Below are 658,351 nucleotides of genomic sequence, written 5' to 3'. Positions count from 1 at the left end.
ACTGATTTCTATCCTCACCAAGAATATATGGCATACAATCATCTCCTTATACTATAAATTCGACAATAGTATGTGTTTTCCTATCGGACAAGTTGGGAAAAGTGACAATTGTTAGACAGACTCACGTGCGGGTCATCGCATACGGCTCCTCCACTTTATCCCCGTTGGGGATGTAGTTCATTATAAATGTCCAAAAGAAACACAAGTTTTATTTCGCAAAATCTTTCATTAGGAATTGCAAAATGTGCATGTAGGGTCATTGAATTTTTCCATCTAGTCATTACTAGTTGCGGAAGTTCTCCCTCCCAATTCCTTCTTCTGAGTTCCCTATGGAGTTTTCTTATTTTTCTCCAACTTCTCAGCTGAATCATCCGTAATCTTCTTCGAATCCATGAGTCCAAGTTTTGAAATAGTTTCTTTGAATAGCCAATGCCGAAGTACCTTCCCCATCCTCTAATGATAGGATTTAAGCGACGTTTAACAAACTCCTCTAAATTGACCGTTTGGTTTCTTTTGGTTACTTCCTTGATTCTTTTCTTGAACTTCCCCACGGCTTTATCAGATGGGGAGTGAAAGTATCCATGTTTGAAGACATACCCTAAAAAGACAAACGGTTCCTCAAGGTTGTCCACGATTTTCGTCTTTTCTGGATGTATTTTCAACCCTAGTTCATTTTCAAGGAGTTTCGATATTGTTTTCAAAACCCTTTCTGCTCCCTTTCGGGACTTACAACAGATGACGAAGTCATCTGCATACCTAGTTAAGCGATGACCTCGCTCCATCATCATTTCGTCTAGTGGATGAAGGAAGATGTTCGCTAACAACGGACTGATTACACCGCCCTGTGGACTCCCCTTATCATTTTGATAGTATATACCGTCCTCGAGGATTCCTGATTTTAAGAACTGTAAGATTAGTGCTAGTACGCTACTATCCACGACTTCTTCCTTGATTAACTCAAGAAGCTTATCATGTGGGATTGAATCAAAGTACGTCTTTATATCGGCATCAATTACATACGTGTAGCCATCTTTCAAATCCTGACGGATTTGTTCAATTGCCATATGAGCACTTCGATTCGGACGGAATCCATAACTACATTCTAGAAACTTCTGTTCAAAAATGGGTTCGAGAATTCTTTTGGTTGCAGCTTGGATAGTTCTGTCTCCTACTGTGGGAATACCTAATGGACGTTTTGAGCCATCAGCCTTTGGAATATAGACTCTTCTGACTGGTTTTGCACGATATGTTTTTGCACGTAAAGATTCTTGGAGCACTCTTAAGTTGTGTTCCAATTCTTTCTCAAACTCTTTTATCGTTATTTTATCCACACCGTGTGCACCACGATTCTTCTTTACATCATAAAAAGCCTGTTCCAGGTTTTGATAGTCCCAAATTTTATCAATTAGGCTGTACCACTTGCGTTTCTTTTTAGAATTCTCAACTACACGTAAGCTTCGTTTTCCTATCGATTCATTCATGTATTCGTTTCCTTTCCTAATTAGATATCAGCAGTATAGTTAATTCAATTACAGATACCTAAATTAGTACTACGCCCTAAACAACCTACTTCCTTTCGGTCTCAACTCTTGGGCTATCTGCCTCGTTGACTTCTGTTTAGTACATGACGAGTAATAAGTTCGTATTGCTTTACTTCCATGGGCAGACGGGCTTCGCATCAGTACACTGCCTTTTGGGTCAGCGTCTGTCTTACCAACTTGTGGTAAGTCACTTATCTTTGCGGCATTTCCGACAAGTTTATTCACTACTATCCCCTGCTCTGACTTCTCACCCTCCGTGGTCAATTTCTTGTCCATCGCGGCTTTGAAAAAGATTTACCACCTACGGTGGAAAGGATGAGATCTCCTTGGGTCACTTTCTTCGCCTTTCACTCGAAGCCAGTCCTCATAACTAGTAAGATACAGAGTGGTATTGGACATCCCCATCTTTTGTAAGGTTATCCCATCTTATCAGCCAACATGGTTTCAGCCACCTGTTCCGAGTTTTGCCTTCAAGTCCTCCGCACGAAATCTCACGATACTCGCACTACCTGTCAGCTATACATTTCCGCCACAACGGCATGTTAGGGACTTTCACCCATTAGAGCGAAGCGCTGCCAAGCGCACAAAAGATGAAATCATTACGATTTCATCCTTGTTTCTCCCTTTTTTATCCATTGTACGAATGATGGAATCCTTAGAAAACCAGCCTTTGTTAGGTTCCTATACTTTACATGACAATTAATAGGCTCAATAAAGATGAATTTATCATCCTCTGAAACAACTTCCTGCTGCCTAAATAAATGTTTTTTTCTCCCGGTGGCATAAACTCCATAAGCCCAGCTGGTTTACCATCCAGAAAGCTCAGTAGCACCCCAAATTCTCCTTTTCTAAGCCCTGTGATATGAACGTCCACATAATGGTAATTAATGACCTTGAGCCAAGACTGGCTACGTTTCCCTACCTTATATCGTGAATCCTTTTTTTCAACACAATTCCTTCTAAACCTTGCTGCTGGCTCAAATTAAGGTAGGCAGAAACATATATAAAATTTGATACTATACTGTATCTTGGTTATTTATAAATTCGTTATTTACCATGTAAGAACATAAGAATAGATATCTGCATCTCATTGAATAACTCGAACTTGTGTTTCAACACCTAATTTTTGGTTAATGTAATTTACCAATAGTGGCATATTTTCAAGATCTGCATCATTCACATAGTCCATAGATACTTCGTTAAATCCCACTATCGAACTATCCGCAACCCATACATTAACTGTTAGACCAAGGCTGACAGCATATTGTAGGAAGTCTTCTTGTAAAGTTGCTGCAGACTGATAATGCGGGTTGTGTGGATTGTTCCAGCCGTAATGATTCCCTTTATTCTCTTTTGCTGCTACACTTCCTGTAAATAATCCAAATGCCATAATTCCTGTTGTTACAATGGATAATATTTTTTTCATCTTTATTTCCTCCGATTAGTAGTTTGAGAATATGAATATTAGCCCCCAATAAGCTAGGACTTTAAGAATTTAACTTTAAGCGAGGTGCTTCGTTTTGATTGGAAGTGGCTATTATAGCTCCAAAGATCGGATTTCGCCAATTCCAGGAAATTAGCCCGTAAAGACCTTATTAGCATGGGTGAAACAAACACATGAACCACCTCATGATAATTGTACAATACCAGTATGCTAGTATCATTGGTAACTAATTGTCATTTATGGAAGTTCCCACAACGGAACCTTTAGCAAAAAAAAACAGACCATCGTTATGATTGTCGTTCATCTTGAACTATTTGGATTTTATAAAAAAATAAGCAACTCAATTAGCATAATTCTTCAATCATTTAAGAAGACCTCTCTTTTTCTGCCATTCTACCCATTCTAATTCTAATCTTACTTTTGTCTCTTTAGAGAGTTCCACATTATTAAAGTTGTTAGGTGTATTTTTTACCACATGCTGCTTCTCAATAGGTTGACCAGTGCTGCTAATAGACTCATCACTAGAATAAGCTAACCTTTCGACTAGCACAAAAAGCAAAAGATGCAGTAAAAAGCCTATAAATAATAAAGTAAGTAGTCCTCCTAGAAAACCAAATGCATCTAAGATGAATTCCTCGATTAATCCAAATGTAAAAACAAAGCTAAGAAATCCAGTTCCAAAAAAGATGAAGGAAAAACCTATATCAATTTTTCCACCCTCATAGCCATATCCATGACTTCTCTTTCTTCTATTTCTTTTATACCCCTTAGAGGTTATGGATTTAAATTTTGGCAAAGTCATATAACTATGCTCTTTTACACGCTTACCGTTCTTTAGGATAGTTCTGTAATTATCAATTTTCATAATCAATTCCTCCTTATGCTACCTAGTCCAACTGTACCACTATTGGAATGTATTACTAATAATAGGACGGAACCATTGTTAACCCATCCTTAACATTTTACTTCTATTCGACAAATGACGGTATCCGGAGGAACCCCGCTTTCGTTATGTTCCTGTACTTAACCCGGCATTTAACTGGCTCAATAAAGATAAAATTATCATCCTCTGAAATTACTTTCTGCTGTCGATAAAGGTTCTTCCGTTCTGATGGTGGCATAAATTCCATTACACCAGCTGGTTTCCCATCTAGAAAGCTCAGTAGCACCCCATATTCGCCTTTTCTAAGCCCGGTAATAAGAACCATCCTCGTATTGGTAATTAATCACCTTGAGCCACGACTGACTGCGTTTACCGACCTCATAACGGGAGTCCTTACGTTTTTGGACTATTCCCTCTAGAAACCGTGCCTGTCATACCCCGAAAATTCTTGTTTCACAAAAGGTTTCACGATGGACCTACACTTTTAATCCGGGAAGTGTAGGCACGAGAACGTCACCCTTTCAAAATCATAAACATTTCTTCTTGATGTTTGCTTGCCTTTGATTCAGTCCACCCTTCGTCATCGAGAGTGACTAATTCTTTCATGATCTTAAGTTTCAAGCTTTGCTCGATAATGCTTGGGTAGGAGCTAATTTTTCCCACTGGTGGCAAATTAGAAAACTTCGAGTTTCCTGATACTGTAATTAATGCAAGGTTTCCAAAACCATTAAGGTCATCCGGGTCCCAATTTTCAACTTCAGCTGGATTTTGTGGTTGGAAGTGTTCAATGGAACTTCTAAATTGAAATTGCCAGTCATCACGCACCGGCGGGATAATTACTTTTTCCATGTAAGAATATCCATCTTTGTATAAAAGATAATCCAGATATGTAAATACGATTCGTTCAAAACCAAATCCACTCGCATCCTCAAAGTTTGAATGGATAACTTTTGTTTTGCAGTATTCTTCAAGGATTTCAATGATGTCACATGATTCATTCTCCAATAACTTGGCTAAGACCAGTGAAATCCAATGCATAGTCTTAGGGGATGTGTATGTGATGCGTAGGCAGGATTGTAGTGTTCTTATTAGTTTATTATTCTGACTACCGTCATCGCCAAAAGTGCCAATATATTTTGGCTTATTTCCTTTCGCATCAGTATATTTCTCTAAACGTTGTAACGACCATTTTCCAGTTTCTTTATAATCTCTAGCGTATTCACGTTTCAAAATATATTTATCAAACAACACACGGCATTTAAACATTTGATATAAAAAGTTCTTTGATCTGTCAGCGTCCCTCCAAGCCCATGATAAATTATTCAAGAAGTATTTATCATCAAGCGTTGAATCTACCTCTCCTAACTTTGCAATGATTGCATTTACCTGCAGTAAAAAGTTAGGGAATGAAATTGTCGATTCAAAACGTTCATTCTCAACTTCATCCTTACTTACTCCAACATTCAGAAGTTTGTTCTCTTTTAGAATTTCAATCAAAGGAACTGAATTTCTGTCATCTTCATCATTACGAACATATTCCTTAATTGAATCAAAATCGCCGATATGATCATGGATGCTAGTCCAATTATATGTAAAAAGAGCCTTTCTAACCTTGGGATCAAAATTCATTTGAATGTATGAGTCCATATTAGAGCATTTTTCCCAAATCAATGCAGCCGTTTTTTTATCGTGTTCGGTTTCCAATACTTCTAAAAACTTAGCTTTTGCTATTTCATGAAGTTCAAGTTGTTCCCCACGAGTATTCATGATTTCAAAGTAGTGATTTAAATCTATACCTTGCGGAACTTGTACACGAACAAGAAAAACTTTTTCAAGTTTTCTCCTTAACTTATTCTTGTCTATTTCATTCGAGTTAAAATAGTTTTCTATGATTTGATATCCCTCTGAAATTTCAACAGAAACTAATTCCTCAAGTAATTCACCCTTGTTTCCATTGTTAATCTTATGAAGTGTACGGTTTGATTTTTCACGCGCCTCAAATTTCAGTGCATCTTTTGCAAGGTTCATTCCAAGATAGTTTTCTAATAGAAATAATGTTGTCAATCTTTGTTGTCCATCTATTACTTCATAAACATTATGATCAGTTTGATTAACGATAAGATTCCCAAGAAAATAGTTTTTATTAAAATCGTAAATTGAACTATCAATATCTTCTATTAGTTGTTCAATTTGCAATTCCCTCCAAGCATAGTTACGTTGGTAGATCGGAACAACATAACTGATATCAGTAAAAATGCTTGATACTGGTATGATTCTTAAATTTTTATCCATCTCCTACCACCTATTCCATTCACAAAGTAACTCATACACTGCTTTGTACTTCTCTTTATTTTTATCCTCAATATTGGGTTTCTCCAAAACAATAAGTTTTAATTCGTCTGCATGGTTCATTTCACTAATTTCTGAAAACAGATCCAAACCCTCGTTCAAACGTTCATGTCTTCCTCGTGCATACTTATTAATTGTCTGAGGATACACAGCATTCATAGTTAGTCTCAAAGAATAGCTCCAGGAATATAGTTGTTGTTTTACACCTTTTGATAGACTGTCCATGCCAAAGCGATCGGCAAAAAACAATAGCGCACATTCATATAACTGTTTTATGTAAAGATCTCCTGAACGTTTACTTGGGATTTGTTCATCATTGTGATCCTTATTTATTAGATTTTTTATTTGTTCAAGCTGCTTTCCATAGTGAAGGGCATAATTAAAAAATCGTTTTCCCGCCATCAATGGCTGTGTTAATTGAAATTGATTTAATGCTCTAGATGCAAGTATTTCACTGTTTCCATTTACATTAAACTGTTCTACGAAAAGATTACTTGCTTTATGATAGATAGCATAATTATAAACATTTGTGGTTTTAATTCCTTTGAATACATTGATTTTACTAGAAGAATAGCCTAAACCATTCTTTCCTTTATACCATTGAGTCAAAGGAAATAGATAACTTTTAAATAAATCACCCAGATCATCCTGATTCCTTTCTTCCCATTGGTTGATAATTCTCACTTTAAGATATTCGTCTGCATCATCCATCTCACGTAAATGATATGACTTCAATAAATCATGTGGTGCTAACTCTTTGCCACGAGAGTTTTGTGAATCAAAAAATTGAAAAGCCTCTTGCTCGCTGTCTGTGACAATTTGAACTGCACTACAATGCTCGAGTAAATACTCTTTGTATTTGCTTTGCTCATCATTCGAAAGTTCACTAATCCGATTAGATAAAATTTCAAAGTTAGTCACAATTGCATCATTAGAGAGTTGATTATATTTTTCTCGTAGCAGCCCTTGTTCCTGATCACCTAAACAGTATAGTAGAATGGAAAGGGTTGTCAGCCGCTGTTGGCCATCCACAACGTTATATCTGTCATTTTCCTTATGTAAAATGACAGAACCAATTCTGTACTCTTGTACACCTTCTTTAAATGCATTAAAAGTATCAAGAAAAAGCGTATTCGTAGACTTCACACTCCAAGTATACGGACGCTGATATGACGGTAAGACTAATTTCATTCCAAGTAAATCATGAAGTATTGTGATTTTTAATTCATCTTGAAGTAGAGCCATCCTTAAATCCCCCCTGACAAAACTTTACATTTATTTCTATAATAACACTCGAAACTATTTTGCCCTAGAGTGTACTTGGGTGAATTTATGTTAACTTGACTATCTCGACGGGGGCAAGTGTTGATTACAGACACATATACTTTCTGTAAAAATGTTTAAACCGAATTCAAAATCTACCTTTTTGATTCATTTTCCACCTTATGGTGTTAAATCCTAGTTATTTCAATCTAAATCTCCAATACTTTCAAACTCCTTGCTCCAAGGCGAGAATTCCTTTGTATAAATGGACTGACACACTTCTATATCATTTTGATATTCTTTCAAAACGCTTAGTTGGTTGATAATGGAGGAACCTTGAAATACGGAAAGAGTGATCTTATGGGAACTTATTATGTGCTTTGCTTCTTTATAAAGCTTTTGCAAGTTTTCAGTTTTCACATCTTGATAAAGTTCAATAAAATCTTTGTTTGGATCTAGAAAATACTGATTGAACATGTTGAGCAAACCGTTGTCTTTTACCATGTAAAGTCCAATCATGAGGAGTGCATCCTCTAACATATGTTCTAGTGTTGGAATCCAGATTATTCTTTTTGATTGAATTACCTCTTTTTCGTTGAATACATCGACTGGTGTTAGAACCCAAGCTGGTCTATCATTTTCAGAGAGATACAGCATGTGTGAAATGTTCAAAATACCACCTTCATAAGGATGTTTTTGACCAACCAAGATTTGAGCAGTGAATGTACCCATTATTTCTTACCTCCTTCAATTTGATTTTTTAAAGAATTCATATGAGATTTAAGGTTCACCATATAGTCATCTGATAAATAGCCATGTGCTCCACGAAGAATTTCCTCTTCATACTCTACTGGTGGAGCAGTTTCTTCACTTTTATTTTTCACAGTAAAGGTAATGGCTTGCGTTTCCACACCATGTAGATTTATCGTAACAAAAGTTGCTCGGTAGGCATGAGGTGCACCTTCCCGATGGTACAAGTATTCTGTTAAGGCTTCTATCGGAATCTCGTATACCTTTCCTTCGACTCTACCGCCTTCTTCAACAATATCTGCTCTACCCAATCCATCCACAGTCGATTTGCGTGTAAAACGGAGCGAATAATTTTCGAGGACACCTACCCCGAGCATGTTCTGAAAGTAGTGTCCCTTTCTATGCTCGATAAATCGCTTGTGGTCCATGCAGCTTCCGTAAGCAAAATATGGAACCTTACCGTGTTTACTATTTAAAAGTCTATACTCTTTCCAATCACCATCAGGTATACTTTTGTTTAGTAAATGGGATTGACCAGCAATATACACATATGCAATGATTGGACCGTTGTCTGTGTAGATGGTTTGTTCAACTCTTTCATATAGATTATTGGATTCCCCTTCATTAAAGCCTTCTAATTGGTCCATTTGCTTCAATTCGCTATCAGTTATCGCATAGAGTTCTCCATAAACCCGAGATGAATGAGACTGTTTTAATGCAGGATAGCCATAACCTGTATCATATAATTTCCCATAAGTCCAACACTGTTCCGCTAAACAAGTTGTATTTTTTAAGTAGTGTGCATTTCCTTCTCCTTTGCGTAATGTTCCATATACGAATAGGTTCATCATTACCACTCCTCTGTTAGTTATTTTGTTATTTATAGTATATAAATAAAAGGTTGGCATTCTGCCAACCTTCAGTAGTGGTTCAGTTATAGAACCTTTATGATTTTAGTTTCGATGGAATTCCACTTATACCCGTGCCCTCGTTTACTCGTAATCGGATTCTGTGTTTGATCCGTTAAGCACGTTTTTAGCTTTCGATTTATTTTAGAAATAATCGGTTTAATAGAGTTAGGCTCAGGAGCTTCATCCTCGAGCCAAAGATATTGGATGAGCTCCTCTTTCGTAACAAACCACCTTTTTTCAATCAAATATCGCAAAACCTCCGCTTCTTTTCTTTGTAGCCGAGCCACATCTATCGGTCCCGTGAATGAAGGGTGAAAGTGTGTCATATCTAACGTAGCCTCGAGATCATCCTCCAGTTTTACAATTTCCACATTGTCGACAGTTTCAAGTATGGTAGCCCCATCTGGATAATGAATGACTCTTGTTACATGACCTTTTTGTGTGATTAATGCTTTCAGTTTTTTTATTTCACTACTGAAATTATTTTCTATATCCAATTCTCTCGCTTTTTCAAAACAACGGATTGCTTCCCCATCATCTCCTAGTTTATAAAAAGCCTTGGACATCGTTGCATAAGTTCGGAACCGTCTGATATTGGACAATGAAGTATGTATGGCTTTTGAAAAATATTCAATACTTTTCTCATAATCTTGAATTTCATAATAAAGATGTCCCAACCTGTATAATGCATCCGTATCATTTGGATAAAGCTCTAACACTTCATTGAACAAGTCTATTGCATTCATCTGGTTCATGTATACAAGTTTTTCATCCGTTCCGCTTTTGGCTAACAATTTCGCAAGCTCAGCCTTGTAATTTGTCGAGTCTGGATTTTTATGTAACAAGTCACGGTATAGCTTAATCCCTTCATCTAGCCACACTGACTCCTTCAAGAATCCTTCTTTTCGTTTCCAAATCCTTATTTGATCATCCAATGGAAACACCTCATTAATTGTGAATTTGTTTTTCCATTTTAAATAAAGGTGGCACTCTCTGCGATAATACTTTAACGTATTGGGGGTCTGGCACTAGAATGAGCCCCCTGTAGATTAGCCCCTATTCTCTAATTCTTCGTTTCTTTGTCTTAATTCATCATTAGCTGATTTTATTTCTGCATTTAGGTAGTTTATTTGCGCCGTCAATTCTGATAACTCATTCAAATAATCCTCAAGTTTATTATGAATTAGTTTATTAGCTAGAAAAAAATCACTGCCAATGATTCCGTCAAAGCCATGCATTTCTCTGACATCACCGAGCTGTATAGTGAATTTATTAAGTTGGAACCAGTCTATTATCAAGCCGCTCACTTTTTGTTCAATGCAAATTTCCGTACCGCCAATTCCGTACATTTTACGTGTAATGGCATTTTCTAAATCAAGCATTATCCCGACTTCTTCGCATAAGTCCGTATCTAAAATGGTTGAAGAGCAGCCTGTATCAAGCAGCACGTTACTAAAAGCCTTTTTCATTCCATTGTATTCAATCTGAACAGCTACGAGAGGTAGATTATCTTCCATTTCAAATTTCATACTCGTCTTCGCACTCCTATATACGGCTGCTCGATCACTTTTATTTCTTCGTTATTGGTGTGGAAGATATATAATTCGCGATTTTGATTTTCCAGATGCAGTTTTCTATACACTTTCCATGCTGCATTCCCGTTCTCAAAGTCATCTATTACTGACATTTCTTCAATGATTCTTTCTTTTCCTCTTGTTTTTGATTTTATCGCTTCTACTAAGACACACCGTTCAGGAAAATGTTGACGTACTTCAGACCATTTCATTAATATACGCCTCCGATTCATGCCAGATTAATTTTTATTATAGCATTCTTAACTGAATCAAGTTCATTCTAAAATTGCGTCAATGCGTCAGTTTAAAATCCGGGTTATACGAATATGACATTTATAAAATTCCTTACTACTGAGCGTATCAAGAGGTCAGAATTTTTGCTTTCGGATCAAAAAGCAAATGTAATTGATATTGCATATGACTCAGGATTTTCAAGCAAATCTTGGTTTTATACCTTTTATTACCAGAAAGATTGCAGTGGCAAACAGTATGTCATTCTTTGATACACTTCAATCAACTAAACTTATATAAAAAAAGACTCAATTTAGAAATTATCATCTCTAATTTGAGTCAACTATTAATAGGTTTAGGCAGAATTCTTCTTCAGGTATTCTAGCTTTTCTTTATTCTATCTAGTGTATTGAATGCTGACAACTACAAATCCTGAGTATTACCAAATAGGTACGAACCCATCTATTTCTGCTAAAACAGAATCAATTTCATTGAGAATAGGTTCAGGAATCATAAAGCCAGATGTTATGACATTTTCCTCCACTTGTTCAGGGCGGCTAGCTCCAATAATGGCGGAACTTACTCCAGGCTGCCTTAGGACCCAAGCAAGTGCTAATTGTGATAATTTCAAACCTAGTCCCTGTGCAATGTTTTCGAGTTTTTGCACGCTGGTTAAAACAGCATCATTTAAGTAACTGGTAATCCATCTGTTTGTGTTATGATTAGCAGCACGGCTAGTGGATGGAATCTCTTGTCCCGGTTTATATTTTCCCGTCAAAATCCCTTGTGCCAATGGAGAAAATACGACCTGTCCCATTCCGTGTTTCTCACTGACAGGCAAAACCTCTTTTTCAATATAGCGGACAATCATATTATAAATGGGCTGATTGGAAATTAACGGCCTGAAATTCTTTTCTTTTGCGATATGAGCGGCATCTGTTATTTGTTCCGCTGACCATTCGCTGACACCTGCATATAGGATCTTTCCTTGTGAGATTAAATCATCTAATGCTCTAAGCGTCTCCTCGACTGGTGTTTCCGGATCGTAACGATGGCATTGATATAGGTCGATATAATCAACGCCGAGACGTTTCAAACTGGCATCACATTGTTCGATAATATGTTTTCTTGAAAGCCCCCTGTCATTTGGGCCTTCTCCCATTGGAAAATAGACTTTTGTTGCTACCACATAACTAGAGCGAGCGTATTCCTTTAACGCTTTACCTAAAACAACCTCTGCTGCTCCCTGGTTATACGCATTGGCTGTATCAAAGAAGTTAATTCCTAAGTCATAGGCTTTATGTATACAAGCGATAGACCTCTCTTGTTCTATTGCTGTTCCATATGTCAGCCAGCTGCCTAAGCCGATTTCGCTGATCTTTAAACCTGAGTTTCCCAGTTTACGATATTTCATCCCTCACCCTCCTGTTTTTTCTTAAATAGAATTTAGTAACAATACGATTTTATTCTCTTCCTCTTTTTCGTTGATCTATAGCATCCTGATTATACGGGTAGCTCACATATAGTTCACTTGCTTTGTTTAATCGGTCAATCTGCTCCTTCGTTAAGGACCAGCCCGCTGAACCAAGGTTTGCTTCTAGTTGTTCTATTGTACGGGCACCAATAATAGGAGCGGTTACACCTGGTTGATTTAAAAGCCAATTAATGGAAGCTTGTGCTGGCGTTTTTTCCGCTTCTTTCGCAACAGCATATAACGTATCTAATACCTGCCAGGTAAAGTCATTATTATAATTGCTCCAGGATTCGCCCCAGCCTTCTTTTTCCGCCAAAGCAATACGGGTATTCTCAGGAGGGTTCACCATATCTTTCGTATATTTCCCGCTGAGCCAGCCGCCGCGTAATGGGCTCCATGGCATGACGCCCAATCCTTCATTCAAACAAACGTCGATTAATTCCCATTCTGTTGCCCGGCAAAGCAGATTATATTGCGGCTGCAGGCTGACAAATGCTTCCCAGCCATTTCGGCGGCTGATGTCAATCGCCTTTTGCAATTGCCACCCTTTAAAGTTACTTGCTCCTATATAGTGGACTAGTCCTTCACGAACTAAATCATTTAATGTGCTTAATGATTCTTCCAAAGGTGTACGCGGGTCCCAGGCGTGAACCTGATAAAGGTCAATATAATCGGTACCAAGGCGGCGTAAGCTTTCTTTTACCCCAGAAATGATATGTTTTCGACTTAGACCGATATCATTCGGACCCTCTCCCATAGCAAATCGAACTTTTGTGGCAATCACAAAGTCATCTCTTTTTTGACCTTGCAGCCATCTTCCTACGATTTCTTCCGATACGCCCCTCGTATAGACATCCGCTGTATCGATAAAATTTCCACCTTCATCAACGAAACGATCTAATATTTTGAAGCTGTCTTCCTCACTCGTTTCACGTCCAAACGTCATCGCACCCAAACAAAGCTCACTTACCCTTAAACCAGTCTTACCTAAATAACGAAATTCCATTGGTATACACCCCTAGTAAAATAGTTTGTTTGTCGAATAGATTAAGTATCTATAGTGATTTCAACGATTAGTATAGAAAATTCCTTTTACAATGGTTTAATCTTTTTTAACTTCGATTCCTGCTAATTCTTCATAACATTTTATTACTGCGCTCATATCTTCGGCCCCATATCCTTTAGCTCTTGCCATTTGGAACATTTCTTTTACTAAGGATAATACAGGGGTAGGCAGTTTAAGTTCTTTTGCAACATCAGCTGCTAATTCTAGATCTTTATAAATAAGATCAGTCATAAAATGAGGAGAGAAATCTCTATTTAATACTTTCGGACCTTTATTATCCATCATCCCGCTTCTAGCACCACCGCCGCTGACGACTTTTATAAATAGCTCAGGATTAACCCCAGATTTTGCTGCCATTGTGATGGCTTCTGAGAAGGATAATAGATTAATAGCACCCATCACATTATTAGCTAGTTTCGTATATGAACCTAATCCATTTTCCCCCATATAATAAGCTTGTTTCCCAATCACATAAAATAGAGGCTCACATTTTTCATAAATTTCTTTCTTTCCACCAACCATAAAAGTTAAAATACCTTCAATGGCTTGAGGTTCACTACCAGTAACAGGTGCATCTAACATTTCAATGCCCTTCTTTAAAAGGTTATCTGCTACTTTTCTACTTGTATTCGGTGAAATTGTACTGCTATCGACAACAATTAAGCCGGCATGTGCTCCTTTAATAATGCCTTTTTCGCCTAAAATAACTTCTTCAACAGCCTGATCCGCAGTTAGCATAGTGAAAACAATTTCACTTTTTTTAGCAACTTCTTCAGGTGAGGATGCAATGATTGCTCCTTGTTTTTCAAGGGAGTCGGCTTTATTTCTAGTGCGATTATACGCAATAACTTCATAGTCGTTGTTTAATAAATGTCCTGCCATTGGAAGGCCCATTGTACCTAATCCGATAAAACCAATTTTTTTCATCTCATTATCCTCCTATTCATTCTATTTTTTTAAGTAAATTAAAAACTTTGTATTTTCAGTATAAACAGTAAAACTATTAATTTAAAGTACTAAAATATTTTTGATATAGTTATAAATAAGTTATATAAAATAAAATTTATAGTAACTATCATCAGGGTGAGGGAGGAATGATTGTTCGGACAAATATAATAGTCATCATGTTCAATATATTCCCAGTTGCTCGCATGAAATACACCTTTTGATACAACCGAGGTTGATCTTTTCTCTTCATATAATATGGAATCAATGCCTCAAATTCTTTTTTGTGTGCATATAAATAATTGGTCACTCCACCATAGACTGATCGCGTATTTGATAAATTCTTACTAATTTTTCCGAAAATTGTTAGTCTACAATGACATTATCCAACAAGGTTTACAAATCACTCATTTCTAAAACAGATCCAAACCCTCGTTCAAACGCTCATGTCTACCTCGTGCATACTTATTAATTGTCTGAGGATACACAGCATTCATAGTTAGTCGCAAAGAATAGCTCCATGAATATAGTTGTTGCCTTACACCTGTTGATAGACTATCCATGCCAAATCGATCAGCAAAAAACAATAGCGCACATTCATATAACTGCTTAATATAAAGATCTCCAGAACGTCTACTAGGGATTTGTTCATCATTTTGATCTTTATTTATTAGTTTTTGTATTTGTTCAAGCTTCTTTCCATAGTGAAGAGCATAATTGAAAAATCGTTTTCCAGCCACCAATGGCTGTGTTAATTGAAATTGATTTAGTGCTCGAGATGAAAGTATTTCACTGTTTCCATTTGTATTAAACTGTTCTACGAAAAGATTACTAGCTTTATGATAGATAGCATAATTATATACATTTGTAGCTTTAATTCCTTTGAATACATCAATTTTACTTGAAGAATACCCCAGCCCATTCTTTCCTTTATACCACTGTGTCAAAGGATATAGGTAACTTTTAAATAAGTCATTCAGATTATCCTGGTTCCTATCTTCCCATTGGGAGATAATTTTCACTTTGAGATGTTCGTCTGCATCATCCATCTCACGTAAATGATATGATTTCAATAAATCATGGGGTGCTAACTCTTTGCCACGAGAGTTTTGTGAATCAAAAAATTGAAAAGCCTCTTGCTCGCTGTCTGTGACAATTTGAACTGCACTACATTGTTCAAGTAAATATTCTTTGTATTTGCTTTGCTCATCTTTCGAAAGTTCACTAATCCGCTTAGATAAAATTTCAAAGTTAGTCACAATTGCATCATTAGATAGTTGATTATATTTTTCTCGTAGCAGCCCTTGTTCCTTATCACCTATACAGTATAGTAGGATGGAAAGTGTTGTCAGCCGCTGTTGGCCATCCACAACGTTATATCTCTCATTTTCCTTATGGAAAATGACAGAACCAATTCTGTACTCTTGTACACCTTCTTTATATGCATTGAAAGTATCAAGAAAAAGCGTATTCGTAGACTTCACACTCCAAGTATACGGACGCTGATATGACGGTAAGGCTAATTTCATTCCAAGTAATCATGAAGCTTGGTGATTTTTAATTCATCTTGAAGTAGTGTCATCCTTAAATCCCTCCCTGACAAAACTTTACATTTATTTCTATAATAACACTCGAAGCTATTTTGCCCTAGAGTGTACTTGGGTGAATTTATGTTAACTTGACTATCTCGACGGGGGCATGTGTTGATCACAGACACAAATACTTTCTGTAAAAATGTCTAAAACGAATTCAAAATCTACCTTTTTGCCCTATTTTCGCACAAAACAAAAAACACCCAAAAAAATTGATAAATCAACATTTTTGAGTGTTCTATCGTTTCTTAATTTAGCTCGTTTTACCTAAAGATACCGGTGGTCGGGGTCGAACTGCTACAGGTCATATTGATGGGCGGAAGAATTAGAATTCAATAACTGTACTTGGCCCTGTTTTATAGCAACTTCATTTTCAAGAATGAAGTAACAGCCTTAATCATGATCATATATTTGATAATTATAATTAAAGGATATTTTTTCTTGCTGCTTGGAATTTAGTATGCTCAGTTCTTCTTTTATGATATTCAATTCCTTCAGTTTATCCTTTAGCGTTTCAAACACATTTTCGAGAGTTGATTTTACGAAGAGACGTTTGACATCATGTCTTTGTTCAAAGTCTTTTCGTTCCATTTCATTGTCATACTTACTCATGAAGAAGGTTTTGACTATGGACTTAACGGTAAAACCTCTTGTGTTGCTCTTATTAAAAATAATTCTTAGTAAATTCATATATTCTTTTTTATTTTTGTTTCCATTCGCAATATAACTTGCCAATTGGTCCAGGCTTTTTTCATTTATGTTCAGTGTAGGATCGCCTTCAAAAATATCAGATTTAGTTAAGAATCGAATAGATTGAATTGAATTTGGATGTTGATATAGAAAGGCTGAGAGACCCATTTCCGGCTCTGCCTCATTCATACTTTCATCTTCCATTGGCTTTCGCTCTGTTTTCTCTTCGTAAAAGAGACCGTCCATATCTTTATGGAATTCTTTCGTAAAAAGAATCATTGACCTTATTTCATCAACCGTATCAAGGAACTTCCCTTCATCCTGTAGGAGTTCTTCCTCAAACCATAGGTTTTTTATCGAATGGATATATTTGTTCAGTGACTGGTTTAAATAAACCTGAATCGTTTTGATAAGATTGTTAAGTTCTGTGGTTCCTATATCCATAGCGGATGATAATTGATCCGCATCTATTTCGGTCGAATAACTTAACCTTTCTTCCCATTTATTAATAAATTGATTATACTGTTCACTCTTTGATTGTGTGCTCTTTTCGTAAAGCTGTGAAATGACACTTAGTTCACCCTTCCAAAAATGTTCGAGCACCAGCTCTTTCAGTTGATCGGCGGACTCATTCAGGAAAGACGCTTTGCTTACATATGCCCTTATGATTAATAGAATATATTTCATTAAGTGTTGTAAGTTGGGCGAGGATTCCATAGACAGTTTCATTGCTTTTCCTATTTGTGAGGTTTCAACATTTCCCAAATTCATTAGTTTCCAGGAAAGAGTCTTTTCCATCACAAACTCGATTTCGATAGGCAAAGAAAGAAAGTGTGCAAGATTCCATTTGTAGCCTGAAAGCTTCATGTAATAGTTTGATTTATTTAACCCAATTACGATTACTTCTTCACCGTCTTTTTTATAGAAGATATGATTAAACGGGCTTCCGAAGGATTCCCTTATTTCATCAAAAAGGTTACATTCTGTAAATAATCTTTCTAGTACCTCAACACTGTGACTAATGTTATGATTTGGATTAATCATTTTCTTTATTTGTGAGGATTGATAACTAGATCCAGAGAGCACACTCATGAAGCAACACCTTCATCCAAGATTCTTTCTACGTCATCGATTAATTGCGAAATCTTGTCCTGTTCCTCTATTAGTACCAACATTCGATCTTTTCGTTCGGATATTTTCGTATTGGTAACTAATTGGTGCAGTTCATTTTCACAGTCCCTTTGTTTCGTTTTCAATGCCTCTAAATAACTTTTTAATGTTAATCTATACCCACTAACAGCATGATTCCAATGGTTAACTAGATTAGAGGATGATTCTTGGTTCATTCTTCATTCTTCCTCTCTCGTTCATTTTCAAGCTTCCTTACTCTCTCAAAGAACTTTATGTTTGATTCAACGGACTTGTATAATTCTTCAATGGCAGAAATGTTCCCGTGGATAAAATTCTCCTGAACTACCTCTGAAATCGACTCTTTAAATGTTAATTCATCCTCCGCAATTTTACTAAATAAACTCTCTATTTGTTGAATTAATGTTTGTGTGTCTAGTTGTTGCAGTTCGTTTAATTCAACGCTGGATACCGCTGTTTCTGTCTCATCATTTATAAATGAATCTGGTAATTCTTCCTCTATTGGAACCCCAATTGGGCTTTCATCTTCTTCTTTATCAACTTCAAGAGAATCGATTTCTGATTCAGCAGGTTCTATCATTTCTTGATTTTCTTCATTGATGTAATATCTCGATAGCTTACTTATATTTAGTTTCCAATATCCCTTTTTTCCTTCCACTTGTTCGAAGCATTCATTTCTGCTGAGGAGATTGGTTACCGTATTTTTTGTGGTTGAACGCTTTTCGGAAATTTTGTCCTGCAGCGTCGTCCAATGCATTCCGGAAGGATGAACCGCCAACGTCTCACACATTAAACTAAAAATGGATTTATTTACAGATTTGCTTTCTTCCACCAGCCGGCCAATATCTAAGTATCTCTGCTGTTCAGAAGCATAACGCTCATCAAAGCCAACTTTATGCACACGAATTAAATACATCACCTGCTTATCAATTTCAAAGCTCAATTTATGCCCTGGCTCAATCAAATAATCAGCAAAAAAGTCCATGACACCATCACCAAAGAAATAATGCTTATTGGCGTTTTTCTCCCAGTTCCATTCATATCGGTATTCTTCATGCTGAATCGTAACTTTTCCGTGGTTACTCTGCCTGAACAAAACAGACATTTCAATTAGTGCTTTTGGGATAATAAAATAACCTTTTACCCTGTCGTAATAGGATACGGTATGATAAGCATTCAATTTATCCTCTGTTGTCTTAGTATCATACCTGCTAAAATGAATGGCATTCTTATAGGATTGGGTATCTGCTTGATTTTTGTTATCCAACAATTCTTTAACATTTTCAATTATGGGTAATGAGTTTTTTACAGCGTAATAGACTTTTTTATCATTCTCTATTTGTAATAGAGGAGCCTCATTCCTATATATCCACTTATGTTCTTCTACCTGATTAATTTCTAATACAGCTTCTAATAGGTCTTTAACCGCCTCACTATAAATGGAGAAGGAAGGATGATTTTCTATGACATTAAACACATGATTAACAATTTGATTCGTCGTCACTTCTGTTTTGCTTTCTTTTATGAAGTTGATAATTTTATAGCTTAATCGTCCAACCTCTTCACTGATTTCAACAGGGACTTCAAATTCTTGCGTCTCATTTTGAATCTGATTCATTCCCAACGTTCTTTTTATTTCGATTCTGGTACCAAAAACAGAGAAACGATCATCGAATTGAGGAAGGAAAATGACCTTTTCTTTGTCTAGTTTATGAAATTGGACAACCTTCTCTATTGCCTTCTCACGATCAATTCCTAACAGTTCACTTTTGAAGATGTAATCATAGACATAATTATTGATAATCACCCATTCAGATAATACCCAGTAAGCAGTATTTTCAATTTGGGAAAACCGAATATCACTTAGCAGCATTTGTCTTAGAACATCGTCTGATTCATAAACCTTTAGTCTATATTTCATATCAGATATTTTAAGTGGAATCTTTCGAGGGTTCATATATAGATAGATATGATTAAGTCTAGCATCGATTTTATCTTTGATACCCCATAACCCTTCTTCCACCTCATAAAAATAGGACTTTGGTGCATAAAGTGCTAAATCGACAATTCTTTTGATGTCCTCATTTGTCGAATTCAGATTCGTCCAATTCTTTTTTAAATATAGCATTATTTCAGGATAAGGAAGGATATTATCTGAATTCTGCAATAACGCTTTTTTTATTAAACTGATATTACTGTAACAAATTCCAGGTGTACTTTTATTCACCGTTTGCATAGGTCTCACTCCTTTATCCATTGATATCGAATTTTCCGTTATCCCTTCATCGAGAAGGTCCACATATTGCAGCCAAGAAACAGTATTTCTCGAAAGCTTGTCCCCAACAGACTCTTTCATCAAATTGCCACCAATCGGATTTCTGACGACAAGCAAACCAAGCTCTTTTACGGCTTTGATTTTTTCACTCATGTTTAAGTTGTTAGCAGCCGAAAGCAACGTATTCACCATGAAAAAATAGGGAAGCTTTAGGATTTGATTTTTGAGAATTTCCTTTTTTTCATTGGAATTTCGGTATTGGTCCACGAATTCACTGTTCACATTAAACCTTCCATCAATAAATCCAAGAAGACGCAGTCCTTGTCGATAGCTTGATTTAATCCGCTGTAGGTTTTTATCATGAATTTGTTGCGATAAGGTTTGTGGATGGATTTTTCCTGCCGCTACCTCATCAAGGAAATCTAGAACAAACGTTATGTTGGATTCGGGCAATTCAGATACGTAGTATTCGATTAACTCAAGGGCTGTCCTTCCATTCTTCAGGGTCTGTCGAACAAAGGGCAGCTTCGAAAACAACGCCAATAAAAAGGAAGAGCGCCCCTTTGATTTCTGAAGGTCACCCGCATGTATCGTCCTCTGTTCACAAAGCGTTTTCCAAACCTCTAAAATATATGATTCAGGAATACTATCATAGGGCTGCTGTTTCTCACCGGCGAGATATTTTGCTTTTGAGGACTCTGTTTCAACGTAAAATTCATTCAATTCTACCGAAATAATTTTATTTACTTTTCCGGTACCTAACGTATGTATTTCTTTCAACGTACTTAAATACCCCAAGACCAATTGCTGCAACAAAATTCCCACTACCTTTAGTTTTCGTAATAATCTTATTTTACCAAAATATTGTAAAGTTATATATCATTGATTCACTCATGCGAAGAAAAAAGGCCGCGGTTTACCGCATTTTTCAATAAAATATCTCGTACTTTCTATAAGGTAATTGATAAATATAAAAAGCCCCTTCACAAATGAGTGAAGGGGCTAGAATACTTATAATATTTTTTATAAGGTTTTCGCATTTATTTGATTTTTTATTTCAAGGTTACTTCACTCTCTTGTTGTTCTTTCATTTATTCCTTATTCACTCAAGGCACCTTACACGATATTTATATCATCCTATTTTTCCAGTATAATGAAAGGAATATAGCATAAAAAGAAGGGATTTCATTGATGATGTCTAGTATTGGTCATATCATTTCATATCTTGAAAATGAATTGCAGCAGCTACTGGTTCCATATAAAGAGCAAATTGAGAAATTAGAAATAGAGAATCAAAAACTGATTTCGGAAATCAAACTTTTGAATGAGGAAAAAGGTGTCTTATTTGAAGAATTGAATGTATTAAGGAAAAAAGATCTGGAAGCATCAGCGTCATTAAAGCCTGCTGAACAAAAGGATGATTCGCATACTGAAATCCCGGAGGAGGACCAATCTCTTTTATTACTCTCTCAATTTAATGATTCGATTGAAGAAAATGACATGGAAAAGGTATATCATATTCTTGAACTTTTTTGCCAAAAACCGAACCTGTTAAATGAAGCCAATCTTGGAATAAAGGGGCTCATCTATAATATCCTTCATTATGTGATTATGGCTGATAATACGGAAAATGAATTTAGCGATAAAATTGTGGCTAACTTTTTCAGACTACTATCGCTTCTCCGCAAGCATCACACTGCCTATATTACCCTTTTTTTAAAGGAGAATTATCCAGATTTATTGGATTGTGCCCTTTATATTAATGAACCGAAGACCATTATTCGCTTCCTGAAGCTATTACATGAATACCAGTTTGAGTCTGAATTGTCGGAAGCACTTGCCCATATTATTAAGGTTGAATGGGGATTCCTCGATTCTAATGTATCAAAGGCAGAGTTTTGCTTCTTTTTATGGTACTCGTTCTTGTTTGACCTAGATCAGGATCTGCTTGATCGAACCGAGGAAAGTAGAAAATGGTTAGGAGAAAAGAATAGTGTTTTTCAATTATATACGTTTATGTACGACTGCTTAAATGCTAATAAGGTTGTGAATAAACAAAAACAACATGATTTAATTCTAGGGTTTAATCAAAATAAAATATTTGATAGCAAAGAAACACAGCAAATATTGGATAAAGTCCATGAAAAATTAGATATCTTAATCGTCACAACTCCTGCTGCCGTCATACCTACTTATACAAAAGCTTTGCAAATGGTAGATTCGATGAAACTCAACCAATTAATAAAGGAATTAAAGTTACAGAAAAAAAACGTTCTAGTTCCCCTATATTCGAATGGACCGGTTTCCTTGCCAAGTGGCGGCTATGCAAGTGTAACCATCTATGAAGACAAAAAAAAGAAAAAAAAGAAGAAGAAGGCTTTCATCGCTAAAGAGATTGTAGATGAAATCAATCAAAGAAACTCTCCAGAAAGAATCAAAACAGAAAAGTACGTCGAGCATGTTCAGCCTTCTCCTTCAATATTAAAAAATCAAAAGGAGATTACTTTTCAGTGGCCAAGTACAGAACTAAAAGAAAACACTGAGACAAGTTCACAAGATAAACCGGCATTAAACGAATACAGTGAGTTGAAAAAACAAGGCTATCAAATTACAGGTCTAACAAGAGCCAAACGCTGGGCGATTCTTCAAAAAGCCGTACCCGCATTAGGGTTAAAAAAGGTTGCATACACCATTGCTTATAACGTACGTTTAAGAAAAGGCCATAAAAACGGTCTAACCAAATTTAGTTACTCCATTGGTGAATGGGAACACGATTTAGAAAGGTTGAAGAATACCTATTATAAAAAAGATTTTACATGGCCGAGTTTCTAAATAAACATAGCTAATACTTGTTTTTGCATAAATTGAAGGTTAATAAATGCAAAGGAATTATTTAGAGATTAAATTCCCCCTTACTTTATAAAGACTATTGTTCCGGTGATTATTTGGGATGATTGAGCAATTTGATTGAAAGCCTATTCATATGAAAGATATCCTGCATAAAACGGAAAACAAGTAGAACGCAGAAAATAAATATAGCCATCCCTATGGATGGCTAACCCCTAAGTACAGGAAAATAATCCTTGACACGATATAGAAGATAAGACGAAAACCCATCTGTCAATTAATAGCTGCTGTAGCCCTCCTTGTTTCTGGATGTAACTAGCTGCCATTAAAGATTTTTCCTTGAAACCAGTTTACTTTGCTTCTTCCATCTTCTAAACTACTGACGATGGTGGGACAATTTATAGTTTTCTTCCCAGCTTCGGCCAGTTTGAAAAAAACCTAAAATCCTAAATTACCTCTAATTGATCACGCTCTTCGATGTTTTTGTAAAAAGATACATTGGCATATGCTTCAAATTCCTCTTCCATTTTCTTGAATTCCTTTTTTATGGTTGTAAGGGTTCCTTTTGGAACAATCTTTAGGTCACGGTAACCTGTATTACTGTACCTATAAGCAAGAAATTTAGCTCCTGTTTTCCAAACTTCCATTCTCATCGTTCCTGATCCGTTATAGTACATCATTTGCATACCTAAAACCAATTCTTTATTCTCTACTTCATGGAATTGAACCTCTGCTTCTTCATCAGTTAAATGTGTTCCAAACGAGGAAGAAAGTAGGTCCCGGTTTAGATATAGATTCATTGCTCCTTCTGTGATATTTTGATCTGGTTTTTGTTTAGATAAATAAAATGCCGGCATTGTCTGGGGTTTACCCGATTCATCATAGGTAATTTTCTTCGTTTTACTCCAGTCCACATAAATATCCGACTTCTCAAAAGACACCGCTCTAGCAGCAATAATTTCCACATTCGGTAATCGTTCCATTGAAAGAATGGCACCATGTTCCATTAGAAGAGATTCTAGTTTTGTAATCGTGTCAACCTTTTTAAAGCTTTCCTCAGCTAGTTGTACTCCTTCCTTGAAACTCCAGGATCTAGGCAGCAGTATAGGCTGAGCAATCTCGTGAAGCGAACAAAGGGACACAATGAGGTCAAACGAGTCAGGAGAAAACTGATTCTCTATGTTTGCAAAATCTAACTTTTTAAACTCAATATTTTGTAAATCCAGCTGTAAAGCCAGTTCCTTTGCGCATTCCAAAGCCTTTTCATTTACATCAATACCAATAACTTGAGAAGTTGGAAATAACGAAGCATAAAAACAGGAAGCAAACCCATTATCACATCCTATATCCAATATCTTAGTTGGATTTATATCTGGTAGCGACATCAGCCATTCAAAAAAGTGTTTATACTGATTCGAAGAAAAACTTGAGATATCTAAGCTCAATCTAAGGTATTCATTTTTCCTACGATAGATATTGGTGTAAATATTTCCCCCTTCATCCATCCGGTTCCCCATCATCTTTAGGATTCGATCAATCGTTCTTTTCGGATGTTGGTTATACAAATAGTCTTCAAAGTCCTCTATTCCCTTATGAAAAGGCATACTCACCTTTTCAAAATATGATGTGATAAAATCATTCGTTTCTGACGTTGGTTGTGACATCATTTTATCATCCTTTGAAAAGTTTACTTATTTAATTATTTTGTCCGTTTATGAAATAAAAAACCTATATAACGTGATGTAACACTAAAGTGCCATACATAATTCCTATAAAAGGCCGTGCCCGGCACTTTTCTAAAGTTATATATCATTGATTTACTGGTACAAAGAAAAAGGCAACGGCTCACCGCATCTTTACATGACTCTTACTATTAAATATTGAGGTTTATTTGTTACTTCATTTAATACCTAGGTATTTCGTCAACGTCCAATCCTGCGACTTTTATATTTATTGCTTTTGCAGCATTAATTAATTGAAGCAATAAATCACTCACCCTATCTTTTGTTTATCCAAAAATGATATTAAGTGTTTTTTCCACAATCTTGGGTGCCTGGCACAAATTCCAATCCAGCCCCAACTTTTTAAAGTAGATAACATAGTTTTATGTCATAATATGGTTAATATAGAATCATTTTTTTAGGGAGAGTGATGGGAATTTGACGCATTTACCAAAGACAAAGCATCCGCAAATTAATTATTTGATTGATTTGTTCGATCAAGAAAAACAACCTTTTAGAAAGATTCATAGAATGATTGATTTATTTGAATGTATTATTAAGACTCACACAGCCTTGTTGATGGGCAACTATTTTAAACAGCATCAACTTTCCAAAAATGTAAAAGCTCATCTTGCAGAAGGACTTCGCACCCCCTCCTTAGGGACATGGCAATTCTTTAGCCGTTTACTTTTTGATGAATTGTACTTTAATACATTTACAAATCAACAGTACAACAGCCTATTTCAATCGATAAAAAATGTGGACCTAAAAGTAAAGCTTCAAGAGATTTATGAAAAAGAAGGAGATTATTACTATATTAGACGTGATATCGTAAGAAAGAAATTAACAGGGTTCTTACAACAACAAATTGCTAATTTAATAGACTTAGAAGAACCTCCTATTCCAGATCGCTTATTTGTAAAGCGTTTTGGAAAATATTTTTTTCAATGGGATACGTCTGTAGGCGATGTAATCGGTGTCAGGAATTACTTTGCTCATGGGGCAACTCCAAGTGATAAGTATTGTACAAAAAAAGTCGAGGCATTACAAAAGGTATTAACTAACTGGTTACAGGCTAATTGGCTTCAGGAAACAACAATTATTGTCATACAGTCATCAAATCCCTATGTGTTTACTAAGTTGGATGGTCAGGAAGTGGAACATGAGATAACCCTTCTAATTGACAAGACTTCTCAAGAAGAAATGGAAACAGGGATACCTTATCTAATCAATGGAAAAGGTGAAGTGTTAAATCTGTTTCCTATCATTTCTTGTAAAGGAGATAAACTTGTATTCTTTAACGATTTAAAAAAGATTGATAAACAAAAAATATCATTTTTGCATTATCCGAATGCTGAACACATTCATGATGAATCTGTTTATCAAAAATTTATGTCCGTTATAAATATTACACAATGGAAGGCAGAAACTTCGGATGAATTCCGTGAAAAAATTGCCCTTCTAACAGAAACCTTTAAGGGGCGAAAAAAGGAACTTTCATTTATCAATCAATATATATCAAAACATGACATGGGTTATTTAGTGTTGAAAGGACAACCAGGGATTGGGAAATCATCAATCATAGCAAATCTCTATCAAAATCAAAATGATTTGGATTCCAACCATGTTATTAAATATTTTATAAAACGTGGCACTGAATATGCTGAGGCATCTGAATTCCTAGATTATCTAAACCGCAAGCTTGAACGTTTATTTTCAACAAAGATTCCTTTTGGAAAGACACTTGATGAAAAGAAGAGCTATTTACATTCACGTTTACAATATATTTCTCAAAACCTCTTAACGAAAAAGCTTATTATCTGCATAGATGGAATTGACGAAGCACGTTTTATGGAGGAATCACTTGTTAAATATTTTATACATGACATTTATCCTAATGTATTCATTATTTATTCTGGTCGCTCAACAAAAAAGACGCTTCAATTTTATCATACTTTACCATTTCAATTAACTAACGAGTATGTTATTCAAGGATTATCCAAAAAAGATATCAGATCAATTCTTTACGATTATACTAATAAATATTCTATCCCGAGAAAAAGTAGTGAGATTGATTTTATTTTTGAAAAATCAAAAGGAAATCCACTTTATTTACAACTATTATGTAACACACTTGAAAATGGGGATCGGACCATTCAGGATTTAAAACAGTTACCTGATAAGTTTGAAGAGTTTTATGATGAATTCATTCATCGCTTCTCCAATAAAGAAAATGGGAATATTATACTTCAAGGATTATACTCTTTCGGTGCATCAAAGGATTATTTAACCAGTGCACATCTAATGAAAATAATCCCTCATATTGGTCCTGCTGATGCCGAAAATATCATCAGTGAATTATTAGAATTGTTGTATGAAAGTGAAGAGCATCCAAAACATTACCAGTTATTTCATGAAAGTATTAGAGACTACCTTTATACATACAAAGAAAATGAAATTCGGGATGTTGAGCAATGGTTCGTTACGTTTTGCAGTCAATGGAGCAAATGGTTATCCTATCACGGATCCATTAGGGAATATAGTTTAAAGCATTTTGGTGACCATCTGCTTTCGGTAAAAGATATAAGTTCATTGAAGGCTCTTGCAAAAAACCAAGATTTTTTAGATGCTCAAATAAAGGTTACAGGAGACTATCATCAGAGTTTTCTATTAATCCAGAACAGTGTTAGGACTTTGTATCCTATACGTGATGATCAAGAACTCATCAGTTTGTCAAAAAAAGCAGTACAACTGCACCTGCAATTGCAGAGTAATCTCTTAGAGATTTTTCAAAGTGCTCTTCATTCTGATATTGAAAATACTATCAAGTCCCTTTCACTTATTAAGCATTATCCAATTCAAATAAAAAGTAATATGTATATTTGCCTTTTATACTCCTGGTTAACTGAAAGGAATTATTCACAGGAACATTACCAAAAAATCAAGATCCAATTATCTATAATAGAAGAACAACTACCAAAAGACCCTGCCCTCTTTAACATGATGTCAAGTGATGAACATGTTCTTTTGTTTTATGTATTGACTGCACTTAAGAAAAAGAATTTCTCCATATCGCCAATTCTAATGAGAATTCAAGCTGAGTATTCTCAGGTAAATGAACTGTTGCGGTTTGTGAACTGGAAATGTCATGACGATGTATTTGTGATTAATAACTTAATGAAGAACATGTTTGTTCAAAATAAGAACGAACGATCCTTATCGCTCATTTATTTGTCCATCAAGTTATTTGAATTTGGACAGGAATTGGCTGGATATAAGATTTTCGATGAGATTGGTGAAGATAGGAAACACCCAGATGAAATTTTGTCATTGTTTGACCTTTATTTACTAAAACTCGAACAGGTCTATCCAAGAACTCCGCGTTATGTACAAAATCTTATCATTGAGGAAATTTTCTACTGGATTAAAAAGGTGCCCCATGGGGTGATAATAAACGAAGGAGATAGGACTACCATTAGAGGTTTAAGAGCTTCTATCCTCAAACAAATTGGTGATACTCTTATAAGGATTAAAAATGAAGCTGGACTGAAGAAGTTAATTGATTCATTAAATCAATCTGTTCAAACAATTCCCTACAGTGGAGGGATTAGTAAAATAAAAACCAGTATCATGAGAGATATTAACTATTTTACAGAAGCATTAAATAATCTATTGGTTCAAAATCTGAATTTCAATTATACTAGTACTCAAATAAAAGAAAAAGATATGTCAACTGATTATCAGGAACATTTCAACCATCTATTACAAAAAATATATAAGGGAATTGAAATGAATGGTTCCCCCATAGGTAAAGAGGAAATTGAAAACTTGCGGAATGCAGAGGAATTGGAAAGCGAGTTTTACCAACTTCCGATTCCCGCTTATGTATTGTCCAATCATGAAGAACTAATTGATAAAGAAGAATTAAAAGACCTATTACCGTATGACGAAATCATTCGAAAAATACATGAGACATTGACCGAAAGGAACTCATACTCAAAAGTAAAAGATTTATGTAAGTATGGTATCCAATTATGTGAACTAGGTGATGTGTTCAAAGCAGTAAAGGTAATTAGATCTACTTCATCTATTACGAAAGAGCTTAAGTATCTCGATCATTCTGACCCAAGTATGGAAGAGTTCTATTATAATCAAGCATTACATGTGCGGGCTAAAGCGTTGTATCATATAGTCAAAAAAATGTGTGAGTTGGAACGTGTAGAATATGCTTATGCCTTAGCAAAAAAGATTTCCATAACCTTTGTTAGAGCAGCTGCCCTACAAAAAGTTGCCACCACCTACAGTAAAGTGGGATGTTTCGAAAAGGCAATTGAGGTTGCACAGAAAATAACTGAAAAGTGTGATAGATTGGCATTTGCACAAACGTTTACGAATTTATTATATCGCTATGCTATTGAAGAAATATCAATTGATATACTGAATAAAAATTCTTATTATTATATCAATTCCTTAGCTGCGATTGCGGAAGTTCCTGACTCTATCCTGTACTATACTGCTGTTCAACAAGTTATGAGCCAGGAACTGGATTTAGCAGTAACTACAACTGCACTAATACGTGACGAAGATACGGTTCTGGATTTTTATCAAGAGCTCGGGATTTATCTATCTACAGAAGGAAATAAACAGTATATCAAACATTTATTATTATTTGAAACAAGAGGAGAAATATTATTAACATTTTTAGATGGTATCATTGGTGAGTCTACTGGAGATGTAAAAAAACTACATTTTGTAATGAATTTGGTTCAAAATAACATAACCAATAAAACTATTCAATCGTATGTTTATAGAAAAATAATTGAAGCAGCTATTCCCCTTAGGAAAGATGAGGCACTTACTATATTTTACAAGGCGTTACCTAATCTAATTCAACACCACCATGGTCTAACTAATTTGCTCTTTACAATTGTCTGGTTCCATAAAGACAACCAGAACTTAATTACAGAATTAAGCAACGTAATGAATCTTGATGAATTTTCTCTAGATTCTCCAACTCGTTACACCTATGACAATATCAATTCATGGATAGCTACCATCGAAAATGAGTTTATTAAAATGCAGATACACAGTTGGATACAAGGGGTAGAACAAGGCAAGATGACTAAAGAATTGTTTAACTCTTTCGTTTCAAGTATTATTTTCTCAAAAAATACTTAACAACAAGTGAACAATAGGAGTGTTTTCCTAAGGAAATAAAAATAAAATTCCGATATCGACCTTCCTAAGAAGCGTTTCATCCAAATGGATGAAACGCTTCTTAACATATCAGCTCTTTACACTTTGTCTTTGTCTATAATCTTTTTTAGAATATTAATGGATATAAATAAAAGGGCGAAGAAGGAAAATAGTCCATCAAAACTGATTTCTTGCTTTGTAAAAATATCTTCCCATGTACCTGCAAATATAGATGCAAGGACTGCAAATGGAAATCCGTAAATGGTAATCCCACTGATAACCTTATTTGTTCTTGTTTCCACCATGCTTTTAATTGTGATTTCTATTTCAGAAACCGTATCATAAAGCTCATTAAGTTGTGTGTTCAATCCCCATCGCTTTTCAATCGTTTTCCGGAATTCTTCTAAATGATAATCTTCCACTGATGGCATAGTTTGGAAGATATCCTTCCTTAACTGAATTTTTATCTTGGCTAAACTATCACTAAGGGAAACTAATTCTCCTCTAATCTTTTTTAAATCTTGGAGTTTATTAAGGACGAGTTCGATTTCTTTTTCTATCGTCATTTGAAATTTCTTTATGGCATCATAACGTTTTAACAAATTAACAAATTCAGTATGATAGGAAACGATATCCGTTTGGTCTCTTGACCAATCGTCAAAAACGACTACTCCATTTTGATGAATCAAACAGAATCCACCTGGAAAATCCACAAAGTCAAAACTTTCTTTACTAGGTAAATGAACAATCTCGTTTTGATTATTTCCCGATAGTAAAGCAACTAAATGTCTTTCAAGAGTCGGTGTCAGAAGTACGGAATTTTTTTTATTTAGAGCCCATTTAACGCCCATAAATTGTTTACTTCTATCCTTGTATAAGGTACCGCAGTTTTGAAGTGTACATTCCGGCCCCCAAGTACCATCGCTATGTAAAGAATGTACCGATAATTCAGAAGATGGATGATAGAGTCTCCATAATTGGTCAAGAGTCTCCTCCCATGAAAGCTTGGACCCCTTCTCGTATTGCCCTGATTCCATTTCAACTAAATAGGGTGCTGCCACAAGGGTTTTGTCATCACTAACATGCCATGGCTGATTAAAATCAGAACCTGAACGCGGCTTATTATTTGGTCGCATACCTGCCCATTTTCTATCTTCCTCCTGCTCAAGGGCTGTCCATAAATCCTCTAGGTGTACACCTATACTTGGATCAACCGAAAAAGTGATTTCTCCACCCCTACTTGCTAATGTGGGGCTATAAACCGCCATTAATCCAAAGCCCGACTTTAACCATGAGTGATCCTGGTCGTTACGTGCAAAGTTTTTAAGTGTCCCTACATTTGACAATTCGGTTACAATAATGGCATCCACTAAGATTTTACGATCGGACCCTTTAACTGGGAGACGCAGTTGTATTTTCTCGGAATTATCGAGGACTTCCTTATACTCTTGGTAGTCAATATTTAACTTTGTGATTGCAGTACTATAGACTACCGATCCTTCCAAGATAGGAACATCCGCGGGATTTGCATTTCTCATCAAAAGTTCTATGGTAAAAAGTAAGCATTCATTTAACCCAGTTCTGATTTTTTCCTCATCAAACATGTCAGATTTCAGAAAAAAATATTTATGTGAAAGTGTATTCAAGAGTGTGCCCCAGGACTTTCTAGGCTCTCCAGTAGATTTGACATCACCTTTTTCCCAACGATTCACATAGGAGATCCAATCAGAAGGTATCTCTTGAGTCGATACAGCGCTCCATCTTGCGAATAGAACAATAATGGAAAGGCATGTATCAGCAGACATATCTTCTATATAGAGAATTGGTTCACCTACTAAACGTTGTTCCCAAGCCTTGATTTCCTCTTCAGTTGTGTCCATTATCAGTTGTGACACAGAAACACTGTCGGTTTCTACCCGTTTATTATTTAGGATGAGGCCACCATTGTCTATTTCCCCTCTTCCGAAAAGTATTTCATTTTGATTTGCCGTAAGTTTATTAGATTCATAAAAAACTTTAAAGCTGCCATTCGTAAGTTTCCTTTTGAATTGATTTAAAAATGTTTGAAAGTCCATTCTCACTTCTCCAGATAATTAATTTTTCTTCACACTGCTAATCATTGACTCTCTTACTAACATATATCTATTTTTACTATAAAACACCGTCACCATAAACTAAATATTTCCATTTAATTAATAGTAAAGTAGATATTCATTGTTAAAAATTCATATTAATTTAATAGCCATTCGGGTTTTTCATCAACCCTCGTAAGTCTGTGCAATTTGGGACGTAAAGCGGATATTTCATTTGCATCGAGTAACTGAACAAATGAATGTTCACGATGACCATTATGTTTTAATTCTTTTGTAATGCGGTAAATATATTTGAGAATATCCTCATAAAGATAGTCTTCCATTCCGCTTCCTTCCTTAACAGCTTGCTTAAATGCCGTAAAACCTTGTTGGAACAAATCCAATACTTTCCTTTCGGTGTTGTGCACAAGGAAGGGCTCGCACGAACCTTTATATACATCGTAATATGTCATTCGAGCATACTCAAATAAAAATCTGCCTCTTATTATCGTAGGAAGTAATGTTTTATCTAATACTGCATAAAGAAAATGAACCTCTTTTACAAGTTCTTCCGGTATCGCCTCTAGTCTCTCTTGGAGCATGGTGTTATGAATGGTTAGCAATTCCGTACCGACGATAAACTTTTCCTCTGATACAGGAAGCTCGAATAATAACTGATAGAATTCCGTCATAGATTGGCGATGTAAAGGAATGGGAAGCGCTTCTACTATTTTATTTAATGCATATTTTTTAGTGATAAAACGTCTTTCCTCGATTTCCTCAATTCGAGCTTGTAAAATAGCAAGTTGATCACTGTCATATGACGAACGAAACATTCTTTTAAAAAATCGCTCAGCCTCAATTCTGTGATACATAGTTAATTTCAAAATCTCCTCATAATCAAACAAATGCAAGTGAAATTCAGGCATAATAATAAATGCCTGTTCATTTAAGAGAGGAAATTCCTTTTTTAACTTTTCAATACCTCTTACTACTTTTTGCAAGCTTTCGAAATATTGATAATAATTAAGAATAAATGGCTCATTAAATATATAAATTTTTTGAACGTACCAGCTAACAGGATAATCAAATGAAATCGTTTGTAGAGTTTTTGTTTTCTCTGCTAATTGCAATGTATGGCCACAAAGTAGTAAGCCATCCAAATAACAAAGAATGATATGATCATATAATCGTAGACATTGTTTATTTCTAATGGCATTGGATAGTACCTCTGTCCATGAAACTATTTCATTCGTTTTATCGTGTTTTGCAAAAGTACGAATTTGCTGCAATGCATATTCATAATAAAAAACAAGTTGAGGATGGTTGCTCTCTATTGCTGTACGTATATGTTCAAGAGATAATGCCTTTTTGTAGTTAAGTGCGTGACGCAGCAAGGATAAAGCATTTTTTTTATTTGTTTTTATTCGGTCATACATTTTCATATTTAATGTTAATAACTCATTATTATTGCCTGTCTTTATAAGAAGCAGCCATTGAAGCTGAATCGATTTAAAATAAAGTGCTGATTTCTCTTGACCAAGAAGCATTGGGAACAAGATGTCCATTTCCAATAAGGCTTGATCATCTTCCAACATCTTCATATATCCCTCAGAAACTAAATATGCTGCCTCAGTGCTAGAAAGGAAGTCACGCTCTATTTTTAGTAACTTTATTGCCTGCTCCATTTCTGGATATGTTTCTGCCAATTCGTAACATTGTCTTGCAATTAGCGGTAGCTTGTCTTTATACGTTCCAGTAAGTTTTATTGAGGGAACAAGTTTCACATATTCATATAAAAGACCGATATGTGATGGTAGAGGGTCTAAGTTCGAATAGTCACCTCCTGCTAAAATTAGCCATCTAGAACTAATAGCCTCTAAATCCTCCCGGTAAAAGTTTAACTTTTTTATTGCATCTCGAACAGAAGTTTTCACTAATGCGTAGGTATTAGTCGAATTTTCTTTTCGTACAGTTAACCAATACTTCATATCTTGCAATAGCCCGAGGTTTTCATAGTCCGTAGCACGACCAGTTAATAGGAAGCTAATTTCATCTAGAGTTAATGCTTTTTGTGAAAATGACAATAATGTAGCCAATTGGGTTAATTGAGCATAATATTTTTCACCATAGAGTTTTCGCATATACTCCATATAACTTTTCATTACATCAAAAACAGAGTTAAGACTGGCATCGGGCACTTTTTTCCGTAATATCGCATATGGCTGAATTAACAACATACGCTTATCCTCAAGATTATTAATAAATCGTTTCCCCTCTTCGCCTTTAAGCTTTAGCTTGTCCTTCACAAAGTTCATTAACAATTTCATATTTTCATCATCATTTTGATGTACAACCCTTGTTTTTACGTTCATTTCATTTGGAAGTTTAATAGTTTGCTTTCCCTGATATTTTGCTGTTAATAACACAAACATGCCTTCTGGAAGCGGGGGAATCTCAGAAAGTACTTCTATTAAATGATCTGCATTCGTACCTAATAATTCATCAAGGCCATCTAAGACGAAAAGAAGTTTTTCTTTTCCTATTTCAGATTTTAATCTTGAGAAACAATCCGTTAAAACTCCATAAAACTCTTGTGGATCAAGTGTATGATTTGCATTAAATGAAAAATAACTATTCATTGTCTTTGTCGTACCATTTATAACAACTTTACTAAGACATGTAATGATATCTTCTTTAAGTGTCTGTATTTGATTAATGAAATACTTATTGCAATAAACAGCACGGCACATGATATTCGGATGCTTCCATTTATTGAGCTTCAACTCATCCATTGCCTGAACAAGAGTAGTCTTGCCCATTCCTTCCTCCATTACCAAGTAGAGAAAACCGCTTGGCTGTTCTTTTGTAACCTTTGTAATCCATGAAGTTAAATAGGATGGTTCAATATAATCTAAAAAAGTCAGTTGATTTTCAAATGCACGGACATCCTCTTTGTACGCAAAGTCAAGATCTTGCATGGGCATCAGGTGCTGCTGACTTTGGACCAGGTCATTAAATATGGCTTTCATTGATTCTTGATGAATCGTATTTTTCTTACCACGTTTATAGTTTAAATATTCTACAAATGCACTTGCTTCATCATATCCTTCAAAGAGCAGTACATCCTCGTTCTCTATGTACATGAATGGGTTCAGGAAAAATATGTAATCATGTATGGATATCTTCCAGTTTCCCTCTTTACAATAAATATTTAACAAAGGGTATAACGTCTGTATAACTGGATCACTTAGATGCTTTTTGATGTGAGTAAGTTGTTTTTTTAAAGTTTGTTGAAACGACTCATCCTCAAAATTCCCAAGTGCGCCGTGACCTATATATTGATTCCGCCACTTGACTATATTTTGTTCCTCGTATAAATCATATACTGCCTGTAAGATTGTATTTAATTTAATTTCGTGCTCATCAAGTGTGTACATCTTTTGAATTTCTAAGATATCTCTTGCAATTCCAAGCCATTTACCAAGTGTTAGCTTTTCACTAAGTATCTTAAAAATGGTCTCTTTATATGGTTTAGTAAGTTTATCATATGAACCGCGTGATAACCAAAAACTAACAGTGGCTAAAATTGGAAACTTTAATAAGATTTCATAAAAATCCTTTATTTGTAATAATGCACCATATGGTTGTTTCGTCGCCAATAGTTCATGAATCCGTCGATATTCATGAGAGTAGAATTCAGGTACAAAACTCGAGTTAAATGCGAGAGAATACCATAGGCTTGAATCTTGTGCCATCTGGAGACTAACTTCATCCACGCCATGTAGTGCATCTTTTGCTGCAGCTAAAAATTGCTGCTCCCATAAATCAAATTCTGCTTCTGAAATATTGAATTCTAAACAAATTTGCTCTTTCGTCCTCTGCTGTAAAAGCACCTGAAGTACAGCTTGGAATTTATTAATTTGACCGTTCATTTTTTGCCTCCTCTTTAATTTCAAATGGCATCCACTTTAACTATAAGATCCACTACATACGGTAAAATAATACTAGAATTCCAGTTTACTTTTAACGATTCTTTGTATTGTTGTGACTAGCTTACTAGTTTTAGAATGGATAAACGATTCTTTATCACGAGTTAACTGCTTTGGCCAAAATTCACTCTCAATCTGATTTTCGATATATTTTTTAAGGTAAGCTTGATATCTTTTTGAAATTTTACTTTTTACTATTCTAACTTCCTAGGTAATTCGGCAATGGATGGAGGAATCGATTTAGATCCCATTTCATTATCGTTATCCTGAAAGGGTTCATTTAACTGCCATTTTCTTCCTTGAAGGAGATTTATCATAGTAATAAAAGAAACGGCCAAATTTGTCTTCCTGCTCTCTTAATTCTTTAAAAGAATTTAGTATTTCTCTTTTTTCACTTAATGACAACATGTCATTTACCCCCATACTATATCTAGTTATTTCGTCCTATCAATTAATTCTGCATGATGTGAAATTTTTCCTTTATTATTAATTAGTGATTCATTACATTCATAGTTGATAACTAAGAAAAAATGATAAGAGAAAAAATTACCTGTTCGCACTTTATAAACATTATTCCAAATATTGTGCCTGGCCCCCATCAAGTTAATGAATGCCTTTTTATATAAATTTCCTTTACCATCAAAAAATTCTTTATCGTTTTTCTCATATATCCGGCATGAACACAAAAAGAGAACCGAAAAATCCGGTCCCCCAAAATGTTATTTATAAGCTTTATTATCCCCTTTCAAGTATTCAACCATTTCCTCCGGTGTTTTTTCCGCTAACCCTAAGTCAGATAATGTAAGGGCATTTGTTCGTAAGTCTTCCTTCCTAACGAGTTGAGCAAGGTTGATCAGCAAGGTGGCGGCTGGTGTTGGCACCCCTAATTTTTCACCCAGTTTCTCAATCGGATGTAAGCCATAAGGAATATCCTCGTAAATATAGCGATAATTTAATGTGGTTGGTGCCTTACCTGTCTTATACGCAGGGTTGTTCTGAATCGCATCATATAGATTTGTCTCATCCACATCGTAAAATCGTTTAAGCAAGTCTAAACAAGTTGATAGATTAATATTTAATTTTTTGCCAATTTCTAACCGCTCCTGCTCTAATTGTTCCATCACATTGACAACAGATGGAGTGGCTCCATCAGGGTAAAAGAAGAAATCACCTTCTGCTTCAATTCTTCCTGCATTTAACAATAAAATTGGAACATGGAAAACTGGATTCACGTTATTCAGTGTCGTGGTAAGGACACTCTCCGTTTCCACTAGCTGTGGGTACACCTCTTTTAATCTTTCCTTCACAATCCTAGCATCACTTGCTGGAAGCGTAGCAAACTCTAATCTTTCTTTTATTTTTCTAATCCGTACATGGCCAGGCTCAATATAGCGGCATGTATAAATGAGGGACTCTGTTTCCGCAACATAGACATCTTTGGTCATACCGACCTCATTAAAGATATTTCGGAATTCGAGTGCCCCCCAATATCCTGGAAACATCATGATGATATGTCCATCCTTAAGATACGGTGCAATCGCCCGGGCGACGTGCTTATGAGCTGTACCGGTTGTAGTGACCATAATCACCTCTGTATCAGACATCGCATACTCCAAATCTGTTGTTGCCTGAACGGAAGCAAATCCTTCCAATACTCCCTCTGCTCTAATGCCGCCATTTTCCTTGATTTTTTGAATTAATTCCGCCTGAATATCATATAAAATGACTTCATGATTCAACAGGGTAAGATGCGCAGCCATACTTTGACCGCCGTTTCCCGCACCGATAATTGTAAATTTCATGATAATTCCTCCATTTACTTTATATTTTGTGGTATTTGGTTTTGCAATGAATCCTCTACTTTTTTAGGACCAACAAAGTGGTGGAAAAGTCCCGCTGCTAAAATAAGTCCAAGACCGATTAAATCCGTTACTAGACCTGGATCAATGAGTGTAATCGAAGCGACACCAAGTAGAACTCGAGTGATGATAGTCGCCCGTTTCCCAATAAACCAACCTTCCACCGCACAAGCCAACACAAACGCCCCGATTAATGCTGTGATTGTCGCCATGATAATTTCACCGGCGGTCCCCTGCATCAAGATGGCTGGTCCGTATACAAACACAAATGGAATAATAAACGCGACGATTCCAATCTTACAGGCTGTTAATCCAACCTGCATTGGCTTCGCATTGGCGATTCCGGCTGCTGCATAAGCGGCAAGCGCAACAGGCGGTGTAAACGCAGATAGACATGCAAAATAGAATACAAACATATGGGCAGATAAAGGAGTGACCCCCATCTGGACGAGTGCTGGTGCAACAACTGCCGCAGTGATTAAGTAAGCTGCAGTTGTAGGTAATCCCATTCCTAGGATGATGGTTGCAACCATCGTAAGAATTAAAGCTAAAACTAGATTATCTCCCGCTAGTGATACGATGATAGAAGCGAATTTTAACCCTGCACCTGTAAGGTTTAACACTCCAATGATTAGACCGGCAGTGGCACAGGCCGCAATCATACTTAAAGCAGATTCTGCTCCGCCAGCTAAACATTTAATAATTTTCGAAATGGTCACTCTCGAATGTTTTTTCAAAAAGGAAACGATAATCGTTGAGGCGATTGCCCAGATTGCTGCTTTAATTGGGCTTGTTTTTAAAATCGTCATCGTAAAAATTAACACAATCAACGGAATAAATAAGTGGCCATCATTTATTAATACTTTCTTGATATTCGGCAGTTGATGCTTTGGCAACCCCTTTAATCCCAATTTTGCCGCTTGAAAATCGATCATAATCATAACGGTAAAAAAGTACAGCAATGCAGGGATAATCGAAGCAACCACTATATTCAAATAGGATACGCCAAGTAACTGGGCCATGATAAAGGCAGCCGAACCTAAGATTGGGGGCATAATTTGTCCGCCTGTAGAGGCAACGGCTTCAACCGCCCCTGCATACCGAGGGGAATAGCCAATTTTCTTCATTAATGGGATCGTAAACACACCCGTAGAAACGACATTCGCTACTGAGTTCCCAGACACTGTACCAAAAAGCGCACTTGAGAGTACCGCTGCTTTTGCTGGTCCACCCCTTCTTCCTCCAGCTACTCCAATGGCAAAGTCAATAAAAAACTTACTGCCTCCCGTTTCAGCTAAAAACGAGCCAAATAAGATAAAAAGAAAAACAAAGGTGGCGGAAGCCCCAATAGGAACACTGAAAATCGCATCCATACTGTTTAAATAACTTAAAATTCGATCCCAACTGTAGCCTCGGTGGCCGAGGTCACCAGGGATAAATTGTCCATAGTGAGCATAGGCAATAAATAGTACAGCCAGGATTGGCAAAATCAAGCCTGTTGTCCTTCTAGTAATTTCGAGTACGGTTATAATTAATATAATGCTGACAAATAAATCCATGGGTGTAGGTGCAACACCGATTCTGAATACCAACTCTTCCATTTCAACAATCAGGTAGGCGCCCGCAAAGAAATTAAGTCCGATTAAAATATAATCGATTATTGAAGTAACCATTATGCCATTATTGGATAGTGATTTTTTCATCGGATAGAGCATTAGAACCAAGATAGCTCCCAACCCTAAGTGGACCGTATATAGTATCCATGGGGTGATTGGGTAAAACCCTAACACGTAAATATGAAATAAAGACATAAAAACAGCGATTACCGTAAAGATTTTTAAATTGAAGCCTTGTAAGTTTCTCTTTGAACTCGATTCCTCTTGTATTCCCAATTCAGTTGTTTGGTTTTGAGACACAGAGCACCCCCGAAAATCGAGCTCTTCTTGGCATCAGGTTTTGCCTGCCAAGCTCACCAAGAAGGCTCATTTTTTATCATTCTAATTTAGAAATCCTGTCTTATTTTGCTTTTGGCGGAAGAAGGTGATCAGGTATTTCAATTCCAACTTCTTGATAATATTTTACGGCACCTGGGTGATACGGAATGGTACTATATTTTAAATTTTCTACCAATGTTTCTTTCGCACTTGGGTCGACAGCTAATAATTCTTCATGTTTTTCGAACGTCGTTTTGACAAGGTTATAGACTAGATCGTCTGGTAAGTCTTTAGATGCAATCGCAATGTTCCAAAACCCTGGGAGTAACAGATCTTCTGTCTGATGCTTGTAGGTTCCTTTTGGGACAATAGCTTCTGACCAATATGGATACTTTTCTAATGCTTTTTTCATTTCCTCTTCTGTTAAGCCGATATGTTCAACTTCATGTGTGGTCTCAAGGTCTAACATGAATGGACCCGGAACACCCGTTACCGCGAATCCGGCATCAATCGTTCCATCGCGTAAACCATCAATTGATGTATTGGTAGGTACTCCACTTACACGATTTGGTTTAATTCCTAAAACCTCCAATAGGCCATTTCCTGCCTCAGCACTCGTACTGCCCGGAGCACCCGTACTTACATTTTTACCTGCAAAATCACTAATCGTTTTAATTCCACTATCTTTCAGACTATACATATGCATGACACTTGCGTACATTGGGAAAATGGACCGAATCTTCTCATACTTTTTATCTGCCCAGCCTTCGCCATTATAAGCTTCACCGCCAAGCCAAGCGGTAACAAACCCTAAATCCATATCTCCACTTTCGATTAGTTGAATATTTGAGTTTGGACCACCGGTAACCTCGACGGCAACGTCCGTACCTGGTACGTTCTTTCCAATAATGTCGGCCCAACCGCCTCCCCATACATAGTAAGTACCGCCTTGACTGGATGTACCTAAAAGGAGTTTATACTCTTTTTGTTTTGAATCATTTCCACCGGTTTCACCGGATGTACTACTGTCAGAGCAGCCTGCTAATGCAAACATCAGTGCAATACATAAGATAAATAGCTTTGAAAGGCCTTTTTTCAATGAAATTTCCCCCTTGTTTTTAATAGACTATGATTTTTATGAATATAAAAAATATTCCGTCTTTTTAAAACAAACGTCCTCCCTTCATCCTAGAAGTTCCCCTAAGACTACAACCACAACATACTCTATTAATTTTTTACATGAGCCTCTGACAATTGTTTGATTTTTTCTGTTATCCGCTTCTGCTGGTGCTCCAACCAGTTTTTATCCAGTTCAATTTGTTCCTTTAATGAAGTTAATTGCTTTTTCACTTCTGACGGGGCAGGTCCTCCAAAGGTATTCTTCGATTCTACATTTTCGATTGGATCTAAAGCTTTTCTAATTCCTTCTACTGATATCGAGATTTCCTTTCCAATGACCTTTTTAGCAATATCATCGATTAGTTTTGCATCGATTTGCGTCACTGGAATTTTTCGCTCGATCATTTCAATCACTAAATTCCCTACCACCTGATGCGCTTCTCTAAAGGAGATATTCGCTTCCCGCACAATGGTATTGGCTAATTCCGTTAGGGTTGAGAAGTTTTCCAAGGAACGGTGGAATATTTTTTCCTCGTTAAATTTCAATGTCTTGACGGTCGCAATCAATAAATGAAGGCTGGCTTCTACTTCGGAAAATGAATCCCAAAGATATTTAAGACTTTCTGCCGTATCCCTGGAGTGACCATAGGAAGTATTTTTCAAGCAAGATGTTGCGGAAACGAGCGCCCCAATGATATGACCTGACTTTGCTTTAATATGTTCTAGTGTGATTGGATTTTTCTTCTGAGGCATGATACTACTGGAAGCAGCAACGCCATCTCCTACCTCTACTACTCCAAATTCATCTGTGCTCCAAATGTATAAGTCATGACAAAAACGGCTTAAATTATTCATTAGTATATTCATAGAGGAAATCGTTTCCAAAACATAATCTCTGGAAGCAACCCCATCCAGGGAGTTGGCCATGGCACGGTCGAATCCTAGCAGTTCTGAAGTTTCTTGGCGGTTTATGGGAAAAGATGTTGAGGCCATTGCACCCGCACCTAGCGGGGAAATGTTGATCTGGTTGAAGGTCTGTTGAAATCTTGTCTGGTCCCTCTCAAGTGAGTGAAGTATGGCTGATAGGTAATGGGCAAGGGTGATAGGTTCAGCAGGCTGCATATGGGTATACCCAGACATCACCATATAAAGCGAATTTTCAGCAATCGTCAGTATTTCATCCCTTAGCTGAAGAAGTAGCTCACTTATGGTTAAAAGAGAATCACGGCTATTCATTCTGGCAACCGTTGCATAGATATCATTCCTGCTTCTTCCCGTGTGCAACTGGCCCCCTACCTCCACTCCTACTAGTTTAATCAGGGCAGCTTCAATATTAAAATATAATTCTTCCAGTTTCGGATTTAACTCTAAACGATCTGCACCCTGTTGACTAATTTCATCAAGGGCATCCATTATTTTTTTTCCTACCTCAGAAGTAACGATTCCTTGTGCGATGAGCATGAATAAATGCCCTTTATTAATGCTCATCATGTTGTTGAATGAACGGTTTTTGTCAGCTAGTAGAGCTGGCATTAGAAGATAATCAATGACCTCATCTGAAAGGTCAGCTTTTAGTCGTTCTCTCATTGGATCGTTTCATCCCTTTTTTTTATATTTTTAATACAAAAGTATAACGTTTGAATTACTCTGAACTGAACAGCAATTTACATCGATCCCCCCTGAAAATACTAGTACTAAGCACCACGGGTGTTCCTTGTGGCGTCATCCATAGCTTGGTAATTTTCAAAGCTGGTTGATTGGGCTCAACTTCTAACACCCTTGCTTCATTGGAATCTAGTAAGATTGGTTCGATATAATTCTTATACCTTGTAATCGAGATTTGATATTTTTCCGTGATTAGTTCAAACAGTGTGCCCTCTAATTTTTCCTCTAATAAATTCGGAACCAAATTGACAGGGACATATGATTTTTCAATCGCTGCCACTTCATCGTAAAAATAACGCAAACGAATGATTTCATAGACTTTTTCATTTTCTGTTAAATTGAGTTGTTTTACTTTTGCCATCGAACTATCAATCATTTTCATACTTAACGGGATATGCTTGGTCCCAAGCTCATTCGGATAGGCAAAATGAATAAAGTTCCCTTCATATTTCGGTTTGGCAACAAAGGTGCCTACCCCTTTTTTTCTGGTTAAGATTCCTTCATTGACTAAATCCAAAATGGCCTGACGGATGGTTGAACGGCTAACTTGTAAATTTTCCGTCATTTCCATTTCATTTGGAATTTTATCTCCACCTTTCCATTCCCCACTATCGATTTTCTTCTTTATTAGTTCCTTGATTTGATAATAAAGTGGAATCCCACTTTCTTCATTAATTAGGTGTTTCATGCTAATCCCTCATATCATTCATTTTTTGCCACTGCTCCGTTTAATTTGATAATCTGCTGCTTTTGACATTTATGTTCGAATGTTCGTATGTCTGTACATACTCATTATAAATTAGAGCCCACTAAAAAATCAATATAAAAATTAAATTTTCTGAATAATTTGAAGTTAGTCTAGATGGCCATTTTTGTTTAATATGCTCCTAGTTGAATGATTCTTGTCTCATCTCGAATTTAAGCACAAAACCCGAATAGCCGTTCCCTATTGGAAACGGCTTTTTGCTATTGTTACAGAAAGGATCAAACATATCCCGCTTGTGTTTCGTAAGGTGTTAGGTTTAACGTCTAGCTACAAAGGCAAATTTAAAAGATATGCTTATTTATGCATGTCTTTTTCCAGTGGAAGAAACCTATGATAGCCTAAGAACATCAAAATTAATTGGTTAACCGATTAATATAATTTTACCTAATGCAGGATTAACCTATTTGTATAGAGAAATAGAATGGTAATACGATAGTTATTCATTAATTCCTAACAGCATACGATAAAAGGTAGATTAAAAGATAATTACTACGGGGTGAATCCATAATGTATATTCCAAAATACTTTAAAATCGACGATGAAGAAGTTAATTATGACTTTATCGAAACGTACAGCTTTGCAACTTTATTTTCTCAGCATAATGGTGAACCTTACGCCACTCATCTTCCGCTTATATTGAAAAAATCTGAAGATGCTTTATATGGTCACTTTGCTCGTCCGAACGAACAATGGAAGGATGCTGAAAACCAGCAAGTTCTTGTGGTTTTCCAAGGTCCACACTGTTATGTTTCGCCATCTTGGTATGAAACATCTAAGGCGGCGGCACCTACATGGAATTATGTATCTATCCATTTATTAGGCAAGTTGGAGATAGTCGAAGATCAAAAAGTAATATTGGACACTTTAAATGATATGGTATACAAATATGAAGAACCAGATAGCTCATACAATTTAAACGATGTAGATCCCAATTATATCCAAGGGATGGCAAAAGGAATTGTAGCGTTCAAAATAAAAATCACAAAAATTGAAGCAAAAGCTAAATTAAGCCAAAATCATCCTGTAGAACGACAAGAGTTAATTATTAAACATCTAGAAAGCACTGCTAAACATGATAACATAAAAGTGGCATCTCTTATGAGGAAAAATTTGTAGAATTAGAAATATTGTATATAGTGCCTCCAATTCATTTTTCGTAATAATGATTGAAAAATAGAGTGCTAAAACCTTAGATGTTTTAGCACTCTATTTATAATGTTATGTTTATTTTCTCCTCAAAAATTGAACTACTTCCTTTTCAAGTGTCTGCTCAAAGATTATTTCTATGCCAAAATTCCCTCAATTTTTTCAATAACCTCACTCGTAAGTTCAATTTCAACGGCTTTGACATTTTCTTCTACTTGGCTTGGTCTACTTGCACCAATTAATGCGCTTGCAACATTTGGCTTACGTAAGATCCAAGCTAACGCAAGGCTAGGTAGAGTGATTTCTAATTCCTTGGCGATTTTCTCTAACTGTTCTACCTTCGTAAAGGTAGTCTCCGTCAACATCCCCTTCATGAAGTTGTTGATTTCTGCATTTGATGCGCGGCTATCCTCTGGAATAGTATTTACTTTATATTTTCCTGTTAAAATACCCTGTGCTAGAGGAGAAAAGACCACCTGTCCAATCCCATGCTTCGTACTCACCGGAATGACTTCCTTTTCAATATAGCGGTTTAACATGTTATATACAGGCTGGTTCACGACAATTCGATCTAAGAGGAATTTATCAGCCACACGGACTGCCTCTTCAATCTGGGCTGCACTCCATTCACTTACTCCAGCATAAAGAATCTTCCCTTGACGAATTAAATCATCGATAGCTCTCAACGTTTCTTCAACTGGCGTTTCTTGATCATAGCGGTGACAGTAAAAAATATCAACATAATCTAAGTTCATTCGCTTCAAGCTCGCATTGGCTTGTTCAATCACATGCTTCCTCGATAGTCCGCGATCATTCGGACCTTCACCCATTGGCCAGAACGCTTTTGTCGTAATGACATAGGATTCACGTGGATATTCCTTTAATGCACCTGCCATAACTCGTTCACCTTCACCACGCTCGTAAACATTGGCAGAATCAAAGAAGTTAATTCCTAGTTCATATGCTTTATGTATGGTTTTCTCAGCTGTGTTATCTTCAACCGTTTTTCCATAAGTTAACCAGCTTCCTAAACTAATTTCACTTACCTTTAACCCACTATTCCCTAAACGTCTGTATTTCATTGAAATCATACCTCCCTTGGATAATTGAAAAGGACTTTCAGATAAACTATATAAAATTTTTACAATTTTTACAATTATCAAATACTGCAGGATTGGATTTGGACGTTTTCCTTATAAATCAAGGAAATAGTTATCTGGTAGTTATCTGGGGACGGTTCTAGTGGTCCTTTTTGTCTAACGTGTCCATGAGAACCGTCCCTCTGGACACCCAAACAGCCATTAAATCCCCAGCTCTTCACAAAATCCTGCCTGCTCCAGATGTTGGTTTTATCCCTTTTTGCTGAATTTTCATCTTTCCTAAAGGGTTCAAGGTATTTATATGGAGGATTCATGATATAAGCTACTCGTGCGTACCCCTCTTTCAGCAGCGTTCCTTGTACCGATTTTCCATCTACAAATACATAGGCTAGCATTCGTCCGTAGGAATCTCTAGTGTTTCCGGGTTCAAACTCCAATGTGAGCTTTCCGCTTTTTACGAGCTCGCTATTCCTTAAGAATGCCTCTTTTGCATAGAGTTGGACACATGTTTTTCGATTTTTTGACTCCGGTGTATCAATCAATAAATAGCGCACCGTTTCTATTTTTCTGTTAACTTGGACTTTAATGGTATCCCCGTCAATGATATCGATTAACATAATGGGAATCTTACTACCTTGATTTTCAGTCACCTGCATGGTTTTCTTTTGTGCAATTTCTTCTTTCTGTAATGGCAATGAATAGAATGCTATACATGTAGATGCTGCAATCATGGCCATTCCACTTGTTCGTTTTCTCATGAATATTCCCCTGCCCTTCAACTGCAAGATTGCTTTTTGAAATACCCCGCAATAGCAGGAAAACGCTCAAATTCCTTCCTCATGTCCCGAAACGAAATCACTTCATATCCTCTCGCAAGTTGGAAATCTAGCGAATATTCGTGACAGTTTAATGGGGCTTGATGAAATGTTTTTGTGTAGAACTGGATTGCCTCTCTCTGGCTGATTGCAAAGATAAACACATAATCCTTCTGGTTCATCTTTAGTGAGTAGATGCGTTTTTTATGTATTCCTAAAACATTGTTTTGAATCATTTCCCTTACGTTCTGGTGATTGGCTTGTTCTAAGTCTATTTTGGACATATCGTCTTCTAGTGAAATCTTCTTTTCTGCTAGTAAATGGTGGATGTAATGGGCCAACGCTGTATCTTCAAATCGTAAACTATCAAGGTAAACTTCTTTTACAAACATGTTGAACACCTCGGTAATAGATTTTAAGTATTCTAAAGGGCTAATGACAGTACTTCGAAGAAATGACTCTATCTCTTGTGGTCCTCAATTCTTCCTGTATTCTCGTTGTAGTTCACAGCTACGGATCCCACCTGGCCATTACGGTTTTTCGAGACAATGATTTCTAGGTCTAGATTCTGAGTTTTCGTATTATAATACGATTCGCGATACAAGAACAAAATGACATCGGCATCCTGTTCCACACTACCTGATTCCCGGATATCAGACATCATCGGCCGTTTATCTGCTCTTGATTCCACTGAACGATTGAGCTGCGCCAAACAAATAACGGGACAATCAAAATCCTTCGCCATCACCTTAAGAGATTTAGATATTTCCGTTACTTGTTGATGAGAATTCCCGCCGTAAAATTGTCCAGAATGGATGAGTGTTAAGTAATCAATAAAAATGATGGGTTTCCTGTGTGGAAATTGATTCATCATTTTTCTTGTTTTTGCTCTTATTTCAGCTACCGTTTGTCCCGACCCATCAAAAATTTGCATATGTGTGTCATTGAGATTCCCCATTACATCCGACCATGTATTTTTTTGATTTTCATTCAGCAATCTCTTTGGATCCCGCATTTTTATACGGTTAAAGCCCCCTGTCGAAGCTATCAAACGAGAAGTTAGCATCTTTTCAGGCATTTCTAAAGAAAAGACGAGTGGCAAATAACCAGCCCAACCTGAAACTTTTGCAAAATGAAGCATCACGTCGGTTTTCCCCATTGATGGTCTTGCAGCGAGGATTGTTACTTCCCCGCCCTGAAAGCCTCCTGTCATTACATCGAGCTTTTTAATGCCCGTTGTTGCGGTTTTCAGTATCATTTTATCTTCCCAAGGTGCCTCATAGATATCTGACAACGCTTGTTGTAACGATGTGTGATCATCCATCTTTGCTTGGTTAATTTTATCCAGTTCACCAATGACCTTAGCAATCTCCCAATCATTCGTGGCAGCTAAGGTTAAGATATTACTCTTTTCCCGTTCCTTCCACAGATTAAGAATGCTTTCCTCTATTCCTTCAAATTTCTCCAAATCGGCATGCGATAACAGTTCCGAAAGGTAGGACATACCGCCAAATGAATGAAGATCCGGTAAGGTTGTCAACGAAATTAAATCAATATTCCTACCGGCTTGGGTTAATCCCAGCATTCTTTGCATGATTTCCCGATGACGTATACTTTCAAGCTGTTCAGGTTGAATCACGGTATCCTTGAGTAAGTAATCCGCCTTCATCAGGCATCCTAAAAACGCTTTTTCTACAACGCTCATCATTCTTCACCAGCCGTTATGTCAAGTTCAAATCCAATTGGAATGTCTCTTCCTGCGGGAAAGGATCGTTTGGATTGCCTATGTATTGGTATGGTCTTTTGCTTCTCATGCAAGGTATCTATTTCCTCAACGGTCAGTAGCGATTCTTTTTCCCAGTTTTTAAGAATCCCAACCACATAGTTCAGCTTTCGTTTGTTATTCGCACATGCAATATTCATCGCTTTTATAATTATCTCTTTAGGCTGCAGAAAGCTAGAGTCATCTAACCACGATAAAAGCTGCTGTTTTGCATTCATATTTGAAAAACCAAATCCATTGTTGTCCCAAAACTCAACAATTTCTTTCACATCGGTTTTGTTTTTCTGTAAGGAATTTTCATAGTCCGGATTACTCACTACATTCGGATAAAGATCTTGTTGTTGTTTTTCTTTTTCATTTTCTTTTTCTTTTTCTTTTTGCCCACGTATCGTATAACGGTGCGTGAACGATTCGTCATCTTGCTCACCATCTGTTTCTTTATATGTATCATTTTCATCTAGATCATTATCTTCTTGTTCGTAATCCATCCTTCCTCGGTCACAAAAAGAATTATAAAGGCTGCGAATATCATTCTTAAGAATATGTTCCGAAACATATTGAATCAGTGTGGTATCCTGTACTTCTTTTAATTCAGAATAGATACAATCCATAACGGGTTTTCCGCCCTTATGCAGATTGTCTTTTCCCCAGTTTTGAATTGCGAGTTCTCTTGTTTCAGGGTTGTAGCGAATCAACTTGAAGAGATTGATGAACCTATCCATTAACGAATGTATTTTCTCAATCGTAAAGCCCGAAGTAAATGCCATCTGTCTACTCGTAATGGTATAGATTCCAATTTGAGTTGTTTTGGGATTTGTAAGCAGGTAAAGATAAAAATATCTCTCCTCTATAGACATTTCCTCTTCAACTATCGGAGTATCCCAAAAATCTACACGCACCATACGATACTTTGCCATCATCATCACTGACCCTTCTTCTTATAAAATATCTTTCATAAGTTATATATGGATTTAGGAGGCAAAAGGACAGGGTGGTATTAATAAAATTGTGACGGATTTGTGACCGCGTGCGTGACCGTGGGGACGGTTCTCGCGGTCCTTTTTGTCTAACTTGTACCATGAGAACCGTCTAAATTTTTATAGAAGATTTAGATGTGGATATATTATCCATTCAACTGATATAATAATTGAGAAAACTTACTTGTGAGGTGTAAAAGATGTCTGCGCTAAAAAAAGAAGATATTTTTAACGAACTCGATGAATTACAAAAATTTATTAAATCCTTATCATCAGATGATAAGGAAGCTTTTGCAAACAAAATCAACAAAATAAAGGAGAAGGTTCAACAATTATTAAATGATGAGGAAGATCGACTGTATAATGGTATTGTGAATAAATCCCTTGAAGAAGTCTGGGATAACGAAAAGGATGACGCATACAATGAGCTTTAAAAAACAAGATATTGTACTGGTTCCGTTCCCGTTTAATGATAGACCTGGCTTTAAAAAAAGGCCATCTGTTATTATCAGCAATAATAAACATTATAATCAATATTCAAAATATGTTTGCTTAGCAATAACTAGCCAAGAAAAAAAAGAAAGCAAGGACCGATATGAACATAAATTAAATAAAACTAACATTCCAGATGTAGGGTTACTTTTTGAAGATCAATGGGTACTTCCTAATAAAGTGTTTTCTGTTGAAGATAGTATGATTATTAAAAGACTAGGAGTTATGGATTTAGATGATTTTGATACCACATATTCTATGTTCAATGCTGTCTTTAAGTAACCTATGAAAATATGATTTAGTATTGGTAAAATCTGCTTTTTATTTTTTTACTGAGATATAAATAACAATCTTTCTACCATCCTTTATCCCCCCATAGTGCCACTTTTGTTCCCTTTTCAAAGACCTTTTCAAAATCCTGATTTTTGGTACCGTGGGGACGCTTCTTTTGTCCAACCTTAGAATGGTCGTTTTGACGGCCTCATGAAAACCATCCAAAAAAGTTTATGGTTTTTTGCTGTTTCTGCCTCCTAGGAGGTTTAATAGCCAAATATTAAGAAGCTGAAGGTACTCCTTGTGACAGTGGGGACGCTTCTAGCGGACTTTTTTGTCTAATTTGTACCATGAGAACCGTCCCTCTGGACACCACTGGACATTTGAACATTCTGGTTATTTCTATATTTCTATTATCCTAAAATCATGTAATAATATGGGTGGAATAGAAATTATTGTGATATTGAGGATGATGGTATGTTTATTAAAAAGCTTGAGCTTACCAACTTTAAATGCCACACGACTAGCCTTTATGAATTGGGCATGGTCAATCATTTTTTTGGAGATAATTATTCAGGAAAATCCTCTATCGGGGAAGCTATCGTTTTTTGTTTATATGGGGTAACAAAACATGGGTACAAAGGTTTTGTCAAAGACTATTTACAAGAAAATAAGGGCTACATGAAGGTAGATGTCGTTTTTGAAAAAGATGATCAGGAATACCTTGTAGTGAGAACGATGAATCTGAAAGGTACTACTGTTTACTTGAATCATAAGCAGATAAAAGATAAGGAACTCTCCGAATTAGTGGGTGATTACCATTCATTTATTTACTGCTTTTTTCCTGAAGTTTTTCCAGAGGAAGACAAAAGCGCAGCAAGAACTTATTTGATTGAGAATTTATTAGCAACCAAAGATGAATTCGAACTACTCGAAAAAGAGAAGAGCAGTATTTTGAGTCAACAAAAAAAGGTAGATTCTTCTAAAACCTTCTATGAAGGACAAAAATCAGTTTTAAAGAGACAGATTGACTCGATATTAGATAAACAGAAAAACTATACTCCCGTTCCCCACGAAATCATGGATAAAAAAGAAAAATTGCAGGAAGGAATCACAGCAATCTGCGAAAATCTCGACAAACATCAAGTTGTAGAAAATCAGCTACAAACAAGAATGAAAGTTTACCAAGACAAATTAAAAGAACTCGGGCCACTTCCTTATTTACAGGATGAAACTTGCCCCACCTGCAAACAATCTCTGCCAAAAAGTCAGGCAGAAACTCTTCACTTTGTACATAAAGCAAAATTAGATGAAGTGAAGAAGGAAATGGAACTTCTAGAAGCAGAATTACGTGCGCACCGCTATCAGCACAGAAAATTTATGGAGAAGAAATCGATACTGGAGTCAACTCTTGCGCAATTAGATAATAGTTTTCCGTTAGTGCCGATGGTAGAACTCCCGACTTCACAGATTCACGAACTAAAAAATGTTGAATCTACATTAAGTGAGTTGATCCAAAAGAAAGCCAGCCTTGGAGAGGACCTAAAAAAGCTTAAACATCAACTTGGCCAATTAGCTAATACCTATCAAAACCAAATCAATAAGAACTTAACCCACACCAAAGTCGAACTTTTCAAACAGCTAAAGAATGGCGAATTACGACCAGACTTTCAGATTACCTACTATAATCGGCCGTACAGAGTTTTGTCCAACAGCGAAAAAATTCGTTGCATGTTAGAAATAATAGCAGTCATTAACCAAGAAAAAAATAGCTCCTACCCTATATTCTTAGATAACCTAGAAAGTGTTACACATCTAACACAACCTACTACACAAGTGCTAACCGCCACAGTAAAAAAGGGGCTCCCATTAACATTGAAAGTAAAAGGGTGACCGTGGGGTGACCGTGGGGTGACCGTGGGGACGGTTCTCGCGGTCCTTTTTGTCTAATTTGTACCATGAGAACCGTCGCTTTGGACACTATCCAAGTTTTCGACTTCACCAAAGGTTTGAAAGATTTCTTCAAGGGCAACAAATCGCTCCTGACGAATCTCAAATGTATCAAAATTCATCTATTCCATTTTCTTTGGGTCATCATCCATTACAATTTAGAGATTCTTTTTACCCACTCTTTCCACAACGAATTTATGTAAATGAGCGTCATGCCAATCAAAAACGGTGTGAATAATATTATGGAGATGTTTAAACGAATAAGTCGAAGGCACTAAAACACGTCGCCAAACTTCATGACCCTCTTGATTGATTTTTATGTTCAGTTGATACAGGTCAATTTCAAGAAAATAAAGTCAGATTTTTCCTCATATTTTAGAACGGAGCATTCACTCTATCGAAAACTTGGTTTTCCATTGGCTGCACCCAATCCCAGTCTGGATCTATGCCATCTATAAAAGAAAGGGATATAGGCGTTGTAGTCCCCAATGCAGATACCTTTTCCAAATAGAATGTCATGAATTTGTTGTTTAAAATTCCATAAAAGTAGGCAATTGGAACTTTTACAAGATGGGTCCTTTTTATTTTACCTATCAGTTGTTTAAAGGCCTGGATAGAGATGTCTAGTATATCTTCTGTGTCATTCGTACACTCAAAGCGAAAAGCAATAATTTGCACCATTTGCCAATATTCTTCAATGGTTTTAGCATCGGAGAAAGAGTATTTTACCAGCTGGACAAAGGGCTGTGGGACTATGCTGCTAACATAGGAGTAATCTAATGTTGACGGTTCCTCGTAACGTTTATTTATCTTTTGATTATTAGTTTTTAAAAGATTACTAGTTTTATATTGGTGGTTCATTTTTTCCTCTTTGGGTAGTTCATTCGATGGAAAACGATTAAACTGGTATAAATTACTAGACTGCGAACCGTTTTTTCTTTCTGTTTCAAAGACTGTAATGATCCCGAATTCCTTTGCTTTCAAAATCATGCGTTTAAAGGTAGACCTTGATATGCCATTATCATCATATTGTGCGTGAATGGCTTTTAGGATGGTTCCGATTTTGGCATTGCATACGCCGGGAACTTTGGCGGCAAATCGCACGAGCCTTTTTAATCCGACCAGCTCTCCCTTAGTAAAATCATGCTTGTGTTCTAATAACCACATTTCTGTATGCTGATTAAATTCCTGAAGGGAACTAAATTGCGAGAACTGTTTAAACTCTTCCGTATTACCCGATTTTATACTCATGCTAAATAACTCCCTCTCATCACCGTGTTTCGTTTTCCTTCGTGAGATCTTTACGTGAAAGTCACGACCAACACTTCTACAGTAACGAGATTGGCTAAGTAAATCGAACTGCCCTATTCTACTTTTGAAGGCATTATTAGGGCGAAACGTCAAAAAACGCCTTCAAAAAAGACTTTTGAAGACGTTTTATGCATTTTGGGTGGATTTTGAATTGAATTCGTTTAAATCGCTCCTGTCTAATCTCATATCCATCGTCTCGGGGTAGTCATCCATAGTTTAATAAATCCCTTTTTAGTAGTATCTTCTCCTATATGTTTCATAACTAAATTTTTTCATAGTCATACAATCCTGGATCACATAGTAAGGTCAAATAATCCTTCTCAAAATCTTCCCTTTCTCCTTTGACTTGGGCATCAATCCTAAATGCAAGTAAATACCCAAAAGTATATGGGAAATTATAAAAAGACGATTGAGCAATATTGTACCACCGCTAAAATCACATTCCTAAATTAATAAAAGCAGTGATAGTATAAACATATCACTGCCCCTTTAGCTATATTTATTCACGATTATAAGCATTCATTTGCTATAGTCAATACCATTCGTTTCACAAAATCCCTTAGCTATTTCCTTATATTTCATATCTCGGTAATCATACCATTTCTCAGTGATTCCTAAACGATTGATATGATCCTTAAATCGTCTGAATGCTCCCTTTCCACGAATTGATTTGAGTAATGCATTCTGCATATTAATATCTGTTACTCTATAACAAAAACTTTCCATCATATCATACTCATTAATATCATATTGAGATGGAAACGCAGCAAACTTTCCAAAATTGTCTACTATATCCAAGGCTAGCTTCACTTCATCTCGTTCCCATTCAGATAAGTGTTCATAGTCCTCTCCATCTTCAGCAATTGTTAGCGCCATTTGTGAGACACAAACGATTTCCCCAGTATCTATATTAAGGTACGATTGGTTTTCATCCGATTGCATTTCTATTCCTTCAATTATATTTTCAAGCTTCACCTTCATATACTCTTTTTTCCCTTCAAGTAAATTTAATAAATTAAATCTTAAATGTAAGGTTCTCGTTTCAACCTCCATATTCTTCCTCCGGTTTTTCTTCAATTACTTAAAATGTTGAATAGATGATATTACTTCCAGGTGCTGTCTGCGTTTTTTTGATATTTCTACAAATTCATCGTATTTCAATTCTTCATAATCAAAACTATGGCCGTTATCCATTGTATCGTAGTATTTTTTGCATAAAACTTCCATTACGACTTCACTCTTTTGTAATTTTTCTGAGACAAGGAACTTTTGCTCTTTATCTCCCTGATACACATAGATGTCGGAGCTAAGATCATCCCCAATAATATATCGTGAATTTTGATATTCAAATAGAAAAAAACTTTCATACTCCATATAAACGATCATACAGTTTCTAATAGCTTTGGAGAGAAGGTGGAAATTTCGATTATAATCCGAATTTGACTCAGTACTTACTAATTTACCTGCTTTTTTACACTCTTTACACAAATGTTCACGGTGACCTCTTCCGCTAAATTTTTCATTAGGCAGAAAACCCCCACATCCTTTGCAGAAATGACCTCGTTTCTTACTTCTCACTCATAAAACTCCTCATTTGAAAAACTTTGAATCTATTTAATAAATATTTTATCATCTTCATTAACCCAACACTTTAAGGCATTTACTTATTCCTTTAACTCGTTTTTACCTAAAAAATACCGGTGGTCGGTGTCGAACTAGACGAAAATGTATTCACAGATGTTGAATTAATCTTATCCACCCGTCTAATCAGGCAAAAAATCCTCCACCCGACATAGAACACAAGCCGAATACTTATCTGCCAGCTTAATCGCTGCTATTGTCCTACGTGTTTCAGGATGTACGATAGAGGTTGTTTCTACAATTTGTCCCCAGTAAGGAAGGTCTCTTGATAATCTGCGGATAATCTGACGAAGATAATCATCACTTACCTCTTGTCCGCATCCATTCGAAGCTATTTCCTGTAACTCTCTATAAGTCCTACTACTTCTTGCTGTTACGATTCCATAAGTGGTATAAAAAGCTTTTGGATTTAGCGAGATTGGTTCGAAATCTTGAAAATGAATTTCCATTCCGTGATCGGATTTTTTTAACAGCACTTGGTTTTTTTCAGGTTTGAAGTTTATAAATACATATTCTCCAATCTTTTCTTCTTTTCCATTTTCAATTTTTCGGTAGAACATTTTATTAAAGATTTCTTCATCCAGCACGAGGATTTCATTTTTATACTGCTCGATTCTTTCCATTTCGAGTTCCGTATAAACATTACCCTCTATATCGTTAATCTCCTGAATGGCTTCTTTTGCTATTTTGATACCGCAATTGACGAGAAACATGTTTGCAAGCATTCTTTGGGTATCATTTAATTCCTCATCCAAGGAACCGTCCAATGCTCTTTCAAAAAAGGAAACGGCTTTCGTAAATTCCCTGTTTCGATAATAAAGATAGCCCAAGCGATAATTTGCAACTGGGTGGTATTTTTGCATTTGTTGTGCTTTTTCTAAATATCTTCTTGCTATTTTTGTGTCGGGCTTATCCCCCATTTTAAAATACTCCCCCTGATAAACATATAACGTAACCAGTTTCCTAGTTATTTCCTTCTCAAGGGTTTTATCTCTTTGCTTTCTCGCCGCAACCAGTAATTCTTGTAATCGTTTTTCTTCCATCATTGGATGGATCTCATCACTACGTTCCCTCATCTAACCTTCCACCTTTCATGAAAAATTCCCTTTACCTTTGTCAAGTTCCTTTTTTTCATACTGTGACAGTCAGTCACAACTGCCTTGCTATAATCCGATTATAAACAAAGAGGAGATGATTGGTATGAAAAACAAAGAAATTTTATTGGCGAGACACGGATTGCAAAAAGAGGATTTGAAGCGTTCCATTCATGGTGAAGGTTGCAATGCTGGCAAACTACTAATGGATACAGAACAATGGTTTCATGAAGTTGGTGATGGGATTACCGATGAGGATTTTATTTCCCTCCTGCAGGAATCTGCTAAAACCATCGATTCCCCTGGGCGAGGTATGCTGATTGATCCCGTCCTTGGCGATTTGCCTATTACGGATTTTGATCCCTATATCCGTGGAGTAATCCGCTGGCTGAACGAACTTGGTATTTATACATTCGGCAGCTGTGACGGACATGGTCGATGTGAGGCAAGAATTTTTCTAAAGAAATACCCGAATGGAAAACAACTTGAACTATTGAAGGCAGCCATACCACCAAGTCTACGAATCAGAATTGAAGGTAAAAATATCCGAGTAGCCTATCCTAAGAAAGGTCAGTTACTGTTACTTGATTTCGCTGAAAATCTTTATCAAGTCTGGAAGAATCCTAGTTCCCTAAAGGATCTTCAGGCCAATCATTTTAAAAGATTGCTGATAGAGTGCTTAAATGTACCAGGTGCTAGCACCGATGAAAGTAAATTTCGTTCAAGGGTGCGAAATAAATTGACCTCGCTTCTCAATCACACCTTTATCGACCGGAAAGGCAATCTTCTCGGGTTCGTGGAACTTGGAGATGGTCCCACTGTTCTTCTCTCCGCTCATTTGGATACCGTGGAAGAAATCGTGGAAGGAAGAGAAATTATCGAAGAAAATTCCGTTCTTAGGAGCTCTGAAGGAATTCTTGGCGCAGATGACCGTGCGGGAGTTGCGGCGATTCTCGAAATTCTATCAAGAGTAAAAAAGACGAATTTTAGAGGAACGTTGAAAGTGGCTTTTACCGTGGAAGAAGAAATTGGCTGCCTTGGATCTCGCGCCATTGACCAGGATTTTATTGAAGATGTTGACGCTGCGATTGTGATTGACCGCCGTGGAAATCGTGATATTGTAACGTCGTGGAGCAACTATGTACACTTTTGTCCAGAAGAGTATGGCAGATTATTTGAAAAGGCAGGCACATTAGTTGAAATGGATGATTGGAAAGTCACTGCAGGCGGTATTAGTGATGCGATGGTTTTTGCAGAGTACGGCATCCCTTCAGTCAATCTATCGGCGGGTTACAAAAATGAACATAAGGAAACGGAAGCAGTAGATTACCAGTCGACCTTTGAAACGGTATTGCTTGTGGAGTCGGTTTTGCATCATCAATTGATCAAAGTAAATAGTCCTTCTTATTTGTAACAGATTCTATAGTCTTTATACTGTAATCTATATAAAAGAAGCATGTCACACAATCTAACATGTTCAGATATAGGGGAGAAAACTCAAATAAACAATGTAATTAGTAACTAATCAGAACATCATTTAACTGTAAAAAAAGCATATAAAAGAGCATCTGAATTTGCTCAGTTGCTCCTTTTCCAACTACACTCTTTATTCTTTAACCGCTAAAACAACATCAGCATAAAATTCACCATCTACTACCACTTCATAACGCCACAAGCCGCTTTTTGGAACTGCAAAGGTAGCAGTGAAGCGATCTAAAGTGGAATAGCTAGTCGACGGCTCATTTATAATTTCTGGGGCCAATCCTGTAATTTTTTCTCCAGTTTCTATGTGGTAAGCATAAATAGCTAATTCTTTCCCTTTAAAAGTCCCAATAGGTGCCATGAAACTAAATAGGTATCCATAAGGTTTTCCTGCTGAAAGAGATGGGTCTGGGGCAACCATCAATAACACTTTCCCATCTCTTACATATATATCTCTAATTTCTTTCATTTCCTTACTCATTGAACTCCAAAAATCTTTCGTACGAATTACCATTCCTTCTATTTTGTGCTCTTCCGTTAAATTCGCTTGCCCAGTTACGAGCCCAGTTTCTAATTTTTCGCTGCCTTCTTTTTGGAACTGCAACTCTACTGAGAAATTATAAACGCTATCGTTTGAGTCTACTTCTTCATATTCAATGTTCTTTATCTTAAAATTGTAATAATCACTATTTGGTTGAATCATTACCCGCGAACCGTAGTTATTAACGAAATCTCTGTAGGACATTTCATTTGCAAAATAAGCTTTAAATATCTTTTCTTCATATTGATTTAACGCTTCAAACTTTTCTTCACTTTCATTATCCAATATTCGTTTCAATTCATCACTTGGACCTGTAAGGCTATTCTGTAATACAGCTTCAATGGTCTTTATATTCTCATCTTTAGTTATCGTTTCCTTTTTTTCGGTACATCCAACTAATATTAATAGAAGTATAGTGAATAAAGCGGTTGCGATAAATTTGATCATGCTTCCTTTCAAATTAAATTCCCCCTTTTTAAAAAGGATATCATAATTCTTCCAATTAACTCCAAAAAAAATAGTTCACTTGTTTACAAGCGAACTACCTGGATTGGCCGCAATTTTTTATCAAACAATGTGCGCTAATTACGAAATGGTCTACTGACTGATTCCGATATGTAAATCCTCAATCAAATCACAAAAAATGCGAATAATGATAGCCTTTGATTACTTGTTTAAGTCTATGATTAATCTTTTCCTGGCTTATGTTTCTTTCCTTCAGATTTTCAGCCCATTCTTTCATATCCTCATGTTCTGGATCGTTTACATCTGCCATAATTCGCAGGTAATCCTCATATCCCCCCTCTCCTCCTACATCTTCAGGGGGTCTCTCTCCGATTCCTTCTACAAATGTTGGACGAAACTCATTTGATTTTAGGACGTTTTCCAATGTGATCGTATGTTCCCAGGAATCTCCAAAGTCGTATTCATATACGACTTCACCATAGGTTGGAAAAATTTCTTCAAGGCCAACAAATTGCTCCTGACGAATCTCAAATGCATCAAAATTCATATATTCCATTTTCTCTGGGTCCTCATCCATTACAATTTTGAGGTCCTTTTTTCCCGCTCTTTCCACAACGAATTCATGTAAATGAGCGTCATGCCAATCAAAAACGGTTTGAATAATATTATGTAGATGTCTAAAGGAATATGTAGAAGGCACTAAAACCCGTCGCCAAATTCCATGACCCACTAGATTGATTTTTATGTTCAGTTGATACAGGTCGATTTCAAGAACATCTTCCACACCTTCATGATCCTCCTTACCATAAATAAGGCTGAGGCATTTGAGCATTTTTTCTATCGGATAGAACCCTGGATCGTTTCCTGACAATTGAATAAATCTACCGGTTACAATGCTAATATATCGTTGAATTCTGATCTTTTCATCTAAATATTCTTGAGTAAATTCAATTTCACGCACTGCATTATTCAGCTTTCCTAGCATACTTCTACTTGCCGTTTTCGAAAATTTCATTTCACCCGCTTTTTCCAGATATGCTTCAATGACTTCTTTACGGACACCTTCCATTCGGAAAGCCGTAATGATTGCCTCCCGAATACATTCATTTATTTTTGAAAAATCCTTTTTACTTGGTCTGTAGATAACAATCGAATACCTTGTTTCATTATTCATCAGAACAATCGCTTTTTTTCTATCAATACTGACAAGATTAGCATGCCATGCCATGAAGCTATTTGGGAACTGCTCATGTCCTTCTGGAGAATACAACTCACTATTCTTTATTCCAAGCTGATCAAGCAAGGATTTCGTACATTGGATTAACATTTATCTCACCTTTTCACGTTATTATATAAGTGACTTTCCTCATAAATACCGGCAGGAAAATAAGCTTTCTTTCTTTAAATCACCTTTCATTTAATTTACAGCCTCGCTTTTATTTATGGGATAATGAGCAGTTTCTAAACCTATACCTCTGCTTATCCCCTGTGATTAATGCAACTTTTTCTCATCCAACAATTTAAGAAGAAGTTAGTTTAAGGAATTCCTCTGCATCTCTTACGCATAATTCGATTCCTTTTTTCCAGAATTCCTCTGAAGTAATATCTTCTCCTAAATGTTTCATAACCAAATTTTCCACAGTCATACTTCCTGAATCACGAAGTAAGGCTAAATAATCTTTCTCAAAGTCTTTTCCTTTCTCCTTTGCCTTTGCGTAAATACCCAATGCAAATAAATACCCAAAAGTATATGGGAAATTATAAAAAGGCGATTGTGTAATATAGTAGTGTGGCGTCCAAACCCACGAATATATTGATGGTTGTTCAAGGGAACCAGCATATGCTTCATTTATTGATTCTTCAATTAACTGATTTAGTCGATGAGCTGAAACAATACCTCTTTTACGTTCCTTGTAAAATCTCTGCTCGAATAAGAACCTCGAATGAATATTCATAAAGTTCATTACACTGCGTTTTAATTTTTCATCCAGAATAAATATTTTTTCTTCTATTGAATTTGCCTTTTTCATAGCTGCATCAAAAAGAATCATTTCAGAGAAAGTGGAAGCCGTTTCAGCAATACTTAAGGGATAACGCTTATTCAACCCATTTACAGACTTCATAGCATGATTATGAAAAGCGTGTCCCAGCTCATGAACAAGCGTTAATACATTTGTAAAAGTACCATTGAATGTCATAAAAACTCTTGATTCTCCTGTGAGTGGAAAACTAGCACAAAACGGAATAGCGGACTTATTTGGACGATCTTCTGCTTCAATCCATCCTTCATAAAAAGCTTTCTTAACGAAGCATTCTAATTGTGTTCCAAACTGACTAAAATGTTCTGTAATAAATGTAGCAGCTTCCTCGAATTTTATCTCTTGCTTACTTGTTGTAACGGGAGCCCAAAAATTATAAGCCTTCATACTAGATCCGCCAATCATTTCGGCTTTTCGCTTCAAGTAATTTGAGAATGGTTGTTTATATTTACTGATTACTTTCCACATCGTATGCAGCGTTTCTTCCTGCATTCTGTTCTTTTTCAAAGGATCTTCTAGTACACTTTTTATCCCGCGTTGGTTATTTACCTGTATACGAAAGCCAGCAATATGATTGATTATTTTACTAAATACTTCTTCTTTCTCTTTCCATATAGATTCTAATACATAATGAGCTTCCCTACGGACTTCTTCATTAGGGTGCGACCGCAAGTTAATGGCTTGACCAACTGATAAATTTTCTTCTTTTCCATTAATAAGAATTTTTACGTTAATCCTACTTACTAGATCATGATAGAGTTGCCCCCAAGCATGGTATCCATCAACCATTAAATCAGAGATTAAACTGAGTTCCTCTTCAGATAAATTCTTATCTGCATTTTCACGCCACTCGTTTAGAATAAATCTATATTCTTCTAGTTCTTCGGTCTCTAGTAAACTTTTCCAAACATCTTCCTTTGTATATGTAAATATCATATTTACTTTCGATAATTCTTTTTCAAAACGAGATTCTATTTGAGCAATCTTGCCTCGTAAAATAGCAGCATCTTGATCCTTTGGATTTTGTGCAAGCAGACAAGTGATAAACGAAGTAGCTTGCGATACGTACAAGCGAATGTTACCGATGTTTTCTATTAAATGGACCACTTTGATTACTTCATTTGTTGTAAGTGGGGTAATAAATGAAGTAACACTACCTTCTAGTTCAAGCACAAGAACTTCTAATCGATTAATATGATCTAAAAATTCACTTGATTTGCCTCCACCCATAAAAATCTTATCCAAATTCCATACTTTCGGATAGCTTATTTTCTCCATTAGTTACCTCCATTAATATGTATAATCCACATATTACGAACATATATTCCTATCATAACATATTTTAGAGGTAAAAAATTCCTACAATATAAAGAGACATTGATTTTTTTAATCATTGTCTCTTGAAGGTGCCAGGCACTTTTTATCCTTTTATCCGGTAATATGGTGTAAAGGGTTTGGTGATTGCATGTCATCCGACCTGGTATATCAAACCATTCCTCGACTCCTTGCATATAGGTACATCTACGTAAATTGACTCCAATTAACAAGATGCCCACTTTCTGATCGAGTATTTTCCCCCAACTCGATTTGCATGTATAGGGTGTAAAATGCGAATTCAGACCCATTTCCATTAAGAAGATGTATAATGGATTACGAGATTACCTGAATGACGGAGGATATGATGAAGTTTTTTTTAAAGTTAAATACTATTAGTGCCTTATACGCATTGGCGTTGTTTATTGCTATCCAACTCATTATTAATGTTTCTCATATTAGTCAAGTATATGGCTTTCAATGGGACCATGTTTACATTGTCATTGCTGTTATTAATGTGATTGGACTTCTTCTTTCAACCCTTATCTTTTTTAGCTTAACAAAAAAGTGGATGTCCGGTAGAAAACACCATCTTTGGACTCTTATTCTGTGGGTCCCTTATTTCATTGTGTTATTCTACTTTTTCACTGTCTTCGTTCCTCTTAATACAGGAGTGACTCTTTTTCCTAGATTTAATCTCTTAATTTTTGGGTCTTCCTTGCTGTTTCCGGTCTACATATTATTTATAAATGTCTATGCTTTACCTATACGGGCGGACGAGCGGACTTCTACGATTCGCAGGCAAAATATTAAGTGAATTCTCAAGAAAAAATGCTTGGAGCCTATCATGACTCCGAGCATTTTTATATACGATCCTTCTCACATTCAGCAATGGTTGAATAGTGATATGAAAGAAACCCCTCATGAAATGGCTCGTATTTTATCGACCATAACATTTAATGGTCCCCTCTTTGCTGCTGGGTTAAAGAAATAATAAAAAGGGATTGTACCTAAAAATGCAGGTACTGTCCCTTTATCATGGACCTTCCTATTCAAGGAAATGTACATTCAGAAATATCGAGTTTTGAAAAAATAAAAATCCTAGCGGTGTTATTTATATCGCTAGGATGAAGGACTAACTAATTATAAGTTTTCAATTTTTTCTATATCCTCTGCAGATAATACGAAATCGAAAAGATCTATATTAGATGCTTGATTTTCACGGTTGTGAGATTTAGGAATAACGATTACACCGCGCCCGATTTGGTATTTTAATAAGACTTGTGCACCAGATTTTTTATAGGTTTTACCGATTTCATCCAAAACTTCTGCTTGATGGGCTTCGGCTTTCATAGGTCCCCATGCAACAGGTGTAATGCCCTCGTCTTTTAACACGGCAAGGAGATCTTTGTTAGGTTCTTTTAGGTTAACTTGTATTTGATTTACAGCTGGCTTCACTTTAGCGAATTCTTTCAATTCATCTAGATGATTTTTTCCAAAGTTTGAAACGCCGATTGCTTTTAGTTTGCCCGCTTCGTAATATTCTTCAAAGACTTCCCAAGTGTTTTTAAGTTGTCCTTTGTCTTCGATTGGGAAGTGAATAAGAAGCAGGTCGAGATAGTCTGTTTGGAAGTTTTTTAGACTGTTATCGATAGCTGCTCGAGTAGCTTTCTTTGAAGAGATATATTCTTCGTTGCCTGGAACTTTTGTCGTAATGAATAACTCTTCTCGAGGCACTGTGCTTTCTGCTAAACCTCTTCCGACAAGTTCTTCGTTTCGATACATGATGGCTGCGTCGATTGAACGGTAACCCAACTCAAGTGCTGTTACGAGTTCAGGAATTTCATTTGTTAACGCCCCGTTATACTCGTTATTTTCTTTTCCATAAGTATTTGTACCTGTACCTACAATTGGCATTTTTAACCCATTATTAAGCGATATGTATTCCATATTTTTAAGCACTCCTCTGTATACTTTAATTACTTTACTTACAAAGTACATCATAACAAATTATAGAATTTTCAAAAAGTAATATTTGACCAATGCCACCTTTTAGTTTAAGTATTATATTTCACATAGAAAAAAGAGCTTCCGTTTAAATGAAAGCCATTTTTTGTGCATAGAGTAAAGGCTTGAGTATATTTACGATGCGCTTAGTTTTTCAGACATTTGTAAGGATCAATTCTTATGTGTTTCCATTTTCCTTCAGAACCCTTTTTATATTGAGAAATTAATACATCTGTATCATTTGTTAACTGATAAAAGATAAACCGATAATCCGCTCCATCATTACCAATATAATCAATGGTTTTGACGTATCCTTCTTGTTTAACTGGCATCTGTTTTTTTATCAATTTGCACCATTCTCCATACATAATTCCAACGACTGCTTCCGCATCATGCTGCCATAAGTGATAGGGCGCACATAGGAAGTCCTCTCCGTACAATTTCATCTGGTCAATTTTATACTGGTTTTGAACTTTTTTTAATTGGATATATCCGTAGTAATAAGCAAAATAGGTGACACCTTTTGATGAACCTTCGATGCTTTCTAGCTCAATGAAATAAGGAACAATGTCTTTTTCATCAGGAAGTCTGTTCATCTTAATTAAATTTAGATGCCCAATGCCAGCAAAAGATTGAAGATATTCATTATAGGAAACCCTTTTGTGATATTCTTTAGTAAAAAAGTTATACGCAATTGGATAGGGCAGCTTTGCCATTCCCACAGTTCCGCACCCACCCAACTGGATTTGACTGAGGTTTTCTGCCTCTCTTAAAATACTAAAGTAGTTTAAAACCGTTTCATCAGGAGTCCGGGTAAGTGTTGCAGGGAGTTTAATTTCTTTGTAGCTTTTTTCATAATAGGGATCAAAAAATTTGCTGCTCTTGACAAGGGTATTTTTATAGGGAGGCAGGAGGGACGAAAGTATTTTTCTGCATTTATAGTACTTGTAATGAAGTTTGGTTTCGTTCAACTGGTTGTCCAAATGTTTGCGGTTCGTATTGAGCTCCCATAACGAGAGTCAATTTTTTTCGGGGAAAATGATTGAGCGTCTGATTTATCCATTTTCTAAAGTATTTCAATTAGACTCCCCCTTCAAGCATATACTGTTTTACCTTATTCGCTTTTTTGAAGATTATTAATATTTATAATATTTAAAAGTAACCATGACTGTATGATCGTTATATCATTTACAATCGCACCTGTTAGTTGAAGAAAGAATTAGGATATTAGAATGATTGAGGTAACATTTTAATAAAGTATTTTGGGGATTCCGTAAACCCTTGCCGCATATAAAACCTATGTGCTTCTCTTCTCCTTGAATGGCAATGCACTTCGATTCTATCGCAATTTCTTTTTATGGCTAAATCCGTACAATATTCTTCAATCTTACTTCCTATCCCCCTACTACTATTGTCTTTACCAACTACAAAATAGCTTATTCTTGCGAAATCTCCTTTTACAGCTAATTGAGGTATAAAATGAACCGAAATTAAAGCAATAACACTTTTATCTTCTTCAAACACTAATAACACCTCATTTGGGTCCTTAAGAAGGATTTGAACTTTTTCTCTAATAAAAGGTTCCACATCTGGATAGTCCAACTGGTTTAATAACAAAGAAATTTGCTTCCAATCGTCAACTTTCGCTTTTCTTATCCCCAATCATTCCACTCCCCTATTTTTTCAACTCCTTTATACTTATTCAAGGGATTGATGTGTGATGTTTATAATGATTTAATAAGAAAAGCGATCCTTTATTTATGAAGAATCGCCCCCGTTTATATTAGAAAGGTTTTATTTTAATGAAACCCCGATAGTACATAATATATTTAATATTAATGCTACCTTACTCTTCTAGCTGCTTGCTGAATTGGATCCCATACTCCATTATATGGAGGTGCGTACGCAAGATCTAAATCAAGCAGCTCATCAGTTGTCATCGAATGGAATATTGCAGTTGCTAGAACATCGATTCGTTTGTCGATCCCATTTTCCCCAATAATTTGCCCGCCAAGAACTTTATACGTTTCTTTATGATAAACAAGTTTCAATTTCATTTTTTTATGATTAGGATAATATCCAGCGATATCTGTTGATTTAATTGTTACAGAACCACATGGGATGTTCAGCATTTTTGCCTCTGTTTCTGTTATTCCTGTTCTCCCTAAAGTTAAATCAAAAAATTTTATAATTGATGTCCCTACCACACCTTTGAATGTTTTATGTATATTCACCATGTTTAATCCAGCAATTTGACCTTGCTTATTGGCATGTGTTCCCAATGGGATATGATCATCCATTTCTTTTACTCGATGATATTGGGTTGCACAATCTCCTGCAGCATAGATATCTTTAATGCTTGTTTGCATATACGCATTTACTTGAATAGCACCATGAACACTTGTTTTAATTCCAGTCCCTTCTAAAAATGAAATATTTGGCTTTACACCGATAGCGACTAATACTAAATCTGTCTCATACTCCCCTTTATCAGTTTTCACATATTCAACATGCTCACTACCACGAAATGCTTCAACAGATTCACCCATTTTTAACACAATGTTTTGCTTAACTGCTTCTTCATGGATAAGTTCTGCCATTTCTTTATCAAATATTTTTGCTAATTGCTCATTTCTTTCAATAATCGTTACCTTCTTGCCGAGCTCCGCAAAACTTTCAGCCATTTCGAGTCCAATGTATCCGCCACCAATAACTGTCACATTTTTAATATCTTTCTCAAGATACTCCATGATTATCTTTGCATCAGGAATTGTTTTTAATGTGAAAACACCTGGAATTTTATCACCCTCCCAGTTTGGAATGATCGGGCCAACTCCAGTTGCAATAAGAAGGCGGTCATACGGAAAGCTAAACGTTTCACCATTACTATGGTTTATTCCACTTACCAGTTTATTTTCCGTGTCTACCTTTTGGACTTCATGATATACTCGTGCATCAATCCCATATTTCTCTTTAAAAGTAGATTGTGTACGTGCTATTAACTTATCTGTTGACTCAATCCTCCCACTGATCACATAAGGCAGTCCGCATTGTCCGTACGAATACACTCCACCTTTTTCTAAAACAGTGATTTCATGCCCAGAACTGTTTCGTACAATTTGCATTGCAGCACTCATCCCTGCTGCATCTCCACCAATAATAAGAACTTTCATACTCATCCCTCCATTCTTTATTTTCCATTAATTACTGATTTTTAAACATGAAGAAAGATTTATCCCCATATAGGGGGGAAGCGTTAGGAAAATGCGGATTTACAACGCTTAGTAAATTCAATATATAAAATTAGAACTCCTGTAAAGGAACCGACTTTTAGTACTTTCTTTGTTAAACTAATGCTACCCGTTAGTTTAAGTGCAATTCTTCACAATCTAAGAGAAAGGGGTTTTCATTTATTTCAATTTACTACTGACTAAATTCTCCCAGTCTTCAAATGACAGCTTTTCCGCAATATGTTTTAATTCACTAGGAACTTCAACATAACACATCAATTCTAAACTATTTCCATCTGGATCATCAAAGTATACAGAAGCATTTCCTTGATTGGGTCTTATAAAAGGTTCAATCGATGTTCTTCTTCCAAATGGAACAGCTTCAACTTGGTTGGATTCAAGCCATTTTAAAGACTCTTTTAAATCCTGATATGTAACTCGAAAAGCAATATGCCGTAAAGAAGGGTGGGAAGGTGTTTGGTACTCCTCCCCTTCCCACAAACCTAACCAACTTTTACCTTCCTCTAACCAAAAGAACGCTGTTTCTTCATCACGCAAAGCAAACTTCAAACCTAATTTTCGGTAAAATTCAATAGACACTTCTAAATTTTTTACAGGTAAATGTGCTTCATATAATCCCTTTATCATTTCTCCCACTCCTTTGTTGTAGAATATATTACCACCCTAATAATTCTTCTGAATAAAAATTTCATCCTCAACTATCCTGCCCGTTACTTGAAGAATCAATGTTTTGCTAGTAAAGTTAACATTTTTTATGTAAGGGCATTTCTAAATTAGAGAAATGCTTTTTATTTTTGTTTAAAATTAAAAGGATATTTCAATAAAAATATCAAACGCAAAAAAAACAATAATAATTTATTGAAAAACGATAAACTATATGTTAAATTCGTATTATCATTAAATAAGTGAGGGGTCTTAAATGAATGTAAAACGAGGTTCTACCACTTTCTTGAAAATCATTATTATTCTGGTTGGAATTGCAGTACTTGCCTTGTGCATATATTTCTTGCCTGAATCAGCCAGAAGAGATGCAATAGAACGCCCAGGTGATTATTCTTTATATCCACTTTTGGTATGTGCATATGGAATATGTATTACGTTTTCTGTGGCGTTATATCAAATATTTAAACTTTTAACCTATATCGAAAAGAATAATGCTCTTTCTGAGTTATCTCTTCAATCTTTAAAGGTTATTAAAAAATGCACTTTTACTGTCATTTTCTTCATTTTTTTACCAATAGTATATTTAAGGGTGCTTGTTGAATTCACAGGTGATGATGCAGCCGGCCCTATATCTCTAGGTCTAATGGGCATCTTGGCAACAAGTATCATCGCAGCCATTGTGGACGTACTTCAAAAACCTATAAAAAATTTCTTGGACTCACAGCCAAAAAACTATTAATATTTTGAAAAATAAGAGGGGTATTTTTTATGAAGATAGTAGTTATTCCTGTTGGTTCATTTTCCATACATTTTCCCCCTAGTCTTTAACCTTTAAAACTAATGCAGTAACAGCAGAAGTATAATAAGTATTTAAAATGTATTTAATATAGGAACTATTATTATTGATAAAACTGAACTTATTAAGAATGTTATAAGCCAATCTCTCTTTTTAGTCGTTTTAAGGAGTATATTCAGTCCCGAACCAATACACATACAAAGTAAAAATACAAAAATAATCATAATAAATGAGACCATTTTACTACCTCCTTACATCAATTATATTTTTTCCATTATAACCCATATGGATCTAACCTGCTCCTTAATACAACAAGAAAAACTTTGAACTTGGAAAGGACGAACCCTGTGGTCACAGTTCTTTTTTGCACACTTGGGAATAGTATTCTTATTAGGGGTGTAACTTATGAAGTTATTAATAATGATTATATTGTTCTTATTAATATTAGTTATCTTTTTATTCACTCGAAAGGACAAGGATCAAGTGCTAGAGAGTTTTTCCTTAGGAGACTTTTTACATCAAAGCTATCTTGAACACAAGGAAACAACTATTATATACAAAATAAATGATTATTTCGATTCTGATAGTGATGCTGGCAGTGTAGACGGGATTGATGATGGCGGTGGTAGTGAGTAGAATATACTAGCGATTTCGATTCGCATGGAGAAAAATTAAATTTTACACTAGAATAGAATCTTATTAATCGTTTTGGCGAATAGATCTTATAATTTCAAAATATTGTGTATCTCCTAACCCATAATGTTTAAATTCTTTAAGTAATGCTAACATAAGTTCTTCTTCTGGAACATCTCTATACTTGAGAATATACATCATAAGATCACTGTCATTATTAAGGTAATTCAAATATAGCTCAACCCCCTTCTTTAAGGGATCTGGATGGATATTTTCTGGCATCTTTTTATCAATCAACACATGTTTGTAATTAGCATAATAACCCTTCGCTCTTAATGTAAGATGACTTATAGGTACAAATTGATCACCGACTATATTAAGATCAATAGTCCCTGTATAATCTGCTTGGTCTAACCAAGCTAATAGTGTTAGTATATTGATTTGACAAAACATATCAGCATCAAACCATAAGGCTATATGAGGGAATTTTTCACTAAAGAGTGGCACCAATGGTTTTAGTACAGTTTCACTATATTGCATTGGCGTTACGTGGTGGACCATAGCACGTATTTCAATAAACTCATTTGAAAATAGATCCTTATACGTTTCTCCATAACACATAGCCTCGTTAAATGGGACCATCAATTCTTGTTCAAGAAAATTTGTCCTTTTAAAAAAATTATACATAGCTTGCCCATTTAGAATATGTAAAGTTCTTTTTCGAATCATCATTTACACCCCCTCCTTCATTTAATCTAGTTTACTAAATCCTATTATATTTCAAATCTTATTGGTTACTTAATCCTTTCATTCAATAAAAAAAAAGCCAGCCGTACTCGCAGGCAGCTCTTAAAGAAAAGCACCCTTTCGTTTAAGTGCATTATTTCATCATTTGCGAATTGCTAATATAATGGCCAGTTTTTTTACAACTCATTAAACGTAATCCATAGAGAATGAAAAGGGCTTCATACCCTCAATACTGCTTCTACGCTTTAGGACCAATCAACGCCACTCCAAGAGGATTGCAATTTCCGCAACAGAACAATTTGGCCGAGATGATACGTATCGTGCATCATGATATTGCTGAGTAAACGCTCTATAGAATATCTGTTCGTTGCATAAGGAGCTTTTAACTTTTCATCGTCAAGGTCCGCAATGACCGTTTTTAATTTATTCATAACTTCATTTAGGCGCTCTACTGTCTGGGCCCACCCAATTTCGTCTTCTGGATCGCCCTGATTTCCAAAGGTTTCTTCATTGTTTTCTGCATTGTGCGGATTATCTGTGCCCTTTATTCGATGAATTACGTCTTCATTCCAGAATATCAAGTGGTTGACAATCTGCCAAATCGAATTGCTGGTTCCCGAACTTGTCCATGCTGCCTCAGCTGCGAGGACTCCCTGAAGTGCCTGATCCATAGATGCAAACCAATCATTCTCATGGAAATGCATATCGAGTTGTTCTAAATACATTTTGGTTACAACTTGCATACAACCATTCTCCTCACTGTTTAATGTAATAATCTTTTATTTTGAGAATACAACAAAACCATGATCAATATGACTTATTCGGCTTATCCAGCTTTTATCCCTTCATATGAACAAATAAAGTCCCTTATCAATATGTATGTGATTGATTCCTTAGAAAAAAAGAAGGCCCGTAGGCCCATGAAAATACGATTAATTCATCTGTTCATTAGAATCTCCGTCGTCGTCTTCTTTCTCTTTTAAATACAAAGGGGAAAAATAAGAATTCAAAGGGGAAAAACCGTCTTCTTCTAAAATCGTTACGAAAAAATCCCATGTGTATTGATTCTCCTTTCATTTCAGAAGTCCTGCCTTTTGCTCTTACAATTTAGCAAAATGAAGCCCCTACAATGATTAGAAGAATGAACAACACAACGATTAATACAAAGCTGCTGCCGCCATAGCCACCGCCGTATCCATAACCGCCGAACCAACCCATTTTTTTCACCACCAATCGGACAAAAGCTATTTCTCCTTATGTATATTTTTAAAGACAAGGATTGATTGGACATCTATCATCGTGGTAAGGACAAAACAATTTCTATAAATAAAAAAAGGCGTCTGCAATTACAATGCAAACGCCTCTTGTGAGGTGGTTATTTTGGCTTGGCGGCTTACTAATAAATTATGCGCTCAGAATAAAGCTGAATGGGACAAGTGTTGATTAATAATAAATTAAGCATAGTAGAGAAAAAGTAGTTGTTGCATGAGTAGTATCCATTTACTATTCAATAAATAGATCTGTATTTTAAAAAAGTATATTACAACTAGAATAAAAATTATAAAGCTGAAGACACTCATATCTTCTGCTTTATAATCATTAAATAGTTAAACTACTTCCATATATCCATATATTTTTTTTTGTATTTTTTGTCGTCAACCGTATCAATTAAATCCAGAGCCGTTTGTTTAATAACCTCATCATTGAAATTGTCATATAAATTTTTCATGTTTTGAATAATGTCATTACGAATTAAAGTAAAATTCTTTTCATCTGCACATTTTTTAAAGCGTTCAACCATAAACTCCATAACCATTTCTTTTTGGGCTGTACCAGCAATTCCGACTTTCCATATAGATTGAAGACTATGTCTAGCCGTAACAAACTTTTCATCTTTTGTTACCTCCCACAATTTTGGGAAATCTTTCATAATTCTCATCTCTGGGTCGCTTTTAGCTAGATTGGCTAAATATTGTGCTGCACGAGAGCGTTGATGGTTATCTTTATGAGTTAAGTCCTCTATTAGTTGATTCCATACCTCGTAAGCCCAATCAACTTGTTGATCAGTTGCATTTAAAATATTTTGATAGGCTTCATAACGCTCATCTTTATCACCCGATTTTGATTTTTCAAATGCCAATTTTATTTGATTATCCATTTTTCCGCCACCTTATTTCATGTAAAAACGCTGAAATGTAGTAATTTAATTATTTTTCTTACCAAAATAATAACATACACTATTTGCACAACTCCAAAAATAACCATTACTGTAATAAGGCTTTTATCACTAAATTAACTAACCTGCCCCGTTCGTTCAACAAAAAAAAACCGCCACAGCGATCATCATCATTAACTATTGCACCCCTTTAATCCTTGAAGAAGCGACAGCCTTGTTCAGCTATCGCTATATTCATCAAGAAAATAAATCAGGTTTTTCTTTTAGTATGTGTTTTAGCAAGTCTGTCATTTTTACTGTGTCACATACTCTCACTGTTGCATCGCCAAATTGTCCTTTGTACATAACTTGATTATTTAGAAAAGTAGCTTCAACTCGTTCGTATTTTTCAGAGGTATGACCAATATGTCTTCTTTGCGGAATGGAAATCTCCGTTTTATCCGGTAATATGGTGTATAGCATTTCGTGCTCATGTGTCAATCGACCTGGTATATCAAGCCATTCCTCGACTCCATGAATATAGGTACATCTGCGTAAATCGACTCCGATTAACAAGATGGCTGTCTTTTGATCAAGTAATTTCCCCCAACTCGATTCGCGTGCACAAGGTGTGTCAAATTGTTCATTTCCCGCAATAAATTCATGTGCTCCTCTTCCCAGGGCAGCTACCGAATGCGTTGGATGCCATGAGCGAACAACACCTGGACGTTTGCGAAACAGTTCTGTTAATAATCCAACACAAGATGGTGAGTCATGGACATAAAAACGAGGATTCTCCGCATTAATATACGACCATGTATGGGTAGGAAAAACCAAAAGACCATTTTTCATATATTCTGAAAGTGCATCGAGGACAGTATCCGCCCCACCCTCTACATGCCCAATACTCTTCATTGATGAATGAACAAGTAATGTTCCATTTTCGTCGATTCCCAATTCTTTAAGATGCTTTACTAAATCTTGTTTCTTGTACATCACATTCAACCTCTCAATCTTTAAATACACCAAAAGAATACCATATTAGGATTATTTGTCTATGTTTCCTGGAGATTTGCTGGATAGGAGATAAATTATCGAGAATGGTAAGTTGAATGAACAAAATCTAACGAGGTTACGCCTAACCGTTGACCAATTAGAGGAGAGAATTCGAAATCAGGGAATATCGAAAATTGAGGATACAAAGACAGCAGTAGTGGCTACGTTCCTGTTTTGCGGGGGCTTACGCCATATGATTTTTTTAATACATAAACATAAATAATTAAAAAGTTGGAGGAAACAATATAACTGCTCATTGTTTGTAGCTTACTGGTGAAACAAGTTATTAGGAGGTCATGATGAAAAGTAAAAAAATTGCAATTGGGATTTTAATGCTATTATTTGTGTTTATGTTATCAGCATGGACGAGCATTAATAATCAAAATAGTAACTATAAAAATATAAATACGAACTATAAGAAGATAAAAATCAGTGAGATGCCTTCTGGTTCTGCCGAAGTTCCTAAAGGTTTAAAAGAAGCTAAAAATCCAACTTATAAAGTTGGTAATCAAGTAGTTGTTAAAGCCCACCACCTAAAGGGGATGTATGGTGCTAAAGCAATCATTGTAGGTGCTTATGATACGACAGCCTATGTGGTGACCTACACTCCGACTACTGGAGGACCAGTAGTAAAAAATCATAAATGGGTTATTCAAGAAGAAATTAAAAATGCTGGTACTAAACACCTTAAACCTGAAACGGAAGTTACGTTAGAAGCAAACCATATGGAAGGTATGATGGGAGCAAAAGCGATTATTGTTTCAGCAGTACGCACAACAGTTTATATGATTGATTACATTCCGACGACTGGAGGACCAATAGTAAAAAATCATAAGTGGGTTATAGAGAGTGAACTTTCAGCTCAGTAATAAACAAAGTGAGAAAGTTAGTGAAGAAATGTACTTAAGCTAACGGGTTGATTAAACTTATTAAATTTCCCCCTAGCTAAATCTAGGGGGATAAAAATAGAGAATCAAACTGGAAAAGGTTTTTACATAAGGTAATCTGGATGGTCTTGGGGTTTTCTTTCTTTAATTTCTTCAAAAATATTTCCCTTCTCTTGAGATTTGTTTTGTGTTGCATCCTTTGCCCCTTGGATTAATGGAAAATACAAATCAAGAAGTTGTTTGAACTCTCCTACCGTTAAAGGTTTCGCATTATCATTTAGTTCGTAACCAAGAAGTCCATTCGGTTCAATCGTTGCGATTTTGACATCTGCAATTTTTGATATACCATGATTCCGCAGCCTCATTTCCAATTGGTCTACGGTTAATCGTAATCTTTTTAGATTCTTTGTATTCAAAGTACCATTTTCAATAACTATTTTAGATTTACCCGTAATAAATTTTTCAAAAGAATTAAACTTTACTTCAAAGAATTCAATAATAACGATAGTGGCAACAAAAATGGCTGCACCGATAACAGCCTTTATTACACTTTTTTCTACAATGGGTTGCACGATTATGGTTCCCATGGAAATCATAACGATGGTTTGAGCAAGAGTCATTTGGGATATTGATTTTCTTCCAGCCAGTCTTAAAAGCAATATTCCAGCAACAATTAATAAAAGTGACTGCCAGATAAAGGACATATCCATATCTTTACCCTCCAAATAAGAAACTCTATTTTAGAGTTTCCCATTTGAATATTTCTATGTTCGATTAAGCAATATTCTCATCATTGTAAGGGTTAACTAAACAGAAATAATTTGCTATTTTGAAAATAGATCTTCTTTGGAAAAAGTATGGTACTTTAGAAAGGTATCTTGTAATCCATATTTACCATATTTGACCGACATAAAGGAGAAGATATGCTGGATAAATTTTTTGAGAAAATAGGGAATTATATATCCTTTCGCTATGGCTTTTTTATACTTTTATCATTAACTTTAGTTCTCAGCATTGTTTTTCCTCGTAGTGATAATTTCGTATTGTTTATGGTTGCCGTGTGTTTTTTAGGAATAGGCTTTTATAATAAACCCGTATTTTTGGTTGGTTTCACTGTTTTAGTGGTTTATCTTAGGTACCATCTCGTATCAAAGGCAGACGATAGTGCCTTTTTAACTTATTTGGTATCTTATTTTTTAGTTTCATTAACTTCAGCGGGTATGACGCTATATGTCCAAAAAGTGAAAAAGGACAGTTTAGATTTAACAAAATCTCTTATTAATGCATTGGATTCCAGGGATACTTATACCTCTGACCATTCAGCCAATGTATCTAAATACGCTGTGCAAATAGCCGAAAAGATGAATGTTTCTATAGACCAGTGCAATATCATTCGTACAGGGGGATTATTGCACGATATTGGAAAGATTGGTATTCCTGAACACATTTTGACAAAGCAAGATAGATTAACTTCAAAAGAATATAATACAATAATGATGCATCCAGAAATTGGATATGAAATACTTAAACATGTTGATGGTTTTAAGAAAAACGGTGTTCTGGATATTGTTTTATATCACCACGAAAGATATGACGGTAAAGGCTACCCAAAAGGATTAAAAGGCAGCGAAATTCCATTTGCTGCTCGAATCGTCAGCGTTGCTGATGCGTTTGATGCGATGATGTCCAACCGTGTTTATAGAAATGAATTGGATTTGAATTTTGCTCTTAATGAGATTCGACGGAATAAGGGGACACAGTTTGATCCTGAAGTTGCGGATGCTTTCCTTAGCATGTTTAAAGAAAAGGACATAAAGGTTGAGCGGACGGCTATAAACTTAGTTGAATCATACAAAAAACAAAAACGATATAAAAACCTCTATTCGGCGTTGCTAACAAAATGGGAAAAGAATTAATAACTCTTTTCCCATTTATTTTTTAAATAGTCCCCTAAACCAGGCTATACATGGACAGCGTGGTAAATTCTTTGTCTTTATCATCTTTCATAAATAGCCCAACCATTCATGCCTGTTTATTCTTATTGTATAACAAAATAGACTTAGCGCTTCACAGCAAAAAGGAGGGATGCTATGCGATCCCTCCTTTTACCTATCTATTCAAATTAATTCCAAAAAGGAACAGATCGTTAAGATTCCTTTATCAAAGTTTTCTAAGTTAAAATGTTCATTCGGAGCATGGAGATTTTCATCTGGCAGCCCGAATCCCATTAAGACAACAGGAGTATTTAGGGTATGGTTGAAATCCGATACAATCGGAATGGAACCCCCTTCTCTTTTATAAACAGGTGCTTTTCCATAAACCCGTTCATAGGCTTCAGCCGCTTTTTGAATCATTGGATCATCGATTGGTGTTAAGAATGGATTACCGGTGTCTTGAAGGGTCACTTTTACACTGCATCCTTTTGGTGCTTTTTCTTCAAGATGCTTTTTGATTAAGCCCTGGATTTTTTCAGGGTTTTGATTATTGACCAGACGACAGGTGATTTTGGCATGTGCCTCGTTCGGAATGACGGTTTTTGTACCTTCCCCTTGAAATCCACCCCATATCCCGTTTAATTCTAATGTTGGCCGAGAACTGATTTTCTCTGGATAAGGATAATTTGTTTCCCCTCCCGTTAATTCCGTTACCCCTAACTGCTTTTTTAGCTTTTCTTCATCAAAGCCCAGTGCTTTAATTTGTTCCTTCTCAAATTCTGTCAATTCTAGGACATCCTCATAGAACTGATCAACATTTACTTTTCCGTTTGCATCATGAAGAGTAGAAAGCAGCTTCACTAGCAAATGGTTAGCGTTCTGAACTCCCCCGCCGAACATGCCTGAATGCAAATCTGTATTCGCTGTTTTAAGAGAAACTTCGAGTGCACAAAGACCTCTTAATGAATACGTAATCGCTGGAACTCCTCTATCCCACATGTCAGAATCGGATATGACCACGACATCACAGGCTAATTTTTCTTTATTCTCGGATAAAAACTGAGGAAGATTAGGACTCCCGATTTCTTCTTCACCTTCGATACAAAATTTTACATTAACCGGTAATTTACCTTCTAAATTCAGTAATGCTTCCACTGCTTTAATATGTAAGAACGTTTGCCCTTTGTCGTCTGTCGCCCCTCTGGCAAAGATCTTTTCATCACGGATCGTTGGTTCAAACGGAGGGGTTTCCCATAAATGAAGTGGATCAACAGGCTGTACATCATAATGACCGTATACTAATACAGTCGGTGCATTTTCCTGATGAAGCCAGTCTGCATAAACAATTGGATGACCTTTTGTTTGGACGATTTCAACGTTCTCCATTCCGATGCTTTCTAACTTATTGGAAATCCAGGAAGCTGCTTTTTGGATATCCTCTTTATGCTCAGATAAGGAACTTATGCTTGGAATTCGAAGTAATTCCTTTAATTCCTCCACATTTTGCTGATGCTGCTTCGATACAAAATCGGATAATTGACTCATGTTCTCACCTATTCTTTTTTTTATTTTTCACTTCTTCTATTTTACACAAAAAATAGAAGAAAATAGCAAAATCAGCTCTAAAAAAGGTAGAGAGTTTATTTGAATAGGTATCTTGAATGAAATGAATATTAAATTCTTAAAAAAACTAACCGTAACCGACTAATCGAAAGTGAATAGGCTGCTTTTTGGCAGCCATATATAGAAAATGAACTTTTTATTTATGGGCTGTTATAGGGGTATTTGCCTCTGTACTCGATGAATTGGGTGTAGCATTACCAAGATTTGTTAAGTCTGTAATCAAAGTTTTACAAAGGCCTTCTTTTGGATGCCTAATATACACCTATTTAAACTTTCACAGCCTGTGGATGCTTATCTGATACTAATTCTAAGTCTGCAACGAGTGCATTTAATTCAACTTGTTCTACATTTTTACATCCTGGGATTACACTCGTAACGGCTGGATGCTTTAGGCACCATGCAAGTGCCCATTGAGCCATGTTAACTCCTTTTGGGACTTCATTTTGTTGAATTTCTTCAACTAGTTTAAGCTGCTTTAACACTTCACTTTGTAAATGGTTATTCCGAACATCGTTTTGATCAAATACTGCACCTGGCTTATATTTGCCGCTTAAATAACCGCTTGCTAATGGAACCCGGGCCAGGACCCCAAGATTTTGCACTTCACAGGAAGGAAAAACTTGTTCCTCTGGTTTACGGTCTAACCGGTTATACACAACCTGAATCACACTGGCATTTACTTCCGTTGCTAGGTCCGTTTGATAGATATTTTCGTTAGAACCGATTGATATTCCTAGATGGCGGATTTTACCTGCCTTCATCTGCTTGTCCAATACAGTCCATAATTCTTCATTTTGAAACACGTCATCACTGCCAGAATGAAATTGATATATGTCTACATAGTCTGTTCCAAGAGCTCTTAAAGAATCGTCCAACTGCTTAACGACTTCCCCAGCGGACCAATGATTTGTTCGGGTAAAGGATTCATGAAAATGATGGCCGAATTTTGTTGCGACTATCCAATCCTCCCTGTTTTGATTTTTTAAGTAGTTGCCGATAAATCTTTCAGAAAGGTGGTCACCGTAACATTCGGCTGTATCAATCAAATTAATTCCCATTTCCTTGGCTTTGTCTAGGATTTCATCTACTTCTTTTTGTTTGAAATCTTTTCCCCATTCGCCGCCATATTGCCAAGTACCGATTCCGACAACAGACACATTTAAATCTGATTTTCCAAGCTTGCGGTATTTCATTTGTTTGATCTCCCTTTCTATATCTTGATAAATAACCTTACACAAAAAAGTATACGTTTTCATCATTTAAACAACAACCACTGAAATATTTTTGATATACTAACCTATATATTATTTACTATAAAATTTATAGTTTCTATAAATTAGAAAGAGGTAGTCTATGAGCGAAATAAAAGAAACGAAACCCTTAGAGATTAAATGTTCGATTGAAAAAGCACTTAGTGTAATTGGAGGAAAGTGGTCTTTTCTCGTATTAAGAGAGTTATTCGAAGGAACAAAACGGTTTGGAGAATTACAAAAGGCTATTTCAAACGTAAGTCCAAAGGCCTTAACCGATACGCTAAGACATTTAGAATCCAATGGTGTTTTAATTCGGACTGTTTACGCTACAGTACCCGTAACAGTTGAATATTCACTTACTGAAAAGGGACAATCCTTACATACCATCATAAAAGAAATGAAATACTGGGGTTCTTACTGGGCGTAGCATTACTCTATTAAGATTTTGAATGTTTTCCTTACGTAAACCTTCTTAAGCAGAAATCGCTCTTGACACTACTGTTGCAAACCCGGAATGAAAGGGTTAAATGCGTATGCAACTGCATACACTAGTTTTATTTCTACAATACAGAAGAAGACATTAACTTACATATTTATGGAATTACGGAAGCAAAAGTATACCCGCTCCTCCCTCAGAAAAAAGTGCCTGGCACCAACCAAAAATCTGGAAGGTGTCAGACACTTTTCTTTTTTTAAGGTATCAGTGTAGAATGCAATAAATGTATTGAACGCAGAACTATTTTTCTTAAAAAAAGACCTACCTTAAGCAGAACCCTAAATTCCATCTTTTTGAAAGGCTATACGAGTTTTTACTCATCACCAATCAATGGAATGCTTTTGATCCAATATCTGTTCGGTAATATGCTCCCATAAATGATACCTTTTCTACTGACTGATAAGCTAATTCACGTGCTTCTTTAAGCGTTTTTGCAATCGCTGTAATTCCTAAAACCCGACCGCCATTTGTAATAATTTCTCCATCCTTCGTGTCGGTACCAGCATGGAAAATAATGGTTGGTTCAACGACTTGGTCTAAACCATATATGACTTGTCCCTTTTCGTATGGACCTGGATAACCAGCTGAAGACATAATTACGCAAACTGCAGACTTGTCTTTCCATTTCACCTCTACATTTTCCAGCTTACCGGTGAGACTAGCATTTAAAATTTCAAGTAAATCAGTTTCTAATAAAGGAACAACAACCTGGGTTTCCGGATCGCCAAACCGCGCATTATATTCAATGACTTTTGGTCCTTCTTTTGTCAGCATCAAACCGGTATAGAGAATTCCCTCATAAGGTACTCCTTCTGCAACCATCGCTTCGGCGGTTGGTTGGACGATTGTCATAATAATCCGCTCAGTCATGGAGGGATCAATATGCGGCAAAGGAGCATACGTTCCCATACCACCTGTATTAGGTCCCTTGTCACCATCATACACTGGCTTATGATCCTGTGATGGTACCATTGGCTTCACTGTAGACCCATTCACAAAAGAGAGCAAGGTCATCTCTTCCCCCTCGAGAAATTCCTCAATAACCACCCGTACCATACGTAACATCTTTCATCATACTTTTAAGTGCGTCCTCAGCTTCTACTAAGCTTTTTGCCACAACCACACCTTTTCCTGCAGCTAGGCCATCCGCTTTTATCACAATCGGTACCCCTTCGCGGCGAACATTGTCTAGTGCCTCCTCGTAGTTTGTAAACGCTGCATATTTAGCAGTCGGAATCTGATACTTAATCATTAATTCCTTAGCGAACGCCTTACTTCCCTCAATCAGTGCACCTTCTTATGATTCACTTCAACCCCACGGTTTTGCAATTCTAGTTGAATACGACGATAACCATAATTTCCGTTATGTTTTTGGAAAATGGATTGAATAAGTTTCTCTAGATCAAGGTCCGGATTCTCCTTATTCATTATTTTTATATGATAATGATAGGAGGATTCGGGAATGCCGACTATTTGTAAAACATCTTTTAGTTTGAAGGTTTCTTTGAGTTCGAATGATAACGCTGCTTGTGCTTTTCGAGATAGCCCTTCGGATCCATCTGAAAAGCTCGCAACTTTTTTAAGTATTCTACCTCTAAACGCAGAAGCTCGTTCTCTCGTTCCAATTTTTGTTCGTATGCCATTTCGCTCTGTTTTACTTGTTTTCCTTTTATACTCTTAGCTTTATCAGTCATGGGCGGTCGTCCTTTCGGTCTTTCCAGGCCTTCGCTCCCATCCTCTGAAAATGCTTTTTTCCATAAGGATATAATTGTAGGGTTTGTTAGCCCAAAGTGAAGGGCTGCATCAGTTTCTGAAGAACCTGTTCTTTTTATAAAGCTTAATACATCGAGCTTTAATTGAACAGGATAAGTTTCAGGATGCTTCTTACTCGTTATCCCTTTCTGACCGAACTTCTCATAAACTTTCACCCATCGGTCAATGGATGATTTAGCCTTAATCCCATGTTTCTTGGCGAGTGCTCTATATCCTAGTTTTCCTTCCAAATATTCTCTTACCACCAAAAGTTTAAATTCATCACTATATTTGCCCATAAAAAACACCCCAAAAGTCAGAATTTCACTCTAACTTTTGGGGGTCAGTACATTCTGACGGTCCTTTCTACTATGATATTTAGGCTATTTTCTTCAAAATTATGATTCAGGATGCCGACACAGTCGACACCCCCTGTCCCATCTCCAACACTTTCGGTTAGTAAGTCGCCGATTGACTCCATTAAATCAAATGCTTACATATAAATTTACAATAAATTCCACACAGTCAATTAACCCTTCCTATGTTATTATATAATAGTTGATTTTTTTCAGGAGGAAACCTTTCATGCTTGATGTGAATACATCCTTTATTAAAGAAAAAGGTGAGATGATGAAGTCTCCCACAAGTAACATTGATCTTCAATATGATGAATTATCTTCTTTTTTACAGGAAAATGGAGGAAATCATGCTTCTCATTTGATTTTCTTAAAAGATAAAGAGATTTTCTGGACGAAAGAGCGAGATGTTCTAATTGTATATAAACGCATTGCAAATAAATTTATGGTTTTAGGTGATCCAATCGGAGATGAAGCAAAGTTTAAGGAAGCCATCAAAGAATTCTGTGAATATAGCAAAATCAGAGGCTTTAAACCTGTTTTCTATCAAATAAGCCCACAGTATATGCACTATTATCATGATTCAGGTTTTCGCTTCCTTAAGGTGGGCGAAGTGGGGTTAGTGAATCTCCAACAATTTTCTTTAGAAGGAAAACAAGGAGCAAAATTACGAACAAAATTGAATAAATTTACGCGAAATTCTTATACATTTAGCGTGGTCCACCCCCCTTATTCTAATCACCTGCTTTCCGAGTTAAAACATATTTCCGATTCCTGGTTAGGCAGTCAGAAGGAAAAAGGGTTTTCAGTCGTCTCTTTTAGCAAAGAATATGTTTCACGTTTCCCTATTGCACTTTTACACAACCCTGCAGGTGAAGCCATTGCCTTTGCTACGTTAGCAACTGATTATAAAAATACGGTTACCATTGACCTGATGAGAAAATATTCAGATAGCCCTCATGGAACAATGGATGTATTATTTATTCATATATTTCAGTGGGCAAAAAAGAATGGATATCAAAGCTGCAGTTTAGGTATGTCTCCATTATCAAATGTGGGAAACTGCAAACATTCATTTACAAGTGAAAAAATAATTCGCCTAGCCTATCTTTACGGGAATTCCTTATATAATTTTAAAGGTCTAAAAGAATTTAAAAGTAAATTTACCACCGATTGGGAACCAAAATATATAGCTTACAAAAAAAACTTTCTGACGGTAATTTTTATACAACTGCTTTTTCTGATCAACTATAAACGTAGTTTAATAGATCATAAGGAAAGAAAAAATAATTCTATTAAAAATGCTATCACAAAATGGCGTTTTGAATGACCCTAATGAGAGGCTTTAATGATGCTCGTAAGTAAAGAACTATTTCTTAAATTTATTAAATACAGTATTGTGGGATGCATAAGCGTACTCATTTATTTTCTGTCTGTTTTCGTCTTGGTTGAACATTTTGACAAAGATCCTATTTTCGCATCAACACTTTCCTTTATCATCATGACTTACATCTCATTTCTATTAAACAAAAAATATACCTTTGGCAGCCACTTCTCCTACAATCAAATGTTGCGTTTTCTCGTTGTTTCTGCCATTGGCTTCACCTTAAATTTTGGTCTCATGTATCTAGTAGTAAATATCCTTTCACTTCACTATGTAATCGGTGAGCTAATCACAACATTGATAATTCCCATCATCAACTTCATATTGAATAACTATTGGACATTTAAATAGTAGGAAAAAGTGTCAGGCACGTGGTGCCTGGCACTTTTATTTTTGTTACTTATACAAAAAATCAAAAAAACGCCAGGCATCTTCTAATCGATTTGCCTGGCACTTAGTATTGCAATATATTAGATTACTATATAATTGATGTGAAGGGAATTCCTTTTAATTGTGGCACCTTACTTTTTTTCCTATGAGTATAGGATTCCTTGTAAGGATAAACTCAAAAGTTTGATAGGAAATTCTCAGATTGAAGTAAGTATATATTATTGAGGAGTCTCTTTGGAGGTGTTTAATGATTTTTCAACTTATAAATTTCCCTAGAATGCTCTGAAATCATTTGATCATAGTATTCGAGGTCGTGTTTTGTTGCCATTCTTGCCTTTATTTCTTTAACCTCCTCGAGGACGGAATCTAGTTTTTTCTCAATAGTAGAAAATTTGCCATCCATTTCGATAATTTTTTCGTCTATCTTGTTAATTCTTCCATCCATTTTATTAATTCTTCCATCCATTTTATTAATTCTTTCATCCATTTTATTAATGGTTCCATCCATTATGACAATTTTCTCGTTCATTTCGGCAACCTTTACATTTGTTGCGGCAACAGTATTAATTAATTGATAGATTAACTCACCCTGTCTTTTTTGTTCAGCCAAAATCAGATTAAGTGTTTTTTCCACTTTTGCAAACCCTCCTTCAATTATTAATTTTTATTATAGCAGATTTATGTTGAGAATTGTCGATGGTGTAGATAAATGTGAATTTTCCTTTAACGCTCTTTTGGTCCAGTATTTTTTACATCAAAGAGTGTTTCAATCTTTTTTTCTTTACTGAAATCAAAGAAATTGGACCTCCAAAGGAAGCCCAAACCATTTCATTCTTGAATTGTTTGCCTGAAAAATGGAGATAGTTCGTTACACTACTCCACCACGCTTACTCTTAAAACATCTTCGAAAGCTATCCGCTGAAACTCACCAGATTCCAGCTCCATGCGAAGCTGCAACGTTATTGGATCAACATAATGAATACGGCCCGTAATCGTCTCTGTAAACCCATCGCTCCAAACGTTAATCTTCACTGAAAGATTGAATTCCATTGCATAGGCAATACTCCGATCAAACTCCTCCTTCTCATATTCATCAAGTAATGGTTTCATGGTCCGTTCTTGGTCCTTAAACATGGCACGAGTCATCTCAAAACCTAACGGCATAAATGACGCTGGCCGCCATTTAATTTTCCCTCTATCCCTAATTGCCATCACATCACTCCTCCCCTTCTATTATACACAAACATACGTTCTGTATATGTAAAAAAAAACGTGGGGACGGATCTCTTGGTCTATCCATAATAATCGTCGTCGTGCCCTTGCCATGAGAACCCTTCCTATAAAAAAGTTAAACTTTTTCTCTAAATCGTCTATCTAGTAATTTTTGAACCAAACTTTGAAGGAGTTGAAGGAGTTCCGATATTAGTGCTTAAAAAAGTGTCAGGCACCATCCAATTACCTGGAAAGTGCCTGACAATCATTATTTATGTTGTGTTGCCCTTTTTCACGAACCCAGCTACTTTACTACGCACTTCACACCTTTTTTATCAAAAGTATGCTTAAAATCAAAGGCAAAAGAAGTGGGACCTTGCTGTACATACTCGTTATATCTTTTGAATGCCACCTGCCATTGTTTTTATCCTCGTACCAATGTTTCATTATCTTTACTTCCCGCAGCATTTTTTATATTTTTTGCCGCTTCCACAAATGCATGAATCATTTCTGCCGACTTTATTATTATTTCGGACCGGAGAAAGTGGGAGGTCATTCCCCTGTAGTCTAAAGTCCAGTTCTCTCTCCATTGCTACTTGTCGCCAGACAGCTAGTTCACGATGTTTTAATCCCAGAATAGAAAAGTAGCCATAGACGGTCTGTTCAATATCAACTAGGCCAGAAGAATAATCGAGCTTCATATGTTCGTTAATTTCAGGAAGAGCTTCTTCGGAAAGCTGGTGACAAAGTGCTTCAATTAGAATATCTCGATGATCCAGTTCTTTTGCAGAACGGTAGGCTTCTCTTAGAACTTTGACACCGAAGTCTGATTTTATGTTTTCAACGATGGATGCGGCATAAATAATGGAATTATCTTTCCTAAGATAGGGTGCTACTTCCTTTACCACCTCGTCCGATTGGAAACTGGTTAACGTTACGGAAACTTCTTCTAACAAACTGTCATCATCGCGATCCAGCAGGCTAACCAATAAAGGTATATATCTTTGTGTTTTTAACAATCCAATCATATAGACCGTCAAGGTTCCATTAAATGAAAACCATTTTTCCTTAAACTCGTCTTCTAGTACTAAGTCTATTTCATCTTCTGTAACCCAGCCCTTTTTTACTAAACAGGCTGCCAGTTTTTTTGCTTTTATGTAGAAATCATGCTGCTTTGAACCGGCCCGCTCAAGGTCATTTAAGATTTGACCATATTCTGAGTAAACTTCTTCTTCCGAACCATGTAACAATAACTCATATAAGTTCCAAGTATGCTTGGGAATATATCCTTGAAGCTGTTCCTTATATTTAAGAGCAAGTTCCGGTTCGATACGCTGGACCAATTTCACCGCTAATTGGCGTTTTGATGGGTCCATTAATGGAATATTTTCAATTAATATCTTAACAGCCTCTTCATTGAAGGTTTGATTATCTACATAGATTAAGATCGAAGATAGTTTCTCATTATTTCTAAATGCTTCTTTCAGTAATTCATTGGTCCATTCTTCTGGGATATTCGGATAATCATGGAGTGCATGCATTACTACCTCTTGGATTAAAATATCCTCGCTAATCAAGTGTGGTTTAATTTTTTCTAAAAAAGTCATTATGTATCCTTTCATTCTTCCATTAATCAGTATGATTATTGTACTTTATTGTCCAGACAATGTAAAAAACGACTAGAAACGCCCATTTTTGTTTGAAAACAATAATTGGGCTTATTTATTCGAATCAAAACAAAAAATACCCCGTCAAATTAAATGAGGTGATAAGGTGGACAAGGGGACGGTTCGAACCGTCCCCTTGGTCACAAAAATTGAACCACTACATCAAACTGTTCACCGTCTCTTGAACTTTATCCGCCTCAATCTGTTGAACCTTTGGAACTTCCTTAATAAAAGATTCTAAATAATAAGCAGCAAAAAAGATCATCCCTATCGGAACTACTAAGAATACATACCCCATTGGAAGCCTTAATGATGAATTAGAAGTAATTCCGGTATCGAATAGATGCTGCACATAGTTAAATCCTACATAGACCAAAAAACAAGCATAAAGAAAACCAATAATAGCGTTTAAGATAGAAGTGGTTTTCTTTAATCGTTTTCCAAGTCTCATAACGATTAAATCAACATATATATGATTTCCTTCCTTTCCGCTTTTCCCTAAGGTTAAAAAGATCGCCCATATTAACGAAAACAACACTACTTCTTCCGACATAGAAAATGACTTAGAAAAAACTTGTCTGCTAATTGCTTCAATCAACATCCAGCCACATGAAAAAATGAATAAACAAACAGCAATAGTGGTAACAATTTTGTCCTCAATAAAGTTTATTAATTTCAAATGGTAATCCTCCTTTTTGTTAAGGATGTTCTAGGCAGCGTATTCATCCCCCTAATTAATGGGGGATGAATTTACTAGATTACTATTATTTCTTTGTTAATTCATTAAATGCTTTTAACGCATCTGGGTGGCGTTGTTCAAATTTTTTATAGACATCTTCTGTTGCTTTTTTCCAATCGTTCACATCACTTTCAGGGACATAATTCACTTTACCCCAGTCACTTGTTACCTTTTCAATATATTCTTTATCTAACTCCATCGATTCCTTCCATTGAGTAACAGTAATATCATTAATGGTATCTGAAATTAACATTTGAAGATCTTTAGGGAGTCCGTCAAACCATGCTTTATCCGCAGCAATGGAATAGGTAAATAATTGCATTCCCGGTACAACAAGCCCGTATTTTGCTGAAGATCCAACAACGTCCTTCCATCCATCAGGTGAAGTGTTTACTCCATCGATAACGCCTTGGGAAAGGGAAGTGGCAATTTCAGTTGCTGGCATGGAAACACCACTTCCTTTAAATGATTCAATCATGTCAGTGGCTACCTGTCCTGAAACAGTCCGAACCTTCAAACCCGATAAATCCTTTAAATTCTTTAACTCTTTATCTTTTGTTAGAATAATCCCCTCCGCTGTTCTCATAAGTCCTAAAACTTTTATCCCTTTATCTTCAACAAAAGAGTTAAGCAACCCCGTTAATTCTGTACGATATTCTTGGTTTTCTAAAATGGTTTTATCATTAAGACCAAAAGGCAAACTAACAATACCATATTTCTGGTTTAAGGCTTCTAGGTGTGCGCTTACTGGCCAAACCATATGAACGGAACCAGTTCCTAAAGCTTGAATCGCTTCACCGTCTTTAAATAATTGACCTCCGGAATGAATCGTTACCTCTAGTTGTCCATTACTTTTTTCTTCGACAATTTCTTTAAATTTTTCCATATATTTGTGCTTAAAGAACGTTTCGGGTAACTCGTGAGTCATGATGATTTTATAAGTTTTTTTATCCCCTTCTCCTCCTGATGCTTTGTCTTTGCCGCAGCCTGCCAATCCCATGAATAGAGCTAAAACCATGATTACCATCATCGACCATACCTTTTTTCTTTGTTTCATCCAAAACCATCCCTTCTTAAACAAAATTTGTATTAGGTTTCTATCTTTAAACCTTGTAACTCTACTTCTACAAATTAAACAATAATAAACTAATCTGTGGCAGGTAGGTAACTAGCAGTAAAGAAATAAATAAAATAACATAATAAGGTCCTACCCCTTTTGCTACTTCCTGGATTGGAATTTTCGCTAACCCGCTCATGACAAATAGATTTAGACCAACAGGTGGAGTTAAAGTTGCAATCTCGATATTCATGGTAATAATAACGGCAAAATGAATCGGATTTATTCCTAAAGCGATGGCTGCTGGGAAAAGAATCGGCGCTACTAAAACGATAACAGTAATGCCATCCAAGAACATACCAAGAATAAATAAGAGTACATTTACAAGGAGTAGAAACTGCCAAGGCTCAAGTCCAAGATCCGTTATCATCGTGATCAATCCTGCGGTTAACCCTAAACTTTTTAACATAAAAGCTGTTAAGGATCCACCAATTAATATTAAATAAATCATCCCAGATTGAAACAAGGATTCTCGGCTGACATTCCAAAGATCTTTTACTTTGATGGCTCGATAAATGAAAACTGCAAGAACAGCGGCATATAGAACAGCAACAGCTGATACTTCGGTAGGAGTAAAGAAACCAAGGTAAATTCCGCCCAAAATTAAAACCGGCAGCAATAATACACCTGAAGATGATTTTAATTGCTTTAGAGGAACTACCTTTTTTAAAGTAGAAAGATTTGAAGCAGTCTCCCAGCCATTTTTCTTACAAAGATAATAGGTGAGTGCCATTAACATGGCTGCCTGCATAAGCCCTGGAACTATCCCTGCAGTGAATAAATCGACGATTGGAATCCCAACCATACTGCCAATTAAGATAAAACTAAGACTTGGAGGGATTAGCAGTCCAAGAGTACCTCCAGTGGCTACTAAACCGGCAATAAAGCGTTTTGGATACCCTCTTTCTCCCATAACTTCAACCAAGTTTTTCCCAATTGCCGCAGCTGAAGCAACACTCGAACCAGAAACAGCAGCAAAAAAAACGCTTACCAACATGGCTGCCATTGCGGTCCCGCCATGAATTTTTCGTGTAATGAGATCTGTAAAATCTAAGATCCTTTGGGCCAAGCTTCCCTTCATAATGATGTCCCCGGATAGAATAAAGAATGGAATCGCCGCTAACGCATAGCTATTGGCAGATTGAAAGGTTTGCTGCGCAATAATGTCCAAACTTGTTTCTTGAAACATTAGCAAAACAACTAAAGCGCTTACACCTAACGCCACACCAATGTGGGTTCCAATAATTAGCAAGAGGAAAAGGATGACTAAGAAAATGATAATCTCCATAAAATTCTCCTTTCAAAATTAACCATCTAATTTATTAATCATTCAAATTGGTATCGAGCTTTAAACATATTGTTAAGCCACCTATTATAAAAATAGCAACTCCACAAATCATCCACATGGCCTCAAAATTACCGGAAAAATCAATAATCCAACCTGATAATGGAGTACCGAAGATGGCACCTGCATATACGGTTGCTAGTCCAACTCCACTGGCTAAACCAATTTGTTCCCTCTTTACCACCTCTGAAATCATTAAGACAAACATTCCGTTCCATCCCTGTGTGGTAATGCCTAGGCATAATGATAGGAATGCAATGATCACTTCCGGGATTTCACCTGACAACATTCCAAGGATTAAGACTAATACACCTGAAATTAATCCAATCAGTGCAATAATCACTCCTCGATTCCGATTAAAAAACCGATCACTTATGACTCCCCAGCATGCCCTCCCTAGAGCCCCACCAATTTGTAATAAAGCTAAACAAAATAAAGAAAAGGAAAGGGAATAGTGAACCGATTCATGTAAATAGAGAACTAAGTAAGTCATCACACTAAGCTGCACCCAGATAAAAAAGGTAATAATGGCGATAATCTTCATTAATTTTTTGTTTTTGGTAATGTCTTTAATATTTTTTAACACATTTGTTTGTTTGTGATAATCCTCTCTTTCGTCTAACACCTTAAAATGAAACAAACACACAAGTACCAACAAAACAGCAATGCTTAGAATGCCGATTCGCCAGCCCCATTGATTGGCTATGAGCGGAAGCAACAAACTGCCCAAGGTACTGCCTAAGGAAACCCCCATTTGCTTTAAACCCATTGCTGTTCCCCTGTTATGTACATCAAAGTTTTCCATTATACTTTTGTTCGTCCCCGGAGTAATACCTCCATAACCCGTCCCCAACAAAAATAGCAGCACTAAAATGACAAAGTAACTATTTGAGATGGAAAAAGAAAAGATGACAAAAACGAGTAATAAACAGAAAGCAAATAAAGACTTCCTTGCCCCAAATCGATCGGTAATCATACCAGAAGGAATAGCAATAATAGAAGAACCAAGGAATACAGCCGAGGTCATCCAGCCAATTTGGGTATTGTTTAATGAAAACTCTTTTACCATTTGAGGTATCAGAGGAACATACCCATAATACGCCAGTGCTGTCATCATTTGAATGACTAAAAGCCAAAGAAGGTATTTATTTAAAATGACAAACGAGGGGGTACTTTTCACATGTTCCAATTTCATTTCTACTATTTCACCTGCCTTTACCTTATATAATTGCAATTACCATGCCATTTATTTTTGAATATTTTGATAATATAGAAAACTTTTAAATTTTTTTGTTGTTACTCTCCTATTTACTTTCTACTAAACTTCAGGGAACTCTATTCTAAAAAAGCTGTTCACACTTTTTTATCATTCCATTGCTTAGATTCGAATAAAAATATATGTTGATTAATATGCTTTTTGTTTCATACGTTGTTTCAACGTAACAACAAACGAAACGTTATGGACTTAATTGATTAGGGATTATAGTCTTACGATAAAAAATAAAAACCCCCGCATCTCTAAAAGTAGGCGTGGGGGTAAATCCATTCATTCAGTTCATTAACAAAAAATCACCCTTAAAAACTTGTTTCAATATCGTATTCCTTTATCTTCCTCCATAGTGTCGTTCTAGACATGCCAAGTTTAACCGCAGTTTGATTCTTATTCCCATTTGTTTCAAGGAGGACATTTATTATTTTTAACTTTTCAAGTTCAGGCTTCGGCATGTGTTCTTGAAGATCACCTTCTTCGCTCCTAACGAAACTACCTACTATTTGATTCTTTTGTTCAAAAAATTCACTCAAAATATCTGTAAATAATTTCATTAAGTCCAAAGTAGTATTAGAAATAGATTGAAGTGCACAAAATCGCTGAGCAAAATTTTCCATCTCCCTGACATTTCCTGGCCAGTTATACGTAGATAAACTATTTTTGGCCATATTGATTAAATAACTAGCTTGGTGTGTATCCATTCCGTATTTCACAAGTAAGTGATTAAGAAGCAGCGGAATATCTTCTTTTCTATCTCTAACTGGCGGTACATTAATTTGAAGTACATTAATCCTATAATATAAATCTTCTCTAAAGGTCTTTTTCCTAATTAAATCGACTAGCGGTTTATTCGTCGCTGTGATCACTCTAACATCTAGTGGTATGATATTTCTGCCGCCTAACCGGATTACTTCTTTTTCCTGCAGAACCCTTAGAAGCTTTGTTTGAATATCCAAAGGAATTTCCCCAATTTCATCAAGAAAGATGGTTCCATTTTGAGCCATTTCAAAATATCCTGGTTTCCCTCCTTTTCTTGCACCGGTAAAAGCTCCTTCTTCGTAGCCAAATAATTCACTTTCGAGAATATTTTGCGGAATCGCCGAACAATTCACTGGAAGGAATGGCTGTGCCTTTCGATTACTATAGTGGTGCACGCTATGGGCTATTAATTCTTTACCTGTTCCTGATTCACCAAATATCAATAACGGTGCATCCGTTTGGGCGTACTGTTTGGTTTTAATGATGACCTTATTCATAATTTGAGAAGTGTGGATAATATTTGTAAATTGATATTTCGGGTTTAAGGTATCTTCCTTTTTATTTTCACTTGGTCCACGAGTACGAGAACCCTCTACAGCAACAATATACATTTTACTGTTTGCACTATTCATAATCGGTTCAATGACTATTTGTTCTGATTTATATGTAAAACTAACCGATTCGGTTCCTATACCTTTAAAATCAATGTTAATCAACGTGTTAAACTGCTCTCCTATGATCTCGTACTTGCTGCTTTTTTTTACATACTTAAACCCATGCGCGTTGGTATCAATAATTCTTAGATGTTGGTCTAATAGAAAAATAGGGTTACCTGCATATTGAAGGATGACATCTTTGATTTTACCGTAGTTTACCATTTTGCTCTTTGTCGCAGCTAACTGGTAAGCTTTAATAATTTCTAGTTTTAAAGAATCTATCGAATATATGAGAACATTTTTTATCCCTTTTTTATCCGCTATTTCACAGACTGAACTGGTCCCAATAACGACGTTAAACCCTTTTTGATAACAATCATTCATGATTTCCTCTGCTTCCTTTAAATTAGAGAATGAAACCCTTTTCAATTCTATGTCTAATAAATCCTCATATTGTTCGAGCTGATAATCCTCTTCCGGAAAATACATTAACAAAATTTTCCTTCCAAATTTTTTAGCTTGAGCCAGTCCCTTAACCAAATCGGCCTCTGTAAAATGTAAAGGATAAAAGGGTACAAGATAGGTTAACTCATAATAATCCTTATTAATCATTTCTAGATGAGCACCACTCGTAATGACTAAATCAAAGCGTGAAAACATTTCATGGTCAATTTTATGTAACTCTCCAAAATTCACCTCTAATACTTCTAAACTTAAAGGTAAATTTAACAGTTCTATTACTTCGTAGTATAAATGTGAAAAATTCTTATGTGTGATGGCAAGTATTTTGGTTGGCAATTCTACTCATCTCCTATTTTGCATCAACTTTTCCTTAACAATTAATTCTATTAACTTAATAATAACACAATATTAAAAATAGTCAGAATAGTATTGTTTCAAATTTTGTTCCTTTTGTTTCATGTTGTGTTAAAAAATTTAACAATCATCTCCGGATTTTGACCCTGTTCATTTTCTAATCCTTGTAAACAACCATCCTATATTCTTTTTTCTATTAATTAGAAGATGGCACAATTCTTGCAATTATACGATTGTGGACTTTAAAAAGGGAGGTGAAATTGTTGCATAAAATTAAAGTTGCTGGATTGCAAATTGGTTCATATCCCGGAAGCTATGAAAAAAACTGGGCCATCCTTGCCAAAAAAACGGAGGAACTCATTTTAAGAGATAAGCCCTATCTCATATCCTATTCAGAGCTTATGACAGCACCCTATTTTGGTGTGCTCCAAGATGAAAAATTTTTCTCGTACGCAGAAACCATCAACGGCTCTACTGTAAAAAAAGTTACCGAAATGGCCGTAACGTATGACGTTCATATTTTAGGTACATTATTTGAAAAAGCGGAGGAAAATGGACAAACAAACTATTATAATACCGCCTTTATTTGTTCTCCAACAAAAGGATTGATTGGCAGATATCGAAAGGTCCATTTGCCAAAAGTGGACAGTCCTAGTCTTTCTACTGATGAGAAATACTACTTTGAACAATTTGGCGGCGGCGGTAAAGAGTTTCCTGTTTTTACTCTTGATAATGGAATGAAAGTGGGAATCTTAATTTGCTTTGACCGATCGTTTCCTGAAGCATGGAAAACCCTTACGGTGCAGGGTGCAAATTTAGTCATTGTTCCAACCGCTACCTTTGGTTTTAGAAAGGATATGTACGTAAAAGAATTGCAAATACGAGCAATGGAGAACAATGTATTTGTTATGGGCGTAAATAAAGCGGGGAACGAACAAATACATGGTGAACCTTCTGAGAGACACCATTTTGGAAATAGCTGCTTAATTGACCCTTTTGGAACGGTCATTACACAAATGAATGACCAAGAATGGTCCTATCTTGTTGGAGACATCGACCTTTCTCTAGTAACGAGCAGCAAAGCACGAATTGATTGGAATAATGAAAGAAAGCCAGAAATTTATAAAAAATATCTAAATAACTATCAAAGGGTATAAGGAGGGTTACGATGATTAGAGTTGGAGTAGATGTTGGCGGCACAAATACCGACTTAATTCTCACAGGTGTGGGTCAAAAACATGTTTACCATAAGGTTCCATCGACAAAAGCCGATCAATCTATCGGTATTATTCAAGGTGTAAAAGAGATTTGTGATAAAGCTGGCATTCAGCCGAGCGATATTGATATGTTTTTACACGGCACTACAGTAGCTACGAATGCACTGATTGAGCATGAAGGTTCTAAAACTGGACTCATTACAACCATGGGTTTTAGAGATATTTTGCATATTGGCAGACACAGACGCCCTCACAATTTTTCAATCATGCAAGATATCCCCTTCCAAGTAAAACCACTAATTGAGAGAAAACATCGAAAAGTAGTCAGAGAAAGGATTATTCCACCAGGAGACATTTTTGTCCCCTTAAATGAAAGCGATGTCATTGAAGCCATCAAGGAGCTCAAAGCTGATGGTGTAAAATCCATTGCGGTAGCATTCTTATTTTCCTTTTTGAATCCAATTCATGAAAAACGTGTTGGCGAGCTGATCACTGAATATTATCCAGAAGCTGAAATATCCTTGTCACACGAAGTGATTTCTCAATACCGGGAGTTTGAAAGGTTTACTACCACAGCCATTAATGCTTTTACAAAACCAAAAATGAGATCCTATATGAAATCACTTGAAAAAGGCTTAAAGGAAATCGGCTGTGGCGCTGAAATTTTAATCATGCAGTCAAACGGCGGGATCAGTGGTATCGACGGTGTTTCTGAAAAACCAGTTTCCACTCTTATGTCCGGACCGGCTGCAGGTGTTATTGGGACACAATTTATTGGGAATCTCCATAATCACACGAAATTAATCGGTCTTGATATCGGTGGTACATCTGCTGATATTACAGTCATACCGGAGCAGTTATTAGAAATCAATTTCCAAAACTGCCAAATCGCCGGTTATCCAGTCTTATTTCCACAACTGGATGTTATCTCCATTGGTGCTGGCGGAGGAAGTATTGCCTGGGCAGACAGTGGCGGCGGTTTTAACGTTGGACCAAGAAGTGCAGGTGCCGAACCGGGTCCTGCCTGTTATAAACGCGGCGGAACAGAAGCTACCGTTACAGACGCCAATGTGATTTTGGGCAGAATTGATCCAAATAATTTCCTTGGCGGCAGAATCAAGCTTCAAAAGCAATTATCTGAGGAAGCGATGAGTTGCTCAATTTGCGAACCATTTAATATGGATTTAAAAGAGGCTTCCCTTTCCACCCTTGAAATTATGAATGCCAACATGGTTAAGGCCATTCGGATCCACTCCATCCAAAGAGGCTATGACCCTCGGGAATTCGCACTGGTTGCCTTTGGCGGGGCCGGCCCTCTTCACGGCTGTGATGTGGCAGATGCCCTGGATATCCCAACGATTCTCGTCCCTCCTGCACCTGGTATTACTTCGGCGATGGGGCTATTATCCACCGATTTAAAATTTGATTATATTCGTACGATTGGCGTGCTGCTTGATTCGGCAGAGGAATCACGCATTAACCAATATTACCGTGAAATGCAGATCGAAGCGGAGCTGCAAATCTCAAAGGATAGCCAGCAGGGCAAGGAAAAACGTGACACCGTTACCCTTTTGCAAATGGATTGCCGTTATGCCGGCCAAGGATATGAATTATCGATTGAATTTCATGGATTCAACGAATATTGGCGTGAAGAAATTCAACAAAAATTTGATACAACTCACCATGAAACCTATGGATTTGCATTCGAAGGAAACCCAATTGAAATTATTAATCTGCGTGTTCGTACTGTGGGCGTGATGCCTGATTTGGAGGTTCCCCATGCGGACGATACTCAACATGCTGTTGTTCCAACAAAAGTAACAAATGCGGTCTTTGGGACACCAAAAAATTATCAGGATTACGAGGTGTCTCAATATGAAAGAGTCGATTTACCGAAGGGTTATATTTTAGAAGGACCAGCGATTATCAATGGATTAGATAGTACGGTTGTCATCAATCCAAATTGGCAGGGTGAAGTTTTATATGATTCTACTATTAAATTAACGAGAAAAGGAGTGATTTCATAATGAGCAAAACCCTTGATCCGGTGCTATTGCAAATCATTGGCGGTGAACTTGATAGTATTGCGAAAGAGATGGCCTATCAGCTGGTACGCAGTTCCTATTCCGTCATCATACGTGAATCTGAGGATATGGGCTGTGCAATCCTTAATATTGACGGGGAAGAAATTGCTGAATCAGATAACACTCCTTTCCATGTTGGTTCTTTAGTCGCATATACGCGCGGAGCGTTAAAAACGTTAAAGGAACGCGGCGTACAACTGCAGCCTGGTGATGTATTAATTCATAATCATCCTTATTTAGGAGCCAGCCACTCCCTGGATTTAGGTGTCATAGCCCCTATTTTTTATCAAGGTGAACTAGTAGGTTTCGCAGGAAATACGGCTCATGCTCTTGATATTGGCGGGGCTCAGCCTGGCGGTTCTATGAATCTCTTTGATATGTTTGCGGAGGGTAGAATTTTCAATGCTAATTTCCTCTATAAAGCAGGTGTCAAATGTGATGACATGTGGCATTTTATCGAAGGAAACACTCGTGCCCCTAGAGAAGTCATTGGCGATTTAAAATGCCAGGTTGCTGCTGCTCAATATGGCGTGAAGCGATATACACAATTGATCGATAAGTATGGACTTGATACGATTAAGTTGTATTCTGGAGAGCTTATTAATTATTCAGAAAGAATGCTCCGGGCTGAAATTGAAAAGATCCCAGATGGGGAATATTACGCTGCAGGCTATCTGGATGATGATGGCATTCATCGTGATCAGCCTGAAAAAATTGGTGTAAAAGTTATTGTGGAAGGCAGTAACATTACGGTGGATTTATCTGAAGCACCACCGCAAAGACCAAATGCACTAAACACCCCATTTGAAGGAAGTACGTGCGTAGCGGTATACAGCTTATTTAGATCGCTGCTTTTGGACACTTATTTGACAGATAAATATATTCCTGCAAACTCTGGGGGATTTCGCCCTATTACAGTGGTAGCGCCAGAAGGAACGATTTTTAATCCTAAGTTCCCTGTGGCTACCCAAATCCGCTTCTGTCCTGCCAATCGTGTGGCTGACCTAATCCTTCAGGCATTAGCCCCTGTCATGCCGGACCGTGCTACTGCCGGAAATAGCGCCCAATTGAACGGGATGTATATGAGCGGAACGTATGAAAATGGTGACTACTGGATTACGATTGAAGTAGATGAGGGCTCCTATGGGGGCAGACCTGGCAAGGATGGAATGGATGCGGTTGACTGTTTATCCGCAAACATTAAGAATCAGCCAATCGAAGAGCTTGAGCTGCACCTTCCGTTTCGTTTTTATCGGTATGAGTTAATCGAAGAGAAATTTGGTGCTGGCAAATACCGCGGTGGTACCAGCGCTGTCCGTGAGTATGAATTTTTGACTCCATCTGTTATTACAACGGAATCGGAACGCCATAGCGAAATTGATCCGCCGCCTGGGGTACATGGCGGCAAGCCAGGTACACCTGGAGCCTTTTATAAAATCCATTTAAATGGTGAAAAGGAAAAATTATACTCTAAGAATAATGCGGCAACTTTTGAGAAAGGTGAACGTCTTGTCATCTATGGCGTAACCAGCGGTGGATATGGGGATCCAATGGAACGGGATATCGATAAAGTCTTGAATGACTACTTAGATGGGTTAATCAGCTTAACGCAGGCACGAGAGGATTATGGAGTGGTGATTAAAGGTAAAGAGGTTGATTTAAAGGAAACGAAAAAACTCCGCCCCATTTCTGCTAGTATAGAAGTATCCAATTAAATAGAAAAGCGTCTATACCATTGCTCTTAAACGAGCTGGGATATAGGCGCTTTTTTTGTTAACTGGATTTGATTAATCTCTTGGCTAGCAAATAGACAGGACGATCAATTAACTTTCCTTCTAAATCAATGGCACCGGAATGAGCTGATGATTCAAAGACATCAATGACTTTCCTGCTCCATTCGAGCTGCTTTTTCGAAGGTGTATACACTTCTTTCACCCAATCAATTTGTTTAGGGTGTATGACCATTTTTCCATTAAATCCGGTTTGCTTACCCTTTTGGGTATCTTTTATAAAACTCTCCCTATCATCAATGATAGGAAACACCGCATCAATAGGCGGATTCACTCCTGCCGCTCTCGATGCCAGCACCAATTTTGACATGGCGTATGCACGTTCTGTTCCCTCCACAGACCAATCTACGCCAATATCCAAAGCAAAATCAACGGAACCAAACGCCACTCTATCGACTGCTTGATCGCTGCTTAAAATCGTTCTTATATTCATTACTCCTGCAGCTGATTCGATTAACGGAATGATTTCTACATTCTTATTTAGGAGTTCTGCTGCTAATGAAATGGATGTTTTATCCTCACTCTTTGGAATCATGATTCCGTCAACTCTTTTTAATTCATTCACCATGTTCAAATCCTCAAAAAACCACTGTGTTTTAATTGAATTAATTCTAACGTATATTTTAGAACGAAACGTTACATCTGTTTTGAGGAGTGAGTAAACCAAATTTCTAGCCATCTCTTTTTCATTCGATGTAACGGAATCCTCCAGATCAATAATGACAGCATCCGTATGAAGATTTAAGGCCTTGTGTATCTTTTTTTCACTGTTACCAGGAGCAAATAAATAAACCTCTCCCAAAATGTTCATCTCCTTAAAAAAGAGGAGTAGAAAATTAAGTATCTACCCCTCTAAAAATTTAAATAATTTCTTTACTCTTTAACAGTTCGATATATTCAGAACTATACCCCAGTAAACCTCTATAAATATCTTCATTCTGCTGGCCTAAGCTTGGACCGGCCACATAGTCCGGCTGATCATTCGATAGTTTAATAGGAGTGCCCACCATTTTCACATTCCCAAAGGTCGGGGTATCTACTTCCACAATCATATTTCTTTCCTCGACGAGTGGCTGCCTTAATGCTTCTTGTACCGTGTTCACTGGTGCGATTGGAACCTTTCCCTTTAGTTTTTCCAGCCAATAATGTGTTGTCTGCTTCTTAAATAAAGACACTAGCTTGTCTAATAGTTCTTCCTTATTGTTAAAGCGGGATTGGAAGTTTTTATAGCGTTCATCATCTGCCAGCTCTGGTGCTTCTAAACCATCGCACAAGATTGGGAAAAACTTTTCTTTATTACACATCACTACCACATACCCATCCTTAGTTGGAAACTGTTGTGACGGAACAAGAGTAGGATGGGCAGAGTTTGCTGTTCTTACCGGTTCGTAACCTTTATTTAAATGCCAAATGGCAAGATAGTTTAATACGGATAAAGAGGTATCAAATAAACTAACATCTACATCTGAGCCTACCCCATGGTTTTGCGCCTGGTAAATCCCTACCATTAATCCTAAAGCTGCCATCATTCCCGTGGAAAAGTCTATGATAGAAAGCCCATATTTAGATGGCGGACCGCCTGGTTCTCCCGTTAGACTCATATGCCCATTCATCGCCTGCAGCAAGTAATCGTAGGCAGGTTCCTTCTTCATTGATCCCCATGTACCGAATCCTGATAATGAACAGGTGACAATTTTAGGATTTAAGTGTTTAAGGTGCTCATAGTTTATCTTTAGCTTTTCAGGAACATCGCCTCTAAGATTATTGAAAACAGCATCTGATTTCTTTACGAGATCCTCAAAGATTTTCCTGCCTTCTTCTGATTTCAAATTCAAGGAAATACTCTTTTTATTACGATTCAATGATTGGAAAAATAAACTGTCGTTATTTTCCGCATAAGGAATTACTGTTCTAGAAACCTCACCTTTCGTACTAGGATCTTCAATCTTGATGATTTCAGCTCCTAAATCAGCCAGATGAAGCGTGGCATAAGGTCCTGCCCCGTATTGTTCGACAGCAATGATTCTCATCCCTTCTAATGGTCTCATCTTTTCCCCTCCCGTTTACAGGACTCTTATGAATGATTGCGGTGTGTATTTGGACGCGGCGCAAACTCACGCTTTGGCACTAATAGTTTCCGTTTATAGCTCATCACATCTTCTTCCCTTTGGTTGCTAATGATGGTTTCAACATAGACAATACCGCGATCATTTTTACTCGTTTCCCACTTGTCTAGAATCCTTGTTCTTCCATAAAGGGTATCTCCTCGAAATGTAGGCTTTAAATGTTTGATATTTTCATATTCAAGCATCGCAATGGCAGCACCGCTAATATCATTTACGGTCATACCGACCGCTACAGAAAAGACAAGTGTTCCATTTACTAGATTCTGTTTAAATTGAGTTTTGGATGCATAATGTGCGTCGATGTGGAGGGGATGCTGATTAAGAGCAAGCAGACTGAACATCATATCATCCGCTTCCGTAATGGTTCTTCCTGGCCAGTGCATGATTACATCATCTACATTAAAATCCTCGTATACTCTTCCAAATGGTGTATGAATTTCCGCCATAATAAATACCTCCTACTTAATTTGTTTATGAATGTTAGATTTTATATTTTTGAACTAAACCTTTGCTGATGATAATTTTCTGCATTTCATTTGTCCCTTCACCAATCAGCATGAGCGGCGAATCACGATAATATCTTTCAACATTAAACTCTTTTGTATAGCCATAACCCCCATGAATTCTCATCGCTTCACCGGCTAGTTCAAAGCCAACTTCTGTGGCAAATAATTTGGCCATCCCCGCTTCGAGATCGCAGCGTTCACCATTTTGAAGCTTAGTCGCAGCATTTAACGTTAATAAACGTGCTGCCTCCAATTTTGTTCCCATTTCACCCAGTTTTAATTGGATGGCCTGATGTTCACAAATCGGTACCCCAAATGTTTTCCGTTCTTGTGCATATTTGATTGAATCTTCGAACGACGCACGTGCTAAACCAACACCACGTGCCGCTACATTTACGCGTCCTAACTCCAGGCCGCCAAGCACCTGCTTAAATCCTTTTCCTTCCTCTCCACCAATTAATTGGTCAGCAGGAACACGGAAATTTTCAAACGTGATTTCACACGTCTTCACTCCTTTATAGCCCAACTTATCAATATCACGTTGAACCTCAAAACCTTCTCCGCCCTTTTGAATTAAAAATAAACTGATCCCTTTATATCGCGGCTGGGTCTTTGAATCTGTCTTAGCAGCCAAAATAAAGGTATTTCCGTAGCGAGCATTCGTAATCCACATTTTACTTCCATTCACCACATAAGAGTCCCCAATTTTTTCTGCTTTTGTTGACATATTCTGTACATCTGTCCCTGCATCGGCTTCAGAAAGTGCCAGACCTCCGCGCCATTCACCTGTAGCAAACCGTGGCAGGAATTTGCGCTTTTGTTCCTCTGTTGCATATTTTTCAACAATATAGGCCATGATCAGATGGCTATTTAAGATCCCTGCCACACTCATCCAATGCCTGGTAATTTCCTCTATTACAAGCGCATAGGTGACAAAGTCAACCCCAAATCCGCCATACTCTTCAGATATGGTAAATCCAAAGAAACCGAGCTCTTTCATTTTTTCAACGATCTCATGTGGATACTCATCAGCGTGTTCCAATTTACTGGCAACCGGTGCAATTTCTTTTCTACAGAAATCTTTCACTAAATTAAGGACTTGTTGTTTATCTGGTGCGAGTGTAAATAAACTCATGCAAAAACTCCTCCTTTTAATAGAACAGATAGCTCACTTACTGTTTCAAACTCCTCTAATGTCCTTACTCCCTTAACTAATTGTTGCTGCTGTTTCTGATCAAATACAGTGGAAGTCACATAATTAAATTTCGTGATCATTTCATCCCATGATAATGGATTTTCTGGATCACCCTTTGGATAATCAATTCGATTGGAGAATGTCCCCTTCGTTGTTTGTATCTCGACTCTTGCTGGCCATTTTTTCGGGAAATCCTTTTCCAAATCTTCACCTCTAAAACAGTAAACTTTATTCATCATTTCTTTGACTTCTGGAAGGGTAACCACGGAGTCATCATATTGCTCTAGTAACGTATTTCGATAAATAACAGCAGCCGCAGCACCGAAATGCATGCTAAACTGAGCATCTACAGAAGATTGTGGATTCCGCTTTTCTTCTTCTGGCAATGCCACAATCGGAAGTCCTGTTTGAACGATATAAACATTGATTTTATTAATATCACTTGGTTTTAAATCATGTGTCTTAACGATTTCGAGAACAAGATCTAAAGGTCCCTGCTTATATCGGCAGCAGGCATGAGGCTTAATGCTTGTTTTTAAAATGAAGTTATCCTCATTGGAAAAAGCACCATTCAATGTTTCTTCATTCAGCTCACCTGAATAGGCTTTGGCAAAACCTTTATCGCCTTCAATAATGGAATTTGGACCTGTAAATCCTGTTTTTGCAAGTTCAGCCGCAATCATACCATTATGTGCTGCCCAACCCGGATGAAGGCGCTTTGTCCAAGATCCTGTATTTAAAAATTCCATGGATGCTGCTGCCTGGCTTCCTACGATTCCTAATGCATTAACCGTCTGTTCATAGGTTAATCCCAACAATTTGCTCGCTGTTGCTGCTGCCGCAATGGCACCCACTACTCCGGTAGGATGAAAGCCTCTGGCATAAACACTTGAAGGATTCAACGCTCTGCCAAGCTGGCCCATTACCTCATAACCGATTACAGCTGCAACAATAAGATCTTCCCCTGACTTATCATAAGCGTCCGCAAGCGCGAAAGCTGTTGGGAAAACCGCGACTGCAGGATGCAGTGAAGCTTCATTGATGACATCATCTAGCTCCAAGCTATGAGAGGCGGATCCATTTGCCAGTGCAGCATATTGCGGCATCGGGCTTAAATCCTTAGCTCCAATCACCACTCCATTCCCCTGTCCCCCATAATTTCTGATGAAATCATGGATGGGTTTACTTGAATCAAACTGGCTGCCCCTGGCAGCTAAACCAATAAAGTCAAGCGCCAAGTATTTGGTTCTGTCAATTACCTCTTCACTTAAATCTTGGTACTGTAAGGTGTGTACCATTTGTGCAAACGTTTCTGCAATCTTCATTTTCTTCCTCCTTGAATCATTTTGTTTAATTTTTGCTCTCACCTTATATAAAGCAAGTTCTGTGCCAACTTTTTAAAAAATGGGGGAAAATTAAGGAAAACCAGTAATGACAAGTGTTATTGATATGTTTTTTTGTTAAATTACGACTCTTCTAAATACAACCAGACTCTTTATTCGTTTGTTTCATCATAAAACGTTCCAATTAGTTTCATTTCTTTTAAAAAGATGAAACACTTTGTTAAACAAACGCCATAAAAACTAGCTGTTTCATAAATGTGATCTAAATATATGTTTCAAATTGAGTGATAAAAATACGAAAGACGCCAATTAAAATTGGCGCCTTTATGTTTAGCGTAGTACTTTTGTAAAGTGGCTGATAATCTGGTTGTTACTAAGAATATCACCATATCTATTTTGAATATCAAATAAATTTGCCAGGTGAGGTTCTATTCCTTGGTCACCTACACACTCTTTTGCAATGATCGTACGGAAGCCATAAGAAAACGAATCAATAGCAGTCCCTCTGATACAGCCGCTTGTTGTACACCCTGCAATAATAACGGTATCAATTTGATTGCTTATTAAAATATTGGTTAAGTCCGTATTAAAAAAAGCAGAAGGCATTTTCTTAACGATGATGATGTCTTCCTCTTTCACTTCCAGTTCATCATCAATTTCAACCCACTTTGATCCCAGTGTTACTTCAGAAAGTGTAGGAACCTTTAATGGCCAAAGTCCCATATCTTTTTTATCTTTTCGGTAACCCACCACAGTATGGATAATAGGCAGGTTTTCTTGTCTTGCGAGAGAGATTAACTCCTTTGTTTTTTGAACGGCTGAAGTAATTAATTCACTTCCTCCTAAAGGTGATTCATTGCTAGTAAAAGCCTTTTGAAAGTCTACAATAAGGATTGCCGGTTTTTTGCCGATGCCCACGTTTCCTTGACCATACCCTGCCTTTTGATAGGGATTTAATGACATATACGAGCTCCCCTTTTTATAATTAATTCAATACCTTTTCTTTTTCCAAATTGGTTCGTAACTTAAGCGTTGCTGGCAAGTCAAGTTTGCCTTCTGAATCTATGACAACACCATATACATTTCGAGCTGTGTTCCTACTGATAAACTCATCAAGCACATCTTCTACTACTTCTTGCGGGTTCCGCTCTAATGGATTCCCATATCCACCTGCACTTGGGGTCTTGATTAAGAGCCTGTCACCTGCATTTATCTTAAAATTGGTGACCTTTGCATGCAGGTTTTGCTCCTTTTCATTAGTTCGAGTCAAACCGAGTGAACCCGTTTCACCATCATGCCCTCCTCGAACACCTTTTGGCGGGTCATAATGCCGATCGCCTTCACCTGTAAAGAGAGTATTGGTAAAGAATTCCCATTCCCTGGCAATTCCAATACCACCTCTCCATTTTCCAGAAGCTGGTTCTTCCTCTCTTAACTCATAACGATGGCAGCGCATCGGTGTTCTCATTTCTAATTCTTCAATAGGGTTATTACGCGTATTCGCCACTAATGTATCAACTGCGTCTAATCCGTCCTTGCCATATCTTCCACCATATGACCCCTCATTAATCTCGATGCTAATCCAGTAGGAACCTGAATCAGGATCTACTCCCGCGTAGGAATTGGCATGAATATGTGCCGAGTTCCCTGCCGTCGTTTTGGTAGGCAAGATTTGCGAGAATGCCAGATTTACTTGATCCGCTAATCGGTTTATTTGATTAAACCTGGCAAAGCAAGAAGCTGGGAATCTTGGATTGAAAATGGTCCCAAGAGGGGCAATGACTTTAATTGGACGGAAAATCCCACTATTCTGTGGAACAAAAACCTCCGAGTTTGCCTCATCTAAGAGAATGGAACGAACAATGGTATAAATGGCAGGCAAGGTTGATCCAGAAAAAGGAACATTATAGCCTGTTTCAACCTGAGGAGAGCTGCCTGTTAAATCAACAATAATTTCACTGCCTCTGATTTCAACGCTTGTTTCAATCCTTAACGGAACACCGTAATTTCGGCCATCATCATCCAACCAGCCGGTAGGCGCTTTGTAAATACCATCAGGAAGCTTCTCAATCTCTTTTCTTAACATTTGTTCCGAATAATCCAGCCAACGTTTTTCCGCTGTTTTTACCGTTTCCAAATCATAACGTTCAATTAACTCTAAATATCTTTTTCTACCTAAGCGTGCTGAAGCAATCATAGCCTCAATATCACCTTTGTTTTCTTTAGGTGTCCGTACGTTCTCTAGAACATGCTTCCAGATGTCTTCATTTTTCACACCCTTACTGTAAAGTTTAAGGGCATTGTAATGTTTGCCTTCCGCAAACACATCGACAACATCCACCATTAAGCCAGGGGACATTCCTCCAACATCCAAGACATGCCCTGTATTGGCTGCATAGCCAACAAGCTCTCCCTTGTAGAAAATAGGAACAATGATCGCTAAATCTGGTGTATGAGATGCGCCATAATATGGGTTGTTATGAAGAATCACATCTCCATCGTGGATATCATCTTTCAGAAAATGTTTAACTCCTGAGATATAACCAGGAAGTGACCCGATATGCATTGGAGAGGAATCACTTTCACAAAGTTCATTTCCATTTTCATCAAATAACCCCGCACCTAAGTCCTCAGATTCCCGAATAATACTCGAGTAAGCCATTCGATAAAGGACTAGTGCCATCTCCTTCGCAATCGCATTTAGTGAACCGGCAATAACGCCTAATGTTACAGGATCGATATTTTTTTCATGTAATTTCCCCATTAAATGTAACCCCTTTCACCAAAATCTATTGTTTCAGTACTCACGTTTTCTCTTATTTCGAAACCATGGCAACAAGTTTTTGATTTTTACTAGCATTCTTTTCTTTCATATCTATAACGATATTGCCATACTCATCAAAAATAGCTTTACATAGTGGAGGAATGACTGTCGTACTATCTTTTTGCTGGATAATGGCTGGGCCTATTAATTGAGTGCCATAAGGAATGTCTGAGCGATGGTAAAAGGAGGTTTCTACTTCTTCTAATCTATCATTCACCCAAAAGTAGACAAATCCCTTCTTCCCATTAGCTGGATTAAATTTCAAAGCCTCCGGCTGTGGCGCTAAGCCGCTTTCATCTGTCACCACACCCACACCAATCAGACGGATATTAATGGCAATGACTTCTTGGTCTTCAAATTTGCTGGCATATTCTCTCTCATGTACGGCGTGGAAGGCATTTTTCACTTCTTCTGCCCAAGCTTCATTAATTTCACCTGCAGGCGCATCCACACGCAATTCGTATCCTTGGCCTTCATAACGGCAATCACAAACTCTTTTTAAAATAATCTTATCATTACTCATTCCATCTGCTTTTAAAGAGGCAATTGCTTGTTCTTCAAGTCTAGCAAACTCATGACGAAGCTTTTGGATGCTTCCGGTTTTTAATGAACTCCATACTGTAGATACACTTTCATAGGTAATGTCAGTACCAAGCAGACCAATTGCTGCCGTAATCCCAGGGAATGGTGGAACAACAACATAAGGAATATTTAACTCTTCAGCAATATCACATGCAAACAAAGGACCTGCACCACCTGCTGCTACCAGCGTAAACTCACGAGGGTCATAGCCCTTTCTTACACTATTCATTTCAATGGCATTTACCATGTTATGTGTCATAATTTTTAAAGCACCGGCAGCAGCCTCCCGGACATCCATGTTTAATTTTTCTGCTATATGTTCTTGGTAGGCTTTTTCCGATAGCTCCGGTTTTAGTTGCATACTTCCAGCTAACCTGTTTTCCCCTTGAATTCTGCCTAATAAAACATTTGCATCTGTTGAAGTTGGCAGAATTCCCCCGCGATTATAACAAGCTGGTCCTGGATCGGCGCCTGCGCTTTGCGGTCCAACGCGGAAAATTCCACCCTCATCCACATAGGCAATGGAACCGCCGCCAGCCCCAATCGTATCGATATCTACCATTGGAATCATTGCATTATATTGGCCAATTCTTGTATCCAATAAATGACGCATCCTCATTTCTCCACCTGGTGCGACACCAATATCTGCGGATGTACCGCCAATATCCAAGGTAATGACATTTTTAAAACCAGCGTTTTGTGCTGCTTTAATTCCGCCAATCAAACCAGCAACCGGCCCCGATAACAGTAAATTGATTGGTTTTTCTGCAGCCATTTCTGAGGTTGCAATCCCGCCATTTGATTGCATGAGATGCAGTTCTGACTTTACTCCCATATCCTCCAGGTTCTTTTTAAGTTTTTTAATATATTTGCTTGTTTTAGGTCCGATAAACGCATTTAATGCCACTGTACTAAACCGTTCATACTCCCTGTATTGAGGTAACACTTCATTGCTAATTGAGAGGAATACATCAGGATATTCTTCTAAGATGATTTCCTTCACACGATTTTCATGCTGAGGATTTTTAAAAGAGAACAAGAAACACACGGCAATTGCATCGACTTTTGCCTCTTTTAATTTTCGGATGTGTTCTCTTGTTTTTTCTTCATCAAGAGGAATCAATACATCACCGTCTGCTGTGATCCGTTCAGAAACGACCAAACGATTCCGTCTTTTTACCAGAGGGTATTTTTGCCAAGGGAGATCTTGATATAGCGAAAAATTGTAGGGACGTTTGTGCCTTGCGATATGTAACACATCACGGAACCCCTCCGTTGTCACCATTCCCACACTAGCGCCATTATGCTCTAAAACGATATTAGTAGCTACGGTTGTCCCGTGGAAAAATTGCTCGATTTGTCCAGGATGGATATTTGCCATTTCGCAAATTTCAAAGACACCTTGAATTACCGCTTCAGATGGGTCTTTTGGAGTCGAAGGCACTTTATGTACAATCGATTTTCCACCTTGTGGATCAACCAAAATTAAATCTGTAAAGGTACCTCCTACATCAACACCAATTTTCATATCATTCTCCTCCTTATTAAAATCTAGCAACTTACCAGATGGGTAAACATCCTACTTTTATGATTAAAGGAGATAGGTTTGCCATTTCATCCATTTTTTCATAGCCACACTTTCGAAAGTAGTAGACTATTCTTCAACTTTGATAAAAAAACAGTTGTTTTTAGGATTCGGCAATATTTCCTGTTCTCCTTCTTCTCCCCAATAAAATGTTTCCACACCATATCTATTGCAAATTTTATGCCAACCATTAAAAATAAGTAATCTTCTGGGAAAATCTATCATAAAATTATAAATTTCTTTAAATTCACTAGACTCCTCTCAACCATTCTTAATCCATTTATTTATACATATATTGATTTTTGTTTCATTTTCGTTTCATAATTCCACCAGATGAAACACTAGTTTTAACACTAGTGAACACCTTGCTCTCTTCCTGGGTCGGAACATTTAGGGAGTAAGCATTAATACCAAGACAAAGTAAAAAACGAGTAGAATCCGCCCATTTTTGTTTGAAAACAATAATTGGGCTTATTTATTCGAATCAAAACAAAAAATACCCCGTCAAATTAAATGAGGTGATAAGATAACATGAAAAAATTTAAACGTTTCATGCAAGTAGTTCTCTGTACAGTGTTGATGGGGTCGATCTTTTATTTCGGTATTGGGAAGGCTTTTGCCGAGGATCAATCTATTACGATAAAGAAAGGTGATACATTATATAGCATTTCCAAGAAATACAATATCCCTATTGATATTTTAAAGGAATACAACCAATTAACAAGCAACAAGATTATTGCCGGCAAAACATTACTCATTCCAGATCTTGAACAAATCAAACCCTTGTATGTGGCCGTCGCTGGCTCATTTAGCAAAAAAAGTAATGCAGATAAGCGAGTTGCTTTTTTGAAAAAGAAAGACATTGAAGTGATCGTCGTGAAAAAAGTTATAAATGGGAAGAATTATTATCGTGTTCAGGCTGGTGCCTTTGCAAGTAAATCGAAAGCGGAGAAAATGATTACGAAGTTAAAGAAAAACGGGATAAAGGATGCTTTCTTTTTAACGGAGAAGCCTCTTCATATTAACGGAATTACAGTAGGTTCTTCTTACAATCAGCTTGTTCAAAAATTGGGGAAGCCAACGAAAACAGAAAATGAAAAAAATATCAGGTCGCTTTATTTTACGATTGAAGGTGTCGGTGTCTCTGTAACAGTCAATGCCAATGACTCGATTGTTCAGCTGCAAGTTTACCCAGAGTTTTTAAAGACCACTTCGATTCCTACTGAGAAAAGTAAAATCCTCGATACCTACGGACACCCAAATGAGGTAAAGATTGTTTCCTGCTATGAAAGCGCAGAATGTGAACAAATTATTTATGTGTTTAATAAAAGTCAATTGATCGTTCAAATTGATCGAGATGGAAAGACCGTTCAGTATTTGGATTTACGAAAAATGAAATAGCAATAGTAAACCGAATAGCATCGTCGTTCCCCCACCTTGATTCTAAAGCTTTACCTTCCTTTAATAATTATTTTGTTTTGAATAGACATGTCACCCATTCGTTACTCTGTTTCTTTTCTTTCAACTTAAACCCTGCTTCTATAAAAATAGATTCTACCAGTTGGAAATTCCATTCAAGCATACCGGACAGAATAAATGTAGTGTTTTTGCACGTTAACAGTCTTTGGGCGTTAAGGATATCCCTATTTTCCTGTGTTCCAATATTAAGGAAGACCCAATCATATTCCTTATTAATCACGTTATTATTCTTGATTAAATCACTATGAAACACATTCACCGGCTTTACACCATTTAATTCGCACTGATAATGAATTTCCCTCTCAACCGGCTGAATGTCATAAGTATCGATAGTGCGGGCTCCTTTAAGTGCAGCAGCTATACTTAATACCCCTGAACCGGCGCCAATGTCAGCTACACTTAATCCTCTGAAATCTTGATTTAATATAAAGTGCAAACAATCTCTTGTGGTTTCATGATAGCCTGTTCCAAAATTCCCTTGTGAGTCCAGGACAATCCGCCTGGTTATGTCGTAATGATTCATGCTGTTAGGTGTCGTGATTACCCAGCCATTTTCAAGAAAAATATCATCAAATGTTTGCTGGTAATTCTGCTCATTTACCTCCTTAACGACTAAACTGGATTCATTAATGTCTAATAATTCTACTAACTTTCGCCGTTCCTTCGCTTCCACAAAATCGTTGATATAAATATTCAAGTCTGTGGTTTCATTCTTCTTCTCAACAAAGGCATAACCATTGGCGTCTGTCACCACATCTAAAGGAACCTCGTAAAAGGTATGATAGTACCCCTTTTGATATAGATGTGGAATAATTCTTTCAATCTTTTTGGTTGGCAGTCTGACGGTTATTTCATACATCGTTTCTTCTCCTAGCTATTGGTCTCCTACGATTGCGTGTGAGACAACATCCACTTTTTAACATTATCACCAGGAAAACGAAAATGAAAACGCCTAATGGATTACTTATGAATAACTAGGTAATGCATAACATTTTTAGTCCTTATTGCAAAGTGCTACGGAAAAGTTACAATTGAGGGGGTGACCGTGGGGACGGTTCCCTTGGTCCGTTCTTTGACTCGGCGTTGTGAAGTTACCATAGGTAAAGTTCCCACCATCCATGTCGCATTCATCTAGCTATTTTAAGTACAGCGGGACCACGGATATATTAAAAAATGACCATCAGAATTGTCACCATGGTCACCTTTTTTTCTCTGTCCCTATCCAAACTAATCCAAAAATAATAACGACTCCACCTATGATTTGTGCTGCCCAAATCGGTTCTTTAAAGAATAAGGCACCTGCCACGGCTGCTGCTGCTGGGACGAAGTATCGGTAGAAATTCGCTTTCGCTGCACCAACGCGTTTCATCGATATGTTCCAAACAACAATTGCCACGACGGTACACATTATGACATTGTAAGCAACGGCTCCCCATGTAACGATTGATAGATTTTCCCACTGGATCGTACTCCATTTATTGAGGGTAATCGGAAATAAAAAGAGTGAACCAAAAAAGATGAACCATGTGGTTACGCGAAGAGGAGAGTATTTTTCCATCAGCGGCATGGTGGCCAAATTAAATAAGGCACCGATTAAACTAATGGATAGAGCAATATAATTGCCGATCATATACTCAGAACTTAGATCAAAACCGTCCTTTCCACCAAGGATAATCATCGTTACTCCCATTAACGCAATTAATCCTCCGGTTATGACTCTAGCTGTTATCTTTTCACGAATAAATAACGGTGCAAAAAGCGCAGCAAAAATGGGCCATGGCGCAACATTTAATAAAGAGGCATTTGCAAGTGTTGTATACTTGATTGAATACATAACCATAATTTCTAACGCCGTGATGCCGATTAATCCAATGAAGGCTAATTTTACCAAATCCCGTTTCTCCACTTTTACACTGCCTTCTGTCCACTTTAATAGTAAAAATAAGACAGGCAACGCTAGTCCAAATCTTAGAAATACAAACACCTCGGCAGGAAACACTTCCATGGCCCACCGTGATACCCCAAAATTGATTCCCCATACAATCGATACAAAAATCAAGCCTACATAATAATACAGATTTGACACCATATCCTCTCCTTCTAGGCTAAGGGAATCTTAGTCTTCTACCCATGTAGATGAAACATCCCTGTGGAAACCTGTTATTCTCTAACAGAAAAAATTACTGTTGATGTGTATGAATAATAACCGGAAAAATTCCGACTAAATTGGAAAATACCCATATTTCCTTAAGAATAAGGGAAGTTTTTCCGTTTATCTGTTTCAAATCATTGATTTTTAACTTATTTAGAGCAGTTAACCGGAATATCTCCGCCTATATAGGCTTCTACGCTTCCCTCCCTATTCATTAGGCGGAAATTCTCCGCCTATGAATTCTCATACCGATACCAAGATCCACTATTTATTCTGCTATGTTAAGTTTGTTCCTCTTGCTGAAACTTCCTTTTTAACTTGAAAATTCTTTTCCTTCGCTTCAGATACCCATTTATCAAGAGATAAATATATAATACCTGCTACAATACACCCTATTCCCAGACCGGTAAATAATACCTGACCAAGATGATCATCAAGCAAAAATCCTGCCAGTATGGGTCCGACTGCACTACCAACAATCCACTGAAGACTCGCTGCCCCCATATAGGTACCACGTAAATGTTCCGGTGCAATATTCGCTACAAATGTCATTTGTACCGGGGATAAAAGCATTTCTCCTAAGGTGTATATTCCATAAATCACAAGAAGGATTAAAAGGATACTCCAATAGGAAAACTGGAGCTTGGTAAAAATGATTGGCAGCCATCCTACTGCAAGCAGCCCAAAACCAAATAAAACCGAACCATATAGCATGACCTTTCCAAGTTTACGCTTGCTTGCCCATCTCGATATCGCAAATTGGAAGAAAACGACCAGTGCACCGTTAAAAGCCATTAAATAAGGATATGGATTTTGGGCATCGGAAAGTGCAGGCAATTGTTGATTAAAGTGAAGTGGCAACATCCCTTCTGTTTGTGAGAATCCCATTGAAATAACAATTCCTGTCATTATATAGAAAAATAAAATTTTATCTTTGAAGAGCACGGTAAATATAGAAGGTAGTTTTTCTTTTTCCTCAAGAACTTTCGTATCCTTTTTTTGTTCATTTTTTGGTAATGTTTCTGAAAGCAAGAGTGCTAAAAAAATAGAATAAATAAAAACGGATGAAGCCGCAATGATGAAAATAACTGATTTTGATAAAAACACAACGGATGCTCCAAGCAATGGACCAATTGCGGCTCCAATATTGTGTCCCATTCGCAGCAACCCATAGGCCTCCGTCCTTCCCGCCTCATCCGTTACATCCGCAACCATGGCTGATGCCGCAGGATGAAAAAGAGAATTAAACAATCCGAAAAAACTCGAAATTATTAAGTATGGATAGAAACCATCGAAAAAAATAAACCCAAGCATAACCAATCCATTACCAACCATAGAGACAATCATTATGGGCTTTCTTCCATATTGATCGGCAAGCTTTCCACCTAATAATGAACCAAGCACACCGGCAAGTGGCCCCATCGCCATCACCACACCCACTTGCCAAAAATGATCTACCTTATCACTCATATATAAGGCAAAAAAAGGCATTAACATCATCATTGCTATACCATTAATCGATTCACCGATAAAACGTATCCAAATATTACGATCCATCTTTCGATAAGCCTGTAATGTCATTTTCAATTTTTTTCCTCATTTCTCTCTGACATCCATTTTGTCAGTCTTATTTTTTCAAAGCATTAGAAAAGCACAAAAAGCCGTGAGCAAGTTAAACCTGCCCACGGCTTTTAAATTAAAAGAAGAATGGGTAAGGAAAACTTATGGATGATCCATCGTTTTATAGTTAAAACAGGGCACACTACTCCCGTTAAACATATGTACAAATGTGATGGAATGAACTTCTACTATCCAATTAACCATAAAACGTAAACCATTAAGCATTTCCTTATACCTCCTATTCCTGAAATTTTTAAAATTATCTTAATTATCCATTCAAATTATAATTTATGATTAATAGGCATGTAAAGAAATTCCTTTTAAAATATAGGTTTTTTTAATGTTGATTTCAGCGTGTTTGAAAAATAAGCGGAGACCCTCCAATTTGGAAATTACCCTTATGGTTAATCGCATACAGCAGGCAAATTTAGTTGCTTTATTTTCAGACCCTGAATATAAAAGAGTAAAGTGTACTTCCTAAATTGAAGTGAGTAAAACTACTTCAACTGGGTAGAATATGTTCAGGATGATGTACGTTCATATTTTAGAATCCTACTAATTATTGAGGAAGTGATTTGATGATTGATCGTAACGAACCCAATAACTTTGGTGAAAGTGCAGAAGAAAGCGTCAACAAACAAGCTGAAAGTAATACTAATCTAGCTCCCACTGACTCAGGGGAAACAGCTGGAACTATAAATGATGCGATTGCAGGTGCTATGATAGGTGCTCCATTTGGACTTTTTGGTGCTGTAATTGGCGGAGTTACTGGTGGTGTTATTGGTAATCAGATTGTAGATACAGATGAAACAGATAACGATATTGATTCCAATAATAAAGGTAAATATATCTAACGGAGGAACTCACATAATGAGTTCTTTTTCTTTGACAAAAAAGCTTATCATAAATTCTTAGAATGATCTAATGCCGTTAGTTAAATACAGAAAGCCGCCTTATAAGGCAGCTTAAAATAATAAAACGAATAAAACCAAATATAAAAGCGAATGTTTTTATTTTTAATCACCACCGTTAAATATCATTATTTTAAGTCAGATAATTTCTCTTCCGTAATAAGTTCGTAAAGGACTGCCGATGTTTCTTTGTCTAATTGAGTATATTTACTTTCAGCGTCAATAACTAGTTCTACCCTATCCTTATTTGGGCTTATCCAAAGCTCATACAACACTGCTTTTGCTTCAATATTAGGATTTTTATATTGAAACCCAAATCTGTAATCAGGAGGTCGTACCATAGAAACTTTGGCATTTTCCCAATCAATATCCTTTACAATTTCTTTCACTTGTTTAACTCGCTCATTTTGATTAATTTCTTTAAAATCCTCATAATTATTTTCATTCCCTAGATTCTTTTGGACTTTGATACTTTGTTCCTCATTTTCTATAGCATTAGAACAACCTACGATACACATAAAAAGAATTCCAATAATAGCCATTAACGATTTTTTCAATTGGCTTCACCCCTTTTATAATAGGACGAATTGGATGAAGGAAGGTTTCAAGCTATTTTAAAATGGTTCTTAGACAGCCCTTCTATTAACTAAATTGAACGCTTTGTTCCATTAGAAAAGGAGTTGCTCAGCAACTCCCTTTTCACTGAAACAATTAGGTTCTTGTCGTATGTCTTTAATAAATTTATTAGAATTAAGCTAAGCACCCACTATTTGACGACAAAGCTAACCTGCCCTTATTCTGTAGTTTCCCAGGCTGGATTCCAGACTACTTCCCACAGGTGTCCGTCTGGATCTTGAAAGTATCCAGAGTATCCTCCCCAAAAGGTATCGTGTGCGTGAACTGTAATAATGGCCCCAGCCTTCCTTGCCTCTTCCATTACACTATCGACATCTTCTTTACTCCCAACATTATGACCAATCGTAAATTCAGTTGGACTTTTGGGTGTCTGATTTAAGCTTGTGTCATGAGCTATATCCTTACGCTGCCAAATTGCGAGTTTTAATCCAGATTGTAAATCGAAAAATGCTACAGCTCCACTCTCAAATTCTCGGCCAATTATTCCTTTTGTGGGTAATCCAAGTCCATCCTTATAAAAATTCAAGGACCTTTCCAAGTCATCTACACCCAATGTTAAAACAGAAATTTGTGGTTTCATAATCTACTCCTACCAATTTATTCTATACAATTCTTAGTTAACTTTTGATATTTATTATGCCCATCTGTTAAACCAACAAGTTCAAACCCATTATTCTTATAAAAGTTATTTAGCTTTCTATTTTCGGCAACACAATCTAATTTTAGATACTCTGTTCCACCTACGTTGTTCTGGACCCAGTCCAGGATACTTTTCCCCATCCCTCTCTTCATATATGTAGAGGAAACAGCAAGTCTATGTAAATATACCGATTTAGAGGAAGGATCGTCACCCCAAAGATGCCTATCCCATTCACTTTGTTCTGATAAAAGCGTAAATGTAGCCAACACTTCGTTACCTTTCAAAACAATATACGTTTTTTCATTAAGTATGTCCTGTTTAATCTCTTCATCTTGGTTACCTTCTAATAGAAACCTCCACTGGTTTATCTTATTTTCCTTGATCCACTGTGCTGTCTGTTTTAACAGGTTAATAATTTCGCTGCTTTCTTCATTCGCTGCCCTTCTTATTGTAAAACCATCGCCATATTCCCAGTTCATTTTTTTCCTCCTCATAATACATTTTGATGTTTATGCATGAATGGGTAAATAAATCTGTACCTCTTCAATACCATTACCGATAGGATGATAGGTCTCGATAATATAAGAATCATGATCTCTTTGATAACCTTGTTCTTTTGCCCAATTCAATAAATTTAAATGAAGTTCTCCCACTTTTGAAAGATGCCCTCTAGTAGTTACGTAACTTTTATTTGCCTCAATATACTCCATTCCTGATGGTACTTTATTTATTTTATCATTCACAATCAACCCTACATAAAAATGGCCAATCAAATGTTCCTCATCCTTTTTAGGCTCAAATAATGCTATTTCCGTCTCAGTTGAATTTACGATTTCCTTTTCTCGACTTAAAAGTTGCTTTGCAAGCATGGGTACTACATAACCAAAGTTAACAAACTCTCCCTTACCTTTTAATCCAACAAGCTTAAACTCTTTTTTCACCATCATATAGGACATATTAACCTCTCCAATTTAAAAAATAATCTATCATTTCATTTTTTATTATATATATATTCAATAAATATGCCTTACTTCCTGCATTGGAGTAAGGGCTCGTGGCTATAGTCGCATTCTCGTGTTTTTTCACTCGTCATAATATAATATCCTTTCATTTTAATTTTAGGCTATGGCAGGTTAATTCAATAATCGGAAGGAAAAAGGTATCTAGAAAGGGAACTATTTGATATACCAGATTAAATAAAGGAGAGAAGTCTATGAGTAAATCATTTATTGAACAAGTACATTATATTAGAATTCCTGTAAAAGATTTAGAACTGTCTGCACAATGGTATAGAGATGTATTAGGGCTCCAGTTACTAAACATTACTGAGAAACTTGCAATTTTAAAAGTAAATGAAGGACCTTTCTTACTTATCTTAGTTCCTACCGAAGATGAAACATTTGCACATTTTACAATTGATAATGAACAAGAATTTAGCATTGGCTTTACAAGTCCAGAATTATCTAAATTTCATCAACACTTAATTGATAATCAAGTTAAGGTGGAGGATATAAAAGAAGATAATGGTCATGCCTTTTTCCACTTTTATGACCCAAATGGTAATAAACTTCAAGTACACTGGTAAGATTATAATAAATAAATTACCTAATTTCCGATACAGATTTGGCTTTTACTTGCCTTTTGGATTGGTAAATTTTTTTTATGGTCTATTTCGTAAATAATATAAAGTGATAAAGAACATTTGGGGGTATGCTTTTTGCATACCCCCTATCCCTTGCTCTTGAATTGAAGTACCATATTTCACAATCTGGCTTACTAAAAAAGAGCCGTGTGAACGACTCAATTGGTTAAATAAGCAAACCATTATCGTAATTTCTTTATCGATTAATAACCGTACACCTCATTGCTCCATTACGGATTAACTCCTCTGCTCTAGTTAATGAAATTCGTACAAGGACAGCTTCGTCTTGATTGTTTTCCACGTCGAAAACCAAAAATGCTTGACCATCTTCTATTAAAACACAATTGAATTCTGCATTGTTACGTGGAATACGATCTGCGATTGTACAACGTTGGACACCCGCTCTTATTAATGTTCTAAACTCCCGCTCAGAAATTCGGATAAAAATAAATTCTTCTAAATCTATATCTTCCACTTCAATTTCTACCAGTAGAAAGAACCGAGTTCGAATTCTTACTACACAATTTGCACCAATCGAAACAACATCATTATTCATTACATTCCGCCTCCCTTTTGATTACATTAAATTCAAAAGGAAGCGAAATGCTTGGACAAACATACATTAATTTTGAAATTTATTGCATAAAAAAAGATGTTGCCGTACCAACTCCTTGCCCCACAACAGCTACACGTTTGTTATTGTAGACGGTGTTATCGTTTCAATTGGAGATACTGCAACGGGCTAAATATGCGATTTAGAAAATTATTTTCAGTGTCCCTATTGCCCATTACAATAGAAATTCTATTTCAACTGTTAATTTTGATTAGTTATTAGTACAAGGTCAACATATGGTTTCTCATCATAGTGTTGACGTAATTGTTGATTATTGTTATCGTTTTCGTATTTTTCAATCTGCCTTTTCTCTTACTTCTCGTTTTTCTTTAATACCTCAACAATCGTTGCCTTACATCCATTACTCCTGAAGTTTTACTTGTACATTTCTTTGCCTTTTTCCATCTCCCATCCCCTCTGCCTGGCGGTTATGTTTAATGAAAAAGGAGAGAATCAGTCCTATTAGGGAAAGAATGGAAACGACCATAAAGGCGATATTCGCTCCGTGTATATCCGGATAGGCAATATCCGGTTGCTGTTTTGCTGTTTCCGCTGTGGTTGTCATAACGGTAACAAGGATGGCGGTTCCAACGGAAGCGGCAATCATTTTCATCGTATTATCCATAGCCGCCCCATGGGGAATTAATCGTTTTGGTAACTGATTCAAGGCAGCTGTTGAGACCGGCATCATTACCATGGAAAGACCAAACATTCGAATCCCATAGAGGATAGTAATATATGGCAGTGTGGTCGACGGACTTAAAGTCATAAACGCAAATGAAGCAGTTGTCATGATGGTTAATCCAACCGTCACGAGCCATCTTGCACCGACTTTATCAAATATTCTTCCAACAATTGGTGAGATAATCCCGCTAATCAGTGCACCGGGTAATAAAGCAAGCCCGGCCTCAAAGGCAGAAAATCCCCTCATATTCTGCATAAAGAGCGGAATGATTGTTTCTGCTCCAATTAAGCCCATAAAGCTAATCATTCCAATTGCTACGGCAAAAGGGAATATTGAAAACGTAAAAACACGAAATTCCAGCATTGCATGTTTCAGTCTTAATTGGCGGAAAATAAATACAATCAGTGATACACCGCCAATTGTGAGTGATAGTAGGGTTGCAGCATGAGACCAACCGTAATTTCCAGCACTCGTAAATCCATAAAGCAGCCCGCCAAAACCGAATGACGATAAAAGGATTGAAATAACATCCACTTTTGGCTTGGAAACCTCTGTGACATTTTTCAAAAAAAGGAATGCGACAACAATATCGATAAGAGCAATAGGCAAAATAATAAAAAATAACACTCTCCATGAAAATTGCGATGTCACCCATCCAGACAATGCTGGTCCGATGGCTGGTGCAAAGGATATCACAAGGCCAACAAGACCCATTGCTGCTCCGCGCTTATTGACTGGGAAGATGAGTAAAAATACGGTTGTCATTAATGGCAGCATGACTCCCGCTCCTACAGATTGAATAACTCTTCCTATTAGAAGAATTTCAAAATTAGGAGCAATCCCACTGACAACCGTTCCTGCTGCAAAAACACTCATGGCAGAGATAAATAACTGTCTTGTAGTAAACTTTTCTAATAAAAAGGCACTAATTGGAATCATGATTCCATTCACCAACATAAAGACGGTGGTCAGCCATTGTGCACTATTTGCGGTAACGTTCATTTCATCCATAATTGGAGGAATTGCTGTTATCATTAGCGTTTGATTCAGAATCGCGATAAAAGCCCCTGCTAGTAAAAGGCCCACAATCATCGTTTGCTTGTTTCCTGAACTCTCCATTCATCCAACTCCCTAATTAAAAATATACTGTTACAGATTACATTGTTTTCCTTCTAAATTCCACTGAATTGTCCTGTGACCGTGGGGAGGGTTCTTATGGTCATCCTGAAGAAACGTCGTTGTGGGATGACCATGTGAACCTACCTAACACACATTTCCATCAATGTTTTTCTGATAACAAAAAAACACTCGCAAACACTGATAATTCAGCATTTGACAGCGTTTCGTATGGTTAATATACTTTTCAAATTGTTTGTAAAAAAGACGACCGTCCCCATGGTCACCTTCGGCCACACCCATCCAATCAAATAATTAATGTTATAATTAATTATCTTTAACTTATTTTGTTTCTTTTTTAAATTATTTAATTTTATTGTTTATTTTTTTAATCAGCTGTTGTATGATTATTTTATAAATTATGAAGGAGGGAATTATGGCATATCCTCTTATTTCAGAGTGCCCTGTTTGTAGTAAGCAATTAAAGATTACAAAGCTACAATGCACTCATTGTCATACCACGATTGAAAATGAATTTGAACTCTCTAATTTTGCAGCGCTTGGCAAGGAACAGCTTGGTTTTATTGAAACTTTTCTAAGGTGCCGTGGAAATATCAAAGAAGTTGAAAAAGAACTAGGAATATCCTATCCTACCGTGCGTGGGAAATTAGATGACATTATCTCTTCTCTTGGATATTCCACCACTAAAAAAGTTGAAAAAATGGATCGAAAGAAAGTAATTTCAATGCTGGAAAATGGAGAAATACCAGCTGATGAAGCGATTAAGTTATTAAATGGGGAGGAATCCTAATGAATGAAGAAATTTCTAGAGTATTAACCATGGTTGAGGAAGGAAAGCTGACCAAGGAGAAGGCTGCTGAATTAATTGACGCATTGCAAGGTAAGGGAAATCAAGTAGATCTAAATAAACGGGCTTCAACCTCCTATTTAAATAAAATGTTAAAAATCCGTGTTACTTCTGAAGATGGTGACAATGTAAATGTTAATCTGCCAATTAAACTCATAAAAGCTGTTTTAAAAGTAGGAACGAATGTTGCTAAAATGATTCCCGAATCCGAAAAATATGTAAAGGATATCGATGTTGAACTTTTGATTGAGGCAATTGAAAATGAATTGGACGGACAAATTGTAGATGTTACCTCAGCAAATGGTGACAAAGTACTGGTTATCATTGAGTAAAATGATAAAGATAAAAATTAAAGTAAAAGACAGGCGTATTATTATTCCAATCCCGTATGCTTTTTTACATCTATCTACTAGGGTTCTCACTTCAAAGACAATCCTGGTGCATATAAATCGTGCCATTGAAAAAAATGGACAGAACCATTTTCAATTTCCTTATATAAGCTGGAATGATTTGAAACCTTTGCTAAAGGAACTTTCAGAGCAAAGAGGTCTACTGCTGCTTGAAACAAACCTTAAAGACGGAACAGAAGTTTCAATTAGGTTATGACCATGGGGACAGTTATCTGGTAACAGGGGCGATCCTTACCTTTGAAAGTTTCGCCCCTGTTACTTAAGAATGGTCATTCTCTTCACCCATTAATTTGTATTCAAAAGAGGCACGATTATTATTGATACACCTAACCTAATAAAAAGTATTATAATCCAATCCCTTTTTTTCGTCGTCTTTAGTAGCAAATTTAATACAGAACCAATAATAATACATACAAAAAATACGAACATAACCATAATAAGTGATTCCATCTAGTACCTCCCTAAATTATAGTTTCATAATAAACCAAAAGCCACTTACTTTTGTTTATGATAAACGCCTCCGTCAGTTGAACAACAAAGAGTATTAAATTTCTTTTTCCATTAAAACATTTGTTGTCTGATAACCTAATTTATCATATAATCCTCTCGCTACTTTGTTATGACCAAATACGTGCAGACCTATTTTTTTCATTCCAAGTTTCTGTCCAATCTTCTCTATTTGAATCATTGCTTCCTTGGCATATCCCATTCCTTGATATTTTTCTACTATATAAATATCATAAATATATCCTTTTATTTCAGATAACTGTGCAAGCCATATAACACCAATGGCACTGTCATCCTTTTGAATCGTATATAAGAAATTACTCTCCGTCTTCTCCCCATTTGGCAAAAGTCTTGTGTATTCCTCTTCCGCTTTACTCATTGATTCTTCCTGATTCCAATTTCCAGATAAAACTTTTTCTTCCGCATATGATTTAATTGCTGAAGAAATATATTCTTGATATTCATCGGAACTCATTAATACTAATTTAATCATTGGTTTTTCTCCCCCTTATACTTTAACTTCTATCTTTATAAGCATTCTACCTATATTATAAACTGCTATAAATTTATTTGGAATTATTCGGAAGAAGTTACCTATAAAAAAGTCTAAGCAATACAACCATTGAAAAATGTTGTTTGTGGAATCTGGCATTGATTAGAGCTTAAGCATCAAAATTTTCAATTACTTTAAAAAACTTATTTTAGGATAAGTTTTTTAAAAAATACTATAAAATGAAAAAGACCATCGTCACCGATGATCTTTATATTCGCTTTACTCCAATATATTTAGGATGCCAATACGGGTTGCTTGTGTTGGTGGTAATGACCCCTTTTGAGGAGGATGCCATAATCATTTTCCCGTATCCAATATAGATGGCAACATGCGTTGGGGCACTTGCTTTATTTGGTGCATAGAACAGTAAGTCACCTATCTGCAAATTAGATGGTCGATATCCGTTTCCATAGTACATTTGGGCAGCGGTTCGATTTAGTGTTATTCCAGCTTTTCCGTAGGAATACTTCACCAGACCTGAACAGTCAAACCCGCTCGGCGAAATACCGCCCCATCTATATGGAACCCCGAGATTTGCTTTTGCTACTGAGATTGCTTTTGTATGATAATATGCCGCTTCCGCTTTATCACCCTTGGCGGCAAACAAAGAGCCACAAGAAGCTAAAATGGTAAAGGCTACGATGAATTTCTTAAGCATGGTTGTTTCCTCCTAGCGTGATTTGATACTATCACTATACTAGAAAGGTATAACAGACTCATCACATCAATATGATAATTTCATTACAAAAGTAATTCTAATATAATTTTTAAAAACTAGATAATTATTCTTTAGCATGTTGAACTCGATTTCCTTCTTTTATTAACCTGCTATTTAGTTGAACAAGAAATAAGCCTCACTCCTTATTGAAGTAAAGCCCCCTATAGTTTAAGTACACTTCTTCACAAACTTTCCTCATAAAAAAGAGCTACCGTCAGTAGCTCCTATGCACATCGCTAAAGAAGGAAGTAAATGTTAGTCCATTGTTATTTCCAATTTCCTCTTTTTATGTTGCATACTCCATTCGTGCATTGAATCTAAAATTGGCTTCAATGTCATTCCATATTCAGTTATAGAATATTCCACTTTAGGTGGGACTTCAGGATATAATTTTCGATTTATGAGCCCCTCCTCCTCTAATTCCCGTAATTGATTTGTTAGCATTTTAGGGGTAATACCTACCAGTGCTTTTTTTAATTCTCCATATCTCATTGTGCCTTCCGACATTAGGTACAATAAAATAATGGGCTTCCATTTCCCAACCAAGATGGAAAGTGCATCGTGTACTTTACAATATTCAGGTTTTATTTTCATCTTAACCTCCAATAGTATCTTTTTGGATACTATATCTCCTCAAAGTGCGTACTTTCTAAATTAATTATAATAGTTTATTATGGCTATGAAAAGGAGGCAAATAATATGAATACCGAAAATATTAAACGACGTGAAATAAAAAAAGTATGGACAGTAACCGAACAAAAAATAAGCAATATTCATACCGCAAGTCCTATCCTTGCACCTGGCAACTGGGTAGATTATGACCCGTTCTTATTACTAATGGAAGATAAATTTCAAAAAGGAGCATTTAGTGAGCATCCTCATCGTGGTATAGAGACCTTAACATTTATCATTGACGGAAGGCTTAATCATTATGACAATGCTACGGGAGCGGGTGGAATCCTAGAAAAAGGGGACCTTCAATTTATGAGTGCTGGGAGAGGAGTAATCCATAATGAATCACCACTTGACGGTGAAACAGTTCATCTTCTTCAGCTTTGGGTTAATCTACCTCGTCAATATAAAATGGTAAAACCCCGTTATCAAAATATGCACGCAAAAGACATGCCTGTTCGTAAGGAGAATGGTGCTTTAATTAGGGTATATTCAGGTTCGTCAGGAGATATTGTATCTAATACACTGAATTACGCATCTGTCACATTTGTAGAAATGATTTTGGAAAAAGGTGCATCCGTTATTCAAGACCTTCCTGGTACCTATAATGGTTATATTTATGTATTAGAAGGAAGTGGCACATTCGGAGAAAATCAAGTCGAAGCGAAAAAAGGGCAAGCGATGTGGTTAGGTTCCGCAGATGCTGAGAATATGAGTAGTATTCATGTTTCTGCAAACGAAAACTTAAGACTTGTTCTGTTTGCAGGTGAACCTATCAAAGAGCCTGTAGTAGCATATGGACCTTTTGTAATGAATACAGAAGAAGAAATACGACAGGCTTATCGAGATTATCAAGAGGGGAAATTTGAAACTCCAGCAGATTAAGGGATTTAAGACATAGTTATAGGTATTGGCGTAACTCAACAACGAACAAATTAAATAAAGATAATTAAGGGCGAGGAACAAAAGGTGTTATTAGGATTAGGTTTATTGTTAATATGTTTAGTAATTGGATTATCCTTTATGGCTCATGGAGCCCAAAAGTTATTCGGTTCATTTGATGGTGGAGGAATAAAAGTATTTGGAGAGCATTTTGAGAAATTAGGAATAAAACCAGGTGTTACAATGGCTTTTCTCGCTGGGTTATCCGAATTTATAGGTGGTGCTTTGTTTACTTTTGGATTATTAACACCACTTGCAGGCATTGTAATTGCTGGAAGCATGGTTGTAGCAATTTTAAAAGTTCATGGACCAAATGGATACTGGCTTACAAAAGGTGGATATGAATACTGCCTTGCTATTTTAGTCGTTGCAATTGGTGTAGCACTAACAGGTGCAGGACAATATTCACTGGATGTTATATTATTTTAAATTACATCAATTTTTAATAGCAAATTATTTAGGATAACAAATCAGACGCTCAGAAGCTAATTCTGGGCGTTTTTTGTAAACCGTATTAGTGTGTCTTGGAAAGGCAGTGACATTCCTTCTGCAACTAAACTGCCCCGGTAGTACAACAAGAGGATGGTTATTCTAAATACTCACTGGCTAGATTAGGGTTTAAGTACCTTGCCATTCCTGTTTTAATTCTCTTTAATCCAAGTTTCTAATAAAAGTCCTCATTTCCAGAGGTAGAAATTAAATGAACGCACGATATATTACTTAGTTTATCGAGCAAATACTCCATAATCTGTCTCGCTATGCCTTGCTTTTGAAATTTTGGATGTACGAATATCAAGTCGGGCAGGAATCAATAAAGAAATTCATCCTCATCAACTACGCCACAGCTATGCCACGCACCTTTTGAATAACGGTGCTCCTATTGATGTTATTCAAAGTTTACTTGGGCACGAAAAGAGCGAGACGACAAGAATTTATGCTCAGTTAAGCGGAAGTCTTATAAGGGAATTTTACAGAAAATACTTTTAGATATGGATGGTAAAAGGCAACAGATAATCCGCTGCCTTTTACTAGTGCCCCCGTTAATTGAACAACTCTATGGCTTATAAACTGATCATAATTTCCTTTGGTTTAGAGATAACGTTCTCAATAAAAATAGTTGCCCAATCCATTCATATAAGCTGCTTCATTCTTATTTGAAGTTAGGCGGGCTACTAGGCATTCATCCAATCCAGCTTTGACCCTGATCATAAACTGGTTATTAGTCTAATATCAATAAGGAGTGAACTTTGAGATATGGAAAATATACGACAAATGCCACTCTATGCACAGAATACCTGGGGTCTTCAAAATTGTATTTATCGTTTCACGTATCTGTGGCTTAGAAACGGAGACAATTTCTGGTTTTTTTTAACGACTGTAGGGGAATCAAGGGTTTATGGCTATAGGTTTTTTGGCGGAAGATGGAATCAATATTCGGTTGCTGTAAGAGATATTGTTAACTTCCATTGTTCTCCTCCGACACCAACTCTATATTAAAACACTGGACCGACCTGCCTGCGTTTTCCCTTCCATCACGTAAAGAACGTTAATTATTTCGGTTAGCGTTCTTTATACTGAAATTAGATTAAATTTCAAAACGAACACAAGTTTATTCCTGAGGCTGCCTTAAACTGCTCCTTTACTAAAGCAAAGAAAAAGATCGCCGAAGCGATCATTATTGAGCATAAGCACCCGTTACTTTAAGTACAATTCTTCACAATCTACCACATATTCAAACAATAAAAGGCGATACTTTTTTAAGTATCGAACCCAATAGTTAAAATATTCTTTTACAATCCTTCCTATTTCTTGCCAATTGAATGAGCATTTTAAGGAATTAAATAATGATAGAAAAAATTACATTTAACTTGAGAAAACTGCCTGTCCAATTCATTTCATTAACCATATAATATATAGATTTATCAACTTAAAATGAAAGAGGTGAGAACATTTGTCTTTTCCAAATATCCCTAATATAACTCCATTTATTTCAGTTACTACCGAGCAGACGGTTCCATTGCTTTTGTCTTCCATTGCTCTTGAGGAGTTGGCTCTTGCTCATATTATGAACGCTGAGGCAGAGAAGCTACAATTTGTTCTTGGAACACTAGGTGATACAGGTGTTACGCTATCTCCCGCTGAGGTATCATTAGGTGATCTTCTTGATGTCAATGCCAGTGTTCAAAGAACCCTTCGTGACGTGATCAAAAAAGAAATGCTACTGGAGTTCAAGTTTGAAAACGTTCTGGATTTAATCGCAACTCTTCCTCCACCTCCTGTTGTGATAGCTAGATTTCTTTATGTATCTAATCAAGACGATGACACGGTAGAAATTTATAACATTATAAATCCTACAGATCCTGTACGTGTCGGAGAATTTAATGGAGGAAATTTAAGAAACCCTACCGGATTAGCTATTACAGGTACCACTCTTTATGTAGCAAATTTTGCCGATGACACAGTAGAAATTTATGATATTTCCAATCCTACAGATCCTGTACGTGTCGGAGAATTTAATGGAGATTTCGCTGTTCCTATTGCATTGGCGATTACAGGTACCACCCTTTATGTAGCATATTTTGCAGGCTTGGCAGAAATTTTTGATATTTCCAATCCTACAGATCCTGTACGTGTGGGTGAGTTTGGCGTAGGAGAATTAAGTGTTACTGCTTCATTAGCAATTACAGGTACCACTCTTTATGCAGGAGATCTTGCAGATGACGCGATAGAAATTTATGATATTTCCAATCCTACAGTTCCTTTACATGTCGGACAGTTTGGTGCGGGAGATTTAAGTAGACCTGAAGGATTAGCAATTACAGGTACTACTCTTTATGTAGCGAATCAAGACGATAACACGGTAGAAATTTATGATATTTCCATGCCTATCACTCCTGTACGTATAGGACAATTTAATGGAGGAAATTTAGATGGTCCTTTCGGATTGGCTACTACAGATACCACTTTGTATGTAGTAAATGTTGGCGATAACACGGTAGAAATTTATGATATTTCCAATCCTACAGATCCTGAACATGTGGGTGAGTTTGGTGCAGGAGATTTAATTACTCCTTTCGGATTGGCGATTTTTACGGTATTAGGCTAGAGGGTTCTATTTTGCGCCCTCTCTTTTTTCATGATGTTTATGTTATACATGTGAAGTTAACATAACCATTCCTATCGAAAACCAACTACAATTAACCCCTTGGCTCACAAGGGGTTTTGTGTCGTCCATCAATAAATGCTTACTTAAGGAATTATTTCAAATGTTCCTACTCAAAAAATTGAACACCTTAGTAAAAATTTTTTTCGACTTTTAATAGTTTGAAACATTAATAAAAGAAGAGAGTTTTGCACCATCTTCTTGGACTAACCTGCTTCGTTACTTCAATAAGGAAAAAGCGAACCTCATTATGGAAGAATCGCACCCTTTAGTTTAAGTAAAATACTTCACGATCTACTTCTATTACTAAACATATACCTATTATTCATTAGGTATTTTCTCTTGTTTCCTTTTTAACAAAGTCTCACTCTACCTCTATTCTAATTTCCGCATTTATCGTCCAAAAGAGCGACTGAAAGATTGTCCAGATTGCACAATCTGACGTGCATTTTTTAAACGGAGAGACTCATATTCCAAAAGAGCTTCAGCTGCTGCGGATCTTTTAATTCCCTTTGCAACGCAGTCGGCAAAGGTAGCAGCATCTTGTAATGAAGCATTAAATCCCGATGCAGTTAGTGGTGTGGGTACATGTGCAGCATCTCCAACGATTGCTATACGTCCTTTCACAAGATTATCAGGAACGTATTCGGCAATCGGTGTTCCTATAAGGTTACGTGTTTGAATGCTATTAAGAGTCGCGTCTAACCATGGTTGAGGCCATCTAACAGAAGCTTGTTCAGCTAGCTCAATCAGTGTCTGTTCTGGAATGTCAGGAGCATTAAGCGAATGTCGCACAACGTTTCCTTCCACACATCCAAGACGACGTAACAAATCATTTCGAGTGTTATCGTACCAAGCCCATCCTAGTCTTCTATGTCCTAGAGCGCGAGAACCGTCTGTTCCAGCAACAATAGAACCGAGTAAAAAGTCACCAATACCTTCTGGCATAGTAGTCATCGGGGCATTACGGCTAGGTCGATGTTCTTCAGGGATATCATTCTCATCTACAATAGCTACCCATATCAAGTATCCCGCGAAAGTTGCGTCCGGTTTATGTGGTGCAACATGACTTCGCACCGTGCTGCGGTGACCATCAGCACCAATCAAAATATCTCCGCGGAATGTCTCTCCCTTATCCGTCACAATCCAAGCAGAGTCGTCGTCCTGATTAACAGTTTGAACGCGAGTATCATAACGTAAATCTATTCTAGGATCAGCTTCGGCTTCTGCGCGCAATCGAGACTGTACAGATGACCAAGCCTCAACAGACTTAATTCCACCAGAAGCAAGTTTTCTTAAGACTTTCGCTGTTATAGTTCGATCAATATCTCCACTGTCAACTTGAAGAACAGCGCCACTACGTGGTTTAGCTCCAGCTCTCTCTAAAACTGTTACATTTAATCCAGCTCGCGCAAGAGCAATCCCTGCCATTAGTCCTGAAAGCGACGCACCGACAACTACAGCAGATTCGTTTGCTTCTTGAATAGATTCGGTAATAGAGTCATTGATTGATTCAATCAGAGTATTATCCTTTCCTACATTTTTTTCAGTCATTGCAGTTTCTCCTTATCCTACTTGCTACCATTCATACCTTGTAAAAATTTGTCATTGTATTTATATCGATTGTTCGCTTACTTTTAAAGTAAACAATCACTTGTGAAATGGTTTTCCATACTTCATTTCATTGTGTTGTATTAGAGCATTAAATATCATAAATACGGTTACCGATCATTCTAACGCTTTCAGGATCGTTATGATCAAAGATAAGGTTCTTTTTCGTATCTAAAGTAGCAATCGTCTCCATATCCTCTTGGCTTAATTCAAAGTCAAAGTTTTTGAAGTTTTCGATGATTCTTTCTTTACGAACAGTCTTTGGAATCACAACGACTTCTCTTTGTGTTAACCAACGTAAAACCACCTGACTAACGGATTTATTATATTTTTCTGCTACTGATACTAAAACTTCATTCTGGAAAATGTTGTTTTTTCCTTGAGCAAAAGGACCCCAAGACTCTATCTGAACATTGTTCTCTTTCATAAATTTAGCACTTTCAATTTGCTGGGTGAAAGGATGCGTTTCAATCTGGTTCACGGCAGGAACCACTTCATTATGATCCATTAAATCTACCAGACGGTCCATCTTGAAGTTGCTCACTCCGATCGCCCTGATCTTTCCCTCACGATACAATTCTTCCATAGCACGCCAAGAACCATATATATCGCCAAAAGGCTGATGAATTAAATACAAATCCAAATAATCCACTTGCAATTTTTCAAGTGATTTTACAAATGCTTTTTTTGTATTCTCATAACCGGCATCCTGAATCCAAAGTTTCGTTGTAATGAATATTTCCTCTCTTGGCACGCCACTCCGTTTGATTGCTCTGCCAACCGCTTCTTCATTTAGATATGCAGCAGCGGTATCAATCAGACGATAGCCTGCCATAAGAGCATCATAAACACTTTGTTCACATTCATTTGCATCTTCAATCAGATAAACACCAAATCCTAGAATAGGCATCTCCACACCATTGTTCAAAATTACTTTTTGCATATTGTAATCCTCCTATCTTTTGTTATTAAACTTTAAAACTACCAAATTTGGACCTAAGATGGTTCTAACGAACCACACTTATACATTAAATCAATTTATTCATACTTTTATGTTACCAACCAATTGGTTTTCCATCTCTGAAGAACCCCCCATCAGGTCCTTCAGGTCCAATAGTCGCTAACCAGAGGATAGACTCTGCGGCTTTCTTTGGAGTTCTTGGAGCAGATGGTCCACCCATATCTGAACTTACCCATCCCGGACAGACTGCGTTTATTTTGATGTCTCCTTTGATTTCTGCAGCTACCAATTGTGTCAATCCATTCAAGGCAAGCTTAGACAACTTATAGGCACCTGTTCCTTGAACGGACATTTCTCTCATCGCCCCAAGTTCTGAAGAAACATTAATAATTCTCCCATAGCCTTGCTTTTTCATGAGCGGAATAAAGGAATGGATGACATGGTAAACGCCGAAGAAATTAGTTCTCATCGTTTTCTCAAGTATGGAAGTGTCCATAGTCAATAACTTTTCATACTCATCCAGATACACGCCAGCATTATTAATCAATACGTCTAATCTTCCATACCTTTCATTTACTATAATCGCAGCTTGACGGATGCTTTCTTGATTTTCGACATCCATCACCACAAACGAAACATCCAGATCTGACTCCTTAAGTTTTTGGGCAGATTCATGACCCCTCTTTGGGTCACGACTTGCCAAAATAACCCTAAACCCTTTCGTAGCCAATTGTTTAACCAGCTCATATCCAATTCCTCGATTCCCGCCGGTGACAAAAGCAACTTTTTTATTATCCTGTGACATTTAAAATCCTCCATTTCTCTTCTCCTAACAACCTTGGCTAGGGTATTTACATTTTCAACTGCCAATCCTCTCAAGGAAAAAGGACAAGGATATAAATTAAGAATTATTGGCAACTTTCATAGAATGTTGAGAAAGTTGTTTTTTGGAACTATACATGGTGTTTCTCAGTAAAATAAATACTATACTTAATATCAAGAATAGGGTCCCTGCTAATAATACGCTTTGGATTCCCATGCCCGATAGAAACATTCCGCCTACTGCCGAACCAATGGTTATTCCTAAGCTACCAAATGCTAGAAACAAGCCATTTGCAAATTCAGGAGCTTCTGGAACTGCAGACGCAATCCAATATTGACTAATATTATTACCAACAGCAAATAAGATTCCCCATAGCAAAATAATGATAAACATAGGTGCAGTAAGCGTCCCCATTAGGAATACTAAGATATAAACAGCTCCTAATGCGAATGGATAAGACACTACAGATTTGATGGCATTTTTAGTAAGGATCGTTCCTCCCACGAGGTTTCCTATTAAACTAGCCACTCCAAATATAACTAACATTAAACTGATAGTTTCCCCTGATATTTTAGTTATGATTTTAAGATACTCAGCTAGGTAAGTGTAAACACCAAATATTGCCGCATTTATAAAGATCACAGCAAAAATGGATAGCCATAAAATTGGTTTTTTTAATACGCTTAATTGTGCTCCGTAAGAATTTCTCTCCTTAACAGGCATAGATGGTACAAATAGTAATATACCAATGAATGCTATAGCATTCATGACAGCAAAGAATATCAACGCATTTTCAACTGAAGTTGCATTAGCAATAAAGGTAGTGATTGGTACACCTATTACCATACCTGCAGATACCCCCATATCGGTGATGCATACTTACAAATGGTGTTTACCGATCCAACGCCACTCAATGCATCATTCGAGAATGTAACCTTTGCTCCAGGAGCTCACAATAACTGGCACTCTCATAAAATTGGGCAAGTTTTGTTAGTTACAGGTGGTGAGAGTTGGTATCAAGAAGAAGGAAAACCAGCCCAATTACTCAAAACGGGGATGTGGTGAATATTCCACCGCTTGTAAAACATTGGCATGGTGCGACAAAAGACAATTGGTTTGTACACTTAGCAATTACACCGGGAGAAACGGATTGGTTAGAACCTGTCGATGATGAATGGTATAAGAAATTATAATATGAAATTAATATATAGAAAAAAGTCGATTTTTCATATGTGGAAATCTTGTGAAGGATTGCACTTAAACTAACCTGCTTCGTTAGTTCAATAAAGGAGGAACGCCGTAGCAACCCTCTTATTGATCTAGGAAAATTTCAATTACTGTCTTATGTATGAATTACTTCTATTCTAATCGGAGTCTGTCTAGCCTATAATCCTCAATTAATTCGATATTCCTTTGGTTCTGAATATATTCTTTTATTTGCTTATTAATATTCGGTATCAGCAATATAGAGTCTAGTTCTTTTAGAGGGACCCATTTAACGCCCGATTGATGAGGGTCTGGATTTTGAGGTAATTGTGGTATTGAATTATTCTTTACTGTACATTCAAAAATGAGGTGCAATCCATGCTTCTCATTGACGTTATAATCTCCAGACTGTTTATGCGGGGTCAACTCATAAATTAATGCTAACGGACCAACATCAACTTGTGCTGTAGTTTCTTCCAACACCTCTCTAGCAACACCCTCTAAAATAGTTTCACCTGGCTCAAGTCCGCCTCCAGGTAAATTATAATGAATCCCATTATCATCATACTCAACTAAAAGTACAGAATTATTTTCGACTATTAGTCCTGTACATCGTATTCTTACGTGTGACAATCCTTCACCTCATTTGATTTTTTGGATGCTGATTAATTCCTATCAAGGTAACATATTTGTGTTGATATCTCTTTAAATAGAGCTCTACATATATAATTCGTCCTATTTATGAGTATTACCTTCTTGAGCAACACTGCAACGTTATCACAAAAAGGAAAATTCTATTTCATTTTTAAAAACATTCGGTTTTTAGGAGACACGGGATTTGAACCCAACAAACCTTTAGGCAATTTCATTGGTGAAGCGAGAAAATTTTATAATAAAGCAAACCTCAATCTAAAAAAGTCGATTTCCTCAACAAAGGAAAACGACTTTTTTGCGTAATCTTATACAATTAAAAGGCCCGGTAAGTATTTTTTCACAAACATTTGTTCAAATGAAATTCAACGATTTTTTAAAAATTAATTAATGAATAAGATGATAAATAATTTCGGAACTACTAGGAGTTAAAAGGAATAACGAGGTAGCAATCAATACTATTCCAAAAACAAACAGATATAAAACCTTTTTTACAGACCGAGAAACAACCCATTTAATGGTTCCTCCACCCAGCAGAACAACACCTAAAAAGAGGATGAACAAATAATAAAATCCCATTAAGCGCACTCCATTCAACTTTTAATTATAAATCCATTTTTCAAAAACATTAATCTTATAATACATAGTAATTTTATATATATAGATTATCTAGGTATATATAAAGAATAATACATAAAATCAATTTAGTAAATAAATTTGTATTATTCTTCCTAATCCTTAGCAATGTCTTTCTTAAATTTTCTTACGAATTTAGAGGATTACTTCATCACTTTTTAACCTTAATTTTCTCAGGTATAGTCTTCCAGTACATAGGATCTTCTAAGCCTAGCCGCCAAATCCCGATTCCTCCTAAGTTAAATTTTTCTACAAGATCTAGCTTAAACCGCAGACTATGGCTATTCTCAAACCATGCCTGGTGGCTATGTTGTTCATTATCTATGTAATTGAAATGAGGCGTTTGCGAACTGGAGTCCCATATATCCTTCGCTTTATAGTTCGTTTTCTGATCCATTAACTGTGCATAGGAGCTATACGAGGCTTTGTTTGTTGTTGTATCCCAGTCCCATCCGTAACCAGCGATACCGAGTAAAATTTTTGATGATGGTACTCCCTGTTTCAAAGCATAACGAATCGTTGCTTCTGTCCAATTGACTGATGCTGTTGACCCAGGTGCTGTTCTTGGGTTGTGTTCATCATATGTCATAATCACTAACCGATCTGAATATTGACCAAGCTTCTCATAATCAAACCATGGTGACCAGGGATTAGCACGGGAATCACCTGTGTTTGCCGGGACTGAAACCGTAACTATTTTGCCATCACAATTTAGTACATCAGACAAATTTTTTATCAGCAGACTAAAGGAATCTCGGTCAGTCAAATACAAATTTTCCATGTCAATATTTATACCGTCATATTCAAACTGATTTATTTCATTGCGTAAGTTCTGAATGAAAACATTGCGGTTTGCATCGTTAGTGAGGACATTACTCGCTACTTGCTTGCCCTTCTCCACAGTTTCATAAAATAGATTATGTACAAGCATATATACCTTTAAGTGTTTTTCATGAGCACTCTGAATCACTTTCCTTTTATGGTCTGCTGTAACGGAAGAAATAAGACTGCCTGGTTGCTTATCATCAAGCTTATACCAAAAGGGTGCAATACTGCTCAAATTGTCGAATTGCGAGTCCACTGTAGGTTGCGACCCTGGATACGTTCCCTCCTGCTCTGTGTAAAAACCTAAAACTTCACGAGGAGTTTTAGCCTTAATGGATTCCTCTTTTTTTTGTAATTGACTACAGGATGAGATTAATAATAATGCTATGCTTACAGAAATGATGGTGAATGTCAGATAACCATTTTTCGCCATAATACACCTTCTTCTACTTTTATTCTTTCTTAAGTTGATAAGAAATGTTGTATCCTATTCACTAAATGCCTTCTCCAAAAAAGAGTTTCAGGAAAAGACCCGAACTCCCAAAGTTTTAAACAAAGAAAAGCCGAGATCCTTGGTTAGGAAGCTCGGCTTTTCTTTGTGAAACATTGTACTAAAACATCCTGCACTTTTGTGGAAGAAGATATTTAATATGTATTAACGGTTTATAGTAAAACTTCCTCAATAATTGAATTTCCTTCAGTTCTCTCAACATCAAGCCATTGCCACTTTTCATATAGCCTAATTCGACCATCGCTTAATATTTCAGGAGAAGAAGAACATTTTCCGCCTCGAATTTCATTTTTTCTATTTACATGATTATACCTAAATTCTAAACTCCCATTTTCTTTAACAATTCCAATTAGTGTTCCTTTTACGATTTCGCCTCCACTATATGTTGCTGAAAGTATATTTCCTTCTTGTTTATATTTAAAGTAGGTTTTATCAGAAACTTCACCGTTTGAACTATTTTCAGTTGAAACAAAAGTCTTCTCATTATAATTAATCACAAAAAACACTCCCTTTCTATTTTAAACTATTAAATTAATAATACCTCACTTGCAATTAAAGCACTCAAATGCGAAATAATGAAAAATGAAATAAAGCTCCAAAAATGCCCCTAAATTTTTTATTAAAGTACCCGTTATTTGAACAAGGACCATTCTCCGTTCACTTGCACAAAATTTTTCGACCTGCCTAAATTTTTATACAAAGAACAAAAGTATATTTTTTCCTGTTATAAGCAATATAAAGGAAAACAGCTAAGGAGTATTAAAATGTTTGTGGCTATAATTAGAATTGGTCTTTTATTAATACCGTGGTTAACTGTTTTCTTTATTCCAAAAACTGTGTTTAAAAAGTATACACCTGTTGCAATCTTTGCGTCCTTGCTTGTCTCTATTAATTGTATGTTATCTGTTCCTTTTAAATGGTGGACAGTGAAAGGAGGATTACTAAATAAAGTTTTTAATGATTTATGCTTCATATTAGGACCATTCTTTATTGGCACCATTTGGATTTTTCGTTTAACTTTCGGGAAATTCTGGATATATCTTTTGACAAATACGCTTATGGATTTATTTCTTGCTTATCCGATTAACTGGTTAATGCAAAAATTAAAGATCTATAAATTAGTTAATTTTAAATCGAAACACGTTTTTTTCGTTTCGATTTGTTTTGCTCTTGTTATTTATCCATACCATTTATTCATATCTAGAACAAAATCCAGTGAATGAAACTGGATTTCTTTATTTTCTCTATAACTTTAAGTAGTAATAAAAGTGCTAATAGAAACTCTAATAGCTAAATATTACTGAAATGCAACAGTTTACTTGTTTAACTAAATCACCGTTTAAGCTTAAGTGCAATTCTTCACAATAGATGAATTGTTCATTAATCGTATGAATATATTTTTGATATATCCAAAATATATTAGTGAAATCTAATTAGAGTGAGTGATGTTATTGGATCCTCAAAAAGTAACTGCTGAAATGTTAAAAGCATACATAAAATATCAAGAAGCCAATGATTTACTTAAAGAAAAATGGTATGATTTCGTTTTTCTTTCACCTAGATGGTGGGTAGGAATTTTTCTGGGGCTAATTCCTTGGTATATGTGGTGGAAATTCCATAATAAAAACTATACTGGTGACATATTTCGTGCAGGTTTATTTATGGCATTAATAGCTTTATTAATGGACTCCATTGGAGTGCAACTAGGACTTTGGATATATCCCTACGACGTATTTCCATTTATACCCGGCGACACCCCTTGGGATCTTACCCTATTACCCGTTTCTGCAATGTTTTTAATTGAGATGAAGCCTAAATGGTCACCAATTAAAAAGGCAATCATTTATGCATTATTGGTTACATTAATAGGAGAACCATTAGCACTGTTTTTTAAAGTATATGAGCCTTTACATTGGAACTCAATATATTCATTCCCTGTATACGTATTCTTGTTTTACCTGTGCAACAAATTAGCACGAAGTAAAAAATACAATTCTAAGATGAATTAATATTTTTTTGAGCTAGGATAAAATTATTTCTAGCTTTTATTTATGTCACAGTAATCGTCAAATGCGACAACAAGTATGAAAATTATTCAACCTAGTTCTTAAACTAAACTCCCTCTATATAGAAAGGAGCTGCGCAGCAACTCCTTTTGTAACTCCCGCCCCATTGTAAAAGACAAGATTATTTTAATAACAATTTAAAAAATGTAATAACCTCAACCCTTATACAACTGCATAATATGGTAGTTCAAGAATTTTACCACTCGATCAATCAGGGTAAAAAAGATCCAGTTATTTCATTTGTACTCTTATTGTTCAAAGAAGCATTTTCGCTTAATTGTTGATTCGTGGATTTGATGTGTCCTGAATCTTTAAACTTCACTTTGTTTGGAAACAGTTTATCAATTACTACACCCAACAGTACAATTGCTACTAAAGTTCCCCAAAATAAGTAAGCGATGCTTGACATAAAATCCCTCCTCCATAAAGTTATTCTAAAATTCAATTAATGGTAATTTTATTATACCATACAAAAGACAATAATTGGTAAGTGGATTAAAAAATCCGCTCCTTTTGTTCTAAGAAGATATTACAAAAACAATCTAAAAAATCCTAAAAGGATCTTTTATTAATCTCCACCCCCACCACAGCTTGAGCAGGAACTACTACAGGACGAGGAAGAACTACAGGAGGTTGATCCGCAACTTGTACAACTTGATGAACCAGCACTGTAAAAGAGCCCTTACAATGGGCTCTTTGCAAAATCTTAAAATCCATGATTCTCTTTTCCTTTTGAAATTTAGAAATTTAATGTACTAACACTTCTCTAAATCAACTATCATCCAATTTTATTGCTAACCTTTTTCTTTACTGGCAACCAAATTTCACTATATTTATTTTCCGATGGACTATTGTGCTGTGTGAAGGAAATTCCCGGTATATCAATCACTTCGTAATCTGAGGAAGGCAGCCATTCAGAATAAATTTTTGCAGTCGTTTCCTGAAATGTTGCTGGAAATGGACCTTGATTCGGGAAAATGGCCCATAAACTTTCTTCAATCGTAATTTGCTCTAAATCATCGAAGGGATTTTCCTTTGTTGTTGCAAAACCAATCATATGTGTTAAGAAGCCTTTTTCTTCTAAGAAACCTTCATCAAAATCATAAGATACATTCAAGACTTGATGCGGATACAAATCAGCTAGTTGATGCATCTCATCTCTTTGTTGTTGTGTAATGGACTGGGCTAGTTCTAAGATGGCATTATTTACACCTTCGAATTGAATTGGTACTCTTTTCGATACACCTACGATAGTAAACTTCGCTTTCTTTTCAATTTTGAATTCCATTGATGTTCCTCCTCTTATATCTATATAGAATGTGAATTTGGGAAATGACTTCTGAATCTTGTTTTTCGTTACTTCTGAAGGGAGAAAACCACTCCATTCACGAAATGCCCTTGAAAATCCTTCAATTGATTGATAACCATATTTATAGGCAAGATCTGTCACTTTGGCTCCATTTATTAATTCAACGTTTGCTACAGATAGTCTTCTATTTTTGATATACTCATTCAATGACATACCCGCCATATATGAAAACATTCTTCTAAAATGGTAATCGGATAGTCCTACAATTGTTGATATATCTTTCCCAGAGATTTCTTCCGTCAAATGTGTTTCGATGTAATCCATTAATTGATTGAATTCCTGTAACATTCATTTCCCTCCTTACACATAAATTTTATCGTTAAAATTTATTATTCACTCGATCTTTTCTATACGGAATATATCGGAATACATCATATCAAGAATTGTTAATTTAATGGAGATTCAATCCTTTCATTTAATGCCTCTGCTTGATCCATAAAGGAATCCATGTTAACACTTATAGTAATATTTACTCCTAATCCAACTTCACGAAGTGTTTTCCGTAGATCCTCCAAATTCTTTTTATCCGATTCGGTTAAATCGGCAAAGCTATATAATTCATCATTAGGATATTGATCTTGATCTAATTTGGAATACAAATTTTCTAGAATTTCCTTGTCTCTTTTAGATAGAGTTCCTAGCTGCTTTCCAGTGGTCATACCAAGCCAAATTCCGTTTAACACATCTCCTAATTCTGTTGTAACCAAGTTAAGTTCAGTCCAATTGTTATCACTCTGGTAAGCAATTAAACCCTCCAATTCTACTAAATTATTTTGTGCCTCTGTAACAGAACTTGCTGGTTTACGAAATTCATCTTTATTACTCCCCAAGCAACAATTGCGACGAGTAATAGATTCAAACCAATTGAAAATCTGAATAGTAACTTCCCTTTTTTACTCAATTTTATTTCCCCCTTGCTAAGATAGTTATATGAAAACCCTATATTCTTTTCAAAGTATCCTGACCTATAATTCATTAAAATTCTACAAAAAAAAGCGTTAATCCTTCTTGGATAAACGCCCCCCGTTTCTAACCGTCAACTTCAACTGTGTTTACATTTATCTTTTTTTACACTAATTAGAAGTCGGTCATTTCCTTTTGAACAGCCACTAATTAAGAATTCAACTTCGCAAGTTGCGTTAGAATCTAAAATTGAATAAATGTCCATATTAATAGGGACAATGACAATAAAGGATGATTACTATGATTTATATTTATAATGATTATGCAGGGACACATTCCACGGCCTTGGCTGCTGCCTATCATTTAAAACAACTTCCTCAATCAGAACGAAAACTAACCACGGAAGAAATATTAAATGTAAATTATTTTAATAAATTAACGAAATCGGATTTTGGTAAAATACTTTTTCACGGAACCGATGAAGAAGGAAACTCAGTTTATTCCATCGGACGGAAAAGAAACAAATTTGTAGTACCTGCCTTAAAAGAATTAACTTTACTTCTAGAAGGAAAATATCATTTTGAAGAAAAAATCGTTTTCTCCAATACATCCCCTACTGTCCCAATAGCTATGTCATTTGGTGGTTTTTTCTCAAGAGGATTGGGATTGGACTTTATAGGTGTACCCTTATTAGTGATTGGTGCTAAACAATGCTGTGGTAATATATTTCGGTTAGTTGAAAATACCAAACAAGTTGGTCGTACCACTTTTAATGAAAATGTAGTTATTTTAGAAAATGAGATGTACAAATAGTAGACGAATTAACCTTACTTTATATTAAAGGTGTTGAAAAAATGGATTTCCCTACAATACATACTAATTTTTGGGACGCTGTAATCGCCGTTCCCGTCGTAATGGTCCTTACCCAACTACTAAAATGGTTTCTGAAATTACAAAAAAAATTCATTCCAACTGTTGCCTTACTCATAGGAGTAAGTATCTCCGTTTTTATAAGTCATCGGCATAACCTCATAGCTGGTTTGTTTATGGGTTGGTTTTATGGAAATGCTGCTATTGGTTCCTATGCTTCATTAAAAATAGCCATTCTCTCATTCAGAAGTAAAAAGAACGATTCTTAATCTTTGAAGGCATTTGTCTAGGAAAAAGTTTGACTTCTTACGTTAGAGGTGAAAAGGAGGCCGACAACCTGGAGTAAAGATTCTACAAGAAAGAGCGTTAATCCACTTTGGATCAACGCCTTGGTTTCAAACTATTAATCCTCAGGAACCACTTTAAAATCATTCATTTCCACTTTAATAAATTCCTTTTATTTCACATTTGATGCAACATACCAACTACCTTAGGAATGAACAATTAACAATTTGATTAATTCTATGATTTTTTCATTGTTACCTTCTTGTACGGACACGAGCTCAGTATTTTCGATAATCTCTGTGTAGAAGTCTTCACCAGCAGGATAATTGCCATCCCAGCGTAAAGGAACATTGTATACATTTATAGTGCCATCCCCATTACTACTATACGTTACAGATCCATCTACCAAGCGGGAACCTGCTAACTGAATGACATTCTCTGGATACCGGGCGCTGGTTTCATCATCGGGATTGATCGGTGTGCCTGCTGGAATATGTAGCACATTTAATTCGTCAATCTCTTGATTGGGTCCTCGCTGCAGCCAAATTCGAGCGTATTCAATTTGTTCATTAGAATACGGGGCTAGTAGCTCTTTTCCCTCCTTATCAACCAGCTTTATTGAATCATTTTTCGAAGGGGTATCGCTTGTTTGTTTCGCTGGGGATTCTTTTGATGCATCAGAAGTTACCTCCTCTATATTGGTGTTCGGCGAACTAGTAGCTGTCTGTGGAGAATTAGAACATCCTGGAGAAATCATCAAAAATACTGTGATTAAAACCACAAAAAGCACTTTCTTCAATTACTACACTTCCTTCATTTGTCAATGTTGAGCCAAAATAAAAGGTAAATAGGAGCAATACAACAAATTATCATACGGTTATTAATCAGAAAAAGATTCAAGAAAATTAAAAAATGATTTTTCTCAAACAATCTTGGTCATGAGTTTTTTCTATGACACTTCTATTTGTAATAGCTCAGAAATCGACTAACATCTAATTACTTTTTCCAATCTTGATTTTCCTGTACATCCCATTAAGCATAATCGGGATATCTTCCTCTACCTTTATCTTTTCAGAAGTGTGACGAACAATTTCTTCAAAACTCCTGCCAATATCCGTCCCTAACACAGAAATAATGGGTCTTAAAAACTTTTTCGCTAATGATTGTTTACTATGGTCAGGGACAAATTTATCAAAAATGATGATTTTTCCATCTCTATGTAGAACTCGTACCATCTCTTTAAAACATTCATTTTCATCAGGCACTACCGAAAGGATCAGGCTTGCCACTACGTAGTCGAACGACTCATCTTCAAATGCCAGCTTTTGAGCGTCCATTTCTAAAAATGTAATAGTGGAACTTCGAAACTTCGCCCTTGCTTTCCTGAGCATATCCTTTGAATAATCAATCGCCGTAATATTTAGGCCAGTATGGTCAATCAATTCCAAATCAGCGCCCGTTCCTACACCAACAAATAAAATTTTGTGTTTCTTATTAAATGGAATATCTCGGAAAATATGTTTTCTTGCAGTTAAGAACATACCCGAGTTAAAAAAATAATCATACAGCGGTGAACCAACTTTATAGATAAATTTATTCCACGTATTATTCAAATTCCTCACCTCTAATCATCTACATCATATACATTATATTCCATATTAAGGGTATTCGAACAATGATATGAATATAGACAGCATGATTTGCAATTGCCACTTCTTCCATTGTCACCTTGTTATTTTTCAGGAACCACTTTTAGCGAAAATTACTAATAATAAAAACCTCTCATTTATTTCTAATGTTTCTATCTCTTTATTCTCATTTTCGGTGGATATAGTGAAAGTGTAGAAAAAAATTATGAAATGGAGGAAATAAAAATGAAAAAGAAAATCATAATTGGTGGGTTATCAGCATTATTAATTTTTGGTGGTGCAGCTGCTGTGGGGGCTTCAAAAAGTGGAACTCAGCCAGAGGATTCGGTTCATCTTGAGGACAAAAATACCGCTATTCGCGTTGGTGCACCAACCCTGCCTGAAATTACCCCTGGGCAAGAGATAGAATTGGAGACGGAGCATGGCAAAACATTTTATAAGGTAGAGACAGATGATTCCAATCCTCCTTCTACCAGTCAGTCAGCTGCAAGGTTAACGGTCAATGAGGCTGCTAAGATAGCTCTGTCTAAAGTAAATGGAACCATTACAGAAGTCGAAAGGGAAATGGAACATGGACGACTTGAATACAAATTTGAGATCGAGTCAAATCGCGGAGAAGTAAATGTTCGAGTTGATGCTGAATCAGGTGAAATAACAAGAGTAGAATTTGATTGACCTCTGAACTATGGTGAACCTTGGGCAAGGTTCTCGTGGTCCTGTTCCACAAATATGACCATGAGAACCGTCCATCTGGACACCCAAAATTTAAGGAAATCTTAAGGAAGTATATACCAAAATCCTAATATTCACCTCTTATAATCGAATATAGCAATATAATAAAGAGGTGAACTTAAATGGAGATTTTATTACACGAAAATCAGCTTGTCGTTGCTTTTATTTACTTTACAATCTGTTTTCTACAACCTATATTATTACCCTTTCCAGAGGCAGCAACAGTCGGAGCTGGCAGTGCTGTTCTCGGTTCTTTTCCTGCAGCATGTATTGGTTTTGTTGGTACACTTTCAGGAATAATTTTTGCCTATTTCATCGCAAAATTTGGTGGACAAACGATCATTAGAAAATGGGTAAAGGACCATCATTTGAAGCAGTATGAACGATATGTTTCGAGAAACGAGATTAGTATTTTATTCATTTTATTCATGATACCTATTTTACCTGATGAAATCATTTGTATTGGGGCAGGATTAAGCGGAGTCAGCTTTAGGAGATTTCTAATAATAGCTTGTATTGCTAAACTAATCACTTCATTTTCTTTAGCCTATTCAGTAAATTTTGCACAGTCATTGGCGTTAACCGAAACTCAGTTTAGTTTTCTAGTTATTGGAATCCTAGGTATTGTTCTGTTGACCACTGTAATAAGTAAAAAAATGTTATTAAAACGAAATAACACTTAATGTACAAAAGTGATAGGAAGTTTAAGTCAAGTTCTTGAGAAGCTTGCGGACTTTAATAAACAAAAGTAAATGGCTCAGTATTTGGACTAAGCCATTTTCTTTCGCACTTAAATTAGTACTTACTACTCACTTTATGAAAGTTTGATCCCTTTTTATTGCTTTATTATAATTCCTGAAGTTCATCCACGGTCACAAATTTATACCCTTCCTTTGTAAGTTCTCGTAAAATATCTTCAATTACTTGGATTTCCTTACCGGTTTGATCGTACATTGGGTGCAATAAAATGATCGATCCTGGTTTAATGTTTTCTACAACATCATTTACTTTTTCATCAGCACTTGTGTAATATGTATCCGGCTCTAGTGACCACATAATCGTTTCTCGCTTGTTCTTATATAAATAATAAGGCAGTCCCACAAGTTTTTTTCCATAGGGAGGTCGAAAGTCAATTTCACTTTTATATCCATATTTTCTAATTAACCTATCTGTTTTCTCAATTTCCTCTTTAATAAAAGAAGGTGATTTTAATACCATTCTTTCATGTGAATAGGTGTGATTTCCAATTTGATGCCCTGCTTCTACCAATTTCTTTGCTTCTTCAGGGTATTTTTCAATATCATTTCCGATAAGGAAAAAAGTAGCTTTTGCCTTGTATTTATTCAATAAAGGCAGAATTTGATCAACATTCTTAGTGGGACCGTCATCAAATGTTAATGCAATGACCTTGTCATCCGTATTAACTTGGTATGTTAGCCCTCCAAATAATTGAAAGGTTCTTAATTTCGATACTTTAAACATTCCAACAAATAAAAGAGCCATTAATAAAAAAACAATTCCCATTAGTAGTAATTTCTTTTTCATGTGTTTGTTTCCATTCCTTAAAAAGTATTCTATTTCCTCTGAATTATAGCATAATGCAAATGCTTTTATTGAACCTACTTCGTTCTTTCAACAAGACCAAAAATGAAACTTATTACTCACAAAAATTATTAATATAATAATAATGAAAGGGAAATAGTATAAATGAATGTTCCGGAATGAACAGTAAAAGTGCTCGAGGAAATATATTTGTACAAGGATTATATTTATAGAGCCTATCAAGGCTCTTTTTTTAATGGAATCAACAAATGTTTATTTGACAAAGCCTTTATATAACAAAATAACTTAAGCGAGGGAACATATGAATACAAGTGAAAAACATAAGCGATTAACGTTTAAATATGTATTACAGGGTTTAATGGTAATTATTGGAGGTGTTATTGCCGCATATGGTTTAGAAACAGTATTAATACCAAACCGTGTATCTGATGGAGGAGTGACGGGCATTAGCATTGTTGGTTCACAACTTTTTGGTTTACCATTAGGAGTTCTTATTGCAGCTCTTAACATCCCATTTATCTGGTTAGGATATAAGCAAATTGGTAAGAGCTTTGCTGTACTTTCTATTATCGGAATAGCTTCACTTGCCATTGGTACCGTTAATATGCACCACATCCCAGCTATTATAGAGGGAGATACTTTGTTGGTTACTGTGGTTGGAGGAATTATTCTTGGCCTTGGAATGGGATTAGCACTGCGTAATGGTGGTGCTTTGGATGGAATTGATATGCTTGCGGTACTGCTTTCTCGAAGTTTACCATTTGGAACGAGCGATCTCATTCTATTTTTAAATATTTTTGTGTTTATTTTTGTTTCAACGGTGTTTGGTTTACAAGGTGCTTTCCTTTCCGCAATTGCTTACTATATTGCATCTAAAGTTATTCATATTGTGGAGGAAGGCTTAAGTGGTTCTAAAACCTTTCAAATTATTACAACCCATCCTGAATTAATGGTCGAGACAATACGCGAACGGTTAGGTCGCAGTGCAACGTATAAAGAAGCTTACGGGGGATTTTCTCACGAGAAATTTAAAGAAATTACTTGTGTAATTAATCGTTTAGAAGAAACCAAGCTAAAGGAAATAATTAATGAAATTGATTCAAAAGCCTTTGTTACCGTTTATGACGTAGCGGAAGTTAAAGGTGGAAATTTTATTAAACATAATATTAATTAAGGATAAACTATTTAATAGCACCCTAGGGACTGTTCACACGGTTTTTTTATTTATTGTTTGGCTCTGTTATTATATATTGTTGATTTTCGTGTAGGGTTGAGAATTCATAGGCGGAGAATTTCCGGCTATTGTATATAAAGGAATTTAAGAAGCAGATATAAGCGGAGATATTCCGGTTAACTGCTTTAAATAAGACAAAATCCAAAGATTTGGATACAATAAGCAGAAAAACTCCGCCTAGTTTTGAGGAAATATGGGTATTTCCCAATATAAATGGAAATTCTCCGCTTATTTCCAAACCCAATGAACCGTCCCTCTGGACACCTAGCGTACTGTTCCAATAAGATAAAAGAAAATGGTATGTTAGGATGAACGAAAAATGAAAATTTTAGTGGTGGAAGATGATCGAACGATTGCTTCGGGGTTGGAGTATTCCTTGAAGCAAGAAAACTATGATATTGTGCTTTGTCATACTGCAGCCTCAGCTTTAGAAGTGATGAATGAAAAAATAGAAGAAATCGACTTATGCTTATTTGACTTGTCCTTACCGGATGGAAGCGGTTATGACTTGTGTAAGCATGTGAAACAACGTCGTGATATCCCGGTCATTTTCTTAACTGCTTTTGACGATGAAGTGAATGTCGTAATGGGGCTTGATATGGGGGCGGATGATTATATTACAAAGCCCTTTCGAATTCGTGAGCTGGTTTCAAGAATAAAAACGGTCAATCGGCGCTACAACCTCAATTCCCAACCGAAAAACACCATTGATTTCGAAAATATTCAAATTAACACATTAGAAGGAAAAGTTTTCAAAAATGGCCATGAAATCCTGTTAACAGCATTAGAATATCGACTCTTCCTCCTATTCGCCACTCACGTAGGACAAGTTCTAACCAGAGCACAACTGCTCGACCGCATTTGGGATGTCGCTGGTGATTTTGTCAATGATAACACCTTAACCGTCTATATTAAACGTTTACGGGAAAAGCTTGAGGATGACCCGCAAAAACCAACGATATTGAAGACGGTTCGCAGCATGGGCTATAAGGTGGGTGATTGAGTTGCTTCGCAATCGAGAAGTTCAAATCCTCCTCACCCTTCTCCTTTCGATAAGTATCATCGGCTTTCTAACGGCTGCACTTTTCATATCGATGCCTGCGGCCAGTTTATTACTGGCAGTATCCATTTTACTGATTAGCTGCATGTTGATTTTCACGAAATGGCGTTACCGTGAAATTGAAAAACTATCAAGCTATTTAAAACAAATTAGCAGTGGCAACTTCCACTTGGACGTTCGGGATAATTCCGAAGGAGAGTTGAGCCTCTTAAAAAGTGATATTTTTAAAGTTACAAGAATGCTTTCTGAACAGGGAACTGTTTTACACGAAGATAAAGCAAAATTGACCAATGCGATTTCTGACATCTCTCATCAATTAAAAACCCCCCTTACCTCGATGATTGTCATGACTGACCTGTTACGTGACAAAGGTTTGGAAAATGAGAAACGTACTGAATTCACTCGAAATCTTCAAGTGCAGCTCGAACGTATGGAATGGCTGGTTTCTTCTCTATTAAAACTTTCAAAAATCGATGCCGGTACGATTACGTTTAAAAAGGAAATGGTCCATGTCGCTCCCCTTATTCAGGCAGCAACAGATCCATTACTGATTCCTATGGATATAAAAATGCAACAGCTAAAAATCCATGGGGATAGTCAAGCAACCTTTTTAGGAGACTTTAAATGGACTGCAGAAGCTCTCATTAATATCATCAAAAACGCAATAGAGCACACGACCGAAGGCGGCGAAATCTCCATTCACTTTTCCGAGAATGCTTTATTCACAGAAATCTGTATTTCTGATAACGGGAAAGGCATCGCTAAAGAGGACCTTCCTTACATATTTAGACGATTTTACAAAGGGAAGAATGCAAGCGATGAAAGTGTCGGTATCGGTCTTGCGATGGCGTATAGTATCATCACGAGTCAGCATGGCGATATCGAAGTGAAGAGTCAACCTGGTGCTGGCACCACTTTTCAGATAAAGTTTTACAAGCAGGTAATCTAGATTGCCTGCTTTTTTTGTCGAGCCCAATGTGAATAAATAGTCACTTTAGAGTCACTTTAAAGTCATACTCGCTCGATATACTAACCTCAAGACTTGAAATAATGGAGGTTTTCTTATGAATATTGTAGAGGTAAAGAATCTATCAAAGGTATATGGCAAAGGTGAAACAGCGGTTACGGCACTTGATGATGTGTCCTTTTCCGTGAAAAAAGGAGAATTTGTTTGTATTATCGGTCCGTCTGGGTCCGGAAAGTCCACGCTCCTTCATTTACTAGGCGGTGTTGACCGTCCAACGAGCGGTATGGTCCTGATAAATCAAACAAATATTTATGATTTAAATGAAACGCAGCTAGCAATTTTTAGACGCAGGCAAATCGGCTTGATTTATCAATTTTATAATTTGATTCCTATTTTAACCGTGGAGGAAAATATCACGCTGCCGATGCTTTTGGATGAGCAAAAGGTAGATCCCAGTCATTTTAACAAAGTGGTTGAGATCTTGGGGTTAAACCAACGGCTTTCCCACCTGCCCAACCAGCTTTCAGGCGGCCAGCAGCAACGCGTCTCAATTGGACGAGCGTTAATCAGCAATCCTGCCATCATGCTTGCCGATGAGCCAACAGGTAATCTCGATAGCAAAAATAGTAAGGAAATTATGGAACTGCTCAAGATGTTTAACAAAACCTACAATCAGACACTAATTGTCATTACCCATGATGAGCGTATCGCCCTTCAGGCGGACCGTATTATTTCCATTGAGGATGGAAAGGTAGCAAAGGATGAGGTGATTCGTCCATGAACATTGTCCAAAAAGTCACAATAAGACATTTGAAAGAAAACAAACGCCGCTCCCTTGTAACGATGATTGGAGTGATTATTTCGGTAGCGATGATCACTGCGGTGACCACCCTTGGGTATTCCTTTTTGGACTTAATGATCCGCCAGCATATCGCCAAAAATGGAGAATGGCATGTTGTGTATAAAGATGTCAACAAAGACCAAATCAATGCCATTGAACAGGACAGCGAAACGAAAAACATGATTCTTTCAAGCAATGGCTATTCGGAATTAAAAGAATCTGAAAATGAAGATAAACCTTATTTATTTTTTCAAAATTATAATAATGCTGGTTTGAAGAACTTTCCTATAGAAGTGGTCGAGGGCAGACTTCCTCGCACTGAAAATGAGATCGCAATTTCCGAAGCAATGATTACAAACGGAAAAGTCGATTTCAAAATTGGCAATCAACTCACAGTGGATATCGGTGAGCGGTGGAGTCCAGTCACTGAAAAAGTGCTAACACAGACAGATTTTCTTCAACGAGATGAGGACGGTGTCATCGAGGAGCTGAGAACCAACGAGACCAAAACTTTCACCATTGTGGGAAAGATTGCACGCCCTGCCTGGGAACCGACATGGTCACCTGGTTACACCGCGATTGGCTTTATTGATGAAACTGCAGTCAGCAATACCAATACTGTCGATGCTTTTGTGATGGTAACGAGGCTCGACCGCTCCCTTTATAAACATGCAAAAGGTCTTGCTGCCGAGGAAGGGATTGAAAGAGTAAGTTTTAATGGGGAATTGCTTCGTTACTATGGCCTGACGAATAATGCTCAGTTACACAAGACTCTCTACTCCTTAGCTGCCATCGTTATGAGCGTCATTATCATCGGCTCCGTGGCTTTGATTTATAACGCCTTCTCTATTAGTGTATCTGAGCGGACCAGACATTTAGGGATGCTTTCAAGCGTTGGCGCAACCAAAAAGCAAAAGCGGAATTCTGTCTTTTTCGAAGGAGCCGTGATAGGTGCCATCAGTATTCCGATTGGGATTCTTGCAGGTATAGCTGGGATTGGAATTACTTTTTTGTTTATAAACGGTCTTTTAGAAGATGCCCTCGGAATTTCCGAGAAGCTCGAATTGGTCGTCACACCATCATCGATTCTCATTGCCTGCGGAATATCAATTCTAACAATCTTTATATCTACCTTTGTTCCGTCACAAAGAGCATCAAAGGTTTCTGCCATTGATGCAATCCGACAAACCCATGATATTAAGTTGACGGGGAAAACGGTGAAAACTTCAAAGCTTGTACGAAAAGTCTTTGGTTTAGAAGCAGAAATTGGGTTGAAGAACGTCAAGAGGAATCGAAAAAAATACTTGGCAACCGTATTCTCACTCGTGATTAGCATTGTCCTGTTCCTATCGGTAACCTTTTTCACCGAAAATCTAAAAAAATCACTAAGCATGTCGCAAAATGAACTAACATATGATATTCAAATTAGCAGCAGCCAAATGAAGAAGGAAGATTTGACAGAGTACACAAAGCTTGATTATGTGACCAAATCTACCATGATTGAGGAAGCGAATTTGGAGGCGCTCATTCCTTGGGAAGAAGTTTCAGAACAGCTGAAAACGCAATTAGAGAATGAACCTGTCCCCGATGATGATACGTATCCATATTATGTAGTTCTAAGTGGCTTGGATCAAAAAAGTTTTGAAGAGTATGCCAGCAAAGTCGGTGTGGATGCGAAGGAGTTTTCAAACCCAGACACACCAAAAGCGATTGTCATTGAGCAAATTTCCTATGAGGAAGCTGGCACGGGAAGGGTTATTGAAACAAAATCCATACAGTCAGAGGTTGGAAAGAAAATCAATTTATTTATGATGCCTTCAGGAGATATGGAGAATGAGCAGCGTGACCGAGAAGTAGTCGGCAGCTTTGAAATTGGCGCACTGACACACCATGTGCCCATGGGTGTGACTACCCCTTCCCTAGGGAGTGTTAACCTTATTGTCCCTCAAGATACTATGTATTCCTTATTAGCGAAGACGGACATTGAGGCGTTCCCTTATGTGTATCTCAATAGTTCAGATCCGATGGCAACCCAAACCGCGATTGAAGACCGGAAAGATTCAAACGTCCAAGTGTTCAATGTCTACCAGCAGCGACAGCAAGAGGAACAGATGATTATGCTGATGTCGGTCTTTACGTATGGCTTCATCACACTGATTTCGCTTATCTCGATTGCTAATATTTTTAATACCATTTCCACTAGCATTTCGCTTAGAAAACGGGAATTTGCGATGCTGCGTTCTGTTGGTATGACCCCAAAAGGGTTTAACAAAATGATCCAATATGAAAGTATTTTTTATGGAGTGAAGGCCCTTACCTATGGACTGCCTATCAGCTTACTCGTCATGTTAGCTATTCACCGCTCTACAAACTTTACCTTTGAATACGGATTTCAGCTGCCCTGGATGAGCATACTTTTCGTCATCGTTGTGTTATTCCTGATTGTCGGTTCTGCAATGCTCTATTCGATTTCAAAAATAAAAAATGACAATATCATTGAGAGCTTAAAGCAGGAAAATATATAAAAGAATACGCGGTTAGCTGGGCTAATCGCGTTTCTTTATGTACCTATTCATTTTCTCCACATTATTCAAAGTCTAAATATGATTACTAATTCGATAATAAACTCTTACTATTGTAAGAACTAAACCAATGATGAATACGATTGCCAATAAAATCATCGCAGATGGAAAAAGACCGAAGGCATCCATCATCGTCGAACTGTTATTCTTTAGCGTTGGTACAATAAAGAATAACCACCCTATCCCCATGACTGGTATCAATTGTGGAATTAAACGCAGATAGAATCTCCAAGCTGGATGTTGTTTGCGTTTAAAACTCCATTTTTCACTTCTCCGTATTCCTCTTATGCCTAAAGTTATGTAGATCAATGTGATAACTCCAAGTGATAAATCAATCAGCCTAGGGGTTGCAGCTTTCAATTCAGGTTCTTTGCCCTCTGTTAATTGGATTATGCCTGAACTGATTTCATATGAATGTTCAAATGTAGTGGTGAAACTATTAAGTAAAACAGCAACACCATAGCCGCTGCTTGGAACAATATCCTGTTGAGATTGGAAAGTAGAGATTGATCCACTGTGAGAAATACGTGCTGGTTTCCTATCAGGTGAGCTAATTGACCAGCCAAGCCCATACTTTTCAGTTCCAGGTTGTGGTGAATACGACTCTTTTAGTAGCTCTAGGGACAATAATTGTTCTCCCTTTTCATTTTCCCCACTGCTTGTATGCATAGATAGCCATTTTCCCATGTCACTAGCTGTTGTAAAGATACTCCCAGCACCACTGAACATTTTTTCAAGCTCTGTCCAGGGCATTGCCGTGCCATATAACGTAACATATCCTAGAGGTATACCGAACTTTTTTACAATATCCCCCGAGTTAACTGCCGAGATAGTGTCGTTCATTCCAAGCCGTGAGAAGACATTCTGCTTTAAATAGTCATTAAACTCCATCCCACTCATTTGTTCTACCAAATAGGCAAGGGTCCAGTAGTTTGCATTACTATAAAGATATTTTTCTCCGGGATTCGATTGGAGATTCCAATCATGCAGTCGTTCTACCCCTTCTTTTAACGTATTGGCTGGGGCGACAATGGTCGGATTTGGCACCCCAGATGTGTGACTCAGCAAATGACGTACCGTAACCTGTTTCCACCTCTCGTCATCAAGTGTGAGTTCCGGAAGATAATGAATAACAGGGTCGTCCAGTTTTACCTTACCTTCATCAACTAACTGCAAAACAGCAAATGCTGTAAATGGCTTCGACCCAGATGCAATACCAATTTTAGAATTCGCTGTCAGTGGTTTTCCGGTAGAGTCATGGCCATACCCTTTTTCATATAGGGTCTTCCCATTCTTTACGATTACAATCGCTGCACCAGGCAGTCCGTTTTTTTCGATATACTTCGTAACATATTCATCAACATCTGCAGTATCAAAGGCTTTAACTGCCTGGGCTGATAAAGGTTCATACCATACTTGTACAAGTATAAATGTCAATAGTATAAAAAAAATTTTACACATACCAATCTCCATTTCTTCTCCTTTTTATTCCACTGCTGTCCCTTCGCAAACGATGTACTGGTTCTGGGAAGGCATTACTTTTTTTTATTATCCTGCATAGTAATTGTTTACTATCATTATCATCTTCAACTACTAAAATGTATATTAGCTGTGCCACTTATTTCCTATCTTCATATCTATAGTCCGTTTGATCGAGTTATTAAAACAAAGCCTTAGGTCTTACTTTTTATTTAGGCTTTGGCCGGTTTTATACATACTCTTAATTTTGTATGATTGTTGTACTGTGTCGGATACAGCAACATAATACCCACACTTAATTGGAATCAAGAATTTGTAAACCAACTTTCAATTTATTCGAAAAAAAACAAAATGGAGGAAAAATTTAAATGAAAACAATAATAGAAGCAAAACAAGCCAAGAAAACATATGGTACAAAGGAAAATGTATTAAAAGTAACAATACAGTTTTGAGTTATAAATAGAATCAGAGAGTGTAAATAACATAAAAAACGCTTGGATTTCAAGCGTTTTCCTTTAACTATTAAACTGGCATTTCTTACTAGAAAACGCTAGTACCACCTTTTAAAATGTTCTATTTAAAAAGGATTAGGATGGAATCCAATATTGCTTTAAGTATAATATTTCACTTAATTTAGTCATATTCTTCCTGGTCTACTTATTATCCTCTAAATTTGAAAAAAAGAGACACATTCCTTATTAGGAAATGCGCCTGATTACTAAAAGACCGTGGAAAAGACCGTGACGGTTCTTTTGGTCTAACCTTGAGAACCGTAGTTGTGGCAAGTGCATGAGTGACCGCTCTTTCTTCTTTTAGCTATTCTCCGGCTCTCATCTAGCCTATGATTCCCCCTTTATTCTTTAGCTGTTTCCATCGGACTGTCTTGTTGGAATAAATGAAACTGGCTTACATTTAATTTTCCCTCTTTCATGTATTTCCATTATTAGCCATATAGCGTCTTATCATAGCTAAAACCTGAAAGTTTAGGTTGATAAAGATAAAAAACAGTCAATCGCACCGTGTTAAAGCGTATATTCTACAATATTACTCCTGTAATATTCGGAGTATCTTGGACGAATACTAAGATAGAAGCAGTATTTGGGTGATTATGTTACGCTAGAGGTGTTATATCACAGATTATGTCGAATAATCATGTTTGAGTACAGACTGTAATTATTGTTATGATTAGTCCATTAGTTCACTATTTATGAATTTATTTATTGCAAGGAGCATCCTTGTGAAATCCATCACAAAAAGGAGTTGATAATGTTGAGATCTGATACTACTACCGTTCAGAATCGCAACACAGAGTTGAGTGATGATTACTCATTGGATCGAGTACCTCTTAACAAAAGAAACATGGGCTGGTTAAGCATTACCAATATTACTTTTGGAATTGCTACGGCTATCTTTTATTTTCAAATGGGAAGTGTGATGGCCCTTCAATTTGGCGCCATCAATGCGATTATTTCCGCTGTATATGCGATCATTGTTGCCGGTATTCTTGGAACCTTAATTGCCTATTTATCTGCAAAATCAGGAATGAACGTTAATCTATTATCAAGGGGTGGCGGATTTGGCTATATTGGCGCCTCCTTGACCTCCGTTATTTATGCCACAAATTTTATTATGTACTGTGCGCTTGAAGGCTTAATCTTAGTTGCGGCTGTACACGAATTCTTTCCTCTTATTCCAAAATGGGGTTTAATTCTTTTCTTTGGGATCATCGTCATTCCATTAAATTGGTTTGGAATCAAGCAATTAGATAAACTACAAAAATGGTCCTTGCCCCTGTTTGGTATATTTCTAATTGCAGCCATCGTTGTTGCTGCCATCGAACCGTCCTTTTATGAAGGAAGCTTTTGGTCTTATATGCCAGAAAATGTTCAGGTTGGAGGAACTGCCCTTTTACTTTGTATTGGCATGCAGCACGGAATCATGGGATTAACTCCACTACTCGCTTCTGATTATGCACGTTTCCTCAAACCGAAGGATATGAAAATTGGAATATTTGCTATCGGTTTTATCCCGCAAATCTTTTGTTTTGGAGTGATGGGGGGTCTTGGAATTTGGTTCGGCGTTCGTCTCGGAGAACCGAATCCTGGAATCTATATCGTCCTGCTCCTTGGTGGTTGGGGAGCTTTATTTACGATGATCACTCAAATAAGAATAAATGTGACCAATATCTATAGTGGTTCACTGTCACTATCCAATTTTTTTGAAAATGTGTTTAAATTTAAACCAGGCAGGCGTTTTTGGGTAGTGGTTACGGGGGTATCGGCCATTGTCTTAATGCTTGGGGACATTGTGAATCACCTTGAAACCGTTTTGACTTTCCAAGGAGTTTTCCTATTATCCTGGGCAGCTATTCTTGTGACAGATGCTGTTTTCGTTAAAAAACTATTAAAGATTGGTCCTGGGTATTATGAAGCGAGACAACAGAATTTGCATAAATGGAATCCTGTTGGTGTTGGCTCACTTCTGATTTCATGCAGCCTTGGTACTGTTGCTGCACTTGGATTTATGGGAACATTCCTACAAAGTACGGCAGCATTTTTTGCAGCCATCCTCGCATCTATTTTAACGATTATTTTGGCCATTTTTACAAATGGAAGATATTATATAAAAGAAGAAGCAAATGATATTGCAAGAGAAGAATATATTGCTTAATTCTTTTTATCCCTCTACTAAGTGAATAGCGCCAACTTTTCTTTGGTGATTAATTACTTTATTTAAACGATTAATTTCTTTTACTAATGGTAAATTTGTTATCATTTGTGATGAGAATAATAAAAATAAAAACTAAAAATATTGGAGGAATCACAATGCCTACTCAAATCAAAATCACTCATACTTTCAATGCCCCACGAGAACTTGTGTTTAAGGCATTCACTGAATCAGATCACCTAAAGAACTGGTGGGGTCCAAAAGGATGGACATTTGAGGTTTTTAAATCAGAATTTCGTCCGGGCGGAGTCTTTCATTACAGCCAGAAACCTGATGACGGTAACAAAATGTGGGTTAAATTTGTTTACAGTGATATGATTACACCTGAGAAAATCGTTTACACTAGTTTCTTTTCTGATGAAGAAGGTACCGAAGTACGTGCACCCTTTAACGTAAATTGGCCAATGGAAATTCTGAATACTATTACGTTCAACGAGAATGAAGGAAAAACAACCCTTACTATGATTCTGGTTCCCGTATCCCCTACTCAGGAAGAAATCAACACCTTCGAAGATTCAAAAGAAATGGTTCAAGAAGGACATAGCGGTACCCTTGAACAATTAGATGAATACCTACTTAAGATAAAAACTGTATAAAACAGCCGCAGCAAAAAACACCGATCACCGGTGTTTTTTGTTATTTATAACTTGCGGCAACAATACATTACTTCACTAGAGTTAGCATAACAAAATCATGTAGAGATACATTCAGTTTGAAACAGCGCTATCCATATTATTTTTCATGAAGATGAATACAAGCCCGCAAATGAATAAAGTAGCCCCAAAGATAGTAATGAAAATGGTTGGGGAGATTATTTTTACAAAGGAAAGTGCAACCATAATTATACCAACCAGGAGATAGTGATTGATGGCGTGTAAACGAAAGGTATTCTGCTCTATATGCCAGGCGTGATGGTAACCTTGTAAGAATCCCAAAATAACCTGAAATAGGAGAGCAAGAAAAGGAAGCACTTCAAACGAAGTACTTATATTGCCAACGAATAAATAAACACCCCCCATCCCCATGTAGAGAAAAGGGATATACGAATTGGCAGGTTTTTTTCCTGCTTGGTGCATACGATAACCCAGGGCAGCACTAAAAGAAAAAGCAGCAAAAAGCCAGGTAAATAAAGTAAATGTCAGTGAGGCTTCTTTTAACCAAAGGATATAATACGGAAAAATGACAACCTGACCGACGGATACAACCAAAGGGACATAGAGTTCACTCAAAATCTTCATCCGATGCTCCTTCATTAAAAGTAATAGTCATAAAATATGTTTTGAAAAACACCGTTTGGATCTCGTTTTAATTTTTCTTCATGAAACATCTCCCACGATGGATAAGTCTTTCTAAATTGTTCTTTTGTTTGATAAGGATAATATGGGAGGTAATATCCCCCTCCGTGCTTGAGTGTCAAATCCGTCCATCCTTGAATAATCGCTTTCGCATTCTGAATCTCTTTTTCCTTTAAGCCATGTTGGATTAAAATGACGAGTCCAAACATATCTTCTTTGGCATAATTCAAATAAGTATAGTCATCCTTTGCAGCATAACGAACAGTAATGTTATGAATTTTAAAATCATCATTTTTATCATTCGCTGAGAGAAATCTTTTTAATTCACGAATATATTCTTCAAACTGCTCCACTGGAACGAAGAACTCTTGTAGTACTTCTACCCGACCAGGTTTTGTAAATTCCATAAATGCGGAATTCCCGCGCATTGCGTTATTTCGAGTTATCTCGTCTCCATCGAGTGACTTAATCAGTAGCTTTTGATTTTTCCAGAAAAGGTCCTCTAACCCACCGCCTTGCCGGCCAATATCTAGTGCCAGCTTACCAATACGGGCACCGTGTTCTTTTTTTAGCTTCGTTTGATGATCCTTTTTTCCAGTATTCTTGTAATCTATTACATACATTTCGTTCAAAAAAGAATGAGGCGCAACACTTACCCTTGCATAATGCATAGAGGTTTTATTATTACTCAATAAATTTGAAAAGTAGGCTTCATACTCATTTGTTTTAAGTTCTTCTGTATGGATGCTGTAAACATCATTTTCCGTTAATTCTAACGTAACATCTAAAATGACACCGAATAATCCATAGCCGCCAAATACAAACTTCATCCATTCCTCCGAGTCATTTCGAGTTACGGTTTTTATCTCCCCTGTTGGAGTCAGAATGGTCATTTCTCTGACGGTTCCCGCCATTGGGCCAAAGCGGATATCCCGTCCATGCGCATTAACGGAGAGCGATCCACCTATGGTAAAAATCGACTGTGATTGTGTAACCTTTAAAGCAAGCCCATAAGGTTGAATCGCTTCCTGAACATCTTCCCAGGTCGCTCCAGCTTCTACCTTTATTCTTTTGTGCTGTTTATCTATTTCCAGGATTTTATTGAATGTTTTCATATCCAATACAATGCTTTCCTTGTAATACGTATGTCCGCCTTGTGAATGTTGCATTCCAGCGATGGAAATATGTTGGCGCTTTTCATTTGCTTCTTTTACTATTTTTTGTAATTCTGTTCGTCCTCCTACTTTGACGATTCTTTCAATCCGTTCAGGAAGCAGACCTGTATAATCTGTTGTCAAATTGCTTTGAGAAAGGCCGTATTTTCTTTTTTCAATCGGAATGTTTACTAAAACGGAGACAACAAAAATACATACTACCGTTCCAAGAAACCATGGATTTTTATGTATTGAATGCTTTTTATTCCTTTTAGGAGAAGTCTCCACCCAACCAACCCCAATTAGTGTAATTTTACACTAATTTTAACAGGTTATGTAAATTTATTGCAATATTAAATTTTTATTCACCTCCACTTTTTCAAATGAAGATTGCAACATATACTTCATTATATTAAACTATCGTAATAACTATATTTTGGTAGGTGAACTGATTATGATTTTAGAGGATGCAGTAGCGGCAATATCAAATAGCCTTAAACAGGACAAAAGGGTCCAGTCGATTTTTTTAAAAGGTTCGATAGGCCGCGGTGAACAGGATGAGTATTCGGATATCGATATGTATTGCCTGGTGAATGAAGAAGATGTAGAAGCATTCAATCGAAGCAGAATCCAACATTTAGAGTCCTATAACAAACTACTGTTTCACGATGACATATTTATTGTGGCTCCGCAAATCCTAGCAGTCTATGAAAATTTAGTGCATGTTGACTTGTTTACCGTAACAGAACATACCTATACCGAAAAGGATTTTATTAAAGTCCTATACGATCCATACAATAAATTAGATAAATTCAAACAAAACCAGAACCTAAAACTTTCAAGTGTTGATTTTCAAGACGCTGTGGACGATATTGGGTGGTTTCTTTTCCAATATAAAAATTCATCTGCACGTGGTAATGATATATGGTCTGTTACTATCCTCCACCAAGTCATGACGCATCTTTCAAGAGTGTTATTACACAAATACAATCCAAACAGGGCACAATTGGGAATGAAAACAATCGAGACTTCTCTTCCCGCTGAAACAGTCCATTTAATGAAACTAGTCTATGAGAATATTACACCCCAGAAGCACAAACAGGCAGTTAAACTTATATGTAAACTATTATCCAATGAAACGGAGTGGATCTTCACAGAGGTAGCAAACCCAGGAAAGATTAAGCCGTTGTGGGAACGAATGATTACCTCATTTCATTAAAAAAGACCACAAAAAAATAACTTTATCAATTCATAAAGGGATCCTTTTCCTATCGCGAATCCTGAAAATGCAGCCAAAATTATAACCCAATTTGTACCGTGTATTGTATTTGTTTTTGTAATAAAAGAAAGGGCTAAGTTTTACAAAACTGAGCCCTTTCTTTTGTTGGTTTCAATTAGCTTGTTCAACTACAATCAAATGTATTATTGAAAAGTTGACTCCAAGGTACCTTGTGAGAAAATGCTACCTCCACGAGTTCTTGTTTTTTATCCATTGGAACCAAAATTACTTTAAATCATTATTAATTTTTTTTACAGCTTTAGCTGGCACTCCTGCAACAACAGTATTTTCTGGGACATCCTTAGTGACAACTGCTCCTGCCGCTACAACAGAATTATCTTCGATAGTCACACCAGGTAGGATTGTTGCGTTTGATCCAATCCATACATTATTACCAATAATAACTGGTAAGGGATATGTTGTGTTTCTTGTTTCTAAAGGTAACCCATGATTAAGTGTAGCGATCGTGACATTCATACCGAGCATTGAACCGTCTCCTATACTAATTCCACCTCTATCTTGGAAGGAACATCCTGTGTTGAAAAACACATTTTTTCCAATCGTTATATTTTTGCCGAAGTCCGTATAAAATGGTGGGAAACACATAAAGGACGAATCAACTTTATTCCCTGTTAGCTCACTAAAAATCTCTACTATTTCTTCCTTTGAATGATAGGACGTATTCAATGCCATTGTGATCTTTTGGGCTTCATAACTACATTCAGTTAGCAGCCCATGTAATTCTTTATCCTCACCTGATATTGGATTGCCTTTCCTACAAAAATCTATAAACTCTCTCATATCCATTTTTAAAAATCACCTACCCTTTTTGCTATTCATTTGATTTTACTTCTTGTTTTGTTCGGCGAATAACCATATCACAAAATACAATTAAATCATAATATGAGTTGTTCCATAAAATCGCCCGATTGGTAAACACAAGTTAACAACATTCTTCAACTCCCAATCTGCCAAGTTCCTTCAATAAGAAAAAATGACTCTCCTCTTATTGTAGAAACGCAACCCATTAGTTGAAGAACTCCTTATCTTTATTAGCGATTATTCTTTTTAAATTTATAAATGAGAATAACAGTTATAAGACCTATCATTAAAAAAATAAAAATTTTAATAATCCCTTGTTGCCCATCAAAATATCCATCAAAAGCACTTCTTACTTCATATTTCCCTTCTCTATTCGCCCTTATATATCGACCATTTGATTCTTCAATTGCTATTGCTTCATCTGTACTAATACCTTTGATGGAATAATACTTTGTCCCTTTTTTAAAGGTGTTTGAGAAGTTACCAGAATAAGATTTCATATCTGAATACTTAGTAACTTGACCAATCTTTCTATTTATTTCGGTTACATCCTCATCACTTACTACATAAATATAATCTTGCCAAACTACAAATGGATAAGCCCAAGAAGTTGCTAATGGCTTACTTGGAAATAAAAAAGATGTTAATAAAATAATTAACATTACAAAAAAAAGTAAATGCTGATTTATCTTCATAAAATTCCCCGTTAGCTTTACAAGCCATAATTACTTTTTCTTGACCAACCATAGACCTTAAATGTTTTATGTAATCCACTTTTATCTCCTTCTTATTCTATTTCAAAACTAGAAAGCAACTCAATGGCTAAGACCGTCTATACTGTTTTAATGCTGGCGAAGAAGGTCTTTGAACTATGGTGCCTTAGAGCCCATCCGTTAGTCTGACTCCAACGATCACGGTGTACCACCGACTGTTGCGCCCTTTAGGGGTAGCACTCATGGGAGATTAATCCTTTTTCTGGTTGTTGCGCCAGCTTTAACTGATTTCATTTTAAGTATAACGGTTTCACAAGTCGATGTACCAGCCAATCTTATATACAATCTTTCAAGAGGCTCAGCTTTTTTTAAAAACTGGTTTTTCTGGGTCTATTTTTTCATGCCCTTTTTCAGTTTTTATTTTCATGGGAGTTTAAGTACAGTTTTTCACAAACATAAAAAAACAGCCAATTTCAACATATTGGCTGTCCAGTAAAAGTTAATTATTAATTCTTTACCATTTATCATCAAAAGTTGTTTTAAATAATTAAAGCAAATTTCTTTGAAAGAATTCTGTAATTTCCTCAAATGGTATAAAATCAGTCTTGTCATACAAATCGGTATGACTAGCGTTCGGAATCACCGTCAGTTTTTTGTTATCACCTGTTAAATTTTTAAATGCGTCTTGACTAAAGTATAAAGAATGAGCTTTCTCACCGTGTATCATGAGTACAGCACTGCGGATTTCATTGCTATATTGTAAAAGTGGCATATTCATGAATGCTAATGAGGTAGTGATGTTCCATCCATCATTAGAGTTTAATGAACGCTCATGATACCCACGATTTGTTTTATAATAATCGAAATAATCTTTGACGAACGATGGTGCATCTTCTGGAAGTGGGTCTACTACTCCACCGGCTTTTTCATACTCTCCATTTTTGAAATCTATTATTCTTTGTGCATTTAACCTTTTTCTTGTTTCATATCGTGCATGTTCATCCACTGTGTCATGGTATCCTTTGGACATCACACGAGACATATCATACATGGTAGAGGACACCGTTGCTTTGATTCTTGTATCAATAGCAGCAGCATTTAAAGCCATTCCTCCCCAACCACAGATGCCAATAATGCCTATCTTGTCAGGATTAACATTGTCTTGAACGGATAAGAAATCTACAGCCGCTTGAAAATCCTCTGTATTAATGTCTGGCGATGCAACATAGCGAGGGGTTCCTCCACTTTCACCTGTAAAAGATGGGTCAAAGGCAATGGTTAAAAATCCTTTCTCAGCCATTGTTTGAGCATATAAACCCGATGATTGTTCCTTAACCGCTCCAAATGGACCACAGATAGCGATGGCTGGAAGCTTTCCTTCATATTGTTTCGGTTCATATAAGTCAGCTACCAATGTAATTCCATACCGATTATGGAAAGTAACCTTACGATGAGTAACTTTTTCACTTTTTGAAAAAACTTTATCCCATTCTTGTGTAATAGCTAAATTTTCTTTCATCTTTTCTCCACTCCTATATCTATTTGACTTGAATATTGTGTATGCATTATTAGGATAAACCCTAAACCTAACTTTAGGTCAAGTGTGATTTTAAGAAAATTTAGGGATGAAGGTTATGTAAGAAATTTTGACCAATTTTACGCTGATTACATAAAAAACCGCCGCCTACCCGACTCGTTACGAATCAGATAGGCGACGGTTTTACTATTTTATTGCAGGTTTAGGAGTCTTGGGTTAGACATTGTTTCTTTAACCATTTTTTCGGTTCCATCTGTTACGGCTTTCGTATAATATTCAACCTTGTATTCAATATAATTCAATGTGCTTTCTAATTCTTTAATTTGAGATTGGAGTGCCTCTCTACGAGCCAAAAACATTTCTAGACGTTCTTTCAATGTCTCATCTCCTTCTTGGCACCAATCAATAAAAGTCTTAATGTCTTTTATAGACATTCCTGATTTTTTTAGGCACTCAATGGCAATTAATGCTGAAACTGCTTCTTCGTCGAAGATTCGAATTCCACTTTCATTCTTTTCAAGATTTGGAATTAAACCCTCCTTATCGTAATATCTAAGAGTTGATATATTCAAATTGAATTTCTTAGCTACTTCACCTATTGTATTCCGCATCCTCTACTCACCCTTATCCAATCTAAATCCTACCTAAACCTAAAGTTAGGTCTATGTCTATGATAGCATAAGTTTACCTTTTAATATAAATCAATGATTTAAATGAGTTAATTCTGCTTTGGCTGCTGTTCTTGAACTATCCTGCACCTATAGCTGAAGAACAATTCGATGTGAAATTTGGCTAAAACGATACCTGGACAGCCGCGTTTCTATACGGATAAAGGATTAGTTCCAAGTGTACAGCGAGACAAAAACAATAATCGACTTTTTGATGACGAATCAATCAGTTGGCTTATAGGTGTTAAATATCTAAAACAATGTGGTATGTCAGTAGAAGACATTAAATCCTATGTAGACTTGTGTTTGGAAGGACGATCTACCATTCAAGAACGTTATGAAATCATTATGAAACAAAAAGCCATTGCTATGGAACAGTTGGAGGAAGCAAAACAAAGAGCTAAATATATGGAAGAAAAAGCAAATCACTACCTTGATATTATCAATGGAGTAGCCTCAGATGACACGAATCCTAAAGAATGGGAGTTAATAAATGTTAATACCTCTCCAAAAAAAAGAACAAGCTGATTTTCTTTTGGAAATCGGCTTGTTCTAAAGCATAGGAAACTTATTACCGCCTAATAATTAGTTCGATTTCTTTCCACTATTACAATGACTGCTACTCCGAAATTACACTGAATTTTTGAGGGAATGTACTTAAACAAATCTCCTTTCGTATAATGACCATCTCCTTTCCCCGCATTTTTTTAAGCAAGTTCAATTTTCAGGTCATAACCTGTTCATAAAACACTTAAAAAAATCAATGATAATTCATTAATCAACACCTGTTTATTATAATAAAGAGACACTGAATTCATTCAATGGTTAAATTAACGCAATTTGTTTATTACTCAACAAATCAACCAAAATTCTTGTATGACCGTCATAATTAACGCATCGAATCAAATGATTCGATGCGTTAATTATTTACAATTTGTTATAGGTTTCATCATCGACAGGTTCCAACCATTCCGGCTTACCTGCAGTGATGGCAATGTGTACAAACCAGCTATCTTGTGTAGCGCCATGCCAGTGTTTGACGCCATCGTGAGTGACTATAACATCACCAGCTTTTAAGAATTTGGCAGGTTTTCCTTCTTCTTGGTACCAGCCCTCTCCGCCAGTAACGAGTAAAATTTGAAATCCATCACGATGTATATGCCAGTTATTTCGGCATCCCGGTTCAAAAGTCACATTTCCAACACCAACGTTAATATTAGGGTCAGACACTAATCCTTTAAGATAACTTTGACCCACAAAAAATTGTGAAAAAGGATTTTTTTCCCCCGCTGGAAAAATAACGCCATTTTTTACTTCTTCATGTTTTGCCAATTTTAATTCCTCCACCTGTTTATTTTAACTTACCACCAAATACCGGGAAGAAGCTATGCTCACCATAATTCTGGATTTGCTCTACATTCTTTAAAGTCTCCATATCTGCATCGCTGATAGAAAAATCAAGCTCTGCATTGTTTCTCATATGATCCGGATTTGCCGTCTTAGGAATTACTACAAGACCAAGCTGAATATCATAACGTAGGCAAAGCTGGGCAACAGATACCCCGTACTTATCAGCTATTACCTTAACCTCTGCATTATCGAGAACTGCACCGTGCGCAATTGGAGAATATGCCTCTACCAGGATGTCATTCTTCTGACAGAATTCGATTAATTCCAAAGGAGTATTGCTCACATGTGCCAATATTTGATTGACCATAGGCTTAATTTCACAGTTTGAAAGAATATTCTCTGCATCATCCTGAAGGAAGTTAGAAAGACCGATTGCCTTTACCTTTCCTGCTTTATAAGCATCTTCCATTGCTTTCCACGCCTCTTTGTTTTCCTCGAAGTAACACTTCTCCTCACGGAACTCCGTCCAAGGCTGTGGGCTGTGGATAATCAGAAGATCAATGTAATCCAGTCCCAACTTTGCTAAAGACTCATCAATAGACTTCGTAACAGCATCATAGGTTTTTAATTCTGCCGCAACCTTTGTTGTGATGAAAAGTTCTTCTCTTGCGACACCGCAGGAACGGATTCCTTCGCCTACACCCGTTTCATTCATATAAGCCTGAGCGGTATCAATATGACGATAGCCGATAGATACTGCATCACGCACTGCCTGTGCTGCCTGCGCATCGTCAAGAAGCCAGGTACCAAGACCTAATTTTGGAATTTCTACACCATTTGATAGTTTGTAAGTTTCATTAAACATCTTTTTGTCTCCTTTGTATTGTTATATTTTTTGTAGTATCTTATTGACTTTACATCTTATAAATAAAGTTTGGACATGTGGATCCCACTAACTCTTAGCTGTTTATTTTTGTGTGAATTAGCGTACAGCAAGTGCTTCTATTTCAGGTTTCAATGCATAAGCCACGTAATACTTTGCACGCTGATCAAGCTGCTCGTTGGACATTTGCCACACTTCCTTTTAGAATTATTTCATTAATAAACTGAGGTTTATATGCACATCTTAACGTTATTCACTTACTGAAAATGTAACCTTCACACTACCTGATCCTATGGCTTCAGTAAGACCTGTAGTGTTGTCTATGTGTCCGAGCTTTACATAGCTGTAAGAAGTGTTGAATGTCTTGTAAAAAAGAACAAGACAGTTGTTACCATAGAGCATTAAATCACCTGCATTGATCTTACCTGGACTGGTAGACGAATCTGCCCGAAAATTTACTGACAAATTATTATATTTTTCATTTCCATTAAGATCAGACATATCCACTGTTAACGGCAGCTGTCTAACAAGCGCTTTAGCTGTATCGTTATCCTCAATAGTCGCCGTGAATGTCTTATTTCCAACTATGATATCTATCGTATTTTTCATTGTTGTTGTCTCCTTCGAGCTGCCTGTTTGGCTTTTATTATCTTCCCCTGTTGAATTGTTTTTAGAAACAGCAGATATTTCAGATGGTGCAGAATTACTGCACCCTGCAAAAGTAAAAATAACAGCTACTGTAAAAAATACTAGAAGGATTTTCTTCATTCTATCTGCTCCTCTTAGCTAAGCCTTATATCAATTCGCCCATTTCTCACCTATTTATCTAGAAAGTTGTTTGGTAGGACTGTGCATATAGTTTCTTAGTAAAATAAATACCAGCCCAAATACCAACGATAATAATCCCACTAATACCACGTATTGTGTACCTATTTCTGAAATAAATAATCCACCTACAGCTGTACCTATTGTTGTTCCTAAGTTAACAGATGATAAAAATAATCCATTAGCGAAATCAGGGGCATTTGGAGCTGAAGACGTAATCCAATATTGATTAATATTGGTTCCTATACCAGCCAATATTCCCCAACATAAAGTAATGATAGCCATAGGTAAAGTAAATTGTCCTAATAAGAATAATAGAATGTAAACGGCTCCCAATGCAAAAGGAAAAGATACTACAGTTTTGATGGCATCTTTAGTAAGTAATTTCCCTGCCAAAATGTTTCCAATAATATTTGCCGCCCCGAATATGACTAACATTAAACTAATTGTTTTCCCAGAGGTATGTGTTACGGTTTTAAGATACTCAGCAAGATAACTATACACCCCAAATACTGCTGAATTAAGTAAAAGGACAGCAACAATGGAAAGCCAAGTAATTGGTTTTTTTAATACCGATAATTGAGCTCCGTAAGAAAGTCTTTCTTTTACAGGCATAGAAGGGAAAGATACTAATGTAGCAATAAATACTATAGCGTTAACGATGGCGAAAAATGTCATTGATATTTGAAATGATATTGCGCTGGCAAGAAAACTTGCGATTGGTACACCAAGTACCATTCCCGCAGATACCCCAATAAAAACTTTTGAAACAGCTTTTGGAGCATCTTCTTTTCGAACTGAGTTAGCCGCCATTGTAAAAGCCGCTGAAAAATAGATCGGATGAAATATGGCTGGAATCACACGGGCAATTATTGCGATGGCAAAGTTAGACGTAAATATAGAGACAATGTTACCTAGAACGAAAATACCAAGTACAAGTAACATTGCTTTCTTTCGATTTACCCCCGAAAATAATAACGGCATTGTGGGACCAGATCCAGCAACAACAAGGGCAAAAAGACTCACAAGCAATCCTGCTTTTGATACACTGACATGAAAGTGATCAGCAATGTAAGGTAATATCCCTATAACTCCCATTTCAGTATTTATGATGCCGAAAGCCCCAAGGGTCAATGTAAATATAAGTAAATTATTTTGTTTTTGCAAAGAGGGTCATCTTCCTTTAATCGATTTTTTCAATATGAACTGTGAAATCCCCCTGAATATTTTCAAAGTTTTCTTTTCCAGATTCAATCTCACCTAGTATAATAAGATCATTTGTGGGTTCAGCTACAATTACTTCCTCGTTAATAAATGTCAATTTGACTTTAACATCTTCCATATTAACTAAACCTCCATTATCAATCATTGAATCCTTACCATTTTGTTTATCCTGCTCAGCGAATTTGTCTATTTGTTCACCATTTGAATTTTTATTTGGAGTAACATTAGCATTGTTTTCCTTCCCATCACTACTACTTCCGCAACCTGTAATAAACGTTGAAATACCCAATAAAAACAAAAGTGTGAATATAACCCCTTTTCTCACTATTTCTCCTCCCCATTGAACCTATGCCGGAAAAACCAGTCTAAAAGTTTAATTGATATCCTTCACTTTTAAGGCTAATTTAGATTGTCTGTTCTGCTCTTTTGTCCTGCTTTTGAATAAATTTCAAAGCATAATGTGTCCCAAAAATATAGATTCCCATAATAGATAGGTTGTCAATTAAAAACCTTATAGTGGTAACATCATAGGACCAACCAAAAGGGTTGTAAATGAATAGCTTAGAACCCATTTCTCCCTCGAAGGAAGCATGCACCCCGTAGACAACAATTAATACTGACAGAATACGCAACGCAATGGTGCGAATACGGCTAGTACCGGTAATTCCCGTCATCCTCCGCACTGAATTAAGAATCATCCCCCAAGAAAACCCTATATGGACTGCCATGATGATAAATCCCCAATAAGCTGTCTGAACATGTATTTGTCGTAGCACCATGTCGTTATTTATGGGAATAAAGGGAAATAAGTCGCTCGAAATCAACATAGCACTTATCATCATCAAAACCATAGTTACAAGAAAAAGTAGATTGATAGCTATTTGTAGAATGCGCCGCATATTATATTTTCCTTTAAATATCGATTTATACCAACGTCGATTTAAAAAGTTATGGACGATAAACAATAAAAGTACCACAACTCCAATAACTTCGTGGACCATATTCCCAGTAATATAGTAAGCCATTGCAATCAACATAAGAACTGTCATTACAAGGTCATTAACAAGCCTGAATAACACCTTTGGATTCAAAGTATTTTCCTCTTTCTATTTGATTTATCATTGGATTGTGTTTCCATAGTGGACATGCAAATATCTTATAATGGTAACACACCCATTAGCTTTCAAATTGCTGTAAATACATCTTTAAAAGAACGTCCTGAATAATTTTAGCTTTATCCTTACCATCAATTGCATTGCTTTCTTCTTTATTTATATCCTTAGAGGAATCATTCATTTGAGCAGATATCTCACTTACCTGCCAGTGGTCAGTGATAGCTGCGATTGAGGTTTCTGTATTGCTGTTCTTTGATTGTGAAATCTCTTCCAAATCAAACTCTTTCATTTGATCTAACGAATTCATATATTGATCCCTTTCCTGATTTGCGTGGCAGGTATAGCATCGCCCAATGGCTGGTCCACCAATACCATCTACCATCACTTCTTTTTCAGGAGTAAATGCCTGGAACTCCCATTCCCCAGTACGCTCATCGGGCGAGTACCGGGAACCCCAGCCGGTACGCTTTTCCATCACTAAATAATGCTCGATCTCTCCATCTCGAAATCCTTCGAGAGTGATAACGGTGCCGCTCGGAAGCTCCTCTCCGTTCTGCACTGCTTCAATTGCTTCCCTACTATTTACATAGATGTTTTCATGAATATCTCCTCGATCGTAAGTGGCAAACACAATCCCCTTCTCAAGGTCTTTAGGAAATTTTACAAGTTTAGCCCCAGATCCAATCTCAGCGTATTGCGCAGATTTAGTCCCAGAGGAATTCTCTTCTTTTTGAGAAATGACCTTTATTTCAGTATCATTGTTGTTACAAGCGGTAAGGGTGAAGGCTAGCAGCAACAATGCAACTGAATGAATTATTGATTTTTTCATACTTTTTATCTCCTCCAGGTTTCATATAATTTTCTTCTAAAATTCATTGTGACTGGGCTTCTTTCGACTAATACTCCAAGTTGAATACTTTTCTCCTTAAGGAATATAATTTTTTACTGACTTCTTCTATAATCGTTACATTTGTTAATATTGAGCTAAGATAACACCATCTTACTGTTGTTTTCACTCTCTGTTATTTATTCTAGCTGTGCCTTTTGTACATAACAAATACCCATATCTTATAACATGTTATGCTTGATGAGCATTTCTACTGCGTATATACTAAAGCATTATGAAGGAGGAGTGTATATGGAATTAAGAGTTTTGCGCTATTTTCTTACTGTCGCAAGAGAAGGAAGCATTACAGGGGCTGCTGTTTTTTTGCATGTGACACAGCCAACCCTGTCAAGACAATTAAAAGATCTTGAAGAAGAGTTAGGGAAAAAACTATTTATTCGCAGTAGTCACAGCATCATTCTTACAGATGATGGAATGCTCCTGAGAAAAAGGGCAGAAGAAATCGTTGATATGGTTGATAAATTAGAGGCAGAATTTAATTCTATGGAAGACACAATAGGTGGTGATGTTTACATAGGTGGCGGGGAAACAGACGCCATAAGACAGATTGCACAGGTAGTAAAAGAATTACAGTTGCGTTATCCAAATATACGGTATCACTTGTATAGCGGAAACTCAGACGATGTAACTGAACGGCTTGACAAGGGATTGCTTGACTTTGGTATTTTAATTCAACCAGCAGACTTATCAAAATACAATTACATCGATATCCCAGGCAAAGATGTTTGGGGCGTTGTTATGAGGAAAGACAGTCCTCTTGCTTTCAAAGATTCAATTGAAGCAGAGGATTTATTAAATGTTCCGGTGATCTGTTCACGACAGGCTATAAAACAGACATTTTCAAAAAATGAATTTGCTGATTGGTTTGGTGAAGATTTTGATAAATTAAACATCGTGGCTACATACAATCTTGCATATAATGCTTCCATTATGGTAGAAGAGGGCATTGGTTATGCAGTAGTCCTTGATAAAATAGTGAATACATCTAGTGATAGCAACCTTTGTTTTAAACCGCTAAAGCCAAATCTTGAATCCGGCTTAAATATTGTTTGGAAAAAGCATCAGACTTTTTCCGCTGCTGCTGAAACGTTTTTAAAAGAAATTCAGGCAAAATTATCAAATTCTTTGAATTGACGGCAGCCTTGGCATCTGTTGGGTCAGTAATTTCCATTTTCACGTTCAACAGATTTTCGTCATCGCCAAGGATTTTGGCTATCTTGTAGATATTCCGACCAGTGGCGACGACAACCTGCTGCAAGGGCAGATTTTACGAACTCTACGCGATTCTAAGTCCAGAACTAGTGATAGAACAAACTTTCTTATTGTTAGTCTTATTAGTTCTTCCTTGATTTCTAAAGTGGATAGAAGAATTGGATAATTAACGTAATTTGTTGTTTAATAAACAAATTAATTGGAATAGTTCAATACACACAACTAAACCGCCCCTTTAGTTCAATTACAAATCGCTGCATTTTTAGCAGCTTGATTTTTAAGGAAAGCACCCTTTAGTGCAACAATAGTTATTTCTATAAACCCAGCAATCCACTATTTACCTTATGCCGCATTAGCTTAATAAGTTTAACTACTTGCTAGTTTTAAGTAAGGAGTAAACGTATGTATCGTGTGCTACACCATTTTGATACATATAGTCTCTCAAAACCCCCTCTTTCTGAAAACCAATTTTAAGTAATAAATTGTTAGATGCCTCATTATCAATAAATACAACAGCACCTATACGAGTTAAACTCATATTATCAAAACCATATGAAAGAACTTTAGATAATGCTTCCAAAGTATATCCTTTCCTCCAGTGCTCCGGATGGATTTCGTAACCTACTTCTGCTCGCTTATGTTTAGGCAACCAAGTATTAAAGCCAATTGTTCCAATTATACCTTTGTCCCCTTTTCTTTCAATCCCCCAGCGTATGCCTCTTTTTTCATTGTAATTTTTTGAAAAGAAATCAACAAATTTCTCTGCTTGTTCTATATTCTCTAATGTTTCTTGTCCATAAAAACGTGTTACATCGTCGTTAGAAAAACAAGCGAAAATACCTTCTGCATCTTCTTTTGTTATTTCTCTTAAAACTAGCCTGTCTGTCTCTAATATAGGAAACATTTAATCACCCTTTTTTTTATTTCAACAACTAACATTCAATTTAAATGGTAAAAAACCCTTCATAAACTGAATTATCGCACTAAACAACCACTTTAGATCATCATCAAGAATTATGAAAATAATAATCTGTGAATTTGAGAAAAAATCTTTTCATTCTCAACTTTAAATGATATTATTCCTATTAGTATAGTAGGGATTGTGGGTGTTTTTAATAATGTCTTTGTATGATAAGTTACCTAGTGATTTTTTGATTCAATTCTATAATGAAGTGAAGAAAATGAATTCAAACGGATTAGTTTCTAAAAGTATGTACTATGAAATAGGATTAATAATTGCAGCCGCATCAAAAAGAGGGATACAATTGGACAAGCCCAAGGATTTTGAACAAAACGTTGACCATGAATTATTACTTGAATTAAAATGTCGTAATTGGATTAACAAGATACCAAATAATAAAGCCACTGAAAATAATTAGTGGCTTTTTCAATTATCATTTAAACAGTATCGTTGAGAAACTCCTATCTAAATATTATTTCGATGAGCTTGTGAAATTTAAAAAGCCAAATTTCTCAATGACGAAATTAAGGAATTTGGCTTTTTTGTTGCTCTGGAAAGGAGTGGATGCTAGTTGTTTAATTCACTCTACAGCAATCCCAAATCCGGTTTAAAACACCCAGTTTCCATTTCTAAATAATTGAACCTCAGTACCATCTTTTTCAAAGGCTGAAATATCTAGTTCAGGACCGCCAACCATAAAATCTACATGTATCAAACTGGAGTTGGCACCTTTTTCACCTAACTCAGATTGAGTCATATTCGAACCATTCTTCATGGCATAATTATAGGCATTACCAAATGCAAGGTGCACGGAGGCATTTTCATCAAATAGGGTATTGTTAAATAAAATTCCAGTGTTAGATATGGGGGAGTCATGTGGAACTAATGCAATCTCTCCTAAATACCTTGCACCCTCATCATTAGCAAAAAGTTTATCTAACACCTCATAGCCCTTCTTAGCCTTGAAGTCTACTACCTTCCCATCCTTAAATACAAACTCAAAATCTTCAACCAACTTGCCGTTTAAACTAAGTGGCTTTGTGGCTTTTAAAGTACCATTGACTTTCAATCTATGAGGCGTTGTAAATACCTCTTCGGTAGGAATATTGGCAACATAGGAGTCTCCAGATTGACTAATTTTGGAGCCTCCCATCCAGAAATGGTCCTCCGCTAAATAAACCTCTAGATCTGTACCAGGACCTTTTAAGACTAATTTATCAAATTGTTTTTCATTTAATAGATCTCTATATCGTTTAAGATTTTTATCGTGCATTGTCCATGATGTAATTGGGTCGTCTTGATCTACTCTCGTTGCTTCAAAAATGTATTTCCAAAGCATATTCTCAGCTGAAGCTTCGTCTAAATCTGGAAATACTGATTTTGCCCACTCTTTTGATGGAACAGCACTGATATTCCATTTCGTTTTACCTGTCATTTGATAGTGTCGGACTTGGTTCATAGCTAAGGAAGTGGACTTTTGACTCTTCGCCACGATTTCACTATCTACATCTTTTAATAACTCAGGGTTAGGAGCTAATATAAAAATATGATGATAATTGTCCTTATACATGGCTTCAAGGGAGTCTACCTTCCATTGAGGAAAGCTTTCAAAAACGAAGTCCTTACCATTTTCATATCGGATTAAACTCATTTCATCATCAACTAATAAAAACTCTACATGCTTTGCTCCTATACTGTAGGCTACCTTCATAATCTTTCTTGCTAAAGGTAATGTGTCGGTATTTCCAGTAATAATCAAGCCTTCGTTTTCCTTCAAATTAATACCAACCTTAACTGCTAATTCAGCATATTTCTCTAAATTTTTCTCTAAATTTAACATAGGATCTCCTTCACAAATATCTTTTTTATAAATATAGTACCATATTCTAACAGTCTATAAAATTTCAATTGTTAGGTAAGGTCTCACATCCTACACCCCCTTTTATTTTCCATTAATTATAGAACAAGCATTTTCTCTTTTACATTCCGTTTTCCGCCCTGCTTAGAATTTCTTTTTGCATTTTGATATCATTTGTAAATCAATTTGGTTCCGTATATAAGTAGTCATTAACCGGAAAAATAATTTAACGAAGCTTTTTTAATAATAGATACTTCTAAAAAACAAATAGAGCTAATTTAATTCAAAATTCAATCCATTAATATGATTGGAGAAACAATTGAAAATTTTTATAAGTGTTCTATCAGAGTTTGTGTTTTGGTATCCATTAGTTATGTCTTTGCTTTGGATAGCCGGTTCTAGTTTATTCTTTAAATATCGTGAAAAAGAAGGCCCACTTTCATTCGATCAAATTGAGTGGCCATTAATTAGCATTTTAGTTCCATGCTTCAATGAAGAAGACACAATTGAAGAAACGATTAAGTATTTGAGTAGTCTTAATTATCCTAGAAAAGAAATCATTGCTGTAAACGATGGGAGTACCGATAACACCTCTAGTACGCTTCGGAGACTTGTGAATCAATATAATGAACTTAAAGTCATTGATTGTAAAGAAAACAGAGGAAAAGCAAATGCTTTACACATTGCTTGTCATGCATCCAATGCAGAGTTCTTGGTTTGTGTTGATTCTGATGCTATCTTAGATTCTTATGCAGCACATTATCTTATTTACCACTTTCTTCATAAAGGAGAGCGGTTAGGGGCCGTAACGGGAAATCCAAGAATTCGGAATCGGGATACATTGATTAGTCGATTACAAATTGTTGAATACGCATCGATTATTGGAGCAATAAAAAGAACACAAAGGATACTCGGTAAAGTTATGACCGTTTCGGGAGTGGTTGTTGCATTTCGAAAAAAGGCACTAGTCGATGTTGGGCTATGGGATCGCGATATGATTACAGAAGATATATCCGTTTCTTGGCAATTACAGCAACGATTTTGGGACATTCGATATGAACCACGTGCATTGTGTTGGATGCTTGTCCCTGAAACAATAAGTGGTATTTGGAAACAAAGAATTCGCTGGGCACAAGGTGGACAAGAGGTTATGCTTAGGCATTGGGGAATTTTATTGGATTGGAGGCAAAGAAGAATTTGGCCGGTTTATCTAGAACAATGGATTAGTTTGATATGGTCCTTTTCATGGGTATTTGTAACCTTTTATTATTTAGTTACTGCTTCTACCATTCAACAGCTTTTTATATGGATAACTTTTTCATCTTTCGCCCTCGTTTTTATGAGTCTAATTCAACTCTGGATCTCTCTAAAATTAGATTCACCGTATGACAATATTACAAAATACTATTTGTGGGCAGCCTGGTACCCTGTCATTTACTGGATTCTAAATGCATTTATAGTTATCTTTGCTTTTCCAAAAGCTATAAAATCCAGATTGAAGGGTGGATATGCTACATGGTCAAGTCCAGATCGAGGAAACCGAAAAATGGGATAATTGTCCAAACCAAGACGAATTGGCTTAGGGAAATAATCCTATCCATTTTTTCTATTTTTGTCTGGTTTTACTGTATAGTCGTTGTTCTTTTTTTTATTAGTGCCTTGTTTAACTATAATGACTCGTATTTAATTTTATTAAAGACGGCTTTTAAGATGACCAATACTGATATTCGTTCGTTCATGTTATTCGTTTTTTTTATTTGGGTTATCTTTTACATTGGACTCTGGAGCTGGAAAAATTACAATATAAAAAGGTTCGGTTCTTTAAATAGAAGATTACCACCTGATTATACGACAACCCAAGATCTTTTGAAACTCGAACTTATGTCAATAGAAGATTTCCACTTACTCCATCAATCTAGGGTTGTGGTATTTGAGAAAAACCCAATAAAAGAAATAAGAAAATAGGTGGGTAAGGACCATGGGGACGGTTCTATCGGTCCACTTTTTGCCTAATGTGACCACGAGAACCGTCCCTATGGTTCCTATGGTTCTTATTTCACTATTTTCTCATAAAAGTTTAATCTATGCTGGGCATTCTCTTTTATGATAATATCTACACCACTGTCCACGAAGGGTTCCACATTTTCTCCTTGAATTACCTTCATGGCGGTTTCAACGCTTAAATATCCCATATCATAAGGGTTTTGGGCCATGGTACCAGGAATGGTTTCATTAGCAATGAACTTAAGCATTTCTGTAAGGCCATCCGGCCCAATGACAGGCATCAAGAGTCCTTGTTCCTCTAACTCTTTAATTACTGGTAACGCAATCGTGTCATGTGTGGTCACGAACCCCTTAATATCAGGCTGGTCACGTAAAAGCTTTGTTATCACACTTTTTATCGTTTTGGAATTATCCTGTATCCCTGTTTTTACATAGGCGATTTGGATTCCAGCATTTCGTAAAGATATAGTTGCACCATCGATTCGCTCGTTAAAAACGGATAAAGACAAATCTCCTGCGATAATAGCAATCTTATCCCCTGGTTGCAGCTGCGAGGCTAAAAAGGCTCCGGCCTTTTTACCTAAATCCAGATTATCGGTTCCAATATACGCTGTTTTGTTCTTAATTGGAAGATCGGTATCCACTAGCAAAATAGGAACATCCGTAACCGATTCTAATGTTGGGCTTACAGATGAACCGTTAGGTGCAGCAATGATTACATCTGGCTTTTCTTTGTATGCCCTCATGATTAATTCTGCCTGAACTTGCGCTTTTGATTCACTAGGAACCATCACTTTTCCATCGATGTCAAAGTCTTTAAACCCTTTTTCAATTCCAGCTTTCATAATTCTCCAATATTCTGTGTTTCCTTCTTTTAACACAACGACCACAGTCGGCTTTTTATCCGCAAAAGATACGGTTATAAAACTTAGAACCATGACAGAAATAACAGCACCCATAATCAAATAAATTTTCCCTTTCTTTAACACGGCATCCTTCCCCCTCTCCTGTTAAAGAATGAACCTACGCATTAGTTAAGCTGGGAATGAGCTGAAATCGAGCTGAGAAAGTGGTCCCTTCATCACCCGTTTCAATTTCAATTTGAGCATCATGCCGTTTTGCTACACTGTAACAAATGGCTAACCCCAATCCTGTTCCGGTTTCCTTTGTGGTAAAAAAAGGTGTCCCTAATTTTGATAATACCTCTGGGCTGATTCCCTGGCCTTCGTCTTTTATTTGCAGAACCACGGTCTCTTTGTCTTTATAGGTTTTAATGGTTAAATTCCCATTAGACGTCATGGCATCCAATCCGTTTAAGGCAATATTCAAGATGAGCTGGCGAATTTCTTTTTCGTCCAGGGAGATGTCAGGACATTCTCCTAATTCAAGCTTAAGTTGTTTATTCGAACGTAATGCTTCTGCTTGAATCAGAGGAGATAAAGCTTCAATAATCGTATTCAAGTTTTGATTCCTTTTGACACTGATTTTATTTTTAGCTAGATTTAAAAATTCTGTGATAATCGAATTTGCCCTGTTCAATTCTTCTAACATTAAATCGATGATATCAGTAGATAATTTGTCGACTTTATTCCTTGTTAATTGTAAAAATCCTTGTACGGTTGTCATTGGGTTTCTGATTTCATGGGCAATACCTGCTGCCATCTCGCCGATTAAATTTAAACGATCCAGTCGATACATCTCATTCTCGAGATGTACTCTTTCTGTAATATCATTTAATACGACAAGCGAACATGGTTCGGAATCGATATCAATCATCTCCGTGGACAATAACCCTGAGCGAACTTCCCCGTTTTTCGTCTCATACCTAATCTTTTTGTTTAGAATCTTTTTATTGAAATCAATCGACTTCCCTGTGGCTTCATCGATAAAATTTCTACTATTAATTTTTTGATGCGTCAACTCATCACAGCTATAACCGGTGAATTTGCTCCAGCTGGGATTGATGTCGATAAATGTCAGATCCTTCTGTGATAGAATCGCTTTTAATAATGGACTGGATTCAAATATTTTTCGAAACCTTTCTTGGGAACGGAACAGATGGTCGGCCATTCTTTTTCGTTCTTCAATTTCTTTTTGCAGTTTCTCATTTGATTTGGTCAGTTCAAGCGTCCGCTCCTCAACAATATGTTCCAAATTATGAAACCTCTGTTTTTTAACTTCTTCTATTTGCTTTCTTTCTGTTACATCGCGTATCGTACAAACATAAATCTGTTCATCCTCAATGCTGGTTGATGCAATTAACAAATCCGCATAAAAGCAGCTTTTATCCTGTCGACCAGCCACTACTTCAATAATTTTTCCTACCGATTTTCTAATCATAGGAAGGAATGAGAGTGATGAATCAGATAACACTTCATCCTCCCATTTAGGAAAAAGCTTCAGAACGTGATTTTCTACCAAATCCTTTTCGTGGTAGCCAAACATACCAGTGACCGCAGGATTTACGGAAAGGATCAAACCCTGATTATCAAACGTGACGATGGTGTCAGTTATCGTTTCACTTATGGCTTTTGATAATGCCTCTGTCCGACGCAAATTTAGGGTGGTTCTATCCAGTCTTTTGTTGACTTTATTCAGTTCAAGCAAATGTCCTAAATCCGTCTGAATGATCGTTTCTTGATGGTTTTGATGGATTTTGACAAACTGTTCTATTTTCCTTTTCAACGTTTCCGGCTGAAAGGGTTTAAAAATATAATCGATCGCACCTACTGAGTATCCTTGATGTACATGTTCTACTTCTTGACTAATAGCTGTAATAAAAATGATCGGGATATTTTTTGTTTTTTCTCTCGCCTTGATAAGCTTAGCCGTATCAAAGCCATTAAGTCCTGGCATTTGAACGTCTAGCAAAATCACCGCAAATTCATGTTGAAGCATGCATTTCAATGCTTCTTTTCCTGATTGTGCGCTAATAAGATTGTAGTTTGGTGAAGTAAGTACTGCTTCTAAAGCCAAAAGGTTTTCTGGATGATCATCCACCATTAAAATATTCACCTTTTGAGCATACGTATTATTTAACTTTTCGATAGAGTCTTTCGGGTTCATCAAATTCTCCATAACAGTCTTCATAACGTGTAAATTTAACCCCCTCTCTTTTTCCTAAGCCAAGGAAACCTGACGTACTTAAGCTTTCGTATATTAATTGATGAACGTCATTTTGAAGATTCTTATTAAAATAGATGAGAACATTTCGGCATAAAATTATATCAAACTCGTTAAAAGAATGATCTGTTACTACATTATGCTGAGCAAAAATCATATTTTTCTGAAGAAATGAGTGGAAACAAACCTTATCGTCAATCGCTTTATAATATTCAGAAAAGGCCTGTTTCCCTCCTGCTTCAATATAGTTTTTGGTATAAGTCTTCATCCCTTCTAAAGGAAAGGTACCCTGTTTTGCTTTTTCGAGAATATTCTTATTTATATCTGTTGCATAGATTCTTGTTTTATCGTAAATCCCTTCTTCATGTAAGAGAATTGCCATTGAATACACTTCCTCACCTGAAGAACATCCAACATGCCAAATTTTAATTAATGGATAATCCTTTATTAAAGGGACCACCTTGGTTCGGATACTCTTAAAAAAGGATGGATCTCGAAACATCTCAGTAACATTGATTGAAAAGTCGGAAAGTACCCTTGCCATCATTCCAGGTTCACGAAGGATTTTTTCCTGCAGAGCCGAAATACTTGATAGTCTCTCAATCTGAACGCGATGGTTTATTCTCCTTTGGATGAAAGGAAAGGCATAGTTTCTAAAATCATATCCATAATATCGAAACACAGCCTCTAGTAATAAATCGATTTCAATCCTCTCGATTTCTTCAGACTGAACTAGATTATATGATTCATGCAATTTGCCCTGTTCGATTTTCTAGCCCTCCTTCGTAAATAACCAAACCTGCATTAACGAGAAAAGCTGTTCCAAGTTAATCGGCTTACTAATATAATCCGTAGCACCTGCCTCTAGGCATTCTTCTTTACTGTGTTTCATTGCTTTTGCAGTAAGTGCGATGATGGGTAACGTTTCAAATATACTTATTTTACGAATGTGTTGGATGGCCTCAAACCCATCCATTTCCGGCATCATAATATCCATTAAAATCAAGTCGGTAGTAGGATGATCATTTAGTACTTCCAACGCTTCCCTGCCGTTTTCGGCAACCAGGATCTCCATATCAAAATTCTCAAGAGCAATTGTTAAGGCATACACATTACGAATATCATCATCGACAATTAGAACTTTCTTGTTCTTCAGAATCGATTTCCCATGTTTGATCATTGGCTCTTCCTGTAAAACTTGATCATTGGTGTTCACTAAATAGTTCGCTTCCAAACTGACAGCTGCTTCCGTTCGAGCCGTAGATAGATTAACTATTTTGTTATTCATTTGACGATATGGCAAATATAAGGTAAATGTACTTCCCTGCCCAATTTCACTTGAAACTTCTATAAATCCGCCTAATAAATGAGCAAATTCGCGGCTAATGGATAAGCCTAGGCCCGTACCACCATATTGACGGCTTGTCGTACCATCAGCTTGTTTGAAAGCGTCAAAAATCGTTTCTTGTTTTTCTTTTTCGATGCCTATACCTGTATCAATGACGGAAAAAGCAAGCATTCGTTGCGCTTGTCGTTCTTCCCCCATATTCTTTGTACTATTTTTCATGACTTCGCGGATATGTAATGTGACACTGCCGCTTTCTGTAAATTTAAACGCATTAGAAAGTAGATTTTTTAAGATTTGCTGTAACCGTTGTTCATCGGTTAGGAATGTCTTTGGCCATTCGCTTTCGCTTACGATTGTAAAATAAACCTTCTTTTGATTTGCAATCGGTAAGAATTGATTATAAAGAAAATCTCTTACCTCACTTATTGCTACTTCTTCTGATATCACATCTAGTTTTCCAGACTCTACTTTTGCCAAATCTAAAATATCATTGATTAAGTTCAATAAATCATTTCCAGAAGCGTATATGGTTTTAATATATTCCTGTTGCTTAGGTGTGAGATTCCCTTCCCCATTTTCAGAGAGAATTTGTGCTAGAATGAGCAAGCTATTTAAAGGAGTTCTAAGTTCATGGGACATATTTGCTAGAAACTCAGATTTATATTTAGAACTAAGGAGTAGCTGCTGTGCTTTTTCTTCCAGCGCCGCACTGACCTCCTGTATTTCAAAGTTCCTCTGTTTCGATGCTTCATACTGTTCCTCTAGTTTCTCATTTGTCGACCTTAACTCCTCTTGCTGTACCTGGAGCTCCTCTGATTGGGCTTGTAGTTCTTCTGTTAGGGCTTGTGATTCTTGCAATAACTGTTCTACCTTCATGTGGTTCATAATACTATTGATTTTGATACCTAAATTGTTATTCACTTCTTCAAGCAGCCTTAGGTGTAATGGGGTTAATGACTCAAAAGAGGCAATTTCAATTACAGCAAGTACTTGGTCTTCAAATAATACTGGTAAAATCATAATCGTTTTAGGAGAAGCTTCTCCTAGACCTGAACCGATCTTAAGATAATCGTCGGGAACTTGGTTTAAATGGATGGGGCGCTTTAAAAGTGCACATTGCCCAATTAATCCCTCCCCTAAACGAAATTGCTTTCGTTCCTGATCCCCAGCTAAAGAGGCAAAGGAGGACATTCTTGTTAAATACTGGTCACTTTTGTTAACTTCCCTTAAATAGAAGGCACCGTAGGTTGCTCCTGCCATAGGTACCAGCTTTGTAATTAGCATATTGGCTAGCATCTGTACATTTTCAACTTCTGGATACAGTGTTGCAATTTCAGCAATTTTTGTATTCAGCCAGCTCGTTTCTTTTGCCTCTTCTATTAATTTCTTCTCGATTCTACTATGTTTCTCAAGTGCTTTGGCCATTTTATTAAAAGCAACAGCAATTTCACTCAGTTCTCCTTTTGAGGCAATATCAATACGTGGTAATATATCAAAATCACTGGCCGCTGCCTGTTTCATCACGTCTGTTACTTTGTTAAGGTTGTTGCTGGTGCTTTTGATGATCCAAACGGCAAAACTTATACCGATGATTAAACCAATGACAAGGTAGATATAAATATTTTCAACTGCCCAATTATAGGTATCTTTGGAACGTACAAGTTCATTCTTTATCCCTTGTTCTTGTAAGCCATGAAGCAATTCTGCCAATTGAGCCATCCTCTGACTGTATTGTTCAATATCTGTCTTAGAAGCAGGAATAAGTTCTGATTTAGGAGTGAGTTCTCTTTGCTTCAACGCTTGCTGACCCAAATTTCGATAAGTTTCATGTAAGATTTTAAGTTTCCCAAGGAGTTCCTGAGATTTCTCTTGGGTGTCCTTCCTCTCAAGCTCGTTAATTGCCATTTGTAATCTTGAATTTGAATTTTCCCATGCATTCAACAAGTCTGAATTGATTGTCTCCCCAGGATCATTCAATATGGTATTTAACACATATGATGTTATTGAGGTCTCATCTTTAATCGTTGAAGCAATTTCGATTCTCTTATTTAAATCACTAATCACAACATTCATTTTAACAGTCGATTCTTCAAGCATGTTCATTAAAATTATTACAATAACCGTAATAAACAAAAGTAATGATCCTATGCTCGTATAGAGCTTCGTTCGAAATCTCATAAACCCTCCTAATTTCCTATATTCAATGGATCAAATTGATAGATTCCTAAATAAATAACTAGTAAAAATTTTCCCACTATTAATCATACTTAAATTCCTTATTATCGTCCATATGATATTTTTGGGACCATGGGGACGGTTCCTTTGATCTCACCTTGGAAAACTTTTGAGAAGGTCTACTAGTTCTTTACTAAGGTTAAACATAATTGAACCAATACAAGATTCCCTCGGGTGAATAAAACAAAAAAATACTCACAATAAGTAATTGTGAGTATTTAGTAATACAAGTTCTATTCATTAGTAGTTTCTCAATCTTCTACCTCGGGCAATTCGTTAAAAAACGCTACATCCTCAATTGGGAGACGTGTAGTAGGATGTCCTGGTTTCGTTGCTTTCCCGATAGCAATTAGCATAACCGGCACAAACTGTTCAGAAATTCCAAAAGCTTCAACGAACTTCACTTTATCGTATCCTCCCATCGGTACCGTGTCGTAACCTTTGGATCGTGCCACAAGCATAAGCTGCATCGAGATTAGACCACCATCCGTATATACGATTTGGCGAGCCACTTCAGGAGGCAAGTTTGAGTACATGCCGACTGTTCGTTCAATGAATGATTTAGCCGTATCAGCCGGCATAAAGCCCGCTTCAACAGCCTGTCCATAAATTTTTTCGGCTTTCTTATAGCTTTTTACATCGCCAAGAACCGCAATAACGGCAGAAGCTTCGACTACTTGTTGTTGGTTAAATGCGATGGGCAAAAGCTTTTCCTTCAATTCCAGATTATCGATAACTAGAAATCGCCATGGTTGCAGATTTGATGATGAAGGAGCCAATGTTGCTAACTCTAGTATTTCAGTCATTTCTTCACGTGAAATCTGCACGGTTGGATCGTATACACGTACAGATCGACGTTCCCGAATAACATCTATGAACATTTGCTGTTCGAGCTTTTCTATAGTTTGAGAGTTTGACATAATAATTCCTCCTAGATGACATGATCGTTTGGTTCAACTCTACTATAAATAGTTTAAGAAAATTTCTTATTGTCTTAATTATGAGATTTTAACCTCTATTGTTGTGTCTTACTAAGTAACCTTACTCACACTGAATCGTATTGTCAAAAGTAATGCATTAGTAAATTTTAACCATTAACCTTGCTAATAACCTTCATTGAGGAGGAAAAAAGCCGATTTCCTGGACTGGGGTTTTACGTCAGGAAAGAATGGATTTACGACTTATTTGAATAACTACTATTAAAGCCCAATTTCTCAGCATTAAAATTGAGAAATTAGGCCATTTCGTAATTCCAAACTCTAGCAATTACACAATAATCTATAACTCCCTATCTTCTTGATAAGAATATGATTCCTCAAGAAACTGTTCCCACTGTTCATACAAGGTATTAGCTGTCGCATAGTCTTCGTAATCTAATGACAGACCTTCCTGTAAATTCTCTTTTAAACGAGAGCACATACTTTCCCATCCCTCTAAGCTTTCGTTATCGACATGGTTTGATAACCTCGGTTTCGTTCTATTCCAATTTGAATAAAGGATATTACACCAGTTCAATAAATCCTCTCGGTATTGGTTAAGTTCCTCCGTATCAATATATTGGTCCGTTTCAATTTCCAACCCGTCTTGAAAAGCATGTGTTACCAAATAATCTTCCTCGATTTGGATTTGTTCTTCCATTTCCAAACGATTTAATGAATCGACTTCAATCTCTTCTTGAAAGCCATTTGATTCTCTATATAGCAGTTCCAATTGTTCAGATAAACTTTTAGCTGTTTCATGACACCATACCAACAAATCTTCCCGATATTGCTTTTGTCCATTCATTTTATACATTCCCCCACCCAGGTTGTTTAATTTCATCATCCTCATTTACAAATGAAAAGGTTATTTAGATTAGATAAATTAACCACAATCTCATACTATGTTCCACGATTGTCCCAAGATTAGACGATTACCCATTAAAATATCACAGAAAAACTTAAGATGATTTCCATACAAGTCGTTATGCGAAAATGAAGTATGATTACCCGGCTTATTAATAAAAGATTTACAGAACCTTAACATCCACAAAGCAGCCTCTTAACAATGATTCATTATTCTATTATTAGTGGGGATAGCATGTGTGGCTGTCATGGTATTTGGCGTAGGTGGAGCCGTTACTAGTAGATTCATAGTACATAACCAATAAAGTTAAGTAAAAGGAGTGTTCTACTTGAAAAAACAATTCGTTAAGTACAAGGGTAAGAAATATATTCTTCTTCACCGATACTCCTCAGATTATTGTGAAATTCAAGATTCATATTCTCATTTCAATATTCTCCTCGTTCACTATTCCGAACTTTTATTAACTAAAAATTATTAGCCCCTGAAAAAATTTGAAGCGTTATTGTAACGCTTCTTTTTACTATATTCGGGTTTAATACACACCCACTCAGCTTATGTAGCAATAAGTAAGACTTAAGTCGTAGAAAAAATTCGGTCTCCTCAAAGTAAGGAAAATATGGGATATTTAGGTAGCAGGAGCAAGATTGATACTATCGTTAAAAGCTACTATAAGATTCTCATTCAAAAAGGAGGTGTTAAGAAAGTTTTCTTAAAAGATTGTAAATTTCTAGAAAACTTATGGTAAATAATGGCTAAAAATTACAGAATTATGTTACTATTTTACTCGGGACTTTATATCTATATAAAAGGGGAGATTTATTGTGTCAGTTTTTACAAAATGGGCTTTTCGGAACAAAGCCGCTGTCTCATTGATGACAATTTTGGTATTAATTATTGGGGTCGTTAGTTATTTTAGATTACCCATGGAGTTCTTGCCCTCAGCAGACAATCCGCAAGTAACCATTATTACAATGGGCCAAGGAACCGATTCAAAAACAATGGAAAGTGATGTCACTTCACCAATTGAACGGGCTGTTACTGGTATAAAAGGAAAAAATTCGATCTATTCTACAACGGGAGACGGCTTTTCAAAAGTAGATTTATTTTTTGAAGCAGGTTCAGACATGAAACAGGCAAAATTAGATGTCCAAGAGGCTTTATCAAATGTGCCATTACCAGCATACATATCAAAGCCGATCATTTCGCAGCTAAATACCTCCATGATTCCTATCTCCAATATCGCTGTTACCTTTAAAGATGGCCTCACGACCGAAAACCTAGAATTGGTAAAAGAAAAAATTGAACCATTATACAAAGAAATTGACGGTGTTGCCCAAGTTCAAACATATGGTTTAGTAGCTTCGGTTATCTCATTAAAAATTGATAATCAAAAGCTAGCACAAAACCAGATTTCCCTTCAAAGTGTGCTTGGGATTCTTCAAGGTCAAAACACCGCACTTGCCATTGGCGAAAAGAATATTGACGGAAAAACTAGCAATATTAAGGTGATTGGCGACTTATCAAGTCTTAATAAACTAAAAAGCCTGCCAGTTGCAGCTAATGTAACGCTTGAGGATATCTCATCCATAGAGGAAACAAAACAATCCAATTTTCTTAATCGTTTCGACGGGAACGAAGCACTAAGCATCAGTATTACAAAGGACAGTAATTCAAATGCTGTAACCATTAGTAAAGAAATTGAAAAAGTAACAAAGGAAATTAACAAAAAATACAATCAACAAGAATCTACTATTTATGTAGCTTCAGCGGACATGGTTGAAACATCGGTTCAAACGATGATGAAAGAAGTCCTTCTTGGCGCTTTATTTGCTACGATTGTGATTATGATTTTTTTACGTAATATCCGAACCACGTTTATTACGATTGTTTCCATCCCGCTGTCACTCTGTTTTACCTTGTTCTTACTGTCACGTTCCGGGGTAACGTTAAATATTTTAACACTCGGAGGGGTTGCCGTTGCCGTTGGGCGGCTTGTGGATGACAGTATCGTAGTCATTGAAAATATTTACCGCAAAATGCAAACAGAGAAATTTTCAGTTCAAATGGTGATTGATGCAACGAAACAAGTAGGTGTTGCGATTACAGCCTCCACGTTAACAACGGTCGCGGTTTTCCTGCCAATGAGTTTATTAAACGGTGGACTTCGGGAATTCCTTTTACCTTTTGCCTTAACGGTTACCTATTCATTGCTTACTTCCCTTCTTGTGGCATTGACAGTGGTTCCGTTGATGAGTGCGGGGTTATTGAAAAATACAAAGCTTCCTGAACATAAACCTGCCTTTCGCTTTCCAAAAGCAGTCAAATGGTCTTTAAATCATAAATGGATTGTATTTACGATATCCATCCTTTTGTTTGCCGGATCGATAGGGGCTTACTTTGCCGTACCAAAGGGTGCTGTAGACAATTCTTCTGCCGACTTTATTACTGCAACTCTGAAATATCCAAATGAAACACCTTTTGAAAGAGTGAAAGATAAGGCAATACAGCTGGAAGATTCAATAACTGCAATGGATGAAGTTGATTATGTTTTTAACCAAGTCGGTTCTTCAGCTGATTCCGCTCAATTTGGCCAAATTGGTTCAGCTACCGAAGCCGTCATCAGTATCATGTTAAAAGATAAAGATGATACAGATAAGGTTTTAAAAGAAATTGAAAAGAAAAAAGACGACTATGAGGATGCTGTGTTAGAAGTTGCAACAGCTTCGTTTATGATGGGTGGAGCTGGCACCTCGATTACGATCGATGTAATTGGTGAGGATATCAATCAGCTGGAACAAACAGCAAACAATATTAAAGATGTAGTATCTGATATTGACGGCGTTGAAGAAGTAACAACGAATCAAGATGAAAAGAAAACCGTCTACTCTTTAGTAGTAAATCCTGCAAAAGGTAATACACAACAAATTGCCCAGCAGCTTGGTGTTATGCTTAATCAAACGCCACTGGGTTCGATTATGGTAAATGAAAAACAAACAACCGTTGTGCTGGAGCCTTTACTTAACACAGGAACACAAGAAGACCTGAAAAACATTCCGATTATGACGGAAAGTGGGATGGTGCCGGTTTCTGAAATAGCAAAACTAGAAAAGACTGAGAGTTCAACAAACCAATTCCATAAGGATGGGGAAACGTATCTGCAGGTCACAGCAACCGTTGATCCTGCTAAGCTCTCTGAAATCTCGACAAAGATTAACACAGAATTATTTGGAAATCAAAAAGACAATAAAGGAATGGATATCCCAGACGATGTGGAAGTACTCGTTGGCGGAGCAAGTGCCCAGCAAATGGAGGATTTCACTGACCTTTTCTTAACGATGCTCGTTTCAATCGGAATTGTGTTCTTGATTATGGTCATCACGTTTAAGTCGATTAAAGCGCCAATTGCGATTTTAACCTCCCTGCCGCTTGCTGCCATCGGTGCGATTTTAGGAATCTTAATCAGCCGGATTTCAGTAGATATAACCGCCCTACTTGGAGCGCTAATGCTGATTGGTATTGTCGTAACAAATGCAATTGTTCTGATTGACCGTGTTAGACAAAATGAAGAAAATATGAGTATTCGCGAAGCAATTATTGAAGCAACGGCTACTAGAATGAGGCCGATTATGATGACCGCAGTCGCAACGATTTGTGCGATGATTCCTCTCCTGTTTAAAGAATCTCAGACAGGAAGCCTTGTCTCTCAAAGCTTGGCTGTAGTCGTTATTGGCGGGCTGGCTCTCGCTACCCTCTTGACATTAATCGTCATCCCATGTGTGTATGAGTTGTTGTACTTTAAAAAGTCTAAGAAACAAAGAATAGAAGAATCAACAGAACAACCTATGCAAATGTAGTCTTCAATAAAAAGCAGAAAACCTGTATAAGATTGAATAATCCTGCAGGGTTTCTGCTTTTGTTAATTCGCTCTTAATGCTCTTATTACAAAAAAACCGACAAATAACTGTCACTTGTCGATTCTGCTTAAAATATGGTTTCAGCTTCTCACTATCAATGGCCCTTTGATAACCTGCATGATATCAGAAGCTGGAAGGTTATGTTCGAGTAATTGGACAATGACTTTCATGTAGCGGTGGATATGTGAGAAATATTTTTTATAACCCACACATAAATAATTTAAACCGGGCTCGCCATCATCAGATAGAAGGAAGCGGTGTTTCGGGCATTCACCATGACAAGCAAAGCGTACTTCACAGCTTTGACATTGCTTTGGCAAAGTATCTCTTTTCACGTTTCCAAAGTCCTTCTGCTCTGTAGAACTCATCATTTTCTTTAAAGAATCTTCGGAGATATTTCCGAGTTTATATTCTGGGTACATAAAATGATCACATGAGTAAACGTCCCCTGTGTGTTCGATGATCCCTGCATTTCCGCACGTTTCTGAAAATAAACAGATCGGCGAAGGAAGACCCAGCCAAGAAGCAAGTGCCCATTCAAAATTCATCACATGAACTTTCCCGACATCATTGCGAACCCATTCATCAAATACCTCAATCAGAAAATCACCGTATTGCTCGGAGCCAATCGTCCAAGGAGAAACGGCTTTCTGTACCTCCGATTGAGTCAATGACGGCGGTGTTGCATGGCGAAGCCCTAATTTCAAGGCTTTAGCATCTGGCAATCGTTCCACAATCGGGATAAATTGAAGATATTGAACCCCTTTATCTTTAAAATATCGATAGATTTCGAGTGCCCGCGGCGCAGATTCCTTCGTCACACAGGTGAGGACATTATAGCTAACATTGTATTTTTGCAAGAGTGATAGACCACGAAGCACTTGGCCTGAAGTCGGTTTCCCCCCACGGTTCACCCGATAATAATCATGGATCTCAGGAGGTCCATCAATGCTCAAGCCGACAAGGAAATCATGATCTGCGAGAAATTCACACCATTCATCATCTAGTAATGTTCCATTTGTCTGTAAAGAGTTGGATATTTTTTTGTCACCAGCATACTTTTTTTGGAATTGGACGACCTTTTGATAAAAGTTGAGACCCATTAAGGTAGGTTCTCCCCCTTGCCAAACAAAAGGGATTTCCGGTGCTTTTTGAGATTTTATATAATTTCGGACAAAGTTTTCTAATGTTGCATCAGACATTTTATAGCTTGGTTGTCCTGGAAACAAGGCTTCCTTTTCTGTATAAAAACAATAATGGCAATCCAAATTACATAGTGGACCGCTTGGTTTTGCGATTATATGAAAATTATCTTCTCGTTGTTTTAGCAGATTCATAATGTTCCCCCGTTTCTTCTTTTCCTAATGGACAAGGTACAAAGACATTCGCCTTTGTACCCCTTAATTCCTTCTTAATTTATGGAATCGTAACCACGGCTGCTTCTTCAAATGAATAAACGGCTTTCTCAATGCTTCCTGTATAAGGGAATCTCCCTTGGTTTTTGTATTCAGGGCTCACTGGGTACAGCGAATCTTCCCCAATATCTAAGCCTTCAAAGGATACTTTGAAAGGCAGCAATTTGATCTGAATCTTCCCAACATTTTCGTCATTGACATAGAGGGTGCCCGTACCTTCATTATTAATTGTTTTATCAAATTGGAAACGCAATGTCATCTTTCCATCCGTAAGGTCTTTATCAGAAACAATTTTATATCGAGCAAAACCAGAATTATGTTCATAGATTAAATGATTGTTTTTAACATAGAATGTATATCCACTCTTATCATTTCCAAGCGCTAATAATACCCCTTGATCACCTTGTTTATATTCGAACGGTATCGTAATCTCGTATGAACGATTGATTGTGAAAGGTGCTGCCGATTCACTTAAATGTGTCATTTCTGGATAAAAAGTGAACGTTTTTCTTGCTCTCGGTGAATCTTCCGGCAGATTCGCTAATGAATTGAGAAAATGTTCAGTAAGTGGAAGGACATTATTTTCCTTAGCTTCCTTCTCCCATATTTTAATTAGCTTTTCCAATCGCTTTGGTTCTTCGTCTGCAAGATTATTCAGTTCCGAAAAATCTTCATCCACATGGTATAGCTCCCAATCATCGTCTTCAAACGGCTGACCTTTTTTATGGAAGGCAATCGCTTTCCAGCCCTCATGATAGATGGTGCGATTTCCAGTAATTTCAAAATATTGTGTTTTCTTTTTAGACTTGGCATTGCCATCTTTGAAAGTATATGCAAAGCTTGTCCCAGTGACCGGCATTTGGTTGACTCCTTTTAGGGTCTTAGGCGAGTTGATTCCAAGCACATCATAAACCGTAGCCGTAATATCACTCACATGCGTAAACTGAGATCTTACTTTTCCTTCCTCTTCATCTTCGATTCCTGCAGGCCAATGTACAATCATTGGTGTCCTAATTCCACCTGCATATGTTGTACTTTTCACACTTTTAAATGGCGTATTGCTCACTTGTGCCCAGCCAGCAGGATAATCCGCATTTGTAGAATCCCCACCGATTTCATCAAGCTTTGCTTGCACCGTTTCAAAATCTTCTTGCATCGCATTGTACGCAATTGCTTGGTTTGTAGCACCATTCGAACCGCCAATTGAACTGGCACCGTTATCCGATATTAGCACAATCATTGTATCGTCTAGTTCCCCGGTTTTCTCTAAAACATCCACCATTTTTCCAACTTGTTCATCCGTATGCGTTAAGAATCCAGCATACGTTTCCATGAAACGCGTATACACTTCCTTCTGATCCTTCGACAGTTCATCCCAAGGTTGAACGCCTGGGTTTGGCGGAGCTAATTCAGCATCCTTAGGAATAAGACCGATTTCCTTTTGTCTTTCAAAACGCTCTTCACGTACCTTCTCCCAGCCTTGATCATAAACCCCATCGTACTGGTCTATGTATTCTTGTGGTACCTGGTGTGGCATATGTTGTGCCCCAAATCCCAGGTACATAAAAAATGGTTTCTCTGGTTGAGTAGAAACGTGGTCAATAATATACTGATTGCCCTTTTCTACAATTGCTTTAGAATAATGAAAGTCTTCATTGATAGGCGTTTCAATATGCGAATTGTCTTCTACAAGCTCTGGACGATATTGATCTGAGGAATCTTCTAGATTTCCAAAATAACGATGGAATCCCTTTCCCAATGGCCAGTTATGATAGGGCCCAGCAGGCGAAACTTCTGCTGTTGGAAGGATATGCCACTTCCCAAGTGCGTAGTTCGTAAAATTGTTTTCAGAGAGTACTTCGGCTACGGTTCCCGCTTCAGGGACAAGTTCTCCTCTTCGATTTGGAAAGCTTGGACCAAAGTCAAAGTTGGAAACATGTCCCATTCCTACAGCATGACTGTTTCTTCCTGTTAACAACGAGGCCCTTGTTGGCGAACAAACTGGCGTCACATGAAAGTTATTGTACCGAATTCCATTTTCAGCTAATCGATCAATGTTCGGGGTCTTAATTTCTGAACCGTAGGCACCTAAATCTGAATAACCCGAGTCATCCAAAACAATGTAGATTACATTTGTTTTTTCCCCTTGTGCCTCTTCCTTTACGGGCTTCTTATTATTGGCTGATTTATCTGAATTCGAATCCGCCTTTACTACTCTTTCACCGGAAAAGTTCGCCGAGCAGCCAGCCATCATCGATAAAGCAGATCCAAAAACGGTTGCTTTAAAGAGATTTGGAAATTTAGACTTAAAATCACTCATCATAAAATCAAACTCCCTCCCCTTTTATCAATCTATTCCTTTTTATTAAAAATGTAGGAAAGGCTCATAGTTTAAAATGCATCTATGCCCCTTTCCCTCTATACTTTTCATATCTTTATAAAATCCCCGAATTTATTTTAATGCGATACAAATATTTTTCGCTTCAGTGAAAAATTCCAAGCTGTGATGGCCGCCTTCACGTCCGACACCGCTCTTCTTGAAGCCGCCGAATGGAGCACGAAGATCACGAACGAACCAGCAGTTCACCCATATTGTACCGGCACGTACAGAATGTGAAATACGGTGAGCACGCTGGAGATTTTCTGTCCATACAACTCCGTTCAATCCGTAGTCGGTATCATTGGCAATTCGCAGAGCTTCTTCTTCCGTATCAAACGGAATGATGGTCACAATAGGTCCAAAGATTTCTTCCTGGCAAATTCTAGACTTCGAATCTTCAGTTAAATAGACTGTAGGCTCCAAATAATAACCATTTTGTAGATATTCAGGCAGATTCGGGCGCTTTCCACCACATATTAATGTCGCATTTTCTTCTTTAGCAATCTCAAGATAGCTTGTTACCTTTTTATAATGCTCTTCACTCACAACTGGTCCCATTTTGATTTCCACATTTTGTGGATCACCGACTTTTAGTTCCATTGCTGCTTTCTTAAATCTTGTAAGGAACTCATCTAAAATCGTCCGTTGCACCAAGATTCTTGACCCTGCAAGACAGATTTGACCGGAATTCATGAATGCTGCATGAATCGATACAGGAATCGCTTTATCAAGATTGGCATCTTCGAACACGATATTTGCTGCTTTACCACCTAACTCAAACGAAACCTTTTTTAACGTGTCGGCGCCGCTTTTCATAATTCGCTTTCCAGTCGCCGTCGAGCCCGTGAAGGAAACAAGATCTACTTCCGGATGGGTCGAGAGAGCCGTTCCAACAACACCGCCTAGACCATGAACCACATTGACTACGCCATCTGGAATTCCTGCTTCCTTCGCTATTTCTCCAAGAAGTGAAACAGAAAGCGGAGTCATTTCAGCTGGTTTAATAACTGCTGTGTTGCCTGCAGCAAGACATGGACCAAGTTTCCAAGTAGTCAGCATAAATGGAACATTCCAAGGCGTAATGAGTGCAGCTACTCCAACTGGTTCGTAGCGAGTATAGTTTAAATACTCTTCGCCCATGGGGTACACTTCACCGCCTTGCTGCTCCATGAAGTCAGCAAAGAATTTGATGTTGTTGGCTGAACGTGGAACTTCATGCTGGACCGCAGAATGAAATGGTTTTCCTACATCGGTCGCATCTAAGCGTGCGATTTCCTCTTTTCGTTCAAGGATGATTTCAGCCATACGACGAAGCTTTGCACAACGCTCTGCTACTGTCATGGTTCTCCACGGGCCATTTTCAAAAGCATCCCGCGCAATACGGCAAGCACGATCCACATCTTCTTGTGTGGCTTCACTGACTCTTGCAATAACCTCCTGTGTAGCAGGATTTTTCACTTCAAAAGTAGCACCATTGCTAGCTTTTATATATTCCCCGTTTATATAAAGACCAACTTCTCTAACTCCGGTTTGAACGTTTGTCATTTTGAAACCTCATTTCGCTTCTTAACTGATTCGCCCGCAATGCCCCAATGTTCAGGTTCTAGTTCATTGATCATCACACGTACACTTTGAACGGGAGCCTCTAACACATCTGATACCAAGTCAGAAACTTCTCTGATTAATCGTTCCTTTTTTTCAGGCGATCTTCCTTTAAGTATATTAATCTGAATAAATGGCATAATAGCACTCTCCCTTCGCCACGATGTTTATTCCATGAATATAGCCTCAACTGAGCCAAGTCCGTCAAAGCTTGCCGAGAAATGGTCACCGGCTTCGATTTTAATTGCCGCGGATAAGGAGCCGCTTAACACGACTTCTCCTGGTTTAATACTCTGACCAACTTTATACAACCGATTGGCTAACCAGGCAATTGCTCGCGCAGGATGTCCCATTACCGCTGCACCTGCACCTGTCGCAACGACTTCTCCGTTTTGTTTAAACACCATTCCCATCAATTTCAAATCGAAATTTTCCGGTGAATAGAATCTTTCACCAATAATAAAGCGGGAAGATGATGAATTATCTGCCACCGCATCTGCTAAGGTAAAGCTGAACCCATGGAAGCGGCTATCAATGATTTCAACAGCAGGCGCAATATATTCAGTTGCATGAAGAACATCCGCTACTGTTACATGCGGCCCTTTCAACTCTTTGTTAAAAATAAAAGCAATTTCTGGCTCCAACTTTGGATGGATGAAAGGTGAAAGCGAAATCTTTTCCCCTTCAAACAGCTGCATGCTTTCAAGCAAAACCCCGTAAGATGGTTCGTGAACACCCATCATCTCTTGTTTTGCTTTGCTCGTTAATCCAAGTTTCAGGCCTATCCTTTTTGTGTGTTCTTCTTTGCACTTCATTTCGAGTAAGCGTTCTTGTACTTTATAAGCTAACGCTTCGTCCAGTTCAGGATAGGCGTCAACAAACTTATTCACTGCTTTTTTCTGTTTTTCCGCCTCGAAAAGTTCAAAAGCTATTTGATCGATTATATCCGTCTTAATCATGTTATCACCTAGTTTCTTTTGATAATCGCACCGATTAGCGAGGGGGAAAACCCCCGCCTCTCGTGATTTCATTTTATTTTTTAAAAGAAGCCGTGACTGAACCAATATGGGCAAATTCAGCCGTAAATGTATCATTTTCCTTCACTTCAATTGCACTTGTTAATGCACCTGAAAGGATAATTTCCCCTGCCTTTAGGGTGACATCGTACTTACCTAATGAATTCGCCAGCCATGCAACCGAACGCAGTGGATTACCAAGGACGGCTGCCCCTGCTCCTGAATCAATCATTTCTCCATTTCGGTAAGCGACCATACCGATCAGGGTAAGATCTAAGCCATCAAGCTTTGTTGGTTTCCCGCCAATAATTGCACTTGCAGAAGATCCATTGTCTGCGACTGTGTCTTCAAACTTGATTTTCCAATCTTCAATCCGGCTATCAATCACTTCAATTGCCGGTACAATATAATCTGTAGCTTCAATGACATCAAGGATGGAAACATTTGGACCTTTTAAATCCTTTTTTAAAATAAAGGCAATTTCAAATTCTACTTTTGGTTGAATATATTGTTCTAGTGAAATCTCTTCGCCTTCGACAAACATCATATCTGCTAATAAGTGACCGTAATCCGGCTGGTTGACACCAAACATATTTTGAATCGCTTTGCTTGTCGCTCCAATTTTTTTCCCAACGATGATTCCACCATTTGTCACTTTTCTGCGGATAACCTCTAACTGTGTATGATACGCTTCATCGACGGTTATCCCTGGATAGGAAACCGTTAACGGCTCGATAACCTTCTTCGTTTCCTCTGCTTCCAAAAGATGAGTGGCGGCTTCTTGAATGATTGACACACCTGTTTCCTCCTTATCTAGCACTATACTTTTATCCCTTTTTTCTCCGCTAGTTCTACCGCAACGTCTAAAATCCAGTCCTCCTGGCCAGCAACCGCTTGCCTTTTACCAAGCTCTTGCATAATTTCGGATACCCCAACACCAAACTTTTCTGCTGCATGTTTAACGTGTAATAAAAAGCTGTTATAAACTCCGGCATAGCCACTTGATAAGTTGCCTCTATCAATCACGATGGGAGACTGCATGAGAGGGGCTATCTTTTCCTCTGCAGCATCCATTAAAATCGCTAAGTTGATACCGGTTTCTATGTTCATTTTATTAAGCACTGCAACTAGTACCTCCGTTGGAGCATTTCCAGCTCCCGCTCCTAGTCCTCTCAGTGTTCCGTCAATTTGATCCGCACCCGCTTCAAGCGCCGTTATCGTATTGCCAATGGCCAAGCCAAGGTTATTATGAGCGTGGAAACCGACTTGAATCGACAACGCTTCTTTTAAGGCAGACACTCTTTCACGAACGCCGCTTTGGACAAGAGCACCAGCAGAATCAACAACATAAACGCAATCGGCACCATACGATTCCATCAGCTTCGCCTGCTCAGCAAGCACGCTTGCAGGCTGCGTATGAGACATCATGAGGAAACCAACCGTTTCAAGTCCTAATTCTTTCGCTAAGCGGAAGTACTGCTCCGTAACATCTGCCTCTGTACAATGAACGGCGATTCGGAGCACAGAAATGCCAAGTTCAGCCGCTTCTCTTAACTCCTTACTTGTCCCAATCCCCGGAACGAATAAAGAAGCAATTTTAGCTTGTTTCGCGGTTTCAACCGCCACTTTAATCAAGTCATATTCAGAATGAATGGAGAACCCTTGCTGAATCGTCGAACCGTTTAAACCAGAACCATGGCTCACTTCAATAACAGGCACACCGGCTTCATCTAAATCTTTTACAATCGCCCGCACCTGTTCAGGCGTATAACTATGGCTAACCGCATGATCGCCATCTCTTAGTGTTGTATCTGTCAGTCTAGGTATCTTCATCGTGTTACCTCCTTAGCAGAAAGATAATGTCCGGCATATACATCTCCTACTCGGTAGGCGGATGCAGTCATGATATCCAAGTTTCCGGCATAGGTAGGGAAGAAATCTCCCGCTCCGATCACTTCATTCATGATGACCACTGTTGGTAAGCGCCCCCATGGAGTTTCACGATAATCAACAAATGGCGCACCTTTTAAACGATAGCCTGGAACATAGCTCGAAATCTCAGCTGCAATCGATTGAACCGATTCAATGACCGCTGCTTCATCAAACTCTTCTTTAATCACCGCATAGACAGAATTCGTCATATTAATCGGAGGCTCTGCTGGATTGAAAACAGGAATGGCTCTTGCTATACTCGCTCCGCCAATTTGCTGAACCGCATTTGCCGTTGTGCGAACAAACTCATCGACATTTTGTCTTGTTCCTGGTCCAATCGATAGACTTGCCGCTGTCGCAATGACTTCTGCATAATGAACTTGCACTATGCGATTGACAGCATGAACAAGTGGTGTCGTCGCCTGGCCGCCGCAAGAAATCAAGTTGACGTTCATCGCTTCAAGATGATCATGTAAATTAACGGTTGGCACGACAAACGGTCCAATGGCTGCAGGAGTCATATCAACGGCTACTTTCCCTTGTTCTCTTAGTACTGGAGCATTCAGCTTATGGGCTTTTGCACTTGTCGCATCAAACACAATCTTAATCTCTGAATCTTCCAATATCGCTTCTATCCCATGATGGCTAGTTGCAATTCCCTTTTCCCTTGCTCTTGCTAGTCCTTCGGAATTTGAATCAATCCCTGTCACTAAGGCTAACTCCATGTTGCCGTCATTTTTTAAAATTTTGTACATCAGGTCTGTTCCTATATTTCCCGATCCTAAAATTGCTACTTTTACTTTCGTCAAGACCTCACACCCCGCTTTTCTAGTATTCTTAGAATTAAGGTTTTACAACTTCTTTTTCAACAACTTCACTTGATGTAAGTGGTGTTCCTTGCGTCCACCAAGATACTGGGAAATCGGTTCCAATCCAAGTATCTCCATTGCCAGGAACATCTTTCATTTCCCAGATTACTGGTTTCCAAGCTGGATCCGTAATGATATAACCTGCATCTCCAAACAATTCGATGCGGTTGCCGCCTGGTTCAATCACATACATACAAAATGCTTGGGAAATTCCATGCTTATTAGGAGGAACTTCAATCTTGATACCATGATCTTTCATTAAATCAGCCACATCATAAAGGTTTTGAGGAATGCCATACCAGTAGCAAAGATGATGAAGCTTTCCTTTCACGCTATTAGGCTCTTGCATATAAGCAATTTCATGAACAAGATTAGAAACGCTTATCCAGCTTCCAAGGACATGACCGTTATCTTGAATTTGCTCTCTTAAACGGAAGCCAAGATTGTCGATTAAAAAGTTCGTATCAACTGCGGGATTGGAAGTCATAAGATTGATATGATCCAAGCGACGAACCGGTACCCCACGATCTGGGCGTTTGGATGGACGGTTTAATAGTTTTGAGCGCTGCTGTTCTGGAACATTGTAATATTCAACGTTCCAAAGGATTTCCATTAAATGGCCATCAGGAGTAGAAAATTGATAAGCTTTTCCATGTCCAATATCGCCGTCTATCCAGCCTTTTCCTAATCCTGTCTTTTCAATTTCTTCTACACGGCGCTCTAGGGCTTGCGGGGACGTTGCCCGCCATGCCACATGGCCGACTCCCGCTTCTTTTGATTCGGTGATTTTTAATGTATTATGGTAAAAATCTTCATAAGCACGAAGATAAACGGAACCACCTGAACGAGCCGTTACCTCCATTCCTAGAAATCTTGTAAAAAATTCAACAGATTGTTCTAGTTTTGGAGAAAGAATCTCCACGTGTGCAAGTTGTGCAACATCAAAAATTGGTTCTTTAAAAATAGTCATGTCCGTTCCTCCTAAATTACCTTTTTAATTTTTTGTTTTGGTAAACCATGAACACACTTTATTGACGAAATATAATGAATAATGATACCGTTTTCATTATATTCGGTATCAAATTCTTCTTCTTTTGTCGAAAACTTGATGTATGCTTTAATCTTAAAGGGATGGTAAGCTACTCACAACGACAGCGTCCCTTTATGCGGGACACTTTCTAAATTTTTATATAATTTTTACTATTCGGAGGAAAATATGATACAAGAACAAGAAAAGCTTCTCTCTTCTGTAAAAAATGCCATTAGAATCCTGCGTGCTTTTAAAATGGATCAACCACAAAAAGGGGTACGTGAGCTTGCGAAAGAGCTTGGATTGGGAAAAAGCAGTGTCCAAAGGATTCTTACAACCCTTGCTTCCGAAGGCTTAGTAAAAAAAAATAAAGAGACCAATAAATTTGAGTTAGGTCTCTCCGTTGTTGAATTGAGCTCCATTGTCCTAGGTAACATCGATCTACATACGGAATCACGTCCGATTTTAACCGACCTTGCTAATAAATGTGGGGAAACCGCTCACCTGGCAATTTTAGATGGAAATCATGTGGTCTATTTAGACAAAGTCGAAAGTAAAACTTCGAATAAAGTACCCTCACACTTAGGATTACATAATTATGCTCACTGTACGAGTTCAGGAAAGCTTCTTCTTGCTCATAGCGGAAACCACTTGGTTGATTTGGTGATTCAAAACGGACTTGATCCTATTACACCGAAAACCATCACAGACCCAGAGAGGTTCCTAGAAGAGTTGAAAACAATCTTAAAGCACGGCTATTCCGTTAGTGTCGATGAATATACCATTGGACGGACATCCGTATCGGCACCTGTGAGAGACCATACAGGAAAAGTCATAGCTGCTATTAATCTAGTTGGACCTAGTTCACGAATCTCCAAACAAAGAATTGAGTATTTTGCGAGTGAATTAATCCATTCCGGAGAATTAATTTCAGAGAGACTTGGTTACTGGAAAAGGTAGATTTCCTCATAGACTCCTATAGAGGAGCTTAAGACCTGTTTTGAATTCACTTGTTGAACAAATCCCTTAGGCAAAACTTTCTTCCAAGAAAGTCGAACACTTTCCCATTCATAAAAAGGAAACACCCCCCCTTGGGGTGAAAGTAAAGTAAGCCTTCCTTCATGAACGACCGCGATTTGTGTGGTCGCCTCTTGGTGAAGGTTTACGGTGACTTCATACCAACCTGAAGCAGGCATCAAATAATACGGATGCAGTACTACCTCCACATGTTTTTTACGGAAAATAATTCTGCCCTCACTTTGATATTCATTCCCTAAATAGGAAGGAATCCTTTCCAGTTCACCAGCAAAAACCAGTTGACGAATGAGTGTAGAACTGATTTTTTCGCCTTCCCACTCAATTCTATCCACCTTGACTCCCTCAATTTTTCCATCTGAATCCCTTTTCATGGTATCCATATTGCCTTCGCCCCGGTGTCCATATGTAAAATCAAACCCCGCTACCACCTGTTTTGCTCCAAAGTCCAAAAGATAGGTATGAACAAATTCCCTTGGAGATAACCTCGCAAATTTTTTGGTAAACTGAATCAAGTAAAAACTATCTACCCCTAACTCTTCAAAAATTCTACGCTTATCCTTCATTGGCATGAGATAAGGGATTATCTTTTTCCCATTTGAAAGGACCTCTTTCGGATGAGGGAAAAAACTCATAATGACCAAAGGGAGTTCTTGTTCTTCCGAAACTCTTTTTGCCTCTTTAATCACCTTCTGATGACCTAAATGCACACCATCAAAAAAACCTAGAGCCATTACACAGGGCTTTGTTCGTAAAAGAGTTTGTTCACGGTTGTTGCTTGTCACATGAATGAATTCCAAGATAGCTCCCCCCATTGTTCACCATTTACGGATCTCTTAATGCATTTCTTCTAACAAACTATTAAGACTTCACGACTTCCTCTGTTTTCACTGGTGTGAGCGGTGTTCCCTGCGTCCACCATGATTGTGGGAATTCAGTTCCGATCCAAGTGTCGCCATTGCCAGGAACATCCTTCATATCCCATACCACCGGCTTCCATGCTGGGTCCGTAATGATATAACCTGCATCTCCGAATAATTCAATGCGGTTTCCGCCTGGTTCAATCACATACATACAGAAAGCTTGGCTGACTCCATGCTTATTCGGTGGAACTTCAATTTTAATACCATGGTCCTTAAGCAAATCTGCCACATCATAAAGATTTTGAGGAATTCCATACCAGTAGCAAAGATGATGCAGCTTTCCTTGTACTCCGTTAGGCTCTTGCATATAGGCAATTTCATGAACCAGGTTGGAAACACTAATCCAGCTCCCTAGCACATGGCCATTATCTTGGATTTGCTCTCTTAATCGAAATCCGAGTGTGTCGAGCATAAAGTCCGTATCGGCCCCTGGATCCGAAGTCATGAGATTAATATGATCTAAGCGGCGAACCGGCACACCTCGATCTGGGCGTTTGGATGGTCGATTTAATAGTTTCGATCTTTGGCCTTCTTCCACATGGAAATACTCAACGTCCCAAAGAATTTCCATTAAATGACCATCTGGATTTGTAAATTGGTAGGCCCTTCCATGTCCGATATCACCATCAATCCAGCCTTTGCCTAAGCCCGTTTTTTCAATTTCCACTACACGACGTTCAAGCGCTTGCGGTGAAGTGGCACGCCAAGCAACATGGCCGACTCCCGCTTGCTCGGATTCGGTAATGATTAATGTATTGTGATAGAAATCCTCATAAGCACGGAGATAAACGGATTTTTCAGAACGAGCGGTTACTTCCATTCCAAGAAATCTTGTAAAAAATTCAACAGATTTTTCAAGCTTCGGAGAAAGAATCTCTACGTGAGCAAGCTGTGCTACATCAAAAATTGGTTCCTGGTATGAAGTCATAGTAATTCCCCTTTTATTTATATTGATTGAAATAGACTATTTATTAGCGAGACTAACTTCAGGCAAAAAAGAGCGATATTGGCCATTAAAGAACATAAGCGGCTCTCCTTCTTCAAGCTTAATATCGATTACTCTGCCGATAAACAATGTATGATCTCCTTCGATGTGTTCATTTACCACTTCACATGCTACCTGAGCGATGGCTCCTGTTAAGACAGGGAGTCCAGCCAGCTGATCGAAATCGATTTCTCTTTTTTCCTTTATCTGACCAGCAAAGATCATTGAATATTCTTGCTGCTCTCCCGATAAAATATTGACGGCAAATTTTTTACAAATCTTGATTCTTTCGAGCATTTGCGCCCTTTCTCCGATGGATATCACTACTAACTTTGGATCAAGAGAGACCGACATGAAGGCATTAGCCGTCATGCCGTGCACCTCTCCTTCTACTTCCGTTGTTATTACGGTGACACCCGTAGCGAATTTCCCCATAGCTTGGCGAAATTGACGGTCATCCATTCTGTTCCCTCCTATAAAGCTTTATGATTTAACAGCTTCTTTATCAGCAGCCTCTGCCCACGTTTTGTTTGTCCAACCCTTAAGGTCATAATCGTTTAATGCAGAATCAACGAATGCCTTTTGTTGATTCGCAGCACCTGTTGCCTCAAAATGGAATAACGCTTCCATATTGATGTTTTCATGGTTTCCAGCATAGTTGACTTCATATAATTCATGACAGCCGCCAAACTCTGTACCGATTGTATCCCAAACCATTTTCAATAATTTCACACGTTCTTCCGCACAAATTCCTGTTCCGCGGTAATACGTGTCCAAGTAAGGTTTTAAATCTTCATTGAGGAAATCTTTTGAACTAGAAGGCAATTGTATTAATCCGCCAGCCACGACTTGCTCAAAGATATTTTTCACTTTCACCCAAGCCAATGGAGCTAACGCGCGGTACGCAGCACTTGAGAAAGAGTTTGGAATCACTAAGCCGTTTGGCCCTTTTTCAGGATCCGTTGCCATTGCGGTAGAAAGACCCCAGAACATATTTCGTAAAGCGACGACTTCGCCAATCTTTGCCTGAACCCCACGGAAATCTTTCGTTCCAGCTCCTTCCGTTGCTTTCAATAACAGCCCGGTCATAAAATCCAACTTAACGGCGAGTCGTGTACAACCATGGAAAGTAAAGCGCGGGATGAAACCGCTTACTTTTGCGAAGTTATTCGATACTTCAATATTTCGGTAAGCCAACACATTTTCCCAAGGGATGAACACGTTATCGAGCACAATCACCGCATCATTTTCATCAAAGCGGCTGGATAACGGATAATCAAATGGCGTTCCGGTTTTGTATGCATTTAATTCATAGGATTGGCGGCTAATCATGCTTAGGCCTTCAGCATTCATTGGCACAAAGAAGATCAGTGCATGACTATCATCGCCACCGCCTAAATCTTTCGGTCCATAGTTCGCAACAAAGTTATAATGTGTTAAAGCAGAAGCTGTCCCAACCATTTTGGCACCGCTTACAATTATGCCGTCATCGCGCTCCGCAACCGCTCGAACAAAGGCGTCTTTATTCTCGTGTAAAGGTTTTGAACGATCTACCTGTGGATTAATGATGGTATGATTAATGAATGGTACTTCTTTTGTCGCTTTTTTGTACCATGCTTTTGCGTTGTCTTCGAACCCTTCATAAAAATGACCAAATGCATTTAGGTGCCCAGTAAAAGATGCTTTGTAATCAGGAGTTCTTCCCATAAAACCATAGCTTAGCTTTGCCCACTGAGCAATGGCATCTCTTGACTCTAGCAAATCCTGAGAACTAGTAGAAGTTTTGAAAAATTTATGTGTTCTGTCGCCAAATTCGCTTGTTGTTGTTAAGATATCACGTGTAGCTGGATCATGAAGAGCATCGTACATTCTCGCATACGAACGAGCAGAATTTCGATAAGCGGGATGCGTTGTAACATCTTTAATTTTTTCTCCGTTTAAATACACTACCCTGCCGTCATTTAGACTTTCCAAATATTCTTTACCTGTGTACATTTCTTCAACTCCATTCTTAGATTCCTGCAATTATAAGTGTGATTGATCTGTCCATCACTAGTACTATCATAATTTATCTGAAAATTCGTAACAATAACACAGGATGATAGAAAACGTAGTAAATACTACTACTTTGTGTCAGTTCTGTAAAAAAAAGCCGAACATCCCTACAGGCTGCACTCCTGTGGGTAGTCCGGCTAATTCATAAATGAATAGGCTTCAAGTTTTTTAAACTCCTAGATTTCTTGTTTAAGAATATCCATTTACTCTGCTTGTATTTTTTTGATTCTTTCATGCTCAACAATTTTCAATGCCTTTAACGCCATCATTAGCTGAAATTGTCTTTGAGGATCACGCAAGTCACAATCAAGAAGATCGGTAATTTTGTTAAGACGATAACGAAGTCCGCTTTTAGAGAGTGCGAGGGTTTCCGCTGTTTGATCTAAATTTCCACCTTGGTCAAGAAAATGGTAGAGCGTTTCAATCAACTCTAGTTTATTCTTATCAAGATTTTCGTAAAGAACTCCAAGATGATCGCGAATCATTTTCTTGATTGCTTGTTCATTTTGGTCATTAATCAAGATTCCAAGCATGCCTAAATCACTAAAAAGCGTGATCGGTTCATCCCTAGAGGATTGCCGAACGGCTGAACATGCTTCTTCCATTGCAACCCCAGCTTCAAGGATGTTGCTATTTTGCGAACTTATTCCTGCTAAGAATAGCGCATTTTTTAAATGCTTCTTTAAAAATGAGACTAAAGCCTGAGTCGTTTTCTCCAAGTTATGCTGACGGACTTGTTTCTCGGTTATCAGAAGAATTAAGGTGTCAGGTCGCTGGCCGATTAACACATTGAGGCTTTCTTCTTCTCGAAGGTAAGTAGACACCATTTCAAATGTTTTTTTATGAAGCGTGAATGCCTTTTCATCACATGTATTTAAAAACTTGTAGGTCAATGCCACAATATGATAATGATCAGATAGATCTAGCTGAATAAAATCCGCTTTCCTCATGATTTCTTGCTGCGAATATTTCCCACTAATAATTTCTTCAAGAAAATGTCCTTTCACTTGTTCCATCGATTCCACTTCTGTTTTTTCCTTTAAAAACAGAAGCGAGCAAATCGAGGCTAAGCGATCAAGAATCATCGAGTCAATCTCATAATTAGGGGTTCTTTCTCGTTCGTATATAAAAGAACAATAACCTACAATCTTGCCTAAAAGGTAGATTGGAGTCTTCAGACTAATCCCTTTTTCAAACGAGAAAATACCCACTTTCGAATGACATTGCTTTTTATCTGGAATCTCAGAAAATGTATCTCTTAAAGATTCCAAGTCTTCTAGGTTAATGCCTTTACAGGCTAAGACATGTTGACGACTATCCTCCACGACAATTGGAAATTGATTTTGTTTATGTAAAATATCGAGAATTGAATCTATGTTATTGCCTTTAATCAGCTCATTGGTCATCTCATTATATGTTTTCGACACAAGTGCAAGATTATTTTTTTCCAGCATCAGCTTTTCGTTTGTTTGCTCCAGTTCCGTCAAAATCGGCAATTCTTTACTATAAGAAAAGAATTCCTCCGCCTCATCCTTCCATTCCGAAACAAGACGCCCTTCCCAAACACAACACGGTGCCCCTTGTCCCTGACATTGCAATTCTTTGAAAAAGACGTCCACTCCAACCACACCAGTAACATATCCCGTGGCATAACCGGTTAACGTATAACAAACAGGCCCTTGGCTAATCCCAAAGTTTTTAAGATGTTGTTCCGCTTCATATGAATTTTCCCAAACCCCTTTAAATCGAAACGATTTAAATTCGTTTCCTTCCACTTCAAACTCTTTTTCGGTGATGTGGGATTTCGCATGTCCTTTTAAGGCATGGATAATCGGACCATATTCGATCTTTTCCAGTAAACTTAAGGAATCTTTTTTAGCCACCTTTTGTGCATCTTCAACTCCCAATTGATAGCCATATTTAAAGAAAAAGGTTTTCATCCGATTAATCCCAATATTTTCAATTAAATCACGCTGCATTGCTCCGAAAGCTTTGGTTGAAACAAAAACAGATCTTTCATTGTTTGCAAACCATAATTCATTTTCTTGGCGAATATGTAATAAGTCATTTAGTTTTAGAGTCTTCATTTCATTCTTCCCCTATTTTTTATTTAGTTAACATAATACTATTATGTGTATCACCACTAAACAAAAGAATGAATCTATTAGTGAGCCCCAAATTGTTCCTTTACTAATGCCTGTTCTTCACTTGGACTTAGGATCCCGTATGCTTTTCCAACTGTTCCTTTATTCATTTTCCAAATTGTGTTATGTTCAGCTACGATATTACTAAAATCATTATTTAACCACTCCGTTACAATCCCAAGATAATCAATATTTTGATTGAACTCTGGATTCTTCTTAAGAGCTTCCTTTACTGCTAAAAGGTTAACCTCGGTCATTTGAACAAATCCCCATTTTTCTTCTGAGCGCACTTTTTGATGTGTCATATTATGAAGAATCTCGCTTATATCATTTTCGGATGGTGATTTATCTAAACCTAAAGCAATTTTTGCTTGATCAATGTCGTTTCTCAATTCTGCCAAACGTGCCTCTTCCTTGGCCATTCTATTATTGATAAATTCTTCTTTTACAAGTGCTACTCGTTCCTTGAGATTTAGCTTTTCTTCACTATCTGGCAATAAATAGACCGCTTCTTCCGCCGCTTCTATGTTCTCTTCTGTCGGATTCATTTCCGCACTAATCACCTTTGTTTCAGCAAATCCACTCTCCTCTTGTATAGCTTCTCTCTCTGCCTTTAGTTGAGATTCAATCACAGCTTCTTTCTTTTCTTTTTGGTAAAACTGGTAACCTATCATTCCTCCACTAACTAACACTATAGCTGTAAGGAAAATGATGACAAACTTCTTCTTTTGAAAATCCATGATGCTTCCTCCGATGTAATGTAAAAAATCCATTCTTCTATAAGTATACCTGATACATTAAATATTTTCAGAGTAGAATTGCCCCTGATTCATACTTCTAAACCAAATCCTGTTAAGCATAAATGCATAGAAAAAAGAAATCCCATCGTATGAACGAATGGGAGATTCATTTTACCAGCATTTCGGATTTATCGATAGAAACACATCTACTCTTCCAAGTTCTTAACCAATTCCTAATTATATCTTTTAGTTCAGCGTCAATGGGTTGTTTCAGAGACTTTTTATTATGATTCAAGATTTTGCTTATGCTGTATTCAACATCTGTTTTACGAAGCATATGCGTCATATCTTGAATAATATGTGTCTCACATTCACCTTGAACAAATGAGTTGATTTTTTCTAAGTCGCTGACTTTTACGTTTACATCCTTCGTACCTGTAATTGCCAGCACAGGACAAGTGACCTTTTGTAATGGTTGTGATACGTCAAATTGTATATGCTCTCGATTCCATTTCGCGTTTATCTTTTTCCCTTTATACTTTATAACCGGCTCATCCGATGCAAGAAGTGCCTCGATTAAATCATCATTCATTTTTGTGATTTTTTTATCTACTTTTAATAGTCGAAGCAACCAGCCTTGAAACCCTTTTACAGATCTAACATCATTTATGATTGCCTCACGCTGCCATGTCATGGTATCAGCTAGTGGTTCAGCCGTTCCTGCAAGAAGAATAATTCCTTCAACTGGAACTTTTTCATTCACATAAGGCGCTAAAATACTACCTTCACTATGACCTAGTAAAATCACACTCTCTGCATCTATGTTTGGATGACTTTTTGCAAACTCTAACACAGCCTGTGCGTCGTCGATTAAATCCTGCACACCTGTTTCATAAAAGTCCCCTTTACTCGCCCCTACTCCTCGTTTATCATAACGAATACTCGCAAAACCCTCTTCTGCCACTACTTCACTTAATTCCTTAAATATATTCATCGGCATTCCTTTCGCATTGGAATCCCGATCGGTTGGACCACTTCCGTGTACCATCACAACTAAAGGACATTTTTCGTTACTGCCTTCTGGGATGGTTAATGTTGCGGCTAACGGAAATTGCCCTGGTATCGTTACTTCGTACTCTTTACTCATCATTTCATCGCCTTTATTCGTTATTTATCATACTTATATTGGATAATTTTATTAACTACAGATAGAACGTCTACGTTAGCCATATCGTTCAATTTATTTTTGCTTTATTTTACAATATATTACAAAAGGGTGCCTGTCACCGTTAAGACAGGCACTCATTGAATATTCTACCTAGTTAATTGTTTCATTTTTGCTGGCTTGGTTTCTTTGGTTAATTTGATGATTTCTCCCATTATACTAATGGCAATCTCCTCCGTTGTTTCCGCACCTATCTCTAGTCCAATTGGAGAATGTACCTGCTCAAGCTGTTCTTCTGTGACACCTTCACTTTTTAATTTTTCAAAAATGGTGATGGTTTTTCGCTTGCTGGCAACCATTCCTACATAGGCAATCGGAAATTGTAGTGCTGTTTTTAAGACAATATCATCGCGATCCTTTGTCACAATGATTACATACGACTTTTCGTTTAGGTTGGCAGCGAGCATTGCCTCCCCAATATCCTCGTTGATAAAAAGGTTCGTCGCATTAGGGAAGCGTTCCTTAGTGGCATAACCAATGCGATCATCGACAATGCAATACGGATATTCAAGAGAATCAGCAAGCTTTGATAACGCACCTGCCAGATGACCGGCTCCAGCGAGAACGAGTTCAGGACGGCTGGTATAGACTTCAATGAAAACCCTCAGCGTACCGCCACAATTCATTTGAATTCCGTCTTTTGCATGTTTATTCAATTTGTATTCAACAATTTTCGATTTACACAGTTGAATTGCTTTTACACTTTCTTGAATGATATAGTGTTCAGCCAAGCCCCCGCCAACCGTACCTTCAATTGAACCATCAGTGTAGACAATCATTTTTCCCACATGCCTGGGAGTTGAGCCCTTTGATTCGATTATCATGGCTAGAGCAAAGGTTTCATTTTGACGATTCAGCAAGGCGACTTTTTCCATTAATAGCATATCTAGCTCCCCCCTTTTGTAAAAATTAAGTAGGTTGATATTGTTTCATACTAAGGAAATAACGTAGGAGATTTAAGGCGACGGTTTTTCTGTATAAAGCTGTCGAGCGCTGATCATCAATGGGTTTAATGATTTTGTCAAAGGCAGCCACCACCTGGGCGATGTCTGAATCTGTTAAAGGTACGGTCCTACCCAGCAGCATTTTTTCAATAGCTACGGAACGAATCATTGTCGGTCCGACTGCTCCAAAGGCAAAGCGAACATCCTCAATTCCATCTCCATTTAACCTGATATAGCCTGCAAACCCCACTTTGGCAATGGCATCTGCATTGCGGTTGCCTACTTTTTCAAAAATAACATGTGCGCCATCATCTAGTACGGACGGCAAGATTATTTCAACTAGAATTTCATTGGACTCCCGTTGAATCCTTCGCACCCCTTGAATAAAATCGCTAATTGGTACGATGCGATCTCCTTTTACAGAGCGAAGCAAGAGTTTTGCGTTGTAAACGTATAATAAAGGTAGTGTGTCACCTGCCGGGGAAGCGTTGCAAACATTTCCTCCCAATGTCCCTCTGTTACGAATTGCAGGTGCCGCAATCGTTTTGATTGCTTTCTTTAAGACGATAGGAATGAGCGGGTTTCCAAGTAATTCGCTATAAGTACAGCAGGCTCCGATGTGAAGATCCTTTTGGTTTTGATATACCTTTTTCAGTTCAGAGAGATGATCTATAAAAACAATCGGTTTCGGGATTTTCGGAGGTACTCCCCTTCGACTTTTATACATGACCATGACATCGGTACCACCGGCAATAATTGCACAGTTTTCTTTATTCAATTGGCTTAAGGTTTGGTCTAAACAATCGAACCGATACGCTATTATTTTTTCTGCCATAAGCCGTCCCCTTTTTTCGCTGCGAGGTTTATTGCATCCACAATCATGTTGTAGCCCGTACATCGGCACAGATTTCCGGAAATCCCTTCACGAATTTCAGCCTCTGACGGATGTGGGTTTTGCGATAATAACGCTGCACTTGCCATAACCATCCCTGGAATGCAGTAGCCGCATTGTACTCCTCCAGCATGGCTATAGCTCTCATCTAGATTCTTAAATTGTTCACTTTCCATAATTCCTTCTATGGTAACAACATCGGCTCCCTCAATGGATCCAATTGGAATCAGACAGCTGTTTTGCAGGAGGTTATTTACAAACACACTGCAGGCACCGCATTCTCCTTCCCCACAGCCTTCCTTCGTTCCAATTAACAGTTGTTCCTCTCTTATAAAATCTAGCAATCTCACTGTGGCGGGGGCGTCTGTTTCGATTGTTTTTCCATTCAGGGTAAATTTAATCAACCCTGTTCACCTTCTCTCACATAAAGACTTTCTATTATGACTTCTGGTGTAATCGGTATTTGCTGAAAAGGAATTTGCAATGCATCCTCAATCGCCGCTTGGACTGCTGGGGCGCCGCCAATTAGTGTTAATTCACCTGCTCCCTTCGCCCCGTACGGACCATCGGCATAGGGATTATCAAACACCTTGCTTTGGATTGAAACAACATCTAATGAAGTGGGAGGGCCATAATCGGTTATACTTTTTTGTTGGATTTTCCCTTCTTTTGACGTCATCTTTTCTAGATAACCATATGCTAATCCTTGTGCTAAACCACCGTCAATTTGGCCTTTCATAACCCGGTCATCAATGACCTTCCCTACTTCATAATTGGCGAATACCTTTTCGAGCTTTATATTTCCTGTTAACGTATCCACTTCCACTTCAACGATATTCACGCCCCATGAATATGCAGGGTAGGCATCTCCCGTAAAGGTTTTTTCGTTCCAGGGAATCATTTCCCGATGAACGTAGTCCTCTGTTACTTCTTGTTCCACCCCAGTCTGCCACTGAGCTTTCAGTTTTTTTGCAGCCCGTTCAAGTAATTTTCCAACTATCATTGTCGTTCTGGAGGCAACAGTCGGACCGGAGTCTGGAACCTCTTTTGTATCGGGATATGGATACAGAACATTCTCTAATGGGAGGTCTAGTTCTTTGGCGACAATTTTACTCAGCGTTGTCAAAATGCCTTGTCCCATATCAGAATTTGATATTTTAAGTGACACCTGGTCGTCTTTTGATTTAGCCAGCTTCACCTTTGCTTTAATATGATCTCTTTCCCCGCTGCCTGTAAATCCACAGCCATGGAGGAACAATGATGTACCGATGCCTTTTTTATAACGCTGATTTTGTTGATTGAGCTGGTGGTATTTCTGTTTTTTCTTTTTGTAATTGGAGCTTTTTAGCAAAACTTCAATCATATCTTCCATTAAGATGGGATCACGGAAATTCCCTTTTGTAATCGTGGGGTCTCCTTGTTTAACAAGGTATTTTCTTTTATATTCCAGCGGGTCATTGTTTGCTAGTTTGCTAAGATGACCAATATGACTTTCAATTCCAGCGAAGCTTTGAGGTGCTCCGAAGCCTCTGAAGGCACCATTCGGAACAGTATTGGTTTTTAAAACATAGCCTTTTGCATGAAAATGTGGAATTTTATACACACCAGCACTGTTTAATAAGGCACGCTGCAGCACGACTGAGCTCAAACCTACATTCGCTCCGCCATCTAGAAAAATCTCTATACACATGCTCAAAATGTTACCTTCTCTATCTATGGCCGTTCGATACTTGAGTTTGGCTGGATGCCTTTTTGTGGTCACCACCATATCCTCAGAACGGTCAAACACGAGCATTACTGACTTTTTTACTGCTTTTGCGGCTACAGCTACGTGACACGCCATCATCGAAGGAAATTCTTCTTTGCCGCCAAATCCTCCGCCGGTAGGGCTTTGAACCACTCTGACATCATCATCACCACAGTCTAAAGCGTTTACCAATGCATTTTTTATATAATATAGACATTGCATCGACCCCTGGACGACGATTTCATCCTCCTTGTAAATGGCGAGCATCCCTTGTGGCTCAAGGTAGACATGTTCCTGATAACCTGTATCATATTCTTCTTCAATGATTTGATGGGCTTTTAGCTCAATCGAAGTAATGGTGTCCAAGCTTTCTCCAAATTCATAGTTTGCCATATTAACCCCAGGTGCTGATTTTTGCTTAATGGCTTCCTCTAAGGTATAGATAGCCTGATGTTCTTCAAATTCAATCTTCACTTCATCTAACAAACGGTACAGGACATCTAGATTTTCCCCAACAAGCATGAGAATCGGTTCTCCAATATAATTGACCCACTCATTGGCAAAAATGGGCTGATCTTCTTTTATAATTTTGACATAGTTCGGACCGGGGATATGCTCAGCCCCAACCGCTTCATATCCTTCCGGGAGGTCAGGTAATTGAATGGATTTGATTTTCCCATATGCAATCGGCGAACGAAACAAAACACCATACACCATATTTTCTACCTTCACATCACTAATATAGGGCAACTGGCCCGATACCTTACCCTTATGGTCCTTTCTGGGCACTGAGGTGCTAATGTCCTTAAGATTCATGCCAACAACACCCTTCGACTCATTTTTATATAAACCTCTTCCTACAATCTTATAAATCAAAATGATGATTTATGATCATGGAGACGGTTCTCGCGGTCTCTTTTTATTGACTAAAGTGGACCATGAGAATCGTCCCTACGGTCCTACGGTCGCAATGGCTTTTTGATAATCCTCCTCCGTATCAACATCCATGAGTACTCCTGGGTCATCCACATTGATGTATTCCTTTTCGTAACCATTGAGGACCATGCGCAAATTACTTTCTGGATTGGTTTCGAGAATTTTTTGTTTTAATTCGCAGGATAATTTAATGGGATGACCACCATTATATTTAAAACTTGGAATCACTATATTCCCATTGTGTTCCGCCAGTAGCTGCAGAGTCTCTTTTTTAACAAGCGGACAATCTCCGGGTGTTATAAAGAAGGCTTTGGCATCTACTTCTGTACATCCTTTTTGGATGGAACTAAACATTCCCAGGTTAAAATTTTCATTATAAACAAACTTTATCTCAAAGGAATAGGCTTTTTTATTGTTAATTACCCTAATTTCCTCTTGGATGAGTTCCTGTTGATACCCCGCAACGACAATGACTCTGTTGCATATCCCTTCGAATTTAGAAATCGTTTGCTCCAGCACAGACATTTTCCCCAATGGCAAAGTCATTTTAAATGCATTTGCTCGCCTTGAATATCCAGCAGCCAAGACGATTGCTTCCATTTTTATCACCTCAGTCCATTAGGTCTAGTGGGACGTTTTTTTGGTCTTTATTTGTTTAACTAATGTCCACGAGAACCGTCCCTGTGGTCACAATTAATGTTTATTCCGACACTATCATGATTATCAATTAACAATGGTAATTTATATTTTGTTTTCCTCTTCCACACATGAAAAAGGAGCCAGTCACTTAACAAGTCACTGGCTCCCTTTTCCTCATCTTTATTAGCAAGGAGTATTATTTACTATCCTTTTTTTTCTTCTTTGGTGGTTTTGGATATATTTGAGGTGGTTTTGGATATATTTGAGGTCTTTCAGGACCCATATCTTCAATCCAACTATCTATTATTTCATTGAGTTTTTTGACGATTTTTGAGTTGCTGTGATGGTGTTGTGGGTTATTACAGCTGCATTGATTACCTGACTCGAAATTGTCAATTGATTCATTATCCTCCATGGAATTGAACTGATTTTGTGTTGCAAATCCGCTGCCGGTACCTATTAATGCAGTACCTTGGTTAACACCTGTAAATTGTGCATTTTCCAAAATAATTCTATTTTGACGAGCTACAGTACATTGTCCACCATTGATGTAGGGATTCATTGCAGGAACAAAAGGGAACATGATATTTTGAGGATCATTGTTATGATCATCACCAGGGTTTGAAGGGTCATTAATTGTAGAGACGATAGGGTTTAGACTCAGAATACGATAGAATAATATATGACCGACTTCATGAGCAAGCAAATATGTTTCGAATGCACCATCACTTAATGAGCAACGTCCATAGATACTATAAAGATTTGTGTTCGTTACGTTGTCGACCACTGGACCTGCATTTCCTACATGTCCTCCGTTAAAGGTTTCACCACTTAAATAAACGACATAAATCGCTGTAGCGAAATTTGTTGCGGCTCTTGCCTCATCGATTACCTGCATAATTCTTGGGTCTGCTGAACTCGTAACGGTAGACGCATTAATTGTTACCTCCGGGCGATAAATGAGACTGTGTGAAACAAACGTTATACCACAAGCCACACCGGGTGGGTTCCCTGTCCCCCAAACTTCATTTGCTCTTTGAATATCGCCTTGCACCCTAGCGTTTCGTAGTTCAGGAGTTTCACTTGATCTAGCACCTCTAGTAAAAATACTAACAATAGAAACTACTGGCATTTATATAACACCTACTTTCATATAAATTTCTCTTACATAATAGTAGATGCGAGACTACCAAAAGTAGCTTGTACGTTTGAATTAGGTGATTTTCATCATTTTTAATAGAAATGAATTTTACTAGTGACAACATCTAATAAGATAGTAAACCTCATTCTAGGTTATAGAGTGAGGAAAAATGATATTGATCCTTCACGTAATCCTTGCTCATACTTATTTGGGTTACCTTGAGCATTTTGCTATCATATAAATAGGATTGTATTAAGGAGGTTCGGTGAATGAGTGACTTTAACTTACTTTTTCGTAATAGAATAGGGATCCCGCAAAATGAAATGATTACGTTTCAAAACTTAGATATGGTTCTTGAAAAGACGGCCAAGTCCATTCCGTTTGAGAATTTATGTATTATTGAAAAAAGAACGAAGGAAATTACAAAAGAGAATATAACTGATAAAATACTAGAAAAAAACGAAGGAGGACTTTGTTACGAACTAAATTCAATTCTCTATATTTTCTTAAGTGAAAATGGTTTTAACCCAACCTTAATCCGAGGAGTAACTTATAATCAAATGAATCAACAATGGAGTGCGACTGGAAATACCCATGTGATTAATCTTATTACCCATAACGGGCAGGCCTATCTTGTTGATACGGGTTTTGGAGGGTTCTTACCATTAAAGCCTGTTCCGTTAAGCGGAGAGACGGTTGTTTCTAGTAATGGCGAATTCAGAGTGGATTGTGTAGGAAGTGAACATGGGGATTATATTTTGTACATGAAATTGAATCATAAAGACGAAAACTGGAAGATAGGATATGCTTTTAATTCTAAAAAGGAAATTCAAGATATAACTGAATTAAACGAGGTCCAAAGAATTATCATTGAACATCCTGAATCTATATTTAATAAGAAGCCATTGATCACTAAAGTAACAGACAAAGGGAACATTACATTAACAGACACTACATTTACAGAATGGGTTGATGGAGCATTGAGCAAGGAAAGTATTAATGAAAAACGATTCAAAGAAATAAGAAAAAAATATTTTAATCTTTGAGGAAATGGGGAGGACATGGGGACAGTTCTTCCGGTCTTTTGTCTATAAGACCTTCCAATATCCCATCAGATACATACAAAAAATGCAAAGGACTACTGATTATGATGTTACAAAAGAATATATACATAGATGAAATACTTGCTCAATTCTTTCCCGCAGGCAGTTGGGAGACACGGGTTGGGCAAAGTGGTGCAAACAATACCACACGATTTGTTACTGTTGATGATGAGCAATATGTACTCCGCATCTATGAAACCCATCAAGATGAAGATAAGGTAAAATATGAGCATGTACTTCTTGACGCGCTAGCGGATATGCCTCTAACTTTTTCAATACCCCAGCCTGTTCGTTCATGTGATGGAAAAACAATTGTAAAAACCAGGGATGGAAAGATTGCTGGTTTATTTCGGTACTTGGATGGTGTAAATCCTACACTTAATAAATTGACAGAAATTCATTCTTTTGGGAGAACTGCTGGTCAATTGTCAGCTTCGCTCGCACATGTTCAAATCGATCAGCTTCCTGCCTACAGACCGTATTATGAGATTGAAAACACTCATCCTAGTTGTTCTCTACAGGATATATTGATTTTTTGCAAAAATCCTCCAGGAGAATTTTCTGAACAGACTACTGATTTACTCGTTATTTTTGAACAGCTCTCTTCTTTTATGGAGCAAGCGTCTAAATTAAGGCAATTGCCGCATCAGCTGGTCCATGGCGATTTAAACGCATCCAACATTCTGGTCAATGAAGATGGAGTGGTGTCAGCTGTTCTCGATTTTGAATTTGTTACGAACGATTTACGGGTAATGGAACTGGCTGTTTGCTTATCAGACTTCATCCAACCCAGCGAAGATTCAACCATTACTTGGGCAAAAATTAATGCATTTCTTACAGGTTATGGTCAATCTCTAATGTTGACAGAATCCGAAATTGAAGCAGTTCCTGTCCTCATCCAACTTAGAAGTCTTGACGTTTTCATTCATTTTCTAGGGCGATATATGGATCAGGTTAGCACCATTGATATCGTTAAAGAATATATTCAAAAATCAGCGGTACGCTGCAAATGGATTTTGGATAATAAGAATAGATTGATTACGCTATGTACTACTAATTTGATAGATAAAAATGGTAAAAAAACACCCCGTAAATGTTAGTAGAGTGTCTAACATTTACGGGGTATATCAAACCTCCGGTGCTTTTTTAGGACTTATGTCCAAGAGAACCGTCCTCACGGTCACCACGGTCACATTCCCAAGTATTCTAATACTCGCTGTGCCATTAGTTTGTAGCCACTTGTGTTTGGGTGGAATTCATCTTTTGCCAATAAGTCTTCGTTTGAGTTACTGAATAGGTCTTTTGTTGGGATATAGCTTACATTATCATATTCCTCTGCAAGGGATTTTCCATCATTATTCCAATTATCTATAATCATACCAAGTTCTTTTATTTCACCAAAGTACCGTTCAAACGGATTATAAAATCCAATTAAATAAATTTGGGTATCAGGATTCAAGTCATTGATTTTATTGATAATGGCTGTTAAACGCTCGATATATTTTAACCTTTCCTCTTGGAAGGGTTCCATCGTAACGTTCATAAAATTTGATTTTAGTACTTTCATAATGTCATTCGCACCAATTGTGATTAGTACCTTATCTGCCTCTTTAATGGCTGAGGCAATTTCTTCTTTGTCCAGCCGTTTCAGTAGTTGATCTGACCGATTTCCTTTTTTACCGAAATTTTCAACATTGATATTTAGGTTATTATCTTCGAAAGTATGGTTAAGGATGCCAACATAACCGCCATTCTCTGTTTCATCACCAACTCCTTCGGTTAGAGAGTCGCCGATTGCCACAATCTTTTCATCTTTTTTGAAAAGATCTAATGCAATTTCCACTACTTCCCTGACTTTAGCCTTAATATCATCGGTAATTGGTTTATCGTTATCCTTCTCCTGTACAGTTTGTACTTCTTCTACTTCTGGAGTATTTTCAACTGGTAATTCTATCGTACTTTCTGTTTGTTCTTGTTTAACAGAAGCGATTGCCTTTACAGTTTCCACATTTGATTGGTCACGATCTGGCATAAATATATATATAACGCTTCCAAATAACAAAATACCCATAATAATGAATGTCATCGATGCTCGTTTTTTTCTCTGCAAATTCACCACACCTATTAATATTGAAAGTTTATATTCTAATAATATAGTTTATTCATTTTATCATGACAGGCAACATTTCGAAAGACAACAAATATTAGAAATTAAAAGGGACGGTCTTCAGGCTGCCTTCGTCTACTAACGAATCCCCTGTAAACCGTCCCAGCAATTATTATCTTATGAATATGGAGGTAGCCAGCTTCCGTGTTCTTTAAAGAGGTCATCACACAATGAGATTATATCATCGATGGACAACTCTGCACTTGTATGTGGATCCAGCATCGCCGCTTGATAAACGGCTTCCCTTTTTCCAGTGATGGCCGCTTCAATGGTTAGAAGCTGTGTATTGATATTGGTTCTATTGAGTGCAGCAAGCTGTTCTGGCAAATTTCCAATATAACAAGGCATGATTCCGCTTCTATCGACTACACAAGGCACTTCTACACAGGCGTTCTCTGGAAGATTACTGATTAACCGTCCAGTGTTAAGTACATTTCCGCCAAATTTAAATGGTACATTTGTTTCCATGGCTTCTATAATTCTAGAACCATATTCTCGAGACCGAGAGTGTGTGAGTTTACTATTATTCACCATTTCTTGCCGCATCGTTTTCCAGCCTTCGATTTGGTTCACACAACGACGGGGATATTCATCGAGAGGAATATTAAATTTGTCTATAAGCTCTGGGTAACTATTCTTGATAAAATAAGGATGATACTCCGCATTATGTTCAGAAGATTCCGTCACATAATATCCGAATTTGTCCATTAACTCATAGCGTACCATATCTTTATGCTTTGTCTTTTGTTTTTCCTTTGCACGTCTCTTAATTTCTGGGTATAAATCCTGGCCATCGCATTTGACTTCTAAGAGCCATGCCATATGGTTAATCCCTGCGATTCTTTCTTCAATCCCTACATGGTCAATTCCCAAATCTCTAAAAAGGTGCTCCGTACAAACTTGAACACTATGACACAGCCCCACGGTTTTCACATTGGTATAACGAAGCATCACTCCCGTCAGCACTGCCATCGGATTGGTATAATTCAAAAACAGCGCATCTGGACAAACCTCCTCGATATCCCTGGCGAAATCGAGCATGACAGGAATCGTTCTAAGAGAACGAAATATCCCGCCAATCCCAATAGTGTCTGCAATCGTCTGACGAAGACCATATTTCTTCGGAATTTCAAAATCAATAAGTGTACTAGGCTCGTAACCGCCGACTTGAATCGCATTAATGACATATTTCGCCCCTCTTAAAGCTTCCTTTCTATTAACATACGATTTAATCGTAATATTTTTTTGATAATGACTTTTTAAATTCGTCAACATATTCTCTGAATCTTTTAACCGCTGCGCGTCGATATCATAAAGAGCAAATTCAAATCCCTCTAGGGCTGGGACGAACATACAGTCACCCAATACATTTTTCGCGAACACCGTACTTCCCGCACCCATAAACGTAATTTTTGACATACCGTAACATCCTTCCCGTGTAAAAGGTATCTTTTATTGTTCGTCCTCTACCAGTCTATTTTCTTGAATCGCTTGAACATGAAAGGGCTTTCCCCCTTCTTCCAAACCAAAATATACCATATTTTACCCATAAATTAAATGACAGGCACAAATATTTCGCCCATACATACTTTAAATAAAAATGTCGGGAGGTCTTTCCATGGAAGATAAACAAGCATCGCTTACTAAGTCAGCAAGATCGAAATGGCAGACTTTTGAAGTAATTGGTATATTGTTAGTCTTTGGGTTTTTGATTCTACTATTATTTGCGCCTAATTCCCTGTCCAGCCTTTTTGATACAATCATTAAAGAAGTAAAACCGATTGTCGTAGATATTTTTCTGACAAGTGAAGTCGGAATTGCAATAATTGTAAGCGTTATCGTAGGTCGACTTTTGGAGCGATTGGGTTTTACAGATGGGTTAATCCGAATATTCGTTCCGATTATGAAGTGGTTCAAAATCAATCCGGCGGTCATCATCCCAAGCGTATACAACATCCTTGGCGATATTAATGCTGCTGGAAAAATCTCTGGTCCAATCCTTGTCAAAGCAAATGCAACCAAAGCCGAGCAAAAAATAGCGGTTGCGACGATGATTCAATCTCCGCAATCCTTTGCTACCTTTGTTCTAGGACTCATCGCACTATCTGCATTTAGCATTAACGCCTTCCCACTCGTAATCTTATCCATTTTTGCCCCAATCATTGTCGTACCCTTTCTTCTATCTAGAACCATTTATCGTGATACCAAAAAAGTGGAGCTCGAGGAATTGCCACGTTTTACACCAACCACTAAATTTTTGCAAACGATTTTCTCATCTGCTAAAGAAGGTGTTGAACTGCTATTCTTAATAATCATTCCAGCCGTTGCAGCCGTCTTTTTCTTTATCGGAGCCTTAAAATTTATAGGTGTTTGGAGTTTCATAGAATCAAGTTTATCCTCCGTTCTCACGTTCATAAGTATTGAACCCGCTACCGGTATTGTGTCCATCCTTGCTGCTCCAACACTTGCGGTTGCTCAGCTTGCGGAATTTGCCAGCACCATTGACCCGCGTTTAATTGTCGGTTCATTTGTATTAGCCAATTCTGGACTGCCATTATCCGTTATCTTTGGCCAGGTGCCTGTCACCTGGGCAGAAACATCGAGTCTAAATGAGAGGGAAACGTTAGAGGCAGCGATTATTGGCATGGTTTTAAGATTTATGACGGCTTGTGTATTGGGATATTTTTTAACTCCATTTTTGGTGTGATGAATGATGATCTACTTGATTCGAAGTAAAAAGTTAGTAACTGTCAGTCATTTAGGGACGTTGGTAGACGGGGCGATGGTGATTGAGAATGGAAAAATAGCGGAGATTGGCAGCTTTGATTGTTTGAAGGGAAAATTTCCAAACCTCGATGTAATGGATTCTTCAGACTATGTGATAACACCATCATTAGTAGATTGTCATACCCATTTACTAGAATTTGCTCCAACCTCTCTTTATCCGGTGACGCCTGAAACTCATTTTTCAGCTGGAAAAGCAATCCTCCTTCAAGCATTGTCAGCCGGTATCACCGCACTTGGCGAACAAATCTGCGGCAACCCGCTTTGTGATTTTTCAAAGGAAGATTATCAAAAAGCCGTACTCGATCTTCCACTGGATATTTCCTTTGCAACCACTAGTATTTCCATTGGTTTCGAGAACTTGGCTCATTTTACTGCCATTACACAATCACGGGGCGTTACTCAATACGATTTATCCGACCCAGTCTTAGTTCAAATGATTGCTCATGAGAGTGACTATCCAGGAGAAAATATCTTTATCAATGCGACACCAGCGAATTTTACGGAAAAGGATGTCCCGCGAGCAGGAGAAATTATTTACACACTTAAGGAATTAAAAAAGGTTGTAGAAATCTATCATCAATTAGGTAAACGAATAGGTGCTCATGTTGCAGGTGAAGAAGGGATCAAACTTGCCTTAGAGGCTGGAATTGACGTCCTGCACCATGCGCATGGAATGACTGATGAACAAATTAAATTTGCTGCTAGACAAGGAGTTGAAATCGTTGCCACCCCAATGGGCGGAACACATTTACCGCCGAACTCACCAGAAGAAATTCTCAAATTCTTTCAAAAAGACATTCCAGTATCGATTTCAACGGACTCCTATCTCCCGCCGTACCTTGGAACTTCATGGCTGCCTTTTCAAGACCAAGCATTAAAAGGACCTGACGTCTTAATGTTAATCGCTCAACCAGCGATGCAGCTATTAAAAAAACAACATTACGATGAAAATGAAATTCTAGCACTATTAACAGACAATCCTGCTAAGCTATTAGGAAAAGGTGATACCTTTGGCCGGCTAGGAGTAGGATTAGATGCAAACTTCTTAGTAGCTGAAGGTATACCTGGACTAGAAATTACAGAAATTGATCAGATAAAAACCGTTTTTTATAAAGGTGTTAAAGTAATCAATCGAAAATAATAAAACGTGCCAGGCACCAACCAAAAATTGGTGGTACCTGGCACTTTTTTTCAAGCAAAAACTTGGCTCATTTTTATTACTCTCACTCTTGCAGCAATATATTCTTGGTGTAGTTTATCGATGTACTCCGCTGTACTGGTGACTTCGTTTATTACTCCAATCCCCTGGCCGCTTCCCCAAATATCCTTCCATGCTTTTGCCTGACCCGTTCCGCCAAAATTCATTTTCGATGGATCACTTTCTGGAAGTGCATAGGGATCTAAGCCTGCAGACCGGATGGACGGCGCAAGATAATTGCCATGTATACCTGTGAAAAGACTGCTGTTAACAATATCATCTGAGTTGCATTCCACAATCGCTTGTTTATAATCTTCAGCAGCCCTTGCTTCGTGGGTTGCAATGAACGGCGAACCAATATAGGCAAAGTCAGCCCCCATTGCCTGAGCTGCAAGAATTGCATTTCCGTTTGCAATGGAGCCCGCTAATGCTAACGGTCCACTAAACCACTGGCGGATTTCCTGAATCAATGCGAACGGACTCTTATCCCCCGCATGACCGCCAGCACCTGCTGCAACAGCAATCAACCCATCTGCGCCTTTATCAATTGCCTTGTGTGCGAACTTGTTATTAATAACATCGTGGAACACGAGACCTCCATAGCTATGTGCAGCGACATTGATTTCTTCACGGGCTCCAAGTGAGGTAATGATAATAGGAACTTTATATTTCATGCATAGCTCCATATCATGTTCTAGCCGGTCATTCGTTTTGTGAACAATTTGATTAATCGCAAATGGTGCAGCGGGACGCTCTGGATTTTGTGTATTATATGTAGCTAGTCCTTCTGTAATTTCTGCCAGCCACTCATCAAGCTGTGAGGCTGGCCTCGCATTTAAAGCTGGCATTGATCCAACGATTCCTGCCTTACATTGCTCAATCACGAGCTTCGGATTACTAATAATAAAAAGTGGTGAACCAATGACAGGAATCCTCAAATTTTTCAGGATTGACGGAATGCTTGACATAGACTCTATTCCTCCATTCAAAATAAGTTTTTTAAGATTATCACTTACTAGTAGAATTACTTCTATTATACAGAAAAACTGTAATAATATGGTTAGATTATTTAAAAAATAGATTGTCTATGATCTCTGTTTCTCAAAAAAATTAGAGTGACTCCGTCCTCTGTCCATGAACCCAGCTGACCGTCATCTATCGGCTTTCAATTTTTCTTCAAAATAAGGTTTTACCACATCTGGAAGGTATGACCAATGATAATGGACTCCTTCTTTGCGAATAGCTGTCGCTGAGATATTCACATTTGACCGGCTAGGATCAATCAGATAATGTTTTGCACTTGGATAATTTTCTACAAAAATCTCCGTATAATTAGTCTCCGAACTAAATACATAATCTATCGGTTTTCCAATTGCTTCCTTAATTAATCGAGCTCCTTCCTTCCAGTCGTAGTCATCATTCCCTTGGTCATCTTCAACCGATACCACTTGAACATGGGGCATATCCTTCGTTAATTGTGACAGCCAGTCTAAGCGTATTGGTGCGGAAACGTATTCCATTTTGGTATCTAGGCACAACTCTTTATCACGCTTTTCACTATGTGACAAAATCACATAAAGTTCATCCACAATGGATGCAGCCTGAACAATGGCATGCACATGACCAAGATGGAGTGGCAGAAACTTGCCGCCAATAAATCCAACACTCATTTAAAACACCTCTTATTAAGAATAATTATGTATGATTCCAGTTCATTCTCCCATTTTAAACATAGCTTGTTACGGGTTATTTAAAATATATTCCAGTATTCGTTTTTACTCAAGAAAATTCTGAAAAAAGTCTAAATAACTCCGTTATTCAAAACTTTTGTAACATACGATAGGCGTTTGTCATAGAATATATCCTTCCCAGAAAAAAGGAGGTCTCACACATGAGTTCAGAATATGGTGTAGGTTTAAGTTTTCCTTTAATCATTATCTTGTTTATCCTGTTGGTCATTATTGGTGCAGCATTTTGGTATAGTAACGACGAGTGTTACTACAATGGCACTTATAACGGTTGAAGCCCATGGGTCAATGACTAAATAGCCATATAAAAATTCATAATAAATAGCCTAGAGGCAATTTCCTCTAGGCTATGGATATTCATTTTCTAAGTATTTTGCTTCCCCTATAATTTCAAAGAGACATCACCAGATTCTATCAATTTCTGAAACTCAATAAAATAGTGCAACGATTGTGGATTTAGTAATGAATCTGAGTTAACAGCCTGATTGACGGGGATTCCCATTAATATTTTCTTTATAGGAACCTCAATTTTTTTCCCGTTTAATGTTTTAGGCAGTTCTTTTACACTAAAAATTTCATTCGGTACATGCCTAGGGGAACAATTTTGTCTTATCGTTTTATTAATATGGGATTTCAATTCCTCTGAAAATCGAATGCCCTCTTTTACAACGATAAATAATGGCATGTAGGATTGCTCACTGTTAATTGGTATGTCGACAATTAAACTATCGAGTATTTCTGAAATACTTTCTAAAGCACTGTATATTTCACTTGTCCCCATTCGAATTCCGCCCCGATTGATGGTTGCATCTGACCGACCATACATAATTCCAGATCCTCTAGAGGTTATCTTAATAAAATCACCATGTCTCCAAATATCAGGGTAAACATCAAAATAACTACTTTTGTACCGTTCCCCATTTTCATCATTCCAAAAATAAATCGGCATAGATGGCATCGGTTCTGTAACCACTAGTTCCCCAATTTCATCCACTACCTCTTCTCCTGCATCATTATAAGAAGTAACGGCTACTCCTAAGGACCGAGCTTGTAGTTCTCCAGAGTATACGGGCAATAACAGGCTTCCCCCCAGAAAACCAGAACAAATATCCGTTCCTCCGGTAGTAGAATAAAGCCAAATATCCTTCTTCACTTCTTTATAAACCCATTCAAACCCGCTTTCAGGCAAAGGTGAACCTGTTGAGCCAATGCTTCTTAAGTGTGAGAGATCAAATTCTCTTGGTTTCACATTTGATTTCATATTGGCCACTATAAAGCTTGCACTTGTACCCATCATGGTCATTTTGGTTGATTCCGCAAACTTCCACAGTGTTTCATCATTCGGATAGCTTGGATTTCCATCATATAGTAGGACCGTTGCACCAGTTAACAAACTACTAACAACTATGTTCCACATCATCCAGCCTGTTGTCGTATACCAAAAAAATCGATCTTCTCTTGTTAACTCCATTTGAAGTCCGTGAAATTTTAAGTGTTCAAGCAGGATTCCACCTTGACTTTGAACAATGCCCTTTGGTTTTCCTGTGGTTCCGGATGAATATAAAATCCAAAGCGGATGATTAAACGGAACGGATTCAAAGGTTAATGGGACATGATTATGTTCACTTATCACCTGATTCCAAAGCACGGAATTCTTCAAACCTGATAATTCAGGTTGATCTTGTAGGTTAGGGATAATGATTGTTTCTTCCAAAGTAGGTAATTCCGCTTGAATTCTTCCAACTAATTCAAGTCTGTCGTATTTCTTTCCTCCGTATTGATAGCCATCTGATGCGAACATTACTTTTGGTTGTATTTGTTTAAATCGATCAATAACACTCTGAATACCGAACTCTGGTGCACAGCTTGACCACACTGCCCCAATACTCGCACAAGCCAAAAATGCAGTTACCGTTTCATGAATATTAGGTGCATATGAAACAACGCGGTCACCTGGCTTAACCCCTTTTGCCTTTAAATAACCAGCAATTGCAGCTGTATTCTTTTTAAGTTCTGCCCATGAAAGTTCCTGCTGTGAACGTGTTTCCGACTTATAAATGATAGCCGCTTTTTCTTTTGTTTCATTCCTAAATATATGTTCTGCATAGTTTATTGTTGCACCAGGAAACCAATCGATATTTGGCATTTTGCCTTCAGATAGAACGACATCATAATCTGTTTTGGAAATAATCCTATAATAATCCCAAATAGCAGACCAAAATCCTTTCACGTCGGTAACGGACCATTCCCATAACTGATTATACTCTTCAAACTTTAACCCACGTGTTTCATCCAGCCATTTCATAAACTTCTTTATGTTTGATTTTTCTTGAACTTCACGTGAGGGTTCCCAGAGTAAGTTTCCACTAACATTTGCGGTCTTCAATCCTATCCCTCCTATCAAAATCATTCCAAGTTTCTGGTAACCATCCATCACCAAACTATTCAAAAATCATATTCACCGCTGTTACCTTGAACCTACAATTTTGATGTAATGGTCTCTTTTATAAAATTAGCTTCACGTTTTTCTAGAAAAGCGGATATCCCTTCTCTTCCCTCCAGGCTGCTTGCTCTCTCAGCAAGGACTAACGACTCCTTATTCATTTGGGATTCAAGTGTTTCTTGCAACGAGTGATAAAAGAGCTTTTTTGTTTCTCCATATGCATTCATGGGCCCATTTGCAAGGTTCTCAGCTAACTCTAGGACAACCTCTATTAATTTCTCATCGGCAACAACATGGTTGATAATCCCCCATTCACATGCCTCATTTGCATCCAATGGCCGATTGGTATACATTAACTCAAGCGCCCGTTTCATCCCGATAAGACGCGGTAGGAAATAGCTTCCAGAACCATCCGGGGTTAATCCAATCTTGTTATAAGCCATGACAAATTTAGAATGGTCAGAAGCATAAGCCAAATCACAGGCACATACGAGACTCATCCCGGCACCCGCTGCGACTCCATTCACTGCTCCAATAAAAGGTTTGTTCATTCTAGTAAAATAGGAAATTGCTTGATGCAGATAGGCGGTTACACTTTTTAGATGAGAACTGATTTGTTCCCCATTCTCAGCAAAACTTCTTAAATCGCCGCCGACTGAAAACTTATTTCCAGCACCTGTAATAACCACCGCTCTAATGTCTTCACTCTCTGAACAAAATATCGCAACATCCATCAGTTCCTTTGCCATTTCTAAATGAATGGCATTTCCAGCTTCAGGACGGTTTAATTTGACAATTCCTACACGATTCTGGATTGTTAACTGAACAAATTTATTTTCCACTAGTAAACCTTCTTTCTTTTTTGTATGCTGTGTTAAATAAGGCTGTTGATTTGCGCTCCACTAAGGAAAGCTTCTTTGAATAATCACCGCAGGGACAGGTGGTCTTTACCTGTCACGAGGCGCTACGCTTTCCGCGGGCTCGCCCGTGAGCCTCCTCGCAGCTTCGCTCCTGTGGGGTCTCACTCAGCTCGTTCATCCCGCTGGAGTCGAGCGCCTTCCGCTCCAATCAACAGGTTCTAAAATCAACAGTATCCATTAACACAGCCTTTTAATAAAAGCGTTAAACCCTTTCTAAAATCATCGCAATACCTTGACCTCCGCCAATACATAGGGAGGCTAGTCCATACTTTACATTTCGTTTTTTCATTTCAAGGGCTAATGAATAGGTAATTCTTGTCCCGCTTGCACCAAGTGGATGTCCCAAAGCAATCGCTCCGCCATTGACATTCACTTTTTCCCTATCTACCCCTAATTCTTTTAGAACGGCTAGAGATTGTGCAGCAAATGCCTCATTAAACTCAAATAAGTCAATATCACCTAAGGTTAATCCAGCATTCTTTAGTGCTTTAATACTGGCTGGTACAGGACCGATTCCCATAATTTTCGGATCAACCCCTGCTACTGCCCAAGAAACAATTTTTGCTAGTGGTTTTAATCCATGTTCAAAGACATACTCTTTTGAAGCTAATAAAACGGCTGCTGCTCCATCGTTTATACCACTTGCATTTCCAGGTGTGACAGTTCCATCCTTCTTAAAAGCTGGCTTTAGCTTGGATAAACCTTCAAGTGTTACGCCGTTTCGAATATATTCATCCACCTCAATAATTAACTCTTTCCCTTTTCTATCTTTCCTCACAATAGGTACAATCTCTTCCGCGAAACGTCCGTTATCTCTTGCTTTAATTGCCTTCTCCTGCGAATAAACCGAAAATTCATCTTGTTCTTTTCGAGATAAATCATATTTTACCGCTAGATTCTCTGCCGTCATTCCCATTCCGCAGCCAACATATTGATCAATGAGTGATTCCCACAGCATATCAACGACCACAGGTGCTTTATTTGGTGAACCAAAGCGGGTACCCTTTAACAGTTGTGGTGCTAAACTCATATTTTCGGTTCCACCAGCAGCAATGACTCTTGCCTCTCCTAATGCAATGGACTGTGCACCTGATACGATGGACTGGAGTCCTGAACCGCATAAACGATTTAAGGTTAGGGCAGCTGATGACTCAAGCATTCCACTTTTCAAACCAATATGTCTTGCCAAGTATGCAGAAGCCTCTCCCGTTTGAATCACATTGCCGAACACAATTTCATCAATATCTGATGCTGGAATACCACTTCTTTTAATCGCTTCCTTTGTTGCCGCGACACCTAATTCAATATCGCTGATATCCTTTAATGAACCGCCATACGAACCAAAAGCTGTTCGTGCCCCATCTACTATGTACGTTTCCATCCTTAATTCCCCCTTATTCAAATTAGATTTACTATTTTTCCATTTTACTATTCTTACTAACCTATAAAAAAAGGGGATTGAAAAGGCAGCATTATACACCCTTTTTTCCCCTTTCTCAAAAATTTATTTAAAATCTATACTTTAGCCAGATCTAATACAAACTCTGTTCCCCAAGCACTTAGTGATTCCCAAACTTTTGGTTTTAGCGGCAGCTCCTCATGCCAAGGACGAGGTTCAAAAATGCCGAGTTCTGGAATGAAAATATCCATGTCTGTATACAATTCCACTACATTTTGTTCAGGGTCATAATGGTAGGTTGCAATATTGTGACCAGCTGTATGACGTGATGGTCCCCAAAGAATTGGATAACCTTGTTTTGCCAATATATCCGAACTTGCATATTGATGACTAGCATCTTTTAATTGGAAAGCAATATGGTGTAGACGTGTCTCATCTGATGCCACAATATTTAATACATGGTGCTCGGTATTACAAGTTAAGAAATTTGCAAAGCTTTCACCGATTTTATCTGTAAAATCAAAACCTAATGCATCTCGGTAAAATTCTATGGTATTCTGGAAATTCTTCGCATAAAACGCAACATGTCCTAATTTATGTGGAACAACCCCTGAAATGCCAAAGCCAACATTTGTTTGATCCATCTCCGTAAATAACTCTAGAGTATTCCCTGCAGGATCCTGTAATTCTATCAACCGTGAAATAGCAGGTTTAACATCAACTTTAATAATTGAGTTAATCCCAAGTACGTGAAGCTGTTCCTGTACTTCTTCTAATGTAAGTTTTCCATCTAATTGGTATCCATAGCGGCGAATTCCTTTTTTATCAGAAGGAGTAATAACGATATTATGATGGTCAAGAGCATTGCTTAAATATGTAATGCCATCCACTTCTTCTGAAATACGATAACCCATTGCATTTGTATAATATTCCACCATGATATCTGCATTTTTTGAATAAAAATCAACATACGCTAATCTAAAAACTTTTACTTTTGACATATCCCATTCCTCCATGTGATTAAATAATAGATACATAAATCCTTTTTTAAACGTTATTTAAGAGAATATGATATAATTCAAATTTAGACTTTCAGAGTCTGATAAAGTCTTACCTGTTTTTCATTTGCCCCCAAGCAAATAAAAACGAACCATAATGGATGCCAGTCCATTGTGCCCTAGTCAGCAGCTGTATAAAAACTAGCTTTGCTTATTTTTATGCAGTTGCTGGAATTAGGAATCTCCTGAATTGTTTTGATAAATTTTCAACAAGTAATGGGAGTTCAGCTAAACTCTCTGTAGCACCAAATAGATAGAAATCTGGACGGACCACAACAGCTTCAAGACTCGTTTCTTTAAAATATTGTTTGTATTTTCCATCGATATCGACAGCTATATCACATAATTCCTCTTTGCCTTCTGACGATTCGGAGATTTCAATAAATTTAACACCGAAGTTCTCTAAAAATGCAATCTGTTCTTCACTCAATACCTTCTTAGGATTATTCACTGGACTCATAATTGTCCATCCACTTCCTACTACATCATCAAATAATCCTGTTTTCCCGCTATACTCTACCTGACCTTGAAATGAAAGTTTACCACTGTATTTAGTATTTTTCCCATCGGCTGATTGGTAGAGTATTCCTTCTGTTAAGAATGGGAATTCCGGAAATTCAGGGACACCGCCAGTGAAAAATGCCTCATCTCTTTTTGCAGCTTCTATCGGATCTGTTACGCAAATGACATTTCCCAAAAACAAGGCTGCTTCTACGACCTCACGGTTATGAGGTTTACGCTCAGCTGTATACGTCTCTAAAATAGACTCTGCAGCTTTTCCACTTAGAATAAGGTCTAGCTTCCATGCTAAATTAATGGAATCACGAAGACCAGAACACATACCTTGACCCATGAATGGCGGTGTTAAGTGAGCTGCATCTCCTGCTAAAATAAGCCGGCCCTTTTGCCATTCATCCGCCCATAATGCCTTAAATGTATAAACGGCATGCCGTTCTAATACTGCATTAGCAGGAGTTATATTCCAAGGATCAAGCAAGCGCCACGCTACTTCTTCACAGTTAAGTTCTTCTTTTGTCTCCCCAGGAAGAGCCATAAATTCCCAGCGCCTTTTCCCAGGGCCACCTGAAACAACGGTTGTAGGACGGGCTGGATCACATAGCTGCAAATTCATTGGGTTCCATTCTCTTTCTTCATTCGTCACAATATCAACAACAAGCCAATCTGCCGCAAATCCAAGGTCTGTAATTGTAGTTTCCATGTTTTTACGAACAAAACTGTTCGCACCGTCACAACCAACAATATACTTTGCATGAATGGTACGAACTTCTCCCTCTTGGTCCTTTACCATAAGCTCTACATGATTTTCAAATTCCTTTAACTCAATTGCCTCATTTCCCATTTGCACATTTACACTAGACTGTTTACGGCAAGCAACATCCATCACTCTTTCAAGCTCTGGCTGATTGAAAAATAAATGTCCTGGCCATCCTGAAATACCATCTTGTGAAAAATCGAGGGCCAATAGTAATTCTTTTTCAGCATTTCGCCATTCATATAAATCAGGGACTGGTTGCAAAATTCTTTCAAGCTCACTTTTTGGAAGGATTGATTGCAGCATGCGAGCAACCTCATCATCCAAATGAACAGCTCGAGGAAGTGGATAGGCTTCAGAGAATCTTTCATAAACCCCAACCTTCCATCCTTTTTGACCAAGTAATGCAGCTAACAGCTTTGATACAGGACCATAACCAACAATTGCAACGTCAACCATTTCTTGTTTCATTCTCCACACCCCTATACAAAATTAATCAAACCCCATTTTGTAAACGCATACATTCCTATCAATTATTAAACTATTTTTTTCATTTGCATCGATATTAAATTTATTTATGTAAGAACTAGAGGCTGCTGGGATCGTTAATCCCAGCATTTTTGAAAAAATACACTATTAAGAAATGGCTACTTTACTAGAAACTACTTTATTTACTTGTTCACCTAGGTCAATTTTCCCATCTTTGCTCTTAATTTGACAGCGAATAACGTCTCCATCATTCAAATATTTACCTGTCTTGGTTTGACTTTCAACAAGCAAATCTACTTTCTCCGCATAAGGTACCAGATGACTTGATAGTTTTCCTAATATCTCTGGAGTAAGAGTGAGTGCTACTCCGCCAGTTGTACCAGTAATAACCAAATCACCTTTTGAAAGATCCATGATTTCAGAAAGCTCTGTCAGAGTTTCAGCAGGTTTGTATAATAATTGATTCGTGTTTGCTGATTGGCGTAATTCATCATTTACCCATAAATTTAATTCTAGATCATGAATGAGTGGAACCTCTTCTTTATCAAGTAAGTAAAAATAAGGTCCTGTAGGTCCAAAAGTACGGTAGCTCTTCCCTTTTAACCATTGCCCCTCAGAAAGTTGTACATCACGAGCAGAAACATCATCCATAATGACAAGCCCTGCAATATATTGGTGAAGGTTTTCATCTGTGACCTCAACGGCTGATGAAATCTCTGTTCCAATGACCAGTCCCAACTCAATTTCATAGTCTAATAGCTTAACATGTGACGGGCGAATAATCTCTGTATTCGGACCACAAAGTGTGCTATCTGCTTTACTAAAGAACATATTATATGGCGGCCGGGCTGCCTCCATTCCAGATTCTGCACGATGAGAGGAGTAATTGGCACCCTGACAGACAATTCTTGCTGGTTTGGTAATTGGGCTTAAAATGGTCACTTCATTTAATGAAAAAGATTCAGCTTGCCCTTGATTTTTTAAGTTTCTAGCTTCTTCAACACCCTCTTCTAAAAAATGAGCTAAAGTAGAATAGCTTTCCCTTAATACCAAAATACGATTATCTGAAATAACTCCCCACTGTTCTTTCTTTTCCTTTTCAAATCTTACTACTTGAATTCCCAACTTAACCCCTCCTAAATTTTTAAGTTATATGTAACTAAGAGTATATTTTTTCAAGTATCCTTTTAACCCGTAGGATTAACTCCATCATTTTATCATGGGCCAATTTTTCATCACGTGCGATGACGGCTTCATAGATAGATCGATGTCTTTCTAATACTTCATTCGTCGGTGTATCAAAAGGCGATTCTGGAGAAGCATTCGCTGCTTTTAATGTTTTTTCTCGACTAATAACTAGCGCTTTCCGTAATGTTCTAACAGTGTTAATGATTAGATCGTTGTAAGAAGCCCTTAATATACTCTCATGGAAATCATAATCAGCATTTGCCCATGCCTTTTCATCTCCGATTGATTGTTCGAGTCGATTGAAAGCATCTTTAATGCTAATCAAATCCTGTTCGGTTGCTCTTTGTGCTGCTAGTGCTGCTGCCATGGGTTCAAGGCCCATTCTAACTTCTGTTAAATGCAGCAGAAAATCTCGATTATTCTCATCTTCAAGGACCCAGTTTATGACTTCAATATTCCACCATTGCCATTCTGATCGTGGAAGGACAATTGTACCAGCCCTTTGATTGGACCTAACAAGACCCATGGTAGATAAGCTTTTAAAGGCTTCACGGACTACCGTTCGACTTACTTTATAAATTTCACCTAAATCCTCTACTTTTGGGAGGATTTCCCCTTGTTTTAACTCACCCGTTACAATTTTTTGTCCAAGCTCACTAACTAATTGTTCACTTCTATTCTTCATAATGCGTTAACACTCCTATCCTTACTATGTTTTAACCTTACCACAACAATAATGGTATTCCGACTTTTTGGGATAGAAGGTTAAGACAGGATTCCACTCCCTATTGAAAGCGTATCCATTTTATATTAAAGGCTATAACACCCCCTTGCGATTAAGATAGTTTGCACGTTACTTATGTTGGAATAAATATTACTTATCTGATTATTATAATAAATAATATTTATTATCTCGTCAACCCGTTTTTGAAATTTTCTATTAACTATTTAAAATAATTATAATGCCATAAAACATTCATTTTATGGCGAAGGACTATTACTATTTTTGTAGAATAGCTTTAACGATAACAAATTTATCCCGCCTGGAGGCAGTAAAATGAAAACTACGAAGAGTAATTTTATGGATGATTTAAAAGGTGAGCATGTACTAGCAAATTTCCTAGATAAATATCTCTATGAAAAATTAGAAATTCAGACCTTTTTTAGAAATACCCCTGATAAAAACAACTATCTCAGCAATCAATTTAAGGGCATTGATGTTTCTTTTACCTCAAATAGATTTGACTATATTGTTGATGAGAAAGCCACTCTATATTATCCAAATGGATTGCCTACATTTGCCTTTGAACTTAGCTATAAAAAAGATAATATGTGGCATCCTGGCTGGTTTTATGATGAAACAAAAGAAACAGGATATTATCTTTTAGCGTGGCCACAGAGGCAGGATGTAAAGTTGTCTGAATTAAAGATGGAACATATTCAAAAAGTAGAAGTCATGCTGCTTTGCAGAAAAGATCTTCAAGAATACCTAGATAAGAATTATGGTTTCAATAAAACCAACATACAAATTGCCGTTGACGAAATTATAAAAGCAAAAAAGTATGGAAGGCTACATACAATCTCTGATTCCTCTCCCCATTACTATTTTTATACTGCAAATTTATCCGAAACCCCCATTAATTTAGTGATTCATAAAAAAACATTACAAAAATTAGCTCTATTCCACTTTGTAATTTATCGAAATAAACCTTACGCACAAAATAGTAACTCCAACAAATGGTTAATACCCCCTTTTAAAAGTATTTAGAACCTTCTCTCCCTCATTTACGTTTTGGATTGAAATAATAAAACAAAGTGCATGACCCCTGCCAGAACGGGAGGGTCCCTCGCACTTTTTACTATTGTTCTAGATAAAGTAGAACAGATTTGTTATAATATATATAGAACAGATTGGAGGGAAACGATAATGATAATTAGAATTGAACCTGACTCCGACATTCCCATTTATGAGCAAATATCTAATCAAATTGTTGAAGGAATCGCTAGAGGTTTGATTCAGCCAGGAGATTCGCTGCCTTCTGTGAGGGCTTTTGCAGCTGACCTCGGCATTAACATGCATACCGTTAATAAAAGCTACCACCTCTTAGAAAAGAAAGGAATTATCACAATTGTTCCGAAGTCAGGAGCGATTATCTCTTCTCCCCTAGATTTCAATGAAATCTCTTTCGGACGATTAAAAGCTGTCTATAAACCACTTATTGCTGAATCTCTTGTGGTTGGTATGTCTAAGGAGCAAATTCACGAACTTATCTCTTCTATTATTCAAGACATAAAGAAAAGAAATTAACTCTAGGAGGAATCCATATGACTTTAGCCATTTTTCTATTCATCTCGATTATCCTGCTCGGTATCCAAACAGCTATTCCCTTTTTAGTAAAACGAACCATCATCTTTGGAATCACCGTCCCTGAAAAGCACATTAAAAACGAACAACTTCTATCCTATAAAAAAAGATATACCTTATTGGTTTCCCTTCTTTCTCTGGTGGTATTAGCGGGTTATGTAATTTGGGTTCTCGGTACGAACCCTGGAGAAGAACCAACTGTCCTAGTTGGAACGCTCATCCAATTTGGCATTATTCTTTTCAGCCTCTCCCTCTATTTTTTCTTTCATGGAAAAACGGTACAACTTAAAAGGAAAAATAATTGGATGGAGAATCTAAAACAAGTTAAAGTATCAGACTTGTCTGTACGTTCTCAGGATGAAATGATTCCTTGGTATCTGTTTTTACTTCCAATGATTGTTACCGTCGGAGTCATCGGATATACGGTTTTCCAATATGACCTTCTGCCTGAACAGATTCCTACTCACTGGGGAATAAATGGTGAAGCCGATGCCTTTACGGAGAAAACGCCAATGTCAGCGATTTTAATGCCTCTAACGCTTTTAGCAATGCAGGTGATGTTTTTAGGGATCCATATTGGAAAAAACAAATCTGGGATTAAATTAAGTGCAACTGGTACAAATGCTTCAAGGATACGACAGTTAACATTACGGAAATATTCAAGCTGGCTGATGTTTGGTGTTAGTTTCTTGCTGACGGTATTGTTTAGTTACTTTCAATTCACAACGATTCACCCAGATTTGTTTGCGGGAACTGCCATGGTTGCAGCACCCATGATTTTCCTTGCTGTTACCTTAGCCTCCACCATTGCTTTTGCTGTAAAAGTGGGACGTTCTGATAAACACCCCGTCGATGAAACAGAGGAAGCAATCAACCGATTACGACGAAGATTCATACTGGAAAGGCGGTCTCTTTTATTTCAACCGAAATGATCCCTCCATTTTTGTAGAAAAACGCTTCGGTGTGGGCTGGACCCTCAATTTCGCCAACCCACTAGGATACTTCATTTTCATATTGCCGCTTGTGATTGTCCTTGTATTATCATTATTATAGAATTAATAAAAAAACGAGAGCGAATCCCTGAATTAGGATACGCTCTCGTTTTTTTGTGGTCGTCTTTCTGGCCCCACTACATGGCCTGGCATGTTCTACTGTCTATTCAAGACTTTTCATTGTTACGAAATGATTTCCCATTTTTTATTATTCGCAATTTCTAATAGACGAGGTTCTGGGTTCACAGCTACGGGATTTCCAACTAATTCAAGCACATTTAAATCACTGTAACTATCCCCATATGCAAAGCTATTTTGCCAATCCACTTTCATGTTCGATAAATGGCTATTAATAAATTTTGTTTTCCGTTCACCGTATATATAGTTGATTGAAGCATTCTTTTTCAGTTTTTCATCATCATATGGAATACTGCTTCCAATGATACAATCGAAGGTGACATCCTCTGTGACAGAGTTTAGGAGCGGCTCATACGCTCCTGAGACAAGCATTGTATAATACCCATCTTTTTTATGTTGTTCTAGTCTATGTAACATATGATCACTCAGGTTTTGACTCATAATTCCGCCAATTTGCGAAAAAAACTGCTCGATTTCTGCTTTCGAAGTTGAACCAAAAGCAGATATATAGGACCACATGGAGTACTCTTTCATTTTTTGTTCGGGGTAAAGTTTACATTTGTAGGCCAAGTAGACCGGTAAGATCCTAAGGAAGAATTTCCGATATTTTTGAAAATGTATAGGATGTCTCTTTAAATGACTCATCAATAGGGGGAAAGTCTCCTCAGGAAATAATGTGCCATCAAAATCAAATATTGCAACCTTCATAAAATCAGCCTTTCGTTATGGTCTTTTTCAAAAATTCTTCTAACTAAAGGTAAAGTTCCTAAACCTCTATACCAGCAATTCCCACGCCACCCGGTCCTGCATGCGTCGAGATCATTGCACCTGCTTGAATCCATTTAACGTTTTGGAAACCAAATTCTCTTGCAATAGCTTCCAATCCTTGCTTGATCTCTTCATCAAGTCCGATAGAATAGAGTAAGTAAAGTTGTTCTCTATCAATGTTGTATTGAGTTAGATAATCTCGCATCAGTTTTTCTGAAACGACATCCATTTTCCCACGATACTTTTTAGTTGAAACAAGATTTCCATCTACCAATTCAATACGCGGCTTTATTTTTAACAATGCCCCTCCAAGATATGCAAGATTGCTTACTCGCCCTCCTGCTCTTAAGAATTCCAAGCTGCCGGGAACGAACGCAAGTCTTGATTTTGGAACCATTGATTTTATCTTCTCCACTAACAGTCCAGGGTCAATCGAAGGTTCATTTTCTAACAAGTTAACGGCATACATCACAATTGCCGTTAATCCCCCTGTAACATTCAAAGCATCAATGAGGAAAATATCTTTTAAATCTTCTGTTGCAATGATCGCATTTTGGAAGGATGAAGATGCCTTCGAAGTATAACCAATATGAACAATGATACAATCAGGAAAATCATTTTTAATTCTTGTGAAAAATTCAAGATATTCATGCGAATTTGTGGATGTTGTGGAGGGTATTTTTTTTGTACGCTCGTAAAAATCATAAATATCTGTTACAGGTAAGGAACCATCTAAATAATCCTGCCCATCCATAATCACATGCATCGGGACCACTTGAACATAATGTTTTTGAGCTAAATCTACTGGTAAATCTGCACCACTCTCTGTTGTCAAAATAATTCTTCTCATCAATATCCTCCACCTTCTAATTAAAAGCCCATACGATTGGTACTAAATTCTTCTACTCTACTATACATGAAAAAGGTGGATAGACTACATATTTCCAGAAAGATATACATAATCCCCAGAAAAATTATAAGAGCACTTTTTTGTAAATGAATGATTAAAAGCCAACTTACCTTCCAGTAATTCGGAAGGTAAGTCGGCTTTATTTTAAATCCTAATGTTTCATCGAAAACGTAATACTTATAATGCCGTAATCGCATCCAAGGCTATTTTCATTTCTGCTTCCACCGCGTTGGAAACCAAGTCATTGTGTGGATTATATTCGTCTCGAAGCTCTGCATCCGCATATCCATCGATGGCCATAATCGCCCCAGCTTTTATTCCTTTCAAAGCGGCAATAACAAATAAAGCGGAATTTTCCATGTCGACTGCTAGAACTCCAGCTTTTTTATAAAGCTGATGTGGAAATTCAAGAACTCCTGAATAAAAGGCATCAAGTGTAAGGGTAATTCCCTCATTAACAGGAACGCCTCCATCAACTAAATCTGCCGCATTCATTAATGCCTCAACAATATGTCGGTCTGCCACTGCTGGAAATCCAGTAGGGACAATTTGTTTCGTTAATCCATCACAACTTACAGCAGCTGTACTGATCACAAGGCTTCCAGGTGTAACATCTTTTTGATAAGAACCAGCTGTTCCTACTCGAATGATGGACTGTACACCACCCATTACAAGTTCCTCAAAACATACAGCTGCGCCAGGTGCTCCAACACCATGGCTGACTACCGCTACCTGACTCCCCTTCCAGCTTCCACTGTAAGTGTGATACTCGCGATTTTGAGCGATTAGAACAGGATTATCCAATAAATCGGCAATAATCTTGGCACGGCTTGGATCCCCACATACAAGAACACGTTCTGGCAGGATATCTGATGTTAATTTTAAATTTGGCAATTGTTTAGTCAAAGTCTTTTCGCTCCCATTCATCCTCTGGTATTGGCAGGTCTTCCCCTGAGAATCTTTCTTCTTTAAACGGATCACCATTGATATGGAAGCCGTTTTGCTCCCAGAACCCTGGCTGGATTTCATCAATAAACTCAATTCCTCGGATCCATTTTACACTTTTCCAAAAATAAAGGTGCGGTACAACGAGCCTAAGCGGCCAGCCATGCTTACCCGTTAGCGGCTCACCTTCAAAAGTGTGAGCCAAGATTACATCCTCTTTAAGCAGATCCTCCAAAGCAATATTGGCTGTATAATCATGATCTGCATGCAACATAACAAACTTACTTTTAGGATTCACACCAATCTCCTTTAGGAAATCGCTGAATTTGACACCGGTAAAGCTATTATCAAAACGAGACCAGCGCGTGACACAGTGGATATCTACATTGATGGTCGTCTGAGGCATTTTTTTGATTTGATCATAAGTTAGTACGACCTCGTTGTCGACTTCACCGAACACCTTTAAATTCCATTTTTCCAAATCATACGCAGGCACGTCTCCTTCATGAAGAATCGGGAAACGCTCTGTTAATGCCTGGCCAGGCGGAAGTCGCTTAGCCAGCTTGGGATCAACTGCCGGAACTCTAGTCTTTTTAATTCTTTCTGCTTTATTCATGATTTCGTTCCTCCTTCTTACCTAGAGCTTTGCTGCCCAGATAGCTGTGAATCTGCCCCGCGGTCCTTTAGGAAGAACATTGCGATGATCGTAATAATATAAGGCAGCATTGCTGTAAATTGAGTTGGCATTGAAAAGCCCTGAAGTCTGATACTTAACGCATCCATCAGCCCGAATAACAAGCTTGACCCTACGATTCCGATTGGGTGGGACTGACCTAACATCATCGCCACAAGAGCAATAAAGCCCCTTCCAGCCGTCATTCCCTCTGTAAACATCGTAACTTGTCCCAGAGAGAGCTGGGCACCTGCCAAACCGCAAAGTATTCCACACACCACAATGGCGCCATATTGCAGAAGTGTAACCTTTAAGCCAAGGCTTCTCGCAGCTGCTTCATTTTTCCCAACCGCAAGAACGCGAAAGCCTGTAACCGTACGGTAAAAGAAAATGTACAATACTATTGCTGCTAGAAAGGCGATATATACGAGTGGTGAATGTCCCGAAAGAAGGTTCCCAACAACCGGAATGCCTTCAATCACCGGGATGTCCAGCTTCGGAAGTCCTTCCATGTTTTTATCATAAAAGGCACCTTTTACATTAAAGATGGCTCGCAGTCCAAACGTGGTCAAACCGAGAACTAAAAAGTTGATAGCAATACCTGCTACGATTGGGTTTGCCTTAAATCGAATGGCTGCCATACCGAATAGCAGTGAAACAAGGACAGAACCGAGTGCACCTACTAAAACAGCGACAAGCACATTACCGCTAAAGTAATTTCCAACGATGGCAGAAAAAGCACCTGCTAGTATTAATCCCTCAAGACCTACATTAAAAATTCCAACACGAGCACAAAGGGCTCCTCCTAAAGCTGCCAAAAGAATAGGAGTGATCATTCGAATCGCTGAGGTAAAAAAGGAGAGATCAAGCAGCTCCATGGATGTCACCCGCTTTCTTCTTTACTTTCCACCAATTCATGGTGATTTTTGCTGTAACAAAAAGAATAAGAACTCCCTGAATCACACTGGCGATTTCCAACGGAACCTCTGTATTACGCTCCATTCCCATTGCGCCGGTTTGAAGTGCTGCAAGCAGAATCGCCGCTACAGCAGTACCAAGAGGATTAGAGTTTGCCAAAAGGGCTGCCATTAACCCTGTCCAGGCATATCCTGGAACGGTCAGGGAACCTTCTACATAACGATATTGTGATCCGAGAACTTCAACCGTCCCAGCTAGTCCTGCGATCCCGCCGCTAAAAAACATACTGAAAAGGAGTACCTTTATTTTATTAATCCCTCCATACTCAGCAAAGAATGGGTTATAGCCCAGCATTCTTACCTCATACCCCGCTGATGTGAAGCGCAAAATAATATATAGAGTAATCGCCAAAACCATCGCAATAACAAATCCCATATGAACACTCATACCTTGGAATAACTTAGGCAGCCATGCCACCTGATCAATCATGTGAGTCTGTGCTAATGCAGCCGATCCACTTTTGTCTTGAAACGGCCTCGAAACTAAATAACCTGCAAATAATACTGCCACATAGTTTAAGAGTAACGTAGAAATCAATAACTGTACTTTGAATCTAGTTTCCATCCACCCCGCCAGGAGCGACCATAAGCCCCCTGCTAAAAATCCAGCCAACAATGCCGCCAGGATTTTGATAATTCCTGATCCTGGAACATATAAAGCAGCAAGTGCTGCACTTACCGCACCTAACACCATCTGCCCTTCTGCTCCCATATTGAAGACACCAGCTCGAAAAGCAATTGCCAACCCTAAACCAATCAATATTATAGGAGTAGCCCGCGCAAGTGTTGCAGTTACAAAGTAAAAGTTTCCGAATGCCCCGTCCCACATGACTTTATAGGTTTCCAGTACAGATGCACCTACTAGACTAATAGCAACTGCCCCTGTCAAAAGCCCAATCAACACGGCCGTAAGAGGCTGTATCAAGGATTTAAGCAGTTGTTGTAGTTTTCGTTGAAGCTTCATTCTCGTTTCCTCCTGCCATAAGTACACTTAATCTCTCTTCCGTCGCTTCATTTCGATTGAGGATATCGACTATTTTCCCTTCATACATCACAGCAATTCGGTCAGACAAAGTCAGGATTTCCGATAACTCTGACGAAACCAGGAGAATACCGTCTCCATTATTTCGTTTCTCGATAATGGCTTCATGGATATATTCCATGGCGCCGATATCGACACCACGTGTTGGTTCAGCAGCAATGAGAAAATCTGTTTCAAATCCAAGTTCGCGGGCAACAATTAATTTCTGCAAGTTTCCACCTGATAGGTTTCCTGATTTTTCATCTAATGAAGGTGTTTTAATTTCGAATCGGTCAATCCATCCTCTAACAAGCTTGCGAAACGAGTTAAGTTTAATAAAGGAAGATTGATTGAAATTTCTCTTTCGATAATATCCCATCAACCCTGTCTCTTCTACAGCTGCTTCTTTCGCCGCTCCCCATAAGTAACGGTCTTCAGGTATATGAGCGAGACCAGCATTTCTTCTATAAGCCACTGTTTTACCTGAAAAGATTGTATCTCCTAAGTGAACACTGCCACTATCAATTTTTCTCAAGCCTGTAATCGCCTGGATTAGTTCTGACTGCCCATTCCCCGATACTCCGGCAATCCCGACAATCTCTCCACGGTGTATCGTTAAGGAGAGTTGATCCAAGATTGGTTTCGCATTTTTCCCGCCGATTGTAAGATTTTCTACCACAAGAAGCGGATCACCGTCTAATTGGATTCGGTCGGTAAGTTTCTGGAGTTCACGACCAACCATCATGGTGGCTAACTGTTCGACATCGGTATTTTGTGTTAAAACATTTCCTGTAACCTTTCCATTTCTTAACACGGTTATTTGATCTGCTACCTTCATCACTTCAGGCAGCTTATGGGTTATGAGGATAATACTTTTCCCTTGTTCCGCTAAAAATTGAATTGTTTTTAAAAGTTCCTCTATCTCAAGAGGTGTCAAGACTGCTGTTGGTTCATCGAGAATAATAATATCTGCACCCTGATATAACACTTTTAATATTTCAATTCGTTGCTGTTCACCTATCGAGCAATCCCCTGCTGTTTTCAATGGATTGACGTTGATTTTATAATGTTCGCTGAGTTCCTTCACTTTTTCTGCCGCGGCTTTTCTATTAAAGAAACCATTTTGTTTCGGTTCATGACCAATCACAATGTTTTCTGTTACGGAAAAATCAGAAAATAACATAAAGTGCTGATGCACCATACCGATTCCATTTTCAATCGCATCGTGCGGTCCCGAAAATTTCACGGTTTTACCATTGAGTACTATTTCCCCGCTAGTCGGCTGTTCAAGACCGTAAAGCATCCGCATGAGGGTTGTTTTGCCGGCACCATTTTCTCCGACAATGGCCAAAACCTCTCCTTTTTTCAGATGTATTGAAATCGTGTCATTCGCAAGAAAATCACCGTACTTTTTGCTCATATCCTTCATTTCTAACACATAGGTCATAGTTTTCCACCCCTTTAAAAATCGAAACCGACTACAATGTGCAGTCGGTTTACCTTTTTCAGATTAATTGCTTAATGGATTTTTGATTTCTCTTTTTCCAGTAACAATTTCTTCGTGAAGTGCTTTTACTTGGTCAATAACTTCTTGTCCAACAAAGCTGTTAAGAGGAGTTTTGCTTTCATGTGTTACATATGTTAAGCCAACACCCTTTTCCTTCAAGCCATACTCGACAATGCCTGATTTAAAATTGCCATTTGCAAATGCTTTTACTGTTTCATATGCCGCCGCGTCTGTCCCTTTAAGCTGTGACAGAACGACATGCTCTGGATCAACCTCTGTACGGTCAACGTCCTGACCAGAAGTAAAGAATCCTTGTTCTTTTGCTGCCTCAAAAACACCTAGGTCGCCGACTGCAGCAGCGCCTGCCACGAAATCTGCTCCTTTAGATGCTTGTAACAACGCTAATTCTTTTGCTTTCGCAGGATCCGTAAAGCCTCCAACATAGTTTACTAGAAACTCTACATCTGGATTGGTTTCCTTTAATCCCTGTTCAAACGCAACTGACCATTTTTTCATTAATGGAATATCCATCGCAACTACCATTCCAACTTTATCGGTTTTCGTAGAAAGACCTGCTGCAGCTCCTAGTAAGAACGCTGCTTCGTGCTCTCGGAAATTTACACTTTGTACATTTGGAAGGTCTACAACGGTATCAATAATTGCAAATTGACGATCCGGATTTTCTGTTGCTACCTTTTTCAATGCATCCTCTGATTCAAAGGAAGATGTAATGATTAAATCATATCCTTCTGCTACGGCTACGCGAATATTTTCTTCGATTGCAGAATGATCCGTAGATTCAATTGTCTTTAATTCAACTCCAAATTCTTCTGCTGCTTGTTTCGCACCCTCATCCATTTGCTGGAAGAATGGGTTTACACCGATTTTCTCAGGCAGAACGAGAGCAATTTTCTTCTTACCCTCTTTTGATGATGTTTCATCTTTACCTGTTGATTCTTCTGCTCCACATCCAGCGACGAGCAGGACTAAAGCCACTACGAAAAGTGAAAGTAGTTTTCTCATGATGTTCCCCCTGTAATATATTCGTTTTTATTACTATATGTCTATTAATTTACTAAAAACATTTAAATATAGCAATACAAAATCGAACATTTTTAAAATATTTTATTTAAATGTTCGTGTTTTGCTTTTGTCACCTAATAAAAATACCCTCTCCCTAAAATAGGAAGAGGGTTTATGTATATACTCTTCCTTATCTTTCAGAACTCACTCGTTCTGTAGGATTTGGCACCATACTATTCAAAAATAGCGGTTGCCGGGCGTCAACGGGCCAGTCCCTCTGCCTCTCATGATAAGGTAAACAATATGTAATATCAGGTATTTTTAGATAAACAATATAAACATCTAAGTAAGATTAAAAACTTAATTTATTATATTTTAAAAATTTTATAATTACAATACATTTTAAATATTCATTTAATATTAATTTTAAAACTTCTTTAAGTTTTCATCAAAAAAAAGCCGACTCCACCTTCCAATATTCGGAAAGTGAGTAGGCTTTTATAATAATTATTATTTGAACACAGATCAAACCTTAATTTATTTACCAAGTCCAATTTGTGATGGAGAGTAACATTAAAGTAGCTGCGGCTAATGCAATATTCTTTAGAAATTGATTCATCTCGCCTACTTTTGCATTCGAATCTGTTTCCTTCCAGAAATTGTGCATGATGAAAGCCGAAAGAACAAGGAAGATTACGATTAAATATAGTCCCCATTCAATCCAATATGCCGTAAGGATGCTCAAGCCTCCTGCAAGGAGCATTAATCCGGTTACGACAACAGAGAGTCCTGGTGCTGGGACCTTCTTATAAGATGCATACTGCTTCAAACCTTGAAATTGGATGAAATGATTTAACCCAGAATAAGCAAAATAAAGACCAAATACCGCCCGACCAATCAGCCATAGCCAATCCATTCAGACATCATCCCTTCATTAGGTTAGTAACTTTCTCTATACATATATACGAATATTTATTAGAATATTCCGTCTTATTTAATAATTATTTTGACCATGGGGACGGATCTCCCGGTCATATTTCATTGGAAGCCAAAAAAGTACCAGGCACAAACCTTATTACGGGAGGTGCCTGGCACTTTTCTTTTTCTTTTTCTTTTTCTTTTTCTTTAAGTATCAAGATGGTCAGAGGAAGCTTTATTTAATAATAAATCTGATCGCTCATTCGCATATAAATACAACCTATGCATCGGTCTGGTCATCGCCACATACAACAATTTAATATCTATTTCCTCTTCCGAGTATGCTTCCTCTAGGCTTAGAATCAGGACGGCATCAAATTCTAATCCTTTTGAAAGGTACGAAGGTAAGATTACAACGCTTCCCTTTTTCATATCTTGCTTTTCTTCTAATAGCTGTATAGGAAGATTACTATTTTCTAGCATGTTATGTATGCGCATGCATTCGCTGTCGGTTCTTCCAATGATGGCAATCGAGTTGAGTTCGTCCTCTTTGAGTAAATGGATATCATGTTCAAGTGTTTCTCTTACCTGCTGCAGATTGCTAGGGTCAATTTTTGTAAAATGAGGTTTGTCCCCATGCCGAATAACGGGTTGAACGATGGGCAAGTCTTTATTCATAATTGATAGAATGTCATTTGCCAGGTGCATAATCTCGACCGTTGTACGATAACTTTTTTGGAGAGCATGATAGTTCGCACTTGGAAAGATATCGGTAACTAACGGCTCCCAGCTGTTTATTCCTCGATAGGAATGAATTCCTTGTGCTAAATCGCCAACGATGGTAAATAAATCCGTTTCAAAGCCTTCTTTCATTGCCGCAAACTGAAAATAGCTATAGTCTTGAGCCTCATCTATAAAAACACTTTTCATTTTATATTTCTCATCGATTCCTTCAAGCTTTGCCTTCATGTAAAATAACGGAGCCAAGTCCTCCAGCTCTAGTGCCTTTTTATCAAAAATTCTTTGACAATATTGACTTAATTTCTTACATTCTATCTCAGAAAGAGTGCGTGAATACTTTTTTAACAGTTCTGGAGACGTCATCAGTTCCTTATATAGTGCAAAAATATCTTTCTTTACAAATGGCTCCATATAATTTTTTACTGCTACCTTCGATTCCTGCTCCACTGTACTTAACCTTTTTGCTTTTAAATCCATGATGGAGACGACTCTTTCTCTTCTTTTATCTGAATCCAGCCTTGTGGTATACAATGCCTTTTCCAAAGCCTCATCATATTTACTATTAATTTTCGATAAAATAATCGATTTTTTTATTCTTAAATCATTCGCCAAAAGATTTTTAATTTTATCGAGTCTGCTGTAGATGGGTAAATACTGAAATTCTGTCAAAAATAAACGATTAATCTTTTGCCCTCTCATGAGAAGTGATTTTTCAATAATAAAATCCTTCGATGGTGCTAGATTATATTCAATCTCTTTCAAGTAGGCATCGATACAGTCTTTAAAATCAAGTGAACCTTTATAACCCGACATCCATTGTAACCATTTTGCTTTTGTTTCCCCTTTAAGAAGCGTCATTAGCTTTGAGTTAGGAGCTATTAATTTTATTTTCTTCCCCAAACAACTTCTCATAAAATCAACATAAGTAGTTTGTTTAATTTTGTTTACCCCTAAATCAGGAAGAACTGCGGAAATATAATCAATAAACAATCGATTCGGTGCAAGAATCATTAATTTTTCTGGAGGAAATCGATATCCAGAAGAGTACAGAAAGTAGGATATTCGATGGAGTGCGATTGTAGTTTTTCCACTTCCAGCAGCTCCTTGAACGATGATGGGGTGTTTAAGAGAAGCTCGAATTACATCATTTTGCTCATTTTGGATGGTCGCAACAATTTCGGTTAAGCGATTGTCTGCTTTACCCGATAAGGATTTCTGCAAGAGCTCATCATGTGTGGTTAAATCGATATCTCGAATTTCTTTTAATAATCCGTCCTCAATTTCATACTGTCTTTTCAGAGATAAATAACCACTCTGCGTTTCCCCATAGGCATCATAGGTAACATCCCCTAGACGGCCATCATAGTAAACATTTGCAATCGGTGACCGCCAATCAACGATAATCGGAATCTGGTTCACACGGTCAAATAGTGACGCTTTCCCGATATATAAAATCTCTTCATTGGTGTCACCGCTGCTCGTAAAATTAATCCGAGAAAAGTACGGCTTGCCTAGGACGCTCGCTAATCTTTCTAGTTCACTCTCTGCCAATTCTAAATACTGAGCATTCGTCAAAAGGGTCATATAGCTTAAACTACTATCAGAAGTGTCAAGGTCCGCAAAGGCTTCTTTCAAATTCTCAACAAATTGTTCTTTATTTCCCTTTGATTGTTCCAAAACACTCTTTATGTATTCCTTAGTAAACTCTAAGCGTTCAATTTCTGATTGATAATCTTTATGCTCACGAACAGATCTTTGTTTTTTTGAACTCATTCTCTAAAACCGTCACCTCTTCCTATAGACTCCGTACATTCAATCAGGCACAAAAAGAAACATCTACAACCTTTTTGTAGATGCTTTCATACACAATGGAGCTATATTTTACCATTCGGAAATTAATAAGACAATCTATTTTTTCATAATAATTAAAAAATAAAGCCGAATTCTATCACCCTTTGGTATAAAGAAGGACAATGAGGAAAATAATCAACCCTATTAATAGGATTGGACCAACACCTGTGGTATACACAATGTGTATTTTAATATGAAGTATGGCATGGATAATCAGAATAATGAGCAGACAAATAAGCAATAAAATAGCTAACTGGACATTTGTATTTCGATTCCGATTCAAAAAATTTGCTCCCTTCTAGAAGCTTTGCTACGAACACTACATGTACCACTTTTACTATAAATATTTTCCTTACGCACAAAATATGCCATTCTTACTGTTTATCTCATCCGGTTGCACTCTTTACAATTGTACATAGTAATAGTGAAACTTGTTCGTGTGTTTTCCGTATATACTTACATACCTAATTTAACTGATGAAGATGGAGTGAAATGATTAATGGCAGTAGAATCTACTGATTATTTAAGGGACGAATTGAAAAAGATTGAAGTATGGGAAAATGAACAGAAGGATTTATGGTTTTGGGAAAAGCTTGGCCGTTTACCCTTCATGCTGCTTGATAAGCTAACACCAAAATTTATTCAAGATAAAATCGGCTTGGCGATTGATGAATTAGGGAACTACATCCAGACTGGCGGCCAATATTTAGTCAAGGAAGAAAGTATTCTTAAAAAGTTTGCACCTCAGGATACATTACCAGATGAGATTCGCCTTGACTTCATTGAACAGGTCCCAATCAGTAAAATGGATGAAATTGCTGAGGAATTAAAGATTTCCAGAACAAAAATAGCGACAGTTCAAGGGGCAACAACGGGTATCGGAGGGCTGTTTACACTGGCCGTTGATATACCTGTTCTATTAGGATTATCCCTTAAAGTTTTACAAGAGATTGCGATATGCTATGGGTACGACCCTAAAGAAAAGTCTGAAAGAATTTTTATTGTAAAATGTCTGCAATTTTCCTCATCTGACATTGTTGGGAAAAAGGCAATACTAGAGGACCTTACTTCCTTCAATCAAGGCAATCAGAACAATCAAATGATTTCACAGCTGCAAGGATGGCGGGAAGTGGTTACCACCTATCGAGATTCTTTTGGCTGGAAAAAGCTGTTTCAAATGATTCCGATTGCTGGAATGATTTTTGGAGCATTTATAAATCGTTCCTCTATCGGGGATGTGGCAGAAGCAGGAAAAATGTTATACCGGAAACGGAGAATCCTGGAGCGCCTTAATCAAATGGAAACAAACATGTGAAAACAAATAAGTGCCAGGCACCTTCCTTTCCTTGGATGGTGCCTGGCACTTTTTTTTATTTTTCACTAATCATAGCAGAGAAAGCATTCTTGTCATCGACACTAAAGAAAATTCTCGTGATATCCTTGGTTTTTCCAAACAACGCTTTATCTTGTATTGGATGGTTTAAAACTAATTCAAAGGTTGGATCATCCAAGCTAAATAATGATAGATCTAGCACTTCTTTATTCTTTCTAACTTCCTGGTAAAGACTTCCGCTCTTCAATTCCTTAATATTCTCTGTTGCTATTATTACTCTTGGTCGTATGCCAATTTTTAAAGAAAGTTCGTTATTTTTTATCTGGATGGGATTCCTAGTGACTGCTCTTAAATCAACGAGTAAAAAGACAATGACCGAGATGGATAGAACCAAATGAATCCAGTGCAGGATAGGACTCCAGTTATATAAGAGGTACGATACCCCAGCTGTTTCTATAACCATGACAACCACCATCGCCCAGATGAATCCTATATACCCTGTCTGTTTGTGATACGTGAAAAGGATTCCCTCATTCCCTTGATACCGTTCCAATTCGGCTGCTCTTGCCATCACCAACAACCCCTTCCTTTTTCTATCAAATAAAAATAAAAGCTGATAAAACATTTTATTTTTATAAATATTTAACTTAACTTAATTATAATGAAAATACTGTTTATTATCAACAAAAAAGCCAAAAAATTACATCCCATTGTTAATAAATAAAATGCTGTTGAGCCTTTCAGACTTGAATTGTCTGAAAATGGTTGATTTGTGATAAGCTAGTAGGTGAAAAGGGGGAATTGAATGCAGAAACGTTACCTTTTTGCTCTATTTAGCTTCATCATTATTTTTTTATTAAGTGGTTGTGGACAAGAACCACTTGAATCCAAAGACATAGCACAACGAAAAGAAAGTATAACGCAAAAGTCAATACCAGGGGGAAATGAAGAAACTCAAAGTATGAAAGAAAAAAAAGCTGCACCTGCTGATTTATCAAATCTTAAGGTCCACTTCATTGATGTCGGTCAGGGTGATTCCACCTTACTTCAATTTTCTGATGATGGAGAGGATTTTACGATACTTATTGACGCTGGGAATTGGACTGGGGATGAAGTCATCCAGTACCTTAAGCTGCAGCATGTTTCGCAAATCGATATTGCGGTGGGGACTCATCCAGATGCCGATCATATTGGCCAGTTAGACCAAGTCATAAACACCTTTAACGTAGGTGAAATCTGGTTATCAGGGAACACAAACCCCTCGCAAACCTTTCAAAGACTTTTAAAAGCAATCGATTCAAAAGCGGTTGATTACTATGAACCACGGATGGGTGATCAGTTTGAAGTGGGTCCACTCAAGATTGATGTATTATATCCAAAAACGATAAGCGAGCATGATAACGAAGAATCGATTTCGTTAAAACTTACCTATGGTGATGTTTCTTTTATTTTAACAGGAGATGCCACAACGGATGACGAGTTGAAAATGCTTCAAAGTGGAATTGATATGAAAGCTGACATTCTGAAACTTGGTCATCATGGCTCCTCCACATCAACGCACCCTACTTTCTTGCGGGAAGTGAATCCAAGTGTTGCGATTTACAGTGCCGGCTTGAATAATACCTATGGTCATCCGCATGAAGAAGTTGTCAATCTTGTCCAAAATTCAAAGATTCAACTCTATGGGACCGATGTACATGGGACCGTAATGGTGGAAACAGATGGGAAAGATTATAAGATACTGACGAAAAAAGATGGGACCATTACACCCTCTAGCAGTGGAAACACACCAAAAGATGAGGCAAAAGTTGAGCATGCACCCATTGTTGGTCATTGTATTGACGTAAATTCTGCTAGCATTGAACAAATACAAGAAATTATTCACATTGGTGCTGCTCGTGCACAGGATTTAATTAAATTAAGACCTTTCACCTCAGTAGATGATTTAGTAAGAATTAAAGGAATTGGACCAGCTAGAATTGCTGATATTAAATCGCAAGGACTTGCTTGCTTAGGAGGCTAGGATCATTAAAGGATATCTAGACAGAATCGAAGATAATCAATTTGCTGTAATCTTAGTTGAAGAACTGAAAAAAGAATTCATCATTCCAAAAGAGGAGCTTCCACAAGGCAGTAAGGAAAATTCCTATTTCGAGATTACCATCGAAAGTGAAAAAATCACCTCCATGAAATTAGATGAACAAACCACCCTTTCCGAACAGGAAAAAGTGGATAACATGATTCATAAGCTTCGTTCTAAGAGTAAAGGCAGTAAGTTCAAAAAGAACGTATGACAAACTCCGATACAATCTCTACAGTAACAATGTAATATTATATTAATGTTTTACCTTCAGAAATGTTGTTATAATGTTGGTATGGACAACTTAGGAGGAATTCAAAATGACAACATTTGAAAAATTAAAACCTATTATTGCAGACCAGCTTGGGGTCAAAATGGAGATGATTACACCTCGAAGCTCATTCAAGGATGACTTTGATGCTGATTCGCTTGATATGGTTGACCTGACGATGGAAATTGAAGATGAATTCGCAATTGAAATTAGTGACAAAATTGCTGCTACACTTCAAACGGTCGGCGATGTCGTAAACTATATTGAAAAGCATCGTTAATTGAATTACGGTGTGTTCAACAAATGATAGTAAGAAGCCCTTCTCTTTTAAGAGAGGGGCTGATCTAATTTATTTATCTAATGCTTTTACTAAGTCAGTAATATCTTCACCATCCACAATTACTTGTTGCATATCTGCTCCAAAAGGCATTTCCCTTTGTATTTTCTTCCACCAATCAAAAGCCACTTTTTCTTTTGAATTACCGTTCAATTGGAAGGAACCACGCCGCATCACATTATTATCCCTTGAAATATAGCTAATTTGTATAAGTACATTCATCATCGTCTACCTATTCCTTCTATGGGATATTTCCATTATAACTTCTACCTTACACTCTAGTTTACTACATATGTATCAAAAAATATGAAAACTTCATCTTTGCTGTTAAGTAATGCAATTATTCAAAAACTAATCCTAGAAAAAAATCCTTTTCTGCTTTAAAATAGTAAATGAATTTTAATGAATTGAGGTGAGACATCATTTTTGAATTATCCTACATCGAATGGGTTATCGTTATTTTAAGTACAGTTTTTATTGGTTTTACAAAAACAGGAGTATCCAGTATGGGTATTTTGGTTGCTACAATCTTGATGTATGTCTTTCCAGCAAAAGAATCGATAGGAATTCTATTGCCCATGTTGATAATAGGTGATATCTTCGCCGTTATTTTTTATCGTAGAAGTGTTGTCTAGAAATACCTTATTTCACTGATTCCATGGGTATTAATCGGTATTATATTCGGTTATTTTGTCCTCAATCAAATAAGCAGCGAACAATTGAAACCTCTAATTGGCATCATTGTATTATCCCTGATTATCTTGCATATTAGTCGTGAGAGATTCGGAGAAAAGTTTACAAAGGCGCTACCTAAATCCTTATGGTTCACCATTTCTATGGGAATCTTAGCAGGATTTGCTACAATGATTGGAAATGCTGCAGGCGGCGTAATGGCCATTTATTTGTTAATGAAAGGTTTGCCAAAGAATGAGTTTGTTGGTACAGGGGCATGGTTTTTCATGTGCGTGAATTTAATAAAAATACCTTTCTATATCAGTTTAGGTTTAATTACAGTTGATTCTATCACATTTAATGCTTGGCTGATTCCTACTATTTTAATAGGCGCTGTTATTGGAATTAAAGTGGTTCCTCTAATTCCGCAAAAAGTCTTTCAAACACTTATTCTTGGCTTTGCCCTCATTGGAGCATTGAGACTAATATTAGTTTAATAGGTTTAAAAAAAGTAACCATTTAGTGTTTAGAATGGTTACTTTTTTTTTGGTACACATATCTTTATTGATAATAATTCTTTACCAGTTCACCCATAACCCAATTCGTTCTAGCACCTGTCAATCCAGTACTAGGACACAACCTGCTATTAGTGGTTAGGTCTGACACAATTATTTCCACTAGGGATTGATGAACATGCTCTGGCCGTTCGAAATTCCACTCTTCCATTCCCTGCTTGGTCATCAATTTCACTGATTCATTTCCAAACGTAGAAAAAGTTATCTTCCCCTTGCTTCCTACAATTTCATTGATATCCACGTCTTCAAATGCAGTAAAGCACCAGTTCCCTATACCATGAACGCCAGATTCAAACAAATATGTACCTGAAACTTTATCCTCTGCCGAATAATAGCCACCTTGATTCGATGCAAATCCTTCTACAGCCGTGATAGGTCCAAGTAAAAAATCCAATAAATCGAGTGTATGACTGGCTAAATCAAAAAACAAACCTCCACCCGCAATTTCAGGTTTAACGCGCCAAGAGAGTTTATCCGCATTCTGCTTTTCCTCTGTATCTTTTTGATACTGTGTGGTCGATACGAATCGAATCTCGCCGATTGCCCCGTTCTCCAACAGTTCTTTTATTTTTAAGAATCGTGGCTGTGCCCTGCGGTAGTATGCCACATATAAAGGGACTCCTACTTTTTCACAAGCAGCAATCATTTCTTGGCATTCCGAGTAATTGCGTGCCATTGGCTTTTCTACATATACCGGTTTCCCAGCCATAGCTGCCTTAAGGGTATATTCCATATGTGATCCAGGCGGTGTGGCAATATAAATTGCATTTACATCGGGATCATTAATGAGCATATCTGCGTCATCGTACCATTTGGGAACATGGTGACGTTTGGCATAATCTTTTGCTAGCTCCCCTGTTCTACGCATGACCGCAACTAGCTCGGAGTTGTTAATTTTTTGGAATGCGGGACCGCTTTTTACTTCGGTCACATCACCGCAGCCGATGATGCCCCATCGGACTTTGTCCAACTTCATGAAACTCCCCCCTACTCAACCACTATTCTACCTTTATGAATTATTCTACTTCTCTATAAATGTTAATTTCGGTACTTTCTCTAAGTTCCCTAAGCCCTGGAACAATTCTTCTTACATGTTCCGTTTGGTTGTGTTGATTCAATGCCTCTTCATCGACCCATTCCTCTAGCATCGTGACAATTGATGGATCATTGATATCTTGATGAAGAGCGTATGTAATACATCCTTCTTCTTTTCTGGTTTCTACAACCAATTGTCTAGCCTGAACCAAATATTCATCCACCTTAACACCTGGTTTTAATTTGCATTTTGCAACAACTTTTATCATTTCCTTTACCCCTCTCATTTTCAAAAAACATACACATCCTATTTTGAACAATCTTCTCCTAATAAACAACTTCTTTCATTAATAAAAAAATAAAGCAGTGGATTTGTGTTGATTTCCACGGCTTTATTTTCCTTAGATTCTATTTAACCTAATTTTTTTTGGAGACTCATGTATTGATATTTTGTTGCTTTGTAGGTCTGATGTGTATAATATACTTTTGCAGATGCGGTGTTATCACATAGCGTACACTTAATTTTAAATGGAGCTTTCCGTATATGGGGAATTTCTAATACTGATAATGCTTCTTTCATATGCGTGTGACAAACCCACATTGTTCTCACCTCAAATGATAGATTTATTTAAATGGTCTTTTGTATACCGTTATTATTTAGTAGCAGATACTTCCTTCTTTAGTTTATCAGGTTTTCTCATTTTTACTTGGTTGGTAATTTCCTCATCCCACGAGATTTCAATATCTCCATTTGTAACAAAGGTCTGGCAGCCTAAGCGATACCCTTTCTCAAGCCATTCCTCACCTAATTTCCTTCGTTCCTGAATTTTTACATTGTCAAGGAATTCAGATCCTTCTTCTGCCTTAAAAACGCAAGTGCCGCAAATTCCTCCGCCACATCGATTTGGAAGCTCTCCATCATAGCGAAGTGACATTCTTAAAATATTTGAATCCTCTGGAACTTCTAACTGTTTATTACTATTAATAAATCGAATGGTTGGCATCTATGATTCCTCCTCGAAACGTTCTTCTTGGTATACAATATACCATGTATTTAATATTCAGACAATACTTAAATTTAAAATTTTCTAATAATTTTAGTTTTATTTTTAAGTTTCTATTAATATAGGATAAAAATAAAACAGGCTGCTTGGAATTTAGCTGCCTGCCTCAACTATTACTTCTAAGAAGCTTCTCTTGTAGACTTTCCATATAGGTAATGTATGCTTTTTTGGAGTTCTCAATATGAATTCTCATTAAGTATTCAGCCATTTCCGTTTCCTGATTCCTTAATGCCTTCATAATATCTATATGTTCCTTTAAAGATACTTTCCTTCTGCCTGGTGTCTCATAGCCCATATTTGCTGCCATATGAATATAGTCGATTAAACCGGATAAAATCTCTAATAATTTCGGACTTTTCGATGCTTTGTTTATTAAATGATTCATTTTAATATGTTCAAAATTAAAGTTTTCTTCTTCATTCTCTTGAATCTCCATCAATTCTTTTATTTTTTGATCCAATTCATTTTTTGTCTCTTGATCCATTCTTTGCGAAGCTAATTTCACAGCAAGAACTTCTAATGAAGCAAGAATCGTAAAAACCTCTATAACCTCATTTACTGATATATTGGAAAGTACGACCCCTTTTCTCGGAACAGTTTTAACAAATCCTTGTGATTCAAGCCGAAACAATGCCTCCCTAATTGGCGTCCGGCTTATCTTTAATTTAGCTGCTAGCTCTCTTTCAATTAGACGGTCACCTGCCTTAAACTCACCCTCGAGAATCATCTTTTTTAAATATAGGTAGGCATGTTCTCTTATTGATAATAAATTATTTTCCTCCCATTTTACTTCCATCCCTTCACCTCCCATTTATTTTTTTATATTCCTAGTTTAAGATAGAAAGATTCCGCCATAAACAAGTGCTCCAATAATGACAAAAGATGGATGAACCTTAAATTTGCTTAAGGTGAAAAAGCTTAGTACAGCAAGTAGAACCAAATGAAATATTCCACTATTTTCAAAAGCTGTTAAAAAGAATTGATACGCCATAACGGCAAGTAAGATAGCGATAATTGGCTGAACAGACTTTGTCATTAGCTTTACTTTTGGGGAATCCTTAAATAAATTCACAAATTTAAACAGCAAGATAACGGCAATGGCTGATGGAAGAATCGTAGCAGCAAGTGCAACAATCGAACCAAGGACACCACCTACTTCATATCCAATGAAACCTGCCATCTTCGTTGCGATTGGACCAGGTAAAGCATTTGCGATGGCTAACAAATCACCGAATTCGGATAGAGTCATCCAGTCTTGTTCGTTGACAACCTCAATTTGTATTAAAGGGATGGTAGCGGGTCCGCCTCCATATCCCAAAAGATTCGCAATAAGAAACGACCAAAATATTTCAAAATAGATCATGAGCTTTTCTCCTTTAGTTCAACCACATCTTTTGGAGGAGTGTTTGCAGCCTTTTCTTTGCGGCTAGCAATGAAAAATGCAGAAATTAAAAATGTAGCAATTAGGATTCCTGGGTGAAGTCCGACCAATTGGATAAGGATGAATGAAATTGCTGAGAGCAATACCATCTTCGATAAACCTAAACCTTTTTTGCCATTTTGGAAAAAACGATAAGCCATTTCCGCTAGCATATACCCTATTACAGGCGTAACCCCTTGAACCATGCCACCTACTATAGGAGAATTACTAAATGAATAAAGGACCCCTAACAAACCAAGCATGGCAATGACGGAAGGTAGAACATGGGTAAGAATGGCTACAGTAGCCCCTATGTTTCCTTTCACTTTATATCCGATATAGGCGGCCATTTTTGTAGCAATGGGACCAGGAAGCGTATTTGCAAGCGCCAAAACCTCGCCAAATTCTTCCTCTGACATCCATTTATATTTTTTCACTGCCTCAAATTCAATTAACGGGATGGTAGAAGGTCCTCCTCCATAGCCAGTAACTCCGGTGCGCGCAAATCCAATGGCTAATTCCAAATATTTATTCAAATGATTCTCCATCCTTCCTTTGTAGCTAGCCTCCTGAGGTGCTATGACTATTTAGGGACCTCATTTTGTTCCTTATTGGACAAACATGAGGTCCCCATTTACTTAAATTGTAGACAATTTATCGTTGCCTGGTGATTTGCGCTCCAGGTGCTTCGCTTTCCGCAGGAGGTCCGGGGAGCCTCCTCGGCGCCATGCGCCTGTGTGGTCTCCCCTGCCCCTTACTCCTGCAGGAGTCTCGCACCTTCCGCTCCAATCACATGAAGTTAGAAACTCAACAAAGACCTTTTTACACAGCTTAAATTTTAATATCGGCTTGTGTTAATACTGTCAGGCCATTGCTTTCTACATGCTTTTGCAAGGCTTCTAGTGCTGCGGTTCCTACGGCGATATCCTGCTCTCCGTTTCCTCCGCTTACGCCTACTCCTCCGACCACTTCACCATTCACTACAATTGGGAATCCGCCAACAAAAATGGCGAACTTTCCTGGGAGCATCTGTTGAATCCCAAATGCCTCGTTACCAGGTAGAGCTGGACCATTTGGCTCTTTATTAAATAAATGAGTAGAACGTTTATGACCTGAAGCGGTATAGGCTTTTGCAATCGCAATTTCAGGTCCTGTAATTCTTGCTCCATTCATTCTTTCAAGTGCAAGTAAATTCCCGCCGTCATCGACAATGGCAATCGTTTCTAGTACGTTGATGTCCTCTGATTTCTTCTTTGCTGCTTCAATCATTAATTTTGCTTCTTCTAGTTCTAATTTTAATATGGTTTTCATTTATTTATTCTCCTCTAACTTTCTACTTTAATATCCGATATAAACGGTCTTTACTTGTGTAAAAAATTCCAAACCAACCCGGCCTGACTCACGGAATGTTGATGTACTAGATTTTTTCAACCCTCCAAATGGAGCATTCATTAAATTACCAGTGGTGGTTCGATTAACCTTAACCGTCCCTGCTTGAATGTCTTTTGTAAATTTAGAAGCGATTTTCAGACTATCTGTAACAATAGCAGCTGACAAACCATACTCAACATCATTTGCAACCTGAATGGCCTCTTCATATGTATCGACTTCAATGACCGCCACAACAGGACCAAAGATTTCTTCCTTTGCAATTCGATGATCTGGTTTAACATTGATAAAGACCGTAGGCTGAACATAATACCCCTGCTTATATTGGCCTTCTGTTAGTTGTTCACCGCCAAACACCAAGGATGCTCCATCTTCTTTCCCATACTCAATGTACTTCAGAACGTTTTTCAATTGCTTTTCATTTGCCAGAGGTCCGATTTTCACGCCCTCTTCAAAGCCATTTCCGATTTTTAATGCGCTCGTTTTTTCGATTAATTTTTCCACAAATTGCTCTCTTACATTTTTCATAACGATTACCCTGCTTGTTCCCGTACACGCCTGCCCAGTTAAGGAGAAACCACCGTTAATCGTTAAAGTTGCGGCTAATTCAATATCTGCATCATCCATGACGATTAAAGGATTTTTTCCGCCAAGCTCCATTTGTGTTCGGGTGGTAAAAGAAGATTTTTTATGGATATCTTCTCCCGCAGCAGTGGAACCTGTAAAAGTAATCGCTTTAATGGCAGGATGGTTAACCAGAGCATCGCCTACTTCTGAAGCCTTCCCTGTCACAAAATTTATGACCCCTTTTGGTATACCGGCCTGATGTAGTGCTTCAACTAGACGTAAAGCGATTAATGGTGTATCTGAAGAAGGTTTAAATACCACCGTATTACCAGTAATTAATGCAGGTGCAATCTTTCTAGCAGGAATAGATAGCGGAAAATTCCATGGCGTAATGACACTGATCACCCCAAGTGGTTCTTTTTCCGATATAACCTTCATATCTGGGTCATCATTTGGAAAGGTTTCACCTGTTATCGTCTGTCCTTCAACGGCATAAAAACGGAGAGTTTGTGCAGACCGAATGACTTCATTCTTAGCATCGGTAACATGCTTTCCTTCTTCTCTTGTCAACTCTTCTGCGTATTGATCAGCATTTTCCTCCAAAATACTTGCTGCTTTGTTTAGGATCGCTGCCCGTTTTGATGGAGATGTCTTTGCCCAAGTTGGAAAAGCAGCTTGAGCTGCATCTATCGCTGCTAGAACATCTTGTTCATTGGAAGCTTGGAAGGAGCCGACAATATCCTCTGTATTTGCTGGATTCACACTGACAAATTGTTTTTGGCTGACCGATTCCTGCCATTCACCATTTATATAGTTATTGAACGTTTTCACTTGTGTTGTTAACAAAATATCACCTTTTTCTTTTTTAATAGAAAATGGCCGTCATTTTGAACCTCGAAATTACAAGATTAGTATGACGGCCAGGAAAGATAGATTCTATCAATGGGTATTATCCCAAGGAATTCCATCTATTTGTATGAAACTAAGTATTTTAGTTGGTTTGAACTAAAGACCCTAAGTCCTGCTCAAGATACTCTCTCCATAAACCATCCATGTACATACGGCGCATTTTAGCACCCACTCTAACGATTTCAAGACAACGCTGCTGTAATTCTGGAGTATCTGCGTGGTCAAGAACAATCTTATATCCTCGTTCACCATGAATTTCATCTGAAACTATGTGTAAGTCGAAGAATTCAATTTCTTCATCTGTAAATCCATATTGAGCGCGTAATGCTGGCGTTTGCTTACGATAGATATCAGGTACTTGGGATTCTAAACCAACTACAAGGGCAGCTGTAGCAACAACAAAGTGTTCACGAGCAGCTACTGCGAAGCACCAGCTTTGAAGACCTAGAGTTGTCGGTGCCATATTATCTGGGTTAATGACTCGTTCAGCTGTTGTGCCGCAAGCTTCTGCAAAGCGAATCAATAAATCTGTATGACGATCTGCTGCAATTTCCTCTTCATACATGTTCTGTAATGTGAAGTCTTTAGCAGCTGCAAATTTTGGATCAGATGGAGTATTGTGATAGATATACGCAAGGTAATCTGCGAAAGGTCCTACATAGTGGTAGTGATTTTCTGCCCATCTCGCAAAGTGCTTTCTTTCTAATTTTCCTTCAGCCCAAGCGACTGTAAATGGAGCCTTCTGGCTATGATTACCTTTAATAGCTTCTTCTAGTTCTTTACGGAATTCGTCTTTTGATAATAATTCTGTCATTTTAACTCCTCCTGTTTCCTGGGCATTCTCGCCATTTTTGTATTTGATATTTTGTATACCATAATGCTTGTAAAAATTAGAGAGTGTAAGTGCTTTCTCTCTGCTGTTTTTAAATTATTGTATTTGGTATACCTTAATTAAAATATTAACCTATTATTTTTTATTTGTAAATATAATTTTTAGAATTTTTTAAAATATCAATTAAATAATTACCAAAAACCGGGTATTATATAAAAACATCCTTATTTATTTTTAATAGACTATAGAGGTCTTTCGTGAGATTATCCAATGCCTCTTCTACAATCTGTTGCCCCAATTCATAGCTTGCTTGAGTAGCATCGCCTATACAGCCATTTTGGGTCATTTCTTCATAGAAATAAAAACCTTGAATCGCTTTTCCCGGTCGAAGCTGCTTCCATCTTCCCTGTTCTTGTATATCGCCTTTTTCAAGCCAATCAAGCCGTACTAGCTCTGGAGCTAAATACAAAGCTTCAGATACCTCTCTTTCACAGCTGTGTCCAAACAATGGGGATGTGATAGAGTTACCGATTGCTTGTTTAGCCGAGGCTGTCGTTTTTGCATAATAAATATCTACATTCAACTCTTTTGTCAACGTCATTGAGGCAACACTCAAGGTTGATTGGTTGCCTCCATGTGAATTTAACAATAAAAATTGTTTTATTCCATGGTGACTTAGGGATGAAATCATATCCCTTAGAATTGAAATCAGTGTGTCCGGCTGCAATGAAATCGTTCCAGGAAAGTTCATATGGTGTGGTGAGACTCCCATATTAACAGTTGGAGTCACCCATGCATGAGGAAACATTTTTTGACCAAGTCTTTCCGCCATCTTCTCAGCCAATACAGCATCGCAGCTTTCAGCCATATGTGGTCCATGTTGTTCATGTGCTCCAATTGGAATGATGGCAAACGTAACGGTCTTTAATGATTCTTTTACTTCCTGCCACGTCATTTTTGTTAGATTATAACAATCCAATAAAATCCCCTCACAATATCCTTATTCATTTAGGTTTTTTGTATACCAATAATACTTTAAAAAATAATCTACTATCTTAGGGTAGCAGATTGCTTCTTTGGCGGTTGAATGGAGATGTTTTCTTGAGAAATTTCGATATCCTGTTCGATTGTTAATTGGCATGTTAAGCGGTATCCTTCCTCCACCTTGTCACCTAACATTTTTATTTCTTTCCAATTTGGAGGTGCGATTGCATCTCCTCCGCTAATCACACGACATGTACACTTGGTACACCTGCCCATTCCACAACCATACTTTAATTGAGGAAATTGTCGGATACCTGCTAAAACTACTAGATTCGCATTATCCTTTACTTGTTGTTCGACTACCGTTCCATCCACATGAAGAATTACTTTTGGCATAAAATATCCCCTTTCTGATTGTAGACCAAAGAATTTGATGCTTTTTAAGAATTATACAATCAATTTACCTAAGAAGAAAAGAAGTTTTTATAATTTTTTAAAAAATTAGAATATACCATTGAACATTTTGATAACTTAAGATAAACTACTTGTAAGGTATTTGGTATACAAAATATCAAATTGAGAGGTGGTTCTTACATACTTACATTTTCAAGGAAAACCTATATCAAAAAGAAAAAATAGAAGGAGTGTGTATAATGGGGAACTATATTGTACTTACAAATAAAGATACTTTTCAAACCATTCTTGATAATGCAGGGCTAGAGACCGTTGAGACCTATAACTTTTATTTCTTTGATAAATTGAAAGCAAAATACACGATTGCTAAAGTACTCGATGAAAGTATTAAGATTCAATTATTTGAAGAATTTGAAGGTAAGGATTATGTAAACCACATTGCTGTGAAGTTTTTCGAAAGATTTGAAACGATTGAAGCGGCACGTGAAGAATTAAATGAAATTGTCAGAGCATCAGGGAATAGTGAAGATTCCATTCATTCCAAGCTAGTGAAAGCAACTGAAGTAGCTTCATAAGATAAGAAATCTAAGCTATTCAATTATTACGTAACCGGAGCTGACCCACTCATCTCCGGTTTTTTTAGTCATTTGAGAACGAAAAAAACCACCACTCCGGGGCTGTTAACCAGCCCCCCCCGTGATGGCTTTTTCTATTATATTGGAAGGAAGTTTAAAAATTTAATGTTTTTCTTAAACGCGCTAACTTCTTTTCAGCTTTTTCCATAGCCTTTTTTGATCCAAAAAGAAAATTAAACATCCCGATTCCCCCTATTATTATCATGTATTGCTTACCCTTATTGTATAATGGTATTGAAGAAATTACAAGTAAATTGTATACCATATACCAAATAAACAGTGTATAATGTGTATAAATGGTGAACAAATCTCATGTTTGGTATACCAAAGAAATATAGTTTACTGTTTTAGGATATGGACCAAATACAAAAAAGCAGGGTGTTGCTATGTTAAGATTCTTATTTTTATTCGTTATTTTTATGTTTTTATTATCTACTTTACTGCCTCAACTCGACTTTAGCGTCCTGCTATCGATTCTATGTTTTATTATTGTCTGTTGCACATTTTTTCTTGCTAAACGCTCCGTTCAACTATTAGGGGGGGCATTCCTGCTTTTGGGGTTCGCACTGTTATGGAAATCCGAAGCACAATGGTATGAGTACATATTATCTTTTGGACCCATGCTTGATTTGATTACTTTATTTACCCTAGTTCCTATTCTAGGAATCCCAATTAAATTAGGAGGATATAGCGGCGGCATCCAAACGATTATTCAAAAAAAGGTAAAAAATTCTGGTCAGTTATATATCATAACCTCAGGTATTTCGTATTTTTTTAGTATTTTTATGAATCTCGCAACTTTGCCGATGACCTATTATTCGATACGCCCATCATTGAACATGTTTTCAGTTGAAAATAAAGAACGATTTATGAGTAGAGCGATTACTAGAGGGTTTGCCATGCCCCTCTTGTGGGCTCCGGTTACCCCCATCGTAGGTATTGTTATCTCTGTAACCGACGTACGCTGGATCTCCATTTTACCCTATGTGATTCCACTAAGCATTTTAGGTTTGGGGATGGATTGGTTCATTGGAGCACGTAGAGCGAAGAAGATGCTTACTTCTTCTGTTCAAGACGTTTCTGCTCATGAAACAGCAGCAAGTATTGAACAGTGTCAAGTGAATTCTCCAATCAGGATATTGCAAATTTTCTTAGCGATTCTTATTTTTGTTATTGCCATATCAATAGCTGAGTCACTGTTTCATTATTCGTTTTTAATTCTAGTCTCATTTCTTGTCATTCCATTTGCACTTGCTTGGTCCCTATTCCTAAAAAAAGGAGCAGAATTTGGCAGTCAATTATTAAAACATTTTCACTCCTTTTCAATCAGTATGAAAGACCAATTTTTTATTTTTCTATCGGCCGGTTTTTTTATCTCGACCATCACAATCTCCCATACTAATGAATGGTTGAATGATTGGATTTTGACATTTATTGACGTGGCTGGTGTGGAAATCTTTATGATTCTACTTCCCTTGGTCCCTTTAGCTTTAGCCTTCTTAGGACTTCATCCAGCGGTTTCACTGGCACTGATGACAGGAGGCTTGGACATTTCTGCCCTTGGTCTTAATCCACACATACTAACAGTGGCCATGTTGGCTGGGGCAGTCGCTTCTTTCTTAGTAGGTCCTTATAATGCGACATTAGGACTTATGTCGAATCTTGTAAAAGATACTTCTTATAAAGTATCAAATTGGAATATTGCCTTTGCCTCATCGTATATCATCATCGTTATGCTTTACTTGATTCTCTTGCAAGTATTTACTGGCTGATGAGGAAATTAAAACAAAGAAAAAACCAGGAGCTGGTACAATTCAACTTCTGGTTTTTTCATTCCTTTATTCTTTTTCTGACTCAATTTCTTTTAGAATTTCTTTTGCAAAGTGACCAAGAGTTCCGTTACTATAGGAACGGATCACTTCAGGTGCTAGGGATGTTAATGCCCTTTTCGAATACTCAGGTGAGTATTGATATTTTGTCATAACCTTCTCAATCGCAATAGCTGTTTTTAATGCATGGTACGTTGCCAACCTATTTACTTTAATCAAATTATTCTCCAGGTCTATTTTCACTTGACCTAAGGGTAGAAACAAATCCTCAATTTGCTTTGGTAAAGCTGCCTCTGTAATAAATAAACCATTGCCATTCTCCAATAAATCTCTCCATTGCCCCATATATTTGACACCAAAAACATTTAAGGATGGGAAACTATTTTTAAGATCATTTGTATTTATCGCCGTTGCCATATTAACAATATTAATAGAAGAAATTGGTTGCACTTTTATCATTTCATTTGAAATAAAAGGGATTACCTCCTTCGCTGGAAGTGCCAATATGAATACATCGATTTCGTTAAATTTACCAGGGGTCAAAAGGTAACTATTTTGATAGTGTTGAACAAAATCTTCGGTTTTCGTTATTGAAGGATGATAAACTCCTATTGACAGATTCGCACTGTTCCAGTGTTCCATTAAAGCTTTCCCCAATTTACCAATACCAACTAAACACACTTTTACTTTCTTCAAAATTTTCACCTCTCCATATTATATTAAACATAAAAAACAGGGCTATTAGCTTGGTCTGATTTGACTTTGCCGATAGCCCCTCAATTTTTCATCTAAGTATAATTTATTTTTGTTACCAAATTAATAAAGCTATTAATGTTGCAATGAATAAACCAGTCAAAACAGGAATGAAGTTCTTTCTGGCAAGTTCAATCGGCGATAATTGTAAGAAGCCAGCCACTGCAACAAGAGAAGACCAAGCTACAATGGTTCCTCCACCCCAAATCGCACCCATTTGACCAATTGCTGCCATGGTCGAAGGATCAATACTACTTCCGTTCGCTAATGCTCCAGACAGAGCACCTGTCAACGGAAGCCCTGAGAACCCGGAGCCGTCTAACCCGGTTATTAATCCAACAATCAAAATACCAAAACCAGCAATAAAGGAGTTTTGAGGAATAAAAGTCTGTCCTGCCTGAATCATATCAAATAGGAATGCCGGCTTCGCAGCTTCTGCGTCAAGTGAAAGTATACTTGGTGTAAAATCCCCACTCCCCATGAAGAAGAAACCTGCAATCGGAATAACTGGGGCCATGGCTCTGAATGCAAATACAAAACCTTCAGTAATATGATCACTAATTTTATCAAGCGCATGGATTCGGTTAAAAGCAATGGTTGCAAGGATTAATAGAACTGCCGCCACACCACCAACAAAAGCTGCACCATCTGTTCCTTCAAAACCCGCACCACCAGAGAATTTGGATTGGAACATATAAATCATCACAGCCAGCATGGATAATGGGACTAAGACTGCGAATCTCTTACTCCATTTATTCTTTCTATTTTCTAGCACAGCACTTTCTTCAGTAGTAGCAGCAAGTTCATCCGCAACATTAAAAAATGCATTATCCCCTGTAAAATTCATATTAGAATCTACATTGGAACTTTTCACGATTGATTTCCGGTGTGCAAAATAGACCATACCTAATGCACTAAAACCTGTTATCAGTGAAAGAATTAAGCCTCTATCTGTAACTAAAGTTTTCTCAATTCCTGCTGCCTTTGCACTAAGCATAGGAGCAACTTGCATAATATAGTCGGATGAGAGTGCCATCCCTTGACCAGCAATAACAACCACCATAGCAGCTGTCATGACAGGCAATCCTGCACGGACTGCAGCCGGTACTAATAAAGCACAAATAAGAGGGACAGCTGGTGTTGGCCAGAAAAACAAGGATATGACATAGGTCACGACCATTAGTACCAAGTATGATACATGTCCGTTAACCATTATTTTTTGAATGGGAATAATTAGTTTTTTGTCAGCACCTAAATCTCTTAATGAATTAAGTAGTGCAATCATTAGGGAGATAATTAAGAAAATGCTGAATAGCTCCTTAGCAGCAACGAGGTTTGCATTGAAGACTGCCTGAAATCCTGAGATTAAGTTTCCTTTATATACTACCGCTACTAAAAAAGTACCTATGATGACAGGTAATACAACACCTTTTCTAAATAGCATCGTAGTAATGACAGAAACAGTTACAAGAGCATAAATCCAATGAGCTAATGTTAATTCCATATATTCCCCTCCGACTCTCCGCATTTTTTTGGTTCAGGATCCATTTATGGATGGCGAGAAATTTCAAGTTTGCAAAGTTTGATGAGGTAATGATTCTGCTAGCTGCCAAATTTATGTATTCCCTCATTTTTAAAAATAGGTACATAGATGTTTGCCAATATACAAGATTTGTATATTGTGCATTGTAGATTGTATACCATAGTAATATAAAAAATTTCTTTCATTTTAAAAAAAATATGAGTCCTTGCTTAATCACGTTGCTAACAAATGATTTTCAACCAATCAAAGATAACGCTTTCAAATTTTATTTGTACCCTAACCACCCCCCCAAAAATTATCACTATAAACACCTTATAAAACATAATAACATCAATGAGTTAATCGTGCAAATAATTTTAAATATTTTGATATTTTTGTATTTTAAAATTACTCTATTGCTAAATTTGATAGATTTAGGTAAAATAGAGTGAAAAATCGGTATATCGTATACCAAATAGTTTATGCAATATTTACCATTTCTCCTTTCTATCCTGGGATATTACTCCTAATTAAACTTTTATTACGTTTACGATATCATGGTTTAATGGTTTATAGTAGAAAGTTGTAAGGAAATCTAACAGAGTTTTTACTAATTTAACGTTACTAATCTTTCAAAAATAATATGAGGTGGTTGTATTATGCTAAAAGCTGGAATCATTGGTTATGGAACTATAGGAAAAGGTATTGCAAAATTAATTCAATCCCAGCAAGCTGGTGATATTAAGCTACAAAGCGTTCTTGTCAGAAACCCAAATCAAACGGAGGAGCTTTTACAGCTTCCTTTTTCCATCACGAACGATGAAGAGTTTTTTTTCAATCAAGATTTAGATATTGTAATAGAAGCTGCAGGTCATCATGCTTTACAATTATACGGAAAAAAAGCCTTGGAAAGTGGGAGTCATTTAGTTGTCATTTCGGTGGGTGCGTTAGCTGACAATGAGTTTCTGGATACACTCCATAAAGCAGCACAAGAAAACAACAAACAAATTTTAATTCCGTCTGCTGCTATAGGTGGTTTAGATAGAATTGCTGCTGGGGTTTTAGGTGAAATTGAAGAGATTACCCTTATTACGAGGAAACCAGTAAAAAGTTGGTACGGAACGATTGCGGAGGAAAAAGTTAACCTAGAAACGATTTCTGAGCCCCATTGTATTTTTGAAGGGAATGCAAGAAATGCTGCAAAATTATTCCCTGAAAATGTCAACGTCTCCGCTACATTAAGTCTAGCAGGAATTGGCTTTGAAAAAACGAATGTTCAAGTTTATGTCGATCCCACCATACAACGTAATCTTCATACCATTAAGGCGAAAGGATTTTTTGGCGAGATTGAGATATCTGTCCAAAATCAACCATACCAACAAAATCCTAAATCAAGTCCTATTGTAGCGATGAGTGTCGCCAAGGTGTTAAAAAACCTAACCTCTTCCATTGTAATCGGTGTATAAACAAAAGAAAGAAAGAGCTATAGATTAGCTCTTTCTTTCTTTTGTTTTTTGCCCTATCCTTTTTTAACAGATTCAATGTAGGCCTTTCTCGCATTTTCAATATGAATTTTTGTAAGAAATTCTGCCATTTCTGTTTCTTGATTCACAATGGCTTCCATAATTCTTATATGCTCTTCCATTGCCTGTTCTGCTCTTCCGGTTTTTTTATGGCCAAGCTTTGCAAATGCTTTGATATAATCCGATAATCCACTAAGAATCTCATATAATTTAGTATTGTTAGCAGCACTGTATAAAAGATGATTGATTTCAAAGTGGATATCTGCATAATCCGATTCTCTTTTATCTTGCAAAGCTGCTTCCACTTTTTTAATACATTCGATGAATTTATTTTTTGTACTATCGTCTAACTTTTGGACAGCTAATTTGGCAGCCAATACTTCAAGAGATGAGAGGATTGTAAATACCTCAATGATTTCTTTTTCCGAGATATCTGCAACAATGACACCTTTTCTAGGTACGGTTTTCACAAATCCTTGTGATTCTAAACGAAATAATGCTTCACGTATAGGCGTACGACTAATATTCAATCTTTCTGCCAATTCCCTCTCCACTAAACGATCGCCTGCTTTGAACTCTCCTTCTAAAATCAAATCTTTAATGTGGATATAAACCCTCTCACGAATCGAGATTAAATTATCCTCCGTCCAATTACTTACCATTTTTCCTCCTTCTTCAAACTCCGTATACTTTATACCAATTATAACATTTTTTAGGCATTTTTCCCTAGCAAGAAGATTATTGCGGTACATTTTTTACTAAGTGAAACATTACGTTACTTGATTATTATTAACGTTCCCATCATCAAATGCAGCCCTAGTGATAATTTCCGTTACTATTTCTGCAAGAACTTTAACGGTATACAAACGAGTGCTATTTAGAGACTGTACCGGTGAGAGTGGATCCAGATAATTCACAATGGCCTTCAAGTGGTAATTACCCACACTGGGTAATATGTTATTCACCGCATTTCCTGGAATAAAGGCTCCCTCTTTTATAAAAACCGATCCTATTTTCCCTTCATCCCCCAAACAAGCGTCAATTCCAAAAATATAAGGTTCTTTATATGTTTTATGGATTTCCTTGATAACTTTTTTTATATTTAGTGCATGAACGGGTTGTTCTAAAGTCCCATAAACCGGAAATGGAATATTCTTTTCCTTCAGCATGGTCCCCACCATTGGACCGAGTGAGTCACCTGTGGACCGATCTGATCCAACACATAAAAAGACGATTTCATTTGAAGTTTGGCAAAGTACTTCCTTAAGAGTATTAGAAATTTTTTCAATTTCGTCCACTTTCGTACTTTTTTGTATGGACATCACATTCAGACTTTCTAATTTGTCTTTCTTTTTCCTTTTGGAAATAAAAGACCACATCTTCATCCAACTCCTAATTTTTATTGGATAGAGGTCAATAAAATACAATTCTAAATTAATTTTAGCTGAAGATTAATAAAATTTCATACGAAAAATGTTTATTTACAAATAATTATTTGTTTTCTTAATAATTAATACAATTGCCTAAAGTAATCCTTCAGTTCTTTTTCAGTTAGGATGATTTTTCCATCCAATTTCACGGTTTGTAACACGAACTCTTTTACACCGATAAACTCTGATTCTGCGATAAGAAAGAACATCGTCCCTTTCTTATGAATACCTCTGTAATTCTTTATTAATGTATATCTCTTCATTATATGGTCCCTCAATCTGTGTGATTGATAGTTATTTTACAGCCCATTCAAAATTCGCACAAGAAAAAAGAGCAGCTGCACACTGCTCTTACTCCTCTGTTTTCCATATGAAATTCTATAAATTAGCCTTTACCTACTAAATCTGTGCCAATACATCATCGGTAGTAACAATCGTTGCAAACTCCTTATGTAAGGCTGCAATTTCATACTTATGCACATCCTCTGGTGAAAGGGTATTCCCTTTATGGTCGGTAATTTCGTATGCAGCAGTTGCATCTTCTACAAGAAACGTTTCAAATCCTAAGTTACCACTCATCCTTGTGGTGGTAGAAACACAGTGTTGTGTTGATAACCCTGTAATTATAACGGAAGTCATCTGCTTATCTCTTAGGTACGATTCTAGTTCTGTCCCAATGAACGCACTGTTAACATTTTTTTGAAAAATAACCTCTTGCGGTAAGGGTTGGATGATTTCCTTGAATTCAACACCTGCTTTATTTTGATAATTGAGAGGTGATTTAGGCAATAACGATAAATGCTTTGAATAAATGACTTCCCAGCCCCGTTTTCTCCAAACTGTTAAGAGTGTTAAAATATTCTCCTCTGCCTGCGGATTGTTACGCTTCCCCCAATAGGAATCATCAAAGCCTTTTTGAACGTCTAAAACCAATAAAGCAGGTGGTTTTACGAATGTCTTCATTTTGTTCTCCTAAGCAAAATAAAATATTCCTTCATAATCTTTAGGTTCCCCAAATGAAAGTAAGATATTTAACATACGTGATAGGTATTCATGATATTTTGGTAAATATATGTTAAGATAAAACTAATATCTTCCATTCAGTAAAGGGGCTATAGTCCTCTTTATTACAGAAACAGCTGCGCCAATATTACTGTTGGTCTATCTGCTTTCTTGTATGGAAGGTTTCATTTTTTTATTTAGGAGGAATTTTTTATGAGAAATTTAATGAAGTTTTGCCAAAAGTTAAATCCTAGCTTGGGGGTTATCTACTATGAACCGTAGTGCGAATCAAAGTAGAGACTACTTCGTTCAACAACTAATTTATATTGATGAAAACATCAAGGAGTTAACTCAAGCTTATCTCTCATCGACCCCAATACAGGACCGATTAAAACACTTTTTTAATTTATATGTATTAGAAGTTGAGGACTTATTAAAAGTGAATCAAAAAAATAATCATATTTCATTCTTTCCAAAGGTGTTAATCGGGACAAAGGTAACCGTATTGTATGACGAAGATAACGAAACAGAGGATTACGTCATTTGTTATCCAGAGCAATCGAATCCGGATCTTGGCTATATTTCCTTCTTATCTCCAGTGGGCAGACAGCTTCTTTTTAAAAATATCGGTGAGAAGATTTCGTTAAAAATTCCAACCGGGGAACTTTCGGTTACGATAAAAGAAATTTCGTTTGTTGGACACCTTTTAAATCAAGAAACAAGAACGAAAGAGGCCTAATTTAGTTATATCGAAAACGTTTCCAAATAATATACAAACAACCTTCCACCATTACTAGGTGGAAGGTTTGTTTGTATCATGTATTAATCTCTTAAACTCTTAATCTAGTCTCTGCTCAGGCTAGCCTCAAACATATCAATAATTTCTAGGAATCTAGAGGCTTCTCTAAATGTATGGTCAGCTAGGAGTGGATGAATGTTGCTCTTTATTCGACATTCTTCTATTAAGTCTCTTGCCGTTTTCTTGAAATCCCTTAATGAAGCTACGGATACCTTATTTTGGTCTAAAAATTGATCGAGTAATGGTTTGGTTTCAGATTGCGGCCGCATATAGTCTAAATCAACGGCCTGGAACAACAATTTATCAAAATCATTACTAAATTCTCTCGCCTGCTCCACTAACTTTCTTTCCGAAGGATCTAAAAGGTGCCCGATAAATTTTGCATGGTCAGCCATAATCTTTAAGAAAAAGACATTCTCTTCAATTATTGAATCAGGTGTCGGGGCTAATATCCCTTCATTTAATTCTTTTAAACGATTAGCAAAATATGCGGCTTCCCTGCTAATATGGTCAATTAATAAAGGGAAATTGTTATGCCTGATTTGACAGCGAAGTGTTAAATCTAATACTTTCCTTTTATAGGCATAAATCGCTGCTGCTGCTTGATAAACCTCGGTATTAAAAGCTTGAACTTGACGTAAATCCGAATTGACCGTAAACCTGGATAGCTTCTCCTCAATTCTCTCGAATAAAGCCATAAACTGCTGGGCTTCCTCAATTAATTGTTTCTGTTCATAGGTGAATCCCAGACTTAAAAATAAAGAATGTTCTTTCATAATCCTAGACCAGAATTTAATTTCGTCTAATGATCTAGCAACAATCGGATTTGCTGCCATGTTGTCCCTCCTTAGCTATACACTTCCTTCCCATATATATGAATAGACTGTTAGTCCATATTACCTATCCATCTAATAGTTTGTTACACCCAGTTTTGTATACAAAAAAAGCTAAGGCAAATCACCTTAACTTTAAGTGTTAATCCATTTTTTTAATATTTTAGTCCATGACCAAGTTTATAAACATTACCATCGCTGTCTTTATATGCATATGAAGTTCCTTCTGGCATATACTTGTCCTTGTCATAACCTGGAACATCATTTCTTGAGAAACAGTCTCCATTTTCATCAACCGCAATCACTGCTTCACTTGCTGGCAATGTCAGCGGCAGGACGCCTACTGGTTGGAAATTGCCTGTAATTACTTCAAATTGTGGCTTAAAGAAGGTATCGTAACCAGCCACCAATGCATCTGCTAAAGGCTCCGCATTTTCAAGTATCCACGGCAATGTGATATTGACACTGATGATGACTTTTCCATCACGATTATGGATGCTGTCGCAAACTTCCCTTAGATGATTCATTCCACTTAATGTCGTATCTTGATACTCAGAACCATCTAACGCTTTTAACGTTTTATTTTCAACTAATTCAAGTTCTAACAGTCCAGGCGTCGCATGAAAATAGTTTCCAGATTTTGGTTGTAAAATCAATACCGCTACATCTGCTTCGGCATGATTTTCAGTCAAAGTAATGGCTCCAAGTTCTTTCCAATCTTTCCTTGCTTGTTCCGTGTACATATCTGCTAGTTTTTGATCCTTATGGAAAACCTCAACATACACTTTCTTACCGTTAAGTTTTTCAGCTGTTAAAGGTAATGTTTGATTTGAATTCTTAAGAACGGTTATAGATTTTTTATGAGCTTCATATGCCGCTTCCCAGTGAGCTGGTGTGCTAACTACTTCTGCAGCCTGTTCAGGAGAAACATACGTACGATCATCGAATAATCCTAACGTAAACATTTCTTCTAGTAAGCGTGTATTCGCTTCATTAATACGCTTTTCACTAATCCAGCCACTTTCGATTGCTTTTTTAAGATTCTCAATATCATTTGTATCCGCAACAAGGTCTGTACCGGCATTGACTGCTTTTGCAAAACGTTCTGCCTCGGTTTTCGTTTCTTGGCCCCAAGCCATTTTATTCACTATTCCGCTGTCACTATTTACATAGCCTTTGAATCCTAGTTTGTCTCTAAGGATGGTTTGTAAGAAATAATGATTAAACGTAAATCCAACTTCTTCAAATGGAATATCTTCACCCTCGAATTCTTGCACCGTACTCTTATTGATACGAGGGATTGAATAATATGGCATAATCGAAGAAGTTCCATGTTCGACCGCTGTTCTAAATGGTGGTAAGTGATACTTTTCTAAGCTTCCAGGAGTTGGATATAGATTCCACTTTCCTTCTTCATAGTGAGGATCGAAGCCATTTTCCCTTGCACCGCCGCCAGGAAAATGCTTGGTTGTCATAGCAATACTATGCTTTCCTAACTCTTTTCCCTGGAATTCGTCAATTATGCGGCCAATTGCATCTGAAATAAACTCTGGATCTTCTCCAAATGTGCCATATGTACGCTGCCATCTAGGATCTGTAGCAGTATCCGCCATATACATATAGCCTTTTCTAATTCCAACAGCATCCCACTCGTCATGTGCAATTTTAGCAAATTGGCTAATAAGTGATGCATCACCGCCATTATTGATATCTCCCATAGCTGCTGCAGCAAGCCCTAATGTTCCTGGCCAAGTGGAGAATATGCCAACTGCATCGTTCATGCCAAAGATGGATTCACCATTTTCATTTCGAGAATTGGATGCAATTAAGACTGGAATACCAAGACGTGTTCCCTCAGCAACTTCATTCATTTTATTAATCCACTCTGCCATTTCGGCCGGACTATGATTGTCTCGATGAATGAAGTGACGTAAATGCATGTTTTCAATTGTATGTGTTGTTCCGTACATTTTTGCAGAAGCAGTAAAAATATTTTCACCTTTTTCAACAATTGCTTCATCTAGCACACCATCATGACTGGTCTTATTCTTATCTTTTTGAGTAAGCCCCATAAAACGTGTATTAATTAGCATCATACCGACTTTTTCATCGATATTCATTAATGAAACTAGGTTCTCCGCACGTTCCTTTGGACTTAGACGCCAATCTTTATATGGCTCTAATTTCCCACTATTATTTAAGTCTTTAAATTTCAACCCATCTACTTCAATAATGTTTTTAACCCTGACTTCTAATTCTGGTTGTTTATGATTTTTTTCCACTTTAACCCCTCCTACTCATAATCCTTGATTCTAGATCCAACAAAAATTTCTCTTTTATTAAAGTGCTCAATTTTCGGATTTATCATTATATCAAATTCTTTTACAGTGTTATAATAACAACAAAATGTAATAAAAAAATATCATTTATTGCTAGAAATATTGTAAATGTTGCTTTTTTGAGAGGACGACCTGCATGAAACAGTCGATACATATCCCAGTAGTCAATCAATCTTTTGAAATTCATGATTTTAGCCATAAAAATCAATCCTATAATTTGCTCAAAAAATATAACGAATCCGCAGAACGATTTTATCAATTAGATCCTTTATTTCGCTTACATACTCACGATTGTTTGGAGATTTTGGTATTTTTAGGCGGAGATTGTAATTTTTTCTGTGAAGGAAAGACCTACACCCTTAGGAGAGGGGATATTGTAGTGGTGCCTGCTACTGCGGTTCATCAAGCAATCGTTAAGAATATCGATGACTATGAACGAATCATCATCAACATTAGTAATCGTTTAATGGCTAACTTTGTAACAGTCTCACCATCTATAAATGAGAATATTGTTTATCAAAAAACACAAGGGTCTTATGTGTTACATCTGAATGCAGCGAATTTTCAAGAAATCATCTCTTTACTGCATGAAATGACTCATAGAATAAAAAATGGTGAAGAAAATTTTTCCTTCACCTTACAATATCTCTTATTCCAAGTGCTTCAAATCATATTTGATCCTGCTAGCAGTTTGCCAAACCTAAATAACAAGCAAGAACACGACGAAAGGATCGTGTCAATACTGGAATACATTGAATCCCACTTAGCGGAACCAGATTTAAGCTTAGACAAAGTTTCAAGCTATTTTCATTTAAATAGGTACTATTTTTCACATTATTTTAAAAAACACATGAACCTTCCTTTTTACCGGTATGTATCACTAAAACGGTTATCCTTTGCGGTTACGATGATTAAACAAAATCAGATTCCGATAGAGAAAATTGCCTTAAAATGCGGTTTTCCTGATTATTCAAGTTTTTATAGACTATTCAAAAAGGAATACAATCTTTCTCCTAAAAATTTGCAAAAGGAATATAAACAGTAAGAAAATAGGGTCAATCCCCTATTGCGTTAAAGCAAAAGGGACTGACCCACTACATTAGTGTATTTCTGATTCTAGCCTGAATCCTTCAACGATAACATCATCATCGATTTCCAACAATAAACACCGTTTACCTTGAAACATAATATATTTTACATGTTTCAAATCCATCGGACTGAGAGATAAGTTTGCAACCTTTGTTTCAATTTTTACCGATTTAGGGACTAAATTGCTTGCTTTTAACTCATGTTTTTCATCATCTACAATCGCTTTGAATGCATGTTCCACTTTAGCAGTGTCTATATTTTCAACGCCGCTGACGGTTAAAATCCGTTCGATATCTCGAGAATCCAACTTAGGTGCTTCACTTTCCTCATTTTCCTTATTCTCTTGAACCACCCTGTCAATTTCCTCATAGACATTAGAAATTACCTGGGCATCTACTGTATCTCCAATTACTTTATTCAGAATTAGTTCAAAGCTATCCTTTTCCTCCATAGCCGTAATGATTTCTTCGCAATTGAGTACCTGTTCGATAAATGTTTCATCTGGTTGATTTGCTTTACCAGCACAATATAGGATATGGTTCACATCTGCCGCGTTATCATTGAAAGCAGGGAACAAAAATCCTGACAATGGCTGCGCTAAATTAATAATTGGATCAAAGGCGTTATTTGATCTAAATTCTCTTTCAACATAATCAAATACCAAAGCTTTTTTCGGCTGGTCGGTTTTATTAAGACTGCAGAGAATAAACTCGTTGGAATAAACCGCGTCATCTCCGCCTTCTCCGGATTCTGGATCTCGTTTTTTGGTCGCTTTGCGATATTCTCCTCGGATAAACGTTACCACTGTATCAAATTCATAAACCGTATGAGCAAACATTTTTCCTACGATTTGGTGCATATATTCTATCCAATCATCGGTTGTATCACTTTGCAATCCATCAAAGAGAATCATTTGGGTACTATCTTCTGCATCTCGATGAAACTTCAGCTCAAATAATTTGGCATCGAGAGCCCCTGTTAAAATCTTCTTAAAGTTCATCAAAAATAATTCTTGCGACTCCTGTTCTAGCATTTCAAATGGTGAAATGACGGAGTGGTAAATCTCACCTGATTCTTTCTGAACATAAACATTTAAGATTTCGCGAATTTTCATAAGATCATTGTTCAATTTAAACTGTTTCCGGATATTAGCTATGTCTTTTGCATTCATTTTCTCAACTCCCATCCATGATTATACTGTTCAAAAAGAAAAATAGTAATACTTGACAATTTATCTGCAGTACTACCTTAGGACTTAAAATCGACATATTCTTTATAAAACAATATTTCCTATTAAGACAAGGCTCTTTTCGTATAGAATGTTGTATGTATACAAATGGAACGTTCCTTTCCATATTGATTAAAGCACCAATCTGTTAGAAAAGAGCCTAAGACAAAGATAAAGCCAATAATAGTAAGCGAAGTGTCTTGTCGCAAACCATTTTATAAAAAGTGATGAAATCGGTTATTTACTTTGGAGTTGAGGATTCAATTTTTAAAGAGATATTTGTACTAAGTGCTTTCCACCAGGAACTAGGTTCTGGGAATCTTCCATTTAAATCAACCGTTTCCCCTACATTTGGTGCGATTAAATTAACTTTGTTTAGCTCAGCTGCATGTATGGCTCTTTCTACTGGATCTGTCCAGCTATGATACGCCAATGTAAAAGCTCCCCAGTGTATCAGCATCATGTTTTTGCCTCTTACATCAAGATGAGCTTGAACAGATTCTTCTGGCTGCATATGGATTGCTGACCACCGTTTATCATATTGGCCGCCTTCTATTAAAGTGAGATCAAAAGGACCATATTTTTCACCAATTTGCTTAAAATGCGGTCCATATCCCCCATCCCCACTTGTATAAATTCTCTGATTTACTCCAAGGATCACCCAGCCGTTCCATAAGGTACTATTTCGATTGAACAATCCCCTCCCGGAAAAATGCTGGGATGGAACGGACGCAATCGTTAAACCTTCCCATTTGACTTCATCCCACCAATTACATTCCGTTATTTGATCTTCTTTTACTCCCCACCTCATTAAATGTGCAGCTACTCCAAGCGGGACAATGAAATGATCCACTCTATTTTTTAACCTGATAATGGATGGATAGTCTAAATGATCATAATGGTCATGTGTAATTAACACAACATCGATTTGTGGTAACTTCTCGATCACATATAATAGATTTTCACTGTAACGCTTGCTGCCAACAAATGATACGGGTGATGGAGACGGTCCAAACATGGGGTCAATCAGGATTTTCCTTTTGTCTAATGTGAGGAGTATCGTTGAATGACCAAACCATGTCAAGTTGTCTTCAACACTGTGGATCTTGTCCCAATCTATAGAAATAGGAATAGGGTTCATGGGACTCCGATCTTTTTTCCCCGTTAAGGAGTCTTTCATTAAAGAAAGGATGGTAGGTACGTCCATCTTCATGTCGGTAGGTCTTTGATTGACAAATTCCTTATTTTTATAATGGTCAAAATAACGATAACGCTCACGGTCCTGCTTACTAGGACTGCCACCAAACGTCGGGTGTATAGTAATAAAGAGTATGATTCCAATTGCTAGAACGCTTATTATGATTAGTAGATATAACATTATGATTGTTGGTCTCCCTTCACGATTATCCTTAAGAACTAAGGAAACTTAACATGATTCCTTCTATTATCATATCTAACAAGGTTGTAGCCATCAAATTTATAGACAGTTTGTGTTTTGATAAATAAATAAACACCGCCCATGTTTTGCGGACGGTATTTGGATTAGTCAGGGTTATATTTTTGTTGTCCTCTATTGATCACCGAGAAATTTATTTAACCATTCCTCTAGCGTCGACTTTCCAAACATCGATAACCTGTCCATTTTCATGAACCACATACTCTTCAAACTGATTAACGACAGGACAGGCATGGTTTGGAATGATTTGTACTTTATCATTTAACTTTAAATTGGTTTCTTGAGCTATAACTCCTACCCCATGCTCTTCGGATAAGCGTTCGATAATTACTTCAGGGTGTCCGATGATATGACCGAACCCGCTAACACTCTGATTACCATGTGCACCCTTGTCTAAACATAAAGACTTACTGCCTGTATCAAAAATAACCCTATCATTATAGATACCCACCACAGATGCTAGTAGAGTTAGTGCACAATTCTCAATGTTTGTTACACCTAGACCTACTTGAATGGCGTCAAAAAACACCGCATTACCTGGCCTGATTTCTGTGATTCCTTGTACCTTTCCTGCAATTTTGAATGTAGGTGTAGAACCAACACTTCGAACTGGAATTGGAATGCCAGCTTGTTCACATTCCCTTGCACTTTCAACGACTGCCAGCCCTTCCTGTTTGCCTATGTTTTCAATTCCTTCATAGGTATTTGCTGCATACGAGTGTCCAGCATGTGTAAAAATCCCCCCGAGTCTAAGCTTTGAATGAGTCATAATTGATTTTGCTAAAAGAACAGCTTCCTCCCCGGGTTCTACTCCACAACGATTGAGACCTGAATTTACTTTTATCCATACTTCTAAAGTATAAGGTGTATGTTCTAGTCCTCTTTGTAAATTACTTAAGGATACAGGATTGTCTACGGATACTTTCAGACGAACGCCCTTTTGTAATAGTTTTATTAATCTATTAATTTTGTCTGGATTTGAAATGGGATACGCGATTAATATATCCTTAATTCCTCCAGTCGCCATTACTTCTGCTTCACTAATTTTAGCCGTTGTTATTCCCACTGCTCCTGCTTCCACCTGGAGCTGGGCTATTTTCATGGATTTATGTGTTTTGATATGTGGTCGATAAGAGACACCCTGTTCATTTGCAAAGCTAGCGATATCACTTATGTTCTTTAACAGCTTTTGACGGTCTAACAGCAAGGTTGGGGTGTCTAACGTTTTAATGTTGGTCATAGTTCCTCCATCCTTTATTTTTTTATTTATTTCGGGTTCTTCTATATATTTAATAAATACTTCTCCATTCGGATATCAAACCACATTTTATCCGCCCAATAAGTGAAATTTTCGATACGTCCAATTTCCTTATATCCTAGTTTCTGATAAAGTTTCTGTGCTTGTGTATTAAATTCAAATACACCCAACTCAATCCGGTTCAGACCCTGTTTCTTAATTTCTTCCTCTAAGTATTGAATTGCCTGAAAGCCAATCCCTTTGCCTCTACCTTCGAGCTCTCCTATTGTAATCCCAATCCATGCAGTTCCTTTTTCTTTTTTGAAAAGGTAGTTCGGGTCAACCGTATAATTCATTTCGCCGATTAATTGGTCATCCAGGTAAATTAAATAAATGTGATGGTGTTCTAATCTTTGTTTTAGGTCATCCAAGGTCATGGTATCCCTACGTTCCAACGCAGCCTTGTTTTTATTCGGGCGTGTCAATGGGATTAATACCTCATCATTATCCCAACGATTAAAAACGTCTACAAGAGTCTCGCTAGGTTCTATTATTTTGATAAATTTTAAGTTCATGATGGTCTCCTCTTAAATGTTATAATTTGAATCTATCTTTATTCCTGACCCACCGTCATCTTTCCAACAGCCTGCGGACCAAATATCAAAATAAACTTCATCCAAAAACCTCCTACAAAATCTTCCACTTCAAAGATAGTAAATTCTCTATTTATTACAAAAATCCCTTCTTTTACTCCATAAAGTAAAAAAAGGCGCACCCTCATGGATATGCGCCTTAATGGAAGCAGCTAAAACGAATACTAACCCCTAATGACCGTCCCGCAATCAAAAATCGCTTGGTTTTTGCCGTTATGCTTCGCCTTATATAATAGTTTATCTGCGCGCCTGACAATTTCTACTTGATTTGAGATACCTTGTTGATTCGAAAATAAACCGAAGCTCATCGTCACGGAAAAACTTCCATTTTCACTTACAAACTGGACTTCTCGTAATTCTTTATAGACCTTCTCCAGACACGGAATAATTTTCTCATTATCTGCTGTATTAAAAAGAATCGCAAATTCCTCCCCTCCATAACGAAACGAGTTTCCTAGTGTGGAAGGAATGGTATTTTGCAGTATCTCGCCGATTTTCATTAATACTTTGTCCCCTACTACATGGCCATGAGTATCGTTTACTTTTTTAAAATTATCAATATCAGCCAGCACTACAGCCATCCCTGACTTACTATTACTAGAAAAAGAGTTTTTGAGCGTTTCTTGAAAATGTCGATGATTATACAAACCTGTTAAATAATCACGAACAATCAAATCCTTATACACATATTGAAGCTTTTGATGATGTCGTTCTCTATTCACAATCAATGCTCCAAAAAAACCAATTACGATTAAAAAGGTAAGATTTAATAGGAAAATGACAATGGATAGTTTAGGTAAAGGCAGGCTGGTCCAAAACAATATAAAATAGCTAATCACCACTACTGTACAAGATAGAACAGCTCCATGGATTTTCCAATAAATCGTCGAATGCATGACCAACAGGTAAGATATTGGAAACAGCGTGCTCGTTACTCCTCCCGTTAAGAACAAAAGCCAAATAAGTGCTATATAATCAAAAAGAATTCCCGTTTTCATAAGCAATTTAAAAATCGTATGGTTCCCAGGTGCTAACCATAAAGCAATCTGTGCAACTGTCATATAGGTAATACCAAAAATGAGTAAATAATTAAAGGTATGTAATTCGAAGTTTACGATGGAGGCAATGGGCGGATAATAAAAAACAATAACTGCTACAACTAGAAATATCCACCTAACGATAGAAAATATTTGTTCAGTCACAGTATCCGTCAGTAAGAATTTATCTTTCATTATTACCAGAATCCTTCTTTTTTCAGTTTTTTTTTTGCTAAGTTAAAGTCCACTATCGTATCATTGAACTTTATTTGGATATAGTAAACGTGCCTATTCTCCTATCATACTAGTTTTAGGAAACAAAATAAATAAAAGTTTTTGTAAAAAATTGTATTTTTATGGTAGATTAAAATTATTATTAATGCCCAAATAAAAAAAAGCACCACCTTAAGGCAGTGCAATATGATTCAGTTTTGACACGACTTTTAAAATATTATTGCTACCCAATGAAATATGATTTCTCACTAGGAAAACTCCCACTGATTCCCTTCATTCCTTCCATCGGCTCTGTTTTCATCGCCATTCTAGAAGGCAACCATCCTCCGAGAATTCCAACAATGATCGGACTTAAGCAGGTGATGAGCGGCAGCCATAACTCGGAAACTGGAAGTGGTCCGTACATAAAAGAAATAATCAGTAGTGAAAGAATTCCTCCAATCACACCACCGATTAACCCAATTACAGCACCTTCCAGCAACACCATTGAACGGACATGTTTATTTTTCCACCCTAATGCTTTCAATAAAGAAATTTCATTTCTTCGCTCATTTATATTCTGATACAGGATTTCCGAGGTGGTTAATATGGAAATGAGTAAGGATACAGCGACAGCGATATAATGCTGTGTCCCCACTTCCATTGATACGTATTGACCCAGCCACGAAGTGTACAACACACCCTTTAATCGAAACGTCACGTAAATGAACAAGATGAGTAATGAAGTTGGTAACGCAATGGCTAAAATGGATGCAGCATTTCTTGGCAACCTTCCTAGGACGGAGTTAAGAACAATGGACCATAATCCATGGGTTCCAAAAACCCTTTTGGCTGTGACACTTATTTCTCCTGCTCTCATTACTTGTGAAGGATGAATTTTATTGATTAAACGCATCGGAAAGAGAGGACCAATTAGATAGATCATCATGACAAATACCGTGAGCAAAAGTGAATCAATAATAGAAAAATTTCCACTAAAACTAAATCCTAATTGAGCCAATAGTGTAATAACCGTTATTATGGCACCGATTAATAAAGACTCCACTAGTAAAAGTTTCTTTAATTGTTTTGGTTTCCAGCCTATTGCTAAAAGAACAGCAAATTCCTGTTTCCTCGATAAGAATGAAACTAAACTTGTTGAAAAGACATAGATGATGGCAACAAGAATATTACAAAGAATGATTCCTGTATACCCTACCTTTGTTTCATTGAAAATATTGATTGAAGCCCCAATTTTTATCCAAGGCTGTTCAATCCAGCCAAGTGATTCATCACTATTTACTTTCGGGATATTTATTAGTAATGGCTGCGGTGAAGATCCTAATGTAATATCTGTTTTAAGACCTGTTATTCTCTCAATCTCACTTGCAACGGATTCTAGTTTATCTTGGCTTTCATCTCCCAGTCCCTCTACACCCTTGACTTTGATTCGAATGGCAGAAATGGGACTTTCACCTAAAATTTGCTGTGCCGCTTCAATGGTTGTTAGCATCGATGGGGATTGCAACATGAAACCATACATATTGGATGTTGGATTAATACTTCTGGGTGGATTCAAAGGTTCCCCCTTTTCATTTAAAACAAGATTAGCGATTGGGGCTTTATAGGTTTCCATCGGCAATTCATTTTCGGGATCCTGTAAGATGTTTAATTTACCCGGATCAAAGAATCCAATAAAGATTGGATTCAATCTTGGATTTTTCAGCAAGCTTTTTTCTGTAATCTGTGGTTTACGATAAGTCGACACTTCTTTCACAATGGATTCACCTTTATAAGGAATGACTTCAAAAGCGTTCGTCCATCTGTCTGGAAACGGACTTGTTATAGTTTTGTAAGTAAGTGGTCCTGTTTTCTCACCTAGAATACTTCGATAGTCGACTACCAGCTCCTCATCCATTGGTTTCTTTTTACCTGTTTTTGTATCAATTCCTAAGAAATTCTCAATCATAACTCTATGAGCTTCATCGGAATTGTAGGTAAAGCTTTCTGTATTAGTGGCTGGAAATGTCTTTAAATACTTTGCTCCCCCATTTTTTTCAATTTCCTCTAAGGCTTTTTGTTTCTCACTGACCTCTTTATATGGAATATCTAATTTTTCAATTTTAAAATTGATTGTTTGATTAATAAAGGAACGATTACTTAGAATAACGGGAAAGGTTGTTTCCATTGCATTTATTTTTATAGGTCCTGGTGATTTGCTTAAATCAATCGAACTTACAATATCACTTTCTGAAAAGTAGTTTTTCTCACCTTCAAGAGGGACCATTGCTTGATCTAAACCGACCAGTCTAGCTTCTTCAACAGGATCAATTGCTGCCAACAAAACTCTTGTGTAATCGGAGAGTGCACTAAACCCAACAAATCCATATTTATCAACTACCTCTTGATCTGGTTCCTCATGGATTCCTCTAGAAAAATAAAACTCTTCTATTTCTTTTCCCTCTTCAAGTCCATTATGATCAGTACTAGTATTGGTAACACGATAAATACCAGGTTCTTTAATGTCTAGACTTTTAAAGATTACTCCATACCCGGTAAATCCAATCATACTGATTGGTGCAGCAATATCAACATCTTGAATGTTTTTGATTTTCTCATAATCCTCAACCGAAATTCCCCCCGAGATTCCGCTTAAATAATTCGGATCAAAGAGATTATTTTCTTCGGTTATACTTTTTGTTTCCTTAGGTCTTACGACTATATCATAAGAAGCTGCCCACTTCTTTTGAAGGGAATTAATCACGGTACCTTTATTGGTTTCTGACAGACCGATTAGTGTACTTAGACCCCCGCTGATTAATAATGCACCTATAATCATCAGAATAAAACGTTGTTTTTGCCGCCTCCAACTTTTCATAATAAATGACATCATATGACAGTCCCTACCCGTTCACTGATGACATATCCATCTTTCATTTCAATCACTTTATTTGCTTTTTCAGCAAGATTTTTATCATGTGTGACTAAAATAATTCCGCACTTTTTTTCTTTATTCAACTTTACTAGCAATTCAAAAATGGTATTTCCCGTTTCTGTATCTAAATTTCCGGTTGGCTCGTCAGCTAAAATCCAATCTGGATTCGCGACTAACGCACGAGCAATGGCTACTCGCTGCTGTTGACCACCTGATAATTGTGATGGGAATGAATTTATTTTGTCGTCTAAACCTACAAGGTTTAATAGTTCTTTAGCCCGATCTTGTTTATGAAAAGATATTTTTCTATTAAACAAAGGAATCATCACATTTTCCAAAGCCGTTAACATAGGCAGTAAATGAAATTGCTGAAAGACGAAGCCAAAATTATTAAATCGTATATCTGCTAAGTCATCACCTTTAAAATTGGTGATCAAACTACTATCAAAGGAAATCTGTCCGCTAGTTGGTTTATCTAAAGTGCCAATTAAACTAAGCAATGTAGATTTTCCTGAACCGGATTGGCCCATGATTGATACAAATTCACCTTTGAAAAACTCAAGCGAAATGTCGCAGAGTGCCCTCGTTTTCACTCCGTCTCCTTTGTAATCCTTTGAAACATTTTTTAATTTAATACTTTCCAACATAACCCTACCCCCTTTAAAAATTCCCCCTCTTCGGGTATTACCTCCCCTAAAGGTAATCATTAGACGAGAATTTGCTGGAAAAGTTTCTTAAAAATCAAATAATAAATTTCTATACAATAGGCAATAAAAACCGTTGAAAATAGTAGAGTGACATTTGCTCGCAATCAAAATGTAAATATTCTGTTACTGTAATAGAGTTGATGTTCGTAGTTTGTAAGTATAAACTTTATCTACTATTTAAGGAGTGATAAAGTTGAACACTGTTACTGTTGATAAGCTAGCCTTCAAGAAAAAACTATCGATGATTGAGCAATTTACAATCAAAGACTTCCTGTTTAAATGGGTCGGTAGCCCCCCAGAGGGAATCGATGATATCCTGCCGCTTGCATACAGTGAATATGTATTTGCGAAGATGGAGGCTAATCAGGAATATGCCTTTATGATAAATGAGAATGAACATTTCAGATATGCGACCATAACTGAGAATGAACAAATTGTGATCGGTTTTTTGGATTATAACAATGAGTTGAAACATAGAGTTATAACTATAGATGAAGTATTAAATGAAAAAGGTTACAATAGAAGGTATTAGACCTAATTTAAAGGATGTATCAAATGGATTGGAAACCAGATCGGGAGTCAAAAACACCTATTTATATACAACTAGCTTTATATATTGAATCCGGAATTGCTGATGGCACTTTTCCACCTGATAATCCTTTACCTTCTGAAAGAGGATTGGCCAAAGAACTCGGAATAAACAGAAGCACGGTGATTGCTGCTTATGCCGAATTGGAATCTAATGGGCTAATCGATCGGAATAGAGGCAGCGGAACAACAATCAGTAAAGATATTTGGGGCATTTCCAAGAAACGGATTCCAAGCTGGAACCGGTACATAGAGGCTGGTTCGTTTCTGCCTAACTTGCCTGTAACGCAAAGAATCCACAAGGAAATGGCAGAGCAAAACCTAATTAATTTAGCCAGCGGGGAATTATCACAGGATCTTTTTCCGATGAAGTCATTACGAGAGATTACTTCCAATAGATCCTTTATTGGATCATTGGGATATGACCATCCCCAAGGCAATGTGATTCTTCGGGAAACCCTAAACAATCATGTGAAAAAATATCGGAATATAGATGCAAACCCATCTTCTATATTAGTTACATCTGGAGCACAGCAGGCTTTACACCTCGTTGTTCAATGCTTATTAAAACCAGGAGATGCAGTAGCAATTGAAAATCCTTCCTATCATTACAATCTGCCGGTGTTTCAATCAGCAGGAATCAAAACCTATTATTTAAAAGGTGATCAGGATGGAATAAACCCCAATGATATATCTGAACTGTATAAAAAACATAGAATCCGGATGATTTTTTTGAATCCTATTTTTCAAAATCCTACAGGTACCTTAATGGCTGAAAATAGAAGAAAGAAAATCCTTGAAATATCTTCTGAGTATGGAATTCCGATTGTGGAAGATGATCCGTATAGTTTAACAGCTTTTACAGGAGAAAAGGTCGAAACGCTAAAATCATTTGATACGACTGGAAATGTATTATATATCAGTTCACTTACAAAAATAGTAGCATCTGGTTTGCGTATAGGCTGGATTATAGGACCAAAAGCTGTTATCGAAAGGTTATCGGATGCCAAGCAGCAAGTTGATTTTGGACATGCCAGTTACACCCAATGGATTGCAAATGACTTTCTAGATTCAACGAATTTCGAGTCACATATTAAGAATTTAGTTATTCAGTTAAAAAGTAGAAGAAATCAAATTGTCAATAGCCTTCAAACTTATCTAAACGACAAGGTAGATTTTTATATTCCTACAGGCGGAATCCATATCTGGTGTAGGATAGTACAAGAATTTAATGAAATTCAATTACTAGAAGAGTCCATTAAACGGGGAATCATTTATGTACCTGGATCAACAATGGGTTCTGAAAAGGGATTTGTCCGATTTACTTTCTCACGGGAAAAAGAAGAATATATTAATGAAGGTATTAGAAGGTTTGCGGATGCACTAAAGGCAGTTTCCAATAAATGATAAGGATCAGGATTTATTCTGATCCTCTTAACCATACTCTAAGTCATCCAAATGTAGATTCCTAGAGCAACCAACGCTATAAAAATAATCACCACATATATTAATGTTAAATTGGTTGTATTTCTTTTTGTGGAATCGCTATAATTTTCATCAGGCTTCCCCGTTATTACTAGGGTTGAAACCACTGCAATAATTAAGATTAAAACGACTAAAACAGGTAATATGTCCATGCTGCACCTCGTCTTTTTTATTAGTGCTATTTACTAATTAATGATAGCGCAACTTGAGGTATTCTTAACCATCCAATTCATCTAAAAATAGACCATCCACTTGAAAGATTTTTTAAAAAATTTTATGTACCAACTATTATTTCTGATTAATCCTCCCCATTAAAACTGTATTATAGTATTTTCCATCGGATAAAAATTTGTCATTTTTTAGAATTCCTTCTATATCAAAACCATATTCTTTATATAGTTTTATAGCTTTTTCATTGGTCTCTAGAACATTTAAATTCATTTTCTTGATTCCAACGGCGTCAGCCCAAAGGATAGATTCTTTTAAAAAATTTTTTCCAATCCCATACCCCCAATATTCTTTTAATACACAAACACCAAACTCAACTGTATGGGAGGTACGTTTCAGTTGGTTCCCTTCACATCTAGAAAAACCTACAATTCTATCATTCACTTCTGCTACCAAAAATAAGTGATTGACCCGTGCAGAATCTTCTTTTATCAATTTTTTAAAACCCGTTTCATCTATGTAAGCCTCGCCTGGTTCTCTATCTAAATTCTCCGTTTCTCCATCTATCTGTACTCGTACTTCAGATAAGGTCCTCGCATCCTTCTCCATTGCAGACCTGATAATATAACGTAGACCATTGATAGTAAATTCTTTTGGTTTAATAATCATAGCAGAACCCTCCCAAACTAATAAAAAACTCATTCATTTATTTTATAATTCTATGTTTTGTCTGTAAATGAAAAAGCGCAATGGAATCGTAACGAATCCATTGCGCTAGAGTTATTTTTAGATACTGACTGATTCAGGTTGAGGCTGTAACGCCTTTTTCAACGCTTGAACATATTCATTTCTTGCTTGTTTCCCTATTACTGAAGTTGGATTTAATAATTCAAAGCCATGGTAAGCACCAGGATAAAGGTGGAATTCCACAGCAACTCCTGCTTGTGCCAATTTTGCTACATATTCAATCGTTTCATCACGGAACGGATCTAATTGACCAACACACGTAAAGGTTGGCGGAAGGTTAGAAAGGTTTTTTGCACGTGCTGGTGCTGCATACGGTGAGATTTCTCCGTTTGCATGCTCTCCCAAATACATCCTCCAGCCTGCTAAATTATTTCCACGATTCCAGATGGCACGTTCGTCTGTAATTTCGTAACTAGAAGGTGTTACATTACGGTCATCAATCATTGGATACAATGGCATTTGGAAAGAGATGGCGGGACCTTTACGATCACGGGCTAACAAACTTAATGCAGCAGTCAATCCACCACCAGCACTTTGACCTGCGACAGCTACCCGTGAAACGTCAATCTTAAGTTCATCCGCAGCATTGGTCATCCATACCAAAGCAGCATAACAGTCCTCTAATGGAGCAGGATATGGATGCTCAGGAGCTAGGCGGTAATCCACGGATACAACAACACACTGTGCTTCTTCAGCAAAGAGTTGGCAGTCGCCATCAGAGCCATCCGCATCTCCTAATACGTAACCACCTCCATGTATGAACAACAGTGCTGGAAGTTTTTGCGTATTTCTGGATACAGGTTCATAAATTTTAACCTTCATATCCTGGCCATCACCGCCCGGTATCGTGCGCGATGAAATGTTAACGCTTTCAGATTTTTCAATTGGAATAGCGGGAGCTTGTCTTGCTGCCTCTAATCCTTCGGGAAGATTAAGCGGCGGGAAAACCGTTAGTATTTCCTTCAATTCTGGTGCAACTCTGTTCATAAAATCCATTCAACAACCTCCAGTTCATTTATAAAACGATTACTATGAATAATCATAGCATGTACAGTAATCATATGCTGTCACATAGAAAGATATAACTTTCTGGTAGACTTATAGTCCTATTCATTTTTTATTTTTTTCAACTCTATAAAATCCAGATTTTCCACCGAATGATCCTTTTCCTTCCAAATAATGAATAAAAGCAGTTTGGACTCTTTATCATAGTAGGAACAATCATTATTACATTCATAAATATAATAACCATTTTCATCTAATGTCGGAAGCCCACTTTCATAATGAGGATGAATATTAAAATTGAGATTTTCAACATCTGCGTTACCTTTATATTTAACTACAACTCGATAACTACTATTAAGTCCTTCTATCTCTGCATGAATGGAAATCCGCCAATTCACATCCTCACCCATATAGGTAACCGTTTTTCCTTTTACCATCACCTCATAGAATGAAACTAAAAGGATTAATAAAATAATAGAAAAAATAAGCTTCCTTTTCATAAAAAAACACCTCTATACAAGAGATGTAAAATAAATCCATTTATGACTGATAGTAAGGAAAAAATATCTAGTAAATTATTTAGTAACAATAATGGCTGGATATCCTCTAGCCTTCAACTCTTCTCCAAGTCCCCTTGCATGATTGATATCTGAAAATGCCCCCACTTGTACACGATAAAGCACATCGGGAGTTGATGAAACTGATGGTTTCTTTTTCAGTCCATACTGTGCAACAAGTCCATCAACAACCGCTTTTGCTCCTTTTTTCTGATATTCCTTTGTCCTCATTTTCATAGCTTCATTTTGGTTGGTCATAAATGCAAATTCTATTATAATTGCCGTCCTATTCGTTTCTCTTACCATTTGGAAATCAGCTGCTTTTACTCCACGATTACGGAATCCTAATTCTTTCACTAGATTCGTTTGTATTTTTTCAGCAAGGGCATTGGCCTCTTTTGGCTTTGTTATATACATGTAAGTTTCGGTTCCGCCGGCATCGTTCCAACCAGCCCCATAAGCATTCAGATGATAGTCGATATGGACATTTGCACCCCATCCGTTTACAAGTTCACAGCGTTTATTTAGCGGAATTTCACTTTTCCCAGTTGGATCATCAATCCGTTTTTGAATAACACCTTCATAATTTTCTAGTTCTAGCATCACAAGCTTTACAATCTCACTCGTAACCTGCCATTCCTTATAGCCATCGGGTGACTGCTTTCCTGGAGTGACAAGTGCATGTCCTGCAGCATGGGTTATTTTTAACATAAAGATATCCTCCTTTTTTTCGAAAAAGGAACCTTAAATGGCTGTCAAGATAATGACAACACTTCGATTGGTCCCCTAATTCATTTCACCCTTTATATATAGATAATTAACAAAAAAGGACATGGTCAAAAAAATAATAAAATAAATTGCTGCTTCCTTTGGTCACTGTTATTTTTATCACATCTTCTTCAATCCTACGGAGTTAAAATAATAATGAATCATCATAAACAGGCAGGAGGATGTTTTTTTGTTAAAATTATTTATTTTCGTTCTAATTCTAATTACGTTGGTCTTGATGAGTATGTTCATTGATGGTGTGCTGGAGTTACATAAGCAAGAAAAGGAAGAGAAAAAAAATATCGTAAGAGACGGAATGGAAGGTTATTTAGATAAAACCTTTGGATTTGGCAATGTTACAATCTTTAAAACCGTCCTTGATGCTGAAGGCAATACCAGGTACCTTGTGTATTTTCCAAAATACGAATGGTTTAAAGCACCAAAATATGAATGGTATGAAGTCTATGCGACCCAAAGCGGATTTAAGCATGATGCAATAAAAGGATGATATAAAAAGCCCAATGCTCGATAATATCTCGAGTCATTGGGCTTTTTAAATAATTTGTTCCGCATAAATATTACTATACTTTATAACCATTCATCCGCAATCGTGCTATTGTCAGCGAGAGAGAAGGCTGCATTCGTGATGGCTTCTGGTAACGAATCTCCTGTTTCACAAACCTCATTAAAGCAAACTTCATATTTTCCTCTTTCCATATATGTATAGCCAAAGCTTTTTAACCTTTCAACAACTAAAAGTGCGTGCTCAAGGTTTTCGTGTGGATTAAAATCATATATAAATACACCTTTTTCCGGATCATACCAACGATCCCATCGATTTAATTTCCATCCTAGTATTCTTCGTGAAATGACCTCTACTTTGTTCATATCCAATGACCTCTTTTGCTCTAGATGATACTATATTACCATTTCCGTGCACGAGTGGCATATATTCTTTTTTACCGAAAACCAACAATAAAAAGGAACAGATAAGGTCCTTCCGTAAAATTCCACTACTATTCCACAAAAATATATCGTAAACCTGCAATAATGAAATTAACTCAATCGGCTGCACTGAGCCATTTCAATTTTTGTGAAAATAGATCCTTTGTAAAAGAAGGACAAATTTTCTCAGGATTTTCTTCATTCCGATAACCCTTAAGCTTTCCTTCATATAGGAATTGGATCTTTGAAACAGTTTGTAAATCATATGGTGCTATGAGAGAAATAGGTTTATGAAAATCAATAATGTTTGATTTCTTAAGTAAAAAAGCAACAAATTGAGAACAGAAGAAAGCATTGTTTCTTTTTATCGGTTTATTAAACATCACACCGAATAATCCTAAAAAATTATAACGATACTGTTTCTTTTTATCCTCAATTTCTTGTAAATAATACTTCATCTTTTGGATTTGACTCTCCGTTACGGTAATAGAATAAATAGCACAGTCTGCTTGTTTAAATAAACCCGTCCGAACATCTTCCTTTACAAACCCTCCAATAAATGGATTTCGGGCTGTTTTTCTCCCAAAGCTATATACCTCAGATAAATGAGAATCAAATGCGATTGAAGCATGGTTGTAAGGTTTTTTCGTATATAACTTTATTAATTTTGTTAATATTGAACCTGTATTCGTTAAAAGAATATAAACCTCTTTTTCTTTCATCATCCTCATCCTCTTTAAAAGGTTTTCAAGAAAACTTCTCTGTTTATACTATACATACGAAAACTTAAGAAAAGTTTCATAGAATCCTTAAGATATTCTTAAGCTTTGAAGAGGAAGTATTGAATGTAGAAACAAAAAAGCCGATTGATTTATTACGTAAACCAATCGACAATCTTGATTTCAAAGTTTAACTTCTTTCCATTTTCTTACGCTATTAATAAACCAAATCCTGGTAGCCTTTTTTAAATCTGAGTGCGTAAGTGTTTTTTCGTAAATTTCTCCTGATTTTAGTAAATAATTACGAAACGTACCAGCCAATAATCCACACTCTACTGGTGGAGTCCATAATGTATCGTCTATTTCCAAAACTACATTTCCATTTGTAAATTCGGTTAGCTCACCTTCATGGTTCCAAAGCAATATATCAAATGCATGTGATGGCTTCTGTTCTTGAAATTTTGTATAAATCTCTCGTCTGGTTGTTTTATGATACAAAAAGATATTTGACTTATTAACTGGACTGTCGGCTACTGTTACCTTCAATAATGTATCCTGCTGGGTTATCGGTTGTCCTTCAATGGTTATTTCTCCATTCTTCGCCAAAAGCAAACGGACCTTTACCAGACCATTCAGATTTGAAACTCTATAATCGTGTAGAATTTTATTGATTTCCTGTTCTTTGAAAGGAAAGTCAAAATATCGAGCTGAATTCTCTAGTCGCTTTACATGCTCTTCCAGCAAAAAATAATCTCCATTGTCTAGTAATAAACTTTCTAGCAATTGAAAATCAGAGGGATTCTCTTTTAATAGCTTTGCTTTTGCAAGAATTTCATCGTATTCACCTTCAGGTGTCGAATCCCAAGTTACTCCTCCACCCACTCCATAGACGGCACTTTCCGTTTGATGGTCAATGAGCACGGTTCTAATCGGTACATTAAAAATAGCTTCTTTGTTTGGTGTAATATAGCCAATCGCTCCGCAATAGACTTCACGTGGTTCATTTTCTAAGTCTGCAATGATGTTCATTGTACTTATCTTTGGTGCCCCTGTAATCGATCCGCATGGAAAAAGAGCCTTAAAAATATCAACGATGGTTGCAGTTTCCGAAACCTGTGCTGATACGGTAGATGTCATTTGGTGGACCGTTGGGTATTTCTCAATTTCAAATATTTTTTCAACTTTAACCGTACCAGATTGAGCAATCATTCCGAGGTCATTTCGAAGCAAATCGACAATCATTAGATTTTCAGCACGGTTTTTCTCAGAATGGAGCAGCCAGTCAGCATTTGCAGCATCTTCTTCAACCGTTGTTCCTCTTTGAATGGTTCCTTTCATAGGACGGGTTGTAACCTTTCCATTATCAAGGTGGAAAAACAATTCTGGTGAGGCAGACAAAATACTCTGTTCTCCTGTATGTATATAGGCACAATAATTAGAGTTTTGTGCTTTTTTTAACCGATTGTAAAATGCGTAACTATCCCCATTAAATTGTGAATGGAGACGGATGGTATAATTTGTCTGGTATGTATCACCAAGCTGAATCGATTTTTTTATCGAGGTAATTCCTTGATTGTACTCTTCCATCGATATTAATGGTTTCCACTCCGTTACGCTAAATTTTCCTGAACTGCCTAGTTGAGCAGGTTCTGGTTCTGGTTCTGAAAAAATACCAAACCAGAGCAAAGGAAATGCCACTCCATTATTGACCATAAATGCAGGATCAAAGGCTGGAGCACTTTCATATGATAGAAATCCGGCAGCGTAAAAACCTTTATCAACAGCATCTTGTACAAGCTGGAAACAATGTAAAACATCCTCCACTTTGCTTGCGGTAATCACGCTGACTGGGTTTTTAAACATTAATGGATTTATCTGTCCGTTTGAGTCTGCAAATTCAAATACAAGTAGAGGTTCTTTTTGTGCCATACTTTTTGCCTTCACCCTTAAGTTTTCTAAATTTTAAAAGAAAAAAATCCTCTTTTAAGTTTATTTTTCCTTGGTACTTTCGTCAACTATTTCAGTTAAATCTGGTATATTGAATAATTGACAAAGTATTTACATTTCAATAACTTAATCTTAACAAATTTCTCTTATACTGAGCTTAACACAGGATGCCTTTGGAAGGAGGATCTGGAATGCGCGAGTTTATGATTAGAATCGTAATCTTAATTCCAATTTTTATCATTATGTAAGAAACTCTTACTATGAAATCCCCTGCGTTAATGACTAAAGATTCTTCTTGAATTAGAATGCTTCCACCAAAACATTCTCTTGGATTTTGTTAATAACAAGAGATTCAAGCACATAAGACTTTTCAAATCCATCCTTTATTGCATTTGTGATAGAACCTGGATTAATTGCATCCCCAATAACAAAAATGTTATCAAAATGTTGACTATACAACTCTTCTAAAGGATTGACAGACTCTGTTCCCATCGAGAACACAACGTGATCTACTTTAATTTCACGTTGTTCTTCGCTGTTTTCAATCATGATGGAATTTGAAAGAATTCTTACTATTTTATGATCTTCAATAATGTCGACGTTTGCCTTTTTCAGACGATTGATTAGCATTAGTCTTGTGTGTGGTGTAACTTTGCTGCCTGTCTCTGTCGGTACTTCCACTAAGACTACATCGCTGCCTCTTGCAGCTAGCTGGCCAACCACACTATAACAAACCATCCCGCTTCCTACTACAACAATTTTTTTATAGGAAAAGTCTTTTCTTTGCAAGAATACATCTTCATAGTCACAAACAAGTGTGTTTTTTACCCCATCCACTTTGGGAATAATAGGTTTGGCACCTGTTGCTAGGTAGACAGCATTTGGTTTCAAGGCTTTTATACTTTCGATAGAAGCTTCGGTATTTAAACGAACATCCACGTTTAAACGTTCCATCTCGTTTGTATGATATTGAATCATCCAGTTCATTTTCTCTTGTGCTTTTGGTGATGTTACTAGATTTAATTGACCTCCAAGTTTATGGGCTTTTTCAAAAATTGTTGCCTTGTATCCTTTTAAGGTGAGCACTCTTGCTGCTTCCATCCCGCCAGGACCACCGCCAACAATCGCTACATTGCGCTCTTCTTCAATTTGTTTGAGCTCTCTAAACTCCAGTTCTCTTCCCGTTCTCACATTTATTGCACAGGTTACATGAGAACCACCTCTCGTACATTGTAGGCAGCAAATACATTTGCGAATTTCTTTTTCCCGGCCTTCTATCGCTTTTTTGGCCCATTCTGGATCCGCAAGATGTGAACGCCCCATCGCAATAAAGTCGGCTTTGCCCTCTGCCAAAATATCTTCAGCAAATTCTGGTTCACGAATGACTCCGACCGTAATGACCGGGATATCTACCACTTCTTTTATAGCTTCTGCCAAGTACACTCTCCAGCCTTGTTCGAACATCATCGATTCAATCATCTTGTCCATCGAATTATAGTTTCCGCAGCTTGCGTGGATTGCATCTACCCCGATTTTTTCTAAGTGACGTGCGATTTCTTTGCTTAATTCTATTGTTGTTCCGCCTTCTTCAAATTCATCCACACTTAAACGAATGCTTACTGGGAATTCTCGACCACATTTTTCCTTAATCCCAACAACAATTTCCTCGACAAATCTCATTCTGTTTTCAAAGCTGCCGCCATACTCATCAGTCCGTAAATTGGTATGTGGGCTTAAGAATTGATTGATTAAATAGCCGTGAGCTCCATGCAGCTCGACTCCATCTGCACCGGCACGCTTACATCTTAAAGCACCCATTACAAATTTGTCGATTAATCCTTTCACTTCCAAATTGGTTAACTCCCTAGGTTCTTCACCAATTGCTGCACAGGTAACTGGACTAGGTGCGACAATTTGCCTCGCCCCGCCTAAAACCATTGAAGTGGTTTCCCTCCCAGAATGCTGCAGCTGGACAAATAGTTTTGCTCCATATTTTTGTACGACTGTTGCTAACCTGTGAATTCCGGGAATAAAACGATCTTCATCGATCCTCAATTGATTAAACGTTGATCTGCCATACTCATAATCAATGGATGTGTATTCCACGATAATTAATCCAGTCCCGCCTTTCGCTCTTTCTTCATAATAGGCAATTTGATGGTCGGTGACCTCACCATTAGGACCACCAAGATTGGTTCCCATTGCTGGCATAATAACACGATTTTTCAAGACAAGATTTCCAATTTTCCCTTTTGAAAATAAATGATTGTACTTCATCCAACTCCTCCTTTTCATTGTGCAACATTTCACATACTTATGTAAAAAAAATATTCCCACTATTTATTATAAGGTATCCATTTTCATATATCTGTGAAATAGAAGTGACAATTGATGTGGGTCTGTACAGCCAAACTATAAGCAAAAAAACGCCTCCATTGTCAGGAGGCGTTCTGGGTCCAATTAAAGCAGTCTTTTCAATTCCTCAATAAGGCCAGTGACCTCGTCTTCTTTTGTTGCCCATGAAGTGACGAAGCGAACAGCAGAGAAATTAGAATCTATCTTTTCCCATATATGAAAATCATAGTTGTTTTGAAGGTCAGATATGACCGAATTCCGCAGAATCGGGAAAAGTTGATTAGATGGTGAGTGCGTCAGGAACGTGATATTTGCTTTATTGAGTTCCTCTCTAATCATGCCAGCCATCTTATTCGCATGGCTTGCCAACTCAAAGAATAAATCGTCACTGAAAAGCTCAAGAAACTGTATGCCCATCAATCTTCCCTTTGCTAGAAGTGCACCTTTTTGCTTTATATGATAACGAAAATCCTCTTTTAAGGAATCACGGCAAATCACCAAGGCTTCACCAATTAAAGCGCCATTCTTCGTACCGCCAATATAAAATGCATCCACCAATTTAGGGAGATCGCTTAACTGAAGATCATTTTCCTCCGCACACAACGCAGAACCAAGTCTCGCACCATCCATATACAATATTAGGTGGTTGCGTTGACAGAACTCATGTAAATCCTGAAGTTCGCTTTTTGAATAAATGGACCCAATTTCAGTAGAATTTGATATGTATACTAGCTTTGGCTTCACCATGTGCTCATCCGGATGTCCGTCGAGAACTCCTTGCAAATCGGCTGGTGAAAGTTTTCCATCTTTACCCTCAACAGATAATATTTTATGACCAGTAGCCTCAATGGCGCCAGTTTCATGTCCAAGGATATGTCCGCTGCTAACGGCAATTGCTGCTTCATGTGGTCGTAGGAAAGCTGAAATGGCGATTAGATTGGTTTGGGTTCCACCTGATATGAAATGAATATCTACGTTTTTGCTTTCGATTTTCTCCTTTATTAGTTCAATTGCTTTCTTCGAATATCGATCCCCACCGTACCCTTCGTCCTGCTCCAGGTTGGTTTCAAGTAATGCATGTAGGATTCTAGGATGTGCTCCTTCGCTGTAATCGTTCTTAAAGCTGTACATTGTATTGCCCCCGTCTTTTTTAAAGAGTTGTACCTGCATATTTATTCTATAATACCAAGAATCTAGAGAATTTACACAATTACAAACTTCTTTAATACCAATTAAATAAAGTCCAAAACAACGTCCATTGATGGAAGGAGTTTCGGACTTTAGAGATTATTTTTCAAGGATCCATTATTTTTCAAGGATCCTCTTAATTGTTTTCAAATCTTTCATGTTCGCCTTCTTCATCATGGAAGACATAAACGAAGAAAATATTTTTGAAAAACCTGTGGGATTCCCTGCATTTCTTAAAGTCATTTTGGTACGATTTGGACCCATGTCTTGCCAGGTATAGATGGTTTCCATTGGAAATGGCCCTTGCGCTGTTTTCATCACTAGTTTCTTTCCCGGTATTAGATCTACAATCTCATAAATATAGGCTAGTTCTCTTCCTAGAAATTTCGCTTTAAATGCAATTTGTGAACCAATTGCTAGTGGTTTTGGTGTTCTCCACTCTGCAGAATTGATATTTACATACCACTCTGGGGCATTTTCAGGGTTCGAGGCATACTCCGATACTTGTGAAATAGGACAATTAATGATTATTTCTGTAACTACATCTACCATAATAATTACCCTCTTATTGCTTTTCTACATAATCTTTTAGTAAGGTTCCAAGAAGGTATTCCCAGCCCTTTTTGTGCTCTTGTTCCCATTGTTCCTGTATAACACCAGAGGCTGTATGTGAAAGCTGCAGCAACGTTCCCCCATCTTTTTCAAGAAGACGATAGGTATAGGCACTGTTAACTGCTCCCTGCATCCCCAGATGACCAAAGAGTCGAATTTCTGCAGGAGCATTCACATAATAAACATTGCCCCATATCGCACCTTCTTTATCACCCCATTTTTCAATAAATTGTCCTCCTGGGACGGGATCAAATGTAAAGTGCGAGGTTACTCCTTTAGGAGCGATACGAAATTCCCACCAATACTCCACCTTTTCCGTTAACGCTTTGAAAACCTCTTCACGTGGTGCGTCTATAAATAACTCCTGCTCAATACGAAATTCACTCATTTTTCCATTTCCTCCTTTTTGTTCTACTACCGACCGGATGTTTAATAGATTGCTGGCGTTTGATTGCATGTATTTCCCTGCCCAGCGTCTATGCATTTCCTGCAGAGGTACCGCATTAAGAAAGTTTCGTTTAAACTTCCCTTCACGCCTGACCACCACCAAATTGCCTTCCTCTAGTATCTTTAAGTGCTTCATGATGGCATACCTAGTGACATCCGGAAAGTATTCGTCTAGTTCGCCGGTAGTTCTGGGTGACTGTTTTAGGATATCCAGAATCTGCCTTCGGATTGGGTGCCCTAATGCTTTAAATACTGTTGAAAGTTCTTCTTCCATAATTAAATCCCTTTCTTCAAGGATTCAAAAAACATGTGAATAAAAAGTCACATATTTTTCATGTGAATAAAAAGTCACATATCTTTCATGTGACCTTATAGTAACATGTCGTTACACAAGGGTCAAGCCAACTAAATATTCTTATCTTTAGTAAAAATCATTAACAAGAAAAAAAAGACGTTATCTCTCAAAAAAGACAACGTCTTGCTTAAAAATTTATTTACAATATATGAATATTCCATGGATGGCACCTAATAGTGTGAAAATAATGAGGTGGTCACCGATTGCGACCAAAAATGATTACTTTGACATCAGACCAAAAAACGAATTTTTCAGATAATCCATTTTTATGATTAATCCGATGAAGAAGCCTACTCCCGCTCCGCTAATTAAATGATCAGCTATTCTTCTTAAGCAATAAATCCTTTATTGATTAAGTTAATATGAGCTTTTTGTTTTAGTAATCTTATCTTTTGTTTTTTGGTTAATCTTCTCCAAAAACTTACTTTGAAATACATAAAAAGCCCTCCTATTCATTTCTACAATTGGAGCTCTGCAATAGATACTTCTACACAATTCTACGGATTTTTATCTATAAATTTCTTATCTTCTATATTTTTTGTGAGTATATTGTTCATTTTACCAAACAAATTATTTATTGAAAAATCAAAAAGGTCGACTGATTCTACCTAAATCCTACAAAATTCACTGTAAATTTCTTTATAATCCTGAAACTGAATAGAATATCACTAGAAAACATTCAGTTAATGTCGAAATGTATTTTGAAAATTACGAAAATATATGACAATATTGTGAACTGTAAATGACAAAAAAAGCCCTTCATAACGGAAATGCAATGAACCTACTCGAATTACTTTCACTGGTTTGAAGGTTGCTTACATTTACCTAGCAAGCTAAACCGCACGAACATTTATTTTTCCCAAAATACAAGGAATAGGCTGCTGGGAATTCTGAATTTACCCGCTGGACCGCGATAGCAAACTCCTCTTCTGTTTCAGGAACAATGCCTAATACATTTGCTTTTTCCTGCGAATCGATATTTGCACCAGGTGGTACAAAGCTTCTTGGTTTAAGTTCTACTCCATTGGTAACAACAGCACCAGAAGAAATAAAGCTTCCTTCCCCAATGATTGCATTATAAACGATTGCTTTAAATCCTATAAAAACGGCGTCTTCCACCCGGCATGGCCCATGTACTAGGGCACCATGAGCACAAGAAACTCGGTTCCCAATATATATGGAGTACTTTTTGCTGTTCTTTTCAAAATACTTATCTTTTAAACCATGAAGTATGACACCATCCTGTAGGTTACTATTACTTCCAATATAAAACGGAGTCCCTTCATCGGCTCGGATGCTTACAAACGGCCCAACATAAGTATTTTTCTGAATGGTAACATCCCCTACCACATAGGTAAAGGGACTTAAGAATGCTTGACTATGAATACTCGGAAACCTTGGATACGGGTTCACCGAAGTCGGGGGATTGTAGCCTACATAGTAACTATATAGATTAAACTGCCCATTCTGATACCCTTGATTATTCCACAACAGTTACCATCTCCTTTTATTTTCAGAAATCGTTAATATGTATGTTTTCAAATAAAACATATACGTAGAAGATTATTTTCATATACAAAAAAAGCTGCATAAATAGCTAAAAATGTATAAATGGTGCCTGTCACCGTAAAGTAAAAGAAGCCAGAATCCATTTTTTATTGGACTCTGGCTTCTTTTTCATTTTTTTCTTCGGTGTTTATGGTTTCCTGTTTATTGGTTTTGAATATGTCTTTGGATAGTGCGTTTAATTTGTTTACGAAGCGATTAAATCCAAAGCCTACGAAGAAGGCGAAGCTTATTTGTGCATATGGAGTGTCCTCAAAGTCGACGAAATCGATTAGTAGGATTCCGCTTTGAATTAAGGTGACTGCTACTACCGCTGTTCCGGTGGCGAATATAGGATAGAAGATGTACATAATCCATAGTCGATAGTCATTCAATTCGTCTTTCATATAGTGGGAACAAAACATATATAAATGCCGCAGTGAACCTCCGACGGAACCAGCGAAGAAGTAATACAAGAAAATTTTGATATCCTCAATAAAGGGTAACTTTTCGTCTAATGCTCCTGTCCAAACTACACCAATAGCTAGGAAACTCCCGAAAAACAGTAGTGAAAGATATAGTAAAATACCGGCTTTCACCCATTTATTCACCCAAATCACCCCGCATTCGTTACTGTATCCTATGAGACAATGGGTGGTGACGTGAATGAATGGTTGGTAAGTAAAGTAACTTACTTCCCCTCTACAACTTCTTTAAATAGTTCATACGAACGTTTTTGTTTTTCCGAATCATAAATGTAAGAAACTGCCATAATTTCATCCACAGCATAGCGATCTTGGAAGCTTGTTAGCTGCTGACGAATGGTATCTTTATTACCTAACAAAGTCACGCTGGACATGGACTTCGCCATTTCTTCCTCCATCGGGTTCCAAATACCGTCCATACTTTCAACAGGGGGCTGTAAAGGATTACGTGTACCCCGAACCACATTTAGGAAAAACTGCTGCATCGTGGTTTGTTGGTATTTCGCTTCTTCATCACTCTCTGCTGCAATGACATTTAGACAAACCATCATATAAGGCTTATCTAGATACTCAGAAGGCTGGAACCTCTCTCTATAAATTGAAATCGCTTCACCCATGAATTTAGGTGCAAAATGTGAAGCAAATACATATGGCAATCCTAAGCTTGCTGCTAAATAAGCCGAATCTGTGGAAGAACCTAGAATATAAAGTGGAACATTGGTTTCTACTCCTGGATAGGCTCTTACATATCCTTGGTTCTCCTCCGGCCCAAAATAAGTAAGTAATGCCTGAACATCCTCTGGAAAGGTATAAACGGAATCATTTTTTGAACGTCTTAATGCACTGGCTGTCATCATATCGGTTCCAGGAGCACGTCCAAGTCCAAGCTCTACTCGATTTGGATAAATTGTTGCCAGCGTACCAAATTGTTCCGCTACGACAAGCGGCGAATGGTTTGGCAGCATGATTCCGCCAGAACCCACCTTAATGGTTTGGGTATGCTCCAGTGTATGTTTGATTAATATTGCCGTTGCTGAACTAACAAGCGTCGGAGAATTATGGTGCTCAGCAATCCAGTAGCGTTTATATCCCATTGCCTCCGTTGCTTGAGCTAGACTCACCATTTCCTCTATCGCTTGCTGTGAATTTTGACCTTCACGGATTGGTGCGAGATTTAATACTGATACAGGTATGTTAATAGTTCCCATTATTTATAAAGTCCTTTCTTTGTTAAAGGGTATATTTCTATAGTAACAATAGAAATAAAGGAAACAAACTTATTTGCTCCGAGTGAGTGTCTATGCTTACCTAATTTATCCTTTCTAGCTTCCAAATAAACGATTCATATGGGTATGTAAGTTTCATGAGAAACACTTTCCCATTTCTCTCCAAACAATCTATTAAATTCTATTTCAAACTCTACTAAAATGGTATTAAATCCCAATCGGTAGACTTCTAATTGACTTATCCATGTAACTTAACTGTAATACTATTCTATTTTTTCACTTCATAGTAATAGATTTAAATACTTTAAACCAACTTGGAGGACTAGAATTATGAAAAAACTTATTACGTTCCTTACTTTGACTGCCACCCTACTATTTGCTACCCCTGCTTTTGCATATGACGTAAAGTCTGGGGACACGATGTCAAGTATAGCAAGAGATCATCATGTCACCTTACAAGAACTAGCAGATATGAATCCACAAATTTCAAATTTAAATCTCATTTACATAGGTCAAAACATTAATACTCCTGCTAAATCTACTATAACCAATGAATCAATCCAAAAAGAGTCTGTTAACAACACCAGTCTCTCAGATTCTGAAGTCGATTTACTGGCGAGATTGGTAAGAGCTGAGGCACAAACCGAACCTTTAGAAGGGAAAATTGCAGTAGCTTGTGTAGTACTGAACAGAGTCGAAAGTGCTCAATTTCCCGACAGCATTAAAGATGTCATTTATGCTCCTGGTCAATTTCAACCAGTAAAAAATGGTCAAATTGATAAACCTGCTGATGAGGAGTCGATTCAAGCTGTAAAGGCAGCTCTTACGGATAAAAGGCAATTTGCCCCTGGGGCCCTATTTTTCTACAATCCTGCTATTGCTACCAGCAGATGGCTAGATTCAAGAGCAACTACTTTAGAAATTGGACAACACGTCTTTAAAAAATAAACAAAAGGACCAGCTTTGGTCCTTTTCATTAACTATTTTTAATTAATTTCCTTCTTATCCTTACCAAGAATCGTCAGCTCATACGGGTCATTACGTACTTCAGCTGCCTTCTCATTTATTATTATCGATGATTTACGCCAAAATCTCGAATAAAAAAGCCTATCACCGTGTCAAAATAGAATGAAAGGATGTGTGAAAATGTCAAATGAAGTTATTGTTGAGGAATTAAATACTTTATTAAGAGGCACATATATGGGGATTCGTTCTTTTGAACACTATATCCATAAGGTTAAAAAGGAAGAATTAAAGCAAGTCTTTCAATCCATGCAGCAGGATGTAAAGTCGAATGCACAAAAACTTGCACAGCGGATTCAAGATTTAGGAGGCGTTCCTGCAGACGGTGAGGGATTCTCAGGATCGATGCATAGTTTTATGCACAATGTGATGCTCCCGGATGATACACATGAAATAATTGAGGATGCTTTGAAGGGCTTAGATCAATACGGAGTACAATATTCTGAGGAACTTGTGCGTGGCGACCTAGATCCCAAAAGCAGGCAGCTTGCGGAAGAAGTCATTGATACGAGTCGAAGACAGATTGAGCAGTTAAAGCATTACCTTCATTAAGCAAAGATTCCGGGCATGATTTTCATTTCACTTTTTTTAACGAAAAAATAAGCTGTCATTTTGACAGCTCTGTTATCACTATTATTAAATCATTTTCAGCTGAATTGGCTGTAGTTTGCTCTAAAACCAAATTCTTTTATTATAATCATACTCATATAAATCCATATTATCTTCACTATCTTTATCTGGGGCACACTCTTCACAAGGTTCTTCTGACTGGTTATGTTCACATTGTTTTAATAAAAGTTCCATGATTTAGTTCCCCTCTCCTAGTTCTTACTATTATTATAATGTAAACGTTTACAATTGTCTCTACTTTTTTTTAAAAAAAGAGAGGAAAAGTGATCCAGAAGGGGAAATTCCCCCCTTCTGTTAGTGAATTAATTTATAGTAATCCTGTGAATGAAAGCTTCTAAATCCACATGATTCATAGAGTTTTAGTGCATGATCATTTTTTGCCTCAACCTCTAGAAAGATAGACAACCCTTTTTCATCCTCCATTTTCACTACTTTGGAAAGGGCTTTTCTGCCAATCCCCTTCCCTTGGAACTCTGGAAAAATGGAGAAACCATATATCCAAGACTCACCATTCATTTCGGAAAGTCTTATTTTCCCAACAATTCTTCCTTCTGCTTCAATTATTAATCTGAGATCCGTATTCAGGTCTTTCGTTTCCTCCTTATACTGACGTGCTTCCTTTTCATTTACCCCAAAGCACTGAACATCAAGTTGTATTTCCGCCTCAAAGTCTTCCTCGGAAATAGAGGGTCTTACCGTAACAGAATGATTATCAGCTATCTCTGATTTTTGCCATTTCATTTGGTACTCAACCATCGACAAGTCGCAAGGGATGCTCTTTAAAAACTCCTTCGCAGATTGAGATTCGGTCGGAGCATTTAACAAAATGGTTCTTGCTTCTCGTTTCTTCGCTTCTTCTAGTGCTTCATCTAATAGCTTTGAAAATATCCCTCTTCTTCGATTATCCGGGTGTACCATCCCGCAAATCTCAACCTTACTTCCAAAATAATAGCTTCCAAGAAAACCAACAAGTTGGCCATTTTCATAATGGAAAAAGTCTTCTTTACGATTCTCAGACCTGCTTTCCAGCATGTCATCATTTAGCTTTAACTGAAGCCTGCCTTCTTTCTCACAAATCTCTTGAAGCATTTTTATTTCATTTAATTTTTCTTTCGTTAGCATTCATGAACACCTCAGTTTATTAATTGTGACTTTTCACACTCTAATATTCTACCTTCATGAGTTATTTACCTTTTTTTTAAAAAAATATCTCAGGGGATAGATTAGGTATCTATCCCCTGAGATATTTCAGCTTTTTTATTTATCATGATGATTACTTTCAATACCTTCCTTATTTCCTTTGGATAGGGCCCTACGGTCACTTGCTTTTGGCGGCTCTTCCATCCAACCATTTTCTATCATTAGATTAGCACCATCTTCAGCATATCTGACAAGTTCACTTATCATGACGATATATTTTTCTGCAATGTCAGCTCTAGAGGTCACACTCAAAGCCGTTCCATAGAAGGCAATAGCAATTTGGGAAGATAGTTGAACCTGATACATCAACCATTTATCTGAAAAGGGCGATGTGGTGGAACTTGTTACATGAGATTGCCATGACATCGGTGAATTTAACATTTCTTCACGAAAGATTTTTCCAAAGGCAGCGATATGTTTATTAGAGATTTCCATTCCCCTATTTATAAATTGCCTTACTTTTTTCGATGCAGCCACTTGGCTAAACCCGACCTTTAATGCGACATGCATATTCATTTTGTTCATATTAAAGGTAATATCCCCTATTTCAATCCCCGTTAATGGACGTTTCTCACCAAACCAACCTGTTAAGAAGCTTTGGTGTTTAATAAAGTCGATATTTTCAGCAGGGGTAAGGACGGCTGGCCTTGAATATAGTCCTTTCGTTAGCATCGTATCAATCGTTTTCTCAAAGAGCATCATGGTTTCAGTATTACAAGAAATAAAGTATTTACGAAGGTCTGCTCGAATAGAAGTCCCAACGGATAGGGAGTAGCCGGTTAGTCCTTGAAGGGTCATTATGTATATATAGTACAAATAAAAAGGATCCTGAAATAGTCGAGGGGCATGAATGTTTACATCCTCATTTGTAAATCCTTGTGGGATGGGAATGCCCTCACTGTTAAAAAACTCTTTCACCTTTCCTACATGTCTTTCTGAAAGCTCCAGTGAATCTTTATATATTTCTATGATGTCTCCGTCTTCTAAGTGTTCCAGTGCGTACCTAATAAAACCAATGGACATGGAATCAAACATGTATTGTGTCCATAAACTAGAAACTTCTGGGGCTGTCAAAGAAATTCTTGTTTGTTCCATATCAGTCTTCCTTTCCGATTAAAGGATCTTCAGAATAAAAACTCATAACTATTTTGAAGACAAATTCACACGATCTAAAGCTTTAGGTGGTTGTTCCATCCAACCATGATCAATCATAATATTTGCCCCGTCTTCTACATATAATGCAACCTCAGAAAGTGATTTCATATACATTAATCCAATATCGCGTCTTCCATTGACCGCCATTGAATTTGCAAACGAACGAATCTTCATTGAAAACATATCTACTTTATGGAAAACCATGATCCGATCAGAAAAAGGTGAAAAAGTTGAATCCGTAACTAAATGATCAATTTGAGAAGGAAACGGTAAGTTTCCTTTATGCATTTTATCCTGAAAACGCTGTATTTCCTTATCTGTGATATCTTTCCCTTTTACAAAGTAAGTTCTTACTTTTTCCTTTTTTGCAACCTGACTGAAAGCAATCAATAGTGCTTTGCTCGTAATATTATTTTCAATATTATCGTACAAATGTGTAATTTCTAATGCATGTAGTTCTCGAACATCGCCGAAAAATCCATTCAAATAGTTATCCTTTTGGATAAAATCAACTTTTGTCGGCACAGGTATTGTAGGAGCCTTTATAATATATCCTTTTTCGAGTAATACGTTATTAATCTGCCCTAATAAAATTGTGGTCGTGGTGTTACAATGGATAAAAAATTCACGTATATCCTCTCTCAACGTTAATGGTATGGCAATCGAATATAAACTAAGTCCAGCCTTTGCAGCATATTTTAAATAATGAACGTAAAATTGGTCTTCAAATAACCTAGGAGCCCCGAGATTAACGTCTTCCTCAGTAAATCCTATGGGAATTACGACTTTATCATTCGTGAAAAACTTTTCAATGGTCTTCATAAAATCCACTGTGAGGTTGTATCCATTTTCCAATAAAATTTTTACATGTTCATCTTCTACATTTTTAAGAAAGTAGCTCAAAATTTTGTTAGACATACTATTTCCTAAATAGGCAGCCCAAAGCTTTCCCAATTCGATGGCAGTAAATGGCTGATCAGGGCTTAATTTATCTGAGCTTATGTTGATTGGTTTCATTAAATCCATGTTAAATCCCCTTAACCTCAATTTTCATTTAGTTTTTACAACCCTCGGAAATATATTCGATTGCTCATTAATTAATGGGAATCTTAAAAAAGATGACAAAGAATAGTATGATTGGTATGGAGAGGAGCAACGCTGCAACTTGGTGTTTATAATGCAGTAGCAGCATGGAAAATATGATTAAATTGAATAATACAGACCATCCCATAGACCAGCCGTTATGATGAGAAACTAAGTTAAGGTAACGTAAATTTATGTATTCTACCAACGAGTATAGTGTCACCCAGAAAATAAGCCATAAAACTATTCTACTTGTATCCTTAGGGATATTTCCTAGATAAATGATAACAGTAGCAGGGTACGCAACAAACATGATTAATAATGAAACAGCTAGATGATTAGGCAGAAGATTTTGTCCAAATATTGTCTCCTTGTACTCCCACATCAAATAATCTTTACATAATAAATTATACAACAAATCACCAAACCAAAAGAATAAAATAGTGGAATGATATTTACTCCAGTTCCTCCAGTCCCCCCATTTCACACCAGCAATGAGAAACAGGCTATTCAACAACAAGTGCACATCATCATCTCCGTTTTTCACTATCAATAAAAGATCATATCGTATTTATTATTAACTGGAAATAAAATGGTTATTCTACTTAGGTAATTACTGTGAAGTCAAACTCTCGATAAAAAAACGCCTCTGCTGATACAGAAACGCTTTCACTAATTATGAATTATTATCTATTTATTAAGAAACTTTTCTTTAAATATTGGACTAAGTTCACTCCACACATCGAATTTATTTCCATCAGGATCATAGAAAACAAAGTTTCTCCCACTATGTCCTCTGTCCTCGATATCTCCGACTCTAATTTCAATTTCTTTAAACTCTCGATGAAAGGATTCAAGGGCATGAAGTCCATTCACTTCAAATGTGATAGAGAAACACTCGTCACCATACATATTATAGAAATTTGCGCTTTGATTTTCCTTTGCCTTTACCAGAAAAAAACTTTGATTGGCAAAATTCAGTATGGCTTTTTCTTTATCTTTATAGTTTAAAATAGCTCCTAATTTGTTTACATACCATTCTGATGAAATGTCTACATTGCTAACTGGTAAATATGTAGTACCAATCCTAAGTAATTTATCTTCCAATCCTTATTCTCCTTTCAATAAGATATAAATGGTGAGGGTCACCATTTTCACATTCTAGCCATCTAGGATGTGAATTGCTTACATATCACCTTTTTACACCACTCTATATTTTATTCGCTATAAAACAATATTTTCCTTTTTAAACCAATTAACATTAGACAAAGGGTATTTAATCTTGGTAAGATGACTAATAACATAATTATATATTTATTATTGATAAAGGAGCTACACATAATGTTTTTGACAAAGCTTCAACCAGAGGAGAAAGAAGCGTTTCTAGAGTTAGCCTATTTAATGGCTACCATTGATGGCAAATTCTCGGTTTTTGAAAATCCGATTATCGTAAAGTATCAAAAGGAAATGGATCTTGAGGATTATACCATCAAAGGCTTAGCGATAGATGATATTCTTAAGGTTTTTAAAGATGAACACTCCAAACATATTGCTCTAATTGAAATCCTCCGCCTTGTCTATTCAGATGGAATCGTTCATGAAAACGAACAAAAGTCAATCACCTTAATTAAAGAATACTTTGGCTTTGATGCCAATAAGTATGCCACTTTCAAGGACTGGATAGTTGGAATAAAAGAATTTGCTAATTATCCAAAGCATGAATAGATTAAATCAGAAAAAGCAACGCTCAATGCGTTGCTCTTCCTCGTTATCGACCTTTTCCTTTTCGCAAGAGATAAATTTCTTTTTTAATTTCTTTTTCAAGACTTAGAAAAAATTTCTCTATCCCCTTGTTTGAACCTCCTTTTAACACCCGCTCTGCGGCCCCAGACAATGCTCCTGTGATTTTCACTTCAGACTGGATAGTGAGTTGCGTGCTGCCTTGTTGATCTTTGAAGAATAAATGCGCATTTCCACTAATTTCCCCTAAATTACCTTTTCCCTGCAAAAGTAGATGATAATATGACAAAACCTGTTCTTTTTCCAGCTTAACCTCGAGTGTAAAAACATCTTTTAGTGGTCCTATGTTAATGTCGATTTCAGCTTGATATAATCCAGGTGAGCTTTGCACAAATGACCTGCAGCTAGGAATTGCATTTTCAAGTACCTTTTCATCCTTGATGTACTTCCAGACAATTTTCCTTGGCAAACTAAAAATATGTTGGTATTCAATTTTCAGGAGCCATCCCCTCCATCTTTGAAGGTCTTCAAGAAAAATACCTATTTTAACTAATATTCATTTCACTTATAAATATTCGAAAAGACAGCCCTGTAATTTAACGATATTCAATTTCTTCGTCCTTCAATCTCTTCTAATTCTTCAATGGTTTTATCGCCTTATACGTCACTCCCCCCTCAATAATAGATTAAATCCACTCAAGAATTTCAATACGATTACCAAACGGGTCGGTTGTATAAAAACGTTTTGCCCCCGGAAGGTTATGATCTTCAATCACGTCTACTCCGTTTGCCAATAGGTGTTTTTTCAAAGCTTCAATATTTTCCACCTCAAATGCAGGATGTGCTTTTTTTGCAGGAGCAAAGGGCTCCTCTACGCCAATATGTACTTGTGTGTGTCCATTTCGAAACCAAACACCGCCACGCTTCTTCAATTCTTCTGGTTTTTCCATTTCTTCAAATCCTAAAATATCTATAAAAAACTTCCTTGCAGAATCCTCACAACCCGTTGGAGCCGCTAGTTGAATGTGATCTATGGCTTTAAAACGATACATAATTAACACCATCCTTTAAAATGTTTTATTATATACAAATTTCGCCACCAATTGATATATTCCTTCTATTTTGTCATTCATCGCCATTCCTCATTAAAACGCAAAAACGGCCGAACTCAAGAAAAGCTCGGCCATCCTATATTAATGATATCCTTCATTCTTCGTCTTCCTCTTCTTCATCCCTTTCTTTATCCTTTTTCCCCTTTTTCTCCTTATTCTTTTCCTTACCCTTCCCTCTGCCTTTATTTTTCTCTTTCTCTTCTTTTTCTTTTTCTTTCCTAACCTTTTCCTCTTTTTCTTTTATTTTTTTGATTTCAATTTTATATTTTTTCTCAACGGTTGTTAAGGCAAATTTTTCATCAGAAAGCACTGATTTCGATTTCTCCAGTATCTCTTTAAAAATTACTGGAGTGGTTCCACTGCTTGATGTGCCTAAGTAATGATTTTCGTCCGTTTGATCGTAGCCTAACCACACCGCTCCGACAATATCGGGTGTATAGCCGACAAACCAATGATCCTTTGTTCCACCCTCATTCGCAAATGGCAGCTGGGTAGATCCTGTTTTTCCTGCAATATCAAGACCTTCCATGAAGGCTTTCTTCCCAGTACCTTCCTTAACAACACCGCTTAGCATGTAGGTGATTTTTTGCGCCACTTCTGGTTTGGTCACTGCAGTTGATTTACTTTTCCATTTTGCAATAACTTTTCCATCTATATCTTCAATTTTTTGAATGGCGTGTGCCTCCACCATCGTTCCATTATTTGCAAATGTGGAATAGGCTTGTGCCATCGCTAGAGGAGAGGTTCCTTCGTGCATACCACCTAAGGCAATCCCCAGTGCATAATCTTTTTCTTGTAAAGGAATTCCAAATTCCTCGACTGCCTTCGTGCCCTGCTGTAACCCAATTTCATTTAACAACCAAACAGGGGGAATATTGTACGAATTCACAACGGCCTCATACATCGTTACCTCGCCTCGATATTGCCAATCGAAATTCTTTGGCTGATATCCTCCAAAGTCTAGCGGTCTATCCTGTAATAAATCAAAGACTTCATATCCCTCTTCTAATGCTGGAGTATAAACAGCCAATGGTTTCATAGTAGAACCTGGCTGTCTGACTAATTGGGTCGCCCGATTAAATCCTAAAAACGTATGTTGGCCACGCCCGCCGACAAGTGCTTGAATTCCTCCACTTTTAGGATCAATGAAAATTGCTCCACTTTGGAGTAATTGATCGTTTTGACTCGCCGGAAAAAAGTTATCATTCTGATATACTTCTTCTGTTCCCTTTTGAATAGTAGGATTTAATTCTGTAAAAATATGAAGTCCGCCTGACAGAACTTCGTTTTTAGTAAGCTTATATTTGGTCATGGCTTCCTGAATAATATGGTCCACATAATAAGGATATTTGCCATCATACTCATCTTCGACTTTTTCTTCATTTAACACTACTGGCTGTTCTTTGGCTTTCTTAACATCTGCTTGTGTAATATATCCTTCTTTTTCCATTAATGATAAAACAAGGTCTCGTCTTTGTACTGACTTTTCCATATTCTTAAATGGTGAAAGAATCGAAGGAGCCTTAATTAATCCAGCAAGCATCGCCGACTCACTTAACGTTAATTCACTTGCTTCTTTTCCAAAGTACGTCTTAGCAGCCCGCTGAATTCCCCATGCACCCTCTCCAAAATAAATCTGATTCAAATACCTCTCCATGATTTCATCTTTAGAGTAAGTACGTTCAATCTTTTTCGTAATGATTAACTCCTTGACCTTACGTGTATATGTCCGTTCATGTGTGAGAAATACGTTTTTTGCGAGTTGCTGTGTAACGGTACTACCGCCTGCAACAATGTCACCGCTCAACATATTTTTGAAGAAAGCCTTCATAATTGCAAAGTAATTGATACCATTATGCTTATAAAAACGCTGGTCCTCCGTTGCAATTACTGCGTGTATGACTTCCTTTGGTATTTGCTTAATCCCTACGCCTTCGATACTTGAGTTGGAAATCTTACTCGCTATCTCCCCATTTTGATCATAGATGATCGTTGGCTGAGGTGCTGGCTTATTTAATTTATTTACATCGCTCGTCCAAATAAAAATATTTACAATAAGGAGACCACATAGGGCAGCAACAATCCCTGCCACCATTAACTTCTTCGCCATTCCTTTTGTAAAAAACTGCTTCCAATCCCATTTTGACGCATTTCTTTGCTGTCTTCGTTCCATTCGTCCCACGTCTTATTACCACCTTCAACTCTTCTAACTCCATTATCATTTTACATATCGCTTCATTTTAAAACGAAAACCATTAAAGTTAATGAGAAATAAGTCTTACATTTTCTAGTTCATAACGCCCAATAATCAAAAAAGACACACCATTGATACATATAATCATTAACTATGGAAATGATGGTAATAGGGATTCTACTTATGGAGGAAATTTAATGGAGAATGAAAGAAAAGTAAAAATTACGTCTGCCGAACTTGCTCAAATTTGGGCACAATATATGAATGATAGCGGCAGTATTTGTGTACTGACATTTTTTTTAGAAAAGGCTGAAGATTCGGAAATTAAACAGATTGTTGAATTTGCTTTACAATTATCAAAGACACATATAGAGAAATTAACAGCCTTTTTTAATGAAGAAAAGTTTGCTGTCCCATATGGTTTTAAGCTAGAAGAGGATGTGGATGTATCGGCACCAAAACTTTATTCAGACAGCTTCGTACTTCAATTTATTCATCAAATGGCGAAGATTGGTCTAACCAATTATTCGGCAAGTGTCGCTTCATCCGTAAGAGCAGACATTACCGATTATTATATGGAATGCGTGTCAGAAACCATGCAGTTATACAAACTATCAAAGAATCTATTATTGGCAAAAGGTCTTTATGTAAGGTCACCTGCTATACCGAGTGAAAAAGTCGAATTTGTTAATAAACAAGCCTTTCTTTTTGATGTTATTGGTGAAAAAAGACCATTAATTGTTGCTGAAGTAGGCAATCTATATGCAAACATCCAGCGAAACATCCTAGGTGTGGCTACCTTACTTGGATTTAGTCAAGTTGCAAAAGACAAGGAAGTTACCCAGTTTCTTCTTAGAGGAATCGATATTGGAAAGAAACATATAAAGGCATTTGGCGCAAAATTAGAGGAATGTAACCTCCCTGTTCCGGCTGTTCTTTCTGCAGAAGTTTCATCTAGTACATCCTACACATTTTCCGATAAACTGATGATGTTCTTTACGACTGGGTTAATCACATTAAGTATAGGTTATTACGGTACGGGTGTAGCTCAAAGTCCTCGAATGGATTTGGGTGTCATGTATAACAGACTTTCACTAGAAGTCCAATTGTATTCAGAGGATGGCTCCAATATCCTGATTCGTAATAAATGGATGGAACAGCCCCCGATGGCGACAGACCGTGGAGAATTAGGATCACCAAATACATAAACCATAAGGCAAAAAGCCGGACTTTCCAGCCGGCTTTTTCCTGATCTAAGTATTAAAGCTGATTATTGCAGCTGTTGGTTTTCTTGTTCCATCTTACCCTTAACTTGATTTGTTTCCATATACTCGTATTCCCTTTCCAGGTCACTTAAAGTCCATTCATAAAGATGTCGATCTTCTTTTTTAAACACACCAATTTTAAGCAGTTTATCTATAAGGTATTGCCTTCTTTGCTGGACAGCGGTTCGAAGAATATTCTTCATACCTTGTCACCTCCAGATTTTTTACTACTCCTTAGCTACCTATACGATTTTAACGTCTTGCTAATTTGGTGTGTGTCGAATCTTTGCATATTTACCTACTCTTAAAGCAAACTTCATCTTAATTTAATAAATGAAAATAAACTGTATTTTTATTAATGGTCTACAAGATAAAAAAAGCCCACCTATTTTTATAGGTGAGCCTTGTCATTTAAACTCCACGTTTATTACCCCAAAGCAGGGTATGTAATTGAGGAAGCACTCTAACATTGTTTAATTGGTTGTCTACTACTACTTGATTAACTAGCCACTCGTATTTAAGGAGAAGCTTTTGAATCAGGTCTTGATTATTTGAATTCGTGATATCATCATTACCAACCGAAAGGTAAAATGGAATGCCTTGGTATCTTTTATGAATCATTTTAGCATATTCCAAATCAGCTTCATCGAAAATAACGACTTTTAAACTAACATTATTTTCAAACTGGTTTTCATCTAGATTAATAAAAATCGAATCTAATACTTCAAAGTTTGTTTCCATCGTTGAACTTGGCGGTTTAGGAGAAATGGTAAGTTCATCAATTTTTAAGAACCAATCCTGCCATCTGCTTCCTTGTGTTTCAATTCCAATCGAAATCTGATTTTCTTTTAACAAATCAATCAGTGAATCTAGATTTTTGAGTAATGCGGGATTTCCCCCAGAGATGGTTACAAAGGAAAAATTGTCCCCGCCAAGGGCTTTTAATTCTGTCCATATTTCTTCGGCAGTCATTAACATAATGTCGTCTTTAGCGGTGCCGTCCCACGTAAAGGCAGAATCACACCAGCTGCAGGAATAATCGCAGCCGGCTGTTCGAACAAACATCGTAACTTGGCCAACGACCATCCCCTCGCCTTGGATGGTGGGGCCAAAAATTTCTAGAACGGGAATTCTGCTCATACCTCCATCCACTCCCTTCTAGCCTCTGCATAACTAGTAGGCGTTTCAAAAAGGCGGACAAATTCTACTCTAGCTCCGTGAAATTGATCCTTAATCTCTTCCTTAGCTAATGCTTCCTGCATTTTTTCATAAATCCAAACCACGATATTTTCAGCGGTTGTATTCATCGGAGGCAGTGTTTCATTTAGGTATCGATGATCCAAGTGAATCTCAATTTCATTTTTCCAAATTTCCTTGATATCCCCAAAATCCATCATTAATCCTCTTTCATCCACATAGCCGCTAATCCCGAAGACTACTTTATAGGTGTGGCCATGGAGGTTCTTGCATTTGCCTTCATAGCAATGTAAGTGATGTGCGGCATCAAAGGTAAATTCCTTACTTACCAATACACGCTTCGTATGATACTTTAACTCCCTACGCTGAATGTCTTCATCTATTTTCTGCAGTTTATCGACGATTCTAAATCCGTACATTTTGAGTCCTCCCACTTAGAAAGTCATCGAGTCCGCGTTTTCTTAACACACATGCAGGACATTCTCCACAGCCGTCAGAAATAACGCCATTGTAACAGGTTAACGTATTCTCCCGTACGTATTCAAAAGCATTTAATTGATCTGCTAATTCCCATGTCTCTTCCTTATTCAACCACATTAACGGTGTGTGAATCACAAAGTTATCATCCATGGAAAGATTTAAGGTAACATTGAGTGATTTTATAAAAATATCACGGCAATCTGGGTAGCCGCTGAAATCTGTTTCACAAACACCCGTCACTATATGCTTGGCACCAACCTGACGAGCTAACACTCCGGCAAAGGTAAGGAACAAAAGATTTCTTCCCGGGACAAACGTTGAAGGAAGTTCACCATCTTCTCCTTCTTTGACTTCAATATCAGAGCGTGTTAACGCATTGGGTGCGAGCTGATTCAATAAAGACATATCTAATATATGGTGTCTAACACCTAGTTCATTGGCTATATTTTTGGCACATTCAATTTCTAAACTATGCCGTTGATTGTAGTCGAAGGTGACTGCCTCCACCTCTTTAAATTGTTGTAACGCCCAAAATAAACAAGTAGTGCTGTCCTGCCCGCCGCTAAATACGACAATGGCTTTTTCATTTTTTAACATATTTAAGGAAACTCCTTCCAAAATAGAAAAAGCCGTACCCCAAGATAGAAGTACAGCTTCATCTTAGTTTTTTTAACGAGGGGTGCTAGAACCTCTATCGAATTACGCTGTAAGTATAATAACATAAAAAAAATGAAAATAGGAACCATAATTTTTTATTTGACGTTTTTGTTGATGTCCTTTATCATATGGAAGAAGATAATACCCGTACTTACACGGGAGAGGTTCATAGCTGATACCCTCTATAAAAAACTATGGATACATGACTCTACGCCATGTCCATACCGGACGTGGCTTTTTGTTTTTTTATCCTTGTGGTTTGCTGTAGTAAGATGGCTGGGACTCTCTTGTAAAGAAAGTGTTGGGATACATTTTGACTTGGAGGTTTTTTTATGTCTGGACGCAAGGCTGAAGAAGGATTAAAGGATTTAACACTATTAGGTAATCAAAATACACAATACTCATTTGAATATGCACCAGAGGTTTTGGAAGCAGTTGATAATCTTCATCCCGAGCGTGATTATTTCGTAAAATTTAATTGTCCTGAATTTACTAGTCTTTGTCCGCTTACACATCAGCCCGATTTTGCAACGATGTATATTTCATACATCCCGAATCAAAAAATTGTTGAGAGTAAATCTCTTAAACTCTATTTATTTAGCTTCAGAAATCATGGTGATTTCCATGAGGATTGCGTCAATATTATCATGAACGATTTAATTAAGCTTCTAGATCCAAGATATATTGAAGTATGGGGAAAATTCACTCCACGCGGTGGTATTTCTATTGATCCATGGTGTAACTACGGGAAACCAGGTACCAAGTTCGAAGAAATGGCTACATTCCGTTTGATGAACCACGACCTGTATCCGGAAAAAGTGGATAATCGATAATTGAAAACTATTTTTAATAAAAATTAAATAGTCCTGTAAACCTGTAACGTTTTTCATATGATACATTGAGTTTAGTAATTACTAGACAAATGAAGAATGAGTTGATCCTATGTTGAATGTTAAAGAGGTTACTGAACAGCTTAGGGCTGAGGGGATTACGGACAATGAAGAGGTTGTCATTCGTTGGATTCTTGATGGGAAAATCAAGGCGAGAAGAACCAAGCATCTGAATCTAGAATACTCAATAAATCCTGTTGATTTAGCGTCATTTATTTTAGAAAAGAAGATTGAGTTCAAGACAAAGAAATTTGGAATTGATTTTCACGAGTGGGAAAAAACGTTCCACGAAAATCAAAAATTCAAAGAAGAAATTGAACAGTTACAAACCTCGATTCGGATAGAACAAGCAAAAAATAGGTCTTTAAAAAGAATGCTAAAAGCAGAGTATGCGCTATCCGACTCTCCACCTTTGACCCTTACCTCCTTATTGGGTTTAGAACCTGGGGCAAATATTGACACAATCAGGAAGGAATACAAGAAAATATTAAAGGCCCTCCATCCTGATAGAGGCGGCGACGAACGACTATTTAAAGTGTTTTATGACCACTATGAAAAGGTAAAGGATCCAGCTAAGAGCTGAATCCTTTTTGCCATTGGCTGTGTTAAACTAGGCTGTTGATTGGAGCTCCAGGCGCTATGCTTTCCGCGGGCTCGCCCGTGAGCCTCCTCGCAGCTTCGCTCCTGCGGTGTCTCACTCAGCTCGTGCATCCCGCAGGACATTGATTTACATCCTCGAATCCGCCCACGCACGAAGAAAATGCGATAGCATTTTCGAGGAGTCAAGCGCCTTCCGCTCCAATCAACAGGTTCTAAAATCAACAGTATCCATCAACACAGCCTAGTTTTATAAGACTTGATTACCTTTTGTTCCGTTAATAGAATAGCTTGCTACTATGTTTGCACTTAAAGAATGGGAAACCGAGCAGTATTTGTCTTTGGATAATTGAATCGCACGGACTACTTTATCTTCTGGCAAATTCCCTTCTACTAAGTAATGAATATGAAAATCGGTGAATTTCTTTGGTTCTGCATCGGCCCTCGTACCCTCTACTTCCATCGAAAAACCAGTCAGCTCTAATCGCATTTTTTTCAAAATCATCACGATATCGATTCCTGTACAGCCTGCAAGTGAGTATAAGAGCAATTCTGTTGGTCTAGGACCGCTATTTTGGCCGCCAACTTCTGGTGCGGCATCCATCCGTAAATCATGCCCTGAAGGCGTCGTTCCGGTAAAGGCCATATCTCCTGTCCATGTAATCTTTGATTTCATTTCTATCGTCCCTTCCTCTATGTAATTTCATCCTTATTTTACCTTAAAAAAAGGTTTTGAACTCCTAATTGAGTCCAAAACCTTCTATTATTATTTAAGTAAGGACAAGTCGATTAGTCCTTTAATATCACTGCTTGGAATATACCCAGCTTCTTTACTGATATCTGCCATTTCCTGAATTACTTTTTCATTTACATCTGTTGTCACCGCTAAACGGGAGAACGCTGCGTCTACTTCGTCTTTATTTAACTCTTTACCAGTAAGATTTTTTAAATGCTTCATGACAACTTCTTTGCTCTCTTCAGGGTTCTCCTGAATGAACTTTACCGCTTTTTTATGAGCATCTAAATACTGCTTTGATAATTCTTTGTTTTTCAAAAAGTCTGCTCTTGCAGCAACTACTGTATTGGTGGATTCTTTCCCCCAAGCAAATTCATCCCAGTCTAGTAGCAGTTTTCCATTTGCTTGATTTTCAAGTACATATCCCCATGGCTCTTGCGTCGCTGCTGCGTCCACTTGTTTTTGAATGAAAAGTGAAGCTGTATCCGCTGGAGCTGCAGCAAATAAATCTACTGTACCACCACTCGTTTTCGCTTTTAAATTAGCCTCTTTTAGAGATTTACGTAACATTACATCCTGCGTGCTTCCAATAACCGGAATTGCTACTTTTTTTCCATCTAAATCTGCTACCTTTTCAACGCCGCTTCCTTCAGCCGCAACAAGGACTGCTCCACCATTTACTGCTCCAGAAATTAGGTGGTATTCCTTATTCTTCACATAAAAGTTGAGTAATGGACCTGGTCCAACTGTACCAACATCAATAGCCTTTGTTGCCATTGCTTCCATAAATAGTCCACCATTTGCTACAGTTTTCGTTTCAATCTTTACATCTTTACCAAATGCTTCTTCAAAATAGCCTTTTTCAAGTGCCACAATGGTTCCGATATGTGTTAAGTTTGGAAAATATCCGATTTTAACTGTTTTCGCCTCTTCTCCACCTTCATTCGAAGATTGAGCACATCCGCTAAGTAATCCAATAAACAAAAGTGTGATAAATAGGTAAAGCGTCGATTTTTTCAACATGATTTTTCTCTCCTGGCTCTATAATATTTATATTAAGCTCTTCCTCGAATACCCCATTTTACTTCTACATTGCGTTCTAATCTTGAAAAAACAACATTATCGACTATGGTCCCGATAATGGCAATGATAATCATGACAGAAATAACTAAATCCATTTGACCAAGTGAACGACCCATTTCTAGCAGCTGTCCAAGGCCGCCTCCGCCCCCAAGAAGTTCACCGGCCATTAAGGCACGCCATGAGAATGCCCAAGCAATTCGCAATCCTGAAATGATTTGCGGTACAGATGCTGGAAGGATAACAGTACGAAGGAAGTGCAATCCACTTGAACCATACACCTTTGCGACACGCTGATAAAGCTGAGGTACGTTTTTAAAGCCGCTTGTTGCATTAACCGTCATCGTCCATGTCGCACCAATTGTCACAATAAACAAGATGGAAAAATCGTTTAAACCAAACCAAATGATTGCTAGTGGAAACCAGACAATACTAGGAATTGATTGGAGCGCAGTTACGACAAATCCAAGGGTATCCTCGACAAGTTTATAACGCCAGATGAAGTATCCTAATATCAATCCGACAATAATGGCAATCGTAAATCCTAGGAGGATACGTCCCATACTTTTACCAATCGCCAGAATAATTTGACCACTCATTAAGCCGTTAAAAAGTGTTTCGAGTACTTGGGTCAGGCTTGGAAACATAAAATCAGGAAGGCTGGAAAATCTAGATGTGACTTCCCATATCGCCGCTATCACCGCGATGAAGATGATCCGTCTTAAAGCTGTAGTCATCACCCATTTCCTCCTTCAATACTTTTTCAATTTCATCTTGTAATATTGATAAAATTCTTTGCTCGGTATTTAATGTCACACTGTCAGGTGTTACACCATCCTTCATGGTAGGTACGGGAATAATTTCTTTAATCCTGCCAGGACGAGTGGCAAATACAACCACTTCCTCTGAGAGGAGTACCGCTTCTCTAATATTGTGTGTGATAAAAAAGATTGTTACTTTGGTCTTTCTCCAAATTTCAAGCAGTTCTTTATGCAGCACCATTCTAGTTTGTTCATCCAAGGCCGAGAAGGGCTCATCCATTAACAAGATGTCAGGCTCCATTACTAACGCTCTAGCGATTGAAACTCTCTGCTTCATTCCGCCTGATAATTCGTGAGGATATGAATTTACATAGCGGCTGAGGTGAACCATCTTTAAGACATCAAGTGCCTTTCTTTTCGCTTCTTCTTTTGGCATTTTTTTAAGATTCAAACCATAGGTTACATTTTCTAATACGGTCAGCCACGGAAACAAACCTGCTTCCTGGAAAACTACTACTCTTTCTGGACCAGGTTTTGATACTAAGTTCCCATCGACGCGGATTTCTCCGCTATCAGCTTTGTCGAGTCCAGCAACCAGGTAAAGCAGCGTAGACTTCCCACAACCTGATGGCCCCACAATCGAAACAAAACTACCTTTTTTGACATTTAAATTTATTCCATCAAGAACCTTCACGTTTTCTTTTCTATCATTTATAAAGCTTTTTTCGATTGAATCTATCGTTAAATACATTTAATGTCACCTCTTTTTTAATCCCAAGTAAAACTATTGGTTTTATTATATTACAAACGATGGGTAAGTCAACTACTATTCTATAAATCTGCAAAATTTTATGTATTTTACTCTTTTTTATTTACTGAATATTTAACTATTTTTCTACAAACGACTATCGATGAAAATGGATTACCGTCGTTATTTGCAAGAACTTTCCTATTTCTAAAAGAATCTGGTGATTCATGTAGATAAGTTTTTTACAGTTCAGGCAGGAGAAACTCACCCGTATCTAAAATTAGTAGAGTAGACGAAAAGCTAGTCTAATCAATAAGTTGAAAGGTGGTCATTGCCATGAGCCAAGATATTACCCTCCAACAAATTGCAGAAGGTGTACCAAAGACACTATTAAACGCATCTGATAGAGACATTGAAGGATTCCAAAAAATCATCGAAGAAACGATAAAATTAAGAGAAGCCCACAGAAACCTGCAGAAAATGGTAAAAAGCTTTTCTACTTCTACGATTCAGCGAACGTAAGTATTTTATAAAAAGAAAAAGACCCATCCTTGGCCAAGGGGCTGGGTCTAAATATGTCTTATTGGGAACTTCAATCATTAATAGAATTTATTACCTTTATATGGAGACATAAATTTGTAGGGTCTCGATGCTAATTTGTAAAAATGCTGTATTAACTCCACAAAATCATCTAGTAAGGTAGACTTGGACCTTATCTGGTTTACTTTTAACCTTCTATATTCATTTAGAAGATTATCTAGTTCTTGACTGCAAACTATCGTTTCTCTATTAGAAAGTCCCTTTGTCATACCTATTTTTATCATTTCGTTTCTCTTCTCATTTATTGCCTCTTCTAAATCAACTATATTCATAACAAAAACACACCTCTAACTCTATTAATTACCCAGATGCTTTAAATATATTAGTCATGAAATGAATTATAGCATGTATTTAAATCTATTAAATCGTTTCGATAAAACAAGTTAAAATATGACAAAACTAGACGATTTCCAAAATTTCTGACTATTCAATAAAATAATTTTCGCAAGATTATTCCGCAGGATTATAGGATAATGCAGTATGCTGAAAGTAAATCAAGCCAATACTTACCATATGGTTATGTTTGGTTTGGTGAAAATTTACTATATAGTTTTCGGAAAAATCAGGAGGTAAAATGATGCTTTTTGAAGAATATGATGAATTGCTAAAAAAAACGGTTGCTGTTGCACCTGATTGGGTAAAAAGCGACATTCAAGACATTTTGAAAAAAGAAGAAGGGAAACATATTGGAGTAAGTTATGTCATATCACAATTAAATGATCGTTATTCTTTTAGTCTCAGACATATTTTATCAGCAATGGATTTTTCGAGTGAATGGACGAAGGTTTCAAGAGAACGGCTAAGTTTTATTGATAATAATATTGATGTTGTTGTGGCATTGTATTATGACCTCAAAGACAAACTATGAGAAATTCAGGTAGCAATACAAAAAGCAATACCAATTCAGATGAATTAGTATTGCTTTTGTCATTTATTCGTATATTTCCGATAAATGTTTAAGCATGAAAGTTTGTGCCGTCGGTTGTAGCTTGGACTATGCCAGCACGAATGACGAAGTCTCCGAAGTGCTCTTCTTGCTCTCTTTCTTTTGCGTAACGGGAAAGAATGACACGAAGTTCGCTCAAGATTTCTTCTTCACCGATATTTTCTCGGTACATTTTGTTGAGTCTGCTGCCGTCAAAAGCCGCTCCGAGGTACATATTATATTTCCCTACCGCTTTACCCATGAAAGCTATTTCTCCCAATCCAGGGCGTGCACAGCCGTTTGGACAACCTGTCATACGGATCGTAATTTCTTTATCCCTAAGTCCAGTTTCATCTAAAATATCGTCTATCTTATCAATAAGCTTCGGTAAGTATCTTTCTGCTTCTGCCATGGCTAACCCACATGTCGGAAGTGCAACACATGCCATTGAACTACGGCGAAGTGCAGAATAGTGACTGCCATCCGTCAAACCAAATTGTTCAATAAGTTCATTAATTTTTTTCTTCTTCTGGCTTGAAACATCGGCAATAATTACGTTCTGATTTGCTGTTAGACGGAATTCACCTTTATGAACTTTTGCAATTTCTCTAAGAGCTGTTTTCAGCTTATAATCATCCGAATCCGCAATACGGCCGTTTTGGATAAAAAGGGTATAATGCCATTTTCCTTGAACGCCTTTTACCCAGCCGTAACGATCACCGTTATCATCAAAATGGTAAGGTTTTGCTTCAGCAAGACTCCAGCCAAGACGATTTTCTAATTCTTCCTTGACGGTTTCTAATCCTAGGCGGTCAACGGTGTACTTGAAGCGGGCATTTTTTCGCTCGGAACGGTTTCCGTAATCTCGCTGAATGGTAATGACTTTTTCTGCTACATCTTGAATTTGATCTGGTGTACAGAAGCCAATTATCTTGGCAAGTTGCGGGTAAGTTTCTTTATCCCCATGTGAACTTCCCATACCACCGCCGATTGCCACGTTAAAACCAATCAGTTTTCCATCTTCTACAATTGCAATTAAACCAAGGTCTTGTGAAAAGACATCGATATCATTCGAAGGCGGTACCGCAATAGCAATTTTGAATTTACGTGGTAAATAAAGCGGTCCATACATTGGCTCAACATCGTCGACTTCCGGTGAACCAGCTACTTTTTCTTCATCAAGCCAAACTTCATGATACGCCCTTGTTCTCGGCAATAAATAATTACTTAAATGTTTTGCCCATTCGTATACTTCCATATGAATCTCAGATTGATAGGGATTTGATGTACACAATACATTACGATTAACATCGCCGCAGGCAGCAATCGTGTCCAATAACGTAGCATGGATTTCCTGTATCGTATTTTTCATATTCCATTTTAAGATCCCGTGCATTTGAAATGTTTGACGTGTAGTCAGCTTTAATGTACCGTTACCGTTTTTATCAGCTAGCTCATCCATAACCAGCCATTGGGACGGTGTCGCAACACCGCCAGGCAACCGGACACGCAGCATAAACTGATAGGCAGGCTCAAGTTTTTGTTTTTGGCGCTCATTGCGGAGATCTCGGTCATCCTGCAAATAGCTGCCATGATGTTTCATTAGACGGTTATCATCGTCTGGGATTCCTGCACTGATTCTGTCGAGCATGACTTCTCTCAGTGTTCCGCGTAGAAAATTACTCTCTCTTTTAATACGCTCAACATCGCTTGGTGCGCCATCCGGTGCTTTTAATTTTTGCTTAACCATTTATGAAAAATCTCCTTCCATTACCTTATCAATATACATCGCGTTGGTACCGTTTTTGCTGCTGCATATCTGCTAGATAGGCTTCTGCCGCTTCTCGGCTCAAGCCTCCCTCTTTTTCGATGATCCCAATAAGCGTTTGATGGACATCATGTGCCATATGTTTCTCATCACCGCAAATGTAAACATGAGCACCTTCTTGAAGCCACTGGAACAATTCCTTACTTTGTTCTAGCATGCGGTGCTGGACATAAACTTTTTCAGCTGTGTCACGTGAAAAAGCAACATCCATTCTCGTTAATACACCGTCTTTCAACCACTTTTGCCATTCTGTTTGATATAGGAAATCAGTGACAAAATGCTGGTCTCCAAAGAACATCCAAGACTTACCTTCTGCCCCAGTTTCCTCACGCTCTTGAATAAAGGAGCGGAAAGGCGCTACACCTGTTCCTGGTCCTACCATAATAATTGGAGTTTCAGGATTCGCAGGAAGCTTAAAGTTTTCGTTTTGTTGAATATAGATTGGTACACTGTCTCCAGGCTGTAATCGTTCTGCGGTAAAAATGGAGCAGACACCTTTACGGTCACGACCGTTGGCATTGTAACGGACAGCACCTATCGTTAAATGAACTTCATCAGGATTCGCAGTTAAGCTGCTGGCAATCGAATATAATCGTGCCGGCATTTTTCTAAGAATCGAAACAAACTCTTGAGGTGAGCTAGAGAGCGGTCCAAAGTCACGGACCACATCAAGCAAATCATGTCCTTCAAGATAGGATTTTACCTTTTCACTATCATTTAGAATCTCCTGTAAGTCGCTGTTTGCAGTAAGTTTTGCTGCTTTTTCAAGAAGCGGCTTTGTTAATGTAGTAATCTCGTAAAAGGTTGAAAGTGCGTCTTTTAAGGAAAGTACTTCACCTTGCTTATTAATGGTCACACTTTCTTCTGGGTTCCATTTTAATTCTTCTAGAAGCAGGCTTACCAGTTCTGGATCATTTTCTGGATAGATTCCAAGACTATCACCCGGTTGGAAGCTAAGCCCGGATCCTTCAAGTGATAACTCCAAATGTCGTGTTTCTTTATTGGAGCCTCGACCATTTAAGTTTAGATTATCAAGCACTTCTGCTCTAAATGGATTGGTTCTAGAGTAGGTTGATTCAACTGTTTGAGTGGAAGCTACCTGAGTTAGGACAGGAATTCCACCCTTTGTTTCACCTAGACTATTAACTACTCCTTCAAGCCATTCTGCTGCGGGTTCATCATAATCGAGATCACAGTCGAAACGTGGATAAAGTCTTGTGCCCCCTAACTCCTCCAAACGAGCATCAAATTGTTTTCCTGTTTGACAGAAGAATTCATATGAACTATCTCCCAGAGATAAGACCGAGAAGTTTAAGTCGTCAAGCTTTGGTGCCCGCTTGCCATGAAGAAACTCATGGAATGTTAGAGCATTATCCGGTGGATCGCCTTCTCCATGCGTACTTACTAAAATAAGTAGATTTTTAACTTTTTTAATATTGTTTGGTTTAAAATCGCTCATAGCAGAAATCGTTACTGTGAACCCTTTCGCCTCTAGCGTAGAGCCTGCCTTTTTTGCTAAGCCGCGAGCATTTCCTGTTTGTGATCCGTATAGAATGGTCACTTCTTTTGATGCTGAGCCATCAACTGCTTGTTGGCTTGGCACACCTAGTACAGAAGCAATTGGCGCTGCAGCAGCACCGGCGAGATACCCACTCAACCATACTTTTTGTGATTCAGAAAAAGTAGGTAAAAGACGATTTAGGAGTTCCGCCTGCTCCTGATTAAACGGACTATTCATTACCTGAAGTTGCAACGTTATCCACCTCACTATGGAATATAAACTTATCATACAGTATTTTTTAGAGGCTGTTCGATTTAAATTGGTCTATTTGTTGACCCAGTTCTCTATTTACAAAGTTTTTCAGTTTTTTTTAGACTTACTTACCAACCGCGCGTTCAATTACGATATCTTCAATCACGCTATGGTTGCTTAAAGCTGCGGTACAAAGGATCCTCTGACCACCTTTTTGGCGCAAGCGAACGGTTTTGTTTAATTCTGCAAGCAGGAGTCCGGTAAATAACATATAAGGAACAACAATAACCCGACCTTTTGCACCTGCCGAAATATTCTCCAAACCCTCACTTAGCCTAGGCTGTGTTGCCGCGAAATAGCAAACAGATACCCTTTCCGGCCCAAGCCGTTCTTTGATTCCATCTGCAATTTCCCCAAAATTCACATGGACATCCGGGTCACTGCTGCCGACACCGACAATTAATATCCTGTCTGTAGTGGTCACGTCACCGGCAGACTCCCTAATTAACTCAGCCACACCATCTAGAATAACATCCTGTACCCCAAAAGGGTTCTTTATTTTTACCGGAATAGTAGGATATTTGGCAATAAAGGGTGACAAGGCTTCAGGAATATCCCGTTTTATGTGTCCCGCTGCCAAAAGAAACAGTGGAACAACGTCAATTTCCGTTGCACCTCGCTCGACACATGTTTCAAAGCCTTCTTCAATCAGCGGCTCTGTGAGCTCTAAGAAACTCAGCTCCTGAATCGGTACGTTAATTCGTGCCTTTACTCTTTCCATAAAAGCCCGTATCTCGACCGCACCTTTTTTCGAACGAGTACCATGGCCGATATAAAGAATTGCTTTCATAAAATGTGCTCCCTTCTGCTGTTACCGGTTGGCGGCTGGAATATTGGCTACTATTTCTTCTTGGAACCAATTCAATTTTTTGTGCAAGGTTACTACCTCCCCAATCACGATCATACTTGGATTGGTAATTCCCTCTCTTTCTACCACTTCTTCAATCGTCTCAAGCGTCCCTACGACTGTCCTTTGGTCGCTTAATGTACCCCAATGGATCAAGGCGATAGGAGTCTGCGAAGATTTCCCATTGGAAACTAAATGTTTGATTATAGTTGGTAGATGAGATACGCCCATGTAAACACATATCGTATCTACTGCCATCGCCAAGTGGGCCCATTGGTGTTCCGCCGTCGCACTATCACCAGCCTGATGTCCGGTAATAAAGGCAAAGCTTTTACTCAAGGTACGGTGTGTCACAGGAATCCCAGCATAAGCAGAAGCCGCTATTCCAGCTGTAATACCTGGAACAATCTCAAATGGCACATTATGCTTCGCACATTCCTCTGCTTCCTCACCGCCGCGGCCGAAAACAAAAGGATCTCCACCTTTTAATCGCACCACGTTATATCCCTTTTTGGCGTATTTCACCAAGAAATGATTAATTGTCTCCTGCTTCATTGTATGATAATGAGGAAGCTTGCCGCAATAGACAAGTTGTGCCCCCTCTTTCGCATTCTCCAAAAGTTCAGGATTTACCAGCCGATCATAGAGGATGACATCAGCTTGCTTGAGGCAGCGTAACCCTTTTACTGTAATTAAATCTGGATCGCCAGGACCCGCACCTACTAAATAAACCTTGCCAACCATTGATCAACCATCCTTTCTTACCGACTCATATTAGAGAATGTTCTTTTCTTGGAGGTAATTAAAAATCTGATTTACTGCTTCTTCCACGGTTAATAAATCAGAGCGGACCGTGATTTCTGGACGCTCCGGTGCTTCATAAGGAGAATCAATCCCCGTAAAATCCTTTATTTCACCACGTCGAGCTTTTACATAAAGCTGTTTCGGATCACGTTTTTCACATTCCTCTAAAGGGCAATCTACAAAAACTTCCATGAACTCGCCTTCTTCAAAAATGGCTCGAACCTGGTCACGATCGGATTGGAAAGGAGAGATAAATGCTGTCGTTACAACTGCACCGCTATCTACAAACAATTTGGCCACTTCGCCAATTCTTCTGATATTCTCTGTCCGGTCATTGTCTGAAAAACCAAGATCTTTATTTAATCCATGGCGAATATTATCACCATCTAAAACATATTCATTAATCCCCTGACGGTACAAAGCGCTCGATACGGCGTTTGCAATTGTCGATTTACCAGAACCAGATAGTCCTGTAAACCAAAGTACGCAGCTTCCATGACCATTCTGTGCATGACGGTCAGATTTGGTAACTGAACTTGCGTGCCATGTAATATTGGTAGCTTTTGTCATCATGTTCTCCTCCTAAACGTGCGTTTCTTCTTTCATGCCTTCGATTAACACTTCAACAACCTCTTTACGGCTGAAAGTGGATGGAGGAAGCTGTCCTGCACGAAGCAATTCTCTTACTTTCGTTCCAGAAAGAATCACCCGATCCTCATTGCTATGCGGGCAAGTTTTATCAGAAGCCATTCCTTCACATTTTTTGCAATAGAAGCTATGTTCAAAGAATAATGGTTTAATGCCAAGCTCCCCTTCAGGGAATTCATTAAAAATTAATTGAGCATCGTACGTACCATAATAATTACCTACACCTGCATGGTCACGGCCAACAATAAAATGCGTGCAGCCAAAGTTCTTACGGGCAATTGCATGGAAAATCGCTTCTCTTGGACCAGCATAACGCATTGCTGCTGGGTAGACACCAAGCTGGACACGTTCACGTGGGTAGTAATTTTCAAGAAGAACACGATAGCTTTTTAGGCGAACATCTGCTGGGATGTCGTCAGACTTCGTTTCCCCAACAAGCGGGTTCACGAACAATCCATCAACTGTTTCAAGTGCTGCTTTTTGAATGTACTCATGGGCACGGTGAATGGGATTTCTTGTTTGGAAACCGACAACACTCTTCCAGCCTTTTTCTTCAAATAAGGCACGTGTTTCCTTTGGCTCAAACCAAACATCGCCAAAGATTCCTTTTTCCGGCTTTTTAACTAGAACTACATCGCCAGCCACATAGACAGGTCCTCTTTCATAAAGACGCTTAACTCCTGGATGAGCAGTTTCTAGGGTTTTATAAACCTCAACTGCTTCCTTGTCTAAATTTGGTTCATACCATTCCGAAACGGTAATAACGCCGTAAACCTCTTTATTAAATACAAGCTTGATTTTCTCCCCAACTTCAAGTGTTGCTGCTGTTTCATAGGAAACAGGAAGTGTAACCGGAATAGACCAAATTGTATTGTCACTAAGACGCATGTTCTCCACGACGTTTTCATAATCAGCTTTCCCAAGGAAGCCGGTTAATGGACTAAATAACCCAACACCGATTAGCTCAAGGTCACTTAAGGCAATGGCGTCAATTTCAAGTTCTTTTTGGATAGACGTAAAATCATAGTTTGGATCAAATGCTTGGATTAGTTTACCTCCATGAGGCGCTGGTAAAAATGACAACAGAATCAAACCTTTCTTCATTAAATTTAAGTTTTATTATTAAACCCTTCAAAAAAAGAGATTTAAATCAGTGAAACTATCAAGCTACTTTTCTACAGCTTCTGTTACAGGCTGGTTCGATTTTTTCATTAGTGACATTACACCGAATACAGAAATTAATACGCCTGCCATCGCTACAATCGGATAGAAGTTATGTTCAATTAGCAGCTGGATCAGCGTATAGGAAAGCACCATCGATAAGACTGGTGAAACAATCCAAACCGTAAGCAGCTGAACAACGATACCTTTTTTTAATACTGACTTGCCATGCTTTGCAAAACCGATTCCAATAATCGAGGATGTCGTGATTTGAGTCAGCGGGACCGGAATCCCGAATACAGAAGCTAAGGTGACAATGGCTGCTCCGGTACCAGAAATCACACATCCCTCTTCCAAACGGAGAGTGGTAATTTTCTTCCCATTTGTTTCAAGAACACGGTGTCCTAACAAGATGGCACCTAATGCGACACACAGCCCGCCCCAGAAAATACCGTCAGTTGTCGACATAATTTCTGCGCCGACTAGCGGTCCAACTGCATTTGCCACATTATTCATTCCCGCTGAAAAAGCTTCAAATAATCCCATACAAACGACAAGAACTGAAAGATAAGGAACGGCTTTTGGTGCTTCCATCCAGCGTTTTAGCGTTTTGTTTTTTAATAGCTTAGCAGAAAGGATGGCGATGATGAACGCTGCGACAGGAGTTAGCAGCCAAAAGACCATAATCCATGCCAAACTTCCGACAAATACTGATTGGTAGACAATTCCAGCCCCTACTACCGATCCTACTGCTACTTCACTTGTCGAAAGTGGAATCCCGAAAATATTGGCTAAAAATAACGCAAGCGCAGCAGAAGCTAAAACAATAAGTGCAATCGGTACGCTAAAGGTACTACTCGGGACAATTCCGCTTCCTATGGTTTTGACCACTTCACCACCACCAAGCCACGCCCCAAAGAATACAGTAATACCACATAAGAACAATGCCAGCCTTTTCTTAACTACCCCTGCACCGTAAGATATCCCCATTGAAGCAGCGGCACCACTCGCACCAATATTGATGGCAAAAAACAACCCAATTATAACCGCGATAATCGTGAGCAAACTATAAGCCCCCTTTTAGGATGTGTGTAAGCCACACTCCGTCTTGCCGCTACCCACCCAGCGTCCTGCTCGTGAATCACCATCTGCCGAAACTGGCTGTGTACAAGGAAAACAGCCGATGCTTGGATAATTTTGATCATGCAAGGCATTGTAAGGGAGGTCTTTTTCCTTTATATAGGCCCAAACTTCGTCCCATGTCCAGTGAATAAGCGGACAGATTTTAATGTTTTGAAATTTATCATCTTTATTTAGAAATTCTGTGTTTGCTCTTGTTGGCGATTGTTCCCGACGAAGCCCTGAGATCCATGCCTGTTTCGCCGTTAGTGTCTCCCTTAATGGTATGACTTTGCGGATATTACAGCATTGGTTGGGCTCTCTCTTCCATAATGCTGATCCATATTGTTCGCGTTGTTCATCTAAAGTTAGCTTTGGAAGTTTTCGCTCAATCCTTAATGAAGGAAAACGCTCTTCGATTTTGTTAATCACCTCATAGGTTTCCGGAAAGTGTAAGCCAGTATCTAAGAAAACGATATGAGCATCTGGCTTCACCTGTTGAATGAGGTCAATTAATACGATTGCTTCAGCACCAAAACTGGATGCATAGACAATTTGTTCTTCTGGATAAGAGCTGTATGCCCATTCCAATACCGACTTTGCTCCTTTTGTTTTATCCTCGATAGGAAACGTATCCGATATCTGATTCCAGTTTTCATATGTTACCGGTGTAGTCATTACTAATCCTCCTTTTCACCAATAAAACAGCCTTCCCCAAAAAAGGAAGGCATCTCACGTTTGTTTAACGCCTTATCTCCCAAAATGAAGATCATTTTGCTGGAATTAGCACCTTGCACAGCAGGTTGCCGGGCTTCATAGGACCAGTCCCTCAGCCTCTCTTGATAAGTATTTGGTATTTGTTGAAATTAATCCTACCATACCAATAGGATTTATGTAAATAAAAAAATATAAAATTTAGAAAAATTAGTTTGTCACCATATTTAAAAAAGCGTCATAGAAGGTGATACCTTCCATGACGCTTTTCATTTGGTTATAGCGTATTAACATTAGTAGGCTGTGTTGATTTCCATTTTTCCAATTGACGCAGGCCTTTTCGTTCTCTAATCTGTTCTTTTGCGATTTCTATCCCTTCTCCAATACTAGCAGCAGCACCGAACAGGTGATACCGTATTCCTGTATTAAATACGACTTGATTATAATAGTATTGAAGCATTTTTGAATTCTCTCCACTGAGTATCGCCATCGTAATATCTGATTGTTCTTTTGCTGAAAGTTTAGTTTCTTTACTTATTTCAGGTGCCAATAATCCATATACCTCTGGGCTAACAATGGATGATTCCATCTCATTGTCTGTTATTTTAAAAATAAAGCTATTGCGGTGAACAGGTAAATCTTCAGAACCTTCCATCCCTTGGACCACATACACATTTTTATAGGACAGTCCTTTGAATATAGGAACAATTTTATTAATCGCTGTTCGATGATAAGCCCCCATCATTAGTGTATCTGCATTTGCTAGGTTTAATAACTTCTCTACTGTATTAAAGAGAGTTCTTACCCCTAGCTCTTCACGAATTTGGCGCAATTTTCCTAAACTAGAACAAAATTTCTCGGATGATGCAAAAGCAATTTTTGCATCATCCATTGTTATTGATAGTTCTGCCTTTGATTGGGCAACATCCACTCCTAAATGTAAAAGTATTTCTTTTATCGCTGTTCCATATTTCGGCGGCAGCGAATCACTTCCATGTAAAAAAACTGGCAGCCCATATTCTGCCATCAAAATAGCCGTAGGAATACTCCCCGTAAAAGAATTTCTTCCATTATAAGGACTGGCTAGATCAATCATTGGCTGCTGGGTCGATTCTATCTTTTCACTGTTTTCACTAAAGGCATGAACAAACGCAAGCAGTTCTTCAGGCGACTCCGTTTTCAAACGTAGTGCTATTAGATAGGCAGCTATTTGAGCATTTGTCGCGTCCCCATTTATAATGGATTGGGCGACTTCTTTTGTTTGGTGATAATCTAAGTCTTTAGACCCTCTTTTTCCTCTTGCGACCTCTTTAAGCCATTGTTGCATAACTTTCCGCCTTCTCTCCTTCTTCTAGTAATCTTATTTTATCACGGAAGGATACGACTTCTCCAACAACGATCATGGCAGGATTTTGTATTTCTTCTTTTAGTACTTTGTCTACAATAGAACTCAACGTTCCTGTTACCGTACGCTGGGCGCTTGTTGTCCCTTGCTGTATGACGGCAACAGGGGTATCTGCTTTTTTACCATGCTTCATTAATTCCTCGCAAATATATGATAGATTTGTCATTCCCATGTAGATGGCCAATGTATCAACAGCTGTTGCTAGACTCTTCCAATTGATGTCAGCAGGTTTACCCTTTGGCTTGTGTCCCGTAACGATTGCAAAAGAGCTTCCTAATTCACGATGAGTAATCGGAATGCCAGCATAAGCAGGAGCGGCTACTCCTGCTGTTATCCCAGGAACTACTTCGACTGGCAGACCGTGTTCAACTAAAGCTTCTACTTCTTCGGCCCCGCGTCCAAATACGAAAGGATCTCCACCTTTTAATCGAACAACATTTTTCCCCAGTTTCGTGTATTTGACTAAAAGGTGATTAATGGTTTCTTGCTGAAGTGTATGGAAATTCGGTTTTTTACCACAATAAATAAGGTGGCAATCCCGTTTTGCTTCCTTTAAGAGCTCTGGATTAACCAGCCGGTCATAAAGAATCACGTCTGCTTTCTGAATACATCTCAACGCTTTAATTGTTATCAGCTCAGGGTCACCAGGACCTGCTCCAACGATATATGCCTTGCCCATAATCAGCCCTCCTTCTTAACGCTGTGTACTCGGTATCGCCGCCTTTGTTTGTGGCAGTTCTAGAATATTTTTGGATTCTGTCTTTTTATGAGTGTAATAGAGCGCCATTCCTGTAAAAAGAACACCGCTTACTAAATTTCCAATTAATACTGGGATTTGGTTCCATACCCACCAATCTGTGATCGTAACATCCGCACCAAGTATCATGCCAGCTGGAATCACAAACATGTTTACCACTGCGTGTTCAAAGCCCTGAGCAAAAAAGATTAAAATTGGAAGCCACATTGCCGCGATTTTTCCAAATACAGACTTCGTGGTCATCGCCATTACCACACCAAGAGTAACCATCCAATTACAGAGTATCGCTTTTACAAAAACGACCAGGATCCCTTCTGCACCTAGACTTTTATATCCTAATGTTTTGGCTTCGGCCACTGCGAGGATTTTTGTGGCTACAGCATGATTGTTGACCTGACCAAGCTGAGTGACAGCAACGATATATAGAATGGCATAAATACCAGCTCCTAGCACATGACCAATAATGACCCAAAACCAATTCTTTATCATTTGTACAACTGTAGCTTTTTTCGCCATCACCGCAACAGGAATTAGAGCGAAACTACCAGTAACTAATTCCAACCCAAGTAGAATGATAATGACAAATGCAGCTGGAAAAAATAATGCCCCGACAATCCCTAGTCCTGTTTGGACCTCAGCAGTGAAAGCTAATGTTGTTCCAAACCCGAGCAACGCCCCTCCTAGTGCCCCTCTGATGAGCAAATCTCTAATCGGAAGTTTCGCCTTCATTTCACCCACTTGGATCATACTTTCCACTACTTCATTTGGACTCACAATCGTCATCGTATCACTCCCCATATTACTTCGGATATGGTCACTATGAACCTCTTATCTATTCTCAGATTAGGATATAGACTTGCTCCCCTTTAACCTCAACGGGATAAGACTGGACACAGCCAACATCAGGTGCTTGAACCTTGCCATCTTTTACGCTGATTTTCCAATCATGCATCGGGCAAAATACATATTCGCCGCTCAGTATCCCTTCCGCAAGGACACCCCCTTTATGAGGACATCGGTTCTCAATGGCAGTGATATCGCCATTTTCCAATTTAAAAACAGCAATTTCCTTACTTCCGATGGTGACTGTTTTTCCTAACTTTTGTGGTAAGTCTGCTACTTCCCCGATGAACACGCTGCGTAATGTTTTTTCCATTATCCCCAACTCCCCCATTCGTCATATTTTTACAGTTTGATATAGGTCTCTTAAGAGATTTTTATTGTGAATCGCTTCTTTCCATGGGTCCTGAACCACAGATAAAGTTTCATCGATTCGATTATTGTATTCCTTCACCATTAACTCATCGGAAAGGACTTCTCTAATATGTTCTAAACCTAAGCGATCCACCCAAGCGGAGGTTCTCTCTAAATATTTAGCACTTTCACGATAATATTGGAGGAAGGCTCCAATCATTTCGACCAACTCATCACCTGTTTTGAACTTGAACAACAAATCTGCTTCACGTAGATGGGTCCCTCCATTGCCGCCAACATACATTTCCCATGCACCTTCTACACCGACAACCCCTACATCTTTAATTCCACTTTCTGCACAGTTACGCGGACAGGCTGACACAGCCATTTTCACTTTATGTGGAGTGTTTAAGCCTTCAAATTTCTTTTCTAAGCGAATTCCCATTCCAATTGAATCCTGAGTACCAAATCGACAATAGTTCTCCCCTACACATGTTTTTACCGTGCGAAGTCCTTTCGAGTAAGCAGACCCCGATGGCATATCGAGTTCTTCCCAAATCTTTGGCAGGTCTTCCTTATATACACCAAGTAAATCGATCCGCTGACCGCCGGTGACCTTAATCAAGCCAACCTTATATTTATCTGCGACATCGGCAATTTTCCGTAAGTCCTTGGAGGTTGTGACGCCGCCATACATTCTTGGAACAACGGAATAGGTACCGTCTTTTTGGATATTGGCATGCATTCTTTCGTTGACATACCTGGCTTCTCGCTCGTCTTGATAATTCAGCGGGTCAATCATTCCTAAATAATAATTTAGAGCTGGTTTACATTTCGAGCAGCCATCTGTTTTCCACTGCAGAACGTTCATTACCTCGCGAATATGGGTAAGTCCCTTTTCACGAATTTCCGCCAAGACCTCATCTCTTGATAAAGTTGTACAGGCACAAATCGCTTCCTTTTGTTCCGCCTGATATTGGTCACCAAGTGTACAAGCCAGTAAATCAGAAACAAGAGATTTACAACCTCCGCACGAACGAGATGCATTCGTACAGCCTTTTACCTGGTCTACTGTCGTTAATCCATTTGCTTTAATTGCCTCTACAATGTTACCTTTTGTAACACCGTTACATCCGCAAATAAGCTCTTCATCGGACATACTTGCCACCAGATTTACTTCAGACTCAACACTTTGTGCAGATTCTAAATATTCCTCAATGTCTGCTCCATTTTTGATAAAATTAAATAACTTGTTTCCATCCTTCGTATCACCGAACAATACAGCTCCTGCAATTTTCCCATCTTCAATTAAGACCTTTTTATAAACACCATGCCAATCATCGTAGGTTTTATATACTTTTGTTCTCTCATCCTCATTGATTTTTCCTGCAGAGAAAACATCTACACCAGAAACCTTTAATTGAGTAGAAAGGACTGACCCTTTGTAGCCTTCATCCTGTATCCCACAGAGTCTTTTTGCTAACACTTGTCCTTGCTGATATAACGGTGCCACTAATCCATAGGCAATCCCGCGGTGCTCGGCACATTCCCCAACAGCAAACACATCCGGGATATCTGTTTCTAAATAATCATTCACTATGATTCCACGGTTTACCGGTATTCCAGCTTCTTGAGCCAAAGCGACATTCGGCTTAATTCCAACTGCCATTACTACTAAATCGGTTTTAATTTTGGTGCCATCCGAAAACTTTAGTCCTGTTACCTGTTTTTTTCCGGTAATTTCTGCAGTATTTTTTTGTAAAATAAAGTTCATGCCCTGTTTCTCTAATTCTGCTTGCAGTAACTTTCCTGCTGTTCGATCTAATTGACGTTCCATTAAGTAATCATAAATATGAATGACATCTACCTCCATCCCGAGGTTAAGGAGTCCTCTTGCTGCTTCCAAGCCTAGTAATCCTCCGCCAATCACAGCTGCCTTTTTATATACTTTTGAATATTCAATCATTTCTTTGCAGTCTTTTATATTCCTAAACGCCTTAACTCCGTCCTTATCTGCTCCAGGTAATGGAAGCATGAATGGGTTAGATCCTGTTGCAATAATTAATTGATCATAGGACTCTTTTGTCCCTTTATCGGTACTTACGCATTTGGTTTTAGTGTTAATTGAAGTAACTGTTTCCCCGGGATAAAAGCAGATTTTGTTATCTTTGTACCATTCCCAATCATTTAAAGTGATATCACTCACCGAAGTATCACCCTGAAGCACCTTAGATAACTGAATTCGATTATAATTTGGATAGGGCTCTGTGCCAAATATCGTAATTTCAAAACGATCTGGGTTGATTTTTAACACTTCTTCAATGGCTCTAACACCTGCCATTCCATTCCCTATGAGAACGAGCTTTTGTTTTTTCATATGAACACCCTCCTTGTTTTCATTTGAATTATCTGAATTATTTATAACATTATGACAACTTTATTAACACGAGTTTGGAAGGTTATCTAACATATTATTTCAACACTTTAACCCGATAAAGCACGTTATAAACCCTTATATCACGATGGTGATAACGGATACATTTTTATAAAAAATCCATAAAGAAATGGACCTCAAAATTGAAGTCCAATACCAGTATCACCACATGAATCGTGTATAAATAAAATCTGCTGCAATTAAGCCAAAACCAATTGAAATATTAACCCATCCTAAAAATTTTGACACTTTCTGTTCTTTTTTCAGTGAAGCATTTTGATAAGCCTTTACATCTGTCAGCAGAATCAGTAGGCCTGTCACCCAGCATATGGCGATTACGAAATTTAAATAGCCGATATACAAGAAGCATTCTCCTTTGATCCTTATTTAGATTTCATTCCAACCCGGTGGATATGGGAATCTACTTTTACATCAAACGTTATAGTTTTATAAATTTCACTCCACTTTTCTTTTGTTTTTACATTTTTGTTCCAATATTGCGGTAATTTCGCTCGAAAGTGTTCACCAAACCCAAAAATATCAGAATTCAATTTTTGCGTCTTAGCAATTAATTTTTCAATCGATTTTTTAGTGTTTTTTGAGGATTCCTTTTCAATTTTTTTCAGCATATCTGAATCAGAGAGCAGTATTTTTGCACTTTCCTTTTCATCTATTTCACTTTCATACTGTATTCTAATTGAAACATGCGGTATGCCATTTTTAAGTTTTACTTTCGTTCTTGTTTTTCGGCTAACAGCCCTTACTAAAACCGATTCATCCTCCCCAGGCACTTCGACAAAGGCACCATACCCGCCTCTACCAATTCCTCTTACAGCCATAAAGACACCTATTTCCAAGGGACTTGTTTTACCAACCATTTTATCACCATGAAAGTACGCAAGACCGTTTAATTGAATGGTCTTTTTTCCTTTTAAAGCTAAATAAGGGAGATAAGTGTCCTGACCTTTACTCGAGTAAATGGTCCAGAAAAGACCGATGAAGCTGGGTGGAAATTTCCCGATTGCCGTTAAATTATCTACTATGTCTGCTAGATAAAGTGATGGAATCCGTTCCAACTCTGGGGTTAAATCCATATATTTCGAAGCAGTCTCTTTAGACACCACTAGAGAAGCAGTTCTGCGTATTTCAGGATTGCGTCTCAGTAAGTCATTAAACCGGCTTGTTCCTTTCCTTGCTATTTCCTCACTTATGACTATAATCCGTAAATGTCCTAGAAATACTTCATCGGCTAACTCCTGCTGCAAATTCAGCATAGCGTCTTGAAAGGTATGCCCAATAACCTTTACAACCAATACAGGTTTTACAGCACCTCCAGGTTGCTGAGGGCCAAGAGGTATTCTTCCAGGAACGGCAATTTGTGCAGTAACCTTTATCATTTCTTCATCCGGAATCGGAAACTTTTTTCCTAGATGAGAAACATCTTCTTCCATCTTTCGTTCTTCCTCGCTAGCTTTATCAATTCCAATTGCCAAAACATTCGCTCTCTTTTCGATTTCTTTACTGTCCCAGCATCCTGATAATATAGGGATTAGGATAAAGAAAAGGATAACAACTTTTATCTCACGATGATTTTGCCACATTTTTTTTCTTCCTCCAACTCCTGAGGAAATCTATAATTAGAAGGAATGCTGGATACATAATTGTAATCAACAAGCCTGCCCTTCCGATATACTGGATAATCTCATACATATGTAATATGTTTTGCGGCAGCATTGCCAAAAAAAACACAAAAGGCAAAATAAAATAGGAAAGCATTTTATGATCCTTTAGTCCTAAAAGCTCTTTAATAGAATGGATGGAAAAGTAGTAGCTTGAAAATAACGTGGTAAAGACTGCCAGTACCCATACAGCTAAAAAGATAATATCAAGCCTTTGGAGGATATTCCCTGGTATTGCTGTAGTCCTAGCCAGCTCTAAGGTTGGCCAAAAGATTTGTTTAATTTCTTCCGGACCAAAAATTGCCACAGTTGCTATGACAATTAATAGGTATAAACCTCCTGATACCAAAATACCCCAAAAACTTGCTTTAAGAGCTTTCTTTGGCGATTTCATTGAGGGAATGATCATAGTGATGATAAAAGACCCCTGAAATAATGCTGAAATGGTAAGCATTCCAGCAGCCATATCTCGAATATCATTTCCTGAAAAAATCGGACGCAAATATAAGGAGTTGGCATTTTTCAATGAAAATGCCACGACAATTAATACTGGTGCCAAAATCATTGGCACATAAAAATTGTGTATATAGGAAAAGACATTGATATTATTCCTGCAGCTTATAGAAGCCAATAAAAGCATGACAATTACCGTGACCTCTAGTGGTGTTTCTCTTAAAACAGCTGTCACGACAACCGCACCAAATTCACGAGCCGCCAGGCTGGTTAAGATTACAAAGAAGAAGATTACAAAGATACTGAAGAGCTTTCCCAGCCATTTACCTATTATATCTTGACTATACGTAATGATTGTTTTTTTGGGGTGACGCATCCCAAGGTATGTTAGAATCATTAAACCAATAGCAGCCAGTAAAATACCTGTTAGAGTTACAAACGGGGCACTTGTTTCACCTGCCCTGACTGCGAATAACGGTAAAGGAAGAACGCCAACCCCAATAATGGTACTAATTAAGATTGTCGTTGCTTGAAGTGTTGTGATCTCCTTTGGATCCCCCATTTGTAGTATCCTCCCGCTGATCATTTCCGACTTTGTTGTGCTCTAGTATCTTATTTGCATTTTTACTCAATCTATTTTGATTGGAAGGTTGAAGAAATCCAGGTCTTTTCGGCATCCACCATAAGGGACTGCGAATAATGACATCCTTCATCCCTTGATAATTCTCCGGAGAAACGGGTGCCATATAAGGAACACCAAACGATTTCAATGAAAGCATATGATTAAAAATAAAGATGACCCCTACCATGATACCGTAAAGTCCAAATATCCCAGATAAAATCATTATGGGAAATCGTAGCATTCTGAGGGCAAACGCTGCTGTATAGGTAGGTGTTGCAAACGAGCCAATCGTGGTTAAAGCAATGACGACGACTGTTATCGGGCTAGCTAATCCCGCTTCAACAGCTGCCTGTCCAATGACTAACACACCTACAATTGATAAGGCTCCCCCTACTTGTTTTGGTAAACGAACTGTAGCTTCTCTTAAAATTTCCATTGATACTTCAATAATCAAAACTTCAATCACTGCAGGATAAGGAACTCCAGCTCGTCCTCCTGCCACCGCCACTGCAAATTCTGTTGGCAGCAACTCAGGATTAAAGGAAATTAGCGAAACATATAGAGAAGGAAATATTAAAGAAAATACTAATGCCAGCATACGTGCCAGCCTCACAAAACTCCCCATTAAGAACCTTGAAGAGTAGTCCTCTGTTGTTTGATAAAATTGATTAAACACAACGGGAACTACCAAAGAAAATGGAGAACCGTCGACAAGAATAGCCACTCTTCCCTCTATTAAATTGGCCACTGTTTTATCTGGCCTTTCTGTTGATTGTGTCTGAGGAAATGGAGAAAAAGGATTATCTTCAATAAATTGTTCAAGATATCCAACATCTAGGATGGCATCAATATCAATCTCTGAAAGCCTTTTTTCCACCTCTTTGATAACCGTCTCATTTGCTATCCCTTTTAGATAGCAAATCGCCACCGTAGATTTAGTCAGTCGTCCGATTTTCAATGTTTTCACCTGGAAGTCTGGTGTAGGGAGTCGATATCTAAGCAGAGATATATTTGTAGAGATATTTTCAATAAAACCCTCCCTTGGTCCTAAAATAACCTGTTCTGTTTCTGGTTGGGCAATCGCCCGCTTTTCTACTTTCCGTGTGTCAATGTGAATGGCTTCCTTAACTCCATCAATAATAATAACGGTTTCCCCGAGCAGCAGCCCCCCAATTAACTCATCTATATTTGCATCAGTCTTCGCCTGACTATGGTAAAGAGTCTCAGTTATAATGAGATTGATTAAATTGTTAAGGGTTTTTTCCCTGCCCATTAAATGCTCAGGTTCATACATTAATGGCTTTAAAATATCCTGATTAATGACATCCTGATTAACTAAACTTGAAAGGTATACGCTCGCTGCTGAAAATTGACCGAAAACTTTAAAATGTTTTATTTGCAAATCTCCATTAACACCAAGAATTTCCTTTACTGCCTTCTCTGTCTCTATTAATGAGCTAGAAGTTGGTGTGCTGCCCTTTTCCTCCCCCAGCTTACTCGGAGTTAACAATTGTGGTTTTTTGATGCTGCGTTTTTTTGTTCGAAATAAGGACACACTTCCACCTCCTAATTTATAATTTTTACCATTTCGCCAATTTTATTCCTACTTTCCCATTCGTAAACAAAAAATGAGTATTTTCCCTCAACTCTATTAACTTATAAGACTTGAGACTTAGTAAAAGTTACTACTGTGGCTCATTATTAAGTTTTAAATTAAATGCTAACCTGTTAATAGAAAATACTTTTGAATGGGGAAATTGTTGTGAGCAAAGTGGAGGGGGGTGTCTAGAATGAGAATAATCCTAATTTTTATTACTGGTTTTGTAATCGGGGTGCTTCTAACTGAAATGATTAATGTTTTTGGTTATTTGTTGTATGACCAGACCATCGGACTAAAGTTTTTTCCTATTTTAATGGGCGTCGTATTAGCCTTCAGTGATTTTCTACTTCGTCGTAAATCAAAGCTACCCAATTTTAAAAGCAGCTTCCGGTAAGGAGGCTGCTCTCTTTTTATTATTTTTTCTCAAGGCTGAAGTTATTTTCCTTTTGTTTTTTACTAATATAATAGCCCGTCTTTGGTTCCACATAGAAAAATATCGGACATTTAAGATTTTTGGATATGGTTTCTTGAAGCTCCATTGCCTTATGTCGTCTAGTGCGAAAGGCTCTTTCTGTCATATCGACTAAGATTGTGTGACCATAGCTTGTTACTACTTCTGTCTGATTGATTCCAACACGCTTTGTTGTTTTCACATGGATAAGTGAAAACCATATGCAGTTAGGGCACTTTATATTCTTTGTTGGAAACAATAAGATGCCCATTTGAGGATTAACACTAATAGGGTGCATTCTCATCGGCGGAAGCAGGTATTTAGAACTACGTCTTGCTCCTAGGAAATCCGAACCCACATGCAATAATGTTTCCTCGATTATGGCCGTTGGTGTCTTTTTGACGAGAAAGGTTTCCTCTCCTTCCATAACCCTTGACCATAACTCACCTCTTTCGCTGAACTCTCCAGTTACTAGAACACTCTTTTCATTAAGTAAATGCGTATCTTTAACATCCATAAATTCGTTACCCTCTTCTCTTATAGTAGTTATTGATTTTTTTAAGAATAAGAGTATACTAACGATAAAGTTGTATACTCAACTTGCTTTGCCCTTGGGTATCGTTCCTGCAAGATCATTACCCGGGGGTGATACTTTTTTACACCGCTTACATGAGATACTTCCACAATATTCCTCCTTCAAAATAAGTATATTTTACTAGTAAATTTATGTAAATCTATTAGCAAACAAATAATTTTTTCTCTGCGATATAAGCACTTTCATGATTGTTAACACATATTGACGGACGTTTGTTTTAAACGTATAATAAATGGCTTACTATGAACAATTTCTCAATTTCTCTATACGACGTGGTTCGACATTTACTTTAATCACGAATTTTTTACCTTTTCTTCCATTTTACATCTCCATGAACACCTTTCAAAATGGCTTTATCGCATGTTAACTGAAAATTCATTTATACACAGAAAATACTTATTTACTATTTTACTAAAATAATTTCACCCCCTATTGATAGGGTAAGATTATTTTTTCGACACTTTAGTTTACATAACATTATTATGTGTTTTTTGTGGTGCCTGTCACCGCTCGTGGACACTGTCCACCTAGGGTGGACACCTCCATCCCTCAGGCGGACAATTGGAACAGAAAAGACCTCATCGCCACTAAGTGGCGATGAGGTCTTTTCTGAAGGTTACGGTTGTATTGCATGTTGAATGATTAAACTACTTCTAATTTAGGTGTGTCGATGAATTTTCGTTTTTGAATGTAGATGAGTCTCCATGATAGGGCGATTCCTGCGGCTAATAAACCTACAGTAAGTCCCAGCCAATAACCGGTTGCTCCTAAATTTGTAAAATTCGCCAATCCATATCCAACTGGAAGGCAAATTAGCCAGTATGCAATTAAGGTCATGATAAAAGCAAGATTCACATCTTTATAGCCCCGTAATGCTGCCTGTGCCGTAGCTTGAATGGCATCACAAATTTGGAAGAACAACGCAAAAATCAAAAAATGTGCTGTTAAATTGATAACTTCCGCTTCATTCGAATAAAGTCCTGCCACTTGGTACCTGAACAGTACTACTAACACACCGGTAATAAGAGCAATTAAGATAGCCAAATAGATTCCCAGCCAGCTGTAGCTTTTTGCATCCTTGTATCTTCCTGACCCTACTTCATATCCCACTAGCACCGTTTGGGCCATCGAAATACTAATCGGAATCATATAAAGGAAGGAAACTATATTTAATGCGGATTGATAGGCTGCTATTGTCGTAACATTAAATTTACTTAAAAGAATCGTTACCACTGCAAACATACTTGTTTCAAAGAACGTTGAAAGGCCCATCGGAACCCCAATCTTTAAAATTTCTTTACACTCCGCCCATGAGAATTCTTTCAGATTCTCGAAAACAAAAAAACTCGCGAAAGGATCTTGTTTTTTTACAATGAACACCGTCATTCCCGTGATCACCCAATAGGTGATTGAGGTGGCGTAACCAGCACCTGCTCCGCCAAGTTCCGGAAATCCCCAATATCCAAAAATTAAAACATAGTTTAAAAAGAAATTAATAGGTAAGGACAGAAGGAGAATATACATCACTACCCGTGTTTTTCCTAAAGCGTATATAAAGGACCTTAACACGTTAAAGATAAATAAAGGAAGAATTCCGTAGGAAAGCCCCACCAAATAGTCAAAGGCTGTCTCATGGACATCACTGGGAAGATTCATTTTATCCAATAGCGGATCTAAAAAGAAAAATCCGAGTCCGATTACCACTAACACAATCATAAAAGAAAGATAGAGTCCATGGCGTACAACAGAAGCAACTTCCCCGCTCCTCTTTTCCCCAAAGCGCTGAGCTGCTATTGGAGAAACGGCTAGAAGAATTCCACTTATTCCTGTAAAGACCGGGCTCCAGATGGAAGAACCAATGGCAACAGCAGCAAGGTCGGAAGAACTATACCTTCCTGACATAATCGTATTAAAAAACACCATCGAAAACATTCCAAGCTGTGTAATTAAGATAGGTATTAACATGACAAATATCTGTTTTGTCTTTTCCTTCAATGTAAAAGTCTGATTCATTTTGAAAACTCCTAGAGTAGCTGAATTGTAAAACCAAAGATTCATTATACTGGATTTTAGCTAGATTTTCACAGAAATTTTTATTTTCTCAAAAAACGATTTTTTTCCTGAAACTTATAAAAAGTTTTATATAGAATTTTAGAACGGAGTTGTATAATAGTATCGTTATTGAATAATAGAGAAACGGGTGAAGATTCATGCGCACTCATAATGAAAAGATTAGTATTTATCACGGCATGGTTTCAACCATTGCTATCAACCTTGCAGGGAACTTTTATCCCATCTTTGCTATTTCCATTCTCGGAGCAACCAATTACCAGGTGGGGTTGATTAGTTCACTTCCCCCTTTAATTGCACTTCTGATGACAATTCCTGCTGCTATTCTATTAAATCGATTGGAGACACAGAAAAAAACAGTAGCCATAGCAGTGATGTGGGCTCGCCTATTATTTTTGCTGCTCATCGGAGTTGTTTATGTCTCCTCACCTTACCAAGCATGGGCATTCTTAATTATTATCGCACTCATGAATGTGCCCGCTACTATATCCAACATAGGCTGGCAAACATTAATTAGCTGTATGATTAACGACGAACGAAGAGGTGCTTTTTTTAGTGATCGTAACCGGCTATTAACGATTGCCGGTATGATTTCAACATTAGTCATTGGGATTATCATGAAAAACCAAACAAGTAATGCCGCCGCATACCAGTGGTTATTTTTCGCAGCCTTAATCTTTGGATTACTTGAAGTGTTTTTCTTAATGAAACATAAAGAGACCGTCCAATCCGTTGTGACTACGAAAAAATCATCAATGGATTGGTCTATTTTTAGAGATCATGGTTACAAATGGTTCCTGATTGCGGCACTTTGCTTTAATTTCACCTGGCAGATGTCATGGGGAATATTCAATATTTATCATGTCAGAATCGCAGAAGCAACCATCCTTTGGATTAGTATCTTTTCGGTCGCATGTCAATTGGTTCAAATCTTTACTTTCCCATTGTGGAAGAAATGGGCAGAGGAAAAATCTAATACCCTCATGCTGGTATGGGCAGCACTAGGGATGGCACTTGTTCCCTTTTTAACGATTCTATCTACCAATCTATTCTATTTAACTTGTGTCCAAGCACTATCCGGCTTTTTTATTTCCGGCGTTGTGTTGTTATTGTTCAATCTTTTGTTGGAGCAATCACCTGCCGTGACGAGAACATATTGTATTACAACCTATAATGTACTCCTATCATTTGTTGCCTTTATAGCCCCTCAGATTGGTATTTTGCTTTTAGAAGGTTTAGGCTTACAAACATCAATGGAGTTAAATTCCATTATGAGAATAGGAAGTGCCTTGGTATTTCTACTCATGTATTCTCGTACAAGGAAATATACGAAAGTATTATTATTAAAAAGACAGTAATTTTTTCTAGAAAATTGGCATTTTTTGTATGACCAACTTGATATACTAGTCCTATGGAGGTGGTTCTTTTGCCAAAAGAAAACCCGGAAACAAAGTCTAAACCAAGTACCAACAACAATAAAAACACAGTACTAGTCAACAACAACTTCAACTTAACCATCAACCTTGGAGATTCATTAAATGTACTAGCACTCATCGGTGGTATCTACCTGATTAGAAAAATATCCAAAAACCGAAAACAAAAATGCAAACAAGAAAAAATGTAATGGAATCTTCGCCATTACATTTTTTGGTGCCCTTTTTTTGGTGCCTGTCACCATTTATGCACTTATTCATATTTTGACTGAATATCTCTTTTTCGCTTTAAAGTAAACCCATTCTTTGAAGCCTATTTCTTTGAGTTGTGCTCGGACTTGTTCGAATTCGTCCCCTACTCGGTGTGGGTCATGGGCGTCGGAGCCGAAGGTGACTTTTACTCCGTGATGGAGTGCCATCTCTAATATGTTATCGGCTGGATACCAGCCGCCAACGTATTTTGTTTTTCCTGAGGTATTGATTTCTATGGCGATATCACATTCTGCAATGACCTTTAAGGTGTGCTCAACGGCTGCAGTTTGAATGTTTGAAAAGTCAGGGTAGTAGCCCTTCATTGCGTCAATATGACCTAGTATCTGGAACATTCCGCTGCGAGCAGATTGCTCGATTAAAGAATAATAGTTTTCTTTCGTCCGTATTTGTTCTTTTGAGCTCAACCCTTCCCAGCGGTTCTTATTAAAAATGCTTATCCCATCAACATGATGAACAGATCCAATTATATAATCAAATGGATATCGGTCAAAATAAGGTCGATAATTTTCTACCTGCTCTGGAAAGAAATCTGCCTCAATTCCTAAAAGTACATCAATTTTACCAGAGTACTCTAGCTTTAACTTTAAGACTTCTTCTACATATTCAGGAAATTGACTGACTGCCATGGTTATATGTGGAAAAGGATGATCTTCTTTACTTGAAAAATAAGGTGTATGATCGGATATCCCGATGATATTCAATCCACTTTCTATACCGGCTTCAATATAATCACGAATGCCACCCCTGGCATGCCCGCACCTATCATGATGTGTATGTAAGTCAAATCTCACCCTTGTGTTGCTCATTTACTCTTCACCTCTATCTCATATTTTCAAATTTGAAGTTACTTTCAAATTTCCACTATCTTCTTATATTAATTGACTTCTCCTTAAACATTCAACACTCGCAGATAAAATTCCTTTTTACTCACCCCTTGTCCAATCCAACAGACAAGCTTTTTCATATATATAATTATTAAATATTAATGTGAGGTGTTTTATGGAAAGTTGTGATTGTCGTGCAACATTATCCGCAACTGCCGTACCAGTTGAAACCTTAATTAATCGTTTTCCCTCCAGCGGCATGATTACGGTATCTGCACGAATTTGTGATGTTAATTGTTCAGTCAAAAACAGTTATATCTCCATTCTTTACGGTGACCAACAAGATCAAAACAATAGCTTTGTTTTTAAATCCATGTTATCTAGTATACCAACATATGAACAAGTATCGGGTGGAGGTATCGGATTAATTCTGACGGCCGAAGGTGAAGCCACTGGAGTAAATTTTCATGACAACGCCATTCTAACAAACATACATTTCCTCCATGGAACCATTATTGGTAATGCCATCTGCTCCATCACTTTATCCGCTAATGGACGCACCTTTGAAGTGCCGGGATGCATCTTCTGTATTCTTGAAAATAACCTAAATTGAGCAGCTCCCATATGGAAGCTGCTGTTTTAATTATTTTTTAAGATGAAAAGGAACGGTTGTAATAATGACGTTTCTTTTATATAACAGGTATGCTTTTATTAATAAGCTTGATTGATTGTGCAGGATATTGTGCCAGCCTTTTTTGGTGATGAATTGTGGAATGACGACTGTGACTCGGTAGTTCGCTTCACTGGCTTTATGCTGAACGGTATCCACAAATTTTGTAAGCGGCTGAATAATGCTCCTGTACTGGGAGTTTAGTGTAACCAATCTTACATTTGGCTGCCACTTTTTCCACTTTTCTTCAAGACTTAAAAGGTCTGCCAATTAGGAACCTTTTAACTGAAGAAACCAATATTTCCACCACCAAGCTTTGTGAGTTTTATAGTTTTTATTTTAAAAAAAACACAAAAAAAATGCCTACAGGTCAAAGTTAAATAGACCTGTAGACATTATATACTTGTCTCACAAGCTCCACCTTCCTTCTCATTAACGCTTACGAGGTTAGCTGTCGGATTCGGGCCATTGAGTAGCCCTACCTTTTTAAAGGATTCACCCCTTGGATATACTATCCATATGAATGGGTCCCCCGCACCATTTGGTCTCAGCGATTTAGAAATATGAAACTGTGATTATCAAACTCCTGTGTTTATCAATTGTAAATTAAAATTTTATAAAAAAATAAGATTGGAGAAATATATGACTAAAAAGAAAAAGCCCCTATTGTCAGATGCCTTTCTAGATGAACTGGCAAACGAAATCAATCAAATATATGGTGCACCTAAAGAACAAGAAGAAGATAAAAGGAGTGATGAATAAGAGAAATAATCGTATCCCTCCATATACCGATATAACAATGGTACACTTGTCCAAATTGTTAGAATCGCTCACATTTTAAAGACAAACTGATGATTGGTACATATAATAACGTATCCAGTATTTATGGTTGGGAGGAATAAAAATGGATAATGTTATTCTGATATCAAGAAACACCACTAACAGTGGGATACTAACTCTTCATCCCAATTTAGCAGAATCAATGGGAATTACTCAAATTACAGCTAGAAAGATTAGATTCGGAGCAAAAACCTATCAATCTATTGTAGAAATTTCTGATGAGCTACCCTTGAATGGGGCAAGCCTATCTGAAGATATTTTGGACATGCTGAACATCCCTCAGCATTGCAGTCTTGAAATCAAGCAGAATGGAAATGAAATACAAATTGGACCCTTTATTGGTTTACTTGCAGGTTATTATCAAAGCTCTATCAAGAAATACCTTGAACATCTACGAGATTATGTCTTCCTTTATCATGAGATTAAAGGTGCAATTCTTGTCTTTTCTCTTGACCATGTTGATAAGATTAATCATACAGTGATAGGATATTTATACAATCCTCGAACAAAACAATGGGAAGAAGGTACCTACCCCTATCCTTCCGCTATTTTTGTAATGACATCTTCTGTAAGCTCTGCATGGATTCAACATTTCAAATCTGTCATTGGCGATGTCGTTTTTAATGATTTCTTCCTCACTAGATTGAGTATTCACAAGAAATTAGCAAGTTCAATAGGTGTAAAATGTTACCTGCCCGATACCATTCTTTATGGTTCTCCTCAAGATTTGTACTACTTTTTAAAGAAATTCCCTAATTTAACCGTTAAACCACTAAACAACGCTAATCGTTCGGCAATAAGAGTGTATTTGAAAAACTCCAACACTCTCGTTCTATCTAATCTGAGAACCAGGGAAACGAAGAGTTTCAAATTTACTAATCGGGATCAAGCCTATTCCATATTCAAACAATATTTTAAAGATGGAGAATATTTGATTCAGGAATCGATTGATGTAACAGGTTACCGAACGATGTCGATACGTATCATTACTGTTAAAGATCAATCGGGTCAGTGGAAGGCCATGGGGTTATTTACCCGAGGTGACCAATCAGGAGAGAATGAAGGTAAATTAATGCCTTTGGTGAAATTTCAAAAAGAGATGGTATCAGATTTCTTGCAGCAAACTGATTTGTATGCCTCCCTGACCCATCAGGAATTAACCCATATTGCGATTGACACAGTCAAAGAAATTGAGAGCATGGGGGTACATTTTGCGAATGCAGCTGTAGATATAATAATCGGAGAATTAGGCGATATCTGGATTTCTGAAATTGATTACTTCAATCCCTCTCATGAAATAGCATTAGTCGCTGGCTATCCGAACCTATACTACGAAATCTTAAAAACCATTATGCTTTATGCAAAAAAACTAGCAGGTTTTTAATAACCTTTAAGAGCTAACTAAAATTAGCTCTTTTTTGCTATTTCCATTATTACCTTTAATTCATTAGTAAAACCTTTTACTGCTTTATTTCCTAACACCGTAACCGGAACACCTAAAAACCCGTACTTCTCAACTTCTGTTCGATAATCCTCGTTTGTTGAAATATCCCTTACCTCAAAAGCTATGCCTTCCTCAGTAAGGACTTTTTTGACCATTGTGCACTCTATACAGTCATTTGTGGTATAGACGATGACTCCTTCAGCCATTGTTTATCCTCTCCTTCCATCCGTTGTTACTCTTCATCAAAATAAATAAGTTCTGCTGCTATTTTATCACTTATGGAGAACATCCCGAAAGAATACTGCTTCTGTCTTCTTTTGACTGTAGGTGAACCTGGATTAAATATTAATATTTCCCCTTCATATCGGTTCACCGGGATATGAGAATGCCCAAAGATAATACAATCTACTTTTTCACCTTTAAAGGCTTCGATTGCACGTTTTTCCGTTGTTTTCCCTTTACCATGTCCATGTGTAATACCAATATTGAAGCCACATACTTCTACCATTTTTTTAAAAGGTAATAATTCTATTATTTCTTGGTCATCTACATTTCCATATACACCTTCAACCCTTGCATATGACTGCAGTTCTTTATAAACATCAATGGTTTGCCAGTCTCCTGCATGCAAAATCATATGTGAATCCTGCAATTCCTCTAAAAATCTAGCTGGCAAGCCTTTTTTCCTTTTTGGTAAATGAGTATCTGAAAGTACGACAATTTTCACACTTATTCCTCTCTATTTTCGAAAAAATTCTCTATTCCGTCTGGCAGCTTGCAGAAAATCGATATTTCCCACCATATTCCGACAACAACATTTGACATCAGTGCTAAGGTAATGTCTGTTCTTGCGCTTTCCCAAGAAATATAAAAAATTTCCCGAATTTTCAAATTAATCATTATTCCATTCTTTAAAGTTTATTAATACTTATTACAAAGAAACCGCTTACATATTTAATTATTTTAAGGAAAAAATATTGTCAGCACGTTATATGGAGGTATATTCATGGACGACAAAGTATTTAGATTAATAAATCAATTCACAGGCCGATATCGTTTTCTTGATACATTTATGATAATTATTTCTAAAAAACTCCGCTATCTTTTTGCGTTAATTTTGTTAATCATGTGGTTTCGAAATAACATACATAAAAGACTTACTACCTTTGCAGGAATTTCTGCACTTATTACATTACTGCTCACTAGTGTAATTAAATTGGTTTATTTTAAGCATCGACCATTTTCAAAGAAAAGGGTTAATCTTTTAGCTCCGGTCCCTTCAAAAAAGGATTCTTCATTTCCAAGTAAACACACGACCTTAGCATTTTCCATAGCAATTTCAGTACTTTTTTACAAGCGCACATTAGGTTGTATCCTGTCCGTATTCGCTTTCCTAGCAGGTTTATCTCGTATCTGGATGGGACAGCATTATCCCTCTGATATTATCGGCAGTGCTTTGATAGGAAGTATAGTTGCTTTATTTGTAAACTTTTCATCAAACTTTTGGGATCCCTTTTTTACACGAGTTGTCCATACTTACAATCGTTTCTTTTCATTAAAATAACTTCAGTTTCTTTACCTAATTTTCTCGTTATGTACTCGGACAAAATCGATTATCAAATGGTTTAATTCTCCCGATGCTTTTGTAGGTATTTGATGTTTTTCCTTATCAATGAACTTTAAATCACTGCATGGCAATTTTTCTTTTAAGAGATTCGCATACCGATAAAATGATTTGTCTTTCTTCCCATAGACCATTAATATGGGAAGATCGATATTTTCTAATTGATTTGTACAATTATATTTTAAACTATATTGGTAATATTGATTAATGTTTCTGGCATCACCTTTAACTGCTTCATTGTACAATTTTCTAAACGTCTCTTTTGTATCGGAATTGCCCCATGTAATCGCCTGCGCCAAAAAAGAAAATGTCCTAGGATTTGCAAGTTTAACCGCTAAAGAAATCCTTTTCCTCAAATAAAAATCGCTAACTTCCGACATTCCACTTACCAAAATACTTCCTAAGGATCTGTCGGAATAAGTCTGCATAAATTCTAAGGCAATAGAAGCTCCTGTCGAATATCCGCACAGGAATGCTTTTTTTATACCTAAATGATCCAGTAAACGTTTAATGTCATCCACTATTAATGGATAAGTTATCGATTGATACGAGTACTGACTTCTGCCATGGCCCCTTATATCAAAAGTAATCACTTTATAATCCTGAGAAAGTCCATCCATTTGATATCTGAAATTTTCACTAGTAAGTAAAGGCGGATGGATAAAAACGATAGGAGTTCCATTTCCTTTAACATGATAATATAGGCTGACACCTTTTCCATCCATCATTGGCATTGATTAGGACACCTCAACAACAATTATTAAATCACTTAACTTGCATCTAAATAATTTCCTTTTATTATTATGTATCTTTTCGTAAAAAAAAAACTGTTCCTCCATAAAAAGGAACAGGCCAAACTCTATTAAAGAATTAAGAATGCTATTGGTGCAGTAAGGAGAATGGTGAATACTACCCTTTCGAACCAAATGACGACGAGTTTTCCAATCGTAAGAGGAATTTCTGTCGATAAAATACATGGTACTACTGCTGAGAAAAAAATTATCGATGATACCGAAACAACAGCGATAACAAATTTAGTAACAATGGCTGCTTTGGTTACCAATAAAGCAGGCAAGAACATTTCTGCGATTGAGACCGCACTTGCTTTTGCGGCCAGCATTGGTTCTGGTAATTGAACGAGTGCTGTGAATGGATAAAAAAGATAACCCAGCCAATCAAATACAGGTGTATATTCTGCCAATATAAGTCCAAGTAACCCAACTGACATGATTGATGGCAATATACCCATGGTCATGATAAAGCCATCTTTAAGGTTGTCCCAGATATTTTTACCCAAGCTTGAAGATTGATTAGCGGTAATCATCGCTTCTTTCCATGCTGTTTTAACACGGTCCTTCTTGATAATGACCTCTTTCTCTCCCTCCATATCTTGGTAATAAGAGTCGCTCATTTTATTTAGCGGCCAGATTCTAACCGTAATAGCAGTTACGATGAAAGTCACCACAAAGGTAACCCAAAAATAGGCGTTCCATACCTCCATTAGATTCAATGTCTTCGCGACAACGATCATAAAGGTTGCAGATACAGTAGAAAAACCGGTTGCAATAATTGCTGCTTCTTTTATTGAATATTTACCTTCTTTAAACACACGGTTGGTAATTAAAAGTCCAATGGAATAGCTTCCTACAAAAGAGGCTACCGCATCAATGGCTGATCTTCCCGGTGTTTTCCAAATCGGTCTCATCACCGGCTGCATGAATATTCCGATAAATTCAAGTAAACCATAGCCTACTAAGAGAGCAAGAAAAACTGAGCCAATTGGAACTAACAGTCCAACAGAAATCACGAGTTTGTTAAATAGGAATGGTGCCATATTTGGATCAAAAAACCATTTCGGACCAAAATTAAACACAAGCATGATAGCAGCAACTAGTCCAAATATTTTCAGAAATGAAAACACTATGGTGACAACATCCTTATTCCAGGTCCTCGTCACAAAAGGATATACTGCACCTAACAATATGACCAGTAATGCATAATAAGGTAAAACACTCGGGACCGCAAGTTGAATATATGAGACAAAATGATCCAGCATAATGGAAGACTTTCCATTTAAAGTAACTGGTACAAAAAACACAAAAATACCAATCGCACTAAAAACAAAGAACTTCATTACATTCAACATATTACTATTCTGTAATTCTGGCTGCTGCACTTGCTGTAACGGTTGATTTTCCATACCCAATCCCCCTTGTTCAAATAAATTCCCTTAGTTCAGTATTCGTACCCGGCAACTGTCCACCCAGAATGGACAGTTGTGTTTTAGTGGTGCCTGTCACCACAGCTATCCATATGATATCAACCACTAGCTACTTGCTAGCACTTTGTCGAAGCATGACTCCCGTAAGGAAAGTTAGGAATACGTGTGTTCCGAGTTTGACCGTTGGCTGGACTTGTGTGTCTCTTTGTGGATCTAGACAGACGATGTCCATTGCTTTTACTTTTGGATGTCGACCTGCTGCTAATACCCCTTCTAGCAGTTCTTCAGTTGTCATGCCCCCCGGCGTCGATGCCGGTACCCCTGGAGCATAAGCTATGTCTAACACATCCATATCAACAGTTAAATAAATGGTATCAACCTTTGAAGATAGCTCATCTAAGCATTGCAGAACGGTTTCTTCGATTCCCTTTTTCCTAGCTGTACGAAGTGTAAAATAGTTGACTCCTTTTTCATCTGCATACTGTTTTAAATCCTTTGTATTAAAAAATCCATGGAGACCAATGTTGTACATATTGTTTCCTTCTACCACACCGCTCTCAATTAAATTTCGCATGGGTGTTCCGTTAGAAGGTCCATTATCCGACATATCCCGCAAATCAAAATGGGTATCAAATTGCAGAATCCCAATTTTTTCTGAAGGTTTTGCCTGATTCATTCCCTTCACCATCATCGCTGTGATGGAGTGGTCACCGCCAATGGCACAAACCTTCGAATTAAAGAAATGAGTATGAATCGTTGCTGATGCTTCAACAATATTTTCATGACACCTTGCTATGTCCGTAACATGCATGGGAACGTCCCCGGCATCAAGTGCAGTCATTTCAGACAAATCGACATCATCATCTAGATTATAAGTAGCAAAGCTGCGCCAAGAGCGTCTGAAGGCTTCCGGAAATTCTGAAGCACCTGAAGCACTAATCGAAGAACGGGACAAAGGAACACCGAGGATGACAACCTCGGCGTCCTTGCTCTTTTCAGGGTCAGTTAAAGCTGTAATGTGTTGAATCCATTCATGAACCTTACCCCCTGCCCCATTTTCAGGCACTACCCACATAAAACTAGAAGGATTAATTTTTGGATAGAGAAAGCTCTTCAAGTAATTGACCTCCCCTAACAACGACCTTTCCAGACTTCACGACTGTATGTGTATGATTTACCCCATATGAGTATTGCAGTTTCATATAATTATCCACATTAAAAATCGTAATGTCGGCTTTTTTACCAACCTCTATACTGCCTATTTCCTGACCGCGATTAATCGCATGTGCAGCATTGATAGTTGCGGCAGTTATCACTTCTGCAGGCGTCATCCCCATTTTCAAACAGCCAAGATTCATAATAAAAGGCAATGACACTGTTGGTGAGGAACCAGGGTTACAATCGGTCGACAATGCAACAGGTACCCCAATGTCAATCATTTTTCGACCATTTGCTGATTCTGCCATTAAAAAGTAGGCTGTCCCCGGTAGTAGCACTCCAACCACACCTTTTTCAGCCATCGCTTTCATCCCTTTTTCAGACGCTCTTAATAAATGGTCTGCAGAAATCGCTCCAACTTCTGCAGCTAGTTCTGCTCCTTCATATGGTTCGATTTCATCGGCATGAATTTTAGCGATCAATCCGTGACGCTTTCCTGCCTCAAGAATCCGCCTCGACTGCTCAGGGGTAAATACACCATGTTCACAAAAAACATCATTGAATTCTGCTAACCCGAGCTCCGCTACCTTTGGAATCAATTCATTAATGAGCAACTCTACAAATTGATCAGGATTTTCTTTGTACTCTTTTGGAATGGCGTGAGCACCCATAAAGGTAGGAACCACATCAATAACATGCTTTTCATTGAGCAATTTCGCAACCTCAAGCTGTTTAAGCTCCGTTTCCCACTCCATTCCATAGCCGCTTTTCGCTTCAACCGTTGTCACGCCGTGACGGAGGAATTGATTTAAGCGTTCAAAGCTCTCTTTAAAAAGCTCTTCATGAGAGGCTGACTTTGTCCTTCTCGTCGTGGCATGAATTCCACCGCCACTATTCATGATTTCCATGTAAGTGGCTCCTTGAAGCCTCATATTAAACTCATTTTCCCTGCTTCCGGCAAAAACAAGATGAGTATGAGGGTCTACTAGTCCTGGTGTTACAAGCTTTCCACCTGCATCCACAATCTCCACTTCACCTAAACGTTCTCCATATTTTTCAAAAAGCGCCTCATCTGTACCTACAGCACAAATGACTCCATTCTCAATCCAAACACTGCCATTTTCAATAACACCCAGCTCAGACATCGCTTCCTTTACGAGGGGAGCCTGTGAACTCCCCTGTAATGTCACGAGCTGAGAAGCATTTCTTATAAAAATTGGATGACCCAACCCTATCACCTCTTAGTCTTGATTCAGCATTGGCATTTTGATGCCTTTTTCCTTTGCTGTCTTAATCGCCAGTTCATAGCCTGCATCCGCATGACGAACAACGCCCATCCCAGGATCAGTTGTTAATACCCGCTGTAATCGTACTTCTGCATCCTTGGTTCCATCTGCAACAATAACCATCCCTGAATGCTGAGAATAACCCATTCCTACACCACCGCCATGGTGGAGCGAAACCCAGCTAGCACCACCGACAGCGTTGATCATCGCATTGAGGATTGGCCAGTCAGAAACTGCATCACTCCCGTCCCTCATTGCTTCCGTCTCACGGTTAGGAGATGCAACAGAACCAGCGTCTAAATGATCGCGGCCAATCACAATTGGTGCTGAAACCTCACCAGAAGCTACCATGTCATTAATTATCCTGCCAAAGTGGGCACGATCCCCGTAACCCAGCCAGCAAATACGAGCAGGCAGCCCCTGGAAGCTGATTTTTTCCTGTGCCATTCTTACCCACTTACATAGGTGCTCATCTTCCTTGAACTCACGAAGCAGCGCCGCATCGATTTTTCGAATATCCTCAGGGTCACCAGATAATGCCGCCCAGCGGAAAGGTCCTTTTCCTTCGCAAAATAACGGACGGATATAAGCAGGAACGAAGCCTGGGAAATCAAACGCATTTTCTACACCCTCATCCTTTGCCACCTGACGAATGTTATTGCCATAGTCAAAAGTGATAGCGCCTTTTTCCTGCATCTTCAGCATTGCCTTTACATGGATGGCCATGCTTTGCTTTGATAGTTTTACATATTTAGAAGGGTCTTCTTTTCTAAGCTCAGCTGCTTCTTCTAAGCTATAACCCACTGGAACATACCCATTTAATGGGTCATGAGCAGAGGTTTGATCTGTTAACACATCCGGGTTAAACCCTTTTTCAATCATAATCGGCAGCAGCTGGGCAGCATTTCCAATCAAGCCAATTGATAATGCCTTTCCAGCTTTCTTTGCCTCGATTGCGAGATGAATAGCCTCTTCTAAATCGCTCGTTTTTACGTCAAGGTAAGCGGTTTCAATTCTACGATCTACTCTTGTTTCATCGACATCAATCGCCAGGCATACCCCATCATTCATGGTTACCGCTAATGGCTGTGCGCCACCCATACCGCCAAGTCCTGCTGTTAATGTAATCGTATGCTTTAATGATCCGCTGAATTCTTGCCGTGCAAGCTCCGCGAACGTTTCGTAGGTTCCTTGGACAATCCCTTGCGTCCCAATATAAATCCAGCTTCCTGCTGTCATTTGCCCGTACATCATTAGCCCTTTTTTATCTAGCTCATGGAAATGCTCCCAATTTGCCCAGGCAGGTACTAAATTGGAGTTTGCCAGTAGTACACGTGGTGCATCTTTATGTGATTTGAAAACAGCTACAGGTTTACCTGATTGAATCATTAAGGTTTCATCACTTTCTAATTCAAGCAGCGATTTTACGATTTTCTCATAGGATTCCCAATTACGTGCTGCCTTTCCAATTCCACCGTAAACGACTAAATCCTCTGGACGTTCTGCTACTTCTTGGTCAAGGTTGTTCATTAACATTCTTAGGGCAGCCTCTTGAATCCAGCCTTTTGCATGTAATTCTGTCCCTTTATAATTCTTAATTACTCTTGATTTCGATGTACCAGCTTCCATACTATTCACTCCTCTATTTCTTATATCTCTCCTTTATTATAAAAATAAAATCTTCTGAAAAATACAAATCAATCATTAGAAAATTAGCACTTTTTATCTATATAACTCGTTTATTTTTAGCCTATAACTATATTATTTTTAGAAAAATGTAATTTTTTTATAAAAAATAGGCTGTGTTAAACTAGGCTGTTGATTTGCGCTCCAGGCGCTATGCTTTCCGCGGGCTCGCCCGTGAGCCTCCTCGCAGCTTCGCTCCTGTGGGGTCTCACTCAGCTCGTGCATCCCGCAGGAGTCAAGCGCCTTCCGCTCCAATCAACAGGTTCTAAAATCAACAGTATCCTTTAACACAGCCTAAAAATAAGACTCAATATATTCTGAGTCTTATCACTTTTTATTCATCCGATATTCTCTCGGCGAGACTCCGACTACTTCTTTGAATATTCTGCTAAAGTAATTGGGATTATGGAAACCTACCAGCATTGCTACTTCCTTTACTGGCTTATTGGTTTCAAGTAAGTACCTTTTCGCTTCCTTTAGTCTTATTCCTGAAAGGATGTCCGTAAAGCCTCTGCCTGTCTTTGAGATGAGCAAGTGACTGAAATAAGATGAATTTCGGTCGACATACTTTGCTACATCCTCTAGTTTTAGGTCCTTGTTAGTGAAATTGGACTCTATAAAAGCAATCCCGCGCTCAATGAGGTCTTGTTTGAACATCTGAGGATTCGTTCCTGCTGCTAAAAATAATTTTTGAACAAATAGGATTAAATTTTGAACTGACCGATAGAGCACACTATCATACAAAATGGAATGGAAGATATGGCGATATTCATTTTCGTAATTTTGCTGTTCATCTAACTCGTAGGTCTTCATAAATCGTCTTATTTGCGCTAAGATGCTCGTCAGCCTAATTCTTACCAGCCCCGGATCTGGATAAGGATCTTCCATTTGGAGAAATTCATTGTAAAGCCATCTTTTTATACCTTCGATATCATGATTTGTCAGCATGTCCACCCAACCCCTTTGTTCAGGGGGTGCCAAAAAAGGATCGATATGTATCCATTTAGGAGTGTATGAAAACTCCACAATTTGTCGATAGCCGCGATAATAAGTAAATTCCAGCATTTTTACTGTTTCATGAAATTTTTCTTTAAGGTTTTCTTGTGGTGACTTATTGGTACGAACCACAATAGCAAGCGTGTCAGAGAATTCTTCATCCCATTTCCTCATGGCCTTTTGGCATTGTTCTTTACTACTCTGGCAAGTTTCTTTAAATAAAAGAACCACCATATCGTTTAAAGGGAATATCCCATGAATCTCCCTAAATGGATAATCTGTTAAGAAGGAATACAGTACATCAAGGTTCTTTGTATTTTCAATTTTAAAAGCAGTTATGATATAGTCCTCTGAAACTGGGCGCTCAGAAATAAAAAGAGCTTCATACGATAAGTCCTTATTGAATGGTAGATGAGGAGATGCTTTTGTATCCTTTTTTTTATCCAGTGCTTTTGTTGCCTTTTGATAAGCAGACTTCACCTTTGTCGCAGAAAAGGGTTTAATCATTAGTTCGATGGCTTGAAGGTCAATCGCTAAACGAGCTTTTTCAAAGGTAGCCTCTGCACTCGTAATTAGCAATATAGGTTGATAGATTTGCACTAATTCTCTGAAACTAGACCAATTATCACTTGTAACCATATCTAGTTCTAATAAGATAATATCCGGTGAATCTTTCTCAAAAGAAACAATAAAGTCTTGATAATTGGAGGCCAATAGGATTGTAGACACAGGTATGGAGGATGATTTTAACAGCCATTTTAATCCCTCTCGCTCATTTAAATCACGGTCTGCAATCAGCCATTTGCCTTCCATTGAAATTCCTCCCATCTAAAAATAGTGCTACTAATATAATAAAAGTATACATCCTATATGATATTCTACAACTGTTTTCGGTTTAAAGATCTTATACATAAAATGAAAATATTTTAATCGAATTCATAGGTTCATTATGCGCATAATAATTTTTGTGACTATTGAAGAGAGGGGAAAAACTAGGGATGAAATGGCACAAGAATTTACTAAAAATTGTACAGGACCGACAAGGTAAAAGACTGGCTTTAGTCGTGGACACCTCCACAAATGAAACAAAAATTGATCTCATCGCAAATGTTGTAACATTTTTCAAAGAGCTGACTCCTGAAACTACACTCATTCAAGCCGATTTTAAAATACGGACAACAGAGCCCATTACGGAAGGTTCAGAAATAAAGTACCACACGCACGGCAAAGCTTCCTATACTTTAGCACTTGAGTGGGCAGAAGAAGAGAAAATTGAAACGGTTTTTTATATCACTGATTTAACAGGTTTTTTACCAGAGGACATGCAAGTTCCATTTGAGGTGTATTGGCTGGTACCGACAGAATTTGTTCCAAAAGCACCGTTTGGTAAGGTAATGAAGATTGTTTAGGAAAAGTCCGAGCAAAAAGAGGAGCATAACTCCTCTTTCAAAAATTTTTTACTGAATTATGATGAACTTTCATCCATATGAACGGGAGATGAATTCTGAAAAGTTGAAGATGAGCTTTCTTCATTCAAGATGGGAATGGGTTTCTCCCTCACTGGAAGTGGTATTGTATTTTTCTCAACCAGCTGCTCTAACCGATGAATTCTTTCCTGTAATTGAGCACGTTCCTTTTCTGCCATTATGCCTTTTGAGGAATAATATGGATCTTTTTCCCACCAATCCATGCCTATTTCTCTCGCTTTGTCTACAGAGGCAACCAGAAGCCTAATTTTTATTGTTAACAAATCAACATCTGCCAAAGATATTTTTATATCCCCAGCGATGACGACTCCTTTATCAAGAATCTTTTCAAGAACATCAAGTAAATTCGATGATTGCGGCGGGTGATGTATGGGCATATGACCCCTCCTAATCTGCGATTAAAGCAGTTTTCCTAATGGGCCCAATTCAATATTGAGATCCTCATTTTCTAAACCAAAAACTAGCTTTAATTCTTCCATTTTTTCTTCCAGTCTCATTAATGTTAAACCTAATTCTTCCATTTGTTCATCAGTTAATGAATCATTTTCCACTCTCCGCATCGCCTGCCTTTCCATAAGCTGACGGAGTAGTTCAATGATTGTAAGGACTAATTTTGCTAACCCTTGCTCGACTTGATTAGAATCAATTGGTAATCTCTCCATCCTCTCTTACCTCCTCGACAATTTTTCGTTCATAAGGTCCAAAGGCGCTTTCAATCGATGAAATAAGCAGTTTAAGGTCCACAACAATTAAATCGATATTCGCAACCGATATGAGTATTTCTCCACTAACAACTACGCCCGTATCAATAATTCCATCCAAGAGGTCCAACAGTGTCATTTCTTTATTTTGAAATAGATGATACTGTTCCATCTTTATTTCTCCTTTGAAAAATGATATGGCGGCCAGGGTCCGCTTACTTCAAAGGTACATCCTAATTCTGCGTATTCATGTTCCAATTCGAGAATCTTATTTAAAAATGACTCTGTTTTCTTTTTATCTAGTAAAAAATCACAGTTTACAATCATATCGTCACTTCGTTCGGTTATCTCTCTTCCCCAATTTTTTCGAAGCTTTGACTCCACGAATAATAACTGTAACTCCTGCTCAATCCGATGCCACCACCCAGATTGTTCTTCTTCTAATTGAGAAGCTATCAATTGATTCAGCTTCTTTTTCATAATAAATTGTTTTCCCTTTGGCATCGTTACGATGTTTTCTCTTAACTCCAATACTGCTCGATTTTGATTTACCACATAGGAAAATGCCTGTTCTGGGTTGCAATAAATTTTCACATTCATTTCCTGCATATTTTTCAGGGCATTTAACTTTTGAAGAATCACGTCGTATTGCTCGTGTAGTAAGCTTTTTAAATTCTCTTCTTTTTGAAAAATTGTACAAAATGACATTGGGAGGACGGTAAACTGGCTATACAAAACCGAAATACATTCATGATGATGAAATGCTTTTTCCTTAAGCCATTCAGTATTTTTTAGCTGTTGATCAATATACTGCTGGGAAAAATTCAGGGGATTAACTGGGGTAATTACTGCAGCTAGTTCTTTATAGGGAATGACTGAGGCTCTCTTTTGATCGATTCCAATAATGGCAGGGATTTCAGCATCCTTTAGTTCCTTTGCAAGGATGATACCATACAAATAGAGAAAATCAGTTTCAGCCGTAATATGTGTCATACAGACCTCCTCCTTTAAACAAGGAATTAATATTCATTTTTTTCTCGTTCTTTGGCAATTTTGTACCGATTAAGTAATTCTTGTTCTTTTTCTATATAGGCGATTTCATCAATTTCCTCCATATCGTACATCATATGCAGTTCAATCAACTGTTGTTGAATATAAGTGAGGTCGTAAAGTTCTTGATCTACCTCTTTGTTGATTTTTTCACCAAGTTTAATGAGTGAACGAATGGGCAAAGTAAATATTTTGAATATCATAATTCCCCTTCAATCCTTAAACGGATATTCACAAAGTTGTATGCTGGCCATGGGCCAGAATACTTAAACTCCGCTTTATCCTTCCATATTTCATAGAGATCATTTATCTTCTTATCAAAAGATTCTTCATTACTAGAATCAATTAGAAAGGCAGCATTTAACAGTGTTTTTCCTGGGATGGTTTTATTCTGCTTTCCTGCTTCCGCAAGCTCAAGCAATGATTCAAAAATTTCTGCAGCCGCTTTCTCCTCTAAATGAAGAATGAAATTTTGGGCTTGCTCACCTAGTTGTATCTGCTCATAAAATGAAGCAGGATCAGCGTGGTCTTTCTTCTTGGTTTTCCACTCATTTAATATCGGATTATTCTTCATCTCCTGTTCAAGCCATTCTTTCTTCGGAATTACTTTTAAGCCTACTTCCATTTTGTTTTCTAAATGCGAAAACAATTTTTCGAACTCCTCATTTAAGTGTTTCATAATTAAAAGAACATCGTTTTTGGAGTGAAATACATTTCCAAAACTGAATGGAATGACGCTATATTGTTTCATTACTTCCGTGATTGTTTGTTGATGGGCCATTAAATTGTTCCGTGTGGGTAAAACCTCTCCTGAAACTTTGGATACCACCATTGCTACATTTTCGAAATGGATGGTATAAACACCGCTTTTTCTTTCATTTACATGAACGGTTCCAAATTTCTTAGGCGTCTTTTCTCGTATCGCACAAAAAATGTACACACCATCTTGTGTACTCATTTTTTTTCTTCCCTTCTCAGAATTTCCTTTAGTATTAGTTCCCTTATTTTCACAGGTGGCTGTTTCGGAAGAATTTGAGTCATTGGTCTTATTAATACATCCATACAAAGTGCCTGATATTGGATATCCGTTGGAGTTATTTCAATGTTTGATTTTTTTGCAACAGCCGCAATCATGATTGTGGCTCGTAAACTAGGACAAAATCCATTACCATAAGACCTTAGATTGGTAACCAGCCTAACTACTTCCTCTGCTTCATGTTTTTTTAGTCCTGTTTTTTGGTTTAGAATTTCTATCTCTGTTTCCCTGTCGCAAGAATCTAAATGGATGGTAATAAGTCGATCTAAAAGTGCGTCCTGTGTATGAAAGGTTCCAGCATACTCATCGGGATTACTGGTAAAAATGATTAAAAAGTCGGGATGACATTTAATAAATGAATTCTTTCCATTTCCATAAAGAGGCAAAACCTTTTCCTCTAATAGGGATAAAAATATATTATTCGCTTCAGGAAGGGAACGTGAAAACTCATCATAAATTACGACATGTCCATTTTTTACTGCTTCTATGAGTTGACCATCAATCCAAACAGGTTTGATTTCCTGCTCTTTCTTAAAAACAGTGTGAATATAGTTATCAATGATTTCTTTCTTTCTTACTCCAGAATACTGACCCAATAGGTCTTTGTTGGATAATTCATGATGACCACGAATTACGGTAACCTTTCTCTTTAGTTGTTTAGCAATATATAATGCTAAACTTGATTTTCCAACTCCTGTTGGTCCAACAAAATGGACAGGAAAACCTGCCCTCAAATAGTGCAAGGTTCTTGAAATGATGTTCTCGAAAAAAGGAGTGGATACAAACTCACCGGTTCCGTTTTGTTTATCTGACGGATTCAACATTTTTCCTCCTTAAGATTAAAGTTTCGTAAAAAAGGAGCCAAGGCACAGTCAAGCCTAGGCTCCTTCGATTGAAATTCAAAACACGACTACGACTCCTCTACAAAAGGATGATGATGATGATGATCCTTAAGAAGACCAACCGCTTTCGCATATCTTAACCATGTATCTACACTGGCAATAACGATACGGGCATCAATTGTCAAAAGCTCGATTCCAACTAAAGAAACACGAGCCCATAAATCAATAACCACACCCTTATCCAAAATACGGTCAATTACCTCTGCTAAGCTTGAAGAGTCAACACTTTTTTGAATAGCAGCCATCTAATCCCCTCCTTCCATTGACTGTGAGCTAAAGAGGGAGTGTTATAAATTATTCTTATTCTATTCCACGTGACACTCACATCTCTTTACCCATCAGCCGCCTTCGTTAATAAAAACGATTACTATACTATATGAATATCCCATTATTTTGAGTGGACAAGTGCTTTAATAAAAGACAGTTTTAATAAAAGAAATGAGTCTTCCATTGTTTCGAAGACTCATTTCTTTATAAGGGAAATTATTGATTTTTCACGATTTTTGATGGATTGTTGACTTTATATAAGACCGGTGTATCGACGACAAACTCTTCTTCTACGTCTTTGCCTTTTGCTAATTTCTTCTTTGCCACTTTTCCGTCAAATTCCAGTTGATCTCCTGGTGCTAATTCAAACTTCTTTAGTGTTTTGCTGTGACTGCACCAGGCAAGTCCAATTTCAATCGGTGGATCCTGGACTACTTTGACATTTTCTAGAACAACCACTTCATCGTTTTCTTCATTAAATGGGTTGTACGTAAGCGCAAACTGTTTGACGCTTGCAGTAAAGTGAACTTTATCTACTGGAAGCTCGATTTTAGGCTCTTGCTCTTTTTTTGGTTTTGTTGCCTTTGGTTTTTTGGGTTCAGATTTTGCCACCTTCTTTGGTTCAGGTGTTTCTTCGTTTACCTGAGTCTCGTTAACTTGTTCCGGTGTACTAAAATCCTTCTCCTCAACCTGCAGCATGCTCTCCCTGCCAAAGCTGGATGACTGCATTTCCTTCAAAAAAGCAGGGTTTATACAAGTTAAATTCCCATCCCGGAACTCAATCACAAGCGTGTTAAACTCCTCAGACTTCCCGTACGTTTCATACCCCTTAATCATCACCACACGCTGGTAATTCCGTTCCTTAAACAGAAACTCCCGCTTCGCCTCCTTCGCAGAGGAAAGCCCCCACTCCTTCAACTTCTCACGGTAATGCTCATCATCACGAAACCCCTCAAAATCCCCTTTTGGCGGAACATAACGAGTCAAACCACTCCGTTCTAACTGTTCATGCTCAATAACCATCTTTTCACACCTTTCTATGGGCAACACTTTTGGTGACAACCACCACTTGTCACCTTGGTGACAGGCACCACTAATGAACAAATGTCCGTCTCCAGTGGACACTTCGTTTTCTTTATGTATTTTCATTTGATACTTTTTTTATTGTATCAAAGTTTGCAATTAATGAAAAAAGCTTAGGCATGATTTTGTAGTATTTTTGTTTCTACAAAGATCATGCCTATTTTTTAGATGATGATTGGCGGTTTGCCTATCGGATAGTATTCTACTGAAACACAGTTTCGGATTTTTTCTTCCGGCAGACAGTTTCTGCCATCGAAGATGATGGGTTCTTTCATTTTCCCTGCCATCTCTGCTACGTCTATATTTTTAATCTCATTCCACTCTGTCACAATCAATACGGCGTCTGCTTCAAACACAGCTTCATCGATGGAACCAGCATATTTTATGGTTTCCCCAATAATTCGACGAGCATTCTGAGTAGCAACAGGATCGTATGCGATGACATTTGCTCCTAATTTTGTTAAGCCGTGTGCAATTGGTATAGATGGTGCCTCTCTCATATCATCTGTTTCTGGTTTAAAGGCAAGGCCAAGCATTGCAATTTTTTTGCCTTTTAATCCCCCAAACCTCTTCAATGCCTTTGTCACCAGCAATTCTCGCTGATACTCATTAATTGCAATGGTTTCTTGTAACAGCGGAAAATTAACTCCATTTACCCCAGCAGTATGCAGCAAGGCTTTGACATCTTTTGGAAAACAAGAGCCACCGTAGCCGATACCTGCATTCAAAAATGCTTCACCTATCCTTTTGTCCTTTCCCATTCCTCTCGCAACGTCTGTTACGTCTGCTCCGACTGCTTCACACAAATTGGCAATTTCATTGATATAACTAATCTTCGTTGCTAAAAACGCATTCGAGGCATATTTAATCATTTCTGCACTTTTGGTGCTTGTTAGAAGCACTGGCACATTTAAAGGCCGATACATTTCATGAATTTTTCCTGCTGCCTCTACATCTTCAGAACCGATAATAATTCGGTCAGCTTTCATCGTATCTTCTATCGCAGACCCCTGACGAAGAAATTCAGGATTAGAAACCATTTTCACTTTAAATCCACAATGGTCTTCAATCAGCTTTCCAATAAAATCATTCGTTCCGACTGGCACAGTACTCTTAATGACGATGATGGTTTGCGGAGATAAATATGGGGAAATATCTTTTGCAGCTTGTACTAAATAAGAAAGGTCCGCTGCACCGTCATCGCCTTGTGGAGTCCCCACTGCAATAACGATGATTTCCGTTTCCGCTGCTAACGCCTTAGAAAGAGAAGTGGTAAAATGAAGTCTGCCTGCTGCCATATTAGTAGCTAATAATTGTTCAAGACCTGGTTCATAAATGGGGGAAATCCCTTTCCTTAATTGCTCAATCTTTTGTTCCATTATATCCATACAAGTGACATGGTGACCGATTTGTGATAAACAAACACCCGTTGACAATCCTACATAGCCTGTTCCTAAAACAGTAATCTTCATATCAATCAATCTCTCTTTTACTATTTTGAAGGTTCTGTATGGTAATGACTTCTTGCAAATAAGCTAATACCGATTCATTGATATCGTCCCGACTTAATGCGAAATCGATCGTGGCTTTAATAAATCCAATTTTATCGCCGATATCATATCGCTTTCCCTGAAAATTATAAGCAAATACCGCCTGATGTTTATTTAGTTCATTGATCGCATCCGTCAGCTGTAATTCATCGCCTCTCCCCACTGGGATTTGCTCCAATATTTCAAATATCTTTGGGCTCAAAACATAACGTCCCATAATGGCATATCTTGAAGGTGCCTCTTCTAGGCTTGGCTTCTCAATTAACGAATCAATATTAAATAGGTCTGACTCAATCATCGTCCCTTTTGGCTTAATAATTCCGTATTTACTTACATCTTTTTCTGGAACCTTTTGAACGGCAACAACCGAACTATTATAATATTCGAATACATCAATGACCTGCTTTAGGCAGGGAATTTCCGACATGACGATATCATCACCAAGTAAAACCGCAAATGGTTCGTCGCCAATTACACTTTTCGCACAAAGAATAGCATGTCCAAGCCCTTTCGGCTCTTTCTGGCGGACATAAACGATATTTACTAAGTTTGATATTTTTTGAACTTCTGCTAACATATCAAGTTTGTTCTTTCTATAAAGTGTGTCCTCAAGCTCATACGATTTATCGAAATGATCCTCAATGGACCTTTTACCTCTGCCGATGATGATGATAATCTCTTCAATACCAGAAGCGACAGCTTCTTCCACAATATATTGAATGGTAGGTTTATCAACTATCGGCAACATTTCCTTTGGCTGCGCTTTCGTCGCTGGCAAAAATCGAGTTCCGAGGCCAGCTGCTGGAATAATGGCCTTTCGGATTTTCATATGCTGCCTCCTTTCCTTTTCTCCTCTATTCTTTATATGCAGATGGACAACCACCTGTCACGTTAGGAACCTATTAAAATCGTTTTCAACAGACCTTTTCTATAAAATAAAACTCCCTTTACATGAGTGCCAAGGGAGTCATTTATCTTGTTCATGTATTGGCCGATAAACCCTTTTAATAAACCTTTCCATCAGTTTTTTTAGTATTCTTTTCCGACGTACGACCAAGGCGGTAACAATCGCTTTTCTTTCTTCACTCGTAACCTGCCAATCTTCCGGAATGAGTGCTACAATTTCCTCTATTAAGTGAATAGGCAGTGTTTGAATGATTTCAAGCTGTTCACTAAACTTCTGCTCATCCTCAATAAAATAGGCCATTATTTGATGTGTTGCACTTTTTAAAATCGTAATCGGCAGTGTTTCCAAATCTTGCAGTGTCCAGTTAAAGGAGGCGAATACTTCCGCATGATCGATAATCCATAAGCGGTAGGATTTCGGAGTGTCATCACACAAGATGATATTTTTCCTTGTTCGATCACGATTACACATCCAGTAATCAAATAATATAACACCTGCTAGGTTTTCATTGTTAGAAATGGCAGGAACCTCTGTCACTTGATGTCCATCAAAGCAATCTGGCACGTAAAGACTTGCAAACTGAAACTGCGTTTGAGTCATTTGAGAGAGTTCAGGGTATTGTGCGGAAAATTCAGGAGGGATTTCTACTAATTGTGCAAAAGGTATTGGCAGTCCAAGGTAACGGGCTAAGCAATAAGCGACCCATTCATTGGCCAATGTTTTTTCAAATCCTGGCTGGAAATATTTCACGACATAATCACGGCCATCATTAAATGTTAACAAGTGAGCATTTGATTTTCCTTCTAGTGTTTTCTTATAGGCGACTGGTTTAATCATTCCCCGCTCTCTCCCCTCCTATTTTTTTCAATAAATCAACATATTGTTCTGCCACAATCTCTATTGCGAATTTTTCATGGACACGGGCTATCGCAGCCTCTGACATTTGTTGATGAAGGATTGGATTATCCACTATACTAGAAAGCTGGTTCACTGCATCCTCTACATTTTGACCGCGAAATAGCAGCCCATGTTCACCATGTACCACCAACTCTGTGACTGGCATCATTTTCGAGGCAACTACCGGTACACCACAAACCATCGATTCAATGAAGGTATTTCCAAAGGATTCGGTCTTTGTAGTTGCCAGTGTACAGCCGCCTGATTGGCGAATTTTCGCATACACCTGCGGCATTTGTTGATAAGGTATCACTGGAAACCATTTGACTATATCCGTGAGGTTTTCCTCCTGCCATTTGGCTGCAAATTCCTCCCTCTGGACACTTTGTGCCCCGCCAATCACCCAAAATTCAATATCATCACGCTGACCTTTTATTTGCTTAGCCACTTCTACTAACATTTGCCAGTTTTTGCGTTTGTCCAAACGGCCAATCCATCCGATTATTTTTTTACCATTTGGAAGTTTAGGCTCGCTGTTAACATCTATCTCATCAGCTGATAAAGCGTGATAGAACGACGTATCGATGCCATTGTAGATAATATGAATCGGAATATTGTCTGTTAATATGGAAACCAATCTTTTTTGATACTGTGAAGGAACAATGATGGCTTTCGGCTCGATTCCTCTGAATGATTTTAAATGAGGCTTGAGCTTTATCAGTTCTGGGGTGCGTGCCTCAACCAATACTGGGCCTTGATAATTTGCTTTATGAAGCCATTTAAATGCAGCACCTGTGTCAACAACAATAATGGCGTCATACTGATTGTTTTTAATAATCTTGATAATCTCCTGCTCATCCTTTGTCAAATATACGGGAGCGACATCTTCCATAATATGAAGCCCGCCATGATCGGTAGTGTATAGAAACTCTGTATCAATTCCATGTTTCTTAAAATAAATCGAGCGATTACGCCAGCCGGCATTCACCCCTCCAACTGTCAGCAGACGCCAGATTACTAATACTTTCATAATGGTTTCTCCTTGTTTTCATTAGGCTCCTCCCCATCATGTTAGGTCTCTTATTTCAACCCTTATCACTGTTTAATGACGTTTTTTATTTTTGTTTTTGCCTTTCTTATCGTCCCGACGGTCACGGTCATCGTATCGATCACCAGAGTAGTGTTTTCCACCTTTACCACCCTTAGCGCCTTTGCTGTATCGGTCTCGATCACCTTCAAAGTGTTTCCCACCTCTGCGGCCACGATCACCTCTAGAGGATCGATCACCTTCAAAGCGTACCTCGCCCTTATACTCTCTCTCGCCTACTGGGTGTCTTTGTTCAAAACTTTGTTCGAGTTTGTCCCAATGTTCATCAATTTCTGCCATTACTGCTTCTGGATCTACTCCTCGTGCAAGCATCGTTTTAATCCATTCTTCCTTAAAAACCTTATGAACGAGACCATGGAGCAGGTTTACATAGTTTTTCTCATCCGCTGTTGTCAATAAACTATTACTAAGATTTTTTATTTTATTTTTATCCGGCTCTTGTGGGAGAAGTAATGCTGTGATTTCTCGTGAGATTTCCTCCATCCGAATGTAATGGAGCCATTCCGCATATAATTCTGGGGCCATTTCTTGGACATGCGCCATAAAGATGGCTTTATTTTCTTCCCCTAAGGATGTCAATAACTTTCTTGGATATGGGTAGACGCGATCGCGCCAAATGGTTCTAGCAACGTCAATTACCTTTAAACTTCCATCAGACTGCAGGTAAATTTGACGCTTATGGTGGTCAATTCTCTCATAGCCAATTTTCTTAAACGTGATTAACATTTCAATTAATTTTGCAGAAAGTGCCTGTGTTAATGGCTGGGATTGTAAATACTCACGTAAATCTACGCCCCTGATGATTTCCATCACAATATAGAGAGGACCTTTCCCATAAAGCTTTGGAAATAAAGCAGTTTGCTGACCAAGGGATAGCGCATAATATTCGCGGTCACAATCCTCGGTATTACCAAATACCTTCACACAAATGTCATTATTAATTTGGAAAACAGCACCTTGTCGCCCTTTCCCCATCATGACTAACGGTGAGTTATTCACTACTTCCACGTCAGCATTGATTAGATTGGTTACTTTAATGTTGTTCATCCATTGTTGTAAATTCTTAATATCCATATATTCCCTCCTTTCTTTTCAAGTTGGAAGCTTGATTCATTTCATTTAATTTGGCAGTATCCATTTGCATTCGGCTTGTCTATTTCGAAACCCTAAAAATTTACTGCCTATTATAATAGATTCAATTGATGTATAAAGTGTTAAGGCAGTTGACTATAAAATAAAAAAATGTATCCCTTTCTTATCATTACCAATACCAAATTCAAATGAAAATTATTCTCAATGTCCATATATTGTTAAAGAAGTCATTAAATTTTTCTTAACAATTTATAGAATGAAATTTTCTGACGATAACATAGGTTACTATTACTATATCAGTTAGTTTGAAAGGAGAATTTATGTCTACAATTGAGAGCAGCCAATGGAATGAAGCTTCCCTTTTACAAAATCGACTTTATATTAATCAATTCATTCGTTTTATTTTTGACGCACCATCAAATAGGCAGCAATTAATTACATTCATCAATCATCCACAATGGAAGCCCCTTTGCGAAATCAGCGAAGGCTTTCGTCACATAGATGATTCCATTCAAGAACTTCGTGTAGATAACGGTGAGAAAATTAAACGATTGCAGGAAGAGTATAATCGCTTGTTTGTAGGACCTAATGCCTTGCCCGCTCCCTTATGGGAATCTGTCTATTTAGGCAGTGAGCATTTACTGTTTGAAGAAGTGACTTTAGAGGTTAGGAAGTGCTATCGTCAGTATGGTTTAACTTTTATCCGTGAGAGTAAAGAGCCTGATGATCACATTGTGATTGAATTAGAGTTTCTAAGCTATCTTATTCAAAAAACAATAGATTGCGAAGATGTTGAAACGAAAAAAAGATTATTAGATGATCAATATTCCTTTTTAAACAATCATCTTTTAAAATGGTGCCCCACTTTTTGTGAACTATTGAGCAAAGCAACTCAGTTTGAATTGTACCAAGGTGCTGCCCTGCTCTTAGAAGAGTATCTCAATCTAGAAAAAGAACTAATCCCTGCCTTGAAGGAGGCCCTCTAAACATGAGTGATAAAAATATTTTAACTAAAATTGGCGAGAGTAAACTTTCACGTAGATCATTATTGAAATGGACGGGTATTGCCACTGTCCCGGTTATTGCCGGCGGAGTCTGGTCCACTAAATATCTATCTGAAAACAAAAACATTGTGGAAGCAAGTGAAACTATAGTTCCAACGTGTAGCACCTTGGACTGCGGCGGTAAATGTATGATTAAGGCACATGTAAGGGACGGGGTAATTACTAGAATAAGTGCCCGGAGTGATAAAGAATTAGATGAAGCTAATCCATATATGAAGGCCTGTGTTAGAGGACGCTCCTATCGAAAAAATCAATACCATCCAGATCGTTTAAAGTATCCAATGAAGCGAGTAGGTAAACGCGGCGAAGGAAAATTTGAGCGAATAAGTTGGGAAGAAGCAGTTGCTACTATTATTAAAGAAACCAAACGGATTACTGAACAATATGGTCCAGCCTCTCGGTACGTTCATCAGGGTACTGCTGTTACTGGCGGTACAATAGGCGGAGCCCAACTGGCAAGAAGATTAATGGCATTAAGTGGTGGATTTTTAAACTATTACCATTCCGTAAGTATGGGAAATACGGCTGCGGCAACACCTTATACATATGGTACACACCAAACCGGAAACAGCCTTGATTCCCTCAAAGATTCAAAACTGATTCTCTTATGGGGGCACAACCCTTCTGAAACCATTTTTGGAAACACCCTTCATTATTATAAAAAATTAAAAGAAGCCGGAATCAAGATTATTTCAATTGACCCTCGGTATTCCAATACGGCTGTAGCTTTTGCGGACGAATGGATTCCCTTATTACCAGGAACAGACAATGCCTTAATGGATGCTATGGCATATGTAATTGTCAAAGAAAACCTGCACAACAAGGAATTTCTCGATAAATTTGTAGTTGGTTTTGATGAAGAACATATGCCTGAGGGTGTCCCTGCGAATGAATCACTCGTTTCCTATTTATTTGGAAAAAAAGATGGCATCGAAAAAACACCTGAATGGGCAGAGAGAATCTGTAAGGTGCCTGCTAAGAAAATCACAGAGCTTGCCCGTGAATATGCAACAGCTAAACCAGCAGCTTTGATTCAAGGCTGGGGCCCGCAGCGTCATGCAAGCGGTGAGAGGATTGCCCGTGGTGGAACCATGTTAGCTTCGATTACAGGAAATGTCGGTGTGTCAGGCGGCTGGGCATCTGGTTATGGAGGAATTCCGAGAAAATTCCCTATGGGAATCCCAGTTCCTGATAATCCAGTTAAAGAGAGTATTTCTATTATGAACTGGACAGATGCCATCACAGATCCTAGTAATGTCACTCCCGAAAATGGACTTAAGGATGGCGACAAGCTTACTTCTAACATTAAATTAATTTATAATTTAGCTGGAAATTACTTAATTAACCAACAGCCTGATATCAATAAAACAAAAAAAATCTTAGAAGATGAAAGTTTAGTAGAATTTATCGTTGCCAGCGACCATTTCCTCACACCAAGTGCGAAATATGCTGATATTCTTTTACCAGAGACCACCTTCTTTGAGCGATGGAATATTGGCGAATCCTGGGCATCTGGAGATTATATCATTCTATCGGAAAAAGTTGTGGAGAATTACTATGAATCACGCTCAGACTATGACTGGTTATCAGAGGTGGCCCAAGGTATTGGTGTAGGTCAAGCCTTTACCGAAGGACGTGATGAAATTGGCTGGATAAACTATATCTTAGATGAAACGAGAAAAGTAGAGCCGGATACTCCAACCTTCGAGGAATTCAAAAAGAAACGGATTCATTATTGGCGTTATGATGGACCAAGGATTGCCTTCAAGGATCAGATTGAGGACCCTGTTAACCATCCATTTGAAACACCATCTGGGAAAATCGAAATTTTCTCCAAACGCTTATATGATATGAACCATAGTGAAATTCCAGCGATTCCAACCTATATTCCTGAATGGGAAGGAGCTGAGGATCCACTAAAAGCCACCTACCCTCTTCAATGTATTACATGGAAAGGAAGAAACCGTGCAAATTCTACATTTGCTAACCACCCATGGTTAAAAGAGGTGGCTGAACAGGTACTTTGGATTAACCCTGCTGATGCCGAGAAGCGAGGCATAAAAAAAGGCGATAAAGTCAAAATTTATAATGGCCGAGGAACCATCATGATTGCTGCGGAAGTCACCACCCGTATTATGCCTGGAGTCGTGGCCATGCAGGCAGGAGCATGGTACGATCCAGATAAAAACGGAGTCGATACAGGAGGATGTGCCAACGTCCTCACTAGCCAACGGATTACCCCTCTAGCCAAAGGCAATGCCCATCAAACCATGCTAGTAGAAGTACAAAAGACATAACAATAAGCAGTAGAAAGCCAGATCCTCAATTAGGAACTGGCTTTTTTCAATTGCAATAGTATCATAAGTGTTAAAATTATTGAAAAATTAACAATTATGCCCTTTATTTATTGTACAATTATGATAGACATACCTTACATACAAAAAGGCCAGATAGGCTATATCATCAACAAAGCACATTTCCAACAATGCTACGAAAACGATAAATAATTGGATGGCCTATTGTAAAAGTTGTGATGGGTCCGCATATATTTAGGTAAAAGAGGTGTAAATTTAGGTAATACACAGCAGTAAAGATTATCGAGGTGCTTTTACCATTGTAGTTGACAACTAAATAGGAGGAACATTCTATGAGTCGATTGACGAAGCAAGAAAAAAGCTGGGTTTTTTATGATTGGGCAAATTCTGCTTACTCTATTTTAATTACAACCGCTATCTTCCCTTTATATTTTAAAGCAGCAGCAAATGGTGCAGGTCTTGCTGGATCTACCTCTACTGCCTACTTGGGTTATGCGAATTCCTTTGGGACACTGCTCGTTTCCATATGTGCACCGATTCTAGGAACGATTGGTGATTTTAGGGGCTTAAAAAAGAGATTATTTACCTTTTTTGTCATTCTAGGTATTGCCTTTACGGCCATGCTGGCAGTTGTCCCAAGTAACCAGTGGCTTATCCTCTTAATCTGTTATATTATTACCGTCATTGGCTTTGGAGGAGCCAATATCTTTTATGATGCCTTCCTTGTAGACGTTACGAGTGAGGAACGGATGAATAAGATATCGGCACGGGGGTTTGCGATGGGCTATATCGGAAGTACTATTCCTTTCATTATCGGTATTGCTCTGATTCTATTATCTCAGCAAGGGGTTCTGCCATTATCTGTCACGGTAGCCACGCAAATCGCCTTTGCCATAACTGCAATTTGGTGGGGCACCTTTACCATCCCAATGTTAAAAAATGTGGAACAGGTCTATTACGTCGACCGGGTAGCTAAACCGATTTCTACCAGCTTTAAAAAAGTATTTCAAACGCTTAAAAGGATAAAAGCTTACCGTCCTTTATTTCTATTCCTTATTGCTTATTTCTTTTATATCGATGGTGTTCACACAATTATTACCATGTCCACTGCCTATGGAACCGATCTTGGTATATCCTCCACAAATCTGTTAATCATTCTTTTTGCCACACAAGTGATTGCTGCTCCGTTCGCGCTTCTTTATGGAAGGCTGGCAGATAAATTCACAGGAAAGAGAATGTTATTAGTTGGCATATTTATTTATATTATTATTTGTATCTATGCCTATTTCATGAAAACAACCTTAGATTTCTGGATATTAGCGATGCTTGTCGGTTCTTCTCAAGGAGGGATTCAGGCACTCAGCCGTTCTTATTTTGCGAAGCTGGTACCGAAGGAAAATGCAAACGAGTTCTTTGGATTCTATAATATTTTTTATAAATTCGCCTCTATCCTTGGACCAGCCTTAGTCGGTGTTACCGCTCAAATAACGGGTAATACAAACGCTGGAGTTTTTAGCTTAGTTATATTATTTATTCTTGGCGGCGCCGTTTTGCTGCGTGTCCCAGAAACCAATGAGAAAATCCAGGTCAATCAATCATAACGACTAAAACAAACAACGCCTTGGGCAATCCTAAGGCGTTGTTTGTTTTTAGGCAAAAAGATTTTTATCAAGAATCATTTCTTTCTCGAGATGGCTAGCCCGAATTCCAAATTTTGGCTTCAATTGACCGATTTCCTCGCCTAGCAATAATTTTATGGCTAGGTAAGGAAGGTTCAGGCCAGTTAGACAACTAAAATGCATGCCTCCGCTCATTCGGGGATTGATTTCGAGTAACTTTGGGACACCCTGATTATACTTAACCTGAATATTAAAGATATATGGTATAGGAAAGTGTTGATGAAACTGGTGAGCAAGTTGAATAAGCTCATGGTGGTCTAAGATTTCTCTTATCCTTCCATCCCCTTTCATTCTAGGTATTGCTGCGTACAGCTTTTCATTCGATGCTACACAGTCAATACTGAATTCCGTCCCCTCTAAGTACTCTAGCACCATTAGATCCGGGAAAACCTCTTGCTGGCCTAAGATTTCACAGGCGTAATGATATGGGAGGCGGCGGCTGCTTGCCCTTCTAAACAGCTGGTCAATACTTTCAATCTGGTCTTCAATAACACGAAAACCAGTGGCACCTTCACCTACTACAGGTTTAAAACATACTGTATGTCCTTTATCCCGCAAACATTGATAGGCAGTTTTGAAATCGTCGATATTATTAACAACATAAAAATCTGGTATTGAAACAAGGTTCACTCCACTCTCTTCCTTTTGCAAGATGGAATGGTAGGCTGCAGCCTTATTATCAAGTGTCTCCATCAATTCGGAGTCTGGACAAACCAACACCTTCACACCAATTGCTTCAAAATCAGCCAGCCTCTTTGCGATTACAGTATTTTCTTTTCTTGGGATGAAAATATCAATCTTATGCTTCTGACAAAATTCCAAACAAAACTCAATATATTCTTCACCTGACACGGTGGGTTCTGTAAAGGCATAATCACAATACTGTAAATAGAGAGCATCCTTATTCGAATGAGTGCCAAAAATTTCGAATCGTCGCCCCTCCTCATTTCCACGAATCAACTCCATAAAATGGGTAACCGTCGTAAACCACCTATTAAACCAAATTCTCATACGTAACCTCTTTCTCGATGAATTCTTCAAACTAAAAACCTTAAACATTATCCGCCTATAATTTCCATTTTATACATCCAACTATATAACTCGTTGTATAATTCGATGTATAATTGGTGTTAAAATGAATAAATGGTGACAACTACGTTGTCACTTCGGTGACAGGCACCAAGGAGGTATTATAGATGTGTGGACGTTTTACTTTGACTGCAACGGTTGATCAGTTGATTGATCGGTTTGATGTGGAGTTTTTTCTTCAGGAGGAGGAGTATTCCCCGAATTATAATGTAGCTCCTTCGCAATCGGTGTTAGCAGTGATTAATGATGGAACTCATAATAAGATGGGGTTTTTACGCTGGGGGTTAATTCCTCCCTGGGCGAAGGATATGTCAATTGGTTATAAAATGATTAATGCGCGTGCTGAGACTTTATCTGAAAAACCAAGTTTTCGAAATGCTTATAAGAAAAAACGCTGTTTAATTGTGGCCGATAGTTTTTATGAATGGAAAAGAATGGATAGTAAAACCAAAGTTCCGATGAGGATTAAGCTGAAGTCAGATGAATTATTTGCTATGGCTGGTCTCTGGGAGAATTGGAAATCCCCTGATGGAAAATCAATTTATTCCTGTTCGGTGATTACCACAAGTCCTAACGAGCTGGTTCAAGACATACATGACCGGATGCCTGTAATCTTAAAACCGGAAGATGAAAAGGTTTGGCTTGACCCTGCCATAACAGAGTCTGATAAGCTTCATCACTTACTGAAACCACTTGAACATAGTGTAATGGAAGCCTATGAAGTAAGTCCACTTGTTAATTCACCCAAAAATAATTCTATCCAGCTGATTCAAAAAATCTGTTAAGCCTATAAAAAATACCTGACCCCTTGGTGGGTCAGGTATTTTTTATACATGAGCAAAGGTTGCATTAATTTTCATAACAAAGGTCATGATGGCCGTTGTATCTAAATTCGAGCTATCTTCAGTAACACCACTCACTTTTTTAACGATTTGCCTTTCAATAAAGTTCATTTTACTTACAAGGAACTCTCCTCCAAAAATACCGTTTGCGATTGATACTTTCCTTAATTCCTCTGGAAAAGCAAGATTGAATTGCTCAATAGCTGTTTCTCCATCATGCCAACAGCAGAGAAAAAGGCCCAGTTTTTTTGTCAACAACTCGTCATGATGCTTGCCGATAAAATGTTTTATTTTCCCTTGGATACTGCCAGCATGGATTGATCCGCCAATCATCACGAAGTCATAATCTTTTACATTAAAAGTAATTCTATCCCTTTTTAAATCGACAGCTAAGACTTCTCCCTCCATCCACTCACTCAGTAATTGGACAGCTTTTTCTGTTGTGCCATGTGATGAGCAATACACAATCAATGTCTTCATATAACATCCTACCCTCCATGGAAAAATTTTCACCTTCAAATGAACAATATCCATCAGACCTTTTGATGTCTTATTTTAATTATAATGCAGTAATAATAAATATCTGAGAAAAATATTGGCAATATTTCTACAATTCACCCTACAATAGAAATCTTTAAAAATAGTGCAGCCCGTTTGGGAGCACTATTTTTCAATGATATCCCCTTTTTCTGTAATAAAAATGACCTTTGCGTGTTCATCCAGTTCAGTTTCATAATATCTAACCTCGATTAATACAGGGAAACGAGCCTCTTGTAAAAATCGGCTAAGTTTCTTCATTTTCTGTAACTCGTTATGTTGGTTTATTTTTGACCAATTTGCTTTTATATCAATAGGAATAGATGTAGAAAGGAGCGATACATTTATATCTTCATAGGTAGGAATAGTGCGACCAAGGATTTCTCCTTTGTCCTTAATTTGCAGTGCTTTAAACATTCCTTCATCCAAATTCGGAAAAAGTTCTTTGATTTGAGCTTTTAGGTTACTTGATAACTCACTATCCCACATAACTTTCGGATAATTATCGGAGTAACCACTTGGAGAATCCGCATCCTGCTCAATGATAAATAAGAGGTTTGAATGATCCTTAGGATAGGCATATCCTTGGTAGGTTTCGCTTAAAAAATTGTAATTAATTTTTGTAAGGACAAATTCAGTTTGATATTTCTCCGATATATAAGTCTGCATATTTTCTTCATGCTTTTCTTTTCCCCATGGTGTCCCATAAAATACTGTATAAGCATAAAAACTAAAAGCCAGAATGAGTCCAGCAAATACCAGTAGGATGATTTTTGTCGCCTTTATATTCCTCACCTCTTTAATTATCAGAATATTATAACTATAATATTCTTCACAGGTTTTTCTTATTCCTTCTAACAAAAACTATAAATGGCATAAAAAAAAGACGTACAATAAGTACGACCTAAAGAGGAGAAGCATTATTTCTTCATTAATTTGTGAATTGTTACCAGGACCTCATCTAATACCTCATTGTCCCCTTCTTGAATTCTTTCCAGCACACATGATTTTAGATGGCCTTCTAAAAGTATTTTCGCAACGCTATTAAGTGCCGATTGCGTGGCTGAAATTTGCGTAATTACATCGTCACAATACGTATCTTTTTCAATTAAACCTTTAATTCCACGAATTTGTCCTTCGATTCGATTAAGTCTCGTTACAAGATTACTCTTCACCTTATCAGAATGATGACTTTTTCGGTGGCTGCCCTCCATACTGCAGCAGGATTCATTATTCATTTCTTCATCCATTTCATGTTCAAAAGACATTCCATCACCTCATTTTCTGTATTATATCATACCCCCCTAACGTAAGGCGAAGCCTAACTTTAATCCTGAAGAAGAAAAAAACTGACACCTGAATGTCAGTTTTCTCGTATGACCATGAAGCATCAACCAGTTTTTTCAACTGTTTCTTTTTCAGGGTACTTATACTCATGTTCCCAGAAATCTGCATCCTTGATACCTAATTTTACCGGATCAAAAACAGGATCTTTTCCATCCTTTAACTGAGCTTCATAATCCTTAAGGACTTTTAGGGCAGGTTTCGTTAATAAAAGAATGGCAATAAGGTTAAGCCATGCCATTGCTCCAACACCGACATCTCCTAGTGCCCAAGCGAGACCAGCTTCTTTAACGCAGCCATAGTAAACCATTCCTAGGATAACAAATTTAAGGACATATTCAGTCCAACGGTTCTTATTTTTAAATATATAGGCAAGATTTGTTTCCGCCATATAATAATAAGCCATGATAGTTGTAAACGCGAAGAACAATAATGCAATCGCTACAAAAGGTGCACCAAATCCTGGTAAAACGGATTCAACTGCTGCTTGTGTATAGCCAGGACCTGCTTCTACTTCGGTAAGGTTTGTAACAATCGGTTCTTTTCCTTCTGGTGTGACATTGTACATTCCAGTCATCAAAATCATAAAGGCTGTAGCCGTACAAACAAACCATGTGTCGATATAAACAGAAAAGGCTTGCACAATTCCTTGCTTAGCGGGATGTGATACTTCTGCAGCTGCAGCGGCATGTGGTCCCGTACCTTGACCTGCTTCATTGGAATAAATGCCTCGTTTTACTCCCCAAGAGATGGCAGCACCTAAAATTCCTCCGTAAGCGGCATTTCCGCCAAATGCGCTCGAAAAAATTAAAGAAAGGACTTCAGGTATTTGAGAGAAATTTGCAAATGTAATGATAAAAGACACAATAATATAACCGACAGCCATAAATGGCACAACAAATTCAGCAGTACGTGCAATACGTTTTACCCCGCCAAAAATAATTGCCGCTAACACTAAAATTAACACAATACCTGTAATACTTGTGTTGATTCCAAAGGCATTATCGATACTGACCGCAATACTATTTGCCTGTACCCCTGGTAAAAGCGCGCCAGTAGCAATAACTGTAACGATGGCAAATAATACAGCGTACCATTTCAGCTTTAGGCCTTTTTCTATGTAGTAAGCTGGACCACCACGAAACTGGCCGGCTTGTTTGGACTTATACACCTGGCCGAGGGTGGATTCGATGAAGGCTGAACCTGCTCCTAAAAAAGCAATTAACCACATCCAGAAAACTGCACCTGGACCCCCGAAAGCAATCGCAGTCGCAACACCAGCAATATTACCAGTTCCAACTCTTCCGGATAAAGCAAGATTTAGCGCCTGAAAGGACGAAATTCCAGCTTCTGATTTTTGACCTTTAAACGTTAACCTAAAAATATCCTTCATATGCCTGATTTGAAGAAACCTAGTTGATAACGTGTAAAACAATCCTACCGCTAAACATAAATAAATAAGTGCCTGACTCCAGATAATTCCATTTAGCCAATTCACAATTTGTTCCAAGTAAATCCCCCTTTACTCATTGATATTTTCTATTATATAACAGCTTATCTTACTAATAAAAGAATTTTTTGAATTTTTAGTCATGTTTCTGAAAAAAATAAGTAAAAAAGCCTATTACAGTAAAAATGTAATAGGCAGGTTCAATATTATTTGATTCCGAGTTTATCTTCCATAAATGTCTCTAATAATTTCAATTTGTTGTTTCCAATGCCAATAGGCGGAAAGCTGTCCTCAGCCTCGTCAGCAAGTTTCATTTTCTTCATTTCCATATGAAGACTTTCCATTTTATTATCCAACAGTGTAGCCATCTCTGCTGTTGTTTTTAATTCATCAAGCATTTTTTGAGGAACTGCTTTGTTATATTTATAGTAAATTTTATGTTCTAAGCTAGCCCAAAAGTCCATGGCAATGGTACGGATTTGAACCTCGACACAGGTTAATTCCTCACGATCGGACATGAAAATCGGAATTTCTACAATCATATGCAAGCTTTGATAACCATTAGGCTTAGGATTTTTTATATAATCCTTATATTCTACTATTCGAATGTCCTTTTGATTGGCAATCATCCTACTTATTTCATAAATATCGGAAATAAACGAACAGGTTATTCTCATACCTGCTATATCTTTTATATTGTTTTTTATACTGTCTAGGTTGAAATCCAACCCTTTGCGCTGAACTTTTCCAAAGATGCTCTCAGGTGATTTTAATCGTGTTTTAACATGTTCTATTGGATTATAGTCATGAATATAATTAAATTCATCTCTCAGTATATTAATTTTCGTTGTCATTTCGTCCAAAGCAAATTTATAAGCCATCATAAAACGAGTCAATTCAATTTTAATTGCTTTTAAATCCTTCATATCAAGGGTATTTATCATACTATCACTTACATCCTTTCGGAAATCGTTACTCTTCTTCTGTTACCTTTTCATTTGCGTTTATTTTTTTCATGACATCCGGTGGGAAAATTAAACGGCATATCACCTTAGCTACTTCACGATAATCTGTCTGGTTCCCACATTGTTTCATTTTCTCTGGAGCATGCTCGGCTAGGGTCATTACCGACCAAGTTACGGTATTCAAGTCTAAATCGTTCCAAGTTAAATCATTATCGTAAGCTCTTTTTAATCCAGAAAGAATCCTAGTAAAAATCTTTTGTTTTGCAGCTGCTAAAACTTGCGCAAACTCTTTATCTTTAGCAAGTAATTCAGGAAGTAATCGCTGCATGCCCATCTTCTTGAGACGCTCATCATGCAGTTCTAATAAGGAAGCTAACATACTTTCTGGATTTGAAACGCCCCATTTTGGTTCAGGTGGCATTAACATCTCAATTTGATCCTCTAACAAAGACATTAATAGCTGTCGTTTATCCGAAAAGTAGCGATAAAAAGTACCGGTTGCTACCCCTGCATGTGCAGCGATTTCCTTGGCTGTTGTATGCTCAAATCCTTTAGAAATAAATAATTCATGTCCACTTTTTACTAACAAATCCCGTTTTATTTGGGCACGTTCCTGCTTAGGCATTAGGGGAAACTCACCAACCAACTGGTCTTCTCGGTCTGACATTTTTCTCACCTCAAAACTAGTATACCACAAAAATTAAATATTGAACCACAGTTCATGTTTCTATTGACAGACTCACTTTAACATGTAATACTTGAACTATAGTTCATGTTATTTCAATCTCTGTTGACACCCCTTGGCAGTCGATTGTAAATAACATGAAAACAAATTATTTATTTTTTGATATTTCGAGACTTTTTATTCGCATTTTTTGTTTTTATTCATATATAATATTTATAATTAACTTTGGAAGGTGTTGATTAATATGGCAAACCAATCTGATAAAAAAGATATCTCAATCAACTCAAGTGTTTCGCTAAAGGGAATTGTAAAGGCCATTTTCAACGATACCGTACACGTGCAAATTGGCGGCAAGATTATTACTCTGCCAAAAGCTGATTTCATGCTAGATAAATCTATGAATTAAAAAGATTTTTATTTGCGACCTATAACAAGAAAGCCCATTGCTGCAAATGCAATGGGCTTTCTTTTGTAAGGAAAAGACATTACAAGCTCCTATTGGGAGGATATGGCATCAATTTTAAGGACGTAAGAGTTATATTCACGAGTATCCATGTCAGTAAAGCTGAACGCCGTATATGCCGTTTTTTCGACTTTGTTTGGAAATATTTGCAGTGCTATCATTGTAATTGTGTTACCAATAAAGCCGTTAAAGCGGTATAAACCGGAGGGATTCATTATCCATTATTTGAAACTAAAGTATACAAGTGAAATGGAAAAAGCGATGTTGAGTGCACACGGAGTATGTTATGAAGAATATAAACGAAAATTAAATGTGAGAATGGAAGTTGAAAAACGGCGTGAGCTGGATTATTTAATCAGCAAACGTCTTAGCGCCGATTTTGACGGAAGATTACACTGTTAATATATAAATAAGTGAGGAGCCTCCATTTTGGAAGCTCCTCTAATCATTATCGTAATAAAAATATTGTTTTATAATTTGGTCTTGTTATCATACGCATAAGATAGGCAGATTCATCGGGGTTATCTTTCCTTTTTCCATTTAAAAAGTTAATGATTGTCTTCGAGTCACGTATCCCTACTCCATGGCCATAGAACTTGTCATCTCCAAGAAAAACAACATTTTCGGCCCGCCACCAAGGCTCCTTAGGACTAAAATCTGGGTTCTTAAAATGCAGAACATCACCAATGATAAAATCTTCCCCAAATGAATGATAAACGGGGAGATCCTCGTCAAATTGCCAATCCATTAAAAAAAGGCGCCTGAAGTAGGTATTAAATGCCCTTGGTCCAATGGTATATAGGACTGCAATGTACAACACAATGGCAATCCCTGTAGAACATTCAGTGGCATATAGCTTCCCATTTTTCAGTATATCTTCCATCCCTTCTGAAGGATTCACCCCTTCTCGTAAAAGAAACCCTCCGTTCGCTAATCGATTCCAATAGTTTTTGTTAGCAAAGGAATAAGTAAAAGTAGTAAACTTTATCCCGCTCTTTTCTAATGCTTTTGCTGCTTTTATCGTATTTTCTCTGAATAATAATTCAAATTTTAATTGTTGAAGGGACTGGTAATAATAAATCACAGGGTACGCTGACATTTGCTTCAACATTGCTCTTTGCTCATTATTTATTATTTCTTTATGGAGTTCTTCAGGCTTAACATTCCGGCCATTTATATTTATCATTTAATACCTCCTCTCTACACCATATGAGCCTATACCTAGTTACATGCAAAAAGGCATTAAGAAAAGAGCCAGATTCCTATGTAAAAGGACCTGGCTCCCGAATTCTTTTTTATCTGTTACGGATAGTAACCGGTACATTCGTTAGTTTTCCACCAGAAGTGGATACAGCATTGATGGTATCACCTGTGATGAAAGAAATTCCCCTTCTGCTGAAGGTCCATTTTCCATCAGGACCGACAAGTGCCTTTCCGAGCTCTTGATTTCCTTTAAATACTGTGACACTTACTCCCGGCCCAAATACATCACTTGTTCCAACTATGTTTAATGTAGTTATACTTGATGAAAAAATAACCGATTGCGTTGCAAGCTTATTTGGAGCTGGTGTAATTGTAACAATTGATTCATTTGTTGAGGTCTGACCATTTGAGGTTGTAACTGTTAATTTAAAGCTTACTGGAATAAACTGTTTAGGGAACGTGAATGTTGGTTTTGCAGGGTTTACTAAATCTAGTTGAACTTCTGGACCACTTACCTGCTCCCATTTATATGTTGCTGCATTAATAGAAGTACTTCCATCCAAGGTCACCAATGAGCCTTGTTTAACGGTTTGGGCTTCGCCCGCATTTGCAATTGCCGGGTCTGCTGTAACATTTACTGGCAGAGATTCACTTCCCTTAGCTTGAGAAGTTACAGTAATGGTTGGCGGAATATACGCCGGTTTATTTATGACTAGTGTTCCAGAAGCTGGGATATCACCGAACCCTTTGGCTGTAAGAGTTGGTGGATTCAATTTATCACTGGACGATGCCGAAATAAAAAGAGTATCAGAATTTGTATCATATTTTACAGTTCCTGTTATGTGATCCACAGGTTTTAGCTTTTTGGTACTAACTGGAATATCAGATTTATTCGTGACGATGATTTCCTCGGGGACATCTCCAGTAAATGTTAAACGACCAAAGTACTGGCCATCTGTTCCCCTCATTGTTGTTGCACTCATTCCGTCTCCTGTAACATCAATCGTGTATTCTTTATCTTCTTCTGTAGAAGCAAATACGTCTATCGTACCACCACCTTCAATATCCTCGCTGTATGTAGCTCTCATGACATCAACACCAGCAGTTGTTGCTTCTTTACCCATTAGGCTGAATAAATCTGTGGAGACACAGTTTGAACCACATGTACCATCGCTGCCAATCTCTGGTCCTTGGATTTTAAAAATGTTTTGACCATTATATCCATTTATTACCTTATGGGGGATATCCGGGTCACCTACAAACCCTGGTGGTCTATCATCTACAGTATCCCATTCTAGGAATGTCCCAATGCGGCTTGTTTTTGCTCCTTCAAATCCTCCATTTATACCAATATCTTCAACAAATCTAATTTCTCCGGGGTCATTTACTCCAGTTTCATCCTTATCCTCAGGAGTAGCAATAATTTTATCCACACCATATGGATGAGTGATGGTGTATTCACCCCCGATTTTTAAATCGTCTATTCGAAACCGGACCCTTCCGAATACGATTTGATCCCCATCTTGGACAAGCTCATTTGCCCATGCCGCTTCAAGAGCGAATACAGCATCTGCATCTCCTCCAGAAGGCAATGTGATAGAGGCACTTGCCAACTGATAAAATGCCTCGCCCGGGAAGTTACCCGTTTTAACATTTAGGACCGGGTCACTCGGAAATTCCCCTTGTGGAAAACCACAAAGTGGATTATCTCCTTCTAAACACAGCTCTAATCGTTTATCATTTGAATCCTTGTACCAGACAGGATAACCATAATCCCCGATAGGACCAACTTTTTTAAGCTTTGGGATATCCTCTATTGGCACTCCGTATTCCGCATTAGCTCCATTACCACCCCAAATACCACTGCTAATGATTAATACGGCTGTTATGGCCAAAAGAAAAACACTTTTTAAAGTTGACGCTTTCTTTCTCTTCCTTCTCCTACCTTTTGGCAACATTCACATCCCACCTTTTTTAAGTTATCAACCTATTAAAAAACTAGGTTTACTGATCATTTCATCCTATTACCCCTTTCCTTTTTTCAATTTTATTCCATATAATAAATAGATAGACCTATTTATTATCAGTGATATAGTGTTATTTTCCTATGAATTAATACTCAAAAAAATGGAGGAGCAAGACTGTTTCTTCCCCCTCCTACTTAAATGAATACCTACCAACTATTACCGTCTCAATGCCGGTCTTTTTAAATTTGTATCTACTAAAATAGGTTTTGCATATAACGACTCATTCCCGAATTTATCCACAGTCGTAACCGTGTAATAAAATGTAGGATTGGTTTGACTTACTGGCAGACTGTAGGATAAAGTGCGAATTAAACTACTATTAATCCGCTGATACCCCATCGCCGTTGATGTCGTCCTATATAGGTTAAAGCCGGCAATATCTTTGTTACTATTTGTTTTCCATTGGAAGTTAATAAACTGTCTATTAGACGATAATACCCCACTAATGTCATAGGGAACTTCTGGACGGCGGTCAGGAAGTGTCTGCAGTTGATATTTGGGCTGATTATGGATTCGAAGCATCCCCCATAACCCCCCCTCCAAATATCTCCTAAGCTTCATTTCCCGAAAAACATAATCACCTACTTGGTTTATTAATCCATCAATTTGTACAGGGATTATATCCAAGGTTTCTCCAGGCGTAAGTGAGCCCTGACTGGACACAAGCTTAGAGTTTGGATCTGTCCACTGATATCGCCAGCGATGACTATGAAGTGTAAATACGCTACCTCTCGATCGATCAGCAGTATGCATGACCCTTAATCGAATTGGATCTCCAACATATGCTTCTGGAACTGGAGTTGAAGGATCACCATGAATAATCGAACTAAAAATGAGCGATTTATCCGGATTAGCTGCCAATCGATGTTTAAACGGCTCAGAGCTATAATTGATTCCTTTTTCACCCCGATCTTCCATGTCAAGATCGGCAGTCCCCGGTGTTGGGATACTTCCGTCCTTGCCTATGGTATAAAGCCCATCTGAAAACATTAATACCTGTTCTCTAAAATCAGGTGAATTCGGAACAATAATGTCTGCCCTTGCCCCCGACATGATTTCTTTACCGGTTTTAGGGTCTTGATATTTCGAGCCTTTTGGTTCAATAATTAGCGAACCATATGCACCATGTAGTCGATGACTGCGGATATCTCCATAGTCATAAAGTATAGTTCCTCCATATTCTTTATCTGCATACCATTGGTAGGTAATTTTTTCACCTGGTCCGATAGTTTGATCATAATTATAGCCAATGGTTGCACCGTCAGATCCCTGCATATCATACTTCACCATTTGCGGGTGTAAGGAAACTCGGTTTGAATTCTTCCAATTTACCTGATTAGCCATTAACAAAGCAGGATCTGCTTGATTTTCAGGTGGGTCCAATGGTAGTTGATTAGAAAGAGTAACCTGAATACATTCACCTTCATTTGCTCGGATGACGAGTGGTTCGGCAGCTTTCTTACCATTTTTAATATCCAAATAATCTTTAGTAAGGGAAAACATCATTCCGAAAGGATCATGATCACCAAACTTGTTGTAGACAATGTCCTTCATAAATGCAGTGATATCAAACTTTCGTACTAATGCACCAGGAGGACAAGGATTACCAGGTGTTAGCGCCTTTGGTGGTTTTGATCCATTTTTCTTCATTTGACTTACTCTCCATGGAACAACAGACGATTTCAAAGACGGACGATCTGGTAGTTTTTGTAGAATTGGCGTTTTTTCTCCCCAAACCCTGACAAAGCCCCATAATCCACTCCATAAGTCTTCAATAGGCTGAGATGACCATAGATAATCCCGCTGATTTACACCTACAGGGTTTGGTTGGATATCCATAGTGAACTGCTCAGATATACCAATTGTCTGAGTAGAAGTTAATTCTGAATCCTCTACTCCTGCCTCGCGCTTCCATGCTAACCCGTGCAAATTAAAATTATGCTGTGTTTCATGTGCCCCTTGAATTAAGCGTATTTTTATCGGATCTCCTGTATAGCTTTGAATTATTGGGGTCTCGGGATCACCATGAACCCATGAACTAAACGCATAAGCAGGGTCTGCATTGTTTCGGCGAAAAAAAGGTGCATTCGAATAATTCACACCTGCATACCCATGTGCATGTTTGAAATTTGCTGGATTTGTCTCTAAAGGGAGCGGGTTTCCGTTTTTATCCCAAAGTCTTGCGAAATCATGGTAAATAAGAACTTGTTCACGGAAATCTTCTTTTTCAGGGTGAACAATCATCGCTTCTGTACCAGATTTTATTTCCCTTCCTGTCTGTGGATCCAGCCATTTTGAGCCTTTAGGTTCGACAATTAAAGTACCAAATGTCCCGTGAAAGCCTTTTTCACCAGCTGACATATGATCATGGAAAAAGATTGAGCCCTCTTCATCTGCATACCAGCGATAACGGATTTTCTCTCCCGGCTCTGTACCTTGATTGTAGTTCCAGCCAACAGTGGTTCCATCAGAACCTAACGGGTCGTAGGCCACAAAATGAATGTGTATTGACAATGCATTCGGCTCTTTTGCATTAAATAGGTGGTTTTCTAATGTAACTTCCACACAGTCTCCCTGATTTGCCCGTATAGCAAGAGGACGAGGTCTTATTTCTCCATTAAGGACCTTCTGCTCATCTTCTGCCAGGACATACATCCGTCCTTCCTTATCACGATCACCTGCATTGTTGTATACAATTTCTGTTTGTATCCCGACAATGTCATATTTTCGAACTGGTGCATCCTTTGGACAGCGATCAAAATTAGGTGCTCCTGGTACGAGTGCACCAAGTGCTGCTTTTTCTGATTCCGTCGCTGGACGTAATTCAGGGTCCGGTGGTTTTGGGGCACGCTTGCCTATTTCACCAGGTATATAATGTGGAAAGCCAGGTTTTTGTTGTGTTGCACTTGTTGGAGATTCCCTATCTGCCAATGGCAGCAAGTCATCCTGTGCTTTATCGAATACCCTCATTAACCCCCACATGCCTTCTAAATAATGTGGGAACAAATGACAATGCCATAAATAATCACCAGGTGCACCGGTTTTATCTTTGTCATATCCAGCACCAAAGGCTAATTCAGCTGTTTGAGTATCTCCTATATTCAAGGTATCAGAGTCAACCGTGTTCGTTTTCTTCGTATCACTTTTCCACCTGTGCCCATGTAAATGAAATACATGGTTTTCATCGCTATTAGCTCCAATGACTCGGTATCTAACCGGATCACCGACATAGGCTCTTGTAATAGGTGTTGCCGGATCTCCAAAAACCCAGGATGAATAAAACATAGTTGCATCTTTACCATCCTCACCCATTGCATTTTTCAAGCGTTCATCCATTGGTTCTGCACGATAGTTTACAGCATAAAGTTCTTTTTCATTTAGATCTTCAACATGGGGTTCTTCTCCATGAGGTTCCACGCCTTCTTCTTCCTCATGCTCTTCCTCTTCAGGAGTTCCAGGAGGTGGAGGGGTACCAAATTGAGCACTAATCCCATCATGGAAAAACAGAGTAAACTCCCGGAAATCAGGTTTATCAGGTAAATGGATATCTGCGTATAACCCGCTAGTTAACTCTTCCCCTGTTACAGGGTCAGTCCATGTCGCACCTTTTGGTTCAACGATTAACGCCCCGAATAAACCATCACCCATTGTCCCCCTGCCGCCAGTTGGATCAGTAAAATAAGTGAGATCTGCACCATTGTAAAAAAAGAAGGTTCCTTCATCCGAAGCATTCCACGTGTACTTAATTTCTGTGTTTGGTACAGCAGTGGAGTCAGGATTATATCCTGCAGATGTTCCATCAGATCCCCTTACATCATATCCAACTCCTTCAATATGAATGGATGCTTTCTCACTCAATTGATTATGAAAGGTAACTTGAATACAATCGCCTTTATTTGCACGGAGTGCCAGCGGCTGGATTTCCTTGACCGGCTTTCCTGGATTTTCAGTAATCGCCTGTCGAATTTTCTCAACATCTTCTTGTAGGGCATATATTTTCGCCTTTGGATCATGGTCGCCAAATTTGTTGTAGACCATATCTACCTGTATCGCTGCAATAGTAAAATTACGAATAGGTGCGCCTTTAAGACATTTCTCGTTTGGCATATCTAAACTAGTTAATGAAAGGGGAACCGTATTGGTTTGTGCTGCTTTCGTTTGGATAATTGCTTCGCTTGGTTGACTGTTTGCAGTGGAGGTTTCATTTGATGGAGACTTATTTGCAGTTTTTAGGATGTGTTGATTACTGGAATTTTGTTTAATAGTAGTTTTAGATACAGTGACAGATTTTACTTTTTCAATAGTTAGGGCATGTTTTAATTCTGAAGAATGAACAATAAAAACAATTGAGAGAGATACAATCGAAAATAGGAAAAGGAAACTGAATAATAGTAAGAGAGACTTCTTTTGTTTCAATCTTTGTACCCCTTTCATGGTCCCGCTAGTACGATAGTCATAGTTTCGCACTGCTATAAAATGTTATGTCCATGTCAAATGTAATATTCCTTATTTCATACTCACCCACTTTTCCCCTAAATGTATAGTAAAAATGAACAGCGCCCATCTCTGCTTAAATGATTGGATAAAGAATACAAGAAAACATTAAGCCTAAGTATAAAGTGAGAATGAAACAACCCCCAAATACAGTAGCAAAAACCGGGCTCATACTTTTATAACTCACAAATATTAACAACAAAAATAGAAGTGCAGTTATAACCAAAATGATAGATAGGAAGGTTGGAGCGAATTCAATTTGTATCGGCACAAGAAGATTCTTTGCTAACAGCCAATCTACCCAAGTTGGTGCTGTTGGTGCCAACTGGGTATAGACCTTTTCATAAGGTGGTGATAATGTGCCCATAACGGCAGTAAAGAAAAAAACAAGTAGAAGAATGACGCTTTCTGCTTTCAACCAATTTCGAGGGTCATATTTCGTGACTGTTGCAGCTCTTCTAGCTAATATCCCATTAATAAAGGCAAACATAATTATAGGAATGATGCTTATATGCTTGAACAATAACATACGCCCGTATGGTGTTGCCCAGCCATTTACATACTCTGCGGGCTTCTCAATGGTAAACATTATGACAAATCCTGATGCAAAAATATTTATCATACATACAACTGCCAACGGTGAAAACCATTGTAAGAACTCAGACCAATGTTCTTTATCTTTAGAAAACCAAGATACCTGAAGGACGACACCGACCCAAATCGCGACCATAAGAAAGTGTGTGGTATGCGAAAATAGACCAACAACAAACGATTGAGTTGAGACATGACTGCTATAACCAATGGTAATCACCATTAATACAATCCAGAATGCCTGCAAATATTTCGAGCGATTAAGATACAGTGTTAACCATAAGAAAATAGTAAACACTGTGTTAAATAGCCATCCCTGCCCAATTTGGAAACGCATCAAAACAGAGGCAGCCGCAGCGGCAAACCCAACGGATTCCTCAAACAACAATATTAAAGTGAACACTGGCACAAAAGTAAACAATATAATCCCAAGCGTACAGATGAGCAAAAAGGGCCTTGGAAGTTGAATGGTGGGTTTTTTCGAATCTGGAACAAATTGCAGGACAATATGACCAACCAACAACGAAAACAATAGATAGTTTCCTAAGTCTGCAATTGAACTAAATAGATTCATATTATTAACCACCCGCCATTTTCCATAGATTGAAATAAACAAACGTACATACACATTATAAGCAGGCTGATTCTTTTCAAGATGAGCCTCCTTTTGTTTTATATCATTACTATTCAGCTGAAAATATTAATATCACAATTTACACTGAATAATAGTACTTTTGATGTAAATCTCTTTCCCTATATACTAAGTAAAAACTACCAAACACAGTTATAGATTGTTCGACAAATACCAACTTGAATGATGATAAAGGGAGTAGCTTGTAAAAGCCTCGGACACTAACCACCCTTTAATCGTCAAAAAAAAGACCACAGGAACACCTGGGTCTTTTTACTGTTAGTTTATGCTATAGATTCATGTTTCATTAATTTCACAATTTCTAATAATTTTATATGATAACCATCGATTTCAAGAACTTTAAATTCGTAATCACCGTATTTAACTTTATCACCTTCGACAACATCCATTTTCTCAGATAGAATCCAACCGCCAATGGTATCCATCTCATCTTCCTGGATGTCTAAGCCGAATAAATCATTTACTTCATCAATTAAAACCTTACCGTCCACCACGGTTTTATGTTCACTAATTTTGTTGATTTCTGGAACTTCGTCTTGGTCAAATTCATCACGAATTTCACCAACAATCTCTTCCAGAATATCTTCAACCGTCACTAAACCTGCCGTACCGCCATATTCATCCATTAGGATGGCCATGTGTACACGTTCTTTTTGCATTTTAACTAATAAATCATGAATGGCAATCGATTCAATTACCTGAATCACAGGTCGAGTATATTCATCGATTGGTGTATCAAGGTGCTTACCACTGATATAATCTGTCATTACTTCCTTCATGTTCAGCATACCGACGATATGATCTTTTTCACCATCAATAACTGGGTACCTTGTATAATTTTCCACCTTCACAATTTCAAGACATTCTGCTAAAGTCTGTGATCGATCGAATACGACGATTTCAGTACGAGGAACCATAATCTCTTTTGCAATGCGATCGTCAAATTCAAATATATTGTTTACATACTTGTATTCAGACTGATTGATTTCACCGCTCTTGTAGCTTTCAGAGATAATTAATTGCAGTTCTTCCTCTGAGTGTGCTTCTTCATGTTCAGAGGCAGGCTTTAAGCCAAAGACACCGACAATCAGACGAGCCGAACCATTTAACACTTTAATAAACGGATACATAATTTTATAAAAGAGAATCATTGGTTTTGCAAAAATCAACGTAACTGCCTCAGCTTTATTAATCGCAATTGTTTTCGGTGCAAGTTCACCAACCACAACGTGAATAAAGGTTACTGAAGCAAAAGCAATGATAAAGGACAAGATACTAGCTGCTGATTCAGCTACGTTTAATTTAGTAAACAATGGGTGAAGCATGTGTTCAACAGTCGGCTCACCCAACCAACCTAATCCTAAAGCTGTAACGGTAATACCTAATTGACAAGCTGATAAATATTCATCTAAATTTGATACAATTTTCTTAGCTGCAATTGCTTTTTTATTGCCTTCTGCTACAAGCTGGTCGATTCGTGTACTGCGGATTTTTACAATGGCAAATTCGAAAGACACGAAGAATGCCGTAAAAGCAATTAAAATTGCAATTACAATCAAGTTAATAATGGTCAATGGTCTCCTTACCTTAATGAAAAAGTAAGGAATACACCTCCTGGTTTTTGTAAAAGTATGTTTAACTCAGTAATAATAATAATGTTTGTGCTAATGGAACACCTTGAGAAGAAAGTTTATTCACAACCATTTCTTTTTGATTGCCGTTTAATTTATCAAGAATCGGTTCGATTGCTTCCATTTCTTCTTTCAGATGACGCATTAAAATTCCAATTTGTTCAAAGTGCTTTTCTATCTTTTGTTTGTCAAAACAATCCTTCGTCTTAATTAATTCAATTGATGACTTAATCTCCTCAAGTGGCATATTAAGATTTTTATAGTGTTCAATTGAATGCATAATTTGAATGCTGTCTTCTCCATACAATCGATAATTAGAATCCGTCCGAATAGGGTTGAGTAAGCCTATTTGGGTGTAATAATCGATTGTTCTCTTAGAGAGATTCATTAGCTTGGCTAGTTCGCCGATACGATACAACTTCCCAACTCACTCACCCCTTTCTACAATATTATTAATATATCATGTAGAAAGTGTACAGTCAACGTAATAGTTACTCTAAAAAACAAACCGTCCCTATTTCATAAGAACGGTTTTTCTTTATTAAATACCCTGATTGAAAATATCAGTTAATACAGGTACGATTTGTTTCTTACGAGATACAACACCCTTTAATACTGCAGTGTTATTCTCCAAGGTAACATTATATGCCTTTTCAACAGCGTTCGTTTTACTTCCTAACGCTAAACCGACAGAGTCGTTCGTTAAGATATCTGTTACAACAAACAAGAATAAATCTAAGTTCTTTTCTTCGATATTTTTTGAAATAGCAGCTTCTAATTCTTCTTGGCGTGCAAGTACTTCAGCCGTATCAACTGCATTTACTTGTGCAATTTCAACCTTGCTTGACCCCATGTCGAATTCTTTTGCATCAAGTGAAATTAATTGTTCAATTGTTTTATCACTTAAATCTGCACCAGCTTTTAGCATTTCTAAGCCATACTCCTGCGCATCGACACCTGCAATTTCAGCTAATTCTCTTGCAGCTGCTACGTCTTCTTCTGTGCAAGTTGGCGATTTAAATAATAATGAGTCAGAAATAATTGCGGACAGCATAAGTCCAGCAATTTCTTTTTTAATTTCTTTGCCGTTTTCTTTATACATTTTATTCAAAATTGTTGCTGTACAGCCTACTGGCTCACAACGGTAATACAATGGATCGCTTGTTTCAAAATTCGCAATACGATGATGATCGATTACTTCTAAAACACGAACTTCATTAATATCATTCGCACTTTGCTGGCGCTCATTGTGGTCGACCAAAATAACTGAATTTACTTCAGCAGCAACATTTTCAACTAAGCGTGGAACCTCCGTATTAAACTGGTCCAGTGCATATTGCGTTTCACCATTCACACTACCTAGGCGTACTGGTTCAACATCCATTCCAAGCTGCTTCTTCAAATCTGCGTAAGCAATCGCAGAGCAAATCGTATCTGTGTCAGGATTTTTGTGACCAAAAATAAGTACTTTTTCCATTATTTTGACTCCTAATCGTATTAAAATATGTAGACAAGCTCTATTACTGAGTTTGACCCTAACGAAAATTATATATGAAACTTTACGAGTATTCAAAAAAAAAATAAAATGTTGTATTAAAATAAGAACAGGACACCACATCCATTATGGCATCCTGTTCCTAGAATAAGACTATTTGATTTATTTTACACCAAGTGGTACAACTCTTTGTCCGATCGCTGCAATCAATTCTTTAGGCATTGGGAAACTTAGTGCTGCTGGATCTTTCATAACAGCAGGAATTGTCTGTGCGAGGTTTTCTTCCGTAATATTGTACTGTTTGAAATCTTCAGGGAGACCGACTTTATGCTGCAGTAGACGAATCTTTTCTATTACTTTTGCTAAAGTCGTTTCAGCAGTATCACCTTTCACCTCTACATCCAAGGCGGCTGCAAGCTCATAAACTTTTGGCAGGTATAATGAAGGAACCATCTCCATAACCACTGGAAGGAAGACAGCATTGGCCAAGCCATGTGGGATACGAAACAATGCACCATAGGCGTGGGCCAAATTGTGTACGGGAATAGCATTTAATGCAAAGCTAAATGCGGTAATTCCCATTAAGCTTGCTTGAAGTAAATCCATTCGGGCAGCGAGATTCGTACCGTCTGAGACTGCTACTGGAAGATTTTTTTCAATTAAGCGTATTGCATGCAGTGCATAAGCATCAGTCAGTGCCGTCGCCGTCGGCGATGCAAGTGCTTCAATGGCATGTGTTAAGGCATCAAACCCAGTAAAGGCCGTGATAAAAGGCGGTAGCCCAAGTGTTAAATCAGGATCCAGAATCGCCATATCCGCATTTATGAATGGGTTTATGATATTTGTCTTCATTTGAATATCTTCATTGAAAATGACTGCAATTGGGGAAACTTCAGAACCTGTTCCCGCTGTAGTTGGAATTGCGATATGTGGAATCGGGATAAAGTTTGCCTTAGGAAACTGTTCATATAAAAGTCCTCCTGGAATTGCTTCCTTAATATCAGACAATCCCTTATGGAGTGCATATTTTACCCCTTTAACAGTATCAAGGACACTGCCCCCTCCTACAGCCAGTAAGGCATCCCCGCTGACTTCTTTAAAATACCGAACGGCATCGTTAATACATCTGCTTTCGGCATCCTGACTAATATCAAGGTATTGACCAACAAGCTGTGGTCCGCTGCCATGACCGGTTAAATTAAATATTTCTGCAACCTTCTCAACGACACCAGCTTTTTCTAATCCTCTGTCACTTAAAAGAACGACTCTTTTTGCACCTAGGCCAGCAAACAAGCTTGGTACCATTGCCCGTGAGTTCGATCCGCTGTAAATTCCTGTGCGAAGCATAAACTGTGATAAGGAAGTTTTCATTATTTCTTCACCTCTTCATTAGTTTTGGCCAAACAGAATTCCATACCAGTTGCGTCTCTCAAGCTCTGGGGACATGGATGTGTGCACATGCTTTATTTGTGTATAAGCGTCTAGTGATTGCTGACCCATTTCTCTGCCAATGCCGCTTTGCTTGTATCCGCCAAATGGCGCATCGCTTCTAAGCATGTGCCAGTCATTGATCCAGACAACTCCAGCCTGTAATTTTCTTGCAACCCCATAGGCTTTATTAACATCGCGTGTCCAAACACCTGCAGCCAAACCATAAATACTATCATTTGCCATTTTGATAGCTTCGTTTAGTTCAGAATAGCGAATCACACATAACACAGGTCCAAATATTTCTTCCTGAGCAATTTTCATATCATTGGTCACATTGGTGAAAATAGTTGGCTCCACAAAATAGCCATCGTCGCAGCCTGCCACTTTCACTTCTTTCCCACCGCAGACAAGCGTGGCTCCTTGTTGTTTACCAGCCTCGATGTAGGAAAGAATGGTTTCTTTTTGTTTTTTAGAAATAACCGGACCTACATCCGTTTCAGGATCTAATGGGTTTCCGAGCTTCAACTTACTTGTTAATGAGACAAGTCCGGCAACAACTTGATCATATAAAGAATCTGGCACAAATAATCGAGTTCCGCTTTCACACAGCTGTCCCGAATGTAAGAATACTCCAAAAAGACTTCCTGGTAGGGCAATACTGAGATCTGCATCCTCTAAGAGTATATTTGGTGATTTTCCTCCAAGCTCTAATGTTGTATTTTTAATACTTTCAGAAGCCAAACTCATGATTCTCCTGCCCACCTCTGTTGATCCTGTAAAAGCAACCTTGTCAACCATCGAATGGCGAACTAATCCTTCGCCAACTTCAGCCCCAGGGCCTGTTACAACATTAATAACTCCAGGTGGAACTACCTTTGAAATCAATTCGGCCAGCTTTAAGGTTGATAATGGCGTATAGCTTGCAGGTTTAATGACCACTGTATTTCCCATTGCCAGCGCAGGTGCGATTTTCCAAGTAGCGATGACCATTGGCAGATTCCACGGTGTGATTGCCGCACAGACACCAATTGGCTCACGCCAGATAAAATTATGTGCCGGTCCTGGAAATGGCGGTACTGGTAAGGTTTCAGAGAACGGATATTCTAATGTAAAGTTCGCCAATGTTTGGAAAAGGTCTACCATTTGTAAAATATCACTGTTGCCAATCCGACGTACGGTACCGCCGGAACTAATTGCTTCTAAATACACTAACTCTTCTGCATGCTCTGCAATTTGATAAGAAATTGCATATAAAACTTTAGCCCGGTCTTTCGGGTTCATGTTTTTCCATTCGGTGTTGTCAAACGCCTCCCTTGCCGCCATTACTGCACGATCAACATCTGCTACAGTGCCTTTTGCAACTTTAGCAACGAGCTCACCAGTGGCTGGGTTAAAAACATCAAAGGTTTCTTGATTGCTTGCAGGTTCCCACTTTCCATTAATAAACAGCGGGAAACTTTGAACATCCGTTTTTACTGCCATTTTTCGTTCCTCCTTTTTATAAAACACCAAATTTACTTTCTGAAAATCTATAAATCTCTTTGCCGACAACAAAATCAAAGAGAAAAGGATGTTCTCTGGTAATGGGTTACTCTAAATGGATCAAATTTTCTTCTACTGCATTTGCAATTTAATCATCCGCTTGTAAACGCTATCATTTATAAAAATCACGAAGGATTATGATTCTCTCTACATTGCGTGGGCACCGCCGTCAACAACAATAATGTCCCCCGTAATAAAATCAGAAGCGGGTGATGCTAGGAATAATGCAACTCCTTTTAAATCATGATTGGAACCAAACTTTCTCAATGGAGTTCCTTCTAAAATAGCCTCACTGCCTATTTCTAGCAAACCTTCTGACATTTTCGTAGGGAAAAAACCTGGTGCTATCGCATTTACATAGATACCGTGCGGCCCCCATTTAACCGCTAAATCCTTTGTAAAGGTTATTACCGCTCCTTTAGAGGTGTTGTAGCCAATGGTATTCATGTATTTAGGATTACTGCCTTTAAGGCCTGCAACTGAGGCAATGTTAATTATTTTTCCGGATTTCTGCTCGAGCATGACTCTTCCCACAGTTTGAGACATTAGAAAGGTACCCGTTACGTTTACGTCGATTACTTTTTTCCAGGCCTCAAGGGGCATATCTTCTGTAAGTGCTCCCCAGGTTGCACCGCTATTATTAACGAGGATGTCTATCCTCCCAAACCTTTCCAAAGTATGCTTGACCACATTTTTTACATCCTCTGGATTGGTTACATCACATTTTAATGCAAGGCTATCTACACCCATTTTTATTAACCCTTCACTTACTTCCTGACAAGCCTCGAACTTTCTTGAACAAACCACTACACTAGCACCAGCTTCAGCAAACCCCTCTGCGATTTGCTGACCTAATCCCCTGCCGCCGCCTGTTACAATTGCTACTTTTCCTGTTAAATCGAATAACTCCTTCACATGCATGGATGTTTCCTCCCATAGCCAAATTTACTCTATCTATTTCGAACTTACATACTAACTAGTCAGTATGGCACTAAAGTCATAATATATAAAATATTTATACTATTCAATATTTATTTTTCACCAATTTCAGAAAAAAAAAGGCAACAAATCGAATCGGTGTCGATTCATCACCTGGGCATTAATCAGTAACTATTAAAATTTGGTAAACAAAACTTCACCTTTTAAAACTTCGTTCCCATTTTGGTTTAAAGCCAGAACTTGAAAGCGAAGATTTGGTTCTTCTACTTCTTTCAAGGTAGCTTTCAGTGTAATCACATCATTTAAAAAAACCATTCCTTTAAAGCGGATGGAATAATCCTTGACGAAGCCTTCTTCAAAATACGGTGTAAAAAGCTTTGCGAGATTACCCATTGTCCACATACCATGTGCAATTATACCTGGTAATCCAGCCTTTTTGGCTTCCTCATCAATGGTATGAATTGGATTAAAATCTCCAGACGCACCTGCATATTTAATTAAATCGATTCTTGAGACAGCCTCTAACTGAATTTCTTTTACGGATTCACCAACCTGTAACTGTGTAAGAGTACTCATTTTGTCAGCACCTTCCTCACTGCTTCAGAAATAACAATGGTCGAGGTGGAACTAAAAATCGTGTTACCTGCTAAATCCTCACCAAAGCTTTCTAGGACAAGAAAACCCATTTCGCCAAAATTACCTTTTTTCTCAAAGTATTTTTTCACTTCGGAATAACAAAGAATCTCTTCTCCAACCACTAACGGCCGTTCGTAATGAAAGGTCTGTTCCCCGTGGATTAATCCTTTGGTGGGAAGATTTAATCTGTCAATCACTCCATAGTCAAACGTCCTTGGAAATGTTGGAGGTGCAATATTGTTTTTAAATCTTGAATTTCTCCCTACTTCTACATCAAAATAAATGGGATGAAGGTCTCCGATTGCTTCCGCAAATTTCTTCACAGCTCCTCGTTCCACATCGTTTTTCACTTTATTGGAACGTTTACCAACTTGATTACTGAACAAATTATCTTCGCCTCACTTTAGTTATTAATTTTTTGGACCACCAGCAACATAAATAACTTGACCATTAACAAAGGAAGATTTTTCATCAGCAAAGAATGCCACAGCATTGGCAATATCTTCAGGCTTTCCACTTCTTCCAACAGGGATATTAGCTACACTCGCTTGGATTAATTGCTCAAATGGAACCCCGATTCTAGCCGCCGTTTCCATCGTCATTTCCGTTTCAATAAACCCTGGTGCAACAGAGTTTGCCGTAATACCATATCTCCCTAGCTCAATTGCAAGTGTTTTCGTGAAACCCTGTAACCCTGCTTTGGCTGCTGCATAATTGGCCTGCCCGCGATTGCCAAGAGCAGAAGTCGAAGAAATATTAATAATGCGTCCATATTTATTCTCAACCATATACTTTTGTGCCGCACGAGCTGCGTTAAAAGAGCCTTTTAAGTGAACATCCATAACCATTTGCCAGTCAGAGTCTGTCATTTTGAATAAAAGATTATCACGGATAACGCCTGCATTATTGACTAGAATATCAATTGAGCCAAGTGCTTCATACGCCTCTTTAAAGGCACTTTCCACTTGCTCGGCTTCGACTACGTTTGCGACCTTTGAAAAAACTTCATACCCCTTTTCTCTTAGTTCATTCGTTGTTTCTACCAATGATTCTTCATTTAAATCAATAAACGCTACCTTCGCGCCTTCTTCGGCAAATCGTTCTACAATCCCCTTACCAATCCCCCTGCTTCCTCCTGTTACAAACGCCACTCTTCCCGTAAATCTTCCTGTCATTTCTAGTTCCTCCAAACTTATCATTTTCATAATCTTGAATTCTCGCAATAGATAACGCTTACAAAAAATATCATACGTACTGACCAATCTTTACATGTCCCTTAATCAAATTCCGAGCAATAATCATTCGTTGAATTTCATCGGTACCATCATAAATTCTCCAAAGTCTTGCTTCACGGTACCAGCGCTCGATTGGCAGTTCTCTTGTATACCCCATTCCTCCGTGGATTTGAAGCACACGGTCTACCACTCTATTTCCCATATTTGAACCATAAAGCTTTGCCATTGAAGCTAAGTGACGATTGTCTTCACCATTATCAAGAGTGAAGGCAGCATTTAAAACCAACCATTTAGCTGCTTCGATTTCAACTGCTGAATCAGCAATTTGCCACTGAATCGCTTGTCTTTCTGCAATCGGTTTTCCAAAGGTCATTCTTTCTTTTGAATAGTCAATCGCCATTTGCAATAGTCGCTCTGCAGCTCCTACCGCTCTTGCACCTACCACCCATCTAGCAAAACCAATCCATTCTAACCCAAGATTATAACCCTTGTGCAGTTCACCAAGAATATTCTCTTCAGGAACACGAACATTTTCGAAAACTAGGCTGGCTGGACCCCATTCTCCCATCGTATGTATATACTCTGACTTCCAGCCCATATCCCGGTCAACAATAAAGCAGGTAACTCCTTCACGTCCTTGAGTAGATTGGTGCAATTCTTTATCTGTAATTGCAATCGCCATAACAAAATCCGCTTCATTCCCACCGGTAATAAACGTCTTCTCTCCATTTAACACCCAGTCACTGCCCTCTTTTACAGCACTCATCTTGATGTTTCTCGTATCAGAACCTGCACCAGGCTCTGTCATCGCAAAACATGATTTTTTCTCACCATTAATGGTTGGCACCAAGTATTTATTCTTTTGTTCTTCGTTCCCATAATAAAGGATATTATCTGCAGAACCACCAAAGCTAAATGGTACAAACGTTTTAGAAACCTCCATCAATACAATAGCCATCATCATTTGCCCTAATTCAGCTCCACCATACACTTCAGGTGTATTAATACCCCAGAAACCTACTTCCTTTGCTTTTAATTGAAGCTCCTTTAGTATTTCTTTAGAAAGGCTGGGTTTTCCTTCCCTTTCATTTCTTAATACCTCATTTTCTAGTGGAATCAATTCTTTTTCTACAAATCTTCTAATTGTCTTTTGGACCATTTTTTGTTCATCTGTCAGACGTAAATGCATACCTTTCACTCCATCCTTATATAGAATATAGTTTAAAAGCTCGTATTAATAGTATGCAGGCAATAGCGTATACATACCTACTGGTTAGTATGTTACCCTAATTTTATTCTGAACTTTCAGATAAAACAAGTTTTTTATTCATATCTTCTATCTCTTTTTTCATGATTTTGCAGAACCATGGAAAAAAGCAGCAAGTTAGGATAGTAGCCTTGCTGCTTACATTTAAAATGTCCCCGGTTCCGAGAATATCCTCCATCCATTTTCAGCCTTTTGGAAACTAATATGCACAAATTCAAAGGAATTTGTATCGCCAACAGGGACTTTAAGGTCAATTTCCATTTCATTTCCCTTATCCTTCTTCTGGACAACTTCCGCTCGTTCATAATTGAAAAGTGATCCTCCGTCTGAGTTAGGCTGGATCAGTCTACCAAAAAACTCAAAGATTATTTTCTTTTGCATAAATGAATCTATGGCACTTGATGTAAAGGAACTAGAAAGATAGTTCACTAATTCGGCATGGGTATCTAAATCCTTACCAAGATACCGATATTCATTATTATTAACGGTTACCTTTTCGATTGTTCCCTCCGGATATTTTCCTCCACTCATTACATACCAATATTTACTTGCTGCTTCCTTTACCTTTTGAATAACCAGTACTTCCTCTATGCTCCAATATTTACGAGTATCCTTCCTGGTAATTACCCTTGGAAATCTTTCCTTTGGAAGCATTTTTTCCGCTTGGATTCTTAATTGTTGGAAATAGCCTTTCGTCGGTACTACGGACTTCAAGCTCAATCCCTTATCAATAGCATGAATAGCCTGTTCTGGAAGACCTGCTTTCAAATGGGCATCTGCTAAATAATACCAATAATAGGCTGCATCCGGAACCTCTGAAATTCTTCGTTGATAATAGGCAATAACTTCTTGAAAATAGGAAGGATAATAGTTTATATCCGCTACAACAGAGTCACCTTTCCACGTTAACAAATCGACTTTATAAGCATCTGCCATGTCCCGTTTCCAAATCGCTAACCTCGTCTTTTCCTCATCATCAATTTCAATCGCTTCTATTTCGTTGTACGTTAGTTCCTTTAATTTTGCCAGTTTATCATTCTTCCAAAAATAAATTTCAAGAACATTTTCTGCAGACCCCTCAGTCTGCCAGCCAAGTAATATTTCCTTTCGCTCATCACCCATAATATCTGCAGCATATGCCCAATCAATCTCAGTCCCTGCACCCTTGGTTATAAATATTTTACTCCAGCCATTACTACCTTTTTCTAATGCAAATGCTCCCACTTGATTTTCATTTCCAATGGACCTGTACAATACGAGTGCTTCTTCGTTTTCATCTCCATCAAGATCAACATGGATAACAGAATCAACGCCAACAGGACCATTGGGTACAGAAAGCTTTGAGCCCTTTGGTAAATTTCTTTTAGCGATGGATACTAAGTCTTGTGCTGGATTCACTGCTTTCACCTGCTTTGGTGCTTTTATTAAACTCTCCGGAGCAGGAAATAAATTGCAGCCAGTAAACAACAGAATACTTATTCCAAAAATTACAGCGAATTTTATTTGCTTCCCACTCATCCCATCACCCACAATAACAATTTCATCATAAGGGCAAGCGAATTTCCGCTTCTGTTCCGCTGCCTTCCTTACTCGTTAATGAAAAACGACCATAATGCGCCTGTATGATTTCATCAACAATGGCCAGTCCCAATCCACTTCCACTTGCTTGTGATTTCCCTTTAAAAAATTTATCCCTTACATGTTTAAGATCTGATTCAGAAATACCAATACCGGTGTCGTTAATGGTGATTACTACCTCTTGTTCCTCTTTCGAAAGTTGAACAGTAATCAAACCTCCGCTTGGAGTAAACTTTAACGCATTATCAAGCAGATTAATCAAAACCTGTTTTAAGCGATTATAGTCAGCAGAAATATCTTCAACCGTATTATCAATTTGTGTAATGATCTCCAATCCCTGTCTTGAACCTCTTGGCTCCAATTGCTGAACAACCTGCTGAATTAAGGATGGCAGGGAGACTTTGTTGAAAACCAATGGCAGTCTTCCTGAAGATAGACTAGAGAAATCCAATAATTCATTTAACAAGCCGTTTAGACGGTCACTTTCCGTTGAAATAATCTCTAAACCATCTCGAAAAAAGTCTTCTTCTGATAAGGATTGTAGTGTGACAGCCCATCCTTTAATAGAAGTTAACGGCGTTCGAAGTTCATGTGACACGGATGCAATAAACTCATTTTTTAGTTGTTCATTTTTTTCAATTTTCTTGGCCATATAATTTAACGTATCTGCTAATTTACCAATCTCATCGTCTTTTTCTTTCGGAATTCGCGTTGAGAGATTACCAGACGCCAGCTGCTCAGCTGCTGTCGTAATGACGCTTACAGGCTTGGTAATCGTATTGGCTAAGAAGAAACTCATAATGGCTGCAGCCAAAATAACAATTCCACCAAAGAATAAAAGTAATAATGTATTTTGAAAATAGATGTCGTTCACCTTTTCGAGCGACGTTGTAAATCGTATCGCCCCAATCACAGTACTGCCTCGTTTTATAGGCTGTGTTACAATTAATACCCTTTCCCTTTCAAGGATAGTGTCTAAATATCCTGTTGACCCCATTAATGCATTTTCTACATCTTCAAATTCACTTACATTTCTTTCATTCCCTTGATGTGTATCCGCCAAAACAAGTCCCTTTTCATCTATTAATTGTACCTGGGCATCTACTAGAAAATTATATTGATTTAGCAGGTTTCCAGCATCAATCTTTAAACGATCATCAATTATTTCCTGCTCATAAAAAGAAGAAAACATCGTCCCTTGATCACGTAATGCCTGTTTCATCCCATCCATATAGTAAAGTCTCAGTGCAAAAAGAATCATAGCTTCAAACAAGGCCACACTAAAAATGATTAACAGCAAATAACTCCACACTACTCTTCTTTTAATACCCTTTTTCATTCTTGTTTCTCACTCTCTTGAAAACAATAACCGAAGCCCCAGATTGTTTTTAAATGGACAGGATGCGAGGGATTATCTTCAATTTTCTCCCTTAACCGCCTAATATGAACATCTACGGTTTTAGGATCACCGAAATAGTTGATTCCCCAAACCTCATCTAAAAGTTCATCTCTTGTGATAGGCTCATTAAAACGTTCAAAAAACAACTTCACTAATTGGTATTCTCTCGCCGTCAATTTAATTACCTGACCTGATTTATATAGACGCTGCGTTTTCGTTTCTAAAACAAATGGACCTGTACTTAATTCATTTGCAGGTGGTTTGGGATTGTTTTGATTTGTTCTTCTAAGAACTGATCGAATACGGGCTACTAATTCTAAAGGGTTAAACGGTTTCACAATATAATCATCCGCACCTAGCTCCAACCCCATAATCTTTTCCATATCCTGCCCTCGTGCCGATACAATGACAATGGGCAATTCAGGATGACTTTCTCTAAGCTTGGTACAAATCTCAAATCCATCCATATCAGGAAGCATCAAGTCTAACAACACTAAAGAGGGGGACTGGTCAGAAACTAGCTTAATTGCTTCTTTCCCGTCCCCCGCTTCTAGTACCTCAAAATTGGACCTTTGCAGATTAAATACGATTAACTTACGAATAGGTATTTCATCCTCAACCACTAGAATCTTAGCTTCTGTCATCCTATTATCCTCACAATTTACTAAAATACACTCCTTCTATTATTTTACAACTCCGTAAAAACTTAGAAAAGTTTTTTCTAGAATATTTAGTAAATTGTTAGTATTAAAAATTAACTCGCTTTATCCTGACGCAATTTCTCATTCATATAGACCTTTAATTGCTTAATGGCCCGGTGCTGCGTTGTCTTCACTTTACTTTCCTTCCAGCCTAGTACCTGGGCTGTCTCAAGTATTGACAATTCTTGAATATAGCGAAGTATTATGACACTTTTTTGATCAAGTGTACATTTCTCTAAACAGTGATACATGAGTTTCTTATCTTCTGATTGAAAAACCATCTCTTCCGGTAATGGTGATTCATCCCTTATTGGCAGGTCTATCATCTCTACTTTGTTTATCATTCGCTGATTCAATCCTTTTTGTTTACGAAAGAAATCAATCGCAACATTTCGTGCAATTGCTATCAGCCACGTTTTCTCACTGCTTTCTCCCTTAAAATGCTGATACGATTTTAAAACACGAATATACACTTCTTGGACAAGGTCCTCTGCCTGCTCCTTGCTCTGGACCATATAAAAAAGAAAATTAAAAAGTTCATAATGATATTTTTTATATAGATCATTAAAAATGGCTTCCACTTTTCATCTCTCCCGTCCCTTGTTACTAAAGGTTTAACCTTCTAACAGTACGTACGATGTTTATCTACGTGTAAATCATACTTTTTTTACCATAAAAAAGGGTTACACATCGGTTACCACTTTTAAAAGAAGTTGTTACCAATTTGTAACCTTTTTATTGTATTTATGTAGATTTCCTGTTTTCAGATATTCCAAAACTCCTTAAACTTTAGTAATATAATATATGTGAGTCTTAACATTTGTAAAAATCTAGGAAAACTTTCCTTCCAAGAGAGGATAGGAGAAATAAATGAATAAAACGCAATTAGTAATCCTGTACTTAATTACCAGCTTGATTTGGATTTACGCAAGTAATTATATACTGATTCATTATATCCCTTCACCCCTAATAAATTATTTTGAGCGAGGGAAAGAAATTTTCTATATTCTTGTAACTGGCGGAATTTTTTATTTTTTCATCCTAAAAAAAGAAGAGCTTGATTCTACGAAGGAACAAGAGAAACGTCTATCTACCCTTATTAACTCAATGGTAGATTTTGTAAACTTTAAAGATGGTGAAGGTCGATGGATTAAGGCCAATAACTTTGGACTGAAATTATTTCAGCTTGAAAATGTCGATTATCTTGGTAAAAAAGACTCCGAATTAGCAGAATACACTGAGTTCTATGCAGATGCGCTCAGGTACTGTGAGGTCTCAGATGAGGAAACTTGGAATAAGGGTGTTATCTCACGCTGTGAGGAGGTCGTACCACGTCCAGATGGAACAGCGAAAATTTTTGATACGATTAAAGTTCCACTATTTCATGAAGATGGAACTAGAGAAGGCTTAGTCATTATCGGACGTGATATTACGACTCTAAGGCAAACAGAAGAACGGTTAAATAGGACAGAAAAATTATCTGTAGTCGGTGAACTATCGGCAAGTGTCGCTCATGAGATTAGGAATCCACTCACTTCCTTAAAGGGTTTTGTACAGTTATTGCAAATGGAAGATGATAAACACCAGGATTATTACCAAATCATGTTAGATGAGTTAAATCGAATCAACCACATTGTTGGTGAACTTTTGTTATTAGCAAAACCACAGCATTTAAAATATACAAAACTAGCTATACAAAGGATATTAAATGATGTTATTTCGTTATTAGCGGTTGAAGCATCTCTTTATAATGTACAAATAGAGTCTAATTTCCCAAAAGAGGATATTATTCTTGAGTGTGAGCCCAATCAGTTAAAACAATTATTTATTAATTTAATCAAAAATTCGATTGAAGCCTCCAATCATGACAGTAAAATTGCGATTAGTCTTAATCAAATTGAGCAGGATAAAATAGTGATTACTGTGAAAGATAATGGATGCGGAATTTCCAAGGAACGACTTGAAAAAATCGGAGAACCCTTCTATTCCTCAAAGGAAAAAGGGACAGGCTTAGGCTTAACGGTCAGCTATAAAATTGTCCAATCCCATAATGGTCATATCAATTTCGATAGTGAGATTGGCTGCGGGACCACGGTTCATATTACCTTGCCAATCGTACAAGATCCCTCAGTTACAAAAAACCTCTTAGTAGGAACAGCATAAAAAATTGCCTTTCCAGTTGGAAAGGCAATTTTTTATTATTTTTATTTTCAACTAATGGGAACTTGCTTTACGTGAAGGTTTTTGTCGTATTTCCTTTACCTGTAACCGGATGAAAAAGGCAATTCCCAATATGATTCTATTATTCCATAGCCGTGCTTTTCTTACTTTTGGACCGTAAACATACCGATTCCAAAATAGATATATTGACTCTTCAAGGATAATAAATAGGATGTAAATAAATGCTGCCATACCAATCCAATACCACATAGCAAGAACCCCCTTTTTAGATTAATACTTTCTTAATTGTCTAATAACCTCATCTTCATTATACCGTCTATCATTCGGACAATTCGGAAATTTCAATCCCCTTTTATTTACAATATTCAACAATAAAACAGCATAGCTTCCCTAAATAAGGGAAGCTATGCTGTTTTTGTTTCAATATTAGTTTGGTTCTTTGTAGGTTTTTGCTCGTGCGCTGTCGCTCATACCTTTTGTTGTTGGATCTTGAACAAGCCCCATCATTGAAAGTAAAATAAATAATGCATTAACAAACGTTAAAATGGATTGCTGAATGGCATCTGAAAGTTGAAAATCTGTAATTCCTAATGCATTTAACCCTCCCAAAAGCATTTGTGCAACAATCATTAACTGTGCAACAAAAGCCATAACCCAGCTTTTATTTTTAAAACGGACCTTCCAGTTAATCATTTCCCCATCCCTTTCCTTTTGTTTAGATGTCTTTCTACTAACATATGCTTGGACCGAAAATGGTTGTCCGCTACTATCACAAAATCTTATTTATATTTCTCTATTCACCCACTATGGCCATTTAAAAATTTTTGTCATTCTCCAAAAAATGCAATGATTGGTGTTTTTCTGATAATAAATTTATAATGAATTAAGCAAATTCCCTTTTGAAGGAAAGGAGACCAAATGGAGAAATTACGTCCCTATTGGGAAATGATAGTCCGTTTCTGGAAAAAGAAGCATATAACACAGCTATTATTATTAGTTATTTTGATTGTCATCCTCACAACCATTGTTTATTTCGGCTGGCTTGCAACAAGAGCCAATGTTCAGACATTAAAGGAAGGTTTAAGTCAACCGACTGTCATTTATGATCGTAATGAAAGTGTGGCAACAAATGTAGCGACCAATCGGACTGGAGGGATAGAGATTGAAGTGCTCCCGAAATATGTTCCTGGTGCAGTGGTTGCCATTGAAGATGAGCGCTTTTATGAGCATAAAGGATTTGATATTAAAGGCATTATGAGGGCTTTATTCAACAATTTATTTGCGGGAGAGATTACTGGCGGCGGCAGTACGCTTACACAGCAATTAGCGAAAAATGCTTTACTCTCACCTGAACAAACCTATAAACGAAAAGCTGAGGAGTTATTTTTAGCAGTTAAGATTGAAAAGGTATATAAAAAAGAAGAAATTCTACAAATGTACTTAAATCAAGTTTACTTTGGCAGTGGTGCATGGGGAATCAGTAATGCATCAAAAAGATATTTTAATAAACCAATTACCGATGTGACCATTAGTGAGGCTGCCTTACTTGCAGGGCTATTACAATCACCCAATTACCTTGACCCAACAAAAAACTATGATGTTGCAATGAAACGCAGAAATGTCGTTCTTAGCAAGATGAATGAGCTTGGGATGATTACGAAGGCACAATACACAGATGCTAAGGATGAAAAAATCCAGATTAATAGCGGCAGCGGAAGTTTTGTTGAGCGTAAATATCCTTATTATGTGGATGCGGTCCTAAACGAAGCAATCAATAAGTACGGATTAACACAGGAAGAAATTTTAACCAGAGGTTACCGAATATATACCGAATTAGACCAAAACCTGCAGGCCGAACTCGAAAAGGTAAATAATAATAAATTCCTTTTTCCGAAAAGTTCTGGAGATCGCATGATTGAAACCGGTTCTGTTCTTATGGAACCCTCTTCTGGAGGTGTTCTCGCTCTTGTTGGCGGCCGGGGTGAACATGTGTTTAGAGGCTTTAACCGAGCTACCCAATTAAAGGCTCAGCCTGGTTCAACGATTAAGCCGCTCGCAGTCTATACACCAGCTCTTGAAGACGGCTATACATTCAACTCCGAGCTTGTTGATGAACCTACCTCCTTTGGGGAATACAATCCTGCAAATTTCTCAAAAACTTATCAGGGAAAGGTTCAGATGTATAAAGCTTTGGAGGATTCGTTAAATGTCCCAGCCGTATGGCTCTTAAATGAGATTGGTCTCGAGAAAGGATTAGACAAGCTCAAATCCTTTGGATTGCCCGTCGAAAAAGAGGACAAACACCTTGCGATTGCATTAGGCGGAATGAGCAAAGGAATATCTCCTCTTCAATTAGCAAATGCATTCTCTGCATTTCCAAATGGCGGGAAGCGACAAGACAGCCATCTTATTACAAAAATTGTAGGTCCTACCGGAAATATCATTGCGGAGCGGGAACCGGAAACCACAAAGGTAACTTCAAAGGAAAATGCCGATAAGATGACAGCCATGCTTCTTAATGTTGTAGAATCTGGTACTGGCAAAAACGCACGGATTCCCGATGTTCAGATAGCTGGGAAGACAGGTTCCACCCAGCTTCCCTTTAATGATATAACCGGAACGAAGGATCAATGGATGGTCGGTTACACTCCTAATTTAGTCGCAGCGATATGGATAGGATATGACCAAACCGATCGACAGCATTATCTCCCAAGCAGCGGTTCTGGGAATGTTGTCCCGATTTTCAAAGAAATCATGAAATCATCCATCCCTCACATACAAAGAGAAACGTTTGATGTCGTTTCGATTAATGACCAATTAGCTGGTAAAACACAGACAAGAGAAGAGATAAAAGAACAGGCAGAGAAAATCAAAGAAGAATTAAATCAAAATGCCCAAAAGCTTGGTGAAAAAATTCAAGAACAGGCTCCAGTATGGAAAAAGGGTTTTGAAGATACGATGATTTCAATTGGAAAAGGCATTGATTCGATAATCCAAAAAATTCAAGGATTAAAAGAATAGCACGCCGTAATGGCGTGCTTATCTATTTAATAGTTATTGAATGGTAAAACGCAGCTGCTATTTTTTTTATTACCTCTTCTTGATTTGGTTCAAAGGCAATAATAAAGCAGGTTGCCGGTCCTGATGATTTTAAGACATCAAAACTCGTACGCAGCATTTCTTTCGTAAATTCTTTATTTGTAAACATCTGATTCAACTCATATAAGATTCCTTTTGAACCGACGGGCCAAATCATACTATCTTGTAGGTTAGAGACTTTCTTGAAAGTCGATAAAGGTACAACCTCGTGCGCATATTCAATTACTTCATTCCCAACTAAAGGCTTACCGATTACGGCAAATGTAAGGTCATTTGAAAAAATCTTCTCTGTTATTTTATCTAAAGACTTTTTGCCTATTACTACTGTGCCAATCGCAGATTGTTTTAGTTGAAAATTACTCTCTGTACTGCCAGTGATAGGTATATCCCCTAGGTTCAATTCTGCCAATCCTTTTTGAACTCCATTTACAAGCTCACTCCATGAGTCATCTCCACAAAAATTATGTAGAATAACTGAAACTGGCTCTCCTCCTGCAGCGATGCATTCCATTGCTGCTACTCTAAATGAGTAATAGGCAACAGTTTCATAGGAAACCTGTACATAATCCTCTTCCTTCATTCCAATGCCGCCGCTATTATCACTTGCAATAATAAGCGATTCGTGACTAGTTAACGGGATGGTGATGATATCCCTCATATTTTTACATCTTTTTCAATCAAATCTTGTTTGACCAAAGCTTTGAGTCGTGGAATCACCACTAAAGCGATGACTGTATTAATGATTGATCCTAGTAAAAGTGATGGAACTAATGCAACATAAAAAGCTTTATTCATAATAAAAATAAACGGCAATGGGGCAGCAATTGCATTCATAAGAATAAATAATATACTAGCAGTGCCTTTTTTATTCTTCTTATAAAGAATACCAAAAATAAAGACAAGCAGGGCCATTTCGATTGCTATTAATACATGCATGGGTCCTAATGGAAAACCTGAGTTTAAAGCAGATAACAAATGCCCAAACGCACCTACAATGGCTCCTGCACCACTCCCTAACAAGGCCGCTGCAAGTAAAGCAGGAAAAACATCAAAAGCTACACTGCCTACGATTGCTGGAATTTTTATCGCAGCTCCAACTGCAGATAGTGCGGAAAACAATGCCAGTAAAATGAGCATTCTACTTTTCATCTTTACGTTTCCCATCCCTGAATACTTTTGCACTTCGAACATATTCCACGTCTTTTACATTGAGTCGGTAATTTACCACCCTTGCTAAAGCAAAGAAATAATCGGAAAGACGATTTAAATATTTCAATGCTAATTCAGAAGTTTTTTCATCATTCTTCATTAAAGTTACAACTAATCGCTCTGCTCTTCTTGTCACCGTTCTGGCAATATGAATCGAGGCAGAAGGCTTGGTTCCCCCAGGCAAAATAAACCTCTCGAGCTCAGGAGCTTCTTGAATGTATTCATCAATTCTCTTTTCTAGGTAATCAATCGTTTCTTTCTCCAGCTTATACTCAACTTTATCGGAAATATTGGCAAGATCCCCGCCACAATCAAATAATTCATGCTGGATTTTCTCAAGATCCGCTAAAACATCCTTAAAGACTACCTCATCTAGCTCCGTCATAACCTGACCGACAAAACAGTTTACTTCATCCACTGTTCCATAAGCTTCCACTCGAATATCATCCTTGTCGACCCTGCCGCCGATAATGCTTGTTTTTCCCTTGTCTCCAGTTCTCGTATAAAGCTTCATTGCTTCTCATCCCCCGTTTGTTTGATTGTTTGATTTAATCCATACCAAATGACATCTACTTTATCTGCTTTAGCAGCAAGATCTTGGTACGCCCATCCTGTTACATCCCGCCATAATCTATTTTCTTTCTCAATCGGCACAATTCCTTTAGTAATGTCTGTCCCAATTACTACTAGTTGGCGCTGTGGCTTTTCTTTTTCCCAAATAAGCCAATTGTTAACGGTGTGATTCCAGATTTCACGACATCTGGTAGAGTCGTAGTTTTCCGCTAACTCTTTCAACCAAATTTCAATACCTTCTAATACTAGAAGATTGCTATTTAAATGGGTAAAGCCTTCTGTCAGAGGTGTTTCTTGATATGCTGAAAGCCATCTGCCAGTTAAACCGTACGTCTTCTTTACCCATGCTCTTTTGCCGTTAAAGGCACCTCCCGTAATAAAGTGCAACGATCACCCCTCCTTAAGGCTTCTCTATTAAAAACAAGTTCAAATCCTTGGTGATGTGGTACCTGCCACGACCAAAAATCACGAGGTTGAGGTGCAAATTCGGTTAATAAATATCTAATCACCCCGCCATGTGTAATGATGGCACATGTTCCGACACCACGTGAAAGAATCTCTTGCGTCATCTTTTCCCATCCATTTTGAACCCTATGCGTGAATTCCGAATATGACTCTCCCCCTGGCGGACAATAAGATACTGGATCCGAAAGCCATCGTTGATACTGAGGGAGTTCTTTTAAGTCTTGATAGGTTTTTCCTTCCCATAGACCAAAATTCATTTCTCTTAAATGAGGTAACAGATTCAAATCATTATTTGGAAAAAGGATATTTGCTGTCGTTATACATCTTGGCAAATCACTTGAAAAATAGAAATCGTACATGCTGCCTGTGCTCAGATTCACAGACACTTCACATAAAGGAGAATCGTTCCATCCTAAATAGGCTTTCCGTTTATTCTCCTCTGTTAGGCCATGGCGAAATAATGCAATAACCACAGTGTCATCCATAGAAATAATTCAGTCCCTTCAACGGCAGCACCTAAAACATCCCCGGTAATTCCACCGAACCACTTTATTGCTCCTCGGCGACATACTAACAAACTAATAAAGGCACTCATGATTAAAATCGAAAGCAGCATGAACCCGTTACCAACAAACGTCATGAGCGCAAGAATAACAGCAAGATAAATGGGATATATCCATAATACCTTTTTGGTAGCGGCACTTTGGAATAAAGCACCTAATCCTTCATTTTTAGCAGACTTCACGGTTAACAGCAGTATACCCATGACACTTTTACTCAAAAATGGGATAGCTGCAATCATCCAATATGAAACTACTTGTACATTTTCGGTAATCTCATAAATAAAGAGAAACCGGCTGCTTAACAATACAATAACCGAGATTACACCAAAAGCTCCCGTTCTTGGATCCTTCATAATTTCAAGCCTTTTCGACTGATTGTCGTATGAAAAATAAGCATCGCTTGCATCCATCCAGCCATCCAAGTGGATTCCGCCAGTTAATAGAATCGTCATTAACCAAAGTAGGAATGCTACGGCAAGTGTGGAAAAAGGCGTATATTGTGTAAAAACATAAAAAAGCGAGAAGTATATCCCCCCTTGAAGAAGTCCTACTAAAGGGAAGGCTTGAACAGCACTTTTTAGATGAGGTTTATCCATTGGTAATTCAAAACGTATGGGAATGGCAGTAAAAAACTGCAGGTCCAGTAAGAATCCTTTTAGAAATTTCATTTTGAGCACCACTTATGGATGATGTCATTTAGCTGTTCTAAATTTAGATGTGCTTTCATTTTTCCCGCAATTTCATCATATCTTTTATCTTTGTACTCACTTATATAAATGGTTTTTTTACTTTGCAAGCCTTTGCTTTTTCGAATCATGTTTAACCAATGATTTCTCCATTCATCATTATGAAAAAGATGATGTAGATACGTTCCAATAATTTGACCATTTTTGCCGTAATACCCTTCTTCTTTTCCATTCTCAAGCACTAGAAATGAACAGCCTTGCTGATGTAGTAATGTCTTCCCTAAATGAATTTCATACCCTTCAAGCTTTCCATTTGTGATCAAACCTGTATTTTCGTGGTAGACTCCTGCAGCTCTCACAGTTTCTTTTTCATCATAAAAAATGGTTCTGCCTGGAATCCATCCCAGTCCTGCCACGCTTTTGTTGGGTATCCCAGTATCCGAACCCATTTCATCGATAATTTCTTCACCGAGAATTTGATATCCTCCACATATACCTACAACATAGCCGCCATGTTCTATATGTTTTTGAATCAAAAAATCTAATTGTCTTTCTCTTAAAGTATTCAAATCATTGATTGTACTCTTTGTCCCTGGAATAATTACTGCGTCGGGATTTCCAAATTCGGAAGCATGGTTGACCCAGCGAATCGAAACATCCTCTTCATATAAAAAAGGTTCCAGATCACTATAGTTCGAAACAAACGGAAGATGGATGACAGCAATATCCAGATTCCCCTTTTTCCTGCTGAAAAATTGATTATTTAATGACAAGGAATCTTCTCCATCGATCATATGATTCTCTACGTATGGCAGAACACCTAAAACGGGAATACCTGTTTTCTTTTCCAACCAATGTATGCCATCTTCAAATAAGCTGACATCTCCGCGGAATTTATTAATAATAACGCCCGCAACTCTCTGCCTTTCCTTTGGTTCCAGAAGCTCAAGAGTGCCAACAATACTGGCAAAAACTCCGCCCCTGTCAATATCCGCTACTAGTATCACAGGAACATCCGCCAGCTCTGCCACCTTCATATTCACAAGCTCTCTATCCTTAAGATTGATTTCAACCGGGCTTCCTGCTCCTTCTATTACCAATAGTTCAGATTCACTTGATAGGTGTTGAAGAGACTTCTTAATTACATCAAGACCCTTTTCGTAAAAATCATCCCGATACCCTCTTCCAGAAAGAGTTTTCAACGACTTACCTAAATAAACAATCTCAGAATCCTGATTCGAGCGGGGCTTTAATAATATCGGATTCATCCATACTGTTGCCTCAATTTTTGCGGCTTCCGCCTGGATTCCTTGTGCCCTGCCAATTTCTTTTCCGTCTTTTGTCACAAACGAGTTATTGGACATATTTTGAGATTTGAAGGGAACTACTTTTACTCCATCATTGGCAAACATCCGGCAGAGTGCTGTCACAATGAGGCTTTTCCCAACATCGGATGCGGTTCCTTGGATCATAACTCCTTTCATATCCTAACTCCCTTCATGTTGATTGCAATTCCCGCTTCCACTAAAAATGCTTGATTAGCAGCCATCACCAATTGCTGATGAATCTTCCCAAGAATTCGTCCATATGAAAATACCAGTTCATTTTCGGCCATGGACTCATAGAAAACTTCATTACTAACCACAATTAAAACCTTTGCTCTGTCACGTATGTCATTTATCCCTGTTATAATCGTTTCCATTATTTGTGTAAAAAAAGACTCATCCCATTTTTGGTTTGCAGAAAACAGTTCATTATTTAAGAGAGTCGTAACACAATCGAGTAAAATAATATCTTCGTCGTAAAAAAAATCAGCAATCTCGCTAATATTTTGAGACTGTTCGACCGTTCTCCATTGGAATTCCCCTATCTCTCGGTCACTCTGGTGCTTTGCAATTCGTTCCTTCATTTCTGGATCGGAAGCCACTCCTGTTGCCAAATAGTTTAATTTACCACCATTTTCCTTTGCGAGCTCTAGTGCTGTTTTTTCAGCAAAGCTGCTTTTCCCGCTCCTAACCCCGCCAGAAATAAAGATTAATGAAGCTGCCGCCATTCCAGCAACACCTCCATTAATTTACTATTTTCTTCCTTACTTTTTATTGCAAAGCGAAGCCAATTCCCTTCCAGCCCAGGAAAATTAAACGTATGACGAGGAATGATTCCTTTATGTAAAAGAAATTCAAAAAAGCTATACTGATCCTTCCGAAAGGGATCTCGTAACAAATAAAAATTAACTTGAGAAGGAGTAATCTCAAAATTATTCTTATAAAAAAATGTAGATAACCGCTCCCGTTCTTCCCATATATAACTTCGAGTCTCTTTAATAAAATCTTTATTCTGCAGACAAAGTTCTCCCGCCATTAAGGCAATGGTATTGATACTCCAATGTGGCTGCAAATTACTAAGTAAAGCAATTATTTCAGAAGTTGCAGCCAAATATCCTAAACGGAGTCCAGGGATTGCATACATCTTTGTCATCGAACGGATGATGATTAAATTCGAAAACCTATTTATGTAAGGGATAAAAGAGTGATAATCTATTAAAAAATCATAGAAAGCTTCATCTAAAATCACGAAGCAATTTTGTTTTTCACATTCCTCAATCATTGAAAGTATAGTTGATACAGAATATTGAATACCCGTGGGATTATTTGGATTACATAAGAATAAAGCATCTGCATTTGGTAAGCTTGGGAGTAACTCTTCCATATTTAGCGCAAAATCCGGCTCTTTCATTTGATAATACTGAATCTCACAAAGATTAGCCCGACAAGCCTTTTCATATTCAGAAAAAGTTGGTTCCGCCACGATGACCTTTTTACCTTGAAGGAACCTAGCCACAAGGGTAATGAGTTCCGCTCCTCCATTCCCAATTAAGATGGAATCATCAGAAATTTCTTCACTTTCAGCAATCCTATTCTTAAGTTTTTCAGCAAATGGGTCTGGATACACGGTAATTTCCTGAAAGAAATCATTCCATTTCTCTTTTAAAACAGGGGGCGGACCTATTGGATTAATATTTGCACTAAAATCTATATACTTTTCTGGGAGCGAAAGTCCCATCGACTTAAAAAGGTGCTGCGGATTTGAACCATGTGAAGGCCATTTCAAGAATCATCCCTCCTATCCATAAAAACAGCAAAAATAAAAAGACTGTTTTATCCAAGATTTTATTAGCCAATAAAATATGACCTGCTTGAATGGGGTAAAGAGGCTCCCCCATCTTTGCCCGATTTGAAAGTATTCCTTTGTAATAATTGATGCCGCCAAGCTGAATCCCTAAAATGGCAGCCACCGCTGCTTCACCCCAGCCGCTGTTTGGACTCGGATGCTTCTTGGCATCTCGGAACAATATCACCCACGCCCGTCGATACTCCATTTTGATAGGCTTTGTCCCGATCAGCATAAGGATTCCCGTAACCCTGCTTGGAATCCAATTCATTACATCATCCCATTTAGCAGAAGCCCAGCCGAAATCTTTATATCTATCATTCACATATCCTACCATTGAATCACAGGTATTCGTTGCCCGATAAACCATTGCCAGCGGTGCACCCCCAATTAGCGCCCAAAACAAGGGTGCTGTCACCCCGTCGCTAGTATTTTCAGCCACCGTCTCGATAGCTCCTCGTGCAATTTCACCTTCATTTAATGTTTCTGTATCTCTGCCAACAATGTATGATAGTTTTATTCTAGCTCCTGCCAAGTCGCCTAATTCTAAGGGGCGATAGACATCAAGCGAAGCTTCCTTTAAACTTTTTTGGGCGATAGTTGTTGCTATAATAATACTTTCAACCCCAATCCCTGCAATAGGATGAATTCGATAACTAATTATTACTAGTAAAGTTACTATGGAAAATACGATCAATAACACAAAAAGGAGCATGAAAACCCCTTTTATCATTTTATTTTTTCCATGGTTTAACTCTTTTTCAAAGAATGAAATCAACGATCCTATCCATCTAACAGGATGTGGCCAATGAGGGGGATCTCCTACTAGCTTATCAATGAAATATGCTATGGTTATGGCAAGTAAATGATAGACAATCATACGAATTTCCTTTTTTGAGATTTCCGGATTCCCTCAGCCGTGCACTCGTATACGGCTTTTCCAATGAGTTTTCCTAAAGGAGTAATCGTTCCCGCATACTCTAGAATTTCTCCAGCCTGTGTAGCGGCAATTAAAATACTATCCGTTGAAGTACCCGAAGCAATGGTGCCTGTCACCGCGTCCATCACTTTTAAATCATGGAGCGCTTTCGCTTTTGCTTCGGTAGCAGTCATAATAGATTGAATAAATGCTTCCTCTGTTAACTCTCCATTAACGAATATCCAGGTATTGATGGTGCCAGGCACCTGTTCATAGGAATGCTGTTCACCCTTAGAAGAGTCAATGGCGTTACCAACACCAGCAGTTACAACAACAAAAACTGAAAATCCCTCCCCTTCGATGTGCTTATAGGAAACATCTTCGAGGACGACTGCCGTCATCATACCAACTGTCTCAGAAGGCTCAAAACCCTTTTCTTTTAAAAAGTCTGCCATTTCCTTACGATGATCGCTGCAGTTATAATTCTTATCAACATGGCGATTAACAAACGTATGATGCCAGCCAGTTCCCGATCCAATAACTCCAGAAGACATCGTCCTTAAATGTGAAGGTGCTTTTAACTCGATAAATTCATTGGTCCTTCGCATCACCTTTTCATCGATTTGTACTTTTTTCTTTTCCTGCTTCTCTTCGGGTAGTAACACCATTTGAGGGGCAGCTACCCTTGGATGAGGATGCTTCTTAATATCAGTATGATAGACGTCTCGTATTCTTTCTTCCCTAAGCACTTCATTCGGAATATGGTTGATATTAATACTTCCGTTTTCAAGGAGTAGCAAGCGATCACAATATAAGCCTGCAAGATTTAAATCATGAAAAATAGATAAGACCGTCAAACCTGTTTCTGTTGTCCAATTTTTTAATAAGTCCAGCAATTCTTTTTGATAAGATAAATCTAAATGGTTTGTTGGTTCATCTAAAAGGAGAATTTCAGGTTCTTGAGCAAGTGCTTGCGCTAGAAATACCCTTTGTTTTTCACCACCAGATAACTCTTGAATACTTTTATTTTGGAAGGAAGCGATACCCGTCTGCTTCATTACACGCTGTACGATACTTTCATCCATTTCTCCCCAGGTCTGAAACCAGCCTGATTGATGGGCATAACGACCAAGTGAAACGGTTTCTTTAACGGTATAGGAAAAGGATTGCTGTGAATGCTGTGATAAAACCGCTACGATTTGTGCAAGTTGTTTAGAATTATATTCCTGAAGCCTTTTCTCTTTAATATAAATATCACCTCTAGCAATCGGCAGGATTCCACTAATCATTTTTAACAAGGTTGTTTTGCCGCTTCCATTCGGTCCCAATATCCCGAATAACTCACCTGTTTCAACTTCAAAGGAGATATCCTTCAGTACAGATTCATCTGAATATCCGCCTGAAACATCTTGAACCCTAAGCATCCTTTATCCCCTCCTTTCAGTTCTTTTTCTCTGTAACAGAATTAATGCAAATACTGGGGCACCAAATAAAGCCGTAATGACTCCAATTGGCAGCTCAGTTGGGGAAATAATTGTTCTTGAGATTAAATCTGCTAAAATTAAAAATCCACTTCCCGTAATGATTGATAGTGGAAGCAGGTGCCTATGATCGGGACCCCATAATAATCGAGAAAGATGTGGAATCACCAGCCCCACAAAACCAATCGTTCCTGAAACCGCAACCGCGGCTCCGGTTAATATCGATCCTGCAGTTAAAATCATCAGTTTTCTTTTTTGAACATTTACACCTAAATGTTGGGCACGTTCTTCACCAAAGGACATTGCATTTAATTCTTTTGCATTAAATATAAGGATGATTGATCCTATTACAAAAAAAGGAAAAATAATTTTTATGTATTCCCAGCCTCTCATCGATACACTTCCTAAGAGCCAGCCAATAATCTGTCTAAGCTCATCACCCGTTAAAGCAATCATGAGTGAAATAATCGCACCGAGAAAGGAACTAAAGATGATTCCCGTCAAGATAATCGTTTCCACCCTCATTGAGCGTTCTATTTTCTGGGCGAAAGCCAGTACTAAAAAGATTGTGACCCATGAAAATAAAATGCTGAGTAATGGCAGCGTGAAACTTCCGATAATAGGGATTGATAGGTTAAAAAACAAAGTGAGTACCGCTCCAACGGACGCACCTGATGATACGCCTAACGTATAGGGATCCGCTAATGGGTTCCTTAATAGACCTTGAAAAGCTGCTCCTGCAATGGCGAGAGATGCTCCTACTAAACCAGCCAATATTACTCGTGGTAAACGAATGTTTAAAACGATACTCGAAAACATAGGGTCAATTTGATCTAGTGAAATAAAGCCAAATAGCTTCGATATGATGATTTGGATAATGGTAAAGATAGGAACCGAAACGGTTCCTATCGATATTCCTAATAAAATTGAAAGGAGCAAGAAGCTTCCCGCTATCAAATAGGCTAATGCTTTATTATTTAAAAACTTCCGGATAGACAGCCTTGGCAAGTTCCTCTACTCCTTCTACAATCCTTGGACCTGATCGTGTTACAGTGTCAGAATCTACATCGATAACTTGCTTATTCTTAATGGCATTGACATTTTCCCAGCCTTGTCTACCTAACACTAAATCTGTCGCATTTTCCGTATAAAAACCATATGTAGTAATGATGACATCCGGGTTTCGATCAATGATTGATTCTTGATCCATTTTAACCCAGCCTTCTTGATCGTTTGCAATATTTTCAGCATTAATCAAACTAATCATTTCATCCATAAATGTGTTTTTTCCCGTTGTAAACACTTCCGGAGCAGGAGATACCTCTACAAACACCTTTTTCTTTTCCTTTATTTCGCCCGCCTTGGCTTTAATTTCAGCTAATTTATCCTGCATCCCTTTAATTAAATCCTCCGCTGCCTTTGTTTCACCTGTAGCTTTTCCAATCACGTTGATTGTGTCATACACCTCTTCAAAATTAAGAGCGTCATTAATAATTAATACGGCAATTCCAGCATCTCTAAGCTGTTGAAGTCCCTCTTTCCCATTATCAGCAGTTGATTCATGTGCCAATACTAGATTGGGTTGTAACGAAATAATTTTTTCGATATTTAGTTCCATATCACCAATTTTTTCTTTTGATGCTGCTTCATCAGGATAGTTGTCAAAATTAGATACGCCTACAATTTCTTCATTAAGTCCTAAGGAAAAAGCAATCTCTGTGTTACTCGGTATAACAGAAACGATTTTTTCTGGCTTTGCCTCAATGGTAACCTCATTATCTAATGCATCTTTAATGGTTACTGGAAAGGCAGTTTCTTCTTCTTTTTGCTCAGTGCTGCTGTTAGCTTCATCCTTTATAGTTTCTTTCTGTTCACCGCATGCTGCTAAAGCACCTATTGTTAACAAAAGAATAAGTAATAATGATGATAATTTTTTCAATTTTCTTCCCCCTAAATGACTTTAAGTCAAAATACATCATAAAAAAGCCTGCACCCAAAAAACAAAAAAACATCTCTACAATAACGTAGAGATGTTGGTTTGATTAGATTCCATTATAAAAAATGACTCTAGTCGTCCACACCTCCCTATCCTCGTAGGTTTTTTGGGGCACAAGAATTAGGCAGGTTTCCTGGCTCATGGTCATAGCTTCCTACGTCTTCCCATCAAATTGACAGTGACATATTGTAGGTTGCTCCCATTTACAGTGGCGGGACCGCGTTGGCTTTTAACCAAACTTCCCTTTTAAGCTAAAAATCTTTAAGAAAAAGATTTTAAGCACCTATTCTTCAAATATTTTTATGATAGACCTATTATATCGAATAAAAATTCAAAATGTATCATTTTCCACAAAATTCTTCAAAAATAATCTTATTATTCCATATTTCGGATTAAATTTGCCATTTCTATAGCTCCCGCAGCTACGTCCCATCCCTTATTACCAGCCTTAGTTCCTGCACGCTCAATTGCTTGTTCAATCGAATCGGTTGTTAATACTCCAAAAATAACCGGGATGCCGCTATCGAGATTAATTTTTGAAACACCCTTGGCTACTTCATTGCATACATAGTCAAAATGTGGAGTGGAGCCGCGAATTACGGTACCTAATGTAATAACAGCATCATACTTTTTACTAGTAGCCATTTTTTGAGCAATCAACGGAATTTCAAATGCACCAGGCACCCATGCAATGTCCACATCTTCTTCACTTACCCCATGTCTTTTTAAAGCATCCTGTGCACCGCTTAGCAATTTGCTCGTAATAAACTCGTTAAAACGTCCGACAACCACACCGATTTTTAAACCTGAGCCTACTAAATTACCTTCATAAAAATTACTCATCTTAAGCCCTCCAATATGTTTTATTTAACCTTTTCATCTAGTATTTCCATTTGCAATGGAACGGTTTCTACGATTTCAAGATCGTATCCTTTAATACCTTTGATTTTTCGTGTGTTATTGGTTAACAATTTCATTTTTCTTATCCCTAAATCTTTTAATATTTGGGCACCTATTCCAAATTCCCTTAGTTCTTCTCCAATCGTATTCTTTTCATTTCCGCCAAAGGTGTTATGACTATCATCCCGCAATTTATTTAATAAACCGCTGCCACCCTGACGAATATATAAAAGTACACCATTACCTTCTTGTTCAATTTGTGTTAAGGCAGCATGTAATTGTGGTCTACACTGACATTGGTACGAACCAAACACATCGCCAGTTAAACACTCAGAGTGCACTCGAACAAGGATCGGTTCTTCAGGATTTATTTCACCTTTTATTAACGCTAAATGTTCTTTTCCATCGATAACGTTCGAATACCCTGCTGCCTTAAACTGTCCAAATTCCGTTGGTAAATTTATTTCCACTTCTCGTTTAACCAGCTTGTCTTTTTTATTGCGGTATTCAATCAAATCTTTAATGGTAATCATTTTCACATTAAGCTCATCGGCAATTTTCCGCAGCTGGGGCACACGTGCCATTGTTCCATCCTCATTCATGATTTCACAAATGACGCCAGCAGGCTTAGCACCGCAAAGTCTCGCTAAATCCACTGCTGCTTCGGTGTGTCCTGTCCTTCTCAAAACCCCGCCTTTTTTGGCCACTAAAGGGAAAATATGACCTGGTCGCTTGAAATCAGACGGCTTTGATTCCGGGTCAAGCATGCTTAATACGGTGGCGGAACGCTCAAAGGCAGAAATTCCTGTGGTTGAATATTTATGGTCAACACTGACTGTAAACGCCGTACCATGTACATCTGTATTAACTGTAACCATTGGAAAAAGTTCTAACCTCTGCGCTAATTCCTCATCAATAGGAACGCAAATTAATCCTCTTCCATGCGTAGCCATTAGATTGATTACCTCAGGTGTAGCTTTTTCAGCTAAAGAGATAAAATCACCTTCATTTTCTCGATCCTCGTCATCACAAACAATGATGACTTTACCTTCTTTTAAATCATTCAATGCTTCTTCAATTTTATCAAACAATGCTAATCTCCCCTTTCTAAAACGGTTTTTATATACCTAAAGAAAACCATTCTCTTCTAAAAAACTCGCACTAATACCTGCTGGACTCTTCTTGTTACTATAACTGCTCGTAATAAAATGTCCAACATACTTTCCAATCATGTCGCATTCTAAATTGACAATATCACCGGATTCCTTAAGACCAATAATACTTTCAGATAATGTATGGGGGATAAGTGATAAAGTAAATGTTTCATCTGTAACTCCAAATACAGTCAGGCTTGTCCCGTCTACGGCAATTGAACCTCTTTCGATTACATACCTTAATATGTCTGGTGAGGCTTCAATTTCATAGTAAATTGCATTTTCAACCTGCTTTTTACTTTTAATGACGCCTGTTCCATCAATATGACCTGAAACGAAATGGCCACCAAACCTGCCTCCTGCAGCCATCGCTCTTTCGAGATTCACCTTTGCACCACGTTTGAGCGAACGTAAGCTGGAGGCTTTTACGGTTTCAGGCATAACATCTACCGTAAAATGCTTACCTGAGAAGCTAGTAACTGTTAGACAGACTCCATTTACAGCAATACTATCACCAAGGTGGACATCATCTAGAATTTTTTGGGCTGAAATGGAAAGTACAAAAGATTCACCACTTCGCTGAATATTTTCTACCACTCCTAATTCTTCAATAATACCGGTAAACATAGTTTTTCCCTCCTTCCCTTTTTTTTGCAAAAACTCATAAATGAATAAAAAAAGACCCTGAAGAGATGACGCACTTCAGGGTCCTTGGAAAAGGCAATAAGAAAATAGGGCTTAAAAAAGGGTAGACTTCTCCCTTGGCTAAACCAGAACTTTTTTCCTTCTCCCATCCAGACTTTACTGTCGGCTCTGGATTTGCACCAGATCCACCGCTTAACTTTTACGTTAACCGGGTCACGGACTAAGAAGCTTTTGCTTCATCACCGCCGGTTGGGAATTTCACCCGACCCCGAAGGAATATTCAATATGATTACCTTTAGTATACATAATATTAGTAAGAAATGCTAAAAAAAGAAAGAGAAGATAAAATCTTCTCCCAAATACAAGTCTTTAGTAAGTATCCTTATAGCTTTTCACAGGCAGATAAAGTTCGAAATGCATGCTACCTTTGCTATCAAATTCATTTTCTTTAAAAACCTTTAAGCTCAAGGCATGATTGTCTAACTCATACCCATACTCTTTCATCCATACTAACATTTGCCGGTATTTACTTTCTATTTCTTCAAGACTTCCTTTATAGGAGGAATACACATAATTTTTGCGGGGAATGGTAAATCCGACCATTCCATCGGGGACATTTTCTACCTTTTCGACTGGTGTCGTTACATAGTAGGTGAATTCTGTTTCTCTGCTATGAAAGGGTGCAATTACGATTGCATCATTGGTTTGATTGGGTACCTCTTCTAATCGTACTTTCATTTCATTAAATAATTCTGGTATATTGTCCATTTGAGAATAAGTGCCACTTCCAGAAATTCCAATTACCTTTATTTCTTCTTTTTCTAATACTTGAATCTCCAAACCTATCACTCCTCTTTTGTTGCTTATATATCTTTTATTCTCACTTTCCCCCTGAAATTCCTTCCATTAAACAACAACAATTTTTATACTTTCAAGCAAAGCTGCTCTATTTTACAAATAATTTACTTAGGATTATTTTTTCCCACAATCTCCCTGGTAATAGATTTTTCAAAAAGATAGTAGCTTTTACACCACGGCCAATTGGGTACCTAATTTCCGGGTTTTCCATTGTTGCAATCTCAGCTATTTTCTTTGCCACATCCTCTGGGTCGCCAAAGCTGTTTTCCCCATCTGCAATATATTTTTCAATACTTTGCATATAATCCTGATAGGGTGAGTGGGACTGCAATGATTCTTCTGCAACCTGTTTACCGGTTGACCAGATATTGGTTTTGTAGGATCCAGGTTCAATCAATACCACCTTCACACCAAATGGCAGCATTTCTAAGCGGAGACTCTCACTCCAGCCCTCGATGGCGTGCTTAGAGGCAACGTAGGGTGAAAGACCAGGAAAAGCTACTTTACCACTAATAGAGCTAATATTGATTATACAACCCTGTTTTTGCATCCTCATTAACGGCAAAAAGGCCTTGGTAACGGCGAAAACTCCAAATACATTTGTTTCAAATTGTTTTCGATATTCCTCCATCGATACTTCTTCCACAAACCCCGCACCAGCATATCCAGCATTATTAATCAATACGTCAACTCTTCCAAACTCCTCGTTTATCCATGTTTGAAAGGCTTTGATTGACTCTCCATTTGTAACATCTAATTCATGAATGATAATATTCGATTCAATTCGATGCTTCCTTGCCTGCAGCAGAAGCTCACTGCTTTTATTGCAGTTTCTCATAGCAGCAATCACAGTAAATCCCATTCGTGCCAACTCTACTGAAGTACTTAATCCAAATCCGCTTGATGTACCGGTTACAATAGCTGTTTTGTTATCCATTTATGTCTATCTCCCTTTTCTCCTATGCACTAGTTTAATATGAGGATGTTAAAAAAGGTGTCGAAATTTACGACATTTTAATAATTTATCAGAAAATAACAAAAAGACTGTCAAAATGAACAGCCTTAAAGATATTTTCGCTATTGTCATTAAAAAGCAAATCAATTTAAGAAAGTGAATATTCCGTGACTTTATCCTTTTTAATAAATTTGTTAATTTCATTAAAAATAGATTATACTGTTAGTATCTTAGTACATATTTTTCAGGAGGATTTCCTTATGTCAGAAAACAATCAAACAAATCAAAATGAAGAACCAAAAAAGAAAATGAGTTTGCAGGAAGCAATGAAGCAGCAGCTAGCCAATAAAAAAAACAAAGCTGCAGCAGCGAATAACGCCCAAGGCGGTCTTCAAAATAGCCAAAAGATGAAAAGTCAGCAAACAAAAAAAGTAAGTAATACTCGTAGAAAAATGGGTGTTTAATGAACGGACAAAGTAGAAAAGACATCAATGCTGGTACCGAGGTTACTATTGTACTTAAGGCCGATCAAAGAACCGGAAAACTAACGAGGGGTTTCGTGAAGGATATTTTAACAAATTCCAGCTCTCATCCCCATGGGATTAAAGTGAGGTTAACGGATGGACAGGTTGGCAGAGTGCAGGAAATATTGAATTCAAAGTCACCTAAAGGGTTATAGGGACTGCCCTTAGGTATGAATTTTCTATATTAACCCCATACTATAAATAACCATTTTACTTATCACATATTAACCTCTACCTTTTTGTAGAGGTTTTTTTATTTTATTGGGATTCTCTTTTAGGATGAGTGAGCCCTTTTCGCCGTACTCGAGCACTCATCGCCTTTCAACAATAAAAAAACAGACTCATAATTAGAGTCTGTTTTTGATTTAGAAGGTTAATTATGCTTTACGAACGTTAACCGCTTGTGGACCACGTTGCCCATTTTCGATTTCAAACGTTACTTCTTGACCTTCATCTAACGTTTTGTAGCCTTCGCCTTGAATTGCAGAGAAATGAACGAATACGTCGTCTCCTCCGTCACGCTCAATAAATCCAAAGCCTTTTTCACCGTTAAACCATTTTACTTTACCATGTTCCATCTTTGTAGCTCCTCCTAGCATGTAACAATTACATGAAATTGCAATATAGTCTTGCCCGATTATTATAACCAAGAGAAATTGTTTTTAAACAATATTCTCTTGGTTATAAGTATTTCTCAAAAGAGTCTATTTTAATTCATTAAAAATAAAAATTTCTACCTGAGTATAATGTTTATTTGTCCGCAAATGATAGTACTAAAGTACCCATTTACGGATTGCCACCGCGACACCATCTTCATTATTGGTAGTAGTGACCCAAGATGCTGCTTGTTTAACTATATCCTGAGCATTGCCCATTGCAATACCTAGCCCAGCCTCTTCAATCATTGCTAAATCATTCAGACTATCACCCACGGCCATAACGTTTTTCATATGTATTCCAAGGCGCTCACAGACTAAAGCCAGCCCTTTTGCCTTATTAATCCCAACTGGGTTTACTTCTATATTTGTTGGAGTCGAATTACTTAATTCAAATTCTCCTCTTGTTTGCAGCTCTTTAAGAATTTTATCCCTTGTAGGTTCATCTTTTATGTTAAACCCAAATTTCAACCATTCCTCTGCATGAATATCTTCCGGCATTTCATCAAACCAGTTTCGGTTGGTATTAATCGCCCAAAATCTTATCTTATGCTTTTGAGTAAGCTCTAACATCCATTGAATGGACTCTGTCCTCAAAAGATTTCTCTCCACTAAACCTCGTTTATCATCCCAAATTTCACTGCCGTTTACTGTTACTAGATAGGAGGACAACGCAAGTGAATCCGCATGTTTTTCGCATTTCCTTAGAGATCGGCCAGTACTAAGGACTACATGAATACCTTTTTCCTGTGCATCTGAAATCGCCTGTCGGTTTGCCTCTGAAATTTCGTGTTCATCATTTAGCAGTGTTCCATCCATATCAAGTGCAATTAGTTTAATCTCGTTATCACTTTTGAAATTCTGCATTAGTAAATCCACTCCTTTTGACCCTACCTTTATAGGGTAACCAAATTATTCAATCCTCAAAATAGGAAAAATCCCCACGGACTTCGTAGAGATTTTTCCGAAAAAGTTATTGCTGGTATTGGACATGATGAAGATTTGCAAAAATACCGCCTTGTTCAATTAACTCGTCATGACCGCCTTCTTCGGCAATTCCCTCTTCCGTCACGACAATAATACGATCAGCATTCCGAATAGTTGCAAGTCTATGAGCAATAATCAGAGTTGTTCGGTTTTTTGCAAGTTCGTTTAAGGCTTCTTGGATGACCATTTCAGTTTCAGTATCGAGTGCAGAAGTTGCTTCATCCAAAATTAATATAGGTGGATTTTTCAAAAACATTCTTGCGATTGCTAACCTTTGCTTTTGTCCTCCGGATAGCTTTAATCCTCTTTCACCAATTTCCGTTTCATAACCATCAGGCAGTGATAGAATAAATTTCTCAAGATGAGCTCGTTTTGCAGCCTCAAATATTTCCTCATCTGTAGCATTCCTCTTTCCATAGGCGATATTTTCTCGAATCGTTCCCGTAAACAAAAAGACATCTTGTTGAACAATTCCGATTTGAGAACGCAGTGATTTTTTTGTCAGATTACGAATATCGAATCCATCAATCATAATACTGCCTTTGCTCACGTCATAAAACCTAGGGATCAATGAACAAATTGTTGTTTTACCTGCTCCCGATGGTCCAACAAACGCAATGGTCTCACCAGCATGAATGTTTAGTTCTATGCCTTCAAGTACTGATTTTTGCTGGTCATAACTAAAGGAAACATCTTTAAAGACAATATCACCGTTAAGTGAAGCCATTTCGATGGCATCATCCGTATCCTTTACTTCTGGCTCAGAGTCAATTATTTCCATAAAACGTTTAAATCCAGCCATTCCTTTCGGATACAATTCCATAATTGCACTAATTTTATCAATTGGTTTAAAAAGAACATTTACGTAAAGGACAAATCCGACGAGCTCCCCATATGAAAGCTGCCCTGTAAAGCTAAGCCATGCTCCATAAACAAGTACAATAATGGTGATTAACCTGGTCATCATATAAATACCAGATAAACTGAAGGACATCACGCGATATCCTACTAGTTTTGCATTTCGATATTTATGATTATTTTTTCGAAATCTTGCAATCTCAAAATCTTCATTTGTAAATGATTGAACCACTCGACTTCCTGATACACTATCTTCCACTCTCGCATTCACATCCGCAATGCTCGTGTACATATGACTCCAAGCTTTATTCATCTTTAAATTACAAACTACCACTAATAATGCTAACAATGGGAGAATCAAAACTGCAACAAGTGCTAGTTTCACATTTATAGTCAACATAATCCAGAATGCACCAATAAAAGTCATCACTGCAATGAAAACATCTTCTGGTCCATGGTGTGCAAGTTCACCGAGATCAAAAAGGTCATTGGTAATCCTGCTCATAATATGTCCTGTCTTTGTATTGTCAAAAAAGCGGAAAGACTGTTTCTGAACATGCTCAAAGAGTTCTTGCCTCATATCTGTTTCAATATTAATCCCAAGTTTATGACCCCAATAATTCACAACAAACTGCAAGAAGGTACTCAGTACATAAACAGTTAATAGCGCGATACTAACTGTCACAATGGTTTGCCAATCTCCTCCCGGCAGCAATTCATCAATAAACCAAGATACTGCCAATGGAAAGGCTAGTTCTAACACCGCAACAACAACTGCGCTGCTAAAATCAAGAATAAAAAGCTTCTTATGCGGTTTGTAATAAGAAAAGAAACGTCGAATCATCGCAGATCTCCTTTGTAGTTAAGTAATTGGATTATATGAAAATATTTTGAAAATTACAATCAAAAAAACCACCTGAGATAATCTCAGGTGGAAATCATCTATATTCGCTTTAATTAATGATGGTGATGATGACCGCCTTTTGATGGATTGGTAATCAGCCATTCCTCTTTCGGAACATGGAATAGCTGGATCCATACTCCATCTAGATATTCGTCTCGAGGATCCAGGATTAGATCAATGTCCTTATCTGTTTTAACCACTTCATCATGCTCTGTTGGTGTATCTAGCATTAAATCATAATGGGCATGGTCACCGTGCATATTCGTTACATACACACGGAACATCTTCCCTTCCGCTTCTGGTCCTTCCAACATTTTCTTCAATGCTTTCGCTGCATGGCGATTGATTTTGACTTTCATAATGTGTCTCTCCTATTCCTATGTATTCATTTACATTATCCCATTAATATCTAAGATTAGACAATTATTCTCCCTTAGTCTGAAGAGATTCCCACTAGAAATCTAATTAAGGAAATTAAAACCTTAACAAATTTGTCACAAATTATTTGAAAAACGTATATAAACATCACACCAATGTTGTTAATATTGTGGTACGGGAGAATCACACTAATTACGTAATTATTATTAGGTAGTAATTATTTTAGATAAATCTCATCTTAGTTTGTGAATGAATTCACGAGCAACCACAATGATAATCAATGAGAGGAGTTAAAAAACATGCACAAAAAGGGTATTAAAGTGGCTTTATTTTCAGTGTTTTTGACAATCATCACCGTATTATCTGGATGTGAGCCATTACTAGTCCTGGATCCTAAAGGACCTCAAGCAGAAAGACAGGCAAGTGACATCCTATTATCGATAGGATTAATGGCTATTATTGTCATAGTCGTATTTGCATTGCTCGTCTACATGTTAGTAAAATATCGAGCTTCTAAACAAAAACCAGATTATGAACCGCCTCATATAGAAGGAAACCTTTGGGTTGAGGTCATTATGGTAGGTATTCCGGTATTAATCGTTGCTTTTCTATCTTTCGTATCCGTTCAAAGTAACTATATTGTTGAGGCAAAACCGAAGGGATATGAAGATACAAAGCCATTAGTGGTTTATGCCTCGTCCTCAAACTGGAAATGGCACTTTAGTTATCCAGAAGAAGGAATTGAAACAGTTAACTACTTATATATCCCAACAAACCGGGCACTTGAATTTAGACTTTATTCACACGGACCTATTACAAGTTTCTGGATTCCGCAGTTAGGCGGGCAAAAGTATGCAATGGCTGACATGGTTACCACCTTACACTTAGCTGCAGATGTCCCTGGAGAATTCATGGGACGAAATGCTAACTTCTCTGGTAAAGGGTTTGCTGAAAATACCTTCGATGTAACCGCCATGTCTCAAGATGATTTTGATGACTGGGTTAAAGAAGTAAAAGAAACGGCTAAGCCGATTACTGAGGAAAAATTCGAAGAATTATTAGAACCAGGACATCTTGGGCGACAAACATACACTGGGACTCACCTAGAGTTTTCGCCGCCGCCAACAGGTCATAATCATACCGAAGAATCAACAGAAACACATGAAACAGAATCTCACACAGATTCCAATACCGGACATGAAGGTATGAGTCATTAATATAAAAAAGTAATCTTCCGTTGAAAGGAGATATAATAAATGGATTTCTTTGATCGATTTGCCGTTCCACATCCAAGTATTGCGATTTATGCCTCAATGGCAGCGATTGGCCTTACCATTATCGCAGTTATTGCTGGGTTAACTTATTTTAAAAAATGGGGCTACCTATGGCGCGAATGGTTAACAACGGTTGACCACAAACGAATTGGTATCATGTATCTGCTTTCTGCCCTTCTTATGTTATTCCGAGGCGGGGTTGACGCAATCATGATGCGTGCTCAGCTTGCAGTACCAGATAACACGCTGCTTGACGCACAACATTATAATGAAATTTTCACGACTCACGGGATCGTTATGATCCTCTTTATGGCAATGCCATTCATCATGTTCTTTATGAACTTTGTTGTTCCACTACAAATTGGAGCACGTGACGTGGCATTCCCTCGTTTGAATGCCTTAAGCTTCTGGTTATTCTTTATGGGTGCAATGTTATTCAACATTTCATTTGTTGTCGGCGGCTCACCTGACGCAGGCTGGACATCATACTTTCCGCTTGCAGGTAATGAATTTAGTGAATCTGTCGGTACCAATTATTATATGATTGCAATTCAAATTGCAGGTATTGGTACATTAATGACAGGTATTAATTTTATTACAACGATTCTCAAAATGAGAGCACCTGGTATGACATTAATGAAAATGCCAATGTTTACTTGGTCTGCTTTAATCGCGAACGTTATCATCGTTTTCGCATTCCCAGTTTTAGCTGTGTTACTAGCTATGGGAACGTTGGATCGCCAATTTGGAACACATTTCTTTACAATGGATAATGGCGGTATGGATATGCTATGGGCCAACATTTTCTGGGTTTGGGGACATCCTGAAGTGTATATCTTAATCCTGCCAGCGTTTGGTATTTATAGTGAGATTATCTCAACCTTTGCACGCAGGAACCTATATGGCTATAAATCTATGGTAGGTTCGATGGTTATTATCTCACTTCTATCATTCTTAGTTTGGGCGCATCATTTCTTTACGATGGGTCAAGGTGCTTTAACAAATAGTATCTTCTCGATTACAACCATGGCGATAGCCGTTCCGACTGGAGTTAAAATATTTAACTGGCTTCTTACGCTGAGAAAAGGAAAAATCGTTTTTACTACGCCAATGCTTTACAGCATGCATTTCATTCCGTTATTTACACTTGGCGGAGTTACAGGTGTAATGCTGGCGATGTCTGCAGCAGACTATCAATATCACAATACGATGTTCTTAGTTGCTCATTTCCATAATGTTATTATTCCTGGTGTCGTCTATGCGATGCTGGCAGGCTTGCATTATTACTGGCCAAAAATGTTTGGTTTTATGTTAAATGAGAAAATTGGAAAAAGAACCGTATGGCTGCTATCAATCGGCTTCATCTTAGCCTTCATGCCTATGTATGCATCAGGTTTAGATGGCCAGGCACGCCGGATGTACACATACTCTGAAGCTGCAGGATTCGGCTTAATGAATATGATCTCGTTTGTTGGGGCAGCAATTATGGCCATTGGTTTTGTGCTAATCGTCTACAATATCTACTTTAGTACTCGATATGAATCAAGAGATATCAGTAATGACCCTTGGGATGCACGTACACTAGAGTGGTCTACACATACACCTGTACCAGAATATAATTTTGCTATTTTACCAGATGTAGAGTCAAATGAGGCATTATGGGATGCGAAGAAAAATGGTCATGTCCTATTTAAAGGTGACTATGAGAAAATTCATATGCCAAATAATAGCGGTATCCCATTCATTATGAGCTGTATCTTCTTTGTTTGGGGATTCTCCTTTATTTTCAGCTTGTGGATTCCTGTTATCGTTACTACTCTAGGAATTTTCGGATGTATGGCATTAAGGTCATTTGAACAAGACCATGGCCGTTATATCTCTGTTAAAGAAATTGAAGAAACAGAAACAAATTTGCGAGGTGCTTAAAAAATGAAAATAGATAACTCGCTTCCATTAGAATATAGTACCGAAGAAAACAGTTTAAAAATCTTAGGATTTTGGATTTTCCTTGGTGCCGAAATTATGCTTTTCGCTACCCTTTTCGCCACCTATTTCACTTTAGAGAATCGAACTGGAAGCGGACCAACTGGAGCAGAGATTTTCCAAATTACGCCCGTTCTATTTGAAACAATCCTTTTATTAACTAGTAGTTTCACTGTTGGACTTGGGATTCATGCAATGCGCATCGGGAAACAAAAAGCGATGATCACCTTCTTCTCCATCACACTTCTGCTCGGTCTTGCCTTTTTAGGAGTGGAGATTTTCGAATTTGTTACCTATGTACATGAAGGTGCTGGGATTCAAACCAGCGCATTTACAGCTGCTCTGTTAACAACACTCGGAACACATGGGGTACACGTTACACTTGGCTTTTTCTGGGGATTGTTCATTATTCTGCAGATTAAAAAACGTGGTTTAACACCACAAACAACCAATAAAGCATTTATCTTCTCGCTTTATTGGCATTTCCTAGATGTCGTTTGGATTTTTATCTTCAGCTTCATCTATTTGAAAGGAATGATGTAATATGAGCCAACTATTTCCGGCGAAACAAGTACTTGGTTTTGTATTCTCCTTACTCCTTACAACCGTAGCACTTACGGTATATTTCTTAGACATGTCATTTACAGCAGGAATGACAATCCTTCTTGTAACAGCATTTATACAGGCAGGACTCCAATTAGTTGTTTTTATGCATGCCGGAGAGACCAAGGATAAAGGTGCTATTTACACAAATGTATTTTACGGTTTGATCATAGCACTAGTAACAGTGTTTGGAACGTTACTAGCCATGATATGGGATATGTAATTGAAAAAGGAGTACCTATTATTGAATAGGTGCTCCTTTTTTTGATTTAATTGGAACTACTTTCGTCCCTGTATATGATTTTTCTAACATTTCCTCTGTAACGACTAAAAATACACCAATTAGAAAAATAAACACCGCCCCAACGGATGTCCCAATTCCAATTGGAATCAAAATATTGTAACCGGTTACAAATGCCCCGACTAGAAAAGCCAATATTCCAATGGTTAGAACCGTTAGGCCAACATACGTCACAGCAGTCAGGAATTTCTCTCTACTTTTCATAACAACGTATCCCCTTTCTATATATTAATTATTCACCGTGTTCACAAAATTGTCAAACTTTTTTTGCGAAATCAACTCACTTTTCTTGACATAGAAAAACAAGCAATTCCCCATTTAGGTGGAATTGCTTGTTTAGGTTTTTTCTTCTTCCGTAAAAACCTTCTTCGCTTCTATTAATAAAATATGATGTCCCTCAATTTCCTTTACTGTGAAGATAACCCCATCCTCTTCAATCTCGTCACCCTTTTTAGCATCAAAATTCCGGGTTAGAAACCATCCGCCTATCGTATCCATTTCATCATCCGATAAATTAGTCCCTAGAAGATCATTCACTTCATTGACCAATACTTTTGCATTGAAACAATAATGATCTGGACCTAGTTTCCGAATTTCAGCGACTTCATCTGTATCGTATTCATCACGTATTTCGCCGACTATTTCCTCTAAAATGTCCTCAACGGTCACCAAACCAGAAGTCCCCCCATATTCATCCAGCAAAATCGCCATGTGGGAACGTTCCTTTTGCATTTTCACCAGCAAGTCATGAATGGGAATCGATTCGATGACGCGGATAACTGGTTTTAACATTGGTTGTAAGGTAGTATTCTTTAGAATTTCCTCTTTTTTAATCTCTTCTGTTAAAATTTCTTTTATATTAATAAGTCCTAATATATTATCCTTATCCCCATCAACTACAACAGGGTAACGGGTATATTTCTCTCTCTTTATGACTTCCCTAACCGTTTCAACACTATCATTCATATTCAAGGTAACCATTTCTGTCCTTGGAACCATGATTTCTTTTGCAATTCTTTCATCAAACTCAAAAATATTGTTCACGTACTCTAGTTCGCTTTTGTTAATTTCTCCACTTTCATAGCTTTCTGACAACAGTATTCGTAATTCTTCCTCCGAAAGTCCTAATTCATTTTCAGAAACATTTTTGAATCCAAACCAGCCTACAAGTACTCTAGCAGAATTATTTAAGACCCAAATGAATGGATACATAATTTTATAAAACCAAATTAATGGTTTTGATGTAGCAAGAGTAATTTGTTCTGCTCTTTGAATAGCTACTGTTTTTGGAGCTAACTCTCCAATGACGACGTGTAAGAACGTTACAGAAGCGAATGCCAAACCAAACGATAAAATATGCGATACTGCCTCATTTAATTCAAGCCGCTTAAATAATGGAAACAATAAGCTCTCAACCGTAGGCTCTCCCAGCCAGCCGAGACCTAAAGCTGTAACGGTTATTCCAAGCTGGCAGGCTGATAAATATTCATCTAAGTGGGTAGTTACATGTTTAGCTGCTTCTGCCCCCTTTTTGCCTTCTGCAATTAATTGTTCAATTCTGGACCCTCTTACTTTCACGATAGCAAATTCGGTCGCAACAAAAAATCCGGTTAATGCGATTAGTAGTGCAATTAAGAGAAGATTTATGATTGTCAATCGCTGACCTTACATGGTGTAAGGCTTACACCTCCATAATAAATGTATGTATACCTTTATTCATTCCCATAATCAGCTTTTTTTACCGAAAGGAAGCTGCAATCGATTGAATGCAGCTTCCTTTCAAATCTTTCTATTATTTAGTTTTCCTTTTTTGACAATAATTTATGAGGCTTTTGTATCTAATTTCGCCTTTTCAACAACTTGATCCTTAGATAGGAACCAACCTGCTGCAGCGATACCCACTAACACTGCGTAAAACGTTAGTTTCCATTCTGTTGAATGGGCGAATTCTTCACTTAATACGGCAAGCGATGGATGTGAAAGTGTGTAAACGGCAAGCTTTACTCCTACCCAGCCAACAATACCGAATGCAGCAATTTCTAATCCAGGTCTTCTTTCTAACAACTTAACAAATTGATTAGCAGCAAAACGCATAATCACTAGACCAATAATCCCACCAGCAAAAATAACTAAGAACTTTCCTCCATCAAGACCCCCGATATTAGGAAGTGGCGTGTCAGGAAGTACGACTGCAAGTGCCACAGCGGCTAAAATAGAGTCCACTGCAAAAGCAATATCCGCTAATTCAACCTTAAAAACCGTTGTCCAAAATCCACTTTTCTTAACTGGCTTCTCTTCTTGGTTACTATTCGATTTTCCTTTAATCGCCACTTTTCGGACAATATGATTAATCGCCATAAATAACAAATAAAGGGCTCCAATTGCTTGAACCTGCCATACATCCACAAGGAAAGAAATGATAAATAGAGAAAGGAATCGGAACACAAACGCACCAGCTAATCCATAAAATAAAGCTTTCTTTCGTTCATCTTCAGGTAAATGCTTTACCATGATGGCAAGCACCAAGGCGTTGTCTGCTGCTAATAAACCTTCCAGTGCCACTAACACCAACAATACCCATCCATACTCCAGCAAAAGAGAAAAGTCCATAAATAAGTCCTCCTAAAAAGTAAGTTTTTTTCTAAAATATCCCTTTGCTGCAATAAAAAAGCCTTTACCCTAGGTAAAAGCGAAATTCGCATTTACCCCGGTAAAGGCCATAAAAATACAAAAAGACCTTTACCGTTTGTGCAGTAAAGGTCTTGCTAACAACGTCACGTTGCCAATAAAGCCGGAGAAAGTTACTTTCTCGGAATGACGACTTTATTGTCCAGCTACTCCCCTTTAAAAGGAAATATTTTATTACTCTTACTATATGATAGAACCAACAATTCGTCAATACCAAAATATAGCTATTGGCCATTAACGTCAGAACGGATATTACTGGTAGGAAATCCTTTACATTTCTTCAAATATAAACGTAAAATAATAAATAATTACCAATTCTCTTTCGAGGACATACTAAACAAAAAAGTATCAAGGATGTGAAAAAATTTGGAGAAAAAGAAAAAGAAGAAATCTCATTTTCCAATACGCCTCAATCTGCTATTTTTCAGTGTATTTTTGTTATTTTCCATCCTAATTTTGCGCCTGGGCTTTGTTCAAATTGTGTACGGGGAAAACTTCAAACGTGAATTGGAAAGAAAAGAAGATATTACGATTAATAACCCTGTACCCCGGGGAAAAATGTTTGACAGTAAATACCGAGTCATTGTTGACAATGTTCCAAAGCGTGCAATTACATACACAAACATGGGTGCCAGCCAGGAAGAGATGTTAGAAACAGCTGAAAAATTAGCAAAATTGATTGTTAAGAATTTTGAGAAGATGACACAAAGAGAAAAAAAGGATCTTTGGATACTCAAAAATCCGGAGAAAGCGGATGCAAAAATCACCAAAAAAGAATTAGATTTATTTAAGGCAAAAAAATTAAAAGATAATGATTTATATAAATTAAAGATTGAGCGAATCACCGAGGAAGAAATAAGTACTTTAACACCCGATGAGCTAGAAATCTGGTCTATTTATCTTGAATTTTCGAGCGGTTATAAATTCACCCCGCAGATTGTCAAAAATGAAGATGTCACACCTGAGGAATTTGCGATTGTGAGTGAGAGTTTACAATCCCTCCCAGGAGTTGACACTACAACAGATTGGGATAGGTCCTATGCCTTTGATCAAACAATAAAATCTATCCTTGGGAACGTAACGAAAACCGAGGAAGGTCTGCCTGCAGACCGATTAGATCATTTCTTATCATTAGGGTACAACCGCAATGACAGAGTAGGAAAAAGCCAGCTCGAACTGCAATACGAAGATGTGCTCCACGGATACAAATCAAAGGTTAAAACGATAACAGATAAGCAGGGTAATGTTATTGAAACCGAAGTAGTTTCAGATGGAAAAAGAGGAAAGGACCTCGTCCTTACGGTTGATATGGATTTACAACAGGCTGTAGAAAAAATCATTGAAGAAGAACTTTGGGGTTTGAAAAAAACGCCTAATACCGCACTTTTGGATCGCGCCTATGTCGTGTTAATGGATCCGAATAATGGAGCCGTTTTAACAATGGCAGGAAAAAGAATCGTGAAAAATCCTGAGACTGGACAATTAGAAATGCAGGACGACGCATTAGGTACCATTACCACTACATATAATGTAGGTTCTGCTGTAAAAGGTGCTACGGTTTTAACTGGTTTTAAAACAGGTGTAATTAAACCAGGAACTCGTATTGATGACACGGGAATTAAAATCAAGGACACTCCCCTGAAAAAGTCCTATTCCTATTTAGGAACGCTGAATGATGTCGATGCGTTAAAATTATCGTCAAACGTTTATATGTTCCATACTGCCATAAGAATTGGTAAAGGAAATTACCAATTTGAGCAGCCTTTAAGCCTTGCTCCAAATACGGTTGAAATTATCCGAAATTCTTTTGCAAGCTTTGGTCTTGGTTCTAGAACAGGTATTGATTTGCCTAATGAATCAAGTGGACTAAAGGGACCAAGCCGACTCCCTGGACATATAATGGACTTAGTTATTGGACAATATGACACCTATTCTCCTATGCAGTTAGCGCAATATATTTCAACCATTGCAAACGGGGGAAAAAGGATGAAACCACATATTGTTAAGGAAATACGTGAGCCTATTGATAATAATACTGACGAAATTGGCCCTGTTTTTCAAGAAATTAAACCGACTGTCCTCAATACAATCGATGCTGAACCTGCATGGATGGATCGTGTCCAATTAGGCTTCAAGAAAGTTTTCCAGGAGCAAGGGGGAACAGCATTTAGACGGTTTACCGGCGTCTCCTACTCTCCTGCAGGGAAAACTGGTACAGCGGAGGCATTTTACGATGGTCCATTACGTGCTAATTTCGGTAAGGAGCCACCTCCGGTAATGAACTTAAGCTTAGTCACATATGCACCGAGCACCAATCCTGAAGTGGCAATGGCTGTGATTGTCCCTTGGGCCTACCAAGGATCCACCGATAATGGAGCAAACTTTCTTATCGGGCGAAGAGTAATGGACACCTACTTTTCAATGAAAAACAATTAATTAGAAAAAGGCGTCTGGTACTTTTTAACCAGACGCCTTTTTGAATCCACTATTTTATTGGCAATACATAAAACAATACGCAGAAAAAGTGAAGCACTGTAGCTGCAATGACAAATAGATGCCAGACTGCGTGATGATATCGAAATCCGCGCCATACATAAAAAATCGCTCCAAATGTGTAGAGGAGGCCGCCAATCATTAAATAGGTCATCCCTTCAGAAGGGAGCTTAGCTGCTAAGGGTTTCCATGCAAAAACCATCATCCACCCCATCACCACATAGAGAATTGTCGAGGTAAATAAATATTTTTTTGTAAAAAAACATTTAAAAACTGTACCAGCAATCGCCAGTCCCCATACTACTCCGAATAAGGACCAGCCCAGTGGACCTCTAATGACAACGAGCAGGAATGGAGTATAGGTTCCTGCTATATATAAGTAGATAGAGGAATGGTCAAAGATTTCAAATAGGTCTTTCGCTTTCCCTTCTGGAAAACTATGTACCAATGTTGATGACATATACAAAATGAACATCGAGGCACCATAAATCGTAAAACTAACAACATGCCATGCCGTTCCGTATAGGGTCGAAAAAACAATCAATATGACCAAAGCCGCAATACTAAGAATCGCACCGATCCCATGCGTGATTGAATTGGCAACTTCCTCTTTCCGTGAAAATACATGTGTGTTTGCCATTTCGCAAAACTCCTTTTTTAACTCTTCTTCAATTTATCCATTAAATCTATTATGCTCTTTTTTGGAGTCCAGCAGTTAAATTTATAATTAGTTTTGGTTTCAAATCCTAAACGACTGCAGTAATAGATCATTGAATCTGATTTTCTTTCAGCTTTAAAATGTCTGCAGGTGGCACAACAATGGAAATCCTTCACTTCTTTCCCCTCCACAGATTTACCAATCTATTAATTATTCATTCATAGTTTGTTCATATTTTTTCGTTAAGATAAATATAGGTTCAGTAACCGAACCGATCCTCCCCCCTTTTATTTTATAGATTTTTTCCCATACCCGGCAATTTGCCGGGTAAATTTTTTATAAGGAATACACTAGGTACACCGCCGTTCCCCACATGATTACAGCAGATATTTTGTTTAACGTGTTAATGAATTTTCCACTTTGATCAAGTCTTCCTGCCAATCTGCCAACAATGGATAATCCAAAAAACCAAATCCAAGAAACGAAAATACATACAATCGTAAAGACTGTTTTTTCAACTCCTGTGTACGTTAATGAACTTGTTCCGATTACACCAATGGTATCCATTATGGCATGTGGATTTAACAAGGAAACAGATGCGGCAAAGGTAATTTGTTTCCGACTTGAAAATAATTGAACACTATTCCCCTCTGTACTATGTTTACTTTTCCATGTCACATAGCCCATATAAAGCAAAAAGCCAATTCCAATCACACTCAAAGCAAGTTTTAGAAAACTGATTTCTAACACAACAGCAGAAATACCTAATACAGCCAATGAAATTAAGAGTGTGTCACAGAGTGCAGCTGTTAAGACCACAGGTAATGCGTTTTTCCATTTAGGCTGTAAGGCTCCTTGATTAAATACAAAAACATTTTGTACACCTAAAGGCAGAATAAGTCCAAATGCTAAGATAAATCCATGTATTGCAGCACTAATCATTTTGTCTCTCCCAACATAATAATACTGGCTGTCTACTCATTAGCAGACAGCCTGTTTAACAATATACTATATTTTTCTTTGCATAAAAATTTCAGGGTCATCGAGTGTTTGAAAACCATATTGTTCATATAAACCATGTGCGTCATACGTACATAACATCATTTTCCGAACTTCTTTTAATTCCGATTCCGCTACCATCGTCTCTATCATCCATTTCGATAAGCCTCTGCCTCTGTATTCCGGAAGGACAAATACATCCATAATCCAAGCGAATCTTATAAAATCTGTTACTGCTCGGACAAAACCGATTTGCTTCGCTTCCCCTATTGCAGGATTTCCTTCGTACATACCGAAACAAATCGAGGATTTCTCAATTGATTTCTTTACTTTTTCCATTGTAATCCCTTTGGCCCAGTAAGAATCAACACACAAAAAATGGTGAATGACATTTGTATCAAGATATTGCTTATCCGTACTAATCGTAAAACCATCCTTTTCCCAACTAGCCATGTTTCATCACCTTCCATATATTAGGAATAAACTACTATCTTGTTATTACTGAAGTATACTTCCTTCCACACCTGTCAATAACAATACCAAAACACTAGTAGAAAGAGGTGTCATGGTATGAAAGGAATCTACTTTATTAATGATCGGATAAGTATAAACGGGCTTTCGAAGGAAGAAAGCTTTAAACTTCAAGAACAATCTATATTATCATTCATTCAACAACATAAAATCGAAGTCGTAAAATTAAATCCGTATCAAATTTATGATTACTACACCATTCCACATGCACTATTACATGATCTTAAAAAACATAGAAACTATCTTGATTGTCTAATCCAATACTCTCCTTTAGTAATGGAAGACTTTATGAATACCTACCCGGCTCGATGGTTTATATTAAAAAGCTTCTTTAATGAAGTTATTACAATCGAAGAAAAGGATTCTCCAGTAAAATACATTGTTTAGTCCACAGTTTCCTTTGCCATTTTACGATACATGATCACGAAATTTATTAGGACTAGAATGAGAATATAGCCGCCGTATAAACCAAAAGAAAACAGCTTGTTACTGCTAAAAGAAGCACCTGCATAGGATAAAATCAATATGTTTGGTATCTTCCCTATGGTTGATGCAGTAAAAAATATAAGCCAATTCACGTTACTTAAACCACAAATGATGTTGACCACAGGTGCTGGGATGATTGGAATCAGTCGGCAGGTTAAGATTGCGACAAAGGAATTTCGATAAAGAAAATCCTCGTATTCCTGGATTTTAGGATATTTCATTAACTTAGATTGTGCATAATCCCGGAAACCGTACCTGCTTAAAAAGAAGAAACCCATCGTCCCAGCCATGGCTCCTATCAAAGAAACCATTACACCTTGGGTCGTTCCAAATACACCTCCGATAACACCAGCTAAAACTGGAAATGGGATGACAGGAAAAAAGACACATATGGAAACAAACAGCATGCTTATGAAAATTGAAACTACTCCGCCTGCCTTAATTAATGCAAGCAGTTCATCTTTTTGAAAAAAGCCAATTGCAATGACAACCAATAATAATGATATGCTTAGGATTCTTTTAACCATCGACTTCTCCTAATCTAATTTCTCTTCATAGTTAAGTATAAAGGTAAATGCCCCTTACATAAACCATAAATATTCAGATCTTTTGAACAAAAAAAGACCTTTATCGTTTGATAAAGGTTGTTTTCGTTCTATTAAAATGCTGTTCTTGCACCTAGATATCTAGGTTTCCAATAAGGATTATTCATATCAGTGATGGTTACACCTGTTGACGTACCGGCATGAATGAATTTGTTATCTCCAATATAAATCCCTAAATGACTAGGACCAGGTGCATAAGTTGAAAAGAAAACTAGGTCACCAGGGCTTGGGCTACTAACAGTTTTTAAGCCTGAAAATTGAGTTGCTGCTGTTCTCGGAAGAGAGATTCCTACTTTTTCAAAAACGTATTTTGAGAAGCCGCTGCAATCGAACCCGGCCGGAGTATTTCCACCCCATAGGTAAGGTGTGCCGATATATTTCTTGGCTTCTGTTATTACCATTTGCGCTTTTGAAACAGTAGAAATTGGCGCCGGGGCTGGAGCTGAAGCCTCACCAGAAACCTTTAGAACTTGTCCAACATAAATAGTATCATTGCTTATGTTATTAAGAGATTTAAGCTGGGCTACGGTTAACTTATACCGAGAAGAAATCCCCCATAATGTATCCCCTTTTTGGACGGTGTAAGTGGTTACTGATTGAGTTTCATGAGAATGAGGTGCTACTAATGATAGTGTTTGATTTACATAGATGCTATCGCTAGAAAGATTATTCCAAACTTTAATATTTGTAACGGATATATTATTATTTTGCGAGATTCTCCAAAGGGTATCACCAGATTTTACAGTATAGACATTTTCATGTGCACTTACAGATCCACCAAAAGAGGTAAACAATATGCCGGCAGCTGCCGCGACTGTCAGTAAATGTTTTTTCATTGTAGGTCTCCTTCTATCGTAGTACATACATCATAAAGGAGAACGCCTATTTGTTTACATCCTTAACATTTGGGTATTCAGGAAGGATTTCCCTAACGTGGGAATGAAAGCCCTCTAGTAACAAACCTTTGAAAATACTTCCAACCCTTATACATCAAGGATTTCTATTCACTTTATCTAGTAAAAAAACAACCGATAGTAGTAGTTTGGTATTTTTTTGAAAATAGGATTGTAGAAAATTTGTAACAAACCTTATGAAATATTGTAACAATCCTTTCATGCACAACCAAAGGACAAATTTATAATAAACCTATAGAAACATTTTTTATGGTTTTTAATTGGTTAAAAAAATATTATGAATCTTGGTGATAAGTATGCAAGGAATAAGTAAAGGACATCCACATGGAATGAAAAAAATTGATTATGACGTTAACCCGTTTATTGTCATTTGGGAAGTAACACGCGCATGCCAACTAAAATGTGTACACTGCCGTGCGGATGCACAGCTGGCTCCAGACCCTCGTGAATTGACACACGAAGAAGGTATTAACTTAATTGATCAAATTTATGAAATGGATAATCCGATGCTTGTTTTCTCAGGCGGAGATTGTATGATGCGTGAAGACCTTTTTGAGCTTGCAGATTATGCAGTTAAGAAAGGCATGAGGGTTTCAATGACGCCTAGCGCAACTCCGAATGTTACAAAGGAAAAAATGCAACGTGCTAAGGAGGTTGGTCTTTCACGCTGGGGCTTGAGTCTTGACGCACCGACAGCAGAAATTCACGACAAATTCCGTGGAGTGCCAGGTTCCTTCGATTTGACGATTGAAAAGATTAAGTATTTAAACGAATTGGGAATGCCTTTGCAAATCAATACAGTTATCTCCCGTTACAATTACGACCATCTTGAACAAATGTCTAAACTGGTTGAAGAGCTTGGTGCCGTCATGTGGTACATCTTCTTACTAGTTCCAACAGGACGAGGTCAAATGGATGCATGTATTACTCCAGCCGAACATGAAAAGGTATTTCGTTGGTTGTATCAGTTAAGTAAGACAGCTCCTTATGATATTAAAACAACTGCTGCTCAGCATTACCGTCGTGTTGTTTTACAAGAAAAAGCACGTGATCATGTTATAGAAAAAGGTGATATTCGCTACGAAGACTCGATCACCACTGATTTTGCTTCGATGCACGATGGATTAAAACGTGCACCAAAGGGTGTAAATGATGGAAATGGCTTTGCATTTGTTAACCATATAGGGGATGTAATGCCAAGCGGCTTGCTTCCTATCGTTGGTGGTAATATCCGTGAAACGCCATTAGCCGAAATTTACCGTGAATCAAAAGTATTTAAAGACCTAAGACAGCCAGATAACTATAAAGGCAAATGCGGAGTCTGCGAATTTAACAAAATCTGTGGCGGTTCCCGTTCAAGAACCTATGCTGTAACTGGGGACTATATGGAAAGCGAACCTTTCTGTGTTTATATCCCTCAGTCAATGAGAAAAAAATCAGAACAAACTGTATAATAAACTTTAGGCATTCCCCATCGGAGTGCCTTTTTTATTCCACTAATCCTGTATCCTCAATTTGCACATCAACATTTACTTTAAACTTAATTGAAGGATATAACTGCTGCCATGTTTTCCAATCATCTTTTTCAAAATGCCTGGCACGATAACGCAGCCCAAAACCAATCGGATCAACATTGGCTTTTTGCATCTTCACTAAAAACTGATAAACGTTTTCCTGTGTTACTTTTCTAGCTAATTTTTCATATTCCGGGATATCCGCATTATTCACTGAAAAATCTGCTTCTTCTATTCGTCCGTTTATTGTTATATCAAATTTGATATACGGCTGTTTTTGATTATCTGGAACAATTTTATATTTGGTTTTTACCCTTTTCGTATCAATCACTAACCTTTTATCTTTATCATCGATTACCAAAGCACTTTTAGATTCGTTATTTAATAAGAAATTTAATGCCATTGTTTCCATAGGCTTTAAACTTAGCTTCAGTTGTTTCTTATTTAAAAGCCCAACCTTATTAATTTCAAATGCATTTTTGTTTACTTCAATAATAGGCAGGTAAGGATCTAATCCCTTTTCACTAAATCTTCTTTTAAAATCAAAAAGAAATTCAGGTATAATATAGGCTGTTTCTGGGCCATCTCTGCCAAGGGCAAGAAACAGTGAATTCGATGGTAGTCGTTCGGATTTAGGTTTTAATTTCAGGACATCTAATGCGGACGGCTTCCCTATTGCTACCCAGGAAACCTCCTGAATGTCCCGCCTTCGAATAAACCAATAATAAAGATTAGGTTCAATCTCTTTTTGTACTATCTTTTGATTATAAACAATAACTTTTGCATGACTAAAATCAATCTCTTTATCTACTTTCGGTTTAATCATTCTTACTGCTTCGGAAATGGTGTCAGCTTCCTCTGAGACGATCATGGATTCATTTGATTTCTCTTCTATTATTGGAATGGCAAACTTCAGGCTGATAAGGTATTTCTTCGAACTATCTATTGCTGGATCAATTCCTATACTTACCACGAAAAGCCGTTTATCAATATCCTTAAAGCCGCAGCCAGTTAGTAAAAATGAAATTATGATAAAAAGAACACCGACACTAAACCACTTTCCAGTGAGCTTCAAGCTTTCCGCCTCCTAAGGAAAAAGAAAAAACAGAATACAATGATGATTTCAAAAAAGTATCGAGCGATTAACCAAAACTTTATAACCATTTCCGGCTTTAGTAAGTCTATGCGAAGTACGGCCAAGATTGAAAAACCAATAAAACAAGCAAATACCAGCCAATTTTTCTTTTTGCTTTGTTTTTTTATATAAGAGCCTTTTATTAACTCAAAAGCCACATGCCAATGGACAGAAACACTTAATAAGGTGATGCTGATATACAACATGAGAAATATAAATAATGCACGTTCAATCGGACTATATACCAGGCGGATAGAATCTGAAGTCATAATCCACGGATACATGTATTCATGCGCACCGTCTGCACCGTGAAACCCAATTGGAACTAAGAACGAAGTAAACAAATTCAAGATAGATAAACCCAGGATCAAAGCGAAATTGATACTTTTGATTTTCTCTTTAAACAATCGGTTAAAAATGATGATATTGGTATAGCCAGAAAATACATAACTAGCCACAACAATAGGTGTTAGTTTCGGCGGTGTAAAAAAATGCGTACCTATTTCAAAAATAGAATCCCAGTTTAAGTAATCACTTGTTATCGCTTTGAAGAAGATAAATATGACCAACGGGCCGTTTAAGAGTAAGATTATTTCAAGAAGGTAGACGACCTTTTGGGTAGAAAGTTGTATCACAAAACAAATAGCTGCCAGGAAAATAACCATTAACCAAACCTTTGGCAAATCAGGATTGATAAACCGATGGAGAATATCTATATAACCAAGCAGCGTTATTAGTCCTGCTGTAAACCAAAAAAGTGAAAAACCCACGAACAAAATAATTTTAAATGGCACTCTCATTCTATTTTCGATAATTTCAGGTAGACCCTTACCTGGGAATCTTGCGAATACGATGCTATCCAAGTACATTAAGATCATTCCGCTGATAGTGGCGATTAGGATACTCATTATTGCCCCATCGTATCGATATTGAATAAGAAAATTGGGTACGAAAATGATAACATTTGTCAGCATATTTAATATTACTAAATATAAAAAATAGCGATTCATACCCACCACCCTAAGCCAAAAGGAATTAATTCGTTGATTTGTTTTCGATAAAGGTAAAAAACGGCTTACCAAAACTATCAAGACTTACCATGTAGGCTATCAAAAGGAAGAATCCTATTATCACGCCCACTAACCCGTAAAATATCGATAATAACAGTAGTAAATACTTTGAGATCCTAACTGCAAAGCTAAAAATACTTATCGGAATCACGAAATTAGAGATTGCTCCTAATGAAACTATGATAATCATGATATTACTTACAAGTCCTGCATCGGTAGCAGCCTGTCCCAATATTAACCCCCCTACCGTAGTAGCTGTGGGACCAATGGCTTTCGGAAGTCGAATACTTGCCTCCATTAGCAACTCCATCATTATTAACATCAGTAACACTTCTATAAACGATGGATATGGAACCGCATGACGGCTACCTGCTACGGATAGAGCCAATTGAACTCGAAATACCTCCGGATTATAGCTTGTCAATGCTACGTATACGGCGGGGAGCATCGTACTCGTAAACAATCCAATATATCGCAGTGTTAGTAAAAACTTACCTATCCAATAGGTTTGATAGATGTCTGCCATTGAAGCCATTAAATCTTTCATTACTGTAGGCATAAGTACTGCAAAAGGTGACCCTGCAATGAGTAATATTACTTTTCCTGTTGTGAGGTTAACAGCAACACGGTCAGGTCGTTCCGTAACCATTATGGTTGGATAGAGAGTTCGCCTTGATTTTTTTGTAAAATCTAACAATTGCTCTCCTGACTGAAATATTTCAATGTCAATCGACGAAAGGAATTTTTTCACATTATCAAGTACTACCGGATCCACTTTATTTTTATCATAAACAATCATAACCTGGGTTCTGGATATGGAACCTATTTTAGTTGAGTCCACCTGTAGGGAAGGCTCAGGATAACGGTGACGAATCAATCCAAGATTTGTGCCAAGACTTTCACTAAACCCTGATTGCGGCCCCTGAATGGTTGTTTCGACCGTTGTATCCAAAACTGAATTATTGCGGTCTATCCTACTATCCAAAATAAAAATAGTATCCATATAAAAAAGAATCACCGCTCCCCCAATCAATTCATCCAGGGTTTGCTGTTCACTCTCAAAAGGTTTAATTTTCGGGTGTGATTGTAAATAGGATAAAAACCGATCTGGCGTTATGATTTCAAAGAAGGGCTTAATTAAGAAATTTTGTAATTGCGTCTCGTCAGTAAGTGTTTTGAAATAAAAAGTGTCAAGATTTTTTTCCTTTGTTTTTAGTTCCTTCAAAACAATGTCTTCAGACTTTTGAATTTTCGATTTTATGGAATCATGAATGGATTGAACCTTATTAGATGACATTACCTTCCCTCAAATCCACTTCTTTCCCCTTACCTTTCCTTGATTAATGGTATTTTATTCCGATAATTGAAATATCCCCTAATCCTATTTTGAAATTAATAGCTTTTATCGGTATGATTATGGAATGTAGATTATTGTCTAAATCCTGAAGAATGAATAAGGTGTTAAATATGATTAAAACGATTGCAGTAAACCAAAATTATCAATTGATCCATAATTTGGACGCAACAGAGTTAGTCAATGGAAATTACTTATGGTATTGGATTGATTTTCACCAGCCATCTCAAAGTGAAATAGAGGTTTTAAATTCGCCACTTCAATTTCACCCATTGGCAATCGAGGATTGTATCTTTACCTTGCAGCGCCCAAAACTCGACTATTATGAGGATTATACTTTTTTTGTCACACAAGCCTTAAATCCAACCACTATTACTAAAGAAGAAATTGATTTCTTCCTTGCTGAGAATTTTATTGTAACCTTTCACCACCAGCCATCACCCGAAATTGATGAAGTTTGGAACAGATTTTCACTCTCTACAAAAGTTAAGAAGTGGCATCCATCTCAAGTGTTATATCATGTCTTGGATAAAATGGTGGATAATTATTTTCCGCTTGTCTATCAAGTGGAGGATACCTTAAATGAATTAGATGAGAATTCTAAGGGGAGATCAATGGAGGCCTTATTAGAGGATCTTTTCGATACAAGACACCAGCTTCTAGCTTTAAGACATACCGTTACTCCTATGAGAGATTTGGTCTATCGAATCATTAATTCACAACGCATGACCAAAATGCAGATCAAATTGGAGTACTTCTCTGATATCCATGATCATTTGTTAAAACTAACCGAAATGGTTGAAGCCAATCGAGAATTAGCGTCTGACATCCGAGACAGCTATATTTCTTTAAATTCACATCAAACAAACCATGTGATGAAGGTTCTTACAGTTATTACTACCTTATTTATGCCGCTTACCTTTATAGCAGGGATCTATGGGATGAACTTTCACTATATGCCGGAATTAACATGGAGATATGGTTATTTTTCCACTCTATTCTTAATGTTTTTAGTCGTTTTAGGAATGTCTCTCTGGTTTAAAAAGAAGGGCTGGTTCAAATAACAAAAAAAGACTAGGCTGCTTAGTCTTTTTTTTGTTACTCCCAATTTTCGTACGTTACCTTACCCCCGGTTAAATCAATGGTATTCCGCTCACCCTTATAGTAAGTCCTTCCATCCTTTTCAAAAATGTAATTTTCATAGGTAAACACTTCTTTTCCATCAGGAAGATGGATGACGACCTGGGACCCTAGATTTTCCTCTGGTGATTCAATTTTAATTGTACTTTGATAATAATACCGAAACACAAAAAAGCTTATGCTCACTATCATACATATTAGTATGATAGAAAATGGTCTCTTCCAGGAAATTTGCTTTGTTTTTTGGTGATATAGTTCAAATCTGGTCATTTTTCTCCCCCATAAACGATAAGTTATTTAATAATTCTAAATTATTCCTTTTATACCCATTTTCAATAAAAACCACACTTCCTACACTATGCAGTGAACACGAAAAAGTTGCCGAATTTTGAATTCGATTGAGTTTTCTATAAAATGTTATAATAAGAAAGAGTGTTATTTCGAAGGGAGATAAAAGCTTTGACAAATAAGAATACAGAGGAAACAATGAAATTATTGGTGGATTTAGTATCGATTCCTAGTCCATCTGGGAATACAAATGAAGTGATATCCTATGTTGAAAAGTATCTGGCAGAATTGAAGGTTGAGACAAGAAGAAACCGTAAAGGCGGCCTTATCGCGACTCTAGAAGGAAAGAATTCTAGTCAGCATCGTATGCTTACGGCACACGTAGATACACTCGGGGCAATGGTTAAGGAAATTAAGGCAAACGGAAGACTTAAAATTGACTTGATTGGCGGCTTTAAGTATAACTCGATTGAGGGTGAATACTGCCAAATTGAAACCAGCAGCGGAAGAAAAATCACCGGTACCATTCTGATGCATCAAACCTCTGTCCATGTTTATAAGGACGCTGGAAAAGCTGAACGAAATCAAGAAAATATGGAAATCAGACTGGATGAAAAAGTACATAATGCAGAGGATATTCGAGCACTAGGGATTGAAGTTGGCGATTTCGTTTCTTTTGATCCGCGGGTAGAAATAACTCCAAGCGGATTTATTAAATCGCGTCATTTGGATGATAAAGCAAGTGTCGCGATTTTACTTCAGTTAATTAAACAAGTAAAAACAGAAAACATACAATTACCGTACACCACCCATTTCTTAATCTCAAACAATGAGGAAATCGGTTACGGTGGTAATTCCAATATTACACCCGAAACAGTCGAGTACTTGGCCGTTGATATGGGGGCAATGGGTGATGGACAATCAACAGATGAATACACGGTTTCTATTTGTGTTAAGGATGCAAGTGGACCCTATCATTACGAACTCCGAAAAAATTTAGTACGGCTTGCTGAAGAAAATAATATTAAGTACAAACTCGATATCTATCCCTTCTATGGCTCCGATGCCTCAGCAGCCATTCGCGCTGGTCACGACATCGTACACGGGTTAATAGGTCCAGGAATCGATTCCTCGCACGCTTTTGAACGAACACACAAATCATCAATTGAAAATACAGCAAAGCTTTTATTACATTACGTACAATCTAAATTAGTTCTCTAATACATTTAAGGAGGTTCAATATGTTTTCAAACATTGGTGTACCCGGATTAATCTTAATTCTAGTGCTTGCCTTAATTGTCTTTGGACCAAATAAACTGCCTGAAATTGGCCGTGCATTTGGTAAATCCCTTCGTGAATTCAAGCGTGCTACAGATGGAATTACCAATGACATTAAGGAAGAGTTTAAGGATGATCTTAAAGAGGCACAGAAGGAAAAGATTGAATTAAAAAAATAAGAAAAATGCAAGCTGCACTATCGCAGCTTGCATTTTTTATCTTCGCGATTTATCCGCAAAGTTTTGAAGTTGATTGATTAGTTTCTTCCGTGCTTTATCATTTCTTAGTAAATACGCTGCCCCTAGTGCAGCTGTTGTCATTAACAATCGATTCCTAGCCAAGTGAATCAACTCCACATTTCTATTCTGCTAACATTGTCTTTATCTTTTCATTATGTTGTTTAGACTGATCGAGCAATTGATTTAACAATTCTGCTGCAGTTTTATCATTTTTCGCCTCAACTGCTTTCTTTAGGTCATGATAGGTTTTCCAATGACCCATTGCTTTGCCTCCGTGAGCTTTTTGAACAAATTCCTCTTTTGTTATTTTTCCTGCATCCAGTTGTTTCTTTAACTCTTGAATCTTCGACATTTTTTCTTGCTTCCACTTTTCACGTTTCGCAGCATTTTCAGGACTTAGCCACTTGTTTCTTAATTCCTTCTTCTCAGCTAATACCTTTGTCCATTCTGCTTTTTTATCAGGGGTAAATTGATCGACCCATCCTAGCAGTTTTTGTTCACGCTCTGCCATTTTTGCCTGCCAGTCTTTGTGATTATGTTCCTGTTTTTCACAATCACATTCCTCTGTATCCTTCTCTCCATCTTTATCCTGAGAGTCTGGTACTGCTGGTTTTTCATTTCCACCTGGCGTTTGTACATTTGCTAATGCAAAGCCTGGCATTGCTAGTATTAATCCTAGCAAGATAATCAACATTCTTTTTTTCATTACTAGTCTCCTTCTTTCTTACTATATTCGTCATATTTAACCAGTTTTTAAATTGGCACGAATTTATCATTCCCTATAAGTCGAAAAAAATTTACCAATTCGACAAATTTTAATAGTAAATACCACTTGTTTCTTCTTAAAAGATATCGTATTCTATGAATATAGAAGATATGTGAAAAAATTCACAATATTAACGAGCAAATTGCTCTATATTTTTTAATGATAAATGTGAAGTTTTTCACAAATTATACATAGATATTGTGATAGGAGAGGGTTAAAATGAATAAACCAAAAATAGTGATCTTAGGAGCAGGATACGGTGGAATCATCACAAGTAAAAAGCTAGAAAAGTTACTAAAGTCTGGCGAAGCAGACGTTACTTTAATCAATAAACATGAATATCATTACATTACGACACAACTCCATAAAACTGGAGCGGGAACTGCGGCAGATCGTCAAATTGCAATGGAGATTCCAGACTTAATTAATCCTGAAAAAACAAATTTTAAAAAGGGCAATGTTACGGGGGTAGATACAACAAAGCAAGCGGTCCACCTAGAAGGTGGCGAAACGGTAGAATACGATTATCTATTAGTCGCTTTAGGTTTTGATATCGAAACTTTCGGAATTCCCGGTATTAAGGAACATGCTTTTGCCATTCGCAGCTTTAGAAGTACCAAAGCCATTTATAATCAAATCATTCGACAATTATCCCTTTATAAAGAAGACAAAGATCCATCTCGCCTCACCTTTGTTGTAGCGGGCGGCGGATTTACAGGAATAGAAATGTTAGGTGAATTAGCTGAAGGACTTCCTAAACTTTGTAAAAAATATGATGTTCCATTTGAAGATGTAAAAATTGTTGCCGTAGAGGCTGCACCTTCGGTTATTCCGTTTTTCCCTAAGGAATCCATCCAATATACAACCGAAGTTCTTGAAAAGTTTAATATCAAAATGTATATGGCAACTAAGATTTTAGAATGTACACCTGAAAAGGTTGTGCTTGAAAATAATATCGAAATTCCTACTCGAACATTAATCTGGTCATGTGGTGTGAAAGGCAATGAAATTGTACAGAATTGCGGCCTACCGATTGTAAAAGGTAAACTTCCAGTAGATTCATTCCTCCGTGTTAAGGATAGAAAGAACATCTTTAGTATTGGTGACTGTTCCTTATTTATGAAGGATGAAAAAAATGCTCTTCCTCCAACTGCACAGGTTGCCCTTCAAGAAGCTGATGTTTGTGCAAAGAATATTGTAGCTGCGTTAAGAGGAGGCAGTTTGAAAGCATTTGAATACCATCACAAAGGATCTGTTGCATCAATCGGAACCTTGGCTGCAGTAGGAAAAGTTGGAAACTTTAGATTATCAGGATTATTTGGTGCTTTCATGAAACAGGTAATTGAAGCTCGCTATTTATTAAACCTTGGCGGCCCTTCCCTTATCATTAAACAGCACCTTGGAGTAAGTAAAGAACCAGTAAAAATGACAGCTAATCAGTAAATGGTTAAACCAATGGAAAAGGAATCCCTCCCTTCTTGCCATTGAATAGAATATCCCTTGTTTAATCATCGCCTTAATCCCCCAATTAAGGCAGCAAAACCACCTTTTACAGGTGGTTTTTTCATTTTACTATTTGTAGGAATTGCTTCCTTACTTGTATTAATATACATCCTTTTTGGTAAATACAAAGAATGATACAAATAATCCAATCGCCCACCACACAAGGAGAACCAACATTGAAAATGACAATGTCATTCCCTCAATTGGCGGAGGGTTCCCATTCATATAGTTTGTTAGCTTTAAATTCACCATAAAGAAATACTTAGCTGACTCCCACGATGAAACCATATTGCTAAGAATCGCTCCAGAAATTAGAGCAGCCAGCATAACACCCATACCAGCAGCCGTGCTGCGAATTAATACAGATAGCATGAAAGACAATGTCCCAACGACAATCGCTACAAACCATACAAGTCCAAAGTCCATTAATAGAAACTGCCATTGATCAATTAACTTCACGCTAGCGGTATTTAAACCTGCATCATTCACACTAAAACCAGTCAATACGGGTGCTCCCCACCCTTGATAACCAAACACCAATCCTGAAATACCATAAGAGAGAATTCCAGCTATTGCCACAATTAACGAGATGGCAAAAGTTAAACTTATATATTTACTCAGCAGGACCTTCCACCTTTTTACTGGCCGCGTTAATAGTAACTTAATCGAGCCTTGACTATGCTCAGAGGATACAATATCGCTGGCAATGACCATCACCATCAAAGGGATAAATAGTTCAATTGAATTCTCTAAAAAAATCCTCATAAACGTCGGAGCACCAGGCTCGGAGGGGTTTATATCGTGATCTAAATAATATTGATTTTGCTGCAAGGCAATTTGCAGTTGTTTTTTCCATTCATCCGAAATTCGAGAACTGCTAATTCGGTTTTGCTGGTCAATAATCGTTTGTTGGATCATCGTCCGCCAATCGTCGGTTCCTAACTTTTCTCTTTGCCTTTCAACCTCTTTATATTGGGCATAAGTAAACATTGCAACCAGAATGCTAATAATAATCGCAATCACAATTAGACGTTTCTTGGCTATCAGCTTCATCATTTCATTTTGAACCAGCTTATTCAATGGAATCACCCCCGGTTAACTCGAGGAACAAATCTTCCAATACAGGCATTTTGCGATTCATTTCAGTCACAGAAACCCCTGCTTCGACAAGCATTTTATTCCACTGCGCTGTTTTAATTTCATCATATTCGGTCGAAATGGAACCATCTTCTTTTTCTTCAATGGTTGTGACAGAACGCAAAACCTGCTTCCCCTCCTCTAGGGGATGGAAACGCCAGACAACTCTTTCTCTATTTGATAACAGGTTGTGAACAGAATCCGTTTTAATTACGGTTCCTCTTGAAATAATTGCAACTCGGTCGCAAAGTAGTTGAATTTCGCTTAATAGATGGCTAGATACAAGAACACTTAGTCCTTCATCTTCAGCAAGGAACCGAATAAACTCCCTCATTTCTCTAATTCCAGCAGGATCTAACCCATTCGTTGGTTCATCCAGAATTAATACCTTGGGTCTTCCTAATAGCGCCTGTGCAATCCCCAGTCTTTGTCTCATTCCAAGTGAATAGGTTTTTACCCTATCATGAATTCGATCCTTTAGACCTACAAGCTTTGTCACTTCACTGATACGCTCTTTGCCGATGCCTTCAAGCATATTCGCAAAATGCAGCAGATTATCATATCCAGACAAATACGGGTATAATTCAGGATTTTCAACAATACAGCCGAGATGTTTCATTGCTTCCTCGAAGTTTTCTTCAATATTATAGCCGCCAATTTGAATGCTTCCGGAAGTAGGTTTAATTAATCCCACTAACATCCGGATGGTCGTTGTTTTACCGGCACCATTTGGACCTAAGAATCCAAATACCTCACCTTCTTTTAAATCAAAACTAATCCCTTTAATGATTTCTTTTTTGCCGATTATTTTTTTCAAATTATGTACAGATAAAGTTATTTTCTCCATCTTCGCCTGTCTCCTTACCAAGTAAGCAATGAAGCCACTCGTTCAGCTATTAAACGGTACCCTTTTGTATTTGGATGAAACTTGTCAGTGTATAGATAATCATTAACCTTCAGCTCAAAAAGATCAAATGTTGGTACAAATACAATCTTCGGGAAAGTGGCGCTTAACTCGGCACTCTGATAATTCCAATGACGAACTACTTTTGACAGTTCTTTTCCATCATCTAAGTCAATAAATGGGTTATATAAGCCAATGCAGAAAACATTTGCATTTGGATTACTTGTCCGTATCTGCTGGAAAATAAAATTCATGTTCTCAAGGAAATTCTTCTCGATTTCAGTAATGTCTTCTGGATTAAATTCGAGTAAACCTTGTCCACCCCTGAACAAATCATTGCCGCCCATTGTGACTAAAACCATATCGGCCGTTTGAATTTGCCGCTTAACTTCCGTTTGCTGAATTTGCTCCTTTAGCTGGTCAGACACTTGTCCGCTAATACCTAGATTCGTTAGCCGCACTTCCTGCTTTGATTTTTCCTTTATTTCGTCCATAAGGACACCAACATAGCCTTTTCCAGTTTCATCACCGGTTCCTCTTGTTAAGGAATCACCTAAGGCAACAATATGCATACCTTCTTTTTTCTCTGCTTTCTTTTCAATAACGGTTTTCTCTGGGATTTTATCCGGCTTGCCTGCATAATATTCGGCTACGGCCCAGCCAAGTCCAACTAGCCAGAGGAGGCAAAAAAATACTGATACCATGGTAACCGACCTTATGACATTCTTATTCAAAAAGCTTCATCCTTTCAGGCTATTTCTACCTTTTATTTAATCACAATTAGTGGCGTAATCAAACTTTCAACGCATAAAAAAACCGGTTCCTAAACGGAAACCGGTTCTTTCTTCACACTTTCTTCTAAACTATCTTTTGGCCCAAAAAATTCAAAGTGAATTCTTTCATCATTTACCCCTAAATTCTTTAAAGAAGTATTAATAGATTTCATAAATGGCAGTGGACCACAGAAATAGAAGTCTGCATCTAAACTTGATAGGTTGTTTACAAGCCACTCTTGTGTCACATAGCCTTCAACATCGAAGGTATTGTTCTTTCGATCCTCTTCCGTTGGTGAATCATAAAAGAAGAATGAGGTCACATTGTCCTTCGAAGCAAGGGCTTCTACTTCATCTCTAAGTGCATGAACATTTCCATTTGCCGCAGCATGAATGAAGGTTACATTTCTTTCCGGCTGAACTTCAACCACTGTTTTTAACATACTTAACATTGGTGTTAATCCTACACCACCGCTTAATAACACTACAGGTGTGCTTTTCTCAATATCAAGGACAAAGTCTCCCGCTGGAGCACTTACATTTAGGATTTCTCCTTCTGTTATACCGTCATGCAGGTAATTTGATACCATACCATCAGGGTTCGCTGTTCCAGCTTCACGTTTTACGCTAATGCGGTAATAATCTTTGCCAGGTGCATCAGACAAGCTATATTGACGAATATGTGTAAATTCCTCGCCATCGATTTCAAGTTTTATGCTAATATACTGACCCGGAAGGAATGGAGCAATTTCCTTGTTATCTACCGGCTTTAAATAGAAGGATGTAATAACATCACTTTCTTTTACTTTCCGGTCAACCACAAAACTTCGGAATCCATCCCAACCGCCTTGTTGTTTTTCAGCTTGTTCGTACATTTCTGCCTCAACACCGATAAAGGCATCTGCAATTACTCCATATGCTTCACCCCAGGCATTAATAATCTCATCTGTTGCCGCATCACCAAGTACATCTTTAATCGCTAATAGCAGGTGTTTGCCGACAATTGGATAATGCTCAGGTTTAATTCCAAGACTTCTATGTTTATGAGCAATTTGTTTAACAACAGGAAGGATCGCTTCAAGGTTATCAATATATTGTGCCGCCGCATACACTGTCCCTGCAAGCGCCCTTTGTTGTCTTCCTTGTTTTTGGTTTGCATGGTTAAAGATATTTAATAGTTCTGGATGATTTCCAAACATCATTTGATAAAAACGTGTTGTAATTGCTTCTCCATGTTTTTCTAAAACAGGTACCGTTGATTTAATGATTTCAATTGTTTGTTGATTTAACAATACTAACACTCCCTTATGTGGTTATCACTATTTATATAGTGATTATATGAGATTTCGCACAAGGAGTAAGTGATGTAAATCACATTCAATTATATTTGAATACTTTGAATCAGTACTTTATACCTAGTAAGAACGATATTATCGAGTTAGTGAATTTAAAAAAGTATCTAATTTGTATTAGATACTCTTTTTAAGATAATTTTCTATTCTATAATTTTTGCAAAAACACAGGTATCTCTAGGTTCCTTACTTGCTACCGAAATACTGTCATATTTTAAGATACCCTCAAGTGTAAAACCTAATTTTTCTGGAATCACACGACTTTTGATATTTTTGGAATCGCAACGGATTTCAACACGTTTAGCGTTGAGTTCTGCAAATGCAAATTTTGTAATTGCATCAGTTGATTCCGAAATATACCCTCTGCCAGAAAAACGAGTATCTATCCAATATCCGATTTCAAACTTAGGTATATCCCAGTTTATTCGATGCAAACCTGATGAACCAATAAATTCACCGGTCTCTTTATTGAATAGATGTAAGCGTAAATCCTCTCGGGTAATAAATTTAGCAATACTATTGCGTATATTAGCTTCTACATCTTGCTCTGTTTGATTCATATGAGCCCATGGCATCCACGGCTTTAGTTCATTTAGTGATGCTTGTATGGCTTCGTATACCGCTTTGCCATCACCTGGTAAGGGTTTTCGTATCAATAATCTCTCTGTAGTAAACTCCTCTGGAAACTCTTTTAAACTTGGTTTCATTCTGTCTCCCCCTTTTAATAAAAGACCCTTCCAAATGGAAGAGTCTAAAATTCATATTAGTATGCTTTTGCCCAATAAACCATTTTGTCAGCTTCTTTTCCACAGCATACACATGTAGTTGAAACTTGTTCTTGTTCAAACGGAATACATCTTGAAGTTGCTGTTGTATCTTCTTTGATTTTCTCCTCACAAGCAAGTTCTCCGCACCACATCGCTTTAATAAAGCCTGGTTTTGCTTCAAGCTTCTCCTTTAGTTCAGGAAGTGTTGAAGCAACGGATGTTCTTTCCTCACGGTGATTTAAAGCTTTATTATATAAATTGGATTGGATGTCATCGAGTAATTCTGCAAGTTTTGTTTCAAGTTCAGCCAATGGAACGAATACTTTTTCTAAAGTATCCCTTCTTACCAATACAACCTGCTTGTTTTCAATATCTTTTGGTCCAACTTCCAAACGTACTGGAATTCCCTTCATTTCGTACTCATTGAATTTCCAGCCTGGCTTTTTATCACTAGCATCGATATCTACACGAGCAACGCCAGATAATGACTTCTTCAAATCATAGGCGAAATCAAGTACTCCTTCTTTGTGCTGTGCGATTGGTACAATCATCACTTGAGTTGGCGCCGCTTTTGGAGGGATTACCAATCCTCGGTCGTCGCCGTGCACCATAATTAACGCCCCAATAATTCTTGTTGTAAAGCCCCATGATGTTTGGTGTACATACTGAAGCTTTCCTTCTTTATCGGTATATTGGATATTAAATGCTTCCGCAAATCCTGTTCCAAAATGGTGGGAAGTTCCTGACTGTAGTGCTTTTCCATCATGCATTAAGCTTTCAATTGTAAAAGTAGCTTTCGCACCAGCAAATTTTTCTTTTTCCGTCTTCTGCCCTTTTACTACTGGAATTGCAAGAATCTCTTCACAAATCGCTGCATATACATTCAGCATTTTGATGGTTTCTTCCATTGCCTCTTCATCCGTCGCATGTGCTGTATGACCTTCCTGCCATAAAAACTCTAATGTCCGTAAGAATGGACGAGTTGTCTTTTCCCAGCGGACAACGTTTGCCCATTGATTATAAAGTTTTGGTAAGTCCCTGTAAGAATGGATGATGTGGCTATAGTGCTCACAAAAAAGAACCTCTGATGTAGGGCGAACTACTAATCGTTCAGCCAGTTCCTCGGAACCGCCATGTGTAACCCAAGCTACTTCAGGTGCAAACCCTTCAACATGATCCTTTTCTTTTTGCAATAAGCTTTCAGGAATAAACAAAGGCATATAAACATTTTCATGCCCTGTTTCTTTGATTCGGCGGTCTAATTCATTTTTTATATTATCCCAAAGGGCATACCCATAAGGTCGGATAATCATCGATCCTCGTACACTTGAATAATCAATTAAGTCTGCTTTTGTTACTACATCGGTATACCACTGGGCGAAATCCTCGTCCATACTGGTAACATCTTTTACAAATTCCTTTGCCATTTTGACACCTCATTATTTTTTTGAATATAAAAAGGCCTTGGCCCCAAAAAGGGACCAAGACCTGGCGATACCACCCTAAATTCATAAAGCAAATGCTTTATACTCTCGACATGATAACGGATTTTATCCGCATGTATCTTCAACAAGATGATCCGATACAGAACTCCGAGGCAGGTTCAAATGTTTGTCTTAAGAAACCTTACACCAATGGTTTCCTCTCTTTGTAAGACCATTTACATTTTACTAATCCTCATCACAGTTTCAATACTATTTTTTCAAAATTATATATTTCAGATACAAAAATGTCAAATATTATTATGGAAAATTATTCTGAATTCCACTTCTCCATCCCTTTATGATGGACCTCTATTAGGTTACAATGTAGTTAATGAGGTGATTTCCTTGAAAAATGATGAAAAGAATGAGATAGAACAGGAAGAAGAGGAAAAGCAATACTTACTGGAACTCATGAAAATGCAGAATGAAGCCTTAAAAAGAATCTATAAAAACACGTTAGATCATGAAAAAAAAGAATAATTTACTTTTTAATCAGACGTTACTGACGTCTTTTTTATTTTCCTCCAAATTTCATTAAACGTTCATAAAAGCCTCTAAAAATACAATACATAGCATTTATAATATTCATATGTTGTTTATTAACTTTAGGGAGTTTTATAAATGTATATGTTATCGATATTCACAATAGTGATTATGAGTTTAATGACAGGGTCTTCTATTTTCCTTTTACATCGTAATAAAAATAAGCTAGCTACCTTATCTGGACTGGTAGTCGTAACAGTACTAACCATGATGAGTGGACTATTAGCTGGTTATATTAGCGGTATTCTTTCAGGTGAATTATTTTTCCCTGTTGGACTGGGTACGTTAATAGGCTTTATTCTTGGTTTTATTGCTGGTCAGCCGATAGGTATCCTTGCCATTTTAACAGGGTCAGCATCTGGAGTGGTAAGTGGTATAATGGGTGCTCTTCTAGGGGCTATTCTTCAGTTCGATAACCCTACGATCATATTAGGAATTTTACTAGGTGTTTATGTAATCATTCTTGGCCTCGTCCTATTATTTATCATCGTAGACACAAATGGAAAACTTACACTTGATACAAAAGGAATTTCACCATTTAATATCTTATCCGCTGGATTAGTACTCATTGCCATATTCTTGTTTTTATACAGCAGTGATTTGGTTAAGATTCCTGGTGAGAGTGAGGCAGCTGCAACCCAAGAGACGAATACAAGTACCACTCCAAAACAAACTGAACTTGATATTACGAAGGAAACCAAACCTAAAATTGAAATGATGATTACACCAACTGGCTATTCGCCAAATGTTATTAAAGTAAAAAAGGGCGTGCTAGTGGAATTAAATATTACAAATCCAGGTGATAATAGCTGTTTCTCTACCTTTATGATGCCTGCTTTTGATTTAGATAGCGTTAACCTAAAGGCAGGTACAACAAAGTTAACCTTTACACCTGATAAAGAAGGCGAATACACCTTTAGCTGTGGAATGAATATGTTTAAAGGTACTGTAATTGTTGAATAACCTAATAAAGCAGCTCGCTGAAATCTTCAGCGAGCTGCTTCTTGTTACATATGTGTAGAATGTTGATCTACAACACTATCGTTATCTTTCCTAAACGGCCACCAATTTGCTTGCCCGAAAGTTTTCACCATGACGGGGACAAACAATGGTAGAATCACGAGTGCATAGAGTGAAAGTCCGATTAATAGGATACCTGCAATTTGGAGCAAGGATAAAACACCAGCCGGCATCATAGCAGCAAACGTACCTCCCAAAATGATTGCTGCAGAGATAATAACAGTTCCCATCTTTTTCATTGCGATAAGGATGGCTTGTTCTACTGGCATATGTTTAAATTCGTTAAATCGGTCCATTAAGAAAATACTATAGTCAATTCCAAGCGCTATTAAGATAACAAATGCGAAAAATGGAACAGCCCAGCTTATGCCTGAATAACCTAACCAGTTTACGAAAATAACCTCTGCTAGGGCCATAGAAGTATAGTAGGTTAAGATTAATGACCCTATCAAATAAAGCGGCATTATGATGGAACGGAATAGAATGATTAGAATAAGCGTAATCCCTATCAGCATTAGCACAACGGTCCGTGAATAATCCGCTTGTGATATTTCATCAAGGTCATGGTGCATACTTGATACTCCACCTACTGCTACTTCTGCATTTTCAAGCTTCGTACCCTTTACCACGCGTTCAACTGTTTCCTTAATTTCCGGAACTGTGTTTAAGGCTTCGTTAGAGTACGGATTCTTGCTAAATACCACATCAATCGTCATTACTTTATGATCCTTTGACATATAAGTATCTAGAACTTGTTCGAAATCTTTGCTGTTTAGAACCTCCTGTGGGATATAAAAACCATTTTTATTTTGGCTCCCTACTCCATCTAAATACTCTTGTGCAGACTCCAAACCATCAGAAACTTGATTTAATCCATCAGCACTTTGCGTCAATCCATCTGTCAACTGCGTAATTTGACCACCCAAGTCTTGAAAACCTGTCATAATTTGCTGCTGACCGTTATTAACACTATTTAAACCATTTGAAAATTGAGGCAGTCCATCCACAATTTGTCCTTGGCCTTTGCCCATTGTATAAAGTCCTGATTCAATTTCTGTTAGACCATTTATAAGGTCCTCCATTCCTTTCACAAGGGCTTCCTGACCTGCGATGGCTTCTGAGAATTTCCCATTAGCAAAACTGATACCATCTTGTGCGCCTTTTAATCCAGCATTTAATTGATTTAAGCTCCCAGCTAATTCTGCTGTTGCTACCTGAGAACCTTGAATGGTCATTTTTATAGCTTGATAGTTACCATTTTCCTCAATCCCATTATATTGACTTTCTAGATTTGTAAAATATTGATTTGTTGCCGCTAAGGTTTCGTGTAAATCACCAATACCCTTTGCTACTTGTTCGTAGTTTCCAGAAAGAGCCGCAAGTCCACTATCTGCTTGTTTGTACCCTTCAAGCAATTGCTTGCTGCCTGCTAATACTTTGGCAGACTCAGATTTAACAACTGTTAATCCTTCTTTTATTTTAGTAGTACCAGCTGCACCTTGATTCAAACCATCTTCAATTTTAGCAAGGTTTTCTTGAATAATTCCTATACTAGACTGTAACTGGTTCGTACCAGTAATTAACTGGCCTATTCCATCTACAGCTTCTTCCATTTTAGGCTGGTTAGCAGAAAGCTGGTCTCCTGCCTCGGCAAGACCACTGCTAATTTTCTGAATACCTTCATTTCCTTGCCCAAGTCCATCACCTAAACTTTTAACTTGTTCAGAAATATATAAATCATCAATGGTTTCACCTGTTGGACGTGTCACAGAACGAACCGAATCTACGTCATTGATTTTACTAAGCTCTTGGCTTATTTTTTCAGTGATGGCGATATATTCTGAAGTATTCATTTCGTCATCATTTTTAATGACAATTTGAGTAGGCATAGATTCACCTGGACCGAAGCCATCAGAAATGAGATTAAATCCTTTGATGGAATTAAATTCATCCCCTATCTCTTCTAAAGAGTTAAAAGATAAATCTCCATCGTAGGTAAATAAAGCTGGAACCGAAATAGCAGCCACAATGAGCAAGGCAAGTAAAGGACGTGCTAGAGCAAAACTACCAACAAATCCCCAAAACTTACTTTCCCCATGTTCAAGCTTACCCTTTGAAGGCCAGAATAGTTTCTTTCCTAACACCGCCATAAAAAATGGGACAACAGTAAATAGGGCTAGTAGCAATAACGCTACACCAATTGCAACTGCTGCTGCAGATTGATAAAGTACAAAGGTTGAAAAACCAATTGATGCAAATCCGATCATAACGGCTAATCCGCTGAAAAAGACCGTTTTCCCCGCATTCTTGTAGGTAATAACGATTGCTTCTACTACATTATCATTCTTAGACATTTCCTCTTTAAAACGGCTAAGCAGCAAAATACAATAGTCTGTACCGATTCCAAATAAGACTGCTACTAAGAAAATTTGCGTAAAGGTTGATAACGGAAAATCCACCTTATCTACTAAAATAGCAACAATCGATTGTGAAGCTAAATAGCTGAATCCTACCGTTACTAATGGAATAACCGGAGCAATAGCTGATTTAAACACAAGTAATAGTACGAACAATATGAATACAACGGTAATACCTTCTGTTTTCTTTAGACCTTCTTGAGAGTTAGTTACAAGGTCTTCGGAAATTAGCCAGTTTCCTGTGTAATAGTGTTCTAGCTCTACATTATCAAGTGCATCATATAAGGCTTTGGATATTTCTTTTCCTTCACGGTCATTTGCTATGACATTTACAGAAACAAGAATGGTTTTTCCATCCTCAGATACTAGCTGTTCCTTTAATTCTTCTTGATTAAAATGAGTTAGAATCGAGGTAATACCGAGTTCTTCCTTATTTTTCTCAAGCGTGTTAACTGCTTTTTCTGCGTTCGCAAAGTCTTCTTTTGTTAACTTCTTATCGCTATGAAAGACTAACGCTGTTTGCAGCTCATTCCCACTGTTTTCACTCGACTGGACATCTTTAAGAATCTTTTCAGCGAGTGTTGATGAATAACCTTCTGGAACGTTAATTTGCCCCTTTTCACGGACAAGGGTTTCCATATTTGGTGCAGCCATAAATAGCACAGCAATCATTGCTACCCAGGCAATAAGGATAAACCATTTTCCTTTAATAATGGCTCTCACATTTATTCCCCCATTTCTTCCATTTTCATGTTGGTTAATATCAGGGCTAATTTTTCATAAGTATTAATAAAATTGGTAATTTCAGTTTCATCAAATTGGGTGATAATTGACTCGACTAAAAGATGTACCTTTTCATGTGTTTTTTGGAGCAGTTGTTTTCCTTTATCACTTAAGGTTAGATAAACCACTCTTCTATCGTTTTCATCACGCGTTCTTTCAATTAGACCTCGATCTGCCAATCGGTTAATGATGGCAGTGATCGCACTTTTATTGACATCAAAGGCTTCTGCCAATTCAGAAGATGTACATTCCTTTGAATTCTGAATGTATTTGATAATATAGTGTTGATCAATCGTTAAGTCTTCTTCTATCTGACCTTTAATCAATGACTCTGCTTTCTTATTGACATCAAAAGAAACGGACACATATCGGTCGATTAATTCTTGAATGATTTTTTTATCCATCGCCCATTTCTCCCCTCTCTTTTTAAAAAAAAATATTAGTTAAACTGTTAAACTATTCACCTGTTTAACTATATGGTATGTTACTAATGGTGTCAATAAAAAAAAGGCTAGCGAAGTGCTAACCTTTTTCTTCATATTTTGCATGATTATTTTCCATTTATTCTTTGGGGTATAGAATCTCATCGATAATTCCATATTTTTTGGCTTCTTCGGCACTCATAAAATAATCTCTATCGGTATCTTTTGCAACTTTTTCTACGCTCTGACCCGTTCTATCGGCAATAATTTGGTTAATATGTTCTCTTAATTTTAGGATGCGCCTTGCAGAGATTTCTATTTCTGTTGCCTGCCCTCTAACGCCTCCAAGTGGCTGATGAATCATAATTTCACTATTGGGCAAAGCATACCGTTTACCTTTTGTACCTGCGAGCAGCAGCATCGCTCCAAAAGATGCGGCCATCCCTGTACAAATAGTACGAACATCTGGCTTAATGTATTGCATGGTATCATAGATAGCAAATCCAGCTGAGGTTGAGCCTCCTGGGCTGTTTATATAAAGTGAAATTTCTTTATCAGGTGCGTCCGCTGCTAAAAATAATAATTGAGCAACAACACTATTTGCAACATGATCATTAATTTCATCACCAATGATAATGATGCGATCCTTTAACAAACGTGAATAAATATCATAGGAACGTTCACCACGGTTAGATTGTTCTATAACATAAGGAATGGTACTCATTTCAAATCATCCTCCCTAAAAGCGAATAGTAGGCTATGCAGCCATGCAGAGAGTGCTTAAAGGAGATGAAGCTTTGAATGGGACAGTTCCTCGAGACACTGCGGAAGGTACCTCCGTTGTTTCTAGGATGGACGGAATGGCTTCAATTAAAACTGTCGGGTCCTGGTTGACTAAAGAGTCCTGGAATAGCTTCCAAAGCTGTTCTTTTTCCTCTTCTTCCCAAAGTGAATCAAGTTCCTCTCTTTCCCTTTGATTTTCTATCCGTTTTCTCGCTCTGTTTAAACATGATTTTACAGCAAATTCTGTTGTGTTTACTATCTCTGCAATTTCCCTCGATTGATATTGGAAGGCCTCTTTTAAGATAAAAATAATCGCTTGCTTTGGAGTAAAGTGATCCATCAACAAATCGACCGAATCCATACTATCTCCGGTTTGGAAATAGGTCTCCTCAACCATCTGATTATTTCTTAAATCTTCCCTTTTTCTCTTTCGAAGAGTATCCATCCACTGATTGCGGGCAATTTTAGTTAATAATGCACTTGTAATTTTATCTTTATGATAATAGGTTATAGCCTTTAACACAGCTTCTTGTGCGAGGTCATCCCCATCCCATTTACTTTGGGATAGAAAGTAACAATATTTCTGTAATTTTGGGTACAATTCATTAAAAAGGAAATCCTCGTACTGCACATCTTCAAAGGTGTACAGACTAAGTTTGGTAGCCATTATTTTTCACTCCCTTAAACACTCTCTACATTCTAAACGTTTTAACGAATTAAAAAGATACGGGTGGAAAAATTATTTCTTATTTTCTACTATATACAATTATGAAACTTTTTCGCCATTTTATCGTACATGTTAGGAGCGGAAAAATTTATAGGGGTATCATTTCTTTCTTCTACATTGCTTGCATTATAATAAGATAAGAAGAGTAAACATGATTAGGAGTGAATTACGTGGGAGTTACGCTTAGCAAAGGACAAAAAGTTGATTTAACAAAGTCACATCCTGGTCTGCAAAATGTGGTAGTTGGATTAGGATGGGATATTGCACATAATGGTTCTAACTTTGATTTGGATGCCTCAACCTTTTTATTAGGGCAAACTGGAAAGGTTCAAAGTGATCAGGATTTCATTTTTTATAATAATCCATCCGGCGGCAATGGGTCTATCAATTATAGCGGAGATAACCGAAATGGTGCTGGAGAACGGGATGACGAACAAATCCGGATTGATTTACAAAGAGTTCCCAGCCATATCCATCGGATTGCTTTCACGATTACGATTCATGACGCTCAAGTGAAGCAGCAAAATTTTGGACAAATCTCAAATTCGTATGTTCGTATCTTTAATGAACAAACCAATGAGGAACTGCTACGTTTTAACCTTGGCAGAGATTTTACTGTTGAAACAGCGATTGTAGCGGCTGAACTTTATCGTCATAATGGAGAATGGAAATTCAATGCAATTGCCAGTGGTTTTCAAGGTGGACTGGCTGCTTTATGCCGTAATTTTGGTGTATCAGTAGATGATGCACCTGCACCAATACCGACACCACCTGTGCAGCAAAATCTTTTTACTAACAACCCGAACCAATTTAATAACAATCAAAATCAATATAACAATCAGAACCAATTCAACAACCAAAATACATTTAATCAAAATCAAAATGGTTCTACCCCTTATCAGCAAAACCAACAGACTCAGCGGATTCATTTACAACCGGAATCTTCCTATTCGCAGCCAGCTTTTGGATATCCAACTCAAACATCATCGCCAAACAACCATCGTACATATGGGGATGATATTCATTGTCCGCGCTGTCACTCATCAAATGTTCGAACGGGGCAAAAGGGATTTGGGTTAGGAAAAGCAGCGATTGGCGGGCTAATTCTTGGTCCAGTTGGATTGCTTGGCGGTTTTATCGGAAAAAACCAATTAAAGTTTACTTGTAACAGCTGTGGTAACAACTGGTCCCCCAATCAAACGGACATTACAGAATGGGCAAATCAGTCAAAAAGAAAAGCTCAGGAATTGTTTAATAGATACAAGAGTCAAGAAGTTTTAGAGGCAGTAGTAGCTGCATGTGCACTGGTTTCCATGGCGGACGGATATTTGGATGCCACTGAACGTCAGAAAATGATTGAATTTGTTAATTCCAGCGAAGAGTTACGCGTTTTTGATAGTAACAAAGTCATCCAAAGATTTAATTACTTTGTTTCACGGATTGAAGCAGACCGGATGATTGGCCGGGCTGAAGCCTTCCGTGCCCTTGGAAAAATTAGATCAAAGCCAGAAATTGCCCGTTTAGTTGCACGCTATTGTATTGCCATTGGGTATGCAGACGGTAATTTTGACCACAATGAAATGCAAATGGTCAGCGATATTTGCCGCGAGTTAGGACTAAACCCTGGCGAATTTCTTTCATAGGAAATAAAACCTCAATCCGCTACATTGGATTGAGGTTTTTACTTGCTTATATTTGCCAGACTCGTTTATTTTCAATTCTTTTCGTCAGACCCTTAGAATCCAATCTTTCTAAAAATGGAATCATATATTTCCGTGAAAGGTCTAAAATTTCTTTTGCATCACCGACTTCAAATTCTTTTTCGGTTCCACTTCGCAGTTTTTCAACAGCTTCTTTAAAGACATCCCCGTGATATGCAAATTGCTCATCCAAATGGACAACAACCTCTTGGTCTTCGAGAAAACGCCTTAAATCTGCCCCTAACGTTTCAGGTATGCCTGAATCTGCAAAGTAGTCTTTATAATAACGAACCTTTAGCCCGTCCTTCTTAAGTTCACCCAGCATGTTTTCTGCCCGCTTTTGCCAGCTTTTCGGTACATGAGGCACGAAGCTAGACAATGAAACAAACTGTTCCTTTCGATTAAATACGCCATTGACAATTCCACTTTCAACGACATAATCTAGTAACGATTTTGGAAACCTTTTTTGCATTGATTGCATAAGCTCTGCCTTATTAAGTCCAGGTTTCATTGAATGCGTTTGATGGAACTCTTGCAAGCGGTCATAGATGTCTTCTTCAATCGAGTTAATTAACATTTTGAGTGTATATTCTTTACCATTGAATAAGACAAAATCATCATCGTCTAAAAATACCTTCAAGGTATCCTCATCAAGTGCAGTCCGTTTTATTAACTCGCCTAAAAGTAAGCTTTTCGCTTCAAAAATAGCTGCAGTTATTCGTTCCTTAGGTGATCCAACCTTTTTCTTTTCCAATTCTTCAATGGTTTGATTTCCAAACCGATATTTATTTCCTCTTGGATCGATTACCCAGCCGCCGCCAATCGTCTCTTGCGGACTTGGTCGACGTAAAATAAAGCGATCCCCCCGCTTAGTAAGGATTTCTTCCTCTAATCGAAGCTGACAAAGTATTTCACCGTTTTCTTCTTTAATCTCGTTCCTGTCAAAAAAGACAATCCGTCCCATTACCTCTGAGGTTCCAATATGAAGCTTAATCGGCATCCGCTGTTTCACCAAATGTTCGAGATCTTCAACAACTCGTATCGCTACATCCACTGTTTTCGTAACAATAAAGTGCTCAGAAGATACTAGAACATCACCGCGCTCTAAGTCCTCTTTCGAAACACCCGAAAGATTAATAGCCGTTCGCTGGCCAGCATATGCTTTTTGTGCTTGCTTATGATGAACCTGAATTTGCCTGGCTTTAACTTCGAGTCCCTGCGGCATAATCTTAATTGTTTGACCCTCTTCCACGGTTCCTTCATAAACAGTCCCACGAACAACTGTACCCTGACCTTTAACCGTGAATACCTGGTCAATCGGCAGACGAAACGCACCTTTTGCGTCTCTCATTTCCTGCTCTTTAAGCGTTTTGATGATTAATGCTTTTAACTCTTCTATGCCCTTTTTCGAAATGCTGTCCACTAATACAAACGGGGCATCACGAAAGACACTCCCTGTTAATTCTTCTAAAATATCATCCTTTACAAGCTCAATAAATTCTTCATCAACCCTGTCAATTTTAGAAATCGCAACGAGCCCGTTTTTCACCCCTAAGAATTTTAGGATATCCAGATGCTCTCTCGTTTGCGGCATGACTCCTTCATCCGCAGCGACAACCAGTACCACAAGGTCAATCCCTGCGACTCCAGCAATCATTTGCCGAATAAAGCGCTCATGTCCCGGCACGTCAATAACCGAAATTTGAATATCCTGATCCTCATATAATGGAGCAAATCCAAGTTCAATCGAGATTTGTCGTTCTTTTTCTTCCTTTAATCTATCAGTATCCACATTGGTCAAAACTTTCGTCAAGGAAGTTTTACCATGATCTATATGCCCAGCCATACCAATTGTAAAATATCGTTTTTCCAAAGTTGCCACCTGCTTTTTTTCGATGTTCCTTTTACTTTATCTTTAAAGAACATATAGTTCAAGAGAACATTTTTAGACACTTAGATAAGCTCCAATCGCACCGCAATATTCTCCCTTTTCCAAAAACACCGTAGTTAAACCTAACATATTCAAATAGTATTCTAGAGCGGTTTTTAGTGAAGGATTGCCAATAACTGCGGTTCCGATGATAACCACACTTTTTACTTGATGAATGGTTGCTGCCTGCGAGGTTAACAATACAATGGTTTCTGCAATCATATTGGAAAGTGCGGCCAGTCTGTCCGCTTCCTTATGGGTCTGTTTTTTACCTTTAGCAAAGTTTGCAGCTGTTAAATCACCATGAATTGGGCTGTCTGCTGCTTCATAAATATCCTTAACCAGCATATCCACGTTTCCTTTATGTCCTTCTTCAGCAAGAACGGTAAGCAGTTGATAATCCTGGACTTTCGTTAATAAAGAACCTAGACCTGTGAACGTGCCTCCGCCCATTCCACTGCCAAGAATTCGTTCCGCTTTATCCCCTTTTACCAGATGCCACGAAGTCCCCGTCCCGATATTTACGACCAAGTAGGCTTCTTCGATACTCTTATTTTCTTTTGCTAGTAAGAAACGTGCTCCCTTACATGTAGATTGGAATTCAGGGATTAACATGCTGTCTTGAAAATAACTATTTTGTATAGCAAGCGCTTTTCCGCCAGTTATTGAAACTTTTAAAGTGGGAGCTACCATTCTTAACCATGAAATGGCGGAATCCAGCTTGTTTATTGAAAACTTCTTAAAATGCATTCTCCCATTTTCCTGATAAACGATTTTGATTAAAGAACCACCAGCATCAATTCCTGCAGTAATATGTTGCATAACTCCCACTCCTTCAAAAGAAACTGATTTTATTACTTATTTGACAATACTCCCTATTAATCCTGCTTTTCATGTCACGAATCCTACACAATCGACCCGTTCAAAGTCACAATTAATGTGCTATTGTGTAGAAAAGAATTCTATACAACAAAGGAAGATACCATATGAAGAAAATTACTTGGCCTATTGTTATAGGACTTACACTGTTGGTGGGTTGTCAAAACACTGAACCTAAAGAAGAAACAAAACAATCAACAGAACAAAATCAACAGGAGACATCAGCTAAAATGGTAACAAAGGCCGCATTCCCCTATCCAAATCTATTATCTGAAAGTGAACAATCCTATTCGCTTTTAGTCATCGGGGATAATGATAATCCGATTGAACAAAACAATAAAATCACAGAAAAAGTGAATACTATTTTGAGTCTGCCTGAGCTAGAAATGTCACAACAAGCATATCCCGAGCTTAACATTGAAACAGAACCGGCTTATATACTATTTGACCAAGCTGGGGTTATTTACCAAGGCAAGAATATGAAAGAGTTAACAACTTACCTTGAAAAGAATTAAAATCAAACAAAAAAACCAGAATTTTTTTCTGGTTTTTTATATTTTGTTATTCCTATTAGACTCACGTGGCTTTTTTAGTGACCATCGAGCCTACACTTTTTCACTTTCGGTCACTCTGGACATACTTGAGTGACCGCAATCATTCATCATTCCAAAGAGGGCATTCAAACAAAATTAGTTTGTAAATATAAACTCTGTCCTACTTCCGGTTTGCCCTGCAATAACCTCTAGTCTAATATCGATTCGTTCTTTAAGCTCTGGAACGTGCGAGATGATACCGACTAAGCGTCCACTGCTTTGGATATCCATCAATGCTTCAATCGCTTGATCAAGTGATTCAGGGTCAAGCGTCCCAAAGCCCTCATCAATAAACATCGTCTCTAATGAAACTCCGCCTGCATAGTTTTGGACGACATCCGCTAGGCCAAGAGCTAAAGATAGTGAGGCTTTAAAGCTTTCCCCGCCGGATAAAGTTTTTACATGGCGCTCTTGACCCGTATATTGGTCAAAGACTAGAAGCTCTAAGCCACTTTGAACATTCCCCTTCGAACGGTCCGTTTTCCTTAGAAGCTCAAATCGGCCTGCTGTCATTTTCCTTAATCGAACATTTGCCTCCCGCAAAATATCATCTAAGAAAGCAGCAAGTACATAGCGTTCAAACGTAATTCGATACGTATTTTGTCCTTTAGCAATTTCATATAGGTGTCCAATTAGCTTATATCGTTCTTCAAGCACCTTCATTTGCGCATTTATTCTCTCGACATTGCTATAAATTTCAAGGTTGTCCCGTTTCTTAACAAACAGATCTGTCCGCTGATTGATTAGCTCTTCAATATCACGGGCTAAATTTTCTAACGAAGCTCTTAATCCATCAACATCTGGAGTCCTAACGTCCTGTAGGAGCTCAGTCAATTCTTTTAATCGGTCTGAAACAGAGCGTAACTCTTCACGATAACTGCGGATTTGACCTTCAAGATTCCGTATATCAGCTTCACTTTTTTTAGCAGAGTGGTATTCTCCATAATTAATAAAACCTTGCTCTGCAAGTCTCTTAACAAAGAGTTCTTTCTCTATCTTCAACTCGCTCTCTTTGCCAGAGTGGTGCTTCACGGCATCCTGTAATCGAGCTGTTTCAGCCGATTGTTTTTCTTTCACTGCTTGTAATCGCTGCTGCGCCTCTTCAAGCTTTTTCACTAACATATCATGATGTTTTTTAGAATTGGTTAGTGCTGTTTCATAAGCTGCTTCACTGCGAAGATTCTCTGGAATAACCTTCATCATCCTAGTTAAATTCGTTTTCTTCTCCGTAAACTGTACCGTCAACTCTGATACATGTGTTGCAAACTGCTGAATAGCACTTTGTAATGCTATTTTTTCCGTATCGCTTTTTTCGAGTTCAAGAATAATTTGATCAAGCATTTTAATTTGAGCAGCAAGTATTTTTTGTGATTCAAGTACCTTATTTTTGTTAGTCATCACTTCTGTTTTCGTTAAGTGTAAATCTGATTCCTTAAAATCAATCCGATAAGCGTGTATTTCTTTTAAAATCTCTTCACACTTTTCTCGTTGTGTTTTTTCAATCGATTGACTTTCAAAATACTGAGATTCTGCCGCTGATTTTTCTTTTTCCAAAAGAACTGCCTGCTGCTTTGAAGCTTTCAAATCCTCTTCATTTGGTATCAGATCTTGATTCGAGGACGCTGGAGATGGATGATGCTCCGAACCACAAACTGGACATGCTTCACCGTTAGTAAGGCGTGCTGCGAGAAGTGATGCTTGGCCATGCAGCCATTGGCTCTCCATATCTTCAACTAGTGCCTTGGCATCCAAATACCTTGCAGTACTATTTTCGAACTTACTGGACTTCACTTTAAGGTCTTGTACCGTTTTTTGATGACGTCCCAAGTTAAACTCATATTTTTCTAGCTTATCAAGTTCGATTTGCATTTTTTCAATCTGTCGGTCATTTTCCAAATATTGAAGCTTACCCTTCTCAATGACTACCTTTTTGTCGTTTAGTACTTTGATTCGTTCTTCCAGGTTTTTAAAGTTATTTTCTGCTTTTAGATGTTTGTCCTTTGCATCCTTGAGCGAGGCCTCCACAATTGATGAATCCTTTACCAAAGCTGCGAAGGAATAAACATCGTCCTTCATGTTTATTAATTGATTAATGGCATCTAGTGCTTTTTGACGTTCGCCTTCACGCTCTTTCTCTGTCTGCCATAGTTGCTCATATTGTTTAGTAAGAACATCTAGTTTATCGATTTCGCTCTGTATAGATGTTACATTACCCTGAAGAATGTCCAATTCTCGCTTTAATCGATGGCAGAGCTCTTCTTGCTGTGCCAACAATGCAGCTTTATGCGCAAGCTGAACCTGCTTTTCTTTTTCAGCAAAAACCTCTGCTTGTGATTCAAGTTGAATCTTTTCTGCTTTTAATGCTTCTCTTGTTTGAATTTGCTTTAAAATTGTTTCTGCTTCAAATAACTTACCTTTTAAGGAGTCTTGTTCTTGGTCCTTTTCTTTCAAGCTAGTAACTAATTTTTCAAGTAGACTTTCCATACCACTGACTTCTTCCTGTAGTAATGGCATCATGATTAAATCATTTACACTGTCTGCTTCCAAGTATCCTTTTAGCTCTTCGTTTGTCACCGCTTGAATACGCCTGAGGTTTTCATTTCTAGTCTGAACCTGCATTTCAACAGAATTCTTCAATTCGGTTGACTCTACCTTCAGCCTGTCTTCAACCATTTTATAAATTTGAGTATGGAACAACCGCTGTAATATAACTTCTTTGTCCTTACTGTCGGAGGTTAATAGCTTTCGGAATTCACCTTGAGGAATCATTAAGATTTGGCGGAACTGGTTGCTGTCTATCAGCATAATTTCCTTAATCTTTTCCTCTACCTCATTGATTTTGGTGGCGATTAATTTTTTTTCACCTTTTTCATCCCAGCTGTATAATTCAGCTTTGGCTGGTAAAGTCGTAAATCCTTCACCCTTTTCCTTCTTTTTAGGCTGTTGAGGTAAGCGGGTAATCGAATACACTTTGTTACGAATAGCAAAGTCAAGTGAAACCTCTGTTACCAAATCCGGTCTTGCAAATTGGCTTCGTAACTCAGGTCCGTTACGATCTTCCCCACTTGCTTTTCCATAAATCGCATAACTAATTGCATCGAAAATTGTGGTCTTCCCAGATCCAGTTTTACCAGAAATAACAAACATCGTACGATTCCCCAGCTGGGTGAAATCAATGATTTCTACATCTGCATAAGGACCAAATGCCTGCATGGTTAATTTTAATGGTCTCACTTTGCAGCCTCCTCTCGTACCACTTTTTCAATCACATCAGCCATAACTTCTTTTTTATCGGCTGTAAACTCAGAGGTTGTCATTTCCGAATAAAATTGCTCAAACAAATCAATCTCCGATTTTTTCTCATTCGAAGTAATGATAAATGATTGTTTTTTCTTCAAATCCGTAATATCTATTTTCCGTTCAAGATGGAGGACGTTCGGATATACTTGACGTAGTTTATTGATTGGGTCAAGCAGTGCACCCTCATCAAGCAAGGTAATTTTCAAATAGTCATGTAATTTCTGTTTTTCATAAAAATAAGGATCTAGTAATTCCTCAAGATGCCCTTCAAGTTCACGCATGTCATGTGTTGGATTCAAGGACCTATAGCGATGAGAAAAATTTCCTTTCTCGTCCATTTCGATAATGGAAATCGATTTATTTTGCTTTGCTTCTGAAAAGGAATATTTTAAAAGGGAACCGGAATATTTTACTTTATCATGTTTGATAGCATCCGGACTGTGGAGATGACCCAGTGCTGTATAAGAAAATGGGTCAAAAAGTTCAGCACCTACACAGCCAGATCCTCCAACGGATAAAACACGTTCGGAGTCTGAAGTCTGCCCGCCTAAGACAAAGGCATGTCCTACCAACACATTGGGCTCATTGGGGTTCAAGTTTTCCTCCATCCTGCCAACCAATCCTTTCATAGCATCCTGATGGGAATGAATCGAATCATCACATAGAAGTTGACGTACAACTCCAGGTTCTGCATAAGGGACTAAAAAGAAATTAACTCCCTTAACTTGTACAGGCTTAAAGCTATCGGACAGCTTACCAGATAAGTAGAGTTGGCTATGTTTATACCACGAGCTTCCAAATGAAAGACGTTCAGCGCTATCATGGTTTCCGGCAATTGCAACAACTGGCGTTTTTAGCTCAACATTAATTTTAAACAGAATTTCATCTAATAATTCAACTGCGTCAGTCGGCGGAACGGAACGGTCATACAAGTCACCTGCAATCACAACCGCATCTGGCTTTTCTTCTGTAACAATTTCAATAAATTGATTTAGTGCTTCACGTTGATTATCCGTCATATAGACACCGTGCACTAACTTACCTAAATGCCAGTCGGCAGTATGGATAAATTTCATTTTAGTCACCCCATCTTTTTAATCTCATAAATACTATTATAGCAAAATACCATCCTAAAAGAGGATGGAAAACGAAGCAATTAAAGGTAAATAGGGGTATGATTATATCAATATATGCAAAAAACAGCCCGACACTTTGGTCGGGCTGTTAAATCATTGGCATTATAAATTACTTTTTAGTTACATTAGCAGCTTGTGGTCCACGAGCACCTTCAACAACTTCGAAAGATACTTCTTGACCTTCTTCTAAAGTTTTGAAACCTTCAGTTTGGATAGCGGAATAGTGTACAAATACATCGTTTCCATCTTCAGCTTCGATAAATCCGAAACCTTTTTCAGAGTTGAACCATTTTACTTTACCGTTTTTCATGTAAAAAAATCCTCCTATTGGCTTAGACAAAGCCATGTGTAAAATTCACCAAATTACAACGTGATAGCTTTACTTCCTCTTTCTTATCCAACTTCAGTTAAAACTTGAACAAGCTTTGTAACATAAATCTAATCTCGTGCAACGGCTGACTAAAATTTAACATTTTTAAGCTGTATAGTCAATAAAATACGATAGACAAAAGCCTACAAAATTCGGGGTTTGCAAGGCTTTTGGGCTGTTTGTATCACCTTACTTTTTATGCTGATTACTGCTTGGATTTGTGTCCAAAACTTGATTCCTGTCAATCCTGCCTACTTTACATTTTATATCCTTTACGACATCTTTGATGAGTAATTCTAAACCGATATAGGTTAGTGATGGGAAGTTTGCAAACAGCTTTTTGACTTCCCATTTCAGCTCATTCTCACCACAAATACTGTGGCGATTGATTTGTTCCACTTCTTTTTTTATTTTGGAAAGCTCTTTTACTTTTTCATCCTCTGGCAGAAGCGCTAGTGCATCAAGTCTGGCAAGGAACTCGACTGACTTTTCTATTTTCAGCCTAACCTCTTCATGAACATCTTTAGCAATAATATGATTCTTGTATTTAAATTCATTTAACTTTAAAGCTGAATCATACGTTGCTTTTACAATTTCCTCTCTTGTCATGCTGTTGGTTTCATAGCTAAGCATATTTTTCCAGGATGGTTGTTTCATAGCTTCGCGGAAGTCTTCTAGCTTGTTACAGAATTTTTTATACCCATATTTTTCTGGGTTTTCAAACGCCGGGCTGCCTGGATCAAGGAATGGAGAAAGTGGCGCAACAAAATAGGAAATTCGTGTATCTTCCCCACACTCTTTGTGAATAATTTCACAAAAATTGACATTTCTCATCGCACTTTCATAACTTTGATTGGGTATACCTGTCATGAAAAATAAGTCAATTTTTGCGCATCCATGCTTTAACGCATATTGGAGCATGTCTATTACCTTGGCATTGCTACAAGGCAGTTTGCCGTTATATTTACGGATATCTTCATCCGCCGATTCAAGGGTAAGCTCGATACTGTACTTAGGCATTGCTTTATTTAATCTTTCAAAAAATCTCTCATCTGCATAATTAAACAATTCAAAAACAATTTCGTTCTTTAACTTCATTTTTGTTAAGCCATCAAGAAACTCATCAACGTACTCCTTGCCACCCTGCCTTATATCATTCAAAAGAAAAATAGGTGCACGTGTGAAACGTTGGATTAAAGCAATATCTTCGAGCATTTTTTGTGGGGAACGCATGACTAACTTCTTCCGATTACAATTTAACGCATAGGCATCTTTGGAACCTCCGCAGATTAAACAATTATAGTTACAACCCTTAGAAGTTAAAATAGCGGTATTTGGATATTGCAGCCATCCTTTGTATGGCAATGGGTCTAATAGATTAAAATATTTAAAGACTGAGCCTATAACATAGCGATAACCTGGCAAATTAAACTCATCGAGACTATCTGGTACATACGTAATTTCATTATAAAAATATTGATTATTTTGCTTCCAGGTTAGGTTTGGAATATCTGCAAATCCCTTTACATCCTTCTTCTGCAACTTATTAAGCAGCATTAGGATTAATTTCTCAGTGGTATCACCGCGGACAACAAAATCTATGCAAGGATATTCAATTAATTCCTTATGAAAATACGTGCTGGAGAGTCCTCCGAACATAACCGGTGTATCCGGATGATACTTCTTAACGATTTTTGCTAGTTCCACACTTCCATGTGCATGTGGCAGCCAATGAAGGTCTATCCCAAATGCCTTTGCTTTCATATTCTTAATTTTTTTCTCAACATCAAAATTCGGATTTAAAAGCATTCGATTGGCGATATTGACAATCTTCACTTTTAATCCATACCGTTCAAGATAATCCCCGATACTAGTTAAACCAACCGGATACATTTCAAATACGGGTGATGATGGAACCACATCGCTGATTGGACCGGTAAATAGCATTTCTTTTCTGAAATCATATACTGTAGGCGGATGCAGCAGTACCAAGTCGTAAATCATTTGATCACTTCCTAAATTCCTAATATTTGTATACACCTTTATAGTAATATAGAAATCAAGGAAAATGATGGTTCAAATATTACAATTAATTGATTTTTTAAAAAACAAGATATTCCTAGGGTTAAACATAAAAATAACCGAAGAAAATTATTTCTTCGGCATGGTTACTACTTCTTCATCCTCGTCTCGGAACTTATCTAAAATCGTAATCGTATCCACAAGATGATTATTAAAAATTTGTCGAGCAACGGCAAGCAGTTCAACAATCATTGGATCTTTTAGCGTATAAATGACTTTATTTCCTTCCTTTGTTCCCGAGACAATATTCTTCGCTCTTAAAATTGTTAACTGCTGAGAAACAGCAGATCCTTCACTGCCAACAAGGGTTTGAATTTCATTTACATTTTTATCCCCTTCAGCTAGCAGCTCCAATATACGGATTCTCAAAGGATGTGCGAGTGCCTTGAAAAATTCCGCCTTAAATTGCTGCATTTCTAAATTCAATCTATTCACGTCCTTAATCCTAGTAAGTAGCCGAGAGCTTCTGTTTGCCGCTTTCCATTACTTCTTGTGCCGAAAGCTTTTTACACTCTTTAAAGGCGAAGTGTTTACAGCCAAGACATTTATTGCGATCCAGTTCAGATAACGCAAACTGAATGGCGTCACCTGTGTGTTCAAAGAAATTCTCTTGACCAATCACATCATATAAACCCGTACTTCTTAGAACATTTTTGGGCTGTTCGTTTATTCCCGATATAATCACTATACCATTTTTTGAAAAGTGAGACACAATACTAGCTAAATTGGCTTCACCCGTAGTATCCATAAAAGGCACTCTGCTCATTCGTAATAAGAGAATCTTAGGTCGATAGTTTATCGTAGTCATAATCGATGTCTCAAAGGTTTGTGCAGCTCCAAAGAATAATGGTCCCTCTACATTATAAATACTTACCTGAGGGCAATCATGCGAATCCGATACCATTTGAGTCTCCACTTTTGCATGTTTATGCTGAAGGTTAGGCAATGCCTTTCTTGTGGTCATCAAATTGCTCATTCTCAAAGTAAATAGAACCGCAGCCATCACTAAACCAACTTCAACCGCAGTTGTCAGATTAACAAAAACTGTTAACAAAAAGGTAACGACTAAGACAAGTGAATCTGTTGATTTGGTTTTTAAAATATGGGCAAATACTTTGCGTTCACTCATATTCCAGGCAACAACCATTAGAATAGGTGCCATGCTGGCGAGCGGAATATAGGATGCGAATGGAGCGAAAAACAGTAATACAAGCAATACTACTATTCCATGAATAATCCCGGATAATGGGGATACTGCCCCGTTTTTTATATTCGTAGCCGTTCTGGCAATCGCCCCGGTTGCCGGTATTCCTCCAAATAGGGGTGTTACCATATTGGCAATCCCTTGACCTATGAGTTCCTTGTTGCTGTTATGTTTACTATTTGTCATACCATCGGCCACGACTGCTGAAAGCAAGGATTCAATCCCGCCAAGCATCGCTATGATAAAAGCTGGCTTTAATAGAGTAATAATCATCTCAAAGCTCAAATTAGGTATCTGGAGTTGTGGCAGAGAGTTTGGAATTTGTCCATAGGCACTTCCAATTGTTGCTACTTGCCCTGGATAAAGCAAAGTTGCAATCATAGTTGAAACAATTAATCCAATTAATGGACCTGGGACCTTAGGGGCAATCCTGGGTGTTAGTATAATGGTTGCTAAACATATGACCGCTGTTAGGATGCTCAAAAGGTTAATACTATCAATGTGAATGAAAAGTTCGTTTAGATTATTGATAAATTCTTCATGTTTCTTAATCCCTGTCAACCCTAGGAAACTAGCAATTTGTCCAGTAAAAATGGTAATTGCAATCCCTGTAGTAAATCCAATCGTTACAGGTCTTGGGATAAATTTAATTAATGATCCCAGTTTAAAAATTCCCATTAAGACCAGCATAATTCCGGCTAGAAAGCCTGCAATTAACAGATTTTCGTATCCGTACGTCATTACGATTCCAAATAATATTGGAATGAACGCACCTGTTGGACCGCCAATTTGGTACTTAGAGCCTCCAAACAAGGAGATGAGAATTCCGGCAACAATTGTTGTATAGATTCCATATTCCGGCTTCACTCCTGAAGCAATCGCGAAGGCCATCCCAAGAGGTATGGCAATTACACCGACAATCAGTCCTGACAGGACATCTTTTGGAACGTTACTTAAGGAATATTGATGGAATCTTTTGTCACTAAACATATGAACCCTTCTTATCTTTTAAATTTGTATATCTGATTATTTGAATATAGAGGAATACGAAGTAATAATCAAGACATTTGTTTTAAAAATATTTCCAGTTGTATTGTCCCCCATCTCTGTGGTATATTAATTGAGCGATGAGCTGAGTTGTGTAAGTCGAGAAACATTCCTTTTTGGAGCACACTATGTGGAGTGTGGTTTTTCGCCTCAATACGCAAAGACGCCTGCTATATGCAGGCGTCTTTTTTATGGTTAAAATTAGCACTTTTCCCCTAAATCTTATAAAATGGAATTATAAGGGATTTTTCATTAGAGGAGGGAAAAAGATGAATAATCATGAAATTGATTACAAAATCTACGGCGATGATATGCAGTTTGTTGAGGTTGAGCTTGATCCGCAAGAAACAGTTATCGCTGAAGCAGGAAGCTTTATGATGATGGAAGATGACATACATATGGAGACGATTTTCGGAGATGGATCTAGTAACTCTGGAGGCAGCGGTCTGATGGGCAAATTATTCAGCGCAGGTAAACGGGTGATTACAGGTGAAAGCTTATTCATGACGGCCTTTACCAATCAAGGTCATGGCAAAAAACATGTTTCCTTTGCCTCTCCGTACCCCGGTAAAATTATTCCAATGGATTTAAGTGAGTTGGGTGGAAAAATCATCTGTCAAAAGGATGCCTTCCTAGCAGCTGCCAAAGGTGTTTCCGTTGGAGTAGAATTTCAACGAAAAATTGGTGCTGGGTTCTTTGGCGGTGAAGGCTTTATTATGCAAAAACTTGAAGGTGATGGCCTAGCTTTTGTTCATGCCGGTGGAACAATTACAAAAAAGGAGCTCCAACCAGGCCAATCATTAAGAGTAGACACCGGCTGTCTCGTGGCAATGACAAGTGGTGTTGATTATGATATCGAATTTGTTAAGGGAGTTAAAACAGCCCTATTCGGCGGTGAAGGGTTATTTTTCGCCACACTACGAGGGCCAGGGTCAGTTTGGATTCAATCTCTGCCATTTAGCAGACTTGCAAGCCGTGTCTTTGCAGCTGCACCGCATCGTGGCGGGGGAAAAGATGAAGGCAGTATTGCAAGAGGAATTTTTGATATGTTCAATGGAGACTAATTACCTTTAATAGAAAAAGGGCAGAGTTAAATTCTGCCCTTTTTCTATTTCAATGTATTCACCCCAAGATACTCTGAAAGAGCAACCTGTAGGGTTCCTTTTAATTCGGCAACATGATCAAAAGAGATTCCTGAATTGATAACGAGCTTTACAATCTCTGGACGGAGTCCCGTTATTACTGTCTTACACCCCATCATCGAGATTCCATTAATAACCCGAATGAGATGTTTGATGACTTCAACCTCCATCACAGCTACACCCGAAAGGTCTAATATTAACGTCTGAATATGGGAATTACCAATTTCCGTGATGATTTTATCTTCAATTGTATTGGCTCTAAAGCTATCAATTGCACCAATTAACGGTATAATGCTAATATTTTTTGAGATTGGAATAATGGGAACAGATAGGTTCTCTAGAAGTTTTCTCTGAGCGTCCAACAATTCATCTTTATATTTAGTATATTGAATAAAGAACGAAGTTAAGAAATGATCAAATTGCCGATTGATGTTTTTTTCCAAAGTAAAATAAAATTCAGATGAATGATCATTATTTTCATTTAAATCAAAATTATAGAGGAAATCCCAAACGGTTCTTCTTATTGCTTGTATCCATTCCAATTTAAAAGCAATCGTAATCGAATATTTAGCCCAGGCAATTCCTTCTTGTTTTGCGAATGTTATTAATTCATGTTCACGTTCCTCAATTATCAGTAACACGAGTTTATGTGCATTACTTAATAGATTTATATTGCCAATCCTATGTATCTCATCAATTTTATCTTTTACGTTAATTGCTTCTTCTAATAATCTTTTCTCAAATATATCTTTATTTGCATGAAAAAATTCTCTTATTGATAATGTTTCTTCATAGGTTAAATCCAACTTTTTAACACCTCTCCTTTTAGGATCATTTCCAATTGGAATTCTTAAGGAAAATTTTGTTCCTTTATTTTCTTCACTTTCGACATTGATTCTTCCACCCTGCTGGTAGACCACCGAAAACACTTGGGTTAACCCCATCCCAGTTCCGAGGTCCTTTGTTGAATAAAACGGTGTCCCCAATAAGGATAATTTTTCTTTTGGGATCCCTATTCCAGTATCTTCTATACATACCACGATTTCTTCTCCTTCAGCAAAATGGCTGATAGACAATTCCCCTATTTCATTCATCGATTCCAGAGCATTTTTTATTAGATTAAAAAATGCCTTTTTAAACTGGTTTTTTTTACCATATATAGCAGTTGTAGTGTCGAAATAACTTGTATGTATTTGAATATCGTATATTTTATCTTGAAATAAATTTAAGATAGATTCCAGTTCGACCGCTATGAGAAACATTTGCGGTTCCTCATTTTCTTGGTCTGGTTTAGAAACTTGAAGAAGCTCATTCAGTGTTGATAAGGCATTTTCTAATTCCAACTGTGCAATGTTAATATACTCAGGATTACTTTCATGTTCTAGTAATTGCAGAAAACCTTTAACAGCCGTCAATGGATTACGAACTTCATGAGCAATCCCTGCTGCAATTTGACCAACTGATGCCAATTGAGTTAAATGCTTTTCGCTCTGACATGGTACTGGATTTAAAACTTTCAAGGTAACATATCCTTTCTAGTTATGAATTTCTAGCAGTTTACTAGTCATATCCTAGTATTTCGTCTTACTAAACACAAATATTACCAAAATATTCGAAAAATAAACAGGTTAAAAACTCCTAGAAATTTTCCTTAAAAAGGAAAATAACCTCATAATCCACTATCACAAAGTACTATTTTACAAAAACTTTACAGAAATACAAAAGCACAGCCGGCTGGCTGTACTTTTTCAACTTACTCCTTGCTCTTTACTCCAAACACCCTGCATTCTACGAATAGAAACGATTTGTCCAATATGATAGGCATTATGAAGGATAATACTCGACAATGATTCAGACCATGTTTCTTTCGATTCCTCACTAATACGTTGATCAAGCTTTTCATCATCACTATTCTTAATTGTCTCATACCAGTCAGTCATCACCATATTAAATCGTTCTATTACCTGTTCCCATTCCAACTCATTCATATAGGTAAAAGTAGTATCATTATTCCCTTCCAGCTTTAGAACCGCAATATTCTTAAATCGCTTTAAAAATCTCTCATTCCAAAAAACTAAATGACTAATGAGTTCCCAAATGGAATTCTCAGAATCCGATTTTTTCCATAACGCTTGCTCCGGAGTTAATCCAGCGACTGCTTTTTCAAACGAGACAAACCAATGACTCTTTTTTTGACAACAAAGGAATTGTTCAAGTAATACATCTTTACGATTCATCATCCAATCTCCCCTAGATAAATGTTTATCCTAATAGTTTCGACCAAATCCCTTGATAACCTTTATTCTAAATGAAGTTTTCTTAATTCTTCATTTGCTTGCACTCTTTTTAAGTTGTAGGACTGCCATGAATAATTGCTTAGATTTGCTTCATTTTTTCTTTCAAGTAATACATTTTTCAAACCCGGAAGCTGGGGGTTTTTTTCATATAACTCCATTAACCCTAAAATACCTGTGTGAGATAAGCTATTTAGATAATGCAAATCAATTTTCCCACTTTGTTCATATCGTTCAATATTTTTGTTGACGATAATTTGCTCCACATTTATTACGTTCATCACAGTGTAATAGAGTAAGGCGCTTATAAAATAAAAATGGAATAAGGAAAGTTTTTCAATCCAAATCTTAATTAAGGTATACATGAAAATAACAACAAGAAAAATCATAAACGAATGCGCCATGACTCTTATAAAGGTAAATCCATATGCGTCCTCGTACATGCTTAGACGCATGAAAGCTGAACTTAATAACACTGCACTAGAAAGAACAAGAGCGGTTAGCAGCAATTGGATAAATCTTTTTATGAAACCAACCGTGCTCTTAACAAAGGTTAAAACAAGTACTGTAATCGAAAGATTGATCAGGGTAACAAATAATAGTTCAAAGAAGCCTTTTCTTGCATATTCAGCATAGGTGAAGTCTCCCTGTAGCGACCCACTAAAGAAGTATTTAAATTGAACAATGGTGAAGAGGACATATACCGCATTTATTAACACTAGGACAGTAATGGTAATGACACCATCCATATTAAAGGTTAGTTGATTGCCATTCTGATTCAATACATTTATTTGTTTCTTCATCAGAACCTGCATGAGACCAAAGAAGGCAAAAGTATAAAACAAAACTACGATGATACGAAAAACGACTTCAGCATCAATTACTTGAAACCACTGTGGAATTCCCCCTACCATTTTTTCAAATTGAGTATCTGCAGACATCAGAAGCAATAAGACAACCATCAAAACGGGAATGGAAATTAAGACTCCAATTAAAACCTTTTTCCACACTTGAAACTTACTTTCATCAACGCCTTGTTTAAAAACTTTGCCCAATAGTGACGCAAATACGAAATTATACTTTATTGCACCACCTAATTTCGAAAATAAATAGGTGACAAAGGCTGGTTTATTCCAGCGGATGTTTTTTTGGCTTGTTACTAATACAAGATGGAAAAGAACAAGTACTGGAATCACGATAATATTCAAAGCATAAAAATACATATTATCATTTATAAAATAGCTAACTGCTAACAGCCAGATGCAAATTAATACAAGATAACCGAATCGCTGGTGAGAGAAGGAAAAACGGCGGTATCGGAAAAAAAATATCCCATAAAAGGCAACAATAAACACTAAGTAGGAAATGCCTATTTCAGCTCTAAAAAAAGCCTCCTCCGCCACAATTCCCAACACCATACACAACAATAAAAAAATCCAATCTGATTTACCTATTTTCAATTCCATAAATATCCCTCTTCCATATAGAAATTCTATATACATAGTTTTACTAGGTATGTAGGTAAAAAAAGCTGCTTATATCGATGCCTTCCTACCCCATCGATATCCAAGCCAACTAATTGGATATAAGATGATAGTCAAAATGATACAAGCAATAATAAATGTTTTTGTTAATAACGGTTCAAACCACGAATGCGGAATAATTTCAAATACTGTTAAGACCATCAACAACAGATTTGGTATCAATGAAAGTAAAAAAGTCTTCCTTAGCAGGCTTTTTCCTCCATGTCCAAAGCCTTTACCAATCTCATAGCCGAGCAATGCCCAAAATAACATATAAATAAAGGCAATTAAGACGGGGATATCGGTTAGATGGCTCCAAATAACGGAAAGCCAATTCCATTGAAATAGATTATGGAATAGCGTTAATAAGCTTCCTCCCCCAAAAAAGAGAATATTCATGAGAATAAAAAGCCATTTCATTTTACTTGGTGTAACAGAGAGCTCCTCTTTCCACATGGCTGCAATTTCCTCAGGACTCCCTAATCTGGAAATAATTCTTTCCATCATTTCAGTCTCATCATTGCAGTCATAAGATTCTATAAGGATTTCATCGATATGGACTTCATATTCCAGTAGAATACTTTTCTTATCTTCATGGTTTCCAAGCCCTTTTTCGAGCTCTTCTAAAAACTTATTCTTCGGCCGTTCCATGCTTTGATCTCCCTATTACCTTGTTCATCACCTTTACAAAATCCTGCCATTCACGGGTTTTTTCATTCAGAACTTCTTTTCCGGCGTCAGTAATTTGGTAGTATTTACGTGCAGGGCCTTTTTCCTGCTCCTGCCAATAGCACTCGATATACTCTTGTTTTTCAAGCTTGTGCAGAGCTGGATATAATGTCCCCTCTTTCACGCTTAAGCCATTATCACTTCGCTGCTCCAATTCTTTCACCAATTCATAGCCATACATATCTCTTTCATTTAACAATTGGAGCAAGATTAAGGATGTACTTCCTTTTACCAATTCTCGATTAAACATTACTTCACCTACCTAGAAATATTAGGTACATAGAAATTCTACACTACTTAATATAATTTGTAAAACAAAAAAGTGACGATTTTATTAATCGTCACCAAACCTGACTATTTCTTTATCTTTTTTTGATGTTGAATAAATTCGTCACGTTCACCGCCATCAGATAATTCCTCTGAGAACTCATGATTAACACTTTGATCACGACGCTCAAAGGGTCTAACAATTCTTGGAGGTATATTATTATTTGGCGCTGCTTGTTCGTTCCAATCACTCAAAAGTATCACCTCTTTAGTTAGTTTGGGAATCATGGTAAAAAACATACACAAATTGTTTTCTGCATAAATATTCCATTTTTTAATCATACTAAGAAAAAAACAATGAGGTGTAGAACATGGGTTTAATTAACTCCTTTAACCAGTGGAGAGAAACAAGATATCAAAATCATGTATCTCATATGAAGAATCAAGAAAAATGTCCTGATTGCTACGGGAGAGGCTTTACCGTTTATCCTTATAATGAATTTGCTTATTATAACTCAGTGGAATGTCCTGGTTGTCAAGGCAGTGGTGCCTACTCAGATTGGGATCAACTGAGGTAATGAAAAAAATCTCTTCATACGAGTTAACTCGTTGGAGAGATTTTTTTTGTAGTTTGATCTAAACCTATGGAAAGGAAATCATAATTTTGCTATAATTTCAGAATATTCTTTTGGAATACATCTGATTGCATATAAAAACACTTTTTCAATAATGATTTTTACTGGAGGATTCGATTAATGCAAAATTCACTTTCTACTCAACAGCTTTATGCTTCAAAATTAGATCTTTTACAAACAGAAGTGGCAATAAAGAGAACAAAGGACTACTTTGAAAGTTCCTTAGCTGAGAGCTTAAATTTAACCCGAGTATCAGCCCCTATCCTCTTAAAATCTGGAAAGGGTTTAAATGATGACTTAAATGGTGTCGAAAGAATGGTTTCCTTCGAGGCGTTAGATATAAAAAATTCTAATATCGAAATCGTTCAATCATTAGCAAAATGGAAAAGGATGGCTTTGGCAAGGTATGGCTTTGCACTTGGTGCAGGATTATACACAGATATGAATGCGATTAGAAGAGATGAAGTTCTAGACCACTTACATTCCATTTATGTAGACCAATGGGATTGGGAGAAAATTATTACAAAAGAAGAGCGTAACCTTGGTACTTTAAAATCTGAAGTTCAAAAAATATTTCAAGTTTTTAAAAAGACAGAAAACCATCTACATGAGTACTATCCTGTACTTGAGCCTATTCTGCCTGAGGAGATTCATTTTATTACCACGCAGGAACTTGAAACCATGTATCCAGATCTTTCACCGAAAGAGCGAGAAGACAGAATTGCAAAAGAATATGGTGCTGTGTTCATTATGCAAATTGGAGGCCAGTTAGTATCTGGTGAAAAACATGATGGAAGGTCACCAGATTATGATGACTGGACATTAAATGGTGATATTATTTTCTGGTATCCCCTTCTAGAACAATCCATTGAAGTTTCATCTATGGGCATTCGTGTCGATGAAGAGGCACTAAAAAAACAATTAAAGATTTCAAATACCGAGGATAGGATGTCCTTAGAATACCATCAAGCCATTCTAAATCAGGAATTGCCATATACGATTGGTGGAGGTATCGGTCAATCAAGGATATGTATGCTTTTCCTACAAAAAGTTCACATCGGTGAGGTTCAGGTTTCGGTCTGGAATGATGAAATCATTGAAAACTGTAAAAAAGCAAACATCACGCTATTGTAATTATTATACGTAGAATATTTATTACCCTTTCTGGAGATTTATAAAGATATGTATGCTTGTATATTTCTAGAGGGGGTGCTTTAATGTCTGTTTTTGTTTATCAGACGTTTATTATTAAACAAGATAAATTTAAAGAAGCGATAGACAATTTACGTGAGATTAAAAAGTTTAGAAATGACAATTATAATCATCATGTTGAAATTCTTACACCTATTTCCGGTGAAGATCATACCTTTGCACTGCTTTCTACATACGATGGATTAGGAGAAATGGAATTAGAAAACAAAAGAATGTTTGATGATGAAGAATATATAGAACTCATCGGTCCTTTTTTCCTAGAAAACATCAAAGAAGGAAGTATGTATACGCAGATTTACAGAGGGTTAAGTGATAAAAAGAATGACAAAAAGAATGATAAGAAGAGTGAAAAATAACGTAAAGAACCGCATGGATATAAATCATGGCGGTTCTTTTTATGTTTTTACCAATAATTCGTGACCATCTGCCTATAAACCTTCATATGATATAATTAAAGCAGAAATATGTTCCTCTTATTTACCTCCTCTATTCCACCCATTATGTAGCCACAGTCAATACTAATCCTAAATTTAAATTCTGCTCCCTATTCATTTCAATCAATAAGGGGGAAATTTTTCGATGACCGGAATAATAATGATTCTTACAGTTATGATATTTTCAATATTCCTCGTATTGGGAGTTGTTTCATACTTCCAAAAAAGGGGTGGGAAGTGGATTTACTTTACACTTACAGCCTTGAGTTTGATTGCCCTTGTCTTTATGTTGTTTTTCCTAAATTGGGACCTTTCAAAGCCTGGACAAAACAATCCTAATCCACCCGTGACCGAAACCCCTGATAATGGAAACGAGGTTCCAGGTAAAGAAAATCCTCCTGAGGAAACTCCTCCATCAGAAAATCCAACAGATGAAGAACCAGCAGAGGAAGGTCCAAAAGATGAGGAGCCAAAAGATGAGGAGCCAACGAATCCACCTCCTGCAGAACCTGCAAAAATTATTGTCCCAGAGAATGGAACTGTGGATTATAAAGTAGGTGCTGGAGACACCTTATGGTCAATTGCACAGAGAGCCGATTTGACAGTTGCTAAAATAAAGGAATGGAATAATCTAACTTCGGATACTATCTTTGTTGGGCAAATCTTAAAATTATATGGAAAAAATGTTGAACCACCTCCGCCACAAGAACCGCCCAAACAAGAAACTCCACCAACAACAGAGCCATCTGTCATTATTACTAACGGCAGCCTTCAGCAAAAAGAGATTGCCTTAACCTTTGATGCTGGCAGTGACGCCATTGGAATTGCGATTTTGGATGTACTGAAAAAGCATAACGTGAAAGCGACTTTTTTCCTTACAGGCAGCTGGGCAGATAAGTTTCCGAATTACGCTAAGAGAATGGCTGTAGAAGGGCATGATATTGGAAACCATACCTACTCCCATCCAGATGCAGTTAACACAAATACGAATCTTTTTGTTCAGGATATAATAAAAGCAGAAGAAGCAATAAAAAGAGCAACTGGTGTTACTCCACGTCCATATTTCCGCTTTCCATTTGGAACATATAATGCAGCTGCCCTTAAAGCTGTTGGCGGAGCAGGATATCCATATAGCATCCAATGGACCATTGATACCATTGATTGGAAGCAGCCTTCTGTTGAAGTGATCATTTCAAGAATACAATCAGGAGCAAGCAACGGCGACATCATCCTCATGCATATTGGAGGAATCAATACACCTGAAGCAGTTGATAGAGTCATCCCTATTTTAAAATCCATGGGGTATAACTTGGTAACCTTAACGGAATTACTTGATTTATAGACACTAAGAAGGGTGCTCATTTAACGAGCACCCTTTATATATATAACTATTAATCTCTATCCAAAAGTTCTTCCCCTGCTATCCCTGGCTCAGTCATTTCATACACATTCAAGATAATGTCTAATTCCTCTTCTGTTAAAACATCATACTGTAAACAAAGTTCACGAACAGATTTTCCTGAAATAGTGGCTTCTCTCGCAATTCGAGCTGCTACTTCGTATCCAAGATGTGGATTTACTGCCGTAATAATTCCAACACTTTTGTCAACATAGTCTCTTAAACGCTCTTCATTTGCTTCAATGCCTGCTAAGCAATGATCTGTAAAAGCACGGAACCCGTTGTTCATAATACTGATGGACTGAAGAAGGTTAAAGACTAAAACTGGCTCCATTACATTCAGCTCAAGTTGGCCAGCTTCAGACGCAAGACAAATCGTATGGTCATTTCCAATCACCTGGAAGGCAATTTGATTGATTAGCTCTGGCATAACCGGATTCACTTTACCTGGCATAATTGAAGAACCTGGCTGACGTGCAGGAAGACGAATTTCACCTAGCCCAGCTCGAGGACCTGAAGCCATCAAGCGAAGGTCATTTGCGATTTTCGACATATTCATCATGCAGACTTTTAGAGCAGCTGAAACCTCTGTATATGCGTCTGTATTTTGTGTCGCATCCACTAGGTGCTCAGCGTTTACAAGTGGAAAACCGCTGATTTCAGCGAGCTGCTTCACTACATCTTTAATATATTTAGGATCAGCGTTCAGTCCTGTTCCTACTGCCGTAGCTCCCATATTCACTTCTAACAAATGCTCTCGGGTATGTTTGATTCTATTTATATCACGTGTAAGAACACGAGCGTATGCTTCAAACTCTTGTCCAAGACGAATCGGTACGGCATCCTGAAGATGTGTACGGCCCATCTTAATAACCTTCTCAAACTGGACAGCTTTTTGTTTAAATACTTTTTGCATATCTTCCATTGTGACTAGTAATTTTTCTAATAAGGTAAGAGTTGAAATATGTATAGCTGTTGGAAATACATCATTCGTAGATTGTGACATATTTACATGTGTGTTAGGACTTAAATGAAAATAATCCCCTTTCGCTCGACCAAGTAATTCGAGCCCACGGTTTGCGATGACTTCATTTACATTCATGTTCATCGAAGTACCCGCACCACCCTGAATCGGATCGACGATAAATTGATCATCCCACTTACCAGCAATAATTTCATCTGATGCTTGTATAATAACACCAGCAAGATCTTTGTATAATCTAGTTGTATTCATATTAGCAATCGCTGCTGCCTTTTTTACCATTGCAAGCGCTTTAATCAGGGACTCATGGATGCGATATCCAGTAATCGGAAAATTCTCCACTGCCCTAATTGTTTGAATTCCATAGTATGCATCAACCGGTATCTCTTTTTCTCCTAAGAAATCTTTCTCAATTCTTTTCTTGTCTGTTGGCATCCCGTTTCATCCTTTTCTAGTAATCTTGAAGTTACACATCAAATGTAACATAAAAAGTGTTGAAAGAGGATAATAAAAAATCTCAGAGAAATAATCCCTGAGATTTACCATAATATATGTAATTTAATGGATGTCTCTCTTCTTGAAACGTCCGCCCCTAACTTCAGATATGTCTGCTATCGCCAAAAAGGCATTTGGATCAATTTCCTCAACAATCGTTGTTAGCTTCGATTCTTCAAGTCGAGTGATGATGCTGAAAATAACCTTCTTATGGTCACCCGTATAGGCTCCCTCACCCTTAAGATAGGTTACACCACGACCTAAGCGTGCATTTACGGCATTTCCAATTTCTTCTGCTACATCGCTAATGATCCAAACAGATTTGGATTCCTCAAAGCCATCCACTACCGTATCAATCGCTTTTGCAGCAATTACGTAAGCAAGTAAGGAATACATCGCACGATCCCAGCTAAATACAAAACCTGCAGCACCTAAAATAAATATGTTGATAAACATAATAATTTGACCAACGGAGAATGGCACCTTTTTGGTTATAACCAGCGATAATATTTCTGTACCATCTAATGCTCCGCCGAAGCGAATAACAATTCCAACCCCAATACCTAATATCATGCCGCCAAAAATGGTCGCAAGAAGAATATCATCGGTAAAGGCTGGTACAGGGTGAAATAATGTAGTAAAAATAGATAAAACAATAATTCCATAAATTGTAGAAATAGCGAAGGTTTTACCCATCTGCTTGTACCCTAAATATACAAATGGCAGGTTTAACAGGAATAGAAAGATACCGAGCTCAAGACCCGTTAGATGAGATAACATGATCGATATACCTGTTACGCCCCCATCAATTACTTTGTTTGGGACTAAAAAGATTTCTAGACCGACAGCCATTAATATTGCTCCGAGAGTAATGGATATCGCTCGAAAGATTTTTTTAGTAAGAGGAAGTTTTCGATGCTGTACTTTTCCGTTTACCAGTTCTGTCACAAAATCACACCTTATCAAAAAATTTATTAAATAAAACCTTACTTAGAATTTAATTACCATTGTTAATTATCGGACTAGGTTATTATTACCATGTTATGTAGCAATCATGAATTAATTATCCCTATCATTATACCATAAAATCTATTAAATATGAATCTAAGTTCACATTTTGGATAGTTAAGACCGAGATATCCAGTCTAAATATTTTATTCTATTCCTACTCTCAATTACGAGTTTTTGAGCAGCGTGAAGGGAAATCTCCTTAAATCTTATCCTTGTTCCCGGTTTAGCTTGAGCAAGAAGAGGGATATCTGTTGATATGACACTTCCTATTCTTGAATAGCCTCCTGTAGTTTGGTGCTCAGCCATGAGAATAATTGGCTGCCCGCTTGACGGTACTTGAATTCCCCCTAAGGGAATGGCATCCGAAATAATATCTGCTGTACTGCTATGCTCAATTTTTGGCCCTGATAATTGGAATCCCATTCGGTTTGATTGAGAAGATATGATATATTCTCCAGTTAGGAATGTTTCGAATCCTAATGGCGTAAATGCATCTTTATGAGGACCTGCTATTATTCTAACGAATAATGGACTTTTATATTCTGGGATAAACTTTGAGTGAAGAAATCTATTTCTTCTGATAGAAGGTTTCCCATAAAGGATATCTTCTTCTATTAAAGCCCTGCCATCTAAACCACCAAAACCCCCAGTTAAATAGGTTGATTTACTATTCAGTACCTGTGGAACGTGTATACCTCCAGCAACACTTATATACGTATTTGCTCCCTCTTTTATGCTGCCAAACGAGAGAGTTTGTCCCTTCTTGATGACGATGCTTTTCCAAAGTGGTACCTCCTGATTATTAATTTCCGGAGTGAAATTTCCGCCGCTAATTGCAATAGAGATATCATGCAAAGCCAATAAAACGGGTCCAATAAGTGGTGCCTCAAGTGCAGCTTCACCTAAAACGTTTCCAACTAATAAATTTCCCATTTGCAGAGAGTAGGAATCCATTGCTCCAGATGGGCTAACCCCGTATTCACGAAATCCATATCTCCCAAGGTCTTGCACGGTTGTTTGCAATCCTGGCTTTATTACCTTAAAGATTGGCGTATTCATCTTACTTACCAACTCTTTCTTATCTCAATATTTTCATTTACTAAAGCTTCCTTTAGTTCCTTACTAAAATCTAAGGCAGCAGGTTCATCACCGTGAACACAAATTGTATCTACACAGATATCTATGTCGGTTCCATCTGTTGCTGTTACTTTACCTTCCTTAACCATTCGAATCATTCTTTGTGCAGCAACCTTCACATCATGAATCATACTGTTCTGTTCGTTTCTTGATGTTAATGTTCCATTTGGCTGATAGGTACGATCAGCAAATACTTCAGATGCTGTCAGCAAGCCTTTTTCTTTACCTGCCTGTATAAGTTCACTCCCTGATAAACCAAAAAGGATAAATCTCCTATCATAATCTGCTACAGCCTGTGCGATAGCATCAGCGATTAAACGACTGCTGGCTGCCATATTATATAGTGCACCATGCGGCTTTACATGAACCAATGCTACACCTTGTGCTTGACAAATCGCTGCTAGTGCACCAATTTGATAGAGGATGAGATTATAGATTTCTGTTGGACTAATATTCATCTCTCTCCGGCCAAATCCTGCTAAATCAGGAAATCCAGGATGGGCGCCAATTCGCACATGATACTTTTTAGCTAGTTTTACGGTCTCCATCATCACATTATGATCACCAGCATGGTAGCCGCAAGCAATATTGGCAGAAGTGATATGCTTCAAAATTTCCTTATCATTTCCAATTTTATATACCCCATAACTCTCTCCAAGATCACAATTAAGGTCAATAAGATTCATGTCCATTATTACCCTCCCTTTTTGTAAGTCAATATTTCATACTTTTTAGTAGCTACTCTTTCTTTTAGTGAAAGAAACTCTTCATAAACCACAGGCTGGAAGGTTACATAATTTCCTGCCGACAAAAGCGACGGATTTTCATTCTCGATATCAAATAGACGTAAAGGGGTAATTCCAATAATCCTCCAACCCGAAGGTACTTCAGCAGGATAAATCCCCGTTTGCTTTCCCCCAATCCCTACAGACCCTGCCGCTATTTTGGGCCTCGGCTTTTCTAGACGCGGAGAGGCGATTTTAGGGGAAAGTCCACCAAGATAGGGGAAACCTGGTACAAACCCAATCATATGTATCAAATATTCTTTGTTTGCATGAAGGTTAATGACTTCCTGCTCACTCATTTTATTGTAATCGGCAATGAATCTTAAATCTGGCCCTGTTGTCCCTCCATAATAAACCGGGATCTTATAGACAATTGAATCTATTTGAGGTGTTTCCAGTGCGAACTTATAGGTTGAAAATACTTCTTTCTCTAATTGACTATAAGTAATTATTGTGGGGTCATAAAAAATGGAAATAGAAGTATAGGCCGGAACACTCTCGAATACACCAACCACCTTACTTCGTCTAAAAAGATGTAGAAATTGTTGTATTTGTTGATGAAGCCTTTCATCAATCCTATTACCAAAGGTAATCGTGATTGCACAATCACCTAATGGTACGATTTCAATACACATTTACCTCACCTTCTTAACTCAAGAATTTATTATTACTCATTACTTTATTTAATACCTCTCGATTATGCAAAAAAAACGCTCTGATCATTGGAGATCAGAACGTAATTGTTTGGTTGTACTTTCTTTAGCACTTTTTATTGTAAGCCTTGGGAGACCAGTTAAAATGGCTGCCACTGCACAGATCCCTATTAATACTGGGTAATAAGAGTAGGCTAAAATACTAACTGGGGAGATACCAGCCACCCCCGCAGCAACGAGCATTTGCGCTCCATATGGGATTAAGCCTTGAATGCTGCAAGAAAAAACGTCGAGTAAACTTGCCGACCTCCGAGGGTCAATTCCGTACTGATCTGCTATATTCTTGGCAAGCGGTCCAGCAATAACGATTGATATTGTATTATTGGCTGTTGAAAGATCTGTTAAGCTTACAAGTCCTGCAATCCCAAATTCAGCACCTTTTTTCGTCTTAATTCTACTCGTTACGAGATGGAGTAAATAGTCAATCCCTCCATTATGCTTTATTACTTCCACCATACCTGCAATTAAAATTGCCAGGAAGGATATTTCATACATTCCCGCCATACCTTCGCCAGTTTTCTGAATGAGTTCCATTAGATTATAACTGCCATCAACAATCCCGATAATACCGGCAAACAGTATTCCAAAAGCTAGAACCAAAAATACATTTACTCCTGCCAAAGCAGTAATGAGTACACCTAGATAGGGTAGTATCTTTATCCAATTAAAGGATTGTTGACTGATATTGGCTTGTTCACCCATTGTTAATATAGCAAGAATGATACAAGTAATAATGGCGGCAGGAAGAACAATAAGAAAATTCAATTTAAATTTATCTTTCATTTTTGTCCCTTGCGTCCTTACTGCTGCAATCGTCGTATCCGAAATAAACGACAAGTTATCCCCAAACATGGCTCCGCCAATCACTGCTGCCATCGAAAGAGCAAGAGATATATCTGTTTGCTCACTGATGCCAACTCCTATTGGTGCCAATGCGACAATGGTTCCCACGCTTGTCCCCATTGACAAGGAAATAAAACAAGCAATCATAAAAACTCCGACCATCAACAAATTTTGAGGGACCACAGATAATGTCATATTGACTGTAGAATCAACTGCACCCATGCCTTTAGCGATTGCTGAAAAGGCACCAGCTAAAAGGAAAATCATAACCATTAGCATGATATTTGACTCTCCTGCACCTCTAGTGAAAATTTCAACCTTCTGATTAAATGTTTCTTTCTTATTCATCGTTAATGCAACACCTGCTGCAATAAGAATTGCCACAATAACCGGAAAATTATAAAAATCGCCCGTGATAATTCCCGACCCGATAAATAATACTAAAAATACAGCAAATGGTAGCAGCGCCCATGGATTGCCTATTTTGTTTGTACTCATAGTAAACACCCTTTCTTTCTATTCACATAAAAAAACCTCTTCTTTCCAAACTAGAAAAAGAGGCTTTACAGTCTATTTAACAAGCAAATATTAGAGTACAATAATTTCTTTGATTGTGCAAGATATAAAATAAAAGTTCAATTAATTTACTTGTTTCCTTCTTTTCTGCTTTTTCTTTAACTGATAGAAGATAACCAATCCTATAAAAACGAGCGCTAAACCAAACAGAATATTTTGCTCCATATTCCCCTCCATGAATCCTGCGGGAATGAGCGTTAACACAAAGAAAAAGATGAGATTTCCAAACATCGTCCCCAACATAAAATGTTTAAAGGTGATAGAACTTAATCCACTCAAAATATTGATTAAGCTCGTCGGTACAAACGGAATAATTCTAGCTTGAAACACAAATAGCAGACCATTCTGCTCCATCTTTGATAATAGTTCTGGATTCGTTTTTTTCTGTACCCAATCATTGAAAAAATAACGGCTGCAAATAAACCAAATGCCCGCAGCAATGATACTTGTGAACCAACTCCAAATAAGGCCATTAAAAAAACCGAACAATGCATAGTTAATCGTAATGATAATAATGAGTGGAATGATGGTAAATGAATTTTGAATGACCATAATAATAAAAGTAAAGAAGAATTTTGAAAATGTAGTATCTTTCAAAGACAGTATGATAGAATCCAAATCTCCAATTCTGAGTAATTGGAACGTTTCAGTATTATGAATAACTAAAAAAATGATCAATATTATCCCGATTAAGGAAATGATTTTTTTCCAAATATTAATCACCTATTTTCATTTAAGGTAATCTTGAGTATGAGTAAATATATTCTTAAACACATCATACCATGCAACAATTAACGGTGATAAAAAAAGATGTCACAAAAGAAAATTTGTGACATCCTTTTACAATTATAAAGCAGAGAATTCTTCCACCAATTCTCCAAACTTTTTCATGGCATTTTCTATTGGCACTGGCGTGGTTAAATCTACTCCAGTCTTTTTCAACAACTCAAGTGGATAATCAGAACTTCCACTCTTTAAGAAGGTAAGGTAGGATTGTAACGTTTCTTTATCTCCTTCAAGAATTTTCGTTGCTAAATGAATCGCCGAGGCAAAACCAGTTGCGTATTTATAGACATAAAATGGTCGATAGAAATGCGGAATTCTGGACCAGCCAAACTTCACTTCATCGTCAAAAACCACCACATTCCCATTGTATCTCCTGAACAAGTTTTCATAAGTCTGATTAAATACCTCAACATTTAATGGGGTACCCTTTTCTGCCAGCTCATGAGTGATTTTTTCAAATTCTGCAAACATAACTTGAGTAAAGAATGTTCCCTTAAATTGGTCAATAAAATGATTTAATAAATGCTTCCTTACTTCAAGGTTCTTTTCTGTATTTAATAAATAATTAATCAGCAAAATTTCGTTGACTGTAGAAGCCACTTCAGCGACAAAAATACTATAACGTGCCGTAATTTGAGGCTGATGCTGAGAGCTTAATTTACTATGGACCCCATGACCACACTCATGGGCAAGCGTAAATAAACTATCCAAATCATCTTGATGATTTAATAAGATAAATGGATGAACCCCATATATCCCCAAATTATAAGCACCAGAGCGCTTACCAGGAGTCTCACGGACATCAATATACCTGGCATCCTTAAATTCTTTTAGGATGGTTATATATTCTTCCCCAAGAGGTTCTAGAGCCTTTATCATAGTTTCATAAGCTTCTTCATAGGGTATGACCTGTTTTACACCTTGTACTAATGGAACGGACATATCATATTGCCTAAGTTCGTCTAGCTGCAGCTTTTGCTTGCGGATTTCTGAATACCTGTGAAGGGGTGCGATATTTTCTTTTGTTGCCGTAATTAAATTCTCATATACTTCCTTTGGCACCATATCACCGAATAGGGCTTTTTCTAATGCAGAAGGATATTTCCTGATTTTTGCTAGGGTGACGTTATTTTTGATTGCTGCAGACAGTGTACTCGCAATGGAATTCTTTAATTCAACATATGGCTTATAATAGGCCTTATAAGCTTCCCTCCGTCTTTCCCGATCTTCATCCTCAATTAATTTCGAATACATCCCTCTTGTCAACGGAAGCTTTTCACCATTGGTATTGGTTACTTCACCAAACTTAATATCCGCATTATTGATCATCCCAAAGGTTGTACTTGGAGCAGACAGTGCTTCGCCTAATTGTGATAAAACTTCCTCCTGCTCTTTACTAAGGACATGTGTCTTGTATCGAAAGGATTCATACAAATCCTCCTCAAAGTACTTAAGCCCCTCTTCTTCTGCGATAAAATTACTCAAGGTTTCTTTATCTAAACCTAATAAATATGGCATAAAAAACGATGTTGAGGAGCTAACCTTAACACTTAGTCCTTTGGCACGGTCTAATAAAGATTGTGAGCTAGATTCCCTGGTATCCTCATCTACCCTCAACATGGCATAAGCATAGACATGATTGAATGTATACGATAATTCCTCTCTTTGTTTTAAATATTGATACAGACTCTTACCATCTTTAATGGTTCCATCAAATTGCTTCAGTTGTTCGGCCATTTTTTCAACCAGTCGAAGGTCGTTTTCCCATTTAGTTAAATCGGAATAAATGTCTTCAAGGCTCCATTTCTCATTAACTGGTACATCATTTCTAGAAGTATAGACTGACATTTGTTACCTCCTTACAGTAATTTATTATTAGTAAATATTCGAACCAGGCTGGTCCTAGACCTTTTCTGAATTTTTTCAAAAAGTCCTTATTCTACACGATAAAAGCACCATTATTAGGTGCTTTTAACTTTATCTTATTAATTACTATGATTGCAATGTAAGAAACTGATTAAATCGATGATTCGATTGACAATGTGGGCATCTAACTGTAATCTCAACATCAATAATGTGTAACGCTCCATTGTTGGCAAAATTCTTTTTTAGAACAACCACTTGATCGGTTACTACTTTTCCCTTATAGATTGATGACAAATCCTCTACATTTTTTTCTCCACTAAGGATTGCAGCATACTCAAAGTCCTTACTGCATAGAATGCACGCCTTTTCCCCTGTAACAACATGATTTGCAGCAGACATTTGTAATATCATTTGTCTCATCCCCCATCTGTCCTTCATTCATTCGACAATCAAAGGAAACTTTCCTTCTAAATTTTTATGTATTAAAAAAATTCATATTTTAGACATTTTTAATAAAAAATAATACAAAAAGACTGTTTAGGAATTCCTAAACAGCCAGGTTTAAAGTTTATTCTTCATCATTTTGAGTTTGGTTGTAATTATATTGTGTTCGGTCAATAGGTGTAAAGTTTTCAGGAGTATAGAAGCGTAATAGGTCTCCATTTACAACTTTATCTGACAGAGCTAATTTATTTTCAACTATTGTTTGGAGGTTCATTGCCTCTTCCATTCTATTTTCATCTAATTTCAATCCAGTTGTTGAATCGTAGAATTTACCATCTACGGATGAAATCGTTGCGCTCATAAAGTTTCCATCACGGAAAGGAACAAGATCATCATGCTGTTCGGATAAAAGGTCAGTTCCAAACTGAACATAATCTTTTGTATCAATACCTAACAAGTGAAGCAATGTAGGCAGGATATCAATTTGTCCGCCATATTCGTGGTTAACTCCACCCTCTATCCCAGGTACACGAATAAAGAAAGGCACGCGTTGTAATCCAGCACTATCGAAATCTGTAATTTCTTTACCAAGAACTTGTTCCATTGCTTTATTATGATTTTCTGAAATACCATAATGATCACCGTACATGACAATGATAGAATTATCATATAACCCAGATTCTTTCAGGTAATCAAAGAATTGTTTCAAAGCTTCGTCCGCATAACGAGCAGTTTGGAAGTAAGTATCAACTGATTTATCACCCGTAGTATGCGGTGCAATTGTTGCTTCTCCTTCAGCAAGAGGGTACGGATAATGGTGTGTTACAGTCATAAACTTTGTATAAAACGGCTGTGGCAATGATTCCAACATTGGAATTGATTGTTCGAAGAACGGCTTGTCCATGAGACCATATTCAGCAAGGTCTTCAGGTTTCATATCATAGTATTTTTCATCAAAAAAGTTGTTATAACCAAACGATTTGTAAATTTCATCACGATTCCAAAAGCTTCCTGAGTTCCCGTGGAAGACAGCAGACGTATAGCCTTGCTGACCAAGAATTGCAGGTGCTGCTTGATACGTATTTAAACCTTTTGTTGTAAAAGCAGAACCCTGTGGTAATCCATATAATGAATTTTCCAGGATAAATTCTGCATCAGATGTTTTACCTTGTGCAGTCTGATGGAAGAAGTTATCAAAATAAAGCGTGTTTTGATCTTTTGTTAATGAATTTAAAAACGGTGTTACTTCTTCCCCATTTAACTTGTAGTCAATAAGGAAGTTTTGCATTGATTCAAGATGTAAATAAATCACATTCATTCCTTTACCCGCACCAAAGTATGCAGGATTCGGTTGAGCGTAGTTTGATTTTGTATAGTTAATAACTTCCGTCATATCGTCACTGTTTGCCATAACTCTTTGTGCGGAAGCTTTTGTGCTTTTCACAGCATCATAAATCGTGTAATTGTACATACCTAAATACTTCACAATATAATTACGGTCAAATCCTCTTGTTAACAATTGAGGACGATCACTTTCAGCTAGTCCAAGATTTCCACATGAAATAGCCAGTGATAAAGAAAATAAAGCAGCTACTTTTCTGCGATTCATATCCTTAAATTCCACTCTCACGAAGCGGAAAGCAAGTAAAGCAACCAAAAGAATGATATCCATAAAGAATAAGAAATCATATGGTCTTAATAATGTTACGACACTTCCGCTTACGTCACCAAAGTTTTGAGTTTGAGTTAATGTCGGTAAAGTAATGAAGTCATTAAAAAACCTGTAATACACAACATTGGCGAATAAAAGAAAGGATAAAAAGAAATCAATCACAAGTAAGGCAATATATTTTTTGCGCCCTTTAAATAATGAAGCCAATCCTAAAAATAATAAAGATGACCCTAACGGATTAATAAATAATAGGAACTTTTGTAGTGTATTTTCAATACCTAAATCAAATTGAGTTAATTGAGCTATATAGGTTTTCAGCCAAAGGAAGAATACAGCCAAAAAGAAAAAGCCAATATATTTATTTAAAATACCCTGACCCTTTTGAGTAAAGTTATTCATTTTTTTGCACCTGCCTTAAGAAATAATACTTATTTAAGTTGGATAATTTATATTAATAATCTAATCTATTATTAAATCTATCATTTATTGTACCAGCAAATTATGAATAATTTATGAACAGATTATAAAATAACTCAACACAAATTTGTATTATACGGATATTATTTCAAAAGTCAAGTGAGGGTCGGGTATAAAAAGTTCTTTAACTAATGAGTGCATGAATGCCCTGGAAGCCAAAATAAAGACCAAACAAAACGAGTGAAGCACCAGAAATAATGGAGATAGCAATCAAGCTTTTTACCGTCAGAAGTTTTCTGAAGCCTGTTGTTAGGGCAGCAACAAATACATCCCAAATGGTTAAACCAAGGAAAATCATACAGCTATAAATAAGAAGAGATTCTGTTCCATTTGTTTGGGCTGTTTTTGCTAATACCGAGCCATAAATACCTAACCAAAACAGCACCGATAATGGACTGGTAATGGACATTATGAACCCTGTCAGAAAACACCTCATTAATGATTCTTTTTCCCTGCTATACGTTAAGGTGATTGTACTAGCATTTTTGATACTTTCTAATCCCGAATAAATAAGGATAAAGCCACCGAATAACCAAAGAAATATTTGGATAATAGGAATCCCCAAAAATTGGACCATCCCTAAATAAACCAGCAGCATAAAAAATCCATCTGCCACCATAGAGCCAGCACCCACAATCCATGCATGCCAAAACCCATTCTTAATCCCCTTATCTAATCGCGCAGAATTTACTGGCCCAATCGGAGCTGCCAATGTAAATCCCAAAATGATGTAACTCACTAATATGCTGATACTCAAATAACCCCTCCACTCCACTCAGCCTTAGTCTTAACTTGTACATCTTATGAAAAACATGACTGATACATGTCCAGAAATTAACATTGGTATAAGGATTTAAAACTCATGGTTGCTAGGTAAGATGGTTATCCTATCTATGTGCTTAATGAAAGGTGGCACTGATAATGAACAAATTTTCATACACACTAAGGAGGGCAACAATGGGAATTTTAAGTGGAAACCCTAAAGAAGAGCCTTTACACTATGGCGAAGTATTTGATTTATGGTCGGCTGTATTAGTGAATAACGGGAAGATTGCAGGCTATCAAACCATGTTAAATCATGCAGGTGATGAGGATCTAAAGAAGTTATTAGTAGAAGCAAGTGAACTTTGTCAGGGTGAAAACAAGCAATTAGAAGAACTTTTAAAAGAAAACGGCATTGGGTTACCGCCTGGGCAACCAGAGCCGCCTGAAGCATGTTTAGAAGATATTCCAGTTGGTGCTCGAATCATAGACCCAGCCATTGCTGCTGGCCTCTCTGCTGATATAGCCGCTGGGTTAGTAGCCTGCAGTCAAGCAATAGGGAAATCAATCAGGGAAGACATAGCTATGATGAATGCACAATTCCATGCACAAAAGGTCGCACTTGGAGGAAAAGTACTCCGTTTAAATAAGGAAAAAGGATGGCTAATTCCTCCGCCCTTACATCCTAATAAGCATGGTGATTGTTAATTTAATGACGAAGAGGATGAGCACGATTGTGTCTCATCCTTTTTCATTAATTAAATAAATCACTTATTCCAGGACTATATTCATTTGGCATTTCTGGCTAACTTTCTTATTCGGACTCATTATTTTTAGAGTCCTCTTGGTAATGTTCATTCAAATAAGGATTTTCTGTGGTTGCAAAATTAACCGACAACAAACTCATTTCTGGGTCAAGTCCATATAACCCTTTTTCAGCTTTTTTAAGATTCTTCCCACTTTGAAATTGAGGTTCTCCACCTTTTTCTTTCATTAGGTATCACCCTTCCTAGTTTTAATTATTAGTAGTAATCCGAAAAGTAAGGTGTCTGCCTCTCAATAATATTCTCCAATATCTCAACAACCTGTTTATTTCCCTTTAGTCGTAAAATGGCAGCCAAGTATGAGGGTCTCTTATAACTGAGCAACATGGTCGTCAGTGTCTGTATATCGAGAGAAAAGGTTGGCTCTTCTGAACTATTAAATAATTCACCTTGACCTGATGGAGAGACTTTTAATGTGAATATTCCTTGATTCCACTCAAGCATTGGGTCCTCAAGCTTAAACGTTAACTGTACACCAGTTCCTGTTGGTCTAAAAGGATATTGAGCAATAAACTGTTCGACACAAACAATCCGCGCCATAAAATAGGGAGAGATTGTTTCTTTAATATCTCCATCCTCCAGCCAAAAAGCTAAAGGTTCATTCATAAAGATGTTCCCTGTAACCTTTGACACCATTGAAAAATGTGCCCCAATAAAATTCCATAATCCCATTCTTGCCTCTTGGTTCATATAAATCATTTCCTTAATATGAAGCACATCCTCAGATATCCAATACAGCAGATACCCTTGGGGCCTGTGTGAGCTGTCATAATAAAGTGCTGCCGTTAATTCATCTACATCCCATCTCCAATACTCATCCCACGCCAAGTCATTTCGAAGCATGGCTGCATGCATATTACTAGAAAAGAGACTGTATACTTGTCTTATATCTTGGTGTTCGATATGCAATCTTTCCACATATCCTGGAACCTTCTTTATCTTAGGCAATTGAACATCTTTTACTTCAAATGTCATCTTATCTGAAATAATCTCCCAGCCTCTACGGCGATAATAGGGAATCGAATAGGGAAATAAATAAGATATCGATTGCTTTCTTTCCCGCATATCTGCAAGCGCCTGCCTCATTAACTTATACATTAGCCCCATATTTGCATATTCTGGATAAGTGCCGACGCCTGTCAGCCCCCCCATCTGAAATGACACTCCAAAAATATTTACCTGAAAAGGGTAAACAGCTAATTGTGATACGAGTTTTTCACCATCAAACCAGCCTAACACATCTGCCTGATCCAATACTGGTTTCTTCGCTAAAGCTATTTCGCGTTCTTCCCAGCCCACCATTTGTAAATCCTTCTTGGTTACTTGGAATACATATCGTAATAACTCATTAAACTGTTGAAAGTGATTGGTTTCTACTTTCCCCATTTTGAGCCTGTCTAGTCGACTCATACCTATACCTCCAAATTACGATTATCACTCGACTTATAAAGACTAATTATTATTGTTTGCTATACTATTTATTTTTAAGCCATAAATATTTTGAGAGGATTAAAAAAACTACTCATTAATAAAATGAGTAGCATTTTTAGTAGATTATTTAATTAAGTTGGGTGGTAGTTTCCCCTGTAATCCTGCGATTAGGTTTGTTGCAGCTAACATCGCCATTTTGAATCTTGTTTCATAAGTTGCTGAACCTATATGCGGTAGTGTGACAACATTCTTCATGAATAGAAGAGGATTGTCCTTCATCACTGGTTCCTGCACAAAAACATCAAGTCCTGCCCCAAGAATTTTCCCTGTTTGAAGTGCATGAATCATTGCTTCTTCATCTACGGTTTTCCCTCTAGAAGCGTTAATAAAGATCGACGACTCTTTCATGAACTCGAATTCTCTTGTTCCCATTAACTTTTCTGTTTGAGGAGTCAGCGGTGTCATTAAGCATACAAAATCAGACTTCTGTAACAAGTCTTCCATCGAACAATATGTAGCGCCAAACTTTTGTTCAACTTCTTGGTTCTGGGAACGATTATGATATAGAATCTCCATGTCAAATCCAAAATGTGCTCTTTTAGCTACTTCAGAACCAATCCCTCCCATTCCGATAATCCCGAGTACCTTGTGATGAACATCCACACCAAACGCTTTTTCTTCGAGTCCTGTTTCCCATTGACCCGTTTTCACTAAATGATCTAATTCTGGTATTCTTCTAGCAGTGGAAAGAATTAATCCCATAATCGTATCCGCTACAGTGTCATTCAATACCTCTGGTGTATTCGTCGCCATGATTCCTCTGTCTGCCAAAGCCGGCAAATCCAGATTGTCGTATCCTACAGATGTGTTACAAACAATTTTCAACTGAGGTGCAAGGTTTAAAAATTCACTATCTACTTTTAAACCTGACCCCATTATTCCTTGGGCGTCCTTTAATTCTTCTAGAAATTGTGGATATGATTGATGATACAATTTCTCAAAATAAATAACCTTAAAATATTCATTTAATAGATTGATTACCTTTTTATCCACTTTTTTATAAACGATTATCTTTGGTTTCATATTCCAATCCCCATTTCCTAAATTACTATAATTAAGTATATAATAGCACCTCTGAAAGTCATACTAGAATCAAACAAATTTAAAAATATCCACCATTGAAGTAAAACGGTGGATTTGATCCTATTCTATAATTTTGTTCGTAAGCTCCAAAGCTCAGGAAAGAATTGCTGATCTAGAACTCTTTTCAAATAGGTTACACCTGATGATCCGCCAGTTCCTGTTTTATGACCTATGATTCTCTCAACTGTACTCATATGGTTAAATCGCCATAATTGCTGTTGATTCGCTATATCAACTAACTTCTCAGCCAGCTCGTACAAGTCCCAGTATTGGTCAACGTTACGGTAGACTGTCAGCCATGCTTCTTCCACACTTTCATTTGGTTCATAGTTTTTAGACAAATCGCGATGTAAGACCTCTTCATTCACAGGAATTCCCCGAGCAACAAGTGCTTGGATGGCTGCATCATAAATACTTGGTTTATGGAGAGCCACCACCATTTCCTCATATAATTCTTTTTGATGCTTGTAAACTGTAAGCGTATGAACATTTTTGTTCCCTAAGGCAAATTCAATCAATCGGTTCTGAAAGGACTGAAACCCGGAGGAATGACCTAGTTTATCTCTAAACTCCAGGTATTCTGAAGGTGTCAAGGTAGAGAGTACACTCCATGATTGAATCAATTGCTGCTGAATTCGCGAAATGCGCGATAGAATTTTACAAGAAGGCTCTAGCTCGTTCTTGTGAATAGATTGAATCGCCTCTGTTAATTCATGAATAATTAATTTCATCCATAACTCACTTGTTTGATGGATAATAATAAATAACATTTCATCATGATGACCAGAAAGCCGTTGTTGACTAGATAGTATCTTATCAAGATGAAGGTAATCGCCATATGTCATTGCTTTTTGAAAGTCTGTTTGAATATTTTTCTCTAATTCTAATTTGCTTTTTTCTTCAGGTGAATTCATTATTTGCTAACCCCCCTGTTTACACTCTTATGCCACAACTTCTCTTTCATTCTTAAAATTTTCATATTGCTTTTCTATCATAATTCTCTTTAGTATTTGAACCGCTTCCCACACCTCACCATATGAGGTATATAGCGCAACAGGAGCAATCCGAATAATGTTAGGTGATCGGAAATCCGGAATAATTCCATTTTCTTTCAAGGCCTTACAAATACGGGCCGCTTCCTTATGTTCTAAACTGATATGGCCTCCACGGCGATTATCTTCCAGAGGATTTCCAATGATAAAACCCATTTCTGATAACTCTTGTTTCACCAAATCCATAAGAAATCTATTAATCTTTAATGACTTTTTCCGGATGTTTTTAATTCCGGCTTCCTCAAAAATTTCCAAAGCACCAATTAATGGCGCAAGGCTTAAGACATGTGGGGTCCCAATTTGATAAGCTCCTGCTGTTTCAGATGGTGTTAAGGTATGTTCCATATCAAATTGTTTTTCCTTTTTCGAACCAAACCAGCCTGCAAGACCAGGCATAGTTCCAAAATGTTTCTTATTTACATATAATCCGCCAACACTACCTGGACCGCCATTTAAATGTTTATAATTACACCAATAAGCAAAATCAACACCCCATTCACTAAAGGAATGCGGAATGGCACCGATGGAATGACATCCATCAAAACCTATTAAGATGCCTCTTTTATTCGCCTCTCTTGCTAACCTCTTTATATCTAAGATTTGACCACTCCTGTAGAGGACAGTGGGCAAAATAACCAGCGCAATTTCATCTGTCATGGCTTCGATAATAACTTCTTCATCTAAAAAGCGGCCATCCCTGCTTGTTACAGTAATAAGATGGGTACTGGGGTCAAGTCCATGAATACGAAGCTGACTTTGTAGGGCATAAATGTCAGATGGAAAGGTTAATTCATCTGCTAGAATTTTTGATTTCTTTCCTTCCGGCTTATAAAAAGTGGCAACAAGTTGATGTAGATTTACTGTTGTTGAACCGGTCACAACAACTTCATCAGCTGCAGCCCCTACTAAGGGTGCCATCCGCTTACCTAGCGTTTCTGATAAATAAAACCATGGGTGATTCCCTTTTGTCCAGCCATCAATTCCATGTTCTTTCCAATCGTTTAACGATTCTAAAAGTGTACGCTCCGCTCTTTTAGACAAAAGACCTAATGAATTGCCATCCAAATAAATGGTGTTGGGTTTTATGTAAAATTCTTCTCGAAATTTGGATAAGCTATCTTCAATGTCCATTTCTTTTGCATCTTCTATTGTCAATATCATACCTATCCCTCTCCCCAATATTCTTCTCTTAAATTCTATTATACTCATAAGGGAATTAGAAAATAGCCACTTTAAGAAACTAAAAGCGGCTTTAGTGGGTTATAAATAGTAACTTATTCGAGAACCAGAAAGTATTGAATTTGATTCGGTGAAATGGCTGTAATTGCTTTTAGCGAATAGCCAATACTTAGTAATTGAGATAAAGTTTCTGCACAATTTTCGCGTGGAGGTTCGATTGGTGCATGGTAGCTTTTGTATACATTAATTAATTGATTATTCATTGTACAATGAAGCAATACCACATGTCTGCCGGTCCATGCCTGCCCAATCATTGGCTGTACTTGTCTTAACCTTCTCATAAATATGACACCCTTACCTTATTGATACAATAGTCTATGTTTCGCGTATCGGAAGGGTTTCGCATTAAAATAACATAATTAAGGCGCAGGTCCATTTGGATTCACGCCTGAACTTTTACCGCTTTAGAACTCGACCAAATTAACACGGGTATTAGGAGGAGTGAAAGAATTCCACCTGCAATGGATAGTGTCGCATAACTGGTATTCGCAACAACCAACCCAGATAGTACGCCTCCCGTGGCACCGGATAAAGCAACCATAACATCAACAGTTCCTTGTATTTTTGCACGATTGGCCTGATTCGTTGAATCTACCAGAATAGCTGTACCACTTATTAATCCGAAGTTCCAGCCTAGGCCAAGTAATATGAGGGCTAGTGTAAGGAGGGTCATCGATTCACCCGGTGCCATGGCAGCAAGTATCCCTGCACAAAGTAAGGTAACACCCGCTGCAATTGCCATGTATAGCCGTCCAATCCTATCAACAAGGACTCCTGTTAGAAGTGATGGAAGATACATAGCACCTACATGAAACCCAATTATCATACCAACCTCACTTAAACCATGTCCGTGCTTCCCCATATGTACAGGTGTCATCGTCATAATTGCGACCATAACCAATTGAGTTAACACCATTAATGTTGCTGCTGCGATGATTCCTCTTTTGTTAAACGCTAGTGTATTTGTATGACTATCTAAATGAATGGTCTTGTTCTTTCTCTTCTCATCCGCAATTGCTTTTGCAACAATGAACGGATCTGGGCGCAGTAAAAGGAGTAGTATCAAACCAGCTAGAATATAAGTTGCTGCTGCTAAAATGAAGGGTCCAGATAATACTGGAACACCTACTTTTATTGCAAACTGCCCCATAACATCAACCAAGTTAGGACCAGCAACAGCACCAAATGTTGTTGATACCATTGCAATACTTATAGCTGTGGCTCGCTGCTTAGGACTTGCCAAGTCTGTTCCTGCATAACGGGCTTGTAAGTTTGTGGCACCGCCAGAACCATAGATTAATAAGGAGATAAATAACAGGAGAATATTATTTGTTATTGCTGCAAGTACCACCCCGATTGCCCCTATTCCACCGGCAAGAAAACCAGCAGCCAATCCAGACCTGCGGCCATATCTTTGAGATAACCGCCCTACAAGAAGTGCAGCCCCTGCGGAACCAAAGGTGAATAACGCTGTTGGAACACCCGAAAAACTATCGGTTCCCAACATATCTTGAGCTATAAGCGCCCCAACCGTGATGCCTGCTGCCAGCCCGGCACCGCCAAATATTTGTGATAAAACAACGATGATTAATGTTCGTCTATATAAAGCCCTCTGTTTTTCTGATGAGTCAATGTAATTCTGATACTTGTTGAAAGTAGTTGATTCGTCCTGTTTATCTGGCATAACTACACCTCTCCCATTTGCCATAATTGATACTGATTACTAAATCATACCATTCAGGGCTAGTAACGAAAACAAAAAAAACGAGAAACATCGATGGGTTTCTCGTTTTTTACCATAGACTATGGATTCGTTCTTGGTACAGGAGTATCTCTTAACTTTCCTAACAGATATCCAACAATTAATCCAACCAACGCAGGAAGTAGCCACCCTATTCCTTCTATATAATAAGGAAGAATTTCAAATACTCCATTCCATTGATTTTCTAAAAATACTTTATTAACTGTGTCTAAAACACTAAATAGAGCAACAAAGCCGATTACAGAGCCATAAATATATGGATTTCTTTTTATATAATCATCCATGAGACCCAAGAAAATTAGAACGATGGCAATTGGATATATCATTCCAAGTATAGGTACTGAAATCTGCAGGATTTGCGTTAATCCTAAATTTGCAATGGCAGTACTAAGAACAGCTAATATAACAACCCATACTTTATATGCGACTCTCGGAATAGCATTGGTGAAGAATTGGCTGCATGATGTAATTAAACCAATTGACACACAGAAGCATGCAAGGGTAAAGACAATCCCTAGTAGCAAGGTTCCGCTTTTCCCAAACAGGTAGGTCATGATGTTGGACAAAATGATGGCCCCATTTTCAGCTTGTCCTAATGAAGAACTCGCCGCGCCTAAATATCCTAAAATTAGATAAATCACGGTTAATAATAATCCAGCACCTAAACCTGCATACATCATATAGCGTGATTTCTTTTTAGAGTCAAGTACACCTTGTGATGTCAAGGTGTTCGCAATAACAATTCCAAATGCCAGTGCTGCTAAGGCATCCATTGTTAAATAGCCCTCTAATATTCCTTGAAACATGGGATTCTCTTGATAATTCCCAACCGGCGATGAAAATGAACCGATAGGATCCATTAAACTCTTTACAAAAATAATGGCTATCAAGGTTAAAAGGATTGGCGTCAACAGTTTCCCAAAGAGACTAATCAATTTAGAGGGATACATACTCAGCCATGCCGCTAATCCAAAAAAGACGATGCTATAGAGTAATAAAGAGATTGGACCTTCAACCAAATTCTCCGGTAAGAACGGTGCGGCCCCCATCTCAAAAGCTAAGCTTCCTGCACGAGGAATCGCTAGTCCTGGGCCGATTGCAATATAAATCAAAAATGGAAATATTAAAGCAAATAGAGGATGAACTCTAAGGTTCAGCTCATTCAAGCTTCCAACCTTTGCAATTGCAACCACTCCTAATATCGGCAGCCCTACTGCCGAAACAATAAAACCAGCTAAGGCCAGCCAAATATGTTCCCCAGCTGATTGACCGAGAAAAGGTGGGAAAATAAGGTTCCCTGCACCGAAAAACATTGAAAATAACATAAAACTAATAAAGACTACTTGCTTCGCAGAAAAATTCATGATGTATCTCCTTAGGTGTAATAAATAACAATATTTTAAAATTATATCATTTGTTGGCTCTGAGTATAATACCATTTGCAAGCATCCATTAGAATAAAAAGGTGTGCTCCATGTCTGGAACACACCTTTTATTTATTTCTATTAAAAATTTTTTAAAATGATCTCCTTACTTCGTCTATTCAGAAAAGAGTGAAAAAACCTCATTTATTTCCTTCAATTTTTTTGTATTACTAGGGATGCATAGTACCATATTTTCACCCAATTTTAACGGTTCCAAAAAATCTATGTCCGAGGTGCTAATTCCATAGGTTTCTTCATTAATAGTTATAATTTTATCCATTCCCTTAAAATCATTTATTGCTAACAAAGAATTTTGCTGTGCTGAGATGTCCTCAAATATTTCCTTTTCAACAATGAGCAAATCAATAGCTCCAATACTAATCTGTGCAAACAATTTTTGCAGCGCTGTTTGGGAAACAGAGTCTTGGCTTGTTTTATCATACGATAAAGTTTCGATAAAAACTTCTTCATCTGCTTTGTCATTAACAAGCTCGTTAGTTAAATATTCCTGTAATTGAACAACACCTTCAGTAGACACTCCCTTTCCAACAATGGTCATATTTAGAACAACTTCCTTTTTCTCACCGATACTATTAATCAGAGAAAATAATAGAATGATGGCAGCTATAGTCCCAATGATAAGAAACTTGTAATACTCCCAGATATAAGCTATTCTTTCTTTTGGACTCATGGGTGCGAGGATTGCTTTGATGTTTTGCTTCAAATGTTGTTACTCCCTTCCATAACAGATAGTCGACTTCCAATGATAGTTAAATATAATTTTAGTATAAAAAATTGTTTTAATCCACTACTTTAATAATGCTTCAAAAGAGATGGGCGGATATCTTCTAAATTTAGTCCTGTAAAGTTATGAGCCTTCATTGTTGCTAAGTTGGATTCGCTTCCCTCTACCCACATATTTGTTTTTAATTTAATTATTTTTGATTACAAAAAAAGGGTGTGATTCCAGATGAGGAACCGCACCCTATTGGTTATTTCGTAATTCTTACTTCCTGTCCCTCAATAACGACTTTTTCGTTTTCAGCCAAGTTGGTGAATATCACGGGTGTAATAATCGAAGGTACTTTGTCTTTAAAGGATTGAAAGTCAGCTTCAAGAAGCTTTTGACCCTTTTGGACACTTTGACCATCACTTACAAACGCTGTAAATCCTTCACCATTTAGGCTTACGGTTTCTAGACCCACATGAATTAAGATTTCCCTGCCGCCTTTTGACTTTATGCTAACCGCATGTTTTGTTGGAAAAACACTGATTATTTCTCCATCAACAGGAGAAACAACACTCCCGTTTGTTGGATTAATGGCAAAACCATCACCAATCATTTTTTGAGAAAATACAGGATCTGGAACAACATCCAGGGGCAGTATTTCCCCTTCTAATGGCTGCAAAATCGTAGTTTCACTATCATCTTTTTTGTTTTTAAAAAAGTTTTTAAACATATATAAGACCGCCTTTTTTTGAATTAACTGGATAACTTATTAAGTATGAATCCATTATTATTTTCTCCTATTGTTCTAACTTTATCAAAACATAAGCATTTTCTATCCTTTATAAAGGAAAAACTCCGCACTGTGAGCGGATTCGGGCTAGGATTATGCCATTTTACTAAATGCTGTACTTAGGTTTTTTAATGTATATAATCTTGCAGTTAAAATAAACAATTCATGATAGTTATTTTTCACATATTCATCAATTATAGTAATTCCTTGTTGTAATCTTCCAACTAAATAAAACGTGTATTTACCATCCCAGTCAAACTGATTTATTCTATTAAGTTCATCTGCTAGTATCTGAAACTTAAAATCTTCAATCCAAAGATTAACCTGATACAATTTATCTGAATCGATTCGAAAGTTGTTTTTATTTTTTTGACGATGGATAAATTCGATAAACTCTTTTATACTTTGCGCCAAATTCATAGCTTTTTGCCTTTCGAAGTACATACACCCATCTCCTCAATGTCTTATATCTCTAAGAAAAGTTTATGTAATAGGTGGGTGTTATGCTACAAGCAAATAAATCTCGCACCCATCTTTATCACTGTCCAAAAAAACCTCAAATTTCCCCTTGAGAGTCGATTTTCGACCGTGAGAGCTCATTTTGGTTAATTAAAAGGTGGTATTTTACCTCATGCTCACTAATTAGGTCTTATACACATTATTTCCCTTTTTTCCCTTGAAATCGATTTCTCACATGTTAGTATAAGGTCATTGAAAAAAACAAGAACAACAATACGAACAATATGGGAGAGATTGCATGTTAGGAAACAAGAAAATTGTATTTATTGGAGCTGGATCGATGTCGGAAGCGATGATTTCAGGAATCGTTCATTCTAAGAAAGTTCCACCCAAAAATATCACAGTTACCAATCGGAGTAATAACCACCGCTTAAAAGAACTACAAAAGAAGTATGGAATTACCGGGGTCAACCGAAATAACCTTGATATATGTAATATTGATATCATCGTCCTCGCTATGAAACCAAAAGATGCAGAAACCTCTTTACAATCAATTTTTGATTCCCTAAAACCAAATCATCTAATTCTGTCAGTTTTAGCTGGTGTATCCACCACATTTATCGAAAAAAATGCGCCATTTGGTCAGCAGGTAATTCGAGTAATGCCAAATACATCTAGCATGATTGGGGAATCTGCTACAGCAATATCATCTGGTAATCATACCTCTGCACAAAACATTACAATCGCACAAGAGCTACTTCAATCTATTGGCGAAGTCTACGTAATACCTGAAGAAAAGATGGATTTCTTTACAGGGATTGCTGGAAGTGGACCCGCATATTTTTATTACTTAATGGAGCACATGGAAAAAGAAGCACAAAAAAGCGGACTGAATTCACAGATTATTCGGCAAATAATCGCCCAAACGATTGTTGGAGCTGCAAAAATGATACAAGAAGATGGCACATCCCCTAAGATTCTTAGAGAGAACGTAACATCCCCAAATGGAACTACAGCAGCAGGTTTAGAGGCACTTAAGAGAAATGGCGGTGGAAAAGCAATCGCTGAGGCAATAAAACATGCCGCCCATCGCTCCAAAGAAATTAGCTTACAGCTAGAAGAATCAAAGATTAGCACAGGAGTGATTGGATGATCACAAACGAAAATTCACTTAGGATAGTAATTAAAATTGGCAGCAGTTCGTTAACAAGCCGTCATGGTGAAATTAGCCGGAGGAAAATTGAAAAGCTTACGAATGAAATTGTCTATCTAAAAGACCATGGGTATGAAGTGGTATTAGTTTCATCTGGTGCGGTTGCTGCTGGATACCGAAGATTAGGTTGTTTAGAACGTCCAAATTCATTACCAGAAAAACAGGCTGCTGCCTCCATTGGCCAAGGATTATTGATGGAATCCTATTCAGAGCTTTTTCTATCCCACGGTTATGTTGCCGCTCAAATATTAATTACCAAAAGTGATTTCTTGGACGAAGACCGCTATAAAAATGTCAGAAACACCTTAAACGTATTATTAGAAAGAGGTATGGTTCCCATCGTCAATGAGAATGACACCGTTACAAATGATCGCATGAATTTTGGTGACAATGATACACTCTCAGCAAAGGTAGCTGGATTAATAGATGCTGATCAATTAGTTATTTTGTCTGATATAGATGGGCTTTATAGTGCGGACCCCACAAAAAGCATTAATGCTAAATTGCTGGAATATGTAACTGAAATTACTCCCGAAATCGAAGCTGCTGCTGTTGGTTCCGGGACTATGATTGGAACAGGCGGTATGAAATCTAAAATTGAGGCTGTAAAGATAGCCATGGCCTCAGGAATTACTACCTTTCTAGGAAATGCTGCACGAAAAAATGTAGTCATTAATGGGGTAGCAGGTAAAGCAAAAGGAACCTACTTTAAAAGTGAAAAACCTTCAACGTATCTAAACCATAAGGAAAAATGGATAGCCTTTAACTCAGTACCTTAGGGAGAACTGGAAATAATATTGAGACAAAAAAAAGAGGAGGATTTGATGCATTTATTAAATGAAAAATTAACAGTAGAAGCTCAGGCGATTCAGGCTAAAAAAGCAGGAAAAGTGTTAAGTCTTCTATCAACAGAAGATAAAAACCATGCATTATTTGCATTAGCTAAAAGATTGGAAACGGAGTTTGATCTCATATTAAAGGCAAATGAAAAGGACTTACAAGAGGGAAGGAAAAAAGCTTTTACTGAAGCCTTTATGGATCGCTTAGCATTATCGAAAAATAGAATCTTTGATTTTGCAGATGGTCTACGTCAAGTTGCAGCGTTAGAAGATCCAATTGGTAAGATCCTATTGAATAAAAAATTGGATAATGGACTAAATGTTTCAAAGGTATCCGTTCCAATAGGTGTAATTGGAATGATCTATGAAGCAAGACCAAATGTAACCGTGGATGCAACAGGGCTGGCATTAAAATCTGGTAACGCTATTATCCTTAAAGGCGGTTCATCGGCGATTCATTCGAACAAAGCCATTGTTGATGTCATGCACCGTGCTCTTAGCCATACAAAAATCCCAAAGGACTCAGTTCAATTTATCAATAGTACGAACCGAGAAGTCTCACAGCAGTTGTTTACAATGAGGGAACATATCGATGTCTTAATACCTCGCGGCGGAGGAACGTTAATTAATGAAGTGGTTTCGAATGCAAGTGTTCCAGTTCTTGAAACTGGCGTTGGTAACTGTCATCTTTACATTGATTCAGAGGCAAATGCCGAAATGGCTTTTCGTATCCTTGTGAATGCAAAAACTGATCGTCCTGCAGTTTGTAATGCGATTGAAACGGTAATTTTGCATCGTGATTGGCTAAAAAAACATAAAATTGACCTCATCAACACATTATCTGCTCATTCCATCACTGTACATGGCGACGAGAAGATTGTAACTGATATTCCGAATGCTTCCCTTGCAAACGAGGAGGACTGGGCAAATGAATACTTAAGTTTACACATTGCATTAAAGGTTGTTAAAAACGTGGATGAAGCAATTGAACATATTGAAACCTATGGAACAAAGCATTCTGAAGCCATTATTACGGATAACAATGAAACTGCTGAATATTTTATGCAGCGTGTAGACGCTGCCGCATTGTACCATAATGCATCCACTCGATTTACGGATGGCGGCGCTTTAGGTTTTGGTGCGGAGATTGGAATCTCAACGCAAAAACTTCATGCTCGCGGTCCAATGGGGTTAGAAGCTTTAACAACCGTGAAATATGTTATGAGCGGTAATGGACAAATCCGATAACAATATAGTAGTAGTTTTATAGAAAACAATCTGAAAGGTGGTGATATTTTATGGAATACGCTATTACAGAAGCAACTTGGGCGTGGCTAATGGTCCCAATGCTTTCACTCATTGTACTTTCTGTTGTCACATATTTTACTGAAAAAGGAGAGGGTTAAATGACTATTAACGTACCTACGTTAATTTCAATTATTATTTATTTAGCAGTGATGTTGGTTATTGGAATTGTAGCAGCAAGAATGACGAAAGATTTGAATGATTATGTACTTGGCGGAAGGCGGCTCGGTGCGGGAGTTGCTGCCTTAAGTGCAGGGGCTTCAGATATGAGCGGCTGGTTAATGCTCGGACTTCCTGGAGCAATGTATATAGGTGGAATGAGCGAAATCTGGCTGCCTATCGGATTAGCCGTTGGAGCTTATCTCAATTGGCAATTTGTTGCCAAACCGCTACGTGTTTACACAGAAGTATCAAAAGATTCAATAACGGTTCCAGACTTTTTTGAGAATCGCTTCCGTGATCAGTCAAAAATTCTCCGTGTGGTTTCTGCCATTGTTATTCTTGTATTCTTTACTTTCTATACTTCTTCTAGTCTTGTAGGCGGAGCTATTTTACTAGAGAATTCTTTCGGAATGAACTATGAATTAGCCTTATGGGTCGGAGCAGCTGTTATTCTCTCGTATACTCTTTTTGGGGGATTCCTAGCAGCAAGCTGGACAGATTTTATTCAAGGAATCTTAATGTTTTTAGCTTTAATTATCATCCCTATTGTTGCAATCTTTGAACTTGGCGGATGGAATGAAACTGTTCAAAAAATTGGAGCAATTGATCCAACACATCTTGATGTATATTCTGGTGCTACCACAATAGGTGTTATTTCTTTATTAGCTTGGGGACTTGGTTACTTTGGTCAGCCACATATACTTGTACGATTTATGGGATTAAAGTCAACAAAAGACGTTCCAAAAGCACGTTTAATTGGAATGGTTTGGATGATTCTTTCCCTATTCGGAGCAGTATTTGTTGGATTTGCAGGTATTGCTTACTTTCGGGATTCACCTCTTCAAAACGCTGAAACAGTCTTTATCATGTTCTCACAGGTTTTATTTAATCCATGGGTAGCCGGATTTTTACTCGCAGCCATTCTCTCAGCAATCATGAGTACTGTTGACTCACAATTACTCGTTTCTTCTAGTGCGCTAGCGAATGATTTTTATAAATCACTTTTCAGAAGAAATGCTTCTAAAAAAGAAGAAATGATTGTTGGCAGAATTGCTGTTCTTGGAATTGCAATTATTGCGATTCTCTTAGGATACGATCCTGAAAGTAAGGTCCTTGAACTTGTAAGTTATGCCTGGGCAGGATTTGGTGCAGCATTTGGACCTGTTATTATTTTAAGTCTTTTCTGGAAACGAATGACAAGAAATGGTGCCCTCGCTGGAATCATTGTCGGTTCTGTTACCGTTATTGTCTGGTCATCTCTTAAAGGTGGATTATTCGATCTATATGAATTAGCACCTGGGTTCTTATTTAGCAGTCTCGCGATTATTATTATAAGCCTAATCGACAAAGCTCCTTCAAAGGAAGTTCAAGAAGAATTTGATAATTACCGCTCTGAGCTTGAGCAGGCTTAATCTTTAAATTACCCCTTGAATACTATATTCAGGGGGTTTTATGATTAATGAAATTTCTTGGCTATTTTGTTATGAGTCACTTCAATTTTCCCTGGCAGAACAAAAAGATATTCAATGATATTTTCTAGCAGATCTACCAGTAATGAAGTGGTCTCATAGTCCATTTCCGTTTCTAATTCCAGCATCTTATTTAAAGAACTCTCTGCTTGTAACAGTTGGCTAAGGGATTGAATGGGCTTTGCTAAATCAACATGGTTCGGAAGGATCTCAAGTTGTTGTGATAAAGGCTGACCTTTACTTTTTTCTTTGAGAAAATGTTTCAAGATACTTTCAATAACTCGTTTAGACATAACGGCTGTTGCTGAATTTTCTCGTGTTTGATGCACATTAATCGCAGAGCGATAAGCCCTAATAAGATCTTTAGGTATATTTGGCAGACTTTCGATATGATTAATAAGATGTTTTGACGCTTGGATATCATAAATATAGGTATCTGCGTGTTCCCCTTCATCGTGACCATCCTTGGTCATAATAATAAAAACGGTAGATTTTTTACATGTAGGACAACTAGACTCCGTTAACAATCCATTCTTACTGCTTTGGAAGTTAGCATTGATCACAAACTCGTTTGTATTTCGACATTCTGGACACTCACTTTGTATGCACTTTGGTATTTTAACATTCCCATATCTAATGTAAGAATTGACGGAGCCAGGATTAATTCTTCTCATACGTTATCCTCCTGATTATTCCACTTATATAATACAATCTCCCGATTCAGATAAAATATTACATTTCTTACCGATAGTTTTCCCTTAAAAAGAAAAATATCATCTGCTCAAGCTAATTATTCAAAATTAAATAAAATAACTTTGATTGTTATCCTAGGACAAGCATAAAATGAAATAACTATCTTTTAACCGAAAGGGATTGCTCAGTCATGACTTTTAATAGACCAAGGTTAACCGCTTCGCTGTATGCGTTAATGTCGATTAGTGTTTGGGGAGTTTCATTTGTATCGACCAAGGCTGTGCTCGGTAAGCTAGACCCCTTTTCGTTACTCGTTATTCGCTTTGGAATAGGAGCATTATTTCTATTATTGCTTTTATTATTGCAGCGTCAACGGCTGCGTATCTCCCTACAATATGTTCCTCACTTAATGGTATTAGGGATTCTAGGGGTTTTTGTTCATCAGGTTCTCCAGGCAACGGCATTACTTACAATCAACGCCTCTGCTGCAGGATGGCTTATTTCCTTCTCCCCCATCTTTACAGTGATCCTTTCGCTACTTTTTTTACATGAAAAAATGAACTTTACTAAGGCTATCGGAATGGTGCTAGCGATAACTGGTGTCCTTATCGTTACCACAACACGAAGTGGACAATCCTTTCAATTCGCCTTGAATATTGGTTTCCTGCTGATGATTCTCAGCACGTTGAATTGGGCTGTTTATTCTGTGCTATTAAAAAGTTTAAAAATCCCTTATCCCCCTCTTGTTGTAACGTTTTATATGTGTTTAGTAGGTTTGATTTTGACTACACCTTTTATTATCCGAATCAGAGGGTGGGAGAAGCTAACCTTGCTGGACCAAACAGAGTGGGCCCATTTGTTGTTTCTTGGTGTATTTGTCTCGGGAATTGCCTATTGGTATTGGGGAAAAGCACTTGAAGTGTTAGAAGCTTCAAAGGTTTCAATGTTTTTATATTTGGAGCCTATTGCAACTTTAATTGCTGCTGTTTTACTCTTACAGGAAAAGGTTTTATTCATAAGTGTGGCAGGAGGAATCATAATTATTATAGGAGTGGTTATCGTTAACGGTCAGCTTGTGCCTAGGTTGTTGCGCTTCTTAAAGAAATGACGGCTATAGGAGGAGAAGCTTTATGACTTTGACAGCTAAGATTAAGAGTGTTATGGAATCCTTAAAAAGTCCATCTAAAGCCGATTTGAAGGATGCCTTGTTACAAATTGATATAAAACTTGAAGACCTTGCACAATTGCCAGAACCATCTGAAGGTAAGCCGTACAATCGAAAGCTTCTATATAAAAATGATGAAGTCGAGCTGCTTGTCATGAATTGGTCGCAGTTGGAGTGTGCCCCTCATGATCATGGCAATTCCCACGGATGGATACAAGTGATTTCTGGTACTTCTCTTAATTCTGTTTATGAAGTTAAAGGAAATAGCTTACCTAAAGAATTGTTTTATCAGTACCATCATGAAGGTCAATATTTTTATGCACCCAAAAAGGCTGTCCATAAAATGCAAGCCTCTAACCATACAGATATGGTTACTCTTCACCTATATTCCCCACCCATTTCCGGAATGATTGTATATGACTTACAAAAATGTGCGGCATGTGTTGTATCCGACGATTGCGGTGCCTGGTGGCCCGATGAACAATATCAAAAGATAAAAGAGATAAAACTAAATATGAAGTAAATAAATGAGACCTGGAATCCAGGTCTCCAATGTGTTTTTGTAACTAGGGATTTATCAAAATATGAAAAACATAGAATATACCAGGAAAGGATGAGGTTCTTTGTGTATGGATCTTGGTAGTTTAACATCTAAACTTAATGAGTTAACATTTTCCTTATTATTAGCAGGTTATAAAACTTGTCCGCCAAATTGGAGTAAAAAGGGAAAAAGAACCCTCAATCATTCTCTTTGGTTTATTACGAAAGGAACTGGAGAAATCGTTATAAATGGGAAAAAAAATGACCTTTCGCCAGGAAAACTGATCGTTTTCACTCCAGGTATGATCTGCGACAAAAAAACTTCCCCTTCTAATCCTCTTGAGTTTTATTTTATCCGATTTACTCATGCAGCGGCATTTGAGAAAAAAGAACAATGGCATTTTATACTACCACAGGAAATATCCTTTCCATTACATGGAGTATATACGATTAATAACAGCTCAGGAGTTTTCCTCCTATTAGATGAAATCAACTCTTTATCTAAACGAAGAGGAGCAACGATAGCATTTAAACAAAAAATATTATTTCAAGAACTACTACTAACCTTAATACAAGACTTTCATGTTCAAACGATTTCTAAGGATACAAGACAAGTGATTGAGGAAACGATTGAGTACATAGGTCATCATTATCATAAGGTAATAAACGTAACAGATTTATCAAAAATGGCCGGCTTAAGTAAAAGTCATTATTCTAGACTTTTTAAAAAATTTACTGGTTACAGTCCGATTGAATACTTAACCCATCTACGGATTGATCGGGCAAAGGAGCTGCTTGCCCATTCTGAAATTAGAATCAAAGAAGTGAGTCAAAATGTCGGGTATGAAGATGAACTGTATTTCAGTCGAATTTTCAAAAAGATAGTCGGAGTCTCCCCCACTCAGTTTAGTGATGAACAAAAACTAGCAGGACAATAACAAAGGATGGCTAATCGTAAGATTAACCATCCTTTGTTATGAAGAGAGCTGTTTTATACTTTAACCTTTACCTGCTTGCCTTTGGTCTGATTCATACATAATTGATAGTACGTGGATTGGTTTCTTAAGAGCTGTTGATGATTCCCTATTTCTGCAATTCTCCCTTTATCTAAGACAATGATTTTATCTGCATGCTGGATGGTTGAAAGTCGATGGGCGATGATAATTGTTGTTCGATTCCTGGACATTTCTCTTAAGGTAGCTTGAACCGCTTGTTCTGTTTCTGTATCAATATTGGCTGTTGCTTCATCAAGAATGAGAACATCATTGTTGGCAATCATGGCTCGTAAAAACGAGAGCAGCTGCTTTTGCCCCGCCGACAGTACGGTTCCTTCCTCTCCTAGCATGGTTTCATATCCCTTTGGCAGCATCCGAAAAAAAGAATCAATATTTACAGCCTTCGCTGCTTTTATAATTTCTTCATTACTAACATGCTTATGATTCAATCGAATATTGTCAAAAACAGTTCCTGAAAAGACAAAGGCATCTTGTTGTATAATTCCAATGTGCTTCCTGAGGTCGTTTAAATGAACGTCTTTAATATTTACTCCATCAAGGCGTATTGATCCCTTTTGGTTATCATAAAACCGGTTGATAAGTTGAATAATCGAGCTTTTGCCTGCACCTGTTGAGCCTACAATACCCACTGTTTCTCCTTGATTGATCCTAAAATGGACATCCTTTAATACCCACTCCTCATGTTGGTAAGCAAACCAAACATTTTGAAAAACAATGTTTCCCTGAACTTTTTCTGGAAGTTTCACAGGTTGAACAGGATTTAATATCGTTGGTTTCGTTTCTAATGTTTCAAATATTCGTTCGGCTGATGCAAGGGCAGCTTGTATTTGGTTAAATCTGTCTGCTAGTCCTCTGAGCGGTTCAAAAAACTGTCTGACATAATGTGTAAAGGCATACACCGTACCAAAGGTAATACTACTATCTAATACACTTCTTCCTCCATACCAAACTAATAGCGCGAGTGAAATGTTTCCGAATAGACCAATTGAAGGGTTAAAGATAGAATTAACTACGGTTTGATGCATCCCAGCCCGATAATGCTCCTCATTTAATTGATTAAACCGATCAAGCTGTTTCCCTTCGCGGGCAAATAGTTGAATGACACTCATTCCAGAAAGATTCTCAGCTAGGTAGGAAAGAAGTTTAGATAGGATACTCCTCAAATTTCTCTGTGTTTTACGCAATACCGTTTTAAAATAAAAAGTAACGATAGCAATCACGGGTATGACTATAAAACAAATTAAAGTAAGTTTTACACTCATATATAACATAAGGATAATGATTCCAATGAGAATCAGTATTTCTTTTACTAAGTTCACAATCACTTGTGAGTAAAGCTGATTTAGGGCTTCCACATCATGGGTAATCCTTGTCACTAACCTGCCAATTGGATTTTTTCTAAAAAAACTCATTGGCATCAGTGAAAATTGCTTAAAAATTGCCTGCCGAAAATCATATATTACATACTGCCCAGTAAATTGAAGTATATTATTTTGAAAATACGTACAAATAGAAGAAACCAAAATCAATATGAAATAGACGATGCCTAAATACGTCAGCCCTTGATAATCGTTCATCTTAATGTAAGAGTCAATGGCCACCTTAATAATAAATGGCTGAGCTAAACTGGCTAATACAATAAAGAATGTCAACAGAAGCGCATATAAAATGAGTTTCCTATATGGCTTCGCAAACGTCAGCATCCCCTTCAATAATTGACGGTCGCCTATGGGGGGATGCATCCCCTCTTTTATTTTTCGAATGATTACCCCCTCCTTTTCTTAATGAGAATCTTTCTTCCATTAAGTGGTGGAAAGCTTGAATGAGCAAATGATAAATCCGTTGTTTGCTGGGCAAACATTTTTTTATATATTCCATTCTTCTTTAAAAGGGATTGATGTGTGCCACTTTCCACGATTTCACCTTGATCCAGTAAGATGATTTGATCCGCTTCTTGTATCGTAGAAATCCGATGACTAATGATGATTGAGGTCCGACTTTTCATTTCGGATCGCATTGTGTTTAAAATAATGGATTCCGTTTTAGAATCAACAGCTGAAAGGCTGTCATCAAAAATAATGATCGGAGATGGTTTGATCAATGCTCTTGCAATACTGACACGCTGCCGTTGTCCACCTGATAAGGAAAGTCCTCTTTCTCCTAATTCGGTCTCAAAATTATGAGGAAGATCCATAATATCATCATAAATGTGGGCTTGCTTTGCAGCATGAAAGACTTGATCATCCTGATAAGGATTTGGGTCAAAAGCTATATTTTCCTTAATGGTTGAGGAGAATAAAAAATTGTCTTGTGGGACATATGCAACCGATGTACGAAGTGTATTTAATGGAACATCACGGATATCCTGTTCATCCATAAAGATTGAATTTTTGGGAGGATTGTACAAACGTAAGAGTAAATTGACTAAGGTTGATTTTCCGCTGCCTACTTTTCCGACAATGGCTAAACTAGTTCCTTTGGGGATGGTAATGGTAATATTCTTTAATGCATACTTTTTACTTGTTTCATATTTGAACGATAAATTATTAATTCTAATTTCTCCTTGAAGAGAGGTTATAGGGGTAATCCCTTCTTCATCTTTTATTGCCGGTTCCGTAGATAATACATGACGAATTCGGTTATCTGCGGCTTTCCCCTGCTGCAGGAGATTAATGACCTTCCCAATGTTTTCAATGGGGGCGATCAACAAAGATAAATACGTATTAAAAGCAACAAAGTCTCCAAGAGAAATGGAACTTTTCATCACTAAAATGGAACCAAATACGATAGAAATCAAATAACTTAATCCGACAATTCCTTGACTTAATGAGGTGAAAAGCGAATTTGAAACAATTAACTGTTTGTTGACCTCGACATTGGACTGATTGTCATTTGTAAACTTCTTACATTCTTCTTGCTCTTGAACATAAGTCTTAATGACACTGATACCCGAACAAAATTCTTGAACTCGGCTTGTCACTGTTCCTATCGCTTCTTGTACTTTTAGGGAATGCATTTGAATTTTGGACCGGAAACGATAGGCGATATACGTTAATCCTGGTAAAGGCAATAAGACCAGCAACGTTAAATAGAGATGAATCGTACTTGCCATCATGAATACAGAGATTGAAATTAATACAGCGGCTTCCACCATCTGAAAATATCCCTGCATGACAATCTGCCTCATAATATTGACATCGTTTACGGCATGAGCCATCAAATTCCCAATTCGCTGGTTTTGATAATATTCAGCCTGCAATCTCTCCCAATGTGAAAACAGTGAAGTCCGTAAGTCACGCTCTAAGATTCTTGACATCTTGAATATATAAATTCGACCACTCGACCGAAAAAGAAAGGCTCCAATCCCGACAATGATAAACCAAAGAGACAACTCCCATAAATCCGAAACATGAATCGATTCATTTTGGAGGCCATCTGTGAACTTTTTTAATAAAACGGGTACAAATAATTGCAAAACAAGGGAGACGGTTAAAAGGATTGTGCCCAGCAAATAACTCCATTTATGTAGGACAAAATGCTCCTTAAAAATAGGTTTATTTTTCATCATACCCCCTCCTTCATAAAGGAATATGCTTAGAATAACGTACCCTTCAACCAATCACAATGGATTTCCCCATCATCTTTCATGGATTATTATGCTTTAATAAGGTATATAATAATCCAAAGAACAGCTCAAAGAGTAAAAAATAAAACTACCTGTCTCTCAATAAGAGAAACAGGTAGACGTCAAATAAAAAATATTACTTTTAAAGCCTATTAATAAAAAAAACACCGCCTACAGTTGAACTATGACCCAGAGGGAATACTCCTTTGTAAAATGTCATCAGCAATCAAGAAATTAAAAAAGCAGCATGCCTTGTGGGTATAGCTGCTTTTTTGAGTGATATAGGATTTTTATTAACAAAGAAGAGCTCATCCATTAAAGAATCCTTTAGATATTTACATTATTTACTTGAAGCAGCAAGTACACGCACGCTATCTTCAAATAAATGCGCAACATTTTGATGAGTTTTTCTAGCTTGTTTTAAATAATTGTCTGTGACATCTTCCCAAGCATTCATTGCTTCATTTGTATATTCAATGAATGCCACGCTATTTTGTTCAAAAAGCTTCTCAGTACTTTCAATTAAATCTAAGGCTGAGTTAATTGGAGTTAAATAAAGCTCCTCTAATTTACTAGTTGCTTCACTTACTTGACTTTTTAAAGATTCAGTCACTTCATGAGTAGATTCATTTGTTTTAAAAATGTTGTTTTGGAATAACCCTTTACTCAAATCGCCATTTAATTTTGTGGCTTGATTAAAAAGACCCAGTAAAGTTTTGCTGTATACTCCATGGAACTTTGTTGTTTCTTTTATAGCGTTTAAGTAAAGTTCTTGGGTTTGTTCTCTATAATCTCTTGTTCGAGATACTGCACCTTCAAATTGATCCCAAAACGTTTCAATAAATGAATCCGTAACATAGCTTGGTTCATTTTGCTTCTCTACTTTTGAAACCTCTACTTTCGATACCTCAACTTTTTTAACTTCCTTTTTTAGGATTTCTTCTTTTTTATGCATTACATTTTGAACCATCTTCGTTCCTCCTCATTTACTTTTTAAATTTCTCTATTTTATCCTCGCTATGAACCGGAGGTATGTAGAGCTCAAGAAAACTAAAATACCTTTTAAATAATTGATAGAGCATAGATTGGTATAGCTCGAGTTGTCTAGCATAACTCTTTAAGTACGCTTTACCAATGTAATCATCAAAATTACTATAGATGTATTTTACACATATAAGTAATGATTAGTCAAACGAAAATATGCATAAAATTTGTTATTTTGTCTATTATTTGACTATTTAGGAAAATCATTAATATTAAGCTAATCTTATGGCTCGTTCACACTATTCACTGTTTTCTGTACTACTACTGCTTTTTCACCGCTTCTCCCTTCACCTCATCATGGAGCCAGTTAATTAAAAGAGCGGCTCTCGAATGAGAATCGCTCTTATCTTTACATTGTCATAATCAAGCTATCATTTATCTATTGTTTTGGATTCAATGATTCGTACCAGTTCCTCAATAATATCGTTTAATCTCATTATGCTCGTATCTTTCCTAAGAATATTGGATGTCTTATAAATTAAAACTTCTTCTTTCTCACTCACAAAAATGCCTCCATTCTTAAAATAATGATAACCTTTTAGCACCTATTGTATAATTTTACTCTTATGTGTAATTTACATATATAATAACTCGTTTTATCCATATATGTAAATTACATATATAAATTTTTCCTCTAATAAGTATTATTAATTTCATCTAACTCGTAATAATGATCGTGTAAAATGGATGAAATTCATTTATTGTTTACTTTCAGTTAATCCTAAATGGGAGTACAGATTATAAGGTAATAGGGAATTGTTGAATTAAACGACAAATACTTTCCATTCTTTGTTTTTCGATAATAGAATTGCTCATAAATCCTCAATTATAGGGAGGAACCATCGCATTTCATAAGAAAGTGACGATGGAAACTCGTCATACAAAACAGGAAAGTAAGAAAGAATATTGAATTATACATTTACAAGGTAATAATCTTGTAACTATTCGGAAAGGTTGTGAGTTTATGAGACTTCTGGATGTACAGCCAAAGAAAAACTTCAGCTACATCTTCGTTCAATTTCCAGGAATGAAAATGAATGTCCCTATGCTCTCGAACGAAATGGGTAAGGCGGTGAATGAAGATGTTGCTTTGTGTGTCCAACTAAACAGTAAAGATAAGGTAAATAATTTGTACCTCGTACACACACACAGTATAAACCCCTTCGACTTCACAGATGAAGAAATTGGAGCTAAAGTATATTTTCGCGTCATCAAGAAAAAAGAGACCTCTCCAGACTCAGCAACGAATGAATCCGATGATTTTGTCACGTTTATTACAAATGAGGTGACAGTTGTTCAAAAGAAAACCGCAGCAGGTTATGAATTCGTCTTAGTTTTAAATAATCGTGAAATAGGATTAGTCGCTTCGATTGAAGAAGAGGTTTTACAAACAGAAAAAGTACCAATGACACTTTATAACGAGTCAAATGAAAGTGTCAAAGTTGAAACAGTTAAAAAGAGAAACATGATTGTCTTCGGAGGGAGAACCAAAAAGAGTATATTCTTTGGAGCCCATGTCTTTCAAGATACTGAAGTGATAGATCCAATCCGAATGTTATTTGAGGGCGTTAAAAGAAAAGTTATGGTATTCTCTCCTGCCGCATTAGATTTTATCGGTCCAGGTGATCACAACCAACCCATTTTTATCATGAAGGGAGGCTAAATGCAGTTATTAGAAAAGGACTAGACAATTTCATACTGATATACAAATCGAAACATAAGGACTATGAGAATAATCCTTTTCGATTGAATAGATAGAAAAAAATAATAAGGAAAGGTTTAATCGCTATCTGAATGAAGGAAATTTATATATTAATAAGACTTAACCACGGGGTTAAGTCTTTTTTATTTATTTAAACATAATAAAGATATTCCTGGAAAAAATAATATTGTTTAGAAAATTTTTCTCTAAAGGGGAATTTACTATGTCTGGTAGGAATCAAAATCATCTAATTCCACTTAGCGAGAATGTAGAGGAAAACATTAAAAGACTAGAAATCGAACTCGGAAATAGCGATGATTTATCAATTAGAAGGCTCAAAGTTTCCACTAAAAATGTAGCGATTCTACATATTGAAGGCATCGTTGATGAACATAGCATTAATGAAAATGTAATCAGCCCGATTATACAACTTCATAAAGAAACCCCTTCTTTTAAAACAGAGAATGATATAGCTGACAAAATGGTTCAAATTATTTCTGTGCCCTCTATCCAGTTTATCTTAGATTGGTCAGAACTTTTAGATAGCATCTTGGCAGGCAATACCGTTATTTTGATAGAAGATTATTCAAAAGCTCTCATTCTAGGTACTAAAAAAATTCAATCCCGGTCGATTACTGAACCTACTACCCAAACCGTTATTAAAGGTCCTAAGGATAGCTTTACAGAGAATATAAGTACAAACATATCATTGGTTCGGTCTAGAATCCAAAATGCTAAATTAAGGCTTAAAACAACAAAAGTAGGCAGTGTAACCAAAACAGACGTAGGGTTTATGTATATTGAGGGAATTGCTGATCACAACATTGTCATGGAAGTGATGTCTCGGATAAATAAGATTAAGATAGACAGCATTCTTGAAGCCAATTATATAGAAGAAGCAATACGAGACAACAGAAAAACACTCTTTCCTCTTATGCAAAGTTCTGAAAGACCTGATATAGTTGCTGCGAATTTATTAGAGGGCAAAATTGCTATTATTATCCAAGGAACACCATTTGTCTTAATTTTACCGGTATTACTCATTCAGTTCTTTCAATCTCCAGAAGATTACTATGAAAATAATGTTTTCAGCTCATTTTTGAGATTAATTCGAATTGGCTCTTTCCTTTTGAATATGTATGCCTCCGCCATTTATTTAGCTTTAATTACGCACCATCAGGGATTAATCCCTACTACATTAATGGTCACGTTAATGGCACAAAGAGAAAGGGTTCCTTTTCCAGTAATCATTGAATTATTACTTATGGAACTAGCATTTGAAGTACTAAGAGAGGCTGGAGTTCGGATGCCTAGAGCAATTGGTCCAGCCGTTTCCATTGTTGGGGCACTAATTTTAGGACAAGCTGCAGTGGAAGCAGGATTTGTTTCTGCAGCAATTGTTATCATTGTAGCCACGTCAGCTATAAATAGCTTTACACTTCCGAACACAAATATTGTCAACACTGCAAGAGGCTTGCGGTTTTTATTGATTTTCAGTTCGGCTTTTATAGGATTTTATGGCATTTTGCTACTCACATTATGTATATTAGTACATCTTTGTAGTCTACGCTCGTTCGGCGTGCCTTATGTTGCTCCTTTTGCACCATTCAGAATGGGCGCTCAAAAAGATAGCTTAATCCGGTTTCCAATTACTTCTTTAAACATGACTCATTCAAATATTCAAAAAGATACTAAAACAAAATGAATTCGAGCAGGAGTTACAAATGAGAAAACTCGTCACTTTACTCTTCATCCTATTGTTAATCCCTGGCTGTTCCAATTATAGGGAGTTAAACGAACTAGGCCTTATTATTGCCATGGGAATAGATGTCTCTCAGGATATTGATGATGGATATCGAGTTACGTTCCAATTGATTAACCCAAGCCAATTGTCTCCGACAGGGGCTCCTACCGGGATACCAGTTTCTAACTATACGGTAGAAGCAGAGACAATAACAGAAGCCTATCGGAGAGCATCTATTATTATCCCGAGATATAACGACCTTTCACACTTATCATTGGTCGTCATTAGTGAAGAGTTGGCACGAAAAGGTACAAATTTGGTATTTGATGCATTTGAACGAGGAAAACAAGCAAAATCTACTTTTCCCATTTTTATTGCAAGAGGAACTTCAGCAGAAAATGTACTCGGGGTGGTTGAACCGCTTGAATCAAATCCAACAAAAAGTGTTAGAAGTACAAGTGAAAACAACCAAAAAATGTATGGGATTTCAAAAGTTATGTCCTTACATGAAGTCATTACTATTCTTTCAAGTGAAGGAAAAGACCTGGTATTACCAGGAATTAAGTTAAATAAAAACCTAACATCCAAAAACCAAACTGACAATTTAAATAATATTAAACCATCTGTTATTGAAGTTAGTGGTTTAGCATTATTTAATAAAGATAAATTGGTAACCTGGTATGATGGTGAAATGGCACGGAACGTCCATTTAGTTTTATCAGAAATTGACAGTACGTCATTTACAATACCCTGTGAAAAAAAGAATATGACACTTATCTCTAAAAGAATGAGAGGTACAATAAAAACCCTTTTAAAGCCTATTCCCACTTTACAAGTGAACATAGCAATAAACACTGAAATATCGGAAGTGAACTGTAATAAAGATTTAACTAACACAAAAGTGTTAACAGATATAGAGGAGGATTTAGAAAAAGAAATAACAAGACAAGTCCAGCGAACCATTCAAATCTCACAGGATACAGGAACTGATGTGTTTGGATTTGGAACCAAATTGTCAAAAGATAATCCTAGTTATTGGAAAAAACACAAAAAAGAGTGGAATACCCTTTTCAGCAAGGCAAAAGTGGCGGTTAACGTAAAAGCTTCTATAAATGATTCAGGCCACGTAACCGATCCCTATGAACCCAATTAATAACCAAGAGGTGAGCAGCAATGTCTAATGAGAGAATTGATGGGTATCAACTTTTCTGCTTAATCGTCCTTTTTTTGTTTGGGACCACCATATTTTTAGACATAGGCAGCGGAGCAAAACAAGATGCCTGGATCGTAACCCTTATCTCACCTTTAGCTGGGTTAATATTATTCACGATTTACTTTCAACTTCATAAGAAATTTCCTACTCTTCCCCTAACAGAATATGTAAGAAAAATTTGGGGTAATTTCCTAGGAAGCATCATCAGTTATTTTTATATTATTTATTTTATTTATATAGCATCAAGAGTTTTACGAGATATTGAAGAAATACTCATTAATTCTGCCTACTTCAAAACTTCAATCACGGTTATCGGTATTTGTATGATGTTTACCTTAATCTACACAGTGAATTTTGGGTTTGAAGTATTTGCAAGGGTAGCAAGTATTTGCTTTTTTTTGATTGGTCTTACCATATTAATCATAAATATCATGTTTATCATAACCGAGCTAATCCATATCGAAAATATTAGACCAATACTTGCAGAAGGATGGAAACCGATCGTAAAAGAACTGCCGCTGAATATAACCGTTCCTTATGGGGAATTAATTACGTTCTCAATGATTCTCCCCTATTTGAATAAACAAACAAAAATATTCAAGACGGGAATGATGGCCGTACTATTTGCTGGCCTCTATTTTACCTTAAACATTCTTTTATTAATTTGTGTACTAGGAACTGACGTCTTGGCAAGATCTTCATTTCCTGCACTTAAAGCAGCCAGTTTTATAGATATTGCAGGATTTATCCAGCGTTTAGATTCTTTTGTCATCATTTTAGTTGTGTTCTTAGGATTTATTAAAGTATCTATGTTTTTCTTTTGTGCAGTCATTGGAATGAACACTCTGTTTAAGATAAAATCAAGTGCACTAACCACGTATTCAATAGGGGGAATTATATTCCTATCGTCCATTATGATAGCACCTAGTTATCAAAAACATTTAGATGAAGGGCTAGAAATCGTACCTTATATGCTTCATATTCCATTACAGATAGTCGTCCCTCTTTTATTACTACTCACTGTCTTAATAAAGGGGAAAATAAAAAATGTGATGAATTGAAAATTCAAAGAAGTTATTTTCTTTTTCTGATTTTATCCAAAATTAGCAGAACCAATATTATGAAACAAATCAAAATAAGAAAATAATCTTCTCCTTTAGCTACCTTTAATAATTTACTAAGACTAAACCATGCTTCGGACAAATCATGGCCTTGTATTTTGTCTATAAGAACAACTAGAGAGATTGTACTTATTAAAATTAAGATTAGAAATCCTGTAGTTCGCACAACTTTCACCCTCAAGTTCCGTTTTTGTTTTGAAAATAAATTGACTTTACTATCCTTAACAAGTTTTTTTATTCATAACCAAACTCTTTTTTATTGACATTCGTTTTGTTTTCATTTATGATGGCAAAGGTAAATTGAATTTCAAAAAAACATTGTATGTGGACTTTTCTAGAGAATCTCTATTTTCGCCACACAGCTTTTATATAGCTGTGTGGCTTTTTTGTTTGTTTTTTTAGAATTGAAAGGGGTAAAAAACATGAAAACTTGGCAATACGCACTAATTGTTTTAATAGGAGGCTGCTGTTATGGAGCATTATCAACTTTTGTAAAGCTAGCTTATTCCGCAGGTTTTACGAGTGCTCAGGTAACGGGAAGTCAATTCTTAATGGGGACTCTTTTAATCTGGATAGCAGCTCTTTTTTCGAAAAAGAAAAAACTGACACTGCCGAAAATAGGCAAATTACTTATATCAGGAATTCCACTTGGTTTAACAAGTCTATTTTATTACCAATCACTGCAATCCCTAAATGCTTCGCTTGCGATTATCTTTTTATTTCAATTTGTTTGGATTGGCAGCTTATTCGAGTGGATTTTTTATAAAAAGGCACCCACACTTGGAAAAATGGTTTCTATTGGAATTCTACTTATTGGTTCCATTTTTGCATCAGGAATTATTGGAGTGGGCTTCGGAGATATTACTTGGCAAGGAACTGGTTGGGGAATGCTTTCCGCTTTGACCTATACCACTTTTATCTTTGTTAGCAGCTCAGTTGAAAAAGATACACCAGTCGTGCAAAAGAGTGCTCTGTTTACCACTGGGGGCTTAATTACTGTTTTTATTCTCAATCCGCCAACAGGGTTTTTGCAATTACCAGTTTTATTGGAAATTGCACCGTACGGTTTGTATCTTGGCCTATTAGGGGTAGTCTTGCCGCCGATTTTATTTACTATCGGGATGCCGCATGTTGGACCAGGACTTGGGACCATTTTAACGTCCTCTGAACTTCCAATAGCTGTAATCTTATCCGCGATAGTCCTATCCGAGCATGTTAGTATGTTCCAATGGCTGGGTGTTATTTTAATATTAGGGGGAATAGTTGCAGGTAATTTGAAGTTTACACATACCAAAAAAAGGTCAACAACATTGGAAATGGAATCCGCCTCTTAAATTAGGAATCTAGGTGTAGAGAGAACATGAAGTACAAAAAGGTGCCAGGTACACTCCATATAATTTGGGGGTGCCTGTCACCTTATTTTTTCTTTATCTTTCCCCTACTCCTTTAATGACCTCACGAACTAAATCTATTTCCTCTTAACCTTTTTATTGTTTCATATTCTTGGTATTTACTATTCTTTTTTTTAGAATAAAGTGCATTTATTGATGCTCTAATACTGGAACAATACCCACAATTTATACATTTACCCTCTTCAAACAGTCTTAATGCCCTACATTCCGGACATTTATGAATATCCATCCGAGATCCCCCACTATCCTATTAATAATTATTAAATAATATGAAGGGGGATGGATTTATATAAATAATCCTTTAATTTTATTTTATTATGTGTTTTTTTGGTAACGTTCTGCAACAAATGCCATATCTCTTAAGAACATTGTCCACAAGTTTTTTCATTCCTTAAGTCGAGGTTTAGCAGGGTCACAATTTGGCGGATCAATGTTTGCCGATTCTGCTAATTTCATTAGATAATAACATTCTTCCCGGTACATATGGTCAGCCATTAGAGGTGCAAATGTTCCTAATGCTTGGTTACTTAGTTCTAATTCTTCTAGTTCCGTTAAAAAATTTTGAAATAACTTAATTTCTAATTGTGCCTCATTCGTCATTTTTGCCAAAGCTGGAAAGGTCGTCAAATTGGTTCTTAAATAGCCTGCCAGCTCTACAGCTTTTAGATAAAAGCCTTCGAAATCCTTCTTAAATGTCTTACTTTTCTTTCTTAATTGCACTTCTACACCATCTAAATTTGAATAAATAGCGTCTGAATGACCTGCTGCGTCTAATAACCAAAGCAGGTGATGATGAAGTTCATGGTAAACTGGTGGCATATTCCCCTCTTTTAAATGATTGATAATCCTTAAATATTCCTCTAATTCATTTACCATATGATTAATAAAAGTAGGTGAGAGGTGGATTTTGATTTTTCCAACGAGATGTTGTCTAATTAAGTCTAATTTGAATTCCCTTAATTTTAGGACCTCTGGTTCTACTTGAGCTGTTAGTTGTGTCAATGGAGAGGATTTTGCGTGTTCTAGAAGTGCATCAAATATATTAATAAAATTCGTGGCAATCTCAAGCTCAACTTTTTGAATGGGGGCAAGGGCTTCAAAAATAAACCTAGAATGATCACCTACTATTTGAAGCCAAAAACGATGTTCAAATCTGGCTGACCTTTCAAAAACTTCATTCATTTCATTTCCTCCTAGAAAAAAATTTCCACACTAATTTGAAATTTATTCTACTATGGCACGTCTTATGAACATCGGTTTTAGAGGATAATTGAATGTAGCGGCGGATAGCTATTAAAACTTGCATAAACCATTTCGGGAGGATATAAAGGATATGAAGATTTAAATGGAGAATTACCTTCATATTAATCATTAGGAGTTTTGCAAAATGGAGAAAATTGCTATTATTTCAGACATTCACGGAAATATACCTGCTTTAGAATCTGTACTGGCTGATATCGAATCTAGACAAATTAAGAGAATTATTTGCTTGGGTGATTTAGTAGGCAAAGGACCTCAATCAAGCATGGCAATACAAATGGTCCAAAAGCATTGTGAAAAAGTGGTTAGAGGGAATTGGGATGATTTCTTTCCTAAACCCCAAGAGTCAGACACAATCAAATGGCATCAAAACCAATTAACGAAAATACAAATGAATGATTTAGAAGAACTACCGTTTTCAGAAGAATTTATGATGAGCGGAAAACTAGTTAGAATGTTTCATGCTTCACCGCGGAGTGTATATGAAAGAATTCAACCGTGGGACTCTCTTGAACGTCGCTTAAGTATGTTCGAAAACACAGAACTCACAGAAAATATTGCAGGAAAAAGAGAGCCTGATATTGTCTTTTATGGAGATATTCATAATGCATATCAACAAAATATTAAAGGTAAAACCTTATGTAACGTGGGCAGCGTAGGGAATCCTCTTGACCTTACTCAGGCATCCTATGCCATTCTCGAAGGAGAATATAATCAAAGTGAAAATGGAGTTTTTTCGATTCAGCTTGTTCGAGTTCCATATGATATCGAAGCATCCATACATATCGCAAAAGAAATGGACATGCCCGAGCTTGAGGAATATATTCTAGAATTAACCACTGCAACATATCGAGGATTAAAAAAGTAGAGTTTTTAGTGAAGACAAACCAAGTACCTCCATCATGTTTCATTCAAGCGATTCAAATGATTATTCAAAAATTTATTTTATAACAGTAAAAAGCCATTCCCACCTACATTCATGATGGAGAGAATGGCTTTCTACTTTAGATTGCTTCTGATAAACTATTGAATTCTTCTTTAATACCTTTACCTTTTCGCAAACTAATCATCGCTATAAAGGAGATACAGTAAAGTAATGCTAGGTACGTCATGGCTACCGTTACATTTGCGTGTTGCAGGATATATCCAACTAAGATTGGTGATAATCCCCCTAAAGCTCTTCCGAAGTTAAAAATAGTATTCGTTGCTGTACTGCGAATTTCTACTGAATAATACTTACTAATTAAAGCTCCATAACCTGCAAACATTCCATTTGAGAAGAACCCTACAATTGCACCGCCAATTAGGAGTCCTGTACTGCCTGAAGCAAAGGAATATAGGAAGACAGCAACAGCCGAAGCTAATAAGAAGATTCCATATGAGCGCTTCATACCAAACCGATCCATAAATTGTCCAAATGTTAACATCCCAGCAATCATACCCGCTGCGGTACTGATGGTCCAAAGCGCCGAGCTTGAAACAGATAAGCCTTGCGATTGCTGGAGCATGGATGGAAGCCAAATCATCAAACCATTATAACCAGCAATTTGTACAGTTGCCATTATTGCTAAAGCAAGCGTAGTTACTGTAGTTTTAGGTGTTGCAAATAATTGTTTTAGTTTCCCTTGCTTCTGAACCTGTTGCTTATTCTTTTGAGACTCCAGCCATGCCGGTGATTCGTCAAGTTTCTTTCGAACGATAAAGGCGAAAATAACTGGGGCCAATCCTACGAAGAACAACCCTCTCCATCCCCAAGACGGAAGAATCATCGCACTAAGAAGAGCTGCTAGGATAACACCGTATTGAGCACCGACACTTACATACGAGGAAGCGCGCCCTTGTTTATTTTTTGGCCAGGCCTCAGCTACTAGAGCCATCCCGATACCGTATTCTCCACCTGCACCTAAGCCTGCAATAAATCGAAATAAATATACTTGTTCAATATTTTGTGCGAGCCCGGTTAAGGCAGTTCCGACAGCAAATAATAGGATGGTATAGGTAAAGATTCTAACTCTCCCAAATTTATCTGCTAAAATACCGAAAATGACTCCCCCAGCGAGCATTCCTAAATTAGTAATAGAAGAAATAAGTCCACCGGCTGCCATATCAATTTGAAATTCAGAAATAATCATCGACATGGCAAAGGATATGAACATAATATCCATTCCCTCTAGTGTTAAACCTGCTACTGATGCGACTACTGTTTTTTTACGATAATCCATTCTTGTTGTTCTCCTTTCGAGCCTCACAGGACTCAACTTAAAAGATTTTGAGCAAAAATAAAATGCCTTTCCATCCAAAGGACAAAAAGGCATTCATAGACATAATAAATATGTTATGAAGTATACATTCGCCTTTTTGGCCTCTCTGGACCAGATTTAAAGGGATTTAATTTCAACTAATAGTAACATGATAATAATCAGGTGACAATATATTTAAAAAATAATAACTTTAAATCTACAGAAAATCCACCCCATAAACTACATTACCTGTTTTTGCATACTTGTTCGCAATAGCAGTATTTCAACAAATTTTCTGCAACGATTTAAATCCTGTTCTTGCGGCAATAGTTCTACCTTCAATGTAGCAGCTAAGTTTGTGTGGACGTACAGCATGTCTCGAAATTGATCGACCGCTCCACAAAACATTGGATAAAAGCTATCTCCCGTTCCAAAAACGGCAGTAGTAATGTCTTTTCCCTTAATTGATTCAAACACTTGATAGAGTTGCCTCATTTCCCTAGGAATTTCACCATTTCCCCATGTGTACGTTCCTATAGCCACTGCATTAAATTTACTTAAGTCTGCTAATGAAAACTCATTTATACTATAAATTGATATATTGCCTGCCTTCCCTAGCAAAATCCGATAAAGTTCTTCAGCCAATACTTTCGTGTTTCCGGATACGGACGCATAAACAATGGCAACGGATATTTTACAATTCGTCAAATCCATTGGACTGTGAAACCTTTGAATAGGTTCTGGACTTTTGTTCAAAGAAATCCGACTTCGTTTCATTCATCATTTCATCTCCAAAGATTTGAATCCACGGCATTGGATTGCTTCTTTCATCATAAAGATTTTTCAAGCCAAGTTGTCTCAATCGTTTATTTGCCAAATATTCTACATATCCATCGAATTCTACTAAATCAATCCCTTTTATTTCGGATAATATATAGTGAGCCCACTCTTTTTCTAGTGCAACTGCCTCACTAATTGTTTCATGGACATATTGGATATTTTCATCCGTATGAAGTTCAGGATTTTCAGTTAAAAGGATTCGAATAAATTGAGAAATAAAATAGGCATGCTGCATTTCATCCCGTTGAATATAACTAATCATCGTACTTGTTTTCAGCATTTTTTGCTGACGTGCTAAATGATAGAAGAAAGCAAAACCTGCGTAAAAGTAAATACCTTCAAGATTGATGGAATTTACACATAAATTAAATAACGATTGTGGGGTTGGATTTTGTCTAAATTCTTCATATGCGTCTAAAATTAATTGATTTCGTTTTCGGACAATGTCATCACTTTTTGCTTGATTAAATCGTTCATTTTGTTCGCCAATGGGAACAAGCGAGCTTAGTATATAAGAATACGATTCATTATGAACGGCTTCTTGTTGTGAAATAACCGCAAAGATCGCTTTGAAACTAGAGTCACTCACATAATCCATTACTTGACTCATCGTTGGGGTCTGCAAGCTATCTAGTGAAGCAAGCTGCGTATTAATACGCAGAAACACATCCTTTTCATGTTCACTAAGGAAATCCCATTGTTTAATATCATCCTGCATATTAATTTCTTGCGGTTTCCAAAAGTTCGATAATAGAGTTTGATATAAGTCGTACATATTCGGATAGGCAATATCATTCCAATTAAGAATACCTGATGACTCTCCATTTATTATCCTAGTAGATTTGTTTGGAAAATTTGGATTTAGTAATTTTATTTTGTTTATTGGTGTATGTATCATCAAATAAAGACCTCCTCAATCATTTGTTCTAACTTTGGCATGCTTCACATTCTTCTATCTCAGTTTGTGAAGTGCTTCTTATGTAATAGGTTGTTTTTAAGCCCTGCTTCCATGCTTGCATAAGAAGATTTAATAACTCTAGTGCTTTAATATCATGACGAACATAGAGATTAAAGCTTATCGATTGGTCAATATGGCGCTGCCTGGCTGCGTTTTGCAAAATACTCCAATTCTGATCCAGAACATGCCTAGTACGCCGATAAAAATTGTAACTGTTATAATCTAAATCAGGTGCGGTGACTTTAAACTTGAAATTTTTCTTCTCCTCTGCATATTCAACTGCATATAAAGGATCGATTCCATCTGTTGAACCACCAATCTTTGCGGTGGATGAGTTTGGGGCGATCGCCATCATCCAGCCATTTCGAACCCCATACGTTGAAATATCCTTCATCAATTGGATCCATCGGTCTGATTCATACCCTTTGCGTTCAAAGTACTTGCCTGATTGCCACTCTGAGCCTTCAAACTTTTGATAGGCACCCTTTTCCTTGGCTAATTCCATAGATGAACGAATCGTAAGATATGCAATTTCTTCATAAAGTTGATTAGCGTATTTAACAGCCCTTTCGGATTCCCAAAAAATCCCCTCTAATGCAAGTAGATGATGCCAGCCAAACGTACCCAATCCCACTGGACGATATTGCTTATTTGTCACCTCAGCTTGTCCGACGGCAATGGTATTGAGATCAATAACATTATCAAGCATTCTCATTTGAATTGGGATTAATCTTCCTAAAACATTTGCTTTTACGGATTTCGGCAGATTAATAGATGATAGATTGCAGACAACAAAGTCACCAGGTTTTCGAACAATGACAATATTTCCTTCTTCATCCTTAAATTCTTTAATAATTGTTGTGGCAGACATATTCTGGGTTATTTCTGTACACAAATTACTGCAAAAAATCGATGCACGTCCGTTGCCTCTTACATGTTTGTTGGGATTTTGGCGATTTACTTCATCTCGATAAAACATATATGGAGTACCTGTTTCTAATTGAGAAATCATAATCCTTGCCATAATATCCATTGCTCGATAGGTTTTTCGAGGAAGTAGTGGATGTTTTGCGGCTTCCTCGTACTTTTCTGTAAAAAACTTTATGTCACACTCATCATAAAAATCTTCCAAGCCCAGGGGATTGCCTTCTTGATCCTTCCACCCCATGATTTGTTTTACTTGATGAGGACAAAAGGTATCCCATTCTCCAATACTTCTACCGTTTTCATCAACCTCTTCTAATTTTTTCATAAACAAGTCTGGAATCGAAACACCTGTAAAAATATCATGAGCCTTTCGCCTTTCATCTCCGTTATTTGTTTTTAGGTCTAAAAAGCCATTCATAATATCTTTATGAAAAACATCTAAATAAACAGCGACAGCCCCTTGCCTTTGTCCCAATTGGTCGACACTCACAGCTGTATCATTAATAAGACGAATCCAAGGTACAACCCCAGATGAATTACCTTTAAATTTCTTAATATCTGAACCTAAGGCACGTACCTTTCCAAGGTACACACCTAGACCACCACCATCTTTACTTAATCTAGCAGTATCCCAATTATTCAAATAAATTCCATCTAAAGAATCTTCTACTGTATCAATAAAACAGGAAGAGAGCTGACCAAAACTTTTCCCAGCATTTGATAGAGTCGGTGTAGCCACTGTCATATATAAGTTGCTTAGTGCCCAGTATGCTTCTTTTACAAAGTTTAACCTGTTCTCTTTTTGTTCTTTTCTCATCAAAGTCATGGCGATAATCATAAAACGTTCTTGAGGCAATTCATATAGATTACCTTCGTAATCTTTTGCCAGGTAACGATCGGCTAGTAAAAATAACCCTATATAATTAAACAAAAAATCCCGTTCTGGATTTATTTCTCCAGCTAATATTTCAATCTCTTCTTTTGTGTAATCTTGTAATAAATCCTTAGAGTAGATTCCTATTCTAGTTAATTCAGCGATTAGTATGTAAAAATCTCCGTATTTACAATCAGGCTTATACCCCCTGCTGTTTGAAGCATTCCGATAAAGTTCATGTAAATACAGATTTGCTGCTAGAAATGTCCAATTTGGGTCGGTCATTGAGATTTGATTTAATGCATAAAAAAGGGATTGTTCATAGATTGTTGAGTCTTCTAGATTACCAATTTTTTTAAATAATTCAGTTGTATCCAGATTATATTTTTCAGAAACTCTTTTCACTGCTGCAAGAACTGTTTCTTTTTCTGAATAAACACTATTTTCCACCATAGCCATTCCTCTTTTCTTATCGAATTGACTTCGCGAGTGAAACAACAAAAAACCCATCAATGAAGATGGGTTTATAACGTGGAATAATCTATTCATACAGTACTTGGTCACTGTAATAGTAGGCATACCCTCGTTATATCCTCCCAACTCCCGAAGAAGATAATACGTAATACAAATGGCAGGTCTCCTGACTGGTGCTTCTACCTACTCTAATCCCTTCCCGTCCAAAGACAGTGGATATGATTATTTCGTCAGCACTTACAGTTGCGGGTACAGCTCTGGATTTTCACCAGATTCCCTATTAAGTCTATACAGACACCATTATACTTGGTCATTATCTATATTTAGTGTTACATCCTAATAATAAACACTAAATATTGTATATCCACAAATATAATATACATTGTCTACTTTGACAATAACATAAATAAATTCACAGAAAATTGTGTACACCAGATTATGAGTATGTTATATTAATTGGCAATTACATATCGTGTAAGAATTGGTGCCAAGCTGAGGCTTGGCTTAAAAGGGAAGAACGGTGAAATTCCGTCGCTGTCCCGCAACTGTAAGTCTGAGTGAATCACAAATACCACTGTCTTTTGATGGGAAGGTGTGATGAACATTGATGATGAGCCAGGAGACCTGCCATTTCTAGTACACACCAAATACCTACGTGGAATAGGTGGTGACATTCGTACGACAAACGAGTTATGAGTTGTTTCATTTCTTGGACATACCTTTAACTTGAATGTAGAGCCATTTCCTTTTCGTGGAGATGGCTTTTTTGTATTTGGAATATGTAAATGTAAAGGAGGAAGCGTAAAATGAATTTAGTCAGTACTGCCATAGGTTACCCATACATAGGTGGTAATCGGGAGTGGAAACGTTGTGTTGAATCTTTTTGGAAGGGTAAGAAATCAGAGGAAGAATTTATCTTTGAGATGAAGACCATACGCTTGAATCATTTGAAACACCAGCAAACCTTAGGCTTAGACATTCTTACGGTCGGAGATTTTACCTTTTATGACCGTATGCTGGACATTGCGACTATGTTCGGTTTAATCCCAGCCCGTTATAACTGGACAGGTGCAAAGGTAGATTTTACCACTTATTACGCAATGGCACGCGGGGCTAACAATGTTGTGGCTTCTGAGATGACCAAATGGTTTAATACAAACTACCACTACATTGTACCTGAGTATGAAGACCAGTCACTAGAATTAACTCAAAACTATATTTTAGATTATTTTTTAGAAGCGAAGTTTGAACTAGGTCTAATTACAACGCCGACCATTATAGGTCCCTATTCTTTTGTTCACCTATCGAAGGGCTACAATTCGATATCCAAAGCATCCTTTATTTTAAGACTCTTACCTCTTTATGCTCAAGTACTCCAACAACTTGTAGATGCAGGGGCAGAGTGGATTCAAGTGGAAGAACCAGCTTTAGTCCTTTCACTAGCACCTGAAGATATTAAACTAGTTCAACAAATTTATAAACAATTAGCAGAAGAAGTACCAGCAGCGAAACTGATGTTACAAACCTATTTTGAAGGACTGTCATCGTATGAAGAGCTCATTAACCTACCTGTTGCAGGAGTTGGTCTAGATTTTATTCATGGTGCTGATGAGAATATGGCTTCACTCCGTAAATATGGTTTCCCACAAGATAAAGTATTAGGGATTGGAATCATAAACGGGCGTGATATTTGGAGGGCAAATTTAGCTGAAAAAGCAATGATAACAAGAGCAATTTTATCCTTAAGCGGTGTAAATGAAGCCTGGGTTCAATCTACTTGCAGTTTACAGCATGTACCTGTCACAACTAAAACAGAAAAGACTCTTGATGCGACATTACTAAATGCATTGTCCTTTGCCGATGAGAAAATCGTCGAGTTAACAAATATTACATCCTTCGTATTAGACGAGAATTGGTCAGGAAGTAAAAGTGTGTCGCAAAGTATGGCGGCAATTCAAGCCTTAGAGCAGCATAAGGCGAGGCAAAACCCATATGTAAAGGAGCTTTTATTACAAGTCAAACCAGAACATTTTACACGTCCAATGCCCTTTAAGGTACGTCAACCATTACAGCAAGAGGCGTTACAATTACCGGATTTTCCAACAACAACCATTGGAAGCTTCCCTCAATCAGATCTAGTAAAACGAACACGGACGGCATGGCGCAAAAAAGAAATAACCGACTCTGATTACGCTGAGTTTGTGAAAAGTGAAACCGCCCGATGGATTCGAATTCAGGAAGAAATTGGCCTGGATGTCTTAGTGCATGGGGAATTTGAGCGAACCGATATGGTAGAGTACTTTGCTGAAAAGCTGAAAGGGTTTGCTTTTACAGATAAAGCCTGGGTGGTATCTTATGGGTCACGTTGTGTAAAACCGCCGATTATTTATGGTGACGTTGAGTGGACATCCCCAATGACAGTGAAGGAAGTAGTAGAGGCACAGCGATTAACGACAAAGTATGTTAAAGGGATGTTAACTGGACCTGTCACGATCTTAAATTGGTCTTTTGTCCGTGATGATATCTCCCGTGATCTTGTAGCCTACCAAATTGCCTTAGCCCTAAAAGAAGAGGTTCAAGCATTAGAAAATGCAGGCATTGTCATTATTCAGGTGGATGAGCCTGCATTACGTGAAGGCTTGCCATTAAGGAAAGAAGACTGGAATCAATATTTATCATGGACAATTAATGCGTTCAAGCTCGCGACTTCTAGTGTAAGAAATGAAACACAAATTCATACTCATATGTGTTATTGCGAGTTTAATAGCTTTATAGAGCCGATTCGTGCCCTTGATGCAGATGTCATTTCAATAGAAACATCCAGAAGCCATGGAGAATTAATTCAATCACTAAAACAAAAGCCATATGAACTTGGTATCGGTTTAGGTGTGTATGATATACACAGTCCCCGTGTTCCAAGTGTAGAAGAAATCGACACCATCTTAAAAGACAGCTTAGAGATTATTTCAAAACAACAGTTTTGGGTGAATCCAGATTGTGGATTAAAAACACGACATGAAGATGAAACCATTCTATCATTAAAAAATATGGTGACAGCTGCACGAAAACTACGCCAACAGCAACAACAAACTGTTTAAATCTAAAATGAACTACCTTTAAAAGGAAGAAGATGTAAGCTGCAAATTAACTTACATCTTCCCTTTGAATGATAACAATTCTCCATTACTCCACTGAGGCTTCAAGCAGCTTCTCATATATTTCATTATATTTCTTAGCGGACTGCAGCCAACTATAATCCTGAGCCATCGCATTCTCTATTAAGCGACTCCAATTTTCATTTTGATGATAAAAATTTAAGGCTCTTCTAACGGTATACAGCAAATCATGGGCGTTCAAATTCTTAAATGAAAAGCCATTACCAATATGAGTTGATTCATCATAAGATTGAACGGTATCATTTAATCCGCCTGTTTCTCTAACGATAGGTATTGTTCCATACTGCAAGGCAATTAGCTGTCCTAATCCACATGGTTCAAACTGCGAAGGCATTAAAAACAAATCGGCCCCTGCATAAATTTGATGGGCTAACGCCTCATTGAAACCAATGTATACCTTCACTTTATCCGGGTATTCTTGGGTCATTTGATTAAAGAAATTTTCAAAATAATAGTCACCAGAACCAAGCAAGATGAATTGTACATCATCTTGAATTATTTCGTGAAATACATGCATGACTAAGTCTAAACCTTTTTGTGAGGTTAAGCGTGTTACCATTGCAATAATAGGTGTGTTTTCTTTTTCGGGTAACCCGAAATGTTGTTGTAATGCTCTCTTATTTTCTAGTTTTCCTTCTATGGTATCAAGGTCATAAGGAACAGCGATATCACGGTCTACTTTTGGATTGTAAACTGAATCGTCAATACCATTTACAATTCCTATTAGTTTATCGCTGTGCTTTCGTAATAGTCCATCCAGCCTTTCACCAAAATAAGGAAATTGTATTTCCTCTTTATAGGTTGGGCTTACGGTTGTGACACTATCAGATGAAACGATACCACCCTTCATAAAGTTAACATTTCCATAAAATTCGAGCAGTTCCATGTTAAAATATTGAGGATCTAATCGTAACAGTTCACTAATTTTCTCAAATGGGAAGATACCTTGAAATTGCAAATTATGAATCGTGAATACGGTTTTTATATTTGCATACATCGGTTGATGACGATACTGGAACTTTAATAAAAAATTCACCATGGCTGTATGCCAGTCATGAGAATGAATCACATCTGGAATAAAATCCAGATGTGGGATACACTCGAGTACTGCCTTTGAGAAAAACGAAAATCGTTCTCCATCATCATCTTGTCCGTACAATGAACTCCGATGAAAGTAATATTCGTTATCAATAAAATGGTAGGTAATTCCCTCAAGTTCCGTAGTAAAGATGCCACAATATTGATTCGTCGATCCTACCTGCACTTCAATAGATGTTTTAAATTGAAAGGTTTGTTTAAACTCATCAGAAATTAAACTGTAATTTGGTAACATAACATGAACTTCTGTACCTAATTTTTTCAACTCTTTAGGAAGTGCGCCTGCTACGTCCGCAAGGCCACCGGTTTTCACAAACGGAACACACTCAGATACGGCAAATAAAACTTTCACTTTTTTAGCTCCCCTTTTGTACTGTCCCTTTTTCTACCACATAAGGGTTTTCTCTTGTACCTGTTAATTTGACACCACTTTCAATTTTAACATCCTTATCAATAATGACTCCATCGATAACACAATTATCTTCAATTTGCGTTTTTTGCATAATAATGGAATTACGAATAACAGCGCCTTTCCCGATTTTAACCGCACGGGAAATAATGCAATTTTCCACTTCTCCTTGGATCATGCAGCCATTTGCAATCAAGGAATTAGAAACTTTGGCACCGGTCTTATATCGGGTTGGAGGTTCATCCTTTACCTTTGTAAAGATGGGCTCGTTTTTCGTAAATACCTGATGATATGCTGTTGACTGAAGCATATCCATGCTATGTTTATAGTAATGATTGAGAGAGTCTATAATTGCAATATATTCCTTACAGTCATACTTTTCAACTTTAAAATGATCAAGTCGCTCATTTATGACATCTATAATACTGTAATAGCCCTGATCTTTGTATTGCTCAAATAAAGAGAGCAATAGTTCTTTTTCTAAAATATACGTCTGCAACGATTCTCCATTATGAACGACCTCTGTAATATTCGCATCGGTTTCAATATGATAATCCAAAACAGAACTAAAATTTATAGTTCCAATAATATTGGAATTTGTAATCACAACGTATTTTTGCCTGCTGCGTAAGAAAAAGGTAATATTCTTTGCTAAATGTGCGAAGGATCCAAATTCCTCGTTTTTAGATTTGCCATCAGGTGTGAACACGAATAGTCCATCTCGTTTTCTATCCAAGTCCCATTGCTTTCCACATCCTAAATGGTCCATAAGGGACCTTACCCCATGACCGGTGAAAATAGCCACACTCGTAATCCCTGAATTCACCATATTCGATAACATAAAATCGATTAAACGATATCGTCCTGCAAAAGGAAGTGCTGCTATGGAACGATGTGCTGTTAAATTTTGAAACGTATCCAACTCATGGGTTGCATTAATAATTCCAAGCATAGATTGCGGCATAGTATCTAATTCCTTTCCTATGAGTTTTTACTAAACATCCTTAGCAACCAGTATGACTTCATCCTTGTTCTTTTCAGGACGAATGATGGTATTATCCTCTACAACCATTTCTTCAGCGATGATGGCTTTCTCGATGATTACATTTTTTCCAATCACAGCATTGGGCATGATAACGGAGTCCTGAATGACACTACCTTCTTCGACCGTTACGCCCTGGAATAAAACAGAATGCTTTATGTTTCCTTTTACTATACAGCCTTCATTAATGAGAGACTCCTCTATTTGAGCTGTGGGAGAGATATATTGTGGGGGCTGGTTCGGATTTACAGAGTAAATTCTCCAATTTCGGTCATAAAGTTCTAGCTCAGTTTCTTCATTTAATAAGTCCATATTAGCTTCCCATAAACTTTTTACAGTACCTACGTCCTTCCAGTATCCCTTGAATGGATATGCGACCACCTTTTTATTTTCTTCCAGTAATAATGGAATAATATCCTTCCCAAAATCATTGGAGGATTCTGGATTATTATCGTCTATCTCTAAAAACGTTCTTAAAACGGACCAATTAAAGATGTAAATCCCCATAGAAGCCAAATTACTTTTTGGAGACTTTGGTTTTTCCTCAAATTCGATAATATCTAAGTTCATGTTCGTATTCATAATTCCAAAACGGCTTGCTTCATCCCAAGGAACTTCTATTACAGAGATACTAACATCTGCATCCTTTTCAATATGATAATCAAGCATTTTAGAATAATCCATCTTGTAAATATGGTCACCTGAAAGAATAAGTACATATTCCGGATTGTATTGCTTTATATAATTAATATTTTCGTAAATCGCGCTGGCAGTGCCTTTATACCATTTCACGCCAGAAGTTTCCGCATACGGAGGCAATACTGTGACTCCGCCATTACTTCTATCTAAATCCCAAGCTGCACCGATTCCGATATAAGAGTGTAAAACCAGTGGTTGATATTGTGTTAACACACCTACAGTTTCAATTCCAGAGTTTGTACAATTACTTAATGGAAAATCTATTATTCGATATTTGCCACCGAATGAAACAGCCGGCTTGGCAATATATCTAGTAAGAGCACCGAGACGGCTACCTTGTCCTCCTGCTAGCAACATTGCTACGCACTTTTTTTGTACCATTGCTATTCGTCCCCTTTCTGGTTTTAACTGGTCGTAAGATGGAGATCCCAAACGGCGGGATTGTCATTTCGAGGTGACATGGCTGGTTGTGAAACGGCTCTTTGATTACTTGGATTTTCTTTTTATTCACCTGACCAGAACCGCCATATTGAATTAGATCACTATTAAAAATTTCATTGTAAAATGCGTGAGAAGGTACACCAACCTTATAGTTCTCATAAACAACCTCTGTAAAATTACATACGATAATAAGAGTGTCATCTTTTTTGTCTTTTCTGATAAACGAGAATATACTTTGATCTTTGTTATCTGCATCTATCCATTCAAAGCCTTCGTACGTATGATCCAGCTCCCACAACGCTTTCGACCGTTTATATAGCTGCATCAATTCTTTAAAGTAATCTTGCAACATGCGATGCATGTCAAAATCGAGTAACTCCCAATCTAAATCCTCTAAATCCTTCCATTCATCATACTGACCAAACTCTCCACCCATAAACAGCAGCTTTTTACCAGGGTGTGTCAGTAAATACCCGAATAAAAGACGCAGCTGTGCAAATTTCCGCCAGTAATCTCCTGGCATTTTATTTAGCAGTGATTTTTTTCCATGAACTACCTCATCATGCGATAAAGGTAAGACGAAGTTTTCTGTAAAAGTATATAGGATGGAGAAGGTTACTTTATCATGCAAATACTTTCTGTTCTGCGGTTCTGCTTCCATATATTTTAAAATATCGTTCATCCAACCCATGTTCCACTTATAATTAAAGCCTAAACCGCCTTCAGAGGTGGGTCTTGTCACAAGTGGCCAATCTGTCGAATCCTCAGCTATCATAAGCAGATTAGGTTCGGCTTCAAACACAACCTCATTCAGCTTTCTTAAGAAGCTAACCGCATAATCATTTTTTTGAGATTCCCCCCCGGCTTGCCAGAAAAGCATATTGGCAACAGCATCAACCCGGAATCCATCAATATGATAGTATTTGATCCAAAATAAAGCGTTAGAAATTAAAAAGCTTTGCACTTCACCTTTTCCCAAATCAAAATTCGCTGTTCCCCAAATCAGATTTTCTTTTACGTAAACATCTTCATATTCATACGTAGTCTGTCCATCAAACATATACAAACCATGGGCATCCTTACAAAAATGCCCCGGAACCCAATCAAGAATGACACCTATTCCACTTTGATGACATTGGTCAATAAAATACATTAAATCGTGCGGCGACCCATATCGACTTGTTGCAGAATAGTATCCTGTTCCTTGGTATCCCCAAGAACGGTCATAAGGATGTTCAACGAGTGGCAAAAGTTCAATATGTGTAAAGTGATGTTCAAGTACGTATGGAATCAACTCATCCGCTAGCTCTTTATATGTATAAAACTCTTCTTCAGCCTTTTTCTTCCAAGAACCTAAATGCACCTCATAAATGGCAAGCGGTTGTTCATACACAGTTTTCTTTTTCTTATTTTGAAACCACTTCTGATCCTGCCAATTATATCCTTCCAAGTCATAGATAATAGATGCTGTATTCGGCCTGACTTCTGAATAAAATGCATATGGATCTGATTTAAGGATGGTGTCTCCGGCAGCCGTTTTTATTTGATACTTGTATAGGGCATTTTCAAGCAGACCAGGAATAAACAGTGACCAAATTCCTTGTTTATTAAGTCGAGTCATTTCATGATTACTACCATTCCAATTATTGAAATCCCCGACAACATGGACTTGGTTAGCTCTAGGAGCCCAAACTGTAAAGCGAGTGCCCTTTTCTCTTCCTTGTGTTTCAGAATGTGCACCAAAAACTTTATAACTCTCAAACAAATTTCCTTCGTGAAAAAGATATGTCTCAAACTCAGTTGGATGTGTGACATCCACTTGTCTCACCTCTTTAAATTGCTTTCCATTATATCTAGACTATCCGTTAGTTTTTCTAAAAAATATGATTTAATGCATACTATTTAATTCTATGAAAATATCACTAAAATAAAGAAAGCGACCCCGAAAAAAGAGTCGCCTTCGTTAATTATTGATAGTTTTCAAGTAGCTATTTAAAAATTTTCTATACTTCCATATATCTTTACTGTCAACAGGAAGCTCATTGATGTCCCAATACGTTTTATATTTCCTATGTGCAGTCAGTGTGCCATCTGGATATTGCATAAATGTTAGGGTGCCGCTGTTTTCTTCATCTTGTACGGCAATATAGTGCTTCGAACCATCCCAACTTGCCACATCACCAAACCTCTCGCAAAACTGCTCAACATCCGCTTTACTTCGTATTATCATTGGATTCACTCCTTGCTATAATAGTCTAGTGCTTATCATTAATTTGATAGAATTATAACATATATTTCCTTGGAATTTAGTATAAGTAGGATATTAGTTATTAGAAATTTCTAATTTTCCTACAAAAAAGAGAGAAACTTCTTTTGAAACTATAAATAGATACGTACTAAATGACTACATACATAAACGTTTACGTAATATAAAAGGCTTCTTTACGCTTAATGCGTAGAGGAGCCTTTAGATGTTCAATCGTTAATTTATCATTATTTTTAAAGATTTGCGGCGTTAAAGGTGTCTCCACCCTCTAATGTACCGTTTTTAAAACCTTTATTAAACCATCTTTCCCTCTGCTCGGAGGTTCCATGTGTAAAGCTTTCAGGAACAACATACCCTTGTGCTTTTTTCTGGATATTATCATCTCCTACCGCATTTGCCGCATTAAGCGCCTCTTCAAGGTCACCTTTTTCAAGATAGCCCTTCCCTTCGGCATAGTGGGCCCAAACTCCAGCCAAGTAGTCTGCCTGCAATTCAAATCGGACTGAATACTCATTGGTCCGCTTCTCGGCTTGTGAAGCTTCGTCCCCGCTATGTAAAAGGGTTTGGACATGGTGGCCTACCTCATGGGCAATGACGTACGCCATCGCAAAATCACCAGGTGCCTGGAATCTTTGTTTTAGTTCCTGATAAAAACTCAAATCAATATAAAGCTTGTGGTCACCCGGACAATAAAAAGGTCCTACAGCTGAACTCGCTAATCCGCACGCAGATTGAACGCTGTCCCTAAACAAAACGAGCTTAGGATTTTCGTATACCATTCCTCGTTTCTCGAATTGATTGGACCACACATCTTCTGTATCAGCAAGAACTACAGAAACAAAATCCGCCAATTCCTCCTCTTGGGTGGATACATTCATAGGGGCGTTGGTGTTCGAACCATTCGTTGGCGGATTATTGTTCATTAAATCTCCAGGGTTTCCACCAAGCAAAGTAAAGAGGAGAATTACGACAATACTTCCTATTCCGCCTCCAATCATTGTCTTTCCACCCATGCCCATTCCCCTGCGGACTTCAACGTTAGTACTTTGCCGTCTACCTTTCCATTTCATTTGTCTACCTCCCTAAAATTATGCCAGATGACATAGTTTTTACTTCTTATCTGGGATTTATCAATCATTTATGAGCATAGGAGACTTGTGGATAGCGGATTTTCTTGCGGATAACCGCATTTACTTGCGGAAGGCAGATTTTACTTGCGGATAACCGCATTTACTTGCGGAAGGCAGATTTTACTTGCGGATAACCGATTTTACTTGCGGATAGCCAATTTTACTTGCGCATAACCGATTTTACTTGCGCATAACCGAATTTACTTGCGCATAACCGATTTTACTTGCGCATAACCGAATTTACTTGCGCATAACCGATTTTACTTGCGCATAACCGATTTTACTTGCGCATAACCGATTTTACTTGCGCATAACCGATTTTACTTGCGCATAGCTAAATTTGACAGATACCCAAACAAAAAACACCTCAAACAAGTGAGGTGCTTTTTGCTGTATTTTCTATTTCACTGCTGGTGCAATTGAGGACTCAGGTGAAGTTACCTTGTCATAAAAATCTACAAATTTATCACGATTATCGGTATCACGGTAAGCCATGGCAACACGTGGATGTTCATTCAGTACACCAGAAATCATATACGGAATGATATAACCCCACTCCCACCTTTGGCGCATTTCGAGCATATGCTTTTCAATCATACCAAGCACTGGCTTCAGTTCATAGCTTGGCTTTTGTATGTAGCTAACAAGAAGTTCTGTATTACAGTTACCTGCAGCACGACCCATTCCATAAACAGATGAATCTAGGTATGTAACCCCGTTTTGCAATGCCGCTAATGTATTAGCAAATGCTAACTGCATGTTGTTATGTGTATGGATTCCTAGCTGTTTGTTAGGGATTAGCTCTTGGAACCTTTTTACTTGGTGTTCGATATCTGTAGGATCTAAGCTTCCGAAGGAATCGACGATATATACAACATCTACAGGACTTTCCCTCACCATATCAAATGCCTTCGTAAGCTGCTTCTCAGGTACACTCGATAAAGCCATAATATTAAGTGAAGTCTCATAACCCAAATCATGGAACATTTGTACAAGCTCTAATCCTTTATCTACTTCACGGATATAGCATGCCACTCGAATCATATCTAGGACACTTTGCTCTCGTGGTAAAATATCATTTGGATCTACACGGCCAATATCTACTAGTGCAGAAAACTTCGTGAAGCCTTTCTCAGGAAAGATTTCTTTTAAAAAGTTATCATCTAGAAATCTCCATGGATTTGGTTCAGTCGCATTGAGTAGTTTTGGAGAATTTTTGTAACCAATCTCCATGTATTCGACACCCGCAGCACTTAAACTATTATACAAGTCTTGAACAAATTCGACACTGAAATCCCAATTATTAACTAAACCTCCATCACGAATGGTACAGTCTATTATTTTGCTATGTTTACCCATGAAAGTGATTCCTCCCGTATATCCTTTTTTGTCATTATTTGTAAGCTATATGCTTTAAAGTACTAAAATTCTTACTGTGTTTATATCATGTTTCATTCGAACGAGTCAATGCTATTTTCCAAAAATTCATTTATTTTACAATAAAAAGCCCTCCCCTCCTACAAATAACTCCAGCTAGCATTCATAATAAACTTTCCTAAAAGGAAATGCTGATTAAAAAATATTTTTTTCGACCCTGTCCTTTTTAGAAAACAAGAAAGTAAAATAGTAAAAATAATCATCCTCCTCATGAAAACTTGAACTTCCCTTCACTAGAAATTCGAATGATGATTTCGCAAAGAAAAAGCGGGTTGAGAAACTTTCCAACACCTTTATCGCCTTACGAAATCAAGGAGTACTTTTAAGCCCAAAAGATTAAATTGCAATGGATAGAATCTGTAATCTAACTGTGACAACGGAGCAGCTAGAACCATTGTTAGTTGAAATTTTGGATGAGTATCAGTCGAAGAATCCAAACGGGAAAATTAGCAGCGTATGGTATTGCGAAAAGGTGATAGGGACAAAACTAGAAGCAGAGAAGAACACCAAACAGAAGAGAAAATCAAAGAAAGAATCCATGTCTAATCGTATCGAACGGTTAATTGAGGAAGGGAAAATCTTGTTAGAGGAGGAAAATCAATGACCAAGAAGGAAGTAGTCAAACTTTTAGCACTGATTGAATCAGTATACTCCAACTTCATAATTAAGGATGATACGCTACTGCAATGGTTTGAATTATGTTCTGAAATGGATTTTGAGAAAGTATTGGCGAAGGTGAAAAACCATATTAGAAAAAGTCCTTTTCCACCTGCGATTAGTGATATTGCTGTATTTCCCTTTGAAGATAATGATTTTCCAGAAACATTGCAAGAATGGATGAAGAAAGGACGTGAGCGAATTGAATGCGACACTCTATCAAACAAACGAAGATCAATACCAGCCTGGCTTGCCGAATATTCACCAAGAAAATCTGTTTGAAGCAACGGGCAGACAAACGTCCGGTGATGTCTGATTTAAGGGATTCGGGAAGAATTGAGCAGGATGCAGATGTGATAATGCTTTTAAGTCGGGATGATTATGAACCAGTGAGTCCAAATGAGTGTGAACTAATTAACGTCAATATTGCCAAGGATCGAAACGGACCGGTGAGCGTTATTAAGCTCGCATTTGAGAAGAACTATAGCCGGTATCGGGATTATCCAAACTCCTCAAATAAATAAGAAAGGCAGCTGCCTTCCCTACTCTATTATTCGTTTTTAACAACATATTCAGCTTTTTGATGTCTTGAAACAAATTTATTATTGGTAATCCAATAACGCCATGGATAATCCTTGGCTTCGCCAGAGTTGTCAATTCCAATCCTTTTCCCGACTGATATACTCTCTGGACTAAAACCTTTAGCTATAAATAAAGGGGGGAGTGTCAGTGAATTGCCATAGTCCTCCATTGTAATCCCTAATGATTTCGTTAGTTTTCCAGGACCGTCTGTCAGTTTTGTCAGCTCTTTGATTTCTCTCCTGCTTTTCATCAGTTCAATCCCAAAACGTGGTTCTAAGGCACGGACCAATACAGCTTCAGGATTTCCTTCACCTCCGCTGACCACATTGAAGAGACAGTGAGTATGCATGAGGTAGGTATAGACAAGGCCAGAACGATGGAACATGATCTCTGTTCTCCCCGTCCGCTTGTTATTGTAACTATGAGCAGCCCTATCAGTTGGACCAATATAGGCCTCTGTTTCTACAATATATCCTGCAGCCATACCAAAATCAGTTTCTTTTACCAAGAGGCATCCGAGCAATGCCTTTGCCAGTTCCAGAGTTGGTTGTTCAAAAAATTTCTGGGATTGCGGAACGATTTCTTTCGGAAATTCTCCCATGACAGTGTCTCCCTTAAAGATAATGTTGTTATTGGTTTACCCAAATTTTTCTAAAAAAAAAATATATATAATAGAAGATTTATTTTAAGTAAAATGTTGAAAGGCACCCTCCTGTCCCGGAAAGTGCCTTTTTGTTGTATTTGTATTCGTTTTCACATCAGAACCTATTAAACTTAAATCTTTAGCCGCAACTTAGCATGGAGGTATTTACCACCATGCTAGAGTCACTTTTTTATTTTTCAATTGGCTCCCCAGCTTTTCCCCAATGAGTTTTCGGAATTTCTGTTACGATGACTCGAATATTCTCTTTTGGTGCGTCTAACGTTTCCGAAACAGTATTCGTTACATTCCGAATTAACTCAGCTACTTTTTCTTTTGGTCTTCCTTCCAACATTTGCACTTGAATAATAGGCATAAAAGTCACCTCTATTTACAATTTTTAATCCGTAACGGTAAAAGACACTTCGCCAAAACCATCAAATCTTCCCGTTACGATATCACCATAGTTCAATTTAACGGCAGCCGTAATTCCGCCCGTTAAAATCACGTCACCTTTGCGAACCTTTTCACCCTTTCTTGCCAGCATATTGGCAAGCATCGCTATAGAGTGTGCAGGGTGACCGAGGACAGCTGCCCCTGCACCCAATTCCTTGATTTCACCATTAATCGAAAGCGTTGCGCCGACAAGGTCCAGCTCAAATTGTTCCGGTTTTTTCAAGGTTGTTCCAAACACAACCCGTGATGTTGAAGCATTATCAGCAATAACGTCAGGTAACGTAAACTGGAAGTTTTCATAACGGCTATCGATAATTTCCAATGCAGGAAGAACGTATTCCGTTTTCGCAAGAACCTGAGCCCCAGTTATCCCTGGACCTTCAATGTCTTCTCCAATCACAAATGCAATCTCTGCTTCCACTTTTGGATGTATCAAATCACTTAAACGGACTTTACCGCCATTTTCAATCAACATATAATCGAACACATATCCATAAATAGGCTCTTCAATGCCCATTTGCTTCATCTTGGCAAAGCTCGTTAAGCCCATCTTAGGTCCAACGATTCTTCTTCCTTCGCTTACTTTGCGATTTACGATTTCTTGTTGAACTAGATACGCTTCCTCCACCGATAAATCACTCTTCAAGTTTTCACTTACCTTGGGAACTACACGTTTTTCTTCCTCAGCAGAAACGAGGTAATTGGCAATTTCCTTGTATTGACTCATTAAAATTTCTCCTCCGTTCTAAAAATGGACGCCTACCTGCCCAATGTGTGCAAATCTTGCCTTAAATGTATCCCCTGCCCGGGCTTCAATCGCCGCCGATAAAGCAAATCTAGAGCAGTAAGATTCGGACCACGTAATTCCTTTTTTAAAATAAAGGCAATCTTCGCCTCCACTTTTGGATGTAGAACTTGTTCAATCGAAATAGTGCCTCCGTTTTCAACCACCCATACTGTCTAATAGATGTCCATAATCCGGCTCATCCATACCAAATAGATTTTACATGGACAGGGAAGTTAAACCAATCTTTTTTTCAACGATTTTCTTTCCCTGTTCTACCTTTTTCCTTATATTTTCTAGCTGGATGTAATAGGCTTCTTTTACTGTCAACTCTGAATCGGAGGAAGTAGGCGGTAAAATTCCAACTCAGTGGACTCTGCCTCTGCTAAATTTCTTGCAAACTAACTTTCGTTTCTTAGCTGGCTTAGGTTTGGGAGGAATCAGGCCAGTTGGTTTTTATCAGGGTTAGAAGAGACTTTACTATTTTCTGTCTCCAACAATCGTTTTGGCAGCATTCAATAGTCACCGCCTCTTAGAGAATCATTTGTTAGTATGGTACAAAAAAGAAAAGCCGCATTCACTTTAATTAAAGATTAATAGGAATTGAATGGATTATATTATATATTCAGACTATTTCGAAATGTGACGAAACCATAAAATGTTTCTCACTATACAACAGGGGAAGTAAATTATTTTGATTGAAATTATGGGTTCATTAGAACTAAACTAGTAAGGGAGTTATTTTACATCATAGAGGAGCGTTATTTATTCATGAATCAGGAGTTTCTTACGATTATTATCATCATTGCCTTTGGTTATCTATTAAAACGATTAAATATACTACAAGAAAAAGATGGGGAAGTAATTTCGAAAATCATTTTTAAGATCACCCTTCCTGCCCTAGTTATTGTAACTTTTGATACGGTAAAAATAGAAACTTCATTAATTTTGTTACCAGTCATTATAATTTTTTATGGAATGATAACAGCTATTCTCGGCCTATTATTCTTTAAAAATGAGGAAAGAGAACTTAAAGGTTCCCTTTTGATGTTATCTGACGGTTTTAATGTTGGCTTATTTGCATTTCCTTTAGTTTATGCAATCTGGGGAATGGAAGGATTAACTTACTTTAGTATGTTCGATGTGGGATCATCTTTTCTTGTCTTTGGAATCTCTTTTATTTTTGGAAGTTATTTTTCAAATGAAGGTCTTCGTCTTAACCCTTTAGAAATTCTAAAAAAACTTGGAAAGTCTATTCCGTTAATGACTTATATTATTGCTAGTATATTAAACTTTAGCCATATCCATCTACCTGATATGTTCATTGAAGTTGCAAGTACAATCTCAGCAGCAAATATACCATTATCATTAATACTATTAGGACTCTTTTTAAATTTTAAGTTTGACAAACAATTTATTAGGCCTATGTTGAAATTTTTAGCTTTCCGATATGGCTTAGGTCTTATCGTGGGTTTAGTGTTATTCTTTACCCTTCCATCTGGCATCATGCTTCGCTCTACCATTCTGATTGGTCTATTGCTGCCGGTTGCATCTTCTGCCTTAACTTTTGCAGTTGAATTTAAATATAGCATTACTAGCATCCGTTTTATTGCGACGATGGCAAATATAACGATGTTAGTAAGTATTGTGATCTTATATCTTTTTGCAAACTTTATTTTATAGTGTTTTAAATGAAACAAACCAACTAAGTGTACTTTTTAAAAGAATACTTAGTTGGTTTGTTATTTATATCATTATTTCACCTGAAAAAGTCGTTTAAGTTCCTCTTTCTCTTCAACCGAAAGTATCTTCTCTGCCAATGGAAACAACACTTTTTCTTCCTTTGCAAAGTGTTGTGTTAAGGTAGCATAAGCTTGGACTGCGTATACGGTGATCCATTGAGCAGTATTTTCATATATAGTTGATCCCGCCTGTTCAGCTTCACTTAGAAAATCCTGAAGATGCCCCTCTGCCTTCTCATGTTCTTCTTCCATTACCTCAATTGTTCTATCATTCTCCCCTAAGCGGCGAGACATCATAGGGAACAACCCTTCATCCTCACGTTTGGAATGTGCCTTCAGCGCAATAGAAAAAGCTGAAACCTGTTCATGCAATTTCGCAAACAATTGAACCACTGCGGGCCCAGAATCGGATTCTATCTCTTCCGTGATTTCATAGAAATGGTTCATATCTTTCCGGAGCGCCACATGTTCATCCATTAATTGTTGCAACGGAGCGCTTAATACAACGTTCGAAGTTTCCACCGTGAAACCCTCCTCATTACGTTCATACCCAGCCTATGAATTTCCTATTCTCCATGTTTTCGATCGTATCTATTCACTCTTCTTAAATCATACGCCAATCGTGTGGATAATTTTGTGATGATAATCACGGTTTCAAATAAAAACGAAGTGAAAACTGTCATACTAAAAAGAGTATTTTTGATAGATAAACAACAATTGCAACTGTAATACCGCTGATGATAGTAGTTAATAGAACCGCTTGTGAAGCATATTCTGGATAATTATCATACTCAAGTGCAAGCAGAGCACTATTTCTTGAAGAAGGGAATGAGCTTGCGATAAATAAAGCCTGAGCAGTAATATCCGTTAATCCAAGAATAAAGATAACTAGTAATCCAATGATAGGAGATATAATCAACCGACCGATTACTATCCAAACAATGGGTCTAGAAATTCGTGTAATCTTTAAAAATGCCACTTGAGCCCCAAGTGTAACAAGCGCAACTGCCAAAAACGCATTCGAGGAATTTTCAATAGGCCTCCACACAAATTCAGGGATATCAATATGTAGCCATTTCAATAATATTGCCAATAATAAAGCATAAATAACCGGGAGACGGAAAATTTTCCAAAAGATATCTCTACCACTGCTCTCGGCAGAGACACTGTTGAAAAAACCATATGTGAATGTAAGGAGATTTTGAAAAATAGAAATAATAATCTGTATCGACATACCTGCAGGATTAGCGGCAAATACTAGTTCACTAACAGGCAGACCGTAATTACCTGAATTGCTCAAAACCATACTGTTTTTAAAAGTAGCTGTCAGCTTACGGTCAAACCTGTTCGCTTTTGCAATTAACATGCTGGTTAGGATTAGGAGGATATTAAAAAGTAGTAAAAATACTAACGTTTGGCTAATTAACTCGCCTGACATTTTGCTCTCATATATATTTACAAAACAAACCGCTGGCAATAAGAAATACACCGTCAATGTTGACAGTGTAGATAAGTCAAGCCTAATTGAACGCTGAAGTAAAGCCCCTGCCCCTATTAACAAGAATATCGGAAAAATGATATCTAGTAAAATATGAAATAAAATACTCATCCAACTTACCTTCTCTCTCTGAAGAAAAAAAGATTCCTACCTCTTACACTACCTAATCGTTAAAATAAATGACCTCGGAAAGAATCTTACAACCTGAGACATTTTTAAAGGCTTCCTTGGCTTCTTTTTCGGAATTAAATTCAAACATTGAAATATTGTTACCCTTTGAATAGACAGTGATTATCCACATTAACATTCATCTCCATTCTATTTTAAAAAGGAATGATTGATAAACCAATAGCAACAACAATCATTACTAAAGTCGAACCACAAGCCCATTTGAGGAATGTACGCTGTAATTCCCCAAAATCTTCTCCAACCAAACCGACTAATAAGTACGTTGAAGGTACTAGAGGACTTAATAGATGAACAGGCTGCCCCAATAGTGATGCTCGTCCGATAAACTCAGGGTCAATTCCATAAACACTTGCTGCTTTAGCAAGCAAAGGTAAAACACCATAGTAAAAGGCGTCATTAGACATGAAAAACGTTAATGGTGCACTGATAATAGCAGTAATGATTGCAAAATGAGAACCAAGTACATCTGGAATATAGGAAATCATGGTGTTTGCCATGGCATCTACCATTTTCGTGCCTGAAAGAATTCCAGTAAAAATACCTGCAGCAAAAACCATTGAAACGACCGATAACGCATTATCAGCATAATTAGCAACACGTTCTTTTTGATCACTCAATTTTGGATAATTTATCGTAATCGCCAGCGCAAATCCAAGCATAAACAATACGGTTGTTGGAAGCACCTCTTTAATTAACGCAACTAATAGAAGGATTGTAATAAAATAGTTTACTATAATTAACTTTGGTCGTTTTAAATATACGTCCTCTGTTGTAGCGGCTACCTCGGACATCGTGCTGTAATCAATTTGCAATACACCAATTCGCTTCCGTTCTTTTCTCCCAAGACAGTATGCCATAAACAAAACGAACAATATTCCACCCGCCATGCTAGGTATAACTGGAGTGAAAACTTCGGACATTTCAAGATGTAATGCCGTCATTGCTCTAGCAGTAGGACCTCCCCATGGAAGCAGGTTCATTACACCTGAAGCTGATATGGCAATTCCAGCAAGAATCAATGGTTTCATGCCTATTCGTTTATACAAAGGCAGCATGGCAGAAATGGTAATGATATATGTAGTTGTTCCATCCCCGTCAAGGGATATCAAAAGTGCAAGGACTGCGGTTCCAATAGCTATTTTTACTGGATCTCCCTTCACCACTTTTAAGATAGTTGATATAATCGGATCAAATACCCCTGCATCAATCATGATGCCGAAAAAGAGAATTGCGAACAGGATCATAATTCCCGTTGGGGCAACACTTTTTATGCCTTCAAGCGCCATTGGCCCCATTTCCTTACCAAATCCTCCAAGCAAGGCAAAAATGACAGGGATCACTATAAGGGCAATCATAGCGGGAAGGCGTTTGGTCATAATTAAAATCATAAAAGTAATAATCATCAAGAACCCTAATATTGCAAGCATCGTCTTCACCTCTTTTGTTTGTAAATTAACTATAATCAAAATATTCAGATGTGAAAACGTTACCAAAATAAAGTTATTAACGTATATAAAATTGATTTTGTACATTTTGTTCACACGAGGATAATATTTCCATATAAGAATACTCACTGAGCATAAAAAAAAGGAGGTCATTGGCCCCCTTTCTAAACTGGATAATATTTTCTTTCCGGTCTTCCCACAATTCCATAAACCACTTCTGCTCTTACCTCCTGTTTGGAGGAAAGATATTCCAAGTACCTTCGTGCAGTGATTCGAGAAGCACCAATTTCCTTGCCCACGTCCTCTGCGGAAAGTCCCGCTCTTTTTACGTGGAAAACAGCCTTAACTTTACCTAAGGTAATTTCGTCAATTCCTTTTGGCAATCCCGCACTCTTTGTCGGTTCTTCCTGTTTCCCTTTACGAAATAGCAGGTCTACATAATTCTGATTTACTTCTTGAGTGGCAGATAGAAGCGAATGTTTTTTAATATAATCCTGGATGACTTCATCAAATCTTTCCCTGCTTACAGGTTTAATTAAGTAATTCTCAACACCATAGCTTAATGCCTTTTCAAGGAAAACTTTTTCTATTGCTGCTGTTATCATAATAATACTGACCTTTGGGAATTTCCCCCGGATTACAGGAAGCAACTCAGAACCAAGTATATCCGGCATATACACATCTAACAGTAGTAGATCAGGGTTTTGTTGCTCCAATATTTGCAAAGTCTGCTCACCATTCAATGATTTGCCAACCACATCGATTTCCTTAAACTTTTCCAAAAATTTCTCATGAATGTCAGCTATTCGAAAGTCGTCTTCCGCTATAGCCACTTTTATCCTATCCAAATTTTTCATCTCCTTGCACATTCTTTGGAAGATAAACGGTAAAAACAGTTCCGCTTTCCTCGGTGCTTTGTACCTCGATAATCCCATTCAATTCCAATACAGCCTCTTCAGCATTTGATAAGCCAAATCCCCGTGGCTCCGTGCCATTTTTAGAGGTATAACCTCTTTCAAAAAGAAGAGGAAATTCTAGGTCGCTTATTCCTTTCCCATTGTCTGAAATCTCAAAAATGATATCTCTTCCAATATCTGTAGCGAAGAACTTAACCGTCGGGATTTCGCAATCATAGACGGCTTCAAAGGCATTATCAATTAAGTTTCCAAGAATCACGATTAAGTTTGATAGATAAATATGGGAAGGTAAACTCTCTAAATAGCTATCTGAAATAATCTCAAACTTAATTTTCCTTTCTGAGGCTTTCCCTAATTTCCCTAATAAGATTGCCTGCACTTTTGTATCTTTAATTTGGTTAAACACGACTGAATTCTGAAATTGCAGCGTTTGTGTCTCACTTTGTATCATCGCAATTGCCTGGTTATATTCACCAAGTTGAAGCAGGCCCAATAAAACATATAATTTATTGGTAAATTCATGCGTTTGAGCACGGAGATCTTCCGAATAACTTTTTACTTCCGATATGGTATTTAACATTTGCTTAATTTCGGTTTTATCACGAAAAGAAGCAACAACCCCCTTAATACCTGTTTCATCGACGATTGGAGTACAATTAACGATAACCGTTTTATCTTTCCAGACCATCTCTTTATCTGTTTGAGAGTTTCCTGATTGTAATACCTCATACAAATAATTTGAAGGAAATAACCCATCCACTTTCCTATTTTTCACTGTTCCTTGAAGATGAAGCATCCTCTTCGCCTTTTGATTCATCATGGTAATATAACCATTATTATCTATCGCTAAGATACCTTCTTTTACAGCATGGAGGATAGCGTTTTTCTCTTTATAAAGGGATGCAATTTCGTAAGGCTCGAGCCCCATGGTATCCTTGCGAATATTACGTCCTAGTAATATACTGCCTAGAAGGGAAATCAAAAGAGCAAAGAAAGAAACTATGAGCACTCTGCTGATTTTATTTATAATTTGCTGTTGGACATCTTCAAGAAGAAATCCTACGGATACAATTCCGATAATTTCACCTTGATTATCAAAAATAGGAGATTTCCCTCTAATAGATGGACCGAGTGATCCCTCTGCCTTAGAGATATAATATTCCCCTTTTTTCAGGGCCCTTTTACTATCTCCTCCTGTCATTTTTTTCCCTATTTTTGTATCCAATGGATGTGAATATCTGGTTCCATCACGATTTCCGATGACGATAAATTCCGCACCGGTTTCTTTTCGTATCTTTTCTGCTATAGGCTGTATCGTTTTAGAAGGATCGCTCGTTTGAAAAGCACCGATGATAGTTGGAATAAATGATACGGTTCTCGATAGTTCTAATGCCAGCCTTCCCTTGTTTTCCTCAATTTGTTTACTTTCCATATAACTATAGAATCCTGTCAGTAGTATGATTAACAATAAACCTAGTGAGAGAACCAGCCCGAATATTTTTGTTTGTAGTGACACTTTTATTGTCTTCAGGCAGAAAACCTCCCTATTAAAATAAAGCTTTTAATATTTAGTTGCTTTTCTTGAAACGATATACACTCGTTCTGGCCGACCTACTGTTCCGTATGATAAATCGGCTTCTATACTTTCATTCGATACTAAATGTTCAAGGTACCTTCTTGCGGTTGTTCTGCTTACACCTATTTCTTTCGCGACACTCTCTGCTGTTAGCCCATATTCAACCTTCACGAGAACCTCCATCACTTTTTCAAGCGTTAGTGGGTCGATTCCTTTTGGGAGGTAAGACTTTTCATTCCCAGCTCCATCCACTTCTTTCCGTAACAGCTTGTCTACCTGCTGCTGAGTCACATGAGTATTTTCTCTTCCATATTGTAATAGCTTTCCATGATAATCCTTATATCTCAACAACGATTGTTTAAAGCGGTCAAAAACGACCGGTTTAATAATATAATCGAATACTCCTATACTAATAGCCTCTTGTACTTTATGGATTTCTTTTGTAGCTGTAATCATAATAACATCCATTTGTTTCGTTTGTTGTTTTGATTCTTTTAGCAAATCTAATCCGTTCATATCAGGAAAATAAACATCTAACAAAAGTAAGTCCGGCTGCAGTATATCAATTAAGGTTTTAGCCTCTATATAGCTTGCCGCAATCCCGACCGCTTGAAAGCCTTCAATCTGTTCAAGAAACCGCTTTTGTATTTCTGCTATCCTTAAGTCATCTTCGACTATTAATACTTCAATCTCTCGGTTCCCCTTCATTTCACAATCTCCCCCTGCTCTTTGGCATAGCCACAGTAAAAACCGTACCTTCTCCCACATTTGATGAAAATGTGACATATCCACCTAAGCCATTGATTGCCTTTTGAACTAGACTAAGCCCAAGCCCTGCATTACTAATGGTATTCTTTGTGGTATAGCCTGCTTTAAATATCTGTTCGCTATTTCTAGTATCGATTCCTTTCCCGTTATCTTCTACCTCAATTATCAGCTCCTTACCAAGGTCAGTTAGAAACAGCGTGACTCTTTTATCTTCTTTTCCATTCTCCCTAACAGCTTCAAAAGCATTATTAACAAGGTTGCCAATAATGGTTACTAATGAATCTCTGCTGATTTCATGTGGTATATCTTTAAAGCTGCTTTCTCTATCTATTGAAAAATTTACTTTTAATTCACTTGCCAGGCTTACCTTCCCTAAGATAAATCCAGCAATAATGGGATCGGGTATTTCTTTCATTAAAAATTGAATGAATCCTTGAGTGACATCTACTTCCTTTGAGATAAAATCAATGGCTTCCTTATATGAGCCAAGCTGAATCAGTCCTAGAAGGGTATATAGACGGTTTGAATATTCGTGGGTTTGAGCACGCAAACCTTCTGCATAGGCTTTTACATGGGATAATTCCTGCAATAACTGGGCCAGCTCTGATTTATTACGTAAACTCGCAACAGCCCCAATCACATTCCCTTTCTTATTGAAAATCGGAATCCGATTTGCCAAAAATACATCTCCAGATATGATAATTTCCTTATCATATTCTGCTTGTCCATTTCGAACTACTTCAAGTAGATTCGTATTTTCTAGAACCTCTTCAATTCTTTTTCCTCGGAGAAGAATCTCATTTGGAACTCCCAAAATTTTATGAGCCGTTTCATTCACTACCGTTATTCGCCCGTCGGTATCGATGGCAATAATCCCCTCATGAATAGACTCTAATATGGCATGTTTCTCTTGGTACATCCAGGCAATTTCTTTCGGTTCTAACCCAAACATTGCTTTTTTAATATTTAAAGAGATTAGTAATGCCGCTAGTAATCCACCAATTAAAATAAGAAGTGTGACAAAAAAGATTTTTTTCTGTATTTTTGAAACTTCCTTTTCAATATCTGTCTGGAGATAACCGACTGAAACAACTCCAATAACTTCTCCCTGGCTAAAGATGGGTGCCTTTCCCCGTAGAGACGGACCTAGCGTCCCGGTAGATTCCGAGATGACAGATTCTCCTTTAAAAACAAGTCCATTATCTCCCCCAACCATTTTTTGTCCTAATCGCTTCGGATTTGGGTGCGAATAGCGAATTTCATCCGTATTCCCGATAACAATAAATTCTGCCCCAACCTGTTTACGAATACTTTCTGCAATCGGCTGAATAACAGCTGCAGGATTCCCTGCTTTAAATGCCTCTTGGATATGTGGCATATTTGCTATTGATTGAGCTACAGATAAGGCTTTAGAACCTATTTCATGTTTAAGATTGGTTTCCATTATGTTTTTAAACGTAACCTCAAAAATAACTCCAATCGAAATAATAAGAAGAAGAATGACTAGCATTAACTTCGAATGTAAACGCACGCAATCACCTCAATACTTATTATAGTAAAAAAACTCCTTAAATAAAGGAGTTTTCACATTATTAAAAAAATTATCCTTCAATGTTAATAATTACATCTTTCCCTCTTCTTTTCATGATGAACGGTATTAACAGCCAGAGAAAGGTAATGATTAGAAAAGCGAGTGAAATCGGTCGTGTAAAGAAAACACTAAAATCCCCATTAGAGATTGTTAAAGCTCTTCGTAAATTATTCTCTACCATGGGCCCTAATACCAACCCAAGAACGAGCGGAGCGATTGGATAATCGTTTTTGCTTAAGAAATAGCCAAGGAGTCCACATCCCAATAAAAGTAAAAGATCGTTCGTTGATACTTGGACTGCATAGACACCAAAAATAGAGATTGCAATAATCATAGGAATCAAGAATTGCTTTGGTGTTTGAATAATTTTCGCAAACACTTTGACAAGTGGGAGATTTAATATTAATAGCATGATGTTCCCGATAAACATGCTGGCAATCAGTCCCCATGCTACTTGTGGATGGTCTTCAAACAATAATGGCCCCGGCTGGACGTTATACATCATCAATGCTCCCATTAATATAGCCGTAGTACCTGAACCTGGAATACCTAATGTTAATAGCGGGATCATCGCCCCACCTGATGCTGCGTTATTCGCCGATTCAGGTGCCGCAACCCCTGCAATGGTTCCTGTTCCAAACTTTGAAGGCGTTCTTGAAATCTTTTTTTCAAGTATATAAGAAAAGAAGGAAGCCAGTGTAGCCCCAGCACCTGGTAATATGCCCACAAAGAAGCCTAAGAGTGAACCTCGGACAATGGGTCCTGCGGACTCTTTTAGCTCAGCTTTAGATGGAAGTAAATTATTTATCTTTGCAATTTCGGTATCTTCCTCTTCTTTTTCCAAAATGGTCTTAAAAACCTCACCAACGGCAAACAACCCTACCGCAATCGTTAAAAATTCAATTCCCTGATACAACCACGGGACATCAAAGGTAAATCTAGCAATTCCAGATACATTGTCGATTCCTATCGTACCCAGTAATAAACCGAAAATAGTCATAATAAGTGCTTTTGTTACCGATTTTCCAGCTAATCCACTGACAGCCCCCAACCCTAATAGCATTAAGGAAAAATATTCTGCTGGTCCAAATTTGAGTGCGACAGCTGATAAAGGTTTTGCTAAGGCAATCAGTGCCACTAAGGTAATAATCCCAGCCACAAAAGAACCGATTGCCGCAATGGATAAGGCACTCCCTGCTCTCCCTTTCTTGGCCATCTGATAACCATCCAAAGTCGTAACGACAGAGGAAGATTCTCCTGGTGTATTTAATAGAATGGAAGTGGTAGATCCGCCATACATCGCTCCATAATAGACTCCAGCGAGCAGAATGATTGCGCTAGTTGCTGCACTTTCTGGCGGGAGTCCGCCCGTTATTGAAGCCGTCACTGGAATGAGAAGGGCAACCCCACTCATCGGTCCAATACCGGGAAGCACACCAACAGCGGTCCCAATTAAAACCCCAACAAAAGCAAAAAGGATATTGTACCAAATAAGTGCCGTACCAAATCCCTGAAATAAATAATCAAGTGTACTCATTTTCTGTCCTCCTTTCTTTCTCGCTTAAAACCAAATTGGCCAGTCTGGAAGTGTCCCTTTTAAAACTTCAACATATAAAAAATAAACAAGTCCTGAAAAACAAGCAGATATGATAAGAGATAGAATCACTTTCGAACGTTCCAGCGTTTGAAAACAAACGAATAAAAATAGAAAGGTCGAGATTACATACCCAATCGTTTCCAACGTTAAAATATAAAACAATGTTGCCGCAAAAATGATTAAAAACGGTTTGTACTGTAATTTCTCTTTTGTTCCCTGTTGATTCTTCGTAATGAAGGTTTCATAAAATAAACGGATACTTAATAAAATAAGTGCACCACCAAGAATAAGTGGAAATATATCAGGGCCAACAGCACTGCCATAGGACGAACTTTCAAGTTGCTTGCTCCCAATAATGAAAAGAACACCTACGGTGAGAAACAATACTGATGCAATGTAATCGAATTTTAATGCCATTCATAATCCCCCTTCAAAAAACTAGGGGAAGGAGAAAGTTAACTCCTTCCCTCCTTTTTTACTTTTGCATTCCTAATGCCGTTAGTAATTGCTGGACTTGGCTTTCTTGCTCCTCTAAAAACTTTTTGAAATCAGCACTATTTTTATACTCCAATTCCCAGCCTTGTGTCTCTACTTCTTTTTCCCACTCAGGAGAGTTAACAAGCTTATCAATTGCTTGTTCCCAATATGTTTTGGCTTCTTTTGTCATTTTTTCCGGACCAAAAACCCCTCTCCAAATCGTAAACTCTGCATCGACACCCTGCTCTTTTGCAGTTGGAATATCCTTAAAATCACCCGCTAAACGTTCATCTGAGGTAATCGCCAACACGCGCACCTTACCCGCCTTTAAAAATTCTTTAACACTAGAGGCATCGGTACCAATTACATCTGCGTTACCGCCAAGCAGTGCAGTAATTGCTTCACCGCCGCCATCATAGGAAACGTATTTAACCTTTGTTGGATCCACCCCATATTTATAAGCAGGTAGAATGGAAATTAAATGGTCCATGGAACCTGGTGCAGACCCACCTGCAAATGTTAGTTTACTAGGATCTTTCTTTACCTCTTCCAAAACTGATTTTAAGTCTGTAAATTTAGAATCCGCTTTTACAACAATTGCCCCAAAATCTTTTGTCAACTGTGCCAATGGTGTTGTATTTTTGTAGCCATATGGACTGTTTCCTTCTTTTTTCAGATTGTTAATCACAATCGGTGGTGAATTGACAAAGAGCATGTCATTATTTTCAACCTGTTGTGTAGCATATTCCGCCATAAAGACAGCACCGCCGCCGCCAGGCTTGTTCTCTACCGTCATAGGCTGTCCGACGATTTTCGTTTCACCCAGCACTTTTGTAAACGCTCGAGCGGTTAAGTCCCATCCTCCCCCTGCCCCTGAAGGCGCTACTACTGTAATCGCTTTCGTAGGATAGCCAGTATTTTCTTCCTTTTTACCTTGACTTGCTGTTTCATTACTGCTGCAGGCACCAAGGCTTAGGGCCAATGCTCCTGCACACATTAAAGCAGAAATTCTTTTGATAGAAAACATTTCAATTCCCCCTTGTAAACGTTTTCTTAATTTTACAAAACTTTTGAATATTTAGTAGATTATGCATTTAAACAGCATTAAAAACTTAATAACCATTTTGTTCATTTTGTTCACGAAAGGGAAGTCCCATTAAAAAAGCTTGTAGACTAATCTAGGACCTAGATTTTGTCTACAAGCTAAAATAAGCTTCCTTTAAAATTGTTTCTTATTTTTTTCTATCTTAAAATCAGCCAATTCACACATTTTCTTAAGGTTTCCAAAAATCCCTCATTCAACAATCCTTCTTTATTATGTGCAGGTGTTAAACAACATACCTTACCAGCGCCAAAACTGTGGCACCATCCAGCTGGTGATTGTCCATCAATAGATTCAGAAAATAGAAATACATTCGTATTCTCACTATCACAATGAACAAAATAATGCTCATCTACTATTTCAAATGAAGTGGTGCTAGGGAGAACGGAGTTACCTCCAATAGCTTTGTAATGAACAAGGTGATGCTTTTGTGGATGATATAAAAAATATCCTTTTAACATTTTTATATAAGCACCCTCAACAGGGAAGGAGGCTAAACCAGAATGCCATGCAAGCCAGCTTCCTCCATTTTCAACATAATTGGTAATCTTAGATGTGACTTCTTGTGTCAACCATGTCTCTACGATTTCGTTCGCAGGGTTGACTCTATTTTCTTTAAAATGAATTACCACATCCGGCTGCTTCTCAAGTATTTCTGGTAATTGCTCAGATGTGCAATAGTCAATTTGCAGGTCTTCCTTACCAAAGCTGAGAGCAGTTTCAAGTGATTGTTTCGCCCATTCACTCGAATGATAATAATCGCCTAGCACTGCTGCCAATCGAATCATTTCCTTCACCACACTTTTTTCTTTTTATAACGGCATGGGATATCCATCATGGGAGATAAAAACATTCTTACTGTCAATCACTCGTTTTCTCTCTATAATATCGAATATTCCTTTTGCAGTCTCAATTGGGTCTCCTGGTGCACGGTCGCCGCCCATATCAGTCTTGATCCACCCTGGATGAATGGAGTAAACATTCATATTACTGCCACTTACATATTGACTTAATTGCTGTGTAAACATGTTCAATGCTGTTTTTGAACTGGCATATGCGTAATCACCGCCATAAGCATTTGTTATACTTCCTGCTTCAGAGGAAATATTGATAATGGATGAACGGTCCCCCATCATTAAAAGAGGCAGGAAATGCTTTACCACTCGAATTGGTCCAAAGAAATTCACTTCGAATGTTACTTTCACTTGGTCAAGATCCAATTCCTCAATCTGCTTATCTCGTTCTAACAATACCCCTGCGTTATTAATGATAGCATCAATACTTCCAAAGTTTTCTTTAACTGATTTAGCGGCCAAAGATACTGATTCTTCATTTATTACATTTAGGGGCAGAAGTGTAATTGATTTATTTAATTCTAATTGTGTTAAACTTTCTTTGCCATTATGGAGATCTCGTACTCCAGCAAGAATTTGATGGCCTCTTTCTGCCCCGACTTGCGATAAAGCTAGCCCTAAACCTCTATTAGCTCCCGTTATCAAAATCCGCATCCTTTTGTTCCACCTTTATATAAAGTAATAATCTGAACAATTTTAAATGTCCTTTTATCTATCGTTTTCCAATAATTCTAGTATTATTTTTAGGTCTTTGAATGTGTCCATGTAAGCGTATCTTCCACCGGTGTACTCACCCTTTTGCAGCAATGGCATTTGATTACCTTCCATAAGTGCAATTTTCTCCTTCATCCCTTTTATGAAAAAAGCGATATGGTGAGGCCCTTCACCATGCTCATCAAGATGCTTCCTCCATGTACTAGGGGAATGATCTGGTTCAATTAATTCTAATTGAAGGGAGCCCATATCAAAGAATGCTAGTTTTGCTCGTGCTTCTGTTGGATCACCTTCAAACTCAGTTTGTGCCTTTTCCAATTTGTCAGTTAGACTCCATTCTGGTTTATCTATACCAAAGAAATCAGCATAAGCCTGGCTGGTTTTTTCAATATCATTCACAAGAATACCAATTTGAGCAATCACATTTGTTCCTAGAGCATTTTCTTCAAACATTTTAGTGTTCCCTCCAAAAAATCGATTTTTGATCAGCCTTTTACTCCGCCCAGGGTTAAACCTTTTACAAAATATTTTTGCAGGAATGGATAAACCATAATAATTGGCAAACTTGCCACAATGGTCATCGTTGCCCTGATGGAAGTAGGTGAAACCATATTTGCACTAGCATTCGCATTTGCAAAAGCATCCGCAGCTGTTTTTCCAGACATAGATGCATTTGAATTCTGTAATATCTTCATTAACTCGTATTGCAGTGTACTTAAGTTTGCACTAGAAGAATTGTACAAGAACACATCAAACCAGGAATTCCATTGGTAAACCGCTACAAATAGTGATACTGTCGCTAATACTGGCAGTGACAATGGAAGAACAATTTTAAGAAATATAGTAAAATCGCCTGCCCCGTCTATTTTCGCAGATTCAAACAAACTATCTGGGATTCCTTCAATAAAGGAACGAATAACGATTAAGTTAAAAACTCCGATAATTCCAGGAATAATATAAACCCAAAAACTATCTAATAGATTTAACTCCCTGATTAGTAAGTAATTCGGTATAAGTCCTCCATTGAAATACATGGTTAATACAAAGGCTATGGTTACAAACTTTTTTAATACGAACTCCTTCCTGCTAATGGTGTAAGCAACCATTGCAGTACCCAACACAGATGTTAGTGTACCAATGATTGTTCTTAAAACTGAAATAAAGAAAGAATTTACGATACTCGCTTCACCAAAAACATGTTTATAATTTGCCCAGGTAAATTCTCTTGGCCAAAGGTAAATACCGCCCTTTAAGGAGTCACTTGCTTCATTTAATGATACAGCTAACTGATTGAGAAATGGATATAACATGACCACACATAGAAAAGTTAAAAAAGAATAGTTAAAAATATCAAAAAGATAATCTCCCACACCAGAATGATGTCGAGTTGCTTTGAATAATGGTTTCTTTAGCATAATATCCCCCCCTAGAAAAGCCTCGGCTGATCAAACTTTTTGGCAATATGGTTAGCTGAAAATAAGAAGATGAAACTCACAACTGTTTTAAAAATCCCAGCAGCGGTAGCAATCGAGAAGTTCCCCATTGCCATACCGTACTTTAATACATAGATATCAAGGTTTTCAGAGTAGGATAGGTTCATTGGATTTCCTAATAAGTACTGCGCTTCAAAGCCAGATTCTAATACATAACCTAGATTCATAATAATTAAAATAATGATCGTAGGTTTCAACGATGGAAGTGTGATATGCCTTATCCTTTGCAGTCTTGATGCTCCGTCAATATCTGCAGCTTCATATTGCTCAGGGTCAATCATCGTGATGGCAGCTAGATAAATAATCGTATTCCAGCCCACATTCTTCCAAACCTCCGCTAAACCGTTAATTACCCAGAACCATTTTTCTTTTCCCAGCCATAGTATTGGTTCATCTACAATTCCCAAATTCACTAAAACAATATTGATAATCCCGTTCTCAAGTGAGAGGCTATAAGAGACAATACTCGCAGCAACGACCCACGAAATAAAATGAGGCATATAACTAATCGTTTGTATCGACTTTTTAAATCTTAAATGCCTAATTTCATTAATAAGAAGGGCGAGACCAATAGCTGTAACAAAACCCAATACTAGGTTAATAGAGCTCATACCGATTGTATTTCTAAGGACACGCCAAAAGTTCTCGTCAGTGAATAGAAACTTAAAATGCTCCATTCCAATCCATTCTTGATCCATTATGCTTCTAGCTGGTTTGAAATCCTGAAAGGCAATCGACCAACCCCATAGTGGAATATATTTAAAGATAAATAACCAGATTAGGAACGGAAGGCTCATGGCTAAAAGTACCTTTTGTGACTTCAACTTCGTGAAGAATGTTTTATTCCTCTTCTTAGAAACAGATACTGAAGGATTTATTGCTTCCTCTGACGCTCTAGTTCCGATTTCCATACTTGCCCCTCCTTTTTCTAAACTATATATACTAAAATCATAAGCTACTCTCTTATTCGTGAACCCTTTTAAAGGGAGTGGCTTATGACTTCAGTATGCACGCAAACCTATTAATAGCAGAAGACCGATATGGCCAATTGGGCGATATCGGCCTTCTATTGTTTATACTATTAAACTATTATTTTGCTTCAGCAGCCTTAATGCGGTCTTTCACTACTTTATCCATTAAATCTTCTAAAGCCTTTGCATCAAGTTTGTTAAATTCTTCGATATACTGGTCCCAAACCTTGTCAAAGTCACCTGGCTTAGCTAGAACTAATTTAGGGAAGAATTCTTTTGTTAAGTCTGTCTTTCTTTGTCCAAAGATTTGAGCATCAGAGCCCTGTTCAATAACAGCACTCCATGTTGGATACCATGGACGATCATCTGGATCTGCAAATAAATCGGAGAATACTTCAGCATCGTATGCCTTTAGAATAGCCTTATCACCATCAGTGTAAGATACTTGAGCAACTTCCGGCTGTTTACCTGGAACCCAAGCATTTCCATCACTATAAAGCATGTCACCCATTGGCCAGTAATACTCAAAAGTGTTTAAACCAGATTCATCACGGTACTTTTCATCACTAGTTTTCGCAAACTGCTCCTCAGTTTGATAGAATTTTCCTTTGTCATCCACGCTATAGGTTTCGTCTTTAATTCCCCAGAACATTAACTTTTGATTTTCCTCTTTAACCATATTGTCAAAATACTTAATAATGCGGACGGGATCTTTAGCGCTTACTGTGATACCAACTCCACGGTTATTAATGAAAGCAGGCGGATCGATATATTGATCTTTTTGTCCATCAAATGTGATTGGAAGCGGCATATATCGTAAATCATCATTTCCAGCGACCTTCAGATTATCCAATGATTGTTGAACCTGCCAGCCGTAGTCAAAGAATCCTAAAACGCGGCCAGAAGCTATTTTAGCAAGATATTCATCATAGTTCGCTACAAATGCTTCTTTATCAAAAAGACCTTTACTATTTAGTTCGTTTAACTCTTTAAAATAACGTTTTGTAACATCGTTATCTGCATAAACGTCCGTTTTGTGTGTCTTCATATCTACAATAACTTCACCATCATTAGGGTAGCCTGCAAGATGGTTCGGAACGTTTGAAAGTGCGAAGAAGCGCCAATCATAGGTTAAAGCTGTAAATCCAATGGTAGAAGCTCCATTCATTTCCGGATGTTTTTTCTGATAGTCTTCAATTAATGCTAAATACTCATCAAGTGTCTTAATCTTAGGATAACCAGCTTCCTTTAATACGCCACGCTGAATCCAGAATGCACCTTGTGTAATATTAGGGTCTTTAATAAATCCTTGCTTTGCAGCAAATGGTATAAAGTTAATTTTGCCGTCCTTATCTTTCATTTGCTCCCAATGTGGTCCGTATAACTTTTTAATATTTGGAGCATGTTCCTCAATCAATTCAGTAAGGTCAATAAATGCTCCAGCATCTAATATTTTATCAATTGCGATATCTGGAACTAGAACATCAGGATACTTCCCACTAGCAATCATCGTTCCAATCTTTGTATTGATGTCACCAACTAAATACTCAGTTTTAAAATTCACACCTGTTTGGTCTTCAAAAATTTTCCCAATCTTTGTTTCATTTGTGTTTAAGTCTTTTCCTGGGGAAGCAGCATTAAAATACGTAAATGTTACCTTGTCTTTGGAATCACCGTCCGATGATTTCCCGCTTGTACTATCGTCTTTTGTACAGCCGACGATGGTGATAAGCATCATAACCATCAAAAGAACAGATAAGGACTTTTTAATCATTTTGAAACCCCCTTAATGTGTTTGAAAGCACCTTCATTATACGATGTAAGGGTTTTCATGAACCATTTAAAAAGTATAGTTATTACTTAATAAAGTATAGTTTTTTTTCTTCATCCTTCGTTTTTACGAATTTTTCCTTTAGTCTTTCTGGGATTTTTATCGTAATCTTTGTTCCCTCGTTCTCTTTACTCTCCAATTCGAACTCAAATTGATTTCCGTAATATAGCTTCAATCGATAGAAAACATTTTTAATTCCTACATTTTCACCTATTTCTTCTTCTTGTTCTAATGATGACAACAATTGATCCCTTTTATCAATGGTCATTCCAGCTCCGTTGTCCATGACAACACATGTTAACAAACCGTTGATAATTGAAATATGTATCATTATTTTCCCATCGTCAGCTAATGGCTCAATGCCATGGATACTTGCATTTTCAATAAAAGGCAAGAAGGACATGTTAGGTATCCAGCAATCCAAAGCTGCATCATCGACGTTAATCTTGTAATCTAATTTGTCTCCAAATCTGTATTTCTGTATTTCTAAAAAACTATTAATAAGTTTTACCTCAGCTTGTACCGTTACCATATCTTTTCCCCATGTCAGCGAATTACGGAAGATTTTCGCCATATTGTGGATGATTTTAGCTGTTTCCATTTCTTGTTTAATTACACTCCTCATTCGTATTGTCTCAAGTGCATTAAATAAAAAGTGAGGATTAATTTGGCTTTGCAGTGCACTAAGTTGTGCACGGTTGCGTTTAATTTCTAAGTCCTTTTTTTGAATATTAGCCACGAACACATCATCAATGAGGTCTTTAATCTTTTGGCTCATCCGATTGTATTCAATCGTTAACTGGCCAATTTCATCTTTGAATTCCTGACCATGAATGATCTCAAAATCCTGATTTTTCATCCTTTTGACATGCTTTAGAACACGGTGGAGTCTCATCAAGAAGGAGCGTGAAATGATAATAATGATAACTGTAGGGAGTAGTAAATTGATACATGCTAAGAGAATAATAAAACGTCCTGAATCATAGACCGTTTCAAGCATCGTTTTTTCCGAAATAGCCCCAACTACCTTCCAGTTATGTAAATACGTACGATCTTTTATATTTGTATTGATTGTAACGGTATGGTCTGGATAACTTATTTGGTTATAGTTTATTGGTTTATTTAACCAATCGAGTCCTTTCTTGGTGGAATATTCAATTTCACCCTCGTCATTTAGAAGGAATAAATCTCCTTTGAACGTTACATTTTCAAAAATTTGTTTAATATTTGCAGGGTTAATTTCAATCCTTACTATTTTTTCCTTATTATTAAAATTAAAATAATCAAGCTTTCGGATGATGGCAAACGTTCTTAAATTAACACCAGCTGGAGAATGAACGATAATCGGTCCAGTATTTCCCTCCAAAGACACCTGTTTATACCATTCAAATTGTTCTATTTCCTTTGTTATAAAATAAACCCCTCCAGAGTAAATCATCGTTGGATTTTCTGTAAAGAAGCGTATTGAATTAATGGAGGGATTGATAGGGCTTGATTGGTTAAACGTTCTGATATAAGTGTTATAGTCATCAATATAGTCAATATCCGTTTTAAAGTCCTTTTCTAGAAAAGAATTAATATTGCTATTGGTATATAGGGAGGAAGATATACCAACTGCTTCGTCGACAATCCTCCCAAAATTGTTTGTAATCTGCTGCAAGGCTAACTTGGAATCTTCCATTTGCTGTTTTTTCACATTCTCAATTGTCATATAATAAAATGTAATATTTGTTAAAACGATGGGAATGAACACAGCAAAAAAATACATGATTAATAACTTATTACTTAATTTAACATTATGAAAGCTTATTTTTCGTAGCATCATTCATAATCACACTTTTCTTTTAAGATGATTCCGATATTCTGACGGTGTTATGTTTTCAATCTTTCCAAAGATCGTAACAAAATAGTCGGTGTTATTAAAACCAACACTCTCTGCAATTTCATAGATTCTATTATCTGACTGTCGCAGTAGTCTTTTCGCTTCATTGACCCTAATTTGCAATAAATATTCCTTAAAATAAATTCCGTATGTTTTCTTAAACAATTGACCCAAATAAACTGGATTCATGTAAAACTTTGCAGCAATCGTTTTTAAACTTATATTCTCATGATAGTGTGAATCAATATATTGTTTAATTTTATAAACTTCACTTTTTGTTGACAGCCTTCTTAATTTAGTAATTTCCTCTTTACTTTCTAATACAAAATCAATAAGCAGTTCCTTTAATTGAACTAATGTGACATTAAACTCTTGTACCTTGAGCATAGTTTGAAAGAAAACTAATTGTGATGGGTCCCCTTCTAATTTTTTGATAAATCTAAAAATGGAATGGACAATTCGGTTTATCGACGAATGTATCGCTGACCTTGCCATGTTTCTCTTGTGAAATTCTTCAAAAATAGAATCTACGATACCTCTAATAGAACCTGAAGACTCATCTTCCATTTTCTCCAATACCAAGTAATAGAATGAATCATCTAGTTCAGTATAATGGAGTGCTTTTTTAGTAATTTCACTACTAAAAATCATTCCATCTTTTTGTACGTATTTGAATTGTAAACCTCTTTGAGCAGTTTCATAAGATTCCTTTAAAATACGAAGGTCAGGAACGGAAGAGCCGATATAAAATGTTACCTCTTCTAAAAGTTGGTTGGAAAGCTCTTCTTTTACCCAATTCACAAATTTACCGACGTTCATTTGAAACCTATTTAAGTAATTAGCAGTGATTAGAACACCCATGCTTCCCTGCTCTAAGTCCTGAATCCAAACTTTTTCCTTTAGGTCACAAACATCACGTATTACTTTGGCTATTTTCTCGCAAACCTTTTTGTAAATTGCAACGTTTTGCTCATATGTATTATTTATTAGTCCATTTACCTCAATAATGATGTAGTAAAATTCCTTTGGATTTCCTAATATAGGTAAATAACCAGCAACTTCCTTTTCATCCGCATTACCAAATAAAAGCTGATTCATAATTTCCTTATATTTTATTTCCCTATCCTTTTCTTGAAGAGTTTTCTGTTTATGAAGTGATTTAGAGAGTACTGTTAAAGTTTGCTCCATTTCCTCTTTATCGATAGGTTTGAGTATAAAATCATGAACACCATATTTAAGTGCCGTTTGAGCATATTTAAAATCACTATATCCACTAATAATAATAAATTTGGGTTGAATTTCTTCTTGTGCTACTATCTTTATTAACCCAAGACCATCCAAAATTGGCATACGAATATCGACTACTACCAAATCAGGCTTTAGATTACGAATGACCGTTAAGGCTTGTTGACCGTTTGAAGCCTCTTCTACTACTTCAAACCCACATACTTTCCAATCAATTAAACTTCTAAGTCCTTTTCGAACATAGATTTCGTCATCAACTAGCACAACTTTGTACATTTCCAATCCTCCCCTTTTTATCATATTTAGTAGAATGGACAGCTTCCATAGACAATAAATCGTTTCCATTTTTTGGAAAAATTAATCATTTTCGAAATATTCTGGAAGACCCCTCAAACGTAACTTTGAGGGGTCTTGCGTGTTTTTTAAGGCTTCCAAATTTTATAATTGCCGCTTAATGCCAATAGGCTAAAAAAGTATAAGCAGTTATCGTAATATCTTCTAACACCTGTTCTTACTGGCGTATTCCAAAATAATTCAACCAACTTTAACCGATCTTGTCCATCGGCTGCAAGAGAGGCAAAAGCATTCGTAGCAAGTAACCCAACGGGGTGTAAGGATTTTTCCTCAAATGGTTCACCTGAAATCTTATAGCGGCGATAATCGGAAAGGTCTTTATCTGAAAAGAAGGCTTGAAGTTTATTTGCCTCTTCTATTTCCCAATCATCCCCTCTAAACCATTCATAATCTAAACCAATATTGGCTGCCACTCGATAAGCATCACTAAAGAAATGACCATATCCTTTTTCATTATTAGGAGTACCATCGTAATAAGCATACTCTGGAGCCAGACCTGTTATAGGATGACAGGAAGTTTTTAAGTATTCTCTGCTTGCTGATGCTGCCTCTTTCCAGAAATAGCGATCCTCTTCATATGCCCACAAAGCAAACAACTCATAGAAATGAGGCAAATGGTAGGATGGGTCAGAGAACTCACAATTTGGAATAAACTTGATTAATTTATTTTCTATGTTCCACATTGGAAATCCAATACCATCTTCACCTTTGTGAAGACAAGTTCGCAGAAGATTTTTTGCTTGTACACTGTAATTTAATGGTTCAGCATCATCACCCCATCGATGTGAAGCAAAAAACAATGCCATAGCAAAAAATTCTTCTCCATCCGGTGCCGGACCAAAGAAATTCTTTGTACCATCCTGGGCACAAGACCAAGCAAAGTAGCCAGCGTTTTCCCCACTTGTCATGTACATGTACTTCATTGTCCATTTCCACAAGCGGTCAAAGACATCTTTATTGTCCATTTGCACAGCCATCATCATTCCATATGACATACCCTCAGTCCGCACATCTAGGTTTCCAGTATCTAGCATGTATCCCATATCGTCTCCTACTGGATAGTAGATTCTAGTGTCCTCGTCCCCATTAAATAACTCATCCCAATTTTGCTGAATTCTTTTTGCAATTTCATCGTCTGTTTTACCAATTTCTTTAAATAGATTACGATATTGCCCAGTATAAAAAGAACCTTCTTGCATTTCTACTAGCTTTGACATATTACCCCTCCAATTTCGCTGCTACTCTATTAAATTAATGAATACTGCCTTTCTTATTGTTACTATTTAAAAATGTGCTGAAAACTTCAGCACATTTATAGAAAATCACATGATAACGCTTACAGGTATTTCATTATATTTTTTTGTTGTTTTTTATTTATGTACTCTGTTTTTTATTTTATTATATCTTCAGCAACTTTGTTTGTCTATCGGACAAACAAAGCTTTTCAGGAAAAAATAATGTTTTATGGACATTGGAACATCCTACTTTTGAGAACTAAGATGTTGCTGTTTCTTTTCTATTCTTCGAAAATTTAAAGCTGCTCCCCACATAATGACAACCGCTATTAAACTCAAACCAAAAAATGGAATTAACCCTGGAATAGCGGAGAAAAAATAACCAATTAGTCCTATCAAAATCAATATCAGAATGGTGATATCAATATTTATTAATCCGATATAAAATGAATTCTTCACGTACTGAAAAACCTTCTGATCAAAATGAACATAAACAGGAAATATATAAAGGAGGGTAATGAAATAAAAACTAGTGATAATTAATAAGGGAATTGTTAATGTATATTGCAGCATTCCCCCAGCACTTGTAATAAATTGATAATCATAATACAAAAACAGACCAAAAATAACTAAAATACCACCAAGCTTATTTACTTTAAAAAACTCATTTTTGTAGATTTGAAAAAAAGTATGAAAGATTGGCAGATCACCTTCTTTATTCACCACCCATTTTCGTACAATGGAGAATAGTGAAACGGTAGCAGGCATAACCCCAAAAACAAAGAGGCCGCCTATGGTGAAGAATATCCATAATAGATTAATATAAGCTAGTTTCATGATCCATTCACAACCAATATAAAGCTTCCCGAACGCCATATTGTTCTGCATTTTGTAAACACCTCGTTCGTGTATGTTTTCATTAATAGTTTCTATTATAAATGCTTTTACGTCAATAAAGTAAATATTCAAAAAGCATATTTACTTTCTTAAGTATTATCTTTAGTTTTTACGGTTCAATGTTTTGGGTTCCAAGCTAGAATGTTAGAAAGAGAGGAGGGACTTTTATTTTGTAAGCGCTTTATCTATTCTAATACTATCCTTTATGGGGGAATGCAGAAAATGAGGGAAAGGTTTAAAAGATTCATTTTAATACTACTTGTAGCACTTTTAATAATTCCGACAAGCTGGATACCAAAGGTTGCAGAAGCGGCAACGAACACTGATATTCCAGTACTTCTGTATCATCGAGTGGTCGGCAATCCTTCCAATCAATGGACGGATACCAGCATTGTACAGTTTGAACAGACCATGAAATATCTAAATGACAATGGTTACCACACTTTGTCTGCAGAACAATATGTGAGCATCATGGAAGGAAAGGAAACGGCCCCTGAAAATCCAATTCTATTAACCTTTGACGATGGAACTCCTGACTTCATTACCAATGCTCTTCCAGTATTGAAGCAATATAACATGAACGCTGTTCTGTTTGTTGTCAGTGATTGGATTGGCAAGGGTTACAGCATGTCTGAAGAACAACTGGAAAGTATGGCTGATGAGTCATCTGTAAGTCTCCAAAATCATACGAAAACCCATGACGGTGCTATTTGGGGAACTGATGGCGGTGTAAGAAGTACTATAACGAAAGAACAAGCTGAGGATCAAATTATATCAGCAAATACTTATCTTAAGAGCATTACAGGTAAAGATCCAGTCCTAATGGCATACCCTTATGGGAGCTATAATGATACTACAAAAATAGTAAACCAAGAAAATGGTATCAAGTACGCATTTAGAGTTGGATATCCTAATGAAGATAATTATGCTATGGGTCGTCACTATGTAACAACTCAGAGTGTGGCTGAAATTGCCCAAATGATTGGCGGCCCTGTACCGGAACCAACCCCAGAACCAGGAAACCAGACAGATACAGAAACGGTTTATCATGAGACTTTTTCAGAAAGTGTAGGAGCTGCCGTTAAATCAGGTGGGGCTAGCTTGACACATGTTAGCGATAAACTGTTTACAGGCAATGATGACGGAGACGCTATTTATGTAAGCAACAGAGCGAATGACTACGATGCGGCTGATTTCAATTTCAGCGATATCGGTCTGGAAAACGGTAAGACCTATACAGTAACCGTGACAGGTTATGTTGATAGTGGTGAAACTGTTCCAGCCGGTGCAAAAGCTGTTCTTTCAACCGTAAACAGCTATACCTGGTTGTCGAATGTAGATTTTGCAGCAGGACAAACGTTCACGTTAACAAAAGAGTTTACTGTTGATACTAGTAAGGATGCAAAACTTCGGGTCCAATCCAACCCGGCAGGGGCAACGGTTCCGTTCTACATCGGAGAGATCCTCATTACTGCGGAAAAAGCGGCTCCTGCACCAGAAACGGATAGAGAAGTCTACCATGAAACCTTCGCAAACGGTCAAGGTTTTGCAACCAAATCAGGTGGCGCTACCCTTACCCCTGTAACTGAGAAAGTGTTCACTGGAAATAATGACGGAACTGCTATCTATGTCAGCACTAGAGCAAACGACTGGGATTCGGTTGATTTCAATTTCAGCGACATCGGTCTGGAAAACGGTAAAACCTATACGGTAACCGCAACAGGTTATGTTGACAGTAGCGAAACTGTACCAACCGGTGGACAAGCTGTGCTTTCAACCGTAAACAGTTATACCTGGTTGTCAAATGTAAATTATGTAGCTGGGGAAGCATTTATTTTAACAAAAGAATTTACTGTTGATACTAGCAAAGATTCAAAACTTCGAATTCAGTCTAACTCAACAGGAGCAGCGGTTCCCTTCTACATCGGAGATATCCTAATCACAGAGAAGTTAGCTTCTGGTGGCGGTGAAGAGCCAGAGGATTCAAGACCACCTGCGCAAGATTTCACAACGATTACCTTTGAAGATCAAACAACAGGCGGATTCGAAGGCAGAGCTGGTACTGAAACGCTGACTGTTACCAATGAAGCGAATCATACTGAGGGCGGTACCTCCGCTTTGAAAGTTGAAAACAGATCAAATACTTGGCATGGTCCCTCATTAAGGGTAGAGAAATATGTAGACAAGGGATCGGAGTATAAAATTTCAGCATGGGTCAAGCTGATTTCACCAACCAGTTCACAGCTTCAACTATCCACACAAGTTGGAGAAGGTGACGGCGCTAGTTATAATAACCTACAAGGAAAAACAATCAGCACTGAAGACGGCTGGGTTCAGTTCGAGGGAACTTACCGGTATAGCAGTGTAGGCAATGAGTTCTTGACCATTTATGTGGAAAGCTCAAATAACAGTACAGCATCATTTTATATTGATGATATCAAGTTCGAGTCTACTGGTTCGGGACCAATCGAAGTTCAGGATTTAACACCGATCAAGGATGTTTATAAAGACGATTTCTTGATTGGTAATGCAGTCAATACTTCAGATTTTGAGGGCGATAGACTTAAGCTTCTCACTATGCATCACAATGTTGTCTCTGCAGAGAACGCAATGAAACCAAGTTATGCCTATAACGAAGCAGGAGAATTTGATTTTACTGCTGAAGATGAACTTGTCGATAAAGTTTTAGCACAAGGACTTAAAATGCATGGTCACGTGCTCGTTTGGCATCAACAGTCAAATGAATCACTGCACACTGGTGAAAATGGTCAGCCTTTGAGTAGAGAAATTGCACTCGATAATTTGAAAAATCACATTAAAACTGTGGTAGAACATTTTGGTGAAAAAGTGATTTCTTGGGACGTTGTCAACGAAGCTATGAACGATAACCCGCAGAACCCTTCAAATTGGACAGCGTCTTTACGTGATTCCGGTTGGAAAAGAGCAATTGGAGATGACTACATTGAACAGGCTTTCTTAGCGGCAAAAGAAGCACTCGGTGGTAAGGATGTCAAGCTTTACTACAATGATTACAACGATGACAATCAGAACAAAGCTGAAGCTATTTACCAAATGGTGAAAAAAATTAATGAGAAGTATGCAGTAGAGCATCCTGGGGAACTACTCATTGACGGTATCGGCATGCAAGCACACTACAATAAAAACACCAATCCAGAAAATGTTAGACTCTCTTTGGAGAAGTTTATTTCCTTGGGTGTTGAAGTAAGTGTGACCGAACTTGATGTTACAGCCGGAACCAACAACGTTCTTACTGAGAAAGAAGAGCTTGCGCAAGCATTTTTATACGCTCAATTGTTCCAGATCTACAAAGAGCACGCCGAGCATATCTCTCGCGTAACCTTCTGGGGATTGAATGATGCAACGAGCTGGAGAGCTGCTCAGAGTCCATTATTGTTCGATAAGGACTTGCAAGCAAAACCAGCTTACTACGCTGTCATTAATCCGGATAAATTTATTGCAGAAAATGCCCCTCAAGAAAGAGAAACTAATCAAGGAACGGCATTGTTCGGCACACCTGTAATTGATGGAACTGTAGATGGTGTTTGGAGCCATGCAACGGAACTGCCGATTAATCGCTACCAGATGGCATGGCAGGGAGCAAATGGCGTATCCAAGGTCCTTTGGGATAATGAAAACCTGTATGTTTTAATCCAGGTTAGCGATTCACAGCTTGATAAATCAAGCCCAAATCCATGGGAGCAGGATTCAATCGAGGTATTCGTGGATGAGAACAATGCAAAGACATCTTTCTACGAAGATGGAGACGGACAATATAGAGTAAACTTTGACAATGAGACTTCCTTCAATCCTGTAAGCATTGCAGAGGGATTTGAATCTAAAACCCATGTATCGGGTAATGGCTACACAGTAGAAGTGAAGATTCCGTTAAAAACTATTACTCCCGTAAACAGCACGAAGATTGGTTTTGATTTACAAATCAATGACGGCAAAGACGGTGCCCGTCAAAGTTCTGCCACATGGAACGACATGACTGGTCTCGGATATCAGGATACATCAGTGTTCGGCGAACTAACACTTGTAAAAACAACAGATACAAAACCTGAGCCAGAAAATCCAGAACCGACTAATCCAGATCCAACTAAACCGGATCCAACTAATCCAGAACCAGCTAAACCAGAGCCAGTTAAACAAGAAACAGTTAAACAAGAAACAGTTAAAGGGCAAGAACTACCTAATACTGCTACAAATACATTCAATTATTTACTAGCAGGATTGCTAATGCTGCTTTCTGGAACTATCTTGTTCAGAATTAAAAGAAGAAAAGTATAACAAGAATCCAAATGGAGAAGAGACTGATAAGGTTATCAGTCTCTTCTCCATTTGGCGAGTTTTTTACGCTCAATTTACCATTTTGTTACCTTACCTGAGCGACTTCCTCTCCCTGGTAAATCCGAAATGCAGGAACAATGGTGTCCGAAACAATTTCTTTTCCTTTTTCACGAATGAAGTCTAATTTGTAATAGGATTCAAATCTTTGGCTTATTTCTGTTTTCACCAGTTCAGGCGGCGTAACGACGATGAATTGGAACTTTAGTTTTTCGGCAACAGCAAAGATCGGGTCTAGCACATGTGCAGAAGCCGCTTGTCCGAACGGATTATCACAGACTAATGGAACCCAGCTTTGATCTGTTTCACTTTTAACGGATAATAACATCATCATCATTACCATTCTGGCTGATAACTTTTGTCCTCCACTGCCATCCGATTTTGTCTTCGAACCTTGATTAATCGTCTGCCAGGTTGAATAATGCTCTCTTTGCGGCTTTCCGTACATAAAGGCATTATCTGTTCTCATATTATAGACAAGCAGTTCAGGATAACGATTTCTTAGTGATACAAACAAAATTTGTTCATCACTAATCAATTGTTTGATTTCTTCATCTAACACTCGATTTTGATCATCGATTAGATCAAATTGTTTGGTTATTTTGTTAATGGCCGCTACAAAATGCTGCTTCAGCAATGGCTCAATATCTTCAGGTTTTTTAGGTAAAATATCTTCTTTAAGCTGAACGAGTGGAAAGGATCCACGTTCATTCTTCAGCTTCATTTTCGCAACCATCGAACGAATTGCCTCTGAAATGCTCATCACTTTCATGCTGGCACGGCTAGCCCAGAAGTTTTGCGCTTTTTCTGCCCTTTCCTTATCGCGTTCCAATTGCTCTAATCCACTTTGCGAAAAACGCTTCATATTTTTAACAATGCTTTGGATATGCGTATAGTGTCTGGTATCCATATGGTCAAGCGTTGTTAATACTTCATTTTTAAAACGAATCTCCCAGTCTTTGCCTTCAATGGTTAGTTTTAAATTCCTTAATGATTGATCGATTTTCGCATGTTTCTCTTGGCCTTTTTCTTGTATTGCTTGATGTTCTTCGCACCAGGATAAGATACATGCCTTTCCTTGACTCTTGATTTTTTCTACATCCCCATTTGTAAATACTCCCGCTTCTTCCTTTAGAATGACAGAAAGTGTTAACAAATCTCCTTCATAACCAGTAATATTCGTTTCAGTTTCCTTTTTACGTTTCTCGGTTTGCTTTACTTCCTCTTTCATCACCTTGGTTTGGTCTTTAATTTCTACTTCTTTTATAGCTAAGTCCAGATCAGCCCATTCTTCAGGCTGTTTTTCATGCTTCTCTATCTTTTTGCCTGACTTTTCACGTTGTTCAGTTGCATGCTTTAAGGTCGTTTCTGCAACAGTTACAGCCGTTCCTTGATCCCGTTCATCTTTTTCCGCTGTCTTTGCTTCCTTCTGTGCAGTTTGCAGCATGTTTTCTAAAATACTGATTGGTTCTGAAGGTTCCGGAACATCCTTCCAATCCTCGTTATGAGTAGTAAGTTTCTTCTCTAATTTCTTTTGCTGCTTTTGTTCTGTTTCTTTCCTTGCTTGAAGAACGAGAAGTTCTCTAGCTTGTTCTTCTTTTGATTTTTGCAGCTGCTTTAACTCTTCAATATTTCCATTTATCTCCTGTAATAAATGTAGAGAAAGATGAGGAACGTCTTCGCTAAGGTCCGCTTTTTGATCAGATGGGTAAACGGCTTCTTCAATAAAGAAGGATAACTCCTTGATATTTTGTTCAGTTGTAAGCTTCCATTCTACATAGGTTTGATTCCACTGATTCTGGAGGTCAACCATATTTTGATACTCTTTTCCTATTTCCTGCTGCTGAATAGTCAAGGCATCCTTTTGTTTCTCTTTCTCGTGTTTGACCCGTTTACTTTCTTGGTGAAGCGTTTTTTCTTGATCAAAAGCCTCTAATGTTTCTACATCTTTTGTCAGCTTTTCTATCTTGTCTTTTGTTTTTTCCAACTGTTCCTTTATACCAAGCTGTAATTCTTTTTCTTTATCCACTTGGGTTTTGGTTTCCTGTAATTTCGTTTTCTTGGAAAGAAGAGCATTTTGCTCCAGTCTCCAAGCTTTTTCAATATCACTAGAAAGCCTACCCAATAGAAACCGATCAATTTCTTTTAAAATTCGACGTAACGAGGTTTCTGTTTTTTCAATTTCAAGGAGAACATCTTTCTTTTCTTCTATTTGTTTTGCAATCTTTATTTTCCATTCGGTGAATTGGTTTTTATTCGATAGTAGCTCCTTCTCAGTCCCGTTAATGATTACAAAAGATGATTGGTGATTTTCGCTGTTCATTTCCTCACGCAAGAAAATCGGAACAGGACTTTTAAACATTCTACCTGAAAGTACCTGCTGATTAATTCTTTGCCATTGCTGCCCACTTACGACTAATCCATATGGAAGAAGCGGATTTGACATCAGGCAGCTCGCCATTTCCTCTGTCCCTAAGGACTGAAGAAATTGCGTTCCATAAAACACATCAATCCCAGTTTTTTCATCAATCCATTCCTTTAATTCTTTCACGTCCTTATTTGCGACCCAGAAAGGCTCATCATTTAAGGAATGGTCGAGTTGTGTTTCCCAGAGCTCTTTTTTCAATTGTTCCGCTTGTTGACGGTTTTGGTTCAATGTTTCTTCTATTTGTAAGCTATACTTTGATAATAGAGAAGGAGTAAACGGTGTTGTAACGTCTTCTACTATACCAAGGAGCCTATCTAAAAGTTTTGCTTCTTTTTGCTTTTGCACTTCATTTGCTGCGTTTAATTCTTCACATTTTTCTTCTGTAAACTGAATCGATTGAACGAGAGTACCATGTGAAGCTGCAAGCTGATTTTGAAGTTCACTAGATTGTTTATCTTTTGCTTGTAACTCTATAACTCTAGCTTTTTTATCTTCAATTTGTTTATGAAGATTCTCTTTTAAGCCCTGAAAGTCGTAGCTTAAGCGGTCTCCGAAGGCCTTGAGGAGTGCGGCCTCCTTCGTCTCAAAGCTATGCATTTGTGTATATAGGTAATCAATTTCTGTACTAAGCTGGGCAATTTCTTTTGTCTTTTGTTTATCCTGCTGCGCGAGTTCTGTTGCTTTTTTCTTTAAATACTTTTGATACCCCAAGTATTGTTTAACACCATCTTGGATGGATTGATAAGATTGCTCCCACTGTTTTCTAGCACTTACTTTGATTTCATCCATTCTTTGATTCACTTGCTCTAAGCCGCTATTTTGTTCCAATGTCGCAATCTGCTGTGACAGAGAGGTGATACTTTGTTCGTTTTCACTCCACTCTTTTAATAAAGCCTGGAAGACCAATTGTTCCTTTCGTTCCTGTTTCTCTTTAACAATGTCTTGTAGTGAAGTATGTTTAACTCTTTCTTCGGCTAATTTCTTATCCCAATCCATGACATCTCGATGAGCTTTTGCAAATTCTAAATTATCTTTTTGAAAGCGAAGTTCTGCCTGCCTTATGATTAATTTTTCCATATTTCTTTCAATAGCAAGCAAACTTTCCTCTTCCGATTGCTTCAAATGCTGCAGCGCACCAAGGAGTTGTCTTCCTGTCTGTGTACTTGCATGAACGATTTCTTTATGTTCTACCCCTTTGGCTAAGTTCTCTTCAAATGGAACAATATCTTCTAAAAACTCTTTATGGGCTTGCTCTCTTTTTAAAAGAACAGGCAGGTCTTTCGCAATACTTGCCTGACTCTTGAATATCTCCACGAGATCGTCCTTTTGATGTTCGGTTCGATGTAAGACTTGACTCACTGTAGGAATGATTCGTTTTTGGAACAGCGAATGATCATCCTCAGCTCCCTCAAAGTATTTCCCAACGCCGCCTTCATCCTTGTTAATATCTTTCATAATATCCCAGTCTTTACGGTTAATTCCGTATGTATCAAGGATTCGGTAGTGCTTCTTCGTATCTCGGTAAACATCATATCCATTCCATTTTAAATAGTCCTTCAAGCTTTCACTATCAGCAACTTCATCATTTTCATAAAGTGGAATATGCTCAAGCCCCGCCTCTTCTTTACGCTCAAATTCTCTAGTATAAAAGGTAATATTGGGGAGAATCTTTGCTTCCTGTTCCAAGGTTTTATTTTCATTTCCGCTTTCTTCACTCATTGAAATCCGCTGTTCAGCTGAAAACATTCCACCCGTTATGAGATGGCGGCGATCTGCACCATCCAATTCCCATTGAATGAGGACATGAAAGGTATAGGGAATAAATTGCTCTTTATTATTAAAGAAAAACTGCTGATAATATCGATTGTTCTGCTTACCCCAGGAGGTTCCAGGTTTAAGGATTTGGAAAATCGTTTGAAGAAATACACCTTTCCCGCCGCCATTCATCATGGCAATCAGGCCATTCGTTGATGTCTCATCATTATGGAAATTAAATGTGGTATCTTTATATTGCTTTTGCATGCCATCATACTTCAGGTTGACAATTCTAATTCGATGGATTTTCGGCATGCTCATCCTCCTCTGTAGTCAGTAACTTTTTGAATAGTTCATAACGATCATAATCGTGATACAAGTATTCAATTCGCTCAAAAAGCTCAGTTTTTGGAATCACTTTTGGTATATCTTCCCGATCAAGAATGACGATTAGTCCTTCAGTCTCTAATACGCGCATTGCTCCGGCAATTAATCCGATTCTCGTTCGTCTATTGCCTTTTTTAAGCCCATAGTCGTCTGTATCAACCTCCATGTATTTCCATGTGGTCACAACTTCCTTCATATCAATTCGTTCTTCTTCACCGAAATTCGGGTGGACCTTAAGCATACTATCCCATTTAATAATAAGGTCATTGACTTGCCGTTCTAATGCGTAGTAACTAATCCCTTCCCTTTTCGTACGTATTTTTGCAGCCTGATTGAGATCGATGGCTGCTAAAAAAGCCATAATGACAACACTAATCAGATGGAAGTGTTTTTTCGTTTCCACTTGCTTATGCTTTTCTTTCAAATGGGTAAAATTTGTAGCAAAGACAGAGCCGGTTGGCTGGACAACTAATTGGATGCGCTTAGGCGATTCAATGATATATGTACCGGATTCGTCTGCTAATAAAAGCACGGTCTGCCTCACTTCCGGATCAAAATAAGTTTGGAAGTGTTCACTATTTTCGTCGATGACTTTATCCTTTAGTAGAGTAAAATAGACAGCCGATGCCTTTTTAATACTATTTGAATTCATTAATTTCCCTCCTGTACACAAATCTTAAATGGGGTAATTTTCATTTGATACCATAGGAAGGGCTCAGCTTGATGGTCAAATTTTGTAAAACTCTTTGAGCCTTCAAACACTTGAAATTGCGGGTATTCTTTCATTAATTTAGATAAAAGAATTTCTCTCTCATCGGATAATGTTTCTTCCTTCCGATGCAGCACTTGAACCTTCAACGGCTTTTTATCGAACATCATCCACAAATCAATACTCTCGGATTCTTCGAACCATAAATCCTGCACTTCTAATGGCAGCTCTTTTAAATCCGTTAATGAAAATTCACTGTTTGTTTGTAAAAACTGAAATACATAACTCCATGCTTTTATAACTGAATCCCAGTTTGTCACTCGCAGACGTGTAATGCTTTCATCTGCCTCTTCTTCGATTATCGTCTCGGTTATCTGTTTTTCGTCGAATTCTTGTTCACCCCAAATCCAATCAAGAGGCAAAATAAATTCATTCTTCGGTGAGAATAAAGGAGAAAGCACTTTTTCGATGACTGTGAAACTAGGAACGCCTTCCTTCATGAACCAATTTTCATAAAAATGCTCTCGAAATGAAACCAGGCTTGTTTCCCAAAATAAGGAAGGGTTTTCCGCTTTTAATTTCATCTCATAGGAAATATTTTGAATGACAAGCTTTGCAAAACGATCATGCAATTGTCTTGTATGACCAATTTTTTCTTGGAGAAGGATTAATTCCTTCTGAATCGAATCATCTTCTTCATTCCTGCGTTTCGTTTTATCGATCATACTCGTAATTGTACGGAAGTGAGTTTTTTCTTCTTCAAATTGCTTCTCAATTTCAACACGATTGTCGGCTCTTTGCCATTCTTCTTCAATTAATAAGATTTTGGGATTGTTGATCATTTCCTTTTGAAAAGAAAATTCATTTGCCATTAAGCGGTTCACGCGTGAAATGAGGTGATCGAGGTTTCGAGTTGCTTTTCGAAAATTACCATTCTTAATCAGCTGAATACTATAAAGTTGTTCAATGGTGATGGAGAATTCCTCAGCCATTTCCCTGCTCATAAAAATCATTTCCTGAGCGACATCAGTGAGTTTATAAACAATCGATCCGCCTAGCTCTAAATTTGTATATAATTCATCCATGGTCACATAGCGGAATGTTTGCGTCTCCCAGGATTGTCTTATTTCATCATAATATAAGGCTTCGAACGGTTTACTATACTCTTCTTTTCCCTGGTACAGGAGCCCGCTGGTAATCCGTTCAATTTGCTTTTCGTCTGCTAACAGTTTCATTTGTTTGATAGAGTCTTCCACCATGTATTTAATATCTGATTTCCTTCTGAGATCATCATCATTTAATTCTCGATAAAAGATGGTGAGGAGCACTTGCATGAGAATGGTCTGGATATGAGGCTTCAGTTCACCTACTTCCATTCCTCTCCCAAGCTCAAACAATGGATTTAATCGTTGCAGGCGCTTGCCGAAGCCTTCCCATGATTCGTTCACTGCCATCGCCTCCATGTTTCTATTGTTAAGACTTCTTGCGGAATCCGTTTATTTTCCTGCCATAATTGTTGTATTAGTGCTTGCTCCTCTTCCGTAAACCATTCAAAGAATGAATCACGGAATTTAATGTTTTGTGTTTGACCTCGTTTTTGGTCATTTCTCTGTTCATAGCAGTCAAGCATTTTGCGATAAATTTTTAAGGCAGGCTGAATACAGCAATCCGGGTATTTTTCTATCAGCCTACTAATGATCCCGTATCCCGCCGCATCTAGGTCTCCTGCGTAATAAAATAGATAGTTGTTCGGTGGAAACATTCGGAAGAAAAAGGAAAAACTTCGTTCAATTTTCGTTCCTTCACCATAAATTATCAGTTCCGGTTCATAATCAAGTTGGTTTAATTCCAGTAATTTTATTGAAGTATGGAAGAATGATAGATTTTCAACAATCAATACCCGCTGAATATCTTTTATTTCCTTCCCTTGTTTTATCCAAAATACAAATGGCTCCCATAAATTCACCATTTTAAGCTGCTCTTCTGATACTCCAATTCTAGCTAAAAACCCTTTTCCGTCAGGAAAGCTATCACTGTCTAGTAAGAATTTTTCATGACCAAAGAGTTCTAGGCTTCTTTCCTCAAAAGACACGATTTCTCGTACCTGGCTAGTCTGCAGGAATTTATATAATTTCTGGATGCGATCCCATTCATCTAATGTCTGCCATTCGGGATGATGTTCATAAAAAGAAAAATCAAACTGATCACCTAATTTCATCATTTCGAGGCGATCCCATTTGTTTTCCTGAACTTTTATATTAACCCAGTAAAATTGCGCAAGTGCAGGAGTTCTTCCATTATATTGATTATTTAGAATAGGGATAAGTATTCCCTCCGCTTGCAAGGTTTCAATGGAACGGAAAAACAATGTATACCCGTCCATTTCGAAATAATCATCCAAAAGCCTGCGCAGCTGAATCTCCAAATCATTTATATTGATCTTCTTTTTTTGTTTAGGGTGTTGGATATCGGCAATAAAACCTCTCACCCGAGTTTCAATGATGTCGATTGTACTCACCTACTTAGATCTTTTCTAACTTCATAGAGTTCTACTCCTGTTATCCAATTTGGACATCCTTTTATTATAAACTAGTTGTGGTATGGTTGGTAAAGGAAATTTTCTTACTATAATGACTCGGCTGTAAAAGAACAAATAAAACTTTTTCAATCTCACCAAGGACTGGAGTATCGGTCGGGAAATTCAGATTTTCGGAAAGGGACGCTCCTTCGAGGAGCTAGTATGAAGCATGTGGTTATAATACAAAAAAAACTCCCAGAAGTATTAATTTCCAGGAGATAAAATCGTTTTCATTTTTAACTTGCTGCAATTTCGTCTTTTTTAACTTTTGCTTTCTTTTGTGCAATTCCCTTTTGAATCTCTACCATTCTCTTTGCATCAAGGTTATAGAACCTCATTGCTGTAATCGAAACTATTAAGCAAAGGGCTGGTATACCAAATGCTAAAACTAAAGTTGTCACAAACAATGGTGTTGTTAAAGCATCCCCAACTTCAGGGAATTTCGATTTGTAGCCAATAATTGCGACAACAGCTCCTACAATGGTAGGTGCTAATGATGAAACGAGTGAATCAATAAAAGAGAAAATCGTTCCAAGCATACCTGGTACATACCGTCCTGATTTATGTGTTTCATAGTCTGAAACATCTGCAATCATAGGAACCACTAGTGTTGTTGGGATATTTGCAAACCCTATTGCTACTGAATATAAAACTAAGAATAAGATAGTCGTAAAACCAATATCCTTAAGTGAGATTGCAGATGGATTATCTATAAGCAAAAATAAAGCAATTAAGGCTGCAAAGGACAGTATTCCGATCCACGCGGAAGTTACATATGATTTTTTCAACCCAGTCTTCCTTGCAATATTAACCACGTAAAATGTTATTAATAGAGTTGGTACAATTGTTATCATACCAACGGTACCACTTAGCGCATAATCACCTAGTAAAATCCCAAAAAACATAACACCTACTACATTATAACGAGCAATACCCATCGCTAGTTTATCAAATGAAGCTGAAATCGAAAGCATTTGTAATGGCCTGTTATCTTTAATAACACCCCAATACTCTCGTAAAGTGGTCTTTGTTCCTTCCTCTGCTAATCCATAGAATTCCTTCTTATCTCTTGACCATATACCTGCGATAGCAAGTACAGCACATATACCTGAAACAATAAGCCCATAACTATTCAATTCCATAAATAAAGGTAAAGTAAAATTGCCGTGCTTAGCAATTAGATAGTTTGAAACAAAAATTTGCCCGCCCGTGAAAACTCCAATGTTATAAATACTATCAAAAATGGCATAAAGCGGACGCTGCTTTGGATGATTCGTTAATACCGTTTGACCTGCTTTTGTAACACTTGCTTGTAATGAATAACCAATTTTATTAATAACTAACATAGCGGTAAAGAAAATAAACTGCATTGAATCTGGCAACATATGCGTTACAGTATAGATAATAATGATTGTACCAGCCGAAATGATATTTCCCAATACAATTAATGGCGTATACTTACCAAACTTTGACTCTGTTTTATCGATGATATAACCAATGGCAGGATCAATTACCCCATCAAATACTCGCGCTGCCATTAAAACCGAACTGATTATCATAACAGCAAGTCCTGCAATCCCTGTAGCATAATAAGTGACAAACGCTAGGATAAACGCATGAAGATTCGTTGATGTGTTGTTTAGGGTAAAAAAGGCTATTTGCCATAGTTTTGCTTTATTAGTTGTTTCTAAATTGTTCATGGTTGAATTTAACATGATCACTACCCCCTTTTGAAATAAACCGCTATCATTTAAAAAGATAAATTATTCCCCTTAGCTAAAACCCTTTATGAAAATTTACAATTCAGAATATTTACAATACCAAAGTGATGATTGAGTCACCCCTTTGACATTGTGAACCCCTTTGTGGTTTTAACCTTTATAACCAAAGTCCGGTATACTTGTCCAACGTCTGCGCAACTCGTGAGCTGCATATTTTGGTTTCCTATCACGTGTGAAAATACCTTTTTTGTTTCCTTGGACACGAACAATTCCTTGGCCCGTTGCAAAATCAGCAAAGTTCCAAACCTGCTCGCCAATGAAATGGTTAACTTCATCAAACACTTCGTGGTTTGCTCTATAGAATTCTACTTGATATTCTTCCGTAAACATAACTGCTTCTACATCGTGCAAACCCGCAACCGTATCAGCACCATACTCAGTCATCATAAATGGTTTGTCGGGGCAGCGATTTAGCCATTCATTTAATTCTGCGCGAAGTTTTTCTTTTGCCATGACCAAGTCACCGCCATCAACATACCAGCCATAATAGCGATTAAAAGCAAGGACATCCAGCAATTCCGCTACTTGATCCTTTTCAGGAGAAGATTGTATTTCAGTAACAATCGTAACAGGACGTTTTTGTGGGTCAAGTTCCTTTGCCAGCTCGACTAGCGGTTTAAAGTAATCATATGCACCCTCTTCTTCAGTTGCGGCTTCATTGGCTATATTCCACAGAACCACAGAAGGATGGTTTTTATCACGTAAAATTAGTTCCTTGATCACCTGTTGATGATGCTCAAATGTTTTAAGCTCCTTCCAGGTATCCCGTTTAGTTCCGCCGAGAAACACAACCAACATATTTAAGTGCATACCCACTGCTGGTACTTCATCAATGACGACAAACCCCTCACGGTCAGCAAGTCGCATGATCTCTTCTGAATACGGGTAATGGGCCGTACGGAATGAATTTGCTCCACTCCATTTCATCAGATTGAAATCCATTACATTCGCAGCTTCATTAAACCCTCTTCCATGAATCGGTGTATCTTCGTGTTTGCCAAAGCCTTTAAAATAGAATGGCTTTTTATTGATAAGAAACTTACCATCTTTTACTTCTACCGTTCTAACACCAAACGGCTGTTCATAAATATCGACAGTTTCCCCATCCTTTTCCAGCTCAACCTGAAGTGTGTATAAATATGCATTTAATGGCTCCCATAGCCTTACAGTGGGGATGTTAATTTTTCCGGTAACTCCTTCTGTCTCACCTACTACAACACCAGATTCGTCTATGGCCTTTACTTTTACTTGTGCAGTGCCAGCTTTCTCAATTGAATAGTAAACCTGTCCATCTACTTCCGTAACAATCGTTACATCCTTAACATAAGTAGTCGGAGTAGTATAGATTTTCACTGGACGGTGCAAGCCAGCGTAGTTAAAGAAGTCAAAATTTGGCTGATTGCGTATTACTTTGCCAACACCAGGAATATCCTTTTCTATGACTGTGCCAACAGGTAAAGTTGAGTAATCAAGAATATTGTTGACAGCAACCGTTAATCGATTTTTCCCTTTTTGTAAAAACTTATTTATATCTTCTTCAAACGGTAAAAAACCGCCCTTATGTTCTACAACTAGTTCACCATTTACAAATACCTTAGCTAGATGTGTTGCAGAACCGAATCGCAAAACAACACGCTCAGATTGAAGTATAGCGGGGACGGAAAATTCCCGCTCATACCATACCCAGCCAACATGATCGCGAATACTAGCATTAACTCCAATATCATTAAAGGAGGATGGTACAGCCATACTGATGGTGTCTGTTAAACCGTTTTCATACCATTTTTCCTTTAGTCCTTCACCACTATCTAATTTAAATTTCCAGATACCATTTAAGTCGATGATAGTGCGAGTGTCAGTTATAATTGGGTATAACATGCTTGATTGACTCCCTTTTTCGTCGATTTTTCTCTAACCAAAATCCTCTACCCTTACATTTAATGTGTTAAACAAAAATCTAATGGTAGCTTGCACCTCTTTTAAAGGCTTACATAATTAGTAGAATTAAGTTCCTTAATAAGTTCAGTTAGTTTGTCTTCGGTAATATCTCCACCACTAAAATTCATAAGAGCACGCAAAGGCATGTATTTTAACATCGCTTCCATCATTTCTGCACCCTCACCGTGATTGGATTCTACAGCAAATAGGGGACTTCCTTTTGTTAACTCACTAATTAGAGTCTTAGCCTTTTCTCCTAGAATTGGATCGGATAAAAGATCTCCAACCGTTGAATTTCGGTGAACCTTCAAGAAAACTGGAGTAGTAGATTGAACCATAATTTCTTCTGTTAGTTCAATTTCTCTTGACGATTTCCCCACCAAAATTTCAAATTCTCCTGATTCTACATACCAATCCTTCAAATCCGTATTGTAATATGCAAATGAGCGTTTATCCAATTCAAAGGATATGGTTTTGTCTTCCCCAGGCTGTAAGGAAACCTTTCCAAAGCCTTTTAATTCTTTTTCAGGGCGAATTACACTGCTTTTTATATCTTTAACATATAACTGAATGATTTCTTTTCCAGGAACTTTTCCGGTATTTTTCACATTCACGGTTACTGTGACAGTTTCTGTATCTTTTATTTCTTTTTTATCAATTACAAGGTTTTTATATTCAAAGGTTGTATAGCTTAAACCATATCCAAATGGAAACAGCGGCTCAATCTGTTTTGTATCGTAATAACGATAACCAACAAAGATGCCTTCTTTATACTTAACTTTATCTCCCTCTCCCGGAAAATTGAGATAAGAAGGATTGTCACTTAATTTTAATGGAAAAGTTTCGGCAAGCTTTCCACTTGGATTAACCTCACCAAATAGGATGTCTGCAATCGCACCTCCTAGTGCCTGTCCTCCCAGGTAACCTTCCAGTAGACCCTTCACCTGATCAAGCCATGGCATGACAACCGGTGCCCCATTACTTAGCACAACAACTATATTCTTTTGTACTTCAGCAACTGCTTCGACTAACAGACGCTGATTTTCCGGTATATTCAGATGCTCTCTATCATACCCTTCAGATTCATATCGGTCAGGAAGACCTACAAACAATACAGTTATATCGGATTTTGCTGCGGTTTTCTTTGCCTCTTCAATTAATTGATTATCGATTAGATCCTTTTCAAGATGATATCCTTCGGCGTATAAAACGTTCACATTTTGACCCGCTGTTTTCTCTATTTCTTCATAGATATTTTCAAGCTTTGTCGGGTTAATGTGTGAGCTGCCTCCGCCTTGATATCTTGGTTTTTTCGCAAATGAACCAATAAACGAAATGGTTCCTTCTTTCTTTAACGGCAGGATATTATCTTCATTCTTTAATAAAACCATACTTTCACTTGCTGCTTTTCTTGCAAGCTTATGATGTTGTGCTTTATCATAGTCAGCGTTTTCTTTTTTGTTTTCTACTGCCATTAAGATAATCCGTAGAATTCTTTCAACCGCCTTATCTAGTTTATCTTCTGAAAGCTGACCATTTCTTACAGCATCGATGATTTTCTTTTCACCAATCCCACTGCTTGAAGGCATTTCCAGGTCTAACCCGGCAACTAATCCGTCAACAGGTTCATTAACCGCCCCCCAGTCAGAAACAACAAATCCTTCAAATCCCCACTCATCTCGCAGGATGTCAGTTAACAGAGTTTTATTTTCTGACGCAAAGTCTCCATTGACCTTGTTGTATGCGCTCATCACAGTCCACGGCTGCGCTTCCTTTACTGCGTTTTCAAAGCTGGCCAAATAAATTTCCCTTAAAGTCCTTTCATCCACAATCGCATCGGTGGACATTCTTCGATGTTCTTGATTATTTGCAGCGAAGTGCTTAAGAGATGTCCCAACACCCTCGCTTTGAACACCCTTGATATGGGATGCAGCCATTTCAGATGAAAGGAATGGATCTTCCGAAAAATATTCAAAGTTTCTGCCACAAAGAGGTGAACGCTTAATGTTTGCTCCAGGTCCTAGAAGTACTGCCACATCCTCTGCTTGGCATTCCTGTCCTAATGCAACCCCAACTTCATTTATTAACTCTTTATTCCAAGTACTAGCTAAACCCACTGCAGATGGGAAACATGTAGCAGGAACACTGTCAAACAGCCCTAAATGGTCTGCTCCCATTTTTTGTTTACGGAGTCCATGCGGACCATCAGTTACCATTATCGAAGGTATTCCCAGTCTTTCAATACCTTTTAAATGCCAAAAATCTAATCCAGAACAAAGACCCGCTTTTTCTTCCAAGGTCATTTGTAAAATTAATTGTTTTATATCTTGATTGATCATAACAACCTCCAAAAGGATAGTTTATTTCGTAAACGTTTTCCATGACTTGATTATAAGGAATAAGGATTTATAATTATGGTATATTTCAAATATTTTTTGTGTATTTCAAAGACGAATTTTTACAATATTAAAATTGATGAAGAATATTAATCTGTTTTTGACCGTTTACCAATGGGAGGAAATAAACATGAATTATAAAGATTTAGGCTATATTTGCCAGCTGATATATGATTCGTTTCATATACCGGTTTTTTTTATAAATGAAAAAAAAGAATTGGTATTTGAATACAGTGCATCCTTTAGACATAATCCTTTATATCCATCAAAAGAGAAGATGCTCGTACAGCTTTTTAACGAGAATAAACCTTTTGAATTTCCTATTTTTCAAACTACCGAGTATATGGAACGTTTCTGTGGGATCAGAATAAATGATCAGACCGAATTTAGGGGAATCGTTATCGTTGGTCCAACCATTAATTCTGTGTTTACGGATGAAATGTTAACTCCCATCCTATCAGAGGCATTGGGGAAAATGCGGATTGGAAAAGAAGAAGAGATGATTTTACTAGACTATTTCCAGTCGCTTCCTGTTATTTCAAATCTTAAATTTATTCAACTAAGCATGCATTTGTATTACATGATTTATCAACAAAAGCTAGATATTGCAAATATCGTCCAAAACAATAAATCGAATGAAAGCATTTCACTGACCACTGAGGATCCGTCGATAAGTATCTCCGAAAGACGTCAAAATATAACTTTTCATCATGATTTAACTTTTGAAAAAAGATTACTTCAATATATTAAAGAGGGGAGAAAGGAGGAATTTATTAAACACTACAAATTAGAAAATGAGGATAATCAGTTCGGGATTTTGGCTAAAAAAAGTCAGCTTCGAAACAAAAAAAACTTGGCTATCACCGCCATCACCCTTGCAACGCGCGCCGCCATGGACGGGGGATTACAGCATGAAACTGCCTATACACTTAGTGATTTATATATACAAAATATTGAGGAACTAAATGATAGTATTAGTGTTGAACATTATATGGTAGAGGCGTTAAGTGATCTTGCAGATAGAGTTAGAAAAAATAGGCAAACGAAATACTCAAAACCAATTAATAATTGCTTAAATTATATTTTTAACCACCTTTATGAAGATTTAACAATAGTAAAACTAGCCGAATTAAATAAAATGCATCCAAATTATTTTTCTTCCTTGTTTAAAAAAGAGGTCGGAGTTTCACTCGCAGAGTATATCCAGCGATCAAAAATAGATGAAGCTAAATCTTTATTAACATTTTCTGATTATTCAATTTTGAAAATATCTTCGCTATTAAATTATAATGATCAGAGCCATTTTACTAAAACATTTAAAAGGTTTACAGGAATCACTCCAAAACAATATAAGAATCAAAGCTTATCAAGTAAGTAAATAGATAAAAACTAAAAATGGGGCGAGATCCTAGTATCTCTACCCCGCTATCCATCCAATATATTTCGTTATTTACTGCTTTATCTTTTTTGGCAATGACATTATTGAGGAATGCATTCAGTTGATTATCTCTGGCTTTGATGTTTCCTTTTTCTTCAGAAGCTTTTGCATTTTCTAATTAATGAGAGTATATATTTATTACAGACCTTACTTTTACTGCACTTAATTTAAATCCTGGCATTTTGCAAACCGGATCGAGGTCTTTTGAAACTAATAGATTCACATTTTGCGAGTCTGCCCAATGAAAAGGAACAAATAGAGTATCCTGACGGATGGTTTCACACCATTTACTCCTGACAACAATACTACCTCTTTTGGATTCAATCCTTACTAATGAACGATCTTCAATACCGTATTTTTTAGCAGTAGCCGGGTGAATTTCTACAAAAGATTCTACATCTCTAGCTGCCAAAGCGGGACTTTTTCTCGTTTGTACTCCTGTTAAATAGTGCGACATCACTCTTCCTGTTGTTAAATAGAGGGGATACTCCTCACTCAGCTGTTCCTTCGCAGGGTCTGGACGGTTTGGGACTGCAACCATCTCCGCTCTGCCATCAGGGTGGGAAAACGAAGTTTCAAACAAACGTTTTGTCCCTTTATGCTCAAGGTCAGGGCACGGCCAAAGGATGCCTCCTTCCTTCCGCAGACGATGATAGGTGATGCCATAATAATCCGCTTTCCCCCCAGAGCTCGCCACCCGTAATTCATTAAAGATATCTTCCGCAGACGAATAGTTAAAGTATTCTCCTTTTCCAAGAACATGAGCAACTTCGCAGATAATTTGCCAATCATGTTTTACTTCACCTGGACAAGGATAGCTCGCTTCCCTCAAGGTCACCCTTCCTTCCACATTCGTCATCGTTCCTTCATCCTCTAAGTAAGAGGAAGCCGGTAAAATAACATCTGCTAATCTTGCAGTCTCTGACACAAACAGATCTACCGCAACTAAAAACTTTAACTTTTGTAATGCTTTTTTAACAAATTGTGCGTTCGGATTGGAAACTACCGGGTTAGAGCACATTAAAAACATTCCTGTAATCTCACCGTGATCGATTTTTTCCATGATTTCATAAGCGGAAACACCTTTTCTAGGTATTTCGTCCTTTTCTACACCCCAAACGCTTGCAATGTAAGCACGGTGTTCCTCATTTTCAATCGACCGATAACCTGGCAGTTGGTCTGCTTTTTGACCGTGTTCCCTTGCACCCTGACCATTTCCCTGTCCTGTAATCGCTCCAAAACCACAATTCTGCTTGCCAATTTTTCCAGTTGAAATAAGAATATTCAGGAAATTTCTAACAGCAATCGAGCCGTCCGTATGCTGTTCCACCCCTCTTGCAGTAAAAATCATCCCCGTATCTTCTTTACCAAACTTACGAGCTGCTTTTTGAATTTGCTCTTTTGGAATACCTGTTATTTCCTCAATTTCTTGTAAATCCGTAGATAATAAATTTTGTCGGACTTCCTCAAAACCTTTTATCCGTTCATTAATAAACGCATAATCGATATAATTTTCATCTATCATCACCTTTAATAACCCGTTGGCTAAAGCCGCATCTGTTCCAGGTTTAATTTTCAAGTGCAAGTCTGCTATTTTCGTTGTCGCTGTTTCGCGTGGATCAATCGCAATAATATAAGCACCATTCTCCTTTGCTTTCTCAAAATAATGCATGATTGTAGGCTGACATTCTGCGATATTCGTCCCCGCTAGAATAATACATCGAGTAAATGGAATTTCCTGCAGGCTATTAGTAAATCCCCTGTCTACCCCAAATGTTTGAGAGGCTGCAGAGGCTGCTGCTGACATGCATAATCGACCATTATAATCAATATATCTCGTTTTCAAGGCCACCCGAGCAAATTTCCCAAGTAAATAAGCTTCTTCATTTGTAATGGACGCACTCCCATAAACAGCTAAGGCATTCAGCCCATCTTCCGCTTGGATTCTTGTAAAGTTATTCTTGATATGTTCCAATGCCTCTTCCCAGCTAACGCGGACAAACTCTCCATTTCTTTTAAGCAATGGATATTTTAACCGCTCGTTATGAAAGCTATGTTGATGGGCATTCATCCCCTTCATACACAATCGACCCTCAGAAGTTGGGTTGTTTCTTCCAATCGTTACATATTTTTTTCTAGTAACAATGGATTGTTCTAGGAGCTGCATTTTACATTGCATACTGCAAAATGGACATTGTGTATCATATCTTTTTTCTGACTTCACTTCCTGCTGCTTGGAGCGGAAATACTTCAATAAAAATTCCGTCAACAGTCACTCCCCCTTTTAAGACTATTTTGAATTTATTATAAAAAGCTCTTCTCTACTAATCTCTTGCGTAAAACAATTTCCTCTGCCAAATGCTCGAGCAGCTCCTGACGAAGTTCCTTGTCAAATAAAACTTCCCTTACATGAACCAATCCGACTCTTTCTACCCACTCCCACGTACGCTCCAGATAATTAGCTGTTTCACGATAATATTGAACAAATCCTTTTATCAACTGAGTTGCTTCCTCACTGGTGGAAGCAACACATAATATCTCTCCCGAACGAACAAGCCGGCCGCTGCTTCCGCCGATATAAATTTCCCAGCCCCGGTCAACCCCTATGACGCCAACATCCTTTGTGGTCGAACCTGCTCCATTATGCAAACAAGAGGATATACCCATTTTGATCCGGTAAGGGGTAGTGAGAAATTCAAATTGCTTTTCGAGGCTTACTGCGAGCTCAATAGAAGGTTTTTTATCACATGAACAAATATGTTCCCCTATACACGTTTTAATGTTTTGGACACCATGAGCTTGCGGCGAACTTAAGGGCATGTTCAATTCTGCCCATACATTGGACAAATGTTCTTTTTTAACACCTAATAAATGAATTCTTTGGTCACTCGTAATTGCCACATCGTTTATGTGATACTTTTCAGCTACTTGAGCAATTTTTCTTAATTGCTCTGAATTTGTGACCCCACCATACATTTGTGGGATCAGGGTATAGGTTCCATTAGATTGAATCACTGCATTCATTTTTTCATTTATAAAAAGAACTTCTTGTTTACTTTCATATTCTGGATTAATCATTCCTAGATAATAGTTAATCGCCGGGCGGCAAATAGAACAGCCTTCGCTATTTTTCCAATCTAAGACTTCCATAACTTCCTGTATCGTTGATAATCCATGCATCTGCACCTCCTGAACCAATTCATCATCATTTAATGTTGTACATGAACACAGACATGACTTTTCATCGAAGACTTCTTCAACTTCATTATTCTGTATATATGACAACAGGTCGGCCACGAGTGATTTACATCCTCCGCAGGAGCTTGAAGCCTTTGTACATTTTCTGATCCCTTCAACCGTAGTTAACCCTTCTCGTTGAATAGCCTCTTGAATAGCCCTTTTCGTCACACTATTACAATTGCAAATAATCTTACTGGCTGGAATTGATGCAATAGAAAATCCACCGTCCTTTACCTCTGGAAAAAGTGAAACCTTTTCTAAATCGGACACATCCTGAGATTTAAGAATCATATCTAGCAGTTTGGTTCGTTCTTTTGTATCACCAAACAACACAGCGCCGATAATCCTTTGATCCTGAAATACTACTTTTTTATAAACTCTTTGAACTTCATCATCAATCTTTATAGATTGGTTTGAAGAATCCTTATTATGAATGACTCCTACTGAAAAAAGGTCTACACCTGAAATTTTCAGCTGGGTGGAGAGAACACTTCCTTCGTACCCGTGCCCTTCAAAACCACAAATCCGTTTTGCTAATACTTTACCTTGTTCATAAAGAGGCTGTACCAACCCATAAATGGTTCCTCGATGCTCCACACATTCTCCCACTGCGTAAATGTTCGGTACACTTGTCTCCATATAATCATTTACTAATATCGCTCGGTTTGTTTCTATTCCAGTTCTCTTAGCAAGTTGAACATTCGGCCTAACACCAGCAGCCATCACAACCAAATCGGCTTCAACCTCAGTCCCATCTTTAAATCGGACACCATTCGCTTCAATACCTCCAACAATATCCTTCGTCTCTTTTTCTAATAGGAACTTCATTCCTTGACCTTCCAATTCTTTTTGAAGCATTCTTGCCGCTGTTTCATCTAACTGCCTCTCCATTAAATAGGGTCCAATATGAACGACATACACAGTCATCCCAAGATTAAGAAGCCCCTTTGCTGCTTCTAATCCCAACACTCCTCCACCAATTACCACTGCTTTTTTACTTTTTTTAGAGAACTCCATTATTTTATGACAATCTTCTATTGTTCTGAACGTAACTACTCCCTGTTTATCGGCACCTGGAATCGGTAGCGAAAACGGAACAGAGCCAGTAGCGATAATCAGTTGATCATAAGATACAATTCGTTTTTGATTCGTCTTGACAACCTGCAAATGTTTATCAATTTCAAGTACTGTTTCTTCGGTATACAAATGAATATGATTATGCTCATACCATTCACGGTCATGCAGCGTTATACCTTCAATAGAAGTGCTCCCCTGTAAAATGGAGGATAAAAGAATACGATTATAATTGACGTGGGGCTCACTTCCAAAAATAGTAATCTCAAAACCTGTAGGATCCAGCTTCAAAACTTCCTCTATACAGCGGACACCAGCCATACCGTTTCCAACTAATACCAGCTTCTTTTTACCCATTCTAAACCTCCGGCTGTTATTTCATCTCACATCAAACTTAATGCCACCAATTATCACATAAAGTCAAAATAAAAAAATGAATCACGTTATATTTCCTTACATACTAGTTTTCTTCTCAGCTAAAAGAATAATGAATCCTTATTGAGATTTGATTTTTAAAAAAAGTGATAAACCTTGCAATTATAACGATTCTACTTGGAAGAAAAAAATACATGTGTAAGCTTTCTTAACAACAATTGAGACAAATTTCAGGCGTCAGATTATTCTTAAAACTATAAAAATTAGGAGGTATGGAAAATGAAAAATAATATTGGATTGGTTACATTCGTCTTTTTACTGGCTAAGGTTCTATTTTCGAAAGGAACGAAAAATATCGGGTGGTAGCTTCTGATAGAAAAAACAAGATTACTTGAAAGGAGTAGATAGGATGAAACTAGCAGATTTGAAAAAAGCGGGCCATGCTCCATCATTGGTCGCATCATTTCTTTACTTTGATATCAGTTTCATGATTTGGGTTATGTTGGGGGCATTAGGGGTTTATATCACAAATGATTTCAATCTCTCTCCTTCGGAGAGAGGTTTAATAGTTGCTGTTCCCATCTTAAGCGGGTCTTTTTTTCGATTGATTCTTGGTTTCTTAACAGATCGAATTGGTCCTAAAAAAACAGCCATCAGCGGGATGACTGTGACAATCATTCCACTCATATGGGGATGGTTATACGGTCAAACCGTTTCAGAACTTTTCATGATTGGAATACTTCTCGGAGTAGCAGGTGCAAGCTTTGCGGCGGCCATTCCAATGGCGAGCAGGTGGTACCCGCCGCATTTACAGGGATTGGCCATGGGTATTGCAGGTGCGGGCAACAGCGGTACGCTATTGGCTACTTTATTCGGACCGCGTTTGGCTGAAACTATAGGCTGGCATAATGTAATGGGGCTTGCTCTTATTCCCCTTCTCATTGTTATGGTTTTATATGTTGTAATGGCCAAAGATGCTCCATCACAGCCGAAAGCAAAACCACTTAAAGAATACCTTCAGGTTTTTAAACAAAAAGACACCTTATATTTCTGCCTTCTTTATAGTGTTACCTTTGGCGGCTTTGTCGGACTATCCAGCTTTTTAAGCATCTTTTTTGTAGATCAATATCAGTTAACAAAGGTACGTGCTGGAGATTTCGTTACCTTATGTGTCGCAGCTGGAAGTTTTTTCCGACCAGTCGGCGGATACATTGCAGATAAAATCGGCGGGGTACGATTGTTAACTTTCTTATTTATTGGAGTCGGAATCACCATGTTCAGTATTAGCCTGCTCCCTGCTCTCCCCATTGCTGTTGTAGTATTGTTTCTTGGAATGCTTTGTCTTGGAATGGGAAATGGAGCGGTTTTCCAATTGGTTCCTCAGCGATTCCAAGAGGAAATAGGTGTGATAACAGGTATAGTTGGAGCTGCTGGGGGCGTGGGAGGTTTCTTTGTCCCCAATATACTCGGGTCACTTAAACAAATGACAGGAACCTATGCCACTGGATTTTACATTTTAGCAGGGGTTGGTTTATGTGCTCTTATCGTCTTAGTCATGGCACAAATTTCATGGAGGAAAAATCTAGGTTCAAATCGTGCATCCATTTAATTTGGAAGTTCATTTAAGCAACATAAAAGGCATGAGTTGGAAATCAAACCAACTCATGCCTTTTTGGTTATTACTAAAGTATGATTACCGAGCAACAAACGAACGATGGCAATCGGCTGTTGCTGACAAATGATTTCTTATGAAGATTTATATTATCGATAACTAATAGCTTGTTTTCCCATTTGAATCCATGAATCTTCAAAACTATCTCTTGAAACAGCAGTATATGGTAGGTCTGCTAATGGATCGTTTAGATAGACATTATTTTCGTCATATCCTACTACTAAAACACTGTGCTCACTATAGGTAATCTGAATATCCCCAGAGGATGTTTGCCATGTGGTAAATTCACTTTCCGGCAACTGAGAAAATCTTGAATTTGTAATGACCCAAACAGGAGAACCATTGTCTATCATAATGTAAACAGAATCAATACTTCCGCCTGTTAAATCTATTATTCTACCCGGTAAATAGTTTTTAGCTAAAGCTGCGATTGGGACATGATACACGCCATATCCAAGATTCTCAAACGAATAAATATCCCCCACAAATCCAACGTTTGGATTACCTCTCAATCCATTTGAATCACGGAAAGGAATGGTGGTTATTTCGTCTGCAAGAATACAAGAGAGTAGCCTATGGTAAAATTAATAGATAACCTTTACTAGAAGACCATGGTTGTTTATTATGGAACAGATACTAGTTAAGAATTGTTTAAGGTTTATATTGAATAATTAAAGGGATTAATAGTTAAATAGAAGAAGGACAAAAGCTCGGTTTTAAAGAGTTTAGTAGTCTTCTAAACACGAAAGGAAGTTGCACCATGAAAAGGATTAAATGGTTACTTTTCCTACTTGCTATAGGGATTAGTACTATTTTCATATTAAAAGACAACGAAACCATACCATCTAAAGCAACAGGTATTGAACAGAAAAAAGATGTACCTTTACCCACTGAACTCCATCCCGTCGTAAAGGAACGTAGCGATCAATTAGTCCAACAAGCAGCTAAAATGGGAATTGTCGTTTTAATTACTGACGGGTTCCGCAGTATAGAGGAGCAGAACACAATTTATGAACAAGGACGTACAGCAGAGGGAAATATTGTTACGAATGCAAAAGGTGGAGAGTCCTATCATAATTACGGGCTTGCGATTGATTTTGCACTTGAAACTCCTGCAGGAGACGTTATTTGGGATCGTCAATATGATCGTAATCAAAATGGAAAGGCCGATTGGTCCGAGGTGGTAAAAATAGCTAAGGCACTAGGGTTTGAATGGGGCGGAGATTGGAAAGATTTTAAAGATTATCCGCATTTCCAAATGGACTTTGGACTGACAATTGCCGATTTACAGAATGGGCAAAGACCCGACGAAACATCTAACGTGGCAGATACCCAGTGATATCTAAGAACTAAAACAAACACCATCTAATGAAGATGGTGCATGCTGGAGTTTGAAAGGTATTCGATAACTCCTTCTAGACCTATTCATCCTAATGATTATTGATAAAGAAAACTCCCATCCAATGTAGGGAGTTTTCTCTTGGAGAACAAATGATTAATTAAAACGTGCTTTTAAATCTTCTAAAGTAAGTTTATCTGTTTTTTCAACTGGCTTATTGGATGTTGGGAAGTAAGGATTGATGGACATAAAGTTCTTTTCGACATAGTTGAAATCTACTATATCTACAATTCCATCTTTATTTAAATCTGCTTTTAGTTTATCTCCTGTTTCTCCAGCACTATTTGCAATAAGCTTTGCGTCATAAATATCAATTACATGATTTCCGTTGACATCTCCAGCAGCTGCCGTATCCGTATATACATTATAGAAAATACCTTGGACTACTCCATCGATCGTCCTGCTTAAAGTTATTTTTTTGCTGTATTGGAAATGCCCAGGAATATCAACGATTAATGTATATTCATCCTTCGTTGCAGGAATATTCGTTATTGTCATATAACCATTTTCTGAAATATCGGCAGTGTACTTTTTACCTTTTTTATCAACTAGATAAGCTTTTGTTCCAATCTTCGAATAATCTAAATCATAATTATCTAAATTAACTGCTTCACCATGATAATACCCTTCGAACCAAGAGTGCTGGGAAATGAATCTAAACCTTTCAGCAAATGTTGGTAAAGAAGACTTACTACCCGAGCTTGTTTGATAAGAAGATTCTTGATAATAGAATGAACTTTCTACCATATAATTATGGTCATCGACAACTTTTAAGGTAATATCCAATAAATCAATATCATCATTAATGGAAACTGGTAATTGTGTTTTTTTGTCTGAAATATCTACAGCAAATGCTGAAAGATTAGACCAGGTGTTTTCTGTAATTTGTGGCTTTGCGACATTAATAGTCCAATTATTTTTCTTTGCAAGATCCACTAGCTGTTTTGATGGCTCAACGTCTACCACTTTATAGAAATTAGGGACATCGATTGTTACAGAAGCACTTGTTAAATCTTTCGAGTTTAGAACGGTAAATGTATTTACAAACTCTGATCCAAGACTTACTCCTTTTGTTATTGGTTTAATTGTAGAATATTGATCTCCCTTATCAATAAAAGTAAAGTCAGGGAAAGTCGGATTTCCTGCTGTAGCGTAATCATAAGTATAAATAGCTATATTTGTTGGATAGTTTGCATATTCTTCAGGTAGGACACCAAATTTAAATTCACCATTTGCATCTGGGAAAAATTCAGCTGTTGGCCAAAATGAATCTTGATAAGCGTACGCGGTATTTGCCTCTTGAGTGATGTCATGTCCTCTACCTTTTAAATAGTCAATCGTATCATCATACAATTTTCCATGCACCCAATAGGCTGTATAATCTTGTCCATCATAACTTTCAGTTGTTAAATCTGAACTTGTAAGTTCTTTGATTCCTGTTTTCTTATCAAATTCCAGTGTTGGAGCTGTATTATCGATCACCATATCATTATCGATTTTATATGTTTTGCCATCTACCCCTGTACCAATATAAGAAACAATGTATTTACCTTCTTTAAGTGGTTCATATTCAAGTGCTAAAGGTTTATTTGGATCACCTGTAAAATGTTTTACTTCACCTGAAAATCCGAAGAATATGAAGTAATCCGTATCAACTGCCGCATTTTCTAAATTAAACGTGCCATAAAACCCAATTGGTTTTCCATCTAGATCGCTAACCACGACATCAATCGTTTTCATATGACTATTTAACTTGAAATCGACTGGTGTAAACGGCTCGATGTATGGATGAAAGTTACTAAGGTCATTCGTTAGTGCATGTTTATAAAATGTTAGTTTTTCGAATCCAGGTTTGGCATAACGAACATGGAAGGGAATTTGATATTCTGCCGTTTTTGACTCATTTTCAATATAAATATATCCCTGATATACACCAAATTCTGCATTAGCTGGAATGGATATTTCTGCATTCATATTTTTACTCTCATTGCCATTCGCTTCAATCGTAGATGGTAATTGGAGCTTCACACCACTCTTTGCAGCATCCTTTGAGACACCATTGATTGTTAAAAATTCAACTCTAGTATGATATGTTTCTAGTTCACTACTTAAATTTTTAATAGAAATCGAAGTTGTTCTATTTTGAGTCTCACTTGATTGTGCAATACTGCCAAAAGGAATAGATCCTGAAATGTCATCGATTTCTATTTTTATTCCATTCTCATCTAAGGAAGACGCCTTATTTTGTACTTCAAATAACGTTGTATTATGGACTGCCTCATAAGCATCTACACGTCCCGCTCCAACTTCATTCACATTGTACGTACGACCTTTTAAAGGATCAGCCGTATTCATTAGCGCAGCTTTTACATCTGCAACTGTATATTCTGGATGTGATTGTAATAATAAAGCCGCAACTCCAGCAACATGTGGTGTTGCCATGGAAGTTCCACTTAAACTCGCATAACCACTAAAATAATCTACACCATCTTCCGGACTATTAATATATTCTGGAACAGTAGAGAAAGTAGAAACCCCAGGTGCTACTACATCTGGCTTAATATCAAAGTTATTACTAACTGGTCCACGTGAGCTAAAATCAGCTAACACATCCCCTGAAGTCATATTTGACTGTAAGTCTGTTAATTTAAGTTTAGCTGAAGGCTCTGCTTTTAATTTTTCTAAAAGTTTTACTCCGTCGGCCTGTAACATTTTAAATGTTGGGACATAACCATGATTTTCACCTAAGAAAAATGGAATTTCGCCATCTTCATTATTGTAAAGTAAAATTGCAGTTGCACCTTTTTCATGTGCACGTCGGATTTTTTCATCAAATGAGATCGTGCCACGAGAAATTAATGCCACCTTCCCATTTACGTCTTTGTCTGCATAATCCTCTTCTGTACCAATTCCTACTTCAACAACATCATACTCTTTATCAATTAACTGTAGATAATCCTTACCAAGGCCATGTCCCATCAATGTATTTTGCACTGAAACATCTGCAAAACTCGCCTTAACCGTTGGAATATCCGTCGGCACATCACTTGCACCAACAGTTATTGCTAGTGGAGAAGCACCTGGTGATCCTAGCGTTCCTGGATTTGGCCCTGCATTTCCTCCGGCTATAACGGGTATGACCCCTTTTAAGGCTGCATTGTTGATTGCTACAGATGTAGCGTCTAAGGAATGATTATTACCATTACCTAATGATAGATTAATTACATCCATTCCATCTTCTACAGCTCTTTCTATACCCGCAATTACGGATGAATCATAGCCTGATCCATATTCTCCTAATACTCGATATGCATACAAGTCAACATTTGGTGCTACACCTGTCATTGCATATTCAACATCATTTTTAGGATTAGATGCGATTGTTCCAGCGACATGAGTTCCGTGTTCTGTATAGTATGCAGTACCATTTATCGTTTCAGGTTGACCAGACGCAAGCCATTGCTCTCTAGTTGTTTCCATTGGATCAGAGTCATTTTCGACAAAATCATATCCGCCTTTATAAACATCTTTTAAATCAGGGTGATTATAGTCAATCCCTGTATCAAGTACCCCAACTTTGATTCCTTTTCCTTTCAAGCCCTCATTATGTAAACGATCAACTCCTATATGAGGAAGTGCTGGTGGAATTACCTTTCCAGTTGTTGGTTCTTGAGTAATAGTCGATTCATTTTTCGGTAAACTAACGACATTGTCTTTCCATATCCTTTTAACTACACCAGTCTCAAGCAAGGTATTAATTTCACATGTAGGAATTGTCATAGCCATACCATTAAATACATTCTGGTAAGTTTGTTTAATTTGATATTGAAGTGATTTTTCTTTTAATTTTGGGTTCAATTCCTTCTTTTTATTGAAAAGCTCTTCTAAGCGTTGCTTGAAATGTTCCTGTTCTCCTTTAATCTTTTCAACTTTATTTTTTGATGTATCTTTTGATCTTGATTGCTGGGCATTTTCGACCGGAGCTGTTTTGAACTCAACAATGACATTTGCAGTTTTATCTTTAATAGACAATAAACTTGGATCAATAATGAAGCCTTCTTGTGGAGTTAATCGTTTTACAGACTGCCTTTGTTCCTCAGTTAGTCCTTTTAAGATCGTTTCAGTAGAATTCGAAATCGCATAAGATTTTTGCTGAGGCATTAAATAAGATGTAAGAAGGCCAGACGCTATTACACCTGATACCATAACATTTAGAAATTGTTTTTTTCGATTTTTCATTAAGTAACGCTCCTTCTACTATTTTGATATCTGCTGTAAATATTAATTCTATTACTTTTTAAAAATAATAATCTAACAAATTTTTCCTTATAAAATGGTTACATATTCCTATGAGCATCGCATTCCTCCTGAAAGAAAGATAGTGTAAAATAAGAGTATGAATAATTAGATAACTCTATTAATTCATATTGTACTTTAGCTTTTAGATGCGGTAAATTGGGGGAATTCTTCGTCAACTTTTCCTAATTCTACTGAATCACGAATTAAAAACCTTGTAGAATATTGTCAAACTCAAAAGAATGTAAACGATTTCATGCAAAGTTTTAAAACTTTAGATTTCTAGCAAATGAAAATTGTTAAACTATATCGAAAAAATCATTTTGTACTTGGGGGAATCTTGGTTTTCCTACTACTCAATCACTTCCAAATATTATTCTAAAAGGAGAAATTCAATATGAATGAGGGGAAAATCATTAAGTATTATCGAGAAAAATACCAAATGACTCAGGAGCAATTAGGAAAAGGAATATGTTCTGGAACACATATTAGTAAAATTGAGCGTTTACATACTGAATATGCACCTGAAATTATCACTCTTTTATCCCAGAGACTAGGGATAAATATCGAAACTGAATTAATTAAGCTGAAAAATATCAAAAATCGTTTAAATCATTGGCATGATGTAATTGTCATGCAATTATTTGATGAAATGGATCTTATTAATCATGAACTTGAACAAGAAGATTTAATTCAAATCTCTGATTATATCAATCTTTACAAATTACTTAAGGTTAGGTATTTACTTATTCATAATTTGACTGAAGAAGCATTAGAAATCATCAATGAAATCCAAAAGAAAGAACATAAATTATCATCCTATGAAGCTAATCTATTCAAACACGTTTTAGGAGTTTACTATTTAGCGAAACATGAAAATCTCAAAGCCATTCAAGTATTAAAATCAATAAATGATACAGATTACAATAACAAAGAATATACCTATCATTTAGCAGTCGCCTATCATTTAAATGAATCACCAGTTATGGCTTATTTTTTTGCAGATAAATCTCGTCAATTTTTTAAAGAAATTAATAACTATCTCAGAGTCATTGATGCAGAAATGCTTATGGCGATTCAAGTAAAAGATGATGGAGATTTTAAAGAAACCATTCAGAGGTTTGAAAGCTTAATCAAAAGCTGTGACCTTTGTCATTCACCTGATCGAAAGGCAAAGGTATTACACAACTTGGCTTTTGAATACTTTAGAAGAAAAAATTATGAATTAGCCAATAAATACTATAAAGAGTCAATGATTCTTAAAAATTGTGATTCAAGCCGTTACTTACTTTCTTTAGAAGGGGTTATACGCAGTGCATACTACGGGAGTTTACTTCCAAAAGATGAATTATTGCAGCTTACGAATGAAGGACTTGAAAAGGCTCAAAAGAATAGTGAACCATTATATATAAACTTATTTACCTTACTCCGTTATTTAATTCAAAATGAAGAACAGGAATACCATCAATACTTGTCCGAATATTCATTACCTTTGTTTAAAAAATTTGGTTTTGTTTATTTAATCAAACGTTCCGAAAAAGAATTATTTAATTATTGTTTTCAACAAAAACAAACTGGTAAAGCATTAAAAATGGCACAAATTTTTATTAATCAATAAATAGTAATGGCATGTCCCGTTGAGAGACATGCCTTTTACTATCAAATAATTGCTACAAGAGAACAAACAGTATTAGTTTGAAAAGAGATTACTTAGGAATTCACTAATAATAAAAAAGAGAGATACATAAAAATCATGAACACTAAGAGAGAAAATAAACAAGAAACAAAGAGAATGGATTGGTTTGACGGTGTGAAGATGCCTTCTGCAATTTCCTTTCTTTTCCTTGTATACTGTATTGTTGACAATAGACAAGTTATAAAACCGATCACACATGCAAAGATTCCAAGAATTATGACTAGGGTATTAATATAGGGAGTTGAACTGATTTTAATTGTAAAATGTAATGAAGTTGTTAAAAAACCTACTCCTGTTATCGATATGGCTGTACGTATCCATGCAAGATATGTTCTTTCATTTGCTAAATGCTGCTGAGCATACTTTACACTATCTCCTGGTGAATCTTCTATTCTATATAAAGCTTTCATTAATTATTAATCCCATTCGATCGAGCCGAAAGCCACTTATCCCAAACTTCAGCGAATACCCCGGTCAAGACCAGTGAAACATGTCCACCTTCAAAAACCTCATAAGTTTTATCCTTACTTGAAACAAGGTCCATCAACGGAAGACTTTGCTTATCTAATATAATTGTGTCACGTGAGCAAGAGAAGACAAAAAGCGGGCAGTTTATATTCTTTAAATCCACCTTCCTGCCGCCAATCACCAATTCTCCCTTTAAGAGTTTGTTGTCTTGATAGAGATCGTTAAACATCTGTTTGAATGCAGCACCTGCAAACGCAGCAGAGTCATTTGTCCACTTATCCATTCGGCGCCACTTTTCTACATATTTCTCATCATGTGCACGGGTTATCAGATTGATTTTAGAACTTGCAAAACCCGGTGATACCATCCTATATATCAAATGCATAATTTCTGTTGGAATGGTCCCATGAGCATCGGCAAAACGGTCAAGACTTAGCTGCCCATTTTGTAGTCCTTCCAGCAATTTATCAGGAAAGATGCCGATACTAAAATCGATTGGAACGGCTGCCAGGGATAAATTCTTAATTGGCAGTTCCGTTATGGAAGCCAGAATGGCTGCAATGGTTCCACCTAGGCAATAACCGGCAAGGGATATTTCCTTTGCACCTGAATGTCTTAAAGCTCGTTTAAGGGCGTTCTCCAAATAATCAATGATATAATGATCAAGTGTGATATCAGAATCTTCAAGCCCAGGGGATCCCCAGTCCAATAGGTAAACATCATAGCCGCGCTCGGTAAGTCTGCCTACAACGCTGCTTCCTTCCCCAATGTCAAGAATGTACGCCTTATTTAACAAGGAGTAGACTAGAAATACAGGGATTGCATGTCTTTTAGCCTTTGCAGGATGATACCATAAGGTTGCTTTATTTTTCTTCCAAACACTCTGTCTCGGTGTAGGTACAATATCTGGCTTAGGCTCGGTTATAATTTTATAAAGCTGGTTCCACCGTTTCGTTTCTTTTTCTAAGTTTAAGATTGGAAAAAGGTTTGTTCCTAATGCTTTCATTATTATCACTGCTCTCTTCAATGTTATTAAATTGTATTAATTCCGGTGAGCACTAGATCTTTATCCTGCTTTTTTTTCGGTTCTTTTTTCTGCTTTTCCTGCTCTATTTCGATCAAACCTCTCTCTATTTCTTTCCGCAATTCCTGAAGGTCATCATTCATTTTTTGGGCTTCCGCCACCTCTTGGGCCATCTTTTGGAATTCATTCTTCATTTGCATGACAATATTTAATATCTCTTCGAACATTCCTACATTTTCTTTCGTAATGGAGCTTACACTGTCTTGTAATTTCCAAATTTCTTCTTCTAAAATATCAATTTTTTCTTCTGTCTGAATAGATTGCTTCGCAGCATTTGCAACATCTTTCTTTGTCGGGATATTCATTAGTGTCGCAATAAGCTCTTGGTTCTTTCTAAGTCGCTCTAAGTAAAATGAATAGGAATTGATACCAAAGCTTGCTGTGCGAACAAATTCTTTATTGTCTGTTAGGTTATATAATAGGCCAGTTATTTGTTTGTCCCACATTTCACTCAATTGGTTGAATCCAAAAAATGGATCGAAGTTTTTTTCATTTGACATATAGTTACTCTCCTTAAATTATGATTTTGTAATTTCTTCCATATTTTCCATATATTTATTTAGTGGGAAGATTAGTTCTTTGAATTGTGTTGTAAACAGATTGACAAATCCTTTTTGAAATTCATAAAGCGGATTTCCAGCTTGTTTAAGAGTATTGATATATTGCAACCTTCCTTTTTTCCTAAGCTCAATATAATGATCCATCATTTCTAGGTATTTCTCTATCGCCTGGCAGTTTGCAATAGTTTGACATGGTGTACTTAAGAGAGACAATACTCTCTTTTGATTCTGATCAATGTCCGCATTAATTTCCTCATAAGACCGAATCGGAAAGAAATTCTGCAAGATGGTGGTTGACATTAAAAATTCATCTCGTGCAGTCTTTTCCCATTCAGTGAATTCATTTGTAAATTTCTCTGCTATTTTTTTTATATTTCCCTGATTCCGTTGTACACTTTCAGAGAATCGTCTGACCTCTTTTAGGAAGACTTCGTCTCGATCATCAGCACATTTTGCCAATTCTTCTAATTCATGAAATTTATATTTCCAGAGCAAGTCTAGGCTAGAAAGCGATGCTTCAATTTCGCCATCGACATTAATTTCTTCGTCCTTTTTTTCCTCTAGTAATGGTTCACCTACAGTTTCTACCGTTTCGTCAACTTCTTGTAGTTTCTTTATTTTTGTTTCTTTCAATGATTCTTTTAGATTATCTTTTTTTGCAGCCATATTACGCACATCCTATTAAATTTTTTTTAATCAAAATTGCCATTAGAGGTTCACTGTTCTTTTATGATTCTCAGTTGAAACTCGTTGTTTTGGTTTTCCGAAAAGGTATATGAGTATTGCTACAATCACCATAGCAACAGACATTCCATAAATGGATGCACTAAAACCACCTGCAAGATTTGTACCAGAATCTTGGATGAGTTTTCCAAAAATAATGGGAGTAATGATACCTGATGAAGACATTACTCCATAATAAGTACCTGTCATAACACCTCTTCGCTGTGGGAGTAAACTAGTTACAGCTGTAGGATTAAGTGTGTTTATTGTGATGACTAATGTATTTACTAAAGAAAGAATGATGATAATTGAACCTAATCCACTTACAAGGGGATACATTGAATACAAAATCCCTGCTAGAATAGCACAAATGGCAGTAAATAGAGTTCGCGACTTCCACAAGCTTTGAGTTTTTTTGTATAAACGATCTGACATTATGGCTAGTACCATTCCAAGAATCGCTCCTATTAATCCGGAAATGGCAATAACCATTGCCGTCTGTTGTTCAGTCAATCCCTTTACTTTCATGAGGTATGCAGGATTAAAGGTGAGTCCAAAGACAATTAAAGAATAGGCAACAAATGAAGTTAAGGTTGTAAAAATAAAAATGGGAGATCGTAAAGCCTTCCAAATATCTTTCCCATTAATATTTTGTATGTTTTCCTGTTTACTTACTTCTTCTTCAAAAGATACAGGTGCTTTCAGCCGTCCCAGCCAAAGCCAACAAATTAACCAGACAAAGCTACAAATACCAGAAACAAAAAACGCCTGCTTCCAACCATAATTTGAGATTAGAAAAACCACAATTGGGGCAGTAACAGCTATTCCTACAACATTGCCAAAATTTATGATCGATATTGCAAGTCCACGGCGTTCCGGTTTAAACCATTTACTAATATGGCTGACTGCGGTTGCAGAAAAAGCACCTTCTCCTGCACCTAGTAATACCCTACTAAATATAAGCATCGGCAGACTTGATACAACCAACAACATCGATTGCGCAATTGTCCAAATAATCGCCATTATAGCCAGTAATTTCCCAGTTCCAAAACGATCAGATAAAGAAGCCCCTATTATTCCAACTATTGAAAACAACCAAAAAAAACTGCTGCCAACAATGCCAAACTGAGTGGAGGTTAGATTCAAATCCTCCATAATATGAATTCCGGCTAAACCTGTAATTGATTTATCAGCAAAATTAATAATAGACATAATAAAAAGTGCAAGTAAAATAATCCATTTTGTCCAATTTTTCATTCAAACTCCAGCCTCTCATCCATTCATTTCTTTCGATAAAAATTAGCTATCATACCTAAGGAGATAAAACACCTGCTTTGCCCGCCTTAATAGCGAGCAAGATTGAGCAGGTGCTTATTTTGAAAAAATTGAATCTAAATTATTTTTCTCTGTTAATTAAGGAGTTACGATATTTGGAAGAGCTTCGAACTTATCTAAAAGGGATAAAAATTCATTCAATTTTGTTTGGTCACCAGAAATGATTACTTTACCTGCTGCTACTGCTTGTTCTGGAGAAAGCATACCAAGTCCAATTCCATAGAATGTTAATTGATCAAGAGTTAAGGAAACATCTGAATCAGCATCTAACTTACCAGCTTTATAAATTAAAACGGAATTTTCTAAATAAATCGCATATTCTTGATTGGAATTTGATAACGTTACATTCAGCGTTATTTTTTTACCATCTGCTTTTGGACCGTTTAGTTTAACAGCGATCAGCTTTAAGAATTCATCTACTGGCATATTTTTAATGATTCCAGAAACATCTAATGGAGAATTATCTTTATTAATTCCATTTCTTAGTTCCGATGCACCGACAAGATAAATATTACGCCAATTGGCAGATTCGGCTTGGTATCCTAATTGTTCGAATGCATCCGCTAATAAATTTTTTGCTTCCGAATTTTCTAGGTCGGCCATAACGACATTTTTTACTACTTGAGCTACCCAGCGATACTCACCATTTTCAAAGTCTACTTTTGCCTGTTTCAAAATATTAGCTGCTCCACCCATGTATTCAACATATTTAAGGCCAGCTTCCACTTGTGGTAATGGATCTAAATCTGATGGATGAGCACTATAATAACCTAAGTAAAAATTGTATATGCCCTTTGAATTATGCTTTAAAGTACCATAATACCCACGATTCCCCCAATAAGTATCCAATGTTTTGGGAAGTTTGATTGTTTCAGCTATTTCATCCATCGTATATCCGTGGTTGGCTAAACGCACTGTCTGATCGTGCATATATTTATATAAATCACGTTGCAATTTCAAATGGTTTAATGCCTGATTCTTACCCCAAACAGGCCATGCATGGATCATGAGCAATGCATCAATCTCTTCATTTTCAAATAAATCGATTGTTTTATCGAGTGAATTAGCCCAATGAAGGGCATCCCGGGTTTTTGCCCCTCTTACCGTATAAATTTGATGCATCAATTTATTGGCGTTCTCTGATACGAATAATGCTTTGTACTCTTGGATATAAAAATGCATTTCAGCTGGTGCTTCTGTGTTTGGAGTTAATAGAAATTGAAAGGTTACCCCATCGATTTCCATCGTTTGGATTTCGTTTACAATTTCAACAGTCGGTTTCTCAAAACTCATCGTCCCTGAACTCATTGTATTACCTATACCTATAGATACGGAGCCCTTCGTGCCGTCTGGTAAATTTTTACCAAACTGATACTCTGCTCGACGCGCCATGATTGTGCCTAAAAGCACATTTTCACTTAACGCTTCTTCTGTAAAATATTGGGGAGCTATAATTGGAATATCTGGATTCTCTGCATATTTTAGAACGGTTTGAATACCGCCAAAATGGTCAGCATGACTTTGACTAATAATGATGGCTGAAACAGGCTTTCTTGGACGATGCTTATAATATAATTCCATTGCAGCTTCAGCAGATTCAGTACTTCCTAATGCATCACAGACAATGACTCCTTGTTTACCTTCAAAAAAGAAAGTGGTGGCGATAGATTGTCCACGAATTTGATAAACCCCTTCTACTACTTCAAACAAACCAGAGATAGCCTGTAATTGTGCATTTCTCCAAAGACTCGGGTTCACTGTCTCAGGAGCAGTGTCGTTTAGATAATCTAATTTTTCTATATCCCAAACGACTTCCCCAGAATTATCTTTAATAACTTTAGATTCTAGTGGTGCAATAAAGCCTCGGTATGCATCTTCAAAATCCTGTCTATCATCAAAATTTAGAAATTCGTACACTGCTAAATTTGCCTTTTTTGTAAATGAAGTAGCGGACAAAGGTTGAGTTGATACTTTACTAATCATACAAACCTCCAAGGATTAATATTTTAAAATTTAAAAAAAGGAAAACACTTTTGACTACCTGGCTATAATGTCAGTTCACCAACCAAACATTAAGAGGAGGTTTTCAAGTGTTTTCCATATAACTAGATAGCCAGATTATGAAATGTAAAAGTAGCGCTTTACATCTTGTAAACGAGATTAAGCCTTTATCGCAGGTACCTCGAAAACTTCATTTATCACTTTGGTGATTATCGTAGCTGGTATCTTATAGAAAACTCCGGCTGGGTCATTATGAACAGCTGGTACCAAATGTTGAAGTGTCTCTTCGTTACATTCAAATTCACCAAAAGTGTCTGGCAAATTCACTGCTGTGCGGAGATCTTTTATAAATTGGATAACTTCCTCTAAACATTTTTCTGGTTGTTCTGATGGATTTGCAATCCCCAACGCTTGGGCGAACCCCGTAATTCTTGGCAAATAGTACGTTGGCAGGGACTCCATTACATTCGGCAACAATACAGCGTTAGCTAGCCCGTGCGGGATATGAAATTTTGCCCCTAACGCATGTGCCATGTTATGAACTGGAACCGCATTCATCGCAAGGCAAAAAGCAGAAATAGCCATCGAACTTGCCATTAGCATATTCGCTCTTGCTGAAAGATCGTCCCCTTTTTGGACCGCAGTCTGTAAATTGTCTACAATCATTCGAATTGATTGAAGTGCAAATGCATCTGTCATCGGATTGGCCTTTTGTGAAAAATAAGCCTCCACTGCATGAGTTAATGCATCAAATCCTGTAAAGGCAGTGATTTTAGGAGGAAGCCCTACTGTTAAATCCGGATCAAGAATAGCCATATCCGCATTGATAAATTGATGAAGTAGATTTGTTTTTATTCCAAGCTTTTCATTAAGGATAACGGCTACCGGTGATACTTCAGCACCTGTCCCCGCCGTTGTCGCAATAGCTACATGCGGAATAAAAATATATTGGGCTTCTGGCCACCACTCCATCACATTTCCAGTAAGAAGGGAATCACGGATATCATCGAGCCCTTTATGAAGCATCCACTTAATCCCTTTTACAGTATCTAAAACGCTTCCGCCGCCAAGAGCGATTAAGGAATCACCGTTGCACTCTTTAAAGAAACGAGCTCCGCGATTAATAATTTCACCTTTTGCGTCCTGTTCGATATCTTCAAACACCCCAACAAGCTCTGGCGTACCCGGCATGATTTCAAATAATTCTTTAATTTGAGCTGTAATTCCGGCCTGGGTTAAACCTTTATCCGTGAAAAGTACTGCTCGTTTACCCCCAAGCCCTTTTATCATCTCAGGAAGCAAAGTTCTTGATCCCGCCCCGCTATTTACAACCGTTCGAACAGAAAATTGAAAAAATGATGTTGACATAGAATCACCTGCTTTTTTATTTTTGTATTATTAAATGAACCTGTATTACCCCAATAATATTTGGTACCAAGGTCTTTGGCTTACTTCAGGTACGAGTGAACAGTGAACATGCTTTAGCTGCGAATATTCGTCTAGTGCATAGCGGCCTAATTCTCTCCCGAACCCGCTTTGCTTGTATCCCCCAAATGGAGCATCACTACGGAGCATATGCCAATCATTGATCCAGATCGTTCCAGCCTTTAATTCACGGGCAATTTTCATTCCTTTATTTACATTCTTAGTCCAAACTCCACCTGCTAATCCATAAATCGTGTCATTCGCAATTTCGATCGCCTCCTCAACAGTGGAGTAACGAATGACTGAAAGAACAGGACCGAAAATTTCTTCTCTAGCAATCTTCATGTCATTATGAACATCCGCAAAAATCGTAGGCTCAATAAAATACCCATTTTCAAATCCTTCAACAATTGTACGCTTACCTCCGCAAACCAATCGTGCCCCTTCTTGAATACCGGATTCAATATAAGAAAGTACGGTATCCAATTGTTGCTGTGATACCATCGGTCCCATTCCCGTTGCGATATCTAATGGATTCCCAATTTTAATCGTGCTTGCAAGTTCAGATAATTGTTCAATTACTTGTTCATAAATGGAATCATGTACTAATACTCGCGTACCGGATTCACAAACTTGCCCAGAGTGTGTTAAGAATCCGAATAAAATGCCAGGAATGGTAATGCTCATGTCAGCATCTGGCAATACGATGGCAGGTGATTTCCCGCCTAACTCAAGCGTGACGCGTTTCACCGTTTTAGACGCCTGCTCCATAATGCGGCTCCCTACCTCTGTAGAACCGGTAAAAGCCACTTTGTCTACACTTGGATGCGTGACAAGTGCTTCTCCAATGCTGGCACCAGGACCAGATACAACATTGAATACACCTGCCGGGATTCCTGCTTCAGCTGCCAATTCCGCTAATTTCAAGGTAGATAACGGCGTATTGGATGCTGGTTTGACTACGATCGAGTTCCCCATTGCCAACGCGGGGGCAATTTTCCACATAGCTAAAATCATTGGAAAGTTCCAAGCCGTCACAGCTGCTACAACTCCAAGCGGCTCACGCCAGACTTGGTTATTGCTTGGTCCAGGAAATGGTACAGTTGGAAGTGACTCAACATACGGATACTCTACGGTAAACTTTGCTGTTTGCTGTAAGAGATCGACAATGGATAGGATGTCTAAGTTTGAAATACGTCGAACGGTAGCCCCTGAACTAATAGATTCTAAGTAACCCAATTCTTCAGCATGTTCAATGATCTTGTTTCCAAATTGGACAAGTACGTGAGCACGTTCTTGCGGGGATTTTTTAGACCATACTCCCGATTCAAAAGCCTGACGAGCTGAGGAAACGGCGACCTCCACATCTTCGATCCCAGCTTTCGCTACCTTTGCCGCGACTTCGCCAGTTGCAGGGTTAACTACATTAAACGTTTCTCCGCTTATAGCTGGCTTCCACTCCCCGTTTATATAGAGTGGAAATTCCAATATTTGCACTGCTGTTTTCATAGAAATTCCTCCTTGTTAATTACTCTTTGAATATTGACAAATGTTTTTAAAATATTTCTCTATCAAACTAATTAACTTCCACTTGTTCAACATGCAAAGCTCTTTTCAAAATTTTACCTGTACTATTCTTAGGTAATTCCTTCATAAATTCCACTTGTCTTGGAAGCTTGTACTTTGCAAGCTTGTCCTGGCAGAAATGCAAGATATCATCCTTCGTTATAGATTCATCGTTTGATACAACGACAGCCTTTACAATCTCTCCAAAATCTTTATCCTTCATTCCAATTACGGCTGTTTCCACAATTGCCGGATGTTGATATAATACTTCTTCCACTTCTCTCGGATAGACGTTGTACCCGCCAACGATGATCATATCTTTTTTACGGTCCACGATATAGATGTACCCTTCTTCATCCATTCGGGCCAAATCACCTGTATAAAACCATCCATTTTTTAATGCTGAAAATGTAGCCTCCGGCATTCCTAAATAACCCATCATCACATTCGGACCTTTTACAATCAATTCTCCAATTTCTCCTCTTGGAACTTCAATTCCATCCGGATCCACCACTTTGTTCTTTACATCAGGTATATCTATACCAACAGAACCAGGTTTGCGTGTTCCCCGCAATGGGTTAAAGGCTGTAACGGGGGCAGTTTCAGAAAGGCCATAGCCCTCTATAATCCGAACGTTATACTTCTCTTCAAATCTGTGAAGTAGTTCAACCGGAATGGAAGCTCCACCTGAAAAGCATGCCCGTATAGATGAAAAATCTTCTGCCGTCGCTCCTGGCACCTGTAACATAAAGCTAAACATGGTTGGAACCCCAGCAAACAATGACGCTTTCTCTCTTCTAATCGTGTTAATCACCTCAGCAGGACTAAATTTCGGAACAATGACAATTGTGCCCCCGCAGGCAATAGGCATGTTGATACAAACCGACAAACTAAACACATGGAACATTGGTAGAACAGTAATAATACGATCTTCTTCTGTCAACTCTGTTAGCCTAGATAATGATGCAACATTGGACACCATATTTCGATGAGACAACATAGCACCCTTCGGCTTTCCAGTTGTTCCGGAAGTATAGAGAATAACCGCCAGATCATCCTCCTGGATGGAAGGGCTTACAAAAATATCATTTGCTTCTTGAAAGACAATCTCCCATGATAATTCAGACTTGATCGATTCTGTATAGATGACAATCTTCAAATGTTCTAATTGCTCTTTCAATTGAGATATGGTTGACTCTAAAGAAGCATCAGTAATCACAGCTTTCGTATGGCTATTTGATAAAATATATGAAATTTCTCCTGAAGTGAAGGTTGGATTAATTGGAACAACTACTCCACCTGCACGAAGAATCCCATAGTAAGCAGTAACAAACTCCGGGCAATTCCCAAGGAGTAAAGCAACTTTGTCCCCTTTTCTGATGCCTGCAGCAGATAACCCCGCTGCAACACAATCTACCTCATGATCAAGTTCAGCATACGTTGTACTTTGGTACAAAAACGTATAGGCAATATTACTTGGAAATCTTGCAGCACTGTTCTTTAAATTCTCATTCAAATTCAAAACCATTATTTTCTTTCTCCTCCAATCTTTTTAAATCTATGAAAATTATGAATTGCTTGAATTTATTATATATATAATCTACACTTAAATAAATCAACCATTACTTATGAATATATAAGCTATGCTTCTATATTAAAAGGAGAAACCTATGCATATCGAACAACTTGAGTACATTGTAAAGATTGCGGAAACAGGCTCTATTTCTATCGCAGCACAAAAACTTCATGTTTCGCAATCAGGAATCAGTCAATCCATTACTAGATTAGAAGATGAGCTGGGAGTTAAAATATTTAAACGCAACCGACGACTTGGTGCCGTTCCAACGAATGAAGGAAAAACTTTAATTAAAAAGGCATATGAAGTATTAATGAAGCTTCACGAATTTAAAGAAGAAGCCCAAACTTATAACACAGTGCATACCGGAAATCTAAAATTATCATCAATCCCTGGCTTTATGCTGTTCCTGTTGGAACCATTAGCCGCCTTTAAAAAAGCCTATCCAAATGTGAATATAGAAATTTCTGAAAAAACCACCCAGCATATTATTGAACATGTCCGAAATAATCAGATTGACATAGGCTTAATCACGATATACGAAGATTTATTAAAAAAAGGAGAAGATCTACTATTTGAAGTAATCCTTGAAGGAAAGATGATGGTGGCCGTCAGCAAAACGTCTCCATTAGCGTTACATAAAAACATAACGCCTCAACAATTAATAACTCAAAACGTTATTTTATATAATGGTGAATATGTGAAACGATTTGTAAATAACATAATCAGTCAATTTGGGCCATTAAATATTTTATTTACCACGGACAATTCAGCAGTAATAAAAAAAGCGATTATTGAAGGATTAGGAATTAGTTTAGTACCTGACTTTACTATAAAAAATGATCCTGATGTTCTTAGCGGTGAAATAGTCCCTCTCGAAATTAAAGAGTACGAACAGGAAAATGTAGGTTTAGGATGGGTACGCTCAGAGAATAATCATTATTCACTTAACACAAAGAAATTTTTAGAACATTTTAAATTCTATTCCCGAATGCTGACATATTCATCATATAATGATTAATGTAAAAATGTTCAAACACTCGTTCTTGCCACTTCAGATGCTTCAAAAAAATGAAATTTCCAAAGGGTAATAAATGTTGATTTGTATAAAATCTCCATATCTACACAAACTGAGAAAAAATTACTCGAGGGATTATAATGAAGTTAAAAAATGGAGACAAGGAATATGGAGCAGGCTCAAATCAAAACTGGCTTGAACGATTATCCAAATCAAATGATTTCGTTCACGAGCATACTTCCTTAAGAGACGATGAGCCCTTTTGGATTTCATATTATCGCACCCTTGTTTCATCAGACATTTTACATAAAGATGTTCTGCCATATTTACAAGAAAAACTTCCATTAGAAGAATTAAAAAGTAGAATCCCTGTTCAAGAGATTATTTTTACAAGGGATGCAGATGAAATCATCCAAAACATTTTGAATGGGTCCCTAGCTATTCAAAAGCACCAATATGATGACGAATGTTTATTAATCAATATTGCGAACAGTAAATTTCGAGATGTCGGCATGGCAACTATGGAATCCTCTACACTAGGACCGCAGGTTGGATTTATTGAAGAATTAGATACTAATATCAATCTAGTTCGAAAAAGATTGCCTGTTCCAGAACTGCTCGTCAAAGAAATGAAGGTTGGAGAGCTATCCAAAACAAGAGTAGCAGTCCTTTACATGGACGGAATTGCAGATCCTGAAAATGTAAACACGGTCATCCAAAGAATAAAAGATATTCAATATGATCATATACAAGACAGTTCATATATCGCGTCGATGATTGAAGACAATTCTAATTCTTTGTTTCCACAATCGATATCAACGGAAAGGGCGGACCGAGTTGCTGCTGGACTAACAGAAGGAAAAATAATCATTGCATCAGATGGTTCACCGAATCTTGTCATACTTCCCGTTACCCTAATGGAATCTTTTATTGCAATGGAAGATTATAGCTATTCCTGGATCATTTCAAATTTCTTTCGGTTATTGCGATTTGCTGCTATGTTTATCTCGACAATGATAACCCCAATGTATGTAGCCATTATGACCTATCATTATGAATTGATCCCGGCCCGTTTATTAGAAACGCTCGTTGGATCAAGGGCAGCTGTTCCATTTGCCCCATTCTTAGAGGCTCTTTTTTTAGAATTAATGATTGAAATGGTAAAAGAGGCCGGAATCCGTCTGCCGCTTAAAATAGGACAATCCCTCGGTGTTGTAGGTGGTATTGTAATTGGGCAAGCTGTTGTGGAAGCTGGATTAACTAGCAATGTATTGCTTATTTTAGTAGGACTCGGCTCTTTGGCTTCCTATACCTCACCTGTTTATAAATTTAGTAATACCATTAGATTTATTAAGTTTCCAGTTATTTTTCTTGCACAATGGTTTGGTTTGCTTGGGGTGTTTTTAGCCTTCCTAATTACACAAATCCATTTACTTCGGTTAACGTCACTTGGGCGACCTTATTTAAGCCAGTATCCAATACGGAATACTTCCTTTCAAGATTTATGGGTAAGGCTGCCATTTTCCATGCAAAAAGAAAACCCAAAAACCTTGAGACCGCAAAAAAAGTGGAAATCAACAGGTACAGGAAAAAAAACGGGGCCGGCAAACGATTTTTATGAATAAATCGTAAAGGGGAAAAACAATTTGCAAGCCAATATTAGACATCAAGTTTCTCCCTATTTAGTCTTCTTTATTATTTACAATTCTCAGGTTGGTGTTGGGATTTTAAGTTTTCAAAGGACAATTGCCGCGAAAGCAGGATATGATGCCTGGATTGGTGTATTAGTTGCTGGGTGTTTAGTACAAGCGTTTATTTGGGTGATGTACAAACTTTTAGGAAAAACCAATGGAGATATTATCGATGTACATACCACTATTTTTGGAAATGGACTAGGTAAATTTCTTAGCTTCTTTATCATGATTTATTATTGGTTAGCAAGTATTTCTGTTTTAATTGGGTTTATAGAGATCATTCAAGTATGGATGTTTCCTACCATGCCTTCATGGATACTTTCTACTATTATTTTACTATCAGTATATTATTGTGTTTCTGGAGGATTTCGGGTTATTGTCGGCATGTCCTTTTTATCGTTTATTTTTCCGCAAATTTTGCTAATCGTACTTTTTATTTTCCCGTTAAAAATTGCCCACTTTTCAAATTTACTTCCGATCATGAGCCATTCCTTTATGGACCTAGCGGACTCCATTAAAAGCTCGATGTATTCAATAGCGGGAACTGAGGCATTGTTGATGTACTATCCCTTTATAAGAGATCCTAAAGCTTCAAAAAAATTCGCTCATTTAGGTGTTTTATTTACCACTATCCTGTATACCATTTCTGCTATTGTTTCCTTTACCTTTTATAGTGAAAATCAGTTAAAAACAACACTTTGGCCTGAACTTTCTTTAACAAAAACAGTTACGTTGTCTTTCTTGGAACGATTTGAATACCTATATATATCCATGTATTTAATTATCATTAGTGTTTTAATCGCACTTTTTTTATGGTGCTCCAGCAGAGGTTTAAAGAGAATTTTTAACAGGAAGCAAAAATATACATTACTCCTTCTTTGCCTCTTAAGTATTATCCTTTGTCAATTTAACGGTTCCTTCAAAGATATGCTGAATAAATATATCATTCAAATGAATTTATGGATATTTTACGGCTATATCCCCATACTCTTACTTGTTTTAACTTTTTTAAAAAGGGGAAAGCAAAATGATGAATAGGTCTGCGTTTTGTTTGATTCTTATATTATTATTATTATTATCAGGGTGCAGCTTTCTTCCTACCAACATTGTCAATGAAATCGATATGGCTCAAGGGGTAGGGTATGATCTGGCCGAAAAAAAGAACATAAAGGGAACGATTGTATTTCCTATATTTAAAAAAGACAAAACTTCTACTACAGAAGTCAGAACAGCTATAGGGAAATCCAGTAAAGAAATTCGTTCGATCTTAAATAACGAAACTCGATACACATTGGTAAGTGGTCAGGTTCGTGTAGCTCTGTATGGCAAAAAAATGGCAAAGAAAGGGATAAATGATTTTGTAGATACCTTACATCGTGATCCTGCTATCGGGAGTCTTGTACAAATGGCTATTGTTGATGGCGATTCGAATGAATTATTTAAAATGAAGAAATATAAAAATGAGAATGTTTCAATTCATATCCAAGAATTGCTGGAGCAAAATATGAAAATGGGACTACTTCCCCAAACAAATTTACAATCCTTTTTATTTCAATTTTTTCAAATTGGACAGGATCCTTATTTACCTTTAATAAAAAAGGAAAAAGATAACATTAGGATTACTGGCATGGCAATTTTTAAGGATGATCAATATGTTACTTCGATTTCAATGGAGGATCTTTTTATTTTCAAGGCACTTGTTGATATAAATAGAACTGGATTACGCCAATTTATTTTAGAAAAACATGATAATGTTGTACTTGATACTCTCGGTTCAAAAGTAAAGTATAAAGTGAAAATTGTACAGGGTAGACCAGAATTTACGATTAATTTAAAAATGAAAACAAGACTTCATGAGTTCGCTCCTTCAGAGAAACAAAGGCAGTCTTTTGATAAGAAAAAGTATCAAAAACAGGTTGAACAGGAATTAGAAAAAAGCGCCATAAATATCATCAATCAATTTAAGAAGCATCAAGTTGATCCTTTAGGTTTAGGAGCAAAATATAAAGAACATTATCGCGGATTTAATGAAAAACAATGGAATATGTATTATCCAAACGTTAAAGTCGTTGTAAATGCAGATATAGAAATCCTACAAACAGGAACTGTTGATTAGTGAATGGAGTTTTCTAAAAAATAAACCGCACGAGTGATAAGCTTCACCGTGCGGTCTTTATATTATTACAAAATTTATTAGGTTAGATGGAGTTTTTAAACCATCAAGTATTTTTCGACTTCCCGTGCCACTTCCCGACCTTCGTTAATCGCCCAAACGATGAGGCTTTGACCTCTTCTTGCATCGCCTGCAGCGAACACTCCTTCGATGTTTGTTCTGAAATCACCGTACTTCGCAGCAACCTTTTGGTTGAGTGCTTTTACACCGAATTGGCTTAACAGAGGCTGTTCAGTACCTTCAAAGCCGATTGCGATAAACACAAACTGAGCTGGCCATACTTTTTCAGTGCCTGGGATTTCTTTAAAATAATAACGACCTTCTTCATCCTTTAGTTTTTCCATTTGGATGGTATGAAGCTCTCTAAGATTCCCATTCTCATCGGCTACGATTTTCTTTGTTTGAATCGAGTATTGGCGTGGATCATCCCCAAATTTCGCTTCAGCTTCCTTATAAGCATAATCCATTGTAAAAACGTTTGGAAAAGCAGGCCATAAATTACCTGAAGTACGTTCAGCAGGCAATTGCGGATGCTTGCCGAACTGCACGACACTCTTGGCTTTTTGACGAAGCGCTGTTGCCACACAGTCGGCCCCTGTGTCCCCACCACCAATAACGATAACGTCTTTGTCTTCTACATTGATGAATTGACCATCCTCAAAGTTCGAATCTAACAGACTTTTTGTCGCTAGGGTTAAATAATCCATCGCAAAGTATATTCCCTTTGCTTCCCGGCCCTCAATCACTAAATCCCGCTGCCTTTGGGCTCCTGTACAAAGGATGACCGCTTCGTACTTTGCTTGAAGTTCTGCAGCTGTGATATCTTTGCCCACTTCTGTATTGGTAACAAAGTCAATGCCTTCCTGAGTCAATAAACGAACCCGGCGTTCTACTACTTCTTTTTCAAGCTTCATGTTCGGAATTCCATACATCAGCAAACCACCTGGACGGTCAGCTCGCTCAAAAACAGTTACGGAGTGGCCTGCTTGATTAAGCTGATCAGCTGCTGCCAAACCAGCAGGGCCGGAACCGATAATCGCCACTTTCTTTCCAGTCCGAGACCTTGGAATCCTTGGTGTAATCCATCCGTTTTCAAAACCTTTATCGATAATCGCTTGTTCAATATTCTTAATTGCAACTGACGGGTCGGAAATCGCCAATGTACATGAACCTTCACACGGAGCCGGACAAACCCTTCCTGTAAACTCAGGGAAATTATTTGTCTTCAACAGCCTGTCAAGTGCTTCTTTCCAAAGGCCGCGATACACTAGATCATTCCACTCCGGAATCAGGTTGTGAATTGGACAGCCTGACGTTGCTCCTTGGATCTCCATCCCGGTATGACAGAAGGGAATGGAGCAATCCATGCACCGCGCCCCCTGTATACGTAACTTTTCATCTGAAAAAGGAACACTATATTCGCTCCAATCGTTTTGCCGTGTCAGCGGATTTCTTTCTCCCACTTTTTCGCGGGAATATTCCATAAATCCCGTTGGTTTTCCCATTGTTCCTCTCCCCTTTCTTAGCGGTTTGCAGCTTCCTGCTGTTTAGATGAGTTTGGTTTTGCAGAGGAATTCGCTAAAAAGGCGCTCATCACTGCTTCTTCTTCCGATAATCCTGCTATTTTTTGCTCAGCAATCAATTGAATCATCCGTTTATAATCCTTCGGAATGACCTTGACAAATTTTCTCACACACTTTTTCCAGTTTTCGAGAACACAGCTAGCCTTTACACTTTGTGTGTAACAGAAATGATTTTCAATCAACTGTTTTAGCTCATCCTGATCGGCAGCAGTTGATACTGATTCAAATTCAATTAATTCTTTATTACATAAATGCTTAAATGCCTCTTTGTCTTCTGCTAAAACATAGGCAATTCCACCAGACATTCCAGCTGCAAAGTTTTTGCCAACATCACCTAAAATAACAACACGTCCGCCCGTCATATACTCACAGCCATGGTCGCCAATTCCTTCAACCACCACATTTACACCGCTGTTACGAACAGCAAAACGTTCTCCAGCACGTCCGTTAATATAAGCCTCGCCGCTTGTTGCCCCGATAAAGGCAACATTACCTGCAATGACATTTTCGGCAGAAGCGAGCTTGGTATGCTCATCTGCTCTAACGATAATTTTTCCGCCAGAAAGACCTTTCCCAACATAATCGTTCGCGTCCCCGGTAAGTTGGAGTGTCATTCCTTTTGGTACAAAGGCACCAAAGCTTTGCCCAGCGGAACCGGTAAATCGTAAGGTAATGCTATCCTCCGGAAGTCCATCTTCACCATAGCGTTTGGAAATTTCACTTCCGACAATCGTACCAACCACGCGATTGATGTTCGTAATTGGGAAACTTAAATCGACCGGTGTCCCCTGCTCTAAAGCTGGTTGAACAGCCGGAAGAATTTCTTTGATATCAAGTGATTCGTTTATTCTATGATTTTGTGGAGTTTTGAAGGTGCGGTGTCCTTCAGGCTTGTAAAGCAACGCTGTTAAATCCAAATGCTGCGCCTTCCAATGTGCTTTTGTCCGCTCACTTACGGTTAATACATCTGTACGGCCGACCATCTCCTCAATACTTTTGAATCCAAGTTCAGCCATAATCTCACGTACTTCCTGTGCAACGAAACGCATAAAGTTAACAATATAATCAGCTTCACCTGTGAACTTTCTGCGAAGCTCAGGGTTTTGAGTGGCAATCCCAACCGGACATGTATCTAGATGACAAACACGCATCATGACACAGCCAAGGACAACTAGCGGTGCTGTTGCAAAGCCAAACTCCTCCGCTCCAAGTAAGGCCGCCATTACAACATCCTTGCCAGTCATTAATTTTCCGTCTGTTTCAAGCACAACACGATCACGTAAACCATTCAGCATTAGCGTTTGGTGTGCCTCTGCTAATCCAAGTTCCCACGGCAATCCGGCATGCTGAATGCTCGTTTTCGGAGACGCACCCGTTCCGCCATCATAACCACTGATAACAATCACATCGGCTACCGCTTTTGCCACTCCTGCAGCAATCGTTCCGACTCCGCCTTTAGAAACAAGCTTTACGCTAATGCGAGCATCACGATTGGCATTTTTTAGATCATGAATCAGCTGCGCCAAATCCTCGATTGAGTAAATATCATGGTGCGGCGGCGGTGAAATTAAGCTGACTCCCGGCGTTGCCCCACGAACGTCGGCAACCCAAGGATATACTTTCGTACCCATCAACTGGCCGCCTTCACCCGGCTTTGCACCTTGTGCCATTTTTATTTGCAGCTCTTGGGCATTAACAAGGTAATGACTCTTTACACCAAAACGACCGGAAGCAACCTGTTTAATAGCACTTCCTCTGTTATCACCATTTTCATCGATAACAAAACGACTTGAATCTTCCCCGCCTTCACCAGAATTGCTTTTTCCACCTAACCGGTTCATAGCAATCGCTAATGTTTCGTGCGCTTCCTTACTAATAGACCCAAACGACATCGCACCAGTCTTAAAGCGGCGGACAATTGAATCTACGGATTCTACTTCTTCAATCGGCACAGCTGTACGCGTTCCATTAAAGGAGAATAAGTTGCGTAAGAAGCCAAGTCTTTCCTCATTAGCCTGTGTGGAGTATTTTTTAAATAATTCATAATCACCGTTGCGGCAAGCCCATTGCAGGGTATGAATCGTTCCTGGATTAAAGGCATGGTGTTCACCATCATGTCTCCATTGGAAGTTACTGCCTGATTCAAGAGTCTTGTCGGTTGATTCAGTATAAGCTTCCGAATGACGCAGCTTAGCTTCTTCGGCGATGGTGTCTAAACCAACTCCGCCCAACTGGGAAACTGTTCCAGTGAAGTAGGTGTCGATGACATCAGAGCTGATCCCCACTGCTTCAAAAATTTGTGCACCACGGTAGCTTTGCACAGTTGAAATTCCCATTTTTGACATGACCTTTACAACACCCTCAGTCATGGCATAGATATACTTCTTAACTGCTTCTTGATAGGTGAATGGTAAAGTTCCTTCCTCAACAGCTTTCTGATAGGTAGCGAACACAAGATATGGGTTAATACCATCAACACCATATCCGAGCAGTACAGCAAAATGGTGAACTTCTCTTACTTCCCCTGTTTCAATAATGATACTTGCCTTCGTTCTTAATCCTTCACGAATCAAGTGTTGATGAAGGGTGCTCGCTGCCAATAAAGATGGAATGGCAACCCCTTTTGCATTCATATTTCGGTCAGACAGGATAATTAAGCTGGCACCGCCTGCAATTGCTTTGTCTGCTTCACGGCAAATTTCGTTAAGGCTATTCTCTAAATCCTCTGTGAACAAGATGTCGATTACTTTGCTTTTAAATAATTCGTTCTTCTTTAAATCTTCAAGCTGGCTGTTCGTTATGATTGGTGACTCCAGCTGAATCCGACGGCAATTTTCTGCCGATGGATGAAGTAAATTCCCTTCTGCTCCTAGATAGGAAATCGTTGAAGTGACAATTGCTTCACGTATCGAGTCAACCGGTGGATTGGTTACTTGGGCAAACAATTGCTTAAAGTAGTTAAACAAGTTTTGTGGCCGGTCTGATAATACAGCAAGCGGCATATCATTTCCCATTGCTCCAAGCGGGTCTTTACCTTCAGTCACGGCTGGAAGGATATATTTTTGAATATCTTCATACGTATATCCAAAGGCTTTTTGAAGGACCAGTAAATCTGCCGGGATCTCTCCCTCAGCCTCTTCTCTATCTTCCAATCGAACCAGCTGATCATTTAGCCATTTCTGATAAGGCTGTTCCAGTGCCAATTGTGATTTGATTTCCTCGTCGGAAACGATTCGTCCTTCTTCTAAATCAATCAATAACATTTTTCCCGGGCGAAGGCGCTCTTTGTATAACACCTTTTCAGGCTCTACATCGATGACGCCAACCTCTGATGAAAAAATAATATAATCATCTTCTGTAACATAATAACGAGCCGGACGTAGGCCATTCCGATCCAAAATAGCACCAATTTGTTTACCATCAGTGAAAGAAATAGCGGACGGTCCATCCCAAGGCTCCATTAAAGTACTGTGAAATTCATAGAAAGCTCGTTTTTCCTCTGTGATATGAGGATTCTCAGACCATGGCTCTGGGACAAGCATCATCGCTGCATGCGCTGGCTTACGGCCGGCAAGCACTAAAAATTCAAGCGCATTGTCTAAAATCGATGAATCACTTCCATCTGTATCAAGGATTGGCAGCACCTTTTCCAAATCAGTTCCAAATGCCTCTGACACAAATTGACTTTCACGCGCCTTCATCCAGTGAATATTTCCCTGAAGTGTATTAATTTCGCCATTATGAATTAAATAACGGTTAGGATGTGCTCTTTCCCAGCTTGGAAATGTATTTGTACTAAAGCGAGAATGCACTAAAGCAAACGCAGAGACAAAATTCTCATCCTGCAAATCCAAATAGAACTGGTCAACTTGTTCAGGCGTTAACAGACCTTTGTAAACAATAGTCCTGCTCGAAAGACTTGCAAAGTAAAATCGATATTCTGATTCCTTTGCCCATTTTTCCGCTTGTTTCCGAATGACGAATAATTTCCGTTCAAAAGCTAATGAATCCGTACTATTTTCGTTGTCACCAACAAACAATTGGCGAATGACAGGACAGCTTTCCTGTGCCGTTACCCCTATTGGTTCTGCATTCACTGGGACTGTTCTCCAGCCAAGCACCGTTTGCCCCTCTTGTTCGACCATTTTATTGATATAGTTTTCAATTTCTTCCCGTTCACCATCATCCTTCGAGAAAAACAGCATCCCCACACCGTATTTCCCTTTTTCAGGTAAATTTATGGTTGAACATTCTTGGCGGAAAAATTGATCCGGTATTTGAACCATAAGTCCCGCTCCATCGCCTGTTAGCGGGTCACTCCCCTGTCCACCGCGATGATCCAATTGACACAGCATTTTTAGTCCTTTTGCCACAATATCATGTGTTGCTTTTCCTTTTATGTGAGCATACAAGCCGATTCCACAAGCATCATGTTCAAATTCTGGACGGTAGAGACCTTGTGCTTTTGGTAGTTGATGATACGTCATATCCAATCTCTCCCTGCAAGTTAAATTCTCGAAATATCTATACCAACTATTTTAGGTTTTCTAATTTATACAAACAATATATAATTTATATCAAACCAATCTAATTATTAGATAAATAAAAGGAGGAATAGCTATGGAACTTCGTCAATTACGTTATTTAATCGAAGTTGCGGAACGGCAGCATGTTACAGAGGCAGCTGACAATCTCAACGTTGCACAATCAGCCGTTAGCTATCAAATTACCAAACTGGAAGAGGAGCTAGGGGTTAAGTTATTAGAAAGGGTCGGCAGGAATATTAAGATTACACCGGTCGGAAATATCTTTTTAGAATTTGCAAAAGGGGCTTTAAAAACATTGGAAGAGGGAAAGGAAAAAGTTGAAGAATACCTCAATCCACTAGGAGGACCGCTTCATATTGGATATCCTTCAAGTCTCTCCATCTATTGGCTTCCAAATCTAATTTCGGCTTATAAGGAAGTTGCGCCAAATGTTAATTTCCATTTGCGGCATGGCTCCTATGCTTACTTAATTGAAGCGGTAAAAAACGGAGAACTCGATTTAGCCTTTCTCGGCCCTGTCCCTATGAAGGAACCAGATTTAGAGGCTAAAATCTTATTTATGGAAAATATCGTTGCATTAATTCCTGAGCATCACCCCTTGGCTGATCGAAAAAGTCTGTATTTAAGTGACTTACGGACAGATCGATTCGTCTTATTTCCAGATGGATATATTCTTCGAAAAATTGCTGTAGACGCCTGTCATGAGGCCGGCTTTGAACCGAACATTGCGTCCGAAGGGGAGGATATGGATGCATTAAAAGGGCTTGTTTCCGCAGGAATTGGTGTTAGCCTATTACCTGAGAGTACTTTCTATGACTCTGTTCCCCGGTTCACAGTTAAAGTACCGATTGAAACACCAAAAGCCATGCGTACAGTTGGGGTTATAATTCCAAAACATAGAGAAATTGCGCCTTCCGAAAAGAATTTCTATCAATTCCTTATCCAATATTTCAGCAGGTTGGATCAGTATAAACAATAAAACCAAGGGGACGGCTTCATCTGGCCTTATGGCCAGGAGAATGATGTGACCCCCGAAAGTTAGAGTTTTATTTTAAGCAGCCAATTGGCTGGTATGGTTACGGTATTGAACCGGGCTCATGCCTGCCAATTTTTGCTTTATACGCTTGTTATTATAATAATAGATATATTCTTCAATTCTCTTTTTTAATTCCTCAAATGAGCACAGTGTCTCTCCATGATACATTTCTTGTTTCAGTAATCCGAAAAAGTTCTCCATAGGAGAATTATCTAAACAGTTTCCTTTACGCGACATACTCTGGAACACCTTGTTTTTCTTGAGCGTTTTCACCCATTTATTATGTTGATAGTGCCACCCTTGATCAGAATGAATAGTAGTTCTAAACTTTGAATCTTTTACTACTTCTAGTGCCTCCTTGAGGGGGGTGAGGGCCAATTCTAAGGTTGGACGCTTCCCGATTCCGAACGAAAGAATCTCTCCATTGAACATATCCATAATTGGACTTAGATACAGCTTTACTCCATCTGTACACTTGAATTCCGAAATATCTGTGGTTAATTTCTGATGACACACATTTGTTTGAAAACGACGATTGATAAGGTTCTTGGCAACAGTTCCAGTTGTACCCTTATAAGAACTGAACTTGCGTGATTTTAGTCTGAATTTATCACCTTTGAGTCCGAGTTTTTTCATGATGCGTTGCACCTTTTTATGATTTACTTTAACCCCTCGGTTTTTCAATTCTAGTTGAATACGACGATAACCGTAATTTCCGTCATGTTCTTCGAAAATGGATTGAATAAGTTTCTCCAGCTCCTGGTCCGGATTCTCCTTATTCATCATTTTTATATGATAATGATAGGAGGACTCGGGAATGCCGACTATTTGTAAAACATCTTTTAGTTTGAAGGTTTCTTTGAGTTCGAATGATAACGCTGCTTGTGCTTTTCGAGATAGCCCTTCGGATCCATCTGAAAAGCTCGCAACTTTTTTAAGTATTCTACCTCTAAACGTAAAAGTTCGTTTTCTCTTTCTAACTTTTGTTCATTTGTCATTTCGCTCTTTTTTGCTTGTTTGTCTTTTTTGTTCTTAGCTATATCAGACATGGATGGCCGTCCTTTCGGTCTATTCAGGCCTTCACTCCCATCCTCTAAGAAAGCCTTTTTCCACGAGGATATGATCGTTGGGGTGGTTATCCCAAAGTGAAGCGCAGCTTCAGTTTCTGAAGATCCCGTTCTTTTTATAAAGCTTAATACATCCAGCTTTAATTGAACAGGATAACTTTCGAGATGTTTCTTACTAGTTAACCCCTTCTGCCCGAACTTCTCGTAAACTTTCACCCATCTTTCGATGGCTGATTTCGACTTAATCCCATGTTTCTTAGCAATTGCTCTATACCCAAGATTTCCTTCCAGATATTCACTTACCACCAAAAGTTTTAATTCCTCACTATATTTGCCCATAAATAAGACCCCCAAAAGCCAGATTTCACTCTAACTTTTGGGGGTCAGTACAGAACCGTCCCCTTGGTCTTTTTTTAAAATTTAAACCGGATATACTGGATGTTTCCGTTCTGAGAAGATGAGGTATTTTGAAGTATATGCCTCGAAACGATTTACAAGTTCCTTACGTAATGAGTTTGCTGGGATAATTCCGTCAATTACCATTTCGGAAGCTAAATTATAGATATCTATATCCTCTTTATATTCCTCACGTTTTTGTTCAATGAAAGGTGCTCGCTCCTCTTCGGGTAGTGCTGCAATTTTATTGGCAAAAACGGCATTAACTGCTGCTTCTGGTCCCATAACTGCAATGGATGCTGAAGGTAAAGCAAGACACGCATCTGGTTCAAATGCAGGGCCAGCCATTGCATACAGACCAGCTCCATATGCTTTACGTACGATAACAGAGATTTTCGGAACACTTGCTTCAGCCATCGCTGATATCATTTTCGCACCATGGCGAATGATTCCTGCCCTTTCTACCTTTGTACCGATCATAAATCCAGGCACATCAACTAAAAACAAAAGTGGAATATGGAAGGCATCACAAAGGTTAATAAATTTTGCGGCTTTATCTGCTGAATCGTGGAATAATACCCCGCCTTTAACACGCGGCTGATTAGCAACAATTCCCACAGGCTTCCCATCCATGCGGGCAAGTCCGGTAATAAGTTCACCAGCAAAAAGTTTTTTTATCTCAAAGAAGGAGCCTTCATCAATAATCCCACCAATTAGATCATGCATATTAAATGGTGAATTTTGATTAACCGGAATCAGTTCTTCTAATGGTTTCTTCAATTGTTTAGGATCCACTGCCTCTCGAACCGGCGGTTTTTCTGAAAAATTAGCAGGAAAATAAGAAAGATAGTTTCTAGCCATTGAAATGGCTTCTTCCTCATTTTTCGCAAGAACATCACCGCATCCTGAAACCGAACAGTGCATGCGAGCGCCGCCCATTTCCTCCAACGTTACATTCTCACCAATTACCATTTCGGCCATTCTCGGTGAACCCAGGTACATCGATGAATTTTTATCAACCATAATGACAATGTCACAAAAAGCTGGAATATAGGCTCCACCCGCAGCAGACGGTCCAAACAGAATACAAATCTGAGGAATTTTACCTGAAAGTTTTACTTGATTGTAAAAGATTCTTCCTGCACCACGACGACCTGGGAACATTTCTACCTGGTCCGTTATCCGCGCTCCAGCTGAATCTACCAAGTATAATAATGGCACTCGAAGTTTTTCTGCAGTTTCTTGGATACGAATGATTTTCTCAACCGTACGAGCACCCCATGAACCAGCTTTAATTGTTGAATCGTTTGCCATCACACAAACAAGCTGGCCATTAATCTTGCCCATACCTGTCACAACTCCGTCTGCAGGAAGATCTCCCGCCTTAAAGTTTGCAAACAGACCATCCTCTAGTTCATAGCCAGGATCGAATAATAATGATAAACGATCGCGAACAAACAGTTTTCCCTGCTCTTGGTTTTTTTCATGATATTTGGGGGGTCCACCCTTTTTAATTTGCTCGACTCTATCCTGCAGTGTTTGTTGTAGAGGGTTATTATCCACTGTCATTATTGTTCCTCCTTTATTTCCTATTCTCCTGTATAATTAGGGCTGCGTTTCTCTTTAAATGCCTGTAATCCTTCTAAACGATCTTTTGTTGGAATTGTTATTTCATAGGCATTTTGCTCAATGGCTAGGCCCGTATTTAAATCAATGTCAAATCCTTTGTCGATGGCAAACTTTGCTTGTGTAACAGCAATCGGGCCATTCCGAACAATTTGTCGCGCAACTTCTAATGCTTTATCTATTAAGCTACCAAAAGGGACAGTATACTCTACTAATCCAATCTCAAGGGCTTCGTTTGCATCAATTTTTCTAGCAGTGAAAATGAGCTCTTTGGCACGTCCCTTACCTACTAATCTTGGTAAACGTTGTGTTCCGCCGGCACCAGGAATAATTCCCAGTGATGTTTCCGTAAGACCAAGCTTTGCAGTTTCAGAGGCAATGCGGATATCACAAGCGAGCGCTAGTTCAGTTCCTCCGCCAAAAGCAACTCCGTTCACAGCAGCTATGACCGGCTGGGGTAATGATTCTAGAGAGTTGATATTTTCGCGAATCAAGGAAACAGTCTTCCTCACCTGAACACTATCCATTCCAGCTCTTTCTTTTAAATCAGCTCCTGCGCAAAACGCTTTCTCCCCAGCCCCTGTTATGACAATACAGCGGACTGCACGGTCATATTTACATGTAAGAAGTGCGTCACGTAGACCCTCTAACATCTCTATCGATAAAGCATTTGCAGCTTCCGGCCTATTTAAAGTAATCATCACGATTCCATTTTCCATTTTGTTAACTACTATGGTTTTACTCATGATTTCACCTTTTTCATTTGGTATTTCCAAGCTTTCCGCTTAGCACTGCGCTTGCGGCTTGAAAACTTTTACTAGGTAAAGTTCTACCTATCCTATCCTGTATAAATTGAGACGCATGTAGTAACTTTTGCTCATCAACTCCGGTGTGAATTCCCATTCCATGAAGCATATAAAGTAAATCATCTGTCGCTACATTTCCCGCTGCTCCAGGTGCATAGGGACACCCTCCCAATCCACCAAGGGAAGAATCAAAAGTGGTAATTCCCATTTCTAACGATACTAGAATGTTCGCCAAAGCTGTTCCTCGGGTATCATGAAAATGCATGGCCAATTTATCTGCTGGAAATCTCTTTAATAAAACTTCCAAAACCTCTTGGACTTGCTTTGGATTTGCTACACCGATGGTATCTCCGAGTGACAGCTCTTCAATACCCATAGCAAATAATGTTTCCGAAACTCTTATGACACTCTCAATATCAACTTTCCCTTCATACGGACATCCAAAAACAGTCGAAACATACCCTCTGCTTAATTTTCCTGCTGAAATTGTATCTCTGACCAAATCCTTTAACACAGGGAAAGTCTCGCCAATGTTTTTATTGATATTCTTTAAGTTATGTGTTTCGCTCGCTGACATAAACACGGCCACCTCATCAATGTCCGCTTTAAATGCCCGTTCCAACCCTTGAAGGTTTGGAACAAGAGCAGTATAGGTGACACCAGGTACTTTTTTAATGCCCGTTGCAACGGCAACTGCGTCTGAAAGTGCCGGAATCCATTTTGGATTTACAAAAGAGGTAATTTCAATATGTTTTAAACCACTTTCAGACAATTGGTTGATCCACGCAATTTTATCTTCAGTTGAAATAAACGTTTTTTCATTTTGTAATCCATCACGAGGACCAACCTCTTTAATGGTTACACCTGCAGGCCACTTCAAGTGCTCCATCCCCTTTCCGCCTTACCTCTAGGCTCTATTCAACTACTACAATGACGTCGCCTTCATTTACAAAATCGCCTTCATTCACTTTTACTTCTTTCACCGTTCCAGCGAATTCAGCTTCAATCGGAATTTCCATTTTCATTGATTCTAAAATCACAACATCTTGACCCTCTTCTACTTGATCTCCAACTTGAACTAATACCTTCCACACACTTCCTGCCATACTTGCAATGATTTCACTCATGATAATTCCTCCTATTTTTGTGTTTTTGTTTTTGTCGTTTTAATATACTTGTTAACAAAGTCTGTTGTCGTATCACCTAAATGGAAAGCCGAATGAGCAATAACCTCTTTTAGCATTGGGATATTTGTTTTAATACCTTCAATATGATAATCAGCTAATGCAGCTTGCAGACGATTTATGGCTTCTTCACGATTATTGCCTTTAACAACTAGCTTAGCAATCATAGGATCATAAAAAGGTGTAACTACAGATTGACCGTGAATAGCTAATTCATGTCGAACGCCAGGTCCGTTCGGTAGCTCTAAATTAGTTATTTTTCCAGGTGAAGGGAAAAATGTTTTGGGATCTTCTGCATAGATTCTAACCTCAATTGCATGCCCTTCACGTTTTACCTCTTCTTGAGTAAAGTTCAGAGCTTCACCTGCAGCAATTTGCAATTGTTGTTCAACTAAGTCTAAACCCGTAATTTCTTCCGTAACCGGATGCTCTACTTGCAAACGAGTATTCATTTCAAGAAAGTAGAATCCTTGCTCCTCATCCACTAAGAACTCGATGGTACCTGCATTTTTATACCCAATTGATTTCGCCGCTTTTACCGCTGCCTCCCCCATCTTGGCACGAGTTTCTTCAGAAATAAATGATGATGGGGCTTCCTCTACGACTTTTTGATGACGGCGCTGGATTGAACATTCACGTTCCCAAAGGTATACGGTGTTACCAAAGCCGTCTGCTAAGACTTGAATTTCAATATGTCTTGGATTTTCAACGAATTTCTCGATATACATCGCTCCATCGCCAAAGAAATCAGTAGCCCGCTTTTGGTTACCCGCAAAAGCTTTTCGGATTTCATCCCCGTTATGGACCACCTGCATCCCAATACCGCCCCCACCTGCGGAGGCTTTCAGCATTACGGGATAGCCGATTCGATCCGCAACTTCTACCGCTTCCTCTGCATCTGCCAGCGGGTAGGTAATACCTGGAACGACAGGAACACCAGCTTCCTCCATCACCTTGCGTGATTCAATCTTATTTCCCATTTTAGAAATAACCTTTGGAGATGGTCCGATGAATACAAGGCCAGCTTCCTCACAACGGCGGGCAAATTCAGCATTTTCAGAAAGCAAGCCATATCCCGGGTGGATTGCCTCCGCCCCTGTTCCTTGAGCGACCTCTAGAATTTTATTGATATTTAAATAGCTTTCGGCTACACGAGAGCCTCCAATTAAAAAGGCTTCATCTGCTATTTTTACATGTGGAGCATCACTATCAGCTTCTGAGTAAACTGCAATCGTTGTAATTCCTAAGGCTTTGCATGTACGGATTACACGAACAGCAATTTCACCGCGATTAGCAATTAATACTTTTTTGAACATGCCTTTCCACCCTTTCTATCTTCTATCTAATAAGGTCCAAAGGTCATTTGCTATATTAGCAAACATAACCTTTTACCGTTGAGGAGATATGTAATATTCTAATCATTCATACGATTATCTTGAAATCCTAATCTAGTAAATGGAACCAGTCATTTGCCGAGAATTTTCCCGACAAATGACCAGATCTACTTTTCACCTATTTAACAGATGCTTTTTCAGCTAGTAGTTTTTGAATTTGTGCTACAGTAGCTGGATCTTCTAGTCCTGTAATGTCACCTTGAACCTGTCCTGATACAACAATTTCCTTTAATAGACGGCGCATGATTTTTCCGCTGACTGTTTTTGGCAGCATATCCGTGAAAACAATGGATTTTGGAGCTGCAATCTTACCAATCTGTTGAATAATCTGATCATTTATTTGTTGTCTTAATTCTTCTGTTTCTTGATAGCCATCAGCTAAACGGACAAATACGAGCGGTACTTCTCCTTTAATTTCGTCAGGGATTCCAATAATAGCGGTTTCAGAAACACCCTTAATTTCTAGTACAGCGCTTTCCATCTCCATGGTACTTAACCGATGTCCTGCCACATTAAAGGCATCATCGGAACGGCCAACTACCCATAAATATCCATCATCATCTATTAATGCAAGGTCGCTGGCATAATAGCAGCCATCTACTTGGCTGAAATAGGATGCATAATATCGCTCAGGTTCTTTCCAGAGAGTTCGGCATAGCATTGGAAATGGTTTTCGAATCACCAGATTTCCTAACCTGCCAGGTTTAACTGAATTGCCTTCTTCATCCACTACATCCATAACAGCACCTAAAAACGCAGTACCCGCTGCACCCGGTTTCATTGGCGTCAGCCAAGCAGCGCCAGCAATAGGAGATCCCGCTGTTTCGGTTTGACCCCATGTATTATTGATATAAACCTTCTTCTTTCCTAATACTTCATAGGTCCATTGCCAGGTTTCAGGATCAAAAGGTTCACCAACAAGGGAAATGACATCAAGACAAGATAAATCAAATTTCTCTAATGCCTTTTCTCCCATACTTTTTAACATTCTTAATGCTGTTGGAGCAGTAAACAGTTTATTCACTCTGTATTTTTCAATGATTTGATAAAAACGATCTTTTGTTGGATAATCAACTGCCCCTTCAAAGACAACGGTTGTTACACCATTCGCTAAAGCACCAGTAATCCCCCAAATATGCATAGTTAACCAGCCGATATCTGCGGTACACCAGAAGACATCATCATTACGGTGATCCATATGATACTTCGCATATATGTAATTCTGAATAACAAAAGCCATACCAGAGTGCACGACACCTTTTGGTTTACCTGTCGTACCGCTTGTATAAAACACGATGCCACTCTCATTCGCTTCTATTCTCTCAGGTTCGCAAACAATGCTTTGTGCATTTGTCTGTTCATGCCACCAGTAATCCCGGCCTTCTTTCATTTGAACTTCTGATCCTAATCGGTCGACAACGATAACTGCTTCGATAGACGGAATAGACGGTACAACATTATCGACTTTTTCTTTTAATCGAATAAGTTTACCCCGGCGCTCCGTTGCATCCGCAGTAATCAATACCTTGGGCTCAAAATTAATGAGTCTGTCCGTCAATGATTTCTCGGAATAACCTGAGAAAATCGTATTGTAAATGGCGCCAATTCGGAAACATGCTAATACAGAAATAATGGCTTCAGCTAAATTCGGAAGAAAAATAGCTACACAATCACCTTTTTTAACACCAAATGATTTAAGAACATTCGCAAATCGATTCACTTCTGCAAGAAGCATATTATAGGTGTAAAATTTGGTGTCCCCGTTTTCACCTTCCCAAATGAGAGCGGTCCGGTTTCCTGCACCATTTTTTATATGCCGATCAAGTAAATTTATACTTGGGTTACTAATCCCCCCTGAAAAAAAGCGGAAATCGGGAAGTTGCCCACTAATGGTTTCATTCCATGGTTCATACCAATCAAGCTCGCGTGCTGCAGTATCCCAAAAGGCAGCAGGATCTTCTTGGGATAATTTAAGAAGTTCTTGGAAATCTTCGTTACTCCCAATAGAGGTTGAGCGCACTTTTTCTTCACTAGGATAAATGAGTTTGCTATTTGAAACCACTTGTAAAATTCCACTGATATCCATGTCATGACCCCTTTACAATTTTTTTGTTATTACTATAAAAATTCATTAACATCCAATTTGCTTTGCAATGACCATTCGTTGAACCTCAGATGTTCCTTCACCAATTTCTAAAAGTTTCGCATCACGGAAGAATCGCTCTACTTGATATTCCTTCATATAGCCATATCCGCCATGGATTTGAACAGCCTGATCACAGGCACGCATACATATTTCTGAAGCAAATAATTTTGCGAACGCTGCTTCTTTTTTAAATGAACGTCCTTGATCCTTTAACCAAGCTGCTTTGAAAACCATATTCCTAGCTAATTCGATATTCATAGCCATGTCTGCTAATTTAAATTGGATGGCCTGGAAGTTGGATAAACTTTTTCCAAACTGTTTTCTTTCTTTTGCATATTGCAGAGCTTTATCATAAGCACCTTGTGCAATGCCGACAGCCATGGCACCGATTCCGATTCTTCCACCATCAAGCGTAGCTAAAAACTGTTTGTAACCGTTTCCAATTGTCCCTAAAAGATTTTCTTTAGGTACTCTTACATTTTCTAGGATAAGTTCTGTGGTATTTGAGGCATGCAGACCCATTTTTTCGTAGTTGTCGATTACAGTGAATCCTGGAGCATTAGTTGGAACAATAAATGCACTGATACCATTGATTCCTTTTGAGCGATCCGTTACCGCTGTCACTGCTAGGTGATTAGCATAGCTAGCATTTGTAATAAAACATTTGGAGCCGTTAATGACCCATTCTTCTCCATCAAGAACAGCCGTTGTTTGCGTTCCCCCTGCATCAGAGCCTGCATTCGGTTCAGTCAATCCAAATGCTCCGAAGGATTCTCCCGTACAAATAGGTTTTAAGTATTTTTCTTTTTGCTCGTGGGTACCAAATAAATTAAGCGGTGCCCCTCCTAATGAAATATGAGCTGAATATGTAATTCCTGTTGATGCACACACACGGCTAAGCTCTTCAACAACAATGGCAAAGCTAATTGTATCTGCTTCCCCGCCGCCATACTGTTCAGGGAAAGGAAGACCCATGATTCCTAACTCTGCTAATTTTGAAAAAATCTCCTTAGGGAAATCCCCCGTTCGATCACGTTCATCTGCTCCCGGAGCAACTTCTGCATCAGCAAAATCACGAATTACACTGCGAATCATCTCTTGTTCTTTCGTTAAATCAAAATTCATTTATCTACAACCCCTTTCCAGATATTATGATTGTTGTTAGTAATGACCTTTTTTTCTTAACATATATCAAATCTCTCCTAAAACTCTTTTGCCGACCCCCTATCCATACTTTCGAAATTTTCATATAATCAGAATATAACTATTAGGAGTATATTGCTATGTTCAATTTCATGAATATAAATAGGAGAAATTTGTGACTTTTACACAAAAAACAAAAATGTAAGACAAATTATCCAGGAAAGGATGATGAAAGATGCAAGATACATTAACTCATAGGCAGCTAAAGTCCTTGATTCATGTGTCCAACGTTATCAATTCCAAATTAGATATTGATACCATTTTTGATTCAATCATGACTGAAACAATATCTGTCGTTGAAGCTGCTGGAGGAGGCTCTATATGGATTTTTGACAAAAGCCAGAATCGGCTCATCGCAAAATCAGCTCAGGGATTATTTTATCCACAGATTTTCCGCCAAATAAAACTCGTTAGCGGTGAATCCATGACGGGGATGGCTTTTGCAGCAAAAAAGTGTCTCATTTTTTGGGACGAGGTAGAAGTTAAACAGGCACTGTCTACATTAACTCTTGAGAATAGAGATTTATTAGATCGGGCTATTCCGAGTAACTTTCATTTTACCTCTGTCATTTCTTCACCTATTTTACAAAAAGGAAAGTGTATCGGCGTCATTACACTGGACTCATTTGAACAATCTTTGCAGTTTAAACAGGAGGATATTCATCTTCTAGAAGCAATTGGCCATCAGGCAGCGGTTGCCTTGGAAAAATCCAGTCTTTATAACGAAAAGGAAATAATGGTTCGGAAGCTTTCCCATTCCATTGAAATACATAGAAACCTATCCAATCTTGTTGTAAATGGAGAAGGAATTCAATCGATTATGAACTTCATACATAATACAATTGGGCAGCATCTTCTGCTCTTTGATGAGATTGGAGAACTTAAAGCATCTGCCTGCCATTCGTCATTTACTACTGAAATGACCGACTATATGAAAGCGTATGCAAAACAATTTATTCTAACACTAGAAAACTCACATACCGTTTCCGAAATTACCATAAATGATGATACGTATCACTTAGTTGTCTTATCGCTTGGGTCCAAACTGAAGTCTCTTGGCGGGCTAATTATCCTTTCAAAACAAAAAATGAATGAAGTGGATATCGCTGCTCTAGAACATGCATGTACGGTCATTTCGCTTGAATTGGTAAAAGAGCAAGCCGTTTTTGAAACACAGCAGCGTTTAAGAGGAGAATTCGTAACAAAGCTTTTTTCAGGACAGATGGATGAAGTACTGATTCAGAAAGCAAAAAATTTAAATTTTGATCCTAACTGGAATTATGTTGCCCTTATTATTAATTTTGAAGATAAGGTAACCGAGCAAAAGGTTTTTGGTGATTATGTGATAAGGAATTTACTCCATTTGGTCAATACGCCTTTACTGGGCGGGAACTCTCAAGTAACAGCAGTAAGAGATGAAAGTCAAATTGTTGCTCTTCTATCCATGCACTCAAGAGTATCTTCGCTCAATATTGTTGCTGAAATAAAGGAACTTACAAAAAAGTTACAGCTGCAGATTAAAAATAAATATAGTGAGGTAGACGTGTCAATTGGTATTGGAAGAATGAAGCAAGGGCTTACCCTTGTCCATGAGTCATTTGTAGAAGCGACCAAGTGCATAAAGTTTCTCAAGAACTATCATTTTGATCATCGAATTCTTAGTTATACAGACCTGGGCGTTCAGAGGTTTATTTTACAGAATTCAAAGGAAGAATTAATTGATTTTATTCAAGAAGTATTAGGCCCTCTTATTCAATATGAACAATCTAGAAAAGGCGAATTGTTAAGCACTCTGATTGTATATTTAGACCAAAATCAAAACATCAAGAAAACGGCTGTTACATTGCATATTCATACAAACACCTTAAGCTATCGTTTAAAACGAATTGAGGAAATTCTATTAACGGACTTGAATGATAGTCAAACATTATTTAACATTCATTTAGCCATAAATATCTATCAATATATAATTAAAAAAGACACCCTCCAGAAAAACGAATGAGTAGGATGGGTATTTTCCCTAAAAGATATTTACAAATTATAACAATTGTATTACAATTGCATCAAAAGTAGTTCTTAATCAAGAACATTTTCTTTATAAAGGCGTGAAATAATGTTATATCCACTAATTGAACAGAAAAAAAAGATTCATATTGTTAAAGATATTAATTCCTGTGCATGTGGTTTAAAGTATCATACTGATTTGGTTATTAAACGGAAAACACTTAAACAAATTAAGTTCGTTGAAATTGGCAAGGTAACCTGTAAAAAATGCGCATCGAAACTTTTAAACTATGATGAATAGTATGTTTTATTCGATATATTGGAGGATACATAAACATTATGGGAATAACGTTACTTGATGTAAAAGAACTTGATCAAGAATGGTTAGAACTAATTTTAGAAGCACGAAATATAGGGATTCCATTTGACGAAATTAGGGATTTCCTCAAGCAATCCTCTTAGACCTTATAATGAGGTCTTTTTTTTGTTTGTAAACTCACTATCACCCATGAAAAGACTAAACCAAACCATTCATTAGGAATGTGTTGATTTAGTCTTGAGAAAATTTATTTTAGCGAAGGAAAATTATAGGACTTCTCCGTTACTTTCAATCACTTTTTTATACCAATGGAAAGATTCTTTTCTTCTTCTTTCCAGTGTTCCACTTCCGTCATCATTCTTATCAACGTAAATGAATCCATAGCGCTTTGACATTTCACCGGTTGACATACTGACTAAGTCTATACATCCCCAGCTTGTATAACCCATCAGTTCCACGCCATCCTCTAGTGCCTCTCCCATTGCCCTCACATGTTCGCGGAGGTAATCGATCCGATAGTCATCATGGACTGAACCATCTTCCTCCAATTGGTCGTACGCCCCCAAGCCATTTTCTACTACAAATAGGGGTACCTGATATCTTCCATAAAGCTTGTTTAAGCTGATACGCAAACCAATCGGATCTATCTCCCAGCCCCAATCACTTGCCACGAGGAATGGGTTTTTCACTCCGCCCACAATATTTCCTTGTGATTTTTCCGCTTCGGACTTTTCTTTTTTATCCGTACGGGACATGTAATAACTTAATCCAATATAATCCACTGTACCTTCTTTGATGATATCCAAATCACCTGCTTGAATCTCTAATTCAATATTTTTCTCCTTAAAGAAACGCTTAATAAAGGCTGGATATTCCCCGCGCACTTGGACATCAGCACAGAAATAATTAAACAATTCCTCTTCTTTTAATGCATAGATAATGTTTTCTGGATTGCAATCGAATGAATAGACAGGTGCAAACAGAATCATGCAGCCGATTTTTGCATGAGGAATCATTTCCTTACAGGCTTTTACTGCTATAGCACTAGCAACAAATTGATGGTGGAAGGCCTGGAATGTCTCTAGGTACCGGTCCTCTTCCTTTTTGGGGGAAAATCCCATGCTCATAATTGGCATCTTCAAGGCACCGTTGATTTCGTTAAAGGTCATCCAGTATTTCACTTTCTCCTTATAACGCTGAAGAATAACATTGGTATATCTTTCGAAGAAAGTAACAACCTGTCGATTCCTCCAACCTCCAAATTCTTTTACCAGATTTAGCGGCATTTCATAGTGAGAAATCGTTACTACCGGTTCAATTCCGTATTTTAGTAACTCATCAAAAACCCGGTCGTAAAAAGCCAAACCTTCTTCATTAGGTTCCAACTCGTCACCATTTGGAAAAATCCTTGTCCAAGCTATCGACATCCTGAATACTTTAAAGCCCATTTCGGCAAACAAAGCGATATCTTCTTTGTAACGAAGATAAAAATCAATCGCTTCATGATTGGGATAACTGTACTTTTCACGATCGATTTCAAAGTTAAAACCAGCAGACATTAGTATTTTAAGGCGCTCTTTTCCGCCCGGAAGAACATCAGCAATATTTAAGCCCTTATTCCCTTCATTGAACCCACCCTCTATCTGGTTCGCTGCCGTTGCACCGCCCCATAAGAAACCTTCTGGAAATACTATCTTTTTTATTTCGTTCATTCTTTTAATCCTCCTGGCTGACACATTGAAACCAAGGGAATGGTTAGCCCAGCCCCTTGGTTATTAAAAATAGTATTCCCTCAATGGAAAGATTATATAAGGATAGGAAAAGAAGCAGGGGGTAGCTAATCCAGTCAGCTCGGCTTCAGACACACTCTCTCTTTTTCAGCTCTTCCTTGTCCGAACTTGAACCATTAATAAAACCGCCCCTATTTATGGTAAGGTTCTCCGTAATATATCTAAATGAGGTTTTAATTTAAGAGGTCGTCCCCCTTATATAATGATGAAGTATTGGAAATTCTACTTAGAAAGGAGTGGATAAAATGAGTAATACAAATAAACATACGCCTTTCCTAGAATTAACTGCAACCGAAGTATCTAACATCTGGTCTTCCTTTTTAATGAATAGTATGCAACAAAGACTTTTAGAATATTTTTCGGCCAGTATAGATGATAGCAAAATTAAAGAAGTAATAGAAAAGATGTTGACTCAATCACAAGACAATATAAACGAACTCAATGAAATATTTGCCAAAGAGAATCTTAATGCTCCTCATGGTTTTACCGAGGAAGACATAAGGGTTAATGCACCTAAAGTATTTTCTAATACATTTATTGTGCAGTTTGCTTTTGATTTAACCCACCTTATGATGAGTACATATCCTATTGCATTAACAGATTGCACCAGAAACGATGTCCGTGATCATTTTCAAGAGAACATTGCATTTTCTGTGAAAATCCAGAATGAAATTAAAGATTTAATGTTATCAAAAGGTATATACTTGAAACCCCCACAAGTTGCGATAGATAGTGAGGTGGAATTTGCAGATAGCTTCATGTATTTTAATGGTTTTTTTGGTGGTTCAAGGCCTTTAAATGTTGCTGAAATCGCTAATGTCTCAAGGATTATATATAGGGCACAGTTTTCAAAAATGGTCTTTGTTACTTTTAGTAAATTAGCCCATACGAAAGAGCTAAAACAACATTTTGGTAAAGGTAGAGATGGGATTCAAAAAGTATTAGATTTACTTCAAGAAGTTCTTGAAAAGGAAAATATTCCAATTGCAGCCTCAGGGGACTATCAAATTTCCAATGTTGAAATATCCCCTTTTTCCGATAAGTTAATGTTGTTTTTTGTGAATACATGTCTAGGAATATTCTGCTTTACTATGATAAATCAGGCTATGGCTTCCAGTTTAAGAACGGATATCGTTACTAAGTTAGGCAAAATATCTGATGACATGAAGAAGTTCTATGGAATGGGTCTACTTTTAGCGATAAAAGAAAAGTGGTTTGAACAACCTCCCCAATCTATTGATCGAAAAGTTTAATTAGAAATATAATTATTTATCAATAGGATAACAAGCCGAGATATCAAGTTTAAAATAATACTTCATATCTCGGCTTGTTCCTTTCTTCTATCAAACCTCATTTACTTATGGTACGGTTCACCGTAACGTATCTAAATGAGGTTTTAACTAATTTGTATCCTAGGTCTTAGATCGCGGTCCATCCGCCATCTACCTTAATTGTCTCACCTGTTACAAAATCGGATAAATCGGAGGCTAAATATAGGACAGCACCCGAAATATCTTTTGGTTTTGGAAGCTTACCTAAAAGTATTCGACTTTCTACGTCTTTTTTAAAGTTTTCGTCTTCAAACATATCGGCTGTAAATTCTGTTTCTACAAAGGTAGGGGCTACGGCATTTACGTTGATTCCGTATTTTGCCCATTCCACAGCCAACGCCTTTGTCATCTGAACAACTCCGCCTTTACTGGAACAATACGCCGCCCGTTTAATATAGCCGACAAACGACATTTGCGAGGCAATGTTAATAATTCTCCCTTTTTTTCCCCTTTCTATCAGATGTTTGCCGACCGACTGGCTGTAGAAGAAAACCGACTTTAAATTTGTGTCGAGGACCTTGTCCCAATCCTCTTCGGTGACCTCTATAGCCGGCTTCGGAATATTGACGCCAGCGTTATTCACCAATATGTCGACGGTTCCATAATCACGTACCGCTTCCTCAACAATTGCCCGTACACGTTTGATGTCATTCACATCCGCTGAAACAGCTTTATGATTCCCACTGCCAGCCTCTTTAAGCTCCCCAAGTGTATGTTCTAAAGCAGCTGCACCCCGTCCGATGATAATGACATGGGCACCAAGCTTAGCAAAGGAAAGGGCAATATCTTTCCCAATCCCTTTACTGCCTCCCGTAACCATAACCGTTTTATTGTGCAGGTCCGAAAAGTACATATTCATCTTTACTCGTTCCTTTCACGGTCAAGCTTTAGGAAATGAATTAATGTTTTCTCCCGCTCAGCATTTATTTTTTTAGAAGCGTTTTCGTCCCACTGATAAAAGCCTTGGCCGCTCTTATCACCGAGCATGCCTTCCTCTACTAAACTTGTTAAAACTCTGCCCGACTTCTTTGCAGTACTTAAGTCTTCAAAGAGATAGTTAGAGATGGCAGAAAATACATCAAGGCCGCCCATATCAGATGTCATTAATGGTCCGGTAATCGGCAGCCGGCGTCCGATACTGTACGTAACCGCTGCATCAATGTCCTCTTTTGTTGCCACTCCTTGATCCAATAAGGCTTGCGCTTCACGGAACAATGCATATTGCAGGCGATTTCCGATAAATCCTGGAATCTCCTTGTTGAGGAAAATCGGCTGCTTGTTCATCTTTTTCATAAATGCCATCGCACGTTCGATCGTTTCTTGATTCGTTTTTTCTCCTTTTACTACCTCCACGAGCGGGATCAAATGACCTGGATTCCAATAATGGGTCACAATAAAACGCTCAGGATAAAGGGCTTTTTCCGCCAAGCTAGTCGGAGTAAATCCGGAGGTGTTACTGGCGATTACGACATCTTCACCTATCAGCTGCTCGAGTTCCTGATATAATGTATGTTTCATTTCGAGGACTTCGGGAATCGCTTCGATGATAAATGTCGCTTCCTGCACCACTTCTTTCAATGATGTAAGCAGGGTAATCCGCGAACGAATCGCCTCTGCTTCGCTTTTATCAACTAATTCATTTTCTACCATTACGCTTAATTTATTTTGCAACCCCTTGTCTGCCCTGTTGAGGTCCTCTTCATTGACCCCACCAACCTTTACGTCGAAGCCTGTCCATGCAGCCGATAACGCAATCGAATGCCCCATCGTGCCGCAGCCAATAATTGATAACTTCTCCATCATCTTCACTCCTTTAATAATAGTAGAAAAAAACCCAACAAACGAAACCGAATGTTGGGTATAAAAAATGACATATCTGCGTTTCCACCTACAAGTGGTGAAAGGCACCTTTACAATCCAATTGAGAATAGGATGACTGCTAATATAGTACCAATTGCCGGAACAATTACGGTTAGTGCACCGAACATTGGATAGGCGTCTTTGTGTGTTTCTCCCGCAATAGAACGGATGGTGGTTACAACGTATCCACCTTGTGGCAGAGAATCCAGTGACCCAGAGGAAATCGAGACAACCCGGTGCAGCGCTTCTGGATTTACATCTAAATCCAGGTAATGTGGCGCAAGCAATGGTAAGGCAATCGATTGTCCGCCTGATGCTGACCCCGTTAACCCGGCAATAATCGCAACCGCGAGCGCACCGCCAATCAGTGGACTTCCTGGAATGTTCGTCATAAAATCTACTGCTTCTCCGAATGCAGGTGTTGCTTTTACCACACCACCGAAACCGACGACAGCTGATGTATTCGCAATCGCGATAATCGCACCAATGGTACCATCTGAAATTGCTTTTCCAATATTGGAAAAATATTTACGGTTAATCAGGTAGGTAGCAAGAATACCGCCTGTTAACGCAATAATTAAAGCCGATTGCTTTAAACTATTATGAAAAATAAACGAAATGATTAATACAACTGCTAATGGAATCATGCTAAGAATCGGATTTGGCAGTTGCTGACGTACCTCGTGATGGTCAGATTCTCTTTCAATAAACTTTTCCCCTTTATTCACGGCACTTTTGATTGCCTTTGTTAACCACCAGTAACCAAAGACCATCATAAATACCGCCACAATCAAGCTGACTTCCCAGCCGGCATAAGCATTTGTTCCTAAAAATTCAATGGGAATCCAGTTTTGAATTTCAGGTGAACCGGCAGACGTCATCGTAAACGTTGTCGAACCAAAAGCCAGTGCTGCCGGAATGAAGCGTCTTGGTAAATTCGCTTCTTTAAATAAGCTGACTGCCATTGGATACACCGAGAAGGCGACGACAAACAAACTTACTCCTCCATACGTTAACACCGCACATGCGATGACAATCGCTAATGCCGCACGTTTCATTCCAATTTTGCTTACAATCCACTTAGAAATACTGTCGGCTGCTCCACTGTCTTCCATGACTTTTCCAAAAATCGCTCCAGTTAAGAACATTAAATACCAGGAAGCAATAAAGCCTGAAAAACCAGTCATATAGTTCGTTAAAAAGTTCGCCGCCCCTTCTTCTGCAAGCTGTGGAAATAGCGGCAGGCCATTTAACAGTGTGACAAATAAAGCCGAAAGCGGTGCTGCGATTAGTAAGTTCATACCCCTCATGGTCAGGTAGATTAGCAGGGCTAATCCACCAAACAGACCAATAAATCCTAAGACCATATGATCATTTCTCCCCCCGTAATAGGATTACTTATTATTACCGTATCGGCGTACACGCAGTAACGCTTGTTCCGCATGACCGGCAAAGTTCTCCAACTGGCAAAGACGAGCTGCATATTCCCCTATATATGCAGAAGCTTCTGGAGTCACTTTTTGGTATGTTACCGTTTTAATAAACTTACCTACCCAAAGTCCGCCGGTATAACGGGCTGCACCTTTTGTCGGCAAAGTATGGTTCGTACCAATTACTTTATCGCCATACGCAACGTTTGTTTCAGGTCCTAAAAATAAGCAACCGTAGTTCGTCATATTTTCTAAGAAGTAATCAGGATTTTCTGTTAAAATTTCCACGTGCTCAAACGCCAGCTTATCGGCTTCCACGACTGCTTCTTCAAGGCTGTCTACGACTAAAATCTGACCATAATCTGCCCAAGAAACACGGGCAATATCAGCTGTTGGCAGCACTTGCAGCTGTCTTTCAATTTCTTCAATCGTTTCATAAGCAAGCTTTTCAGATGTTGTAATTAATGCACCTGGTGAAGTCGGCCCGTGCTCCCCTTGACCAAGGATGTCGGTAGCAACCATTTCAGCATCTGCTGTTTCATCGGCAACCACTAATGTTTCCGTTGGACCGGCGAATAAGTCGATTCCAACGCGGCCAAATAATTGGCGTTTTGCTTCGGCTACGAAAGCATTACCAGGTCCGACAATCATATCAACCGGCTGGATGGTTTCCGTTCCGATTGCCATAGCTGCCATTGCCTGAATGCCGCCAAGTAAATAAATATCGTCTGCACCTGCTAGATACATCGCAGCAATCGTAGCGTTTGGCACTTCGCCGTTAATTGGCGGTGTGCAGGCAATGACACGTTTTACACCCGCAACCTTTGCCGTTAACACACTCATATGTGCAGAGGCTACCATCGGGTAACGTCCCCCAGGAATGTAACAGCCGACACTGCTTACAGGAATATTTTTATGACCAAGGATTACGCCAGGAATGTTTTCTACTTCTACATCATTTAATGAAGCCAGTTGTGCTTCGGCAAATTCACGAATGTTTTTTTGCGCAAATTTAATGTCTTCAATGACCTCTGCAGGCACCTTTGCCACAATCTCGCTGATTTGCTCTTCGGTTAAACGGAATGATTCTGGAGACCATTTATCAAATTTCTCGGAATACTCACGAACAGCTGCATCCCCGCGAGCTTCGATATCCTGAATCGCATCCGCTACGATTTTCGATACTTGAAGGTCATTTTTTGAAACCTCATCTTTTGACTTACCAGCCTTAATTACTTTTACCATGAAAAAGTCCCCCTTTAAAGTGTTGCATACGCTTTCATTAAATAAATACGTATGCAAAAAATGATAGATTGGTATTTATCTAAATCGATAAATACGTTTGTAGAATAGATTTTGTATTCGCTAAATTAGTGAATACCCTTTCAAAAAAGAATAATAGAAAATATACCCCAATCTGAGATACAGCCTCTATGAATACGTATTCAAAAATGAAGAAAAAAATTTGCAGCTTTAAATGAATACGTATGCAAAATACTTTAAATAAAGAATATTCTAATAAAACGGATTTGTCAACACTTCTAAGTTGTTTTTCTTTCAATTAATTGCCCTTTGATTTCGATGTTTTCAGTCATACCGGTATATTCGTCAATCTCTGCGAGCACATATTTTACCGTTTTTTCCACCATTTCAGAGATTGGCTGTTCCCAGGTGGTTAAACTATAAAGCGGCCAGCCCGCCATATCGATATTATCAAATCCAACTACTTTCGTTTCTGCCGGAACTAGGATGTTATTTTCCCGAAGCGCGTCTAACACACCTAATGCCATAATATCGTTTGCCACGAAAAACGCAGAAGGAATCTCTCCTTTTTGAATGATTTTTTTGGCCGTTTTATAGCCGCCTTCATAGGAAAAATCCGAGTCATACTGTTGATAACCGAGCTGATGTTTTTCAAGAACCTCGGAAAAACCTTTCTCCCGCTCAATGCTCGTGGATGTATTCCGCTCCCCTGAAATATACACCATATCGGAGCATCCTTTCTGAATCAAATACTCGGCAATCTTCCGGCTCGCAGCCAGATTATTGGTTCCCACCGTAAAGAAATTCTGCCCTTCTACTTTCCGGTTAAATAACACAAGTGGAATTTTATTCTTTTTAAAATCCTCGGTAACCTTTAATGATAGCGTCGCATCAGTAATAATTACGCCGGCCACATTGTATTTTAATAGGGTTTCAACATCCTCTTTTTGAATTTCATCATTGCTGGTATGGACAAATAAAATACTGTACCCTAATTTTTTGAAATGAGAGGTAAACTCCTTTAATACCTGCGGATAAAACGGGTTTTTAACTCCTTTCATCACAAGGCCGATAATTCTCGTTTTGTTTGTAATCAAACTACGGGCAAATTCGTTTGGACTATACCCTAATTCCTCGGCAGCTGCTAACACCTTCTTACGCGTTTTCTCCGAAACAGAAGCCCCTCCGAAAAACACCCTTGAGACAGTAGGTTGTGATACCCCTGCAAGCTTGGCAACATCCTTTGCATTAATTCCGTTACTCATAATTCATTCCCAACCTCTTCCAAACTTATTATTTTAAATTATACACTATACCTGAAGTTTATAAATATAGATTCAGTGTGGATTTTGTGTTTCCAATTTAACAGTTCTCATCCTTATATCTATCAAATATGAAAAGGTAAAAGTACGATCTTATTTTACTGTACCTTTTGCCTTTTAATGAAATTTTACCCAAAAATTCCTTGTCTATAATTTACTTCAACTTAAGTTCATTAATAATATAGAGTCTTCAATAACATAAATTGGGGATACAGTATCCTCAAAATGTTTTTTAATTATTACGCAACTTCCTTGCTTTACCATCGAATAATAATTAAATAACCTCATTTACTTATGATACGGTTCATTACGATTTATCCTGAAGGCTCTATAAATCTGTTCCACTAATATTAATTTCATCAATTGATGGGGGAAGGTCATTTTTGAAAAAGAAAGCTTCTCGTTGGCCCGTTTTTGTACTTCTTCACTTAGTCCTAACGAGACTCGAAGCTGACACTCCTTCTGTATTTACTGCTGATAAAATCCATTTAGCGTCCTCACGTAACTAGTACAAGTGATACCTGGGAACTTGTGAAGAACTGATTGGAAAGATTATATAAGGAACGGAAAAGAAGCAGGGGTCACCTAATCCTGACCCCCTGCTTCTTATTTGTGCCCCTGCCAAGGAATATAATTATACCATGTCTAAAGCATCCATTCATAATTGAAAAAACATGGGGATGGTTCGTCCGGCCCTTTTGGGACCAGGAGAAGAACGAAATCGCTCCGCGATGGCTCTTTGGAAAATTCCTTATCCCTAAAAATGAATAAAAATAAAAAAGTATGTCTATCGTAGTATTGTTCAATCGCCAAACCAAACAATCTACGGAAGGACA

Annotated in this window: 612 protein-coding genes, 10 pseudogenes, 8 riboswitches and 1 other annotated feature; of the genes and pseudogenes, 157 read left to right on the top strand and 465 right to left on the bottom strand. The window is 37.6% G+C overall.

Annotation, left to right across the window (positions count from 1 at the left end):
* Positions 1-155: 155 nt before the first annotated feature.
* Positions 156-1,481: a group II intron reverse transcriptase/maturase gene (ltrA, locus tag M3189_RS06575; RefSeq protein ID WP_251632971.1), complete on the bottom strand. Its 1,326-nt coding sequence runs from the start codon at positions 1,479-1,481 to the stop codon at positions 156-158.
* 445 nt (positions 1,482-1,926) lie between these two features.
* Here ltrA and M3189_RS06570 point away from each other — a divergent pair, with 445 nt between their 5' ends.
* A complete protein-coding gene (locus M3189_RS06570) occupies positions 1,927-2,244 on the top strand; it encodes a hypothetical protein (RefSeq protein ID WP_251632970.1) in 318 nt (105 codons plus the stop codon).
* Between the two features lie 384 nt (positions 2,245-2,628).
* Here M3189_RS06570 and M3189_RS06565 read toward each other — a convergent pair whose 3' ends face one another.
* The 10 genes from M3189_RS06565 to M3189_RS06520 form a co-directional block, all read right to left on the bottom strand.
* Complete coding sequence (locus M3189_RS06565) at positions 2,629-2,967, bottom strand: hypothetical protein (RefSeq protein ID WP_251632967.1); 339 nt, start codon at positions 2,965-2,967, stop codon at positions 2,629-2,631.
* A gap of 379 nt (positions 2,968-3,346) precedes the next feature.
* Positions 3,347-3,850: a hypothetical protein gene (locus tag M3189_RS06560; RefSeq protein ID WP_251632965.1), complete on the bottom strand. Its 504-nt coding sequence runs from the start codon at positions 3,848-3,850 to the stop codon at positions 3,347-3,349.
* 103 nt (positions 3,851-3,953) lie between these two features.
* Positions 3,954-4,193: a hypothetical protein gene (locus M3189_RS06555; RefSeq protein WP_251632963.1), complete on the bottom strand. Its 240-nt coding sequence runs from the start codon at positions 4,191-4,193 to the stop codon at positions 3,954-3,956.
* 188 nt (positions 4,194-4,381) lie between these two features.
* Positions 4,382-6,160, bottom strand: a complete 1,779-nt coding sequence (locus tag M3189_RS06550; RefSeq protein WP_251632962.1) for a DUF262 domain-containing protein — start codon at positions 6,158-6,160, stop codon at positions 4,382-4,384.
* A 3-nt stretch (positions 6,161-6,163) separates the two neighbouring features.
* A complete protein-coding gene (locus M3189_RS06545; protein WP_251632961.1) occupies positions 6,164-7,462 on the bottom strand; it encodes a DUF262 domain-containing protein in 1,299 nt (432 codons plus the stop codon).
* A gap of 222 nt (positions 7,463-7,684) precedes the next feature.
* Positions 7,685-8,212, bottom strand: a complete 528-nt coding sequence (locus M3189_RS06540) for a hypothetical protein (RefSeq protein ID WP_251632959.1) — start codon at positions 8,210-8,212, stop codon at positions 7,685-7,687.
* The gene (locus tag M3189_RS06535) at positions 8,212-9,078 is read right to left on the bottom strand and encodes a gamma-glutamylcyclotransferase (protein ID WP_251632958.1); all 867 of its coding nucleotides are present in this window, start codon (positions 9,076-9,078) and stop codon (positions 8,212-8,214) included. Before M3189_RS06535 ends, M3189_RS06540 begins: the two co-directional genes overlap by 1 nt.
* An 86-nt stretch (positions 9,079-9,164) precedes the next feature.
* Positions 9,165-10,076 carry a tetratricopeptide repeat protein gene (locus M3189_RS06530; protein ID WP_251632957.1) on the bottom strand — a complete coding sequence of 304 codons (912 nt, stop codon included), beginning with the start codon at positions 10,074-10,076 and terminating at the stop codon, positions 9,165-9,167.
* 114 nt (positions 10,077-10,190) lie between these two features.
* Positions 10,191-10,670 carry a retropepsin-like aspartic protease gene (locus M3189_RS06525; RefSeq protein WP_251632956.1) on the bottom strand — a complete coding sequence of 160 codons (480 nt, stop codon included), beginning with the start codon at positions 10,668-10,670 and terminating at the stop codon, positions 10,191-10,193.
* Entirely contained in the window at positions 10,667-10,927 is a 261-nt protein-coding gene (locus tag M3189_RS06520; RefSeq protein ID WP_251632955.1) for a hypothetical protein, read from the bottom strand. Before M3189_RS06520 ends, M3189_RS06525 begins: the two co-directional genes overlap by 4 nt.
* A gap of 114 nt (positions 10,928-11,041) precedes the next feature.
* On the opposite strand from M3189_RS06520, the gene M3189_RS27100 reads away from it, so the two are divergent.
* Positions 11,042-11,218 (top strand): helix-turn-helix domain-containing protein, encoded by a 177-nt coding sequence (locus M3189_RS27100; protein WP_353057396.1) that lies wholly within the window; start codon positions 11,042-11,044, stop codon positions 11,216-11,218.
* A 167-nt stretch (positions 11,219-11,385) separates the two neighbouring features.
* Here the strand turns inward: M3189_RS27100 and M3189_RS06515 are convergent, their stop codons facing one another.
* The 7 genes from M3189_RS06515 to M3189_RS06485 all read right to left on the bottom strand — a co-directional run bounded on the left by M3189_RS06515 (position 11,386) and on the right by M3189_RS06485 (position 20,953).
* Complete coding sequence (locus tag M3189_RS06515; protein WP_251632954.1) at positions 11,386-12,360, bottom strand: aldo/keto reductase family protein; 975 nt, start codon at positions 12,358-12,360, stop codon at positions 11,386-11,388.
* 49 nt (positions 12,361-12,409) lie between these two features.
* Positions 12,410-13,426, bottom strand: a complete 1,017-nt coding sequence (locus tag M3189_RS06510; protein WP_251632953.1) for an aldo/keto reductase — start codon at positions 13,424-13,426, stop codon at positions 12,410-12,412.
* Between the two features lie 96 nt (positions 13,427-13,522).
* Positions 13,523-14,413, bottom strand: coding sequence for an NAD(P)-dependent oxidoreductase (locus M3189_RS06505; protein WP_251632952.1), 891 nt, complete (start codon positions 14,411-14,413; stop codon positions 13,523-13,525).
* A 431-nt stretch (positions 14,414-14,844) separates the two neighbouring features.
* Positions 14,845-15,915: a DUF262 domain-containing protein gene (locus M3189_RS06500; RefSeq protein ID WP_251632951.1), complete on the bottom strand. Its 1,071-nt coding sequence runs from the start codon at positions 15,913-15,915 to the stop codon at positions 14,845-14,847.
* A 501-nt stretch (positions 15,916-16,416) separates the two neighbouring features.
* Positions 16,417-17,805 (bottom strand): hypothetical protein, encoded by a 1,389-nt coding sequence (locus tag M3189_RS06495; protein ID WP_251632950.1) that lies wholly within the window; start codon positions 17,803-17,805, stop codon positions 16,417-16,419.
* On the bottom strand, positions 17,802-18,059 hold the full coding sequence (locus M3189_RS06490; RefSeq protein ID WP_251632949.1) for a hypothetical protein: 258 nt from the start codon (positions 18,057-18,059) through the stop codon (positions 17,802-17,804). Before M3189_RS06490 ends, M3189_RS06495 begins: the two co-directional genes overlap by 4 nt.
* Positions 18,056-20,953 (bottom strand): hypothetical protein, encoded by a 2,898-nt coding sequence (locus M3189_RS06485; RefSeq protein WP_251632948.1) that lies wholly within the window; start codon positions 20,951-20,953, stop codon positions 18,056-18,058. The genes M3189_RS06490 and M3189_RS06485 overlap by 4 nt, the downstream gene beginning before the upstream one ends.
* 378 nt (positions 20,954-21,331) lie before the next feature.
* Here M3189_RS06485 and M3189_RS06480 point away from each other — a divergent pair, with 378 nt between their 5' ends.
* Positions 21,332-22,969, top strand: coding sequence for a hypothetical protein (locus M3189_RS06480; RefSeq protein WP_251632947.1), 1,638 nt, complete (start codon positions 21,332-21,334; stop codon positions 22,967-22,969).
* A 461-nt stretch (positions 22,970-23,430) separates the two neighbouring features.
* Here M3189_RS06480 and M3189_RS06475 read toward each other — a convergent pair whose 3' ends face one another.
* Entirely contained in the window at positions 23,431-24,648 is a 1,218-nt protein-coding gene (locus M3189_RS06475; RefSeq protein ID WP_251632946.1) for a class I SAM-dependent methyltransferase, read from the bottom strand.
* 495 nt (positions 24,649-25,143) lie between these two features.
* Between M3189_RS06475 and M3189_RS06470 the strand changes: the two genes are divergently transcribed.
* Positions 25,144-29,883 (top strand): NACHT domain-containing protein, encoded by a 4,740-nt coding sequence (locus M3189_RS06470; RefSeq protein WP_251632945.1) that lies wholly within the window; start codon positions 25,144-25,146, stop codon positions 29,881-29,883.
* A 116-nt stretch (positions 29,884-29,999) separates the two neighbouring features.
* Here M3189_RS06470 and M3189_RS06465 read toward each other — a convergent pair whose 3' ends face one another.
* From M3189_RS06465 to M3189_RS06435, 8 genes are all read right to left on the bottom strand, one after another.
* Positions 30,000-31,976, bottom strand: a complete 1,977-nt coding sequence (locus M3189_RS06465; protein WP_251632944.1) for a hypothetical protein — start codon at positions 31,974-31,976, stop codon at positions 30,000-30,002.
* 155 nt (positions 31,977-32,131) lie between these two features.
* Positions 32,132-35,908: a hypothetical protein gene (locus M3189_RS06460; RefSeq protein WP_251632943.1), complete on the bottom strand. Its 3,777-nt coding sequence runs from the start codon at positions 35,906-35,908 to the stop codon at positions 32,132-32,134.
* A gap of 333 nt (positions 35,909-36,241) precedes the next feature.
* The gene (locus tag M3189_RS26880) at positions 36,242-36,373 is read right to left on the bottom strand and encodes a hypothetical protein (protein WP_285889423.1); all 132 of its coding nucleotides are present in this window, start codon (positions 36,371-36,373) and stop codon (positions 36,242-36,244) included.
* Between the two features lie 311 nt (positions 36,374-36,684).
* On the bottom strand, positions 36,685-37,767 hold the full coding sequence (locus tag M3189_RS06455; RefSeq protein WP_251632942.1) for an NAD/NADP-dependent octopine/nopaline dehydrogenase family protein: 1,083 nt from the start codon (positions 37,765-37,767) through the stop codon (positions 36,685-36,687).
* Between the two features lie 14 nt (positions 37,768-37,781).
* Positions 37,782-39,740, bottom strand: a complete 1,959-nt coding sequence (locus M3189_RS06450; protein WP_251632941.1) for a TRAP transporter permease — start codon at positions 39,738-39,740, stop codon at positions 37,782-37,784.
* Between the two features lie 100 nt (positions 39,741-39,840).
* Complete coding sequence (locus M3189_RS06445; protein ID WP_251632940.1) at positions 39,841-40,857, bottom strand: TAXI family TRAP transporter solute-binding subunit; 1,017 nt, start codon at positions 40,855-40,857, stop codon at positions 39,841-39,843.
* A 128-nt stretch (positions 40,858-40,985) separates the two neighbouring features.
* Complete coding sequence (gene argH / locus M3189_RS06440) at positions 40,986-42,464, bottom strand: argininosuccinate lyase (RefSeq protein ID WP_251632939.1); 1,479 nt, start codon at positions 42,462-42,464, stop codon at positions 40,986-40,988.
* A gap of 55 nt (positions 42,465-42,519) precedes the next feature.
* The gene (locus M3189_RS06435; RefSeq protein ID WP_251632938.1) at positions 42,520-43,230 is read right to left on the bottom strand and encodes a GntR family transcriptional regulator; all 711 of its coding nucleotides are present in this window, start codon (positions 43,228-43,230) and stop codon (positions 42,520-42,522) included.
* A 585-nt stretch (positions 43,231-43,815) separates the two neighbouring features.
* Between M3189_RS06435 and M3189_RS06430 the strand changes: the two genes are divergently transcribed.
* Entirely contained in the window at positions 43,816-44,424 is a 609-nt protein-coding gene (locus M3189_RS06430) for an FMN-binding negative transcriptional regulator (protein ID WP_251632937.1), read from the top strand.
* A 167-nt stretch (positions 44,425-44,591) separates the two neighbouring features.
* On the opposite strand, the gene M3189_RS06425 is transcribed toward M3189_RS06430, so the two are convergent.
* The 5 genes from M3189_RS06425 to M3189_RS06405 all read right to left on the bottom strand — a co-directional run bounded on the left by M3189_RS06425 (position 44,592) and on the right by M3189_RS06405 (position 49,075).
* Positions 44,592-45,536, bottom strand: coding sequence for an aldo/keto reductase family protein (locus M3189_RS06425; protein ID WP_251632936.1), 945 nt, complete (start codon positions 45,534-45,536; stop codon positions 44,592-44,594).
* A gap of 77 nt (positions 45,537-45,613) precedes the next feature.
* Positions 45,614-46,312, bottom strand: coding sequence for a thermonuclease family protein (locus tag M3189_RS26875; protein ID WP_285889421.1), 699 nt, complete (start codon positions 46,310-46,312; stop codon positions 45,614-45,616).
* Positions 46,313-46,329: 17 nt separating this feature from the next.
* Complete coding sequence (locus tag M3189_RS06415; protein ID WP_251632935.1) at positions 46,330-46,761, bottom strand: hypothetical protein; 432 nt, start codon at positions 46,759-46,761, stop codon at positions 46,330-46,332.
* 68 nt (positions 46,762-46,829) lie between these two features.
* Entirely contained in the window at positions 46,830-48,074 is a 1,245-nt protein-coding gene (locus M3189_RS06410; protein ID WP_251632934.1) for a replicative DNA helicase, read from the bottom strand.
* Positions 48,074-49,075, bottom strand: a complete 1,002-nt coding sequence (locus M3189_RS06405) for a DnaD domain protein (protein ID WP_251632933.1) — start codon at positions 49,073-49,075, stop codon at positions 48,074-48,076. The genes M3189_RS06410 and M3189_RS06405 overlap by 1 nt, the downstream gene beginning before the upstream one ends.
* A gap of 254 nt (positions 49,076-49,329) precedes the next feature.
* Between M3189_RS06405 and M3189_RS06400 the strand changes: the two genes are divergently transcribed.
* From M3189_RS06400 to M3189_RS06390, 3 genes are all read left to right on the top strand, one after another.
* The gene (locus tag M3189_RS06400) at positions 49,330-49,563 is read left to right on the top strand and encodes a hypothetical protein (protein ID WP_251632932.1); all 234 of its coding nucleotides are present in this window, start codon (positions 49,330-49,332) and stop codon (positions 49,561-49,563) included.
* Entirely contained in the window at positions 49,553-49,903 is a 351-nt protein-coding gene (locus M3189_RS06395) for a type II toxin-antitoxin system PemK/MazF family toxin (RefSeq protein ID WP_251632931.1), read from the top strand. The genes M3189_RS06400 and M3189_RS06395 overlap by 11 nt, the downstream gene beginning before the upstream one ends.
* 468 nt (positions 49,904-50,371) lie before the next feature.
* Positions 50,372-51,787 carry an AAA family ATPase gene (locus M3189_RS06390; RefSeq protein WP_251632930.1) on the top strand — a complete coding sequence of 472 codons (1,416 nt, stop codon included), beginning with the start codon at positions 50,372-50,374 and terminating at the stop codon, positions 51,785-51,787.
* Between the two features lie 53 nt (positions 51,788-51,840).
* Here the strand turns inward: M3189_RS06390 and M3189_RS26870 are convergent, their stop codons facing one another.
* The 6 genes from M3189_RS26870 to M3189_RS06370 form a co-directional block, all read right to left on the bottom strand.
* The gene (locus tag M3189_RS26870; RefSeq protein WP_285889419.1) at positions 51,841-51,966 is read right to left on the bottom strand and encodes a hypothetical protein; all 126 of its coding nucleotides are present in this window, start codon (positions 51,964-51,966) and stop codon (positions 51,841-51,843) included.
* 36 nt (positions 51,967-52,002) lie between these two features.
* Complete coding sequence (locus M3189_RS27095; RefSeq protein WP_353057400.1) at positions 52,003-52,170, bottom strand: IS1096 element passenger TnpR family protein; 168 nt, start codon at positions 52,168-52,170, stop codon at positions 52,003-52,005.
* A 49-nt stretch (positions 52,171-52,219) separates the two neighbouring features.
* Positions 52,220-53,095 (bottom strand): hypothetical protein, encoded by an 876-nt coding sequence (locus M3189_RS06385; RefSeq protein ID WP_251632929.1) that lies wholly within the window; start codon positions 53,093-53,095, stop codon positions 52,220-52,222.
* Positions 53,096-53,674: 579 nt separating this feature from the next.
* The gene (locus tag M3189_RS06380; RefSeq protein ID WP_251632928.1) at positions 53,675-54,208 is read right to left on the bottom strand and encodes a UPF0158 family protein; all 534 of its coding nucleotides are present in this window, start codon (positions 54,206-54,208) and stop codon (positions 53,675-53,677) included.
* 24 nt (positions 54,209-54,232) lie between these two features.
* Positions 54,233-54,733, bottom strand: a complete 501-nt coding sequence (locus M3189_RS06375) for a hypothetical protein (RefSeq protein ID WP_251632927.1) — start codon at positions 54,731-54,733, stop codon at positions 54,233-54,235.
* A 185-nt stretch (positions 54,734-54,918) separates the two neighbouring features.
* Positions 54,919-55,872, bottom strand: coding sequence for a tetratricopeptide repeat protein (locus M3189_RS06370; RefSeq protein WP_251632926.1), 954 nt, complete (start codon positions 55,870-55,872; stop codon positions 54,919-54,921).
* A gap of 124 nt (positions 55,873-55,996) precedes the next feature.
* On the opposite strand from M3189_RS06370, the gene M3189_RS06365 reads away from it, so the two are divergent.
* Positions 55,997-57,304: a M20/M25/M40 family metallo-hydrolase gene (locus M3189_RS06365; RefSeq protein WP_251632925.1), complete on the top strand. Its 1,308-nt coding sequence runs from the start codon at positions 55,997-55,999 to the stop codon at positions 57,302-57,304.
* Between the two features lie 192 nt (positions 57,305-57,496).
* Here the strand turns inward: M3189_RS06365 and M3189_RS06360 are convergent, their stop codons facing one another.
* From M3189_RS06360 to M3189_RS26865, 4 genes are all read right to left on the bottom strand, one after another.
* A complete protein-coding gene (locus M3189_RS06360) occupies positions 57,497-58,372 on the bottom strand; it encodes a hypothetical protein (RefSeq protein WP_251632924.1) in 876 nt (291 codons plus the stop codon).
* 175 nt (positions 58,373-58,547) lie between these two features.
* Entirely contained in the window at positions 58,548-59,705 is a 1,158-nt protein-coding gene (locus M3189_RS06355) for a plasmid pRiA4b ORF-3 family protein (RefSeq protein WP_251632923.1), read from the bottom strand.
* Positions 59,706-59,898: 193 nt separating this feature from the next.
* The gene (locus M3189_RS06350; RefSeq protein ID WP_251632922.1) at positions 59,899-61,695 is read right to left on the bottom strand and encodes a M3 family oligoendopeptidase; all 1,797 of its coding nucleotides are present in this window, start codon (positions 61,693-61,695) and stop codon (positions 59,899-59,901) included.
* Positions 61,695-62,042 (bottom strand): AAC(3) family N-acetyltransferase, encoded by a 348-nt coding sequence (locus tag M3189_RS26865; protein WP_435368058.1) that lies wholly within the window; start codon positions 62,040-62,042, stop codon positions 61,695-61,697. The genes M3189_RS06350 and M3189_RS26865 overlap by 1 nt, the downstream gene beginning before the upstream one ends.
* Before the next feature lie 56 nt (positions 62,043-62,098).
* Between M3189_RS26865 and M3189_RS06340 the strand changes: the two genes are divergently transcribed.
* Both M3189_RS06340 and M3189_RS06335 read left to right on the top strand, forming a co-directional pair.
* Positions 62,099-62,548 (top strand): hypothetical protein, encoded by a 450-nt coding sequence (locus M3189_RS06340; RefSeq protein WP_251632921.1) that lies wholly within the window; start codon positions 62,099-62,101, stop codon positions 62,546-62,548.
* A gap of 66 nt (positions 62,549-62,614) precedes the next feature.
* Positions 62,615-62,725 (top strand): annotated as a pseudogene (locus M3189_RS06335) (TetR-like C-terminal domain-containing protein); the annotation flags it as partial.
* A 149-nt stretch (positions 62,726-62,874) separates the two neighbouring features.
* On the opposite strand, the gene M3189_RS06330 reads toward M3189_RS06335, so the two are convergent.
* From M3189_RS06330 to M3189_RS06310, 5 genes are all read right to left on the bottom strand, one after another.
* Positions 62,875-63,681 carry an aldo/keto reductase gene (locus tag M3189_RS06330; protein WP_251632920.1) on the bottom strand — a complete coding sequence of 269 codons (807 nt, stop codon included), beginning with the start codon at positions 63,679-63,681 and terminating at the stop codon, positions 62,875-62,877.
* A 203-nt stretch (positions 63,682-63,884) separates the two neighbouring features.
* On the bottom strand, positions 63,885-64,709 hold the full coding sequence (locus M3189_RS06325; protein ID WP_251632919.1) for a hypothetical protein: 825 nt from the start codon (positions 64,707-64,709) through the stop codon (positions 63,885-63,887).
* A gap of 256 nt (positions 64,710-64,965) precedes the next feature.
* Entirely contained in the window at positions 64,966-65,400 is a 435-nt protein-coding gene (locus M3189_RS06320; RefSeq protein ID WP_251632918.1) for a GNAT family N-acetyltransferase, read from the bottom strand.
* A 179-nt stretch (positions 65,401-65,579) separates the two neighbouring features.
* Positions 65,580-66,911: a CoA-disulfide reductase gene (locus tag M3189_RS06315; protein ID WP_251632917.1), complete on the bottom strand. Its 1,332-nt coding sequence runs from the start codon at positions 66,909-66,911 to the stop codon at positions 65,580-65,582.
* A 237-nt stretch (positions 66,912-67,148) separates the two neighbouring features.
* Positions 67,149-67,616 (bottom strand): VOC family protein, encoded by a 468-nt coding sequence (locus M3189_RS06310; protein WP_251632916.1) that lies wholly within the window; start codon positions 67,614-67,616, stop codon positions 67,149-67,151.
* 292 nt (positions 67,617-67,908) lie between these two features.
* On the opposite strand from M3189_RS06310, the gene M3189_RS06305 reads away from it, so the two are divergent.
* Both M3189_RS06305 and M3189_RS06300 read left to right on the top strand, forming a co-directional pair.
* Positions 67,909-68,391, top strand: a complete 483-nt coding sequence (locus M3189_RS06305) for a DUF2975 domain-containing protein (RefSeq protein ID WP_251632915.1) — start codon at positions 67,909-67,911, stop codon at positions 68,389-68,391.
* A gap of 462 nt (positions 68,392-68,853) precedes the next feature.
* The gene (locus M3189_RS06300; protein ID WP_251632914.1) at positions 68,854-69,084 is read left to right on the top strand and encodes a hypothetical protein; all 231 of its coding nucleotides are present in this window, start codon (positions 68,854-68,856) and stop codon (positions 69,082-69,084) included.
* A 63-nt stretch (positions 69,085-69,147) separates the two neighbouring features.
* On the opposite strand, the gene M3189_RS06295 is transcribed toward M3189_RS06300, so the two are convergent.
* From M3189_RS06295 to M3189_RS06275, 5 genes are all read right to left on the bottom strand, one after another.
* Positions 69,148-69,813 (bottom strand): hypothetical protein, encoded by a 666-nt coding sequence (locus tag M3189_RS06295; RefSeq protein ID WP_251632913.1) that lies wholly within the window; start codon positions 69,811-69,813, stop codon positions 69,148-69,150.
* A 260-nt stretch (positions 69,814-70,073) separates the two neighbouring features.
* On the bottom strand, positions 70,074-70,571 hold the full coding sequence (locus M3189_RS06290; protein ID WP_251632912.1) for a DinB family protein: 498 nt from the start codon (positions 70,569-70,571) through the stop codon (positions 70,074-70,076).
* A gap of 364 nt (positions 70,572-70,935) precedes the next feature.
* Positions 70,936-71,046, bottom strand: a complete 111-nt coding sequence (locus M3189_RS06285; RefSeq protein ID WP_251632911.1) for a YjcZ family sporulation protein — start codon at positions 71,044-71,046, stop codon at positions 70,936-70,938.
* Positions 71,047-71,440: 394 nt separating this feature from the next.
* Complete coding sequence (locus M3189_RS06280; RefSeq protein ID WP_251632910.1) at positions 71,441-71,986, bottom strand: hypothetical protein; 546 nt, start codon at positions 71,984-71,986, stop codon at positions 71,441-71,443.
* Between the two features lie 255 nt (positions 71,987-72,241).
* Positions 72,242-72,979: an AAC(3) family N-acetyltransferase gene (locus tag M3189_RS06275; protein ID WP_251632909.1), complete on the bottom strand. Its 738-nt coding sequence runs from the start codon at positions 72,977-72,979 to the stop codon at positions 72,242-72,244.
* Between the two features lie 94 nt (positions 72,980-73,073).
* Here M3189_RS06275 and M3189_RS06270 point away from each other — a divergent pair, with 94 nt between their 5' ends.
* Positions 73,074-73,262: a YetF domain-containing protein gene (locus M3189_RS06270; protein ID WP_435368064.1), complete on the top strand. Its 189-nt coding sequence runs from the start codon at positions 73,074-73,076 to the stop codon at positions 73,260-73,262.
* A 76-nt stretch (positions 73,263-73,338) separates the two neighbouring features.
* On the top strand, positions 73,339-73,908 hold the full coding sequence (locus tag M3189_RS06265; RefSeq protein ID WP_251632908.1) for a YdhK family protein: 570 nt from the start codon (positions 73,339-73,341) through the stop codon (positions 73,906-73,908).
* A 122-nt stretch (positions 73,909-74,030) separates the two neighbouring features.
* On the opposite strand, the gene M3189_RS06260 is transcribed toward M3189_RS06265, so the two are convergent.
* Complete coding sequence (locus tag M3189_RS06260) at positions 74,031-74,630, bottom strand: DUF421 domain-containing protein (protein ID WP_251633008.1); 600 nt, start codon at positions 74,628-74,630, stop codon at positions 74,031-74,033.
* 219 nt (positions 74,631-74,849) lie between these two features.
* Here M3189_RS06260 and M3189_RS06255 point away from each other — a divergent pair, with 219 nt between their 5' ends.
* Positions 74,850-75,842: an HD domain-containing phosphohydrolase gene (locus M3189_RS06255; protein ID WP_251632907.1), complete on the top strand. Its 993-nt coding sequence runs from the start codon at positions 74,850-74,852 to the stop codon at positions 75,840-75,842.
* A gap of 201 nt (positions 75,843-76,043) precedes the next feature.
* On the opposite strand, the gene M3189_RS06250 is transcribed toward M3189_RS06255, so the two are convergent.
* Both M3189_RS06250 and M3189_RS06245 read right to left on the bottom strand, forming a co-directional pair.
* Positions 76,044-77,405, bottom strand: coding sequence for a dipeptidase (locus M3189_RS06250; protein WP_251632906.1), 1,362 nt, complete (start codon positions 77,403-77,405; stop codon positions 76,044-76,046).
* A gap of 344 nt (positions 77,406-77,749) precedes the next feature.
* Positions 77,750-78,676 (bottom strand): aldo/keto reductase, encoded by a 927-nt coding sequence (locus M3189_RS06245; RefSeq protein WP_251632905.1) that lies wholly within the window; start codon positions 78,674-78,676, stop codon positions 77,750-77,752.
* A gap of 160 nt (positions 78,677-78,836) precedes the next feature.
* Between M3189_RS06245 and M3189_RS06240 the strand changes: the two genes are divergently transcribed.
* Positions 78,837-79,163, top strand: a complete 327-nt coding sequence (locus M3189_RS06240; protein ID WP_251632904.1) for a winged helix-turn-helix transcriptional regulator — start codon at positions 78,837-78,839, stop codon at positions 79,161-79,163.
* Between the two features lie 396 nt (positions 79,164-79,559).
* Here the strand turns inward: M3189_RS06240 and purD are convergent.
* The 4 genes and pseudogenes from purD to M3189_RS06220 form a co-directional block, all read right to left on the bottom strand.
* A pseudogene (gene purD / locus M3189_RS06235) lies at positions 79,560-80,484 on the bottom strand (phosphoribosylamine--glycine ligase).
* A gap of 32 nt (positions 80,485-80,516) precedes the next feature.
* A complete protein-coding gene (locus M3189_RS06230; RefSeq protein WP_251632903.1) occupies positions 80,517-80,660 on the bottom strand; it encodes an IS3 family transposase in 144 nt (47 codons plus the stop codon).
* 59 nt (positions 80,661-80,719) lie between these two features.
* The gene (locus tag M3189_RS06225) at positions 80,720-81,283 is read right to left on the bottom strand and encodes a helix-turn-helix domain-containing protein (protein ID WP_251632902.1); all 564 of its coding nucleotides are present in this window, start codon (positions 81,281-81,283) and stop codon (positions 80,720-80,722) included.
* 44 nt (positions 81,284-81,327) lie between these two features.
* Complete coding sequence (locus M3189_RS06220; protein WP_251632901.1) at positions 81,328-81,465, bottom strand: hypothetical protein; 138 nt, start codon at positions 81,463-81,465, stop codon at positions 81,328-81,330.
* Between the two features lie 104 nt (positions 81,466-81,569).
* On the opposite strand from M3189_RS06220, the gene M3189_RS06215 reads away from it, so the two are divergent.
* Positions 81,570-82,670, top strand: a complete 1,101-nt coding sequence (locus M3189_RS06215; protein ID WP_353057395.1) for a phosphatidylglycerol lysyltransferase domain-containing protein — start codon at positions 81,570-81,572, stop codon at positions 82,668-82,670.
* A 21-nt stretch (positions 82,671-82,691) separates the two neighbouring features.
* A complete protein-coding gene (locus tag M3189_RS06210; protein ID WP_251632899.1) occupies positions 82,692-83,075 on the top strand; it encodes a GtrA family protein in 384 nt (127 codons plus the stop codon).
* Between the two features lie 283 nt (positions 83,076-83,358).
* Here the strand turns inward: M3189_RS06210 and M3189_RS06205 are convergent, their stop codons facing one another.
* From M3189_RS06205 to M3189_RS06170, 8 genes are all read right to left on the bottom strand, one after another.
* On the bottom strand, positions 83,359-83,748 hold the full coding sequence (locus M3189_RS06205; RefSeq protein ID WP_251632898.1) for a hypothetical protein: 390 nt from the start codon (positions 83,746-83,748) through the stop codon (positions 83,359-83,361).
* A gap of 239 nt (positions 83,749-83,987) precedes the next feature.
* A complete protein-coding gene (locus tag M3189_RS06200; protein WP_251633007.1) occupies positions 83,988-84,326 on the bottom strand; it encodes a YolD-like family protein in 339 nt (112 codons plus the stop codon).
* Positions 84,327-84,778: 452 nt separating this feature from the next.
* Positions 84,779-85,933: an SEC-C metal-binding domain-containing protein gene (locus M3189_RS06195; protein WP_251632897.1), complete on the bottom strand. Its 1,155-nt coding sequence runs from the start codon at positions 85,931-85,933 to the stop codon at positions 84,779-84,781.
* Positions 85,934-86,150: 217 nt separating this feature from the next.
* The gene (locus tag M3189_RS06190; RefSeq protein ID WP_251632896.1) at positions 86,151-86,672 is read right to left on the bottom strand and encodes a TRAP transporter small permease; all 522 of its coding nucleotides are present in this window, start codon (positions 86,670-86,672) and stop codon (positions 86,151-86,153) included.
* Between the two features lie 85 nt (positions 86,673-86,757).
* Positions 86,758-87,789 carry a TRAP transporter substrate-binding protein gene (locus M3189_RS06185; RefSeq protein WP_251632895.1) on the bottom strand — a complete coding sequence of 344 codons (1,032 nt, stop codon included), beginning with the start codon at positions 87,787-87,789 and terminating at the stop codon, positions 86,758-86,760.
* Between the two features lie 67 nt (positions 87,790-87,856).
* Positions 87,857-89,137 (bottom strand): TRAP transporter large permease, encoded by a 1,281-nt coding sequence (locus tag M3189_RS06180; RefSeq protein ID WP_251632894.1) that lies wholly within the window; start codon positions 89,135-89,137, stop codon positions 87,857-87,859.
* Positions 89,138-89,171: 34 nt separating this feature from the next.
* The gene (locus M3189_RS06175; protein WP_251632893.1) at positions 89,172-90,389 is read right to left on the bottom strand and encodes an MFS transporter; all 1,218 of its coding nucleotides are present in this window, start codon (positions 90,387-90,389) and stop codon (positions 89,172-89,174) included.
* Positions 90,390-90,769: 380 nt separating this feature from the next.
* Entirely contained in the window at positions 90,770-92,677 is a 1,908-nt protein-coding gene (locus tag M3189_RS06170) for a sigma 54-interacting transcriptional regulator (protein ID WP_251632892.1), read from the bottom strand.
* A gap of 281 nt (positions 92,678-92,958) precedes the next feature.
* On the opposite strand from M3189_RS06170, the gene M3189_RS06165 reads away from it, so the two are divergent.
* The 3 genes from M3189_RS06165 to M3189_RS06155 are packed head-to-tail and all read left to right on the top strand — an operon-like array spanning position 92,959 to position 97,711.
* Positions 92,959-93,852, top strand: a complete 894-nt coding sequence (locus M3189_RS06165) for a carbon-nitrogen hydrolase family protein (protein ID WP_251632891.1) — start codon at positions 92,959-92,961, stop codon at positions 93,850-93,852.
* 11 nt (positions 93,853-93,863) lie between these two features.
* A complete protein-coding gene (locus tag M3189_RS06160; RefSeq protein ID WP_251632890.1) occupies positions 93,864-95,939 on the top strand; it encodes a hydantoinase/oxoprolinase family protein in 2,076 nt (691 codons plus the stop codon).
* Complete coding sequence (locus tag M3189_RS06155; protein ID WP_251632889.1) at positions 95,939-97,711, top strand: hydantoinase B/oxoprolinase family protein; 1,773 nt, start codon at positions 95,939-95,941, stop codon at positions 97,709-97,711. The genes M3189_RS06160 and M3189_RS06155 overlap by 1 nt, the downstream gene beginning before the upstream one ends.
* A gap of 58 nt (positions 97,712-97,769) precedes the next feature.
* Here M3189_RS06155 and M3189_RS06150 read toward each other — a convergent pair whose 3' ends face one another.
* The 8 genes from M3189_RS06150 to M3189_RS06115 form a co-directional block, all read right to left on the bottom strand.
* Complete coding sequence (locus M3189_RS06150; RefSeq protein ID WP_251632888.1) at positions 97,770-98,588, bottom strand: HpcH/HpaI aldolase/citrate lyase family protein; 819 nt, start codon at positions 98,586-98,588, stop codon at positions 97,770-97,772.
* 58 nt (positions 98,589-98,646) lie between these two features.
* Positions 98,647-99,834 (bottom strand): CaiB/BaiF CoA transferase family protein, encoded by a 1,188-nt coding sequence (locus M3189_RS06145; RefSeq protein ID WP_251632887.1) that lies wholly within the window; start codon positions 99,832-99,834, stop codon positions 98,647-98,649.
* 26 nt (positions 99,835-99,860) lie between these two features.
* Positions 99,861-100,358 (bottom strand): MaoC family dehydratase, encoded by a 498-nt coding sequence (locus tag M3189_RS06140; protein ID WP_251632886.1) that lies wholly within the window; start codon positions 100,356-100,358, stop codon positions 99,861-99,863.
* A 34-nt stretch (positions 100,359-100,392) separates the two neighbouring features.
* The gene (locus M3189_RS06135; RefSeq protein ID WP_251632885.1) at positions 100,393-101,553 is read right to left on the bottom strand and encodes an acyl-CoA dehydrogenase family protein; all 1,161 of its coding nucleotides are present in this window, start codon (positions 101,551-101,553) and stop codon (positions 100,393-100,395) included.
* Positions 101,550-102,938: an MmgE/PrpD family protein gene (locus tag M3189_RS06130; RefSeq protein ID WP_251632884.1), complete on the bottom strand. Its 1,389-nt coding sequence runs from the start codon at positions 102,936-102,938 to the stop codon at positions 101,550-101,552. The genes M3189_RS06135 and M3189_RS06130 overlap by 4 nt, the downstream gene beginning before the upstream one ends.
* Before the next feature lie 348 nt (positions 102,939-103,286).
* On the bottom strand, positions 103,287-103,919 hold the full coding sequence (locus M3189_RS06125; protein ID WP_251632883.1) for an isochorismatase family protein: 633 nt from the start codon (positions 103,917-103,919) through the stop codon (positions 103,287-103,289).
* 22 nt (positions 103,920-103,941) lie between these two features.
* Positions 103,942-105,720 (bottom strand): hydantoinase B/oxoprolinase family protein, encoded by a 1,779-nt coding sequence (locus M3189_RS06120; RefSeq protein WP_251632882.1) that lies wholly within the window; start codon positions 105,718-105,720, stop codon positions 103,942-103,944.
* A 52-nt stretch (positions 105,721-105,772) separates the two neighbouring features.
* The gene (locus M3189_RS06115; RefSeq protein WP_251632881.1) at positions 105,773-107,890 is read right to left on the bottom strand and encodes a hydantoinase/oxoprolinase family protein; all 2,118 of its coding nucleotides are present in this window, start codon (positions 107,888-107,890) and stop codon (positions 105,773-105,775) included.
* Positions 107,891-108,478: 588 nt separating this feature from the next.
* Here M3189_RS06115 and M3189_RS06110 point away from each other — a divergent pair.
* Entirely contained in the window at positions 108,479-109,348 is an 870-nt protein-coding gene (locus M3189_RS06110; RefSeq protein ID WP_251632880.1) for a LysM peptidoglycan-binding domain-containing protein, read from the top strand.
* 67 nt (positions 109,349-109,415) lie between these two features.
* Here the strand turns inward: M3189_RS06110 and M3189_RS06105 are convergent, their stop codons facing one another.
* From M3189_RS06105 to M3189_RS26860, 4 genes are all read right to left on the bottom strand, one after another.
* Positions 109,416-110,285, bottom strand: a complete 870-nt coding sequence (locus tag M3189_RS06105) for a 50S ribosomal protein L11 methyltransferase (protein WP_251632879.1) — start codon at positions 110,283-110,285, stop codon at positions 109,416-109,418.
* Positions 110,286-110,624: 339 nt separating this feature from the next.
* On the bottom strand, positions 110,625-111,512 hold the full coding sequence (locus tag M3189_RS06100) for a DMT family transporter (RefSeq protein ID WP_251632878.1): 888 nt from the start codon (positions 111,510-111,512) through the stop codon (positions 110,625-110,627).
* Positions 111,513-111,854: 342 nt separating this feature from the next.
* Positions 111,855-113,165, bottom strand: a complete 1,311-nt coding sequence (locus M3189_RS06095) for an MDR family MFS transporter (protein ID WP_251632877.1) — start codon at positions 113,163-113,165, stop codon at positions 111,855-111,857.
* Between the two features lie 135 nt (positions 113,166-113,300).
* On the bottom strand, positions 113,301-113,423 hold the full coding sequence (locus tag M3189_RS26860; protein WP_285889411.1) for a hypothetical protein: 123 nt from the start codon (positions 113,421-113,423) through the stop codon (positions 113,301-113,303).
* 353 nt (positions 113,424-113,776) lie between these two features.
* Between M3189_RS26860 and M3189_RS06090 the strand changes: the two genes are divergently transcribed.
* Positions 113,777-114,052, top strand: a complete 276-nt coding sequence (locus tag M3189_RS06090) for a hypothetical protein (protein ID WP_251632876.1) — start codon at positions 113,777-113,779, stop codon at positions 114,050-114,052.
* Between the two features lie 185 nt (positions 114,053-114,237).
* On the opposite strand, the gene M3189_RS06085 is transcribed toward M3189_RS06090, so the two are convergent.
* The 4 genes from M3189_RS06085 to M3189_RS06070 all read right to left on the bottom strand — a co-directional run bounded on the left by M3189_RS06085 (position 114,238) and on the right by M3189_RS06070 (position 116,341).
* Positions 114,238-114,651: a hypothetical protein gene (locus M3189_RS06085; RefSeq protein WP_251633005.1), complete on the bottom strand. Its 414-nt coding sequence runs from the start codon at positions 114,649-114,651 to the stop codon at positions 114,238-114,240.
* A 251-nt stretch (positions 114,652-114,902) separates the two neighbouring features.
* Positions 114,903-115,325: a VOC family protein gene (locus M3189_RS06080; RefSeq protein ID WP_251632875.1), complete on the bottom strand. Its 423-nt coding sequence runs from the start codon at positions 115,323-115,325 to the stop codon at positions 114,903-114,905.
* 17 nt (positions 115,326-115,342) lie between these two features.
* Positions 115,343-115,864 carry a GNAT family N-acetyltransferase gene (locus M3189_RS06075; RefSeq protein WP_251632874.1) on the bottom strand — a complete coding sequence of 174 codons (522 nt, stop codon included), beginning with the start codon at positions 115,862-115,864 and terminating at the stop codon, positions 115,343-115,345.
* Between the two features lie 30 nt (positions 115,865-115,894).
* On the bottom strand, positions 115,895-116,341 hold the full coding sequence (locus M3189_RS06070) for a GyrI-like domain-containing protein (RefSeq protein WP_251632873.1): 447 nt from the start codon (positions 116,339-116,341) through the stop codon (positions 115,895-115,897).
* Positions 116,342-116,598: 257 nt separating this feature from the next.
* Here M3189_RS06070 and M3189_RS06065 point away from each other — a divergent pair, with 257 nt between their 5' ends.
* Positions 116,599-116,970: a VOC family protein gene (locus tag M3189_RS06065; RefSeq protein WP_251632872.1), complete on the top strand. Its 372-nt coding sequence runs from the start codon at positions 116,599-116,601 to the stop codon at positions 116,968-116,970.
* A gap of 253 nt (positions 116,971-117,223) precedes the next feature.
* On the opposite strand, the gene M3189_RS06060 is transcribed toward M3189_RS06065, so the two are convergent.
* The 3 genes and pseudogenes from M3189_RS06060 to M3189_RS06050 form a co-directional block, all read right to left on the bottom strand.
* Positions 117,224-117,583 (bottom strand): hypothetical protein, encoded by a 360-nt coding sequence (locus tag M3189_RS06060; RefSeq protein ID WP_251632871.1) that lies wholly within the window; start codon positions 117,581-117,583, stop codon positions 117,224-117,226.
* A 251-nt stretch (positions 117,584-117,834) separates the two neighbouring features.
* Positions 117,835-117,904 (bottom strand): annotated as a pseudogene (locus M3189_RS06055) (carboxymuconolactone decarboxylase family protein); the annotation flags it as partial.
* A gap of 97 nt (positions 117,905-118,001) precedes the next feature.
* Positions 118,002-119,444, bottom strand: a complete 1,443-nt coding sequence (locus tag M3189_RS06050; protein WP_251632870.1) for an MDR family MFS transporter — start codon at positions 119,442-119,444, stop codon at positions 118,002-118,004.
* Between the two features lie 433 nt (positions 119,445-119,877).
* Between M3189_RS06050 and M3189_RS06045 the strand changes: the two genes are divergently transcribed.
* From M3189_RS06045 to M3189_RS06035, 3 genes are read left to right on the top strand one after another with little or no spacing between them, the layout of a single operon-like run.
* Positions 119,878-120,252 carry a DUF2089 domain-containing protein gene (locus M3189_RS06045; protein WP_251632869.1) on the top strand — a complete coding sequence of 125 codons (375 nt, stop codon included), beginning with the start codon at positions 119,878-119,880 and terminating at the stop codon, positions 120,250-120,252.
* On the top strand, positions 120,252-120,641 hold the full coding sequence (locus M3189_RS06040) for an SHOCT-like domain-containing protein (RefSeq protein WP_251632868.1): 390 nt from the start codon (positions 120,252-120,254) through the stop codon (positions 120,639-120,641). Before M3189_RS06045 ends, M3189_RS06040 begins: the two co-directional genes overlap by 1 nt.
* A gap of 1 nt (position 120,642) precedes the next feature.
* The gene (locus M3189_RS06035; protein ID WP_251632867.1) at positions 120,643-120,915 is read left to right on the top strand and encodes a hypothetical protein; all 273 of its coding nucleotides are present in this window, start codon (positions 120,643-120,645) and stop codon (positions 120,913-120,915) included.
* Between the two features lie 348 nt (positions 120,916-121,263).
* Here the strand turns inward: M3189_RS06035 and M3189_RS06030 are convergent, their stop codons facing one another.
* From M3189_RS06030 to M3189_RS06020, 3 genes are all read right to left on the bottom strand, one after another.
* Entirely contained in the window at positions 121,264-121,719 is a 456-nt protein-coding gene (locus M3189_RS06030; protein ID WP_251632866.1) for a GNAT family N-acetyltransferase, read from the bottom strand.
* Positions 121,720-121,987: 268 nt separating this feature from the next.
* Complete coding sequence (locus M3189_RS06025) at positions 121,988-122,437, bottom strand: C40 family peptidase (protein ID WP_251632865.1); 450 nt, start codon at positions 122,435-122,437, stop codon at positions 121,988-121,990.
* Positions 122,438-122,752: 315 nt separating this feature from the next.
* Entirely contained in the window at positions 122,753-123,091 is a 339-nt protein-coding gene (locus M3189_RS06020) for a winged helix-turn-helix transcriptional regulator (protein WP_251632864.1), read from the bottom strand.
* Between the two features lie 105 nt (positions 123,092-123,196).
* Here M3189_RS06020 and M3189_RS06015 point away from each other — a divergent pair, with 105 nt between their 5' ends.
* Together M3189_RS06015 and M3189_RS06010 are read left to right on the top strand one after the other, a co-directional pair.
* Positions 123,197-124,054 carry a pirin family protein gene (locus M3189_RS06015; protein WP_251632863.1) on the top strand — a complete coding sequence of 286 codons (858 nt, stop codon included), beginning with the start codon at positions 123,197-123,199 and terminating at the stop codon, positions 124,052-124,054.
* 84 nt (positions 124,055-124,138) lie between these two features.
* On the top strand, positions 124,139-124,540 hold the full coding sequence (locus M3189_RS06010) for a DoxX family protein (protein ID WP_353057394.1): 402 nt from the start codon (positions 124,139-124,141) through the stop codon (positions 124,538-124,540).
* 235 nt (positions 124,541-124,775) lie between these two features.
* Here the strand turns inward: M3189_RS06010 and M3189_RS27290 are convergent, their stop codons facing one another.
* On the bottom strand, positions 124,776-124,856 hold the full coding sequence (locus M3189_RS27290) for a hypothetical protein (RefSeq protein ID WP_435368063.1): 81 nt from the start codon (positions 124,854-124,856) through the stop codon (positions 124,776-124,778).
* Positions 124,857-124,888: 32 nt separating this feature from the next.
* Between M3189_RS27290 and M3189_RS06000 the strand changes: the two genes are divergently transcribed.
* The 3 genes from M3189_RS06000 to M3189_RS05985 all read left to right on the top strand — a co-directional run bounded on the left by M3189_RS06000 (position 124,889) and on the right by M3189_RS05985 (position 127,217).
* Positions 124,889-125,098, top strand: a complete 210-nt coding sequence (locus M3189_RS06000) for a tyrosine-type recombinase/integrase (protein WP_251632861.1) — start codon at positions 124,889-124,891, stop codon at positions 125,096-125,098.
* A gap of 267 nt (positions 125,099-125,365) precedes the next feature.
* Positions 125,366-125,608, top strand: coding sequence for a hypothetical protein (locus M3189_RS05995; RefSeq protein ID WP_251632860.1), 243 nt, complete (start codon positions 125,366-125,368; stop codon positions 125,606-125,608).
* 520 nt (positions 125,609-126,128) lie between these two features.
* Positions 126,129-127,217 carry an LVIVD repeat-containing protein gene (locus M3189_RS05985; RefSeq protein ID WP_353057393.1) on the top strand — a complete coding sequence of 363 codons (1,089 nt, stop codon included), beginning with the start codon at positions 126,129-126,131 and terminating at the stop codon, positions 127,215-127,217.
* A gap of 450 nt (positions 127,218-127,667) precedes the next feature.
* Here M3189_RS05985 and M3189_RS05980 read toward each other — a convergent pair whose 3' ends face one another.
* The 4 genes from M3189_RS05980 to M3189_RS05965 form a co-directional block, all read right to left on the bottom strand.
* Entirely contained in the window at positions 127,668-128,828 is a 1,161-nt protein-coding gene (locus M3189_RS05980) for an FAD-dependent monooxygenase (RefSeq protein ID WP_251632859.1), read from the bottom strand.
* Between the two features lie 148 nt (positions 128,829-128,976).
* Positions 128,977-129,828 carry an aldo/keto reductase gene (locus M3189_RS05975; RefSeq protein WP_251632858.1) on the bottom strand — a complete coding sequence of 284 codons (852 nt, stop codon included), beginning with the start codon at positions 129,826-129,828 and terminating at the stop codon, positions 128,977-128,979.
* A 112-nt stretch (positions 129,829-129,940) separates the two neighbouring features.
* Positions 129,941-130,651: an SDR family oxidoreductase gene (locus tag M3189_RS05970; RefSeq protein ID WP_251632857.1), complete on the bottom strand. Its 711-nt coding sequence runs from the start codon at positions 130,649-130,651 to the stop codon at positions 129,941-129,943.
* Positions 130,652-130,747: 96 nt separating this feature from the next.
* On the bottom strand, positions 130,748-131,533 hold the full coding sequence (locus tag M3189_RS05965) for an MFS transporter (RefSeq protein ID WP_251632856.1): 786 nt from the start codon (positions 131,531-131,533) through the stop codon (positions 130,748-130,750).
* Here M3189_RS05965 and M3189_RS05960 point away from each other — a divergent pair.
* Positions 131,534-131,862, top strand: a pseudogene (locus tag M3189_RS05960) (cupin domain-containing protein); the annotation flags it as partial.
* 166 nt (positions 131,863-132,028) lie between these two features.
* On the opposite strand, the gene M3189_RS05955 reads toward M3189_RS05960, so the two are convergent.
* The 4 genes from M3189_RS05955 to M3189_RS05940 all read right to left on the bottom strand — a co-directional run bounded on the left by M3189_RS05955 (position 132,029) and on the right by M3189_RS05940 (position 134,995).
* On the bottom strand, positions 132,029-132,508 hold the full coding sequence (locus M3189_RS05955) for an NUDIX domain-containing protein (protein WP_251632855.1): 480 nt from the start codon (positions 132,506-132,508) through the stop codon (positions 132,029-132,031).
* Positions 132,509-132,913: 405 nt separating this feature from the next.
* A complete protein-coding gene (locus M3189_RS05950; RefSeq protein WP_251632854.1) occupies positions 132,914-133,105 on the bottom strand; it encodes a hypothetical protein in 192 nt (63 codons plus the stop codon).
* A 208-nt stretch (positions 133,106-133,313) separates the two neighbouring features.
* Positions 133,314-134,420, bottom strand: a complete 1,107-nt coding sequence (locus M3189_RS05945) for a glycosyl hydrolase family 18 protein (protein ID WP_251632853.1) — start codon at positions 134,418-134,420, stop codon at positions 133,314-133,316.
* Between the two features lie 230 nt (positions 134,421-134,650).
* Positions 134,651-134,995 (bottom strand): n-acetylglutamate synthase, encoded by a 345-nt coding sequence (locus tag M3189_RS05940; RefSeq protein WP_251632852.1) that lies wholly within the window; start codon positions 134,993-134,995, stop codon positions 134,651-134,653.
* A 267-nt stretch (positions 134,996-135,262) separates the two neighbouring features.
* Here M3189_RS05940 and M3189_RS05935 point away from each other — a divergent pair, with 267 nt between their 5' ends.
* Both M3189_RS05935 and M3189_RS05930 read left to right on the top strand, forming a co-directional pair.
* Positions 135,263-135,721, top strand: a complete 459-nt coding sequence (locus tag M3189_RS05935; protein WP_251632851.1) for a hypothetical protein — start codon at positions 135,263-135,265, stop codon at positions 135,719-135,721.
* A 228-nt stretch (positions 135,722-135,949) separates the two neighbouring features.
* Entirely contained in the window at positions 135,950-136,507 is a 558-nt protein-coding gene (locus tag M3189_RS05930) for a CBO0543 family protein (RefSeq protein ID WP_251632850.1), read from the top strand.
* A 268-nt stretch (positions 136,508-136,775) separates the two neighbouring features.
* Here M3189_RS05930 and M3189_RS05925 read toward each other — a convergent pair whose 3' ends face one another.
* From M3189_RS05925 to M3189_RS05915, 3 genes are all read right to left on the bottom strand, one after another.
* Entirely contained in the window at positions 136,776-136,973 is a 198-nt protein-coding gene (locus M3189_RS05925) for a hypothetical protein (protein ID WP_251632849.1), read from the bottom strand.
* A gap of 369 nt (positions 136,974-137,342) precedes the next feature.
* Positions 137,343-138,221: an AraC family transcriptional regulator gene (locus M3189_RS05920; protein WP_251632848.1), complete on the bottom strand. Its 879-nt coding sequence runs from the start codon at positions 138,219-138,221 to the stop codon at positions 137,343-137,345.
* 98 nt (positions 138,222-138,319) lie between these two features.
* Positions 138,320-138,763 carry a hypothetical protein gene (locus tag M3189_RS05915; RefSeq protein WP_251632847.1) on the bottom strand — a complete coding sequence of 148 codons (444 nt, stop codon included), beginning with the start codon at positions 138,761-138,763 and terminating at the stop codon, positions 138,320-138,322.
* A 373-nt stretch (positions 138,764-139,136) separates the two neighbouring features.
* On the opposite strand from M3189_RS05915, the gene M3189_RS05910 reads away from it, so the two are divergent.
* A complete protein-coding gene (locus tag M3189_RS05910) occupies positions 139,137-139,649 on the top strand; it encodes a DUF3189 family protein (protein ID WP_251632846.1) in 513 nt (170 codons plus the stop codon).
* Between the two features lie 41 nt (positions 139,650-139,690).
* Complete coding sequence (locus M3189_RS05905) at positions 139,691-139,975, top strand: hypothetical protein (protein ID WP_251632845.1); 285 nt, start codon at positions 139,691-139,693, stop codon at positions 139,973-139,975.
* Positions 139,976-140,196: 221 nt separating this feature from the next.
* Here M3189_RS05905 and M3189_RS05900 read toward each other — a convergent pair whose 3' ends face one another.
* Positions 140,197-140,790: a hypothetical protein gene (locus tag M3189_RS05900; RefSeq protein ID WP_251632844.1), complete on the bottom strand. Its 594-nt coding sequence runs from the start codon at positions 140,788-140,790 to the stop codon at positions 140,197-140,199.
* Between the two features lie 193 nt (positions 140,791-140,983).
* Positions 140,984-141,604: a class I SAM-dependent methyltransferase gene (locus M3189_RS05895; RefSeq protein WP_251632843.1), complete on the bottom strand. Its 621-nt coding sequence runs from the start codon at positions 141,602-141,604 to the stop codon at positions 140,984-140,986.
* Positions 141,605-141,865: 261 nt separating this feature from the next.
* On the opposite strand from M3189_RS05895, the gene M3189_RS05890 reads away from it, so the two are divergent.
* Both M3189_RS05890 and M3189_RS05885 read left to right on the top strand, forming a co-directional pair.
* Complete coding sequence (locus tag M3189_RS05890) at positions 141,866-142,315, top strand: PepSY domain-containing protein (protein ID WP_251632842.1); 450 nt, start codon at positions 141,866-141,868, stop codon at positions 142,313-142,315.
* A 179-nt stretch (positions 142,316-142,494) separates the two neighbouring features.
* Complete coding sequence (locus tag M3189_RS05885; protein ID WP_251632841.1) at positions 142,495-143,055, top strand: TVP38/TMEM64 family protein; 561 nt, start codon at positions 142,495-142,497, stop codon at positions 143,053-143,055.
* A gap of 163 nt (positions 143,056-143,218) precedes the next feature.
* On the opposite strand, the gene M3189_RS05880 is transcribed toward M3189_RS05885, so the two are convergent.
* Positions 143,219-143,917 carry a polysaccharide deacetylase family protein gene (locus tag M3189_RS05880; protein ID WP_251632840.1) on the bottom strand — a complete coding sequence of 233 codons (699 nt, stop codon included), beginning with the start codon at positions 143,915-143,917 and terminating at the stop codon, positions 143,219-143,221.
* Between the two features lie 319 nt (positions 143,918-144,236).
* Between M3189_RS05880 and M3189_RS05875 the strand changes: the two genes are divergently transcribed.
* From M3189_RS05875 to M3189_RS05855, 5 genes are all read left to right on the top strand, one after another.
* The gene (locus M3189_RS05875; protein WP_251632839.1) at positions 144,237-145,109 is read left to right on the top strand and encodes a YitT family protein; all 873 of its coding nucleotides are present in this window, start codon (positions 144,237-144,239) and stop codon (positions 145,107-145,109) included.
* A gap of 379 nt (positions 145,110-145,488) precedes the next feature.
* A complete protein-coding gene (locus tag M3189_RS05870) occupies positions 145,489-146,172 on the top strand; it encodes a response regulator transcription factor (RefSeq protein WP_251632838.1) in 684 nt (227 codons plus the stop codon).
* Between the two features lies 1 nt (position 146,173).
* Positions 146,174-147,178, top strand: a complete 1,005-nt coding sequence (locus M3189_RS05865) for a sensor histidine kinase (RefSeq protein WP_251632837.1) — start codon at positions 146,174-146,176, stop codon at positions 147,176-147,178.
* Between the two features lie 115 nt (positions 147,179-147,293).
* Positions 147,294-147,977, top strand: a complete 684-nt coding sequence (locus M3189_RS05860; protein ID WP_251632836.1) for an ABC transporter ATP-binding protein — start codon at positions 147,294-147,296, stop codon at positions 147,975-147,977.
* Positions 147,974-150,562 (top strand): FtsX-like permease family protein, encoded by a 2,589-nt coding sequence (locus tag M3189_RS05855; RefSeq protein ID WP_251632835.1) that lies wholly within the window; start codon positions 147,974-147,976, stop codon positions 150,560-150,562. The genes M3189_RS05860 and M3189_RS05855 overlap by 4 nt, the downstream gene beginning before the upstream one ends.
* Before the next feature lie 72 nt (positions 150,563-150,634).
* Here the strand turns inward: M3189_RS05855 and M3189_RS05850 are convergent, their stop codons facing one another.
* The gene (locus tag M3189_RS05850) at positions 150,635-152,056 is read right to left on the bottom strand and encodes a serine hydrolase domain-containing protein (protein WP_251632834.1); all 1,422 of its coding nucleotides are present in this window, start codon (positions 152,054-152,056) and stop codon (positions 150,635-150,637) included.
* A gap of 1,308 nt (positions 152,057-153,364) precedes the next feature.
* Between M3189_RS05850 and M3189_RS05845 the strand changes: the two genes are divergently transcribed.
* Both M3189_RS05845 and M3189_RS05840 read left to right on the top strand, forming a co-directional pair.
* A complete protein-coding gene (locus M3189_RS05845; protein ID WP_251632833.1) occupies positions 153,365-154,768 on the top strand; it encodes a purine-cytosine permease family protein in 1,404 nt (467 codons plus the stop codon).
* A 155-nt stretch (positions 154,769-154,923) separates the two neighbouring features.
* Positions 154,924-155,421, top strand: coding sequence for an SRPBCC domain-containing protein (locus M3189_RS05840; RefSeq protein WP_251632832.1), 498 nt, complete (start codon positions 154,924-154,926; stop codon positions 155,419-155,421).
* A gap of 111 nt (positions 155,422-155,532) precedes the next feature.
* Here the strand turns inward: M3189_RS05840 and M3189_RS05835 are convergent, their stop codons facing one another.
* Positions 155,533-156,063 (bottom strand): hypothetical protein, encoded by a 531-nt coding sequence (locus M3189_RS05835; protein ID WP_251632831.1) that lies wholly within the window; start codon positions 156,061-156,063, stop codon positions 155,533-155,535.
* A 14-nt stretch (positions 156,064-156,077) separates the two neighbouring features.
* Entirely contained in the window at positions 156,078-157,562 is a 1,485-nt protein-coding gene (locus M3189_RS05830; RefSeq protein ID WP_251632830.1) for an FAD-binding oxidoreductase, read from the bottom strand.
* Positions 157,563-157,728: 166 nt separating this feature from the next.
* Here M3189_RS05830 and M3189_RS05825 point away from each other — a divergent pair, with 166 nt between their 5' ends.
* Positions 157,729-158,493 (top strand): nucleotidyltransferase domain-containing protein, encoded by a 765-nt coding sequence (locus tag M3189_RS05825; protein WP_251632829.1) that lies wholly within the window; start codon positions 157,729-157,731, stop codon positions 158,491-158,493.
* Positions 158,494-158,778: 285 nt separating this feature from the next.
* Here the strand turns inward: M3189_RS05825 and M3189_RS05820 are convergent, their stop codons facing one another.
* The 4 genes from M3189_RS05820 to M3189_RS05805 form a co-directional block, all read right to left on the bottom strand.
* Complete coding sequence (locus tag M3189_RS05820; RefSeq protein ID WP_251632828.1) at positions 158,779-159,360, bottom strand: sugar O-acetyltransferase; 582 nt, start codon at positions 159,358-159,360, stop codon at positions 158,779-158,781.
* Positions 159,361-159,605: 245 nt separating this feature from the next.
* Positions 159,606-160,070, bottom strand: coding sequence for a hypothetical protein (locus tag M3189_RS05815; protein WP_251632827.1), 465 nt, complete (start codon positions 160,068-160,070; stop codon positions 159,606-159,608).
* A 565-nt stretch (positions 160,071-160,635) separates the two neighbouring features.
* On the bottom strand, positions 160,636-161,607 hold the full coding sequence (locus M3189_RS05810) for an alpha/beta hydrolase (protein WP_251632826.1): 972 nt from the start codon (positions 161,605-161,607) through the stop codon (positions 160,636-160,638).
* 209 nt (positions 161,608-161,816) lie between these two features.
* Positions 161,817-162,236 (bottom strand): MerR family transcriptional regulator, encoded by a 420-nt coding sequence (locus tag M3189_RS05805; protein ID WP_251632825.1) that lies wholly within the window; start codon positions 162,234-162,236, stop codon positions 161,817-161,819.
* Positions 162,237-162,413: 177 nt separating this feature from the next.
* Between M3189_RS05805 and M3189_RS05800 the strand changes: the two genes are divergently transcribed.
* The gene (locus M3189_RS05800; RefSeq protein ID WP_251632824.1) at positions 162,414-162,821 is read left to right on the top strand and encodes a MerR family transcriptional regulator; all 408 of its coding nucleotides are present in this window, start codon (positions 162,414-162,416) and stop codon (positions 162,819-162,821) included.
* A gap of 399 nt (positions 162,822-163,220) precedes the next feature.
* Here M3189_RS05800 and M3189_RS05795 read toward each other — a convergent pair whose 3' ends face one another.
* The 7 genes from M3189_RS05795 to M3189_RS05765 all read right to left on the bottom strand — a co-directional run bounded on the left by M3189_RS05795 (position 163,221) and on the right by M3189_RS05765 (position 168,519).
* Positions 163,221-163,625 carry a cupin domain-containing protein gene (locus M3189_RS05795; protein WP_251632823.1) on the bottom strand — a complete coding sequence of 135 codons (405 nt, stop codon included), beginning with the start codon at positions 163,623-163,625 and terminating at the stop codon, positions 163,221-163,223.
* A 19-nt stretch (positions 163,626-163,644) separates the two neighbouring features.
* Complete coding sequence (locus M3189_RS05790; protein ID WP_251632822.1) at positions 163,645-164,508, bottom strand: aldo/keto reductase; 864 nt, start codon at positions 164,506-164,508, stop codon at positions 163,645-163,647.
* Positions 164,509-164,775: 267 nt separating this feature from the next.
* Positions 164,776-165,294 (bottom strand): cyclophilin-like fold protein, encoded by a 519-nt coding sequence (locus M3189_RS05785; RefSeq protein ID WP_251632821.1) that lies wholly within the window; start codon positions 165,292-165,294, stop codon positions 164,776-164,778.
* Between the two features lie 54 nt (positions 165,295-165,348).
* The gene (locus M3189_RS05780) at positions 165,349-166,518 is read right to left on the bottom strand and encodes an MFS transporter (protein WP_251632820.1); all 1,170 of its coding nucleotides are present in this window, start codon (positions 166,516-166,518) and stop codon (positions 165,349-165,351) included.
* Positions 166,519-166,534: 16 nt separating this feature from the next.
* Positions 166,535-166,900 carry a hypothetical protein gene (locus M3189_RS05775; protein ID WP_251632819.1) on the bottom strand — a complete coding sequence of 122 codons (366 nt, stop codon included), beginning with the start codon at positions 166,898-166,900 and terminating at the stop codon, positions 166,535-166,537.
* Positions 166,901-166,979: 79 nt separating this feature from the next.
* Entirely contained in the window at positions 166,980-167,666 is a 687-nt protein-coding gene (locus tag M3189_RS05770) for a DUF4405 domain-containing protein (RefSeq protein WP_251632818.1), read from the bottom strand.
* A gap of 85 nt (positions 167,667-167,751) precedes the next feature.
* Entirely contained in the window at positions 167,752-168,519 is a 768-nt protein-coding gene (locus M3189_RS05765) for a cytochrome P460 family protein (protein ID WP_251632817.1), read from the bottom strand.
* Positions 168,520-168,828: 309 nt separating this feature from the next.
* Here M3189_RS05765 and M3189_RS05760 point away from each other — a divergent pair, with 309 nt between their 5' ends.
* Complete coding sequence (locus M3189_RS05760) at positions 168,829-169,731, top strand: LysR family transcriptional regulator (protein ID WP_251632816.1); 903 nt, start codon at positions 168,829-168,831, stop codon at positions 169,729-169,731.
* 448 nt (positions 169,732-170,179) lie between these two features.
* Here the strand turns inward: M3189_RS05760 and M3189_RS05755 are convergent, their stop codons facing one another.
* Positions 170,180-170,713 (bottom strand): GNAT family N-acetyltransferase, encoded by a 534-nt coding sequence (locus tag M3189_RS05755; protein ID WP_251632815.1) that lies wholly within the window; start codon positions 170,711-170,713, stop codon positions 170,180-170,182.
* 220 nt (positions 170,714-170,933) lie between these two features.
* Here M3189_RS05755 and M3189_RS05750 point away from each other — a divergent pair, with 220 nt between their 5' ends.
* The gene (locus tag M3189_RS05750) at positions 170,934-171,188 is read left to right on the top strand and encodes a hypothetical protein (protein WP_251632814.1); all 255 of its coding nucleotides are present in this window, start codon (positions 170,934-170,936) and stop codon (positions 171,186-171,188) included.
* Positions 171,189-171,377: 189 nt separating this feature from the next.
* Here the strand turns inward: M3189_RS05750 and M3189_RS05745 are convergent, their stop codons facing one another.
* A complete protein-coding gene (locus tag M3189_RS05745) occupies positions 171,378-172,610 on the bottom strand; it encodes an aminopeptidase (RefSeq protein ID WP_251632813.1) in 1,233 nt (410 codons plus the stop codon).
* A 337-nt stretch (positions 172,611-172,947) separates the two neighbouring features.
* Here M3189_RS05745 and pgaC point away from each other — a divergent pair, with 337 nt between their 5' ends.
* Complete coding sequence (gene pgaC / locus M3189_RS05740; protein WP_251632812.1) at positions 172,948-174,183, top strand: poly-beta-1,6-N-acetyl-D-glucosamine synthase; 1,236 nt, start codon at positions 172,948-172,950, stop codon at positions 174,181-174,183.
* A 496-nt stretch (positions 174,184-174,679) separates the two neighbouring features.
* Here pgaC and M3189_RS05735 read toward each other — a convergent pair whose 3' ends face one another.
* The 6 genes from M3189_RS05735 to M3189_RS05710 all read right to left on the bottom strand — a co-directional run bounded on the left by M3189_RS05735 (position 174,680) and on the right by M3189_RS05710 (position 183,123).
* The gene (locus M3189_RS05735) at positions 174,680-175,621 is read right to left on the bottom strand and encodes a sugar ABC transporter substrate-binding protein (RefSeq protein ID WP_251632811.1); all 942 of its coding nucleotides are present in this window, start codon (positions 175,619-175,621) and stop codon (positions 174,680-174,682) included.
* A gap of 34 nt (positions 175,622-175,655) precedes the next feature.
* Positions 175,656-177,710, bottom strand: coding sequence for a PAS domain S-box protein (locus M3189_RS05730; protein WP_251632810.1), 2,055 nt, complete (start codon positions 177,708-177,710; stop codon positions 175,656-175,658).
* Positions 177,664-178,509 carry a CheR family methyltransferase gene (locus M3189_RS05725; RefSeq protein WP_251632809.1) on the bottom strand — a complete coding sequence of 282 codons (846 nt, stop codon included), beginning with the start codon at positions 178,507-178,509 and terminating at the stop codon, positions 177,664-177,666. The genes M3189_RS05730 and M3189_RS05725 overlap by 47 nt, the downstream gene beginning before the upstream one ends.
* An 18-nt stretch (positions 178,510-178,527) precedes the next feature.
* Entirely contained in the window at positions 178,528-181,281 is a 2,754-nt protein-coding gene (locus M3189_RS05720; protein ID WP_251632808.1) for a response regulator, read from the bottom strand.
* Positions 181,282-181,589: 308 nt separating this feature from the next.
* Positions 181,590-182,258, bottom strand: coding sequence for a nitroreductase family protein (locus M3189_RS05715; RefSeq protein WP_251632807.1), 669 nt, complete (start codon positions 182,256-182,258; stop codon positions 181,590-181,592).
* A 358-nt stretch (positions 182,259-182,616) separates the two neighbouring features.
* Positions 182,617-183,123, bottom strand: a complete 507-nt coding sequence (locus M3189_RS05710) for a hypothetical protein (protein WP_251632806.1) — start codon at positions 183,121-183,123, stop codon at positions 182,617-182,619.
* Between the two features lie 881 nt (positions 183,124-184,004).
* Between M3189_RS05710 and M3189_RS05705 the strand changes: the two genes are divergently transcribed.
* Complete coding sequence (locus M3189_RS05705) at positions 184,005-187,037, top strand: efflux RND transporter permease subunit (protein ID WP_251632805.1); 3,033 nt, start codon at positions 184,005-184,007, stop codon at positions 187,035-187,037.
* Between the two features lie 140 nt (positions 187,038-187,177).
* On the opposite strand, the gene M3189_RS05700 is transcribed toward M3189_RS05705, so the two are convergent.
* From M3189_RS05700 to M3189_RS05660, 9 genes are all read right to left on the bottom strand, one after another.
* Positions 187,178-188,434, bottom strand: a complete 1,257-nt coding sequence (locus tag M3189_RS05700; RefSeq protein ID WP_251632804.1) for an anaerobic sulfatase maturase — start codon at positions 188,432-188,434, stop codon at positions 187,178-187,180.
* Positions 188,435-188,513: 79 nt separating this feature from the next.
* The gene (locus M3189_RS05695; protein WP_251632803.1) at positions 188,514-190,832 is read right to left on the bottom strand and encodes an arylsulfatase; all 2,319 of its coding nucleotides are present in this window, start codon (positions 190,830-190,832) and stop codon (positions 188,514-188,516) included.
* A gap of 132 nt (positions 190,833-190,964) precedes the next feature.
* A complete protein-coding gene (locus M3189_RS05690) occupies positions 190,965-192,437 on the bottom strand; it encodes an aldehyde dehydrogenase (protein ID WP_251632802.1) in 1,473 nt (490 codons plus the stop codon).
* Positions 192,434-192,634, bottom strand: a complete 201-nt coding sequence (locus M3189_RS05685) for a 2-hydroxymuconate tautomerase (RefSeq protein ID WP_251632801.1) — start codon at positions 192,632-192,634, stop codon at positions 192,434-192,436. The genes M3189_RS05690 and M3189_RS05685 overlap by 4 nt, the downstream gene beginning before the upstream one ends.
* Before the next feature lie 27 nt (positions 192,635-192,661).
* Positions 192,662-193,453, bottom strand: coding sequence for a 2-keto-4-pentenoate hydratase (locus M3189_RS05680; protein WP_251632800.1), 792 nt, complete (start codon positions 193,451-193,453; stop codon positions 192,662-192,664).
* A 73-nt stretch (positions 193,454-193,526) separates the two neighbouring features.
* On the bottom strand, positions 193,527-194,306 hold the full coding sequence (locus tag M3189_RS05675) for a 2-keto-4-pentenoate hydratase (RefSeq protein WP_251632799.1): 780 nt from the start codon (positions 194,304-194,306) through the stop codon (positions 193,527-193,529).
* A 23-nt stretch (positions 194,307-194,329) separates the two neighbouring features.
* Positions 194,330-195,343, bottom strand: a complete 1,014-nt coding sequence (gene dmpG, locus M3189_RS05670) for a 4-hydroxy-2-oxovalerate aldolase (protein WP_251632798.1) — start codon at positions 195,341-195,343, stop codon at positions 194,330-194,332.
* Positions 195,340-196,251, bottom strand: coding sequence for an acetaldehyde dehydrogenase (acetylating) (locus tag M3189_RS05665; protein ID WP_251632797.1), 912 nt, complete (start codon positions 196,249-196,251; stop codon positions 195,340-195,342). The genes dmpG and M3189_RS05665 overlap by 4 nt, the downstream gene beginning before the upstream one ends.
* Positions 196,252-196,285: 34 nt before the next feature.
* On the bottom strand, positions 196,286-197,281 hold the full coding sequence (locus M3189_RS05660) for a catechol 2,3-dioxygenase (protein WP_251632796.1): 996 nt from the start codon (positions 197,279-197,281) through the stop codon (positions 196,286-196,288).
* A gap of 246 nt (positions 197,282-197,527) precedes the next feature.
* Here M3189_RS05660 and M3189_RS05655 point away from each other — a divergent pair, with 246 nt between their 5' ends.
* A complete protein-coding gene (locus M3189_RS05655; protein ID WP_251632795.1) occupies positions 197,528-198,301 on the top strand; it encodes an IclR family transcriptional regulator in 774 nt (257 codons plus the stop codon).
* On the opposite strand, the gene M3189_RS05650 is transcribed toward M3189_RS05655, so the two are convergent.
* The 13 genes from M3189_RS05650 to M3189_RS05590 form a co-directional block, all read right to left on the bottom strand.
* Positions 198,286-199,176 carry an FAD synthetase family protein gene (locus M3189_RS05650; RefSeq protein ID WP_251632794.1) on the bottom strand — a complete coding sequence of 297 codons (891 nt, stop codon included), beginning with the start codon at positions 199,174-199,176 and terminating at the stop codon, positions 198,286-198,288. The two genes, M3189_RS05655 and M3189_RS05650, sit on opposite strands and share 16 nt — an antisense overlap.
* A gap of 61 nt (positions 199,177-199,237) precedes the next feature.
* On the bottom strand, positions 199,238-200,227 hold the full coding sequence (locus tag M3189_RS05645) for a catechol 2,3-dioxygenase (RefSeq protein WP_251632793.1): 990 nt from the start codon (positions 200,225-200,227) through the stop codon (positions 199,238-199,240).
* A 36-nt stretch (positions 200,228-200,263) separates the two neighbouring features.
* Positions 200,264-200,746, bottom strand: a complete 483-nt coding sequence (locus tag M3189_RS05640; protein WP_251632792.1) for a flavin reductase family protein — start codon at positions 200,744-200,746, stop codon at positions 200,264-200,266.
* Positions 200,747-200,767: 21 nt separating this feature from the next.
* Positions 200,768-202,279, bottom strand: coding sequence for a 4-hydroxyphenylacetate 3-hydroxylase family protein (locus M3189_RS05635; RefSeq protein ID WP_251632791.1), 1,512 nt, complete (start codon positions 202,277-202,279; stop codon positions 200,768-200,770).
* Between the two features lie 263 nt (positions 202,280-202,542).
* The gene (locus M3189_RS05630) at positions 202,543-204,426 is read right to left on the bottom strand and encodes a helix-turn-helix domain-containing protein (RefSeq protein ID WP_251632790.1); all 1,884 of its coding nucleotides are present in this window, start codon (positions 204,424-204,426) and stop codon (positions 202,543-202,545) included.
* A 77-nt stretch (positions 204,427-204,503) separates the two neighbouring features.
* Entirely contained in the window at positions 204,504-205,223 is a 720-nt protein-coding gene (locus M3189_RS05625) for a DUF6241 domain-containing protein (protein WP_251632789.1), read from the bottom strand.
* A gap of 166 nt (positions 205,224-205,389) precedes the next feature.
* Positions 205,390-206,370, bottom strand: coding sequence for an alpha/beta hydrolase family protein (locus M3189_RS05620; protein ID WP_251632788.1), 981 nt, complete (start codon positions 206,368-206,370; stop codon positions 205,390-205,392).
* Positions 206,371-206,537: 167 nt separating this feature from the next.
* Positions 206,538-207,332: an XdhC family protein gene (locus tag M3189_RS05615; RefSeq protein WP_251632787.1), complete on the bottom strand. Its 795-nt coding sequence runs from the start codon at positions 207,330-207,332 to the stop codon at positions 206,538-206,540.
* Positions 207,333-207,357: 25 nt separating this feature from the next.
* Positions 207,358-208,227, bottom strand: a complete 870-nt coding sequence (locus M3189_RS05610; RefSeq protein ID WP_251632786.1) for an FAD binding domain-containing protein — start codon at positions 208,225-208,227, stop codon at positions 207,358-207,360.
* On the bottom strand, positions 208,212-208,688 hold the full coding sequence (locus M3189_RS05605; protein WP_251632785.1) for a (2Fe-2S)-binding protein: 477 nt from the start codon (positions 208,686-208,688) through the stop codon (positions 208,212-208,214). The genes M3189_RS05610 and M3189_RS05605 overlap by 16 nt, the downstream gene beginning before the upstream one ends.
* Positions 208,685-210,847: a xanthine dehydrogenase family protein molybdopterin-binding subunit gene (locus M3189_RS05600; protein WP_251632784.1), complete on the bottom strand. Its 2,163-nt coding sequence runs from the start codon at positions 210,845-210,847 to the stop codon at positions 208,685-208,687. Before M3189_RS05600 ends, M3189_RS05605 begins: the two co-directional genes overlap by 4 nt.
* A gap of 135 nt (positions 210,848-210,982) precedes the next feature.
* Positions 210,983-211,567 carry a nucleotidyltransferase family protein gene (locus tag M3189_RS05595; protein ID WP_251632783.1) on the bottom strand — a complete coding sequence of 195 codons (585 nt, stop codon included), beginning with the start codon at positions 211,565-211,567 and terminating at the stop codon, positions 210,983-210,985.
* Positions 211,568-211,802: 235 nt separating this feature from the next.
* Positions 211,803-212,738: a hypothetical protein gene (locus M3189_RS05590; protein WP_251632782.1), complete on the bottom strand. Its 936-nt coding sequence runs from the start codon at positions 212,736-212,738 to the stop codon at positions 211,803-211,805.
* Between the two features lie 278 nt (positions 212,739-213,016).
* Between M3189_RS05590 and M3189_RS05585 the strand changes: the two genes are divergently transcribed.
* Both M3189_RS05585 and M3189_RS05580 read left to right on the top strand, forming a co-directional pair.
* Positions 213,017-213,793: an arylamine N-acetyltransferase family protein gene (locus M3189_RS05585; protein ID WP_251632781.1), complete on the top strand. Its 777-nt coding sequence runs from the start codon at positions 213,017-213,019 to the stop codon at positions 213,791-213,793.
* A 101-nt stretch (positions 213,794-213,894) separates the two neighbouring features.
* Positions 213,895-214,950 (top strand): phosphotransferase, encoded by a 1,056-nt coding sequence (locus tag M3189_RS05580; RefSeq protein WP_251632780.1) that lies wholly within the window; start codon positions 213,895-213,897, stop codon positions 214,948-214,950.
* An 89-nt stretch (positions 214,951-215,039) separates the two neighbouring features.
* On the opposite strand, the gene M3189_RS05575 is transcribed toward M3189_RS05580, so the two are convergent.
* Positions 215,040-215,960, bottom strand: a complete 921-nt coding sequence (locus tag M3189_RS05575; RefSeq protein WP_251632779.1) for an SGNH/GDSL hydrolase family protein — start codon at positions 215,958-215,960, stop codon at positions 215,040-215,042.
* Positions 215,961-216,134: 174 nt separating this feature from the next.
* Positions 216,135-217,436, bottom strand: coding sequence for an alpha-glucosidase/alpha-galactosidase (locus M3189_RS05570; RefSeq protein WP_251632778.1), 1,302 nt, complete (start codon positions 217,434-217,436; stop codon positions 216,135-216,137).
* Positions 217,437-217,635: 199 nt separating this feature from the next.
* On the opposite strand from M3189_RS05570, the gene M3189_RS05565 reads away from it, so the two are divergent.
* The gene (locus M3189_RS05565; RefSeq protein ID WP_251632777.1) at positions 217,636-218,724 is read left to right on the top strand and encodes a hypothetical protein; all 1,089 of its coding nucleotides are present in this window, start codon (positions 217,636-217,638) and stop codon (positions 218,722-218,724) included.
* A 3-nt stretch (positions 218,725-218,727) separates the two neighbouring features.
* Positions 218,728-219,945, top strand: coding sequence for an amidohydrolase family protein (locus tag M3189_RS05560; protein WP_251632776.1), 1,218 nt, complete (start codon positions 218,728-218,730; stop codon positions 219,943-219,945).
* Between the two features lie 50 nt (positions 219,946-219,995).
* Here M3189_RS05560 and M3189_RS05555 read toward each other — a convergent pair whose 3' ends face one another.
* Positions 219,996-220,970, bottom strand: a complete 975-nt coding sequence (locus tag M3189_RS05555) for an NAD(P)H-dependent flavin oxidoreductase (protein WP_251632775.1) — start codon at positions 220,968-220,970, stop codon at positions 219,996-219,998.
* A 183-nt stretch (positions 220,971-221,153) separates the two neighbouring features.
* Positions 221,154-221,672 (bottom strand): adenylyltransferase/cytidyltransferase family protein, encoded by a 519-nt coding sequence (locus M3189_RS05550; protein ID WP_251632774.1) that lies wholly within the window; start codon positions 221,670-221,672, stop codon positions 221,154-221,156.
* Between the two features lie 221 nt (positions 221,673-221,893).
* Between M3189_RS05550 and M3189_RS05545 the strand changes: the two genes are divergently transcribed.
* Entirely contained in the window at positions 221,894-222,025 is a 132-nt protein-coding gene (locus M3189_RS05545; protein ID WP_251632773.1) for a YjcZ family sporulation protein, read from the top strand.
* Between the two features lie 107 nt (positions 222,026-222,132).
* Here the strand turns inward: M3189_RS05545 and M3189_RS05540 are convergent, their stop codons facing one another.
* From M3189_RS05540 to M3189_RS05510, 7 genes are all read right to left on the bottom strand, one after another.
* Positions 222,133-224,136, bottom strand: a complete 2,004-nt coding sequence (locus M3189_RS05540; RefSeq protein WP_251632772.1) for an acetoacetate--CoA ligase — start codon at positions 224,134-224,136, stop codon at positions 222,133-222,135.
* 92 nt (positions 224,137-224,228) lie between these two features.
* Positions 224,229-225,035, bottom strand: coding sequence for an enoyl-CoA hydratase/isomerase family protein (locus M3189_RS05535; RefSeq protein ID WP_251632771.1), 807 nt, complete (start codon positions 225,033-225,035; stop codon positions 224,229-224,231).
* Positions 225,036-225,315: 280 nt separating this feature from the next.
* Entirely contained in the window at positions 225,316-226,494 is a 1,179-nt protein-coding gene (locus tag M3189_RS05530; RefSeq protein ID WP_251632770.1) for an acetyl-CoA C-acetyltransferase, read from the bottom strand.
* A 134-nt stretch (positions 226,495-226,628) separates the two neighbouring features.
* Positions 226,629-227,513, bottom strand: a complete 885-nt coding sequence (locus M3189_RS05525) for a VOC family protein (protein WP_251632769.1) — start codon at positions 227,511-227,513, stop codon at positions 226,629-226,631.
* 214 nt (positions 227,514-227,727) lie between these two features.
* Positions 227,728-229,314 carry a bifunctional 3-(3-hydroxy-phenyl)propionate/3-hydroxycinnamic acid hydroxylase gene (locus tag M3189_RS05520; RefSeq protein WP_251632768.1) on the bottom strand — a complete coding sequence of 529 codons (1,587 nt, stop codon included), beginning with the start codon at positions 229,312-229,314 and terminating at the stop codon, positions 227,728-227,730.
* Between the two features lie 165 nt (positions 229,315-229,479).
* Positions 229,480-230,457, bottom strand: coding sequence for a fumarylacetoacetate hydrolase family protein (locus tag M3189_RS05515; protein ID WP_251632767.1), 978 nt, complete (start codon positions 230,455-230,457; stop codon positions 229,480-229,482).
* Positions 230,458-230,491: 34 nt separating this feature from the next.
* A complete protein-coding gene (locus M3189_RS05510) occupies positions 230,492-231,205 on the bottom strand; it encodes a FadR/GntR family transcriptional regulator (RefSeq protein WP_251632766.1) in 714 nt (237 codons plus the stop codon).
* 372 nt (positions 231,206-231,577) lie between these two features.
* On the opposite strand from M3189_RS05510, the gene M3189_RS05505 reads away from it, so the two are divergent.
* The 4 genes from M3189_RS05505 to M3189_RS05490 all read left to right on the top strand — a co-directional run bounded on the left by M3189_RS05505 (position 231,578) and on the right by M3189_RS05490 (position 233,938).
* Positions 231,578-232,288 (top strand): hypothetical protein, encoded by a 711-nt coding sequence (locus M3189_RS05505; RefSeq protein WP_251632765.1) that lies wholly within the window; start codon positions 231,578-231,580, stop codon positions 232,286-232,288.
* A 159-nt stretch (positions 232,289-232,447) separates the two neighbouring features.
* Positions 232,448-232,828 carry a GntR family transcriptional regulator gene (locus tag M3189_RS05500; RefSeq protein WP_251632764.1) on the top strand — a complete coding sequence of 127 codons (381 nt, stop codon included), beginning with the start codon at positions 232,448-232,450 and terminating at the stop codon, positions 232,826-232,828.
* Between the two features lie 17 nt (positions 232,829-232,845).
* Positions 232,846-233,817 (top strand): DUF1648 domain-containing protein, encoded by a 972-nt coding sequence (locus tag M3189_RS05495; protein WP_251632763.1) that lies wholly within the window; start codon positions 232,846-232,848, stop codon positions 233,815-233,817.
* Positions 233,738-233,938 carry a DUF5808 domain-containing protein gene (locus tag M3189_RS05490; protein ID WP_251632762.1) on the top strand — a complete coding sequence of 67 codons (201 nt, stop codon included), beginning with the start codon at positions 233,738-233,740 and terminating at the stop codon, positions 233,936-233,938. Before M3189_RS05495 ends, M3189_RS05490 begins: the two co-directional genes overlap by 80 nt.
* Before the next feature lie 122 nt (positions 233,939-234,060).
* Here the strand turns inward: M3189_RS05490 and M3189_RS05485 are convergent, their stop codons facing one another.
* The 11 genes from M3189_RS05485 to M3189_RS05435 form a co-directional block, all read right to left on the bottom strand.
* A complete protein-coding gene (locus M3189_RS05485) occupies positions 234,061-234,723 on the bottom strand; it encodes an HAD family hydrolase (RefSeq protein ID WP_285889400.1) in 663 nt (220 codons plus the stop codon).
* A 58-nt stretch (positions 234,724-234,781) separates the two neighbouring features.
* Complete coding sequence (locus M3189_RS05480) at positions 234,782-235,633, bottom strand: DegV family protein (protein WP_251632760.1); 852 nt, start codon at positions 235,631-235,633, stop codon at positions 234,782-234,784.
* Between the two features lie 237 nt (positions 235,634-235,870).
* Entirely contained in the window at positions 235,871-236,620 is a 750-nt protein-coding gene (locus tag M3189_RS05475; protein WP_251632759.1) for a nucleoside phosphorylase, read from the bottom strand.
* Positions 236,592-237,254 (bottom strand): sulfite oxidase-like oxidoreductase, encoded by a 663-nt coding sequence (locus M3189_RS05470; RefSeq protein WP_251632758.1) that lies wholly within the window; start codon positions 237,252-237,254, stop codon positions 236,592-236,594. The genes M3189_RS05475 and M3189_RS05470 overlap by 29 nt, the downstream gene beginning before the upstream one ends.
* 17 nt (positions 237,255-237,271) lie before the next feature.
* Entirely contained in the window at positions 237,272-238,189 is a 918-nt protein-coding gene (locus tag M3189_RS05465; RefSeq protein ID WP_251632757.1) for an ABC transporter permease, read from the bottom strand.
* The gene (locus M3189_RS05460) at positions 238,176-239,252 is read right to left on the bottom strand and encodes an ABC transporter permease (protein ID WP_251632756.1); all 1,077 of its coding nucleotides are present in this window, start codon (positions 239,250-239,252) and stop codon (positions 238,176-238,178) included. The genes M3189_RS05465 and M3189_RS05460 overlap by 14 nt, the downstream gene beginning before the upstream one ends.
* Positions 239,218-240,756: an ABC transporter ATP-binding protein gene (locus tag M3189_RS05455; RefSeq protein WP_251632755.1), complete on the bottom strand. Its 1,539-nt coding sequence runs from the start codon at positions 240,754-240,756 to the stop codon at positions 239,218-239,220. Before M3189_RS05455 ends, M3189_RS05460 begins: the two co-directional genes overlap by 35 nt.
* A 63-nt stretch (positions 240,757-240,819) precedes the next feature.
* A complete protein-coding gene (locus M3189_RS05450; RefSeq protein ID WP_251632754.1) occupies positions 240,820-241,839 on the bottom strand; it encodes a BMP family protein in 1,020 nt (339 codons plus the stop codon).
* 187 nt (positions 241,840-242,026) lie between these two features.
* Positions 242,027-242,135: riboswitch (SAM riboswitch) on the bottom strand.
* A 245-nt stretch (positions 242,136-242,380) separates the two neighbouring features.
* Positions 242,381-242,755, bottom strand: coding sequence for a DoxX family protein (locus M3189_RS05445; protein WP_251632753.1), 375 nt, complete (start codon positions 242,753-242,755; stop codon positions 242,381-242,383).
* 209 nt (positions 242,756-242,964) lie between these two features.
* Positions 242,965-245,271 (bottom strand): RNA polymerase recycling motor HelD, encoded by a 2,307-nt coding sequence (gene helD, locus M3189_RS05440; RefSeq protein ID WP_251632752.1) that lies wholly within the window; start codon positions 245,269-245,271, stop codon positions 242,965-242,967.
* Positions 245,272-245,446: 175 nt separating this feature from the next.
* Complete coding sequence (locus M3189_RS05435) at positions 245,447-245,632, bottom strand: hypothetical protein (protein ID WP_251632751.1); 186 nt, start codon at positions 245,630-245,632, stop codon at positions 245,447-245,449.
* 216 nt (positions 245,633-245,848) lie between these two features.
* Here M3189_RS05435 and M3189_RS05430 point away from each other — a divergent pair, with 216 nt between their 5' ends.
* On the top strand, positions 245,849-246,664 hold the full coding sequence (locus M3189_RS05430; protein ID WP_251632750.1) for an EcsC family protein: 816 nt from the start codon (positions 245,849-245,851) through the stop codon (positions 246,662-246,664).
* A 55-nt stretch (positions 246,665-246,719) separates the two neighbouring features.
* Here M3189_RS05430 and M3189_RS05425 read toward each other — a convergent pair whose 3' ends face one another.
* The gene (locus M3189_RS05425) at positions 246,720-247,253 is read right to left on the bottom strand and encodes a hypothetical protein (RefSeq protein ID WP_251632749.1); all 534 of its coding nucleotides are present in this window, start codon (positions 247,251-247,253) and stop codon (positions 246,720-246,722) included.
* Positions 247,254-247,487: 234 nt separating this feature from the next.
* On the opposite strand from M3189_RS05425, the gene M3189_RS05420 reads away from it, so the two are divergent.
* The 3 genes from M3189_RS05420 (at position 247,488) to acpP (ending at position 249,313) form a co-directional block, all read left to right on the top strand.
* The gene (locus M3189_RS05420; protein WP_251632748.1) at positions 247,488-248,705 is read left to right on the top strand and encodes an MBL fold metallo-hydrolase; all 1,218 of its coding nucleotides are present in this window, start codon (positions 247,488-247,490) and stop codon (positions 248,703-248,705) included.
* 1 nt (position 248,706) lies between these two features.
* Entirely contained in the window at positions 248,707-248,976 is a 270-nt protein-coding gene (locus M3189_RS05415) for a DUF3006 domain-containing protein (RefSeq protein ID WP_353057399.1), read from the top strand.
* A 106-nt stretch (positions 248,977-249,082) separates the two neighbouring features.
* Positions 249,083-249,313, top strand: coding sequence for an acyl carrier protein (gene acpP / locus M3189_RS05410; RefSeq protein ID WP_251632747.1), 231 nt, complete (start codon positions 249,083-249,085; stop codon positions 249,311-249,313).
* 69 nt (positions 249,314-249,382) lie between these two features.
* On the opposite strand, the gene M3189_RS05405 is transcribed toward acpP, so the two are convergent.
* Complete coding sequence (locus M3189_RS05405; protein WP_251632746.1) at positions 249,383-249,592, bottom strand: hypothetical protein; 210 nt, start codon at positions 249,590-249,592, stop codon at positions 249,383-249,385.
* Between the two features lie 284 nt (positions 249,593-249,876).
* Here M3189_RS05405 and M3189_RS26855 point away from each other — a divergent pair, with 284 nt between their 5' ends.
* Positions 249,877-250,005 carry a hypothetical protein gene (locus M3189_RS26855; RefSeq protein ID WP_285889399.1) on the top strand — a complete coding sequence of 43 codons (129 nt, stop codon included), beginning with the start codon at positions 249,877-249,879 and terminating at the stop codon, positions 250,003-250,005.
* A 9-nt stretch (positions 250,006-250,014) separates the two neighbouring features.
* Positions 250,015-250,539, top strand: a complete 525-nt coding sequence (locus tag M3189_RS05400) for a sulfite exporter TauE/SafE family protein (protein ID WP_353057398.1) — start codon at positions 250,015-250,017, stop codon at positions 250,537-250,539.
* Between the two features lie 64 nt (positions 250,540-250,603).
* Here M3189_RS05400 and M3189_RS05395 read toward each other — a convergent pair whose 3' ends face one another.
* The 11 genes from M3189_RS05395 to M3189_RS05345 all read right to left on the bottom strand — a co-directional run bounded on the left by M3189_RS05395 (position 250,604) and on the right by M3189_RS05345 (position 259,213).
* Positions 250,604-251,593, bottom strand: a complete 990-nt coding sequence (locus M3189_RS05395; protein WP_251632745.1) for a Gfo/Idh/MocA family protein — start codon at positions 251,591-251,593, stop codon at positions 250,604-250,606.
* Between the two features lie 40 nt (positions 251,594-251,633).
* The gene (locus M3189_RS05390) at positions 251,634-251,921 is read right to left on the bottom strand and encodes a putative quinol monooxygenase (RefSeq protein WP_251632744.1); all 288 of its coding nucleotides are present in this window, start codon (positions 251,919-251,921) and stop codon (positions 251,634-251,636) included.
* A gap of 384 nt (positions 251,922-252,305) precedes the next feature.
* Entirely contained in the window at positions 252,306-252,656 is a 351-nt protein-coding gene (locus M3189_RS05385) for a 2Fe-2S iron-sulfur cluster-binding protein (RefSeq protein ID WP_251632743.1), read from the bottom strand.
* A 166-nt stretch (positions 252,657-252,822) separates the two neighbouring features.
* Positions 252,823-253,512 (bottom strand): GntR family transcriptional regulator, encoded by a 690-nt coding sequence (locus M3189_RS05380; RefSeq protein WP_251632742.1) that lies wholly within the window; start codon positions 253,510-253,512, stop codon positions 252,823-252,825.
* A gap of 36 nt (positions 253,513-253,548) precedes the next feature.
* A complete protein-coding gene (locus tag M3189_RS05375; RefSeq protein WP_251632741.1) occupies positions 253,549-254,079 on the bottom strand; it encodes a chromate transporter in 531 nt (176 codons plus the stop codon).
* Positions 254,076-254,684 (bottom strand): chromate transporter, encoded by a 609-nt coding sequence (locus tag M3189_RS05370; RefSeq protein WP_435368057.1) that lies wholly within the window; start codon positions 254,682-254,684, stop codon positions 254,076-254,078. Before M3189_RS05370 ends, M3189_RS05375 begins: the two co-directional genes overlap by 4 nt.
* Before the next feature lie 283 nt (positions 254,685-254,967).
* Positions 254,968-255,447 carry a GlcG/HbpS family heme-binding protein gene (locus tag M3189_RS05365; protein ID WP_251632739.1) on the bottom strand — a complete coding sequence of 160 codons (480 nt, stop codon included), beginning with the start codon at positions 255,445-255,447 and terminating at the stop codon, positions 254,968-254,970.
* Between the two features lie 27 nt (positions 255,448-255,474).
* Entirely contained in the window at positions 255,475-256,941 is a 1,467-nt protein-coding gene (locus M3189_RS05360; protein ID WP_251632998.1) for an aldehyde dehydrogenase family protein, read from the bottom strand.
* Positions 256,942-257,083: 142 nt separating this feature from the next.
* Positions 257,084-257,815: a TenA family transcriptional regulator gene (locus M3189_RS05355; RefSeq protein ID WP_221827065.1), complete on the bottom strand. Its 732-nt coding sequence runs from the start codon at positions 257,813-257,815 to the stop codon at positions 257,084-257,086.
* Between the two features lie 226 nt (positions 257,816-258,041).
* Positions 258,042-258,788 (bottom strand): creatininase family protein, encoded by a 747-nt coding sequence (locus M3189_RS05350; protein ID WP_353057392.1) that lies wholly within the window; start codon positions 258,786-258,788, stop codon positions 258,042-258,044.
* 95 nt (positions 258,789-258,883) lie between these two features.
* Positions 258,884-259,213: a 2Fe-2S iron-sulfur cluster-binding protein gene (locus tag M3189_RS05345; RefSeq protein ID WP_251632737.1), complete on the bottom strand. Its 330-nt coding sequence runs from the start codon at positions 259,211-259,213 to the stop codon at positions 258,884-258,886.
* Between the two features lie 257 nt (positions 259,214-259,470).
* Here M3189_RS05345 and M3189_RS05340 point away from each other — a divergent pair, with 257 nt between their 5' ends.
* Together M3189_RS05340 and M3189_RS05335 are read left to right on the top strand one after the other, a co-directional pair.
* Entirely contained in the window at positions 259,471-259,806 is a 336-nt protein-coding gene (locus M3189_RS05340) for a hypothetical protein (RefSeq protein ID WP_251632736.1), read from the top strand.
* Positions 259,807-260,420: 614 nt separating this feature from the next.
* On the top strand, positions 260,421-261,638 hold the full coding sequence (locus M3189_RS05335; RefSeq protein WP_251632735.1) for a hypothetical protein: 1,218 nt from the start codon (positions 260,421-260,423) through the stop codon (positions 261,636-261,638).
* Between the two features lie 66 nt (positions 261,639-261,704).
* On the opposite strand, the gene M3189_RS05330 is transcribed toward M3189_RS05335, so the two are convergent.
* Together M3189_RS05330 and M3189_RS05325 are read right to left on the bottom strand one after the other, a co-directional pair.
* Entirely contained in the window at positions 261,705-262,391 is a 687-nt protein-coding gene (locus tag M3189_RS05330) for a hypothetical protein (protein ID WP_251632734.1), read from the bottom strand.
* A gap of 112 nt (positions 262,392-262,503) precedes the next feature.
* On the bottom strand, positions 262,504-263,952 hold the full coding sequence (locus M3189_RS05325) for a hypothetical protein (RefSeq protein WP_251632733.1): 1,449 nt from the start codon (positions 263,950-263,952) through the stop codon (positions 262,504-262,506).
* Between the two features lie 677 nt (positions 263,953-264,629).
* On the opposite strand from M3189_RS05325, the gene nadX reads away from it, so the two are divergent.
* Complete coding sequence (nadX, locus tag M3189_RS05320) at positions 264,630-265,436, top strand: aspartate dehydrogenase (protein ID WP_251632732.1); 807 nt, start codon at positions 264,630-264,632, stop codon at positions 265,434-265,436.
* A gap of 53 nt (positions 265,437-265,489) precedes the next feature.
* On the opposite strand, the gene M3189_RS05315 is transcribed toward nadX, so the two are convergent.
* The 4 genes from M3189_RS05315 to M3189_RS05300 all read right to left on the bottom strand — a co-directional run bounded on the left by M3189_RS05315 (position 265,490) and on the right by M3189_RS05300 (position 267,886).
* The gene (locus M3189_RS05315) at positions 265,490-266,155 is read right to left on the bottom strand and encodes a GntR family transcriptional regulator (protein ID WP_251632731.1); all 666 of its coding nucleotides are present in this window, start codon (positions 266,153-266,155) and stop codon (positions 265,490-265,492) included.
* A gap of 108 nt (positions 266,156-266,263) precedes the next feature.
* A complete protein-coding gene (gene yyaC / locus M3189_RS05310) occupies positions 266,264-266,872 on the bottom strand; it encodes a spore protease YyaC (protein WP_251632730.1) in 609 nt (202 codons plus the stop codon).
* A gap of 131 nt (positions 266,873-267,003) precedes the next feature.
* Positions 267,004-267,186 carry a hypothetical protein gene (locus tag M3189_RS05305; RefSeq protein ID WP_251632729.1) on the bottom strand — a complete coding sequence of 61 codons (183 nt, stop codon included), beginning with the start codon at positions 267,184-267,186 and terminating at the stop codon, positions 267,004-267,006.
* A 136-nt stretch (positions 267,187-267,322) separates the two neighbouring features.
* Positions 267,323-267,886: a cysteine hydrolase family protein gene (locus M3189_RS05300; RefSeq protein ID WP_251632728.1), complete on the bottom strand. Its 564-nt coding sequence runs from the start codon at positions 267,884-267,886 to the stop codon at positions 267,323-267,325.
* A gap of 310 nt (positions 267,887-268,196) precedes the next feature.
* On the opposite strand from M3189_RS05300, the gene M3189_RS05295 reads away from it, so the two are divergent.
* Positions 268,197-268,664 carry a GreA/GreB family elongation factor gene (locus M3189_RS05295; protein ID WP_251632727.1) on the top strand — a complete coding sequence of 156 codons (468 nt, stop codon included), beginning with the start codon at positions 268,197-268,199 and terminating at the stop codon, positions 268,662-268,664.
* 104 nt (positions 268,665-268,768) lie between these two features.
* On the opposite strand, the gene M3189_RS05290 is transcribed toward M3189_RS05295, so the two are convergent.
* Positions 268,769-269,560: a DUF2935 domain-containing protein gene (locus M3189_RS05290; protein ID WP_251632726.1), complete on the bottom strand. Its 792-nt coding sequence runs from the start codon at positions 269,558-269,560 to the stop codon at positions 268,769-268,771.
* A gap of 152 nt (positions 269,561-269,712) precedes the next feature.
* Positions 269,713-271,839, bottom strand: a complete 2,127-nt coding sequence (locus M3189_RS05285) for a glycoside hydrolase family 3 protein (RefSeq protein ID WP_251632725.1) — start codon at positions 271,837-271,839, stop codon at positions 269,713-269,715.
* 193 nt (positions 271,840-272,032) lie between these two features.
* Here M3189_RS05285 and M3189_RS05280 point away from each other — a divergent pair, with 193 nt between their 5' ends.
* Entirely contained in the window at positions 272,033-272,941 is a 909-nt protein-coding gene (locus tag M3189_RS05280; RefSeq protein ID WP_251632724.1) for a helix-turn-helix domain-containing protein, read from the top strand.
* Between the two features lie 54 nt (positions 272,942-272,995).
* On the opposite strand, the gene M3189_RS05275 is transcribed toward M3189_RS05280, so the two are convergent.
* The 8 genes from M3189_RS05275 to M3189_RS05240 form a co-directional block, all read right to left on the bottom strand.
* Positions 272,996-274,156 (bottom strand): DUF4317 domain-containing protein, encoded by a 1,161-nt coding sequence (locus tag M3189_RS05275; RefSeq protein WP_251632723.1) that lies wholly within the window; start codon positions 274,154-274,156, stop codon positions 272,996-272,998.
* Between the two features lie 298 nt (positions 274,157-274,454).
* Positions 274,455-275,591, bottom strand: a complete 1,137-nt coding sequence (locus tag M3189_RS05270) for an MBL fold metallo-hydrolase (protein WP_251632722.1) — start codon at positions 275,589-275,591, stop codon at positions 274,455-274,457.
* A gap of 211 nt (positions 275,592-275,802) precedes the next feature.
* Positions 275,803-276,909, bottom strand: a complete 1,107-nt coding sequence (locus tag M3189_RS05265) for a D-TA family PLP-dependent enzyme (RefSeq protein ID WP_251632721.1) — start codon at positions 276,907-276,909, stop codon at positions 275,803-275,805.
* 41 nt (positions 276,910-276,950) lie between these two features.
* Entirely contained in the window at positions 276,951-277,481 is a 531-nt protein-coding gene (locus tag M3189_RS05260) for a GNAT family N-acetyltransferase (RefSeq protein ID WP_251632720.1), read from the bottom strand.
* A 38-nt stretch (positions 277,482-277,519) separates the two neighbouring features.
* The gene (locus M3189_RS05255) at positions 277,520-277,687 is read right to left on the bottom strand and encodes a hypothetical protein (protein WP_251633010.1); all 168 of its coding nucleotides are present in this window, start codon (positions 277,685-277,687) and stop codon (positions 277,520-277,522) included.
* Between the two features lie 36 nt (positions 277,688-277,723).
* Entirely contained in the window at positions 277,724-278,791 is a 1,068-nt protein-coding gene (locus M3189_RS05250) for a GGDEF domain-containing protein (RefSeq protein ID WP_251632719.1), read from the bottom strand.
* 262 nt (positions 278,792-279,053) lie between these two features.
* The gene (locus M3189_RS05245; protein WP_251632718.1) at positions 279,054-281,687 is read right to left on the bottom strand and encodes an FtsX-like permease family protein; all 2,634 of its coding nucleotides are present in this window, start codon (positions 281,685-281,687) and stop codon (positions 279,054-279,056) included.
* Between the two features lie 11 nt (positions 281,688-281,698).
* Positions 281,699-282,391, bottom strand: coding sequence for an ABC transporter ATP-binding protein (locus M3189_RS05240; RefSeq protein WP_251632717.1), 693 nt, complete (start codon positions 282,389-282,391; stop codon positions 281,699-281,701).
* 253 nt (positions 282,392-282,644) lie between these two features.
* On the opposite strand from M3189_RS05240, the gene M3189_RS05235 reads away from it, so the two are divergent.
* Entirely contained in the window at positions 282,645-282,983 is a 339-nt protein-coding gene (locus tag M3189_RS05235; protein ID WP_251632716.1) for a hypothetical protein, read from the top strand.
* A 23-nt stretch (positions 282,984-283,006) separates the two neighbouring features.
* A complete protein-coding gene (locus tag M3189_RS05230; protein WP_251632715.1) occupies positions 283,007-284,446 on the top strand; it encodes a PLP-dependent aminotransferase family protein in 1,440 nt (479 codons plus the stop codon).
* Positions 284,447-284,812: 366 nt separating this feature from the next.
* Here M3189_RS05230 and M3189_RS05225 read toward each other — a convergent pair whose 3' ends face one another.
* From M3189_RS05225 to M3189_RS05210, 4 genes are all read right to left on the bottom strand, one after another.
* On the bottom strand, positions 284,813-285,361 hold the full coding sequence (locus tag M3189_RS05225) for a GNAT family N-acetyltransferase (protein ID WP_251632714.1): 549 nt from the start codon (positions 285,359-285,361) through the stop codon (positions 284,813-284,815).
* Positions 285,362-285,478: 117 nt separating this feature from the next.
* Entirely contained in the window at positions 285,479-286,435 is a 957-nt protein-coding gene (locus tag M3189_RS05220) for an alpha/beta hydrolase (protein ID WP_251632713.1), read from the bottom strand.
* Between the two features lie 110 nt (positions 286,436-286,545).
* A complete protein-coding gene (locus tag M3189_RS05215; protein WP_251632712.1) occupies positions 286,546-286,944 on the bottom strand; it encodes a hypothetical protein in 399 nt (132 codons plus the stop codon).
* Between the two features lie 75 nt (positions 286,945-287,019).
* A complete protein-coding gene (locus M3189_RS05210) occupies positions 287,020-287,712 on the bottom strand; it encodes an N-acetylmuramoyl-L-alanine amidase (RefSeq protein ID WP_251632711.1) in 693 nt (230 codons plus the stop codon).
* Between the two features lie 247 nt (positions 287,713-287,959).
* On the opposite strand from M3189_RS05210, the gene M3189_RS05205 reads away from it, so the two are divergent.
* Entirely contained in the window at positions 287,960-288,277 is a 318-nt protein-coding gene (locus M3189_RS05205) for a hypothetical protein (RefSeq protein WP_251632710.1), read from the top strand.
* A gap of 80 nt (positions 288,278-288,357) precedes the next feature.
* On the opposite strand, the gene M3189_RS05200 is transcribed toward M3189_RS05205, so the two are convergent.
* The 10 genes from M3189_RS05200 to M3189_RS05155 all read right to left on the bottom strand — a co-directional run bounded on the left by M3189_RS05200 (position 288,358) and on the right by M3189_RS05155 (position 299,575).
* Entirely contained in the window at positions 288,358-288,657 is a 300-nt protein-coding gene (locus tag M3189_RS05200) for a BC1872 family protein (RefSeq protein ID WP_251632709.1), read from the bottom strand.
* A 173-nt stretch (positions 288,658-288,830) separates the two neighbouring features.
* Positions 288,831-289,439, bottom strand: a complete 609-nt coding sequence (locus tag M3189_RS05195) for a hypothetical protein (RefSeq protein WP_251632708.1) — start codon at positions 289,437-289,439, stop codon at positions 288,831-288,833.
* A 177-nt stretch (positions 289,440-289,616) separates the two neighbouring features.
* Positions 289,617-291,362, bottom strand: coding sequence for an aminodeoxychorismate synthase component I (gene pabB / locus M3189_RS05190; protein ID WP_251632707.1), 1,746 nt, complete (start codon positions 291,360-291,362; stop codon positions 289,617-289,619).
* Positions 291,363-291,680: 318 nt separating this feature from the next.
* On the bottom strand, positions 291,681-293,657 hold the full coding sequence (locus M3189_RS05185) for an FAD-dependent oxidoreductase (RefSeq protein WP_251632706.1): 1,977 nt from the start codon (positions 293,655-293,657) through the stop codon (positions 291,681-291,683).
* Between the two features lie 183 nt (positions 293,658-293,840).
* Complete coding sequence (locus tag M3189_RS05180) at positions 293,841-294,866, bottom strand: threonine aldolase family protein (RefSeq protein ID WP_251632705.1); 1,026 nt, start codon at positions 294,864-294,866, stop codon at positions 293,841-293,843.
* 174 nt (positions 294,867-295,040) lie between these two features.
* Positions 295,041-295,475, bottom strand: coding sequence for an SRPBCC family protein (locus M3189_RS05175; protein ID WP_251632704.1), 435 nt, complete (start codon positions 295,473-295,475; stop codon positions 295,041-295,043).
* A gap of 13 nt (positions 295,476-295,488) precedes the next feature.
* Positions 295,489-296,256 (bottom strand): SRPBCC domain-containing protein, encoded by a 768-nt coding sequence (locus tag M3189_RS05170; RefSeq protein WP_251632703.1) that lies wholly within the window; start codon positions 296,254-296,256, stop codon positions 295,489-295,491.
* Positions 296,257-297,162: 906 nt separating this feature from the next.
* Positions 297,163-297,828 (bottom strand): carbonate dehydratase, encoded by a 666-nt coding sequence (locus M3189_RS05165; RefSeq protein ID WP_251632702.1) that lies wholly within the window; start codon positions 297,826-297,828, stop codon positions 297,163-297,165.
* Positions 297,829-297,992: 164 nt separating this feature from the next.
* A complete protein-coding gene (locus M3189_RS05160; RefSeq protein WP_251632701.1) occupies positions 297,993-298,493 on the bottom strand; it encodes a hypothetical protein in 501 nt (166 codons plus the stop codon).
* Between the two features lie 80 nt (positions 298,494-298,573).
* Entirely contained in the window at positions 298,574-299,575 is a 1,002-nt protein-coding gene (locus tag M3189_RS05155) for an LLM class flavin-dependent oxidoreductase (RefSeq protein ID WP_251632700.1), read from the bottom strand.
* 348 nt (positions 299,576-299,923) lie between these two features.
* On the opposite strand from M3189_RS05155, the gene M3189_RS05150 reads away from it, so the two are divergent.
* On the top strand, positions 299,924-300,541 hold the full coding sequence (locus M3189_RS05150; RefSeq protein ID WP_251632699.1) for a cell wall hydrolase: 618 nt from the start codon (positions 299,924-299,926) through the stop codon (positions 300,539-300,541).
* A 198-nt stretch (positions 300,542-300,739) separates the two neighbouring features.
* Complete coding sequence (locus tag M3189_RS05145; protein ID WP_251632698.1) at positions 300,740-301,168, top strand: DUF2383 domain-containing protein; 429 nt, start codon at positions 300,740-300,742, stop codon at positions 301,166-301,168.
* A 120-nt stretch (positions 301,169-301,288) separates the two neighbouring features.
* On the opposite strand, the gene M3189_RS26850 is transcribed toward M3189_RS05145, so the two are convergent.
* The 6 genes from M3189_RS26850 to M3189_RS05120 all read right to left on the bottom strand — a co-directional run bounded on the left by M3189_RS26850 (position 301,289) and on the right by M3189_RS05120 (position 305,791).
* Positions 301,289-301,420, bottom strand: a complete 132-nt coding sequence (locus M3189_RS26850) for a hypothetical protein (protein ID WP_285889395.1) — start codon at positions 301,418-301,420, stop codon at positions 301,289-301,291.
* Positions 301,421-301,540: 120 nt separating this feature from the next.
* Complete coding sequence (locus M3189_RS05140; protein WP_251632697.1) at positions 301,541-302,368, bottom strand: GNAT family N-acetyltransferase; 828 nt, start codon at positions 302,366-302,368, stop codon at positions 301,541-301,543.
* A gap of 135 nt (positions 302,369-302,503) precedes the next feature.
* Entirely contained in the window at positions 302,504-303,541 is a 1,038-nt protein-coding gene (locus tag M3189_RS05135; protein ID WP_251632696.1) for a DUF3231 family protein, read from the bottom strand.
* 48 nt (positions 303,542-303,589) lie between these two features.
* Positions 303,590-304,627: a DUF3231 family protein gene (locus tag M3189_RS05130; RefSeq protein WP_251632695.1), complete on the bottom strand. Its 1,038-nt coding sequence runs from the start codon at positions 304,625-304,627 to the stop codon at positions 303,590-303,592.
* A gap of 67 nt (positions 304,628-304,694) precedes the next feature.
* On the bottom strand, positions 304,695-305,210 hold the full coding sequence (locus tag M3189_RS05125; RefSeq protein ID WP_251632996.1) for a CBO0543 family protein: 516 nt from the start codon (positions 305,208-305,210) through the stop codon (positions 304,695-304,697).
* 164 nt (positions 305,211-305,374) lie between these two features.
* Complete coding sequence (locus tag M3189_RS05120; protein WP_251632694.1) at positions 305,375-305,791, bottom strand: VOC family protein; 417 nt, start codon at positions 305,789-305,791, stop codon at positions 305,375-305,377.
* A 234-nt stretch (positions 305,792-306,025) separates the two neighbouring features.
* Here M3189_RS05120 and M3189_RS05115 point away from each other — a divergent pair, with 234 nt between their 5' ends.
* A complete protein-coding gene (locus M3189_RS05115; protein ID WP_251632693.1) occupies positions 306,026-306,409 on the top strand; it encodes a hypothetical protein in 384 nt (127 codons plus the stop codon).
* Positions 306,410-306,452: 43 nt separating this feature from the next.
* Here M3189_RS05115 and M3189_RS05110 read toward each other — a convergent pair whose 3' ends face one another.
* The 3 genes from M3189_RS05110 to M3189_RS05100 form a co-directional block, all read right to left on the bottom strand.
* Entirely contained in the window at positions 306,453-306,893 is a 441-nt protein-coding gene (locus tag M3189_RS05110; protein WP_251632692.1) for an SRPBCC domain-containing protein, read from the bottom strand.
* 217 nt (positions 306,894-307,110) lie between these two features.
* Positions 307,111-307,479: a VOC family protein gene (locus M3189_RS05105; RefSeq protein WP_251632995.1), complete on the bottom strand. Its 369-nt coding sequence runs from the start codon at positions 307,477-307,479 to the stop codon at positions 307,111-307,113.
* Between the two features lie 151 nt (positions 307,480-307,630).
* Positions 307,631-309,709, bottom strand: coding sequence for a transglycosylase domain-containing protein (locus M3189_RS05100; RefSeq protein WP_251632691.1), 2,079 nt, complete (start codon positions 309,707-309,709; stop codon positions 307,631-307,633).
* 218 nt (positions 309,710-309,927) lie between these two features.
* Between M3189_RS05100 and M3189_RS05095 the strand changes: the two genes are divergently transcribed.
* Entirely contained in the window at positions 309,928-310,938 is a 1,011-nt protein-coding gene (locus M3189_RS05095; protein ID WP_251632690.1) for a DUF3231 family protein, read from the top strand.
* Positions 310,939-311,000: 62 nt separating this feature from the next.
* On the opposite strand, the gene M3189_RS05090 is transcribed toward M3189_RS05095, so the two are convergent.
* The 4 genes from M3189_RS05090 to queC all read right to left on the bottom strand — a co-directional run bounded on the left by M3189_RS05090 (position 311,001) and on the right by queC (position 313,269).
* Positions 311,001-311,198, bottom strand: coding sequence for a Fur-regulated basic protein FbpA (locus M3189_RS05090; RefSeq protein ID WP_251632689.1), 198 nt, complete (start codon positions 311,196-311,198; stop codon positions 311,001-311,003).
* Positions 311,199-311,406: 208 nt separating this feature from the next.
* On the bottom strand, positions 311,407-312,135 hold the full coding sequence (gene queE, locus M3189_RS05085; protein WP_251632688.1) for a 7-carboxy-7-deazaguanine synthase QueE: 729 nt from the start codon (positions 312,133-312,135) through the stop codon (positions 311,407-311,409).
* The gene (queD, locus tag M3189_RS05080; RefSeq protein ID WP_251632687.1) at positions 312,132-312,611 is read right to left on the bottom strand and encodes a 6-carboxytetrahydropterin synthase QueD; all 480 of its coding nucleotides are present in this window, start codon (positions 312,609-312,611) and stop codon (positions 312,132-312,134) included. The genes queE and queD overlap by 4 nt, the downstream gene beginning before the upstream one ends.
* On the bottom strand, positions 312,598-313,269 hold the full coding sequence (queC, locus tag M3189_RS05075; RefSeq protein WP_251632686.1) for a 7-cyano-7-deazaguanine synthase QueC: 672 nt from the start codon (positions 313,267-313,269) through the stop codon (positions 312,598-312,600). The genes queD and queC overlap by 14 nt, the downstream gene beginning before the upstream one ends.
* A 215-nt stretch (positions 313,270-313,484) precedes the next feature.
* Positions 313,485-313,531, top strand: a riboswitch (PreQ1 riboswitch).
* A gap of 130 nt (positions 313,532-313,661) precedes the next feature.
* Between queC and queF the strand changes: the two genes are divergently transcribed.
* Positions 313,662-314,162, top strand: a complete 501-nt coding sequence (gene queF / locus M3189_RS05070) for a preQ(1) synthase (protein WP_251632685.1) — start codon at positions 313,662-313,664, stop codon at positions 314,160-314,162.
* A gap of 109 nt (positions 314,163-314,271) precedes the next feature.
* Positions 314,272-314,802: a J domain-containing protein gene (locus M3189_RS05065; protein WP_251632684.1), complete on the top strand. Its 531-nt coding sequence runs from the start codon at positions 314,272-314,274 to the stop codon at positions 314,800-314,802.
* On the opposite strand, the gene M3189_RS05060 is transcribed toward M3189_RS05065, so the two are convergent.
* The 5 genes from M3189_RS05060 to M3189_RS05040 form a co-directional block, all read right to left on the bottom strand.
* Positions 314,769-314,930, bottom strand: a complete 162-nt coding sequence (locus M3189_RS05060) for a hypothetical protein (RefSeq protein ID WP_251632683.1) — start codon at positions 314,928-314,930, stop codon at positions 314,769-314,771. The genes M3189_RS05065 and M3189_RS05060 overlap by 34 nt on opposite strands.
* Before the next feature lie 136 nt (positions 314,931-315,066).
* A complete protein-coding gene (locus tag M3189_RS05055) occupies positions 315,067-315,492 on the bottom strand; it encodes an OsmC family protein (RefSeq protein WP_251632682.1) in 426 nt (141 codons plus the stop codon).
* Between the two features lie 90 nt (positions 315,493-315,582).
* The gene (locus M3189_RS05050; protein WP_251632681.1) at positions 315,583-316,575 is read right to left on the bottom strand and encodes an aliphatic sulfonate ABC transporter substrate-binding protein; all 993 of its coding nucleotides are present in this window, start codon (positions 316,573-316,575) and stop codon (positions 315,583-315,585) included.
* Between the two features lie 32 nt (positions 316,576-316,607).
* Positions 316,608-317,369 carry an ABC transporter permease gene (locus M3189_RS05045; protein WP_251632680.1) on the bottom strand — a complete coding sequence of 254 codons (762 nt, stop codon included), beginning with the start codon at positions 317,367-317,369 and terminating at the stop codon, positions 316,608-316,610.
* Positions 317,302-318,144: an ABC transporter ATP-binding protein gene (locus M3189_RS05040; RefSeq protein ID WP_133368343.1), complete on the bottom strand. Its 843-nt coding sequence runs from the start codon at positions 318,142-318,144 to the stop codon at positions 317,302-317,304. The genes M3189_RS05045 and M3189_RS05040 overlap by 68 nt, the downstream gene beginning before the upstream one ends.
* Positions 318,145-318,477: 333 nt before the next feature.
* On the opposite strand from M3189_RS05040, the gene M3189_RS05035 reads away from it, so the two are divergent.
* Complete coding sequence (locus M3189_RS05035; RefSeq protein WP_045515772.1) at positions 318,478-318,663, top strand: hypothetical protein; 186 nt, start codon at positions 318,478-318,480, stop codon at positions 318,661-318,663.
* 77 nt (positions 318,664-318,740) lie between these two features.
* Here the strand turns inward: M3189_RS05035 and M3189_RS05030 are convergent, their stop codons facing one another.
* Complete coding sequence (locus M3189_RS05030; RefSeq protein ID WP_251632679.1) at positions 318,741-319,013, bottom strand: aspartyl-phosphate phosphatase Spo0E family protein; 273 nt, start codon at positions 319,011-319,013, stop codon at positions 318,741-318,743.
* Between the two features lie 302 nt (positions 319,014-319,315).
* On the opposite strand from M3189_RS05030, the gene M3189_RS05025 reads away from it, so the two are divergent.
* The gene (locus tag M3189_RS05025; RefSeq protein WP_251632678.1) at positions 319,316-319,609 is read left to right on the top strand and encodes a hypothetical protein; all 294 of its coding nucleotides are present in this window, start codon (positions 319,316-319,318) and stop codon (positions 319,607-319,609) included.
* Positions 319,610-319,697: 88 nt separating this feature from the next.
* Here the strand turns inward: M3189_RS05025 and cysI are convergent, their stop codons facing one another.
* From cysI to M3189_RS04940, 17 genes are all read right to left on the bottom strand, one after another.
* Positions 319,698-321,416 (bottom strand): assimilatory sulfite reductase (NADPH) hemoprotein subunit, encoded by a 1,719-nt coding sequence (gene cysI / locus M3189_RS05020; RefSeq protein ID WP_251632677.1) that lies wholly within the window; start codon positions 321,414-321,416, stop codon positions 319,698-319,700.
* A gap of 28 nt (positions 321,417-321,444) precedes the next feature.
* Complete coding sequence (locus M3189_RS05015) at positions 321,445-323,247, bottom strand: assimilatory sulfite reductase (NADPH) flavoprotein subunit (RefSeq protein WP_251632676.1); 1,803 nt, start codon at positions 323,245-323,247, stop codon at positions 321,445-321,447.
* 124 nt (positions 323,248-323,371) lie between these two features.
* Positions 323,372-324,097, bottom strand: a complete 726-nt coding sequence (locus tag M3189_RS05010) for a sirohydrochlorin chelatase (protein WP_251632675.1) — start codon at positions 324,095-324,097, stop codon at positions 323,372-323,374.
* A 21-nt stretch (positions 324,098-324,118) separates the two neighbouring features.
* The gene (gene cobA, locus M3189_RS05005) at positions 324,119-324,898 is read right to left on the bottom strand and encodes a uroporphyrinogen-III C-methyltransferase (RefSeq protein ID WP_251632674.1); all 780 of its coding nucleotides are present in this window, start codon (positions 324,896-324,898) and stop codon (positions 324,119-324,121) included.
* 30 nt (positions 324,899-324,928) lie between these two features.
* The gene (cysC, locus tag M3189_RS05000) at positions 324,929-325,528 is read right to left on the bottom strand and encodes an adenylyl-sulfate kinase (RefSeq protein ID WP_251632993.1); all 600 of its coding nucleotides are present in this window, start codon (positions 325,526-325,528) and stop codon (positions 324,929-324,931) included.
* A gap of 12 nt (positions 325,529-325,540) precedes the next feature.
* A complete protein-coding gene (gene sat / locus M3189_RS04995; protein ID WP_251632673.1) occupies positions 325,541-326,710 on the bottom strand; it encodes a sulfate adenylyltransferase in 1,170 nt (389 codons plus the stop codon).
* A gap of 63 nt (positions 326,711-326,773) precedes the next feature.
* Complete coding sequence (locus M3189_RS04990; protein WP_251632672.1) at positions 326,774-327,832, bottom strand: inorganic phosphate transporter; 1,059 nt, start codon at positions 327,830-327,832, stop codon at positions 326,774-326,776.
* A gap of 15 nt (positions 327,833-327,847) precedes the next feature.
* The gene (locus M3189_RS04985; RefSeq protein WP_251632671.1) at positions 327,848-328,564 is read right to left on the bottom strand and encodes a phosphoadenylyl-sulfate reductase; all 717 of its coding nucleotides are present in this window, start codon (positions 328,562-328,564) and stop codon (positions 327,848-327,850) included.
* A gap of 69 nt (positions 328,565-328,633) precedes the next feature.
* A riboswitch (SAM riboswitch) is annotated at positions 328,634-328,735 on the bottom strand.
* A 142-nt stretch (positions 328,736-328,877) separates the two neighbouring features.
* Positions 328,878-329,927 (bottom strand): anthranilate phosphoribosyltransferase, encoded by a 1,050-nt coding sequence (locus tag M3189_RS04980; RefSeq protein ID WP_251632670.1) that lies wholly within the window; start codon positions 329,925-329,927, stop codon positions 328,878-328,880.
* Positions 329,911-330,684 (bottom strand): uroporphyrinogen-III C-methyltransferase, encoded by a 774-nt coding sequence (gene cobA / locus M3189_RS04975; RefSeq protein ID WP_251632669.1) that lies wholly within the window; start codon positions 330,682-330,684, stop codon positions 329,911-329,913. Before cobA (M3189_RS04975) ends, M3189_RS04980 begins: the two co-directional genes overlap by 17 nt.
* A gap of 15 nt (positions 330,685-330,699) precedes the next feature.
* Positions 330,700-331,545, bottom strand: coding sequence for a formate/nitrite transporter family protein (locus tag M3189_RS04970; RefSeq protein WP_251632668.1), 846 nt, complete (start codon positions 331,543-331,545; stop codon positions 330,700-330,702).
* A 55-nt stretch (positions 331,546-331,600) separates the two neighbouring features.
* Positions 331,601-331,921: a nitrite reductase small subunit NirD gene (gene nirD, locus M3189_RS04965; protein WP_251632992.1), complete on the bottom strand. Its 321-nt coding sequence runs from the start codon at positions 331,919-331,921 to the stop codon at positions 331,601-331,603.
* Positions 331,922-331,939: 18 nt separating this feature from the next.
* The gene (gene nirB, locus M3189_RS04960; RefSeq protein WP_251632667.1) at positions 331,940-334,333 is read right to left on the bottom strand and encodes a nitrite reductase large subunit NirB; all 2,394 of its coding nucleotides are present in this window, start codon (positions 334,331-334,333) and stop codon (positions 331,940-331,942) included.
* Positions 334,334-334,552: 219 nt separating this feature from the next.
* The gene (locus M3189_RS04955; protein WP_251632666.1) at positions 334,553-334,753 is read right to left on the bottom strand and encodes a CLC_0170 family protein; all 201 of its coding nucleotides are present in this window, start codon (positions 334,751-334,753) and stop codon (positions 334,553-334,555) included.
* Between the two features lie 20 nt (positions 334,754-334,773).
* Positions 334,774-335,991: a Ger(x)C family spore germination protein gene (locus tag M3189_RS04950; protein ID WP_251632665.1), complete on the bottom strand. Its 1,218-nt coding sequence runs from the start codon at positions 335,989-335,991 to the stop codon at positions 334,774-334,776.
* Positions 335,972-337,084 (bottom strand): GerAB/ArcD/ProY family transporter, encoded by a 1,113-nt coding sequence (locus M3189_RS04945; protein WP_251632664.1) that lies wholly within the window; start codon positions 337,082-337,084, stop codon positions 335,972-335,974. Before M3189_RS04945 ends, M3189_RS04950 begins: the two co-directional genes overlap by 20 nt.
* Positions 337,032-338,699 carry a spore germination protein gene (locus tag M3189_RS04940; RefSeq protein WP_435368056.1) on the bottom strand — a complete coding sequence of 556 codons (1,668 nt, stop codon included), beginning with the start codon at positions 338,697-338,699 and terminating at the stop codon, positions 337,032-337,034. Before M3189_RS04940 ends, M3189_RS04945 begins: the two co-directional genes overlap by 53 nt.
* Positions 338,700-338,934: 235 nt before the next feature.
* Here M3189_RS04940 and M3189_RS04935 point away from each other — a divergent pair, with 235 nt between their 5' ends.
* Positions 338,935-339,138: a DUF5957 family protein gene (locus M3189_RS04935; protein WP_251632663.1), complete on the top strand. Its 204-nt coding sequence runs from the start codon at positions 338,935-338,937 to the stop codon at positions 339,136-339,138.
* Between the two features lie 19 nt (positions 339,139-339,157).
* On the opposite strand, the gene M3189_RS04930 is transcribed toward M3189_RS04935, so the two are convergent.
* Positions 339,158-339,712 (bottom strand): competence protein ComK, encoded by a 555-nt coding sequence (locus M3189_RS04930; protein ID WP_251632662.1) that lies wholly within the window; start codon positions 339,710-339,712, stop codon positions 339,158-339,160.
* Between the two features lie 720 nt (positions 339,713-340,432).
* Positions 340,433-341,803: an MATE family efflux transporter gene (locus M3189_RS04925; RefSeq protein WP_251632661.1), complete on the bottom strand. Its 1,371-nt coding sequence runs from the start codon at positions 341,801-341,803 to the stop codon at positions 340,433-340,435.
* Positions 341,804-342,000: 197 nt separating this feature from the next.
* On the opposite strand from M3189_RS04925, the gene M3189_RS04920 reads away from it, so the two are divergent.
* Together M3189_RS04920 and M3189_RS04915 are read left to right on the top strand one after the other, a co-directional pair.
* A complete protein-coding gene (locus M3189_RS04920; RefSeq protein ID WP_251632660.1) occupies positions 342,001-343,218 on the top strand; it encodes an MFS transporter in 1,218 nt (405 codons plus the stop codon).
* 68 nt (positions 343,219-343,286) lie between these two features.
* Entirely contained in the window at positions 343,287-343,484 is a 198-nt protein-coding gene (locus M3189_RS04915; protein ID WP_251632659.1) for a hypothetical protein, read from the top strand.
* A gap of 66 nt (positions 343,485-343,550) precedes the next feature.
* On the opposite strand, the gene M3189_RS04910 is transcribed toward M3189_RS04915, so the two are convergent.
* Positions 343,551-344,357, bottom strand: coding sequence for a histidinol-phosphatase (locus tag M3189_RS04910; protein WP_251632989.1), 807 nt, complete (start codon positions 344,355-344,357; stop codon positions 343,551-343,553).
* Positions 344,358-344,565: 208 nt separating this feature from the next.
* Between M3189_RS04910 and M3189_RS04905 the strand changes: the two genes are divergently transcribed.
* A complete protein-coding gene (locus M3189_RS04905; protein WP_251632658.1) occupies positions 344,566-345,003 on the top strand; it encodes a hypothetical protein in 438 nt (145 codons plus the stop codon).
* 30 nt (positions 345,004-345,033) lie between these two features.
* Here the strand turns inward: M3189_RS04905 and M3189_RS04900 are convergent.
* A pseudogene (locus M3189_RS04900) lies at positions 345,034-345,309 on the bottom strand (amino acid permease); the annotation flags it as partial.
* A gap of 172 nt (positions 345,310-345,481) precedes the next feature.
* Positions 345,482-345,623, bottom strand: a riboswitch (cyclic di-AMP (ydaO/yuaA leader).
* A gap of 79 nt (positions 345,624-345,702) precedes the next feature.
* Between M3189_RS04900 and M3189_RS04895 the strand changes: the two are divergent.
* Both M3189_RS04895 and M3189_RS04890 read left to right on the top strand, forming a co-directional pair.
* Entirely contained in the window at positions 345,703-345,822 is a 120-nt protein-coding gene (locus M3189_RS04895) for a bacitracin ABC transporter ATP-binding protein (RefSeq protein ID WP_251632657.1), read from the top strand.
* 142 nt (positions 345,823-345,964) lie between these two features.
* Positions 345,965-347,284, top strand: a complete 1,320-nt coding sequence (locus tag M3189_RS04890) for a YheC/YheD family protein (RefSeq protein ID WP_251632656.1) — start codon at positions 345,965-345,967, stop codon at positions 347,282-347,284.
* Positions 347,285-347,307: 23 nt separating this feature from the next.
* On the opposite strand, the gene M3189_RS04885 is transcribed toward M3189_RS04890, so the two are convergent.
* Positions 347,308-347,550, bottom strand: coding sequence for a glutaredoxin family protein (locus M3189_RS04885; RefSeq protein WP_251632655.1), 243 nt, complete (start codon positions 347,548-347,550; stop codon positions 347,308-347,310).
* A 26-nt stretch (positions 347,551-347,576) separates the two neighbouring features.
* Complete coding sequence (locus M3189_RS04880) at positions 347,577-348,071, bottom strand: metallophosphoesterase family protein (RefSeq protein WP_251632654.1); 495 nt, start codon at positions 348,069-348,071, stop codon at positions 347,577-347,579.
* Between the two features lie 279 nt (positions 348,072-348,350).
* On the opposite strand from M3189_RS04880, the gene M3189_RS04875 reads away from it, so the two are divergent.
* Positions 348,351-348,908 carry an undecaprenyl-diphosphatase gene (locus tag M3189_RS04875; protein WP_251632653.1) on the top strand — a complete coding sequence of 186 codons (558 nt, stop codon included), beginning with the start codon at positions 348,351-348,353 and terminating at the stop codon, positions 348,906-348,908.
* Between the two features lie 11 nt (positions 348,909-348,919).
* Here the strand turns inward: M3189_RS04875 and M3189_RS04870 are convergent, their stop codons facing one another.
* From M3189_RS04870 to M3189_RS04840, 7 genes are all read right to left on the bottom strand, one after another.
* Positions 348,920-349,702, bottom strand: a complete 783-nt coding sequence (locus M3189_RS04870) for an alpha/beta fold hydrolase (protein ID WP_251632652.1) — start codon at positions 349,700-349,702, stop codon at positions 348,920-348,922.
* 128 nt (positions 349,703-349,830) lie between these two features.
* Positions 349,831-351,114 (bottom strand): YjiH family protein, encoded by a 1,284-nt coding sequence (locus M3189_RS04865; RefSeq protein ID WP_251632987.1) that lies wholly within the window; start codon positions 351,112-351,114, stop codon positions 349,831-349,833.
* 184 nt (positions 351,115-351,298) lie between these two features.
* Positions 351,299-352,306 carry an agmatinase family protein gene (locus M3189_RS04860; RefSeq protein WP_251632651.1) on the bottom strand — a complete coding sequence of 336 codons (1,008 nt, stop codon included), beginning with the start codon at positions 352,304-352,306 and terminating at the stop codon, positions 351,299-351,301.
* Positions 352,278-353,576 (bottom strand): imidazolonepropionase, encoded by a 1,299-nt coding sequence (hutI, locus tag M3189_RS04855; RefSeq protein ID WP_251632650.1) that lies wholly within the window; start codon positions 353,574-353,576, stop codon positions 352,278-352,280. Before hutI ends, M3189_RS04860 begins: the two co-directional genes overlap by 29 nt.
* 12 nt (positions 353,577-353,588) lie before the next feature.
* Positions 353,589-355,262, bottom strand: a complete 1,674-nt coding sequence (gene hutU / locus M3189_RS04850) for a urocanate hydratase (protein WP_251632649.1) — start codon at positions 355,260-355,262, stop codon at positions 353,589-353,591.
* A gap of 138 nt (positions 355,263-355,400) precedes the next feature.
* Entirely contained in the window at positions 355,401-355,544 is a 144-nt protein-coding gene (locus M3189_RS04845; protein ID WP_251632648.1) for a hypothetical protein, read from the bottom strand.
* Positions 355,545-355,646: 102 nt separating this feature from the next.
* Entirely contained in the window at positions 355,647-357,128 is a 1,482-nt protein-coding gene (locus tag M3189_RS04840) for a helix-turn-helix domain-containing protein (protein WP_251632647.1), read from the bottom strand.
* A 185-nt stretch (positions 357,129-357,313) separates the two neighbouring features.
* On the opposite strand from M3189_RS04840, the gene M3189_RS04835 reads away from it, so the two are divergent.
* Complete coding sequence (locus tag M3189_RS04835; protein ID WP_251632646.1) at positions 357,314-357,724, top strand: VWA-like domain-containing protein; 411 nt, start codon at positions 357,314-357,316, stop codon at positions 357,722-357,724.
* Positions 357,725-357,897: 173 nt separating this feature from the next.
* Here the strand turns inward: M3189_RS04835 and M3189_RS04830 are convergent.
* From M3189_RS04830 to M3189_RS04765, 14 genes and pseudogenes are all read right to left on the bottom strand, one after another.
* Positions 357,898-358,179, bottom strand: a pseudogene (locus M3189_RS04830) (gas vesicle protein); the annotation flags it as partial.
* Between the two features lie 21 nt (positions 358,180-358,200).
* Positions 358,201-358,464, bottom strand: a complete 264-nt coding sequence (locus M3189_RS04825; RefSeq protein WP_251632644.1) for a gas vesicle protein K — start codon at positions 358,462-358,464, stop codon at positions 358,201-358,203.
* Positions 358,445-358,675, bottom strand: coding sequence for a gas vesicle protein (locus M3189_RS04820; RefSeq protein WP_251632643.1), 231 nt, complete (start codon positions 358,673-358,675; stop codon positions 358,445-358,447). Before M3189_RS04820 ends, M3189_RS04825 begins: the two co-directional genes overlap by 20 nt.
* Before the next feature lie 2 nt (positions 358,676-358,677).
* Positions 358,678-359,496: a GvpL/GvpF family gas vesicle protein gene (locus tag M3189_RS04815; protein WP_251632642.1), complete on the bottom strand. Its 819-nt coding sequence runs from the start codon at positions 359,494-359,496 to the stop codon at positions 358,678-358,680.
* A 26-nt stretch (positions 359,497-359,522) separates the two neighbouring features.
* Positions 359,523-359,756, bottom strand: a complete 234-nt coding sequence (locus M3189_RS04810) for a gas vesicle protein GvpG (protein WP_251632641.1) — start codon at positions 359,754-359,756, stop codon at positions 359,523-359,525.
* Positions 359,753-360,511: a GvpL/GvpF family gas vesicle protein gene (locus M3189_RS04805; RefSeq protein ID WP_251632640.1), complete on the bottom strand. Its 759-nt coding sequence runs from the start codon at positions 360,509-360,511 to the stop codon at positions 359,753-359,755. The genes M3189_RS04810 and M3189_RS04805 overlap by 4 nt, the downstream gene beginning before the upstream one ends.
* Complete coding sequence (gene gvpN / locus M3189_RS04800; protein WP_251632639.1) at positions 360,508-361,410, bottom strand: gas vesicle protein GvpN; 903 nt, start codon at positions 361,408-361,410, stop codon at positions 360,508-360,510. The genes M3189_RS04805 and gvpN overlap by 4 nt, the downstream gene beginning before the upstream one ends.
* An 89-nt stretch (positions 361,411-361,499) precedes the next feature.
* Entirely contained in the window at positions 361,500-361,736 is a 237-nt protein-coding gene (gene gvpJ, locus M3189_RS04795) for a gas vesicle protein GvpJ (protein ID WP_251632638.1), read from the bottom strand.
* A 238-nt stretch (positions 361,737-361,974) separates the two neighbouring features.
* Positions 361,975-362,781 carry a hypothetical protein gene (locus M3189_RS04790; RefSeq protein ID WP_435368062.1) on the bottom strand — a complete coding sequence of 269 codons (807 nt, stop codon included), beginning with the start codon at positions 362,779-362,781 and terminating at the stop codon, positions 361,975-361,977.
* A gap of 224 nt (positions 362,782-363,005) precedes the next feature.
* The gene (locus M3189_RS04785) at positions 363,006-364,313 is read right to left on the bottom strand and encodes a UDP-glucose dehydrogenase family protein (RefSeq protein ID WP_251632636.1); all 1,308 of its coding nucleotides are present in this window, start codon (positions 364,311-364,313) and stop codon (positions 363,006-363,008) included.
* Between the two features lies 1 nt (position 364,314).
* Positions 364,315-365,220, bottom strand: coding sequence for a UTP--glucose-1-phosphate uridylyltransferase GalU (gene galU / locus M3189_RS04780; protein ID WP_251632635.1), 906 nt, complete (start codon positions 365,218-365,220; stop codon positions 364,315-364,317).
* A gap of 138 nt (positions 365,221-365,358) precedes the next feature.
* Complete coding sequence (locus M3189_RS04775; RefSeq protein WP_251632634.1) at positions 365,359-366,135, bottom strand: HipA family kinase; 777 nt, start codon at positions 366,133-366,135, stop codon at positions 365,359-365,361.
* On the bottom strand, positions 366,128-367,225 hold the full coding sequence (locus M3189_RS04770) for a glycosyltransferase family 4 protein (RefSeq protein ID WP_251632633.1): 1,098 nt from the start codon (positions 367,223-367,225) through the stop codon (positions 366,128-366,130). Before M3189_RS04770 ends, M3189_RS04775 begins: the two co-directional genes overlap by 8 nt.
* Positions 367,226-367,297: 72 nt before the next feature.
* Positions 367,298-368,377 (bottom strand): hypothetical protein, encoded by a 1,080-nt coding sequence (locus M3189_RS04765; RefSeq protein WP_251632632.1) that lies wholly within the window; start codon positions 368,375-368,377, stop codon positions 367,298-367,300.
* 338 nt (positions 368,378-368,715) lie between these two features.
* Between M3189_RS04765 and M3189_RS04760 the strand changes: the two genes are divergently transcribed.
* The 3 genes from M3189_RS04760 (at position 368,716) to M3189_RS04750 (ending at position 373,375) form a co-directional block, all read left to right on the top strand.
* Entirely contained in the window at positions 368,716-369,381 is a 666-nt protein-coding gene (locus tag M3189_RS04760) for a TorD/DmsD family molecular chaperone (protein WP_251632631.1), read from the top strand.
* 2 nt (positions 369,382-369,383) lie between these two features.
* Positions 369,384-371,756, top strand: a complete 2,373-nt coding sequence (locus M3189_RS04755; protein WP_251632630.1) for a DMSO/selenate family reductase complex A subunit — start codon at positions 369,384-369,386, stop codon at positions 371,754-371,756.
* A 350-nt stretch (positions 371,757-372,106) separates the two neighbouring features.
* Positions 372,107-373,375 carry an MFS transporter gene (locus M3189_RS04750; protein ID WP_251632629.1) on the top strand — a complete coding sequence of 423 codons (1,269 nt, stop codon included), beginning with the start codon at positions 372,107-372,109 and terminating at the stop codon, positions 373,373-373,375.
* A gap of 48 nt (positions 373,376-373,423) precedes the next feature.
* Here the strand turns inward: M3189_RS04750 and M3189_RS04745 are convergent, their stop codons facing one another.
* Positions 373,424-374,464 carry an ATP-grasp domain-containing protein gene (locus tag M3189_RS04745; RefSeq protein WP_251632628.1) on the bottom strand — a complete coding sequence of 347 codons (1,041 nt, stop codon included), beginning with the start codon at positions 374,462-374,464 and terminating at the stop codon, positions 373,424-373,426.
* Positions 374,465-374,649: 185 nt separating this feature from the next.
* Here M3189_RS04745 and M3189_RS04740 point away from each other — a divergent pair, with 185 nt between their 5' ends.
* Positions 374,650-375,327 (top strand): SOS response-associated peptidase, encoded by a 678-nt coding sequence (locus tag M3189_RS04740; protein WP_251632627.1) that lies wholly within the window; start codon positions 374,650-374,652, stop codon positions 375,325-375,327.
* A 42-nt stretch (positions 375,328-375,369) separates the two neighbouring features.
* Here M3189_RS04740 and M3189_RS04735 read toward each other — a convergent pair whose 3' ends face one another.
* The 6 genes from M3189_RS04735 to M3189_RS04710 form a co-directional block, all read right to left on the bottom strand.
* Complete coding sequence (locus M3189_RS04735) at positions 375,370-375,864, bottom strand: flavodoxin domain-containing protein (RefSeq protein WP_251632626.1); 495 nt, start codon at positions 375,862-375,864, stop codon at positions 375,370-375,372.
* 183 nt (positions 375,865-376,047) lie between these two features.
* Positions 376,048-376,716 carry a hypothetical protein gene (locus tag M3189_RS04730; protein ID WP_251632625.1) on the bottom strand — a complete coding sequence of 223 codons (669 nt, stop codon included), beginning with the start codon at positions 376,714-376,716 and terminating at the stop codon, positions 376,048-376,050.
* Positions 376,717-376,841: 125 nt separating this feature from the next.
* Positions 376,842-377,189 carry a metal-sensitive transcriptional regulator gene (locus M3189_RS04725; RefSeq protein ID WP_285889366.1) on the bottom strand — a complete coding sequence of 116 codons (348 nt, stop codon included), beginning with the start codon at positions 377,187-377,189 and terminating at the stop codon, positions 376,842-376,844.
* A 122-nt stretch (positions 377,190-377,311) separates the two neighbouring features.
* Positions 377,312-378,775 (bottom strand): alanine/glycine:cation symporter family protein, encoded by a 1,464-nt coding sequence (locus M3189_RS04720; protein WP_251632624.1) that lies wholly within the window; start codon positions 378,773-378,775, stop codon positions 377,312-377,314.
* A gap of 146 nt (positions 378,776-378,921) precedes the next feature.
* A complete protein-coding gene (locus M3189_RS04715; protein ID WP_251632623.1) occupies positions 378,922-379,659 on the bottom strand; it encodes a GTP pyrophosphokinase in 738 nt (245 codons plus the stop codon).
* 28 nt (positions 379,660-379,687) lie between these two features.
* Positions 379,688-380,347 carry a TetR/AcrR family transcriptional regulator gene (locus M3189_RS04710; protein ID WP_251632622.1) on the bottom strand — a complete coding sequence of 220 codons (660 nt, stop codon included), beginning with the start codon at positions 380,345-380,347 and terminating at the stop codon, positions 379,688-379,690.
* A 262-nt stretch (positions 380,348-380,609) separates the two neighbouring features.
* Here M3189_RS04710 and M3189_RS04705 point away from each other — a divergent pair, with 262 nt between their 5' ends.
* Together M3189_RS04705 and M3189_RS04700 are read left to right on the top strand one after the other, a co-directional pair.
* Entirely contained in the window at positions 380,610-380,771 is a 162-nt protein-coding gene (locus tag M3189_RS04705; protein WP_165979054.1) for a hypothetical protein, read from the top strand.
* A gap of 147 nt (positions 380,772-380,918) precedes the next feature.
* Complete coding sequence (locus tag M3189_RS04700) at positions 380,919-381,230, top strand: hypothetical protein (protein ID WP_251633009.1); 312 nt, start codon at positions 380,919-380,921, stop codon at positions 381,228-381,230.
* Positions 381,231-381,276: 46 nt separating this feature from the next.
* On the opposite strand, the gene M3189_RS04695 is transcribed toward M3189_RS04700, so the two are convergent.
* The 18 genes from M3189_RS04695 to sigX form a co-directional block, all read right to left on the bottom strand.
* Entirely contained in the window at positions 381,277-382,014 is a 738-nt protein-coding gene (locus M3189_RS04695) for a protein-glutamine gamma-glutamyltransferase (RefSeq protein ID WP_251632621.1), read from the bottom strand.
* 109 nt (positions 382,015-382,123) lie between these two features.
* The gene (locus M3189_RS04690) at positions 382,124-383,989 is read right to left on the bottom strand and encodes a PKD domain-containing protein (protein WP_251632620.1); all 1,866 of its coding nucleotides are present in this window, start codon (positions 383,987-383,989) and stop codon (positions 382,124-382,126) included.
* A 225-nt stretch (positions 383,990-384,214) separates the two neighbouring features.
* The gene (locus M3189_RS04685) at positions 384,215-388,474 is read right to left on the bottom strand and encodes a multicopper oxidase domain-containing protein (protein ID WP_251632619.1); all 4,260 of its coding nucleotides are present in this window, start codon (positions 388,472-388,474) and stop codon (positions 384,215-384,217) included.
* 154 nt (positions 388,475-388,628) lie between these two features.
* Complete coding sequence (locus M3189_RS04680; RefSeq protein WP_251632618.1) at positions 388,629-389,717, bottom strand: copper resistance D family protein; 1,089 nt, start codon at positions 389,715-389,717, stop codon at positions 388,629-388,631.
* 341 nt (positions 389,718-390,058) lie between these two features.
* A complete protein-coding gene (locus M3189_RS04675; protein ID WP_251632617.1) occupies positions 390,059-391,369 on the bottom strand; it encodes a hemolysin family protein in 1,311 nt (436 codons plus the stop codon).
* A gap of 61 nt (positions 391,370-391,430) precedes the next feature.
* Positions 391,431-391,844: a MerR family transcriptional regulator gene (locus tag M3189_RS04670; protein WP_251632616.1), complete on the bottom strand. Its 414-nt coding sequence runs from the start codon at positions 391,842-391,844 to the stop codon at positions 391,431-391,433.
* 123 nt (positions 391,845-391,967) lie between these two features.
* Positions 391,968-392,903: a manganese-dependent inorganic pyrophosphatase gene (locus M3189_RS04665; RefSeq protein WP_251632615.1), complete on the bottom strand. Its 936-nt coding sequence runs from the start codon at positions 392,901-392,903 to the stop codon at positions 391,968-391,970.
* A gap of 180 nt (positions 392,904-393,083) precedes the next feature.
* The gene (locus tag M3189_RS04660) at positions 393,084-394,292 is read right to left on the bottom strand and encodes an iron-containing alcohol dehydrogenase (RefSeq protein ID WP_251632614.1); all 1,209 of its coding nucleotides are present in this window, start codon (positions 394,290-394,292) and stop codon (positions 393,084-393,086) included.
* Positions 394,293-394,310: 18 nt separating this feature from the next.
* On the bottom strand, positions 394,311-395,834 hold the full coding sequence (locus M3189_RS04655; RefSeq protein WP_251632613.1) for an aldehyde dehydrogenase family protein: 1,524 nt from the start codon (positions 395,832-395,834) through the stop codon (positions 394,311-394,313).
* A gap of 207 nt (positions 395,835-396,041) precedes the next feature.
* Entirely contained in the window at positions 396,042-396,815 is a 774-nt protein-coding gene (locus M3189_RS04650) for an SDR family oxidoreductase (RefSeq protein ID WP_251632612.1), read from the bottom strand.
* A 192-nt stretch (positions 396,816-397,007) separates the two neighbouring features.
* A complete protein-coding gene (locus M3189_RS04645; RefSeq protein WP_251632611.1) occupies positions 397,008-397,409 on the bottom strand; it encodes a MaoC/PaaZ C-terminal domain-containing protein in 402 nt (133 codons plus the stop codon).
* The gene (locus M3189_RS04640) at positions 397,406-397,855 is read right to left on the bottom strand and encodes a MaoC family dehydratase N-terminal domain-containing protein (RefSeq protein WP_251632610.1); all 450 of its coding nucleotides are present in this window, start codon (positions 397,853-397,855) and stop codon (positions 397,406-397,408) included. Before M3189_RS04640 ends, M3189_RS04645 begins: the two co-directional genes overlap by 4 nt.
* Positions 397,856-397,879: 24 nt before the next feature.
* Entirely contained in the window at positions 397,880-398,644 is a 765-nt protein-coding gene (gene fabG, locus M3189_RS04635; RefSeq protein WP_251632609.1) for a 3-oxoacyl-ACP reductase FabG, read from the bottom strand.
* Positions 398,645-398,714: 70 nt separating this feature from the next.
* Entirely contained in the window at positions 398,715-399,893 is a 1,179-nt protein-coding gene (locus M3189_RS04630; RefSeq protein ID WP_251632608.1) for an acyl-CoA dehydrogenase family protein, read from the bottom strand.
* Positions 399,894-400,115: 222 nt separating this feature from the next.
* The gene (locus M3189_RS04625; protein WP_251632607.1) at positions 400,116-401,489 is read right to left on the bottom strand and encodes an IseA DL-endopeptidase inhibitor family protein; all 1,374 of its coding nucleotides are present in this window, start codon (positions 401,487-401,489) and stop codon (positions 400,116-400,118) included.
* 25 nt (positions 401,490-401,514) lie between these two features.
* Positions 401,515-402,888, bottom strand: coding sequence for a sensor histidine kinase (locus M3189_RS04620; protein WP_251632606.1), 1,374 nt, complete (start codon positions 402,886-402,888; stop codon positions 401,515-401,517).
* Positions 402,885-403,592 carry a response regulator transcription factor gene (locus M3189_RS04615; RefSeq protein ID WP_251632605.1) on the bottom strand — a complete coding sequence of 236 codons (708 nt, stop codon included), beginning with the start codon at positions 403,590-403,592 and terminating at the stop codon, positions 402,885-402,887. Before M3189_RS04615 ends, M3189_RS04620 begins: the two co-directional genes overlap by 4 nt.
* 110 nt (positions 403,593-403,702) lie before the next feature.
* Positions 403,703-404,230 (bottom strand): RNA polymerase sigma factor SigX, encoded by a 528-nt coding sequence (sigX, locus tag M3189_RS04610; RefSeq protein ID WP_251632604.1) that lies wholly within the window; start codon positions 404,228-404,230, stop codon positions 403,703-403,705.
* A gap of 289 nt (positions 404,231-404,519) precedes the next feature.
* Between sigX and M3189_RS04605 the strand changes: the two genes are divergently transcribed.
* Entirely contained in the window at positions 404,520-405,812 is a 1,293-nt protein-coding gene (locus tag M3189_RS04605; protein WP_251632602.1) for an ATP-binding protein, read from the top strand.
* 51 nt (positions 405,813-405,863) lie between these two features.
* On the opposite strand, the gene M3189_RS04600 is transcribed toward M3189_RS04605, so the two are convergent.
* Together M3189_RS04600 and M3189_RS04595 are read right to left on the bottom strand one after the other, a co-directional pair.
* Positions 405,864-406,079: a hypothetical protein gene (locus tag M3189_RS04600; protein ID WP_251632600.1), complete on the bottom strand. Its 216-nt coding sequence runs from the start codon at positions 406,077-406,079 to the stop codon at positions 405,864-405,866.
* A gap of 177 nt (positions 406,080-406,256) precedes the next feature.
* Positions 406,257-406,523: a phage holin gene (locus M3189_RS04595; protein ID WP_251632598.1), complete on the bottom strand. Its 267-nt coding sequence runs from the start codon at positions 406,521-406,523 to the stop codon at positions 406,257-406,259.
* Positions 406,524-406,748: 225 nt separating this feature from the next.
* On the opposite strand from M3189_RS04595, the gene M3189_RS04590 reads away from it, so the two are divergent.
* Positions 406,749-408,851 carry a PBP1A family penicillin-binding protein gene (locus M3189_RS04590; RefSeq protein ID WP_251632596.1) on the top strand — a complete coding sequence of 701 codons (2,103 nt, stop codon included), beginning with the start codon at positions 406,749-406,751 and terminating at the stop codon, positions 408,849-408,851.
* Positions 408,852-408,873: 22 nt separating this feature from the next.
* Here the strand turns inward: M3189_RS04590 and M3189_RS04585 are convergent, their stop codons facing one another.
* The 18 genes from M3189_RS04585 to M3189_RS04500 form a co-directional block, all read right to left on the bottom strand.
* Positions 408,874-409,587, bottom strand: coding sequence for an ATP-binding protein (locus tag M3189_RS04585; RefSeq protein WP_251632594.1), 714 nt, complete (start codon positions 409,585-409,587; stop codon positions 408,874-408,876).
* The gene (locus M3189_RS04580; RefSeq protein WP_251632592.1) at positions 409,584-410,078 is read right to left on the bottom strand and encodes an ECF transporter S component; all 495 of its coding nucleotides are present in this window, start codon (positions 410,076-410,078) and stop codon (positions 409,584-409,586) included. The genes M3189_RS04585 and M3189_RS04580 overlap by 4 nt, the downstream gene beginning before the upstream one ends.
* A complete protein-coding gene (locus tag M3189_RS04575) occupies positions 410,068-410,652 on the bottom strand; it encodes a cob(I)yrinic acid a,c-diamide adenosyltransferase (RefSeq protein ID WP_251632584.1) in 585 nt (194 codons plus the stop codon). Before M3189_RS04575 ends, M3189_RS04580 begins: the two co-directional genes overlap by 11 nt.
* On the bottom strand, positions 410,649-411,098 hold the full coding sequence (locus tag M3189_RS04570) for a bifunctional adenosylcobinamide kinase/adenosylcobinamide-phosphate guanylyltransferase (protein ID WP_251632567.1): 450 nt from the start codon (positions 411,096-411,098) through the stop codon (positions 410,649-410,651). Before M3189_RS04570 ends, M3189_RS04575 begins: the two co-directional genes overlap by 4 nt.
* Positions 411,050-411,649: a histidine phosphatase family protein gene (locus tag M3189_RS04565; RefSeq protein ID WP_251632564.1), complete on the bottom strand. Its 600-nt coding sequence runs from the start codon at positions 411,647-411,649 to the stop codon at positions 411,050-411,052. The genes M3189_RS04570 and M3189_RS04565 overlap by 49 nt, the downstream gene beginning before the upstream one ends.
* Positions 411,619-412,407, bottom strand: a complete 789-nt coding sequence (cobS, locus tag M3189_RS04560; RefSeq protein WP_251632562.1) for an adenosylcobinamide-GDP ribazoletransferase — start codon at positions 412,405-412,407, stop codon at positions 411,619-411,621. Before cobS ends, M3189_RS04565 begins: the two co-directional genes overlap by 31 nt.
* A complete protein-coding gene (locus M3189_RS04555; protein WP_251632561.1) occupies positions 412,404-413,909 on the bottom strand; it encodes a cobyric acid synthase in 1,506 nt (501 codons plus the stop codon). Before M3189_RS04555 ends, cobS begins: the two co-directional genes overlap by 4 nt.
* The gene (locus M3189_RS04550; RefSeq protein WP_251632559.1) at positions 413,906-414,478 is read right to left on the bottom strand and encodes a bifunctional adenosylcobinamide kinase/adenosylcobinamide-phosphate guanylyltransferase; all 573 of its coding nucleotides are present in this window, start codon (positions 414,476-414,478) and stop codon (positions 413,906-413,908) included. The genes M3189_RS04555 and M3189_RS04550 overlap by 4 nt, the downstream gene beginning before the upstream one ends.
* Positions 414,460-415,536 (bottom strand): threonine-phosphate decarboxylase CobD, encoded by a 1,077-nt coding sequence (gene cobD / locus M3189_RS04545; protein ID WP_251632558.1) that lies wholly within the window; start codon positions 415,534-415,536, stop codon positions 414,460-414,462. The genes M3189_RS04550 and cobD overlap by 19 nt, the downstream gene beginning before the upstream one ends.
* Positions 415,493-416,476, bottom strand: coding sequence for an adenosylcobinamide-phosphate synthase CbiB (gene cbiB / locus M3189_RS04540; protein WP_251632556.1), 984 nt, complete (start codon positions 416,474-416,476; stop codon positions 415,493-415,495). The genes cobD and cbiB overlap by 44 nt, the downstream gene beginning before the upstream one ends.
* Positions 416,473-417,939 carry an adenosylcobinamide amidohydrolase gene (locus M3189_RS04535; RefSeq protein WP_251632554.1) on the bottom strand — a complete coding sequence of 489 codons (1,467 nt, stop codon included), beginning with the start codon at positions 417,937-417,939 and terminating at the stop codon, positions 416,473-416,475. Before M3189_RS04535 ends, cbiB begins: the two co-directional genes overlap by 4 nt.
* A 3-nt stretch (positions 417,940-417,942) precedes the next feature.
* Positions 417,943-419,004 carry a FecCD family ABC transporter permease gene (locus M3189_RS04530; protein ID WP_251632552.1) on the bottom strand — a complete coding sequence of 354 codons (1,062 nt, stop codon included), beginning with the start codon at positions 419,002-419,004 and terminating at the stop codon, positions 417,943-417,945.
* Positions 418,970-419,935: an ABC transporter substrate-binding protein gene (locus M3189_RS04525; RefSeq protein ID WP_251632550.1), complete on the bottom strand. Its 966-nt coding sequence runs from the start codon at positions 419,933-419,935 to the stop codon at positions 418,970-418,972. Before M3189_RS04525 ends, M3189_RS04530 begins: the two co-directional genes overlap by 35 nt.
* A 163-nt stretch (positions 419,936-420,098) precedes the next feature.
* Positions 420,099-420,294, bottom strand: a riboswitch (cobalamin riboswitch).
* Between the two features lie 73 nt (positions 420,295-420,367).
* On the bottom strand, positions 420,368-420,835 hold the full coding sequence (gene ribH, locus M3189_RS04520) for a 6,7-dimethyl-8-ribityllumazine synthase (protein WP_251632548.1): 468 nt from the start codon (positions 420,833-420,835) through the stop codon (positions 420,368-420,370).
* 20 nt (positions 420,836-420,855) lie between these two features.
* Positions 420,856-421,983 carry a 3,4-dihydroxy-2-butanone-4-phosphate synthase gene (ribB, locus tag M3189_RS04515; protein ID WP_285889363.1) on the bottom strand — a complete coding sequence of 376 codons (1,128 nt, stop codon included), beginning with the start codon at positions 421,981-421,983 and terminating at the stop codon, positions 420,856-420,858.
* 36 nt (positions 421,984-422,019) lie between these two features.
* Positions 422,020-422,673 carry a riboflavin synthase gene (gene ribE, locus M3189_RS04510; protein ID WP_251632547.1) on the bottom strand — a complete coding sequence of 218 codons (654 nt, stop codon included), beginning with the start codon at positions 422,671-422,673 and terminating at the stop codon, positions 422,020-422,022.
* Positions 422,674-422,824: 151 nt separating this feature from the next.
* A riboswitch (FMN riboswitch) is annotated at positions 422,825-422,971 on the bottom strand.
* Positions 422,972-423,060: 89 nt separating this feature from the next.
* Entirely contained in the window at positions 423,061-423,531 is a 471-nt protein-coding gene (locus tag M3189_RS04505; protein WP_251632537.1) for a GyrI-like domain-containing protein, read from the bottom strand.
* A 106-nt stretch (positions 423,532-423,637) separates the two neighbouring features.
* The gene (locus tag M3189_RS04500; RefSeq protein ID WP_251632528.1) at positions 423,638-424,486 is read right to left on the bottom strand and encodes an oxidoreductase; all 849 of its coding nucleotides are present in this window, start codon (positions 424,484-424,486) and stop codon (positions 423,638-423,640) included.
* 278 nt (positions 424,487-424,764) lie between these two features.
* On the opposite strand from M3189_RS04500, the gene M3189_RS04495 reads away from it, so the two are divergent.
* Both M3189_RS04495 and M3189_RS04490 read left to right on the top strand, forming a co-directional pair.
* Entirely contained in the window at positions 424,765-424,968 is a 204-nt protein-coding gene (locus tag M3189_RS04495) for a hypothetical protein (RefSeq protein ID WP_251632526.1), read from the top strand.
* On the top strand, positions 424,968-425,183 hold the full coding sequence (locus tag M3189_RS04490; protein WP_251632524.1) for a YwbE family protein: 216 nt from the start codon (positions 424,968-424,970) through the stop codon (positions 425,181-425,183). The genes M3189_RS04495 and M3189_RS04490 overlap by 1 nt, the downstream gene beginning before the upstream one ends.
* A gap of 222 nt (positions 425,184-425,405) precedes the next feature.
* On the opposite strand, the gene M3189_RS04485 is transcribed toward M3189_RS04490, so the two are convergent.
* The 4 genes from M3189_RS04485 to M3189_RS04470 all read right to left on the bottom strand — a co-directional run bounded on the left by M3189_RS04485 (position 425,406) and on the right by M3189_RS04470 (position 428,792).
* On the bottom strand, positions 425,406-425,606 hold the full coding sequence (locus M3189_RS04485) for a cold-shock protein (protein ID WP_045515670.1): 201 nt from the start codon (positions 425,604-425,606) through the stop codon (positions 425,406-425,408).
* 195 nt (positions 425,607-425,801) lie between these two features.
* Positions 425,802-426,551, bottom strand: coding sequence for a Cof-type HAD-IIB family hydrolase (locus M3189_RS04480; RefSeq protein WP_251632522.1), 750 nt, complete (start codon positions 426,549-426,551; stop codon positions 425,802-425,804).
* Between the two features lie 106 nt (positions 426,552-426,657).
* Complete coding sequence (locus M3189_RS04475) at positions 426,658-428,373, bottom strand: ABC transporter ATP-binding protein (RefSeq protein WP_251632521.1); 1,716 nt, start codon at positions 428,371-428,373, stop codon at positions 426,658-426,660.
* Positions 428,374-428,486: 113 nt separating this feature from the next.
* Positions 428,487-428,792 (bottom strand): iron-sulfur cluster assembly accessory protein, encoded by a 306-nt coding sequence (locus M3189_RS04470; protein ID WP_251632519.1) that lies wholly within the window; start codon positions 428,790-428,792, stop codon positions 428,487-428,489.
* A 318-nt stretch (positions 428,793-429,110) separates the two neighbouring features.
* Here M3189_RS04470 and qoxA point away from each other — a divergent pair, with 318 nt between their 5' ends.
* Genes qoxA through qoxD form a run of 4 tightly spaced genes read left to right on the top strand, consistent with a single transcriptional unit; the run spans position 429,111 to position 432,894 of the window.
* Complete coding sequence (gene qoxA / locus M3189_RS04465) at positions 429,111-430,028, top strand: cytochrome aa3 quinol oxidase subunit II (protein ID WP_251632517.1); 918 nt, start codon at positions 429,111-429,113, stop codon at positions 430,026-430,028.
* A 39-nt stretch (positions 430,029-430,067) separates the two neighbouring features.
* Positions 430,068-432,011: a cytochrome aa3 quinol oxidase subunit I gene (qoxB, locus tag M3189_RS04460; protein ID WP_251632508.1), complete on the top strand. Its 1,944-nt coding sequence runs from the start codon at positions 430,068-430,070 to the stop codon at positions 432,009-432,011.
* A 3-nt stretch (positions 432,012-432,014) separates the two neighbouring features.
* Complete coding sequence (gene qoxC, locus M3189_RS04455) at positions 432,015-432,611, top strand: cytochrome aa3 quinol oxidase subunit III (protein ID WP_251632495.1); 597 nt, start codon at positions 432,015-432,017, stop codon at positions 432,609-432,611.
* 1 nt (position 432,612) lies between these two features.
* The gene (qoxD, locus tag M3189_RS04450; RefSeq protein ID WP_251632493.1) at positions 432,613-432,894 is read left to right on the top strand and encodes a cytochrome aa3 quinol oxidase subunit IV; all 282 of its coding nucleotides are present in this window, start codon (positions 432,613-432,615) and stop codon (positions 432,892-432,894) included.
* Positions 432,895-432,912: 18 nt separating this feature from the next.
* Here qoxD and M3189_RS04445 read toward each other — a convergent pair whose 3' ends face one another.
* The 3 genes from M3189_RS04445 to M3189_RS04435 all read right to left on the bottom strand — a co-directional run bounded on the left by M3189_RS04445 (position 432,913) and on the right by M3189_RS04435 (position 435,582).
* Positions 432,913-433,176 (bottom strand): DUF4407 domain-containing protein, encoded by a 264-nt coding sequence (locus M3189_RS04445; RefSeq protein ID WP_251632491.1) that lies wholly within the window; start codon positions 433,174-433,176, stop codon positions 432,913-432,915.
* 132 nt (positions 433,177-433,308) lie between these two features.
* Entirely contained in the window at positions 433,309-434,628 is a 1,320-nt protein-coding gene (locus M3189_RS04440) for a hemolysin family protein (protein WP_251632489.1), read from the bottom strand.
* A 165-nt stretch (positions 434,629-434,793) separates the two neighbouring features.
* Positions 434,794-435,582, bottom strand: a complete 789-nt coding sequence (locus M3189_RS04435; RefSeq protein ID WP_251632487.1) for a TerC family protein — start codon at positions 435,580-435,582, stop codon at positions 434,794-434,796.
* Positions 435,583-436,026: 444 nt separating this feature from the next.
* Between M3189_RS04435 and M3189_RS04430 the strand changes: the two genes are divergently transcribed.
* Positions 436,027-438,096 (top strand): peptidoglycan D,D-transpeptidase FtsI family protein, encoded by a 2,070-nt coding sequence (locus M3189_RS04430; protein ID WP_251632485.1) that lies wholly within the window; start codon positions 436,027-436,029, stop codon positions 438,094-438,096.
* Positions 438,097-438,145: 49 nt separating this feature from the next.
* Here M3189_RS04430 and trhA read toward each other — a convergent pair whose 3' ends face one another.
* From trhA to M3189_RS04415, 3 genes are all read right to left on the bottom strand, one after another.
* Complete coding sequence (gene trhA, locus M3189_RS04425; RefSeq protein WP_251632483.1) at positions 438,146-438,793, bottom strand: PAQR family membrane homeostasis protein TrhA; 648 nt, start codon at positions 438,791-438,793, stop codon at positions 438,146-438,148.
* Positions 438,794-439,147: 354 nt separating this feature from the next.
* Positions 439,148-439,753 (bottom strand): LysE/ArgO family amino acid transporter, encoded by a 606-nt coding sequence (locus M3189_RS04420; protein WP_251632481.1) that lies wholly within the window; start codon positions 439,751-439,753, stop codon positions 439,148-439,150.
* A gap of 66 nt (positions 439,754-439,819) precedes the next feature.
* Positions 439,820-440,263 carry a GNAT family N-acetyltransferase gene (locus tag M3189_RS04415; protein ID WP_251632479.1) on the bottom strand — a complete coding sequence of 148 codons (444 nt, stop codon included), beginning with the start codon at positions 440,261-440,263 and terminating at the stop codon, positions 439,820-439,822.
* A gap of 117 nt (positions 440,264-440,380) precedes the next feature.
* Here M3189_RS04415 and M3189_RS04410 point away from each other — a divergent pair, with 117 nt between their 5' ends.
* The gene (locus tag M3189_RS04410) at positions 440,381-440,728 is read left to right on the top strand and encodes a hypothetical protein (RefSeq protein ID WP_251632477.1); all 348 of its coding nucleotides are present in this window, start codon (positions 440,381-440,383) and stop codon (positions 440,726-440,728) included.
* On the opposite strand, the gene M3189_RS04405 is transcribed toward M3189_RS04410, so the two are convergent.
* Both M3189_RS04405 and M3189_RS04400 read right to left on the bottom strand, forming a co-directional pair.
* A complete protein-coding gene (locus M3189_RS04405) occupies positions 440,725-441,354 on the bottom strand; it encodes a TVP38/TMEM64 family protein (protein WP_251632475.1) in 630 nt (209 codons plus the stop codon). The genes M3189_RS04410 and M3189_RS04405 overlap by 4 nt on opposite strands.
* Positions 441,355-441,485: 131 nt before the next feature.
* A complete protein-coding gene (locus tag M3189_RS04400; RefSeq protein WP_251632473.1) occupies positions 441,486-442,268 on the bottom strand; it encodes a C40 family peptidase in 783 nt (260 codons plus the stop codon).
* Positions 442,269-442,642: 374 nt separating this feature from the next.
* Between M3189_RS04400 and M3189_RS04395 the strand changes: the two genes are divergently transcribed.
* Positions 442,643-443,800 carry a TIGR04053 family radical SAM/SPASM domain-containing protein gene (locus M3189_RS04395; protein WP_251632471.1) on the top strand — a complete coding sequence of 386 codons (1,158 nt, stop codon included), beginning with the start codon at positions 442,643-442,645 and terminating at the stop codon, positions 443,798-443,800.
* 34 nt (positions 443,801-443,834) lie between these two features.
* Here the strand turns inward: M3189_RS04395 and M3189_RS04390 are convergent, their stop codons facing one another.
* The 3 genes from M3189_RS04390 to M3189_RS04380 are packed head-to-tail and all read right to left on the bottom strand — an operon-like array spanning position 443,835 to position 447,362.
* Positions 443,835-444,935, bottom strand: a complete 1,101-nt coding sequence (locus M3189_RS04390; protein WP_251632469.1) for a Ger(x)C family spore germination protein — start codon at positions 444,933-444,935, stop codon at positions 443,835-443,837.
* Positions 444,932-446,005 carry a GerAB/ArcD/ProY family transporter gene (locus M3189_RS04385; RefSeq protein ID WP_251632467.1) on the bottom strand — a complete coding sequence of 358 codons (1,074 nt, stop codon included), beginning with the start codon at positions 446,003-446,005 and terminating at the stop codon, positions 444,932-444,934. Before M3189_RS04385 ends, M3189_RS04390 begins: the two co-directional genes overlap by 4 nt.
* Before the next feature lie 25 nt (positions 446,006-446,030).
* Positions 446,031-447,362, bottom strand: coding sequence for a spore germination protein (locus tag M3189_RS04380; protein WP_251632465.1), 1,332 nt, complete (start codon positions 447,360-447,362; stop codon positions 446,031-446,033).
* A gap of 170 nt (positions 447,363-447,532) precedes the next feature.
* Between M3189_RS04380 and corA the strand changes: the two genes are divergently transcribed.
* Complete coding sequence (gene corA, locus M3189_RS04375; RefSeq protein WP_251632463.1) at positions 447,533-448,483, top strand: magnesium/cobalt transporter CorA; 951 nt, start codon at positions 447,533-447,535, stop codon at positions 448,481-448,483.
* A 34-nt stretch (positions 448,484-448,517) separates the two neighbouring features.
* Here corA and M3189_RS04370 read toward each other — a convergent pair whose 3' ends face one another.
* Positions 448,518-448,745, bottom strand: coding sequence for a hypothetical protein (locus M3189_RS04370; RefSeq protein ID WP_251632461.1), 228 nt, complete (start codon positions 448,743-448,745; stop codon positions 448,518-448,520).
* A 300-nt stretch (positions 448,746-449,045) separates the two neighbouring features.
* Between M3189_RS04370 and M3189_RS04365 the strand changes: the two genes are divergently transcribed.
* Entirely contained in the window at positions 449,046-450,068 is a 1,023-nt protein-coding gene (locus tag M3189_RS04365; protein WP_435368061.1) for a M42 family metallopeptidase, read from the top strand.
* Positions 450,069-450,088: 20 nt separating this feature from the next.
* A complete protein-coding gene (gene tatA / locus M3189_RS04360) occupies positions 450,089-450,304 on the top strand; it encodes a twin-arginine translocase TatA/TatE family subunit (protein ID WP_095248731.1) in 216 nt (71 codons plus the stop codon).
* Between the two features lie 36 nt (positions 450,305-450,340).
* Here the strand turns inward: tatA and M3189_RS26845 are convergent, their stop codons facing one another.
* Complete coding sequence (locus M3189_RS26845) at positions 450,341-450,466, bottom strand: hypothetical protein (protein ID WP_285889362.1); 126 nt, start codon at positions 450,464-450,466, stop codon at positions 450,341-450,343.
* Positions 450,467-450,485: 19 nt separating this feature from the next.
* Positions 450,486-451,070, bottom strand: a complete 585-nt coding sequence (locus M3189_RS04355; RefSeq protein ID WP_251632458.1) for a hypothetical protein — start codon at positions 451,068-451,070, stop codon at positions 450,486-450,488.
* Between the two features lie 279 nt (positions 451,071-451,349).
* Here M3189_RS04355 and M3189_RS04350 point away from each other — a divergent pair, with 279 nt between their 5' ends.
* Positions 451,350-452,573, top strand: a complete 1,224-nt coding sequence (locus tag M3189_RS04350; RefSeq protein WP_251632456.1) for an NAD(P)/FAD-dependent oxidoreductase — start codon at positions 451,350-451,352, stop codon at positions 452,571-452,573.
* A 159-nt stretch (positions 452,574-452,732) separates the two neighbouring features.
* Here M3189_RS04350 and M3189_RS04345 read toward each other — a convergent pair whose 3' ends face one another.
* From M3189_RS04345 to proS, 6 genes are all read right to left on the bottom strand, one after another.
* Entirely contained in the window at positions 452,733-453,713 is a 981-nt protein-coding gene (locus M3189_RS04345) for an ABC transporter permease (protein ID WP_251632454.1), read from the bottom strand.
* Positions 453,706-454,617 (bottom strand): ABC transporter ATP-binding protein, encoded by a 912-nt coding sequence (locus M3189_RS04340; RefSeq protein WP_251632433.1) that lies wholly within the window; start codon positions 454,615-454,617, stop codon positions 453,706-453,708. The genes M3189_RS04345 and M3189_RS04340 overlap by 8 nt, the downstream gene beginning before the upstream one ends.
* Before the next feature lie 14 nt (positions 454,618-454,631).
* Positions 454,632-455,408, bottom strand: coding sequence for an SGNH/GDSL hydrolase family protein (locus M3189_RS04335; RefSeq protein ID WP_251632431.1), 777 nt, complete (start codon positions 455,406-455,408; stop codon positions 454,632-454,634).
* A gap of 89 nt (positions 455,409-455,497) precedes the next feature.
* The gene (hmpA, locus tag M3189_RS04330) at positions 455,498-456,739 is read right to left on the bottom strand and encodes an NO-inducible flavohemoprotein (RefSeq protein ID WP_251632428.1); all 1,242 of its coding nucleotides are present in this window, start codon (positions 456,737-456,739) and stop codon (positions 455,498-455,500) included.
* Positions 456,740-456,942: 203 nt separating this feature from the next.
* Positions 456,943-457,506, bottom strand: a complete 564-nt coding sequence (locus tag M3189_RS04325; RefSeq protein ID WP_251632426.1) for a GNAT family N-acetyltransferase — start codon at positions 457,504-457,506, stop codon at positions 456,943-456,945.
* 56 nt (positions 457,507-457,562) lie between these two features.
* On the bottom strand, positions 457,563-458,993 hold the full coding sequence (gene proS, locus M3189_RS04320) for a proline--tRNA ligase (RefSeq protein WP_251632424.1): 1,431 nt from the start codon (positions 458,991-458,993) through the stop codon (positions 457,563-457,565).
* Between the two features lie 46 nt (positions 458,994-459,039).
* Positions 459,040-459,259, bottom strand: a binding site (T-box leader).
* 136 nt (positions 459,260-459,395) lie between these two features.
* Here proS and M3189_RS26840 point away from each other — a divergent pair.
* Both M3189_RS26840 and M3189_RS04315 read left to right on the top strand, forming a co-directional pair.
* Positions 459,396-459,530, top strand: coding sequence for a hypothetical protein (locus tag M3189_RS26840; RefSeq protein ID WP_285889361.1), 135 nt, complete (start codon positions 459,396-459,398; stop codon positions 459,528-459,530).
* A 141-nt stretch (positions 459,531-459,671) separates the two neighbouring features.
* Positions 459,672-460,556 carry a cupredoxin domain-containing protein gene (locus M3189_RS04315; protein WP_251632422.1) on the top strand — a complete coding sequence of 295 codons (885 nt, stop codon included), beginning with the start codon at positions 459,672-459,674 and terminating at the stop codon, positions 460,554-460,556.
* 44 nt (positions 460,557-460,600) lie between these two features.
* Here the strand turns inward: M3189_RS04315 and M3189_RS04310 are convergent, their stop codons facing one another.
* The 4 genes from M3189_RS04310 to M3189_RS04295 all read right to left on the bottom strand — a co-directional run bounded on the left by M3189_RS04310 (position 460,601) and on the right by M3189_RS04295 (position 465,685).
* Positions 460,601-463,753, bottom strand: a complete 3,153-nt coding sequence (locus tag M3189_RS04310) for an MMPL family transporter (protein ID WP_251632420.1) — start codon at positions 463,751-463,753, stop codon at positions 460,601-460,603.
* A gap of 2 nt (positions 463,754-463,755) precedes the next feature.
* Positions 463,756-464,217, bottom strand: a complete 462-nt coding sequence (locus tag M3189_RS04305) for a MarR family winged helix-turn-helix transcriptional regulator (protein ID WP_251632419.1) — start codon at positions 464,215-464,217, stop codon at positions 463,756-463,758.
* Positions 464,218-464,374: 157 nt separating this feature from the next.
* A complete protein-coding gene (gene clpP, locus M3189_RS04300; RefSeq protein WP_251632417.1) occupies positions 464,375-464,959 on the bottom strand; it encodes an ATP-dependent Clp endopeptidase proteolytic subunit ClpP in 585 nt (194 codons plus the stop codon).
* 33 nt (positions 464,960-464,992) lie between these two features.
* Positions 464,993-465,685, bottom strand: coding sequence for a sigma-70 family RNA polymerase sigma factor (locus tag M3189_RS04295; RefSeq protein ID WP_251632415.1), 693 nt, complete (start codon positions 465,683-465,685; stop codon positions 464,993-464,995).
* 230 nt (positions 465,686-465,915) lie between these two features.
* Between M3189_RS04295 and M3189_RS04290 the strand changes: the two genes are divergently transcribed.
* On the top strand, positions 465,916-467,388 hold the full coding sequence (locus M3189_RS04290) for a TerD family protein (RefSeq protein WP_251632413.1): 1,473 nt from the start codon (positions 465,916-465,918) through the stop codon (positions 467,386-467,388).
* 46 nt (positions 467,389-467,434) lie between these two features.
* Here M3189_RS04290 and selB read toward each other — a convergent pair whose 3' ends face one another.
* Positions 467,435-469,318, bottom strand: a complete 1,884-nt coding sequence (gene selB / locus M3189_RS04285) for a selenocysteine-specific translation elongation factor (protein WP_251632411.1) — start codon at positions 469,316-469,318, stop codon at positions 467,435-467,437.
* Positions 469,319-469,390: 72 nt separating this feature from the next.
* Positions 469,391-470,197 (bottom strand): type II pantothenate kinase, encoded by an 807-nt coding sequence (coaW, locus tag M3189_RS04280; RefSeq protein WP_251632409.1) that lies wholly within the window; start codon positions 470,195-470,197, stop codon positions 469,391-469,393.
* A gap of 164 nt (positions 470,198-470,361) precedes the next feature.
* On the opposite strand from coaW, the gene M3189_RS04275 reads away from it, so the two are divergent.
* Positions 470,362-470,769, top strand: a complete 408-nt coding sequence (locus tag M3189_RS04275) for a hypothetical protein (protein ID WP_251632407.1) — start codon at positions 470,362-470,364, stop codon at positions 470,767-470,769.
* A gap of 174 nt (positions 470,770-470,943) precedes the next feature.
* Here M3189_RS04275 and M3189_RS04270 read toward each other — a convergent pair whose 3' ends face one another.
* The 6 genes from M3189_RS04270 to M3189_RS04245 all read right to left on the bottom strand — a co-directional run bounded on the left by M3189_RS04270 (position 470,944) and on the right by M3189_RS04245 (position 479,929).
* Positions 470,944-474,081, bottom strand: a complete 3,138-nt coding sequence (locus M3189_RS04270) for an SMC family ATPase (protein WP_251632405.1) — start codon at positions 474,079-474,081, stop codon at positions 470,944-470,946.
* Positions 474,078-475,223, bottom strand: a complete 1,146-nt coding sequence (locus M3189_RS04265) for an exonuclease SbcCD subunit D (protein ID WP_251632403.1) — start codon at positions 475,221-475,223, stop codon at positions 474,078-474,080. The genes M3189_RS04270 and M3189_RS04265 overlap by 4 nt, the downstream gene beginning before the upstream one ends.
* Before the next feature lie 169 nt (positions 475,224-475,392).
* On the bottom strand, positions 475,393-475,593 hold the full coding sequence (locus M3189_RS04260) for a cold-shock protein (RefSeq protein ID WP_007083969.1): 201 nt from the start codon (positions 475,591-475,593) through the stop codon (positions 475,393-475,395).
* A 249-nt stretch (positions 475,594-475,842) separates the two neighbouring features.
* The gene (locus tag M3189_RS04255) at positions 475,843-477,657 is read right to left on the bottom strand and encodes a TIGR04190 family B12-binding domain/radical SAM domain protein (RefSeq protein WP_251632401.1); all 1,815 of its coding nucleotides are present in this window, start codon (positions 477,655-477,657) and stop codon (positions 475,843-475,845) included.
* Positions 477,658-477,804: 147 nt separating this feature from the next.
* On the bottom strand, positions 477,805-478,161 hold the full coding sequence (locus tag M3189_RS04250) for an ArsR/SmtB family transcription factor (RefSeq protein ID WP_251632399.1): 357 nt from the start codon (positions 478,159-478,161) through the stop codon (positions 477,805-477,807).
* A gap of 19 nt (positions 478,162-478,180) precedes the next feature.
* The gene (locus M3189_RS04245) at positions 478,181-479,929 is read right to left on the bottom strand and encodes a SulP family inorganic anion transporter (RefSeq protein ID WP_251632396.1); all 1,749 of its coding nucleotides are present in this window, start codon (positions 479,927-479,929) and stop codon (positions 478,181-478,183) included.
* Between the two features lie 326 nt (positions 479,930-480,255).
* On the opposite strand from M3189_RS04245, the gene M3189_RS04240 reads away from it, so the two are divergent.
* Positions 480,256-481,050, top strand: coding sequence for a TIGR00266 family protein (locus M3189_RS04240; RefSeq protein WP_251632395.1), 795 nt, complete (start codon positions 480,256-480,258; stop codon positions 481,048-481,050).
* 44 nt (positions 481,051-481,094) lie between these two features.
* On the opposite strand, the gene M3189_RS04235 is transcribed toward M3189_RS04240, so the two are convergent.
* The 6 genes from M3189_RS04235 to M3189_RS04210 all read right to left on the bottom strand — a co-directional run bounded on the left by M3189_RS04235 (position 481,095) and on the right by M3189_RS04210 (position 486,196).
* Entirely contained in the window at positions 481,095-482,648 is a 1,554-nt protein-coding gene (locus M3189_RS04235; RefSeq protein ID WP_251632393.1) for an ATP-binding protein, read from the bottom strand.
* Between the two features lie 228 nt (positions 482,649-482,876).
* Complete coding sequence (locus M3189_RS04230; protein ID WP_251632385.1) at positions 482,877-483,368, bottom strand: DinB family protein; 492 nt, start codon at positions 483,366-483,368, stop codon at positions 482,877-482,879.
* A 59-nt stretch (positions 483,369-483,427) separates the two neighbouring features.
* Positions 483,428-484,888 (bottom strand): DUF4153 domain-containing protein, encoded by a 1,461-nt coding sequence (locus M3189_RS04225; RefSeq protein WP_251632383.1) that lies wholly within the window; start codon positions 484,886-484,888, stop codon positions 483,428-483,430.
* A gap of 69 nt (positions 484,889-484,957) precedes the next feature.
* Positions 484,958-485,596 (bottom strand): DUF1700 domain-containing protein, encoded by a 639-nt coding sequence (locus M3189_RS04220; RefSeq protein ID WP_251632381.1) that lies wholly within the window; start codon positions 485,594-485,596, stop codon positions 484,958-484,960.
* Positions 485,577-485,924 carry a PadR family transcriptional regulator gene (locus M3189_RS04215; protein WP_095248688.1) on the bottom strand — a complete coding sequence of 116 codons (348 nt, stop codon included), beginning with the start codon at positions 485,922-485,924 and terminating at the stop codon, positions 485,577-485,579. The genes M3189_RS04220 and M3189_RS04215 overlap by 20 nt, the downstream gene beginning before the upstream one ends.
* A 104-nt stretch (positions 485,925-486,028) precedes the next feature.
* Positions 486,029-486,196: a hypothetical protein gene (locus M3189_RS04210; protein ID WP_179292604.1), complete on the bottom strand. Its 168-nt coding sequence runs from the start codon at positions 486,194-486,196 to the stop codon at positions 486,029-486,031.
* Positions 486,197-486,312: 116 nt separating this feature from the next.
* Between M3189_RS04210 and M3189_RS04205 the strand changes: the two genes are divergently transcribed.
* The 4 genes from M3189_RS04205 (at position 486,313) to M3189_RS04190 (ending at position 489,564) form a co-directional block, all read left to right on the top strand.
* Positions 486,313-486,519, top strand: coding sequence for a methionine aminopeptidase (locus M3189_RS04205; protein WP_251632378.1), 207 nt, complete (start codon positions 486,313-486,315; stop codon positions 486,517-486,519).
* Between the two features lie 177 nt (positions 486,520-486,696).
* A complete protein-coding gene (gene asnA, locus M3189_RS04200; protein ID WP_251632376.1) occupies positions 486,697-487,710 on the top strand; it encodes an aspartate--ammonia ligase in 1,014 nt (337 codons plus the stop codon).
* Positions 487,711-487,793: 83 nt separating this feature from the next.
* Positions 487,794-488,144: a hypothetical protein gene (locus M3189_RS04195; protein WP_179158709.1), complete on the top strand. Its 351-nt coding sequence runs from the start codon at positions 487,794-487,796 to the stop codon at positions 488,142-488,144.
* Between the two features lie 223 nt (positions 488,145-488,367).
* Positions 488,368-489,564, top strand: coding sequence for a polysaccharide deacetylase family protein (locus M3189_RS04190; RefSeq protein WP_251632374.1), 1,197 nt, complete (start codon positions 488,368-488,370; stop codon positions 489,562-489,564).
* Between the two features lie 49 nt (positions 489,565-489,613).
* Here the strand turns inward: M3189_RS04190 and aspA are convergent, their stop codons facing one another.
* From aspA to M3189_RS04135, 11 genes are all read right to left on the bottom strand, one after another.
* Positions 489,614-491,038, bottom strand: a complete 1,425-nt coding sequence (gene aspA / locus M3189_RS04185) for an aspartate ammonia-lyase (RefSeq protein ID WP_251632372.1) — start codon at positions 491,036-491,038, stop codon at positions 489,614-489,616.
* A gap of 123 nt (positions 491,039-491,161) precedes the next feature.
* Positions 491,162-492,046: a YitT family protein gene (locus tag M3189_RS04180; protein ID WP_251632370.1), complete on the bottom strand. Its 885-nt coding sequence runs from the start codon at positions 492,044-492,046 to the stop codon at positions 491,162-491,164.
* A gap of 177 nt (positions 492,047-492,223) precedes the next feature.
* Entirely contained in the window at positions 492,224-493,168 is a 945-nt protein-coding gene (locus tag M3189_RS04175; protein ID WP_251632368.1) for a biotin-dependent carboxyltransferase family protein, read from the bottom strand.
* Between the two features lie 5 nt (positions 493,169-493,173).
* Positions 493,174-493,932, bottom strand: coding sequence for a LamB/YcsF family protein (locus tag M3189_RS04170; RefSeq protein WP_251632985.1), 759 nt, complete (start codon positions 493,930-493,932; stop codon positions 493,174-493,176).
* A gap of 8 nt (positions 493,933-493,940) precedes the next feature.
* Entirely contained in the window at positions 493,941-494,666 is a 726-nt protein-coding gene (pxpB, locus tag M3189_RS04165; protein WP_251632366.1) for a 5-oxoprolinase subunit PxpB, read from the bottom strand.
* Between the two features lie 84 nt (positions 494,667-494,750).
* Positions 494,751-496,085 carry a Na+/H+ antiporter NhaC family protein gene (locus M3189_RS04160; RefSeq protein ID WP_251632364.1) on the bottom strand — a complete coding sequence of 445 codons (1,335 nt, stop codon included), beginning with the start codon at positions 496,083-496,085 and terminating at the stop codon, positions 494,751-494,753.
* A 141-nt stretch (positions 496,086-496,226) separates the two neighbouring features.
* Positions 496,227-496,760, bottom strand: coding sequence for a TVP38/TMEM64 family protein (locus M3189_RS04155; RefSeq protein WP_251632363.1), 534 nt, complete (start codon positions 496,758-496,760; stop codon positions 496,227-496,229).
* A gap of 249 nt (positions 496,761-497,009) precedes the next feature.
* On the bottom strand, positions 497,010-498,797 hold the full coding sequence (gene pepF / locus M3189_RS04150; RefSeq protein WP_251632361.1) for an oligoendopeptidase F: 1,788 nt from the start codon (positions 498,795-498,797) through the stop codon (positions 497,010-497,012).
* A 144-nt stretch (positions 498,798-498,941) separates the two neighbouring features.
* Complete coding sequence (locus tag M3189_RS04145; RefSeq protein ID WP_251632359.1) at positions 498,942-499,226, bottom strand: hypothetical protein; 285 nt, start codon at positions 499,224-499,226, stop codon at positions 498,942-498,944.
* Positions 499,227-499,383: 157 nt separating this feature from the next.
* Complete coding sequence (locus tag M3189_RS04140; protein ID WP_251632357.1) at positions 499,384-501,330, bottom strand: LTA synthase family protein; 1,947 nt, start codon at positions 501,328-501,330, stop codon at positions 499,384-499,386.
* Positions 501,331-501,532: 202 nt separating this feature from the next.
* The gene (locus M3189_RS04135) at positions 501,533-502,165 is read right to left on the bottom strand and encodes a LysE family transporter (protein WP_251632355.1); all 633 of its coding nucleotides are present in this window, start codon (positions 502,163-502,165) and stop codon (positions 501,533-501,535) included.
* A 200-nt stretch (positions 502,166-502,365) separates the two neighbouring features.
* On the opposite strand from M3189_RS04135, the gene M3189_RS04130 reads away from it, so the two are divergent.
* Positions 502,366-502,878: a DUF3231 family protein gene (locus M3189_RS04130; RefSeq protein WP_251632353.1), complete on the top strand. Its 513-nt coding sequence runs from the start codon at positions 502,366-502,368 to the stop codon at positions 502,876-502,878.
* A gap of 106 nt (positions 502,879-502,984) precedes the next feature.
* On the opposite strand, the gene M3189_RS04125 is transcribed toward M3189_RS04130, so the two are convergent.
* The 12 genes and pseudogenes from M3189_RS04125 to M3189_RS04075 all read right to left on the bottom strand — a co-directional run bounded on the left by M3189_RS04125 (position 502,985) and on the right by M3189_RS04075 (position 513,009).
* Positions 502,985-503,164 (bottom strand): hypothetical protein, encoded by a 180-nt coding sequence (locus M3189_RS04125; RefSeq protein ID WP_251632351.1) that lies wholly within the window; start codon positions 503,162-503,164, stop codon positions 502,985-502,987.
* A 28-nt stretch (positions 503,165-503,192) separates the two neighbouring features.
* Complete coding sequence (locus M3189_RS04120) at positions 503,193-504,404, bottom strand: GNAT family N-acetyltransferase (protein WP_251632349.1); 1,212 nt, start codon at positions 504,402-504,404, stop codon at positions 503,193-503,195.
* A 144-nt stretch (positions 504,405-504,548) separates the two neighbouring features.
* Complete coding sequence (locus tag M3189_RS04115) at positions 504,549-505,508, bottom strand: 2-hydroxyacid dehydrogenase (protein WP_251632347.1); 960 nt, start codon at positions 505,506-505,508, stop codon at positions 504,549-504,551.
* A 125-nt stretch (positions 505,509-505,633) separates the two neighbouring features.
* Entirely contained in the window at positions 505,634-506,482 is an 849-nt protein-coding gene (gene kynA / locus M3189_RS04110; RefSeq protein WP_251632346.1) for a tryptophan 2,3-dioxygenase, read from the bottom strand.
* Between the two features lie 27 nt (positions 506,483-506,509).
* The gene (gene kynU, locus M3189_RS04105) at positions 506,510-507,781 is read right to left on the bottom strand and encodes a kynureninase (RefSeq protein ID WP_251632344.1); all 1,272 of its coding nucleotides are present in this window, start codon (positions 507,779-507,781) and stop codon (positions 506,510-506,512) included.
* A 113-nt stretch (positions 507,782-507,894) separates the two neighbouring features.
* Positions 507,895-508,140: a hypothetical protein gene (locus tag M3189_RS04100; RefSeq protein ID WP_251632342.1), complete on the bottom strand. Its 246-nt coding sequence runs from the start codon at positions 508,138-508,140 to the stop codon at positions 507,895-507,897.
* A 101-nt stretch (positions 508,141-508,241) separates the two neighbouring features.
* Positions 508,242-509,543 (bottom strand): MFS transporter, encoded by a 1,302-nt coding sequence (locus M3189_RS04095; protein ID WP_251632340.1) that lies wholly within the window; start codon positions 509,541-509,543, stop codon positions 508,242-508,244.
* Between the two features lie 119 nt (positions 509,544-509,662).
* A complete protein-coding gene (gene brnQ / locus M3189_RS04090; RefSeq protein WP_251632338.1) occupies positions 509,663-510,985 on the bottom strand; it encodes a branched-chain amino acid transport system II carrier protein in 1,323 nt (440 codons plus the stop codon).
* 175 nt (positions 510,986-511,160) lie between these two features.
* Positions 511,161-511,769, bottom strand: a complete 609-nt coding sequence (locus M3189_RS04085) for a hypothetical protein (protein ID WP_251632337.1) — start codon at positions 511,767-511,769, stop codon at positions 511,161-511,163.
* A 110-nt stretch (positions 511,770-511,879) separates the two neighbouring features.
* Positions 511,880-511,963 (bottom strand): annotated as a pseudogene (locus tag M3189_RS27285) (hypothetical protein); the annotation flags it as partial.
* A 74-nt stretch (positions 511,964-512,037) separates the two neighbouring features.
* On the bottom strand, positions 512,038-512,505 hold the full coding sequence (locus M3189_RS04080; RefSeq protein ID WP_435368055.1) for a PTS sugar transporter subunit IIA: 468 nt from the start codon (positions 512,503-512,505) through the stop codon (positions 512,038-512,040).
* Positions 512,506-512,658: 153 nt separating this feature from the next.
* Entirely contained in the window at positions 512,659-513,009 is a 351-nt protein-coding gene (locus M3189_RS04075) for a hypothetical protein (protein ID WP_251632335.1), read from the bottom strand.
* A 313-nt stretch (positions 513,010-513,322) separates the two neighbouring features.
* Here M3189_RS04075 and proC point away from each other — a divergent pair, with 313 nt between their 5' ends.
* From proC to putP, 4 genes and pseudogenes are all read left to right on the top strand, one after another.
* Positions 513,323-514,177, top strand: coding sequence for a pyrroline-5-carboxylate reductase (gene proC, locus M3189_RS04070; protein ID WP_251632333.1), 855 nt, complete (start codon positions 513,323-513,325; stop codon positions 514,175-514,177).
* Positions 514,174-515,013, top strand: a pseudogene (gene proB, locus M3189_RS04065) (glutamate 5-kinase); the annotation flags it as partial. The gene proC and the pseudogene proB, both read left to right, overlap by 4 nt.
* 48 nt (positions 515,014-515,061) lie before the next feature.
* Positions 515,062-516,324, top strand: a complete 1,263-nt coding sequence (locus M3189_RS04060) for a glutamate-5-semialdehyde dehydrogenase (protein WP_251632324.1) — start codon at positions 515,062-515,064, stop codon at positions 516,322-516,324.
* Positions 516,325-516,482: 158 nt separating this feature from the next.
* Positions 516,483-517,955, top strand: coding sequence for a sodium/proline symporter PutP (putP, locus tag M3189_RS04055; protein ID WP_285889355.1), 1,473 nt, complete (start codon positions 516,483-516,485; stop codon positions 517,953-517,955).
* 44 nt (positions 517,956-517,999) lie between these two features.
* On the opposite strand, the gene M3189_RS04050 is transcribed toward putP, so the two are convergent.
* Positions 518,000-518,686 carry a hypothetical protein gene (locus tag M3189_RS04050; RefSeq protein WP_251632322.1) on the bottom strand — a complete coding sequence of 229 codons (687 nt, stop codon included), beginning with the start codon at positions 518,684-518,686 and terminating at the stop codon, positions 518,000-518,002.
* Positions 518,687-518,895: 209 nt separating this feature from the next.
* On the opposite strand from M3189_RS04050, the gene M3189_RS04045 reads away from it, so the two are divergent.
* The 3 genes from M3189_RS04045 (at position 518,896) to M3189_RS04035 (ending at position 521,348) form a co-directional block, all read left to right on the top strand.
* The gene (locus tag M3189_RS04045; protein WP_251632319.1) at positions 518,896-519,813 is read left to right on the top strand and encodes a DMT family transporter; all 918 of its coding nucleotides are present in this window, start codon (positions 518,896-518,898) and stop codon (positions 519,811-519,813) included.
* A 22-nt stretch (positions 519,814-519,835) separates the two neighbouring features.
* Positions 519,836-520,393 (top strand): cysteine dioxygenase, encoded by a 558-nt coding sequence (locus tag M3189_RS04040; RefSeq protein WP_251632317.1) that lies wholly within the window; start codon positions 519,836-519,838, stop codon positions 520,391-520,393.
* 106 nt (positions 520,394-520,499) lie between these two features.
* A complete protein-coding gene (locus tag M3189_RS04035) occupies positions 520,500-521,348 on the top strand; it encodes an AraC family transcriptional regulator (RefSeq protein WP_251632315.1) in 849 nt (282 codons plus the stop codon).
* Positions 521,349-521,401: 53 nt separating this feature from the next.
* Here M3189_RS04035 and M3189_RS04030 read toward each other — a convergent pair whose 3' ends face one another.
* The 4 genes from M3189_RS04030 to M3189_RS26835 all read right to left on the bottom strand — a co-directional run bounded on the left by M3189_RS04030 (position 521,402) and on the right by M3189_RS26835 (position 526,598).
* Positions 521,402-523,168: an ABC transporter ATP-binding protein gene (locus tag M3189_RS04030; RefSeq protein ID WP_251632313.1), complete on the bottom strand. Its 1,767-nt coding sequence runs from the start codon at positions 523,166-523,168 to the stop codon at positions 521,402-521,404.
* Positions 523,169-523,191: 23 nt separating this feature from the next.
* On the bottom strand, positions 523,192-524,991 hold the full coding sequence (locus M3189_RS04025) for an ABC transporter ATP-binding protein (protein WP_251632311.1): 1,800 nt from the start codon (positions 524,989-524,991) through the stop codon (positions 523,192-523,194).
* Between the two features lie 400 nt (positions 524,992-525,391).
* Positions 525,392-526,021, bottom strand: coding sequence for a hypothetical protein (locus M3189_RS04020; RefSeq protein ID WP_251632309.1), 630 nt, complete (start codon positions 526,019-526,021; stop codon positions 525,392-525,394).
* 445 nt (positions 526,022-526,466) lie between these two features.
* Positions 526,467-526,598, bottom strand: a complete 132-nt coding sequence (locus M3189_RS26835) for a hypothetical protein (protein ID WP_285889354.1) — start codon at positions 526,596-526,598, stop codon at positions 526,467-526,469.
* A 461-nt stretch (positions 526,599-527,059) separates the two neighbouring features.
* On the opposite strand from M3189_RS26835, the gene M3189_RS04015 reads away from it, so the two are divergent.
* The 5 genes from M3189_RS04015 (at position 527,060) to M3189_RS03995 (ending at position 533,209) form a co-directional block, all read left to right on the top strand.
* Positions 527,060-527,758, top strand: coding sequence for a hypothetical protein (locus M3189_RS04015; protein WP_251632308.1), 699 nt, complete (start codon positions 527,060-527,062; stop codon positions 527,756-527,758).
* A gap of 262 nt (positions 527,759-528,020) precedes the next feature.
* The gene (locus M3189_RS04010; RefSeq protein ID WP_251632306.1) at positions 528,021-529,502 is read left to right on the top strand and encodes a spore germination protein; all 1,482 of its coding nucleotides are present in this window, start codon (positions 528,021-528,023) and stop codon (positions 529,500-529,502) included.
* A gap of 19 nt (positions 529,503-529,521) precedes the next feature.
* The gene (locus M3189_RS04005) at positions 529,522-530,694 is read left to right on the top strand and encodes a Ger(x)C family spore germination protein (RefSeq protein WP_251632304.1); all 1,173 of its coding nucleotides are present in this window, start codon (positions 529,522-529,524) and stop codon (positions 530,692-530,694) included.
* Between the two features lie 20 nt (positions 530,695-530,714).
* A complete protein-coding gene (locus M3189_RS04000) occupies positions 530,715-531,815 on the top strand; it encodes a GerAB/ArcD/ProY family transporter (RefSeq protein ID WP_251632302.1) in 1,101 nt (366 codons plus the stop codon).
* Positions 531,816-532,297: 482 nt separating this feature from the next.
* Positions 532,298-533,209, top strand: a complete 912-nt coding sequence (locus M3189_RS03995; protein WP_251632295.1) for an EamA family transporter — start codon at positions 532,298-532,300, stop codon at positions 533,207-533,209.
* Between the two features lie 462 nt (positions 533,210-533,671).
* Here M3189_RS03995 and M3189_RS03990 read toward each other — a convergent pair whose 3' ends face one another.
* Complete coding sequence (locus tag M3189_RS03990; RefSeq protein ID WP_251632293.1) at positions 533,672-534,469, bottom strand: DUF2935 domain-containing protein; 798 nt, start codon at positions 534,467-534,469, stop codon at positions 533,672-533,674.
* Positions 534,470-534,674: 205 nt separating this feature from the next.
* On the opposite strand from M3189_RS03990, the gene M3189_RS03985 reads away from it, so the two are divergent.
* On the top strand, positions 534,675-535,415 hold the full coding sequence (locus M3189_RS03985) for a metallophosphoesterase family protein (RefSeq protein ID WP_251632291.1): 741 nt from the start codon (positions 534,675-534,677) through the stop codon (positions 535,413-535,415).
* Between the two features lie 136 nt (positions 535,416-535,551).
* Here M3189_RS03985 and M3189_RS03980 read toward each other — a convergent pair whose 3' ends face one another.
* The 4 genes from M3189_RS03980 to M3189_RS03965 all read right to left on the bottom strand — a co-directional run bounded on the left by M3189_RS03980 (position 535,552) and on the right by M3189_RS03965 (position 540,845).
* A complete protein-coding gene (locus M3189_RS03980; RefSeq protein ID WP_251632289.1) occupies positions 535,552-536,769 on the bottom strand; it encodes an MFS transporter in 1,218 nt (405 codons plus the stop codon).
* A 258-nt stretch (positions 536,770-537,027) separates the two neighbouring features.
* Positions 537,028-537,501 carry a flavodoxin domain-containing protein gene (locus tag M3189_RS03975; protein ID WP_251632287.1) on the bottom strand — a complete coding sequence of 158 codons (474 nt, stop codon included), beginning with the start codon at positions 537,499-537,501 and terminating at the stop codon, positions 537,028-537,030.
* Entirely contained in the window at positions 537,482-538,525 is a 1,044-nt protein-coding gene (locus M3189_RS03970) for a ribonucleotide-diphosphate reductase subunit beta (RefSeq protein ID WP_251632982.1), read from the bottom strand. Before M3189_RS03970 ends, M3189_RS03975 begins: the two co-directional genes overlap by 20 nt.
* Before the next feature lie 28 nt (positions 538,526-538,553).
* Positions 538,554-540,845, bottom strand: coding sequence for a ribonucleoside-diphosphate reductase subunit alpha (locus M3189_RS03965; protein WP_285889428.1), 2,292 nt, complete (start codon positions 540,843-540,845; stop codon positions 538,554-538,556).
* Between the two features lie 154 nt (positions 540,846-540,999).
* Positions 541,000-541,177: riboswitch (cobalamin riboswitch) on the bottom strand.
* Between the two features lie 148 nt (positions 541,178-541,325).
* A riboswitch (cobalamin riboswitch) is annotated at positions 541,326-541,506 on the top strand.
* A gap of 160 nt (positions 541,507-541,666) precedes the next feature.
* On the opposite strand from M3189_RS03965, the gene metE reads away from it, so the two are divergent.
* Positions 541,667-543,958 carry a 5-methyltetrahydropteroyltriglutamate--homocysteine S-methyltransferase gene (metE, locus tag M3189_RS03960; protein ID WP_251632283.1) on the top strand — a complete coding sequence of 764 codons (2,292 nt, stop codon included), beginning with the start codon at positions 541,667-541,669 and terminating at the stop codon, positions 543,956-543,958.
* Positions 543,959-544,043: 85 nt separating this feature from the next.
* Here the strand turns inward: metE and glgA are convergent, their stop codons facing one another.
* The 7 genes from glgA to M3189_RS03925 form a co-directional block, all read right to left on the bottom strand.
* Positions 544,044-545,486 carry a glycogen synthase GlgA gene (glgA, locus tag M3189_RS03955; RefSeq protein WP_251632281.1) on the bottom strand — a complete coding sequence of 481 codons (1,443 nt, stop codon included), beginning with the start codon at positions 545,484-545,486 and terminating at the stop codon, positions 544,044-544,046.
* Between the two features lie 4 nt (positions 545,487-545,490).
* The gene (locus M3189_RS03950) at positions 545,491-546,507 is read right to left on the bottom strand and encodes a sugar phosphate nucleotidyltransferase (protein WP_251632272.1); all 1,017 of its coding nucleotides are present in this window, start codon (positions 546,505-546,507) and stop codon (positions 545,491-545,493) included.
* Between the two features lie 30 nt (positions 546,508-546,537).
* Entirely contained in the window at positions 546,538-547,665 is a 1,128-nt protein-coding gene (locus M3189_RS03945; RefSeq protein WP_251632270.1) for a glucose-1-phosphate adenylyltransferase, read from the bottom strand.
* Positions 547,616-549,490: a 1,4-alpha-glucan branching enzyme gene (gene glgB / locus M3189_RS03940; RefSeq protein ID WP_435368060.1), complete on the bottom strand. Its 1,875-nt coding sequence runs from the start codon at positions 549,488-549,490 to the stop codon at positions 547,616-547,618. Before glgB ends, M3189_RS03945 begins: the two co-directional genes overlap by 50 nt.
* A gap of 198 nt (positions 549,491-549,688) precedes the next feature.
* Complete coding sequence (locus tag M3189_RS03935) at positions 549,689-549,955, bottom strand: hypothetical protein (protein ID WP_251632267.1); 267 nt, start codon at positions 549,953-549,955, stop codon at positions 549,689-549,691.
* A gap of 269 nt (positions 549,956-550,224) precedes the next feature.
* The gene (gene ypfJ / locus M3189_RS03930; RefSeq protein WP_251632265.1) at positions 550,225-551,061 is read right to left on the bottom strand and encodes a KPN_02809 family neutral zinc metallopeptidase; all 837 of its coding nucleotides are present in this window, start codon (positions 551,059-551,061) and stop codon (positions 550,225-550,227) included.
* A 459-nt stretch (positions 551,062-551,520) separates the two neighbouring features.
* Positions 551,521-552,480: an aldolase catalytic domain-containing protein gene (locus tag M3189_RS03925; protein ID WP_251632262.1), complete on the bottom strand. Its 960-nt coding sequence runs from the start codon at positions 552,478-552,480 to the stop codon at positions 551,521-551,523.
* A 424-nt stretch (positions 552,481-552,904) separates the two neighbouring features.
* Between M3189_RS03925 and M3189_RS03920 the strand changes: the two genes are divergently transcribed.
* The 3 genes from M3189_RS03920 to M3189_RS03910 are packed head-to-tail and all read left to right on the top strand — an operon-like array spanning position 552,905 to position 553,739.
* Positions 552,905-553,162 (top strand): hypothetical protein, encoded by a 258-nt coding sequence (locus tag M3189_RS03920; RefSeq protein WP_251632260.1) that lies wholly within the window; start codon positions 552,905-552,907, stop codon positions 553,160-553,162.
* Positions 553,159-553,497, top strand: coding sequence for a replicative helicase loader/inhibitor (locus M3189_RS03915; RefSeq protein ID WP_251632258.1), 339 nt, complete (start codon positions 553,159-553,161; stop codon positions 553,495-553,497). The genes M3189_RS03920 and M3189_RS03915 overlap by 4 nt, the downstream gene beginning before the upstream one ends.
* Positions 553,422-553,739 (top strand): DnaB-like helicase C-terminal domain-containing protein, encoded by a 318-nt coding sequence (locus tag M3189_RS03910; RefSeq protein WP_353057391.1) that lies wholly within the window; start codon positions 553,422-553,424, stop codon positions 553,737-553,739. The genes M3189_RS03915 and M3189_RS03910 overlap by 76 nt, the downstream gene beginning before the upstream one ends.
* Positions 553,740-553,765: 26 nt before the next feature.
* Here M3189_RS03910 and M3189_RS03905 read toward each other — a convergent pair whose 3' ends face one another.
* From M3189_RS03905 to M3189_RS27280, 4 genes and pseudogenes are all read right to left on the bottom strand, one after another.
* Positions 553,766-554,398 (bottom strand): DNA-3-methyladenine glycosylase, encoded by a 633-nt coding sequence (locus M3189_RS03905; protein WP_251632254.1) that lies wholly within the window; start codon positions 554,396-554,398, stop codon positions 553,766-553,768.
* A gap of 232 nt (positions 554,399-554,630) precedes the next feature.
* Positions 554,631-554,813, bottom strand: coding sequence for a 4-oxalocrotonate tautomerase (locus M3189_RS03900; protein WP_251632252.1), 183 nt, complete (start codon positions 554,811-554,813; stop codon positions 554,631-554,633).
* A gap of 24 nt (positions 554,814-554,837) precedes the next feature.
* Positions 554,838-555,620, bottom strand: a complete 783-nt coding sequence (locus tag M3189_RS03895) for a 2-keto-4-pentenoate hydratase (RefSeq protein ID WP_251632250.1) — start codon at positions 555,618-555,620, stop codon at positions 554,838-554,840.
* Positions 555,621-555,721: 101 nt separating this feature from the next.
* Positions 555,722-556,031: pseudogene (locus tag M3189_RS27280) on the bottom strand (2-keto-4-pentenoate hydratase); the annotation flags it as partial.
* 417 nt (positions 556,032-556,448) lie between these two features.
* Here M3189_RS27280 and M3189_RS03885 point away from each other — a divergent pair.
* Positions 556,449-557,360 carry an AEC family transporter gene (locus tag M3189_RS03885; protein ID WP_251632243.1) on the top strand — a complete coding sequence of 304 codons (912 nt, stop codon included), beginning with the start codon at positions 556,449-556,451 and terminating at the stop codon, positions 557,358-557,360.
* Positions 557,361-557,431: 71 nt separating this feature from the next.
* On the opposite strand, the gene M3189_RS03880 is transcribed toward M3189_RS03885, so the two are convergent.
* From M3189_RS03880 to M3189_RS03785, 20 genes are all read right to left on the bottom strand, one after another.
* Positions 557,432-557,941, bottom strand: a complete 510-nt coding sequence (locus tag M3189_RS03880; protein WP_251632236.1) for a hemerythrin domain-containing protein — start codon at positions 557,939-557,941, stop codon at positions 557,432-557,434.
* A gap of 157 nt (positions 557,942-558,098) precedes the next feature.
* The gene (locus M3189_RS03875; protein ID WP_251632234.1) at positions 558,099-559,028 is read right to left on the bottom strand and encodes an AEC family transporter; all 930 of its coding nucleotides are present in this window, start codon (positions 559,026-559,028) and stop codon (positions 558,099-558,101) included.
* A 212-nt stretch (positions 559,029-559,240) separates the two neighbouring features.
* Positions 559,241-560,638, bottom strand: coding sequence for a CitMHS family transporter (locus tag M3189_RS03870; protein WP_435368059.1), 1,398 nt, complete (start codon positions 560,636-560,638; stop codon positions 559,241-559,243).
* 77 nt (positions 560,639-560,715) lie between these two features.
* Positions 560,716-561,408 carry a response regulator gene (locus M3189_RS03865; RefSeq protein WP_251632230.1) on the bottom strand — a complete coding sequence of 231 codons (693 nt, stop codon included), beginning with the start codon at positions 561,406-561,408 and terminating at the stop codon, positions 560,716-560,718.
* The gene (locus M3189_RS03860) at positions 561,392-562,999 is read right to left on the bottom strand and encodes an ATP-binding protein (protein WP_251632981.1); all 1,608 of its coding nucleotides are present in this window, start codon (positions 562,997-562,999) and stop codon (positions 561,392-561,394) included. Before M3189_RS03860 ends, M3189_RS03865 begins: the two co-directional genes overlap by 17 nt.
* A 30-nt stretch (positions 563,000-563,029) precedes the next feature.
* On the bottom strand, positions 563,030-563,752 hold the full coding sequence (locus M3189_RS03855; protein WP_251632228.1) for a response regulator: 723 nt from the start codon (positions 563,750-563,752) through the stop codon (positions 563,030-563,032).
* Between the two features lies 1 nt (position 563,753).
* Positions 563,754-565,322 carry an ATP-binding protein gene (locus M3189_RS03850; protein ID WP_251632226.1) on the bottom strand — a complete coding sequence of 523 codons (1,569 nt, stop codon included), beginning with the start codon at positions 565,320-565,322 and terminating at the stop codon, positions 563,754-563,756.
* A gap of 91 nt (positions 565,323-565,413) precedes the next feature.
* A complete protein-coding gene (locus M3189_RS03845; protein WP_251632224.1) occupies positions 565,414-566,940 on the bottom strand; it encodes a tripartite tricarboxylate transporter permease in 1,527 nt (508 codons plus the stop codon).
* Between the two features lie 24 nt (positions 566,941-566,964).
* On the bottom strand, positions 566,965-567,417 hold the full coding sequence (locus M3189_RS03840; RefSeq protein ID WP_251632222.1) for a tripartite tricarboxylate transporter TctB family protein: 453 nt from the start codon (positions 567,415-567,417) through the stop codon (positions 566,965-566,967).
* 58 nt (positions 567,418-567,475) lie between these two features.
* Positions 567,476-568,504, bottom strand: a complete 1,029-nt coding sequence (locus M3189_RS03835) for a Bug family tripartite tricarboxylate transporter substrate binding protein (RefSeq protein ID WP_251632220.1) — start codon at positions 568,502-568,504, stop codon at positions 567,476-567,478.
* 215 nt (positions 568,505-568,719) lie between these two features.
* Complete coding sequence (locus M3189_RS03830) at positions 568,720-569,367, bottom strand: ThuA domain-containing protein (protein ID WP_251632980.1); 648 nt, start codon at positions 569,365-569,367, stop codon at positions 568,720-568,722.
* A gap of 24 nt (positions 569,368-569,391) precedes the next feature.
* On the bottom strand, positions 569,392-570,087 hold the full coding sequence (locus M3189_RS03825; protein ID WP_251632217.1) for an SDR family oxidoreductase: 696 nt from the start codon (positions 570,085-570,087) through the stop codon (positions 569,392-569,394).
* A 54-nt stretch (positions 570,088-570,141) separates the two neighbouring features.
* Positions 570,142-570,600: a VOC family protein gene (locus tag M3189_RS03820; RefSeq protein WP_251632215.1), complete on the bottom strand. Its 459-nt coding sequence runs from the start codon at positions 570,598-570,600 to the stop codon at positions 570,142-570,144.
* Positions 570,601-570,632: 32 nt separating this feature from the next.
* Positions 570,633-571,562 (bottom strand): carbohydrate ABC transporter permease, encoded by a 930-nt coding sequence (locus M3189_RS03815; RefSeq protein WP_251632214.1) that lies wholly within the window; start codon positions 571,560-571,562, stop codon positions 570,633-570,635.
* An 11-nt stretch (positions 571,563-571,573) separates the two neighbouring features.
* Entirely contained in the window at positions 571,574-572,437 is an 864-nt protein-coding gene (locus tag M3189_RS03810; protein ID WP_251632979.1) for an ABC transporter permease, read from the bottom strand.
* Positions 572,438-572,729: 292 nt separating this feature from the next.
* Entirely contained in the window at positions 572,730-574,385 is a 1,656-nt protein-coding gene (locus M3189_RS03805; protein ID WP_251632212.1) for an ABC transporter substrate-binding protein, read from the bottom strand.
* Between the two features lie 82 nt (positions 574,386-574,467).
* A complete protein-coding gene (locus tag M3189_RS03800; protein ID WP_251632210.1) occupies positions 574,468-576,267 on the bottom strand; it encodes a sensor histidine kinase in 1,800 nt (599 codons plus the stop codon).
* A 6-nt stretch (positions 576,268-576,273) separates the two neighbouring features.
* The gene (locus M3189_RS03795; RefSeq protein WP_251632208.1) at positions 576,274-577,845 is read right to left on the bottom strand and encodes a response regulator; all 1,572 of its coding nucleotides are present in this window, start codon (positions 577,843-577,845) and stop codon (positions 576,274-576,276) included.
* A gap of 146 nt (positions 577,846-577,991) precedes the next feature.
* Positions 577,992-579,140 carry a glycosyl hydrolase family 8 gene (locus tag M3189_RS03790; protein WP_251632206.1) on the bottom strand — a complete coding sequence of 383 codons (1,149 nt, stop codon included), beginning with the start codon at positions 579,138-579,140 and terminating at the stop codon, positions 577,992-577,994.
* 264 nt (positions 579,141-579,404) lie between these two features.
* Positions 579,405-580,046, bottom strand: coding sequence for a YesL family protein (locus tag M3189_RS03785; protein WP_251632204.1), 642 nt, complete (start codon positions 580,044-580,046; stop codon positions 579,405-579,407).
* Between the two features lie 231 nt (positions 580,047-580,277).
* On the opposite strand from M3189_RS03785, the gene M3189_RS03780 reads away from it, so the two are divergent.
* Complete coding sequence (locus tag M3189_RS03780) at positions 580,278-584,366, top strand: endo-1,4-beta-xylanase (RefSeq protein ID WP_251632202.1); 4,089 nt, start codon at positions 580,278-580,280, stop codon at positions 584,364-584,366.
* 85 nt (positions 584,367-584,451) lie between these two features.
* Here M3189_RS03780 and M3189_RS03775 read toward each other — a convergent pair whose 3' ends face one another.
* The 7 genes from M3189_RS03775 to M3189_RS03745 all read right to left on the bottom strand — a co-directional run bounded on the left by M3189_RS03775 (position 584,452) and on the right by M3189_RS03745 (position 598,335).
* Positions 584,452-588,921 (bottom strand): hypothetical protein, encoded by a 4,470-nt coding sequence (locus M3189_RS03775; protein ID WP_251632199.1) that lies wholly within the window; start codon positions 588,919-588,921, stop codon positions 584,452-584,454.
* Positions 588,899-589,645: a DUF6063 family protein gene (locus M3189_RS03770; protein ID WP_251632197.1), complete on the bottom strand. Its 747-nt coding sequence runs from the start codon at positions 589,643-589,645 to the stop codon at positions 588,899-588,901. The genes M3189_RS03775 and M3189_RS03770 overlap by 23 nt, the downstream gene beginning before the upstream one ends.
* Positions 589,645-591,156, bottom strand: a complete 1,512-nt coding sequence (locus tag M3189_RS03765; protein WP_251632195.1) for a hypothetical protein — start codon at positions 591,154-591,156, stop codon at positions 589,645-589,647. Before M3189_RS03765 ends, M3189_RS03770 begins: the two co-directional genes overlap by 1 nt.
* Positions 591,147-592,220: a Wadjet anti-phage system protein JetD domain-containing protein gene (locus M3189_RS27085; RefSeq protein WP_251632193.1), complete on the bottom strand. Its 1,074-nt coding sequence runs from the start codon at positions 592,218-592,220 to the stop codon at positions 591,147-591,149. The genes M3189_RS03765 and M3189_RS27085 overlap by 10 nt, the downstream gene beginning before the upstream one ends.
* 296 nt (positions 592,221-592,516) lie before the next feature.
* Positions 592,517-593,995, bottom strand: coding sequence for an MFS transporter (locus M3189_RS03755; protein WP_251632192.1), 1,479 nt, complete (start codon positions 593,993-593,995; stop codon positions 592,517-592,519).
* A gap of 156 nt (positions 593,996-594,151) precedes the next feature.
* Positions 594,152-595,939 (bottom strand): beta-glucuronidase, encoded by a 1,788-nt coding sequence (uidA, locus tag M3189_RS03750; RefSeq protein WP_251632190.1) that lies wholly within the window; start codon positions 595,937-595,939, stop codon positions 594,152-594,154.
* A 101-nt stretch (positions 595,940-596,040) separates the two neighbouring features.
* Positions 596,041-598,335, bottom strand: coding sequence for a glycoside hydrolase family 3 C-terminal domain-containing protein (locus M3189_RS03745; RefSeq protein ID WP_251632977.1), 2,295 nt, complete (start codon positions 598,333-598,335; stop codon positions 596,041-596,043).
* 190 nt (positions 598,336-598,525) lie between these two features.
* On the opposite strand from M3189_RS03745, the gene M3189_RS03740 reads away from it, so the two are divergent.
* Positions 598,526-599,773 carry a helix-turn-helix domain-containing protein gene (locus M3189_RS03740; protein WP_251632188.1) on the top strand — a complete coding sequence of 416 codons (1,248 nt, stop codon included), beginning with the start codon at positions 598,526-598,528 and terminating at the stop codon, positions 599,771-599,773.
* Between the two features lie 178 nt (positions 599,774-599,951).
* On the opposite strand, the gene nasC is transcribed toward M3189_RS03740, so the two are convergent.
* The gene (gene nasC, locus M3189_RS03735) at positions 599,952-602,102 is read right to left on the bottom strand and encodes an assimilatory nitrate reductase catalytic subunit NasC (RefSeq protein WP_251632186.1); all 2,151 of its coding nucleotides are present in this window, start codon (positions 602,100-602,102) and stop codon (positions 599,952-599,954) included.
* A gap of 35 nt (positions 602,103-602,137) precedes the next feature.
* A complete protein-coding gene (gene nirB, locus M3189_RS03730; RefSeq protein ID WP_251632185.1) occupies positions 602,138-604,504 on the bottom strand; it encodes a nitrite reductase large subunit NirB in 2,367 nt (788 codons plus the stop codon).
* Between the two features lie 427 nt (positions 604,505-604,931).
* Here nirB (M3189_RS03730) and M3189_RS03725 point away from each other — a divergent pair, with 427 nt between their 5' ends.
* Positions 604,932-606,131: a nitrate/nitrite transporter gene (locus M3189_RS03725; protein WP_251632182.1), complete on the top strand. Its 1,200-nt coding sequence runs from the start codon at positions 604,932-604,934 to the stop codon at positions 606,129-606,131.
* Between the two features lie 152 nt (positions 606,132-606,283).
* Here M3189_RS03725 and M3189_RS03720 read toward each other — a convergent pair whose 3' ends face one another.
* Positions 606,284-606,739, bottom strand: a complete 456-nt coding sequence (locus tag M3189_RS03720) for a C39 family peptidase (RefSeq protein WP_353057397.1) — start codon at positions 606,737-606,739, stop codon at positions 606,284-606,286.
* Positions 606,740-606,954: 215 nt separating this feature from the next.
* Here M3189_RS03720 and M3189_RS03715 point away from each other — a divergent pair, with 215 nt between their 5' ends.
* Complete coding sequence (locus M3189_RS03715; protein WP_251632173.1) at positions 606,955-607,533, top strand: M15 family metallopeptidase; 579 nt, start codon at positions 606,955-606,957, stop codon at positions 607,531-607,533.
* Between the two features lie 156 nt (positions 607,534-607,689).
* Here the strand turns inward: M3189_RS03715 and M3189_RS03710 are convergent, their stop codons facing one another.
* A complete protein-coding gene (locus M3189_RS03710) occupies positions 607,690-611,832 on the bottom strand; it encodes a S8 family serine peptidase (RefSeq protein WP_285889350.1) in 4,143 nt (1,380 codons plus the stop codon).
* A gap of 454 nt (positions 611,833-612,286) precedes the next feature.
* On the opposite strand from M3189_RS03710, the gene M3189_RS03700 reads away from it, so the two are divergent.
* Positions 612,287-613,507 carry a helix-turn-helix domain-containing protein gene (locus M3189_RS03700; protein ID WP_251632171.1) on the top strand — a complete coding sequence of 407 codons (1,221 nt, stop codon included), beginning with the start codon at positions 612,287-612,289 and terminating at the stop codon, positions 613,505-613,507.
* Positions 613,508-613,599: 92 nt separating this feature from the next.
* On the opposite strand, the gene M3189_RS03695 is transcribed toward M3189_RS03700, so the two are convergent.
* The 9 genes from M3189_RS03695 to menE form a co-directional block, all read right to left on the bottom strand.
* Positions 613,600-613,995, bottom strand: a complete 396-nt coding sequence (locus M3189_RS03695) for a YidH family protein (protein ID WP_251632164.1) — start codon at positions 613,993-613,995, stop codon at positions 613,600-613,602.
* The gene (locus M3189_RS03690) at positions 613,995-615,059 is read right to left on the bottom strand and encodes an alpha/beta fold hydrolase (protein WP_251632163.1); all 1,065 of its coding nucleotides are present in this window, start codon (positions 615,057-615,059) and stop codon (positions 613,995-613,997) included. Before M3189_RS03690 ends, M3189_RS03695 begins: the two co-directional genes overlap by 1 nt.
* A 26-nt stretch (positions 615,060-615,085) precedes the next feature.
* Complete coding sequence (locus M3189_RS03685; protein WP_251632161.1) at positions 615,086-615,637, bottom strand: polyhydroxyalkanoate biosynthesis repressor PhaR; 552 nt, start codon at positions 615,635-615,637, stop codon at positions 615,086-615,088.
* A gap of 18 nt (positions 615,638-615,655) precedes the next feature.
* Positions 615,656-616,363, bottom strand: coding sequence for a hypothetical protein (locus M3189_RS03680; RefSeq protein WP_251632159.1), 708 nt, complete (start codon positions 616,361-616,363; stop codon positions 615,656-615,658).
* A 42-nt stretch (positions 616,364-616,405) separates the two neighbouring features.
* Positions 616,406-617,677, bottom strand: coding sequence for an MFS transporter (locus M3189_RS03675; RefSeq protein ID WP_251632157.1), 1,272 nt, complete (start codon positions 617,675-617,677; stop codon positions 616,406-616,408).
* 156 nt (positions 617,678-617,833) lie between these two features.
* Positions 617,834-619,738, bottom strand: a complete 1,905-nt coding sequence (locus M3189_RS03670; RefSeq protein WP_251632149.1) for an alkyl/aryl-sulfatase — start codon at positions 619,736-619,738, stop codon at positions 617,834-617,836.
* A gap of 177 nt (positions 619,739-619,915) precedes the next feature.
* A complete protein-coding gene (locus M3189_RS03665) occupies positions 619,916-621,124 on the bottom strand; it encodes an iron-containing alcohol dehydrogenase (protein WP_251632148.1) in 1,209 nt (402 codons plus the stop codon).
* Positions 621,125-621,169: 45 nt separating this feature from the next.
* Entirely contained in the window at positions 621,170-622,690 is a 1,521-nt protein-coding gene (locus M3189_RS03660; protein WP_251632146.1) for an aldehyde dehydrogenase family protein, read from the bottom strand.
* Positions 622,691-622,757: 67 nt separating this feature from the next.
* Entirely contained in the window at positions 622,758-624,275 is a 1,518-nt protein-coding gene (gene menE, locus M3189_RS03655; RefSeq protein WP_285889349.1) for an o-succinylbenzoate--CoA ligase, read from the bottom strand.
* 142 nt (positions 624,276-624,417) lie between these two features.
* On the opposite strand from menE, the gene M3189_RS03650 reads away from it, so the two are divergent.
* The 4 genes from M3189_RS03650 to M3189_RS03635 all read left to right on the top strand — a co-directional run bounded on the left by M3189_RS03650 (position 624,418) and on the right by M3189_RS03635 (position 629,151).
* Positions 624,418-625,344 (top strand): LysR family transcriptional regulator, encoded by a 927-nt coding sequence (locus M3189_RS03650; RefSeq protein ID WP_251632144.1) that lies wholly within the window; start codon positions 624,418-624,420, stop codon positions 625,342-625,344.
* Between the two features lie 137 nt (positions 625,345-625,481).
* Positions 625,482-626,966: a spore germination protein gene (locus M3189_RS03645; protein WP_251632142.1), complete on the top strand. Its 1,485-nt coding sequence runs from the start codon at positions 625,482-625,484 to the stop codon at positions 626,964-626,966.
* A 21-nt stretch (positions 626,967-626,987) separates the two neighbouring features.
* The gene (locus M3189_RS03640) at positions 626,988-628,073 is read left to right on the top strand and encodes a GerAB/ArcD/ProY family transporter (RefSeq protein ID WP_251632139.1); all 1,086 of its coding nucleotides are present in this window, start codon (positions 626,988-626,990) and stop codon (positions 628,071-628,073) included.
* A complete protein-coding gene (locus M3189_RS03635; RefSeq protein ID WP_251632138.1) occupies positions 628,063-629,151 on the top strand; it encodes a Ger(x)C family spore germination protein in 1,089 nt (362 codons plus the stop codon). The genes M3189_RS03640 and M3189_RS03635 overlap by 11 nt, the downstream gene beginning before the upstream one ends.
* Before the next feature lie 95 nt (positions 629,152-629,246).
* On the opposite strand, the gene gltD is transcribed toward M3189_RS03635, so the two are convergent.
* Both gltD and gltB read right to left on the bottom strand, forming a co-directional pair.
* Complete coding sequence (gene gltD / locus M3189_RS03630; protein WP_251632136.1) at positions 629,247-630,713, bottom strand: glutamate synthase small subunit; 1,467 nt, start codon at positions 630,711-630,713, stop codon at positions 629,247-629,249.
* A gap of 17 nt (positions 630,714-630,730) precedes the next feature.
* Positions 630,731-635,278: a glutamate synthase large subunit gene (gene gltB / locus M3189_RS03625; protein ID WP_251632134.1), complete on the bottom strand. Its 4,548-nt coding sequence runs from the start codon at positions 635,276-635,278 to the stop codon at positions 630,731-630,733.
* Positions 635,279-635,411: 133 nt separating this feature from the next.
* Between gltB and M3189_RS03620 the strand changes: the two genes are divergently transcribed.
* On the top strand, positions 635,412-636,317 hold the full coding sequence (locus M3189_RS03620; RefSeq protein ID WP_251632132.1) for a LysR family transcriptional regulator: 906 nt from the start codon (positions 635,412-635,414) through the stop codon (positions 636,315-636,317).
* A 72-nt stretch (positions 636,318-636,389) separates the two neighbouring features.
* Here M3189_RS03620 and M3189_RS03615 read toward each other — a convergent pair whose 3' ends face one another.
* From M3189_RS03615 to M3189_RS03575, 9 genes are all read right to left on the bottom strand, one after another.
* Entirely contained in the window at positions 636,390-637,316 is a 927-nt protein-coding gene (locus M3189_RS03615; protein WP_251632973.1) for an IS3 family transposase, read from the bottom strand.
* On the bottom strand, positions 637,217-637,780 hold the full coding sequence (locus M3189_RS03610) for a helix-turn-helix domain-containing protein (RefSeq protein WP_251632130.1): 564 nt from the start codon (positions 637,778-637,780) through the stop codon (positions 637,217-637,219). The genes M3189_RS03615 and M3189_RS03610 overlap by 100 nt, the downstream gene beginning before the upstream one ends.
* Before the next feature lie 81 nt (positions 637,781-637,861).
* A complete protein-coding gene (locus tag M3189_RS03605; protein ID WP_251632128.1) occupies positions 637,862-639,406 on the bottom strand; it encodes an acyl-CoA carboxylase subunit beta in 1,545 nt (514 codons plus the stop codon).
* Between the two features lie 20 nt (positions 639,407-639,426).
* Positions 639,427-640,209 (bottom strand): enoyl-CoA hydratase, encoded by a 783-nt coding sequence (locus M3189_RS03600; RefSeq protein WP_251632126.1) that lies wholly within the window; start codon positions 640,207-640,209, stop codon positions 639,427-639,429.
* Positions 640,210-640,222: 13 nt separating this feature from the next.
* Complete coding sequence (locus tag M3189_RS03595; protein ID WP_285889425.1) at positions 640,223-641,149, bottom strand: hydroxymethylglutaryl-CoA lyase; 927 nt, start codon at positions 641,147-641,149, stop codon at positions 640,223-640,225.
* A gap of 34 nt (positions 641,150-641,183) precedes the next feature.
* On the bottom strand, positions 641,184-641,396 hold the full coding sequence (locus M3189_RS03590) for an acetyl-CoA carboxylase biotin carboxyl carrier protein subunit (RefSeq protein WP_251632123.1): 213 nt from the start codon (positions 641,394-641,396) through the stop codon (positions 641,184-641,186).
* A gap of 11 nt (positions 641,397-641,407) precedes the next feature.
* Complete coding sequence (gene accC, locus M3189_RS03585; protein ID WP_251632120.1) at positions 641,408-642,769, bottom strand: acetyl-CoA carboxylase biotin carboxylase subunit; 1,362 nt, start codon at positions 642,767-642,769, stop codon at positions 641,408-641,410.
* A gap of 196 nt (positions 642,770-642,965) precedes the next feature.
* Positions 642,966-644,933: an acetate--CoA ligase gene (locus M3189_RS03580; RefSeq protein WP_251632118.1), complete on the bottom strand. Its 1,968-nt coding sequence runs from the start codon at positions 644,931-644,933 to the stop codon at positions 642,966-642,968.
* 45 nt (positions 644,934-644,978) lie between these two features.
* A complete protein-coding gene (locus M3189_RS03575; RefSeq protein WP_251632116.1) occupies positions 644,979-646,118 on the bottom strand; it encodes an acyl-CoA dehydrogenase in 1,140 nt (379 codons plus the stop codon).
* Between the two features lie 253 nt (positions 646,119-646,371).
* Here M3189_RS03575 and M3189_RS03570 point away from each other — a divergent pair, with 253 nt between their 5' ends.
* From M3189_RS03570 to M3189_RS03560, 3 genes are all read left to right on the top strand, one after another.
* Positions 646,372-648,198, top strand: coding sequence for a helix-turn-helix domain-containing protein (locus tag M3189_RS03570; RefSeq protein WP_251632114.1), 1,827 nt, complete (start codon positions 646,372-646,374; stop codon positions 648,196-648,198).
* Positions 648,199-648,309: 111 nt separating this feature from the next.
* Positions 648,310-648,501, top strand: a complete 192-nt coding sequence (locus tag M3189_RS03565) for a hypothetical protein (protein ID WP_251632112.1) — start codon at positions 648,310-648,312, stop codon at positions 648,499-648,501.
* Positions 648,502-648,539: 38 nt separating this feature from the next.
* On the top strand, positions 648,540-648,662 hold the full coding sequence (locus M3189_RS03560) for an anti-repressor SinI family protein (protein WP_251632110.1): 123 nt from the start codon (positions 648,540-648,542) through the stop codon (positions 648,660-648,662).
* Positions 648,663-648,785: 123 nt separating this feature from the next.
* On the opposite strand, the gene M3189_RS03555 is transcribed toward M3189_RS03560, so the two are convergent.
* Positions 648,786-650,231 (bottom strand): glycoside hydrolase family 1 protein, encoded by a 1,446-nt coding sequence (locus M3189_RS03555; RefSeq protein WP_251632107.1) that lies wholly within the window; start codon positions 650,229-650,231, stop codon positions 648,786-648,788.
* A 323-nt stretch (positions 650,232-650,554) separates the two neighbouring features.
* Between M3189_RS03555 and M3189_RS03550 the strand changes: the two genes are divergently transcribed.
* Positions 650,555-651,562, top strand: coding sequence for a DUF3231 family protein (locus M3189_RS03550; protein WP_251632105.1), 1,008 nt, complete (start codon positions 650,555-650,557; stop codon positions 651,560-651,562).
* A gap of 166 nt (positions 651,563-651,728) precedes the next feature.
* On the opposite strand, the gene M3189_RS03545 is transcribed toward M3189_RS03550, so the two are convergent.
* The 6 genes and pseudogenes from M3189_RS03545 to M3189_RS03520 form a co-directional block, all read right to left on the bottom strand.
* Complete coding sequence (locus tag M3189_RS03545; RefSeq protein ID WP_251632102.1) at positions 651,729-652,499, bottom strand: SDR family NAD(P)-dependent oxidoreductase; 771 nt, start codon at positions 652,497-652,499, stop codon at positions 651,729-651,731.
* Positions 652,500-652,501: 2 nt separating this feature from the next.
* Positions 652,502-653,440 carry a 3-hydroxyacyl-CoA dehydrogenase family protein gene (locus M3189_RS03540; protein WP_251632101.1) on the bottom strand — a complete coding sequence of 313 codons (939 nt, stop codon included), beginning with the start codon at positions 653,438-653,440 and terminating at the stop codon, positions 652,502-652,504.
* 110 nt (positions 653,441-653,550) lie between these two features.
* Entirely contained in the window at positions 653,551-654,867 is a 1,317-nt protein-coding gene (locus M3189_RS03535) for a GntP family permease (protein ID WP_251632099.1), read from the bottom strand.
* Between the two features lie 27 nt (positions 654,868-654,894).
* Complete coding sequence (hisD, locus tag M3189_RS03530; RefSeq protein ID WP_251632097.1) at positions 654,895-656,175, bottom strand: histidinol dehydrogenase; 1,281 nt, start codon at positions 656,173-656,175, stop codon at positions 654,895-654,897.
* Positions 656,176-656,471: 296 nt separating this feature from the next.
* Complete coding sequence (locus M3189_RS03525) at positions 656,472-657,458, bottom strand: LacI family DNA-binding transcriptional regulator (RefSeq protein ID WP_251632095.1); 987 nt, start codon at positions 657,456-657,458, stop codon at positions 656,472-656,474.
* Positions 657,459-657,803: 345 nt separating this feature from the next.
* A pseudogene (locus tag M3189_RS03520) lies at positions 657,804-657,956 on the bottom strand (23S rRNA (pseudouridine(1915)-N(3))-methyltransferase RlmH); the annotation flags it as partial.
* Between M3189_RS03520 and M3189_RS26825 the strand changes: the two are divergent.
* Complete coding sequence (locus tag M3189_RS26825; protein WP_285889348.1) at positions 657,899-658,024, top strand: hypothetical protein; 126 nt, start codon at positions 657,899-657,901, stop codon at positions 658,022-658,024. The pseudogene M3189_RS03520 and the gene M3189_RS26825 overlap by 58 nt on opposite strands.
* The last annotated feature ends 327 nt before the right edge of the window (positions 658,025-658,351 follow it).

The organism is Neobacillus niacini, from assembly GCF_023715415.1.
Classification (GTDB): Bacteria; Bacillota; Bacilli; order Bacillales; family Cytobacillaceae; genus Neobacillus; species Neobacillus niacini_C.
The sequence above is the reverse complement of the archived record's forward strand: the minus strand, read 5'-3'. Positions and strand labels throughout refer to the sequence as shown.

Bases quoted from the DNA above. Each gene is read 5' to 3' on its own strand.
- ltrA (WP_251632971.1), bottom strand. From the start codon at position 1,481: ATGAATGAATCGATAGGAAAACGAAGCTTACGTGTAGTTGAGAATTCT.
- M3189_RS06565 (WP_251632967.1), bottom strand. From the start codon at position 2,967: ATGAAAAAAATATTATCCATTGTAACAACAGGAATTATGGCATTTGGA.
- M3189_RS06560 (WP_251632965.1), bottom strand. From the start codon at position 3,850: ATGAAAATTGATAATTACAGAACTATCCTAAAGAACGGTAAGCGTGTA.
- M3189_RS06555 (WP_251632963.1), bottom strand. From the start codon at position 4,193: ATGGTTCTTATTACCGGGCTTAGAAAAGGCGAATATGGGGTGCTACTG.
- M3189_RS06550 (WP_251632962.1), bottom strand. From the start codon at position 6,160: ATGGATAAAAATTTAAGAATCATACCAGTATCAAGCATTTTTACTGAT.
- M3189_RS06545 (WP_251632961.1), bottom strand. From the start codon at position 7,462: ATGGCTCTACTTCAAGATGAATTAAAAATCACAATACTTCATGATTTA.
- M3189_RS06540 (WP_251632959.1), bottom strand. From the start codon at position 8,212: ATGGGTACATTCACTGCTCAAATCTTGGTTGGTCAAAAACATCCTTAT.
- M3189_RS06535 (WP_251632958.1), bottom strand. From the start codon at position 9,078: ATGAACCTATTCGTATATGGAACATTACGCAAAGGAGAAGGAAATGCA.
- M3189_RS06525 (WP_251632956.1), bottom strand. From the start codon at position 10,670: ATGAAATTTGAAATGGAAGATAATCTACCTCTCGTAGCTGTTCAGATT.
- M3189_RS06520 (WP_251632955.1), bottom strand. From the start codon at position 10,927: ATGAAATGGTCTGAAGTACGTCAACATTTTCCTGAACGGTGTGTCTTA.
- M3189_RS27100 (WP_353057396.1), top strand. From the start codon at position 11,042: ATGACATTTATAAAATTCCTTACTACTGAGCGTATCAAGAGGTCAGAA.
- M3189_RS06515 (WP_251632954.1), bottom strand. From the start codon at position 12,360: ATGAAATATCGTAAACTGGGAAACTCAGGTTTAAAGATCAGCGAAATC.
- M3189_RS06510 (WP_251632953.1), bottom strand. From the start codon at position 13,426: ATGGAATTTCGTTATTTAGGTAAGACTGGTTTAAGGGTAAGTGAGCTT.
- M3189_RS06505 (WP_251632952.1), bottom strand. From the start codon at position 14,413: ATGAAAAAAATTGGTTTTATCGGATTAGGTACAATGGGCCTTCCAATG.
- M3189_RS06495 (WP_251632950.1), bottom strand. From the start codon at position 17,805: ATGAGTGTGCTCTCTGGATCTAGTTATCAATCCTCACAAATAAAGAAA.
- M3189_RS06490 (WP_251632949.1), bottom strand. From the start codon at position 18,059: ATGAACCAAGAATCATCCTCTAATCTAGTTAACCATTGGAATCATGCT.
- M3189_RS06480 (WP_251632947.1), top strand. From the start codon at position 21,332: ATGTCTAGTATTGGTCATATCATTTCATATCTTGAAAATGAATTGCAG.
- M3189_RS06475 (WP_251632946.1), bottom strand. From the start codon at position 24,648: ATGTCACAACCAACGTCAGAAACGAATGATTTTATCACATCATATTTT.
- M3189_RS06465 (WP_251632944.1), bottom strand. From the start codon at position 31,976: ATGGACTTTCAAACATTTTTAAATCAATTCAAAAGGAAACTTACGAAT.
- M3189_RS06460 (WP_251632943.1), bottom strand. From the start codon at position 35,908: ATGAACGGTCAAATTAATAAATTCCAAGCTGTACTTCAGGTGCTTTTA.
- M3189_RS26880 (WP_285889423.1), bottom strand. From the start codon at position 36,373: ATGTTGTCATTAAGTGAAAAAAGAGAAATACTAAATTCTTTTAAAGAA.
- M3189_RS06455 (WP_251632942.1), bottom strand. From the start codon at position 37,767: ATGAAATTTACAATTATCGGTGCGGGAAACGGCGGTCAAAGTATGGCT.
- argH (WP_251632939.1), bottom strand. From the start codon at position 42,464: ATGAGAGAACGACTAAAAGCTGACCTTTCAGATGAGGTCATTGATTAT.
- M3189_RS06435 (WP_251632938.1), bottom strand. From the start codon at position 43,230: ATGAAACACCTAATTAATGAAGAAAGTGGGATTCCACTTTATTATCAA.
- M3189_RS06430 (WP_251632937.1), top strand. From the start codon at position 43,816: ATGTATATTCCAAAATACTTTAAAATCGACGATGAAGAAGTTAATTAT.
- M3189_RS06425 (WP_251632936.1), bottom strand. From the start codon at position 45,536: ATGAAATACAGACGTTTAGGGAATAGTGGGTTAAAGGTAAGTGAAATT.
- M3189_RS26875 (WP_285889421.1), bottom strand. From the start codon at position 46,312: ATGAGAAAACGAACAAGTGGAATGGCCATGATTGCAGCATCTACATGT.
- M3189_RS06415 (WP_251632935.1), bottom strand. From the start codon at position 46,761: ATGTTTGTAAAAGAAGTTTACCTTGATAGTTTACGATTTGAAGATACA.
- M3189_RS06410 (WP_251632934.1), bottom strand. From the start codon at position 48,074: ATGAGCGTTGTAGAAAAAGCGTTTTTAGGATGCCTGATGAAGGCGGAT.
- M3189_RS06405 (WP_251632933.1), bottom strand. From the start codon at position 49,075: ATGATGATGGCAAAGTATCGTATGGTGCGTGTAGATTTTTGGGATACT.
- M3189_RS06400 (WP_251632932.1), top strand. From the start codon at position 49,330: ATGTCTGCGCTAAAAAAAGAAGATATTTTTAACGAACTCGATGAATTA.
- M3189_RS06395 (WP_251632931.1), top strand. From the start codon at position 49,553: ATGAGCTTTAAAAAACAAGATATTGTACTGGTTCCGTTCCCGTTTAAT.
- M3189_RS06390 (WP_251632930.1), top strand. From the start codon at position 50,372: ATGTTTATTAAAAAGCTTGAGCTTACCAACTTTAAATGCCACACGACT.
- M3189_RS26870 (WP_285889419.1), bottom strand. From the start codon at position 51,966: ATGAATTTTGATACATTTGAGATTCGTCAGGAGCGATTTGTTGCCCTT.
- M3189_RS06385 (WP_251632929.1), bottom strand. From the start codon at position 53,095: ATGAGTATAAAATCGGGTAATACGGAAGAGTTTAAACAGTTCTCGCAA.
- M3189_RS06380 (WP_251632928.1), bottom strand. From the start codon at position 54,208: ATGGAGGTTGAAACGAGAACCTTACATTTAAGATTTAATTTATTAAAT.
- M3189_RS06370 (WP_251632926.1), bottom strand. From the start codon at position 55,872: ATGAGGGAACGTAGTGATGAGATCCATCCAATGATGGAAGAAAAACGA.
- M3189_RS06365 (WP_251632925.1), top strand. From the start codon at position 55,997: ATGAAAAACAAAGAAATTTTATTGGCGAGACACGGATTGCAAAAAGAG.
- M3189_RS06355 (WP_251632923.1), bottom strand. From the start codon at position 59,705: ATGTTAATCCAATGTACGAAATCCTTGCTTGATCAGCTTGGAATAAAG.
- M3189_RS06350 (WP_251632922.1), bottom strand. From the start codon at position 61,695: ATGGAGAAAATAAGCTATCCGAAAGTATGGAATTTGGATAAGATTTTT.
- M3189_RS26865 (WP_435368058.1), bottom strand. From the start codon at position 62,042: ATGGGTCTGAATTCGCATTTTACACCCTATACATGCAAATCGAGTTGG.
- M3189_RS06340 (WP_251632921.1), top strand. From the start codon at position 62,099: ATGAAGTTTTTTTTAAAGTTAAATACTATTAGTGCCTTATACGCATTG.
- M3189_RS06330 (WP_251632920.1), bottom strand. From the start codon at position 63,681: ATGGAATACATATCGCTTAATAATGGGTTAAAAATGCCAATTGTAGGT.
- M3189_RS06315 (WP_251632917.1), bottom strand. From the start codon at position 66,911: ATGAAAGTTCTTATTATTGGTGGAGATGCAGCAGGGATGAGTGCTGCA.
- M3189_RS06310 (WP_251632916.1), bottom strand. From the start codon at position 67,616: ATGATAAAGGGATTATATGAAGCACATTTACCTGTAAAAAATTTAGAA.
- M3189_RS06305 (WP_251632915.1), top strand. From the start codon at position 67,909: ATGAATGTAAAACGAGGTTCTACCACTTTCTTGAAAATCATTATTATT.
- M3189_RS06300 (WP_251632914.1), top strand. From the start codon at position 68,854: ATGAAGTTATTAATAATGATTATATTGTTCTTATTAATATTAGTTATC.
- M3189_RS06295 (WP_251632913.1), bottom strand. From the start codon at position 69,813: ATGATGATTCGAAAAAGAACTTTACATATTCTAAATGGGCAAGCTATG.
- M3189_RS06290 (WP_251632912.1), bottom strand. From the start codon at position 70,571: ATGCAAGTTGTAACCAAAATGTATTTAGAACAACTCGATATGCATTTC.
- M3189_RS06285 (WP_251632911.1), bottom strand. From the start codon at position 71,046: ATGGGTTGGTTCGGCGGTTATGGATACGGCGGTGGCTATGGCGGCAGC.
- M3189_RS06280 (WP_251632910.1), bottom strand. From the start codon at position 71,986: ATGGATAATCAAATAAAATTGGCATTTGAAAAATCAAAATCGGGTGAT.
- M3189_RS06275 (WP_251632909.1), bottom strand. From the start codon at position 72,979: ATGTACAAGAAACAAGATTTAGTAAAGCATCTTAAAGAATTGGGAATC.
- M3189_RS06265 (WP_251632908.1), top strand. From the start codon at position 73,339: ATGAAAAGTAAAAAAATTGCAATTGGGATTTTAATGCTATTATTTGTG.
- M3189_RS06260 (WP_251633008.1), bottom strand. From the start codon at position 74,630: ATGTCCTTTATCTGGCAGTCACTTTTATTAATTGTTGCTGGAATATTG.
- M3189_RS06255 (WP_251632907.1), top strand. From the start codon at position 74,850: ATGCTGGATAAATTTTTTGAGAAAATAGGGAATTATATATCCTTTCGC.
- M3189_RS06250 (WP_251632906.1), bottom strand. From the start codon at position 77,405: ATGAGTCAATTATCCGATTTTGTATCGAAGCAGCATCAGCAAAATGTG.
- M3189_RS06245 (WP_251632905.1), bottom strand. From the start codon at position 78,676: ATGAAATACCGCAAGCTTGGAAAATCAGATTTAAATGTGTCTGTTGTC.
- M3189_RS06240 (WP_251632904.1), top strand. From the start codon at position 78,837: ATGAGCGAAATAAAAGAAACGAAACCCTTAGAGATTAAATGTTCGATT.
- M3189_RS06230 (WP_251632903.1), bottom strand. From the start codon at position 80,660: ATGAATAAGGAGAATCCGGACCTTGATCTAGAGAAACTTATTCAATCC.
- M3189_RS06225 (WP_251632902.1), bottom strand. From the start codon at position 81,283: ATGGGCAAATATAGTGATGAATTTAAACTTTTGGTGGTAAGAGAATAT.
- M3189_RS06220 (WP_251632901.1), bottom strand. From the start codon at position 81,465: ATGGAGTCAATCGGCGACTTACTAACCGAAAGTGTTGGAGATGGGACA.
- M3189_RS06215 (WP_353057395.1), top strand. From the start codon at position 81,570: ATGCTTGATGTGAATACATCCTTTATTAAAGAAAAAGGTGAGATGATG.
- M3189_RS06210 (WP_251632899.1), top strand. From the start codon at position 82,692: ATGCTCGTAAGTAAAGAACTATTTCTTAAATTTATTAAATACAGTATT.
- M3189_RS06200 (WP_251633007.1), bottom strand. From the start codon at position 84,326: ATGGCAATTAGGGATAGAGGGAAAATTAAATGGCGGCCAGCGTCATTT.
- M3189_RS06195 (WP_251632897.1), bottom strand. From the start codon at position 85,933: ATGACTTTTTTAGAAAAAATTAAACCACACTTGATTAGCGAGGATATT.
- M3189_RS06185 (WP_251632895.1), bottom strand. From the start codon at position 87,789: ATGAAACAAAGAAAAAAGGTATGGTCGATGATGGTAATCATGGTTTTA.
- M3189_RS06180 (WP_251632894.1), bottom strand. From the start codon at position 89,137: ATGGAGATTATCATTTTCTTAGTCATCCTTTTCCTCTTGCTAATTATT.
- M3189_RS06175 (WP_251632893.1), bottom strand. From the start codon at position 90,389: ATGAAATTGGAACATGTGAAAAGTACCCCCTCGTTTGTCATTTTAAAT.
- M3189_RS06160 (WP_251632890.1), top strand. From the start codon at position 93,864: ATGATTAGAGTTGGAGTAGATGTTGGCGGCACAAATACCGACTTAATT.
- M3189_RS06155 (WP_251632889.1), top strand. From the start codon at position 95,939: ATGAGCAAAACCCTTGATCCGGTGCTATTGCAAATCATTGGCGGTGAA.
- M3189_RS06145 (WP_251632887.1), bottom strand. From the start codon at position 99,834: ATGAGACCATTAGAAGGGATGAGAATCATTGCTGTCGAACAATACGGG.
- M3189_RS06140 (WP_251632886.1), bottom strand. From the start codon at position 100,358: ATGGCGGAAATTCATACACCATTTGGAAGAGTATACGAGGATTTTAAT.
- M3189_RS06135 (WP_251632885.1), bottom strand. From the start codon at position 101,553: ATGAGTTTATTTACACTCGCACCAGATAAACAACAAGTCCTTAATTTA.
- M3189_RS06130 (WP_251632884.1), bottom strand. From the start codon at position 102,938: ATGAAGATTGCAGAAACGTTTGCACAAATGGTACACACCTTACAGTAC.
- M3189_RS06125 (WP_251632883.1), bottom strand. From the start codon at position 103,919: ATGTCATTAAATCCCTATCAAAAGGCAGGGTATGGTCAAGGAAACGTG.
- M3189_RS06120 (WP_251632882.1), bottom strand. From the start codon at position 105,720: ATGGGGAAATTACATGAAAAAAATATCGATCCTGTAACATTAGGCGTT.
- M3189_RS06115 (WP_251632881.1), bottom strand. From the start codon at position 107,890: ATGAAAATTGGTGTTGATGTAGGAGGTACCTTTACAGATTTAATTTTG.
- M3189_RS06110 (WP_251632880.1), top strand. From the start codon at position 108,479: ATGAAAAAATTTAAACGTTTCATGCAAGTAGTTCTCTGTACAGTGTTG.
- M3189_RS06105 (WP_251632879.1), bottom strand. From the start codon at position 110,285: ATGTATGAAATAACCGTCAGACTGCCAACCAAAAAGATTGAAAGAATT.
- M3189_RS26860 (WP_285889411.1), bottom strand. From the start codon at position 113,423: ATGCTTAATGGTTTACGTTTTATGGTTAATTGGATAGTAGAAGTTCAT.
- M3189_RS06090 (WP_251632876.1), top strand. From the start codon at position 113,777: ATGATTGATCGTAACGAACCCAATAACTTTGGTGAAAGTGCAGAAGAA.
- M3189_RS06085 (WP_251633005.1), bottom strand. From the start codon at position 114,651: ATGGCTATTATTGGAATTCTTTTTATGTGTATCGTAGGTTGTTCTAAT.
- M3189_RS06080 (WP_251632875.1), bottom strand. From the start codon at position 115,325: ATGAAACCACAAATTTCTGTTTTAACATTGGGTGTAGATGACTTGGAA.
- M3189_RS06075 (WP_251632874.1), bottom strand. From the start codon at position 115,864: ATGAACTGGGAATATGGCGATGGTTTTACAATAAGAAGGGCAGCGAAT.
- M3189_RS06070 (WP_251632873.1), bottom strand. From the start codon at position 116,341: ATGTCCTATATGATGGTGAAAAAAGAGTTTAAGCTTGTTGGATTAAAA.
- M3189_RS06065 (WP_251632872.1), top strand. From the start codon at position 116,599: ATGAGTAAATCATTTATTGAACAAGTACATTATATTAGAATTCCTGTA.
- M3189_RS06060 (WP_251632871.1), bottom strand. From the start codon at position 117,583: ATGAATAATGATGTTGTTTCGATTGGTGCAAATTGTGTAGTAAGAATT.
- M3189_RS06050 (WP_251632870.1), bottom strand. From the start codon at position 119,444: ATGGAGAGTTCAGGAAACAAGCAAACGATGATTGTGGGCCTTTTACTA.
- M3189_RS06045 (WP_251632869.1), top strand. From the start codon at position 119,878: ATGGCATATCCTCTTATTTCAGAGTGCCCTGTTTGTAGTAAGCAATTA.
- M3189_RS06040 (WP_251632868.1), top strand. From the start codon at position 120,252: ATGAATGAAGAAATTTCTAGAGTATTAACCATGGTTGAGGAAGGAAAG.
- M3189_RS06035 (WP_251632867.1), top strand. From the start codon at position 120,643: ATGATAAAGATAAAAATTAAAGTAAAAGACAGGCGTATTATTATTCCA.
- M3189_RS06030 (WP_251632866.1), bottom strand. From the start codon at position 121,719: ATGATTAAATTAGTATTAATGAGTTCCGATGAATATCAAGAATATATT.
- M3189_RS06025 (WP_251632865.1), bottom strand. From the start codon at position 122,437: ATGCTTAAGAAATTCATCGTAGCCTTTACCATTTTAGCTTCTTGTGGC.
- M3189_RS06020 (WP_251632864.1), bottom strand. From the start codon at position 123,091: ATGAAAATAAAACCTGAATATTGTAAAGTACACGATGCACTTTCCATC.
- M3189_RS06015 (WP_251632863.1), top strand. From the start codon at position 123,197: ATGAATACCGAAAATATTAAACGACGTGAAATAAAAAAAGTATGGACA.
- M3189_RS27290 (WP_435368063.1), bottom strand. From the start codon at position 124,856: ATGGAGTATTTGCTCGATAAACTAAGTAATATATCGTGCGTTCATTTA.
- M3189_RS05995 (WP_251632860.1), top strand. From the start codon at position 125,366: ATGGAAAATATACGACAAATGCCACTCTATGCACAGAATACCTGGGGT.
- M3189_RS05980 (WP_251632859.1), bottom strand. From the start codon at position 128,828: ATGACTGAAAAAAATGTAGGAAAGGATAATACTCTGATTGAATCAATC.
- M3189_RS05975 (WP_251632858.1), bottom strand. From the start codon at position 129,828: ATGCAAAAAGTAATTTTGAACAATGGTGTGGAGATGCCTATTCTAGGA.
- M3189_RS05970 (WP_251632857.1), bottom strand. From the start codon at position 130,651: ATGTCACAGGATAATAAAAAAGTTGCTTTTGTCACCGGCGGGAATCGA.
- M3189_RS05965 (WP_251632856.1), bottom strand. From the start codon at position 131,533: ATGGGGGTATCTGCAGGTATGGTAATAGGTGTACCAATCACTACCTTT.
- M3189_RS05950 (WP_251632854.1), bottom strand. From the start codon at position 133,105: ATGGGATTTTATTATTTGTTCATCCTCTTTTTAGGTGTTGTTCTGCTG.
- M3189_RS05945 (WP_251632853.1), bottom strand. From the start codon at position 134,420: ATGGCGAAAAATGGTTATCTGACATTCACCATCATTTCTGTAAGCATA.
- M3189_RS05935 (WP_251632851.1), top strand. From the start codon at position 135,263: ATGTTTGTGGCTATAATTAGAATTGGTCTTTTATTAATACCGTGGTTA.
- M3189_RS05925 (WP_251632849.1), bottom strand. From the start codon at position 136,973: ATGTCAAGCATCGCTTACTTATTTTGGGGAACTTTAGTAGCAATTGTA.
- M3189_RS05920 (WP_251632848.1), bottom strand. From the start codon at position 138,221: ATGTTACAGGAATTCAATCAATTAATGGATTACATCGAAACACATTTG.
- M3189_RS05910 (WP_251632846.1), top strand. From the start codon at position 139,137: ATGATTTATATTTATAATGATTATGCAGGGACACATTCCACGGCCTTG.
- M3189_RS05905 (WP_251632845.1), top strand. From the start codon at position 139,691: ATGGATTTCCCTACAATACATACTAATTTTTGGGACGCTGTAATCGCC.
- M3189_RS05890 (WP_251632842.1), top strand. From the start codon at position 141,866: ATGAAAAAGAAAATCATAATTGGTGGGTTATCAGCATTATTAATTTTT.
- M3189_RS05885 (WP_251632841.1), top strand. From the start codon at position 142,495: ATGGAGATTTTATTACACGAAAATCAGCTTGTCGTTGCTTTTATTTAC.
- M3189_RS05880 (WP_251632840.1), bottom strand. From the start codon at position 143,917: ATGAAAAAGAAATTACTACTAATGGGAATTGTTTTTTTATTAATGGCT.
- M3189_RS05875 (WP_251632839.1), top strand. From the start codon at position 144,237: ATGAATACAAGTGAAAAACATAAGCGATTAACGTTTAAATATGTATTA.
- M3189_RS05870 (WP_251632838.1), top strand. From the start codon at position 145,489: ATGAAAATTTTAGTGGTGGAAGATGATCGAACGATTGCTTCGGGGTTG.
- M3189_RS05860 (WP_251632836.1), top strand. From the start codon at position 147,294: ATGAATATTGTAGAGGTAAAGAATCTATCAAAGGTATATGGCAAAGGT.
- M3189_RS05855 (WP_251632835.1), top strand. From the start codon at position 147,974: ATGAACATTGTCCAAAAAGTCACAATAAGACATTTGAAAGAAAACAAA.
- M3189_RS05845 (WP_251632833.1), top strand. From the start codon at position 153,365: ATGTTGAGATCTGATACTACTACCGTTCAGAATCGCAACACAGAGTTG.
- M3189_RS05840 (WP_251632832.1), top strand. From the start codon at position 154,924: ATGCCTACTCAAATCAAAATCACTCATACTTTCAATGCCCCACGAGAA.
- M3189_RS05835 (WP_251632831.1), bottom strand. From the start codon at position 156,063: ATGAAGATTTTGAGTGAACTCTATGTCCCTTTGGTTGTATCCGTCGGT.
- M3189_RS05825 (WP_251632829.1), top strand. From the start codon at position 157,729: ATGATTTTAGAGGATGCAGTAGCGGCAATATCAAATAGCCTTAAACAG.
- M3189_RS05820 (WP_251632828.1), bottom strand. From the start codon at position 159,360: ATGGATATGAGAGAGTTTATAGATTTTTGTAGGAAAGGCAATCCAATA.
- M3189_RS05815 (WP_251632827.1), bottom strand. From the start codon at position 160,070: ATGAAGATAAATCAGCATTTACTTTTTTTTGTAATGTTAATTATTTTA.
- M3189_RS05810 (WP_251632826.1), bottom strand. From the start codon at position 161,607: ATGAAAGAAAATTTAGCTATTACACAAGAATGGGATAAAGTTTTTTCA.
- M3189_RS05805 (WP_251632825.1), bottom strand. From the start codon at position 162,236: ATGCGGAATACAATAGGTGAAGTAGCTAAGAAATTCAATTTGAATATA.
- M3189_RS05790 (WP_251632822.1), bottom strand. From the start codon at position 164,508: ATGTTTAATGAAACTTACAAACTATCAAATGGTGTAGAAATTCCAAAA.
- M3189_RS05785 (WP_251632821.1), bottom strand. From the start codon at position 165,294: ATGAAGAAAATCCTTCTAGTATTTTTTACAGTAGCTGTTATTTTTACT.
- M3189_RS05765 (WP_251632817.1), bottom strand. From the start codon at position 168,519: ATGAAAAAATCAATAATTCATTCAGTTGCATTGTTGCTGCTAGCCTTC.
- M3189_RS05760 (WP_251632816.1), top strand. From the start codon at position 168,829: ATGGAATTAAGAGTTTTGCGCTATTTTCTTACTGTCGCAAGAGAAGGA.
- M3189_RS05755 (WP_251632815.1), bottom strand. From the start codon at position 170,713: ATGTTTCCTATATTAGAGACAGACAGGCTAGTTTTAAGAGAAATAACA.
- M3189_RS05745 (WP_251632813.1), bottom strand. From the start codon at position 172,610: ATGTTAAATTTAGAGAAAAATTTAGAGAAATATGCTGAATTAGCAGTT.
- M3189_RS05730 (WP_251632810.1), bottom strand. From the start codon at position 177,710: ATGGAGAATTTGATGAACCCGAAAGACTCTATCGAAAAGTTAAATAAT.
- M3189_RS05720 (WP_251632808.1), bottom strand. From the start codon at position 181,281: ATGAGATTTCGAACGAAGCTCTATACGAGCATAGGATCATTACTTTTG.
- M3189_RS05715 (WP_251632807.1), bottom strand. From the start codon at position 182,258: ATGTCAAACTCTCAAACTATAGAAAAGCTCGAACAGCAAATGTTCATA.
- M3189_RS05710 (WP_251632806.1), bottom strand. From the start codon at position 183,123: ATGAATGGACAAAAGCAATATCGGGAAGATTTGTTGGTATGGTGTCAT.
- M3189_RS05700 (WP_251632804.1), bottom strand. From the start codon at position 188,434: ATGAATCTGCTAAAACAACGAGAAGATAATTTTCATATAATCGCAAAA.
- M3189_RS05695 (WP_251632803.1), bottom strand. From the start codon at position 190,832: ATGAGTGATTTTAAGTCTAAATTTCCAAATCTCTTTAAAGCAACCGTT.
- M3189_RS05690 (WP_251632802.1), bottom strand. From the start codon at position 192,437: ATGACAAACGTTCAAACCGGAGTTAGAGAAGTTGGTCTTTATATAAAC.
- M3189_RS05685 (WP_251632801.1), bottom strand. From the start codon at position 192,634: ATGCCATTTATTCAGATTAATATACTTAAAGGAAGATCGCCTGAAAAA.
- M3189_RS05680 (WP_251632800.1), bottom strand. From the start codon at position 193,453: ATGATTAAGACGGATATAATCGATCAAATAGCTTTTGAACTTTTCGAG.
- dmpG (WP_251632798.1), bottom strand. From the start codon at position 195,343: ATGAAGATACCTAGACTGACAGATACAACACTAAGAGATGGCGATCAT.
- M3189_RS05660 (WP_251632796.1), bottom strand. From the start codon at position 197,281: ATGACTATTTTTAAAGAACCAATTTTTGATGTTGCACAACTTGCACAC.
- M3189_RS05655 (WP_251632795.1), top strand. From the start codon at position 197,528: ATGATACAAGAACAAGAAAAGCTTCTCTCTTCTGTAAAAAATGCCATT.
- M3189_RS05645 (WP_251632793.1), bottom strand. From the start codon at position 200,227: ATGACTTCATACCAGGAACCAATTTTTGATGTAGCACAGCTTGCTCAC.
- M3189_RS05640 (WP_251632792.1), bottom strand. From the start codon at position 200,746: ATGGATGACCGTCAATTTCGCCAAGCTATGGGGAAATTCGCTACGGGT.
- M3189_RS05635 (WP_251632791.1), bottom strand. From the start codon at position 202,279: ATGTACACAGGTAAAGAATATTTGGAAAGTCTAAATGACGGCAGGGTA.
- M3189_RS05630 (WP_251632790.1), bottom strand. From the start codon at position 204,426: ATGAAGACTCTAAAACTAAATGACTTATTACATATTCGCCAAGAAAAT.
- M3189_RS05625 (WP_251632789.1), bottom strand. From the start codon at position 205,223: ATGGATTTTCAAAAGAAGAAGTTTGTCATCATTTTCCTTACAGCTATA.
- M3189_RS05620 (WP_251632788.1), bottom strand. From the start codon at position 206,370: ATGAGTAAAGAGTACGAAGTAACGATACCAGGGCAATTTCCGTTAGCC.
- M3189_RS05615 (WP_251632787.1), bottom strand. From the start codon at position 207,332: ATGCTATTAATGGAAAAAGTCGCCTTGCTGAATCGTCAAAATGAAACC.
- M3189_RS05610 (WP_251632786.1), bottom strand. From the start codon at position 208,227: ATGGCAGAAAAAATAATAGCGTATCGGTTCGATTGTTTAGACCAAACC.
- M3189_RS05600 (WP_251632784.1), bottom strand. From the start codon at position 210,847: ATGAATCTTAAGGACATTAGCACCTCAGTGCCCAGAAAGGACCATAAG.
- M3189_RS05595 (WP_251632783.1), bottom strand. From the start codon at position 211,567: ATGGAAGCAATCGTCTTGGCTGCTGGATATTCAAGGCGAGCAAATGCA.
- M3189_RS05590 (WP_251632782.1), bottom strand. From the start codon at position 212,738: ATGCCAGTAGTTTCTATTGTTAGTATTTTTACTAGAGGTGCTAGATCA.
- M3189_RS05585 (WP_251632781.1), top strand. From the start codon at position 213,017: ATGAGTGACTTTAACTTACTTTTTCGTAATAGAATAGGGATCCCGCAA.
- M3189_RS05580 (WP_251632780.1), top strand. From the start codon at position 213,895: ATGATGTTACAAAAGAATATATACATAGATGAAATACTTGCTCAATTC.
- M3189_RS05570 (WP_251632778.1), bottom strand. From the start codon at position 217,436: ATGTCAAAAATTACGTTTATGGGTGCGGGAAGTACGGTGTTCGCGAAA.
- M3189_RS05565 (WP_251632777.1), top strand. From the start codon at position 217,636: ATGGAAGATAAACAAGCATCGCTTACTAAGTCAGCAAGATCGAAATGG.
- M3189_RS05560 (WP_251632776.1), top strand. From the start codon at position 218,728: ATGATGATCTACTTGATTCGAAGTAAAAAGTTAGTAACTGTCAGTCAT.
- M3189_RS05555 (WP_251632775.1), bottom strand. From the start codon at position 220,970: ATGTCAAGCATTCCGTCAATCCTGAAAAATTTGAGGATTCCTGTCATT.
- M3189_RS05550 (WP_251632774.1), bottom strand. From the start codon at position 221,672: ATGAGTGTTGGATTTATTGGCGGCAAGTTTCTGCCACTCCATCTTGGT.
- M3189_RS05545 (WP_251632773.1), top strand. From the start codon at position 221,894: ATGAGTTCAGAATATGGTGTAGGTTTAAGTTTTCCTTTAATCATTATC.
- M3189_RS05530 (WP_251632770.1), bottom strand. From the start codon at position 226,494: ATGGAAACGTACATAGTAGATGGGGCACGAACAGCTTTTGGTTCGTAT.
- M3189_RS05525 (WP_251632769.1), bottom strand. From the start codon at position 227,513: ATGTCAAAAGTAAAAGTTTTTAGATTAGCGTATGTTGATTTTTATTCA.
- M3189_RS05520 (WP_251632768.1), bottom strand. From the start codon at position 229,314: ATGAAACAAGAAATGGTTGACGTTGCAATTGTTGGTTATGGTCCTGTA.
- M3189_RS05510 (WP_251632766.1), bottom strand. From the start codon at position 231,205: ATGAAGAATAGAAGTGAACAATTAGTTAGTGAGCTTGGACAAAAAATT.
- M3189_RS05505 (WP_251632765.1), top strand. From the start codon at position 231,578: ATGAAAACTACGAAGAGTAATTTTATGGATGATTTAAAAGGTGAGCAT.
- M3189_RS05500 (WP_251632764.1), top strand. From the start codon at position 232,448: ATGATAATTAGAATTGAACCTGACTCCGACATTCCCATTTATGAGCAA.
- M3189_RS05495 (WP_251632763.1), top strand. From the start codon at position 232,846: ATGACTTTAGCCATTTTTCTATTCATCTCGATTATCCTGCTCGGTATC.
- M3189_RS05490 (WP_251632762.1), top strand. From the start codon at position 233,738: ATGAAACAGAGGAAGCAATCAACCGATTACGACGAAGATTCATACTGG.
- M3189_RS05485 (WP_285889400.1), bottom strand. From the start codon at position 234,723: ATGAAGGTTGCAATATTTGATTTTGATGGCACATTATTTCCTGAGGAG.
- M3189_RS05480 (WP_251632760.1), bottom strand. From the start codon at position 235,633: ATGAGAAGAATTATTTTGACAACAGAGAGTGGTGCAGATTTACCAGTA.
- M3189_RS05475 (WP_251632759.1), bottom strand. From the start codon at position 236,620: ATGAATGGGAGCGAAAAGACTTTGACTAAACAATTGCCAAATTTAAAA.
- M3189_RS05470 (WP_251632758.1), bottom strand. From the start codon at position 237,254: ATGAATAAAGCAGAAAGAATTAAAAAGACTAGAGTTCCGGCAGTTGAT.
- M3189_RS05465 (WP_251632757.1), bottom strand. From the start codon at position 238,189: ATGGAGCTGCTTGATCTCTCCTTTTTTACCTCAGCGATTCGAATGATC.
- M3189_RS05460 (WP_251632756.1), bottom strand. From the start codon at position 239,252: ATGAAGCTTCAACGAAAACTACAACAACTGCTTAAATCCTTGATACAG.
- M3189_RS05455 (WP_251632755.1), bottom strand. From the start codon at position 240,756: ATGACCTATGTGTTAGAAATGAAGGATATGAGCAAAAAGTACGGTGAT.
- M3189_RS05450 (WP_251632754.1), bottom strand. From the start codon at position 241,839: ATGAGAAAACTACTTTCACTTTTCGTAGTGGCTTTAGTCCTGCTCGTC.
- M3189_RS05445 (WP_251632753.1), bottom strand. From the start codon at position 242,755: ATGGATTGGCTATGGCTGATTGGTCGGGCGGTATTTGGTCTTTATTTT.
- helD (WP_251632752.1), bottom strand. From the start codon at position 245,271: ATGAGTTCAAAAAAACAAAGATCTGTTCGTGAGCATAAAGATTATCAA.
- M3189_RS05430 (WP_251632750.1), top strand. From the start codon at position 245,849: ATGGCAGTAGAATCTACTGATTATTTAAGGGACGAATTGAAAAAGATT.
- M3189_RS05425 (WP_251632749.1), bottom strand. From the start codon at position 247,253: ATGGCAAGAGCAGCCGAATTGGAACGGTATCAAGGGAATGAGGGAATC.
- M3189_RS05420 (WP_251632748.1), top strand. From the start codon at position 247,488: ATGCAGAAACGTTACCTTTTTGCTCTATTTAGCTTCATCATTATTTTT.
- acpP (WP_251632747.1), top strand. From the start codon at position 249,083: ATGACAACATTTGAAAAATTAAAACCTATTATTGCAGACCAGCTTGGG.
- M3189_RS05405 (WP_251632746.1), bottom strand. From the start codon at position 249,592: ATGAATGTACTTATACAAATTAGCTATATTTCAAGGGATAATAATGTG.
- M3189_RS26855 (WP_285889399.1), top strand. From the start codon at position 249,877: ATGGGTATTTTGGTTGCTACAATCTTGATGTATGTCTTTCCAGCAAAA.
- M3189_RS05395 (WP_251632745.1), bottom strand. From the start codon at position 251,593: ATGAAGTTGGACAAAGTCCGATGGGGCATCATCGGCTGCGGTGATGTG.
- M3189_RS05390 (WP_251632744.1), bottom strand. From the start codon at position 251,921: ATGATAAAAGTTGTTGCAAAATGCAAATTAAAACCAGGTGTTAAGGTG.
- M3189_RS05385 (WP_251632743.1), bottom strand. From the start codon at position 252,656: ATGCCAACCATTCGATTTATTAATAGTAATAAACAGTTAGAAGTTCCA.
- M3189_RS05380 (WP_251632742.1), bottom strand. From the start codon at position 253,512: ATGGAAGTAAAATGGGAGGAAAATAATTTATTATCAATAAGAGAACAT.
- M3189_RS05375 (WP_251632741.1), bottom strand. From the start codon at position 254,079: ATGATCTATTTTGAAATATTTTGGTCGTTTCTTATTGCGAATCTTTTG.
- M3189_RS05370 (WP_435368057.1), bottom strand. From the start codon at position 254,684: ATGGAGAATCATTTGAATAAATATTTGGAATTAGCCATTGGATTTGCG.
- M3189_RS05365 (WP_251632739.1), bottom strand. From the start codon at position 255,447: ATGAAAACCATATTAAAATTAGAACTAGAAGAAGCAAAATTAATGATT.
- M3189_RS05355 (WP_221827065.1), bottom strand. From the start codon at position 257,815: ATGACAGAATTATTATCAAAAGACGAATTCCGTAAAGAACTAGAAGAA.
- M3189_RS05350 (WP_353057392.1), bottom strand. From the start codon at position 258,788: ATGACGTGGCAGGAAGTAAAAGAATCATTAAAGACCGTTACGTTTGCC.
- M3189_RS05345 (WP_251632737.1), bottom strand. From the start codon at position 259,213: ATGCCAAAAGTAATTCTTCATGTGGATGGAACGGTAGTCGAACAACAA.
- M3189_RS05340 (WP_251632736.1), top strand. From the start codon at position 259,471: ATGGGGAACTATATTGTACTTACAAATAAAGATACTTTTCAAACCATT.
- M3189_RS05325 (WP_251632733.1), bottom strand. From the start codon at position 263,952: ATGGAATTAACATTAGCTCATTGGATTTATGCTCTTGTAACTGTTTCT.
- nadX (WP_251632732.1), top strand. From the start codon at position 264,630: ATGCTAAAAGCTGGAATCATTGGTTATGGAACTATAGGAAAAGGTATT.
- M3189_RS05315 (WP_251632731.1), bottom strand. From the start codon at position 266,155: ATGGTAAGTAATTGGACGGAGGATAATTTAATCTCGATTCGTGAGAGG.
- yyaC (WP_251632730.1), bottom strand. From the start codon at position 266,872: ATGTGGTCTTTTATTTCCAAAAGGAAAAAGAAAGACAAATTAGAAAGT.
- M3189_RS05305 (WP_251632729.1), bottom strand. From the start codon at position 267,186: ATGAAGAGATATACATTAATAAAGAATTACAGAGGTATTCATAAGAAA.
- M3189_RS05300 (WP_251632728.1), bottom strand. From the start codon at position 267,886: ATGAAGACATTCGTAAAACCACCTGCTTTATTGGTTTTAGACGTTCAA.
- M3189_RS05295 (WP_251632727.1), top strand. From the start codon at position 268,197: ATGAACCGTAGTGCGAATCAAAGTAGAGACTACTTCGTTCAACAACTA.
- M3189_RS05290 (WP_251632726.1), bottom strand. From the start codon at position 269,560: ATGGCAGCAAATCCGATTGTTGCTAGATCATTAGACGAAATTAAATTC.
- M3189_RS05280 (WP_251632724.1), top strand. From the start codon at position 272,033: ATGAAACAGTCGATACATATCCCAGTAGTCAATCAATCTTTTGAAATT.
- M3189_RS05275 (WP_251632723.1), bottom strand. From the start codon at position 274,156: ATGAATGCAAAAGACATAGCTAATATCCGGAAACAGTTTAAATTGAAC.
- M3189_RS05270 (WP_251632722.1), bottom strand. From the start codon at position 275,591: ATGTTATATCTACTAATCATAATAAGCGTTCTAGCAATTGGAATCATA.
- M3189_RS05265 (WP_251632721.1), bottom strand. From the start codon at position 276,909: ATGACCAACATTAAAACGTTAGACACCCCAACCTTGCTGTTAGACCGT.
- M3189_RS05260 (WP_251632720.1), bottom strand. From the start codon at position 277,481: ATGAACTTAAAATTTATCAAAATAATAGAACCTAGCGAGACTCTTGTA.
- M3189_RS05255 (WP_251633010.1), bottom strand. From the start codon at position 277,687: ATGAGGGTGCGCCTTTTTTTACTTTATGGAGTAAAAGAAGGGATTTTT.
- M3189_RS05250 (WP_251632719.1), bottom strand. From the start codon at position 278,791: ATGAAAGATAAATTCTTACTGACGGATACTGTGACTGAACAAATATTT.
- M3189_RS05245 (WP_251632718.1), bottom strand. From the start codon at position 281,687: ATGAAAAGTTGGAGGCGGCAAAAACAACGTTTTATTCTGATGATTATA.
- M3189_RS05240 (WP_251632717.1), bottom strand. From the start codon at position 282,391: ATGTTGGAAAGTATTAAATTAAAAAATGTTTCAAAGGATTACAAAGGA.
- M3189_RS05230 (WP_251632715.1), top strand. From the start codon at position 283,007: ATGGATTGGAAACCAGATCGGGAGTCAAAAACACCTATTTATATACAA.
- M3189_RS05225 (WP_251632714.1), bottom strand. From the start codon at position 285,361: ATGATTATTAAACCAAAAGAATTTACTATCAATGGTCTACGTTATATT.
- M3189_RS05220 (WP_251632713.1), bottom strand. From the start codon at position 286,435: ATGGATTTTATGAACAGAGTTGCACCAGAATTGAAGGAAATACTAACG.
- M3189_RS05215 (WP_251632712.1), bottom strand. From the start codon at position 286,944: ATGAAAAGGAAGCTTATTTTTTCTATTATTTTATTAATCCTTTTAGTT.
- M3189_RS05210 (WP_251632711.1), bottom strand. From the start codon at position 287,712: ATGTTAAAAATAACCCATGCTGCAGGACATGCACTTGTCACTCCAGGA.
- M3189_RS05200 (WP_251632709.1), bottom strand. From the start codon at position 288,657: ATGAACAAAGTAGAGGTCATTTCACGAAGAATACTAGGATGGAAATTA.
- M3189_RS05195 (WP_251632708.1), bottom strand. From the start codon at position 289,439: ATGATGAAAGAAAAAGAGGTTTATATTCTTTTAACGAATACAGGTTCA.
- pabB (WP_251632707.1), bottom strand. From the start codon at position 291,362: ATGGCACAAAAAGAACCTCTACTTGTATTTGAATTTGCAGACTCAAAC.
- M3189_RS05185 (WP_251632706.1), bottom strand. From the start codon at position 293,657: ATGAAGTACAATCATTTATTTTCAAAAGGGAAAATTGGAAATCTTGTC.
- M3189_RS05180 (WP_251632705.1), bottom strand. From the start codon at position 294,866: ATGTACAGCTTTAAGAACGATTACAGCGAAGGAGCACATCCTAGAATC.
- M3189_RS05175 (WP_251632704.1), bottom strand. From the start codon at position 295,475: ATGGTAGATGTAGTTACAGAAATAATCATTAATTGTCCTATTTCACAA.
- M3189_RS05170 (WP_251632703.1), bottom strand. From the start codon at position 296,256: ATGGAAGAAGAACTTTCAACAGTATTTAAAGCATTAGGGCACCCAATC.
- M3189_RS05155 (WP_251632700.1), bottom strand. From the start codon at position 299,575: ATGGGAACTATTAACATACCTGTATCAGTATTAAATCTCGCACCAATC.
- M3189_RS05150 (WP_251632699.1), top strand. From the start codon at position 299,924: ATGAAAAAACTTATTACGTTCCTTACTTTGACTGCCACCCTACTATTT.
- M3189_RS05145 (WP_251632698.1), top strand. From the start codon at position 300,740: ATGTCAAATGAAGTTATTGTTGAGGAATTAAATACTTTATTAAGAGGC.
- M3189_RS26850 (WP_285889395.1), bottom strand. From the start codon at position 301,420: ATGGAACTTTTATTAAAACAATGTGAACATAACCAGTCAGAAGAACCT.
- M3189_RS05140 (WP_251632697.1), bottom strand. From the start codon at position 302,368: ATGCTAACGAAAGAAAAATTAAATGAAATAAAAATGCTTCAAGAGATT.
- M3189_RS05135 (WP_251632696.1), bottom strand. From the start codon at position 303,541: ATGGAACAAACAAGAATTTCTTTGACAGCCCCAGAAGTTTCTAGTTTA.
- M3189_RS05130 (WP_251632695.1), bottom strand. From the start codon at position 304,627: ATGGATTTAATGAAACCAATCAACATAAGCTCAGATAAATTAAGCCCT.
- M3189_RS05115 (WP_251632693.1), top strand. From the start codon at position 306,026: ATGTTTTTGACAAAGCTTCAACCAGAGGAGAAAGAAGCGTTTCTAGAG.
- M3189_RS05100 (WP_251632691.1), bottom strand. From the start codon at position 309,709: ATGGAACGAAGACAGCAAAGAAATGCGTCAAAATGGGATTGGAAGCAG.
- M3189_RS05095 (WP_251632690.1), top strand. From the start codon at position 309,928: ATGGAGAATGAAAGAAAAGTAAAAATTACGTCTGCCGAACTTGCTCAA.
- M3189_RS05090 (WP_251632689.1), bottom strand. From the start codon at position 311,198: ATGAAGAATATTCTTCGAACCGCTGTCCAGCAAAGAAGGCAATACCTT.
- queE (WP_251632688.1), bottom strand. From the start codon at position 312,135: ATGAGCAGAATTCCCGTTCTAGAAATTTTTGGCCCCACCATCCAAGGC.
- queD (WP_251632687.1), bottom strand. From the start codon at position 312,611: ATGTACGGATTTAGAATCGTCGATAAACTGCAGAAAATAGATGAAGAC.
- queC (WP_251632686.1), bottom strand. From the start codon at position 313,269: ATGTTAAAAAATGAAAAAGCCATTGTCGTATTTAGCGGCGGGCAGGAC.
- queF (WP_251632685.1), top strand. From the start codon at position 313,662: ATGTCTGGACGCAAGGCTGAAGAAGGATTAAAGGATTTAACACTATTA.
- M3189_RS05065 (WP_251632684.1), top strand. From the start codon at position 314,272: ATGTTGAATGTTAAAGAGGTTACTGAACAGCTTAGGGCTGAGGGGATT.
- M3189_RS05060 (WP_251632683.1), bottom strand. From the start codon at position 314,930: ATGCACGAGCTGAGTGAGACACCGCAGGAGCGAAGCTGCGAGGAGGCT.
- M3189_RS05055 (WP_251632682.1), bottom strand. From the start codon at position 315,492: ATGAAATCAAAGATTACATGGACAGGAGATATGGCCTTTACCGGAACG.
- M3189_RS05050 (WP_251632681.1), bottom strand. From the start codon at position 316,575: ATGTTGAAAAAATCGACGCTTTACCTATTTATCACACTTTTGTTTATT.
- M3189_RS05045 (WP_251632680.1), bottom strand. From the start codon at position 317,369: ATGACTACAGCTTTAAGACGGATCATCTTCATCGCGGTGATAGCGGCG.
- M3189_RS05040 (WP_133368343.1), bottom strand. From the start codon at position 318,144: ATGTATTTAACGATAGATTCAATCGAAAAAAGCTTTATAAATGATAGA.
- M3189_RS05035 (WP_045515772.1), top strand. From the start codon at position 318,478: ATGAGCCAAGATATTACCCTCCAACAAATTGCAGAAGGTGTACCAAAG.
- M3189_RS05030 (WP_251632679.1), bottom strand. From the start codon at position 319,013: ATGAATATAGTTGATTTAGAAGAGGCAATAAATGAGAAGAGAAACGAA.
- M3189_RS05025 (WP_251632678.1), top strand. From the start codon at position 319,316: ATGATGCTTTTTGAAGAATATGATGAATTGCTAAAAAAAACGGTTGCT.
- cysI (WP_251632677.1), bottom strand. From the start codon at position 321,416: ATGGTTAAGCAAAAATTAAAAGCACCGGATGGCGCACCAAGCGATGTT.
- M3189_RS05010 (WP_251632675.1), bottom strand. From the start codon at position 324,097: ATGAAAGCAATTCTTTATATCGGCCATGGTACTCGTTCGAAAAAAGGT.
- cobA (WP_251632674.1), bottom strand. From the start codon at position 324,898: ATGGTTGGCAAGGTTTATTTAGTAGGTGCGGGTCCTGGCGATCCAGAT.
- cysC (WP_251632993.1), bottom strand. From the start codon at position 325,528: ATGACAAAAGCTACCAATATTACATGGCACGCAAGTTCAGTTACCAAA.
- sat (WP_251632673.1), bottom strand. From the start codon at position 326,710: ATGAAGAAAGGTTTGATTCTGTTGTCATTTTTACCAGCGCCTCATGGA.
- M3189_RS04985 (WP_251632671.1), bottom strand. From the start codon at position 328,564: ATGACTACACCGGTAACATATGAAAACTGGAATCAGATATCGGATACG.
- M3189_RS04980 (WP_251632670.1), bottom strand. From the start codon at position 329,927: ATGCAACAATGGCTTAAAGAGGTCGCAAGAGGAAAAAGAGGGTCTAAA.
- cobA (WP_251632669.1), bottom strand. From the start codon at position 330,684: ATGGGCAAGGCATATATCGTTGGAGCAGGTCCTGGTGACCCTGAGCTG.
- M3189_RS04970 (WP_251632668.1), bottom strand. From the start codon at position 331,545: ATGACGATTGTGAGTCCAAATGAAGTAGTGGAAAGTATGATCCAAGTG.
- nirB (WP_251632667.1), bottom strand. From the start codon at position 334,333: ATGAAAAAACAAAAGCTCGTTCTCATAGGGAATGGAATGGCAGGTGTT.
- M3189_RS04950 (WP_251632665.1), bottom strand. From the start codon at position 335,991: ATGTGGCAAAATCATCGTGAGATAAAAGTTGTTATCCTTTTCTTTATC.
- M3189_RS04945 (WP_251632664.1), bottom strand. From the start codon at position 337,084: ATGGGGGATCCAAAGGAGATCACAACACTTCAAGCAACGACAATCTTA.
- M3189_RS04935 (WP_251632663.1), top strand. From the start codon at position 338,935: ATGAGAATAATCCTAATTTTTATTACTGGTTTTGTAATCGGGGTGCTT.
- M3189_RS04930 (WP_251632662.1), bottom strand. From the start codon at position 339,712: ATGGATGTTAAAGATACGCATTTACTTAATGAAAAGAGTGTTCTAGTA.
- M3189_RS04925 (WP_251632661.1), bottom strand. From the start codon at position 341,803: ATGAATCAGACTTTTACATTGAAGGAAAAGACAAAACAGATATTTGTC.
- M3189_RS04920 (WP_251632660.1), top strand. From the start codon at position 342,001: ATGCGCACTCATAATGAAAAGATTAGTATTTATCACGGCATGGTTTCA.
- M3189_RS04905 (WP_251632658.1), top strand. From the start codon at position 344,566: ATGGAAAGTTGTGATTGTCGTGCAACATTATCCGCAACTGCCGTACCA.
- M3189_RS04895 (WP_251632657.1), top strand. From the start codon at position 345,703: ATGACTAAAAAGAAAAAGCCCCTATTGTCAGATGCCTTTCTAGATGAA.
- M3189_RS04890 (WP_251632656.1), top strand. From the start codon at position 345,965: ATGGATAATGTTATTCTGATATCAAGAAACACCACTAACAGTGGGATA.
- M3189_RS04885 (WP_251632655.1), bottom strand. From the start codon at position 347,550: ATGGCTGAAGGAGTCATCGTCTATACCACAAATGACTGTATAGAGTGC.
- M3189_RS04875 (WP_251632653.1), top strand. From the start codon at position 348,351: ATGGACGACAAAGTATTTAGATTAATAAATCAATTCACAGGCCGATAT.
- M3189_RS04870 (WP_251632652.1), bottom strand. From the start codon at position 349,702: ATGCCAATGATGGATGGAAAAGGTGTCAGCCTATATTATCATGTTAAA.
- M3189_RS04865 (WP_251632987.1), bottom strand. From the start codon at position 351,114: ATGTTGAATGTAATGAAGTTCTTTGTTTTTAGTGCGATTGGTATTTTT.
- hutU (WP_251632649.1), bottom strand. From the start codon at position 355,262: ATGGAAGCTGGTACATCGAAATCAAGAGTAATTAAGAATTATAAAGGG.
- M3189_RS04845 (WP_251632648.1), bottom strand. From the start codon at position 355,544: ATGCACGAGCTGAGTGAGACCCCACAGGAGCGAAGCTGCGAGGAGGCT.
- M3189_RS04840 (WP_251632647.1), bottom strand. From the start codon at position 357,128: ATGGAAGGCAAATGGCTGATTGCAGACCGTGATTTAAATGAGCGAGAG.
- M3189_RS04835 (WP_251632646.1), top strand. From the start codon at position 357,314: ATGAAATGGCACAAGAATTTACTAAAAATTGTACAGGACCGACAAGGT.
- M3189_RS04825 (WP_251632644.1), bottom strand. From the start codon at position 358,464: ATGGAGAGATTACCAATTGATTCTAATCAAGTCGAGCAAGGGTTAGCA.
- M3189_RS04820 (WP_251632643.1), bottom strand. From the start codon at position 358,675: ATGGAACAGTATCATCTATTTCAAAATAAAGAAATGACACTGTTGGAC.
- M3189_RS04815 (WP_251632642.1), bottom strand. From the start codon at position 359,496: ATGACACATATTACGGCTGAAACTGATTTTCTCTATTTGTATGGTATC.
- M3189_RS04810 (WP_251632641.1), bottom strand. From the start codon at position 359,756: ATGATATTCAAAATATTTACTTTGCCCATTCGTTCACTCATTAAACTT.
- M3189_RS04805 (WP_251632640.1), bottom strand. From the start codon at position 360,511: ATGAGTACACAAGATGGTGTGTACATTTTTTGTGCGATACGAGAAAAG.
- gvpJ (WP_251632638.1), bottom strand. From the start codon at position 361,736: ATGGCTGCTATTCAAAAAAGTGTTGACTCTTCAAGCTTAGCAGAGGTA.
- M3189_RS04790 (WP_435368062.1), bottom strand. From the start codon at position 362,781: ATGGTTATTGAGCATGAACAGTTAGAACGGAGTGGTTTGACTCGTTAT.
- M3189_RS04785 (WP_251632636.1), bottom strand. From the start codon at position 364,313: ATGAAGATTACTGTTTTAGGAACAGGCTATGTAGGATTGTCAACGGGT.
- galU (WP_251632635.1), bottom strand. From the start codon at position 365,220: ATGAAAATCCGAAAGGCCATTATTCCAGCAGCTGGCCTCGGAACTCGA.
- M3189_RS04775 (WP_251632634.1), bottom strand. From the start codon at position 366,135: ATGATTAAACCAGTCGCCTATAAGAAAACACTAGAAGGAAAATCAAAT.
- M3189_RS04770 (WP_251632633.1), bottom strand. From the start codon at position 367,225: ATGAAAGTATTAGTAATCTGGCGTCTGCTGACAGTTGGAGGGGTGAAT.
- M3189_RS04765 (WP_251632632.1), bottom strand. From the start codon at position 368,377: ATGGATATTAAGAATTTACAACAATGGATGAACAACATTAAAGTAACC.
- M3189_RS04760 (WP_251632631.1), top strand. From the start codon at position 368,716: ATGTCTACAATTGAGAGCAGCCAATGGAATGAAGCTTCCCTTTTACAA.
- M3189_RS04755 (WP_251632630.1), top strand. From the start codon at position 369,384: ATGAGTGATAAAAATATTTTAACTAAAATTGGCGAGAGTAAACTTTCA.
- M3189_RS04750 (WP_251632629.1), top strand. From the start codon at position 372,107: ATGAGTCGATTGACGAAGCAAGAAAAAAGCTGGGTTTTTTATGATTGG.
- M3189_RS04745 (WP_251632628.1), bottom strand. From the start codon at position 374,464: ATGAGAATTTGGTTTAATAGGTGGTTTACGACGGTTACCCATTTTATG.
- M3189_RS04740 (WP_251632627.1), top strand. From the start codon at position 374,650: ATGTGTGGACGTTTTACTTTGACTGCAACGGTTGATCAGTTGATTGAT.
- M3189_RS04735 (WP_251632626.1), bottom strand. From the start codon at position 375,864: ATGAAGACATTGATTGTGTATTGCTCATCACATGGCACAACAGAAAAA.
- M3189_RS04725 (WP_285889366.1), bottom strand. From the start codon at position 377,189: ATGTCTTTTGAACATGAAATGGATGAAGAAATGAATAATGAATCCTGC.
- M3189_RS04715 (WP_251632623.1), bottom strand. From the start codon at position 379,659: ATGATAAATACCCTTGATATGAAGGATTTAAAAGCAATTAAAATTGAA.
- M3189_RS04710 (WP_251632622.1), bottom strand. From the start codon at position 380,347: ATGTCAGACCGAGAAGACCAGTTGGTTGGTGAGTTTCCCCTAATGCCT.
- M3189_RS04705 (WP_165979054.1), top strand. From the start codon at position 380,610: ATGGCAAACCAATCTGATAAAAAAGATATCTCAATCAACTCAAGTGTT.
- M3189_RS04700 (WP_251633009.1), top strand. From the start codon at position 380,919: ATGTCAGTAAAGCTGAACGCCGTATATGCCGTTTTTTCGACTTTGTTT.
- M3189_RS04695 (WP_251632621.1), bottom strand. From the start codon at position 382,014: ATGATAAATATAAATGGCCGGAATGTTAAGCCTGAAGAACTCCATAAA.
- M3189_RS04690 (WP_251632620.1), bottom strand. From the start codon at position 383,989: ATGTTGCCAAAAGGTAGGAGAAGGAAGAGAAAGAAAGCGTCAACTTTA.
- M3189_RS04680 (WP_251632618.1), bottom strand. From the start codon at position 389,717: ATGAATCTATTTAGTTCAATTGCAGACTTAGGAAACTATCTATTGTTT.
- M3189_RS04665 (WP_251632615.1), bottom strand. From the start codon at position 392,903: ATGGAAAAAGTACTTATTTTTGGTCACAAAAATCCTGACACAGATACG.
- M3189_RS04660 (WP_251632614.1), bottom strand. From the start codon at position 394,292: ATGAAAACTTCCTTATCACAGTTTATGCTTCGCACAGGAATTTACAGC.
- M3189_RS04655 (WP_251632613.1), bottom strand. From the start codon at position 395,834: ATGGCAGTAAAAACGGATGTTCAAAGTTTCCCGCTGTTTATTAATGGA.
- M3189_RS04650 (WP_251632612.1), bottom strand. From the start codon at position 396,815: ATGCATGTGAAGGAGTTATTCGATTTAACAGGAAAAGTAGCAATTGTA.
- M3189_RS04645 (WP_251632611.1), bottom strand. From the start codon at position 397,409: ATGAGTACTCTTACACAGTTACAGGTTGGTGAATCCGTAAAAGAAATT.
- fabG (WP_251632609.1), bottom strand. From the start codon at position 398,644: ATGACAGGAAGATTTACGGGAAGAGTGGCGTTTGTAACAGGAGGAAGC.
- M3189_RS04630 (WP_251632608.1), bottom strand. From the start codon at position 399,893: ATGCATTTACGTCTGACAGATGAACAAAAAATGGTCCAAAAGACAATT.
- M3189_RS04625 (WP_251632607.1), bottom strand. From the start codon at position 401,489: ATGAGTGGGAAGCAAATAAAATTCGCTGTAATTTTTGGAATAAGTATT.
- M3189_RS04620 (WP_251632606.1), bottom strand. From the start codon at position 402,888: ATGAAAAAGGGTATTAAAAGAAGAGTAGTGTGGAGTTATTTGCTGTTA.
- M3189_RS04615 (WP_251632605.1), bottom strand. From the start codon at position 403,592: ATGACAGAAGCTAAGATTCTAGTGGTTGAGGATGAAATACCTATTCGT.
- M3189_RS04605 (WP_251632602.1), top strand. From the start codon at position 404,520: ATGAATAAAACGCAATTAGTAATCCTGTACTTAATTACCAGCTTGATT.
- M3189_RS04600 (WP_251632600.1), bottom strand. From the start codon at position 406,079: ATGTGGTATTGGATTGGTATGGCAGCATTTATTTACATCCTATTTATT.
- M3189_RS04595 (WP_251632598.1), bottom strand. From the start codon at position 406,523: ATGATTAACTGGAAGGTCCGTTTTAAAAATAAAAGCTGGGTTATGGCT.
- M3189_RS04590 (WP_251632596.1), top strand. From the start codon at position 406,749: ATGGAGAAATTACGTCCCTATTGGGAAATGATAGTCCGTTTCTGGAAA.
- M3189_RS04585 (WP_251632594.1), bottom strand. From the start codon at position 409,587: ATGAGGGATATCATCACCATCCCGTTAACTAGTCACGAATCGCTTATT.
- M3189_RS04580 (WP_251632592.1), bottom strand. From the start codon at position 410,078: ATGAAAAGTAGAATGCTCATTTTACTGGCATTGTTTTCCGCACTATCT.
- M3189_RS04575 (WP_251632584.1), bottom strand. From the start codon at position 410,652: ATGAAGCTTTATACGAGAACTGGAGACAAGGGAAAAACAAGCATTATC.
- cobS (WP_251632562.1), bottom strand. From the start codon at position 412,407: ATGAAATTTCTAAAAGGATTCTTACTGGACCTGCAGTTTTTTACTGCC.
- M3189_RS04555 (WP_251632561.1), bottom strand. From the start codon at position 413,909: ATGAAAGGAGTTATGATCCAAGGAACCGCATCCGATGTTGGGAAAAGC.
- M3189_RS04550 (WP_251632559.1), bottom strand. From the start codon at position 414,478: ATGGCGGCAGCTTCATTAATCTTTATTTCTGGCGGGGTTAGGAGCGGG.
- cbiB (WP_251632556.1), bottom strand. From the start codon at position 416,476: ATGATTGTCTATCATTTACTTGCCATAACCATAGCATATTTCATTGAT.
- M3189_RS04535 (WP_251632554.1), bottom strand. From the start codon at position 417,939: ATGCTTAGGGTTCAAGATGTTTCAGGCGGATATTCAGATGAATCTGTA.
- ribH (WP_251632548.1), bottom strand. From the start codon at position 420,835: ATGAGTAATTTTTATGAAGGTAATTTAGTAGGCTCAGGTTTAAAAATC.
- ribE (WP_251632547.1), bottom strand. From the start codon at position 422,673: ATGTTTACCGGTATTATTGAAGAATTAGGAGTGGTAGAAAATATTCAG.
- M3189_RS04500 (WP_251632528.1), bottom strand. From the start codon at position 424,486: ATGGATAACAAAACAGCTATTGTAACCGGTACATCAAGCGGATTTGGA.
- M3189_RS04495 (WP_251632526.1), top strand. From the start codon at position 424,765: ATGTCAGAAAACAATCAAACAAATCAAAATGAAGAACCAAAAAAGAAA.
- M3189_RS04490 (WP_251632524.1), top strand. From the start codon at position 424,968: ATGAACGGACAAAGTAGAAAAGACATCAATGCTGGTACCGAGGTTACT.
- M3189_RS04485 (WP_045515670.1), bottom strand. From the start codon at position 425,606: ATGGAACATGGTAAAGTAAAATGGTTTAACGGTGAAAAAGGCTTTGGA.
- M3189_RS04480 (WP_251632522.1), bottom strand. From the start codon at position 426,551: ATGCAGAATTTCAAAAGTGATAACGAGATTAAACTAATTGCACTTGAT.
- M3189_RS04475 (WP_251632521.1), bottom strand. From the start codon at position 428,373: ATGATTCGACGTTTCTTTTCTTATTACAAACCGCATAAGAAGCTTTTT.
- M3189_RS04470 (WP_251632519.1), bottom strand. From the start codon at position 428,792: ATGAAAGTCAAAATCAATCGCCATGCAGCGAAAGCATTGAAGAAAATG.
- qoxA (WP_251632517.1), top strand. From the start codon at position 429,111: ATGCACAAAAAGGGTATTAAAGTGGCTTTATTTTCAGTGTTTTTGACA.
- qoxB (WP_251632508.1), top strand. From the start codon at position 430,068: ATGGATTTCTTTGATCGATTTGCCGTTCCACATCCAAGTATTGCGATT.
- qoxC (WP_251632495.1), top strand. From the start codon at position 432,015: ATGAAAATAGATAACTCGCTTCCATTAGAATATAGTACCGAAGAAAAC.
- qoxD (WP_251632493.1), top strand. From the start codon at position 432,613: ATGAGCCAACTATTTCCGGCGAAACAAGTACTTGGTTTTGTATTCTCC.
- M3189_RS04445 (WP_251632491.1), bottom strand. From the start codon at position 433,176: ATGAAAAGTAGAGAGAAATTCCTGACTGCTGTGACGTATGTTGGCCTA.
- M3189_RS04435 (WP_251632487.1), bottom strand. From the start codon at position 435,582: ATGGACTTTTCTCTTTTGCTGGAGTATGGATGGGTATTGTTGGTGTTA.
- trhA (WP_251632483.1), bottom strand. From the start codon at position 438,793: ATGGCAAACACACATGTATTTTCACGGAAAGAGGAAGTTGCCAATTCA.
- M3189_RS04420 (WP_251632481.1), bottom strand. From the start codon at position 439,753: ATGATTAGTGCTGCAATACATGGATTTATCTTAGCATTTGGACTTATT.
- M3189_RS04415 (WP_251632479.1), bottom strand. From the start codon at position 440,263: ATGGCTAGTTGGGAAAAGGATGGTTTTACGATTAGTACGGATAAGCAA.
- M3189_RS04410 (WP_251632477.1), top strand. From the start codon at position 440,381: ATGAAAGGAATCTACTTTATTAATGATCGGATAAGTATAAACGGGCTT.
- M3189_RS04405 (WP_251632475.1), bottom strand. From the start codon at position 441,354: ATGGTTAAAAGAATCCTAAGCATATCATTATTATTGGTTGTCATTGCA.
- M3189_RS04400 (WP_251632473.1), bottom strand. From the start codon at position 442,268: ATGAAAAAACATTTACTGACAGTCGCGGCAGCTGCCGGCATATTGTTT.
- M3189_RS04395 (WP_251632471.1), top strand. From the start codon at position 442,643: ATGCAAGGAATAAGTAAAGGACATCCACATGGAATGAAAAAAATTGAT.
- M3189_RS04385 (WP_251632467.1), bottom strand. From the start codon at position 446,005: ATGAATCGCTATTTTTTATATTTAGTAATATTAAATATGCTGACAAAT.
- M3189_RS04380 (WP_251632465.1), bottom strand. From the start codon at position 447,362: ATGTCATCTAATAAGGTTCAATCCATTCATGATTCCATAAAATCGAAA.
- corA (WP_251632463.1), top strand. From the start codon at position 447,533: ATGATTAAAACGATTGCAGTAAACCAAAATTATCAATTGATCCATAAT.
- M3189_RS04365 (WP_435368061.1), top strand. From the start codon at position 449,046: ATGAAATTATTGGTGGATTTAGTATCGATTCCTAGTCCATCTGGGAAT.
- tatA (WP_095248731.1), top strand. From the start codon at position 450,089: ATGTTTTCAAACATTGGTGTACCCGGATTAATCTTAATTCTAGTGCTT.
- M3189_RS04355 (WP_251632458.1), bottom strand. From the start codon at position 451,070: ATGAAAAAAAGAATGTTGATTATCTTGCTAGGATTAATACTAGCAATG.
- M3189_RS04350 (WP_251632456.1), top strand. From the start codon at position 451,350: ATGAATAAACCAAAAATAGTGATCTTAGGAGCAGGATACGGTGGAATC.
- M3189_RS04340 (WP_251632433.1), bottom strand. From the start codon at position 454,617: ATGGAGAAAATAACTTTATCTGTACATAATTTGAAAAAAATAATCGGC.
- M3189_RS04325 (WP_251632426.1), bottom strand. From the start codon at position 457,506: ATGAAACCAAGTTTAAAAGAGTTTCCAGAGGAGTTTACTACAGAGAGA.
- proS (WP_251632424.1), bottom strand. From the start codon at position 458,993: ATGGCAAAGGAATTTGTAAAAGATGTTACCAGTATGGACGAGGATTTC.
- M3189_RS04315 (WP_251632422.1), top strand. From the start codon at position 459,672: ATGTATATGTTATCGATATTCACAATAGTGATTATGAGTTTAATGACA.
- M3189_RS04305 (WP_251632419.1), bottom strand. From the start codon at position 464,217: ATGGATAAAAAAATCATTCAAGAATTAATCGACCGATATGTGTCCGTT.
- clpP (WP_251632417.1), bottom strand. From the start codon at position 464,959: ATGAGTACCATTCCTTATGTTATAGAACAATCTAACCGTGGTGAACGT.
- M3189_RS04295 (WP_251632415.1), bottom strand. From the start codon at position 465,685: ATGGCTACCAAACTTAGTCTGTACACCTTTGAAGATGTGCAGTACGAG.
- coaW (WP_251632409.1), bottom strand. From the start codon at position 470,197: ATGCAACATATTACTGCAGGAATTGATGCTGGTGGTTCTTTAATCAAA.
- M3189_RS04275 (WP_251632407.1), top strand. From the start codon at position 470,362: ATGAAGAAAATTACTTGGCCTATTGTTATAGGACTTACACTGTTGGTG.
- M3189_RS04265 (WP_251632403.1), bottom strand. From the start codon at position 475,223: ATGAAATTTATCCATACTGCCGACTGGCATTTAGGTAAGTTAGTGCAC.
- M3189_RS04260 (WP_007083969.1), bottom strand. From the start codon at position 475,593: ATGAAAAACGGTAAAGTAAAATGGTTCAACTCTGAAAAAGGTTTCGGA.
- M3189_RS04255 (WP_251632401.1), bottom strand. From the start codon at position 477,657: ATGATTTACGACTTGGTACTGCTGCATCCGCCTACAGTATATGATTTC.
- M3189_RS04245 (WP_251632396.1), bottom strand. From the start codon at position 479,929: ATGTTTAGTGACAAAAGATTCCATCAATATTCCTTAAGTAACGTTCCA.
- M3189_RS04240 (WP_251632395.1), top strand. From the start codon at position 480,256: ATGAATAATCATGAAATTGATTACAAAATCTACGGCGATGATATGCAG.
- M3189_RS04230 (WP_251632385.1), bottom strand. From the start codon at position 483,368: ATGATGAATCGTAAAGATGTATTACTTGAACAATTCCTTTGTTGTCAA.
- M3189_RS04225 (WP_251632383.1), bottom strand. From the start codon at position 484,888: ATGGAATTGAAAATAGGTAAATCAGATTGGATTTTTTTATTGTTGTGT.
- M3189_RS04220 (WP_251632381.1), bottom strand. From the start codon at position 485,596: ATGGAACGGCCGAAGAATAAGTTTTTAGAAGAGCTCGAAAAAGGGCTT.
- M3189_RS04215 (WP_095248688.1), bottom strand. From the start codon at position 485,924: ATGTTTAATCGAGAATTGGTAAAAGGAAGTACATCCTTAATCTTGCTC.
- M3189_RS04205 (WP_251632378.1), top strand. From the start codon at position 486,313: ATGGGTTTAATTAACTCCTTTAACCAGTGGAGAGAAACAAGATATCAA.
- asnA (WP_251632376.1), top strand. From the start codon at position 486,697: ATGCAAAATTCACTTTCTACTCAACAGCTTTATGCTTCAAAATTAGAT.
- M3189_RS04195 (WP_179158709.1), top strand. From the start codon at position 487,794: ATGTCTGTTTTTGTTTATCAGACGTTTATTATTAAACAAGATAAATTT.
- M3189_RS04190 (WP_251632374.1), top strand. From the start codon at position 488,368: ATGACCGGAATAATAATGATTCTTACAGTTATGATATTTTCAATATTC.
- aspA (WP_251632372.1), bottom strand. From the start codon at position 491,038: ATGCCAACAGACAAGAAAAGAATTGAGAAAGATTTCTTAGGAGAAAAA.
- M3189_RS04175 (WP_251632368.1), bottom strand. From the start codon at position 493,168: ATGAATACGCCAATCTTTAAGGTAATAAAGCCAGGATTGCAAACAACC.
- M3189_RS04170 (WP_251632985.1), bottom strand. From the start codon at position 493,932: ATGAATCTTATTGACCTTAATTGTGATCTTGGAGAGAGTTATGGGGTA.
- pxpB (WP_251632366.1), bottom strand. From the start codon at position 494,666: ATGTGTATTGAAATCGTACCATTAGGTGATTGTGCAATCACGATTACC.
- M3189_RS04160 (WP_251632364.1), bottom strand. From the start codon at position 496,085: ATGAGTACAAACAAAATAGGCAATCCATGGGCGCTGCTACCATTTGCT.
- pepF (WP_251632361.1), bottom strand. From the start codon at position 498,797: ATGTCAGTCTATACTTCTAGAAATGATGTACCAGTTAATGAGAAATGG.
- M3189_RS04145 (WP_251632359.1), bottom strand. From the start codon at position 499,226: ATGATATTACAAATGTCTGCTGCAAATCATGTTGTTACAGGGGAAAAG.
- M3189_RS04140 (WP_251632357.1), bottom strand. From the start codon at position 501,330: ATGAATAACTTTACTCAAAAGGGTCAGGGTATTTTAAATAAATATATT.
- M3189_RS04130 (WP_251632353.1), top strand. From the start codon at position 502,366: ATGGGAATTTTAAGTGGAAACCCTAAAGAAGAGCCTTTACACTATGGC.
- M3189_RS04125 (WP_251632351.1), bottom strand. From the start codon at position 503,164: ATGAAAGAAAAAGGTGGAGAACCTCAATTTCAAAGTGGGAAGAATCTT.
- M3189_RS04120 (WP_251632349.1), bottom strand. From the start codon at position 504,404: ATGAGTCGACTAGACAGGCTCAAAATGGGGAAAGTAGAAACCAATCAC.
- M3189_RS04115 (WP_251632347.1), bottom strand. From the start codon at position 505,508: ATGAAACCAAAGATAATCGTTTATAAAAAAGTGGATAAAAAGGTAATC.
- kynA (WP_251632346.1), bottom strand. From the start codon at position 506,482: ATGAATTCACCTGAAGAAAAAAGCAAATTAGAATTAGAGAAAAATATT.
- kynU (WP_251632344.1), bottom strand. From the start codon at position 507,781: ATGATATTGACAATAGAAGATGCAAAAGAAATGGACATTGAAGATAGC.
- M3189_RS04100 (WP_251632342.1), bottom strand. From the start codon at position 508,140: ATGAGAAGGTTAAGACAAGTACAGCCAATGATTGGGCAGGCATGGACC.
- M3189_RS04095 (WP_251632340.1), bottom strand. From the start codon at position 509,543: ATGCCAGATAAACAGGACGAATCAACTACTTTCAACAAGTATCAGAAT.
- brnQ (WP_251632338.1), bottom strand. From the start codon at position 510,985: ATGAATTTTTCTGCGAAGCAAGTAGTCTTTATTAGTTTTATGTTATTT.
- M3189_RS04080 (WP_435368055.1), bottom strand. From the start codon at position 512,505: ATGTTTAAAAACTTTTTTAAAAACAAAAAAGATGATAGTGAAACTACG.
- M3189_RS04075 (WP_251632335.1), bottom strand. From the start codon at position 513,009: ATGTACTTCGAAAGGCAAAAAGCTATGAATTTGGCGCAAAGTATAAAA.
- proC (WP_251632333.1), top strand. From the start codon at position 513,323: ATGTTAGGAAACAAGAAAATTGTATTTATTGGAGCTGGATCGATGTCG.
- M3189_RS04060 (WP_251632324.1), top strand. From the start codon at position 515,062: ATGCATTTATTAAATGAAAAATTAACAGTAGAAGCTCAGGCGATTCAG.
- putP (WP_285889355.1), top strand. From the start codon at position 516,483: ATGACTATTAACGTACCTACGTTAATTTCAATTATTATTTATTTAGCA.
- M3189_RS04050 (WP_251632322.1), bottom strand. From the start codon at position 518,686: ATGAGAAGAATTAATCCTGGCTCCGTCAATTCTTACATTAGATATGGG.
- M3189_RS04045 (WP_251632319.1), top strand. From the start codon at position 518,896: ATGACTTTTAATAGACCAAGGTTAACCGCTTCGCTGTATGCGTTAATG.
- M3189_RS04040 (WP_251632317.1), top strand. From the start codon at position 519,836: ATGACTTTGACAGCTAAGATTAAGAGTGTTATGGAATCCTTAAAAAGT.
- M3189_RS04035 (WP_251632315.1), top strand. From the start codon at position 520,500: ATGGATCTTGGTAGTTTAACATCTAAACTTAATGAGTTAACATTTTCC.
- M3189_RS04030 (WP_251632313.1), bottom strand. From the start codon at position 523,168: ATGCATCCCCCCATAGGCGACCGTCAATTATTGAAGGGGATGCTGACG.
- M3189_RS04025 (WP_251632311.1), bottom strand. From the start codon at position 524,991: ATGAAAAATAAACCTATTTTTAAGGAGCATTTTGTCCTACATAAATGG.
- M3189_RS04020 (WP_251632309.1), bottom strand. From the start codon at position 526,021: ATGGTTCAAAATGTAATGCATAAAAAAGAAGAAATCCTAAAAAAGGAA.
- M3189_RS04015 (WP_251632308.1), top strand. From the start codon at position 527,060: ATGAGACTTCTGGATGTACAGCCAAAGAAAAACTTCAGCTACATCTTC.
- M3189_RS04010 (WP_251632306.1), top strand. From the start codon at position 528,021: ATGTCTGGTAGGAATCAAAATCATCTAATTCCACTTAGCGAGAATGTA.
- M3189_RS04005 (WP_251632304.1), top strand. From the start codon at position 529,522: ATGAGAAAACTCGTCACTTTACTCTTCATCCTATTGTTAATCCCTGGC.
- M3189_RS04000 (WP_251632302.1), top strand. From the start codon at position 530,715: ATGTCTAATGAGAGAATTGATGGGTATCAACTTTTCTGCTTAATCGTC.
- M3189_RS03995 (WP_251632295.1), top strand. From the start codon at position 532,298: ATGAAAACTTGGCAATACGCACTAATTGTTTTAATAGGAGGCTGCTGT.
- M3189_RS03990 (WP_251632293.1), bottom strand. From the start codon at position 534,469: ATGAATGAAGTTTTTGAAAGGTCAGCCAGATTTGAACATCGTTTTTGG.
- M3189_RS03985 (WP_251632291.1), top strand. From the start codon at position 534,675: ATGGAGAAAATTGCTATTATTTCAGACATTCACGGAAATATACCTGCT.
- M3189_RS03980 (WP_251632289.1), bottom strand. From the start codon at position 536,769: ATGGATTATCGTAAAAAAACAGTAGTCGCATCAGTAGCAGGTTTAACA.
- M3189_RS03975 (WP_251632287.1), bottom strand. From the start codon at position 537,501: ATGGATTTGACGAATTGTAAAATATCCGTTGCCATTGTTTATGCGTCC.
- M3189_RS03970 (WP_251632982.1), bottom strand. From the start codon at position 538,525: ATGATACATACACCAATAAACAAAATAAAATTACTAAATCCAAATTTT.
- M3189_RS03965 (WP_285889428.1), bottom strand. From the start codon at position 540,845: ATGGCTATGGTGGAAAATAGTGTTTATTCAGAAAAAGAAACAGTTCTT.
- metE (WP_251632283.1), top strand. From the start codon at position 541,667: ATGAATTTAGTCAGTACTGCCATAGGTTACCCATACATAGGTGGTAAT.
- M3189_RS03950 (WP_251632272.1), bottom strand. From the start codon at position 546,507: ATGCCGCAATCTATGCTTGGAATTATTAATGCAACCCATGAGTTGGAT.
- M3189_RS03945 (WP_251632270.1), bottom strand. From the start codon at position 547,665: ATGGTACAAAAAAAGTGCGTAGCAATGTTGCTAGCAGGAGGACAAGGT.
- M3189_RS03935 (WP_251632267.1), bottom strand. From the start codon at position 549,955: ATGATAATACGAAGTAAAGCGGATGTTGAGCAGTTTTGCGAGAGGTTT.
- ypfJ (WP_251632265.1), bottom strand. From the start codon at position 551,061: ATGAAATGGAAAGGTAGACGGCAAAGTACTAACGTTGAAGTCCGCAGG.
- M3189_RS03925 (WP_251632262.1), bottom strand. From the start codon at position 552,480: ATGGGTAAACATAGCAAAATAATAGACTGTACCATTCGTGATGGAGGT.
- M3189_RS03920 (WP_251632260.1), top strand. From the start codon at position 552,905: ATGGATAGAATCTGTAATCTAACTGTGACAACGGAGCAGCTAGAACCA.
- M3189_RS03915 (WP_251632258.1), top strand. From the start codon at position 553,159: ATGACCAAGAAGGAAGTAGTCAAACTTTTAGCACTGATTGAATCAGTA.
- M3189_RS03910 (WP_353057391.1), top strand. From the start codon at position 553,422: ATGCGACACTCTATCAAACAAACGAAGATCAATACCAGCCTGGCTTGC.
- M3189_RS03905 (WP_251632254.1), bottom strand. From the start codon at position 554,398: ATGGGAGAATTTCCGAAAGAAATCGTTCCGCAATCCCAGAAATTTTTT.
- M3189_RS03900 (WP_251632252.1), bottom strand. From the start codon at position 554,813: ATGCCTATTATTCAAGTGCAAATGTTGGAAGGAAGACCAAAAGAAAAA.
- M3189_RS03895 (WP_251632250.1), bottom strand. From the start codon at position 555,620: ATGAGTCAATACAAGGAAATTGCCAATTACCTCGTTTCTGCTGAGGAA.
- M3189_RS03885 (WP_251632243.1), top strand. From the start codon at position 556,449: ATGAATCAGGAGTTTCTTACGATTATTATCATCATTGCCTTTGGTTAT.
- M3189_RS03875 (WP_251632234.1), bottom strand. From the start codon at position 559,028: ATGAGTATTTTATTTCATATTTTACTAGATATCATTTTTCCGATATTC.
- M3189_RS03870 (WP_435368059.1), bottom strand. From the start codon at position 560,638: ATGTACAAAATCAATTTTATATACGTTAATAACTTTATTTTGGTAACG.
- M3189_RS03865 (WP_251632230.1), bottom strand. From the start codon at position 561,408: ATGAAAAATTTGGATAGGATAAAAGTGGCTATAGCGGAAGACGACTTT.
- M3189_RS03855 (WP_251632228.1), bottom strand. From the start codon at position 563,752: ATGAAGGGGAACCGAGAGATTGAAGTATTAATAGTCGAAGATGACTTA.
- M3189_RS03850 (WP_251632226.1), bottom strand. From the start codon at position 565,322: ATGCTAGTCATTCTTCTTCTTATTATTTCGATTGGAGTTATTTTTGAG.
- M3189_RS03845 (WP_251632224.1), bottom strand. From the start codon at position 566,940: ATGAGTACACTTGATTATTTATTTCAGGGATTTGGTACGGCACTTATT.
- M3189_RS03840 (WP_251632222.1), bottom strand. From the start codon at position 567,417: ATGGCATTAAAATTCGATTACATTGCATCAGTATTGTTTCTCACCGTA.
- M3189_RS03835 (WP_251632220.1), bottom strand. From the start codon at position 568,504: ATGTTTTCTATCAAAAGAATTTCTGCTTTAATGTGTGCAGGAGCATTG.
- M3189_RS03830 (WP_251632980.1), bottom strand. From the start codon at position 569,367: ATGATTCGATTGGCAGCAGTGCTAGGCGATTATTATCATTCGAGTGAA.
- M3189_RS03825 (WP_251632217.1), bottom strand. From the start codon at position 570,087: ATGCGGATTTTGATAACGGGAGCTAATAGAGGTTTAGGGCTAGCTTTA.
- M3189_RS03820 (WP_251632215.1), bottom strand. From the start codon at position 570,600: ATGTTTGAAGAAAATGCTCTAGGAACAAATGTGATTGCTCAAATTGGT.
- M3189_RS03815 (WP_251632214.1), bottom strand. From the start codon at position 571,562: ATGCTAAAGAAACCATTATTCAAAGCAACTCGACATCATTCTGGTGTG.
- M3189_RS03810 (WP_251632979.1), bottom strand. From the start codon at position 572,437: ATGAGCCTTCCGTTCCTAATCTGGTTATTTATCTTTAAATATATTCCA.
- M3189_RS03805 (WP_251632212.1), bottom strand. From the start codon at position 574,385: ATGATTAAAAAGTCCTTATCTGTTCTTTTGATGGTTATGATGCTTATC.
- M3189_RS03800 (WP_251632210.1), bottom strand. From the start codon at position 576,267: ATGATGCTACGAAAAATAAGCTTTCATAATGTTAAATTAAGTAATAAG.
- M3189_RS03795 (WP_251632208.1), bottom strand. From the start codon at position 577,845: ATGTACAAAGTTGTGCTAGTTGATGACGAAATCTATGTTCGAAAAGGA.
- M3189_RS03790 (WP_251632206.1), bottom strand. From the start codon at position 579,140: ATGTCAAAGCTAGTAGAAATGCAAGAAGGTTCTTTTTATACTGGGCAA.
- M3189_RS03785 (WP_251632204.1), bottom strand. From the start codon at position 580,046: ATGCAGAACAATATGGCGTTCGGGAAGCTTTATATTGGTTGTGAATGG.
- M3189_RS03780 (WP_251632202.1), top strand. From the start codon at position 580,278: ATGAGGGAAAGGTTTAAAAGATTCATTTTAATACTACTTGTAGCACTT.
- M3189_RS03775 (WP_251632199.1), bottom strand. From the start codon at position 588,921: ATGCCGAAAATCCATCGAATTAGAATTGTCAACCTGAAGTATGATGGC.
- M3189_RS03770 (WP_251632197.1), bottom strand. From the start codon at position 589,645: ATGAATTCAAATAGTATTAAAAAGGCATCGGCTGTCTATTTTACTCTA.
- M3189_RS03765 (WP_251632195.1), bottom strand. From the start codon at position 591,156: ATGGCAGTGAACGAATCATGGGAAGGCTTCGGCAAGCGCCTGCAACGA.
- M3189_RS03755 (WP_251632192.1), bottom strand. From the start codon at position 593,995: ATGTTAAATTCAACCATGAACAATTTAGAAACAACTAATAAAGCAAAA.
- uidA (WP_251632190.1), bottom strand. From the start codon at position 595,939: ATGTTATACCCAATTATAACTGACACTCGCACTATCATCGACTTAAAT.
- M3189_RS03740 (WP_251632188.1), top strand. From the start codon at position 598,526: ATGAATTATAAAGATTTAGGCTATATTTGCCAGCTGATATATGATTCG.
- nirB (WP_251632185.1), bottom strand. From the start codon at position 604,504: ATGGGTAAAAAGAAGCTGGTATTAGTTGGAAACGGTATGGCTGGTGTC.
- M3189_RS03725 (WP_251632182.1), top strand. From the start codon at position 604,932: ATGAAACTAGCAGATTTGAAAAAAGCGGGCCATGCTCCATCATTGGTC.
- M3189_RS03715 (WP_251632173.1), top strand. From the start codon at position 606,955: ATGAAAAGGATTAAATGGTTACTTTTCCTACTTGCTATAGGGATTAGT.
- M3189_RS03710 (WP_285889350.1), bottom strand. From the start codon at position 611,832: ATGAAAAATCGAAAAAAACAATTTCTAAATGTTATGGTATCAGGTGTA.
- M3189_RS03700 (WP_251632171.1), top strand. From the start codon at position 612,287: ATGAATGAGGGGAAAATCATTAAGTATTATCGAGAAAAATACCAAATG.
- M3189_RS03695 (WP_251632164.1), bottom strand. From the start codon at position 613,995: ATGAAAGCTTTATATAGAATAGAAGATTCACCAGGAGATAGTGTAAAG.
- M3189_RS03690 (WP_251632163.1), bottom strand. From the start codon at position 615,059: ATGAAAGCATTAGGAACAAACCTTTTTCCAATCTTAAACTTAGAAAAA.
- M3189_RS03685 (WP_251632161.1), bottom strand. From the start codon at position 615,637: ATGTCAAATGAAAAAAACTTCGATCCATTTTTTGGATTCAACCAATTG.
- M3189_RS03680 (WP_251632159.1), bottom strand. From the start codon at position 616,363: ATGGCTGCAAAAAAAGATAATCTAAAAGAATCATTGAAAGAAACAAAA.
- M3189_RS03675 (WP_251632157.1), bottom strand. From the start codon at position 617,677: ATGAAAAATTGGACAAAATGGATTATTTTACTTGCACTTTTTATTATG.
- M3189_RS03670 (WP_251632149.1), bottom strand. From the start codon at position 619,738: ATGATTAGTAAAGTATCAACTCAACCTTTGTCCGCTACTTCATTTACA.
- M3189_RS03665 (WP_251632148.1), bottom strand. From the start codon at position 621,124: ATGTCAACATCATTTTTTCAATTTTCTGTTCGAACGGTTGTAAATAGC.
- M3189_RS03660 (WP_251632146.1), bottom strand. From the start codon at position 622,690: ATGAAAACAGCAGTGCAAATATTGGAATTTCCACTCTATATAAACGGG.
- menE (WP_285889349.1), bottom strand. From the start codon at position 624,275: ATGGTTTTGAATTTGAATGAGAATTTAAAGAACAGTGCTGCAAGATTT.
- M3189_RS03650 (WP_251632144.1), top strand. From the start codon at position 624,418: ATGCATATCGAACAACTTGAGTACATTGTAAAGATTGCGGAAACAGGC.
- M3189_RS03645 (WP_251632142.1), top strand. From the start codon at position 625,482: ATGAAGTTAAAAAATGGAGACAAGGAATATGGAGCAGGCTCAAATCAA.
- M3189_RS03635 (WP_251632138.1), top strand. From the start codon at position 628,063: ATGATGAATAGGTCTGCGTTTTGTTTGATTCTTATATTATTATTATTA.
- gltD (WP_251632136.1), bottom strand. From the start codon at position 630,713: ATGGGAAAACCAACGGGATTTATGGAATATTCCCGCGAAAAAGTGGGA.
- gltB (WP_251632134.1), bottom strand. From the start codon at position 635,278: ATGACGTATCATCAACTACCAAAAGCACAAGGTCTCTACCGTCCAGAA.
- M3189_RS03620 (WP_251632132.1), top strand. From the start codon at position 635,412: ATGGAACTTCGTCAATTACGTTATTTAATCGAAGTTGCGGAACGGCAG.
- M3189_RS03610 (WP_251632130.1), bottom strand. From the start codon at position 637,780: ATGGGCAAATATAGTGAGGAATTAAAACTTTTGGTGGTAAGTGAATAT.
- M3189_RS03605 (WP_251632128.1), bottom strand. From the start codon at position 639,406: ATGACAGTGGATAATAACCCTCTACAACAAACACTGCAGGATAGAGTC.
- M3189_RS03600 (WP_251632126.1), bottom strand. From the start codon at position 640,209: ATGAGTAAAACCATAGTAGTTAACAAAATGGAAAATGGAATCGTGATG.
- M3189_RS03590 (WP_251632123.1), bottom strand. From the start codon at position 641,396: ATGAGTGAAATCATTGCAAGTATGGCAGGAAGTGTGTGGAAGGTATTA.
- accC (WP_251632120.1), bottom strand. From the start codon at position 642,769: ATGTTCAAAAAAGTATTAATTGCTAATCGCGGTGAAATTGCTGTTCGT.
- M3189_RS03580 (WP_251632118.1), bottom strand. From the start codon at position 644,933: ATGGATATCAGTGGAATTTTACAAGTGGTTTCAAATAGCAAACTCATT.
- M3189_RS03575 (WP_251632116.1), bottom strand. From the start codon at position 646,118: ATGAATTTTGATTTAACGAAAGAACAAGAGATGATTCGCAGTGTAATT.
- M3189_RS03570 (WP_251632114.1), top strand. From the start codon at position 646,372: ATGCAAGATACATTAACTCATAGGCAGCTAAAGTCCTTGATTCATGTG.
- M3189_RS03565 (WP_251632112.1), top strand. From the start codon at position 648,310: ATGTTATATCCACTAATTGAACAGAAAAAAAAGATTCATATTGTTAAA.
- M3189_RS03560 (WP_251632110.1), top strand. From the start codon at position 648,540: ATGGGAATAACGTTACTTGATGTAAAAGAACTTGATCAAGAATGGTTA.
- M3189_RS03555 (WP_251632107.1), bottom strand. From the start codon at position 650,231: ATGAACGAAATAAAAAAGATAGTATTTCCAGAAGGTTTCTTATGGGGC.
- M3189_RS03550 (WP_251632105.1), top strand. From the start codon at position 650,555: ATGAGTAATACAAATAAACATACGCCTTTCCTAGAATTAACTGCAACC.
- M3189_RS03545 (WP_251632102.1), bottom strand. From the start codon at position 652,499: ATGAATATGTACTTTTCGGACCTGCACAATAAAACGGTTATGGTTACG.
- M3189_RS03540 (WP_251632101.1), bottom strand. From the start codon at position 653,440: ATGGAGAAGTTATCAATTATTGGCTGCGGCACGATGGGGCATTCGATT.
- M3189_RS03535 (WP_251632099.1), bottom strand. From the start codon at position 654,867: ATGGTCTTAGGATTTATTGGTCTGTTTGGTGGATTAGCCCTGCTAATC.
- hisD (WP_251632097.1), bottom strand. From the start codon at position 656,175: ATGGTAAAAGTAATTAAGGCTGGTAAGTCAAAAGATGAGGTTTCAAAA.
- M3189_RS03525 (WP_251632095.1), bottom strand. From the start codon at position 657,458: ATGAGTAACGGAATTAATGCAAAGGATGTTGCCAAGCTTGCAGGGGTA.